Below are 712,848 nucleotides of genomic sequence, written 5' to 3' on the forward strand. Positions count from 1 at the left end.
ACCTGGTATGACACCAAATCAACCGGGGGAAAATTTCAACGCTCTGCATCAGCTTTCCGTAACTGGCTCACTGCAGATGGCGCACCCGGTCCAACGGGCGAAGGGGGTTTCGCCGCCGAAAAAGACCGCTATCATCTCTACGTTTCTCTGGCCTGTCCGTGGGCGCATCGCACGCTGATCTTGCGTAAACTCAAAGGGCTGGAACCGTTTATTTCCGTTTCCGTTGTGCATCCGCTGATGCTGGAAAACGGCTGGACCTTTGACGATAACTTCCCGGCGGCAACCGGCGATACCCTGTATCAGCACGAATTTCTTTATCAACTCTATTTACACGCCGATCCGCACTACAGCGGTCGGGTGACCGTTCCGGTGCTGTGGGACAAAAAGAACCACACCATTGTCAGCAACGAATCTGCAGATATCATCCGTATGTTTAACACTGCGTGTGATGCGCTGGGCGCGAAAGCAGGGGATTACTATCCACCCGCTCTGCAAACTAAAATCGACGAGCTGAACGGCTGGATTTATGACAACGTCAATAACGGCGTGTATAAAGCCGGATTTGCCACCAGTCAGGAAGCCTACGACGACGCCGTAGAAAAAGTCTTTCAATCTCTGGCGCGACTGGAGCAGATCCTTGGGCAACATCGCTACCTGACCGGGGACCAGTTAACAGAGGCCGATATTCGCCTGTGGACCACGCTGGTGCGCTTTGATCCTGTGTATGTGACGCACTTCAAGTGCGACAAACACCGGATTAGCGACTATCTGAACCTGTACGGTTTCCTGCGCGATATCTACCAGATGCCAGGCATTGCGGAGACCGTTAATTTCGATCACATCCGCAATCACTACTTCCGTAGCCACAAAACCATTAACCCGACCGGCATTATTTCTGTCGGACCGTGGCAGGACCTCAACGAGCCCCACGGGCGTGATGACCGTTTTGCCTGATTTACACGGGTCCCCTTTGGGGGCCAAATAATTAATACTGCAAATATTTACCAGCATTCCATTCACAGCTATTCTTAATTTGATTGCTTTAAAAACAAGTAATTGAATACAGAACGAGGCAAAAATGGATTGGTATTTAAACGTATTAAAGAACTACTTTGGTTTTGGGGGCCGCGCGCGTCGTAAAGAATACTGGATGTTTGTGCTGGTCAACATCATCTTTACGTTCGTGCTGGGCATTCTGGACAGAATGCTTGGCTGGGAACGCGCCGGAGGGGAAGGCATATTAACGACGATTTATGGGGTTCTGGTCTTTATCCCGTGGTGGGCGGTGCAGTTCCGGCGTTTACATGACACCGACCGTTCGGCCTGGTGGCTACTGGTGCTGCTGATCCCGATCGTAGGCTGGTTGGTAATCATCATTTTCAACTGTCAAAATGGGACTCAGGGGAGCAACCGCTTCGGCGCTGACCCAAAACAACTGTCCTGATGTAATACACCATCTTGTCGGCCGGATAAGGTGCATTTGCACCGCATCCGGCGTAACAGCCCTGCTATTTACCCGCAAACAGCTTGGGAATTTCCCGCAAACACCAGGATTTCGCTTCGCCCATGCTGTCTCGACGCCAGGCCATAATAATATCAATTTCGCTTGTCGATTCCGGGCTAACCACACGCAACCGACCCGCCGCAATGTCCTCTTCCACCAGCGGGTATGGCATCGTCGCCACGCCAAGGCCGGCCAACAGCGCCTGGCGTTTATCTTCTATCGAACTCACCGTCAGACGCGGCTGTTTATCCAGCAGTTGAACCGTCAGCACCGGGCGTTCGCGGGCCGTGTCCGCCACCGCGATTCCACGGTACTTCACGCGGGTGACTTCCGATAACGGTTCCGGCTCCTGATGAATTGGATGATCCGGGGCCGCCACATATACGTTCATCAGCGAGTACAGCTTGCGCGAGTTGATTTCCGAAGATGAGCGAAAATGCATATCCGGCGCAATCACGATATCCGCCCGCCCCTGCTCCAGACGCTCCCACGCCCCGGCCAGAACTTCGGTAATAACGGAAAGCTGGGTATTGGCCTTCCCGGCAAGTCTGTCGATCAGCGGGAAAAACGCCGCCGTCGGCACCAGCGCTTCGGTGACGATGGTCAGATGCGTTTCCCAACCGCGAGCCAACGCTTCGGCATCGGTGGTCAGCTTATCCGCAGCTTCCAGCAGTACACGCCCACGTTCCAGCAGCATACGCCCGACGTTGGTGAATTTTGTGCGATGACCTGAACGGTCGAACAGCACGACGTCCAGCTCTTCCTCCAGCTTCTGCATGGTATAGCTGAGCGCGGAAGGAACGCGCCCCAGTTCGTCCGCTGCGGCGGCAAAGCTGCCACGCCGGTCTATTGCGTCCATGACGCGTAACGCCTCAAGCGTTAAAGCCCTTTCTTTGGCCATCTCGTTCTCATTCAGGAAATTTGAACATACCGGGCAGAATATCTGGCTAACAATGCAGCGTCTAGCCATTTAACATAAAAGGAAGTAAAGAGAGGTCAAGAACTATGATTACTACCCGTACAGCCAAACAATGCGGGCAAGCAGACTACGGCTGGCTGCAGGCCCGTTATACCTTCTCCTTTGGACACTATTTTGATCCTAAACTGCTGGGTTATGCCTCGCTGCGTGTTCTGAACCAGGAAGTTCTGGCACCGGGAGCCTCTTTCCAGCCACGTACCTATCCGAAGGTGGATATCGTCAATCTGATCCTCGAAGGGGAAGCGGAGTATCGCGACAGTGAAGGTAACCATATCCAGGCCAAGGCAGGAGAAGTTTTACTGCTCGCCACACAGCCGGGAATTAGCTACAGCGAACACAATATCAGCAAAGATAAACCGTTAACCCGAATGCAGCTCTGGCTGGATGCCTGCCCGCAGCGCGAAAACGCCTGCGTACAGAAAGCCACGCTGAGTGCCGGTAAGCATCAGTTGCTCGCCTCGCCGGATGGAGAACAAGGCAGCCTGCATCTGCGTCAACAGGTATGGGTGCACCACGTTGAACTGCAACAAGGTGAATCGCTGAGTTTTCAGTTACATGGGCCGCGGGCTTACTTACAGTCGATCCACGGCAGATTCCATGCGGTGACATCTGGCGCCGAAAAGGAAGCGCTCACCTGCGGCGATGGCGCATTTATTCGTGACGAAACTAACATAACGTTAGTCGCCGATACCGCGCTGCGCGCTTTGCTGATAGATTTGCCCGTATAGTCAGGGAAAACAATGGAGTACGACTATTGAGCAAAAAATCATCAAAAAAACGCCAGCCGCAGGTTGAGCCGAAAAAACAGGATACTGTGACCTTCGGCTATGAAGAGATGCTGACAGAGCTGGAAGCGATTGTGGCGGATGCCGAGCTACGGCTGGAAGACGAAGAAGCCGCCTGAAAAGGCGGCTTAGAGTTATGCCGGGGACGATTCCGCCTTACCCGGCCTGCAGATTAATGTGCCTTACTGGCCATGATCTCAATGATCTGCTTGTCGGTTTCCTGCATCGAGCGACACGCCAGCGCACACAGATTCGTGATAGATTGCTCCACGTTGTGCGCCACAATCCCTTCATTGCCGGTCACAGCGGTGTCATCCAGCGCCATCAGCACCGCTTTCCACGCCGCAGATGCGCTGGTTGAAACTTTCATCGCGCAGCTGTTTGAGGCGCCATCGCAAATCATTCCGCTCACGTCGCCAATCATGCTGCTGATTGCCATCGCGATGGTGTTGTAGCGACCATCAACGATCCACGCCATCCCCGCCGCGGCGCCCATCGCCGCCGTGGTTGCCGCACACAGTGCAGACAAACGCGGAAGCTGATGATGGATGTAGATAGCGCTCAGGTGAGACAACATCAGCGCACGCGCCAATTTCTCTTCATCCGCACCAAAGTGCTCAGCCACCACCATTACCGGAACGGTCGCGGTAATCCCCTGATTACCGGAGCCCGAGTTGCTCATTGCCGGAAGCGTCGCCCCGCCCATTCGCGCATCCGATGCCGCACTGGTGCGGATCAGAATAGAGGTGGAGAGATCGTTCGCCAGCAGGCCACGCGCGCACTGCTTCTCAAGCGTGGTTCCGATGTGCAAGCCCCAGTTACCGCGCAGCCCTTCCTGGGACAGCGCACCGTTCAGTTTTGCCGCATCGAGAATAAAGCGGATTGACTCAAACGGTACCGCGTTCACGAACGCCAGAATCTCTTCCAGCGACGTGTGGGACAATACCGCCAGCGGTGACTCCTGCTCCTCTTCCTGAGCGTTCTGTTCTGTCGTGAACACCACACCCTTATTGGTCTCAATGTGCACAATGTTGGTATGACCACCAACAATCGTCACGCACGCCCATCCTTCATCGCTATAGACCTTCGCACGGGAGAAGAGAATGTCCTCGCATGGCTCCTGCAGCATCACCGCGACCTTCCCGGCGGTAAGCATCGCTTTCGCATCGGCAATCGCTTGAGGCGAGGCGTCTTTCAGTACCTCTAAACCAGCGTGGGCATTTCCCCCCAGCGCACCCAGTGCCGCCGCGACAGGCAGCCCGACCATTCCGGTACCCGGCACGGTAACGCCCATGCCGTTTTTCATCAGGTTCGGTGAGACCCACGCATCAATGCGTTCAACCGCGCCGTCCAGCTCAGAGGAGGCGACCGCTGCCGCCAGAGCCAGAGAGATAGGTTCCGTGCAGCCCAGCGCAGGCTTAACTTCTTCCTGCACCGCGCGGATAAAACTATCCCATAATGGATTCAATGTAGTCTCAAACATAACAACAACCTTTGCTCAGATATCTCAGGAAAATGCCAGGAACGGAGAAACGCACAGCAGCAGGCCCGTGATAATAATCAGATACAGGGAAGCGCCTTTGTATTTGTGCAGTGCAGGAACTTTGTAGACCAGCCAGGCCGGGATCAGACATCCCACCATGCCGAAGATAGGGCTACAAATAGAAGTGAAGCTCAGTACTGGCGCATTAAGCACAATGGCTCCCCACGCCAGCAGGATAGCGAAAACCATAATGCCGCGCTGAACCAGGGTCTCATTGATTTTCTCGGCTGGCATTTTGCGGCGCAGCACGTTCATCACGATCCCTTGAGTGGCTTCACGGAACCCTAAGTAAACGCCGAAGAAAGCGGTCATTACGGCAAAGATGTTCAGAATAACGCTGACGATTTTCACCCAGCCAGCACCCGCGCCGCTGATAAACTGCGCGGCAATCGCCAGAGCGGAAATGTTCTGCTCATAAGCTTTAACCGCTTCGTCATGGCCCATCGCCAGCGTGAAGGAAACGGCGTAGAAAAAGACGGTCACAAACAGAATACCGAACGCAATATTCATGGCTCGCAGGGCTTTATGGCGTGCCACTTCAATGGATTTATTGCGAGAACGATAGGAGATAACCATCGGGCTTAAGGTCTGAATAAACAGAATCGAGGTCAGGGTAAACGGCAGCGTGATAATCGCGTTTTTGATCAACAGCGCCATCGGCGGCAGTGAACCTACGTTATATAAATGCCACATCCCAACCATAGACACGCCAAGCGCCGCCACCACCAGCAGCTTGGTCAGTACCATACCGGTGGAGATTTTAAACAGCAGTTTTTCCCCGCGGGACGAGATAGCCACCAGGATGCAAATCAGCACCAGGCCATAGAACGGGCTGTCGGACAGTAACCCTTCAGTAACGCCAAAAGTATGCAGGTAGGAGGCGCTATCGTTGGTGATGGCGGTGGAATAGACGAACATCCAGATAACCAGCATCACAAAATACAACGCACCTAACAGGATGCCCCAGTTCTTACCCAGATAGCCGCTGATTACGCTCGGGTAGTCTTTACACTCTGGGGACTCAGCCAGCGTATTAATAAACAGACGCTGGAACAGATACATGGCTGGGTAGCCAATGATAGAGGAGAGCAAAAACACCCACAGCCCCATCAAACCCACCTGGACGGGAAGAAAAACAATCCCCGCACCAATTGCCATACCGATACTCATAATGACCCAGCCGGTGTCCATGCTGTCGAATTTAATGGCTTCGCGCCATTCACTTTCGGTCATTCCCGCCCGACGTGCCGGAGCAGATGCGTCGAGTATTACGCTGTTATTCGTTGCCGTTTCCATAATTTTCCGCTCAATGTGTAGGTAGAGGTTTTTATATTTTTTTCGTACTGCCTCAATGCGATACGCAGTACTACGGTGCAGGTGAGCTATTGGAGTAATGAGGAAATCATACGCGCAGGATCAGAGAAAAACTTCACAAACAAACCCCTGTAATTTCTAAAAGTTAAGAAATATTTTCTCTTTTATTTCCCTATAAAGAATTGAATTTCTATATTTGAAGCAGATCACAACAAAAAAGGCGCACTAACATGTAATACCAGTCAGTTAAGCATTATGGAGAACATGTGATTTCGGCTCAGGGTTCCGTTCACCTCAGTGGTATCACTTTTCTGAAACGCAGATACCCGTGAACGTGCACGGTGCACTGACTTCCAGTTAACTCTGTTTTGCTGTTCAGATAAAAAACGCAGGGGGTCAGGTGTGGGCTGGTCCGGCTGAAAATTGCCGACGTGTTTCCGTAAGGCCGGGAGAACCCGCAGGGATGCGGGTTCAGGGCGCGTTTTGCAGGGATGCTACCTCGCGCCCGGCCCGGTAGCCTGGAGGAATAAACGGAGGGGAACGCGGAGCGGCAATTTTCCCGCCGGGAGCCGGGATTGTTAAGGGTACGGCGATAGTACCCTTAACACGTTCACAGCTCGTATTGTCTCAGATAAGTGACAAACATAAGGTGAACGTAGCAATACGCCGGAGGCAACAGATTCATTACCTCCGTATGTGCCACTTTCCATTATCGCTACGGCCACTCATCCTCGTTAACTGACAAGCATTACGCACTAACGTGCACCTTTTTTATCAGGTCATATTGATTAATTTATTGCTGAATAGCGCTGCGCTGACCAGGCACGGCTTTTACCTCAGGTACAAACCACTTTAATTGCCAGCCCACCGCGCGAGGTTTCACGGTATTTGTCGTTCATATCTTTGCCCGTTTCATACATGGTCTCGATCACTTTATCGAGCGAAACGCGTGGTTCTGATGTTCGACGTAGCGCCATGCGCGCGGCGTTGACGGCTTTTACTGCGTTGATCGCATTACGTTCAATGCACGGTATTTGCACCTGTCCGGCTACCGGATCGCAGGTCAGCCCCAGGTTATGCTCCATGGCGATTTCCGCTGCGATACAGACCTGCGACGGGCTACCGCCCAGCAGTTCTGTCAGACCGGCAGCCGCCATTGAACAGGCTACGCCAATCTCACCCTGGCAGCCCACCTCAGCACCAGAAATAGAGGCGTTCATCTTATACAGCGCGCCTATCGCCCCCGCGGCCAGCAAATAGCGGGCAATGGAGTTCGCATTCACCGGACGGCGGAACTTGTCGTAATAGGCCAATACGGCGGGAATAATCCCACATGCACCGTTGGTCGGCGCCGTCACAACCCGGCACCCGGCGGCGTTTTCTTCGCTCACGGCCAGCGCGAACATGTTGATCCAGTCAATAACGTTCATCGGGTCGCTGGACAGATTATCGCTGGAAACCAGCAACCGACGTAATGCCACGGCGCGACGTGGAACGTTAAGCGGCCCCGGCAGGACGCCTTCGGTGTTCATGCCGCGCTCAATCCCGGCGTGCATGACGTCCCAAATGGCGGCAAAGCCAGCATCGATTTCCTCTTTGCTGCGCATCGCCAGCTCGTTTTGCATCATCAAGCCGGAAACAGACAGCCCATTGCGCTCGCACAGTTTCAGCAGTTCGCTGGCGGAATGAAAATTGTAGGGCACGTGTGCTTCAACATCATGCACCTGCCCAAATTGCTCCTCTTCAATGATAAAACCACCGCCGACGGAGTAATAGGTTTTGCTTAATAGCCTCTCGGTGCCGTTCCACGCGGTGATACGCATGCCATTTTCATGGCGTGGCAGGGTTTCGGTATGAAAGAGAATATTTTCATCTGGAGAGAAATCGACAACATGCGTGCCCTCAGCAACCGGCAAACGTCCGGTACGGGCCACTTCCTGAGTAAAACCAGCGATTGAGTCTATATTAACGTTTTGCGGACTGTTACCGGCCAGCCCCATCATGATCGCGACATCTGTCGCATGACCTTTCCCGGTCAGGGAAAGCGATCCGTAAAGATCGACCACAATATGCGTGGTTCTGGGGAGTTCTCCGCTGCTGACCAACAGATCGATAAAGCTTTTACCTGCGTTCATTGGCCCCACGGTATGGGAGCTGGAAGGTCCAATGCCAATCTTGAAAATATCGAATGCGCTAATCATATCCACACCCTCGGATTGCCGTTCAGTGAAGACCAGGTTTCACACTCATTAAGGATCGGGGCGATCCTGAGATCGCCCCGCAAGGGATTACAGCGTGTCGCCACGTACGGCGATGGCTTCAATCTCCAGCTTCACATCCTTTGGTAAGCGGGCGACCTGTACGCAACTGCGCGTGGGGTAGATAGCCTGATGCTCATCAAAGAACTGCTGGTACACCTGGTTAATGGTGGCGAAGTCGTTCAGGTCGGATACGAAAACGGTAGTCTTCACGATATCGCTCACTTTCAAACCTGCGGACTCGACGATCGCTTTCACGTTTTCCAGGCTTTGACGTGCCTGATCGGCCACGTTTTCTGCCACTTCACCGGTCTGTGGACACACCGGAATTTGACCTGACGTCAACACCATGCTGCCCAGGTCCACGCCCTGTACGTAAGGCCCAATCGCCCCTGGCGCACATTCGGTTGCAATAACTTTTCTCATAATCCCTCCGGCGTCAGAGCGCCTGGGTGAAAGTACGTGAAATAACATCCTGCTGCTGTTCACGGGTCAACGCGTTGAAGCGCACCGCATAGCCAGACACGCGGATCGTCAGGTTCGGATAGTTTTCCGGGTGCTCAATGGCATCCATCAACATTTCACGGTTCATAACGTTAACGTTCAGATGCTGCCCACCTTCCACATGCGCTTCGTGGTGGAAGTAACCGTCCAGCAGACCAACCAGGTTGGTTTTACGCACCCCATCTTCTTTGCCCAGTGCAGCCGGCACAATGGAGAAGGTGTACGAGATACCGTCTTTGGCATAGGTAAACGGCAGTTTGGCCACTGAGGTTAACGACGCAACCGCGCCTTTACGATCGCGGCCGTGCATCGGGTTAGCCCCCGGCGCAAACGGCGTACCTGCGCGACGTCCGTCCGGTGTGTTACCGGTTTTCTGTCCGTACACCACGTTGGAGGTGATGGTCAGGATGGACTGCGTCGGCACCGCGTTACGGTAGGTTGGCAACACCTTAATTTTCTTCATGAAGCGTTCGACCAGGTCGCAGGCAATGCTGTCTACTCGCTCGTCATTGTTGCCGTATTGCGGATAGTCGCCTTCGATTTCGAAATCGACAGCCAGACCGTTTTCATCACGAATCGGTTTCACGCGGGCGTATTTGATAGCAGACAGAGAATCCGCCGCCACGGACAGACCCGCCATACCACAAGCCATCGTGCGATAGACATCACGATCGTGTAGCGCCATCAGCGAAGCTTCATAGCTGTACTTGTCGTGCATATAGTGGATGATGTTCAGCGCGCTGATGTACTGCACGGCCAGCCAGTCCATAAAGTGGTCCAGGCTCTCCATCACCGTATCGTAATCCAGCACGTCATCCATCAGCGGTGCCGTTTTCGGCCCAACCTGAATTTTCAGCTTCTCATCCACGCCGCCGTTGATTGCGTACAGCAACGTTTTGGCGAGGTTGGCACGCGCACCGAAGAACTGCATTTGTTTGCCGATAACCATCGGGCTTACGCAGCAGGCAATGGCATAGTCATCGCTGTCAAAGTCGGCACGCATCAAATCGTCGTTTTCATACTGCAAAGACGAGGTGATGATAGACACCTGGGCGGCGTACTTTTTGAAGGCAATCGGCAGCGCTTCAGACCACAGCACCGTCAGGTTCGGCTCAGGCGCCGGTCCCATGGTGTGCAGCGTATGCAGGTAGCGGAACGAGTTTTTCGTCACCAGCGTGCGGCCATCCAGCCCCATGCCGCCGATAACTTCAGTCGCCCAGATAGGGTCGCCTGAGAACAGGGTGTCGAATTCCGGCGTGCGCAGGAAGCGCACCATACGGATCTTCATAATGAAGTGGTCGATCAGCTCCTGCGCCTGCTGCTCGTTTAAAATTCCCGCTTTGAAATCGCGCTCGATGTAGATGTCGAGGAACGATGCGGTACGGCCCAGCGACATTGCGCCGCCGTTCTGAGATTTCACCGCAGCCAGGTAAGCAAAGTAAACCCACTGCACCGCTTCCTGCGCATTACGCGCCGGGCGGGAGATATCGCAGCCGTACTTCGCTGCCATTTCCTGCATCTGTAGCAGGGCGCGACGGTGCTCAGACAGCTCTTCGCGCAGGCGAATCGTGGCTTCAAGATTCTGGCCCCACTCCAGGTTCGACTGGAGATCGGCAAACTGCAGTTCACGCTCGCGTACCAGGTAGCGGATACCGTACAACGCGACGCGGCGATAGTCGCCGATGATACGACCACGGCCATAGCCGTCCGGCAGACCGGTCAGCACGCCGGATTTACGGCAGCGCAGCATATCCGGAGAGTAGGCGTCGAATACGCCCTGGTTATGGGTTTTACGCAGTTCAGTAAACTGGTATTCAAAATCAGCATCCATCTCACGACCATAAGCATCAAAAGAGCTTTTGATCATGTTGATGCCGCCAAACGGATGCAGAGCGCGCTTGAGCGGCTTATCCGTTTGCAGACCGACGATTTTTTCCAGTTCTTGTTCAATATAACCCGCATCATGTGCGGTTATCGTGGTGGCAATATTGGTATCGAAATCAACCGGCGCGTGCGTCGAGTTTTCAATACGGATGCCCGCCATGACTTTTTCCCACAATGCAGTGGTCGCTGGCGTTGCTTCGGCGAGGAAAGATTCATCCCCTTCATAAGGCGTATAGTTGTGCTGAATAAAATCACGGACATTAATTTCTTCTTTCCAGTCCGTACCTTTAAAGCCATTCCAGGCTTCGGCATACAGCATATCGCTGGTATCGATATTTACCTTCATGAAAAATAATCTCTCTGCTGAAAATTAATTATGCAAATTCTACTGGTATATTAATTTTGCCTAACGCAATGGCATCACGCGCAATCATTTTCTCTTCATTTGTGGGAATAACCGCACAAATAACACGAGCATCTTTATTAGAGATAATTCTTTCGCCATGGGAATTTGGCAGGCTATTCATCTCGCTGTCGATATTCACCCCTAAAACGGCGAGATGTTCAATAACCAGACGACGAATTAATACCGAGTTCTCACCTATTCCACCGGTGAAAATAATCCCATCAAGACGATGCAGCGAAGCGGCATGTCCGGCGATATGGCGCGCGATACGATGCACAAACGTTTTAATCGCCAGCTGCGCACGCTCATGTCCCTCGTGCCAGGCTTTTTCTAACGTACGTAAGTCAGAGGACAAACCGGAAATACCCAGTAAACCGGACTCTTTATTCACAACGCGCTCAAGGTCGCTCAGCGTCTGGTTGGTTTCGCTGGCAATCCACGCCATGGCGCCGAAATCGACGTCACCGCTGCGTGTGCCCATCATCAACCCTTCCAACGGCGTCATGCCCATTGAGGTATCAACGCTCTGCCCGTTACGCACCGCGCAGATTGACGCGCCGTTCCCCAGGTGAGCCACAACCAGACCGGAGTCATCATTCTGCAGCTCAAGAAGCTCATGCGCTCGCTGAGATACATAGCGGTGCGACGTGCCGTGGAAGCCATAACGACGAACGCCTAACTCCTCAAAATATTTCCACGGTAGACCGTAAAGATAGGCCTCAGGGGCCATCGTCTGGTGGAAGCTGGTGTCAAATACCGCAACCTGCTGCACGCCTGGGAAAAGGTGCTGTGCGGATTCAATCCCACTGAGGTTCGCATAATTATGTAACGGTGCTAAAGGCGATACCCGGCGAATATTATCGATAACGTCGTCAGTAATAATTGCTGATTCGGTAAAGATATTTCCACCGTGGGCAATGCGGTGGCCAATTAAGGCCACGCTGTCCATTAAATTACGTTTTTCCAGTTCAACGGCGATTGCTTTTAATGCGTCTTCGTAGCTGTGGTGAGCCAGCTTAGCTGGCTCTCCTCCATTAATTGCTATGAACGCATTTTCAGAGTTAATACCGTCCGCGATTCCCGCCATTAAAACTTCACAGTTCGCTGCATCCAGCACTGAGAATTTAATGGAAGACGAACCACAGTTAATAACCAGTACTACCGGAAACTCATTCATTTCACTACTCCGCTCATCCTGAGCTTAAGGATTAAAACAGTTTGTAGACAATGTTCAGGATAGTCAGCAGACCAATCACGGTAACAAACACGTTATCCAGACGGCCACGGTATTTCGCCAGTGACGGCGCTTTACGGATGGCATACATCGGCAGCAGGCAGAGCAGAGAGGCAATAATCGGCGCGCCCATTGCTTCAATCAGGTCCAGGATGTTCGGGTTGGCGTAAGCCACAACCCAGGTGGAGCCCATGATGAAGATCATGCTGATGGTGTTAAGTTTGCCGACGGAAACCTTAGTTTTATCGCCTTTGTAACCAAACTTCAGCACCAGACCGTTCAGACCTTCCAGCGTGCCCAGGTAGTGGCCGAAGAAAGATTTGAAGATAGCAACCAGTGCGATGATTGAAGCGCCGTACTCCAGAACGGTCGCGAAGGTGGACTTCGAACCGGACAGTGAAGCGAAGTGGTTCGCCAGGTAAGACAGTACTGGAATGTTCTGCGCTTTCGCATCCGCCATGTTTGCCGGAGAGAGCGTGAACAGGCAGCTAAAGGCAAAGAACATCACCACGGCAACCATCAGCATACTGGCGCGGGAGATGATTTTTGAACATTTCTGCTCGGTAAATTCGCGACCGTAATCTTTCTCATACTCTTCACGTTTAGAGACCACGAAGGAAGAAACGATAGGTGAGAAGTTGAAAGAAAACACCATGATGGAAATACCCAGCCACACGGTAACCAGGATGCCGTCATGGCCAGTCAGTGCGATATTGCTGAGATCAACCTGATCGATAACCGCAGAGTTCCAGTAAGGAATCAGAGACAGAGAGATCAGCACCAGGCTGGCAATAAACGGCCATACCAGGTAGCTCATCACTTTAACCATCAGATCCTTACCAAACCAGATGACGAATGCCATCAGCAGCAGCAGGAACAGTGCCACGAAGCCACGGTTTAACGCTGGCATCTGCAACTGGTTTTCCCAAAAGGTCATAAAGGTGTTGGTAATGGTGACGCCATAAATCCACAGCAGCGGACAAATTGCAAAGAAGTAGAGGAACGTGATAACCACGCCGCCCGTTTTACCAAAGTGCTCTTCAACCGTTTCTGTGATGTTACCGGAAGGGTTAGAACCGGAAAGACACAGGCGTGCCAGCGCACGGTGGCAATAGAAGGCGATGGGGTATGCTAACACCAGCATTATCAGAATGGGGATCAGTCCGCCAAAACCTGCGCGGATAGGGAAGAACAGCACCCCGGCGCCGATGGCTGTACCAAATAAACCCAGTGTCCAGGTGGTGTCCGATTTGCGCCAGGACGACTGTTTTGTCTGGCTGGATACAATGCTATCAGTAGTACTCATATCCTATCCTCAACGAAGTATATTAAGCGTCAACTAAACCAGTAATTTGAGATACACGAGAAAGGTCGATATTACCGCCAGAAATAATGCTGACTGTTTTTCTGTTCTGGATATAGCTATCTAATTTCCCGCTTAATAATGCTGCGCAAGCCAGCGCGCCGGCACCTTCAGTCACAACTTTATTTCGCTGAATTAATGCCACCATGCTGTTGCGAATTTCATCTTCGCTGACCAGGACAATGTCATCCACCAACTCACGAACAATTTCATACGTTAAAGTACCCGGGCGGGAAACGTCACAACCATCCGCCAGGGTGCCGGTCGTTCGGTGCGTGGTTATTTCTCCAGCGTGGAAAGAAGCCGCCATGCCATGAACATTTTCAGACTGTACGCCAATAATTTTAATAGTCGGGTTAATAGATTTAATTGCCACCGCAATACCAGCAATCAGTCCGCCACCGCCAATTGGCACAATCACGTTATCGACATCGTACAGATCTTCCAGAATTTCCAGACCAATAGTGCCCTGACCAGCAATCACTTTCGGGTCATCATATGGCGGAATAAAGATACGGCCTTCAGTTTCCACAATCTCGCTAACCTTAGCGATGGTGTCGTTGAAGTTGTCGCCGTGCAGCACAACCTCTGCGGAATAATCGCAGGTTGCAGCAACTTTAGACTTCGGCGCGCCTTTCGGCATGACCACTTTGCCGTCGATTCCGAGCATGGCGCAGGAGAGAGAAACCCCTTGCGCATGGTTACCTGCAGAGCAAGCCACCACGCCCTTACATCTTTCAGCTTCGGTTAATGAACTGAGCTTGTTAAACGCACCACGGATTTTAAATGAACCGGTACGCTGCATATTTTCAAACTTGAGGAAAATTTCCCCTTTGCAACGTTCACTAAAATAGTTAGAGCGAGGCATTCCCGTTTTATAAATTTTCCCCGCCAGTCTTTTTTTCGCTTCGAGGATATCTTCAATTGCAACTGGGAGATCGTATGTAATGTGCATTAGAACCTCTTACTAGGGTATTAAAGTAAATAGATAGCCATGACCATTGTCAGATATAGACAGATGGCGTTAATTTCGTGTTAAAACAAATTCAATCTTTAATCAATTTCAATTAATTGCCTTCGTCTCCGACAATTATATGATGAATACTCTTTGGCTAATTCCACCAAAATAGATGCTGCTTTTTTAATTCGATAATTTTTCGACCATACGGCGGCATAACGCGCGACGGGTAAGGTTTCTTCTACCGGGATAGTAATAAACTGGTTTGAGCCAAATGGTGTGGTCATATCGCAGGGAATTACTGTTAAGAAATCAGCATTGAGAACAAGATTATAAATCGTAACGACGGAGTCTGTTTTAACGATGTTTTCACTGCTGATGCCATTATTTTGTAACGTGGTTAGAAGTTCACTGTAGTACCCCATATTCGTTTGTGGCAACACCCACTGTTCGTTTTTCAACGCGCTCAGCGAGGTGATGCCGGTGCATGTTCGGGACTTGCTGGCAACCAGGATGAAGTCTGACTCAAAGAGCGGTTCAACATGCAGATCGTGCAGTTTCATCTCATCACTCAGCGTACCGATCGCGAAGTCCAGACGCCCGTCACGAATCGCAGGTAAGAACGAGGAGAGCTGAGCTTCATACATGGAAACCTGCGCTTTCGGGAACACTTCTTTGAATTTTTTAATCATGCCGGACATGATGGTGAAGGCAATCAGTGAAGGAAAGCCAAACGACACATCAACGACCGCATTGCTCGTCATGCTGTTCATCTCATCAACCATGTTCTTCATTTCACGGGTAATAGATTCAGACCATGAGAGCATAACCTGACCTGCCTGAGTTAATGTCACACCAGTATTTTTGCGTACGACTAACTCAATACCGAAATAAGCTTCTACATCATTAATGATTTTGCTGACAGCCGGTTGAGTTAAACCTAATTCTTTTGCAGCTGAGCCGATAGAACCGCTTCTAATGACTTCCTGAAAGACCACTAAGTGCTGTGTTTTAGGGAGTGTAATAGTATTCATATCGACCTGCGCTAATTACTTTGTTGACGGCAGGAAGTGTACCAAATTAAGCGAACGAGGATATGTGCTACCACTCACAAATCCCCTTGACTTACATTTTGTAAGACTATTATTTAAATTGAAATCACTTAATAATCATATAGATATGAAATATCGATCTCACTTTATCCTGACTTTAATCAAAAAAAGATGGGGGGATAACGATTTTTTATGGCTATAACAACACCATTTCTCCTGCTATTTCTTAAAACCACGAAAGGCTATATTTCAATCAATTACAGAGTAATTACCAGGCAAAACAGTGCTTAAATTTAATAAGCAACTTATCAAATATAATTATATTTTATCGTTTATAGTGGTCAAATAACGTTATGCATCACGTTTTTTAGCCTTATTTGTTTGTAAAGAAACATTGCATTTATTAATATTTAAACCAAAACATACAAAGAACCATCAAATGCAATATTGCATTAACAGTAGTTTTGTACGATTTATCAGCCAGTAATTTTGTGATGGCGATCGATTGCGTTCGATTATTCTCGATATAAACGTATCGCGCAGCGTTTTGTGCTGGTCATCACAAAAAAGGAAATATCCCGCAAGACATTCCCTCAGATAAAAGAAGTTCAGCGCGTAAATAAAGGTCAAATAACGATGAGATGAATGGGAAATAAAGGCCAGATCCGTGGTGAACCAACTACAACACGACAGGAAAAACGTCTGCCGGATGGCAGTGTAAACGTCTTATCCGGTCTATAAAGCAAAAACCCCGCCGAAGCGGGGTTTTATAAAGAGGTGAAGCTGACCGATAAGCCGGGTTCTGTCGTGGACAGTCATTCATCTAGGCCAGCAATCGCTCACTGGCTCAAGCAGCCTACCCGGGTTCAGTACGGGCCGTACCTTGTGAACCCCTATTTGGCCTTGCTCCGGGTGGAGTTTACCATGCCACGGACTGTTACCAGCCGCGCGGTGCGCTCTTACCGCACCCTTTCACCCTTACCTGATCCCACTTGCGTGGGCCATCGGCGGTTTGCTCTCTGTTGCACTGGTCGTGGGTTTCCCCCCCAGGCGTTACCTGGCACCCTGCCCTATGGAGCCCGGACTTTCCTCCCCTCCGCCCGTCTCCCCCGAAGAGGACGACGACGAAGCGGCGACTGTCTGGTCAGCTTCGGCGCGAAGTATAGAGGGTTTGCGGGGCATTGTCACCCCGCACTGTGCATTCCTATCGCCAACGTGGCGGCGATGTTTCTTGAAGCGCGATAAATATTATCAAATGCCCCACGAAAGGCCTCTTCCAGCGTGCTGATGGTGGTTAATACGCTAAACACCGCATCGATACCATATTGATGCACCACCTCCACATCGCGCGTCAGGCTACCGCCAATACCAATTACCGGCTTGTGGTACTTCTTCGCGACATTCGCCACACCCACCGGCACTTTGCCGTGAATGCTCTGGCTGTCAATCCGCCCTTCTCCGGTCACCACCAGCGTACAGTCATGAATATGCTCTTCCAGATTGAGCGCCTGGGTCACAATCTCAATACCACTGCGCAACTCCGCACCTAAAAAAGCCATTAACGCGGCGCCCATTCCGCCTGCCGCACCAGAGCCAGGAACGTCTTTCACATCAACCCGCAGCGATTTTTTAATGATGTCGGCATAGTGAGACAGATTGCGGTCCAGTTCGATAATGCGTTCTTCCGTCGCCCCTTTCTGCGGGCCAAAAATGCGCGAAGCGCCAGTATCGCCGGTGAGTGGATTGGTCACATCGCAGGCCACGCGAATTGAGCAGGTTTTTAAGCGCGGATCCAGGCCCGATATATCGATGGTGTTCAGACTCCCCAGGCTTCCACCACCGTTGCCAATCTCTGTCCCGTTGGCGTCGCAGAGTTTCGCCCCCAGCGCCTGCACCATACCCGCGCCGCCGTCGTTGGTCGCACTACCGCCAATACCAATAATGATGCTCTGCGCACCGCTATCCAGCGCCTGCAAAATCAACTCCCCGGTGCCACGCGACGTGGTGACTAACGGGTTACGCTTTTCAGGTGGAACCAACGCCAGACCGCTGGCTGCCGCCATTTCGATAAACGCGGTTTTACCATCTCCAGACATGCCCCAGCAGGCATTCACTTTTTCGCCCAGCGGCCCTGTCACCCACGCTGAATGTTCACTCCCCTGCGTAGCGGCAATCATGGCTTCGACCGTTCCTTCACCACCATCGGCAACCGGGACAGAAACATATTGCGCATCGGGGAAAATTTCCCGAAATCCTTTTTCTATTGCCTGAGCTACCTCGGTGGCAGAAAGGCTTTCTTTATAAGAGTCTGGGGCAATTACGATTTTCATAGTTATGTAGCCTGACAGTGCCGCGCAAGGCAAGAAATACAGGGCGCGCATCCGCGCCCTTCTTGTTAGCGAGTGACTTCCACTTTCGCCAGTTTTTCGTAGTAGCATGCGAGTGCGCTATGATCGGCGGTGCCCAGCCCATCAGCGCGTAGCGCCTGCATCATCTCCATGACTGCAGCAGTCAGCGGTAACTGAGCGCCAACGCCATGAGAGGTATCCAGCGCGTTCGCCAGATCTTTAATATGCAGGTCGATACGGAAACCCGGCTTAAAGTTTCTGTCCATAACCATCGGCGCTTTCGCATCCAGTACGGTGCTTCCCGCCAGCCCACCACGGATCGCCTGATACACCAGATCCGGGTTTACGCCCGCTTTGGTTGCCAGCGTCAGCGCTTCGGACATCGCCGCAATGTTCAGCGCCACAATCACCTGATTCGCCAGCTTGGTGACGTTACCCGCGCCGATGTCACCGGTATGTACCACGGAACCTGCCATCGCCTTCAGCAGATCGTAATATTTGTCAAAAATCGCTTTATCACCGCCAACCATCACCGACAGAGTACCGTCGATGGCTTTCGGTTCGCCGCCGCTTACCGGCGCGTCCAGCATATCCACGCCTTTCGCTTTCAGCGCGTCGCTTATTTCACGGCTGGCTAACGGCGCGATGGAGCTCATGTCGATCAGCACTGTCCCCGGTTTCGCCCCTTCAATAATGCCGCCCTCTCCCAGCGCCACTTCTTTCACATGTGGAGAATTCGGCAGCATGGTGATGATCACATCGCACTGCTCGGCAATATCTTTCGCCGTGGCGGCGGTTTCTGCGCCTGCGGCAATCACTTCCGCAATGGATTCCGGGTTACGGTCAGCAACCACCAGCGAGTAACCTGCCTTGAGGAGGTTTTTACTCATTGGTTTACCCATAATACCGAGGCCAATAAAACCAACTTTCATTGTCATGTCTTTATCTCTCTCTACTGTCGAGGGGGGTTATTTCTTAAAAGAATCAGCCAATTTTTGCGTGGCTGAACGGAACACGCCAAGATCGCTGCCAACGGCAACAAACGTCGCGCCCCACTCCAGATAACGACGCGCATCCGCCTCTACCGGGGCCAGAATGCCGCTTGGTTTGCCGTGTGCTTTCGCGCGGGCAAAAATGTGCTGGATAGCTTTCTGCACATCAGGATGTGACGCATTGCCGAGGTGGCCTAACGCCGCAGCCAGATCGCTTGGGCCGACGAAGACCCCGTCGACGCCTTCTGTCGCCGCGATTGCGTCAACGTTATCGACGCCCTGCTGACTTTCGATCTGCACGATGATGGTAATGTTCTTATTCGACTGCGCAAAGTAGTCCGGTACGGTGCCAAACATATTGGCGCGATGGGATACGGACACGCCGCGAATACCTTCCGGCGGATAGCGGGTCGACGCCACGGCGTTCACCGCCTCTTCTTCCGTCTCCACGAACGGGATCAGGAAGTTGTAAAATCCGATATCCAGCAGGCGTTTGATAATTACCGGCTCGTTGGTCGGTACGCGCACTACCGGCGCGCTGGCGCTGCCTTTCAGCGCCATCAATTGCGGGATAAACGTCGATATGTCGTTCGGCGCGTGTTCGCCGTCCAGCACCAGCCAGTCAAAACCCGCCAGGCCTAAAACTTCGGTACTGATTGGGCTGGCTAATGCAGACCAGCAGCCAATCTGAATCTGTTGCGCCGCGAGAGCCGCTTTAAACTTATTCGGAAAAATCGTGTTATTCATCGCTTACACCTTTGTTTATTTCTGCAATTCCATACGTTTAATGTCACCGACAATAAACAGGTAGCAAACCATTGCCATCAGCGCCGAGCACCCTACAAACATCAGCGCAGCATTAAATGAGTGCAGCTCGCTCACCAGATACCCAATCACCAGCGGGGTGACGATGGAAGCCACATTGCCAAATACGTTAAATACCCCACCGCACAGACCGACAATCTCTTTCGGCGCAGTATCGGAAATCACCGGCCACCCCAGCGCCCCGAAGCCTTTACCGAAGAACGCCAGCGCCATCAGCGCCACCACCAGGGTGGTGTTATCAGTGTAGTTACACAGAATAATGGTCGAGGCGAGCAGCATTCCGAGCACAATCGGCAGCTTACGTGCCAGAGTGATGCTGAAGCCACGTTTAATCAGATAATCAGAGAACACGCCGCCGAGTACGCCACCGGCAAATCCGCACAGCGCAGGAATCGAAGCCACCAGGCCCACTTTCAGGATCGACATGCCTTTTTCCTGTACCAGGTAAATCGGGAACCAGGTGAGGAAAAACCAGGTAATAGTATTGATAAAATACTGTCCGAAGAACACGCCGAGCATCATACGGTTAGTGAGCAACTGCTTGATATAATGCAGTTTATGACCACCTGATTTCACGTCACCCGGCTTTTTATGGTCCATATCCACGACCGCGCCGTTTTCAGAGATAAACTTCAGCTCTTCTTGCGACATACGCGGGTGATCGGTTGGGTTATGAATAAACTTTACCCACAGTCCGGTGAGCACAAAACCAATCACGCCCATCACGGTAAAGACGTGTTCCCAGCCCCAGGCGAAGGTCAGCCAGCCCAGCAGCGGCGAAAACAGCGCCAGAGAGAAATACTGTGCGGAGTTAAAAATTGCGGACGCCGTACCGCGCTCTTTCGTCGGGAACCAGGCCGCCACGATACGGGCATTCGCCGGGAAGGACGGCGCTTCCGAGAAGCCCAGCATAAAGCGCATGATGAACATTGAAATACCCGCCCAGGCCAGCGGGAACATGTCGACAAAGCCCTGCAGGAAGGTAAACAGCGACCAGAAGAACAGGCTGTAGGTATAGACTTTCTTTGAACCGAACTTATCCAGCAGCCAGCCGCCGGGGATTTGCATTAACAGGTAAGCCCAGCCGAAAGCGGAGAAAATGTACCCCATTGAGATGGCACTGAGCTGTAACTCTTTCGCCACTTCCGTGCCGGCAATTGACAGCGTTGCACGGTCCGCATAGTTAACGGCTGTAACGATAAATATTATCAGCAATATTAAGTAACGGGTGTGCGTGCCTTTCTTTTTCTCGACAACTGTATCCAGAATCATTCTAATTACCTCGGGTACATTAAATTTTTATTATTATTGGGTAGATATTCCTGGTGATAAATTACTGATAATAAGAACGCATAATAATTTATCAGACGTTATGAAACCGTGATTTAGTATAATCAGCAGCGAAACGTTAATCATTGTGCAAGCGCTCATTAAACATGCGTTATTAAAATAATGTTTTGGGCATATGCACACATGCATGGGCGCTAATGCACACATTTACGTATTGCTACCCCTGGTGGGGCGGCCTTGCTGAGTTTAAGTGATCATCATCACATTCTTGGCGATAAACTCCTGACATTCTTATTTCACGATACCGAATCTTTATTACTTACAATTAGATTCAAAATATAAATATTCACACTATTATCACCACCTTGTTGGAGAATACTGGACAATGGCCGACATCGAAATCAGACAAGAATCGCCAACGGCGTTTTATATTAAAGTTCACGAAACAGATAATGTGGCGATAATTGTCAATGACAATGGTCTGAAAGCTGGGACGCGTTTTCCAGACGGACTGGAACTCATTGAACATATTCCTCAGGGACATAAAGTGGCGCTCCTGGATATTCCTGTTCGCGGCGAAATCGTGCGTTATGGCGAAGTGATAGGCTATGCCGTTCGCGATATCCCACGCGGCAGTTGGATTGATGAATCAATGGTTGAGCTACCCAAGGCCCCGCCGCTGGAGACGCTGCCGCTGGCAACCAAAGTGCCAGAGCCGCTGCCGCCTCTTGAGGGTTACACCTTCGAAGGTTATCGCAATGCAGACGGTAGTGTCGGCACCAAGAATCTGCTCGGTATTTCCACCAGTGTGCACTGCGTGGCGGGCGTGGTGGATTATGTGGTGAAAATCATTGAGCGCGATCTGCTGCCCAAATACCCGAACGTTGACGGCGTGGTCGGACTCAATCATCTGTACGGCTGCGGCGTGGCGATTAATGCCCCAGCCGCCATCGTGCCGATTCGTACCATTCACAATATTGCGCTAAACCCGAACTTTGGCGGTGAAGTGATGGTCATTGGCCTCGGCTGCGAAAAACTGCAGCCAGAGCGCCTGCTGGAAGGCACGCACGATGTGAAAAGTATTCCGGTCGACAGCGCCAGTATCGTCAGCCTGCAGGATGAAAAACACGTTGGCTTTCAATCGATGGTTGCCGATATTTTGCAGGTGGCCGAACGCCATCTGGCAAAACTCAATCAACGCCAGCGTGAAACCTGCCCGGCATCAGAACTGGTGGTCGGCATGCAGTGCGGCGGCAGCGATGCGTTTTCCGGCGTGACGGCCAACCCGGCGGTCGGTTATGCCTCCGACCTGTTAGTACGCTGCGGCGCCACTGTAATGTTCTCTGAGGTTACCGAAGTGCGCGATGCCATCCATCTTCTGACCCCACGTGCGATTAACGAAGAAGTAGGTAAACGCCTGCTCGAAGAGATGGCCTGGTACGATAACTACCTTGATATGGGCAAAACGGATCGCAGCGCCAACCCTTCTCCTGGCAACAAGAAAGGCGGTCTGGCAAACGTGGTGGAAAAAGCGCTGGGTTCTATTGCCAAGTCTGGCAAGAGCGCGATTGTCGAAGTCTTGTCGCCGGGCCAACGCCCAACCAAACGCGGCCTGATTTACGCGGCTACACCCGCCAGTGATTTTGTCTGCGGTACGCAGCAGGTCGCTTCCGGGATCACCGTGCAGGTGTTCACCACCGGTCGCGGTACGCCGTACGGCCTGATGGCCGTGCCGGTGATAAAAATGGCGACCCGTACCGAGCTGGCCAACCGTTGGTTTGACCTGATGGACATCAACGCAGGCACCATCGCCACCGGGGAAGAAACCATTGAAGACGTGGGTCTGAAACTGTTCGAGTTTATTCTCGACGTCGCCAGCGGGCGTAAGAAAACCTTCTCGGATCAATGGGGACTGCATAACCAACTGGCGGTGTTTAACCCGGCGCCAGTGACCTGATTATCCACGTTTTTTCTTCATGAGCATGCCTTCGGGCATGCTTTTTTTTCGCCATATACTTTCGCAACCCTCCCTTTTCTTTCGAAACTTTCATTTATCAGATCGAAATCACAAAAAAACGTTACGAAACCCTATACTTTATTTCGAAGAAAGTAATCGAAAGACTTCGGAGGAAGTATGTTTATCATCTCAAGCAAAATGATGCTGAAAAAGGCACAGCGAGAAGGCTATGCCGTACCGGCGTTTAACATTCACAACCTGGAGACCTTACAGGTTGTCGTGGAAACAGCAGCCGAACTACGCTCTCCGTTGATCGTCGCCGGCACGCCTGGCACTTTTAGCTATGCCGGTGTCGGTAATATCGTTGCAATCGCCAGTGAACTGGCAAGATGCTGGAACCATCCTCTCGCCATCCATCTCGATCACCATGAAAGCGCCACCGATATTGAAGAGAAAGTCGCTACAGGTATTCGCTCCGTCATGATCGATGGTTCCCATCTGCCGTTTGTCGACAACATTGCGTTAGTTAAACACGTAACAGATTACTGCCATCGCTATGACGTTAGCGTTGAAGCTGAGCTGGGACGGTTGGGTGGACAAGAAGATGACCTAATCGTGGACGGAAAAGATGCGCTTTATACCCACCCAGAACAGGCTCGGGAGTTCGTGGAAAAAACCGGTATCGACTCACTGGCGGTCGCGATTGGCACGGCTCATGGTCTGTATAGCACTGAACCTAAACTGGATTTTGAACGGCTAACAGAAATTCGTCAGTCCGTTGATATTCCACTGGTTCTACATGGCGCATCCGGCCTGCCAGCACATGATATTAAGCGCGCCATCTCTTTAGGGATCTGCAAAGTCAACGTCGCTACCGAACTCAAAATCGCCTTTTCTGGCGCACTCAAAACCTATCTGAGTACACATACCAATGCGAATGACCCACGGCATTACATGGTGCCAGCAAAAGCCGCCATGAAAGAAGTGGTACGTAAAGTCATTGCCGACTGCGGTTGCGAAGGAAAACTATAAGTAACTGATTAATATGAATTGTATGAATTCTGGCAAAGGTCTGTTTTAAAGCTGGATCACGAAAGCTGCTTTTACCCTTTGCCTTCAATCCAAAAATATTATGAAGATAAACAAAAGATATCGGAGATAGAAGTGAAAGAAATAATCTCTCGTCATAAAGCAGGTGAACATTTAGGTATTTGTTCTGTTTGTTCAGCACATCCGTTGGTCATTGAATCCGCATTACGCTTTGATCTCAATACGGACAGTAAAGTTCTGATCGAAGCAACGTCTAATCAGGTTAATCAGTTTGGTGGCTATACCGGGATGAAACCCGCCGATTTCCGTGATTTTGTCTATGGCATCGCACAAGAAATTGGCTTCCCTCGAGAAAGACTGATCCTGGGGGGCGATCACCTCGGCCCTAACTGCTGGCAAAATGAAGTAGCGGCAGAAGCGATGGAGAAATCCGTAGCCTTGATTAAAGCTTACGTCGCCGCAGGATTCAGCAAAATCCATCTTGATGCTTCAATGTCCTGCGCTGACGATCCGACACCGCTAGACCCGATGGTTGTTGCTCAGCGAGCAGCCATACTTTGCCAGGCAGCAGAATCAACAGCAACCGAAGAACAGAAACGCCAACTGACTTACGTGATTGGCACAGAAGTTCCCGTACCAGGAGGAGAAGCCACCACCATCGGTAGCGTTCATGTCACACGTGAAGAAGATGCCGCCCGGACACTGGAAACCCATCAGGTTGCCTTCAGTGCATTAGGGCTTGAAGAAGCGTTAACGCGCGTAATCGCCATTGTGGTCCAGCCCGGCGTCGAATTCGATCACACTCAAATTATTCACTATCAGCCACAAGCTGCAAAAGCGCTTTCCGCCTGGGTCAAAGAGACCCCAATGGTCTACGAAGCGCATTCTACCGATTATCAAACCCGCCAGGCATACCGTGCGCTGGTACGCGATCACTATGCGATTTTGAAAGTGGGTCCAGCACTCACCTTCGCTCTGCGTGAAGCTATTTTTGCCCTTGCGCAAATGGAAAATGAACTGGTATCTCCGGAGCAGAGAAGCCGGGTATTGGAAGTGATTGACGAAGTTATGTTGAATGAACCGGGCTACTGGAAAAAATACTATCGCCCAACCTGGAGTCAGGCGATGGTTGATATTCACTTCAGTCTCTCCGACCGTATTCGTTACTACTGGCCGCATCCCCGCATTCGTCAAAGCGTAGAGAAATTAATAACCAATCTTAATGACGTCGCTTTACCACTGGGGCTAATTAGCCAATTTATGCCCGTGCAATTTGAGCGTCTGTCTGAAGGAACGTTAACCGCGACGCCACACAATCTGATTATCGACAAAATTCAGGACGTTCTGCGCGCCTATCGCTTTGGTTGCGCACCAGCACTTGCCTGAAATCAGGAGAATATATGAGCCAACTTTTTGTCCGAACAGGAATTAACTTTAGCTCGTGTCAGCATGCGCTGACACATATTGGGGAGGAGATGCTGGCCAAAGGGGTCGTGCACGAAAGCTACCCGCAGGCCCTGATTGAGCGTGAAGCAACCTTTCCAACTGGAATAGCGCTGGAACGTCATGTCGTTGCGATTCCACATTGTGAAGCTGTTCATGCTAAATCTCCTGCTATCTATCTGATTCGCCCGGATACACCGGTCAACTTTCAACAAGCGGATGATGATGAAGAGATCGCCGTCTCTTTAATTATCGCCTTAATCGTTGAGAACCCGACGGCACAACTGAAGCTCCTGCGTCGTCTGTTTAGTGAGCTACAAAACCCGAACACCATTGAAGCATTACTGAATGCGCCCGATGCAGAACTGGCAATGCTCTTTCGGGAAAAAATCCTTGAGTCTGAGCTCTGTGCCCAGATTTGATAAAAAACTGATAATAAAAGGAATACCCTATGAAACGTAAAGTAATTGTGGCCTGTGGCGGTGCTGTAGCAACTTCAACAATGGCTGCGGAAGAAATTAAAGAACTCTGTGAAGCCAACAATATACAACTCGACCTGGTTCAGTGTCGTGTAACAGAAATCGAAACCTATATGGACGGCGCAGACCTCATTTGTACCACGGCTCGCGTTGACCGTACATTTGGCGATATCCCGGTGGTTCACGGCATGCCTTTTGTCTCAGGCGTGGGTATCGAAGCATTGCAGCAAAAAATCCTGACCATCCTCGTGGGGTAACGCCATGTTTAGCGAAATAATGCGTTATATCCTCGATTTAGGTCCAACGGTTATGCTGCCGTTAGTGATCATCATCTTCTCAAAATTGCTGGGAATGAAGCTCGGGGATTGTTTTAAATCTGGTCTGCATATCGGGATTGGGTTTGTCGGCATCGGTCTGGTAATCGGCCTGATGCTGGACTCTATTGGACCTGCCGCAAAAGCAATGGCAGAACAGTTTCAAATCAACCTGCACGTCATCGATGTCGGCTGGCCTGGTTCATCACCGATGACCTGGGCTTCGCAAATTGCGTTAATTGCGATTCCTGTCGCCATTGGGGTGAATATCCTGATGCTGGTTACCCGCATGACCCGTGTGGTGAATGTCGACATCTGGAATATCTGGCATATGACGTTTACCGGCGCCATGTTGCATCTGGCGACCGGTTCATACTGGTTGGGCATCCTCGGTGTGGTTGTTCATGCCGCCTTCGTTTACAAACTGGGCGACTGGTTTGCCAAAGACACGCGCGACTTTTTTGGCCTGGAAGGCATCGCCATTCCACATGGTTCCTCGGCATATCTGGGCCCGATAGCGGTCTTGGTTGATACGATCATTGAAAAAATCCCAGGTCTGAACCGCATTCATTTCAGTGCGGATGATGTACAAAAACGCTTCGGCCCCTTCGGCGAGCCCGTCACCGTCGGTTTTGTGATGGGGTTAGTGATCGGCATGCTGGCAGGGTATGACGTTAAAGCAGTGCTCCAACTGGCGGTGAAAACAGCTGCCGTTATGTTGCTCATGCCGCGCGTCATTAAACCGATTATGGATGGGCTCACTCCCATTGCAAAGCATGCTCGCAAGCGCCTGCAGGCAAAATTTGGTGGCCAGGAGTTCTTGATTGGCCTGGATCCTGCGCTACTGCTCGGCCATACGTCAGTGGTTTCCGCCAGTCTTATCTTTATCCCGCTGACCATTCTGATTGCCGTTCTGGTACCAGGAAACCAGGTTCTGCCATTCGGCGATCTCGCGACCATTGGTTTCTTTGTCGCCATGGCGGTAGCCGTTCATCAGGGAAACCTTTTCCGCACGCTGATCTCCGGCGTCATCATCATGGGTATCACCCTGTGGATAGCCACGCAAACCATTGGTTTACATACCCAGCTAGCCGCCAATGCGGGCGCATTGAAAGCTGGTGGCATGGTGGCTTCAATGGACCAGGGCGGTTCCCCAATCACCTGGCTGCTAATCCAGCTCTTCACCTGGCAGAACGTGGTGGGTTTCATCATTATCGGTGCTATTTACCTGTTGGGTGTACTGCTGACCTGGCGTCGGGCGCGTAATTTCGTGGCGGCTGAAAAAGCGGCAGCCATAACAGAAAGCCAGACCGCATCTTAATTTCTGGGGAGCATTTGCTCCCCTTCACTTTTCTGGAGACACTTATGAAATCAGTGGTTATTCACGCTGAGGGCGACGTACGCGTTGAAGAACGTCCCATACCACAACTACAAACTGATGAAGATGTACTGGTCAAGGTGGTCAGTTCAGGGCTTTGCGGCTCAGATATTCCCCGAGTCTTCAATCATGGCGCTCACTATTATCCAATCACACTTGGGCATGAGTTCAGTGGCTATGTTGAGTCTTACGGCGCGGGCGTAACCGATCTACAACCCGGAGATTCCGTTGCCTGCGTACCGCTGCTCCCCTGCTTCCACTGTCCTCAGTGCGAGCGTGGATATTTCTCATTGTGTAAGCAATATCAGTTTGTCGGATCGCGCAGCGAAGGCGGCAATGCAGAATATGTGGTGGTAAAACGCGCCAACCTGTTCCGCCTGCCTTCAGAAATGCCGATTGATGATGGCGCATTCATTGAGCCCATTACCGTTGGCCTGCATGCTTTTCACCTCGCTCAGGGATGCGAAGGCAAAAACGTGATCATCGTTGGTGCAGGTACTATCGGTTTACTGGCAATGCAATGTGCTCGCGAACTCGGCGCCAAAAGCATCACGGCGATTGATATCAACCCGCAGAAGCTGGCGTTAGCAAAAGAACTGGGTGCAACCTATGTATTTAATAGTCGGGAGATGAGTGCGACCGAGATCCACTCTGGTCTGGAGAACATTCAATTTGACCAACTCATCCTGGAGACTGCGGGAACCCCACAAACTGTTACTCTGTCGATCGAAATTGCCGGACCTCGCGCTCAACTGGCATTAGTCGGTACGCTGCATCACGATCTGGCGCTAGCTTCAGGTGTTTTTGGGCAAATATTGCGTAAAGAGTTAACCATCCTTGGCAGTTGGATGAACTATTCCAGCCCATGGCCTGGAGAAGAGTGGGAAACCGCTGCCCGTTTACTCACGGAGAAACGCTTACAGCTTGAGCCGTTAATTGCCCACAGTGGTGATGCCGACAGCTTTGCCAGCGCAGTCAAGTCACTCAATGGCGCGCCGATGCAGGGGAAAATTCTGCTCAAACTCTTCTGACCCAACGAGCCAGCAACCTGCGCTGGCTCACATTTACTTTCGAAATTTAGCGTTCACCTTTCGCAATCCTTCGATTAAACTAGTGGCAGTCAAATTATCAGGCAAATCAATATGAACTCATTTGAGAGAAGGAATAAAATTGTCGACCTGATTAATACGCAAGGTAGCGTACTGGTAATGGATCTTTCGAATACCTTTGGTATTTCTGAAGTAACCATTCGCGCTGACCTGCGGTTATTAGAAGAGAAGGGTCTGGTCACCCGTTTTCATGGCGGTGCGGCAAAACCAGGAAGCCATCTGGCTGAAGGTGACAATCAGGAAGTATTATTAGAAGACCGGTATCAGCTTGCCAGCGATCCCAAAAAGCGGATCGCTCAGGCTGCAACGGCAATGGTCGAGGAAGGAATGACCGTGATTCTGGATAGCGGAAGCACGACCTTACTGATCGCTGAGGCGCTAAACCGAAAAAGTAATATCACAGTTATTACCAATAGCCTGCCCGCTGCGTTTACGTTATCGGAAAACAAAGACATTACGCTGGTCGTCTGCGGCGGCACAGTGCGTCACAAAACTCATTCAATGCATGGCACTATCGCTGAACGTTCCCTTCAAGGGATAAGCGCAGACCTGATGTTCGTTGGCGCCGACGGGATTGATGCCACTAATGGTATAACGACATTCGACGAAGGCTATTCGATTAGTAGCGTGATGGCTGCTGCGGCACATAAGGTTATTGCCGTACTGGATGCAACAAAATTTAACCGACGAGGTTTTAATCAGGTACTTCCAATGGAGAAGATTAACTGCGTAATAACCGACGACAGTATCAGCAAACAGGATAAATCAGCGCTGGCCAAAACAGGGGTTGAACTGCTGGTCGTTTAAATTACCCTCCATAGCCCCCCTTTCGTCGCGCCAACGCGTTGCAGTTTGCCTTTTAGCTGCAACGCTTTCAGATAGCGTTCTACAGTTCGGGCTGAGATTTCACACTCATCAGCGATACTTTTGGCGGATCTGCCTGGCTGATTCGACAAGATTTGTAGTATGCGTTTTTCAATATCCAGTAAATCAGGCGACATTTCTTCCGACATTTCTTCCGACATTTCTTCCGACATTTCTTCCGACAGGGCTGATGATTTCCCCAATCCCTCTTGCAAAGCAGAGATGATGTTTTCAAGGATAAATTCTATAAATGGCGTGCAGCTACTTTGCCGATCGCACTGCCCTAACACCTGGTAGTAGCGATCCTGTTGGTAGTGGATCAGTGTCTCTACTGGTAACCACGCCAATTCCGATCGCCACTCACGGAGGATTAATGTCTGCCACAACCGGCCCATCCGTCCATTGCCGTCGGCAAAAGGATGAATGAATTCAAATTCATAATGGAAAATAGCACCAGCAATCAGTGGGTGGAGCTCTGTCGTTTTTAACCAGCCCAGTAGGTCATTCATCAATCGAAGAACTTGTGACGCCGGTGGGGCCATATGGATAAGCTGTTTCTCCCTGTAAACACCGACATTGCCGGTTCGCAATTGACCCGGGTTATCGACAAGCCCCATCATCAGGATTTGATGTGCCTGTAAAAGATCGGAGAGTCTTTCACTTTTCCACTCTGACATTTTTTCATAGGCCAGAATCGCATTTCTGACTTCCTGTATATCTTTAGCCGGAGCCAGAATACGTTTCCCCTCCATCAGAGCGGTGACTTGTTCCGTAGTCAACGAATTATGCTCAATCGCTAAAGAGGCCTGAATAGTGCGAATACGATTCTCTTTGCGCAAAAGAGGAGATGCCCTACCAGCCATCGCCGCCCAATTCCCCATCAACTCCCCAATTTCAATGACTTGATTGAGGATCAATGGAGTGATGACGAAAGGTGGTTGGTAGGTGCTCACTGTTACTCCCCCTGCAGTTCCAGCGCGTACTTATACAGCGCATTCTTCTTCACGCCGTGGATCTCAGCGGCCAGTGCGGCGGCCTTTTTCAGCGGCAGCTCTGCCTGCAATAAGGCCAGCGTACGCAGCGCATCAGCCGGAAGGTCGTCTTCTTGCGCTTTGTGTCCTTCGACAATCAGCACCATTTCGCCTTTACGACGGTTTTCATCTTCCTTGACCCACGCCAGCAGTTCGCCAACCGGCGCACCGTGAATGGTTTCCCAGGTTTTGGTCAACTCACGCGCCAACACCACGTAGCGGGATTCGCCCCAGACGGCAACCATATCTTCCAGGCTATCAAGCAGGCGGTGGGTGGATTCATAAAAAATAAGCGTACGCGGTTCAGCCTCAATGGCTTTCATCGCATCACGACGCCCTTTCGATTTGGCAGGCAGAAAACCTTCATAGCAAAAGCGGTCTGAAGGCAGACCTGCAGCGCTCAGGGCAGCAATCGCCGCGCAAGGGCCTGGCAGGGGAACAACGCGGATCCCTGCTTCGCGGCAGGTCCGTACCAGATGGTAGCCAGGATCGTTAATCAGCGGCGTTCCGGCATCGGAAACCAGCGCAATGTTTTGCCCTTCTTTAAGCTTCGCCACCAGCGTTTCGGCCTTTTGTTGCTCGTTGTGGTCATGTAAAGCGAACAAACGCGCGTTAATCGCGAAGTGTTGTAACAAGAGTCCTGTATGACGAGTGTCTTCAGCGGCAATCAAATCAACGGCTTGTAAAACTTCGAGCGCTCGTTGGGTAATATCAGCCAAATTTCCTATAGGAGTAGGTACAATAAAGAGTTGGCCTTGAGAATTATCCGCCGATTCGTGTTGTTTCATTGTGTCGTCCGTATTGCCGATTTAATATTGAGCATTGAGTAAAAAAATATCACTGGATACAGTATGGTACCCTCAACATTTTCTCGTTTGAAAGCCGCACGCGCGCTACCAGTCATTCTGGCAGCACTGATTTTCGCAGGCTGTGGCACCCAGGCGCCAGACCAGAGTGCAGCCCATATGCAGGGCACTGCGCAGGCTGATTCCGGCTTTTATCTGCAACAAATGCAGCAAAGCTCAGATGATAGCAAGACCAACTGGCAATTACTCGCCATTCGTGCACTGCTGAAAGAAGGCAAGAGCCAACAGGCTATCGAGTTGTTCAACCAGCTACCACAGAAGTTAAGCGATACCCAGCGTCGTGAGCAGTCACTGCTGGCCGTCGAAATTAAGCTCGCGCAGAAAGATGTCGCTGGCGCACAGACCCTGCTGGATAAGCTAACCCCCGCCGATTTTGATCAAAACCAGCAGGCGAGATACTGGCAGGCGCAAATCGACGTCAACCAGGGTCGTCCATCACTGACGTTACTGCGCGCGCTGATCGCCCAGGAACCGCTGCTGGCCGCGAACGCTAAGCAGAAAAACATGGATGCCACCTGGCAGGCGCTGTCATCCATGACCCAGGAGCAAGCGCAGACGCTGGTCATCAATGCGGATGAAAACGTGCTGCAAGGCTGGTTAGATCTCCAGCGCGTCTGGTTCGATAACCGTAACGATCCAGACATGATGAAAGCCGGTATTGCTGACTGGCAGAAACGTTATCCACAAAACCCAGGGGCAAAACTATTGCCAACGCAGTTGGTTAACGTGCAGAGCTTTAAACCCGCTTCCACCAGCAAAATTGCTCTGCTGCTGCCGCTGAACGGTCAGGCCGCTGTATTTGGCCGTACTATTCAGCAAGGCTTTGAAGCTGCGAAAAATATGGGTACTCAACCCGTAGCGGCCCCTGCTGTTGCCGCGCCTGCTGCGGATACAGCGGCTGCGACGACCACGGAACAGCCGCAAACGACTGACGGTGTTGCCAGCCCGGCTCAGGCGTCAGTAAGCGATCTGACCAACGAGACGCCAGCACAGCCAGAAGCTACAGCCCCACAACCAACAGCGCCTGCGCAGCCAACAACCGCCAGCGCACCAGCGAATCCGTCCGCGGAGCTGAAAATCTACGACACGTCATCACAACCGCTGAATCAGATCCTGACTCAGGTTCAGCAGGATGGCGCCAGCATCGTGGTTGGCCCACTGTTGAAGAACAATGTTGAAGAGCTGATGAAAAGCAACACGCCATTAAACGTCCTGGCGCTTAATCAGCCGGAGTCGGTGAAAAACCTGCCGAACGTCTGCTACTTCGCTCTGTCGCCAGAAGATGAAGCGCGCGACGCAGCACGCCACATTCGCGATCAAGGAAAACAGACGCCGCTGTTGTTGATCCCGCGGAGTTCGTTAGGCGATCGCGTTGCCAACGCCTTTGCACAGGAGTGGCAAAAACTGGGTGGCGGCGTGGTGCTGCAGCAGAAATTCGGCTCCACCGCTGAGCTGAAAATGGGCGTCAACGGCGGCTCGGGGATCTCCCTGACGGGCAGCCCGGTCACCTCTTCTGTACCCGCGCAGCCTGGCGTGACGATTGGCGGTCTGACCATCCCGGCAGCGCCTACCGATGCGCAAATCACCGGCGGCAGCGGTCGTGTTGATGCCGTATATATTCTGGCAACGCCGGAAGAAATTGCATTTATAAAGCCGATGATCGCCATGCGCAACGGTAGCCAGAGCGGTGCCACGCTGTACGCCAGCTCCCGTAGCGCGCAGGGAACTGCCGGCCCGGATTTCCGTCTGGAGATGGAAGGCTTGCAGTACAGCGAAATTCCGATGCTAGCAGGCGCTAACGCCCCTCTCATGCAGCAGGCGCTGGGCGCGGTTCGTAACGACTACTCGCTGGCACGTATGTACGCGATGGGCGTCGATGCCTGGTCGCTTGCCAACCACTTCTCGCAGATGCGTCAGGTGCAGGGTTTCGAAATTAACGGCAACACCGGAGCCTTAACCGCAACGCAGGATTGTGTGATTAACAGGAAGTTATCATGGCTCAAATACCAGCAAGGACAAGTCGTCCCCGCCAGTTAACGAGTAAACAGACCGGTGACGCGTGGGAATCCACCGCGCGTGACTGGCTGCAGAGCAAGGGACTGCATTTTATCGCCGCCAACGTGCGTGAGCGTGGCGGCGAAATCGACCTGATAATGCGTGAAGGCAACACCACCGTATTTGTTGAGGTTCGCTATCGGCGCTCAGCCCAGTTTGGCGGTGCAGCGGCGAGTGTGACCCGGAGCAAACAACACAAATTATTACAGACTGCCCGCTTGTGGCTTGCGCGCCACAATGGAAGTTTTGATACTGTGGATTGCCGGTTCGATGTGTTAGCCTTCACCGGAAATGATGTTGAGTGGTTTAAGGACGCGTTCAACGACCGCTCATAGTTGAAGATTCAGAGCCTGGTTCTTAAGGATTAGCGTGTTAGATAGAATTAAAGTCTGCTTTACAGAAAGCATTCAAACTCAGATAGCTGCGGCTGAAGCACTTCCGGATGCGATCTCCCGTGCAGCCATGACGCTGGTTCAGTCCCTGCTCAATGGCAACAAAATTCTCTGTTGTGGTAATGGGACGTCCGCTGCCAACGCACAGCATTTTGCTGCCAGCATGATCAATCGTTTTGAAACAGAGCGCCCAAGTTTACCTGCGATTGCACTAAATACTGATAATGTGGTCTTAACTGCGATTGCCAACGATCGCCTGCACGACGAAGTTTATGCAAAACAAGTCCGTGCGCTGGGACATGCAGGTGATGTTCTGCTGGCAATCTCTACGCGTGGTAATAGCCGCGATATCGTAAAAGCCGTTGAAGCCGCCGTGACACGCGACATGACTATTGTCGCACTGACCGGGTATGACGGAGGGGAGCTGGCCGGGTTACTGGGGCCGCAGGATGTTGAAATCCGTATCCCTTCACACCACAGCGCCCGCGTTCAGGAAATGCATATGCTGACGGTCAACTGCCTCTGCGATCTCATCGATAACACGCTTTTCCCTCACCAGGATGATTAAGGAGTACACATGAAGGCATTTTCGCCGCTTGCTGTGATTATCGCTGCCCTGCTGCTGCAAGGCTGTGTCGCTGCCGCCGTTGTCGGAACTGCTGCTGTCGGCACCAAAGCCGCGACGGATCCTCGCAGTGTAGGCACCCAGGTAGATGACGGAACCCTGGAATTACGCGTCAATACCGCGTTGTCGAAAGATGCCCAGATCAAGAAAGAGGCGCGTATCAACGTGAGCGCGTATCAGGGTAAAGTGCTGCTGGTCGGTCAGTCGCCAAATAGCGAACTGTCTGCGCGGGCAAAACAGATTGCGATGGGCGTAGAAGGTACCACTGAGGTCTTTAATGAGATCCGTCAGGGTCAGCCAATCGGCCTGGGCGATGCGTCTAACGATACCTGGATAACCACTAAAGTACGTTCCCAGTTGCTGACCAGCGATCAGGTGAAATCCTCTAACGTGAAAGTCACCACCGAAAACGGGGAAGTGTTTCTGTTGGGTCTGGTGACTGAACGTGAAGCGAAGGCTGCGGCAGACATCGCCAGCCGGGTAAGCGGCGTGAAACGCGTCACGACGGCTTTTACGTTTATTAAGTAAGACTGCTACAAATGCCGGATGGGGACGCCAGAGCGTCCTCTCCGGCATTTTATTTGGCTCTTTCGCGCAGTTCGGAAGAGGTCAGGATCGAAACGCCTTCATGTCCAGGTGCCAGTGCCTCCGCCAGCATAGCCCGGGCTACATCACGCGCCTCAATCGACTTCCAGTTCCCCGGCAGCAGCCGAAATAACGGCGCTAAAAATCTCTCATTCGCCCGCTGTTTATCCCGCTCTCCGAGTAACATTGAAGGCCGAACAATCGTCAGCCGCGGCCAATTTTGCGCGATCAGCGCCTGCTCCATTTCCCCTTTCACCCGGTTATAAAAAAACGGTGAATTGGCATTGGCACCCATCGAACTGACCACCAGCATATGCTGAGCGCCCAACCGACGCCCCGTCAGGGCCGTGTCCACCACCAGCGTATAGTCAGCATGGATAAACGCTTCTTTGCTACCCGCTTCACGCCGGGTGGTTCCCAGACAACAAAAGACAATATCTACCGGTTCGGTGACCTGCGCCAGCGCATCGGTTAGCTGCGGATCATAGGGATTATAGACGCCAGCCGTATCAGCCAGCGGTCGACGCGTCGGCGCCGTGATGGCATTGACCCGGGGTTCATTGAGCAGCATACGCAGCAAATTTCCGCCGACCAGCCCCGTTGCGCCTGTTATTAATACCTGACTCATCGCTAATCTTCCCCTGACTCTTTAATCACTCTATTAACTATAGATCACGTTGCCAGTGCATTTTTTTGCCAAAGCCCAGCGTGTTGTCCGTGAATTTGACTTCATCCAGTCGAATCTCCCACACGGGCGCAGGCAGCATTCTGGCAACCGGGAAACGGCGGTTGTAGGCGTTACGCGCGGCTTCACTCTCCTGCCCTTCAAGACGCCGGATTTCCCCTTTAAACTGTACGCCACGAATCAGGGCGACCGTTTTGGGCTGACCATTTACCGTGCCGGCAATCGCCGCGCGCGGCCCGGACATCTGCGCATGGCGCGTTTTCTCTTCGGTCAGCACATAGAACACCATCTTCTGCGCATCAAACAGGTAAAACGCATTGGCGCACCATAATTCACCGTCATGATGTACACACCAGGTCACGACGTGCTGCTTTGCCAGCCAGCGGGTCACCGCAGTCAGTGTTTCCATTTCTGTTCTCTTTTATACTGTAGGCCTGAAAATTATCACGTCGATGGTGACAATGACACCCTGGTATCTGTACCTGATCCGTACTGCGGACAACGCCTTATACACCGGAATAACCACCGATGTGCAGCGCCGCTATAAGCAGCATCAAAGTGGGAAAGGCGCGAAGGCGCTGCGCGGAAAGGGGGAACTCACGTTGGCATTTGCGGCTCAGGTCGGCGACCGTTCGCTGGCCCTGCGCTTAGAATATCGCGTCAAACAGCTTACAAAGCGGCAGAAAGAGCGCCTTGTTGAAGGCGAAGGGCTTGAGGCACTACTGAGCAGCCTGCAAACCCCCGGCGCTTAAAAACGATTGAAGTAGTCGTGGTATTCCACAAGGCCCGTCACACCCTCCAGCGCATCGTCCGCCAGGCGATGAACCTGGAACGCGCTTTCGGTACCCGGCCAGCGGCAACGCAGGTCATGATGGGCAGCCAGCTCAAAACCAAAGCGGCTGTACAGCGCCGGATCGCCCAGCGTAACCACCGCGGCGTAACCAAACTCGTTCAGGGAATCGAGTCCTTCATAGACCAGCTGACGCGCCAGGCCCTGTCCACGGTATTTTTCATCCACCGCGAGCGGCGCCATGCCGACCCATTGCAGGTCTTCGCCCTGGACATCGACAGGGCTGAACGCGACGTAACCCACTACCTGACCTTCGTCATCGGTAGCAACCAGACCCAGCGTTATGAAACCGTCTTCACGCAGGTCGTGCACTAATTTCGCTTCCGCATCGCTCTCAAATGAACGACGCAGCAATGCATCAATACCTGGGGCATCAATGGGAATTTCAACTCGAATCAGCATGGCTCACCTACCGAAGTCTGTTTGGTTTCTGGCGACGTTTTCATTCCCGCCTCAACAAAATCCGCCAACTGCATCAGCATGACGCGCAACGCTTTAGGCATCTGATCCAGTTCGATGGCGTCCATCAGATTTTTTACATACAGCCCTAATTCTGTATCACCTTCAATCACCAGGCGACGCTGGAAGAACAGCGTATCCGGATCCTGCTTACGCGCCGCGATCATCAGGAGATCGCTGGCATCCGCGCTAAAACTCACATCCGCCTCTGCATTCTGGCTGACGATAAGTTTATCGTTCTCAACAGAGGTATACCATTTAAGGCCAATGTCACGCACATGAATGCTCAGCCAGCGACCGTCGAGAAACTCCAGCTCCCCATCGGCCAGCGCCTGACTAAACTGCCAGCTCAGGACCTGCTCCAGAACCTGGCGCTTCAGCGCAAAGGGCGTCAGTTTAACCGGTACACTCATCAGAGAAGGACCAAAATGTACTAAGCGTGAACGCAGTTTATCCAACACGAGCTTTACTCCCTGTTTCAATTATCCTGCTATTTTGCCATATCAAATAAACGACATAGCGGCATAAATCAACAATTCGCTACGAAATTGTTACCTCTTATTGGTATCACCAATACGACTTTAACTGCCTCAAATCAAAAATTGTCTCAGCAAGGTTAACTAAAATCCCTCTTCGTTAACATTTCTGCGCCCTTTACGGCGCAACGTTCAGGATAAATTATGGAGCTGCTCTGCCCTGCCGGAAACCTCCCGGCGCTTAAGGCGGCCATCGAGAACGGCGCTGATGCGGTCTACATCGGGCTGAAAGATGATACCAACGCCCGTCATTTCGCCGGCCTTAATTTTACCGAGAAAAAATTGCAGGAAGCGGTGAGTTTTGTCCATCAGCACCGCCGTAAGCTGCACATCGCGATTAACACCTTTGCGCATCCGGATGGTTACGCGCGCTGGCAACGTGCCGTAGATATGGCGGCGCAACTGGGTGCGGATGCGCTGATCCTCGCCGACCTCGCCATGCTTGAGTATGCCGCAGAGCGCTACCCGCATATTGAGCGTCATGTCTCTGTTCAGGCATCTGCAACCAATGAAGAGGCGATTAATTTCTATCATCGCAACTTTGATGTCGCCCGCGTGGTACTGCCGCGCGTACTGTCTATTCACCAGGTGAAGCAGCTCGCTCGCGTCACGCCAGTTCCCCTGGAAGTGTTCGCCTTTGGCAGTCTGTGCATTATGGCGGAAGGTCGCTGCTATCTTTCATCCTATCTGACGGGCGAGTCTCCTAATACGGTTGGCGCCTGCTCTCCTGCCCGTTTTGTTCGCTGGCAGCAGACCCAACAAGGGCTGGAATCCCGTCTTAATGAAGTGCTGATCGACCGTTATCAGGACGGAGAAAACGCCGGTTATCCGACGCTGTGTAAAGGCCGCTATCTGGTTGATGGCGAGCGCTATCATGCGCTGGAAGAACCCACCAGCCTGAATACGCTGGAGCTGCTGCCAGAACTGCTGGCGGCCAATATTGCCTCGGTGAAAATCGAAGGGCGTCAGCGTAGCCCGGCCTACGTCAGCCAGGTGGCGAAAGTGTGGCGCCAGGCGATCGACCGCTGTATGGCCGACCCGCAAAACTACGCCCCACAGGCCGCGTGGATGGAAACGCTCGGTTCAATGTCCGAAGGCACGCAGACCACGCTTGGCGCGTATCACCGTAAATGGCAGTGAGAGAAGCAATGAAATATTCCTTAGGGCCGGTGCTGTGGTACTGGCCGAAAGAAACGCTGGAAGATTTTTATCAGCAGGCCGCCACCAGCCAGGCCGACGTTATCTATCTTGGCGAAGCGGTGTGCAGTAAACGCCGCGCTACCAAAGTAGGCGACTGGATCGATATGGCGAAATCGCTCGCTGGCAGCGGTAAACAGGTGGTGCTGTCAACGCTGGCGCTGGTGCAGGCCTCCTCTGAGCTGGGAGAACTGAAGCGCTATGTCGAAAACGGCGACTTCCTGCTGGAAGCCAGCGATCTCGGCGTGGTAAACATGTGCGCCGAGCGTAAGCTGCCGTTTGTCGCCGGGCATGCGCTCAACTGCTACAACGCGGTAACCCTGCGTTTGCTGCTCAGGCAGGGCATGGTGCGCTGGTGTATGCCGGTAGAACTGTCCCGTGACTGGCTGGTCAATCTGCTCAACCAGTGTGAAGAGCTGGGTATTCGCAATCAGTTTGAAGTAGAGGTACTGAGCTACGGGCATCTGCCGCTGGCGTACTCTGCCCGCTGCTTTACCGCACGCTCTGAAGACCGTCCAAAAGACGAGTGTGAAACCTGCTGCATCAAATACCCGAATGGGCGCGATGTGCTGTCGCAGGAGAATCAGCAGGTCTTTGTCCTCAACGGCATCCAGACTATGAGCGGCTATGTTTACAACCTCGGCAACGAGCTGACATCGATGCAGGGTCTGGTTGATATTGTGCGTCTGTCCCCTTCAGGCAGCGACACGTTCGCTATGCTCGATGCCTTCCGCGCCAATGAAAATGGCACTGCCCCATTACCGCTTGCTGCCCACAGCGACTGCAACGGCTACTGGAAGCGACTGGCAGGTCTTGAACTACAGCCGTGATTAATAGCTCACTTTGTTAACAACATTCGCTAATCTTTAATGCAGTATTAAAAGATTAACCGGTAACAAAGTGAGCCGTTATGACTGACAAAACTATTCCGTTCTCGGTGCTGGATCTGGCGCCGATCCCTGAAGGATCTTCGGCAAAAGAGGCCTTCACACACTCGCTTGATCTCGCTCGACTGGCCGAAAAGCGCGGCTACCACCGCTACTGGCTGGCAGAACATCACAACATGACCGGCATCGCCAGCGCGGCGACCTCTGTGCTGATTGGCTATCTGGCTGCCAATACCACCACGCTGCATCTTGGTTCTGGCGGCGTTATGCTGCCCAACCATTCGCCGCTGGTGATCGCCGAGCAGTTCGGTACCCTGAATACGCTGTATCCGGGACGAATCGATCTCGGGCTTGGCCGCGCGCCGGGTAGCGACCAACCGACCATGCGCGCGTTGCGCCGCCATATGAGTGGTGATATCGATAACTTCCCGCGCGACGTAGCTGAACTGGTGGACTGGTTCGACGCCCGCGATCCTAATCCCCATGTACGCCCGGTTCCCGGCTACGGCGAGCAGATCCCGGTCTGGTTATTAGGCTCCAGCCTGTACAGCGCACAGCTGGCAGCCCAGCTCGGCCTGCCATTTGCCTTCGCCTCGCACTTTGCTCCGGATATGTTGCATCAGGCGCTGCATCTGTATCGCACCCAGTTCAAGCCCTCAGCGCGGCTGGCAAAGCCGTATGCGATGGTGTGCATCAACATCATTGCCGCCGACAGCAACCGCGATGCCGAATTTCTTTTCACCTCAATGCAGCAGGCGTTTGTGAAACTGCGTCGTGGCGAAACCGGCCAGCTACCGCCACCGGTAGAGAATATGCATCAGCTGTGGTCCGCTTCTGAGCAGTACGGCGTACAACAGGCTCTGAGCATGTCGCTGGTTGGTGATAAGGCGAAAGTGCGACACGGTCTCGACGCCATTTTGCGTGAAACCCAGGCCGATGAAATTATGGTTAACGGCCAGATTTTTGATCATCAGGCACGGCTACATTCGTTTGACCTGGCGATGCAGGTGAAAGAAGAGTTGGTGGGGTAATCGTTGTTTTGCCCGGTGGCGCTTCGCTTACCGGGCTTACGAGACCGTATAGGCCGGATAAGGCGCAACCGCCATCCGGCACTAAAAGGTTACTGGTACACAGGCAACAAATTCACGCTCGACAGAATATGGATAACCGCGTTGCCAATACCGAATACCAGGATCAGCGCAATCATCGGCTTGCCGCCCCAGACACGGAATTTCGGGCTGCCGAAACGCTCGCGGGATTTACGGGCCAGCAGCGCCGGAACAATGGCGGCCCAGATGGTCGCGGCAAGCCCTGCATAGCCAATGGCGTACAGGAAACCGTTCGGCCACAACAGGCCACCGACAATCGGCGGGACAAACGTCAGCAATGCCGTTTTAAAACGTCCTATTGCCGAGTCATCAAAGCCAAACAGATCCGCCAAATAGTCAAACAGACCGAGCGTGACCCCGAGGAATGAACTCGCCACCGCAAAGTTGGAGAACACCACCAGCAGCAGATCCAGACTGCGGCTGTTCAGCACGCCGCTCAGCGCCTGTACCAGCACATCAATGTTACCGCCCTGCTGCGCAATACCGATAAATTCCGGACGCGGGATGTTACCCATCGTCCCCAGCAACCATACGGTATACAGCACCAGCGCCAGCAGCGTGCCGTACACCAGGCACTTAACGATGGTCTTCGGATCTTTGCCGTAGTACTTCATCAGGCTCGGGACGTTGCCGTGATAGCCGAATGAGGCCAGGCAGAACGGTAACGTCATCAGCAGGTACGGCGTATACGAAGCGTTGCTCTGCGCCACGTTAAACAGCGTAGTAGGCGTAACATGCCCCAGCAGACTGCCGAAGGTCAGGAAAAAAGTAATCACCTTCGCGCCCAGCACAATCGCCGTCATGCGGCTAACCGCTTTGGTGCTTAACCACACCACGAACGCCACCAGCAGCGCAAAACCAAGACCCGCCGCACGCGCCGGAACGTTCAGCGACATCTCCGAAAAGGTGTGATGCAGGATCGAACCACTCGCCGAGATATACGCATAGGTAAGGATATAGAGAACGAAAGCAATCGAGATGCCGTTCACAACGTTCCAGCCTTTGCCCAGCAGATCTTTCGTGATGGTGTCAAAGCTGGAACCAATGCGGTAATTGAGGTTAGCTTCAAGGATCATCAGCCCGGAGTGCAGCATGCAAAACCAGGTGAAGATCAGCGCCGCCATTGACCAGAAGAACCACGCCCCGGACATGACCACTGGCAGAGAAAACATCCCTGCGCCAATAATGGTGCCGCCGATGATCACCACGCCGCCAAGCAGCGAAGGTGACGTTTGGGTGGTGGTTAGTGTTGCCATTTAGCCATCTCTCCAGTCATTTATATTGTGACTACATTTCAATGTGCTGCACTGTACCAGTACACGAGTACAAATGAAATAAAAAAAGCCCCGATTGTTAAGATCGGGGCTGTATATTTTACTTTACGGTATTAAACCGTAATTTCGCATGGATTACGCATCACCGCCGAAACGACGACGACCAGCGGAATCATCACGACGCGGAGCAGAAGAATCGTCACGACGCGGACCGCGGTTGCCTTCACGACGTTCGCCGCTGAAACGACGACCTTCGCTACGACCGCCTTCACGACGCTCACCGCTGAAACCACGACCTTCGCCACGACCGCCTTCACGACGCTCACCGCTGAAACGGCCACCGCCACGACGCTCACCACCGGTGTGCGGAACTGCATCGCCAACCAGCTGCATGTTCATCGGCTTGTTCAGGATGCGAGTACGGGTAAAGTGCTGCAGCACGTCGCCCGGCATACCTTTCGGCAGCTCGATGGTTGAGTGGGAAGCAAACAGCTTGATGTTACCGATGTAACGGCTGCTGATATCGCCTTCGTTAGCAATCGCACCAACGATATGACGGACTTCAACACCGTCATCACGGCCCACTTCAATGCGGTACAGCTGCATATCGCCAACGTCACGACGTTCACGACGCGGACGGTCTTCACCACCACGCTCATTACGGTCACCACGCGGGCCACGATCGTTGCGGTCACGCGGACCACGATCGTCACGGTCGCGGAATTCGCGTTTCGGACGCATCGGCGCATCTGGCGGCAGGATCAGCGGACGTTCGCCCTGAGCCATTTTCAGCAGTGCTGCTGCCAGCGTTTCGATATCCAGTTCTTCTTCCGGCTGCATTTTCGCCAGCAGAGCACGGTACTGATCCAGATCGCTGCTTTCCAGCTGCTGCTGTACTTTAGCGGCGAATTTTTCCAGACGGCGTTTGCCCAGCAGGTCTGCGTTCGGCAGTTCTACTTCCGGAATAGTCAGCTTCATGGTGCGTTCGATGTTACGCAGCAGACGACGCTCACGGTTCTCAACGAACAGCAGCGCGCGACCCGCACGGCCCGCACGACCGGTACGGCCGATACGGTGAACGTAAGATTCGGAATCCATCGGGATGTCGTAGTTAACAACCAGGCTGATACGCTCAACGTCCAGGCCACGGGCCGCAACGTCGGTAGCAATCAGAATATCCAGACGGCCATCTTTCAGACGCTCCAGAGTCTGCTCACGCAGGGACTGGTTCATGTCGCCGTTCAGTGCAGCGCTGCTATAACCGCTACGCTCCAGCGCTTCTGCCACTTCCAGGGTCGCATTTTTGGTACGAACGAAGATAATCGCCGCATCAAAGTCTTCTGCTTCCAGGAAACGCACCAGCGCTTCATTTTTACGCATGCCCCAGACGGTCCAGTAGCTCTGGCTGATGTCAGGACGGGTAGTTACGCTGGACTGAATGCGTACTTCCTGCGGCTCTTTCATAAAGCGGCGGGTAATACGACGAATCGCTTCCGGCATAGTCGCGGAGAACAGAGCGGTCTGATGACCTTCCGGGATCTGCGCCATGATGGTTTCAACGTCTTCGATGAAGCCCATACGCAGCATTTCATCAGCTTCGTCCAGTACCAGACCGCTCAGTTTGGAGAGGTCCAGAGTACCGCGCTTCAGGTGGTCCAGCAGACGGCCCGGCGTACCGACAACGATCTGTGGTCCCTGACGCAGGGCACGTAATTGCACGTCATAACGTTGGCCGCCGTACAGGGCAACCACGTTCACGCCGCGCATGTGTTTAGAAAAATCCGTCATGGCTTCTGCAACCTGAACCGCCAGTTCGCGGGTCGGTGCCAGCACCAGAATCTGAGGTGCCTTCAGCTCAGGATCAAGATTGTTGAGCAGCGGTAAAGAGAACGCTGCAGTTTTGCCGCTACCCGTCTGGGCCATACCCAGAACATCGCGGCCGCCCAGCAGATGCGGAATGCACTCTGCCTGGATTGGAGATGGTTTTTCGTAACCCAGATCGGTAAGGGCTTCAAGGATAGGAGCCTTCAGGCCCAGATCTGCAAAAGTGGTTTCGAATTCAGCCATGTAGTACGTGTGCCTCAAAATTAATGGCGGCCAGTCTACATAACTCATCATGAAATTGATCTGCAATTTTCATTGAAAAGTGTGAACCGGCTCAAAGTAGGTGTATTAACGAACAACAACGCCCTCACCCGTGAAGGTGATGGCAATCAAAAAAGATTACGGGCTGATGTGTACGTCAGCTATTGCTGGTCCGATTCTGCCAGGTCATCTTGGTCCTGGCCCAGGAGCGATAATTCCAACAATGCGTATCGGTGCTCAACAAAGTTATGAACGTTGTTAGCCACCGCCAGTTTGAACAATGCCGTAGCGTTGTCCAAATCCCCCAGACTTAGGTAGTACTTACCTAAATAGAAGTTGGTTTCACTGAGATGCTCAGCGAGCGAGGTGTTATCCGTTGCGTCCGCCTTTAGGCGTTCCATCAGCGTTGCTTCGCTAATGTTGCCCAGGTAGAACTCGACAATGTTCCATCCCCATTGCTCTTTATCCGATTTCTCAAAGCGTTGCTTTAACGCTTCTTTAGCCTGCTTCTCATCGAGCTTCTGCTCGGCGAGATAAAGCCACAGACTACGGAAAGGATCATTGGGATCGTCTTGATAAAACGCTAGCAGATCATCTTGCGCTAACTTGTCGCGACCGCCGTAATACAATGCGATACCGCGATTTAAGTGCGCGTAGTTGTAAGTTGGATCAAGCTCAAGTACAGAATCAAACGCTTCATAGGCAGCATCAAAATTGCCTGCCTGCGTTAAATATATACCTAAGTAATTGAATACTTCAGGCATATCTGGTCGGATTGCCAGCGCTTGTGAAAAATCATTTCGCGCCAGTGCCCTCAGACCGAGACTATCATACAACACTCCGCGCTCATATAAAAGCTGTGCGCGTTCGTCATCGGTTAAAGCCCGACTGGCAAGAATTTGTTCCATACGTGCCAGAATCACTTCCTGCTGCAAAGTCGGTTGCAATGGTACTGCGAGGACTTCACTCTTACGCCAGGCGGAATTACTGCATCCAGCCAGCGTGAGTGCTGTCGCAACGAAACACCAGCGCAAAAAAGGCTTCATTTCCCACTCCCGAAGACAACGATTGAATGAACGTCCAGGTTCCCCGGTTGCTAACAAGGCGTCCTGCCGGGTTAAAAGCCCTCCGCTTTCACGGAGGGCAATGGCAACCTTACTCGCCCTGGCTTGCCGGAGCTTCCGGTTCGCCTGCAGGCTGAGACTGCTCAGTTGCTTCTTTAATGCTCAGACGTACACGGCCCTGGCGATCAACTTCCAGAACTTTGACCGGTACTTCCTGGCCCATCTGCAGGTAATCGGTCACTTTCTCAACGCGTTTGTCAGCGATCTGAGAGATGTGTACCAGACCTTCTTTACCGCCACCAATGGCAACGAATGCGCCAAAGTCAACGATACGGGTCACTTTACCATTGTAGATACGGCCTACTTCGATCTCTGCGGTGATCTCTTCGATACGACGGATAGCATATTTCGCTTTCTCGCCGTCGGTCGCAGCAATCTTCACAGTACCATCATCTTCGATTTCAATGGTGGTGCCGGTTTCTTCGGTCAGAGCACGGATAACAGAACCGCCTTTACCGATAACGTCTTTGATCTTGTCCGGGCTGATCTTGATGGTGTGGATACGCGGAGCGAACTGAGAAATGTCACCACGCGGTGCGTTGATCGCTTGTTCCATCACACCCAGGATGTGCAGACGCGCACCTTTAGCCTGGTTCAGAGCAACCTGCATGATCTCTTTGGTGATACCTTCAATTTTGATATCCATCTGCAGTGCAGAGATACCGTCGCGGGAACCCGCCACTTTGAAGTCCATATCGCCCAGGTGGTCTTCGTCGCCCAGGATGTCAGACAGAACAACAAAGTTGTCGCCTTCTTTCACCAGACCCATCGCGATACCCGCAACGGCAGCTTTGATCGGCACGCCTGCGTCCATCAGCGCCAGAGAAGCACCACATACGGAAGCCATGGAAGAAGAACCGTTAGATTCGGTGATTTCAGAAACCACACGTACGGTGTACGGGAATTTATCCAGTTCCGGCATCACTGCCAGTACGCCACGCTTCGCCAGACGACCGTGACCAATCTCACGACGCTTCGGAGAACCGACCATACCAGTTTCACCTACGCAGTACGGAGGGAAGTTGTAGTGGAACAGGAAGTTGTCAGTACGCTCGCCCATCAGCTCGTCAAGGTTCTGCGCATCACGAGTGGTGCCCAGGGTCGCAGTAACCAGCGCCTGAGTTTCGCCACGGGTGAACAGTGCGGAACCGTGGGTACGCGGCAGCACGCCAGTACGCACGTCCAGACCACGGATCATGTCTTTTTCACGACCATCGATGCGCGGCTCGCCTGCCAGTACACGGCTGCGAACAACATTTTTCTCGATAGCGTGCAGGATTTCACCCAGTTCGTTAGCGTCCAGGGTTTCGTCTTCAGCCACCAGAGTCGCGATGGTTTCAGATTTGATCACGTCAACCTGAGCGTAACGCTCTTGTTTGTCGGTGATACGGTAAGCATCGCTCAGGCGAGCTTCTGCCAGTGCGGCAACGCGTGCGTTCAGCGCTTCGTTGACGGCTTCTGGCTGCCAGTCCCAACGCGGTTTGCCAGCTTCTTTCGCCAGCTCGTTGATAGCCTGAATAACAACCTGCTGCTGTTCGTGGCCGAATACTACAGCGCCCAGCATCTGGTCTTCGCTCAGCAGTTCAGCTTCGGATTCAACCATCAGTACGGCAGCTTCAGTACCAGCAACAACCAGGTCCAGCTTGCTTTCTTTCAGTTCGTCCTGAGTCGGGTTCAGTACGTACTGGTCATTGATGTAACCAACACGTGCAGCACCGATCGGGCCGTTGAATGGGATGCCAGACAGAGTCAGCGCAGCAGATGCACCAATCATTGCCACTATATCCGGGTTAACCTGCGGGTTAACGGAAACAACGGTCGCGATAACCTGAACTTCGTTAACGAAGCCTTCCGGGAACAGCGGGCGAACCGGGCGGTCAATCAGACGCGCGATCAGAGTTTCGCCTTCACTCGGACGGCCTTCACGACGGAAGAAGCTACCCGGGATACGGCCAGCAGCGTAGGTACGCTCCTGATAGTTAACGGTCAGTGGGAAAAAGTCCTGGCCTGGTTTCGCTTTTTTCTGGCCAACAACGGTAACGAATACCGCAGTGTCATCCATGCTAACCATAACAGCGGCAGTCGCCTGACGCGCCATCATGCCGGTTTCCAGCGTAACGGTATGCTGACCGTACTGGAATTTACGAACGATCGGATTAAGCAAATTAATATCCTTTCTCTATTTTTTGACGGCACATTTTTTTTGCGCCATCGTTAATACCCGATCTTCTGCGCATCCTCGCGACTAATGACAACCCTAACCCATAAGCATGAGTAAAGCCTCTCATTAGCCGCGCGAACCTCTGCAACGGAAGATCATTCATAGCAACAATACATTAGTTTCCAGCGAATTGCTGCCATCTGCTGGAAAAAAGGGGCCATGAAGGCCCCCTCTTTCTGAAACTCGAAAGAATTAGCGACGCAGACCCAGACGCTCGATCAGCGCGGTGTAACGTGCAACATCTTTACGTTTCAGGTAGTCGAGCAGTTTACGACGCTGAGAAACCATGCGCAGCAGACCACGACGGCTGTGGTGATCTTTTTTGTGCTCTGCAAAGTGGCCCTGCAGGTGGTTAATCTGTGCAGTCAACAGAGCAACCTGAACATCGGTAGAACCGGTGTCGTTTGCATCACGACCAAACTCAGAAACGATTTTAGCGGTAGCTTCAGTACTTAGAGACATTTTAAAACTCCAAAGTGTTAAGAATGAAAGGATGCCGATCTCTAATTCAGCTATCCCAGTGTATACACGCCTTCTTCAAACTGACCCTGCGCTGGCTGTGTCCGCTCACCTCGGTCACTTACCTGAGTAAGCTCCTGAGGATCCTCAGACCTGCCGCCTTGATGCAGCTCGAATGATTTTGTGTACACGCCACGCAGATTGTTAAACAATTTACGCGACGTTAAGCGGCAGTATTCTACTCGCAGCGCCCTTTTATCGCAAGACAGAGAGCGCTATGCAGGATACTCAACCACCAGGCGACGAGGGGCGACACGACCTTCATCGTCCATCTCCCCCATGCCGATAAACTTGCCATCATCGCCTTCCGTCACGCGCACCAGCCCTTCCAGCGGCGCACCTGACGTCCGTACCGGGTTACCATTTTTAAAGTAAACCGACGATGTTAAAGGCAAATTAACAACAGGGTAGTCCGATGCAGGACTGTCCATTGGCATCAGCAAAGGATCAAGCAGCTGCGCCGCCGGAATGTTCTGCTGTTCGGCCTGTTCAACCAGCTCATGCAGATGTTCCAGCGTAACCATACGATCCACCGGATACTTGCTGACCGTCAGACGACGCAGATACGTTACGTGCGCGCCGCAGCCCAGCTTCTCACCGAGATCGTCAACGATGGTGCGAATATAAGTGCCTTTGGAGCAGTGAACTTCCAGCTCCAGCTCGTTACCTTCGTGGCGAATAAACAGCAGCTCATAGACGGTAATCGGGCGCGCTTCACGCGGCACTTCAATGCCCTGACGCGCATATTCGTACAGCTTTTTACCCTGGTACTTCAGCGCCGAATACATTGACGGAATCTGCTCGATATCGCCGCGGAAAGTCTCCAGCGCGCTGGCAAGCTGCTCTGCGCTGAAGGTTACCGGACGCTCCTGCACGATTTGCCCATCGGCATCGGAGGTGTCGGTACGCTGGCCCAGACGGGCAACCACACGATAGCGTTTGTCAGAATCCAGCAAATACTGGGAAAACTTAGTCGCTTCACCGAGGCAGATAGGCAGCATGCCTGTTGCCAGCGGATCCAGCGCGCCAGTATGTCCCGCGCGGTTGGCATTGTAGATGCGCTTTACTTTTTGCAGTACGTCATTGCTGGACATGCCCTGCGGCTTATCCAGCAGTAGAACACCGTGAATGTCGCGACCACGACGACGAGGACGACTCATCAGTCCTCCTTGCTGTCGTCCGCTGGGTTCACACGACGCTCATCGTCATGTTTCACCACGCTGGTCACCAGGTTGGACATGCGCATCCCTTCAACTAACGAATTGTCGTAGAAGAAGGTCAGCTCAGGCACGATACGCAAACGCATTGCTTTACCCAGCAGAGAGCGGATAAAACCAGAGGCTTCCTGCAGTGCCTTAATGCCGTTTTTCACGGCAGCTTCGTCCTGATCGTTAAGGAAAGTCACGAACACTTTAGCGTATGCCAGGTCTCGGGACATCTCAACACCCGATACGGTGGTCATCATACCAACACGCGGGTCTTTGATTTCGCGTTGCAGGATGAGTGCGATTTCTTTCTGCATCTCCTGCGCGACACGCTGTGGGCGACCAAATTCTTTCGCCATAATAAATTCTCCAGAATAAAGACAAAAAAGGGGCCATAAGCCCCTTTTTAAATTTCTTGCCGGGTGGCGCTTCGCTTCCCCAGCCTACACTTAATCATCTTCTAAGGATTTTGGGTTGCAGCAAGGCGGCAAACTCGTAAATCCCCGGAAGCATAGATAACTATGTGACCGGGGTGATCGAGCGCAGCCAACGCAGTTGCGGCCCAAAAGACGACGAAGATTATGCGATGGTACGTTTGATCTCGATAATCTCGAACACTTCGATCATATCGCCAACGCGAACGTCGTTGTAGTTCTTAACGCCGATACCACATTCCATGCCATTACGGACTTCGTTGACGTCATCCTTGAAGCGGCGCAGGGATTCCAGCTCGCCTTCATAGATAACCACGTTGTCGCGCAGTACGCGGATTGGGTTGTGACGTTTAATCGTGCCTTCGGTAACCATACAGCCTGCGATAGCGCCGAATTTCGGTGATTTGAACACATCACGAACTTCAGCCAGACCAATGATCTGCTGTTTCAGTTCCGGAGACAGCATGCCGCTCATCGCTGCTTTCACTTCGTCGATCAGATGATAGATGACGGAGTAGTAACGCAGATCCAGGCTTTCTGATTCGATAACTTTACGTGCAGAGGCATCAGCACGGACGTTGAAGCCAACCAGAATCGCGTTGGATGCCGCAGCCAGGGTCGCGTCGGTTTCGGTGATACCACCTACGCCAGAACCGATAATCTTCACTTTTACTTCGTCGGTAGACAGTTTCAGTAAAGAGTCAGAAATCGCTTCTACAGAACCCTGAACATCGGCCTTCAGAACGATGTTCACTTCGTGAACTTCGCCTTCGGTCATGTTGGCGAACATGTTCTCCAGTTTAGATTTCTGCTGACGAGCCAGTTTAACTTCACGGAATTTGCCCTGACGGTACAGTGCAACTTCACGGGCTTTCTTCTCGTCACGAACAACGGTAACTTCGTCACCCGCAGCCGGAACACCGGACAGACCCAGGATTTCCACCGGAATGGACGGACCCGCTTCCAGTACTTCCTGACCCAGTTCGTTACGCATCGCACGAACGCGGCCGTATTCGAAACCACACAGTACGATGTCGCCTTTGTTCAGCGTACCTTCACGTACCAGCACGGTAGCAACCGGACCACGACCTTTATCCAGGAAGGATTCGATAACCGCACCGCTCGCCATACCTTTACGTACAGCTTTCAGTTCCAGTACTTCGGCCTGCAACAGGATAGCATCCAGCAGTTCGTCGATACCGGTACCCGCTTTCGCAGAAACGTGAACGAACTGGCTCTCGCCGCCCCAATCTTCCGGCATGATGCCGTACTGGGACAGTTCGTTTTTAACGCGATCTGGATCTGCTTCTGGTTTATCGATTTTGTTGACTGCAACCACTACCGGCACACCTGCCGCTTTCGCGTGCTGGATAGCTTCGATAGTCTGCGGCATCACGCCGTCATCTGCTGCAACAACCAGAACAACGATATCCGTTGCCTGAGCACCACGAGCACGCATGGAGGTAAACGCGGCGTGACCCGGGGTATCCAGGAAGGTGATCATACCGTTGTCAGTTTCAACATGGTACGCACCGATGTGCTGAGTAATGCCGCCCGCTTCGCCAGAGGCAACTTTCGTGGAGCGAATGTAGTCCAGCAGAGAGGTTTTACCGTGGTCAACGTGACCCATGATGGTCACTACCGGTGCGCGCGGCTCTGCCGCAGCGCCGGTGTCACGGTCGCTCATTACTGCTTCTTCCAGCTCGTTTTCACGACGCAGGATAACTTTGTGGCCCATCTCTTCGGCAACCAGCTGTGCGGTTTCCTGGTCGATGACCTGGTTAATGGTCGCCATTGCGCCCAGCTTCATCATCGCTTTGATGACCTGGGAACCTTTGACTGCCATCTTGTTCGCCAGATCGCCAACGGTGATGGTTTCGCCGATCACAACGTCACGGTTAACGGCCTGAGCCGGCTTCTGGAAGCCCTGCTGCAGAGCGGAACCTTTACGCTGCTTACCGCCTTTACCGCCGCGAACCGCTGCACGCGCTTCTTCACGGTCAGCTTTAGATTCAGCGTGTTTGTTACCTTTCTTCGCCGGACGCGCTGCTTTCGTGCTGCGAGTACGACCACGACCGCCTTCTACTTCACGATCGTTCTCGTCTTCTGCCTGGCGAGCATGCTGAGAGGTGGTGACGTGATAATCGCTGGTATCTTCAACAGGTTCAGCGTTGTTCACACCATTCTTCTCGTTTTCTTCCGCCATACGGCGAGCTTCTTCCGCTACGCGGCGCGCTTCTTCTTCAAGCTTGCGACGTGCTTCTTCTTCCGCTTTACGCTTCAGTTCTGCGGCTTCATTTTCACGGCGGGCTTTTTCGGCCTGGGCGGTTTTAGTCATATCGTCGGTCTGTTGATTGCTCACTTTGTCTTTTTCCGCAGCTTCACGTTTCGCTTTATCAGCGGCTTCACGCTTAGCTTGTTCTGCGGCCTCACGTTCGGCTTTTTGTTGCGCCTCGCGTTTGGCAGCTTCTTCTGCCTCACGACGGGCTTGCTCTTCCGCTTCACGCTGCGCCTGCTCTTCCGCGGCAAGGCGTTCAGCCTCTTGCGGATCGCGTTTCACAAAGGTGCGTGTCTTGCGGACTTCGATTTGTACCGATTTGCTTTTTCCACCGGTACCTGGAATATTGAGAGTACTGCGCGTTTTACGCTGCAATGTCAACTTATCGGGCGCTGAGCCGTTTTCACGGTTCAGATGCGCCAGTAAGGTTTGTTTCTCTTGTGCGGACACAGAGTCGTCAGCAGACTTCGGGATACCTGCATCAGCAAATTGCTGTACCAGGCGATCCACGGAGGTCTGTATCTCTGCAGCCAGCGTTTTTACGGTTACATCTGTCATACTGTTCCTTCCTGCTACAGTTTATTACGCTTCGTCGCCGAACCAGCAAATATTACGGGCAGCCATAATCAGCTCACCGGCTTTTTCGTCGGTCAACCCTTCGATATCAGCCAGATCATCAATGCCCTGTTCAGCGAGATCTTCCAGCGTACAAACACCACGGGCAGCCAGTTTGAAGGCCATCTCACGATCCAATCCTTCCAGATTCAGCAGATCGTCAGCCGGTTTGTTATCACCGAGACTTTCTTCCTGGGCCAGTGCCAGAGTGGTCAGTGCGTTTTTAGCACGCTCGCGCAGCGCTTCAACGGTCTGTTCATCCAGGCCGTCAATTTCCAACAGCTCTTTCATTGGCACGTAGGCCAGTTCTTCCAGCGTCGCAAAACCTTCTTCCACCAGAACTGTCGCGAAATCTTCATCGATATCGAGATATTTGATGAAGGTATCAATGGCTGCATGTGCTTCAGCCTGATGCTTCGCCTGCAGGTCATCAACGGTCATCACGTTGAGTTCCCAACCGCTCAGTTGTGAAGCCAGGCGGACGTTCTGACCATTACGTCCAATCGCCTGAGCCAGGTTACCGGCTTCAACCGCGATATCCATGGTGTGTTTGTCTTCATCCACCACGATAGAAGCGACGTCTGCTGGCGCCATTGCGTTAATCACGAACTGCGCCGGGTTATCATCCCACAGGACGATATCGATACGCTCGCCGCCCAGTTCGGTAGAAACCGCCTGAACGCGCGCACCGCGCATACCCACACAGGCGCCGACCGGATCAATACGCTTGTCGTTGGTCTTAACGGCGATTTTCGCACGTGAACCCGGATCGCGAGCAGCCGCTTTAATTTCGATCACTTCTTCGCCAATTTCCGGCACTTCAATGCGGAACAGCTCTATCAGCATTTCCGGTTTGGAACGGGTTACGAACAGCTGGGCACCGCGCGCTTCCGGGCGTACAGAGTAAAGAACGCCACGAATACGGTCACCTGGGCGGAAGTTTTCACGCGGCAGCATGTCTTCACGCAGGATCACGGCTTCAGCATTGCTGCCCAGATCCAGAGAAATGTTGTCGCGGTTAACTTTCTTCACCACACCGGTGACGATTTCGCCTTCGTGTTCGCGGAACTGATCGACAACCATTGCGCGTTCAGCTTCACGTACTTTCTGTACGATAACCTGTTTCGCGGTCTGGGTGGTGATACGGTCAAAGGTGACAGATTCAATCTGATCTTCAACATATTCGCCCACGTTCAGGCTTTCGTCTTCGAAGCGTGCCGCTTCCAGCGTAATTTCTTTGGTCGGCTGAGTAACTTCTTCTACGATTACCCAACGACGGAAGGTATCGAAATCACCGCTTTTACGATCGATTTCTACGCGAACGTCGATCTCTTGCTCATATTTTTTCTTTGTTGCTGTAGCCAGCGCACTTTCCAGCGCTTCAAAAATTTTCTCGCGTGGCAGCGCTTTTTCGTTGGATACGGCTTCAACAACAGCCAAAATTTCTTTGTTCATCGCGGGCTTTTCACCTCAATCCAGACTGTTAAAAGTGGGGAACCAGGTTCGCCTTCTGGATATTACTCAGCGCGAACACTTCATCTTTACCTTCGACTGTGACCGTGATCATCTCACCATCCACCGCTTTGATAACGCCCTGCCATTTACGACGGTTTTGTACCGCCATACGAAGAACCAGCGTCACTTCTTCACCCAGGAAACGCACGTAGTGTTCAGCTGTGAACAGAGGACGGTCGAGACCCGGAGAGGAGACTTCCAGGTTGTAGGCAACGGTGATTGGGTCTTCGACATCCATCACGGCGCTTACCTGATGGCTCACATCAGCACAATCATCAACATTGATGCCATCTTCACTATCAATATAGATGCGCAGTGTGGATGTGCGACCACGAATAAATTCGATGCCGACCAACTCGTAGCCCAGGGCTTCAACTGGCGCTGTAATCATCTCTGTTAATTTTTGCTCTAATGTGGACAAGCCCACCCCCAAGACATAAAAAAAGGGCCTAAAGCCCAGTTATTCTGTAGTCAGATAACAAAAAACCCCGATAAATCGGGGCTTTATATAACTGAACCCTATAACCGCACCTGCGGTTCGGAAAACCTTCCGAAAGAATTTTTTTCAAATCCAGCTACGAAGGCCTAAGTCTTCACAGTATATTTGAAAAAGAACTCTAAGGGAAAGTGGTTGCGGGGGCCGGATTTGAACCGACGACCTTCGGGTTATGAGCCCGACGAGCTACCAGGCTGCTCCACCCCGCGCCTGAAACGTGGCAAATTTTACTCGTTTTGGGTAAAAAATGCAAATACTGCTGGGATTTGGTACCGAGGACGGGACGTAAAATCTGCGCACAGTATATTGATTCACTATGCGGTATGTCAACCTTGTTACGACTATGCAAATCAATGAATGCTGCCCAGCGAATATTCGACCAGATAAATGTATCACCCGCGCCGTTATTTAACGAAATTATCACTAAACTCTTCCTGTCATCCAGAAAAGATGATTAAATGAAAACTCACTTATTTTGCATAAAAATGCAATTAGTATAATAAGCCGACCTCTTCAACAGTCTATCAAGCAGGGTTTTATTTTATGACGACGATTCTCAAGCATCTCCCGGTAGGTCAACGTATTGGTATCGCTTTTTCCGGCGGCCTGGACACCAGTGCAGCACTGCTGTGGATGCGACAAAAAGGGGCTGTCCCATATGCATATACTGCGAATTTGGGCCAGCCGGATGAGGATGACTATGACGCCATTCCTCGCCGTGCAATGGAATATGGTGCTGAGAATGCTCGCCTGGTAGATTGCCGTAAGCAGCTGGTTGCCGAAGGGATTGCTGCGATTCAGTGCGGTGCATTCCACAACACCACCGGCGGACTGACCTATTTCAATACCACTCCGCTGGGCCGTGCTGTCACCGGCACCATGCTGGTTGCGGCCATGAAAGAAGATGGCGTAAATATCTGGGGTGACGGTAGCACCTATAAAGGTAACGATATTGAACGTTTCTATCGTTACGGTCTGCTGACCAACGCCGAACTGCAGATTTACAAACCATGGCTGGATACCGATTTTATCGATGAACTCGGCGGTCGCCATGAGATGTCCGAATTTATGATTGCCTGTGGTTTCGACTACAAGATGTCCGTTGAGAAAGCGTACTCCACGGACTCCAATATGCTCGGGGCGACCCACGAAGCAAAAGACCTCGAGTTTCTGAACTCCAGCGTCAAAATCGTCAACCCGATTATGGGCGTGAAATTCTGGGATGAGAGCGTGAAGATCCCGGCAGAAGAAGTCACCGTGCGTTTTGAGCAGGGTCATCCGGTTGCGCTGAACGGTAAAACCTTCAGCGACGACGTTGAGATGATGCTGGAAGCCAACCGCATCGGCGGCCGTCACGGTCTGGGTATGAGCGATCAGATTGAAAACCGTATCATTGAAGCGAAAAGCCGGGGCATCTACGAAGCTCCGGGGATGGCATTGCTGCACATCGCCTATGAGCGTCTGCTGACCGGGATTCACAACGAAGACACCATCGAGCAGTATCACGCGCACGGTCGCCAGCTTGGTCGTCTGTTGTATCAGGGCCGCTGGTTTGACTCTCAGGCGCTGATGCTGCGTGACGGTCTGCAGCGTTGGGTTGCCAGCCAGATTACGGGTGAAGTGACGCTGGAACTGCGTCGCGGTAATGATTACTCCATCCTCAACACCGTGTCGGACAATCTGACTTACAAACCAGAACGTCTGACGATGGAAAAAGGCGACTCGGTATTCTCTCCGGATGATCGTATCGGTCAGTTGACCATGCGTAATCTGGATATCACTGATACCCGCGAGAAGCTGTTCGGTTATACACAGTCTGGCCTGCTGACCGCCTCTTCCACAACCGGCCTGCCGCAGGTTGAGAATCTGGAAAACAAGGCGAAGTAAATATTCATCATCTTCAGGCCGCGAAAGCGGCCTTTTTTATGCGCAGAAAATAGGGATGTTCTGTTACCCTGAGGCCTGATAAGCCTGGCACCATCAGGTATTGTAATAGTCGGATGGCGTCCTAAATGTCTTATCCGACCTACAGAACTACCACAAATGACAGACGAAAAAAAAGACGCTTTGCAGCGTCTTTTTTTTGGAATTTGGTACCGAGGATGGGACTCGAACCCACAAGCCCGTTAGGGCACTACCACCTCAAGGTAGCGTGTCTACCAATTCCACCACCTCGGTACAGAATACTTAGCGTGGGATATCGCTGGTCGGCTGAGCCGGAGCAGCTGGCTGAGTTTGCTCGGTTTTCGCCGGTGCACTCAGATTTTCCCACTCACTTCCTTTATTGGTCTTATTGCTGTTCATGTTACCCAGCACCAGACTGATGATGAAGAACAAGGTTCCTAATACAGCTGTCATGCGGGTCATGAAGTTACCAGAACCACTTGAACCAAACAGAGTACCAGAAGCGCCTGCGCCAAAAGAGGCTCCCATATCAGCGCCTTTGCCTTGCTGCAGCATGATCAAGCCTACCAGGCCAATTGCCACAATAAGGAAAACTACTAAAAGAGCTTCGTGCATAATCAACCTGTTCCTTGCGGAGTTGCCGCGTACAATGCTTCGACCATTAAAGCGGGAATGTTTACTGTTTCCCACTGAAGCGGGTGTGAATACTAACCAAAGCGAATAACCTTCGCAAGGGCAATTTGTTGGCATTGTATCAACTGCGGAAAAAATCGCCACATCAATCAAAAACGCAGCAACTTCTCCCAGCATCTCTGCATGACGGCGCGTTGATCGTCAAGATTCGCCCATACCACAACGGGGATTTCACAAATCAGGTCAGCGTTTTCTGGCCAGCAGTGAATAATTTGCTGGTTCACCAACTCTTCCGCAACCATCGATTCGGGTAACCATGCCATTCCCATATGCCGCAGCACCATTTCTCGTATCGTTTCGCTTAAACCACTCTCAAACACTTTTTTCAGACGTGGGCGGACGCGTTGTTCAGCTGGCTCAATAATGCGTCTGACAAAGGTGTAGTCGCTATAGCATAGCCATGGGATCGGCGCATGCGGATCGTTAAGCGCATTAGCCAACTGCGCAGAAATAACCGGTATAAATCGCTCATACCGCCATAGTGAACGTTTTAACCCTCCGGCAATCTCCAGCCCCGGCTGCGAAGATGGTAAATCGTAGGTCACCAGCAGATCGATTTGCCGATCTATCAAGGCGTTAAAGTGGTTGTCTATCCCCTGAATACTGGCATTAACCGTAAAATTTAACTGCGGTTCGCTCTGTCGCAGATAGTTGATCATATCCGGCAGGATATTCACCGACAGCGTATGCAGGCTAACCATCACCAGCGTATTGTCCGTTGCTGGCGTCATCGCCGATAGCTCGTGGCGCGCCTCTGTTAGTGTACTGAGGACGTGCCGGGCATAGGGTTCAAAGCGTTCACCATAGCGTGTCAGCGTAACGGGGGTCGTGGTCCGGTCAAACAACGGCACCCCTAACACCTCTTCCAGCGCCTTTATACGCCGACTGAGTGCGGGTTGAGTAATATGCCGCTGCGCCGCGGCCTGAGAGTAGTTTCCATGCTGACTCAATGCCAGAAAATCTTCCAGCCACTTACAATCCACGTTGAACTCTCCACCATGCCATAACCGCATCCTCCAATACCAAATCGGTAATAGTCATAGTTATAGTAATGGCTTTATGGTGGGCATCATAACAACAATATTCCTTTTCACCTGCCGACTCTCACCCACGACGTTTGACAGGACCTATATGTTTACTTTATTGACCAATGCCCGTGTTTTTTCTCCCGAGGATTTAGGCCTCTGCTCCCTGCTCATTCATGCCGACCGAATTGTGGCGGTAGAAAAAGATCTTTCCCTGTTTGATGGCGTCGACGAGGTCATCGATTGTCATGGTAAATGGGTTATCCCAGGCATAATCGATCAGCATGTCCATCTTACCGGTGGCGGTGGCGAGGCTGGATTTGCCAGCCGAACGCCAGCCGTCAAGCTACGCGATCTGATTCAGGCAGGTATTACCACGGTTGTCGGCGTGTTAGGTACCGATGCCATTTCTCGTTCGCCCAAAGACCTCTACGCCAAAATGCAGTCTCTCAACCTTGAGGGATTACGCGCATTTATGCATACGGGAGCCTACGCGGTACCCAGCCCAACCATTACGCGATCCATCCGCGATGACATGACCTTCATTCCGGCGATTCTTGGCGTCAAAATCGCCCTCGCCGATCACCGTGGTTCTTACCCCTCTTTCCAGGAATTGCTGAGAATAGTAAGCGATATCCGCGTGGCTTCCCTGCTGGCAGGCAAAAAAGGGTTACTGCATGTACATCTGGGGAATCTGCCTGAAGGGATGTCACAGCTTATTGAGCTGTGTGATGCAGGCATTCCAATTCACCACATTTCACCGACCCATGTTGCGAGAACAGCGCCCTTGTTCGAACAGGCGATTGCGTTCGCTCATCGTGGCGGCCATATCGACGTTACGTCTGGCGGTAGTCGCTTTATGCCTCAGGAGCAGGTAATCCTCCACGCTCTGGAAGCCCAGGTTCCAGCCGATCGCATCACGATCAGCTCTGATGGTAATGGCAGCGTTCCGCGCTTCAACGCCCAGGGTATTGTGGAAGGCTTAAGCGCGGCACCGGTCGCAGGTAACCTTAATCTTCTTCCTCGCTTGATTGATGTGGGGATCCCTGTGCCACAAGCGATCGCGATGTTGACGGCAAACGTTGCGCGCTCGTTGGGTATTTCCGGCGGCGTGCTCTGCGCCGGGGAACGTGCTGATATCTGTGTACTCAATGATGACCTCTCGCTGGCCCATCTGTTCGCTGCGGGTAAGCCGTTGCTGCGGGATGGCGAGAGCCTGGTTACTGGCAACTTCGAGTAAGGGGGCAAGAATGTCATTATTACTGGCGCTAATTGCCATCATTTTTGCCGGACGTCTGATCCTCAAAAAATATCACCCCCAGTCAGTGTTGCTGTTGACCGGGATTGTGCTGCTGCTTATCGCGCATTTTAGCGGGATGACCACGCTCAGTGACCTGGTGAAAAAAAGCACCGGATTCGGCCCCTTTGATGCCTTCGAGTTTATTCGCGATACCCTGAGCGTGCGCCTCGGCGGCCTTGGGCTGCAAATTATGCTGATTGGTGGTTTCGCTACATATATGTCGGCCATTGGCGCAAGCCAGGTGCTGGTTCGGGTGACGTCTCGCCCTTTGCAACGCCTGAACTCACCGTATCTGCTGTTGGGGCTGGCGCTGTTGCTGGGTCAATTCCTGTCGCTGTTTATCAGCAGCGCCACCGGGCTGGGTCTGCTGTTGATGGCGACGCTCTACCCGCTGCTGACCCGTCTTGGCTGTAGCCGCGCTGCCGTTGCCGCCGTTATCGCCAGTACCTGTGCGGTTGAATTTGGTCCAGGTTCCGGCAACTCGGTTCTCGCCGCCAAAACCGCAGGCATCGAGGTGGTGAACTATTTCGTGCAGGATCAGTTGCCGATCGTCGTCCCCGTTATTCTGTTCATCGCCCTGTTACATATTGTTGTGCAACGCTTTTTCGACCATCGGGAAAGCAGTGACGGTGTGGCTCAGCAGATGCAGACATTAACGTCGACCGATGAAACTGAAGCACCGATCGCCTGGCTTTTTCTGCCTATGCTGCCGCTGGTGTTGATGCTGGTGTGCAGTGATTTAGTATTCAGTTCGCTCAAAATTACGCTGGATACCGCCGTACTGATAAGCCTCGCCATTACCCTGGTTTGTGAGTATTGCCGTCATCGTAAGGCGCGCGAGGTGATGGCAGGCGTACAAAAAGTCTTCGACAGCATGGGCAGCGTTTTTGCTACCGTCGTCACGCTGATTATCGCCGGTGAAGTCTTTTCAGCCGGACTGAAAGCCATTGGCGCCGTCGATGCGCTGCTGTCGCTTTCCGGTGAATTTGGCCTCAGCGCCGCCTCTATTATCCTGCTGATGACCCTTATCACCTTTGCAATTTCAGCGCTAATGGGCTCCGGAAATGCGGCGTTTTTCTCCTTCGCCCCAATGGTACCGGACATCAGCCGTCATATCGGTAGCGACATCGCAGTCATGATGTTGCCTATCCAGATATCGGCGGGGATTGGTCGTACGTTATCCCCCATTGCCGGCGTCATCATTGCTATCGCGGGAATTGCAGGCGTCTCGCCTGTGGATATTGTTAAGCGCACCGCGATTCCGATGCTGGGCGGTTGGTTACTGATGATTGCGCTGACCTTTGCCCGGTCAGGGCATTTGCTGGCGGTTCTGCCGTGGCTGGCAGTCCTTGTAATATTAATGATCGGTGGTTACTTCTGGCAGCGCCGACATAAACAGTCGCTTCCCGTACAGTAAAAAAAAAACCGGAGTCCCAGACTCCGGTTTTCACTGTTTTTAGTGATTACACCGCTTTGACGGCATCGGCAATACGGTGAGCGAATTCAGTCACCTGAGCTTCATCTTCACCTTCAACCATCACGCGAATTAACGGTTCTGTACCTGACTTACGCAGCAGAACACGTCCGCGATTGCCCAGTGCAGCTTCAACTTCAGCCATCACCGCTTTCACGTTTTCATGTTCCAGCGGATCGCCGCTACCTGCGGTGTAACGTACGTTAACCAGCAATTGCGGGAACATTTTCATGCCGCTGCACAGGTCGTGCAAACTCATATGGTTACGCACCATCGCCGCCAGTACCTGCAGACCTGCAACGATACCGTCACCGGTGGTGGTTTTGTCCAGCAGGATCACATGGCCTGAGTTTTCAGCACCGATACGCCAGCCTTTTTCCTGCATTTTTTCCAGTACATAGCGGTCGCCGACTTTCGCACGGGCAAACGGAATACCCAACTGTTTCAGGGCCAGCTCGAGGCCCATATTGCTCATCAGCGTGCCTACCGCGCCACCGCGCAGTTGCCCCTGACGCAGGGCTTCACGGGCAATGATGTACATGATCTGATCGCCATCGACCTTATTGCCTTCGTGGTCAACCATAATGACGCGGTCGCCGTCACCATCCAGCGCAATACCCAGATCGGCTTTTTCCGCCATCACACGCGCCTGTAGGGCACGGACGTCGGTAGCGCCGACTTCTTCATTGATATTCACACCGTTTGGCTCACAGCCAATAGCAATCACGTTTGCGCCCAGCTCACGCAGTACACTTGGCGCAATATGGTACGTCGCACCATTAGCGCAATCCACCACGATTTTAAGCTCACTCAGGCTCAATTCATTCGGGAAGGTGCCTTTGCAAAACTCGATATAACGACCGGCAGCATCAACGATACGGGTAGCTTTACCCAGTTCAGCCGAGTCCACGCAGGTGATCGCTTTTTCCATTTCGGCTTCGATAGCTTCTTCAACCGCATCCGGCAGTTTAGTCCCATCGATGGAGAAGAATTTAATCCCGTTGTCATAGTACGGGTTGTGCGAAGCAGAGATAACAATCCCGGCTTCAGCACGGAAGGTGCGCGTCAGATATGCAACAGCAGGTGTTGGCATTGGGCCTGTGAAAGAAGCCGACAGTCCGGCGGCAGCCAGACCCGCTTCCAGTGCGGACTCCAGCATATAGCCAGAAATACGCGTATCTTTGCCGATAATAATTTTACGTGAACCATGACGTGCCAGCACTTTTCCTGCAGCCCAACCCAGTTTGAGCACAAAGTCAGGGGTAATTGGGGCGTCGCCTACGCGACCACGGATCCCATCGGTGCCAAAATATTTACGATTACTCATAGCGTTTATTTTCCTTTGCAGACAATGTGGCTTCCACCACACGCATCGCTTCTACGGTTTCTTTGACGTCATGGACACGAACGATATGCGCCCCTTGCATTGCGGCAATGACCGCACACGCAAGGCTACCGCTCAGGCGTTCGGATGGCCCCACATTCAGCAACTGGCCAACCATTGATTTTCGTGACATCCCAACCAGCAATGGCAGATTAAAATGATGAAACTCAGCCAAACGTGCCAGTAATGTGTAGTTGTGAGTGAGATTTTTACCGAATCCGAACCCGGGGTCGAGCAACAATTTATCTTTTGTGATTCCAGCCCGCTCGCAGCGTGCTATTTGTTCAACAAAGTAACGATTTACATCAGCAAAAACATTCTCGTACTTTGGTGCTTCCTGCATGGTTTTCGGCTGACCCTGCATATGCATCAGACAAACCGGTAATCCGGTTTCTGCTGCGGCTTCCAGCGCCCCAGGCTCCGAGAGTGAGCGAATGTCATTAATGATATGTGCGCCGACTCTGGCGCACTCGCGAATCACTTCTGCTTTTGAAGTATCGACCGAAATCCACACTTCAAAACGCTGAGCAATCGCCTCCACCACCGGGATCACTCGCTGCAACTCTTCTTCCACGCTCACATCGGCCGCGCCTGGACGCGTGGATTCACCACCCACATCAATGATAGTCGCCCCGGCGTTAATCATCAGGTTTGCGTGTTTTACCGCCTCAACCAGAGAGTTGTGCGCACCACCATCGGAAAAGGAATCTGGCGTGACGTTCAAAATCCCCATGACGTGTGGATGGCTGAGATCCAGTGAAGACCCCTGAGCAAAGAGTTTCATAGTTTTATCCCTGATAACATCTTGAATATACAAATAAGAAAAACCCCGGGGCAAGCCCCAGGGTTTTAAATTAAAACACGGTCATCATCAACGATAACTTATTTGTCGCCCAGTTGCTCTGACATGGTGCCAGAGTCCGGCGCACGCGGTTCATCAACCGGACGCGGCGCACTCGGCTTGCCGGTGCTGCCAGAGTTGTTGTTAGAAGAACCCGGTTCTTCCCAACCCGCTGGCGGACGTACCTCGCGGCGAGCCATCAGATCATCAATCTGCGGCGCATCGATGGTCTCATATTTCATGAGCGCATCTTTCATCGAGTGCAGAATGTCCATGTTTTCGTTCAGCAGACGACGCGCACGGTCATAGTTACGCTCAATCAGCAGTTTAACTTCCTGATCGATAATACGAGCCGTTTCATCGGACATATGTTTAGCTTTCGCCACAGAACGTCCCAGGAACACTTCGCCTTCTTCTTCAGCGTACAGCAACGGACCGAGTTTCTCGGAGAAGCCCCACTGAGTAACCATGTTACGCGCCAGGTTAGTCGCGACTTTAATGTCGTTCGACGCACCGGTAGAAACATGTTCAACACCGTAGATGATCTCTTCGGCCAGACGACCGCCGTACAGCGTGGAGATCTGACTTTCCAGTTTCTGACGACTGGCGCTGATAGCGTCGCCTTCAGGCAGGAAGAAGGTCACACCCAGCGCACGACCGCGCGGGATAATCGTCACTTTGTGCACCGGATCGTGTTCCGGTACCAGGCGACCGATAATCGCGTGGCCTGCTTCGTGATACGCGGTAGATTCTTTCTGCGCTTCCGTCATCACCATGGAGCGACGTTCCGCACCCATCATGATTTTGTCTTTCGCTTTCTCGAATTCAACCATCGATACAACACGCTTGTTGCCACGAGCTGCAAACAGCGCCGCTTCGTTGACCAGGTTCGCGAGATCCGCACCGGAGAAGCCAGGCGTACCACGTGCAATGATTGCCGCATCGATATCCGGAGACAGCGGTACGCGACGCATATGCACTTTCAGGATCTGTTCACGACCGCGGACATCCGGCAGACCAACCACAACCTGACGGTCGAAACGGCCTGGACGCAGCAGCGCAGGGTCAAGAACGTCCGGACGGTTAGTTGCCGCGATAACGATAATGCCTTCGTTACCTTCGAAGCCGTCCATCTCAACCAGCATCTGGTTCAGTGTCTGCTCACGTTCATCGTGACCACCGCCCAGACCTGCACCACGCTGGCGGCCTACGGCGTCGATTTCATCGATGAAGATGATGCACGGTGCCGCTTTCTTGGCTTGTTCGAACATGTCACGTACACGAGATGCACCGACACCCACGAACATTTCCACGAAATCAGAACCGGAAATGGTGAAGAAAGGAACCTTCGCTTCACCTGCGATAGCTTTCGCCAGCAAGGTTTTACCTGTACCCGGAGGACCGACCATCAGGACGCCTTTCGGGATTTTACCGCCCAGCTTCTGGAAACGGCTCGGTTCGCGCAGATACTCAACCAGCTCAGCAACTTCTTCTTTTGCTTCGTCGCAACCAGCAACGTCTGCAAAAGTCGTTTTGATCTGATCTTCCGTCAGCATGCGCGCTTTGCTCTTACCGAACGACATGGCACCTTTGCCACCACCGCCCTGCATTTGACGCATGAAGAAGATCCAGACACCAATCAGCAGCAGCATTGGGAACCAGGAAATGAAGATAGAAGCCAGCAGGCTCGGCTCTTCAGGCGGTTCACCAACAACCTTGACGTTTTTGGTCAGCAGGTTATCAAGCAGCTTCGGATCGTTAACCGGAATGTAGGTCGTGTAACGGTTACTATCTTTCTTGGTAACGTTAATCTCACGTCCGTTGATCTTCGCTTCACGAACCTGGTCCTGATTGACCTCTTGCAGGAAGGTAGAGTAATCAACCTTACGGCCATTAGACTCGCTGGGCCCAAAGCTCTGGAATACTGACATCAGCACAACGGCAATGACCAGCCAGAGAATTAGGTTTTTCGCCATGTCACTCAAGGGATTAACCTCATATTACAACTGTGTTAAAAACAGCGTCAGGATACTCTATATCCAGTTTCTTTCAAACTTTCGTTTGAAATCTACCGGTTATGGTTTACGCCCGGTCGCTACAATATACACTTCACGCGAACGGGCGCGAGAAGAGTCCGGCTTACGAACTTTGACCTTCGTAAACAGGGAGCGAATCTCTCTTAGATACTCATCGAAACCTTCGCCCTGGAACACCTTCACTACAAAACTACCACCTGGCGCTAATACATCACGAGCCATTCCAAGCGCCAGCTCTACCAGATACATGGCCCGGGGAATATCCACCGCCGGTGTTCCACACATATTTGGCGCCATATCAGACATGACAACTTGTACTTTACTGTCACCTACGCGCTCAAGTAACGCTTTCAGGACTAATTCATCACGAAAGTCGCCCTGAAGGAAGTCCACACCAACGATTGGATCCATAGGTAAAAGATCGCAAGCGATAATGCGGCCAGTGTTGCCGATCTGCGTAACCGCATATTGCGACCAGCCACCGGGTGCAGCACCGAGATCAACAATCGTCATCCCCGGTTTAAAAATTTTGTCACTTTGCTGTATTTCATCAAGTTTAAACCAGGCACGGGAACGTAACCCCTTTTTCTGCGCCTGCTGAACATATTTATCGCTAAAGTGTTCCTGAAGCCAGCGACTCGAGCTGGCAGAACGCTTTTTACCTGTCATTTCACATTCCCAAAGGGCAGTTCATCGTAACCAATGGTGTAAATTTCTACACAGCTATTTGGCGATATATGGGAGATGGCGGTAGAATGACCCGTTTTCAATCCCAACGTAAGCAAAAATATACGATGAATCTGAGTACTAAACAAAAACAGCACCTGAAAGGTCTGGCACATCCGCTCAAGCCTGTAGTTATGCTTGGCAACAATGGTTTGACCGAAGGGGTACTGGCCGAGATTGAACAAGCGTTAGAGCACCATGAACTTATCAAGGTGAAAATCGCCTCGGAAGATCGCGATACTAAAACCTTGATCGTGGAAGCTATCGTACGCGAAACCGGCGCCTGCAATGTACAGGTCATCGGTAAAACGCTGGTACTGTATCGCCCGACTAAAGAACGTAAAATCTCGCTGCCACGCTAAGAATATCCCAAAGTTGCACACGAAGTTTGTGTAAAACGCGGGATTTTCCGCTAGCAGGAGAGCAAAATGCCACGCTCTCTTCGTTGATAAAAGGCCGCTATGCGGCCTTTTTCCTTTCTTTACAATGTATCAACATCTTAACCAAGATGCGAATTACAGGTATTCTACCTTCGTTACTTCATATTCAACTTCACCGCCCGGCGTTTTAATAACCACCACGTCATCCTGCTCTTTACCGATCAGGCCACGAGCAATAGGCGAGTTCACCGAAATCAGGTTCTGTTTAAAATCGGCTTCATCATCGCCGACAATACGCCAGGTCTGCTCTTCGTCGTTATCGAGATTCAGCACGGTAACCGTCGCGCCGAAAACTACGCGACCATTGTTCGGCATTTTTGTGACGTCGATAACCTGCGCGTTGGACAGTTTAGCTTCGATATCTTTAATGCGCCCTTCGCAGAAACCCTGCTGTTCGCGCGCCGCGTGATACTCTGCATTTTCTTTCAGGTCGCCATGCTCGCGCGCATCTGCGATAGCGGCAATGATTTCAGGACGGCGCACCGATTTCAGAAAATCCAGTTCTTCGCGCAGTTTTTCAGCACCACGTAAGGTCATTGGGATAGCTTGCATTTGTTATACCTCTTGAACATTCCTGTAGGGGGCGGCTGCTCTCACCCCGGCTGCTAAGCCCACTCTGGCATACGCCATGCCAGAGTCAGAAGCAAAAAAATACCGACCCGGGGCTCAGGGTCCCAGGTCAGCTACAATTCTCTATTTGATGATCATTTTACCCTGGAGTTCCCTATGGGTCATCGTTTACTTTTTGGGGCGTTGCGCCGTAGTATGACGGCCTGTTTCCAGGTTGTTAGCGCGAGATTATGCGATTTTCCAGATTTACCATTGGATTGACTGCCAGTATAGCGTTCAGCGTTCAGGCTGCGAACGTCGACGAGTATATCAATCAGCTCCCTGCCGGGGCCAACCTCGCCCTTATGGTACAGAAGGTTGGCGCACCTGCTCCTGCTATTGATTACCATAGCCAGCAGATGGCGCTGCCGGCCAGTACACAGAAAGTGATCACCGCGCTGGCGGCATTGATTCAGCTCGGGCCTGACTTTCGTTTTACCACCACGCTTGAGACTAAAGGCAACGTGGAAGGCGGCGTTTTGAAAGGTGACTTAGTGGCGCGATTTGGTGCCGATCCGACGCTAAAACGTCAGGATATTCGCAATATGGTGGCAACCCTGAAAAAATCAGGCGTGACGCAAATTGCCGGAAATGTCATGATCGACACCTCCATTTTCGCCAGCCATGATAAGGCACCTGGCTGGCCCTGGAACGACATGACGCAGTGTTTTAGCGCACCGCCCGCGGCAGCCATTGTCGATCGTAACTGTTTCTCGGTTTCACTCTATAGCGCGCAAAAACCTAACGATCTCGCCTTTATCCGCGTGGCATCTTACTACCCGGTCACCATGTTCAGTCAGGTGCGTACTCTCGCTCGTGGCTCTGCCGAAGCGCAATATTGTGAACTGGACGTGGTTCCAGGCGATCTCAACCGCTTTACGTTGACCGGATGCCTGCCCCAACGAGCCGATCCGCTGCCGCTGGCATTCGCTATTCAGGACGGTGCCAGCTATGCTGGGGCGATTATCAAAGATGAGCTAAAACAAGCCGGTATCACTTACAGCGGGACTCTGCTGCGCCAGACGCTGGTCAACGAGCCGGGGACCGTGGTAGCCAGTAAGCAGTCGGCGCCGCTGCACGACCTGCTTAAGATTATGCTGAAAAAATCGGACAACATGATTGCCGATACCGTTTTCCGTATGATTGGCCATGCACGATTTAACGTGCCAGGTACCTGGCGAGCAGGTTCTGATGCCGTACGCCAGATTCTGCGTCAGCAAGCGGGTATTGATATCGGCAACACCATTATTACCGACGGTTCTGGGCTCTCGCGCCATAACCTGATTGCCCCGGCGACCATGATGCAGGTGCTGCAATATATCGCTCAGCACGATAACGAGCTGAACTTTATCACCATGCTGCCGCTGGCAGGCCATGACGGCTCTTTGCAATACCGTGCGGGTCTGCATCAGGCTGGCGTAGATGGCAAAGTATCGGCGAAGACAGGCTCACTGCAGGGGGTCTATAACCTGGCAGGCTTCATCACCACGGCAAGCGGTCAGCGCATGGCATTTGTGCAGTATCTGTCTGGTTATGCTGTAGAGCCAGCTGATCAGCGTAATCGCCGTATTCCACTGGTCCGCTTCGAGAGCCGGTTATACAAGGATATTTATCAGAATAACTGAGTATGTTTGCCGGATGGCAGCGCTAACGCACCTAATCCGGCCTTCTGAAACCTGGAAACAAAACCCCGGCAACATGGCCGGGGTTTTTAATGTGATTAACGCTTGTAGATGAACTCAACGCCTTCTTCGTCGTCTTCGTCCCAATCGTCATCCCAATCATCTTCTGCTTCGTCTTCGACTTCAGCGAGTTGCTGGCGGTGATAATCATCCCACATGAACTCGACTTTCTCTGGCTGTTTCGCTTCTTCCGCCTGAACAATCGGGTTCTCGATGATAAAGGTCATCACATCCCAGCAGAGATCCTTCACGCCCAACTGGCTGGCGGCGGAGATCAGGTAATATTTACCTTCCCAGCCTAACGCTTCGGCGATCGCTTTCGCTTTCTCTTCCGCTTCAGCCTTGTCCAGCAAATCAATTTTGTTGAACACTAACCAACGCGGTTTAGACGCCAGATCCTGGCTGTATTTTTCAAGCTCGCCAATAATGATACGGGCATTTTCAACCGGATCGGAACCGTCAATCGGATCGATATCAATGAGGTGTAGCAGTACGCGGCAGCGTTCCAGGTGTTTCAGGAAGCGGATACCCAAGCCTGCGCCTTCAGCCGCGCCTTCAATCAGACCCGGAATGTCGGCAACTACGAAGCTCTTTTCGTTGTCCATACGCACCACACCCAGGCTCGGAACCAGGGTGGTGAACGGATAGTCAGCGACTTTCGGCTTCGCCGCGGACACCGCACGGATAAACGTCGATTTACCGGCGTTTGGCATGCCCAGCATCCCCACGTCCGCCAGCAGCATCAGCTCCAGCATCAGATCGCGTTTATCGCCCGGTGTACCCATCGTTTTCTGACGCGGAGTACGGTTGACCGAGGATTTGAAACGGGTGTTGCCCAGACCGTGCCAGCCGCCTTTAGCGACCATCAGACGCTGACCGTGTTTGGTCATGTCGCCCATGGTTTCGCCCGTGCCCTGATCGATTACACGCGTACCTACAGGCACTTTAATCGTGACATCTTTACCACGCTTGCCGGTGCAATCACGGCTCGCGCCATTCTGTCCACGTTCCGCGCGGAATGATTTTTCAAAACGGTAATCAATCAGCGTGTTCAGGTTTTCGTCGGCTTCCAGCCAAACGTCACCACCATCACCACCGTCTCCACCGTCCGGACCGCCTTTTGGGATGTACTTTTCGCGGCGGAAGCTGACGCAACCATTACCGCCATCACCTGCAACGACCAGAATCGATGCTTCATCAACAAACTTCATTTTACTCTCCGTAAATCATTCGCCTGAGCGGGGCTGCGAAACCACCGTTTCATGCTTACGTAAACCGCCCCAAATTCGATGACCAATGGCGGAATACATCGCGCCCGCAACCACGATAAACGCACCGAGATAACCTAATAGGTTTAGCATCGGTCTGGCGAAGAAATCGGGCCAGGCCAGTGATAATAAATCTGAAAATAACAACGTAAACAGCGGAGTGAGCGTAATAATGGCGCTCACCTGTGCCGCCTGCCAACGCGCCATCGCTTCCGCGAGAGCACCGTATCCTACCAGCGTATTCAGGCCGCAGAATACAAGGCATGCCAGCTGCCAGTCACTGAGCTGCGTGATGACACTGGGTTTAGCCAACGGCAACAACGCAATCGTACATAAAGTGTACAGTAAAAACAGGATCTGCGGTGATGCCAGGCGGCGCAATAACACCTTTTGCGCGACCCCATAGCTCACCCAGACCATCGCCGCACCAACACCAAAGATAACGCCCCAGGTGTAATCGGTGAGACGGGTAAAAATTTCGATCAGACTGGTATTAAAAAACAGAACCAGACCGCTCAGAAGCATAATGGCGCCAATCACCTGCGTACCGCGCATCTTTTCTTTTAGGATAAAGACGCTGGCAATCATCATACCAACCGGTGACAGCTGACCGATAACCTGCGAAGCCGTTGGGCTCAAATATTGCAAGGATGAACTAAACAGAATGAAGTTACCGAACAACCCACCGGTAGCGATAGCCAACAGGATCAGCCAACGCGCTTTGCGAAAAATACGCAACGGAGGGAGCTTTTTTTTAACCGCAAGAATAGCGCCAAGGCCAATGCTTGCCATTAAAAAACGGTAGAACACCACGGTAGGAGGCTCCATCACCTCCAGCACTTGCTTCATCGCTATTGGCAAAGCGCCCCAACATACTGCCGTTGTGAGTGCTAACAGAATACCAATACCTGCCTGCTGCTTCATGCCGTATTCCCTGCAAGGGCTCGTTTCCGGGTTATCACGGCGCGACGAGCGTATTTACCGGCCGTCGAATGTAAAAAGCCCCGCAACGTGTTGCGGGGCTTTTATCCGTTACCGGGACGCGAAAAACTTATTCAGCAACGATGCTGATGAATTTACGGTTTTTCGGGCCTTTCACTTCAAATTTCACTTTACCGTCTGCTTTAGCAAACAGAGTGTGGTCTTTGCCGCAACCAACGTTGGAGCCAGCGTGGAATTTAGTACCACGTTGACGAACGATGATGCTACCAGCCAGAACTGTTTCACCGCCGAAGCGTTTTACGCCCAGACGTTTAGCCTCTGAATCGCGACCGTTACGAGTCGAGCCGCCAGCCTTTTTATGTGCCATTTAATCTGCTCCCCTTAACTTAAGCGCTGATGCCAGTGATTTTTACATCAGTGAACCACTGACGATGGCCCTGCTGCTTACGGTAGTGTTTACGACGACGAAACTTAACAATTTTAACTTTCTCGCCACGACCGTGAGCAACAACTTCAGCTTTGATAACGCCGCCATCAACGAAAGGAACGCCGATTTTGACTTCTTCACCGTTTGCGATCATCAGAACTTCTGCGAATTCAACAGATTCGCCAGTTGCGATGTCCAGCTTTTCCAGGCGAACGGTCTGACCTTCGCTTACTCGGTGTTGTTTACCACCACTTTGGAAAACCGCGTACATAAAAAACTCCGCTTCCGCGCACACCTTTTTGATGATTCAGAGTGCGCTATAAATATTCACAATAGGGCGCGAATATTACGCAAAACGCGAGCCTTTGACAAGTGCTACGTCAATACATGAAGAAAAAAAACACAACACGTACGGTAACGTTTATCTATGGCGTTTTTTCAGTACAATCAGCATATATTTATAACCCTAAACCCGACGTTACCTTCCGATACAGTGAGGTAATCGGGGCGAGAAGCCCGGCTTTTGCGATGAATTTAGAAAAAATCAATGAGTTAACCGCGCAAGATATGGCGGGGGTCAATGCGACAATCCTTGAACAGCTCAATTCCGACGTGCAGCTGATCAATCAACTGGGGTACTACATCGTTAGCGGCGGCGGAAAACGCATTCGCCCAATGATCGCCGTACTCGCCGCGCGTGCAGTTGGCTACCAGGAAAATGCGCACGTTACGATTGCAGCCCTCATCGAGTTTATCCACACCGCGACCCTGTTGCACGACGATGTTGTGGATGAGTCCGACATGCGCCGCGGAAAAGCCACGGCGAATGCGGCGTTTGGCAATGCGGCCAGCGTGCTGGTCGGCGATTTTATCTATACCCGCGCTTTTCAGATGATGACCAGCCTCGGTTCGCTGAAAGTGCTGGAAGTCATGTCGAAAGCGGTCAACGTCATCGCCGAAGGTGAAGTCTTGCAGTTGATGAACGTCAACGACCCGGACATCACTGAAGAAAACTATATGCGCGTTATCTACAGTAAGACTGCGCGTTTGTTTGAAGCGGCTGCCCAATGCTCTGGCATTCTGGCTGGTTGCAGCGAAGAACAAGAGAAAGGGTTGCAGGATTATGGCCGTTATCTCGGTACCGCTTTCCAGTTAATTGACGATTTGCTGGATTACAACGCGGATGGTGAGCAACTGGGTAAAAACGTCGGTGATGACCTCAACGAGGGTAAACCAACGCTGCCGCTGCTGCATGCCATGCGCCACGGCACCCCTGAACAAGCACAAATGATCCGCCAGGCTATTGAGCAGGGTAATGGCCGTCACCTTCTGGAGCCTGTTCTGGAAGCGATGAACGCCTGTGGTTCCCTGGAGTGGACTCGCCAACGTGCAGAAGAAGAGGCTGATAAGGCCATCGCTGCGCTGCAGGTACTGCCTGATACGCCGTGGAGAGAAGCGCTGATTGGTCTGGCGCATATCGCCGTACAGCGCGACCGTTAATACCCTGCGGCATCTTTCATCATCCCGTGCCCTGCACGGGATGCTTTTATAAATTCCAATAAACACGTCCCCCTCTCCAGCAACCTTCGCATAAATTTGGCATATTCTGAATATACTCACACTTTACATGAACATTTTAGAACATTCGTTCTCCGGGCGTTATAGTATCTCCACAACCGATCGTGGAACCATAAGTCGATAACCAAAGGAGAGATGAGTTTATGGAAAACAAGCTGATTGACTGGCATCCGGCCGATATCATCGCCGGACTGCGCAAGAAAGGGACCTCAATGGCCGCTGAATCACGTAAAAATGGATTAAGCTCATCAACGCTGGCCAATGCGTTAACACGCCCATGGCCAAAAGGTGAGTTGATTATCGCCCGATCGTTGGGAACCGACCCGTGGGTGATTTGGCCGTCACGCTATCACGATGCAAAAACACATGAGTTTATCGACAGAACGCGGATGATGAGGGGACGCAAAGAGAAACAGAATCCTGAATGAACACTGATGAGTAGTAACCCCCGGTTCACAGAACTGGGGGTTACAAGAGACGTAGACGATTACTCGCCTTTCACGCGCTCAATGTTTGCGCCCAGCGCGCGCAGTTTATCTTCGATGCGCTCATAGCCGCGATCGATGTGATAAATACGATCGACTACCGTCGTACCTTCAGCAATACACCCTGCCAGCACGAGGCTTGCAGATGCGCGCAGATCGGTCGCCATAACCTGTGCGCCGGAGAGCGTTTCCACGCCGTGGCAAATCACGGTATTGCTTTCGATTTCTGCGTGAGCGCCCATACGGCTCAGTTCAGGCACGTGCATAAAGCGGTTCTCAAACACGGTTTCTGTGATGAAACCCGTCCCTTCTGCCACCAGGTTCAGCAACGTGAACTGGGCCTGCATATCGGTAGGGAACGCCGGGTGCGGCGCTGTGCGCACATTGACCGCTTTCGGACGTTTACCGTGCATGTCCAGGGTGATCCAGTCGTCACCGACTTCGATATCCGCTCCCGCATCACGCAGCTTCGCCAAAACGGCATCCAGCGTGTCAGGTTGTGCATTACGGCAGATAATTTTGCCGCGAGAAATTGCCGCTGCGACCAGGAAAGTACCGGTTTCGATGCGGTCAGGCAGAACGCGATACACACCGCCGCCGAGGCGCTCAACGCCTTCGATGGTAATACGATCGGTACCCTGGCCTGTGATTTTTGCGCCCAGCGCAATCAGGAAGTTCGCGGTATCCACGATCTCCGGTTCACGCGCGGCGTTTTCGATGATGGTAGTGCCTTCGGCAAGCGTTGCTGCGCACATGATAGTGACCGTCGCGCCGACGCTCACTTTGTCCATGACGATATGCGCGCCTTTAAGACGTCCATCAACGGACGCTTTCACATAGCCTTCTTCAAGCTTAATAGTCGCGCCTAACTGCTCCAGACCAGTAATGTGCAGGTCAACCGGACGCGCGCCGATGGTGCAGCCGCCCGGCAGTGAAACCTGGCCCTGGCCAAAGCGGGCAACCAGTGGCCCAAGCGCCCAGATGGATGCACGCATGGTTTTGACCAGATCGTACGGCGCACAGAAGACGTTCACGTCACGTGCATCAATGTGCACAGAACCATTACGCTCAACTTTCGCCCCCAACTGGCTCAGCAGCTTCATTGAGGTGTCAACATCCTTCAGTTTCGGGACGTTCTGGATCTCTACAGGTTCTTCAGCCAGCAGCGCCGCAAACAGGATCGGCAGCGCGGCGTTTTTAGCGCCTGAAATTGTGACTTCGCCCTGGAGCTTGGTTGGCCCCTGAACACGAAATTTATCCATTATTCTGTTCTCTGTTAAGAATTTATCTTCGCTACCGGCATATCACCCGTAGCTCAAAAACCGTTAAGTTTGCGATCGCGCGCCCATTCCGCTGGAGTAAACGCCTTAATCGACACGGCATGAATGCGGTTGTCCGCAATGTACTCCATCAACGGGCCATAGACCGATTGCTGTTTCTTGACCCGGCTCATGCCTTCAAACATCTCACCCACGGCAATAACCTGAAAGTGACTGCCGTCGCCAGAAACGTGGACTTCCTGGAGGGAGAGTGCATTCATCAGCACGCTCTGAATTTCATTATTTTCCATGGGCTCTTCATTCGTCAGATAGTGAAAACAGCCCAACATCTTAGAGCAAAGTGGCGCTGTCATAAATAAGCAAAAAGCCCCGCTGATAAATCAGACAAGGCTTTAGTGGCAGATCCCCCGCAGAGGAGTTGCCGGATGGCGGCACAAGACCTTATCCGGCTTACAAAAATTAACGAGGAAGAACGTCGTCAGGCAAATTGTAAAGCTGCGCCAGCGTGTACACTTTATCGTTAACGCCAGCGAGCGAAACGCTGTTCCCCTGCTGCTTGCCCTCATTAATCAGGTGCAGCAGTAATGCCAGACCACCGGTATCCACCCGGGAAATCTGGTTCAGGTCGATGCAGGATACCCCTTTCATCGCCTCAACTCGCGCATCCCATAATGGGTTTAACACGTCCTGATCCAGCTCTCCCACCAGCACCAGCTTGTCGCCTTCACGCATCCAGGTGAGTGACTGCGTCATTATTTTTTCTCTTCCAGCGTGATTTTCTGCTGAGAAATAGATTTCAGCTGTGCCGTCAGGCCATCAATACCTTTCGTACGCAGCAGGTCACTCCACTCATTCTGTTTGGTGGTGATCATACTTACGCCTTCAGCAATCATGTCATACGCCTGCCAGTTACCCGTCTGGGAATTTTTACGCCACTGGAAATCCAGACGTACCGGAGGACGACCGTTTGGATCGATGATGGTTACGCGGATAGGCACGATGGTCGCATCACCCAGCGGCTGCTCAGGGGCAATCTGATAGGTCTGGCCGTGGTACATCGCCAGCGCCTGACCGTAAGCCTGCTTCAGATATTCACGGAATGCGGCGAAATAGGCGTCACGCTGAGCCGGGGTCGCATCTTTGTAGTAGCGGCCAAGTACCAGTGCGCCTGCATACTTAACCTGCACGTAAGGCAGCAGTTCCTGATCGACCACCTGACGCAGGTAATCCGGGTTGGAACGGATTTTAGGTTGCTCGTTCTTCAGACGGTCAAACGTCTTCTGCGCCGCCTCATCCATCAGTTTGTACGGGTTCGTCTGGTCCGCTGCGGTTGCCGCGCTAAGTGGAGCAATCACCAGCATAGCCACCATCATCAATCGTTTAAACATACGTCGATTCTCCTGAGATTATTTCGTTGCGCCCGCAGGCGTAGTGGCTTCATTATTGCCTTCAGTTGCGGCTGGCGCATCGCCAGAATTCTTATTGTCATCACCTTTACTGTTGCTGTTGTAAAGGAACTGACCAATCATATCTTCCAGCACCATCGCAGATTTCGTGTCCTGAATCGTACCGCCATCTTTGAGGATAGACGTTCCCAGCTCAGGATCTTCAAAACCTACGTTCAATGCCAGATACTGCTCGCCCAACAGACCGGAAGTACGGATGCTCAGAGAACTGGTGTCAGGAATATGGTTAAAACGCGATTCAATTTCCAGCGTCACGCGCGGCAGGTACGTTTTCTGATCTAACGAGATGTCCGATACGCGTCCTACCACGACCCCGCCAATCCGCACCGGAGAGCGCTCTCTCAGACCGCCGATATTATCAAAGGTCGCATAAATCGTATAAGTCGGTTCAGTACGCATTGAGGTGACGTTCGCCGCCTTCAGGCAGACAAACAGCGCGGCCAGCAGCGCAACCAGCAGGAATAACCCGACCCAAATTTCATTTTTTTTCGTTTGCATGAACTCAATTCCCAAACATCAGTGCGGTCAGCACAAAATCCAGCCCCAGAACGGCAAGAGAGGCGTGCACTACGGTGCGTGTCGTTGCCCGGCTAATCCCGGCAGAGGTCGGGATAGCATCATAACCATTGAACAATGCAATCCAGGTGACCGTAATGGCAAACACCACGCTCTTAATCAGACAGTTGACCAGATCCAGACGCCAGTCGACGGCATTTTGCATAGCCGACCAGAAAAAGCCTGCATCAATACCTTTCCAGCTTACGCCAACCAACGACCCACCCCAGATCCCTACCGCGACAAATATAATCGTCAGCAGCGGCAATGAAATGACACCGGCCCAAAAACGCGGGGAGATCACTCGGCGCAGTGGGTCGACGGCCATCATTTCCAGGCTGGAAAGCTGCTCGGTCGCCCGCATCAGGCCAATCTCTGCGGTTAAGGCCGATCCGGCCCGCCCGGCAAACAACAGCGCCGCAACCACCGGCCCCAGCTCACGTAGCAATGACAGCGCCACCAGCATACCGAGGCTGGTTTCCGCACTGTAGGTCGTCAGCACCAGGTATCCCTGCAACCCCAGCACCATGCCGATGAACACGCCAGAAACAATAATGATCAGCATCGATAAGACACCGACATTATAGAGCTGGCGTATCAGCAGCGGCGCATGTTTGCGAAACTCCGGCTTGCCGACAACTGCATTGAACAACATTAATCCGGCTCGCCCGAACGTCCTGAGGGTTTTTATTCCCCGATGTCCGAGTGATGCCAGCGCATTTAACAACATGGGTGGCTTAACTCCCTGTTTTGAGTAAATCGATGTGGTAGTCGCCCGCCGGGTAACGGAACGGAACCGGTCCATCGGCAATGCCATCGAGGAACTGACGCACACGCGGATCGGCATTTTCTTGCAGCGCCTGAGCACTACCGTAGGCCACTATTTTTTTGTCCGCCATAATATAGGCGTAATCCGCAATACTCAGCACCTCTGGCACATCATGGGAAACCACCACGCAGGTAACGCCCAGCGCGCTGTTCAGTTCAGAAATCAGCTTCACCAGCACGCCCATGGTGATGGGATCCTGGCCGACGAACGGCTCATCAAACATAATAAGGTCTGGCTCCAGCGCGATAGCACGTGCTAACGCGGCACGACGCGCCATCCCACCGGATAATTCAGAAGGCATTAATTTTGCCGCGCCCCGCAGGCCAACGGCCTCGAGCTTCATCATTACCGTGCTTTTCAGCAGCGGCGCAGGCAGCGTTGTATGCTCGCGCAACGGGTATGCAACGTTGTCAAACACATTCATATCAGTAAACAGCGCACCAGACTGGAATAGCATGCTCATGCGCTTACGCACGGTAAATAAACGCGAACGGGACATGGCCGGGACATTTTCGCCGTCAAACAGGATCTCGCCCTTATCCGGGGAGATTTGTCCGCCGATCAGACGCAACAGCGTCGTTTTGCCGATGCCTGATGGCCCCATGATCGCCGTCACCTTACCACGCGGCACCGTCAGGGAAATATTATCAAAGATGCAGCGGTCGCCTCGGGAAAAGCTGACATCGCGCATATCGATTAGATTCGCCACAGACTGACCCATTGATTCATCCTTTACTATTGCCTCGTTGATCGAAGAGTTTGGCGCTCAATTTAGCCCTGAACCCAACATATTTACAGATTATTACCTGTCCTGGTTAGCGAAAGCTGGCATTTGTTTTACTTTTTAGCCGCATAAAGTCAAAATTAAGAATTCGTGACGGCTTCCAGAAATCCTTCAAGTGGACCGGCGAGTATACCTGAAGAAAGGACTTTAGATGCTTTTAGCGACGGCGCTGTTAATAATTGGTTTACTTCTGGTGGTCTACGGTGCCGACCGACTGGTATTTGCCGCATCCATTTTATGTCGAAACTTCGGTATTCCCCCCATTATCATCGGGATGACCGTGGTCAGCATTGGTACATCGTTACCCGAGATAATTGTCTCCGTTGCCGCATCGATGAACGGGCAGCTTGATTTAGCCGTCGGTACCGCCATCGGCTCTAACATTACCAACATTCTGCTTATTTTTGGCCTGTCGGCGCTGATTCATCCTTTTACCGTGCATTCTGATGTTCTGCGTCGTGAATTACCGCTAATGTTGCTGGTAAGCATCTTAGCCGCATCGGTCCTGTATGACGGGCAATTGAGTCGCAGCGATGGTTTCTTTCTTCTGCTTCTGGCCGTGCTATGGCTGTTATTCATTGTTAAAATCGCCCGTCTGGCTGAGCGACAAGGTAACGACAGCCTGACCCGCGAGCAGATCGCGGAACTGCCGCGCGAAGGCGGGTTACCGGTCGCATTTTTGTGGTTGGGTATTGCGCTAATTATTATGCCAATGGCAACGCGTATGGTGGTAGATAACGCAACCGTACTGGCGAACTACTTCGCCATGAGCGAACTCACCATCGGGCTGACGGTTGTCGCTATTGGTACCAGCCTGCCGGAGCTGGCAACAGCAATTGCGGGTCTGCGTAAAGGTGAAAACGATATTGCCGTCGGCAACATCATCGGCGCGAACATTTTTAATATTGTTATCGTCCTCGGACTGCCGGCGCTGATTACGCCGGGTGAAGTCAATCCGATGGCCTTCACCCGTGACTATAGCGTCATGCTGCTGGTGAGCGTAATTTTTGCACTACTCTGCTGGCGACGTCCGCGCCAGATTGGTCGCGGCGCGGGTGCGCTGCTGACCGGCGGTTTTATCATATGGCTGGCGATGCTGTATTGGTTATCGCCACTTCTCGTTGGATAACTGGAAACGCATTATGTCGCACTTAGAGTTGCAACCGGGTTTTGACTTTCAGCAAGCAGGCAAGGAAGTCCTGGCAATTGAACGTGAAGGCCTGGCGGAGCTTGATCAGTACATCAACCAAAATTTTACTCTCGCCTGCGAGAAAATATTCAGCTGCCCGGGCAAAGTTGTAGTGATGGGGATGGGGAAATCTGGACATATCGGGCGGAAAATGGCGGCCACATTTGCCAGCACCGGCACCCCCTCATTTTTCGTGCATCCAGGCGAAGCCGCACATGGCGATCTGGGCATGGTCTCGCCGCAGGATGTAGTCATCGCCATCTCTAACTCCGGTGAATCCAATGAGATAGCGGCGTTAATCCCGGTGTTAAAACGTCTTCATGTACCGCTTATCTGCATGACCGGTCGTCCGGAAAGCAGCATGGCGCGTGCGGCAGATGTGCATCTGTGTGTTAAAGTGCCCAAGGAAGCTTGCCCGTTAGGCCTGGCGCCGACCAGCAGCACGACCGCAACGCTGGTGATGGGCGATGCGCTAGCCGTGGCATTATTAAAAGCGCGTGGCTTTACCGCGGAAGATTTTGCGTTATCTCATCCCGGTGGCGCACTTGGCCGTAAGCTTTTACTGCGCGTTAACGATATTATGCATACGGGCGATGAGATCCCGCATGTGACTAAAAGCGCCAGCCTGCGTGACGCCTTACTTGAGATCACGCGTAAAAATCTCGGCATGACCGTCATTTGCGATGATGACATGAAGATTGACGGTATTTTCACCGATGGCGATTTACGTCGCGTCTTCGATATGGGCGTTGATGTTCGCCAGTTAGGCATTGCCGATGTGATGACCCCTGGCGGCATTCGCGTGCGTCCGGGCATTCTTGCCGTCGATGCCCTGAACTTAATGCAGTCCCGCCATATCACCTCGGTAATGGTTGCTGATGGCGACCGGTTACTTGGTGTGTTACATATGCATGATCTGCTGCGTGCAGGTGTAGTGTAAGAAACTCAAGGATAAAGAAAATGAGTAAAGCAGGTGCGTCGCTTGCGACCTGTTATGGACCCGTCAGCACAGACGTTATCACCCGGGCAGAGAACATCCGTTTACTGATCCTGGATGTGGATGGCGTACTGTCTGATGGTCTGATTTATATGGGCAACAACGGTGAAGAGCTGAAGGCTTTTAACGTCCGCGATGGTTACGGAATTCGCTGTGCGCTCACTTCCGGTATCGAGGTTGCCATTATTACCGGACGAAAGGCTAAACTTGTAGAAGATCGCTGTGCCACATTGGGGATCACGCATTTGTATCAGGGGCAGTCAGACAAACTGGTCGCCTTTAACGATCTCCTTAGCAAACTGGCGATCGCTCCTGAAAATGTTGCGTACGTTGGCGATGATCTGATCGACTGGCCGGTGATGGCGCAAGTGGGATTAAGCGTGGCGGTGGCGGATGCTCATCCTTTGCTGATCCCGCGGGCCGATTATGTCACCCGCATCGATGGGGGACGCGGCGCGGTACGTGAAGTCTGCGATTTATTACTCCTGGCGCAGGGCAAACTGGACGAGGCCAAAGGGCAATCGATATGAGCAAAACCAGACGTTGGGTTATCATTCTACTGTCGCTGGCTGTCCTTGTGATGATTGGTATTAATCTGGCAGACAAAGACGACACCGCTGAGGTCGTCGTAAATAACAACGAGCCAACCTATAAGAGCGAACATACTGATACCGTTGTGTATAGTCCCGAAGGCGCACTGAGCTATCACTTGATCGCGCAAAACGTTGAATATTATTCGGAACAAGCGGTTTCGTGGTTTACTCAACCGGTATTAACCACATTTGATAAGGATAAAGTACCGACCTGGACGATCAAGGCTGATAAAGCCAAATTGACCAACGATCGGATGCTATATCTGTACGGCCATGTTGAGGTCAACGCCCTGGTGCCCGACTCTCAACTACGCAGAATGACGACCGATAACGCACAGATTAACCTGGTGACACAAGACGTCACTTCCGATGATCTCGTCACGTTATATGGCACAACATTTAACTCCAGCGGACTGAAGATGCGCGGCAACTTACGCAGCAAGAACGCCGAGCTGATTGAAAAGGTTAGAACCTCATATGAAATCCAAAACAAACAAACTCAGCCTTAATCTTGTGCTTGCCAGCTCACTTCTGGCCGCCAGCATCCCGGCATTCGCCGTCACCGGCGATACCGAGCAGCCGATTCACATTGAGTCGGACCAGCAGTCTCTTGATATGCAAGGCAACGTGGTGACCTTTACTGGCAACGTGATTGTGACTCAGGGCACCATCAAAATTAACGCCGATAAAGTCGTCGTGACCCGCCCTGGCGGTGAAGACGGTAAAGAAGTCATTGATGGCTATGGTAATCCTGCAACCTTTTACCAGATGCAGGACAACGGTAAACCGGTTAAAGGCCACGCCTCACACATGCATTATGAACTGGCGAAAGACTTCGTCGTTCTCACCGGTAAGGCTTACCTGGAACAGCTCGATAGCAACATCACAGGCGATAAGATCACCTATCTGGTGAAAGAGCAGAAAATGCAGGCCTTCAGCGATAAAGGCAAACGCGTCACCACCGTTCTGGTACCGTCGCAGTTGCAGGACAAAAACAAGGCTCCGGCAGAGAAAAAAGGTAACTGATTCGTTATGGCAACATTAACTGCAAAGAACCTTGCAAAAGCCTATAAGGGCCGCCGTGTGGTGGAAGATGTCAGTCTGACCGTCAACTCCGGGGAGATCGTCGGTCTGCTCGGTCCTAACGGTGCGGGCAAGACAACGACCTTTTACATGGTGGTCGGCATTGTCCCACGTGATGCGGGCAACATTATCATTGATGACGAAGACATCAGCCTACTGCCTCTGCATGCGCGCGCGCGTCGCGGCATCGGCTACTTGCCGCAGGAAGCGTCTATTTTCCGTCGCCTGAGCGTGTTTGATAACCTGATGGCGGTGCTGCAAATTCGTGACGATCTTACCAGCGAGCAGCGGGAAGATCGCGCCAACGAGCTGATGGAAGAGTTCCACATCGAACACCTGCGTGACAGCATGGGACAGTCGCTCTCCGGTGGTGAACGACGCCGCGTGGAGATCGCCCGCGCACTGGCCGCGAATCCGAAATTTATCCTGCTGGATGAACCGTTTGCCGGTGTTGACCCGATTTCCGTTATTGATATCAAACGGATCATCGAACACCTGCGCGACAGCGGGCTTGGGGTGCTGATTACCGACCATAACGTTCGCGAAACGCTGGCAGTGTGTGAGCGCGCCTACATCGTGAGTCAGGGCCACCTGATCGCGCATGGCACGCCAACAGAAATACTGCAGGATGAGCACGTTAAACGCGTATACCTTGGGGAAGACTTCAGACTCTGATAGGGTAGAAGACTTCACGTCACCGCAGGAGAGAACAACTCTGAACATGAAGCAAGGTTTGCAACTCAGGCTTAGCCAACAACTGGCGATGACGCCTCAGCTACAACAGGCTATCCGTCTGTTGCAGCTGTCCACGCTGGAACTTCAGCAAGAACTTCAGCAAGCGCTGGAAAGTAACCCACTGCTCGAGCAAACCGATCTTCACGACGAAATTGATACCCAGGAAAAACAGGACAGCGAATCCCTCGACACCGCAGATGCTCTCGAACAAAAAGAGATGCCAGAGGAGCTGCCGCTTGACGCCAGTTGGGATGAAATTTACACCGCCGGTACGCCTTCTGGCACCAGCGGGGATTACATCGACGACGAACTGCCTGTGTATCAGGGTGAGACCACGCAATCGCTGCAGGATTACCTGATGTGGCAAGTGGAGCTGACCCCGTTCTCGGATACCGATCGCGCAATTGCGACATCCATTGTTGATGCGGTAGACGAAACCGGTTATCTCACCGTAACCCTGGACGATATTCTCGAAAGCATGGGCGATGAAGACGTCGGTATGGACGAAATCGAAGCCGTGCTTAAACGCATTCAGCGTTTTGATCCCGTGGGCGTGGCGGCCAAAGATCTCCGCGACTGCTTACTGATCCAACTTTCACAGTTTGATAAAGCCACGCCGTGGCTGGAAGAAGCGCGCCTGATCATCAGCGATCACCTCGATCTGTTAGCCAACCATGACTTCCGCACGCTGATGCGCGTAACCCGGCTGAAAGAAGATGTGCTGAAAGAAGCCGTCAATCTTATTCAGTCCCTGGACCCCAGACCTGGGCAGTCTATCCAGACCGGGGAGCCAGAATACGTTATTCCGGATGTACTGGTGCGTAAGCATAACGATCGCTGGGTGGTCGAACTCAACGGCGACAGCATTCCACGGCTGCAGATTAACCAGCACTACGCCGCCATGTGCAACAGCGCGCGCAACGACGCTGACAGCCAGTTTATTCGTAGCAATCTGCAGGATGCAAAGTGGCTGATTAAAAGCCTGGAAAGTCGCAATGATACGCTGCTGCGCGTCAGTCGCTGTATCGTTGAACAGCAGCAAGCCTTCTTTGATCAAGGCGAAGAGTTTATGAAACCGATGGTGCTGGCGGATATCGCCCAGGCCGTCGAGATGCACGAATCGACCATTTCCCGAGTGACCACGCAAAAGTATCTGCACAGTCCGCGCGGCATTTTTGAATTGAAGTATTTCTTTTCCAGTCACGTTAACACTGAAGGCGGAGGCGAAGCCTCATCCACAGCTATACGTGCGCTGGTGAAGAAATTAATTGCTGCGGAAAACCCCGCGAAACCGCTGAGTGACAGCAAGTTAACCTCTATGCTGTCAGAACAGGGTATCATGGTGGCACGCCGCACTGTTGCGAAGTACCGAGAGTCTTTATCCATTCCGCCGTCGAACCAGCGCAAACAGCTGGTCTGACCCAACCGATAAGGAAGACACTATGCAGCTCAACATCACTGGAAACAACGTCGAAATCACTGAAGCCTTACGCGATTTTGTTAATACAAAATTCGCCAAGCTAGAACAATATTTCGACCGGATTAATCAGGTCTATATTGTGTTGAAAGTGGAGAAGGTGACACATATCTCGGATGCAACACTGCATGTGAACGGTGGCGAAATTCATGCCAGCGCGGAAGGTCAGGATATGTACGCCGCCATTGACGGTTTAATTGATAAACTGGCTCGGCAGTTAACAAAACATAAAGATAAACTGAAACAGCACTAACTTGTCCGGGCAGTTAGCGGGTGCAGGACGGCCTGTTGTGTAGCACAACGGGCCATTTGTACAGTTAGCGCTTAGGTGAAATTATGACAAATAACGATACGACTCTACAACTGAGCAATGTTCTTAACCAGGAATGTACACGCGCTGGCGTTCACTGCCAAAGCAAGAAACGCGCGCTGGAAATCATCAGCGAACTGGCGGCAAAACAGCTCAGCTTGCCCTCTCAGGTGGTATTTGAAGCCATTCTGACGCGTGAAAAAATGGGCAGTACCGGCATCGGTAATGGAATTGCTATCCCGCACGGAAAGCTGGAAGAAGACACGATGCGCGCAGTTGGCGTGTTTGTGCAACTTGAAACGCCTATTGCTTTCGACGCCATTGATAATCAGCCCGTCGATCTGCTTTTCGCCCTGCTGGTTCCGGCAGACCAAACCAAGACGCATTTGCATACGTTGTCGCTGGTCGCCAAACGTCTGGCCGATAAAACCATCTGCCGCCGCCTGCGCGCAGCACAGAGTGACCAGGAGTTGTATCAAATCATCACGGACACCGAAGGTGGACTGGATGAAGCATAACAACCCAATGGCATCCTTTTTTGTCGTTGTGAGGAGAAACAGTACATGGTACTGATGATCGTCAGCGGTCGTTCGGGGTCAGGAAAATCTGTCGCCCTGCGAGCGCTGGAAGATATGGGTTTTTACTGCGTGGATAACCTTCCCGTAGTGCTGTTGCCCGATCTGGCTCGTACTCTGGCCGATCGCCAGATTTCTGCGGCCGTCAGCATTGATGTGCGCAACATGCCTGAGTCCCCAGAGATTTTCGAGCAGGCAATGAACAATCTGCCTGAAGGCTTCTCACCACAGTTGCTGTTCCTTGACGCCGATCGTAACACCCTGATTCGCCGCTACAGCGACACGCGTCGCCTGCATCCTCTTTCCAGCAAGAACTTATCTCTGGAGAGCGCTATCGATAAGGAAAGCGATTTGCTGGAGCCTCTGCGCTCTCGTGCTGACCTGATCGTGGATACCTCCGAAATGTCCGTGCATGAACTGGCGGAAATGTTGCGTACTCGCCTGCTGGGCAAGCGTGAACGCGAGTTGACGATGGTATTCGAATCCTTTGGTTTCAAACACGGTATCCCAATTGACGCGGATTACGTCTTTGACGTGCGCTTCCTGCCTAACCCGCACTGGGATCCGAAGCTGCGCCCGATGACCGGTCTTGACCGCCCCGTTGCCGCCTTCCTTGACAGGCACACAGAAGTACACAATTTTATCTACCAGACTCGCAGCTATCTTGAGCTATGGTTACCCATGCTGGAGACCAACAACCGCAGCTACCTCACCGTAGCTATCGGCTGTACCGGCGGGAAACACCGTTCGGTGTATATTGCAGAGCAGCTGGCAGACTACTTCCGCTCACGCGGTAAAAACGTACAGTCACGCCATCGTACGCTGGAAAAACGTAAATCATGACCGTGAAGCAAACCGTTGAAATCACGAATAAGCTGGGTATGCATGCTCGCCCAGCCATGAAACTGTTTGAATTGATGCAGGGTTTTGAAGCAGAAGTTTTGCTGCGTAATGATGAAGGAACGGAAGCCGAGGCAAACAGTGTTATCGCTCTGCTGATGCTGGATTCCGCCAAAGGGCGTCAGATAGAAGTTGAAGCCACGGGTCCACAGGAAGTGGAAGCCCTGGCAGCGGTGATTGCCCTGTTTAATTCAGGGTTTGATGAAGATTAGTCGAGTACCTGAAGCGCTGCGCTCATCAGGCCTACACGGCAACGTCACACTCCCGTAGGCCGGATAAAGCATTTACGCCGTATCCGGCAATAAACCCGTTAATACAGCTTATTTTCCCGCATAAACGACTCACCGCCTAGCTGGCGCATTTGGCGCATAATCCACGCCTGACGGCTACGTACATAACCAGAAGGCGCATTCGCTTTAAAACGCAAAGGATTGGGTAATACCGCCGCCAGCAAGGCCGCTTCAGACAGACTCAGCCGACTGGCTGGCTTATGGAAATAGCGCTGCGCCGCTGCCTCCACGCCGAAAACCCCATCACCAAACTCAGCAATATTCAGGTAAACGGTCAGAATACGCTTCTTGCTCCAGACGGTTTCCATACCCAGCGTTAGCCCGGCTTCGAGACCTTTACGCACCCAGCTACGTCCATCCCACAGAAAGAGGTTTTTTGCCGTCTGTTGCGATAACGTCGACGCCCCGCGAATACGGTTTTCATTACGTTCGTTGTGCGCCAGCGCTTTCTCTATGGCGGAAACATCGAATCCCCAGTGCTCGGGAAACTTCTGGTCCTCCGCGGCGATCACCGCCAGTCCCATCCACGGTGAGATCTCATCCATGCTCACCCAGTCTGAGTGCGCCACATAACCGAAATCACCGGACAGCCATGCGCTCAGTTGCCGCTCGACCATCACGGCAGAGAAAGGGACTGGCATCACGCTGAAAAGTGCGATGCCCCCGCCCCAGAATACGGCGAGGACAACGACCGCCCGCAGAAAGATACGTCGCAGAAAGGCGGTAACTCCTTTTCTCATTCAGCCAGCACCAGCACACGTGATACCAGTTTATCGATACCACTCGCGGCCTGAGCGATGTCCTGCGCCAGCATATAGGCGGGAGTGGTGACGATTTTGTTGTCTTCATCAACGACAATGTCATCAACCGGACAAGGCACATGTTCTGCGCCCATCTCTTCCAGCACCTCTGCCGTATCAATATCAGTACCGATGGTCAGACGCAGCGGAAAGTCAAAAATTTTAGGTAACATGGCAGGCGCAATGCACATAAATCCCAGCGGCTTACCCGCCTGATGCATAGCCACCGCCAGCGCAGCTAAGTCGCTATCAACCCGGCACTCACTGCCCTGGCTGGCAAAATTGCTCAGATTTTTGGCCGCGCCAAACCCGCCTGGCACGATCAACGCATCCAGTTCCGTTGAGACTGCCTGAGCAAGTGGGCGAATATCACCGCGTGTTATACGGGCGGCTTCAATCAGCACATTACGCGTTTCCTGCATCGGTTCGCCGGTCAGATGATTAATCACATCCGCTTGTTGTTTATCCGGTGCAAAACAGACGGCCTGAGCACCGTTGCGGGCAATCGCCAGAAGCGTGAGAACAGTTTCATGGATCTCTGCGCCGTCATACACGCCGCATCCGCTGAGCACTACACCCAATTTTTTCATCGTGATACTCCTTTCTCAACTGGCTGAAACATATTAGTTATTATGATTTAAATGCTACGCTTCACACATTTAACTGATTCATGTAACAAATTATTTAAGATTTGCTATCTTAACTGCGTGCGGCCTGAAAATTAGGGCTGCGCCCTTGTAAACAATGATAATAATTTACGGCGCAGCCACGATTTCCCTGGTGTTGGCGCAGTATTCGCGCACCCCGGTCAAGCCGGGGTCATTTTTTTTCCACGCTCGCCACCCAGGCCTTCAATACCGCCACGTCGTGCTGCCACTCCTGCTTCATCTCTTCAATCCATTCAGCAACATTATCTTCCCAGGCTGGAAGGTCTGGCGACTGGATTTGCTGACCTAACTGTTGCAGGTGGCGCAGCCCCACGGAACCTGCCGCGCCTTTAATTTTATGGCCTTCCTCAACAACGCCTTTTTTATCTCGTGCGGTCAGATTGGACTCCAGCACGCTCAAATATCCCGGCATCATCTTCTCAAACACCGCCAGCCCGTCGGTTATTAACTTCGGTCCCACCAGCTCGAGGTATTGTTCCAACATAGGAATATCTAACAGCGCTTGCGATTTACTGCTCTCTTCAGATGTCACAGTGCTCTCCTCTTTGTTTCGGGTATCCCAGTATTTTTTGATCATGGCGGTTAACGCCGGAACCGACAGCGGCTTACTCAGCACGTCGTCCATTCCCGCGTCCAGATACTCTTTTTTATCTTTCAGAACGTTGGCGGTAAGCGCAACCAGCGGCGGCAGGTCCTCACGGGCGTATTTTTGCGTCAGCTCGCGCGAGATATCCAGACCGGTCATATCCGGTAGCTGAATATCCAGCAGCACCAGGTCATATTCGCCCGGCGTGAACATTTCCAGCGCGGCTTTCCCGGTCATGGCGACATCCACGCTGTTGCCCAGTTTTTCCAGCACTGGACGCGCGACAATAACGTTCAGTTCGATATCTTCCACCAGCAGTACATTCAGGGCTGGCAGCGGCATGTCGTCGTCTTCAAAGGCGTCTTCAATCTCTTCCGCTACCGCAGGCGCATGCACGGTCAGCGTAAAGATGGAGCCTTTGCCAGCCTGGCTGGAGACCGTAATATCGCCGCCCATGTTTTTCGCCAGACGCTTCGATACGGCCAGTCCAATCCCGGTTCCCGTTGCCGGTTTGCCGCCATTGCTGTCCTTCACTTGATAATACATGGCGAAGATTTTATCTTGCTCATCCTGCGGAATACCGATCCCGGAATCTTCAACTTCGAAATGCAGTATATTCCCCTGGTCATAGCGCGCCCGCACGGTTACCTGCCCCTGCTGGGTAAACTTCACGGCGTTGCTGATCAGATTCCACAGAATCTGGCGCAAACGCGTGCCGTCGGTAATGACCTTATGCGGTAGTGGTAACGTCGGCTCAAGCACAAAACGCAGCCCTTTTTGCTGCGCCTGCAGGCCAGAGAGGTTTTCCAGATCCGCCATAAAGCTGGTGAAATCGATCGGCTGGTTATCGAGCTGAACTTTACGTCGCTCCATCTTATCCATGTCGATAATATCGTTGAAAATATTCCCCAGCGTCACGGCAGAGACGTGGATTGTTTTCAGGTATTTTTCCTGCTCAGCGGTCAGATCCGTATCCAGCAGGATCCGGCTTAAGCCGACAATGCCGTTAAGCGGGGTGCGCAGTTCGTGGCTGATGGTAGAAATGAAGGTGGTCTTATCGCGGCTGGCACGCTCTAACGCGTCCTGATAACGCTTACGCTCGGTAATATCGCGCCCAAAGCCCATTAGACCATGTCGCTTACCTACGCGGTCATAGTAAGGCACTTTGCGAATTTCAAAGCAGGCTTTGCGCCCGTCCGGATAGTCCAGCCACTGTTCGTAGGTGAGTGAGACGTTATGACGGAACACCTTCTCGTCGGTTTCAATGACCTTTTCTGCCGCCTCAGGGGAGTAAACATCAGCCGGTTTTAAATTCACCAACTGCTTTTCGCTCTTGCCGGTCAGCAGTTCCATGGCACGGTTACAGCCGGAAAATTCTTTATCTTCATTACGATAAAAAACCAGATCCGGCGAGGCATCAAGGAAAGAGCGTAAAAAGGAAGACTGCTGCTCAAGCTGAATCTGCGCTTCTTCGCGCTCTTTGATTTCAACCTTCAACTGCTCGAACGTATCCTGGCGCTCCGCTTCGGCTTTTTCGCGCTCAACAATTTCCTGGTTGAGCTGGGCAATATTATCTTTCAATTGCACATTGAGCTTGAGATCGCGCTCGCGCATCTCTTCCAGCTTTTGTACCAGTCGTGACAAGCGTTGCCGGGACTCTTCCAGTTGCTCCACCACCACTGACAGAAAATAGACGGCCCAGGGGGTAATCAACAGACCAAAAAAGATAGAGCGGATAACATCAATGCTTTCTACCTGGCCATGCAGCACCATGGTGACAGCCATCTGCACCACAATCGCCAACACGACCAGCGCCAGCGCCAATAACAGCGAAAAGCGCACCAGACCCAATTTCATCATCAGGTCGACGTAATATTGCGCCAGCATACGGATTTGCTTCATAGAGGGTTCCTTCACGACAACTTGGCACAATAATACTCAATTCTCAGCGTGACGTTGAAGATTGTGCAAGAAATGCGGAGGTTATCGGTGAAATGACCGAGGAGAGATTCAACGTGGGCCTGATAAGCGTAGCGTCATCAGGCAAGCAGGCGCAGATTGCCGGATGGTTAGCTCCCAGGCTGAATCCACGGAGTGCCAAGCGCAGAGCCTTGAACACCATGAGCATTGAGATAGCGATCCAGTTCGACCATCCCGGTCCAGCGGTTTTCACACCATAGCGGAGCCAACAGCATTGGGCGACGCGCGCTGGCAGAGATTCGATGATAAATCACCTCTGGCGGCGTATGGCGGATCATCTCCCCGGCGGTAACCGTGTAGTCGTCCAGTTCAATTCCGTTCAGCCGTCCGGCTTCCCAGGCCTTTGCCATCGTACTGCCTTTCACAATATGCAGCGGATGCAGCTTAATACCGTCAACGCCCGTCTCCACCACTCGTTCCATGGTTTGCAGACAGTCTGCCTGTCCTTCTCCCGGCAGGCCAACAATCAGGTGTGAGCACACTTTCAGCCCGCGCTCGCGCGCCAGCCGCGTGGTGTTCTGATAGCAGGCAAAATCATGGCCGCGGTTAATCCGGTGCAGAGTTTTGTCATGCGCGGTTTGCAGACCGAGCTCCAGCCATACCTCATAGCCGAGGTCTTTATACTCACAAAGCAGATCGAGTACCGCATCCGGCACGCAGTCGGGGCGCGTCCCAACGCATAACCCGACGATGTTGGCCTGGCTGACCGCCTGTTGATACATCGAACGCAGCACCTGTACTTCCGCGAAGGTGCTGGTATAAGCCTGGAAATAGGCCAGATAGCGTCTGGCGCGATTGACCAACTGCGCCTGATGCTCAAGCTGCTCGGCAATTGAATGGTGCTGCTGTGCTTCATCGGCAAACGAGGCGACATTACAGAAAGTACATCCGCCGCGTCCGATGGTGCCATCACGGTTTGGACAGCTAAAGCCGCCGTGCAGCGTGAGTTTATGAACCTTTTGCCCATAACGGCGAGAAAGATCCCCACCAAACATATTGACTAATTTCTGTAACTGCATAATCTGGTAGACCGCGCCTTGAAAAGAGGCCAAAGCCTGCCATTTTTTGCCCCAGTCGGCGATGACCTGGATCAATCGCCCTGGCGAGCCTTTATTTATTGCATAACAAATCAAAATAATCGAAATTCCATTCACTCAAAATATAATTACTTTTCCTTATATCCAGCTGTTTTTTTTATCTTCTTATACTCTCAGCGTAAAAACAGTATCTTTAAGACGCCAAAACTCTAAAAACCAGCATAAAATGCCAAGTATATCGATAAACAAAGGGAGGACGAGAGATATCCGGCCTTTCTTACAGTGAGACAGATCACACTTCCCAGGGCATCCTCCTCAGGTTATATCAATGTATAAAACCCTTTTATTTCAATATTTTCATAAAGTTAATTACCCAATAGCACATTTTTGCATAAATAAGATTGCCATTTGACCTGTGTGTGGATTCCCGATAACTTGGAAATCCGCTGGAAGCTTTCTGGATGAGCAGTCTGCTCATCATATTTATGCAGTAATTGAGATTCCCTCTGAAGCAAGTCCTCAAACTTGTTTGACCTGTGCGAAAAGGATAAAGAGGGCGAATGCGAGGTAAGCGTATGACACGCAAACCCCGTCGCCATGCTCTTGGTGTGCCCGTGCGCAACGGTCCAGATGGGAATCCCGCAGAGCCTGGGGAGGTTCACTGATATGTTGTACGATAAATCCCTTGAGAGGGATAACTGTGGTTTCGGCCTGATCGCCCACATAGAAGGCGAACCTAGCCACAAGGTAGTGCGTACCGCCATACACGCACTGGCCCGCATGCAGCACCGTGGCGCAATTCTTGCCGATGGAAAAACCGGCGATGGTTGCGGCCTGCTGTTACAAAAACCTGACCGCTTTTTCCGCATCGTAGCGCAAGAGCGCGGCTGGCGTTTAGCCAAAAACTACGCCGTCGGCATGATCTTTTTAAATAAAGACGCTGAGCTGGCAGCGGCTTCTCGTCGCATTGTAGAAGAAGAATTACAGCAGGAGACCCTGTCGATTGTCGGCTGGCGCGACGTGCCGACTAACGAAGGTGTTCTCGGTGAAATTGCGCTCTCCTCCCTGCCTCGTATCGAGCAAATTTTTGTTAATGCCCCTGCGGGCTGGCGTCCGCGTGATATGGAGCGTCGCCTGTTCATCGCGCGCCGTCGTATCGAAAAACGCCTCCAGGAAGATAAAGACTTCTACGTCTGTAGCTTGTCGAACCTGGTCAATATCTATAAAGGTCTGTGTATGCCGGCGGATCTGCCGCGCTTTTACCTGGACCTGGCGGACCTGCGTCTGGAATCGGCCATCTGCCTGTTCCACCAGCGCTTCTCCACCAACACCGTACCACGCTGGCCGCTGGCGCAACCGTTTCGCTACCTGGCGCACAATGGTGAAATCAACACCATCACCGGCAACCGCCAGTGGGCGCGCGCCCGTACCTATAAATTCCAGACGCCGCTGATCCCTGATCTGCACGACGCCGCACCGTTCGTTAACGAAACCGGCTCCGACTCCAGCTCAATGGATAACATGCTGGAACTGCTGCTGGCTGGCGGGATGGATATCATCCGCGCCATGCGTTTACTGGTGCCGCCGGCCTGGCAGAACAACCCGGATATGGACCCGGAGCTGCGCGCGTTCTTCGACTTTAACTCCATGCACATGGAGCCGTGGGATGGTCCGGCGGGTATTGTAATGTCCGACGGTCGCTTTGCCGCCTGTAACCTTGACCGCAACGGCCTGCGTCCGGCGCGCTACGTCATCACCAAAGACAAGCTGATTACCTGCGCTTCTGAAGTCGGGATCTGGGATTATCAGCCAGATGAAGTGGTTGAGAAAGGTCGCGTCGGCCCTGGGGAGTTGATGGTTATCGATACCCGTAGCGGGCGCATTCTGCATTCGGCTGAAACCGATGACGATCTGAAAAGCCGCCACCCCTACAAAGAGTGGATGGAGAAGAACGTCCGCCGTCTGGTGCCTTTCGAAGACCTGGCTGACGATCAGGTCGGCAGCCGTGAACTGGACGATGACACCCTCGCCAGCTACCAGAAACAGTTTAACTACAGCGCTGAAGAGCTGGATTCCGTTATCCGCGTGCTCGGTGAAAATGGTCAGGAAGCGGTCGGTTCAATGGGTGATGATACCCCGTTTGCCGTGCTCTCCAGCCAGCCGCGCATCATTTATGACTACTTCCGCCAGCAGTTTGCCCAGGTCACCAACCCGCCGATCGACCCGCTGCGTGAAGCGCACGTCATGTCGCTGGCCACCAGCATCGGTCGTGAGATGAACGTCTTCTGCGAAGCCGAAGGTCAGGCGCACCGTCTGAGCTTTAAGTCGCCGATCCTGCTGTACTCCGATTTCACCCAGCTCACCACCATGAAAGAGGAGCATTATCGCGCTGACCGACTGGATATCACCTTCGACGTGACGGAAACCACGCTCGAAGAGACCGTCAAAGCATTGTGCGATAAGGCTGAACAGATGGTGCGTAACGGCACAGTGCTACTGGTGCTCTCTGACCGTAATATCGCAAAAAACCGCTTGCCGGTTCCGGCACCGATGGCCGTTGGCGCAGTACAAACACGTCTGGTAGAACAAAGCCTGCGTTGCGATGCCAACATCATCGTTGAAACCGCCAGCGCCCGTGACCCGCACCATTTTGCCGTTCTGCTCGGTTTTGGCGCGACGGCCATTTATCCGTATCTGGCGTATGAAACGCTGGGACGTCTGATCGACACTCAAGCGATAGCCAAAGATTACCGGACCGTGATGCTGAACTACCGTAACGGCATCAACAAGGGTCTGTACAAAATCATGTCCAAAATGGGCATCTCGACCATCGCCTCTTACCGCTGCTCGAAGCTGTTTGAAGCCGTTGGTCTGCACGATGATGTTGTGGCTTTATGCTTCCAGGGCGTGGTCAGTCGCATCAGCGGCGCGGGTTTTACCGACTTCCAGCAGGATCTGCTGAACCTCTCCAAACATGCCTGGCTGGCGCGTAAGCCTATCAGCCAGGGCGGTTTGCTGAAGTACGTCCACGGCGGCGAATACCACGCCTACAACCCGGACGTGGTGCGCACGCTGCAACAGGCAGTACAAAGCGGCGAGTACAGCGACTATCAGGAATATGCAAAGCTGGTCAATGAGCGTCCGGCGGCCACGCTGCGCGATCTGCTGGCGATTACACCTGGCGATGAAGCCGTAAGCATTAGCGAAGTAGAACCCGCAACCGAACTGTTTAAACGCTTTGATACCGCAGCGATGTCTATCGGGGCATTAAGCCCGGAAGCACACGAGGCGCTGGCCGAAGCCATGAACAGCATCGGCGGTAACTCGAACTCCGGTGAAGGCGGCGAAGATCCGGCACGCTACGGCACTAACAAGGTGTCGCGCATTAAGCAGGTGGCTTCCGGTCGCTTTGGCGTAACCCCAGCGTACCTGGTCAATGCTGATGTCATTCAGATTAAAGTCGCTCAAGGCGCGAAGCCGGGCGAAGGCGGTCAGTTACCGGGTGATAAAGTCACCCCGTACATCGCCAAACTGCGTTATTCGGTGCCGGGCGTGACGCTGATCTCCCCACCGCCGCACCACGATATCTACTCTATCGAGGACTTAGCGCAGCTGATTTTCGACCTGAAACAGGTCAACCCGAAAGCGATGATCTCGGTGAAGCTGGTTTCTGAACCAGGCGTCGGTACCATCGCCACCGGCGTGGCGAAAGCCTATGCGGATCTGATTACCATTGCCGGCTACGATGGCGGTACCGGTGCAAGTCCGCTCTCCTCAGTGAAATATGCGGGCTGCCCGTGGGAACTCGGTCTGGTGGAAACCCAGCAGGCGCTGGTGGCTAACGGTCTGCGTCACAAGATCCGTCTGCAGGTCGATGGCGGTCTGAAAACCGGCGTCGATATCATTAAAGCGGCAATTTTGGGTGCAGAAAGCTTCGGTTTCGGCACCGGCCCCATGGTCGCGCTGGGCTGTAAATACCTGCGTATTTGCCATCTGAACAACTGCGCAACCGGCGTGGCAACTCAGGATGACAAACTGCGTAAGAACCACTATCACGGCCTGCCGTTCAAAGTGACTAACTACTTTGAATTTATCGCCCGCGAAACTCGCGAGCTGATGGCGCAACTGGGCGTGAAACGTCTGGTGGATCTGATTGGTCGTACCGACCTGCTCAAAGAGCTGGAAGGGTTTACCGCCAAGCAGCAGAAACTGGAGCTGTCTCGTCTGCTGGAAACCGCTGAACCGCATCGAGGTAAAGCGCTGCATTGCACTGAAAACAATCCGCCGTTTGATAACGGCGTGCTGAACGCCCAGCTGTTACAGCAGGCGAAACCGTTTGTCGACGAGCGCCAGAGCAAAACCTTCTGGTTCGATATCCGCAACACCGACCGTTCCGTCGGCGCATCGCTGTCGGGCTATATCGCTCAGACGCATGGCGATCAGGGGCTGGCATCTGACCCGATTAAAGCGCACTTCAGCGGTACCGCAGGCCAGAGCTTCGGCGTGTGGAACGCGGGCGGCGTGGAGCTGTATCTGACCGGCGATGCCAACGACTATGTCGGTAAAGGCATGGCGGGCGGCCTGCTGGCAGTGCGTCCTCCGGTTGGCTCTGCTTTCCGTAGCCATGAGGCGAGCATCATTGGTAACACCTGCCTGTATGGTGCTACCGGTGGCCGCCTGTTTGCTGCGGGTCGTGCGGGTGAGCGTTTTGCGGTGCGTAACTCCGGCGCTATTACCGTGGTTGAAGGTATTGGCGACAACGGCTGTGAATATATGACCGGCGGCATCGTGTGTATTCTCGGCAAAACCGGCGTCAACTTCGGTGCGGGCATGACCGGCGGATTCGCCTACGTGCTCGACGAAGACGGTGAATTCCGCAAACGCGTGAACCCGGAACTGGTAGAAGTACTGAGCGTGGACTCGCTGGCTATTCATGAGGAACACCTGCGCGGCCTGATTACCGAGCACGTACAACATACCGGTTCTTCACACGGCGAAGAGATCCTGGCGAACTGGCCAGCATTCTCGGCGAAATTCGCGCTGGTAAAACCGAAATCCAGTGATGTGAAAGCACTGTTGGGTCACCGTAGTCGTAGCGCAGCAGAGCTGCGTGTGCAGGCGCAGTAAGGGGTAGCAGCAATGAGTCAGAACGTATACCAATTTATCGACCTGCAGCGCGTTGATCCACCGAAGAAACCGCTGAAGATCCGTAAGATCGAATTTATCGAGATCTACGAGCCGTTTTCCGAAGGCCAGGCCAAAGCACAGGCAGATCGCTGTCTTTCCTGCGGCAACCCGTACTGCGAGTGGAAGTGCCCGGTACATAACTACATCCCGAACTGGCTTAAGCTGGCGAATGAGGGACGTATTTTTGAAGCGGCAGAACTGTCGCACCAGACTAACACTCTGCCGGAAGTCTGTGGCCGAGTGTGCCCGCAGGATCGTCTTTGTGAAGGATCCTGCACGCTAAACGATGAGTTCGGTGCGGTGACTATCGGCAACATAGAGCGCTATATCAACGATAAAGCGTTCGAGATGGGCTGGCGTCCGGATATGACTGGCGTTCGCCAGACGGACAAGCGCGTGGCGATCATCGGTGCAGGTCCGGCGGGCCTGGCCTGTGCTGATGTGCTGACCCGCAACGGCGTGAAGGCGGTGGTATTTGACCGCCACCCGGAAATCGGCGGTCTGCTGACCTTCGGGATCCCGGCATTCAAGCTGGAGAAAGAGGTCATGACCCGTCGCCGTGAAATCTTCACCGGTATGGGTATTGAGTTCAAACTAAACGTGGAAGTGGGCCGCGACGTGCAGCTCAACGATCTGCTGAAGGATTACGATGCCGTGTTCCTTGGCGTAGGTACCTATCAGTCGATGCGCGGTGGGCTGGAAAACGAAGACGCTCCCGGCGTATTTGATGCCCTGCCGTTCCTGATCGCCAATACCAAACAGTTGATGGGATTTGGCGAAAGCAGTGATGAGCCGTACATCAGCATGGAAGGCAAACGCGTCGTTGTTCTCGGCGGTGGCGATACCGCGATGGACTGCGTGCGGACCTCGGTTCGCCAGAACGCGGCACACGTAATCTGCGCCTATCGCCGCGACGAAGAGAACATGCCGGGTTCCAAACGCGAGGTGAAAAACGCGCGTGAAGAAGGCGTCGAGTTCCAGTTCAACGTCCAGCCTTTAGGCGTAGAAGTGAATGCCAACGGTAAAGTGTGCGGCGTGAAAATGGCGCGCACCGAAATGGGTGAACCGGATGCGAAGGGGCGTCGCCGCGCGGAGATCGTCGCCGGTTCCGAGCACGTTGTTCCGGCTGATGCGGTGGTACTGGCGTTTGGCTTCCGCCCGCACAGCATGGAGTGGCTGAAAGAGCACAGCGTCGAGCTGGATTCTCAGGGCCGTATTATTGCTCCGGAACGCAGCGATAACGCCTTCCAGACCAGCAACCCAAAAATCTTCGCTGGTGGCGACATCGTGCGTGGTTCGGATCTTGTAGTCACCGCGATTGCCGAAGGTCGTAAAGCGGCAGACGGTATCCTGAACTACCTGGAAGTGTAAATAAGCGCCTTCTGGCATCTCATCTTCAAACGCTGATGAGATGCCAGATTCCTCGCAACACCCCTTCCTCTCCCCTCTATCAACACCGTGAAAGAGAACTAAAAAAAGATACGGAAACGTTTGCTTTATTCTGAGAACTGTATATTATGCGGCGGATTTTTTGGGCAAAATTCATGGAGGCGTTGTGTCGCAGGACAACAATTATAGCCAGGGCCCCGTCCCTCTGGCGGCGCGGAAGGGCGTGATTCCACTAACGTTTGTCATGTTGGGACTCACATTTTTTTCCGCCAGTATGTGGACCGGTGGCACACTCGGTACCGGTCTTTCCTATAATGATTTCTTCCTGGCAGTTCTCTTCGGTAATCTTCTCCTCGGTATTTACACTGCATTTCTCGGTTTTATCGGCGCAAAAACAGGGCTCTCAACCCACCTTCTGGCACGTTACTCATTTGGTTTGAAAGGTTCATGGCTTCCCTCACTGCTCTTAGGCGGTACACAGGTAGGCTGGTTTGGCGTTGGTGTGGCCATGTTTGCTATCCCGGTTGGCAAAGCGACGGGGATTGACGTCAATATTCTGATTGCGGTTTCCGGTCTGTTGATGACCCTGACTATCTTTTTTGGCATCTCGGCGCTGACCGTTTTATCTATCATCGCCGTACCTGCCATCGTCGTTCTTGGCAGCTACTCCGTCTGGCTGGCGGTGAGCGATGTTGGCGGTTTAGACCATTTAAAAGCGATAGTGCCGCAGACACCGCTGAATTTCTCCACCGCACTGGCGCTGGTGGTCGGCTCATTTATCAGCGCAGGCACGTTAACCGCCGACTTTGTCCGCTTTGGCCGCAACGCCAAAGGTGCGGTACTGATTGCCATGGTGGCATTTTTCCTTGGCAACTCGTTGATGTTTATCTTCGGCGCTGCGGGTGCCGCCGCTGTTGGACAGGCGGACATCTCTGACGTAATGATTGCTCAGGGCCTGCTGCTGCCCGCGATTGTGGTGCTCGGCCTGAATATCTGGACCACCAACGACAATGCGCTCTACGCTTCAGGTTTGGGATTTGCCAATATTACCGGCCTTTCCAGCCGTTCGTTGTCGGTGGCTAACGGTATTATCGGCACACTGTGCGCACTGTGGCTTTACAATAACTTTGTCGGTTGGCTGACATTTTTGTCGGCAGCGATTCCTCCAATTGGTGGAGTGATTATCGCCGACTATCTGCTGAACCATCGCCGATATGCCGACTTCAGCAAAGCACAATTTATTTCCGTAAACTGGATAGCTATCCTGTCCGTTGCACTGGGCATTGCCGCCGGTCACTATATTCCCGGTATCGTGCCCGTCAACGCCGTACTCGGCGGCGTATTCAGCTATATCCTGCTGAACCCACTTTTCAATCGCAGCCTTGCTAAATCACCAGAGGTCAGCCATGCAGAATAATAACATCACCATTCGTCAGGCGCGTTTACAGGGACGCGAAGGATTGTGGCAGCTCACGGTTGAAAACGGACGCTTCAGCCGAATTGAGGCTCAGGACGCAGCTACGTTGCCGCAGGGGGAAGTGCTTGATGCCGAAGGTGGCCTGGCAATCCCACCGTTCGTAGAGCCACATATCCACCTGGATACCACGCAAACCGCGGGGGAGCCGAGCTGGAACCAGTCTGGTACGTTATTTGAAGGCATTGAGCGCTGGGCCGAACGTAAGGCAATGCTCACTCACGATGACGTCAAAGCGCGCGCCATGCAGACTCTTAAGTGGCAGATGGCCAACGGCATCCAGTATGTCCGCACTCACGTTGACGTTTCCGACCCTACGCTGACGGCGCTGAAAGCCATGCTGGAGGTGAAGCAAGAAGTCGCTCCGTGGGTAGAGCTGCAGATTGTCGCGTTCCCGCAAGAGGGCATTCTTTCTTATCCCAACGGTGAAGCGTTATTAGAGGAAGCCGTGCGTTTGGGGGCCGACGTCATTGGCGCTATCCCCCACTTTGAATTTACGCGTGAATATGGCGTGGAGTCGTTGCACAAAATTTTCGCCCTCGCGCAAAAATACGACAGACTTATCGACGTGCACTGTGACGAAATTGACGATGAGCAATCACGCTTTGTTGAAACCGTCGCGGCGCTGGCCCATCGCGACAATATGGGCGAGCGCGTGACCGCCAGCCATACTACGGCAATGCACTCCTATAACGGCGCGTATGCTTCCCGTCTTTTCCGCCTGTTGAAAATGTCCGGCATTAACTTTGTCGCGAATCCACTGGTGAATATTCACCTGCAAGGGCGCTTTGACACGTATCCTAAACGCCGCGGCGTCACACGCGTCAAAGAGATGCTGGAGGCAGAGATCAACGTCTGCTTCGGCCATGATGACGTCTTCGATCCGTGGTATCCGCTAGGCACCGCGAATATGCTGCAGGTACTGCACATGGGGTTACATGTGTGTCAGCTGATGGGATACGGACAAATTAACGATGGCCTGAATCTGATCACCACCCACAGCGCGAAAACCCTGCACCTGCAGGACTACGGTCTGAGCGTGGGGAATTCCGCGAACCTGGTGATTTTACCGGCAGAGAATGGGTTTGACGCGGTTCGTCGCCAGACGCCTGCACGTTATTCCATTCGTCACGGGCGAATCATTGCCGAGACTGTGCCGAGCCAAACGACGCTGCATCTGACGCAGCCGGAAGCGGTAACGTTTAAGCGCTAGGTTGTAATATCCGGTGTCGGATGGCGCAAGCCTTGCCATCCGACACCGTCACTCTCATCGTCAGGTGTGTAATAAACTGGCGCGCACCTTGATCACCACCTTTTTGATGTCCATCGGAGCCTTTACTACACAGCCTGGCTTATGCGGCTCGCCCGGCATAAAAATCACAAATCTTCCCGGCTTTAGTACCATCGCCTGCTCATCGGCAATCTGGCTACACAGCTGATAATCATCCTCAACGTGCATCTCTTCACACTGACGAGCAGAATCAGCCATCCCGAACAGAATGCGTTCTTCACCGGATAACAGTACTTGAATATCAATGTACTCCCTGTGCAGTTCCGCTTTCTTTTGCTCCGGGCTCTGCGTTGCAAATTGCATAACATTCATAAAAATATTATCGCCCTGCAACTCGTAGCGCCCTGGCGTTTTCTCCTGCGGATTCGCCGCAACAGCCAGCGTTAACGCCTGCTGCAAAACCGGATGTAATCCGGCAGAAGGCAATGAACGCAACTCATCTGACATCATAATCAATCTCCCTGGGCCAACAGCGCGGCCCCCAGTAATCCAGCGTCATGACGGTAATGCGCCGCCCGTAATTCTACGTGGTAAGCCGAAGGCTCTTGTGCCAGATAGTTTTCCACCAGCGCCAGATACCCTTCTGCCAGCCCCACGCTGCCGCCAATCACCACAATCTGGCAATCGATCGTGGCCTTCACATCGGCGACAAGCCTTGCCAAAGTACGTGCCGAACGATGGATCAACCGACTGGCCTGCTCATCACCCTGCCCGGCGCGGCTAAAAATGGTTTTGGCGTCGCATCCAGCAAGCGCGCCTTCGGCAGCCGCCGCGATCCCACGACCGGAAGCGATCGCCTCGACACAACCCACACGCCCGCAACCGCACACCGGCCCATGCGGATCAGCCAGCGTATGTCCCAGATGCCCGGCCAGACCGCCAATCCCGGTCAGCAGCTTCCCATCACTTACCACCCCGCCGCCTACACCAGTGGAGACGGTGATAAACACCATATCGCGGTACTCGCCGCCAAGCGCATGATACTCAGCCCACGCCGCGGCCTGCGCGTCATTGACTGCCAGCGTCGGCAAAGCGGTGAGATCTTCTAGCGTTTGCACCAGAGGAAAATGCAGCAGCCCGCCGAGGTTGTGCGGGTTCAGCGCCAATAGAGAACCGTCGCGGATAATCCCCGTTGAGGCGATCGCCACCCGCGTTGCCTGCCCCTGTAGCGGCACAACCAGTGCTTGTAACGCGGCACGCAGAGCATCCGGTGTTTTGCTGGCGGGCGTCGGCAATTCATGACGCTCTTGGATTTGCAGGCTGCTGTCTACCAGTGCGACAGCCAGTTTGGTGCCGCCAATATCAATCGACAGCGTGGTCATAGCACCGCCTTTTTAAGCGCTGTGTTGTACCACTGGCAAATGTGCTCCAGCCGGGTAATGGCTGAGCCGACTGTCACCGCCCATGCGCCATGACGCATCGCCTCAGCGGCCTGCGCTGGCGTGTTGTAACGTCCTTCAGCAATCACCCGACAACCCGCGTCGCTTAAAGACTTCACCAGAGCCAGATCCGGTTCTTCGGGCGTTTCTGGCGTGGTATAACCAGAAAGGGTAGTGCCAATGATTTCGGCACCGAGTTTCTGGCAGGCCATGCCATCCGCCATGGACGAACAGTCAGCCATCGCAAGGCGTTGGTGATGATGAATACGTGCCAGTAAGGTTTCTACAGGTACCGGACGTACGCGATCGGTACCGTCGATGGCGATGATGTCAGCGCCTGCCTGCGCTAACGCATCAACATCCTCCAGATATGCGGTGATGCGGACCGGAGAGTCATCAAGGTCACGTTTGAGAATGCCGATAATCGGCACCGAAACTACCGCCCTGGTCGCTTTCAGGTTTTCCACCCCTTCAATGCGTAACGCCACCGCGCCAGCCTGTTCTGCGGCCAGCGCCATCGCCGCAACAATTTCCGGTTTATCTAACGGGCTGTCAGGAACAGGCTGGCAGGAGACAATCAGCCCGCCGTTCGCGGCAATCTTGATATCCAGTTGTTCAAGTAACGACATGCTTATTCCCTTATGACTATTGCCCGGCGCAGGACCGGGCAAACGGATTAACTTTTGGATTTCACCATGGTGCTTTTGTCGCCGCCGAACGGCACGGCCCCGCTAAACGGTTTGCCATCAATGGCATCATGCGTACGCAATGCTTCAGGCCGCAGCCAGCGCTGTACGCGAGACGGCATATCGAGACCAATCAGCAGGATCACCACAAATGTCAGGCCGAAAGAGAGCGATCCCAACGCGGTGCCCAGATCCAGTCGTTGGGCAATCAGCGCACCGATGATCGGTGCCAGCGCCCCGCCCAGTGCACCCACGTTGTAGGTGAAGCCCAGACCCGCCGCACGCTGGTCGGTATCGAAATAGCCGCCAATCAGTTTTGGTAAGATCCCGGAGATCCCCTGACCGAGCATTTGCTGGAAAAACAGCAGTAAACCCAGTACCCAGACGTTTGAGCCGCCAATCGCAAACACTGGAATAATGAGCAACTGCGAAGCCAGCAGACTGCAGACATAGGCCTTACGCGTGCCCAGCCAGTCGCCAAGAAAACCACCGACGCAACAACCGACCGCCGCGCCAAAGCCGCTAAAGAAGAGCACCCTGGCGACAGTGGAAGGGTCATACAGCAGTTCGGTTTTCAGATAGGTTGGCAGCAGCGCCTGAATCGGCCACGAGTAAAGGAAGGCAAACAGCACAACCACCATCAGCATGACGCCCGTCGGCCAGCGTTTCCCGCTGCTTTGCACCATAAAACTAATGAAGATAAACGCGCATATCAGGCCAAGGACCGCCACGATAGCCGCATTTTGCAGGTTGCCTGCAAAGCAGAACCACAGCGCGGTTGCGGCGGCGAGAGTCATCACAATATTGATAACCCGATGTTCGCCCCGGTAGAGAATGTCCACCATCGTGCGTACCGGCGCTTTGCCTTCGTGTTTCTCTTTCCAGTCTTCCGCTTCCGGAATATTTTTACGCAGCCAGAGGGCGAAGATAATCGGCAAAATGCCGATGAAGAACAGCGCGCGCCATCCCCAGACCGGGACCACCAGGCTGTAGACCTGCGCGGCGATCACTGCGCCTACAGAGAAGCCGGAAATCAGGAAGCCGCTGGCTTTGTTTCGCAGGTGCCTGGGCCAGCTTTCAATAACATAAGTTGCGCTGGAGCCGTACTCACCAGCCATCCCCATACCGATAACCAGGCGGGCGATAAACATGGTGGTGTAGCCCGGCGCGAAGCCGCAGGCCAGCGTCCCCACAGAGAACAGAATGATACTGGTGACCATCGCCAGGCGGCGTCCATAACGGTCGCCCATCGCGCCCAGCATTAACCCGCCAAACCAGCGGGAGATAAAAGCGGCCGAGATCAGACTGGCCGCCTGCACCGTCGTCAGTCCGAATTCGCCTTGTACTTCCGTCAGCACAAGGGCGATTAATACAAAATCAAAACCATCAAGCAAATATCCCAGCCAGGCGGCAGAAAATGCCCGCCATTGTGCCCGATTGAGATGGCGATACCACGGGATGCTCTGGGTAGAAGTACTCATTTTACTCTCCCGACGATCTTTATTTTCGTTGTGGTGCCGGATGGCGGATTCGCCTTATCCGGCCTACGAGTCTTGTTTTTGCAGGCCGGATAAGCATTGTGCTATCCGGCGTCCGATCAGTCGCGTTCCAGCATTAATTGCTGGGCCAGCGCTTTCAGTTCCGGCAGATATTGTTCATCTACCGGGGCAAATGGTTTACGGCACAGCGGAACAGAAACCACGTCCATATAGTGCAATACCGTCTTCAGGCCGCGGAACACGCCAACCTTAATGAGCAGATCGATAACCTTATTGCACTCGGTTTGCAGCTTTTGCGCCGTCTGGATGTCGCCTTCTTTGAGCGCTTTCACAATTCCCTGATAACGCCATCCCATAATGTTGTAAGTGCTACCGATACCGCCATCTGCGCCCGCCAGCAGACCAGAAGCGAAGATCTCGTCATAACCGTTATAAAGCACCAGATCGGGGTGAGCGCGGCGGATCTGTTCCATCTGATAGAGATCGCCTGAGGTTTGCTTCAGCGCGCCAACGCCCGGCAACGTCACCAGCGTGTTGATCTGATCCAGCGTCAGTTTTACGCCGCTCAGCGCCGGGATGTTATAGACCACCATCGGCAAGCCATCAGCGGAATCAATAATTGCACGGTAGTGATCGCAGTGCTCTTCAAAGCTGAACGGATAGTAAAACGGTGTGACGGCTGAAACCGCATCAAAGCCGTAGCGATGCGCGGCACTCGCCAGCTGTTGGCTCTCTTCGGTACTCACTGTGCCAACGTGAGCGATCAGCGTCACCTTGCCTTTCGCTTCTTCGGCAACAATTTCCAGTACCTGCTCTCTCTCAGCGCGGTTTTGGACAAATGCCTCACCCGTAGACCCACCGACATAGAGCCCGTCGATCCCTTGCCCAATGTTGAAACGCACCAGGCGGCGCAGGCTCTCAATGTCCAGTCGCTGTTGGCTATCGAATGGGGTTAACAACGCTGGCATTACGCCTTTTAAATCTCTTGCCATAGCTACCTCTGATGATGATTAGTGTTATCTGACTACATACCTTTATACCTGTTATACCAGATCAAATAAGCAGCAATACAATACAGAACGCTTATAGTGCGATCTGCCTCACTAAACGATCGTCAGGATCGCGATTACTTACGCAATTTTTTACTTTTGCTGAAGGCGTGCCAGGTAGCGGAAACGCTGTTGAGATGTTCTTGCAGTGCGCGGTCAGCTTCCTCAGGGTCGCGCTGACGAATCGCGTCGACAATAGCGATATGCTGCTGATAACTCACGTTATTGTGCTCATACAACTCTTGGTCGGCTACGGTCGGACGGGCGGCAATCAGCCAGTCTAACAGCGCAACATGGATAGCCATAAAGATGGGATTGCCCGGGATCTCCGCCAGTATGCGGTGAAAATCAACGTCCGAGCGAATGAACAGCGTATTGTCATCGAGCGACTGGCTGTTGATCTCCAGTGCTTTCGCCAGTCTGTCGATTTGCTCATCCGTCGCATGTTCTGCGGCGTATCGTACCAGGCTGGATTCAAAGAACAGTCGCAGCTGTTCGAAGTGGGGAATACCACCGGGATGCGCGAGGAAATCTTTCGCCATACCGGACAGCTCGCTGATAATGGTATCAGCTGAAGGACGCGAAACGCGGGCGCGCTCGCCATTGTTGATTTGCACCAGACCTTTGCGTTTTAACGCTGCCAGCGCTTCTCGTACAGAAGGACGGCCCACGTTAAAGAAGGCCATCAGCTCCCGCTCAGACGGTAACTGTTCGCCCTCGCCAAATTCCCGACGACGAATCATCTGCTCCAGTTCTTCTTCAACCATTTCAGACAGCTTTTTACGCGCCAGCGGGCGGTTGCGTAAGCTACGGCCAATGGTGGATGGAGAGTCTTCAGCTTGCGAATCAAATGCGTTCATAGGGCCCATTCAGCTAAGTCGTGGTGACAAATAACAGCGGGTTTATCCTAACACAGGATCGAAAGCAGGGTGAAATGATGGTCAATCAGACTGTCGGGCTTATTGGCGGTCTAACGCATCCGGATATTTTGTTACGCTAAAACATTCAGCTTATCTTTAATTGAAAACAATCATATTCGCTTCGTGAAATTTATGAATATGAACGTGATAAATTATCATAACCATCTATTTTATAACGATAAATAATTTAAACATCGAATTAAAAATAAGATATTCACTCCATAAAAATCGCCCGAAAAAATATAACATCCGTTTGGACAACAGCGTTATTACCGGATTTATCTTCTTCTCTGGCATGGAGTGAAACAATGTTCGGCATCATTATCTCTGTCATCGTTTTATTAACGATGGGTTACCTGATCCTCAAAAACTACAAACCGCAGGTAGTGCTGGCAGCCGCGGGGATCTTCCTGATGATCTGCGGCGTCTGGCTAGGCTACGGTGCGCTGGTCGCTAACGACAAGAGCAGCGGCTATCTACTGGTCGATATTTACAACGAAATTCTGCGTATGCTTTCCAATCGGGCGGCCGGACTAGGGTTATCAATCATGGCGGTAGGTGGTTATGCCCGTTATATGGACAGGATGGGGGCCAGCAGAGCGATGGTTAGCCTGTTAAGCCGCCCGCTTAAGCTAATCCGCTCACCCTATGTTGTTCTTGCCGCCACCTATGTGATTGGTCAGATCATGGCGCAGTTCATCACCAGCGCTTCCGGGTTAGGCATGCTGCTGATGGTGACGCTGTTCCCGACGCTGGTCAGTCTTGGCGTGAGCCGTTTATCCGCGGTGGCGGTCATTGCCACTTCAATGTCAATTGAATGGGGCATTCTGGAAACCAACTCTATTTTTGCCGCGCAGGTGGCGGGCATGAAAATCGCTACCTACTTCTTTCACTATCAGTTACCCGTCGCATCGTGCGTTATCGTCGCCGTCGCTATTGCACATTTTTTCGTTCAGCGGCAGTTTGATAAAAAAGCATTCCCGGAAAGCAACGGATTCGCTGAACAAAAGACGCTGGAAAACGTGCCACCTCTCTATTACGCCATTCTACCCGTCATGCCGCTGCTTCTGATGTTGGGCTCGCTTGCCCTGGCACATATGGGGTTAATGAAAACAGAGCTGAATCTGGTGGTGGTCATGCTGATGAGCATGACGCTGACGATGTTTGTCGAGTTCCTGCATAAACATAATCTGCGCGAAACGATGGATGACGTGCAGGCCTTCTTTGATGGCATGGGAACCCAGTTTGCCAACGTTGTCACGCTGGTGGTCGCCGGTGAGATCTTTGCGAAAGGGTTGACGACTATCGGGACTGTCGACGCCGTAATAAAAGGTGCAGAGCATTCCGGCCTTGGCGGTATCGGCGTGATGATCATCATGGCCGTGGTCATTGCCGCCTGTGCGATTGTCATGGGGTCAGGTAACGCGCCGTTTATGTCTTTTGCCAGCCTGATTCCAGATATTGCCGCCGGACTACATATTCCTGCGGTAGTGATGATTATGCCGATGCATTTTGCTACTACGCTGGCCCGGGCGGTATCCCCCATTACAGCGGTCATTGTGGTGACATCAGGTATTGCGGGCGTATCGCCCTTTGAGGTGGTAAAACGTACGGCCATCCCGATGGCGGTGGGATTTGTGGTCAATATGATAGTCACCATCACGCTGTTTTACTGATCCCGAAGGCAGAAAACAGAACAGGCCCCAAAGGGCCTGTTTTTTTATTTCACTACGCGTAGCGCTGGACGCCCACCGCGAGGCGGCGGCGGAGTGTCATCCGGATCGTTGTCGTCGCCATTGTCAGGCTTATCGCCATCAATGACCGACATGACCGTTTCACTCTCAAAACCAGGTGCGTCGTTGTCGTCATCATTTAAGCTGGCGACATCTTCGTCGTAGGCGGCTTCCGGCTCGAACATAGTACCGGCGCCATTTTCACGAGCATAAATTGCCAGAACTGCCGCCAGCGGTACAGAAACCTGACGCGGCACACCACCGAAGCGCGCGTTAAAGCGCACTTCATCGTTAGCCAGTTCCAGGTTACCCACCGCACGCGGTGCGATATTCAGAACAATTTGCCCATCACGCGCATATTCCATAGGAACCTGCACGTCCTGAAGCGTCACATCCACCACCAGGTGCGGCGTAAGCTGGTTGTCTAACAACCACTCATAGAATGCGCGCAGCAGATACGGACGGCGTGGTGTTAGCTGTGGCAAATCCATACAGGTTAACCCCGGCCCAGACGCATTTCACGTTCAGGCTCAGTCAGAGAAGCCAGGAAAGAATCACGTTCAAAGACGCGAGTCATGTACCCTTTCAGTTCTTTCGAACCTGCACCGTTGAATTCAATGCCCAGCTGCGGTAAACGCCACAGCAGCGGCGCCAGGTAGCAGTCTACCAGGCTGAACTCATCGCTCAGGAAGTAAGGTTTCTGGCCAAATACTGGTGCAATTGCCAGCAGTTCTTCGCGCAGACGCTTACGCGCGACTTCGGCTTCAGAAGCAGAACCGTTCACGATGACGTTCATCAGCGTGTACCAGTCTTTTTCAATACGCTGCATGTACAGGCGGCTTTCACCACGCGCAACCGGGTAAACCGGCATCAGCGGCGGATGCGGGAAGCGCTCATCCAGGTATTCCATAATGATGCGAGATTCCCACAGGGTCAGCTCACGATCCACCAGTGTCGGTACGCTCTGATTCGGGTTGAGGTCGATCAGATCCTGCGGTGGATTGTCCTTCTCCACATGCTCAATCTCGAAACTAACACCTTTCTCAGCCAGCACAATGCGGACCTGATGGCTATAGATGTCAGTAGGACCAGAAAACAGCGTCATTACCGAACGTTTGTTGGCAGCGACAGCCATGAAAACCTCCAGGTATATTCAGAATTTTTACTGCTACCAGCCACTAAGTGGCCAGCCAGAAGTGATGTCACCCATATTCGGGAAAGCCATTACTGTTCAAAATACAAACAAAAAATGAACGATACCGGACATTTGGGCAGAAAATTGGATGATAGTTTACCAGATTTTGTGACCTTTGTGGTGAGTCGATTCTTGAAATGGGGAAAAAGAGGTGGCAATCAGCGGATTACCGTGGTTATACGGAGAGCAGTAACGATAAAAAAACCCGCCGAAGCGGGTTTTTTCGCAAATTGTCGTCTGCCGAAGCAGAGTACAATTAACGTTTGGAGAACTGAGGACGACGACGTGCTTTACGCAGACCGACTTTCTTACGTTCAACCTGACGAGCATCACGGGTAACGAAGCCAGCTTTACGCAGTTCGCCACGCAGGGATTCGTCGTACTCCATCAGAGCGCGGGTGATACCGTGACGGATCGCACCAGCCTGACCAGAGATACCACCACCTTTAACAGTGATGTACAGATCCAGTTTCTCAACCATGTCGACCAGTTCCAGCGGCTGACGAACTACCATGCGGGCAGTTTCACGACCGAAGTACTGTTCCAGAGAACGTTGGTTGATTACGATTTTACCACTGCCCGGTTTGATGAAAACGCGAGCTGCGGAACTTTTGCGGCGACCAGTGCCGTAGTATTGATTTTCAGCCATTGCCTATAATCCCGATTAGATGTCAAGAACTTGCGGTTGCTGTGCCGCGTGGTTGTGCTCGTTGCCAGCGTAAACTTTCAGTTTACGGAACATAGCACGACCCAGCGGGCCTTTTGGCAGCATGCCTTTAACCGCGATTTCAAGCACACGCTCAGGACGGCGAGCAATCATCTCTTCAAAGGTCGCTTGTTTGATACCGCCGATGTGACCGGTGTGGTGATAGTACACTTTGTCAGTACGCTTGTTGCCAGTTACAGCAACTTTGTCAGCGTTCAGAACGATGATGTAATCACCGGTATCTACGTGCGGAGTATATTCCGCTTTGTGCTTACCGCGCAGGCGCAGAGCCAGTTCGGAAGCCAGACGGCCCAGAGTTTTACCGGTCGCGTCAACAACATACCAGTCGCGTTTTACGGTTTCTGGTTTAGCTGTAAAAGTTTTCATTAAAAGCTTACCCAAATAAATAAGTTACACGTTGGTGAACACCCAAACGTTTTGTCAGTTGAGGTTCACACGACATTGTCCAGCAAACCTACCCCTTCGAATAGCCTATGCCGGCGCATAGAAAGTTTTGGGAAAAAAACTCTCTCGTAACGTGGGGTCGCAAGATTATAGAGAAGTCAGGGTCAAAGATCGACCCCTTTATGTGATTTGCAGCAGGTTTAACCGGCTAAATGTTCCCGCTTCAGATACTCTTCGCTTTGCATCTCCTGCAAACGCGACAAACAACGCTGAAATTCAAACTTCAGACGCTCGCCCTGATAAATTTCATAAAGTGGTGAGGCCGCACTGACCACCAGCTTAACGTGGCGTTCGTAGAACTCATCCACCAGTGCGATAAAACGCCGCGCTTCGCTCTCCAGCAGCGTCGTCATGACCGGCACATCAGACAACAGCACCGTATGAAACAGACGCGATAGCGCAATGTAGTCATGCTGACTACGCGCATCGACACAGAGCGTGGTGAACGACACCGCCAGCGTTTGGTTTTCGACGGCCAGCGTCTGCATTGGACGATGATTGATCTCCAGCGTCGGCGCATGTTCACTTTTCGTTCCCGCTAATGCCAGCCAGAGCTTGTCCATCTGCTGGCGGGTTTCCTCATTCAGTGGCGACAACCACAAATGCGCCTGCGTTAAGGTGCGCAGACGATAATCGACGCCAGCATCGACATTCATGATGTCACAATGCTGTTTGATGGCATCAATGGCAGGAAGAAAACGCGTACGTTGCAAACCGTTGCGATACAGCTCATCAGGCGGAATATTGGAGGTTGCCACCAGCGTAATACCACGGGCAAACAGCGCCTTCATCAGACCGCCGAGCAGCATGGCGTCGGTGATGTCAGAAACAAAAAATTCGTCAAAGCACAGCACGTCCGTTTCAGCCTTAAAGCGGTCGGCAATGATTTCCAGCGGATCACTCTGCCCCTGCAGGGCCGTAAGCTCTTCATGGACACGCAGCATAAAACGGTGAAAGTGCAAACGCTGTTTACGCCCGCCCGGCAGGCTATGGAAGAACAGATCCATCAGCCACGTTTTTCCTCGCCCGACTCCGCCCCACATATACAGACCACGCACTGGCGCGTTGGTCGGTGACTCACGCTTTCCCAGCAATTTGCCAAAACGCGCCATCAGTCCGCTCTCCTGCGGCGCAGGACGTGCTGGCGTCGAAAGCGCCTGGAAAATTGTTTCCAGTCGATTCACTGCTTCTTGTTGTACGTTGTCGGGCTGATGACTGCCGTCTTTGAGGGCTTGCTGGTAACGCGATGTCGGGGAAAGGCTTTGCATGATGTTATTGTTATTCCTTGAGAATCGATGTGCCGTCGCTCACGGTTGACGAAAAAAAGGCCGTTCTACATTACGTGATATAAACACGGGATTCCACTTCTACGGAATTAGCGGTTATAGTGGCATAATCAGGCGCAGGCATGGAGCCTAAAGCCAACACCCTACGGAAACACAAGACAACGGGAGATGTTCATGACCTGGGAATATGCGCTAATTGGGTTAGTCGTCGGTATCATTATTGGTGCTGTAGCCATGCGTTTTGGTAATCGTAAATTACGCCAACAGCAGGCATTGCAGTACGAACTGGAAAAAAATAAAGCTGAGCTGGAAGAGTACCGCGAAGAGCTGGTGAGCCACTTTGCCCGCAGCGCTGAACTGCTGGATAACATGGCGGACGATTATCGTCAGATCTACCAGCATATGGCGAAAAGCTCCAGCAACCTGCTGCCGGGTATGTCACCGGAAAATAATCCGTTCCGTAATCGTCTGGCAGAATCCGAAGCGGGTAACGATCAGGCGCCGGTTCAGATGCCGCGTGACTATTCTGAAGGCGCATCTGGCCTGCTGCGTAGTGGCGCAAAGCGCGACTAACTGCACATCGTTAAGAAATTTATTGGGCGCAGCAATTGCGCCCTCCGCTTCTCTTCCTGTCCCAGCTATTATTTAGTCGTTAGCCTCATTGTGACCAAACCGAAAATTCAATAACATCAAACTGTTTTGAATCATCTTCCGTTTACTCAAGGTACGAGAGCAGGATCCATGAAAAAACAAACCCAGCTGTTGAGTGCATTAGCGTTAAGTGTCGGGTTAACTCTCTCGGCGCCATTCCCAGCCGTAGCGTCGATTCCCGGCCAGGTTCCCGGTCAGGCTGCGCTCCCCAGCCTCGCCCCGATGCTGGAGAAAGTGTTACCTGCCGTGGTGAGCGTAAGGGTCGAAGGCACCGCCGCTCAGGGGCAGAAAGTCCCGGAAGAGTTCAAAAAGTTTTTTGGTGATGAACTTCCCGATCAACCTGCACAACCTTTTGAAGGGCTGGGTTCCGGGGTCATCATTGATGCCGCCAAAGGCTACGTCCTGACCAATAATCACGTCATCAACCAGGCGCAAAAAATCAGCGTCCAGCTTAACGATGGCCGTGAGTTCGACGCTAAGCTTATCGGCAGCGACGACCAGAGCGATATCGCTCTGCTGCAAATTCAACACCCCAGCAACCTGACGCAAATTGCCATTGCCGACTCCGACAAACTCCGCGTCGGTGATTTTGCGGTGGCCGTGGGTAACCCGTTTGGTTTGGGGCAAACGGCCACCTCCGGCATCGTATCAGCTTTGGGTCGCAGCGGGTTGAACCTGGAAGGTCTGGAAAACTTTATTCAGACCGATGCCTCCATCAACCGGGGTAACTCCGGCGGCGCGTTGCTAAACCTCAATGGTGAGCTGATTGGCATTAACACCGCGATTCTGGCCCCCGGCGGCGGTAGCATCGGTATTGGTTTTGCGATCCCGAGCAATATGGCACGCACGCTGGCGCAGCAACTGATGCAGTTTGGTGAAATCAAACGTGGTCTGCTGGGAATTAAAGGCACCGAAATGACCGCCGATATCGCCAAAGCGTTCAAACTGGACGTGCAGCGCGGCGCGTTTGTCAGCGAGGTTCTGCCTAACTCTGGCTCCGCAAAAGCAGGTGTGAAGTCTGGTGACGTCATTACCAGCCTCAACGGCAAACCGCTCAACAGCTTCGCCGAACTGCGTTCACGCATAGCGACAACCGAACCAGGGACCAAAGTCAAACTGGGCCTGCTGCGTAACGGTAAACCGCTGGAGGTTGAAGTAACCCTGGATACCAGTACATCATCGTCCGCCAGCGCGGAGATGATTGCTCCTGCGTTGCAAGGGGCTACGCTCAGTGACGGTCAGCTTAAAGACGGCACCAAAGGCATCAAAATTGATAACGTTGAAAAAAGCAGCCCAGCCGCGCAGGCCGGTCTGCATAAAGATGACGTTATCATTGGCGTTAACCGCGATCGTGTAAACTCGATCGCCGAAATGCGTAAAGTGCTGGAAACGAAACCGTCGATCATTGCTCTGCAGGTAGTGCGTGGTAACGAGAGTATTTACCTGCTCCTGCGTTAACGCATGCAACCGGACATCAGCCCCCCGTGTGATGTCCGGTAAACTCGTGATATGCTGCTGCCGTTCCCTTTATTAATGACGCCGCCATCATGTTTGTGAAGCTTTTACGTTCGGTCGCGATTGGTTTAATCGTCGGCGCTATTCTGCTGGCCGCGATGCCCTCTCTGCGAAAAATAAATACGCTTACCGCGCCACAGTTCGACAGTGCAGATGAAACGCCCGCCAGCTATAACCCGGCGGTTCGCCGTGCAGCGCCTGCCGTCGTTAACGTTTATAACCGTAGTATGAACAGCACAGCGCATAACCAGCTTGAGATCCGCACACTCGGCTCAGGCGTTATCATGGATCAGCGCGGCTATATCATTACCAATAAGCACGTCATTAATGATGCCGACCAAATCATCGTCGCGTTGCAGGATGGGCGTGTATTCGAAGCGCTGCTAGTGGGTTCTGATACGTTAACCGATCTTGCGGTGCTGAAAATCAACGCGACTGGCGGACTGCCGACAATTCCAATTAATAACAAACGCGTGCCGCACATCGGCGATGTCGTCCTCGCCATTGGTAACCCTTACAACCTTGGGCAAACCATCACTCAGGGGATTATCAGCGCCACCGGTCGTATTGGCCTGAACCCGACTGGACGGCAAAACTTCCTGCAAACAGATGCCTCCATCAACCACGGCAACTCCGGCGGCGCGTTGGTCAACTCGTTGGGCGAGTTAATGGGTATTAACACGCTGTCATTTGATAAGAGCAACGATGGCGAAACCCCGGAAGGGATCGGCTTTGCTATTCCGTTTCAGTTGGCAACCAAAATCATGGATAAGCTGATTCGTGACGGGCGCGTGATTCGTGGCTACATCGGCATCAGCGGTCGCGAAATTGCGCCACTGCACGCCCAGGGCGGCGGGATGGATCAAATTCAGGGGATTGTAGTTAACGAAGTGGCCCCAGACGGTCCGGCTGCGCAGGCAGGAATTCAGGTTAACGATCTGATTATTTCGGTCAATAACAAACCGGCAGTATCTGCGCTGGAGACCATGGACCAGGTGGCAGAGATTCGCCCTGGTTCGGTTATCTCTGTTGTCGTGATGCGTGATGACAAGCAGTTGACGCTGCAGGTAACGATTCAGGAATACCCGGCTACAAACTAAATCACAAACGAAATGATGTAAAAAAACCGGAGATAGCTCCGGTTTTTTTATGCGTCAAATTCGCGATATTTGTAGGACGGATAAAGCGTTAAACACCGCCATCCGGCCTACATAAAGGCGTTATTTAACGAACTCTTCACCCAGGGTGATATCTTTCTTCAGCGTATCCAGCATACCTTCCAGCGAGCTCTGCTCAAATGCGCTCAGCTTGCCGATAGACTGGCGTTCTTCTACGCCGTTTTTACCCAACAGCAGCGGCTGAGAGAAGAAGCGAGCATACTGGCCGTCGCCTTCAACGTAAGCACATTCAACCACGCCTTTTTCGCCGCTCAGCGCGCGAACCAGTGACAGGCCGAAACGTGCTGCAGCCTGACCCATAGACAGGGTTGCAGATCCGCCACCGGCTTTAGCTTCCACAACTTCAGTACCCGCATTCTGGATACGTTTGGTCAGGTCAGCCGCTTCTTGCTCAGTGAAGCTCACGCCAGGGATTTGTGACAGCAGCGGGAGAATGGTCACGCCAGAGTGGCCGCCAATAACCGGGACTTCAACGTCACCAGGCTGCTTGCCTTTCAGTTCCGCAACAAAGGTGTTGGAGCGGATGATGTCCAGCGTGGTCACGCCAAACAGTTTGTTCTTATCGTATACGCCTGCTTTTTTCAGCACTTCTGCAGCGATAGCAACGGTCGTGTTCACCGGGTTGGTGATGATACCGATACATGCTTTCGGGCAGGTTTTAGCAACCTGCTGCACCAGGTTCTTCACGATACCGGCGTTAACGTTGAACAGGTCGGAACGATCCATACCCGGTTTACGTGCGACACCCGCAGAGATCAGTACCACATCAGCACCTTCCAGTGCAGGGGTAGCGTCTTCGCCGCTGAAGCCTTTGATTTTCACAGCAGTAGGGATATGGCTCAAATCAACGGCCACGCCAGGCGTTACTGGAGCGATGTCGTACAGGGAGAGTTCTGAACCTGAAGGCAGTTGGGTTTTTAACAGTAATGCTAGCGCCTGACCGATACCACCAGCAGCGCCGAGGACTGCAACTTTCATCCTAAACTCCTTATTATATTGATAAGCAAAGTGTCTATTGCTCCGCGGCGGCGACCTTAATTCACAAATCCAACGAATACAACAACCACGCGTCAAGAATGCGTAGTCACGCAAATTTGGCTTTTATGCATTTAACTTACGTAAAATAAAACCTAAGTTACGTAATTCAAAACCACCCGCACAGTAGAGCAACTTTCCAACAGGTGCTGACAATATACCCTACCCACCTCTCAAAACAACATCAATTTGATAACATTTAATTTACTTTTAACCTTATTTGCGAGCCGTGACACAGGCATGTTTCTTGATAACGAAATTTGATAAAATTCCGCTCTTTCATAACATTATTTCAGCCTTGAACAAGGCAGACTGTTTGCATAAAAATTCATCTGTATGCACAATAATGTTGTTTCTACCGCCATATTACGGGTGACTTATGCGAAGCTCGGCAAAACAAGAAGAATTAGTAAAGGCGTTTAAAGCGCTGCTTAAAGAAGAAAAGTTCAGCTCTCAGGGCGAAATCGTCCTCGCGTTGCAGGATCAGGGCTTTGATAATATCAATCAGTCCAAGGTTTCTCGCATGCTGACCAAGTTCGGCGCCGTGCGTACCCGCAATGCGAAAATGGAAATGGTGTACTGCCTGCCGGCAGAGTTAGGGGTACCTACAACATCCAGTCCACTGAAAAATCTGGTATTGGATATCGATTACAACGATGCAGTTGTGGTTATTCATACCAGCCCTGGCGCTGCTCAGTTGATTGCACGTCTGCTGGACTCATTAGGTAAAGCGGAAGGTATTCTGGGTACAATTGCCGGTGACGATACCATCTTCACCACCCCAGCTAAGGGTTTTACGGTAAAAGATTTGTACGAAGCCATTCTGGAACTGTTTGAACAAGAGCTGTAATACTTCCTCCCCGTCGCCTCGCGGCGGGGAAAAACCTCTGTATCCACCCTCCTCCCTCTATTATCCACTGTCATTGATTTAACAAATGGTGCGTTTAACCGTCAAAAGTCATTCACATAGCGAATATGAAGAGTTAAAAACGCACATTTTGCAAAAATTCATATCTCAATGATTTAATTGAATTTATTATAAAACCGATGTTTAAAACCCTATTTTTAATTCTGTTTGGTTATAAAAAATATTTTTCTTAACACTTAATCCGCATGGAAACAATTAGCGTGGTATTAATTTATCGAGTGATTAGTGTATACTTGATTTTGTGATGAGGGTCACGAAATGCAGACCCCAATAAAAGAATTCGACGAGGTAAATATCATGAAAATCAAAACAACTATTGCAACCTTAAGCCTTCTTTCTGTTCTCTCTTTCGGTGCAAGCGCCGCAGTGACTCAGGTGAACTCACAAGAAGCACAGAACCTGCAATCCATGGGCAGCATCTCCGTATCTCAGATCGGTAGCTCACCAATGGACATGCGTCAGGCTATCGCCGCTAAAGCTGAAAAAGCGGGTGCCAGCAGCTATCGCGTCACCGAACTCCGTGAAGGCGCTCACTGGCACGCGACTGCAGAACTCTACAAATAAACCCTCGTCGTCTAGTCCGACGACTTGCCCCCGCCTGCCGGGGGCTTTTTTATGCCTTACATTGAGTGACGAACGTTAAAGCGCAGCTGTCCTTCCAGCTCTTCTTCCGCTTCATCGAACAGTAAAATCAGCGCGCCGTATCGCCTGCGTAGCTTGTCCGGCAAATGAACAAATTCAATCTCCAGCGGCAGCGGTAAAACGTCCCCGATAACCACCTCCCACAGAGAATCTAAATCAACCACCTTTTCCCGGGCGAGACCGAACGCGCGCGTAAACTCACGGTAGAAATCCCCCTGGTCTTCTATCTCGTCAAAATCAAATGTATAGATGTTCATCTATAGCCACCATCCCGACGCCAGTCACTCTACAGACCATCAATATGCAGGAACCTCCTGCATTTTCAGGTAAGTATAGCCATAAAAAAACCGACGCCTTTAGCGTCGGTTTCCAACTCTTAATTACTGGTTAGCGCATGCTGGTATTTGTGCAGCATCCCGCTAAGTCGTTTTACCGGCTCGGTCACCTGCGGCGGCGCTTGCCAGATGATTAATTTCTCCTGATAGATCTCAAGCTCCTCCAGCAACTGGCTAAAGTAGCGTCGGCGCTTGTCGTCGTTTCCTGCGGAAATCACGTGATCCGCAGTGCGACGAAGCTGGCGATGGAACGTGGATAGATCCTCGTTTACCGGTATCGGCGCATCGCGCAAGCGCTGATGCGCAATGATCATCGTCAGCGCCAGGCGAAACTTCGCCAGGTCGCCGGGAAATTTGTTCATCAGCAAAAACAGCTGCTGATAAAGCGCCGGGAGATGGTTTTCTTTACGACGTACCACGTTGGTGGTCATCGCTGAAACCGCCGCCGAGACAAACTGGTTGAGCAACACGCGACCCGTTCTGTCACGAGAGTTATCGCGCACCAACAAAATGACGATAAATGCCAGCACGCAGCCAACAATCTGCCCCAGCGCACTGTCAAGGAACTGGCTAAAGTGGAAGGTCATCGGGTTATCCAGCACGATGATATTAATAGTGCTGGCCAGCGCCCCCATTGATCCCAGCCGTCGTTTCTGTACCTCTATACCCAGAAAGAACCCCAGCACCGCCAGGCTCAGGCACAGTAACAACATGCTTTGTTGCGTATTGGGGATAATCACCAGGAAATAGAGCGCCCCGAGCGGTAACGCCGCCAACGTACCGTAAATAAAGTCTATCGCCACCATGCGCGGGTTGGGCAAACGCATTGCCAGCGAAGTGACAACCGCAATCATCACCATTGCGCCGCTGCCGGAGGTCCATCCGGTCCACAGCCAGAATAAGGTTCCCAGCACACAAGAAAGCGTGGTGCGCCAGAAGTTGACCATCGCATGATGGCGCTCGGCAGACTCCACCTTCACTACTGGCTCACCTTGCAGGATCTCTTCTTCCGTGGCGCTAATTTTGGTATTACTCAGTACACCGCGTTTGAGCAACAGGTAGCGCGTCGCGGCGCCTGCCCAACTATATATCGTGATCGGCGTTTCGCGTTCGCCGGTCCAGGCAATCACCCGCCGCATCCGCTTCAACTGTTTATGAACATCCTGCACCGTTTCAACCGGCATATTGAACAACTCGCGGAAGGTATCAGTGATCAGTTCGGGTCGAGTGTTCTGAATAAGATAGGTTTCGCAGGACTGCGTGATGAGCGTGAGTGACAGCGTGTTCAATGCTTTGAGCCTGCGGTTAGCCCGCCCCCAACGTGAGGACTCCATATTCAGGTTACTTCGCATGCCTTCCAGCGCCGCCGTACGCCGGACTAAATCGCCCCAGGCTTTGTCCACTTCTTCACTGTCACCATGCTTAATGCACAGCTGCATAAGCTGATACTGCGCCACCAGCAGGCTATCCAGTTCGACATCAATCTCCTGTTTCACCGAACGGGGCGAAAAGAGCAGATCGGCCACAATAGCACAGACAATCCCCATCACTATTTCACTACAGCGTTCGAGCGCAAATTGCGGCGTCAGCAGCGGTTCAGCCTGGATGGTAATGACGATGATCAGCGCCGTATAGCCCGAAAGTCCCCAGGCATAGGAGTTTTCGATCTTCACAAGCGACGAGATCCAGGTACAAAAACCGGCCCAGATACAACACACCAGGATCATCAATAACGGGGCGCGGATCATGCTGATGATAATGATCAGTGCAGCAATACAGCCGATAAATGTCCCGACAATACGCAGCATGCCGCGATAGCGTATAGCACCAGAATAGGGCTCTCCGCCAGCGGCAAAGGCCGGGCCAGCCGCCACAATGGCGGCGGTCAGCACCGCCCAGCGCGGGGTCTCAAGTTGGAAGTGAAAGCCAACGAACAGCGCCAGTACAATCGCGCACGCCAGTTTTACCGCAAAGCGGATATGCTGGTTGGCAATAGAGAAAATGCCCATCACGATTAGCCAAACTCGCGCAGGCGGTGCGCCATTTTACGGAAGAAGGATTCCCGGCTTGCATCGCGATCCTGCTTGCCGGTAATGACGACGGTAGCCGTAGTCCCCGCAGGCCACAGGGTTCCCTGCTGCTCATCAAGACGAATTCGCACCGGTACACGCTGCGCCAGACGCACCCATTCAAGATTGGAATCAATGGTCGCCATACCCTTTGCGTCCCGCGTGCTGCTGGCATTCGTTACACCAGCCGCCACGCTATCAACGGTGCCCTTCAGCACATGATTACTGCCCAGCGGGGTGATCTCTGCGCGATACCCAGGGCGGACGCCTTCCAGCTTGGTTTCTTCCATATAGGCCAGCACATAAAAAGAATGCTGTTTGACCAACGCCACCGCCGTAGAGCCGCGAGTAATAAATTCGCCGCTGTAGACGTTCAGGTTAGTCACCCAGCCATCTGCTGGCGCGCGAATGACGGTACGTTCCAGATCTAATTTCGCCAGGTCGCGGGTCGCCTGCGCCTTCGCAAGCTGGTGTAATACGGTTTGCAGGACATTGTTTGACTGGTCGATCTCTTCACGAGACATAGCCTGCACGCCCAGCCGGTTACGACGGCTGGCCTCCTGGCGTTTTTCCTGTGATAACACCTGATAGTAGGCGACGTCTGCTTCCGCTTCTTCGAGCGCTTTTTTATAGCGCGGCTGATCGATGGTAAACAGAACCTGGTCTTTCTTCACCAGTTGATTATCATGAACGTTGACGTTAGTGATAAGCCCGGCGACATCCGGGGCTATTGCCACAACATCGGCGCTGAAGCGTGCATCACGCGTCCACGGCGACTCGGTGTAGAACACCCATGCGCGGAAAATGGCGATGAAGGCCAGAATGACCAGTACGAGAGTCGTGGCCGTACGGGAGAGTTTTCTTGTTAGTGTTTTCACTTCAACCTCAAACGAACAGGCGCGTTATTAAATAGAACAGGCAGCAATACAGCGCGGTGTTAAACAGAGCCGGGTGCCAGACAAAATCATAGATGCCAGTTGGAACCAGTACCCGGCGCACCAGCCAGAAAATCGCCAGTGACAAAAGTAATTCGAAAAAAATCGGTGGGAAGGACAGACCAAACACCACGATAACGGGAAACAGACTCATGTTGACCTTGGTAGCTTAAGAGAGTGCAGGTGATAGATTTTCTAGCGTATGTCACCGCAGAGAAGGGCAAGGATGAGCCAGGCGAGAGCGACATAGCTGTTATTTGAATAATAATATATTAACGTAACTGTTATGCTGTTATCTATATTATGTGATCTAAATCACTTTTAAGTCAGAGTGAACAATGGAACGATTAAAACGTATGTCGGTGTTTGCCAAAGTTGTCGAACTGGGCTCCTTCACCGCCGCCGCAAGACAGCTACAAATGAGCGTTTCATCGATAAGCCAGACGGTCTCTAAACTGGAAGATGAGCTACAGGTCAAGCTGCTAAACCGCAGCACACGCAGCATTGGGCTAACCGAAGCCGGTAAAATTTATTATCAGGGTTGCCGCCGGATGCTGCACGAAGCACAGGATGTTCACGAACAGCTTTATGCCTTTAATAACACGCCTATCGGCACCTTGCGCATTGGTTGTTCTTCAACCATGGCACAAAATGTCCTCGCTGGGTTGACCGCAACGATGCTGAAAGAGTATCCAGGATTGACGGTAAATCTGGTAACAGGCATCCCGGCACCGGATTTAATCGCCGACGGTCTGGACGTGGTTATTCGCGTCGGCGCGTTGCAGGACTCCAGCCTGTTTTCACGTCGCCTGGGAACCATGCCGATGGTGGTCTGCGCCGCTAAAAGCTATCTCGCGCAGTTTGGCGTGCCGGAAAAACCCGCCGATCTCAGCAACCACTCGTGGCTGGAATACAGCGTGCGCCCGGATAATGAATTCGAACTTATCGCTCCGGAGGGGATCTCTACCCGCCTGATCCCAGAAGGGCGCTTCGTGACTAACGATCCGATGACGCTGGTGCGCTGGCTGGCCGCAGGCGCGGGTATTGCCTATGTGCCGCTGATGTGGGTGATCAATGAGATCAATCGTGGCGAAGTGGAGATCCTGTTGCCCCGCTACCAGTCGGATCCACGTCCGGTCTATGCGCTGTATACCGAAAAAGACAAACTACCGCTCAAGGTCCAGGTGGTGATTAACTATCTGACAGATTATTTTGTCGATGTGGCGCAGCTGTTTCAGGGGATGTACGGCCGGGGCAAAGAGAAATAAAAAAGCCCGGTAGCGCTTTGCTTACCGGGCCTACACTCAGTGCCAATGCACATTCCAGGCCGGATACGCTGAGTGCTATCCGGCGACCGGGTCGTTACGCAGTGCCACCTACGGTCAAGTTATCCACCTTCAGCGTCGGCTGGCCCACGCCCACCGGCAAGCTCTGTCCTTCTTTGCCGCAAACGCCAACCCCGTTATCCAGTTTCAGGTCGTTACCCACCATCGAAATCTGCTGCATCGCTTCGATACCGGAGCCAATCAGCGTTGCGCCTTTCACCGGTTTGGTCACTTTACCGTTTTCAATCAGATACGCTTCGGACGTCGAGAATACAAATTTCCCAGAGGTGATATCCACCTGACCGCCGCCAAAGTTAGGCGCATAAATACCGTATTCAACGGATTCGATGATTTCCTGCGGCGTGGATTTCCCCGGCAGCATATAGGTGTTGGTCATACGCGGCATCGGCAGGTGCGCGTAAGATTCACGGCGACCGTTACCCGTTGGCGCTACGCCCATCAGGCGCGCATTCAGTTTGTCCTGCATGTAGCCTTTCAGAATGCCGTTTTCGATCAGCACGTTGTACTGACCCGGTGTCCCTTCGTCATCGATAGCCACGGAACCACGACGGTCCGCCATTGTGCCATCATCCACAACGGTACACAGTTCTGACGCCACCAGCTCACCCATGTGACCGCTGAATACCGAGGTGCCACGGCGGTTAAAATCACCTTCCAGACCATGACCGACCGCTTCATGCAGCAGAACGCCAGGCCAGCCAGCGCCGAGTACCACCGGCAGCGTACCAGCAGGCGCTGCTACCGCGGACAGATTGACTAACGCCATGCGTACGGCCTCTTTCGCCCACGCGTCGGCACGGACTTCACCATCGAGGTCGCCAAGGAAATAGTCATAGCCAAAACGACCGCCGCCACCGCTGGCGCCGCGCTCACGCTTACCGTCCTCTTCGACCTGTACGCTTACGGACAAACGTACCAGCGGGCGGACGTCAGCGGCCAGCGTACCATCAGTCGCGGCCACCAGGATCAGTTCATAAACACCGGTCAGGCTGGCGGTCACTTCCTGGACGCGTTTGTCGGTGGCACGGGCCACGTTGTCTACGCGGCGCAGGATATCGAGTTTTTCTTCACGGCTCATGCTCTGCAACGGATCAACCGAGGTGTAAAGCGCCTGATGCTCCACGGCCCCCAGCGTTTTTACTTTGCCGTCACCGTTGTCACGCACGATAGTACGCGCGGCATGAGCGCTTTGTTCCAGCGCCAACAGGCTAATCTGGTCTGCATAGGCAAACCCTGTTTTCTCGCCGCTGATGGCGCGCACGCCAACGCCCTGATCGATATTGTAAGAACCATCTTTAATGATGCGGTCTTCTAAAACCCAGGATTCGTGATAGCTCGACTGAAAATAGAGATCGCCGTAATCAAGACGGCGTTCGGCCAGTTGGCCCAGGATGGCAAACAGATCCTGATGTTTCAGGCCATTTGCCGCTAGCAATTGTTCACTTACCAGGTTCAGACTCATCGTTTTGATTACTCATTTAATTCTGCCGGATAGCGGAAAAAACGCCTTATCCGGCCTACGTTGTTAGGCTGCTGTAGGCCGGATAAGCGCTGCGCCATCCGGCAATACTATGTACTGAGATTGGGGCAATTACTCGCCCCCGTCAAATCATTGCTGGCTTTCTTTGCGCGGCTGACGCAGAACTTCGTTAATTTGCGGCTTATCGACCGGACCGGTGATGCGATAGCGCAGAATCGAGACTTTGCTCCACAGCGGCCCCAGCACCTTACTGGCGGCAAACACCGCCGCACCAACAATCGGGTTGACGGCAAACGCGGCGGCAACCCCTACGGTGGCAGAAATTTCTGGTGCGACGATGGCTTCCATGTCCAGCTCCCGGCGTACCAGGTTCACTGAACCTTTCATCGCAATGTCGGCTTCCAGACCGTCCACCAGCGTGTCGTCGGTATGCATCACGCCATCTTTGATCCACGCCGTGCTGCGAATCGAGTCGAAATAGAAGCCTTCGCTGAAGGTGTCGCTAAAATCAAAGCGCAGTTTACGCAGTAACGCATCGAAGCTTAGCAGACGTAACAGTTGCCCCGCATGTCCGGTACTGAGTTCGGTAAGTTCGCCTTTGCCCAGCCGGGTACGCAAAATACCATTCAGCGAGGCTACATCAGGATCCCACGGCGGATTACGCCAATGCAGATCATACTCCACGTTGAATGAAGAATTGCGAATCGGCGTTGATACGCCAAAGAAACCGGCTGCGGAGTCAATTTTATTGCCGCTCAGTTTACCCTTCAGCGACGTTCGCTCCTTGCCCGGCGCATTCACCCACACGCCGTCGGTGGTCAGTCTGGCAAAACCCGTATCCAACAGACCGTTACTCAAGGTGAGCGTGTCGCCTTTAATCGCTACATCGGCGTCAATGCGCCCGTATTTCTGTCCCCACATCCAGCACTCGGCACAGCGCAGCTGAAGGTCCGGCCAGCCACGGAAGCTGACGTTGTCGATGGCTGAGAACGGCGAGGCTGGCGTACTATTTTGTGACGGTTTTGCCGCGCTTGGGTTGTAATAAAGATACTTAATATTGGCCAGCCACGGCGCATTATTGCGCATAGCCAGCGTGGCGTTAATTTCACGGCCCTGCGCCTGCACGGTAGAGCCATTGCTCGCAGGCTCAGAAACGATACTCAAATTATTCCACTGTTGACCGCCCAGGGATAACGATGGCGTACGCACCGTGATGCGCTGCGGGAAGTTAGCGTTGCTGCCCACGTTATCCACAGCGCCTTTCTGGAATAACGCCAGCCATTGCGCGCCATCCATAGGGGGAAGATTAAGCTCTATGCCTTGTTGATCGGGTAACGCTGGCACGGTGCGGCTTTCCGACGCCCAGATTGCGCGGTCAAGCGTCAGTTTCTGATTCAGCAGCCAGCGGCTATTAAAATGATTCTTGCTGCCAGCGTTGCCGGTCAGATCAAAGCTGCGCAGATTGCCGTTGGCCTTAACGTTCACCGGCAACGCCTCACCGGCCGCCTTATTCAGCGGAGAAGGTAAGTGACTACTTACATTCTTGAGGTCGCCCTTTAACTCAACGTTGTAGGTCGGCCCGGCATGATACGGAAGATCGATTCCTACCTTGCCATTCCACGCTATGCTGCCATTCAACGCGTCGTTGACCTGCGTCGGTAAAATCCCCATGCGGCTTGGCTGCCAGTCACCTTGCAGATTCACGGCTACCTGATAGGCTTTCGCCCCTTCGGTCGTGGAAAAGTCGACGTTCAGCGGCTGATTAAACCAGTTCGCGGTCATCGGCTCGCTCTTCAGATCGCCGTTGATAAAGCTGAATTTACCATTCAAATTCTTCAGCGTGCTGTCGAGCGGTTTAATAAACAGGCTGTTATCACGCAGGTTGACGTCACCTTTGGCAGTAACCAGCGAGCCGTCTAGCGGAATATCAAGATGTAAGCGAGCATTCACATCGCCGTCAATCTGCAACTGCTCAAGCGTAGCGCCGAGTGAATCCTTCAATGGCGTCTCATCAAAATAAGGTCCGACCGCCTTGCCCGGCCCGTTGATGTCGGCATCAATCAGCAGTTTTTCTTTTGCATAGTCGGGGATGTTAGCCGTCAGATTACTGGCCTTCACACCGCCCAGATTAACGCTATCGGTCTTCATCCACAGACCGTCGTTAATGAAGTTCAGTTCAATATTAAGGTCAGTCAGCGCGGGCCAGTCGGGCTGGAAAGCAAACTTCGCATTGCGAAGCGGCACCAGTACCTGGAACTGCCCTTCATTGTGTAGATACGGGAACAGATGCGGGTCGCCGCCATACACCAACGTGGCGTTATCCGCTTCGCCGCCCTGAATAGCGCCGCTGAGGTAATCAACAAGCTCTTTGCCCATCAGGTTTTCCGGGAAGTAACGCCAGGCCTGAGAGCCATCGTTGGTGCTGATACCTGCCAGAATGCCCAACCATGGCTCATCATTGGCGGGCTGCAGATAGCGAAAACCACCGCGTGCGTGTACCGCTTTCGCTTTAACATCAATATTGCGCCCATCTAACTGGAAACCTTTATCATTCTTCAGCCAGCTTAGCGTCGCTACGCCGTCCTCTATTTCCAGCGGTGCGCGAAAGACGGTTTCATACGGCATTTTAGCTTGCTTCATGGAAGCAGTGAGCGCCCCGTTTTCAACGCTGCCCGCAAGCCTACCGGAGAAATGCTCTGCCCCTGGCAGCAGCTTCCACTGTTTCCAGGCCAGATTGGTCCACGAGGACTGGAAGCGGGTTTTTTCTGTTGCCTGTAACGGGATATCCAGCGCCAGCACATCTATTTTGCCGCTCGGCTGCGTGGCCCGCCAGATATCACCCAGCGCAGGCGATAACTTGGCCGCCATCGGACGCAGCCCTTCTAACCCGGCCAGCTCCAGATTGCTGGCGCGGATGCGTAGCTCGTCGCTGCGTTTGTTATTCTCGCCGCCGACTTCCTGTTCAGGGATCCAGGCCAGCGCTAACGCCCCGCTTGGCCAGGGTTTATCATCCATCGTGATACGGGTATCGGGAATGGAGAATTGCCAGCCCGACTGCTCGCGGCTGATGTGCGCCGTCAGGTTATCGACGGAGAGCGTGTGCGTACGACTCTCTCCCAGCCAACTTGCCCCACCTTTTTTCAGCCAGACATCGCCGCCGGAAACGACACCTTTTCTGATCGTCATCCATGCTTCCAGGCTAAAACGCGCGGTTTGCAACGCGACATTATCCTGCATCCATTTACCCAGCCACGGCTTGACGTCAATATCGTCGGCCTGCAACCAGACCCGACCGTTATTCAACAGCCCGTTGTCATCACGCAGATCCATTCGCACCTGCATAACACCGTGCTGCCCGGTCAGACTGGAGAGACTGACCTGACCTTCAGCGCGATGTCGGTTTTTACCGTTAAGCCAGGTAAGCTGTGGGATCGCCAGTTCTGCACGCTGGCCTGAGAGGGTTAAAAAGCTAATCTGGCTGTCGCGTAGATCGAAATGATCAAACTGACGCAGGAAGAGATCGCTCAGGTGGCCGGCTTCAATTCCATCACCGCTTTCGCTGCGCTGGATGGGGGTATTAGTACGCAGCTGCAGCTGCCAGAAGGTGAGATCGCGAAACTGCCAGCGCATGTGCAGCAAGCTTTGCCAGACATCCAGCGCTAATGTAACGCGCTTTACCGAAAATTCACCGCCATCTTTAAGCTGCGCATGGATATCACGCGCTTCAAGAGTAGGGCCGAAATTTTGCCAGCTAGCGGAAAGTTGGCTGGCGGAGACGGGCAGACCGGTGGCGGATTCAATCTTGCCAAGGATGGCCGGACGCCAGCTATCAAGATGAGGCAGCGCAAGGCGCAGCCCACTGACCAGCAGCGCTGCGATGACAACGAATGCGGCTCCAGTGAGCAGTAATATCCCCGGCAATCGCCTCACGCGCCTCTCCTTGTCTACCAAAAAATGTGACTCACAAAACCGTCTTGCCGGATGGCGGCGTGAACGCCTTCTCCGGCCTGCAAGGTATCGCCATTGGGCGTTTACCAGGCCAGATTACATCATGACAACGTCGAACTGCTCCTGGTTATACAGCGGTTCGACTTGTACTTTAACCTGTTTGCCGACAAAGATTTCCACTTCTGCCAACGCATGTGACTCTTCACCCTTCAGGGTTTCAGCCACTGCCGGAGATGCATAAACCAGGAAACGATCGGAGTCATATGCATGGTGTACCCGCACGATTTCGCGCATGATTTCATAGCATACAGTTTCCACGGTTTTCACCGTACCGCGCCCATGACAGGTCGGACACTCGTTGCACAACACATGCTCCACGCTTTCACGCGTGCGTTTGCGCGTCATCTCCACCAGGCCCAGCTGTGAAAAACCGTTGATGCTGGTTTTTACGCGATCCTTGCTCAGCGCCTGTTCCAGAGAGTGCAGTACCCGTCGACGGTGGTCTTCATTATTCATGTCGATAAAATCGATAATGATAATGCCGCCGAGGTTACGCAGACGCAGCTGACGAGCAATGGCCTGCGTTGCTTCAATATTAGTATTAAAGATAGTGTCGTCGAGATTACGATGCCCAACAAACGCTCCGGTATTGATATCGACGGTGGTCATTGCTTCAGTTTGATCGATGATCAGATAGCCGCCGGATTTCAGTTCAACCTTGCGTTCCAGCGCGCGCTGGATTTCATTCTCAACGTCAAAGAGATCAAAAATGGGCTGGCGCCCGCTGTAATGTTCCAGCTTGCTGGTCATTTCGGGGATATATTCCGCTGTGAACTCCAGCAACGCTTCATAAGTCAGACGAGAGTCAACGCGGATCCGGTCAAGCTGGGCATCGGCAAAATCACGCAACACGCGCTGCGCCAGCGCCAGTTCGCCGTACATCTGGTAGCGCGTTTGCGGGCGCTTTTTACGCTCCATGACTTTAGTCCAGACGCGCTTCAGGTAGGCAGCATCTGAGGCCAGATCCTCCTCGCAGACGCCTTCCGCCGCTGTGCGAATGATGAATCCGCCCTGTTCATCGCAGTAATCCGCCACCACTTTTTTCAGGCGTTCGCGTTCGGTTTCGCTTTCGATACGTTGGGAAACGCCAACGTGCGAAGCACCTGGCATAAAGACGAGGTAACGGGAAGGAAGCGTGATGTCCGTCGTCAGGCGTGCGCCCTTAGTACCCAACGGATCTTTTACCACCTGCACCATCAGATCCTGGCCCTGGCGCACCAGTTCAGAAATGTCGCGCACGGTGAACTGTTTTTGTTCTTCACCCGCCACGCATTCGGTGTGCGGCATGATGTCTGAAGCGTGAAGAAATGCGGCTTTATCCAGTCCAATATCTACAAAAGCCGCCTGCATACCCGGAAGTACACGACTTACACGACCTTTGTAGATATTGCCTACGATTCCGCGTCGCGCCTCACGTTCAATATGAATTTCCTGCAGAATACCGCCATCAATGTAAGCCACCCGAGTTTCCGATGGCGTTACGTTTACCAACAATTCAGCCGTCATGTTTATCCCTTTTCTCACGCAGTGCGTTAAAATTGGTCAGCAACTCATACGTTTCTACCAGCGGTAAGCCGACTACGGCGTGATAGCTGCCATTGATCTTCCTGACAAAACAGCCACCCAACCCTTGAATACCGTATGCACCTGCTTTATCCATTGGTTCACCGCTGGCAATATAGCCCGCGATGTCCTCATCGGTTAGTGCTCTGAACGTCACTTCCGTCACCACCAGACAGTCCAGACTGTGCCGGCGGTCGGCCAATGCCACGGCGGTCATGACCTGATGCGTTTTGCCCGACAGTTTGCGCAGCATTACTGCGGCATGGGCGGCGTCGTGTGGTTTTTCCAGCACTTCGCCATTAAGGATAACAATGGTATCTGCACCCAATACAGGCAAATCACGCTGCGCCAGCGCCACGCCAGCCTGCGCTTTTTCGCGTGCCAGACGCGAAACATACTGCTGCGCGCTCTCCTGCGGGTGTCGCTGTTCTTCAATCCCAGGCACCAGCCGTTCAAAGGTAACACCAAGCTGAGCGAGCAGCTCCTGACGACGTGGAGAACCTGAAGCAAGATACAGAGTATTCATATCAACCTTATTGCACCGCAAACTGCTGACGGACTTTACGCATCAGTAAGAATAGCCATGGCCAAAGCACACCATTCACTACACTACTCCAGAACACTTCGGGTCTGAAAGAGACATTGATCACTAAAAACTCGGCCCAGAAAACAATAATATCCACGACCAGTGATAACAACATGACCACCAGCGCCTGTTGCCAGAGCGCGAGGTTACGGAATAGCTGGAATTTCAGCGCGACCAGATAAGCAATGATACTCATCGACAATGCGCGCACGCCAAGCGTGGAGCCGCTGATGAGATCCAGTATGGCACCCACCACAAACCCCGTGCCCACATTTACGCGATGCGGCAGCGCCAGGATCCAGTACAACAAGATGAGCAGTACCCAGTTTGGCCGGAAAACCAGAATATCGTCCGGCCAGGGCATGATTTGCAGCAACAGTGCAATAAGGAACGAGAGCCAAATCACCCAACGTCCCTGGCTACGATAGCTTGCCACTTACTGTCCTCCCGGCTTACGCGGAGCAGGTTGTGGCGGCGTGGTGTCCGCAGACGCTGGAGTCACGCCTGTTGCGGGAGCTGGCACTGGCGCAGGCGGCCCCATGGCATCTGGTGCAGGCAGAACTTGCGGCATCATTTGCATCAGACGTTCATTGGCAACGCGGTGCACTTCCTCTGGCGTCATCGGATTTGCGCCGTTACGATCGGCGCCCCACAACAGCAGCAGATAACGCAGACGCTGCAGACCTGCGGTCGGGCGTGCCTGAATCACGGTATAAGCGCGCTGAGTGTCCAGCTTAACGGAAGAAACAACACCAACCGGATAGCCTTCAGGGAAACGTCCCCCCAGACCCGAGGTAACCAGCACATCGCCAACGCGAATGTCAGTGTTGGCCGGCAGGTGTTCGAGCTGAAGATCGTCGGTGCAGCCGTTACCGGCAGCGATCACGCGGATATCGTTACGCAGTACCTGAATGGGCAGAGCATGCGTCGCATCGCAAATCAGCAGCACGCGGCTGGTCAGTTTAGCCACCGCTACGACCTGACCCACAACGCCTTTGTCGCTAATAACCGGCTGACCTTCGTAGACCCCGTTAACGCTCCCTTTGTCGATCACCACCTGATCGCTGTAAGGGTCATTAACCGTTGAGATGACCTGCGTCACCATCTTTTGTTCGTCCTGACGCAGCGGCGATCCCAGCAGCTCACGCAAACGCGCGTTCTCCTGTTTATATTGCCCCAGCATCAGCAGCTCGCTGTTTTTCAGCAGCAGTTCCTGACGCAACGCCCGATTTTCAAGTTCGAGTTGGTCACGCGAAGCCAGCGTTTGCGAAACGCCGTCGAGTAATTCACGAGGACCATTTGAGATAAAGTAGAAAGGACTGACGGCGGTATCCATGTACGTTCGGATTTGACTAAACGTACCCAGGCGGCTGTCGGCAATAATAACGCCGAGCGCCACCAGCACCGCCAGAATAAGGCGAATCTGTAGCGACGGGCCACGGCTAAAAATTGGCTTCATAGTCTATGCGTATTCTCGTATCAGAGCGGAAGGGCAACCCGCGGGCTACCCTACCTGCATCCGATTACTCTTCGCTGAACAGGTCGCCGCCGTGCATATCGATCATTTCCAGCGCCTTGCCGCCACCGCGCGCCACGCAGGTCAGCGGATCTTCAGCAACAACAACTGGAATACCGGTTTCTTCCATTAACAGACGGTCAAGGTTACGCAGCAGAGCACCGCCACCGGTCAGTACCATGCCGCGTTCGGAGATGTCAGACGCCAGTTCTGGCGGACACTGTTCCAGTGCAACCATCACCGCGCTCACGATACCGGTCAGCGGTTCCTGCAGGGCTTCCAGAATCTCGTTGGAGTTCAGGGTAAAGCCGCGTGGAACACCTTCTGCCAGGTTACGGCCGCGAACTTCGATCTCGCGCACTTCGTCGCCCGGATAAGCGGAACCGATTTCGTGTTTAATACGTTCTGCGGTGGCTTCACCAATCAGAGAACCGTAGTTACGACGAACATAATTAATGATGGCTTCGTCGAAGCGGTCGCCGCCAATACGTACAGAAGAGGAGTAAACCACGCCGTTCAGGGAGATAACGGCAACTTCAGTTGTACCACCACCGATATCCACAACCATAGAACCGGTTGCTTCAGAAACTGGCAGACCCGCCCCGATCGCAGCCGCCATCGGCTCTTCGATCAGGAATACTTCACGGGCACCTGCGCCCTGGGCGGATTCACGGATCGCGCGGCGTTCAACCTGAGTTGCTCCAACCGGTACACATACCAGTACGCGCGGGCTTGGGCGCATGAAGCTGTTGCTGTGCACTTGTTTGATAAAGTGCTGGAGCATTTTTTCAGTCACGAAGAAGTCAGCGATAACGCCGTCTTTCATTGGGCGAATGGCGGCGATATTGCCCGGTGTACGACCCAGCATCTGCTTCGCGTCATGGCCCACTGCGGCTACGCTTTTTGGCGAGCCGGCACGATCCTGACGAATGGCCACAACAGAAGGCTCATTCAATACGATGCCTTGTCCTTTTACATAAATAAGGGTATTCGCGGTACCCAGGTCAATGGACAGGTCATTGGAAAACATGCCACGAAATTTTTTCAACATACTAAGGGATAATCCTGAAAGCTGGGGCGGAAAACAAAATCCGCTTACTTTACCAACCACACGCAGCAGCGACAAGGCGCAAAAATCATCTGCTACGGTGAAAATTAGTGCAGTTCGTTTCCTTTGTTACAAAATCGGCCTGAGTCCATCAGGGCTGAATAAATCAGCAGCACTCCTCGCTTTTGTTTGCAACCTGTCAAAGGTCATTCACCTGCATGTTTGCTGTTACAACCTGGCGAGCAGACAAGCACACCCCCAGAAGGCACAGCGCGCGTTATTCTACGTGAAAACGAATTAAACGGCAGGTTAAACCGAGTATCTTTGCGAATATTTTTTCACGTTAGTGTCAAGTGGCTGTGATGCGGCAAAAAAATCCCCTTGCCCACCCGCAACTCCGCGTTCCGTCAGCGTATGCCACTCGCTACGCGAACGAACGCCCGTGGCGTAAACCTGCGTTGGTGTTCCAGAACAAGCCTCCACCAGGCTTTGCACCAGGAGCTGGTTTTCGGTTCGCTTATCAATATTCCTCACCAGGCTTGGATGCAGCTTCAATAACTCAACGTTAAGCTCTTTGATCCAACTGGTGCTCACCAGCGTTAAACCCGCCTGCGTAACGGCAATTCGCACACCCAGCGCATTCATCAATCTGATGACGGGCTGTAACCGGCTGATGTGTTGACAGACATCTGCCTCAGCAAGTTCAATAATTATGCGTTTGCGTAATGATTTTTCGCACTGCATCAGCGTATCACGTAGCCAGCGCTGAAAACGTGGGCGAATTAGCGATTCAACCGTTGTCTGCATCGCCAGGTTTTCCTGCGGCCAGTAGCCCAACAGTAAGATCAGACGGCTGATTTGCAGACGGTCATATTCTTCAGCCAGGCCAAACTGCAGGACCATCGGCATATATTCCGCCGAAATAACCTCTTCGCTGCCATCAAAAATACGGCACATCAGCTCCCGGTGGTGCACCCGTCCTTCACGGGTTACCGCAGGCTTTTGATAAATTCTGGGTCCACCCCGGCTGAGCATCTGTTCGATCAGCGTTCGCCAGCGTACGTTACCCCGACCTTTTTCCGGTAGTGAGTCATCATAGACCGACCAACTGTTCCCACCCTGCAATACCGAGTTCCGCGTGGCGGCTTCGGCGTGATCCATCACTTGTTCCGTCGACTGACCGCTGCGGCAAACACAAATGCCAATATGAACCATATCGGCACGGTCGATCATTTTATTAGCCGGAAGCGCATCTACCGCTTTTAATAATTGCCCGGCAATACTTTCCGCCTCTTTCAGCGTGCGGTGTGGCAACAGGATGGCAAAATCGCTACGGTGGTAGCGCGCCAGCAACGCGCCCGGATAGCGCGTCATAAAAGTCGACAACAAATTGATTAACGTTGAAATTTGTTCTTCCGCAAGGGTAATTCCCCAGCTATCGCGCAGCAGCGTAAAGTCCGGCAGGCGTACCATCATCACGACGCCATGCGATCCCACTTTTTCCTGATCTTCCAGCAGCGTTGCCAGTTGGTTATCAAAGAACAGGCGGTTGCTTAGCCCGGTTTTTGTATCCTGCGCCACATAGGAACGAATCAGCGTATCCAGTCGGCTACGTTGCTCGCGGGCACTTTGAATTTCGGTCAGCAGCATATCGAGCGCGCTACTGGTACGCGCAGGCCATTCATAAACAGTCCCCCGCACGTTCGGTCCACGTTCGCCGTTAAGAATGCGCGTTGAACGAATCTCCAGCAACTCTTGACCTGAAAGCTGACGCTGAAGCCAGCGCACAGACAAAAAGAGCATCAGTATAATGAAAGCAATCGCCAACGTGAGCGGCGCGGTAGTCATCAGCGAATGGAAATAGTTGCCCATGGGATCCTGATAAACCAGACGCAGCGACATGCCCGGGTGTTTGACCAACGGGACGGTGACATCACGATACAGATTGTTCGTCCCCGCCGGGCGGTAGCTGCTGGTTCGGGAGTGGTCATACACCACGTGTTCGCCCTGTAGCAGTTCGACGCGCACGATATCAACCGAAACCATCAGTTCATCGATTTGCGGGGTTAGCGCAACGACATCGCGGGAGACAAGGTGCGTATCAATCGCCGTCGCCACCGCCTGAACACGGGTGGTGAACTTATATTGAATCGCGTTATAGAAACTCAGCGAGCAGCCGATCAGAGTTATGAAGATCGTTAACCCTGTAAGCAGCGTCACAAAAGCTGAAAATTTCGTCGTTAATCGCATCCTTGTGTTAACTCCGACAGTTATGAAACAGGCATGAAAGTGATAAAGCGGCGCGAAAATGCAAAACTGAACGCAAAATCCGTCCATTTATACAAACAGTGTGGGCATACTACCAAATTAGGTATATCTGGCAATTTATTGCGCGGAATCGGCATCATGTTTTGATTAGCGAGTATAGTCTTCATTAATAATTTTCCAATCCACTATACGAATTGAGGACAGGTTATGCAGGCTTTGATCTTAGAACAGCAGGACGGAAAAACCCTCGCATCCGTTCAACCCCTCGACGAAAATCAGCTACCGGAAGGCGATGTGACGGTGGATGTCCACTGGTCAAGCCTGAACTATAAAGACGCCCTGGCTATCACCGGCAAGGGTAAAATCATTCGCAATTTTCCGATGATTCCTGGTATTGATTTCGCCGGTACCGTGCGCACAAGCGAAGATCCCCGTTTTCATGCAGGTCAGGAAGTTTTACTGACCGGCTGGGGCGTGGGTGAAAATCATTGGGGTGGACTGGCCGAACGCGCACGCGTGAAAGGCGACTGGCTGGTTGCGCTGCCACAAGGGCTGGACGGACGTAAAGCCATGGTCATCGGTACCGCTGGCTTTACCGCCATGCTGTGCGTCATGGCGCTCGAAGATGCAGGTATTCGCCCGCAAGACGGTGAGATTGTCGTCACCGGCGCCAGCGGCGGCGTGGGCAGCACGGCCGTGGCGTTACTGCATAAGCTGGGTTATCAGATTGCGGCGGTTTCGGGTCGTGAAAGTACTCACGACTACCTGAAGAGCCTGGGCGCTAACCGTATCCTTAGCCGCGATGAATTTGCTGAATCTCGCCCATTGGAAAAACAGCTGTGGGCTGGTGCGGTTGATACCGTTGGCGACAAAGTTCTGGCAAAAGTCCTGGCACAGATGAACTACGGTGGCTGCGTTGCCGCCTGCGGCCTGGCTGGCGGTTTCGCTCTGCCGACGACGGTGATGCCATTTATTCTGCGTAACGTTCGTTTGCAAGGGGTGGACTCGGTGATGACCCCGCCGGCACGCCGGGCAGAAGCCTGGGCGCGTCTGGTTAAGGATCTGCCGGACTCTTTCTATGCTCAGGCCGCCACGGAGATTACGCTGGCGGATGCGCCGAAGTTTGCCGATGCCATCATCAATAACCAGGTGCAAGGTCGTACGCTGGTGAAGGTGAAGTAACAAGCTCTGGCGCAGAAATTTACACTTAATTAACGAAATTTCGCGGCATATCTACAGACTCCCTGCCATATTAACTACGCGTCCCCTGTCAGTTATGACGCGTAAGCCGGGAGTCTGTTATGAAGAAATTACGTCCATTTACAGAAGCCGACGTCACTGACGAGTCGGCTTTTTTTATGCAACGCCGCCAGGTACTGAAAGCATTAGGAATCAGCGCCGCCGCGTTGTCTTTCCCCCTCTCTGCGCAGGCTGACCTTCTTAGCTGGTTTAAGGGGAATGACCGCCCGCCCGCGCCCGCGGGTAAGCCGCTTGATTTCAGTAAACCCGCCGCCTGGCAAAATTCGCTTCCTTTAACGCCGGCGGATAAAGTTTCTGGCTACAACAACTTCTATGAGTTCGGTCTCGATAAAGCGGATCCGGCAGCCAATGCTGGCAGTCTGAAAACCGATCCGTGGACGTTAAAAATCAGTGGTGAGGTGGCAAAACCACTCACCCTCGATCACGATGCGCTGACCGCCCGTTTCCCACTGGAAGAACGGATTTACCGGATGCGCTGTGTGGAAGCCTGGTCAATGGTCGTGCCGTGGATTGGTTTTCCGTTACATAAACTGCTGGCGCAGGTTGAACCCACCAGCAACGCAAAATATGTCGCCTTCGAAACGATCTACGCGCCGGATGAGATGCCAGGACAAAAAGATCGCTTTATTGGCGGCGGGCTGAAGTATCCCTATGTTGAAGGACTGCGTCTGGATGAAGCTATGCATCCACTCACTCTGCTTACCGTGGGGGTTTATGGAAAAGCTCTTCCCCCACAAAATGGCGCGCCCATTCGCTTAATTGTGCCGTGGAAATACGGATTTAAAGGCATTAAGTCGATCGTGAGTATTAAACTAACCCGCGAACGCCCCCCGACAACCTGGAATCTGGCCGCCCCCAATGAATATGGATTTTATGCCAACGTGAATCCGCATGTCGATCACCCGCGCTGGTCCCAGGCCACTGAGCGTTTTATTGGCGCAGGCGGTATTCTGGACGTTCAGCGCCAACCCACGCTGCTGTTTAACGGTTACGCCGACGAGGTCGCTTCGCTGTACCGTGGTCTTAACCTGCAGGAGAATTTTTGAGTGCGCCTGACTGCAAAGCACATTACCGGGCTGAAAGTTTGCCTGCACCTTGCCGGCTTTTTACCGTTTGTCTGGCTATTTTGGGCGGTGAATCACGGTGGTCTGAGCGCAGACCCGGTCAAAGATATCCAGCACTTTACCGGTAGGACAGCTCTGAAATTCTTGCTGGCGACCTTGCTGGTCTCTCCCCTCGCGCGCTACGCTAAACAGCCATTATTGATACGCACACGGCGCCTGTTAGGGCTATGGTGTTTCGCCTGGGCAACGTTGCATTTAACCAGCTACGCACTCCTGGAACTGGGCATTCATAATCTGGCGCTGTTAGGACGGGAATTAATCACGCGACCTTATTTGATGTTGGGCATTGCCAGTTGGGGCATATTATTCGCCCTCACGTTAACCTCCACCCAGTCGGCTCAGCGAAAACTGGGCAAAAATTGGCAGTATTTGCACAACTTCGTCTATCTTGTGGCGATCCTGGCACCCATACATTATCTGTGGTCGGTAAAAATTATCTCCCCTCAACCGATTATTTATGCAGCACTCGCTGTGGTGTTGTTAGCCTGCCGTTACAAGAAGTTTCGCCAGTGGTGGCGGTAGTTTCACGTTATGTGCAGTGCGTTACAAAATGTGGACGATCCGATTTTCTTTACATGTTAACGGTTGATTATCTTCCCTGATAAGACCAGTATTTAGCTGCCAATTGCTACGAAATAGTTATAATGTGCGACTTTGCTATCCCCGGTAGCGTTTTTAGAGCGCTGAAAGGGTGACATTCGCATGTTGAAGGTATATTTTGTCTTTTACCCGAAAATGGCAGAAGATAGCCGCACAATGACTAACAAGTCTGGCAATCTCACTTCATGGCAACCGCACCCAGTGCAATGCCTGAGATGCGTGGCATCTTGTCACTCACTGTTATAAAAATGCTATACAGACGGCGGTAAAACGCTTGTCACAATCTCACTAAACAAAGAGTACGGAACCCACTCATGGATATTCGTAAGATTAAAAAACTGATCGAGCTGGTTGAAGAATCAGGCATCTCCGAACTGGAAATTTCTGAAGGCGAAGAGTCTGTACGCATCAGCCGTGCGGCGCCAGCTGCAAGTTTTCCAATGATGCAACAGGCTTATGCTGCACCAGTGATGCAGCAGCCAGCTTTGTCTAACGCTGTCGCACAAACTGCCTCTCCAAGTATGGAAGCTCCGGCAGCAGCGGAAATCAGTGGTCACATCGTACGCTCCCCAATGGTTGGTACGTTCTACCGCACCCCGAGCCCAGATGCGAAAGCGTTCATCGAAATCGGCCAGAAAGTGAATGCGGGCGATACCCTGTGCATCGTTGAAGCCATGAAAATGATGAACCAGATCGAAGCCGACAAATCCGGCGTAGTGAAAGCGATTCTGGTAGAAAGCGGTCAACCGGTAGAATTTGACGAGCCGCTGGTCGTCATCGAATAACGAGGCGAACATGTTGGATAAAATTGTTATCGCCAACCGCGGTGAGATCGCCCTGCGTATTCTGCGTGCCTGTAAAGAGCTGGGCATCAAGACTGTCGCTGTGCATTCAAGCGCGGATCGCGATTTAAAACACGTATTGCTGGCGGATGAGACGGTCTGTATTGGCCCGGCTCCGTCCGTAAAAAGCTATCTGAACATCCCGGCTATCATTAGCGCTGCTGAAATCACCGGCGCAGTGGCAATTCACCCGGGCTATGGCTTCCTCTCTGAGAATGCCAACTTTGCTGAACAGGTAGAACGTTCCGGCTTTATCTTCATCGGCCCGAAAGCCGACACCATCCGCCTGATGGGCGATAAAGTGTCCGCAATTACCGCGATGAAGAAAGCTGGCGTACCAACAGTCCCAGGCTCTGACGGCCCGCTGGGCGACGACATGGACGCTAACCGCGCTCATGCGAAGCGCATCGGTTATCCCGTTATTATCAAAGCCTCCGGCGGCGGCGGCGGTCGCGGTATGCGCGTCGTGCGCAGCGATGCCGAACTGGCGCAATCCATCTCCATGACCAAAGCGGAAGCGAAAGCGGCTTTCAACAACGACATGGTTTACATGGAGAAGTACCTGGAAAACCCACGCCACATCGAAATTCAGGTGCTGGCGGACGGTCAGGGTAACGCGATTTATCTGGCAGAACGTGACTGCTCCATGCAGCGTCGTCACCAGAAAGTCGTCGAAGAAGCACCAGCACCGGGCATTACTCCGGAACTGCGTCGCTACATCGGCGAGCGTTGCGCCAAAGCGTGCGTTGATATCGGCTATCGCGGGGCAGGTACTTTCGAGTTCCTGTTCGAAAACGGCGAGTTCTACTTCATTGAAATGAACACCCGTATTCAGGTTGAACACCCGGTAACCGAAATGATCACCGGCGTTGACCTGATCAAAGAGCAGCTGCGCATCGCTGCGGGACAACCGCTGTCCATCAAGCAGGATGAAGTTGTGGTTAAAGGCCATGCGGTAGAATGCCGTATCAACGCCGAAGACCCGAACACCTTCCTGCCAAGCCCGGGTAAAATCACGCGTTTCCACGCGCCGGGTGGCTTTGGTGTGCGCTGGGAGTCTCATATTTACGCAGGCTACACCGTACCTCCGTACTATGACTCAATGATCGGTAAGCTGATCTGCTATGGCGAAAACCGCGACGTAGCAATCGCCCGTATGAAAAACGCATTGCAGGAACTGATCATCGACGGTATCAAAACCAACGTTGATCTGCAGATCCGCATCATGAATGACGAGCATTTCCAGCACGGTGGAACCAATATCCACTATCTGGAGAAAAAACTCGGACTTCAGGAAAAGTAAGCGTGCGTTAACTGAAAAGGCCGGAAATTCCGGCCTTTTGTTTTTCTCCCCTCCCGCACGTGCCATAAGGTACAATCCCCGCTTTCTTTATCCACAAGGGACAAAAAATGGACACTCGTTTTGTTCAGGCCCATAAAGAGGCGCGCTGGGCGCTGTGGCTGACCCTTTTATATCTTGCCACATGGTTAGTGGCCGCTTACTTACCAGATTCCACGCTCGGTTTTACCGGCTTACCACACTGGTTCGAAATGGCCTGCCTGCTAACGCCGCTGGTTTTCATCGTGCTGTGCTGGGCGATGGTGAAGTTTATCTATCGCGACATTCCGTTGGAGGATGACGATGCAGCTTGAAGTTATTTTGCCGCTGGTCGCCTATCTGTTGGTGGTCTTCGGTCTTTCCGTTTACGCCATGCGTAAGAGATCGACCGGCACTTTCCTGAATGAATATTTCCTCGGCAGCCGCTCGATGGGCGGGGTCGTATTAGCCATGACGCTAACGGCAACCTACATTAGCGCCAGTTCGTTTATTGGCGGTCCTGGCGCCGCTTACAAATACGGGCTGGGATGGGTGCTGCTGGCGATGATCCAGTTGCCCGCCGTTTGGCTTTCTTTGGGGATTCTTGGTAAGAAATTCGCGATTCTGGCGCGCCGTTATAATGCCGTTACCCTCAACGATATGCTGTTTGCCCGCTACCAGAGTCGCCTGCTTGTGTGGCTGGCAAGCCTTAGCCTGCTGGTCGCGTTTGTCGGAGCAATGACCGTACAGTTTATTGGCGGCGCACGTTTGCTTGAAACCGCTGCGGGTATACCTTACGAAACCGGTCTGCTTATTTTTGGCGTCAGTATCGCATTGTATACGGCGTTCGGCGGTTTTCGCGCCAGCGTACTGAACGACACCATGCAGGGTTTGGTGATGCTGATTGGTACTATTGTTCTGCTGGTCGGCGTCGTTCATGCTGCCGGTGGCCTCAGCAATGCGGTGGTAACCCTGCAAACTATCGACCCTAAACTGGTCTCGCCGCAAGGCGCGGATGATATTCTGTCACCCACGTTCATGACCTCATTCTGGGTACTGGTGTGCTTTGGCGTAATTGGGCTGCCGCATACAGCAGTACGCTGCATCTCTTATAAAGACAGCAAAGCTGTACACCGCGGCATTATCATTGGCACCATCGTAGTGGCGATCCTGATGTTTGGTATGCATCTGGCAGGTGCGTTAGGGCGTGCGGTGATCCCTGATCTGACAGTGCCGGATCTGGTTATCCCTACGCTGATGGTCAAAGTGTTGCCGCCGGTAGCTGCTGGGATCTTCCTCGCGGCCCCCATGGCCGCGATCATGTCGACGATCAATGCCCAATTGCTGCAAAGTTCCGCTACGATCATTAAGGATCTGTACCTGAACCTGCGTCCGGAACAGCTGAAAAACGAAACCCGGCTGAAGCGCATGTCGGCAGTGATTACCCTGTTGCTCGGCGCGTTACTGCTACTGGCTGCCTGGAAACCACCAGAAATGATTATCTGGCTTAACCTGCTGGCGTTTGGCGGGCTGGAAGCTGTCTTCCTGTGGCCGCTGGTACTGGGCCTGTACTGGGAGCGGGCAAACGCCGCGGGCGCTTTGAGCGCGATGATTATCGGCGGCGTTCTTTATGCCGTACTCGCTACATTTAACATTCAGTACCTGGGTTTCCACCCGATTGTGCCCTCGTTACTGATAAGCTTGCTGGCTTTCCTGATCGGCAACCGTTTCGGTTCTGCCGTCCCGCAAGCCGCCATATTGACTACTGATAAATAAAAGAGTTTTGCCATGCCATGGATCCAACTGAAACTGAACACGACCGGTGCCAACGCTGAAGAGTTGAGCGATGCGCTGATGGAAGCGGGCTCCGTTTCCATTACTTTCCAGGACACGCATGATACGCCGGTATTTGAGCCTCTGCCGGGCGAGACTCGCCTGTGGGGAGATACCGACGTTATCGGCTTGTTCGATGCAGAAACCGACATGAAAGAAGTGGTTGCCATCCTGGAGCAGCATCCGCTGCTGGGTACAGGCTTCGCGCATAAAATCGAACAGCTCGAAGACAAAGACTGGGAACGCGAATGGATGGATAACTTCCACCCGATGCGCTTTGGTGAACGTTTGTGGATTTGCCCAAGCTGGCGCGATGTCCCGGATGAGAATGCCGTCAACGTGATGCTGGACCCGGGTCTGGCGTTTGGTACCGGCACTCACCCCACCACCTCCCTATGCCTGCAATGGCTGGACGGTCTCGATCTTAACGGCAAAACCGTCATCGACTTCGGCTGCGGCTCCGGTATTCTTGCCATTGCGGCACTGAAGCTGGGTGCGGCAAAAGCCATCGGCGTAGACATCGATCCGCAAGCAATTCAGGCCAGCCGTGATAACGCCCAGCGTAATGGCGTTTCTGAGCGTCTGGAGCTTTATCTGCCGAAAGACCAGCCAGAGGCGATGAAAGCCGACGTGGTGGTCGCAAACATCCTCGCAGGCCCATTACGTGAACTAGCACCGTTAATCAGCGTACTGCCCGTTGAGGGCGGTTTACTGGGGCTTTCTGGCATTCTTGCCAGCCAGGCGGAAAGCGTCTGTGAGGCCTATGCCGAACTCTTTACGCTCGATCCGGTTATCGAGAAAGAAGAGTGGTGCCGCATTACCGGTCAGAAAAAATAATCCCTTCCGGCGTGGTTGCCTGACCACGCCATTTTCAGACAATTGACCAGCATACTGAGACGTTCTCCAGCGATATAATAATTTATTGATTTTGTTAATCTTTATATTGATTTTCGTTGAGTAAACGTATGCGCTTCAACCTATTTATCACAACATTACTGACAGCATGCCTGATGCCACTGACCGCGCTGGCCGCGCCATGGGGTTATAGCGGAGAATCTGGTCCCGCACAGTGGGGAGAAATCAGCAAAGAGTATGCAACATGCCAGACTGGAATAAATCAATCACCCATTGATATCCAGACCGCCACAACTCGTAAACTTGGACTTCCTTCACTCAGCATGCAATATGTCGATGGTCCGACAAGATTTCGAAGCATTAACCATACTCTGCGGGCAACAATGAGTAGCTATACCTCAAACTCCATTGAAGTTGATGGAAAGATTTATTATCTAAAACACTTAGATTTTCACGCCCCGAGCGAACATACCTTCAACGGTAAAACCTATCCGCTGGAGTTGCAGTTAGTCCACAAAAATCAAAGCGGAGACATCACTATCGTGGCGGTCATGTTTGACGTCGGCGAACCTAACCAGGCGATTCAAAATCTGTGGGAGTCATTTCCAACCATGGAGGACAACAGTATGCCCATCTTCTCGCCAGTCGATATCAACCAACTTTTACCCGACGATAAAACCTATTGGCGCTATAGCGGTTCGCTAACTACACCTCCCTGTACTGAAGGCGTCAGCTGGACTGTCCTGAAAACGCCTGTTGCCCTTTCAGCCGAACAACTGGATAAATTTCACTACATTGTTGGGCCTGCGAACAATCGTCCACCGCAGCCAGTTAATGAGCGCAAGATCATCGACAGCCATTCAGGAGATACCGAGATCCTGTACTAAAATGAGGTAGAGATCACACAATGGCGAGACAATTTGCTGATTAATTCAGCAGAATATCTTGCCAGCACCTTCTGCGGCTGAAGAAAAAATGAGAAGTTACGCAAAATTATATGTGTATATAAAATCGACACATCTTTATAATGCAATGATTTATATGATTAAATATTTTCATGCGTTCATATTTACGGCAATTCATTGATCCACCTCAGTGGATTGGTCAAAGTTTGGCCTTTCATCTCGTGCGAAAAATGCGTAATATACGCCGCCTTGCAGTCACAGTATGGTCATTTCTTAACTCATGCGCATCGGACAATACCAGCTCAGAAATCGCCTGATCGCAGCACCTATGGCTGGCATCACTGACAGACCATTCAGGACGCTGTGCTATGAGATGGGAGCAGGATTGACGGTATCCGAGATGATGTCTTCTAACCCGCAGGTTTGGGAAAGTGACAAGTCTCGTTTACGGATGGTGCACGTTGATGAGCCAGGAATTCGCACGGTGCAAATTGCCGGTAGCGACCCTGTTGAGATGGCCGATGCCGCACGTATTAACGTGGAAAGCGGCGCCCAGATTATTGATATCAATATGGGGTGTCCGGCTAAAAAAGTGAATCGCAAGCTCGCAGGTTCAGCCCTCTTGCAGTACCCGGATCTAGTGAAATCAATACTAACCGAGGTCGTCAATGCAGTGGACGTTCCTGTCACACTCAAGATTCGCACCGGCTGGGCTCCGGAACACCGTAACTGCGTAGAGATTGCCCAACTGGCTGAAGACTGTGGTATTCAGGCTCTGACCATTCATGGACGCACCCGCGCCTGTTTGTTCAATGGAGATGCTGAGTACGACAGTATTCGGGCAGTTAAGCAGAAAGTTTCCATTCCGATTATCGCGAATGGCGACATTACTGACCCGCATAAAGCCAGAGCTGTACTCGACTATACGGGGGCGGATGCCCTGATGATAGGACGTGCAGCTCAGGGAAGACCCTGGATCTTTCGGGAAATCCAGCATTATCTGGACACTGGGGAGCTGCTGCCCCCGCTGCCTCTGGCAGAGGTGAAGCGCTTGCTTTGTGCGCACGTTCGGGAACTGCACGACTTTTATGGTCAGGCAAAAGGGTACCGAATTGCGCGTAAACACGTATCCTGGTATCTCCAGGAACACGCTCCGGATGACCAGTTTCGGCGCACATTCAACGCCATTGAAGATTCCAGCGAACAGCTGGCGGCGTTGGAGGCATACTTCGAAAATTTTGCGTAAACAGAAATAAAGAGCTGACAGAACTATGTTCGAACAACGCGTAAATTCTGACGTACTGACCGTTTCTACCGTTAACTCTCAGGATCAGGTAACTCAAAAGCCCCTGCGTGACTCGGTTAAACAGGCACTGAAGAACTATTTTGCTCAATTGAATGGTCAGGATGTTAACGATCTCTATGAGCTGGTACTGGCTGAAGTAGAACAGCCCCTGTTGGACATGGTGATGCAATACACCCGCGGTAACCAGACCCGTGCTGCCCTGATGATGGGCATCAACCGTGGTACGCTGCGTAAAAAACTGAAAAAATACGGCATGAACTGATACTAATCAGCGAAATGTTTGTTTTAAAAGGCGCTACTCGGCATGGGGAAGCGCCTTTTTTATTAACGTCACACGGGAGGCTTTGGCGATGAACGCAAGATGTGAACCTGTCTATTTTGGCGATGAATCTAAAAAGATAATCCTGGGTGATGCTCTGACCGAACTGAAAAAGCTGCCGTCTGAAAGCGTCGATCTCATTTTCGCCGACCCACCTTATAACATCGGTAAAGACTTTGACGGGATGGTGGAATCCTGGGACGAAGAGGCATTTTTGGCATGGCTGTTTGAGTGCATTGACGAGTGCCATCGCATTCTCAAACCACACGGCACCATGTACATCATGAACAATACGGAGAACATGCCATACATCGATCTCAAATGCCGCCAGCTCTTTACCATCAAGAGCCGTATCGTGTGGTCATACGATAGCTCCGGGGTGCAGGCCAAAAATTACTTTGGTTCGATGTATGAACCGCTTCTGATGATGGTAAAAGATCAGAAAAACTACACGTTTAATCGTGATGATATTTTGGTTGAAGCCAAAACGGGCGCTAAACGTGCACTGATAGACTACAGAAAGAACCCGCCCCAACCTTACAACCAGAAAAAAGTACCAGGCAATGTCTGGGAGTTTCCACGCGTTCGTTATCTGATGGACGAATACGAAAATCACCCGACTCAAAAACCCAAAGCCCTCCTTGAACGCATCATTCTGGCTTCCTCCAGTCCAGATGACAGCGTGCTGGATCCGTTTGCCGGTAGCTTCACTACCGGTGCCACTGCCGTGGAATTAGGTCGCAAGTTTGTCGGGATTGAAATCAATGCCGAGTACGTAAAAATGGGGCTCAGAAGAATGAGCATTGGTTCGCATTTTTCAGAGAATGAACTTGCAAAGGTGAAAAAGCGGAAGACAAAAAATCTGTCTAAAAAGAGTCGATTAACAGCAAAGAACGGCGATCTTTCAGCAAAGTAAAGGCATTGTAAGTCTGCTTTTCAGCTTGCAGATTTCGTGTATATTCCCTGCACGCTTGGGCATGAATACACAGGGTTTGGTAATGATTCGCAAGTATTGGTGGCTGGTTGTTTTTGCGATCTTCGTTTTTCTCTTTGATGCGCTGCTCATTCAGTGGATAGAGCTGATGACAACGGAGCACGATAAGTGCCGGAATATGAATTCTGTGAACCCCCTCAAGCTGGTCAACTGCATCGACCTCGAATAGCACGACAAAAAATACGTCGACAGCCGTCAGGCCCTGGCGGCTAAAACTATCCTGGCTGATTTTCACTCTGCATTAATTGCATTACACAGCCGTCTGGGATTAACATTTTTAATACGTTATCAACTAATACTGGCGCTTGCCCATACAAATCATAACTCACTGGATTCATTAACCAGTTTTTTATTATTCCGCTAAAGCTACCGTGCAGAATAATGATGATGACATCTAAATCCAGACTGGTGGCAATCAGATTTTCATCCACGCACTTTTGCAGTGAATCACGAATACTTTGATGACTGAGACCTATTTTATCGCGAATGGTCTGTTCTGATATCATATCGTTATGAAATTCACATTTATGATATAAAATTTGCATTAATGCCTGCTGGCGAGGATTCTGTGCAATATATTGCAATCCCACCACAAACTTTTCACGCAGTCGCTGTAAAGGATTATCACCCCAACGACCAATAAGCTTATCCTGAATAAGATCGCGTAATGAAGGTTGTTGTAACCATAGCGCATTGAACAATTGCGTCTTATTTTCAAAATGCCAATAGAGCGCCCCCCGCGTCACGCTGGCGGCATCCGCAATGTCGTTTAACGTCGTATTGCTAACACCACGCACGGCAAACTGCATAATCGCTGTTTCTATCAGGTGCTGTCGTGTTTTGAGGGCATCAGCTTTCGTTTTTCTGGCCATGGTTTCGACTGTCTGAGGTAAGGTAGAGAATGATTAACTTTCTTATGTAATATTTGCTAAACGGAACAAATGTATCACTTAGCGTTTATTTAGACGAGTTCTAAAACAGTTAATTATGGACATTGCACACGAATAAACAAAACAAATAACAACCACCAATATATTCACCAACCAAATACTTATTTCAATATGTGTTTATGCGCATCATAGCATTACTATTAAAACCATAATGAAACAACCGAAGATTAATCCTTTTTTGTTTTTACGTGCCGTGTATCACGCCCATAAATAAGTATTGCTTACATCGCAAGCTAATAATTTGTAGGATAGCCAACCATTATTTTCACTTGTGCGCGTTATCGCCTCTGCGTTACCCGGTTAATAACGAGCGTTCGGTTTTTTAAGGAATAGAAATGACGAAAAATGCCAGGTTTTCACTCCTGCCCTCATTCATCATCATGTCCGCTGTATTACTCGCCGGTTGTAACGATCAGGGAGAAACACAAGCTCACCCCGCAGAGCCGCAGGTGACTGTCCATGTCGTCGAAAAGGCGCCTTTAGCCGTGACGACCGAATTACCAGGGCGCACAACAGCATTTCGTATTGCTGAAGTCCGTCCTCAGGTCAGCGGGATTGTACTTAAACGGAATTTTACCGAGGGAAGCGATGTTGAAGCCGGTCAGTCGCTTTATCAGATCGATCCTGCGACTTACCAGGCTGACTACGACAGCGCCAAAGGCGAACTGGCAAAGAGTGAAGCGGCAGCAGCTATCGCACATTTAACGGTAAAACGTTATGTCCCGCTGGTTGGCACTAAGTACATCAGCCAGCAAGAGTACGATCAGGCCATTGCTGATGCTCGCCAGGCCAATGCCTCCGTTATCGCGGCAAAAGCGGCGGTCGAAAGCGCTCGTATCAACCTGGCCTACACCAAAGTGACATCGCCCATTAGCGGACGTATCGGTAAATCTAACGTCACCGAAGGCGCATTAGTCACGAATGGCCAGGCAACTGAGCTTGCTACCGTGCAACAACTTGATCCTATTTACGTCGACGTAACACAGTCCAGTAATGACTTTATGCGCCTCAAACAGTCCGTTGAGCAAGGGAGCCTGCATAAAGACAGCGCCAGCAGTACCGTCGAACTGGTGATGGAAAATGGTCAGTCGTACCCGCTGAAAGGTGCGTTGCAGTTCTCTGATGTCACCGTTGATGAAAGTACCGGATCCATCACCCTCAGGGCCGTATTCCCTAACCCACAGCACACGCTGCTGCCGGGCATGTTTGTGCGTGCTCGTATTGATGAAGGCGTCCAGCCGAATGCCATTCTCGTTCCCCAACAAGGGGTAACGCGTACGCCACGCGGCGATGCAACGGTGATGGTTGTCAATGACAAGAGTCAGGTCGAGGCTCGCACCGTCGTTGCTACTCAGGCGATAGGTGATAAGTGGTTAATCAGCGAGGGCTTACAGCCTGGCGATAAGGTTATCGTCAGCGGATTGCAGAAAGCGCGTCCCGGCGTAAAGGTTAAAGCAACCACCGATACCGAAACTCCAGCCGCAAAAACTGCGCAATAAGGTAACCGGACATGGCTAACTTTTTTATCAATCGCCCTATTTTTGCCTGGGTTCTGGCCATCATTCTGATGATGGCAGGGGCTCTGGCAATCATGCAACTGCCCGTTGCACAGTATCCGACCATTGCACCTCCTGCGGTCGCTATTTCTGCCACCTACCCAGGTGCGGATGCGCAGACAGTACAAGACACGGTTACGCAGGTTATTGAACAGAATATGAACGGTATCGATAACCTGATGTATATGTCCTCCACCAGCGATTCCTCCGGGAGCGTCACCATTACTCTGACTTTCGAGTCGGGTACTGACCCGGATATCGCACAGGTCCAGGTGCAAAACAAATTACAGTTAGCGATGCCCTTACTGCCACAGGAAGTACAGCAGCAGGGGATCAGCGTCGAGAAATCCAGTAGCAGTTTCCTGATGGTGGCGGGTTTTGTCTCCGATAATAACAATCTGACGCAGGATGATATTTCCGACTATGTGGCGTCTAACGTTAAAGACGCAATAAGCCGAACAGCCGGTGTCGGCGATGTCCAGATGTTTGGTGCACAGTACGCAATGCGCATCTGGCTCGACAGCAACGCAATGAACAAATATCAGTTGACTCCTCTGGACGTTATCAATCAACTGAGAACGCAGAACAATCAGATTGCCGCAGGCCAACTGGGAGGCGCACCATCCGTCCAGGGTCAACAACTTAATGCCTCCATTATTGCTCAGACACGCCTGAAAACGCCGGAAGAGTTTGGCCGCATAACGCTGAAGGTGGGCCAGGATGGTTCAATGGTTCACCTCAGAGATGTAGCCCGCATCGAACTCGGCGGCGAAAACTATAACATGGTGACGAAAATTAATGGTCAGCCCGCAACAGGTCTGGGCATTAAGCTGGCGACCGGTGCAAACGCGCTGGATACTGCCGCAGGCGTCAAAGCAAAGCTGGCTGAGTTACAACCTTTCTTCCCGCAAGGTTTGCAAGTGGTTTACCCCTATGACACTACACCATTTGTAAAAATCTCGATTAACGAGGTGGTGAAAACGCTGTTTGAAGCCATCATCCTCGTCTTCCTGGTGATGTACCTGTTCCTGCAAAATCTGCGCGCCACACTGATTCCAACTATCGCAGTGCCTGTCGTGCTGTTGGGAACATTCGCGATCCTCGCAGCATTCGGATTCTCCATCAACACGCTAACGATGTTCGGAATGGTGCTGGCCATCGGCCTGCTGGTCGATGACGCCATCGTGGTAGTAGAAAACGTCGAACGCGTCATGGCGGAAGAGAAACTGCCGCCCAAAGAGGCGACGCAGAAATCCATGGTCCAGATCCAGGGCGCACTGGTCGGGATCGCGATGGTGCTCTCGGCGGTATTTATCCCCATGGCGTTCTTTGGCGGCTCGACCGGCGCCATTTACCGCCAGTTCTCTCTGACCATTGTTTCAGCGATGGCGCTTTCTGTTCTGGTCGCCCTCATTCTTACGCCAGCGCTTTGCGCAACGCTGCTAAAACCCGTTTCCGCCGGACATGTTGAAAAGAAAGGCGGTTTTTTCGGATGGTTTAACGCCCTGTTCGATAAAAGCGTCGGGCATTACAGCAATAGTATCAGCGGTATTCTGCGCAAAACCGGACGCTACTTGTTGCTATATGTTCTTATCGTCGGCGGAATGGCTGTTCTGTTTTTACGCCTCCCTACCTCCTTCTTGCCCGAAGAGGATCAGGGGGTCTTTATGACAATGGTGCAACTTCCTGCCGGTGCGACACAGACGCGCACACAGCAGGTGCTGGATCAGATTCAGAATTACTACCTGAACCAGGAAAAAGCGAACGTAAAATCGGTGTTCACCGTTAATGGCTTCAGCTTTAGCGGCCAGGGACAGAACTCCGGTATCGTCTTTATTAGCCTCAAACCATGGGAAGAGCGTTCGGGCGATGAAAACGGCGTGACGGCTATCGTCGAACGTGCGACCAGGGCGTTCAGCCAGATTAAAGATGGACTGGTGTTCCCGTTCAACATGCCTGCCATTCTTGAACTGGGTACCGCGACCGGCTTTGATTTTCAGTTAATTGATCAGGCTAACCTCGGTCATACAGAACTGACGAAAGCCAGGAACCAGTTGCTGGGTATGGTGAGAGAGCATCCAGATTTACTGGTGCGCGTGCGCCCTAACGGTCTGGAAGATACCCCGCAATTTAAGCTGGATATTGATCAGGAAAAAGCCCAGGCGTTAGGCGTAAGTCTATCGGATATAAACCAAACGATTTCCACGGCCCTTGGCGGCACCTATGTGAACGATTTTATCGATCATGGCCGAGTGAAAAAGGTATACGTTCAGGCTGACGCGCCGTTCCGTATGTTACCCAACGACATCAACAATCTCTACGTACGTAGTGGGAATGGTGAAATGGTGCCATTCTCTGCGTTCAGTTCGTCGCATTGGATTTATGGTTCACCCCGCCTGGAGCGTTACAACGGTATGCCATCAATGGAAATACTGGGAGAGGCCGCGCCGGGTCGAAGCACCGGTGAAGCCATGGCGCTCATGGAAAACCTGGCAGCACAGCTGCCAACCGGTATCGGCTATGACTGGACGGGAATGTCATATCAGGAACGGCTCTCCGGCAATCAGGCACCTGCGTTATACGCTATTTCGTTAATCGTCGTCTTCCTGTGTCTCGCCGCATTGTATGAGAGCTGGTCTATTCCATTTTCAGTCATGTTGGTTGTACCGCTCGGCGTGGTCGGTGCGCTTCTGGCGGCGTCCATACGCGGTCTGAATAACGACGTTTACTTCCAGGTAGGTCTGCTGACTACCATCGGTCTTTCCGCCAAAAACGCTATCCTTATCGTGGAGTTTGCTAAAGATCTGATGGATAAAGAAGGTAAAGGGTTAATTGAAGCCACACTGGAGGCATCACGCATGCGTCTTCGTCCAATACTGATGACATCCCTGGCGTTTATTCTGGGGGTTATGCCTCTGGTTATCAGCCGCGGAGCAGGTAGCGGGGCGCAGAATGCGGTCGGAACAGGCGTAATGGGAGGCATGCTGACCGCGACATTGTTGGCAATCTTCTTCGTCCCCGTCTTCTTCGTTGTCGTCAGACGGCGTTTTAGTCGGCGCAACAATTAATTTGTAAAATTAAGGCGTCTTCGGACGCCTTTTTCACCTAAGATGGCCCTCTTTATTTATTAATAAGATAGCCATTTATTTCTAATAAACCCTTCCTGAAAAACTCGCCAGTCACCTTTCTTTTTATCCATTATTTTTACAATCCACATGAATTGAGATTATTCCTCATGTCAGTCTTTTTTTAAGAAGTGGTAAAATAATCGCCGAGTTCGCAGATGGCTTAGCGTTTGTCTTTGCTCAATTAGCGAAACGCTTATTTTTGAGGTAACACCATGAAAAGATTAATATCCGTTGCATTGCTTACCGCATTCCTGGCCGGCTGTGCACACGATTCTCCTTGCGTACCTGTATACGACGATCAGGGACGCCTGGTTCATACCAATACCTGTATGAAAGGCACCACGCAGGATAACTGGGAAACAGCCGGTGCCATCGCCGGTGGCGCAGCAGCCGTTGCCGGGCTGACGCTTGGGATAGTCGCCCTGACCAAATAAATCTTCTTAAAAGCGCGGTGGGTACCGCGCTTTTTGCAATAAGAATTAAATCTTCATATAAGACAAAACGTTGGTATATAGCACTCAACGTATAATAAAATTATTATAGATTTTCCTCACATATCCACGATTTGAAATTAGCATTTTTTCAGTTCTTCGTAACAGCGCGCTTTCTTTTCATTATTCTCACGTCATCAATATTAACGTACGAAATCGTTATCACGCGTCCGGTTTGATTTTTAAATTTTTTGCGCCGAAATGTGGCTTACGTTTCAATTTTGCACCACTTCAGGGCGCTGCATTTATTTTTTCCTGTCTACACTCTGGATATTGCGTCGAATAATCGTGCGCAAAAACCTGGCACTACCTTTGCTTAAAAGAGTATGGCCATAGCCACAGACAGGTAAAAGACGTTTTCAGAACGTTTCCATAACAATAATTCCTCCACACAGGATGCTCTATGAAAAAGATGATAATAGCCAGCCTGGCAGCGGCCGGCGTGCTGCTTGCGGTTGCAAATCAGGCACATGCCGGCGCAACTCTTGATGCCGTAAAGAAAAAAGGTTTTGTGCAGTGTGGGATCAGTGACGGGTTGCCTGGCTTTTCTTATGCCGATGCAAGCGGTAAGTTCTCAGGTATTGATGTCGACGTATGTCGTGGCGTTGCCTCCGCCGTATTTGGCGATGATAGCAAAGTAAAATATACCCCGCTCACCGCCAAGGAACGCTTTACCGCACTACAATCAGGTGAAGTCGACATGCTCTCTCGTAATACCACCTGGACCTCCTCTCGTGACGCAGGAATGGGAATGTCTTTCACTGGCGTAACGTATTACGACGGCATTGGTTTTCTTACCCACAATAAAGCGGGTCTTAAGAGTGCTAAAGAGCTGGATGGCGCAACGGTTTGTATCCAGGCAGGAACAGATACCGAACTGAACGTGGCTGACTACTTTAAAGCCAACAACATGAAGTACACCCCTGTCACCTTTGACCGCTCGGATGAATCAGCTAAAGCTCTGGAATCTGGACGCTGCGACACGCTGGCTTCCGACCAGTCTCAGTTGTACGCCCTGCGAATCAAGCTGAGTAATCCTGCGGAGTGGATTGTCCTGCCAGAAGTTATTTCTAAAGAACCGCTGGGACCTGTTGTACGTCGTGGAGACGATGAGTGGTTCTCCATTGTTCGCTGGACGCTGTTCGCCATGCTGAATGCGGAAGAAATGGGCGTTAACTCGAAAAACGTCGATGAAAAAGCGGCTAATCCTGCAACGCCGGATATGGCACACCTGTTAGGCAAAGAAGGGGATTATGGCAAGGATCTGAAGCTTGATAACAAATGGGCTTACAACATTATCAAGCAGGTAGGTAACTACTCGGAGATCTTTGAGCGTAACGTGGGATCGGAAAGCCCACTGAAGATCAAACGTGGACAGAACAACCTCTGGAATAACGGTGGCATTCAATATGCGCCACCGGTGCGCTAATGCGTAGTGATGTAACGGGCGCCGCGACTGCGGCGCTCAGTCCAGAGTCATAGTTACCGAGGTTTTCTTATGTTCCATCGCCGCTCAATCGTAAAAGGATCGTTATCCTTTTCTAACCCTGCGGTCCGCGCCTGGTTATTTCAAATACTTGCCGTCATTGCAGTCATCAGCATTGCGGTCTATCTCATCCATAACACGATAATTAACCTGAATAATAGCGGTATTACCTCGGGATTCTCTTTTCTCGATCGCAGCGCCGGATTTGGTATTGTCCAGCATCTGATCGATTACGAGCAAGGCGATACGTATGGCCGTGTCTTTATCGTTGGCCTGCTCAATACGCTATTAGTTTCTGCACTGTGCATTGTTTTCGCATCAATTCTCGGTTTCTTTCTCGGACTGGCACGCCTGTCAGATAACTGGTTATTACGAAAGCTCTCGACGATCTACATCGAAACGTTCCGCAATATACCGCCGCTGCTGCAGATCTTCTTTTGGTATTTCGCCGTATTACGTAACCTGCCCGGCCCACGTCAGGCCGTTAACGCGCTGGACTTGATGTTTCTGAGTAACCGGGGACTCTATATTCCGGCACCGCAAATAGGAGAAGGATTTTTTGCCTTTTGCGGCGCTGTAATTATCACTATCGTCGTCACTATCGGGCTATTTCGCTACAACAGAATGCACCAGACTAAAACCGGTCAGCTACGCCGGACCTGGCCCACGGCTCTGGCGCTGATCGTGCTTTTACCGATGATCTCACAGTGGCTGTTTGGCGCAGCGCTTCACTGGGATATCCCCGCCCTTCGCGGTTTTAACTTCCGTGGCGGTATGGTGCTTATTCCCGAACTGGCTGCCCTGACGCTGGCGCTTTCAGTGTATACCTCGGCGTTTATAGCAGAAATTATTCGAGCGGGAATACAGGCCGTTCCTTATGGCCAACATGAAGCAGCACGCTCGCTGGGTCTGCCAAATCCGGTGACACTGCGCCAGGTGATCATCCCACAGGCGCTGCGCGTCATCATTCCCCCATTAACCAGCCAGTATCTGAATATCGTCAAAAACTCCTCACTTGCGGCTGCCATTGGCTATCCGGATATGGTTTCACTGTTTGCCGGCACGGTACTCAATCAAACAGGGCAAGCCATTGAAACTATTGCTATCACGATGTCGGTGTACCTGATCATCAGCCTGAGCATTTCTCTGTTGATGAATATTTATAACCGCCGTATTGCACTGATTGAGCGCTAAGGAGCCATGATGACAAAAGCACTGCTGTCTCACCCCTCGCGTCAGAACAGTAACCCGGCAAGCCGCAGTCTACTCTGGGTGCGTAAAAACCTGTTCTCCAGTTGGTCAAATAGCCTGCTCACGCTGCTGTGCATTTGGCTGATTTGGTCATTTCTTCCGCCACTGCTGAACTGGGTATTCTTTCAGGCCAACTGGGTCGGTTCAACCCGCGCAGACTGCACCAAAGCAGGGGCTTGCTGGGTGTTCATTCATGAACGCTTTGGGCAATTCATGTATGGACTTTATCCCCACGATCAGCGCTGGCGCGTAAATCTGGCCCTGATCATTGGCCTGGCCTCTATCGTCCCTATGTTCTGGAAATCTATTCCTCACCGTGGCCGCTATATCGCCGTCTGGGCCGTCGTTTATCCCGTGGTGGTCTGGTGGTTGATGTACGGTGGTTTTTTCGGACTTGAGCGCGTAGAAACCCGACAGTGGGGCGGATTAACACTGACGCTTATCATTGCATCCGTGGGGATTGCGGGCGCGCTTCCGTGGGGTATTTTACTGGCGCTTGGACGTCGGTCTCATATGCCAGTCGTGCGGATTTTATCCGTCATTTTCATTGAGTTCTGGCGCGGTGTACCGTTGATTACCGTCCTTTTTATGTCCTCGGTCATGCTTCCTCTGTTTATGTCCGAAGGGACCAGTATCGACAAACTTATCCGGGCGCTGGTCGGCGTGATTCTTTTCCAGTCGGCGTATGTCGCAGAAGTGGTTCGCGGAGGGTTACAGGCCCTACCAAAAGGTCAGTATGAAGCCGCTGAATCACTGGCGTTAGGGTACTGGAAAACGCAAGGGCTGGTCATTCTTCCGCAAGCCCTCAAGCTGGTTATTCCGGGTCTGGTTAACACGATTATCGCCCTGTTTAAGGATACCAGTCTGGTCATCATCATCGGCCTGTTTGATCTCTTCAGTAGCGTGCAGCAGGCAACTGTGGACCCTGCATGGTTGGGGATGTCGACGGAAGGATATGTTTTCGCTGCACTGATTTACTGGATCTTCTGTTTTAGCATGTCGCGTTACAGCCAACATCTGGAAAAACGTTTTAACACCGGGCGTACACTGCACTGAGGAATTTATGAGCCAATTATTAATGCCGTCTACCGACGCGATGATTACGCTGGAAAACGTCAACAAATGGTACGGACAGTTTCACGTCCTGAAAAACATCAACCTGAAGGTAAAGCAGGGAGAACGCATCGTATTATGCGGACCTTCCGGTTCGGGTAAATCGACAACTATCCGCTGTATCAACCATCTGGAAGAGCATCAGCAAGGACGTATTGTGGTGGATGGGATCGAACTCAATGAAGATATCCGCAATATTGAGCGTGTCAGACAAGAAGTTGGCATGGTTTTTCAGCACTTTAATCTCTTTCCTCATTTGACGGTCCTGCAAAACTGCACGCTGGCACCGATCTGGGTGCAAAAGATGCCAAAAAAAGAGGCTGAAGCTCTGGCAATGCACTACCTTGAGCGAGTTCGCATTGCTGAACATGCGCATAAATATCCTGGGCAAATCTCTGGTGGGCAGCAACAGCGCGTGGCCATTGCACGCTCGCTGTGCATGAAACCTAAAATTATGTTATTCGATGAACCCACATCAGCGTTGGATCCTGAAATGGTAAAAGAAGTGCTTGATACCATGATAGGTCTGGCGCAATCAGGCATGACTATGCTGTGTGTTACCCATGAAATGGGCTTTGCCCGCACAGTGGCCGACCGGGTGATCTTTATGGATCTTGGCGAGATTGTTGAACAGGCAGCACCGGATGAGTTTTTTGCTCACCCCAAATCTGAACGCACTCGTGCGTTTTTGTCACAGGTTATCCATTAAAGCCATGCGCCGAATACAGCACTGGCGTTTAACAGATAAAACAAAAGGCCCAGTCGAAAGACTGGGCCTTTTGTTTTTATTTGATGTCTGGCAGTTCCCTACTCTCGCATGGGGAGACCCCACACTACCATCGGCGCTACGGCGTTTCACTTCTGAGTTCGGCATGGGGTCAGGTGGGACCACCGCGCTACAGCCGCCAGACAAATTCTTTTCTAAGTGCCAAACTTTAACCGAAAAACTGGTGCTGATACCCAGAGTCGAACTGGGGACCTCACCCTTACCAAGGGTGCGCTCTACCAACTGAGCCATATCAGCACACTAAATTTGATGCCTGGCAGTTCCCTACTCTCGCATGGGGAGACCCCACACTACCATCGGCGCTACGGCGTTTCACTTCTGAGTTCGGCATGGGGTCAGGTGGGACCACCGCGCTACAGCCGCCAGGCAAATTCTGTTTATCAACACACCTCTCGGTCTGTCGATGTAATCTGTAATCAAGCTGAATTTCGATGTCTCATCCGCCAAAACACCTTCGGCGTTGTAAGGTTAAGCCTCACGGTTCATTAGTATCGGTTAGCTCAACGTATCGCTACGCTTACACACCCGACCTATCAACGTCGTCGTCTTCAACGTTCCTTCAGGACCCTTAAAGGGTCAGGGAGAACTCATCTCGGGGCAAGTTTCGTGCTTAGATGCTTTCAGCACTTATCTCTTCCGCATTTAGCTACCGGGCAATGCCATTGGCATGACAACCCGAACACCAGTGATGCGTCCACTCCGGTCCTCTCGTACTAGGAGCAGCCCCCCTCAATTCTCCAGCGCCCACGGCAGATAGGGACCGAACTGTCTCACGACGTTCTAAACCCAGCTCGCGTACCACTTTAAATGGCGAACAGCCATACCCTTGGGACCTACTTCAGCCCCAGGATGTGATGAGCCGACATCGAGGTGCCAAACACCGCCGTCGATATGAACTCTTGGGCGGTATCAGCCTGTTATCCCCGGAGTACCTTTTATCCGTTGAGCGATGGCCCTTCCATTCAGAACCACCGGATCACTAAGACCTGCTTTCGCACCTGCTCGAGCCGTCACTCTCGCAGTCAAGCTAGCTTATGCCTTTGCACTAACCTCCTGATGTCCGACCAGGATTAGCTAACCTTCGTGCTCCTCCGTTACTCTTTAGGAGGAGACCGCCCCAGTCAAACTACCCACCAGACACTGTCCGCAACCCGGATTACGGGTCTACGTTAGAACACCAGCCATTAAAGGGTGGTATTTCAAGGTTGGCTCCATGCAGACTGGCGTCCACACTTCAAAGCCTCCCACCTATCCTACACATCAAGGACCAGTGTTCAGTGTCAAGCTATAGTAAAGGTTCACGGGGTCTTTCCGTCTTGCCGCGGGTACACTGCATCTTCACAGCGAGTTCAATTTCACTGAGTCTCGGGTGGAGACAGCCTGGCCATCATTACGCCATTCGTGCAGGTCGGAACTTACCCGACAAGGAATTTCGCTACCTTAGGACCGTTATAGTTACGGCCGCCGTTTACCGGGGCTTCGATCAAGAGCTTCTCCTTACGGATAACCCCATCAATTAACCTTCCGGCACCGGGCAGGCGTCACACCGTATACGTCCACTTTCGTGTTTGCACAGTGCTGTGTTTTTAATAAACAGTTGCAGCCAGCTGGTATCTTCGACTGATTTCAGCTCCATGAGTAAATCACTTCACCTACATATCAGCGTGCCTTCTCCCGAAGTTACGGCACCATTTTGCCTAGTTCCTTCACCCGAGTTCTCTCAAGCGCCTTGGTATTCTCTACCTGACCACCTGTGTCGGTTTGGGGTACGATTTTGTGTTACCTGATGCTTAGAGGCTTTTCCTGGAAGCAGGGCATTTGTTACTTCAGCACCGTAGTGCCTCGTCATCACACCTCAGCGTTAACAAGACTCCGGATTTACCTGGAATCTCCGCCTACATGCTTAAACCGGGACAACCGTCGCCCGGCTAACATAGCCTTCTCCGTCCCCCCTTCGCAGTAACACCAAGTACAGGAATATTAACCTGTTTCCCATCGACTACGCCTTTCGGCCTCGCCTTAGGGGTCGACTCACCCTGCCCCGATTAACGTTGGACAGGAACCCTTGGTCTTCCGGCGTGCGGGTTTTTCACCCGCATTATCGTTACTTATGTCAGCATTCGCACTTCTGATACCTCCAGCATGCCTCACAGCACACCTTCAACGGCTTACAGAACGCTCCCCTACCCAACAACACATAGTGTCGCTGCCGCAGCTTCGGTGCATGGTTTAGCCCCGTTACATCTTCCGCGCAGGCCGACTCGACCAGTGAGCTATTACGCTTTCTTTAAATGATGGCTGCTTCTAAGCCAACATCCTGGCTGTCTGTGCCTTCCCACATCGTTTCCCACTTAACCATGACTTTGGGACCTTAGCTGGCGGTCTGGGTTGTTTCCCTCTTCACGACGGACGTTAGCACCCGCCGTGTGTCTCCCGTGATAACATTCTTCGGTATTCGCAGTTTGCATCGGGTTGGTAAGTCGGGATGACCCCCTAGCCGAAACAGTGCTCTACCCCCGAAGATGAGTTCACGAGGCGCTACCTAAATAGCTTTCGGGGAGAACCAGCTATCTCCCGGTTTGATTGGCCTTTCACCCCCAGCCACAAGTCATCCGCTAATTTTTCAACATTAGTCGGTTCGGTCCTCCAGTTAGTGTTACCCAACCTTCAACCTGCCCATGGCTAGATCACCGGGTTTCGGGTCTATACCCTGCAACTTAACGCCCAGTTAAGACTCGGTTTCCCTTCGGCTCCCCTATTCGGTTAACCTTGCTACAGAATATAAGTCGCTGACCCATTATACAAAAGGTACGCAGTCACCCCATAAAGAGGCTCCCACTGCTTGTACGTACACGGTTTCAGGTTCTTTTTCACTCCCCTCGCCGGGGTTCTTTTCGCCTTTCCCTCACGGTACTGGTTCACTATCGGTCAGTCAGGAGTATTTAGCCTTGGAGGATGGTCCCCCCATATTCAGACAGGATACCACGTGTCCCGCCCTACTCTTCGAGTTCACAACACATGCACTTTTGTGTACGGGACTATCACCCTGTATCGCCGGACTTTCCAGACCGTTCCACTACCACACATGCTGATTCAGACTCTGGGCTGCTCCCCGTTCGCTCGCCGCTACTGGGGGAATCTCGGTTGATTTCTTTTCCTCGGGGTACTTAGATGTTTCAGTTCCCCCGGTTCGCTTCATTACGCTATGTATTCACGTAATGATAGTGTGACGAATCACACTGGGTTTCCCCATTCGGAAATCGCCGGTTATAACGGTTCATATCACCTTACCGACGCTTATCGCAGATTAGCACGTCCTTCATCGCCTCTGACTGCCAGGGCATCCACCGTGTACGCTTAGTCGCTTAACCTCACAACCCGAAGATGTTTCGTAAAACACTTCAGTGTTGCGAAAATTTGAGAGACTCGAACACACCGCTTTTCATTTCTTGTTTACGGAGAAATGAAACAGTGTGTCGTTTCAATTTTCAGCTTGATCCAGATTTTTAAAGAGCAAAACTTCGCAGTGAACCTTTTCAGGTACACTCTGAAGTTTTCTTGTGTTTTTGCAGTAAAGGATGGTGGAGCTATGCGGGATCGAACCGCAGACCTCCTGCGTGCAAAGCAGGCGCTCTCCCAGCTGAGCTATAGCCCCATTGTAGTTAAATCTCCTTTAACCTTAATTTCTGTTGAGGCAAGGCGTGGTGACGCGAAGCATACTGAAGTATGTGAGCATCGCCGCAACGCAGCATCAGCAGAAATTTGGTAGGCCTGAGTGGACTTGAACCACCGACCTCACCCTTATCAGGGGTGCGCTCTAACCACCTGAGCTACAAGCCTGCAGAGATTTTCTTACTGCTAATTTTCATCAGACAATCTGTGTGAGCACTACAAAGAACGTTTCTTTAAGGTAAGGAGGTGATCCAACCGCAGGTTCCCCTACGGTTACCTTGTTACGACTTCACCCCAGTCATGAATCACAAAGTGGTAAGCGCCCTCCCGAAGGTTAAGCTACCTACTTCTTTTGCAACCCACTCCCATGGTGTGACGGGCGGTGTGTACAAGGCCCGGGAACGTATTCACCGTGGCATTCTGATCCACGATTACTAGCGATTCCGACTTCATGGAGTCGAGTTGCAGACTCCAATCCGGACTACGACATACTTTATGAGGTCCGCTTGCTCTCGCGAGGTCGCTTCTCTTTGTATATGCCATTGTAGCACGTGTGTAGCCCTACTCGTAAGGGCCATGATGACTTGACGTCATCCCCACCTTCCTCCAGTTTATCACTGGCAGTCTCCTTTGAGTTCCCGACCGAATCGCTGGCAACAAAGGATAAGGGTTGCGCTCGTTGCGGGACTTAACCCAACATTTCACAACACGAGCTGACGACAGCCATGCAGCACCTGTCTCAGAGTTCCCGAAGGCACCAAAGCATCTCTGCTAAGTTCTCTGGATGTCAAGAGTAGGTAAGGTTCTTCGCGTTGCATCGAATTAAACCACATGCTCCACCGCTTGTGCGGGCCCCCGTCAATTCATTTGAGTTTTAACCTTGCGGCCGTACTCCCCAGGCGGTCGACTTAACGCGTTAGCTCCGGAAGCCACGCCTCAAGGGCACAACCTCCAAGTCGACATCGTTTACGGCGTGGACTACCAGGGTATCTAATCCTGTTTGCTCCCCACGCTTTCGCACCTGAGCGTCAGTCTTTGTCCAGGGGGCCGCCTTCGCCACCGGTATTCCTCCAGATCTCTACGCATTTCACCGCTACACCTGGAATTCTACCCCCCTCTACAAGACTCTAGCCTGCCAGTTTCGGATGCAGTTCCCAGGTTGAGCCCGGGGATTTCACATCCGACTTGACAGACCGCCTGCGTGCGCTTTACGCCCAGTAATTCCGATTAACGCTTGCACCCTCCGTATTACCGCGGCTGCTGGCACGGAGTTAGCCGGTGCTTCTTCTGCGAGTAACGTCAATTGCTGCGGTTATTAACCACAACACCTTCCTCCTCGCTGAAAGTACTTTACAACCCGAAGGCCTTCTTCATACACGCGGCATGGCTGCATCAGGCTTGCGCCCATTGTGCAATATTCCCCACTGCTGCCTCCCGTAGGAGTCTGGACCGTGTCTCAGTTCCAGTGTGGCTGGTCATCCTCTCAGACCAGCTAGGGATCGTCGCCTAGGTGAGCCGTTACCCCACCTACTAGCTAATCCCATCTGGGCACATCCGATGGCAAGAGGCCCGAAGGTCCCCCTCTTTGGTCTTGCGACGTTATGCGGTATTAGCTACCGTTTCCAGTAGTTATCCCCCTCCATCGGGCAGTTTCCCAGACATTACTCACCCGTCCGCCACTCGTCACCCAAGGAGCAAGCTCCTCTGTGCTACCGTTCGACTTGCATGTGTTAGGCCTGCCGCCAGCGTTCAATCTGAGCCATGATCAAACTCTTCAATTTAAGTTTGATGCTCGTGAATTAAACTTCGTAATGAATTACGTGTTCACTCAGAGACTTGGTATTCATTTTTCGTCTTGCGACGTTAAGAATCCGTATCTTCGAGTGCCCACACAGATTGTCTGATAAATTGTTAAAGAGCAGTTGCGACGCGCTTTAGCGCTCTGTCGCGAGGTGGCGTATATTACGCTTTCCTCTTTCAGAGTCAACCCTCATTTTCAGGTTTTTCTCTTCAACCGAACCGGCTGTTTGCGTGAAGTGATTCACATCCGCCGTGTCGATGGAGGCGCATTATAGGGATCCCATTTTTTAGCACAAGTATTTTTTGGATCTTTTTTGCTGAGTGCTTGTTTTTCACCCCTTTCGCTATATTCCTGCGCAATTTGGCTGATTTTTGATAGCTAAATCACTTGCACAGTCTCGATAATCCAACCAAAGTCTTCATTACTGCTCTATTTTTGTTGAGGTAAACATGTCTGATGTATTACGTCCTTATAAGGATCTTTTCCCACAGATCGGAAGACGCGTGATGATCGATACCAGTAGCGTCGTCATTGGTGATACTCGTTTGGCTGATGACGTCGGGATTTGGCCGTTGGTTGCGATTCGTGGCGACGTCAACTATGTACAAATCGGCGCCCGTACAAACATTCAGGACGGCAGCGTTCTCCATGTCACACATAAATCCACATCTAATCCGCAAGGTAATCCATTGATCGTGGGTGAGGATGTGACGGTCGGTCATAAAGTCATGCTACACGGCTGCATCATTGGCAACCGCGTATTGGTCGGTATGGGATCAATTTTACTGGACGGCGTAGTGGTAGAAGACGACGTTATGATTGGGGCAGGAAGCCTGGTGCCGCAAAACAAACGCCTGGAGAGTGGATATCTGTACCTGGGTAGTCCGGTTAAACAGATCCGGCCATTAAGTGACGAAGAGAAAGCTGGCTTAAAATACTCTGCTAACAACTACGTTAAATGGAAAGATGAGTATTTAAATCAGAGTAACCAAACCCAACCCTGAGAGTTTTCCTGCTGGTCCTGGATCAATGCTTCGGCCTCTTCTTCCAGGTCCCAGCGATGCTGTTGAAAGGTTTCCAGCCATTGTTCAGGCGTGCAGCCGCCAAAGCGGGACGCCAACGTCTCCCCTGATATAGCGCATGTTAACTGCATACCATGGACCAACGCCGGGAAAACAACGGCGCTAATATCCGTCCGCCATTCTTCTCGATCGGGAAACTGGATCGCCTGATTCATGCCGACATTTCCTGTTGCATGCTTTTGATGACGGGCTCAATCTGTGGCAATACACCATGCCAGAGTAAAACGGCGTGCGCTGCTTGTCCCACCAGCATCCCCAGACCATCGGCATACTGTTTCGCCCCATGTTCAGCACACCAGGAAAGGAACGGTGTATTCCCTTGCTGATAAAACATGTCATAGCAATAGACAGATGAGTGAATAAGCGATGTCGGAATGGCTGGTACCTCACCGCTAATTCCGCTGGATGTCGCATTAATAATTAAATCAAAACTGTAATTATCAAGCTCGTCCATACCCACCGCCTGCACGCTGCCGGTATGGGAGAAGATTTGTGCCAGTTCTTCTGCGCGCGAAGCAGTACGGTTAACGATGGTTACCGCACAATCCAGAGAAAGAAGAGGTAATAAAACCCCACGGGATGCGCCACCGGCACCAATCAACAGAACTCGCGATCCGGGGCGAATGAAAGATAAACGTTCAAGATCGCTTAATAAGCCGATACCATCCGTGTTATCTCCCAGTAAACGCCCATCCTCAAGTCGTTTAAGAGTGTTGACCGCTCCAGCAAGCGATGCCCGCTCCGTTAATTCATCGGCACGCGCAAACGCCTCTTCTTTAAAAGGCACAGTGACATTTGCCCCCTTCCCACCCTCAGCAAAAAAGGCATTCAGCGTATTCACAAAATCATTGATAGGTGCCAGTACACGTCCATAGGAATGATCAATTTTCAACTGCTCTGCAAATTGCTGATGAATAAAGGGCGATTTACTGTGCGCTATCGGATTACCAAAAACAGCATAGGCTTCTTTCATATTACCCCTGTCGAAACTGTTCACCGGTCAGAGCATCACGGATCTCCGAAGGATTCAAACGCCCTCCAGTCTCCCCTTCAACTACAGGAAAGTCTGTACCAAACTGCGCGCGGACTTCGTCTACCGTTCTGCAAGGCGGTAAGCCACTCAAATTAGCACTGGTGGAGACTAACGGTTTGCCATAAGCCTGGCACAATGCAACCACCAGCGGATGATCGGTGACTCGCACGGCCAGCGAGTCAAAACGACCGGTCAACCAACGAGGCGTAGTCGCAGGCGCAGGGAAAACGAAGGTGACAGGACCAGGCCAGCGAGCGAACACAGCCTCACGTTGAGCATCAGTAAGCGTGCTATCGTCAATATAGGGCTTGAGCTGGTCAAAATTTGCCGCAATCAAAATTAAGCCTTTATCGACTGGGCGTTGTTTTAGCTCCAACAGACGGGTAACAGCCGTTTCACTGTCGGGATCGCAGCCGACACCAAATACAGCTTCTGTTGGATAGGCGATGACTTTTTCTTGTTTCAGAACCGCTATCGCAGCAGCAATAGGGCCTGTGGGCAGGTTATTATTCACTTTTTTATTCCGCCGAGAACGGCTTTCCACATTGTTTACTGGCACAGAAATGCTTCACACCCTGCGCGGTTTTCTTTTCGATGAGTAGCGGATAATGGCACTCAGGACACTCTCCGGCTAACGGTTTGAAGTTAATGACAAACTGGCACTCCGGATAGCGATCGCAGGAGTAAAACGTTTTGCCATAACGGGAACGCCGCTGAACCAGGTGGCCAGTCTGGCATTGAGGACAGACTATTGCTGTTTCATCTGGCTTGTCGATAAGTTCGGTGTGTTCACACGTTGGATAATCGCTGCATCCAATAAACATCCCGAATCTTCCCTGTCTCAGCACCAGCTCGGCGCCACATGCAGGACAAAGCTTACCCTCCAGAACTTTGACAATATGTCCGTCCGCGGAAGATTTCAGCGGACGGATGTAATCGCATTCTGGATAGTGTGAACAACCAAGAAACGGACCGTGTTTCCCGGAACGAATAACCAGTTCAGCCCCGCATTGTGGGCAGGGCTCGTTTTTACGCACCGTAAACAGTGCTGATTTAGCCATAACAACTCATACTGAATGAAGATTGATTAATGCAGCATACCTTCATTCACTTCAAAGAGTAATTCTTCCATTTGCTGATAGGCATTTTCACAACCTGGAATATTGAAAAGCACCATCAGGATCACCCACTTCAGATCTTCCAGATCGAACTCTGCCGTATCCAGCGCGAGTACGCGCTCAATGACCATTTCTCGTGTTTCGAGGTTTAGTACCTGAATCTGTTCCAGGAATAGCAGGAACCCTCTACAGCTTGCATCCAGTCGATCACACTCTTCTGCGGTATAAATACGTATAGAAAGAGGATCAGATGCCAGCTGCATAGGTTCGGCAAGACCATCCTGATAATCAGCAAGCTTTTCCAGCCAAAGTAACGCGTTGTAGATGTCTTCACGATCAAAACCAGCGTCGGTAAGATCCCGTTCCAGTTTGTCCTGATCCACACGCAGCTCAGCTTCGTTATGGATATATGTCTCAAACAAATACATTAGTACGTCGAACATGGCATGCCCTCCTCAATCGGACATAGCCGCCGGGTACAGCTGCGATCCATCCTGCTAACTCCAGTTCGAGCAGTTGAGCCACTACCTCTGGCACAGGTTGGCCGGCACGTTCAGCGACGACGTCAACAGGTGTTACCTCATCTCCTACGTTAGCCAGGAGCTCCGGAAATGGCAATGCCACCTCTTCGTGATCTGGCGAATAAATTGATTTTTCAGGTTCATCTGGCAACCATTGCAGCCCATATTGCAAATTTTCCAGAATTTCTTCTGGGGCCGTCACAAGCGTGGCTCCCTGCTGAATAAGCCAATGTGGACCTTCACTTCCCGGACTCCCAATCGGTCCAGGCAACGCAAAAACCTCCCGCCCTTGTTCCAGTGCACAACGCGCAGTGACCAGTGACCCGCTACGCTGAGCAGCTTCTACAACCAGGACTCCTTTACTTAGACCACTAATAATGCGATTTCGTCGGGGAAAATTGCGCGGCAAAGGAAGCGTATCTAATGGGAACTCAGACACCAGTGCGCCTCCAGCCTCAATCAGTCGTTTAGCCAGACGGACATGCTGTCGTGGATGAATGGTCTCAAGCCCATTTCCCAGCACCGCAATACTCGTGCCTTCTCGGTTTATCGCAGCATTGTGCGCCACACCATCAATCCCACGGGCCAGGCCGCTGGTGATCGTCACGCCGCATGCTGCAAGCTTTTCACAAAACAAACGCCCCCAGCGTTCGCCATACCAGGAGTGCTGTCGGCTACCGACGACGGCAACCTGAAACGAGCTAAGGCATATGGGATTTCCTGCCACAAAAAGCACCCCAGGATAATCCTCAATTGCACGGAGCTGTGCCGGATAATGCTCGCTGTCGGCAACCACAAAATGATGGTTGGGCTGTTCAAGCCAGCGCAGCGTTTTTTCCAGCGTCTGATCTGGAAAGGTTAAAAAGCGCCGGGCCTGGCGGGGGGAGAGCCCAGCATGATGAAGTACCACGTTGTTAATACACGTCTGAGTATTGAGCCAGTGGGCAATGCGCACCATCTCATCACCATACAGTTCATTCACTTGTGCTAAACGTAGCCAAATTTCGATTTTGGTCATCCCTGTTCCCCTGCCACAAGCAGTCCTGGCAATCTTTGCGATTGGTCACTGATGCTGTCAATCAGAGGGGGTTTTGTCTAGAATAGAGGTAATAATCTTTTCAACTCCTGAACACAACTCTGGATAACTATGTCAGTTTTGCAAGTGTTACATATTCCGGACGAGCGCCTTCGCAAAGTCGCAAAACCGGTCGAAGAAGTGAATGCAGAAATTCAGCGTATCGTTGATGATATGTTCGAAACGATGTACGCCGAAGAAGGTATCGGTCTGGCAGCAACTCAGGTCGATATTCATCAGCGCATCATTGTTATTGATGTCTCTGAAAATCGCGACGAGCAGTTGGTACTCATTAACCCAGAGCTGCTGGAAAAAGACGGCGAAACAGGTATTGAAGAAGGCTGCCTGTCTATTCCCGAACAGCGTGCGTTAGTACCGCGCGCAGAGAAAGTAAAAATTCGTGCGCTCGATCGCAACGGCAAATCTTTTGAACTGGAAGCCGATGGCCTGCTGGCTATCTGCATTCAACATGAAATGGATCACCTGGTCGGTAAACTGTTTATCGATTATCTGTCTCCGTTGAAGCAACAACGCATTCGTCAGAAAGTTGAAAAACTCGACCGCCTGAACGCCCGAGCTTAAGGACAAGAATCAACGTGTCAGACTCACTACGTATTATTTTTGCGGGTACACCTGACTTTGCAGCGCGTCATCTCGACGCGCTGTTGTCTTCTGGACATAACGTCGTTGGCGTGTTTACCCAACCGGACCGTCCGGCGGGACGCGGTAAAAAGCTGATGCCCAGCCCGGTAAAAGTGCTGGCGGAAGAAAAAGGGATACCGGTTTTCCAACCCGTCTCTCTTCGTCCTCAGGAAAACCAGCAGCTGGTTGCTGATTTACGCGCAGACGTGATGGTAGTGGTAGCATATGGCCTGATACTGCCAAAAGCCGTACTGGAAATGCCGCGTCTGGGTTGTATCAACGTTCACGGTTCCCTGCTTCCACGCTGGCGTGGCGCAGCGCCAATCCAGCGCTCACTGTGGGCAGGCGACACCGAAACTGGTGTGACCATCATGCAGATGGATGTTGGCCTCGACACCGGTGATATGTTGCTTAAGCTGTCCTGCCCGATAACTGCAGAAGATACCAGCGGTTCGTTATACGATAAGCTGGCAGATTTAGGACCTCAGGGGCTGATTGAAACGCTAAAACAGCTGGCTGCTGGCACGATAAAACCTGTTGTTCAAGATGAATCACTGGTTACGCATGCAGAAAAACTCAGTAAAGAAGAGGCCCGTATCGACTGGTCGCTTTCAGCCGCTCAGTTGGAACGCTGCATCCGCGCCTTTAACCCGTGGCCAATGAGCTGGCTTGAAATCGACGGCCAGCCAGTGAAAGTCTGGCAAGCTACGGTTATTACAGCGAACACACAGGCCGCACCAGGCACTATTCTTGAGGCGACAAAACAGGGTATCCAGGTCGCAACGGGCGATGGCATCCTGAATCTCGTCTCTTTGCAACCTGCCGGTAAAAAAGCCATGAGCGCGCAGGATCTGCTTAATTCGCGCCGGGAATGGTTTGTACCCGGTAACCGTCTGGTATGACGGTTCATCTCTTTAAGCCCGGTATCTCCGGGCATTTTTATTTTTGCGCTTATGAAAAAACATCTTAATTTACGCAGTATGGCGGCCCAGGCCGTCGAACAGGTTGTCGAAAAGGGACAATCATTAAGCAACGTGCTGCCCGCCATGCAGCAAAAAGTTGCCGATAAAGACAAAGCACTGTTGCAGGAGCTTTGCTTCGGCGTGTTGCGTACACTCTCCCAACTGGAGTGGATGATCCAGCAGTTGATGGAACGTCCAATGACGGGCAAACAGCGCACTGTTCACTATCTGATCATGGTGGGCTTCTACCAACTGCTGCATACTCGTATTCCACCACATGCTGCTTTGGCAGAGACCGTAGAAGGCGCAGTCGTTATTAAGCTTCCGCAGCTTAAAGGGCTGATCAACGGCGTGCTGCGCCAGTTTCAGCGCCGCCAGGAAGAGCTGCAGGCTGAATTCTCTCAAAGCGATTTACGTTTCTTACACCCCTCCTGGCTGGTGAAACGTATTAAGACCGCTTATCCGCAGCAGTGGGAAGCCATTCTTGAAGCCAATAACCAGCGACCGCCGATGTGGTTACGTGTCAATCGTAACCATCATACGCGCGATGCCTGGCTGGACCTGCTGACCGAAGCGGGATTAACCGGTTTCCCGCATCCAGATTACCCGGATGCAGTGCGTCTGGAAACGCCAGCTCCTGTGCACGCCCTTCCAGGTTTTGATGAAGGCTGGGTAACCGTCCAGGATGCTTCCGCTCAAGGATGCATAAACTATCTGTTGCCGGAGGACGGTGAACAGATCCTCGACCTATGCTGTGCGCCGGGGGGCAAAACCACTCACATTCTGGAAGTTGCTCCGCACGCTAACGTAATGGCTGTCGATGTTGATGAAAAACGCTTATCGCGCGTTTTCGACAATCTAAAACGTCTGGGTATGAAGGCAACCGTAAAACAGGGTGATGGCCGCTATCCACAGCAGTGGTGCGGTGAACAACAGTTTGACCGTATTTTGCTGGACGCTCCGTGTTCTGCCACCGGAGTGATCCGTCGCCATCCGGATATCAAATGGCTGCGTCGCGACCGGGATATTGCTGAACTTGCCCAGTTGCAGGCTGAAATCCTGAATGCAACCTGGCCACATCTTAAACCTGGCGGCACGCTGGTTTATGCAACCTGCTCTATCCTGCCAGAAGAAAACCAACAGCAAATTGCCGCCTTCCTTGCGCGCACGCCAGATGCGGTATTAAGCGTAACCGGTACGCCGGAAAAACCTGGACGTCAGAATTTACCGAGTGCGGAAGATGGTGATGGTTTCTTTTACGCTAAGCTAATCAAAAAGTGATGAGATAACGGGTCGCGACTGATGAAAATTATCATTCTGGGCGCAGGGCAAGTTGGCGGTACGCTGGCTGAAAACCTGGTCGGAGAGAACAACGATATCACGGTAGTCGATACCAATGGTGAGCGCCTGCGTAGCCTGCAGGACAAGTTTGATCTCCGTGTCGTGCAAGGGCATGGTTCGCATCCCCGAGTTCTACGTGAAGCCGGTGCCGACGATGCCGATATGCTGGTTGCCGTAACCAGCTCAGATGAAACAAATATGGTTGCCTGTCAGGTAGCTTATTCACTGTTTAACACGCCTAATCGTATCGCTCGTATTCGTTCACCGGATTACGTTCGTGATGCGGACAAGCTATTTCAATCTGATGCGGTGCCTATCGATCACCTGATTGCGCCTGAGCAACTGGTTATCGATAGCATTTATCGCCTGATTGAATATCCGGGCGCATTGCAGGTAGTGAATTTTGCCGAAGGAAAAGTCAGCCTGGCCGTGGTGAAAGCCTATTACGGTGGGCCGCTGATTGGTAATGCGCTGTCGACAATGCGTGAGCATATGCCGCACATCGATACCCGCGTTGCGGCGATTTTCCGTCATGACCGACCGATCCGTCCGCAAGGTTCTACCATTGTTGAAGCGGGTGATGAAGTTTTCTTCATCGCGGCCTCGCAGCATATTCGCGCCGTAATGAGCGAATTACAGCGTCTGGAAAAGCCTTACAAACGCATTATGTTAGTGGGCGGTGGTAATATTGGCGCCGGGCTGGCACGGCGACTAGAAAAAGATTACAGCGTCAAACTGATTGAACGTAATCAACAGCGCGCATCCGAGCTTGCAGAGAAACTGCAAAATACGATCGTCTTTTTTGGTGATGCCTCGGATCAAGAGCTGCTGGCGGAAGAACATATCGATCAGGTTGATCTGTTCATTGCGGTAACCAACGATGATGAAGCGAATATCATGTCGGCGATGCTTGCCAAACGGATGGGCGCCAAGAAAGTGATGGTGTTGATCCAACGCAGAGCATACGTCGATCTGGTGCAAGGCAGCGTGATCGATATTGCGATTTCACCGCAGCAGGCAACCATCTCTGCGCTGCTCAGTCATGTGCGTAAAGCGGATATTGTTGGTGTATCTTCACTGCGCCGTGGCGTCGCGGAAGCCATTGAAGCCGTTGCACACGGTGATGAAACGACGTCACGGGTTGTGGGTCGCTCAATTGATGAAATTAAACTTCCACCAGGAACCATTATTGGCGCCGTTGTGCGTGGTAACGATGTGATGATTGCCAATGATAACCTGCGTATTGAACAGGGCGATCACGTAATTATGTTCCTGACAGATAAAAAGTTTATTACCGACGTCGAGCGACTATTCCAGCCAAGTCCGTTCTTCCTGTAATAATTTGGGCGCTGAAACTGCGCCTAAATTATTTCCCTTTATTTTTCATGGTTTAATAAATTTTTATTTAGGCAATACATAAATGGAAATTGCCTAAACATTTGTTAAACTTATAAACGTCAGCTGCATAGGGAGAATAAGATGAGCATTATTAAAGAATTTCGCGAATTCGCGATGCGCGGGAATGTTGTCGATTTGGCAGTGGGTGTCATTATTGGTGCGGCATTTGGGAAGATAGTTTCATCACTGGTTGCCGATATCATCATGCCGCCGCTGGGGTTGTTAATTGGTGGAATTGATTTTAAACAGTTTGCTTTAACACTACGTGATGCACAGGGAGATATCCCTGCAGTCGTTATGCATTACGGTGTATTTATTCAGAATATCTTTGATTTCGTTATTGTTGCGTTTGCTATCTTTATGGCAATCAAGCTGATCAACAAACTGAACCGTAAAAAAGCGGAAGAGCCAGCAGCACCGCCGGCGCCATCGAAAGAAGAAGTATTGCTGAGTGAAATTCGTGACCTGCTGAAAGAACAGAATAACCGCTCTTAAGCACTCACTGAAACAAGAAGGCCAGTGGTAAAAAAGTGAATGACTTTCTTGCCACTGGCCTCCCAGTTACCCCGATTACCATGTTTACCTTTACGTAGATAACTTCCTTTCCCTTTCTTATTTTTCTCAATGCGCTGCCTGAACAGTGGGTCATGTAGAAGCGCCTCAATGGCGTTATCTTTTATCTGCCCTTTAGTGTGCTGATAACGACTCATGATACCTCCGGTTGTCGTAATTTACGCCGCGAGTGTAGATCTGACCGTGCAATAAATCAACAGCCTGATGGTGCTCCACTGGCGCCTTGCTCAAGTGCTTCAAGGATAGAGCAGTACACGCTGCTGTGTGCCTTGCCACAACACGCGTCATTCAATCGCTGCAGCGACCGTTGCATCGCCTGAAGCTCAGCTATTCTCGCTTCCACTTCCTGCAATCTTTCCTGGACGATCCCTTTTGATTCCTGGCAGGTATGGTGTTCGGGATCGATGCGGATCGAAAGCAGTTCGCGGATCGATTCCAGAGTGAAACCAAGCTGACGGGCATAGCGAATAAACTTTAGACGCTGAAGATCGCTTTCCGTATAGAGACGAAACCCGCCTTCTGTACGTATTTCATGTTCCATCATCTGCTGCTTTTCATAGTAGCGGATAGTATCAGGCGTCACGTCAGCCAGTTTCGCTAATTCACCAATACGGTACATGCTATCTCCGCTATTCGTCGTTGATCTTCTGCAGCAACTTATCTGCGTATTCACCGTGTAAAAACTCGGTGCTGAGTCCAGCCTGCCGAAGTTTCAGTTCCAGTAGTGACAGTCTTCGACTCACTTCCTGATAATGGGGATCATCTTTGCGGATCCCTGCAAGTATTTCAAGCAGCTGTATTGCCTCTCTGCGCTGCTCTAGCTCAGGAGGAAGACATCCCGCATTTTTTAATAAACGGAATCCGGCTCGAAGTTCAGGCGGAATGTGGGAATCATCGTCAAGAACCAACGGTTCTCCTGTACCAGGCAAACCATCAAACTCACCTTTAGACTGTGCATCAATAATATGGCGCTCTGCCCACTGGTCCAGTAACCACATACAACACTCCAGTGATGAACAAAAAGAGTACAGATATTGTAGGTAAGAGGGGATATGACGGATATAAAAAAACCCGCCGAGGCGGGTTTTTTTACGTTACTACAGATTACTCTGCAGCAGCTTCTGTTTTCTCTGAACGATCAACCAGCTCGATGTATGCCATCGGCGCGTTGTCGCCTGCACGGAAGCCACACTTCAGAATGCGAGTGTAACCACCGGCGCGGCTCGCGAAACGCGGGCCCAGTTCGTTAAACAGTTTTGCCACGATCTCGTTATCACGAGTACGGGCGAATGCCAGACGACGATTAGCTACGCTATCAGTCTTGGCAAGAGTAATCAGCGGCTCAACTACGCGACGCAGCTCTTTCGCTTTCGGCAGAGTCGTCTTGATGATTTCATGACGAACCAGTGAACCTGCCATATTGCGGAACATAGCCTGGCGATGGCTGCTGTTGCGGTTCAGTTGACGACCACTCTTACGATGGCGCATGACCTTATCCTTCTCAGTAAAACCTTAACCTGTGATCCGGTTACTCGTCAGCGATGCTTGCCGGTGGCCAGTTTTCCAGGCGCATGCCCAGAGACAGTCCACGGGAAGCCAGCACGTCTTTAATCTCAGTAAGAGATTTTTTACCAAGGTTAGGCGTCTTAAGAAGCTCAACCTCAGTACGCTGTACCAGATCACCGATATAGTGGATAGCTTCTGCTTTGAGGCAGTTAGCAGAGCGGACAGTCAATTCCAGATCGTCAACAGGGCGCAGCAGGATCGGATCGAATTCTGGTTTCTCTTCTTTAACTTCCGGCTGACGTACATCACGTAAGTCAACGAAAGCTTCAAGTTGTTCAGCCAGAATGGTTGCCGCACGACGAATCGCCTCTTCAGGATCGATTGTGCCGTTGGTTTCCATTTCGATGACCAGCTTGTCCAGGTCGGTACGCTGTTCTACACGCGCTGCTTCAACATTGTAGGCAATACGCTCTACAGGGCTGTAGCATGCGTCGACCAGCAGACGGCCGATTGGGCGCTCATCTTCTTCCGAATGAATTCGGGTAGAAGCCGGCACATAACCACGACCGCGCTGAACTTTGATACGCATGCTAATAGATGCATTCTCATCGGTCAGGTGGCAGATCACGTGCTGTGGCTTGACGATTTCGACATCACCATCATGGGTAATGTCGGCTGCAGTCACAGGGCCAATGCCAGATTTATTCAAGGTAAGAATAACGTCATCTTTACCCTGAACTCTCACCGCCAGCCCTTTCAGGTTGAGCAGGATTTCCAGGATATCTTCCTGAACGCCTTCTTTGGTGCTGTACTCATGTAGTACACCATCAATCTCAACCTCGGTCACCGCGCAACCCGGCATCGATGAGAGCAGAATACGGCGCAGTGCGTTACCCAAAGTATGGCCAAAGCCACGCTCTAAAGGCTCAAGGGTCACCTTGGCGTGCGTCGAACTCACTTGCTCGATATCTACCAGGCGCGGTTTTAGAAACTCTGTCACAGAACCCTGCATTGTGTCCTCTCTTTGGTACTAAGCTTTACTTGGAGTAAAGCTCGACGATCAGGTGTTCGTTAATGTCCGCAGACAGATCAGAACGCTCCGGCTTACGCTTGAACGTACCTTCCATCTTGCCAGCATCAACTTCCAGCCAGGTTGGCTTTTCACGCTGCTCAGCCAGCTCCAGAGCGGCTTTCACGCGAGACTGCTTCTTCGCTTTCTCACGAATGCTAACAACGTCATTCGGACTAACCTGATAAGAAGCGATGTTAACAACACGACCGTTTACCATAATTGCTTTATGGCTGACCAGCTGACGTGCTTCTGCACGAGTGGCACCGAAGCCCATACGGTATACAACGTTGTCCAGACGACCTTCCAGCAGACCCAACAGGTTTTCACCGGTGTTGCCTTTCAGACGTGCTGCTTCTTTGTAGTAGTTACGGAACTGACGCTCCAGCACACCGTAGATACGGCGAACTTTTTGCTTTTCACGCAACTGCACACCATAGTCAGACAGACGCGGTTTACGCGCACCGTGCTGGCCAGGAGCTTGTTCAATTTTACACTTGGTATCGATCGCGCGAACGCCAGACTTAAGGAATAAGTCAGTGCCCTCACGACGGCTCAGCTTGAGCTTAGGACCCAAATATCTTGCCATTTTCTTTCTCCAACAATCCTAGAAACGACAGCGTTATACGCGACGTTTTTTCGGCGGACGACAACCGTTATGAGGGATCGGAGTCACATCAGTAATATTAGTGATGCGGAAACCAGCGGCGTTCAGAGCACGAACAGTAGATTCGCGACCTGGACCCGGTCCTTTGACCATAACTTCCAGATTCTTGATACCGTATTCTTTTACGGCTTCAGCGCAACGCTCTGCTGCAACCTGAGCTGCAAACGGAGTGGATTTGCGAGAACCACGGAAACCGGAACCACCGGCTGTTGCCCAACCCAGTGCGTTACCCTGACGATCAGTAATGGTAACGATGGTGTTGTTAAAAGAAGCATGGATATGAGCCACGCCGTCAGAGACTTGTTTTCTTACACGTTTACGTGCACGAATTGGTGCCTTTGCCATTATTCAATCACCCCGATTATTTCTTGATCGGTTTGCGCGGACCCTTACGGGTACGTGCGTTGGTCTTGGTACGCTGACCGCGAACCGGGAGACCACGACGATGACGCAAACCGCGATAGCAACCAAGGTCCATAAGGCGCTTGATGCTCATGCTTACTTCACGGCGCAGATCACCTTCAACGACAAATTTGGCAACTTCGTCACGCAGCGTGTCGATTTGTTCTTCAGACAGCTCACTGATCTTAACATCTTCAGCGATACCCGCGGCAGCCAGAATGGCTTTAGAACGGGTCTTGCCGACGCCGTAGATCGAAGTTAATGCGATCACAGCATGTTTCTGATCAGGAATGTTAATGCCTGCTATACGGGCCACTATGCACTCCTACTATTTAATATGTACGCACCATGCTGAAAAGCCCGTTTTCAGGATACTCAAATGGAAACGCACAGACATACAAAAGATTGGCTGGCTAATCTAGCCAGCTCAACCCAACTTTGCAAGAAAAATATGCGAATAAATCAGCCTTGGCGCTGTTTATGCTTCGGCTCGGCACTGCAAATCACACGGATGACACCATCACGCTTAACGATTTTGCAGTTACGGCATAATTTCTTGACGGAAGCACGAACTTTCATTTTTACTCTCCGTAACTTCTCGGGCGACTGTTAACGGCCGTAGCCTTTCAGATTCGCCTTCTTCAATGCAGACTCGTACTGACTTGACATCATCAGAGTTTGCACTTGAGCCATAAAGTCCATAATCACGACAACAACGATAAGCAGTGAGGTCCCACCGAAGTAGAACGGTACTTTCATTGCATCACGCATGAACTCCGGGATCAGGCAGATAAAGGTAATGTAGAGCGCACCAACCAGAGTCAGGCGGGTCATTACTTTATCGATATACTTCGCCGTTTGCTCTCCCGGACGAATTCCTGGTACAAATGCACCGGACTTCTTCAGGTTATCTGCTGTTTCACGCGGGTTGAAAACCAACGCCGTGTAGAAGAAACAGAAGAATATGATTGCAGACGCATAGAGTAACACATAAAGCGGTTGCCCAGGCTGCAAATACAGCGAAATTGTTGTCAGCCAGTTCCAACCAGTCCCGCCCCCGAACCATGACGCGATGGTCGCTGGGAACAGAATAATACTGGAAGCGAAGATTGCCGGGATTACCCCCGCCATATTCACTTTCAGCGGTAAATGTGTGCTCTGTGCAGCATAGACACGACGACCTTGCTGACGTTTCGCGTAGTTTACCACAATGCGGCGTTGACCACGCTCAACAAATACAACAAAGAACGTCACTGCAAATACTAATACTGCAACCAACAGCAACACGAGGAAGTGCAGGTCGCCTTGACGCGCTTGCTCGATAGTATGGGCAATGGCTGGCGGGAGTCCCGCGACAATACCGGCGAAGATAATGATTGAGATACCGTTGCCGATACCACGTTCAGTAATCTGTTCGCCCAACCACATCAGGAACATCGTCCCTGTAACCAGACTTACAACAGCGGTGAAATAGAATGCAAAGCCTGGATTCATTACCAGGCCCTGCATACCAGGCATATTCGGCAGACCGGTAGCAATACCGATCGACTGGAATATTGCCAGCACCAGAGTACCGTAGCGGGTGTACTGGCTGATCTTACGACGACCAGACTCCCCTTCTTTCTTAATTTCTGCCAGCGTTGGATGAACCACCGTCAGCAGCTGGATAATAATCGACGCCGAAATATACGGCATGATCCCCAGAGCAAAGATAGAAGCACGGCTGAGAGCACCACCAGAGAACATGTTAAACATTTCAATGATGGTGCCTCGCTGTTGCTCAAGCAGTTTGGCAAGTACAGCGGCATCAATACCAGGGATCGGAATGAAAGAGCCAATACGGAACACAATCAGCGCGCCGATTACAAACAGCAGTCTGCGTTTCAGCTCGCCTAAGCCACCTTTGGCACTTTGAAAATCTAATCCCGGTTGTTTAGCCATCTGCTACTTATTCCTCGATTTTACCGCCAGCAGCTTCGATAGCAGCACGAGCGCCTTTAGTAACACGCAGGCCACGAACAGTTACCGGAGTAGTGACTTCACCAGCCAGAATCACTTTCGCGAACTCGATCTGGATACCGATAATGTTAGCTGCTTTCAGCGTGTTCAGGTCTACAACACCGCCTTCAACTTTAGCCAGGTCAGACAGACGAACTTCGGCTGTAATCGCTGCTTTACGTGAAGTGAAGCCGAATTTCGGCAGACGACGGTACAGAGGCATCTGACCACCCTCGAAACCGCGACGTACGCCACCGCCAGAACGAGACTTCTGACCTTTGTGACCACGACCACCGGTTTTACCGAGGCCAGAACCGATACCACGACCCAGGCGGCGAGCCGCTTTTTTAGAGCCTTCGGCCGGAGACAGAGTATTTAAACGCATCTCTTACTCCTCAACTTTAACCATGAAGGAAACCGCGTTGACCATACCACGAACAGCAGGAGTATCCTCGCGCTCTACGGTGTGACCAATACGACGCAGACCCAGGCCAAGCAGCGTTGCCTTATGTTTCGGCAGACGACCGATTGCACTGCGGGTTTGAGTAATTTTAATAGTCTTTGCCATGGTTTATTTCCCCAGAATTTCTTCAACGGATTTACCACGCTTGGCAGCGACCATTTCCGGAGATTTCATATTTTCCAGGCCATCGATAGTTGCACGAACCACGTTAATCGGGTTAGTAGAACCATACGCTTTAGCCAGAACGTTACGAACTCCAGCGACTTCCAGAACGGCGCGCATTGCACCACCGGCGATGATACCGGTACCTTCGGAAGCCGGCTGCATGAATACACGAGAACCCGTGTGAGTACCCTTAACCGGGTGCTGCAGGGTGCCGTGGTTCAGCGCGACGTTAATCATATTGCGACGGGCTTTTTCCATCGCTTTCTGGATCGCTGCTGGAACTTCACGCGCTTTACCGTAACCAAAACCAACGCGACCGTTACCATCACCAACTACAGTCAGAGCTGTGAAGGAGAAAATACGACCACCTTTAACGGTTTTAGATACGCGGTTAACCGCGATCAGCTTTTCCTGCAGTTCGCCAGCTTGTTTTTCGATGTGAGCCATCTTACACCTCTACCTTAGAACTGAAGGCCAGCTTCACGGGCAGCATCTGCCAGTGCCTGGACACGACCATGATATTGGAACCCGGAACGGTCAAAAGAAACATCTTTGATGCCTTTTTCCAGAGCGCGTTCAGCAACAGCTTTACCTACAGCTGCAGCAGCGTCTTTGTTACCGGTGTACTTCAATTGTTCAGCGATAGCTTTTTCTACAGTAGAAGCAGCTACCAGAACTTCAGAACCGTTCGGTGCAATTACCTGTGCGTAAATATGACGCGGGGTACGATGTACCACCAGGCGAGTTGCGCCCAGCTCCTGGAGCTTGCGGCGTGCGCGGGTCGCACGACGGATACGAGCAGATTTCTTATCCATAGTGTTACCTTACTTCTTCTTAGCCTCTTTGGTACGCACGACTTCGTCGGCGTAACGAACACCCTTGCCTTTATAAGGCTCAGGACGACGGTAGGCGCGCAGATCTGCTGCAACCTGACCGATCAGCTGTTTATCAGCGCCTTTCAGCACGATTTCAGTCTGAGACGGACATTCTGCAGTAATACCCGCAGGCAGCTGATGGTCAACAGGGTGAGAGAAACCTAAAGCCAGGTTTACTACATTCCCTTTAACCGCTGCACGATAACCTACACCAACCAGCTGTAGCTTCTTAGTGAAGCCTTCGGTAACACCGACAACCATTGCATTCAGCAGGGCACGCGCGGTACCAGCCTGAGCCCATCCATCTGCGTAACCATCACGCGGACCGAAGGTCAGTGCATTATCTGCATGATTTACTGCAACAGCATCGTTGAGAGTACGAGTCAGCTCGCCGTTTTTACCTTTGATCGTAATAACCTGACCGTTGATTTTTACATCAACGCCGGCAGGAATAACGACCGGTGCTTTAGCAACACGAGACATTTTTTCCTCCGATTAGGCTACGTAGCAGATAATTTCGCCACCAAGACCAGCCTGGCGCGCTGCACGATCAGTCATAACACCTTTAGAGGTAGAAACAACTGCGATACCCATGCCAGCCATAACTTTCGGCAGCTCGTCTTTACGCTTATAAATGCGCAGACCTGGGCGACTGACACGCTGAATGCTTTCTACAACAGCTTTACCCTGGAAATACTTAAGAGTAAGTTCCAGTTCCGGCTTGGTGTCGCCTTCAACTTTAAAATCTTCAATAAAACCTTCTTCCTTCAGCACGTTGGCAATTGCCACTTTCAGCTTGGAGGAAGGCATGGTGACCGCAGCTTTATTCGCGGCCTGACCGTTACGGATACGGGTCAGCATATCCGCGATCGGATCTTGCATGCTCATCTGTCTTTACTCCCGTGATTCAATTGGTAATTACCAGCTAGCCTTTTTCAAGCCTGGTACTTCACCGCGCATAGCGGCTTCACGCAGTTTGATACGGCTCAACCCGAACTTGCCCACATAGCCATGCGGACGACCTGTTTGACGGCAGCGGTTACGCTGACGGGACGGGCTGGAATCACGCGGCAGAGACTGCAGCTTGAGAACTGCGTTCCAACGATCTTCGTCGGTCGCGTTCACATCAGAGATAATAGCTTTCAGTTCAGCGCGTTTTGCGAAGTACTTATCAGCTAAAGCTACGCGCTTTACTTCGCGTGCTTTCATTGATTGCTTAGCCATTCAGTAACCCTACCTTACTTGCGGAACGGGAAGTCAAAGGCAGCCAGCAGAGCACGGCCTTCTTCATCAGATTTCGCAGTAGTGGTAATGGTAATATCCAAACCACGCACGCGGTCGACTTTATCGTAGTCGATTTCTGGGAAGATGATCTGCTCACGGACACCCATGCTGTAGTTACCACGACCGTCGAAAGACTTAGCGGACAAGCCACGGAAGTCACGGATACGTGGAACAGCAATAGTGATCAGGCGCTCAAAGAACTCCCACATGCGTTCGCCACGCAGAGTTACTTTACAGCCGATCGGATAGCCCTGACGGATTTTGAAGCCTGCAACTGATTTGCGTGCTTTGGTGATCAGCGGTTTTTGACCGGAGATTGCTGTCAGGTCAGCTGCTGCGTTATCCAGCAGTTTCTTGTCAGCGATCGCTTCACCAACACCCATGTTCAGGGTGATCTTCTCGACCCGAGGGACTTGCATGACAGAATTGTAGTTAAACTCAGTCATGAGTTTAGCGACTACTTCGTCTTTGTAGTAATCATGCAGTTTCGCCATCGTACTACTCCAAATTACTTGATAGTTTCGCTGTTAGATTTAAAGAAACGGACTTTTTTGCCGTCTTCGAATCTAAAGCCTACACGGTCAGCCTTGCCGGTTGCCGCGTTGAAGATAGCAAGGTTAGAGATCTGAATAGCTGCTTCTTTCTCTACAATGCCGCCTGGTTGGTTCAGGGCCGGAACCGGCTTCTGATGTTTCTTAACCAGGTTGATACCTTCAACAATGACCTTGCCGGAAGACAGGACATTCTTAACTTTACCGCGTTTACCTTTATCTTTACCGGTTAACACGATAACTTCGTCATCACGACGGATCTTCGCTGCCATGATTCGCTCCTTAGAGTACTTCTGGTGCCAGAGAGATAATTTTCATGAACTTCTCGTTACGAAGTTCACGAGTTACCGGCCCAAAAATACGCGTACCGATAGGTTGCTCGCTGTTATTGTTTAAAATAACGCATGCATTACCATCGAAGCGAATGACAGAACCGTCCGGGCGACGAACACCCTTCTTGGTGCGCACCACTACCGCCTTCAGCACATCACCTTTTTTGACCTTACCACGCGGAATTGCTTCCTTGATGGTGATCTTGATGATATCGCCGACGCCTGCGTAGCGACGGTGCGAGCCACCCAGAACCTTGATACACATTACGCGACGTGCACCGGAGTTGTCGGCGACGTTCAGCATAGTCTGTTCTTGGATCATTTTAGTGCTCCGCTAATGTCAACTACTACTGAGACCCGAAAATCAGGTCGTTAAAAAAGCCCCATATCGGGGGCGCGGCATTATAACACCGCTTCAACGATATGGGTAGAAAAAATAAACGGCTCATCGCTGAGCCGTTTATTCGTTGAGAATGCCTACTGTATTACAGAACGGCTTTCTCTACAACGCGAACCAGCGTCCAGGACTTAGTCTTGGACAGCGGACGGCATTCGCGGATTTCAACCACGTCACCAGTACCGCATTCGTTGTTCTCGTCATGTACGTGCAGTTTGGTCGTACGCTTAATGAATTTACCGTAGATCGGGTGTTTCACAAAACGTTCGATAGCAACAACGATGGATTTCTCCATTTTATCGCTAACAACGCGACCTTGCAGAGTACGGATTTTATCGGTCATTACGCACCCGCCTTCTCAGTCAGTAAAGTCTTAACGCGTGCGACATCACGACGCACTTGCTTCAACAGGTGAGACTGTTGCAGCTGGCCACTTGCAGCCTGCATACGCAGGTTGAACTGCTCACGCAGCAGATTCAGCAGCTCGGTGTTCAGCTCTTCAACACTCTTCTCACGCAGCTCTTTTGCTTTCATTACATCACCGTCTTAGTTACAAAGGTGGTTTTAATCGGCAGTTTCGCTGCTGCCAGCTTGAATGCTTCACGGGCCAGCTCTTCCGGTACGCCGTCCATTTCATACAGGACTTTACCCGGCTGAATCAAGGCAACCCAATACTCCACGTTACCTTTACCTTTACCCATACGCACTGCCAGCGGCTTTTCAGTGATCGGTTTGTCCGGGAATACACGGATCCAGATCTTACCTTGACGCTTAACTGCACGGGTCATAGCACGACGTGCTGCTTCGATCTGACGGGCAGTCAGACGACCACGGCCAACAGCTTTCAGACCGAAGCTGCCGAAGCTAACATCCGTACCCTGCGCCAGACCGCGGTTACGGCCTTTGTGCATTTTACGGAATTTTGTACGCTTTGGTTGTAACATCAGCGACGCTCCTTATTTACGGCCTTTACGCTGCTGCTTTTTAGGTTGCGCAGCCGGTTTTTCCGGTTGTTCAACAGCAGCCATACCACCCAGGATCTCGCCTTTGAAGATCCACACTTTAACGCCGATTACACCGTAAGTGGTGTGCGCTTCAGAGGTGTTGTAGTCGATGTCAGCACGCAGTGTGTGCAGAGGTACGCGACCTTCGCGGTACCATTCGGTACGTGCGATTTCCGCGCCGCCCAGACGGCCGCTAACTTCAACTTTAATACCTTTAGCGCCCAGACGCATTGCGTTCTGTACAGCACGCTTCATAGCACGACGGAACATAACACGACGTTCCAGCTGAGAAGTGATGCTGTCAGCAACCAATTTTGCATCCAGTTCAGGTTTACGCACTTCGGCGATATTGATCTGAGCAGGAACGCCAGCAATATCCGCTACGACTTTGCGCAGTTTTTCTACGTCTTCACCTTTCTTACCGATAACGATACCCGGGCGAGCGGTGTGAATGGTCACACGGATGCTCTTAGCCGGACGCTCGATAACGATACGAGATACAGACGCTTTAGCCAGTTCCTTAGTCAGGTACTGACGTACTTTAAAATCGCTGTCCAGGTTGTCAGCGAATTCTTTGGTGTTCGCAAACCAGGTTGAGTTCCATGGTTTTACAATACCCAGGCGAATACCATTAGGATGTACTTTCTGACCCATTGCTAGTCTCCAGAGTCTCAGCGATCGGACACAACCACAGTAATGTGGCTGGTGCGCTTCAGGATGCGATCTGCACGACCTTTTGCACGCGGCATAATGCGCTTCATGCTCGGGCCTTCGTCTACGAAAATTTTCGTAACTTTCAGATCGTCAATGTCAGCGCCATCGTTGTGTTCAGCGTTAGCAATGGCAGATTCCAGGACTTTCTTAACCAGTACAGCCGCTTTCTTATTGGTGTAGGTCAGAATATCCAGAGCCTGCGACACTTTCTTACCGCGAATCAGGTCTGCAACAAGGCGAACCTTCTGAGCAGAAGAACGAGCATGGCGATGTTGAGCTAAAGTTTCCATCTCTTCCTCCTACCTTATTTCTTCTTCGCTTTTTTATCAGCAGCATGGCCGCGATAAGTACGAGTCGGTGCGAATTCACCCAGTTTGTGACCGACCATTTCGTCGGAAACAAATACCGGAACGTGCTGACGACCATTATGGACAGCGATGGTCAAACCGATCATGTTAGGAAAGATCGTTGAACGACGGGACCAAGTGCGCAGGGGCTTCTTGTCTCCGCTTTCCACCGCTTTCTCTACCTTCTTCAGCAAGTGCAGGTCAATAAAAGGACCTTTCTTGAGAGAACGTGGCATGGCTTATCCTCTAAAATTATTTGCTACGGCGACGTACGATGAATTTATCAGTACGCTTGTTGCTGCGGGTCTTCTTACCTTTGGTCTGAACGCCCCACGGAGTTACCGGGTGCTTACCAAAGTTACGACCTTCACCACCACCATGTGGGTGGTCGACTGGGTTCATCGCAGTACCGCGAACGGTAGGACGAACACCACGCCAGCGTGCAGCACCTGCTTTACCCAGAACGCGCAGCATATGCTCAGCATTGCCAACTTCGCCCAGAGTTGCACGGCAGTCTGCTTCGACTTTACGCATTTCACCAGAACGCAGACGCAGGGTGACATAAGCACCATCGCGAGCAACGATCTGAACGTAAGTACCAGCGGAACGTGCCAGCTGACCGCCTTTACCTGGTTTCATTTCTACGTTATGAACAGTAGAACCAACCGGGATATTGCGCATCGGCAGGGTGTTACCTGCTTTGATTGCAGCATCAACGCCAGATTGAACCTGGTCGCCAGCTTTCAGGCCTTTAGGGGCCAGGATGTAACGGCGTTCACCGTCTTTGTACAGAACCAGCGCGATGTTCGCGGAGCGGTTCGGATCGTACTCAAGACGTTCAACAACTGCCGGGATACCGTCTTTGTTGCGTTTGAAGTCAACAATACGATAAGCCTGCTTGTGACCACCACCGATGTGACGAGTGGTGATGCGGCCATTGTTGTTACGACCACCGGATTTGCTGTTTTTTTCAACCAGCGGAGCAAAAGGTTTGCCCTTGTGCAGCTCTGGGTTGACCACTTTAACAACGTGGCGACGACCCGGAGATGTCGGTTTACATTTAACAACTGCCATTGTATTACTCCTCCGACTTACTCAGCGCCGCCGACGAAGTCCAGATTCTGGCCTTCCTTCAGGGTGACGTAAGCTTTTTTCCAGTCGCTACGACGACCGATACGCTGTCCGTGACGTTTAACTTTCCCTTTAACTACCAGGGTGTTAACGACTTCGACTTCGACTTCAAACAGTTTCTGCACAGCAGCTTTGATTTCTGCTTTGGTCGCGTCTTTAGCAACTTTGAGAACGATGGTGTTAGTTTTTTCCATCGCAGTAGACGCTTTTTCAGAAACGTGCGGTGCGCGCAGCACTTTCAGCAGACGTTCTTCACGAATCATGCCAGCATCTCCTCAACTTGCTTAACAGCATCAGCAGTCATTACGACTTTGTCGAAGGCGATCAGGCTAACCGGGTCGATACCAGTTGCATCGCGTACGTCAACCTTGTGCAGGTTGCGCGCAGCCAGGAACAGGTTTTCGTCCAGCTCACCGGTGATGATCAGCACATCTTCCAGAGCCATGTCTTTCAGTTTCTGTGCCAGCAGCTTAGTTTTAGGCGCTTCTACAGAGAATGATTCGACAACGATCAGACGATCCTGACGTACCAGTTCGGACAGAATGCTTTTCAGCGCGCCGCGGTACATCTTTTTGTTAACTTTTTGACTGTGGTCCTGTGGACGAGCAGCGAAGGTCACGCCACCTGAACGCCAGATCGGGCTCTTGATAGAACCTGAACGCGCACGGCCGGTACCTTTCTGGCGCCACGGCTTTTTGCCTGAACCAGTTACTTCAGCACGAGTCTTCTGAGCACGAGTACCCTGACGAGCACCAGCTGCATAAGCAACAACAACCTGGTGAACCAGCGCTTCGTTGAAATCACGACCGAAGGTAGTTTCGGAAACAGTCAGCGCGCTCTGCGCGTCTTTCAATACTAATTCCATTGCTATCCCCTTACGCCTTCACAGCTGGTTTAACGATCAGGTCGCAACCGGTCGCACCCGGAACACCACCTTTAACCAGCAGCAGGTTGCGCTCAGCGTCAACACGTACTACGTCCAGGCTCTGAACGGTTACACGTTCGTTGCCCAGCTGACCTGCCATTTTCTTGCCTTTAAACACTTTGCCCGGAGTCTGGTTCTGACCGATAGAACCCGGAACGCGGTGGGACAAGGAGTTACCGTGAGTAGCGTCCTGGGTACGGAAGTTCCAGCGCTTAACGGTACCAGCGAAACCTTTACCTTTAGAGGTACCGGTTACGTCAACTTTTTTAACGTCAGCAAACAGTTCAACGCTAATGTTCTGACCAACGGTGTATTCTTCACCATCTGCCAGGCGGAACTCCCACAGGCCGCGGCCAGCTTCTACGCCAGCTTTAGCAAAGTGACCAGCTTCCGGCTTAGTTACGCGGTTAGCTTTTTTAGCACCGGTGGTAACCTGAACAGCGCGATAGCCATCGTTAGCCAGATCTTTAACCTGAGTAACGCGGTTTGCTTCAACTTCAATAACGGTTACTGGGATAGATACGCCATCTTCAGTGAAGATGCGGGTCATACCCACTTTTTTACCGACTAAACCAATCATTGTATCAACCTCTCAATCGCTCGATGACCTGATTAACCCAGGCTGATCTGCACGTCTACACCGGCAGCCAGGTCCAGACGCATCAGAGCATCAACGGTTTTTTCAGTTGGCTCAACGATGTCAACCAGACGCTTGTGAGTACGGATCTCGTACTGATCACGCGCGTCTTTGTTGACGTGCGGGGAGATCAGAACGGTGAAACGCTCTTTGCGGGTCGGCAGCGGGATCGGACCACGAACCTGCGCACCAGTGCGCTTGGCAGTCTCGACGATTTCCGCGGTTGATTGATCGATCAGACGATGATCAAACGCTTTCAAACGGATACGGATTCTTTGGTTCTGCATGAGACCAGAGCTCCAATTATTTTATAGACGAAATAGTTACTCCTCAAACCCATTACGATTGATGGGAGAGTGTAACCGTTCTTACGTAGCCCCCTGATTGGGAGCGTTGTTGACGGTAAACCGCCACAGTTCATATCGAACTACCCGTCAGATTTGACAGGCTGGCGTATTATACGTATAGCCAGTACGGATGCAAGTGATTATGGCTATTTGCCATCGATTTCTCTCAGCGCTTGTTGCACACGTGAGCGCAATACTTCGCCATCCGGCACTTCCTGCTCGGACGCTTCATCATAGGGTATCTCTTCCAACATACTGTCACCCTCTTCGTTCTGGGTGGGTAAATCGATGCGTATCGGCAGAGGTTTCTGCTTAAAAATGTAATGCACATCCGAGAGTCGATACGCCTGAGAATCGGGCACTCCCTGCGTGGCGGTTGTCGGATGGCGCACCAACCAGACATAATGTCCGTAGTAGCCGCACATTAGCATCAGGCTGACCCACAACAGCCAGCAACAGGAACGCAGCGCCTGCCGCCAGCGGCAACTCGACACTGTTTTCGCATCAATGGGTTGATAGATTCGCATCATCACACTCGCTCCTTAGACGGCGCATGTGTTAGCACAGGTGCCGACTCATTGATTAATACCGGCGCGTCTCCAAGACTCTGACGCAGCCTTATCAGCGTCTCTTTTCCCGGCTTACCATCCACAGGCAAATTCTCCCGCTGCTGGAATGCTTTGACCTTTTCGATTAACCATGGCGTCCATGAGCCTGATTTATCGCCGGGAACGCCCAGCGCGCGGCTCAGCATCGTATCAAACCAGATGATGGTTTCCGCCGGACTCTTTTCACCGATCTGCATTTTCCTGTCAGGCGTTAAATTGAGCATCAGGGTATAATTTCCCTGCCAGTGCTTCGCCAGCCACTCCTGACTGACGATCCAGGTTTTATTATCAATGATAAGATCCAGCTCGTTTCCTGATACACGCATCACAACACCGTAGACCGGTTGTTTATCGATATTCAAATGCGCGATCCACGGCAACCCGCGCCTGATGAGGTTATCTAAACGTTCCTTGCCGCTTTCGCGCACCAACTCAGCGCGATCGGCCTGGTCACACCATGCCTCGTCATGCGCTGTGTCGAATCCCCAGACGCTGAATAATTGCTGCATGGCATCGCGTAATCCTCCCCGTGCGTCGCCAATATCCGGCAGGTTTTCCTTTTTTTGCGTCATCGCCACCGTTAATCCGGCGGGCACAGGAAGTTGAAGGGGAAAAACATCAACCGCCAGCCAGCCGAACGTCAAAGCCAGCGCAGCGTAAAGTCCGGGCAGTATTCCCTTGCGCAATACGCAAGAACGGAGAGTAAATGTTTCCAGCAACAATCTTTCCTGTTGAGCGGTTAACACATCCGCTTGCCTGTCCGTTGCTATTTTTCTCGCCGCCCGGGCGATGCGCCCCAGCAACGCCAGATTTCCCTGCACTGCCCGAACCGCTTTGCGCACAAATTCATGACGCATCCGCACAGGCTCGCCATCCGCCTCACGCAGTTGCTGTTGATGCATAAAATCAAGATATTCATCGTCCGTCGGCGCAGCGATGCTCGCCGACAGCGTAACACGCCGTTTAAGTCGTCGGTTACGCCTGAGCGCTTCGCCCCCCACCAGTAGCAAGCTGGCGCCAGCGTCAAATGAAGCCGCCAGATGACGGAAATTATCGACAAATGCCGGAAGATGTCTGGCGAGCGCGTCAGCATTATCAATGACAATTATTATTGGTTGCGTTGCCGGACTAAGGGCAGGCATCAGCGTTGACCAGAAACGGCTAATTCTCACATCTCGCCAGTCTGGCTGGAGTTTTCCGTGCGTACACGCCGTGTGTGTCAATTGACAGAAACCAGAGAAACCAGTGGCGGTAAACACCACTACCCTGCCGGGAAAATCCTTACCTAACTGATAAATAAGCGTCGATTTACCACACCCCAGTTTGCCGCATAATACGCCCACATCGCCAGCGCCCAGCTCATGAATAAAGATATTCTTGATAAGGGTATGTTGCGAAAAAGAGTAAATTGCATACGGTAATGCGCGTTCAGTCATCGATAAGTTCCAGTAATTGATGCGGGTATTTAACTTATTATATGTCAGGTAAATATTATCAATTTTTTATATTTGAATTAAACGACATGTTCCGACGATTAAATTGAAAACCTGAAAGTAAGCCTATATCATGCTTCTCCCGAAAAGAACAGGCATGCTATTAACAATGGATGTTATCGCGAAGCAATTTACCTTTATATTTAAGAGAAAGCGTAACGATGTGCTGTACTGCGTTATGTTTTTTGTCGGTGTCATTGTTATTATTCATTCGTTATATGCCTATAGATTATTTATTGATTCTATCAATACGAAAAACAAAACCAGTCACTCAATAACGTCCGTTGTCCTCAGGCTGCCAATGAATTTACCGAAAAACAGTAGGGAAAACGCGACTGATAATAAAGAAGATGTTTCAATTAAAAATTCGATGCTCAATCTCCAGCTAAATGGCATTATTGCGAGCACGCTAAAAACACGTTCACAGGCTATTATCACCATTAATGAGAAAGCAAAATTTTACAGTACCGGAGATAAACTTGACGATCTCCCTGACGTAAAAATTACGGACATTGATAATAATAGCGTGACGATTGATAACAATGGCTCCCGGCAACGCATCGCTTTTATTGATGAGCCTGATATATCCTCCAGGGCACCGGCACCATCGCTGCCACATGACAGCGCGCCACATTCCCTCAGCGACATCATTATTACCAACTTTATCTATCAGCAGGAAGCGCTACAGGGCGTCAGATTAAACGCCCGTGGTCCGGTTGAACGTTTTATAGCAACCGGACTCAGGCTAGGCGATATTGCGATCAAAATGAACAACCATCCGCTAACTCAGGAAACGTCAGCAAAAGCGGCACTACAGGAATTTGTAACCTTAAACTCTGCCCAGTTTACCGTGATACGAAACGGTCAGGAAGCGTTGGTGAATGTATCCGTTACTGAGAATGATTAACCTTAAGGACGACAAAATTGCGCAAAGGAATTAAAAAAACGGCTGCATGGATATTGGCGCTCCAGTTTTGCGCCTTTCCATTTCAAACCATGTCAGCGCAATATTCGGCAAACTTCCAGGATGCGGATCTCCGGGAGTTTATTACCTCGGTCAGTAAGCAAATGGGCAAAACCATTCTGATCGATCCGTCCGTCCAGGGAAAAATCTCCGTTCGCAGCTTTGACAGTTTCAACGAGGAGGAATACTACCAGTTTTTTCTCAGCGTTCTCGATATCTACGGCTACTCGGTTATCACCCTGGATAACGGCCTGCTGAAGGTTGTTCGCTCCGCAACGCTTAAGACCGCGCCGGGGAAAGTATTGGCACAGTCGCAACCAGCGGTCGGCGATGAATTTATCACCCGCGTCGTGGCGCTGAAAAATGTCCCGGTACGCGATCTGGCTCCGCTATTACGCCAGATGATGGACAGCGGCGGCATCGGCAACGTCGTACATTATGATCCTTCTAATGCGCTGTTGATCACCGGCAAAGCCAATATAGTCAATCGCATCCTTGAGGTTGTGAAACGGGTCGATGTTATCGGTACTCAGGAACGTGAGCTTATCAAACTGCGCTACGCCTCGGCAGTTGATTTATCTGATGTAATTAACAGCCTGATTCGCGAAGAGTCAAAGGAAAACCCAACGCAGATCCTGCTGCCTAAAATTGTCGCCGACAAGCGCACCAACGCCCTTCTTATCAGCGGGCCGGACAATGTGCGCCAGCGGATGAAATCTTTAATCGCTAAACTGGATATCGAACAGACCACGCAGGGCAATACTCGCGTGTTCTATTTGAAATACGCCAAAGCCACTAAAATCGTTGAAGTGCTGACCGGCGTGTCAACCAAACTGACGGAAGACAAGCAGCCGTCTTCGCAGAGCGTGGCTACCCCTTCCCGGGATGTCTCGATTAACGCCGATGAACAAACCAACTCGGTGGTCATTACCGCAGACCAGAGCACCATGCAGGAGCTGGAAAAAGTCATCGCTCGTCTGGATATTCGCCGCGCACAGGTACTGGTTGAAGCCATCATTGTGGAAGTCCAGGATGGCAACGGCCTGAATCTTGGCGTGCAGTGGGCCAACAGCAACGTCGGCGGTCAGCAGTTTACCAAAACGGGGCTGCCGATTTTCGACGCATCAAGAGGCGCGCGCCAGTTTGATAAAAATGGTTCGATGACCAGCGACAACCCTATTGCCAGCGCGTTAAGCAGTTTTAACGGCCTGGCGACGGGCTTCTTTGAGGGGGACTGGAGCGTCCTGCTCACCGCGCTCTCCTCCGACAACAAAAACGATATCCTCGCCACCCCCAGCATTGTGACGCTGGATAACAAAGAAGCGTCGTTTAATGTCGGCCAGGATGTGCCGGTGCTTTCCGGCTCGCAAACGACCTCCGGCGACAACGTTTTTAATACGGTCGAACGTAAAACCGTCGGCACCAAACTGAAGGTCACACCGCAAATCAACGAAGGCGACGCGGTGCTGATGGAGATCGAGCAGGAAGTGTCGAGCGTCGATACCGCTTCCGGTAACGCCAGCGATCTCGGCCCAACGTTCAACACCCGCACTATCCAGAATGCCGTGCTGGTCAAAAGCGGCGAAACCGTGGTGCTGGGTGGCCTGCTGGATGATTCAAGCAAAGAGCAGGTTTCCAAAGTACCGCTGCTGGGCGATATCCCTGTACTCGGACAGCTATTCCGCTACACCTCAACGGAAAATGCGAAGCGTAATTTGATGGTCTTTATCAGGCCGACCATTATTCGCGACGACGAGGTTTATCGTTCGCTCTCAAAGGATAAGTACACCCGATTTCGTGATTTACAGCAGCAGCGTATTGATAAGCAATCCAGTGGATTGCTTGGCGTGAAGGATGAAGAACGCCCGATGCTTAAAGAGCTGAATTTCGATGTGTCGTCCGACGTGCCCAACAGCCAGCCATCGCGCAACCCCTTCCGGGAGTGATCCAACATGACTGACTTATGGACGCGCATTCCTCCCCAGCATCCTCTGCCGCTTAATTACGCGCAGGGGCAAAAATTTGGTATCGCGGTCGCGGCGGATGAATTGTTCTACCGCACCGACACGCCGCTGGAAAACGTACTGGAGGCCAGCGTTGCCTGCCAGCGCTTCAGCCGCCTGACGCCAGCGCAATTTGACGACCACCTGGAGCAACTTTTCCAGCACGGCGCCGGAGAGTCCCGGCAGATTGCCCAGGATATCGATCAGGAGATCGACCTGACGGCGCTGAGCGAGGAGTTACCCGACAACGCCGATCTGCTCAGTGATGAAAACGACGCACCGGTTATCCGCCTGATCAACGCGGTTCTTCATGAAGCCGTGAGGGAAGGCGCGTCGGATGTGCATATCGAAACCTTCGAAAAATCGCTGGTGGTGCGTTTTCGTATCGATGGTGTCCTCAAGCCAGTCCTTCAGCCCGCTAAAAAACTGGCGCCGCTGCTGATTTCACGTATCAAAGTAATGGCGCGGCTGGATATTGCCGAAAAACGACTGCCGCAGGATGGGCGTATTTCCCTGCGCCTCGGACGCAAAAATATTGACGTCCGCGTTTCGACGTTGCCCTCGCAGTACGGCGAAAGAGCTGTACTGCGTCTGCTGGATAAAAACAGTCTGCGCCTGACGCTGGAGAATATGGGGCTATCGGCGGTGGATAGCCTGCGGCTGAAGGGTTTAGTACAGCAGCCGCACGGCATCATTCTCGTCACCGGCCCGACGGGGTCGGGAAAAAGCACCACGCTGTATGCGATTCTCGCCGAGCTGAATTCCCCCCAGCGTAATATCCTGACCGTCGAAGATCCCATCGAGTACGAGCTGGAAGGCGTCGGACAAACCCAGGTAAACAGCCGGGTGGATATGTCTTTCGCCAGGGGACTGCGTGCCATCCTGCGCCAGGATCCGGACATCGTCATGGTCGGCGAAATTCGTGACGCCGAAACCGCGCAGATAGCGGTTCAGGCATCGCTCACCGGACATCTGGTGCTTTCCACCCTGCACACTAACAGCGCCTGCGGTGCGATCACCCGATTACGGGACATGGGCGTTGAACCTTTCCTGCTCTCATCATCGCTAAGCGGCGTTATCGCCCAACGCCTGGTGCGTCGCCTCTGTCCGGCCTGCCGCGTGCATGCTCCCATTCCTGACTCTCAGAAATCCCTCCTGCACGCGCTCGATCCCACCGCTCAGACAATCTGGCAGGCTTGCGGATGCGGCGAATGTCGGGGAACTGGCTACCAGGGGCGACTGGCGATTCATGAAATTATGCTGGTGGATAAAACTATGCGCAGCATCATCCATCGCGACGCCGATGAACACGCCCTGGAGCAGTGCCTGCGCCAGCAAAGCCGGAGCCTGCGGGAGAACGGCCTGCTGCGCGTGCTGGCAGGCGAGACCACGCTTGAGGAAGTCATGCGCGTCACCTCTGCGCAAGAGGATACACGATGAAATATCAATGGCAGGCAATGGATGACAGCGGCACGACTCACCGTGGAACGCTGGATGCCGCCAGCAGCAAAGAGGCGCGCGAGGCGCTGCGCGCCCAGGGTCTGCACCCGCTGGTGTTAAATGAGAAAAAGGTCATTTCGCTGTTACGGACGGTAAAAAAAACGCCTCGTTTACGGCTTAGCGGCAGTGAACTGGCGCTGTTCACCCGCCAGCTCGCCACACTGGCCAACGCTTCGCTACCGCTTGAAGAGGCGCTGTTTGTTATTGGCCGGCAGAACAAAAATAATAAACTGGGGCTGGTGCTACACGACCTGCGCGAACGGATCCTCGCCGGACATACGCTTTCCGAATCGCTGGCCGCCTGGCCGCGGATCTTCGATTCCATTTACCGCACGCTGGTGAAAGCCGGTGAAAAAAGCGGACAGCTCGGCTGTGTGCTGGAAAAGCTGGCTGACTACAATGAGTTACGCCAGGCAACGCGCAGTAAACTCATCCAGTCACTGATTTATCCTTCCCTGCTGACCAGCGTAGCGATCGCCGTCGTCGCTATCCTGCTCACCACCGTAGTGCCCAAAATCGTGGAGCAGTTTCTGCATATGAAAGAAGCGCTGCCGATGTCCACGCGCGTGTTGCTGGCAATCAGTGGTGCCATGCGCGACTACGGATTGTGGGTAATCGCATTGCTGCTGATTGCCTTTTTCCTGTTTCGCCACTGGCTCACCCGTCCCGGCAAACGGCATCTGCTTGACCGCTGGCTTCTTGATTTCAAACTCAGTCGCGCCCTGCTGCGCGCAATCCACTGCGCCCGTTATTTGCGCACCCTGAGCATTCTTAATATCAGCGGCGTTCCGCTGCTGGAAGGGATGACGCTGGCAACCGAAGGCATCGGTAACCGAGAAATCAGTCAGCGGCTGGGTCAGGCCGCGGAGCGCGTGCGCCAGGGCTCAGGCTTTCATCTCGCTCTGGAAAAATGCGATCTCTTCCCGCCGATGATGCTCTACATGATTGCCTCCGGGGAAAAAAGCGGCCAGCTCAGCGAGCTAATGGCGCGCGCCGCCGACCAGCAGGAAACACTGCTACAAAACCGAATTGCGCTGACGCTGGCGCTGTTTGAACCCGCGCTGATTATTACGATGGCGATGATTGTGCTGTTCATCATCGTCTCGGTTCTGCAACCCATTTTGCAACTCAACTCATTGGTAAGTTAAGGATAAAACGTGAATAGTGATGCACATAAGCAGCGAGGATTTACGCTGCTGGAGATGATGGTGGTGCTGGTTATTTTGGGCATCCTCGCAAGCCTGGTCGTCCCCAGTTTAATGGGCAATAAAGACAAAGCCGATCACCAGAAAGCCGTCAGCGACATCGTGGCGCTGGAGAATGCGCTGGATATGTACAAACTGGATAACTATCGCTATCCGCTGACGGCGCAGGGGCTAAAGGCGCTGGTCGAAAAACCGACCGCCAGCCCAATCCCGGAAAATTATAACGCGAAGGGCTATATCAAGCGTCTGCCACAGGATCCCTGGGGTAATGAGTATCTGCTGGTAAGCCCCGGTGAACACGGCGATTACGATATTCTCTCCGCAGGTCAGGACGGTGAACCCGGCACCGCTGACGACATTACTAACTGGGAACTGGGTAAAGCGAAATAATCGGAATGAGGCAGAAGGGATTCACGCTACTGGAAGTCATTCTGGTGCTGACGATTACCGCGCTTGGCGCCTCGCTGGTGATGATGACCTACGGGCGACAAAATGATACCGCGAAAGCTATTACCGCAGCCGAGCAGCTGGCGGCGCTGACTGAATATGCCGCTGACTGGTCAACCATGGAGGACCGCAGTACCGGTATTGAGCTCCGCGAACAAGGCTGGCGCATCGTCACACCGATTGGCAATCGCTGGCAGACGCCAACCCGGTTCTATCGCCTGGCGACCGAGGGCAAGTGGGAAAGCGACTGGCAGGTGGCTCTGTTCCCGGCGTCGCTCGCCAGGCAATCCGTCGGCATGCCGCAAATTCTGATTCACCCGGACGGTGAAATTACGCCGTTTACGCTACACATCCGCAGCCGTAAAAATAATACGCTGCTGTTCACGCTCGCCAGCACCGGCGGGCTGCCGCTGGTGCTCACCCGAGGCGAAAGCCGATGAGCCAAAGGCAATCAGGAATGACGCTTCTGGAAGTGCTGCTGGCGATATTCATTTTCGCCACCTGCTCTCTCGCGCTACTCAACAGCCTGCACGGTCAGGTTAGCGCCACCGCAAAAATGGAAGAACAGGTACTTGCCGGTTGGGTAGCGGATAATGTGCTCAAAACCTATCAACTGGCCGGGCAGAGCCCCGCTAAAACAGCGACAGGCAGCAGCATTATGGGTAAACGCCGCTGGGACTGGTCGTTGACAGTCTCACCCGTCGATACTTCCGGCCTCAACACCTGGACAGCTGACGTCACCCTTGAGGACAAGCAGAAGATCCGCCTGCAGCGCTTTATTCTCTCGCCGCAAGGAGGACCGCAAAATGTCTCCCAGCCCTGAGAAACAGCGCGGCTTTACCCTGCTGGAAGTTTTACTGGCTATTGCTCTGTTCGCCATGCTCAGCCTGCTGACGGCGCAGATGCTGACAACGACAATTGACAGTAACGAGCAGACCAAAAAGCATCAGCAGCGTTTTTCCGCTATCGTGCGTACCGTCAATTTGCTGGATAAAGATATCCGACAGCGGGTGCCGGTAACCGAATTGCAGGGCGAAAAAGAGACGCTGATGCTGACGACAGCCAGCAGTAACAGTTATCCTGGCGCCTGCTGCGCGCCCGATATCCAGCGAGTTCAGTGGTATCTGCAGGATTATACTTTATACCGCACGCTCTGGCGCTACCCGGAAGATGCAACTCCGGCCATCACTCAGCCGATGCTCAATGGTGTGAACGCCTTCACGTTGCGTTATTACAACAGTAAAGAGAAAGCGTGGACGGACACGGCGACAATCCCATCTCCTGGCGCGATGGAAGTCACTCTTAAACTTGCTGATTCCGGCACAATAACTCGTCTGACGCTGTGGCCAGAGAACCGCCAGCCAGGAGAACAGCAATGACCCGGCAAAAGGGCGTGGCGCTGCTGGTAGTGCTGATGATCCTGGCAATTATGGCGGCGCTGGCCAGCGAAATGACCGTGCGCTACCAGATCAACCTCAAACGCACCAGCTACACCCGGATGCGGCTACAGCAAAACTGGCTGGCAGAGCTGGCTGAAAGCCAGGCCATGCGTATTCTTGAACAGGACCTGCGGGATAATGAGAAATACCTCACTCACGAGCAGCTCTGGGCGCAGCCGCAGCGTATTCAGCTCGCCAGCGGCGACGTTGTCAGTTGGCAGCTATCTGACGAGCAGGCCTGTTACAACATTAATGCGCTGATTAACGCCCCGACCGACCGAATGAAAGAGCCGCCCGCCAGCGTGAGCGTCTTTCTGGCACTGCTGGACAACATTGGCGTCACCAATGCCCAAGCTGAGGCGCTGGTTGATGCTATCGCCGACTACATCGATAACGACGATATCCCACGCGCCTCCGGTGCCGAAAATGAGTATTACCAGACAAGTAACGACCCCCACACCATTGGCGGACGACGTATCTGGTCAATCAGTGAGCTCAAACAAATCAAAGGGATGAAGCTTTCTCTTTACCAGCAAATCTCCCCGCTACTCTGCGCGCTGCCTGATGATGAGCTAAAAATCAACATCAACACCCTGACGCGCCGGGATGCACCGTTGCTTGCGGCGATGCTCAATAATGCTGTCCCGCCACGCGAGATTGAGCGCTTTTTTGATACCCCGCACAAAGGACGCAAAATCAGCATTGAGACGTTGTTAAAGACATTCGATAAGGATAATCCGGCTCATAAGCTGTCGCAGACCACATTCAAAAGCATTGCGGTGGCGACCAGTCGTTACTTCCGCCTTGAAACGACTATCGAACAGGGCGATAGCGCCGGGAGCACCATCAGCCAGCTGGAATACGATCCCAAAAGAAAGGCTCTGTTTATTACAGCCCGCAAAAGCGTGGCGCGCGACCATTAAAGGGAACTAAATGACGCCAGACACATTACTGCTACGTCCGCTGCCGGGAAAACTGGAATGGTGCTGCCCCAACGAGGCACAACTTCCGGTTATTGTTGAACAGGCGGATTACCTCCAGCCAAACGCGCTGGCCGACCTGCCTGATGCCGGTAACGCCTGCCTGTTCCTGTCGCCTGATTATTTCTGTTTTCGCCGCGTCGAATTACCGACGGAAAACTACAAAATCAGTGAACAAACGCTGGGCTGGCTGGTGGAGGACGCCGTTGTCGGTGATACAGACAGCCTGCACTGGACGGTTCTCGCCAGAGAAGAAAACACGCTCCATCTCGCCGGGATCGCCAGGACCACGCTGAACGATCTATTGACGACTTTCCGCACAGCTGGCGTGACGTTGACGCATATCGTTCCGGATGGTTTCTGGCTGCCGTATGTCACGGATAGCTGGAGTCTGCTAAAACAAGATGAGCGATGGTTAATCCGTTACGACGCGTGGAAAACAGGCGTGCTGAGTGAGGCACTGCTCACGCATTTACTCGCCAGCCATACAGAGCAAAAAATCATCAGCGCCAGCCCGCTTCCTGTGCCTCACGCTTATGTCGAATACCTTGACTGGCAGCCGCCGCTGGCGTGCGCCTGCAATGGCGATAATATTCAGGACATTAACGTATTACACGGCAGCTTCCGCCCTTTGCCCCCGACACAACCGACCCCGCGTCTGCTGAAATATGCCGCCATAGCAACATTTGCCCTGGCGATAGCGCTCTTCTCAGGGCTGAAAGGGGTGATGCTCTGGCAGCTTCATCAACAGAAACAGGCGCTCTCAGCTGAAGGTGCCACCCTGTGGAACCGCTATTTCCCAGGTGATAACCGCAACAGCAATTTTAAATATTTCTTCGAATCGTCCGCGAGGGATCGCTATCCGGATGTGCTGACGTTACTGACTCAGCTTCAGACCCGATTAAGCACATTGCCGGGGCTTACCATCCGCGAGGTCAACTACCGGCTCGAACAACGCCTTTTTACCCTGACGCTCAACGTTCGCGATCCGGAACATCTTCGCCGCTTTATGGTGCAGACAAACGACGAATTTATCCTGACTCAACCGCCAGAAGGGACGACAGATAGCGTCCGGCTGATCCTGAAGGAGCGCAAATGAATATGAATAGCTGGTGGAGCGAAAAAAACGGCAGAGAGCAACGCAGTCTGATATTCCTCGCCGTTTTCTGTCTGCTGGCGGGATTCTGGTACGGCGTGGTTCAGCCCCTGGATAACGCTATTGCACAGCAGGGACAGGAAAATGATCGTCTCAGGAGTGAGATCCAGTGGGTAAATGAGGCGATTCAGCGTCGCGGATTAGTTGCCAGCAGACCGGGCACAAAGACCGATCCGGCGCTGATACAACATAGCGCGCAGCAGGCAGGTTTGAATATCAGCGTTGTGACATCCACTCCCGATCATTTTGCGATCTCGCTTCCCGTTGTTAAAACCGAACCATTATTTGCGTGGCTTAATGCCCTACAAAATGAGGGAATACAGGTTTCGCAACTCACGTTTAGCGCCCGCCCGGTCGCCGGGGAGATTGCGGTGGAAGCCCTTGAACTCTATCCGGTGGGGAAATGACGGAACTCATCAACATTGCAGCAATGGCGCTTGTCGGGCTGATAGTCGGTAGCTTTATGAATGTAGTGGTTTATCGACTGCCGATCATGATTGAGCATCGGCACAGCGAAACATGGAATATCGCCTGGCCTCCGTCGCACTGTCCGCACTGCCAGCACAGGCTATCGGTGCGTAACACTATTCCACTATTCAGTTGGCTGTGGCAGCGGGGGCGTTGCCAGGCCTGCGCTCAGCCCATTTCATGGCGTTACCCACTGACTGAACTGGCGTGTTCTTGTGTTTTTGCGCTTAGCGCCGCGTTTGTCTCTTCAATATCAGATGCGATTGCCATCATGACGCTGTTCTGGTTTATTTTCGCCCTGGCGCAAATTGATCTCCGGACGTACCTGCTGCCGGATGTGCTGACGCAGCCGCTGCTCTGGCTCGGTCTGCTATATCACAGCGTTTACGACAGAGAGATGTTACCCGACGCGCTGTACGGCGCTGTCGCTGGCTATCTGACGCTATGGCTGGTCTGGTGGGGATGCAAAATACTCGCGGGAAAAGAGGGCATCGGCCTGGGTGACGCTAAGCTACTGGCGGCGATGGGTGCCTGGTGTGGATGGCCAGCGCTACCACCCATTTTACTCGCTGCATCATTGCTGGGCATTGTCTGGTGGCTGATCCTACGCCTTACCCGAAGGACGTCGATACCGCTTATCGCATTCGGTCCGTGGCTTGGACTGGCAGGTTGGTTGATTTTCAGCGCACAAAGCTCAGGTGTTATCGGGTACTGAAAGGAGCGGCAGGCCTGCCGCTCTGCAAAGTTTGCATCTACGCTTCGCGAATCTGTGCCTGAAGATAGTTCTGAAGTCCCATCTTCTGGAGCAGATCCAGTTCCGTTTCCAGCCAGTCAATGTGACCTTCTTCATCAGCAAGGATTTCGATCATCATATCCCGGCTAACGTAGTCATGGACGCTGTCGGCATAGGCAATGGCTTCACGTAAATCTTTAGCCCCATCGAGTTCGAGTCGAAGATCGGATTGCAGCATCTCTTCAACATCTTCGCCTATACCCAACTTACCAAGATCCTGTAAGTTTGGGAGCCCTTCTAAGAATAAAATACGCTCGATATATTTATCAGCGTGTTTCATCTCATCGATAGATTCATGGTACTCAACATCATTGAGGCGAGTCAGTCCCCAGTTTTTGAACATACGAGCATGGAGAAAATACTGGTTGATTGCGACAAGCTCATTTCCCAATAGTTTATTGAGATAATTTATGATTTTAACATCACCTTTCATTTTATAGTCCCTCCGCTTCCACTCTTAGAGCGTAGATGGGGCTACAGGGATGTCAAAAAAAAGAGTGTGACTTAGGCGATCTCTTTAAATTCTGGCATTTGCGTTAATTCATCCTGCATGACTTCGCGGGCAGCACGAATGCACTTACCGCATTGATTTCCAACAGGAATAAATTTACGCAATTGCTGAAAGGACTGAGGATGAAACTGGCGAACAGCCTGACGTATTTTTTTATCACTTATCGCATTACACAAACAAACGTACATGATCGCTCCCGTTCAATTTCTGCGCAAAGTGTAAATGAGAATAGTTATGATTACAATAGCACAACGCTATTTACGCAGCGGGAGAATGAATGAAAAATGCGAATAAATATGACAACAGCTAAATCGCGGACAGCAAAAAGGGCGCCGAAGCGCCCTTTTTAAGCTCAAAGCTAATTAATCAATAATTAGCTCATTACTTTAGCAACAACGCCCGCACCAACAGTACGGCCGCCTTCACGGATTGCGAAACGCAGACCGTCGTCCATCGCGATTGGGTGGATCAGGGTAACAACCATTTTGATGTTGTCGCCCGGCATTACCATCTCAACGCCTTCCGGCAGTTCGATGGTACCAGTCACGTCAGTTGTACGGAAGTAGAACTGCGGACGGTAGCCTTTGAAGAACGGAGTATGACGGCCGCCTTCGTCTTTGGACAGAATGTACACTTCAGATTCGAACTTGGTGTGCGGCTTGATAGAGCCCGGCTTAGCCAGGACCTGACCACGTTCGATTTCTTCACGTTTGATACCACGCAGCAGAACACCAACGTTCTCACCAGCACGGCCTTCGTCCAGCAGTTTGCGGAACATTTCAACGCCAGTACAGGTAGACTTAGCAGTCTCTTTGATACCAACGATTTCAACTTCTTCACCAACTTTGATGATACCGCGCTCTACACGACCGGTAACAACGGTACCACGACCGGAGATGGAGAATACGTCTTCGATAGGCAGCAGGAACGGCTTGTCAATCGCACGCTCTGGTTCTGGGATATAAGAATCCAGGAAGCCAGCCAGTTCGATGATTTTCGCTTCCCACTCTGCTTCGCCTTCCAGCGCTTTCAGAGCAGAACCACGAACGATCGGAGTGTCGTCGCCCGGGAAATCGTACTGAGACAGAAGTTCACGAACTTCCATTTCTACCAGTTCCAGCAGCTCTTCGTCATCAACCATGTCGCATTTGTTCAGGAACACGATGATGTACGGAACGCCTACCTGACGACCCAGCAGGATGTGCTCACGAGTCTGCGGCATCGGGCCGTCAGTCGCAGCAACAACCAGGATCGCGCCGTCCATCTGCGCAGCACCGGTGATCATGTTTTTAACATAGTCGGCGTGGCCCGGGCAGTCTACGTGTGCGTAGTGGCGAGTCGGGGTGTCATATTCAACGTGAGAAGTGTTGATGGTGATACCACGAGCTTTTTCTTCCGGCGCGTTATCGATCTGGTCGAATGCACGAGCAGCACCGCCGTAGGTTTTAGCCAGTACGGTGGTGATTGCAGCAGTCAGGGTAGTTTTACCGTGGTCAACGTGGCCGATGGTGCCGACGTTAACGTGCGGTTTTGTACGTTCAAATTTTTCTTTAGACACGGCTATATTCCTTACTATAGTGCTCTCCCCTGGGGAGAGAGCACGGGACTTAGGTTTTAATCCTGTGGCTTATTTACCACGGGCTTCAATAACGGCCTGAGCAACGTTGTTCGGCGCATCGTCGTACTTCAGGAACTCCATGGAGTAAGAAGCACGGCCTTTGGTCAGAGAACGCAGCTGGGTTGCATATCCGAACATTTCAGACAGCGGAACTTCAGCATGGATAACAACGCCAGTGACGTTGGATTCCTGACCACGAAGCATACCACGACGGCGGCTCAAGTCACCGATTACGTCACCGGTGTTCTCTTCCGGAGTCTCTACTTCAACCTTCATGATAGGCTCAAGCAGAACTGGTTTCGCTTTCTTAAAGCCATCTTTGAAGGCGATAGAAGCGGCCAGTTTAAACGCCAGCTCAGAGGAGTCAACGTCATGGTAAGAACCGAAGTGCAGACGCACGCCCAGATCAACAACCGGGTAACCAGCCAGCGGGCCAGATTTCAGCTGTTCCTGGATGCCTTTATCAACGGCCGGGATGTATTCGCCAGGAATTACACCACCTTTGATGTCGTTGATGAACTCGTAGCCTTTCGGGTTTGAACCCGGCTCCAGCGGGTACATGTCGATAACAACATGACCGTACTGACCGCGACCACCAGACTGCTTAGCGTGTTTACCTTCGATATCGGTAACTTTCGCGCGAATCGCTTCACGGTAAGCAACCTGAGGTTTACCGACGTTCGCTTCAACGTTGAATTCACGCTTCATACGGTCAACGATGATGTCGAGGTGCAGCTCACCCATACCGGCGATAATGGTCTGGTTAGATTCTTCGTCAGTCCAAACGCGGAATGACGGGTCTTCTTTAGCCAGACGGCCCAGAGCCAGACCCATTTTTTCCTGGTCAGCTTTGGTTTTCGGTTCTACCGCGATGGAGATTACCGGCTCAGGGAATTCCATACGCTCCAGAATGATCGGGTGATCCGGGTCACACAGAGTGTCACCAGTGGTCACGTCTTTCAGACCGATAGCAGCAGCGATATCGCCCGCGCGAACTTCTTTGATCTCTTCACGTTTGTTAGCGTGCATCTGTACGATACGGCCAAAACGCTCGCGTGCAGTTTTCACTGAGTTCAGGATGGTGTCACCGGAGTTAACCACACCAGAGTACACGCGGAAGAAGGTCAGGTTACCCACGAACGGGTCGGTAGCGATTTTGAATGCCAGAGCAGCAAACGGCTCTTCATCGCTAGCATGACGCTCAGCCGGAGTATCTTTACCGTCGTCCAGAATACCGTTGATCGCAGGTACGTCTACTGGGGATGGCAGGTAATCAATTACCGCATCCAGCATCGCCTGAACACCTTTGTTCTTGAACGCAGAACCACAGGTTACCAGGATGATTTCGTTGTTCAGAACGCGCTGACGCAGAGCTTTTTTGATCTCTTCTTCAGTCAGTTCTTCACCACCCAGGTATTTCTCCATCAGCTCTTCTGAAGCTTCCGCAGCGGACTCGATCAGGTTCTGGTGCCATTCTTCAGCCAGTTCCTGCATGTCAGCCGGGATATCTTCATAAGTGAAGGTTACGCCTGCATCTTCTTCGTTCCAGTTGATGGCTTTCATTTTCACCAGGTCAACAACACCAGTGAACGCTTCTTCAGCGCCAATCGCCAACTGCAGCGGAACAGGGTTCGCGCCCAGACGGGTTTTGATCTGACCAACAACTTTCAGGAAGTTCGCACCCATACGGTCCATTTTGTTAACGAACGCAATGCGTGGAACTTTATATTTGTTTGCCTGACGCCATACGGTTTCAGACTGAGGCTGAACACCACCAACTGCGCAGTAAACCATTACTGCACCATCAAGCACACGCATGGAACGTTCTACTTCGATAGTGAAGTCAACGTGCCCCGGGGTGTCGATGATGTTTACGCGATGCGGTTCATACTGCTTAGCCATACCAGACCAGAATGCAGTAGTCGCTGCGGAGGTGATAGTAATACCACGCTCCTGCTCCTGTTCCATCCAGTCCATGGTGGCTGCGCCGTCATGAACTTCACCGATTTTATGGTTTACACCGGTGTAGAACAGAATACGTTCGGTAGTAGTGGTTTTACCGGCGTCGATGTGCGCACTGATACCGATGTTACGGTAGCGCGCGATGGGTGTTGTACGAGCCATTTGATTCCTCGTTTATCTTTTAGGCGTTCAATTTAAGTAGCCCAAAGCGGGCTGCTTACTAGAAGCGCCCGCCTGGTGACTAAAACTCCGAAGGGATTACCAACGGTAGTGTGCGAACGCCTTGTTGGCTTCTGCCATACGGTGAACGTCTTCACGTTTCTTAACTGCAGTACCTTTGTTTTCTGCAGCATCAGAAAGTTCGTTCGCCAGGCGCAGAGCCATGGATTTATCACCGCGTTTACGAGCAGCTTCAACGATCCAACGCATTGCCAGGGCATTACGGCGAACCGGACGGACTTCAACTGGAACCTGATAAGTAGAACCACCAACGCGGCGAGACTTAACTTCGACAGTCGGACGCACGTTTTCAAGGGCTACTTCAAAAGCTTCCAGGCCATCTTTACCAGAACGCTGAGCCAGGGTCTCCAGCGCGCTGTATACGATGGTTTCTGCAGTAGATTTTTTACCATCTACCATCAGGATATTTACAAATTTAGCCAGCAGCTCTGATCCGAACTTAGGATCCGGCAGAATTTTACGCTGACCAATGACGCGACGACGTGGCATGGGAATACTCCGTTGTTAATTCAGGATTGTCCAAAACTCTACGAGTTTAGTTTGACATTAATATAAAACGTTTGGCCTTACTTAACGGAGAACCATTAAGCCTTAGGACGTTTCACGCCATACTTGGAGCGTGATTGCTTACGGTCTTTAACGCCGGAGCAGTCAAGCGCACCGCGAACGGTGTGGTAACGAACACCCGGGAGGTCTTTTACACGACCGCCACGGATCAGGATCACGGAGTGCTCCTGCAGGTTGTGACCTTCACCACCGATGTAGGAAGTCACTTCAAAACCGTTAGTCAAACGCACACGGCATACTTTACGCAGTGCGGAGTTTGGTTTTTTAGGAGTGGTAGTATATACACGAGTACATACGCCACGTTTCTGCGGGCATGCTTCCAGTGCAGGCACGTTGCTCTTTGCAACTTTGCGTGCGCGTGGTTTGCGTACCAGCTGGTTAACTGTTGCCATTAAATAGCTCCTGGTTGTAGCTTTCGCTTCGTAAACACGTAATAAAACGACCTCATACAATATGAGGACGCAGAATTTTAGGTCGGTGTCGAAAAGGTGTCAAGAAATATACAACGATCCCACAATTACCAGGACATCTGGCTGGGATGCTTCACCGTAAGTCTGACGAAGTCAGTATAGCTAACCCTGACGACACTGTCTGAAATTTGACCACCCAAGCCGCGAGCTTTAATGTCTTCTTCCAGTACATAGACCTTAATGGAGGCATTTTGCAGACTTTCAAGGAAACGGCTTCCTTCTATTGCCGCGGTCACGCCATCCTGAAGCAATAAAAGTTCATCGTCTTTATCAATCAGGCGAAGAAGAGAGGAGAAATCGGTAAGCCACGCGGAACGATGTAATGTGTGCAGCATGAGTATCTCAAAACCTTAAAATGACGTCATAGTTGCCTAGCTCACGGCGTAAATCTTCCGGTTCTAACGCTGTCGCATCGACCACAAAATTAACCCCCTGCTGGAGGCCCCGCTCGCGTAATGAGGCGGCACAAAGCCAACATTGATCGATATCGTACAACCCTAACAGCTTGAAGGTTGCGATATAGTCGCGAGCCAGCACGACATCCGGTTGTTGTCCCTGGAGGATTTGAAAAACGCCATCGCCGATAAAGAATACGCCGAGGTCTTCCGTTAATGCCGATGTCGCCAGTAAGGCATCTAACCCTTCGCGGCCAGACGAACTGCCATGCGGCACGGTAGAAAAGACAAAAGCAACACGTTTCATTAAAACTGCACCACGCGATCGCAGGTCAGGGATGCCTCAGCCAGCGAACCCAGCCCGCTGAGGTTAAAACCTGATTGTAAATTAGCCCCTGCCAGTCCCAATCGCTTCGCTTCTGTTTCATCAACGACGCCGCGACGCAGCGCCGCAGCTACACAGATATTCAGCGTCACGCCATGCTGCTGGTTCAGCTGTTGCCAGGCCCGCACCAGATCATATTCATCACTGGCAGGTGAAGTCAGGAAGTTGGCGTTATACACACCTTCACGATAGAAAAAGACGCTGCATAGGTCATGCCCTTCTTTGAGTAACGCATGAGCAAATTGCAACGCGCTGCTCGCCTGCTGCGTGCCATAAGCTGGCCCCGTCACCATAATGGCAAAACGCATTACTTGTCTTGCCCCTGGAAATCGCCGCTTTTGAACTGACGAATATAGAGGTAAACCGTGTGCTTGGAGATGTTCAGCCGATCGGCGACCTGGTTAATGGCATCTTTAATATCGAAAATACCTTTCTCATACAGATTCAGGACAATCTGGCGATTCTTGGCATTGTTGGAAACATTACGATCGGCATTCACTTCTTCAATCGTGAACTCCAACGTTTGGGTAACCAGGTCTTCCACCGAAGAAGCGAAGTTAACGGCAGAACCCACTTCCGGGGTTTCCGGTGGGATAAAGGTATTCATTATCTGCGAGAATGGAACATCAAGGTTCATGTTGATGCACAGCAGACCAATCACGCGATGCTCACGGTTGCGAATGGCAATCGTCACCGACTTCATCAAGACACCGCTTTTCGCACGTGTGAAGTAACACTTCGACACGCTGCTATCCGCACCCGTCATATCATGCAGCATACGCAACGCAAGGTCAGTAATCGGCGAGCCAATTTTGCGGCCCGTGTGTTCACCGTTAGCAATGCGGATGGCCGAGCATTTCAAATCCTGCAAAGAGTGCAATACGATTTCACAATGGGAACCAATGAGCATCGCCAACCCGTCCACAACCGCTTCGTAGGATTTGAGGATATCGAAATCGGTTTGATCGAAAGGACGTTGATCCAGTAAATCTAGCTCACTGGTTTCGTTGGTTAAAAGCGACCTGGACATGAAAAAAAGCACTCCTTTTCAGGAGCCTGTCGTTATGTTGTCAGGGCAGGCTCATCACTATTATAGGGGCATCTAAAGTAATACAGCGCACAAGGCGCTTTCCAGTATTAATTATATCCTGTCGATAATAAAAAACCGCCGCCCTGTGGGCGGCGGTGTCTGGTTACTTACTTTTTGCTGCTGTCCGCAGCTTTAGCAGCCGGTGCAGCATCTGGCTGCGCATCGGCTTTCGGTGCCGGTTTGATGTCTAACAGTTCAACATCAAAGACCAGCGTAGAGTTAGCCGGAATGCCCGGTACGCCGGTTTTGCCGTAAGCCAGATCCGGCGGGATAACCAGCTGGATTTTGCCGCCTTTCTTGATGTTTTTCAGGCCTTCGGTCCAGCCTGGGATAACACCGTCAAGACGGAAAGAGAGCGGCTCACCGCGGGTATAAGAGTTATCAAACTCTTTACCATCAATCAGCGTACCTTTGTAGTTGACTACCACGGTATCGCTATCTTTCGGTGCAGCGCCGGTACCTTCTTTCTCTACTTTATAGACCAGGCCAGTAGAAGAGGTTTTAACGCCCTTCTCTTTAGCAAATTTCTCGCGGTAAACTTTACCTTTGGCTTCATTGTCAGCCGCGTCTTTTTCCATTTTCGCCTGAGCGGAGCTCTTCACGCGTGCTTCAAACGCCTGCAGAGTTTGTTCGATTTCCTGGTCAGACAGTTTGCTCTTGTCTGCAAACGCATCCTGAACGCCAGCGATCAGCTGATCTTTATCCAGTTTGATGCCCAGTTTTTCCTGCTCTTTCAGAGAGTTTTCCATATAACGACCCAGGGACGCGCCCAGCGCGTAAGCGGCTTTTTGGTCGTCATTCTTGAATGCTGCTTTGCTGTCAGCAGTAGCGGCTGGTTTCGCAGCGTCAGCAGCGAAGGTGATCGGGGCATGCAGAGCAACAGCCATTGTGGTCGCCAGCAGCGTTACTTTAAACAGTGATTTCATCCATATCTCCAGGGCCGGGGCATCTCACCCCAAGGTTAGCTAACATAAAAATGTACTATAAAGCGTTGCAGAACAAATCAACATACGGGCACGCCCTATTATCACCACTTTTCAGACTCTTTTTGTTTAAATTAGTTTCGTGACCGAAGATTGAGTGCTGTGCAAACAGGCAAAGTTAAGTAGAATTCGCCGCAGTCCGCGATCTGCCGGAGAAAAAAGAAAGAGGTGAATCATGCAGGATACAACAATGGAAACTCGCCTGGCTGAACTGGAAAGTCGCCTGGCATTTCAGGAGATAACCATTGAAGAGCTCAACGTGACGGTGACCGCGCATGAACTGGAAATGGCAAAACTCCGCGACCATCTGCGTTTATTGACGGAGAAGCTCAAGGCAACGCAGCCGTCCCACATCGCGTCGCAGTCTGAAGAGACCCCGCCGCCACATTATTGAGACATAAAAAAAGCGGGATATTCCCGCTTTTTTTTATGCAGTATAACGATTAGTGGCAACCGCAACCGCCGCCGTTACCTTTACCGCCACCGCCGCAGCAGCCTTCGCCACCGTGCTCGTGACCATGGTCGTGACCGTGACCACCGCAGCAACCGTCATGACCGTGGTCATGATCGTGGTCGTGACCGTGCGCACCGTGAACGTGGCCGTGAGCCAGCTCTTCTTCGGTCGCTTCGCGGATAGCGACAACTTCTACGTTGAATTTCAGATTCTGGCCAGCCAGCATGTGGTTACCGTCAACCACAACGTGGTCGTCTTCCACTTCGGTAATTTCTACCGGTACTGGACCCTGGTCAGTTTCAGCCAGGAAACGCATGCCAACCTGCAGTTCGTCAACGCCCATGAAGACGTCTTTAGGAACGCGCTGCACCAGGTTTTCGTCGTACTGACCGTATGCGTCGTTTGCGCCAACAGCAACATCGAATTTGTCGCCAACTTCATGACCGTCCAGCGCTGTTTCCAGGCCAGAAATCAGGGAACCGTGACCATGCAGGTAGTCCAGCGGTGCACTCACCGGAGACTCATCAACCAACACACCGTCTTCTGTACGTACCTGATAGGCCAGGCTGACCACCAGGTCCTTTGCTACTTTCATGATATCTCCTGAGCATGGAAAGAATAGTGGCGCAGATTGTAGCGGAATTCTGCACCCGTGTACCCTCTAGCTTAAAAAAAGCTGCGCCATATCGCTAGTCCGGATGAAAAATCCCGATCACTTGCTCTTCTTTGCGAACGTGCTCGCGCGCCTCTTTATCCGCTTCCCGCATCTGATGACCGCACTTAACACACTCAACAATATCGATATTATTTTCGCGCCACATCGCCAGCGTATCCTGCGCCTGGCAGGACGGACATTTTGCGCCTGCGATAAAACGTTTACGAATTGCCATGGTTACCTCTACTCAAATTCATCCCAGCCATCCAGCTGACGTCGCTCTTGCTGCATCTCTCGTTGGAAAATCTCCTCAAGCTCGCGCCGGGCTTCCCTGGCTCGGGAGATTTGTACCGTATCCGTGTGCATGGGGATCAGTTCCCGCAACATGCGCATATCCAGCCGCCGAAAATGCAACTGAGCGCGCTGAGCCTGGTGCGGATGCATCCCTAGCGTAACCAGCGTTTTTCGCCCTAACTCCAGCGCACTGGAAAACGTTTCGCGGGAAAACTGCGTCACACCAGCCTGTAATAACTCATGCGCCTCTACACGTCCGCGCGCACGCGCAAGAATATGCAAATGCGGAAAATACTGTTGGCACAGCTCCACCAGCTTCATAGTGTCTTCAGGTTCATTACAGGTAATAACAATAGACTGTGCGGCTTCTGCACCCGCGGAACGCAATAGATCCACCTGCGTGGCATCACCGTAATAGACCTTATAGCCATATTTGCGCATTAAATTCACTGCGCTGATATCTCTTTCCAGGACGGTAATACGCATTTTATTGGCCATCAACAGACGACCAATAACCTGACCAAAGCGCCCGAAACCCACCACAATCACCTGCGGTTTATCATCTTCCACCCAGGGTTTTTCATCTTCTTCATCCGTGCCGTTAAACTGGCGGGAGAGCCATTTATCAATCAACTTCATCACCAGCGGTGTGGTCATCATCGACAGCGTGACGGTCACCAACAACAGCGCCATTTGGTCACCCTGAAACAGCCGTTGGGAAGAGGCCGTTGAAAACAGCACGAAAGCGAATTCACCGCCCTGGCTTAAAACCCCGGCAAACTGCATCCGTTCTGAGCTTCTCATGCCGTTAAGACGCGCCAGTACATACAGCACCAGCATTTTTACGACCACCAGCACTATCACGCTCGCCGCCACCCACAAAATATGGGTATAGAGCACGCCAAGGTTAAGCGACATACCTACGGAGATAAAAAACAGGCCAAGCAACAGGCCTTTAAACGGATCGATTGCCGTTTCCAGCTCATGTCGGTATTCGCTTTCCGCCAGCAGAACGCCCGCGATAAAGGTCCCCAGCGCCATCGACAGACCCAGCGCATCCATAAATAAAGCAGAACCCAGCACTAACAGCAGCGTGGCGGCGGTGAACACTTCCCGCACGCCAGAATCCGCAATAAAGCGGAAAACCGGACGCAGCAAATAGCGCCCACCAATCAGCATGCCGGCAAAGGCCAGCACCTTCATCCCAACTTTGATCCAGTCAAAATGTTCGTCAGCAGATCCCGCCAGCAGCGGAACCAGCGCCAACGCGGGGATCACCGCCAGATCCTGAAACAGCAGCACCGAAAAGCCCAGCTGTCCGGATTCACTGCGATTCATGCCTTTTTCGCGCATCAACTGTAGCGCCATAGCGGTGGATGACATCGCCAGACCAATGCCGCCAACCACTGCCGCCTGCCAGGAGAACGCTGTAAGCATCAGTAGCCCTGCCAGCACGACTGCACTTAGCATCACCTGCGCGGCGCCGACGCCAAAAATTGAACGCCGCAATTGCCACAGTTTGGCTGGATTAAGTTCCAGCCCAATGATGAACATCAGAAAAACTACGCCCAGTTCGGAAAAGTGTAAGATTTCATCCACATCGCTGATGAACCCTAATCCCCATGGGCCAATAGCAATCCCCGCCAGCAAGTAACCCAGCACCGGACCGATACCCAGTTTTGAGGCCAGAGGAACGGCAGCCACCGCCGCGAAGAGGAACAACACGCCGGCAGTCAATAAATCAGAACCTTCCATCAGCGGCCTCCCACAGGGATCGGATTCGCCAGCCAGTCGCCATACGCTTTCGCATGGCTGTCCAGCTCCTGCTTCGTTTGCCGTCTGGCCCAGTAGACAATGATAGGGCTCATCCAGTGCATGCGGCACATACCGGCCGTTAGCTCAAAAGGGCGCAGTACATCGCTCATTGGATAACGGTTTAGCGCGTCATAGCGGTAGGCGCTTTCCGGCTCGCCGGTAGTGATAACGCTCCGCCAGTACTTTCCCGCCAGTTGATTCCCCCCGGGGCCGCTGGCAAATCCTCGGCTCAGTACGCGGTCAAGCCACTCCTTTAACAACGCCGGGCAGCTATAGGTGTAGAGCGGATGCTGAAAAACAATCACATCATGCTCGCGCAGCAGCGCCTGCTCATGCGGAATGTCGATAAAAAAGTCAGGATAGTGCGCGTACAGGTCGTGCACGGTAACATTGCTGAGCTGCATGGCCGGTTTAAGCAGTACCCGGTTCGCGACCGAGTCCTGAGATTCCGGATGGGCATACAGCAGCAAGACTTTCGCTGGCTGGAACATCATCCCCCTCCCGGTTTTGTCTTTTGTCTATTTTCGACGTTTTGGGCTACCATTGCGCCTCGGTGCGGCAAATGGCCCACACATTACATTATCATAATGATAAATTAACATAGTCTGAACATACGGCGCCTTATGATTGTTTTCTCATCGTTACAAATTCGTCGCGGCGTGCGCGTCTTGCTGGAAAATGCCACGGCCACCATTAATCCAGGGCAGAAAGTTGGCCTGGTAGGTAAAAATGGCTGCGGTAAATCTACCCTGCTGGCATTGCTGAAAAATGAACTTAGCGCCGACGCCGGAGGATTTACCTATCCGGGAAACTGGCAGCTCGCGTGGGTTAATCAGGAAACGCCTGCGTTGCCACAGCCGGCGTTGGAGTATGTGATTGACGGCGACCGCGAGTATCGTCAACTGGAAGCACAGTTGAACGATGCCAACGAACGTAACGATGGACACGCCATTGCCACCGTCCATGGCAAGCTGGATGCCATCGACGCCTGGACTGTGCGCTCACGCGCCGCCAGCCTGCTGCATGGCCTCGGCTTCTCCAACGAACAGCTTGAACGTCCCGTCAGCGATTTCTCCGGTGGCTGGCGTATGCGTCTCAACCTGGCTCAGGCGCTGATTTGCCGTTCAGACCTGCTGCTGCTCGATGAACCGACCAACCACCTCGATCTCGACGCGGTGATCTGGCTGGAAAGATGGCTGAAAAGCTATCAGGGCACGCTGATTTTGATCTCCCACGACCGCGACTTCCTCGACCCGGTGGTGGATAAAATTATTCATATCGAACAGCAAACGATGTTCGAGTACACCGGCAACTACAGCGCGTTTGAAATCCAGCGTGCGACCCGCCTCGCACAGCAACAGGCAATGTACGAAAGCCAGCAGGAGCGCGTGGCGCATCTGCAAAGCTATATCGATCGTTTCCGCGCTAAAGCCACCAAAGCAAAGCAGGCGCAGAGCCGTATCAAAATGCTGGAACGCATGGAGCTGATTGCCCCTGCGCACGTGGACAACCCGTTCCACTTCAGCTTCCGCGAGCCGGAAAGCCTGCCGAACCCGCTGTTAAAGATGGAAAAGGTCAGCGCCGGCTACGGCGACCGCGTCATTCTCGATTCGATCAAACTGAATCTGGTACCGGGGTCTCGCATCGGCCTGCTCGGACGCAACGGCGCGGGTAAATCTACGTTGATTAAGCTGCTGGCCGGCGAACTGGCCCCCATCAGCGGCGAGATTGGCCTGGCAAAAGGCATCAAGCTGGGTTACTTCGCACAGCACCAGCTGGAGTTTTTACGCGCCGATGAATCACCTATTCAGCACCTGGCGCGCATGGCGCCGCAGGAGCTGGAGCAGAAACTGCGAGACTACCTCGGCGGATTCGGCTTCCAGGGCGATAAAGTCAGCGAAGAGACTCGCCGCTTCTCCGGAGGTGAAAAAGCGCGTCTGGTGCTGGCATTGATCGTCTGGCAGCGCCCGAACCTGCTGCTGCTTGATGAACCGACCAACCACCTGGATTTGGATATGCGTCAGGCGCTGACCGAAGCGCTGATCGATTTCGAAGGCGCGCTGGTTGTGGTCTCGCACGACCGTCACCTGATTCGCTCCACTACCGATGACCTCTATCTGGTGCACGACAAGAAAGTCGAGCCGTTTGATGGCGATCTTGAGGATTATCAGCAGTGGCTGAGCGATGTGCAAAAACAGGAAAACCAGAGCGACGAACCGGCAAAAGAGAGCGTTAACAGCGCCCAGGCACGTAAAGACCAGAAGCGTCGCGAAGCTGAACTGCGCACCCTGACGCAACCGCTACGTAAAGAGATTACCCGTCTGGAAAAAGAGATGGAGAAACTGCACGCACAGCTGGCACAGGCGGAAGAAAAACTCGGCGATAGCGAACTGTACGACCAAAGCCGCAAAGCCGAACTCACGGCATGCTTGCAGCAGCAGGCCAGTGCGAAATCCGGACTGGAAGAGTGCGAGATGGCCTGGCTGGAGGCTCAGGAACAGCTTGAGCAGATGCTGGCCGAGTAATCATGAGTGCCGGATAAGGCGAAGCCGCCATCCGGCACTATAGCCGATGATTGCCTGCTGACTGACTCGCGACAAAATCACATATTGGCTAACCCGCACGCGCTGTGCGCGGTATAGTTATTCTTTCCGATTATTAATTGCTCTGGTGTTATGGTTGAAATCACGTCCACAGAAATAACTCCACATACCGACGATTCACGAGAATTCCGTCCGATGCGCGGTATCAGTAACCGCCATCTGCAGACGATGCTGCCGCGTTTAATTCGCCGCAAGGTGAAATTCGACGCCCACTGGCAGCGTCTGGAATTGCCCGACGGTGATTTTGTCGATCTGGCATGGAGTGAAGACCCGCAACAGGCGAAACATAAACCGCGCCTGGTGGTTTTTCACGGTCTGGAAGGCAGTCTGAACAGCCCGTACGCACATGGCCTGATTGAAGCAGCGCAAAAGCGCGGCTGGCTGGGCGTGGTGATGCATTTTCGCGGCTGTAGCGGCGAACCCAATCGTCTGAACCGTATTTATCATTCCGGTGAGACAGAAGATGGCACCTGGTTTTTACACTGGCTGGCACGTGAGTTCGGTCGCGTGCCGACCGCGGCGGTAGGCTATTCGCTCGGTGGAAACATGCTGGCCTGCCTGCTGGCAAAAGAAGGTACTGAGATTCCAATTGATGCCGCGGTTATCGTTTCCGCGCCTTTCGTGCTGGAAGCCTGTAGTTACCATATGGACAAGGGATTCTCCCGGGTCTATCAGCGCTACCTGCTAAACCTGTTGAAAGCCAATGCCTCGCGTAAGCTAGAGGCGTATCCAGGATCGCTGCCGGTGAGTCTGGGCCAGTTGAAATCTCTGCGTCGCATTCGCGATTTTGACGATCTGATCACCGCCAAAATCCACGGTTTCGCTGATGCTATAGACTATTACCGTCAGTGTAGCGCTATGCCGTTGCTCAACCAGATCGCCAAACCCACGCTGATTATCCATGCCAAGGACGATCCGTTTATGGATCATCACGTGATCCCTAAACCAGAAAATCTGCCCTCACAGGTAGAGTATCAACTGACGGAACACGGCGGCCACGTCGGATTCATTGGCGGCACGGTGCGCCGTCCTGAGATGTGGCTGGAATCCAGAATCCCGGACTGGCTGACAACGTATCTGGAGGCATCATCATGATCATCCCCTGGCAAGACATCTCCCCGGACGCGCTGGACAATCTGATTGAAAGCTTTGTCTTGCGCGAAGGCACCGATTATGGTGAACATGAACGCTCGCTCGAACAAAAAGTCGCCGACGTCAAACGCCAACTACAATCTGGTGAAGCCGTGCTGGTATGGTCCGAACTGCATGAAACGGTCAACATTATGCCGAGGAAGCAGATTCACGAGTAATCCGTAGCCGACGGCCGACTATAATAAAAATTCAACCTATTCATGGAGTTGTTATGTCTGCCAAACATCCGGTGATTGCGGTAACAGGGTCCAGCGGCGCGGGGACCACCACCACCAGCCTCGCGTTTCGTAAAATTTTCGCGCAGTTAAATCTGCGCGCCGCCGAGGTGGAAGGTGACAGTTTTCATCGTTATACCCGTCCGGAAATGGACATGGCGATTCGCAAAGCGCGCGATGCCGGGCGGCATATCAGCTATTTCGGCCCCGAAGCTAATGACTTCGGTCTGCTGGAGCAAACCTTCATCGAATACGGCCAGACGGGCAAAGGTCAGTCGCGAAAATATCTGCACACCTACGATGAGGCCGTACCGTGGAATCAGGTTCCGGGTACATTTACGCCCTGGCAGCCGCTGCCTGAACCGACGGATGTACTGTTCTATGAAGGACTGCACGGCGGCGTCGTAACCCCACAGCAAAACGTGGCCCGGCATGTCGATCTGCTGGTTGGCGTAGTGCCGATCGTGAACCTGGAATGGATTCAGAAGCTGACCCGCGATACCAGCGAGCGGGGACACTCACGCGAAGCGGTGATGGACTCAGTGGTGCGCTCAATGGACGATTACATCAATTACATTACGCCGCAGTTTTCCCGTACGCATATTAACTTCCAGCGCGTACCGACCGTTGATACCTCCAACCCCTTTGCCGCCAAAAGTATTCCATCCCTGGATGAAAGCTTTGTCGTGATTCATTTTCGGAACCTGGAAGGGATCGACTTCCCGTGGCTACTGGCCATGCTGCAGGGATCATTCATTTCCCATATCAATACGTTGGTTGTTCCGGGCGGGAAAATGGGTCTGGCGATGGAATTGATTATGCTGCCGCTGGTCCAGCGACTGATGGAAGGCAAAAAGATAGAGTAAGGTGTTATTTTGCCGGATGGCGGCTGATGCCTTATCCGGCCTACGCGTTTATATCCTGTAGGCCTGATAAGTGAAACGCCATCAGGCATCACATCACGAAGCAGCAACCACTTCATAGGAGTGGGTAATGTTCACCGCCTTTTCCAGCATCAGCGCCACAGAGCAATATTTTTCCGCAGAGAGATCGACTGCGCGCGAAACGGACGCATCTTTCAGATCGTTACCCGTTACGATGAAATGCAGGTTAATGTGGGTAAACAGGCGCGGCGCTTCATCACGACGCTCTGAGGTCAGTTTCACTTCGCAGTTGGTCACATCCTGACGGCCTTTTTGCAGGATCGAAACCACATCAATTGCACTGCAACCGCCCGCAGCCATTAATACCATTTCCATCGGGCTCGGCGCTTTATCACCGGAGTTACCGTCCATCAAAATTTGGTGACCAGAGGCGGACTCACCGAGGAAGGTTAACCCCTCAACCCACTTTACACGCGCTTGCATATTTCGTAACTCCAATGTTTCAATTTTCCTGACAGATTACGCGTACATAACAATTCTCGCAACGGAAGGCGACCTGCGTCATGCTGAAGCGAGACACCAGGAGACACACGGCGAAAGCTATGCTAAAACAGTCAGGATGCTACAGTAATACATTGACGTACTGCATGTATGCAGAGGACATCACATTACAGGCTGCAGTTAATTTTTGACAGCCCCTTTCCCAGGTAGCGGGAAGCATATTTTTGCAAACCCAGAGGCAGCGTCGTTTTCTGGCTCTGGAGACAGCTTATAACAGAGGATAACCGCGCATGGTGCTTGGCAAACCGCAAACAGACCCGACTCTCGAATGGTTCTTGTCTCATTGCCATATTCATAAGTACCCATCGAAGAGCACGCTGATTCACCAGGGTGAAAAAGCGGAAACGTTGTATTACATCGTTAAAGGCTCAGTGGCAGTGCTGATCAAAGATGAAGAAGGGAAAGAAATGATCCTTTCTTATCTGAATCAGGGCGATTTTATTGGTGAATTAGGCCTCTTCGAAGAAGGTCAGGAACGTAGCGCCTGGGTACGTGCCAAAACCGCATGTGAAGTCGCTGAAATTTCCTACAAAAAATTTCGCCAATTAATCCAGGTCAACCCGGATATTCTGATGCGCCTGTCTTCACAGATGGCTCGTCGCCTGCAGGTCACGTCTGAAAAAGTCGGCAACCTTGCCTTCCTCGACGTAACGGGTCGTATCGCGCAGACTCTGCTGAATCTGGCGAAACAGCCTGATGCGATGACCCACCCGGACGGCATGCAGATTAAAATCACCCGTCAGGAAATCGGCCAGATCGTTGGCTGCTCCCGTGAGACCGTTGGTCGTATTCTGAAGATGCTGGAAGATCAAAACCTGATCTCCGCACACGGTAAGACCATCGTCGTCTACGGCACCCGTTAACCCCATCGAAGTGGCGCGTTACTCAGTGATGCGCCACTTTTGTTTACACCGATGTGGCGAAGACTGATATACCACCCAGAGATCAACTACGCACTACGGCAGACGCTGGTGCTATGTTTACCTGTGGCTGTTGGTCTGATCATCGGTCAGCTTCATCTGGGACTCCTCTTCTCCCTGGTCCCTGCCTGCTGCAACATTGCCGGTCTTGATACCCCGCATAAGCGCTTTTTCAAACGTTTAGCTATTGGCGCGTCTTTGTTTGCCGGTTGCAGTCTGATCATGCAGTTGCTGCTGGCACAGGCCATACCGCTGCCGCTTATCCTCACCGGACTGACGCTGATTCTTGGCGTAACCGCCGAGCTCAGCCCTCTGCATGCCCGACTGTTACCGGCCTCACTTATCGCCGCGATTTTCACGCTAAGCCTGGTCGGGAACATGCCCGTCTGGGAACCGTTGCTGATCTATGCGCTGGGCACGTTATGGTACGGCCTGTTCAACTGGTTCTGGTTCTGGATGTGGCGCGAGCAGCCGCTCCGTGAATCGCTCAGCTTGTTGTACCGTGAATTAGCCGATTACTGTGAGGCCAAGTACAGCCTGCTGACCCAGCATGCCGATCCGGAAAAAGCGCTACCTCCCCTGCTGGTTCGCCAGCAGAAAGCGGTGGATCTGATTACCCAGTGCTACCAGCAAATGCATATGCTGTCGGCGCATCGCAACAACGATTACAAGCGCCTGCTGCGTGCCTTTCAGGAGGCACTGGACTTGCAGGAGCATATTTCCGTCAGCCTCCACCAGCCGGAAGAGGTGCAAAAGCTGGTCGAACGTAGCCACGCCGAACAGGTGATTCGCTGGAATGCGCGCACCGTCGCCGAACGCCTTCGGGTACTGGCCGATGATATTTTGTATCACCGCTTGCCGACCCGTTTCTCGATGGACAAGCAGATTGGCACGCTGGAGAAAATCGCCAACCAGCACCCGGACAATCCGGTGGGACAATTTTGCTACTGGCACTTCAGCCGTATTGCCCGCGTGCTACGCACCCAGCGACCGCTATACGCCCGAGATTTAATGGCGGACAAGCAGCGTCGGTTGCCGCTGATCCCGGCCCTGAAAAACTATCTGTCGTTGAAATCGCCGGCGCTGCGTAATGCCGGACGCATCAGCGTCATGCTGAGTATCGCCAGCCTGATGGGCAGCGCTTTACACCTGCCAAAGCCTTACTGGATTTTGATGACGATCCTGTTCGTCACGCAAAATGGCTACGGAGCAACCCGGGTACGTATTTTACACCGTTCAGCAGGAACGCTCGTTGGACTGGTCATTGCCGGAGTCACCCTGCACTTTCATATTCAGGAAGGTTACACGCTGGCAGGCATGCTGCTGATTACCCTGGGTAGCTATCTGATCATGCGCAAAAACTACGGCTGGGCTACCGTCGGCTTTACGGTCACGGCGGTATACACCCTGCAACTGCTGACGCTGAACGGAGAACAGTTTATCGTGCCGCGGTTTGTCGATACGGTTATTGGCTGCTTAATCGCCTTTGGCGGTACACTCTGGCTGTGGCCGCAGTGGCAGAGCGGCCTGCTGCGTAAGAACGCCCATGATGCGTTAGAAGCCGATCAGGAGGCCATTCGCCTGATCCTCAGTAACGATCCGCAGGCCACGCCGCTGGCGTATCAACGCATGCGGGTCAATCAGGCGCATAACACGTTGTTCAACTCACTGAACCAGGCGATGCAGGAGCCAGGATTCAACTCGCACTACCTGGCGGACATGAAACTGTGGGTCACGCACAGCCAGTTCATCGTCGAGCACATCAACGCGATGACCACACTGGCAAGGGAACATACAATGCTGACGCCGGATTTAGCGCAGCGGTATCTGGAATCCTGTGAAATTGCGCTCCAGCGCTGTCAGCAGCGGCTGGAATATGACGGACCGGGAAGCTCAGGCGATGTGAATATTCTCGAAGCGCCAGAGATGCTTTCCCACGGTCCGTTAAGCACCCTTGAGCAGCATCTGCAACGGATACTGGGGCATCTGAACACCATGCACACCATTTCGTCGGTAGCATGGCGTCAGCGACCGCACCACGGAATCTGGCTGAGCCGCCGTCTGCGGGACATGAAAGGTTAAGATCGACTGCCGGATGCGCTGTGCTTATCCGGCAACAGGTAATCAGGCAACGACTTTCGCTACCGCTTGTGCGAAACGCTGCATCCCTTCATCGATATCCGCCTGCTCAACTACCAGCGACGGCGCGAAACGCATCACGTCCGGTCCGGCGTTGAGTACCATCACTCCTTCGTGCGCGGCGGCATACAGGAAATCGCGCGCCCGGCCTTTAAACTGCAGCTTCAGCTCGGCGCCAATCAGCAGCCCCATCCCGCGAATATCGCTGAAAATGTCGAACTGTTGATCAATTTTGTGCAAATGTTGGACAAACGTCTGACGTTTAGCCTGAATACCTTCCAACACTTCCGGCGTGTTGATGATATCAAACGCTGCCCCCGCAACTGCGCAGGCCAGCGGATTTCCACCGTAAGTGGAACCGTGCGAACCCACATGAAATGCGGAGGCAATCTCTTGGGTGGTCAGCACCGCGCTCACCGGGAAGCCGCCGCCGAGAGCCTTCGCGCTGGTGAGGATATCCGGCGTCACGCCATAGTGCATATAGGCAAACAGATCGCCGGTACGGCCCATCCCGCTCTGCACTTCATCCAATACCAATAGCGCCTGGTGTTGGTCGCAAAGTTCACGCAAACCTTGCAGGAATTCCGGCGTTGCCGCAGTGACGCCACCTTCCCCCTGAATAGGCTCAACCACCACCGCACAGGTGTGATCGTCCATCACCGCTTTGACCGCATGCAGATCGTTAAACGGTACATGGATGATATCCGCTGGTTTTGGTCCAAAGCCGTCAGAGTATTTCGGCTGCCCGCCGACGGACACGGTAAACAGCGAACGACCGTGAAACGCATTGTGGAAGGCAATGATTTTGGTTTTGAACGGGCTATGGCGCACGCAGGCATAGTGGCGCGCCAGCTTAAAGGCGGTTTCGTTAGCTTCGGTACCCGAGTTCATGAACAGCACGCGCTCGGCGAAGGTCGCATCAATGATTTTACGGCCCAGGCGCAACGCCGGTTCATTGGTGAAAACGTTGCTGGTATGCCACAGGGTTTCACCCTGGGTTTTTAACGCCTCCACCAGGGCCGGATGGCAATGCCCTAGTGCAGTAACTGCAATGCCGCCCGCGAAATCAACATACTCTTTGCCCTGTTGATCCCAGACTCGACTCCCTTTTCCTTTTACCGGGATAAACTCAGCCGGTGCATAAATCGGCAGAATCACTTCATCGAATGTCGCGCGCGTAATTGCAGTTTGTTCAGTTGCCATGTCATTGCCACCCTGTTAAGCAGAAATGTTAGTGAAATTATAATCACAAAATATGAATAAAAAATCACTGAATAGCAACCACAAATCACCGGTTGAGGAAATTAGCCAGCAGTTGATGCCCCTGCTCGCTGAGAATACTCTCCGGGTGAAACTGCACACCTTCCATATCCCACTCGCGGTGACGAATGCCCATAATCTCCTGCGTTTCACTCCAGGCCGTCACCTCAAAGCAGTCAGGAAGCGTCGCGGGGGCAACCACCAGAGAATGGTAGCGCGTCACCGTTAATGGGTTGGCGAGCTCCTGAAAAACACCCTGCCCGTTATGCGTAATTGGCGAGGTTTTACCGTGCATCACTTGAGCTGCCCGAACCACTGTCGCGCCAAAGGCCTGCGCCATAGCCTGATGTCCCAGACAAACACCCAGCAGGGGTGTCTTGCCCGCGAAATGACGAATAACATCCAATGAGATCCCAGCGTCATCCGGCGTGCAGGGGCCTGGGGATATTACGATTTTTTGCGGGCTTAGCGCGTCGATTTGCGCCAGCGTCAGTTCGTCGTTGCGCCTGACAAGGACATCAGCGCCCAGTTCGCAGAAGTATTGGTACAGGTTCCAGGTAAAAGAATCATAGTTATCGATAAGCAGGATCATGGCGGCTCCGGTACATAAGAACCGCGCTATTCTACTCAGTTTCCGGGGCTTCGCTTACTACTTTACGAAATATCGCCCGAAGCGCAGACAGGTCACCCATCGCCCCACTTTGATTAGCCAGGTTCCACTCCTCAACCGGAATGTCATCCCAGCTCAATATATACCTGGCATGAATCGCTAACTGTTCGAAAAAAATTCGCTGTGCCAGACCGCTGCCAATACGAAACGGATGCAGCACGTTGATTTCGCAATAATAGTGCGCAAGACGATCCACAAACTTATCTTCCGGTACCCCCACCAACCAGGACTCGTCTTCCAGGTCCTGCATCAACACATTGCCCTCTTTCTCGATATAAGCGAAATGGCAAAAGCGGGTCTCGCCCTGGTAAATATCCACTTCTCGCAGATGTCCCGCCCAGTCAAAAATATCCCGATACAGTTGGCGATGAATGGCGCACAGATGCGGCAAGCCCCGTTTAAGCGGGCCTAATTCGATAGTGGCCGCACGCAGCGCCGTCAGTTCATACGCCGCCTGCGCCAGGCGCTGTGCCTGATGAATCCCCAGACGGTTACGCATGACATTCAGGCCCGGATACAAATAGGGATCGCGTCCATCACCGAATTTATCGCTCATAGTGCCCCCTCAACTCTTCAAGACGCGCCAGGGCGTCTTCCGTGCTCAGAGTCACCCGTGGAATATCCACGCCTTCCAGCCGCCGACTGGCCTGGAAATTGGCATTTCGCCGTTGTTCCCAGAGTCTGGACTTTTGTTTATCGGTGAGTTTTTTCACGTGACCTCCCTGAATGAGCCGACACTTGCCACAAGTATAAGCGGCAATTTCAGGTTACGCAGAGAAGGGAAAGAACGCGGACAGGAACTGCCCGCGCAAAAGACGTTTATGGCAGGACTTTGGCAGACAGGATAACAATCGGTTTTGACGGGACATTCTGGTAAGGACCAACATCATGGGTCTGCACCTGAGAGATCTTATCCGCGACATCCATACCTTTCACAACTTTACCGAAGACTGCGTACCCAAAGTCGCGCTGGCCGTGATCGAGGAACGCATTGTCTGCAATGTTGATAAAGAACTGGCTGGTCGCGCTGTCTTTATCTGCTGTACGCGCCATGGCAATCGTGCCGCGGGTATTACGCAGTCCGTTATCGGCTTCATTCTTGATTGGCGGGTTAGGTTTCTTCTGCTGCATCTGCTCGGTAAAACCGCCGCCCTGCACCATGAAGCCAGGGATCACGCGGTGGAACGTGGTGTTGTTATAGAAACCGCTGTTGACATAATCGACAAAGTTTTGCACTGAAACCGGGGCTTTCTGACTGTTCAGCTCCAGCTCAATGTTACCGGCAGAGGTTGTCAGCAGGACATGCGGGTCACCTTTTGCTGCCAGTGCTGCGGGAGAAAGAGCAGAAAGAGCGAGAACAGCTGCAACAGCCGCCAGAGTCGATTTGAGCATGAGAATTCCTTAACAAGAGCAGAAATGAAGCAAGTGAATTGATTCTAAAGAGCCTTCAAGAACAAGGCCATCCCTTTACTTAATTTTACGTACTTGAAACAAATGTAACCTTATAGCCTCAAGATTCAATGCGATCTAGATCACATAAAAAAATGTAACGTAGCAAGTAATTACCAATAAACATTTAAATGCATCACTAAAGCGCCTAAAATCTGCCCGCTCACGGCGCAGTCAATGCGCCTAACACTTCTATACAGGCCAGTCATGACTAACAGCAATCGCATCAAGCTCACATGGATTAGCTTTCTCTCCTACGCCCTGACAGGCGCGTTGGTAATTGTCACCGGGATGGTGATGGGAAACATCGCAGATTACTTCCATTTGCCCGTTTCCAGTATGAGTAACACCTTCACCTTTCTGAATGCCGGCATTCTGATCTCTATTTTTCTGAATGCATGGCTGATGGAAATTGTGCCACTGAAAACCCAGTTGCGCTTTGGCTTTATCCTGATGGTTCTGGCGGTCGCCGGACTGATGCTCAGCCATAGCCTGGCCTTGTTCTCAGCCGCCATGTTTGTACTGGGTCTGGTGAGCGGTATCACCATGTCGATTGGTACATTCCTGGTGACTCAGATGTACGAAGGTCGCCAGCGCGGTTCCCGCCTGCTGTTTACTGACTCCTTCTTCAGCATGGCCGGCATGATTTTCCCGATGGTGGCAGCATTCCTGTTAGCGCGCAGCATCGAATGGTATTGGGTTTATGCCTGCATCGGCCTGGTATACGTCGCCATTTTTCTGCTGACCTTCGGCTGCGAATTCCCGGCGCTGGGTAAACACGCACAGCAACCGGACGCGCCTGTGGTAAAAGAAAAATGGGGCATTGGCGTGCTGTTCCTGGCGATCGCCGCGCTGTGCTACATCCTCGGTCAGTTGGGCTTTATCTCCTGGGTGCCGGAATACGCCAAAAGTCTGGGCATGAGCCTGAACGACGCAGGTAAACTGGTCAGCGACTTCTGGATGTCTTACATGGTTGGCATGTGGGCATTTAGCTTTATCCTGCGTTTCTTCGATTTGCAGCGCATCCTGACCGTACTGGCGGGGGTGGCCACCGTCCTGATGTATCTGTTCATCACCGGTACGCCGGAGCATATGCCGTGGTTCATTCTGACGTTGGGCTTCTTCTCCAGCGCGATTTATACCACCATCATTACCCTCGGATCCCAGCAGACGAAGGTCGCATCACCTAAACTGGTTAACTTCGTTCTGACCTGTGGCACCATCGGTACTATGCTCACTTTCGTGGTCACTGGCCCTATCGTGGCGCACAGCGGTCCGCTGGCGGCATTGCAGACGGCTAACGGCTTGTATGCGGTCGTATTCGTGATGTGCTTTATTCTTGGGTTCGTCACGCGTCATCGCCAGCATAACGCACCCGCAACGCATTAATCTGAGTGCCGGATGGCGATGCTAACGCATCTTATCCGGCCTACAAGACAAGCTGTTCGTAGGCCGGATAAGGCGCAGACGCCCTCCGGCCTATTTCCGCGCCCTCTTCTTTCTCTGGTGCTGTAGGCCAATTCTTACAAAAACCCCTTAATTTGTACGCTATTTATACAAACACGAAAAGCCTGTTAATTCCGCAACTTATAAAAATGCAGTTAAATCAGCCATATACCTCTTAAGGAGTATATAAAGGCGAATTTGATTTGCATCAATAAGCGGGGTTGCTGAATCGTTAAGGTAGGCAGTAATAGAAAAGAAATCGAGGCAAAAATGAGCAAAGTCAGACTCGCTATTATCGGTAATGGTATGGTCGGCCATCGCTTTATTGAGGATCTTCTTGATAAATCCGACGCTGCCAATTTTGATATTACCGTCTTCTGTGAAGAACCCCGCAAAGCGTACGACCGTGTCCACCTGTCGTCCTACTTCTCCCACCACACCGCCGAAGAACTTTCTCTGGTGCGTGAAGGATTCTACGAGAAGCATGGCGTTAAGGTGTTAGTGGGCGAGCGCGCAATCACCATCAACCGCCAGGAGAAGGTGATCCACTCCAGCGCGGGTCGTACGGTCTATTACGATAAGCTGATCATGGCGACAGGCTCTTATCCGTGGATCCCGCCGATTAAAGGTTCGGAAACCCAAGACTGCTTCGTTTACCGCACCATCGAAGACCTCAACGCCATTGAGTCTTGCGCGCGCCGTAGCAAACGTGGTGCCGTCGTCGGCGGTGGCCTGCTGGGTCTGGAAGCCGCCGGTGCGCTGAAAAGCCTCGGCGTTGAAACCCACGTGATTGAATTTGCCCCGATGCTGATGGCCGAACAGCTGGATCACATGGGTGGCGAGCAGTTACGTCGCAAAATTGAAAGCATGGGCGTGCGTGTCCACACCAGCAAAAATACTAAAGAGATCGTCCAGGAAGGCACCGAAGCGCGCAAAACCATGCGTTTTGCCGACGGTAGCGAACTGGAAGTCGATTTCATCGTCTTTTCTACCGGTATTCGCCCACGCGACAAACTGGCCACCCAATGCGGCCTCGACGTTGCGCCGCGCGGTGGTATTGTGATTAACGATACCTGCCAGACTTCTGATCCGGACATTTATGCCATCGGCGAATGCGCCAGCTGGAACAACCGCGTGTATGGTCTGGTCGCTCCAGGCTACAAAATGGCGCAGGTTGCCGTTGACCATATTCTCGAAACCGAAAACGCCTTTGAAGGCGCGGATCTGAGCGCCAAGCTGAAGCTGCTTGGTGTTGACGTCGGCGGGATTGGCGACGCGCATGCGCGCACGCCGGGCGCCCGTAGCTACGTCTATCTCGACGAAAGCAAAGAAGTCTACAAACGCCTCATCGTTAGCGAAGATAACAAAACCCTGCTCGGGGCGGTTTTAGTCGGTGACACCAGCGATTACGGCAACCTGCTGCAGCTGGTACTGAACGCCATCGAACTGCCGGAAAACCCAGACTCACTGATTCTGCCAGCTCACGCGGGCAGCGGTAAGCCGTCTATCGGTGTCGATAAACTGCCGGACAGCGCGCAGATTTGCTCCTGCTTCGACGTCACCAAAGGCATGCTGATCGCCGCTATTAACAAAGGCTGCCACACCGTTGCGGCGCTGAAAGCTGAAACCAAAGCTGGTACCGGCTGCGGCGGGTGTATCCCGTTGGTAACGCAGGTCCTGAACGCTGAACTGGCGAAACAGGGGATCGAAGTCAACAACAACCTGTGTGAACACTTCCCGTACTCGCGTCAGGAATTGTTCCATCTGATCCGTGTAGAAGGAATTAAAACCTTCGAAGAGCTGCTGGCAAAACACGGGAAAGGCTACGGCTGTGAAGTGTGTAAACCAACCGTAGGTTCCCTGTTGGCCTCCTGCTGGAATGAGTACATCCTCAAACCACAGCACACGCCGCTGCAGGACACTAACGACAACTTCCTGGCGAACATCCAGAAAGACGGTACCTACTCCGTGATCCCGCGCTCCGCGGGCGGAGAAATAACTCCTGAAGGCCTGGTGGCCGTGGGCCGTATCGCGCGTGAATTTAACCTGTATACCAAAATCACCGGTTCTCAGCGTATCGGCCTGTTCGGCGCGCAAAAAGATGACCTGCCGGAAATCTGGCGTCAGCTGATTGAAGCGGGCTTTGAAACCGGTCACGCATACGCCAAAGCCCTGCGTATGGCGAAAACCTGCGTAGGCAGTACCTGGTGCCGTTATGGCGTCGGCGATAGCGTCGGATTCGGCGTGGAGCTGGAAAACCGCTACAAGGGCATTCGTACCCCGCACAAAATGAAATTCGGCGTCTCCGGCTGTACCCGTGAATGTGCGGAAGCTCAGGGCAAAGACGTGGGTATCATCGCCACTGAGAAAGGCTGGAACTTGTACGTTTGCGGTAACGGCGGGATGAAACCTCGTCATGCAGACCTGCTGGCAGCGGATATCGACCGCGAAACGCTGCTCAAATACCTTGATCGTTTCATGATGTTCTACATCCGTACCGCCGACAAACTGACCCGAACCGCACCATGGTTAGACAATCTGGAAGGCGGTATCGAATATCTGAAATCGGTCATCATCGACGACAAACTGGGGCTGAACCAGCACCTGGAAGAAGAGATGGCCCGTCTGCGTGAAGCGGTGGTCTGCGAGTGGACAGAGACAGTTAACACCCCATCCGCACAGGTTCGCTTCAAACACTTTATCAACAGCGATCAACGCGATCCGAATGTCCAGGTTGTGCCTGAACGTGAACAACATCGTCCGGCCACGCCCTATGAGCGTATCCCGGTGACTCTGGTGGAGGAAAACGCATGAGCCAGTGGAAAAACATCTGCAAAATCGATGACATTCTGCCTGCAACAGGCGTCTGCGCCCTGTTAGGTAGCGAGCAAGTTGCGATTTTCCGCCCGTATCACAGCGACCAGGTGTTTGCGATCAGCAACATCGACCCATTCTTTGAATCCAGCGTGCTTTCTCGTGGGCTGATTGCTGAACATCAGGGCGAATTGTGGGTCGCCAGCCCGCTGAAAAAACAGCGCTTTCGCTTAAGCGACGGTCTGTGCATGGAAGACGAACAGTTCTCCGTGAAACATTACGAAGCCCGAGTGAAAGACGGCATGGTGCAACTGCGCGGTTAATAACTTTTTGGGAGGCGCAACGCCTCCCCTTTTTTGACGTATTTGTAGGTCTTTTATTTGTAGGCCTGATAAGCGTAGCGCCATCAGGCAATTGCACAAGCACATTGCCGGATGGCGGCATAAATGCCTTATCAGGCCTACGGTTACGATTTCTTTTTATTGTTTGTACTTCAAGGATAATCAACACATGTTCACAGACACTATTAATAAGTGTGCGGCTAACGCTGCGCGCATCGCACGCCTGTCGGCTAATAACCCGCTCGGATTCTGGGTCAGTTCGGCAATGGCGGGGGCCTACGTCGGTCTCGGCATCATTCTTATTTTCACCCTCGGTAATCTGCTCGACCCGTCCGTTCGTCCTCTGGTAATGGGTGCAACCTTTGGTATCGCTTTAACGCTGGTCATTATTGCCGGTTCGGAACTGTTTACCGGTCACACCATGTTCCTGACGCTCGGCGTCAAAGCGGGCACCATCAGTCACGGTCAGATGTGGGCTATTTTGCCGCAAACATGGCTGGGTAATCTGGTCGGATCCGTGTTTGTCGCTCTGCTTTATAGTTGGGGCGGCGGTAGCCTGCTGCCGGTCGATACCAGCATCGTCCATTCGGTGGCGTTGGCGAAAACTACCGCGCCAGCAACGGTGCTGTTCTTTAAAGGCGCACTGTGTAACTGGTTGGTTTGTCTGGCTATCTGGATGGCAATTCGTACCGAGGGCGCAGCAAAATTCCTCGCTATCTGGTGGTGTCTGCTGGCGTTTATCGCTTCCGGTTACGAGCACTCGGTTGCCAACATGACGCTGTTTGCCCTCTCCTGGTTCGGCCACCACAGCGAAGCCTATACCCTGTCAGGAATTGGTCATAACCTGTTGTGGGTGACACTCGGTAATACTTTGTCCGGTGTCGTATTCATGGGATTGGGTTATTGGTATGCTACGCCAAAATCGGAGCGTCCTGCTCCGGCAAAAATCAACCAGCCAGAGGCTACTGCCAATAATTAAGGGGTAATGTCGTGGATCATTTGCCTATATTTTGTCAACTACGTGACCGCGACTGCTTGATCGTCGGCGGTGGTGATGTCGCAGAACGCAAAGCGCGGTTACTGCTGGAAGCGGGCGCCCGTATAACGGTTAATGCGCTGGCGTTTATTCCGCAGTTCACCGTATGGGCAGATGAAGGCATGCTGACGCTGGTTGAGGGACCGTTCGACGAGTCCCTGCTCGACACCTGCTGGCTGGCTATTGCCGCCACCGATGACGATGCCGTCAACCAAAGCGTCAGCACCGCCGCAGAATCACGTCGTATTTTCTGCAACGTGGTCGATGCGCCAAAAGCAGCCAGTTTTATCATGCCCTCCATTATCGACCGCTCGCCGCTGATGGTGGCGGTCTCCTCCGGCGGTACATCGCCAGTGCTTGCCCGTCTGCTACGTGAAAGACTTGAATCTGTGCTGCCTCAGCATCTGGGCCAGGTCGCGCAATATGCAGGCAAGTTACGCGCCCGAGTGAAAGAACAGTTTGCCAGCATGGGTGAACGTCGCCGCTTCTGGGAAAAATTGTTCGTGAATGACCGCCTGGCGCAATCGCTGGCGAACAGTGACCAGAAAGCAGTCGAGGAAACCACCGAGCAGTTGCTCAGCGAACCGTTGGACCATCGAGGCGAAGTAGTGCTGGTTGGCGCCGGTCCTGGCGATGCCGGGCTGCTGACGCTGAAAGGTCTACAGCAGATCCAGCAAGCGGATGTCGTGGTTTATGACCGTCTGGTATCCGACGACATCATGAACCTTGTACGCCGCGATGCCGACCGGGTGTTCGTCGGTAAACGCGCGGGCTACCACTGTGTACCGCAGGAAGAAATTAACCAGATCCTGCTGCGTGAAGCGCAACAGGGCAAACGCGTCGTGCGCCTGAAAGGTGGCGACCCGTTCATCTTTGGCCGTGGTGGCGAAGAGCTGGAAACCCTGTGCCATGCTGGTATTCCATTCTCCGTTGTGCCAGGTATTACCGCAGCATCCGGTTGTTCCGCCTATTCCGGCATTCCACTGACCCATCGAGATTACGCCCAGAGTGTACGTCTGGTCACCGGGCATCTGAAAACCGGCGGTGAGCTGGACTGGGAAAACCTGGCAGCAGAGAAACAGACGCTGGTGTTCTACATGGGCCTCAATCAGGCGGCTACTATCCAGGAAAAACTGATCGAATTCGGCATGCAACCCGATATGTCTGTCGCGCTGGTAGAAAACGGTACCTCCGTGAAGCAACGCGTTGTTAACGGGGTGCTTTCGCAACTCGGAGAACTGGCGCAGCAGGTTGAAAGCCCGGCGCTGATTATCGTCGGTCGCGTGGTTGGACTACGCGATAAGCTGAACTGGTTCTCGAACCATTAATTGAACGCTGAAAAATGCCCTGATATTGGACTGCCCCCATAAAGTCGGACAGTTCGTATTCAGGGCATTTATTTATCTTCCTATAGAAATAAATAACCGATATACGCTATATACTCGCCTCAGTAGCCCAACCGTTAATCATTAATTAAATGTATTTTTAAAACATTTAAATTCATTGAAAGCATATTTTATATAAAACTTGTTATGTCCTAATCCGGACTACTTTAAGTTTATTTTAGTTGATATCTTAACCGCCGAGAAATGGATTTCATCCATTTAAAAATAGATATCTTACAAGGATTTTAACATGCTGAAATTTGCAAAAATCACTATCGTTGCTGGTGTTCTGGCTACGCTGACCGCGTGTACTGGTCATGTTGATAACAAAAAAGATAACTGCACCTACGATTACTTCCTGCATCCGGCAATTTCTATTTCTAAAATTATTGGTGGCTGTGGCCCGGCTGCAGATCTGTAACAGAAGCGATTGCGCAGATACAAAAAAACCGGGAAACCCCCGGTTTTTATATTTATAGGTTAGATACTCATTCACACGCTACCGCACTTCTCGCCGAGCAGGTAGCGGGCCAGGGTTGTCAGTCCCTCCTCTCTCTTGATAAATATCCGACGCATTTTATATTCTCAGTAAATTGAGTATTTATATCTTCATTAAAGTGATTGATATAAGGAAATATGCAAACGGCGAGGCGCTTCATATTTTTTTGAGATTCGCCAGCGAACAGGCGAAAAAAAACCGGGTAGAACCCGGTTTCTTCAGCAACGCAGAGCGCATTACGGCTTGGCGACAAAACCAATCGCTTCGTAAACCGCTTTCAGCGTAACAGACGCGCGTGCGCTGGCTTTTTCAGCGCCATCTTTCATCACCTGCTGCAGGAAAGCTTCATCGTTACGGAAACGGTGATAACGCTCCTGAAGCTCGGTCAGCATGCCGGAAACGGCCTCTGCGACTTCACCTTTCAGATGACCATACATCTTGCCTTCAAAGTGCTGTTCCAGCTCCGGAATGCTCTGGCCGGTAACGGCAGAGAGGATATCCAGCAGGTTGGAAACACCCGCTTTATTCTGCACGTCGTAGCGTACAACAGGCGGCTCTTCGGAGTCGGTCATCGCACGTTTGATTTTCTTAACCACGGATTTCGGATCTTCCAGCAGGCCGATCACGTTGTTGCGGTTGTCATCCGACTTGGACATTTTCTTCGTCGGCTCCAGTAGCGACATCACGCGCGCACCGGATTTAGGAATGAACGGCTCAGGCACTTTGAAGATGTCGCCATACAGGGCGTTGAAGCGCTGGGCGATATCGCGGCTTAGTTCCAGATGCTGTTTCTGATCTTCGCCAACCGGTACCTGGTTGGTCTGATACAGCAGGATGTCTGCCGCCATCAGCACCGGATAATCAAACAGACCGGCGTTGATGTTCTCCGCATAGCGTGCGGATTTGTCTTTGAACTGGGTCATACGGCTCAGCTCGCCGAAATAGGTGTAGCAGTTCAGCGCCCAACCTAACTGTGCGTGTTCCGGTACATGAGACTGGACGAAAATGGTGCTTTTTTCAGGATCGATACCGCATGCCAGATACAGCGCCAGCGTATCGAGCGTTGCTTTACGCAGCTGCTGAGCATCCTGACGAACGGTGATGGCATGTTGGTCAACGATGCAGTAGATGCAATGGTAGTCATCCTGCATGCTCACCCACTGACGCAGCGCACCCATATAGTTGCCAATGGTCAATTCACCTGAGGGCTGTGCGCCACTAAAAACGATGGGCTTAGTCATTTTTTGATTCCTGATTTTCGCTATGCGGAAGCCCGAGAACGGGCAGTAGTTCATTAATACGGTCGTAAATAACGTCGGGTTGGCTCAGCGCGATCGACTCGCCGTAGTTGTAGCCATAAGTCAGACCAACGGACGGACAGCCAGCAGCTTTTGCCGCCTGAATATCATTACGTGAATCCCCTACGAAGAGCAATTGCTCAGGCTTGATGCCAAGCTTGCTTGCTACCAGCAGTAGCGGATCCGGATGCGGTTTTTTATTCTGCACGTCGTCACCACCGATGACCACGCTAAAGTATTTGGCGATATCTAACGCCTCAAGCAATGGCGCGACAAACGGGGTCGGTTTGTTGGTCACCAGACCCAGCGGCAATCCTTTCGCATGCATCGCGCCCAGCGTGTCGGCAACATCAGGGAACAGGAATGTCCCCTCTTCTGCGACATCGCCGTAGTATCTGTCGAACAGCTTACGCAAAATACGCACCTGTTCTTCGGCTGGGATATCATCATCAACGGGCGGTTTACCCATTGTCTTACGTAGTGTGGCGCGCTCCTGACGCGACCACGCCAGCGCGCGCTCCATCAGTACATCTGCACCGTTGCCAATCCAGGTGATAACGCGTTCTTCACCGGCAATCGGCAGTTCCAGCGCATACAGCGCCATATCCACCGCTGCGGTTAATCCCGGCGCGCTGTCGACCAGCGTACCGTCGAGGTCAAATGCAACCCCCCGAATATCCTGAAACTTATCCATGACTTACCTTCGCCAGTTCATTGCGCATTTCATCAATGACTTTTTTGTAGTCTGGTTGGTCGAAAATAGCAGAGCCTGCGACAAACATATCTGCACCCGCCGCCGCGATTTCACCAATGTTGTTCACCTTGACGCCGCCGTCCACTTCAAGGCGAATATCGTAGCCAGATTCATCAATACGACGACGCACTTCGCGCAGCTTATCCAGCGTTTGTGGGATAAAGGACTGCCCGCCAAAACCTGGGTTAACGGACATCAGCAGGATCACATCGAGCTTATCCATGACGTAGTCCAGATAGCTCAGCGGTGTTGCCGGGTTAAACACCAGGCCCGCTTTACAGCCATGCTCTTTGATCAGCTGTAAAGTGCGATCGACATGCTCGGAGGCTTCCGGGTGAAAAGTAATGATGCTCGCGCCGGCGGCGGCGAAGTCCGGGACAATACGATCGACCGGTTTCACCATCAGATGAACGTCAATCGGGGCAGTAATGCCATATTTACGCAGCGATTTCAGTACCATCGGGCCGATGGTCAGATTCGGTACGTAGTGATTGTCCATGACATCGAAGTGTACGACGTCGGCACCGGCAGTCAGCGCTCTCGCGGTGTCCTCACCCAGGCGGGCAAAATCAGCCGACAGAATTGAGGGGGCGATCAAATACTGTTTCATCCGCTTCTCCTTGAGAATTATTTCTTCGCAGGCGTTACAACTCCTGGTTTATACAGTGCCAGCAGTTCGTTCACCTTTTTACGCGTGCCGCCATTGCTGCTAATGCTGCGCCGCACTTTGACCTGAAAATGTTTCGCCGATCGGTACCATTCGCGGGTATCGGGCGTGTCATGGTTCGAAATTAACACCGGGATCTGCTTACTGACCAGCTTTTCTGCCATCTCGGCCAGATGCGCCTGCTCTTTTGGGCTAAAGCTGTTGGTATGATACGCGGTGAAATTTGCCGTCGCCGAAAGCGGTGCATAAGGCGGGTCACAATAGACCACAGAGTTGCTATCCGCACGGTCCATGCACTCTTCATAGGAGAGACAATGGAACTCCGCATTCTGCGCTTTTTCAGCAAAATGGTACAACTCGGCTTCCGGGAAGTAAGGTTTTTTATAACGACCAAACGGTACATTAAACTCGCCGCGCAGGTTATAACGGCACAATCCGTTGTAACCAAAGCGGTTCAGATACAAGAACAGTACTGCACGGCGGAACGGATCCTGACTGGCATTAAATTCTTCTCTGAACCGATAGTACACCTCAGCCTGATTAGTTTCAGGCATAAACAGCTCACGTGAAGCCTGCACATACTCATCGGTACGTGTCTTCACGATGTTATAGAGACTGATGAGGTCGCTGTTGATATCGGCAAGAATATAACGAGAAAAGTCGGTGTTGAGAAACACCGACCCGGCACCCACGAAAGGTTCAATCAGGCATTCACCCTGAGGTAAATGCCGTTTGATATCATCAAGCAGGGGGTATTTTCCCCCTGCCCATTTCAAAAAAGCGCGATTTTTTTTCATGCTGACTAACTAATTACACCTTCTCCGGCTGTGGAGAAAGCTCCGACAGCATCCTGCGCTTTAGTCTTTGTCCCGCAATTGGGCGAAACAGCAAACCATTGCAGAACATATCCTATCTTACTTCAAATCGGCCTGAACCTGGTGCAGCGGTTTTGCCCACGGATTTTTCGCCTGAATATCGGCGGGGAGCGTAGACACTGCACGTTTCGCATCTTCTTTAGACGCATACACGCCTGTTACCAGAACATACCACGGTTGACCGTTACGCGTCGTCTGATACACCACGTAGTTCTTCAGGTTTTCTTTCTTCGCCCAACCGTTAAGGTTGTCGTAGTTAGAAGAACTGCTGAGCTGCAGCGTGTAATGGCTGGACGGCGCAGATTTTAACGCTCCGACATTTCCTGCACTTTTCGCTCCACCAGCAACAGGCGTTGACGTTGTTGCCGTCGCAGTTGGCGCAGGCGTTGTAGTCGCGGTTGCTTTCGGCTCAACGGTCGCCTTCGGCGTAGCGGTAACCACAGGTGCTTTGGTTGTGGTCGTCGGCGCAGTTGCAGTTGGTTTTGCCTGAGCAACAGGTTTCGGCTCTGTCTGCGTCGCTTTCACCGTAGTTTGCGGTTTGCTCTTCGGCTCAATAACAGCCTGTTTACGTTCCTGGTGTGTCGCAGCAGGGCGTTCAGCCGTTTCCGTTTTCGCAGTCTGGCGCACAGCATTACCATTACGAACTGGCGCAACGGTCGCAGGTTCGGTCGGCAGCGTAGAGTTAACCACTACATTGTTAACCTGCTCCTGGCCTTGCGGTTGCGTCAGAGCGTTGTTCAGATCGCCCTGCACTTCAACACGCTGCTGGCCTTCAGTTGCCGCAGGTGTCTGACCTTGAGTTGGGGTAGAGGAAATCGGCGGTAGGGAAACATCCTGCTGGGTATTGCCAGCGGTCTGCTCAGCGCCTGCTGCAGGCGTAGTCGTGCTCGCCTGATCCGTCGCGTTGTTGCCAGAAAGATCAATGCTCTTCTCGCCAGATCCAGCCTGCTCACTGGGAGATGATGAGGGGGCTTTCAGCGCAGAACCGATACCGATGATCAGCAGCAACAGCACCAGGACACCGACACCCATCATCATATACTGACGAGAGGCAGGCTTGCTGGCGGGTTTCTTACGCTTGCGCGGACGGCGTTCTACACGCTCTTCATCCACGTCATCGTCCTCAGATTCATACTCTTCTTCAATGTCCCGTTCTTCTTCACGCTCTTTACGTGCGCGCGCAGGACGGCGATCGTCAGCATCCAGATCAACATTATCAAAATTGATTTGCGGCTCATTATCGCGTTCAGACGATTGACGAGAACGACCAGTACGACGATCGCTGGGATCGGGTTTCAGCTCGTCTTCTGGTTTGAATTCATCCATTTAACACCCCACTCAAAGGTTAATGCTTACGACTTTGCACATAACCTGAAGCTAAAAGACCTACGTTTCGCAACGCAAGCCAGACCTTTCTTGTTGTTACGCCGGCTGGCAATCAGCAATAGCGTTAAGAACCACCTCGTGCGACACTCCGCCGCGCACTTCACTCTTCCCTAATGCCAGCGGAAGCACTAAACGAATCTCTCCCGCTAACACTTTTTTATCTCGCAGCATGTGCGGCAGATAAGCCTCGCTGGACATTTCACGCGGTCCATTGACCGGCAAGCCCGCTCGCTGCAGCAGCGTAATGATGCGCTGCGTATCAGCGGAGGTAAACTGTCCAAGACGTTCTGACGTACGAGCAGCCATTACCATACCTGCTGCAACGGCTTCACCATGTAACCAATTGCCATAACCCATTTCAGCTTCGATCGCATGGCCAAACGTGTGTCCCAGATTCAGTAAAGCACGTAAGCCCATTTCACGCTCGTCCGCTGCGACAACTTCTGCTTTCAGCTCACAACAACGACGAATACAGTACGCCATCGCCGGACCATCCAGACGCAATAACGCATCCAGATTTTCTTCCAGCCAACTGAAAAATTCACCGTCAAGGATGATGCCGTATTTGATCACTTCCGCCAGCCCCGATGCCAGCTCACGCGCAGGAAGCGTTTTCAGACAATCGAGATCCACCACCACGGACGCCGGTTGGTAAAACGCGCCAATCATGTTTTTACCGAGGGGATGGTTTACGGCGGTTTTGCCGCCAACGGAGGAGTCGACCTGCGACAACAGGGTTGTCGGGACTTGAATAAAACGAACACCACGCTGATAGCTGGCTGCCGCAAAACCGGTCAGATCGCCTATCACGCCGCCGCCAAGTGCGACTAACGTGGTATCACGACCGTGCGGTTTTTGCAGTAACGCAGTGAAAACCGTATCCAGAACCGTCAGGCTTTTATACTGCTCGCCATCGGGAAGGATAACGCTATCAACGTTAACACCCGCCTGTTCAAGTACGCCGCGAACCTTATCGAGATAAAGGGGGGCCAGGGTTTCGTTGGTCACCAACATAACCTGATCGCCCGATTTCAGCGGTAAGAATGAAGCTGGCTCATTAAACAAACCAGCCGCGATGGTGATAGGGTAACTACGTTCCCCGAGAGTGACTGTGATCCTCTCCATTACGCGACATCCACCTTAGTTACTTGTACCCGCAGACGAGTGTGTATTCAGCCAGAATTAGTTGCTTTCCAACATATGAATAATCTGGTTTGCTACGACTTTTGCGCTCTGATCGTCGGTGCGAATGGTCACGTCAGCAATCTCTTCGTACAGAGGATTGCGTTCGTCAGCCAACGCTTCCAGAACTTCACGAGGCGGCGATTCTACCTGCAGCAGCGGGCGTTTCTTGTCACGTTGAGTTCGCGCAAGTTGTTTTTCAATTGTCGTTTCAAGATAGACCACGACGCCACGCGCGGAAAGACGGTTACGTGTTTCACGTGATTTAACAGAGCCACCGCCAGTTGCCAGCACAATACCCTGTTTTTCCGTCAACTCGTTGATGACTTTTTCTTCGCGATCACGGAAGCCGTCTTCACCTTCTACATCGAAGACCCAGCCCACATCAGCTCCGGTTCGTTTCTCAATCTCTTGATCAGAATCGTAAAATTCCATATTGAGTTGTTGAGCTAACTGGCGCCCAATAGTGCTTTTTCCGGCACCCATAGGCCCAACCAGAAAGATATTGCGTTTCTCTGCCATTTTTTCGGTACTACTAAGACTATTCGTTAATGGTAAACCCGCTTCGCAGACACTCAGCGCAGCAGGACATGAACTGAAACCTCATAAGATATTGCGAGAGTCAGACTGAAAATTATCTCAATACTCAAGCGGGTTTGGCAACTGAATAAATCACCAAACCTTACGCATTTCTGGTCGTGGCAGGCATGCTACCCTGCAAACATCAGACCTGCCGACGTATTGCGCAGCCAAATGACACCAAATAAGCCTATGACACACCACCAGAAAGGCAAAGCGTATTTACTGCCGCATAAGTAAAGAAAAGTACCGACACTCAAATCGGTACTCCTTGTATGCTAAATACACCCGCACGTCAAATCTCTGAAACGTGTTCAGTGCAAAAACAACGGCTTTTCATGCATAAGTTATTGCGTTGAAACCAGTCTGGGCGTAATAAAAACCACTAATTCACGCCGTTCGTCTTCTTTACCATCATGACGAAAGAGAGAGCCAAGCCAGGGGATGTCGCCTAACAGCGGCACGCTGTCGGCTGCGGATTTATTCTTATGTGAAAAAATCCCGCCCAGCGCAATCGTCTCGCCGCTTTTTACCTCGACCTGAGTTTCAATCTCCTGCTTATCAATAGCCAGAACTTCGCCATCCGCCTGCTGTAGCACCTGCCCGGGAACATTCTGGCTGATATGCAGTTTTAGTCTGATTCGTCCTTTCTGCAATACGGTGGGCGTGACTTCCATCCCTAATACAGCTTCCTTGAACTCGACGGATGTCGCGCCGCTTTCACCGCTGGAGACCTGATAAGGGATCTCACTACCCTGCTTAATACTGGCAGGTTGCAGGTGAGAAGCCAGTAAGCGTGGACTGGCGATGATGTCCAACTGCTGTTTTTGCTCCAGCGCAGACAGCTCCAGCTCGAGTAAACGACCGTTAATACGGCCAATGTTAAATCCCACACGGGATGTGGCTGTGGATACAGAAAGATCGCTGGCAAGCGTTGTGACGTTCCCCACAGCCCCCGATTGCTGTGCGTCAGCCAGCGACCACTTCCCCCCCAGCTCACGCAAGCTTTTTTCATTAATCGTCACGATATGCGCCGCCAGTTCGACTTGTGCAACCGGCAGATCCATTTGCGCCACCCACGTTTCCAGTGCGTTAAGCGCAACGCTATTATCACGCAGCAGTAAGCGGTTGGTGCGTTTATCCACCGTCATGCTTCCTTTAGCGCTGAGCAGCTTTTCTCCGGCTTTTGCCAGCTCGGAGGCATCAGCATATTGCAAAATGATACTGCGATGTTCCAACGGCAGGCTGGCCTGAAGCCGTGCCTGCTCATTGTCCTGACGAGCCGCATTTTCACTCTGCCATTGAACAGAATGCACATGCAGAATGTTGCCTTCCTGGCGTAATACCAGCCCGGCGCTTTTCACCACCGTTTGCAATGCCCGCTTCCAGGGCACATCCGTCAAATGCAGTGACAGCACACCGCTGACATCCGGTGAAACTACCAGGTTTTTCTTTTCCTGTTCGGCCAGCGCCTGCAATACCTGCACCACCGGCACATCATCGACCACCAGCGTCACGTTTTGTGATTTCGCCGCCAGTACGCTCTGAATCCCGACCACCAGTACGAGTACTATCCATGCCATCCATCGCTTCATTTATCGCTCCTTGTCGTTGCCACTGCCACTGCGACGGCTCGCAGTTTTTCCCTGTGTCGAGGGTTACGCTCTGGGCCGTTATCTGCGTAACCGTCCAACCGTTTTTCAGGACATCATTTCGCTCAACCCGCTGCCATTTTTTCTGGCTATCCTGAACAATGCCAATAGGTCGCGCGCCCTGGCTCAATATTCCCTGATAGCGCCATGTCGACAGCTCAGCAATTTGGCAACGGTCCTCCGGCGGCAGGAAGGGATTACGCATACCGGTGAGTATCAGTACGCTTACGCACGCCAACAGCCAGCGTTCAACCATCATTCAGGCGCTCCAGTTGTAGTGTTAACAGCAGCTCCGCACCTTCTGCGTAAAGAGAAAACCGGCTGACGTTCATCCCTTGCTCCGCTAATTGGTCAAACATCTGCGGGATGACATCCCAGCCTGGCTTCAGCGTCATTTCTCCGCCCTGTGCGGAGGGTTGCCAGTGGATAAGATGTGCAAGAGGAGTCTGAAACAGCAGCGGGGAGAACGGAAGCTGCGTCTCTTCAGGCTCTTCTGGCGATGCCGCCAGCAAATATAAATTTCGCCATTGTGCCTGAATGGCCGCTCGTTGCTGATTTAGCGCCTCTTGTTGCATAACCCGTTTCTGCGCGGTGGAGCTGAGGCATAACATGACGACGATGAGCAGTCCCAGCATCCAGCCACCGCCGCAGATGAGCCGAAAGCGCGGCGACTGCGCTAACCAGCTATCACAAAGCGTTTTCATGCGCACCGCTCCGCATCAGTCGATAGTGGAATTGCCAGCGTCCCTGCGCATCCTGCTGCGTTTCGCCAGGGCTACCCAATTTAAATAGCGGCAGTTGGCGTAATTGCGCTTCCAGCGCCTTCAGCGCGGCAAAGCTCAGCGTGTTTCCCGTCAGTTCCAGTGTCTCCTGCTGCCAGGTTATTTTTGTTAACCACGCCTGCTCTGGCAGTAATTCCGCCAGCCCATGCAAAACCCGCTGCCAGCTTCGGGTCTGCTCACGCTGTTTGTTCCGCGCTTGAACCTGTTGCCATCGTTGCTGGCGCTGCTGCACACGCGGCTTTAGCGCCATTAAAGCCTCGGCCCGCGTCTTTTCGGCATCCGCTAACAACAATTCGACCTGGTTTTCTACGCTCAAAACGCTGTAATAGCGCAACAACACGCCGCTACTAAGCAGTAGCGAAGCGCCAAATAAAACACTCCAGAAGCGTAGGCAGGCGCGACGTCGCGTCTGGCGCCAGGGCAGAAGATTGATGGTCGCTATCATCAACATGTGCCTCCCATAGCGAGTCCCAGTGCAATGGTGAAGCGATGGCTTTGCGTTGGAATTGGCGGCTGGCGTACAGACACCACGCTTAAAGGATCGAAGCCGCTGGGATCGCATAGCGCAATGGCTGTCGTGGAAAGCGATAATGTCGCGGCAAGCTCGTCGATACAGCCAATATCGCCCGTTGATTTACGCCCCCATGCCGAACGGGTCGCCCATAGCCACTGGGTGTCATCACGCCATACCAGACACTGATGACGTTCTGGCAGGTAAGGTATAAATCGCTGTAACGCGCTGGCATCCGGCGTAATCGCCGTAACCTGAACCTTCAACGTTTGGATAAGCGTCAGAAGCGCTGAAATCTCTTTGCTTTGCGCGGCAGTGACGTTAAACGCCGGGCTTAACGTGTCTTCGCTATAATCAAAATGCAGCGCATCCGGCGCCATATCCAGCTCACGCGCCATCGAACCGGATAACCATGCGGCTTGCTCCGGCTCGCGCAGCATCATTTCCGGACGAGGATACTTTTTTTGTAACGTCCTGTTGGCAGGAAAAGAGAGATGAATATGGTGTCGGCGAGGAAGCTCCCGGCTCCACGGCAGTAGCGCTGCGACAAGCTGTTCAGGCTCGCGAATGTGGCCATCGACGATAACCTGAGGCGTCAGCGGTATACGCCACCAGCGCTGGAGAAACCAACCGGATGCGTCGTGAACTACGGCGACAGCCAGCGCTTCATGTTGCTGAATATGCAGACCAATTTTCCAGATATTGAAAGCCATTGCTGATGATCTCCTTATCACCCGTTGCTTTAACGGGTATATCAATGCGTCTGGCTTGCCTTTATACTACCGCGCGTTTGTTTATAAACTGCCCAAATGCCACTAAATGGGAAATCTCCAGTGAAGTTCGTAAAGTATTTATTAATCCTTGCAGTATGTTGCATCCTGCTGGGAGCAGGCTCGATTTATGGCCTCTATCGCTATATTGAGCCGCAATTACCTGACGTCGCGACGCTCAAAGATGTGCGTTTACAGATCCCGATGCAGGTTTACAGCGCTGATGGCGAGCTTATCGCGCAATATGGCGAGAAACGTCGAATCCCGGTCACCCTGGATCAGATGCCGCCGGTAATGGTTAAAGCCTTTATCGCTACCGAAGACAGTCGTTTTTATGAGCACCACGGGGTAGACCCGGTGGGGATCTTCCGTGCTGCCAGCGTCGCGCTATTCTCCGGCCATGCATCGCAAGGGGCCAGCACCATTACCCAACAGTTGGCGAGAAACTTCTTCCTGAGCCCGGAACGTACGCTGATGCGTAAGATCAAAGAAGTGTTCCTGGCGATCCGCATTGAACAACTGCTGAGTAAAGATGAGATCCTCGAACTGTATCTGAACAAGATTTACCTGGGGTATCGCGCTTATGGCGTAGGTGCTGCCGCGCAGGTCTATTTCGGTAAGACGGTTGATCAGCTCAGCTTAAGTGAAATTGCGGTGATTGCCGGTCTGCCAAAAGCGCCGTCAACCTTCAACCCCCTCTATTCGATGGAAAGGGCAACCGCGCGACGTAACGTCGTACTGTCGCGTATGTTGAGCGAAAACTACATCACGCAGGCCCAGTACGATCAGGCGCGCGGCGAAGCCATTGACGCCAACTACCACGCGCCGGAAATCGCCTTCTCCGCGCCGTATCTCTCTGAGATGGTGCGCCAGGAGATGTATAACCGTTATGGCGAGAAAGCCTATGAGGACGGGTATCGCATCACCACCACCATTACGCGCAAAGTACAGCAGGCTGCTCAGCAGGCAGTACGTAACAACGTGATGGATTACGACATGCGCCACGGTTACCGCGGCCCGTCGAACGTGCTGTGGAAAGTGGGCGAAAGCAGTTGGGACAGCAAGAAAATCACCGATACGCTGAAAGCGCTACCGACTTATGGTCCCCTGCTACCGGCGGTTGTTACCAGCGCCAATCCGCAGGAAGCCATTGCCGCGCTGGCGGATGGTACGTCAGTGTCATTACGGATGGATGGCATGCGCTGGGCGCGTCCTTACCGCTCGGATACCCAGCAAGGCCCGACGCCGCGCAAAGTGACTGATGTGGTGCAAACCGGGCAGCAAATCTGGGTACGCCAGGTTGGCGATTCCTGGTGGCTGGCGCAAGTACCGGACGTCAACTCCGCACTGGTCTCCATCAATCCGCAAAACGGCGCGGTGCTGGCGCTGGTCGGTGGTTTTGACTTCAACCAGAGCAAGTTTAACCGTGCAACCCAGGCGTTACGCCAGGTGGGTTCCAACATCAAACCATTCCTGTATACCGCCGCGATGGATAAAGGTCTGACGCTGGCGAGCATGCTTAACGACGTGCCGATCTCCCGTTGGGATGCCGGAGCGGGTTCCGACTGGCAGCCGAAGAACTCACCACCGCAATACGCCGGTCCTATCCGCTTACGTCAGGGGCTGGGTCAGTCGAAAAACGTGGTGATGGTACGCGCCATGCGCGCGATGGGCGTGGATTACGCGGCAGAGTATCTGCAACGTTTCGGCTTCCCGGCACAGAACATTGTGCACACCGAGTCGCTGGCGCTGGGTTCTGCCTCGTTCACGCCGTTGCAGGTGGCGCGCGGTTATGCAGTGATGTCTAACGGCGGCTTCCTGGTCGATCCGTATTTCATCAGTAAAATCGAAAGCGATATGGGCGGCGTTATCTTCGAGGCGAAGCCGAAAATTGCCTGTCCGGAATGCGATATTCCGGTGATTTATGGTGATACCCAGAAATCTAACGTGCTGGAAAACAGTAACGTCGAAGATGTCGCCGTCTCGCAGGAACAGCAGAATGCCTCCGTGCCTATGCCTCAGCTTGAGCAGGCAAACCAGGCGCTGGTCGCGCAAAGCGGAACGCAGGAGTACGCTCCACACGTGATCAACACGCCGCTGGCCTTCCTGATTAAAAGCGCCCTGAATACCAATATCTTTGGTGAGCCGGGCTGGATGGGAACCGGTTGGCGTGCAGGTCGCGATTTACAGCGCCATGATATCGGCGGGAAAACCGGGACCACCAACAGCTCTAAAGATGCATGGTTCTCCGGCTACGGGCCAGGCGTGGTGACGTCGGTATGGATCGGGTTTGATGACCATCGCCGCAATCTCGGACACACGACGGCTTCTGGGGCGATCAAAGACCAGATCTCCGGCTACGAAGGCGGCGCAAAGAGCGCACAGCCTGCCTGGGATGCCTATATGAAGTCCGTGCTGGAAGGCGTGCCTGAGCAGCCGCTGACGCCGCCGCCGGGTATCGTGACGGTCAATATCGATCGCAGCACCGGTCAACTGGCAAGCGGTGGCAACAGCCGCGCAGAATACTTCATTGAAGGCACTCAGCCGACGCAACAGGCGGTGCATGAGGTGGGGACGACCATTATCGATAATGGTGAGACACACGAACTGTTCTGATCCCTGACCGTTCAAAAAAAGGCGCTTCGGCGCCTTTTTTATTATTCGTGAAGAGAAATTAAAGCCGCCCTTGTCCTTTCAGCCATTCGCGCACGAGGAACAGCGCACTCACATTACGCGCTTCGTGAAAATCAGGATCTTCCAGCAGGTCCATCATATGCGCCAGCGGCCAGCGCACCTGCGGTAATGGTTCAGGCTCATCACCTTCCAGCGATTCAGGATATAAGTCCTCCGCCACCACGATGTTCATTTTGCTGGAGAAATAGGACGGCGCCATGCTGAGTTTCTTTAAAAACGTCAGATCTTTTGCGCCAAACCCCACCTCTTCTTTCAGCTCCCGATTCGCCGCTTCATACACGCTTTCGCCAGGATCGATTAACCCCTTGGAAAAACCCAGTTCGTAAGATTCGGTCCCGACGGCGTATTCGCGGATGAGGATCAGGTGGTCGTCCACAATCGGCACAATCATTACCGCTTCACGCGTGGACGGGCGCATACGTTCATAAACGCGGCGTACGCCATTGCTGAACTCAAGGTCCACGCTTTCGACTTTAAACAGCCGGGATTGGGCGACGGTTTCCACTTTCAAAATCGTGGGTTTCTGTAATGATTTGCTCATTGTGAGGATCTTTGCTGTGAAATCTGGGGTTATTGTGCGATATACCGCACGGTTTCGGCAATGTGAATTGCCGTTTATTTACATTTATGTAACGTACTAAAAGTTAATCCCTATTTCAAATTAAAAGTCAATAGGTTGAAATAACTCCAGGAATTTGCTGATATTCCATTTTTAGTGATTTTGCTATGATTCGCATTTACTGGGCTGTACTTAAAGATGCTCAAGTTCGACTCCACACTTGCCGATAGCCAATCACAGAATCACGAATATTGAACAGGGTGCGACTGACCACGCCTGACAGACTAAGTAAGATGGGGAAAGCATGAGCACCATTCTGATTTTTTTAGCTGCTTTGCTGGCCTGCTCATTGCTTGCAGGATGGCTACTCAGAACGAAATCCAGACGGAAAAATTTACCCTTGAGCAACGTCTTCTCAGACGCCTCGAAGCGTAAACTCACGCCTGAAGAGCGCAGTGCAGTCGAAAACTATCTCGAAAGCCTTAGTCAAATTCAGCAGGTACCTGGTCCAACGGGCGCCAGCTCCGCGCCGGTGTCATTAACGCTGAATGCCCAAAGTAATAGCGTCATCGTACTTACGCACGCGATTACACGTTACGGCATTACTACCGACGATCCTAACAAATGGCGTTACTATCTTGATTCCGTTGAGGTACATCTTCCCCCTTTCTGGGAACAATACATCAATGACGAAAACAGCGTTGAGCTAATCCACACCAATACGATACCGCTGGTTATCTCCCTGAACGGCCATACGCTGCAGGAATATATGCAGGAAGCGCGTGGCTATGCGTTACAGCACACCGCTTCTACCCAGGCGTCCATTCGCGGTGAAGAAAGCGAGCAGATTGAACTGCTGAATATTCGCCAGGAAACCCATGAAGAATATGCGCTCAGCCGCCCGTCGGGATTGCGCGAGGCGTTACTGATTGCCGCATCGTTCCTGCTGTTCTTTTTCTGTTTGATAATCCCGGATACGTTTGTTCCGTGGACATTTGGTGGCGCGGTGCTGCTACTGGCTGCGGGTCTGTGGGGGCTGTTTGCCCCACCGTCTAAAACCGCCCTGCGGGAAATTCATTGTCTGCGCGGTACGCCGCGTCGCTGGGGGCTGTTTGGCGAAAACGACCAGGAGCAAATTAATAATATCTCGCTAGGTATTATTGATCTGATTTATCCACCGCACTGGCAGCCTTACATCGCACAAGATCTTGGCCAGCAAACGGATATTGATATTTATCTCGATCGCCACGTTGTACGCCAGGGGCGTTTTTTATCGCTGCATGATGAAGTCAAAAACTTCCCGTTACAGCACTGGCTGCGCAACGCCGTCATCGCGGGCGGCTCGTTGCTGGTGCTGCTGATGCTGCTGTTTTGGATCCCGCTGGATATGCCGATAAAGCTTACGCTTTCCTGGATGAAGGGCGCACAAACTATCGAAGCCACCAGCGTTAAACAGCTTGAAAACGCGGGCGTTCGCGTGGGTGACACGCTGCATCTGAGCGGTACGGGTATGTGTAACATTCATACCCAGGGGAGCTGGAATGCGCAGCCTTCCGCGCCGTTTATGCCTTTCGATTGCACGCAAATTATCTGGAATGACGCGCGCGCATTACCGCTGCCTGAGTCCGACCTGGTTAATAAAGCCACCGCGCTCACGCAGGCGGTGAACCGCCAACTGCACCCCAAAGCGGATGATGACTCTCGCGTCAGCGCATCGTTACGCTCGGCAATCCAAAAGTCCGGAATGGTGTTACTGGACGATTTTGGCGAGATCGTCCTGAAAACGGCCGATCTGTGCGCGGCCAAAGATGAATGTGTACGTTTAAAAAATGCACTGGTTAACCTTGGTAACAGTAAAGACTGGACGGCGCTGGTGAAACGGGCAAACGCAGGCAAACTGGATGGCGTGAACGTGCTGCTGCGTCCGGTAAGCGCGGAGTCGTTGGATAATCTGGTGAATACCTCTACGGCGCCGTTTATTTCACGCGAGACTGCGCGAGCGGCCCAGACGCTGAATAGCCCAGCCCCTGGCGGTTTCCTGATTATCAGCGACGAAGGCAGCGATCTGGTCGATCAGCCGTGGCCGACAACCTCGCTATATGACTATCCCCCACAGGAACAGTGGAACGCCTTCCAGCGTCTGGCGCAGATGCTGATGCAGACGCCGTTTCGCGCGGAGGGGATCGTCACCAATATTTCGACCGACGCCAATGGCACCCAGCACATTGGCCTGCACCGTATCCCGGATCGTTCAGGATTATGGCGTTACCTTGGCACGACGCTGCTGATGTTCTCCATGCTCGGATGCGCTGTCTACAACAGCATACAGGCTTTCAGACGCTACCAGCGTCACCGCTCCCGCATCACGGAAATTCAGAGCTACTACGAAAGTTGCCTGAATCCAACGCTGATTGACAACCCGGAAAGCCTGATTCGATAACACGCTCGCGCGACAGGATATGCTACCCTGTCGCGCATCATGTTTTCTTCTGGGGAGTTTCCATGCAGATCAATATTGCCTGGCAGGATGTCGATACCGTGTTGTTAGATATGGACGGCACGCTGCTCGACCTGGCATTCGATAACTATTTCTGGCAAAAACTGGTGCCGGAAACCTATGGCGCGAAACAGGGTATCTCTCCCCAGGAAGCCCAGGACTATATTCGTCAGCAGTATCATGCCGTGCAGCATACGCTAAACTGGTACTGCCTGGATTACTGGAGCGAATGCCTGGATCTTGATATTTGCGCCATGACAACGGAACAGGGACCGCGCGCCGTTTTGCGTGAAGATACTGTACCGTTTCTTGATGCCTTAAAAGCCAGCGGCAAGCGCCGTATTTTGCTCACCAACGCGCATCCCCATAACCTGGCGGTGAAGCTGGAGCATACCGGTCTGGCCTCACACCTTGATTTATTACTTTCCACCCACACATTTGGTTATCCCAAAGAGGATCAGCGGTTATGGCACGCTGTGGCTGAAGAAACGGGAATGAGTGCAGAGAAGACGCTGTTTATTGATGACAGCGAACCCATTCTCGACGCCGCTGCTCTGTACGGTATTCGTTACTGCCTCGGCGTGACCAATCCCGACTCAGGCATCGCGGAAAAACAGTACGCACGCCATCCGTCACTGAATGACTACCGCCGACTGATCCCCTCACTGATGTGAAGGAGACGCCATGAAAGAAAAGCCCTCTGCTGAAGTCAGGCTGGATAAATGGCTGTGGGCTGCACGCTTTTACAAAACGCGTGCGCTAGCCCGCGAAATGGTTGAAGGCGGTAAGGTGCATTACAACGGCCAGCGCAGCAAACCGAGCAAAATTGTCGAGCTGAACGCCACCCTCACCCTGCGCCAGGGAAATGACGAGCGAACGGTCATTATCAAGGCTATTACCGAGCAGCGTCGCCCGGCCACGGAAGCCGTTACGCTGTATGAAGAAACCGCGGAAAGCGTAGAAAAACGCGAAAAAGTGGCGCTGGCGCGTAAACTTAACGCGTTAACCATGCCGCACCCAGACAGGCGACCGGACAAGAAAGAGCGCCGCGACCTGTTACGATTTAAACATGGCGACAGCGAGTGACTGTCACCTGCAAGAGAGATGATTATGCCGCAACATGACCAATTACATCGTTATCTGTTTGAAAACTTTGCCGTGCGCGGCGAGCTGGTGACCGTTTCGGAAACCCTGCAACAGATCCTCGAAAATCATACTTACCCGCAGCCGGTCAAGAACGTACTGGCTGAACTGCTGGTCGCCACCAGCCTGCTCACCGCCACGCTGAAGTTTGCCGGTGATATCACCGTACAGCTGCAGGGCGATGGTCCGCTGAGCCTGGCCGTCATTAACGGCAACAACAATCAGCAGATGCGCGGCGTGGCCCGTATGCAGGGCGATATCCCTGAAGGCGCTGATCTCAAAACGCTGGTAGGCAACGGCTACCTGGTGATCACCATTACCCCAGAAGAAGGCGAGCGCTATCAGGGCGTGGTTGGTCTGGAAGGCGACACGCTGGCCGCCTGTCTGGAAGATTACTTCATGCGTTCTGAACAGTTGCCGACACGTCTGTTTATCCGTACTGGCGACGTCGATGGCAAACCCGCTGCTGGCGGGATGCTTCTGCAGGTAATGCCGGCGCAAAACGCGCAGGCAGATGATTTCGATCACCTGACAGCCCTGACCGAAACCATCAAAACTGAAGAGCTGTTAACGCTCCCGGCCAACGAAGTGCTGTGGCGCTTGTACCACGAAGAAGAGGTTACTCTCTACGATCCGCAGGACGTTGAGTTCAAATGCACCTGTTCACGCGAACGCTGCGCTGGCGCACTGAAAACGCTGCCGGACGAAGAAGTGGACAGCATTCTGGCGGAAGAAGGCGAGATCGATATGCACTGCGATTACTGCGGGAGCCACTATCTGTTTAACGCCATGGACATTGCTGAGATCCGCAGCAACGCTTCCCCGGCAGACCCGCAGGTACATTAATCACTACAGCCTATCCGGCCCACTATCGTCGACCGGATAGGCGTTCGCACCGCCATCCATCAAAACGCTATCCGCAACACGCTCACTCGTTGTAATAATTCATCGGCAATCGGGTGCCATCAATGGTGATATCACGCCAAACTCTGGGGGCTGAATCCAGTTGATGATTCGCCACCGCCTGCAGCAGTTTATCCTTATTGAATCCTGCAGGTAGCTGACCTGATGCGATGAGTTCCCATTTATCCTCTTTCCTGGCAAAGACCAGACTCTCACCATCGCCAAAAGCATACAGCACCTGCTCAGGCTTACCATCAGCATTGAGGTCCTGATCGACCAGGACGCATGCATCCTGCTCAACGCAGGATGTAATGCGGTAGCTCTGCCCTTTGACAAACGCCCAGAAGGTCTCATCGGGTTGCCTGCTACCTGGAGCAATCATCACTTTCGGCGCTAGTTGAGTGGCTGTCAGGTTCTGAATGGGATCGCGACGTCCTTGCAGCAGAGAATTTAAGTCGCGCCGGCGCTTAGTGTCTTGGTTAAACGCCGCATCTTTTTGTAATGCCTCCAACGCCGCACGTCCCGGTTTTCCGCTATTACTCAACATATACAGGCTGACCTGATCCGGCTTAATTTTCCCGCTGTGATACCGCCCCATATGGCTGTTGACGCTGATGCGCCAGGCATCAATAACCGGCGACGACAGCAAAATCAACAGCCCCAACGCCAGCAACGAAACGCTAAGAATCACCTTCCCCTGAAGCTCAAGCGGATTGCGCCCACGGCGTAAAATACTCGCCAGATAGCCAAACGACCAGAGCAGCAGCACGCAGACCACCAGCACGCCATATAAACGCTCTGGCGTCCAACCGTACTGTTGAATTCGCACCCACAGTGACCAACCGGCAATCAGCATATAGATGGGCGCGACAACCAGGGCGCATTTGATCAGGTAGCGTAACGCGGCTGGATAGGGAAGCGCCTCTTTCTGCGGCTCGCGAACGATAGCCATCAACAGCAGCAGGAGCAGCGCCAGCGTTGACATCAACCCGGCCGCAGACACCCGCTGCGAGATAGCCTCCAGGCCGGTGAAGGGCAAGGTCAGCACAAACATCAGCGCCAGCAGCGCGACCAGGGGTAACAGACCGGTGGCGATCAAAGTCAGTAACTTTTGGACCGCCGCAACCAGACGCGACTGCGTGCGGGTCAGTACCACCGCCAGTGCGGTAACCAGGCCAAAGGCCACGTAGCCAAACCAGTCGGTATCAAAGAAAAGCGTGTCGAAGAAGGTAATACCAACGAGCTTAAACATCTCGCTCCATAGCAGGAGCACCATCCAGAACAGACCGTTGGCGACAAAGACAATCAGTAACGTCAGCGCATTAAGCCACAAACTCGTATAAAACTGCGCATAACGGGCCTGCTGGCGGGATGCGTGGAGCGAGTACTGAATCCATGGCAATGCCAGCATCGCCATCAGCAGTAAGCGCCAGCCGTACAACATAAAAATATCATTTTGCCGCCACTTATCGCTGCCCTCGACTTGCCACTTTAGCCAGACGCTCATCGCCAGCACGACAACAAAGATCAGCGCCATCCAGTACCACAGCGCGCGTTGTTTGAAAGAGACAACAGTGAGTAAAAGCGCCGAGGAGAGAGCAATTGTCGCGGGCATGCCATAGAACAGCCAGCCGTCATTATGCGGCACCAGATATGTCATCAGCAGGTAGCACAATATCCCCTGTAACAGGCCGATAGATATCATGCCCCAGCGAGTAGTACGTGAAAGCTCAACACTATCCATGTCGTCACCCAGAATGAAGTGAAAAGGTAATTATCGCATCAACTTCACAATTTTGAGCATTGATAGGCCGATCCCGGACCACTGCGGCGGGAAGTGAATCGATATTGTTTATGTATGAGTTACGTTATTTTCTTACGTGAATGCGATTACACTCACAAGTTTCCCGCCAAAAACACTCTCTATTAACGTTTTAAGAACATTTTCCACAACAAAAAAGGGTTTCCTGCCATAATATCCGCCTCTTTGTGACAGGAGTCGCAGCGCATTCGGTTATCCGTGATTTTCCCGGATGCGTAAATCTATGAGCCTTGTCGCGGTTAGCAATCCCTAAAAAACCTTACTATTCCAGGTAATACATATTGGCTAAGGAGCAGTGAAATGCGTGTGAACAACAGTTTAACCCCGCAAGATCTCAAGGCTTATGGTATCAATGACGTTCAGGATATCGTTTACAATCCAGACTACGACACGCTTTTCCAGGAGGAACTTGATCCAAACCTGGAAGGTTATGAGCGTGGCGTGTTAACAAACCTGGGCGCCGTTGCCGTTGATACCGGTATCTTTACCGGACGTTCGCCAAAGGATAAGTATATTGTCCGTGACGACACCACGCGCGACACGCTCTGGTGGTCCGACAAAGGTAAAGGTAAGAACGACAACAAACCGCTCTCCCCGGAAACCTGGCAGCATCTGAAAGGATTAGTCACCCAGCAGCTTTCCGGTAAGCGTCTGTTTATCATTGATGCATTCTGCGGCGCTAACGCCGATACCCGCCTTTCCGTACGCTTCATTACCGAAGTAGCCTGGCAGGCGCATTTTGTTAAAAACATGTTCATCCGCCCAAGCGACGAAGAGCTGGTTGATTTCAAACCTGATTTCATCGTGATGAACGGCGCTAAATGCACTAACCCGCAGTGGAAAGAGCAGGGTCTGAACTCCGAAAACTTCGTGGCTTTCAACCTGACTGAGCGTATCCAGTTGATTGGTGGCACCTGGTACGGCGGCGAAATGAAGAAAGGTATGTTCTCCGTAATGAACTACCTGCTGCCGCTGAAAGGCATTGCCTCCATGCACTGCTCGGCAAACGTCGGGGAAAAAGGTGATGTGGCAGTCTTCTTTGGCCTGTCCGGTACGGGTAAAACAACGCTGTCCACCGATCCGAAACGCCGCCTGATTGGCGATGACGAACACGGCTGGGATGACGACGGCGTGTTTAACTTTGAAGGCGGTTGCTACGCGAAGACCATCAAACTGTCTAAAGATGCCGAGCCGGAAATCTACAACGCAATCCGTCGTGACGCGCTGCTGGAAAACGTCACCGTGCGCGCAGATGGTTCCATCGACTTCGACGACGGTTCCAAAACCGAAAACACCCGCGTGTCCTACCCGATTTATCACATCGATAACATCGTTAAGCCGGTGTCAAAAGCGGGTCACGCCACCAAAGTGATCTTCCTGACCGCCGACGCGTTTGGCGTGCTGCCGCCGGTCTCTCGTCTGACGGCAGACCAAACCCAGTACCACTTCCTGTCTGGCTTCACCGCCAAACTGGCCGGTACCGAACGTGGCGTCACCGAACCAACCCCAACCTTCTCAGCCTGCTTTGGCGCAGCATTCCTGTCACTGCACCCAACGCAGTACGCAGAAGTACTGGTGAAACGTATGCAGGCGGCAGGTGCGCAGGCATATCTGGTTAACACCGGCTGGAACGGTACCGGCAAGCGTATCTCTATCAAAGATACCCGCGCGATTATCGACGCTATCCTGAACGGTTCGCTGGATGACGCAGAAACGTTCCGTCTGCCGATGTTTGACCTGGCTATCCCAACCGAGCTGCCGGGCGTGGATACTCGCATTCTCGATCCGCGTAATACCTATGCTTCTCCGGAGCAGTGGCAGGAAAAAGCCAACGCACTGGCGAAACTGTTTATCGAGAACTTCGAGAAATACACCGATACCCCTGCGGGTGAAGCGCTGGTTAGCGCCGGACCGAAGCTGTAACGAAGAGTGCCGGATGGCGGTTTCGCCTTATCCGGCCTACAGCAACAAAAAGGGAGGCATTTCGCCTCCCTTTCTTATGCGTCTTTCGTGATGCCCTGCGCGCGAGTGAAGGGAACCGGAAGCCAGGCGCGGATCGACAACCCTCCTCGTTCACTGGTGCCAATTTCCAGCATACCGTTATGGTTATCGATAATACGCTGCACAATCGCCAGACCCAGGCCCGTGCCGCTGGTACTACGCGCGCTGTCGCCGCGGACAAACGGCTGGAACAGGTGTTTACGCTGCTCCGGCTTGATGCCCGGACCATCATCTTCTACCTGGAACCAGGCGCGATGCGTCTCCGTACCGCTGCTGACCTTAATCCAGCCGTTGCCGTAACGGGCGGCGTTAACCACCATATTGGCAACCGCACGCTTGATCGACAGCGGGTGCATTTTCACCTGAATGCTGCCCGGCAGCAGCGCAGTTTCGATTTCACGTTCATAGCCGCTTTCCGCTGCGACCACTTCGCCTAATACCGAGTTCAGATCCGCCATCTCCATCGGCATCTCCTGACCGGTACGCAGATAATCGATGAACTGCTCGATAATGGCATTACACTCTTCGATGTCCTTATTGATGGACTCCGCGAGATAACCATCCTCTTCGCCCATCATTTCGGTCGCCAGACGAATACGCGTCAGCGGAGTACGTAAATCGTGGCTCACGCCCGCCATTAACAGCGTACGGTCATCAGCCAGTTGCTTCACACCCGCGGCCATATGGTTAAAGGCTCGGGTAACGGAGCGCACCTCTGAAGCGCCATACTCACGCAGCGGCGGCGGAATGATACCTTTCCCCACCTGCAGCGCCGCATGTTCAAGATCCACCAGCGGTCGGTTCTGGATACGGATAAACAGCCACGCGCCACCGATAGCCAACAGCATAATCGCCAGCGTGTAGCGGAACAGCGGTGAGAAATCGCCCTGATGGATCTCCGTCAGCGGCACGCGTACCCAGATATTGGGCGACAGCCAGGTTTTCAGCCATACGACCGGCGAGCTTTTGTTCACCTCAACGCGGACTTCCGTCGGACCGCCCAGCTGCTGCGCCATCTGATGGCTTAAGAATTCATAGTGTTGCGCCCAACGCAGTCCAGCTTCTTCAGCGGCCTCGTTGGAATAGAGGGAAATACCCAGCTCACGATAAATTTCCCGGCGGAATGCGGGCGGCACCACCAGTTGCGTACCGTCCTCCAGCTGCAGTTTATCGGTCATCAGCATACGAACTTCGTAGGCCAGGACCTTATTAAACTGCTGGAGGCTCGGCAGTATCGCGAAGTTCAGCACTACCAGGTAAGTCGTCACCAGGCTGGCAAACAGCAAGGTGACGATGAGCAATAACGTGCGGGCAAACGAACTTCGTGGCGAGAAGCGCATTCGCCTCATGCTTTAGAACCGTCCGGAACAAAGACGTAGCCGAGACCCCACACGGTCTGAATGTAGCGCGGATGCGCCGGGTCCTCTTCCACCATACGGCGCAGACGAGAAATCTGGACATCGATAGAACGCTCCATCGCCGAATATTCACGACCACGGGCCAGGTTCATCAGCTTGTCGCGGGACAACGGCTCGCGCGGGTGGCTTACCAGCGCTTTCAGTACCGCAAATTCCCCACTGGTGAGCGGCATTGGCTCATCTTCACGGAACATTTCACGCGTACCGAGGTTCAGTTTAAACTTACCAAAAGCAATGACCGCTTCTTCCTGAGAAGGCGCGCCCGGCAGTTCGTTCGCCTGACGACGCAGTACAGCGCGAATACGCGCCAGCAGTTCTCGCGGGTTAAACGGTTTCGGAATGTAATCGTCAGCGCCGATTTCCAGCCCAACGATACGATCGACTTCTTCACCCTTCGCCGTGACCATAATGATCGGCATCGGGTTGCTTTGACTGCGCAGGCGACGGCAAATAGACAGGCCATCTTCTCCCGGCAGCATTAAATCCAGCACCATCAGGTGAAAGGACTCACGGGTCAGCAGACGATCCATCTGCTCAGCGTTAGCGACGCTTCGAACCTGGAAGCCCTGCTCGGTCAGATAACGCTCCAGAAGCGCACGCAAGCGCATGTCGTCATCGACCACCAGAATCTTATAGTTCTCTTGCATTGTTATTACTCCCAAAGGTTCGCAACAATTAAGTGTATATTCTTAAGAAAGCTAACGTGAGTCACCAGCGAATTCTGGTATGAATTCCAGGCTAAATTGTTACAAAGCATATTAAACAGCAGCTTAAGTATACAATGTTTCTCGCAATACATTATTTATTCTGTTGATATGCTCGCGTAATACTAATTGTGCGCATCATCACAGAGTCGAAGGTAAAACAATAAGATGAAAACGCCCCTGATAACCCGCGAAGGGTATGAAAAACTCAAACAAGAGCTGAATTACCTCTGGCGTGAAGAGCGCCCGGAAGTCACCAAAAAGGTTACCTGGGCCGCAAGTCTGGGTGACCGCAGCGAAAATGCCGACTACCAGTATAATAAAAAGCGTCTGCGTGAGATCGACCGCCGTGTCCGTTATTTGACCAAGTGCATGGAGAATTTGAAAATCGTCGATTACTCCCCGCAGCAAGAGGGCAAAGTCTTCTTTGGCGCGTGGGTCGAGGTTGAAAATGACGATGGCGACATCCGTAAATTCCGTATTGTCGGCTACGATGAGATCTTCGGTCGTAAAGATTACATTTCTATCGACTCACCGATGGCGCGGGCGCTGCTGAAAAAAGAGGTCGGCGATCTCGCGATAGTCAACACCCCTGGTGGTGAAGCCAGCTGGTACGTGAACGAAATTAAATACGTTAAGTGAGACCGGAACAATCCGAAGCCCCGGTAGATGACTGGCATTTTTGCCAGTCAATCCGTATAACTATCCCCTGATTTTTTATCCTATAGACGAAGCTATCCATGATGAATGATTCTTTCTGCCGCATTATCGCAGGTGAAATTCAGGCTCGTGCTGAACAGGTAGAAGCTGCCGTTCGCCTGCTTGACGAAGGGAACACCGTGCCGTTTATCGCACGTTATCGTAAGGAAATCACCGGCGGTCTGGACGATACGCAACTGCGTAATCTGGAGACCCGTCTGGGATATCTGCGTGAACTGGAAGACCGCCGTCAGGCAATCCTGAAATCTATCGGCGAGCAAGGCAAACTGACCGACGATCTGGCGAACGCGATCAACGGCACGTTAAGTAAGACCGAACTCGAAGATCTCTATCTGCCGTACAAACCTAAGCGCCGCACCCGTGGGCAGATAGCCATTGAGGCCGGACTGGAGCCGCTGGCAGATCTGCTGTGGAACGAACCGTCCCATGACCCGGAAACAGAAGCTGCAAAATATCTCAACGCTGAAAACGGCGTGGCCGATACCAAAGCAGCCCTCGATGGCGCACGCTACATTCTGATGGAGCGCTTCGCCGAAGACGCTGCGCTGCTGGCAAAAGTGCGTGATTATTTGTGGAAAAACGCCCATCTGGTTGCCGCCGTGGTTAATGGTAAAGAAGAGGAAGGCGCTAAGTTCCGCGACTACTTCGATCACCACGAACCTATTTCTACCGTTCCATCCCACCGTGCGCTGGCCATGTTCCGTGGTCGTAACGAAGGCGTGTTGCAGCTTTCACTAAATGCCGATCCGCAATTCGATGAGCCGCCAAAAGAGAGCCACGGCGAGCAGATTATCCAGGATCACCTGGGACTGCGCCTGAACAACGCCCCCGCTGACAGCTGGCGTAAAGGCGTTGTTAGCTGGACGTGGCGCATCAAAGTGCTGATGCACCTTGAAACTGAGCTGATGGGTACCGTGCGTGAACGTGCGGAAGATGAAGCGATCAACGTCTTTGCCCGTAACCTGCATGACCTGCTGATGGCCGCCCCGGCCGGGCTGCGCGCCACAATGGGTCTCGATCCGGGACTGCGTACCGGCGTAAAAGTGGCGGTGGTTGACGGTACCGGCAAGCTGGTCGCGACCGACACTATTTATCCGCATACCGGCCAGGCAGCCAAAGCCGCCGTTGCCGTGGCGGCGTTATGTGAAAAATACAACGTTGAGCTGGTCGCGATTGGTAACGGTACGGCGTCGCGCGAAACCGAGCGTTTCTTCCTCGACGTGCAGAAACAATTCCCGAAAGTGACCGCGCAGAAGGTGATCGTCAGCGAAGCCGGGGCATCGGTTTACTCTGCTTCCGAGCTGGCGGCGCTGGAGTTCCCGGATCTCGATGTTTCGCTGCGTGGCGCGGTGTCTATCGCCCGTCGTTTGCAGGATCCGTTGGCGGAGCTGGTGAAAATCGATCCGAAATCTATCGGCGTGGGCCAGTATCAGCACGATGTAAGCCAGACGCAGCTGGCGCGCAAGTTGGATGCGGTGGTGGAAGACTGCGTGAACGCCGTCGGCGTCGATCTGAATACCGCTTCCGTGCCGCTGCTGACCCGCGTTGCTGGCCTGACGCGCATGATGGCGCAAAACATCGTCGCCTGGCGCGATGAGAACGGTCAGTTTCAGAACCGTCAGCAACTGCTAAAAGTTAGCCGCCTGGGGCCAAAAGCCTTTGAACAGTGCGCGGGCTTCCTGCGTATCAACCATGGTGATAACCCACTGGATGCTTCTACCGTTCACCCGGAAGCTTATCCGATTGTGGAACGCATTCTGGCCGCAACCGAGCAATCGCTGCGTGACCTGATGGGCAACAGCAACGAACTACGCAATCTGAAAGCAGCCGATTTTACCGACGAACGCTTCGGGGTGCCGACCGTCACCGACATCATCAAAGAGCTGGAAAAACCGGGCCGCGACCCGCGTCCTGAATTTAAAACCGCGCAGTTTGCTGATGGCGTAGAAACCATGAACGATCTGCTGCCGGGAATGATTCTGGAAGGGGCAGTCACTAACGTCACGAACTTCGGCGCGTTTGTTGATATTGGCGTTCATCAGGATGGTCTGGTGCATATCTCTTCATTGTCGAATAAGTTCGTCGAAGATCCACACACCGTGGTGAAAGCGGGCGACATTGTGAAAGTGAAAGTGCTGGAAGTTGACCTGCAACGTAAGCGTATCGCACTGACCATGCGTCTGGACGAGCAGCCGGGTGAAACCAATGCGCGTCGCGGCGGCGGGAATAACGATCGCACTCAAAGCAATCGCCCGGCGCCAAAAGCCGCGAAACCTCGTGGTCGTGACGCACAGCCTGCGGGTAACAGCGCCATGATGGATGCGCTGGCGGCGGCAATGGGTAAAAAACGCTAGTGTGACTTTTGTGCCGGATGGGGGGTGTAACCTCCTTATCCGGCTGACTTGTCGCAATTAATTTGTAAGCCGGATAACACGCGTATGCGTCGCCATCCGGCATATTTAGTCTATTTCCCGCTTTTTACCGCCATATATTTATCACTTCATTAACAGATGAAACCTTAATTAAACATTAAGATCCTCACTAATTATTTCCGTGAATCATTCGTTCCCAACCAGAATAAATATTGAGGAATATCAAAATTGGCGCAAATTATTATCCAATTGTACATTCCGTCACATTTATTCTATTGATGATAGAAACCATTCTCATTATCATTGATCTGTTGATTATTTACTCTTTCCTTACGTTGGCTAATCATCTGGCCTCATGCCGCCTTGCCGCCCCATGAGGTAATCATCCAGTTAGCGAGATATAAGTAGGCCCCTATGCAATTCACTCCTGACAGTGCGTGGAAAATTACCGGTTTTGCCCGTGAAATCAGCCCGGCTTATCGTCAGAAACTGTTGTCACTTGGCATGCTACCCGGCTCCTCTTTCAACGTGGTGCGCGTCGCCCCACTCGGCGATCCTATCCATATCGAAACGCGTCGCGTAAGTCTGGTATTGCGTAAGAAAGATCTGGCGTTATTAGAAGTGGAAGCGGTTTCCTGTTAATACAGTGAGTCTATAAAAATGAAAAAACTAACCATTGGTTTAATTGGCAATCCTAATTCCGGCAAGACAACTTTATTCAACCAGCTTACCGGCGCACGCCAGCGTGTAGGCAACTGGGCTGGCGTTACCGTTGAGCGTAAAGAAGGTCATTTCGCAACGACGGACCACCAGGTCACGCTGGTTGATTTACCCGGCACCTATTCTCTGACGACAATCTCATCCCAGACCTCTCTCGATGAGCAGATCGCCTGTCACTATATTTTAAGCGGCGACGCGGATCTCTTGATCAACGTGGTCGATGCTTCAAACCTTGAACGCAACCTCTACCTGACATTGCAACTGCTTGAGCTGGGCATCCCCTGCATCGTCGCGTTGAATATGCTGGATATTGCCGAGAAGCAGCAAATCCGTATCGATATCGATGCCCTCTCCGCTCGCCTTGGCTGCCCGGTGGTTCCGCTGGTATCCACCCGCGCCCGCGGCATTGAAGCGCTAAAGCTGGCGATCGATCGCTACAAAGAAAACGACACCGTCGAGCTGGTTCATTATGCCCAGCCGCTGCTGCAGGAAGCGGATTCCCTCGCCGATGCGATGGCCAAAGATATGCCGTTAAAACAGCGCCGCTGGCTGGGCCTGCAGATGCTGGAAGGCGATATCTACAGTCGGGCCTACGCGGGTGATGCCGCGCAAAACCTTGATGCCGCCATTGCACGTCTGAGCGAGACAATGGACGATCCGGCACTGCATATCGCCGATGCGCGCTATCAGTGCATTGCCGCTATCTGCGATACCGTCAGCAACACCCTGACGGCAGAGCCGAGCCGCTTCACCACCGCAGTAGATAAAATCGTCCTCAACCGCTTCCTCGGGCTGCCGATTTTCCTGTTCGTGATGTACCTGATGTTCCTGCTCGCCATCAACATTGGCGGCGCGCTGCAACCGTTGTTTGACGTCGGCTCCGTAGCGCTCTTTATCCATGGTATTCAGTGGATTGGCTACACGCTGCACTTCCCGGACTGGCTCACTATCTTTTTGGCGCAAGGTCTTGGCGGCGGGATTAACACCGTGCTGCCACTGGTACCGCAAATCGGCATGATGTACCTGTTCCTCTCCTTCCTTGAAGACTCCGGTTACATGGCGCGTGCCGCGTTTGTAATGGACCGTCTGATGCAGGCGCTGGGACTGCCGGGCAAATCGTTTGTCCCGCTGATCGTCGGCTTTGGCTGTAACGTACCGTCAGTGATGGGCGCACGTACGCTGGACGCCCCGCGTGAACGTCTGATGACCATCATGATGGCGCCGTTTATGTCCTGTGGCGCTCGCCTGGCGATTTTCGCCGTCTTTGCCGCAGCGTTCTTTGGTCAGAACGGTGCGCTGGCGGTCTTCTCACTGTACGTACTGGGCATCGTTATGGCGGTATTGACTGGCCTGATGCTCAAACACACCATCATGCGTGGCGAAGCAACGCCGTTCGTGATGGAGCTGCCGGTGTACCACGTGCCGCACATTAAGAGTCTGATTATTCAGACCTGGCAACGCCTGAAAGGCTTCGTTCTGCGTGCGGGTAAAGTCATCATCATCGTCAGCATTTTCCTCAGCGCGTTTAACAGTTTCTCGCTGAGCGGAAAAATCGTCGACAACATCAACGACTCTGCTCTGGCTTCCGTCAGCCGCGTAATCACGCCGGTCTTCAAGCCGATTGGCGTTCACGAAGATAACTGGCAGGCAACCGTAGGTCTGTTCACTGGCGCGATGGCGAAAGAAGTGGTTGTCGGTACGCTGAACACGCTCTATACCGCAGAAAACATTCAGGAAGAAGAGTTCAACCCGGCAGATTTCCACCTCGGTGACGAGCTGCTCGGCGCGGTAGATGAGACCTGGCAAAGCCTGAAAGACACCTTCAGCCTGAGCGTACTGGCTAACCCTATTGAAGCCAGCAAGGGCGACGGTGAAATGGCTACGGGTGCAATGGGCGTGATGGGCGAAAAATTTGGCAGCGCTGCCGCCGCTTACAGCTACCTGATTTTCGTGCTGCTGTATGTGCCGTGTATTTCGGTAATGGGCGCTATTGCACGTGAATCCAGCCGTGGCTGGATGAGCTTCTCGATTCTGTGGGGCCTGAACATCGCCTACTCTCTGTCGACGCTGTTTTATCAGGCGGTCAGCTACAAAGAGCACCCGACCTACAGCCTGGTGTGCATTTTAGCTGTCATCCTGTTTAACATTGTGTTGCTGGGCCTGCTGCGTCGAGCTCGCAGTCGCGTGGATCTCGCACTGCTGGCGACCAACAGGACGGCAAGCTCCTGCTGTTCCAGCACCACTGGCGACTGCCACTAAGGTTATCGACAATGGCATCGCTTATTCAGGTTCGTGATTTATTGGCTTTGCGGGGACGCATGGAGGCAACTCAAATTAGCCACACGCTGCACACCCCGCAACCCATGATTGACGCCATGCTGAATCAGTTAGAAAAGATGGGCAAAGCGGTGCGGATTCAGGAAGATGCCGACGGGTGTCTTTCCGGAAGCTGCAAGAGTTGCCCGGAAGGTAAAGCCTGCCTGCGCGAGTGGTGGGCTTTGCGCTAGTTCGATGCCGGATGGCGCTACGCTTCCGGTCTAAAAATGACTGCAAACGTCCTGGCCGGATAAAGCGTTTATGCTGATATCCGGCTTTTTGCGTAATGGATTCCACAAAGATGTCTCTGTTTCAGCAAAGCAGATCTATCCTCCAGCCTGGCGCGCATCGTTATCAACTCGTGGATGATTACTGGCGACCAGGGAAGTAGAGTCTCGTCATCTTGTTTCTCAGGTGACGGATCGCCATGAATACTGACACGACTGCTACGCCGCATGACGCGATTTTTAAAACGTTCTTAAACCACCCTGCTACCGCACGCGACTTTCTTCGGCTCCATCTTCCAGCCTCTTTGCAAAAACTGTGCGATCTGAAAACGCTACAACTGGAATCGGGCAGCTTTATTGAGGACGATTTGCGCGCGTACTATTCCGATGTGCTGTGGTCATTAAAAACCCGCGAAGGCGATGGCTATATTTACACCATCATTGAGCATCAGAGCACCGCCGATGCCCATATGGCATTTCGGCTGATGCGTTATGCCATTGCGGTCATGCATCGTCATTTGGCTGCAGGTCACAAAAAACTCCCGCTAGTGATACCCATGCTTTTTTATCATGGCGCGGCAAGCCCATACCCCTACTCACTCTGCTGGCTGGACGAATTTGACGACCCAAAGGCCGCCAGACAACTTTATACCGCAGCGTTTCCACTGATCGATATCACCGTGGTTCCCGATGACGAGATCATGCAGCATCGCCGGATGGCGCTGTTGGAACTCATCCAAAAACATATTCGTAAACGCGATTTGATGGGGCTGGTAGAAAAACTGGCCATCCTGATTATTAAAGGACACGCTAATGACAGCCAGTTGAAAGCCTTGTTTAATTATCTAATGCAGGTCGGGGACACCGCACATTTTACCGAGTTTCTTCATGAGGTCGCCGAACGTTTACCCCAACATAAGGAAAAGTTGATGACTATCGCCGAAAGATTACGACAAGAAGGGCATCTTAATGGTCTTCAGGAAGGCCATATGAAAGGGTTACAAGAGGGGTTACAAACGGGCTTGCAACAAGGTAAACGAGAGGAAGCTTTACGTATTGCATCAACCCTGCAGGCTGATGGTATCGACCCGCTGACCATCTTCAGAATTACCGGACTGACCGCTGAGGATCTGGCTACGCGCAGCCATTAATCTCAAGCCCGGTAAGCGCGGCTCTACCGGGCAACACAACAGATTTATAGGCGTTTTTTTAACGCCACCAGCGCTGCGCAGAACTCTGCAGGATGCGAGATAAACGGTGCATGCGCCGCTTTAGCAAATATCAACGACTCGCTATGCGGCCACAGGGCATCGAGCATTGGGACCACTTTGCGCGGAACCAGTCCATCGAGATAGCCGTACAACCGCAGAAAAGGCATGTCCACAGCGCACAGAGGCTCACGCAGATCGACCGTTTTCAGGATCTCCAGTCCGCCATTGAGCACCTCGACATTCGGCATGGGTAACGCCAGAACTGTTTTCTTCAGTGCCCGCGAATCCTGACGCGCGGTGTCCGTGCCCATCGTCTGCAACGCCAGAAAACGTTCCACCGTACGCTGGAAATCTTCGCTCAACTGCTGCTGGAAACCTGCCAGCACTTCTGGCTTGATACCCGGCCACTCGTCGCTCGCGCTAAAGCAAGGGGAAGACGCCACGGTCACCAGCGCCTGAACACGTTCAGGATGGTTTAACGCCACCTGGCTTGCGACCAGCCCGCCCAGACTCCAGCCGAGCCAGATGGCTTTCTCCGGCGCCTGTTTTACTACCCGCTCAGCCATCTCTTCCAGCGACATTGCGCCGAACCCCTGGCTGCGACCAAATCCCGGTAAGTCGACAAGATGCAGCGTGAAATGCGAACTCAGTTCCTCGCTTATGCAATGCCACACTTGCGCATTCAGTCCCCATCCGTGCAGCAGCACAAGATGGCAATTTCCCGAACCCTGGGTCTGCCACCAGATGTCATTCATCAGTTATTGTTCTCTTTTAGCCTGAAAGGATGCTTCTATGCTAACAGTACCGGGATTGTGCTGGCTATGCCGAATGCCCCTGACGTTAGGGCATTGGGGGATCTGTTCAGTCTGCACACGGGCAACGCATCAGCACGTCAGCCGGTGCCCTCAATGTGGACTCCCTGCCGCGCATACCGTCGTTCCCTGCGGGCGCTGTCTGCAAAAACCACCGCCGTGGCAGCGACTGGTTACCGTCAGCGACTATGCTCTGCCGTTGAGCGGGCTTATCCACCAGCTCAAGTTTTCCCGACGTGGCGAAATGGCCCCCGCTCTTTCACGCTTGCTGTTGCTGGAGGTATTACAGGCCCGGCGCGTCAGCGGTCTTCCTCTGCCGGACAGGCTCGTCAGCGTCCCGCTCTGGCAACGCCGGCACTGGCGCAGAGGGTTTAATCAGAGCGACTTACTGTGTCGTCCCCTGGCCCGCTGGCTGGGCTGCGATTGGGACAGCCGGGCCATCACGCGGGTTCGGGCAACCGCCACACAGCACCATCTCAGCGCCCGATTACGTAAACGTAACCTGAAAAACGCCTTTCGCCTTGAATTGCCAGTGCAGGAACTCCATATGGTCATTGTGGATGATGTCGTCACTACCGGAAGTACCGTCGCGGAAATCGCGCAGCTGCTTTTACGCAACGGCGCGGCGACTGTCCAGGTATGGTGCCTGTGTCGAACCTTGTAGAGCCTCGATGATGGGCGTATTATAACCAAGTAAAATAGTCAACTATTAGGCCATTACTATGATCCATATTTCCGATGCTGCACAAGCGCACTTTGCCAAACTGCTGGCAAATCAGGAAGAAGGGACACAAATCCGCGTATTTGTGATTAATCCCGGCACGCCTAACGCTGAATGCGGCGTTTCTTATTGTCCGCCGGACGCCGTGGAAGCAACCGACACCGCCATTAAATTTGACCTGCTGACCGCATATGTTGATGAACTGAGCGCACCGTATCTGGAAGATGCAGAAATCGATTTCGTTACCGACCAGTTAGGCTCCCAGCTGACCCTGAAAGCACCAAACGCCAAAATGCGTAAAGTTGCCGATGATGCGCCGCTGATGGAACGCGTGGAGTACATGCTGCAATCGCAGATCAACCCACAGCTGGCAGGTCACGGTGGTCGCGTCTCTCTGATGGAAATCACCGATGAAGGCTACGCTATTCTGCAGTTTGGCGGCGGATGTAACGGCTGTTCAATGGTAGATGTAACGCTGAAAGAAGGTATCGAGAAGCAGCTGCTGGCTGAATTCCCTGAACTGAAAGGCGTTCGCGATTTAACCGAACACCAGCGCGGCGAGCACTCTTACTACTAACGCCTCAACCTGTAGAGTTTCCGTAGGCCCGTTAAGACGCATCCGCGCCGCCATCGGGCATTGATGCCGGATGGCAGCGTAATCGCTTTATCCGGCCTACAACCTTGCATTTCTCCGCATATTTCCTGCAACAATCCCCCTCATAATTTGACCAGCCTCTCATAATTTAAATTTTGCCTGCCCAGGTGATTTTCAAGCGCCGTATGTTACCCGTATCATTCGCATCAGCACCTAACACACACATAACAGCCAGCTAAACTGATTAGTTTTGAAGGCAACCAGCATTGGTGCTGAGAATGCTCTGTTCCCGGTCGGGACAATCGGAATTTGTCATCTAAACACTGACGTTACCCATAACAAAGTAAAGGCCAGGTAAATCATGCCATTAGTCATCGTTGCTATCGGTGTAATCTTGTTACTCCTCCTGATGATCCGTTTCAAAATGAACGGTTTCATCGCTCTCGTCCTGGTGGCGCTTGCTGTCGGATTGATGCAAGGGATGCCACTGGATAAAGTCATCGGTTCGATTAAAGCCGGCGTCGGCGGAACCCTTGGCAGCCTCGCCCTGATTATGGGTTTTGGCGCCATGCTGGGCAAAATGCTGGCGGACTGCGGCGGCGCACAGCGCATCGCAACCACCCTGATTGCTAAATTCGGCAAAAAACATATTCAGTGGGCGGTGGTATTAACCGGCTTCACCGTCGGTTTTGCCCTGTTCTACGAAGTCGGCTTCGTGCTGATGCTGCCGCTGGTGTTCACCATCGCCGCTGCTGCCAACATCCCGCTGCTGTATGTTGGCGTGCCGATGGCTGCAGCGCTGTCCGTAACTCACGGCTTCCTGCCGCCGCACCCAGGTCCGACCGCTATTGCCACCATTTTCCACGCAGATATGGGTAAAACCCTGCTGTTTGGTACGATTCTGGCAATCCCGACCGTTATTCTCGCCGGTCCGGTGTACGCTCGCTTCCTGAAAGGCATCGATAAGCCAATCCCGGAAGGTCTGTACAGCGCGAAAACGTTTACCGAAGAAGAGATGCCTGGCTTTGGCGTCAGCGTCTGGACCTCCCTGGTACCGGTTATCCTGATGGCGATGCGCGCCGTGGCGGAGATGATTCTGCCAAAAGGCCACGCTTTCCTGACGGTGGCAGAATTCCTGGGTGACCCGGTTATGGCAACGCTTATCGCGGTGCTGATTGCGATGTTCACTTTTGGTCTGAACCGTGGACGTTCGATGGATCAGATCAACGACACGCTGGTGTCCTCCATCAAAATCATCGCGATGATGCTGTTGATCATTGGTGGTGGCGGTGCCTTCAAACAGGTCCTGGTGGATAGCGGCGTGGACAAGTACATCGCGTCAATGATGCACGGTTCAAACGTTTCTCCGCTGCTGATGGCATGGTCTATCGCTGCGGTACTGCGTATCGCACTGGGCTCCGCAACCGTTGCAGCGATCACCGCTGGTGGGATTGTGGCACCGCTGATTGCAACGACCGGCGTAAGCCCTGAGCTAATGGTTATTGCGGTTGGTTCCGGTTCCGTCATTTTCTCCCATGTGAACGATCCGGGCTTCTGGCTGTTCAAGGAGTACTTCAACTTGACCATCGGTGAAACCATCAAGTCATGGTCAATGCTGGAAACCATTATCTCCGTCTGCGGTCTGGTAGGGTGTCTGCTGCTGGGTATGGTGGTCTGATATAACTGTGCCGGGTGGCGCTTCGCTTACCCGGCCTACCTGCTATCACCCTAAAAAAGCCGGGGAAATCCCCGGCTTTTTTACTTCTTCTTCGCGGCCGCTTTTCGGCGCTTATCCAAATCCTTAATCAGCTTGTTCACACCGTCATCGGCAAACATCTGCTCCAGCGTGGCGGTGAGCTTACGCCGCCAGTTTTTGTACTGGTCGCTGGTCCCGGGAATATTGACAGGCTCAGCCATATCCAGCCAGTCTTCCGGTTGCAGGCCCAACAGCGCACTGTTGCTGTCAGCGATGTAGCGTTGCATGCCGCGATTAAGAATCGGCGTCATCGACATCAGTGACGCCTTGTGACCAGCACGTTTTGGCAGGCACCCGTATTTGTGCAGCGCGTCCAGCAGCCCCTGTTTCGCCAGTTCTCTGTCCTGATACAGCCCACGCAGCACGACTTCATCCGGGTACAGACCCAGCGCCTTACCCAGCGTCAGATCGCCGCTATCCCAATAACCTTTAAGCGTAGGAAGGTCATGCGTCGCCGCGACTGCCATTGATTGTTCCGGGTACGCTTTCGGCGCGCGGAAGTTTTTCTCATGGTCATTCTCAAAATAAAGCACTTTGTAGGAGTACACGCCGCTGTCACGCAGCTTGCTGACGATCTCTACCGGCACAGTCCCCAGATCTTCACCAATTACCATGCAGTGATGACGTTTACTTTCCAGCGCCAGAATTGAAAGCAGATCGTCGACCGGATAATGCACGTAGGCGCCGTGATCGGCAGTTTCACCGTAAGGGATCCACCACAGACGCAGCATCGACATAACATGGTCGATACGCAACGCACCGCAGTTCTGCATATTGGCACGCAGCAGTTCGATAAACGGTTCGTAAGCGCGTGCCGTGATGATATGCGGATCCATCGGCGGCAATCCCCAGTTTTGCCCGAGCGGACCGAGAATATCCGGCGGTGCGCCAACCGAGGCTTTCAGGCAATACAACTCGCGGTCGCACCAGGTTTCCGCCCCGCCTTCGGCCACGCCGACAGCCAGATCGCGATATAATCCAATCGGCATCGCAAAGCCCTGGCTGGTTTTCCAGCAATCAGCAAACTGGGTATACGCCAGCCACTGCAACCACAGGTAGAAATCCACTTCATCACGATGCTCTTCGCAAAAGCGCTTTACCTCTGGCGAATCCACCGACTGGAAAGCTTGCGGCCACACCGGCCAGCCCCAGCGCAGTGCGTCCTCTTTCACCTGATGTGCATGCAGCGCGTCAAAGGCCGCCTGCCAGTACAGGCTATCCCCTTCCTGAATCACAAACTGACGAAATGCCGCCATCTGCTCATCGTCACGTGCAGAGAAGCTTTTCCACGCCATACGCAGCGCTGTCATCTTCAATGCGGTAACGGCAGAATAATCAACCCACTCGGTATCACGCGCGCGTTGCAGAGCTTGCTGAGTCGCGGGTTTCTGCCACCAGGCCTGCGCCTCTTTACTCAGGCGAAAATCGTCTACTGCGTTCACATCAATATAAATAACGTTCAGCCAGCGGCGTGACGACGGGCTGTACGGACTGGCACTCTCCGGGTTCGCCGGATATAGCGCGTGAATCGGATTCAGGCCGATAAACGCGCCGCCGCGTTGCGCCACCTCCACCAGCATGGCACGGAGATCGCCAAAGTCGCCAATCCCCCAGTTTTTTTCTGAACGCAGGGTATAGAGCTGAACGCATGCGCCCCACAGCTTCTGCCCGGCTAACAGAGCCTGCGGCTCATAGCAGCGTTTCGGCGCGACGATGATGCGGCAATGGGTACGCAACTCCCCCTGGGTGAGGGTAAGCGTGTGATACCCTTCCGGCAGCTTCGCCGGAAGGTTGAACGATTTACCGCCGACGGCATGCCCTTTGTGCTGCACGCCCTCTTCGGTGGTCAGCAGCCAGGTAAACTCTCCGCGTCCCTCAACTGCCAGCGGCATTTTCTTACCAGCGGTATAAACCATGACATTCGGCACCGGGGTCACCGCCACCTGAGCGGTGGCGGTGGAGCGATGCATAGCGTCAAGCAAACGCCGCTTGGTTTCGACGCCAATAGACTGCGGTTTACCGTGGGCATTAATGTAATTGGGGCTGATCCCCGCCGCCAACGCGGCATTATCCAGACGTTTGCTTTCCATCGCGATTCCTTAACGTTTCGCCTGCCAGATACGAGTCTGATAATCGCGGATGGAGCGATCCGAACTGAACATGCCGCAACGCGCGGTATTCAGAATCGCCGCCCGGGTCCAGGCTTCCTGGTCACGATACAACACGTCAACCTGCTTCTGGGCTTCAACATAGGCCGCGAAGTCCGCCATTAACAGATACGGGTCACCGCCCTGCTTGCCGATACTGTGCAGCATCTGGTCGAAGGCATGTTTATCGCCGTCGCTGTACTTCCCGCTTTCCAGCTCTTTCAGAACAGCATCCAGCACTTTATCTTTCTTACGCCATTTCACCGGGTCGTAACCTTTGGCCTTGAGCGCCTTCACCTCTTCCACGGTATGACCAAAGATAAAGATATTCTCGTCACCTACCTTCTCGGCGATTTCGACGTTTGCGCCATCCAGCGTACCGACGGTTAACGCACCGTTCAGCGCCAGCTTCATGTTACCGGTGCCGGAAGCCTCTTTCCCTGCAGTGGAGATTTGCTCAGAGATATCCGCCGCTGGGATCAACATTTCCGCCGCTGAGACACAATAATCCGGCAGGAATACGACCTTCAGCTTGTCGCCCACTTGCGGGTCGTTATTGATGGTTTCTGCGACCTTGTTAATGGCGAAGATGATATTTTTCGCCAGGTAGTAACCCGGAGCGGCTTTCGCGCCAAACAGGAATACGCGCGGCACGCGATCGGCCTGCAGGTTCTCACGGATTTCTTTGTATAACGCCAGAATATGCAGCAAGTTGAGGTGCTGACGCTTGTACTCATGCAGGCGTTTAATCTGAATATCAAAGAGAGCGTTAGTCGTTATCTCAATACCGGTACGCGCTTTAATAAACTTCACCAGACGCGCTTTGTTCGCCAGCTTGATGTCACGATACTGCTGACGAAACTTCGCGTCGTCGGCGTATTTTTCCAGGTTAATCAACTGATCGAGGTCGTTGGCCCACTCTTTTTTCAGCGATTTATCCAGCAGCGCGGCAAGTGCCGGGTTGCACTGCTTAATCCAGCGACGCGGAGTAATCCCGTTAGTGACGTTATGGAATTTGTTCGGCCAGAGCTGATGATATTCCGGGAACAGATCCTTCACCACCAAATCGGAGTGCAACGCCGCCACGCCGTTAACCGCAAAGCCGCTGACCACGCACATGTTGGCCATACGCACCTGTTTGTTGTGCACCACCGCCAGCTTCGCCCAAACTTCAGCGTCACCCGGCCAGGTTTTCTCGACCAGCTTCTTAAAGCGGTCGTTAATCTCTTTGATGATTTGCATATGGCGCGGCAGTAGTGCTTTCACCAGCTTCTCGTCCCAGCACTCAAGCGCCTCTGGCATCAAAGTGTGGTTGGTATAAGCAAAGGTCTTACTGGTAATAGCCCACGCATCGTCCCAGCTCATCTGGTGCTCATCAATCAGCACACGCAGTAACTCAGGGATGGCGATGGTCGGGTGAGTATCGTTGAGCTGAATCACCTCAAAATCAGCCAGCTCATGCAGTTTACGCCCTGCCAGATGATGGCGGCGCAGAATGTCAGCTACGGAGCAAGCGCACTGGAAGTATTGCTGCATCAGGCGCAGCTTTTTACCCGCGGTGTGGTTGTCGTTCGGGTACAGCACTTTGGTCAGTTTTTCAGCGTCGATGCCCTGCTGCTCTGCGCGCAGGAAATCGCCGTCATTAAATTTGGTCAGGTTAAACGGATGCGCGTGGCTGGCCTGCCACAGACGCAGCGGTTGCGCCACGCCGTTACGGTAGCCGAGAACCGGTAGATCCCAGGCCTGGCCGGTGATAATAAACCCCGGCTCCCAGTGCCCTTCTTTGGTGACCTTGCCGCCAATCCCTACTTGCACATCCAGTGCCTCGTTGTGACGGAACCACGGATAGCTGCCGCGATGCCAGTCATCCGGGGCTTCCATCTGCTGCCCATCGGCAAACGACTGACGGAACAGGCCGTACTGGTAGTTGAGACCATAGCCCGTCGCCGATTGACCGACTGTCGCCATCGAATCAAGGAAGCAGGCCGCCAGGCGCCCCAATCCACCGTTACCCAGCGCCGGGTCGATCTCTTCTTCCAGCAGGTCGGTCAGGTTGACGTCATGGGCTTTCAGCTCATCGCTCACCGCCTGATACCAGCCGAGATTGAGTAAGTTGTTGCCAGTCAGACGGCCAATCAAAAACTCCATCGAGATGTAGTTAACATGGCGCTGATTTTTTGCCGGCTTCGCCGCAGGCTGGGCGCTGAGTAACTCAGCCAACGCCCCACTCACTGCCTGCCACCACTGGCGCGACGTCATTTCTTGAGCCGACAGTAAACCGAAGCGCTGCCACTGACGCGTCAGGGCAGCCTGAAATTGATCTTTGTTGAAAGTAGGCTGTGACATAGGGGTTCCAGATCCTTAGGTAATAAAACAACGTTATCGCTAGTTTGCCAGGCTCGTTGTTGACCTTCCTCATCCTGGCACGGATTAGGCAGGGAGGAGGAGCGGGGATGAGCATAAAAGTGTGATCGCCGCCACTTAAAGAGGGTGTTATCGCCCGTAAATTCGCGTAAGTCCGGCATAACGCCCCTGTAATGCCCAACGGACGGCGCATTAATAACAAGAGATAAATCGACAATATCAAATAGAGGGGTGACGATGGAAAACAATCTGTAAACAGAGAAATAGTTTCTAACCTGAAATATCCAAGGTGGATAAGATAATTCACATAAAATTTTTAAGTCGGCCACAAAATTCGGCTCTTTACATTAAGCAACTGAGTAACCTTATAAAAAGGGAGGTATTTTTCGGCTCAGCCAAAATACCGACGGATCCAGTCGCCACGCCTGTTGTGACTCTTTAAAGCAATTAATGTAATAGATGTTTAGATTTGTGACATAGTGCAAAATCAGACACACAAAAAGTCCGCTTAGCTTGCATAAAACACTAATCTGGCCGACCTTATATCTATTAATTACGAAGCGCAAAAAAAATCATTTTTCCCCATTTTCACACAGTGAAGTGACTAACTTATGTTGATTCCGTCTAAATTAAGTCGTCCGGTTCGACTCGACCATACGGTGGTTCGTGAGCGCCTGTTGGCTAAACTTTCCGGCGCGAACAATTTCAGGCTTGCCCTGAAAACAAGTCCTGCTGGTTATGGAAAAACGACGTTGGTTTCACAATGGGCAGCGGGGAAGAACGAATTAGGCTGGTACTCTCTGGATGAAGGCGATAATCAACAAGAGCGCTTTGCCAGCTATCTGATCGCCGCTATCCAGCAGGCAACCGGTGGACACTGCACCACCAGCGAAGCGATGGTGCAAAAGCGCCAATACGCCAGCCTGACGTCACTGTTTGCGCAGCTATTTATTGAACTGGCCGAGTGGCACCGCCCGCTCTACCTGGTAGTGGATGATTATCATCTCATTTCCAATCCGGCAATTCACGAAGCGATGCGTTTCTTCCTGCGTCATCAGCCTGAGAACCTCACGCTGGTCGTGCTGTCGCGCAACCTGCCACAGTTGGGTATTGCCAACCTGCGAGTACGCGATCAGTTGCTGGAGATAGGCAGCCAACAGCTGGCGTTTAACCACCAGGAAGCCAAACAATTTTTCGATCGACGTTTGTCCTCACCTATCGAAGCGGCAGAAAGCAGCCGGATGTGCGATGACGTTGCTGGCTGGGCCACGGCGTTACAGCTGATTGCCCTCTCCGCCCGCCAGAACAACCACTCTGCACACCAGTCCGCACGCCGCCTCGCCGGGATCAACGCCAGCCATCTGTCCGATTATCTGGTTGATGAAGTGCTGGACAGCGTCGACCTCGGCACCCGTCACTTCCTGCTGAAAAGCGCCATTCTGCGCTCAATGAACGACGCACTAATCGTCCGGGTCACCGGGGAAGAAAACGGCCAGATGCGGCTGGAGGAGATTGAGCGCCAGGGATTATTCTTGCAGCGGATGGATGACGTCGGTGAGTGGTTCAGCTACCACCCGCTGTTTGGCAGCTTTTTACGCCAGCGCTGTCAGTGGGAGCTGGCAAGCGAACTGCCCGAAATACACCGCGCCGCCGCTGAAAGCTGGATGGCGCAAGGCTTCCCCAGCGAAGCTATCCACCACGCGCTGGCGGCCGGCGACGCCCATATGCTGCGCGATATCCTGCTTAACCATGCGTGGGGACTGTTTAACCACAGCGAACTGACATTACTGGAAGAGTCGCTGAAAGCCCTGCCGTGGGAAAGTCTGCTGGAAAATCCGCGTCTGGTTCTGCTGCAAGCCTGGCTGATGCAAAGCCAGCACCGCTACGGCGAGGTTAATACCCTGCTGGCGCGCGCTGAGCAGGAAATGAAAGGCGACATGGAACCGACACTGCACGCCGAATTTAACGCCCTGCGTGCGCAGGTCGCAATTAACGACGGAAATCCTGACGAAGCCGAGCGCCTGGCAAAGCTGGCGCTGGATGAGTTACCCATCGCCTGGTTCTATAGCCGTATCGTCGCCACCTCGGTACACGGTGAAGTCCTGCACTGCAAGGGCGATCTCACGCGTTCTCTGGCGTTGATGCAGCAAACCGAGCAAATGGCGCGCCACCATGACGTCTGGCATTACGCGCTGTGGAGTTTAATCCAGCAAAGCGAAATTTTGTTTGCCCAGGGCTTTTTACAGGCCGCCTGGGAGACCCAGGAAAAAGCGTTTCAGCTGATCAAAGAGCAGCATCTGGAACAGCTGCCGATGCACGAGTTCCTGGTGCGTATTCGCGCGCAACTGCTGTGGGCATGGGCGCGCCTGGACGAATCGGAAGCGTCTGCCCGCGCGGGTATTGAACTGCTTTCCACATTCCAGCCGCAGCAACAGCTACAGTGCCTGGCGCTGCTGATTCAATGTTCGCTGGCCCGGGGGGATCTGGACAATGCGCGTAGCCTGCTCAACCGCCTGGAAAACCTGCTGGGTAACGGCCACTATCACAGTGACTGGATCTCTAACGCCGATAAGGTACGGGTGATTTACTGGCAAATGGTGGGCGACAAAAATTCGGCCGCCAACTGGCTGCGCCACACGCCGAAACCGGAATTCGCCAATAACCACTTTCTGCAAAGCCAGTGGCGCAACATCGCCCGCGCGCAGATCCTGCTGGGCGAGTTTGAACCGGCTGAGATTGTGCTGGAAGAGTTGAATGAAAATGCGCGCAATCTGCGCCTGATGAGCGATCTGAACCGTAACCTGCTGCTGCTTAATCAGCTCTACTGGCAGGCAGGGCGCAAAAATGACGCACAGCGCGTGTTACTCGACGCGCTGCAGCTGGCGAACCGCACTGGATTTATCAGTCACTTTGTCATTGAAGGTGAGGCCATGGCGCAGCAACTGCGTCAGCTGATTCAGCTCAATACCTTACCGGAACTCGATCAGCACCGCGCCCAGCGCATTTTGCGTGAGATTAACCAGCATCACCGCCATAAATTCGCCCACTTCGATGAAGGATTCGTTGAGCGTCTGCTTACTCACCCGGAAGTACCGGAGCTTATCCGCACCAGCCCGCTGACCCAGCGCGAATGGCAGGTTCTGGGGCTGATTTATTCGGGCTACAGCAACGAGCAGATCGCCGGAGAATTGGCCGTCGCGGCAACGACCATCAAGACGCACATCCGCAATTTGTATCAAAAGCTCGGCGTCGCACACCGCCAGGATGCGGTGCAACATGCGCAGAAACTGCTGAAAATGATGGGGTATGGGGTTTAGTTAATGCCTGATACGCTACGCTTATCAGGCCTGGAATTAACTTAGCACAGCTCTAACTGAATATGATGGTCCGCAATAACCTGCATCACGCCAGCTGGCGGCAGCGTGTCGGTATACACCGCATCCACCATGCTGATACTGCCCATATTCACCATCGCGTTACGCCCAAACTTCGAGTGATCCACCACCAGCATCACATGCCGTGAATTCTCAATAATCGCGCGCTTGGTGCGAACTTCGTGATAATCAAACTCCAGCAGGGAGCCATCGCTATCGATACCGCTAATCCCTAAGATGCCGAAGTCCAGGCGGAACTGAGAAATAAAGTCGAGGGTCGCTTCGCCCATAATACCGCCGTCGCGGCTACGCAGTTCGCCACCGGCGAGTATGATGCGGAAATCCTCTTTCGCCATCAGCGTATTCGCCACATTGAGGTTGTTGGTCACAATGCGTAAATTGCTGTGATTGAGCAGCGCGTGAGCTACCGCTTCCGGCGTAGTGCCGATATCAATGAACAACGTAGAACCGTTCGGGATCTGCGTGGCAACTTTGCGGGCAATGCGCTCTTTTTCCGCCGTCTGTGTCGCTTTACGGTCATGCCACGGGGTGTTGACCGAGCTGGAGGGCAGCGCCGCGCCACCGTGATGGCGCAAAATCATGTTCTGATCGGCCAGATCGTTAAGATCGCGGCGAATCGTCTGCGGGCTGACGGAGAAATGCTCCACCAGCTCCTCAGTACTGACGTATCCCTGTTTCTTTACCAGCTCGATGATCGCGTCATGTCGTTGTGTTTGCTTCATTATTGTTCCCTGAAATTACGTTCGTTTTCGTACATTCATAGTATCGGCAAACGCCATTGCCAGACCCACGGCCAGCCCGGCGATATGTGCGCCGTTCGCCATCGACATGCCGAACACATCAAACCAGCCGGCAACAATCCAGATCAAAGCAAAGATAATCAAACCACGCTGCAGGAAAATACCACTTTGTGGATCGCGCTCGCCACGCAACCACACATAACCCATCAGCGCATATACCACGCCAGACAGCCCACCAAACCACGGGCCGCTAAATTTCTGCTGAACGTAGCCGCTTAGCAGGGCGCTGATCACGGTAATTACAATCAGTTTTCCGCTGCCCAGACGCTTTTCTACCGCACCGCCGAGATACCACCACCACAGCAGGTTGAACAGAATATGCATCAGCGAGAAGTGCATAAAAGCGTGGGTGAAATAACGCCAGAATTCAAATTTCAGCGAAGGGTCAAACGGCCATGCCAGCCAGAGCATCACAGTCTGGTCGCCCAGCGTGTTCATCGCGATAAACACCAGCACACACGCGGCCATCACCACCCAGGTTACCGGGCCTGCGCGTTCGCGCAATGTTGCCAGGAACGGATAACGCTGGTAGCGCAGACCGCTGTCGGTATGACCCGACTGCCAGCTTGCCGCGAGGTAACGCGGATCGCCTGGATTCTCCAGAAATCGCGCCAGCTCAGCATGCACGCGCTCAGCCTGGGACTCATCCGCCAGCCAGACATCCGTTTGCTGATGTTGTTGAATCGTCAGGATAACGCCCTGTGTCGCCATATAATCAACAAATGCCTGCGCCACGCGGGGGTTAGCAAAAGAGGTAATCATCAACATGTTTGCTGTCGCTTATTCCACACAAAAGAGGACAGTATATATACCCTTCTTACTTCGAGCTGCATCTTTGTTGGCTTTCCTCACTCACTCCGGTCACGTACTGTTCGTACGCTCCCGGAGATTCGCTGCGTCGCCGTCGCGATGCAACTCGAATTAATTTGGGTATAGTCTTACGAACCGTATGCCACTTCTGCCGGAAAATGTCGATGCCAGGCGTCGAAGCCGCCGTCAACACTGTAAACCACGTCATAGCCCTGCTGAAGAAGATATTGCGCCGCGCCTTTACTGCTGTTGCCGTGATAACACATTACTAACACGGCGGTGTCGAAATCATGCTCGCGCATAAATGACCCCAGCGTGTCGTTCGTCAGATGAAACGCCTGTGGGGCGTGACCCATCGCATAGCTTTGCGGGTCGCGGATATCCACTAACACCGCGGCCCCCTGGTGCAGCTTCTGATGCGCTTCTTCGACATTAATACATTCAAACTGATCCATTGCTCTCTCTTCTTTATATTGCAGGTGACGCTTTTCAGACATGTTACTTCTTAGTGTACGTCCCGACGGCAGTTAAACGCCATAATGTTATATGTATCACTGTAAATTGTTTATCCGATGTTACCAATGGCGCGATTCTTTGCTATTATGCTCGATAACGAACATTAATGAGCTATAACGAAAGTGCGAGAGGCCAGCATGGAAACCAAAGATCTGATTGTGATAGGTGGAGGCATTAACGGTGCCGGTATCGCGGCAGATGCCGCTGGACGCGGTTTATCCGTGCTGATGCTGGAAGCGCAGGATTTAGCCTGCGCCACCTCTTCCGCTAGCTCCAAACTCATCCACGGTGGCCTGCGCTACCTGGAACACTACGAATTTCGCCTGGTGAGCGAAGCGCTGGCCGAACGTGAGGTGTTGTTGAAAATGGCACCGCATATCGCCTTCCCGATGCGCTTTCGTCTGCCCCATCGCCCGCACCTGCGTCCAGCGTGGATGATCCGCATTGGTCTGTTTATGTACGATCATCTGGGCAAACGCACCAGTTTGCCGAGTTCGACCGGTTTGCGTTTTGGCGCAGATTCCGTAATGAAATCTGAGATTGTGCGCGGTTTCGAATATTCTGACTGCTGGGTAGACGATGCGCGACTGGTTTTGGCAAACGCCCAAATGGTCGTACGCAAAGGCGGAGAGGTGTTAACCCGCACTCGCGCTACCTCCGCTCGCCGTGAAAACGGTTTGTGGATTGTTGAAGCTGAAGATATCGATACCGGTAAAAAGCACACCTGGCAGGCGCGTGGTCTGGTCAATGCCACCGGCCCATGGGTGAAAGAGTTCTTCGACGACGGCATGCATCTGCCATCGCCGTACGGTATTCGTCTGATTAAAGGCAGCCACATCGTAGTGCCGCGCGTCCATACCCAGAAGCAAGCTTATATTCTGCAAAACGAAGATAAACGTATTGTGTTTGTCATCCCATGGATGGACGAATTCTCGATCATCGGGACGACTGACGTCGAATACAAAGGCGACCCGAAAGCGGTAAAAATTGATGAGAGTGAAATCAATTACCTGCTGAAGGTCTACAACGCGCACTTTAAGAAACAGCTGGGCCGTGACGATATCGTCTGGACCTACTCGGGCGTACGTCCGCTGTGCGATGACGAGTCCGACTCGCCGCAGGCTATCACCCGTGATTACACGTTGGATATCCACGATGAAAACGGCAAAGCGCCGCTGCTGTCGGTCTTTGGCGGTAAGCTGACGACCTACCGTAAGCTGGCAGAACACGCGATGGAAAAACTGGCGTCGTACTATCAGGGAATCGGTCCGGCGTGGACAAAAGAGTGCATTCTGCCAGGCGGTGACATCGGCGGCGATCGTGAAGATTACGCGGCCAAACTGCGCCGTCGCTACCCGTTCCTGACCGAGTCGCTGGCGCGCCATTATTCGCGCACCTACGGCAGTAACACCGAATGGATTATCGGGGAAGCCACCTCGCTTGCCGAGTTAGGTGAAGACTTCGGCCATGAGTTCTATGAGGCCGAGCTGAAATATCTGGTCGATCACGAATGGGTGCGCCGTGCGGAAGATGCACTGTGGCGTCGCACGAAAGAAGGTATGTGGCTGAACGCTGAACAGCAGTCGCGCATGACCCAGTGGCTGGCGGAGTACATTGAGAAACAGCAGCTGTCGCTGGCGTCTTAAGACACTCGATATAAAACTGTAGGCCCGGTAAGCGTCAGCGCTACCGGGCCTTTTGCCGGATGGCGGCTAACGCCTTACCCGGCCGACAGATCGTCCTGCCCTTGTTACAACCGCACCGAGTCGATATGCCAGATGTTTTCGGCGTACTCTTTGATCGTCCTGTCCGACGAGAAGTAGCCCATGTTGGCGATATTAATCATCGACTTGGTGGTCCACTCTTCCGGGTGGCGATACAGTTCGTCAACCTTATCCTGGCAGTCAACGTAGCTGCGATAATCCGCCAGAACCTGATAGTGGTCGCCAAAGTTGATCAGCGAGTCAACCAGGTCACGATAGCGCCCCGGCTCCTCAGGGCTGAATACACCGCTGCCAATCTGCGTCAGCACCTGGTGCAGCTCTTCGTCTTTCTCGTAATACTCACGCGGCTTGTAGCCCTGGCTGCGTAAGGCTTCGACCTCTTCCGCCGTATTACCAAAGATAAAGATATTTTCTGCGCCCACATGCTCCAGCATCTCGACGTTGGCACCGTCCAGCGTCCCAATGGTCAGCGCGCCGTTGAGGGCAAACTTCATATTACTGGTACCAGAGGCTTCGGTCCCGGCCAGCGAAATCTGCTCAGACAGGTCGGCAGCAGGAATAATCACCTGCGCCAGGCTGACGCTGTAGTTAGGAATAAACACCACTTTCAGCTTGTCACCAATTTGCGGATCGTTGTTGATCACTTTCGCGACGTCGTTGATCAGGTGAATGATGTGCTTCGCCATATAATAGGCCGAAGCCGCTTTACCGGCGAAGATATTCACGCGCGGCACCCACTCGGCGTCAGGATCGGCCTTAATGCGGTTGTAGCGGGTGATCACATGCAGCACGTTCATCAACTGGCGTTTGTACTCGTGAATACGCTTGATCTGCACATCAAACAACGATTTCGGGTTCACCACCACGTTAAGCTGCTGGGCAATGAGCGTTGCCAGACGCTTTTTATTCTCCAGCTTCGCACGGCGCACCGCCTGATTTACTAGCGGGTAATCGCAGTGCTGTTCAAGCTCGCTTAGCTGGCTGAGATCGGTTCGCCAGGTGCGACCAATATTCTCATCCAGTACCTCAGAGAGCGATGGGTTAGCCAGCGCCAGCCAGCGGCGCGGCGTCACGCCGTTGGTGACGTTACAGAAACGAGTCGGGAAAATCTTCGCAAAGTCAGCAAACAACGACTGCACCATCAGGTTGGAGTGCAGCTCAGAAACGCCGTTAACCTTGTGGCTCACCACCACTGCGAGCCATGCCATACGCACCCGGCGGCCATTGGATTCATCGATAATCGACGTCCGTCCCAGCAGACTGGTATCGTTCGGATACTGTTCCTGCAACGTCTTAAGAAAGTAGTCGTTAATCTCAAAGATGATTTGCAGATGGCGCGGCAGAATTTTGCCCAGCATATCGACAGGCCAGGTCTCCAGCGCTTCGCTCATCAAGGTGTGGTTGGTATACGAGAAGACCTGGCAGCAGACCTCAAACGCATTATCCCAACTGAATTTGTGCTCATCGATCAGCAGACGCATCAGCTCAGGAATCGACAGTACCGGATGGGTGTCGTTGAGGTGAATGGCGATCTTATCCGCCAGGTTGTCGTAGGTTTTGTGCAGTTGATAATGACGGTTCAGGATGTCCTGCACCGTGGAGGAGACCAGAAAATACTCCTGGCGCAAACGCAGCTCGCGTCCTGAATAGGTGGAGTCATCCGGATACAGCACACGGGAGACGTTCTCGGAGTGGTTTTTATCTTCCACCGCCGCAAAGTAGTCGCCCTGGTTAAATTTACCGAGGTTGATTTCACTACTGGCCTGGGCATTCCACAAGCGAAGCGTATTGGTGGCGTCTGTGTCATAACCGGGAATAATTTGGTCGTAGGCTACCGCGAGGATCTCTTCAGTTTCTATCCAGCGCGTTTTCTTGCCTTCCTGCTGAATACGCCCGCCAAAGCGCACTTTGTAGCGCGTATTGTGGCGTTTGAATTCCCACGGGTTACCGTATTCCAGCCAGTAGTCCGGTGACTCTTTCTGTCGGCCATCAACAATGTTCTGTTTGAACATGCCGTAGTCATAACGAATACCGTAGCCGCGTCCCGGCAGACCCAACGTTGCCAGTGAGTCCAGGAAGCAGGCCGCCAGGCGCCCGAGGCCACCGTTGCCAAGACCAGGGTCGTTTTCTTCATCGATCAGATCTTCAAGATCCAACCCCATACCTTCCAGCGCATTTTTGACATCGTCATAAATACCCAACGATAACAGTGCATTGGAAAGTGTGCGGCCAATCAGAAACTCCATTGACAGATAATAAACCTGTCGAGTTTCCTGGGATAATTGCGCACGGTTAGAACGCAGCCAGCGCTCCACGAGACGATCGCGCACCGCGAACAACGTGGCGTTCAGCCACTCATGTTTATTGGCAATGACCGGGTCTTTACCAATCGTGAACATCAGCTTGTAGGCGATAGAATGCTTAAGTGCCTCTACGCTGAGTGTGGGCGATGCATAAGTAAATGGAGCATTCATATAGGTGATTCCTGGATATCTATTTCAAACGATAGTAAAGCTCACGGTATGACTTCGCCGCGACTTGCCAGCTAAAATCCATGGTCATGGCCTGACGTTGTACAAACCGCCACAACGAAGGCCGGGACCACAATACGAAAGCACGCCGAATCGCGCGTAGCAGCGACCAGGCATTACTATCTTCAAATACAAACCCACTGGCGATACCATCCGCCAGGTTTTCCAGCGAACTGTCAGAGACCGTATCAGCCAGCCCACCGGTGCGCCGCACCAGCGGCAGCGTGCCGTACTTCAGTCCATACAACTGCGTTAAGCCACACGGCTCAAAACGGCTGGGAACCAATATAACGTCGGCCCCACCCATGATGCGGTGCGAGAAGGCTTCGTGATAGCCAATCTGTACGCCCACCTGTCCCGGATGTTCCGCCGCCGCGGCGAGGAAACCTTCCTGTAAAACCGGATCGCCCGCGCCGAGCAATGCCAGTTGTCCACCCTGCTCTAACAACCCCGGTAGCGCTTCCAGTACCAGATCCAGCCCTTTCTGACTGGTCAGGCGGCTGACTACGGCAAATAACGGCACTTTGTCGTTAACCTTAAGTCCCATCGCGATCTGTAGCTGGCGTTTGTTCTCCGCCTTCTCTTCCAGCGTTTCACGCGTATACCGCGACGCCAGCAGCAGATCGGTTTCCGGGCTCCAGATTTTTTCATCAACGCCGTTCAGCACACCGGAAAGACGTCCTTCACGATGACGCTGCTGCAACAGACCTTCCATGCCGTAGGCAAACTGCGGCTCGGTAATTTCCCGCGCGTAGGTCGGACTGACCGCCGTAATGTGGTCGGCGTAGTACAACCCGGCCTTCAGGAAAGAAATCTGCCCGTTAAACTCCAGTCCGTGCACGTTAAAGAACGACCATGGCAATTGGATGTCATCCATATGCTTTGCATAAAACATGCCTTGATACGCCAGGTTGTGCACGGTGAACACCGATTTCGCCGGATGGCCGCGCGCCGCCAGATACGCCGGGGCCAGACCGGCATGCCAGTCGTGCGCATGCACTACATCCGGGCGCCAGAATGGGTCAAAGCCACAGGCCATTTCACTGCCGACCCAACCCAGCAGCGCAAAACGCAGCACGTTATCGGTATACGCAAACAGGTTAGTGTCGTGATACGGGCTACCGGGACGGTCATAGAGATGCGGCGCGTCAATCAGGTAAATGCCCACACCGTTGAAATGCCCGAACAGCAGCGTAATACGTCCGGCGAAGGTATCGCGACGCGTCACTACCTGCGCATCGGGAATGCCGCGACGGATATCAGGAAACGCCGGGAGCAGCACGCGGGCATCCACACCGTCCGCGATTTGCGCTGCGGGTAACGCCCCAATAACATCCGCCAGTCCCCCGGTTTTTAACAAAGGGAACATCTCTGAACAAACGTGTAAAACCTGCATTATCGCTCCTGTTTGATCTGCAGTTTGCGCAGCATTTCACGCGTGACCAGTACAATACCTTCCTCTGAACGGTAGAAACGACGAGCATCTTCTTCCGCGTTTTCACCAATCACCATGCCTTCAGGAATAACGCAGGCGCGGTCGATAATGCAACGACGTAAGCGGCACGAACGTCCCACCCACACTTCAGGTAACAACACTGCCGAATCAATGTTACAGAATGAATTCACCCGCACTCGCGGGAACAGAACGGACTGCACTACCACCGAACCAGAAATAATACAGCCGCCGGAGACCAGCGAGTTCAGCGTCATTCCGTGGCTACCGGAACGGTCCTGAACAAATTTCGCCGGCGGCAGTGATTCCATATGCGTACGGATTGGCCAGTCCTGGTCGTACATATCCAGTTCAGGTGTCACCGAAGCCAGATCGAGGTTTGCTTTCCAGTAGGCTTCCAGCGTTCCCACATCGCGCCAGTACGGCTCGGATTCCGGGTCAGACTGTACGCAGGACAATGGGAATGGATGTGCATATGCCATGCCAGCTTCGGTGATTTTCGGGATGATGTCTTTGCCAAAATCGTGACTGGATTTTTCATCGAGATCATCTTCCGCCAGCAGTTCATACAGATAATCGGCGTCGAAGATGTAGATCCCCATACTGGCAAGCGATTTGGTCGGATCATTAGGCATCGCTGGCGGGTTGGCGGGTTTTTCAACGAATTCGATAATTTTATCGGTGTCGTCCACGTCCATTACGCCAAACGCGCTGGCCTCTTCAATAGGCACAGGCATACAGGCCACTGTGCAACGCGCGCCTTTCTCAACGTGGTCGATCAGCATGCGTGAGTAGTCCTGCTTATAAATATGATCGCCCGCGAGGATCACCACATATTCCGCTTTATAGCGTCGAATGATGTCCAGGTTTTGGGTCACCGCATCCGCAGTACCGCGATACCAGTTTTCACCCTGCATCCTCTGCTGGGCAGGCAGCAGATCGACGAATTCGTTCATCTCTTCGCTAAAGAACGACCAGCCGCGCTGAATATGCTGCACCAGCGTGTGTGACTGGTACTGAGTGATCACGCCGATACGGCGGATCCCGGAATTAAGACAGTTGGATAAGGCAAAATCGATAATGCGGAACTTACCGCCAAAGTGCACGGCAGGCTTGGCACGCTTATTGGTTAAATCTTTCAGGCGAGTACCGCGGCCACCGGCCAGGATCAGGGCAACAGATTTTAATGGCAGCTGGCGCGCCAACATTACACGATCGTTCTTCTCTAAACTTACCATGACTAACTCCTTTTTATCTTCTCTGGAACACACACAGTCCGTGCGCAGGTCCCTGCCAGACCGCCGTAAGCACCGGATTATCCTCTCCGGCAAATGGGGGAATGGCGTGCCATTCCCCTTCAGGTAAAACGATATCTGTCACCTCAAGCGTGGCGTTTATTGCAATCAGGAAACGATCTGAAAGCAGGATTTGCATCTGCCTCGGGCCGTTATGCCACTCATCCGCACTTAAGGGTTGTGCGTACTTATTCAGCCAACGAACATTGCCATCGCCCTCTTCCCACCAGCAATCGCCTGTTAATGCAGGTATTTGCCGGCGCAGATGAATCAACGCGGCGGTAAATGTGGTTAGCCCACTGTTTGCCTGCTGCCAGTCCAGCCAGGTTAAGGCGTTATCCTGGCAGTAAGCGTTATTATTACCGTGCTGGCTATGACCATGCTCATCACCCGCCAGCAGCATCGGCGTCCCCTGGGAGAGCAACAGCGTGGTTAACAGCGCATGAATGCTGTCGCGCCGCCGCTCAATCAGATCCAGCGAGCCGCCTAATCCTTCTTTACCATGATTGTCACTGTAGTTATTGCTAGTGCCGTCGCGATTTTCCTCACCATTCGCTTCATTGTGCTTATTTGTGAAGCAAACGCAGTCGCGTAGCGTAAAACCGTCATGCGCGGTCACCAGATTGACCGTGGCGCTGGGATTGCGGCCCGGGCGTTTAAACACGTCGCTGGATGCAGCAAAACGTCCGGCAAACTCGCCCAACGAGAGATTACGCTGGAGCCAAAAACGTCGCGTTGCATCGCGGAAATGGTCGTTCCACTCGGCAAACGGCGGGGGGAAATTCCCCACCTGATACCCGCCTTCACCAATATCCCACGGTTCCGCAATCAGCTTGGCGCGTGAGAGCAGCGGACAGTTTTGGATCGCGGTAAACAGCGGAGCATCCTGACGAAACTCAGGCGTACGCCCCATGACGGAAGCCAAATCAAAACGAAAACCATCCACATGGCAGGTTTCAACCCAGTAGCGCAGGCACTCGCATGCGTATTCCACAACGCCAGGATGGCTCAGATTGATGGTGTTCCCACAACCGGTCCAGTTGTAGTAATCGCCATCATCTCTGATCCAATAATAGCTACGGTTATCAATTCCGCGCAGCGAGAAGACAGGTCCTTCGAGATCCAGCTCGGCGCTGTGGTTTAAAACGATGTCGAGAATGACCTCAATACCCGCTTTATGCAGCGCTTTTACCGCGTCGCGAAACTCATCAAGCGCACTCTCCGGCGAGCTGGCATAGGCCGGATGCAGCGCATACATCGCCACCGGGTTGTAGCCCCAGTAGTTTGACAGGCCCAGTCGCTGAAGCCGCGGTTCGCTGGCGAAATGCGCCACCGGTAACAGCTCCAGTGCGGTAATGCCGAGGCGCTTGAAATAGTCGATCATCACCGGATGACCCAGCGCTTTGTAGGTCCCGCGAATTTCTTCCGGCAGGTCAGGATGCAAATACGTCAGCCCTTTGACATGCGCTTCGTAAATTACGGTATTGCCCCACGGCGTGCGCGGCGGGGCATCATCCTCCCAGTCATAATGGTCGGACACCACCACGCCCTTCAGCGCGATGGCGGCATTATCATGATGATCCGGTTCATTCAGCCCACCGTGCAGCAGTGGGTTATCTTTTAACTCGCCATCCACCCGACGCGCGCAAGGGTCAAGCAGCAGTTTCGCCGGATTAAACCGGTGGCCCTGCTGCGGTTGCCACGGACCATGTACGCGATAGCCATAGCGTAGACCGGGACGGGCGTTGGCCAGATAGCCGTGCCAGACATCGCCGCTACGCCCCGGCAGGTCGTAGCGGAGTTCGCAGCCTTGCTCATCGAATACGCATAATTCAACGCGTTCAGCGTGGGCCGAAAAGAGGGTGAAATTGACGCCATGGCCGTCATACGTTGCACCATGGGGGGTGGCGTTGCCGGTTGCCAGTTGCGTCATTATCCCTCCCGCACCAGCCAGATCGTTGCCAGCGGTGGCAACGTCAGGCTCAGTGAGTGCTGACGACCATGACTGGCGATTTCATCGCTGTGCACCGCGCCGCCGTTACCGGTATTGCTACCGTGATAATGCATCGAGTCGGTATTGAGGATCTCGCGCCATTTGCCCGGCTGATTGATACCGAAGCGATAGCCGTGGCGAGGTACTGGCGTAAAGTTGCTGATAACAATGATTTCATTACCGACTTTGTCACGACGAACGAAAGCCAGCACCGAACGTTCTTTGTCATCTACCACCAGCCACTCGAAGCCATAGGCGTCAAAATCAAGCTCGTGCAGCGCTTTGTGATGACGATAGGTAAGGTTCAGATCGCGCACCAAACGTTGTACGCCGTGGTGCCAGTTATCGCCGCCTTCCAGCAAATGCCAGTCGAGGCTGGCGTCATGGTTCCACTCACGCCCCTGAGCAAACTCGTTGCCCATAAACAGCAGTTTCTTGCCCGGGAAGGCCCACATCCAGCCGTAGTAGGCGCGCAGGTTGGCAAACTTCTGCCATGCGTCCCCCGGCATGCGATCGAGAATTGATTTTTTACCGTGTACCACTTCATCGTGCGACAGCGGCAGGACAAAGTTTTCGGTGTAGTTGTACAGCATGCCGAAGGTCAGCTTATCGTGATGGAACTGACGATGAACCGGATCCAACTTCATGTAGTCCAGCGTGTCGTGCATCCAGCCGAGGTTCCACTTATACCAGAATCCTAAACCGCCCATATCCTGCGGCCTTGAAACGCCGGCAAAGTCGGTGGACTCTTCCGCCATGCTCACGGCCCCCGGCACCTGCTCGCCAAGAATACGGTTGGTATTACGTAAAAACTCAATGGCTTCGAGGTTTTCACGACCGCCAAATTCGTTCGGGACCCACTCCCCTTCTTTACGGCTGTAGTCGCGATAAATCATCGACGCCACGGCATCTACGCGCAGCGCATCGATACCAAAACGTTCAATCCAGTACAGGGCATTGCCTACCAGATAGTTACTGACTTCACGGCGACCGTAGTTGTAGATCAGCGTGTTCCAGTCCTGGTGATACCCTTCGCGCGGGTCGCTATGCTCATACAGATTGGTGCCATCAAACTCTGCCAGACCAAAGTCGTCCGACGGGAAATGGCCCGGCACCCAGTCGAGAATGACGTTCAGTCCGGCCTGATGCGCGGCATTCACAAAATAGCGGAAATCATCACGCGTCCCGAAACGACGGGTCGGCGCATACATACCGGTAGGTTGGTAGCCCCAGCTACCGTCGAACGGATGCTCATTAATCGGCAACAGTTCGAGATGGGTAAAGCCCATCCACTTGACGTAAGGCACCAGTTGATCCGCCAGTTCGCGGTAGCTCAGCCAGAAGTTGTTATCGGTATGACGACGCCATGAGCCCAGGTGCACTTCATAGATAGAGATCGGCGCATCAAACTGGTTGGCTTTTTTTCGCTCCTCGCTTTGCACCACTTTTTCCGGCAGACCGCAGATAAGCGACGCGGTTTCCGGGCGCATTTGCGCTTCGAAGGCGTAAGGGTCCGCTTTGATTCGCAGCTTACCGTTCGCATCGATCATCTCGTATTTATACAGTTGACCATGCTGCGCGCCGGGGATAAACAGCTCCCAGATACCGCTTTCTTTGCGCAGGCGCATCGGGTGGCGACGTCCATCCCAGTAGTTGAACTGCCCAACCACTGACACGCGTTGAGCGTTAGGCGCCCAGACGGAGAAGCGTGTACCGGTTACGCCATCCATGGTATCCGCATGCGCGCCCAGCGTTTCGTAAGGTCGCAGGTGCGTACCTTCAGATAACAGCCAGGCATCCATATCCTGGATCAGCGGGCCAAAACGATAAGGGTCATCAATCAGATTCTCCTGTCCATGCCAGACAACAGCTAACTGATAGCGAAAGAAATTTTTACGGCGGGGAAGTACAGCACAGAAAAAACCGCGAGAGTCGAGGCAGTCCAGCTTGCCGACTTTGCGTCCGGTTTTGGGTTCGATCACCCACACTTCGGTGGCGTCAGGTAATAGGGCGCGGACTTCAAGTCCAGCGTCAGTTTGGTGCATACCGAGTACGGAAAAAGGATCCGCAAAATGGCCTGCAATTAGCGCATTAATCACGTCTCTATCGATACGAACGGACATGGTTGTCATCCTGTTTTATGGTGTCACGCCTTCCAACTGATCTTCGACATCAGGTAGTGACACTTTTTTTGACCTGAACGGCGCAGCACAATTGTGCATCCTCTCTGCGTCGTCCCACCTTCAGGCAACAACTTAATACCTCCGGTACTAAGTCACCCTTAAAGAATAGCCAATGCTTTATCTTACTCCTGGTAAAAAATGAAACATCTGCGCTTACTCCTGTATTACGCAAAAAAATGGGTGACTCAGCACCCATTGTTAAAACACGCAATCCCTCTGCCGGAGAGCCGTATTGACTGATCCGGCCAGGTGGTTCGCGTCGTTTGTAGGCCTGATAAACGTGGCGTCATCAGGCCGTCCCACATTACGCCAACTGACGCAGCATACGGCGCAATGGCTCTGCAGCACCCCACAGCAACTGGTCGCCCACGGTAAAGGCTGACAGGAACTCCGGTCCCATATTCAGCTTACGCAGACGGCCTACTGGCGTGGTCAGCGTGCCGGTAACGGCCGCCGGGGTTAACTCACGCATGGTGATATCCCGATCGTTTGGCACGACTTTGGCCCACGGATTGTGCGCTGCCAGCAGTTCTTCCACGGTCGGAATAGACACATCTTTTTTCAGTTTAATGGTGAACGCCTGGCTGTGGCAGCGCAGCGCACCGACGCGCACGCACAGACCATCAACCGGGATCACGGAAGAGGTGTTAAGAATTTTGTTGGTTTCAGCCTGTCCCTTCCACTCTTCGCGGCTCTGACCGTTATCAAGTTGTTTGTCGATCCACGGAATCAGGCTACCGGCCAACGGTACGCCAAAGTTATCAACCGGCAGTTCACCGCTGCGGGACAGGGTCGTCACTTTACGTTCGATATCGAGAATAGCAGAGGAAGGGGTTGCCAGTTCATCGGCCACATGGCCATACAGATGACCCATCTGGGACAGCAGTTCGCGCATATGGCGCGCGCCGCCGCCGGAGGCCGCCTGATAGGTCGCCACAGAAACCCAGTCAACCAGGTCATTGGCAAACAGGCCACCGAGGGACATCAGCATCAGGCTAACGGTACAGTTACCGCCGACAAAGGTCTTAATACCTTTGTTCAGGCCGTCAGTGATGACATCCTGGTTAACCGGATCGAGAATGATGATGGCATCGTCTTTCATGCGCAGCGAAGAGGCCGCGTCAATCCAGTAACCCTGCCAACCGCTTTCACGAAGCTTTGGATAGATTTCGTTGGTATAATCGCCGCCCTGACAGGTCACGATGATATCGAGCGCCTTCAGCGCATCCAGATCAAAAGCGTCCTGAAGCGTGCCGGTCGTGGTTCCACCGAATGTCGGTGCCGCCTGCCCGAGCTGGGAAGTAGAAAAGAAAACAGGGCGAATGGCGTCGAAGTCACGCTCCTCAACCATGCGTTGCATGAGAACAGAGCCGACCATACCGCGCCAGCCGATAAAACCAACATTTTTCATAGCGTTTTTTTCCTGCAGAGATGTGTGCTGTGTATGCTAACCAGTATCCTACTGGCCTATCCTTCACCATACAAAAAGCAGCCAAAGTCGCAAGTGAAATTAATCAATGATAGCGAAGCCATCAGTAATGCGACTTATCCCGCTGCGCAAGCAAGCAGAAAGTCCGTGGTAATAGTAAGGGAATTTGAGTTATGAATGAAATCATTTCAGCGGCAGTTTTATTGATCCTTATTATGGACCCGCTCGGAAATCTGCCCATTTTCATGTCCGTATTGAAACATACCGAACCAAAACGCCGCCGCGCGATTATGATTCGCGAGCTGTTCATTGCGCTGTTGGTGATGCTGATATTCCTGTTTGCTGGCGAGAAAATACTGGCATTTCTTAACCTGCGCGCGGAAACCGTTTCGATCTCCGGGGGCATCATTTTGTTCCTGATCGCCATTAAGATGATTTTTCCCAGCGCCACCGGGAATAGCACCGGGCTTCCGGCAGGCGAAGAGCCGTTTATCGTGCCACTGGCGATCCCGTTGGTAGCCGGTCCGACAATCCTGGCTTCATTAATGCTGTTATCACATCAGTATCCGAACCAGATGGGGCATCTGGTGATTGCGCTGCTGATCGCCTGGGGTGGTACTTTTGTGATTTTGCTGCAGTCTTCGCTGTTTTTACGCCTGCTGGGCGAGAAAGGGGTGAACGCACTGGAGCGCCTGATGGGGCTGATTCTGGTGATGATGGCTACCCAGATGTTCCTCGACGGCGTAAGGATGTGGATTAAGGGGTAATCTCTCCTTTTTGGCTCAGATAGCATGTTACCCGGAGAACAGTTCCGTTCACGTTATGCTCATTACTTCTCTGACGTCACCAGTGAACGTGTTAAGGGGGCTACGCAGCCCCCTTAACAATCCAGGCTCTCCGGCAGGAAAATCGCCGCGCATCCTTGCGCTTACCCGGCCTACGGTGTGGATGTGTGCTCGTTTCCAGGCCCGGTAAGCGCAAGCGCCACCGGGCAATGCCATCAGCTCAACAGTTGAAAGGCAATCATACCGACAATCGCACCGACCGTGCCGAGGATGGTTTCCATCATCGTCCAGGTCTTCAGCGTTTGCGCTTCGGTCGCACCGGTAAATTTACCGAACAACCAGAAACCAGCGTCGTTAACGTGGCTGACCACGATAGAGCCGCCCGCGATACAGATAGACAGTGCCGCCATCTGGGCACCGGAGTAGTTCAGTTGCTCAATCACCGGCATCACCAGACCGACCGCCGTTAAGCAGGCCACAGTCGCGGAACCCTGAATGATACGCACCGCCGCCGCCAGCACGAAGCAGGTGATGGCAATCGGCAGACCCATACCGGTTAACGCTTCGCCCAGCGCCGGACCGACGCCAGAATCAACCAGAACCTGTTTGAATACACCGCCCGCACCAATCACCAGCAGAATAATCCCCGCTGGCTGCAGCGCATGACCACAGATCTCCATCACGCGGTCTTTTGGCATGCCCTGGCGTACCGCCAGACCGTAAATTGCCACCAGACAGGCAACCAGAATCGCGGTAAACGGGTGACCGATAAACTCGAACCACTCATAGGTTGTAGAACCGACCGGAACAAAGCGTGCGGCGATAGTTTTCAGTCCCACCAGCACCAGCGGCAGCAGGATAAGCGATAAGCTGAAGCCAAAGGATGGCATTTTGCCTTCGCCCAAATGCGGCTCGGAAATATCTTCCGGTACGTGCAGCTCGACGTAACGGCTGATGAAATTCCCCCACAGCGGCCCGGCGATAATCATGCCCGGAATCGCGGCACACAGGCCAATCAGGATCATCCAGCCAAAGTCGGCGTGCATCTGAGAGGCCAGCAGCATCGGCGCAGGCCCAGGCAGCAGAAATGCCGCAGCAGCCGCTACGCCCGCAAACAGCGGGATCACAAGCTTAACCAGGTTTGTCCCCGTATGGCGCGCCATTGAGAATGCCACGCTAATCAGCAGCACAATCGCCACCTCAAAGAATAGCGGCAGCGCGCAAATCAGACCGGCCAGGCCAATCGCATAATGTGCGCGGCTGTGACCGAAGGATTTCAGCATTTTGACGGCAATCTGATCGACAGCGCCGGTCTCATGCAAAATCTTGCCGAACATCGCCCCCAGCGCCACAACAATCGCCAGGAAACCGAGCGTGCCTCCCATTCCTTTTTCCATGGTCGCCGCGATTTTATCGAGCGGCATACCGGAAAAGAGACCTGCACCAATGGATACCACCATCAAAGCAACGAAGGCGTGCATACGCGCCTTCATCACTAAAAACAGCAGTAATAAAACGGACCCTACTGCTGTTAAAACAAGCGTTAATGTACTCACTACTTACTGCCCTGGTTAATAACCTCAATGGTGCTGGCGACCACACCGTCCAGTGGTTGATCGATATCGACCACCAGTACATCGTTTTCATTCGCACCCGGTTCTTCCAGCGCTTCAAACTGGGTCACCAGCATCTGCGTTTTGAAGAAGTGGCCTTTACGCGCTTTCAGGCGGCTTTCGATAACGTCAAAATCCCCTTTCAGATAGATGAAAGAGAGGTTCGGGTTACCGTCGCGTAGCTGGTCGCGGTAGACTTTTTTCAGGGCGGAACAGACGATCAGCGAAACCTTGTTGGTACGCTGCATCGCAAAGGCGGCGTCATTCAACGCCTGTAACCACGGTTTGCGGTCGTCATCGTTGAGTGGCTCACCGGAAGCCATTTTCATGATGTTGCTGCGCGGATGGAGAAAATCGCCATCAAGAAACGCGGCCTGCAGTTGATGCGCCACTTCGCTGGCGACAGCAGATTTACCGCTGCCCGATACGCCCATCAGAACGTAAACGTGGTGATCATGATTAGTCGTGCTCAAAGCGTTGCCCCCACTGGTACAAGAATCAGGAAATTGTTACGGGTAACTGTTATCGGTAACATTGTCCAGCCGGATAAATAGAGAAGCAATATCCATTCGTGCTCGAAGTGTATAAGTGTGAGCTACTTCAAACTTGTTGGCTTAAATAGATCCGCCCGGTGACAAGGTGAAACCTAAATCTAACATTTTAGGTGTGACGGCTTCACCGCGGATGCGCGCCAGCAGACGTTCTGCGCCAATGCTGCCCATGCGTTCACGCGGCGTGAGCACGCTCGCCAGACGCGGCTCCATCACCTGCCCGATGTCGTGACCGTGGAATCCGGCAATCGCCATGTCATCAGGGATTTTCAGCCCTAAACGCTGGCATTCGAAGGCCGCCCCTACCGCCAGGTCATCGTTGGTACAAAAGACACCATCAAGCTGCGGGTATTCACGCCGCGCCTGACGGATAAGTTCAATACCGGAGGAGTAGGAAGAGGACTGCTCCACCATCACGCTGTACGGCACCAGGTCGGCATCGCGCATTGCCTGCTCGTAGCCTCTCTGTTTGATGATAGTACGTTCATCAAGGCGTGCGCCAAGATAGGCAACATGACGGTGCCCGCGGGCGATGATAGCGGCTGTCATCTGACGCGCGGCTTCGAAGTTGTCGAAGCCCACGGCAATATCAAGACATGGGGACTGGCTGTCCATCAGCTCAACCACCGGGATACCGGCAACCTCGATCATTTTCAGCGTACGGGGTGTATGACTACGTTCGGTGAGGATCAGGCCATCAATATTCCACGACAGCATCGATTCCAGACGCTCTTGTTCCATCTCAGGCTTATAGCCGTAGTGCGCCAGCATGGTTTGATAACCATGAGCGTCAGTGACAGCCTCAATGCCGCGTAGCACTTCAGCAAAAACCTGGTTAGTAAGAGACGGTAACAGCACGCCGATAGCGCGGCTGGTGGCGTTAGAAAGGATATCAGGAGCGCGATTGGGAATATAACCCAGCTCATCAAGTGCAGCGGCAATTTTGCCCCGCAGCGCCACGGAGACCTGCTCCGGGTTACGCAAAAAGCGGCTGACCGTCATTTTGGTTACGCCCACGCGGTCGGCTACATCCTGAAGTACGGGTCTTTTCTTTTTCATCGTCCTGAAGCGTTAAAAAGGGATAGATTCCCCCAGTTTACCACGGACGTGCGTGAACCTTCGCAGAGAAAAAAAGGAGTTTTTTATTGTGAGAAATACACAAAATCATTCGAGTTGCATCAAGGCGGCGACGCAGTAAATCCCCGGGAGCGTACATTAAGTACGCGACCGGGGTGAGCGAGGAAAGCCAACACAGATGCAGCTTGAAGGATGCCGTGTATTTTTATACTGGCGGCAGATCAAACAACAACACTTCGCTGTCGCTGTCGGCATGAATAGAAATGGCCTGTTCATCCCAGATTGCCAGACCATCGCTGGTGGTCGCTTTGGTTCCGTTAATTGTCACGTTACCTTTTACTACCTGGATCCAGACGCGGCGTTCAGCGGCAATCTGATGCACCGACTGCTCATCTTTGATCAGTGCCCAACGGTACAGTTCCATATCCTGGTACACTTTCAGCGAACCATCACGGGCATCTGGCGACAGCACCAGTTGTTTACCCTGAGCGGCATCAAAACGGCGCTGCTCATAGCGTGGGGTAATACCGTTTTCCTGCGGCATGATCCAAATCTGATACAGATGCAGCTTCTCAGTATTGCTCGGGTTGTACTCCGAGTGACGGATCCCCGTCCCGGCGCTCATAATCTGGAACTCACCGGCCGGAACCTGCTCTTTGTTCCCCATGCTGTCCTGATGTTCCACCGCGCCTTCCAGCACGTAAGTCAGGATTTCCATGTCTTTATGGGGATGAGTACCAAAGCCCTGACCTGCGTCGATCACGTCATCGTTAATCACGCGCAGTGCCGAGAACCCCATAAAGTTTGGGTCATAGTAGTTGGCAAAAGAGAAGGTATGCCAGGAATCGAGCCAGCCATGATTAGCGTGGCCACGGTCATTAGCTTTGCGTAAGTAGATCATTGTGTTCACCCCCAGATGTTTTCGATGGAGTAAGTGTGGACTCAATCCGCCGGGGATCATAGAGGGTGAAAATTGACTCCTCTGTTCAAAAAAAATGAACAAGCTCAGAGGAGTCTGCGCAGGCTATTTGGCGAGAGTTATCGTCGCCGGAGAAGCCTGTTCAAAGGCGCGTTCGAGGAGTTCCAGGTTGGTAAGAACTTCAGATTCCTTGACGTAATTAGGCGTACCGGCTGTCAGCGTCTGGTAAAGCGCATCATAGACGCGACCATAATCCCCCACTTCCGGCTGCACCTCTTCTTTTACCGTCAGGCCGTCATCGTTAACGTACTCCAGCATCCCAATGGAATCGTCAGCAGCGAAACCTGGCTCACCAGGCATGATATTGGCCTTCAGGCTGGTTTCCTGCTGGTCGATGCCGTACTTCACAAACGAGCCTTTGGTACCGTGAACGATAAACTTCGGATAGTCGATTTTCACCAAGTGACTGGTTTTAACAATGGCTTTCAGAGAGCCGTAGAACAGCTGTGCTTCAAAGGTATCGTCCGGATTCGCTTTGTTGCGCAGGCTGCGGATGTCATAGGCCACGCAATCGGGACGACCGAACAGCGAGATAATCTGATCCATGGTGTGTACGCCCAGACCATAGAATGCGCCGTCCTGCGGCAGTCCCGGCTTGGTTTCCGCCTCGGGGCGGTAGTAATCGAAATGGCTTTCAACCTCAACAATTTCGCCGAGCTTGCCGCTCTCAATCGCTTTTTTAGCGGTGAGGAAGCAGGAATCAAAACGACGGTTCTGATATGGCGTAACGGTCAGCCCTTTGCTTTGCGCCAGTTCGAACAGTGCTTTTGCTTGCGCAAGCGTCGGCGTGAAGGGTTTCTCAACCAACACGTTTTTACCCGCTTCCAGCGCGCGTTTGGCGTATTCAAAATGGCTGTCAGCATGGGTACAGACGATCACCAGCTTCACCTCCGGATCGTTTAAGATCTCGTCAAGGTCGCTGGTGAAGTGAATATGTGAATATTGTGGCGCCTGCTCTTCCGGCTTGGCGTGGCGGCGAAAAATGTGCGCGACATGCCAGCTATTTTTGCGGTTGAGGACGTACGGCAAATGGTAGCGAGTGGTGCTTTTACCAAAACCAATAAATGCGCAGTGTAAGGTCATGAGACGATCCTTTCGAAGGTGATTGTCTACACCATAGCGCAAAGCGGCTGGAGACTGAATGTTGGATTCTTTGCCGGATGGCGCTTGAACTGCACCACAGGGCGACAGGATCGGCCGTCGGCGTCGCAGGCAGTTTGTTTACGGCAAGCGCGCAGGGCCCGGAGCGTACTAAATGTACGTGAGGAGCACGAGCACTTCCCGGGGACGAAATGGCAAGTAAGCTAGGCAGACACAAAACCTCAAAAAAAAAAGCCAGCAAAAGCTGGCTAAAGTAATACTGGAAGCAATGTGAGCAATGTCGTGCTTTCAGGTTCTCCGTAGGGGTTCCCCTGAATGCAGAGCAATAATAATCATTCTCATTCGCACTTGTCTACTTCTTTTTGCAAAAAAATGCAGTTGACGGAATTTTCTTTCTCAGCGAGTGTAAATACACAATTAACCCTGCTGGAGATAAGGAATGAGTGAGATAGTGATACGCCACGCTGAACCGAAAGATTACGACGCAATTCGTCAGATCCACGCCCAGCCGGAGGTGTACCACAACACGCTACAGGTTCCTCATCCTTCCGTGGAGATGTGGCAGGAGCGGCTAGCCGATCGACCCGGTATAAAACAGCTGGTCGCCTGCATTGATGAAATTGTCGTTGGTCATTTGTGCATCGACGTTGCCCAGCGTCCGCGGCGCAGCCACGTGGCCGATTTTGGTATCTGCGTGGATGCACGGTGGCACAATCGCGGCGTTGCCAGCGCGTTGATTCGCACGATGATCGACATGTGCGACAACTGGCTGCGCGTCGAGCGTATTGAGCTAACGGTATTTGTTGATAATGAGCCGGCCGTGGCGGTGTATAAGAAATACGGCTTTGAAATCGAAGGCACAGGTAAGAAATACGGCCTGCGCAACGGTGAATACGTTGATGCCTACTTTATGGCGCGCGTGAAATAAAATTAAGGGCGAGTCTTATCGCCCTTCTTATTGAAAGGACGCAGAGTGAAAAAGTACCTTCCCCTGGTGTTGCTGGCAGCACTCTCCCCTGCTTTCGCCACTACCGTACAAAATCTCGATTCCGTGCCCAGCGCCATTCAACACCCGGAAGGTAAACAGATTTTTGCTGAGCAAATGGCGGGAGCAACCCCTGCCAAAGGATTTGGCGAGCTTCCACAGGGATTATCTGAGAACGCGTGGATTGCCTGGGTTGCGCCGAATGAAGATCCTGACAACCTGATCCTCACGGGTGCCAAAGCCTGGGGCAAAGACGGCAAATATATCGGTGTCGCCTGTTTCGCCGACAATCCGGCCGACGCCGGGCAGGCAAAGAAATACGCGGATAACAACTGTCCGGAAAACTACAGCAACGGGCACGCCAATAAATTATATCTCGGCGTTTTTTCCTGGCAGAACCAACAGCTAACGCCGATTGCACGCTCGGAAAAACCATTAAACCAACTCTCTGAGTGGAATAAAACCGCCGAAAAAGAGAGCGATGATGAGTCCGTCAGACCGCTGGCCTATTATACAAAACTGGATCTGGCACCGTACCGGATCGCACCCGATACGCTGGCGTTTGGGGTGCGCGGTGGATACTCTGAGGCGTATTCCGGCGGCGGCGCATTTTATGAAGTGCTGGAGCTCTATGCGATCAAAGACAACAGGATAATCAACATGTATTCCGACCTTGTTTATCAATATACGGACATCGCCGGAGAGTGGAATAAAGACGGTACAAGACAGCACGACATCAGCGAAAGTAAATATATCCTCAAAATGCGTTCGGCAAAAACGCACGGGTTTTATGATTTAGAGCGCGTAAACCTGCAGGATAAAAGCAGCCAAATATTCCGCTGGTCTGAATCGCTGCAGCAATATGCGCCATAACCAACCAGTCAGGCCTACAACGCTTAGAACGCTGTAGGCCATTGATACGGGTCAATTAACATCAGCAAACCCTCCATCAATAACTCTAACTTATTGAATGTATAAATTCTTATCTCATACATTATTTATATTCAGATTCCCCTCAAGAAAATTCACTTAAAGTGAAACGTTTTATTTCTGCTATATACGAACGACATTAGAAAGCGTAATAAAAAACAAAGATAAAAATTACCATTTTTACGACAACACGTAATAAAAGGATAAGGATGTCATGAGTGATATCGTCTATCTGATGGTTTCTGGACAACAGCAGGGTGCTATTTCTGACGGATGTGGAACCGTTGCATCCGTGGGTAACCGCTGGCAATCAGGGCACGAAGACGAGATTTTTGCTTTTTCGCTCTCTAATAGTATAACCAGTACTGGCAGAGGTTCACATTTTCACGGACTGCAATTTTGCAAACTGATAGATAAAAGCACCCCATTGTTTGTACACGCTATTAACAACAACGAGCAGTTGTATATGGAGTTTTATTTCTACCGCATCAATAGGTTCGGTAGATGGGAGAAATATTATTATATTCAACTGCGGGGAGCATTTCTATCAGCCATTCAACACCAATTCAGCGAGAATAATTTAGATACAGAAACAATAACCATCAGCTATGAATATATCCTCTGCAAACATCTTATTGCCAACACTGAGTTCAGCTACCTGGCGTTGCCCGAAAACTATAACCGCCTGTTTATCCCCCGCCCAAAAACACCCGTAGATAACGGCCTCAAAACGTTAAACAGCAAAGGGGTTGGCAGACTGCTTGCCGCTGGAGGAATCTACAACGGGAATATCGACGGTTTCAGGGAAACGGCCGAAAAGTTGGGGGGTGATGCTCCTGCGGGTTACGAGCAGGTGCTTAATGAAAAAACAATTGGACTGGGTATTGCTACTACATCTATACTCTTTGCAAGAAAGCAACTCAACCTAAAACAGTTAGAGGAATTAAATAAGGTTAAATGGGTTGATGAAAATGCAGGTATGAGTAAAAGAGCAAGAAATTATAACGATTCAGCTACTGGTGCTCGTTCCAATATTCACACTCAAAAAGGTCAAGCACCGACCATAGACAGAACCGATACAAAAAATAATAATAGGCCGGTTCGCTTTGATGGAGTTGATGGAAATATAATGATAGACAGGAAGATATCTGTAGTCACAACTCAAAAAGCTAAAGATCAAGCAGTAAGGCAGTCCAACGCACTGGAAAATAACAAAATGACAGGACGCTGGGAAGTACCTAATCAAACTCAGGCAAATCGCGCACAAAAGATGTTCGATGAATTGGGAATCAAAAATATAGAGGTGAAAATTGTTAAAGAACAGTGAAGTAAAATTAGTCAAAATCATTGTCGACATGGCTATATTTTTAGAGTTTTCGAGCCCTGATTTGCTTGATCCTGACTGCGCTATAGAAGCAATGGAAGATATTGCTGCCGAACTGCAAACCTTAAACTATGAAGATAGAGCCAACATAGCTGATATATTTAGAGATTTATCAAAAAAATATAAAGGCGATAAAGCAGAATATGTTATAAATCTTCCAGAATCATTAGGCATTATCTAATTCAACACAAAAGATTAAGGATTTCAGTTATTAATAAATAAAACTCAATTAGTTACGTATGATAATAACCACAGTAGAAATTAACTTATTGAAAGTTATGGCCGAAAAAGATATTGATTGGAACTGGATGGTTCTGGATCGTACTCTTGCTGTGAGAAAAATCCCAGGGTTTAGTAATGTTGCGAATATCGTAACCAGTCTTGTTAATAATGGATTAGTTGATATTGTCTATAATGAGGACAAATCGAGACAGCGTTATAGGGTTTCCGAAAATGGTTTTAATTTTCTCAAAGAACAGTCAGAGCCGCTTTAATGTAGAATCTATAAAAATTGTATTTAAAGCGAAGGCTTAACGCTAAGGGTTGGCGATGGTCCTGCCATATTCATCCTGACGGCGATTTAATTAGCCCTGAATGGATACCATAAAATGAAAAAAATACCGTTAGATATTTTAGAGCAAAAAGCAAAAAAAATAAGCAAGAAAACATTAGGTGATTATATATTGCCAGAAGATATATTTTCACAATTGGCATTAGGAACAATTATTGATGGCGACGACAGGGTTTTTGTTTTATTCATACCTAAAGAACGTGCAAAAGATGCAATAGACATCCTCAGAATAAGAATGAATATTTATTCAGGGGAGGGTTTTGTTGAGTATGTTGGGCTTGAGCGAAAAAAGTAGAAAGCAAAATAATAAAGTTATGCACTATAAGGGGAATGCTAATGATCTCTTACGAAGACGCCATAAACAAAGCCAATAAATATCTTTACGATGCGGATGCTCCTGTCGTTATCACACTCCATGGACGGTTTGCAGAAGGTTGGTTTTTTTGCTTCGAGTCCAGGGAATACCTTGAAACCGGAGACAACGCTGCCCGTCTGGCAGGAAACGCGCCATTCATCATCGATAAAGATAGCGGTGAAATCGTTGGTTTAGGTACTGCCTGGCCGCTGGAGAAATATTTACAAGACTACGAAGAGAGCAAAACAACTCGAAGCTAAGATTACCCAGATACGATTAACTATGATAACTGAAATTGAATTTAACGTATTGAAAGTTATGGCAGAAAAAGATATTAACTGGAACTGGATGAATCTGGATCGCACACTGTCCTTTAAAGGAATACCTGGGTTCAGCAATGTCGTTAATATTGTCAATAAATTAGCCAGTGAGGGATTGGTAAATATTGAAGATAGTGGACATAAATCCATGCCTTACTACCGCGTCGCTGAGCAAGGATACAAGCTACTGAAAAAATAACTCTGATCGAGGCTCAGCGCACGAACAACAAGCCCTCTTCAACCGAAGAGGGCCATTATCCTTAATACCTCGCCGTTAAATCATCCACAGAACGCGGGTCGGACGCGCCATACAGCGCGCCGTCCGGCCCTACCATGATGCTCTGGGTGCTGCCAATCCCTCTTTCAGCACGACTTTCTGTCCCTTCTGCTCCAGCAGTTTCAGGGTATCCGGGCTGAAGCCTTTTTCCACGCGCAGTTCATCCGGCAGCCACTGGTGATGGAAACGAGGTGCACTGGTTGCTTCATATCGAAGTTTTCCAGGAAATTGAGGATCTGCACAATATGAATCCCCCCTGAGGAAGGGATGGCATAGAGAAGATCTGATACCCTCGATAGTCGCCGCTGATGGGATTTCATATGGCACAGACTAGCCGAGTTTAATCGGGTCGGAAGATTTAGCCATATTGATATCAACCAACTCCATCAATAACCGGATATTATAAAACAGATAATAACTTATCCCCTTCGTTATTTATATTCAGATTTTCCTCCAGAAAATTCACTTAAAGTGAAACGTTTTATTTCTGCTATATACGAACGCCATCAGAAAGCGTAATAAAAACAAAAAGCAATTTACCGTTTTTATGACAGCAAGTAATAAAAGGATAAGGATGTCATGAGTGATATCGTCTATCTGATGGTTTCAGGGCAGCAGCAGGGCGCTATTTCTGACGGATGTGGAACCATTGCATCCGTGGGTAACCGCTGGCAAATCGGACACGAAGAAGAAATTTTTGCCTTTTCGCTCGCTAATAGTATAACCAGTACTGGCAAAGGTTCTCATTTGCACGGACTGCGATTTTGTAAGCTGATCGATAAAAGCACACCGTTGTTTGTTAATGCTATTAACAACAACGAGCAGTTGTATATGGAGTTTTATTTCTACCGCATCAATAGATTCGGCAGATGGGAGAAGTATTATTATATTCAACTGCGGGGAGCATTCTTATCAGGCATTAAACACCAGTTCAGCGAAAATAATTTAGATACAGAAACAATAACCATCAGCTATGAATACATCCTCTGCAAACATCTTGTTGCCAACACAGAGTTCAGCTACCTGGCGTTGCCCGAGAACTACAACCGCTTGTATATCCCCCGCCCCAAAACACCCACAGATAACAGCCTCAAAACGTTAAACAGCAAAGGGGTTGGCAGACTACTTTGCCGCCGGAGGTATCTACAACGGGAATATCGACGGCTTCAGGGAAACGGCGGAAAAGTTGGGGGGCGATGCGATTAAAGGATATGATCAAGTCCTGAATGAAAAAACGACAGGTGCGTTACTTGCAGCAGGTTCAATGTTGTTAGCCAGACGCTCTAGTTTTGATTATTATCATGAAATTACCATCTATCTTGGAAAACTAAGAGGCGAACCCAAATTACTTTCTGGCGTAATCGTAAAAGAAATAAATTACACCCGAAGAAACCCAATTGAAGCAGCAGCACTACGAAAGGAATTCGATATTAATATAAGGAAAAAATTCATAATTGACCTTGCAAAAAAACCTATTTACGCAAATAAATTTAATTCGGAAAATTTTTTAAGAATGCGTAACGGGAATATTCCTCATAACTATAGTGTTCACCATAAATTACCATTAGATGATGGAGGAACAAATAACTTTGATAATTTAGTACTAACAAAGAATGAACCCTATCACAAAATATTTACCAATATGCAATCCAATGCAACAAGAAAAATGTTACCCGGCGAAAGCAAAACAATACTCTGGGCAATCCCTTCAGGTTCAATTTACCCACTTAAGTAATATTTCAGGATTAAAGAAAAAATGAAAATTGAAGACCTCCTTGTTGAATTAAAAATCATGATGGATAACTTTGCTTACCCTATAGAAGATGCCATAAAAAGTTCATTTATTGAAAGCATCAAAAAAAGAAACTCTAAAACTGAAACATCACCGATACTCGAACAATTAGGTGATGAAGTCTACATATTATTCACTAGTCAACCTGATTATTTAACATTCTTAGAAACAATGGATGGTTTTGAGTATAACGGATTAAGGATTTCCAGTCTTTCAATACCAGAACCTTTAGTTAAGAACTTATTTCTAGTGAACGAATTTTATAGAAATAATGATGACTATATAAACCCTGATCTTGCAGAACGATTAGTCATTGGTGATGATAGTATTTCGTTATTCACCTATGATACTAAAGCCTGTCTTTTTGAAATTAGAGATAACATCGGCACTGACAATATATTTGGAACATTTAAATCCTTTACTGAATTTTTAAATGAAATATTAGACACTGTTCGCTAATAAAAACAAGGGCGCATAATGAGAAAAATACCTTTAAATATTTTAGAACAAAAAGCAAAAAAAACACGAAGCTAAGTTTACTCGTGTACGATTAACTATGATAACTGAAACAGAGCTTAACGTACTGAAAGTTATGGCTGAAAAAGATATTAACTGGAACTGGATGAATCTGGATCGCACGCTGTCTATGAAAAGAATCCCGGGATGTTAATATTGTGAATAAATTGGCTAGCGAGGGATTGGTAAATATCGAGGATAGCGAGCGGGCATAAGTCCATGCCTTACTATCGCGTATCTGAAAAAGGGTACAGGCTAATAAAGAATACAGATGCTAACAATAACGAACCATAACCACGTGAAGAATAATTCTGTTGAACCGACAAGCCCTCTTCCAGCGAAGAGGGCCATTATCCTCAATAACCCGCCGTTAAATCATCCACGGAACGCGGGTCGGACGCGCCATACAGTGCGCCATCCGGTCCAACCATAATGCTCTGCGTGCTGCCCATCGCTTCTTTCAGCGCCACTTTCTGTCCTTTTTGCTCCAGCAGCTTAATTGTATCCGGGCTGAAGCCCTTCTCAATACGAAGCTCATCCGGCAACCACTGATGATGGAAGCGCGGTGCGTTGGTCGCTTCGGCGACGTTCATCCCGAAATCAATGCTGTTGACCACCATTTGCAGCACAGTAGTGATAATTCGACTCCCGCCTGGGCTGCCGGTAACCAGCCAGGTTTTCCCATCTTTTACCACGATAGTCGGCGACATAGATGACAGCGGACGCTTCTTCGGTCCGACCGCGTTGGCATCGCCGCCTACCAGACCGTATACGTTCGGTACGCCCGGCTTGGCAGAGAAGTCGTCCATTTCATTATTGAGCAGAATGCCAGTGTTACCCGCCACAATACCGGTCCCGAAGGTGGTATTCAGGGTATAGGTCACCGCCACGGCATTGCCGTCTTTATCCACCACCGAGAAGTGAGTGGTCTGATTGCTTTCATACGGAGCGAGCTTGCCAGGTTTAATCTGGCTGGAAGGCTTAGCCTTGTTGATATCAATCTGATCGGCAAGCGTTTTAGCATAGGCTTTGTTGGTCAATGCCTGCCACGGCACTTTCACAAAATCGGGATCGCCCAGATACTCCGAGCGGTCAGCGTAGGCATACTTCTCCGCTTCAGCCATGACCTGCATGGCGTCGGCGCTGCCAAATCCGTCTTTCTTCATATCAAAGTTTTCAAGAATATTGAGGATCTGCACGATGTGAATACCGCCAGAGGAGGGCGGCGGCATGGAGAAGACCTGATACCCGCGATAGTCACCGCTAATCGGCGTACGCTCCACGGCTTTATAGCTGGCTAAGTCCTCTTTGGTCATCAGCCCGCCGTTCTTCTGCATTTCCCCGGCGATCTGATCGGCAATAGCCCCTTTATAAAACGCATCCGGGCCGCTTTCGGCAATCGTTTCCAGGCTTTTCGCCAGGTTCTTTTGCACCAGCTTATCGCCTTTTTTCAGTGGCTCGCCGTCTTTCCAGAAAATGGCTTTGCTGTTCTCGTGATTAGGGAGCACTTCACTGCCATAGGTTTTCAGATCGTCGGCCAGTGCGTCATTAACCACAAAGCCCTCTTCCGCCAGCTTCATCGCCGGACGTACCACTTTGTTCAGCGGCATCGTGCCGTATTTCTCCAGCGCCAGCGAGAAACCCGCGACGGTACCCGGCGTACCGGATGCCAGATGCGACGTCAGCGACTTTTTCGCATCGGGGTTGCCCTGCTCATCAAGGAACATGTCGCGGGTCGCGCCAGCAGGGGCCATTTCGCGAAAATCAATCGCCGTGGTGTTACCGTCTTTGGTACGCAGCAGCATAAAACCGCCACCGCCCAGATTGCCCGCCTGGGGATGCGTCACCGCCAGCGCGTAGCCAACGGCCACGGCGGCATCGACGGCATTCCCACCCTGTTTAAGAATATCCACCCCCACCTGAGTGGCAAGCGCATCCACGGAGGCCACCATCCCCTGCTGCGCACGCACGGGATGGAACACATCCTCCTCAACACCGTATGATACCGGCGGCGGTGCAGCCGGAGCGGCAGCAACGCTAAAACAACTTCCTGAGAGCAGAGCAGCAATGGCTACCCGGCGTAAAAACGTCGGTTTTATCATCGTTATTCTCCAGATGTATGGGGGTCAGCCCCCACTAAGCCTGGTGCATAACTCTGAAATAATCATCGTAACGGCGAGAAAGGAGTAAACTTAAGAGATCCCCGAGAGGAGAAAAGCGATGAAACGACTCTTACTTTTAGCCATGTTGTTGCCGTTTGCAGGCTTTGCACAGCCCATCAACACCATGAATAACCCGAATCAACCCGGTTATCAGATCCCGAGCCAGCAGCGTATGCAAACCCAAATGCAATCGCAGCAGATTCAGCAGAAAGGGATGCTCAATCAGCAGTTGCAAACGCAGACGCGTATGCAACAACAGCATATGGAAAACCAAATCAATTCCAACTCCCAGCGCGTCCTTCAGTCTCAGCCTGGCGAGTTTAATTCCAGCCAGCAGCAAATGCTGCCCAACAGCAACGGTGGGATGTTAAGTGGAACCCGTAACCCGGACAGCTCGCTGAATAAGCAACATATGCTGTCGGAGAAAAAGAACGGCGACATGCTGAAGCCCTCCAGCACGCCGCAGCCTAACGTTCCGTTAAAAACAATTGGGCCTTAACAGGGCTGGAATTCCGGACCAATCGTATCAATGGCATCGGTACAGATGCAGTCCACTCCCCAGCGTAGCAGTTCCGCCGCGCGCTGGGGTCGGTTGACGGTATACACCAGAATACGCAGCCCTGCGTCGCGCAGCGCATCCACGCGCGCTTCATCCAGCAGCTTGTGATTAAGATGAATAGAGACGCAGCCCAGCCGCGTTGTCAGCTCACGCCAGTCCTCGCGCCACTCATCAAGCAGTAAGCCTCTCGGCAGTTCAGGCGCCGCCTGCTGCGCCGCTTCAAGCGCGTCAATTTCAAAGGATGACAACAGCGGTGGTGTCATTCCCGCCCACAGTTCCCGAGCGGCCAGCGCTACGGCTTTGCCGGTTAACGTTCCGGTGCCGGTGGTGGGTTTAATTTCAATATTCGCCATCATACCGTGCTGACGGCAGCGCTCGGCCACTTGCGAGAGCAGCGGTAGCGGTTCGCCTTTAAACTCACCGCTAAACCAGCCGCCGGCGTCCACGCGCAATAAATCCTGCCAGTTCAGCTCGCCTGCCACGCCCCAACCATTGCTGGTGCGTTCCAGGTTGTCGTCATGCAGCAAGAAGATCTCACCGTCTTTCGACAATTTAGCGTCAAACTCAATCATGGTATGCCCGTATCGCGCCCCCATGTCGATCGCCGCCAGGGTGTTTTCCGGTGCCAGCTTACCGCCGCCGCGATGGGCGACGATATGGGGGTAAGGCCAGTTACTCATACGCGTTGTCCTGTTTCGCCATCAAAAAGATGCAGATGATTTTCTGGCAGATGCAGCCACAGCGTGCTGCCTGCCGTCGGGCGATGCTGATGCGCCAGTCGCACCACCAGCTTTTGCTCACCCCAACGTCCGTGTGCCAGGTTATCCGCTCCCAGCATTTCCAGCGTGTCGACGACCAACGGCACGCCGCCTTCGGCCTGCGAGCTTAGCGCAATATGCTCCGGGCGGATACCCAACGTCATGTTACGCCCACCAGACTCCCTCGCGCTTCTGCCGAGGGGCAACGTCATGCCGTCATCCAGCTCAAAATGGGTGCCCGAGGCGCTGATGCGCCCGTCCAGCAGATTCATCGCCGGGCTGCCGATAAAACTCGCCACAAAGCGGCTGGCAGGCTTTTCATATACCTCAACCGGCGTGCCGATCTGCTCGGCAATGCCTTTGTTCATCACCATCACCCGCTGGGCGAGGGTCATCGCTTCAACCTGATCGTGCGTCACATACAGTGAGGTGGTTTTCAGTCGGCGATGCAGATGTTGTAACTCCAGACGCATCTGTACGCGCAGCTTGGCATCGAGGTTAGACAGCGGCTCATCAAACAGGAATACCGCTGGGTCACGGACAATCGCCCGCCCCATCGCCACACGCTGGCGCTGACCGCCGGAAAGCTCGCGCGGACGACGCTTGAGCAGTTCACCCAGCTCGAGAATACGCGCCGCCTCTTTCACCCGTTCGGCAATATGCTCCTTGCCCATCCCACGGATTTTCAGCCCCCAGGCCATATTTTCTTCCACGCTCATATGTGGGTAGAGCGCGTAGTTCTGAAAGACCATCGCAATGCCGCGATCCTTAGGCTCCATTTCGGTGACGCGTTTATTATCAATCCAGATATCGCCGCCGCTCACCCGTTCAAGCCCGGCCACCATCCGTAGCAGCGTTGACTTACCGCAGCCGGATGGGCCAACCATCACGATAAATTCTCCGTCCGCGACATCCAGCGTCAGCGGTTTAATCACCTGGGTTTTGCCGTCCCAGCTTTTGGTTACTGCCTGTAGTTTTAAACCAGCCATTTTTATTTCTCACTATCGACCAGGCCACGTACGAAGGCACGCTGCATGGCTAACACGATGATTACCGGAGGGATGAGCGTCAGCAGCATGGCTGCCATTACCTGGTTCCACTGCGTGGTGCCTTCACCAGTAGCAATCATGCCTTTGATACCTGCCACCGCAGTGCCCAAATTGACATCGGTAATAATTAACAACGGCCACAAATACTGGTTCCAGCCGTAGATAAAGGTGATCACAAACAGCGCCGCCAGATTGGTTTTTGACAGCGGTAGTACAATATCGCGGAAAAAACGCATCGGTGACGCACCGTCAATACGCGCCGCCTCAACCAGTTCATCCGGCAGGGTCATAAAAAACTGCCGGAACAGGAACGTCGCAGTCGCCGATGCCATTAACGGCAGCGTCAGACCCGCATAGCTGTCGAGCATTTTCAGGTTGGCGATCACTTCCACCGTCGGGAAAATACGCACCTCTACCGGCAGCATCAGCGTGATAAAAATCATCCAGAAGAACAGGTTACGCAGTGGAAAGCGGAACCAGACGATGGCGAATGCGGAGAGCATAGAGACGGTGATTTTCCCTACCGTAATACTGAACGCCATGATGAAACTGTTGAGCATCATCAGCCAGAACGGCGCGCTGTTAACGCCCACGCCGTTGACCCAGATGTATTTCATGTTTTCCAGCAGCTGTGTGCCGGGAACCAGCGTCATCGGCGTTTCAAAGACTGCTTTGTTATCCAGCGTCGCCGCGACAAACGCGACGTACAGCGGAAACAGGATCACCATGATCCCCATAATCAACATGGCATGGCTGAATATTGTCAGCCCACGACGATTCTCAATCATTGGTAACGCACCTTACTTTCCACATAGCGGAACTGCACCACCGTCAAAATAATGACCAGGAACATCAGCACTACCGATTGGGCGGCCGAGGCGGAGAGATCCAGCCCGACAAAGCCTTCGCGATAGATCTTATAAATCAACGTAGTGGTCGCCTGTACCGGCCCACCCGCCGTGGCGGCATCGATCACCGGGAAGGTATCAAAGAAGGCATAAACCAGATTCACCACCAGCAGAAAGAAGCTGACCGGTGCAATCAGCGGCAGCGCCAGCTTAAAGAAGCGGCGAACCGGTCCCGCACCATCAATCGCGGCGGCTTCAATCAGCGACCGCGGAATAGACTGTAGTGCGGCAAAGAAGAACAGGAAGTTGTAACTAATCTGCTTCCAGACCGACGCAAACACCACCAGAAACATCGCCTGACCGCTGTTTTGCGCATGGTTCCAGTCATAGCCAAACTCACCGAGAAAATGGGTAATCAGCCCGCGCCCTGGGTTAAACAGGAAGATCCACAATACGGCGGCGACGGCGGGCGCAACGGCGTAAGGCAACAGCATCAGCGTCTGGTAAAAACGGCTGCCGCGCACCACGTAATTTACCAGCGCCGCAAAAAATAACGACACCAGCAAACCGCTTACCGTGACTAACGTACTGAACTTAATGGTGGTCCAGAATGAATCAAGGTAGTACGGGTCATGAAACAGCGCGATAAAGTTTTCCAGTCCGACAAACTGGCTAGAAAGACCAAACGGATCAACGGATTGTAGTGAGTACCACAGCGCTTCACCGGCGGGCCAGATAAAGAAAATAACGGTGATAACCAACTGCGGGGCCACCAGCAAATAGGGAAGCCAGCGCGAGCGGAACACCGGACGGGATGAAGACATGTAGGTTCTTTTCCTGGAAGGTGCCAGATTGCGGTGCACACACCGTATCCGGCCTACAAACTACACGCATTTGTAGGCCGGGTAAGTCGCAGCCGCCACCCGGCATTTCACATTACGATTTAGTCGATTGCTCAAAGCGGCGCAGTAACTGATTGCCACGCTCAACGGCAGCATCCAGCGCCTGCTGCGGGGTTTTCTTCCCGGTCCAGACGCTTTCCAGTTCTTCATCTACGATGGTGCGGATCTGCGGCATGTTGCCCAGACGCAACCCTTTGGTGAACGGCAACGGTGGCTTGTTCAGCATCTGGCGGGTGGCGATATCAGCCCCAGGGTTCTTATCATAGAAGCCCTGCTCGCGGGTCAAGTCGTACGCGGCGGTGGTAATGGGCAGGTAGCCGGTCTTCTGGTGCCATTCGGCAGCAATTTCAGGCTTCGCCAGGAAGTTGAGGAACTGCGCCACGCCTTCGTAGGTTGCTTTGTCTTTACCCTGCATCACCCACAGGCTGGCTCCCCCGATAATCGCGTTCTGCGGCGCGCCCTTCACATCGGCATCGTACGGCATCATGCCGACGCCATAGTTGAATTTGGCGTAGTGGCGGATGTCAGCCAGAGAACCGGAAGAGGCGGTGGTAATGGCACAATCCCCGTTATAGAACTTCTCGGTAGACTCGTCTTTACGCCCGAAGTAGCTGAAATCCCCTTTTTTGTTCAACTCTTCCAGCAGGGCGATATGTTTCACCTGTTCCGGTTTATTGAATTCCAGCACCGCGTCAGTACCGTCAAAGCCGTTGTTTTTGGTAGCCACCGGCAGACCATTCCAGGCGCTGAAGTTTTCAATCTGAATCCATCCCTGCCAGCCGCTGGCGTAGCCGCACTTCATGCCTGCTGCTTTCAGCTTCGCGGTGTATTCCGCCAGATCCTGCCAGGTTTTTGGCGGCTGCTCAGGGTCTAAACCGGCTTTTTTGAAGGCATCTTTGTTGTAGTACAGCACCGGCGTGGAGCTGTTAAACGGCTGGGAGAGTAAGTGTCCGCTTTTAGAGTCGGTGTAATAACCGGAAACCGTCGGCACGAACTGAGACTCATCGAAGTTAATACCAGCCTCTTTGAATACTTCATAGACCGGTTTAATGGCTTTCGAGGCCATCATCGTTGCCGTGCCCACTTCATAAACCTGTAGTAACGCAGGTGCGTTTCCGGTACGGAAAGCCGCAATACCTGCGCTCAGGCTCTGCTCGTAGTTGCCTTTGTACTGCGGAACAATTTTGTAGTCGGGATTGGCGGCATTAAAACGTTGCGCCAGTGAATCAACTTCTTTACCCAGTTCACCTTCCATTGAGTGCCAGAACGGGATAGTAGTGACGGCCAGAGCCTGACCTGCAAACGCCAGGCTAAGTGCCAGTCCTAAAGCTGTATGTCGTAACGATATCATCGGTTATCTCTCTTGTTGTGCCGGATGCGCGATATCACGCGTTTTATGCTCGCGGGGGTAACATGACATGCTCGAATGACAGAAAAATAACTTTTTTATTACAAAAAAAAGATAGTAAGGCGACAAACAGATGGCAAGGCGGTGAAAGCGTAGTGACAGGAAAATGCGGGGTGGTGCACAACAAAGCCGGGTAACGCTATGTCTTACCCGGCCAGGATGACGTTATCTGTTGCAGCCAGCAAGGAACATTAATCTTTACGCCAGCGTCGTTCATATTCATTCTGTAAACGCTGCTGTTCCCGCCGCTCACGTTCGCGCTGAATATCCGATTTCTCATCTTCCCAGCCCGGGCAGACAGAGGAGGTGACCACTTCACAAGGCGAGCTGGACTGCGCCAACGAGTTGTCCGGTTTCTCTTCCCAGATTGAAGGGTCGCGCGGGTCGAACGCAGGCGGTGCTAAGGCCAGGGTATTTGATGAAAGCGTCAAAAACAAACCGCCAATCATCATGCAGATACCGGAACGTATCATCCTTTCTCCATGTTCACTTTTATTATTGATAACTATTCTCAATAATAACATAGAGCAATAAAAAGGGGCCATATCAGGCCCCCTTGTCAATTCAGAGAATGTTAACCGCCCAGATACGCGCTGCGCACTGCTTCGTTAGCCAGTAACGCATCACCGGTGTCTTCCAGCACCACATGACCGTTTTCCAGCACGTAGCCGCGATCGGCGAGCTTCAGCGCCTGGTTAGCGTTCTGTTCGACGAGGAAGATTGTCATCCCCTGCTCGCGCAGTTGTTCGATGGTGTTGAAGATCTGCTGGATGATAATCGGCGCCAGACCCAGCGACGGCTCATCAAGCAGCAGCAGCCGCGGCTGACTCATCAGCGCACGGCCTATCGCCAGCATCTGCTGTTCACCGCCGGACATCGTGCCCGCACGCTGAATTCGACGTTCATGCAGGCGGGGAAACAGGCCATACACCCACTTGATGCGTTCCTGAAACTGGTCCTTTTCGGCAAAGAAGCCGCCCATCGCCAGGTTCTCTTCCACCGTCATGCGGGAAAACACGCGACGCCCTTCCGGAACAATCGCTACCGCTTCGCGCATGATTTTCGCCGTCTGCCAGTCGGTAATGTCTTTACCATCAAAGACAATTCGCCCACTTGTCGCTCGCGGATCGCCGCACAGCGTACCAAGCAGCGTGGTTTTTCCCGCGCCGTTGGCGCCGATAAGCGTCACGATTTCACCCTGATTGATATACAAGCTGACGTCGTGCAGCGCCTGTATCTTGCCGTAGTGGGCGCTGACTTTGTCAAAGGACAACATGACTTTTTCCATATTATGCGTCACCACCATTATGCTTCACCTAAATAGGCGCGGATCACGTCCGGGTTGTTACGAATCTGTTCCGGCGTCCCGTTCGCCAGCGGCGTGCCCTGATTCACCACGTAAATACGGTCGGAAATACCCATCACCAGCTTCATGTCGTGCTCAATCAACAAAATAGTGGTGTTGTGATGGTTACGCAGTTCAGCAATCAGCTCGTCCAGCTCTTTGGTCTCTTTCGGGTTGAGGCCTGCGGCGGGTTCGTCGAGCATCAGGATTTCCGGCTGGGTCACCATGCAACGTGCAATCTCCAGACGGCGCTGGTCGCCGTAGGCCAGGTTACTGGCCTGACGGTTGGCGTGCTCCAGCAAACCAATACGCTCCAGCCAGGTGGCGGCGCGATCCAACGCTTCACTCTGCGCGCGACGGAACGACGGGGTTTTCAACAGGCCGGAGAAGACGCCGGTTTTCAGCTGCTGATGTTGCGCCACCAGCAGGTTTTCAATCACCGTCATTTCGCGAAACAGACGCACGTGCTGGAAAGTACGCACCACACCCATCCGCGCAATTTGCTGACCCGGCAGCCCTTCCAGATGCTGGTCGCGCAGTTTAATCGTCCCACCCGTCGGCTTATAAAAACCGGTCAGACAGTTAAAGACCGTGGTTTTTCCCGCGCCGTTTGGCCCGATTAACGAGACGATCTCCTGTGGTCTCAGCTCCAGTTCAACGTTGTTTACCGCCAGCAGACCGCCGAAGCGCATCATCAGGCCGTTGACGGATAATAATGGCTGACTCATGCCTGCTCTCCTTTTGCTTCCCCGTTTTTCAGCTTCAACTGCGGACGGGTCATCGGCAACAAGCCCTGCGGACGCCAGATCATCATCAGTACCATTAAACCACCCAGCATTAACATGCTGTATTCATTGAAATCACGCATCAGCTCGCGTGACACCACCAGCAGGATGGCCGCGAGGATCACTGCGAACTGTGAGCCCATTCCGCCCAGTACCACAATCGCCAGCACAAAGGCCGACTCGGCAAAGGTGAAGGATTCCGGGCTGACAAAACCCTGACGCGCGGCAAACAACGTACCGGCAAAACCGGCAAACGCGGCGCTGATGGTAAAAGCGGTCAGCTTGATACGCGTAGGGTTTAAGCCCAACGAGCGACAGGCAATTTCATCTTCGCGCAGCGCTTCCCACGCACGACCCAACGGCATACGCAGCAGACGGTTGATGACAAACAGCGAGAAGACCACCAGCAGCAGCGCCACCAGATAAAGGAAAATAACGCGGTCAGAGGGATCGTACTTCACGTTAAAGAAGTTGCTGAAGGTATCCCAGCCACCTTCACGGGCAGTACGGCTGAACTCCAGACCGAAAAAGGTCGGTTTCGGGATCTGGCTGATACCGTTCGGGCCACCGGTCACTTCGGTGTTGTTGAGCAGCAGGATACGGACGATTTCGCCGAAGCCTAAAGTCACAATCGCCAGATAGTCACCGCGCAGGCGCAGTACCGGGAAGCCGAGCATAAAGCCCGCAGCAGCGGAAACCAGCCCCGCCAGCGGCAGACAGGTCCAGAAGCCGAGTCCGTAATAGTGGTTCAGCAGCGCGAAGGTGTAAGCACCGATGGCATAGAAGCCGCCGTAGCCCAGCACCAGCAGACCGGAAAGCCCCACCACCACGTTTAAGCCGAGGCCGAGGATGATATAAATCATCGTCAGCGTGGCAATATCAACCGTACCGCGCGACACCATAAACGGCCACGCCACGGCAATCACCAGCAGCGCCACCAGGAACAGCTTCTGTTTAACGGTGGAGCCATCAATCGCCGGCAGAATAAACTTCGGTCCGGAGACGCTCTTCAAGCCCTTCTGGAAAGCTGGACGCAACAGTTGGAAGAGAAAAACCACGCCAGTGCCGATAAACACCCACTGCCAGCGGATATCCGCGGCGGTATCCACCACCAGTTTGGTGCCGTCAAGCTCCAACTGGACACCCATAAAGACGCCCGCCAGGATGAAGAACATAGCGGCAGAGAGCAGCGCCATTGCAAAATGCATCGGTTTCATACTTTCTCTACCTCCGGGCGACCCAGAATACCGGTCGGCATCACCAGCAGCACCAGAATCAGCAACGCGAATGAAACCACGTCTTTGTATTCGGTACTCAGATAAGCAGAGGAGAGCGCTTCCGCGACCCCCAGAATCAGGCCGCCGATCATCGCCCCAGGAATGCTGCCGATGCCGCCCAGTACCGCCGCGGTAAAGGCTTTCATCCCGGCCATAAAGCCGATATAGGGGTTAATTACGCCGTAGAACTGGCCGAGCAGTACGCCCGCTACCGCCGCCATTGCCGCGCCAATCACAAAGGTCAGTGCAATCACGCGATCGGTATTTATGCCGAGCAGGCTGGCCATTTTCAGGTCTTCCGCGCAGGCACGGCAGGCACGGCCCATACGGGAGTAACGGATAAACAGCGTCAGCGCCAGCATCGCCAGGAAGGTTACAATCCAGATAACCAGCTGCATGGTGGTGATGGAAGCAGAGAAGTTTTCGCTACTGCCGACGGTCCACTGGCCGTTAAACAGGCTGGGCAACGCCACATCGCGCGAACCTTCCGTCAGGCTGACGTAGTTTTGCAAGAAGATGGACATCCCGATAGCGGAAATCAGCGCGATCAGGCGCTTAGAGCTGCGCACGGGCCGATACGCTACGCGTTCAATGCTCCAGCCGTAGGCGCTGGCAATCACAATCGCGCCGACAAAGCCCGCCGCGACCAGTAGCCAGCTGGAATCAATACCCATCATCATTAGCGCAGCGATGATCATAAAGGAGACATAGCTGCCGATCATATACACCTCGCCGTGGGCGAAGTTGATCATGCCGATAATGCCGTACACCATCGTGTAACCGATAGCGATCAGCGCGTAGGTGCTTCCCAGCGTGACGCCGTTAAACATCTGCTGCAAGAAATAGAGGAACTGCTCGGACATAAGGTAACCTTTCTTAACCCGCCCGTTTTGCACGGGCGGTGGGATAACTCGTCTTCAGCTATTACTTCGCGACGGTCGATGATCCGTCCGCGTGCCACTGGAAGACACCAAACTCAAATCCCTTCAAATCGCCTTTTTCGTCCCATTTCAGCGGCCCAATCACGGTGTCAGCCCCGTGTGCTTTCAGATCTTTCACCAGCTCCAACGGCTCTTTACTACCGCTGCGATCCATTGCTGTCGCCAATGACTGGACGGCTGCATAAGTGATCCACACGTACGGCCCGGTTGGATCTTTCTTGTCAGCTTTGAGCGCATCGACGATAGCTTTATTCGCAGGATCCTGGTCATAGCGTTTTGGCATGGTCACCAGCATGCCTTCAGCGGCATCACCGGCAATATTAGACAGCGACGCATTGCCCACGCCCTCAGGTCCCATAAACTGGGTATTCAGCCCGACGGAGCGAGCCTGGCGCAGCATTTGTCCCATTTCCGGGTAGTAGCCGCCGTAATAAACAAAATCGATATTTTCTTTTTTCAGGCGGGCGATCAGCGCAGAAAAATCTTTTTCCCCGGCAGTGATCCCGTCAAAGAAGACGATATTGGCTTTGCTCGCTTTCAGGCTCTCCTGCACTGAACGCGCCAGGCCTTCACCGTATTGCTGTTTATCGTGAATGATGGCGATGCGTTGCGGCTTCACCTTCTCCAGAATGTATTTCGCGGCGGTCGGCCCCTGAGAGGAGTCCAGGCCCGCTGTACGCATAATGTGTGCGTAACCGCGCTGGGTCAGTTCCGGGTTGGTCGCGCCCGGGGAAATCATCAGAATGCCTTCGTCTTCATAGATATCTGATGCGGGCTGCGTGGAAGATGAGCACAGATGACCAATAACGTACTGAATGCCGTCATTGACGATTTTGTTCGCTACCGCAACGGCCTGTTTCGGATCGCAGGCGTCGTCATATTCGACGGCAACCAGTTTGTCGCCTTTGACCCCGCCTTTGGCATTGATATCTTTAATGGCCTGACGTGCGCCATTAAATTCCATATCACCCCACTGCGCGACCGGACCTGACATCGCCCCGACAACAGCGACCTTGATATCCTCCGCCATGACCGCGTGTGACATTGCCAGTGCTATCACCCCTGCGATGATTGTTTTCGCATTCCGTTTCATTTTCCTGAATCCCCATTCGTGATGATGTATATATTTTGTATTTATGTGGTTAAAAAGCAGACTGTGCTTTTTTTGAACTGCACTATTTTTACCAGTCTCGTTAATGGTTTAGCGCAGTTTTTTAAGCAAATTACGGCTAAAATCTCTATTTTTCAGTCGATTAAGAAAAGATAATATTCTGCTTTTCACTATAGATAAACAAAAAAAAGTGCATTTGTCAGCATAAAATAACGGCACAAAGAGCGGAATAAAATGCTGCATTCTAGGGTATTATCCTGCCTGTTTTTCAATCTCTACTGTTTCAATCTGTCATTGTCGTTGTTACAAAACTATTAACCTGGTTAATCGCATTAAAAAGAGAAAGCATCCGGGCGAATTATTTCGGTACACTGATTCCATCTTTTGTGATTTGGACATGCTGTTAATGAAGCTGACCATCGTTCGTTTAGATAACTTTAGCGACCAGGACCTGATTGATCTGGGCAAAATCTGGCCGGAATATTCCGCCTCATCATTAAGCGTAGATGAAACGCACCGGATCTACGCCGCACGCTTTAACGAGCGTCTGTTAGGTGCCGTGCGGGTAACCCTGAGCGGCACACAAGGCGCACTGGATTCATTGCGCGTGCGCGATATCACCCGCCGTCGCGGCGTCGGGCAGTATTTGATCGAAGAAGTGATCCGGGAAAACCCTGACGTGAGTTCGTGGTGGATGGCCGACGTCGGCGTTGAAGACCGCAGCGTGATGGCCGCATTTATGCAGGTGTTAGGATTTACGGCCCAGGAAAATGGCTGGGAGAAACGGTAGAAAACCGCCCCCAACCAATTGTATTACGAGTATTTTCCCAAGAATTTTGTGTTGCAGGCAGGCGGCAAGTTATAAAATCCCCGGAGCTTACATAAGTAAGTGACCGGGGTTGAATAACGCAGCCAACACACCTGCGGCACGAAAGGCGCCGGGAAAATCACTTGGCGTCTGTCGCCGTCCCGTTTGCATGCCAGTCAAACACGCCGAATTCGAAGCCTTTCAGGTCGCCCTTCGCATCCCATGACAGCGGCCCCATCACAGTTTCCACTGAGTTTGCTTTCAGATACTTGGCAATTTCAGCCGGATCATCAGACTGGTTCAGACCGGCCTGCAAAGATTGCAGCGCGGCGTAGGTGGTCCATACGAATGCACCACTCGGATCCTGTTTCTTGGCCTTGATGGCGTCCACAATCGGTTTGTTCGCCGGAACCTGGTCGTAGTTCTTCGGTTTCGTTACCAGTAAGCCTTCTGCTGATTCACCGGCGATGTTAGACAGCGACACGTTCGCTACACCTTCTGGCCCCATAAACTGGGTTTTCAGACCCGCGGCGCGTGCCTGGCGCAGGATTTGCCCCATTTCCGGGTGGTAACCGCCGTAGTAAACGAAATCGATGTTCTCTTTCTTCAAACGCGCTACCAGCGTAGAAAAATCTTTTTCCCCGGCGGTGATCCCGTCAAAGAACACCACGTTGGCGTTACCCTTTTTCAGGCCATCCTGCACCGCGCGGGCCAGGCCTTCACCGTACTGCTGCTTATCATGAATAATCGCGATGCGCTGCGGCTTCACTTTTTCAACGATATATTTGGCGGCCGTTGGGCCCTGATCGGAATCCAGACCAGTGGTACGCATTACCAGGCTATAGCCGCGCGCGGTCAGCTCCGGCGCCGTTGCCGCTGGAGTGATCATCAGAATGCCTTCGTCTTCATAGATGTCTGACGCAGGCTGAGTGGAAGAAGAGCACAGGTGACCGATTACGTATTTAATCCCGTCGTTGACCACTTTGTTCGCAACCGCTACCGCTTGTTTCGGGTCACAGGCATCGTCATATTTCACCATGACCAGTTTGTCGCCTTTCACGCCGCCCTTGGCGTTGATATCCGCAATTGCCTGCTCTGCGCCGGTAAATTCCTGATCGCCATACTGCGCTACCGGGCCAGACATCGCCCCCACAACAGCAATTTTAATATCTTCTGCTAATGCCATGTTGCTGAATGCGAGTGCAATACATCCTGCCAGTAACGCTTTACCCTTCATTTTCATCCTGAGGTTCCTCATTGTTATGGTTGTTGCATTTGTTGTGATGTTGTTATTTAGCACATTATTCTGATATTGGCGTCACACCAAGTATAAGACATTGATATTTAGGCATGCTGACCGTGCATTTTCAGCATACTCTGCTAAAACATACCCCATTTTTATGGATTTGAAACGTGAATTTTTGCGATGACATAACATATAGGTGACAAAACTATAAATATCAATTCATCTCCATAATATGACCTTATATCATCGATATAAAATATAATTTTAATTAAGATGCATTGTTGAATATATATAAATGACAGTATTAATTATAAAAACCAAATATTATATTATTTTGTTATGCGTTATATGCATCCGCTAGAAATAGCCATATTAGTCAATACATTCAATATGTGATCTTGGTAACGTTTAAAAATCCATAAAACAATATATATTCAAAGAACAGAAACCACTCTCAAGAACGGAATCTGTTACATACAAAATATAAATCAAACATATGGATTATATATAAGGAAGATAACCATTGAATCTCTATGATATCATCATATTAACACATGGTGACGCAGGTAAAGAGTTATTAAACAGTAGTGAAATGATTGTTGGCAAAACGAAAAATACAACGGCTATTTCTCTGATCATCGGGATGTCACCAGAAACGTTAATGGAGCAAACAAGGAAAATACTCAGACCCAATATTAAAACCGTTATTCTTACCGATATATATGGTGGAACACCATCAAATGTAGCGACGGTTCTCTCCAGAGAATACCCTATTCATTGTATTAGCGGCGTAAACCTTGCCATGCTGCTTGAAGCGAATATGTTACAAGACTCCGATAAAGAAATCACCATCGAAGAATATGTTCAATGTATTCATGATGCCGGTAAAGATATGGTTCAAAGTTATCAATTTAATAAAGGATAATAGAGTATGAGTATAGTACATGCCCGCATTGATTATCGCCTAATTCATGGACAGGTTATCACCAAATGGCTGAAAAGGAGTAACGCCGATAAAATAATTGTTATTGATGACGAATTATATAATGATCCTTTTTTAGCCGAAGTTTATAAAATGGCGGCCCCCAGCGGCATCGAAGTAATCATGACATCCATTGAGGAAACGACAACCCGCTGGAATGAGAAAAATTTCCATACTGGCAAACTTTTAATCCTTTTCAAATCTATTGATTCAGCATTAAAGACTATTCAGGGCGGATTAGAACTTGAAGAGTTGCAAGTAGGCGGCATAGAAAACATCCCTGGTAGAAAAATCGTCTTTAATCAGATATCAATAAATAAAGAAGATGCAGAAAAACTACAAGTCATAGAAGACAGGAATATTAAAGTTTATTTCCAGACTATCCCAGAAGAAGAACCAGCCAGTCTGCAAAAAATAAAGAATAAGTTACCTTAAAAAGGAGAGGAACTTATGGGCGTTTCTACAGCAATATTGATTGGTTTAGTTTATTGGATATCACAAGCGAAGGTATGGTATGGCTTTTCAATCATGCGCATGCCGTTATCTATTGCCCCCATTATGGGAATTATCTTTGATGATATGCCGACTGCATTATCAGTCGGTGCGACATTACAGATGATCTATATAGGTAGTATTGCTCCTGGTGGGAACCCGCCAGCAGATGAGGGATTGGCCTCCTGCATCGCTATACCTATTGCTCTTACTGCGGGGATAAAACCTGAAATAGCGATTTCGTTGGCAATCCCAATAGGTTTATTAGGGGTTGTCCTCGAAAACGTTCGTAAAACGGTTAATACCACATTTGTTCATATGGCCGATCGCTATGCCGAAAAAGCAGATATCAAAGGGATTCAGCGGGTAGCAACTATCTATCCTATTCTGTTGGCCTTCCCTATGCGCTTCGTTCCTGTTTTCGTTGCCTGTTTGTATGGCCCAGATGCTATTTCCTCATTTGTCAAACTGTTACCCTCCTGGACCACCAACGGCTTAGCTATCGCTGGTAATATTCTTCCAGCATTAGGTTTTGCTATCACTATCATTGTGATCGGTAAAAAACAATACATCCCGTTATTCATCATTGGTTTCTTCTTGGTCACATATTCAGGGCTAAACACCATAGGGATATCCATTTTTGGTTTATGTGCTGTTCTCTTATACATGCAATCAAAAACTGCGAAAGGAACACAAAATGGCTAATAATATCGACTTAAAGGAAGCCGAAAGCTCACCAATTACGAATAGAGATGTGCAGATTGTCTGGTTAAAATGGCATGCTTTCTCAGAAACATCATTAAATTTTGAACGGTTACAGGCTCTAGCCTTTTGTAATTCAATGACAGGGATTTTAGCTAAGCTATACCCGAATAAGAGGGATCTTTCAAAAGCGTTACAGCGCCATTTGACGATGTTTAACACACAAGCTAACTGGGGCTCAGTGGTAAACGGCATCACTATCGCACTAGAAGAAAAAGCATCCCAGGAACCGGAAGAACAGCGAACAGCCACAACCCAATTAGTGACCAGTTTAAAAACGGGGCTAATGGGTCCAGTCTCAGGTATCGGGGATACGCTAGATTTTGGCACATTGCGACCTATTGTTATTGGGGTATGTATTCCTTTTGTATTGCAAGGGTACGTATTAGCCGCGTTACTGCCATTGATCTATCAAGTTGTCTATATGTTCTTCGCTAGCCGATTTGCACTTAATATTGGCTATAAAAAGGGGAAAGAGTCAATTTTAGAGATACTCCACTCTGGCAGTATCCATAAAATTATTGAAGGCGCAGGTATGTTCGGCCTGTTGATGATGGGGGCGCTTTCTGCCACTTATGTAAAGATTAAGACACCGCTACATATTACTACTGGTGGGGGGAATACTATTGTCCTGCAGGACATGTTAGACAAAATTGTGCCTAACTTACTCCCCCTGGTTGCGGTTCTCGGTATTTATATATACATCCAGAAGTGTGGACCGCATTTCCTAAGAATACTGGTAGCAATCCTCTCTTTAAGCCTTATTTTTTCATTCTTCGGTTTATTGTAATATGAAAAAAATACTTATAACGCCAAGGCCCTTTCTTAGTAAGGGGCAAAAATATCTGGATGAATTACAGGCAGCAGGTTATATCGTCGAATGTAATACGAGCGGCGGACGTTTTAGTAAAGAAGAGTTGATGGTAAAAATTAAAGATGCCGATGCTATTATTACAGGCAACGACCCTTTAGATCAAGACGTTATAGATTGTGCGAAAAAACTAAAAGTAATCTCAAAATATGGTGTTGGTTTAGATAATATTAACGTTGAGTATGCGAACAGCAGAAATATTGTGGTGCATAAAGCACTCAACGCCAATTCTGTATCGGTAGCAGAAATGGCTATTCTAATGATGCTATCCAGTGCCAGAAAGTATGTTGAAATCGAACAACAGGCTAAATGCAGTAATGATGTAAGATTGGTGGGTACTGAGTTACATAAAAAGACATTAGGGCTGATTGGCCTTGGTGCTATTGGCAAACATGTAGCCCACATCGCTAACGCTATGGGTATGGAGATCATTGCATACGACCCTTATATCAATCAGAGTCAGGTTTTTCCGTATATAAACTTTAAAGAGTTAGATGAGGTGTATCAGCTCAGTGATGTTATCTCGCTTCATTTGCCTTTACTAGATAGCACCAGGCACATGATTGATCAGCACGCATTCGAAAAAATGAAACCTTCCGCAATATTGATAAATACTGCACGAGGCGGTTTGATTGATGAAAATAGTTTATACAATGCTTTAATTACTCATAAAATTTCTTTTGCTAGTGAAGATATTGAACTTAAAGAACGAAAAGAAGAAACAAAACAACTCATGAATTACTCGATCACGCCACATGCGGCTTCGTTTACTCAGGAAGCAGATCTTAACACAATTCAAATCTCGATTAAAAATGTTACCAACGAACTGGAGAAAAGATAATGAAAGAACTTAAGGGAATTATTACTGCGATGGTGACACCATTTGATGAAACGGAAAAAATGGATATCCCGGCAGCAAGAAAGATGGCTCGCTGGTTAGTCAACAATGGTGTTCATGGATTATTTATTTGTGGCACCAACGGTGAATTTCATCTGTTATCAGATGATGAAAAAGTAGAACTCACCAAAGCAGTCGTTGATGAAGTGGGTGATGACGTAACTATTTGCGCCGGTGCCGGTTGCTGTAGCACACAGCAAACTATTGCTCTGACTCAACGACTCGTTGATGCTGGCGCAGATTACATTTCAGTTGTAACCCCCTACTATCTGGTGCCTAATCAGGAAGATTTATATAAACATTACTATGATATTGCGGCCAGCACAGCAGCACCTATTATTCTATACAATCTCCCAGGGCAAACGGGCCTAAGTATTGAATACGAAACAGCGAATCGCCTGGCTGATATCGATAATATCGTGGCAATCAAAGATAGCAGTGGAAAATTTGAAGTACAAAAACAGTACCTTGAGATTTCAAAACACAAAAATTTTAAAGTATTGAACGGTTCAGATTCGCTGATGCTTGATGCATTTAAAGAAGGTTCAGTTGCCAGCGTCGCAGCCACATCAAATGTTTTACCGAAGATTGAAGTAGATTTGTATAACTACTTTATCGCGGGGCAGTTGGATCAAGCACAGGAAGAGCGTAATAAGATCGATGCGCTGCGTATGAACATTAAGAAAATGACCGCACCTGCAGTAATGAAAGAGGCTCTTAACTTAATGGGGATCACCGCAGGCATTACCAGAAGACCAATACATATGCCGAATGAAATCATCACTCAGGATATCAAAGAGATGCTGGCAACCTATAATCTCCTGCCACAATAAGTTATACCGACAGTATTCGGCTGCATTAAGGTGACATGTTTGCCCAGAAACCGGGCAAACATGTCACCTTGTCAGGCGCAGGGGCATCAATCACTTCGGCTCCCCCACAACACCAGAGAGGCAAAAGCAAACCTGGCAGAGGAAAGCGTGATAGCAGTTTGGAGTATCAATCAGACATAAAAAACCCCCGAATGGGCATCCAGGGGTTATAGGGGCAATGCGTTAAACGGCGTGATTACGCTTCGATCGCCGCACGCAGTTTTTTCATGGCGTTCTTTTCAAGCTGACGAACACGTTCAGCAGAGACGCCGTAGCGATCGGCCAGTTCCTGCAACGTCGACTTGTTGTCTTCGTCCAGCCAACGGGCGCGAATGATGTCCTGGCTACGTTCGTCCAGACCCTCCATTGCGTGGGTCAGTTTATTCGCGGCCTGATCTTCCCAGTTATCTTCTTCAATGCCGTCGGCAAAGTTAGATGATTTATCCTGCAGATACAGAACCGGCGCCATCGGCTGGCTGTCAGACTCGTCGTCTGAAGACATGTCAAACGTCATGTCCTGCGCCGCCATACGGGATTCCATTTCGCGCACGTCTTTGCTGGAAACACCCAGCTCACGAGCAACCATTTCAACTTCGTCCTGATTGAACCAGCCCAGACGCTGCTTGGTTTTACGCAGGTTAAAGAACAGCTTACGCTGCGCTTTGGTGGTCGCGACTTTTACGATACGCCAGTTACGCAGAACGTATTCGTGGATCTCAGCTTTGATCCAGTGCACGGCGAAAGAAACCAGGCGCACACCCACTTCCGGGTTGAAACGGCGCACGGCTTTCATCAGGCCGATATTGCCTTCCTGAATCAGATCCGCCTGCGGCAGGCCATAGCCCGCATAATTACGAGCAACATGAACAACAAAGCGCAGGTGAGACAGGATCAGCGTTTTAGCTGCTTCCAGATCGCCCTGGTAATGCAGCTTTTCAGCAAGTAGCCGCTCCTCGTCAGCCGACAACATCGGCCACGCGTTCGCAGCCCGGATGTAAGATTCCAGGTTACCAACAGGGGCTAAAGCTAAATTTTGCATTTCTTTGGTCATTCAAATCCTCTCAATCTTTTCATCTGACGGGTTGGCTAAAACCAATAGCAACAACCATGCCAGAGCTTATGAGCAACGAGAATATCATTCAATCTTTTATCAGACAGTGATTTTATCCACAAGTTCCATGTCGTAATGTGTATAGATTACGCACAAAATGTGACATCACAATGAATACGCTGGGAAGAGATAACAGGGACTCTTTCCCTGCAGAGCGAACTACTCAGTGCAGGGAAAGATTATACCAGAGATTTTTTAATCGGGGGTAAAGTGGCGTAAATGTTGAACCGTGGCAAGCCAGGCTGCCACCCAGCCAATCATCGAGCACACCAGCAGCAATAACAGGCATTCGTCGAATGATAAGCCGTTGATATCAAACTTAGTTCCAAAAACCTGTGCCACCTCAGTAACCGCTGACGACAGGCGCATCACCAAAATTTCTGACAAAATCAGTGAAAGAAATGCGCCGGAAAAACCGAGCAGCGCACCGCCGTAGAGGAACGGACGCAGGATAAACCCATCCGTCGCGCCAATCAGTTTCTGCACGTTAATGGTATCGCGACGCGCAAAAATACTCAGGCGCACACTGTTACCGATGACGAGGAAGACCGCCGCTACCATCAGCACGCCAATCATCGCGGAGACGCGTCCGACAAGGCCCGTCAGAGCCGCCAGACGGGCAAACCAACTGTCATCCATGCGCACTTCATCAATACCGTTGATTTGTGCGATACGGTCGCGCAGCGTGTTCAGCGACTCCGTGCCCTGGAAGTCCAGTTTCGGGATAACTACCGCCACGGCCGGTAGCGGGTTCTCTTCCAGCATATCCAGCGCGCCGCCAAAGCCGGACCAGTTACGGAATTCGCCCAGCGCGTCATCGCGGGAAAGGTAATTCACTTTCTCAACGCCCTGCTCGGCCTGCAACTGACCAACCACCCGCGCCGCTGCATCATCATCCAGCGTTTTTTGCAGGTAAACGGTGATCTGCGGAGAAGGATAATACTGGCTTGCCGCATGGTCGACGTTCTTATAAACCATGTAGCATACGCTTGGCAGCGTCAGGGAGATGGCAATAACCATCACCGTCAGGAACGTCGCCAGCGGCTTGCTTTTCAGGTCCTGTAACGCGCCCTGGAACGCGTAGCGTACCTGCTCGTTAAAGACATTGGTTTTACGCGAGTTCGGCTTTGGCGCGGCTTTCGCCCGCTTTGGCGCGTTACGACCGCCATCTCCCGGCGCGCCGCCCGATTTACGGAAGCGATCCAGTCGGCCACCGAACTGTTTGATTTGATTAATAGCGTCACGTCTATTCATGGGCCAGGCCTCCATGCAGATGTCCATCGCTCAGAACCATTTGGCGATAGGAGCGACGGGAGATCAGGCCAATATCGTGCGTGGCCATTAATACCGTGACCCCGACGCGGTTAAACTCTTCAAACAGGCGAAGGATCCCTTCCGACAACGCGTCATCCAGGTTCCCTGTTGGTTCATCCGCCAGCAATACCGCCGGTTTGTTCACCACCGCACGGGCGATGCCCACGCGCTGTTGTTCACCGCCGGAGAGCTGAATAGGGAAGTTTTTCGCTTTGTCCAACAGTCCGACCTTATCCAGCGCCGCTGACACGCGACGACGAATATCGTCCCCGCTGGCGCCCGCGATGATCAGCGGGATTGCCACGTTGTCAAACACGGTTCTGTCCATCAACAGGTGGTGATCCTGAAAAATCATGCCAATCTGACGACGCAGAAACGGCACTTCACGGTTTTTCAAACGGCTGATGTCATGCCCGCTGAAGTAGATTTTCCCGGCGCTGGGCCGTTCAATTCCACAAATCAGCTTCAGCAGGGTACTTTTCCCCGCGCCGGAGTGGCCGGTCAGAAATGCCATCTCGCCAGGCTGCATATGGAAGGTAACTCCCTGCAGCGCTTGTCTCCCACCGAGATAGGCCTTGCTGACATGTTCAAAGCGAATCATTGTTAATCCTCTCGGGCAAAAAGTGCCTCTATAAAATCGTCCGCCTTAAACGGACGTAAATCCTCGATACGTTCGCCCACACCGATATAGCGGATAGGGATGCCAAACTGATCGGCAACCGAGAAGATGACCCCGCCCTTCGCTGTACCGTCCAGCTTAGTCAGGGTGATACCGGTTAAGCCCACCGCTTCATGGAACAGTTTGGCCTGGCTTATCGCATTCTGCCCGGTGCTGGCGTCGATAGTCAGCATAACTTCATGCGGCGCATCTTCGTCGAGCTTCTTCATGACGCGAACGATTTTTTTCAATTCTTCCATCAGGTGCGATTTGTTCTGCAAACGCCCTGCGGTATCAGCGATCAGCACATCTACATTACGCGCCTTCGCCGCCTGGATGGCATCAAAGATGACGGACGCGGAATCCGCGCCGGTATGCTGAGCAATCACCGGGATGTTGTTACGCTGACCCCAGACCTGCAGCTGCTCTACCGCCGCCGCACGGAAGGTATCGCCCGCCGCCAGCATCACCGATTTACCCTGCTGCTCAAACTGACGCGCCAGCTTTCCGATAGTGGTGGTTTTACCCACGCCGTTGACGCCAACCATTAAGATAACAAACGGCGTCTTGCCATCAACATTCAGCGGTTCTTCCACCTTCGCCAGAATCTCGCCCATCTCTTCTTTCAGCAGGCCGTACAGCGCTTCCGCGTCTTTGAGCTGCTTACGGCTGGCACCTTCCGTCAGATTCGCAATAATCTTGCGGGTCGTTTCTACGCCCACGTCGGCGATCAGCAGTTGCTCTTCCAGCTCTTCAAACAGATCATCGTCGATCTTTTTACCACGGAACAGACTGATAAATCCGGAACCAAGGTTTTCTTTTGTTTTCAGGAGGCTGCGTTTCAGACGCGCAAAGAAACCTTCTTTCGTTGGTTTTTCCTGCTCCTGGACTCCCTCTTCTTCTGTCGGTGCTTCTACGGCAGGTTCTTCTACCGGCACCACCATCACGGCTTCTTCAGCTGCCTCAGCCGCCAGCGCCTGCGCTTCCAGTTCTTCATCAGTCAGGTGCGGTTCGTTTTCGGCTTCCTCTTCAACCGCCTCAACGATTTCCACGGTTTCCGCTTCGGCCTGCCACTCTTCGGCAGAAACCTCTTCGGTGTTCACCTCTTCCGGCAGCGGCAATTCTTCGCGTTCGATAACCGTCGCTGCTGGCGTTTCCACAACGGGTTCAGCTGCAGGTTCAGCAACCAGCTCAATCTCCGGCTGCGATTGTTCGGCAACAGGTTCTGCTTCCGGCTGCAGTTTTTCGATTTCCGCAACCTGTTCAGTCACTTCAACAACTTCAGCTGCAAAAGCTTCCGTTTCCGCCTCGCTACGGGTTTCCTCGGCGCGCGGCTGTTCGTCAACGACGGTAGTTTCTTCAGCAACCGGTTGTTGTTCTTCGTTTTTTAATTCTGTCTCGTTTTCCGGTGCCTGCTCTTTTTGACCAAAGCCCAGCCAGGAAAAAAAGCCACGTTTTTTCTCTTTCGCCATTTGCGACTACACTCCCCCGCTGTTGCTTCATGGCACAGCGTCAACGCTATGTACATAGCAGCTAAAAAAATGATGAAATAGTCTATCACTTATACCCGATGAATTTCGAGTTACGTCAAGGCGGCAAGCGCACGAATCCCGATGAGCTTACTTTTAGTAAGTGATTTGGGTGAGAAAGTGCAGCCAACGAAGAGGTAACTTGAAAGGCGACGGGTTAACTTAACTCACATCACCGCCTGGAATGACACGTCAGCAGCGGATTGAGCAATAATTGAAATGAAAAAACCGAATCACTCTGGTAGCGGCCAGATCCGCATTATTGGTGGTCAATGGCGTGGCCGTAAACTCCCGGTTCCGGATAGTCCCGGTCTGCGCCCAACCACCGACCGCGTACGCGAAACCTTATTTAACTGGCTGGCCCCGGTAATGGTCGATGCTCACTGCCTGGACTGCTTCGCCGGCAGCGGCGCGCTGGGGCTGGAAGCCCTCTCTCGCTATGCGGCAAATGCGACGCTTCTGGAAATGGATCGCGCGGTATCACAGCAGCTACAAAACAATCTCGCCACGCTGAAAGCCCCCCATGCCCGGGTCGTCAACACCAATACCCTGACATTTTTGGCCCAGACGGGTACGCCGCATAACGTGGTGTTTGTTGACCCCCCGTTTCGCAAAGGATTACTGGAAGAAACATTAACTCTTCTGGAAACTCATGGCTGGCTGGCAAATGAAGCGTATATTTACGTTGAAAGCGAAGTAGAAAACGGTTTGCCGCCGGTTCCGGTGAACTGGTCGCTGTACCGCGAAAAAGTCGCCGGACAGGTCGCCTATCGCCTTTACCAACGTGAAGCACGAGGAGAACACGATGCTGATTAACCTGGGACGCCTGCTGATGTTGTGCGTCTGGGCATTTTTACTACTCAATATTTTCCAACCCTTTCCACGCCCGCTTAACATCTTCGTTAACGTCGCACTGATTTTTATGGTGCTGATGCATGGCATGCAACTGGCGCTGTTAAAAAGCACCATGCCTAAAGATGGCCCGCAGATGACCCGCGGAGAGAAAATCCGTATTTTTCTGTTCGGCGTCTTTGAGTTACTGGTTTGGCAGAAGAAGATTAAAGATCAGTTGAAAAAGTAACTGTGATCTTTTCGCCCGGCGGCGCTTAGCAGGCCGGGGCGACAAAATCTCCAGGCCGGACAAAGCGTAAGCCGCAATCCGGCATCAGTCAGATGAAACCTTAGCGTTCACTGTAAAATCAACAAAACGCGAACCTTTATAACTCAGCGTTCCCTTATCCCCGACCGTTAACGCATGGTACTGCTGGGCATCCAGACGAAACGTCTGCTCGAAGCCGCCACTTTGTGGCTTAAAACTGACTTCATAGCGCATGCTGGTCCCCGCCGGGCTCACTTCCTGCTGGCGGGATCGCCGATCGTTAAGCGGTTTTTCCCGTTTGTTACTCACCACCACCTGCTTTTGCACTAACGGCGCAGTATCATTATCGGCTTTTTCACGCCGCTGCTGAACGAAGCGAAACGACGCAGCAACAACGATTAATACAATGATAACAATGAAAAAAAGTGGTGGTTTGCTCATATTATTAACCCATCAGAAAATGCGGAAATAAGCATACATTGCCTGTTATGGTGTTGTCATCTGGCAGGGTCGACCTCTACACTGAACAGTAGAGCCGTGAGCACCCCGCTTACGAAAAAATAACGAATTCAAGGAACTAAGATGCTTTGGTCGTTTATCGCTGTCTGCCTTTCCGCATGGTTGTTCGTGGATGCTTCCTATCGTGGGCCCGCCTGGCAACGCTGGGTCTTTAAACCCCTAACCTTACTCCTGCTGGCGCTGCTGGCCTGGCAGGCGCCAATGTTTAATGCTGTCAGCTATCTGGTGCTGGCTGGCCTGCTTGCCTCGCTGCTGGGCGATGCGCTGACGCTGTTACCGCGCCAACGCCTTTTGTATGCCGTGGGGGCATTCTTCCTGTCGCATCTGCTGTATACCATTTACTTCGCCAGCCAAATGACGCTGTCGTTCTTCTGGCCTTTGCCGTTGGTGCTGGTGGTGCTGGGGGCGTTGCTGATTGCCGTGATCTGGACGCGACTTGAAGAGCTACGCATCGCTATCTGTACCTTTATTGGTATCACGCTGATGATGGTCTGGATGGCTGGTGAGCTGTGGTTTTTCCGCCCGACCGCTCCGGCGCTGTCGGCCTTTATGGGCGCATCACTCCTGTTCATCGGCAACATTGTCTGGCTGGGTAGCCATTACCGTCGCCGCTTTCGCGCCGATAACGCAATTGCTGCCGCCTGCTACTTCGCCGGACATTTCCTGATTGTTCGTTCGTTGTATCTTTAAAACGCTTGACTCTGGAGTCGACTCCAGAGTGTATCCTCCGGTTAATATGAAATGATTATCAACCGGAGGATGCCATGTCGACACCCGATTCCAGTGGCAAAAAAGCCCCACAATTTTCTTCTTTCAAGCTAGCGCCTGCGCCACAAAAGGCTGACGACTGCTGCTGCGAAGGAAGTTGCTCCACCCCACCACCCGTATCCGGTACCGTAATGGGTACCCGCTACTCCTGGAAAGTGGCAGGCATGGACTGTGCAGCCTGCGCCCGAAAAGTGGAGAATGCGGTCCGCCAGGTCAACGGCGTCAACCAGGTCCAGGTTCTGTTCGCCACCGAAAAACTGGTAGTCGACGCGGGTTCCGATATCCGCCTGCAAGTTGAAAGCGCAGTGCAAAATGCAGGCTATACCCTGCGCGATGAGCAAGCGCCAGACGCCGCCCCCGAGTCGCGGTTTAAAGAGAACCTGCCGCTGATTTCGCTGATTATCATGATGGCGATTAGCTGGGGGCTGGAGCAGTTCAATCACCCCTTTGGCCAGATAGCATTTATCGCCACCACGCTGGTAGGTCTGTATCCCATTGCCCGTCAGGCCCTGCGTCTGATGAAAACCGGCAGCTACTTTGCCATTGAAACGTTGATGAGCGTGGCCGCCATTGGCGCACTGTTTATCGGCGCGACGGCAGAAGCCGCCATGGTGCTACTGCTGTTTTTAATTGGCGAACGCCTGGAAGGATGGGCCGCCAGCCGCGCCCGTAAAGGGGTCAGCGCACTGATGGCGCTCAAGCCGGAAACCGCCACGCGCCTGCGTAACGGCGAGCGCGAAGAGGTTGCTATCAATACTCTCCAGCCAGGCGATGTTATCGAGGTTGCCGCGGGTGGGCGTTTACCTGCCGATGGCAAGCTGGTCTCCGGGTTTGCCAGCTTTGATGAAAGCGCCCTGACCGGCGAATCGATACCGGTTGAGCGCGCCACCGGCGAGAAAGTCCCGGCGGGCGCCACCAGCGTGGACCGTCTGGTAACGCTGGAAGTACTCTCCGAACCGGGTGCCAGCGCCATTGACCGTATTCTGAAATTGATTGAAGAAGCGGAAGAACGCCGCGCCCCCATTGAGCGCTTTATTGACCGTTTCAGCCGGATTTACACCCCAGCCATTATGGCGGTTGCGTTGTTGGTCACCCTTGTACCACCGCTGCTGTTTGCCGCATCCTGGCAGGAGTGGATTTATAAAGGGCTGACGCTGCTGCTGATTGGCTGCCCATGTGCGCTGGTGATTTCCACACCCGCAGCCATTACCTCTGGCCTTGCCGCCGCGGCGCGTCGTGGCGCGTTAATCAAAGGCGGGGCCGCGCTGGAGCAGTTGGGTAGGGTAACGCAGGTCGCGTTTGATAAAACCGGCACCCTGACCATCGGTAAACCGCGCGTCACGGCGATTCACCCGGCAAGCGGTATTGGCGAGGCAGAACTGCTGGCGCTGGCGGCAGCAGTAGAGCAAGGCGCGACGCACCCGCTGGCGCAGGCGATTGTTCGGGAAGCCCAAACGCGCGAACTGACTATCCCTGTCGCAAAAGATCAGCGGGCGCTGGTTGGCTCTGGCATTGAAGCACTGGTCAACGGTGAACGCGTGCTGATTTGCGCCGCCGGTAAGCAGCCTGCCGATGCTTTTGCCGGGCAGATAAGCGAGCTGGAAAGCGCGGGTCAAACGGTGGTGCTGGTGCTGCGTAACGATGCCGTTCTCGGCGTGCTGGCCCTACAGGACACGCTGCGCGACGACGCCCGTAGCGCCATCAGCGAGCTTAATCAGATTGGCGTGAAAGGGGTGATCCTGACGGGTGATAACCCGCGAGCGGCGGCAGCTATTGCCAGTGAATTGGGTCTCGAATTCAAAGCGGGTCTATTACCGGAAGATAAAGTACAGGCCGTTACCCATCTTAACCAACAGTCGCCGCTGGCGATGGTCGGCGACGGCATCAACGACGCTCCGGCAATGAAAGCAGCCACCATTGGCATTGCGATGGGAAGCGGGACCGATGTCGCGCTGGAAACCGCCGATGCCGCCCTGACCCACAACCGCCTGCGTGGTCTGGTGCAAATGATTCAGTTAGCCCGCGCCACCCACGCCAATATTCGCCAGAACATTGCGATTGCGCTAGGCCTGAAGGGGATTTTCCTCGTCACCACCCTGCTCGGGATAACCGGATTGTGGCTGGCGGTGCTGGCAGATACGGGGGCGACGGTACTGGTGACCGCTAACGCGCTGCGGTTACTACGTAAAGGATAATGCGTCTGTGCCGGACGGCAGTTGCATTAGCGCCATCCGGCTGAGATTACTGGCCTTTGCGCACCAGATAGCGGTACGGCAGAGAGTCGGTCTCTTTTGCCACCAGCTCATGCTCCATAAAGGTACAGAAGCCAGGAATGTCACGGGTTGTCGCCGGATCGTCGGCGACAATCAGCAGCGTTTCACCCGCTTGCATGCCGCGCACGGTTTTACGCACCATCATTACGGGTTCCGGGCAGCGCAGCCCCTGGGCATCAAGAGTATGGTCGGGAGAGGTAAACAGATCGCTCATCGTAGTCTCGTTCATTCAAAAACGGCGTTATTTTACGCTCTGTTGTGGCGTAAGCCAATCAGGTTAACGATTGCGTGAAAAACAACCATTGCAATGTGCTATTAAAGCAGTATCATGCGACGGTTTTTTATTGGGTTCCCTCACCCCATCCAACAAAAAGGTCACAATATGACTCCGTTTACACAATCTCAACGCGTAAAAGCGTTGTTTTGGCTATCGCTATTTCATCTGCTGGTGATCACCTCCAGCAACTATCTGGTGCAGCTACCGATCTCCATTTTTGGTTTCCATACCACATGGGGCGCTTTCAGCTTTCCGTTTATTTTCCTCGCGACCGATCTGACCGTGCGTATTTTTGGCGCACCGTTGGCACGACGTATCATCTTTGCGGTAATGATCCCCGCGCTGCTGATCTCCTATGTCGTTTCATCACTGTTCTATATGGGATCGTGGCAGGGATTCGGCGCACTGCTGCACTTTAATCTGTTTGTCGCCCGTATCGCCGCCGCCAGCTTTATGGCTTACGCGCTGGGTCAAATTCTGGATGTGCATGTCTTTAACCGCCTGCGTCAGAACCGTCGCTGGTGGCTGGCGCCAACGGCTTCCACGCTGTTTGGCAACATCAGCGATACGTTAGCCTTCTTCTTTATCGCTTTCTGGCGCAGCCCGGATGCCTTTATGGCCGAGCACTGGATGGAAATCGCGCTGGTTGACTACTGCTTCAAAGTGCTGATCAGCATTATTTTCTTCCTGCCGATGTACGGCGTGCTGCTGAATATGTTACTGAAAAGGCTGGCAGATAAATCCGAAATCTCTGCATTGCAGACGAGTTAAAGGTTCATTTTCCGAGTTGTGATAAGATGGACGAATGAGCCGTTATGGCCGTTTATCGAAAGGAAGAAGTCAATGCGCAATCTGGTTAAATATGTCGGTATTGGCCTGCTGGTTATGGGGCTTGCGGCCTGTGATAATAGCGATACAAAAGCGCCAGCAGAGGGTGCTGCCGCAGAAAGTAGCGCCACCGGACAACCGGTCAGCCTGTTGGACGGTAAACTCAGTTTTTCCCTGCCAGCGGATATGACCGATCAGAGCGGCAAACTGGGCACCCAGGCGAACAATATGCACGTTTATTCTGACGCAACCGGCCAGAAAGCGGTGATTGTGATTGTTGGCGACAATACCAACGAAGACCTGGCTGTGCTGGCAAAACGCCTGGAAGATCAGCAGCGTAGCCGCGACCCGCAGTTGCAGGTCGTCACCAATAAATCTATTGAGCTGAAAGGCCACACGCTGCAGCAGTTAGACAGCATCATCTCGGCCAAAGGCCAGACCGCTTACTCTTCCGTGGTGTTGGGTAAAGTCGATAACCAACTGCTGACTCTGCAAATCACGCTGCCTGCTGACGATCAGCAAAAAGCGCAGACTACCGCAGAAAACATCATTAACACGCTGGTTATCCAGTAACGGTTAAGACGATGACTCGGCCTCCGGTGACACCACCTGAGGCCGTTTTTTTAATCGCCAGGTCAGCAATAACGCCACCGCCACCAGCCCTGCCGCCGCCAGATAGATAACCGGCACGCCCGCCCAGGTCATGACCAGCCCGGCCAGCGGCCCCGTAACTCCCAGTGATAAATCCATAAACACCGTATACGTCGCCAGCGCAGCGCCCTGATTTTGCTGCGGGACGGCTTTTACCGCCACCACGCCCAGCGCCGGGAACACCAGCGAGAACCCTGCACCGGCCAGCAGGACGCCGCTTTTCGCCATCCACGGCATGGAAGCCATCCCCACCAGCAGCAGCCCAACAATCTCGACGCTAAAGCAGATCATCGCCACATTTAGTCCACCTAACCGGTTGATACCATTTGGGAATAACAGGCGGGTCCCCACAAACGTGCAGCTAAAAAGCGTCAGCGCGAAAGCGGCACCGTCCCAGCCTTTGGCATCATAAAACAGGGTAATGAAAGTGGCGATCACGCCAAATCCGGCTGAGGCCAGGGCCAGCGCCATGCCGTACAACCAGACACGCCCAAGCACCGCGCGAAATGGCAACGGTTTGCCTTTGCTGGCCTTCACCGCCGGACGAGGGAGCGCCAGCAGTATTGCCAACAGCGCCACGCCCATCACGGTCAGCGCCAGTCCCTGTAAGCCACCCCAGGCATAAAACAGAACGCCCAGCGGAGCGCCTATCGCCATCGCGCCATAGGTCACGATGCCGTTCCACGAAATCACCCGTCCGATGTGCATTGAACCAACGACCCCAACCCCCCACAGCGTAGAACCAGTCCCGGCAAAGCTTTGCCCGATCCCTAGAATCACGCGCCCCAGGCATAACAGCAGCAGGCTGGCCAGCGGCCAGCCATTCGTGAAGCCCGCCAGGAAGTAGCCCAGACCACTTAAAAAACAGCCACACAGTCCGAATACCACAATCTTCTTTGGCCCCAGCAGGTCGGCATAGCGACCAGCATGTGGACGGCTCAGCAGCGTAGCAAAATATTGCAGGCTGATGACCAGCCCTGCCCAAAAAGCGCTAAATCCCATCACATCATGGACATAGCCTGGCAATACAGCGAGCGGCAGACCAATGGTCAGGTAGCTGGCGAAGTTAAACATCACCACAGAGACAATACGCAGATTAAGGCGTAAACCGCTAAGCGTCGGTTCAGCGACGGGTTCGGGCATGGAGGATCACCACGTTTTCACAACAGTGTTTCATTTCTACCATGTTGCCGGGCAGAAATCAGTAGTCAGTTTCGGAATATCAGTCGCAAGCCAGCCGCTACACTTAATGCAAAAACGCAAACAGGAAGACGACATGACAACCGCCCAGCCCGATAAAACGGGTTTGCACATTCTGCTCAAACTGGCCGCTCTGGTGGTGATCCTCGCGGGTATTCATGCCGCGGCAGATATCATCGTACAGCTTCTGCTGGCCCTTTTTTTTGCCATTGTATTGAATCCGCTGGTCATCTGGTTTATTCGCCGGGGTGTACGTCGGCCGGTCGCGATAACGTTAGTCGTGGTGGTGATGCTGATCGTTCTTACGGCGTTAATCGGCGTTCTGGCATCGTCCATCACTGAATTCATGGCCATGCTGCCAAAATACAACAAGGAGCTGACGCGCAAGGTTCTGTATCTGCAAGAGATGGTGCCTTTTCTGAATCTGCATATGTCCCCGGAGCGCATGCTGCAGCGCATGGACTCCGACAAGCTGATGACCTTCACAACCACGCTGATGACAAGTCTTTCCGGTGCCATGGCCAGCGTCGTTCTGCTGGTGATGACGGTGGTCTTTATGTTGTTTGAGGTGCGTCATGTCCCCTATAAGCTGCGCTTTGCGCTGAACAACCCCCAAATCCATATTGCGGGGCTGCATCGGGCGCTGAAAGGTGTTTCTCACTATCTGGCGCTGAAAACGTTGCTCAGCTTATGGACCGGTGCCATCGTCTGGCTGGGACTGGCGCTAATGGGGATTCAGTTTGCTCTGATGTGGGGTGTGCTGGCATTCCTGCTAAACTACGTGCCCAACATTGGCTCGGTCATTTCCGCCGTTCCACCCATGATCCAGGCGCTGCTGTTCAACGGCGTTTACGAATGTGTGCTGGTTGGGGCGCTGTTTCTGGTGGTGCATATGGTAATTGGCAACATCCTTGAGCCCCGCATGATGGGGCACCGGCTGGGATTATCGACGCTAATCGTGTTTCTCTCTCTGTTGGTGTGGGGATGGCTGCTTGGTCCGGTAGGTATGCTGCTCTCCGTGCCGTTAACCAGCGTGTGTAAAATCTGGATGGAAACCACCACTGGCGGTAGCAAACTGGCAATTTTGCTGGGACCCGGCAGGCCCAAAACCCGATTACCTGGATAAACTTGCAAACAGCATGTATAGAATGGTAAACAACCCCATTATTACTAAAGGTTAGCCTTGATATGTACCGGATCGTTCTTGGGAAAGTTTCTGTTTTAAGCGCTGGCGCACTGCCTGCCGCACTGCGTGAGCAGGCCCCGCAAGGCGCTCGTCGTGCGCGCTGGCTGGCAGGTCGCGTGCTGCTTTCCCATACTCTTTCGCCATTACCGGACATCGTCTACAGCGAGCAAGGAAAACCGGCCTTTTCCGCCGACACACCGCTGTGGTTCAATCTCAGCCACAGCGGTGATGATATTGCCCTGCTGCTCAGCGACGAAGGGGAAGTCGGCTGTGATATTGAAGTCGTTCGCCCGCGCGATAACTGGCAGACGCTGGCAAATACGGTGTTCAGTCTCAGGGAACATGCCGAAGTTGAGGCCGAACACCCGGAGCAACAGCTGGCGGCGTTCTGGCGCATCTGGACGCGTAAAGAAGCTATCGTGAAACAGCGTGGCGGCAGCGCCTGGCAAATTGTCAGCGTCGACAGCACCGTGCTAACCTCCTCACTCTCGGTCAGCCAGTGCCAGCTCGATACCCTGAGCCTGGCGGTGTGTACCCCCACGCCGTTTACCCTGACCGCCGACGCCGTGCAGCGTCTGGAAGCCTTAGCGTAAATTTTCCGGGAAGTTTTCCGGCAATTCATTGGCCGCACAGGCAATAACGCTGTCATTATTCGCCCCACAGTCACGCACGAAGGTGATGGTCGCAAACTCGTCAATCACCTCAGTTGGATATGCCGGACCCGCATCGCGATATGACATCATCAGCGGAATATGGTCATTCTGGAAACAGACCGTTTTTTGCGGATTGTTAATCACCCAGCGTGGGAAAAAGATGGTGCCGTGAAAGAGTTTGTCGCCCAGATTTACGATCAGGCTGACGTCGGTCCCGGTCGGTTCGGTCCATGAAATTTTATAAACACTCTCGCCAACCCGCACAATGTACGCCCGCTGATCCTTCACCCAACGATTCCCCACAATGCCGCTGTGAATACGGTAATCCAGAGTGGTGTCGTTTTTCACGTAGATCTCGTAATGCCAGCCATTATCGTAGGTATAGACCAGATGTTTGCCGACAAAGCCGCTCAAATCATGTTTATCAAAAGTGCTCATATTCGTTCTCCTCTTACTTGATGCGAGGATCTTACCGCTTCAAAAATTGGATGAATAACGCTATGTTTACATCATATTCATTCAATTTTTAGATGAGTTATGCACAAGACAACGCTGGAGCAATGGGCCTTACTGGAGAAAGTCGTGGAGCTGGGCAGCTTTGCGAAAGCTGCGGAAGAGACCAACCGTAGCCAGTCTTCGGTGAGCTACAATCTGGCGCTACTGCAGGAGCGGCTTGGCGTGACGCTGCTGACGCCGGAAGGTCGCAGGGCGGTATTAACCCCTGCGGGAGAGCTACTGTTGGGCCAGGTCAAACCGTTACTGAAGGCCTTTTTATGGGTGGAAACCCGGGCAGCAACATTGCAAAACGGCACGCGAACGCGGCTGGATTTCATGGTAGATAGCATCTTCCCACGCAAACGCCTGTTCGCGATCCTCAAGCAGTTTCAGCTGGCGTGGCCGCAGACGCAGGTACGTTTGACCGAAGTGCTGGAGAATGCTGACGATCGACTGGCAGCGCATGCCGATGCGGACGTGATGGTCCTGACCCGACGCCAGGATATCACCGGCCGCGGCGAATGGCTGATGAATATTGACTTCGTGGCCGTTGCCCACCGCGATCACCCGCTCTGCATGCTGGATGCGCCGCTGGATGAAGACGCGTTACGCGCGTGGCCGCTGATTCGCATTGCCGATCGCGACAACCCGCAGCAAGCGGTGCGCGATGCCTGGACCTTCTCGACCATTGATGCCGCGATTGAGGCGGTGATGTATCAGGTCGGTTACGGCTGGTTGCCTGAGGAGCGAATTCAGCAGCAGCTTGAGCAGGGGCTATTACGCCCGCTGCCGTTAAGCCATGGCGCTCGCCGTGCCACCCCGCTGCATCTGATCGTCAAAGACACGCTCGCGCCGCTGGATGAACAGGTAAGAACTCTGCTGCGTTTATTGCGAGAGCATTAACCTTTTCCCCGGATGCCGGACGTGTGTTACAAAATACGCTATTCCCCTTACTCCCTGTGCGCCCACGCGCCACATGAAAGGTTAATTGCAGATGCAACGAGTCACCATTACCCTCGATGACGATTTACTGGAAACGCTCGACAGCCTGAGCCAGCGCCGTGGCTATAACAACCGTTCCGAAGCGATCCGCGATATTCTGCGCGGCGCACTGGCGCAGGAAACCACCCAGGAGCACGGCACTCAGGGATTCGCAGTGCTCTCGTATGTTTATGAGCATGAGAAGCGTGACCTGGCGAGCCGTATTGTTTCCACCCAACATCACCACCACGATTTATCAGTCGCCACGCTGCACGTGCACATCAACCATGACGACTGTCTGGAAATCGCTGTGCTAAAAGGTGACATGGGCGATGTGCAGCATTTTGCCGATGACGTGATTTCCCAGCGCGGCGTGCGCCACGGTCATCTGCAGTGCCTGCCGAAAGAAGAGTAATTGCTTGTTTTGTTGCCCGGCCTACATTCGCTCCCGTTTGTAGGCCGGATAAGGCGCAGCCGCCATCCGGCAATAATATTTACGCCATCGTGCCAATCGTCTTTCTGAAACGCAGCAGCGCTATCACGAAGAACGTACTGCCAATCGCCAGCAGCGTCAGGAACTGCGGCCAGACAATGTTAAATCCTGCGCCGCGGTAAAGAATCGCCTGCGCAAGGCTAACAAAATGGGTAGTCGGCATCGTCAGCATAATGTCCTGTACCGCCTGCGGCATGCTTTCACGCGGTGTAGAGCCGCCGGAGAGCATCTGTAACGGCAGCAGTACCAGAATCATCAGCAGCCCCAGTTGTGGCATGGAGCGCGCCAGCGTGCCCATAAAAATGCCGATTGATGTGGTGGCGAACAGGCTCAGCGCCACTCCCAGCATAAACAGCGGTATCGAGCCTTCAATCGGTACGCCAAGCACACCTTTTACCATCAGCATCAACGACAGACCGGAAACCACCAGCACCACCAGCCCCATCGACCAGATTTTTGCCATCATGATTTCAAACGGCGTCACCGGCATCACCAGCAGGTGCTCAATGGTCCCATGTTCACGCTCGCGAATCAGCGCCGACCCGGTAAGCACAATCGCCAGCATGGTGATGTTGTTGATAATCGCCATCACCGCGCCAAAGCGGGCGGGTTCCAGATTAGGGTTAAAGCGCATACGCATTTCCAGCGCCACCGGCAGCTCGCTGTTATCGCGGTAACGCGACACAAAGCTGTTCACCTCGCCACTGATGATATTCTGGATATAGCTGTTGCCGGTAAAGGCCTGGCTCATCCGCGTGGCATCGACGTTAACCTGAATATCCGGCTGCCGCCCGGCCAGTACATCGCGCTGAAAATCCGGCGGAATGTTCACGGCGAAGGTATAGCGCCCGGCATCCAGCCCGGCATCCATCTCATCGGCGGTAATCATCTCCGGCGGTAAAAACCACGGACGATAAAAACTGTTCACAATGCGATTCGACAACTGCGACTGGTCCATATCGGCAATGGCAATCGGCGCCAGGTGCAGCGACCCTGGCAGAACGGTCGCGGAAGAGTAAACCGAGACCGTGAAGGCGAAGACGATCAGCGTCAGCATCGCTTTGTCACCCAGCAGGCTGCGTAACTCTTTGATGCCGAGGTTATAAATATTCCGTAATCGGCGCATCACCCCTCCTGTTTTTTCAGCAGCAATACGCTCAGACCAATGACCACTGGAATGGCTACCGCCAGTGGAATAAACAGCGGCCAGAGATCGGTCAGATCCAGCGCTTTAGAGAACGTCCCGCGCGCGATGGTCAGAAAATGGCTGGTCGGGTAAATTTCGCCAATCCACCGTCCCGGCCCTTCCAGCGAGGCGACCGGGTCGATCATCCCGGAAAACTGCGTCGCCGGGATCAGCGTAATAATCGCCGTACCAAAAATGGCGGCGATCTGACTTTTCATAAACGTGGAAATTAACAATCCCAGCCCGGTGGCAATGGTGACGTACAGCAGCGCGGCCAGCGTCAGGGTCACAAAACTCCCCTTATGCGGGACGCCGAATACAAACACCGACAGCGCGCACAGCAGCAGGAAGTTCAGCATGCCCAGCACGATGTAAGGCAACTGTTTGCCGAGTAAAAACTCGCTGCGGGTAGTGGGCGTCACGTACAGGTTGATAATCGACCCCAGCTCTTTCTCACGCACCACGCTCAGAGCGCTGAGCATGGAGGGGATCATCATCAACAGCAGCGGGATCACCGCCGGAACAATCGCTGGCAGGCTTTTCACATCCGGGTTGTAACGATAGCGAGTTTCAATGGTCATCAGTCCGTTTTGCCCGCTGGTATTTGGCTGACGCGCCATCACATCCTGCAGCCAGGTCTGGTGCATCGCCTGCACGTAGCCTCTGACCGTTTCCGCACGGCTCGGCATTGCGCCATCGACCCAGACGCCAATCTTCACCGGCGTTCCACGCGCGATATCGCGGCCAAAATTTGGCGGGATCTCTATGGCTACCGCGACTTCGCCCGAGCGCATCCGTTTGTCCAGCTCGTCATAGCTGGTGAGCGGCGGCTGCTCGATAAAATAGCGCGATCCCGCCAGATTCAGCGTCCACGCCTGGCTGCTGACTGTCTGATCACGATCGAGCACCGAAAAACGCAGGTTTTCCACATCCATGCTGATGCCGTAGCCCATGATCAGCATCAGGATCACCGTGCCCATCAGCGCCAGCGTTGAACGTACCGGGTCACGTCGCAGCTCCAGCGCTTCGCGGCGGCTGTAGCTGAACAAGCGCCGCAGGCTAAATCCCTGGCGCGGCGGCTGACTGTTTTCATGCACTGATGTGACATTGGCTGGCGGTAACTGAGCCTCCGGCGCAGGACCTGCCGCTTCCTGTAACCAGGAGATAAACGCCTCTTCCAGACTGGCGGCACCACGCTGTTTCACCAGCTCCTGCGGCGTACCGCTGGCCAGGACTTTTCCGGCGTGCATCAGCGACATGCGGTCGCAGCGCTCCGCTTCGTTCATAAAATGGGTGGAGATAAAAATGGTCACTTTATCCTGACGCGACAGATCGACCATCAGTTGCCAGAACATGTCTCTCGCCACCGGATCGACCCCGGAGGTTGGTTCATCGAGAATGAGCATCTCCGGGCGATGGATCACCGCCACCGCCAGCGACAGGCGTTGACGGATCCCCAACGGCAGCGCGCCGGGCAACGCGTCTTCGACATCGGTCAGCGAAAAGCGCTGACTCATCTCTTGTACCCGCCCCGGGATTTCTGCTTCGGGGATATGGAACAACCGCGCGTGTAGCTCGAGGTTTTGCCGTACGGTCAGCTCGCTGTAGAGCGAAAACGCCTGCGACATATAGCCTACCCGGCGACGGGTATCGATATTCTTCGGGTCAACCGCTTGCCCAAACAGCCACGCCTCACCTTCACTTGCGGGTAGCAGCCCGGTGAGCATTTTCATGGTGGTGGATTTACCGCAGCCGTTGGAGCCGAGAAAACCGAAGATTTCCCCGCGCGGAATACGAAAGTTAACGTGGTCAACGGCCACGAACTTGCCGAAGCGCATGGTCAGATCTTTCGCCTCGATGGCAATCTCTTCCTGCTCAGCGTGATACGGCGGGATCACCACTGGCTTATGCGCCTGACGCTGGGCTTCGGGTAACAGCGCGATAAACGCCTGCTCCAGCGTGTCGGAGTTGGTTTTTTTGCGTAGCTGCTGCGCGCTCCCGGTGGCCAGCACCTCCCCGGCGTTCATCGCCACCAGCCAGTCAAAGCGCTCGGCTTCTTCCATGTAGGCGGTCGCAACCAGCACGCTCATGTTGGTCTGCCGCTGGCGAATGCTGTTAATCAGATCCCAGAACTGGGCGCGGGACAGCGGGTCGACCCCGGTGGTAGGTTCATCGAGAATTAACAGTTCCGGGTCATGGATCAACGCGCAGCACAGCCCCAGCTTTTGCTTCATCCCACCCGAGAGTTTCCCGGCCGGACGATCGCGAAACGGCGCCAGTCCGGTGCTGTTCAGCAGCTCGGTAATCCGCGCTTCGCGCTCCGCTTTGTCATGGCCAAACAGCCGGGCAAAGAAATCGACGTTCTCATACACCGACAGCGTGTGGTACAGGTTTTTCCCCAGCCCCTGCGGCATCCAGGCAATGCGCGGGCAGACATCCCGGCGATGTTTCGGGTCGCGCATATCGCCGCCCAGCACCATCACGTTACCGTGTTCAATGACACGCGCGCCGGAGATGAGCGACAGCAGGCTTGATTTTCCGACGCCATCCGGGCCAATCAGCCCCACCATACAGCGGGCGGGGATATCCAGCGTGATATTGTTCAGCGCTACCGTTTTCCCGTAATGCTGACTCACGCCGTCAAGGTGCGCCACGGGAGGAACGGGAACCAGCGCCAGATGCGTCATTGCGGCAACCTCACCATCAGGTCGTCAGGCCAGGCTCGATTTTCATCGACACGCACCCACGCCATGCCCGGCAGACCGGTTTTCACGTACTCGAGATGCTGCTGCAACAGCTCTGGCGGAATACGCGCTTTAACACGGAACATCAGCTTCAGCCGCTCATCGCTGGTTTCAACCGTTTTCGGTGTGAACTGCGCGACGCTTGCCACAAAGCTGATGGTCGCCGGAACACGCAGATCCGGTGCGGCATCCAGCACCAGGCGCGCTTCGCCGCCAATCTTCAGTAAGCCAGCCTGTTCGGTAGGCAAGAAGAACGTCATGTAGACATCGCTGAGATCGACCATATTCAGGACGCGCCCACCCGCAGAAAGCACCTCACCCGGTTCAGCAACGCGGTACTGCACGCGACCATCGCGCGGGGCTTTCAGCTCGCTGTCATCAATATCGGCCGCAATACGACGTTCGGTGGCCTGCGCGGCTTCTACGCGGGTTTGCGCCTGAATGATGCTGGTGCGAGCGGCTTCAATTGCGGCTTTTGCCGCTGAGACCTGCGCCTTTGCGGATTCCAGCGCCGCACGTGCGCTTTCTGCCGCGGCCCGATCGTCATCCAGTTGTTGCTCAGACACGGCCCCACGCTGGGATAGCGAACGGGAACGCACGTGGCGTTTAGAAACCGACTGCAGCTCCGCCTCGCGCTGTTTTACTACCGACTGCGCGGCGCGCATTTCACTTTGCCGCTGTTCCAGCAGCGCTCGCGCCGCCGCCACCGCGCTTTCGGCCTCTTTGATTTGCGCGATCGCTTCCAGCCGCTGCTCCTGCAGCACGCGAGTATCCATTTTCGCCAACACCTCGCCCTGACGAACGAACTGCCCTTCCGACACAAGGATCGTGTCAATTCGCCCGGCAATCTTGGTAGCAATATCCACTTCGGTGGCTTCAATTCTGCCGTTGCTGGCTGCGAACCCCTCCGGTATTCCGGCAGGGCGGAGCATCCACCATGCTATCGCGGCCACCACGACCAGGATGCCCGCCCCCCACCACATCACATGAAGCTTAAACTTATCCATATTCGACCCGCCGTAATCCCTGTTATCAAACGATGCGTGTCACAAAGCCCACTGAATAGCTATTCAGCGGGAGATTCCATCCGGGATGAGAAGGAATAAGAAACCATGGCCAGAGAGCGGACAGGCGCTAAGGCAACCTGCGCCGCGCAGGAAGTGAATGACGAAAATGCTGTGAAATCGGGTAGTAATATTGTCATCATCAGCGTTCCTGGCCGGAAATGAAACACGCATACTCATAACTGCTATCTATTGAATACTAACACCTGGATTCAATATGTCTATTCGGTTGTAGTTTCCACTTCAGCCCTATCGCGCTCTGGCACAGGGAATATTTCGTATATCAACGATTGATAAACATTCACAACTATAAACATAATCAATAATTAGATATCGCTATAATAGTGGCTCATTTACCGATCTCGTTATGGCGAGGCTCCTGTACAAATACAAGTTACCGCCCTGCTGGTATCGAGAGAGGCCACTCAGGGAAATACAGGCATCCATCGAATCAAGGTGTTGCCAAGGTAACTTCTGACGATTTCACCATCGGGCAGATACGTTGTTCAGTGCTAAAACCAGGACGTAGGGATCCGCCTGCGCTAACCCTGTCTTGTTCGCCCCTATGAGAGATTTTTATAGGGAATTACACCATGTCATCTATGCCACTCTGCGCCGCCCATCATCCTATGCCGGATTTCAATGGCGATGCTATCGCGCAATATATGCGCACCGATTTTATTACCCTGCCGGATCATCTCAGCGTGAACGGCGCTCGTGAATACTTTGTCTCCCAGCTCACAACGGATGATATTCCAGGCCAGGTCTTTGTTGTAGCTGGAAAAGCGCTGCGCGGGGTGTTATCCATCAAGCGCTTATTGCAGGAAAAAGATACATCGCTGAACATCAACCATCTTACGGACAGTTGTTTATTTCATGTAAAGCCAGATGATGAACGGGCACAGGTCGTTGCCGAGTTAGCCGAACGCGAACTCGATCTGGTGGCTGTCGTTGAGAAAGGTGAGCTGGTCGGTTGTCTGATGGAAAAAGAGATCGCTCATCTACAGGAAGATGATGTTACCGAAGATGTTCAGCTTCAGGGGGCAACGTTGCCGCTGGAAAAACCCTACCTGGAGATTAGCCCGTGGACATTGTGGAAAAAACGTTCTGTCTGGCTCCTGCTACTTTTTGTCGCAGAGGCCTATACCAGCAGCGTTCTTCAACATTTTGAAGAGGCGCTGGAATCTGCTATTGCACTGGCCTTTTTTATTCCACTACTAATTGGTACTGGCGGCAACAGCGGTACGCAGATCACCTCAACGCTGGTACGTTCAATGGCGCTGGGAGAAGTGCGGCTGCGCGATATGGGGCGGGTGATCCGCAAAGAAGTTTCAACTTCGCTGCTGATCGCCCTGACGCTGGGTCTGGCTGGCTGCTTGCGCGCGTGGATGATGGGTATCGGAGTGGAAATCACGCTAATCGTCAGCCTGACGCTGGTTTGCATTACGTTGTGGAGCGCCGTGGTGTCATCAGTGATCCCCATGGTGCTCAAGCGTATCGGCATTGATCCCGCCGTGGTTTCGGCCCCGTTTATCGCCACGCTTATCGACGGTACCGGGTTGATTATCTACTTTAAAATCGCCCAGTATTTTCTTGGTCTGAACTAATGATAACGCCCGGCAGCCCAGGTTGTCGGGCACCACGGTCAGGCAGGTGCCAAATCCTGCGCGCATGCCCAGGCGCTCGACCACGCCCACTGGAAGTTATAGCCGCCCAGCCAGCCGGTGACGTCCATGACTTCGCCGATAAAGTAGAGTCCCGGTACTTTGCGCGCTTCCATCGTGCGCGATGACAGCTCGTTGGTATCGACGCCGCCCAACGTGACTTCAGCGGTACGATACCCTTCCGTACCGTTCGGCTGCACCCGCCACTCGGTCAGCGTCTCAACCAGCGTTTGCTGATCGCGCACATTAAGCTGCTTCAGCGAGACATCCGGGATTTGCCCTAACTGCTGTAAACATTCCACCAGACGCTTTGGCAACTGCATTGCCAGGGTGTTCTTTAAGCTTTGATTAGGGTGTGCGCTACGTTGGTCATCGAGGAAGCTCGCGAGGTCAACATCCGGCAACAAATTAATGCTGACAAATTCACCTGGCTGCCAAAAACTGGAAATTTGCAGCACGGCCGGACCAGAAAGCCCGCGGTGCGTAAAGAGCAGGTTTTCACGAAATACGGTGCCGTCCTCGGCGGTGATAACGGAAGAAACGGATACGCCAGAGAGCACCTGAAGCTGCTCCAGTAGCGGCTTATGTAAGGTGAAAGGCACCAGACCTGCGCGCGTAGGCAAAACGTTCAGGCCGAACTGTTCCGCAATTTTATAACCAAACGGCGTCGCGCCCAGACCCGGCATAGAGAGACCACCGGAGGCAATAACCAGCTTTTTCGTGCCGACACTCATCCCATTCAATTCCAGGACAAAATCGTCACCATCTCGCTCAACGCTCAGGATTTCGCTACGTAACCGCATAGTTACGTTACCTTTTTCACACTCATCCACCAGCATATCGACTATTTGCTGGGCGGAATCATCGCAGAAAAGCTGGCCTAGCGTTTTTTCATGCCAGGCAATACCGTGCTTACCCACCAGATCGATAAAATCCCACTGTGTATAACGCGCCAGCGCCGATTTGCAAAAATGCGGGTTTTGGCTCAAATACGCAGCCGGCTCGACATAAAGGTTGGTAAAGTTGCAGCGGCCCCCGCCAGACATGAGAATCTTGCGCCCGGGCTTTTTACCATTATCAATTAGCAGTACGCGACTACCTGCTTGTCCTGCCTGCGCGGCACAAAACATACCCGCTGCGCCAGCGCCTATAATAACGGTATCAAACCTTTCCACGTTGCGATCCTCTCTAAAAAGCGGGAGTGAATTGTAAAGATTCCTCAGTGGTCGCACCAGCACCAAACTACCGATAAAGGGTATTTATCTGAAATATATAGGATAATTCTTTAGTGGTGTAAAACAAAGCAGGAGACAAATCAAAAAAACTCTATATTTCACTTTGCCCGCGCCGCCAAAGTCACTGATAATGCGCCGCGTTCATGTCCTCAAAATGGCGTAACGTCCTATGCTACATTTGTTTGCTGGCCTGGATTTACATACCGGGCTTTTACTATTGCTTGCTCTGGCTTTCGTGCTGTTCTACGAAGCAATTAATGGCTTCCATGATACAGCCAATGCTGTCGCAACTGTGATCTATACCCGTGCAATGCGTTCGCAATTGGCGGTGGTCATGGCTGCGGTGTTCAACTTCTTTGGTGTTTTGCTGGGCGGTCTCAGCGTGGCGTATGCCATCGTGCATATGTTACCAACGGATCTGCTGCTTAATATGGGATCGTCACATGGCCTCGCCATGGTGTTCTCCATGTTGCTGGCGGCAATTATCTGGAACCTGGGTACCTGGTACTTTGGTCTGCCTGCATCCAGCTCCCACACGCTGATTGGCGCCATTATCGGTATTGGTTTAACCAATGCGCTGATGAACGGCACCTCGGTGGTGGATGCACTTAACATCCCGAAAGTTATCGGTATTTTTGCCTCGCTTATCATCTCACCCATTGTCGGTCTGGTGGTTGCAGGTGGTCTTATTTTCATTCTGCGCCGCTACTGGAGCGGTACGAAAAAACGTGCCCGTATCCACCTGACGCCGGCAGAACGTGAAAAGAAAGACGGAAAGAAAAAGCCGCCGTTCTGGACGCGTATTGCACTGATCCTCTCCGCTATCGGCGTGGCGTTCTCCCACGGCGCGAACGATGGTCAGAAAGGCATTGGTCTGGTGATGCTAGTGCTGATTGGCGTAGCGCCAGCAGGTTTCGTGGTGAATATGAATGCTTCCGGTTACGAAATTACCCGTACCCGTGATGCAATCAATAACGTCGAAGTCTTCTTCCAGCAGCGCCCTGACCTGCTTAAACAGGCCACAGGCGTAGACCAGCTGATTCCGTCCCCGACGGACGCGGCACCAGCGACGCCGACCGAGTTCCATTGCCACCCGGCGAATACCATCAACGCGCTGGAACGTGCGAAAGGTATGCTGGCGAATCTGGAAACCTACGACAAGTTAAGCGTCGAACAGCGTGGTCAGTTGCGCCGTATTATGCTGTGCATCTCTGATACCACCGATAAAGTGGTTAAGCTGCCTGGCGTAAGCGCTGACGATCAGCGTCTGCTGAAGAAACTGAAATCTGACATGCTGAGCACCATTGAGTACGCGCCTATCTGGATCATTATGGCCGTCGCACTGGCGCTGGGTATTGGTACGATGATTGGCTGGCGTCGCGTGGCAACCACTATCGGTGAGAAAATCGGTAAGAAAGGCATGACCTATGCCCAGGGGATGTCGGCGCAGATGACCGCCGCAGTCTCTATCGGTCTTGCCAGCTACACCGGTATGCCCGTTTCCACCACACACGTTCTCTCCTCTTCCGTTGCGGGAACGATGGTTGTTGATGGCGGCGGTTTGCAGCGTAAAACGGTGACCAGCATTCTGATGGCCTGGGTCTTCACCCTGCCAGCAGCAATTCTTCTTTCCGGCGGGCTGTACTGGCTCTCCCTGAAGCTTATCTAAGCGAATGCGCGGTAAAAAAGCGGGTCAGGAAACTGGCCCGCTTTTTTTGTATCTGTCGTTGGAATCAGTGCCAGATAATCAGCGCAACCATGCTGATTAGCACCAGGCCGCATAGCGCGCTGGTGAGAATGAACTGACCGCGAACCCGCTCACAGCGGCGAATAAATTCATCATCATGATGATCGCGGTAACGCTGAGCGTAGATATACCACACCAGACGCATCTGCTTGTTCGGTTGCCCATGCGAGGTAAAAAAGCCCCCTCCATCTACATACTGGTAAAGCAATGGATCGCAACCACGAAGTACTACTAGCAGTGCGCGTAGCGAAGAAAAATAGCGCGCCATATTAACAATGCAAACGACACATAAAGCCCAGAACAATGCAATGGTGCTTATCATACCCCCTCCCCGGCGACCCGCCCACGGAACTCCTTTCCGGGACTACCGCTCCCCGATACCCTGCCAAACCATTCAGTGAAGAGTACTGAAGAAACCGTTCGTATTAGTATCACGCATTCGAACGCCCCTCTAGATAGTGTAGGAGATTAGTTAATTTTTTTGCCAGAAGGTTAATCGCTATCAATGCAATTAACTAAAAAATTTGTTTAACTGCTTGGCAAGCAAGGCGGATTGACGGATTATTCTGGTCGCTATAATGTAAGGATAGTCCTTATATGGTACGTTTTTACGACTGGGCTAGCCCCGCGCACAAGGTTCGCAGGACGCGGATGACGCGGCGGCAGAGAAACGCCAGCAGGCTAGTCATCGACAACTTATGGAAGGAGTAACACTATGGCTTATAAACACATTCTTATCGCGGTTGATCTTTCTCCGGAAAGCAAAGTTCTGGTTGAAAAAGCGGTCTCTATGGCGCGGCCTTACAATGCTAAAGTTTCCCTTATCCACGTTGACGTAAACTATTCCGACCTGTACACCGGCCTTATCGACGTGAATCTGGGCGACATGCAGAAACGCATTTCTGAAGAAACCCACCACGCGTTAACCGAGCTGTCCACCAACGCAGGCTACCCTATCACCGAAACCCTGAGCGGTAGCGGCGACCTGGGTCAGGTTCTGGTTGATGCCATTAAAAAATACGACATGGATCTGGTCGTTTGTGGTCACCACCAGGATTTCTGGAGCAAACTGATGTCCTCCGCGCGCCAACTGATCAACACTGTCCACGTCGACATGTTGATTGTTCCGCTGCGTGACGACGAAGAAGCATAAAATGCTTGCCGCCGGGAAATAGCCCGGCCTGTTGCAAGCTGTTAAGCCTGTAAACGCCCGCCTGTGCGGGCGTTTTTGTTTTTATTATTCGGACACAATTAGTACATCAATCCAACAAATAAATCATAATTAGTGTGATCAACTAATTGGATCGAAAACCATCTCTATAATACTCTACTCTCGCGGCTAATAGCCGCAGTCTATAACAAAATAAGACTTTTTCGGCGCGTTTAAGCATACGCGTTCATACTTTTCGGGATGGCTTTGAAAGGCGATGGAATATGAATAAAACTGCACCTACGGGCTTGCTGCAGCAACCTCGTCCGTTCTTCATGATCTTCTTTGTAGAATTATGGGAACGATTTGGCTATTACGGCGTTCAGGGTATCCTGGCGGTATTCTTTGTTAAGCAGCTAGGATTTTCACAGGAACAGGCATTTGTCACCTTTGGTGCCTTTGCTGCGCTGGTCTACGGCCTGATCTCGATCGGCGGCTACGTCGGCGACCACCTGTTAGGCACCAAGCGCACGCTGGTTCTCGGTGCCATTGTGCTGGCAATCGGCTACTTCATGACCGGGATGTCGCTGCTCAAGCCCGATCTGATCTTTATTGCTTTGGGTACCATTGCCGTCGGTAACGGGCTGTTTAAAGCCAACCCGGCAAGCCTGTTGTCAAAATGCTATCCACCAAAAGACGCCCGTCTGGACGGTGCTTTCACCCTGTTTTATATGTCGATTAACATCGGTTCGTTGCTGTCGCTGTCGCTGGCGCCGGTGATTGCCGATAAGTTTGGCTACGCGGTGACCTACAACCTGTGCGGGGCCGGGCTTATCGTCGCGCTGCTGGTCTACTTTGCCTGCCGTGGAATGGTAAAAAATATCGGTTCTGAGCCAGACCATAAGCCGCTGAATTTCCGTAATCTGCTGTACGTGCTGGCCGGTACGGTAGTGATGGTATTTGTCTGCGCCTGGCTGATGCACAACGTGCAGATTGCCAACCTGGTGCTGATCGTCTTGTCGATTGCCGTGACTATCATCTTCTTCCGTCAGGCATTCAAACTGGATAAAACCGGGCGCAACAAGATGTTCGTGGCCTTCATCCTGATGCTGGAAGCGGTTGTGTTCTACGTGCTGTACGCGCAGATGCCGACATCGCTGAACTTCTTTGCTATCAATAACGTGCACCATGAAATTCTCGGTTTCGCCATTAACCCAGTGAGCTTCCAGGCGCTGAACCCGTTCTGGGTGGTGCTGGCAAGTCCGGTACTGGCCGCGATCTATACCCGTCTGGGAAACAAAGGCAAAGACCTGACTATGCCGATGAAATTTACGCTCGGTATGTTCCTGTGCTCGTTGGGCTTCCTGACGGCAGCCGCTGCCGGGATGTGGTTTGCGGATGCGCAGGGGCTGACGTCGCCGTGGTTTATCGTGCTGGTATATCTGTTCCAGAGCCTGGGTGAACTGCTGATTAGTGCCCTGGGACTGGCGATGGTCGCCGCTCTCGTGCCGCAGCACCTGATGGGCTTTATTCTCGGGATGTGGTTCCTGACGCAAGCCGCCGCCTTCCTGATGGGCGGGTATGTCGCCACGTTTACTGCCGTACCGGAGAACATCACCGACCCGCTGCAAACTCTGCCGATCTACACCAACGTCTTCAGTAAGATAGGCCTGGTCACCCTGGCTGTCACGGTGGTGATGGCGATTATGGTGCCCTGGCTGAACCGAATGATTAATACGCCAGATAGCAGTAAATAAGCTTTTTTTAACATTAACCGCGAGTCACATCGCGGTTTTTTTTGCCTTTTAAGTCCTGCATTGTAAGAGCGTAGTTTATACAAACAGGTCATCATGAATGGACATGACCATGAACGATATTGCGTTGATTAAGACTTCGGTCTTATCACGCCAGCGGAAAGCGCTTCTCACCGAGGATGAGCACCGGGCATTTTCAATCGCTACCCTTTGCGCGCGTTAATCCACTCCTGAACTTCGACCACAAAAGTGTCCGGCGCTTTGCGGTACATTTTGCGCGCCAAATCCAGAATCGTATGCTGACCGAGCGCTTCTTCCATTCGCTGCTGAGCCATATCCATTACCGAGCGCACACCACAAATGCCTTCACAGGCCCACTCCGGCGGATGCTCCTCAAATACCGCCAGCCGCTGGCGAATCTCACGACACTCAAAGATGCGCTTATCGCCATCAATGGCATTCACCACGTCCAGCACCGTAATGTGTTCAGCAGGTTTAGCCAACTGGAAACCGCCGCCCTTTCCCTCAATACTGCGCACCAGGCCCGCTTTCGATAAACGGGTGAAAATTTTCGCCAGGTAGTCGTACGGCACGCTTTGCAGCTCGGCAATTTCCCGCACACTCATATCCCGCGCGTCGCCCTTGCTGTCGACCATACACATCAGGCTATGAATGCCGTACTCAACCCCGGAACTGTAAAATGCCATTCTCTTATCTCAGCCAAAATGAATCTGAGTTAATTGTAGCTTTTTCGTCTCATTCATTCCAGACAGCAGCACAACCCATATTTATATAAAAACTTTAATCATATATTTATCAAATATATAATCAAACACCCTACGACATCAGGACAAAAAGGATCCTGATCGCATTGCAATTCTTAACTACGACAAATAAAATCCGAGTAAATTATTCGTAGTCACCAGAGAGAACCCCCCAATGCGTAAACGAATTCTGATCGTGGGCGCCGGCTTTGCCGGTATGTGGGCAGCATTAAGCGCCGCACGACTGGCGGATAAACATCAGCAGGCCATTGATATTACAGTAATTGCACCACAGCCAGAGCTGCGTGTCCGCCCACGCTTTTATGAACGCGCCGTACAAACCCTGGTCGCCCCGCTGCAACCCTTGTTTGACGTTACCGGCGTCAACTTCCTGCAAGGTCACGTCGAGCAGATCATCCAGGACTCTAAAGAGGTGAGCTGGAAAGATGCCAACGGAGAAATTCATCTGCGCCGCTACGACCGCCTGGTACTCGCCAGCGGGAGTCACGTTAACCGCGACGCCGTTGTCGGTGCAGCCGAGCATGCGTTTGACCTCGACCAGCTCGAGAGCGCCACCGCACTGGAGCAGCACATTACAGACCTGGCATTACAGCCGGAAAGTGAGACTCGCAATACGGTGGTGGTCTGTGGCGGCGGCTTTACCGGGATTGAGATGGCGCTGGAATTACCTGGTCGTCTGCGTGAGATTCTGGGTGCCGATGCTAAGACCAGAGTGGTCGTAGTTGAGCGCGGTGCTCAGCCTGCCGGGCGCTGGAGCCAGGAATTACGCGACGTGATAATCGAAGCCTCCGCTGAACTGGGCATCGAATGGTTGGTAAATGCAGAAGTAGAAAGCGTGTATGCTGGCGGCGTAACGCTGAAAGATGGGCAGGTTATTGCCTCTCAAACAGTTATCTGGACCGTCGGCGTGCAGGCCAATAGCCTGACAGCACAGATTAACGCCCCGCGCGATCGACAGGGCCGCCTGCATGTGAATGCCAATCTGCAGGTCGTGGGTCATGATGATATCTACGCCACTGGCGATGTGGCCTACGCCGCCACCGATGACAAAGGCAACCATGCGTTAATGACCTGCCAGCACGCTATTTTGTTGGGTAAATTTGCCGGTAATAACGCCGCTGCAAGCCTGCTAGGTTTAGAACCTTCACCGTACCGTCAGGAGATGTACGTCACCTGTCTGGATCTCGGCGTGTGGGGCGCGGTGTATACCGAAGGATGGGATCAGCAGGTCAAACTCACTCGCGCAGAAGCGAAGAAACTGAAAGTATCGATTGTCAGTGAACTGATTTATCCGCCGAAAGCGGAAAGAGCCGTCGCATTTGAGATGGCTGACCCATACGCACCGTTTGTCTAACCTCCAGTAAACATAGTCTTCCTGACGGACAATCACTCTGTCAGGAAGTCGCCAGTGCCATACAACCTCCCCAGCAATGCCCCATCAGTTATATACATGCTTCTGGTGATGCTGCCAACTTACTGATTTAGTGTATGATGGTGTTTTTGAGGTGCTCCAGTGGCTTCTGTTTCTATCAGCTGTCCCTCCTGTTCAGCTACTGACGGGGTGGTGCGTAACGGCAAAAGCACTGCCGGACATCAGCGCTATCTCTGCTCTCACTGCCGTAAAACATGGCAACTGCAGTTCACTTACACCGCTTCTCAACCCGGTACGCACCAGAAAATCATTGATATGGCCATGAATGGCGTTGGATGCCGGGCAACCGCCCGCATTATGGGCGTTGGCCTCAACACGATTTTCCGCCATTTAAAAAACTCAGGCCGCAGTCGGTAACCTCGCGCATACAGCCGGGCAGTGACGTCATCGTCTGCGCGGAAATGGACGAACAGTGGGGATACGTCGGGGCTAAATCGCGCCAGCGCTGGCTGTTTTACGCGTATGACAGGCTCCGGAAGACGGTTGTTGCGCACGTATTCGGTGAACGCACTATGGCGACGCTGGGGCGTCTTATGAGCCTGCTGTCACCCTTTGACGTGGTGATATGGATGACGGATGGCTGGCCGCTGTATGAATCCCGCCTGAAGGGAAAGCTGCACGTAATCAGCAAGCGATATACGCAGCGAATTGAGCGGCATAACCTGAATCTGAGGCAGCACCTGGCACGGCTGGGACGGAAGTCGCTGTCGTTCTCAAAATCGGTGGAGCTGCATGACAAAGTCATCGGGCATTATCTGAACATAAAACACTATCAATAAGTTGGAGTCATTACCCATGCTTCTTTATCAATTATTCCCCTCAATTTTAATCACGCATAAAGACGCATTAAAAAAGAAAACGCGCAAATAAACGCATTAATGAATCGATTAACAATCGTACACACCAGAAATGCGATCCTTTACGCAAAACACAAGAAATATAAGCAACCAACTGAATTAAAAGAATTTAAAATGTATCCTGTGATTAGCATCGCAAAAATCAACGATCTTCGTAGGCAATGCGTTTTTCTGCGCATAGATTATAAACACGCAAAAAACCGCATCAACATGTAAACAATATGCTGCGGGCATCGAATGTCAAATACCCAGGCAGCTGCTGTCAGTCAATCGTGAAAAGTGGGAGAACGTAAATGGATCAAGCAACAAAGTGGTTGGATCTTTCCGGTAAAGTCGTGGTCGTGACGGGTGGCAGTATGGGCCTGGGTGAAAAAATGGTTGAGAATCTCTACGCCAACGGTGCAACCGTGGTTTATGCCGATTTATCACCCAATAAAAACTTCAGCCAGTTCGACGACATCATCTTTATCAAATGCGATGTGACCAAAAAAACAGAAGTTGAGCAGCTCACGGCCTCAGTGGTAAAGAGGTTTGGTCATATAGACGGTTTAGTCAACAATGCTGGTGTCAGCCGTCCACGCCTGTTAGTCGATGTATTTAAGGAAAAACCAGAATATGAACTGAGCGAAGATGATTTCGACTTTATGGTCAATGTTAACCAGAAAGCTGTTTTTCTGGTATCGCAGTCCATTGGGCGCCAGATGGTCGAACAAGAATCAGGCGTCATTATCAATATGACTTCTGAAGCTGGTGTTCAGGGTTCACGCGGGCAGAGCTGCTATTCCGCAACGAAAGCCGCCGTTAACGCCTTCACATTTTCATGGGCGAAAGAGTTGGGCCCCCACAATGTGCGCGTTGTTAGCGTTGAGCCAGCCATCAATGTACCAACGCCAATGAACAGCGAAGCCAATTTCCGGGCGCTGGCTTACACACGAGGAACCGATCAAAATCATGTTCATAAAGACTATAAAGGCATTATTCCTCTTGGTCGTCCGGGGAAACTTGAAGAGATTGCCGACCTGATCTCTTTCCTGGTTTCCGATCATTCTTCTTATATCACCGGGTCCGTAATCAATATTACCGGCGGTAAATCGCATCATTAATCACTCATCAATATAAGAATGGAGCCGACCATGGGGAACAGTCGAATTGCCAATAGCCCTGCGTTAGCAAAAATTAGAAAGTTTGGTGGAGTTATGAGCGGCATGGTTATGCCGAATCTGGGAGCGTTTGTGGGATGGGGGTTAATGGCCGCCATCTTTATCCCTAATGGCTGGTTCCCTAATGAAAAATTAGGTGAAATGGTTGGCCCAATCCTGAATTACCTTTTTCCATTACTGATTGGCTATACCGCAGGATATAACATCCACGGTCAACGTGGAGGGGTCATTGCTGCATTCGCGACAATGGGCGTTATCGTCGGGTCAGAAATCACGATGATCAGTGGGGCGATGGTCATGGGGCCACTCTCTTCCTGGCTGTTGAAGAAATTTGACCAAAAAGTGCAGGACAAAATTAAGCCGGGATTTGAAATGTTCGTCAATAATTTCAGTCTCGGAATTATTGGCCTGATATGCGCTATTTTCGCCTATATGACCGTTGGGCCGGTTATCCGCCTGCTGATTGTCATTATCACGTCAGGGGTAAACTGGTGTACCAGCAATAATTTACTCCCTTTACTGTCCGTGTTTATGGCGCCCGCTCAGGTTCTGTTCCTGAATAATGTGGTTAACCACGGCATTCTCGCACCAATTGGTTTCGCCCAGGTTCCCGAACTGGGTAAATCAATCATGTTCCTGGTGGATACCAATAATGGCCCACTGCTCGGAACATTAATGGCGATAGCCCTGTTTGGACGTGGACGCGCGAAGAAAACAGCACCGATGGCGATGTTTATTGCAGGTATAGCGGGAATCGGTGAAGTCTATTTTCCGTTTGTGCTGGCAAATCCATTACTGGTATTCGCCACAATGGGAGGACTTGCCGTCTCCTTATTCTTACAAGTCATCATGGAAGGCGGGTTGATCGGCGTTGCATCTCCAGGCAGTTTAATCGCTATCGCCATGATGACGCCGAAAAGCGCCATCGTTGCCAATCTGGTGTCCATCAGCGCAGGGTTTATCGTGTCATGCGCGCTGGGCTGGTTAATACTTAAAATCAGCCCCGGTTCAGAAGATGATGATGAAAGCCCAGTGACTGTCGGCGGGCGTCAGGTTAAATCTGTGGCTGATTTTGTCCCGGGCTTATCCAATACAAACGTAAAAAAGGTGCAACGTATATTGGTCGCATGTGATTCCGGGATGGGTTCTAGCGCAATGGGCGCTTCTGTTCTACGTAAACGACTACAAGAAGAAGGGCTCGGCTATATTAAGGTTATTAACGATTCAGCAAACCGAGTGGGTAGAGACTACGATATGGTAATTACTTTATCTGGGCTCCTTGAGCGCGCAAAATTAAGCTGTGAAAACACCGATACTGTGTTTATGACCGTTAATAACTTTATTAAGTTGAGTGATTATGACGAAACAGTTGCGTTTATAAAATCGCATAATCATGAAAACCATGAAGAGGTGCCAGCATGAGTGACATCTTTATCCCCGAGAACATTATTCTTAATGCACATGCCAACGATAAATTTGAAGCTATAACCCTTACTGGAAATATTCTGAGAATGAATGGCTATGTGACAGATAAATACGTTCAGAGAATGAAACTCAGAGAGGAGATTGTTTCAACTTATTTAGGCAATGGTTTAGCAATACCACATGGTACGGATGGTTCAGATTGCGAAATCATTAAGTCAGGCATTTCTTTAGTACAGTTTCCTGACGGTATAGACTTTGGTGATGGAAATACTGCCTATATAACCATAGGTATCGCGGGTAAAGAAGGCGAACATATGGACTTGTTAAATAAAATCGCCTTAATTTGCATTGAAGAAAAGAATGTTCAGGCATTACGAACCGCTAATTCCATAGAATATATTTTACAAGTGCTAAACATCTAAGATATACTCATTATTCTCTGAATAAAATGAGTCATTACGATGAAAGCGGCAAGACAAGATATTATTCTTCAAATACTTGAGAAAGAGAAAAAGATTGTTGTCAGTAAATTAAGTGAGCGTCTTAAGGTTTCTGAGGACACCATAAGACGCGACTTAAATGAGCTTGCGAATCAAGGAGTAATTCATCGTGTTCATAGTGGCGCAATACGCGTCGGGCCTGCCATCACTGAGTTTAATATCCGGCAGGATCTGAACACCAGTGAGAAAGTAAAGCTGGCAAAGAAAGCCGTACATTTAATTAAAGAAAATAGCGTCATTTTAATTGACGGAGGAACAACTAACTACGAACTCATAAAGCTAATACCCAAAGATTTAAAATGCACTGTTGTTTCTAATAACATCCCTATTCTGCATTTATTAAGTGATTACAAGAATGTAGAGGTTATAGGATTAGGGGGCAGGCTTTATAAAAACTCTTTGGTTTTAATTGGTGCTGAAACTATTCGTGAATTAAATGCTATTCGCCCGGATATATACTTTATGGGTGTTGCGCATGTTGACAGTGAAGTCGGTGTAACTATTCCCGATCTGGATGAGTGTTATACCAAACAAAAAATGGCTGAAGTCTCAAATGAAGTTGCCATTCTTGTAACCGAAGAAAAACTTGAGACCAGATCTAATTTCGTGGTGTCCTCACTCAAGGATATAAATCATATATTCACGAGCAAGGATATCTAATAATATGAGGAGTTATAATGAAACGCGTATTAATTATAGGCGCTGGCCGCCTTGGTAAAGGCTTTGTGGGCGAAACGTTTGACAATGCTGGCTGGGATATAACCTTTCTGGATAAAGACCAACGAGTTATTGATGAACTGAACCGTGAAAACAAATATACCGTTCAGGTTTTTCGTACTGATGACATCATTTTACACGAAATCACCAACTTTAATGCTTTTTTGACCGATGACAACTATTCTGTCATGAATGACTTTCTTGAGTCTTCTGTCATTATGTGTCCACTTTATCCAGAGGATTTTGCAGAATCCGCTCAGTATCTTGGCAAATGTTTTGAGCATCAATATCATATTGACCCAAACAAAAAAATGTCATTAATTTGCCTGACAAATAAAAATCATATTATTAAAGATATTGAAAGCTGGTACCGTGACGCAATCCCATCTGCTGAAGCGCGTCAATGGTTCGACACCCACGTAGCGATCCGCGACTCAATTGTCAGACGCTCCACCGATGCCAAAACGCACTACGCAACCCAGATAGACAGCACCGCCGTTGCCTCTTTGATCATTCAAACTCCTCTATATAACGACATCAGTGGTGTGGAATGGCTAGAGCCACGCGAACATCTGGAAATGCTCAAAGACATCAAAGTATTTACCATTAATGGCCCTCACGCTACTACCGCCTGGTATGGACATCTGAAAGGTTACAAAACCATTCCTGATGCCTCAGCCGATCCTCAGGTTTCAGATTTGGCCAATGCGGTACACGATGTCACAATTACTGCGGTAATGACCGAATACCCACAAATCACGCGTGAAGCATTAAAAGATCTGGAGTACTTACCTAAAGCTAAAAACGAACTCCCGGATTCGATTCATCGTGTCGCCTATGATCCTATTCGGAAATTGGCTTATCAGGATCGCTTAATGGGTGTAGTGCAACTTTGTCTTAAACACGACCTCGATTACATCCCCCTCACAAAAGCGATCGCTTGCGGCCTTGCTTATTATGCCGAAGACGATCAAGCCTCTGTCAAACTGCAACAGAAAATGCAACGAATGGGATTGCTGACTACCGCTGCCGAAATCATTGGCTTACCTAAAAATCACCCTGTGACGCTTAATGTTGCACAGCAATATTTAGCGCTGGATGCTGAAAATTTAATTCCAACGACACAGTGTTAATTATGATGCCTGATGCCAATTGCAATGCTCGTTTCATCATAAAAAATGAGCATGGTCTACATGCTCGTCCAGGAGCAAACCTGGTTGCGACATTAAAACCCTTTAAATGTGAAGTTAAGATCGCAAATCTTGCAAGAAGTGATAAATACGTAAATGCAAAGAGTCTAATGGCTCTCATGTCCCTGGGTATAAAAAAAGGCCATGAAGTCAATATCGTATTCCTGGGTGAAGATGCCCAAATTGCATTACAAAAACTTAGCGCCGAAATCGAAAATGGTTTAGGTGAATAAGTTTAATATCATTGGCGCTTATTTTTAAATAAGCGCCAACATCCGAGGATTTGGGAGCATTATGATGACCACCACCCATGATCGAGTTAAGTGGAAAGGCTATTCAGGAGTCCCCGCGTAAATATCAAACCGATGCCCTTTCGTAACTACCGCGTTCGGCGTGGCGACATCCGCCAGCGGCGGTGCGTAATCCGGGCGCTTCACTACCACACGTTTAGTGGCTAACTGACGCGCAGGCTCCAGCAGCCCATCCGCATCCAGGTCCGGCCCCACCAACGACTGAAACACGCGCATCTCTTTTTTCACCAGCGCGCTTTTCTGCTTATGCGGGAACATCGGGTCGAGGTACACCACCTGCGGACGCGGGGTGATATCGGTTAACGCCGTCAGGCTTGAGGCGTGGATCAGTTGTAAACGTTCCTGCAGCCACGGACCGATTTCCGGGTCAGCATACCCTCGCGCCAGGCCATCATCCAACAGCGCCGCCACGACCGGGTTACGTTCCAGCATTCGCACGCGGCAGCCTACTGAGGCCAGCACAAACGCATCGCGCCCCAGCCCTGCAGTCGCATCAACCACATCCGGCAGGTAATCGCCTTTAATGCCAACCGCCTTCGCCACCACTTCGCCGCGACCACCGCCAAATTTGCGCCGATGGGCCATCGCACCGCCAACGAAATCCACGAAGATACCGCCGAGTTTGGGCTCATCACGTTTGCGCAGTTCCAGATGTTCCGGTGTCATCACCAGCGCCATCAGGTTATCTTCATCGTGCGTAAGATTCCAGCGGGCGGCAAGAACAGATAAGGCGCCGTCTCCGGCGCCTGTTTCATCTACTAAGCAGATTTTCACGTGAATAATCAGCCTTTAATCCCGTAATGCTCCAGCATTGCATCCAGTTGCGGCTCACGGCCACGGAAGCGCTTGAACAGTTCCATCGGCTCTTCAGAACCACCACGGGTGAGAATGTTATCGAGGAACGATTGTCCGGTTTGACGGTTGAAAATCCCTTCATCTTCAAAGCGAGAGAATGCATCCGCCGCCAGCACGTCGGCCCACAGGTAGCTGTAGTAACCCGCCGCATAGCCACCAGCAAAAATGTGGCTGAAGGCATGCGGGAAGCGGCCCCACGTTGGGCCCGGCACCACGGCGACCTGCTTTTTAATTTCCGCCAGCGTTTCGAGGATTTTCGCCCCTTGCTGTGGGTTAAACTCCGCGTGCAGACGGAAATCAAACAGGCCAAACTCCAGTTGACGCAGAATAAACAGCGCCGCCTGATAGTTTTTCGCCGCCAGCATTTTATCCAGCAGCTCCTTAGGCAGCGGCTCACCGGTCTCAAAGTGACCAGAGATAAATGCCAGCGCTTCGGGCTCCCAGCACCAGTTCTCCATAAACTGGCTCGGCAGTTCGACCGCATCCCACGGCACGCCGTTGATACCTGAAACACCGGCGGTTTCGATACGGGTCAGCATATGGTGCAGACCGTGGCCGAACTCGTGGAACAGGGTGATCACTTCATCGTGGGTAAACAGCGCGGGTTTGCCGTTCACCGGGCGGTTAAAGTTACAGGTCAGGTAGGCAACAGGCTTTTGCAGCGTACCGTCGGCTTTACGCATCTGGCCGACGCAGTCGTCCATCCACGCCCCGCCACGTTTATGTTCACGGGCATACAGGTCAAGATAGAAACTGCCGCGCAGTTCGTTGTTTTCGTCATACAGTTCGAAGAAACGTACTTCCGGGTGCCAGACGTCAACATCAGTGCGCTCTTTAGCGGTAATGCCGTAAATACGTTTAACCACTTCAAACAGGCCGTTAACGGCTTTGTTTTCCGGGAAGTATGGACGCAGCTGCTCGTCGCTGATGCTATAGAGGTGCTGTTTTTGTTTCTCGCTGTAGTAAGCGATATCCCACGGCTGCAGCTCATCGACACCAAATTCTGCTTTCGCGAAGGCGCGCAGTTGAGCCAGCTCTTTCTCACCCTGAGGACGGGCACGTTTCGCCAGGTCGGTAAGGAAGTCGAGTACCTGCTGCGGGTTTTCCGCCATTTTGGTGGACAGAGATTTAAAAGCGTAGCTTTCAAAGCCCAGCAGCTGTGCCAGCTCGTGGCGCAGCGCGAGGATCTCTTCCATTATCGGGCTGTTGTCCCATTTACCAGCGTTTGGCCCCTGGTCAGACGCGCGAGTGGAGTAAGCGCGATACATCTCCTCACGCAGCCCCTGGTTATCACAGTAGGTCATCACCGGCAGGTAGCTTGGGATATCCAGCGTTAACAGGTAGCCTTCCTGCTGTTTAGCATCAGCCTGGGCTTTTGCAGCCGCCAGCGCGCTTTCCGGCATGCCGGAGAGTTCCGCTTCATCAGTCACCAGCTTAGTCCAGCCCATCGTGGCATCGAGGACGTTATTGCTGTAGAGATTGCCCAGCTCAGACAGGCGGGTGGCAATCTCACCATAGCGCAGCTGTTTTTCCTTCGGCAGACCAATACCAGAAAGCTCAAAATCGCGCAGCGCGTTATCGACCGCTTTTTTCTGTGCGGTGTTCAGGGTGGCGTAATGATCACCGTCACGCAGGTCGCGGTACGCTTTGTACAGACCTTCATGTTGCCCAACCCAGGTGCTGTATTCAGACAGCAGCGGCAGCGTTTGTTCGTAGGCTTCGCGCAATTCCGGGCTGTTTTTCACCGAGTTCAGGTGGCTAACCGGAGAGAAAATACGCCCCAGCACATCGTCAACTTCCGCCAACGGCTGGCAAAGATTTTCCCAGGTGTACGGCGCGCCCTGCGCAACCACTCGCTCAACGTTTTCGCGGCAATCGTTCAGCGCCTTAGTCACGGCAGGCACGACGTGCTCAGGCTGAATTTTAGAAAATGGCGGCAGTTCGAAGGGGGTCAGCAATGGATTGGTCATTAGCGCGGTCCTGTTGAAAAGAGTGAATGAAGCGCGTATCCGGCGCTGTGCATATTAATTTGTACAATGGGGTTAAGTGTAGAGGATTTCAATGCCAGGCGTTGCGCTTTCGCGGCAGTGACGACTTTTCTGTATACTGTGGCGATACGCTTTATTTTCGCCCGATATTGCGCTGTTTTCGGGCCTACGTTTATAACCTGGAACACGTTTACCCATGCTGAGTTATCGCCACAGTTATCACGCTGGCAACCACGCCGACGTCCTTAAACACACCGTCCAGAGCCTGATCATCGAATCGCTTAAAGAGAAAGAAAAACCGTTTCTCTATCTGGATACCCATGCTGGCGCAGGCCGTTATCAGCTGAGCAGTGAGCATGCCGAACGTACCGGTGAATATCTGGAAGGGATCGCCCGTATCTGGCAGCAGGACGATTTGCCTGCCGAACTGGAACCCTACATTGGCGTGGTGAAGCACTTCAACCGTAGCGGCCAGTTGCGCTACTACCCCGGCTCTCCGTTAATTGCTCGCCAGCTGCTGCGAGAACAGGACAGCCTGCAATTAACGGAACTGCACCCGAGCGACTTTCCTTTGCTGCGCGGCGAATTCCAGAAAGATGAGCGCGCACGCGTGGCCAAAGCCGATGGTTATCAGCAGTTAAAATCAAAATTACCGCCGGTTTCCCGTCGCGGGCTGATCCTTATCGATCCCCCCTACGAAATCAAAAGCGACTATCAGGCGGTGGTGACAGGTATTAACGAAGGCTATAAGCGTTTCGCAACCGGCACCTATGCGCTGTGGTATCCGGTAGTTCTGCGCCAGCAAATCAAACGCATGATCCACGACCTGGAAGACACCGGTATCCGCAAAATTCTGCAGATTGAGCTGGCGGTGCGTCCGGACAGCGATCAGCGCGGCATGACGGCGTCCGGCATGATTGTAATAAACCCGCCGTGGAAGCTGGAGCAGCAGATGAACAGTGTCCTGCCGTGGTTGCACAGCAAACTGGTTCCGGCAGGAACCGGTCATACGTCGGTAAGCTGGATCGTGCCGGAGTAATCGCAGTCATCGGTGGAACCTTTTAATTTCAGGTATACAATCGCGAATATTTTGGCGGATGGCGTAACGCTTCTCCGCCCTACAATGAACATGAAGGAGCGGTCATGACCAAGCACTATGATTACATCGCTATTGGCGGCGGCAGCGGCGGTATTGCCTCCATTAACCGTGCAGCAATGTACGGCCAGAAATGCGCGCTGATTGAAGCCAAAGAGCTAGGCGGCACCTGCGTTAACGTTGGCTGCGTACCGAAAAAAGTGATGTGGCATGCCGCACAGGTCCGCGAAGCAATCCACATGTACGGGCCGGATTACGGTTTCGACACCACCATCAATAAGTTCGATTGGGATAAACTGATCGCCACGCGTACCGCTTATATTGATCGCATTCATACCTCGTACGACAACGTGCTGGGCAAAAATAATGTCGATGTGATTAAAGGCTTTGCCCGCTTTGTGGATGCCAAAACCATTGAAGTGAACGGTGAAACCATTACTGCCGATCATATTTTGATTGCTACCGGTGGTCGCCCGAGCCATCCGAGCATTCCGGGTGTGGAAAACGGTATCGACTCCGACGGTTTCTTTGAGCTGCCCGCGCTGCCAAAACGCGTGGCCGTTGTTGGCGCAGGCTACATCGCCGTTGAACTGGCGGGCGTAATTAACGGTCTGGGTGCACAAACGCATCTGTTCGTGCGTAAACACGCGCCGCTGCGCAGCTTCGACCCAATGATCGTCGACACGCTGGTTGAGGTGATGAACACCGAAGGCCCGACTCTGCATACTCACGCGATACCAAAAGCGGTCGTTAAAAACGCTGATGGCAGCCTGACCCTGCAACTGGAAGATGGTCGTAGCGAAACGGTAGATTGCCTGATTTGGGCGATCGGTCGTGAACCTGCCACCGACAACTTCAACCTGGCGGTTACTGGCGTGAAAACCAACGAAAAAGGCTACATCGTCGTTGATAAATTCCAGAACACCAGCGTGCCGGGTATTTATGCCGTCGGCGATAACACCGGGGCCGTTGAGCTGACGCCGGTTGCCGTTGCCGCGGGCCGCCGTCTGTCCGAGCGTCTGTTTAACAACAAGCCGGACGAGCATCTGGACTACAGCAACATCCCGACCGTGGTCTTCAGCCATCCGCCTATTGGTACCGTGGGCCTGACCGAGCAGCAGGCTCGCGAACAGCACGGCGATGATCAGGTGAAAGTGTATAAATCATCGTTTACCGCGATGTATACCGCTGTCACCACCCACCGTCAGCCGTGCCGCATGAAGCTGGTTTGCGTCGGTCCGGAAGAGAAGATTGTCGGTATTCATGGCATTGGTTTTGGGATGGATGAAATGCTGCAAGGCTTCGCGGTCGCTCTGAAAATGGGCGCAACCAAGAAAGACTTTGATAACACCGTTGCCATTCACCCAACGGCATCTGAAGAGTTCGTGACCATGCGTTAATCGCGCTTCAGGAATGTTAAAGGGCAAAGAGGGGTTAGCTCTTTGCCCTTAGTTACGTTTCCGCTATCAGTTCAGCAGTTGCAGCAGATAGCGGATCAGCTCCAGCAACGCGATTAACGCTCCCAGAACGATGATTGCTTTATCAATCACCCGTTTTCTCCATCAGATGGAGTGAGAATGCATCCGCTTACTCATCCATTGCCTGTCACGGCGCATGTCCCAGTGTTAGATGATGGAACTCTCACTCCGGCCAGAGCATCGGCCAACGGCACCACCCGTACAGCCGATCAGGACTTAGAAAGCGTTTAGCGCGCGTCCGGAATGAAAATGCTTCAGAGCTAACTGGATAAGTATACAGTTGTTTTAATCAAAACAACCAGCGTATTCTTGCAATACTACCGGTAAGGTAATACGATTGAAGCGTTAGATGATGGAACTCTCACTTCGGCCAGAACCACCAACTCGGGCTGAAGCGTAAAAAAACCGACGTGAAGTCGGTTTTTTTACGTCCGAATCTGGACCACAGAGAAATTATTTACCCTGCATATACGGTGTATATACCCCATTAAGGCTTTCGAGGAATGCCACGATATCGTCGATATCTTCCTGCGGCAGTTCTTTACCCACTTGATAACGCAGCATCAGTTTTACCGCACCGTCGAGCGTAGGCACATCACCGCGATGGAAATAAGGCGCAGTCAGCGCAACGTTACGCAATCCAGGGACTTTCTGACGCAGCTTGTCACGTAATTCATTGGTGACGTTCATGCGGCCAATATCTGCAGCAGTGACCTCGCCGAAATTAAAGTCCTTTTTCAGACCCAATGGCTCAAATGAACGTCCGCCTAAAATAATTCCGCCATGACAGGTCGCGCACTTATTATCTTTAAACAACTGATAGCCATGTTTTTGCTGAGCGGTTAAGGCCGCTTCATCACCACGCAGCCATTTATCAAACGGCGAATTTGGCGTAATCAGCGTTTTCTCAAACTCAGCAATCGCATCGGTAATATTATCCCCACTGAATCCCTGCGGATAAACGGCAATGAACTCTTGCTTAAGTTGCGGATCCTTGTCCAGTTTCTGGATAATTTCATCCCAGGATTTTGACGCCATTTCGATAGGGTTCAACGGTGGGCCACCGGCCTGCGCCTGCAGTGTTGGCGCACGGCCATCCCAGAATTGCTCAACGTTAAAGACCGAGTTAAATACCGTTGGCGCATTGATAGGGCCAACCGCGCCGCCGACACCGATTGACGTTTTCCGGCCATCCACGCCGCCCGCATTCAGGGCGTGACAGTGCGCACAAGAAATCGTGCTGTCGCCGGAAATACGCGGGTCATGGTAAAGCGTAAAACCAAGCGCTACTTTGCGGGCATCGGTCGGGATGCTTTCCGGTATCGGCTGTACAGGTTCATTACGATGCTGCGCGGCAGTATCGTTACTGGCGTAGTACTGCTCACGCTGTTTCGCAATCCAGCCCAGGATCTCTGCTCGCTCCGTATCGCTTACCTTGCCAGCCCAGTGCAGTGCGGTATAACGCGTCGGCGGCATGGTCTCGTACTGCATCACCCACTCAATTTTATTCAGATCGCTTTGCGAAACGGGTTTATCCGCGACCAGCGCCGCACGAACGGCCTCAAGATTGAATGATTTGTATCCCAGTTGAATATCGTAATTCATCAACTGCTTAGCGACGGGAAAAGAAGAATAGAAAGGTAATTCAGCCGAAGGAGTGTGACAATAATCGCATCCTTTTTCACGTAAGAACCCTAGTACTTTATTATTTTCTTCCAGTGTAGAGGCCTGAACATCAGCCTGTTTACTCCGTTGATTATCGTGATACCACACATAACCGGATAATCCAAAATAACAAACCGCGACGCCAGCTATGGCAATCACGGTAAGACGGGTAATGATTTTCATTATTTTACCCTCACCGTTGTGAGTTATTGTGACCCAGAAAATTAGAATAATTAATAGACAGTCTTTGTCAGACCTGACCATCATAGGAAATGAGGGGATTACTATTTTGATAAGTATCAAGCAATTACATGGAGGAGAACTATCGATAGAATAGCCTGTGCCTATTATAGAGTTAAACGTTACCAGGTTGTGTTCACACCTCGTTGCAATCGAATGTTCTGAAAATGGAATATCCTCAGGTTGTGCAGAATTCGGAATTCTGCATTATTTTCATTGGGATAGATTTATTTTTTGGATATTGCGCAGCACTAAAATGTGATCGACCGCACGCTTTACTCACCAGATACCGAAGCGAATGTCTACGCTTAATTGACGAGCGGGCAATAGCCTTAATCTTTCAACGTCCATCGGAGGTCTTTCGCATTATGCTCAACCAGAAACTACCCCACGCCCCTTCTGAAGAAATGACGATCGACATCGATCTGCTTTATGAAATGGATCCGTGCGAGTTAAAGCTGGATGAAATGATTGAGGCGGAGCCTGAACCAGAGATGATTGAAGGGTTACCCGCCTCAGATGCGTTAACTCCCGCCGATCGTTACCTCGAGCTGTTCGAACACGTTCAGTCGTCGAAACTGTTTGCCGATAGCAAAACCTTCCCCGACTGTGCGCCGAAAATGGATCCGCTGGATATTTTGATCCGCTATCGCAAGGTTAAACGCCACCGCGACTTTGATCTGCGACGCTTCGTCGAGAACCACTTCTGGCTCCCGGAAACGCCCTCCAGTGAATATGTTTCTGACCCGGCAAATTCGCTGAAAGAGCATATCGATCAACTGTGGCCGGTGCTGACGCGCGAACCACAGGATCACATTCCCTGGTCCTCGCTGCTGGCGTTACCGCAGTCATATATTGTGCCCGGCGGGCGTTTTAGTGAAACCTACTACTGGGATTCCTACTTCACCATGCTGGGTCTGGCGGAGAGCGGTCGCGAAGATCTGCTGAAATGTATGGCGGATAACTTTGCCTGGATGATTGAAAACTATGGCCACATCCCGAACGGTAACCGTACTTACTACCTGAGTCGCTCGCAGCCGCCGGTCTTTGCGCTAATGGTCGAACTGTTTGAAGAGGATGGCGTACGCGGCGCACGTCGTTACCTTGATCATCTAAAAATGGAGTACGCGTTCTGGATGGATGGCGCAGATTCCCTGGTACTCAACCAGGCCTACCGTCACGTGATCAGAATGTCGGACGGCTCCCTGCTCAACCGCTATTGGGACGATCGTGATACGCCACGCGATGAGTCGTGGCTTGAAGACGTCGAGACCGCCAAGCATTCGGGTCGCCCACCCAATGAAGTGTATCGGGATTTGCGCGCGGGCGCGGCCTCCGGCTGGGATTACTCCTCGCGCTGGCTACGCGATGCAGGCCGTCTTGCCAGCATACGCACCACTCAGTTCATCCCTATTGACCTGAACGCGTTCCTCTACAAGCTGGAAAGCACTATCGCCAATATTTCCGCACTGAAAGGCGACAAAGAAACTGAAGCGCAGTTTCGCCAGAAAGCCAATGACCGCCGCGATGCGGTGAATCGCTATCTCTGGGACGATGAAAACGGCTGCTATCGCGATTACGACTGGCGGCGCGAACAAATGGCCCTGTTCTCTGCCGCCAGTATTGTGCCGCTGTATGTCGGCATGGCAACGCATGAACAAGCCGACCGACTTGCCAATGCGGTCCGCAGTCGCCTGCTAACCCCCGGAGGGATTTTAGCCACGGAGCATGAAACGGGTGAGCAATGGGATAAACCCAACGGCTGGGCGCCGCTGCAGTGGATGGCGATCCAGGGTTTCAAACTTTACGGCGACGACCATCTTGGAGATGAAATCGCCCGTAACTGGTTGAAAACGGTGAATCTCTTTTATCAGGAACACCACAAGCTTATCGAAAAATACCACATCGCCGACGCCGCGCCGCGCGAAGGCGGCGGCGGAGAATATCCGTTACAGGACGGCTTTGGCTGGACCAATGGCGTGGTGCGCCGACTCATCGGTCTGTATGGCGAACCCTAGCAGCTGACGGTCTGAATTATCAGACCGTCAGTTAATCGCATCGTACAGTTCGGCGTGAATTTTCTGCCATTTCTTGTTCTCTGGGCTTGGCTGCGCGCGAACGCGTAGCTCGGCCTGTTCAAGGTCATACTGCTGACGCGCGACAACCGCCGGCACCGAGCAAAAACTTTGCAGATAGCTTTTATGCAGCGATGTGAGTGACGCCCCATTCGCCATCGCATGGCTGACCGTGGTCATAAACTGCCGACATGGCTTACTCTCACTCATCTGCGAAGGGTAACGCAGCAACAGCCTCAACACCTCGGTATTGCCTGCCGAGAATGCCTGCTCCGTCCACGCCAGCTTCCAGTCCATCCCGCCCTGTAGGAAAAGTGACGTCACACGGGTGTCGTTGCGCTCGATAGCCGCGCGCATGTTAAAGGCATCCCAGGTGATGCCCATTCGGGTCACCGACTCCCGCGCACCAGGGGCATCACGCCGTGGCTCCTCCTGCACGATTTCAACGGATTGCCCAGAAGACGCTTGTGGCGCTGGCGAAGTGAATAACCAGAACGCGCCCAACGAAATCACCAGCACCATCACACCGACCGCTACCCACAACATGCCGGAAATCAGCTGTTCACGTTCTTCCGCCGTGCGCCTGGCCCGCTTCTCCGGCGGATCGATACTGTCTGCGATTTCCTGTTTATCGCCCCCTGCCTGCTCGTCTTTTTGCTTTGCGTTTTCCCAAAACTGGCGAACCGTCGCCTCATCGGACGCCAGATACGACGCAGGATTAATGCGCGTACGCCGTTCTTCAAATGCCCGCTGCACAGGGTGAGTAATCTGTCGGTACTGGCAATCCAGCAACAGCAGTTGTACTGAGGTTAGCGGCTGCTGCGCGATAACGCAGTTACGGGCCAGGCGGCAGTCATCCAGGAACATCCTCAGCGTGATACGTGGCTCAACAAACGACATGAGCACCGAGGTATCGTTAAAAATCTCGCTAAAATGCCGAACGAATAACTTCTTATCGACAACCATCAGCGCCAGTTCGCTAAACATCATGCCGTCCAGCGCATCCCGACTTTCCCCCAGCTTCAACCAGCGACGCAGACGTTCACCGCCAAAGTGCTGTTTCAGGAAGCTGTTGAGCGGATGTTGATCCGGCCATACCCGCGCAATGAGGGATTTGAGGGTTAATTCTATTGCGCGAAGCTGACGCTGCGCCCGCATCTGCGCATCCGGCTCTGCACGTTCAATCTCGGTTGGATACTTCAGGAGGGGCTGTTGCTGGCGCAACTGTTCCAGAGAAGCGACAAAGCGCAGCGCAGAAATCAGCTGGTTTTCACTGACGTCCTGGCCATTTTCATATTGCGGCACGCTCTGCTGAAGATGGCGTAGCCGCAACGTGAACTGACTCAATTGCGCGTCATTCATCTGCAACCGCCTGGCGACAACGCCCCAACCTCCCAGATTCAATCGCGCCTGGTCAAGCTGCTCGAGAAACCAGCGTGGATCTTTACCCTCTGCGACGCGCACGCCAAGCATCAGCAAAATTTCTACCGAGGCCTGGCGGATTATCCCCAAACAATGTTCGAATGGTGTACATGTCGCCTGTAACGCGCTATTGGTCATTATCTTCCCTAAAAGGACCCAAAAAGTGCGGCCTCACAATGGTGTGTAGTTATCTTTTTTAAATGCAGCGCTGTGCCGCCACAGACTAAAACACATTCATATAGCAAATAAATATGTTTTACAGTGACTTCCGCACAATCATTGAAAATTATTCTGGAGATAAGCCTGTGCCTGTACTAAAAACCTCGCGTTTGATCTGCCGCCCGCTCACACATGACGACTGGGCGTTTTTCTTAACGTTACAGCAGAACGCAGATGTGATGCGCTTTGTCGCTGACTCGCGTACCGAAGAGGAGATACAGACAGTCTTTGACTCCCGCTTGCCTGAATGGTCTCCCGGCAGTCCACACTGGCTGTGCCTGATCCTGTGCGATAAGGCATCGGGCGTACCGCTTGGGGTAACCGGATATATTCAGGATAAAAATGAATGTGCCGAGGTCGGCTTTCTGCTCACTCCCGAGGCGCAAGGCAAAGGTTATGGCGCTGAATCCCTGCATGCCGTTTGCGATTATGCGTTTACCGCCGGAGGACTACGCCGACTGACGGCCTGCGTCACCGCAGGAAACGATGCCTCACGGCGTCTACTGGAAAAGGTCGGGTTCATTCTCGAAGGCACGCTGCGCGAAAGCTACTGGCTACATCAAACCTGGCATGATGACTGGATTTTCGGCCTGTTAAAACATGAATATCAGCCGCCCGCGCCATCAGGCGTTTTGCTGTAAAAAATGGCTGGATGGCGGCTGGCGTAACGGGGTGTGTTTCTTAAAATAGGTCTCTTTGTACAGAGATTATTATGCCGCTGCATTCGACGCATTTCACGCCCGCCTGTATCGCATTTATTAAGCAATGGCAGGGCCTGTCGCTGGAAAAGTATCAGGACAAAAAGGGGATCTGGGTCATTGGCTACGGGCACGAAATCACCGCAGATGAATCCTTTGATGCCCCAATTATGCTGATGCAGGCCGAAACATTGCTGCTCGCGGATATAAATATCTGCGAGGCATTCATCCATAAGGAAATGCCGCAAATACAAGATCGTTTTCAACAGGAAGCGTTAATTGCATGGATGCTCAGCGTGGGGATTAGCCGGTTTTGCAGTGCTGAATTCTGGCCGGGGGCTATTTCACAGCCAGAAACAGTCTGACTGTGAAATATTTGCCCATTATAGGGTGTCGTTTAGCATCATTGCCGCCTGCGTACGGTTTTTTACCTCCAGGCGCTGATACAGCGATTCAAGATGGGCTTTTACCGTTCCGGTGCTGATATTTAATAATCGACCAATTTGTTTATTAGATTCTCCGGCGGCCAGCATCGTCAGAATCTCCCGCTGACGCGCGCTGAGCAATCTGATATTTTGCCCGCCACATTCGGTCGCTGCGATGCAATCTCTGGGGATAAACATCATACCTATCGCGACGCTATTGAGTGCCAGCGTGAAGGTTTCCGCATCAGAATCGCGCGGAACAATGGCCAGCACGTTTAATTGCGTGACTTCCTGTAGCCATTTTTTACGGCAGTCCGTTGCGGTTACCAGCACTTTTACCTTCGCAAAGCGCTCTGCTATCTGTTGCAGCAAGCTACGGCAGAACTCAGCGTCAAAATCTCCATCCAGCATTACCAGTGCATCAGGATTCTCTTCCAGCGTCCGCCAAAGATCATCTGCCTGACTGACACCCTGAACATTCACTCCTGGAATACGCTCTTGCAAAATTACATTCATTCCATGAATAAATATTGACTGCCTGTCAAACATTATTAACTGCATTATTTATCTCCGTCTGAATAAGATATTAGCCTTAACACGCGGAAGGGTATTATCCGAGGGGCAAAATATGAAGTCACCATTTGGCGGAGGCCATTTTACCGATAGACGGAGAAGAAAGAAGCAGACGTTATAAATAGTTACAGCTGAAACCAAAGAATCACACAAAGGATCAAAATCGGGGTCAAATATTCAGAAAATCCTTAATATTTGATGTTCAAACCTGGATTACTAATATTAATAATCCGGAGTTTATATTCTTAGCTAAAAATAAGGAACTCACGATAACAGACAAATATGTTACAAAACAAAATATCGCATTAAATGATCATACGGACATGAGAATGGGGAGGTGATCATGGTTTCTGATGCAACAAATCCACTCCCGAAGAAGAATGAACTCTTCAGAACGTTTATCCCCGATCTCTTTCAGCACCGCGATCGCGGTATCAGATTCCAAATAATACCGGCAAACGCCACCAGCTATATTTTGACTTCTGATGGCGCGCCAGTTTTCTATTGCTCAAAAAGTTAAGTAAGAGGCTGTCGATTACAGGAACATCCCGCCAGAGACTTCGATACGCTGTGCCGTCATCCAGGCCAGCTCATCGCTGAGCAACGCAGCAATGGCGTCGCCAATATCGTCCGGTAACCCAACACGCCCCAGCGCCGTCTGCGATGCAATATAGGCATTCAATTGCGCATTATCCCGCACGTTTCCGCCGCTAAAATCCGTCTCGATTGCCCCAGGCGCAATAATATTCGCCGTAATGCCGCGCTCTCCCAGCTCTTTCGCCTGATAACGGGTTAACACCTCCATCGCCCCTTTCATGGCAGCGTAAGCGCTGTAACCCGGTAGCGCAAAGCGCGACAATCCGGTCGAGACATTAAGAATGCGTCCGCCGTTGTTGATCAGCGCCAGCAGGTTCTGTGTCAGGAAAAAAGGTCCTTTAAAATGGATGTCCAAAAGCTGGTCAAATTGCGCTTCAGTGAACGCCGGATAAGGCGCGTTAATGCCAACTCCGGCATTGTTCAATAAATAATCAAAGGTGTCGCTTTGCCAGTGCGTTTGTAGGGTTTCCTGCACCTGTTTGACAAACTGAGGGAAAGTGGAAATATTTCCGACGTTCAACGGTAATGCTACAGCTTTACCGCCAGATTGGCGAATTTCATCCACAACCTGCTGCGCTTCTTTTTCATTGCTGTTCCACGTCAGGATGACACCAATGCCTTTACTCGCCAGCTTTAGCGCCGCGTTTTTACCGAGTCCACGGCCGCCGCCGGTCACCAATGCGATACGTTGCGTCATAAGAAACCTCATTTCAGGTGTTGTGAAGATTGAGACAAAGCTTATTAGGTGGTAGAAAAACAATAAATACCGCTTACTGCGCATTACTGTTTCATTTAGAACAACAATAGGGCATGAGAATGGATAAAATTCACGCAATGCAGTTGTTCATCCGCGTCGCAGAACTGGAGAGCTTTTCGCGCGCGGCAGACACCCTCGGACTTCCTAAAGGTAGCGTATCGCGCCAGATCCAGGCCCTGGAAAATCATCTGGGCACACAGTTGTTGCACCGCACAACCCGCCGCGTTCAGCTGACGCAAGACGGCATGATCTATTACGAACGAGCGAAAGATTTGTTGAGCAATCTCGATGAACTGGATGGGCTATTCCATCACGACCCGACCAGCATCAGCGGCAAGCTGCGCGTCGATATGCCGGTTGGTGTGGCGAGAAATCTGGTGATGCCCCGTTTACCGGCCTTCTTGCATCAGTATCCGGGGCTTGAGCTCGAACTTAGCAGCAGCGACCGCCTGGTGGACTTGATCCGCGAAGGCTTCGACTGTGTGGTACGCGTGGGAACGCTGAAAGATTCAGGGCTGATTGCGCGCCCGCTGGGGAAACTCACGCAGATTAACTGCGCCAGCCCGCAATACCTCGCCCGCTTTGGTTATCCGGAAAGCCTGGAGGATTTAGCCTCGCATGCGGTGGTGCACTACTCAGTCAATTTGGGAACGCGTGCGCAAGGCTTTGAAGTGGCAACAGACAACGGTGCTAAATGGGTTAAAACCGGCGGCATGCTGACGGTGAACAGTACCGAAACGTATCATGCGGCATGTCTTGCCGGTCTGGGCATTATTCAGGTACCGCGCGTGGGCGTGCGTGATGCCCTGCGCGCCGGTACGCTGATTGAAGTATTGCCGCAATATCGCGCCGAACCATTACCGGTTTCATTGCTCTATCCGCATCGCCGTAACCTCTCCCGCCGCGTACATCTGTTTATGGAATGGCTGACCGGCGTGATGAAAGACTATGTGGACTGACAAGCTATACTGTCCTGAGAATGAACAGAACAAGGATTACTGCCCTGATGACGCAGGAAAAAGAGATTAAACGCCCCATTCAGGAACTTGAGCACGCACCAATCCCAAAAATTGAGACCCTGGAGCGTAAAAATACAGAAACCAACGGTAAGACCAACCAGGCGCTGAAAACCGCCCTGACCTTCGCCGATAAAATTCAACGCCAGCCCATGATTGCCCATCTGATTCGCGCCGCGGAGAGATTTAACGATCGTATGGGAAATCAGTTTGGCGCCGCCATTACCTACTTCTCGTTTCTGTCGATGATCCCTATCCTGATGGTGTCGTTTGCCGCCGCGGGTTTTATTCTCGCTTCGCACCCTACGCTGTTGCAGGATATCTTCAGCAAAATCCTGCTCAACGTCAGCGATCCGACGCTCGCCTCCACGCTGAAAAACACCATCAATACCGCCGTTCAGCAACGCACCACCGTCGGTCTGGTGGGTCTTGCCATCGCGCTCTATTCCGGAATTAACTGGATGGGAAACCTGCGCGAAGCTATTCGTGCCCAGTCGCGGGATGTCTGGGAGCGGACCCCACAGGATCAGGAAAAAATTTGGGTCAAATATCTGCGTGATTTTGTCTCATTGATTGGCTTACTGATTGCGCTGATTGTTACGCTGTCCATTACCTCCATCGCCGGTTCCGCCCAGCAGATGATTATTTCTGCGCTGTATCTCGACGGCATCGAATGGCTGAAGCCCGCCTGGCGGCTGATCGGCCTGACCATCTCTATTTTCGCCAACTACTTGCTGTTCTTCTGGATTTTCTGGCGGCTACCGCGTCACCGACCGCGCAAAAAAGCGCTCATTCGCGGCACGTTTATCGCGGCACTGGGGTTTGAAGTCATCAAAATGATCATGACGTACACGCTGCCATCACTGGTGCAATCGCCGTCAGGCGCGGCGTTTGGTTCCGTACTTGGCCTGATGGCGTTCTTCTACTTCTTCGCCCGTCTGACTCTGTTTTGCGCTGCCTGGATTGCCACAGCAGAATACAAAGACGACCCGCGTATGCCGGGGAAAACCCACCGCTAATCTTTGTTAACTGCCTGATAACGCTGCGCTTATCCGGCCAACCCAATGCTTACGTCGAAATCCTGCGCATTATCAGAATTAAAATCCAGCCCGTAACTTTTGTTTAACCAAAAACCAGTTTTATCATCCAAGTTTTAAATTATGTGAAGCATTTCATGGAAGTGAAATCTCCAGCCTAAAAATTATCCCCTTTTTGCTCTATTTTTGACCGATCGCAAGGTTTGTTACAGATTGAAATGTCTCTTTTGCTGTGCGTAATATGACCTTTCGTTCGACCAAAAATAAGAAAATATTATGCAAGCAACAGCCACAACGCTCGACAACGAACAGGAACACACCCCGGTCAACTCGCGCAATAAAGTCGTCGTCGCCTCACTCATTGGCACTGCCATTGAGTTCTTCGACTTCTATATCTACGCCACCGCCGCGGTGATCGTGTTCCCCCATATCTTCTTCCCGCAGGGGGATCCGACCGCGGCAACGCTGCAGTCCCTTGCCACCTTTGCTATCGCCTTTGTGGCACGGCCTATCGGTTCTGCTGTGTTCGGGCATTTTGGCGATCGCGTAGGGCGTAAAGTCACGCTGGTTGCCTCACTGCTCACTATGGGGATCTCGACGGTTGTCATTGGCCTGCTGCCGGGCTATGAAACTATCGGTATTTTCGCCCCGCTGCTGCTGGCGCTGGCGCGTTTTGGTCAGGGTTTAGGACTGGGCGGTGAATGGGGCGGCGCGGCGTTACTGGCGACGGAAAACGCACCGCCGCGTAAACGCGCGCTGTACGGATCATTCCCGCAGTTGGGCGCACCTATCGGCTTCTTCTTCGCCAACGGCACTTTCCTGCTGCTCTCCTGGCTGCTGACCGACGAGCAGTTTATGAGCTGGGGCTGGCGCGTACCGTTCATCTTCTCTGCGGTGCTGGTGATTATCGGTCTGTACGTTCGCGTTTCGCTGCATGAATCCCCGGTCTTTGCCAAAGTGGCTGCGGCGAAAAAACAGGTGAAAATCCCGCTGGGTACCCTGCTGACAAAACATGTCCGCGTGACGATCCTCGGCACGTTCATCATGCTGGCGACCTATACGCTGTTCTATATCATGACCGTCTATTCCATGACGTTCAGCACCGCCGCGGCGCCTGTAGGGCTTGGCCTGCCGCGTAATGAAGTGTTGTGGATGCTGATGATGGCGGTTATTGGCTTTGGCGTCATGGTGCCGGTGGCGGGCCTGCTGGCCGATGCGTTTGGTCGTCGCAAGAGCATGCTCATCATCACCACGCTTATTATTCTGTTTGCGCTGTTTGCCTTTAAACCGCTGCTCGGCTCTGGCAATCCGGTGCTGGTGTTCGCCTTCCTGTTGCTTGGTTTGAGCCTGATGGGTTTGACATTTGGTCCGATGGGCGCGCTACTGCCGGAGCTGTTCCCGACCGAAGTGCGCTACACGGGGGCGTCGTTCTCGTACAACGTTTCGTCGATTCTTGGTGCTTCCGTTGCCCCTTACATTGCCGCATGGCTGCAGGCGAATTACGGCCTGGCGGCGGTCGGTACGTATCTGGCATCAATGGCGGCGTTAACGCTGATTGCGCTGCTGTTAACCCACGAAACCCGCCATCAGTCATTGTGATTTTTTGGCTGTAACCACCGTCTGCGGCCTACGTTGAGCATGAAATGTAGGCCGCAGAAGTGAAGCGTTAGCGCCATCCGACAACGGCAAAAATCACTTCTTCATTTGCGACAAAATGGTCCGGCATTGATTAGCGTCCCCTTCAGAAGGTGAAATCAGCGCCAGCAAGGCCGCCGCGGGCGTCACCAACGTTGCCAGCGCGGCAGCAACCGCACCGCGCGCAATCAGCGGCCCGGCCTTCACGCCGGCCTGCGGATTCTTAAAGGTGCCGCGAACATACAGCGGCGAACGCAGGGTAATAATACGAATGCCTTTGCTCTCCGGATCGATGGTTAAATCCAGTTGCTCCGACGCAAAACTCGCCGTACCAGTGACATTAATGACCGCGTTTTCCGTGTCGAAGGCAAAAATCTGCGGGCGGGCTACGCCGTTAACAATATCCAGATTCGCCGCCGCGCAGTTTACCCGTACCTCGTCATCACCAAATATCTGTCCAACAAGATAGTTGCCCAGATTCAAGCCAACAATTTCCATCAGATTCCGGCTGATCAAACCGTCGTTCATCAGCAGCTTCAGGTTGCCATTGCTGTTACCAAGCAGCGCCGCTACCGAGTTTCCGCTCCCGCTAAACCTGGCGTCACCGTTCATTTCACCGAGCGTTTTCTGCATCAGCTCCACATCCGGCATCAGCGCTTTTAGCTTCAGGCGGCGAGCCTGGATGTCCGCCTGCCCCCGCATCGGCTTTTTATCTCCTTCCAGATGGATGCTGGAGACAATGCTGCCTCCCGCGAGGCCAAATTTCAGCGGCTGCAGGCGCAGGTCGGCATTTTTCAGGATGATATGGGTGGAGAGATCGCTGATCGGCAGACTGCTGCCGTGCTCAATACGCCGTCCTTTGAAACGTACGTCAGCGTCCATCACGTTCCATTTGTCGGTTTCAAAACGGTCATACGGCAAGACCTTGTCCGCGGGCTGGACGCTCTTCTCACCTTTGCGCTGTTCAGATTGTTTGGCCCGCTCCGCCCCTTTGCCTGAATCCACACCGATCAGCGGCCCCAAATCAGCCAACCTCAGTTGGCGTGACTCAACATCCCCTTTCAGCATTGGGCGCGGCTTACCGGTGGTATAGGCCAGCGTTCCGTGAATATCGCTGTCGCCAATTCGGCCATTAAAATCGCGGTAATCAAAAACAGAGGATTTTTCCGGGTCAATTTTCGCGACCAGATGTCCGTCGGTTTCAAACGGCGGCGTATCCGGGAGCAGCACGCCGGTCAAATCGTACAAATCCCCTAGCGAATCTCCCGAGAATTTAAGCCGCAGATCCGCCCCACCCATATTCATCGGATCGTTTATCGTACCCATAAACGCCACACGCGTATTACCCGAACGGAAATCAGCCTGAATCGGGAAAGGAGTCCCTTCACCGCGCAGCGCCAGCATTCCGCCTATTTTCCCGCTACCGCTTAGCGGTTCGCCGTTATATCGGCCTTGCGCTTTCAGACCAAACACGTAGTCCTCAATGTGGGCGTTGCTCTCTTTACTTTTTGCGCCAGTCACTTCGCTAAAGGGCAACGGCTTACCCAGCGGATCGACCAGGATCTCAATCTCTGACTTCGTCACCTTATCGTTAATGGCGATGCGCCCTTGGTCGAATAGAATGTTATCCAGCCGGAAAGACCAGGCTGATGGCGGCGCTTTGGGATCGCGGTTTTCATCCCCTGCCAGGTTAAAGGTCCAGTTATTGTTTTTCTCCGACAGGCGGATAAGCCGCGCATCGGGTTTTACCAGCTTGATCCACGGGAGCCAGACGGTTTTTGTCAGCAATGCCAGTGGGGCGAGCGTGGCTTCAACGCGCGGGAGATGCACCATGGTGACGTCAGGAATGTCCGGCGGGTTGCCGAGGATGATATCCTCAGCATGAACATGCGGCCACGGAACCCAGCTACGCCAGCCGGTTTCCTGTTTTTGGCGTTCCCAAACCACGCCCAGGTCACCCCGTATGGCGAAGGGACGGTTGAGTTCTGTAGAGACTTTCTGGTTGATGGTCGGTTTGAGCCGGTTCCAGTCAAATGTCGCAATCACGATGATGAGTACGACGATCAACAACAAGAAAACCCCTATTACTGAAGTGGTTATTTTGCCTGTTCTCGTCATGTTTAACCTCCTTACTTTCTTCCTTGCCTGTCCTAAAGATAGTCCAGCAGAGGAAAAGGAGGCGTTCTACATCCTTATCAAAGCGACAGAATTACGTCTTCAAGGGTATCCAGAGGCACTGGACGAGAGAGAAAATAGCCTTGCGCAGCGAAAGCCGGTGAGTTTTGTACATCACGCCACTCTTCCAGCGTTTCAACGCCTTCGACAATCACACCGCGGCAATAGCGGTTCATCAGCTGTAACAGCAGCGTAAAGAGATTGCGGCCCTCCGGCGTCTGGCGCAGCATGACAAACAGATCCCGCGCCACTTTGATATAGTCGTAACTCACTTCGCTCAGCGCCGAGAAGTTTGCCATTCCGGTACCAAAATCATCCAGCCAGAGCGGGCCAAACTCGCACATTGAGGCGAACGACGAACCCTTCGGCAAGCGGATATGTTCCACCAGTTCAAAGCGCAGCCACGGCAGACATTCGATGATTTTCAGGATTTCGGGATCCTGGCGCATTGCAATCAGCGTTGGCCCGTCGACATTCACGGATGCCAGCAGATCGTTGGCTTTGAAAAACGCCCCTTTTTGTTCAAGCTGTACAAGCTGCTCTTTCACCACATCTACACGATGTCGTACGGCCACTTCGGCGAAATAGCGGTCCGGCGCGATACGTTGGGAGGGGTTTTCAGGATGGCTCACGACGGTCAGCAGCTCAACGGCCATCAGCCGCCCGTTGGTCTGATAAATCGGCTGGTAGGTGTAAGCACGCTCGCACTGCAGCCAATAGCGTCTCTCCTGCAAGTTTTCAATACTCGCATCGAGCGTAATTAGCTGCTGGGTAACCTGCTTTATCATCTGAGATGTCCTGTAAATAAGAGTGTGACTGACCGGACTCGACAAAGGTTATCGGCGCTCAGGCGAAGAACTTTACGTTCAGCCCTACGCAAAATAGAAACTAAGCGGCAAAAAACGACGCAGAATACGTGCTGGCTCAAAAAAATAATGGAACGATGTTTTAATATAGTTGACCACTTAACACCCACAGCGCACACTAACGCTAATTTTTTTCAGAGCAGGTTACGACTATGTCCAGAAAGATTGCCGTGATTGGCGAATGCATGATTGAGCTGTCACAGAAAGGCGCTGACGTTCAGCGCGGATTCGGTGGCGACACGTTGAATACATCCGTTTATATCGCCCGTCAGGTCGATGCTGCGGCACTTTCCGTACACTATGTGACTGCGCTGGGTACCGACAGTTTTAGCCAACAAATGCTGGAATCCTGGCAGAGCGAAAATGTGGATACCTCATTAACCCAACGCATGGAAAACCGTCTGCCGGGCCTCTATTACATTGAAACCGATAGCACCGGCGAGCGCACCTTCTATTACTGGCGTAATGAAGCCGCCGCAAAATTCTGGCTTGAGAGCGAACAGTCCGCCGCTATTTGCGAAGAACTGGCGACATTTGACTATCTGTATCTGAGCGGAATCAGCCTGGCTATTTTAAGCCCGGCAAGTCGTGACAAGCTGCTGTCGCTGCTGCAAGAATGCCGCGCCAACGGTGGAAAGGTCATTTTTGACAATAACTACCGCCCACGTCTGTGGAGCAGTAAAGAAGAGACCCAGCAGGTGTATCAGCAAATGCTGGAATGCACCGATATCGCGTTTCTGACGCTGGATGATGAAGACGCGCTGTGGGGTGAAAAACCGGTTGCCGAGGTGATTGCCCGTACTCACGCGGCTGGCGTACAGGAAGTGGTTGTGAAACGCGGTGCAGACTCTTGCCTGGTTTCCATCGCAGGCGAAGAACTCATCGACGTCCCGGCCGTAAAACTACCGAAAGAGAAGGTTATCGATACGACCGCTGCGGGTGACTCCTTCAGCGCCGGGTATCTGGCGGTACGTCTGACCGGTGGCGATGCCGCTGATGCCGCAAAACGCGGCCACCTGACGGCAAGCACCGTTATTCAGCATCGCGGGGCGATTATTCCTCGCGACGCCATGCCGCAGTAATCTGGCGTTCTGGCAGGCCGGATTAGACGTTAACGTCGCGTCCGGCCTGCAGGTCACGATTCCCTTATTGCACCGGCGGGATGTCCGTCACTTCAGAATGTGATTCATCCGTTTCTACCGACGTTGCCGCGGCGGTAACCGGCGCCATAATGCTATCCCACGTCGCCTGCAGATCCTTCATATTGAATTCAGGCTCACCCTTCGGCTGCAACAGAATTAACGCCATATCTTGCGACAGTTGCTGACGCAGGTCCTGATTCAGCATCTCAACACTCAGGTTGTTCAGGAAGCTCTGACGTAAACGCTGATACTGTTCAGGCGCAATATCCACGACCTGGTTTTGCAGCGAGCGCAAACGCTGGCTGATCAAAATATCGGTATCGGTGCGACCATAGGTGGCAAACAGCTTCTGCAGTTCCAGATTCTTTTGCGCCACCAGCGCATTAAACTCTTCTTCCGGCAGCCCCTTATCGCGCACTTTGGCCAGCTCACGCGCAACCGTGCTGAGGTTCGCGTTCAGCTTACCGTTCGGTGATTCAACGTTAATGGCACATTGCGCGCGCAGGAACAGCACCCGACAGTCAAAGCCAAGGCCAATGTCTTTGGCATTGTTTTTGGTGAGCTCCTGCTGAATGTGCCAGAACAACGCTTCACGGGCTAAATCAGCGCGCCAGTAACGTAACAGCGCGGCAGATTCACGGATCGGCTGCCACGGCGTATCCCACATAATAGACAGGCGATCCTGACGTACCGCATCGGTCATTATGCTTACGGCCTCTGCACGCAGCGGAGAGAGCGTGGGTACCGGCGCAGGCGTTTCGCGTTTACCTTTTAATTCGCCAAAGGTTTTATTGATTTGATCAGCCACGCTGCGCGCATCTACGTTACCGACGATAATCAGCGTCATCGCATCCGGGGTATACCATTTCTGGTAGAAGGACTGGATTTTCGTCGCATCAACAGGCGTTTTCAGCGGATCGGCAGGATCGTGACCCAGCAGCGTCGATCCCTTCAGACGATAGCGCCACCATCCCTCTTTGGTATCTGACGGCCAGGTTGCAACCATATCTTCGCTACTCAGCGCATGATTGACCGATTCAGGGGTGATGCTCAGATTACCGGAAATATTCGCCAGATAAGAAAGTGACTCTTTCAGCAGATCGTTGCGGCTGTTAGGCAGACTGAGGTTATATAGCGTGGAATCATAGGAAACGATAACGGGCGGCATGGGACGACTGGGATCGAACCCCTGCTGCCACAGAGAACGGGCTTGCGTAGCATCGAGGCCACCGCTTTGCGTCAGCGCGATACGCGGGATCGCATGGCTGAAACCACTCTGTTGTGTACTTTCGGTGAGTGAACCGGTATTGACCAGCAGGCGAACCTCAATACGGTCGCTGGGGCGCTGGGGAGTGGCTAAGACTTGCCACTGTAACCCATTTGCCAGCGTGCCCTGTTGCCACGCCGGGTCAGGCTGGAGCGCATCTGCCTGCACATAGCCGGCAGTGGCCATCATCAGCAAGCCGCCCGCTAAAAGTCGAATTTTTGTGCCCTGCATGTGAACCCCTGATCAACTATCCTGGAAATAAAAAGACAGCCCGCGAGAGGACTCTCTGAATATGACGTTAAAAACACTTCGTGTTAGACCGCAAGAACATAAAAATGTCACGGAGGAAGTGAAAAAATCCCGACGCCGCCGAATCGGCGGTTTCAGGCACAGGGGTTAATTATGCGCAAACGCCCGCAGTCCTGGAAGGGACTACGGGCATAAGTGGAGAGATTAAGAGGATATTTCGTGCGTTTTGCCATCCGGCGCACGATTATTCAGCACATCATCCAGCTTTTTATGGTCCAGTTCTTTCACCCATTTCGCTACTACAACAGTTGCCACACCGTTACCGACCAGGTTAGTCAGCGCACGGGCTTCAGACATAAAGCGGTCAATACCGAGAATCAGCGCCAGACCAGCAACCGGTAAATGGCCCACAGCGGAGATAGTCGCGGCCAGAACAATGAAGCCACTCCCGGTCACACCCGCAGCACCTTTTGAAGAGAGCAGGAGCACCACCAGCAGGGTTATCTGATGGAAGATATCCATATGGCTGTTGGTGGCCTGAGCGATAAACACCGCCGCCATCGTCAGATAGATTGATGTCCCATCAAGGTTAAACGAGTAGCCCGTGGGTATAACCAACCCGACAACCGACTTGCGACAGCCCAGTTTTTCCATCTTATCGAGCATACGCGGCAGCGCGGACTCGGAAGAAGAGGTGCCCAGAACGATCAGCAGTTCTTCACGGATATAGCGGATGAATTTGAAAATGCTGAAGCCGGTTGCGCGCGCAATCGAGCCCAACACCACAACCACAAACAGAATACAGGTGATGTAGAAACAGATGATCAACTGACCCAACTGCACCAGCGTCCCGACGCCATATTTACCGATGGTAAAGGCCATGGCACCGAAAGCACCGATCGGCGCAAGGCGCATGATCATGTTGATGATGCCAAAAATAACCTGCGAGAAGCTTTCAATCACGTTGAAAATCATCTGGCCTTTGCTACCTAAACGATGCAGCGCAAAACCAAACATAACCGCAAACAGCAATACCTGCAGGATGTTGCCACTGGCGAACGCGCCAATGACGCTACCCGGGATAATATCCATCAGGAAGCCTACGATCCCCTGGTCTTTTGCCTGTTCGGCGTAAATCGCAACCGCTTTGGCATCCAGCGTCGCCGGATCGACGTTCATACCGGCACCGGGTTGCACCACGTTGACGATGATAAGGCCGATGATCAGCGCAATCGTACTGACAATTTCAAAATAAAGCAGTGCAACCGCACCGGTGCGGCCTACAGCTTTCATACTTTCCATGCCTGCAATGCCGGTTACGACAGTACAGAAGATGACAGGTGCGATGACCATTTTGATGAGCTTCACGAAAGCATCACCAAGTGGCTTCATTTGGGCGCCTAATTCAGGGTAGTAATGGCCAAGGAGAATACCTATGGCAATTGCTGTCAGGACCTGAAAGTAAAGGCTTTTGAATATAGAGGTTTTCATAGGGTGTCCTTAAAGTAAAAACCACAGGCCTTGTAAGGTTTTGTTTAACCTGCGGCCTTAAAGTAACACCCACACAACATGACAGAAATGCGCCTGGATCATAATTGATACAGAAATGTTAAAAATTTTGAGCTGGCTCGCACAAGCGAGACCTTTTTTAACTTTTGTAATCAGCGTTTTTCGGCGTCAGATAACGTTCTTCGAAGATATTCGCCGGAACCGGCCGGGCGAACAGGAACCCTTGTGCCACTTCTACCCCCGCTTGTGATAACCATTCGCGTTGCGCTTCGGTTTCGACGCCCTCAGCGATCATCTGCAAATTGAGGCTATGCGCCAACTGAATGATGGCGGAGATCATGCTGCAATCTTCAGGGACGCCATCGACAAACATCTTATCGATTTTGAGTACATCCACCGGGAGCGACTTCATGTGCTGCAGCTGCCGCAGACCCGCATAGCCCATACCAAAATCGTCCAGCGCGATACGCACACCCGCGTTGCGCAGCGGGCGTAAAATAGCCACAGCGGCGTTAGGATCATCAATATGCCGGCTTTCGGTCACTTCCAGAATCAACGTCCCAGGCTTGATGCGATAGCGGTTTAGCAATTCCAGCAGATCCGACACCATACTCGGATGCATCAGCTGTAGCGCAGACAGGTTCACCGAGAGCGGCAGCATCAGGCCGCGTTCCTGCCAGGCTGACAGCTGGCGGCATGTCTCCTCCAGCACCCAGTAACCGACCGTCACCATCAGGCCACAGGACTCAATCCTGTCGATTAACCCTTCTGGCAGCTCCCAGCTTCCGTCTGGCTGCTGCATTCGCAATAATGCTTCTGCGCTCAATACCTTACCGCTGGACATCTCCACCTGAGGCTGCATCCAGAGCGCAAACTGATGGTTATCCAGCGCGGTAAGAATATCGTTCTCTTCCGTCAAACGCTGTTGCGCCTCTTCCATCTGCAACGGGTCAAAGAACTGAATCCGGTTTTTACCCTTGTGACGCGACGTTAACACGGCTGAGAGTGCGCGGTGGTAAAGCTGTTCTGCGGTCAAATCGCCATTAAACATCGCCACCCCAATGTTGCAGGTTGGACGGAGTTGAATGCCCTGAATCGGTAATCGCTCGTTAACGATAGTGAGTACTTGCTGACCTAGCGTAATAGCGTGCCAGGGTTCTTTCACACCATGTGCGATGATGGCAAAGTCATAGCCGCTCACCTGGGTAAGCACCATTCTGGGGGCCAATACTGACTTCAGCTTTTCAACCAGCGTAAGCAGCAGGATTTCCCGCTGGGTCTCGGATAACACACCCGCGGTATCACGCAGGGTTTCGCAGGTGACAATCATCAACGCCGTTGTCTGCTGGCGGTTCACAACCTGCTCCAGCAGCGCCATCAGAAACGACTTGTTGGGCAGCTCAGAAACCGGGAACCGCATTGAATGGTCGCTTTGCTCTTCACTGCGGCGCTGAATCAGTTGCTGATTGAGGTTATAGCTACGCACCAGCAGGCCAATCTCGTCGTCCTGATGCAGACGCGGCAATGCCAGCTGATAGCCAATCAGATCCTGCTGGGGAATGTCGTTCAGCTCACGCGCTATTTTACGTAATGGATGCAAAATCAATCTGTTAATACACCATGAGATGGCTACCGTGAGTATTAACGAGAGAAGTAAGTAAATGGTCACTAACGTGGAGAGCGTACTCATCACAAACTTGTACATACGGTACGAGTCCGCCTGCAGCACCAGATACGCCAGCGGTTGCGGATTCGCTGAACGCTCAAGAGAATAGACCGGCAGCGAAATTTGTACCGGAAGTTCAAACAGGCGAGTCACCGTAACCGGAACCGGGCGTTCAGGAATAAAGCTCATCCGCAGCGCCTGAAACTGATTGGGAAGCACCACATCGGCGCGACTGACCACGCCTGCTGGTCGAATACTTCTTAAAATAGCTTCTGCTTCGGGAATATCCCCTTTCAGGATCGTGCCCGACAGAGGCTCACGGACGGAGCGAGCGATACTTTCCAGTTGCGTAGCCGTGTTGTAGCGATTCTGCTGGACCAGATGGAACAACAAAACGGTGCAAAAAATAAACACAAACACCATGACAACGGCCGCAACCATTGCCATCTGCTTAATTGTTAACGAGCGACTGACACGCAAACTGACTCTCCACGGATAGACGAAACTGCCGTCAGAGTATACCCGATCGTAGCGGTATTAAGAGAGGCGGTATCTGAAAACTTCCCAGCATGCATTATCCCCACAGGATAGGCACCTGGCGACGAGATTTATCTGCATTTAAGCCGAAAAAGGCCGCAAGGTTCCCCCCTGCGGCCTGGTTCGGGCGCATGTTGCCATCACGGCAGACAGACGCCCGCAAGGTGCATTACTTCCTGTTACGCAGCCAGCTCACAATCAGGCTGGCAATAATGCCAGCGATGATCGGAGCCGCTAAATCGTGCCAGAAGGCCACGCCTAACTGCGCGAGCGTCATATAGCCGCCTGTGTTGCAATGGCAACTGTTCACGGCTATTCTTGAGTTGTTCAGGTTCAAGTTAGCCCCCGTTTTGTTGCCAGGTTTATACCGAACAACGTGCGGGGGTTTTCTCTTTCCAGCAACCGATGCCGCCGGGGATCAAGCCCCCGCAACATTGCGCCTCACCGGGAATTACCGGCTTGCCGCTGATTCTACGGTAGCCCACTTGCCATATCACTGCGCAATATACGGCTCTGCGTAGCGCCTCGCATTTCACCTGTTTTCGCACCATTACGCTGGAAAGATTCTTGCCAGTTGGCAACATTCCTGCCGCTCTTCAATACAGAAAAAGACATATCTCATTGATATCTATACCTTCATTTTCTGGCACAGCGATTGCTATTTGACTGTGAGCTGTTCTGTTCCGAATCAAAGGAGATATCATGTCTGACTGTCGTACTTACGGATTCAACACCCAGATCGTTCACGCGGGGCAACAACCCGACCCTTCTACTGGCGCGCTCAGTACGCCTATTTTCCAGACTTCAACGTTTGTTTTTGACAGCGCCGAACAAGGTGCCGCCCGCTTTGCGCTCGAGGAGTCCGGGTACATTTACACCCGTTTGGGTAACCCCACCACCGATGCGCTGGAGAAAAAGCTGGCGGTACTGGAAAGAGGTGAAGCCGGGCTGGCAACCGCATCCGGTATTTCTGCCATCACCACCACGCTGCTGACGTTGTGCCAACAGGGCGACCATATCGTTTCCGCCAGCGCGATTTACGGCTGCACCCACGCGTTTTTGTCGCACAGCATGCCGAAGTTTGGGATTAACGTCAGCTTCGTCGATGCGGCAAAGCCTGAAGAAATCCGCGCCGCCATGCGCCCGGAAACCAAAGTAGTGTATATCGAAACGCCCGCTAACCCGACGCTGTCGCTGGTCGACATTGAAACGGTAGCCGGTATCGCCCATCAACAAGGCGCATTGCTGGTGGTGGATAACACCTTTATGTCACCGTACTGCCAGCAGCCTTTACAGTTAGGCGCGGATATTGTGGTGCACAGCGTCACTAAATATATCAACGGTCACGGAGACGTGATTGGCGGCATCATTGTTGGTAAGCAGGAGTTTATTGACCAGGCGCGGTTTGTTGGTCTGAAAGATATCACCGGCGGCTGCATGAGTCCTTTCAACGCGTGGCTGACGCTACGCGGCGTTAAAACACTGGGCATACGTATGGAACGCCACTGTGAAAACGCATTGAAAATCGCCCGCTTCCTCGAGGGGCATCCATCCATTACCCGCGTTTATTATCCTGGCTTGTCTTCACACCCGCAGTATGAGCTGGGCCAGCGGCAGATGAGCCTGCCAGGAGGAATTATCAGCTTCGAAATTGCCGGCGGCCTCGAGGCTGGCAGACGGATGATCAATTCTGTAGAATTGTGCCTCCTCGCGGTCAGTCTCGGTGATACCGAAACCCTCATTCAGCACCCAGCGTCTATGACACATTCGCCCGTTGCGCCAGAGGAACGGCTTAAAGCAGGTATTACCGACGGGCTTATCCGTCTTTCTGTGGGTCTTGAAGATCCAGAAGATATTATTAACGACCTTGAACACGCCATCAGAAAGGCAACATTCTGACCATTATGACCTGAACCGACGCCGATCGGTTCAGGTTGTTGAGAATCAAGGCACAACAGTCTGGTAATACGCGCAATCCTGTTTCGGGGAGTGCGCGTATTTTGGGCAGGGGGTTCTATGCAGGACGACACATTACAACTAAGCAACAATACAGCAACCACCGTACCATTCTCAAAGAAAATACCGTTTACGAAATACGACTTTGGCTGGGTATTACTGTGTATCGGCATGGCAATTGGTGCTGGAACGGTACTGATGCCGGTACAAATAGGCTTAACAGGCATTTGGGTATTTATCGTCGCCTTTATTATTGCCTATCCAGCAACCTATATTGTGCAGGATATTTATTTAAAAACATTATCAGAAAGTGAAACTTGTAATGACTATACCGATATTATCAGTCATTATCTGGGAAAAAACTGGGGCGTATTTCTTGGCGTCATCTATTTTTTGATGATTATTCACGGCATATTTATCTATTCCTTATCCGTGGTTTTTGACAGTGCCTCATATATCAAAACCTTCGGCTTAACCGATGCCGATCTTTCACAATCGATAATCTATAAAGTGGCCATTTTTGCCGTGCTGGTGGCCATTGCTTCCGGGGGAGAAAAGCTGCTGTTTAAAATCTCCGGCCCGATGGTGGTAGTCAAAGTGGGGATCATCATCGTGTTTGGTTTTGCGATGGTTCCGCACTGGAACTTCGCTAATATCAGCGCATTCCCTGAAGCATCGGTCTTCTTTCGCGACGTACTGCTGACCATCCCGTTCTGCTTCTTCTCGGCGGTATTTATTCAGGTGTTGAACCCAATGAACATCGCCTACCGCAAGCGGGTAGCGGACCGGGTTCTGGCCACCCGCATGGCAATACGCACGCATCGCATCAGTTACATTACGCTGATTGCGGTCATTCTGTTTTTCTCATTCTCTTTTACCTTTTCTATTAGTCATGAAGAGGCCGTTTCGGCCTTCGAACAAAATATTTCCGCACTGGCGCTGGCAGCGCAAGTCATTCCTGGGCAAATTATTCATATCACCTCAACGGTGCTAAATATCTTCGCCGTATTAACCGCATTCTTTGGTATTTATCTGGGGTTCCACGAGGCGATCAAGGGTATTATTCTTAATGTTCTGAGCCGTATTATTGATGTGGAGAAAATTAATCCCCTGGTGCTTACGCTGGGTATTTGTACCTTTATTGTTATCACCCTGGTGATCTGGGTGTCATTTCGTGTATCGGTACTGGTGTTCTTCCAGTTGGGTAGCCCACTTTACGGGATTGTGTCCTGTATTATTCCATTTTTCCTGATCTATAAAGTAACGCAACTGGAAAAACTGCGCGGGCTGAAAACCTGGCTAATCCTGTTGTACGGGATCCTGCTGTGCCTGTCGCCATTATTGAAGCTGATTGACTAATCCGTTTACAGCGCCGTCAGTCACTGACGGCGCTTAACTCACGCTCTCCAGTTGATAGCTGCGAATTTTATTCAGTACCGTGGTATGTGACACCCCCAGCGCTTTAGCGATATGCCGCGACGACACTTTCTCTTCCACCATCTGTTCAATAAGCTGGCGTTCAGCACACAAAACCTGTTCTTTAAAAGGACGCTCTGTCGGCGTCAGCTCAACAGCAGGCAAATTCACCATCCCTAATTCTTCCCGCGTAATGACATCAGATTCCGCCATCAGCATCAGGCGAATGATGGTATTTTCCAGTTCACGAACGTTTCCCGGCCAGGTGTGATGATGCAGGGCATCAAAGCAGGCTTTATCCAGAATGATCCGTCGCTGGAATTCCTTCGCATATTTCTGCACAAAGTGGCGAATCAATAGGCTGATATCCTGCGGGCGCTCCCGCAGAGGCGGAATGGTCAGTGAAAGTACATTGATGCGGTAATAGAGATCGGCGCGCAGCAGACGTTGTTCCACCATCTCTTCCAGATTGGCGTTAGTTGCCACAATAATGCGCACATTGACCGGAATAATTTGCGCCCCGCCAACGCGACGGATCCCGCCATCCTGAAGTACGCGCAGTAATTTAGCCTGTAAGCTCAGCGACATTTCACCAAATTCATCGAGAAAAAGGGTGCCTTTATCGGCCATTTCAAACAGCCCTTTTTTGCCTTTACAATCCGCACCGCTAAAAGCCCCTTTCTCATAGCCAAAGAATTCACTCTCCATCAACGACTCAGGTAGCGCAGAGCAGTTGATCGGAATAAACGGATAAAAACGTCGCTGCCCGGAATTATGGATAGCCCGGGCCAGCAGTTCTTTGCCAGTACCCGTATCGCCGCGGATCAAAACGGTATATTTGCTGTCGGCAATTTTTATCGCCTTTTCGATAAGCGAGTGCATGCTCTGGCTGCTACAAATAATGTCAGAGAAATAGCGCGGGCGTTCCGGCTCAGGCGTTGACAGTTCGCTTATCTCTTCACACAGGTAAGCGACGTTAATAATATCGGCGCGCCGGCCTAAACAGGATTGCACGCAGGAAATATCCTGTAACTGCCGGCACCAGGATTTAATCAGGATCCGTCCAGGCGTGACTTTCATGGAGATGATATTGATATCGCAGCAGGAAAATTCCTTCAGGACATCCTCAACCATCGACAGACGATCAATTGTTTTAATATCCCAGCGTATCGTGACCACATTTGCTCCTGACAGTTAGCAACTGCGAAATAGATATTTCTGTGACGAGAGGAAATCTGACTACATTTTAGACGCTGTGGAATAATGTTCTGCCAGAGGACTCACATTGTGGACGTAAAAACAAAATATAAAAAAACCGGAGCACAAGGCTCCGGTTATCAGGTCATAACCCACGTTTATTGCTGTGGATTTTCATCCTGGTCAACAGCGAAACAGGCCACGAGTTGTCCACCGTAATCCTTCAGCTGCGGCTGAAGCTGGGTACACGGACCAAAACGCCGACGGCAGCGGGCATTGAACGCACAGCCCGGCGGTGGATTCAGCGGGCTTGGCAGCTCACCGGTCAGCTTGATACGCTCGCGGCGATCGTCCGGGTTCAGGCGTGGCGTCGCGGATAGCAGCGCCTGCGTATACGGATGACGCGGATTATTGAAGATCTGATCCTTCGTTCCTTTTTCCACGCAACGGCCTAAATACATCACCATCACCTCATCGGCAATGTGCTCTACCACCGACAGGTCGTGCGAGATAAAGACGTATGACAGCCCCAGTTCCTGCTGCAAATCCATCATCAGGTTCAGCACCTGCGCACGAACAGAAACGTCCAGCGCCGAGACAGGTTCGTCGGCAATCACCACGTCTGGATCAAGCATCAGCCCGCGAGCGATGGCAATACGCTGACGCTGACCGCCGGAGAACATGTGCGGATAGCGGTCGTAGTGCTCGGTTTTCAGCCCCACTTTCGCCATCATCGCCAGCGCTTTTTCACGACGCTCCTCTTTGCTTAGCGTGGAGTTGATCAGCAGCGGCTCTTCCAGAATCTGCCCTACTTTCTTGCGCGGGTTCAGGGAACCGTACGGGTTCTGGAACACAATCTGGATTTTCTGCCGGCGCAGCTTCTGCGCCTGCGGGTCGTGCTTAAGCAGATCCTGCCCCTGGTAATACAGCTCGCCGCCGGTCGGGACTTCAATCATCGTCAGCAGGCGACCAAGGGTGGATTTCCCACAGCCCGACTCGCCTACCACCGCCAGCGTTTTGCCGCGTTCCAGGGTAAAGGAGACGCCGTCCAGCGCTTTCACCAGGCGTTCCGGGGCGAACATCCCCTTCTTCACCGGGTAGTGTTTTTTCAGGTCAATTGCCTGCAACAGTGGCTGTGGCAAAGCGGCCTTTTGCGTACTCATAGCCCAGGCCTCCCGGCATCATCAAGTGGGTAGTGGCATTTCGACTGACGCCCGCCTTCCAGCAGGTTCAGTTCAGGTTCTTCAGCGCGGCATTTGTCGGTCGCATAGGGGCAGCGCGGGTTCAGTAAACAACCGGTCGGGCGGTCATATTTACCTGGCACCACGCCCGGCAACGAAGCCAGACGCGCTTTATCCTGTGCGAACTCCGGCAACGCGCGCAGCAACGCCTGGGTATACGGATGACGCGGCGCGCGGAAAATATCCTGTGCGGCCCCGGTTTCCACGACCTGCCCGGCGTACATCACAATGATCTTGTGCGCCGCTTCAGCCACCAGCGCCAGGTCGTGCGTGATTAAGACCAGCGCCATGTTCTCTTTTTGCTGCAATTCCAGCAGTAGCTCGATGATCTGCGCCTGAATGGTCACATCCAGCGCCGTTGTCGGTTCGTCGGCAATCAACAGCTTTGGACGACAGGCAATCGCCATCGCGATCATCACGCGCTGGCTCATCCCACCAGACAACTGGTGCGGATAGACATCCAGACGCGAGGCCGGATCGGGGATCCCCACCAGCGTCAGCAGGTCAATCGCCCGCTGAATACGCGTTTTTTTGTTGCCGCCCTGGTGCACCTTAATGGCTTCCATAATCTGGTAGCCGACGGTGTAGCACGGGTTAAGGCTGGTCATCGGGTCCTGGAAGATCATCGCCACTTCCGCGCCCACTAACTGGCGACGCTCTTTCTCAGAGATGCGCTTCAGGTCACGACCATTAAACTCCAGATTTTCGGCCATAACGCGACCTGGGTAGTCAATCAGTCCCATGATCGCCAGCGAGCTGACGGACTTACCAGAACCGGATTCCCCTACAATGCCAACCACTTCACCCTGGTTCACGCTGTAACTAATGCGGTCTACGGCACGGAATTCGGACCCCACATCGCCGAAGTGCACCGATAATTTATCTACATTTAATAACGCCATCTCGAACCTCTTACTGCTTCAGTTTGGGATCGAGCGCGTCACGCAGACCGTCACCCATCAGGTTAAATGCCAGCACCGTCAGCAGGATTGCCAGCCCCGGGAAGGTCACGACCCACCAGGCGCTTTGGGCAAATTGCAACACGTCAGAGAGCATGGTGCCCCATTCCGGCGTAGGCGGCTGTGCGCCCATCCCCAGGAAGCCGAGGGCAGCCATATCGAGAATGGCGTTAGAGAAACCAAGCGACGCCTGAACAATCAGCGGCGCAAGACAGTTAGGAAGAATATTGACGAACATCTGGCGCATCGCACCGGCTCCGGCCACGCGGGATGCGGTAACGTAGTCGCGGTTAACCTCCACCAGGACGGCGGCGCGCGTCAGACGCACATAGTGCGGCAATGCCACGAACGTCAGCGCCAGCGCGGCGTTGCCAATCGAGGGCCCAAATACCGCCACCAGCACCAGCGCCAGTAGCAGGCTCGGCAGTGCCAGCATGATATCGACCACACGCATGATGACGTTATCGACAATCCCACCAAAGTAACCGGCAATCAGCCCGAGAATCACGCCCATCAGCAGGGAGAGCACCACCACCAGACAGCCGACCAACAGAGACAAACGCGCACCGTACATCAGGCGGGACAGCACATCGCGGCCCACATCATCAGTACCAAACAGATGCGCCATGGTACCGCCTTCCTGCCACGCAGGAGGAGCCAGCAGCGTATCGCGGAACTGCTCTGCCGGGTTGTACGGCGCGAGGACGTTGGCAAAGACCGCAATCAGGATCATCACGACAACGTACACCAGCCCAACAACCGCACCTTTGTTGCGTTTAAAATAGTGCCAGAACTCCTGCAGCGGGGTCATGGGCACCGGTGCAGCAATAACTTTATTTTCAGTAACCTGTGACATGATGGCCCCTTACTTCCTATGCCGAATACGCGGGTTCACCACGCCGTACAGCAGGTCTACCAGCAGGTTGACGAGGATAATCATCGTCGCGACCAGCAGTACCCCGCCCTGTACCACTGGATAATCACGGCGTTGTAGCGCATCGATCAACCAGCGTCCCAGTCCCGGCCACGAGAAAATAGTCTCGGTCAGGATCGCCCCAGCCAATAACGTACCGACCTGCAGGCCGATAACGGTCACAACGGGCAGCATCGCGTTACGCAGAGCGTGAATGATGATGACGCGCATACGGGTCAGGCCTTTGGCGCGTGCGGTACGAATGTAATCTTCACCCAGTACTTCCAGCATCGATGAACGAGTCATACGCACAATTACCGCCAGAGGGATGGTGCCAAGCACCATTGCCGGCAGGATCATATGCGCCAGCGCATCGATAAAGTTGCCCTCTTCACCCCAAATGGCGGTGTCAATCAGCATAAAACCGGTCAGGGGATTGGAATCATCAAGGAACACCATGTCGCTCACCCGACCGGAAACCGGCGTCAGGTTCCACTGCACGGAAACCAGCATGATCAGCATCATGCCCCACCAGAAAATCGGCATGGAGTAACCGGTCAGCGCCAGGCCAACGGCAGTGTGATCGAAAATGGAGCCGCGCTTAACGGCAGCAAGTACACCCACCGGAATACCCACCGCAACGGCGAAAATCATCGCGCAGACGCCAAGTTCCAGCGTTGCTTTAAAGCGAGGAACGAACTCTTCCCACACCGGTAATCGGCTTTTCAGCGAGATACCTAAATCACCATGCATAACCCCCCAGATATAATGGAGGTACTGCTGCCACATCGGTTTATCCAGACCGAGTTCAGCCAACAGTTGAGCATGACGCTCAGGGGAAATTCCACGCTCACCCGCCATGATCATTACCGGATCGCCGGGGATCATATGAACGAAAGCAAAGGTGAGAAGAGTGATACCGATAAACGTGGGGATGACGAGTCCCAAACGTCGGAGAATGAACTGCAACATAACCCGGATTCTCTCTAATGACGCACGGCCTGGAACCGTGAATCTGTATTGCTCACAAATCTTATCTCCCCCTCCAGCGAGAGGGAGATAAAGCATTACTGTCAGGTGGCGCTACGGTGACCCGACTTAACGGTCCGTAGCGCTGCCTGGCTTGCTTTTAATTATTCGACAGAGACGTTTTCGAAGTGATGTTTGCCTAATGGATCAACCATATAGCCTTTCACTTCTTTACGCACTGGTTCATACACGGTGGAGTGAGCAACAATCAGAGCCGGGGCCTGATCGTGCATAACAACCTGAGCTTGCTTGTACAGTTCAATACGTTTGTTGTGATCGTCGGTCGCACGCGCCGGCTGGATCAGATCTTCAAACGGCTTGTAGCACCAGCGAGAGTAGTTGGAACCGTCTTTCGCTGCCGCACAGCTGAACAGGGTGGCGAAGAAGTTGTCCGGATCCCCGTTGTCACCGGTCCAACCCATCATCACCGCCTGATGCTCACCCGCTTTGGCGCGTTTCAGATATTCGCCCCACTCGTAGGTCACAATCTTGGCCTGAACGCCAATTTTCGCCCAGTCAGCCTGAACCATTTCCGCCATACGGCGGGCGTTCGGGTTGTAAGGACGCTGTACCGGCATGGCCCACAGCTCAACGGTGAAGCCTTTATCCTGACCCGCTTCCTTCAGCAGCGCTTTAGCCTTTTCAGGATCGTAGGTGTAGTCTTTAACGTCGTCGTTATAGCCCCACATGGTCGGTGGGATCAGGTTTTTCGCGGCAACGCCAGCGCCCTGATATACCGCTTTAATGATGGCTTCTTTGTTCACCGCGTAGGTCAGCGCCTGACGGACTTTCACGTCATCAAACGGTTTCTTCTCGGTGTTGAAAGAGAGGTAGCCAACGTTCAGACCGGCCTGCTCCATCAGGTTAATGTTTTTATCCTGCTTCATGCGCGCGATATCTGCCGGGTTCGGGTACGGCATCACCTGGCACTCGTTCTTCTGCAGTTTGGCGTAACGCACGGAAGCGTCAGGCGTAATGGAGAAGACCAGACGGTCAATCTGTGGCTTGGTGCCCCAGTAACCTTCGAATGCTTTATACAGAATACGGGAGTCTTTCTGGTACTGCTGCAGCTGGAACGGACCGGTCCCAATTGGGTTCAGATCCACTTTCTCCGGGGAGCCGGCTTTCAGCATGTTGTCTGCATATTCTTTGGAAAGAATAGAAGCGAAGTCCATCGCCAGATCAGCCAGGAAAGGCGCTTCCGGGCGAGTCAGCACGAACTGAACGGTTTTATCGTCCACTTTTTTCACTTCGGAGATCAGATCTGGCAGACCCATCCCTTCGAAGTATTCATAGCTACCGCCAGAGACTTTGTGGTAAGGGTTCTGGGCATTTTTCTGACGATCGAAAGAGAACACCACGTCATCGGCGTTTAAATCGCGCGTCGGTTTGAAATCTTTGTTGTCCTGCCACTTCACGCCCTGGCGCAGGTGGAAGGTATAGGTTTTACCGTCTTCGCTGATTTCCCACTTCTCAGCAAGGCCCGGGATCACTTCAGTTGTACCGGTTTTGAACTCGACCAGGCGGTTATAGATCGGTACGGAGCTGGCATCATAGGTCGTGCCAGAGGTGAAAAGCTGTGGGTTAAAGCCTTCAGGAGATCCTTCTGAACAATAAACCAGAGTTTTAGCCTGTACGCTTGCGGCGCAGGTCATAGCCACCAGGCTCAGACCAAGCTTCAGCATCCCTGACTTCTTCAAGGAAATACTCATTCTTCTGCTCCAAATGTGATGTTTGTTGTTTTACCCTTTGCAGTGGGTTTGCACCGCCTGGCCTTTTTTGTTTTTTACCCGGCCGGGTCGGCGTTAAGAGGATAGGGATTCCGTTCACATAAGCGACTGAGTTGCAGTGCGGATTCTCCATGAAATGCCCCTCATGCCCTACAATCTGTCAACAGAATGTGAAAACGTCAATACAGGTAACCGTGATTTACACCAACGGTGAGAATTCGCAAACAAAGATTAAAAAAAGTGCAGAAGGACATTTTCAGCAGGGAAATTTGTGCTACGCGCACTATGCCAGAATAAACATCTTAATATTTCGCAACATTTGGTGATTAACATTTATGCAAATTATTAAAACTTTCTAAATTAATGCTGCATATCTGAGCGATTAATGCCATGAACGCTAAAGCGCACAGCGGAAAATGCCAGGTTCAGCCATAAGTAGCGCAAAAAAAGTTTCAAGCAAATATAAAAAAAGGCAATGGAATATGTCACAGAATCGTTAACAGTCAGTGGGAAGTGGTGCACAATTTTTACAGATAAAAGGAAGGTCAATTTTGGTCGGTGAGAGAGGATTACTCGCCACTGACGTGGCTCGCCCTACGGGCCGTTGCTAACGCAACGTTCTCTCGCTGCGCTCGAGTCGAACCTCTTACCCCCGGAGGTTCTCATCCTCGTGGGTTTCAAATGCAAAAAACCCTGCTCGTTGAGCAGGGTTTTGAATTTGGTCGGTGATAGAGGATTCGAACCTCCGACCCCTTCGTCCCGAACGAAGTGCGCTACCAGGCTGCGCCAATCACCGAATGCGGGGCGCATCTTACTGCTCAGCCGCGCCCCCGTCAATCCCTTAGTATCAAAATGCCATTTGATCGGCGAGAAAGTCAGCAGCCCAATTACTGAGCCGTAACCTTCTTCGCGTCCGGGATACGGCACCAGTTGTTATTCTCGTTAATACCGCCATTTGGCGAGGTATAACCGAGGCAACCCAAAATAGTGTCGTACAGTTCCACATGACGACGCGGCACCTTCATATCCGCTTCTTGCTTCAGGTGTGCAAACGCCTTCGCATGGTCTGGGTCTTCCAGATATTTGTCTGACATCCACACCAGCATTGGAACGCGGAACTGCTCTGGCGGAGCCATTTTACGCGGCGTACCGTGCAGGTGCTCACGCTCGTTAATCGACTCACCGTGATCGGCGGCGTAGAACACTATCGCTTTCTTATCCCGCAGTTGATCAAACACTTTGGTAATAAAGTGATCAACATAGGTTACCGAGTTATCAAAAGAGTTAATCATCTCGGCTTTCGAGCAACCGCTATCCACATTGACACACTCCGGCTTCCACTGCGCATATTCGCGGGTGTAGCGCTGCGTGTAGTTAAAATGCGAACCTTTGGTATGCAGAATAATCAGACGTTTGCCATCATCATCCGTCGGTTGCAGAGACTGCTGCATTTCGGTAATCAACAGCATATCGTCAACGTTCTTGCCACGGTTACGCGGCTCTGCGCCAATCTGCTCTCGGTAAGCGATGTTCTCCGCCATGGTATTGCTGTAGAACCACATCTCGCTTTGCATCGCGTAGAGGTCTGTCTTGAACCCTAACTGACCGAGCACGGAAAAGACGTTTTGTTCTTTCAGGGTACGCTGCGGGTTTTCTTCCGCCCCACCTTCACGCACAAACATACAGCGCAGCGAAAGTTTGGTCGCCGTGTCACAGGAATATCCACGGAACGCGGCCAGGTTTTTCTCCTGGGCGAGCCTTGGCGTGGTATTTCGCTCATAGCCAAAAATCCCCATATGGTCCCAGCGGGTGGTTTCGCCGATAATAAAGACCACATAGGTGTCGTCGAGGTTCTTAGGCTCAACATAGGTAAATTTCTTCGCCGGGTTCATCAGCGATTTGTTGTCTGAGGATTCATCCACCTGTGCCCAGGCGTACAGACCCAGCGCAGAGAGCCAGTTTGACGGCAAGTAAGAGTTTGCCACAACCCCGCCATAGCTGGGTAAATCGATACCTGTTTCTCGCTCTACGCTTCTCTGTTGCATGCTCAGCAGGCGAATCGGCGCCCATACCATCAGGCCGGCCAGTAAAACTACCGCTACGCTACGCCACCTCATGCCCGGCGTACGAATTTGTCTCATCAACGTGTAGCGGCAGCGGTTACTCCAAATCAGCACCAAGGGAATAATACTGACCGAAACCAGCCACACGATGAAATGCCAGCCGACGACTTCTTTCGATAAATCAATATCCGTGGTCATTACGGAGGCGATAATACCGTAACCAATTACCACGTTCAGGAAGGTCATATAATAACTGGCGCCGGCAGAACACAGCACCAAACAGGTTGCCAGGACACGCCAGGCGCGGCGGCCAAACAAAGAGAGAAGGCGTAGTAAAAAGAAGGTCACCAGCACAGTGCCGGCCAATTCAACAACCGCGGAGAGTCCTTTCCAGACGGTAAAATCGTGCGCATATCCGCTAAAGCGACGGAAAAATACAGCACAGTTCATAAACAAACCGATATAGATTGCCAGCAAGAAACTGAGTTTCTGCTGCGTCATCGACTTAATGTATCTCATGCAAACAAACCCTGGAAATCGGGATAAAAAACCCTGAGCAGCGATCAATCAGACCTGACAGAGGAAAAATGCGACAACAGCAGAGGTGAAATGTCTACGGGCGCGGGTAAGTAGACCACAGGAGGGAGCAAAAGTGCTTATAGAGAATGAAAATGGCGCATAAATTTTTGTAAATATATGCGCCAAGTATTAATCATACTACTAATAGATTTAGGCGTGCGCCTCGGTATAGACGCTACGTTGTGGCTGACGAATAGTGGTAGAAAGCGCCAGCGAAATGATTAACAGCGCAAAGATAACGCAGAAGGTCACATAGAACCCGCCAAACAGCGAGGCGATAATGGAACCGCAAATGCTACCGATACCGAAGCCCAGGTAAATAACACCGTAGTTTTTAGCCAGGTTATTCAGACCGAAGAACTCGCTGACCAGTGACGGGAATACGGTGATGGTGCCGCCAAAGTTAAATGCGACACAGGCAATTGCCATAAAGAAGGTTACGTCATTCAGCGGCGCGAACAACAGTGCAGCCATACCGACCAGCGAAACGACCTGACCAATGGTGATCACGCGAATACGGGAGATTTTATCGGACAGAATCCCCAGCACCAGACGACCCGACAGGTTCGCGATAGAAATGACGGTAACCGCATTCGCCGCCGTCGCCACATCCATATGCGCCAGGCTTTGTGCGATATCTTTCGCCACGCCAATGACGTACAGACCGCTCATACACGCCGTCAGGAACATGACTGCCAGCATCCAGTACTGCGGTTTGCGCATGGACTGCGCCAGGGTGTAGTCGTTCTCAACCACGCCATTCTTCGCTTTCACTTCCTGATTCGGCGCATCTTTCATCAGCGTGGAGCCAAAGACGATCATCACCAGTACGATCGCGCCCCAAATCATGAAGGTTTTTTCCAGGCCCACGGTGCTCAGCAGTTGGCTGTCGATAAATTTAAAACCGAGGCTGCCAAGGCCATAAGAACCGATGGCAAAGGCGGAAATCAGCCCTTTACGCTCAGGGAACCATTTTACGCAGTTGGAAAGCGTTAACAGGTAACCTGCGCCATCCGCCAGACCAACCAGCACACCAGCGCTCAGCCACAGCATAATCAGGCTGTTGGAATGGGCGGTTAAGAAGAAACCGACGCCGAGTAAAATACCGGAGGCCATGGTGACGCGTTTCACGCCAAAACGTTCCTGCAGCTTGCCGGCAACGGAAGAGGAAATCGCCAGCCCGAGGCTCAGCAGGCCAAAAGAAAATGCCACCTGACTGACCGGCGCATCGAGCTTAGAAGAGAGCGCGCCATTAAACAGGCTCCAGGTATAAACAGAACCTAAAGCAAATTGGGTAATAATCGTGCCGATCAGTGTTAGCCAGCGTGTGCGCTGATAATCAGAAGTTTTCATGGCAGTATTCCTGCATAAGCAAAATGGGAAATTCTCTGCCAACAACCATACCGAAGCGCTTTTATGGCCAGGAGAAAACGGCATGAAATGCCACCAGGACGGAATGAAATGCCTGGAATGCGGAATGAATGACGAGACAAAAAGTCGGGTTACTGAATTTTATCGTAAGAGTTAGTACACGCTATCGCTGAGGGGCGTGTGATTGCTGTTCTCAATATGTAACGGAGATGTTTAGCTGATGATTTTTTGCGTTAAAATTTGGCACTCACTCCCATGGTGTACATATAGTCGCTGTTATTGGCGCTATTTTCCGCCTGCGAAAGCGCCGCGTAAGCCGCCATGTGCCGGTTCAACAGCATATCTGCGCCAACGGTAACATCCAGCCAGTTACCGTCTTGACCCGCCGCCGTCATGCGACTGAGGCCCGACTGCGCTTTCCAGATATTCTCGCCAAACTGCTGGTTATAGCTGATTTGCGCCCACGGTCGCACATCACCGAACTGAGAATTGACTCGCCAGCCTAACGTGCTGACGCTGGCATGCCACAGCGGATCGTTCTGCGTTACCGACGTCACGCTATCGCCAAATTCGTTGTAAGTAGACGTGGTCGAACCGTCATAATGCAGCGCGGCCACCGGACCGGTCATCACCTGCCTTGAAAGCGGAAAGTTCCAGCCCATACTCATGCCGTTGGTCGCATCCATAGGCGTTTCATCCGCCAGATTCACCACGGGACCCGCCACGTTTTGAGTGGAGCGAATACGTTCTTCCAGAATGTCGTTATAACGTGGTTGGTGATCGCTGTCCCATGTATAACGTTCAGCCGTATGCCCTGACATCGCATCAACGATATATTCTTGTTGCCAGCCATATGCTGTATTGATGAACAGCGCACAAACTACGACGCTCGCCAGAGTTAACCTTTGGCGACCACTACTGTTTCTTATAATCATCAACGCGACTCCAGAAAAGAGCCGAATTCGGCGATATTATTGTCATTGTGTGAAGGATATCGGGCCCATCAGGCCCTGTATTAAATATTGTCTTTTTAGCTGGCGCGTCAAGGCGGGCCGAATGAAATTTTTACGCCAGTAAAAACAGCGAGGAAGAATATGCAGCGTTGCGGATGGGTCAGCCAGGACCCACTTTACATTGCCTACCACGACAAGGAATGGGGCGTCCCCGAAACAGATGGCAACAAGCTGTTCGAAATGATCTGTCTGGAAGGCCAACAGGCCGGTTTATCATGGATCACCGTGCTAAAGAAACGAGAAAATTATCGCCACGCCTTCCACTATTTTGACCCGGAAAAAGTGGCGGCCATGACCGAAGAAGATGTGGAAAGACTGGTACTGGATGCCGGCATTATTCGCCATCGAGGAAAAATTCAGGCCATTATCGGCAACGCTCGCGCCTTTCTGACCATGGCGCAAAACGGAGAATCGTTTAGCGAGTTCGTCTGGTCGTTTGTTGATAACCAACCGCAACTGACCCGCGCCGCCAACCTGAGCGATATCCCCACCTCTACACCGGCGTCAGATGCACTGTCTAAAGCGTTAAAAAAACGCGGATTTAAGTTTGTCGGCACCACCATTTGTTACTCCTTTATGCAGGCATGCGGCCTGGTCAACGACCATGTCACCACCTGTATCTGTTACCCGGGAGAACAACATGATTCGTGAATCAAAGGCTGACGATCTACCGTCAATTCTGGCGCTGTGGATGGAAAGCACGATCCATGCCCATCCGTTTATCGAAGAACGCTACTGGCGCGAAAGTGAATCCATCGTGCGGGATGTTTACCTGCCAGCCGCACAAACCTGGGTATGGGAAGAAGAAGGGGTGCTCAAAGGCTTTGCCAGCGTCATTGATGACCGCTTTCTCGGCGCGCTGTTCGTCGCGCCTGCCGCCATCAGAAGCGGGATCGGCAAAGCGCTGGTGCAGCATGTACAGCAGCGCTTTTCGTTACTCAGCCTCGAGGTCTACCAGAAGAATCAATCAGCGGTGAACTTCTACCATGCGCTGGGTTTTCGCATTGAAGATGGCGCATGGCAGGAAGAGACTCACCATCCCACGTGGATTATGGGCTGGCAGGCGGATCAAACGCCGTAAGCGTCAACGTTGGTCCGCTGTATTTTTCGAGCCACGCCAGCGCAGTGTTGCCCGCACAGCCATTCCCCAGCTTCGAGCTGGGGAGATCTTTGGTCAGCACGTTGACGGCGCCATTTTTACAAATACCGTTGGCGGCGAGGTCCAAATCAGGCCAGGCGCCCTCATGAATACAGATGACACCAGGTTTAATTCCCGTCGTCACGACTGCTCCCGCCAGAACGTGCCCACGCTGGTTCCACACCCTGACCGTGTCGCCATCCGCAATACCGCGCGCTTTGGCATCCTGCGGATGAATCGTGACGGGCTCACGATCCGCTACCGCATACTGTTCGCGCAACGCGCTGTAATTTAGCTGACTGTGCAAACGGTGCGCCGGATGGGCGGAAAGCAGCTGTAACTGGCCCGGCTCGGCGTTACCGAACCACTCATCCGGCTCCAGCCACATCGGATGCCCCGCACAGTCCGCGTAACCGTAACCGGCAATCCTCGCGGAGTAGATTTCAATTTTACCGCTGTCCGTTTTCAGCGGATGCGCCTGTGGGTTGCGGCGAAAATCCGCGAAACGGATAAACTCCGCGCTGGCGGCGTTTTCCGGCATTTCGATCAGCGCATTCCGCTGCCAAAACTCGGTGAATGGCGGCAACGTTACCTGCTGGCTAGCCCCACGCTGCCCGGCAATGTTGTAAAAAGTCTCCAGCCATTCCAGCTCGCTTTTGCCTTCGGTAAATCGCTCATATCCGCCCTTCTCCCAGCGTTCACTCAGCTCGGCAAAGACATCAAAATCATTTCGCGCTTCATCCTGCGGCGATACAACCTGCTTCATCGGCACCAGATGCTGGTTGCTGTAATCGCCAGTCATGGTCAAATCATTACGCTCAAAAGACGTCGTCGCCGGCAGCACGATATCGGCATGCTTCGCTGCGGCTGTCCAGAAACACTCTGAGATAACCACCAGCTCCGGTTTTTGCCAGGCGCGAATCAGACGGTTGGTGTCCTGATGATGGGTGAAGTTGGCGCCGCCTGCCCACCACAGCATACGGATGTCCGGGAAATGGCGGTCCATACCGTTGTGCTGATAAAAACCACCCGGGTTCTCCAGCGCTTCAACAATTCGCGCCACCGGGATTTTATCCACCGCGTCGGTGCCGTTTTTAACGCTGCCCTGCATTGAAGCCAGCACCGCAGCACGGCGCGTTGGGTTGCCGCCGTTGGCAAAATGATACGACAGCCCAAAGCCGCCGCCAGGCGTCCCGATTTGCCCGAGCATGGCGGCCAGCGTGACAATCATCCAGTGTTTCTGCTCGCCATACTGCTGGCGTTGCATACCCCATCCCGCCATCAGCATGGTGGTATTTTGGTGAAATATCGCCGCAAGTTCACGTATTTTCGCCGCCGGAACACCACAAATTTCAGCGGCCCATTCTGCCGTTTTTGCAACATCGTCAGATTTGCCCAGCAGATAGTCGGCAAAACGGTCATATCCGGTCGTACACCGAGTGAGAAAGTCCGCGTCGTGCCAGCCGTTTTCCACCAGCGTATGCGCGATACCCAGCATCAGCGCCACGTCGGTCCCCATATGCGGAGCGATCCATTCCATCTTCTCGCCAAAGAAATCGACGCTTTCCGATCGCATCGGATCGATACAGATCAACCGCTTCCCGCTGCCACGCAGTGCCTCAAAGTAAGCGAGGCCCTGCTCGTCGGAGGCGTTCCAGGCAATTTTCAGGGTATTCAGCGGATTGGCACTCCATAACACCACCACTTCACTGTTCTCCAGCACCACCGGCCAACTGGTCTGCTGCTGGTAAACTTCGTTACCGCCCACCACGTACGGCATGATGGCCTGCGCAGCGCCCGTCGAGTAATCCCCCAGATGCCCGGTATAACCACCCGCCAGCGCCATATAACGCTGTAACAGGGTTGCGGCTTTGTGTAACACGCCGTTGGAACGCCAGCCGTAGGAACCGGCAAAAATCGAGGCCGGCCCGTAGCTGTCACGGATGCGTTTATGCTGCGTATGGATAAGATTCAGCGCGTCGTCCCAACTGACACGAACAAATTCATCTTGCCCGCGCACCCCCTGCGGATTCTCCGGCGAGGCGAGAAAGCCTTTACGCACCATGGGAAAACGTACCCGCGTTTTACTGTGTACCTGGTCGCGCACCACGGTTTGCAAAGAGTTGGGATGGGCGGTGGGCAGCGCGCCGCGAGAGGAGAAAACCGTCTCGCCATCGGTTTCGACGAGAATAGGTCCCCAGTGGGCGGCGGTTAACACCGAGTAATGTGCGGGTGAATTAGCCAAGATGGCGCTCCTGAATGCGATGTGACGGCTTATTTATTATGCCGTTCAATGTTACTTACAAATTTCAGAGTGTTCCCTGGAATTTTCTTCATGTTCACACGTCATAATCAACCGCCACGGTCGCTGTGGCAAAGAAGAAAAAGTCATTAAGGAATTAAGATGAAGAAACGTGTTTTTGTTATTGCTGCCATCGTGAGCGGCGCCCTGGCGGTTTCTGGCTGCACAACAAACCCTTACACCGGCGAACGCGAAGCGGGTAAATCCGGCATTGGCGCGGGTATTGGCTCTCTGGTCGGCGCGGGTATTGGCGCACTCTCTTCTTCGAAGAAAGATCGCGGCAAAGGCGCGCTGATTGGTGCGGCGGCTGGCGCGGCCGTTGGCGGCGGTGTCGGCTATTACATGGACGTGCAGGAAGCAAAACTGCGCGACAAAATGCAAGGGACGGGCGTCAGCGTGACGCGCAGTGGCGATAACATCATCCTGAATATGCCAAATAACGTCACCTTCGACAGCAACAGCAGCAACCTGAAACCTGCGGGTGCCAACACCCTGACCGGCGTGGCAATGGTACTGAAAGAGTACAATAAAACCGCCGTCAACGTGCTCGGCTTCACCGACAGCACCGGCAGTCAGGATCTGAATATGCGCCTGTCGCAACAGCGCGCGGACTCCGTGGCCAGCGCCTTAATCACTCAAGGCGTTGCCGCTAACCGTATCCGCACTCAGGGTATGGGCCCGGCAAACCCGATCGCCAGCAACAGCACGGCGGAAGGTAAAGCGCAAAACCGCCGCGTAGAGATCACCTTAAGCCCGCTCCAGTAACGTTTTGTGCCGGATAATGGCAGCGTCTTATCCGGCATGAAGCACTTGCCATCGTTGATTTTCGCGTTAAGGTGTTGTCACCAAATTTAGGGAAATCAGCGATGAGCAAATCAACACGGGCAACCATCAGCGATGTGGCGAAAGCCGCAAAAACCGGCAAGACCAGCATTTCACGCTATCTCAACGGTGAAAAGCACCTGCTTTCCGACGCGCTACTGGCCCGCATTGAACAAGCCATTGCCGATCTCGACTACCGTCCCAGCCTGATGGCAAGAGGCCTGAAACACGGTCGTACCCGTCTGATTGGTCTGATCATCGCCGATATTACTAATCCCTACTCCGTCAACGTGTTAAGCGGGATTGAAGCCGCCTGTCGCGATAAGGGCTTTACCCCGCTGGTGTGTAACACCAACAACGAAGTGGATCAGGAGCTGCATTATCTCGACCTGCTGCGCAGCTACCAGGTCGAAGGGATTGTGGTCAACGCCGTTGGAATGCGCGAAGAGGGGCTGAACCGCCTGCAACAGTCTGCGCTACCGATGGTACTGATTGACCGTAAAATCCCCGATTTTGCCTGTGATATGGTCGGGCTGGATAACACCCAGGCGGCAACGGTTGCCACTGAACATCTGGTCGAGCAAGGTTTTGAAGCCATCCTGTTCCTCAGCGAACCGCTGGGCATGGTGAATACCCGCCGTGAACGCCTGAGCGCTTTTCGCGCCACGCTCGCACAGTACCCCGGCGTTATCGCGCAAAATGCCGAAGTCCCGCTAACGGACAATACGCAACTGGATGACACGCTGCGCCAGTTTCACCAGCAGCATCGGGGGATGCGCAAAGCCGTTATCTCTGCCAACGGCGCTCTCACGCTGCAGGTTGCCCGCGCCCTGAAGCGCATTGGCCTTAACTGGGGCAGCGATATCGGCCTGCTCGGTTTTGACGAACTGGAATGGGCGGAGCTGGCGGGCGTCGGTATCACCACGTTGAAACAACCCACATGGCAGATTGGCTACACCGCCGTTGAGCAGGTTGTACGCCGAATTGATGGCGGCTCTGCTGCCATTCAGGAACAGGTATTCTCCGGCGAGCTGATCGTGCGCGGCTCAACCGCCCGTTAAATTTCCTTCGTGATGGTGATCATAAATTCGACATCATGAGCTTTTCTTTGGAACCGGTTCCATCTAGCGTTATAACAAGAATGCTAGTCTGGAGTTTCCATGAAAAGAAAAATTATGGTGGTTACCGCCGCCTACGGCTACGACCAGGTGCGGGCAGCAGGCGGGCAAACGGCAATGTTGCCCATCATTGCCGAAGCCGGTGCTGACGGCGTCGAAATCCGCCGCGAGTTATTAACCGACGCCGAGCTGAAAACGCTGTCCACAATGGCCTCTGCAATCGAACTCTTCGGCCTGCTGGCCTGTTATTCAGCGCCTGAACCGTTATTCCTTGAGGATGGGAACCTGAATCCCCGACTTCCGCAGCTCCTCGAAGAAGCGCAGGCCCTACAGGCGCTGTGGTTAAAAGTCTCTCTCGGTCATTTTTCCCATACCGAACAGTTCGACGATTTACGTGAATGGCTGGACAACAGCGGCATGGAGCTGGTTGTGGAAAACGATCAGACCGCCTGCGGACGCCTGCAGCCGATGCAACGTTTTAATGAAGCCTGTCAGACGCAAAACCTGCCGATATCTCTGACTTTCGATATGGGCAACTGGCTGTGGGTTGGCGACTCCCCGGAACAGGCCGCGCAGAACCTGGCGCCAACCGTCGGATATATCCATGTCAAAGCCGCAGTTACGCATCGCGATAGCTACCGTGCCGTACCGCCTGATGAAGCAGATTCACGCTGGCTGGCGCTGTTAAAAACGCTGCCCAACGATGTTCCGCGCGGTATTGAGTTCCCCCTGGAAGGGCAGGATTTGACGGCGGTTACCCGCCACTACGTCGAGCTGTTACGCGAGGAGTAACACATGAAAAATTCACTGGATGCGGTCACTATTGGTGAAGCGATGGCGATGTTTGTCGCCACGCAAACCGGCGAACTCACGGATGTAGAGCAGTTTATCAAGCGCGTTGCAGGCGCTGAACTCAACGTGGCGACCGGTCTTGCTCGTCTGGGCCTGAAGGTCGGCTGGGTGAGCCGCGTAGGCAACGACAGTTTTGGTCGTTTTATCGTTAAGTCGCTGGAAAAAGAAGGGATAGATGCGCAGGGAGTTACCCAGGACGGGCGTTACGCTACCGGCTTTCAGTTGAAATCTAAGGTCGAAAATGGAACCGATCCCATTGTGGAGTATTTCCGCAAAGGGTCCGCCGCCAGCCACCTCAGCGTTGAGGATTATCACGAGGACTATTTCGCCAGCGCGCGCCACTTGCACCTGAGCGGCGTGGCGGCAGCGCTTTCTGCCAGCTCCTATGAACTACTGGCGCACACCGCCCGCACACTGAAAGCCCAGGGGAAGACCATCTCGTTCGACCCAAATTTGCGTCCGGTACTGTGGAAAAGCGAAGCCGAAATGGTGGAAAAACTGAACCGGCTGGCATTCCAGGCTGACTGGGTTTTACCTGGATTAAAAGAGGGGATGATTTTAACCGGCCAACAGACGCCTGAAGCCATCGCCGACTTTTATCTGCGTCACGGAGTGAAGGCCGTGATCATCAAAACCGGGGCTGATGGCGCCTGGTACAAAACAGCCAGCGGTGAACAAGGTTGCGTTGCACCGGTAAAAGTCGACAACGTGGTCGATACGGTCGGCGCAGGCGATGGCTTTGCCGTGGGCGTTATCAGCGCCCTGCTGGAAGGCCGTTCGCTGCATCAGGCGGTGACCCGCGGCAATAAAATCGGCGCACTGGCCATTCAGGTTCAGGGCGACAGCGAAGGATTACCCACACGTGAACAATTAGGGGAATAAACTCCCGGCCAACTCTGTCTCTGTACCCTACATACAGAGGCGGCGTATCAGCATAACCAGAGGGCAGTCTATGAATAGCTCAACTAATGCAGCAAAACGCTGGTGGTACATTATGCCAATCGTGTTTATCACGTATAGCCTGGCGTACCTTGACCGTGCGAACTTCAGCTTCGCCTCCGCCGCCGGTATCAACGAGGACCTCGGCATTACCAAAGGGATCTCTTCCCTGCTGGGCGCTCTGTTTTTCCTCGGCTATTTCTTCTTTCAGATCCCAGGCGCGATTTACGCAGAACGGCGCAGCGTACGAAAACTGATTTTTGTCTGTCTGATCCTCTGGGGCGCATGCGCGTCGTTAACCGGTATGGTCAGCAATATTCCAATGCTTGCCGCCATCCGCTTTATTCTTGGCGTCGTTGAAGCCGCGGTGATGCCCGCAATGCTGATTTATATCAGCAACTGGTTTACGAAATCCGAGCGCTCGCGCGCTAACACTTTCCTGATCCTCGGTAACCCGGTTACCGTCCTGTGGATGTCTGTGGTTTCCGGTTATCTGATCCAGGCGCTGGGCTGGCGGGAAATGTTTATCATCGAGGGCTTCCCGGCCATCATCTGGGCGTTCTGCTGGTGGGTATTGGTAAAAGACAAACCGTCTCAGGTCGGCTGGCTGTCAGAATCTGAAAAAGCCGCCCTTCAGGCGCAACTGGAAAAAGAGCAGCAAGGCATCAAAGCCGTGCGTAACTATAGCGAGGCCTTCCGCTCACGTAACGTCATCCTGCTGTGCATGCAGTATTTCGCCTGGAGTATTGGCGTCTATGGTTTTGTCCTGTGGCTACCGTCGATTATCCGCAACGGCGGCGCAAATCTGGGCATGGTAGAGGTTGGCTGGCTGTCATCCGTACCTTATCTGGCGGCGACGGCGGCGATGATCCTCGTCTCCTGGGCCTCCGATAAGCTGCAAAACCGTAAACTGTTTGTCTGGCCGCTGTTATTGATAGCCGCTTTCGCTTTTATCGGCTCCTGGGCCGTGGGTGCAGACCACTTCTGGATTTCTTACACGCTGTTAGTTATTGCGGGTGCGGCAATGTACGCCCCATATGGCCCCTTCTTCGCCATCATCCCGGAAATGCTGCCGCGCAACGTCGCCGGGGGTGCAATGGCGCTGATCAACAGCATGGGCGCGCTAGGCTCATTCTTTGGTTCATGGTTTGTCGGCTACCTCAATGGCGCAACCGGCAGCCCATCCGCCTCGTACATTTTTATGGGGGTGGCGCTTTTTGTCTCAGTATGGCTAACTTTAATTGTTAAGCCTGCTAATAATCAGCAATTACCTATTGGCGCACGCCACGCTTAAATTTTAACTTACGGAGATTCGCATGAAGCCGTCCATTATTCTCTATAAAGCGTTACCTGACGATTTACTGCATCGCCTGGAAGAGCATTTTACTGTGACTCATGTGCCTAACCTGCGCCCGGAAACGGTCGCACAGCACGCCGAGGCTTTTGCCAACGCGGAAGGTCTGCTGGGTTCCAGTGAAGCTGTCAATACCGCCCTACTGGAGAGAATGCCCAGGCTTCGTGCGACATCCACGATTTCCGTAGGTTATGACAACTTCGACGTCGATGCCCTCAACGCGCGCAAGGTGCTGTTGATGCACACGCCAACCGTGCTGACGGAAACTGTCGCCGATACGGTAATGGCGCTGGTGTTAAGCACCGCTCGCCGCGTAGTAGAAGTTGCTGAACGGGTGAAAATTGGCGAGTGGACCAAAAGTATCGGGCCGGACTGGTTTGGTACGGATGTACACCACAAAACGCTGGGGATTGTCGGCATGGGCCGTATTGGTCTGGCGCTGGCGCAACGCGCGCATTTTGGTTTTAGCATGCCGATTCTTTATAACGCGCGCCGTCATCACCAGGAGGCGGAAGAACGCTTCAACGCGCGTTACTGCGACCTCGATACGCTGTTGCAGGAGTCCGATTTCGTCTGCCTGATCCTGCCGTTAACCGCAGAAACGCATCATCTGTTTAGTACCGAACAGTTTGCCAAAATGAAGTCCTCCGCCATTTTCATTAACGCCGGGCGTGGGCCGGTGGTCGATGAAAAAGCGCTGATTGCCGCCCTGCAAAGCGGGGAAATTCATGCCGCAGGCCTGGATGTGTTTGAGCAGGAGCCATTACCGGCAGACTCACCGTTATTAGCGTTGCCAAACGTGGTAGCCGTACCGCACATAGGTTCAGCGACGCATGAAACGCGCTATAACATGGCGGCCTGTGCGGTGGATAACTTAATCGATGCGCTGCAAGGACGCGTTGAGAAGAACTGCGTGAACCCGCAGGTCGCGCCATAAACAAAAGGCCGGGTAGCGATTACGCTTACCCGGCCTTTTATGTATTACAGCGCCTTCATTACTGAGCGGCATTCACCGCAGCAGTCCAGGCCTGATTAAATGCCTGATGCTGAGAGGCCAACGGGCCAATCAGCGTGTTGTACTGACTTGCCTGCTGTGAAGTTGGGAACTGGATACCGTTAGCGACAAAGCTCACCTGCGTATCCTGCTGTGCCACAAAATCACCGACCTGTACTAACTGCTGCGTGAAGATTTGCGCGGCAGGGATCAGCGACTGTAGCGCCTCTGAAGGTACAGTGACGACTTTATTGTAGACCTGGTCAAAGACCGGCTTCAGATCCTCGCCCTGCTTCAGCGCGCCATGCGCAGCATCTGCCTGCAGTTTCGCATTCTGCAACTGTTGCCCTAATACGCCCAACGCACCATTTGCCTGACGCAGCGGTTCACGCTGAGTCACATAATCCTGAGGAACACGAATCGCATTTACGCTATCAACCACCGGGCGCAGACCGGAGTCCATTGCCTGATTAACCTGCTGCGAATAGCCATACAGAATCGCGTAATCGGACACAAACGGGCCAAACTGTTTTTTCTGATCGGCGGTCAGCGTTGGTAAACGCTCTCCGCTACGCATTGCAGTATTCTGCAGAAAATCGATAAACGCTTTGCGTTGATCGCCTTCTTTATCAAAACACCCACTCAGGCCAACTACCATTAAGAGCGCCAAAACAGGCGCAAACCAGCGAGAGCAGGACTTACCTGTCGCCATTTTAATACTCCTTTCACCCAAAAATGCGCACAACGACACCCGCGTGCCTGACGTTGACAAGGATAGTCCAGGTCAGCCCCGCAAGATACCCTTTCCGCGTAATCTTGTGGGGGAAAATAACCGCTCCCGCCACCCATCGTTTTGCTAAACAATGCTCCATTTACCACACGACGTCATATTTTAGTCATCTTTACAATCGGGATCGATCGTTCGCAGATCACGACCTTTATCAGTTCGTTAGCCTGCAAAAGATTGTCGACCCCGATCCGCTGAAACGAATCCATCACGCAAACCTAAAATCCGGCTTCATTTTTTCCGACTACTCTTAATGAGCTTCGATGAAATTCACGATCCCGCTGTGTGATTTGTAGGAGTTCTCAATGGAATACAAAGATCCTATGTTTGAACTGCTGAGCAGTCTGGAGCAGATTGTTTTTAAAGATGTATCGCAGACGGTTACTCTGACGCAAAAAACCAACCCTTTCACCGAATTTGAACAGCTACGACGAGGGACAGGTTTAAAAACAGATGATTTTGCCCGAGTGATGGGCGTGACGGTCGCGACGGTTCATGAATGGGAGTCTAAACGCGTAAAGCCTTCCAATACCGAATTGAAGTTAATGCGCCTGATTCAGGCAGACCCAAGATTAAGTAAGCAACTGATGGATTGAACTATTTTTTAATTTTACTTATGAACGGTCCTGTAAAAGGGCCGTTCCCTTAAGGGGGTTATCCACAAAAAAGAAAATAGTAGTTGCATCCACATGCGTAAAATGAGTTAATGCCCTCAACGGTTTGACGTACAGACCATTACAGCAGTTAGTAAGGCAAGTCCCTTCAAGAGTTATCGTTGATACCCTTCGTAGTGAGCATTTCCTTTACTGTTAAAAAATCTGTAAAGCACGCCATATCGCCGAAAGGCACACTTATTTTTTAAAAGGTAATACACTATGTCCGGTAAAATGACTGGTATCGTAAAATGGTTCAACGCTGACAAAGGTTTCGGCTTCATCACTCCTGACGATGGCTCTAAAGACGTGTTCGTACACTTCTCTGCTATCCAGAACGATGGCTACAAATCTCTGGACGAAGGTCAGAAAGTTTCCTTCACCATCGAAAGCGGCGCTAAAGGCCCGGCAGCTGGCAACGTAACCAGCCTGTAAGCTTAAAAAGCTCAAAATTCTGAATCCCTGCCAAACGGCGGGGATTTTTTTTATCTGTACTTCGCAAGACTCCCCGCCCAAACGCTTCTTTGCATTACTTTACCCGTCCTCCCTTTGACCTTTCCCTAAGGGCAAGCTTTATAGTGAGCCAGTCTGTATTCCACAATATTCACAAGGAATTGAAGCTATGTCGAAATCCTCACTGCTGCTGGTTTTAGGTTTGCTCACAACCGGTAGCGCGTTCGCAGCAACTCCGGAAGCTGCTTTTCTGGCGGAACACGGGCTCAGCGGTAAATCCGTCGAGCAAATCGTCGAGACCATTGACCAGTCGCCACAGAACCGCCCGCTGCCGTACTCAGCATCTATCACCAGTACCGAACTGAAGCTCTCTTCGGGCGATCAGATTTATACCCTACCGCTCGGTGACAAGTTCTATCTGTCATTTGCCCCTTATGAATGGCAAACACATCCTTGCTTCAACCACAGCCTTTCTGGCTGCCAGGGCGAAATGCCGGAGAAGGCATTCAATGTCAAAGTGACGGATAACAAGGGTGAGGTGGTGGTACAAAAAGTGATGAAGAGTGGTCGAAATGGCTTCGTCGGGGTATGGCTACCGCGCAATATGGCAGGCACAATCGCGGTAAGTTACAACGGTAAAACGGCGGAGTATCCCATCAAGACGATGGAAGACAGCCAGACCTGTCTGACAAAATTACAGCTGCGCTAACAACATACAAAAAAGCCGGATGGCACAATGCTTATCCGGCTTTTTCTAAGTCAGCTCAGGAGCGTTACTGCAGCAGAGAAATATCCGCTACGCGCAGGAACAGTTCGCGCAGTTTTGCGAGCATAGACAGACGGTTAATACGCAGATCTTTATCTTCCACGTTGACCATCACTTTCTCGAAGAACGCATCAACCGGTTCACGCAGTTCCGCCAACTCAACCAGCGCTTCCTGGTAACGACCAGCTGCAAAGACAGGCTCCAGCTTATCGCGCAGCACCACAACCTGCAGCGCCAGCGCAATTTCTTCCGGCTCTTTCAGCGTTGCCGAATTTACGCGGTCATTCAGCGTCTCTTCAGACTTCGCCAGGATGTTCGATACACGCTTGTTCGCTGCAGCCAGCGCGGACGCGGCCTCCAGCGTACGGAAGTGCGAAACCGCCTTCATACGTGCGTCGAAATCAGCCGGACGAGTCGGACGACGCGCCAGTACTGCCTGAATGGTATCGACGGTGTAACCTTCATCCTGATACCAGGCGCGGAAGCGACCAAGCATAAAGTCGATCACATCATCCACCACGTTGGCGTTAGTCAGCTTGTCGCCATACAGACGAACAGCTTCTTCGGTCAACGTTTGTAGATCCAGATTCAGGTTCTTCTCAACGATGATACGCAGTACGCCCAGCGCGGCACGACGCAGCGCAAACGGGTCTTTGTCGCCTTTTGGATGCTGACCGATACCGAAGATACCCGCCAGGGTGTCCATCTTATCGGCAATCGCCACGGCACAGGCAACCGGGTTAGACGGCAGGTCATCACCGGCAAAACGCGGCTGATACTGCTCGTTCAGCGCCACAGCGACATCTTCCGCTTCACCATCGTGACGCGCGTAGTGCATGCCCATCACGCCCTGAGTATCGGTGAACTCGAAGACCATGTTGGTCATCAGGTCGCACTTGGACAGCAGGCCAGCACGCGTTGCGTGGTTAACGTCAGCGCCAATCTGACCAGCAATCCAGCCCGCCAGCTCCTGGATACGGTCAGTCTTGTCGCGCAGCGTACCCAGTTGCTGTTGGAACAGCACGGTTTGCAGACGCGGCAGATGGTCTTCCAGACGTTTTTTACGGTCAGTATTGAAGAAGAATTCGGCATCCGCCAGACGCGGACGAACCACCTTCTCGTTACCGGAGATGATTTGCTGCGGGTCTTTGGATTCGATGTTGGCAACGAAGATAAAATTCGGCAGCAGTTTGCCGTCGTTCGCGTATACCGGGAAGTACTTCTGGTCACCTTTCATGGTGTGTACCAGCGCTTCGGACGGAACAGCGAGGAATTTTTCTTCGAACTTCGCGGTCAGCACGACCGGCCATTCCACCAGCGAGGTGACTTCTTCCAGCAGGCTTTCACTCAGATCGGCGTTGCCGCCAATTTTACGCGCCGCGTCTTCGGCATCGGCTTTGATTTTGGCTTTACGCTCAGCGTAATCCGCAATCACTTTGCCGCGCTCACGCAGAATTTCAGGGTACTGACCGGCATTATCGATGGTGAACTCCGGCTCACCCATAAAGCGATGCCCGCGGATCACGCGATCGGACTGAATACCCAGAATAGTTGCCGGAATAACTTTGTCGCCCAGCAGCAACGTCACGGTGTGAACCGGACGCACGAAGTGAACGTCAGACGCGCCCCAGCGCATCAGTTTCGGGATCGGCAGCTTCGCCAGTGAGGTGGCGATCATGTTAGGCAGCAACGCTTCAGCGCTTTCGCCTTTCACATGCGCGCGATACAGCAGCCACTCGCCTTTGTCGGTGGTCAGACGCTCAGCCTGATCAACCGTGATGCCACAGCCACGCGCCCAACCTTCGGCCGCTTTGCTCGGTTTACCTTCGGCGTCAAACGCCTGGGCGATAGCCGGGCCGCGTTTTTCTACTTCACGGTCGGGTTGTGCTTCAGCCAGGGCAGCGACTTTCAACGCCAGACGACGCGGCGCGGCGAACCACTCCACGTTGCCGTGCGCGATGCCAGCATTATCCAGCTCCGCGGTAAAGTTCGCAGCAAAGGACTCAGCCAGGCTGCGCAGTGCTTTTGGTGGCAGCTCTTCAGTGCCGATTTCCACCAGAAAAGTTTTCTCAGACATGGCCGCCTCTTATTTGTCTTTGTTGCACATCGGGAAGCCAAGGGCTTCACGGGAAGCGTAGTAAGCTTCTGCCACTGCTTTGGTCAGGGTGCGAATACGCAGGATATAGCGCTGACGCTCGGTGACGGAGATGGCTTTACGCGCATCCAGCAGGTTGAAGCTATGGGCGGCTTTCAGAATACGTTCATACGCAGGCAGCGGCAGCGGATTTTCCAGCGCCAGCAGCTGCTGCGCTTCTTTCTCGTACTGCTCGAAGCAGGTGAACAGGAAGTCCACGTCGGCGTATTCGAAGTTGTAGGTGGATTGCTCCACTTCGTTCTGATGGAACACGTCGCCGTAAGTGGTTTTACCCAGCGGGCCGTCGCTCCAGACCAGGTCGTAAACGCTGTCTACGCCCTGAATGTACATGGCCAGACGTTCCAGACCGTAGGTAATTTCCCCGGTCACTGGTTTACATTCCAGACCACCAACCTGCTGGAAGTAGGTGAACTGCGTGACTTCCATGCCGTTCAGCCACACTTCCCAACCCAGACCCCAGGCACCCAGCGTTGGGTTTTCCCAGTTATCTTCCACGAAACGGATATCGTGAATGGTCGGGTCCATACCCAGCTCTTTCAGAGAACCCAGGTACAGCTCCTGAATGTTGTCCGGAGACGGCTTAATCACTACCTGGAACTGATAGTAGTGCTGTAAGCGGTTCGGGTTTTCGCCATAGCGGCCGTCGGTCGGACGACGAGAAGGCTGCACATAAGCAGTCGCCATCGGTTCCGGCCCCAGCGCCCGCAGGCAGGTCATTGGGTGAGATGTCCCCGCGCCGACTTCCATGTCCAATGGTTGAACGATGGTGCAGCCCTGGCGAGCCCAGTAATCCTGTAAGGTCAGGATCAAGCCCTGGAAGGTCCTGGTATCAAACTTTTGCATATTATTTCGTGCTGGATACGTGTGGATTTAAAGGAAGCGGTCAGTATACCCGCTGGCTGCAAGATATACAGTACGAAACGGGAAAAAGGGGGAACTTAGCGCATGGAAAGGTGTAAAAACTGCCCGTCTGCATCAAAAGAGCAGACAAAACTCTCTTTACGGAAGGTAGAACCACGCATCTCATAGCTGCCCTGAAATTGTTCCAGACCGGAGATATCAATTTTCTGCACACCAATGTTGTAGATTTGTGCCGCCTCATTTTTACACAGTGACTCCATATCCAGCGAACGTGTTGCACTGACTTTGATCTTTTGCGCCTTCTGCGCGGGTGCAGGCGGCTGGGTGTCGGCGCACGCAACCAGTAAAAGGGTAACGATCGCGGAAAAGAAATACTTCATCATCATTTTATTACCGCCTGGTTTGCTGGTCAGTCTTATTATTAAGTGTCTGGAAACGGATGCTATTTTGAGAATCTCATCAGACCATCTCAAGCTTTAGCGTAAGAACTCGGATTTTTCCAGTGAGCTACGCTCGCAAATTTTCGGTCAGACTTTTTTTAATGGATACAGAGGAACTGATGCAGCCCAAAATATTCTGGATTGATAACCTGCGCGGGATAGCCTGTCTCATGGTTGTGATGATCCACACCACGACCTGGTACATCACCAATGCGCAAAGCGTCAGCCCATTGAATTGGGATCTGGCCAATGTGCTCAATTCAGCTTCTCGCGTCAGCGTCCCGTTGTTCTTTATGATTTCGGGCTATCTGTTTTTTGGCGAGCGCAGCGCCAAACCGCGCCATTTCATGCGCATTGCGCTCTGCATCCTGTTTTATAGCAGCGTGGCGCTGGCCTACATCCTGCTGTTTACCTCGATCAACGCTGAGCTGTCGCTGAAAAACCTGCTGCAAAAGCCGGTGTTCTATCACCTGTGGTTTTTCTTCGCGATCGCCGTAATCTACCTGGTTTCCCCGCTGATACAGGTAAAAAATATCAGCGGCAAGATGCTGCTGGCGCTTATGGTGGTGATTGGGGTGATTGCCAATCCCAATACCGTCTCACAAAAAATTGGCGGTTTTGAGTGGCTTCCCATCAACCTGTACATCAGTGGCGACACGTTCTACTACATCGTGTACGGTATGCTAGGCCGAGCGATTGGTATGATGGATACGCACAAGCGCGCACTTACCTGGCTCTGTGCGGCGTTGTTTATCACCGCAGTGTTTATTATTTCTCGAGGCACGTTGCATGAACTGCGTTGGCGAGGCAATTTTGCCGATACCTGGTATCTCTATTGCGGCCCGGCGGTGTTTATTTGTGCAGCCTCCCTCCTGACGCTGGTCAAAAATACGCTCAGTACGCGCACTCTGCCGGTACTGGGCCTTATTTCCCGCCACTCCCTGGGCATTTATGGCTTTCATGCGCTGATCATTCACGCGCTACGCACCAACGGTGTAGAACTCAAAAACTGGCCGCCGCTGGATATGCTATGGATTTTTAGCGCCACGCTGGCGGGAAGTTTACTGTTGTCTGTATTGTTGCAGCGCATCGATACGCGCAGACTGGTGAGCTAACAATAAAAGCCCTCGATCGGTAACCATCGAGGGCATACGATCACTCCGTAAAATCGTCTGCGACTGCCAGCGTTTCTTTTGGATGCTCAAAGCCACTATCACGGATATTTTTCTGCACCGCAACGGTACCAAACAGGCTTAAAAAGAAGGCCAGGCCGTAAAACCCTTTCTCGTTTAGCAGCAGCGTGGCATTCCACAAACCGATAACCAACAACGCAACCGCAATAATAAACGCGGCAAGACAGGTTATGTAGTAAATCGGCGTAGTCGGGATCCCCTCATATTTATCCCGTACCGTCTTTTGATACGACGCAGCAGAAAACAAACCAAGCACCAAAACAGCAAAGTAATACCCCTTTTCGTTCAACTGCATATCGGCATTCCACAACCCCAGCAGATAAACCACAATGCCGCCGAGAAGCGCGACCCATGACACAATACTAAATGCCGGTGAATAAGTTGATGTCCTGTTTTCCATTTAGAGGTCCTGTCCTTTAGATAAATATTCTGCTGAACGCATGAGTAAAACTTGCCCCAGTAAACATACGATGAATGCCACCGGGAACAGCCCCTTTTCGAGGGGGGATAATGGGACATTCAATACGCCCACCAACAGCACCCCGACCGTGATGAGCGCCACCATCTGACATACAGAGGCGAAGTGTTCATCGTTCTGATTGAGATTTTCTGCACGCTGATAAACGTACGTCACAAACATTCCCGTCATCAGCACGGCGAAAAAATAGCCTTTGCTACTCAATAACGGGCATGCCCGCCATAAGCCAATAACGTAAATAAATGCACCAGAGAAGAATAATATCCATGGCAACAGCCTTGTCGTCTTCATTGGGACCTCCTTATCCATCATGGATACAATATGAATAACCCGCTAAAGACAACACAGAAAAGGTCACTACGCCGGACTTTCAGAATAAATTCATGCGCGCTAATTATTAATTAGATTGAAATATATATTTGATAAATCCCCTCTGTTTACCAGAGGGGATTTAGGGTCAGGACATCAGCGGGTGTAATTGCTGATAGATTTGGCGGAAGGTTTCCCGACGCTGTTGGTAAAGGGCATGGCGCTCGACATCAGGATAATGCGCCTGCTCCAGCGTAAGCTGAGGTAGAAGGTCTGATAATGGCTGCTGCGGATTAATGGCAATTTGCGCCAGACGCGCCGCACCGAGAGCAGGGCCGACATCGCCGCCGGTACGGTAATCCAACTGCAATCCGCTGATGTCAGACAGCATCTGACGCCAGTATTCGCTGCGCGCCCCGCCGCCAATCAGCGTAATGCTGGAGGGCTGCACGCCGCAGGCGTGTACCACGTCCATACCCTCAGCCAATGCAAAACCAACGCCTTCCAGCACCGCCTGTGCCAGCTCCGCCGGACCATGCTGATGCGTCAGACCGAAAAATACGCCCTTCGCCTGCGGGTTGTTGTGCGGCGTACGTTCACCGGACAGATAGGGTAAAAACCAGACCGGCTCAGCGTGTTCATCCGCCTGTTGCGCTGCGGCAATCAACGCAGGAACGCTCGCCAGTCCGGTTAATTTTGCCGCCCAGTCCAGGCAGGATGCCGCACTTAACATCACGGACATCAGGTGCCATCGTTCAGGCAATGCATGGCAAAAGCTATGGACCGCGCTTTCCGGTTTGCAGAGAAAGCCGTCGCTGACCGCAAAATAGACCCCGGAAGTACCCAGCGATAGCATCGCCTGACCGGCATTCATCATGCCCACGCCAACCGCCCCCGCTGCGTTATCCCCACCTCCGGCGACCACCGCAACCTCCTGCATTCCCCAGGCCCTGGCGACTGCTGGCAACAATGTTCCGGTAATCTCACTGCCTTCATAGAGCGCAGGCATATGCGCACGAGTCAGCTTACAGGCTTCCAGCATGACATCACTCCAGTCACGCTTCGCAACATCCAGCCACAGGGTACCAGCCGCATCAGACATATCGCTGGCGAAATCGCCGGTCATACGCAGGCGCAGGTAGTCTTTCGGCAGCAGGACTTTATCAACCCGGCTAAAAATCTCCGGTTCGTGGCGCTGTACCCACAGCAGCTTTGGCGCGGTAAAGCCAGGCATCATCAGGTTGCCGGTGATGGCACGAGACTGCGGAACCAGGCTCTCCAGCATGACGCACTCTTCGGCGCAGCGACCATCGTTCCACAGGATAGCCGGGCGCAATACCTTCTGTTGTTCATCCAGTAGCGTCGCGCCGTGCATCTGTCCGGCAATTCCCAACGCTTTCACCTCGCGAAGTGAATGCTGCCGACCCAGAGCTTTCACAGCGCGATCCGTTGCCAGCCACCACTGCTCTGGGTCTTGTTCTGACCATAACGGGTGCGGGCGCGAGACGGTGAGTTTCTCTGTTTGCGAAGCGACCACATCGCCCTGCTCATTGAGCAGAATGGCCTTTACGCCTGATGTGCCAAGATCTATCCCGATATACATAGGGCATCGTTCCTTAAAGAAAGGCCCGGTCGCGCGAGCTGACCGGGCTTACGGACATGCTCAGAGACCCGTTATTTGTCGAACAAATAATGGTTCACCAGATTTTCCAGCAATTCCTGATGACCGCTCTGGTGCACTGGCGCCAGGTTGTGTTGTTCAGCGTACTGCGCAATTTCCGTCAGCGTCATCTGCCCTTTCAGAATTTGCTGGCCCAGCTCACCATTCCAACCGGCATAACGTTTAGCCACGCGCTGATCCAGACCACCGTCTTCAATCATACGCGCCGCAATTTTCAGCGACAGCGCCATGGTATCCATCGCGCCAATATGACCATAGAACAGATCGTATTTATCGGTACTCTGACGACGAACCTTGGCATCGAAGTTCAGACCACCGGTGGTGAAGCCGCCGGCTTTCAGGATTTCGTACATCACCAACGCATTCTCTTCTACGCTATTCGGGAACTGGTCAGTGTCCCAGCCCAGTTGCGCGTCCCCACGGTTGGCATCGACAGAGCCAAACAGGCCCAGTGCGATAGCGGTGGCGATTTCGTGATGGAACGAGTGACCCGCCAACGTGGCGTGGTTGGCTTCGATATTCAGTTTGATCTCTTTTTCCAGACCGAACTGCTTGAGGAATCCGTATACGGTCGCCGCATCGTAATCGTACTGGTGCTTGGTCGGTTCCTGCGGCTTCGGTTCGATAAGCAAAGTGCCCTGGAAACCAGTTTTGTGTTTGTGTTCCACGACCAGTTGCATGAAGCGGCCAATTTGCTCACGTTCCTGCCGCAGATCGGTATTCAGTAGCGTTTCATAGCCTTCACGACCGCCCCACAGAACGTAGTTTTCACCGCCTAATTTATGCGTGGCATCCATAGCCGTAACCACCTGCGTGGCGGCCCAGCTGAACACTTCTGGATCCGGGTTCGTGGCCGCGCCCGCGCCGTAACGTGGGTTGGTGAAGCAGTTTGCCGTTCCCCACAGCAGCTTCACGCCGCTCTGCTCCTGTTTTGCTGCCAGTACATCAACCATCTGCGCAAAATTGTTTTTGTACTCTTTCAGCGACGCGCCTTCCGGCGAGACATCCACGTCATGGAAGCAGTAGTAGGGCACGTTCAGTTTGTGGAAAAACTCGAACGCCACGTCCGCCTTGCGCTTCGCTAATTCCAGCGCTTCACCGGGCTGCTGCCACGGACGATCGAAGGCACCCATACCGAACATATCCGCACCGTTCCAGCAGAAGGTATGCCAGTAGCAGGCAGCAAAACGCAGATGATCTTCCATGCGCTTGCCCAACACGATTTCGTCTGGGTTGTAATGACGAAATGCGAGCGGGTTGGTGGACTGAGTTCCTTCAAAACGTACACGATCGAGTTGGTCAAAATAAGCCGGCATAATAAGCTCCATAATCAGGTAATACGGCAAGTAAACTGCGATATGGCTATACTGGAATTTCCTGATTTATTGCTCAATTACGTTATTTCACACCGCGATTAAGAGAATACCCAAACGTGCGCTGGCTCCCAAAAAAACGCGCTGAAAAAAGAAATAAAAAGGCGATCACGATCGAAGGTTAGCCATTAAACAAAAAACCGTAATGCGCAGATAAAAAATGACAATTGTCATCCCGCTAGCAGTATGTAAATTTTGCGTAGCCTCAGGCAATCAGGAAATTTGTCACGCTTCATCAAGCAGTCGTACCTGCGGTTTTGCTAGTATCGACAGGCCCACGTTAACCTTTCCAGGACAGGTTCTTATGTTTGATAAACGTCACCGCATCACTCTGTTATTTAATGCCAATAAAGCCTATGACCGCCAGGTGGTAGAAGGAGTGGGTGAATATTTACAGGCATCGCAATCCGAGTGGGATATATTCATTGAGGAAGATTTCCGCGCCCGTATCGATAATATTAAAGACTGGTTGGGCGATGGCGTTATTGCTGATTATGACGATGATGATATTGCGCAATTACTTGTCGATGTCGATGTTCCGATCATCGGCGTTGGGGGTTCCTACCATCTGCAGCAAGATTATCCATCAGTACATTACATTGCCACCGACAACCACGCGCTGGTAGAAAGCGCTTTCCTGCATCTGAAAGAGAAAGGGATTAACCGCTTTGCGTTTTACGGCCTGCCTTCCTCAAGCGGTAAACGCTGGGCCGCAGAACGTGAATATGCGTTTTGCCAGTTGGTTGCCAAAGAGAAGTACCGCGGCGTCGTCTATCAGGGGCTGGAAACCGCACCGGAGAACTGGCAGCACGCGCAAAATAGGCTGGCGGACTGGCTGCAAACTCTGCCGCCGCAAACCGGCATTATCGCGGTCACCGACGCGCGGGCACGACACGTCCTGCAAGTCTGTGAACACCTGCATATTCCCGTACCGGAAAAACTGTGCGTGATAGGGATAGACAACGAAGAATTGACCCGTTACCTGTCACGGGTAGCGCTGTCATCCGTGGCTCAGGGAGCCAGACAGATGGGCTATCAGGCCGCAAAACTCCTGCATCGTATGCTGGCGAATGAAGAACTGCCGCTGCAACGCATTCTGGTTCCACCGGTGCGTGTTGTAGAACGTCGTTCAACCGATTACCGCTCCTTGACCGATCCAGCGGTAATTCAGGCGATGCACTTTATTCGTAATCATGCCTGTAAAGGCATTAAGGTTGAACAAGTGTTGGACTCAGTAGGGATTTCACGTTCGAATCTGGAGAAACGCTTTAAAGAAGAGGTCGGAGAGACCATTCACGCCGTGATTCATGCCGAAAAGCTGGAAAAGGCACGCAGCCTGTTGATTTCTACCACGCTTTCAATCAACGAAATTTCACAGATGTGCGGCTACCCATCTCTGCAGTATTTCTATTCGGTATTCAAGAAAGAGTACGACACGACGCCAAAAGAGTATCGCGATGTGAACAGTGAAGTTTTGCTATAAGGATGATAGCCGGAGGGCGAAGTCGCCATCCGGCACTCGAAATTACATATGCGCGGCGATTAAACGCTGGTTGTCCTGATACATTGCGAACAGATAGTTGTTATAACTCTGTCCCTTAGTGGAATAACCCTTCAGCTTATGGATCATCGCGGTGGCGGTGACTTCCTGATCGGCTTTACGCAACTGCGCACGTGACTTACGGAAGGAAGAGTAGGCCGGATGCGTATTCAAATTAATGACGTAAGCATTCACCGACTCTTTCACTGATTCAAATTGTGAGTAGCCTTTGACCTTACCCGGTGCATTGTTACAACGACCCTTGCCGCATTTCATGCCAAACAGGTTGTTGTTGCTACGCGCCAGCTTCGACGTACCCCAGCCGCTTTCTGCCGCAGCCATGGTTGCCACCATACTGGTCGGGATAATGTCTACACGCTCAAGCAGCGTGTTCCACGGAATTTTACGCGTGTTACCAGACCAGTTCACCTTGTAGCGCTTCGCGATGTCTTTCATACGCGTACGCTCAGTCGGTGACCAGCGGTTCTGGTACTGTTTTGAAATCAGCCAGTTACGGTCCGCCGTAATGGCAGCATTTTGACTGGTAATATAAGGCATAACCGTCCGGAGAAACGCTTTTTTCCTTGGTGTTCCGGAAGGGTATTTTCGCAAATCAGGAAGTGAACTACTCTTTGCACTATTGCGAGAATACTCTTGTTTACTGCTAACCTGTTTATTACTTGCCTTGGTTATCTGGGGCTTGTGACTCGTTGTCGCCGTGTGTGTCTTTGCCAGCACCTCACCCGAAAATGCAACGGTGAGTAACATAAGAATCATTGCCCCATATCGTCGAATGGGAGTCAATATCATTAGGTCTCCTGGTCGGATTTATACATTCCAACACCTTATATTTTTCACAAAAATGAGAGATGAATCTCAAATCATATCAAAAATAGCCGTCAAGAGCACCCACAGGAATAGTCCAATTCTGAAACTATGTCACGTATTAACAATTCTGGGTGCCATTAATTCGAAGAAAATGTGGAGGTTATCGCAAAATAAGTTCATTTTTTGCGCGCGATCGCTCACCCTCACTTCTCCTCCTGGCGGAATCAACTCAAAGGAGGAGTTTCCGGCCTGATTTCACTGGCAAACTGGCGAAAATCGCAGCATCAAGGACAGCACTATGAAACTTGCCGCCGTTGCGCTGGCGCTAATGCCCGGCATTGCCATCGCCTCATCATGGACGTCTCAAGGACTTCCCACCTTCGAAGCGGAAGGTACGGGAAAATTCGTCAGCCATGCAGCGTTGACGAAGGGTACCCGTCCTTTAACCCTAAATTTTGACCAACAGTGCTGGCAGCCTGCTGATGCGATAAAACTCAACCAGATGCTGTCGCTAAAACCTTGTGAAGGCACGCCGCCACAGTGGCGTTTATTCAAAGACGGCGATTACACGCTGGAAATCGATACCCGCTCCGGTACGCCAACGCTGATGCTGTTGGTAAAAAGTGCTAAGGACACCGTCACCACCCAGATTCGCCAATGCCCGAAATGGGACGGTTCACCATTAACGCTGGACGTGAGCCAGACCTTCCCGGAAGGTGCCGTGGTGCGTGATTTCTACAGCCAGCAAACGGCAACGGTAAAAAACGGGTCGATTACCCTACAACCCGCCGCAACCAGTAACGGGCTGTTGCTACTGGAACGGGCGGAAACCGATGCCCCCGCCGCTTTCGACTGGCATAACGCCACGGTGTATTTCGTCCTGACGGACCGCTTTGTGAATGGCGATCCGAGTAACGACCACAGCTATGGGCGTCGCAACGACGGCATGCAGGAAATTGGCACGTTCCACGGTGGCGATTTGCGCGGGCTCGCCAGCAAACTCGACTACCTGCAACAGTTAGGCGTCAACGCCCTGTGGATCAGCGCGCCGTTTGAGCAAATCCACGGCTGGGTCGGCGGTGGCGACAAAGGGGACTTCCCCCACTACGCTTACCACGGCTACTACACCCAGGACTGGACCACGCTTGACGCCAATATGGGAAACGAAGCGGACCTGCGCGCGCTGGTTAATGGCGCACACCAGCGCGGCATCCGTGTCTTGTTTGATGTGGTGATGAACCATACCGGCTACGCCACGCTGGCGGATATGCAGGAGTATCAGTTTGGGGCACTGTACCTATCGGGCGATGAACTGAAAAAAACGCTCGGGGAACGCTGGACGGACTGGCAGCCATCCGCCGGGCAAAGCTGGCACAGTTTCAATGATTACATCAACTTTAGCGATAAAGCTGGCTGGGAAAAATGGTGGGGAAAAAACTGGATCCGCACCGATATTGGCGATTACGACAATCCTGGCTTTGACGACCTGACGATGTCGCTGGCTTTCCTGCCCGATCTGAAAACCGAATCCACCACGCCTTCCGGGCTGCCAAACTTTTATCAGCACAAGCCGGATACGCACGCCAAAGCCATCGCCGGTTACACGCCCCGGGATTATCTGACGCACTGGCTCAGTCAGTGGGTGCGTGATTATGGGATTGACGGCTTTCGGGTCGACACCGCTAAACACGTCGAGCTTCCCGCCTGGCAGCAGCTAAAAACACAAGCCAGCGCGGCGCTGGTCGAATGGAAGAAAGCCAATCCGGAAAAAGCGCTGGATGATAACCCCTTCTGGATGACTGGCGAGGCCTGGGGTCACGGTGTGATGCAAAGCGACTATTACCGTCACGGCTTCGATGCGATGATCAATTTCGACTACCAGGAGCAGGCGGCAAAGGCCGTTGATTGTCTGGCAAATATGGACCCCACCTGGCAGCAGATGGCGGATAAATTGCAGGACTTCAACGTCCTGAGCTATCTCTCCTCGCACGATACACGTCTGTTCCGCGAAGGTGGAGACAACGCCGCCGAGCTATTGCTGCTGGCACCTGGCGCGGTTCAACTCTTTTATGGCGACGAGTCGGCCCGCCCCTTTGGCCCAACCGGCTCAGACCCATTACAGGGTACGCGCTCAGAAATGAACTGGCAGGATGTGACCGGGAAATCTGCCGCCAGCGTCGCCCACTGGCAGCGAATCAGTCAGTTCAGGGCCAGACATCCCGCCATTGGCGCCGGTAAACAAATCACGCTGCCGCTGAAGCAGGGATACGGATTTATTCGTGAGCATGGCGACGATAAGGTGATGGTGGTGTGGGCCGGTCAGCCCTGATCCCGGCAGGCTTCTCGCTGTCCACGCAGCGGGAAGCCTTGCTCAACATTAAAAACCAGCCAAATAAAAATCAGTAGCACAAAATCTCAATCCGGCCTGATACCCCTGATTTGCACCCTGCCATGGGTAGCGCTATGGTTAGCCACTTTACTACTCAGTTCGACAGACCACCTGCTATGACATTCTCACTTTTTGGCGACAAATTTACCCGCCATTCAGGCATCACACGCCTGATGGAGGACCTTAACGACGGTTTACGCACCCCAGGCGCCATCATGCTCGGTGGCGGCAATCCGGCGCAAATTCCAGAGATGCAAAATTACTTTCAGTCTCTGCTGACAGATATGCTGGAAAACGGCAAAGCAACTGATGCGCTTTGCAATTACGATGGTCCACAAGGTAAAACCGAGCTGCTGACTGAGCTGGCGAAACTGCTACGTGAGAAGCAGGGTTGGGATATCGAGCCACAAAATATTGCACTGACAAATGGCAGTCAGAGCGCATTTTTCTACTTATTCAATCTGTTCGCCGGACGCCGCGCCGACGGAACAACGCAAAAAGTGTTGTTCCCGTTAGCTCCGGAATACATTGGCTATGCCGATTCGGGGCTGGAAGAGGATCTTTTTGTCTCCGCGCGTCCAAACATCGAACTGTTACCAGAAGGTCAGTTTAAGTATCACGTTGATTTTGAACACCTGCACATCGGTGAAGAGACGGGCATGATCTGCGTGTCACGTCCGACAAATCCGACAGGCAACGTGATCACCGATGAAGAGCTGATGAAGCTGGACCGGCTGGCCAACCAGCATGGGATCCCGCTGGTGATTGATAACGCCTATGGCGTACCGTTTCCCGGCATCATCTTTAGCGAAGCGCGCCCGCTGTGGAACCCCAACATTGTGCTGTGCATGAGCCTTTCCAAGCTGGGTCTGCCAGGCTCCCGCTGCGGCATCATTATCGCGAATGAAAAAATCATCACCGCCATCACCAACATGAACGGCATTATCAGTCTCGCACCTGGCGGAATGGGTGCGGCAATCATGTGCGAAATGATTAAGCGCAACGACCTTCTGCGTCTGTCCGAGTCGGTGATCAAGCCGTTTTATTATCAGCGCGTTCAGGAGACGATTGCGATCATTCGCCGCTATTTATCTGAAGATCGGTGCCTTATTCATAAACCGGAGGGCGCGATTTTCCTGTGGTTATGGTTCAAAGATTTGCCTATCAGCACCGAACTGTTGTATCAGCGTCTGAAAGCGCGCGGCGTGCTGATGGTTCCTGGTGACTACTTCTTCCCTGGTCTGGATAAACCCTGGCCGCATACGCATCAGTGTATGCGGATGAACTACGTGCCAGAACCGGAGAAAATAGAAGCTGGAGTGAAGATTCTGGCTGAAGAGATCGAACGCGCCTGGCAGGAAGGCTAACGCAAGTCCCGACCTAACCACAGGTCGGGACTCACATTACTGTGGTAGTGAACCCAGGCGCTGGCGCTGAATACTGACGGCATCTATACACTGCAACGCGCTGGTCGGACAGGCTTCGACACACGCGGGTCCCGCATCACGGTGCCAGCATAAATCGCATTTTATCGCCTGCACACGTGACGAGCGGGCGACGACATTCATTGCCCCAAACGGGCAGGCCAGCATACAACTTTTACAGCCAATACAACGCGTCTGTTCAACGAAGATATGCCCATGTTCACGACGAATTGCATGCGTCGGGCAGACATTTGCACAGGGAGCGTCCTCGCATTGATGGCAGGCGACTGCCGTCGTAAAGGCGTCGTCTTTGATCACGCGGATGCGCGGGGTAAACGCAGTGGAAGAGACCGACGCGCAGTCCTGGTTTTGCTGGTGCGCAACGACGCAAGCAACTTCACAGGTACGACACCCAATACATTTTGCCGCATCCGCCATAATAAACTCGTTCATTGCTCCCTCCGTCTGCGTGAAAACCACAGAGTGCCAGAGAGGTTGCCCCTGACGCCTTGATCGGACAGGGGAAACGGTTAAATATTGTCAGGTGCCTGAACAACTATGGCGATCCACCTAATCGCGAGCGGTAAAGCCCAGCTCATTGGAAATGAGCCGGATGACGATGCTTCGGGTCTTATCCAGTCTACCGCATTGAAAAGATTGCCCTCCTTCCTGAGGACAAACGGGTGAGAATCAGAAACGCCAGGTCAGACCGGACATAAAGGTAAAGCTGTCATCACGGTCAACCATCGGGCTATTTTTAATATCATCTGGCAGCGCACTATAGTTGGCGCTGGCCAGCAGCGTCAGATTGCTGGTCAATGCGTATTTAGCGGACAGGCCAACATACGGTGTCCAGCTATCGCCAGGGGAGTAGCTTGATAACCCACTACGGCGAGATTCATTGCCAGAGATGCCGTAGTAATATTCGTTGAAGTTTTCGTCATAGTAGAGCACGCCAATCGCCGGCGTCAGCGTCAGCTTGCCCATCGGCATTTGGCGAAACAGAGACATTTCCCCAACCCAACCGTTGCTGTTGTCCAGCACATCCGCTGCTGCGGAGACTTTCACGCTGCCCCATTTCTCATGGTGATACCATGCAGCACCCGCCATCGCGGTTGCGTCACGCTTGTTCAGTTGCTTCATCGCTTGATCGTCGTTATCACCCGGATCAAACTCAAGCGGCATGTACGAGGCAGTAATGCTGAATTCATTACTTTCATTTTTTGAAAGAATATAACCTAACGTTGTTTGCCTAAAATAAAATGATTCACTTTCATAACTGACAAGCGGTACTGCGTGAACGTTATCATTATATCCACGATAAGGAGATTCGTTATATACAGCGCCGCCGCCAATAGAAAATTCTGCGGCAGTTGCGCTCGCCATAAATGAAAAGGCGAATAGCGCCACAATATTGCGTTTAATTAACATGCCCACATTCCATTTTAAAATAAGATACAAAACGCGTGCATAATAATGCTTACAATTTCATCGATGCAAGATTCATATTTATATAGTAATATATACAAACATATATATATTGGGTTTGGCGATGAACAAATTACAACTCAAACACCGGGAACTGAAGATTATTTCGGTAATTGCTGCCAGTGAAAACATCAGTCATGCCGCTACGGTTCTCGGCATCGCACAAGCCAACGTTAGTAAGTATCTTGCTGATTTTGAATCCAAAGTTGGACTAAAGGTATTTGATCGCACCACTCGACAGCTCACCCTCACACCGTTTGGTACAGCGCTGCTTCCTTACATCAATGACATGTTGGACAGAAACGATCAGCTCAATAATTTCATTGCTGATTATAAGCACGAAAAACGTGGCCGGGTAACCGTATATGCTCCGACGGGCATAATTGCTTATTTATCGCAACATGTGATCGCAAAAATTCAGGATATCGGTGGAATTAGTCTCTCACTTAAAACATGTAACCTGGAACGAAAGGCATTTTTTGAAGGTGTCGACTTCCCTGAAGACTGTGATATTTTAATCACCTATGCCCATCCTAAAGATGAATCTCTGGTTGCCAGTTTCATTACTAAATATGCGGTGACGGCTTTTGCCAGCCCTGAGTATATCAAAGCACATCCTATTAGTAGCCCTGATGAACTGGAAGAACATTCCTGTATCCTGATTGATTCCATGATGATAGATGAGGCTAATATCTGGCGTTTCACTTCTGCCGGAGGCAAGGAGATGCACGATTATCGGGTGACCGGAAATTATGTCTGCGACAATACACAGTCTGCACTGGCGCTGGCACGTAACCATCTGGGCATTGTTTTTGCGCCAAATGCGAGTATCCAAAAAGATATTGAATCCGGGTCGCTGGTTCCATGTTTCTCAGAACAACATGAATGGTGGCTGGATTTGGTGGTGATTTTCCGCAAACGTGAATATCAGCCATGGCGGGTACAGTTTATTCTTGATGAGATGTTGGCAGAGCTCCGCCAGCAACTTACTCAGGCGCTGGAACAGCAGCCTGAGTAAGCGAAATTAGGGACCAGGTTCAAAATGGTAAGCAAAATAGCCTGCGCCTAGTGATCGAGATACAGATAATGCACCCAACTGGTCATACGCAGCAGAACCTTACGCATCACTGACACATGGGTGAAGTGATCAGAATAAACCGCGACCTGCGCATAAATCCCATCAGGCAGAGCGTTCACATCCACATTATCATTCAGCTCAATCGTGGCAATCACCCCTTCCGATCCGGGCGTAGAATTTAAGGATTGCAGCGCCCCATTCGACTGGTATGTCCCCCCCGGTACGGCCGGACTGATGGCAGCCAGTTTGCCGCTGAAAACCTTACCCGGCAGGGCGTTAAACACCACTTCAGCTTCATCGCCTGGCTCCAATCGCAGCAACGAGTTTTGCCGGAACTGGGCGATAATTTGCCGTTTTTGATCCGGAATAAACACCATCACCGGACGCATAGGCAGCGCGGCGGCATAGGTTCCCGGTCGCATCAGCACCTGCGTAACGTAACCATCGCTGGGCGCGCGAACCACTGTCTGGTCCAGGTTGAACTCCGCTTCGGCTAACTGCGCTTTCAGGCTGGCAATTTGCGAATTCTCACCCTGCACCAGGCTGTCTAACTGACTCTGGATTTGCTGTTGTTCCGCAACGGAGGATTTCACTGCTGCTTCCTGCGCCAGATAGTTTTGCCGCGCCGCATCGATATCGCGTTCAGAAAAAGGATTGACCTTCGCCTGACTCCCCTGCGCATAGCGCTGGTAATCTTTAGCTAGCTTGTCACGGGTAGCCTTTGCCCGCTGCGTGTTGGCTTGCATTTCGTCTAACTGCGCCACCAGCACCTGCTCTTTATGTTGTGCAGTGACAATATCAGCTTTCAGGCGATCAACTCGTGCCTGATAACGTCCCGGATTAAGTTTAAACAGTACCTCACCTTTTTTGATCAGCGTATTCTTCTTATCCGTCACTTCCGTCACGACCCCCGTGACCTGCGGTACTACGGGAATAGAAATTACTGCCTTTTGCGCCTTAAATGTATACGGATGGTTATAATTCATCAGTAATATAAGCCCGCAAACAATGAATATACCGCCCAATGCTGCAGTGGGTACTGTCCATTTATTGGCAGGAATTTTAAAAATCTTAAATATTGACCATGCGCACGCCACATAGGTCAGAACGATCAATAAATCCATCGATATTACTCCGCCGGAGAGGTCTTCGCCTCACCCAGTTTCTTTTCCAGATCGGCAACCCTGGCCTGCAACTGGATCAGGGAAGAATCCGCGCTTTGCATACCCCACCCGCGTTCCGGGCGATAAAGCGTTGCCCAGATCCATAAAAAGGGCCAAATGACATGTAAGGTAAACAAACTCACCCAGCCCGCGACATGTATTGCGTCAGCATGAGGATGGTTACGTTTCTTTGCAATGAGATAGGGAATATCATGCAGAATAATAATCCCGTAAAAAATGACCAGGAATACAAAAATAAGCACTCCTAATGCAAAATAATTAAGGAACATATTTGCCTCAGGGATTTAAATTGAAAATTCGGCTGCAATTTGATTTACACAATAGAGTTGATAATAGTAGTGGAATGACCAGATTGGATGCAATCTTCTTATTTATATAACGATATATGGGTTTATATATAACTGCAGAATAAAGATATGCCCGGCGCAAAACCGGGCAATAAGTGATGAGAAATTAAAATAGTCCCAGCGGTTTATCTGAGTAGCTCACCAGCAGACATTTGGTTTGCTGATAATGCTCGAGCATCATCTTATGCGTCTCGCGCCCGATACCCGACTGCTTATAGCCACCGAATGCCGCATGGGCCGGGTAAGCATGGTAACAGTTGGTCCAAACACGCCCCGCCTGAATCCCACGGCCCATCTTGTACGCCAGATTTCCGTTACGGCTCCAGACGCCAGCGCCAAGCCCATATTGGGTGTCATTGGCGATTTCCAGCGCCTCTTCCATAGTTTTAAAGGTCGTGACGGCCAGCACGGGCCCGAAGATCTCTTCCTGGAAAACCCGCATGTTGTTCTTGCCAAACAGAATGGTTGGTTCGAGGTAATAACCTTCTTTTAAGTCGCCACCCAGTTGCTTGCGCCGCCCGCCGGTGAGAACATCAGCCCCTTCTTTCTTACCAATATCGATATAATTCAAAATGGTTTCCAGCTGACCATGCGAGACCTGTGCACCCATTTGCGTCACGCTGTCTAACGGGTTGCCGCTGCGAATACTCTCCACCCGGCGGATAGCTCTTTCCATAAAACGTTCGTAAATAGATTCCTGTACTAACGCACGGCTCGGACAGGTACACACTTCACCCTGATTGAAGGCAAACAGCGCGAAACCTTCCAGCGCTTTGTCAAAAAACGCATCTTCTTCATCCATCACATCAGCGAAGAAGATATTGGGCGATTTCCCACCCAGCTCCAGCGTGACGGGAATAATGTTCTGCGTGGCGTATTGCATGATCTGCTGCCCAACTTCCGTTGAGCCGGTAAACGCCACTTTCGCAATGCGCTTAGACGTCGCCAGATACTCACCGATTTCCCCACCCGCACCGTTTACCACGTTTACCACGCCTGGCGGGAGCAGATCGCCGATGACTTCCATCAGCAACAGCACGGACAGCGGCGTGAGGCGCGCGGGTTTAAGCACGACGCAGTTACCCGCCGCCAGCGCGGGCGCCATCTTCCAGCTGGCCATCAGCAGCGGGAAGTTCCACGGGATAATTTGCCCTACCACGCCAAGAGGTTCATGGAAGTGATAAGCCACGGTCTCGCTATCAACCTCGCTTATTCCCCCTTCCTGCGCACGAATACAGGAAGCGAAATAGCGGAAATGGTCAATCGCCAGCGGAACATCTGCCGCGCTGGTTTCGCGGATGGGCTTACCGTTATCCCAGGTTTCTGCCGTCGCCAGCAGTTCCAGGTTTTGCTCCATACGATCGGCGATTTTGAACAGTATCGCCGCCCTGTCCTGCACGGATGTCTGCGCCCACTTGTCTTTTACTTTGTGCGCGGCATCCAGTGCCAGATCGATATCCTTTTTGCCGGAAGAGGCCACTTCGCACAGTAATTGCCCGGTTACCGGCGTCAGGTTTTGGTAATACTCGCCGTCCACCGGGGCAACCCAGTCACCGCCGATAAAGTTATCGTATCGGGCTTTTAACTTCAGAGGGTAACCATACTCGCCGGGATAAATACGCGTTGAAGGGGGGTTATTGGTCATGACCGTCTCCTTGCTGTAGGGGTACTACAAGGGTAGACGGGGCTGGCGAATTATTCGCCAGCCATTTACTGCTTTACGACAGGTATCACGAATTACATAGCAGCTCGATAAATCGCCATGATTTCTTCATGAGTCGCCTGAATCGGGTTTGTGAAACCGCAGGCATCTTTCAGGGCATTGGTCGCCAGTACGGCAATATCCTCTTCCTTCACGTTCAACTCACGCAGACCGGCCGGGATATTCACTTTCTGCGCCAGTTCGCGGATCGCCGCGATGCAGGCTTCCGCCCCTTGCTCTGCGCTCAAGCCAGCAACGTCCACGCCCATTGCCGCAGCGCAATCACGCAGGCGAGCGGCAGCCACTTTGCTATTGAAGACCTGCACATGCGGCAGCAGCACTGCGTTACATACACCGTGCGGCAGATCGTAGAAGCCGCCCAACTGGTGCGCCATTGCGTGCACATAACCAAGAGAAGCGTTGTTAAAGGCCATGCCCGCGAGGAACTGCGCGTAAGCCATGGCTTCGCGCGCCTGAGCATTGCTGCCCTCTGCAACGGCGACCGGCAGGTTTTCCGCAATCATGGTGACCGCTTTCAACGCGCACGCATCGGTAATCGGCGTTGCAGCAATAGACACGTAGGCTTCAATGGCGTGGGTCAGCGCATCCATACCGGTTGCCGCTGTCAGGGACTTCGGCATGCCGACCATCAGCGAGGAGTCATTAACGGACAGCAGCGGCGTAACGTGCTTATCCACAATCGCCATTTTAATGTGGCGTACTTCATCGGTAATGATGCAGAAACGGGTCATTTCAGATGCCGTGCCCGCGGTGGTGTTAATGGCGATCATCGGCAGCTGTGGTTTTGCAGAACGGTCCACACCTTCGTAATCGCGAATATCACCGCCGTTAGCCGCCACCAGCGCAATGCCCTTCGCACAATCGTGCGGAGAACCGCCGCCGAGGGAAATAACGCTATCACATTCATTTTCTTTCAGTATGTGCAGGCCAGCAGCGACGTTACTGGTCGTGGGATTAGGATGCGTACCGTCGAAAATTACGCTGAAAATATCACGTTCCTGTAATGCTTTTTGAATCTCGCCAGCCATACCTAATTTTGTCAGCATGGCATCCGTGACAATCAGCGTACGACGAAAACCATATTCCGCCATTGTATTCATTGCGTCTTTTAATGAATCAGCGCCAATTACATTCACGGAAGGAATAAAAAATGTTGAAGCAGCCATTGTACGATCCTTAATTACTCTAAAGAGTCAGGAAGCATACGAGTGAAATATCCAACAAAATATGATCGTGGTTGTTATTTTAATAACACCCACAATTAAAAAGCACATTAGGTTCATAATCTAATGTGCTTATTTCAATCAATATTTATTTTGTATTAATTCATTTAATTCCTGAATTAATTGTTTCATTACTTTTCGGGAAACAACAAAGCATCGCGTAATAAATGATCATTTCCCCGTCGACGCGTAAAACCAATGCGGTCAAAATATTCCAGAATCTGGATAGCCAATTTGCGTCCAACGTTAAGCCTGTCGCGGAAATCGGCAGCACAAGTCGATCCTTTCTCCTGATCCAGTTCGCGGATCATATTGGCAAAGGCCACAATCCGATCGTTACGGTAATAGCGATCTTTGACGATCGCGGTGATGATGCCTTGCTGCGCTGCTTGTCGTAACGCCACACGCATCATCTGCTCATCTGTGCCCGTCTGTTTTGCCAAATCGCGCACCCACCACGGCTCATCGCCAAAAAGCGGTTCTGCTTTTTGCCAGATAGCCTGCTGCTCTTCGTTGAAACCGGCCTTATGATCCGGCAAATGCAGCCAGCCATGATGGCTATGGATGGCGCCGCTCTCACGCATCTTTTCAATCAGCAGCAGGACCAACGCTTCGTCTTCCATCGGCAAAGCCATACGGCGCAGGCGTTCTCGCCCAGGTCCTGGTTCATCACGGTGCTGCTCGTGGTACGTCGCCAGCGTATCAAGGACTTTCCGCTGCCAGCGCGCTGCAACGGCAGCATTCAACAGACTGTATCCCGCCTGAATAAAGCCATGCAGCTCAATCAACGGACGCATACCGTTGCCGTTGAGCTGACGCGCCCAGGCGAAGTCAGGAATATTCACCGCCCCGCGCGTCAGATGTAGCGCCAGAGCTTCGCCGTCACTCTGCACCTTCTCCAGTGCTGCCAGCCACTGCAAATATTCCGGCTTACGCTTCCCGCGACGCGGCGGATTGAGCGTTACCACGCGCGCGCCAGCCAGCGTCGTGCGGGCCGAAATATCGCGTAGCACCAGACGGTCGTTATCGGCGAGCCAGAGCGGTGTATCAAACACCAGTTCCGCCAGCGTCCCTTCAAGCAGGGAGATTCTCCCGGTGACGTGGCTGGCCGCGTGGTGAATATGCAGCGGTTGCCACTGCATCAGCGGCGCGGCATGCTCTAAAGAGACGATCACGCGGGTAAACGCCTCTGGCGGTGCATCGGAGAGCAGCCAGTCGCCGCGGTTAAGCTCTTCTTTTTGTGCATCACCAGCAATATTCAGCGCAATACGTTGCCCCGCCTGCGCGCGATCGGTGGCCTGATTTTGCGCATGCAAGCTACGTACGCGCATCGGTTTGTTGACGCCCGTGAGCCACAGCGTGTCACCAATAGTCACCTCTCCGCTAAGCGCCGTCCCGGTCACCACCAGACCCGCGCCTTTGACCGTAAAGGCACGGTCAATCGCCAGGCGAAAGCTGCAATCGCGGGCATGCTCGCGCGACGTTAATTGCTGTAAATGATCGCGCAGTTCTTCGATTCCACGACCTTCACTGGCCGCCGTCACGAACAGAACCGCATCGGCGAATCCATAGTTTTCAAGCGCAGTATGCACCTCAGTACGTACCGCGTTGATGCGATCGTCATCCACGCGATCGGCTTTCGTGAGCGCCACGGTGATCTGCGGATTGCCCGTCAGTTGCAGAATTTGCAAATGCTCACGCGTTTGCGCCATCACGCCGTCATCACACGCCACCACCAGCAGCGCATGGTCGATCCCGCCGACACCCGCCAGCATGTTGGACAAAAACTTTTCGTGTCCGGGAACATCGATAAATCCCAGAATCCTTCCGTCCGGCTGCGGCCAGTAGGCATAACCGAGATCGATGGTCATGCCGCGCTTTTTTTCTTCCGGCAAACGGTCGGCATTCACGCCGGTAATCGCCTGTAATAACGTTGTTTTTCCGTGGTCAACGTGTCCGGCGGTTGCAATAATCATTTCAGCATCATCTCCATAAACCGGGTCTCGTCCTCAAGGCAGCGCAGATCCAGCCATAAGCGACCATCATAAATTCGCCCAATGATCGGCACAGGCAGCGCACGCCAACGGGCGGCCAGTGCTTCGAGGCGGCTACCGCGCCCGTCATGTGGCGTAAAGGTTAATGCCGCGCTGGGCAGCCTATCAACAGGTAGCGAACCGCTGCCTATCTGCGATAAACAAGGCATAACGTTCAGGGCGAATTCGTCGCCGTAATGATCAGCAAGCCGTGCCTGTAATTGTTGTGCCTGCGCGTGGACAGCCTCCTGCGAGCGGGTGAGCTGGCGTAACGTCGGCAACTTCGCTGCCAGCGCTTCCGGGTGCAGGTAGAGCCGCAGCGTCGCTTCCAGCGCAGCCAGCGTCATTTTATCAGCCCGTAATGCACGTTTCAGCGGATGGCTCTGTAAGCGCGCGATCATCTCTTTTTTACCGACAATAATCCCTGCCTGCGGCCCTCCCAGTAATTTATCGCCAGAGAAGCTCACCAGGCTAACGCCAGCGGCAATCAGCTGTTGCGGCATCGGCTCCTGCGGTAATCCATACTGGCTGAGATCGACCAGCGAGCCGCTGCCGAGATCCGCCACTACCGGAACATCCAGCTCCTTGCCAATAGTGGCCAGCTCTGCCTCATCCACCGACTTCGTAAAGCCTTCGATGCTGTAATTACTGGTATGCACTTTCATCAGCAGACCGGTGTTTTCATTTACCGCCTGACGATAATCTTTCGTGTGGGTCCGGTTGGTGGTACCCACTTCGCGCAGAATACATCCGGCCTGACACATCACGTCCGGAATACGAAATGCGCCGCCAATTTCTACCAGTTCTCCACGTGAAACGACCACCTCTTTGCCGTTAGCCGTGGCCGCCAGCATCAGCAAAACTGCTGCCGCATTGTTATTGACGATACAGGCGTCTTCCGCCCCCGTCAGACGGCAGAGTAAATCCGCCAGGGCCCGATCCCGATGTCCACGCCCGGCATCATCCAGGCTGTATTCCAGCGTCACCGGCGTGCGCATCGCCTGCACCACCGCCTCGATCGCTTCTTCGGCCTGCGATGCGCGACCAAGATTGGTATGCAGCACCGTTCCGGTCAGGTTAATCACCGGACGCAGCGCACTTTGCGATTCTCGTTCCAGCCGGGCGCAGGCCTCTTGCGCCCAGTCCTCACACCATGCCGGGAGCGCGTGCGTGTCGCGAATAGCTTCTCTGGCTTCGTCGAGCATGTGACGCAGCAGGTCAACCACCCGGGTATGACCGTGAGACTCACGTAAAGCTGGGAAGGCGCTATCGCGCAATAAACGATCGATAGCAGGAAGCTGGCTGTAGAGTGAACGCATGTCGGTTGTCATGAAAGGGCCTGGCTGTTGGTGGCCCTCTCCACCGTGGAGAGGGATATCGATATAGGAAGGATTGTACCGTGACTTTGCTTAGGCGAGTATAATGTGTATCAAGCCTTTGGCGGTTCCGTACGGGCAAAACTTTCGCGTTGAAAGAGCGTTTCCACCAGTTTGACCAGACGCGGGCGATCAACACACCAGCCGGGCGCAACCCGACGGAAATTGAGATAACCGACGGCACAGGCAATCGCAATGGTTGCCAGGTTAACCGTATCCGTTTTCAGCGTACCCTCCGCCAGATAACCTTCCAGCATATCCAGACTACGGGTAATCTTTTCTCGCTGGCGTAACAGTTCGGTTTCTGACTGCTGTGCGACGGGGCGAGCCTGTTCGCGTACCGAGACTAAACCGGCATCCATAATGCCATCGGCCAGCGCTTCCAACTGGCGTACCTTCAGCGCCGCCAGTGGTTCACGCGGCAGCATCGCTGGCGCAATATCCAGCAGTTCTATGTATTCCGCGATGATCGGAGAGTCAAACCAGTACTCGCCCTCATCGGTAACCAACGCGGGCACTTTTCCTAACGGGTTATAGCGTGCCACGCCGTTATCTGCGTTATAGGGGAGTTCATTCACAAATTCGAAGGTGATGCCCTTTTCCAGTAACAGAATAGAAATTTTACGCACAAAAGGGCTGGTATAGCTGCCAATGAGTTTCATGCCGGGTCCTTTTTGCCAACAAAAATATCAGTATGGCTCAGGTCAGTGCAAATGGCAGGTGATGACGGTCTCAATGATCCAAATAAAGGTAATGCATCCAGCTGGTCATGCGCAGCAGCACTTTACGCATCACTGAAACGTGAGCGAAATGGTCGGAATAGACCGCCACCTGGGCATAGATACCGTCCGGTAGCGCATCCACATCGGCATTGGGAGCCAGCTCAATCGTGGCCAGCACGCCATCGGTACCGGGCAACACCGTTAAGGACTGTAATGCTCCCTGCGCCTGATAAGAACCGCCCGGAACAACCGGCAGAATGCTGGTGAGCTTGCCGGAGAATACCTGGCCTGGCAGCGCGTTGAAGACCACTTCCGCTTCATCACCCGGTTTAAGGCGCAGCAACGAATTCTGGCGGAATTGCGCCACGATTTGCCGTTTTTGTTCCGGAATAAATACCATCACCGGGCGCAGAGGCAGCGCGGCGGCATAGGTCCCGGGCCGGATAAGCACCTGCGTTACATAACCGTTGCTGGGCGCACGTACGATAGTCTGTTCAAGATTGTATTTGGCTTCAGCGAGCTGGGCGCGCAGAGACGCAACCTGAGATTGCTCTCCATTGACCATACTGTCTAACTGGCTCTGAATCTGCGTCTGTTCAGCAACAGAGCCTTTGACCAGCGCATCCTGCGCCAGATAGTTTTGCCGGGCATTGTCGATGTCGCTTTCAGAGAATGGATTAACCTTCGCCTGACTACCCTTCAAATAGCGTTGATAATCTTTATACAGGCGATCTCGTTCAGCGGAAACGCGGGTGGTATTGGCTACGGCTTCAGACAGCTGCGCTTTCATATTGTCGATGTTGTGCGTAGCGGTCACCAGGTCGGCCTGCAGCCTGTCGACCCGCGCCTGATAACGAACGGGATCGAGTTTAAATAACACCTCGCCTTTTTTAATCAGCTGATTATTTTTATCTGTCACCTCACTAACAATTCCGGTGACCTGTGGGGTAACAGGAATTGAAATAACCGCCTTTTGCGCCGTAAAGGTATACGGGTGGTTATAGTTCATTAATAAAATGAGTCCCGCCACAATAAACACCCCACCTAATGCGGCGGTAGCAAGCGTCCATTGATTTACCGGAATACGGAATATTTTAAAAATGGCCCAGGCGAATGCCACATAGGTCAGGACAATCAACAAGTCCATGATCAAATCTCCGGAAAGGTGGAGTTATCGTTTTTTTTGTCCCCATCCAGTCTATTTTCCAACTGGGTGATGCGCGCGGCCAGCGCGGCAATTGCAGGGTCAGGTTCCTTCCCGGACGGCGTGATGTGTGACTGCATTCCCCAGCCTCGTTCTGGCTGATAGAGCGTGGCCCAGATCCACAGGAAGGGCCAAATAACATGCAGCGTAAATAAGCTCACCCAACCCGCCGTATGGATGGCATCGGCATGGGGATGGTTGCGCTTCTTAGCCATGTTATAGGGAATATCATGGATAGCGATGATTCCGTAAAACAGAACCAGAAAAACGAAGATCAGCACACCTAACGCGAAATAGTTTAGAAACATACCCGCCTCGTATTCACGCTAATCAGAGCTTTCAATTGCAGGCAGCCGAAAGGAGTCATGGCTGGTAATTTGAACATAATTGCAGTTAGTCATTTCCGCCATACCACCAGGGTATAAATTTTCAGGTTGATGGCTTGCGGGGTAGTTGCAAGAAATAGTTGATGAAACAGAATCCGCTCCAGATCACACCAGGAGAAATCCAGACAAATATTTATTGCGAAGTAGATCACAAATACCCAACAAACAGCCAAAGCAAAAACGTGAACAACTTCACACTTAACGCCCATTTTTAGCCAACTCTTGACCTGTGATGTTTTTTTGTACCGATATTTTGTGATGAAAATCACATTAACTAACGCCACACACCCTATATTTACGTGACAAACGTCACACAAAAAGCCGTCGACTGGACAGTTGAACGATTCAGTGCCAGATTTCGCAGTATCTACAGGGTCCGGCTACCTCCTGCCGCTACATTAACAAATCTCGGGCTTTAAGCCTGCGCGACAGCAAACATAAGAAGGGGTGTTTTTATGTCATCCGATATTAAGATCAAAGTGCAAAGCTTTGGTCGATTCCTCAGTAACATGGTGATGCCAAATATCGGCGCGTTTATCGCGTGGGGTATTATCACCGCATTATTCATTCCGACAGGGTGGTTGCCGAACGAAACGCTGGCGAAGCTTGTCGGCCCAATGATCACCTATCTGCTGCCGCTGCTGATCGGTTATACCGGTGGTAAGCTGGTTGGCGGCGAGCGTGGCGGCGTGGTGGGCGCTATCACCACCATGGGCGTTATCGTCGGTGCCGATATGCCAATGTTCCTCGGCGCGATGATCGCAGGTCCGCTGGGCGGCTGGGCTATCAAACATTTCGACAACTGGGTAGACGGTAAGATCAAGTCCGGTTTTGAGATGCTGGTGAATAACTTCTCCGCAGGCATCATCGGGATGATCCTCGCCATTCTGGCATTCCTTGGCATTGGCCCATTGGTTGAAGCACTGTCCAAAATCCTGGCGGCAGGCGTTAACTTCATGGTTGTCCATGACATGCTGCCGCTGGCGTCTATCTTCGTTGAACCGGCGAAAATCCTGTTCCTCAACAACGCCATCAACCACGGTATTTTCTCACCGCTGGGTATTCAGCAGTCCCACGAGATGGGCAAATCCATCTTCTTCCTGATTGAAGCTAACCCGGGTCCGGGTATGGGCGTTCTGCTGGCATACATGTTCTTCGGTCGCGGCAGCGCTAAGCAGTCCGCAGGCGGCGCGGCTATCATCCACTTCCTGGGTGGTATCCACGAAATTTACTTCCCGTACGTGCTGATGAACCCGCGTCTGATCCTGGCCGTTATCCTCGGCGGTATGACTGGCGTATTTACCCTGACTATCCTGAACGGCGGTCTGGTTTCTCCGGCTTCTCCGGGTTCTATCCTGGCCGTGCTGGCAATGACGCCGAAGGGGGCTTACTTCGCGAACATCGCTGCTATCTGTGCCGCAATGGCTGTCTCCTTTGTCGTCTCAGCCATTCTGCTGAAAACCAGCAAAGTGAAAGAAGATGATGACATTGATGCCGCAACTCGTCGTATGCACGACATGAAAGCGGAATCCAAAGGTGCATCTCCGCTGGCGGCTGGCGACGTGACTAACGACCTGAGCCATGTGCGTAAAATCATCGTTGCCTGCGATGCGGGTATGGGCTCCAGCGCCATGGGGGCGGGCGTACTGCGCAAGAAAGTGCAAGATGCCGGTCTGTCTCAGATTTCCGTCACCAACAGCGCGATTAACAATCTGCCGCCGGATGTCGATCTGGTCATTACCCACCGTGACCTGACCGAACGTGCGATGCGCCAGGTGCCTCAGGCGCAACACATTTCGCTGACCAACTTCCTCGACAGCGGCCTGTACGCCAGCCTGACCGAACGTCTGGTTGCTGCACAGCGCCACAACGTGAACGAAGAGAAAGTCCGCGATCACCTGAAAGACAGCTTTGAAGAGGGTGATACCCACCTGTTCAAACTGGGTGCGGAGAATATCTTCCTCGGCCGTAAAGCCACTAACAAAGAAGAAGCGATTCGCTTTGCCGGTGAGCAACTGGTGAAAGGCGGCTACGTTGAGCCAGAATACGTCGAGGCGATGCTGGACCGCGAAAAACTAACCCCGACTTACCTCGGTGAGTCCATCGCAGTGCCGCACGGTACGGTTGAAGCCAAAGACCGCGTGCTGAAAACCGGAGTGGTGTTCTGCCAGTACCCGGAAGGCGTGCGCTTCGGTGAAGAAGAAGACGACATTGCCCGCCTGGTCATTGGTATCGCCGCACGTAACAATGAACATATCCAGGTGATCACCAGCCTGACCAACGCTCTGGATGACGAATCCGTGATCGAACGTCTGGCCCATACCACCAGCGTGGATGAAGTTCTGGAACTGCTGGCAGGTAAAAAAGCTTAACCATTAAGTATCTCCAAAATAGTTCGAGCTGCAGAAAGGCGGCAACGCAGCGAATCCCCAGGAGCGTACATAAGTACGTGACTGGGGTGAGCGAGGAGAGCCAACGCATCTGCAGTTCGAAATATGAAGGCGATATCCTCTCCCTTGTGGAGAGGGTTAGGTTGAGGGAAACGCCTCACCCCAGCCCTCTTGGGTAAAAACATTAATGAAGGTTAATACTATGAAAGCATTACATTTTGGCGCAGGTAATATCGGTCGTGGCTTTATCGGCAAACTGCTGGCGGACGCGGGGATACAACTGACGTTCGCGGATGTAAACCAGGTCGTGCTCGATGCCCTGAATGCCCGTCATAGCTATCAGGTTCATGTGGTGGGTGAAAACGAGCAGGTTGATACCGTTTCCGGCGTCAACGCCGTGAGCAGCATCGGCGATGACGTTGTCGACCTGATTGCCCACGTAGATTTAGTCACTACCGCCGTCGGTCCGGTCGTGCTTGAGCGTATCGCTCCGGCCATCGCCAAAGGGCTGGTTAAACGCAAGGCGCAGGGCATCGCCACTCCGCTGAATATTATCGCCTGTGAAAACATGGTGCGCGGAACCACCCAGTTGAAAGGCCACGTTATGAACGCGCTGGCAGATGAAGACAAATCCTGGGTTGAAGAACATGTTGGCTTCGTCGATTCCGCCGTGGACCGCATTGTTCCCCCTTCGGCTTCTGCGACCAACGATCCGCTGGAAGTCACCGTCGAAACCTTCAGTGAGTGGATTGTCGACAAAACACAGTTCAAAGGCGAACTGCCTGACATCCCGGGAATGGAATTAACTGATAACCTGATGGCATTTGTCGAACGTAAACTCTTCACGCTGAACACCGGGCATGCTATAACCGCGTACCTCGGAAAATTGACCGGTCATCAGACCATCCGGGACGCGATTCTCGACGAGAAAATCCGTGCAGTGGTAAAAGGTGCGATGGAAGAGAGCGGCGCGGTACTGATCAAACGCTATGGCTTTGATGCAGCAAAACATGCGGCATACATTCAGAAAATCCTCGGTCGCTTTGAAAACCCGTATCTGAAAGATGACGTTGAGCGCGTGGGTCGTCAGCCGCTGCGTAAACTGAGCGCGGGCGATCGTCTGATTAAACCGCTGCTGGGCACGCTGGAGTATGGCCTGCCGCACGCGAATCTGGTCACCGGTATTGCTGCAGCGATGCATTATCGCAGTGAAGAAGATCCGCAGGCCCAGGAACTGGCCGCGCTGATTGACGAAAAAGGTCCACAGGCCGCGCTGGCACAGGTTTCCGGTCTGGATGCCAACAGTGATGTGGTGGCGGAGGCGGTTAACGCATATAACGCAACCAAATGATAGAGAATGTGGCGCAGGTCAGCCTGCGCCCAAATGACAGATTGTCAGATATGCAGGCAATAATGGAACAAACGCAGGCCTTTGAAAATCGTGTGCTTGAGCGTCTGAATGCTGGCAAAACCGTACGCAGCTTCCTCATCACCGCCGTAGAACTGCTCACCGAAGCGGTGAATATCCTTGTGCTTCAGGTATTTCGCAAAGACGACTATGCGGTAAAATATGCCGTAGAACCCCTGCTCGACGGCGACGGTCCACTGGGCGATCTTTCCGTTCGTCTGAAGCTAATTTACGGTCTGGGCGTACTCAGCCGGCCAGAATATGAAGATGCGGAGCTTCTGATGGCGCTGCGGGAAGAGTTAAACCATGACGGTAATGAATACGCGTTCACCGACGACGAAATTCTTGGCCCGTTTGGCGAACTCCACTGCGTGACGGCACTCCCGCCGCCACCGCAGTTTGATACCTCAGACTCAGGTTTGCACGCAATGCAGATTCAGCGCTACCAGCAGATGGTACGCTCCACGATGGTACTTTCCCTGACCGAGCTGATTTCTAAAATCAGCTTAAAAAAAGCCTTTCAAAAATAAGACCCTGCAGGCTTACTTCTCTTCCTGCTGCGGTCGATACAGCTGCCGATAATACGCCAGACGTTGCAGATACAGCTGCGCATTCTCCTGCGGTATTTCAGTAGGGACAACGTTGCGCGGTGGTGTTTTATTCAGATATTCGCGAAAAGCCTGGCTTGAAGCCATAAAATCGACCGTCTTATCAATAAGGGCCGAAACGTTCTCACCTATTTTCGCCATAATCTTCCCTCCTCCATGTATTAACCGCGCTCAGCCTGCGCGGTTGCTCATTTAAGTTTAGGATCGGTTGGGCGATTATATTGAGGAAAACGTGCTTCACTATGAACCCGTCAATAAAAAGCACTACGGCCGACCTTATCACTTAAAATTCCTTATTAATCAAAATAGTAGTATTTTCATTAGCTGAATAATACTTGCAACATTTGATTATTTATCTTCGATTAGTTGTGAATAATCCCGCTCTGCGCGCATACTATAGGATATTCATCCTATTTTTATCAGAAGCTATCCTATGAAAGAAGTCGAAAAAAACGAAATTAAACGCCTGAGCGATCGTCTGGACGCTATCCGCCACCAGCAGGCAGACCTGTCCCTGGTTGAAGCCGCCGACAAATATGCCGAGCTGGAGCAAGAGAAAGAAACGCTGGAAACCGAGATCGCGCGTCTGCGTGACGTCCACGGCCAGAAGCTGAGCAAAGAAGCGCAAAAGCTGGCGAAACTTCCTTTCCGTCGTGCTATCACCAAAAAAGAACAGGCCGACATGGGCAAGCTGAAGAAGAGCGTGCGCGGCCTGATCGTCGTTCACCCGATGACCGAGCTTGGCCGTGAAATGGGCCTGAAAGAGATGACGGGCTTCGCGAAGAGCGAGTTCTGATCTCCCACCGGGCAACATTCGCTTGCCCGGTCCTTCCCTTCCCCTCGCAATTGGCCCTACCAATTTTAGCCAGATCCTACCAGCACCTCACATTTCATTAAAATGTGCGTACAATACCGTTGCCAATAAATAACATTTGATTAACCATTCATTGTCATTACCCCTACACAACAATATTGGCAGGGCCACTTTTACACATAATGTGACCAGGAGATGAGCACAGACTCATTCCATTATGTCGGCGGCCCCAGGAGACCTGCAATGAATCTCTGGCAACAGAACTACGACCCGGCCGGTAACATCTGGCTTTCCAGTCTGATCGCATCGCTCCCTATCCTGTTCTTTTTCTTCGCCCTGATTAAGCTCAAGCTGAAAGGCTATGTTGCGGCGTCATGGACGGTGGTGATCGCTCTGACGGTCGCCCTGCTGTTTTACAAAATGCCGGTCGATCACGCTCTGGCTTCCGTGGTGTACGGCTTCTTCTATGGTTTGTGGCCAATTGCCTGGATCATTATCGCCGCGGTATTCGTCTATAAAATCTCGGTGAAAACCGGGCAGTTCGACATCATCCGCTCCTCAATACTCTCGATTACCCCGGACCAACGTCTGCAAATGCTGATTGTCGGTTTCTCCTTTGGCGCATTCCTCGAAGGGGCGGCAGGATTTGGCGCTCCGGTAGCGATTACCGCCGCACTGCTGGTTGGTCTGGGCTTTAATCCTCTGTACGCGGCAGGTTTGTGTCTGATCGTAAACACCGCTCCGGTCGCTTTTGGCGCAATGGGCATTCCGATTCTGGTTGCCGGTCAGGTTACCGGGCTGGATAGCTTCGAGATTGGTCAGATGGTGGGCCGTCAGTTACCGTTCCTGACCATTATCGTGTTGTTCTGGATTATGGCGATTATGGATGGCTGGCGCGGCGTAAAAGAGACCTGGCCTGCGGTGATGGTCGCTGGCGGCTCGTTTGCTATCGCGCAGTACCTCAGCTCTAACTTTATCGGGCCAGAACTGCCAGACATTATCTCGTCTCTGGTTTCGCTGGTCTGCCTGACGCTGTTCCTGAAACGCTGGCAGCCGGTACGCATCTTCCGCTTTGGCGATATGGGCGCTTCACAGGTCGATCAGACGCTGGCTCGCACCCACTATACCGCTGGACAGGTGGTCCGCGCCTGGTCTCCGTTCCTGTTCCTGACCGCCACCGTCACGCTGTGGAGCGTACCGCCGTTTAAAGCGCTGTTTGCGCCAGGCGGCGCGATGTACCACTGGGTGGTCAATATTCCGGTTCCGTACCTCGATAAGCTGGTTGCCCGTATGCCGCCGGTCGTACACGAAGCCACAGCCTACGCGGCGGTGTATAAATTTGACTGGTTCTCCGCAACCGGTACCGCGATTTTGTTTGCCGCCCTGCTGTCTATCGTCTGGTTGAAGATGAAACCGTCCGCAGCGCTGCAGACTTTTGGCAGCACGCTGAAAGATCTGGCATTACCTATTTACTCCATCGGAATGGTGCTGGCATTCGCGTTTATCTCAAACTACTCCGGGCTTTCATCAACCCTGGCGTTGGCCCTGGCACACACCGGCAGCGCGTTTACCTTCTTCTCACCGTTCCTCGGCTGGCTGGGGGTATTTCTGACCGGGTCCGACACCTCATCAAACGCACTGTTTGCCGCCCTGCAGGCTACGGCTGCTCAGCAAATCGGCGTTTCGGATGTTCTGATGGTGGCGGCAAATACCACCGGCGGCGTGACCGGCAAGATGATCTCGCCGCAATCTATCGCTATCGCCTGTGCGGCAGTGGGATTAGTGGGGAAAGAGTCTGACCTGTTCCGCTTTACCGTGAAACACAGCCTGATTTTCACCTGCATGGTGGGTGTGATTACCACGCTGCAGGCCTATGTCTTAACCTGGATGATTCCATGATAGTGATGCCCAGACGCCTGTCAGACGAAGTCGCATCTCGTGTGCGGGCGCTGATTGAAGAACAACAGCTGGAGGCGGGCATGAAGTTGCCCGCTGAGCGCCAACTGGCCGTACAGCTCGGCGTATCGCGTAACTCGCTGCGCGAGGCGTTAGCAAAGCTGGTCAGTGAAGGCGTACTGATTAGCCGTCGTGGCGGCGGGACGTTTATCCGCTGGCAGCATGAGGCCTGGTCTGAACAAAACATCGTTCAGCCGCTGAAAACCCTGCTGGCGGACGATCCTGATTACAGTTTCGATATTCTGGAGGCCCGCCACGCCATCGAAGCCAGTACCGCCTGGCACGCAGCCATGCGGGCCACCGCCGCGGATAAAGAGAAAATCAGGCTCTGTTTCGAGGCCACGCAAAGCGAAGATCCGGATCTCGCCTCGCAGGCTGACGTTCGTTTTCATCTCGCCATTGCGGAAGCCTCACACAACGTGGTGCTGTTGCAGACCATGCGCGGTTTCTTCGACGTCCTGCAGTCTTCGGTAAAACAGAGCCGCCAACGTATGTACCTGGTACCGCCCGTATTTTCTCAACTGACGGCGCAGCATCAGGCCGTGCTGGACGCCATTGTTGCCGGGGATGCCGACGGGGCGCGTAAGGCCATGATGGCGCACCTCAGTTTTGTCCACACCACAATTAAACGATTTGATGAAGATCAGGCCCGTCAGGCGCGTATTACTCGCCTGCCCGGTGATCCTAGTGAGAATAGCAGGGAGAACAACACATGATTATTTCAGCAGCCAGCGACTATCGCGCCGCAGCCCAGCGCATCCTGCCCCCCTTCTTGTTCCACTATATTGACGGCGGGGCGTATGCCGAGCACACCTTGCGCCGTAACGTGGCAGACCTGTCAGAGGTGGCGCTGCGCCAGCGCGTACTGAAGAATATGTCCGACCTGAGCCTGGAAACAAAGCTGTTCAACGAAACACTCTCCATGCCGGTAGCCCTCGCGCCTGTCGGCTTGTGCGGCATGTACGCACGCCGGGGCGAGGTTCAGGCCGCCGCCGCCGCTGATGCCAAAGGCATTCCGTTTACGCTTTCCACAGTGTCCGTATGTCCGATTGAAGAAGTCGCCCCGACCATCAAGCGTCCGATGTGGTTCCAGCTGTATGTTCTGCGCGATCGCGGTTTTATGCGTAACGCACTGGAGCGCGCCAAAGCGGCGGGTTGCTCCACGCTGGTCTTTACCGTCGATATGCCAACGCCTGGCGCACGCTACCGTGATGCCCATTCCGGTATGAGCGGTCCAAATGCGGCACTGCGCCGCTACTGGCAAGCAGTCACTCATCCACAGTGGGCATGGGACGTGGGTCTGAACGGTCGCCCGCATGATTTAGGCAATATTTCGACTTATCTGGGCAAACCCACTGGCCTTGAAGATTACATCGGCTGGCTGGCGAATAACTTCGATCCGTCGATTTCCTGGAAAGACCTCGAGTGGATCCGCGAATTCTGGGATGGTCCGATGGTGATCAAAGGGATCCTCGATCCTGAAGATGCCCGCGACGCCGTACGCTTTGGCGCAGATGGCATCGTTGTCTCTAACCACGGTGGCCGTCAGTTAGATGGCGTGCTGTCTTCAGCTCGTGCGCTGCCCGCCATTGCCGATGCGGTGAAAGGCGATATTGCCATTCTGGCTGATAGCGGGATCCGCAATGGTCTGGACGTTGTACGCATGATAGCGCTGGGCGCGGATAGCGTGCTGCTGGGGCGTGCTTATCTGTACGCGCTGGCGACTCACGGCCAGGCCGGTGTGGCGAATCTGCTGAACCTGATCGAGAAAGAGATGAAGGTGGCGATGACCCTGACCGGTGCGAAGTCGATTAGCGAAATCAGCCGTGATTCGCTGGTACAGGAACTGGGTAAGAGCCTGCCTGCCGCGCTGGCACCTTTGGTCCAGGGTAGCGCAGCGTAACAACATCCCCGTAAACCCCATTTTCTGAATGGTCGGTCTGTTTTCAGCCCGACCATTTTTTATCCAAAAATAACGACTAGTTAACATTTACAACCAATATATTTGACAACTTTTTATCCACCTGCCAAATGTATAGACAAGCTAATACAACAGCATTTTATACATATAACAACCATCATAACGGGCGAGGGTGACATGGCTTATTCCGGAAAAGTGAATATCCAGCAGGCGATAGATGACAGTGCTTTTTCGCGCTTCCACTGGGTCATTATTGTCCTGGGTTTTCTGGTTTTAGCCATTGACGGCTTCGATACGGCGGCGATGGGCTATATTGCCCCCACGCTTTCAGCCGACTGGGGCATCAAGAAACAAGATCTTGGACCGGTGTTAAGCGCCGCGCTATTGGGCCTCTCATTTGGTGCCCTGCTGGCCGGACCGATCTCCGATCGTATGGGTCGTAAGCGCGTCCTGGTCTTTTCCTGTCTGTTCTTTGGCCTCGCCAGTCTGGGAACCGCCTATGCCCAGACGCTGAATATGCTCACGTTTTGGCGCTTTCTCACCGGGCTTGGGCTTGGCGCGGCAATGCCCAATGCCATCACCCTGGTGTCAGAATTCGCCCCGAAACGCTGTCGTTCAATGGCGATTAACACCATGTACTGTGGCTTTCCATTAGGGGCTGCGGGCGGCGGCGTGATCTCCTCCTGGCTGATCCCCAACTACGGCTGGCACAGTGTTCTGCTTGCTGGTGCGATCGCCCCACTGGTCCTCACCGTACTGTTGGTGCTGTTCCTGCCGGAGTCGGTTAAGTATCTGGTTCACCGCGGTAAAGGGGTTGCACAGATCAAACGCATTGCTCAACGCTTTATGTCGGGAAGTCTGGAACAGGTTACCCAGTTTTATCTGGATGAAGACCGTATCACGGTCAAAAAAAGCAGCGTGGCACAGTTATTTAGTATGCCCTGGCTGCCGGGTACGCTGATGCTCTGGATGACCTACTTTATGGGGCTGGTTATCTATTACGTGCTGCTGAGCTGGATGCCAACGCTGATGCTGGGAATGGGGTATCCGCTGGCCGAATCCGCCTGGCTGACATCGCTGTTTACCTTTGGCGGTACGGCGGGGATCCTGCTGGCCGGTTGGTTAATGGACCGCAGGGAAGCCCATAAAGTGGTCTCACTCGGCTTTATTCTGACGATGCTGTTTGCCCTCGCTCTCGGGTTTGAACATAACCACATCATCTTGTTCGGCGCACTGATCTTCCTGATGGGGATTACCATGAACGGCGCGCAGTCCGGGCTGCAGACGCTGGCCGCCACGTTTTATCCAACCCACTGCCGTGCGACGGGCATTGCCTGGATGCAGGGCGTGGGCCGCTTCGGCGGCGTAGCCGGAACGATGATGAGCGCCCAGTTGCTTTCCCTGCAATGGCAGGCAGACAGTATCTTAATGTTCCTCAGCCTTCCGGCCCTGGTCGCTGCTGCCGCGACAATTTACAAGCTGCAACGCTATAAACCGCACGCGCTGACCGTCGCATAGTACCCGCTCTTTCTGCTATTCTGCCCCCCGTTATCAAGGGGGCAGTATGCTTAACATCGTTTTATTCGAACCAGAAATCCCGCCAAATACCGGCAATATTATCCGTCTTTGCGCCAACACCGGCTTTCGTCTGCATATTATAGAGCCAATGGGCTTTACCTGGGACGACAAGCGCCTGCGTCGCGCGGGGCTGGATTACCATGAATTTACCGCCGTGCTGCGCCACTCTGATTACGCCGCCTTCGTCGCCGCAGAACATCCGCAGCGCCTGTTTGCTCTGACCACCAAAGGTACGCCAGCGCATAGCGCGGTATGCTATCAGGACGGGGATTATCTGATGTTTGGTCCGGAAACACGCGGTCTGCCAGCCAGCATCCTTGACGCGCTGCCGGCCGAACAAAAAATTCGTATTCCGATGATGCCAGACAGTCGCAGCATGAACCTGTCAAATGCGGTGTCGGTGGTGGTGTATGAGGCCTGGCGCCAGCTAGGGTATCCGGGCGCGGTACTGCGTAGCTGATGATTGTTGGATGGCGGCTAGCGCCTGATCCGACCTACATTAATTTGATGAAATTCATTTCGAGCGTTATCGGCGCAGACAGATTGAACACGGACTGCGCGCAGTCACCGGAGCGTACACGCAGTCCGTAAGGATGACGAGCACAGCTCAGGTTCAATCTGCCAGGTAAGATAGCTCGAAATCAGATACCATCTCCATACTCAAAAGTATGATGTATCCCGTTGAAATGCTGATCCATATCCATGGACGGCTTATCGCTGTCAGGCTTACCGACGATGCGTGCCGGAACGCCTGCTGCAGTGGTATGCGGGGGTACCGGCTGTAAAACGACGGAACCTGCGCCAATCTTCGCGCCGCGCCCGACTTCAATGTTACCGAGAATTTTTGCTCCCGCGCCAATCATCACGCCTTCACGAATTTTCGGATGGCGGTCACCGCCGGCTTTACCGGTCCCGCCCAGCGTGACGGATTGCAAAATAGAGACGTCGTTTTCAATCACGGCAGTTTCACCGACCACAATACCTGTGGCGTGATCGAGCATAATCCCACGGCCAATTTTTGCCGCCGGGTGAATGTCTACCTGGAAGCTAACGGACACCTGATTTTGCAGGAAGATCGCCAGCGCCTGACGTCCCTGATGCCACAGCCAGTGACCGATACGGTAGGCCTGAAGCGCATGAAAGCCCTTCAGATACAGAAGTGGGGTGGAATATTTATCGACAGCCGGATCACGCGTGCGTACCGCCTGAATATCACAGGCCGCTGAGGCAATCATTTCAGGATCGGCCGCGTAGGCCTCTTCCACGACTTCGCGAATGGCAATGGCGGGCATGATCGGGGAAGCGAGTTTATTCGCCAGCATATAGCTCAGCGCACTACCGAGGTTTTCATGCTTGAGCAGCGTTGCGTGATAAAAACTGGCCAGCATTGGCTCACATTCCGCCAGTGCCCGGGCTTCCGCTTTAATGTTTTTCCAGACGATATCCAGTTCTTCACACGGCATTGCGTACTCCAGAAGGTAGCAAAACGACCGACCCGTTCTTCGCGGGTCGGGTCGTTATATTCAACAGTTCCTTACAGCTAGTGGCGACTCAGCTCGTCCCTGCGTGCACGGCCTAATAACGTCAATGCTGCCTCGCGCGCGTTTTTTCCGCAATACAATACTTGATAAATTTCCTCGGTTATTGGCATCTCAACACCAAAACGGTGCGCCAATTCACGAACTTCTTTCGTATTGCGGTAGCCTTCAACCACCTGACCAATCTTGTCCTGCGCCCCCTGCACGTCCATCCCCTGGCCGAGCATCATGCCAAAACGACGGTTACGCGACTGGTTGTCGGTACAGGTCAGCACCAGATCGCCTAAACCCGCCATCCCCATAAAGGTGGCAGGATCGGCACCCAACGCCGCGCCAAGACGAGACATTTCGGTCAGTCCACGAGTGATCAATGCGGTTCGCGCATTCGCGCCGAAACCGATGCCGTCAGACATACCCGCGCCAATCGCAATGACGTTTTTCACCGCGCCGCCAAGCTGCACGCCAATGAAATCCGGATTGCTGTAAACGCGGAAGCTCTTGCCACAGTGCAGCAACTGCTGGAGATCGTCAGCAAAGGTGTCGTCCGTCGAGGCCAGAGAAATCGCCGTCGGCATGCCCGCCGCCAGCTCTTTGGCGAACGTCGGACCGGAGATAACCGCCAGTGGAATAGAATTCCCCAGCGCTTCACGCGCGACGTCCTGCAGCAGGCGTCCCGTTTCCGCTTCCAGACCCTTTGTCGCCCAGACCAGACGCGCGTCAGGACGCATCAGCGGTTTGATGTTGCGCAGCACTTCGCCAAAGACGTGGCTCGGCACCACCACCAGAATATTACGACTGGCGGCCAGTGCAGTGGCTAAATCACTTTCCAGGCGCAGCGTTTCGGGAAAAGGCACATCAGGGAGGAACGCGACGTTGCAGCGATCGTGCTCGAGGGTCGCGATATGTTTCGGATCATGGCCCCACAGGACAACCTGATGGCCATTTCTTGCCAGGGTGATGGCAAGAGCGGTGCCGTACGAGCCGGCACCAATCACAGTCATTGAAGCATTACTTTGGTTCATCAGGCATCCTGATGTTCTTCAGTACCTTCGCCAGCCTGCTGCTGTAAATAGTTCATGAACAGCGCATCAAAGTTGACCGGCGCAAGGTTCAGTTGCGGGAATGTACCGCGGGAAACCAGGCTGGTGATGCATTCGCGGGCATACGGGAACAGAATGTTCGGGCAGTATGCACCAAGACAATGCGCCATCTGAGTCCCTTCAATACCACTGATGGAGAAAATACCGCCCTGCTGAACTTCACACAGGAACGCAGTTTCTTCACCCAGAGAAGCCGTAACGGTGACACGCAGCACTACTTCATACACATCATCTGCCAGTTGGGTAGATGCGGTATCAAGATCCAGTTTAACCTCTGGCTGCCAATCTTTCTGGAAAACATGTGGTGCATTTGGCGCTTCGAAAGACACATCCTTGGTATAAATACGTTGGATCTGGAAAGCCATTTCAGTGTTATTTTGTTCTGACATGTTGAGAAAACCCTTTAGTGTTGTCCTTTAAATACTTCGGTACGCCTTAACGCAGCAGTGGATCCAGTCCACCACGTGCATCCAACGCATACAAGTCGTCACAACCACCAATGTGCTGTGCATCAATAAAAATCTGCGGAACCGTTGTACGGCCACTGCGCTTGATCATCTCTTCACGCTTCACGGCATCGCCGTCAATCGGAAGTTCCTGGAAACTCACACCCTTGCTGTTCAACAGCGCCTTTGCGCGATGGCAAAACGGGCAGGTCGCTTTGGTATAGATCTCAATATTGGCCATGACTTATCTCCAGTGTTCTTTTACCCTGCGGCATGAAAGAAGACGGGTAAATTACTTGCCGCGAACCAGTGGCAGATTCTCGCCACTCCAGCCCGCTACGCCGTCTTTCAGTACAGATACCTGCTCAAAACCGGCTTTAATCAGCGCAGTTGCTGAATCCTGGCACTGCATACCAGAGCCATCAACCACAATAACAGGTTTGTTTTTGTGTTTTTCCAGCTCGCCAAAATTGTTGGCTTTGATTTCGCTCGGCAGCAGGTTAGTGGAGCCCGCGATATGGCCTTTGCGGAAGTCATCGCGCTGACGTAAATCCACAATCACCGCATCTTCTTTGTTGATAAGACGAGTGGCTTCTCCGCGCGTAATTACCTTCACTTTCGAAGTCAGGCTCTTAAACGTGGTAAATAATACAGCCGCCAGTAACGCAATCCAGGCGATACTCAATACAGGGTGGCGACTAACAAATTGCATAATTTCTTGCATGGGGGGTAACAACTCCCGACTTAGTGATTAAAAAACCAGGAAAGGAGTATACCTGCGCGTTGGCGCAAATACAGCCAGAGCGTGCATTGGATTGCATTTTTGCGGGGCGCTACGGAAAAAAAAACGTAAATCCGCGCCCTCTGCGACACGCTCTGGTCGATTATTTGATCTTCTGGGGCTATTTTATCGATTCAGCTGTAGTAAAATTACGCAATTATTTTTGTCTATTGAGTGTGAGGTTGTCGCAATGTCGGTTTCTAAAAAACCTATGGTACTGGTGATTCTGGATGGCTATGGCTATCGTGAAGACAGCCAGGATAACGCCATCTTTAATGCCAAAACCCCGGTAATGGATGCTCTGTGGGCAAAACGTCCGCATACCCTGATTGATGCCTCTGGCCTGGAAGTCGGCCTGCCCGATCGCCAGATGGGCAACTCCGAAGTGGGTCATGTCAACCTGGGCGCGGGCCGCATCGTGTATCAGGACCTGACCCGTCTGGATGTTGAAATTAAAGAACGGACTTTCTTCGCTAACCCAGTGCTGACCGATGCGGTCGACCAGGCAAAAAATAGCGGCAAAGCGATTCACATCATGGGCCTGCTCTCTGCTGGCGGCGTTCACAGCCACGAAGATCACATCATGGCGATGGTAGAAATGGCAGCTGAACGCGGTGCTGAGAAAATCTATCTGCACGCTTTCCTTGATGGCCGTGATACCCCGCCGCGCAGCGCTGAACATTCGCTGCAGAAATTCGAAGAGAAATTTGCCGCGCTGGGCAAAGGCCGCGTAGCGTCCATCATCGGTCGTTACTACGCCATGGACCGCGACAACCGTTGGGATCGCGTTGAACAGGCTTATGACCTGATGACGCTGGCAAAAGGCGAGTTCCAGTTCGCTACGGCTGTTGAAGGCCTGCAGGCTGCTTATGCCCGCGACGAAAACGACGAATTCGTGAAAGCGACCGTGATCCGTGCTGAAGGCCAGGCTGAAGCCGCCATGGAAGACGGCGATACGCTGATTTTCATGAACTTCCGTGCTGACCGTGCGCGTGAAATCACCCGTGCGTTTGTTAACGCTGACTTCGACGGCTTCGCCCGTAAGAAAGTCGTTAACCTCAACTTTGTGATGCTGACCGAATACGCAGCCGACATCAAAACGGCTGTTGCTTACCCACCAGCGTCTCTGGCCAACACCCTTGGCGAGTGGATGGCGAAGAATGACAAAACGCAGCTGCGTATTTCCGAAACGGAAAAATATGCCCACGTGACCTTCTTCTTTAACGGCGGCGTAGAAGAGCCGTTCAAAGGCGAAGATCGCATCCTGATCAATTCGCCGAAAGTCGCGACCTACGATCTACAGCCGGAAATGAGCTCTGCTGAGCTGACCGAGAAGCTGGTTGCTGCGATTCAGAGCGGAAAATACGACACCATCATTTGTAACTACCCGAACGGCGACATGGTTGGTCACACCGGGGTGATGGAAGCAGCGGTTAAAGCGGTTGAAGCGCTGGATCACTGCGTTGAGCAGGTGACTAAAGCGGTTGAATCCGTTGGCGGCCAACTGCTGATCACCGCGGACCACGGTAACGCAGAGCAAATGCGCGATCCGTCCACCGGTCAGGCGCATACAGCACACACCAACCTGCCCGTTCCGCTGATTTATGTCGGTGGTAAAAACGTCAAAGCAGTTGAAGGCGGCAAACTTTCTGATATCGCCCCGACGATGCTGACGCTGATGGGTATGGAAATCCCGCAAGAGATGACTGGTAAGCCGCTGTTCATCGTGGAATAATCCCTCCCCATGAGGGGAAAGGCGATTAATACCATCACTTGGGCCGTGAAACTGCAAAAGCTTTCAGTCAGGCCCTTGTTCTACGCCAGCGCGCTTAGCGCTGGCGTATTGCTGTGCGCCTTTTCCGCCCACGCGGACGAGCGCGATCAGCTCAAATCTATTCAGGCTGATATCGCGGCAAAAGAACGCGCGGTACGCCAACAACAACAACAACGCTCCACTCTCCTCGCTCAACTTAAAGCTCAGGAACAGGCCATCGCCGTTGCCGCCAGGCAACTACGCGAAACGCAAAACTCGCTGGCGCAGCTGAATGCGCAAATCACTGAAATGAATGCCGCCCTCGCGAAGCTGGAAAAACAGCGGGCTGCGCAAGAGCGTAGCCTGGCAGCCCAACTTGACGCAGCGTTTCGCCAGGGCGAACACACCGGTATTCAGCTCATTCTGAGCGGGGAAGAGAGCCAGCGCGGGCAACGCCTGCAGGCCTATTTCGGCTATCTGAACCAGGCGCGGCAGGAAACCATCGCGCAGTTGAAACAAACCCGCGAAGAAGTCGACTCGCAAAAAGCCGAGCTGGAAGATAAGCAGAGCGAACAGCAGACGTTGCTGTACGAACAGCGCGCTCAGCAGGCTAAGCTGGAGCAGGCGCGTAATGAACGCAAGAAGACGCTCTCGGGTCTGGAGTCATCGATTCAGCAGGGTCAGCAGCAACTGGGCGAAATGCGCGCCAACGAATCACGCCTGCGCAACAGCATTGCTCGTGCCGAAGCCGCAGCCAAAGCACGCGCGGAACGTGAAGCTCGCGAGGCGCAGGCCGTACGTGACAAACAGAAGGATGCGTCACGGAAAGGCTCAACCTACAAGCCAACCGAAAGCGAAAAATCACTGATGTCCCGTACCGGCGGTTTAGGTTCCCCACGCGGCCAGGCATTCTGGCCCGTTCGTGGCCCAACGCTACATCGTTATGGCGAACAGTTGCAAGGTGAGCTACGTTGGAAGGGGATGGTTATTGGCGCATCCGAAGGCACCGAAGTTAAAGCCATTGCCGATGGCCGCGTCATTCTGGCGGACTGGTTGCAGGGCTACGGTCTGGTGGTCGTCGTTGAGCACGGTAAAGGCGATATGAGCCTGTACGGTTATAACCAGAGCGCGCTGGTCAGCGTCGGTACGCAGGTTCGCGCCGGGCAGCCTATTGCACTTGTGGGTAGCAGCGGCGGACAGGGCAGGCCGGCACTCTATTTCGAAATTCGTCGCCAGGGTCAGGCGGTCAATCCACAGCCGTGGTTGGGAAGATAAGTTTTGCCTCAATTTCGTCGTCTATTATTCTCTCTCGCCAGCGTGCTGGCCTTCGCAACACCTGTTTTTGCTGGCAAACTTGCCATCGTTATTGATGATTTCGGCTATCGTCCACACACCGAAAATCAGGTTCTGGCGATGCCTTCCACCCTCTCCGTTGCCGTTCTGCCTAATGCCCCACACGCGCGTGAAATGGCGATTAAAGCGCATAACAGCGGGCATGAAGTGTTAATCCATCTGCCGATGGCGCCGCTGAGCAAACAGCCGTTAGAGAAAGATACTTTGCGCCCGGAAATGAGCAGCGAAGAGATTGAGCGGATTATTCGCGACGCGGTAAGCAAAGTACCGAATGCGGTCGGGCTGAACAACCATATGGGCAGCGCGATGACCTCCAGCCTGTTCGGCATGCAGAAGGTGATGCAGGCGCTGGAACGCTACGATCTCTACTTCCTGGACAGTATGACCATCGGCAACAGTCAGGCAATGCGCGCAGCATCAGGAACCGGCGTGAAGGTTATCAAACGCAAAGTCTTCCTGGATGACACGCAAAACGAAGCCGATATTCGCCGTCAGTTTAATCGTGCCGTTGAGCTTGCGCGCCGCAACGGTTCAGCAATTGCCATTGGGCATCCTCACCCTTCGACGGTTCGCGTCCTGCAGCAGATGCTTTATAACCTGCCTGCGGACATTACGCTGGTTCGCCCAAGCAGCCTGCTCAATGAACCACAGGTAGACACCTCCAGACCAAACCTTACACCGCCGAAGAATGGTAAACCTGATGCGCCACGTAATCCTTTCCGCGGGGTGAGATTATGCAAACCGAAGCAGCCGTTAGAGCCAGTTTACGCCAGCCGCTTCTTCAGCGTGCTCGGTGAAAGCATCACCCAAAGCACGCTGGTGCAGTACATGCGCCTGCAATGGCAGGGCTGGGGGAATACATCCTCACCCAGCCCTATGAACGCTAACGTAAATTAAGCGTTTTACGGGCAATACGAGAAGGCGAGGATGTTTTATCGCGCCATTTCCAGAGACGGAATGACCATAGCAGCGCCTGGTACAAAACTTTGGCGCTGCGTACGTTAGTAATCATGCGTTTATACATACCAGAGACAAAAATCTCTGCAATCATGCGTTGACGAATATGGACATCCGGCTCTTTGCGTACTGCGTGGCAAACGCGTAATGCTTCATAGGTTATTTGCTGATGAAATTCCGGATAAATAGTAATCCGACCCGCATATTCACGATTCAACTTATCCAATAACCGTGTAATTTTAATATAGTGGCGTTGGTAATTGAGATTTTTTAAGCCTTGTCTTTTAAGACGGCTAACTGATTGATCGTGTAAGAAGTATTTATACAATGATTGCTCGGTATATCGCACACGTTTGGCGTTAAACATAAACTCCGTCGTCCATACAATATCCTGATGATGCAACCCTGGAATAAACGCTATCTTGTTTTTCTCGATAACATCTCTGCGATAAACCCCCATCCAGACCACATGCGTCCAACGGCGTGAAGCCAATGCCATACGTAACCAGTCGGGGCCGGTCAATACACCCGTAGACCGCAGACGGTCCGTCGGTATTGATTGCCAGGTGTCCCCCGTTTCGAAAATGCACCAATCAGAATTGCACTGTGCCAGATCGAGGTCATCCTGAAGCGCCATGGTCATCAGGGTTTCATACATATTGGGATAAACCAGGTCATCGGCATCGACAAATGCAACATAATCCCCTTTGGCCACTGCCAGACCACGATTACGCGCGACAGATGCCCCGGCGTTAGCCTGATGTAACAACCGGACATGGGAATAGTTATCAGCATAATGTCTTGCAATATCAACAGAGTTATCCGTTGAACCGTCATCCACAATAATGATCTCTATCGCAGCCCATGTCTGTGCGATCAAAGATTCCATGCAATCCCGAAAACTATCACCCGCGTTATACAACGGAATAATAACACTCAACATATTTGTGCGGTTTCTCATCAGATAACCCAAGTTTGTCAGTACACTGATGACTTTTACTACAGTTTCATTAAGGAATTATTAAGGTTAGAACGTTTAATTTTCAGAAGCGGCGCAGCGAAAGCAACCAGTATGGGAAAATGCCATGCGGTGCCTGAGTTCAGCGGCCTGTGATAGCTCAGATCGTCTACATATTGAGGGACACAACCTGTATACTATACCCCTGTAAATTAACGCGCGATGTACACTGATATTGAGGAAAGTGATGGCCATCAGTAAGACACATGAAAAAGGTTATACGGTCTATTGCAAAGAGACCAAAACAGACCTTAAGTCACTGATGAATAAGTATATAAACAAAGAAATCAGTGGCAAACCGTTGAGCAGTGGTAACGCCATGCGCAGTGTAGAACTGGTCGAGTACAACTCACAAAAATTTATCATCAAAAACGACCGTGAAGTTGATCCTCGATTTGAGAAAAAAATGCAGAATTTTATCTCCGGCCCCTTTTATTCCTGGCTCATCAAGAAGCTGGACACACTCTCCCCGGAAATGCGCGCCTGTACAGCCGATCTCTACTATGCCGCTGAAAAAGTACGCCTTCGTCAGTGTCATGATGTTTATATTATTCATGAATATGTTGAAGGCACTCCTTTAAAAGAAATTAACCATAAGAATGCCGATGAAGTGAAACAGTGCGTTCTGCGCCTTCACAAAGCCGGGTTGGCATCTAATGATATCCACCCTGGAAATTTCATTCGTACGCCAGGCGGTGAATTAAGAATAATTGACTTATCCTGTAAGGGAAATATGAAGATTTGCCAGGCTAATGATATTTTAGCTTTGCAGCGAAAATATCATATTAACATCAAAGGAAAAGGGTTAATCTATAAGCTCATCTGGCTCAAAGAAGCGATAAGAACTTTATCCAGAAAGCTTCGTGGCAAATAGTATTTATTCTTTATACGGCCAGAATAAAGAATCTGGCCGTTGGTAGCATTTAATACAAGTCGAGCATTCAATCCCAGCTCAGGATCACTTTCCCTGACTGGCCCGAGCGCATCGCGTCAAAGCCCTGCTGGAATTCATCGATGGAGAATCGATGGGTGATGATCGGCGACAAATCCAGACCAGACTGAATCAATGCGGCCATCTTGTACCAGGTCTCAAACATCTCTCGACCGTAGATACCTTTAATAAACAATCCTTTAAAGATAACTTTAGTCCAGTCGATGGACATGTCTGATGGTGGAATACCCAGCATAGCAATACGGCCACCGTGGTTCATGGTGTCCAGCATGGTGCGAAACGCTGGCGGCGCGCCGGACATCTCCAGACCGACATCAAACCCTTCGGTCATGCCCAGTTCAGCCATCACGTCGGTCAGACTCTCTTTCGACACGTTGACCGCGCGAGTGATGCCCATTTTACGCGCCAGTTCAAGGCGATACTCATTAACATCGGTAATCACCACGTGGCGTGCGCCAACGTGCCTGGCAACCGCTGCCGCCATAATACCGATTGGACCGGCGCCGGAAACCAGCACATCTTCCCCAACCAGATCGAACGACAGCGCCGTATGCACCGCATTACCGAACGGATCGAAGATAGACGCCAGGTCGTCAGAGATGTTGTCCGGAATTTTAAACGCGTTAAATGCCGGGATCACCAGGTACTCTGCAAAGCAGCCAGGACGGTTTACGCCAACACCGGTCGTATTGCGGCACAGGTGAGTACGTCCACCGCGGCAGTTACGGCAATGCCCGCAGGTGATATGACCTTCGCCTGAAACGCGATCGCCGATTTTAAAGCCTTTAACTTCTTGGCCGATGCCAACAACTTCGCCGACATATTCATGTCCAACGACCATCGGTACCGGGATGGTTTTTTGCGACCATTCATCCCAGTTATAAATGTGAACGTCAGTCCCGCAGATGGCTGTTTTACGGATTTTAATCAGCAAATCGTTATGGCCGACTTCCGGTTCAGGAACGTCGGTCATCCAAATGCCCTCTTCCGCTTTCAGTTTGGATAACGCTTTCATTTCACATCCTCAGGCAATAACGCCCAGTTGTTTACCAATGCGTGTGAACGCCTCAACAGCACGCGTAATCTGCTCAGGGGTATGCGCCGCAGACATCTGGGTACGAATACGCGCCTGACCTTTTGGAACCACCGGATAGAAGAATCCAGTAACGTAAATCCCCTCTTTTTGCAGCTCGCGGGCGAACTCTTGCGCCACTACCGCATCCCCCAACATGACCGGGATAATTGCGTGATCCGCTCCCGCTAACGTAAAGCCTGCGGCAGACATTTGCTCGCGGAACTGACGTGCGTTCGCCCACAGGCGATCGCGCAGCTCGCTGCCTGCTTCGACCATCTCCAGCACTTTAATGGAGGCAGAAACAATTGCAGGAGCCAATGAGTTGGAGAACAGATACGGACGGGAACGCTGACGCAGCCACTCAACAACCTCTTTGCGCGCTGCGGTGTACCCGCCAGATGCGCCGCCGAGCGCTTTACCCAGCGTACCAGTGATGATGTCCACACGCCCCATAACGTCACAGTATTCATGTGAGCCACGACCATTTTCGCCGACAAAGCCGACAGCATGGGAATCATCAACCATGACCAGCGCGTCGTATTTATCCGCCAGGTCACAAACGCCTTTCAGGTTAGCAATCACACCATCCATAGAGAACACGCCATCGGTGGCGATCAGGATATGACGGGCTCCCGCTTCACGCGCTTCTTTCAAACGAGCTTCCAGTTCGACCATGTCGTTGTTGGCGTAACGGAAACGCTTTGCTTTACACAAGCGAACACCGTCAATGATAGAAGCGTGGTTGAGCGCATCTGAGATAATCGCATCTTCTGCGCCCAGCAGCGTTTCAAACAGGCCGCCGTTGGCGTCAAAGCAGGAAGAGTAAAGGATGGCATCTTCCATACCGAGGAATGCCGCCAGTTTTTGCTCCAGTTGCTTATGGCTGTCCTGGGTACCGCAAATAAAGCGGACCGAAGCCATACCAAATCCGTGAGAATCCATACCTGCTTTTGCAGCTGCAATCAGTTCCGGGTGGTTAGCCAGCCCCAGATAGTTGTTCGCACAAAAGTTAATAACGTGGCTTCCGTCCGCCACGGTGATATCCGCCTGCTGGGCAGACGTAATAATGCGCTCTTCTTTAAACAATCCTTCCGCACGTGCGGTTTCGAGATCGTTCGTTAACTGTTTGTAAAAATCCCCACGCATTTCAATTCTCCAGACTGGGCAAATTTCAGCACATATTACCCAAAGCTATACGCTGATACGAGATGACGCATCATCACTTCTTCAAAATGAAGCATAAATCACGTATACCCACATGGCTAATCAGTGATGCCGTCGTATGGATTCATTGGACGCACTGAATCGCAACCAATTGAATTGGCTGGATTTTATAAAAATCATAAAAAAACAACATCAATAGCAGAAGAATGCCTTTGCAGCATTCTATCTGGTTTGGTAACCCTTCAATCCCATTCAAGCCACTACTTTCGAGTGAGATAAATTCGCAATGCCTGGAGTTTTGCACCTAAAGCGGTTCGCCGATAAACACGGAACAGATCGAACCATTTGCCACGACCAAGGTAATTAAGCATTAATAGCTCAGGGCGCTTGTAATAACACATGACAAAAATACCCTGATCATCATCAACAATATTATTTCTGAGAGTCTCTTTTTGACACTCAGTGACTAATGAGTAAAACTCTTTCCATTTCTCTGGTGAACCAACAATAGCGCCGCCGATAATATAAGTATGATTTCCGATCATAAAATCAAAAACCTGTTTTCTGGATGATATAACCAGACCCTTTTTAATCGTGAAGAGATGCATTTTATTACGGTCAAAAGGGAAGTCCCATACTTTTAATCCGCGAGTAACCTGCGGTTTACGGCAATATCCGAAGTCTACCCAAGCAACCATCGGAGTATTAACTAAGCCTGCATTTATGGCCTTCACTACAAAATATGCTTTTAAATTATTGATCAACACATATTCTGGAGACCAGTACTCAGGGTTACCTAGCTGTCGCGTCTCTAATTTACTCTTAAAGGTATCATCCTGCTGAATTTGTCTTATTTTATTATTAATATGCTTAAATTTTTTACCTAAATCTATAGTTATAATTTTTGTGGGCTTACCTTTGCGTATTTCCGCAACTCTGCCTTCAAACTCAGACGAGGTAAAAATAACCATATCATTTTCTAAAGCGGCTAACCGTTTGAAGTAGTCAAAATAGACATCAGAAGATCGGGAAAGTTTTTCACGGAAGCCTTTATTAACAGTCCACTCCCCCCTACCGATATCAAAATATGCTGTCACAATAGTGGTAGACGATTTCATAACCATTTTCAAACCATTAATAAAAAAAATATTATATCACATAGCTTTTGTTTTTGTACATATAATATACATAGATGGATATAAAAAAACTAAGTACATTTAAGATTAATTTAATAGACTTAATAACCATTAAATAAGCATTCTTATACTGGTGTTTATAGGCCTTCTACCGACCCACCATCTTACTTAAGAGGCTGAAGGGATGCCGATGTGATGGTATGATTACAGACATTAGTGTCTGAGATTGTCTCTGACTCCAAAATTCGAAGGTTACATTTATGATCATCGTTACCGGCGGCGCGGGCTTTATCGGCAGCAACATCGTCAAGTCATTGAATGATAAAGGCATCACCGACATCCTGGTGGTGGACAACCTGAAAGATGGCACCAAGTTTGTTAACCTGGTGGATCTGAATATTGCTGACTACATGGACAAGGAAGACTTCCTGATCCAGATTATGGCCGGAGAAGATTTCGGCGATATCGAAGCGATTTTCCACGAAGGCGCATGCTCCTCCACTACCGAGTGGGACGGCAAGTATATGATGGATAACAACTATCAATACTCCAAAGAGCTGTTGCACTACTGCCTGGAGCGTGAAATTCCGTTCCTGTATGCGTCCTCTGCCGCCACCTACGGCGGTCGTACTTCTGATTTCATCGAATCCCGTGAATATGAGAAACCGCTGAACGTTTACGGCTACTCAAAATTCCTGTTCGACGAGTACGTTCGTCAGATCCTGCCAGAAGCCAATTCTCAGATTGTTGGCTTCCGCTATTTCAACGTCTACGGACCGCGTGAAGGCCATAAAGGCAGTATGGCGAGCGTCGCTTTCCACCTCAACACCCAGCTCAACAATGGCGAAACACCAAAACTGTTCGAAGGCAGTGAAAACTTCAAGCGTGATTTCGTTTACGTAGGCGATGTGGCTGCGGTGAACCTGTGGTTCCTGGAAAACGGGGTTTCCGGCATCTTTAACCTTGGTACCGGTCGTGCGGAATCTTTTCAGGCCGTTGCCGATGCAACGCTTGCGTACCACAAAAAAGGCAGCATTGAGTACATCCCATTCCCGGAAAAACTGAAAGGTCGCTATCAGGCGTTTACCCAGGCCGATCTGACTAATCTGCGCGCTGCGGGCTATGACAAGCCGTTTAAAACCGTTGCTGAAGGTGTAACGGAATATATGGCCTGGCTGAACCGCGACGCGTAAGTATGAAAATTTTGGTGGTAGGCCCGTCCTGGGTGGGCGACATGATGATGTCGCAAAGTCTCTATCGCACGCTTAAGGCGCGCTATCCCCAAGCGATAATCGACGTGATGGCACCTGCATGGTGCCGTCCGTTATTGTCGCGCATGCCTGAAGTTAACGAAGCTATCGCCATGCCGCTGGGACACGGCGCGCTGGAGATCGGCGAGCGGCGTAAACTCGGTCATAGCCTGCGTGAAAAACGCTATGACCGCGCCTATGTGCTGCCTAACTCGTTTAAATCCGCGCTGGTACCGTTCTTTGCTGGCATTCCCCATCGTACCGGTTGGCGTGGTGAAATGCGCTACGGCCTGCTAAACGATGCGCGCGTGCTGGATAAAGATGCCTGGCCGCTGATGGTCGAACGCTATGTAGCCCTGGCCTATGATAAAGGCGTAATGCTGTCAGCTAAAGATTTGCCGCAGCCTCTGCTATGGCCGCAGTTGCAGGTAAGCGAAGGTGAAAAGTCCCTGACCTGTCGCCAGTTTTCCCTTTCTGCCGAACGCCCCATCATCGGCTTTTGCCCTGGAGCGGAATTTGGTCCAGCGAAACGCTGGCCACATTACCACTATGCAGATCTGGCGAAGCAACTGATCGATGAAGGCCATCAGATTGTGCTTTTTGGCTCTGCAAAAGACCATGAAGCCGGAAATGAGATCCTGGCGACGCTGAGCGTTGATCAGCTGCCCTGGTGCCGTAATCTGGCGGGCGAAACACAGCTGGAGCAGGCCGTCATTCTTCTCGCCGCCTGCAAAGCGGTGGTCACCAACGACTCTGGATTAATGCACGTTGCCGCAGCGTTGAATCGACCTCTGGTAGCGTTGTATGGCCCCAGCAGCCCGGATTTTACTCCGCCGCTTTCACACAAGGCGCGCGTGATTCGCTTGATTACGGGCTATCACAAAGTACGCAAGGGCGATGCAGCAGAAGGCTATCATCAGAGCCTGATTGACATCACACCTCAGCGCGTGCTGGAAGAACTTAACGACCTGTTGTTACAAGAGGAAGCCTGACGGATGCGGGTATTGATCGTTAAAACATCGTCTATGGGCGATGTACTGCATACGTTACCGGCATTAACCGATGCGCAGCAGGTCATGCCGGATATTCAGTTTGATTGGGTAGTGGAAGAAGGCTTCGCGCAGATCCCATCCTGGCATGCAGCCGTTGACCGGGTTATTCCCGTGGCGATCCGCCGCTGGCGTAAAGCCTGGTTTTCAGCGCCGATTAAAGCCGAGCGTAAAGCCTTTCGCGATGCGGTGCGTTTACATCAGTATGACGCGATAATTGATGCGCAGGGTCTGGTTAAAAGTGCGGCGTTGGTTACGCGTCTGGCACGTGGCATCAAGCATGGTATGGACTGGAGCACGGCGCGTGAACCATTGGCGAGCCTGTTTTATAATCACAAACATCACATTGCCAAACAGCAGCACGCGGTAGAGCGTACACGTGAATTGTTCGCCAAAAGTCTGGGATATTCCAGGCCCCAGTCGCAGGGTGATTACGCTATTGCTCAGCATTTTCTGAAAGAACGTAATGCTGATACGGGCCAGTATGCCGTATTTCTGCATGCCACAACGCGTGATGATAAGCACTGGCCAGAAGCCAACTGGCGGGAGCTAATTGGCTTGTTAAATAACGCTGGCATACGTATTAAACTGCCATGGGGTGCTCCTCATGAAGAAGCACGAGCCCGTAGGCTGGCAAATGGTTTTTCTTATGTTGATGTTCTTCCACGGATGACTTTGGGAGAGGTCGCTCGCGTACTGGCGGGGGCAAAATTTGTGGTGTCGGTTGATACAGGCCTGAGTCATTTAACCGCTGCACTGGATCGCCCTAATATTACGTTGTACGGTCCAACGGACCCAGGATTGATTGGTGGGTATGGGAAGAATCAAGTGGCATGTCGCTCAGGAAGTGAAAATCTTTCCGACTTGCGTTCTTCGACCGTATTAGAATCAATTAATTGCAATTTTTTAAATAATTGTCTGTAAGTATCGGAGAAATGATGGCTTTAACAAAGTTTTTTTTAGATGAGAAAAAAAACTGGAAGATAAACTGGAATAGAGGACTTATATTTCTGTTTGTCGCCACCTATTTCTTAGGTGGTATTACGCGTTATAAACATTTGATTGTCATTCTGATGACTATCACAACGATTGTTTATTTATGTAAGAATCCTCGACATTATATTCGAATTTTTAAAACATTTGTTTTTGCAAGTGTATCATTTCTTGTAATCGCTACCTTCGTCTCTTTAGTGTTCACTCCTGAACTAAAAGCTAGCCTGAAAGAGATAAACAACTCAGTTGTTGAAAATGTCTTATTATGCACTATTGCGATCCCTGTATTACTAAGAGAAGAAAGCAAAGAAACCATTTCAAAGTTGATATTCTTCTCGTTCCTTACAGCTCTTAGTTTGCGATGCCTTTCAGAACTTGTCCTTTATTATCAGGACTATAAGCAAGGAATCATGCCTTTTACTAATTACCAACATCGCGGAATTTCAGATGCAATGGTGTTTTTATTCCCAGTGCTTCTGAATCTATGGCTCATTAAATCAGCGAAATACCGTATATTATTCCTGTTGTTAGGGGCGATATACACCTTTTTAATTCTTGGAACATTGTCCCGTGGCGCATGGTTATCTGTATTTATTATTGCTCTTACATGGATAATCATGTACAAACAATGGCGATTGCTTACTGTAGGAATCCTCGTAGCCATTGTTGCTCTGACAGCTATATTTTCATACAAAGATATGTCAGAAAACCTGACCGTTAAATTACAGCAAACTGACAGCTCATACCGCTATACTAACGGTACGCAAGGAAGTGCGTTTGACCTAATCTTAGAAAACCCAGTTATTGGTTATGGTTTTGGTAATAACGCTTATAAAATTGTATACAACAAGCGTGTTGTTGATTATCCAAACTGGACATTCCGCGAGTCAATTGGACCACACAACCTTATTCTCTTTGTATGGTTTGGTACAGGATTACTTGGACTTGTGGGTTTAATACTGGTGTACACTAGCATTGTGAGGGAATGTGTTACGCATGCTTTTAGGGAGAATTACTATTCCCCATACAATGCTTATATAATAATTTTACTTTCATTTGTCGGTTATTTTATTATACGTGGCAACGTTGAGCAGATTGAGTTAGATCTGTTGGGTATTTTTGCAGGTTTTCTGTTAGCGCTGAAGAATAAATAAAATAGTAAAAAAAAGGCTACTTTATGTAGCCTTTTTATCACTCGAACCAGTTACAAATAACCTCTTCAAACCGTTGTGTAACCGCAGACCAACTATAGTTTCCAAAGACATATTGCTGACCTCGTTGGGCGGTATCCGCTAAACTACTTTCCGCCATTACCCTGGTAATATCCTGAGCAATAGTTTCTGCAGTCATCGGCTCTGTAAGGTGATAGCCTGTAATTTTATCTTTAACAAACTCAACCATGCCGCCTCGAGTACTGACTAATACAGGTCTTCCAGCGCCCATAGCCTCAATAGCCACCATACAAAATGGCTCCTGAAATTGAGAAGGAATCACAACTATATCTGCCAGTGGATAGTAATAGTGCATTTTCTCGGGTGAGATACTACCTAACATAATACAATGTGGTTTGAGGCGCTCGGCTATTTCCCGAACTTCACGCTGATAATCACCTTTATCGTTCTTATTTACTTCCATGTGATCACCAACGACCACAAGCTTCAGATTTTTATTCTCATGCAGCAACTTTTCAAAAGCCTGCAGAAGCAAGAGAACACCTTTATCAGGTACTATGCGTCCAGCAAAAAATACCACCTTGCTTTCAGGGGAAATATTTAATTTATTTTTTGATATTGATTCATATGACGATTGATAGATATCCAGGTCAATACCATTAGGCACAATAACAATATCAGCTTCAGGAAGATAAGATTGATAATAGTTCTTCAAAAACAAACTTGGTACGATCATCTTAACTTTTTTATCAAGCAACTTAGGTTCAAACGCATTATGCATATGAATCACAACTTTAGCCTGAGGAGCTTGCGAACGAATTTGTCGATATAGCTTCATACTGTTATGGACAACAATCACACTTTGATCGGTTATCTCAAATTTTTCGGCAACTTTCAGTATGCGCTTTGAATAAGGTAACGGATCCAGCCGAGTCCACTTTTGGAAAATACGCTTATATACTGAGCTAAATCCAATACGATGAATACTGCATCTTTCGTTTACGTAAGAATAATCAGAATATCCTTCGTTCTTTATACAGACAATACGATTAGGGAATTTAGTTCTCTGGGCAACCTGATACATCCAGGTCTCAACTGCTGCGGCACCACGTGGTGGAATAGAATAAATAGGTGTTACAGTAAATATGATTTTATCAATCATAAAGATCACCATTACATTGTTTTATATTTAATTGCTGCGATCAGGCCTGGAATTATTTTATTTTGATAAAGAAGGTGTTTATATTCTTCTCTATATTCGTGCTTTTGTTTTGCAACTTGATAAGGCTGATTCTTCCATGGTGAATTCTCATATACTGTGCGGAAAAATTGTGCTGAGGAATAGTCAGCCCACTCGTGCCATGGTTTTGTTACACCAGTATAATGAATAAATACTGTCTCTTCATTAATCACTGATTTATAGTAATTTTTATTTTTAATCTCAAACTCAGACTTCAATGAATAAATTGAGTTATATTTCCTCGGTAGTAATACCGCATGATGCAAAAACATGATATTTAAAATATCCTGGTCAGGGTATTTTACTCTGGAAACTATACTTTCATCTGACAATAGTTCGAAGAATTTTTTCGTTAAATTAGAGTTAAGCCATTGCTGCAAGTTTATATACATGACACCCGAGTTAAAGTAGTTGCCTTTAAACTCAGGATTATGTAGACGCTCTGCACTTTTATCCTGCATTGAATCAACATCTACTACAACCGCACCATATTCCCCATCAAATTTCAGTGCGGCAAGATCCTCTAAAGAGCCTTTACACGTAATATCAGCATCAAGATATAGCAGTCGATCTAATCGTTCAGAAAAATAATCAAATGAAAGCAAGCGATAGTATATTGACACTGGCCATATATTTGTTTTAGGTAGTGACACCAACGGTTCAGAATCAATATGATATAGCTTAATAACTGTTTTATACTGTTCTGCTAATTGTGTCAATAGTACAATATATTCTTGGTCTAAATAATCCTCAATAATATGAAAAGTAAAATTAATATTATTCTGTTTATTATTTTCAAGGATTGATGCAATAGAAATTGCCGCGCCAGTTTGGTAATTTTTATCGATTCCCCATGAGATATTAAAAGTGTCACGATCATCACATGGTGTAACACGTCTGTCTAACTCAATAATATCTTTGAAGTTAGTTAATCTTTTGAAGTCCAATTTAATTACCTTTAATTATTTCAGCTATATTTCCCAGCGGCTAAGATATGCATTGCTGTTGATTATTTTAACAATGTACTTAGCCAGCAGTTAACCTTTCAACTTGGTCAGATAATAATTAAAGTAGTTACACAGTCCCTGAACGTATAACCCTTGTTTAAATTTATGCTTTGCACAATATCTGAATTGATTGCTATTGGTCGGTTTGAGAAGCGCTACTGAATGCCAGGGCGAGGCCTCTTTCGCAACTAAAAAACTCTTCGATACCGGATAGTTGGACCACTCATGCCAGGGTTTTGTCGGTCCCACATAATGAATGAAGACAGTTTCATTATTCACAGGATTGACTACTTCATCTTTCAGTTCATAATTAATGCTAAAGCGTGTATTGTATTTACCATTGATAAAAGTTACTTTTCCGGCTAACAACACATTAAGGACATCTTGATCAAGATGAGTTATTCTTTCCACCCATTCTGGAACTCGCAACATTTCGATGGCTCGGGAAGAGATATTATTACTGTGCCATGCGTTGATGTTGATAAGTAAGAATCCAGCATTAAAGTATCCGGCGATTAATTCTGGAGTGGCCAGAGTTACAGAACGATTATGCCACCATTCGGAATCTCTTTCCGTTACAACGACAGCGATCTCATCTGCGGAAAACTTATAATCGACCAGTTCTCGTACACTACCCTGGCAAGCAATATCGGCATCCAGGTATAATAATTTATCTATTTTATTATAGAAATAATCTGCAATAACAAAACGGAAGTATGTTGCATAAGTCCAGTTTTTTGTACTAGGTAAGTCTTTTAATTTATTGCAATCAATTAGGTAAACTTTGATACAGGATTGATATTGTTTAGCAAGATCGGCGAATCTGGCTTTATCACTCTCATCGAAATAATCAGTAAATATATGAAATGTGAAATCGATTTTTTTATTCGACAATAATACAGAGGCTATTGATACACCGCAGCCAAATAAAAAATTCCTGTCAATACCATAACCGATATTAAAACAGTCTGCAGAAGCATTTTCCCGAAAATCGTACTCAAAAACAGAAAGGATAACTTCTTTATCGCTAAATTGAGACATTTGACTCTTACCAATTTTTGAGAAATAGACCATGTTCTCACATGATGCATTTCAAATAGTTCAGGATAAATTAATCACAGAGATTTACGGATTGTTCTTTCGCGTATTTTATTAGCTTTAACCTGAGCTTCCTTGAACAAATCAGCCTCCTGACTTAGGATGCTTTTCAACGGCAACTCGCAATAGATGCGTAGAAATCTATAAATATCACGCTGGGTTAATCCAATGTTCATGGAAGAAAAATAGAGACCGATCAAGTCCTTATCGCGCCAGCGTCGGGGAACAGTCGACCGAATCTGAGCACGGTGCAAATCAATCACTGAAATCTTGAGATCGTCCTCACGCCCTGAAAAAGGCAGATGTAATAAAAAGTGGCAAATATAGCAATCGCGATGATTGATACCTCCAGCATGCATCTTACGCACCATGGTGGCAACACGATCAATAATTATACGCTTCACTTTCACATCGGGAGAATTTGTGGCCCAATCAGCACAGTAATCTTCTAAGCTGATAGTTGGTGTGAGATCCTCAGTAATAATAAACGAGGTTTTAGTCAGTGGATTCAACCCTTTCTCACCAAATCCCACGCCTGTCATTGTATCCACACCTAACTGACTCAGGCGATGAATAGCATTCCATTCTCTATCAGCACCTAATACTGGCATGCGTAATGAAAGTAGGTTTTTAACAATCTCTTTCAGAGAAGTGCCTCTGTGCCATTTTAAAAAATAGCTTTTACCCGTTAGTTCAAATCGTAGAGTACGGCGAGTCTCCAGTTCTCTGAATACTTCACCTTGTAAATTTTTAACTTCATCAAATGCATCTTTCCCGCGCCATAGTGTGGCTAACGGTTCTTTTAATTCAACCATCTAAACCACCCGTAATCATATCCGCAGCTTTCTCCGGTAGGCTGTATAAATCTTGCGTATCCGCATAGTGTCGTGCATTTGCCCTCCATTCCGAACACAATGAAGGCTCTACCAGCGCTTTACGTAAGGCTTCATTCAGCGTTTCTTGCCGGAATGGTTCTGTAATTGCCATACCACAATTAGCATCAACAATATAATGCGCGTAACCGCATACGGCTGTGGTCAACACCGGCAGCCCGGCAGTGATTGCTTCTAGTAAAACAATACCTGCCGCCTCCTGATAAGCTGGATGCATCAATATATCAGCCGCAGCCATTAATTCTGCAACATCATTACGGCCAGAGTAGAAATGGACATTACTGCGTACGCCAAGTTTTTCCGCCAGCGCCTCAAATTTTCTCGGTCTGTCTTGTCCAACAACATACAGTAGCGTATTAGTTCGAAGCGTTTCTGGTAACGAGGCCAATGCACGTATTGAACGATCCACACCTTTACGAGTGAAATCAGAGCCTACCTGCAATAATAGATTTTGTTGCTCTGTTATACCGTTTTTCTGGCGATAAACTTCACGGCTATTCGGAATCTGCTGGCTATACTTCCTGTCCGGATAAATCCCTGGAGGAAGAATATGAAATCGTTGAGCTTCTGTCTGATAGTGCTTCTGAAAATCAGCAATCTGCTTATCAGTTAGCATCAATAGCTGCGTCGGTTTACCCTGCTCAAACGTCGCGCGTTCAAACGCTGCATAGTGCCGATATCGTGAAGTTAACCGATAGAGGAAACCTTTTTCTTGTGCCACTTTCTCGGCATAGCAAACGTCAGCAGCATAGTAGAGATCCAGCCCTGGCATTTTATTAAAACCAACAACCCGATCGACAGGGTGCTGAAGTAAATGTGCCTGGACCCAGGAATAATACTCCGCATTGCGACCATGGTTTGTCCGGGACTTGACCGGTACAAGAACCAATTCAAAAACGTCAGGACACTCACCTTCCCAGGACTGCGTATAGACACGAACATGGTGACCACGTGCCGCTACAGTTTGCGCAATGCGCATAAAATCACGCTGTAACCCACCGAATGGGAAGTATTTATACAAACAGAAAGCAACAATCATACGGGACTCCCCGCTTGTGGCGGCACAAGTCTACCCGGTAATAATTTATCGATAGCAGCAATAACATCGTCAGCGGGTATCACCGAAAGATACATTTCATTGCGATCGCGCTGTTCGCGTGGAGGCATCGGACGGTAATCACCAGCCCAAAATTGAATCATCTGCTTTGACCATGGTCGCCAAAAATTATGATCCGTTGCGCCAAACAGGCATATCAATGGTGTATCAACCGCAGCAGCAATGTGTCCCGGAGCAGAGTCCACCCCAATAAACAACTGCGCATGATCGATGACCGCTCCTAGCTCGGGGAAGCTCATTTTTCCCGCCAGCGCAGTAACGGGCTTTTCTTTGCAACCTTGTGCAATTTCATTCACGCAAGCCAGATCGTCTTCGCCTGGGCCAGAGGTCATAACTACCTCCAAACCACGCTGGTGTAAGGCGTCAATTACCTGTGAAAACTTTTCGTTATTCCAGCACTTGAAGCGTTGGCGTGCCGTTGGTTGAATTACAACGTATTCATCACCAACCCCAGCCCGATTTAATTCTGTGCGCATACGTTCCCAGCTATCCGGAGGATAGCTCATTGTTGTATGTGTAACAGTCGATTTAAGTTTCAACGGGGCCAGCACAGACAGATTGCTTTCCACCACATTTTCACCGCTAAGCGGAGCCAGACATGTAAAACTATTTTTCCAAAAAGAAGATTGCCGATGTGCATAATCTTGAGAGATTTTGATTGGCGCGTTCAGTAGCCGCATCAGTATCGCAACCATCCACTGATCGGTAAGGTTTACAACTAAATCATACCCGTTTGCGCGCAACGTTCCGATCAGGTGCAGAAAATTAGTAATTTTATCAGTTACTTTTGTCTTTTTATTTTTAATACCATAAAGGGCATTAATTTCTGGGTTTTCCGACAAAATTGGGATGGTATCCTGATAGAGAAGCACGTCGATTTTCGCATCAGGATAGTTCTGCTTTAGCGTACTAATGACCGGAGTTGTTAACAACATATCTCCGTGAAAACGCATTTTTATGACCAGAATTCTATTAATTGGCTTATCCACAAGCGGCTCTTTTATCGTGAGTGTCCGGTAAAGTTAAGCAGAAAAAAGCACGCTACCGCCCCAGGCTCAACAGCTACCTGATTACTGATATCGCACTGATTTTTACGCGCTAGTGTATCACTTCTTTCGCCATGTTCCGACTCGAATAATTCTTGCACAGCCAATGGTTTTAAAACATGTAAATCAATGAATTAAGATGTTCAGACCTTTTGATTTTTAGCCCTCTATCTCGACTAAACCGGAAAATATCAACAGAAAACGTAAAGATGCAAAAGATGCTGGTACCCTGGACATCCCCCGCGAGGGACGCTATTTAATTTAAAAATAGGAAAAGTATTGGTAAAGCCACAGCTAAATACATAGAATCCCCAGCACATTCATAAGTCAGCTACCATTATGCTCGAATTGCTTTACACCGCCCTTTTCTACCTTATTCAGCCTTTGATCTGGGTACGGCTTTGGGTGCGCGGACGTAAGGCTCCGGCCTACCGTAAACGCTGGGGTGAACGCTACGGCTTTTACCGCCGTCCGCTAAAACCAGGCGGCATCATGCTTCATTCGGTTTCCGTGGGCGAAACGCTGGCAGCTATCCCATTAGTCCGCGCTCTGCGACATCGTTACCCCGACTTGCCGATCACGGTCACCACCATGACACCAACCGGTTCCGAGCGCGTACAATCCGCTTTTGGCCCTGACGTTCAGCATATTTATCTGCCGTACGACTTACCGGATGCCCTAAACCGTTTCCTGAATAAAGTTGACCCCAAGCTGGTGTTAATTATGGAAACCGAGCTGTGGCCGAATCTGATCGCGGCACTGCATAAGCGCCATATTCCGCTGGTCATTGCCAATGCACGTCTTTCCGCTCGCTCAGCTGCTGGCTACGCTAAATTAGGTAAATTTGTTGGCAGGCTACTGCGCCGAATTACGTTGATTGCCGCCCAGAACGAAGAAGATGGCGCTCGTTTTATCACGCTTGGTGCCAGAAGCAATCAGGTCACCGTTACCGGTAGCCTGAAGTTTGATATTTCCGTCACGCCGCAGCTGGCCGCAAAAGCGATTACATTGCGCCGTCAATGGGCACCTCACCGCCCGGTATGGATTGCAACCAGCACGCACGACGGCGAAGAAAGCATTATCATTGCCGCCCATCAGGCGTTATTAAACCAGTTCCCTAATCTTTTACTGATTCTGGTACCCAGACATCCTGAACGGTTCCCGGATGCCATTAACCTCGTACGCCAGGCTGGGCTAAGCTATACGACACGTTCTTCGGGCGAAGTTCCGTCATCAGGAACCCAGGTCGTAATCGGCGACACCATGGGCGAGTTGATGTTGCTTTACGGCATTGCTGACCTTGCTTTTGTTGGCGGTTCGCTGGTTGAACGCGGTGGACACAACCCACTGGAAGCAGCGGCGCACGCCATTCCGGTACTGATGGGGCCACATACTTTTAATTTTAAAGATATTTGCGCCCGCCTCGAACAGGCAAGCGGATTGATCACCGTCACCGACGCAACTACGCTGGTGAAAGAGGTCTCTTCTTTACTGACCGATGCAGATTATCGTAATTTTTATGGCCGTCACGCAGTTGAAGTTCTGTATCAAAATCAGGGCGCGCTTCAGCGTCTGCTGCAACTGCTGGAACCTTATCTGCCACCCAAAACGCATTGAGGCAAGTCATGCAAAAACGGGCGATTTATCCAGGAACCTTTGATCCCATTACTAACGGCCACCTCGATATCGTGACACGAGCGACAAGCATGTTTGATCACGTAATCCTGGCAATTGCCGCAAGTCCCAGTAAAAAACCGATGTTTACTCTGGAAGAGCGCGTTGAGCTGGCACGGCAGGCAACGGCGCATCTCGGTAATGTGGAGGTTCTGGGATTCAGCGACCTGATGGCAAACTTTGCCCGCGATAATCAGGCTAACATTCTGATCCGTGGCCTGCGTGCGGTAGCCGATTTTGAGTATGAAATGCAGCTGGCCCATATGAACCGTCATCTGATGCCACAACTGGAAAGCGTCTTTCTGATGCCGTCTAAAGAGTGGTCATTTATCTCATCGTCACTGGTGAAAGAAGTTGCCCGCCACCAGGGTGACGTAGCGCACTTTCTGCCGGAAAACGTTCATCAGGCATTATTGAGTAAACTGAAGTAATGCGTCTGGCTGGATGAGGCATACGCTACGTCCGGCCGATAATGGTGTTATTTCTGACAGCGACGGCAATAAAACGTTGTGCGCTGAGCGTGTTTTGTCGCAATGATTGGCGCGCCGCATACGCGACAGGGTTCACCTTCTCTCCCATAGACCTGCAGCTCCTGGGCAAAATAACCCGGCTTACCGTCACTTTGCAGAAAGTCCTTCAGCGTGGTCCCGCCCTGCTCGATAGAACGCAGCAAAACCGCCTTGATAACGCGCACCAGCAGTTCGCACTCATCCTGCGACAAAGATGACGCCAGACGGTCAGGATGGATACCAGCCGCAAACAGCGACTCGCTGGCATAGATGTTTCCCACCCCCACGACCAGCTTGTTATCCATCAGCCAGGGTTTAATCGCAGTTTTCTTCTTCGCACATTTCTGCTGCAGATAACCAGCATTGAAATCGTCGCTCAGCGGCTCAGGGCCAAGATGGGCGAGGACATTATGCCCATCCAGCTCTTTAGTCCACAGCCAGGCGCCAAAACGACGCGGATCGGTATAGCGCAGGACTTTGCCGTTACTCATCACTAAGTCGACGTGGTCATGTTTTTCTGCCGGAAGCTCTTCAGAAAGGATACGCAAACTACCCGACATCCCCAGGTGAATGATTACCCAGCCATCTGATAGCTCCAGCAGCAGGTATTTCGCGCGCCGCTGTACGCTCAGGACAGGTTTATCACTCAGACGATAGATTTCCTCTGATACAGGCCAACGCAAACGACCGTTACGCACAGTCGCGTGCATAATCGTTGCCCCCACCAGATGCGGCTCAATACCGCGGCGGCTGGTTTCGACTTCAGGTAATTCAGGCATAGTATCTCCGGCGATGTATCAGGTCTCATTAATATGGGGACGGCCAGAAAACAAAAAACCCCGCCGAGGCAGGGTTTTTCTTTACATCAAAGCGGAAATTATTTGATTTTCGCTTCTTTGTATAAAACGTGCTGACGAACAACTGGATCGAACTTTTTCAGCTCCAGTTTTTCCGGCTTAGTACGTTTGTTCTTCGTGGTGGTATAGAAGTGACCAGTACCAGCAGAAGAAACCAGCTTGATTTTCTCACGAATACCTTTAGCCATGATTTATTTCCTCTTAGTACTTAGTACTTTTCGCCACGGGCACGCAGTTCAGACAGAACTGTTTCGATGCCTTTCTTATCAATAACACGCATACCTTTAGCAGATACACGCAGGGTGACAAAACGCTTCTCGCTCTCAACCCAAAAACGGTGAGAGTGCAGGTTAGGCAGGAAACGGCGTTTAGTCGCGTTCAGTGCGTGGGAACGGTTGTTACCGGTCACCGGACGCTTGCCAGTAACTTGGCAGACTCGGGACATGTCTATTCTCCAAAAATCAAATTAGCTCGAGCTTCGTATGGGGTATTGGCGCCTCGTCAGGCTTCTCAGCCCGGTTATCGCAGTTCAATACACTAAATCTTTCATCGTTGCCTCGTCATTGGACGCAACAAGAATGATTTTGCGTATTTGCGAACTCTCGATTGCCAGGCCCAAATGCCAAACCCGAGATTCTCAAAGGTGGCGTAGTATACGCTGAGTCAGCGATGTGCTCAAGTCCCGAACAGACAAAGATCCCGATGGATCGCGTAAAGTGCGTTAAATCCAACCGCGTTCCGCAAAAGAAACGTACTCTCCGCGCCCAATGACCAGATGATCAAGCACCCGGATATCCATGAACTGACAGCATTTCACAACACGCTCGGTGATGAGTTTATCTGCTTTGCTCGGCTCTGCACACCCCGAAGGGTGATTATGTGCAAGGATCACCGCAGAAGCATTCATTTTTATCGCTTCGCGGACAATTTCTCGCGGATGCACTTCAACGTGGCTTAGCGTTCCGGAAAAAAGTTTACGGTGTTTAATCACGCGATGTTGAGAATCCATAAAGATCACATAGAAGATCTCGCGTTCCTCTTGCGAAAGCTGGCTTTGCAGAAATTCACGCGCCATTTCCGGGCTAAGTATCGCACGCTCCTCTATCACCTGTACGTTGTAGTAGCGCCTTGCCAGCTCCACTATTCCCTTCAACTGTGCGTACTTCGCAATACCGATGCCCTGAACATAGCTGAAATCCATGTAATCAGCAGACAACAGGCCATACAACGAATCAAAATGCTGAAGCATCTCTTTCGCCAGCGTAAGCACATCTTTACCCAGTATCCCGGTGCGTAGAAAAAGAGCCAGTAGCTCTACGTCGGTCAGCGAACTGGCCCCCTGCGCCAACAGTTTTTCCCGAGGCATTATACGTCCTGTATTTTCCATGCTTTTCCCCTCCTTTCGCGTCCGCATAGTGGCATAACGCCAGCGGCGAATCGACGCTCTGTTTTCACTTCTTCGTAGAGCCTCGCAAACTGGAGCGCGGGCAAAAGCACGACACATTGCGGATTGTGATAAAATATCCGCCTTCTGGTGAAACCCAACAGGAAAGATCATGATGAGCCTGGCCGGTAAAAAAATCGTACTTGGCGTCAGTGGCGGGATTGCTGCGTACAAAACCCCTGAGCTGGTGCGTCGTTTACGGGAACGCGGCGCAGAAGTCCGCGTGGCGATGACCGAAGCAGCAAAAGCGTTTATTACTCCTCTGAGCTTACAGGCGGTTTCGGGCTATCCCGTTTCCGACAGCCTGCTTGACCCCGCAGCCGAAGCCGCGATGGGCCACATTGAGCTGGGGAAATGGGCCGATTTGGTTATACTGGCCCCTGCGACGGCAGACCTGATTGCCCGCGTTGCCGCAGGTATGGCCAACGATCTGGTGTCTACGATCTGTCTGGCAACGCCAGCGCCTGTTGCCGTGCTGCCGGCTATGAACCAGCAGATGTACCGCGCTGCCGCAACCCAACACAATCTGAGCATTCTTGCCTCGCGCGGTTTGCTCATTTGGGGCCCTGACAGCGGTAGTCAGGCATGTGGCGATGTCGGTCCTGGACGTATGCTGGATCCGTTAACAATTGTGGATATGGCGGCAGAACATTTTTCACCTGTCAAAGATCTGCAACATCTCAACATCATGATTACAGCAGGCCCGACGCGTGAACCGCTTGATCCCGTGCGTTATATTTCCAACCACAGCTCCGGGAAAATGGGATTTGCTATCGCGGCCGCTGCCGCAAAACGCGGGGCAAACGTCACGCTGGTATCAGGTCCGGTTTCGTTACCTACACCGCCTTTTGTCCAGCGCATTGATGTGATGACCGCGCTGGAAATGGAAGCCGCCGTGCAATCTGCGGTGCAACAACAGCATATTTTTATCGGCTGCGCCGCAGTCGCTGATTATCGCGCTGAAACTGTCGCCAGTGAAAAAATCAAAAAACAGGCAACGCAGGGTGATGAATTAACAGTAAATATGGTCAAAAACCCGGACATCATCGCTGGTGTTGCCGCACTGGATGCTAACCGTCCTTTTGTCGTTGGGTTTGCCGCCGAAACAAATAATGTGGAAGAATATGCCCGGCAAAAACGCATCCGCAAAAACCTTGATGTGATCTGTGCGAACGACGTTTCGCTGTCCACTCAAGGATTTAACAGCGACAGCAACGCATTACACCTTTTTTGGCAGGATGGAGATAAAGTCTTACCGCTTGAGCGCAAAGAACTCCTGGGCCAATTATTACTCGACGAGATCGTGACCCGTTATGATGAAAAAAATCGACGTTAAGATTCTGGACCCGCGCGTAGGGCAACAATTTCCGCTCCCGACGTACGCCACTTCTGGTTCTGCCGGACTTGACCTGCGTGCCTGTCTTGATGATGCCGTAGAACTGGCGCCTGGCGCAACAACGCTGGTGCCAACCGGGTTAGCTATCCACATTGCCGATCCTTCTCTTGCGGCGGTGATGCTCCCGCGCTCTGGGCTGGGCCATAAGCACGGGATCGTACTGGGCAATCTGGTCGGTTTGATTGATTCCGACTACCAGGGCCAGCTGATGGTTTCAATCTGGAACCGTGGTCAGGACAACTTTACTATTGAACCGGGCGAACGTATCGCGCAGATGGTATTTGTACCGGTCGTCCAGGCTGAATTTAATTTGGTGCAAGAGTTTGAAGCCACCGATCGTGGCGAAGGTGGCTTCGGCCATTCCGGGCGCAAGTAACCCGCAGAAAAGTATCTCACAGCGTAATAACGCAATAACACACCGCAAACACCAGTTTGCGGTCGCTGTGTGGATGCCTGCCTGGCAAGAGCTTATTTTCAGGGGTATTTTGTAACATGGTAGAAAAGCAAACTGCGAAAAGGAATCGTCGCGAAGAAATACTTCAGTCTCTGGCACTGATGCTTGAGTCCAGCGATGGTAGCCAACGCATCACGACAGCTAAACTGGCGGCCTCTGTGGGCGTTTCCGAAGCGGCCTTGTATCGCCATTTTCCCAGCAAGACCCGCATGTTCGATAGCCTGATTGAGTTTATCGAAGATAGTCTGATTACCCGTATCAATCTGATTTTGAAAGATGAAAAGGACACTAACGCGCGATTGCGTCTGATCGTACTGCTGATTTTAGGGTTCGGTGAACGTAATCCTGGCCTGACGCGAATTCTGACCGGACACGCGTTGATGTTCGAGCAAGACCGTCTGCAAGGCCGTATTAACCAGCTTTTTGAGCGAATTGAGGCGCAGTTACGCCAGGTTCTGCGAGAAAAAAGAATGCGTGAAGGTGAAGGCTACACCGTGGATGAAACGCTGCTGGCCAGCCAGCTATTGGCTTTCTGCGAAGGTATGCTGTCCCGGTTTGTACGTAGCGAATTTAAATACCGCCCAACGGATGATTTCGACATCCGCTGGCCGTTGGTTGCCGCTCAATTGCAGTAACACCGTTGTTGGATGGCGACCTCGCCTATTTTGCCTACGAACCCTGCGGTGCGTAGGCTGGATAAGCGCAGCGCCATCCGGCAGTTCTTATACGCCGTACGCTTCGCGATACGCCCGTACTGCGGCCAGATGTTCTGCCATTTCTGGTTTTTCTTCCAGATACGCAATCAGATCTTTCAGGGTAATGATAGAAATCACCTTGCAGCCATAATCGCGTTCCACTTCCTGAATCGCTGAAATCTCGCCGCGACCGCGTTCCTGACGATCGAGAGAAATCAGTACCCCCGCCAGCGTAGCGCCGTTAGCCTGAATAATTTCCATCGACTCACGAATAGCCGTACCTGCGGTGATAACATCATCCACCAGCATTACACGCCCCTCAAGTGCGCTACCTACCAGATTACCGCCTTCACCGTGGGTCTTCGCCTCTTTACGGTTAAAGCAGTACGGCAAATCTTTATCGTGGTGTTCCGCCAGCGCAACAGCCGTGGTGGTCGCAATCGGGATACCTTTGTAGGCCGGACCAAACAGCAAATCGAACTCAATACCGGAATCCATCAGCGCTTCGGCATAAAAACGGCCTAACAGTGCCAGGCAGCGCCCGGTATTAAACAGCCCGGCGTTGAAGAAATAGGGGCTTTTACGCCCGGATTTCAGCGTAAACTCGCCAAACTTTAGTACCTGCTTGCTAAGCGCAAACTCAATAAACTGGCGCTGATACGGTTTCATGGATTCGCTCCTCATCTCACTTTATTACAGACAAAAAAAAGGCGACTCATCAGTCGCCTTTAAAATCAATTTTCTAACGCCGCCTTCTGCGTCGTTACAATGGATTCGATTCCCCCTCGGGCTAACGCCAGTAGGGTGAGAAGTTCTTCATGGCTGAACGGCTCGCCTTCTGCCGTGCCCTGCACCTCTATAATGCGGCCGTCTTCAGTCATCACCACGTTCATGTCGGTTTCTGCGGCAGAGTCCTCAACGTATTCGAGGTCACAGAGCGCTTCACCGTTCACAATGCCCACGGAAACCGCGGCGACCATCCCCTTCATCGGGTTAGTTTTCAGTTTACCGCTCGCTACCAGCTTGTTCAGCGCATCAGCCAACGCCACACATGCGCCGGTAATTGATGCAGTGCGCGTACCACCATCTGCCTGAATAACATCGCAGTCCAGCGTAATAGTGAATTCACCGAGCGTCTTCAGATCAACGGCGGCGCGCAGCGCACGAGCGATCAGACGCTGGATTTCCATGGTACGACCGCCCTGCTTACCTTTCGCCGCTTCACGGGCGTTACGGGTGTGCGTGGCGCGTGGCAGCATGCCATATTCTGCGGTGATCCAGCCCTGGCCCTGACCTTTCAGAAAACGCGGTACACCTTCATCAATAGAGGCGGTACACAGCACTTTGGTATCACCAAATTCGACCAGCACGGAGCCTTCAGCGTGTTTTGTATAATTACGGGTCAGGGTGACGGGACGCACCTGGTTGGCACTACGACCTGCTGGACGCATGATAAAATCTCCGGCTTGAAACGAATGTGGCTGCGCATTATACGGACTTCCGACTGTTATTCCTATCCTGACAAGACGTGGATGGCTATAATCCTCCCATCTCATCTTTAAAAACAGGAACGTCTATGATCCGCAGCATGACCGCCTACGCCCGGCGTGAAATCAAGGGTGAATGGGGTAGCGCTACCTGGGAAATGCGCTCGGTAAACCAGCGTTATCTGGAAACTTATTTTCGCCTGCCGGAACAGTTCCGTAGTCTTGAACCCGTTGTTCGCGAACGTATTCGCACGCGTCTGACGCGCGGTAAAGTCGAGTGTACGCTGCGTTTTGAGCCTGATGCCAGCGCCCAGGGCGAGCTGATTCTAAATGAAAAGCTCGCTAAACAGCTCGTTAGCGCTGCTAACTGGGTCAAGATGCAGAGTGATGAAGGTGAAATTAACCCAGTTGATATCCTGCGCTGGCCAGGCGTAATGGCTGCCCAGGAGCAAGATCTGGACGCCATTGCCGCTGAAATCCTCGCCGCGCTTGACGGTACGCTGGATGACTTCATCGTCGCGCGTGAAACCGAAGGTCAGGCGCTGAAAGCGCTGATCGAGCAGCGTCTGGAAGGCGTCAGCACTGAAGTCGCTAAAGTGCGTGCACATATGCCGGAAATTCTGCAATGGCAGCGTGAGCGTCTGGTAGCCAAACTGGAAGACGCCCAGGTGCAACTGGAGAATAACCGCCTTGAGCAAGAACTGGTGCTGATGGCACAGCGCATCGATGTAGCAGAAGAGTTAGATCGTCTGGAAGCCCACGTCAAAGAAACCTACAACATTCTGAAGAAAAAAGAGGCTGTTGGCCGCCGTCTGGACTTCATGATGCAGGAATTCAACCGTGAGTCGAACACTCTGGCATCCAAGTCTATCAATGCCGAGGTGACTAATTCCGCAATTGAACTGAAGGTATTGATCGAGCAAATGCGCGAGCAGATTCAGAATATCGAGTAATTTTGCGTACCATGCCTATGCTATCGTAACGTACTAGATAGCCTGCTCAATGCAGGCTATCCGTACCGCCAGTAAGTGCTGATTGATATAAAATTAAATACTTATTTATCTGGCATATATTTGTCGTTATAAATACTCTTCAGAATATCAACCCGAACAGCATTACTGCTGTTCATATTCACGACTGTCAGTACTTCATCGGATCCCCTGAGGCGCCAGCACTCTGCCTCAACATCGCATTTTACCTGTTTTTCATAGCCCGCCATTGAGAGATACTTACTAATCCTCCCCGTATCCCTGGTATCATGGAACGTCACACTCCATACATCAGCCTTAGGACCAGAAATGTTCGTATAATTAAAGTCATACACTTGGGATATTCTCGGCATTTTTTTTAAAACTTGGGGAGTGTAATAATCATATTTGGCTTTATCAAACTCTGTATATTGTGCGTTACCTGCAAGTCTCATTTTAATATTAGGCCAGAAATAAGAGCTGCATATAGCTATTACCATCAGCACTATTATGACTGCCTGTTTCATATGTTTCCCTGTTTTACGAGTTAACGACCGTTCCATCTCTGGAAACTATTTTAACGTTACCAGAACTAAAATCGCCGTAAGGTATCACTGTTCTCATGAATGCTCGCCTTGGTGCATATCCGAGAGTAACTTTCTGACATCATCTCCTCGGGCATGTCCCATATCTATCCAACCCAAAACTTCGGTGTATATTATCCCGCTTCTTAAATTTCCAGCCTCTCTGCCATCCTGAATTTCTTCTCTTACGCTCATACCTGGCACTCCAACGCACTAAATGCGGAAGATTTTGCTGTAAATGCCCCCATCCACATAGAAGCGATAGCTGAGGAAGTCATTTTTCAGAATAGAAGCCGCTGAATATCAGACTTTACTCAGAATAACTTCCCCAATGACATCTGGAGTGTAGTGGTTCTAAGAAATATCATTTTTGCAGCGCACCAAAGTACATACCACACCTACTAATCTCTCGCTGCAACATTCAAGGTATGACTGAAATACGAACCGGAGTGTCAATTTGTCCAGTGGTCGAGGGTGATAGTTTGGGTGAAATATGATACGTAGCCCACCCATAAACGACGGGGCTACGTGTTTTTCCCAACACTTCGGTTGTGACCCATCCAGTTCGAATTATATTTTCTCATCATTTATTGTCACCATGCACAAAGCAAAGCCCATGCCATAACGCATTTACAGAAAACTCACATTAGCTGTAGTTATTAAAATCACTTCACCTTAGAAAATCTCAATCGTGACAATGCGCACAAATCGTTAACCTTAGCCCCAGCAAATCAGGGGGAATACATGCTGTTACACGTTTTATATTTAATTGGTATTACTGCCGAAGCCATGACCGGTGCGCTTGCGGCTGGGCGTCGCCGTATGGATACATTTGGCGTCATTATCATTGCCACCGCGACGGCCATTGGCGGCGGCTCGGTACGCGACATCCTTCTCGGCCACTATCCACTCGGCTGGGTAAAGCACCCTGAATACGTCATTATCGTGGCGACCGCTGCGGTACTCACCACCATTATTGCCCCCGTCATGCCCTATCTGCGTAAAATATTCCTCGTCCTGGATGCGCTGGGCCTGGTGGTCTTTTCTATTATTGGTGCCCAGGTGGCACTGGATATGGGTCATGGACCGATTATTGCCGTGGTCGCTGCGGTCACTACCGGGGTCTTTGGTGGTGTATTACGTGACATGTTCTGCAAACGCATCCCGTTAGTATTCCAGAAAGAACTTTATGCCGGCGTTTCATTTGCCGCTGCTGTGCTGTATATCGTGCTACAACATTATGTCTCCAGCCACGATGTGGTGGTGATCTCTACCCTGCTCTTCGGCTTTACCGCCCGACTACTGGCCCTGCGCCTGAAGTTGGGGCTGCCGGTATTTTACTATCGCCATGAAGGCCATTAAGGCATAAAGCCCGTGATCCGCTGAGCAGCTAACCAGTTGCTCAGCGCTGTGATCTCTTTATCCTCCAGCCACTGAATAACCTGTCGTGCCCGTCGCTCTCCCATGAAAGGAAATTGCCGCCAGCTTTGTTCACTGCGATCCCGTAACTGCTGCCACGAACCATCCCGACTGGCATTCAACGTTGCCTGTGTTAACGGTATTCCCATGGCAATCACCCAGCGCGTAAATGGAAGATGGCGTGACAGATTGAACTGATGCCACAGCTTCCCCCCTTTGTTCACGCCAAATGTGGACTGTAGCTGCTCCTGCGTTAATCCAAGCCAGGAAAAGATATGTTCAAAGCGATACGTCTGATGTAGCTCCCGCCATCCCGCCTCGCCCATACCCTCCAGCCCTAACACATCTTTGGCCCCCAGCCAGACGAGCCTGGCAACAAACTGTTCCTGACACTCCGCTGTGGCATAAAAACAAGTTAGTGAATTGAAGCGCTCCTCAGGTGGTGCTGGCTTATTACGCTGGGTGCTGCGCCAGACCACCTCATCTATACGGGGGATCCCTTGTCCGGCCAGACTTATCAGAATCTGATCGCCAGGCGCAATATCCCATTCATTCCAGCGCCGGACTGAGCCAATATTGACGCGCTGCACCCGCTTATCATCCAGCATGACGGGGACCAGCAATGCAACCACCGCAATTTTCCCGCTTTTGCCAACGGAAAACTGAATACCCGTCACCTCAGATACCCTGGCCACGGGAGGATATTTCCACGCTGCCAGCCAGTCTCCCTGTCCGGGTAGCCAGTATTGCGCCCGCGGTTCTTTTCCCGTTCGCACCACCACACCATCTGTCACAAAAGGTAACGCTGAAGTCCACCACCTGGCACTCGCCTGCTCGACGTCATCCACACTCTTCACGGCCTGAGTATATCGTTGCGTGAAACTGAACCCGGCAGCAGTGAGTTGCTCAAGTCTTTCCGACATGGCAACTGGACCATCAGGCCAGGCCCAGATAAAAATAGCCAGCGAACGTAACATTTCCGGGTTGCTCTGGCGCATCATCATTCCAGCAACCTTTGAGCGGGCGTTCATTCCCCCTCTCTGCTGCTGAATATGCCCTTGTTGCTGCAAAAATATCTCCCCCTGCAACGTACTGTTAGAGAGCGGCCCGCTGGTAGTACGTGGAACGGAAGGGATCTGAAGAACCTTTTGCGTCCAGTCTTCGCCTTTCAGACCGTTACCACGGCTAATCGCCCGTATCAGATTTCCATTGCGATAAACCAGCGTGACCGCCACGCCATCCACCTTCGGCTGCACCCAGAGATCGCTACGAGCATGCATCCATTGCTGTAGCGCTTGCTTATCGGCAAGTTTTCGAACTCCCGTATGGGGAACGGGGTGCGAGACTGTTCCACTTATTGGGGGCGCAGATAGATCTGATGGGGCTTCATCGCCAAAACAGCGCTGCCATTGGATGAGTTGCGCATTGAGCTGGTCATAAACAGCGTCGTCTACGACACTTTCCCCTTGTTTCCAGTAACTGTCATTCCACTGTGTTATCTGCTGCTGTAGCCGTGAAATTTCCTCTTGTGCCCTGGCTGGCGACCAGACGGGGCATACCGCCCATGAGGGTAGATACCACATTAGCAAAACCAGCCCTATGCATTTCCATAATCCCATGCTATCTCCGCTGAACCATACGTTTCCCGGCAGGTATAACGCGAATTGAAATGGAAACAGAGCGGCAAAAACTTATCCTGCGAGCAACGTTCCTGACATTTGCACGAATTGCTGCAAATCGCGGATAAAACAGGAAACTGGTACGCAAAACGCAATAAACATGCGCAAAAAGTGTGACAAGGGCTACGTCACATAGCGGCTACGTGTATAATAAGCCCGTATGTAGGCTCTCTTTCGACAATCACATACATTAAGATACTCATGGCTCAAGGCACGCTTTATATTGTTTCTGCCCCCAGTGGCGCGGGTAAATCCAGCCTGATTCAGGCTTTATTAAAGACCCAACCGTTGTATGACACCCAGGTTTCTGTTTCGCACACCACGCGCGCACCGCGCCCGGGGGAAGTGCACGGTGAACACTATTTTTTTGTGAACCATGACGAATTCAGAACCATGATTGGCAGAGACGCGTTCCTGGAACACGCTGAGGTTTTCGGTAATTACTACGGCACCTCGCGTGAGACCATTGAGCAAGTATTAGCATCCGGCGTAGACGTCTTTTTAGATATCGATTGGCAAGGTGCGCAGCAAATTCGTCAAAAAATGCCGCATGCGCGCAGTATTTTTATTTTGCCGCCATCTAAGATTGAGCTGGATCGCCGTCTTCGTGGCCGCGGTCAGGATAGCGAAGACGTGATCGCAAAACGTATGGCGCAAGCTGTTGCAGAAATGAGCCATTACGCCGAATATGATTATCTTATTGTGAATGATGATTTCGATACCGCCCTGGGCGATTTGAAAACTATCATTCGCGCCGAACGTCTGCGCATGAGCCGCCAAAAGCAGCGTCATGACGCTTTAATCAGCAAACTGTTGGCAGACTGAACCCACATTCAGTATCATGCCCAGTCATTTCTTCACCTGTGGAGCATTTTAAGTATGGCACGCGTAACTGTTCAGGACGCTGTAGAGAAAATTGGTAACCGTTTTGACCTGGTACTGGTCGCCGCGCGTCGCGCTCGTCAGATGCAGGTAGGCGGAAAGGATCCGCTCGTACCGGAAGAAAACGATAAAACTACCGTTATCGCGCTGCGCGAAATCGAAGAAGGTCTGATCAACAACCAGATCCTCGACGTGCGTGAGCGCCAGGAACAGCAAGAGCAGGAAGCCGCTGAATTACAAGCCGTTACCGCTATTGCTGAAGGTCGTCGTTAATCACAAAGCGGGTCGCCCTTGTATCTGTTTGAAAGCCTGAATCAACTGATTCAAAACTACCTGCCGGAAGACCAGATTAAGCGTCTTCGGCAGGCGTATCTCGTTGCACGTGACGCTCACGAGGGCCAGACACGTTCAAGCGGTGAACCCTATATCACGCACCCGGTAGCGGTAGCCTGCATTCTGGCCGAGATGAAACTCGACTATGAAACGCTGATGGCTGCACTGCTGCATGACGTGATTGAAGATACCCCTGCCACCTACCAGGACATGGAACAGCTTTTTGGTAAAAGCGTTGCTGAACTGGTAGAAGGGGTGTCGAAACTTGATAAGCTTAAGTTTCGCGATAAGAAAGAGGCGCAAGCTGAAAACTTTCGCAAGATGATTATGGCGATGGTGCAGGATATCCGCGTCATTCTCATCAAACTCGCTGACCGTACCCACAACATGCGCACACTGGGCTCATTACGCCCGGACAAGCGTCGCCGCATCGCCCGTGAAACCCTCGAAATCTATAGTCCGCTGGCACACCGTTTAGGTATTCATCACATTAAAACCGAGCTGGAAGAGCTGGGTTTTGAAGCGCTGTACCCGAACCGCTATCGCGTGATTAAAGAAGTGGTTAAAGCCGCTCGTGGCAACCGCAAAGAGATGATCCAAAAAATCCTCTCGGAAATCGAAGGGCGTTTGCAAGAGGCAGGTATTCCGTGTCGCGTAAGTGGCCGCGAGAAGCACCTGTACTCTATTTACTGCAAAATGGTGCTCAAAGAGCAGCGTTTTCACTCCATCATGGATATCTACGCTTTTCGCGTTATCGTTCATGATTCCGATACCTGTTATCGCGTACTCGGCCAGATGCACAGCCTGTACAAACCTCGTCCTGGTCGCGTGAAAGACTATATCGCCATTCCGAAAGCGAACGGATATCAGTCTTTGCACACCTCAATGATCGGCCCTCACGGCGTCCCGGTTGAAGTACAGATTCGTACCGAAGACATGGACCAGATGGCAGAGATGGGTGTAGCAGCGCACTGGGCTTACAAAGAGCACGGCGGCGAAAGCAGCACCACCGCACAAATCCGCGCTCAACGCTGGATGCAAAGCCTGCTGGAACTGCAGCAGAGCGCCGGTAGCTCGTTTGAATTTATTGAAAGCGTCAAATCTGATCTCTTCCCGGATGAGATTTATGTTTTCACACCGGAAGGGCGCATTGTCGAACTGCCTGCCGGTGCAACGCCTGTCGACTTCGCCTACGCCGTGCATACCGATATCGGTCACGCCTGCGTCGGCGCACGCGTCGACAGACAACCTTACCCGCTTTCGCAGCCGCTCTTTAGCGGCCAGACCGTTGAGATTATTACCGCTCCGGGCGCCCGTCCGAATGCAGCGTGGCTCAACTTCGTCGTCAGTTCGAAAGCGCGCGCCAAAATTCGCCAACTGCTGAAAAACCTCAAGCGCGATGATTCCGTCAGTCTGGGTCGTCGACTGCTCAACCATGCCTTAGGCGGTAGCCGTAAACTGGCTGAGATCCCGCCAGAGAGCATCCAGCGTGAGCTTGAGCGCATGAAGCTCGCCACGCTTGACGATCTGCTCGCGGAAATCGGTCTGGGTAACGCCATGAGCGTGGTGGTAGCGAAAAACCTCCAGCAGGGCGAAGCAACGGCAAACGTGCCAGCGCAATCTGGCCACGGTCATCTGCCGATCAAAGGCGCAGATGGCGTGCTGATCACCTTCGCGAAATGCTGTCGTCCGATTCCTGGCGATCCAATCATTGCCCACGTCAGCCCGGGTAAAGGTCTGGTGATTCACCATGAATCCTGCCGTAACATTCGTGGCTATCAAAAAGAGCCAGAGAAGTTTATGGCGGTGGAATGGGATAAAGAGACAGAGCAGGAGTTCATCACCGAGATTAAGGTGGATATGTTTAACCACCAGGGTGCTCTGGCGAACCTGACGGCGGCAATCAACACGACCACCTCCAACATTCAAAGTCTGAATACGGAAGAGAAAGATGGCCGCGTCTATAGCGCCTTTATTCGCCTGACCGCTCGCGATCGCGTGCACCTGGCGAATATCATGCGCAAAATCCGCGTCATGCCGGACGTGATAAAAGTCACCCGTAACCGTAACTAGAACACGTTTTATGAATACTCAACGTTATGCACGTATTTGCGAGATGCTCGCACGTCGTCAGCCCGATCTGACCGTCTGCATGGAGCAGGTCCACAAACCTCATAACGTTTCTGCAATCATTCGTACTGCAGACGCGGTCGGCGTGCATGAAGTCCACGCCGTCTGGCCTGGTAGCCGTATGCGCACCATGGCCTCTTCTGCCGCAGGCAGCAACAGTTGGGTACAGGTGAAGACTCACCGCACTATTGGCGATGCGGTCACACATTTAAAAAGCCAGGGTATGCAGGTTCTGGCAACACATCTGTCAGATAAAGCCGTGGATTTTCGCGAGATTGATTACACGCGCCCCACCTGCATCCTGATGGGCCAGGAGAAAACCGGCATCACTCAGGAAGCGTTGGATCTGGCGGATCAGGACATCATCATTCCCATGACTGGCATGGTGCAGTCGCTGAACGTTTCGGTCGCCTCCGCGCTGATTCTGTACGAAGCACAGCGCCAGCGGCAAAACGCCGGCATGTACCAACGAGAAAACAGCATGCTGGCGCAAGATGAGCAGCAGCGTTTGCTGTTTGAAGGCGGTTATCCGGTGCTGGCGAATGTCGCTAAGCGCAAAGGTCTTCCCTACCCCCACGTAAACACGCAGGGCGAAATTGAAGCCGATGCAACGTGGTGGGCCACTATGCAATCTGCGAGATAAACGCGATGAAAGGCCGTTTACTGGATGCCATCCCACTCAATTCTCTGACCGGCGTTGGCGCAGCGCAAAGCAGTAAACTGGCGAAAATTGGCCTGCACACCGTGCAGGACCTTCTGCTCCACCTCCCTCTGCGTTACGAAGACCGCACGCACCTGTACCCGATTGGCGAACTGCTGCCGGGCGTTTATGCCACCGTAGAAGGCGAAGTGCTGAACTGCAATATCACCTTCGGCGGACGCCGGATGATGACCTGTCAGATCAGTGATGGCTCCGGCATTCTCACCATGCGCTTTTTCAACTTCAGCGCCGCAATGAAAAACAGTCTCGCCACCGGTCGCCGGGTGCTGGCCTATGGCGAAGCCAAACGCGGAAAATACGGCGCAGAGATGATCCACCCGGAGTATCGCGTGCAGGGCGATCTCAGCACGCCGGAATTGCAGGAAACGCTCACACCGGTGTATCCAACCACCGAAGGCGTGAAGCAGGCCACGCTGCGCAAACTGACCGATCAAGCGCTGGACCTGCTCGATACCTGCGCTATTGCCGAACTGCTGCCGCCAGAGTTGTTGCAAGGTATGATGAGCCTGCCAGAAGCTCTGCGCACATTGCACCGTCCACCGCCGTCACTGCAGTTGAGCGATCTGGAAACCGGTCAGCATCCAGCACAGCGACGTCTGATTCTGGAAGAATTGCTGGCGCATAACCTCAGCATGCTGGCACTACGCGCCGGGGCGCAACGTTTCCACGCCCAGCCGCTGCTCGCAAACAACGCGCTGAAAGATAAACTGCTGGCGGCTTTACCGTTTAAACCCACCGGCGCCCAGGCCCGCGTTACTGCTGAGATCGAACGCGATATGGCACTGGATGTCCCCATGATGCGTCTGGTGCACGGCGATGTCGGCTCCGGTAAAACGCTGGTTGCGGCGCTGGCCGCCCTACGTGCCATCGCACATGGTAAGCAAGTTGCGCTGATGGCCCCCACCGAACTGCTGGCTGAACAGCACGCCAATAACTTCCGCAACTGGTTCGCGCCACTGGGTATTGAAGTTGGCTGGCTGGCAGGTAAACAGAAAGGCAAAGCGCGCCAGGCACAGCAGGAAGCTATCGCCAGCGGTGAGGTGCAGATGATTGTCGGCACGCACGCAATTTTCCAGGAACAGGTGCAGTTCAACGGACTGGCACTGGTTATCATCGACGAACAGCACCGTTTTGGCGTACATCAGCGCCTGGCGCTGTGGGAGAAAGGCCAGCAGCAGGGTTTCCATCCACACCAGCTAATCATGACCGCCACCCCAATCCCGCGTACGCTGGCGATGACCGCCTATGCCGATCTCGACACGTCGGTCATTGACGAACTCCCTCCGGGGCGTACGCCGGTCACCACGGTGGCGATTCCGGATACCCGCCGCAGCGATATTATTGACCGCGTGCGCAACGCTTGTACCCATGAAGGGCGCCAGGCGTACTGGGTCTGTACGCTGATTGAAGAGTCTGATTTGTTAGAAGCTCAGGCGGCTGAAGCCACGTGGGAAGAGCTTAAACTGGTGCTGCCAGAGCTGAATATTGGCCTGGTACACGGCCGTATGAAGCCCGCAGAGAAGCAGTCGGTAATGGCGGCGTTTAAGCAGGGCGAACTGCAGCTGCTGGTTGCCACCACGGTGATTGAAGTGGGCGTAGACGTACCTAACGCCAGCCTGATGATTATTGAAAACCCGGAGCGCTTGGGCCTGGCGCAGTTGCACCAGCTACGTGGTCGCGTAGGTCGTGGCGCGGTGGCCTCCCACTGCGTCCTGCTCTACAAATCGCCGCTGTCAAAAACCGCGCAAAAACGTCTGCAGGTTCTGCGCGACAGCAACGACGGATTCGTGATCGCGCAAAAAGATTTAGAGATCCGCGGGCCCGGCGAGCTGTTGGGTACGCGCCAGACCGGAACGGCAGAATTCAAAGTCGCAGATTTGCTGCGCGATCAGGCGATTATCCCGGAAGTTCAGCGCATTGCCCGTCATATTCACGAACGTTACCCGCAACAGGCTGTGGCGCTGATTGAACGCTGGATGCCGGAAACCGAGCGCTACTCCAACGCATAGTAGATTCATAGCGGCGGCGGATGTGACTCCGCCGCACAGACATTATTGCGCAAAAATCGGCAGCAGTAGATACAGCTTAATCACCAGCGCATTGACGATATCGATAAAGAACGCCCCCACCATCGGCACCACCAGAAACGCCATATGGGATGGTCCAAAACGTTCTGTAATTGCCTGCATGTTGGCAATCGCCGTGGGTGTCGCACCGAGGCCAAAACCGCAGTGTCCGGCTGCCAGCACGGCGGCATCGTAGTTCTTACCCATCATGCGCCAGGTGACGAATATCGCGTACAGCGCCATGAAAATGGTCTGCACAACCAGGATTGCCAGCATCGGCAGGGCCAGAGAAGCCAGCTCCCACAGCTTCAGACTCATTAGCGCCATCGCCAGGAACAGCGAAAGGCTAACGTTACCCAACACCGAAACCGCGCGCTCGAACACCCGATAAAAACCCATTAACGCCAGGCCGTTACTGAGGATCACCCCAACAAACAGCACGCAGACGAAAGTCGGCAGTTCCAGCACCGTTCCGACCAGCATTTGTGCAACGATTTTACCCACCGTCAGACAGATTGCGATCAGCGCAATGGTTTCAATCAGCACCAGCGAAGTGATTATGCGTCCGACATCCGGCTTTTCAAATGCGGTAGGCACAGCCTGATCGTCCGGCATGCCGTCTGGCGTGGTAGAGTGTTTGACCAGATAGCGGGCCACCGGGCCGCCAATCAATCCGCCCAGCACCAGGCCAAACGTTGCGCAAGCCATCGCCACTTCCGTCGCATTAGCGAAACCATAGCGCTCAATAAACAGTTTGCTCCATGCGGCCCCGGTTCCATGCCCACCAGAGAGGGTTATCGAACCGGCGATCAGACCCATCAGCGGATCCAGACCCAGCAGGGTCGCCATACCAATACCGATGGCGTTTTGCATCAGCAGCAGGCCAACAACCACAATCAGAAAGATACCCACCACGCGGCCACCCGCGCGCAGGCTGGCGATATTGGCGTTCAGGCCGATAGTGGCGAAGAATGCCAGCATCAGCGGATCGCGCAGGGTCATGTCGAAGTTCACTTCCCAACCCATGCTTTTTTTCAGCACCAGCAGCGCAATCGCCACCAGCAATCCGCCAGCTACAGGTTCGGGAATGGTGTATTTTTTCAGGAAGGAAACAGACTGGACGAGCTTACGTCCCAGCAGCAACACAAGGGTTGCCGCAACCAGCGTTGATAACGTATCGAGATAAAACATTTACAACTCCATTAGTGCGTTTAGCACAATCACGCACGATGCATTCCAGACCGATTTTTAGCTCTTATTGAGTTTTCGGTGTGGATTTTAAGCAGAAAATCATGAAAAGTTATATAAAAATGTTTGTTTATCCGTTTTAAATATTAAGAACACCTGGTAGCAAACGTTTGCATTTCCGCCATGGTCAGATAAAATCACCGCTTTTCCACCATGGGATTGCCTCTGATGTCCGTTAACGCCGTAGAGTCAACAAATGCGCAACCGGTTGCGCAGACTCACAACAGTGAACTGATTTACCGTCTTGAAGATCGCCCCCCACTAGCCCAGACCCTGTTTGCCGCCTGTCAGCACCTGCTGGCCATGTTCGTCGCGGTAATCACCCCAGCGCTGTTAATTTGCCAGGCGCTCGGTTTACCGGCTCAGGATACTCAACACATAATCAGTATGTCGCTGTTCGCTTCCGGCGTGGCTTCTATCATTCAGATCAAAGCCTGGGGGCCGGTCGGCTCAGGGCTATTATCCATTCAGGGCACCAGCTTTAACTTTGTTGCGCCACTGATTATGGGCGGTACAGCGCTAAAAACCGGTGGTGCAGATGTCCCAACCATGATGGCGGCGCTGTTCGGTACACTGATGCTGGCAAGCTGCACTGAGATGGTTATCTCACGCGTACTGCATCTGGCGCGTCGTATCATTACCCCGCTGGTCTCAGGCGTGGTGGTGATGATTATCGGCCTGTCGCTGATTCAGGTGGGGCTGACGTCGATTGGCGGCGGCTATGCGGCAATGAGCGACAACACCTTTGGCGCACCAAAGAATTTACTGCTGGCTGGCGTCGTGCTGGCGCTGATTATCCTGCTTAACCGCCAGCGCAACCCGTACCTGCGCGTTGCGTCACTGGTGATTGCGATGGCGGCAGGTTACCTGTTGGCGTGGTTTATGGATATGCTGCCGCAAAATACCGCGCCGGTAAGTCAGGACCTGCTGATGGTGCCAACGCCGTTGTATTATGGCCTGGGTATCGACTGGAGCTTACTGCTGCCGCTGATGCTGGTGTTTATGATTACCTCGCTGGAAACCATCGGTGATATTACGGCCACCTCCGATGTCTCCGAGCAGCCCGTTTCTGGTCCGCTGTATATGAAACGCCTGAAAGGCGGCGTACTGGCGAACGGTCTGAACTCGTTTGTTTCAGCCGTATTCAACACCTTCCCGAACTCCTGTTTTGGACAAAACAACGGGGTTATTCAGTTAACAGGTGTTGCCAGCCGCTACGTTGGTTTTGTGGTTGCGCTGATGCTGATCGCGTTGGGCCTGTTCCCGGCGGTCAGCGGTTTTGTACAGCATATTCCTGAGCCAGTACTCGGCGGTGCTACGCTGGTGATGTTCGGTACTATCGCGGCATCCGGCGTGCGTATCGTATCCCGCGAACCGCTGAACCGCCGCGCAATTCTGATTATCGCGCTGTCGCTGGCCGTCGGCCTCGGCGTTTCCCAGCAGCCGCTGATCCTGCAGTTCGCTCCGGACTGGGTGAAAAACCTGCTCTCTTCCGGCATTGCCGCAGGCGGTATTACCGCTATCGTTCTGAATCTGGTGTTCCCACCAGAGAAGCAATAAGCAAAATGCGGCGTTGATTCTGAATCAACGCCGCTGTAACGCTCTTTCACCATTCCCGCCTTGAGCATTGCGCCTAAATCGTGCATAACTTGACTATGTGCACTTCGCGGGATGGAAGACCATGAAATTTATTGGAAAGCTGCTTCTTTACGTGCTGATCGCCCTTGCAGTGGCGATCCTCGGCTTATATTTTCTACTGCAAACCCGCTGGGGCGCAGAGCACGTCAGCGCCTGGGTTTCGCAGAACAGCAGCTACCATCTGGCATTTGATGCCATCGATCACCGGTTTTCTTCTCCTTCCCATATTCTGCTGGAAAACGTCACCTTTGGCCGGGATGGTCAGCCCGCAACGCTGGTCGCCAAAACGGTCGATATTGGACTGAGCAGTCGCCAAATCACCGACCCGCTGCACGTAGACACCATCCTTTTGCAAAACGGCACGCTGAATCTTTCCCAGCAAACTGCGCCGCTGCCGTTCCAGGCCGATCGCCTGCAATTGCAAGATATGGCGCTTAATAGTCCCGGTAGCGAGTGGACCCTGAGCGCGCAGCGCGTTAACGGCGGAGTCATACCCTGGAGTCCTGAGGCGGGTAAAATTCTCGGGAGTAAAGCGCAAATTCAGCTCAGCGCCAGTTCGTTGACGCTGAACGACGTCCCGACGACCAACGTATTGATTGAAGGCAGTATTGACCATGACCGTGTGACGCTGAGCAATATTGGCGCAGATGTGGCGCGTGGGGCATTAACCGGCGTGGCACAACGCAATGCCGACGGTAGTTGGGTAGTGGAGAATCTACGTCTGAACGATATTCGGCTGCAAAGCGACAAATCGCTGGCCGAGTTTTTTGCTCCGTTAAGCACTATTCCTTCCCTGCAAATTGGTCGTCTGGAAGTAACAGATGCCCGTCTGCAAGGCCCTGACTGGGCGGTGACGGATCTCGATCTGAGCTTGCGCAACATGACCTTCAGCAAGGACGACTGGCAAACTCAGGAAGGAAAACTGTCGATGAACGCCAGCGAGTTTATCTACGGCTCTCTGCACTTTTTCGATCCGATTATGAACGCCGAGTTCTCGCCGCAGGGCATAGCGCTGCGTCAGTTCACCACCCGCTGGGAAGGGGGAATGGTCAGAACATCCGGAAACTGGCAGCGTAACAACAAAGCGCTGGTCCTCGATGATGCCGCCATTGCCGGTCTGGAGTACACGCTGCCGGAAAACTGGAAACAGCTGTGGATGAAACCTCTACCAGCCTGGCTAGCCAGCCTGACGCTGAAGAAATTCAGCGCCAGCCGTAATCTGGTGATTGATATCGACCCGAGCTTCCCATGGCAGCTCACCGCGCTGGACGGCTACGGTGCTAACCTCGGGCTGGTGCAGAACAATCAGTGGGGGATCTGGAGCGGGAGCGCTAACCTCAACGCCGCTGCCGGCACCTTTAACCGCACCGACGTGCGTCGTCCTTCGCTGGCGCTGACGGCGAACAGCAGCACCATCAATATCAGCGAACTAAGCGCCTATACGGAAAAAGGGTTGCTGGAGGCCACTGCCAGTATTTCACAGTTGCCTCAGCGTCAAACTCAGGTCAGCCTGAACGGGCGCGGCGTGCCAATGACGATTCTGCAGCAGTGGGGATGGCCCGCACTGCCGCTTTCCGGTGACGGTAACATCCAGCTTACCGCCAGCGGCAATATTCAAGCCGATGCGCCACTCAAGCCAACGGTCAGCGGCAAGTTGCATGCGGTGAACGTGGAGAAACAGCAGGTAACGCAAACCATGCAGGCGGGCGTGGTATCCGGTAGTGAAGTTACCGCCCCACCCGCTGCGCAGTAAAATCTGACGGCCCGGCGGCGCTTTGCCTGCCGGGTCGCCGTTTATCGCTGTAAGCGCGCATATTCACTGCACAACAGCCACTTCACCGGCTCGTCCTCTTCTATCGCCGGGAAGCGACCGCCTGGCTCAAGGAAGTGATTGTCATGCAGGTCGTCATTGACCATCGAGATCTCCCAGCCCAGCACGAACGCTTTCTCCGCCCAAAAGCGATGATACAACCGCGGCGGCAGGCATACCCCCTGCCCCGGTTTCAATACCAGCGTCTCGCCAGCGTCAACGGAACGCCGCTGACCATCGACGCTAACCTCAACAATACGCCGGGCATCATACCCGTCATCAGGCGTAGCCCACGCCAACTGCATACATAAATCACCGCCGCCGCGGTTAACGATATCTTCCATTTTATGGCGATGAAAATGCCATGGCGTCTGCTGATCCTGCTGAATCTGCAGCATCTTTTCGGCGTACGGTTTGGGGTAGCTGGCTGACCCTAACTGACCATTGCGCAACGTCAGTAACGTCAGCCCCGTTTGCGCAAAATCTCCGCGCCCAAAGTCGGTTATATCCCAGCCCAGTTGGAGATCGAGCACTTCACGCCACAGAGTGTGATCCTGTTGCCGCCAGGCGTCAGCCGTAAAATACGCAAAGTCAGGCAGGCAAACCCGAAAAGTCTCGGCGATGGCATGCGCTTTATCGACGGCATAATTAATGTGTGAACGCTTCATTCCACTTTTCCTTGTTGCGAAAAAGGCGGGTCACCCCGCCTGTATGCGGTTAGTAAAGTGACGCTTTGCCGGTTGAGCCGAACAGTTTCATTTTGTGACGGATCACATCCCGCGCGGCGCTAATGGCTTCCGGGTAAATAACGTTCGGGTCCCACCAGGTTTCTTTTGCCAGGATTTCGCGGACTTTCTGGAAGTAAGCGTATTTCATATCGCTGGAAATGTTGATTTTGCCAACGCCCAGCGTAACGGATTCGGCAATTTCCGCATCCGGGTTCGCGGAACCTCCGTGCAGCACCAGCGGAATGTCCACTCGCCCGGCGATGTCGCGCAGGATGTGCATTTGCAGCTCTGGCTGCATCCCTTTCGGGTAGATGCCGTGTGCAGTTCCAATCGCCACCGCCAGCGTATCCGCGCCAGTACGGGCGATAAAATCCTGTGCCTGATCAGGATCGGTATAAGTGACCTTCGATACGCCGCCTTCCACTGACGTCCCGGTTTGACCAATCGTACCCAGTTCCCCTTCCACCGAAACGCCTACCGCATGCGCCAGCTTGACCACTTCGCGGGTCAGCGCCACGTTCTCTTCATACGGCAACAGCGAGCCATCAATCATCACCGAGGTAAACCCACACTGAATCGCCCGCAGGACATGCTCGACCGAAGCGCCGTGGTCCAGATGCAGAGTAAAGGGAACCGAGCTGCGCAGAGTGATATCACGGACGTAGCTAAAAAACGCATCGCCTACAAAATCATGTTCGCTGGGGTGAATGGAGATAATCGCCGGGGTATTGGTTGCTTCCGCTTCTTCCACTACTGCACGTACAAAGCAGCTGTCCGCCACGTTGAATGCGCCGATGGCGAAACCGTGCTGACGGGTAGGTTGCAGTAATTCTTTCATCGAAACTAACATGTTAATTCTCCAGTTTCAGGGTGTAGAAAGCCCTGCCAGTGCGTCGTCGCAGAGGCATAGAAGGCGTTACAGAAAATGAATCAGGCTTTGTCGATAGCGCCGCTGGCCTGCAGGTACGGAATAATGGCTTCCTCGCAGGCCTGCTCCATCAGGGCCAGGGCATCAACGAGTTCACCGGATGTGTCGCGACACAGGGTATGCAGCAGCGCAGCCTTTCCGGCTTCGAAAACCGCCGCGCCAACGTTTATCTTGGCGACGCCAAACGTCGGGCAGCGCTGTAGCTGGTCAAACGGCATCCCGCTGCCGCCATGCAGCGCCAGCGGCACCGTTGATAAACGGGCAATTTCCTCCAGTCGCTGGAAATCAATGGCGGGTATGACACCGGGCGCGTACATGCCATGTGCCGTGCCGACCGAGACCGCCAGTAAATCGATACCGGTCTGTTGGATAAAGGGCTCCACATCGGCGGCCTGGGTCATCAAATCAGCGTTAGCTGCGTGATCATAGCGCGGGGCGTCGGCCAGATGCCCCAGCTCACCTTCCACGCACAGAGAAACGCTGGTCGCGAGCTCAACCACCGCCCGGGTCTGGCGAATGTTCTCCTCCAGCGCAAAGGCAGAGGCGTCGATCATTAACCCGCTGAATCCGGCGCGAAAAGCCTGGCGAATGCGTACTGGGTCCTTTCCATGATCCAGCGCCAGCGCGACCGGTACCGACACTTCCTCTGCCAGCGTTTTGATGACCGCCACCGCTATCGGTGCAGGAAAATGGCCCAGATGCCCCTGATACAGATTCAGAATGATGGGCGCACGGTGTTTCTCAGCCACCCGCACCGCCGCACGGGCGCTTTCCAGATTCATACAGTTGATGGCCAGCAGCGCGTACTGCTCGCGCCAGGCTTTCGTCACCATGCTTTTCATATCGGCAAACATACGGCCTCCGGTTATTCCAGGGTGAAGGTGATCTCTTCGTCTTTCAGCTTTTGATCGCTAAGTTCATCAAACTCTTCGTCACGTTCGGTCACCGGCTTCTTCCACAACGACAGCATGACGCCGCAAATCACCGTGCCGATCCCCAGCGCCAGGCAAAACAGTAGCGGATGCGTAAAGAGCGGGACCACGAACATGCCGCCGTGCGGTACCGGGCTTTCGACGCCCCACACCATAATCAGACCGCCCGCTATCGCCGAGGCCACTACGCAGGACCCCACCACGCGCAGCAGGTCGCGCGCCGCAATGGGAATGACCCCTTCGGTAATCATGCAGATCCCCATCGGGAATGCCGCTTTCAGCGCCTCGCGCTCCGCACGGGTGTACTTGTGACGCGTCAGCAAAAAGGAGAGCGTAATGCCGAACGGAGGGATTATCGAACCGACAAACTTCACCGCTTCCGGACCGTACACGCCGCTGACCAACATGCCGTCAGCAAATAGCGACATGGTTTTATTCACCGGTCCGCCAAAGTCGAATGTCGCCATTGCGCCAAGGATGGCCCCCATTAAAAAGCGTGACCCGCCCTGCATGGACTCCAGCAGATGAATCAACGCGTCCTGCAGCCAGGCTATCGGTTTGCCAATGAGCGTCATCATCAACAGGCCGCCAATGACGGTACTCAGTACCGGCAGCACCATGATGGGCATCAACCCCTGCATCGACTGCGGCAAACGGATATAGCGCTTGAGCAGCAGGACGGTATAACCGACCAGAAAACCGCCCAGCATCCCGCCGATAAAACCGGTATGAATTTCACCGCAGACAAAGCCGACAATCAGACCCGGTGCGAATCCGGGGCGGTCAGCAATAGAGTACGCAATCGCCGCGCTAATCAGCGGTACGATTAACCCCATCCCCCAGCCGCCAATCTGGTTGAGCATCCAGGGTATGGTTCCTGTTTTTTCACCCACGTTAGTGCCGCCAAGTATTTGCCCGAGAGCAATACAGATCCCGGCGGCAACAATTAACGGGATCATCCACGAAATCCCCGTTAATAAATGTCTTTTTATTTCCTGAGATAGCGGAATTTTATTTTCACTCATGTGAAATCCCTCCAGAATGGGGATCGCTACTGGTTATTATTAACTAATGATTTTTCGACCTTTTCAAGAAACTGAATGGGCGACTTTATGACAATTTCAGTTTTCACTCGCACAATACGTTTATTTAAAAATCGTTCCTCCCCTTTTATTTTTACATCCACAGCGAGAATCACGACATCAGCAGCAGAAATGTCCTCTGTCAGCAATTCGTTTTCCGTGCCGATAGTCCCCTGGGTTTCTACTCTTATATTATGACCAAGCGCTTTAGCACCTTTAATTAACTTCTCACGGGCAATATAGGTGTGCGCAATACCCGCCGTACAGGCGGCAACACAAACAATATTCATAACATGCTCCACGTTTTATTTAGCAGACATTGGATTCAGCATATTGGCTAAAAAGCTCAATAATTTTCTGTGGACTGCTTTCGACTAACAGTTGTTCAATAATGTCGTCATCCGCCAACGCGCCAGCAACCTGCGAAAGCAGACGAATATGGGTAGTGTTTTGATCTTCAAGGCGTACGGCAAAAAGAATGATGCAGCGCACGTTGCTGCCGTCCAGGGTTTCCCAGGGAATATCCTGGCGGGTACGCCCAATCGCCAGCGTGGTATTGACCACCGCCGAGGATTTCCCGTGCGGAATCGCAATATGATTTTCGAAGCCGGTCGAGCCTTCTGATTCACGCTGCCAGACATCCTGAATAAACGTTTCCCGGCAGCTAATTGCCCCATCTTTTTGCAGAATATCCGTCAGTTCCTCAATAACCTCCGTTTTGTTTGTGGCCTTCATGTCCAAAATAACGCGATTTGTATTGAGTATTTTCGTGATGTCCATAAATCATACCTCATGGAGTTCAGACATTAATTTTCAACGACCAGCGACGTCGCCCGATGTAATTTTTCCGTAATAACCGTTTCTGTTACCCGCTTAATATCCGCATCATTGAAGAAGGCGGTGACATACACGACCGGCATGGCAACGGCAGGTAAATTGATCGTCGATACCACCAGTTCAATATCGTCCGTCAGGACGGAGGGCAAGCTGCCTGCCGACACCACGCCGACGATGGTCCAGTCCGGAAAGGCGCGCAGAATGCGGCTTTTGAGTAAGTGAGAGGTGCCGATACCGGTTGAGCAAACCAGCAGCACACGTTTACGCGCTATCTGACGCTCCATCGCGGCCTGAAAATGCACGGTTAAATATCCCACCTCATCATCCGACACAGCCCGCTCGCCCCAGCCGCTAAACACCCGATTCACCGCGCACTGAGTCAGACGCCAGACGTCCTGCAACTCGCCTTTAATGTCCTCCAGCAGCGGATTACGAATGCGGATCTGGTAGTTGAGGCGGTTAATCAGCGGCTTAATATGGATCAGCAATCCGTCATACAGCGCAGTGTCCTGGCTAAGATCGCAGTCAACCATTTCGGCGAAGGTGGCAATCAGCCGATGGGTAATCAAGCGTGCTTCGTCGCTGGAGTGCATATGGCCAATTACGCTCACATCGTTATGCTCTTCAATCACCATACCGGAGGAGATAATATATTGATAAATAAACCAGACTTCGTCTTCCGGTAGCGGGTGGGCAATGCGTTTTTCGATATGCTGAATCATGCGACTGGCAATGGAAAAGATGTTCTCATCACATGACGTGATGCTTTCTTCTTTTCTCGGCAGCGCATTGCCCCGCGTAATGCGGTACATCATGATCAGAATATGGGTAAAGATATTGACGTAATAAGGCTCTCCCAGCGACCAGCACAGATCGTTCTCCATTTCCTGCAACAGCGTCTGGACAAATAAAACGTCTTCTTCGCCGAAGTAATGCACTAACGCTTTATAACTGCCCGGATCAAGTCGTGAATAAATCACGCTTCCCGGTTCATTATGGTTAATCACACCGTTAATCAGCGACGCCATCGCCTGGCGCACCCCGCTCTCACTGCCTTCAATGTGTGTGCCGCTCTGGCTGCGAATCAGCGACAGGCCCAGCGGGGTAATCCACGATTCAATCACTTTCAGATCGTTAACAATCGATGCACTACTAATAAAATAACGTTCGGATAATTTATTGATCGATGTTTCATGCGGCGTTTCACTTAATAATTGCGAGGCTATCTTAACCCGCCGTGAATTATTCATCATGCCGTCAGCATCATCACCCTCCGACCCTAATAACTGATCCAGATATAAAAGGTCAGTAATGTTATCGGCACTTAATATCACGCCCGCACCGGCACGTTTATCGATAGATATTTTCCATTCTGATAACCATTGTTCCAGTAACCGCAGATCGCGCTGGACGGTCTTCTCTGAAACAGATAAATATTCGGCAATTTTTAGCAGCGTAACATATTCCTTCCGGGACAGAAGAAACTTTAATAATCTGTTTTGTCGCGAGGTAATCATTTGCATTATTTACCCTTATTACATACCAGATTAAATATCTATACCCGTCATACTTCAAGCTGCATGTGCGTTGGCTTTCCTCGCTCACCCCTGTCACGTACTTATGTACGCTCAGGGGATTCGCTGCGTCGCCGCCTTCCTGCAACTCGAATTATTTAGGTAATAAAGAAGCATTTATGCTCCACGTGTAATCCGTGATGATAAATATAAGAGGACTACGATGCGCCAACAATACTAAATCGTGTCCTGTATTCCGGACAGAAATAAGACAAAAAGAGGAAATAGTGAGATATTTACGGCGCAGATCACATTTTTCGCGGGAATCAGAGTGATACCGCTCGCAAATATGGGGAGGTAAAAATTAAAGTCTGGATGTTTTTGATTTTCAGATCTGGAACGCTGCTCGCGGCGTGGGCCGGATAAGACGTATCCGGCACCACGTTCAGATTCGCTTACAGGGTTATCGTCAACACATCTTCATCCGGCGTGACAACCGTTCCCCACTCGCTGCCCGCAGATGAACCGCCCTTCACACCGCTAACCTGTGGAATATTACGCAGGCACAGCGTCCAGTTACGCGCATCTCCACTACCTTGCACGGTGATGGTATTACCTACACGCGTCCCCTTCAGCGTGAAGATAACCGAGCCGTCAGCAGCCGGAACTTCACAGAGTGCTTCCCGCCCCTCCTGCAGATGGAACAGCTGGAACGCTGTCCCTTCGTGCCAGGCGTAGTCCGGCTTCTGGTTATTGCTACCCAACGCCAGCAGGGTATTGTCACGCACATAAACCGGCAGACTCAGGAAGTCATGCTGCTGCTTATGCCAGCGGCTGCCGGACACCTCATCATTACGCCACAGATGCGTCCAGCGTCCTTCCGGCAGATAGAACTGCACATCGCCCGCCTCGCTAAACACCGGCGCGACCATCACGCTATCGCCCAGCATGTACTGGCGGTCGAGATAATCACACGCCGGATCGTCCGGGAACTCCAGCATCATCGCGCGCATCATCGGGGTGCCCTGCGCATTAGCGCGCGCTGCTTCACGATACAGGTACGGCATCATGCGGCATTTCTGTTCGGTGAAGTAGCGCACCACATCGCAGGATTCGTCATCGTACGCCCATGGCACACGGTAGGATTTACTGCCATGCAGGCGGCTGTGACTGGAGAGCAGCCCAAACGCACACCAGCGCTTGTAGACGTGCGCCGGAGCGGTATTCTCAAAGCCGCCGATATCGTGGCTCCAGAAGCCAAAGCCGGACAGGCCAATAGACAAGCCACCGCGCAGGCTTTCCGCCATCGATTCATAGTTGGCGTAGCAGTCGCCGCCCCAGTGCACCGGAAACTGCTGTGCGCCCACGGAGGCCGAACGAGCAAACAGCACCGCCTCTTCTTCACCAACGGTTTCTTTCAGCACGTTCCACACCAGTTCGTTGTAGATGTACGCATAATGGTTGTGCATCTTCTGCGGATCGGCACCGTCAAACCACTGCACATCCGTGGGGATGCGTTCGCCAAAGTCAGTTTTGAAGCAGTCAACGCCGATATCCACCAGACCTTTCAGCTTGTTGGCATACCACTCGCAGGCTTGTGGATTAGTGAAGTCATAAATCGCCAGGCCCGGCTGCCATTTATCCCATTGCCACAGGGAACCGTCCGGCCGCTTGAGCAGATACCCTTTCGCTTTCAGTTCATTGAACAGCGGGGATTTCTGACCGATGTAGGGGTTTATCCATACGCACACCTTCAGCCCTTTCTCTTTCAGGCGGCGGATCATGCCTTCCGGGTCCGGGAAGGTCACCGGGTCCCACTCAAAGTCGCACCACTGGAAGGCCTTCATCCAGAAACAGTCGAAGTGAAAGACGTGCAGCGGCAGATTGCGCTCGGCCATGCCGTCGATAAAGCTGTTCACCGTCGCTTCATCGTAATTGGTGGTGAATGACGTGGTTAGCCACAGACCGAACGACCAGGCTGGCGGCAGCGCCGGACGGCCTGTAAAGCGGGTATAGCGATCCAGCACCGCCTTCGGCGTTGGGCCGTCGATGACGAAATATTCCAGATACTCGCTTTCAACGCTGAACTGCACTTTCGACACTTTCTCAGAGCCGATTTCAAACGACACGCACTGCGGATGGTTCACCAGCACTCCGTAGCCGCGGTTGGTGATATAAAACGGGATATTCTTGTAAGACTGCTCGGTACTGGTACCGCCATCGCGGTTCCAGGTTTCCACCGTCTGGCCGTTACGTACCAACGCGGTAAAACGCTCCCCCAGCCCGTACACCGTTTCCCCCACGCCCAAATCCAGACGCTCAAACATATAGTTACGCCCGCTGTGGGTATCCTGCACGTAACCGCTATTCTTTAGCTGACTGCCGGTAATACGTTCACCATTACGCAGGAAATCCAGCGACCAGAACTCACCTTTGGTCACCCGAACGCTCAGATTGCCGCTCTTCAGTTCGGCAAATTCAGCGGTGTTTCGCATCTCAACATTGACGTCCTGCAACACGTTCAGCGGGTAATGCGGGCCGGTATCCAGCGCGCCCTGGAAGTGCTCCATACGTACGCCCACCACCCCTTCCTGCGGCGAGAAAAAGCGTAAGGTGAAGAGTGGGGTATCCAGTTGCCAGGTACGTTCACGCACGTCGCGCGGCGCAACGTAGACAATCATCTCATTACCCTGCTGTTCAACGTCGAACACCTGAATTGGGTGTATTAAATTCAGGCCAGGTTGGGTCAGCCAGTTTCCATCGCTAATTTTCATCGTCAGTTCCTTAGTTCTGTAATTCTTTCGTCGTGAAATCCTGCTGGTTGCGGCGCGCGCCCTGAGCCAGCTGACTCATAATTTCCGTCAGATACGGCGTTTTCAGGGTATAGAAGCGTTTGGCAATCACGGCACTCAGCAGGTAACAAATCGCCGGGACAATGGTGAACAGGGCGATGATGATGCTAATGGTGGCGCTGTTCTGGGTTTTCGCGGCGGCGTCGTAGCCACCGCCCGCCAGCATCCAGCCGATCAGCGCCCCACCGAGCGCCAGACCCAGCTTGAGCACGAACAACGTGCCCGCAAAGCTGATCCCCGTCAGGCGTTTACCGTTGCACCATTCGCCGTAATCAACGGTGTCGGACATCATTACCCACTGGATTGGCGTAACGAGCTGGTGCAGTACACCAATGACAAAAATAAAGATAAACATGGTGATGCTGGCGTGCATCGGCACAAAGAACATCGCCAGGCTCGCCACCGCCAGCGCAGCGTTGGTCCACCAGAAGACGCTGACTTTGCATTTCCAGTCGGTCAGCGGTTTTGCCAGCGCAGAGCCGATCAGGTTGCCGACGCAATAGGCGGTGAGAAAGGCGACAAACACCTCCGGCTTACCCAAAATCCAGGTGACGTAATACATCATCGCGCCGCCACGAACGCAGACGGCCAGAATATTGAGGATGGTCAGCAGGCCGACGATGCGCCATTGGTCGTTTTGCCAGATATCGCGCAGGTCTTCACGCATAGAGGTGGTGCTCGGCGGCGCTTCCACGCGTTCTTTGGTAGTGAAGAAGCAGAACGCCAGCATCAGGAACGCCACCACGGAGAGCACCGCAATCCCGCCTTGAAAGCCGAACGCTTTATCCTCGCCACCAATCAGATTCACCAGCGGCATCATCAGCACGGTGGAGAGCATGCCGCCCGCCGTCGCCAGCACAAAGCGCCATGATTGCAGGGAGATACGCTGCGTAGGGTCATTAGTGATCACGCCGCCCAGCGCGCAGTAGGGAATATTGACCACGGTATAAAGCAGGGTCAGCAGCGTGTAGGTGATTGCGGCATAAATCATTTTGCCGTTCAGGCTGAGATCCGGCGTGCTGTAGGCCAGCACGCAAACCAGACCAAACGGCAGTGCGCCGAACAGCACCCACGGACGGAATTTCCCCCAGCGCGAACGGGTACGGTCGGCCAGCAGCCCCATGCAAGGGTCTGAGATGGCATCCAGCGCGCGGGCCAGTAAGAACATGGTGCCGACAAATCCGGCTGGGATACCAAAAATATCGGTATAGAAGAACATCATATATAACATGACGTTATCGAAGATAATGTGGCTAGCCGCATCGCCCATTCCGTAGCCAATCTTCTCTTTAACAGACAGAATCTCACTTTTCATTACGCATCCTTGTTAGCACTTTCACACGCCCTGATACCGGTTACAGTTCTTGTAAACCATCCCTGTGAGCGCGGGTATTCCGATATCTCGTTATCAAATTACGATTCTTGTTTTCTGTGATCAGCGTAGCGTCTAAAAATGTGTCTAAGTGTAAGTAATGGATTTTGCGGGGATTTATTTGAAACTGGTCATGGTATAGAGAAACGGAAGTTAAAAAAGTGAGTGAGGGGGTGTGGAAACGTTTGGAAGTAGCTATAATGCGCCCCGCCTCCATGTAGCAATCGAGGCGCGGAAGATCGTCATCTCCGGTGAGGTGGCTGGACTTCAAATCCAGTTGGGGACGCCAGCGTTCCCGGGCAGGTTCGACTCCTGTGATCTTCCGCCAATTTGCCTCTCCTGAACCCCCTTCATGTCAATAAAACCCCTGAAACATCTGATAAAACAAGAGAAATAATCCCACCATTGTCGCCTGAAGGTAATCGGCATCAAGTCCTATTTGGGGGTACATTAGGGGGTGTTATTTTCCTTTATAATATCAGCACCCCCATAATGGTAAAAATGTGATATATAACAAAGGGTTTTAACGATACCTTTGTTATACAAGGGTTGCATTGGGGGTATCAGGTTAGTCACTGGCGGAAATCCCCTGGAGGATGGATTCATCAAATAGCCGGAGGATGTAATGGCGCTAACCGATGTTAAAGTGAAAACCGCGAAGCCAAAAGATAAGCCCTATAAGCTGACCGATGGCGGCGGCATGTATCTGCTGATTAACGCTAATGGTTCCAAATACTGGCGAATGAAATACCGCTTTGCCAGTAAAGAAAAGATGCTCTCCATTGGCGTATACCCTGATGTTTCACTGGCCGATGCACGTGAAAAACGTAGTGAAGCTAGAAAAATTATTGCGGCTGGCGGCGATCCGGGTGAAGTAAAGAAAGAAGAAAAAATCGCCCAGCAAATGAGCCAAAAGAATACGTTCGAGGCCATTGCCCGCGAATGGCATCAGACGAAAGCCGATCGCTGGTCATTACGCTACCGTGATGAAATCATCGACACCTTCGAGAAAGATATCTTCCCTCATACGGGAAGACGCCCTATCGTCGATATTAAGCCGATGGACTGGCTTGAGATCCTCCGTCGCCTTGAAAAGCGCGGCGCTTTAGAGAAAATGCGCAAAGTCCGCCAGCGTTGTAATGAAGTCTACCGTTACGCCATCGTTACCGGGAGAGCTGAATATAACCCTGTGTCAGATCTTGCTACAGCTCTGGCTACCCCTAAGAAAACACATTTCCCGTTCCTCACAGTCGAAGAGTTACCACATTTCCTTAAAGATCTGGCCGGATACACTGGAAGTGTTATCACCAAAACCGCCACACAGATCATTATGTTGACCGGCGTGCGCACGCAAGAACTACGTTTTGCACGCTGGGAGGATATCGATTTTGAGAAGAAATTGTGGGAGATCCCGGCAGAAGTGATGAAGATGAAGCGGCCCCATATTGTGCCACTCTCAGAGCAGGTCATTGCACTGTTTACACAGCTTGAACCGATCTCAAGGCATCACCCTCTGGTCTTTATCGGCAGGAACGATCCCCGCAAGCCAATCAGCAAGGAAAGCATTAACCAGGTCATTGAGTTACTGGGGTATAAAGGCAGGCTGACAGGGCATGGTTTCCGCCACACAATGAGCACTATTCTGCATGAGCAGGGCTTTAACTCAGCGTGGATTGAAACGCAGCTTGCGCACGTCGATAAGAACGCGATTCGCGGGACGTATAACCATGCGCAGTATCTTGATGGGCGTAGGGAAATGATGCAGTGGTATGCGGATTATATTGGTGAGCTGGAGAAAGGTGGGGCTGTTATAGAAGGGACGTTTGGGAAAACAGCATAAATTAATTAAATAGCCATCCAGCGGTAAAGATGGCTATTTTTCTAGTCTCATGACACTTTGTTTTCAAAAAGCTCTGAATTGCTGGCATAAGGTACTTTACCGGAAGGCACCACCTTTGCGGCAGCAATCAAATGCACATCCTGGTCATCAAAGAAAATATGCGGTTTAAACGCTTTTAATACTTTTGTTTTCTCTACCCCGCCAAGAAAAAAAGCCTCATCAACATATACCCCCCAACTTCTCAGTGTTTTAATGACGCGCATTTCCGATGGGCTGTTTCGGGCGGTCACCAGTGCAATACGGACAGGGGAATACTCAACTCTTGTCGGTAGTCGCTCCTGAAGCTTGGCTATTTTTTTTAGCAAAGTGGCATATGGACCTTCAGCCATTGGGATATCTTGCTGTGCATCCTCCAGCGCATGAAAAGCAGCCATCCCTTGAGTCTTATAAACTAACTCACTTTCATCAGAGAAAAGCACGGCATCACCGTCAAACGCAATGCGGACCTGCCCTTCTGGGATATCGGAGGCGTCGGAGGGAGGCTCTTTGAGGATTGCAGCGGCGCAGAATCGAGAATCAATAACCTTTTGTGCATCTTCGACGTTAGTCGTTAAAAACAAATCGACATCAAAGGCATCAAGGTAATCAGCAACGGTTTCGCCTGCAGTAAAAGCAGAGCGTGTGATATCGAGTTTGTCATGACGAATGGTATTTAGAACACGGATACCTGTATCAGGACTGTTACGCGACATAACAACGACTTCAACCAACGGTGATTTATCATCCGGTTGACGATACTGGTTGAGCCCCAGAAGTGCTTTGACTAAGGGATAACCTGTACCAGGCTGTAAAGGCTGGTTTTCGTGCTCCAGCATATAGTCACGATACTTTTCGATAGCACTATCGGGATCGGTCGCATAAGTTTCGCGAAACATGCGATCGGATTCGCTCATGTCAAAAAGCGCCGTTGCGCTAATGCCAATAACTAAAGTATTACTTAAATCTAAAGGCATGGTTACTGTCCTAAAAATCATGATGTAAAGATAGTATATGCTTTCCTCTTGATCTTCTCATCGCAAAATCATTGTTAATATATTTTTGCATGAACAGTTTAGACGTTATGTAAAATCAGGCAAATCCTCGTTATCTAGATAGTCAAGGAGACCTGCATTGTTTAAAATCCCTCGGTAAAAAATAGCTTCCCATCTATTTGGAGACTGATTCTCATATTGCCGTTTAAATCGACAAATTATTCTTGATGCTTTGTCAGGATCAGCATCTTGGCGTTCTAATGATATTGTACGCAATAATGCCATATATTCATTTCTACAAAATTCATCAAATCGCTCGAGAAATTTAACGCCATTGATATGTCGCCTTAATAATCCATAAAACTCATTACCATTTTCATCCTCAAAAATAGATAACCTGAATGTTGGAGTTGCATAGGGCTCCTCTATATCAATGCTTAAATTAACTTGTTCAATAGGATCAAAGTAAGGATGTATGTAAATCTTATTCCCATTCTCATCAAAGTAATCAGAGCTTTTATTCTGCTGACATTCATTACACATTGGCGTTAAGTTAGGGAAGGTGCGAACAAGTTCCTGATATGAGATCATCATATTCATCCGGAGCGCATCCCAGAGGGACATCATGAGCCATCAACTCACCTTCGCCGATAGTGAATTCAGCACTAAGCGCCGTCAGACCCGAAAAGAGATTTTCCTCTCCCGCATGGAGCAGATTCTGCCATGGCAGAATATGACCGCTGTCATCGAGCCGTTTTATCCCAAGGCGGGCAATGGCCGACGGCCCTATCCGCTGGAGACCATGCTGCGTATTCACTGCATGCAGCATTGGTACAACCTGAGCGACGGTGCCATGGAAGATGCCCTGTACGAAATCGCCTCCATGCGCCTGTTTGCCCGATTATCCCTGGATAGCGCCCTGCCGGATCGCACCACCATCATGAATTTCCGCCACCTGCTCGAGCAGCATCAACTGGCCCGTCAATTGTTCAAGACCATCAATCGCTGGCTGGCCGAAGCAGGCGTCATGATGACCCAAGGCACTTTGGTGGATGCCACCATCATTGAGGCACCCAGCTCTACCAAGAACAAAGAGCAGCAACGCGATCCGGAGATGCATCAGACCAAGAAAGGCAATCAGTGGCACTTTGGCATGAAGGCCCACATTGGTGTCGATGCCAAGAGTGGCCTGACCCACAGCCTAGTCACCACCGCGGCCAACGAGCATGACCTCAATCAGCTGGGTAATCTGCTTCATGGAGAGGAGCAATTTGTCTCAGCCGATGCCGGCTACCAAGGAGCGCCACAGCGCGAGGAGCTGGCCGAGGTGGATGTGGACTGGCTGATCGCCGAGCGTCCCGGCAGGGTAAAAACCTTGAAGCAGCATCCGCGCAAGAACAAAACGGCCATCAACATCGAATACATGAAAGCCAGCATCCGTGCCAGGGGGGAGCACCCGTTTCGCATCATCAAGCGGCAGTTCGGCTTCGTGAAAGCCAGATACAAGGGGCTGCTGAAAAACGATAACCAACTGGCGATGTTATTCACCCTGGCCAACCTGTTTCGGGTGGACCAAATGATACGTCAGTGGGAGAGATCTCAGTAAAAACCGGAAATAACGCCAGAAATGGTGGAAAAAATAGCCTAAATAGGCTGATTCGATGTGTTTGCGGGAAAAAAATCGGCCCAGATCCGCGAAATTTTAATCAGCGAGTCAGCTTGGGAAGAAATGACCTACTTATTCGCACCTTCCTTAGCTATTGTGCTACATTTTGCCGGGCGACTAATGCTTCGTCCGGCCACAACACTCACAATATCAAAAAATTACACATGGTTTGTCGGCCTGTAAAAGACACAAAAAAAGCGCCTCAAGGGCGCTCTTTCGACAGTACTGAGGTATTTTATTTCAGCAGTTCAGCGGTCATGTGCACGCGGTTGCCGGTGTATGCCTGAGTGATTTTATAATCGCTGGCACCTGCACGTTCAGCCTGAGCGGCAATTTTTGCTTCAGCGCTTTCCAGTGTAGAACCTGTTGCGGTAACTGTCTGAGCAGCGAAAGAACCGAAAGAAGTAGCCAGAGCGATAACTGCGACAAAAGTTTTGATGCTTTTCATGATATAAACCCTTTAACTTAGTTGTTTGATTAAGGCACCGTGCCTTGATGTGATAAATAATAGCCATCTCATCGCACAACTAAAAGCGGAAGGATTTGCCAGTCTTATTCAAATTAATTGAACACTGGTTACTCAGTTATCAGACGCTCGGGATGTGTATAAATCGTCGCCCTGCCCGGTTTGCAAAAACCCACCAGCGTCAGGTTACAGCGTTCGGCAACTTCAACAGCGAGCGTTGTCGCCGCAGAAACAGCAAACAGGATTTCCACGCCGCACATTGCCGACTTCTGCACCATCTCGTAGCTGGCGCGGCTGGAGACTAATACCGCGCCCTGCTGCCAGGTTTCCCCTTCGATCGCACGTCGTCCCAGCAGTTTATCCAGCGCAACATGACGTCCAACATCTTCATGTCCGCCCGCCAGATGACCTGACGGCTGTACCCAGGCAGCCGCGTGCGTGCAGCCTGTCAGTTGCCCAACAGGCTGGAAATCAGGGAGATGCCTTAAGGCGTTATCAAGATGCGCCAGATTGAATGTCTGGGTAAACGGCAGCGGCTGGACCGGTTTGCCAATATCATTAAGTTGCTCCACGCCACAAACACCGCAGCCAGTCCGACCGGCCAGTGCGCGACGACGCTCTTTCAGCCCCATAAAGCGCCGACTGGACAGCTCAACCTGCACTTCTAATCCGTTGCAGGAAGGCACCACGTCCATCCCGTAAATATCTTGCGAGGACTCAATAATGCCTTCAGAAAGTGAAAAACCCATCGCGAAGTGCTCAAGATCTTTCGGTGATGCCATCATCACCACGTGTGAAATCCCGTTGTATACCAGTGCCACAGGCACTTCTTCAGCTACCTCATCTGGCTGAGGATGTTGCAAGTCCTCGCGCTTCCAGAGGGTCAACTGACGAGATCCTGTCGGAGATGTCACATTCTTGATGTTTTCTTGAATAATCTTATTCACTTTCTTTTAACCGTATTGGAACACGCATACCAACATTGTGGTATTCTTTACAAATCCCTCCTGGACGGAGGGAAATTCACCCAATTCTGGACCTTTGCGGTCCCGTCCGCAAAGAAAAATAACAACCACTTCCCTCGCGTTCGCGTTATAGGAAAACGAAGGGAACGTGACAATGTCGAAACAAGGAGCGAACCATGCAGGTCAGCAGAAGGCAGTTCTTTAAGATCTGCGCTGGCGGTATGGCAGGCACCACGGCAGCGGCACTGGGCTTTGCACCCGGCGTAGCGCTAGCGGAAACACGGCAATATAAATTGCTGCGCACCCGCGAAACCCGTAACACCTGCACTTACTGTTCCGTTGGCTGTGGACTGTTAATGTACAGTCTCGGTGACGGAGCAAAAAACGCCAAAGCATCCATCTTCCATATCGAAGGGGACCCGGATCACCCGGTGAACCGTGGCGCACTGTGCCCGAAAGGGGCAGGACTTGTGGACTTCATCCACTCTGAAAGCCGCCTGAAATTCCCGGAATACCGCGCACCTGGCTCTGATAAGTGGCAACAGATTAGCTGGGATGAGGCATTTGACCGCATCGCTAAGCTGATGAAAGAAGACCGCGACGCTAACTACGTTGCACAAAACGCCGAAGGCGTAACCGTTAACCGCTGGCTTTCCACCGGGATGCTGTGTGCTTCCGCTTCCAGTAACGAAACCGGCTATTTAACACAAAAATTCTCCCGCGCGCTTGGTATGCTCGCGGTCGACAACCAGGCACGCGTCTGACACGGACCAACGGTAGCAAGTCTTGCTCCAACATTTGGTCGCGGTGCGATGACCAACCACTGGGTCGACATTAAAAACGCCAACCTCGTTGTGGTGATGGGCGGTAACGCCGCTGAAGCTCACCCGGTCGGGTTCCGCTGGGCGATGGAAGCCAAAATTCACAACGGCGCGAAGCTGATTGTTATCGATCCGCGCTTTACGCGAACCGCGGCGGTGGCTGATTTCTATGCTCCGATTCGTTCCGGTACTGACATTGCTTTCCTGTCAGGCGTTTTGCTGTACCTGCTGAACAACGAAAAATTCAACCGCGAATACACTGAAGCCTATACCAACGCCAGCCTGATCGTGCGTGAGGATTACGGTTTCGAAGATGGCCTGTTTACCGGCTACGACGCGGACAAACGCAAGTATGACAAAACCAGTTGGAACTACGAACTGGATGAAAAAGGCTTCGCCAAACGCGATGTCACCCTGCAACACCCGCGCTGCGTATGGAACCTGCTGAAACAGCACGTCTCCCGCTACACGCCGGACGTCGTAGAAAATATCTGCGGTACGCCAAAGGCCGACTTCCTGAAGGTCTGTGAGTACATCGCAGAAACAAGCCGCCCAGATAAAACCGCGTCGTTCCTGTACGCACTGGGCTGGACGCAACACTCCGTTGGTGCGCAGAACATCCGTACCATGGCGATGATCCAGTTGCTGCTGGGTAATATGGGGATGGCAGGCGGCGGCGTTAACGCCCTGCGCGGACACTCTAACATTCAGGGTCTGACCGACTTAGGTCTGCTGTCACAAAGCCTGCCGGGCTATATGACGCTGCCAAGCGAGAAGCAAACTGACCTGCAAACTTACCTTGCCGCCAACACGCCAAAACCGTTGCTGGAAGGCCAGGTGAACTACTGGGGCAACTACCCGAAATTCTTCGTTTCGATGATGAAAGCCTTCTTTGGCGATAAAGCGACAGCGGAAAACAGCTGGGGCTTCGACTGGCTGCCGAAGTGGGATAAAGGGTACGACGTCCTGCAGTACTTCGAGATGATGAACCAGGGCAAAGTGAATGGCTATATCTGCCAGGGCTTTAACCCGGTCGCATCATTCCCGAATAAAAACAAGGTGGTGGCTTCGCTATCCAAACTGAAGTTCCTGGTCACCATCGACCCGCTCAACACAGAGACCTCCACCTTCTGGCAGAACCACGGTGAGTCGAACGATGTTGACCCGTCGAAAATCCAGACCGAAGTATTCCGTCTGCCGTCCACCTGCTTCGCCGAAGAGAACGGTTCTATCGTCAACTCCGGTCGCTGGCTGCAGTGGCACTGGAAAGGTGCGGATGCCCCGGGGATTGCCGTTACCGATGGTGAAATCCTCGCCGGTATCTTCCTGCGTCTGCGCAAGATGTATGCCGAACAGGGTGGCGCGAACCCGGAACAGGTACTGAGCATGACCTGGAACTACTCCACCCCACACGAACCGGCTTCGGAAGAAGTGGCGATGGAGAGCAACGGTAAAGCCCTGGCCGACATTACCGACCCGGCCACCGGTGCCGTTATCGTCAAGAAAGGCCAACAGCTTAGCTCGTTCGCCCAACTGCGTGACGACGGTACCACCTCCAGCGGCTGCTGGATTTTTGCCGGTAGCTGGACGCCGGAAGGCAACCAAATGGCACGTCGCGATAACGCCGATCCGTCAGGCCTTGGCAATACGCTGGGCTGGGCATGGGCGTGGCCGCTCAACCGCCGCATTCTGTATAACCGCGCCTCCGCTGACCCGCAGGGGAATCCGTGGGATCCAAAACGTCAGATCCTGAAATGGGACGGGGCGAAATGGAGCGGGATGGATATTCCAGACTACAGTGCCGCCGCGCCGGGCAGCAACGTTGGGCCGTTCATCATGCAGCCGGAAGGGATGGGACGCCTGTTTGCTATCGATAAGATGGCAGAAGGTCCGTTCCCGGAACACTACGAGCCGTTTGAAACGCCGCTGGGGACTAACCCGCTGCACCCGAACGTTATCTCTAACCCTGCCGCACGTATCTTTAAAGGTGACGCGGAAGCACTGGGTAAAGCGGATAAGTTCCCGTACGTCGGTACGACCTACCGTCTGACCGAGCACTTCCACTACTGGACTAAGCATGCGCTGCTTAACGCTATCGCCCAGCCGGAGCAGTTTGTGGAAATTGGCGAGAAGCTGGCGAATAAGCTCGGTATCTCTCATGGCGATACCGTCAAAGTCTCCTCTAACCGTGGCTACATTAAAGCCAAAGCGGTGGTGACCAAACGTATTCGCACGTTGAAGGCCAACGGTCAGGATATCGACACTATCGGAATCCCGATTCACTGGGGCTACGAAGGTGTGGCGAAAAAAGGCTTTATCGCTAACACGTTAACGCCATTCGTCGGTGATGCGAACACGCAGACGCCGGAATTTAAGTCCTTCCTCGTGAACGTGGAAAAGGTGTAACGGAGACGACCTATGGCTTATCAATCGCAAGACATCATTCGTCGTTCCGCCACTAACGGTTTCACCCCCGCGCCTCAGGCGCGGGACCATCAGGAAGAGGTGGCGAAGCTTATCGACGTCACCACCTGTATCGGCTGTAAAGCGTGTCAGGTGGCGTGTTCAGAATGGAACGACATCCGTGATGAAGTGGGCAACAACGTTGGAGTGTACGACAACCCGGCTGATTTGACCGCTAAATCCTGGACGGTAATGCGCTTCTCGGAAGTGGAACAAAACGACAAACTGGAGTGGCTAATCCGCAAGGATGGCTGTATGCACTGCGCCGATCCGGGCTGCCTGAAGGCGTGTCCGGCCGAAGGAGCAATCATTCAGTATGCCAACGGTATCGTCGACTTCCAGTCCGAGCAGTGCATCGGCTGTGGCTACTGTATCGCGGGCTGCCCGTTCGACGTGCCGCGCCTCAACCCGGAAGACAACCGCGTTTACAAATGTACGCTGTGCGTTGACCGTGTAGTGGTCGGACAAGAACCAGCCTGCGTGAAAACGTGTCCAACCGGCGCTATTCATTTCGGCACTAAAGAGTCGATGAAAACGCTGGCCGGTGAGCGCGTGGCGGAGCTGAAAACGCGTGGTTACGAAAACGCGGGTCTGTACGATCCGGCAGGCGTTGGCGGTACGCACGTGATGTACGTATTGCACCATGCGGACAAGCCGAATCTGTACCACAGTCTGCCGGAGAACCCGGAAATCAGCGCCACCGTGAAGTTCTGGAAAGGCATCTGGAAACCTCTCGCAGCCGTCGGCTTTGCAGCGACATTTGCGGCCAGTATCTTCCACTACGTCGGCGTAGGCCCGAACCGTGCGGAAGAGGAAGAAGACAATCTGCATGAAGAAAAAGACGAGGTGCGCAAATGAAACGACGTGACACCATCGTGCGCTACACGGCGCCGGAACGCATCAACCACTGGATCACCGCCTTCTGTTTCATTCTGGCGGCAGTGAGCGGGATGGGTTTTCTCTTCCCGTCTTTTAACTGGCTGATGCACATCATGGGCACGCCGCAACTGGCGCGAATTGTGCACCCGTTTGTCGGCGTGATCATGTTTGCCTCGTTTATCATCATGTTTTTCCGTTACTGGCACCACAATCTAATCAATCGGGATGATATCTTTTGGGCGAAGAATATTCGTAAGATTGTCGTCAACGAGGAAGTAGGTGACACGGGACGTTATAACTTCGGCCAGAAATGCGTATTCTGGGCGGCGATTATCTTCCTGGTCCTGTTGCTGGTGAGCGGAGTGGTCATCTGGCGTCCGTATTTTGCGCCTGCTTTCTCAATCCCGGTGATCCGATTCGCGTTAATGCTGCATTCATTTGCCGCAGTAGCGTTAATTGTGGTTATCATGGTGCACATTTACGCCGCCCTTTGGGTGAAAGGCACCATTACCGCGATGGTGGAAGGATGGGTTACCAGCTCATGGGCGAAGAAACATCACCCGCGCTGGTACCGTGAAGTCCGCCAGAAACAGGAAAAGTCATCTGAATGAGTATTCGCATAATCCCGCAAGATGAGCTGGAGAAGAGCGAGAAACGCACGGCGGATATGATTCCGCCGTTATTATTCCCCAGACTCAAAAATTTGTATAACCGCCGCGCTGAACGTCTGCGCGAGCTGGCCGAGAACAACCCGCTGGGTGATTACCTGCGTTTTGCCGCGCTGATCGCTCACGCGCAGGAAGTGGTGTTGTACGACCATCCGCTGCAGATGGATCTGACCGCTCGCATCAAAGAAGCGAACGATCAGGGCAAACCGCCACTGGATATCCACGTTCTGCCACGCGACAAGCACTGGCAAAAACTGCTGCAATCGCTAATTGCTGAGCTGAAGCCGGAAATGAGCGGCCCTGCGCTGGCCGTGATCGAGAATCTGGAAAAAGCCTCGGAGCAGGAGCTGGAACTGATGGCCAGCGCGCTGTTTGCCTCCGATTTCGCCTCCGTCAGCAGCGACAAAGCACCGTTCATTTGGGCTGCCCTGTCGCTCTACTGGGCGCAGATGGCGAGCCTGATCCCCGGCAAAGCCCGTGCGGAATACGGCGAACAGCGTCAGTACTGCCCGGTGTGTGGTTCAATGCCGGTATCCAGCATGGTGCAAATCGGTACCACTCAGGGGCTGCGCTATTTGCACTGCAACCTGTGCGAAACTGAGTGGCACGTGGTGCGCGTGAAGTGCAGCAACTGTGAGCAGAGCCGTGATTTGAACTACTGGTCGCTGGATAACGAACAGGCGGCAATTAAAGCTGAAAGCTGCGGCGATTGTGGGACTTACCTGAAGATTCTCTATCAGGAAAAAGACCCGAAAGTCGAGGCCGTAGCCGACGATCTCGCTTCACTGATGCTGGACGCACACATGGAGCAAGAGGGCTTTGCCCGCAGCTCCATCAACCCGTTCCTGTTCCCGGGTGAAGGGGAGTAAGTTCTTCGCACTACCGGGCGGCGCAGGTCGCCCGGGTTATAACGTATACGGTGTGACCACGCCGGATATGCCTGCAAAATCCCTGGTATTACGCGTAACCAGTGTAAGACGATGAATCTGCGCAGTGGCCAAAATGATGGCATCCGGCAATTTCATCCCATATTCCTGCCTGATACTCACGCTTCGTTCAGCAATATCCTGTGAAACACCGATCACATTAAAAGCGCCTAGCGCAACGCGTGTGCGAGATTCCTGATGATATTTTTTTGCTCCCACCATCAACTCCATCCATGTAATGAGGCTGATTGCGTTCTGCGGCGGCCATGTTTCTATCGCTAGTTTTGCTTCACTTCGCCCGCTAAACAGGTCGATGAGGATGTTGGTATCAAAAAGCGCAGATCCTGTGACCATTACCATTCCTCACGGAGTTTACGCTGATAATCAACGCCATCTTCCTCACAACCTTGCCATAGCCCAAGAGCACGTGAAATTGTCGTTTCAGCTTGATCCTGCCTCTCAAGATACTGTTCAACAGCCTCCCGCAAAAGCTCGGCCCGCGGCAGATTACGCTGCACCTTGAGATCATCAAGACGTTTGATCACTTCGTCTGATAAATCGAGTAAAATTCTGCCCATATCCATCCCAGCCATCATACTCACATATACCTCCAGTATATCATTGGCGATTAATTTCCACACAACATACACCCGAGAAAAGCGAGAAAATAGCCTTCACGCGAACGATTTTTACTTTTGCGAGCCGCTTTCCAGAATCGTACACCCCGTCACTTTTCCCATTCTCATTCTTGTCTATCCAGGTTATAAAACTGTATATCCATACAGATAAGGAAAATAATAAATGGCACTGGAAAGCGGGATTGCACAGCTGGTTGAGGCATTTATCGCGGCGGGACGCCCTTCTTCGCGCGAGCAAAATATTGATGAACGGAGAGCAGGCTACATTGCCAGCACGGTACTGGCAGGAGAAACTGAAACCCGCGTACAGGTTGAAGATATTGAACTTGATGCAATGACATTTCGCGTTGTTTCGCCGCGGGACGCCACGGGAAATCTCCCCTGCGTTATCTATTATCACGGCGGCTGCTTTGTCAGTGGTGGATTCGCGACGCATGATAACCAGCTAAGGCAGCTCGCCTGGTACAGCGGCTGTCGGGTCATTGCGGTGCAGTATCGCCTTGCACCAGAGCATACTTTCCCGGCTGCACATAACGACGCTGAAACGGGAGCCAATATTATCTGGAAGTATGCCCAGAAACTGGGTGTCGATCGCGGCAGGATTACGCTTGCTGGCGACAGTGCAGGCGGGCATCTGGCGCTGGTCACCGCACTGCGCCTGAAAGCTGCCAATCAATGGCAACCTGCGCAGCTAATGCTGATTTACCCGATGCTGGACGCAACCGCCAGGTTTGAGAGCTACGACCGAAATGGGCAGGATTACATTATCACACGTGACACGTTGCTTTCGGGCTACGAGATGTATTTGCCGCAAACCGACCTGCGGCATCCCGAAGCCAGCCCAGTCTGGCGTGAAGACTTCAACGGTCTGCCGCCCACGCACATCATTACAGCCGAATTCGACCCACTGCGCGATGAGGGTGAGGCCCTGTATCAACGGTTCCTGGAGCAGGGCGTGGAGTGCACCTGCCAACGCTATCTTGGCGTTATCCACGGATTTTTCCAGCTGGCAGGAGTGAGCCAGGCGGCACGAAATGTTATGCGAGATGTGGCCTGGCGCGTCGTTAATCCTATAGCAGGAAGATATGCTTGATTAATCTTTCGTTTTCATCTTGAAAACTTAATTGCCTTGCGTTATTTTGTTTTCAGGTTGAAAACCTTGTAATGGAACTACACCATGCATGTTATCAGCCGAAAACCTTTCAACGAGGCAATACTCCGTTTTCCAAACCACATGGCAGCACTCGTTGATTTGCTGAATATTTTAGAGAAAAAAATGTTCCACACTCCTGAAGAGATGAAGCAGTACATACCTTCACTGGATAATTTTAAATACAGAAATAAATGGTGGGTGATTAATGTTTCAGGTAACTGCTTGAGACTTATTGCCTATATTGATTTCAAACTGCAAAAGGTATTTGTGAAGCATATCGTTCACCATGCCGAGTATGACAGACTAACCACATACTATCGGGGTCACAAAGAATGAGAACGCATGAAAGTCATCAGATAGACACAGCCAGTGTAAAATTGATGATCGATACCTTTACCGATGCAGTGAAAAAAATCCCCCTGTTAGGCAAAGAACAAAATGAGACAGAGTACCGAAAAGCACTCGCTTTGGTGGAGTTTCTGGTTGATCGTGACGACCTGGAAAACCCGTTGTTTGAGCTGCTTTCAGCTCGGATCCGCGACTACGAAAAACATGCGCCTGAGTTCAGTGCCCTCAACCAACAACTGGAACATACTCCTCATGGCGTTGCGTTACTGCGTACGCTCATGGATCAATATGGTCTCAAAGCAGCAGATCTTGCCAACGAACTTGGTTCAAAATCTAATGTCAGCAACATCTTGAATGGTCGCAGAGCACTGACTGTAAGTCATATTAAAATGCTCGCAGAACGCTTTAACCTTCCGGCAGACGCATTCATCGAGTAAAGAGGATCCCCTCTGACCTACTCTTCCTCATTCCCGCCCTCTTCATATGCGCCAAACGGTTTCGCGGGTAGCACAATGTAGGTACCTTCAAACACGACGCCCGGCGTGTCATCGCCAAACACCCCGACCTGCATCTGAACGCGCGCCTTGCGGCCTCTTGCCAGACGGTCCAGGTCACCGCTCAGCGAGCCCAGATCGGCAATAGCGGTAGGTTTCCCGGTAATTGGCCTGCTATATCGGATATGCGCGTCGGCGAGGATTATCGTCCCCCCCAGATGACGCTCGCGCAGCATCAGCCAGATAAGCCCCCAGCCCGTTAACGTCGCCAGTGAAAATAGGCTTCCGGCAAACAGCGTATGGTGCGGGTTCTGATTGCCAGTCTCTGGCATCGTAGTAATAAATTTCTGCCCGGTGTACTGCTGAATGCGCACGCCCATTTTCTCACTCAATGGAATATGTTCGTACCAGGCTTGCTGTAGCTGTCCGCACCAGTCCCCGCGATGGAGAATGTCGTCCAGCGTTGCGATGGGCTTAATCATCAAAAAATGGCGCACCGGCGTGGTTTGCGGCGTGGTAATTTCGCCCTGACTCACAAACCCCAGTTTGGCGAAAAATTCGACCGCATCTTCACGGGCGCTACAGGTTACGCGCTTTACCCCTTCCTGACGCGCCACAGACTCCAGGGTCATCGCCATCAGCGTGCCCAACCCTTTCTCCTGCACAGAGGGGTCAACGGCCATAAAGCGTATGGAGGCTTCGTTATCCGCATTGATATACAGACGCCCAACCGCGACCAGATTTCCCTCTTCGTCCACCACCATCTGGTGATGCGCCATCGCGTCCCAGGCATCCCGTTCGGAGCCTTTGGGCTGGTGCAACGGTTTACGCAACATCTCCCAGCGAAACTGGTAGTAACGCTCCAACTCTTCTTCTGTTTGCGGTACTCGAAGGTGATACATAGTCGTATTCTCTCTTGTTGCCCGCGGCCACACCGGTAGCTGGTTCATACTTGTAACCAGAACGTCACGGGGCCATCATTAACCAGTGAAACCTGCATATCCGCAGCGAATCGACCGGTTTGCGTATTCATTTCCTGTTGGCGGCAACGCTCAACAAAGTATTCATACAGCGCTTCTGCCCGCTCGGGCGCAGCGCCTTTCGAAAACCCCGGGCGCATGCCACGTTCGGTATCTGCCGCCAGCGTGAACTGTGAAACCACCAGCACACTGCCACCTGATTGCTGCACGTTGAGGTTCATTTTTCCTTCGGCATCGCTAAAGATTCGATAGCCGAGTACGCGCTCACACAGACGGTTCGCTTTCTGTTCGTCATCATCCCTTTCGACACCTAACAGGACTAAAAGTCCTGGGCCAATTTCACCCGTCACCTCGCCCTCCACGGTGACGCTGGCACGGGTTACGCGCTGAATTAATGCAATCATGGTTGATCTGCTTCTTCTTGTTCTGCGGCTTGTTTAAGTTTGCGGTATTCCCCGAGAGTGACAGTTATTTCCGCGCCTAGCAAGACGATACACCACGTCCAGTATACCCAGACAAATAAAATGGGGATCACCGCCAGGACACCGTAAATGAGCTGATACGACGGGAACATCGTGATGTAGAGCGCAAATCCTTTCTTTCCGGCCTCGAACAACACGGCGGCCACAAAGGCGCCAATAACCGCATCACGATTGGGCACACGCGTAGTCGGTACAATGCTGTAAAGCAGCCAGAACGAGAGCCAGGAAAGCACCAGAGGGAAAATACGCAAGACGTCATCAATCACCGAGTTGAGATCGCTGGCCCAGCGCAATGACAACAAATAAGAGCTGATCGCCAGACTAGCCCCCGCCAGCAGCGGCCCCAGCGTTAAAATCATCCAGTAGACGGCGAAAGAGTAAACTTTGGGACGAGTGCGCTTACTGCGCCAGATAGTATTCAGAGCATTATCAATGGCATACATCAGCAATAACGCCGTGACAATCAGCCCACATGCCCCAACGGCCGTCATTTTGTTCGAGTTGGCGACAAACTGTTCGATATAACGCTGGATGACGTCTCCCGTCGCCGGGATAAAATTTGCGAAAATAAAATGACGTAGCTGGGCACTGACGTCGGAAAACATCGGAAATGCGGCGAAAAGAGCAAACACAACGGCGATAAGCGGTACTAATGAGAGCAGTGAAACATAGGCAAGATTCCCTGCCAGCGTCGTCATGTTGTCCTCATCAATCCGTTGCCATAGTAGCTTCAGCCAGGCCCGTACAGGACGCGTATGGTGCCTGGCTTGTTGCTGAACATTTTTTAGCATAACAACTTCGCGAAATAGTCAGGAATGGTCGTTTTATCGACGACCTGGATACTGGTAATCCCTAACCGGTTAGCCCCTTCAATATTATCGGCGTTGTCGTCAAAAAAGACCGCATCTTCCGCAGAAAAACCTTCAGACTGCAGGACATGCTGGTAAATCCGCGCTTCCGGTTTTCGCATGCCCAGATCCTGGGAAAGATAAATATGGTCAGCAGCCTGACGAATTTCAGGATATTCATCCGGCCAAAATATTGTGTGCAGACGGTTAGTATTCGACAAGACGACCACCCGATGCCCCTGCTCACGCAGCTTATGCATGATGTCGATAACTTCAGGGCGCAATGCCACAAAAACGGCCTGCCAGCCGTGAGAGAACTGCTCGTAACTTAGCGGCAGCGCCATGTCATGACATAGTGCCTCGGCAAAGGCTTCATCCGTTATTTCACCTCGCTCGTGCTGGTGAAAAGCCTCCCCCATGGTGAAACTTTGCTTCAGCGAGGCCAGCGGTACACGGCTCAGATCGCTCCATGTGCCCAACACGCGGTTGAAGTCGATATCGACAATCACATTACCTAAATCAAAGATATAGAGCATGATCTTCTCCTTAATCGCCGTGGATGAATAACTGTAGCGGGAAAGGAGAAGTTTGACTACCGGGATCGGCGATGTGTATCCGTTTAAAGATACTTAACAAAGGCAAGCAAAATGAACGAGCCAGGACAATGAGAAACGCAAGCAACACTACCCGCCAGGCCAGCGATACTCTGACGGCGAGCTTCAGTAAACACCGCGGAAACCCTAATATTGTTCTCAGAAACTTTTATCTGCTTAACATCCGCACGCACTGACCAGGTGTGTTAACTAAAACGGTAAGCGTGTACTTCCACGCGGCATGATTTCAAAGCCGACATCAACAATTTCGCCCTGCCAGGTTTTATCCTGCGCCATTCTTAGCATCATCTCTGCCGTCCTGTCCGCTATCTCATCAGCATTCCACTTAATGCTGGATAACGTTACAGGAGCAAGCCAGGCGCTGGAGGGAAAATCACCGAACCCAAGAATGCTCAACTGTTCAGGCACCTTGATACCCCGGGCTTGAGTCTCCATCAGAAGAGCCGTTGCTATTGCATCGCTGGTACAAAAAATTCCATCAACTCCCCGCTCCTTGACTAACGTTTGCATCAGAATTTCACGGCTGGCCTGCCAGATATTCGGGGTTTGCGGGATATCAACCAGCAGGGGCTTCTCGCCCTTTTCCTCAAGCGCACGACAAAATCCGTTGTAACGTGTACGCGCACGAATGTCGTCATCAAAACGCGTCGTGAAATAGGCCAGTAGGGAACAGCCGGTATCGAGCAAATAGCGTGCAGCAGAATAACCTATCTGCTCCTGGTTATTACCAACCTGAGCGGAAAATGCGCTGCCATCAACCTGCCACATTTGCACCACAGGTACACCGCTGTTTTTCAACATTTTAAGAGTTGAAGCTTTGTGGTCGGCACCTGCAATAGCAATGACCGCTGGCGACCATTGCAAGATTGCCCGGATCTGCTCTTCTTCCTTATCCAGACTGTGGTCGTGAGAAGCAATAGATAACTGAAATCCCTGTTCGCTAACCGTCGACTCTATCTTCTGGATAACATAACTAAACGTCACGTTCGCCAGAGAGGGCAACACAACCGCCATATTGCAACTACGCCCCCCGGTAAACTGGCTGGCGATCTTGTTGTGCACATAGCCAAGATTATCGATAGCCGCCTGGATTTTTTTCCCGGTCTTCTCCGAGACACGGTCGGGCTGGCGAATATACAGGGAAACCGTTGACGGCGACACGCCGGCCTGGTGCGCAACATCATCAAGTTTTACAATTTGACGCGATCTCTGACGCATTCCTCTCCCGAATTCTCATTAAGCAACACCCTCTCTTGACGACGACGATGACGAGCCAATCCCACAATCAGTATCAGCGCGACCGCCCAAACCAATCCCAGCAGAGGGTAAAATGAAGCAGGGAGCCCCTCAGTGTTTGCCAGACCAAGCGGCGACAATGCGATGAAAATACTGATTAAAGCCGCCATCATAATAACACTTACACAATGAGCATATCGCCATTTTTCCATAGGGATACTTGCAGGTTGTGCGTCCGGTACATAACGCTTTCCGGGGGCCATTTTCCCAATAGATAACATCATTGCTGTTTCAATCAGAAACAATATGCCCATAACGTGAATAAAATGTAGTGAAATCCATTTTTCCCCACCGGCAAACGTGTATAACCCGTAAGCGATGACATGAAAACCAAGTACCCATTTTGCTGCCAGTGCTGGCACTCTTCGGGTTAAAAAACCGACCAGTACAATCGTGATAATAGGAATGCTATAGAACCCGGTAAAGCGGCGCATCAGATCAAAAATACCGTTAGGGCTCCACAGCAGCAGAGGAGCTATCACTATCGAAATAAGCGAGACAACAACAGAGGTAATCTTGCCGACATATACCAGTTTTTTCTCATCCTGACATCCAGTCAGCGGAGCATAAAGATCGATCACAAATAGCGTGGCGCTTGAATTCACCACCGAGTTGAAATGGCTAATCACCGTCCCAAAAATCGCTGCGGCGAACATACCAATCAACCACCAGGGTATGACCGCTTTAACCAGTGCTGGATAAGCATAATCAACATGGGTAAATACAGGGCCAAAAAGATTAAAAGCAATCAGCCCTGGCAACACCATCGCCAGTGGCACCAGTAGCTTGATGCTACCTGCAAGCAGCACGCCTTTTTGGCTTTCAGCAAGCGACTTCGCCCCTAACGCCCGCTGAATGATCATCTGGTTAGTACACCAGTAAAACATATTGGCACACAGCATACCGGTGAAAACGGTGCTAAAAGGCACTGATGAACTGGCGCTGCCGATAGCATTGAGCTGTTCCGGATGGCTTAACAACGCTTTCCCACCCGCAAGAAAAGAGCCTTCGCCAAGGGCAATGAGTCCTAGAACGGGAATGAGCATTGCCGCGACGAGTAAAATCAGACCGCTGATAGTGTCTGAAATGGCGACAGCTTTCAGGCCTCCCAACGTCGCATAGAGTCCACCAACGGCTCCCATCACAAGGGCCAGTAATCCGATAGCGCTCCAGTCAGGCAAGTGGAAAATTTTTTGTACATCAAACATCTCGTTCATCGTGATCGCGCCAAGGTAAAGACTGCACGGATTGGCCATCACCGCATATCCCACGAGTAACATCACGCTGACCGTTCGCCGTGTGGCGCTATCGAAACGCTCCTCCAGAAACTGCGGCATTGTGGTAATGCCGCGGCGTAAAAAACGCGGCAAGAAAAAAACAGCCATCATGATAGTGGCAACTGCGGCGGTGCTTTCCCAGGCCATACCACTGATATCAAAACGATATGCGTTGCCATTTAAGCCGACTAATTGTTCAGCTGAGAGATTAGACAATAGCAGTGAGCCAGCGATGAAATAACCGCTTAGCCCTCTTCCCGCAAGAAAGAATCCTTCCACGCCTGACTCTGAAACCCCTTTTGTTTTTCGATATGAATATAGCGCTACGAAAATTAAAAAGAGAAAAAAAGTCGCGACAGAAAATAGCATTTCCATAGCATAACCTCGTCGACGAAGTGATTAACACTACTATCACACGGCGCCACATGCAGATAAAACGTCTTTACAGCGAAACTGGAAGCCACAAAACAAAAAAAAGCTTACGCGCGGATGAAATGGGCTGAAGATCACATTTTATGCAAAATGCATCTTGATTATCGTAGCGCTACGATACTACCGTAGAAAGAAACCACACACAGGACAGTATGACGATGTTCAACCAGGATTGTTTAGTACGACGGGATGTTTCTGAGTTGCGTAGCCAGAGATGGTATGCCCCAAAGACAATTAGAGCTTTCGCGCACCGACAACGTACCCAGCAAATGGGCTTTGCCCGGGAAGAGTTTTTGGGTAAGCCGGTTATCGGCATCATTAACACCTGGAGTGATATGAGCGCCTGTCACTCCCATCTGCGTGAACGCGCGGAGGCGGTAAAACGTGGCGTCTGGGCGGCGGGCGGCTTTCCAGTAGAACTCCCGGCACTTTCAATGGGCGAAGTGATGGTGAAACCCACCACCATGTTGTATCGCAACTTTCTGGCCATGGAAGCAGAAGAGTTGTTACGTCAGCACCCGATTGACGGCGTGGTGCTACTGGGTGGATGTGATAAATCCACACCGGCTCTGCTAATGGGTGCGTTATCTATGGATATCCCAACCATTTTTTGCCCGGCAGGCCCAATGACCACGGGCAAATGGCACGGTCAGGTTACCGGAGCGGGTACGCACACGAAAAAGTTTTGGGATCAGCTTCGTCTTGGCGCGATCACCCAGCATGACTGGATTGAGCTGGAAGGGGCGATGACGCGGTCCATCGGTACCTGTAACACGATGGGCACGGCCTCTACCATGACCTCAATTGCCGATGCCATGGGCTTTACCCTTCCCGGCGCAAGCTCTATCCCGGCCGCGGATTGTCGCCATCCACAGATGGCCGCCCAGTGCGGAAAAACCATTGTGGATATGGTCTGGTATGACCACAAACCTTCCCGCTGGCTAACGAAAAAGAATTTCCTTAATGGTATTGCCGCTTACATGGCGTTGGGCGGCTCCACCAATGCCGCAATCCACCTGATCGCAATGGCTAACCGGGCATCGATTACGTTAAGTCTTGCCGACATGGAGGAGATCGCCCGTAAAATCCCCGTCCTGGCAAACTTATTTCCTTCAGGCAAAGGGCTGATGGATGATTTCTTCTTCGCGGGCGGCTTGATGGCCCAGTTGAAGAAAATCAGCCCATTCCTGCATTTGGATGCAAAAGGTGTAACCAATACGCAGGTCAGCGCCTGGATAGAAAATGCCGACTGTTACGATGACGATACTATCCGCGATTTAAGCAATCCGGTGATTCCTCTTTCACAAGGTTGTGCTCTAACGGTGTTGCATGGAAATCTATGCCCCAACGGAGCGGTAATGAAATCCTCTGCTGCCAGTTCCTACCTGCGCCATCATGTTGGCCCGGCTCTGGTTTTCGATACCCACCAGCAACTCTCGGAGCAGATTGACTCCCCGGAACTCAACGTCACCAAAGATACCGTCATTATTCTGCGCAATGCCGGGCCTGTCGGCGGACCCGGTATGCCAGAGTGGGGAAATCTGCCTATTCCGAAAAAGCTATTGCAGCAGGGCGTTACCGACATGGTACGTATTTCCGATGCCCGCATGTCCGGCACACATTACGGCACCTGCATTCTCCATGTTGCTCCTGAAGCCGCTGTCGGCGGTCCATTGGCTCTAGTTCAGACCGGTGATTTGATCGAACTGAATATAGAAGCGGGCTCGTTAAACATGCTGGTTGACGATACCGAACTGGCGCAACGTCGCGAAGCGTTAAAACCCACTCATCAAACATTTTCCCGTTCCTGGTCCGCACTTTACCAGCAGCACGTCACTCAGGCTGATGAAGGGTGTGATTTCGATTTCCTGCAAAGCGGCAGTGATGTCCCGGAACCTCCTATTTTTTAAGGAAAAACAATGAACAATTTCAAACAGGCTATTCTTTCCGGCCAGCGTAAGTTAGGCACCTGGATGATGACCGGCAGCGATACTGTTGCCGAAGCCATGGCTACCGTAGGTTTTGATTTCCTGGTTCTTGATCAGGAACATGTGGCGGTCGACACGCTTGATGCTATCCGCATCGATCGCGCTATTCGCAGCGTAAATGCCAATACCACACCACTCTACCGCCTGGCGGGCAACGATGTTGTATTAATTAAACGCGCGCTTGATGGCGGTGCCATGTCGCTGATGATCCCCTTTATCAATACTCCTCAAGAAGCGCGTAGAGCGGTAGAGTCGGCTTATTATCCGCCCTATGGGAAACGCGGTTTTGCCGCAATGCATCGCGCCTCGGGTTGGGGTGGTAACGCACAGTTTGTGGAGGATTCACGAAATGAGCTGTGCCTGATCCTTCAACTCGAAACGCCAGAAGCTATCGCCAACATCGATGAAATCGCAAAAGTAGACGGCATTACCGGTTTCTTTATCGGTCCCGGCGACATGTCCTCTGCGATGGGTTATCCAGGAAATCCATCGCACCCAGAGGTTCAGGCGATGATCAAGCGTGGGCTGGAAGCTTGTCAGCGACTTGGCTTCCCTTGCGGCATCGTAGGCGGTAATCCGGAACTGGTAAATAAATATCAGCAAATGGGCTTTACCTTTGTTGCTCTGGCCTCCGACATGAGTTTTATGTTGGCGCGGGCCAAAGAACAACTGGCCGCTATTCGTGGTGAAGAACTACAGATTCGCGGCGGCGAGGTGTATTGAGATGACCCGCCTGCTCGAATGCGCCTTGGGTGAAACCCGCATTGCCGTCGCACCCGAACTGGGTGGCGCACTCGCCTGGCTACGCTGGAGAGGACATGACATTCTGCGCCCTCTGGACCCGGCAGGAGAACAGCGAGCCAATCTCTGTGGCAGCTATCCGCTCATCCCATGGTCAAACCGTATTGCGAACGGATGCTTCACCTTTAATAAGGTGAAGCATCGGGTAAAACGCAATTTTGGCGACCATCCTCACTCCCTGCATGGCAATGGTTGGCAAACCGCATGGCAGGTATTGCACGCCACGGAACTGGAAATAGTACTAGAACTGCACAGCCCTGCCAGCGAAAGCTGGCCGTGGCCTTATCGCGCTGAGCAACGGTTCAGGCTGTTCCCTGACCGGTTGCGTATTGAATTAACTCTATTCAATAACACCGAGGAAAACGTTCCGGTCGGCCTCGGGTTTCACCCCTTCTTTGCCGATGCCGAACACAGCGAAATACGTTTTGTCTCCTCACGCGTATGGCTAAACGATGAGAATAGCCTGCCTAGCAAAGAAACTGACGTCCCCGAACCATGGTGTTATCACACTTTCAGGCCCCCAATACCGGGATCGGTTGATAACTGTTTTACCGGCTGGCAATCCCCGGCAGAGGTCAGATGGCCGCAAAAACACATTCGCGTGGAAATAGATTCTGCGGCAACCAATGCCATTCTTTTTATTCCCCCACGTGAACGCAATGTCGTGGCAATTGAACCTGTCACGCACATCAATAACGCTATCAACTTACTTCCTGCTAACGACAGCGAACACGCGATGAAAACCCTTAATCCAGGAGCGTCATTAACTCACTGGATGGAATTACGGATGGTCAGCGATGAATAAACCTGAATTGCTTTTCGATTATGTGGGCCATTTACCAGAGTGCCCAACCTGGGCTCATGACGAACAGGCACTGTACTGGACTGACATTCTGGAATGTGAGATCCACCGCTTCCAGCTTCATTCAGGAGAACACAAAGTGTTCTCCTTTAAAGAAGAGCCGGGATGCTTTGCGTTACGTGAGAACGGCGGATTTATTGTGGCGCTCCGGAGCGGTATCTGGCTTACCGACGCGCAAGGTCAACTGGAAACGAAAATCGGCGATAACCCCAATAATCCAGCGTTGGCACGCTTCAATGACGGCGGTGTGGATCCGGTAGGGCGCTTCTGGGCAGGGACCTATTGGGGCCCCCGCGATTACAACGGCGCGCTGCTGTGTCGCGTAGATAACGACCTGCATATGCAAGTGATGCAGTGCGACATTCTGGGCGCCAACGGCCTGGCATTCTCACCAGACTCTCGCTGGATGTATACCAGCGATACACCAAACCATGTGATTTACCGAACACCGCTGAACACGCAGGGAGAGCCAGGGCTACGTCAGGTCTGGAAAACCTTTCCATGCGGAAATGGTCGTCCTGATGGTGCTGCGATGGATAGCGAAGGATGTTACTGGAGCGCGCTTTTCGACGGATGGCGCATTGCCCGTTTCTCTCCTCAGGGGGAAATACTGGAAGAATACGCTCTGCCCGTTCGTTGCCCGACTATGGTCTGCTTCGGTGGTCCGGAAATGAAAACACTGTTTATCACCACCACCCGGGAAAACATGACCACGCAAGAGTGCGCAGCGTACCCCCTCTCTGGCGCAATTTTTACCCTGAACGTTGCCGTCGCTGGCATGCATAAACCCAAATTTAAGGAAATTACACAATGAAAACGATCGGCTTTATCGGGCTTGGCCTAATGGGCGAAGCTATGTCTAAAAATATTGTCGCGAAATTCGATGGTACGGTTTTAGTTTATGACATTAACCAGGATGCGATTAATCGGTTAGTTGTTGCCGGAGCCAAAGCCGCAGCATCAATAGAAGATATTGCGCGTAATGCTGACGTGGTCATCAGTATGGTTCCACGCTCTGAACATGTGCGCGAAGTCTATCAGCAAATGATGCCTTATCTGCATACAGGACAAATCACGATAGATATGTCGACAATTGACCCCTCCGTTTCTGTCGATATTTCGCAACAGGTGAATAAGACTGGCGCGGTAATGCTGGATGCTCCCGTTGTGAAATCTGTCCCCGCTGCCGTTAAGGCGGAGCTGGGAATTTATATTGGCGGAGATAAAGCCGCATGGGAAAAAGTGAAGCCTATCCTCGCCATGATGGGCTGCAATCAAATCTATATGGGTGATAACGGACGCGGTCTGGTGATGAAAATGCTCCATAATGTTCTGGTCGCAGGCATTCAAAATAGTGTCAATGAGATGCTCACCGCAGCAGATCATTACGGTATTAACAAAGCGAATTTCCATCAAGCAATATCCTATGGTGGCGCCACTAATTTCTATCTCGACAGCAAAATTAACAGTTTGATTTCTGAAGATTACAGCACCGCTTTCTCTCTAAAAAATATGTCTAAAGACGTCAACATTATGAAAACGATGCTTATTGAGTCTGGTTTACACCTTCCGGGTGTTAACGTCGTGAAAAATATTTACGATCGTGGATTAGAAACCGGAATCGGCAATGAAGATTTTTGTGCGACATATAAAGTCGTGCGTAACAATGCTAAAAACTAATCAGGAAAATAAAAATGAAAAATAATCTCAATGTAAACTACTATTCCCTTAAAAATAAAGTTGTTGCTATTACCGGTGGCGCCAGTGGCATTGGCGAAGCTTATGTTCGTGCTTTTGTAGAGCAAGGCGCTAAAGTTGCCTTTCTTGATTATGACAAACAGGCCGGTGAAAAACTTGCCATTGAACTTGGGTGCTTATTTTTATTCTGTGATGTCACCAATATTCCTCAATTACAAAACTGTTTCACCACCATCGCTGAAGAATTGGGTAACGTCGAAATTCTCATCAATAATGCCGGCAGTGACGATCACCATACGATTGATGATTTAACTGAAGAGTATTTTAACAACCGCATTAACGTGAATTTACGTCACCATCTCTTTGCAATTCAGTCGGTGATTCCGGCAATGACCCAAAAAGGAACAGGCTGCATTATTAATATGGGTTCGATCAACTGGATGCGAGGACGTCCGGGCCGCGTCTGTTATTCCCTGTCTAAAGCAGCCATTCATGGATTTACTCGTACGCTAGCTCAGGAGTTAGGTCCTCGCGGCATCCGGGTTAATAGCCTTGTTCCGGGCGCGATTCGAACTGCAAAACAGGACGCCATGTGGGCTAAGTTGGATCCTTCTGCCGTGTATCAATTCGTTGAATTGCAGGCACTAAAGTTCCGTCTGGATGGAAGTCACTGCGCACGGTTAGCGCTGTTCCTTGCGTCAGAGGAATCATGCGGTTGTACCGGTCAGGATTTTATTGTTGATGCGGGATTATCACTTAACTAAGAGAATCGTTATGGATTTCTTCACATTATTTACTCCAGATGGCGCCGCGCTCGATACCAGCGCCATGCTGATCGTCATCGCGGTAATGTTTTTATATACCTTTGTGGGAATATGTGCAGGATTTGGCGGCGGTTTAACCTCAATGCCGTTAATTACCATGGTACTACCATTAAAAATGGCAGCGCCAATGTCCGTGATGGTTGGTACGGCAACCGCGCTTTATGCAACATGGTTATCCCGAAAAGAGACAGACTGGAAATCTGCCGCCGTTCTCATTCTTTTTTCGTTTGCTGGTATTCCGGTTGGGCTATATGCTCTCTCATATTTACCCGACCATATTATGAAGATCGGCCTGGGCGGTTTTATTATTATTTACTCGTTCTATAGTCTGTTTATCCCGCGTCTGCCAATTTATGACAAACGTTGGATCGCCGCGCCGATGGGGGCAATTGCTGGTGCGTTAGGTGCCGCATTCTCAACAAACGGACCGCCGGTGGTCATGTATGGAATGCTGCGTAATCTGGGACCGGCGGCATTTCGTGGTACACTCAACGCTTTTTTTACTGCCAATAACATTGCCATTATTGGCGGGTTGGCCACCAGCGGAATTCTGACTATTTCAACCTTTAAGCTGGTGTTATTTTGTATACCCACGATGATTCTTGGTTCCATTGTGGGGCAGTATGTGCACAAGCGTATTTCAGTAAAAATATTCCGCATCATGGTGTTTCTGCTGTTAATCGCTTCCGGTGCTATGTTGATTAAAGGCGCTACGGGAATATCCGCATTGAGCGCGTTGTTACCCGTATTTTCATTACTAATTATTCTACAGCTTATTTTCGGTAAAAAAGTTGCGGCAATCCGCGCAATGGACGAAGCAGCAAAACCCCAATAATAAATTAAGTCAATAACAGAAAAGCCGCTGATTTCAGCGGCTTTTCTGTTATTGATATCTATCAAAACGTCAGTTATCTCTTTTAAATCGCCAGATCGTCTCAATGACCAAAGGTGCACCCGGACAGACAAACTGCGGTGCACGATTAATTTCATTCGGTGCTTGAGTAAGGGGATTAACACAAGTTGCATCGGGCTGTTTATCAAAGACAACCAGACTTTGCGCACTCGATGTCATTGTCATACTCAGCTTACCAGGCCACTGTAATCTGACATTGAGACCGTTATTAAAACCAAAGCAGTCATCCCACGGACCTGATTGTGGAGGGATTTTTTTACCGGTTGGTAGCTCATTGTTTCCAGCCTCTTCCTGCCAATCAGCATCAAAAATTACCTGTAATTGTTCTTGTTCATTCTGCTGGTCGAGTCGTTTTGCAAACCAAGGGTGCCATCCAGCTGATGCAGGGAATGTTTCAGACAAAGTATGAATTTCTAAGCGTAGAATTAGCGCATCGTCTTCAATGGTCAGCGTTTGCAGGACCTCTCCTTGCCATGGCCATGGAGCGCCCAGTGGCATGCGCAGTTTCAAGGTATCCGCTTTATGTTCGACAATTTCCCATGATGAATAACAGGCCATACCATGTAGAGCATGAGGCGGTTTGTTAGCAGGTAATGCGTACTGTTTCTTCCCTACTGTCAACGTTGCATCGCCAAGGCGGCCTGCCCAAGGAACCATAGGAAAGCAGCCATACTGAAATGCTTTACGCTGTGGTTCCCATTGACGTAACACTTCAAAACCAAATGCCTGTAGCGAGGTGATTCTGGCACCATCACGCGGAAAAACTTGCAGACGTAAATGTCCTTTTTCCAGCAAAATAGGTTGACCGATCGGTCCCGGCCAGGCGGCATCAAAAGCACGCTGTAATGCTTGATAATGCTCAGTATTCAATTCATTGTTCATGTTATTGCTCTCTGATATTTCGGTAAGAAGTTAAATGTTATTAGCGTCATTTTTATTGTCTGAATGTGGCTCGATAAGCCAGACGCAAATGAATGAAAGTATTGAGATAACAAACAGAAACAGTGCTACATACCACGGTTTCCCGCCTCCCAGCGCCAACAAGCTGGAGGCAATTAGCGGGCTTAACCCACCCAGAATTGCGGAGAACTGATAGGCAAATGAAAGACCCGTATAACGCACTCGTGTTCCGAACATACGAGTAAATAAGGTGGGCTGTACTGCAAACATCATCGTTGGCCCCAGGTTATAGCCAAGAATCATGCAGCACCAGATGATAAGTGTGCTTTTCGTATCCAGCAGCAGGAAGAATGGGAATGCAAAAAGGATGCAAAAACCAGCGCCAAATAAATACATCTTCCGTTGCCCAACGCGGTCAGAGATCCAACCAATTAATGGACAACATACAATGCCAATTGCTGAGGCGATTAGCATGCCGTTGAGTGGAATATCCCTTGATAATGCCAACTGGCTGGAAATATAGACAATACCAAAGGCATTAATGATGTTCGACGAAACGCTCTCCGCCAGCCTGGCCCCTAGCGCCAACAGAATGTTACGTGGATGCTTACGGAAAAGTTCAATCAACGGTGGTGCTGATTGTTCCTGTGAGACAGCCGTTTTTTGTTTTTTAAAATCCAGTGTTTCTTCAGTATGTAATCGTATGAACATCCCAACAATTAACATGATGGCAGAGAGCCAAAAAGGGATACGCCATCCCCAGGCCAGAAACTCTTCCTGGGTCAGGAAGTGATTGCATAATGCAAACACCCCTGTCGCCAGCATAATCCCAACCGAGGCTGCCGTTTGTGGGAGCGAACCTAAAAACCCGCGCTTCGCCTCAGGCGCAGATTCAATAGTCATCAATGCAGCCCCGCCATATTCCCCACCCAGACCGAACCCCTGCACCAGACGAAGAACCATCAATATAATCGGGGCCCAGATACCAATGTCCTTGTATGTTGGTATGAAGCCGATTAAAAACGTTGAGGAACCAACTATCGCTAACGTCCAAATCAACGTTATTTTGCGACCGACTTTATCGCCAAAATGGCCAAAAACAATGCCCCCTAGCGGACGTGATAGAAAACCCACACCAAAGGTCGCGAATGCGGCGATTAAACCAATAAAAGGATCGCTATCAGGGAAAAACAGGGGAGCAAAGACTAGCCCTGCTGCCGTTCCGAAAATAAAAAAATCGTACCATTCCATCAACGCGCCAGCGAAACTGCCCATGACAACGCGTCTCATGGCTTTGCCGGATAGCTCTTTCCCTGGTACATGTTCTATTTCAGCCATACTTTTCCTCTCCGGGTCGGCGAGAAATCTGCGCAATAAAATCACTAAAAAAGCAGCGGATATACGAAAAAGCGCGTCGACATGTTGCGACGCGCTTGCTTGTTATTTATCCAGCTCAGCCAGTACCTCAGCGTCTTCAGCGTCAACGTTTGCACCAAGTGGTTCCCACTTAATCAACACGCATGTCAAGAAGCCGAGAAAAGGAACAATTGCCAGCCAATAGAACGCTTCTGTCTTTAATGCACCCCACAACATTGGCCAGAAAATAAGTCCGGCAATCGCCCCAGTACGCATAATTGCACGAGCAAATCCTACGCCTGTCGGGCGAATAGATGGCGGATAAGAAAGTGTGGCAATGGTCATTCCCAGGCCGCCCGGGCCCGCTGAATGGAAGAAAATGATCGCGCCCAACAAACCTAAAGAAAGCCATGGGTTGGTGGTTGCTAATGCACCTAAAGCAAGTAATGCAACCGTTACGACGGCGAAACCACACATCGACTGAAGGCGAGTTCCCAAACGCTGGAGGATAAGTGAACCAATCAATCCACCTGTAATGCCACACAGGGCATTCACTACCGCAGAACCGCTAAGTGCCCCGGTTAATCCACCGCTCAGTATTCCCGCCAAAGTCAGCGGTAAATAAACGCCCACGGCGTTGTATTGCCAGGCTTGCATCGTCGCCACAACGCAGCCGAGAATGGTACGTTTGCGATAACGTGAGTTAAATAAAATCCCATACCCGCCATGAAACTTACTTTCTGTTTTTTCAGCAGAAATATCATCGCTTTTTGACTTGGCAGCAACGCGAGCATGAACACCATAGCGTTTAGCCAGAATATCGCAGGCTTTATCATAACGTCCGACTCGTGCGGCCCACATTGCGGATTCGCCAATGAAGAAATAGCGTAGGATCATGATAATGATGGCAAAAATAGCACCAATGAAAATACCATAGCGCCATAATTGCTCTTCTGCGATACCCGACAACAGCAGTGGAAGCAGCACAAGATAGACGACCGTAGTTGATACATACCAGGCCATTTGCCAGAGATTAACCGATGAACCGGTTTTCTTAGATGTTGAGCCGCGTAGTTCTGCCACCGCATTTGTTGCCAGCGGGAAATCAATACCCAAGCCAAATCCCATGATTACGCGACACACCAGCACCCACCAGATGTTCGGGGCTATCGCGACAGCTGCGGCACCTATTGTGCACAGGCCCATTCCGATGATAAATGCACGCTTTTGACCAAAGCGGTTAATCACACGGTTCGCCAGCAATCCACCAATCAGAGCGGCAACTAAAACAGAGGCGTTAACCGTCGCCGCTAGCCCCGGCGAAATACCAAATTGCAATGCAATATATTTATTACCAAACCCCACCATCGCCGCCTGATAGGCATCAATTAGAATGCCGCCAAGAGCGATAAAAATGACGCCGACACTGGTGTTTACTGCTGAATGTTTATTAACAATATCAATCACGTCCTGGGGACGACCGATCGAGTAAGGTGTAGGACTGGTGATGTGACTCATCGCAGCATCCTTTTTCATTGTTGTAGGATGGCGCTACCCTTAAGCAGCGCCAGACAGAGGGTTACAGCATCAAACCTCAGCAAATTGCAGCATGACTTTTATAGAGTCATTTTGCTGCGCACGTTCAAACGCCTTATCCGCATCTTCGACAGGGAAGAGATCGGTCACCAGTTCGCTGGTGTCAAACCGCCCATCCGCAAGCCATTCAATCACGGCATCGAAGTCTTCCGGAATATACATGCCGGAATTCAACAAATCGCGTTCGAAGCGCTGCATCATCGGAAGAGGAATTTCACGTGGGCCACTCGGTACCCCCATGCACACTACCGTTCCGCCAGCATAAACGTGGGTAAATGCATCATTCAGCGTGGTCTGGGCAGCAACAACATCAATTGCCCCCGTAAAACGGACCTGTGCATCCAATTCCCCCGGAGCCCAGACTTCCGTGGCACCTAGCTTTAACGACAACGCGCGCTTAGCGGCATCAGGTTCGATGACGGTGATCTTTCCCGCGCCCATGATGCGCAATGCTTGAACGATGGATAAGCCAATTGTCCCTGCACCAATCACTAGTACACTTTCCAATGACGCTTTCGGCATACGGCTCACGCAATGACGCGCGCAGGCTGCTGGCTCAGCGAAAGCCAGTGCTTTTAGTGGTAACGAAGCAGGTGCAACATGGCAGTTTCGTGCAGGTACAATGTGCTGCGAGCGGGCAAAACCCGGCGCCCGAAAGCCAGCAACCTGTGGCGGCTCACACAGATTAAAGCGACCCGCTTTACAAGCACGACACTCCATGCAGGCCATTATTGGGTCGACTACGACATGATCGCCCAGCTTAACATTCGTCACTTCACTGCCCACTTCAGTTACGCGTGCCGCAATTTCATGTCCAGGCACAACCGGAGGTTTTGCGAATGGGTGCCCTCCCTTCAGTACATGCAGATCAGAGCCACATATTCCGTAAAACACCGGAGCAATGCGGACTTCTTGCGGTTTAAGTTCCTGGTGCGGCAGCTCAACATATTGGGTGGTCACCTTCCCAATATCAGAAAATAGAACTTGGGTAATCTTATCCATGGTTCTTCTCCAGATTCGTTAAAATGGGTGATTAACGCTGAGAAATCCCTTCATCGACGATTTCTGCCAGGCGTTGTAAGCGTGGAACCGACACATCACGCAACATTGTTTGCGGATCTTGAGCACCAACAACCGATGCCCAAACGGCACGCCCTGCCAGGAATCCGGAAGCTCCCCCCTTCATGGCGATACGGACCGCGCGGCCAAAAATATCCGCATCAACACCAGAAGAGAGAATGACCCACGGCATTTTCATTTGCTCATGCAACTTTTGACACGCAGCAAGTAGGGTCTGTTCATCACCTTTGCCGCCTAATGGCATTTCAGCTTTATAGAGGTCAGCATCGGTGCAGCCGAGTTCAGCCGCTGCGGCAACGATGGCGCTTTCCCGGTCAAATTCCCAACCATGACGAGGGGGTCGGACAACCGGCTCAATGATGCTGACCAACCCTGCGCTACGGCAGCGTTGAACAAACTCAGCCACCATAGCCAAACGTTCTTCTGCAGGTTCATCTTCACGCCACAGCACCAACAACTTCATGGCTTTCGCACCCATTTCGCGGGCTTTATGCGGATCAATCGCTCTATCAATTTCGACACTATCAACTGGAATACCATTACCCGGAACAAAATGGTCAGCCGCCACAATCAGTCCACATGAATCAGCGACTGCACCTTGAGAGACAATCTGATCGAGACAAAATTGTTTATCTGCCAGAACCGCTGAAGCGTAGGGAGACAGAATTTGTGTTGCTGCAACTTTAAAATCAGTCAATACGCTGTCGGCAACCGGTTTAGGATATCCAGACGCTGCAAACATCAGGCGCATTGCTTCACGCTGATCAACGGCCAGCATGGCAAATCCACCGCCAGGGCGAGAAATATCTTTCAGCGTGTATGGGGTATTGTGGGAAGACATAATAACTCCTGTAACTGTTTAAAATTTATAGTGAATCTGGTCGGCCAGCCTGCTGACGAACCTGAGATAACAACGCACTCCAGTCCTGACGGCCTCGACCGTTCTCGCTGGCACGGGTGTAATAGGTTTCTGCTGCAATGCCCATATTGAGCGGCGCACCGGTCTGACTAGCGACATCGACGGCAATACGCAGGTCTTTCAACGCGAGGTCCACCATGAATGCCGGAGAAAGATCTCCTTTAAGTACCTTGCCAGGCCAGGTTGTCGTAAAGTGCCCCTTACCTGCGGCAGTACCGCTCATGACCTTAATGGCCACATCAAGGCTCAAACCCAATGATTCGCAAAGTACAGCGGCTTCCGCTGACAAGGCGTTCAGCGCAATACTCATATAGTTATTGATGAGCTTTACACGGATCCCCATACCGGGACCGCCAGCTTCCACCAGTTCATTTCCCATACACATCAGCACAGGGCGAGCGCGTTCAACCTGTTCAGGCGTTCCACCAGCAAGAATCAGCAGCGTGCCGTCAATCGCGTTAACTGACGTTCTGCCCACGGGGGCATCCATCATGCTGATGCCTTTCTCTCTCATCTCATGAATCAATGCATCGGTCTGCAATGGATGAATCGTGGACATGTCAATAACCAATGCATTGGGGGACAGGCCTTCGCTGACGCCATCTTTACCCAGCAGAACTTGCCGAACGATGTCGCCATTTGGCAGCATAGTGATAATGAATTCAGCATCTTTAGCGGCTTCAGCAGGGGTTTGAGCAGCAGTCGCACCTTTTTGTACTAATTCATTGACTGCCTGTTGGTTTACGTCGAACACACGCAAAGCATGTCCCTTTTGCAATAGATTATTAGCCATTGGGCTGCCCATCTGGCCCAAGCCCAAAAATGCAACGGTTGTCATGAATGCTCTCCTGTCTCAGGTTGACAAAATAATTACAATTAAAAATTAGTTTTCGTCTGTTTTTGAGCATATTTGTAATTTATGACTAAAAACAAGACACATGTCACTAATTTGATCATTTATGTCATTAAAATGAACAAAAGAAGACAAGATCACACAGGAATAAACAAATATGACCAGAATTGCTTGTATTGGAATCACCGTTCAGGACCGTATTTATTCTTTAAACGACCTGCCCAATGGCGGGGGTAAATATCAATCTAATCAATACCTTGAAACAGGTGGCGGCCCAGCCGCAACAGCGGCTGTCGCCATTGCCCGGCTCGGTATTGACGTTGATTTTATAGGTCGCGTAGGCGATGACAGTTGCGGGAATACTTTGCTTAACGAACTTCAGGTCTGGGGGGTTAATACCGAGTTTTGTCGGCAATACCCGAATTCCCGTTCATCTCAGTCCGCAATATTGGTCGATCAGCACGGAGAACGCATCATCGTGAACTATCCAAGCCCAGATCTTGGTACAGATGCTCAGTGGTTGGAGTCGATTGATTTTTCTCGATATGACATCGTTCTGGCCGATGTACGTTGGCATGAAGGGACGTTGAAATCCTTCGAGCTGGCACGTGCCGCAGGTGTCCCAACACTGCTGGATGCCGATATGACTCCACAAGACATAACCCCATTGGTAGCACTTGCCGACCATGCAGTTTTTTCAACCCCAGGTCTGAAGAGAATGACAGGGCAGAATGATGCACAACTGGCACTTAAACTGGCCTCTAAGCATACCAATGGTAAAGTGTACGTTACGCTTGGTAGTGAAGGATCACTATGGATTGAAAATGGGCAAACGTGCCAACAAACTGCATTTTCTGTCAATGTTGTGGATACAACTGGGGCAGGCGATGTTTTCCACGGTGCTATGGCGGCAGCTCTCGCAGAGAAAATGTCTACTGATCAAGCTATCCGTTTCGCAAGTGCTGTGGCGGCGATGAAATGCACTCAGGCAGGCGGACGAGCCGGAATTCCTAATCGTGCGCAAACCGAATCATTTTTGTCACTTTATGCGTAAAATAGCCGACAATTACGGGGAAGAGGTCCAGGAGTATTCATGAGCATCATTGAAGTCACCGGTAATCCGCGTCACGATCAACTTGTTCATTACATTTCAGAACGCGGCTATATGAATATTGAAGAGCTCGCACAATTGCTGGATGTTTCCACACAAACCGTGCGCCGAGATATTCGTAAGTTGAGTGAACAGGGTCTGATCACCCGACACCATGGTGGAGCCGGACGTGTATCCAGCATCATGAATACCGCCTTCGAACAGCGAGAGTTGTCCCTCATTCAGGAAAAAGAAGCGATAGCGGAGGCTGTTGCTGATTATCTTCCTGAACGCTGCACGGTTTTTATTACCATTGGTACTACGGTAGAAGCCGTCGCACGAGCTTTGCTGAACCGCCGGGACCTACGCATAATTACTAACAGTCTTCGTGTTGCGCAGATCTTATATAAGAATCAAGATCTTGAGGTCATGGTGCCCGGTGGAACGTTACGTGCTCATAATGGCGGTATTGTTGGTCCAGGAGCAGTGAACTTTATTGAAGGATTCAGAGCCGACTATTTGATTACCAGTATTGGTGCCATTGAGGAAGACGGCACACTATTGGAATTTGACGTTAACGAAGCGCTTGTCGCCAAAACGATGATTAAGCATGCACGTAATACGCTGTTAGTTGCTGATCATACTAAGTTTACCGCCTCAGCCGCTGTATCCATCGGTAATATGCGTAAAATTCGGGCATTTTTTACCGATTCCCAACCACCAAATTCATTCAAGCAATTGCTTGATTTAGAAAATATTGAGCTAGTCATTGCAGAGCAGGAAACAACCTGATCTTTTAGATAAAAAAAGCCGCTGAAATCAGCGGCTTTTTTATGCTTACCTGAGAAAGAGCGTTAATTACTCTTCTTTCGCGCCACGCATTGCACGGCGACGGTCGTTTTCAGTCAGGTGACGCTTACGGATACGGATAGAGGTTGGGGTAACTTCTACCAGTTCGTCGTCATCGATGAATTCCAGAGCCTGCTCCAGAGTCATCTTAACCGGCGGAACCAGAACCGTTGCTTCGTCAGTACCGGACGCACGCATGTTGGTCAGTTTCTTACCGGTCAGGCAGTTTACAGTCAGGTCGTTAGAGCGGCTGTGAATACCGATGATCTGGCCTTCGTAAACTTCAGCACCGTGACCCAGGAACAGCTTACCGCGGTCCTGCAGGCTGAACAGTGCGAACGCAACTGCTTTACCCTGGCCATTGGAGATCAGTACGCCGTTCTGACGCTGACCCACATCACCCGCGCGAACATCGTCGTAGTGGCTGAAGGTGGAGTACAGCAGACCGGTACCGGAAGTCATGGTCATGAATTCTGAACGGAAGCCGATCAGACCACGGCTTGGGATCACGTAGTCAAGACGTACGCGGCCTTTGCCATCTGGATTCATGTTTTTCAGGTCGCCTTTACGCTCACCCAGAGCCTGCATGACAGAACCCTGATGCTGCTCTTCTACGTCCAGCGTTACGTTTTCGAACGGCTCTTGTTTACGGCCGTCGATTTCGCGGAAGATTACTTTCGGACGGGAAACCGCCATTTCGAAACCTTCACGACGCATGTTCTCGATAAGAACAGACAGGTGCAGCTCACCACGACCGGATACACGGAACGCATCCGCATCTTCGGTTTCTTCGACGCGCAGCGCAACGTTGTGCACCAGCTCTTTGTTCAGGCGGTCAAGGATCTGACGAGAGGTAACATATTTACCTTCTTTACCACAGAACGGGGAGGTGTTTACGCAGAAGAACATGGTTACGGTCGGTTCATCAACGGACAGAGCCGGCAGCGCTTCGACGTTCTGCGGGTCGCAGATGGTGTCGGAGATGTTCAGTTCGCCCAAACCGGTGATCGCGATGATATCGCCCGCTTCGGCAATATCACTCTCGATACGTTCCAGACCCAGATGGGTCAGAACTTTACCGACTTTACCGTTACGGGTTTTGCCTTCGCTATCAATGATAGTGATCTGCTGGTTCGGTTTAACTTTACCGCGTTTGATACGGCCGATGCCGATTACGCCAACGTAGTTGTTGTAGTCCAGCTGAGAGATTTGCATCTGCAGCGGGCCATCAAGGTCTACGCTTGGAGCCGGAACACGATCAACGATGGTCTGATACAGCGGAGTCATGTCTTCAGCCATATCTTCGTGATCCAGACCTGCGATACCGTTCAGCGCGGAAGCGTAAACGATCGGGAAGTCCAGCTGCTCGTCGGTAGCGTCGAGGTTAACGAACAGGTCAAATACCTGATCAACAACCCAGTCAGGACGCGCGCCAGGGCGGTCAACTTTGTTGATAACAACAATTGGCTTCAGGCCATGGGCAAAGGCTTTTTTGGTCACGAAGCGCGTCTGCGGCATCGGACCATCCATTGCATCCACCACCAGCAGCACGGAGTCGACCATGGACATTACACGTTCAACTTCACCACCGAAGTCGGCGTGCCCTGGGGTATCAACGATGTTGATACGGTAGTCATTCCATTTGATAGCGGTGTTTTTAGCGAGGATGGTAATCCCACGCTCTTTCTCCAAATCGTTGGAGTCCATCACGCGCTCTTGGGTTTCAGCACGTGCATCGAACGTACCGGATTGTTGGAGCAGCTTGTCTACCAGGGTCGTTTTACCATGGTCTACGTGCGCGATGATGGCGATGTTACGCAAATTTTCGATCACAACTTTGCCTCAGGCATTTTAGAAATAGCGCGTTATTGTACACGGATTAATCGCAGTACAAAACAGGATCACAAACATCCTCCGCAAACAAGTATTGCAGAGTTTCTTTGTGATCACATTCACGGAGCGTTAAAAGGGGTAATCTGACATGCTTTGCACCAATATGGTGCTTAATGTTCACATTAAAGCACTATAATGGTGCAATACAACCTTCATGGTGCAGCCCCTTTGCACGATAGTGCGCATGATAACGCCTTTTAGGGGCAATTTAAAAGTTGGCACAGATTTCGCTTTATATTTTTTACGGCGACACGGCCAATTTTTTGCAGAATTGAAGACTTCGTTACCACGACGACCATGACCAATCCGGGAGAGTAAGTATGTCCGCTGAACACGTTTTGACGATGCTGAACGAACACGAAGTGAAGTTTGTTGATTTACGCTTCACAGATACCAAAGGTAAAGAACAGCACGTCACTATTCCTGCTCATCAGGTAAATGCCGAATTCTTTGAAGAAGGCAAAATGTTTGACGGCTCCTCAATCGGTGGCTGGAAAGGCATTAACGAATCAGACATGGTTCTGATGCCAGATGCGTCTACTGCACTCATCGACCCGTTCTATGAAGAGTCCACCCTGATCATCCGTTGCGATATCTTGGAGCCAGGTACGCTGCAGGGCTACGACCGCGACCCGCGCTCCATCGCTAAACGCGCTGAAGAGTATCTGCGTTCTACCGGCATCGCAGACACCGTTCTGTTCGGGCCTGAGCCAGAGTTCTTCCTGTTTGACGACATCCGTTTCGGCGCGTCCATTTCCGGTTCCCACGTGGCTATCGATGACATCGAAGGCGCATGGAACTCCTCCACCAAATACGAAGGTGGTAACAAAGGTCACCGTCCTGGCGTGAAAGGCGGTTACTTCCCGGTTCCTCCGGTAGATTCTTCTCAGGACATCCGTTCTACCATGTGTCTGATCATGGAAGAAATGGGCCTGGTTGTTGAAGCGCATCACCACGAAGTGGCGACCGCAGGTCAGAACGAAATCGCGACCCGCTTTAACACCATGACCAAAAAAGCGGACGAAATTCAGATCTACAAATATGTGGTTCACAACGTCGCTCACCGTTTCGGTAAAACCGCGACCTTTATGCCAAAACCTATGTTTGGCGATAACGGTTCCGGTATGCACTGCCACATGTCTCTGTCCAAGAACGGCGTAAACCTGTTCTCTGGCGACAAATATGCGGGTCTGTCTGAGCAGGCGCTGTTCTACATCGGCGGCGTAATCAAACACGCTAAAGCGATCAACGCCCTGGCTAACCCAACCACCAACTCTTACAAGCGTCTGGTCCCAGGCTACGAAGCGCCGGTAATGCTGGCTTACTCTGCCCGTAACCGTTCTGCTTCTATCCGTATTCCGGTAGTGGCTTCTCCGAAAGCGCGTCGTATCGAAGTGCGTTTCCCGGACCCGGCTGCTAACCCGTACCTGTGCTTCGCAGCACTGCTGATGGCTGGCCTTGACGGTATTAAGAACAAGATCCACCCAGGCGAAGCCATGGACAAAAACCTGTACGACCTGCCGCCGGAAGAAGCGAAAGAGATCCCACAGGTTGCTGGTTCTCTGGAAGAAGCACTGAAAGAACTGGATCTGGACCGTGAGTTCCTGACTGCAGGCGGCGTGTTCACCAATGAAGCGATCGATGCGTACATTACGCTGCGTCGCGAAGAAGATGACCGCGTGCGTATGACTCCGCACCCGGTAGAGTTTGAGCTGTACTACAGCGTTTAATTAGTACCAATACTCCGTAGATTTCTTGTTGCGACCCACGCGGCTGTAGCAAGAAAAATATAGAGTCTTTAAGTTGCCGTGGAACTTTTAGCCCATCCCAGGATGGGCTTTTTTCTCCACTAACAACCTGCTTCCTCGCGCTTTTTTGATGTAAAAAGCTATAATGCACTAAATTGGTGCAACACTTTTCAGGAGACTGCTGAATGGCAACCGGCACGCTGCCCGATGCTGGGCAGATCCTCAATTCTTTAATCAACAGCATCTTACTCGTCGACGATGAGCTGGCGGTACATTACGCCAACCCGGCGGCACAACAGCTGCTCGCCCAAAGCTCCCGCAAACTGTTTGGTACCCCACTTCCCGATCTGTTGAGTTATTTCTCCTTAAACATCGGGCTGATGCGAGAGAGCCTGGATGCAGGCCAGGGCTTTACGGATAACGAAGTGACGCTGGTGATAGATAGCCACTCACATATCCTCTCTGTGACCGCTCAGAGGCTGCCTGATGGCCTTATCCTGCTGGAGATGGCGCCAATGGATAACCAGCGCCGTCTGAGCCAGGAACAGCTCCAGCACGCCCAGCAGATTGCTGCCCGCGATCTGGTGCGTGGCCTGGCGCACGAAATTAAAAACCCGCTGGGTGGATTACGCGGCGCGGCGCAACTGCTCAGTAAAGCGCTTCCGGACCCGGCGCTGACCGAATATACCAAAGTCATTATTGAGCAGGCCGACCGCCTGCGTAATCTGGTCGACCGTCTGCTGGGACCACAACAGCCGGGAATGCACGTCACAGAAAGTATTCACAAAGTGGCGGAGCGCGTGGTAGCGCTGGTCTCGATGGAGCTGCCGGAAAACGTCACGCTGATTCGTGATTACGACCCGAGTCTGCCTGAATTACTGCACGACCCGGACCAGATCGAGCAGGTTTTGCTGAACATCGTGCGCAATGCTTTGCAGGCGCTGGGACCGGAAGGCGGCGAAATTATTCTGCGTACCCGCACCGCATTTCAGCTCACGCTGCACGGTATGCGTTATCGTCTGGCGGCGCGGATTGATGTTGAGGATAACGGCCCGGGAATTCCCTCGCATTTGCAGGACACGCTGTTCTACCCAATGGTCAGCGGTCGCGAAGGCGGTACCGGCCTTGGATTATCCATCGCCCGTAATTTGATTGATCAACATTCCGGCAAAATTGAATTTACCAGTTGGCCGGGTCATACCGAGTTCTCGGTTTACCTGCCTATCAGGAAATAAAGGTGACGTTTATGCAACGAGGAATAGTCTGGGTAGTTGATGACGATAGTTCCATCCGTTGGGTGCTTGAACGTGCGCTCGCAGGGGCAGGACTAAGCTGCACTACATTTGAGAGTGGTAAAGAGGTACTGGACGCGCTGGCCAGCAAAACGCCGGACGTACTGCTGTCGGATATCCGCATGCCGGGCATGGACGGCCTGACGCTGTTAAAACAGATCAAACAGCGGCATCCGATGCTTCCGGTCATCATAATGACCGCACACTCCGATCTGGATGCTGCCGTCAGCGCCTACCAGCAAGGGGCGTTTGATTATCTGCCCAAACCTTTTGATATTGATGAAGCCGTGGCGCTGGTCGAACGCGCCATCAGCCATTATCAGGAACAGCAGCAGCCGCGTAATATTCAAATCAACGGCCCAACAACCGACATCATCGGCGAAGCACCGGCAATGCAAGACGTCTTTCGCATTATTGGTCGCCTGTCCCGTTCTTCAATCAGCGTATTGATTAACGGAGAGTCCGGGACCGGTAAAGAGCTGGTCGCCCATGCGTTGCACCGTCATAGCCCGCGCGTCAAAGCACCGTTTATCGCGCTGAACATGGCTGCTATTCCGAAAGATTTGATCGAGTCTGAGCTGTTTGGCCATGAAAAAGGGGCGTTTACCGGGGCGAATACGATTCGTCAGGGGCGCTTTGAACAGGCAGACGGCGGCACGCTGTTCCTCGATGAAATTGGCGATATGCCGCTGGACGTGCAGACACGTTTATTGCGCGTATTAGCCGATGGACAGTTTTACCGCGTTGGCGGTTATGCGCCTGTGAAGGTGGACGTACGTATTATCGCCGCCACGCACCAGAACCTGGAACTGCGGGTGCAGGAAGGCAAATTCCGTGAGGACTTATTCCATCGCCTGAACGTCATCCGGGTGCATCTGCCGCCACTGCGCGAACGTCGGGAAGATATCCCACGCCTGGCGCGTCATTTCCTGCAGGAGGCCGCCCGCGAACTGGGAGTAGAAGCCAAACAATTACACACTGAAACCGAGGCGGCGCTCACCCGTCTGTCATGGCCGGGAAACGTGCGTCAGCTTGAGAATACCTGTCGCTGGTTAACCGTAATGGCCGCCGGACAGGAAGTACTCATTCAGGACTTACCGACCGAACTGTTTGAAACCACCGTGCCTGACGCGCCGTCCAATATGCAGCCAGACAGCTGGGCAACCCTGTTGGCACAGTGGGCAGATCGGGCATTACGTTCCGGTCATCAAAACCTGCTTTCTGAGGCTCAACCTGAAATGGAGCGCACGCTGTTGACCACCGCGCTACGTCATACCCAGGGGCACAAACAGGAAGCCGCACGCCTGCTCGGTTGGGGCCGTAATACCTTGACGCGTAAGTTAAAAGAACTCGGAATGGAGTGACGATCGGTCACTGTGTAAAGATTGATAATTGAGCGCAAATTGCTGCTATTTTGCGCTTTACTGTTCCGATGAGTTAAGTATGATCGTGCCCGGCAAACGGGGGGAAGTCATCATGCTGGAATCAATGATAAATCTGCTATCGAGCGGTGCGGTTGAAAGCCATACGCCACAAACTGCGGTTGCCGCCGTGCTGTGTGCGGCGCTGGTTGGGCTGTTCAGCTAGCGGGTTTGTCGGGTGGCGCTTCGCTTACCCGACCTACGTATTGAGATTTCGTAGGCCCGGTAAGCGAAGCGCCACCGGGCAACCCGGCTAAATAACGCGCGAGAACTGCTGCAAACGCGCTTTCTGGCGCAGATATGCATCGAAGCACATGCAAATATTACGAATCAGCAGACGCCCCTTCGGCGTAACCTGAATCCCCTTCTCATCCACATCCACCAGCCCATCTTTCGCCAGCGGCGCCAGCAGTTTCAGGTCTTCGGCAAAATAGTCAGCGAAGTTCAGATCCCATTGCTGTTCCACGGCGGCATAGTCGAGGCGGAAATTGCAGATCAGGAGCTTAATAACATCCCGACGAATGCAGTCGTCGCGGGTCAGGGCAATTCCGCGCCACAGCGCATTCCCCTGCTCGTCTACCTGCTGGTAATAGTGCTTCAGCTCTTTCTGATTCTGCGCGTAGTTGTCGCCAATCATACTGATGGCCGATACGCCCATCCCCAGCAGATCGGTATCCCCCTGGGTGGTATAGCCCTGGAAATTGCGATGCAAAACGCCCTCGCGTTGAGCAATGGCCAGTTCGTCATCCGGGCGGGCAAAGTGATCCATGCCAATGAACTGATAGCCAGTTTCGGTCAGTGAAGAGATGGTCTCCTGCAGGATATCCAGCTTCTGCTGCGCGCTGGGCAGGTCGGCATCTTTAATCTTGCGCTGGGCAGCAAACAGCGTCGGCAGGTGCGCGTAGTTAAAGACGCTCAGACGGTCTGGATTCAGCTCAGCCACGCGTTTCAGGGTAAAGGCGAAGCTCTCTGGCGTCTGTTTTGGCAGGCCATAAATCAGATCGATATTCGTTGAGGTAAAGCCAATCTCCCGCGCATGATTCAGCAGCTTAAAGATAAACTCTTCATCCTGCTCACGGTTCACCAGGCGCTGAACTTCTTTGTTGAAGTCCTGCACTCCCATGCTCAAACGGTTAAAACCTTCAGCGCGTAAATGATCAAGGACATCCAGCTCGATTTCACGCGGATCCACTTCGATCGAGATTTCGGCATCGTCGTTAAAGTTGAAATTGCCACGCAGCAGTGACATCAAACGGCTGATTTGCGCTTTATTCAGATACGTTGGCGTGCCGCCGCCCCAGTGCAGCTGGCTGACATGGCGTCCGGCGAACAGCGGTGCGCGATGGATAATTTCTTGTTCCAGGGCATCGAGATATTGATCTGCTTTATGCTGCTGGCGAGTCACAATCTTGTTGCAGCCACAGAAGTAGCACAGTTTGTGGCAGAACGGGATGTGAACGTACAGCGAGAGCGGACGCTCAGGATAACGCGCCACGGCCTTTAGAAATGCTTCTGTGCCGTAGTCTTCAGAAAACTCCAGCGCGGTCGGGTACGAGGTATATCGTGGCCCGGAATAGTTATATTTCTGGATCAGGGCCAGGTCCCAGTCTATTAACTGCTCTGACATGCTCACTCCTTCCGATGGCGTCTCTGGCGGGTACGGCGTACCGGCTTAACCCCAGTGCGGGTGATAAGCCGGTTGCGCAGCCACTTCTGTCGCCGCGACAACCGCTGTAGTTTAACGAATAACCACACCAGATAACATATAACCGGAAGGGTTATAAGCAGGACGGGAAGACCCACGGTGTAAAACCGTTAGTTGCCGCCTTTCAGCAGACGCATCATGTCTTCCTGCTTTTCTTCCTCTTCCTCTTCTTCCTCGTCATCGTAAGAAAGACCCAGCTTTTGCATCAGCTCATCGATGCGGTCCAGCTTGGCATCAACCCAGGTCTGATCTTCCGCGCTCAGGGTTTCTCCTGCTTCAAGACGCTCCAGCAGCGCATCCAGGCGCTCATCCGTTTCCAGTAAATCCAACTCAGCCTGTGGTGAAAGCATAGGTTTCTCACTCTTCGGTTTGTGCTGTTTGGTGACTTTTTCGGTCACGCCCAATGGAATGGGGTTTTTGCTGCCAATACGAGGATCTTTTTGCTTATTTTGGTTTCCGCCACCAGATGCACCTTCGCTACCGGACGCACGGCTACCCGCCGCATGACCACGGTGTTTTTTCTGGCGCTTACGGTCGCGAGCTTCCTGATTAATTTCTTCGCGTGTTTTACGACGCGCTTTTGCAGGACCTTTACCGCGTGGTGTAGAAGTTGGTTTCATCATGATTCGTCTTTGGCTGTTTTATTCAGTATATAATTGCGCCGGAATCTAGCAGAAATAAAGAAAAAAGGCGACAGAGTAATCTGTCGCCTTTTTTCCTGACTCTCAACCCTTACGGGCTCTACAATCCCTGTTGGCTATCAACACACCCTGTTTTTCCCTTAGCCTGAAACATTCCGTGTTGTTTCCATTTCCTTTTACTAACGTCTCCAGACGTTTGTCTCCCTGACAATCCTGTGTCTTCGCCTCCTGGCGCTCCTGACCCTCATCCTGAGTCGACTATCCTGTCAGCTTCCTCGCTATGGGCGCTACTTTACCGCTTTGGTTTAAACGTACAAGTAACCTGGGTAACAATTTCGGACTTTAAGAATAGTGCCTTATCTTAACTATATGATTTATTTTAGTTACGTCATTTTTTACTCTGTCATCTCGTATAGAAACTATCGGCAATGTCTCACAAAGTGCGAGGTTTTTACTTACATAGCCTACGCGTCGAAAAACCAGCCTTTTGCTGGGGTTCAGGTATAATCGCTGCAAAGCCCTGATTGATGGAGAGGACTGCTTTGACTAACTTGAATTATCAACAGACGCACTTTGTGATGAGTGCGCCTGATATTCGCCACTTACCTTCCGATACCGGTATCGAAGTGGCTTTTGCTGGCCGTTCCAACGCAGGCAAATCCAGTGCGCTAAATACCCTGACGAATCAAAAGAGTCTGGCGCGTACATCTAAAACGCCGGGTCGTACTCAGCTCATCAACTTGTTTGAAGTCGTTGACGGCAAACGCCTGGTCGATTTGCCAGGATACGGTTATGCCGAAGTTCCGGAAGAGATGAAGCGCAAATGGCAGCGCGCGCTGGCTGAATATCTGGAAAAACGTCAGAGCCTGCAAGGTCTGGTGGTACTGATGGATATTCGTCACCCGCTAAAAGACCTCGACCAGCAGATGATCTTGTGGGCGGTTGAGAGCAACGTTCAGGTTCTGGTACTGCTGACTAAAGCAGACAAGCTGGCCAGCGGTGCGCGCAAAGCCCAGTTGAATATGGTACGTGAAGCCGTACTGGCATTTAACGGTGATGTACAGGTAGAAGCATTTTCATCACTGAAAAAACTGGGCGTGGACAAACTTCGGCAGAAGCTGGATAGCTGGTTTAGTGAACTGGCGCCGATTGAAGAGATGCAGGACGGGGAGTAACCCACCGATATGCCGGATAGCGCCGTTGCGCGTCTTATCCGGCCTACAGCCTGTACGAAACTTTTCTTTCGCACAATAAAAAACGCCCCAGTCATTACTGACTGGGGCGGCTAAAATATTCAGCCAAATCCGATTACGTGAAGTAAAAGGTCTGAAAGATAGAACATCTTACCTCTGTACCCTACGTGAATAACTTTACTCTTTTTTGAGCAGCTCAGAAAGCACTTTTTGTAATTTTTTTTCATTCCTTACATAGGGAATTCTAATGGACATCACAAAAAGTTCTATCTTATGTTGCTTAGTTACGAAAAAGGGGCGTTATTCAGTAAACCCTTAGTGCGCCTGATCCCAGTTTTCGCCACTACCGACTTCCACCAGCAACGGCACATCAATCTGGGTCTCGTTTTCCATCAGTTGATGGATCTTTTTAGAGACGCTTTCGAGGTCATCTTTATGCACTTCAAACACCAGTTCATCGTGTACCTGCATGATCATGCGCACACGTGGTTGCTCGGTTTGCAGCCATCCGTCCACCGCAATCATGGCTCGTTTGATAATGTCTGCGGCAGTACCCTGCATCGGGGCGTTAATTGCCGCGCGCTCTGCACCAGCGCGACGAGCGCCATTACTGGATTTAATATCCGGTAAATAGAGACGACGCCCTTCCAGCGTTTCGACATAACCTTGCTCTTTTGCCTGTGCACGGGTGCGTTCCATATATTCCAGCACGCCAGGGTAGCGTTCGAAGTAGAGGTCCATGTACTTCTGTGCTTCTTTACGCGGAATATTCAACTGGCGCGCCAAACCAAAGGCACTCATCCCGTAGATCAAACCGAAGTTGATGGCTTTCGCACTGCGGCGTTGTTCACCAGTCACGGAATCCAGCGGTAAGCCAAAGACTTCCGCAGCCGTTGCGCGGTGAATATCTTTCCCTTCGGCAAATGCGGTAAGCAGACCTTTATCACGCGAGAGATGCGCCATGATACGCAGTTCAATCTGTGAGTAGTCGGCGGAGACAATCACGTAGTCTTCTGGCGCAATAAACGCCTGACGAATACGACGACCTTCGTCATTACGTACCGGGATGTTCTGCAGGTTTGGATCCGTGGAAGACAAGCGCCCGGTAGCGGTCACCGCCTGGTGATAGGAGGTGTGCACGCGCCCGGTTTTCTTGTTAATCATCAACGGAAGCTTATCCGTATAGGTCGACTTCAGTTTTGCTAAGCCGCGATATTCCAGGATCACTTTCGGCAATGGGTAATCGAGCGCGAGCTCTTCCAGTACCTCTTCCGACGTTGATGGCGCGCCGCCAGGGGTTTTCTTCAGAGGCTTAATACCCTGCTTTTCAAACAGGATAGTTTGCAGTTGCTTGGTGGAAGAGAGGTTAAACGCTTCTCCGGCGATCTCGTGCGCTTTTTGCTCCAGCTCGTTCAAACGCAGCGTCAGCTCTTCTGAATGTTTGTGCAGAACAGCCGGATCGATTTTCACACCGTTGCGCTCAACGCGAGACAAAACAGGAACCAGCGGCATATCGATATTTTCAAAGACGTTCAACGGTCCTTTATGCTGCTGCAATTCTGGCCACATTTTGAGATGGAGCTGTAGCGTAACGTCGGCGTCTTCCGCAGCGTAACGTCCGGCTTCTTCCAGCGCTATCTGGTTAAAGGTCAGCTGGTTTTTGCCCTTTCCGGCGATCTCTTCAAAGGTGATGGTTTTATGTTTCAGCCAGCGGTCCGAGAGGCTGTCCATATCGTGTCGGCCAGCGACGCTGTTAAGAATGTAGGATTCGAGCATGGTGTCAAAGGTGATACCACGCAGTTCGATGCCATAGTTCGCCAGGATACCGCGATCATACTTCAGGTTTTGCCCGACTTTATGCGCGTTCTCATCTTCCAGCAGCGGCTTCAGCAATGCCAGCGCGCGGTCGCGAGCGATCTGATCGGGGGCGTCCAGGTAATCGTGGGCAACAGGAACATATGCAGCCACACCCGGTTCAATGGCAAAAGACAGGCCAACCAGATTCGCGGAGATGTTGTCCAGGCTGTCAGTTTCAGTATCGAAGGCAAAGACAGGCGCTTTTTTCAGCTTCGCAATCCACTCTTCCAGCGTCGCTTCATCCAGAATTGTCACATAGTTATCATACGAGAGAACCGTGGCCGGCCCCTCAGGCGTTTCATCGACGGCGATAGTTTCCTGTGGTTTTGCCGCCGGCTTCGTTCCTTTCGCCTGTAGCCATTTACCCGCTTCAACGTCAGTAACCCAACGCTTGAATTCATACTGTTTAAACAGGCCAAGTAGTTCATCCGCTGCCGGCTGACGTACTTCCAACTGCTCGCAGGTCAACTCCAGTTCAACATCCGTTTTGATGGTAGCCAATTGATAAGAGAGGTACGCTACCTCTTTATTCTGCTCAAGTTTGCCCGCCATAGTTTTCGCACCACGGAAAGTCAGCCCCGCGATTTTGTCTGATTCAGCATAGAGGGTATCCAGCCCACCCAGCCCCTGCAGCAGAGCCTGCGCGGTTTTTTCACCTACGCCAGGAACGCCAGGGATGTTATCTGAGGAATCCCCCATCAGCGCCAGGAAATCGATGATCAGTTCTGGTGGAACACCATATTTATTCACCACTTCATCCGGGCCGAGGATCGTATTGGTCATGGTGTTGATCAGGGTGATATTCGGCGTCACCAACTGAGCCATATCTTTATCACCGGTACTAATCAGCACCGGACGACCTACCTTCTCTGCTTCCCTCGCCAGCGTACCGATGACATCGTCTGCTTCCACGCCCGAAACGGCCAGCAGTGGCAACCCCATCGCTTTTACCATCGCATGCAGAGGCTCAATCTGCGCACGCAGATCGTCCGGCATGGGTGGGCGGTGTGACTTGTAGTGTTCGAATAACTCATCACGGAAGGTTTTACCCTTAGCGTCGAATACCACCGCAGCATGGGTCGGCTGATATTGCAGAATCAAGCTACGCAGCATGTTGAGGACACCATACATCGCGCCAGTAGGTTCTCCTGCACTGTTAGTCAGCGGCGGGAACGCATGGTATGCGCGATACAGGTAAGAGGAGCCATCTACAAGGATAAGTGGGTTTTCTGGGATCTGAACCATAATGTCCGTGCCTGTTTATCAGATTATGGGTAAAGGATGCCACAGACAGGATGAAAACATGAGTTTTTCGCCGCATTTGTCGAAAAACTTTTGTAGATCTTCTGCTTTGCTCGCAAAGAAGATTGTGGATAACTTTGTGAATAAATAATTTTCAGCTCTTTAAATATAGCAATGAAATTAACACATCATTTTATTTATACATATATTTCAGAAGCTTAAATAAATACGTAGCATTTTATTCCATTTATACAGCTTATATCCTGATGTGGATAGATATTCCCTTTTTTTCTATTCAGGGAAGATCCATCATTTGGTTCGTTTTCTGATAAAATCAGCCCCTTGCGCCTCTTTAGCGCACTATCTATGGCTAACCTTTTGAATAATTTAATTATGACGAGAATACTCGCTGCGATAACGCTGTTGCTGAGTATCGTTTTGACCATATTGGTCACGATTTTTTGTTCTGTGCCGATCATCCTTGCCGGAGTTGTAAAACTCCTTTTGCCCGTTCCCGTTGTCTGGCGCAAGGTTTCTGTCTTCTGTAATTTCATGATGTACTGCTGGTGTGAAGGTCTGGCGCTACTGCTACACCTCAATCCGCGACTGAAGTGGGATGTCGAGGGACTGGAAGGTCTTAGCAAGAAAAACTGGTATCTGCTCATTTGTAACCATTACAGCTGGGCTGACATCGTTGTGCTTTGCGTGCTGTTCCGTAAGCACATCCCCATGAATAAATATTTCCTCAAGCAACAACTGGCGTGGGTGCCCTTTATTGGCCTGGCCTGCTGGGCGCTGGATATGCCGTTTATGAAACGCTATTCGCGTGGCTACCTGCTCCGTCATCCAGAACGGCGCGGTAAAGATGTCGAAACAACGCGTCGTTCCTGCGAGAAGTTTCGCGTACACCCGACAACTATTGTGAATTTTGTCGAAGGTTCACGCTTTACCAAAGAGAAATGTGAGCAAACCCGCTCTCCTTATCAAAACTTGCTCCCTCCAAAGGCGGCCGGTATTGCGATGGCATTGAACGTACTGGGGTCACAGTTCGATAAAATGTTGAACGTCACGTTGTGCTATCCGGAAAATAGCAGCCGACCGTTCTACGATATGCTGAGCGGTAAGCTAACGCGTATTGTCGTGCGGGTAAATCTGGAGCCAATTCATGAAGAGTTGCACGGTGATTACGTGAACGATAAGGGATTCAAGCGTCGGTTTCAGCTATGGCTTAATACGCTGTGGAGTGAGAAAGACGCGCAGCTCGACGCGATTAAAGCCTCATATGAAAAAGCCGGTCAGCACAAGTGACCGGCTTTTGCTTTTACTTCTGACCAACCAGATACTTCACGGTATCCGCATACTGTTGTACAAAGATATCCATGCTGCTGGTATCCATGCCCTGCGGATTTACCTGATATTTGCCATTCACGAACATTGCCGGAACGCCCTGCAGCTGTAAATCAGCCGCCGCTTTTTCCTGCTGCGCCACGAGTGATTTCACCACGAAGCTGTTCCATGCCGCATCATAGTCTTCACCCTTAATACCCGCTTCGACAAACACTTTACGGATATCAGCTACAGACTGAACGGTCTGGGTTTTCTGAACACCTTCAAACAACGGAACGGTTACTTGATCTTCAACGCCCAGCGCCATAGCAACGGCCCAAGCTTGCGTCAGATCTTTGCCCAACGGCCCCAGAAACTCGACGTGGTACTTGGTCATCTTGGTGCCTTCCGGCAGTTTTTTCTTCACGTTATCAGAGACGTGAAGAACTTCTTCAAACTGATAGCAGTGCGGGCAGTAGAAGGAGAAGAACTCCAACACTTGCGGTTCACCCGCAACAGGCTTTTCCAGAGTGATGTATTGTTTGCCATCCTGGAACTGCGCTGCAGATGCGCTAAAAGCTAAAACCATACCAGCCAGCGCCAGCCATAATTTTTTCATGTTCAAATTTCTCCGATTAATACATTGGCGTTAATTGTAAGGGGGGCTCTTGCAGAATTTTTGCCTGCTCAATAAAGGTCGCGGTCTGACGATGCCAGTAATCTTCCCCGGTTAACCACGGGAAGTTTTTTGGAAACGCAGGGTCAGCCCAACGTCGAATTAGCCAGGCAAGATAATAAACTAAACGCATAGCGCGTAAAGGTTCTATCAGTCCGATTTCAGAGGTGTCGAACTCACTAAACTCTTCATAAGCCTCGATAATGGTTTCAAGCTGCATGCGTTGTTCAGCTTTATCGCCATTGAGGAGCATCCATAAATCCTGAACAGCCGGGCCATTGCGGGCATCATCTAAATCGACAAACATCGGACCATCGCGCCACAGAATATTACCGGCATGACAATCACCGTGCAGACGTAGCGTGGTAAAACGTGCATGCCAGCGTTCGGTTACGACCGCGATAAGCGCATCCGTTGCCTTCAGGAAAGCCGCTTTTTGCCCTGATGGGATCAACTGTGCGTGTTCAAAAAGCTTACGCGGCTCAGTCAGGTATTCTTCAAGGCCAATCGTCGGGCGAAAGGCAAAAGTACGCTTGCATCCGGTCTGATGCATACGCCCCAGATAGCGCCCCACCGCCTCCATCTGATCGATATTGTCGGCCTCAAACTGCCGCCCGCCGACGCTGGGGAAGATCGCATAATGGAAACCCTGATGGCTTAACAGCGTTTGGCCGCTTAGTACCAGCGGTGCAGCTACCGGGACTTCATCGCTTACCAGTTCCAGAGCAAACTGGTGCTCTTCCTGGATCTGATCGACAGACCAACGTTCAGGGCGATAAAACTTAACGACAAAGCGTCGACGGTCTTCGTCCTGGAATTGATAGACACGGTTTTCATAGCTGTTAAGCGGGGTAAGCCCGGAGTCCACCCGGATCCCCTGCTCAAACAGTGCATCCATGATGGTATCCGGGTGTAGCGTCTGGAAATTAAAAGCGTTGTCGTTCATCCCATCATCCGGAAAATACTACGAATGATTCAGGATATCATTTCGCAGCGCTTTCGGTGGTGGCGATTACAAGCTTTTACTCTTTAATTACGCCACGTGCGCGGAGTAGTGCGGTTTTAAAATCTTCTTCATAATCTTTCTGAATACCTGGGATGACGGCGTCTTTCGCCGAGTCACGCATTTTCAGGTGATAGATCAGAATGTCATCAGTTAAATCCGCCAGTTCGCCGTCAAAACCTGACTCTTGCGCCAGTTTCTGTAAAAATTGCATCAGGTTAAGATCGGGTTCCTTCTGCCAGGCCGGCTGGAGGAGTTCAATAACTTCATTCAGACGTTTACATTTCATGGTTGTGCTCCTTAGGCTCAATACAGATACGTTAGCAGGGTCAATCCCACATTAAAAGAGGCGATATCAGTGATTCTGGATAGTGCAATAACAGGGGTTGTGCTGGCAGGCGGTAAGGCCAGACGGATGGGCGGAACCGATAAAGGTCTGCTTGAGCTTGACGGTAAACCTCTTTGGCGGCATGTGGCCGATACCCTCGCTTTACAGGTCGAAACCGTGGTGGTTAATGCCAATCGCCACCGGGATATTTACCAACAAAGCGGCCTGAAAGTTATCCCTGATTCATTGGCCGATTTCCCTGGCCCACTGGCCGGGATGCTATCGGTATTCCTACAGCAAGCGGGGGAGTGGTTTCTGTTCTGCCCGTGCGATATGCCCTATATTCCTCACGATCTGGTCAAACGTTTGAAGGAGCAGCGCAAAGCTGCACCGGTTGTCTGGGTGCATGATGGCGAAAGAGATCATCCGACCATTGCGCTAATGCACCGCACCATGCAACCCTTGCTACAGGATTATCTTCAGTCCGGTGAAAGACGCGTCATGGTCTTTATGCGCCAGGCTGGCGGTCATGCTGTCGATTTCAGCGATCATAAAGATGCGTTCGTGAACGTGAACACCCCTGAAGAACTTGCAAAATGGCAGGACAAATCATGATCCCGTTACTCGCTATAGCAGCATGGAGCGGAACGGGAAAAACTACGCTGCTTAAAAAATTGATCCCGGAGCTACGTGCCAGAGGCATTCGTCCCGGATTGATTAAGCATACTCATCACAATATGGATGTTGATAAGCCCGGCAAAGATAGCTATGAGCTACGCAAAGCCGGTGCAGCACAAACCCTGGTCGCCAGCCAGCAGCGCTGGGCATTAATGGTAGAGACCCCGGAAGAGCCCGAACTGGATTTAGCGTACCTTGTAAGCAGGATGGATGCTTCTACATTGGATATGGTGTTGGTTGAAGGCTTTAAGCATGAACCTGTTGCTAAGATCGTTCTTTTTCGCGACGGTTGCGGGCACAGTCCAGAGGACCTGGCGTTAGACAACTATGTTATCGCGGTTGCCAGTGATATTCCGCTTGCGGTGGATGTTCCATTGTTAGATATCAACGATATACAGCAAGTTGCCGATTTTGTTACGCAATGGATAAGAAGATAGCTGCTGTGTCGTGATACGCCTTTGTAGGCCGGATAAGGCGGGAGGTCACCTCCGGCAGTTTTCACTCCCTTCAGACGCAATAAATATCCTCCGGCATAGCCGGAGGTTTTTCGGATGCGCCTATAAGGCTCTGTTACCAGCCGCGCCCTAACAGGCGCATACGATCTGACATTTGCATCAGACTTCGTTACTTACGGCCCGTAAACGGGCTACCCGGATAAGCGATCGATAACTGCTCACCCATTTTATCTTCTGCAAGCTGGTGCTTTATGTATTCCTGTATCTTCACCGTGTTCTTACCCACCGTATCTACGTAGTATCCCCGGCACCAGAACTCTCTATTCCTGTACTTGAATTTCATATCCCCAAACTGTTCATACAGCATCAGACTGCTTTTCCCTTTCAGATACCCCATAAAGCCGGATACGCTCATTTTGGGTGGGATTTCCACAAGCATATGGATATGATCCGCACAGCATTCCGCTTCCAGGATCCGCACGTTTTTCCACTCACACAGCTTTCTTAAAATGCTGCCTATCGCCCTGCGTTTCTCCCCGTAGAATGCTTGTCTTCGGTATTTGGGCGCAAAAACTATGTGATATTTACAGTTCCATCGGGTGTGCGCTAAGCTCTTTTCGTCCCCCATTGGGACCCCCTTTTGATTTCTTGTTAAACATTTGCAGTTGCCAGACCGCAATGTGTTTTAACAAATCAAAAGGGGTTTTAATAACTGGCCCAAAGCGGAAAGCTTTCCGGAACCCCCAGCCTAGCTGGGGGTTTTCTGTGCACAAAAAAGCCCATCCGGCAGGATGGGCTTCTTCACTTATTTGATGCCTGGCAGTTCCCTACTCTCGCATGGGGAGACCCCACACTACCATCGGCGCTACGGCGTTTCACTTCTGAGTTCGGCATGGGGTCAGGTGGGACCACCGCGCTACAGCCGCCAGGCAAATTCTGTTTATCAACACACCTCTCGGTCTGTCGATGTAATCTGTAATCAAGCTGAATTTCGATGTCTCATCCGCCAAAACACCTTCGGCGTTGTAAGGTTAAGCCTCACGGTTCATTAGTATCGGTTAGCTCAACGTATCGCTACGCTTACACACCCGACCTATCAACGTCGTCGTCTTCAACGTTCCTTCAGGACCCTTAAAGGGTCAGGGAGAACTCATCTCGGGGCAAGTTTCGTGCTTAGATGCTTTCAGCACTTATCTCTTCCGCATTTAGCTACCGGGCAATGCCATTGGCATGACAACCCGAACACCAGTGATGCGTCCACTCCGGTCCTCTCGTACTAGGAGCAGCCCCCCTCAATTCTCCAGCGCCCACGGCAGATAGGGACCGAACTGTCTCACGACGTTCTAAACCCAGCTCGCGTACCACTTTAAATGGCGAACAGCCATACCCTTGGGACCTACTTCAGCCCCAGGATGTGATGAGCCGACATCGAGGTGCCAAACACCGCCGTCGATATGAACTCTTGGGCGGTATCAGCCTGTTATCCCCGGAGTACCTTTTATCCGTTGAGCGATGGCCCTTCCATTCAGAACCACCGGATCACTAAGACCTGCTTTCGCACCTGCTCGAGCCGTCACTCTCGCAGTCAAGCTAGCTTATGCCTTTGCACTAACCTCCTGATGTCCGACCAGGATTAGCTAACCTTCGTGCTCCTCCGTTACTCTTTAGGAGGAGACCGCCCCAGTCAAACTACCCACCAGACACTGTCCGCAACCCGGATTACGGGTCTACGTTAGAACACCAGCCATTAAAGGGTGGTATTTCAAGGTTGGCTCCATGCAGACTGGCGTCCACACTTCAAAGCCTCCCACCTATCCTACACATCAAGGACCAGTGTTCAGTGTCAAGCTATAGTAAAGGTTCACGGGGTCTTTCCGTCTTGCCGCGGGTACACTGCATCTTCACAGCGAGTTCAATTTCACTGAGTCTCGGGTGGAGACAGCCTGGCCATCATTACGCCATTCGTGCAGGTCGGAACTTACCCGACAAGGAATTTCGCTACCTTAGGACCGTTATAGTTACGGCCGCCGTTTACCGGGGCTTCGATCAAGAGCTTCTCCTTACGGATAACCCCATCAATTAACCTTCCGGCACCGGGCAGGCGTCACACCGTATACGTCCACTTTCGTGTTTGCACAGTGCTGTGTTTTTAATAAACAGTTGCAGCCAGCTGGTATCTTCGACTGATTTCAGCTCCATGAGTAAATCACTTCACCTACATATCAGCGTGCCTTCTCCCGAAGTTACGGCACCATTTTGCCTAGTTCCTTCACCCGAGTTCTCTCAAGCGCCTTGGTATTCTCTACCTGACCACCTGTGTCGGTTTGGGGTACGATTTTGTGTTACCTGATGCTTAGAGGCTTTTCCTGGAAGCAGGGCATTTGTTACTTCAGCACCGTAGTGCCTCGTCATCACACCTCAGCGTTAACAAGACTCCGGATTTACCTGGAATCTCCGCCTACATGCTTAAACCGGGACAACCGTCGCCCGGCTAACATAGCCTTCTCCGTCCCCCCTTCGCAGTAACACCAAGTACAGGAATATTAACCTGTTTCCCATCGACTACGCCTTTCGGCCTCGCCTTAGGGGTCGACTCACCCTGCCCCGATTAACGTTGGACAGGAACCCTTGGTCTTCCGGCGTGCGGGTTTTTCACCCGCATTATCGTTACTTATGTCAGCATTCGCACTTCTGATACCTCCAGCATGCCTCACAGCACACCTTCAACGGCTTACAGAACGCTCCCCTACCCAACAACACATAGTGTCGCTGCCGCAGCTTCGGTGCATGGTTTAGCCCCGTTACATCTTCCGCGCAGGCCGACTCGACCAGTGAGCTATTACGCTTTCTTTAAATGATGGCTGCTTCTAAGCCAACATCCTGGCTGTCTGTGCCTTCCCACATCGTTTCCCACTTAACCATGACTTTGGGACCTTAGCTGGCGGTCTGGGTTGTTTCCCTCTTCACGACGGACGTTAGCACCCGCCGTGTGTCTCCCGTGATAACATTCTTCGGTATTCGCAGTTTGCATCGGGTTGGTAAGTCGGGATGACCCCCTAGCCGAAACAGTGCTCTACCCCCGAAGATGAGTTCACGAGGCGCTACCTAAATAGCTTTCGGGGAGAACCAGCTATCTCCCGGTTTGATTGGCCTTTCACCCCCAGCCACAAGTCATCCGCTAATTTTTCAACATTAGTCGGTTCGGTCCTCCAGTTAGTGTTACCCAACCTTCAACCTGCCCATGGCTAGATCACCGGGTTTCGGGTCTATACCCTGCAACTTAACGCCCAGTTAAGACTCGGTTTCCCTTCGGCTCCCCTATTCGGTTAACCTTGCTACAGAATATAAGTCGCTGACCCATTATACAAAAGGTACGCAGTCACCCCATAAAGAGGCTCCCACTGCTTGTACGTACACGGTTTCAGGTTCTTTTTCACTCCCCTCGCCGGGGTTCTTTTCGCCTTTCCCTCACGGTACTGGTTCACTATCGGTCAGTCAGGAGTATTTAGCCTTGGAGGATGGTCCCCCCATATTCAGACAGGATACCACGTGTCCCGCCCTACTCTTCGAGTTCACAACACATGCACTTTTGTGTACGGGACTATCACCCTGTATCGCCGGACTTTCCAGACCGTTCCACTACCACACATGCTGATTCAGACTCTGGGCTGCTCCCCGTTCGCTCGCCGCTACTGGGGGAATCTCGGTTGATTTCTTTTCCTCGGGGTACTTAGATGTTTCAGTTCCCCCGGTTCGCTTCATTACGCTATGTATTCACGTAATGATAGTGTGACGAATCACACTGGGTTTCCCCATTCGGAAATCGCCGGTTATAACGGTTCATATCACCTTACCGACGCTTATCGCAGATTAGCACGTCCTTCATCGCCTCTGACTGCCAGGGCATCCACCGTGTACGCTTAGTCGCTTAACCTCACAACCCGAAGATGTTTCGTAAAACACTTCAGTGTTGCAAAAATTTGAGAGACTCGAACACACCGCTTTTCATTTCTTGTTTACGGAGAAATGAAACAGTGTGTCGTTTCAATTTTCAGCTTGATCCAGATTTTTAAAGAACAAAACTTCGCAGTGAACCTTTTCAGGTACACTCTGAAGTTTTCTTGTGTTTTTGCAGTAAAGGATGGTGGAGCTATGCGGGATCGAACCGCAGACCTCCTGCGTGCAAGGCAGGCGCTCTCCCAGCTGAGCTATAACCCCATCGTAAATGCTAATCTCTGTACCCTAATTCGTTTCCGGGCAAGGCGCGGTGGTGCGAAGCATACTGAAGTATGCGAGCATCGCCGTAACACAGCACGGAGGCGAATTTGGTAGGCCTGAGTGGACTTGAACCACCGACCTCACCCTTATCAGGGGTGCGCTCTAACCACCTGAGCTACAAGCCTGCAGAGATTTTCTTACTGCTAATTTTCATCAGACAATCTGTGTGAGCACTACAAAGGTCGGTTCTTTAAGGTAAGGAGGTGATCCAACCGCAGGTTCCCCTACGGTTACCTTGTTACGACTTCACCCCAGTCATGAATCACAAAGTGGTAAGCGCCCTCCCGAAGGTTAAGCTACCTACTTCTTTTGCAACCCACTCCCATGGTGTGACGGGCGGTGTGTACAAGGCCCGGGAACGTATTCACCGTGGCATTCTGATCCACGATTACTAGCGATTCCGACTTCATGGAGTCGAGTTGCAGACTCCAATCCGGACTACGACATACTTTATGAGGTCCGCTTGCTCTCGCGAGGTCGCTTCTCTTTGTATATGCCATTGTAGCACGTGTGTAGCCCTACTCGTAAGGGCCATGATGACTTGACGTCATCCCCACCTTCCTCCAGTTTATCACTGGCAGTCTCCTTTGAGTTCCCGACCGAATCGCTGGCAACAAAGGATAAGGGTTGCGCTCGTTGCGGGACTTAACCCAACATTTCACAACACGAGCTGACGACAGCCATGCAGCACCTGTCTCAGAGTTCCCGAAGGCACCAAAGCATCTCTGCTAAGTTCTCTGGATGTCAAGAGTAGGTAAGGTTCTTCGCGTTGCATCGAATTAAACCACATGCTCCACCGCTTGTGCGGGCCCCCGTCAATTCATTTGAGTTTTAACCTTGCGGCCGTACTCCCCAGGCGGTCGACTTAACGCGTTAGCTCCGGAAGCCACGCCTCAAGGGCACAACCTCCAAGTCGACATCGTTTACGGCGTGGACTACCAGGGTATCTAATCCTGTTTGCTCCCCACGCTTTCGCACCTGAGCGTCAGTCTTTGTCCAGGGGGCCGCCTTCGCCACCGGTATTCCTCCAGATCTCTACGCATTTCACCGCTACACCTGGAATTCTACCCCCCTCTACAAGACTCTAGCCTGCCAGTTTCGGATGCAGTTCCCAGGTTGAGCCCGGGGATTTCACATCCGACTTGACAGACCGCCTGCGTGCGCTTTACGCCCAGTAATTCCGATTAACGCTTGCACCCTCCGTATTACCGCGGCTGCTGGCACGGAGTTAGCCGGTGCTTCTTCTGCGAGTAACGTCAATTGCTGCGGTTATTAACCACAACACCTTCCTCCTCGCTGAAAGTACTTTACAACCCGAAGGCCTTCTTCATACACGCGGCATGGCTGCATCAGGCTTGCGCCCATTGTGCAATATTCCCCACTGCTGCCTCCCGTAGGAGTCTGGACCGTGTCTCAGTTCCAGTGTGGCTGGTCATCCTCTCAGACCAGCTAGGGATCGTCGCCTAGGTGAGCCGTTACCCCACCTACTAGCTAATCCCATCTGGGCACATCCGATGGCAAGAGGCCCGAAGGTCCCCCTCTTTGGTCTTGCGACGTTATGCGGTATTAGCTACCGTTTCCAGTAGTTATCCCCCTCCATCGGGCAGTTTCCCAGACATTACTCACCCGTCCGCCACTCGTCACCCAAGGAGCAAGCTCCTCTGTGCTACCGTTCGACTTGCATGTGTTAGGCCTGCCGCCAGCGTTCAATCTGAGCCATGATCAAACTCTTCAATTTAAGTTTGATGCTCGTGAATTAAACTTCGTAATGAATTACGTGTTCACTCAGAGACTTGGTATTCATTTTTCGTCTTGCGACGTTAAGAATCCGTATCTTCGAGTGCCCACACAGATTGTCTGATAAATTGTTAAAGAGCAGTTGCGACGCGCTTTAGCGCTCTGTCGCGAGGTCCCGTATATTACGTTTTCCTCATTCAGAGTCAAGCATTTATTTTTGCTTTTCTCTGCGAGATTCGCAGTGGAACCCCGCTGACCCGGCGGCGTGTAATCCGTTGTTCCGTGTCAGTGGAGGCGCATTATAGGGAGTTATTTCAGGCTGACAAGGGGAAATTTAAAATAATCTTCCGAGTGCGTATTTTTTATTCTTTGTGCTTATTTTGACAACGTTTTGTGGGTTAATTGGGCGATTTCCCGCGCGAAATCCGCGACCTGCTCCCAATCGGTATACACCACTTCTTTATTGGTATCTGTTTCACCGCCTGACATCTTCATTATCAGTTGGATCATAACGCGGTCATACCAGCGATAGCGGGGATACAGCAAAGCGCCAGCAATAACCGCACTGCGATCAGGCCGCCACGGCGAACTCATCAGGAACTTACGCGCATAGCTGTTAGTTTGCGGCGTGCGTTTCTCCGGTTTACGGGCAACCAGGTTTACGGAGTAGAAGGCACTCGGCATCGCGTTCAGCCGCGTGGCATGCTTTTTCACAAACTCCTGAAAAGCTGCATGGTAATGACCATAGCGAATCGAGGCGCCAATCACCACGCTGTCATAATTTTGCCAGTCAGGCTCCGCGGTACGATGCAAATTAACGACATCCGCCCAAACGCCCAGCTCTTTGAGTTCAGAAGCCAGATACTCGGCGATTTCACGCGTTTGTCCGTCCCGGGAAGAAAAAAGAATCAGTGTTTTCACGTGTTACTCCATTATTCACGCCAGAAAGTAGGGGTAAAGAGTACCAGCAGGGTAAAGACCTCCAGACGACCAAACAGCATATTGGCAATCAGGATCCACTTCGCCACGGGGTTCATACTGGCAAAGTTGTCGGCAACAACCCCCAGCCCTGGCCCCAGGTTATTCAGCGTCGCCACAACAGAGGCAAACGCGGAGAAGTCATCAACACCGGTCGCAATAATCGCCAGCATACTGATAATAAAGACCAGCGCATAGGCAGAGAAGAATCCCCACACAGCTTCAAGGATTCGCTCCGGCAAAGCACGGTTACCCAGCTTGATACTGTAAACCGCATTCGGGTGGACCAGTCGTTTCAATTCGCGGTTACCCTGCTTAAACAGCAACAGGATTCGAATCACCTTCAAGCCACCGCCCGTCGACCCGGCACAGCCGCCAATAAAAGCAGAACACAGCAACAGCACCGGCAGGAACAGCGGCCAGCGGGCAATACTGTCCGTAGTAAATCCGGCGGTCGTCGCCATTGATACCACCTGAAAAAAAGCCTGGTTGATGGTCGTGAGTGCCGAACCGTAGGTATTGTGTATCCACAGCACCAGCGTACAGACAGCCACCAGCGTCAGCTGCACCCCAATGAACATGCGGAATTCTGGATCGCGCCAGTAGACCTTCAGGCTGCGACCGCTGAGTAAAGAGAAGTGCAGACCATAGTTACAACCGGAGATCAGCAAGAAGATAGCAATAATGGTGTTAATCGTGGGACTGTCGAAATACCCCACGCTGGCATCGTGTGTGGAAAAGCCGCCGATGGCTATCGTAGCAAAACTGTGCCCAATAGCGTCAAACGCGGGCATCCCGGCAAACCATAGCGCCAGCGCACACGCCACCGTCAGTAATACATAGATAAGCCACAGCGTTTTCGCCGTTTCGGCAATACGCGGACGCATTTTGTTATCTTTCAGCGGGCCCGGCATTTCTGCCCGGTAGAGCTGCATCCCACCGACGCCAAGAATAGGCAGAATAGCCACCGCCAGCACGATGATCCCCATCCCGCCGAACCATTGCAGCATCTGTCGATAAAAGAGGATAGCGTGTGGCAATGAATCCAGCCCCACCAGCGTTGTCGCCCCCGTGGTGGTTAATCCGGAGAAGGATTCAAAAAAAGCGTCAGTTATCGTGAGGTTAGGGCTTTCCGCAAAGATGAACGGTAGCGCACCCACGCTACCCAGCACGGTCCAGAACAAAACGACAATCAGAAACCCTTCGCGCGATTTCAGCTCGCCCTTCTCTTTACGGTTTGGCCACCACAGCATGGAGCCGATCGCCAGAGCAACGAAGAAAGTTTGAGTAAACGCACGCCCTGCCCCATCGCGGTAGATGAGCGCTACCAGTCCGGGGATAATCATTGTCCCCGAGAATAAGATGACCAGTAGTCCAACGATTCGGGTGATGGCGCGAAAATGCATCTCTGCCGCTTCCTTAGTTCTTTAAAATGAGGTGGGGATTATTCTTCAATCGCTAACAATTGCAATGAACCCCGACTAAAATCCGCCAGTTTTGCCGAAAATTCATCCACTTTGGCATAAGGAAGCGCCACCCTGAGCCGAACAAAAGCCTGGTAATCACTGGCAACAACTTTACCGTCAAACTGCCCCAGCAAAGCTTCAATGCCTGCCAGCTGACCGTACTCACACTGCAAAGTATATTCGGTTAATGGCGTCTTGCGCTGCGTCGTTAACTGACGCAACGCCTGATTCACGCCGCCACCGTAGGCTTTCACTAGCCCACCCGTACCCAGAAGGATACCGCCGTAGTAGCGCACCACCACCGCGGTAATCTCACCGATGCCACTCCCCATCAGCTGCGCGAGCATCGGTTTGCCTGCCGTACCAGCCGGTTCGCCATCGTCTGAAAATCCCAGCTGCTGCGAGTCATTGGGCGCGCCCGCCACCCACGCCACACAATGGTGGCGGGCGTCCGGGTGTTCCATTTTGACTGACTCAACAAACGCTTTCGCCGCTTCTACGCCGTCCGTATGGGCGAGCAGCGTAATGAAGCGGCTTTTTTTGATCTCTTCAACGACGCTTACCGGCGCCGCAGGGATTAACCAACTGTCCATTACGCCAGTTTTAAATCCCGTGTCATGTTTTCGATATTGTTCTCGTGGACCACCACGTTGTCTTCAATTCGAATACCGCCGAACGGTTTCAGGGCTTCAATTTTCTGCCAGTTGAAGTGTTTGCTGAACTGCCCTTCACGCCACGGCGCCAACAGCGATTCAATGAAGTAGATGCCCGGTTCGATGGTCAGGACCATGCCCGGTTGCAGCACGCGGGTGCAACGCAGGTAAGGATACTTCGACGGCGCGGCCAGATGCGTACCGCTGTCATCCTGCATAAAACCAGCGACATCGTGTACCTGCAGACCCAGCGGGTGACCAATGCCATGCGGCATAAACGGCCCGGTAAGATCGTTTTCCACCATCGCCTCTTCACTCATATCGGTGATGATTTGATGCTTACGCAGCAGCTTCGCGATGCGCTGATGGAACTGAATGTGATAATCCACGTAGCTGGTACCCGCTTTCATAGTGGCAATCAGCGCCAGTTGCTCGTCATTCACATCCTTCACCAGATGCGCATAGTCGTTGTCGCTTTTCGCCGACCACGTACGCGTCAGGTCTGCTGCATAGCCGTTGTATTCCGCACCGGCGTCCAGCAGGAAACTGCGGATTTCAGACGGAGCCTGATGATCCAGCCTGGTGTAATGCAGAACCGAAGCATGCTCGTTAAGCGCCACGATGTTGCTGTACGGCACGTCGGTGTCGCGATGACCGGTAGCAGTCAGGTAAGCGAGGTTGATGTCAAACTCGCTCATCCCGGAACGGAACGCTTCTTCCGCGGCACGGTGTCCATTCACCGCCATTTTCTGTGCTTCGCGCATACAGGCCAGTTCGTAATCTGTTTTGTAAGCACGATAATAATGCAGGTAGTCGATAACCCCTTTCGGGTTGATATTGCTGGCCGCGATGTCCAGCTGCAGCGCGCGTTCCGGAACCGGACCGATGTAACCGATATTGCCGCGAGCAGCAGGCAGTTGGCTACCGATACCATCAGCTTTTGGCAGCGCGATGATCTCAATTTCTTCCGTCCAGAAGGAGGTCGGCAGCGGCTCAACGTTGTGCCAGTAATCGACCGGCAGGTAGAACCACAATTTCGGCTTATTCACGCCATCCACCAGCAACCAGCAGTTAGGAACCTGCGTTACAGGCACCCAGGCTTTGAATTGCGGATTGACCTTAAACGGGTAGGGATGATCGTCGAGAAAGACGTTAACAAGTTCTCCTGAGTGAATAAGTAACGCATCCAGCTTGAAGCGCTCCAGCGCGTCGCGCGTCCGTTCTTGTAAGGTAACGATATGATTTTTATAGAGTGCGGCCAGTGATTCCATTTTCTATCCTTCTGTTTTTTTGACCTCAAGTGTCCGCATCTTAGCACATCGTTTTGTGAGTGCGTGATTTCTGCCGAGCGTGATCAAATCGTCATTTCTTTAATCATTCATTTGCATTTTATTAACATAAAACACACACTTCGATTCATCTGGTATGACCAGATCACCTTGCGGATTCAGGAGACTGACATGCTTTACAAAGGCGACACCCTGTACCTCGACTGGCTGGAAGATGGCATCGCCGAACTGGTGTTCGATGCCCCAGGCTCAGTCAATAAACTCGACACGGCCACCGTTGCCAGCCTGGGCCATGCGCTTGACGTGCTGGAAAAACAACCGAATTTAAAAGGGCTGCTGCTGCGTTCTAACAAAGCAGCCTTTATTGTTGGTGCCGACATCACCGAATTCCTTTCACTGTTCCTCGTGCCTGAAGAGCAGTTGAGCCAGTGGCTGCATTTTGCCAACAGCGTGTTTAATCGCCTGGAAGATCTGCCTGTTCCGACTCTCTCAGCGGTTAACGGCTATGCGCTGGGCGGCGGCTGTGAGTGTGTCCTGGCGACCGATTATCGTCTGGCTACGCCGGACCTGCGCATCGGCCTGCCGGAAACCAAGCTGGGCATTATGCCAGGCTTTGGCGGCTCCGTACGTATGCCACGTATGCTGGGTGCGGACAGCGCGCTGGAAATTATTGCTGCGGGTAAAGATGTGGGTGCTGAGCAGGCGCTAAAAATCGGTCTGGTCGATGGCGTAGTGAAGCAAGACAAACTGCTTGATGGCGCGATCGCGGTATTACGTCAGGCGATTAACGGCGACCTCGACTGGAAAGCCAAACGTCAGCCGAAGCTGGAACCGTTGAAACTCAGCAAAATTGAAGCGGCAATGAGCTTTACCATCGCCAAAGGTATGGTGGCGCAGACGGCAGGTAAGCATTATCCCGCACCGATTACCGCGGTAAAAACCATTGAAGCAGCGGCCCGTTTTGGTCGTGAAGAAGCGCTGAATCTGGAAAATCAAAGCTTTGTTCCACTGGCGCACACCAATGAAGCCCGCGCACTGGTTGGAATTTTCCTTAACGATCAGTTCGTGAAAGCCAAAGCCAAAAAGCTCACCAAAAATGTTGAAGCGCCAAAGCAAGCGGCAGTGCTGGGCGCAGGCATTATGGGCGGCGGCATCGCTTACCAGTCGGCCTGGAAAGGCGTGCCGGTTGTCATGAAAGATATCAACGACAAATCATTAACGCTGGGTATGACCGAAGCAGCCAAGCTACTGAACAAACAGCTTGAGCGCGGCAAAATTGACGGTCTGAAAATGGCGGGCGTTATTTCCACCATTCATCCCACCCTCGACTATAGCGGTTTCGAACGCGTGGACGTGGTAGTTGAAGCGGTCGTAGAAAACCCAAAAGTGAAAAAAGCGGTACTGGCGGAAACCGAAGATCAGGTTCGCCCGGACACTGTACTGGCTTCGAATACTTCCACCATCCCAATCAACGAACTGGCCAGCGCGCTTAAGCGTCCGGAAAACTTCTGTGGGATGCACTTCTTTAACCCGGTGCACCGTATGCCGCTGGTTGAGATCATTCGCGGCGAGAAAAGCTCGGATGAAACCATCGCTAAGGTTGTCGCCTGGGCAAGCCAGATGGGCAAAACGCCGATTGTGGTTAATGACTGCCCTGGTTTCTTCGTTAACCGCGTGCTGTTCCCCTATTTTGCCGGTTTCAGTCAGTTGCTGCGCGACGGGGCGGATTTCCGCAAAGTCGACAAAGTGATGGAAAAACAGTTTGGTTGGCCGATGGGCCCGGCTTATCTGCTGGACGTGGTAGGTATTGATACCGCGCACCACGCGCAGGCGGTGATGTCCGCAGGCTTCCCTCAGCGTATGCAGAAAGATTATCGCGATGCGATAGACGCCCTGTTTGATGCTAACCGTTTCGGGCAGAAAAACGGTCTCGGATTCTGGCGTTATAAAGAAGACAACAAGGGCAAGCCGAAGAAAGAAGAAGATGCCACCGTTGACGATCTGCTGGCAGAGGTCAGCCAGCCGAAACGCGACTTCAGCGATGAAGAGATTATCGCCCGCATGATGATCCCTATGGTCAACGAAGTAGTGCGTTGCCTGGAAGAAGGCATTATCGCCAGCCCGGCAGAAGCCGATATGGCGCTGGTATACGGTCTGGGCTTCCCTCCGTTCCATGGCGGTGCGTTCCGCTGGCTGGATACGCTCGGCAGCGCGAAGTATCTCGATATGGCTCAGCAGTATCAGCACCTTGGTCCGCTGTATGAAGTTCCGGTCGGTCTGCGTGATAAAGCGCGCCATAACGAACCGTATTATCCCCAGGTTGAGCCAGCCCGCCCGGTTGGCAGCCTGAAAACGGCTTAAGGAGTCACAATGGAACAGGTTGTAATTGTTGATGCGATCCGTACCCCGATGGGCCGTTCGAAAGGGGGCGCGTTTCGGAACGTGCGGGCAGAAGATCTCTCTGCACATTTAATGCGTAGCCTGCTGGCGCGTAATCCGGCGCTGGAGCCAACCGCGCTTGATGACATTTACTGGGGCTGTGTGCAACAAACGCTGGAGCAGGGTTTCAATATCGCCCGTAATGCCGCGCTGCTAGCGGAAGTTCCGCACTCCGTTCCGGCCGTCACGGTCAATCGCCTGTGCGGTTCATCCATGCAGGCGCTGCACGATGCGGCACGCATGATCATGACTGGTGATGCTCAGGCGTGCCTGATTGGCGGCGTTGAGCATATGGGCCATGTGCCAATGAGCCACGGCGTTGATTTCCACCCTGGTATGAGCCGCAACGTGGCGAAAGCCGCAGGGATGATGGGCCTGACCGCAGAAATGCTCTCCCGCATGCACGGCATCAGCCGTGAAATGCAGGACGCTTTCGCCGCACGTTCACACGCTCGCGCCTGGGCTGCAACACAGTCTGGCGCTTTTAAAAACGAAATCATCCCGACCGGCGGTCATGATGCCGACGGCGTGCTGAAGCAGTTTAACTACGATGAGGTTATCCGTCCGGAAACGACCGTTGAAGCGCTCTCCACCCTGCGCCCGGCGTTCGATCCGGTGAACGGAACGGTGACTGCCGGTACCTCTTCTGCACTCTCCGACGGCGCAGCGGCGATGCTAGTAATGAGCGAAAGCCGCGCCCGTCAACTGGGTCTGACGCCGCGTGCCCGTATTCGTTCGATGGCTGTTGTCGGCTGCGATCCGTCAATCATGGGTTACGGCCCGGTTCCGGCCTCAAAGCTGGCGCTGAAAAAAGCGGGGCTCTCCACCAGCGACATCGGCTTGTTTGAGATGAACGAAGCCTTTGCCGCTCAGATCCTGCCGTGTATTAAAGATCTGGGGCTGATGGAGCAGATCGATGAGAAGATCAACCTCAACGGCGGGGCGATCGCCTTGGGTCACCCGCTGGGCTGTTCTGGGGCGCGTATCAGCACCACCCTGCTCAACCTGATGGAACGCAAAGATGTGCAGTTTGGTCTGGCGACGATGTGTATCGGGTTAGGTCAGGGTATCGCAACGGTATTTGAGCGAGTTTAATCAAAGCATGCCGGGGGCGCTTCGCTTGCCCGGCCTACGAAATGTTATCTCAAAGCCATTGGTGCCAGAACAAGGCGGCAAGCGAATGAATCCCGATGAGCTTACGTATAGTAAGTGATTCGGGTGAATGAGCGAAGCCAACACAGTTATGGTGCCAATGGCGAAGAGAGAAAGTTTAGTTGCCGTTCTTCCCGCCTGTCAGGGGCGGGTTTTTTATTTCCCTGAACTACCACGCACCACTAACTGCACCGGCAGCAGCAGATTCTCTTCCTGATTTTCTTCCAGCAGTAAACGCAGCGCTTCACGCCCCAGCTGTTTTTTATCAACCGCAACGGTAGTCAGCGGCGGATGTGACCAGGACGCAGCATCGATATCATCAAACCCCACCAGCGCAAGATCTTCCGGGATACGTATACCCTGCTGCGCACACACCTGCTGAACAACCATCGCTGCCGCGTCGTTATAGGCAAAAATGGCATCGGGCGGCTCTGGCAGTCTGAGTAGCTCATTAACCGCATCCACCAGAGATTGCTCGGTATCCAGCAGCGGCGGCGCAACGACGTCATACTCTGGCGGCATTAGCAAACGGGCTTCATACAATGCCTGACGGTAGCCCTTTTCACGCTGACGGATGCTGTAGTGCGCAAGCGTACTGGCAAGAAAAGCAATGCGGCTGCGGCCTTGCGCAATCAGATGTTGCGTGGCCAGATAGCCGCCCAGGGTATTGTCAGGATTCACGCAAGGCAGTCCTGGCGCCCAGAGATCCACCAGCACCAGCGGCAATTTCATCTGTTGTAGCAGCCCAAGCAACTCAGGTTCAAAAAATCCCGCGCAGATTAGCGCATCAGGCTGGTGCAGCATTACCTGCTCACTCACTGCATCGCCTGGACCTATAGAGAGAAAGCTCAGCGCAACCCCCTTTTCGCGACACAGATCTTCTATCCCCAGCAGCAGCTGAGAGTAAAACGGTAAAGCCCGGCTGATATTGTGCTGGCGATGCAGTAAAAACAGGACACGTTTGATTTTGTCTGCGCGCAGGCGAGAAAAATCATAACCCTGCTGCTGCGCCACTGAAATAATGCGCTGCCGGGTCTCTTCACGCAGCCCCGGTTGCCCTTTTAGCGCGCGGGAAACAGCGCCAACCGAGACGCCACAAGCGTCGGCAATGTCTCTGATACGTACAGGTTTCGTCATTTCAGTCTCATGGATTTACTGTGGCTTGTTGCGCCCCCAGCCATGCTGCGCCGCGTACGCCGCTGCTGTCGCCGTGGCGGGCCTGAACGATCGGTGTGCGGCACTGTTTACCAAACACGTACTGCGCCACTCGCGCCTGTAAGCCTGAGTACAGTAAATCGATATTGGATACCCCGCCCCCCAGCACGATAACATCGGGATCGAGCATATTTACCACACTCGCCAACGCGCGAGCCAGTTGATCGCAATAGCGTTCCCATAACAAACAGGCGTCTGCATCACCCGATGCTACCCGTTGCATAATTTGTGGCACACCCATATGTTGCGCGGTGTGATTCATATACTGGCGCTCCAGGCCACTACCCGAAATAAAGCTCTCAATACAGTTCAACTGTCCGCAATAGCATGTCACTTCAGCCCCGTCCCGAGATCCGTGGTAGCGCGGCAAGGCATTATGCCCCCACTCTCCGGCACAGGCGTTAGGGCCGGAGATCAACCGGTTCTCGATGCATAGACCACCGCCGCATCCGGTACCGAGGATCACGCCAAATACCACGCTATGCCCACGCCCACTACCGTCCATCGCTTCTGACAGGGTAAAGCAGTTGGCATCATTAGTAACGGGCACTGGCATTCCTAATGCACGCTCGAGATCTTGCGCAAAGGCCTGCTGATTCAGCACCAGAATGTTGGAATTCTTAATCAAACCTTCGCTATCCACCGCACCTGGCACCCCGACGCCAACCGATAAAGGCTGATTAATGGCCTGCATAGCCCTGGCTATCATCTCCGTCACGGCCTGGAAAAAATCACCGTAACGCTGCTTTGGTGTCGCGCATCGTTCGCGGTAAACAATTTCACCCGCGTTATCAATCACCACCGCTTCGATTTTAGTCCCGCCGATATCCAGTCCGAGCCTCATGGTTTTTCCTCATTTGCATCTCACAATGTGATGCGGTTTAGCTTGCCTATTTTGTTTACTAAACAAATGGAGATCTGTCACAAAAACTCAATTTATGTTTGAGTGACGGACATATTATGTTTACTAAAAAATAATTATGATGAGAAAGAAAGGCAATGACGCCGGGCCTGCGCCCTGCTAGTTGGAAGACAGATGATTGATGCATGCGCCGGAAGGGCTCCGGCGCACAGCGCTTAAATGAACGCGAAAGCATCGCCAAACAGGCGATCTTCACGCGCACTGCGTTCATTACAGAACAGATCGCGCGCGATTTTGGCCATTTCAAAACGACCGGCAATGTAGATATCGTGCTCAGCCAGGGTACCGTAATCCTGCAATACCGCCGTTAACACGGTTCCCGTACGACCACGCCAGCCGTCTTCTGGCTGTTCCACCACTGGCTCAACGCGCAGATTCGGGTGATTAACAGACAACGCTTCCAGTTCGGAGAGATCGTAGAGATGCTTCTCTTCACGCCCACCCCAGTAAATGGTGATATCGCGGTTTGGATTACGTGCCAGCGCAGTAAGCAGAATGGAACGCACGTAAGAGAACCCTGTACCACCGGCAATCAGGATCAGCGGGCGCTCGTCTTCATCACGCAGCCAGGCTTCGCCATGCGGAATGTCGACCTTGATTTCCCGGTCTTTCAGAATGCGGTCCATCACAGCCATGGCATAAAGATTTAGCTCAGAGGCGCCAACGTGCAGCTCAATGAATCCTTGCTCGTCCGGCGTGGATGCCATGGAGAACGGACGCTTATCCCTTTCGTCCATCACGACCATTAAATACTGGCCAGCACGAAAGGAAAACGCCGCGTCTGGCACTAAACGAACGCGATATACGGTATCAGTGATAGCTTCTACCGAGGTCACTTTACAGCTTAAGGTTGTCATGCGCTCTCTCTGTCGGATCAATAGGCAAAACGATCGCGCCTCAGGCGCTTTTGCCGTCATTAAAGATGGCCAGTTCATCCCAAATTGCGTCAATACGCGCAGTTACTTCAGGATCTTTTTTAATCGGGCGTCCCCATTCGCGTTGGGTTTCGCCCGGCCATTTATTTGTGGCATCCAGCCCCATTTTTGAACCCAGGCCGGAAACCGGCGAGGCAAAGTCCAGGTAATCAATTGGCGTATTCTCTACCAGTACCGTATCCCGAGCCGGGTCCATACGGGTAGTAATTGCCCAAATCACATCATTCCAGTCGCGTGCATTGACATCATCATCGCAGACAATAACAAATTTGGTGTACATAAACTGGCGCAAAAACGACCAAACACCCATCATGACGCGTTTGGCATGACCAGCGTACTGTTTTTTCATCGTCACCACGGCCAGACGATATGAACAGCCTTCCGGAGGCAGGTAAAAATCGACGATTTCCGGGAACTGCTTTTGCAGAATAGGAACGAAAACTTCGTTCAGCGCCACGCCAAGCACCGCGGGCTCATCAGGCGGACGTCCGGTATAAGTAGAGTGATAAATCGCCTCTTCACGCTGGGTAATGTGCGTGACGGTAAAGACCGGAAAGCTATCTACTTCGTTGTAGTAGCCGGTATGATCGCCATACGGTCCTTCCGGGGCCAGCTCACCCGGTTCGATATACCCTTCCAGCACGATTTCAGCACTGGCGGGCACTTCCAGATCGTTGGAAATACATTTGACCACTTCGGTTTTGGTGCCACGTAACAGCCCGGCAAATGCGTACTCGGATAATGTATCAGGGACGGGCGTCACGGCCCCCAGAATGGTCGCAGGATCTGCCCCCAACGCCACCGAAACCGGGAAGCGTTCGCCAGGATGCGCCGCACACCACTCCTGGTAATCGAGTGCGCCGCCGCGGTGGGACAGCCAGCGCATAATGAGCTTGTTTTTGCCAATCAGCTGCTGGCGATAAATACCCAGATTCTGCCGCTCTTTATGTGGGCCACGCGTTACGGTTAGCCCCCAGGTAATCAGCGGTGCGGCATCTTCCGGCCAACAGGTCATAATCGGAATACGGTTTAAATCGACGTCATCACCGGAGTAGATTTTTTGCTGACAAGGCGCACCGCGCAACCGCTTAGTCGGCATGTTCAGCACCTGCTTAAACTGCGGCAGCTTATCAAACAGATCGCGGAATCCTTTCGGTGGCTCCGGCTCTTTCAAAAACGCCAACAGTTTACCGACTTCCCGTAGTGCCGAGACATCTTCCTGCCCCATCCCCATCGCAACACGCTTCGGTGTGCCAAACAGGTTACACAGCACCGGCATGGAATAGCCTTTAGGATTCTCAAACAGTAACGCAGGCCCGCCAGCACGTAGGGTGCGATCGGCAATTTCAGTAATTTCCAGGTGGGGATCCACCTCAAGCGAAATGCGTTTGAGCTCGCCCTGCTGTTCAAGCAGCGTCAGGAAGTCGCGTAAATCGTGATATTTCATGGCGTCCATTGTGGCCTCTTCGTAAGCGCTTCATTATACGGCGTTCATCATTGTGATGCTGTATTTTTGTTAAATTAGCGTGAACTCTGGCGATACATATAAGCCCTGGGAGTATATACCCGTTGGGTTTCAGCCTGCTTTGAGGCGGGTATAATTAACTTAACTCATGGCTTTTGCTATGCTAGCGCTCAGAACAAGCGAATAAGAGTTATTATGCAATCCTGGTATTTACTGTACTGCAAACGTGGGCAACTTCAGCGAGCCCAGGAACACCTGGAAAGACAGGCGGTGAACTGCCTGACGCCTATGATCACCCTGGAAAAAATGGTGCGCGGTAAACGTACCACAGTCAGTGAACCACTATTCCCTAATTACATGTTTGTCGAGTTCGACCCGGAAGTGATCCACACCACCACGATCAACGCCACGCGTGGTGTCAGCCATTTTGTTCGTTTTGGAGCGACACCTGCGACCGTCCCATCCCCCGTAATTCACCAGCTTTCTATCTACAAGCCTGAAGGTATTGTTGACCCGCAAACCCCTCAGCCAGGGGACAGCGTGATTATTACTGAAGGGGCGTTTGAGGGACTGAAAGCGATCTTCACCGAACCGGATGGCGAAGCGCGTTCCATGCTACTGCTTAACCTCTTGAATAAAGAGATTAAGCAGAGCGTGAAAAATACCGGTTTTCGAAAAATATAAGTCGTTTAGAAGGTCACTTCGAACAGCGTTCTGACGTTGGCATCAATGGTTGCTGACAGCCATTGAGGATCTTCCCCACGCCAGTGAGCAATTCGCTCAAGAATATGCGGCAGGTGCGCCGGTTCATTGCGACGTGACGTCGGTTTAGGCGTTAAGTCGCGAGGGAGTAGATAAGGTGCATCGGTTTCTATCAGCAGTCTTTCCACCGGAATAAACGGCAGCAGCTCCCGCAGTTCCATCCCCCGGCGTTCATCACAGACCCACCCGGTGATACCGATATAAAGCCCTCGGTCCACGCAGTCCTGCATCTCCTGGCGCGAACCGGTGAAACAGTGCAGCACCGCGCCTGGGAGGCTGTCCAGCCACGGCTCCAGCAACGTCAGAAAACGCTCATGCGCATCCCGACAATGCATGAAAATCGGCATCTGCAGTTCAGCAGCAATGCGCAGTTGCGCTTCAAAAGCACGTTCCTGCTCCTGCGGCGTGGAGAAATTGCGATTGAAATCCAGACCGCACTCACCAATAGCGACTACCTTCGATTGGTTTGCCAGCGCGATGATCTCGTCTTCCGTTGAGGATTGCCATTGGCTGCTGTCATGCGGGTGCACGCCAGCCGTGGACCAGCACTGCGGATAATGCTGCGCCAGCTTTAACGCCTGCTGGCTTTCGTGAAGGTTTGTTCCGGTCAGAAGCATACCGTTTACGCCCGCAGCAAAGGCGCGCGCCACGACCTCATCCCGGTCTTTCGCAAATTGTGAACTGGTTAAATTAACGCCAATATCAAACATGCTTCCTCCCATATGACAACCGCCCTGACGGGCGGTTGAATTTATTCTTCAGTTTTCTCGGTGGCTTCGGCTTCTTTTGCTTCTTCAGCCTCGTTGTCCTCATCTCTCGTACGTCGCTTACCGACATAGAAACGAGAGAAGAAAACTCCCACCTCGAACAGGCAGTACATCGGTATCGCCAACAACGTTTGCGAGAAGACATCTGGCGGAGTCAGTAGCATCCCGACGACAAAAGCCCCCACCACAACATAAGGACGTTTTTTGCGTAAATCATCTGGCGTCGTAATGCCCATCCAGCATAGCAGCACGATGGCGACAGGCACCTCAAAAGAGACACCGAAAGCCATAAATAGCGCCATTACAAAGCTGAGATAGCTGGCAATGTCCGTTGATACCTGCACGCCTTGCGGAGCCGTGTTGGCCAGAAAACCAAACGCTAACGGGAAGACAACAAAATAGGCGAATGCCATGCCGATGTAGAACAACAACGAACTGGAAACCAGCAGCGGAACAACCAGACGGCGTTCATGTTTATACAACGCTGGCGCAATAAATGCCCACACCTGGTAGAGGATCACTGGCGCTGACAGGATCAGCGATACCATGAAGGTCAACTTGATTGGGGTAAAGAACGGCGAAGCCACATCGGTGGCGATCATCGTTGCACCCTGCGGCATCTGTTTAATCAACGGCGCCGCGACCATATGGTAAATATCGTTGGCAAAGTAAACCAACGCCAGAAAGATCACGATTACCGCAATGATGCAGTTCAGGAGTCGCTTACGCAGCTCAATAAGATGCGTGATGAGCGGTTGGGTATCTTCTACAGCCATGTTTACGGTTTATCACTCGACGAGGGGGAGGATTCGGCAACAGGTGCGACAGCTTTCTTTTCTGCATCCATTAACGTAGCGGAAGTGTTTTCCGTTGGCTCTGGCGTTTTAGCACCCGTGGATTCCGGTTTTTGCTCCGGCGAACTGGCCTGGTTTTCAGCGGCAGCAGGGGTGACCCCTTCTCGCTGCGCTTCAGCTTCTTTCACCACCGGATTATGGATAGTGTGCGCTTCATCGCTCTCTTTCTCAGGATCGTGCACACTGTAAGAACGCTTCATCGACTCTGCCGCTTCACGCAGCTCATCCATTGAGGCTTTCAACTCCGGGGTCAGATTCGTCAGGCTCGCTTTCTCTACTTTCTTCAGGCTGTCCTGAAACTCCTGAAGCTTAAGCTCCTGGGTCAGTTCATTCTGAACAGTAGTTGCCAGGGAACGCAAAGCACGAACCCAGCCAGCAACCGTTTTTACCGCTACAGGTAAACGTTGCGGCCCCAGGACGATGAGGCCGATCACGAACACCAATAACAGTTCGCTAAAACCGATATCAAACACGGATTATACCTGCTCTTTATCTTGGCTTTTGGCGTCTTCTTTTTTCACTTCGCCCTGCTTATCGGTAATGGATTTAGCAGTAAAATCAGCGTCCTGGCTGGTTTTATCTTGCTTTGGCTCATCATCACCCATTGCTTTTTTGAAGCCTTTAATCGACGCGCCAAGATCGGAACCGATGGAGCCGAGTTTCTTGGTGCCAAATAGCAGTACAACGATGACGGCAATGATCAACAACTGCCAAATACTGATACCACCCATACATGTTCCTCTGTCATAGATGATGAATTAATAAGGCCGTAGTATACGTTACACGACCTGCCTAGGGCGATGAAAAATTCAGCGCATTTTGCGCCAGCCGATCAACCAGGCTAAGACACCGCCGGCCATTAACCAGCCCGGCATAAGCCCCCACTCAGGACGGCTTACCAGCAGGAATGTTCCACTGAGCAACAATGTTGCACCAATGCCCAATAAATAACGGGATTGTCCCTGACGTACATGATTCGCGTGAAGCTCGCGGGCAATCTTATCAACACTGTGCTGTAAATATTTGCCCTGGCGCAAACTGTCATACACCAGTTCAGGTATTTCTGGCATTTTTTCGACCCAGAACGGTGCTTTTTCTTTAAATGCTCTAACAAGCGCCGGAATACCGACCTGATCTTTGATCCAGGATTCGAGGAAAGGCTTGGCCGTTTTCCACAAATCTAACTGCGGGTAGAGCTGACGTCCGACACCTTCAACGTACAGCAGCGTCTTCTGTAGCAATACCAGTTGAGGCTGAACTTCCATATTGAATCGGCGCGCTGTGTTGAACAGATTTAACAGCACATGACCAAAGGAAATCTCCGCCAGCGGTTTTTCGAAAATCGGCTCGCACACGGTACGAATGGCAAATTCAAACTCTTCTACGTTGGTATCCGGCGGAACCCAGCCAGAATCCACATGCAGTTCAGCAACTTTGCGGTAGTCGCGGTTAAAGAACGCGATGAAGTTTTCAGCCAGATAACGCTTATCTTCTTTGTTTAAAGAACCCACAATCCCACAATCAATACCAATGTATTTCGGGTTTTCAGGATGCTCATAACTCACGAAAATGTTCCCAGGGTGCATATCCGCATGGAAAAAGCTGTCGCGGAATACCTGAGTAAAGAAGACCTGAACACCGCGTTCAGCCAGTAGCTTCATATTGGTGCCGTTCTTCTCAAGCGAGGTGACATCTGAAACGGGAATACCGTAAATGCGCTCCATCACCATCATGTTCTGACTGCAATAGTCAGAGTACACTTCCGGGATGTACAGCATTGGGCTGTCTTCAAAATTACGTCGCAGCTGAATCGCGTTCGCCGACTCGCGCAGCAGATTCAGCTCATCAATCAACGTTTTTTCATATTCACGGACCACTTCTGTTGGTCGCAGGCGGCGACCGTCTGGCATCAGGCGAGGTACCCAACGAGCAAGGCGGTAGATCAGTTTTAAATCCGCTTTAATTACCGGCAGTATGTCCGGGCGGATAACTTTGATCACCACCTCTTTCCCATTCGATTTCAGTCGCGCGGTGTGAACCTGAGCAATAGACGCAGATGCCAGCGGTGTGATCTCAAAATCATCAAACCATTCCTCGACGGGCAGCCCACCCATCGCCTCTTCGATTTGTTCTTTCGCTCTTTGCCCATCGAATGGGGCTACCCGATCCTGCAATAGCGCTAGCTGATCGGCGATGTGCGGCGGGAAAAGATCACGGCGGGTAGAGAGCATTTGCCCGAACTTGATCCACACCGGGCCGAGCTCCTGTAAAGCCAGTCTCAGCCGTTCTCCCAGCGGTTTGTCTTTATGTCGGTTGGGCATCCAGAACAGCGTGTAACGCCACAACCGGAGCGGCAGCGTGATACGCATTTTGGGGATGAGTTCATCAAGACCGTAGCTTAAAAAAGTGCGAATGATGAAATAAAGGCGCCGTACTTCACCTGGCGTCATTTGGCCTCCAGTTTTTCCAGCCGTTTGGCCAGAGATTCGACCGCACGCTCAACGGCTGCCGTTTCTTCTGCAAACCATGCAACCTCAAGCGGACCAGGAGCCATACGCCACTCTTCGGTGATCGCTTCGGCAACATAGCGCTGCTGGCGTTGAATGTTGTGGCACAGGAACTTCGCTCCACCACGCAAAACTTTGCTGACCCCTTCCGCGACGATATCGCCGGTATAAGGTGCTAACAGTTCTGCGGGATCAAACTCCGCCAGATCGGCCAACGCGACAAAATTCTGTACCACCTGGATATCGCCCTGAACCTCCAGCTCACCACTGCGGATAAGCGTGGTGAGTTGCTGCCGGTCGCGTAATTTCGGTAACACGCTGGCATGTGTGATTACGGTGCAATCGGCTTCGCCTTCCCATGCCCCCAGCACATCGACCTGGCGCTCACTAAACACCAGCACTAACGGTGTTGAAAATCCTTTGAGCTCAACACGCAGCACTTTGCCCTGTAAACGCGTTCTGGCTGACTTGAGCGCAGGAGAACGATACAGAAAGGTGTTAAGCAAATTTTCAACGCCGGCGGTCACTAAGGGTTTTAAAGGCATCCCCAATCTCCTGTCAGAACTTGTAACCACGATGCAGCGCCACGACACCTGCCGTCAGGTTGTAGTAATCAACGCTTTCGAACCCGGCATCTTGCATCATTGCTTTTAAGGTGTCCTGATCGGGATGCATGCGGATGGACTCCGCCAAATAGCGATAACTGTCTGCATCGCTTGCCACCATAGAACCAATGCGCGGCAAAACGTGGAAAGAGTATGCGTCGTAGGCTTTGCTCAGCGGTTCGATAATCGGCTTGGAGAACTCCAGCACCAGTAGACGTCCGCCCGGCTTCAACACGCGATACATAGATCGTAATGCTTTATCTTTATCCGTTACGTTGCGCAGACCGAAAGAGATGGTGATGCAGTCAAACGTGTTGTCTGGGAAAGGTAATGCTTCCGCATTCGCCTGAACGTACTCAACGTTACCCACGACGCCGATATTACGCAGCTTTTCGCGACCCATTTTGAGCATTGAGTCGTTGATATCCGCCAGCACAACTTTGCCAGTTTCGCCTACCATGCGAGAGAATTTCGCCGTCAGATCGCCCGTACCGCCCGCCAAATCGAGAACGGTTTGCCCGCGACGCACGCCACTGCAGTCAATGGTGAAGCGCTTCCACAAACGATGAATGCCAAATGACATTAAGTCATTCATAACGTCATATTTAGACGCCACAGAATGAAAAACGTGGGCCACCATGTCAGCTTTCTGCTCTTTAGCGACGGTCTGAAAGCCAAAGTGCGTCGTTTCTTGTGAATTATCCACCATCTCAGTGCCTGCTCATCCAAAAAATGTTCAAGAAGTGTAACAGATTGGGCCAATTTGCCCTACCCTTCTGCCCGGTTCAACTACCCCAAACGGACTAGTTTGATTGCTGGTTTACCGCTTCATCATCAGGGTAAGGTTCATCCTGCTGCGTCTCAGGGACCGAGCGCAAGCGGTACTCTTCATCCTGCGTAGTGGCTTGTTCAGCCAGTTCAGGATTAATCTCGCGCTTAATTTCCACGCCTAAACTGCGAAACGCTTCTGCCTGTGACAGGACGTTTCCACGGCCTGAAGAGAGTTTTTTCATCGCCTGTCGGTAGTTATCCTGAGCTTTATCCAGGCTTTGGCCAATTGCCGACATATCATCCACAAACAAACGCATCTTGTCATAAAGTTTGCTGGCCCGATCGGCAATCTGTTGCGCATTACGACTCTGATGCTCGTAGCGCCACAAGTTGGCAATCGTGCGCAATGCCACCAACAACGTGGTAGGGCTAACCAGCATAATGTTATTTTTAAGTGCTTCGGTAATCAGTTCAGGCTGTCTATCGAGCGCCAGTAAAAAAGCAGGCTCAACGGGGATAAACATCAGCACATAGTCAAGTGTGCGCAGCCCAGGAAGCTGCTGATAGTCTTTGCGCCCCAGCAGACGGATATGGTTTCGTACCGAGGCGATGTGCTCCTGCAACGCGCTCTCGCGGGTGTATTCATCTTCAGCATTAAAATAGCGTTCATAGGCGACCAGCGTCATTTTCGCGTCGATCACCACATCTTTGCCCTGCGGTAACCGGACGATGACATCTGGCTGCATCCGCGAACGGGCGTCGTTCTCAATGCTGACCTGGGTTTCGTATTCATAGCCTTCGCGCAGACCGGAAGCCTCAAGCACCCGGGTGAGTACGACCTCGCCCCAGTTGCCCTGCGTTTTGTTATCGCCTTTTAATGCCCGCGTCAGGTTTACCGCTTCCTGCGCCATCTGCACGTTCAGTTGCTGCAGATTACGAATTTCGTGCGCCAGAGTATGGCGTTCTTGCGCCTCTTTACCAAAGCTATCCTGAACCTGGCGTCGAAAACCGTCCAGTTGTTCGCGAAGCGGTGTAAGCAGGCTGTTCAGGCTTTGGCGATTTTGCTCATCTACACGACGGTTGCTGTGCTCGAAAATACGGTTCGCCAGATTTTCAAATTGTTCGCTCAGACGCTGTTCGCTGTTGATCATCTGGCGGATTTTATCTTCCGCATGCTGCTGCGTCGCTTCCAGTCGGGTAGTGACTTCTCGAAGGTCAGCTTCCAGAGAGGTGTTGATGCTGTGCAGACTGCGCAATTCGTTATTGAGTAGTTCGCACTCATCGCGCCAGTGGGCTTCCTGTGAGAGCTGCTGGCGGGCGGCGCTTAGCGCAATATCCAGTTCGCGTCGTTCTTCGATGAGGTCAGCACGGATCCGATCGGCGTGCGCTTTTGTTGCTAGCCACCCCACCAGCAGCCCTGCGGCTAACGCCAGCACGGCACTCATCATAATTGAAATATCCACAACGCCCCCTTACAGCAACGACTTACCCGCACAAAATAGAATTGTGCTGTATAAACGTCCAGTTTAAAAGGAATTTCCTGCGAGGCACTACGCAAAATAAAAAGGCCGAACGCGTCGGCCTTTTTGAATAGACGGGAGAATTACAGTAAACGACGCGCAGCTTCCACCACGATTTTCACCGCGTGGCTTTCTGTTTGTTTCATCGTTTCCGCATTAGGGATCTCTTGCTGAGTACGGTTCACGATAACCCCCGCGACCATACCAGCACGCAGACCCTGGCTTGCGCACATGGTGAGCAGCGTAGCAGATTCCATTTCGTAGTTCATGACACCCATAGACTGCCACTCTTCCATTGAGCCTTTGAAACGGCTCACTACGCGACCAGAGAAGGTGTCATAACGCTCCTGGCCCGGATAGAAGGTATCAGAAGACGCGGTAACGCCTACGTGGGTGGTGGCGCCGATAGATTTCGCCGCTTCCACCAGCGCGGTGGTGCACTCGAAGTCCGCGACGGCCGGGAATTCCATTGGCGCGAAGTGCAGGCTTGCACCGTCCAGACGGACAGATGCTGTGGTGACCAGTACATCACCTACGTTGATATGTGGCTGAATGGCGCCAGTCGTACCGATACGCAGGAAGGTACGAATGCCCAGCTGTGCCAGTTCTTCTACGGCAATAGAGGTTGACGGACCGCCGATACCGGTAGAGCACACGATCACGGCTTTACCATCCAGCTCAGCACGCCAGGTAGTGAACTCGCGATGAGATGCCAGCTTAACCGGCTTATCCATCAGCGCGGCGATCTTTTCCACACGCTCCGGGTCGCCAGGGACGATAGCGAGCTGAGCCCCTTGTAAATCGTTCTTAGTGAGGCCGAGATGAAAAACATCAGACTTAGACATAAAAACTCCTCTGTGAATCGGTTTTGTCAGAAGAAGCAAAAACACACTTTACCGAAGGCATGAACATATTTTCGTGACAGTCATCACTATGATGTAAATCAATTGCATTCCATTACCATAAAATAGTGATTTGAATCACATAAATGATGCGATGTAAGGAAGCCCTGCACAAAAGATAGACCGTTTAAGGCAATGTGGTTCGTTGCATGTGTCTATAGTTAACAATGCGCTTTTTGGCTGAATATTTAAGGGTACGGAGAATACCATGACAACACGACAATCTGGCTTTGCACCTGCTGTATCTCCACCGACGTCTACCACGGTTCACACTCCGGATAACGCCATTATCGCCGGTGTAACGTCCATACCTTCACAAGGCGATGATATGCCAGCGTATCACGCACGACCAAAACAGTCCGATGGCCCGCTGCCTGTGGTCATTGTCGTGCAGGAGATTTTTGGCATTCATGAACACATTCGTGACGTTTGCCGCCGTCTGGCTCTGGAAGGGTATCTGGCTATCGCACCAGAGCTCTATTTTCGTGAAGGCGATCCCAATGACTTTGCCGATATCCCCACGTTGCTCAGCAGCCTTGTCGCCAAAGTGCCTGACTCTCAGGTATTGGCCGATCTGGATCACGTCGCCAGTTGGGCTTCTCGTAACGGAGGAGATGCCCACCAGTTGATGATCACCGGATTTTGCTGGGGTGGACGCATCACCTGGCTGTATGCAGCTCATAATCCGCAGTTAAAAGCGGCGGTAGCGTGGTATGGCAAACTGGTGGGCGATAAAACCCTCAACTCACCGAAACATCCTGTTGATATCGCGACCGATCTTAACGCCCCCGTTCTGGGACTTTATGGCGGCCAGGACACCAGTATTCCGCAAGATACAGTTGAAACAATGCGTCATGCGCTGCGTGCCGCCAATGCAAAAGCGGAAATCGTGGTCTATCCCGATGCCGGACATGCGTTTAACGCCGATTATCGTCCGAGCTATCACGAAGAGTCCGCGAAAGATGGCTGGCTGAGAATGCTGGAGTGGTTCACACAATACGGCGGGAAGAAATAAACGTTAATTGCCCGGCGGCGACTACACCTTACCAGGCCTACAACTCTTGCTATTTCCTGTAAGCCGGGTAAGCGCTTGCGCTTCCCGGCCACCGGCTCTGAATTACGCCTGACGCAGGTTCTGCGCGGCTTTGACCATGTTCGCCAGCGCGGCGCGGGTTTCCGGCCAGCCGCGCGTTTTCAGGCCGCAGTCCGGGTTGACCCACAGACGCTCGGCCGGAATACGCTGCTCGGCTTTCTTCAGCAGGGCTTCAATCCACTCCACGCTCGGGACGTTCGGCGAGTGAATATCGTATACGCCCGGCCCGATTTCGTTCGGATAGTCGAACTCTTCAAACGACTCCAGCAGCTCCATATCAGAGCGTGAAGTCTCAATGGTGATCACGTCCGCGTCCAGCGCCGCAATGGAGTCCATGATGTCGTTGAACTCGCAGTAACACATGTGGGTGTGGATCTGGGTTTCATCCTTCGCCACCGCCGCGTTAATGCGGAAGGCTTCCACGCCCCACTCCAGATACGCCGCCCAGTCGCTGCGGCGCAGTGGCAGACCTTCGCGCAGTGCCGGTTCGTCAATCTGGATGATGCCAATACCCGCCGCTTCCAGATCCGCTACCTCATCACGCAGCGCCAGCGCAATCTGCTTAGCGATGGTTTCACGCGTCACGTCTTCACGCGGGAATGACCAGCAGAGAATGGTCACCGGACCGGTCAACATGCCTTTTACCGGTTTGTCGGTCAGCGACTGGGCATACTTCGCCCACTCCACGGTGATCGCTTCCGGGCGGCTAACATCGCCAATGACCACCGGCGGCTTCACGCAGCGAGAGCCGTAGCTCTGCACCCAACCATTCTGGGTAAAGACGAATCCGTCCAGGTGCTCGCCAAAATATTCCACCATGTCGTTACGTTCGGCTTCACCGTGCACCAGCACGTCGAGCCCCAGACGTTCCTGTTCAACAATCGCCTGTTTGATATGTTCCGCGATACCGGTGCGGTAGTTACTTGCATCCAGGTTGCCCTTTTTGAAGTCCAGACGCAGGCCGCGAATTTCCGTGGTTTGCGGGAATGAGCCGATAGTGGTGGTCGGCCATGCCGGCAGATTAAAGCGGGCACGCTGCGCTTCGGCACGAACCGGGTAAGCGTTGGCACGTTGGCTGTCCTGGGCGGTGATCGCCGCCAGACGTTTTTCCACTGCGGCGTTGTGTACGCGGGTAGAGTGACGACGAGCCTGGATCGGTGCGCTCCACGCCACAATTGCCGCCGTATCACCGCTGTTCAACGCATCACGCAGCAGCGCCAGCTCGCCGCATTTTTGTAGGGCGAAGGCAAACCAGCTCTTCACTTCTGCATCAAGGCGGGTTTCCACGCTGAGATCGATTGGGCTGTGCAGCAAGGAGCAGGAAGAAGCTACCCACAGGTCTCGTTTCCCGACGATATCTTTAATTTGCGCGTATTTTTCGCTGAGATCGGCACGCCAGACGTTGCGACCGTTCACCAGCCCCGCTGACAGCAACCAGTCGGCAGGCAGACGCTTGTGCAACTCGGCCACATCATCTTTACCGTGCACGAAGTCAACGTGCAGCCCCTGCACCGGCAGCGCGGTAATGGTATCCAGGTTTGGCGTTACGCCTTCGAAGTAGGTGGTCAGTAGCAGCTTCACCTGACCCGTCAGCGCGTCATACGCCGGTTTGAAGGCGTTCAGCCAAACCTGAGGCAGCTCCAGCACCAGAGCCGGTTCATCAATCTGCACCCACTCAATACCGCGTTTCGCCAGCTCAGCCAGCACCTGCTGGTAAACCGGCAGAATATCGTTCAACAGACTCAGGCGGTCAAACTGTTCGCCCTTTACTTTCCCCAGCCACAGGTAAGTTACCGGTCCCAGCAGCACAGGTTTCACCTTGTGACCGAGCGCCAACGCTTCATCCACTTCATCCAGCAGTTGGGTCCAGGTCAGTTTGAACTGCTGACCTTTGGTGAACTCTGGCACCATGTAGTGATAGTTGGTGTTAAACCATTTGGTCATTTCTGCTGCCGCCGCGGGCTCCCCGGTTGGTGCGCGGCCACGGCCAATGCGGAATAAGGTATCGATATCGACCGAGCCGTCTTTATTTTGATGACGAGCCGGAACGTTGCCGAGCAGCAGGCTGGTGGTCAGCACGTGATCGTACCAGGCAAAATCGCCCACCGGCAGCAGGTCAACGCCCGCCTGCTTCTGCTGATCCCAGTGACGGGCACGCAGCTCGCGGCCAACGGTTAGCAAATCTTCACGGGAAGAATTTCCCGCCCAGTAGCTTTCTTGCGCTTTTTTCAGCTCGCGACGCAGGCCAACGCGAGGGAAACCGAGGGTGTGATTAAGTATTGTCATTTTTCTTCCTCTAATTATATGTAAATCCTATTGATTTTTAATTTAGGGAAGGTGGCAAGTTTATTCATCCCAGGAGCTTACTGAAGTAAGTGACCGGGGTGGAAAAATACAGCCAACGCACCATAAATTTAAAAGACGAAGGATTTTAGCCATCCAGATGTTTACACATCCATAATTGACAGTTACTGTATATTCCTCAAGCGCAATTTGTTCATGCCGAAGTGAAGGACTTTCATGATCGAGATTAAACACCTGAAAACGCTCCAGGCGTTGCGGAATAGTGGTTCGCTGGCGGCCGCAGCGGCGACGTTGCATCAGACCCAATCCGCCCTCTCTCACCAGTTCAGCGATCTGGAACAGCGCCTTGGCTTTCGACTTTTTATCCGTAAAAGCCAGCCTCTGCGCTTTACGCCGCAAGGCGAAATTTTGCTGCAGTTAGCAAATCAGGTGTTGCCGCAAATTGGTCGTGCGCTGCAGGCCTGCAACGAACCGCAGCAAACCCGGCTGCGGATCGCTATTGAATGCCACAGCTGTATCCAATGGCTGACGCCCGCGCTGGAGAATTTTCGTGCGAACTGGCCGCAGGTGGAGATGGACTTTAAATCCGGCGTGACGTTCGATCCGCAACCAGCGCTACAGCAGGATGAGCTGGATCTGGTGCTGACATCCGACATTCTGCCGCGTAGCGGACTGCACTACTCGCCGATGTTCGATTTTGAAGTCCGCCTGGTTCTGGCGCCGGACCATCCGCTGGCCAGCAAGACGCAGATCACGCCGGAGGATTTAGCCAGTGAGACGCTGCTTATTTACCCGGTGCAACGGAGTCGACTGGATGTCTGGCGGCATTTCTTGCAGCCTGCGGGCGTTAGTCCGTCGCTGAAGAGCGTGGATAACACCCTGCTGCTGATTCAGATGGTTGCAGCCAGAATGGGTATTGCAGCTTTACCGCACTGGGTGGTGGAGAGTTTTGAACGCCAGGGCCTGGTGGTGACCAAAACCCTGGGCGATGGATTGTGGAGTCGGCTGTACGCCGCCGTGCGCGATGGCGAGCAGCGACAGCCAGTCACGGAAGCGTTTATTCGCTCAGCGCGGAATCACGCCTGCGATCACCTGCCGTTTGTACGGAGTGCGGAACGACCCACTTTCGATGTACCCACAGTGAAGCCACTATCACAGCCGCACCAATGATGAAGCTTGGCCAGTGAGGCTGTTGATGCCAGATAGCCAGGTTAACCAGCAGCCCGGCCGGCACATGCATATTGTTCATGATGCCCAGCGTCCCCGCATCCACCTGGGTCGCGCCGTAGTTCCACATAAAGTAACCAATGCCGGACGCTGCCACGCCAAGAAAGACCAGAATTCCCCACTGTAGCGTGGTTGCAGGCATTTTCTGCGCATTCCCCAGCATGAACCAGGCCACGACCGCCACCATAAAGGCCCCCATGTAAAACCAGGCAAAGGCGTTGTGCTGCGGCATTGGCCGCGTTTCCATCAGACGCTTGTAGCCCACCATGCCAATGGCAAAGCTGATATTGGACAACTGCACCAGCAGCAGGCCGGTCCAGAAGTGGCTGGTCACCTGATCGTAACGAATGATCCCCGCACCAACCACCGCCAGCAACGCACTGAAGGCGTAGCTCCAGCGCAGACGACGTCCGCTCATCAGGTCATAAATCAGCGTAATGTAGAGCGGCGTCAGCACGGTAAAGAGCAGCAGTTCTGAAACCGTCAGGTACAGATAGGCGTGAAAACTCAGCATATACATAATGCCAAGCTGCATGGCGCCCACCAGCATATACAGCGCGATGGTTTTTACGCTATGTCCACGGGTACGTAAAAACGGCAGGAACACCAGCGCCGCCAGCCCAACGCGCACCAGCACCGCAAAATAGCTATCGACATGACCGGCAAGGTACTCGCCAAACAGGCTAAAGGAAAAGGCCCACAGAATTGTGGTAATGATGAGTAACGCCACAATGGATGTCTCTTAACAAAAGGTACGCCCATTGTAGCGAAGTTTTAAGTTGACATCTGGTCAACTAACGAACAAAAACATTACTGCAAAAACAGCTCACGCAGATAATGCGGCACGGCATCGTCGGCATTAAGACCAATGACTTCCAGTTCCGGATGCAGATCCTTCAGGCGCTGGTGAGCATTGCCCATAATGCAGCCTTTCCCTGCCATGGAGAGCATTTCCGCATCGTTCATTCCGTCGCCAAAAGCGATGCAATCTTTCAGGCTGTAGCCCATCGCTTTCGCTACCGCTTCCAGCGCATGACCTTTCGATACGCCGCCAGCCATGACTTCCAGGCAGGTAAGCGTAGAGAAACTGACGTTGACGCGGTCGCCCCAGCGAGCGTTAATCGCCTGTTCCAGCGGCAGCAGCCTTTCGTGAGAATCGGTGGTGAAAAACACCTTACTCACGCCTTCCGGCTCCAGTAGCGCAGGTTCAAACAGTGAATAGTTAAACACTGCTTCTTTGAAGAAGCGCATTTCGTCCGGGCGATGGCGGTTCATAAACCACTCATCATCACGATAAACGTTGGTCACGATGTCCGGGTTTGCATTCACTACGCCAAACAGGTCGCTGGCAATGTCGCGATCCAGGTTATGCGAAAACACCAGATTCCCGTCAGAATCATGCACACGCGCGCCGTTGGACGTGATCATGTAGGTTTTAATGCCGAGGTTATCGCGAATTTGCCCCACATCAACATGATGACGGCCAGTCGCAAACACAAAGTTAACGCCACGAGCGGTCAATAACTTCAGCGTCTCTTTGGCATAAGGGGACAGAGTATGGTCGGGAGAAAGCAGCGTACCGTCTAAATCAGACGCAACAACCTGATACATAAGAAAATTAAACCTCTAGGCAAAGCGGGTTCCGCTGGATGAGTTATGCTTGTCGAAAAATTCGACAATAGCGTTAAGCGCGACTGAGCGCATTGCGTCCTTTTCAAAAAGGATCTCATGGTACGCGCCTTTGATGACCAGCGGCTGCCCCCCTTCTACGGGATGACCCGCTGCGGCGCGGAGTTCACAAAAACGATCGTGCATGCGGTTATCTACCACACGCTCTTCTTCGGCCTGAATCAGCAGCGTCGGCGTCGCGTCGTCTCCTGCTCCAGCCAGAACCTGTTCGCCTGCCAGAATACCTTCACGTACCCAGTGGTAGGTGGGGCCGCCAACGCGCAGCCGTGGCTCATCCGCATAGAAGCGTAGATTGCGCCGATAGCGCTGTCGACTATGGGTTAACGCATTCATACCGAATGGCAGCGCCCGCCAGCGCCCGGTACCCATCGCATAACCTTCGCGGATCCGCGGATGCCCTTCAGCCCAGTCCAGAATGTGGCGTACCATCCAGTCGGGAAAGCGCATCACAATACCAAACATCGGCGCGCAAAGCGCGATAGCATCACACTGATTCGGGTGGCGCTGCAAGAATAACGTGGCTATCGCACCGCCCATTGAATGCGCCAGTATATAGCGCTTTCTCCACGGACCGGGTAGCACTTCCTGCTGCCAGAAGGCGGTTAAATCGTCGACATAGTCATTAAAGTTATCGACATGACCGCGATGCGGGTCCGAAAGCATACGCCCGGAACGCCCCTGGCCACGGTGATCGATAATGAGGACGTCAAAACCAGAATGAAACAGGTCATACGCCAGTTCAGCGTATTTCACGTAGCTTTCAATGCGTCCAGGACAGACGACGATGACGCGATCGTTTTTTTCTGCGTGAAAACGCACAAAATGGACGGGGATATCATCCACGCCCGTAAATTCCGCTTCTTCCCGCTGACGCCAGAAATCTGTCAGTGGCCCCATGGAAAAAGCAGCAAACGCGTTTTCTCTTGTTTCCCAGTCTTTTTGCTGCTGAAACATCGGGTATCCAGCCTCGCTGACCAAGTAAAATCGTTTTTTTCGCCGTCGCTGACACAACCTAACGGCAGTAGCGTATTGTGGCATAAAAATAGACAATCCGGGAGTTTCTCATGACCTTTGAATGGTGGTTCGCCTACCTGTTGACCTCTATTATTTTGAGCTTGTCTCCAGGCTCTGGCGCAATCAACACCATGACCACCGCCATCAGTCACGGTTATCGCGGTGCCAGCGCGTCGATTGCTGGTTTGCAGACAGGACTTGGCATTCATATCGTTCTGGTTGGCGTAGGACTGGGAACGCTATTTTCACGTTCGGTGATCGCATTTGAGGTGCTGAAGTGGGCAGGGGCGGCCTATCTGATTTGGCTGGGTATTCAGCAATGGCGGGCGGCGGGTGCTATCGATCTGAACACCATGGCGAATACGCAATCGCGCAGCCGCCTGTTTAAACGCGCTGTCTTTGTTAATCTGACCAACCCCAAGAGCATTGTTTTCCTTGCCGCCCTGTTCCCGCAGTTTATCCTGCCGCAGGAACCGCAGTTAATGCAGTACGTGGTGCTTGGCGTCACGACCATCGTGGTCGATATCATTGTGATGATCGGTTACGCGACGCTGGCCACGCGCATTGCTGGCTGGATTAAAGGGCCAAAGCAAATGAAAGCGTTAAACAAAGTGTTTGGCTCGCTGTTTATGCTGATAGGCGCCTTGTTAGCCTCGGCACGGCATGCCTGATGAAGGTGCCGGAGGCGCTTGCGCTTATCCGGCACGGAAGAAACTTAACGCGAAATAATCAGGTGGATACCGAAGCCCGCAAACAGCGCACCGGCAAAACCATCAATCCACTTCGCCAGACGCTGATAGCCACGACGCATTTTCGGCAGTGCAAACAGGCTGGCGACTACGGTAAACCACGCCAACGTTTCCACGATGATCAGGGCAAAGATCCCCCAGCGTGCGCCCGTTCCCACGTTATCGCCAACGAACAATGAGAACACGGAGCCAAAATAGATAATGGCTTTAGGGTTCGCCAGGTTGGTCAGCAGCCCCTTCAAAAAGCTGCGTCCGCTCTGCGCCAGCTCAACCTGCGGAGTGGGAGTCGCAACATCCTGTTTTTTAAACGCGCCGCGTAGCATCTGATAACCCATCCAGCACAGATACAGCCCCCCGCCCACCATAATAATGGTGTGCAGCCAGGCCATTTTTTCGATAATCAGATGTAGGCCGAGCAGCGCTACGCCAGCCCAGACCATGACGCCACAGGTAATACCCAGCACGCCCATCATAGCTTCTTTGCGCGAACGGCTAACCGCTGTTTGAGAAACAAAGAAAAAGTCGGGACCAGGGCTCATCAGCGCAACGATATGCACCAACGCAACGGTGAAAAATAGCGTTAACATAAAAATGACTCGCGGGGGAAATAGTTCAGTGAGTCACCATCCTGGCACTTTTTTGCCTGGCTGACTACTCTTCGTCGTCACCATCAACGTGCGCGCGAATAAGCGCCATAAACTCTTTGCCAAAACGCTCAAGTTTACGCATCCCCACGCCATTAACGCTCAGCATTTCGCTCGGTGAAACCGGCATCTGCTCAGCCATTTCAATCAGAGTGGCATCGTTGAACACCACATACGGCGGGATATTCTCTTCATCAGCAATGGCTTTACGCAGCTTCCGCAATTTGGCGAACAGTTTGCGATCGTAGTTGCCACCGAAGGATTTCTGCATCGCTCGCGGTTTCAGCGCCACAATACGCGGTACCGCAAGCTGTAGCGCAACATCACCACGCAGTACCGGACGCGCGGCTTCGGTTAGCTGTAACGCGGAGTGATGAGCAATATTCTGCGTCACCAGCCCAAGATGAATAAGCTGGCGGATAACGCTTACCCAATGTTCGTGGCTTTGCTCACGACCAATGCCATAGACCGGCAGCTTGTCATGGGCCAGCTCGCGAATTCGCTGGTTATTCGCTCCGCGCAGAACCTCCACGACATAACCCATACCAAAGCGTTGATTAACACGGTAGATAGTCGACAGCGCTTTGCGCGCATCCATGAGTCCGTCGTACTGTTTTGGCGGGTCGAGACAGATGTCGCAGTTACCACACGGCTCCTGACGCCCCTCGCCAAAATAGTTCAACAGCACCAGACGACGACAGGTTTGCGCCTCGGCAAACGCCCCCATCGCATTGAGCTTATGCCGTTCGATATCCAGCAGTTGCCCGGCAGGTTTCTCTTCGAGGCAACGGCGCAGCCATGCCATATCAGCCGGATCGTAAAACAGCATTGCTTCCGCAGGCAGGCCGTCACGCCCGGCGCGGCCGGTTTCCTGATAATAGGACTCGATGTTGCGCGGAATATCGAAATGCACCACGAAGCGTACGTTGGGTTTGTTGATTCCCATGCCAAACGCCACGGTCGCTACGACGATTTGCAGGTCATCACGCTGGAATTTCTCCTGCACTTCTGCACGTACAGCGTTTTCCAGCCCGGCATGATAAGCCCCGGCGCTAATGCCTCGGCTTTGCAGACGCGCGGCGGTGTCTTCTACTTTAGCGCGACTGTTACAGTAAATAATACCGGACTTACCGCGCTGCTCTTGCACGTAGCGCATCAGTTGATCGAGCGGCTTAAACTTCTCCATCAACATGTAGCGAATATTCGGGCGATCAAAGCTGCTGATCTGAATTAACGGGTCGTTGAGCCCCAGCAGACGCACAATATCCAGCCGGGTTGTCTCGTCCGCGGTCGCGGTCAGCGCGACAAACGGCAGAGTTGGGAAACGCTGACGCAACTGCCCCAGCGCGGCGTATTCCGGGCGGAAATCATGCCCCCACTGCGAAATACAGTGCGCTTCATCAACCGCCAGCAGCACCGGGTTCCAGTGCGCCAGATTTTCAAGGAAGTTATCCAGCATCAGGCGTTCGGGCGCAATGTACAGTAAGCGAATCTGCCCGCTACGACAGCCTGCCATCACCTCAAGCTGCTGCTCACGGCTTTGGGTGGAGTTCAGACACGCGGCCGCCACGCCGTTGGCAAGCAGTTGATCGACCTGATCTTTCATCAGAGAAATCAGCGGAGAAACAACAACGGTGAGGCCGTTAAGCAATAATGCGGGAATTTGATAGCACAGGGATTTTCCGCCACCGGTCGGCATAACGACCAGGCAGTCGCGACCAGCGATCACGGTATCAATGATTTCTTCCTGACCAGGGCGAAACTGTTGGTAGCCAAAGGTTTCCTGCAAAACCTGTTTAGCGCCCATTTCCAGATTCAACACTTCCGCCTGCGCCACATTAACCCCATTAGCCTGAAATAAAAACAGGCGCTATTTTCAGCGCCTGAGAGAGAAACTGCAATGATTAAAATACTCTCAATATCTGTCAGAAGATATCGTTAAGCATTACACCCACGCCAACACGGGTCTGATTGAAGTTGTAGTCAATCAGTGATTCGCCGTAGCCGCTGTAGACCTGGGTATAAAGACGCACATGCTTGGTAATGGGATAACTGGCCCCCAGCTCTGCGCCGCCGTAGCCGGTATTCCAGTTGTACTGGCCTTTCACACTGATCACCGCGTCACCCAGGTGATAACCCATTTTCAACTGATAGTAGCCCATATATTTGGTGATATCAGGGTTATCGTCAGTGCTGCCGATAACGTACCACGGCTTAACTTCCACCAGCCAGTTACCGTTTTCAGCCATCAGCCGGGTGTAAAGGCGGTTCCAGCTACGTGAGGTGGGGTCGGATCGACCATTGGAGTCATGGTTATAGCCCATTTCGACATCGCGGAGCGTCCAACCGGCAAAGCGATAGTCGGTGGCGAAACCGAGGAACAATTGCGGTTCATAGTTGGTTTCGCGAAACGGTGCAGACTCTTCACTGTTCGAAAGCTGCCACCAGGACTTCTGGGTATAGGAACCGCCGAGTACCGAGTTCGGGCCTAATATTCCGCGCCAGAGCGGAAACGCCAGGCTTAGCTGAAACTTAACCTCATCTTTGCGCGCATTTTCGGACCAGCTATAGCTGCTGATCGCCTCTTTGTTCATGTCGCTGGTATTGGTGTAGATGAGATAGTTGGTCTCATAAGGATAAAGCGTGAAAGGGTTGTCATGCTCCTGCAGCATGTTGGCGATGATACTGCCGCGAACCGCCGGTGCATCATGAATCTCTTTCACTGTCGCTTCCTGCGCATACGCGGTCAACGGCAGCATGACTGCTGGTAGTAACCATCCCAGAATCGCCCGCATCGGTAATGTTCTCCTGAACCAAAATATTGATGAATTGTATAATTATCTGGCAAGTATTCTACATACTTAGCGAGTTCCTCGTTAGTTATCCCGTCCTAAAGTAGAAAACAACAAATAATAAGCATAATATCAACATTTCATTAACCATTGAGATGTAGGGATCGTATGTCTGCCGTACTTACTGCTGAGGAAGCGCTGAAGTTAGTGGGTGAAATGTTTGTCTATCATATGCCGTTTAACCGGGCGCTGGGTCTGGAGCTTGAACGCTATGAGAAAGAATTTGCTCAATTAGCCTTTAATAATCAACCGATGATGGTCGGCAACTGGGCGCAAAGCATTCTGCATGGCGGCGTGATCGCGTCGGCGCTGGACGTTGCCGCCGGGCTGGTGTGCGTTGGCAGTACGCTGACCCGCCATGAGACGATCAGCGAGGACGAACTGCGTCAGCGAATGTCACGTATGGGGACAATCGATTTGCGCGTTGATTACCTGCGCCCGGGGAGAGGAAATCGCTTTACCGCCACCAGTAGCCTGCTGCGGGCGGGGAATAAAGTCGCCGTTGCGCGCGTGGAACTGCATAACGAAGAACAGCTTTATATTGCCAGCGCAACCGCCACTTATATGGTGGGGTAAGTGCTCAAAAAAAGGTAAACTGCTGTTACATTTCTGAAATGAGTTTTCCCGATGGATGCTAAACAAACGCGGCAGGGCGTGTTACTCGCTCTTGCTGCTTATTTTATTTGGGGTATCGCTCCTGCCTACTTCAAGCTGATTTACTATGTCCCGGCGGATGAGATCCTGACGCATCGCGTCATCTGGTCATTTTTCTTTATGGTGGTACTGATGAGCATCAGCCGCCAGTGGTCGGGCATCAAAACGCTGCTACAAACGCCAAAGAAGATCTTCCTGCTGGCGCTCTCTGCAGTGCTCATCGGTGGAAACTGGCTGCTGTTCATTTGGGCGGTCAATAATCATCATATGCTGGAAGCCAGCCTGGGCTATTTTATTAACCCGCTGGTGAATATTGTGCTGGGAATGCTTTTCCTCGGCGAGCGCTTTCGTCGCATGCAGTGGCTGGCGGTACTGTTAGCCGCCTGCGGCGTACTGGTACAGCTGTGGACCTTCGGATCGCTGCCAATCATCGCGTTGGGCCTGGCGTTCAGTTTTGCTTTCTATGGTCTGGTACGCAAGAAGATTGCCGTCGAAGCACAAACCGGCATGCTGATCGAAACCCTGTGGCTTTTACCTGTTGCGGCCATCTATCTGTTTGGCATTGCGGACAGCCCAACCAGCCATATGGGGCAAAACCCCATGTCGCTCAATCTGCTGCTGATTGCTGCAGGTGTCGTGACCACCATTCCGCTGCTGTGTTTTACCGGCGCGGCGACCCGCCTGCGTCTGTCCACGCTGGGTTTCTTCCAGTATATCGGACCCACGCTAATGTTCCTGCTGGCCGTCACTTTCTACGGTGAAGTTCCGGGAGCGGATAAAATGGTCACGTTTGCGTTTATCTGGGTGGCGCTGGCAGTTTTCGTGATGGATGCGATTTATACGCAACGACGGGTACGTCGGAGCTGAAGAAGTGCCGGATAAGGCGTAACCGCCATCCGGCACAGCCATTACAGCCAGTTCTTGCGCTTAAAGTACAGATACGGTGCCAGACCCGCGAGCATCATAAAGACAATCGCCCCTGGGTAACCGAAGCTCCAGTGCAGTTCCGGCATGAACTCAAAGTTCATCCCGTAGCTGGAAGCCACCAGCGTCGGCGGCAGGAACACCACAGAGACCACCGAGAAGATCTTGATGATGCGGTTCTGCTCGATATTGATAAAGCCCATCGCCGCCTGCATCAGGAAGTTAACCTTCTGGAACAGTGATTCGTTGTGCGGCAGCAGGGATTCGATATCGCGCAGAATCTCGCGCGCCTGTTCCAGCTGACTCCCCGGCAAACGCGCTTTACGCACCAGGAAGTTCAGTGCGCGCTGGGTATCCATCAGACACAGGCGGACCTTCCAGCCGATATCTTCCAGTTCCGCCAGCGTCGAAAGCGCTTCGTCATATTCATCACCCTGACGCCCTTCCATGATCACACGGCTGAGTTTTTCCAGGTCGCTGTAGATATTTTCGATCTCATCCGCCAACTGTTCAATTTTAGTTTCAAACAGGTCGAGCAGCAGCTCGTAGGCATTGCCATCCACCATCGCCTGATTACGCGCACGCATGCGGTACAGGCGAAATGCCGGCAGCTCGCGCTCGCGCAGAGTAAACAGGCGACCTTCGCGAATGGTAAATGCGACGGTTGAGTTACCCGCGTGATCGTCGGCATCTTCATAGAAGAAGAAGGAGTGAATGTGCAGACCGTCTTCGTCTTCAAAAAAACGCGCAGATGCTTCGATGTCTTCCAGTTCAGGGCGCGTAGCCAGATTCTGGCCCAAGTCCTTTTGCACACGGTTTCGTTCTTCGTCATCCGGCTCGACTAAATCGACCCAAACCGAACTGGCCAGGTGCTCGATCTCGTCTGCCTCAAGGCGAGTTAAACGATTGTTTTCCAGTTGAAATGCGCTCAGCATGACCGGGACTCCCAATGCAAAAAATTATCGGACAGTTCGGAGGGCACACAGAAACAAATTGGGTTTCAGACCATTAAACAGCCTGACTCAGCGCGACGGGAAAAAACAGAAGGTCGCTGACAACCGCGAAGGCTATCAGCAAAAAGGGATAGCCTTAGGAGTTGATCCTGGATGACAGGATAATGAGCCAGTATCTACTGGGTGTGTCCAAGGCGAATGTCCTCTTAGCGTAATCGTGCGCGCATGTTACGCCAGCAAAATTTTGACGTCAACACGCAACGGATGGCGAAAAAGTAATAATTTCCCCTTATACAGAAAGGTTAGCAGAGGGGAATTATTTATCTATGATTTCAGAATATTAACCGACAGATAGCGGGATGGCGGCTTCGCCTTGTCCGGCCTGGAAATCAAAATGTTACCCGGTCTGTAGGCCGGATAAGACGCGCCAGCGTCGCCATCCGGCAAAGCCAAACCGATCAAACCGTTTCCAGTCTGGCGTAGGCTGCCACCAGCCATTTGATCCCTTGCCCCTGGAACGCGACCTGCAAACGACTATGCTCACCGCTTCCTTCCAGATTGACGATGGTGCCCTCACCAAACTTAGCGTGGCGCACGCGCTGGCCGAGCTTGTAGCCGGTATCATTTTCCGCCATTGGCGTGCCCATCCGCTGATGGCTCACCGGACGGCTAACCGTGGCGCGCAGGCGAACCTCTTCAACGCACGCTTCCGGCAGTTCGCCGATAAAGCGCGACGGACGGTGGTAAACCTCTTTGCCGTACAGACGACGCGTTTCGGCGTAGGTCAGCGTCAGCTTTTGCATCGCGCGGGTCACGCCTACGTAAGCCAGGCGGCGCTCTTCTTCGAGGCGCCCACCTTCGTCCAGCGACATCTGGCTGGGGAACATGCCTTCTTCCATACCCACGATAAATACCTGCGGGAACTCCAGACCTTTCGCCGAGTGCAGCGTCATCAATTGTACCGCATCCTGCCAGGTATCCGCCTGCCCTTCGCCTGCTTCCAGCGCGGCGTGTGACAGGAACGCCTGTAGCGGCATTAAGTCTTCGTCTTCTTCGTTGTAGCTGAACTGGCGCGTTGCCGTCACCAGTTCGTCTAAGTTTTCGATACGCGTCTGACCCTTCTCGCCTTTTTCCTGCTCGTACATCATGCGCAGGCCGGAGTCTTTAATCACCCGGTCAGTCTGCACGTGCAGCGGCATATCGGCGGTCTCCTGCGCCAGCGCATCGATCAGCTCCATAAAACGCTGTAAGGCGCTGGCGGCGCGACCCGCGAGGGCTTTTTCCTGCAACAGCTCACGACAGGCCTGCCACAACGTAAGCTGGCGGTCACGGGAGGTCTGACGCACGACATCTAATGTACGATCGCCAATCCCGCGGGTTGGCGTATTCACCACGCGTTCGAATGCAGCGTCGTCATTGCGGTTAGCGATCAGGCGCAGGTAAGAGAGCGCATCTTTGATTTCCTGGCGTTCGAAGAAGCGCATCCCACCATAGATACGGTACGGCATGCTGGCTTGTAACAACGCCTCTTCCAGCACGCGCGACTGGGCGTTGCTGCGATAAAGAATGGCGCACTGTTCCAGCGCACCGCCGTTGTCCTGCCAGGTTTTGATACGATTGACCACAAAACGCGCTTCATCGAGTTCGTTGAACGCGCAGTACAGTGAGATTGGTTCGCCGTCGACGCCATCGGTCCACAGCTTTTTACCCAAACGCCCGTTGTTGTTTTCAATCAGGGCGTTGGCCGCGCTGAGGATGTTGTTGGTCGAGCGGTAGTTCTGCTCCAGGCGAATGGTTTCTGCGCCCGGGAAATCCGTGAGGAAGCGCTGGATGTTTTCCACCTGCGCCCCGCGCCAGCCGTAGATCGACTGGTCATCATCGCCAACGATCATCACTTTGCCGGTATCGCCCGCCAGCAGGCGGATCCAGGCGTACTGAATGTTGTTGGTATCCTGGAATTCGTCCACCAGGATATTGGTAAAGCGTTCGCGGTAGTGCTGCAGGATATGCGGCTTGTTGAGCCACAGTTCATGGGCGCGCAGCAACAGCTCGGCGAAATCCACCAGCCCCGCGCGATCACACGCTTCCTGATAGGCCTGATACACCTTTTGCCAGGTTTGCTCAACCGGGTTGCCATAGCTCTGCAGATGGTGCGGGCGCAGCCCTTCGTCTTTCTGGCTATTGATAAACCACATCGCCTGACGCGGCGGCCACTGCTTCTCATCAAGATTCATCGCCTTGATCAAACGCTTGAGCAAACGCAATTGGTCTTCACTGTCGAGGATCTGGAAATCCTGCGGCAGGTTCGCATCCATATGGTGCGCGCGCAGCAGACGGTGCGCCAGACCGTGGAATGTACCCACCCACATACCGCCCTGGCTGGTTCCCATGATCTGGCCAATACGGTGGCGCATTTCCGCCGCTGCTTTGTTGGTAAAGGTCACCGCCATAATGGAGTATGGCGAATTGTTCTCTACCGTCAGTAACCAGGCGATACGGTGCACCAGCACGCGAGTTTTACCACTCCCCGCGCCGGCCAAAACCAGCATGTTGCTGCGTGGCGCGGCCACCGCTTCACGCTGTTTATCATTAAGGCTGTCGAGCAGGTAAGAAACGTCCATTGGCACCGCCGCGTAAAAGTAGGTAAGGCGGATAAGCGTAGCGCCATCCGCCAAAAAGCTGGGTATATATACAGAGTTCTGCTGGTGATTATATCAGCGAGGTCAGAGATGCCAACTGTGAAATTTCGATATGCGGCAGCAAACGGCTGTCTGCGGTTTGCATCAGGTCGGCATTTTCCGGTTTGATCCAGCAGGCCTGCATACCGCAACGGATGGCCCCCGCCACGTCTGTCGTCAGGTCATCGCCCACATGCAGAATCTCAGCCACAGGCATTTTCAGTTTATCCGCCGCCAGCGCATACATGTCGCTGAACGGTTTTGATCGCCCGTCGGGACCGGCGCGCAGCACAAACTCAAAGTAATCGCCCAGGCCGAACAGTTCTGGCTGCGCGTTACCGTTGGTGATCGCCACCAGCGGCCATTTGCGGGCCAGCGCCTTCAGCGTGTCATGCGTCGCCTGCGGGACGTCAATGCGGCTACGCCATTTGGCGAAATTCATCATCGCCGCATTTGCCCCCATTCTGGCTTCTGCTTCTGACAATCCCGCCTCCAGCATAGCGCGCTCTACGGCGCGGTGACGCCATTGGGTAACGTCGTGGTAGATTTCCGGCTCAGCGTCGCGAACGGCCTGACGTAAGCGCTGTAGGTCGCTATTTTGCAGCGAATTCAACGCCGGATGGTAATTCTGTACAAACGCGAGCGCTTCCTGCTCGGTGCGTGTGATAACGGGACGGTTATCGTAAAGGGTGTCATCAAGGTCAAAGGTGAGCGCAGAAATGCGCCCCAAAGGCCGGTAAAAACGCATTATTTCCCCCGTTTGGCGCGCGGATGCGCCGCATCGTACACTGAAGCCAGGTGTTGAAAATCAAGATGGGTATAGATTTGGGTAGTGGAGAGATTAGCATGCCCCAATAACTCCTGTACCCCGCGCAGATCGCCGCTCGACTCCAGCATATGCGTCGCAAAAGAGTGGCGCAATTTGTGGGGATGTACGTGGCTGTTCAGCCCCTGTTTGATCCCCCATTCCGCAAAGCGTTTTTGCACATTACGCGCAGAAATGCGTTTGCCCAGTTTTGACAGGAATAACGCATCGTCATCGCTGCCAAATAGCCCCCGCAGGTCCAGCCAGTGCTCAATCCACGCCACTGCATTGCGGCCAATTGGCAGGCGACGTTCTTTACTGCCCTTCCCCATCACCCATACTTCGCCGGTGTCGAGATCGAGATGTTTAATATCCAGCCCAACCAGTTCAGACAAACGCAGCCCTGCGCCGTACATCACTTCTAACATTGCCCGGTCGCGCACGGCGAGGGGATCGTTGAGGTCGATATCCAGCAGACGATTAACGTCGTCGACATCGATATTTTTAGGTAGATGACGCGGTGCTTTCGGCGCGGAAACACTTTTTGCGGGATTGGCTTTCAGCTCGCCCTGATTAACCAGCCAGTCAAAGAAACTGCGCAATGCGGAGAGACGCAGCGCCAGGCTCGCCGGCCCCAGCCCTTTACGACGGCTGCGCACGGCAAAACTGCGTACCATCGAAGCGTCACATTGTTGCCAGCTTTGCAGACCGGTCTCTCCGGCTAACGCAATGATGGCATCAAGCTGACGCTGATAATTCAGCAATGTGATCGGGCTAAGCTGCCGCTCAACGCCCAGATAGCGTAAAAAGCGCGCCACATCCTGAGAAAGGGGTGAATCGGTCATACGCGTTCAATCCAGCGCTCCAGCAGCTCCGGCAACATCAGCGAGATTTCCTGCAGTAATTGCGTACCTTGCCCCTGCTGGTAATGATTAACGTCGCGACTGCTGAACAGCATCACGCCCAGGGATCCATCTTGCCCCAACATCGACATCGCCACCGAGCCTATTGCTTTCGCTTCGGGCATCATGACCAGAAGTTCCGGGCCATTGAGCGGTCCAAGATAGTGCAGTGACTGGCCCAGACGCTGAATACGCAGCGGTTCAAAAGCCTGACGGCTTAATGCCAGATGAGTGAATTTTGATGGCGCACCAAGTCGCCAGCGATCCGGGAACAGACGAACCGTCGCCCCAGCCAGCCCTAACTCACGCGCCCAGCGATGAAATCGCATCAGCATGTCGTCAAGACTGCTGGCCGATACCAGCCGTGCTTGCAGATTTAACAGACGATAGAACAGGCTTTCATTGGCGTTGGCTTGTTCCATCAACAACGCCATATTCTCTTCCAGCACGTTAATATGATTACGTGCCCGCGCCATATGCCATTCCACTAAAGAGACCGTGCCCCGCACCGGGTGTGGAACACGCATCGCTTCAACTGCCTGGGCATTACGGATAAAAAACTCAGGATTACGTTGCAGGTAATCGACGACCGCCCGGTCGTCCAGCTCCATGAGCGTTTCCTGTAGTTCTTCCCCTGGTTGCTTCATAAGTGAATAAATCCGTCGTAGACATGTGCCGCCGGGCCAGTCATATACAGCGGATGACCCGGACCTTTCCAGGCGATATCAAGTCGACCGCCCGGTAATTCCACCCTCACTTCTTCTGCCAGCAGGCCCTGCTGGATACCAACCGCAACAGCGGCGCACGCACCGCTGCCGCAGGCCTGCGTTTCACCCGCGCCGCGCTCATAGACGCGCAGCCGGATATGCTCGCGCTTTACCACCTGCATAAATCCGATATTGGCGCGTTCAGGAAAGCGTTCGTGACTTTCCAGAACCGGCCCCAACGTTTCTACCGTGGCCGTATCAACATCATCAACCTGAATTACGCAGTGCGGGTTCCCCATTGAAACCACGCCGCACAATACTGTCTGTTCAGCCACGCGCATAATATAGGTCTTCTCTGCTTTGTTGGCGCGAAACGGAACCTGCGCGGGTTCAAAATTGGGTTCACCCATATTCACCCGTACCAGCTCGTCGTCGGTTACGGTTAATACCATACGACCATTAGCGGTACTGACGCGAATATCACGCTTATTGGTCAGCCCTTTCAGGCGAACAAAGCGGGCAAAACAGCGGGCGCCATTGCCACACTGTGACACTTCACTACCGTCGGCATTAAAAATACGGTAGTGGAAATCCAGCTCCGGATCATACGGAGGTTCAACCACCAGCAGTTGATCAAATCCAACGCCGAGATGCCTGTCGGACAGGCGGCGGATCAGCTCTGGTGAGAAAAAGACATTCTGCGTTACCGCGTCGACGACCATAAAATCGTTGCCAAGGCCATGCATTTTAGAGAATTGCATCATTCACTCCGTTCACGCGGGTACAGAAATATACATCTATTCCTGCCGTCAGTAATTCACCTGGGAAGGTCCGTCACTAATCCCACGATCGTTTTTCTCTGGCGTGGTGGATTGCGATTGCGGCTGAACGCTCTTGGTCGGAGGCGGCGCGGTTTTATCTGCTGGCGGGAAATAGAGCGGGCCTTTTAGCCCACAGCCCGTCAGGCTGAACAGAGTAAAAATGACAGCGAGTGGCTTTAACACGTTTTTCATTATCGATTGCCTGTAAAGTTCATGCTTTCTGTTTTCTATCATCGCAGGAGAAGGCGTAAAAGCAAGAGTTAGCCTGTAATCTGCAACGCGTTTTGTTTCAGGTTATACTGCCGTCATCACGAAAAACAGGATAAGAAAATGAACGACAGTGAATTTCATCGCCTTGCTGACACCCTGTGGATGACCATTGAAGAGCGTCTGGATGACTGGGACGGCGACAGCGATATCGATTGTGAGATCAACGGCGGCGTGCTGACCATCAGCTTCGAAAACGGCAGCAAAATTATTATTAACCGTCAGGAGCCGCTGCATCAGGTGTGGCTGGCGACCAAACAGGGCGGCTACCACTTTGACCTGAAAGGCGACGAGTGGATCTGCGATCGTAGCGGCGAAACGTTCTGGGATCTGCTAGAACAGGCGGCGACACAGCAGGCGGGTGAAGAGGTGAGCTTCCGTTAAGTTTTATTGCCGGATACGCTTCGCTTATCCGGCATCATGCTCACGAGAAATACTGCTGTAACTGCGGAGTGTCGTTTTCCTGACTGACGGGCGGCACGGCGCTAATCGGCTGGGTACGGAACGGGATCACCTGCGCGCGCCCGTCGGTTTTCACAATCTGATAGAACTGCGGCAGGTTAAAGTTGATGAAGCTGGAGCCGTAGGTAAAGCGATCGTGCGACGACGAGTAGAAACGGCTGACATCGCGTACCAGCTCCTCTTTGCTGCCTTCGCAGTGGTGATACACCTCAGCCCGATTACTCTCATCCAGAATGTAGATATTAAAGCCCTGCTCATCACCCGTTTCTTCGAAAAAGAACTGAATGATCCCTTCGCTGGCAAAACCGTCAACCACTGACGGGAGTTTCACATGATTGGTCTCAACCTGAACGGAAAGCCCGTGCAGTTTGTTATGTGAAATCGCGCCATAAAATTCAATCGCGTTTTCCAGCTTCTGTACCGAAACGTTCAGGCGCTCGAAGAACAGACCCCACGTCTGACCAGAAACGCGCAGCGCTTTGAAGCGTCCGGTTTCCTGACGGGTGCTGGAGAGGCGCAACTCGATGCACTCAGACACCAGTTGCTGCACGCGGGTGCGAATTAAACCGCGCAGATGCTGGCTATAGCAGAAAACCTCGACGCTATCCGGCGGCGCGGCATCCTGGTGCATTTTGCCCAGAATCGTTTTTAACGCTTCAATCATCGCCTGCTCACCGTTGAAGTGCAGCGTACGCACTTCATTCCACGAGTTGCGGTACAGCAGGTCGACGCTACCCACCAGGCAATTTTGTTCTTCACCAAAGCTGAAGACGTCCAGCTTACGGAAATCAAAATGTACCACCTGATTGCGAAATGCTGCCGTCGGGTCATATTCAAGGTTAACGATAATCGCCAGGTGGCGAATCTCGCATGGGCTATAGAGCGCTTTCGGCGTTGGCGCTGGCAGTCGCAGCGGGAAGTGGTGCGACACGTCGGCGACCATTTCTTGCAGCTTCGGCAAATCAACAATGCCGTTGCCCTTAATAAATAAATGCGTACGCGAGGTCAGCAGGCCGTTGAACCAGGCCCACGCCACCAGTTTATTGAGGTAGCGGTTATATTCCAGCGGCTGATGGCTGATGATCGAGTCCATGTTAGGCGCGCGGTTATAGAGATACCAACCCGAACGGTTGGCACGGCCCGGCGGCACATGGATAAAGGTCAGATTCGGTTCCGAGAGATCCGGAGATATCTGCGGGTTCACCAGCGTTACTTTACCTGGTAATGCTTCAAACGCGGCATACAGTTTACGGGTCAGCACGCCGATATCCTGCGGGCTGGCGCTCACGCTGAGGTTATTTCGGCGGGCAAAACGGATCAGGTTACGATAGCTCTGCATCATCGCATCGAGCAGTTCGTTATGCGCTTCGCGTACCTGGTCAATCTTCCAGTTAGCGCGGTTATCCAGCATAGTCAGACGGGCGTCATCCCAGCCCCACTCTTTCACTAACTGACTTAATACTTCACGACGCCAGCCCACGCAGGCGCGCTCGCGGCTCAGTTTCTCACACACTTTTAAGTAGAAACATCGACGCACTAAATCCAGACGAGTCGGGTCTTCGATCGCCGTGAGGTACTCGGTAACGCGCTCCAGCATCATGCAGTAAGGGTCGAGACCAAAAGAGACGATCTCACCATCGTGCAGGCGCTGTTTAATATCTTTCGCCAACAGGCGTGGATTGGGGTATTCCCAGGAATAAGCTTCCAGCAGCAGCGTTTTCAATACCGCTTTGTACGGGGAGTCGATACTCTTGTACAGCTGCCAGAGGCTGGCGCCAAAGTACTCTTCGGCGGAGAGCGAACTGAGTCCGCCGAGATCCAGCCATTCGTTTGGCGTTAACACCCCCTGTGCGTAAAGCGTCATGACGTAATCGTCGTAATGCTCTTCTTCGTCGCCCGGCACCATATTCCACAGAATACGCTTACCCGCGAGACGCACAGCGGTGCGATAGAATTCATCAAGCAACAGGATATGCTGCGTCGAGCCACAGTCTTCACCACCCAAACTGCCGCTTTCATTGTGGCGGAAACGGTTTTCATCAATCAGGAAGAAGCTGACTTCCACGCCCAGCGAGGCGGCCCAGCTTTCCAGCAGGCTACATTTACGCTGCAGCAGTTGGCGCTCTTCGCTATCCAGCCAGGATTGATGGCAGACCCAAATATCAAGGTCAGAGGAACAGCTTTGCCCTACCGAAGAGGTGCTGCCCATTGAGTAAACGCCGGTGATAGGCAGTTCGCCCTTGGGAGGATCCTGCGGTGACATACCGCGGTACAGTTCCAGTTCGTTCAGGTAGTGGCGTTGGGTTTCATCAGGCGTGTAAAGGCATATGCCTTTGGGAACGTTACCATCAAGGTAACCCGGCATCAGCGGATGGTGGTAGTGCAATAATGTCGGCAGCAGACTGTATACCTGCTGGAAGGCAGGTCCCATGGCAGCAAGCGCGCGATCCACACGCAGTTGATTTATGGCATCCAGTCTCTGTTTCAGAGTCTCAATATAGAGGTACAAGACGTATCGCCTGATGTTGCTATCCGTCATGTTGTCGATTGCTGCGGCACAAGGGCTCACAATAATCGTCATCAATTCGGATAAACCGTATGTCAAAAATAACCGTTACCTGTTTTTTCGCCCATATTTTTTTATGCTGTACAGCCGAAAAAATGGTCTAAAACGTGATCAATTTAACACCTTGCTCATTGACCGTAAAGAAAGATGCGCTACATACAAGTGTAGCACCGTTCGTTACGTGTAAATTCCTTCATACGGTCGGGAGGTTTCTCGTCATTATTCACTGCCAGTGATGATGCAGCGCCTTTTCCTCTCACTCACGTTTGAGCGTAACGCTGACATCCCTTTGATAAGGATGTTAGGATGGTCAATGATTGATAATGACGGTAACAAGCATGTTAGACAATGTTTTGAGAATTGCCACACGCCAAAGCCCCCTTGCGCTCTGGCAGGCACATTATGTCAAAGACGCCTTAATGGCAAACCACCCCGGTCTGATCGTGGAACTGGTTCCGATGGTAACCCGTGGCGATGTGATCCTTGATACCCCGCTGGCGAAAGTCGGGGGGAAAGGGTTGTTTGTTAAAGAGCTGGAAGTCGCGCTGCTGGAAAAACGCGCCGATATCGCCGTGCATTCCATGAAGGATGTGCCGGTTGAATTCCCTGACGGTCTTGGACTGGTCACCATTTGCGAGCGAGAGGATCCGCGTGATGCTTTCGTCTCAAATAAGTACAACACGCTGGATGAACTCCCGGCAGGCAGTATCGTCGGGACATCCAGTTTGCGTCGCCAGTGCCAGTTGGCAAAGCGTCGCCCGGATCTCGTCATCCGTTCACTGCGCGGTAACGTAGGTACGCGTCTGAGCAAACTGGATAACGGCGATTATGACGCCATTATTCTGGCGGTCGCCGGATTAAAACGTTTAGGTCTTGAGTCGCGAGTCCGCACCGCTCTGCCGCCGGAAGTCTCCCTACCCGCTGTCGGGCAAGGCGCAGTTGGCATAGAATGTCGACTGGATGATATGCGCACTCAGGCGCTGTTAGCGCCGCTCAACCATGAAGAGACGGCGCTGCGCGTCAAAGCCGAACGCGCCATGAATACCCGCCTGGAAGGGGGATGTCAGGTCCCTATCGGCAGTTATGCAGAACTCATTAACGGTGAGATTTGGCTGCGGGCGCTGGTCGGCGCGCCTGACGGTTCGCAGATGGTATGCGGAGAACGTCGCGGCGCTGCGCAGGATGCTGAACAGATGGGCATCTCTCTGGCTGAAGAGCTGCTGGAGAACGGCGCGCGCACCATTCTGGCTGAAGTTTACAACGGAGAAGCCCCCGCATGAGTATTCTGGTCACCCGCCCGTCTCCCGCAGGGGAAGAGTTAGTGAGCCGTCTGCGCACACTGGGGCAGGTGGCCTGGAGCTTTCCGCTCATCGAGTTTTCGCCCGGTCGGGAGCTGGCAACGCTTGCTTCCCGGCTGTCGGCGCTAACGGAAAACGATCTGGTCTTCGCCCTCTCGCAGCACGCCGTCACCTTTGCAGATGCCGAGCTTCAGCAACAGGGGAAAAGCTGGCCCTCCCTTCCGCGTTATTTTGCCATTGGTCGCACAACGGCGCTGGCGCTGCATACCGTTAGCGGTTTCAATATTCACTACCCTCTGGATCGGGAAATTAGCGAAGTCTTGCTACAATTACCTGAATTACAAAATATTGCGGGAAAACGCGCGCTGATATTACGCGGCAATGGTGGCCGTGAGCTGATAGGTGAAACCCTAACAGCACGCGGAGCTGATGTCGATTTTTGTGAATGTTATCAACGCAGTGCAAAATATTACGATGGTGCAGAAGAAGCGATGCGCTGGCAATCTCGTGGTGTGACCACGGTGGTTGTCACCAGCGGAGAGATGCTACAACAGCTCTGGTCGCTCATTCCGCAGTGGTATCGTGAGCACTGGTTACTACGCTGTCGGCTGCTGGTCGTCAGTGAGCGTCTGGCGCACCTCGCCCGGGAACTGGGCTGGCAAGATATTAAGGTCGCTGATAACGCCGACAACGATGCGCTACTACGCGCATTACAATAACTCTCATAATGGGATGCCATAATGACGGAACAAGAAAAATCCTCCGCCGTGGTTGAAGAGACCAGGGAGGCCGTGGAAACCACGTCACAGCCAGTCAATACTGAAAAAAAGAGTAAGAACAGCACGGCGCTGATTCTGAGCGCTGTGGCGATTGCTATTGCGCTGGCTGCAGGCGTTGGGCTGTACGGTTGGGGGAAACAGCAGGCAACAACGCAGACAGCAACCAGCGATGCGCTGGCGAACCAGCTTACAGCGTTGCAAAAAGCGCAAGAAAGCCAAAAAGCTGAGCTGGAAGGCATTATTAAGCAGCAGGCAACGCAGTTGGATGAAGCCGCTCGCCAGCAGGCCGCGCTGGTCAAACAGCTTGACGAAGTCCAGCAAAAAGTCGCCACTATCTCCGGCAGCGATGCCGGGACATGGCTGCTGGCGCAGGCTGATTTTCTGGTGAAACTGGCCGGTCGCAAATTATGGAGCGATCAGGACGTTACTACCGCCGCGGCGCTGCTGAAAAGCGCTGACGCCAGTCTGGCGGATATGAATGACCCAAGCCTGATTACCGCCCGTCGCGCGATTACCGACGATATCGCGAGCCTCTCTGCGGTGACTCAGGTCGACTATGACGGCATTATCCTGAAAGTGAATCAGCTCTCTAACCAGATTGATAATCTGCGTCTGGCCGACAACGACACCGACGATTCGCCGATGGATTCCGACAGCAGCGAGCTTTCCAGCTCGATCAGCGAATGGCGCGTCAATCTGCAAAAAAGCTGGCAGAACTTTATGGACAGCTTTATCACCGTTCGCCGTCGTGATGAAACCGCCGTCCCACTGCTGGCACCGAACCAGGACGTTTACTTACGTGAAAATATCCGTTCTCGCCTGTTAGTGGCCGCCCAGGCCGTGCCGCGTCATCAGGAGGAAACATATCGCCAGGCGCTGGAAAACGTCTCCACCTGGGTGCGCGCCTACTACGACACCGACGATGCAGCCACCAAAGCTTTCCTTGAAGAGGTAGACCAACTGAGCCAACAAAGCATCAGCATGGACGTACCGGAAACGCTGCAGAGCCAGGCGCTTCTCGACAAGCTCATGCAGACCCGCGTACGTAATTTACTGGCACAGCCTGCCACAGCGCCGGTTGCAGCAGCTCCTGCGCCTTCAGCTGAAACTCCGGCAACTGCGCCGCAAGGAGAATAATGATGCTAAAAGTATTATTGCTCTTTGTGCTGTTGATCGCCGGGATCGTTGTCGGTCCAATGATTGCCGGTCATCAGGGCTACGTACTGATCCAGACGGATAATTACAATATCGAAACCAGCGTGACGGGTCTGGTGATCATTCTGATCGTCGCAATGGTCGTCTTGTTTGCGATTGAATGGCTGCTGCGCCGAATTTTCCGCACTGGCGCGCATACCCGCGGATGGTTTGTCGGTCGGAAGCGTCGTCGCGCCCGTAAGCAGACGGAGCAGGCGCTGCTCAAGCTGGCAGAAGGCGATTATCAGCAGGTTGAAAAGCTGATGTCGAAAAACGCCGATCATGCAGAACAGCCGGTAGTGAATTACCTGCTGGCGGCAGAAGCGGCTCAACAGCGCGGTGACGAAGCACGTGCCAACCAACACCTTGAGCGTGCTACCGAACTGGCCGGAAATGATACGATCCCGGTAGAAATCACTCGTGTTCGCCTGCAGCTGGCACGTAATGAAAATCACGCCGCACGCCACAGCGTAGATAAACTACTGGAAGTGACACCACGTCATCCGGAAGTGCTGCGTCTGGCTGAACAGGCCTACATTCGTACCGGTGCATGGAGTTCGTTACTGGATATCATTCCATCCATGGCAAAAGCGCACGTGGGTGATGACGAGCACCGCGCGATGCTGGAACAGCAGGCATGGGTTGGTCTGATGGATCAGGTTCGCGCCGATCAGGGCAGCGAGGGGCTACGTGCATGGTGGAAAAACCAGAACCGTAAAACCCGTCACCAGGTTGCCCTGCAGGTGGCAATGGCTGAACATCTGATTGAGTGTGACGATCACGATACGGCGCAGCAGGTCATCATTGATGGTCTTAAACGCCAGTATGACGACCGCCTGGTGCTGCCGATCCCGCGTCTGAAAACCAACAACCCGGAACAGATAGAAAAAGTGTTGCGCCAGCAGATTAAAGCCGTCGGCGATCGCCCATTACTGTGGAGCACGCTGGGCCAGTCGCTAATGAAGCACGGCGAATGGCAGGAAGCCACGTTCGCCTTCCGTGCCGCTCTCAAACAGCGTCCAGATGCCTATGACTACGCCTGGCTTGCTGACGCGCTGGACAGACTGCATCAGCCGGAAGAAGCCGCCACCATGCGTCGTGATGGCCTGATGTTGACGCTGCAGAACAACAATCCCCCACAGTAATTCCTTCTTGCCCGGTGACGCTTCGCTTACCGGGCCTACCGTTATTTCATATACACCAAATCATTCGAGATGCTTCGAGGCGACTTGAAGGATGAGGTGTATATGCATAAAAAAACGCCCGCTCTTTTGGAGCAGGCGTTAAACAGGTCTGTATGACAACATAAATGGGTGCTTCACTCAACGTTATGTCCATGGTGTTTGATGAGGCCAGAGCGACATCTGTCTGTGGACGATAAGCACCGTAAACGGCTCTGCATCATTCCTGAGTTTATGAGGCCAGATGGCGAACATAAGAGATGGAATGAGCATCTACCCGTATATTATTGCACAAGGCATGCCACGATTGCACTGCAAAAACAATGGAACCGGACTTTTTAAGACATCAGGAAATTCGGGGAAATAAAGGCTGAGAAGGGAAAATTAGAAAACAAAAAACCCCGCCGAAGCGGGGTTCAAAATTGGTCGGCGAGAGAGGATTCGAACCTCCGACCCACTGGTCCCAAACCAGTTGCGCTACCAAGCTGCGCTACTCGCCGTTTTACTGCTTTTTGAATTTTTAGTTCAATTCTTTAAGTCGTGGTGCGAGGGGGGGGACTCGAACCCCCACATCCTAAGGACACTAACACCTGAAGCTAGCGCGTCTACCAATTCCGCCACCTTCGCATTTCACAACTTTAAATTAATGGGGTGGCTAATGGGATTCGAACCCACGACAACTGGAATCACAATCCAGGGCTCTACCAACTGAGCTATAGCCACCACTGCAAATCTTTTACGCGGTATTAAAACCACCGCAGCTCCGGCACCATTACTAAATGGTGCGCCCGACAGGATTCGAACCTGAGACCTCTGCCTCCGGAGGGCAGCGCTCTATCCAGCTGAGCTACGGGCGCTTAGCGCCGTTGCGGGGCTGGATATTACGGAGGTCTCGGTCTGCTGTCTAGTGCTTTTTTAAAATAAATTATCGTTTGGTCATGGTTTGTGCGTTTTGTCGCTTATTCCTGCAATTTTTGGGCTGTGCCATGACGATTCAGGCCAAAAACCTTATAAATGAGCGTCACGGCCAGTAAGAAGATAATGCCAACAAACAGCGACATTCGGGTATCTTCATTAAAGTACATGCCGATTAATACGCAAATCAGGAACGCCATCGTCAAATAGTTCGCCCACGGGAACAGAATCGAGCGGAAGGGATGACTGGCGATCGCCGCTTTATGCGCCTGACGGAAACGTATCTGGCTTATCAGGATCACAAACCACGGCACCATCCCCGGCAGCACGCTGGCGCTATAGACATAAACGAACACACGCTGCGGGTTGGGAATGATGTAGTTCAGGCACGAACCAACCAGCAGGATCGCGATAGAAATAGCCACGCCGGCAACCGGCACGCCCTGGCGCGAAACTTTTCCAACGGCGGCAGGTAGCTGGCGATTCTTTGCCAGCGCGTAAAGCATACGCCCACAGCTGTACATCCCACTGTTACAGCCCGACAGCGCCGCCGTCAGGACCACAAAGTTAATAATCCCTGCCGCGGCGGTAATACCAATCTTGGCAAAGGTGAGAACAAACGGGCTACCGTTACTGCCAATCTCATTCCACGGGAAAATAGTGACGATAACAAAAATCGCACCGACGTAGAAAATCAGAATACGCCACAGCACTTTCCCTACTGCACTCCGCAGCGTGACCTGCGGATTCTTCGCTTCACCCGCAGTAATGCCGATCAGCTCCACGCCCTGGTAAGAAGCCACGACAATACACAATGCCGTCAGGAAGCCCTTCCAACCACCAGCAAAGAAGCCGCCGTGCTCAGTCAGGTTGCCAAAGCCGATCGCCTGACCGCCATTGCCAAAACCGAAGAAAATCACCCCTAATCCAATGACGATCATCACAATGATGGTGGTCACTTTAATCATGGCAAACCAGAACTCAATTTCACCATACAGGCGAACCGCGGCGAGATTTGCCAACGCAACCAGTCCGACAGCAATCAGTGCGGGTATCCATTGTGCCATTTCCGGGAACCAGAACTGGACGTACACCCCGATGGCGGTAATCTCTGATATCCCCACCGCCATCCACATAAACCAGTATGACCAGGCAGTGAGATAACCAAAGAAGGGGCTCATATATCGATGAGCGTAAACAGCAAATGAACCGGCAACCGGCTCGAGGAATAACATCTCCCCCATAGAACGCATAATGAAAAAGACGAACAGCCCGGCGACGATGTATGCCAGCAGAACCGAAGGTCCCGCCCATTTCAGGGTACTGGCGGCCCCCATAAATAGCCCGACGCCAATAGTCCCCCCAAGGGCAATTAATTCGATGTGACGAGCCTCCAGCCCACGCTGTAGCTCAGGTTTGTTCTCGGCCATAAATCCTCTTGTTGTGTTTGCATACTGTCCGGTATTACCGGTTCTCGTTATGGGTACATCTTGTTATGCCATAACAGGCCATACGGCACCGACCGCTTAACGGTTGGCGTCAAAAACACCACGGCACTGCAATGATTGTTGCGAATGGTTTCCTAAAATCGCTTAAATGGCAATTAAAGCATTCAAAAAATAAATAGATTGTGCGAGAAAGCAGCGATTATGTTGTGAATAAGTAGCGTAATTAGCAGATCACGCTACTTATCAAAGGAGGGAGGGCGTCAGAGGTTGCCGGTATAGTGCCAGCGGAGATAGCGTAATAAGCGAAGTTGACGAGTGATACGGCTTGGCTGCGACAATAAGCGATACAGCCACTCCAGCCCCAGAGTCTGCCAGATTCGCGGCGCACGCTTAACGTGACCGGTAAAGACGTCGTAGGTACCACCCACGCCCATATACAGTGCTTCAGGGTGAGTCTTCCGGCAGTCACGCATAAAGATCTCTTGTTTCGGCGAGCCCATCGCCACCGTCACAATCTGCGCACCGCTGGCGTGGATACGTTCAAACAATGCCTGACGCTGGTCCGGGGTAAAATAACCGTCCTGACTGCCTACAATATTCACGCGCCACTGGGCACGCAGTTTGGCTTCCGTTTGCGCCAGAACTTCAGGCTTGCCACCAATCAGGAAGACTGGCGTTCCTTCCTGCCCGGCTCGCGCCATAAGCGCTTCCCAAAGATCAGCCCCTGCCACGCGTGAAACCTGCGCCTGCGGGAATTTTTTGCGCACTGAGCGCACCACGCTAATCCCATCCGCATATTTGAACTCAGCAGCGTTGATCAGATCCCGCACTTCAGGGTTATCTTCTGCCGTCAGCATCTTCTCAGCGTTGATTGCCACCAGCGTTCCAGGCCTGAGATGCCCCTCGGCAAACAGGTAATTTAGCGCATGCTGCATATCGCGCCAGCCAATCAATTGTAACCCGCGCAGCGAGTAGAGTGGCGCAGTTGTGTTATCTGTCATTACGATCCTTCAATCTGTGTCCGGGGCAGCGATTTGATTCGTTTATGGATGAGTCCCGCACTATCGAATAGCCAAAACAGCAGTTTTGCCACCAGCAGACAAACGCCGAAAATCACGAGGAAAAAGACCACTCGCGAGACAAACGAATCCAGCCCTTCACGTGCCAACACGATCATATTGAAAATAGCGCCAAAACAGAAACTGTGCAGAATCGCCGCCTTGTAGCGATTGGTTTCGCGGTTGCCTAACTCATACAGCCAGTCAAACCACTTGATGATGAGTCCAACGACAATCGCGCCTAACGGGATAAACAGCGCCCCGCCCATCACCACCAGTGAACCAATTAACGTCGGCGAAATCGCCAGACCTGAGTGGTTGTTCAACACTTCCCAGGTAAAGTAGTTCGCTGAGTTGAGGACAATACTCGGCCGCCCAGGCCACAGCCAGGAGGGGATAAAGACGTAGAAGTCACGGACAATCGGCGCCAGCCCTTGAAACTCAATATTGTGGTAATTTTGCAGCAACAGCGCCAGATTCTCCCACGGCGAGAAGGTGTCGCGCGTGAGGTACAGGAAGGTATAGAACGCCTCGTCGCCGCTAACGTTCATCCCATAGCGCTTCAGCGCCAGCCAGAACATCCCGACGATACCCAGCACGCCCGCGGCGGCCAACATCCACAGCGAAATCCAGCCGCGAATGATGCCGATAAACAAGAAGATGGCAAACGCAATGATGATATTGGCGCGCGTCCCGCCAACAATCATATAGGTCAGCAAACCAAACGCGACGGTACTCACCAGGAAGAACAACCACGCTTTGCTGTCCTGACGCAGGAAATAGACCACCAACATTGCCGGAATGAAGAAGTAAAAGAAACGCTTCAGAGCGACCCCAGAGACTTCGCTGGAAAAAATTTGGCTGTAGGATTGCAGTCTGAACAGCAGGAATCCGTTGTGCATAAAGAAGACGCCCACGCTCACCAATGCAATCGCCATCAGGATAACCCAGGTCAAATGCGCTTCAACGCGATTGATGGTAAATAGCGGCCTGCGTGGCTTATCCTCGACTCGCTTGCGAAGGCGGGTTTTATACGTCACGTAGTAGACGGCATAGAAACAGGCGGCTGACAACAAGGCCTGCAGCAGGATCTCCGGCGGAGCAACTGCCACATCAAAACGGAACACCAGTATGCTGGTCAACGGGAATCCGAAGAAGAACGTCAGCAAAAACAGCAGTGAGAAGAAAACATTGAAGTTAAAACGCACGCGGCGGAATTCAAACCAGGTCAGCGTGGCGATAAACAAGGTGGAGAGCAGCCATACCACCAGCAGACCGCTAAATTGCATCAGGCTCATACAGTTTCTCCTGAAGCAATGCGCAGCGCGTTGTGCCACGGCTGCAGATAATTCGGGCTAAAGAAGGTTATTGTATTTTTATCTACCGATGCCAACTGGCGCTGCGCTTCGCGTACTACGCCTTCATTGAGCTCATCAGTGGTAAATAACACCGGGAGATTCTGTTCCACCATATCCTGCCAGAAGGGATTTTCACGGTTGAGCACGCACGGGATACCGGCCTGAATCAGTAAACACAGGGTACCGATCCCCTGCTGACGGGCAAAAATAAAGTAACCCAAATCACACTGACGTAATAATGTCAGATAGGCATCAAATTCCAGCTTTTCACTTAAAATTTGCAGATTCTCAGCGCTAAACAATGCCAGGCCGGCCTGACGAACCTCGTCGATATAAGCCGCATTATTGGCGGGGTACCCCATCGGTACAATCACATTTACCGTGTCGCCGAACTGCTGATGGACGGCGCGTAGCGCGGCAATATGCTCATTGCTGCGATCGCCAGAGTTGCCAACCAGCACCGTCATCTTGCCGCTGCGCTGACACGCGTTGCTCATATTATTGAGCGAGGGATCCATCCGCGTTGGGAAATAGAGCAACTCGCCACGCACGCGCGGATGATGTTCGGCGAAATAGCTCAAATCACCCCGCGTGGCAAATACGCAGCCCACACGGTTCTGCGCCATACGGCGAATGGGGTAAAACAGGCGAAATTTCAGTCCACTGGAGACTTCATATAAATCCGCGCCCCAGATATGCCAGTAAAACTGCTCTGGTTTAATTCCCCCGCTCAGCAGCGCTAACCACAGGCTGGTGTTGAACTGACCGTGGAAGAAAAATCGCTGTTGGCGATCCGCTTTTGCTTTCGCGATAACCGCTTCAGCCAGCGCCTTTTTCCCACCATAGAAGCTTAGCGATAACGCCGGGCAGTTCTCACTGAATCCGGCATCCTGACCTGCAACCATAAACGTGCGCGCGTGCTCGCTCGTCGCGGCCAGCGAGTCGTTGAAAAACCGCAGCACGGTTTGGTTATGGTGAGGGATATCCGATCCCAGAACGTGAATCAGTACAGTCATACCCGCCTACGCCAGAGTAAAAACACGCCACAACAAAGAGAGAAATAGACAATGTACGTTGCCATGTAAGCCTGTGCCGCGCCCAGCGCACCATGTGCAGGGATCAGCCAATGGGCAAACGCCGTCAATAACATGAACTGGCTAATTTCTGCCAAGATATAAAACCGCAGCGACGCTTTCGCGATCACCAAATAACCGAAAACATAGGCGCCGACTTTCAGCACATCACCGACCAGTTGCCAGGCGAACAGGTCGCGCATGGCGGTGAATTTAGCGGAGAAAAGCAGCCAGATAGCAAAATCGCGCAGTAGCCAGACGGTAAAGCTTGCGGCAGCAACCGCCGGCAGCACGAATTTCAACGACTTGATCACTTCGCGTGTAATGTCGCGCTTTTCAGTCAAACGCGACAACGTCGGCAGCAAGTAAACGCTGAATGAGGCGGTGATGAATTGCAGATAAGCATCGGAGATACTGCTCACCCCCTGCCAGATCCCCACATCATCCCAGCTGTACTGCGCCGCCAACAGGTTTCGCATCATCACGTATGCCACTGGCAGCGTTACGGAGGTAATCAGCGCCATCAGCGTAAACTTGCTTAACTGCCCTGCCAGACCGTTATCCCACGAGGGTTTCAGGTAATGCAGGGGGATCGCCCCACGCTTAATCAGTATTATCGCGGCAGGGATAACGACCAGCGCAGGTACCAGCGCCAGGCCCAGCAAGGCGCCTTCATACCCTCCCAGGCGATAACAGCCATAATAAGCCGCTACGCCCACCAGGCTCCCCACAATCAACGACAGCGCGTTACCCGCCGCATCGCGGAAGCCCTTCATCAGCGCCAGCAGCAGGTTCGCCCAGGCAATGCCCATCTGCACCAGCGCAACCAGTCGAACCAGCCCCTGATAATGAGTATGACCAAATAATCCCTGACTGATAGGTGCGGCCGCCAGCAAAAAAATCACCGCCATCAGCGTAGAGAATCCCAGCACCATCGCGGAAGACGTACCGACCACCTTACGGAGCCGGGCCGGATCGTCATGATGCTGCGCAACGTATTTCGTGACGCCATTGAAAATGCCGGCCCCCGCCAACACGCCAAGCACGGTGACCATCTGGCGGAAGTTACCCGCCTGCCCCACGCCTGCCGGTCCAAACGACACCGCCAGCAACTTCACAACCAGCAAACCTGCACCAATTTTTACCAGCGTACTGGCCGCCGTCCATAAGGACGCTTTTGCAAGCGACATATCAGGCGAAGTAGTTGAGTAAGGTCGTAATGACTGTTCGCTGGTTCACCGGCGACAGATTGTAGAACAGCGGTAAACGCAGCAGGCGTTCGCTCTCTTTGGTGGTGTAACGATCAACACCGGCAAACACGCCGAATTTATCGCCAGCCGGGCAATCATGCAGCGGGATATAGTGGAACACCGCCATAATTTCAGCTTCTTTCAGGAAGTTAATCAACGCCGTGCGATCGTCGATATCGCGCAGTTTGATGTAAAACATATGGGCATTCTGTACGCAACCCTCCGGTATCGAAGGCAGCTCAATACGCCCGGCACGCGCCAGCGGTTCCAGGGCATCGTAATACTTTTGCCACAGCGCCAGACGCTGCTGGTTAATACGATCAGCCGCTTCCAACTGCGCCCACAGATAAGCCGCCTGCAGATCGGACATCAAATAGCTGGAACCGATATCACGCCAGGTATACTTATCTACCTGGCCGCGGAAAAACTGACTACGGTTAGTCCCTTTTTCACGGATGATTTCTGCACGCTCGACTAATTTTTTATCATTAATCAGCGTCGCTCCACCTTCCCCGCCTGCGGTATAGTTTTTGGTCTCATGGAAGCTAAAGCAGCCGATGTGACCAATCGTACCCAGCGCACGCCCCTTGTAGGTCGACATGACGCCCTGGGCGGCATCTTCCACCACATACAGGTTATGTTTAGTGGCCAGCCCCATGATGGTATCCATTTCGCAGGCCACGCCCGCGTAATGTACCGGCACAATAGCGCGGGTTTTATCGGTGATCGCCGCTTCAATCAGCGTTTCGTCAATGTTCATGGTATCCGGGCGAATATCAACAAAGACGATTTTCGCGCCGCGCAACACGAAGGCATTGGCCGTCGAGACAAACGTGTAGCTCGGCATAATGACTTCATCGCCAGGCTGGATATCCAGCAGCAATGCCGCCATCTCAAGCGATGCGGTGCAGGAGGGCGTCAGCAGCACTTTCTCACTGCCAAAATGCTGCTCCAGCCACTGCTGACAGCGACGGGTAAAGCCACCGTCACCACACAGTTTGCCGCTATTCATCGCAGACTGCATGTAATCGAGTTCAGTTCCCACCACCGGCGGTGCATTAAATGGAATCATCGTGTCACCTGTATAACCAATACGCGGTGCTTTCCACATTCGCACCACTGTGTATATAACGTTTAAGCGCGGCGGTGTTACCCATTTGGGTCGCCACGCGCAATGTTGTTTTACCGCGGGCCTGTGCCCAACAAAGCGCGGCCTGCATCAGTTCTGCACCCGCACCACGCCCGGCCAGCAGGCCAATTCTCGCCTCGGTCGCATTCAGTTCACGCAGCGAGACATAGCCACGAATCTCACCAGTCGGTTTACGAAAAATGAGGCATTGATGATCAAACGTCCCCAGCACCGCGTTTTCAATCCACTGTGCGTAGAAACGCGCGCTGGCATCTTCGGCATACCATGGGACGCGAAAACGGCTTTGCGCAAATGCCTGTCCTGCCAGATGGCGTAATACCGGGATATCCGTAGTTTGCGCGACCTGCGCACCGGGGTCGCCGCAGGCACACGTCACCGGCAGTACAAAATCGACTTCACCTTCTACCAGTGAGAAACCCAAATGCTGAAGAGCATCCAATTCATGGCTATTTGCGGCAAGTATTTTTGCTTGTACACGCGACCAGGGCAGCAACGCATCCGCAGTTAGAACCGGTGCGCGTTGGTCAAAACGGACAATGGCGCTATTCACGCCAAAGAACGTATTTTCCCAGCTAAGCGGCTCAATACTGGCGCGGACGAGCACGGAGCAGCTCCAGCAGGTATTGACCATAACCCGTTTTGGCCAGTGAACTGGCGGCACGCTTCACGCCTTCGTCATCCAGCCAGCCGTTACGCCAGGCGATTTCTTCCAGACAGGCTATTTTAAAGCCCTGGCGTTTCTCCACCGTCTGCACAAAAGTGCTCGCTTCGATCAAACTGTCATGCGTACCGGTATCCAGCCAGGCAAAGCCACGCCCAAGCAATTCAACCGTCAGATGTCCGTCATCAAGATACATCTGGTTGATAGACGTAATCTCCAGCTCCCCACGCTCAGAAGGTTTCACGCGTTTCGCGTATTCCACCACTTTGCTGTCATAAAAATAGAGCCCTGTCACCGCCCAATTAGATTTCGGCGCTTTCGGCTTCTCTTCCAGAGAGACTGCGCGAAAATTGTCATCAAACTCAACAACACCAAAACGTTCAGGGTCCATGACCTGATAGCCAAACACCGTCGCGCCTTGCGTTCTGGCGGCTACATGACGCAGTTTTGGACTGAATCCTTGACCAAAGAAGATGTTGTCCCCTAACACCAGGCACGATGGTTCACCGTTAAGAAACGTTTCACCGATAATAAAAGCCTGCGCTAATCCATCCGGGCTCGGTTGCTCAGCATAGTGCAGTTCAATGCCGAACTCAGATCCATCGCCCAGCAAACGCTGGAAATAACCTTTATCTTCCGGAGTGGTGATAATCAGGATTTCGCGAATTCCCGCCAGCATCAGTACCGATAGCGGGTAGTAAATCATCGGCTTATCGTAAATGGGCAATAGTTGCTTCGATACGCCCCGCGTAATGGGGTACAGGCGAGTACCTGAGCCACCCGCCAGAATGATACCTTTCATGCGTTGTCTCCTCCGCAAAACCAGGCTGTTAGCCCTTCAGACCTAAACGTTCGCCCTGGTAACTGCCGTCCTGCACGGGTTTCCACCATGCCTGATTATCCAGATACCACTGCACGGTTTTGCGCATTCCACTTTCAAACGTTTCCTGCGGCATCCACCCGAGTTCACGCGCAATTTTTGAAGCGTCAATGGCGTAACGCAAATCATGGCCTGGGCGATCGTCCACAAAAGCGATCAAGTCGCGGTACTGCGCGATGCCCTGCGGTTTATGCGGAGCCAGCTCTTCCAACAGGCTGCAAACCGTTTCGACAACATCCAGGTTTTTACGCTCGTTATGGCCACCAATATTATAGGTTTCCCCAACCGCGCCCGTCGTCGCCACGCAATAAAGCGCCCTGGCGTGATCTTCTACATACAACCAGTCACGGATCTGTTGACCATTGCCATATACCGGCAACGGTTTGCCCGCCAGTGCGTTGAGGATCATCAGCGGAATCAGTTTTTCCGGGAAATGGTACGGACCATAGTTATTGGAACAGTTGGTAATCAGCGTTGGTAGACCGTAGGTACGCAGCCAGGCGCGAACCAGATGATCGCTGCTGGCTTTCGACGCGGAATAAGGGCTGCTCGGCGCATACGGCGTGGTTTCGGTGAAGAAATCATCTGTGGAATGGAGATCGCCATACACCTCGTCAGTCGAGATATGGTGGAAACGAAACGCCAATTTTTCCTCGCTGGCTAATGTACTCCAGTAAGCGCGCGCCGCTTCCAACAGCGTGTAGGTTCCCACAATGTTGGTTTCGATAAAGGCGGCGGGACCATCAATTGAACGATCGACATGGCTTTCTGCAGCCAGATGCATCACGCAGTTCGGCTGATATTGTTGAAACACCCTGTCGAGCGATGCCCGATCGCAAATATCCACTTTCTCAAAGGCAAAACGGGAATTCTGCGCAACCGGCTCCAGCGACATCAGGTTTCCGGCGTAGGTCAGCTTATCGACCACAACCACCGCATCCTCGGTATCATGAATGATGTGTCGCACAACCGCCGAGCCGATAAATCCCGCTCCACCGGTAACCAGAATTCGTTTCATTAGCGCCAGACCCCTTTGGTATCAACGATGTACTGCTGTTGAACCGCATCGCCTTTGATGGCTTTAAATTCATTATGGTCAACTAACATGACCAACACATCAGCACGTGCCAGAGCATCGTCCAGCGTCGCCAGTTGGCAAAGACCATCCAGTTTTTTCGGCAGTTGATGGATGTTCGGTTCCACCACCAGCATTTCGCCTTTGTGCCATTGCGCAATATTCTGCGCAATTCCCATCGCCGGGCTTTCACGCAAATCGTCAATATTAGGTTTGAATGCCAGACCAAAACAGGCAATTTTCACTTCGCTAGCCCGTTTGTTGGTATCCGCCAGACAGTCGGCTACGGCAGCCTTCACCCGATCGACCACCCAATGCGGTTTACCATCGTTTACCTCGCGTGCGGTGCGGATCAATTTCGCCTGCTGCGGGTTCTGCGCCACGATAAACCACGGATCGACCGCGATACAGTGTCCACCTACGCCAGGGCCGGGCTGCAAAATATTCACGCGTGGATGCCGGTTTGCCAGGCGAATCAGTTCCCAGACGTTGATCCCCTGATCGGCACAAATCAGCGACAGTTCATTGGCGAAGGCGATATTGACATCGCGAAAGCTATTTTCCGTCAGCTTACACATTTCTGCGGTGCGGGCGTTGGTTACCACACATTCGCCTTCGAGAAAGATGTTGTACAGCTCGCTGGCGCGCGCGGAACAGACGGAGGTCATTCCTCCAATCACCCGATCGTTTTTAATCAGTTCGACCATTACCTGACCCGGCAGTACGCGCTCTGGGCAATAAGCAATGTTAACGTCCGCCTGTTCACCGACCTGCTGCGGGAAAGTCAGGTCAGCCCGCATTTCTGCAAGCCATGCGGCCATCTGTTCAGTTGCCCCGACAGGTGAGGTGGATTCCAGAATCACCAACGCGCCTTTTTTCAAAACTGGCGCAATAGATTTCGCCGCGGCTTCTACGTAGACCATATCGGGTTCATGATCTCCCTTGAACGGGGTAGGCACCGCAATCAGATACGCATCAGCATCTACGGGTGTCGCGCTAGCACGTAAAAACCCATTTTCGACCGCCGTTTTCACCACCGCACCCAGATCGGGCTCAACGATGTGAATTTCACCGCGATTAATGGTATCCACCGCATGTTGATTTATATCTACGCCAATTACGTGTTTTTGACGGGAAGCAAAGGCAGCCGCCGTTGGCAGTCCGATATAACCCAGCCCAATGACAGAAATGGTCGTAAAACTCATAGCGATATCCGATTATTTTTTAATGCATCTAAAATGCGGTCACATGCCAGCCCGTCTCCATACGGATTATGGGCGCGGCTCATGATCTGATATTCATTGTCGTCATGCAGTAAACGCGTGACTTCTTCAACAATCCGCTGTGGGTCTGTACCTACCAGACGTACAGTCCCTGCGGTAATAGCTTCCGGGCGCTCCGTTGTTTCACGCATCACCAGCACAGGTTTCCCCAGAGACGGCGCTTCTTCCTGAATCCCGCCGGAATCAGTAAGGATCAGCCAGGCGTGATTCATCAGCCATACGAATGGCAGGTAGTCCTGCGGTTCAATCAACACCACGTTTTCAACGTGACCCAGGATGCGATTGACCGGCTCACTGACGTTAGGGTTCAGGTGTACCGGATAGACAATCTGCACATTTTGGTTAGACGCGGCTATTTCCGCCAGGGCATGACAGATTTGCTCAAAACCGCGACCGAAGCTTTCCCGACGATGACCGGTCACCAGGATCATCTTTTTATCAGAGCTCAGGAAAGGATAATGTTCTGCCAGTTCAGCACGCAATGCATCGCTCGCCAGTACGCGATCCCGAACCCAGATCAACGCGTCAATAACCGTATTACCCGTGACGAAAATACGATCATCAGGGATAGCTTCTCGTAACAGATTTTGGCGCGAGTTTTCTGTTGGGGCAAAATGATACATTGCCAGACGCCCGGTCAGCGTACGATTAGCCTCTTCCGGCCATGGTGAATAGAGATCGCCTGTACGTAAACCCGCCTCTACATGCCCCACCGGGATGCGCTGATAGAACGCGGCCAGACTGGTAGCAATCGTGGTTGTGGTATCACCATGAACCAACACCACATCAGGTTTGAATTCAGCCAAAATAGGCTTTAACCCTTCCAGGATGCGGCAGGTTATTTCTGTTAGTCCCTGACCTGGCTGCATAATATTGAGATCGTAGTCAGGTACAATGGAAAAAAGATTCAACACCTGATCGAGCATCTCCCGATGCTGCGCCGTAACGCAAACTTTCGCCTCAAAATCAGGATCTTTTTCCAGCGCATGAACCAGAGGAGCCATCTTAATGGCCTCCGGTCGCGTACCAAATACAGTCAGTACTTTCACATCGATTCTCTTCGGATTGGCAGTGAGAGCCCAGCCCCTCACTGCAACGGCATTGCTAAATCGTACGGCGACGGGTTAACGCGACACCAGCACCGATCAGAGCCCCAACGATACCCCACATAATCATCAGGAAGGCGCGACGAGGGCTGTCACGTTTTACCGGCTCTTCCGGCGTTCTCAAATAACGATAGGTCTGAAAACGCGGATCTAAAGTTGGTCCAACGTTCAGGGTGTTCAGCATTGCCCTGTTCTGGAAATAGTCCAGATCGAAATCCGGACCAATTGACTGCAGATTCTCGAGTCGCGCCTGCAACATTGGACGTCCGAGTAAGAACAATTCTGAATCCGGCAATTCATCAGCTGGAACATCTGTGGAAGTACGCGAAATATTATGCTGCTCAGCAATTTTAAGCGCTTGTTCAATGCTGTGGACGCGGCGAGAGAAAATGGATTTTGCCACTTCTTCCTGACGTTTGACCTGCGCTTTCATCTGCACAGTGCGTGCGGCCCATGCGCCTTTTAACTCATCATTCAGATGACGTGCCGCGCGTTGGCTGGCAAACGCGACGTACTGGCGCAGCAAATTGTTGGCATCAGGAGCCGTCTCGGCAATCAGCTTCACGCTGTCATTGGTATTACGCAGCGTATCGCCAGGCAAAAACTGAATGTTATTGATCAGTTCATCCAGCATCGCCGCATCGGCTTTACTATTACCGACCATACGCTGCTTAAAGTAATCAGTCTGCTGCCAGAATTCTCGGCGTGTATCCCAGGAGGCAAGCTGCATAATGAATTCTTTATAGGCCTCATCCATTACTGACGGTTGGTCCGTGGACGCGAGACTGGCCTTAATATCCAGGTTGCGTAAAAACTGTTGTTGAGAGTAAAAGCCACCCAACATATTGACCGTTGGCCTGTCAGTAATCGCCGTGGCGCTCCACTCCTGACGCGCAAAAAACGTATAGGCGAGGGCCGCTATCGCGAAGGCGAGAGCCATACCGACAATCCACACCTTCCCTGACCACAAGGTACGAAACAACCCACGGATATCCAGTTCATTTTCAGCGCTCACGGCATCTTCCCCCGGTAATGGTTGTCTCATCGCATCCTCAATTTATTTGGTTAAGTCTGGTTTACTTTCACGGTTTCTACGCAGCTTACGCTTCCAACGTTTGATAAATCTCGCTACCTTCCAGGCTCGTTTAATACAGATGTCGTACAAGACAAACGCCAGTAAAAAGAGCACTAACATCACCCACTCCGGGACAATGCGAGAATATTCAGCCAGCACGCCAATAGATGCCAGAATAGCTGCAGCCAGGGTAATCAGGACAAAAGCCTGTCGGGAGGTAAACCCGGCGCGCATGATTAAATGGTGAATATGTTGGCGATCCGGAGAGAAAGGGCTCATGCCCTTGCGTAAGCGACGATACATAATTGCCACCATATCCATTAACGGAATGGCAATAATCCACAAAGCGGTGACCGGGCTGATAGGATGCGTTGGCCCCTGGGTAGTCTCCAGCAGGATCCAAATCACCGTGAAGCCAATCAGCGTACTGCCCGCATCCCCCATAAAAACTTTATAGCGGCGTCCGAGAATACCCAGGTTCAGCAGGATGTAAGGCAGAATGGCGGCGATCATAGCAAAACACCAGATGGCCAGGCTTGTTTGACCATCGAACCACAGGATAAGCCCCATAGCGGCGAATGACACGCTAGATAATCCACCCAACAGACCATCAATCCCATCCACCATATTGAAGGCGTTTATTGCCGCCCAGACGGCAAACAGGGTAAGGAAATATCCAAAAGGACCGAGCATCATCTCCCAGGGGCCGAAAATATATCCAAGGCTTAGCAGATAGAGTTTACCCACCGTCATCATAATGATGCCGATAAGGGCCTGGATGGTTGCGCGGATTTTTACACTGATATCAAAACGATCGTCCAGGGCACCGATAAACACCAGTACACCAGCACAACCCAGGTAGAGAGTAGCATGTGGGATATAATAATCGGCGATAAGAAACGTAAAGCAAATGCCTGCGTAAACTGAAATCCCCCCAACCAGCGGAATCAGTCCCTGATGACGTTTGCGGAAGTTGGGTTTATCCACCAATCCAATCTTTTTCGCGACCTTGCGGGCAAAGAAAAGAAACAGCGTTGTGAATAAAAAAATACTGATGAGATCAGTACTTGCTGTCAATAAATTCACTATACATGCTCTCAGAGAAAATCAATATACGAAGTATAACCATCCCGCCAATTATTCAGAAGAGAAACCCGACTCAATATCAGCTCCATATCAGGTAGTTCTGTATGATTAGCAACCACAAAATACGAATTTCAACCCTTCTTCGCCATGCGGTATGTCATACCGTATTATCGTTATTGTGTCGTTAAGATTACAGCCACAAAAGCAAAACGCCACGTAAAAACGTGGCGTTTTCGGATGAGACCTGAATTACGAACGTTTCATCATGTCGAAGAAGTCGTCATTAGTCTTGGTCATCGCCAGCTTGTTAATGAGGAATTCCATGGCATCAATTTCACCCATCGGATGGATGATTTTGCGCAGGATCCACATTTTCTGCAGCTCTTCCTGGGTGGTGAGCAGCTCTTCTTTACGGGTACCGGAACGGTTGTAGTCGATAGCCGGGAAGACGCGTTTTTCAGCAATCTTACGAGAGAGATGCAGTTCCATGTTGCCGGTACCTTTAAACTCTTCGTAGATAACTTCATCCATTTTAGAGCCGGTATCGATCAGCGCAGTCGCGATGATGGTCAGGCTACCGCCCTCTTCCACGTTACGCGCCGCACCGAAGAAACGCTTCGGACGATGCAAGGCGTTGGCATCAACACCACCGGTCAAAACTTTACCGGAAGCCGGAACCACGGTGTTGTAAGCACGCGCCAGACGGGTGATGGAATCGAGCAGAATGATAACGTCTTTCTTGTGTTCAACCAGACGTTTCGCCTTCTCGATAACCATTTCCGCAACCTGAACGTGGCGGGAGGCTGGTTCGTCAAAGGTAGACGCAACCACTTCACCTTTCACCAGACGCTGCATCTCGGTAACTTCTTCCGGACGTTCGTCAATCAGCAGCACCATCAGCACGCAGTCCGGATGGTTGTAAGCAATGCTCTGCGCGATGTTCTGCAGCAGCATGGTTTTACCTGCTTTCGGCGGAGCAACAATCAGACCACGTTGGCCACGACCGATCGGTGATGCCAGATCCAGTACACGCGCCGTTAAGTCTTCAGTAGAACCGTTACCACGTTCCATACGCAGACGAGAGTTTGCGTGCAGCGGTGTTAAGTTCTCAAAGAGGATTTTGTTACGGGCGTTTTCTGGTTTGTCGTAGTTAACTTCGTTAACTTTCAACAGCGCAAAGTAGCGTTCACCTTCTTTCGGCGGGCGAATCTTACCAGAGATGGTATCACCAGTGCGGAGGTTGAAACGGCGGATTTGGCTGGGAGAAACGTAGATGTCATCAGGACCGGCGAGGTAGGAGCTGTCTGCAGAGCGGAGGAAACCAAATCCATCCTGCAATATCTCCAGCACACCGTCACCAAAGATATCTTCGCCACTCTTTGCGTGCTGCTTCAGGATGGCAAAAATAATGTCCTGCTTGCGCATACGAGCCAGGTTTTCAAGGCCCATATTTTCGCCGAGAGTGATCAGCTCAGAAACCGGCGTATTCTTTAATTCGGTAAGATTCATAATGGTGTGAGTTCTTAAACTTGGGGTAAATCTCGAACTTAATGTTGTGAATGGTATGGCAGGGTCATCCATGCCTGTTTACGGCCATCAACTCATGTCTGTTCGCTGTCTGGTCACAGGAAAGTACGCAGAACTGAAACGACAAGACGGATTGAGTGACAAGCCAGGAATCTGTCCACTTCTCGCGCGAGAAACAACGGGAAGTATTGGATATAACTAGATTCAAACTTAATAAGGTATGTTTAATACGAAGTCAACACTAACTTAGCACGACTCAAGTCGGGCGTCCAGTCATCCGAATCATTTCGAAGTATGGTCGCCCGATCATGAGACTTCCTTACGCTAAATTAGCGTCGAGGAATTCTTTCAACTGACCTTTGGATAGTGCGCCGACTTTAGTCGCCGCAACTTCGCCGTTTTTAAACAGCAGCAGGGTCGGGATGCCACGGATACCATACTTCGGCGCGGTGCCTGGGTTTTGGTCAATGTTCAGTTTAGCAACCGTCAATTTGCCCTGATATTCGTCAGCGATTTCATCCAGAATTGGAGCGATCATTTTGCACGGACCGCACCACTCTGCCCAGAAATCAACGAGGATAGCTCCGTCCGCTTTGAGTACATCCGTGTCAAAACTGTCGTCAGTCAGGTGAATAATTTTATCGCTCATATTAACTCCACAGGAATAAGCCTGGTGCGTTGGTGTACTCTTAATCAACGACGTGTTGATGTAGCATTAACCAACTAAAGGTTGACTTTATTTCACCGGATACGCTTTCGTAAAGCAATAGTAAGCTGATATTCTACCACACTATGAGCAAAACACATTTAACAGAACAGAAGTTTTCCGACTTCGCCCTGCACCCAAAGGTGATAGAAGCCCTTGAAAATAAAGGCTTTCATAACTGCACGCCCATTCAGGCCCTCGCGCTGCCGCTAACGCTGGCAGGTCGTGATGTTGCAGGGCAGGCGCAAACCGGTACCGGAAAAACGATGGCGTTCCTGACGTCAACGTTTCATTATCTTCTCTCTCATCCCGCGATTGCCGATCGCAAGGTGAACCAACCGCGTGCGTTAATTATGGCGCCAACGCGTGAGTTAGCCGTGCAGATCCACGCTGACGCCGAGCCGCTGGCACAGACCACCGGTTTGAAATTAGGCCTGGCTTATGGCGGCGACGGTTACGACAAACAGCTGAAAGTGCTGGAAAGCGGCGTCGATATTCTTATCGGCACGACCGGTCGTCTCATCGACTATGCAAAACAGAACCACATTAACCTGGGCGCGATTCAGGTCGTGGTGCTGGATGAAGCCGATCGTATGTACGATCTGGGCTTTATCAAAGATATCCGTTGGCTGTTCCGTCGTATGCCGCCAACCACCCAACGCCTGAACATGCTGTTTTCTGCAACCCTCTCTTACCGCGTTCGCGAACTGGCGTTCGAACAGATGAATAACGCCGAGTACGTTGAAGTCGAACCGGAACAGAAGACAGGTCACCGTATTAAAGAAGAGCTCTTCTATCCTTCCAACGAAGAGAAAATGCGTTTACTGCAAACGCTGATTGAAGAAGAGTGGCCAGATCGCGCCATCGTCTTTGCTAACACCAAGCATCGTTGTGAAGATATCTGGGGTAGCCTTGCCGCTGACGGTCATCGCGTCGGTCTGTTGACCGGTGACGTGGCGCAGAAAAAACGTCTGCGTATCCTTGATGAGTTCACCCGTGGCGATCTCGACATTCTCGTTGCGACGGATGTCGCCGCGCGTGGTCTGCATATCCCAGCCGTAACGCACGTATTTAACTATGACCTGCCGGATGACTGTGAAGATTACGTTCACCGTATCGGTCGTACCGGTCGCGCCGGTGCAAGTGGTCACTCTATCAGCCTGGCCTGTGAAGAATACGCGCTGAATTTACCAGCAATCGAGACCTATATCGGTCACTCGATCCCGGTCAGCAAGTACAACCCGGATGCGCTGATGACCGATCTGCCGAAGCCGTTACGCTTAACGCGTCCGCGCACAGGCAATGGCCCACGCCGTACCGGTGGTGCTCCGCGTAATCGTCGTCGTTCAGGTTAACGTTAGATATGCTCACAACCACTTCGCTGTACGCCGCAATTGATTTAGGCTCGAATAGTTTTCATATGCTGGTTGTACGCGAGGTGGCGGGAAGCATTCAGACGCTCACGCGTATTAAACGCAAGGTGCGTCTGGCCGCTGGCCTCAACAGCGACAACGTTCTTTCCGCTGAAGCTATGGAGCGCGGCTGGCAATGCCTGCGCCTGTTTGCTGAACGCCTGCAGGATATCCCTCAGCCGCAAATCCGCGTGGTCGCCACGGCAACATTACGCATCGCGGTAAACGCCGATGAGTTTATCGCCAAAGCGCAAGAGATCCTCGGCTGTCCTGTCCAGGTCATCAGCGGCGAAGAAGAAGCGCGGCTGATTTATCAAGGTGTTGCCCACACCACCGGCGGCGCCGATCAGCGTCTGGTCGTTGATATTGGTGGTGCCAGCACTGAACTGGTTACCGGCTCCGGCGCGCAAACCACCTCTCTGTTCAGCCTGTCAATGGGCTGCGTCACCTGGCTCGAAAGGTATTTCACCAATCGTAATCTGGCACAGGAAAACTTTGACGAAGCAGAGAAAGCGGCTCGCGAAGTTCTGCGCCCAGTCGCCGACAAACTGCGTTTTCATGGCTGGAAAGTTTGCGTTGGTGCCTCTGGCACCGTCCAGGCGTTACAGGAAATCATGATGGCGCAAGGCATGGATGAGCGCATTACGTTGGCCAAGCTTCAGCAGCTTAAACAGCGCGCCATTCATTGTGGTCGTCTGGAAGAGCTGGAAATAGAAGGGTTAACGCTGGAACGCGCACTGGTTTTTCCCAGCGGACTGGCCATTCTAATCGCCATTTTCACCGAACTGAATATTCAATGCATGACTCTGGCCGGCGGCGCACTACGCGAAGGTCTGGTCTACGGCATGCTGCACTTGCCAGTTGATCAGGACATTCGCAGCCGTACGCTGCGTAATATTCAGCGTCGATTTATGGTCGACACCGATCAGGCGAATCGCGTCACGCAATTGGCTGTACATTTACTCGAACAGGTGAAAGATGAGTGGCATCTTGAAGCCATTAGTCGTGAACTGCTGCAAAGTGCCTGTCAGTTGCATGAAATAGGACTGAGCGTAGAGTATAAGCAGGCGCCGCTGCATGCCGCCTGGCTGGTACATAATCTCGATCTCCCGGGCTTTACTCCCGCGCAGAAAAAACTGTTAGCCACGCTGTTGCTCAACCAAACTAATCCGGTCGATCTCTCTTCACTCCACCAGCAAAACGCTGTGCCACCACGCATCGCAGAGCACCTTTGCCGTTTGCTACGCCTGGCGATCATTTTCGCCGCTCGCCGTCGCGACGATTTAGTGCCACATATCACCCTGCAAGCTCAGGATGAGAATCTGACGTTAACGCTACCGGAAGGCTGGCTGGAACATCATCCATTAGGTACAGAGTTAATCGATCAGGAAATACAGTGGCAAAGCTATGTCCACTGGCCGCTGGAAGTGCATTAGATGCTGGCTGCCGGATAGCGCTTACGCTTATCCGGCCTACAAAATACCTATTTCTCTTTGGCTTTCGCCATCATTGCCCGAATGTTAGCAATGCTGGCCTGCCCTTTTTGCATCCGCTCCTCGGCACTCACCACTTTACGCTCCTGTTCCCAGATAACGTCATCTTGTGGTAGTTCCAACAGGAAACGGCTCGGTTCAGGTCGTACCAGTTCACCGTACTGACGGCGCTCTTTACACAGCGTGAAGATAAGTTCTTTCTGCGCACGCGTAATCCCGACGTAAGCCAGACGACGCTCTTCGTCGATGTTATCTTCATCAATGCTGCTCTGGTGCGGCAAAAATCCTTCTTCCATTCCCACCATAAATACGTAAGGGAACTCCAGTCCTTTTGAAGCATGCAGCGTCATCAACTGCACCTGATCCAACTCTTCTTCGCTCTCTCCGCGCTCCATCATGTCGCGCAGGGTAAAGCGGGTAACGACCTGAGTCAGGGTCATTGGCTCTTCCAGCTCACTACCTTCCAGCATCTCCGTCATCCAGCTGAACAGCGTGTTGACGTTTTTCATACGCATTTCGGCCGCTTTCGGGCTCGGCGAGGTTTCATACAGCCAGGATTCGTAATCAATGCCGTGGATCAGATCGCGTACGGCGGCAACCGGCTCGCGCTCCGCCAGACGTTGAATTTCACCCAGCCAGTGCGTAAAGCGGGTCAGAGAATCATATCCACGCCCGGTTAGCGTCTGGCTAAGTCCCATATCAAAGCTGGCGGTAAACAGGCTTTTATTACGCGTCATCGCCCATTCCCCCAACTTTTGCAGCGTGGCCGGACCGATTTCACGCTTTGGCGTATTTACGATGCGCAAAAATGCACTGTCATCATCCGGGTTGCTGAGCACGCGCAGATAGGCCAGCAAATCTTTAATCTCCGGACGCGAGAAGAACGACGTCCCGCCGGAAATTTTGTATGGGATGCGGTTCTGCATCAGAAACTTTTCGAACACTCGCGACTGATGATTACCGCGGTACAGGATGGCGTAGTCTTTATACTGCGTCTTGTTCACAAAGTGATGGGCAATCAGTTCCCCGGTCACGCGTTCCGCTTCGTGCTCTTCATTATTCGCACTCAACACCTTCAGCTCAGCGCCGTAGCCCAGCTCAGAAAAGAGCCGTTTTTCAAAGACGTGTGGGTTGTTAGCAATAAGGATGTTCGCCGCCTTCAGGATACGCCCTGATGAGCGATAGTTTTGCTCCAGCTTCACCACCTGCAGCGCCGGAAAATCTTTGCTTAACAGTACCAGGTTCTGCGGACGTGCACCGCGCCAGGAGTAGATCGACTGATCGTCATCACCCACGACGGTAAAGCGCGCGCGTTTCCCCACCAGCAACTTCACCAACTCGTACTGGCTGGTGTTGGTATCCTGATATTCGTCCACCAGCAGGTAGCGGATTCGATTTTGCCAACGCTCACGTACTTCTTCATTGCGCTGCAACAGCAGCGTGGGGAGCAGGATCAGATCGTCAAAATCGAGGACGTTACACGCCTTCATATGCGCGTCATACAAACCATAGCAGTGGGCAAAAATACGATCGCGTTCACCCTTTGCACTGGCTGCCGCCTGCGCTGGGGTCATCAGATCGTTTTTCCAGTTGGAGATCGTTGAAATCAATTGTTGAAGGATAAGCTTATCGTCTTCAATTAGCCCTTCGGTCAATTCCTTAAGCAGGGCCACCTGGTCAGTATCATCAAACAACGAGAAGTTCGACTTCATCCCTAGCGCGGCGTATTCACGCTTAATGACATCCAGTCCCAGAGTGTGGAAAGTAGAGATCATCAACCCGCGCGCTTCTTTACGACCCAACGTTTGCGCCACACGCTCTTTCATCTCACGCGCAGCCTTATTGGTAAAGGTTACTGCCGCAATATGTCGTGCCTGATAGCCACATTCACGGATCAGATGTGCGATTTTGTTTGTGATAACACGCGTCTTACCGGAACCCGCTCCCGCCAGCACCAGGCAAGGTCCGGTGACGAATTCGACGGCTTGTTGTTGTCCGGGGTTCAAACGCATAGAGGATTGCTCAATCTGTAAACACGGGGATGTGGATTGTAGCAGAAAGTGACGCCAGGGGGATCGGTCATAGCCCATCGCCGAAGACCATGGATTACATGCTACTATTGCGCCCTGATTTATCACTCAACTCAGAGCACAAACCATGGCAAAAACAGCATCAGCAGTGCATATCCTTGTTAAAGAAGAGAAACTGGCTCTCGATCTTCTGGAACAAATCAAAAATGGCGCCGATTTTGGTAAACTGGCGAAGAAACACTCTATCTGCCCGTCGGGCAAACGCGGCGGCGATTTAGGCGAATTCCGTCAGGGCCAGATGGTTCCGGCGTTTGATAAAGTGGTGTTCTCCTGCCCGGTGCTGGAGCCAACCGGCCCACTGCACACTCAGTTCGGTTACCACATTATTAAAGTGCTGTACCGTAACTAATAGAAAGCCCGGTGTGTTCAACCACCGGGCTTTTTTTGCCGAATGGCAGCCTCTTAGCCAGCTACAGCAATGCGTTTCATATCAGTCATATAGCCACGCAGTTTCTGGCCCACTTTCTCGATAGCATGGCCGCGAATAGCATCGTTTACGTCGCGCAGCTGCGCGTTGTCTACCGCACCTTCGGCAATCGCTTTGCCCAGATCTCCGGTTTGCAGGGTGGTCATGAACTCTTTCAGCAGCGGTACGCACGCGTAAGAGAACAGGTAGTTACCGTATTCTGCGGTATCGGAAATGACAACGTTCATTTCGTACAGACGCTTACGGGCGATGGTGTTCGCGATCAGCGGCAGTTCGTGCAGTGATTCGTAGTAAGCAGACTCTTCGATGATGCCTGAATCCACCATGGTTTCAAACGCCAGCTCAACGCCAGCCTTCACCATCGCGATCATCAGCACGCCTTTATCGAAGTACTCCTGCTCGCCAATTTTACCTTCAAACTGCGGCGCGGTTTCGAACGCGGTTTTGCCGGTCTCTTCACGCCAGGTCAGCAGTTTCTTATCGTCGTTGGCCCAGTCAGCCATCATGCCTGAAGAGAATTCGCCGGAGATGATGTCATCCATGTGTTTCTGGAACAGCGGCGCCATGATCTCTTTCAGCTGTTCGGACAGCGCATAAGCACGCAGTTTCGCTGGGTTAGACAGACGATCCATCATCAGGGTGATACCGCCCTGCTTCAGCGCTTCGGTGATGGTTTCCCAGCCAAACTGAATCAGTTTTTCGGCGTAAGCCGGGTCAGTACCCTCTTCCACCAGCTTGTCGAAGCACAGCAGAGAGCCAGCCTGCAGCATACCGCACAGAATTGTCTGCTCGCCCATCAGGTCAGATTTCACTTCCGCAACGAAGGACGATTCCAGCACGCCTGCACGGTGACCGCCAGTGGCCGCAGCCCATGCTTTGGCAATCGCCATGCCTTCGCCTTTCGGATCGTTTTCCGGGTGAACGGCGATCAGGGTTGGAACACCAAAACCACGTTTGTACTCTTCACGCACTTCGGTACCCGGACACTTCGGCGCAACCATCACCACAGTGATATCTTTACGGATCTGCTCGCCAACTTCGACGATGTTGAAACCGTGGGAGTAGCCCAGCGCCGCGCCGTCTTTCATCAGCGGCTGTACGGAACGTACAACGTCGGAGTGCTGTTTGTCCGGGGTCAGGTTAACCACCAGATCTGCCTGCGGGATCAGCTCTTCATAGGTACCTACTTTGAAGCCATTTTCGGTCGCTTTGCGCCACGAAGCGCGCTTCTCAGCAATCGCTTCTTTACGCAGGGCGTAGGAGATATCCAGACCGGAGTCGCGCATGTTCAGGCCTTGGTTCAGCCCCTGAGCACCGCACCCGACGATGACCACTTTTTTACCCTGAAGGTAGCTTGCGCCATCGGCGAATTCGTCGCGCCCCATAAAGCGACATTTGCCCAGCTGCGCCAGCTGCTGGCGCAGGTTCAGTGTATTAAAGTAGTTAGCCATGGTGATACCTCGTGATGTTGTACTGTCTTATTGTTCGGCTCGCGTTTAAGCGAGAATGAACCCACATTACAACAGGAAATTTATTGCGGAAATTGATATATTCACAACATCACATTGCAATATCTGCAACGTAGAAAATCGGAGGCTCGTCCGTGGATTTACGCGATCTGAAAATGTTCCTGCATCTGGCGGAAAGCCGCCACTTTGGCCGCAGTGCGCGGGCGATGCACGTCAGCCCCTCCACACTCTCACGCCAGATCCAACGGCTGGAAGAAGATCTCGGCCAGGCGCTGTTTGTGCGCGATAACCGTACGGTCACGCTGACCGAAGCAGGCGAAGTGCTGCGAGTGTTTGCCCAGCAGACGCTGTTGCAGTATCAACAATTGCGCCACACCCTCGATCAGCAGGGACCGTCGCTGTCGGGCGAGCTGCATATCTTCTGCTCGGTTACCGCCGCCTACAGCCACCTGCCGCCAATTCTCGACCGCTTTCGCGCCGAGCACCCCTCGGTTGAAATTAAGCTCACCACCGGCGATGCCGCTGACGCAATGGACAAAGTGGTCACCGGAGAGGCCGATCTGGCAATAGCGGGTAAGCCGGAGACGCTGCCCGGCGCAGTAGCATTCTCGATGCTGGAGAATTTAACGGTAGTGTTGATCGCACCAGCATTGCCTTGCCCGGTACGGAATCAGGTTTCGGTCGATAAGCCGGACTGGTCGACGGTGCCGTTTATCATGGCCGACCAGGGGCCGGTACGCCGCCGCATCGAGTTGTGGTTCCGCCGTCACAAAATCAGCAACCCATCGATTTACGCCACGGTCGGGGGGCACGAAGCGATGGTCTCGATGGTGGCGCTGGGCTGCGGTGTGGCGCTGCTGCCGGAAGTGGTGCTGGAAAACAGCCCGGAGCCGGTACGGAATCGCGTGATGATTTTAGAACGCAGCGACGAAAAAACACCGTTCGAGCTAGGCGTCTGCGCGCCGAAAAAACGGCTGCATGAGCCGCTGATCGACGCGTTCTGGAAGATTGTTCTGGAGCGCAAATCCGCCGAGTAGTACCAGCGTCAGGCCTAAAATCAGTGGTAGATTCAGTATTGGCACTCCTTTTCTGTATAATGTCCCGTGCCATAATAGATGTGGGGGGCTTGTTAACCATCACGTTTAGCAAGCCAGAACAGACGGTGTCATTGCGCACTTGACAGCGAAAATACAAACTTAATTAGCCATCATTATGATAATCAAACCAAAAATTCGTGGATTCATCTGTACAACGACCCATCCGACTGGCTGCAAAGTCAATGTGGAAAAACAGATCGATTATGTGAAGAAAAACGGGAAAATAGCTAACGGCCCTTCCCGCGTGCTGGTCATCGGTGCTTCCACCGGTTACGGCCTTGCTTCCAGAATTTCCGCCGCGTTTGGCAGCGGAGCCGCCACTATCGGCGTATTTTTCGAAAAACCAGGCACGGAAACCAAGCCAGGTTCCGCGGGCTGGTATAACTCTGCAGCCTTCGATGAGGCCGCAAAACGTGAAGGTCTGTATTCCAAAAGTATCAACGGCGACGCGTTCTCCGACGAGTGTCGCGACGAAGTTATCAAACTGATCAAAGAAGACCTGGGTCAGATTGACCTGGTGGTTTACTCACTGGCATCTCCGGTACGTAAAATGCCGAAAACCGGTGAAATCGTCCGTTCTGCGCTGAAGCCAATCGGTGAGGTTTATACCTCTAAAGCGATCGATACCAACAAAGATCAGATCATAACCGCCAGCATTGAGCCGGCAACCGAAGAAGAAGTTCAGAACACCGTCACCGTTATGGGCGGCGAAGACTGGGAACTGTGGATGGGCGCGCTGAGTGAAGCAGGCGTGCTGGCTGACGGCGTGAAAACCGTTGCCTACTCCTACATCGGTACTGACCTTACCTGGCCAATCTACTGGCACGGCGCGCTGGGCAAAGCAAAAGAAGATCTCGACCGCGCGGCAGGCGCGCTGCGTAATCAACTGGCTCCGCTGAACGGTTCCGCTAACGTTGCTGTACTGAAATCCGTTATCACGCAGGCCTCTTCTGCGATTCCGGTGATGCCGCTGTACATCTCCATGGTCTTCAAGCTGATGAAAGAACAGGGCATTCATGAAGGCTGCATCGAGCAGATCAACCGTCTGATGACCACCAGCCTGTACGGCGATAAAGTGGCGCTTGATGACAACCAGCGTATCCGTATGGATGACTGGGAACTGCGTGAAGACATTCAGCAGGCATGCCGCGATCTGTGGCCGCTGATCACCACCGAAAACCTGGCGCAAAAAACGGACTATGCAGGATACAAGCAGGAATTCCTGAATCTGTTCGGTTTTGGTCTCGACGAAGTGGATTACGATGCGGATGTAAACACCGAAGTCGAATTCGAAGTCATCACGCTGTAATCTGCTGATACAGTTGCAAAAAGGGTTCATGTTTTTACATGAACCCTTTTTTAATGGCTACCGCTAACCCGCCAGGAAGAACCTGAACGCCGGGTTATGCGTTTCATCATGACAGTCATAACCTAGTTCGTTCAGTCGCGTTTCGAAATCAGGCTCGTGCTCACCCAACTCAAACGCCGCCAGTACGCGACCATAATCGGTTCCGTGACTACGATAGTGGAACAACGAAATATTCCAGTGCGTCCCCAGGGTATGCAGGAATTTGAGCAACGCCCCCGGAGATTCCGGGAATTCGAAGCTGTACAGCCGCTCCTGCAAGGGTTTCGACGGGCGCCCACCGACCATGTAGCGCACGTGCAGCTTCGCCATTTCGTCGTCGGACAAATCCACTACGCTGTAGCCGCCCTCGTTAAGCAACTGGAGGATTTCCTTACGCTCTTCCAGCCCACGGCTCAGACGGACGCCAACAAAAATACAGGCGTCTTTCGCATCAGCAAATCGGTAGTTAAACTCGGTAACCGAGCGTCCTCCCAACAGCTGGCAAAACTTCAGGAAGCTGCCCTTTTCTTCCGGAATAGTTACTGCCAGCAACGCTTCGCGCTGTTCGCCCAGCTCGCAACGTTCGGAAACATAGCGCAGGCCATGGAAGTTAACGTTAGCGCCGGAAAGGATATGCGCCAGACGTTCGCCGCGAATGTTGTGCTGGGCAATGTACTTTTTCATCCCCGCCAGCGCCAGCGCACCGGATGGTTCCGCCACCGCGCGCACATCCTCGAACAGATCTTTCATTGCCGCACAGATAGCGTCGCTATCGACAGTGATGATGTCGTCGAGATACTCCTGGCACAAACGGAAGGTTTCGTCGCCGATACGTTTAACCGCCACGCCTTCAGCAAAGAGGCCAACACGCGGAAGATCGACCGGTTGACCGGCATCCAGCGCCGCTTTCAGGCAGGCTGAGTCTTCAGCTTCAACGGCAATCACTTTGATCTGCGGCATCAACTGTTTGATCAGCACCGCCACACCTGCCGCTAATCCGCCACCACCCACTGGCACGAATACACGATCAAGGTGGGCATCCTGCTGCAATAACTCCAGTGCCAGCGTGCCCTGCCCGGCAATCACCATCGGATGGTCGAACGGAGGAACCCAGGTAAAACCCTGCTGCTGCGACAGCTCAATCGCTTTGGCTTTGGCTTCATCAAAATTCGCGCCGTGTAACAGTACTTCACCACCGAAACCGCGAACGGCATCGACTTTGATATCAGCGGTAGCCGTAGGCATGACAATCAGCGCCTTCACGCCTAATCGCGCAGAAGAGAAAGCTACGCCCTGAGCATGATTACCTGCCGATGCGGTGATTACGCCATGCGCTTTTTGCTCTTCGGTCAGACCGGCCATCATGGCATAGGCACCGCGCAGCTTGAAGCTGTGAACGGGTTGACGGTCTTCGCGCTTCACCAGAATCACGTTATCGAGGCGCGAAGAGAGTTTTTCCATTTTTTGTAGCGGTGTGACCTGCGCCGCTTCGTATACCGGCGCACGCAGCACTGCTCTGAGATACTCGGCGCCTTCTGGAGTGCCGGAGAGGGGTTGAGAATCCGCCATGGTCATTATCCCCCTAGTTTCGACTTATCGCGCACCGCACCTTTGTCGGCGCTGGTTGCCAAGCTGGCGTAAGCGCGCAGCGCAAAGGAGACCTGACGCTGACGATCTTTTGGCGTCCAGGCTTTGTCACCACGAGCTTCTTGCGCTTCACGGCGCGCAGCGATTTCCGCATCGCTCAGTTGCAGTTGAATGCCACGATTCGGGATATCGATAGCAATCATGTCGCCATCTTCGATAATTGCGATATTACCGCCGCTGGCCGCTTCAGGAGAAACGTGACCAATGGAAAGCCCCGAAGTACCGCCAGAGAAACGACCGTCGGTAATCAGCGCGCAGGCCTTACCGAGACCCATAGATTTCAGGAAGGTGGTTGGGTAGAGCATTTCCTGCATGCCTGGCCCGCCCTTCGGCCCTTCGTAGCGAATCACCACCACGTCGCCGGCAACCACTTTACCGCCGAGGATAGCTTCAACCGCATCGTCCTGGCTTTCATACACTTTTGCCGGGCCGGTGAATTTCAGAATGCTGTCATCCACACCAGCGGTTTTTACGATACAGCCATTTTCCGCGAAGTTACCGTACAAGACTGCCAGGCCGCCGTCTTTGCTGTAAGCATGTTCCAACGAGCGAATGCAACCTTCTGCGCGGTCATCATCCAGGGTGTCCCAACGACAATCCTGCGAGAACGCCTGGGTGGTACGGATGCCAGCCGGACCTGCGCGGAACATTTTTTTCACCGCGTCGTCTTTGGTCAGCATGACGTCATAACTATCGAGCGTTTGCGGCAGAGTCAGTCCCAGCACGTTTTTCACGTTGCGGTTCAGTAGACCGGCGCGATCCAGCTCGCCTAAAATACCCAGTACGCCGCCCGCGCGGTGCACGTCTTCCATATGGTATTTCTGCGTACTCGGCGCAACTTTACACAGTTGCGGGACTTTGCGGGATAACTTATCAATATCACTCATGGTGAAGTCGATTTCCGCTTCCTGCGCGGCCGCCAGCAGGTGCAGAACGGTGTTGGTGGAACCGCCCATCGCAATATCCAGCGTCATGGCGTTCTCAAACGCCGCCTTGCTGGCAATGTTGCGCGGCAGGGCTGAAGCGTCATCCTGCTCGTAGTAGCGTTTGGTCAGCTCAACGATGCGTTTACCTGCGTTGAGGAACAGCTCTTTACGGTCGGCGTGAGTCGCCAACAGCGAACCGTTACCCGGCTGCGACAGACCCAGCGCTTCGGTCAGGCAGTTCATCGAGTTGGCGGTGAACATCCCGGAGCACGAGCCGCAGGTCGGACAGGCCGAACGTTCAACCTGCTCGCTCTGCGAGTCTGAGACTTTCGGGTCTGCGCCCTGAATCATCGCATCAACCAGATCAAGCTTGATGATTTGGTCAGAGAGCTTGGTTTTCCCGGCTTCCATTGGGCCGCCGGAAACAAAGATCACCGGAATGTTTAGCCGCAGAGAGGCCATTAACATCCCGGGGGTGATTTTATCGCAGTTAGAGATGCAGACCATCGCATCGGCGCAGTGGGCGTTAACCATATATTCCACTGAATCGGCGATCAGCTCACGCGACGGCAGTGAATAAAGCATGCCGCCATGACCCATGGCGATACCATCATCTACGGCGATGGTGTTGAACTCTTTCGCCACGCCGCCTGAGGCTTCGATTTGTTCGGCAACCAGCTTACCGAGATCGCGCAGGTGGACGTGGCCCGGCACAAACTGGGTAAAGGAGTTCACCACAGCGATAATCGGTTTACCGAAGTCATCATCGGTCATCCCGGTGGCGCGCCACAGTGCGCGGGCACCCGCCATATTGCGGCCGTGGGTGGTGGTAGCAGAACGATACTTAGGCATGCTTGATTAACTCCCGTCTGTCTTTCCCCTGCATAATTCACGCCGCTGCTGAGGGCTGCCTCGCTCCCCCCAGTCACCTACTAAAGTAAGCTCCTGGGGCTCGCTGCGTTGCCGTGTTCCTGCAACGTGAACTATTTTGGGGAAATATTAATTTTGTTATTGGTTTACTGAATCCAACCAGCCGTATTTATCTTCCGTTTCACCGGTGAAGAGGCCAAAGAAGGCCTGCTGGATGCGTTTGGTGACCGGACCGCAGCGGCCTTCGCCCACCTGAATACCATCGACGCTGCGTACTGGGGTGATTTCGGCCGCGGTACCGGACATGAACACTTCGTCGGCCAGGTACAGCGATTCACGAGACAGCACCTGCTCACGCACTTCGATATCGAGATCTTTCGCCAACTTAATGATCGCGTCACGGGTGATACCCGGCAGCGCGGAAGAGGTAAACGGCGGGGTAAACAGAATGCCGTCTTTTACTTCAAACAGGTTTTCGCCCGCGCCTTCGGAGATGTAGCCATTCACATCCAGCGCAATGCCTTCCTGGTAGCCATGACGACGCGCTTCACTACCCACCAGCAGCGAAGACAGATAGTTACCACCTGCTTTAGCAGCGGTAGGAATCGTGTTCGGCGCAACGCGGTTCCAGGAAGAAACCATCGCGTCGATCCCCTGCTCCAGCGCTTCAGCACCGAGGTAAGCCCCCCATGGGAACGCGGCGATTATCACATCAGTGGTGTATCCCGCAGGCGGGTTAACGCCCATCCCTACGTCGCCAACAAACACCAGCGGACGGATATAGGCGCTGGTCAGGTTGTTTTTACGAATCACCTCACGGCAAGCTTCCATCAGCTCATCAACGCTCTGAGAAACGGGAAAACGATAGATCTTGGCTGAATCACGCAGACGCTGCATATGTTCGCGATGACGGAACACTACCGGCCCTTTGTGAGAATCGTAGCAACGGATCCCTTCAAATACAGAAGTACCGTAGTGCAGCGCGTGGGACATCACGTGGACCTTCGCGTCTTCCCAACGAATCATCTCGCCATTAGACCAAATGTAATCAGCTTTTTTCGTCGTCATTTTTCTTCCTTTTGCGCTCAGGCGCGGATTTGTTGTGATGTGGTTGTGCTCTGGCAGATAGCAACATGTGCAACATCTACCAGTTTACTTAACTGACTAAACAGTAAGTCGACCGACCGGGGGCTGGCAACGGTCAATTCGATATTTATATTCTGCGCATCGCTGGCGGCTTCCATATTCATGGAGCACACCTGAAAACCACGATGACGTACCACGCGTAAAACACGTTCTAACGTTTCCGGATTAAAACGAGCCTCAACGGCGACCTGATGTTGCATCATGATAATTTCTCCAGCATTTCTGAGTTACTGGCGCCAGGTGGCACCAGAGGCCAGACATTCTCAAGTTCGTCGATTGAGACATGAAGCAAGTATGGCCCCTCGCTGTTCAGCATGGTGTCGAGTGCCGCTTCAACCTGGTCTTTACGGGTGATGTGTTGACCAGGAATGCCGAAGGCTCTGGCCAACATGAGGAAATCGGGGTTATCGGTAAGGGTGGTTTCGCTATAACGTTCCTGGAAAAACAGCTGCTGCCATTGTCGCACCATGCCTAACCGCTGGTTGTCGAGTAAAACTATCTTCAGCGGCAACTGCTTGCGTTTTACGGTGCCCAATTCCTGTACATTCATCATGAAGGAACCGTCACCGGAGATACAGATTACCGTATCATTCGGGCGAGCAACCTGCGCGCCAACCGCTGCTGGCAGGCCAAAGCCCATCGTCCCCAGACCGCTCGACGTGATGAAATTTTCAGGGCGAGTGTAGGTCATATGCTGTGCCGACCACATCTGATGCTGGCCCACATCCGTTGTCACTACGCTATCCGCAGGTTTGCGATCGGATAACTGCTTTAACAACAGTGGCGCATAGATAGCTTCCCCCGGATGGTCGTAGCGCCAGGTATGTTCTGCGCGCAGTTCAGCGCTGTGCTGACGCCATTCGTCAATCTTCATCAATTGCTGTAATGCTGGCAGAAGAGAATTTAAATCCCCCTGCAGCGCCACGTGTGCCTGGCGCAGTTTGTTCATTTCCGCTGGGTCGATATCCATGTGGATTACGCTGGCGTTCGGTGCGAAGGTATTCAGCTTGCCAGTCACCCGGTCATCAAAACGTGCGCCAACCGCAATCAGTAAATCGCACTCTTGCACCGCGAAATTCGCGGCTTTAGTACCGTGCATTCCCAACATGCCCAAATAGTACGGGTAGTCAGCATCTACTGCGCCCAGACCTTTCAGCGTGCAGGCGACCGGCATTTGGGTTACCGCGATAAATTCACGCAGGGCCGGGACCGCCTGCGCCATACCTACGCCACCACCTACGTAAAGGATGGGCTTTTGCGCCTGCGCCAGCATATTACGAGCCTGCTCAACGTCAGCGTGCGGAAACGTCTCTACGTTTTCGACGGTCGTAAAATATGGCTCCAGCGTACCGCTGGCTAATTGGATGTCTTTCGGGATATCAACCAGAACCGGACCCGGACGACCGGAATTAGCCACGGCGAAAGCCTCAGCCATGATACGCGGCAGCTCTTCGAGTGACTGTACCAGGAAGCTGTGTTTGGTGCAGGACAGAGACATCCCCAGCACGTCCACTTCCTGGAACGCATCCGTTCCGATGAAAGGTGATGCCACCTGACCGGTGATCGCCACCACTGGAACAGAATCTAACAGCGCATCGGCAAGGCCCGTGATCAGGTTGGTTGCGCCAGGGCCGGAAGTAGCGATACAAACGCCGGTTTTACCGGTCGCACGGGCATAGCCAATCGCCGCCATTGCCGCACCCTGCTCGTGTCGGCACAACAGGTGCTCTACGCCGCCGTCATACAACGCATCGTAAACCGGCATAATTGCGCCACCAGGATAACCAAAGACGGTTTGAACCCCTTGTGCACGCAACGCATGTACCACCCACTGTGCCCCATTCATAGTTACATCCCCGCCGTAAATCTTGAGAAACAGAATTTTATGCTACCGTTCACTTTCTGCTCCTCGTGTATGTTTTTAAGGTCAAAAAAAACCCCCGGACCTTTCGGTGCGGGGGTCTTAGTTCGTTAAGGCTTGTTTTCTAAGCCTTTCCTCGTCCAAGTGCAGCCCCGCACGGTGGGATAATAATCACCACCACGCTAATCACGACCAGGCTAATCACTCGTAGAAGGGCTGTCATTTTTGTATTTTCTTGCATCTTGTTCGAAGGAATACCTAAAGAGTTACCATAGAATTTGCAAGTGACACAAGATATTTTTTTATTCGTTTTTCTGACGTCGTTAACGGTTTAGATAAATACCGTTGTTTTTTATACAAAAAAATCAAAAATGAAAATATTTCACGCTTCAGGCGATCCTCGGTAACCCGATCCCCAATACAAACACCATTCAAAAGCATTTGCGGGCGTCATTCCAGGCTTAATGCAAGCAATTATACGTTGCGCAAAAATACGAGAATCAGCATCTAAAAACCGTAATTATGTGAAATCTTGCCGCGATGTATTGCGACATAATACTTTTATCAGGAGGAATTATGTCACTATCGATTGTTCACACACGCGCCGCGCTAGGCGTGAATGCGCCAGCCATTACCATCGAGGTACATATCAGCAACGGCCTGCCTGGTTTAACCATGGTGGGGCTGCCCGAAACGACGGTGAAAGAGGCTCGCGATCGGGTACGCAGTGCGATTATTAATAGCGGTTATGAATTCCCGGCAAAGAAAATAACTATAAACCTCGCTCCGGCCGATCTCCCGAAAGAAGGGGGGCGATATGATTTACCTATCGCTGTTGCGCTTCTGGCCGCTTCTGAGCAGCTTACACCCCACAATCTCGACACCTACGAGCTGGTAGGTGAATTAGCGCTTACAGGCGCGCTACGCGGCGTTCCCGGCGCGATATCAAGCGCAACCGAGGCCATTCGTGCAGGCAGGCGAATTATTGTCGCAAAAGAGAATGCCGCTGAAGTTGGACTGATACACGGCGAAGGGTGCCTGATCGCCGATCACCTGCAGACCGTATGCGCATTTCTCGAAGGTAAGCATGATTTAGACAGGCCATCATCCGCAGATTTTACGCCTAACGCATTAGCCGATGATCTGAGCGATGTTATCGGCCAGGAACAGGGTAAACGCGGGCTGGAGCTTACCGCAGCAGGCGGCCACAACCTCTTGCTCATCGGCCCGCCGGGTACGGGAAAGACTATGCTAGCCAGTCGACTCAGAGGGCTGCTCCCTCCACTTAGCAACGATGAAGCGCTGGAAAGTGCCGCGATACTCAGTCTGATCCATTCCGACACGATACAAAAACAGTGGAAGCAACGCCCTTTTCGCTCGCCACATCACAGTGCTTCATTAACCGCCATGGTCGGTGGAGGCTCTATTCCTGCGCCAGGAGAGATCTCTTTGGCGCACAACGGCATACTGTTTCTGGATGAACTACCCGAGTTTGAGCGGCGCACGCTGGATGCACTGCGCGAACCCATCGAGTCCGGGCAGATCCATCTATCCCGCACCAGAGCAAAAATAACCTATCCCGCACGCTTTCAACTCATAGCTGCGATGAATCCAAGCCCGACGGGCCATTATCAGGGGAACCATAACCGCTGTACCCCAGAACAGACGCTGCGCTACCTAAATCGATTGTCAGGTCCATTTCTTGACCGCTTCGACCTCTCCCTCGAAATTCCCTTACCGCCGCCCGGTATACTCAGCCAGAGCGCGATGAAAGGGGAAAATAGCGCAACGGTGAAGCAACGTGTTATGGCAGCGCGAGAGCGTCAGTATCAGCGGCAAAATAAGTTAAACGCACATCTGGACAGTCAGGATATCCATAAATACTGCCTACTACGTAGCGACGATGCACAGTGGCTTGAAGAAACGCTCGCGCATCTCGGATTGTCTATCCGCGCCTGGCTGCGCCTGATTAAGGTCGCTCGAACGATTGCGGATATCGAACAATGTGATCACATCTCTCGCCAGCATTTACAGGAGGCCGTTGGGTACCGAGCGATAGACAGGTTACTCATTCATCTGCAGAAACTACTGACATAAAAAAAGGGCTTTCGCCCTTTTTTATTAATCATCAGATTCGGTGTAGTCTTCTGCGCCTTCCACCTGAGGTTTCCCACCCGATAAGGTGTGGAAGCGTTTTGGACGCTTAATACGCGTCATGTATTTAGACCACACACGTTCAGCTTCGGTAACCGGCTCACGTTCACCACGGCATACCGCAACAAACAGTTTTTCTTCTTCAGTTACCGGCTCACGCTTGCCCAGATCCAGCTCGTTGAAAGCATAACCGTGACGCTCAAGCAGTTGTGCTTCTTTAATGGTGAAATCACCATGACGGGAGAATCCGCGGGGATAATATTTATTATCGAAATATCGATTAGTCGTCGTAAAGCTTTCCGCCATCCTGCACGCTCCTAATTCTTTGGCCGAGCTATTTATGGCGCGGAGTATTAGTTACGCTTGACAGAGCGTCAAACAAAAGATTTAAATCATAACGACAAATAATTTTATGGAGCGAGTTGTGGATACGGAATTGTTAAAAACTTTCCTGGAAGTTAGCCGGACACGCCACTTTGGCAGGGCTGCTGAAGCACTCTACCTGACCCAATCAGCGGTTAGTTTCCGGATCAGACAACTGGAAAATCAATTGGGTGTAAACCTGTTCACCCGACACAGAAACAATATCCGTTTAACCGCTGCAGGTGAAAAATTATTGCCTTACGCCGAAACGTTGATGAATACGTGGCAGGCAGCACGTAAGGAAGTCGCGAATACCTCGCGGCATAACGAGTTTTCTATCGGTGCCAGCGCATCTCTCTGGGAGTGCATGCTTAATGACTGGTTGAAGCGTTTGTATCAATCTCAGGAGCCACAATCCAGCCTACAGTTTGAAGCGAGGATCGCTCAACGCCAATCGTTAGTAAAACAGCTTCATGAACGACAGCTTGATCTACTGATTACTACCGAAACACCCAAAATGGACGAATTTAGCAGCCAACTGTTGGGATATTTCACGCTGGCGCTCTATTGCAGCTCTCCGTCGCAAACCAAAGATGAGCTGAATTATTTACGCCTGGAATGGGGACCCGATTTTCAACAACACGAAGCGGGACTAATAGCGGGAGATGAAGTGCCGGTACTCACCACCAGTTCGGCAGAATTGGCCAGGCAGCAACTTTCAGTGATTAAGGGCTTTAGCTGGCTTCCCGTCAACTGGGCCAAAACCAAAAGCGATCTCCATACGGTTACCGACAGTACAACGCTTTCACGTCCTTTATATGCAGTTTGGCTGCAAAACAGCGATAAAAATGGACTAATTTGCGATCTGCTAAGAACGAATATTCTGGAAAATTAAAGAAAATATAGGCAAGGATGCCGGGAGTAAAACAGCAGGAAGGCACGATTCAAATTGCAGGTAAAAAAAAATCCTTAGCAAAAATGCTAAGGATTATTTCTGGCAGGGGCGGAGAGACTCGAACTCGCGACACCCGGTTTTGGAGACCGGTGCTCTACCAACTGAGCTACGCCCCTAAATTTTCTTATCATTAAGCCTGCTTGGTAGCAGGCTTAATTTTCTAATAAGTGGCGGAACGGACGGGACTCGAACCCGCGACCCCCTGCGTGACAGGCAGGTATTCTAACCAACTGAACTACCGCTCCACCGAATTTCTTTGTCACTACCCGGATTATTCATCCCGGTTTACTGCAATTTGATGCCTGGCAGTTCCCTACTCTCGCATGGGGAGACCCCACACTACCATCGGCGCTACGGCGTTTCACTTCTGAGTTCGGCATGGGGTCAGGTGGGACCACCGCGCTACAGCCGCCAGGCAAATTCTGTTTATCAACACACCTCTCGGTCTGTCGATGTAATCTGTAATCAAGCTGAATTTCGATGTCTCTTTCGCCAAAACACCTTCGGCGTTGTAAGGTTAAGCCTCACGGTTCATTAGTATCGGTTAGCTCAACGTATCGCTACGCTTACACACCCGACCTATCAACGTCGTCGTCTTCAACGTTCCTTCAGGACCCTTAAAGGGTCAGGGAGAACTCATCTCGGGGCAAGTTTCGTGCTTAGATGCTTTCAGCACTTATCTCTTCCGCATTTAGCTACCGGGCAATGCCATTGGCATGACAACCCGAACACCAGTGATGCGTCCACTCCGGTCCTCTCGTACTAGGAGCAGCCCCCCTCAATTCTCCAGCGCCCACGGCAGATAGGGACCGAACTGTCTCACGACGTTCTAAACCCAGCTCGCGTACCACTTTAAATGGCGAACAGCCATACCCTTGGGACCTACTTCAGCCCCAGGATGTGATGAGCCGACATCGAGGTGCCAAACACCGCCGTCGATATGAACTCTTGGGCGGTATCAGCCTGTTATCCCCGGAGTACCTTTTATCCGTTGAGCGATGGCCCTTCCATTCAGAACCACCGGATCACTAAGACCTGCTTTCGCACCTGCTCGAGCCGTCACTCTCGCAGTCAAGCTAGCTTATGCCTTTGCACTAACCTCCTGATGTCCGACCAGGATTAGCTAACCTTCGTGCTCCTCCGTTACTCTTTAGGAGGAGACCGCCCCAGTCAAACTACCCACCAGACACTGTCCGCAACCCGGATTACGGGTCTACGTTAGAACACCAGCCATTAAAGGGTGGTATTTCAAGGTTGGCTCCATGCAGACTGGCGTCCACACTTCAAAGCCTCCCACCTATCCTACACATCAAGGACCAGTGTTCAGTGTCAAGCTATAGTAAAGGTTCACGGGGTCTTTCCGTCTTGCCGCGGGTACACTGCATCTTCACAGCGAGTTCAATTTCACTGAGTCTCGGGTGGAGACAGCCTGGCCATCATTACGCCATTCGTGCAGGTCGGAACTTACCCGACAAGGAATTTCGCTACCTTAGGACCGTTATAGTTACGGCCGCCGTTTACCGGGGCTTCGATCAAGAGCTTCTCCTTACGGATAACCCCATCAATTAACCTTCCGGCACCGGGCAGGCGTCACACCGTATACGTCCACTTTCGTGTTTGCACAGTGCTGTGTTTTTAATAAACAGTTGCAGCCAGCTGGTATCTTCGACTGATTTCAGCTCCATGAGTAAATCACTTCACCTACATATCAGCGTGCCTTCTCCCGAAGTTACGGCACCATTTTGCCTAGTTCCTTCACCCGAGTTCTCTCAAGCGCCTTGGTATTCTCTACCTGACCACCTGTGTCGGTTTGGGGTACGATTTTGTGTTACCTGATGCTTAGAGGCTTTTCCTGGAAGCAGGGCATTTGTTACTTCAGCACCGTAGTGCCTCGTCATCACACCTCAGCGTTAACAAGACTCCGGATTTACCTGGAATCTCCGCCTACATGCTTAAACCGGGACAACCGTCGCCCGGCTAACATAGCCTTCTCCGTCCCCCCTTCGCAGTAACACCAAGTACAGGAATATTAACCTGTTTCCCATCGACTACGCCTTTCGGCCTCGCCTTAGGGGTCGACTCACCCTGCCCCGATTAACGTTGGACAGGAACCCTTGGTCTTCCGGCGTGCGGGTTTTTCACCCGCATTATCGTTACTTATGTCAGCATTCGCACTTCTGATACCTCCAGCATGCCTCACAGCACACCTTCAACGGCTTACAGAACGCTCCCCTACCCAACAACACATAGTGTCGCTGCCGCAGCTTCGGTGCATGGTTTAGCCCCGTTACATCTTCCGCGCAGGCCGACTCGACCAGTGAGCTATTACGCTTTCTTTAAATGATGGCTGCTTCTAAGCCAACATCCTGGCTGTCTGTGCCTTCCCACATCGTTTCCCACTTAACCATGACTTTGGGACCTTAGCTGGCGGTCTGGGTTGTTTCCCTCTTCACGACGGACGTTAGCACCCGCCGTGTGTCTCCCGTGATAACATTCTTCGGTATTCGCAGTTTGCATCGGGTTGGTAAGTCGGGATGACCCCCTAGCCGAAACAGTGCTCTACCCCCGAAGATGAGTTCACGAGGCGCTACCTAAATAGCTTTCGGGGAGAACCAGCTATCTCCCGGTTTGATTGGCCTTTCACCCCCAGCCACAAGTCATCCGCTAATTTTTCAACATTAGTCGGTTCGGTCCTCCAGTTAGTGTTACCCAACCTTCAACCTGCCCATGGCTAGATCACCGGGTTTCGGGTCTATACCCTGCAACTTAACGCCCAGTTAAGACTCGGTTTCCCTTCGGCTCCCCTATTCGGTTAACCTTGCTACAGAATATAAGTCGCTGACCCATTATACAAAAGGTACGCAGTCACCCCATAAAGAGGCTCCCACTGCTTGTACGTACACGGTTTCAGGTTCTTTTTCACTCCCCTCGCCGGGGTTCTTTTCGCCTTTCCCTCACGGTACTGGTTCACTATCGGTCAGTCAGGAGTATTTAGCCTTGGAGGATGGTCCCCCCATATTCAGACAGGATACCACGTGTCCCGCCCTACTCTTCGAGTTCACAACACATGCACTTTTGTGTACGGGACTATCACCCTGTATCGCCGGACTTTCCAGACCGTTCCACTACCACACATGCTGATTCAGACTCTGGGCTGCTCCCCGTTCGCTCGCCGCTACTGGGGGAATCTCGGTTGATTTCTTTTCCTCGGGGTACTTAGATGTTTCAGTTCCCCCGGTTCGCTTCATTACGCTATGTATTCACGTAATGATAGTGTGACGAATCACACTGGGTTTCCCCATTCGGAAATCGCCGGTTATAACGGTTCATATCACCTTACCGACGCTTATCGCAGATTAGCACGTCCTTCATCGCCTCTGACTGCCAGGGCATCCACCGTGTACGCTTAGTCGCTTAACCTCACAACCCGAAGATGTTTCGTAAAACACTTCAGTGTTGCGAAAATTTGAGAGACTCGAACACACCGCTTTTCATTTCTTGTTTACGGAGAAATGAAACAGTGTGTCGTTTCAATTTTCAGCTTGTTCCAGATTTTTAAAGAGCAAATATCTCAAACGAGACTCGAAAGTCTGTTTTGAGATACTTCGGTCGGCGACTTTCACTCACACATACCAGCAAGTGGCGTCCCCTAGGGGATTCGAACCCCTGTTACCGCCGTGAAAGGGCGGTGTCCTGGGCCTCTAGACGAAGGGGACACTGAAGTCTCAATCGCAAGACGCCTTGCTATTTACTTTTCATCAGACAATCTGTGTGAGCACTACAAAGGTCGGTTCTTTAAGGTAAGGAGGTGATCCAACCGCAGGTTCCCCTACGGTTACCTTGTTACGACTTCACCCCAGTCATGAATCACAAAGTGGTAAGCGCCCTCCCGAAGGTTAAGCTACCTACTTCTTTTGCAACCCACTCCCATGGTGTGACGGGCGGTGTGTACAAGGCCCGGGAACGTATTCACCGTGGCATTCTGATCCACGATTACTAGCGATTCCGACTTCATGGAGTCGAGTTGCAGACTCCAATCCGGACTACGACATACTTTATGAGGTCCGCTTGCTCTCGCGAGGTCGCTTCTCTTTGTATATGCCATTGTAGCACGTGTGTAGCCCTACTCGTAAGGGCCATGATGACTTGACGTCATCCCCACCTTCCTCCAGTTTATCACTGGCAGTCTCCTTTGAGTTCCCGACCGAATCGCTGGCAACAAAGGATAAGGGTTGCGCTCGTTGCGGGACTTAACCCAACATTTCACAACACGAGCTGACGACAGCCATGCAGCACCTGTCTCAGAGTTCCCGAAGGCACCAAAGCATCTCTGCTAAGTTCTCTGGATGTCAAGAGTAGGTAAGGTTCTTCGCGTTGCATCGAATTAAACCACATGCTCCACCGCTTGTGCGGGCCCCCGTCAATTCATTTGAGTTTTAACCTTGCGGCCGTACTCCCCAGGCGGTCGACTTAACGCGTTAGCTCCGGAAGCCACGCCTCAAGGGCACAACCTCCAAGTCGACATCGTTTACGGCGTGGACTACCAGGGTATCTAATCCTGTTTGCTCCCCACGCTTTCGCACCTGAGCGTCAGTCTTTGTCCAGGGGGCCGCCTTCGCCACCGGTATTCCTCCAGATCTCTACGCATTTCACCGCTACACCTGGAATTCTACCCCCCTCTACAAGACTCTAGCCTGCCAGTTTCGGATGCAGTTCCCAGGTTGAGCCCGGGGATTTCACATCCGACTTGACAGACCGCCTGCGTGCGCTTTACGCCCAGTAATTCCGATTAACGCTTGCACCCTCCGTATTACCGCGGCTGCTGGCACGGAGTTAGCCGGTGCTTCTTCTGCGAGTAACGTCAATTGCTGCGGTTATTAACCACAACACCTTCCTCCTCGCTGAAAGTACTTTACAACCCGAAGGCCTTCTTCATACACGCGGCATGGCTGCATCAGGCTTGCGCCCATTGTGCAATATTCCCCACTGCTGCCTCCCGTAGGAGTCTGGACCGTGTCTCAGTTCCAGTGTGGCTGGTCATCCTCTCAGACCAGCTAGGGATCGTCGCCTAGGTGAGCCGTTACCCCACCTACTAGCTAATCCCATCTGGGCACATCCGATGGCAAGAGGCCCGAAGGTCCCCCTCTTTGGTCTTGCGACGTTATGCGGTATTAGCTACCGTTTCCAGTAGTTATCCCCCTCCATCGGGCAGTTTCCCAGACATTACTCACCCGTCCGCCACTCGTCACCCAAGGAGCAAGCTCCTCTGTGCTACCGTTCGACTTGCATGTGTTAGGCCTGCCGCCAGCGTTCAATCTGAGCCATGATCAAACTCTTCAATTTAAGTTTGATGCTCGTGAATTAAACTTCGTAATGAATTACGTGTTCACTCAGAGACTTGGTATTCATTTTTCGTCTTGCGACGTTAAGAATCCGTATCTTCGAGTGCTCACACAGATTGTCTGATAAATTGTTAAAGAGCAGTGCCGCTTTGCTTTTTCTCAGCGGCGCGGGGTGTGCATATTACGCCATCCCGCTACAGAGTCAAGCGTTTATTTTCGCTTTTCTCCGCTGACCCGGCGGTTTGTAATCCGTTGTTCCGTGTCAGTGGAGGCGTATTATAGGGAGTTATTTCAGGCTGACAAGGGGAAATTTAAAATAACTTTCCGAGTGCGTGTTTTTTCAGCAAAACCACCATTAACATGCCATAAAATAAGCAAATTGCCGTTTTTGCAGCCGCAATAACACTTCCAGGTGGCATACTAATGAATAAGAAATAAAGTAAGGAAAACCATTCATGCCGTTAAATGCCCAACAGCTAGCCGCACAGAAAAACCTGTCCTACGTTCTGGCCGAAAAGCTGGCTCAGCGAATATTAAAAGGTGAATACGCACCGGGCGCTATATTGCCTGGCGAAATAGAGCTGGGTGATCAGTTTGGCGTGAGTCGTACCGCGGTAAGAGAAGCGGTAAAGACGTTAACGGCAAAAGGTATGGTATTACCGCGCCCGCGTATTGGTACACGCGTCATGCCGCAGGCAAACTGGAACTTCCTCGACCAGGAGCTGCTCACCTGGTGGATGACAGAAGATAATTTCTCTCAGGTCATTAAACATTTTCTGGTGATGCGTATCAGCCTGGAGCCTCAGGCGTGTTTACTGGCGGCGACTATAGGTACGGCAGAACAGAAAGCGCATCTCAACACGCTGATGGAAGAAATGGTCGAGCTGAAAAGAAACTTCAGACGCGAGCGTTGGATTGAGGTTGATATCGCCTGGCATGAACACATCTATGAAATGAGTGCGAACCCGTTCCTTATCTCCTTCGCGTCACTCTTCCATTCCGTTTACCAGACCTACTTTACCTCTATTACCTATAACGACGTGGTCAAGCTGGATTTACACCAGTCCATTGTCGACGCAATAGATGAGAGCGATGGCGATCGCGCCTTCGCTGCCTGTCAGGCATTGCTGATAGCACCGAACGTGCTACCGGATAAATAATATGTCAGAAAAGAAATCACGCAGTATGGCCGGGCTACCGTGGATAGCAGCCATGGCCTTTTTTATGCAGGCACTAGACGCCACGATCCTCAATACCGCCTTACCCGCAATAGCACACAGCCTTAACCGCTCTCCGCTCGCCATGCAGTCAGCCATTATCAGTTACACCCTGACGGTCGCGATGCTGATCCCGGTGAGTGGATGGCTGGCAGACAGGTTTGGTACCCGGCGCGTCTTTATGATAGCTGTTAGCCTGTTTACGCTGGGTTCGCTGGCCTGTGCGCTGTCCAGCTCCCTAAGCGAACTGGTGATTTTCCGCATCATTCAGGGCATTGGCGGCGCTATGATGATGCCCGTTGCCCGTCTGGCATTATTACGTGCTTACCCCCGCAGCGAACTGCTTCCCGTGCTTAACTTCGTAACCATGCCTGGACTTGTGGGGCCGATTTTAGGCCCGGTATTGGGCGGTGTACTGGTCACGTGGGCCAGTTGGCACTGGATCTTCCTGATTAATATTCCAATTGGGGTTGCCGGTATCTTCTATGCCCGCAAATATATGCCGAACTTCACCACGCCGCGCCGCGGTTTTGATATGACCGGTTTCTTTCTGTTTGGTTTGAGCCTGGTGTTGTTTTCCAGCGGGGTAGAGCTGTTCGGTGAGAAGCTTGTCGAGACCTGGATAGCGCTCAGCATTATTCTTGCCAGCATTCTGTTACTGCTCGCCTACATTCGCCACGCGCGTCGTCACCCAACGCCGCTAATATCGCTTCCTATATTTAAGACCCGAACTTTTTCCGTCGGGATCGCCGGAAACCTTGCCACTCGTCTGGGTACAGGGTGCGTGCCCTTCTTAATGCCGCTGATGTTGCAGGTAGGCTTTGGATACCCGGCGCTGATAGCCGGTTGCATGATGGCGCCAACGGCGCTGGGATCAATACTGGCGAAATCAATGGTGACGCAGGTGCTGCGCCGGCTCGGCTACAGAACCACACTGGTGGGTGTTACGGTATTTATCGGCCTGATGATTGCGCAGTTCGCATTGCAATCTCCCGCCATGCCGGTCTGGATGTTGATCCTGCCGTTGTTCATTTTGGGTATGGCGATGTCCACCCAGTTTACCTCCATGAATACCATCACTCTGGCAGACCTGACCGATGAAAACGCCAGCAGCGGCAACAGTGTGCTGGCCGTTACTCAGCAGTTATCAATCAGTTTAGGGGTCGCCATCAGCGCTGCCGTTCTGCGTATCTATGAAGGTATGGAAGGAACCAATACGGTCGAGCAGTTCCACTACACCTTTATGACGATGGGCGCTATCACGGTAGTGTCTGCGCTGATGTTCATGCTGCTAAAAGCAAAAGATGGACGTAATCTGATTAAAGAGCGACATAATCCTAAACCGACCCCCGCTCCATCAAAACAGGAGTAAGTTGCAGGCGCTGTTGCTGTAATGCGGGCTGCGCCATCCGGTGGATTAATACATCGATGGCCAGTTCGCCCAGTTCATCTTTTGGTTGATGGATGGTCGTCAGCGGCGGCGTCATATAGCGCGCCAGCTCGATATCATCATAACCCACCACCGCCATATCCTGCGGAATGCGCAATCCCGATTGGTACAGAGCCTGATACGCGCCAACCGCCATGGCATCATTGCCGGTAAAAACGGCCTGCGGTCGCTGTTTATGCGACAGCAACGTTTGCATAGCTTCAAAGCCGCCGCCGAACTCAAAGTCACCGGTAATCTCGTAACCTTCCGGGACCGGCAACCCCGCCCGCTTCATTGCCGCCCGATATCCTTCCAGACGTAAACGCGCCGGAGTTTTATCCAGCGGCCCGGTGATGCAGGCAATGCGCGTAAAACCTTTTTCGATAAGATGTTGAGTGGCTAAATCCCCGCCCAACAGGGAGTTATCCTGGATCAGATCGCTTTCACCATCAAAAGGCGACCAGTCCATCATGACGGTCGGTATAGAAGGATAGCGTTGCATGATCTCCCTGGAAGGTTGATGTGTTTCCGTGCAGAGCAGCAGCAAGCCGTCCACCCGTTTTTGCATTAACGTTTCCAGATTACGGTTCATGCGCTGTTCATCACCTTCAGTGTTGCACAGCACCAGGCTGTAGCCGCGTTCAAAACAACTACGTTCAACGCCGCGCACCAGCTCGGAATAAAAGGGGTTGGTACTGGCAGTGATTAACATGCCAATAGTGTGGGTCTGGTTTAACTTGAGACTACGCGCCAGCGCTGAGGGCGCGTAGTTAAGCTCTTTAATCGCCGCTTCAACTTTGTCAGTGACAGACTCACTGACAAAGCGATCTTTATTAATGACGTGAGAAACCGTCGACGTGGAAACCCCCGCCAGGCGGGCGACGTCCTTCATTGTAGCCAAGCGTTACCTCTGTTGACTTAAAAACGCTTCTATTTCTTCGCGCCATGGAACGGAAGGCTGTGCGCCCTTACGGGTGACCGCAATCGCCGCAGCGGCATGTGCAAATCGGATCGCTTCAGGCAGCGGAGTCTCTTCCAGTAACGCTGTAATTAACGCGCCGTTAAAGGTATCCCCAGCGGCGATGGTATCAACGGCGTCCACTTTAAACCCAGGCACACGCTGACCTTCACCATTTACGCTGGCCCACACACCGCGACTGCCTAAGGTAATCAGTACAGTATGGATCCCCTTCGCGTGCAATGCATGCGCAGCTTTGGCCGCGTCTTCATCGTTTTCAACCCGGATCCCCGTGAGCTTTTCAGCCTCGGTTTCATTCGGGGTAATAATATCCACCAGCGCCAGCAGTTCGTCAGAAAGTTCACGTGCCGGGGCCGGGTTAAGGGCTACCGTGGTCTTATTTTGATGTGCAATCTTTGCCGCAGCCAGTACGCTTTCGATCGGCGACTCTAACTGCATCAGTAAGGCGGACGCCTTGGCAATACGCTCATGCTGAGCTTCCACCAGCGCAGGCGAAAGTGCCGCGTTCGCACCAGCATGAATGCCGATGACGTTCTCACCTTCACCATTCACAAAAATCAACGCCACACCGGTCGATTCCCCCGAAATTACGCTAATCGGCGCAATATCGATATTATCTTTGGCTAACTGTTTACGAACACTTTCGCCAATATCATCATCACCCGTACAGGCAATAAATGCGATATTCGCGCCACTACGCCCCGCAGCAACAGCCTGATTCGCGCCTTTACCACCAAATGCGACCTGATAATGGTTACCGGTTACGGTTTCACCAGGTGTCGGGAAAGAGTTAAGGTTGAGGATGTGATCGGCATTGATACTGCCAAGAACAACGAGGTTGCCTGCGGTTTTCATATTTGGTGTTCCAAGTCAAAGTGCGCCACCGGATTAGGGTGGCGCGTGCCCTGCTTTTCTTTTTACGCTTTCATCCCCAAAACCCGATACGGGGATGGCGTCTTTATGTCTCCATCAGGCCGCGAGCGACCTGAATCGGTATTACTGCTTGATGACCAGCTTCAGATCAACCGGATATTTAGCCTGAACCTTCTCGCCTTTCAGGACTTTATCCGCAGTCTCAACGCCTTTCGCGCCGATCTGATCCGGCAGCTGAGCAATGGTCGCAGCCAGTTTGCCATCATTTACTGCTTTTTCGCCATCTGGAGTACCGTCAAATCCAACCACCATCACATCAGATTTACCCGCGGTTTGCAGTGCGCGCAGCGCACCCAACGCCATTTCATCGTTCTGGGCAAATACGGCCTGCACGTCAGGATGCGCGGTAAGCAGGTTCTGCATGACGTTCAGACCTTTGGTGCGGTCGAAGTCGGCCGGCTGGCTGGCCAGTACGTTAAATTTGTGTGCCGCAACAGCCTGCTGGAAACCTTCGCCACGCTCACGCGCCGCTGAAGTACCGGCAATACCCTGCAGTTCGATAACTTTCGCGCCTTCACCCGCTTTCTTCGCGATGTAATCGCCCGCAATCTTACCGCCCAGCACGTTATCAGATGCAATATGGCTTACTACTTCGCCTTTGGACGCAACGCGGTCAAGGGTGATAACCGGAATTTTCGCCTGGTTAGCCATCTTCACAGCGTTACCAACAGCATCGGAGTCCGTCGGGTTAATCAGCAGAATTTTAGTTCCACGAACTGTTAAATCCTGAACGTTAGCCAGCTCTTTCGCCGGGTTGTTCTGTGAATCCAGAATCACCAGGTTGTAGCCCAGCTTATCGGCCTCTTTTTGCGCCCCATCCTTCAAAGAAACAAAGAACGGGTTGTTGAGGGTGGAGACCACCAGCGCAATGGTATCTTTCGCCATCGCATTCGCGCTCACGGTGGCGCTCAGCGCAACAGCAGAAACCAGGGTAGCCAGTTTTTTCATGTTCATATTTAAGATGTCCTGTAATCGTTGTTACTGCTTTTTGTTGTCTACCAGTACCGCCAGCAAAATCACCACCGCTTTAACGATCATCTGGTAATAAGAGGATACACCTAACAAATTCAAACCATTATTGAGGAAACCAAGAATCAATGCGCCGATCAGCGTCCCAACAATACGTCCTTTACCGCCCGCCAGGCTGGTACCACCTAACACCACCGCGGCGATAGCATCCAGCTCATAGCCAGTACCTGCCGTCGGTTGCGCAGAGGAGAGGCGCGCTACTTCAATGATGCCCGCCAGCGATGCCAGCAGACCACACAGGGAGTAAACGATAATTTTGATTTTACTTACGCTGATACCGGACAGGCGCGTTGCCGCTTCGTTACCGCCCAGCGCATAGATATAACGACCCAGACGAGTGTGGTGCAGCATGTACCACGCCGCGAGGAAGACAATCCCCATAATCCACACAGGCGTAGGGACGCCTAACGGACGACCAATACCAAACCAGCCAAACAGATCGGCATTGTCAGTAAACCCGGTATTAACCGGACTGCCGTTGGTGTATACCATGGTCACACCACGCAGCAGCAGCATCATCACCAGGGTCGCGATAAACGCCTGTACCCGGCCTTTCGCGACAATCACCCCGGTTACCGCGCCAATAGCAGCACCGAGCGCCAGGGCCGCAGCGACAGCCACCAGCGCATTGACTTCAATCCCTACAATGGAAGCCGCAACCGCACCGGTAAGCGCCAGCAAAGAACCGACAGACAGATCGATCCCCGACGTCAGGATAACCAGCGTCATGCCAACGGCCATGATGGCGTTCACCGACGTTTGCTGGAGGATGTTGAACAGGTTATTAACGGTAAAAAAGTTAGGGCTCATGGTGGAAACAATCGCGATCAGCACTAACAGAGCGATGAGCGACTTTTGCTCCAGAAGCCATGCTTTAGTGAAATAACGGCGACCAGAAACAGCCTGGGTAGTCATCTTTTTTACTCCTGATTCACGCGATTAAGCTTGCCCACAGCGGCAGCCATTAATACTTCCTGAGTGGCCTGCTCGCGAGTGAACTCACCGCCGAGATGCCCTTCATGCATAACGATAATTCGATCGCTCATGCCCAATACTTCTGGCATCTCAGAGGAGACCAGAATGATGCTCAGCCCATCGGCCTTAAACTGGTTGATAAGCTGATAGATTTCTTTTTTAGCCCCAACGTCAACACCGCGCGTTGGTTCATCGAGGATCAGGACTTTTGGTCGGGTCATCAGACCGCGCGCAATCGCCACTTTCTGCTGATTACCGCCAGAAAGCAGACCGATAGCCTGTTCCATCGATGGCGTTTTAACATTGAACAGACGAATAAAATCACCTACCGCCTGCTGCTCGTCTTTATGTTTAAGGCTTCCACCAGCGCGACTGAAATAACGCAGCGCGGTTAGTGACATGTTCTCTTTCACCGACATGCCCAGCACTAAACCATCGCGTTTACGGTCTTCAGAAATATAGACGATGCCGTTAGCCAACCCATCCTGCGGCGAACGGGTGACCACTTCATGGCCATCAAGCGTGACGTAACCGCTGGTGCGCGGCAATGCGCCGTACAACACTTTCATCAGCTCGGTACGTCCGGCCCCCATCAGCCCCGATACGCCAAGGATCTCGCCTTTACGTAGCGTGAATGAAACATCGTTTACGCCAGGGCCGCACAGGTTATCGACCTTCAGGCGAATATCACCCGGCGCTTTTTCCAGGCGCGGGTATTGTTCTTCCAGCTTACGTCCCACCATCATTTCAATCAGCGAGTCTTCGGTCAGCGAGGCGACTTCACGCTCGGCAATAAACTGCCCGTCGCGAAAAACGGTCACGTCGTCACAAATCTCGAAGATCTCTTTCATGCGGTGAGAAATATAGACAATGCCGCGTCCCTGGGATTTCAGTTCGCGAATAACGCGGAACAGGGATTCGGTTTCGGTATCGGTGAGCGCATCCGTCGGTTCATCCATAATGATGACCTTCGATTCAAAGCTCAGCACTTTGGCAATTTCAACCATCTGCTGATCGCCAATCGACAGTTCACCGACCAGTCTGTCGCTTTTAAAGCGCAGATTCAGTTTGGCAAGCAGCAGATCGGCTTCGGCGTACATCTTCTTCCAGTCAATTTTGCCAAAGCGATTAACGAACTCACGGCCAAGAAAAATGTTCTCGGCGATAGTGAGTTGCGGGATCAAATTCAGCTCCTGGTGGATGATACCGATTCCGGCTTCCTGGGAGGATTTAGGGCCGTTAAAGGTGGTCTCTTTTCCCAACCACAATAAAGAACCGGCATCACGGGTATAGATCCCGGTCAGCACTTTCATCATGGTGGATTTGCCCGCGCCGTTTTCGCCCACCAGCGCCATTACGCGGCCTGGGTAGACATTCAGCGCGGCGCCGGATAGCGCTTTTACGCCCGGGAACGCTTTATCGATCCCTTTGAGTTGCAGTAATGCGTTCATGATGGCCTCAGAACGTGACGCCAGCACAGAGAATGATATTCGCATACGGAGAACACTCTCCGCTGCGAATTACCGCCTGACTGTCTGCGGTTTGTTTTTTGAATTGTTCATGCGTGGTGTAACGAATTTCTATGGTGTTTCCCTGGTGTTGTTGCAGTTGCTCAATGTGGCTGAGCAACGTTTCGTGGAGTTGCGGATTATGTTGTTTAATTTCCGTCGCGAGAATGGCCGCCTCGACCTGCATTTCACGTGTCACCACATCCAGTACCTGCATAAAAGAAGGTACGCCCTGGGTTAATGCCATATCGATACGCGTTGTGCTATTCGGGATGGGTAAACCTGCATCACACACCACCAGCGTATCGGTATGCCCCAGACGGGAGATCACCGATGAAATTTCAGAGTTGAGTACCGTGCCTTTCTTCATTTTCTTTCCCCACTAGCGAAACGTTTCGCTGAAGATAAGTGTAGAGCGAAGAGTGGACATAAAACCACCGCGAAGTTACGAAAATGTGATCGCCATCGAAACGTTTCGCAAGGATTATCATTCGATGAAATGAAAACTGGGAGGGACAAAACAAAACGCCCCCTTTCGCGATGAAAGAGGGCGTCGATGAGATTAAATCTCGACCTGAGTACCGAGCTCAATAACCCGGTTAGGTGGGATTTCAAACTGGTCCGGGGCGCGCAGCGCATTGCGTTGTAGTAGCAGATACAGCTTGCCGCGCAGACGCAGATACCATGGTCGTTTTCCAACAATCAACGACTCGTGCGACATGAAGAACGAGGTTTCCATCATCCGACAGCTTAAGCCTTCCAGACCGCAGCGATGGAACACTTCTTCAACGTTCGGCGTTTCGCGCCAACCGTAGCTGGCCACCACGCGCCAGAAGGTGGGCGATAACTGCTCAATCTGCACCCTACGCACATTGTGAACATATGGCGCATCTTCCGTGCGCAGCGTCAGCAGAATAACGCGTTCATGCAGAACCTTGTTATGTTTGAGGTTATGCAGTAGCGCAAACGGGATGACGTTCAATGCACGAGACATGTACACCGCCGTTCCCGGCACGCGTACCGGTGGTGATTTCTCCAGAGAGGCAATCATCGCCTCCAGAGAGTTGCCGTGCTCATGCATGCGACGCAGCAGACGGAAACGCTCGCTTTTCCAGGTAGTCATGATGGTGAACATCACCAGACCCAGCGTCAGAGGCAGCCAACCGCCGGAAATCAGTTTATCGAGGTTCGCGGAGAACAGCGGAACATCGACGCACAAGAACGCCACCAGGATCAGGAAGACGAAGTATTTATTCCAGTGCCAGTTTTTGCGCGCCACGGTGGTCGACAGAATTGAGGTCAGCACCATCGTCCCCGTCACCGCAATCCCGTACGCCGCAGCCAGATTGCTGGAGTGTTCAAAGCTCACAATCACAATAACCACTGCAAAATAGAGCATCCAGTTAACGAAAGGAATGTAGATCTGTCCCGATTCCATTTCCGAGGTATGGATGATACGCATCGGCGATAAATACCCCAGACGCACGGCCTGACGCGTCAGTGAGAAGACGCCGGAGATAACCGCCTGTGAAGCGATAACCGTTGCCAGCGCGGCGAGGATCAGGAGCGGTATCAACGCCCAGTCCGGCGCCAGCAGGAAGAACGGGTTTTTTATCGCTTCAGGATGCTTTAACAGCAACGCCCCCTGACCAAAATAGTTGAGTACCAGCGAAGGCAATACCACGGAGAACCATGCCAGGCGAATCGGCAACTTACCAAAGTGGCCCATATCCGCATACAGCGCTTCAACACCGGTAATCGACAACACCACCGCACCCAGCGCAATAAAGGACAACGTTTTGAATTCGAGGAAGAAATGCACCGCCCAATATGGATTGAGCGCCTGCAGCACTTCCGGATTGCCAATAATACTGCGCACGCCTAACACCGCCAGCGTCAGGAACCACAACAGCATAATCGGCGCAAACAGCTTACCGACCATGCCGGTACCGTGTTTTTGAATCAAAAACAGCAGGGTCAGTACGATTATCGAGAGCGGAACAATCCAGGTATCCAGTTGCGGGGCAATGATCTCCAGACCTTCAATCGCCGACATCACCGAGATAGCAGGCGTTATCACCACTTCTCCATAGAAGAAGCTGCCGCCAATCAACCCCATAATCACCAGCATGGAGGTTGTTCGTGCTGAAGTATTACGCCCGGCCAATGACATCAGCGTCAGGATCCCGCCTTCTCCGGCGTTATCCGCGCGCATGACAAACGTCAGGTATTTAATGGAGACAACAAAGATCAGCAGCCAGAAAATCAGCGAGAGAAAGCCAAATACGGCGTCACGTTCAACGCCAAAACCAAACTGGCCGGACAAACATTCACGAAGCGTATAAAGTGGGCTGGTACCAATATCACCGTAGACAACCCCAATGGCCGCAAGGGTAATCGCAGACAATGATTGTTTATTATCAGTGCTCATAGACTCGTCTTTCGTTTATACACATCATCTTTCAAGCCACCTCCGCGTGGGCTGCATTCGTTATTCCCCCCATCCCAGAAGAAAACTCCATTGCCGCCTTGGTGCAGCTTGATTGATTTGGTGTATATATAAGAAATGTGTGCGTCGTCCCTTGGCCCACAAAAAGGCGCACAGTATGCACGATTAATCGCAAAATCGTACCCCTAAATGAGACCAGATTAATCTGGCTCAAAGAAAAATAAGCGCACCTTCAGTCTATTACTGCACTGGTGTGAAGCATCTATACTCGCTGTTTATGCAGTACATTTGGCGAAAGGACGCCACTTCATTATGGCTCACCCACATTTATTAGCGGAAAGAATTTCCCGTCTGAGCAATGCGCTGGAAAAGGGACTTTATGAACGTAGCCACGCCATTCGTCTGTGTCTGCTGGCTGCACTTAGCGGCGAGAGCGTTTTCTTATTAGGTCCTCCCGGGATCGCGAAAAGCTTAATTGCCCGCAGACTGAAATTTGCCTTTCAAAATGCTCGCGCCTTCGAATATCTGATGACGCGCTTCTCTACGCCGGAAGAGGTTTTCGGCCCGCTGTCCATTCAGGCGTTAAAAGACGAAGGTCGCTATGAACGCTTAACGGCAGGCTATCTCCCTGAAGCTGAAATCGTCTTTCTCGATGAAATCTGGAAGGCGGGACCGGCGATTCTTAACACCCTGCTGACCGCCATCAACGAACGCCACTTCCGCAACGGCGCGCATGAAGAGAAAATCCCGATGCGCCTGCTGGTGGCAGCCTCCAACGAACTGCCTGAAGCAGACAGCAGCCTGGAAGCGCTGTACGACCGTATGCTGATTCGTCTGTGGCTGGATAAAGTCCAGGACAAGGCCAACTTCCGCTCGATGCTGTTAAGTCAGCAGGATGAAAGCGACAATCCGGTCCCGGCATCGTTACAGGTAACGGATGAAGAGTATTACCAGTGGCAAAAGGACATTGGTGCCATCACGCTTCCCGATCGCGTGTTTGAGCTTATTTTCATGCTGCGCCAGCAGTTGGACACGCTACCGAATGCCCCCTACGTGTCCGATCGTCGCTGGAAAAAAGCCATTCGCTTGCTCCAGGCCAGCGCCTTCTTTAGCGGACGTGATGCGGTAGTTCCCATCGACCTGATCCTGCTGAAAGATTGCCTGTGGTACGACGCACAAAGCCTGAATTTAATGCAGCAGCAGTTGGAAATATTGATGACCGGACACGCATGGCAACAGCAAGCCATGCTGACCCGTCTGGGCAGTATTGTGCAGCGCCGCATTCAGCTCCAGCAGCAGCAAAGCGATAAAACAGCATTCACCGTGATCCGTCAGGGCGGCATGTTCAGCCGTCGTCCTCATTATGATTTACCGCCGGAGGCCACGTCTTCCGTCGTGACATTACTACTGCAAAAGCCCTTAAAGCTGCATGATATGGAAGTAATCCATATTGCTTTCGAACGTAGCGCGCTGGAACTGTGGTTAACCAAAGGTGGTGAGATCCGCGGAAAATTAAACGGGATCGGTTTTGCCCAGACGCTGAACATGGAAGTGGATAGCGCGCAGCACCTGGTTGTACGCGACGTCAGCTTACAAGGCTCTCGCCTGGCATTGCCCGGTACATCACAAGAGAGTATGCCCGCAGAAATAAAACAGGAGCTTGAAGCGCTCGATAACGAGTGGCATCAGCAGCACAGCGCATTTAGCGAGCAGCAAAAATGTCTGTTTATTCATAGCGACTGGTTAGGCCGCATTGAGGCCAGCCTGCAGGATGTCGGGGCACAAATCCGCCAGGCGCAACAATGCTGACCCTTGATACGCTCAACATCATGCTGGCAGTCAGTGAAGAAGCGATGATCGAAGAGATGATCGTCGCCCTGCTGGCTTCTCCAAAGATGGTGGTATTTTTTAACAAATTCCCTCGCCTTAAAAAAGCGATCACTGACGATATTCCCCGCTGGCGTGAATCTTTGCGTAGCCGCCTCAAAGATACCCATGTACCGCCGGAGTTAGCGGAAGAGGTTATATGCTATCAACAAAGCCAGCTCCTCTCTCATGCGCAGTTTATCGTCCAGCTACCGCAAATATTGTCGCTATTACACCACCTCCATTCGCCATGGGCCGGACAAGCGCAGCAGTTGGTCAATGACAACAGCGCGTTTACGCCTGCCCTACATACGCTTTTTCTCCAGCGCTGGCGCCTGAGCCTGGTGGTGCAAACCACAACGCTGAATCAGCAACTGCTGGAAGAAGAGCGCAAGCATTTGCTCAGTGAAGTACAGGAACGGATGACCCTTAGCGGGCAACTGGAACCCGTACTGGCAGAAAATGACAACGCCGCAGGCCGGTTGTGGGATATGAGCGCAGGTCAAATCAAGCGCGGTGATTATCAGTTGATGGTGAAATATGGCGAATTCCTGACGCAACAACCTGAACTCCAGCGTCTGGCTGAGCAGTTAGGCCGTTCCAGAGAAGCGAAATCCGTACCGCGTAAAGATGCGCCAATGGAAACCTTCCGTACCCTGGTGCGCGAACCGGCAACCGTCCCGGAGCAAGTAGATGGCATCCAGCAAAGCGACGATATCCTGCGCCTGCTGCCGCCGGAACTGGCCACGCTGGGCATTACCGAACTGGAATACGAGTTCTACCGACGACTGGTGGAAAAGCAGCTGTTGACCTATCGCCTGCACGGCGAAGCATGGCGTGAGAAAGTCACGGAACGTCCTGTGGTGCATCAGGATTTTGACGAGCAACCGCGCGGACCGTTTATCGTCTGCGTTGATACTTCGGGATCGATGGGCGGCTTTAATGAGCAGTGTGCGAAAGCCTTTTGCCTGGCGCTAATGCGCGTCGCCCTTGCCGATAACCGACGCTGTTTCATCATGCTGTTTTCAACAGAAGTAGTGCGCTATGAGCTATCCGGCCCGGAGGGCATCGAACAGGCGATCCGTTTTTTAAGTCAGCGCTTTCGCGGCGGTACCGATATTGCCAGCTGTTTTCGCGCCATTACTGAGCGCATGCAGGGTCGGGAATGGTTTGATGCTGATGCGGTGGTGATCTCAGATTTTATCGCTCAGCGATTGCCCGATGAGGTTGTCAGCAAAGTGGGGGAATTACAGCGGGTGCACCAGCACCGTTTTCACGCGGTGGCGATGTCAGCACATGGTAAACCCGGCATCATGCGCATTTTCGATCATATCTGGCGCTTTGATACCGGGATGCGAAGCCGCCTGCTCAGACGCTGGCGGCGTTAATTCTTACAACAGAGAGGCGACGCTTTCACGTACCTGTGCCGGCCATACGCCACACTGAACCTGACCAATGTGTGGTAATTGCAGCAACAGCATGGTCAGACGCGACTGCCCAATTCCTCCACCAATCGTCTGTGGCATTTCACCGCGCAGCAGCGCCTGATGCCATTCCAGACTCAGACGATCTTCATCTCCGGTCAGAGACAGCTGATGTTTCAGAGCGTCAGCATCTACACGGATCCCCATAGAAGACAGCTCAAACGCATCCTCCAGTACCGGGTTCCAGACCAGAATATCACCGTTCAGACCGGCGTGACCCAGCTCGGACGCTGAACTCCAGTCATCATAATCCGGCGCACGTACATCATGGCGGTGACCATCACTGAGCTTGCCGCCGATCCCCACCAGGAATACCGCGCCCAGCTCTTTAGCGATCGCACGTTCACGACCTTTTGCGTCAAGACCAGGATAACGAGATAACAGTTCCTGGCTATGAACAAAGTGGATCTGCTCTGGCAGGAACGGTGCCAGACCAAACTCTTTGCTCACCGCAGCTTCGGTAGCCTTAATTCCCGCCCAGATAGCCTCTACCGTGCTTTTCAGAGTGGAGAATTGACGCTCGCCGTCGCCCATCACGCGCTCCCAGTCCCACTGGTCAACATACACTGAGTGCAGCGGGGAAAGGCGGTCTTCATCAGGACGCAGGGCCTTCATATGCGTGTACAGCCCTTCGCCTGCGCTAAAGTCGTGTTGTCCTAATGTTTGACGCTTCCACTTCGCCAGTGAATGAACCACTTCGAATTGAGCGTCTGGCAATGCTTTAACCTTCACCTGCACCGCTTTTTCACAGCCCGACAAGTTATCTTGCGTGCCATCTCCTACGCGGCTGAGGATCGGAGCCTGAACTTCGATCAGACCTAAACGCTCTTCCAGCTGACGAGAAAAATGAGATTTTACGAAGCTAATTTGACGTTGTTTGGCAATGTAAGCGGTTTTCATTATGTGTACTCCTGTGTCCTGTTGCCTATGATTAAGCAACAGAATGTAGGTAATATTCAATAATCAACAAACAAAAAGCCGTCTTCGATTTTGATTCGTTAAAATTAACGTCTAAAATAGAGGGAATCATTAATCTACATAAGAAAAACCTATGGAAAATTATCAGATCGACAATCTGGACCGCGGCATTCTTGACGCCCTGATGGAAAATGCCCGAACGGCCTATGCCGAATTGGCCAAACAGTTCGGCGTTAGCCCGGGGACAATTCACGTTCGCGTAGAGAAGATGAAGCAGGCCGGGATTATTACCGGCGCGCGGATTGATGTTAGTCCCAAACAGTTAGGCTATGACGTCGGTTGCTTTATCGGCATCATCCTGAAAAGTGCGAAAGACTATCCGTCAGCGTTGGCCAGACTGGAAAGCCTCGATGAGGTGACCGAAGCGTATTACACCACCGGGCACTACAGCATCTTTATAAAGGTGATGTGCAAGTCGATCGACGCGTTACAGCAGGTACTTATCAACAAGATCCAAACAATTGATGAAATTCAGTCCACGGAGACCCTGATCGTCCTGCAAAACCCGATCATGCGTACCATCAAGCCATGATCGCTTTTTTTAATCCCCTATTTTTCCACAGGTAGATCCCAGCTCGCTCACAGCGTACAATACGCCCTCTTTATAAAGGAGGGCGATCATGGCAGAAATCACTCTTATCAGCGGCAGCACGCTTGGCAGTGCGGAATATGTAGCAGAGCATCTGGCTGAAAAACTGGACGACGCGGGTTTTTCCAGCGAAATACTGCATGGGCCAATGCTTGAAGAGGTCCCGACTGATGGGATCTGGCTGATTATTAGCTCCACGCACGGTGCGGGAGACATCCCTGACAACCTGCAGCCTTTATATGATGCCTTATGCGAGCAAAAACCGGACCTTTCACAAGTGCACTTTGGTGCAATCGGGATCGGCAGTCGTGAATATGACACCTTTTGCGGCGCAATCGACAAGCTGGAAGCCGAACTGAAAGCCTGCGGGGCAAAACAGATCGGCGAAACGCTCAGGATCAACGTACTGGAACATGAAATTCCGGAAGATCCGGCTGAAATTTGGCTGGGATCCTGGCATCCATTGCTCAGAGATTTGTAAAGATCGTACTTTTTTATGTGGATAACTCTGGTTAAAAGCTTGGATCAACCGGTAGTTATCCCAAGAACAACCGTTGTTCAGTTTTTGAGTTGTGTATAACCCTTCATTCTGCTCCCAGCTTATACGGGCCAGGATCACCGATCATTCACAGCTAATGATCCTCAACAACCTGTTGATCTTATTCAAAGGATCGCCCTTATCCACAGAAAGTTGCGATCCTAATAAGAGATCACAATAAAACAGATCTCTAAATAAAAAGATCTTCTTTTTAATACCCAGGATCCCAGGGCTTTCTCGATCGACTAAAGTTGAGTAGAATCCACGGCCCGGGCTTCAATCCACTTTCACACCGCGTTATGCGAGGCAATTACCATGTTTTATCAGGATCCTTTTGACGTCATCATCATTGGCGGGGGTCATGCAGGCACCGAGGCCGCAATGGCCGCGGCGCGAATGGGTCAACAGACTCTGCTTTTGACACACAATATCGACACTCTGGGACAGATGAGCTGCAACCCGGCGATCGGCGGTATTGGGAAGGGACACCTGGTAAAAGAAGTGGATGCGCTTGGTGGGTTGATGGCAAAAGCGATCGACCATGCAGGTATCCAGTTTAGGATACTAAACGCCAGCAAAGGGCCAGCCGTTCGTGCTACCCGAGCTCAGGCCGACCGTGTCCTCTATCGCCAGGCAGTACGCACCGCACTCGAGAATCAACCCAATCTGATGATCTTCCAACAGGCGGTTGAAGATCTGATTGTTGAAAACGATCGTGTTGTGGGTGCAGTGACCCAAATGGGACTGAAGTTCCGTGCCAAAGCGGTTGTGTTAACCGTAGGGACTTTTCTTGACGGCAAAATTCATATTGGTCTGGACAACTACAGCGGCGGCCGTGCTGGCGATCCGCCGTCTATCCCGCTGTCACGCCGTCTGCGTGAACTGCCGTTACGCGTCAGCCGCCTGAAAACCGGTACGCCGCCGCGTATCGATGCACGCACTATTGATTTCAGCGTGCTCGGCCAGCAAAACAGCGATAACCCGATGCCGGTCTTCTCATTCCTGGGCGATGCTTCTCAACATCCGCGTCAGATGCCGTGTTACATCACGCATACCAATGAGAGAACCCATGACGTGATCCGCAATAACCTCGATCGTAGCCCGATGTACGCAGGCGTGATCGAAGGTATCGGTCCGCGCTACTGCCCGTCGATCGAAGACAAAGTGATGCGCTTTGCCGATCGTAATCAGCATCAGATCTTCCTCGAACCGGAAGGACTCACGTCTAACGAAATTTATCCGAATGGTATCTCCACCAGCTTGCCGTTCGATGTGCAGATGCAAATTGTCCGCTCCATGCAGGGAATGGAAAATGCCAGAATCGTCCGTCCTGGTTACGCGATTGAGTATGATTTCTTCGATCCGCGCGACCTGAAACCCACTCTGGAAAGCAAATTCATCCAGGGTCTGTTCTTTGCGGGCCAGATTAACGGTACTACCGGTTACGAAGAAGCTGCCGCGCAAGGGATGCTGGCGGGTCTGAACGCCGCACGCTTGTCTGCTGAGAAAGACGGCTGGGCGCCGCGTCGCGATCAGGCTTATCTTGGTGTACTGGTGGACGATCTGTGTACGCTTGGCACCAAAGAACCGTACCGTATGTTCACCTCACGCGCAGAATACCGTTTGATGCTGCGCGAAGATAACGCCGACCTGCGTCTGACCGAAATTGGTCGTGAACTGGGTCTGGTGGACGACGAGCGCTGGGCTCGTTTCAACGAGAAGCTGGAGCGTATCGAACAGGAACGTCAGCGTCTTAAATCAACCTGGGTAAATCCGTTAGCGGAATCTGCAGCAGAAGTGAATGCTCACCTGGCTACGCCTTTGTCTCGTGAAGCCAGCGGTGAAGATCTCCTGCGCCGCCCGGATATGACCTATGCTCAGTTGACCTCTTTATCTGCGTTCGCACCAGCGCTCGACGATGCTCAGGCCGCGGAACAGGTTGAGATTCAGGTGAAATACGAAGGGTATATCGCCCGTCAGCAGGAAGAAATCGAAAGACAACAGCGTAATGAGAACACCCTGTTGCCTGCAACGCTGGATTATCGTCAGGTCTCAGGCTTGTCGAATGAAGTTATCGCCAAGCTGAACGATCACAAACCGGTATCAATCGGCCAGGCATCGCGTATTTCTGGCGTAACACCTGCCGCCATTTCCATTCTGCTGGTATGGCTGAAGAAACAAGGTATGCTGCGCCGCAGCGCTTGATAACACTATTTTGGCGGCGGGCGCTTCGCCTGCCCGCCCTACAAATTTTTAGTCCCGATAAGCTATAGCGCATCGGGAAATTGATTATGAACAGGTAACGACCGTGCTCAACAAACTCTCTCGTCTGCTGGCTGATGCTGGTATTTCTCTTACCGATCACCAGAAAAATCAGCTGATTGCGTATGTCGATATGCTGCACAAATGGAACAAAGCGTACAACTTGACGTCGGTACGGGATCCCAACGAAATGCTGGTGCGCCATATTCTGGACAGTATTGTCGTCGCGCCGTATCTGAAGGGGGAGCGTTTTATTGACGTGGGTACGGGACCGGGCCTGCCGGGTATTCCTCTCTCTATCGTGCGCCCAGAAGCGCATTTCACACTGCTGGATAGTCTGGGAAAACGCGTCCGTTTCTTGCGTCAGGTGCAGCATGAGCTTGCGCTTACTAACATCACTCCTGTGCAAAGTCGCGTTGAAGAATTCCCTTCAGAGCCGCCGTTCGATGGGGTCATTAGCCGTGCGTTCGCGTCACTTACTGATATGGTGAGTTGGTGCCATCATTTGCCTGGCCTGGATGGGCGTTTTTATGCGCTAAAAGGGCAGTTGCCAGAAGATGAAATTGCTACGTTGCCTGCGGAATTCAGCGTCGAGTCGGTCGAAAAATTACGCGTTCCGCAACTGGATGGTGAACGTCATCTGGTGGTTATTAAGCCAAACAAAATTTAATTTTTATCAAAAAAAATAGAAAAAAAACGGCTATTCAGGTGTTAAAAGTCATAGGGAATAGTGTGGTTAAATGTCGTTACAATTCACTAGCGCCTTACGGTTTTGCATCATAACTATAACGTACCGTTTTTTGTTAAAAGCGAAACAAGTCAGCTGTGAAAATATCAGTCTGCTAAAAATAGAACGTAAGAACCACCCGTTGTGTTAATTTTTTATTATAAATGTCAATGCGTGGTTTTTTTGTTGTTAGCTGTTGTTTTTGAAATAGTGGCTATTTTTACGCTTAAATATCAAAAAGATGAAAAGGCATCATTTGCCACGTAAATAAATTATGCGAAGGTGAATATGTTCAATATGTGATCTGGTGCACGCTTTGCCGCCAGTATTTACGCGGCATTTGCAGTTTTGCATGATCGTTCACAGTTTGCTTAAAAGTGATAAATGTGGGGTAGCGAAAAATATTTAAACATTTATTCACTTTTTAGCTACTTATTGTTTGAAATCACGAAGGCGCACCGTATAATTTGACCGCTTTTTGATGCTTGACTCTAAGCCATAAAGAACGTTTTATACGACACGCGGCATACCTCGAAGGGAGCAGGAGTAAAAACGTGATGTCTATGTCGCTCTTGAGTCGAAACGTTGCTCGTAAGCTTTTGCTCACACAGTTTCTGGCGGTAATAGCAAGTGGATTGCTGTTTAGCCTCAAAGACCCTTTCTGGGGCATCTCCGCATTGTGCGGTGGATTGGCAGTGTTACTGCCTAATGTGTTGTTTATGATATTTGCCTGGCGTCACCAGGCGCATACACCAGCTAAAGGCCGAGTAGCCTGGACGTTCGTCTTCGGCGAAGCCTTCAAGGTGTTAGCTATGCTGGTTTTGCTGGTGGTGGCGTTGGCTGTTTTGAAAGCGGTATTCATGCCGCTGATCGTTACGTGGGTTTTGGTGCTGGTGGTTCAGATACTGGCGCCGGCTGTAATTAACAACAAAGGGTAAAGGCATCATGGCTTCAGAAAATATGACGCCGCAGGATTACATAGGACACCATCTGAATAACCTTCAGTTGGACCTACGTACATTCTCGCTGGTGGATCCGCACAACCCCCCAGCCACCTTCTGGACGCTCAATATTGACTCCATTTTCTTCTCGGTGGTTCTGGGTCTGTTGTTCCTGCTTATGTTCCGTAGCGTAGCTAAAAAGGCGACCAGCGGCGTACCAGGTAAATTTCAGACCGCGATTGAGCTGGTAATCGGCTTTGTGCATGGTAGCGTGAAAGACATGTACCATGGCAAAAGCAAGCTGATTGCTCCGCTGGCCCTGACGATTTTCGTCTGGGTATTCCTGATGAACTTGATGGATTTACTGCCTATCGACCTGCTGCCGTACATCGGTGAGCATATCTTTGGCCTGCCGGCTCTGCGTGTAGTTCCGTCTGCCGACGTGAACATCACCCTGTCGATGGCGCTGGGCGTATTTATCCTCATTCTGTTCTACAGCATCAAAATGAAAGGCATCGGCGGCTTCGCGAAAGAGTTGACGCTGCAGCCGTTCAATCACTGGGCGTTCATCCCTGTCAACTTAATCCTTGAAGGGGTAAGCCTGCTGTCCAAACCAATTTCTCTTGGTCTGCGACTGTTCGGCAACATGTATGCCGGTGAGCTGATTTTCATTCTGATTGCTGGTCTGTTGCCGTGGTGGTCACAGTGGATCCTGAATGTGCCATGGGCCATTTTCCACATACTGATTATCACGCTGCAAGCCTTCATATTTATGGTTCTGACGATTGTCTATCTGTCGATGGCATCTGAAGAGCATTAATTTACCAACACTACTACGTTTTAACTGAAACAAACTGGAGACTGTCATGGAAAACCTGAATATGGATCTGCTGTACATTGCTGCCGCTGTGATGATGGGTCTGGCGGCAATCGGTGCTGCGATCGGTATCGGCATCCTCGGGGGTAAATTCCTGGAAGGCGCAGCGCGTCAACCGGATCTGATTCCTCTGCTGCGTACTCAGTTCTTTATCGTTATGGGTCTGGTGGATGCAATCCCAATGATCGCTGTAGGTCTGGGTCTGTACGTGATGTTTGCTGTCGCGTAGTAAGCGTTGCTTGAATTAAGAGCAATATCAGAACGTTAACTAGATAGAGGCATTGTGCTGTGAATCTTAACGCAACAATCCTCGGCCAGGCCATCGCGTTTGTCCTGTTCGTTCTGTTCTGCATGAAGTACGTATGGCCGCCTTTAATGGCTGCCATCGAAAAACGTCAAAAAGAAATTGCTGACGGCCTTGCTTCTGCAGAACGAGCACATAAGGATCTTGACCTTGCAAAGGCCAGCGCGACCGACCAGCTGAAAAAAGCGAAGGCGGAAGCTCAGGTAATCATCGAGCAGGCGAACAAACGCCGTGCTCAGATCCTGGACGAAGCTAAAACTGAAGCAGAGCAGGAACGTACTAAAATCGTGGCACAGGCGCAGGCGGAAATTGACGCCGAGCGTAAACGTGCTCGCGAAGAGCTGCGTAAGCAAGTTGCTATCCTGGCTGTTGCTGGCGCCGAGAAGATCATCGAACGTTCCGTGGATGAAGCTGCTAATAGCGACATCGTGGACAAACTTGTCGCTGAACTGTAAGGAGGGAGGGGCTGATGTCTGAATTTATTACGGTAGCTCGCCCCTACGCCAAAGCAGCTTTTGACTTTGCCGTTGAGCACCAAAGCGTTGACCGTTGGCAGGATATGCTGACGTTTGCCGCTGAGGTGACGAAAAACGAACAAATGGCAGAGCTTCTCTCTGGCGCGCTGGCGCCGGAAACGCTCGCTGAGTCGTTTATCGCCGTGTGCGGTGAGCAGCTGGACGAAAGCGGCCAAAACCTGATTAGGGTAATGGCTGAAAATAACCGTCTGAATGCGCTCCCGGATGTTCTTGAGCAGTTTATTCATCTGCGTGCAGCCAGTGAGGCTATCTCTGAGGTAGAAGTCACTTCTGCCAATGCACTGAGTGATGAACAGCTTACGAAGATTAGTGCAGCGATGGAAAAACGTCTGTCACGCAAAGTTAAGCTGAATTGCAAAATCGATAAGTCTGTAATGGCAGGCGTAATCATCCGAGCGGGTGATATGGTCATTGATGGCAGCGTACGCGGCCGTCTTGAGCGCCTTGCAGACGTCTTGCAGTCTTAAGGGGACTGGAGCATGCAACTGAATTCCACCGAAATCAGCGAACTGATCAAGCAGCGCATTGCTCAGTTCAATGTTGTGAGCGAAGCTCACAACGAAGGTACTATTGTTTCTGTAAGTGACGGTGTTATCCGCATTCACGGCCTGGCCGATTGTATGCAGGGTGAGATGATTTCCCTGCCGGGTAACCGTTACGCTATCGCACTGAACCTGGAGCGCGACTCCGTAGGTGCCGTTGTGATGGGTCCATACGCTGACCTCGCCGAAGGCATGAAGGTTAAGTGTACGGGTCGTATTCTGGAAGTTCCGGTTGGCCGTGGCCTGCTGGGTCGTGTGGTGAACACTCTGGGTTCCCCAATTGACGGTAAAGGTCCGGTTGATAACGATGGCTTCTCGCCAATCGAAGTTATCGCACCAGGCGTAATCGAACGTCAGTCCGTCGACCAGCCAGTACAGACAGGTTATAAATCTGTTGATGCCATGATCCCAATCGGTCGTGGCCAGCGTGAGCTGATCATCGGTGACCGTCAGACAGGTAAAACTGCGATGGCAATCGATGCCATCATCAACCAGCGTGATTCCGGTATCAAATGTGTGTACGTGGCTATCGGCCAGAAAGCGTCCACCATTTCTAACGTGGTTCGTAAACTGGAAGAACACGGCGCACTGTCCAACACCATCGTTGTTGTGGCGACCGCGTCTGAATCTGCTGCTCTGCAATACCTGGCACCATATGCTGGTTGCGCAATGGGCGAATACTTCCGTGACCGCGGTGAAGACGCGCTGATCGTTTACGATGACCTGTCTAAACAGGCTGTTGCTTACCGTCAGGTTTCCCTGCTGCTCCGTCGTCCACCAGGACGTGAAGCATTCCCGGGCGACGTATTTTACCTCCACTCCCGTCTGCTGGAGCGCGCATCCCGCGTAAACGCGGAATACGTTGAGAAGTTCACCAATGGTGAAGTTAAAGGTAAAACCGGCTCCCTGACCGCTCTGCCGATTATCGAAACCCAGGCGGGTGACGTTTCTGCGTTCGTTCCGACCAACGTAATTTCCATTACAGATGGTCAGATCTTCCTGGAAACCAACCTGTTCAACTCCGGTATTCGTCCGGCAGTTAACCCGGGTATCTCCGTATCTCGTGTAGGTGGCGCAGCGCAGACCAAGATCATCAAGAAACTGTCCGGTGGTATTCGTACCGCACTGGCACAGTATCGTGAACTGGCAGCGTTTTCTCAGTTCGCTTCCGACCTGGATGAAGCTACTCGTAAGCAACTGAGCCACGGTCAGAAAGTAACTGAACTGCTGAAGCAGAAACAGTACGCCCCAATGTCTGTAGCACAGCAGGGTGTGGTGCTGTTTGCGGCTGAACGCGGTTACCTCGAAGATGTGGAACTGGCGAAAATCGGTAGCTTTGAAGCCGCTCTGCTGGCTTACGTTGACCGTGACCACGCTCCGCTGATGCAAGAGATCAACCAGTCCGGTGGCTATAACGATGAAATCGAAGGCAAGCTGAAAGCTATCCTCGATTCCTTCAAGGCAACCCAGTCCTGGTAACGTCTGGCGGTCTGCTTTAGGGCGGACCGCAAGGCATTGAGGAGAAGCTCATGGCCGGCGCAAAAGAGATACGTAGTAAGATCGCAAGCGTCCAGAACACGCAGAAGATCACTAAAGCGATGGAGATGGTCGCCGCTTCCAAAATGCGTAAATCGCAGGATCGCATGGCGGCCAGCCGTCCTTATGCAGAGACCATGCGCAAAGTGATTGGTCACCTTGCGAATGGTAATCTGGAATATAAGCACCCTTACCTGGAAGAACGCGACGTTAAGCGCGTGGGCTACCTGGTGGTGTCGACCGACCGTGGTCTGTGCGGTGGCTTGAACATTAACCTGTTCAAAAAGCTGCTGGCGGATATGAAAGCATGGTCCGATAAAGGCGTTCAGTGCGATATCGCAATGATCGGCTCTAAGGGCGTGTCTTTCTTTAACTCCGTTGGCGGTAATGTGATTGCTCAGGTAACCGGTATGGGGGATAACCCTTCCCTGTCCGAACTGATCGGTCCGGTTAAAGTGATGCTGCAGGCCTACGATGAAGGTCGTCTGGACAGACTGTACGTTGTCAGCAACAAATTTATTAACACCATGTCTCAGACGCCAACCATCACCCAACTGCTGCCTCTGCCGGCATCAGATGATGATGAATTGAAGCGTAAATCCTGGGATTACCTGTATGAGCCAGACCCGAAAGCGCTGCTGGATACCCTGCTGCGTCGTTATGTCGAGTCTCAGGTTTATCAGGGCGTGGTAGAAAACCTGGCCAGCGAGCAGGCCGCACGTATGGTGGCGATGAAAGCCGCGACCGACAATGGCGGCAGCCTGATTAAAGAGCTGCAGTTGGTATACAACAAAGCTCGTCAGGCCAGCATTACTCAGGAACTCACCGAAATCGTCGGTGGTGCATCCGCGGTATAACCAGGTTAATTCGTAGAGGATTCAAGATGGCTACTGGAAAAATTGTCCAGGTAATCGGCGCCGTGGTTGACGTCGAATTCCCTCAGGATGCCGTACCGCGCGTGTACGATGCTCTTGAGGTTATGAATGGTAAAGAGAGCCTGGTGCTGGAAGTTCAGCAGCAGCTCGGCGGCGGTATCGTACGTACCATCGCCATGGGTTCTTCCGACGGTCTGCGTCGTGGTCTGGAAGTTAAAGATCTCGAGCACCCGATCGAAGTCCCGGTAGGTAAAGCAACTCTGGGTCGTATCATGAACGTCCTGGGTCACCCGATCGACATGAAAGGCGATATCGGTGAAGAAGAGCGTTGGGCTATCCACCGCGCGGCACCTTCCTATGAAGAGCTGTCCAGCTCTCAGGAACTGCTGGAAACCGGCATTAAAGTTATCGACCTGATGTGTCCGTTCGCTAAGGGCGGTAAAGTTGGTCTGTTCGGTGGTGCGGGTGTAGGTAAAACCGTAAACATGATGGAGCTGATCCGTAACATCGCGATCGAACACTCCGGTTACTCCGTGTTTGCGGGCGTGGGTGAACGTACTCGTGAGGGTAACGACTTCTACCACGAAATGACCGACTCCAACGTTCTGGACAAAGTATCCCTGGTATATGGCCAGATGAACGAGCCGCCGGGAAACCGTCTGCGCGTTGCTCTGACCGGTCTGACCATGGCAGAGAAGTTCCGTGACGAAGGTCGTGACGTTCTGCTGTTCGTTGATAACATCTATCGTTACACCCTGGCCGGTACAGAAGTATCCGCACTGCTGGGTCGTATGCCATCAGCGGTAGGCTACCAGCCGACCCTGGCGGAAGAGATGGGTGTTCTTCAGGAACGTATCACCTCTACCAAAACCGGTTCTATCACCTCCGTTCAGGCGGTATACGTACCTGCGGATGACTTGACTGACCCATCCCCAGCAACCACCTTTGCTCACTTAGATGCAACCGTGGTACTGAGCCGTCAGATCGCCTCTCTGGGTATCTACCCGGCAGTTGACCCGCTGGACTCCACCAGCCGTCAGCTGGATCCGCTGGTTGTTGGTCAGGAACACTACGACACCGCGCGTGGCGTACAGTCTCTGCTGCAGCGTTATCAGGAACTGAAAGACATCATCGCCATCCTGGGTATGGATGAACTGTCTGAAGAAGACAAACTGGTGGTAGCACGCGCACGTAAAATTCAGCGCTTCCTGTCCCAGCCGTTCTTCGTTGCGGAAGTATTCACCGGTTCTCCGGGTAAATACGTATCCCTGAAAGACACCATCCGTGGCTTTAAAGGCATCATGGAAGGCGAATACGACCACCTGCCAGAGCAGGCGTTCTACATGGTTGGTTCTATCGACGAAGCCGTGGAAAAAGCCAAAAAACTTTAACGCCTTAATCGGAGGGTGATATGGCAATGACTTACCACCTGGACGTCGTCAGCGCAGAGCAGCAAATGTTCTCTGGTCTGGTCGAAAAAATCCAGGTAACGGGTAGTGAAGGTGAACTGGGTATTTTCCCGGGTCACGCACCGCTGCTCACCGCCATTAAGCCTGGTATGATCCGCATCGTTAAACAGTTCGGTCATGAAGAGTTTATCTATCTGTCTGGCGGCATTCTCGAAGTGCAGCCTGGCAGCGTGACCGTTCTGGCTGATACCGCGATTCGCGGACAGGATCTCGATGAAGCGAGAGCCCTGGAAGCGAAGCGTAAGGCTGAAGAGCACATTAAGAGCTCTCATGGTGACGTGGATTACGCTCAGGCATCTGCGGAACTGGCCAAAGCGATCGCGAAACTGCGCGTTATCGAGTTGACCAAAAAAGCGATGTAACACCGGCTTGAAAAGCACAAAAGCCAGTCTGGTTGCCAGGCTGGCTTTTTTTATGGTTTTGTTTCAGTGAAAGTGGAACTAAAAAGCTGTTTTATTATTTTGTGATTTGTGTCACAAAAATATTGATCGGTTAAAAAATGAGGCGTAGACTCTTTTTTGTGTGATGTGTGTCACATAATTAACTCAGATAAAAACAGGATACCAACATGAAACTGATTAATAAAATCATCGCCCTTTTCAGCAGCATGGAAGTTTAGTCTTCCCAACCTGCTCTGTGGCGCGATGCTTCATACGGTTATCAGCACGCGCCAGCTGTTATTAAATCCCCCTCCTCCGCTTTATCGTTTGTCCTCTTCCCTTTTAAAACAGTATTTTTCTGCTTCTCGCTGAATCACATTAATAAAATTATACTTTTCTTTTGTAACTCTTTATTCATGCAGTAAAAAAATAGCAAAAACATTAACCTAGGCTTTAATAAGAGCAGACTCCTGGTTTTTGGGAGACAAAAGACGCCGAAATAGACGAAAATAGAGAGTTATCAGAGGGGAAATTTCCCCGATTGAACGTTTTATCTTCGGTCCATTTCACGATGAAAAAAATGTAGTATTTTCAATGTGAAACGGTATAAATTCGTTCTCAAATTACAGTCAGGACGTGTATGTTGAATAATGCTATGAGCGTCGTGATCCTTGCCGCAGGCAAAGGCACGCGTATGTATTCCGATCTCCCTAAAGTGCTGCATACCCTCGCAGGAAAGCCGATGGTTCAGCATGTCATTGATGCCGCTAATGAATTAGGTGCGACTCACGTACATCTGGTCTACGGGCACGGTGGTGATTTGCTTAAGCAGACGCTGAAAGATGGCAATCTAAACTGGATTCTGCAGGCAGAGCAGTTGGGGACCGGCCATGCAATGCAGCAGGCAGCGCCATTCTTTGGTGATGACGAAGACATTTTAATGCTCTATGGCGATGTGCCGCTGATCTCTACCGATACCTTACGTAGCCTGCGTGATGCTAAACCGCAGGGCGGCATCGGCCTGTTAACGGTAAAACTGGATGATCCATCCGGCTATGGGCGTATTACGCGTGAGAACGGTAACGTCACCGGTATCGTCGAGCATAAAGATGCAACTGACGAGCAGCGCCAAATCCAGGAAATCAACACCGGTATTCTGATTGCCAATGGCGCGGATATGAAGCGCTGGCTGTCCAAACTCACCAATAACAACGCGCAGGGTGAATACTACATCACCGATATCATTGCGATGGCGTATCAGGAAGGACGCGAAATTGCTGCGGTACATCCGGCACGTATTAGCGAAACAGAAGGGGTGAATAACCGTCTTCAGTTATCCCGTCTGGAGCGTGTTTATCAGTCTGAGCAAGCAGAGAAACTGTTGCTGGCGGGCGTGATGCTGCGCGATCCTGCACGTTTTGATCTTCGCGGTACGCTTATTCACGGGCGCGATGTTGAAATTGATACTAACGTTATCATTGAAGGTAACGTAACCGTTGGTGATCGCGTCAAGATTGGTGCTGGCTGTATCATCAAAAACAGCGTGATTGGTGAAGGTTGTGAGCTTAGCCCATACAGTGTGGTGGAAGATGCCCATCTGGAAGCCGCTTGCACCATCGGCCCATTCGCGCGTCTGCGCCCGGGTGCTGAGCTGCAGGAAGGCGCGCACGTGGGTAACTTCGTCGAAATGAAAAAAGCGCGTCTGGGTAAAGGTTCTAAAGCCGGTCATCTGACCTATCTGGGCGATGCGGAAATCGGCGATAACGTGAATATCGGCGCGGGTACGATTACCTGCAACTACGATGGTGCCAATAAGTTTAAAACCATTATTGGTGATGATGTGTTTGTGGGTTCAGATACTCAGTTGGTGGCGCCTGTCACCGTGGGTAAAGGTGCCACCATCGCTGCTGGCACTACCGTAACGCGTAATGTCGCCGATAACGAACTGGTATTAAGCCGTGTACCTCAGGTCCATAAACAGGGCTGGCAGCGTCCGGTGAAGAAGAAGTAAGTGATTTTTGCCGGATGGCGGCTTTGCCTTATCCGTCCTACGTGCGGTGACGTTCTGTAGGCCTGATAAGCGTAAGCGCCATCAGGCAGACAAGAGATGAGGGGATAACATAATCCTCCGCTCAACAAGCAGTACCATAAAAATAACCCCACTCTCTACAAGGCTCGGGGCGCCCGGAAAGGGCAAATACAGGTCAGCGACAACGACAGGCAAATGCCTAAATTCGGAATCAAAAAATATGTGTGGAATTGTTGGCGCTATCGCGCAGCGTGATGTAGCTGAAATCCTTCTCGAAGGTTTACGTCGTCTGGAATATCGTGGTTATGACTCTGCTGGTCTGGCCGTTGTCGATGCTGAAGGCAACATGACCCGTCTGCGTCGTCTGGGTAAAGTGCAGATGCTGACTGCTGCTGCGGAAGAACATCCGCTGCATGGTGGTACAGGTATCGCTCATACCCGTTGGGCGACACACGGTGAACCTTCAGAAGCGAACGCGCATCCCCATGTTTCTGAACACATTATTGTGGTGCATAACGGCATCATTGAAAACCATGAACCTCTGCGTGAACTACTGAAAACCCGTGGTTACACCTTTGTTTCTGAAACCGACACCGAAGTGATTGCTCACCTGGTGCATTGGGAACTGGAACAGGGTGGTACGCTGCGTGAAGCCGTACTGCGTACTATTCCACAGTTGCGCGGTGCCTATGGCACGGTGATCATGGATACCCGTAACCCGGAAACGCTGCTGGCGGCCCGTTCAGGTAGCCCGCTGGTGATTGGTCTGGGGATGGGGGAAAACTTTATCGCTTCCGATCAGCTGGCGCTGCTGCCGGTAACCCGTCGCTTTATCTTCCTGGAAGAAGGTGACATCGCAGAAGTGACCCGTCGTTCGGTCTCTATTTTCGACAAGTCTGGCGCACAAGTGAAGCGTCAGGATATCGAATCGAATCTGCAGTATGACGCGGGCGAAAAAGGTATTTATCGCCACTACATGCAGAAAGAGATCTACGAACAGCCGAACGCAATTAAAAATACGCTGACCGGGCGCATTAGTCACGGTGAAGTGGATTTAAGCGAGCTGGGTTCACGTGCCAACGAGTTGCTGTCTCAGGTTGAGCATATCCAGATTATCGCCTGCGGTACGTCCTACAACTCCGGTATGGTGTCCCGCTACTGGTTTGAATCGCTGGCTGGTATTCCTTGTGATGTCGAAATCGCTTCCGAGTTCCGCTATCGCAAATCCGCCGTGCGTCGTAACAGCCTGATGATTACCCTTTCCCAGTCCGGTGAAACGGCGGATACCCTGGCAGGTCTGCGCTTATCTAAAGAGCTGGGCTATCTGGGCTCGCTGGCTATTTGTAACGTACCGGGATCTTCTCTGGTGCGCGAATCCGACCTGGCGATGATGACCAATGCCGGTACCGAAATCGGTGTGGCCTCGACGAAAGCATTTACCACCCAACTGACCGTTCTGCTGATGCTGGTGGCGAAACTGTCTCGTCTGAAAGGTCTGGATGCGTCTATCGAGCAGGAGATCGTTCATGGTCTGCAGGCACTGCCGAGCCGTATTGAGCAGATGCTGTCTCAGGACAAACGCATTGCCGCTCTGGCGGAAGGTTTCTCAGACAAACACCATGCGCTGTTCCTGGGCCGTGGCGATCAGTACCCGATTGCGCTGGAAGGCGCGCTGAAGCTGAAAGAGATCTCTTATATTCACGCTGAAGCTTATGCTGCAGGCGAACTGAAACACGGTCCGCTGGCGCTGATTGATGCCGATATGCCGGTTATCGTAGTTGCGCCGAACAACGAACTGTTGGAAAAACTGAAATCCAACATTGAAGAAGTTCGCGCTCGTGGCGGTCAGTTGTACGTCTTTGCGGACCAGGATGCTGGCTTTACCAGCAGCGAAAACATGCACATCATTGAGATGCCGCATGTGGAAGAGGTGATTGCACCGATCTTCTACACCGTTCCGTTGCAACTGCTGGCGTATCACGTGGCGCTGATTAAAGGCACCGACGTGGACCAGCCGCGTAACCTGGCAAAGTCGGTTACCGTAGAGTAATCCGCACTTAACTGAACTGAAAATGCCCTGCTGCAAGCGGGGCATTTTTTTAGCTTGTTCTGTTTTTAATCAATTATCCCGCCTGTTTTATGTGACAAACCGTCATCTTCAACTACTGTTTTCAGTGTCATAAAAAGAAAATTTCAGCGAAATGTTATTGTCATGATGGTGATTAACATTCTGTTTTAAATGTATTTTTAGATAAAAAACTTCCCAAGTTTTTCATTGTCATAAAACTGTCATATTTCGTACATTTAACTGTCACCTGTTTGTCCTATTTTGCTCACAGTAGCAACTCAAACAACGATTTACGAAAACCGTGCAGGAGACATTATGAAAGTTATGCGTACCACTGTCGCAACTGTTGTCGCCGCGACCTTATCCATGAGCGCGTTTTCTGCGTTTGCAGCAGCGAGCCTGACAGGTGCAGGTGCAACCTTCCCTGCGCCAGTGTATGCCAAATGGGCAGATACCTATCAGAAAGAGACCGGTAGCAAAGTAAACTACCAGGGTATCGGCTCCTCCGGTGGTGTAAAACAAATTACGGCCAATACCGTTGATTTCGGCGCCTCTGACGCACCGTTGTCTGACGAGAAACTGGCGCAAGAAGGCCTGTTCCAGTTCCCGACGGTTATCGGTGGTGTGGTGCTGGCGGTGAACATCCCTGGCCTGAAATCCGGCGAACTGGTGCTGGACGGTAAAACGCTGGGCGACATCTACCTCGGTAAAATTAAGAAGTGGGATGATGAAGCCATCACCAAACTGAACCCGGGTCTGAAGCTGCCTTCTCAGAATATCGCCGTTGTGCGTCGTGCTGACGGTTCCGGTACTTCATTCGTTTTCACCAGCTACCTGGCGAAAGTGAACGAAGAGTGGAAATCTAAAATTGGTTCCGGCTCTACCGTTAACTGGCCGACCGGTCTGGGCGGTAAAGGTAACGACGGTATCGCTGCGTTCGTACAGCGTCTGCCGGGTTCTATCGGCTACGTTGAGTACGCTTACGCTAAGCAGAACAACCTGGCGTACACCAAGCTGGTCTCTGCTGATGGCAAACCGGTAAGTCCGACCGAAGAAAACTTTGCCAACGCTGCAAAAGGCGCTGACTGGAGCAAAACCTTCGCCCAGGATCTGACTAACCAGAAAGGTGACGATGCGTGGCCGATCACTTCCACCACCTTCATCCTGGTGCATAAAGAGCAGAAGAAACCTGAGCAGGGCGCTGAAGTGCTGAAGTTCTTCGATTGGGCGTACAAAAATGGTGGCAAACAGGCTAATGACCTGGATTACGCCAGCCTGCCGGACAGCGTGGTTGAGCAGATTCGTGCTGCATGGAAGACCAACGTGAAGGACAGCAGCGGTAAAGCGCTGTACTAAATACCCGTCATACTTCGAGCCGCAGCTGTGTTGGCTGTGCTTGTTCACCCCAGTCACATAGTGAATCTATGCTCCTGGGTATTCACAAGCTTGCCGCCTTGCTGCAACTCGAATTATTTAGGGTATGGCATTACGTTAGCCGGGAAGCACGATAAAATGCGTGCTTCCTGGCCCAAACTTAAAGAGTGATTTATGGCTGCAACCAAGCCTGCTTTGAACCCACCGGGTAAAAAAGGTGACATGATATTCAGCGCGCTGGTAAAACTGGCTGCGCTGATTGTGCTATTGATGTTGGGTGGCATTATTGTCTCTCTGGTTATCTCCTCCTGGCCAAGCATTCAGAAATTTGGCTTCTCCTTTCTGTGGACTAAAGAATGGGATGCGCCAAACGATATCTACGGTGCATTAGTACCGATTTACGGTACGCTGGTCACCTCGCTTATAGCACTGCTGATCGCCGTTCCGGTGAGTTTTGGCATTGCCTTATTCCTGACTGAACTTGCTCCTGGCTGGCTGCGTCGCCCGCTGGGTATCGCTATTGAATTGCTGGCGGCAATTCCGAGTATCGTGTACGGCATGTGGGGCCTGTTTATCTTTGCCCCGCTGTTTGCGACTTACTTCCAGGAGCCGGTCGGGAACATCCTTTCCAACATTCCGTTTGTTGGCGCGCTGTTTGCGGGTCCGGCGTTTGGTATCGGTATTCTGGCCGCTGGCGTGATCCTCGCCATCATGATCATCCCGTACATTGCGGCGGTTATGCGCGATGTGTTCGAACAAACGCCGGTGCTGATGAAAGAGTCAGCCTACGGCATCGGTTGTACTACCTGGGAAGTTATCTGGCGCATCGTCCTGCCGTTCACCAAAAACGGCGTGATCGGCGGCGTGATGCTCGGTCTGGGCCGCGCGCTGGGTGAAACCATGGCGGTGACGTTCATCATCGGTAACACCTACCAACTCGATAGTGCCTCGCTGTACATGCCGGGCAACAGTATTACTTCTGCGCTGGCGAATGAATTTGCCGAAGCGGAATCAGGACTGCACGTTGCCGCGTTGATGGAACTGGGCCTGATTCTGTTTGTGATTACCTTCATCGTGCTGGCGGCGTCTAAGTTCATGATCATGCGCCTTGCGAAGAACGAGGGGGCACGCTAATGGCTACGCTTGAAATGCAAAACACCGCTGCGCTTGCGGAATCCCGCCGTAAAATGCAGGCGCGTCGTCGTCTGAAGAACCGCATCGCGCTGACGCTCTCTATGGCGACCATGGCATTCGGTCTGTTCTGGCTTATCTGGATCCTGATGTCCACGATCACCCGCGGTATTGACGGTATGTCACTGGCGCTGTTCACCGAAATGACACCTCCGCCGAATACGGCTGGTGGTGGTCTGGCGAATGCCCTGGCCGGTAGCGGACTGTTAATTCTGTGGGCGACCGTGTTTGGTACACCGCTTGGTATTATGGCGGGCATCTACCTGGCTGAGTACGGACGTAAGTCTTGGCTGGCTGAGGTGATCCGCTTTATCAACGACATCCTGCTTTCTGCGCCATCAATCGTGGTCGGTCTGTTCGTTTACACCATCGTGGTAGCAAAAATGGAGCACTTTTCCGGCTGGGCGGGCGTTATCGCGCTGGCGCTGCTGCAGGTGCCCATTGTTATTCGTACCACGGAGAACATGCTCAAGCTGGTACCGGATAGCCTGCGTGAAGCCGCCTATGCGCTGGGTACGCCGAAATGGAAGATGATTTCTGCGATCACCCTGAAGGCCTCTGTCTCAGGCATCATTACAGGCGTTTTACTGGCTATTGCACGTATCGCAGGTGAAACGGCTCCGCTGCTGTTTACGTCGCTCTCCAATCAGTTCTGGAGCACCGACATGATGCAGCCTATCGCCAACCTGCCGGTCACTATCTTTAAGTTTGCGATGAGCCCGTTTGCTGAGTGGCAGCAACTGGCCTGGGCCGGGGTACTGATTATTACTCTGTGCGTACTGCTGCTGAACATTCTGGCGCGCGTCATTTTCGCGAAGAAGAAACACGGTTAAGACGAAGTGCCGGATGGCGGCGTAAACGCCTTATCCGGCCTACGATTGAAGACATTTGTAGGCCTGAAAGCTGCGCGCCATCAGGCATGATGAGGAAAAGATTGAAATGAGTATGGTTGATACTGCCCCGGGTAAGATTCAGGTTCGTGATTTGAACTTCTACTATGGCAAGTTCCATGCCCTGAAGAACATCAACCTGGATATTGCCAAAAACCAGGTAACGGCGTTTATCGGGCCGTCAGGCTGTGGTAAATCGACGCTGCTGCGTACGTTCAATAAAATGTTTGAACTGTATCCGGAACAGCGTGCGGAAGGCGAAATCCTGCTGGATGGCGACAATATTCTCACCAACACTCAGGATATCGCTCTGCTGCGTGCCAAAGTGGGCATGGTATTCCAGAAGCCGACGCCGTTCCCGATGTCCATCTACGACAACATCGCTTTTGGCGTGCGTCTGTTTGAGAAACTCTCTCGTGCGGATATGGACGAGCGTGTGCAGTGGGCATTGACCAAGGCCGCGCTGTGGAACGAAACCAAAGATAAATTACACCAGAGCGGGTACTCTCTCTCCGGTGGTCAGCAGCAGCGTCTGTGTATTGCGCGTGGGATCGCCATTCGCCCGGAAGTGCTTCTGCTTGATGAGCCGTGTTCAGCGCTCGACCCTATTTCTACCGGGCGTATCGAAGAGCTGATCACTGAGCTGAAAGAGGATTACACCGTCGTTATCGTTACCCACAACATGCAGCAGGCTGCGCGTTGTTCCGATCACACGGCATTTATGTACCTGGGCGAGTTGATTGAGTTCAGTAACACGGACGATCTGTTCACCAAGCCCGCGAAGAAACAAACTGAAGACTACATCACCGGTCGTTACGGCTGATTCAGGAGCTTGTTGTGGATAATCTTAACCTTAATAAACATATTTCCGGCCAGTTCAATGCAGAGCTGGAAAGCATCCGTACCCAGGTGATGACCATGGGCGGCATGGTCGAGCAGCAGCTTTCTGATGCGATTACCGCCATGCACAATCAGGACAGTGAGCTGGCGAAGCGCGTCATTGAGGGCGATAAGAACGTCAATATGATGGAAGTGGCGATCGACGAGGCCTGCGTGCGTATCATTGCCAAGCGTCAGCCGACCGCCAGTGACTTGCGTCTGGTGATGGCGATTATCAAAACGATCGCTGAGCTGGAACGTATTGGCGACGTTGCGGATAAAATTTGCCGCACCGCGCTGGAGAAATTTTCTCAACAGCATCAGCCGTTGCTGGTAAGCCTGGAATCACTGGGTCGCCACACCGTACAAATGCTGCATGACGTGCTGGATGCGTTTGCGCGTATGGATCTTGACGAAGCGGTACGTATTTATCGCGAAGATAAGAAAGTCGACCAGGAGTATGAAGGTATCGTGCGTCAGCTGATGACCTACATGATGGAAGATCCGCGTACCATTCCAAGCGTGCTGACCGCGCTGCTCTGCGCGCGCTCCATCGAGCGTATCGGTGACCGTTGCCAGAATATCTGCGAATACATCTTCTACTTCGTGAAGGGACAAGACTTCCGTCACGTGGGCGGTGATGAGCTGGATAAGCTGCTGGCGGGCAAAGATCCGAAAGAGTGAGAAAGATACTCGTCATCCGTCACGTTGCTGGTGTGTTGGCTTTGTTACCCGGCGCACCCCGCCCTCAGTGAGGGCGGGGTGCGTAGCGTAGCCGAAGGCTGGAACGCACTGTCAAAAGAGACGCAACAGATCCTGAACTCAGCCGCTGGCTTAACGACGAAGAGGAATGGGTTTACCTGCAGGGAAGCGGGGTCTGGGGTCGGTTCAGTCGTAATCGTCCTTTTTTTCTGGCTCGGTTTAGCGAGCGCTACGCAAGCAGTTTCATCAGCATATAGGTATGACCATCAACAATTACCTGTGACAGCTGTACCTCTGCCACGCACAATACTTGCAACATACCGAACGGCTGATTGGCGATGCAGTATGGGTTTGAAGGCAGTTACGACTTTTCGTTGATGTCTAACCGTGAGATTGGCATGACGCCGGAACAGCGACAGTCGCGCGGTCATATAGCAGTAGAATAGATTATATTTTCTTATTTAATATCTGAATTTTTTGTTCTGATTTTTGATGAAAAATAAAATAAACATTTAATGCTCTGTGCAATAAGTCACAGTTATTGCCATTTTTTTTGCGCTACACTCGCTTTATTATTTCGTGGGAGCTTATGTTAATGTCATTCATATTGCGATTATTAAAAAGCATGACTTTAATTTTGCTCTCCATCGACAGCAAAATTAAAGTCATACTTGCTGATTCATGCTGGTTTAATTCCGTCAACGATTTGGTTGAAATTGATATTACTCCTACCTCTTGTGCCGAAAACCTGATAACCCAGAAATGGTCCTTGCTTTGGGATTGTGCAGGTCAGGCTCTCTGTTCTGGTTTTAGACAGTCGTGCGAAATGAAAAGATATGCTCATCGTCAGTTTCCGCAGGTGTTGCTGTGCTCGCGTAAGCGCGATGAGCTAACTTTCAGCTTCCGTATTTCCAGCCTGCATCAGCTCGTGGTTTGTCGCCACGCCAGTGGTGCCGATAGCGACGGCGTAGTGAATAACCAAATCTGCCTTTCTCAAAGCACAATGCGCGCTCTCGCTATTGTGCTTTTTTTATTGCCTGAATCGACCAGAAGGATGCGCTATGTACATTGTTTGTGTTGCTGCTTGCCCAACGGTCTTAGCCCTGACTACCCGGCATTGCGCGGTAAAGAAAAAGATTGTGTGCATAATATGACTGTGGCCTGGAGAGGAAATAAAACCTGGGTGCCTTACGTCGAATTGGGATGATGGTTCATATGTGAAAGATGGCAAAACTTATCGTGATGCCTGGGAGATGCGTTATCGCGTAGGTATTACCTACAAACTCTAATTATTTTTTTTGATAAAAATAAGGATATTCAATGAGAGTAATTTCCATAGCCGGAATAACGGCGTTTTTACTCTGTAGCCATGCTGCTGCTACTGAAAATTATCAATATCGCGTCGCATTTATGCCGGATATCCATTTTCATGATGTGTACGGCGAATTTCAGGATGGCGCATTTAGCGGGCTAAAGAATCGCAAAAGTGGGCAGCGTGCGATGATTCGCACCATGTATGCTCAGCTCACGTCAACGCGATTATTTAATGAAAACTACTTTGCCCTGCGTGCAGCACTGGATGACGCCGGGAAAAAGGGGATCAAACTGATCGCGCTTCCCGGTGATTTTAGCGATGACGGGCAGTCTGTGCATATTCGCGGGTTAGTAACCCTGCTGAAGGAGTATGAGCAAAAGTATGCAATGCGATTCTTTGCAACGCCGGGTAATCATGACCCAAACCGACCCTTTGATTTACCCGATGGGGAAGAGGATTTCTTAGGTCAGGGAGGGAAAACTCAACGTATTTTTAGTTTTGGCGCCAAAGAGTGTACGGGTTATCAGGGAAAAACTGCGCTTATCTCAACAGGTGCGGAACTGCCGACCATCTGTAGCGAAGAGATGGTAAGCCGTGGTTATGAGTACATCATGAAAATGATGTCCCCATTCGGTATCGATCCGCAGCCTGAAGATATTTACTGGGAAACGCCTTATTCATCCTATGGGCAGCAGGATTATACGTTTGCCAAAGCAAAGCAAGCCAGCGACTTCCGCCAGCGGCAGTATGAAATCTGTGCTCAGGGAACAGGCGGTTCATATCGACAACCAGATTATGGCCCCTGTTTTACCGTCGCTGACAGCAGCTATCTCGTTGAGCCGATACCAGGCCTATGGCTGCTGGCCGTTGATGCGAATGTTTACGTGCCGCGCGAGGATGCGGACCTGACGAATCCGCAGTCTGCTAAAAACTTCGCGGGTTCAGGTGACGCAGGCTACAACAAAATGCTCACTCACAAGCAGCAGGTCGTGGCGTGGATGACGTCCGTTGCCATGCGAGCAAAAGAGCAGAAAAAGACGCTGATTACCTTTAGCCATTTCCCTATGGTGGAGTTTGATAACGGCGCTGCCAGCGATCTGGAATCCATCTTTGGCAAAGGTAAATTTCAGTTGAAGCGGGCTCCGAAGGAGGATACCAGCCATGCGTTAGCGAAAACAGGTATTGGCGTACACGTTGGCGGACATATGCACTTTAACGATACCGGCGTGCGTAAATATCCTGACGGCAGCCTGCTATTTAATATTCAGGCACCTTCCATGGCGGCCTACGTCCCAGCGTATAAAATCCTCAATTTCGCTAACCGTAGCGAAATCGATGTTCAGACCGTTACCCTGGACAGCGTCCCGCGCTTTAATGAGCTTTTTGAACATTATCAGCAAGAGTGGGAGCATCTGAAAGCGACGGGCTCTGCGCATTTATGGAACAAGGCGGTGCTGAGTGCGAAGGATTATTATGACTTTACTAACTGGCATATTACCGAGCTCACCCGGCTGCGCTTTATTCCCGAAGAGTGGCCGTGTGAAATTCGGCAGATGCTTTTTAGCCTGAATGGTGCGGAAATGCTGACGCTGAGTCAGTTGAGCAGTCATAACTCCTGGCAAGATGTTCTGACTGCACCTATGAGCAGCGATCGTGCCGTGTGCGCTGAAGGAGACGTGCCTCCTGTCAGGTCTATCGGGCAAATTTATCTGCAAAAAAATGCTGGAGCATGGCAGTTGGCGCAGCAAAAAGCGCTAACTTTAGCTCGGGATGCAGGAATGACGCTGGAGCAGTTTGCATCCTGGAACGGTTTTGATTTGGCGGTGGATTTTTATCGTCTGCGCAATGCCGATGAGCTGGCGCTGCGCGATATTTCCGCGCAACGCTTACGCGAATATCATTTGCTAACCCGCACGTTGGCGCAGTCCTTACCAGATGAGGCTTCAGCGGTGATGGCGGATAGCGATTTCGAGACTATTTTCCGCCTGCGTTTTGGCAGTATTTTTAGCGTTATCGATAAATACCTGCGGGGTAGCCCTTCACGAAATTTCCACCTGAATAGCGAAACGGGGGAAATCTCCGCGCGTTAAAACCTCGCCCCTGCCACATTGGCAGGGGCGAGAATTAGCACGCCATTCCCAGACCGACGATATGGGCACGGCGATAAGCACCACACATGGCGAAGGCTGGCGATTTTATGTACCGGGCCACGCATACAGACTTGAAATCAAACCTAAAGGTAATCTTTAACTGCTCACCAGGCATATTGATGTCAACCCGATCACCAACCCGACCTAAACGGCGCATTGCGCTGGCAGTCGCGCAACTGCTGCTCCCGGATGCCAATCCTCAGCGTATGGAGATCGACAACTTCCACGAATTGCCCATTGACCCTCAAACCCCTTATACGGCATCTGCTTCTGACCAGATTTATCAGATAATCATCATTGCTATGATAATATCTATCATTAAATATTTGTTTTTATCATGAACCATTTGGGTGTGACTATCGTCATAAATTATCCGTTTCTGAAAATATAGCATCACCTCAGCCAGAGACCAGATAAATAGTTTTCTGGCATTATTGATTAATATGAAAAAATAATGAGGTGAAATATGAAGACGCTTTATACCCCGTTTATAGATGTCACCGTAAATGCAGAATGGTCTGACTGGCAAGATTATCCCAATGGCCGTCCAAATCCGCTTTATTCTCAGGAAGCTAAAGAGTGGGAGGTAGACGGTCTGGTATTTGGTTTTATTACTTTATCAGCGAACAAAAAAGCATGCTGGGCTGCCCAGGACACCATGCCGATGGACTGGGCATTGCCGTTAGCAAACGATCTCAATGCGGCCGGTAAAAAGGTTATTATTTCTTTTGGCGGCGCGGTGAATAGCGATATATCAACCTATTTTAGCACTTTCGAATTGGTTGAAATTTACCAGTCTTTTATTGATGATTATTCTGCGTATGGCCTGGATTTTGATCTGGAAAATGGTCAGTATAATATCAGTAATATTTGTGAAGCGCTGAAAGTGGTAACTAAAAATAATCCAGGAGTCGCTATTTCCTTTACTTTGCCCACCATGCCAACCGGTTTAACTAGTACTGGGGTGAATATTGTAAAACAAGCGCATAATACCGGATTAACGTTTGTGGTAAACGGTATGGCAATGGATTATTACAGCGCGCAGTATCGTGCTGATATGGGTAAATCTGCGGTTGACGCAGCCCGCAGCATCGCCAGTCAGTTAGCCTCTCTGTCAGTGAGCGGCGGCTACTCGGCGGTGGCGGTTACACCGATGATAGGTATGAATGACGATGGTAGCATGTTTAAACTTCATGATGCCGATACGCTGGCCACCTTTGCCAAACAGAATGGCATGAATTTTATCGGTATCTGGGATTTTAACCGCGACAATCCTTCGTCTTACACCTATGTTGACCTGACAACCAGCAGCAACCCGGAACAGCGTGTGGCCGGGGAATATTGCAGCCATTTTGTTAATGGCCTCACCAAATAAGCGCTGACTTGAAAAAGAACGATAACCCCGCTGTTTTCGGTGGGGTTATCTTTTCCCGCGAACGCAGATTGTGTGATGGTTGCTTATTTAACGCGTAATATTCCAACCCCGCGCTTTCCACAATGCTGGCAACTGCGCCAGATCGGTAAACGTCGTCACTTTTGGATGATCGATTGGTTTGTTATGCGGATCGGCGCAGAAGTAAAATACTTCCATCCCTGCAGCAATCCCCGCCTGGGCACCTGCGCTGGAGTCATCAACCAGAATGCAGTTCTCAACGTTAACGTCCATCGCTTTCGCCGCATGGAACATCAGGGCCGGATCGGGTTTCCAGCGTTGAATATCGTAGCCGCTGAACAGCAAATCAGGGAAATGGTGCAACATACCCAGCTTACCCAGCGAGTGCTGCATTTTGCTGACCGGACCGTTAGATACCACGCACATAGGGACGGTCATGCTGTCCAGCAGCGCATTGGCACTGGCAATCACCTCCAGTTCCGTATCGAACAGACGTGCGACCTCTGCGCGGTAAACCGGTTCTAATTCGGCTTTTGCCAGTTCGACACCGTGCTCTTCGTTGATAATGTCGATGATCTCGTACAGCTTTACCCCCTTGAAGCGTTTAAAAGTTTCTTCAAGATCGAGCGTAATGCCGAACGCCTGGAACATGCTGACATACGCGCGAGAACAAATCACTTCACTGTCGACAAGTGTACCGTCACAGTCAAAAAATACGGCTTCTATCTGGGACATGTCATTTCCGTTTTAACAAGTTTAACGTTTTCGTAATGCATTATTGGGCGACGCAATCGTTGCCGTATAAGCAAAATCAATGAAAAAAGTTGCTCATAACCCAACCCTATTGTCGCATTTTGGTATAGGATAGCGACGAATTTTCCCTCCTTGTTCGGAAATTGATAATGAGTCAACAACACACAACCCAGGCTTCTGGCCAGGGGATGCTGGAACGCGTGTTCAAACTGCGCGAACATGGCACGACGGCACGGACCGAAGTGATCGCCGGTTTAACCACCTTCCTGACGATGGTGTATATCGTTTTTGTTAACCCGCAAATTCTTGGCGTGGCTGGCATGGATACCAGCGCCGTCTTTGTGACCACCTGCCTGATTGCTGCATTTGGTAGCATCCTGATGGGCCTGTTTGCCAACCTGCCGGTCGCACTTGCGCCTGCTATGGGTCTGAATGCGTTCTTCGCCTTCGTGGTCGTTGGCGCGATGGGCCTGTCATGGCAGATCGGTATGGGCGCAATCTTCTGGGGCGCGGTAGGTCTGCTGCTACTGACGATTTTCCGCGTACGTTACTGGATGATTGCCAACATCCCGGTTAGTTTGCGCGTGGGGATCACCAGCGGTATTGGTCTGTTCATCGGCATGATGGGGCTGAAAAACGCTGGTGTTATCGTCGCCAACCAAGACACCCTGGTGTCTATTGGCAACCTGACGTCCCACAGCGTACTGCTCGGTATTCTGGGCTTCTTTATCATCGCGATTCTGGCTTCACGTAACATCCATGCGGCGGTACTGATCTCTATCATTGTGACCACGCTGCTGGGTTGGATGCTGGGCGATGTCCATTACAACGGAATCGTCTCCGCGCCGCCGAGCGTAATGTCCGTTATCGGGCATGTTGATCTGGCTGGTTCGTTTAACATTGGTCTTGCGGGCGTAATTTTCTCGTTCATGCTGGTCAACCTGTTCGACTCCTCCGGTACGCTGATTGGCGTCACGGATAAAGCCGGTCTGGCGGATGCGAAGGGTAAGTTTCCGCGCATGAAGCAGGCGCTGTATGTGGATAGCGTGTCATCAGTTGCTGGTGCGTTTATCGGTACTTCTTCCGTTACCGCGTATATCGAGTCTTCTTCCGGGGTTTCTGTCGGTGGACGTACTGGCCTGACCGCGGTAGTTGTCGGCCTGTTGTTCCTGTTGGTTATCTTCCTGTCGCCGCTGGCGGGAATGGTACCGGGATATGCGGCCGCGGGTGCGCTGATTTACGTTGGCGTCCTGATGACATCAAGCCTGTCACGCGTTAAGTGGGATGACCTGACTGAAGCCGTTCCGGCGTTTATTACCGCCGTGATGATGCCGTTTAGCTTCTCGATTACCGAAGGTATCGCGCTGGGCTTTATTTCCTACTGTGTGATGAAAATCGGTACCGGACGTTTCCGCGATCTCAGCCCATGTGTCATCGTTGTCGCACTGCTGTTTGTGTTGAAGATTGTGTTTATCGACGCGCATTAATTGCCGCTGAGACGGTGCTGCGCGAGGCGTGTAGACCTGATAAGCGCAGCGCCATCAGGCAAATTTGATAACCGGATACGGCCCGCCAGGCATTGCAGCCAGCGGGCTTTTTCTTTTAGGCTTTCACACGCTGGATGTAGTCGCCAAATGCGGTCAACTGGCCGGTTAGATGGTCCAGCGTACTTTGGTCGATCACTTCACCTGTTTGCGGGTCCACTTTGTTCTGAATCACGCCGCCCATAAATTCCGGCTTATTCATTACCATGGCGTCGAGGAACACCAGGATCTGACGCAGATGATACTGGCAGCGCGCGCCGCCAATGGCGCCCATGGAGCTGGTCTGGATCAGCACCGGCTTACCCGATAATGGCTGATCCGGCAGGCGGGACAGCCAGTCGATGGCGTTCTTCAGTCCGCCAGGCACAGAATAGTTATATTCCGGTGTCACGATGACGACACCGTCAGCCTTCCTGATTTGCTCTGCCAGCGCTTCTACGCTTGCCGGAAAACCTTCTTCCTGCTGGAGGTCGGCATCGTACAGTGGGATATCACCAATTGATGGCAACGCGTTGACTTCCATTCCTGCTGGAGCAATCTTGGGCAGCGTACGGGCAACCATTCCATTAAACGAACCTTTGCGTAGACTTCCCAGTAACGTAACAACATTCAATGTTTCTGACATGGTGACTCCTGTTTCATCATAAAGGTTAAATCAAAGCGTATGGCTCTTCGCTGCGCATAATTGAGAGAACCGGATCAGACGACCCGTAGGCTCATTGGCGCGGGTCTGGATATCAGGCAAACTTTTCCAGTCCTGTTTACCATCAAACTCCCAAACCTTGAGTTTTTCAATGGTTGGCGTAACCGCAACCGACCACACCAGTACATCTTCCGCATCGCAAATGGCTTCAACCTGCGCAACATGGGCACATTTCAGACGTCCTGCGCCGGGTAAAAGCTGGAGTTCGTGCGGATCATCATTGCTTACATCGCCGGTGAGTTTGAGTACGCTCTGGCGCAACGTAATGAGCTGCGCGCGTGCTTCGTTGGGGTCGTTTTGGTTATTGATCCACAGATTTTCGTTGCTGGAGAAGCGCCATGTTTCCGTTGAATGCGGATGGTGAAAGCTGCGGGTAGCTCGCTGCAGTTCCATATCCAGCCCGCACGTTCCTTCAGTTGTTAGCGCAACGCCAACGATATTCCCGGCATAGGAAATCGAAAATCCCGGCAGGTTCTTATTGCGAAAAACGGGCTTACCTTTGGCCTGAGTAACAATCTCGGGCAGCGTACTGGTGCCGTAAAGCATAAACATCAGTTCAGCGAGTAAACTTCGGGAAGCCAGGAAACGTGTTCGGCGATGTGCGGGGAGATCTCTTGCTTCGATATGACATGGAGAAGGGAGGCGAGCTGAAACCAGGTGTCCCTCCGTAAGAATCCCTCTGGCAAAATGTGTCGCCATTTTTCGCTCCGTGATTAATGGTCCGTGATAATTACCAGAGTAACATTTACGCGGCATCCAGGCAGGCTTTGCTGCCCAAAAAGTAAGCTGAAATAGAATACATTACGCGATATTTACATTTCTGTTGCCAGAATAGTCGATTTGGCAACAAAGTGGCGGTGCAACGTCAGGACATATCGCGATAAAGCGCCTTGATGGTGTCTTTCAACCAGACGATCTTAGGATTATGACTGTTACGTTTGTGCCAAAGAAGGGTGAACGGTACGCGCATTTTTTCCAGCTGCGCGGCATCAAAAGGCATAGGGCGCGCCACGAGCGGAAGCTGGTGGAGTTGGTTATAACGCTGGCAATAAACCGGAGCTGTGGCTATTAGCGCGTGATCCGGCTGGGCGGCCATAAACAGCGACTGCTCAAAACCGGGCAGACATAACGCAATATTGCGCGCGCGCCCCATCTCTTGCAGGACTTCATCCAGCGCCCAGGTATCGCTTTGCTCCCAGCTAATGCTGATGTGCGGATAGCGTAGAAATGTGTCCAGATTCCACTCTTCCTGCAATGCCGGATGATCTTCACGTAGCCAGACACAGGGGAGATCGGAAAACAGCACTTCATGGTCGATCGACAACGGCAGCAAACTCAACAGTTCACGCGAACGCGGATGGCTTTCCCGGCCAGTAAAGCCGATATCCACTTCGCCGCGAATAATTGCATCCAGCGAATCATAGTCCCAGTTGCGTATTTTGATCGTCGCCTGGGGATAACGCTGATAGATCTGTCGGGAGAGCGCGTTAAACATGATCATCACCAGCGGCGTTTCGGCCACCAGATCAAACTTCAGCCCGCGCGGCGCTTCATGGTGTGGCTTATCCAGCAACTGGTTGCTCATCTGCATCCACTCTGCCAGATTCTGTTCCATGCTGACCATCAGCGGTGTGGGCGTTAGCCCCAGCGGGGTGTTTACAAACAGTGGATCGTCAAACCAGGCCCGCAGTTTCGACAGCGACTTGCTGACTGCCGACGGCGTGACGTTCATCCGTTTGGCAGTTTTGGTAACACTGCGTTCCTGCATCAACAGCTGCAGGCAGAGCAATAAATTAAGATCGAGACTGCTGAGGGATTTCTTCATGAGTTGGCGTGGACCGGTTAGGTGCAACAGTGATAATCAGCATGATACTCACTATGCTACAGCCAATCAGAATCCCGATCAGCATATTCAGCGCATCAAGACCGAGCACCGCCGCCAGCCATATCCACAGCGAGGAACCGCAAACCTGCGCAATACCTAACGCCGAGCTGGCAACGCCCGCACGCAGCGAGAAAGGTCCCAGCGCCTGGCTCATCGCGACACCGAAGCCGACGGAGAACCCGGCACAGATTAAGGTCAGCCCAAACAGCGTCACCATGTGCGTACTGGCAAGGGTTAACACCACACCAGCAGACAGAAACAGCACTTGTGAGGTCAGCATCAGAACGCGAGGTTTAAACACACTCAGGGCGAATGGCGTAGAGAAAGAGACCGCCATACTGATGCCTGCGGTCATGGCCATCGTGGTGGCGTACTCACCACGGTCAAAGCCCATCACTTCCATCAACAGCACCGGCGAAGTATTCACGAAGGTCAGGATCACCGACACGCTGAGAGTGGTGATGGCCAGACGGCTTAAGAAAAAACGGTTCACCAGCGATTCAGATAGGTGGTTCTTCTCTGCAGATGCCGGGAGCGTCGCTGGGCGCGATTCTCGCAGGATAAACACTGACAGCAAGCAAACGGCCACCCCCATACCGATCATCGTGTAGAACAGGCTCTGCCACGGGTATTTGAGCATAATCAGATGCCCCATCACCGGTGCCAGTACCGGCACGATACAGGTGATACCGTTCAACAGCGACAGTACCTTCGCCCGGCGGCGATCGTCGAGCGTATCGCGCAGGATGGCGAACGCCACCACATAGCAGCAGCCTGCGCCTACACCCTGAATAAAGCGGCCTGTGAGAAACGGCGTACCGCTTTCGGCGAATGAACACAGCGCAGAGGCGAAAATAAAGATGAGGGCGCCGACAATAGCGACGGGTTTGCGTCCTGACTGGTCGGCAATTTTCCCGGCAAACAGCATCGCCGTCGCCATTCCCGCCAGATAAACCGAAAACGCGATATGCAGTTGCGCCTCGCTGGCCTGTAAATCGGCAGCAATACGGGGCAGCCCCACCAGATACATATCAATACCCGCGGGATAGAGTAACACCAGGGCGAAACTGCAGATTAGAAAGCGTGTCATAGCGACCTCATGAGGAATGTGGCGCTAAGCATACGGGCAGAGAGTCAACTGCACGAGTTGCCATTTGGACAACATTGATTTCCACATGGGAAATCACTTGTAGCCGGATAGCCGCTTTGCTTTATCCGACCTACGGGTACTGTAGGCCCGGTAGGCATCGCGCCACCGGGCAACACAACGTTATTTGCCAATACAGAAGCTGGAGAAAATCCTTCCCAGCAGATCGTCGGAGGTAAATTCCCCGGTGATCTCACTGAGGTTCTGCTGCGCCAGACGTAGTTCCTCTGCCAGCAATTCTCCGGCCCATGCTCCGAGCAGTTGGGCTTTACCCTGCTCGAGATGCTCCGCCGCTTCTGCCAGCGCCTGCAGGTGACGACGGCGCGCCAGGAAGCCGCCTTCCATATTGGTTTCAAAGCCCATGCTCTGTTTGAGATGGTTACGCAGCACGTCAACGCCTTCACCGGTACGCGCGGATAGGCGAACTAGTGAGTGGCCATTTACTTCGCTAAGGCCCAGCGTCTCACCGGTAATATCCGCTTTGTTACGCACCACGGTAATCGGCAGTTTGGCTGGCAGACGGGCAATAAAGTCTGGCCAGATGTCAGCCGGGTCCACGGCGTTGGTGGTGGTGCCATCAACCATAAACAGAACGCGGTCGGCCTGTTCAATTTCCTGCCACGCGCGTTCAATACCAATGCGTTCAACTTCATCGCTGGCATCGCGCAGACCGGCAGTGTCGATGATGTGCAGCGGCATACCTTCGATATGAATATGCTCACGCAGTACGTCGCGAGTCGTACCCGCAATGTCGGTCACAATGGCCGCCTCACGACCTGCCAGCGCGTTCAGTAGGCTTGATTTCCCGGCATTTGGGCGACCGGCAATGACTACCTTCATCCCTTCGCGCAGCAGGCTGCCCTGACGCGCTTCGGCACGAACGGCATCGAGATCGCTGATAACGTTGTTGAGTTGCGCTTCAATCTTGCCATCAGACAGGAAGTCGATTTCTTCATCCGGAAAGTCGATCGCCGCTTCCACGTAGATGCGCAGGTGAGTGAGCGCTTCCACAAGATGATTTACCCGTGCAGAAAATGCGCCCTGCAACGAGTTCAGCGCCGAGCGAGCGGCTTGCTCTGAGCTGGCATCGATCAGGTCGGCAATTGCCTCTGCCTGGGCCAGATCAAGCTTATCATTGAGAAACGCACGCTCGGAGAATTCACCCGGTCTGGCAATGCGCAGCCCGGGAATGGTCAGAATACGTTTGAGCAGTAGATCGAGAATCACCGGACCGCCGTGGCCCTGAAGCTCTAAAACATCTTCACCGGTAAAGGAGTTCGGGCCGGGGAACCACAGGGCAATTCCCTGATCCAGCGTGCTGCCATCCGCGTCTTTAAACGGCAGATAGTCGGCATAGCGCGGTTTTGGTAGTTTCCCCAGTACGGTTTCTGCAACCTCGCGCGCCTTCAGGCCGGAGATGCGCAGGATACCCACGCCACCACGTCCCGGTGGGGTGGCCTGAGCGACGATGGTGTCGTTATGGTTCATGATAGCTCTCTTGTAAATGTAAAAAAGGCGGTCTAATGACCGCCTTCTCTGGCATTAACTTTACCGTGAATACTCGAAATAATTCAAGTGCAGGAAGGCGGCAAGCAAATTCAGCCAACGCCCCTGCGACTAGTATCAGGAGTTTTTCTTCTCGCGGCTATGCAGGCCACGTTTCTCCAGACCACGGTAAATCAGCTGCTGCTGAATAATGGTTACCAGGTTGCTGACGATATAGTACAGCACCAGACCTGACGGGAACCACAGGAAGAACACGGTGAAGATGACCGGCATAAAGGTCATGATCTTCTGCTGCATCGGGTCGGTCACGGTGGTCGGAGACATCTTCTGAATGAAGAACATCGTCACGCCCATCAGGATCGGCAGGATGTAGTACGGGTCCTGTGCAGACAGGTCATGGATCCACAGAGCGAACGGCGCATGACGCAGTTCAATGGAGCCCATCAGCATGTAGTACAACGCCAGGAAGATTGGCATCTGGATGATCAGCGGGAAGCAGCCGCCCAGCGGGTTAACCTTCTCAGCTTTGTACAGGGCCATCATTTCCTGGCTCTGACGCTGTTTGTCATCGCCCAGACGCTCACGCATAGCCTGAATCTTCGGCTGCAGCATACGCATCTTCGCCATGGAGGTGTACTGCGCTTTGGTCAGCGGGTACATGATGCCACGAACGATAAAGGTGATAACGATGATGGAGAAGCCCCAGTTACCCAGGAAGCTATGGATCCACTTCAGCAGTTTGAACAGTGGCTGAGAGATGAACCACAACCAGCCGTAATCCACGGTCAGATCCAGGTGCGGTGCAACTGCCGCCATTTTATCCTGAATTTCCGGGCCGACCCACAGGGTGCTGGTCATCGCGCCAGTCTGGCCAGGCTGAACCAGTACCGGCTGTGATTTATAGCCGATAGCGGCAATGCCGTTACCCAGGTTAGCGGTATAGAAGTTGTTGGTGCCGTCGTTACGCGGAACCCATGCCGTTGCGAAATACTGTTGCAGCATTGCGACCCAGCCGTCTTTAGCATTGACGTTCAGGTTTTCGTTTTCAGCAATAGTGTCGAATTTGTATTTCTCATACTTCTCATCCGGCGTGGAATACGCCGCGCCACGGAAGGTATGCAGCGCAAAGTTGCTGCTACCAGTGTCGCGATGAGATGGCAGATTGATGGATTGCTTCAGCTGACCAAAGGTGGAGACTTCCAGCGGTTTTTCGCCGGCGTTCTGCACGCTGTAGTTAACGTTGACAGCATATTCACCGCGCTTGAGTACAAACGTTTTAGTGAATGTGTTACCCGCTGCGTCAGTATAGGTCATCGGGATCTGTAGTTCGTTCTGACCGTCAGCCAGTACAAACGCGTCTTTTTCGACGTTGTACAGCGGACGCGGGCCGTTAGCCGGGTTATCCGGGCCGTCACGACCTGTCAGGCCACTCTGTGCCTGGTAGATGAACTGTGGCGTGGTTTCCAGTAACTGGAACGGTTCGGTAGAACCGAGTTCTTTCGGGTAAGCTGGCAGTGAAGCCTGTTCCACATCACCACCACGGGTGTTGATGGTCAGATCAAGCACGTCAGTTTTAACCGTAATCAGTTTCCCCTGGCCACTGGCCGGTACGCCCTGGTCTGCGGCGCTACCCGCTGCGGTGGTCGTTGTCTGCGTGGTCTGTTGGGCCTGAGGTTGCGGGTTTTTATCCTGCTCCCAGGCTTGCCAGATCATGAAAGACACGAACAGCAAAGCGATGACTAAAAGATTGCGTTGCGAATCCATCGTTAGTGTTCTCTGGTATCAAATGGTCCGGGCGGGACGGGATCGTCACCACCAGGGTGTAAAGGGTGGCATTTTAATACGCGTTTCACCGTCAACCAACTGCCTTTTATCACTCCAAACCTGCGCAATGCCTCAATTCCGTAGCTCGAACAGGTTGGAGTGAAACGGCAATGCGGCCCAAGCAGCGGACTGATCAGGCGTTGATAGACCCGAATAAGGGCTATCAGGACCCGCGAGCCAGGCGACAATGGCGACGCCATAATTTTTCCAACGCTTCCGAGAGAGCACGGTTATCGAGGTCAGCAACCCCTTTTTTCGCCACCACCACGAAATCCATTGCTGGAAGTTCGTGCTGACGTAAACGAAAGCTTTCACGTGTCAGACGTTTAATCCGATTGCGTTCATGCGCGCGTTTAACGTTTTTCTTGGCGACGGTAAGACCGATACGGGGATGCCCCAGCGAATTCAGGCGGCCGAGGATGGTGATTTGCGGCGTGCCAGCCCGTTGTGGCTGCTGGAAGACGAATGTGAAATGAGTGGGAGTTAACAAACGTAACTCCCTGGGAAATGCGAGCTTAACCACTCAGGGGCTAGCTTTTATTACTTAGAAACGGTCAGACGAGAACGGCCTTTAGCACGACGACGTGCCAGAACCTGACGACCATTTTTATTAGCCATACGAGCACGGAAGCCGTGAGAACGGTTGCGCTTCAGTACAGACGGTTGAAAAGTGCGTTTCATGGCGATTTCTACCTAAACTTGAATAAATTCACTGACTTTTGCGTATACCCGAACGAATTTCGAACGACTTACGCCACAGTGTGGGTGATTAAAGAGGCCGGATTGTAATAATTGTACACTCCGGAGTCAATTCTCTTTCCTTATTTCCCGCTTTTTTCCGCATGGTTTCGCGTATAAAACAGGCAGCGTTGACGCCGTAAGGCGACCGTTACTCGCTGGGGGTAAGAATTATACGGGCTGGCGGATAAAGCGCAAGGATCGCTCGGGATCTTTATTAGATCGTTTAAGCAGTAAAGCATCTTTACTCATTAATTTTTTCAATATGCGCGCTAAAACCTGCAGCACTTCTCCAGGATCGTTTACACTTAGCCGATTCTGGATCATCCTGTGGATAAATCGGGAAGAATCTGTGAGAAACAGAAGATCTCTTTCTCAGTTTACGCTATGATCCGCGGTCCTGATCGTTTCAATGGATCCTGATCGGGTAAAAATTGCAGATAGCAATTCGCACGTCACCCTTTGCATAGGGTCTTGTCGATGTGCGTCAACAATCATGAATGTTTCAGCCTTTGTCATTTATCGACTTTTGTTCGAGTGGAGTCCGCC

Annotated in this window: 667 protein-coding genes, 16 tRNA genes, 10 rRNA genes, 2 other RNA genes, 9 pseudogenes and 1 riboswitch (1 of these 705 only partly in view); of the genes and pseudogenes, 295 read left to right on the top strand and 409 right to left on the bottom strand. The window is 52.1% G+C overall.

What is annotated here, in order from left to right; translation table 11 throughout:
- Positions 1 to 954 carry the 3' portion of a glutathionyl-hydroquinone reductase YqjG gene (gene yqjG, locus HV334_RS21495; RefSeq protein WP_047499648.1) on the top strand. Its footprint begins 33 nt before the window's first position, so 954 of the gene's 987 nt are visible here — the last part of the coding sequence; its start codon lies beyond the left edge, outside the window; the stop codon is at positions 952 to 954.
- Between the two features lie 124 nt (positions 955 to 1,078).
- Positions 1,079 to 1,444 (top strand): DUF805 domain-containing protein, encoded by a 366-nt coding sequence (locus HV334_RS21500; protein ID WP_016154623.1) that lies wholly within the window; start codon positions 1,079 to 1,081, stop codon positions 1,442 to 1,444.
- A 64-nt stretch (positions 1,445 to 1,508) separates the two neighbouring features.
- Here the strand turns inward: HV334_RS21500 and yhaJ are convergent, their stop codons facing one another.
- A complete protein-coding gene (gene yhaJ / locus HV334_RS21505; RefSeq protein WP_016154624.1) occupies positions 1,509 to 2,405 on the bottom strand; it encodes a DNA-binding transcriptional regulator YhaJ in 897 nt (298 codons plus the stop codon).
- A gap of 104 nt (positions 2,406 to 2,509) precedes the next feature.
- On the opposite strand from yhaJ, the gene HV334_RS21510 reads away from it, so the two are divergent.
- The gene (locus HV334_RS21510; RefSeq protein ID WP_016157539.1) at positions 2,510 to 3,211 is read left to right on the top strand and encodes a pirin family protein; all 702 of its coding nucleotides are present in this window, start codon (positions 2,510 to 2,512) and stop codon (positions 3,209 to 3,211) included.
- A 26-nt stretch (positions 3,212 to 3,237) separates the two neighbouring features.
- Positions 3,238 to 3,387: a hypothetical protein gene (locus HV334_RS21515; RefSeq protein ID WP_016157540.1), complete on the top strand. Its 150-nt coding sequence runs from the start codon at positions 3,238 to 3,240 to the stop codon at positions 3,385 to 3,387.
- Positions 3,388 to 3,440: 53 nt separating this feature from the next.
- Here the strand turns inward: HV334_RS21515 and HV334_RS21520 are convergent, their stop codons facing one another.
- The 14 genes from HV334_RS21520 to garP all read right to left on the bottom strand — a co-directional run bounded on the left by HV334_RS21520 (position 3,441) and on the right by garP (position 21,221).
- Entirely contained in the window at positions 3,441 to 4,751 is a 1,311-nt protein-coding gene (locus HV334_RS21520; RefSeq protein WP_181220881.1) for a serine dehydratase subunit alpha family protein, read from the bottom strand.
- Positions 4,752 to 4,775: 24 nt separating this feature from the next.
- Entirely contained in the window at positions 4,776 to 6,107 is a 1,332-nt protein-coding gene (locus HV334_RS21525) for an amino acid permease (RefSeq protein ID WP_047499651.1), read from the bottom strand.
- An 854-nt stretch (positions 6,108 to 6,961) separates the two neighbouring features.
- Positions 6,962 to 8,326, bottom strand: a complete 1,365-nt coding sequence (gene tdcG, locus HV334_RS21530) for an L-serine ammonia-lyase (protein WP_019077758.1) — start codon at positions 8,324 to 8,326, stop codon at positions 6,962 to 6,964.
- 87 nt (positions 8,327 to 8,413) lie between these two features.
- Positions 8,414 to 8,809 carry an enamine/imine deaminase gene (locus HV334_RS21535; RefSeq protein WP_016157544.1) on the bottom strand — a complete coding sequence of 132 codons (396 nt, stop codon included), beginning with the start codon at positions 8,807 to 8,809 and terminating at the stop codon, positions 8,414 to 8,416.
- Between the two features lie 13 nt (positions 8,810 to 8,822).
- The gene (pflB, locus tag HV334_RS21540; protein WP_016154631.1) at positions 8,823 to 11,117 is read right to left on the bottom strand and encodes a formate C-acetyltransferase; all 2,295 of its coding nucleotides are present in this window, start codon (positions 11,115 to 11,117) and stop codon (positions 8,823 to 8,825) included.
- A gap of 28 nt (positions 11,118 to 11,145) precedes the next feature.
- Positions 11,146 to 12,354, bottom strand: coding sequence for a propionate kinase (gene tdcD, locus HV334_RS21545; RefSeq protein WP_181220882.1), 1,209 nt, complete (start codon positions 12,352 to 12,354; stop codon positions 11,146 to 11,148).
- Between the two features lie 31 nt (positions 12,355 to 12,385).
- Positions 12,386 to 13,717, bottom strand: a complete 1,332-nt coding sequence (gene tdcC / locus HV334_RS21550; protein ID WP_153689985.1) for a threonine/serine transporter TdcC — start codon at positions 13,715 to 13,717, stop codon at positions 12,386 to 12,388.
- 22 nt (positions 13,718 to 13,739) lie between these two features.
- On the bottom strand, positions 13,740 to 14,729 hold the full coding sequence (gene tdcB / locus HV334_RS21555; protein ID WP_003828594.1) for a bifunctional threonine ammonia-lyase/L-serine ammonia-lyase TdcB: 990 nt from the start codon (positions 14,727 to 14,729) through the stop codon (positions 13,740 to 13,742).
- 98 nt (positions 14,730 to 14,827) lie between these two features.
- Complete coding sequence (tdcA, locus tag HV334_RS21560; RefSeq protein WP_003828596.1) at positions 14,828 to 15,766, bottom strand: transcriptional regulator TdcA; 939 nt, start codon at positions 15,764 to 15,766, stop codon at positions 14,828 to 14,830.
- Between the two features lie 793 nt (positions 15,767 to 16,559).
- Positions 16,560 to 16,936: RNase P RNA component class A (gene rnpB / locus HV334_RS21565), an RNA gene on the bottom strand.
- Between the two features lie 32 nt (positions 16,937 to 16,968).
- Positions 16,969 to 18,114: a glycerate 2-kinase gene (gene garK, locus HV334_RS21570; RefSeq protein WP_181220883.1), complete on the bottom strand. Its 1,146-nt coding sequence runs from the start codon at positions 18,112 to 18,114 to the stop codon at positions 16,969 to 16,971.
- Positions 18,115 to 18,179: 65 nt separating this feature from the next.
- On the bottom strand, positions 18,180 to 19,070 hold the full coding sequence (gene garR / locus HV334_RS21575) for a 2-hydroxy-3-oxopropionate reductase (protein WP_003840019.1): 891 nt from the start codon (positions 19,068 to 19,070) through the stop codon (positions 18,180 to 18,182).
- Between the two features lie 30 nt (positions 19,071 to 19,100).
- On the bottom strand, positions 19,101 to 19,871 hold the full coding sequence (gene garL / locus HV334_RS21580; RefSeq protein WP_005131731.1) for a 2-dehydro-3-deoxyglucarate aldolase: 771 nt from the start codon (positions 19,869 to 19,871) through the stop codon (positions 19,101 to 19,103).
- A gap of 15 nt (positions 19,872 to 19,886) precedes the next feature.
- Positions 19,887 to 21,221 (bottom strand): galactarate/glucarate/glycerate transporter GarP, encoded by a 1,335-nt coding sequence (gene garP / locus HV334_RS21585; protein ID WP_181220884.1) that lies wholly within the window; start codon positions 21,219 to 21,221, stop codon positions 19,887 to 19,889.
- 403 nt (positions 21,222 to 21,624) lie between these two features.
- Here garP and garD point away from each other — a divergent pair, with 403 nt between their 5' ends.
- From garD to HV334_RS21625, 8 genes are all read left to right on the top strand, one after another.
- On the top strand, positions 21,625 to 23,196 hold the full coding sequence (gene garD, locus HV334_RS21590) for a galactarate dehydratase (RefSeq protein WP_016154637.1): 1,572 nt from the start codon (positions 21,625 to 21,627) through the stop codon (positions 23,194 to 23,196).
- A gap of 177 nt (positions 23,197 to 23,373) precedes the next feature.
- Positions 23,374 to 24,228, top strand: coding sequence for a tagatose bisphosphate family class II aldolase (locus tag HV334_RS21595; protein ID WP_181220885.1), 855 nt, complete (start codon positions 23,374 to 23,376; stop codon positions 24,226 to 24,228).
- 132 nt (positions 24,229 to 24,360) lie between these two features.
- Positions 24,361 to 25,632, top strand: a complete 1,272-nt coding sequence (gatZ, locus tag HV334_RS21600) for a tagatose-bisphosphate aldolase subunit GatZ (RefSeq protein WP_181220886.1) — start codon at positions 24,361 to 24,363, stop codon at positions 25,630 to 25,632.
- 14 nt (positions 25,633 to 25,646) lie between these two features.
- The gene (gene gatA / locus HV334_RS21605; protein WP_181220887.1) at positions 25,647 to 26,111 is read left to right on the top strand and encodes a PTS galactitol transporter subunit IIA; all 465 of its coding nucleotides are present in this window, start codon (positions 25,647 to 25,649) and stop codon (positions 26,109 to 26,111) included.
- Positions 26,112 to 26,140: 29 nt separating this feature from the next.
- Positions 26,141 to 26,425, top strand: coding sequence for a PTS galactitol transporter subunit IIB (gatB, locus tag HV334_RS21610; protein WP_003828616.1), 285 nt, complete (start codon positions 26,141 to 26,143; stop codon positions 26,423 to 26,425).
- Between the two features lie 4 nt (positions 26,426 to 26,429).
- A complete protein-coding gene (locus HV334_RS21615; RefSeq protein WP_016154648.1) occupies positions 26,430 to 27,803 on the top strand; it encodes a PTS galactitol transporter subunit IIC in 1,374 nt (457 codons plus the stop codon).
- A 44-nt stretch (positions 27,804 to 27,847) separates the two neighbouring features.
- Complete coding sequence (gene gatD, locus HV334_RS21620; protein WP_181220888.1) at positions 27,848 to 28,891, top strand: galactitol-1-phosphate 5-dehydrogenase; 1,044 nt, start codon at positions 27,848 to 27,850, stop codon at positions 28,889 to 28,891.
- A gap of 111 nt (positions 28,892 to 29,002) precedes the next feature.
- Complete coding sequence (locus tag HV334_RS21625; RefSeq protein ID WP_181220889.1) at positions 29,003 to 29,776, top strand: DeoR/GlpR family DNA-binding transcription regulator; 774 nt, start codon at positions 29,003 to 29,005, stop codon at positions 29,774 to 29,776.
- Here the strand turns inward: HV334_RS21625 and HV334_RS21630 are convergent.
- Both HV334_RS21630 and rsmI read right to left on the bottom strand, forming a co-directional pair.
- On the bottom strand, positions 29,773 to 30,786 hold the full coding sequence (locus HV334_RS21630; RefSeq protein WP_103284276.1) for a Fic family protein: 1,014 nt from the start codon (positions 30,784 to 30,786) through the stop codon (positions 29,773 to 29,775). The two genes, HV334_RS21625 and HV334_RS21630, sit on opposite strands and share 4 nt — an antisense overlap.
- A 2-nt stretch (positions 30,787 to 30,788) precedes the next feature.
- On the bottom strand, positions 30,789 to 31,652 hold the full coding sequence (rsmI, locus tag HV334_RS21635) for a 16S rRNA (cytidine(1402)-2'-O)-methyltransferase (protein WP_181220890.1): 864 nt from the start codon (positions 31,650 to 31,652) through the stop codon (positions 30,789 to 30,791).
- A 63-nt stretch (positions 31,653 to 31,715) separates the two neighbouring features.
- On the opposite strand from rsmI, the gene HV334_RS21640 reads away from it, so the two are divergent.
- Genes HV334_RS21640 through dolP form a run of 4 tightly spaced genes read left to right on the top strand, consistent with a single transcriptional unit; the run spans position 31,716 to position 35,330 of the window.
- Positions 31,716 to 33,767, top strand: a complete 2,052-nt coding sequence (locus HV334_RS21640) for a penicillin-binding protein activator (RefSeq protein WP_103767069.1) — start codon at positions 31,716 to 31,718, stop codon at positions 33,765 to 33,767.
- Positions 33,725 to 34,120: a YraN family protein gene (locus HV334_RS21645; protein WP_016157561.1), complete on the top strand. Its 396-nt coding sequence runs from the start codon at positions 33,725 to 33,727 to the stop codon at positions 34,118 to 34,120. The genes HV334_RS21640 and HV334_RS21645 overlap by 43 nt, the downstream gene beginning before the upstream one ends.
- A gap of 34 nt (positions 34,121 to 34,154) precedes the next feature.
- Positions 34,155 to 34,745, top strand: a complete 591-nt coding sequence (gene diaA, locus HV334_RS21650; protein ID WP_003024948.1) for a DnaA initiator-associating protein DiaA — start codon at positions 34,155 to 34,157, stop codon at positions 34,743 to 34,745.
- 9 nt (positions 34,746 to 34,754) lie between these two features.
- The gene (gene dolP / locus HV334_RS21655; protein WP_003024954.1) at positions 34,755 to 35,330 is read left to right on the top strand and encodes a division/outer membrane stress-associated lipid-binding lipoprotein; all 576 of its coding nucleotides are present in this window, start codon (positions 34,755 to 34,757) and stop codon (positions 35,328 to 35,330) included.
- 49 nt (positions 35,331 to 35,379) lie between these two features.
- Here the strand turns inward: dolP and HV334_RS21660 are convergent, their stop codons facing one another.
- Both HV334_RS21660 and HV334_RS21665 read right to left on the bottom strand, forming a co-directional pair.
- Positions 35,380 to 36,015: an NAD(P)H-binding protein gene (locus HV334_RS21660; RefSeq protein WP_047499696.1), complete on the bottom strand. Its 636-nt coding sequence runs from the start codon at positions 36,013 to 36,015 to the stop codon at positions 35,380 to 35,382.
- A gap of 37 nt (positions 36,016 to 36,052) precedes the next feature.
- A complete protein-coding gene (locus HV334_RS21665; protein ID WP_016154657.1) occupies positions 36,053 to 36,481 on the bottom strand; it encodes a YhbP family protein in 429 nt (142 codons plus the stop codon).
- 43 nt (positions 36,482 to 36,524) lie between these two features.
- Here HV334_RS21665 and HV334_RS21670 point away from each other — a divergent pair.
- Positions 36,525 to 36,834: pseudogene (locus HV334_RS21670) on the top strand (GIY-YIG nuclease family protein).
- On the opposite strand, the gene HV334_RS21675 reads toward HV334_RS21670, so the two are convergent.
- Positions 36,821 to 37,324 carry an N-acetyltransferase gene (locus HV334_RS21675; protein WP_047499702.1) on the bottom strand — a complete coding sequence of 168 codons (504 nt, stop codon included), beginning with the start codon at positions 37,322 to 37,324 and terminating at the stop codon, positions 36,821 to 36,823. The pseudogene HV334_RS21670 and the gene HV334_RS21675 overlap by 14 nt on opposite strands.
- On the bottom strand, positions 37,318 to 37,842 hold the full coding sequence (locus HV334_RS21680) for an SCP2 domain-containing protein (protein ID WP_016154660.1): 525 nt from the start codon (positions 37,840 to 37,842) through the stop codon (positions 37,318 to 37,320). Before HV334_RS21680 ends, HV334_RS21675 begins: the two co-directional genes overlap by 7 nt.
- Positions 37,843 to 38,061: 219 nt before the next feature.
- Between HV334_RS21680 and HV334_RS21685 the strand changes: the two genes are divergently transcribed.
- The 3 genes from HV334_RS21685 (at position 38,062) to HV334_RS21695 (ending at position 41,032) form a co-directional block, all read left to right on the top strand.
- Complete coding sequence (locus HV334_RS21685) at positions 38,062 to 39,057, top strand: peptidase U32 family protein (RefSeq protein ID WP_016154661.1); 996 nt, start codon at positions 38,062 to 38,064, stop codon at positions 39,055 to 39,057.
- 8 nt (positions 39,058 to 39,065) lie between these two features.
- On the top strand, positions 39,066 to 39,944 hold the full coding sequence (locus HV334_RS21690) for a U32 family peptidase (RefSeq protein ID WP_019077776.1): 879 nt from the start codon (positions 39,066 to 39,068) through the stop codon (positions 39,942 to 39,944).
- A gap of 80 nt (positions 39,945 to 40,024) precedes the next feature.
- Positions 40,025 to 41,032 carry an LLM class flavin-dependent oxidoreductase gene (locus tag HV334_RS21695; protein ID WP_016154663.1) on the top strand — a complete coding sequence of 336 codons (1,008 nt, stop codon included), beginning with the start codon at positions 40,025 to 40,027 and terminating at the stop codon, positions 41,030 to 41,032.
- Positions 41,033 to 41,121: 89 nt separating this feature from the next.
- On the opposite strand, the gene mtr is transcribed toward HV334_RS21695, so the two are convergent.
- From mtr to HV334_RS21755, 12 genes are all read right to left on the bottom strand, one after another.
- Positions 41,122 to 42,366 (bottom strand): tryptophan permease, encoded by a 1,245-nt coding sequence (gene mtr, locus HV334_RS21700; RefSeq protein ID WP_181220891.1) that lies wholly within the window; start codon positions 42,364 to 42,366, stop codon positions 41,122 to 41,124.
- 153 nt (positions 42,367 to 42,519) lie between these two features.
- Positions 42,520 to 44,451 (bottom strand): DEAD/DEAH family ATP-dependent RNA helicase, encoded by a 1,932-nt coding sequence (locus HV334_RS21705; RefSeq protein ID WP_047413955.1) that lies wholly within the window; start codon positions 44,449 to 44,451, stop codon positions 42,520 to 42,522.
- A complete protein-coding gene (yrbN, locus tag HV334_RS21710; RefSeq protein WP_010723222.1) occupies positions 44,444 to 44,524 on the bottom strand; it encodes a protein YrbN in 81 nt (26 codons plus the stop codon). Before yrbN ends, HV334_RS21705 begins: the two co-directional genes overlap by 8 nt.
- Before the next feature lie 106 nt (positions 44,525 to 44,630).
- Entirely contained in the window at positions 44,631 to 45,515 is an 885-nt protein-coding gene (gene nlpI / locus HV334_RS21715; RefSeq protein WP_003024982.1) for a lipoprotein NlpI, read from the bottom strand.
- Between the two features lie 109 nt (positions 45,516 to 45,624).
- Complete coding sequence (pnp, locus tag HV334_RS21720) at positions 45,625 to 47,757, bottom strand: polyribonucleotide nucleotidyltransferase (protein WP_008785911.1); 2,133 nt, start codon at positions 47,755 to 47,757, stop codon at positions 45,625 to 45,627.
- Positions 47,758 to 48,006: 249 nt separating this feature from the next.
- Positions 48,007 to 48,276 (bottom strand): 30S ribosomal protein S15, encoded by a 270-nt coding sequence (rpsO, locus tag HV334_RS21725; RefSeq protein ID WP_000059465.1) that lies wholly within the window; start codon positions 48,274 to 48,276, stop codon positions 48,007 to 48,009.
- Between the two features lie 272 nt (positions 48,277 to 48,548).
- Positions 48,549 to 49,493: a tRNA pseudouridine(55) synthase TruB gene (gene truB / locus HV334_RS21730; RefSeq protein ID WP_047358518.1), complete on the bottom strand. Its 945-nt coding sequence runs from the start codon at positions 49,491 to 49,493 to the stop codon at positions 48,549 to 48,551.
- The gene (gene rbfA, locus HV334_RS21735; RefSeq protein ID WP_003024988.1) at positions 49,493 to 49,897 is read right to left on the bottom strand and encodes a 30S ribosome-binding factor RbfA; all 405 of its coding nucleotides are present in this window, start codon (positions 49,895 to 49,897) and stop codon (positions 49,493 to 49,495) included. The genes truB and rbfA overlap by 1 nt, the downstream gene beginning before the upstream one ends.
- Before the next feature lie 220 nt (positions 49,898 to 50,117).
- Positions 50,118 to 52,808 (bottom strand): translation initiation factor IF-2, encoded by a 2,691-nt coding sequence (infB, locus tag HV334_RS21740; RefSeq protein ID WP_016154667.1) that lies wholly within the window; start codon positions 52,806 to 52,808, stop codon positions 50,118 to 50,120.
- Positions 52,809 to 52,832: 24 nt separating this feature from the next.
- A complete protein-coding gene (nusA, locus tag HV334_RS21745; RefSeq protein ID WP_181220892.1) occupies positions 52,833 to 54,320 on the bottom strand; it encodes a transcription termination factor NusA in 1,488 nt (495 codons plus the stop codon).
- A gap of 28 nt (positions 54,321 to 54,348) precedes the next feature.
- A complete protein-coding gene (gene rimP, locus HV334_RS21750; RefSeq protein WP_003024996.1) occupies positions 54,349 to 54,801 on the bottom strand; it encodes a ribosome maturation factor RimP in 453 nt (150 codons plus the stop codon).
- Between the two features lie 207 nt (positions 54,802 to 55,008).
- Positions 55,009 to 55,085 (bottom strand) — tRNA-Met (locus HV334_RS21755).
- A 334-nt stretch (positions 55,086 to 55,419) separates the two neighbouring features.
- Between HV334_RS21755 and argG the strand changes: the two genes are divergently transcribed.
- The gene (gene argG / locus HV334_RS21760) at positions 55,420 to 56,763 is read left to right on the top strand and encodes an argininosuccinate synthase (RefSeq protein WP_049283205.1); all 1,344 of its coding nucleotides are present in this window, start codon (positions 55,420 to 55,422) and stop codon (positions 56,761 to 56,763) included.
- Positions 56,764 to 56,967: 204 nt separating this feature from the next.
- On the opposite strand, the gene HV334_RS21765 is transcribed toward argG, so the two are convergent.
- The 3 genes from HV334_RS21765 to HV334_RS21775 form a co-directional block, all read right to left on the bottom strand.
- Positions 56,968 to 57,054, bottom strand: a tRNA-Leu gene (locus HV334_RS21765).
- A 9-nt stretch (positions 57,055 to 57,063) separates the two neighbouring features.
- On the bottom strand, positions 57,064 to 57,396 hold the full coding sequence (gene secG / locus HV334_RS21770; RefSeq protein WP_003025000.1) for a preprotein translocase subunit SecG: 333 nt from the start codon (positions 57,394 to 57,396) through the stop codon (positions 57,064 to 57,066).
- 167 nt (positions 57,397 to 57,563) lie between these two features.
- Positions 57,564 to 58,457 (bottom strand): LysR family transcriptional regulator, encoded by an 894-nt coding sequence (locus tag HV334_RS21775; RefSeq protein WP_047358519.1) that lies wholly within the window; start codon positions 58,455 to 58,457, stop codon positions 57,564 to 57,566.
- 148 nt (positions 58,458 to 58,605) lie between these two features.
- Between HV334_RS21775 and iadA the strand changes: the two genes are divergently transcribed.
- Together iadA and dcuC (HV334_RS21785) are read left to right on the top strand one after the other, a co-directional pair.
- Positions 58,606 to 59,739 carry a beta-aspartyl-peptidase gene (gene iadA / locus HV334_RS21780; RefSeq protein WP_181220893.1) on the top strand — a complete coding sequence of 378 codons (1,134 nt, stop codon included), beginning with the start codon at positions 58,606 to 58,608 and terminating at the stop codon, positions 59,737 to 59,739.
- Between the two features lie 10 nt (positions 59,740 to 59,749).
- A complete protein-coding gene (dcuC, locus tag HV334_RS21785; RefSeq protein ID WP_016157568.1) occupies positions 59,750 to 61,216 on the top strand; it encodes a C4-dicarboxylate transporter DcuC in 1,467 nt (488 codons plus the stop codon).
- A gap of 46 nt (positions 61,217 to 61,262) precedes the next feature.
- Here the strand turns inward: dcuC (HV334_RS21785) and glmM are convergent, their stop codons facing one another.
- The 4 genes from glmM to rlmE form a co-directional block, all read right to left on the bottom strand.
- Complete coding sequence (gene glmM / locus HV334_RS21790) at positions 61,263 to 62,600, bottom strand: phosphoglucosamine mutase (protein ID WP_047499736.1); 1,338 nt, start codon at positions 62,598 to 62,600, stop codon at positions 61,263 to 61,265.
- Positions 62,593 to 63,441, bottom strand: coding sequence for a dihydropteroate synthase (folP, locus tag HV334_RS21795; RefSeq protein ID WP_181220894.1), 849 nt, complete (start codon positions 63,439 to 63,441; stop codon positions 62,593 to 62,595). Before folP ends, glmM begins: the two co-directional genes overlap by 8 nt.
- A gap of 98 nt (positions 63,442 to 63,539) precedes the next feature.
- Entirely contained in the window at positions 63,540 to 65,474 is a 1,935-nt protein-coding gene (gene ftsH, locus HV334_RS21800; RefSeq protein WP_019077783.1) for an ATP-dependent zinc metalloprotease FtsH, read from the bottom strand.
- 99 nt (positions 65,475 to 65,573) lie between these two features.
- Complete coding sequence (gene rlmE / locus HV334_RS21805; RefSeq protein ID WP_003025015.1) at positions 65,574 to 66,203, bottom strand: 23S rRNA (uridine(2552)-2'-O)-methyltransferase RlmE; 630 nt, start codon at positions 66,201 to 66,203, stop codon at positions 65,574 to 65,576.
- Between the two features lie 125 nt (positions 66,204 to 66,328).
- Between rlmE and yhbY the strand changes: the two genes are divergently transcribed.
- Entirely contained in the window at positions 66,329 to 66,622 is a 294-nt protein-coding gene (gene yhbY, locus HV334_RS21810; protein WP_003025016.1) for a ribosome assembly RNA-binding protein YhbY, read from the top strand.
- Between the two features lie 153 nt (positions 66,623 to 66,775).
- Here the strand turns inward: yhbY and greA are convergent, their stop codons facing one another.
- Positions 66,776 to 67,252, bottom strand: a complete 477-nt coding sequence (gene greA / locus HV334_RS21815; RefSeq protein ID WP_016154674.1) for a transcription elongation factor GreA — start codon at positions 67,250 to 67,252, stop codon at positions 66,776 to 66,778.
- Positions 67,253 to 67,500: 248 nt separating this feature from the next.
- Here greA and dacB point away from each other — a divergent pair, with 248 nt between their 5' ends.
- A complete protein-coding gene (gene dacB, locus HV334_RS21820; RefSeq protein WP_181220895.1) occupies positions 67,501 to 68,934 on the top strand; it encodes a serine-type D-Ala-D-Ala carboxypeptidase in 1,434 nt (477 codons plus the stop codon).
- A gap of 95 nt (positions 68,935 to 69,029) precedes the next feature.
- Here dacB and cgtA read toward each other — a convergent pair whose 3' ends face one another.
- The 4 genes from cgtA to rplU form a co-directional block, all read right to left on the bottom strand.
- Positions 69,030 to 70,202 carry an Obg family GTPase CgtA gene (gene cgtA / locus HV334_RS21825; RefSeq protein ID WP_016154676.1) on the bottom strand — a complete coding sequence of 391 codons (1,173 nt, stop codon included), beginning with the start codon at positions 70,200 to 70,202 and terminating at the stop codon, positions 69,030 to 69,032.
- 15 nt (positions 70,203 to 70,217) lie between these two features.
- Complete coding sequence (locus HV334_RS21830; protein WP_049040918.1) at positions 70,218 to 71,183, bottom strand: DMT family transporter; 966 nt, start codon at positions 71,181 to 71,183, stop codon at positions 70,218 to 70,220.
- Positions 71,184 to 71,310: 127 nt separating this feature from the next.
- Entirely contained in the window at positions 71,311 to 71,568 is a 258-nt protein-coding gene (gene rpmA, locus HV334_RS21835) for a 50S ribosomal protein L27 (RefSeq protein ID WP_003025030.1), read from the bottom strand.
- 19 nt (positions 71,569 to 71,587) lie between these two features.
- Positions 71,588 to 71,899 carry a 50S ribosomal protein L21 gene (gene rplU / locus HV334_RS21840; RefSeq protein ID WP_003025032.1) on the bottom strand — a complete coding sequence of 104 codons (312 nt, stop codon included), beginning with the start codon at positions 71,897 to 71,899 and terminating at the stop codon, positions 71,588 to 71,590.
- 257 nt (positions 71,900 to 72,156) lie between these two features.
- Here rplU and ispB point away from each other — a divergent pair, with 257 nt between their 5' ends.
- The gene (gene ispB, locus HV334_RS21845; protein WP_019077785.1) at positions 72,157 to 73,128 is read left to right on the top strand and encodes an octaprenyl diphosphate synthase; all 972 of its coding nucleotides are present in this window, start codon (positions 72,157 to 72,159) and stop codon (positions 73,126 to 73,128) included.
- A 221-nt stretch (positions 73,129 to 73,349) separates the two neighbouring features.
- Positions 73,350 to 73,634 (top strand): DNA-binding transcriptional regulator SfsB, encoded by a 285-nt coding sequence (sfsB, locus tag HV334_RS21850; protein WP_016154679.1) that lies wholly within the window; start codon positions 73,350 to 73,352, stop codon positions 73,632 to 73,634.
- Between the two features lie 59 nt (positions 73,635 to 73,693).
- Here the strand turns inward: sfsB and murA are convergent, their stop codons facing one another.
- From murA to mlaF, 7 genes are all read right to left on the bottom strand, one after another.
- Positions 73,694 to 74,953, bottom strand: a complete 1,260-nt coding sequence (gene murA, locus HV334_RS21855) for a UDP-N-acetylglucosamine 1-carboxyvinyltransferase (protein WP_181220896.1) — start codon at positions 74,951 to 74,953, stop codon at positions 73,694 to 73,696.
- Positions 74,954 to 75,006: 53 nt separating this feature from the next.
- The gene (gene ibaG / locus HV334_RS21860) at positions 75,007 to 75,261 is read right to left on the bottom strand and encodes a BolA family iron metabolism protein IbaG (protein ID WP_003025040.1); all 255 of its coding nucleotides are present in this window, start codon (positions 75,259 to 75,261) and stop codon (positions 75,007 to 75,009) included.
- Between the two features lie 169 nt (positions 75,262 to 75,430).
- Positions 75,431 to 75,724 (bottom strand): lipid asymmetry maintenance protein MlaB, encoded by a 294-nt coding sequence (gene mlaB, locus HV334_RS21865; RefSeq protein ID WP_016154680.1) that lies wholly within the window; start codon positions 75,722 to 75,724, stop codon positions 75,431 to 75,433.
- On the bottom strand, positions 75,724 to 76,359 hold the full coding sequence (mlaC, locus tag HV334_RS21870; protein WP_016154681.1) for a phospholipid-binding protein MlaC: 636 nt from the start codon (positions 76,357 to 76,359) through the stop codon (positions 75,724 to 75,726). The genes mlaB and mlaC overlap by 1 nt, the downstream gene beginning before the upstream one ends.
- 18 nt (positions 76,360 to 76,377) lie before the next feature.
- Positions 76,378 to 76,935, bottom strand: a complete 558-nt coding sequence (mlaD, locus tag HV334_RS21875; protein ID WP_016154682.1) for an outer membrane lipid asymmetry maintenance protein MlaD — start codon at positions 76,933 to 76,935, stop codon at positions 76,378 to 76,380.
- 4 nt (positions 76,936 to 76,939) lie between these two features.
- On the bottom strand, positions 76,940 to 77,722 hold the full coding sequence (gene mlaE, locus HV334_RS21880; protein WP_003025053.1) for a lipid asymmetry maintenance ABC transporter permease subunit MlaE: 783 nt from the start codon (positions 77,720 to 77,722) through the stop codon (positions 76,940 to 76,942).
- A 7-nt stretch (positions 77,723 to 77,729) separates the two neighbouring features.
- Positions 77,730 to 78,542: a phospholipid ABC transporter ATP-binding protein MlaF gene (gene mlaF / locus HV334_RS21885; protein ID WP_016154683.1), complete on the bottom strand. Its 813-nt coding sequence runs from the start codon at positions 78,540 to 78,542 to the stop codon at positions 77,730 to 77,732.
- 214 nt (positions 78,543 to 78,756) lie between these two features.
- On the opposite strand from mlaF, the gene HV334_RS21890 reads away from it, so the two are divergent.
- The 11 genes from HV334_RS21890 to npr all read left to right on the top strand — a co-directional run bounded on the left by HV334_RS21890 (position 78,757) and on the right by npr (position 86,676).
- A complete protein-coding gene (locus HV334_RS21890) occupies positions 78,757 to 79,734 on the top strand; it encodes a calcium/sodium antiporter (protein WP_181220897.1) in 978 nt (325 codons plus the stop codon).
- Positions 79,735 to 79,747: 13 nt separating this feature from the next.
- Positions 79,748 to 80,734 (top strand): arabinose-5-phosphate isomerase KdsD, encoded by a 987-nt coding sequence (gene kdsD / locus HV334_RS21895; protein ID WP_016154685.1) that lies wholly within the window; start codon positions 79,748 to 79,750, stop codon positions 80,732 to 80,734.
- Positions 80,735 to 80,754: 20 nt separating this feature from the next.
- On the top strand, positions 80,755 to 81,321 hold the full coding sequence (gene kdsC / locus HV334_RS21900) for a 3-deoxy-manno-octulosonate-8-phosphatase KdsC (RefSeq protein ID WP_046276014.1): 567 nt from the start codon (positions 80,755 to 80,757) through the stop codon (positions 81,319 to 81,321).
- The gene (gene lptC / locus HV334_RS21905) at positions 81,318 to 81,893 is read left to right on the top strand and encodes an LPS export ABC transporter periplasmic protein LptC (protein ID WP_047358522.1); all 576 of its coding nucleotides are present in this window, start codon (positions 81,318 to 81,320) and stop codon (positions 81,891 to 81,893) included. Before kdsC ends, lptC begins: the two co-directional genes overlap by 4 nt.
- Complete coding sequence (gene lptA / locus HV334_RS21910; RefSeq protein ID WP_047358523.1) at positions 81,862 to 82,410, top strand: lipopolysaccharide ABC transporter substrate-binding protein LptA; 549 nt, start codon at positions 81,862 to 81,864, stop codon at positions 82,408 to 82,410. The genes lptC and lptA overlap by 32 nt, the downstream gene beginning before the upstream one ends.
- Positions 82,411 to 82,416: 6 nt before the next feature.
- Complete coding sequence (lptB, locus tag HV334_RS21915; RefSeq protein WP_003025073.1) at positions 82,417 to 83,142, top strand: LPS export ABC transporter ATP-binding protein; 726 nt, start codon at positions 82,417 to 82,419, stop codon at positions 83,140 to 83,142.
- Between the two features lie 46 nt (positions 83,143 to 83,188).
- Positions 83,189 to 84,622 carry an RNA polymerase factor sigma-54 gene (gene rpoN / locus HV334_RS21920; RefSeq protein WP_047499743.1) on the top strand — a complete coding sequence of 478 codons (1,434 nt, stop codon included), beginning with the start codon at positions 83,189 to 83,191 and terminating at the stop codon, positions 84,620 to 84,622.
- Between the two features lie 22 nt (positions 84,623 to 84,644).
- Positions 84,645 to 84,932 carry a ribosome hibernation promoting factor gene (gene hpf, locus HV334_RS21925; RefSeq protein ID WP_003025078.1) on the top strand — a complete coding sequence of 96 codons (288 nt, stop codon included), beginning with the start codon at positions 84,645 to 84,647 and terminating at the stop codon, positions 84,930 to 84,932.
- Positions 84,933 to 85,015: 83 nt separating this feature from the next.
- Complete coding sequence (gene ptsN, locus HV334_RS21930; RefSeq protein ID WP_016154690.1) at positions 85,016 to 85,507, top strand: PTS IIA-like nitrogen regulatory protein PtsN; 492 nt, start codon at positions 85,016 to 85,018, stop codon at positions 85,505 to 85,507.
- Between the two features lie 45 nt (positions 85,508 to 85,552).
- Entirely contained in the window at positions 85,553 to 86,407 is an 855-nt protein-coding gene (gene rapZ / locus HV334_RS21935) for an RNase adapter RapZ (RefSeq protein WP_003025085.1), read from the top strand.
- Positions 86,404 to 86,676, top strand: coding sequence for a PTS phosphocarrier protein NPr (gene npr / locus HV334_RS21940; RefSeq protein WP_003828770.1), 273 nt, complete (start codon positions 86,404 to 86,406; stop codon positions 86,674 to 86,676). Before rapZ ends, npr begins: the two co-directional genes overlap by 4 nt.
- Before the next feature lie 98 nt (positions 86,677 to 86,774).
- Here npr and mtgA read toward each other — a convergent pair whose 3' ends face one another.
- From mtgA to HV334_RS21960, 4 genes are all read right to left on the bottom strand, one after another.
- On the bottom strand, positions 86,775 to 87,494 hold the full coding sequence (gene mtgA / locus HV334_RS21945) for a monofunctional biosynthetic peptidoglycan transglycosylase (protein ID WP_016157575.1): 720 nt from the start codon (positions 87,492 to 87,494) through the stop codon (positions 86,775 to 86,777).
- On the bottom strand, positions 87,491 to 88,144 hold the full coding sequence (gene elbB, locus HV334_RS21950) for an isoprenoid biosynthesis glyoxalase ElbB (protein WP_181220898.1): 654 nt from the start codon (positions 88,142 to 88,144) through the stop codon (positions 87,491 to 87,493). The genes mtgA and elbB overlap by 4 nt, the downstream gene beginning before the upstream one ends.
- A gap of 229 nt (positions 88,145 to 88,373) precedes the next feature.
- On the bottom strand, positions 88,374 to 90,710 hold the full coding sequence (arcB, locus tag HV334_RS21955) for an aerobic respiration two-component sensor histidine kinase ArcB (RefSeq protein ID WP_181220899.1): 2,337 nt from the start codon (positions 90,708 to 90,710) through the stop codon (positions 88,374 to 88,376).
- Positions 90,711 to 90,877: 167 nt separating this feature from the next.
- Positions 90,878 to 91,807, bottom strand: a complete 930-nt coding sequence (locus tag HV334_RS21960; RefSeq protein WP_049040958.1) for a TIGR01212 family radical SAM protein — start codon at positions 91,805 to 91,807, stop codon at positions 90,878 to 90,880.
- 684 nt (positions 91,808 to 92,491) lie between these two features.
- On the opposite strand from HV334_RS21960, the gene gltB reads away from it, so the two are divergent.
- From gltB to HV334_RS21980, 4 genes are all read left to right on the top strand, one after another.
- Complete coding sequence (gltB, locus tag HV334_RS21965) at positions 92,492 to 96,952, top strand: glutamate synthase large subunit (protein ID WP_181220900.1); 4,461 nt, start codon at positions 92,492 to 92,494, stop codon at positions 96,950 to 96,952.
- 12 nt (positions 96,953 to 96,964) lie between these two features.
- Positions 96,965 to 98,383, top strand: a complete 1,419-nt coding sequence (locus HV334_RS21970; RefSeq protein ID WP_046276017.1) for a glutamate synthase small subunit — start codon at positions 96,965 to 96,967, stop codon at positions 98,381 to 98,383.
- Between the two features lie 184 nt (positions 98,384 to 98,567).
- The gene (codB, locus tag HV334_RS21975; protein WP_047358527.1) at positions 98,568 to 99,818 is read left to right on the top strand and encodes a cytosine permease; all 1,251 of its coding nucleotides are present in this window, start codon (positions 98,568 to 98,570) and stop codon (positions 99,816 to 99,818) included.
- Positions 99,808 to 101,088 carry a cytosine deaminase gene (locus HV334_RS21980; RefSeq protein ID WP_016157577.1) on the top strand — a complete coding sequence of 427 codons (1,281 nt, stop codon included), beginning with the start codon at positions 99,808 to 99,810 and terminating at the stop codon, positions 101,086 to 101,088. The genes codB and HV334_RS21980 overlap by 11 nt, the downstream gene beginning before the upstream one ends.
- A 60-nt stretch (positions 101,089 to 101,148) precedes the next feature.
- On the opposite strand, the gene nanQ is transcribed toward HV334_RS21980, so the two are convergent.
- The 6 genes from nanQ to nanR all read right to left on the bottom strand — a co-directional run bounded on the left by nanQ (position 101,149) and on the right by nanR (position 106,648).
- The gene (gene nanQ, locus HV334_RS21985) at positions 101,149 to 101,616 is read right to left on the bottom strand and encodes an N-acetylneuraminate anomerase (RefSeq protein ID WP_181220901.1); all 468 of its coding nucleotides are present in this window, start codon (positions 101,614 to 101,616) and stop codon (positions 101,149 to 101,151) included.
- A 2-nt stretch (positions 101,617 to 101,618) separates the two neighbouring features.
- A complete protein-coding gene (gene nanK / locus HV334_RS21990) occupies positions 101,619 to 102,488 on the bottom strand; it encodes an N-acetylmannosamine kinase (RefSeq protein ID WP_181220902.1) in 870 nt (289 codons plus the stop codon).
- On the bottom strand, positions 102,485 to 103,174 hold the full coding sequence (locus tag HV334_RS21995) for an N-acetylmannosamine-6-phosphate 2-epimerase (protein WP_019077794.1): 690 nt from the start codon (positions 103,172 to 103,174) through the stop codon (positions 102,485 to 102,487). Before HV334_RS21995 ends, nanK begins: the two co-directional genes overlap by 4 nt.
- Before the next feature lie 47 nt (positions 103,175 to 103,221).
- Positions 103,222 to 104,712 (bottom strand): sialic acid transporter NanT, encoded by a 1,491-nt coding sequence (gene nanT, locus HV334_RS22000; RefSeq protein WP_016154702.1) that lies wholly within the window; start codon positions 104,710 to 104,712, stop codon positions 103,222 to 103,224.
- A 116-nt stretch (positions 104,713 to 104,828) separates the two neighbouring features.
- A complete protein-coding gene (gene nanA, locus HV334_RS22005) occupies positions 104,829 to 105,722 on the bottom strand; it encodes an N-acetylneuraminate lyase (protein ID WP_181220903.1) in 894 nt (297 codons plus the stop codon).
- 134 nt (positions 105,723 to 105,856) lie between these two features.
- Positions 105,857 to 106,648 carry a transcriptional regulator NanR gene (gene nanR / locus HV334_RS22010; protein WP_181220904.1) on the bottom strand — a complete coding sequence of 264 codons (792 nt, stop codon included), beginning with the start codon at positions 106,646 to 106,648 and terminating at the stop codon, positions 105,857 to 105,859.
- 359 nt (positions 106,649 to 107,007) lie between these two features.
- Between nanR and dcuC (HV334_RS22015) the strand changes: the two genes are divergently transcribed.
- Complete coding sequence (gene dcuC / locus HV334_RS22015; RefSeq protein ID WP_016154705.1) at positions 107,008 to 108,375, top strand: anaerobic C4-dicarboxylate transporter DcuC; 1,368 nt, start codon at positions 107,008 to 107,010, stop codon at positions 108,373 to 108,375.
- 44 nt (positions 108,376 to 108,419) lie between these two features.
- Here the strand turns inward: dcuC (HV334_RS22015) and sspB are convergent, their stop codons facing one another.
- The 5 genes from sspB to zapE form a co-directional block, all read right to left on the bottom strand.
- Positions 108,420 to 108,923 carry a ClpXP protease specificity-enhancing factor gene (sspB, locus tag HV334_RS22020; protein ID WP_016154706.1) on the bottom strand — a complete coding sequence of 168 codons (504 nt, stop codon included), beginning with the start codon at positions 108,921 to 108,923 and terminating at the stop codon, positions 108,420 to 108,422.
- A gap of 5 nt (positions 108,924 to 108,928) precedes the next feature.
- Entirely contained in the window at positions 108,929 to 109,567 is a 639-nt protein-coding gene (gene sspA, locus HV334_RS22025) for a stringent starvation protein SspA (RefSeq protein WP_003025132.1), read from the bottom strand.
- 316 nt (positions 109,568 to 109,883) lie between these two features.
- Positions 109,884 to 110,276, bottom strand: a complete 393-nt coding sequence (rpsI, locus tag HV334_RS22030) for a 30S ribosomal protein S9 (RefSeq protein ID WP_003025138.1) — start codon at positions 110,274 to 110,276, stop codon at positions 109,884 to 109,886.
- Positions 110,277 to 110,291: 15 nt separating this feature from the next.
- Positions 110,292 to 110,720 (bottom strand): 50S ribosomal protein L13, encoded by a 429-nt coding sequence (gene rplM, locus HV334_RS22035; protein WP_003025141.1) that lies wholly within the window; start codon positions 110,718 to 110,720, stop codon positions 110,292 to 110,294.
- 218 nt (positions 110,721 to 110,938) lie between these two features.
- On the bottom strand, positions 110,939 to 112,066 hold the full coding sequence (gene zapE, locus HV334_RS22040) for a cell division protein ZapE (protein ID WP_181220905.1): 1,128 nt from the start codon (positions 112,064 to 112,066) through the stop codon (positions 110,939 to 110,941).
- A 192-nt stretch (positions 112,067 to 112,258) separates the two neighbouring features.
- Between zapE and zapG the strand changes: the two genes are divergently transcribed.
- The 3 genes from zapG (at position 112,259) to degS (ending at position 115,350) form a co-directional block, all read left to right on the top strand.
- Positions 112,259 to 112,657 (top strand): Z-ring associated protein ZapG, encoded by a 399-nt coding sequence (zapG, locus tag HV334_RS22045; protein WP_003025147.1) that lies wholly within the window; start codon positions 112,259 to 112,261, stop codon positions 112,655 to 112,657.
- A gap of 168 nt (positions 112,658 to 112,825) precedes the next feature.
- A complete protein-coding gene (gene degQ / locus HV334_RS22050; protein WP_047413942.1) occupies positions 112,826 to 114,193 on the top strand; it encodes a serine endoprotease DegQ in 1,368 nt (455 codons plus the stop codon).
- Between the two features lie 89 nt (positions 114,194 to 114,282).
- The gene (degS, locus tag HV334_RS22055) at positions 114,283 to 115,350 is read left to right on the top strand and encodes an outer membrane-stress sensor serine endopeptidase DegS (RefSeq protein WP_003025154.1); all 1,068 of its coding nucleotides are present in this window, start codon (positions 114,283 to 114,285) and stop codon (positions 115,348 to 115,350) included.
- Positions 115,351 to 115,470: 120 nt separating this feature from the next.
- Here the strand turns inward: degS and mdh are convergent, their stop codons facing one another.
- The gene (gene mdh / locus HV334_RS22060; RefSeq protein WP_008785953.1) at positions 115,471 to 116,406 is read right to left on the bottom strand and encodes a malate dehydrogenase; all 936 of its coding nucleotides are present in this window, start codon (positions 116,404 to 116,406) and stop codon (positions 115,471 to 115,473) included.
- Positions 116,407 to 116,842: 436 nt separating this feature from the next.
- On the opposite strand from mdh, the gene argR reads away from it, so the two are divergent.
- Both argR and yhcN read left to right on the top strand, forming a co-directional pair.
- On the top strand, positions 116,843 to 117,313 hold the full coding sequence (gene argR / locus HV334_RS22065) for a transcriptional regulator ArgR (protein WP_003025162.1): 471 nt from the start codon (positions 116,843 to 116,845) through the stop codon (positions 117,311 to 117,313).
- Between the two features lie 375 nt (positions 117,314 to 117,688).
- The gene (gene yhcN, locus HV334_RS22070; RefSeq protein WP_003025165.1) at positions 117,689 to 117,955 is read left to right on the top strand and encodes a peroxide/acid stress response protein YhcN; all 267 of its coding nucleotides are present in this window, start codon (positions 117,689 to 117,691) and stop codon (positions 117,953 to 117,955) included.
- 56 nt (positions 117,956 to 118,011) lie between these two features.
- Here the strand turns inward: yhcN and HV334_RS22075 are convergent, their stop codons facing one another.
- The 4 genes from HV334_RS22075 to aaeX all read right to left on the bottom strand — a co-directional run bounded on the left by HV334_RS22075 (position 118,012) and on the right by aaeX (position 121,526).
- A complete protein-coding gene (locus HV334_RS22075) occupies positions 118,012 to 118,290 on the bottom strand; it encodes a barnase inhibitor (RefSeq protein ID WP_016154709.1) in 279 nt (92 codons plus the stop codon).
- A 119-nt stretch (positions 118,291 to 118,409) separates the two neighbouring features.
- Positions 118,410 to 120,377 (bottom strand): p-hydroxybenzoic acid efflux pump subunit AaeB, encoded by a 1,968-nt coding sequence (gene aaeB / locus HV334_RS22080; RefSeq protein ID WP_047499757.1) that lies wholly within the window; start codon positions 120,375 to 120,377, stop codon positions 118,410 to 118,412.
- Between the two features lie 5 nt (positions 120,378 to 120,382).
- A complete protein-coding gene (aaeA, locus tag HV334_RS22085; RefSeq protein WP_016154711.1) occupies positions 120,383 to 121,315 on the bottom strand; it encodes a p-hydroxybenzoic acid efflux pump subunit AaeA in 933 nt (310 codons plus the stop codon).
- A 7-nt stretch (positions 121,316 to 121,322) separates the two neighbouring features.
- On the bottom strand, positions 121,323 to 121,526 hold the full coding sequence (aaeX, locus tag HV334_RS22090) for a p-hydroxybenzoic acid efflux pump operon protein AaeX (protein WP_003025177.1): 204 nt from the start codon (positions 121,524 to 121,526) through the stop codon (positions 121,323 to 121,325).
- A 184-nt stretch (positions 121,527 to 121,710) separates the two neighbouring features.
- On the opposite strand from aaeX, the gene aaeR reads away from it, so the two are divergent.
- Entirely contained in the window at positions 121,711 to 122,640 is a 930-nt protein-coding gene (gene aaeR / locus HV334_RS22095) for an HTH-type transcriptional activator AaeR (RefSeq protein WP_016157586.1), read from the top strand.
- A gap of 94 nt (positions 122,641 to 122,734) precedes the next feature.
- Here the strand turns inward: aaeR and tldD are convergent, their stop codons facing one another.
- The 8 genes from tldD to csrD all read right to left on the bottom strand — a co-directional run bounded on the left by tldD (position 122,735) and on the right by csrD (position 135,169).
- Positions 122,735 to 124,180, bottom strand: a complete 1,446-nt coding sequence (gene tldD / locus HV334_RS22100) for a metalloprotease TldD (protein WP_019077799.1) — start codon at positions 124,178 to 124,180, stop codon at positions 122,735 to 122,737.
- 147 nt (positions 124,181 to 124,327) lie between these two features.
- Positions 124,328 to 128,128, bottom strand: a complete 3,801-nt coding sequence (yhdP, locus tag HV334_RS22105) for an AsmA2 domain-containing protein YhdP (protein WP_181220906.1) — start codon at positions 128,126 to 128,128, stop codon at positions 124,328 to 124,330.
- A 114-nt stretch (positions 128,129 to 128,242) separates the two neighbouring features.
- Entirely contained in the window at positions 128,243 to 129,712 is a 1,470-nt protein-coding gene (gene rng / locus HV334_RS22110) for a ribonuclease G (RefSeq protein WP_003828822.1), read from the bottom strand.
- The gene (locus HV334_RS22115; protein WP_101700712.1) at positions 129,702 to 130,295 is read right to left on the bottom strand and encodes a nucleoside triphosphate pyrophosphatase; all 594 of its coding nucleotides are present in this window, start codon (positions 130,293 to 130,295) and stop codon (positions 129,702 to 129,704) included. The genes rng and HV334_RS22115 overlap by 11 nt, the downstream gene beginning before the upstream one ends.
- A 7-nt stretch (positions 130,296 to 130,302) precedes the next feature.
- Complete coding sequence (mreD, locus tag HV334_RS22120) at positions 130,303 to 130,791, bottom strand: rod shape-determining protein MreD (protein ID WP_047499764.1); 489 nt, start codon at positions 130,789 to 130,791, stop codon at positions 130,303 to 130,305.
- Complete coding sequence (mreC, locus tag HV334_RS22125; protein ID WP_049283194.1) at positions 130,792 to 131,814, bottom strand: rod shape-determining protein MreC; 1,023 nt, start codon at positions 131,812 to 131,814, stop codon at positions 130,792 to 130,794.
- Positions 131,815 to 131,878: 64 nt separating this feature from the next.
- Positions 131,879 to 132,922 (bottom strand): rod shape-determining protein MreB, encoded by a 1,044-nt coding sequence (gene mreB, locus HV334_RS22130; protein WP_000913396.1) that lies wholly within the window; start codon positions 132,920 to 132,922, stop codon positions 131,879 to 131,881.
- A gap of 306 nt (positions 132,923 to 133,228) precedes the next feature.
- Positions 133,229 to 135,169: an RNase E specificity factor CsrD gene (csrD, locus tag HV334_RS22135; protein WP_181220907.1), complete on the bottom strand. Its 1,941-nt coding sequence runs from the start codon at positions 135,167 to 135,169 to the stop codon at positions 133,229 to 133,231.
- Between the two features lie 225 nt (positions 135,170 to 135,394).
- Here csrD and HV334_RS22140 point away from each other — a divergent pair, with 225 nt between their 5' ends.
- The 13 genes from HV334_RS22140 to HV334_RS22200 all read left to right on the top strand — a co-directional run bounded on the left by HV334_RS22140 (position 135,395) and on the right by HV334_RS22200 (position 146,712).
- Positions 135,395 to 136,369 (top strand): MDR family oxidoreductase, encoded by a 975-nt coding sequence (locus HV334_RS22140; protein WP_141875715.1) that lies wholly within the window; start codon positions 135,395 to 135,397, stop codon positions 136,367 to 136,369.
- A 119-nt stretch (positions 136,370 to 136,488) separates the two neighbouring features.
- Positions 136,489 to 137,493: a protein-methionine-sulfoxide reductase catalytic subunit MsrP gene (msrP, locus tag HV334_RS22145; RefSeq protein WP_016157591.1), complete on the top strand. Its 1,005-nt coding sequence runs from the start codon at positions 136,489 to 136,491 to the stop codon at positions 137,491 to 137,493.
- The gene (gene msrQ / locus HV334_RS22150) at positions 137,494 to 138,093 is read left to right on the top strand and encodes a protein-methionine-sulfoxide reductase heme-binding subunit MsrQ (RefSeq protein WP_016157592.1); all 600 of its coding nucleotides are present in this window, start codon (positions 137,494 to 137,496) and stop codon (positions 138,091 to 138,093) included.
- 392 nt (positions 138,094 to 138,485) lie between these two features.
- The gene (accB, locus tag HV334_RS22155; protein WP_003025210.1) at positions 138,486 to 138,956 is read left to right on the top strand and encodes an acetyl-CoA carboxylase biotin carboxyl carrier protein; all 471 of its coding nucleotides are present in this window, start codon (positions 138,486 to 138,488) and stop codon (positions 138,954 to 138,956) included.
- Positions 138,957 to 138,966: 10 nt separating this feature from the next.
- Complete coding sequence (accC, locus tag HV334_RS22160; RefSeq protein WP_003828838.1) at positions 138,967 to 140,316, top strand: acetyl-CoA carboxylase biotin carboxylase subunit; 1,350 nt, start codon at positions 138,967 to 138,969, stop codon at positions 140,314 to 140,316.
- Between the two features lie 107 nt (positions 140,317 to 140,423).
- Positions 140,424 to 140,666, top strand: coding sequence for a YhdT family protein (locus tag HV334_RS22165; protein ID WP_047499777.1), 243 nt, complete (start codon positions 140,424 to 140,426; stop codon positions 140,664 to 140,666).
- Entirely contained in the window at positions 140,656 to 142,107 is a 1,452-nt protein-coding gene (gene panF / locus HV334_RS22170; RefSeq protein WP_103767056.1) for a sodium/pantothenate symporter, read from the top strand. The genes HV334_RS22165 and panF overlap by 11 nt, the downstream gene beginning before the upstream one ends.
- Positions 142,108 to 142,119: 12 nt before the next feature.
- A complete protein-coding gene (gene prmA / locus HV334_RS22175; RefSeq protein ID WP_047499780.1) occupies positions 142,120 to 143,001 on the top strand; it encodes a 50S ribosomal protein L11 methyltransferase in 882 nt (293 codons plus the stop codon).
- Between the two features lie 128 nt (positions 143,002 to 143,129).
- A complete protein-coding gene (locus HV334_RS22180) occupies positions 143,130 to 143,906 on the top strand; it encodes a carbonic anhydrase family protein (protein WP_047499783.1) in 777 nt (258 codons plus the stop codon).
- A gap of 298 nt (positions 143,907 to 144,204) precedes the next feature.
- Positions 144,205 to 145,170, top strand: coding sequence for a tRNA dihydrouridine synthase DusB (gene dusB / locus HV334_RS22185; RefSeq protein ID WP_003025224.1), 966 nt, complete (start codon positions 144,205 to 144,207; stop codon positions 145,168 to 145,170).
- Positions 145,171 to 145,195: 25 nt separating this feature from the next.
- The gene (gene fis, locus HV334_RS22190; RefSeq protein WP_000462905.1) at positions 145,196 to 145,492 is read left to right on the top strand and encodes a DNA-binding transcriptional regulator Fis; all 297 of its coding nucleotides are present in this window, start codon (positions 145,196 to 145,198) and stop codon (positions 145,490 to 145,492) included.
- An 88-nt stretch (positions 145,493 to 145,580) separates the two neighbouring features.
- Positions 145,581 to 146,465, top strand: a complete 885-nt coding sequence (yhdJ, locus tag HV334_RS22195; protein WP_181221934.1) for an adenine-specific DNA-methyltransferase — start codon at positions 145,581 to 145,583, stop codon at positions 146,463 to 146,465.
- 82 nt (positions 146,466 to 146,547) lie between these two features.
- Entirely contained in the window at positions 146,548 to 146,712 is a 165-nt protein-coding gene (locus HV334_RS22200) for a DUF2556 family protein (RefSeq protein WP_047499793.1), read from the top strand.
- Positions 146,713 to 146,758: 46 nt separating this feature from the next.
- On the opposite strand, the gene envR is transcribed toward HV334_RS22200, so the two are convergent.
- On the bottom strand, positions 146,759 to 147,415 hold the full coding sequence (gene envR / locus HV334_RS22205) for an acrEF/envCD operon transcriptional regulator (protein WP_181220908.1): 657 nt from the start codon (positions 147,413 to 147,415) through the stop codon (positions 146,759 to 146,761).
- A gap of 413 nt (positions 147,416 to 147,828) precedes the next feature.
- Here envR and HV334_RS22210 point away from each other — a divergent pair, with 413 nt between their 5' ends.
- From HV334_RS22210 to HV334_RS22240, 7 genes are all read left to right on the top strand, one after another.
- Entirely contained in the window at positions 147,829 to 148,992 is a 1,164-nt protein-coding gene (locus HV334_RS22210) for an efflux RND transporter periplasmic adaptor subunit (RefSeq protein WP_103767055.1), read from the top strand.
- Positions 148,993 to 149,003: 11 nt separating this feature from the next.
- Positions 149,004 to 152,117 (top strand): efflux RND transporter permease subunit, encoded by a 3,114-nt coding sequence (locus HV334_RS22215; RefSeq protein ID WP_181220909.1) that lies wholly within the window; start codon positions 149,004 to 149,006, stop codon positions 152,115 to 152,117.
- 272 nt (positions 152,118 to 152,389) lie between these two features.
- Positions 152,390 to 152,611, top strand: coding sequence for a lipoprotein (locus tag HV334_RS22220; protein ID WP_003025292.1), 222 nt, complete (start codon positions 152,390 to 152,392; stop codon positions 152,609 to 152,611).
- A gap of 460 nt (positions 152,612 to 153,071) precedes the next feature.
- Positions 153,072 to 154,097, top strand: a complete 1,026-nt coding sequence (locus HV334_RS22225; RefSeq protein WP_003025295.1) for an amino acid ABC transporter substrate-binding protein — start codon at positions 153,072 to 153,074, stop codon at positions 154,095 to 154,097.
- Positions 154,098 to 154,166: 69 nt separating this feature from the next.
- Positions 154,167 to 155,348, top strand: a complete 1,182-nt coding sequence (locus tag HV334_RS22230; RefSeq protein ID WP_181220910.1) for an amino acid ABC transporter permease — start codon at positions 154,167 to 154,169, stop codon at positions 155,346 to 155,348.
- Between the two features lie 9 nt (positions 155,349 to 155,357).
- Entirely contained in the window at positions 155,358 to 156,461 is a 1,104-nt protein-coding gene (locus HV334_RS22235; RefSeq protein ID WP_181221936.1) for an amino acid ABC transporter permease, read from the top strand.
- Positions 156,462 to 156,468: 7 nt separating this feature from the next.
- The gene (locus HV334_RS22240) at positions 156,469 to 157,227 is read left to right on the top strand and encodes an amino acid ABC transporter ATP-binding protein (protein WP_016154732.1); all 759 of its coding nucleotides are present in this window, start codon (positions 156,469 to 156,471) and stop codon (positions 157,225 to 157,227) included.
- Positions 157,228 to 157,312: 85 nt separating this feature from the next.
- Here the strand turns inward: HV334_RS22240 and rrf (HV334_RS22245) are convergent.
- The 7 genes from rrf (HV334_RS22245) to HV334_RS22275 form a co-directional block, all read right to left on the bottom strand.
- Positions 157,313 to 157,428: ribosomal RNA gene (gene rrf, locus HV334_RS22245) — 5S ribosomal RNA — on the bottom strand.
- 38 nt (positions 157,429 to 157,466) lie between these two features.
- A tRNA-Thr gene (locus tag HV334_RS22250) sits at positions 157,467 to 157,542 on the bottom strand.
- Between the two features lie 14 nt (positions 157,543 to 157,556).
- Positions 157,557 to 157,672 (bottom strand): 5S ribosomal RNA (gene rrf / locus HV334_RS22255).
- Between the two features lie 97 nt (positions 157,673 to 157,769).
- A 23S ribosomal RNA gene (locus HV334_RS22260) occupies positions 157,770 to 160,676 on the bottom strand.
- Between the two features lie 208 nt (positions 160,677 to 160,884).
- Positions 160,885 to 160,960: transfer RNA gene (locus HV334_RS22265), tRNA-Ala, on the bottom strand.
- A 108-nt stretch (positions 160,961 to 161,068) separates the two neighbouring features.
- Positions 161,069 to 161,145 (bottom strand) — tRNA-Ile (locus HV334_RS22270).
- 71 nt (positions 161,146 to 161,216) lie between these two features.
- Positions 161,217 to 162,758 (bottom strand): 16S ribosomal RNA (locus HV334_RS22275).
- The 16S, 23S and 5S rRNA genes sit together here with 3 tRNA genes alongside, the layout of an rRNA operon.
- Before the next feature lie 469 nt (positions 162,759 to 163,227).
- Between HV334_RS22275 and HV334_RS22280 the strand changes: the two genes are divergently transcribed.
- Positions 163,228 to 163,782 carry a gamma carbonic anhydrase family protein gene (locus HV334_RS22280; RefSeq protein ID WP_141875821.1) on the top strand — a complete coding sequence of 185 codons (555 nt, stop codon included), beginning with the start codon at positions 163,228 to 163,230 and terminating at the stop codon, positions 163,780 to 163,782.
- Here HV334_RS22280 and HV334_RS22285 read toward each other — a convergent pair.
- Genes HV334_RS22285 through dprA form a run of 6 tightly spaced genes read right to left on the bottom strand, consistent with a single transcriptional unit; the run spans position 163,758 to position 167,550 of the window.
- Positions 163,758 to 164,015 (bottom strand): DUF1488 domain-containing protein, encoded by a 258-nt coding sequence (locus tag HV334_RS22285; protein ID WP_101701259.1) that lies wholly within the window; start codon positions 164,013 to 164,015, stop codon positions 163,758 to 163,760. The genes HV334_RS22280 and HV334_RS22285 overlap by 25 nt on opposite strands.
- Positions 164,012 to 164,833: a shikimate dehydrogenase gene (gene aroE / locus HV334_RS22290; protein WP_016154735.1), complete on the bottom strand. Its 822-nt coding sequence runs from the start codon at positions 164,831 to 164,833 to the stop codon at positions 164,012 to 164,014. Before aroE ends, HV334_RS22285 begins: the two co-directional genes overlap by 4 nt.
- Position 164,834: 1 nt before the next feature.
- Positions 164,835 to 165,407: an L-threonylcarbamoyladenylate synthase type 1 TsaC gene (gene tsaC, locus HV334_RS22295; protein ID WP_153689968.1), complete on the bottom strand. Its 573-nt coding sequence runs from the start codon at positions 165,405 to 165,407 to the stop codon at positions 164,835 to 164,837.
- Between the two features lie 4 nt (positions 165,408 to 165,411).
- Positions 165,412 to 165,954 carry a type I DNA topoisomerase gene (locus HV334_RS22300; RefSeq protein ID WP_016154737.1) on the bottom strand — a complete coding sequence of 181 codons (543 nt, stop codon included), beginning with the start codon at positions 165,952 to 165,954 and terminating at the stop codon, positions 165,412 to 165,414.
- A gap of 26 nt (positions 165,955 to 165,980) precedes the next feature.
- A complete protein-coding gene (smg, locus tag HV334_RS22305) occupies positions 165,981 to 166,454 on the bottom strand; it encodes a DUF494 family protein Smg (RefSeq protein ID WP_003031162.1) in 474 nt (157 codons plus the stop codon).
- The gene (dprA, locus tag HV334_RS22310; RefSeq protein ID WP_181220911.1) at positions 166,426 to 167,550 is read right to left on the bottom strand and encodes a DNA-protecting protein DprA; all 1,125 of its coding nucleotides are present in this window, start codon (positions 167,548 to 167,550) and stop codon (positions 166,426 to 166,428) included. Before dprA ends, smg begins: the two co-directional genes overlap by 29 nt.
- 129 nt (positions 167,551 to 167,679) lie before the next feature.
- On the opposite strand from dprA, the gene def reads away from it, so the two are divergent.
- From def to mscL, 5 genes are all read left to right on the top strand, one after another.
- Entirely contained in the window at positions 167,680 to 168,189 is a 510-nt protein-coding gene (gene def, locus HV334_RS22315) for a peptide deformylase (RefSeq protein ID WP_003031159.1), read from the top strand.
- Positions 168,190 to 168,203: 14 nt separating this feature from the next.
- Positions 168,204 to 169,151: a methionyl-tRNA formyltransferase gene (fmt, locus tag HV334_RS22320; RefSeq protein WP_181220912.1), complete on the top strand. Its 948-nt coding sequence runs from the start codon at positions 168,204 to 168,206 to the stop codon at positions 169,149 to 169,151.
- Positions 169,152 to 169,202: 51 nt separating this feature from the next.
- Positions 169,203 to 170,492, top strand: coding sequence for a 16S rRNA (cytosine(967)-C(5))-methyltransferase RsmB (rsmB, locus tag HV334_RS22325; RefSeq protein ID WP_181220913.1), 1,290 nt, complete (start codon positions 169,203 to 169,205; stop codon positions 170,490 to 170,492).
- A gap of 21 nt (positions 170,493 to 170,513) precedes the next feature.
- Complete coding sequence (gene trkA, locus HV334_RS22330) at positions 170,514 to 171,890, top strand: Trk system potassium transporter TrkA (RefSeq protein ID WP_003031153.1); 1,377 nt, start codon at positions 170,514 to 170,516, stop codon at positions 171,888 to 171,890.
- Between the two features lie 141 nt (positions 171,891 to 172,031).
- Entirely contained in the window at positions 172,032 to 172,445 is a 414-nt protein-coding gene (gene mscL, locus HV334_RS22335; protein ID WP_016154742.1) for a large-conductance mechanosensitive channel protein MscL, read from the top strand.
- Here the strand turns inward: mscL and arfA are convergent.
- The 33 genes from arfA to HV334_RS22500 form a co-directional block, all read right to left on the bottom strand.
- Positions 172,442 to 172,660: an alternative ribosome-rescue factor ArfA gene (arfA, locus tag HV334_RS22340; protein ID WP_049281755.1), complete on the bottom strand. Its 219-nt coding sequence runs from the start codon at positions 172,658 to 172,660 to the stop codon at positions 172,442 to 172,444. The two genes, mscL and arfA, sit on opposite strands and share 4 nt — an antisense overlap.
- A gap of 56 nt (positions 172,661 to 172,716) precedes the next feature.
- Positions 172,717 to 173,142 (bottom strand): Zn(2+)-responsive transcriptional regulator, encoded by a 426-nt coding sequence (zntR, locus tag HV334_RS22345; protein ID WP_049281756.1) that lies wholly within the window; start codon positions 173,140 to 173,142, stop codon positions 172,717 to 172,719.
- Between the two features lie 10 nt (positions 173,143 to 173,152).
- Complete coding sequence (locus HV334_RS22350; protein WP_049281757.1) at positions 173,153 to 173,521, bottom strand: DUF1992 domain-containing protein; 369 nt, start codon at positions 173,519 to 173,521, stop codon at positions 173,153 to 173,155.
- 106 nt (positions 173,522 to 173,627) lie between these two features.
- Complete coding sequence (rplQ, locus tag HV334_RS22355) at positions 173,628 to 174,011, bottom strand: 50S ribosomal protein L17 (RefSeq protein ID WP_001216370.1); 384 nt, start codon at positions 174,009 to 174,011, stop codon at positions 173,628 to 173,630.
- A 40-nt stretch (positions 174,012 to 174,051) separates the two neighbouring features.
- Positions 174,052 to 175,041, bottom strand: coding sequence for a DNA-directed RNA polymerase subunit alpha (gene rpoA, locus HV334_RS22360; protein ID WP_003031139.1), 990 nt, complete (start codon positions 175,039 to 175,041; stop codon positions 174,052 to 174,054).
- A 25-nt stretch (positions 175,042 to 175,066) separates the two neighbouring features.
- A complete protein-coding gene (gene rpsD, locus HV334_RS22365; protein ID WP_003031138.1) occupies positions 175,067 to 175,687 on the bottom strand; it encodes a 30S ribosomal protein S4 in 621 nt (206 codons plus the stop codon).
- A 33-nt stretch (positions 175,688 to 175,720) separates the two neighbouring features.
- Positions 175,721 to 176,110 carry a 30S ribosomal protein S11 gene (gene rpsK / locus HV334_RS22370; protein ID WP_003031137.1) on the bottom strand — a complete coding sequence of 130 codons (390 nt, stop codon included), beginning with the start codon at positions 176,108 to 176,110 and terminating at the stop codon, positions 175,721 to 175,723.
- Between the two features lie 16 nt (positions 176,111 to 176,126).
- Positions 176,127 to 176,483 (bottom strand): 30S ribosomal protein S13, encoded by a 357-nt coding sequence (rpsM, locus tag HV334_RS22375; protein WP_003031135.1) that lies wholly within the window; start codon positions 176,481 to 176,483, stop codon positions 176,127 to 176,129.
- A 146-nt stretch (positions 176,484 to 176,629) separates the two neighbouring features.
- A complete protein-coding gene (rpmJ, locus tag HV334_RS22380) occupies positions 176,630 to 176,746 on the bottom strand; it encodes a 50S ribosomal protein L36 (RefSeq protein ID WP_000868187.1) in 117 nt (38 codons plus the stop codon).
- 30 nt (positions 176,747 to 176,776) lie between these two features.
- Positions 176,777 to 178,108, bottom strand: a complete 1,332-nt coding sequence (secY, locus tag HV334_RS22385; protein WP_001118864.1) for a preprotein translocase subunit SecY — start codon at positions 178,106 to 178,108, stop codon at positions 176,777 to 176,779.
- A 7-nt stretch (positions 178,109 to 178,115) separates the two neighbouring features.
- Entirely contained in the window at positions 178,116 to 178,550 is a 435-nt protein-coding gene (rplO, locus tag HV334_RS22390; protein ID WP_003031132.1) for a 50S ribosomal protein L15, read from the bottom strand.
- A 3-nt stretch (positions 178,551 to 178,553) separates the two neighbouring features.
- Positions 178,554 to 178,733, bottom strand: coding sequence for a 50S ribosomal protein L30 (gene rpmD, locus HV334_RS22395; RefSeq protein WP_001140434.1), 180 nt, complete (start codon positions 178,731 to 178,733; stop codon positions 178,554 to 178,556).
- A gap of 3 nt (positions 178,734 to 178,736) precedes the next feature.
- Entirely contained in the window at positions 178,737 to 179,240 is a 504-nt protein-coding gene (rpsE, locus tag HV334_RS22400) for a 30S ribosomal protein S5 (RefSeq protein ID WP_003031131.1), read from the bottom strand.
- Positions 179,241 to 179,254: 14 nt separating this feature from the next.
- On the bottom strand, positions 179,255 to 179,608 hold the full coding sequence (gene rplR, locus HV334_RS22405) for a 50S ribosomal protein L18 (protein WP_000358960.1): 354 nt from the start codon (positions 179,606 to 179,608) through the stop codon (positions 179,255 to 179,257).
- Between the two features lie 9 nt (positions 179,609 to 179,617).
- A complete protein-coding gene (gene rplF, locus HV334_RS22410; RefSeq protein WP_003031129.1) occupies positions 179,618 to 180,151 on the bottom strand; it encodes a 50S ribosomal protein L6 in 534 nt (177 codons plus the stop codon).
- Positions 180,152 to 180,163: 12 nt separating this feature from the next.
- The gene (gene rpsH, locus HV334_RS22415) at positions 180,164 to 180,556 is read right to left on the bottom strand and encodes a 30S ribosomal protein S8 (protein ID WP_003031127.1); all 393 of its coding nucleotides are present in this window, start codon (positions 180,554 to 180,556) and stop codon (positions 180,164 to 180,166) included.
- A gap of 30 nt (positions 180,557 to 180,586) precedes the next feature.
- The gene (gene rpsN / locus HV334_RS22420; RefSeq protein WP_003031125.1) at positions 180,587 to 180,892 is read right to left on the bottom strand and encodes a 30S ribosomal protein S14; all 306 of its coding nucleotides are present in this window, start codon (positions 180,890 to 180,892) and stop codon (positions 180,587 to 180,589) included.
- A gap of 14 nt (positions 180,893 to 180,906) precedes the next feature.
- Positions 180,907 to 181,446 (bottom strand): 50S ribosomal protein L5, encoded by a 540-nt coding sequence (gene rplE / locus HV334_RS22425; protein WP_003031123.1) that lies wholly within the window; start codon positions 181,444 to 181,446, stop codon positions 180,907 to 180,909.
- A gap of 14 nt (positions 181,447 to 181,460) precedes the next feature.
- Positions 181,461 to 181,775 carry a 50S ribosomal protein L24 gene (gene rplX, locus HV334_RS22430; RefSeq protein WP_003031122.1) on the bottom strand — a complete coding sequence of 105 codons (315 nt, stop codon included), beginning with the start codon at positions 181,773 to 181,775 and terminating at the stop codon, positions 181,461 to 181,463.
- 10 nt (positions 181,776 to 181,785) lie between these two features.
- Positions 181,786 to 182,157 (bottom strand): 50S ribosomal protein L14, encoded by a 372-nt coding sequence (gene rplN, locus HV334_RS22435; RefSeq protein ID WP_000613954.1) that lies wholly within the window; start codon positions 182,155 to 182,157, stop codon positions 181,786 to 181,788.
- Positions 182,158 to 182,320: 163 nt separating this feature from the next.
- Positions 182,321 to 182,575: a 30S ribosomal protein S17 gene (gene rpsQ, locus HV334_RS22440; protein ID WP_003031120.1), complete on the bottom strand. Its 255-nt coding sequence runs from the start codon at positions 182,573 to 182,575 to the stop codon at positions 182,321 to 182,323.
- The gene (rpmC, locus tag HV334_RS22445) at positions 182,575 to 182,766 is read right to left on the bottom strand and encodes a 50S ribosomal protein L29 (RefSeq protein WP_000644742.1); all 192 of its coding nucleotides are present in this window, start codon (positions 182,764 to 182,766) and stop codon (positions 182,575 to 182,577) included. The genes rpsQ and rpmC overlap by 1 nt, the downstream gene beginning before the upstream one ends.
- Positions 182,766 to 183,176: a 50S ribosomal protein L16 gene (gene rplP, locus HV334_RS22450; RefSeq protein WP_000941212.1), complete on the bottom strand. Its 411-nt coding sequence runs from the start codon at positions 183,174 to 183,176 to the stop codon at positions 182,766 to 182,768. The genes rpmC and rplP overlap by 1 nt, the downstream gene beginning before the upstream one ends.
- 12 nt (positions 183,177 to 183,188) lie before the next feature.
- A complete protein-coding gene (gene rpsC / locus HV334_RS22455) occupies positions 183,189 to 183,890 on the bottom strand; it encodes a 30S ribosomal protein S3 (protein WP_000529945.1) in 702 nt (233 codons plus the stop codon).
- A 17-nt stretch (positions 183,891 to 183,907) separates the two neighbouring features.
- Positions 183,908 to 184,240, bottom strand: a complete 333-nt coding sequence (gene rplV / locus HV334_RS22460) for a 50S ribosomal protein L22 (RefSeq protein WP_000448832.1) — start codon at positions 184,238 to 184,240, stop codon at positions 183,908 to 183,910.
- 14 nt (positions 184,241 to 184,254) lie between these two features.
- On the bottom strand, positions 184,255 to 184,533 hold the full coding sequence (gene rpsS / locus HV334_RS22465; protein WP_001138115.1) for a 30S ribosomal protein S19: 279 nt from the start codon (positions 184,531 to 184,533) through the stop codon (positions 184,255 to 184,257).
- Positions 184,534 to 184,549: 16 nt separating this feature from the next.
- Positions 184,550 to 185,371, bottom strand: a complete 822-nt coding sequence (rplB, locus tag HV334_RS22470; RefSeq protein ID WP_016154746.1) for a 50S ribosomal protein L2 — start codon at positions 185,369 to 185,371, stop codon at positions 184,550 to 184,552.
- A gap of 17 nt (positions 185,372 to 185,388) precedes the next feature.
- Positions 185,389 to 185,691, bottom strand: a complete 303-nt coding sequence (gene rplW, locus HV334_RS22475; protein ID WP_000617546.1) for a 50S ribosomal protein L23 — start codon at positions 185,689 to 185,691, stop codon at positions 185,389 to 185,391.
- Complete coding sequence (rplD, locus tag HV334_RS22480; RefSeq protein ID WP_003031119.1) at positions 185,688 to 186,293, bottom strand: 50S ribosomal protein L4; 606 nt, start codon at positions 186,291 to 186,293, stop codon at positions 185,688 to 185,690. The genes rplW and rplD overlap by 4 nt, the downstream gene beginning before the upstream one ends.
- A gap of 10 nt (positions 186,294 to 186,303) precedes the next feature.
- Positions 186,304 to 186,933: a 50S ribosomal protein L3 gene (gene rplC, locus HV334_RS22485; protein WP_003031117.1), complete on the bottom strand. Its 630-nt coding sequence runs from the start codon at positions 186,931 to 186,933 to the stop codon at positions 186,304 to 186,306.
- A gap of 32 nt (positions 186,934 to 186,965) precedes the next feature.
- Positions 186,966 to 187,277 (bottom strand): 30S ribosomal protein S10, encoded by a 312-nt coding sequence (rpsJ, locus tag HV334_RS22490; RefSeq protein WP_001181005.1) that lies wholly within the window; start codon positions 187,275 to 187,277, stop codon positions 186,966 to 186,968.
- A 206-nt stretch (positions 187,278 to 187,483) separates the two neighbouring features.
- Positions 187,484 to 187,867, bottom strand: a complete 384-nt coding sequence (locus HV334_RS22495) for a hypothetical protein (protein WP_103767385.1) — start codon at positions 187,865 to 187,867, stop codon at positions 187,484 to 187,486.
- The gene (locus HV334_RS22500; RefSeq protein ID WP_181220914.1) at positions 187,867 to 189,381 is read right to left on the bottom strand and encodes a peptidoglycan-binding protein; all 1,515 of its coding nucleotides are present in this window, start codon (positions 189,379 to 189,381) and stop codon (positions 187,867 to 187,869) included. The genes HV334_RS22495 and HV334_RS22500 overlap by 1 nt, the downstream gene beginning before the upstream one ends.
- A gap of 166 nt (positions 189,382 to 189,547) precedes the next feature.
- Between HV334_RS22500 and gspC the strand changes: the two genes are divergently transcribed.
- From gspC to HV334_RS22560, 12 genes are read left to right on the top strand one after another with little or no spacing between them, the layout of a single operon-like run.
- Positions 189,548 to 190,345 (top strand): type II secretion system protein GspC, encoded by a 798-nt coding sequence (gspC, locus tag HV334_RS22505; protein ID WP_181220915.1) that lies wholly within the window; start codon positions 189,548 to 189,550, stop codon positions 190,343 to 190,345.
- A gap of 50 nt (positions 190,346 to 190,395) precedes the next feature.
- Entirely contained in the window at positions 190,396 to 192,348 is a 1,953-nt protein-coding gene (gene gspD, locus HV334_RS22510) for a type II secretion system secretin GspD (RefSeq protein ID WP_249415081.1), read from the top strand.
- A gap of 6 nt (positions 192,349 to 192,354) precedes the next feature.
- Positions 192,355 to 193,845 (top strand): type II secretion system ATPase GspE, encoded by a 1,491-nt coding sequence (gene gspE, locus HV334_RS22515; protein WP_080860787.1) that lies wholly within the window; start codon positions 192,355 to 192,357, stop codon positions 193,843 to 193,845.
- Positions 193,842 to 195,053 carry a type II secretion system inner membrane protein GspF gene (gene gspF, locus HV334_RS22520; protein ID WP_181220917.1) on the top strand — a complete coding sequence of 404 codons (1,212 nt, stop codon included), beginning with the start codon at positions 193,842 to 193,844 and terminating at the stop codon, positions 195,051 to 195,053. Before gspE ends, gspF begins: the two co-directional genes overlap by 4 nt.
- 54 nt (positions 195,054 to 195,107) lie before the next feature.
- Positions 195,108 to 195,500, top strand: a complete 393-nt coding sequence (gene gspG / locus HV334_RS22525; protein ID WP_047358922.1) for a type II secretion system major pseudopilin GspG — start codon at positions 195,108 to 195,110, stop codon at positions 195,498 to 195,500.
- Between the two features lie 5 nt (positions 195,501 to 195,505).
- Positions 195,506 to 195,997 carry a type II secretion system minor pseudopilin GspH gene (gspH, locus tag HV334_RS22530; protein ID WP_181220918.1) on the top strand — a complete coding sequence of 164 codons (492 nt, stop codon included), beginning with the start codon at positions 195,506 to 195,508 and terminating at the stop codon, positions 195,995 to 195,997.
- Positions 195,994 to 196,380 carry a type II secretion system minor pseudopilin GspI gene (gspI, locus tag HV334_RS22535; RefSeq protein WP_181220919.1) on the top strand — a complete coding sequence of 129 codons (387 nt, stop codon included), beginning with the start codon at positions 195,994 to 195,996 and terminating at the stop codon, positions 196,378 to 196,380. Before gspH ends, gspI begins: the two co-directional genes overlap by 4 nt.
- Entirely contained in the window at positions 196,364 to 196,936 is a 573-nt protein-coding gene (locus tag HV334_RS22540) for a type II secretion system protein GspJ (protein ID WP_181220920.1), read from the top strand. The genes gspI and HV334_RS22540 overlap by 17 nt, the downstream gene beginning before the upstream one ends.
- Entirely contained in the window at positions 196,933 to 197,919 is a 987-nt protein-coding gene (gene gspK / locus HV334_RS22545) for a type II secretion system minor pseudopilin GspK (protein ID WP_181220921.1), read from the top strand. The genes HV334_RS22540 and gspK overlap by 4 nt, the downstream gene beginning before the upstream one ends.
- A 10-nt stretch (positions 197,920 to 197,929) precedes the next feature.
- Positions 197,930 to 199,075, top strand: a complete 1,146-nt coding sequence (gspL, locus tag HV334_RS22550) for a type II secretion system protein GspL (protein WP_181220922.1) — start codon at positions 197,930 to 197,932, stop codon at positions 199,073 to 199,075.
- Positions 199,072 to 199,539: a type II secretion system protein M gene (locus HV334_RS22555; RefSeq protein WP_047501486.1), complete on the top strand. Its 468-nt coding sequence runs from the start codon at positions 199,072 to 199,074 to the stop codon at positions 199,537 to 199,539. Before gspL ends, HV334_RS22555 begins: the two co-directional genes overlap by 4 nt.
- Complete coding sequence (locus HV334_RS22560; protein ID WP_047501483.1) at positions 199,536 to 200,315, top strand: A24 family peptidase; 780 nt, start codon at positions 199,536 to 199,538, stop codon at positions 200,313 to 200,315. The genes HV334_RS22555 and HV334_RS22560 overlap by 4 nt, the downstream gene beginning before the upstream one ends.
- A gap of 37 nt (positions 200,316 to 200,352) precedes the next feature.
- Here HV334_RS22560 and bfr read toward each other — a convergent pair whose 3' ends face one another.
- The 11 genes from bfr to fkpA form a co-directional block, all read right to left on the bottom strand.
- Complete coding sequence (gene bfr, locus HV334_RS22565) at positions 200,353 to 200,826, bottom strand: bacterioferritin (protein WP_016154761.1); 474 nt, start codon at positions 200,824 to 200,826, stop codon at positions 200,353 to 200,355.
- Positions 200,827 to 200,897: 71 nt separating this feature from the next.
- Positions 200,898 to 201,092 carry a bacterioferritin-associated ferredoxin gene (bfd, locus tag HV334_RS22570; RefSeq protein ID WP_003031111.1) on the bottom strand — a complete coding sequence of 65 codons (195 nt, stop codon included), beginning with the start codon at positions 201,090 to 201,092 and terminating at the stop codon, positions 200,898 to 200,900.
- Positions 201,093 to 201,277: 185 nt separating this feature from the next.
- Entirely contained in the window at positions 201,278 to 202,462 is a 1,185-nt protein-coding gene (tuf, locus tag HV334_RS22575; RefSeq protein WP_003031109.1) for an elongation factor Tu, read from the bottom strand.
- A gap of 69 nt (positions 202,463 to 202,531) precedes the next feature.
- Positions 202,532 to 204,646: an elongation factor G gene (gene fusA, locus HV334_RS22580; RefSeq protein ID WP_016154762.1), complete on the bottom strand. Its 2,115-nt coding sequence runs from the start codon at positions 204,644 to 204,646 to the stop codon at positions 202,532 to 202,534.
- A gap of 96 nt (positions 204,647 to 204,742) precedes the next feature.
- The gene (gene rpsG / locus HV334_RS22585) at positions 204,743 to 205,213 is read right to left on the bottom strand and encodes a 30S ribosomal protein S7 (protein WP_016154763.1); all 471 of its coding nucleotides are present in this window, start codon (positions 205,211 to 205,213) and stop codon (positions 204,743 to 204,745) included.
- Between the two features lie 95 nt (positions 205,214 to 205,308).
- On the bottom strand, positions 205,309 to 205,683 hold the full coding sequence (gene rpsL / locus HV334_RS22590) for a 30S ribosomal protein S12 (protein WP_003023654.1): 375 nt from the start codon (positions 205,681 to 205,683) through the stop codon (positions 205,309 to 205,311).
- A gap of 125 nt (positions 205,684 to 205,808) precedes the next feature.
- Positions 205,809 to 206,096 (bottom strand): sulfurtransferase complex subunit TusB, encoded by a 288-nt coding sequence (gene tusB, locus HV334_RS22595; RefSeq protein WP_016157620.1) that lies wholly within the window; start codon positions 206,094 to 206,096, stop codon positions 205,809 to 205,811.
- 7 nt (positions 206,097 to 206,103) lie between these two features.
- On the bottom strand, positions 206,104 to 206,463 hold the full coding sequence (gene tusC / locus HV334_RS22600) for a sulfurtransferase complex subunit TusC (RefSeq protein ID WP_049041316.1): 360 nt from the start codon (positions 206,461 to 206,463) through the stop codon (positions 206,104 to 206,106).
- The gene (tusD, locus tag HV334_RS22605; RefSeq protein WP_047501481.1) at positions 206,463 to 206,849 is read right to left on the bottom strand and encodes a sulfurtransferase complex subunit TusD; all 387 of its coding nucleotides are present in this window, start codon (positions 206,847 to 206,849) and stop codon (positions 206,463 to 206,465) included. The genes tusC and tusD overlap by 1 nt, the downstream gene beginning before the upstream one ends.
- Positions 206,849 to 207,571, bottom strand: a complete 723-nt coding sequence (locus tag HV334_RS22610; RefSeq protein ID WP_003023643.1) for a transcriptional regulator — start codon at positions 207,569 to 207,571, stop codon at positions 206,849 to 206,851. The genes tusD and HV334_RS22610 overlap by 1 nt, the downstream gene beginning before the upstream one ends.
- Before the next feature lie 167 nt (positions 207,572 to 207,738).
- The gene (gene fkpA / locus HV334_RS22615; protein WP_016154767.1) at positions 207,739 to 208,557 is read right to left on the bottom strand and encodes an FKBP-type peptidyl-prolyl cis-trans isomerase; all 819 of its coding nucleotides are present in this window, start codon (positions 208,555 to 208,557) and stop codon (positions 207,739 to 207,741) included.
- Between the two features lie 232 nt (positions 208,558 to 208,789).
- Here fkpA and HV334_RS22620 point away from each other — a divergent pair, with 232 nt between their 5' ends.
- On the top strand, positions 208,790 to 209,008 hold the full coding sequence (locus HV334_RS22620) for a protein SlyX (RefSeq protein WP_003023639.1): 219 nt from the start codon (positions 208,790 to 208,792) through the stop codon (positions 209,006 to 209,008).
- A 49-nt stretch (positions 209,009 to 209,057) separates the two neighbouring features.
- On the opposite strand, the gene slyD is transcribed toward HV334_RS22620, so the two are convergent.
- From slyD to kefG, 4 genes are all read right to left on the bottom strand, one after another.
- Positions 209,058 to 209,663, bottom strand: a complete 606-nt coding sequence (gene slyD / locus HV334_RS22625; protein ID WP_003023634.1) for a peptidylprolyl isomerase — start codon at positions 209,661 to 209,663, stop codon at positions 209,058 to 209,060.
- 94 nt (positions 209,664 to 209,757) lie between these two features.
- Positions 209,758 to 209,958: a YheV family putative zinc ribbon protein gene (locus tag HV334_RS22630; protein WP_016154768.1), complete on the bottom strand. Its 201-nt coding sequence runs from the start codon at positions 209,956 to 209,958 to the stop codon at positions 209,758 to 209,760.
- Positions 209,959 to 209,966: 8 nt separating this feature from the next.
- Complete coding sequence (gene kefB, locus HV334_RS22635) at positions 209,967 to 211,772, bottom strand: glutathione-regulated potassium-efflux system protein KefB (RefSeq protein WP_043018546.1); 1,806 nt, start codon at positions 211,770 to 211,772, stop codon at positions 209,967 to 209,969.
- Positions 211,772 to 212,323 carry a glutathione-regulated potassium-efflux system ancillary protein KefG gene (gene kefG / locus HV334_RS22640; protein WP_003023629.1) on the bottom strand — a complete coding sequence of 184 codons (552 nt, stop codon included), beginning with the start codon at positions 212,321 to 212,323 and terminating at the stop codon, positions 211,772 to 211,774. The genes kefB and kefG overlap by 1 nt, the downstream gene beginning before the upstream one ends.
- Before the next feature lie 132 nt (positions 212,324 to 212,455).
- Here kefG and HV334_RS22645 point away from each other — a divergent pair, with 132 nt between their 5' ends.
- The 4 genes from HV334_RS22645 to HV334_RS22660 all read left to right on the top strand — a co-directional run bounded on the left by HV334_RS22645 (position 212,456) and on the right by HV334_RS22660 (position 216,668).
- Positions 212,456 to 214,357: an ABC transporter ATP-binding protein gene (locus tag HV334_RS22645; RefSeq protein WP_047358155.1), complete on the top strand. Its 1,902-nt coding sequence runs from the start codon at positions 212,456 to 212,458 to the stop codon at positions 214,355 to 214,357.
- A 150-nt stretch (positions 214,358 to 214,507) separates the two neighbouring features.
- On the top strand, positions 214,508 to 215,530 hold the full coding sequence (locus tag HV334_RS22650; RefSeq protein ID WP_049283084.1) for a hydrolase: 1,023 nt from the start codon (positions 214,508 to 214,510) through the stop codon (positions 215,528 to 215,530).
- Positions 215,527 to 215,745 (top strand): YheU family protein, encoded by a 219-nt coding sequence (locus HV334_RS22655; protein WP_003023615.1) that lies wholly within the window; start codon positions 215,527 to 215,529, stop codon positions 215,743 to 215,745. Before HV334_RS22650 ends, HV334_RS22655 begins: the two co-directional genes overlap by 4 nt.
- 53 nt (positions 215,746 to 215,798) lie before the next feature.
- Complete coding sequence (locus HV334_RS22660; RefSeq protein ID WP_003827751.1) at positions 215,799 to 216,668, top strand: phosphoribulokinase; 870 nt, start codon at positions 215,799 to 215,801, stop codon at positions 216,666 to 216,668.
- A 93-nt stretch (positions 216,669 to 216,761) separates the two neighbouring features.
- On the opposite strand, the gene HV334_RS22665 is transcribed toward HV334_RS22660, so the two are convergent.
- Positions 216,762 to 217,169: an OsmC family protein gene (locus HV334_RS22665; protein WP_016154773.1), complete on the bottom strand. Its 408-nt coding sequence runs from the start codon at positions 217,167 to 217,169 to the stop codon at positions 216,762 to 216,764.
- Between the two features lie 308 nt (positions 217,170 to 217,477).
- Here HV334_RS22665 and crp point away from each other — a divergent pair, with 308 nt between their 5' ends.
- Together crp and HV334_RS22675 are read left to right on the top strand one after the other, a co-directional pair.
- Positions 217,478 to 218,110, top strand: a complete 633-nt coding sequence (gene crp / locus HV334_RS22670; protein WP_000242758.1) for a cAMP-activated global transcriptional regulator CRP — start codon at positions 217,478 to 217,480, stop codon at positions 218,108 to 218,110.
- Positions 218,111 to 218,161: 51 nt separating this feature from the next.
- A complete protein-coding gene (locus tag HV334_RS22675; protein ID WP_016154774.1) occupies positions 218,162 to 220,249 on the top strand; it encodes a YccS/YhfK family putative transporter in 2,088 nt (695 codons plus the stop codon).
- 42 nt (positions 220,250 to 220,291) lie between these two features.
- On the opposite strand, the gene HV334_RS22680 is transcribed toward HV334_RS22675, so the two are convergent.
- The 5 genes from HV334_RS22680 to ppiA all read right to left on the bottom strand — a co-directional run bounded on the left by HV334_RS22680 (position 220,292) and on the right by ppiA (position 223,628).
- Positions 220,292 to 221,509 (bottom strand): aspartate aminotransferase family protein, encoded by a 1,218-nt coding sequence (locus tag HV334_RS22680; protein WP_181220923.1) that lies wholly within the window; start codon positions 221,507 to 221,509, stop codon positions 220,292 to 220,294.
- 85 nt (positions 221,510 to 221,594) lie between these two features.
- Positions 221,595 to 222,158 (bottom strand): aminodeoxychorismate synthase component 2, encoded by a 564-nt coding sequence (gene pabA / locus HV334_RS22685; protein ID WP_181220924.1) that lies wholly within the window; start codon positions 222,156 to 222,158, stop codon positions 221,595 to 221,597.
- Positions 222,159 to 222,189: 31 nt separating this feature from the next.
- On the bottom strand, positions 222,190 to 222,792 hold the full coding sequence (locus tag HV334_RS22690) for a putative adenosine monophosphate-protein transferase Fic (protein WP_181220925.1): 603 nt from the start codon (positions 222,790 to 222,792) through the stop codon (positions 222,190 to 222,192).
- Positions 222,782 to 222,949: a YhfG family protein gene (locus HV334_RS22695; RefSeq protein ID WP_016157626.1), complete on the bottom strand. Its 168-nt coding sequence runs from the start codon at positions 222,947 to 222,949 to the stop codon at positions 222,782 to 222,784. Before HV334_RS22695 ends, HV334_RS22690 begins: the two co-directional genes overlap by 11 nt.
- A gap of 106 nt (positions 222,950 to 223,055) precedes the next feature.
- The gene (gene ppiA, locus HV334_RS22700) at positions 223,056 to 223,628 is read right to left on the bottom strand and encodes a peptidylprolyl isomerase A (RefSeq protein ID WP_003023595.1); all 573 of its coding nucleotides are present in this window, start codon (positions 223,626 to 223,628) and stop codon (positions 223,056 to 223,058) included.
- A gap of 264 nt (positions 223,629 to 223,892) precedes the next feature.
- Between ppiA and tsgA the strand changes: the two genes are divergently transcribed.
- From tsgA to HV334_RS22730, 6 genes are all read left to right on the top strand, one after another.
- On the top strand, positions 223,893 to 225,074 hold the full coding sequence (gene tsgA, locus HV334_RS22705) for an MFS transporter TsgA (protein ID WP_016154778.1): 1,182 nt from the start codon (positions 223,893 to 223,895) through the stop codon (positions 225,072 to 225,074).
- Positions 225,075 to 225,401: 327 nt separating this feature from the next.
- The gene (nirB, locus tag HV334_RS22710; protein ID WP_016154779.1) at positions 225,402 to 227,945 is read left to right on the top strand and encodes an NADPH-nitrite reductase large subunit; all 2,544 of its coding nucleotides are present in this window, start codon (positions 225,402 to 225,404) and stop codon (positions 227,943 to 227,945) included.
- Positions 227,942 to 228,268 carry a nitrite reductase small subunit NirD gene (gene nirD / locus HV334_RS22715; protein ID WP_047501470.1) on the top strand — a complete coding sequence of 109 codons (327 nt, stop codon included), beginning with the start codon at positions 227,942 to 227,944 and terminating at the stop codon, positions 228,266 to 228,268. Before nirB ends, nirD begins: the two co-directional genes overlap by 4 nt.
- A gap of 187 nt (positions 228,269 to 228,455) precedes the next feature.
- Positions 228,456 to 229,265, top strand: coding sequence for a nitrite transporter NirC (nirC, locus tag HV334_RS22720; protein ID WP_047501468.1), 810 nt, complete (start codon positions 228,456 to 228,458; stop codon positions 229,263 to 229,265).
- An 11-nt stretch (positions 229,266 to 229,276) separates the two neighbouring features.
- Positions 229,277 to 230,650, top strand: a complete 1,374-nt coding sequence (gene cysG, locus HV334_RS22725) for a siroheme synthase CysG (RefSeq protein ID WP_016157628.1) — start codon at positions 229,277 to 229,279, stop codon at positions 230,648 to 230,650.
- A gap of 307 nt (positions 230,651 to 230,957) precedes the next feature.
- The gene (locus HV334_RS22730) at positions 230,958 to 231,128 is read left to right on the top strand and encodes a YhfL family protein (RefSeq protein WP_016154783.1); all 171 of its coding nucleotides are present in this window, start codon (positions 230,958 to 230,960) and stop codon (positions 231,126 to 231,128) included.
- 314 nt (positions 231,129 to 231,442) lie between these two features.
- Here HV334_RS22730 and trpS read toward each other — a convergent pair whose 3' ends face one another.
- The 12 genes from trpS to HV334_RS22790 form a co-directional block, all read right to left on the bottom strand.
- Positions 231,443 to 232,447 (bottom strand): tryptophan--tRNA ligase, encoded by a 1,005-nt coding sequence (gene trpS / locus HV334_RS22735; RefSeq protein WP_016154784.1) that lies wholly within the window; start codon positions 232,445 to 232,447, stop codon positions 231,443 to 231,445.
- Positions 232,440 to 233,198 (bottom strand): phosphoglycolate phosphatase, encoded by a 759-nt coding sequence (gene gph, locus HV334_RS22740; protein WP_016154785.1) that lies wholly within the window; start codon positions 233,196 to 233,198, stop codon positions 232,440 to 232,442. Before gph ends, trpS begins: the two co-directional genes overlap by 8 nt.
- Positions 233,191 to 233,868 carry a ribulose-phosphate 3-epimerase gene (gene rpe / locus HV334_RS22745; protein ID WP_003023561.1) on the bottom strand — a complete coding sequence of 226 codons (678 nt, stop codon included), beginning with the start codon at positions 233,866 to 233,868 and terminating at the stop codon, positions 233,191 to 233,193. The genes gph and rpe overlap by 8 nt, the downstream gene beginning before the upstream one ends.
- Before the next feature lie 17 nt (positions 233,869 to 233,885).
- Entirely contained in the window at positions 233,886 to 234,722 is an 837-nt protein-coding gene (gene dam / locus HV334_RS22750) for an adenine-specific DNA-methyltransferase (RefSeq protein ID WP_016154786.1), read from the bottom strand.
- A gap of 117 nt (positions 234,723 to 234,839) precedes the next feature.
- Positions 234,840 to 236,126, bottom strand: a complete 1,287-nt coding sequence (gene damX, locus HV334_RS22755; protein WP_153689954.1) for a cell division protein DamX — start codon at positions 236,124 to 236,126, stop codon at positions 234,840 to 234,842.
- 96 nt (positions 236,127 to 236,222) lie between these two features.
- Entirely contained in the window at positions 236,223 to 237,311 is a 1,089-nt protein-coding gene (gene aroB, locus HV334_RS22760; RefSeq protein ID WP_016154788.1) for a 3-dehydroquinate synthase, read from the bottom strand.
- 57 nt (positions 237,312 to 237,368) lie between these two features.
- The gene (gene aroK / locus HV334_RS22765; RefSeq protein WP_003023552.1) at positions 237,369 to 237,890 is read right to left on the bottom strand and encodes a shikimate kinase AroK; all 522 of its coding nucleotides are present in this window, start codon (positions 237,888 to 237,890) and stop codon (positions 237,369 to 237,371) included.
- Between the two features lie 404 nt (positions 237,891 to 238,294).
- Entirely contained in the window at positions 238,295 to 239,542 is a 1,248-nt protein-coding gene (hofQ, locus tag HV334_RS22770; protein ID WP_181220926.1) for a DNA uptake porin HofQ, read from the bottom strand.
- Positions 239,445 to 239,858, bottom strand: a complete 414-nt coding sequence (locus HV334_RS22775; protein ID WP_049283087.1) for a HofP DNA utilization family protein — start codon at positions 239,856 to 239,858, stop codon at positions 239,445 to 239,447. Before HV334_RS22775 ends, hofQ begins: the two co-directional genes overlap by 98 nt.
- Positions 239,848 to 240,303: a hypothetical protein gene (locus HV334_RS22780; protein ID WP_181220927.1), complete on the bottom strand. Its 456-nt coding sequence runs from the start codon at positions 240,301 to 240,303 to the stop codon at positions 239,848 to 239,850. Before HV334_RS22780 ends, HV334_RS22775 begins: the two co-directional genes overlap by 11 nt.
- Positions 240,287 to 240,826 carry a PilN domain-containing protein gene (locus tag HV334_RS22785; RefSeq protein WP_181221938.1) on the bottom strand — a complete coding sequence of 180 codons (540 nt, stop codon included), beginning with the start codon at positions 240,824 to 240,826 and terminating at the stop codon, positions 240,287 to 240,289. Before HV334_RS22785 ends, HV334_RS22780 begins: the two co-directional genes overlap by 17 nt.
- Positions 240,826 to 241,605, bottom strand: a complete 780-nt coding sequence (locus HV334_RS22790; RefSeq protein ID WP_016157634.1) for a hypothetical protein — start codon at positions 241,603 to 241,605, stop codon at positions 240,826 to 240,828. The genes HV334_RS22785 and HV334_RS22790 overlap by 1 nt, the downstream gene beginning before the upstream one ends.
- Before the next feature lie 120 nt (positions 241,606 to 241,725).
- Between HV334_RS22790 and mrcA the strand changes: the two genes are divergently transcribed.
- Positions 241,726 to 244,278: a peptidoglycan glycosyltransferase/peptidoglycan DD-transpeptidase MrcA gene (gene mrcA / locus HV334_RS22795; RefSeq protein WP_181220928.1), complete on the top strand. Its 2,553-nt coding sequence runs from the start codon at positions 241,726 to 241,728 to the stop codon at positions 244,276 to 244,278.
- A 58-nt stretch (positions 244,279 to 244,336) separates the two neighbouring features.
- On the opposite strand, the gene nudE is transcribed toward mrcA, so the two are convergent.
- The gene (gene nudE, locus HV334_RS22800; protein ID WP_016157636.1) at positions 244,337 to 244,897 is read right to left on the bottom strand and encodes an ADP compounds hydrolase NudE; all 561 of its coding nucleotides are present in this window, start codon (positions 244,895 to 244,897) and stop codon (positions 244,337 to 244,339) included.
- Positions 244,898 to 245,219: 322 nt separating this feature from the next.
- Between nudE and igaA the strand changes: the two genes are divergently transcribed.
- The 4 genes from igaA to hslO all read left to right on the top strand — a co-directional run bounded on the left by igaA (position 245,220) and on the right by hslO (position 249,401).
- Positions 245,220 to 247,355, top strand: coding sequence for an intracellular growth attenuator protein IgaA (igaA, locus tag HV334_RS22805; RefSeq protein ID WP_049283091.1), 2,136 nt, complete (start codon positions 245,220 to 245,222; stop codon positions 247,353 to 247,355).
- A 62-nt stretch (positions 247,356 to 247,417) separates the two neighbouring features.
- Positions 247,418 to 248,086 carry a GMP/IMP nucleotidase gene (yrfG, locus tag HV334_RS22810; protein WP_016157638.1) on the top strand — a complete coding sequence of 223 codons (669 nt, stop codon included), beginning with the start codon at positions 247,418 to 247,420 and terminating at the stop codon, positions 248,084 to 248,086.
- 10 nt (positions 248,087 to 248,096) lie between these two features.
- Positions 248,097 to 248,498: a ribosome-associated heat shock protein Hsp15 gene (gene hslR / locus HV334_RS22815; protein ID WP_016157639.1), complete on the top strand. Its 402-nt coding sequence runs from the start codon at positions 248,097 to 248,099 to the stop codon at positions 248,496 to 248,498.
- 24 nt (positions 248,499 to 248,522) lie between these two features.
- On the top strand, positions 248,523 to 249,401 hold the full coding sequence (gene hslO / locus HV334_RS22820; protein ID WP_016157640.1) for an Hsp33 family molecular chaperone HslO: 879 nt from the start codon (positions 248,523 to 248,525) through the stop codon (positions 249,399 to 249,401).
- Positions 249,402 to 249,483: 82 nt separating this feature from the next.
- Here the strand turns inward: hslO and HV334_RS22825 are convergent, their stop codons facing one another.
- Positions 249,484 to 251,202 carry a DUF4153 domain-containing protein gene (locus tag HV334_RS22825; protein ID WP_181220929.1) on the bottom strand — a complete coding sequence of 573 codons (1,719 nt, stop codon included), beginning with the start codon at positions 251,200 to 251,202 and terminating at the stop codon, positions 249,484 to 249,486.
- A gap of 378 nt (positions 251,203 to 251,580) precedes the next feature.
- On the opposite strand from HV334_RS22825, the gene pckA reads away from it, so the two are divergent.
- Entirely contained in the window at positions 251,581 to 253,203 is a 1,623-nt protein-coding gene (gene pckA / locus HV334_RS22830; RefSeq protein ID WP_016154801.1) for a phosphoenolpyruvate carboxykinase (ATP), read from the top strand.
- Positions 253,204 to 253,277: 74 nt separating this feature from the next.
- Here pckA and envZ read toward each other — a convergent pair whose 3' ends face one another.
- Together envZ and ompR are read right to left on the bottom strand one after the other, a co-directional pair.
- Positions 253,278 to 254,630, bottom strand: a complete 1,353-nt coding sequence (gene envZ / locus HV334_RS22835; RefSeq protein WP_029139732.1) for a two-component system sensor histidine kinase EnvZ — start codon at positions 254,628 to 254,630, stop codon at positions 253,278 to 253,280.
- On the bottom strand, positions 254,627 to 255,346 hold the full coding sequence (gene ompR, locus HV334_RS22840) for a two-component system response regulator OmpR (RefSeq protein ID WP_001157751.1): 720 nt from the start codon (positions 255,344 to 255,346) through the stop codon (positions 254,627 to 254,629). Before ompR ends, envZ begins: the two co-directional genes overlap by 4 nt.
- Before the next feature lie 225 nt (positions 255,347 to 255,571).
- Here ompR and greB point away from each other — a divergent pair, with 225 nt between their 5' ends.
- From greB to HV334_RS22870, 6 genes are all read left to right on the top strand, one after another.
- Positions 255,572 to 256,045, top strand: coding sequence for a transcription elongation factor GreB (gene greB, locus HV334_RS22845; protein WP_153689948.1), 474 nt, complete (start codon positions 255,572 to 255,574; stop codon positions 256,043 to 256,045).
- A 98-nt stretch (positions 256,046 to 256,143) separates the two neighbouring features.
- A complete protein-coding gene (locus HV334_RS22850) occupies positions 256,144 to 258,477 on the top strand; it encodes a Tex family protein (RefSeq protein WP_049283094.1) in 2,334 nt (777 codons plus the stop codon).
- A 432-nt stretch (positions 258,478 to 258,909) separates the two neighbouring features.
- Entirely contained in the window at positions 258,910 to 259,137 is a 228-nt protein-coding gene (feoA, locus tag HV334_RS22855) for a ferrous iron transporter A (RefSeq protein WP_003023519.1), read from the top strand.
- A gap of 18 nt (positions 259,138 to 259,155) precedes the next feature.
- Positions 259,156 to 261,474 carry a Fe(2+) transporter permease subunit FeoB gene (gene feoB, locus HV334_RS22860; RefSeq protein WP_016157644.1) on the top strand — a complete coding sequence of 773 codons (2,319 nt, stop codon included), beginning with the start codon at positions 259,156 to 259,158 and terminating at the stop codon, positions 261,472 to 261,474.
- An 11-nt stretch (positions 261,475 to 261,485) separates the two neighbouring features.
- On the top strand, positions 261,486 to 261,722 hold the full coding sequence (gene feoC, locus HV334_RS22865; protein WP_003023516.1) for a [Fe-S]-dependent transcriptional repressor FeoC: 237 nt from the start codon (positions 261,486 to 261,488) through the stop codon (positions 261,720 to 261,722).
- 236 nt (positions 261,723 to 261,958) lie between these two features.
- Positions 261,959 to 262,909 carry an Rpn family recombination-promoting nuclease/putative transposase gene (locus HV334_RS22870; RefSeq protein ID WP_103283370.1) on the top strand — a complete coding sequence of 317 codons (951 nt, stop codon included), beginning with the start codon at positions 261,959 to 261,961 and terminating at the stop codon, positions 262,907 to 262,909.
- Positions 262,910 to 262,953: 44 nt separating this feature from the next.
- Here HV334_RS22870 and bioH read toward each other — a convergent pair whose 3' ends face one another.
- Positions 262,954 to 263,724, bottom strand: coding sequence for a pimeloyl-ACP methyl ester esterase BioH (bioH, locus tag HV334_RS22875; protein WP_181220930.1), 771 nt, complete (start codon positions 263,722 to 263,724; stop codon positions 262,954 to 262,956).
- Positions 263,725 to 263,761: 37 nt separating this feature from the next.
- On the opposite strand from bioH, the gene gntX reads away from it, so the two are divergent.
- The 3 genes from gntX to gntT all read left to right on the top strand — a co-directional run bounded on the left by gntX (position 263,762) and on the right by gntT (position 266,775).
- Entirely contained in the window at positions 263,762 to 264,445 is a 684-nt protein-coding gene (gntX, locus tag HV334_RS22880; protein WP_181220931.1) for a DNA utilization protein GntX, read from the top strand.
- A gap of 58 nt (positions 264,446 to 264,503) precedes the next feature.
- Entirely contained in the window at positions 264,504 to 265,079 is a 576-nt protein-coding gene (nfuA, locus tag HV334_RS22885; RefSeq protein ID WP_003023509.1) for a Fe-S biogenesis protein NfuA, read from the top strand.
- A gap of 379 nt (positions 265,080 to 265,458) precedes the next feature.
- The gene (gntT, locus tag HV334_RS22890; RefSeq protein ID WP_003023507.1) at positions 265,459 to 266,775 is read left to right on the top strand and encodes a gluconate transporter; all 1,317 of its coding nucleotides are present in this window, start codon (positions 265,459 to 265,461) and stop codon (positions 266,773 to 266,775) included.
- A gap of 80 nt (positions 266,776 to 266,855) precedes the next feature.
- Here gntT and malQ read toward each other — a convergent pair whose 3' ends face one another.
- On the bottom strand, positions 266,856 to 268,943 hold the full coding sequence (gene malQ / locus HV334_RS22895; RefSeq protein WP_049040647.1) for a 4-alpha-glucanotransferase: 2,088 nt from the start codon (positions 268,941 to 268,943) through the stop codon (positions 266,856 to 266,858).
- Between the two features lie 9 nt (positions 268,944 to 268,952).
- Positions 268,953 to 271,346 (bottom strand): maltodextrin phosphorylase, encoded by a 2,394-nt coding sequence (gene malP, locus HV334_RS22900; RefSeq protein ID WP_181220932.1) that lies wholly within the window; start codon positions 271,344 to 271,346, stop codon positions 268,953 to 268,955.
- Between the two features lie 629 nt (positions 271,347 to 271,975).
- Between malP and malT the strand changes: the two genes are divergently transcribed.
- Positions 271,976 to 274,681, top strand: coding sequence for an HTH-type transcriptional regulator MalT (malT, locus tag HV334_RS22905; RefSeq protein WP_181220933.1), 2,706 nt, complete (start codon positions 271,976 to 271,978; stop codon positions 274,679 to 274,681).
- A gap of 41 nt (positions 274,682 to 274,722) precedes the next feature.
- On the opposite strand, the gene HV334_RS22910 is transcribed toward malT, so the two are convergent.
- The 3 genes from HV334_RS22910 to glpE form a co-directional block, all read right to left on the bottom strand.
- Positions 274,723 to 275,481 carry a DeoR/GlpR family transcriptional regulator gene (locus HV334_RS22910; RefSeq protein WP_003023499.1) on the bottom strand — a complete coding sequence of 253 codons (759 nt, stop codon included), beginning with the start codon at positions 275,479 to 275,481 and terminating at the stop codon, positions 274,723 to 274,725.
- 15 nt (positions 275,482 to 275,496) lie between these two features.
- Entirely contained in the window at positions 275,497 to 276,327 is an 831-nt protein-coding gene (gene glpG, locus HV334_RS22915) for a rhomboid family intramembrane serine protease GlpG (protein WP_016154811.1), read from the bottom strand.
- Between the two features lie 170 nt (positions 276,328 to 276,497).
- On the bottom strand, positions 276,498 to 276,824 hold the full coding sequence (gene glpE, locus HV334_RS22920; protein WP_049040656.1) for a thiosulfate sulfurtransferase GlpE: 327 nt from the start codon (positions 276,822 to 276,824) through the stop codon (positions 276,498 to 276,500).
- 198 nt (positions 276,825 to 277,022) lie between these two features.
- Here glpE and glpD point away from each other — a divergent pair, with 198 nt between their 5' ends.
- Complete coding sequence (gene glpD, locus HV334_RS22925) at positions 277,023 to 278,531, top strand: glycerol-3-phosphate dehydrogenase (protein WP_181220934.1); 1,509 nt, start codon at positions 277,023 to 277,025, stop codon at positions 278,529 to 278,531.
- Between the two features lie 104 nt (positions 278,532 to 278,635).
- Here glpD and glgP read toward each other — a convergent pair whose 3' ends face one another.
- From glgP to asd, 6 genes are all read right to left on the bottom strand, one after another.
- Entirely contained in the window at positions 278,636 to 281,083 is a 2,448-nt protein-coding gene (glgP, locus tag HV334_RS22930; protein ID WP_016154813.1) for a glycogen phosphorylase, read from the bottom strand.
- 19 nt (positions 281,084 to 281,102) lie between these two features.
- Positions 281,103 to 282,536: a glycogen synthase GlgA gene (gene glgA / locus HV334_RS22935; protein ID WP_016154814.1), complete on the bottom strand. Its 1,434-nt coding sequence runs from the start codon at positions 282,534 to 282,536 to the stop codon at positions 281,103 to 281,105.
- Positions 282,536 to 283,831, bottom strand: a complete 1,296-nt coding sequence (gene glgC, locus HV334_RS22940; RefSeq protein ID WP_016154815.1) for a glucose-1-phosphate adenylyltransferase — start codon at positions 283,829 to 283,831, stop codon at positions 282,536 to 282,538. The genes glgA and glgC overlap by 1 nt, the downstream gene beginning before the upstream one ends.
- Positions 283,832 to 283,844: 13 nt before the next feature.
- Positions 283,845 to 285,821 (bottom strand): glycogen debranching protein GlgX, encoded by a 1,977-nt coding sequence (glgX, locus tag HV334_RS22945; protein WP_019078135.1) that lies wholly within the window; start codon positions 285,819 to 285,821, stop codon positions 283,845 to 283,847.
- Positions 285,821 to 288,004 (bottom strand): 1,4-alpha-glucan branching enzyme, encoded by a 2,184-nt coding sequence (gene glgB / locus HV334_RS22950; protein ID WP_016154817.1) that lies wholly within the window; start codon positions 288,002 to 288,004, stop codon positions 285,821 to 285,823. The genes glgX and glgB overlap by 1 nt, the downstream gene beginning before the upstream one ends.
- A gap of 364 nt (positions 288,005 to 288,368) precedes the next feature.
- On the bottom strand, positions 288,369 to 289,475 hold the full coding sequence (gene asd / locus HV334_RS22955; protein WP_016154818.1) for an aspartate-semialdehyde dehydrogenase: 1,107 nt from the start codon (positions 289,473 to 289,475) through the stop codon (positions 288,369 to 288,371).
- Between the two features lie 191 nt (positions 289,476 to 289,666).
- Between asd and yhgN the strand changes: the two genes are divergently transcribed.
- Positions 289,667 to 290,260 (top strand): NAAT family transporter YhgN, encoded by a 594-nt coding sequence (gene yhgN / locus HV334_RS22960; protein ID WP_181220935.1) that lies wholly within the window; start codon positions 289,667 to 289,669, stop codon positions 290,258 to 290,260.
- Between the two features lie 233 nt (positions 290,261 to 290,493).
- Here the strand turns inward: yhgN and gntU are convergent, their stop codons facing one another.
- From gntU to HV334_RS22985, 5 genes are all read right to left on the bottom strand, one after another.
- Complete coding sequence (gene gntU, locus HV334_RS22965; protein ID WP_016154820.1) at positions 290,494 to 291,834, bottom strand: gluconate transporter; 1,341 nt, start codon at positions 291,832 to 291,834, stop codon at positions 290,494 to 290,496.
- Complete coding sequence (gntK, locus tag HV334_RS22970; protein ID WP_003023475.1) at positions 291,834 to 292,364, bottom strand: gluconokinase; 531 nt, start codon at positions 292,362 to 292,364, stop codon at positions 291,834 to 291,836. The genes gntU and gntK overlap by 1 nt, the downstream gene beginning before the upstream one ends.
- 141 nt (positions 292,365 to 292,505) lie before the next feature.
- Positions 292,506 to 293,501: a gluconate operon transcriptional repressor GntR gene (gene gntR / locus HV334_RS22975; protein WP_016157654.1), complete on the bottom strand. Its 996-nt coding sequence runs from the start codon at positions 293,499 to 293,501 to the stop codon at positions 292,506 to 292,508.
- Between the two features lie 223 nt (positions 293,502 to 293,724).
- Entirely contained in the window at positions 293,725 to 294,420 is a 696-nt protein-coding gene (gene yhhW, locus HV334_RS22980; protein WP_016154822.1) for a quercetin 2,3-dioxygenase, read from the bottom strand.
- A gap of 123 nt (positions 294,421 to 294,543) precedes the next feature.
- Positions 294,544 to 295,581 (bottom strand): oxidoreductase, encoded by a 1,038-nt coding sequence (locus tag HV334_RS22985; RefSeq protein WP_181220936.1) that lies wholly within the window; start codon positions 295,579 to 295,581, stop codon positions 294,544 to 294,546.
- A 457-nt stretch (positions 295,582 to 296,038) separates the two neighbouring features.
- Here HV334_RS22985 and yhhY point away from each other — a divergent pair, with 457 nt between their 5' ends.
- The 8 genes from yhhY to HV334_RS23025 all read left to right on the top strand — a co-directional run bounded on the left by yhhY (position 296,039) and on the right by HV334_RS23025 (position 300,343).
- A complete protein-coding gene (gene yhhY / locus HV334_RS22990; protein ID WP_101700390.1) occupies positions 296,039 to 296,527 on the top strand; it encodes an N-acetyltransferase in 489 nt (162 codons plus the stop codon).
- Between the two features lie 45 nt (positions 296,528 to 296,572).
- Positions 296,573 to 297,457, top strand: a complete 885-nt coding sequence (locus HV334_RS22995) for a hypothetical protein (RefSeq protein ID WP_181220937.1) — start codon at positions 296,573 to 296,575, stop codon at positions 297,455 to 297,457.
- A gap of 271 nt (positions 297,458 to 297,728) precedes the next feature.
- Positions 297,729 to 298,841 carry a type VI secretion system tube protein TssD gene (gene tssD, locus HV334_RS25410; protein ID WP_249415040.1) on the top strand — a complete coding sequence of 371 codons (1,113 nt, stop codon included), beginning with the start codon at positions 297,729 to 297,731 and terminating at the stop codon, positions 298,839 to 298,841.
- Positions 298,825 to 299,079, top strand: coding sequence for a hypothetical protein (locus tag HV334_RS23005; RefSeq protein ID WP_047408126.1), 255 nt, complete (start codon positions 298,825 to 298,827; stop codon positions 299,077 to 299,079). The genes tssD (HV334_RS25410) and HV334_RS23005 overlap by 17 nt, the downstream gene beginning before the upstream one ends.
- 58 nt (positions 299,080 to 299,137) lie before the next feature.
- The gene (locus HV334_RS23010) at positions 299,138 to 299,392 is read left to right on the top strand and encodes a MarR family transcriptional regulator (protein WP_181220938.1); all 255 of its coding nucleotides are present in this window, start codon (positions 299,138 to 299,140) and stop codon (positions 299,390 to 299,392) included.
- A gap of 114 nt (positions 299,393 to 299,506) precedes the next feature.
- Positions 299,507 to 299,764, top strand: a complete 258-nt coding sequence (locus tag HV334_RS23015) for a hypothetical protein (RefSeq protein WP_181220939.1) — start codon at positions 299,507 to 299,509, stop codon at positions 299,762 to 299,764.
- Between the two features lie 41 nt (positions 299,765 to 299,805).
- The gene (locus HV334_RS23020; protein ID WP_181220940.1) at positions 299,806 to 300,084 is read left to right on the top strand and encodes a YrhB domain-containing protein; all 279 of its coding nucleotides are present in this window, start codon (positions 299,806 to 299,808) and stop codon (positions 300,082 to 300,084) included.
- 22 nt (positions 300,085 to 300,106) lie between these two features.
- Positions 300,107 to 300,343: a MarR family transcriptional regulator gene (locus HV334_RS23025; protein WP_181220941.1), complete on the top strand. Its 237-nt coding sequence runs from the start codon at positions 300,107 to 300,109 to the stop codon at positions 300,341 to 300,343.
- 61 nt (positions 300,344 to 300,404) lie between these two features.
- Here the strand turns inward: HV334_RS23025 and HV334_RS23030 are convergent.
- Positions 300,405 to 300,628: pseudogene (locus tag HV334_RS23030) on the bottom strand (gamma-glutamyltransferase); the annotation flags it as partial.
- 372 nt (positions 300,629 to 301,000) lie between these two features.
- Between HV334_RS23030 and tssD (HV334_RS23035) the strand changes: the two are divergent.
- From tssD (HV334_RS23035) to HV334_RS25415, 3 genes and pseudogenes are all read left to right on the top strand, one after another.
- Positions 301,001 to 302,156, top strand: a pseudogene (gene tssD, locus HV334_RS23035) (type VI secretion system tube protein TssD).
- A 21-nt stretch (positions 302,157 to 302,177) separates the two neighbouring features.
- Complete coding sequence (locus HV334_RS23040) at positions 302,178 to 302,672, top strand: YrhA family protein (RefSeq protein ID WP_181220942.1); 495 nt, start codon at positions 302,178 to 302,180, stop codon at positions 302,670 to 302,672.
- A gap of 97 nt (positions 302,673 to 302,769) precedes the next feature.
- Positions 302,770 to 303,023, top strand: a pseudogene (locus tag HV334_RS25415) (MarR family transcriptional regulator).
- Positions 303,024 to 303,085: 62 nt separating this feature from the next.
- Here the strand turns inward: HV334_RS25415 and ggt are convergent.
- Entirely contained in the window at positions 303,086 to 304,831 is a 1,746-nt protein-coding gene (gene ggt, locus HV334_RS23045; RefSeq protein WP_181220943.1) for a gamma-glutamyltransferase, read from the bottom strand.
- Positions 304,832 to 304,949: 118 nt separating this feature from the next.
- Here ggt and HV334_RS23050 point away from each other — a divergent pair, with 118 nt between their 5' ends.
- Positions 304,950 to 305,390 carry a DUF2756 family protein gene (locus tag HV334_RS23050; protein WP_016157658.1) on the top strand — a complete coding sequence of 147 codons (441 nt, stop codon included), beginning with the start codon at positions 304,950 to 304,952 and terminating at the stop codon, positions 305,388 to 305,390.
- Here the strand turns inward: HV334_RS23050 and ugpQ are convergent.
- The 11 genes from ugpQ to livK form a co-directional block, all read right to left on the bottom strand.
- Positions 305,387 to 306,130, bottom strand: a complete 744-nt coding sequence (gene ugpQ, locus HV334_RS23055) for a glycerophosphodiester phosphodiesterase (RefSeq protein WP_181220944.1) — start codon at positions 306,128 to 306,130, stop codon at positions 305,387 to 305,389. The genes HV334_RS23050 and ugpQ overlap by 4 nt on opposite strands.
- Positions 306,127 to 307,197: a sn-glycerol-3-phosphate import ATP-binding protein UgpC gene (locus tag HV334_RS23060; RefSeq protein ID WP_016154829.1), complete on the bottom strand. Its 1,071-nt coding sequence runs from the start codon at positions 307,195 to 307,197 to the stop codon at positions 306,127 to 306,129. Before HV334_RS23060 ends, ugpQ begins: the two co-directional genes overlap by 4 nt.
- Positions 307,198 to 307,199: 2 nt before the next feature.
- The gene (gene ugpE / locus HV334_RS23065; RefSeq protein ID WP_003023450.1) at positions 307,200 to 308,045 is read right to left on the bottom strand and encodes a sn-glycerol-3-phosphate ABC transporter permease UgpE; all 846 of its coding nucleotides are present in this window, start codon (positions 308,043 to 308,045) and stop codon (positions 307,200 to 307,202) included.
- The gene (gene ugpA, locus HV334_RS23070; RefSeq protein ID WP_016154830.1) at positions 308,042 to 308,929 is read right to left on the bottom strand and encodes a sn-glycerol-3-phosphate ABC transporter permease UgpA; all 888 of its coding nucleotides are present in this window, start codon (positions 308,927 to 308,929) and stop codon (positions 308,042 to 308,044) included. Before ugpA ends, ugpE begins: the two co-directional genes overlap by 4 nt.
- Positions 308,930 to 309,041: 112 nt before the next feature.
- Entirely contained in the window at positions 309,042 to 310,358 is a 1,317-nt protein-coding gene (gene ugpB / locus HV334_RS23075) for a sn-glycerol-3-phosphate ABC transporter substrate-binding protein UgpB (RefSeq protein WP_016154831.1), read from the bottom strand.
- Between the two features lie 248 nt (positions 310,359 to 310,606).
- The gene (locus HV334_RS23080) at positions 310,607 to 310,888 is read right to left on the bottom strand and encodes a hypothetical protein (protein WP_181220945.1); all 282 of its coding nucleotides are present in this window, start codon (positions 310,886 to 310,888) and stop codon (positions 310,607 to 310,609) included.
- Between the two features lie 101 nt (positions 310,889 to 310,989).
- Positions 310,990 to 311,703: a high-affinity branched-chain amino acid ABC transporter ATP-binding protein LivF gene (gene livF / locus HV334_RS23085; protein WP_181221940.1), complete on the bottom strand. Its 714-nt coding sequence runs from the start codon at positions 311,701 to 311,703 to the stop codon at positions 310,990 to 310,992.
- 17 nt (positions 311,704 to 311,720) lie between these two features.
- Positions 311,721 to 312,488, bottom strand: coding sequence for a high-affinity branched-chain amino acid ABC transporter ATP-binding protein LivG (livG, locus tag HV334_RS23090; protein ID WP_003023438.1), 768 nt, complete (start codon positions 312,486 to 312,488; stop codon positions 311,721 to 311,723).
- The gene (gene livM / locus HV334_RS23095; RefSeq protein WP_016154835.1) at positions 312,485 to 313,762 is read right to left on the bottom strand and encodes a branched chain amino acid ABC transporter permease LivM; all 1,278 of its coding nucleotides are present in this window, start codon (positions 313,760 to 313,762) and stop codon (positions 312,485 to 312,487) included. The genes livG and livM overlap by 4 nt, the downstream gene beginning before the upstream one ends.
- Positions 313,759 to 314,685: a high-affinity branched-chain amino acid ABC transporter permease LivH gene (gene livH, locus HV334_RS23100; protein WP_003023435.1), complete on the bottom strand. Its 927-nt coding sequence runs from the start codon at positions 314,683 to 314,685 to the stop codon at positions 313,759 to 313,761. Before livH ends, livM begins: the two co-directional genes overlap by 4 nt.
- 61 nt (positions 314,686 to 314,746) lie before the next feature.
- Positions 314,747 to 315,856 carry a high-affinity branched-chain amino acid ABC transporter substrate-binding protein LivK gene (livK, locus tag HV334_RS23105; RefSeq protein WP_047501423.1) on the bottom strand — a complete coding sequence of 370 codons (1,110 nt, stop codon included), beginning with the start codon at positions 315,854 to 315,856 and terminating at the stop codon, positions 314,747 to 314,749.
- Positions 315,857 to 316,280: 424 nt separating this feature from the next.
- Here livK and panM point away from each other — a divergent pair, with 424 nt between their 5' ends.
- Positions 316,281 to 316,664 (top strand): aspartate 1-decarboxylase autocleavage activator PanM, encoded by a 384-nt coding sequence (gene panM / locus HV334_RS23110; RefSeq protein ID WP_016154837.1) that lies wholly within the window; start codon positions 316,281 to 316,283, stop codon positions 316,662 to 316,664.
- 157 nt (positions 316,665 to 316,821) lie between these two features.
- On the opposite strand, the gene livJ is transcribed toward panM, so the two are convergent.
- Positions 316,822 to 317,925 carry a branched chain amino acid ABC transporter substrate-binding protein LivJ gene (gene livJ, locus HV334_RS23115; protein ID WP_101700395.1) on the bottom strand — a complete coding sequence of 368 codons (1,104 nt, stop codon included), beginning with the start codon at positions 317,923 to 317,925 and terminating at the stop codon, positions 316,822 to 316,824.
- 526 nt (positions 317,926 to 318,451) lie between these two features.
- Between livJ and HV334_RS23120 the strand changes: the two genes are divergently transcribed.
- From HV334_RS23120 to dapA, 6 genes are read left to right on the top strand one after another with little or no spacing between them, the layout of a single operon-like run.
- Complete coding sequence (locus tag HV334_RS23120; protein WP_047501419.1) at positions 318,452 to 318,853, top strand: PTS sugar transporter subunit IIA; 402 nt, start codon at positions 318,452 to 318,454, stop codon at positions 318,851 to 318,853.
- Between the two features lie 6 nt (positions 318,854 to 318,859).
- Positions 318,860 to 319,345 carry a PTS sugar transporter subunit IIB gene (locus tag HV334_RS23125; protein ID WP_103766958.1) on the top strand — a complete coding sequence of 162 codons (486 nt, stop codon included), beginning with the start codon at positions 318,860 to 318,862 and terminating at the stop codon, positions 319,343 to 319,345.
- A 15-nt stretch (positions 319,346 to 319,360) separates the two neighbouring features.
- Positions 319,361 to 320,107 carry a PTS sugar transporter subunit IIC gene (locus tag HV334_RS23130; RefSeq protein WP_047501416.1) on the top strand — a complete coding sequence of 249 codons (747 nt, stop codon included), beginning with the start codon at positions 319,361 to 319,363 and terminating at the stop codon, positions 320,105 to 320,107.
- A complete protein-coding gene (locus HV334_RS23135) occupies positions 320,100 to 320,954 on the top strand; it encodes a PTS system mannose/fructose/sorbose family transporter subunit IID (protein WP_052138036.1) in 855 nt (284 codons plus the stop codon). Before HV334_RS23130 ends, HV334_RS23135 begins: the two co-directional genes overlap by 8 nt.
- Position 320,955: 1 nt before the next feature.
- Positions 320,956 to 321,876, top strand: a complete 921-nt coding sequence (locus HV334_RS23140; RefSeq protein ID WP_103766959.1) for a phosphoglycerate dehydrogenase — start codon at positions 320,956 to 320,958, stop codon at positions 321,874 to 321,876.
- The gene (gene dapA, locus HV334_RS23145; RefSeq protein WP_181220946.1) at positions 321,876 to 322,766 is read left to right on the top strand and encodes a 4-hydroxy-tetrahydrodipicolinate synthase; all 891 of its coding nucleotides are present in this window, start codon (positions 321,876 to 321,878) and stop codon (positions 322,764 to 322,766) included. Before HV334_RS23140 ends, dapA begins: the two co-directional genes overlap by 1 nt.
- Positions 322,767 to 323,001: 235 nt before the next feature.
- Here the strand turns inward: dapA and rpoH are convergent, their stop codons facing one another.
- The 4 genes from rpoH to ftsY form a co-directional block, all read right to left on the bottom strand.
- Positions 323,002 to 323,856, bottom strand: a complete 855-nt coding sequence (gene rpoH, locus HV334_RS23150) for an RNA polymerase sigma factor RpoH (RefSeq protein WP_005121585.1) — start codon at positions 323,854 to 323,856, stop codon at positions 323,002 to 323,004.
- A 255-nt stretch (positions 323,857 to 324,111) separates the two neighbouring features.
- Complete coding sequence (gene ftsX / locus HV334_RS23155) at positions 324,112 to 325,170, bottom strand: permease-like cell division protein FtsX (protein WP_016154839.1); 1,059 nt, start codon at positions 325,168 to 325,170, stop codon at positions 324,112 to 324,114.
- Complete coding sequence (ftsE, locus tag HV334_RS23160; protein ID WP_003023420.1) at positions 325,163 to 325,831, bottom strand: cell division ATP-binding protein FtsE; 669 nt, start codon at positions 325,829 to 325,831, stop codon at positions 325,163 to 325,165. The genes ftsX and ftsE overlap by 8 nt, the downstream gene beginning before the upstream one ends.
- 2 nt (positions 325,832 to 325,833) lie before the next feature.
- Positions 325,834 to 327,360, bottom strand: a complete 1,527-nt coding sequence (gene ftsY, locus HV334_RS23165; RefSeq protein WP_181220947.1) for a signal recognition particle-docking protein FtsY — start codon at positions 327,358 to 327,360, stop codon at positions 325,834 to 325,836.
- Between the two features lie 276 nt (positions 327,361 to 327,636).
- On the opposite strand from ftsY, the gene rsmD reads away from it, so the two are divergent.
- Positions 327,637 to 328,233, top strand: a complete 597-nt coding sequence (gene rsmD / locus HV334_RS23170) for a 16S rRNA (guanine(966)-N(2))-methyltransferase (protein ID WP_016157666.1) — start codon at positions 327,637 to 327,639, stop codon at positions 328,231 to 328,233.
- Entirely contained in the window at positions 328,223 to 328,498 is a 276-nt protein-coding gene (locus HV334_RS23175) for a DUF1145 family protein (protein ID WP_016154842.1), read from the top strand. The genes rsmD and HV334_RS23175 overlap by 11 nt, the downstream gene beginning before the upstream one ends.
- Before the next feature lie 84 nt (positions 328,499 to 328,582).
- Here HV334_RS23175 and HV334_RS23180 read toward each other — a convergent pair whose 3' ends face one another.
- The gene (locus tag HV334_RS23180) at positions 328,583 to 328,957 is read right to left on the bottom strand and encodes a DUF2500 domain-containing protein (RefSeq protein WP_016154843.1); all 375 of its coding nucleotides are present in this window, start codon (positions 328,955 to 328,957) and stop codon (positions 328,583 to 328,585) included.
- Between the two features lie 141 nt (positions 328,958 to 329,098).
- On the opposite strand from HV334_RS23180, the gene HV334_RS23185 reads away from it, so the two are divergent.
- Positions 329,099 to 329,725, top strand: a complete 627-nt coding sequence (locus tag HV334_RS23185) for a lysoplasmalogenase (RefSeq protein ID WP_016154844.1) — start codon at positions 329,099 to 329,101, stop codon at positions 329,723 to 329,725.
- 74 nt (positions 329,726 to 329,799) lie between these two features.
- Positions 329,800 to 331,998, top strand: a complete 2,199-nt coding sequence (gene zntA / locus HV334_RS23190) for a Zn(II)/Cd(II)/Pb(II) translocating P-type ATPase ZntA (RefSeq protein WP_181220948.1) — start codon at positions 329,800 to 329,802, stop codon at positions 331,996 to 331,998.
- A 46-nt stretch (positions 331,999 to 332,044) separates the two neighbouring features.
- On the opposite strand, the gene tusA is transcribed toward zntA, so the two are convergent.
- Complete coding sequence (gene tusA, locus HV334_RS23195; RefSeq protein ID WP_003827551.1) at positions 332,045 to 332,290, bottom strand: sulfurtransferase TusA; 246 nt, start codon at positions 332,288 to 332,290, stop codon at positions 332,045 to 332,047.
- 168 nt (positions 332,291 to 332,458) lie between these two features.
- On the opposite strand from tusA, the gene HV334_RS23200 reads away from it, so the two are divergent.
- The gene (locus HV334_RS23200; RefSeq protein ID WP_019078120.1) at positions 332,459 to 333,124 is read left to right on the top strand and encodes a 7-cyano-7-deazaguanine/7-aminomethyl-7-deazaguanine transporter; all 666 of its coding nucleotides are present in this window, start codon (positions 332,459 to 332,461) and stop codon (positions 333,122 to 333,124) included.
- 72 nt (positions 333,125 to 333,196) lie between these two features.
- Complete coding sequence (locus tag HV334_RS23205) at positions 333,197 to 333,754, top strand: DcrB family lipoprotein (protein ID WP_016154847.1); 558 nt, start codon at positions 333,197 to 333,199, stop codon at positions 333,752 to 333,754.
- 3 nt (positions 333,755 to 333,757) lie between these two features.
- On the opposite strand, the gene HV334_RS23210 is transcribed toward HV334_RS23205, so the two are convergent.
- Positions 333,758 to 334,975: an MFS transporter gene (locus HV334_RS23210; protein ID WP_047358184.1), complete on the bottom strand. Its 1,218-nt coding sequence runs from the start codon at positions 334,973 to 334,975 to the stop codon at positions 333,758 to 333,760.
- Positions 334,976 to 335,108: 133 nt separating this feature from the next.
- On the opposite strand from HV334_RS23210, the gene HV334_RS23215 reads away from it, so the two are divergent.
- On the top strand, positions 335,109 to 336,158 hold the full coding sequence (locus HV334_RS23215) for an AI-2E family transporter (protein ID WP_047501404.1): 1,050 nt from the start codon (positions 335,109 to 335,111) through the stop codon (positions 336,156 to 336,158).
- Positions 336,159 to 336,220: 62 nt separating this feature from the next.
- A complete protein-coding gene (gene acpT, locus HV334_RS23220; protein ID WP_181220949.1) occupies positions 336,221 to 336,811 on the top strand; it encodes a 4'-phosphopantetheinyl transferase AcpT in 591 nt (196 codons plus the stop codon).
- Here the strand turns inward: acpT and HV334_RS23225 are convergent.
- Positions 336,803 to 337,309: a phenolic acid decarboxylase gene (locus HV334_RS23225; RefSeq protein WP_181220950.1), complete on the bottom strand. Its 507-nt coding sequence runs from the start codon at positions 337,307 to 337,309 to the stop codon at positions 336,803 to 336,805. The two genes, acpT and HV334_RS23225, sit on opposite strands and share 9 nt — an antisense overlap.
- Before the next feature lie 99 nt (positions 337,310 to 337,408).
- Here HV334_RS23225 and HV334_RS23230 point away from each other — a divergent pair, with 99 nt between their 5' ends.
- From HV334_RS23230 to nikR, 3 genes and pseudogenes are all read left to right on the top strand, one after another.
- Positions 337,409 to 338,269 carry a LysR family transcriptional regulator gene (locus tag HV334_RS23230; protein ID WP_181220951.1) on the top strand — a complete coding sequence of 287 codons (861 nt, stop codon included), beginning with the start codon at positions 337,409 to 337,411 and terminating at the stop codon, positions 338,267 to 338,269.
- Positions 338,266 to 338,346 (top strand): annotated as a pseudogene (gene nikE, locus HV334_RS25420) (nickel import ATP-binding protein NikE); the annotation flags it as partial. The gene HV334_RS23230 and the pseudogene nikE, both read left to right, overlap by 4 nt.
- Positions 338,347 to 338,360: 14 nt before the next feature.
- On the top strand, positions 338,361 to 338,762 hold the full coding sequence (gene nikR, locus HV334_RS23235) for a nickel-responsive transcriptional regulator NikR (protein WP_005121550.1): 402 nt from the start codon (positions 338,361 to 338,363) through the stop codon (positions 338,760 to 338,762).
- Positions 338,763 to 338,841: 79 nt separating this feature from the next.
- Here nikR and HV334_RS23240 read toward each other — a convergent pair whose 3' ends face one another.
- Genes HV334_RS23240 through HV334_RS23250 form a run of 3 tightly spaced genes read right to left on the bottom strand, consistent with a single transcriptional unit; the run spans position 338,842 to position 343,777 of the window.
- Positions 338,842 to 339,966 carry an ABC transporter permease gene (locus HV334_RS23240; RefSeq protein ID WP_016157684.1) on the bottom strand — a complete coding sequence of 375 codons (1,125 nt, stop codon included), beginning with the start codon at positions 339,964 to 339,966 and terminating at the stop codon, positions 338,842 to 338,844.
- A complete protein-coding gene (rbbA, locus tag HV334_RS23245) occupies positions 339,966 to 342,713 on the bottom strand; it encodes a ribosome-associated ATPase/putative transporter RbbA (protein ID WP_181220952.1) in 2,748 nt (915 codons plus the stop codon). The genes HV334_RS23240 and rbbA overlap by 1 nt, the downstream gene beginning before the upstream one ends.
- Complete coding sequence (locus HV334_RS23250; protein ID WP_181220953.1) at positions 342,710 to 343,777, bottom strand: HlyD family efflux transporter periplasmic adaptor subunit; 1,068 nt, start codon at positions 343,775 to 343,777, stop codon at positions 342,710 to 342,712. Before HV334_RS23250 ends, rbbA begins: the two co-directional genes overlap by 4 nt.
- Before the next feature lie 411 nt (positions 343,778 to 344,188).
- Positions 344,189 to 344,372: riboswitch (M-box (ykoK) riboswitch) on the top strand.
- 55 nt (positions 344,373 to 344,427) lie between these two features.
- Here HV334_RS23250 and HV334_RS23255 point away from each other — a divergent pair.
- A complete protein-coding gene (locus tag HV334_RS23255; protein ID WP_016154873.1) occupies positions 344,428 to 345,441 on the top strand; it encodes a magnesium transporter in 1,014 nt (337 codons plus the stop codon).
- A gap of 38 nt (positions 345,442 to 345,479) precedes the next feature.
- Here HV334_RS23255 and HV334_RS23260 read toward each other — a convergent pair whose 3' ends face one another.
- Entirely contained in the window at positions 345,480 to 346,673 is a 1,194-nt protein-coding gene (locus HV334_RS23260) for an NAD(P)/FAD-dependent oxidoreductase (protein WP_153689928.1), read from the bottom strand.
- A gap of 229 nt (positions 346,674 to 346,902) precedes the next feature.
- Between HV334_RS23260 and pitA the strand changes: the two genes are divergently transcribed.
- Positions 346,903 to 348,402, top strand: a complete 1,500-nt coding sequence (pitA, locus tag HV334_RS23265; RefSeq protein WP_016154875.1) for an inorganic phosphate transporter PitA — start codon at positions 346,903 to 346,905, stop codon at positions 348,400 to 348,402.
- Between the two features lie 64 nt (positions 348,403 to 348,466).
- On the opposite strand, the gene uspB is transcribed toward pitA, so the two are convergent.
- Positions 348,467 to 348,802, bottom strand: coding sequence for a universal stress protein UspB (gene uspB, locus HV334_RS23270; RefSeq protein WP_003023371.1), 336 nt, complete (start codon positions 348,800 to 348,802; stop codon positions 348,467 to 348,469).
- A gap of 393 nt (positions 348,803 to 349,195) precedes the next feature.
- On the opposite strand from uspB, the gene uspA reads away from it, so the two are divergent.
- Together uspA and dtpB are read left to right on the top strand one after the other, a co-directional pair.
- On the top strand, positions 349,196 to 349,633 hold the full coding sequence (uspA, locus tag HV334_RS23275; protein ID WP_003023368.1) for a universal stress protein UspA: 438 nt from the start codon (positions 349,196 to 349,198) through the stop codon (positions 349,631 to 349,633).
- A gap of 281 nt (positions 349,634 to 349,914) precedes the next feature.
- Positions 349,915 to 351,387 (top strand): dipeptide/tripeptide permease DtpB, encoded by a 1,473-nt coding sequence (gene dtpB, locus HV334_RS23280; RefSeq protein ID WP_016157689.1) that lies wholly within the window; start codon positions 349,915 to 349,917, stop codon positions 351,385 to 351,387.
- Positions 351,388 to 351,587: 200 nt separating this feature from the next.
- On the opposite strand, the gene HV334_RS23285 is transcribed toward dtpB, so the two are convergent.
- Positions 351,588 to 352,091: an Rrf2 family transcriptional regulator gene (locus HV334_RS23285; RefSeq protein ID WP_016154877.1), complete on the bottom strand. Its 504-nt coding sequence runs from the start codon at positions 352,089 to 352,091 to the stop codon at positions 351,588 to 351,590.
- A 232-nt stretch (positions 352,092 to 352,323) separates the two neighbouring features.
- Here HV334_RS23285 and HV334_RS23290 point away from each other — a divergent pair, with 232 nt between their 5' ends.
- The 8 genes from HV334_RS23290 to HV334_RS23325 all read left to right on the top strand — a co-directional run bounded on the left by HV334_RS23290 (position 352,324) and on the right by HV334_RS23325 (position 359,683).
- On the top strand, positions 352,324 to 353,523 hold the full coding sequence (locus tag HV334_RS23290; protein WP_181220954.1) for an NAD(P)/FAD-dependent oxidoreductase: 1,200 nt from the start codon (positions 352,324 to 352,326) through the stop codon (positions 353,521 to 353,523).
- A gap of 159 nt (positions 353,524 to 353,682) precedes the next feature.
- Positions 353,683 to 354,380 (top strand): IS1-like element IS1B family transposase gene (locus tag HV334_RS23295; RefSeq protein ID WP_095033700.1). Its coding sequence is split into 2 segments (ribosomal slippage): positions 353,683 to 353,932 and positions 353,932 to 354,380, totalling 699 coding nucleotides; the frame shifts between segments, so codons are not numbered across the junction.
- Positions 354,381 to 354,751: 371 nt separating this feature from the next.
- On the top strand, positions 354,752 to 355,561 hold the full coding sequence (locus HV334_RS23300) for a sorbitol-6-phosphate dehydrogenase subunit (RefSeq protein WP_181220955.1): 810 nt from the start codon (positions 354,752 to 354,754) through the stop codon (positions 355,559 to 355,561).
- A gap of 30 nt (positions 355,562 to 355,591) precedes the next feature.
- A complete protein-coding gene (locus HV334_RS23305) occupies positions 355,592 to 357,040 on the top strand; it encodes a PTS mannitol transporter subunit IICB (RefSeq protein WP_181220956.1) in 1,449 nt (482 codons plus the stop codon).
- Positions 357,037 to 357,465 carry a PTS sugar transporter subunit IIA gene (locus tag HV334_RS23310; RefSeq protein ID WP_047501384.1) on the top strand — a complete coding sequence of 143 codons (429 nt, stop codon included), beginning with the start codon at positions 357,037 to 357,039 and terminating at the stop codon, positions 357,463 to 357,465. The genes HV334_RS23305 and HV334_RS23310 overlap by 4 nt, the downstream gene beginning before the upstream one ends.
- A gap of 39 nt (positions 357,466 to 357,504) precedes the next feature.
- Positions 357,505 to 358,203, top strand: coding sequence for a DeoR/GlpR family DNA-binding transcription regulator (locus tag HV334_RS23315; RefSeq protein WP_049283126.1), 699 nt, complete (start codon positions 357,505 to 357,507; stop codon positions 358,201 to 358,203).
- A gap of 17 nt (positions 358,204 to 358,220) precedes the next feature.
- Positions 358,221 to 359,393, top strand: coding sequence for a mannitol dehydrogenase (locus tag HV334_RS23320; RefSeq protein WP_181220957.1), 1,173 nt, complete (start codon positions 358,221 to 358,223; stop codon positions 359,391 to 359,393).
- 2 nt (positions 359,394 to 359,395) lie between these two features.
- On the top strand, positions 359,396 to 359,683 hold the full coding sequence (locus HV334_RS23325) for an HPr family phosphocarrier protein (protein WP_029139725.1): 288 nt from the start codon (positions 359,396 to 359,398) through the stop codon (positions 359,681 to 359,683).
- A gap of 99 nt (positions 359,684 to 359,782) precedes the next feature.
- On the opposite strand, the gene rsmJ is transcribed toward HV334_RS23325, so the two are convergent.
- Positions 359,783 to 360,535 carry a 16S rRNA (guanine(1516)-N(2))-methyltransferase RsmJ gene (rsmJ, locus tag HV334_RS23330; RefSeq protein WP_181220958.1) on the bottom strand — a complete coding sequence of 251 codons (753 nt, stop codon included), beginning with the start codon at positions 360,533 to 360,535 and terminating at the stop codon, positions 359,783 to 359,785.
- Positions 360,536 to 360,543: 8 nt separating this feature from the next.
- Positions 360,544 to 362,586, bottom strand: a complete 2,043-nt coding sequence (gene prlC / locus HV334_RS23335) for an oligopeptidase A (RefSeq protein ID WP_046274490.1) — start codon at positions 362,584 to 362,586, stop codon at positions 360,544 to 360,546.
- A gap of 214 nt (positions 362,587 to 362,800) precedes the next feature.
- Here prlC and HV334_RS23340 point away from each other — a divergent pair, with 214 nt between their 5' ends.
- Together HV334_RS23340 and gorA are read left to right on the top strand one after the other, a co-directional pair.
- A complete protein-coding gene (locus HV334_RS23340; RefSeq protein WP_181220959.1) occupies positions 362,801 to 363,643 on the top strand; it encodes a 23S rRNA (adenine(2030)-N(6))-methyltransferase RlmJ in 843 nt (280 codons plus the stop codon).
- A 104-nt stretch (positions 363,644 to 363,747) separates the two neighbouring features.
- Positions 363,748 to 365,100: a glutathione-disulfide reductase gene (gorA, locus tag HV334_RS23345; protein WP_181220960.1), complete on the top strand. Its 1,353-nt coding sequence runs from the start codon at positions 363,748 to 363,750 to the stop codon at positions 365,098 to 365,100.
- Positions 365,101 to 365,166: 66 nt separating this feature from the next.
- Here the strand turns inward: gorA and dinQ are convergent, their stop codons facing one another.
- On the bottom strand, positions 365,167 to 365,250 hold the full coding sequence (gene dinQ / locus HV334_RS23350; RefSeq protein WP_003837776.1) for a damage-inducible type I toxin DinQ: 84 nt from the start codon (positions 365,248 to 365,250) through the stop codon (positions 365,167 to 365,169).
- Positions 365,251 to 365,631: 381 nt separating this feature from the next.
- Positions 365,632 to 367,026, bottom strand: coding sequence for a cytochrome-c peroxidase (locus HV334_RS23355; protein ID WP_181220961.1), 1,395 nt, complete (start codon positions 367,024 to 367,026; stop codon positions 365,632 to 365,634).
- Positions 367,027 to 367,451: 425 nt separating this feature from the next.
- On the opposite strand from HV334_RS23355, the gene HV334_RS23360 reads away from it, so the two are divergent.
- Entirely contained in the window at positions 367,452 to 369,101 is a 1,650-nt protein-coding gene (locus tag HV334_RS23360; protein WP_016154885.1) for an alpha,alpha-trehalase, read from the top strand.
- Between the two features lie 27 nt (positions 369,102 to 369,128).
- On the opposite strand, the gene HV334_RS23365 is transcribed toward HV334_RS23360, so the two are convergent.
- The gene (locus HV334_RS23365; RefSeq protein WP_141875778.1) at positions 369,129 to 370,718 is read right to left on the bottom strand and encodes an STY4199 family HEPN domain-containing protein; all 1,590 of its coding nucleotides are present in this window, start codon (positions 370,716 to 370,718) and stop codon (positions 369,129 to 369,131) included.
- A 167-nt stretch (positions 370,719 to 370,885) separates the two neighbouring features.
- Here HV334_RS23365 and HV334_RS23370 point away from each other — a divergent pair, with 167 nt between their 5' ends.
- Entirely contained in the window at positions 370,886 to 371,440 is a 555-nt protein-coding gene (locus HV334_RS23370; protein ID WP_181220962.1) for a GNAT family protein, read from the top strand.
- 71 nt (positions 371,441 to 371,511) lie between these two features.
- The gene (locus HV334_RS23375) at positions 371,512 to 371,862 is read left to right on the top strand and encodes a lysozyme (RefSeq protein WP_181220963.1); all 351 of its coding nucleotides are present in this window, start codon (positions 371,512 to 371,514) and stop codon (positions 371,860 to 371,862) included.
- 18 nt (positions 371,863 to 371,880) lie between these two features.
- Here the strand turns inward: HV334_RS23375 and HV334_RS23380 are convergent, their stop codons facing one another.
- A complete protein-coding gene (locus HV334_RS23380) occupies positions 371,881 to 372,483 on the bottom strand; it encodes a response regulator transcription factor (protein ID WP_053388692.1) in 603 nt (200 codons plus the stop codon).
- Between the two features lie 547 nt (positions 372,484 to 373,030).
- A complete protein-coding gene (locus HV334_RS23385) occupies positions 373,031 to 373,789 on the bottom strand; it encodes an SDR family oxidoreductase (RefSeq protein WP_016154890.1) in 759 nt (252 codons plus the stop codon).
- A 119-nt stretch (positions 373,790 to 373,908) separates the two neighbouring features.
- Between HV334_RS23385 and HV334_RS23390 the strand changes: the two genes are divergently transcribed.
- From HV334_RS23390 to HV334_RS23400, 3 genes are all read left to right on the top strand, one after another.
- Positions 373,909 to 374,808, top strand: a complete 900-nt coding sequence (locus HV334_RS23390) for a LysR family transcriptional regulator (protein ID WP_049283134.1) — start codon at positions 373,909 to 373,911, stop codon at positions 374,806 to 374,808.
- A 47-nt stretch (positions 374,809 to 374,855) separates the two neighbouring features.
- Positions 374,856 to 375,884, top strand: coding sequence for an inner membrane protein YhjD (gene yhjD / locus HV334_RS23395; RefSeq protein WP_016154892.1), 1,029 nt, complete (start codon positions 374,856 to 374,858; stop codon positions 375,882 to 375,884).
- A 294-nt stretch (positions 375,885 to 376,178) separates the two neighbouring features.
- Entirely contained in the window at positions 376,179 to 377,501 is a 1,323-nt protein-coding gene (locus HV334_RS23400; protein WP_003023312.1) for an MFS transporter, read from the top strand.
- A gap of 93 nt (positions 377,502 to 377,594) precedes the next feature.
- Here the strand turns inward: HV334_RS23400 and HV334_RS23405 are convergent, their stop codons facing one another.
- Together HV334_RS23405 and pdeH are read right to left on the bottom strand one after the other, a co-directional pair.
- Positions 377,595 to 379,655 (bottom strand): AsmA family protein, encoded by a 2,061-nt coding sequence (locus HV334_RS23405; protein WP_181220964.1) that lies wholly within the window; start codon positions 379,653 to 379,655, stop codon positions 377,595 to 377,597.
- 77 nt (positions 379,656 to 379,732) lie between these two features.
- Positions 379,733 to 380,500 (bottom strand): cyclic-guanylate-specific phosphodiesterase, encoded by a 768-nt coding sequence (pdeH, locus tag HV334_RS23410; RefSeq protein WP_047415877.1) that lies wholly within the window; start codon positions 380,498 to 380,500, stop codon positions 379,733 to 379,735.
- 230 nt (positions 380,501 to 380,730) lie between these two features.
- Between pdeH and HV334_RS23415 the strand changes: the two genes are divergently transcribed.
- A complete protein-coding gene (locus HV334_RS23415) occupies positions 380,731 to 381,660 on the top strand; it encodes a sugar kinase (protein WP_016157709.1) in 930 nt (309 codons plus the stop codon).
- A 64-nt stretch (positions 381,661 to 381,724) separates the two neighbouring features.
- Here HV334_RS23415 and HV334_RS23420 read toward each other — a convergent pair whose 3' ends face one another.
- The 4 genes from HV334_RS23420 to HV334_RS23435 all read right to left on the bottom strand — a co-directional run bounded on the left by HV334_RS23420 (position 381,725) and on the right by HV334_RS23435 (position 387,225).
- Positions 381,725 to 383,218: a pitrilysin family protein gene (locus HV334_RS23420; RefSeq protein WP_047358202.1), complete on the bottom strand. Its 1,494-nt coding sequence runs from the start codon at positions 383,216 to 383,218 to the stop codon at positions 381,725 to 381,727.
- Between the two features lie 222 nt (positions 383,219 to 383,440).
- The gene (dctA, locus tag HV334_RS23425) at positions 383,441 to 384,727 is read right to left on the bottom strand and encodes a C4-dicarboxylate transporter DctC (RefSeq protein ID WP_003023301.1); all 1,287 of its coding nucleotides are present in this window, start codon (positions 384,725 to 384,727) and stop codon (positions 383,441 to 383,443) included.
- 157 nt (positions 384,728 to 384,884) lie between these two features.
- Entirely contained in the window at positions 384,885 to 386,891 is a 2,007-nt protein-coding gene (gene hmsP / locus HV334_RS23430) for a biofilm formation regulator HmsP (RefSeq protein ID WP_032931922.1), read from the bottom strand.
- 226 nt (positions 386,892 to 387,117) lie between these two features.
- Complete coding sequence (locus HV334_RS23435; RefSeq protein WP_016154898.1) at positions 387,118 to 387,225, bottom strand: type I toxin-antitoxin system toxin Ldr family protein; 108 nt, start codon at positions 387,223 to 387,225, stop codon at positions 387,118 to 387,120.
- 425 nt (positions 387,226 to 387,650) lie between these two features.
- On the opposite strand from HV334_RS23435, the gene megL reads away from it, so the two are divergent.
- A complete protein-coding gene (gene megL / locus HV334_RS23440; RefSeq protein ID WP_003023295.1) occupies positions 387,651 to 388,847 on the top strand; it encodes a methionine gamma-lyase in 1,197 nt (398 codons plus the stop codon).
- 117 nt (positions 388,848 to 388,964) lie between these two features.
- On the top strand, positions 388,965 to 390,263 hold the full coding sequence (locus tag HV334_RS23445; protein ID WP_103283339.1) for an amino acid permease: 1,299 nt from the start codon (positions 388,965 to 388,967) through the stop codon (positions 390,261 to 390,263).
- 33 nt (positions 390,264 to 390,296) lie between these two features.
- Here the strand turns inward: HV334_RS23445 and HV334_RS23450 are convergent, their stop codons facing one another.
- From HV334_RS23450 to HV334_RS23505, 12 genes are all read right to left on the bottom strand, one after another.
- The gene (locus tag HV334_RS23450) at positions 390,297 to 391,499 is read right to left on the bottom strand and encodes a sigma 54-interacting transcriptional regulator (RefSeq protein WP_181220965.1); all 1,203 of its coding nucleotides are present in this window, start codon (positions 391,497 to 391,499) and stop codon (positions 390,297 to 390,299) included.
- Between the two features lie 176 nt (positions 391,500 to 391,675).
- Positions 391,676 to 392,680 (bottom strand): dipeptide ABC transporter ATP-binding subunit DppF, encoded by a 1,005-nt coding sequence (gene dppF, locus HV334_RS23455; RefSeq protein WP_003827418.1) that lies wholly within the window; start codon positions 392,678 to 392,680, stop codon positions 391,676 to 391,678.
- The gene (gene dppD, locus HV334_RS23460; RefSeq protein WP_019078085.1) at positions 392,677 to 393,660 is read right to left on the bottom strand and encodes a dipeptide ABC transporter ATP-binding protein; all 984 of its coding nucleotides are present in this window, start codon (positions 393,658 to 393,660) and stop codon (positions 392,677 to 392,679) included. The genes dppF and dppD overlap by 4 nt, the downstream gene beginning before the upstream one ends.
- Positions 393,661 to 393,670: 10 nt before the next feature.
- The gene (dppC, locus tag HV334_RS23465) at positions 393,671 to 394,573 is read right to left on the bottom strand and encodes a dipeptide ABC transporter permease DppC (RefSeq protein ID WP_016154902.1); all 903 of its coding nucleotides are present in this window, start codon (positions 394,571 to 394,573) and stop codon (positions 393,671 to 393,673) included.
- Positions 394,574 to 394,582: 9 nt separating this feature from the next.
- Positions 394,583 to 395,602 (bottom strand): dipeptide ABC transporter permease DppB, encoded by a 1,020-nt coding sequence (gene dppB, locus HV334_RS23470; protein ID WP_016154903.1) that lies wholly within the window; start codon positions 395,600 to 395,602, stop codon positions 394,583 to 394,585.
- A 161-nt stretch (positions 395,603 to 395,763) separates the two neighbouring features.
- Positions 395,764 to 397,371, bottom strand: coding sequence for a dipeptide ABC transporter periplasmic-binding protein DppA (gene dppA, locus HV334_RS23475; protein WP_181220966.1), 1,608 nt, complete (start codon positions 397,369 to 397,371; stop codon positions 395,764 to 395,766).
- Positions 397,286 to 397,522: a hypothetical protein gene (locus tag HV334_RS23480; RefSeq protein WP_137398959.1), complete on the bottom strand. Its 237-nt coding sequence runs from the start codon at positions 397,520 to 397,522 to the stop codon at positions 397,286 to 397,288. Before HV334_RS23480 ends, dppA begins: the two co-directional genes overlap by 86 nt.
- 419 nt (positions 397,523 to 397,941) lie before the next feature.
- A non-coding RNA gene (locus tag HV334_RS23485) (RtT sRNA) lies at positions 397,942 to 398,075 on the bottom strand.
- Positions 398,076 to 398,108: 33 nt separating this feature from the next.
- Positions 398,109 to 398,185 (bottom strand) — tRNA-Pro (locus tag HV334_RS23490).
- A gap of 91 nt (positions 398,186 to 398,276) precedes the next feature.
- Entirely contained in the window at positions 398,277 to 399,971 is a 1,695-nt protein-coding gene (gene eptB / locus HV334_RS23495) for a kdo(2)-lipid A phosphoethanolamine 7''-transferase (RefSeq protein ID WP_016157716.1), read from the bottom strand.
- Positions 399,972 to 400,181: 210 nt separating this feature from the next.
- Positions 400,182 to 401,384 (bottom strand): MFS transporter, encoded by a 1,203-nt coding sequence (locus HV334_RS23500; protein ID WP_016154906.1) that lies wholly within the window; start codon positions 401,382 to 401,384, stop codon positions 400,182 to 400,184.
- Positions 401,385 to 401,635: 251 nt separating this feature from the next.
- On the bottom strand, positions 401,636 to 402,337 hold the full coding sequence (locus HV334_RS23505) for an autotransporter outer membrane beta-barrel domain-containing protein (protein WP_181220967.1): 702 nt from the start codon (positions 402,335 to 402,337) through the stop codon (positions 401,636 to 401,638).
- A gap of 159 nt (positions 402,338 to 402,496) precedes the next feature.
- Between HV334_RS23505 and tag the strand changes: the two genes are divergently transcribed.
- Complete coding sequence (tag, locus tag HV334_RS23510; RefSeq protein ID WP_047501346.1) at positions 402,497 to 403,066, top strand: DNA-3-methyladenine glycosylase I; 570 nt, start codon at positions 402,497 to 402,499, stop codon at positions 403,064 to 403,066.
- Positions 403,056 to 403,496, top strand: coding sequence for an N-acetyltransferase (locus HV334_RS23515; protein ID WP_016157718.1), 441 nt, complete (start codon positions 403,056 to 403,058; stop codon positions 403,494 to 403,496). The genes tag and HV334_RS23515 overlap by 11 nt, the downstream gene beginning before the upstream one ends.
- Here HV334_RS23515 and HV334_RS23520 read toward each other — a convergent pair.
- Positions 403,465 to 405,798, bottom strand: coding sequence for a molybdopterin guanine dinucleotide-containing S/N-oxide reductase (locus HV334_RS23520; protein ID WP_181220968.1), 2,334 nt, complete (start codon positions 405,796 to 405,798; stop codon positions 403,465 to 403,467). The genes HV334_RS23515 and HV334_RS23520 overlap by 32 nt on opposite strands.
- A 159-nt stretch (positions 405,799 to 405,957) precedes the next feature.
- Between HV334_RS23520 and HV334_RS23525 the strand changes: the two genes are divergently transcribed.
- The 6 genes from HV334_RS23525 (at position 405,958) to ghrB (ending at position 411,877) form a co-directional block, all read left to right on the top strand.
- A complete protein-coding gene (locus tag HV334_RS23525) occupies positions 405,958 to 406,620 on the top strand; it encodes an OmpA family lipoprotein (RefSeq protein WP_016157720.1) in 663 nt (220 codons plus the stop codon).
- A 101-nt stretch (positions 406,621 to 406,721) separates the two neighbouring features.
- Positions 406,722 to 407,738, top strand: coding sequence for a LacI family DNA-binding transcriptional regulator (locus tag HV334_RS23530; RefSeq protein WP_005133828.1), 1,017 nt, complete (start codon positions 406,722 to 406,724; stop codon positions 407,736 to 407,738).
- Positions 407,739 to 407,837: 99 nt separating this feature from the next.
- Positions 407,838 to 408,587: a hypothetical protein gene (locus HV334_RS23535; RefSeq protein ID WP_016154912.1), complete on the top strand. Its 750-nt coding sequence runs from the start codon at positions 407,838 to 407,840 to the stop codon at positions 408,585 to 408,587.
- A 3-nt stretch (positions 408,588 to 408,590) separates the two neighbouring features.
- Entirely contained in the window at positions 408,591 to 409,529 is a 939-nt protein-coding gene (locus HV334_RS23540) for a sugar kinase (RefSeq protein WP_046275780.1), read from the top strand.
- 70 nt (positions 409,530 to 409,599) lie between these two features.
- Positions 409,600 to 410,880 (top strand): MFS transporter, encoded by a 1,281-nt coding sequence (locus HV334_RS23545; RefSeq protein ID WP_003827389.1) that lies wholly within the window; start codon positions 409,600 to 409,602, stop codon positions 410,878 to 410,880.
- 22 nt (positions 410,881 to 410,902) lie between these two features.
- The gene (ghrB, locus tag HV334_RS23550; RefSeq protein WP_016154914.1) at positions 410,903 to 411,877 is read left to right on the top strand and encodes a glyoxylate/hydroxypyruvate reductase GhrB; all 975 of its coding nucleotides are present in this window, start codon (positions 410,903 to 410,905) and stop codon (positions 411,875 to 411,877) included.
- Between the two features lie 58 nt (positions 411,878 to 411,935).
- Here ghrB and HV334_RS23555 read toward each other — a convergent pair whose 3' ends face one another.
- Positions 411,936 to 412,646, bottom strand: a complete 711-nt coding sequence (locus tag HV334_RS23555; protein WP_181220969.1) for a DUF3053 domain-containing protein — start codon at positions 412,644 to 412,646, stop codon at positions 411,936 to 411,938.
- A 380-nt stretch (positions 412,647 to 413,026) separates the two neighbouring features.
- Here HV334_RS23555 and HV334_RS23560 point away from each other — a divergent pair, with 380 nt between their 5' ends.
- From HV334_RS23560 to cueP, 3 genes are all read left to right on the top strand, one after another.
- Entirely contained in the window at positions 413,027 to 413,317 is a 291-nt protein-coding gene (locus HV334_RS23560; protein ID WP_016157726.1) for an HTH-type transcriptional regulator, read from the top strand.
- A gap of 279 nt (positions 413,318 to 413,596) precedes the next feature.
- Positions 413,597 to 413,809 carry an RNA chaperone/antiterminator CspA gene (cspA, locus tag HV334_RS23565; protein WP_000014594.1) on the top strand — a complete coding sequence of 71 codons (213 nt, stop codon included), beginning with the start codon at positions 413,597 to 413,599 and terminating at the stop codon, positions 413,807 to 413,809.
- 187 nt (positions 413,810 to 413,996) lie between these two features.
- Positions 413,997 to 414,536, top strand: a complete 540-nt coding sequence (cueP, locus tag HV334_RS23570; RefSeq protein ID WP_046275781.1) for a copper-binding periplasmic metallochaperone CueP — start codon at positions 413,997 to 413,999, stop codon at positions 414,534 to 414,536.
- 64 nt (positions 414,537 to 414,600) lie between these two features.
- Here cueP and glyS read toward each other — a convergent pair whose 3' ends face one another.
- The 3 genes from glyS to HV334_RS23585 form a co-directional block, all read right to left on the bottom strand.
- Positions 414,601 to 416,670 carry a glycine--tRNA ligase subunit beta gene (glyS, locus tag HV334_RS23575; protein ID WP_181220970.1) on the bottom strand — a complete coding sequence of 690 codons (2,070 nt, stop codon included), beginning with the start codon at positions 416,668 to 416,670 and terminating at the stop codon, positions 414,601 to 414,603.
- A gap of 9 nt (positions 416,671 to 416,679) precedes the next feature.
- Positions 416,680 to 417,591, bottom strand: a complete 912-nt coding sequence (gene glyQ / locus HV334_RS23580; RefSeq protein ID WP_001168551.1) for a glycine--tRNA ligase subunit alpha — start codon at positions 417,589 to 417,591, stop codon at positions 416,680 to 416,682.
- A gap of 95 nt (positions 417,592 to 417,686) precedes the next feature.
- On the bottom strand, positions 417,687 to 417,995 hold the full coding sequence (locus HV334_RS23585) for a YsaB family lipoprotein (RefSeq protein WP_181220971.1): 309 nt from the start codon (positions 417,993 to 417,995) through the stop codon (positions 417,687 to 417,689).
- Between the two features lie 173 nt (positions 417,996 to 418,168).
- On the opposite strand from HV334_RS23585, the gene HV334_RS23590 reads away from it, so the two are divergent.
- Positions 418,169 to 419,164, top strand: a complete 996-nt coding sequence (locus HV334_RS23590; protein WP_046275799.1) for an acyltransferase — start codon at positions 418,169 to 418,171, stop codon at positions 419,162 to 419,164.
- A 40-nt stretch (positions 419,165 to 419,204) separates the two neighbouring features.
- On the opposite strand, the gene yiaA is transcribed toward HV334_RS23590, so the two are convergent.
- The 4 genes from yiaA to xylA all read right to left on the bottom strand — a co-directional run bounded on the left by yiaA (position 419,205) and on the right by xylA (position 423,026).
- Entirely contained in the window at positions 419,205 to 419,642 is a 438-nt protein-coding gene (yiaA, locus tag HV334_RS23595; RefSeq protein WP_016154922.1) for an inner membrane protein YiaA, read from the bottom strand.
- The gene (yiaB, locus tag HV334_RS23600; RefSeq protein WP_103766986.1) at positions 419,643 to 420,011 is read right to left on the bottom strand and encodes an inner membrane protein YiaB; all 369 of its coding nucleotides are present in this window, start codon (positions 420,009 to 420,011) and stop codon (positions 419,643 to 419,645) included.
- A gap of 166 nt (positions 420,012 to 420,177) precedes the next feature.
- Complete coding sequence (xylB, locus tag HV334_RS23605) at positions 420,178 to 421,632, bottom strand: xylulokinase (RefSeq protein ID WP_047501331.1); 1,455 nt, start codon at positions 421,630 to 421,632, stop codon at positions 420,178 to 420,180.
- Between the two features lie 71 nt (positions 421,633 to 421,703).
- The gene (gene xylA, locus HV334_RS23610; protein ID WP_047501329.1) at positions 421,704 to 423,026 is read right to left on the bottom strand and encodes a xylose isomerase; all 1,323 of its coding nucleotides are present in this window, start codon (positions 423,024 to 423,026) and stop codon (positions 421,704 to 421,706) included.
- 361 nt (positions 423,027 to 423,387) lie between these two features.
- Here xylA and xylR point away from each other — a divergent pair, with 361 nt between their 5' ends.
- Positions 423,388 to 424,566, top strand: a complete 1,179-nt coding sequence (gene xylR / locus HV334_RS23615) for a D-xylose utilization transcriptional activator XylR (RefSeq protein WP_047501327.1) — start codon at positions 423,388 to 423,390, stop codon at positions 424,564 to 424,566.
- 42 nt (positions 424,567 to 424,608) lie between these two features.
- On the opposite strand, the gene HV334_RS23620 is transcribed toward xylR, so the two are convergent.
- Positions 424,609 to 425,433 carry a protein bax gene (locus HV334_RS23620; protein WP_016154930.1) on the bottom strand — a complete coding sequence of 275 codons (825 nt, stop codon included), beginning with the start codon at positions 425,431 to 425,433 and terminating at the stop codon, positions 424,609 to 424,611.
- 316 nt (positions 425,434 to 425,749) lie between these two features.
- Here HV334_RS23620 and malS point away from each other — a divergent pair, with 316 nt between their 5' ends.
- Both malS and avtA read left to right on the top strand, forming a co-directional pair.
- Positions 425,750 to 427,780, top strand: a complete 2,031-nt coding sequence (malS, locus tag HV334_RS23625) for an alpha-amylase (protein ID WP_181220972.1) — start codon at positions 425,750 to 425,752, stop codon at positions 427,778 to 427,780.
- A 134-nt stretch (positions 427,781 to 427,914) separates the two neighbouring features.
- Complete coding sequence (gene avtA, locus HV334_RS23630; protein ID WP_249415041.1) at positions 427,915 to 429,207, top strand: valine--pyruvate transaminase; 1,293 nt, start codon at positions 427,915 to 427,917, stop codon at positions 429,205 to 429,207.
- Positions 429,208 to 429,243: 36 nt separating this feature from the next.
- On the opposite strand, the gene HV334_RS23635 is transcribed toward avtA, so the two are convergent.
- Positions 429,244 to 429,717, bottom strand: a complete 474-nt coding sequence (locus HV334_RS23635; RefSeq protein ID WP_049282797.1) for a 4Fe-4S dicluster domain-containing protein — start codon at positions 429,715 to 429,717, stop codon at positions 429,244 to 429,246.
- A 237-nt stretch (positions 429,718 to 429,954) separates the two neighbouring features.
- Complete coding sequence (locus tag HV334_RS23640; protein ID WP_016154944.1) at positions 429,955 to 430,695, bottom strand: MipA/OmpV family protein; 741 nt, start codon at positions 430,693 to 430,695, stop codon at positions 429,955 to 429,957.
- Positions 430,696 to 430,816: 121 nt separating this feature from the next.
- On the opposite strand from HV334_RS23640, the gene HV334_RS23645 reads away from it, so the two are divergent.
- Positions 430,817 to 431,770 (top strand): LysR family transcriptional regulator, encoded by a 954-nt coding sequence (locus HV334_RS23645; RefSeq protein WP_047501322.1) that lies wholly within the window; start codon positions 430,817 to 430,819, stop codon positions 431,768 to 431,770.
- A gap of 47 nt (positions 431,771 to 431,817) precedes the next feature.
- Here the strand turns inward: HV334_RS23645 and HV334_RS23650 are convergent, their stop codons facing one another.
- The 9 genes from HV334_RS23650 to HV334_RS23690 all read right to left on the bottom strand — a co-directional run bounded on the left by HV334_RS23650 (position 431,818) and on the right by HV334_RS23690 (position 441,950).
- On the bottom strand, positions 431,818 to 432,954 hold the full coding sequence (locus HV334_RS23650; RefSeq protein WP_016154946.1) for an HlyD family secretion protein: 1,137 nt from the start codon (positions 432,952 to 432,954) through the stop codon (positions 431,818 to 431,820).
- Positions 432,955 to 432,959: 5 nt separating this feature from the next.
- Positions 432,960 to 433,283 (bottom strand): DUF3302 domain-containing protein, encoded by a 324-nt coding sequence (locus tag HV334_RS23655; RefSeq protein ID WP_003024200.1) that lies wholly within the window; start codon positions 433,281 to 433,283, stop codon positions 432,960 to 432,962.
- Positions 433,284 to 433,467: 184 nt separating this feature from the next.
- On the bottom strand, positions 433,468 to 435,006 hold the full coding sequence (gene aldB, locus HV334_RS23660; RefSeq protein ID WP_047359014.1) for an aldehyde dehydrogenase AldB: 1,539 nt from the start codon (positions 435,004 to 435,006) through the stop codon (positions 433,468 to 433,470).
- Between the two features lie 92 nt (positions 435,007 to 435,098).
- Positions 435,099 to 436,250: an L-threonine dehydrogenase gene (gene yiaY / locus HV334_RS23665; RefSeq protein WP_151222231.1), complete on the bottom strand. Its 1,152-nt coding sequence runs from the start codon at positions 436,248 to 436,250 to the stop codon at positions 435,099 to 435,101.
- 188 nt (positions 436,251 to 436,438) lie between these two features.
- Complete coding sequence (gene selB / locus HV334_RS23670) at positions 436,439 to 438,283, bottom strand: selenocysteine-specific translation elongation factor (RefSeq protein WP_049282798.1); 1,845 nt, start codon at positions 438,281 to 438,283, stop codon at positions 436,439 to 436,441.
- Positions 438,280 to 439,671, bottom strand: a complete 1,392-nt coding sequence (selA, locus tag HV334_RS23675; RefSeq protein ID WP_016154951.1) for an L-seryl-tRNA(Sec) selenium transferase — start codon at positions 439,669 to 439,671, stop codon at positions 438,280 to 438,282. The genes selB and selA overlap by 4 nt, the downstream gene beginning before the upstream one ends.
- A gap of 98 nt (positions 439,672 to 439,769) precedes the next feature.
- Positions 439,770 to 440,378: a glutathione S-transferase gene (locus HV334_RS23680; RefSeq protein ID WP_046275795.1), complete on the bottom strand. Its 609-nt coding sequence runs from the start codon at positions 440,376 to 440,378 to the stop codon at positions 439,770 to 439,772.
- A 70-nt stretch (positions 440,379 to 440,448) separates the two neighbouring features.
- Positions 440,449 to 441,585, bottom strand: coding sequence for an HlyD family secretion protein (locus HV334_RS23685; protein WP_142418064.1), 1,137 nt, complete (start codon positions 441,583 to 441,585; stop codon positions 440,449 to 440,451).
- Positions 441,586 to 441,587: 2 nt separating this feature from the next.
- Positions 441,588 to 441,950, bottom strand: coding sequence for a DUF3302 domain-containing protein (locus tag HV334_RS23690; protein WP_181220974.1), 363 nt, complete (start codon positions 441,948 to 441,950; stop codon positions 441,588 to 441,590).
- 533 nt (positions 441,951 to 442,483) lie between these two features.
- Between HV334_RS23690 and mtlA the strand changes: the two genes are divergently transcribed.
- The 3 genes from mtlA (at position 442,484) to mtlR (ending at position 446,356) form a co-directional block, all read left to right on the top strand.
- The gene (gene mtlA / locus HV334_RS23695; protein WP_016154956.1) at positions 442,484 to 444,400 is read left to right on the top strand and encodes a PTS mannitol transporter subunit IICBA; all 1,917 of its coding nucleotides are present in this window, start codon (positions 442,484 to 442,486) and stop codon (positions 444,398 to 444,400) included.
- Positions 444,401 to 444,620: 220 nt separating this feature from the next.
- Entirely contained in the window at positions 444,621 to 445,769 is a 1,149-nt protein-coding gene (mtlD, locus tag HV334_RS23700; protein WP_016154957.1) for a mannitol-1-phosphate 5-dehydrogenase, read from the top strand.
- Positions 445,766 to 446,356 carry a mannitol operon repressor MtlR gene (mtlR, locus tag HV334_RS23705; protein ID WP_005120486.1) on the top strand — a complete coding sequence of 197 codons (591 nt, stop codon included), beginning with the start codon at positions 445,766 to 445,768 and terminating at the stop codon, positions 446,354 to 446,356. Before mtlD ends, mtlR begins: the two co-directional genes overlap by 4 nt.
- 12 nt (positions 446,357 to 446,368) lie before the next feature.
- Here mtlR and HV334_RS23710 read toward each other — a convergent pair whose 3' ends face one another.
- Positions 446,369 to 446,575 (bottom strand): hypothetical protein, encoded by a 207-nt coding sequence (locus HV334_RS23710; RefSeq protein ID WP_016154958.1) that lies wholly within the window; start codon positions 446,573 to 446,575, stop codon positions 446,369 to 446,371.
- Positions 446,576 to 446,867: 292 nt separating this feature from the next.
- Here HV334_RS23710 and HV334_RS23715 point away from each other — a divergent pair, with 292 nt between their 5' ends.
- The 6 genes from HV334_RS23715 (at position 446,868) to trmL (ending at position 453,163) form a co-directional block, all read left to right on the top strand.
- Positions 446,868 to 447,230, top strand: coding sequence for a YibL family ribosome-associated protein (locus HV334_RS23715; protein ID WP_016154959.1), 363 nt, complete (start codon positions 446,868 to 446,870; stop codon positions 447,228 to 447,230).
- Positions 447,231 to 447,491: 261 nt separating this feature from the next.
- Positions 447,492 to 449,147 (top strand): L-lactate permease, encoded by a 1,656-nt coding sequence (lldP, locus tag HV334_RS23720; RefSeq protein WP_016154960.1) that lies wholly within the window; start codon positions 447,492 to 447,494, stop codon positions 449,145 to 449,147.
- On the top strand, positions 449,144 to 449,920 hold the full coding sequence (lldR, locus tag HV334_RS23725; RefSeq protein ID WP_181220975.1) for a transcriptional regulator LldR: 777 nt from the start codon (positions 449,144 to 449,146) through the stop codon (positions 449,918 to 449,920). Before lldP ends, lldR begins: the two co-directional genes overlap by 4 nt.
- The gene (lldD, locus tag HV334_RS23730; RefSeq protein WP_103767005.1) at positions 449,917 to 451,107 is read left to right on the top strand and encodes an FMN-dependent L-lactate dehydrogenase LldD; all 1,191 of its coding nucleotides are present in this window, start codon (positions 449,917 to 449,919) and stop codon (positions 451,105 to 451,107) included. The genes lldR and lldD overlap by 4 nt, the downstream gene beginning before the upstream one ends.
- Positions 451,108 to 451,302: 195 nt before the next feature.
- On the top strand, positions 451,303 to 452,643 hold the full coding sequence (locus tag HV334_RS23735; RefSeq protein ID WP_181220976.1) for an aromatic acid/H+ symport family MFS transporter: 1,341 nt from the start codon (positions 451,303 to 451,305) through the stop codon (positions 452,641 to 452,643).
- Positions 452,644 to 452,689: 46 nt separating this feature from the next.
- Positions 452,690 to 453,163: a tRNA (uridine(34)/cytosine(34)/5-carboxymethylaminomethyluridine(34)-2'-O)-methyltransferase TrmL gene (gene trmL / locus HV334_RS23740; RefSeq protein WP_049042808.1), complete on the top strand. Its 474-nt coding sequence runs from the start codon at positions 452,690 to 452,692 to the stop codon at positions 453,161 to 453,163.
- 181 nt (positions 453,164 to 453,344) lie between these two features.
- Here trmL and cysE read toward each other — a convergent pair whose 3' ends face one another.
- The 5 genes from cysE to HV334_RS23765 form a co-directional block, all read right to left on the bottom strand.
- The gene (cysE, locus tag HV334_RS23745; protein WP_016154965.1) at positions 453,345 to 454,166 is read right to left on the bottom strand and encodes a serine O-acetyltransferase; all 822 of its coding nucleotides are present in this window, start codon (positions 454,164 to 454,166) and stop codon (positions 453,345 to 453,347) included.
- 77 nt (positions 454,167 to 454,243) lie between these two features.
- Positions 454,244 to 455,263, bottom strand: a complete 1,020-nt coding sequence (gene gpsA / locus HV334_RS23750) for an NAD(P)H-dependent glycerol-3-phosphate dehydrogenase (protein WP_016154966.1) — start codon at positions 455,261 to 455,263, stop codon at positions 454,244 to 454,246.
- Positions 455,263 to 455,730 carry a protein-export chaperone SecB gene (gene secB / locus HV334_RS23755; protein ID WP_003024155.1) on the bottom strand — a complete coding sequence of 156 codons (468 nt, stop codon included), beginning with the start codon at positions 455,728 to 455,730 and terminating at the stop codon, positions 455,263 to 455,265. Before secB ends, gpsA begins: the two co-directional genes overlap by 1 nt.
- A gap of 46 nt (positions 455,731 to 455,776) precedes the next feature.
- Entirely contained in the window at positions 455,777 to 456,028 is a 252-nt protein-coding gene (gene grxC / locus HV334_RS23760) for a glutaredoxin 3 (protein WP_003024152.1), read from the bottom strand.
- A 51-nt stretch (positions 456,029 to 456,079) separates the two neighbouring features.
- Complete coding sequence (locus HV334_RS23765) at positions 456,080 to 456,511, bottom strand: rhodanese-like domain-containing protein (protein ID WP_005120473.1); 432 nt, start codon at positions 456,509 to 456,511, stop codon at positions 456,080 to 456,082.
- Positions 456,512 to 456,758: 247 nt separating this feature from the next.
- On the opposite strand from HV334_RS23765, the gene gpmM reads away from it, so the two are divergent.
- From gpmM to HV334_RS23780, 3 genes are read left to right on the top strand one after another with little or no spacing between them, the layout of a single operon-like run.
- On the top strand, positions 456,759 to 458,303 hold the full coding sequence (gene gpmM, locus HV334_RS23770) for a 2,3-bisphosphoglycerate-independent phosphoglycerate mutase (protein WP_181220977.1): 1,545 nt from the start codon (positions 456,759 to 456,761) through the stop codon (positions 458,301 to 458,303).
- Positions 458,304 to 458,336: 33 nt separating this feature from the next.
- Complete coding sequence (envC, locus tag HV334_RS23775) at positions 458,337 to 459,596, top strand: murein hydrolase activator EnvC (protein ID WP_230330234.1); 1,260 nt, start codon at positions 458,337 to 458,339, stop codon at positions 459,594 to 459,596.
- A gap of 3 nt (positions 459,597 to 459,599) precedes the next feature.
- The gene (locus tag HV334_RS23780; RefSeq protein WP_153689905.1) at positions 459,600 to 460,571 is read left to right on the top strand and encodes a divergent polysaccharide deacetylase family protein; all 972 of its coding nucleotides are present in this window, start codon (positions 459,600 to 459,602) and stop codon (positions 460,569 to 460,571) included.
- Here the strand turns inward: HV334_RS23780 and HV334_RS23785 are convergent.
- A complete protein-coding gene (locus tag HV334_RS23785; protein ID WP_049042810.1) occupies positions 460,558 to 461,592 on the bottom strand; it encodes a glycosyltransferase in 1,035 nt (344 codons plus the stop codon). The two genes, HV334_RS23780 and HV334_RS23785, sit on opposite strands and share 14 nt — an antisense overlap.
- A gap of 244 nt (positions 461,593 to 461,836) precedes the next feature.
- On the opposite strand from HV334_RS23785, the gene rfaY reads away from it, so the two are divergent.
- Complete coding sequence (rfaY, locus tag HV334_RS23790) at positions 461,837 to 462,523, top strand: lipopolysaccharide core heptose(II) kinase RfaY (RefSeq protein WP_181220978.1); 687 nt, start codon at positions 461,837 to 461,839, stop codon at positions 462,521 to 462,523.
- 67 nt (positions 462,524 to 462,590) lie between these two features.
- On the opposite strand, the gene tdh is transcribed toward rfaY, so the two are convergent.
- The 3 genes from tdh to yibB form a co-directional block, all read right to left on the bottom strand.
- Positions 462,591 to 463,616, bottom strand: a complete 1,026-nt coding sequence (gene tdh / locus HV334_RS23795; RefSeq protein ID WP_046275753.1) for an L-threonine 3-dehydrogenase — start codon at positions 463,614 to 463,616, stop codon at positions 462,591 to 462,593.
- A 9-nt stretch (positions 463,617 to 463,625) separates the two neighbouring features.
- Complete coding sequence (gene kbl / locus HV334_RS23800) at positions 463,626 to 464,822, bottom strand: glycine C-acetyltransferase (protein WP_046275754.1); 1,197 nt, start codon at positions 464,820 to 464,822, stop codon at positions 463,626 to 463,628.
- Positions 464,823 to 465,100: 278 nt separating this feature from the next.
- Positions 465,101 to 465,958 carry a protein YibB gene (gene yibB / locus HV334_RS23805; RefSeq protein WP_181220979.1) on the bottom strand — a complete coding sequence of 286 codons (858 nt, stop codon included), beginning with the start codon at positions 465,956 to 465,958 and terminating at the stop codon, positions 465,101 to 465,103.
- A 278-nt stretch (positions 465,959 to 466,236) separates the two neighbouring features.
- Between yibB and rfaD the strand changes: the two genes are divergently transcribed.
- Genes rfaD through rfaL form a run of 4 tightly spaced genes read left to right on the top strand, consistent with a single transcriptional unit; the run spans position 466,237 to position 470,422 of the window.
- On the top strand, positions 466,237 to 467,169 hold the full coding sequence (rfaD, locus tag HV334_RS23810; RefSeq protein ID WP_003827312.1) for an ADP-glyceromanno-heptose 6-epimerase: 933 nt from the start codon (positions 466,237 to 466,239) through the stop codon (positions 467,167 to 467,169).
- Between the two features lie 2 nt (positions 467,170 to 467,171).
- Positions 467,172 to 468,218 (top strand): ADP-heptose--LPS heptosyltransferase RfaF, encoded by a 1,047-nt coding sequence (rfaF, locus tag HV334_RS23815; protein ID WP_047501653.1) that lies wholly within the window; start codon positions 467,172 to 467,174, stop codon positions 468,216 to 468,218.
- Positions 468,219 to 468,221: 3 nt separating this feature from the next.
- Positions 468,222 to 469,199 (top strand): lipopolysaccharide heptosyltransferase RfaC, encoded by a 978-nt coding sequence (gene rfaC / locus HV334_RS23820; RefSeq protein ID WP_047501655.1) that lies wholly within the window; start codon positions 468,222 to 468,224, stop codon positions 469,197 to 469,199.
- Positions 469,200 to 469,213: 14 nt separating this feature from the next.
- On the top strand, positions 469,214 to 470,422 hold the full coding sequence (gene rfaL / locus HV334_RS23825; protein WP_047501657.1) for an O-antigen ligase RfaL: 1,209 nt from the start codon (positions 469,214 to 469,216) through the stop codon (positions 470,420 to 470,422).
- Positions 470,423 to 470,459: 37 nt separating this feature from the next.
- Here the strand turns inward: rfaL and HV334_RS23830 are convergent, their stop codons facing one another.
- The 6 genes from HV334_RS23830 to rfaQ all read right to left on the bottom strand — a co-directional run bounded on the left by HV334_RS23830 (position 470,460) and on the right by rfaQ (position 476,784).
- Positions 470,460 to 471,602, bottom strand: a complete 1,143-nt coding sequence (locus HV334_RS23830) for a lipopolysaccharide N-acetylglucosaminyltransferase (RefSeq protein WP_047501659.1) — start codon at positions 471,600 to 471,602, stop codon at positions 470,460 to 470,462.
- An 11-nt stretch (positions 471,603 to 471,613) separates the two neighbouring features.
- Positions 471,614 to 472,627: a glycosyltransferase gene (locus tag HV334_RS23835; protein ID WP_181220980.1), complete on the bottom strand. Its 1,014-nt coding sequence runs from the start codon at positions 472,625 to 472,627 to the stop codon at positions 471,614 to 471,616.
- A gap of 90 nt (positions 472,628 to 472,717) precedes the next feature.
- Positions 472,718 to 473,728 (bottom strand): lipopolysaccharide 3-alpha-galactosyltransferase, encoded by a 1,011-nt coding sequence (waaO, locus tag HV334_RS23840; RefSeq protein ID WP_146050126.1) that lies wholly within the window; start codon positions 473,726 to 473,728, stop codon positions 472,718 to 472,720.
- A gap of 74 nt (positions 473,729 to 473,802) precedes the next feature.
- Complete coding sequence (gene rfaP / locus HV334_RS23845) at positions 473,803 to 474,600, bottom strand: lipopolysaccharide core heptose(I) kinase RfaP (protein WP_181220981.1); 798 nt, start codon at positions 474,598 to 474,600, stop codon at positions 473,803 to 473,805.
- Positions 474,593 to 475,717, bottom strand: coding sequence for a glycosyltransferase family 4 protein (locus HV334_RS23850; protein ID WP_047501663.1), 1,125 nt, complete (start codon positions 475,715 to 475,717; stop codon positions 474,593 to 474,595). The genes rfaP and HV334_RS23850 overlap by 8 nt, the downstream gene beginning before the upstream one ends.
- A complete protein-coding gene (gene rfaQ, locus HV334_RS23855) occupies positions 475,714 to 476,784 on the bottom strand; it encodes a lipopolysaccharide core heptosyltransferase RfaQ (RefSeq protein ID WP_016157758.1) in 1,071 nt (356 codons plus the stop codon). Before rfaQ ends, HV334_RS23850 begins: the two co-directional genes overlap by 4 nt.
- A 396-nt stretch (positions 476,785 to 477,180) precedes the next feature.
- Here rfaQ and waaA point away from each other — a divergent pair, with 396 nt between their 5' ends.
- Together waaA and coaD are read left to right on the top strand one after the other, a co-directional pair.
- Positions 477,181 to 478,458, top strand: a complete 1,278-nt coding sequence (gene waaA / locus HV334_RS23860; protein ID WP_016154983.1) for a lipid IV(A) 3-deoxy-D-manno-octulosonic acid transferase — start codon at positions 477,181 to 477,183, stop codon at positions 478,456 to 478,458.
- Between the two features lie 8 nt (positions 478,459 to 478,466).
- Positions 478,467 to 478,946, top strand: coding sequence for a pantetheine-phosphate adenylyltransferase (coaD, locus tag HV334_RS23865; protein ID WP_047501668.1), 480 nt, complete (start codon positions 478,467 to 478,469; stop codon positions 478,944 to 478,946).
- A gap of 47 nt (positions 478,947 to 478,993) precedes the next feature.
- On the opposite strand, the gene mutM is transcribed toward coaD, so the two are convergent.
- From mutM to radC, 4 genes are all read right to left on the bottom strand, one after another.
- On the bottom strand, positions 478,994 to 479,803 hold the full coding sequence (gene mutM, locus HV334_RS23870) for a bifunctional DNA-formamidopyrimidine glycosylase/DNA-(apurinic or apyrimidinic site) lyase (protein ID WP_019078041.1): 810 nt from the start codon (positions 479,801 to 479,803) through the stop codon (positions 478,994 to 478,996).
- Between the two features lie 98 nt (positions 479,804 to 479,901).
- On the bottom strand, positions 479,902 to 480,069 hold the full coding sequence (gene rpmG, locus HV334_RS23875; RefSeq protein WP_003024094.1) for a 50S ribosomal protein L33: 168 nt from the start codon (positions 480,067 to 480,069) through the stop codon (positions 479,902 to 479,904).
- A 20-nt stretch (positions 480,070 to 480,089) separates the two neighbouring features.
- Entirely contained in the window at positions 480,090 to 480,326 is a 237-nt protein-coding gene (gene rpmB, locus HV334_RS23880; RefSeq protein WP_003024071.1) for a 50S ribosomal protein L28, read from the bottom strand.
- Positions 480,327 to 480,602: 276 nt separating this feature from the next.
- Complete coding sequence (gene radC / locus HV334_RS23885; RefSeq protein ID WP_016154986.1) at positions 480,603 to 481,268, bottom strand: DNA repair protein RadC; 666 nt, start codon at positions 481,266 to 481,268, stop codon at positions 480,603 to 480,605.
- Between the two features lie 172 nt (positions 481,269 to 481,440).
- Here radC and coaBC point away from each other — a divergent pair, with 172 nt between their 5' ends.
- From coaBC to slmA, 3 genes are all read left to right on the top strand, one after another.
- A complete protein-coding gene (gene coaBC, locus HV334_RS23890; RefSeq protein WP_181221942.1) occupies positions 481,441 to 482,661 on the top strand; it encodes a bifunctional phosphopantothenoylcysteine decarboxylase/phosphopantothenate--cysteine ligase CoaBC in 1,221 nt (406 codons plus the stop codon).
- On the top strand, positions 482,639 to 483,097 hold the full coding sequence (gene dut, locus HV334_RS23895; RefSeq protein WP_181220982.1) for a dUTP diphosphatase: 459 nt from the start codon (positions 482,639 to 482,641) through the stop codon (positions 483,095 to 483,097). The genes coaBC and dut overlap by 23 nt, the downstream gene beginning before the upstream one ends.
- Positions 483,098 to 483,213: 116 nt before the next feature.
- Positions 483,214 to 483,810, top strand: coding sequence for a nucleoid occlusion factor SlmA (gene slmA, locus HV334_RS23900; RefSeq protein ID WP_016154989.1), 597 nt, complete (start codon positions 483,214 to 483,216; stop codon positions 483,808 to 483,810).
- Between the two features lie 87 nt (positions 483,811 to 483,897).
- Here slmA and pyrE read toward each other — a convergent pair whose 3' ends face one another.
- Positions 483,898 to 484,539: an orotate phosphoribosyltransferase gene (gene pyrE / locus HV334_RS23905; RefSeq protein ID WP_016157763.1), complete on the bottom strand. Its 642-nt coding sequence runs from the start codon at positions 484,537 to 484,539 to the stop codon at positions 483,898 to 483,900.
- Positions 484,540 to 484,604: 65 nt separating this feature from the next.
- Positions 484,605 to 485,321, bottom strand: coding sequence for a ribonuclease PH (gene rph, locus HV334_RS23910; protein ID WP_016154991.1), 717 nt, complete (start codon positions 485,319 to 485,321; stop codon positions 484,605 to 484,607).
- 125 nt (positions 485,322 to 485,446) lie between these two features.
- On the opposite strand from rph, the gene HV334_RS23915 reads away from it, so the two are divergent.
- Positions 485,447 to 486,310 (top strand): YicC/YloC family endoribonuclease, encoded by an 864-nt coding sequence (locus HV334_RS23915; protein WP_019078038.1) that lies wholly within the window; start codon positions 485,447 to 485,449, stop codon positions 486,308 to 486,310.
- A gap of 101 nt (positions 486,311 to 486,411) precedes the next feature.
- On the opposite strand, the gene HV334_RS23920 is transcribed toward HV334_RS23915, so the two are convergent.
- Positions 486,412 to 486,852, bottom strand: coding sequence for a hypothetical protein (locus HV334_RS23920; RefSeq protein WP_019078037.1), 441 nt, complete (start codon positions 486,850 to 486,852; stop codon positions 486,412 to 486,414).
- An 801-nt stretch (positions 486,853 to 487,653) separates the two neighbouring features.
- On the opposite strand from HV334_RS23920, the gene HV334_RS23925 reads away from it, so the two are divergent.
- Entirely contained in the window at positions 487,654 to 488,271 is a 618-nt protein-coding gene (locus tag HV334_RS23925; RefSeq protein WP_003024049.1) for a trimeric intracellular cation channel family protein, read from the top strand.
- Here the strand turns inward: HV334_RS23925 and ligB are convergent.
- Positions 488,268 to 489,947 (bottom strand): NAD-dependent DNA ligase LigB, encoded by a 1,680-nt coding sequence (gene ligB / locus HV334_RS23930; protein WP_181220983.1) that lies wholly within the window; start codon positions 489,945 to 489,947, stop codon positions 488,268 to 488,270. The two genes, HV334_RS23925 and ligB, sit on opposite strands and share 4 nt — an antisense overlap.
- A 261-nt stretch (positions 489,948 to 490,208) precedes the next feature.
- Here ligB and gmk point away from each other — a divergent pair, with 261 nt between their 5' ends.
- From gmk to recG, 5 genes are read left to right on the top strand one after another with little or no spacing between them, the layout of a single operon-like run.
- Positions 490,209 to 490,832, top strand: coding sequence for a guanylate kinase (gmk, locus tag HV334_RS23935; protein WP_019078035.1), 624 nt, complete (start codon positions 490,209 to 490,211; stop codon positions 490,830 to 490,832).
- Between the two features lie 54 nt (positions 490,833 to 490,886).
- A complete protein-coding gene (gene rpoZ, locus HV334_RS23940; protein WP_000135058.1) occupies positions 490,887 to 491,162 on the top strand; it encodes a DNA-directed RNA polymerase subunit omega in 276 nt (91 codons plus the stop codon).
- A gap of 18 nt (positions 491,163 to 491,180) precedes the next feature.
- A complete protein-coding gene (gene spoT, locus HV334_RS23945) occupies positions 491,181 to 493,295 on the top strand; it encodes a bifunctional GTP diphosphokinase/guanosine-3',5'-bis pyrophosphate 3'-pyrophosphohydrolase (protein ID WP_003024038.1) in 2,115 nt (704 codons plus the stop codon).
- Positions 493,296 to 493,305: 10 nt separating this feature from the next.
- The gene (gene trmH / locus HV334_RS23950) at positions 493,306 to 493,995 is read left to right on the top strand and encodes a tRNA (guanosine(18)-2'-O)-methyltransferase TrmH (protein WP_047415767.1); all 690 of its coding nucleotides are present in this window, start codon (positions 493,306 to 493,308) and stop codon (positions 493,993 to 493,995) included.
- A gap of 5 nt (positions 493,996 to 494,000) precedes the next feature.
- Positions 494,001 to 496,082 carry an ATP-dependent DNA helicase RecG gene (recG, locus tag HV334_RS23955; RefSeq protein WP_181220984.1) on the top strand — a complete coding sequence of 694 codons (2,082 nt, stop codon included), beginning with the start codon at positions 494,001 to 494,003 and terminating at the stop codon, positions 496,080 to 496,082.
- Positions 496,083 to 496,124: 42 nt separating this feature from the next.
- Here the strand turns inward: recG and gltS are convergent, their stop codons facing one another.
- Positions 496,125 to 497,330: a sodium/glutamate symporter gene (gltS, locus tag HV334_RS23960; protein WP_016155009.1), complete on the bottom strand. Its 1,206-nt coding sequence runs from the start codon at positions 497,328 to 497,330 to the stop codon at positions 496,125 to 496,127.
- A 225-nt stretch (positions 497,331 to 497,555) separates the two neighbouring features.
- Between gltS and xanP the strand changes: the two genes are divergently transcribed.
- Together xanP and HV334_RS23970 are read left to right on the top strand one after the other, a co-directional pair.
- Positions 497,556 to 498,947: a xanthine/proton symporter XanP gene (gene xanP, locus HV334_RS23965; protein ID WP_003024026.1), complete on the top strand. Its 1,392-nt coding sequence runs from the start codon at positions 497,556 to 497,558 to the stop codon at positions 498,945 to 498,947.
- Positions 498,948 to 499,068: 121 nt separating this feature from the next.
- Positions 499,069 to 500,778, top strand: coding sequence for an AsmA family protein (locus HV334_RS23970; RefSeq protein ID WP_181220985.1), 1,710 nt, complete (start codon positions 499,069 to 499,071; stop codon positions 500,776 to 500,778).
- A gap of 41 nt (positions 500,779 to 500,819) precedes the next feature.
- Here the strand turns inward: HV334_RS23970 and HV334_RS23975 are convergent, their stop codons facing one another.
- From HV334_RS23975 to HV334_RS24015, 9 genes are all read right to left on the bottom strand, one after another.
- On the bottom strand, positions 500,820 to 501,503 hold the full coding sequence (locus tag HV334_RS23975) for a D-lyxose/D-mannose family sugar isomerase (RefSeq protein ID WP_016155011.1): 684 nt from the start codon (positions 501,501 to 501,503) through the stop codon (positions 500,820 to 500,822).
- A gap of 49 nt (positions 501,504 to 501,552) precedes the next feature.
- The gene (locus HV334_RS23980) at positions 501,553 to 502,413 is read right to left on the bottom strand and encodes a ketose-bisphosphate aldolase (protein WP_047501687.1); all 861 of its coding nucleotides are present in this window, start codon (positions 502,411 to 502,413) and stop codon (positions 501,553 to 501,555) included.
- A gap of 80 nt (positions 502,414 to 502,493) precedes the next feature.
- The gene (locus tag HV334_RS23985; protein ID WP_181220986.1) at positions 502,494 to 503,345 is read right to left on the bottom strand and encodes a class II fructose-bisphosphate aldolase; all 852 of its coding nucleotides are present in this window, start codon (positions 503,343 to 503,345) and stop codon (positions 502,494 to 502,496) included.
- An 11-nt stretch (positions 503,346 to 503,356) separates the two neighbouring features.
- Complete coding sequence (locus tag HV334_RS23990) at positions 503,357 to 504,448, bottom strand: PTS fructose transporter subunit IIC (protein ID WP_016157774.1); 1,092 nt, start codon at positions 504,446 to 504,448, stop codon at positions 503,357 to 503,359.
- A 26-nt stretch (positions 504,449 to 504,474) separates the two neighbouring features.
- Positions 504,475 to 504,795, bottom strand: coding sequence for a fructose PTS transporter subunit IIB (locus HV334_RS23995; protein ID WP_016155014.1), 321 nt, complete (start codon positions 504,793 to 504,795; stop codon positions 504,475 to 504,477).
- A 19-nt stretch (positions 504,796 to 504,814) separates the two neighbouring features.
- On the bottom strand, positions 504,815 to 505,285 hold the full coding sequence (locus HV334_RS24000; protein WP_003842172.1) for a fructose PTS transporter subunit IIA: 471 nt from the start codon (positions 505,283 to 505,285) through the stop codon (positions 504,815 to 504,817).
- Between the two features lie 26 nt (positions 505,286 to 505,311).
- Positions 505,312 to 506,865: a PRD domain-containing protein gene (locus HV334_RS24005; RefSeq protein ID WP_016155015.1), complete on the bottom strand. Its 1,554-nt coding sequence runs from the start codon at positions 506,863 to 506,865 to the stop codon at positions 505,312 to 505,314.
- A 446-nt stretch (positions 506,866 to 507,311) separates the two neighbouring features.
- Complete coding sequence (gene yicI, locus HV334_RS24010; protein WP_181220987.1) at positions 507,312 to 509,630, bottom strand: alpha-xylosidase; 2,319 nt, start codon at positions 509,628 to 509,630, stop codon at positions 507,312 to 507,314.
- A gap of 10 nt (positions 509,631 to 509,640) precedes the next feature.
- Positions 509,641 to 511,023, bottom strand: a complete 1,383-nt coding sequence (locus tag HV334_RS24015; RefSeq protein WP_016155017.1) for a glycoside-pentoside-hexuronide family transporter — start codon at positions 511,021 to 511,023, stop codon at positions 509,641 to 509,643.
- A 290-nt stretch (positions 511,024 to 511,313) separates the two neighbouring features.
- On the opposite strand from HV334_RS24015, the gene HV334_RS24020 reads away from it, so the two are divergent.
- Both HV334_RS24020 and HV334_RS24025 read left to right on the top strand, forming a co-directional pair.
- Positions 511,314 to 511,408, top strand: a tRNA-Sec gene (locus HV334_RS24020).
- Positions 511,409 to 511,705: 297 nt separating this feature from the next.
- Positions 511,706 to 512,920, top strand: coding sequence for an integrase arm-type DNA-binding domain-containing protein (locus tag HV334_RS24025; RefSeq protein WP_181220988.1), 1,215 nt, complete (start codon positions 511,706 to 511,708; stop codon positions 512,918 to 512,920).
- 47 nt (positions 512,921 to 512,967) lie between these two features.
- On the opposite strand, the gene HV334_RS24030 is transcribed toward HV334_RS24025, so the two are convergent.
- Together HV334_RS24030 and HV334_RS24035 are read right to left on the bottom strand one after the other, a co-directional pair.
- Positions 512,968 to 513,933: a 5'-nucleotidase gene (locus tag HV334_RS24030; protein ID WP_181220989.1), complete on the bottom strand. Its 966-nt coding sequence runs from the start codon at positions 513,931 to 513,933 to the stop codon at positions 512,968 to 512,970.
- A gap of 105 nt (positions 513,934 to 514,038) precedes the next feature.
- On the bottom strand, positions 514,039 to 514,551 hold the full coding sequence (locus HV334_RS24035) for a hypothetical protein (RefSeq protein ID WP_249415042.1): 513 nt from the start codon (positions 514,549 to 514,551) through the stop codon (positions 514,039 to 514,041).
- A 25-nt stretch (positions 514,552 to 514,576) separates the two neighbouring features.
- Here HV334_RS24035 and HV334_RS24040 point away from each other — a divergent pair, with 25 nt between their 5' ends.
- Positions 514,577 to 515,557 carry an IS5-like element ISKpn26 family transposase gene (locus tag HV334_RS24040; protein WP_020899206.1) on the top strand — a complete coding sequence of 327 codons (981 nt, stop codon included), beginning with the start codon at positions 514,577 to 514,579 and terminating at the stop codon, positions 515,555 to 515,557.
- Between the two features lie 295 nt (positions 515,558 to 515,852).
- Here the strand turns inward: HV334_RS24040 and HV334_RS24045 are convergent, their stop codons facing one another.
- Positions 515,853 to 516,065, bottom strand: a complete 213-nt coding sequence (locus tag HV334_RS24045; protein ID WP_003825262.1) for a DUF1471 domain-containing protein — start codon at positions 516,063 to 516,065, stop codon at positions 515,853 to 515,855.
- Positions 516,066 to 516,193: 128 nt separating this feature from the next.
- Complete coding sequence (gene fdhD / locus HV334_RS24050) at positions 516,194 to 517,030, bottom strand: formate dehydrogenase accessory sulfurtransferase FdhD (RefSeq protein ID WP_049040549.1); 837 nt, start codon at positions 517,028 to 517,030, stop codon at positions 516,194 to 516,196.
- A gap of 194 nt (positions 517,031 to 517,224) precedes the next feature.
- Between fdhD and fdnG the strand changes: the two genes are divergently transcribed.
- From fdnG to fdhE, 4 genes are read left to right on the top strand one after another with little or no spacing between them, the layout of a single operon-like run.
- A complete protein-coding gene (fdnG, locus tag HV334_RS24055; protein WP_087121869.1) occupies positions 517,225 to 520,275 on the top strand; it encodes a formate dehydrogenase-N subunit alpha in 3,051 nt (1,016 codons plus the stop codon).
- Positions 520,276 to 520,287: 12 nt separating this feature from the next.
- Positions 520,288 to 521,190: a formate dehydrogenase O subunit beta gene (gene fdoH / locus HV334_RS24060; RefSeq protein WP_181220990.1), complete on the top strand. Its 903-nt coding sequence runs from the start codon at positions 520,288 to 520,290 to the stop codon at positions 521,188 to 521,190.
- Entirely contained in the window at positions 521,187 to 521,822 is a 636-nt protein-coding gene (gene fdoI / locus HV334_RS24065; protein ID WP_003028686.1) for a formate dehydrogenase cytochrome b556 subunit, read from the top strand. The genes fdoH and fdoI overlap by 4 nt, the downstream gene beginning before the upstream one ends.
- Entirely contained in the window at positions 521,819 to 522,748 is a 930-nt protein-coding gene (gene fdhE, locus HV334_RS24070; protein WP_003028685.1) for a formate dehydrogenase accessory protein FdhE, read from the top strand. Before fdoI ends, fdhE begins: the two co-directional genes overlap by 4 nt.
- Before the next feature lie 36 nt (positions 522,749 to 522,784).
- On the opposite strand, the gene HV334_RS24075 is transcribed toward fdhE, so the two are convergent.
- Both HV334_RS24075 and HV334_RS24080 read right to left on the bottom strand, forming a co-directional pair.
- Entirely contained in the window at positions 522,785 to 523,159 is a 375-nt protein-coding gene (locus HV334_RS24075; RefSeq protein WP_016155182.1) for a type II toxin-antitoxin system VapC family toxin, read from the bottom strand.
- Positions 523,159 to 523,401: a CopG family transcriptional regulator gene (locus HV334_RS24080; RefSeq protein ID WP_016155181.1), complete on the bottom strand. Its 243-nt coding sequence runs from the start codon at positions 523,399 to 523,401 to the stop codon at positions 523,159 to 523,161. The genes HV334_RS24075 and HV334_RS24080 overlap by 1 nt, the downstream gene beginning before the upstream one ends.
- Before the next feature lie 205 nt (positions 523,402 to 523,606).
- On the opposite strand from HV334_RS24080, the gene HV334_RS24085 reads away from it, so the two are divergent.
- From HV334_RS24085 to HV334_RS24095, 3 genes are all read left to right on the top strand, one after another.
- Complete coding sequence (locus HV334_RS24085) at positions 523,607 to 524,536, top strand: alpha/beta hydrolase (protein WP_181220991.1); 930 nt, start codon at positions 523,607 to 523,609, stop codon at positions 524,534 to 524,536.
- A gap of 84 nt (positions 524,537 to 524,620) precedes the next feature.
- Positions 524,621 to 524,932: a type II toxin-antitoxin system HigB family toxin gene (locus tag HV334_RS24090; RefSeq protein ID WP_019077936.1), complete on the top strand. Its 312-nt coding sequence runs from the start codon at positions 524,621 to 524,623 to the stop codon at positions 524,930 to 524,932.
- Positions 524,929 to 525,381 (top strand): helix-turn-helix domain-containing protein, encoded by a 453-nt coding sequence (locus HV334_RS24095; protein ID WP_141876133.1) that lies wholly within the window; start codon positions 524,929 to 524,931, stop codon positions 525,379 to 525,381. Before HV334_RS24090 ends, HV334_RS24095 begins: the two co-directional genes overlap by 4 nt.
- A gap of 17 nt (positions 525,382 to 525,398) precedes the next feature.
- On the opposite strand, the gene fabY is transcribed toward HV334_RS24095, so the two are convergent.
- The 6 genes from fabY to HV334_RS24125 all read right to left on the bottom strand — a co-directional run bounded on the left by fabY (position 525,399) and on the right by HV334_RS24125 (position 531,310).
- Positions 525,399 to 526,340, bottom strand: coding sequence for a fatty acid biosynthesis protein FabY (fabY, locus tag HV334_RS24100; RefSeq protein WP_003825286.1), 942 nt, complete (start codon positions 526,338 to 526,340; stop codon positions 525,399 to 525,401).
- Positions 526,341 to 526,384: 44 nt separating this feature from the next.
- Entirely contained in the window at positions 526,385 to 526,822 is a 438-nt protein-coding gene (gene dtd / locus HV334_RS24105) for a D-aminoacyl-tRNA deacylase (RefSeq protein ID WP_003028671.1), read from the bottom strand.
- Positions 526,819 to 527,691, bottom strand: a complete 873-nt coding sequence (locus HV334_RS24110) for a virulence factor BrkB family protein (protein ID WP_019077938.1) — start codon at positions 527,689 to 527,691, stop codon at positions 526,819 to 526,821. The genes dtd and HV334_RS24110 overlap by 4 nt, the downstream gene beginning before the upstream one ends.
- Positions 527,685 to 528,284 carry a glucose-1-phosphatase gene (gene yihX / locus HV334_RS24115; protein WP_137351793.1) on the bottom strand — a complete coding sequence of 200 codons (600 nt, stop codon included), beginning with the start codon at positions 528,282 to 528,284 and terminating at the stop codon, positions 527,685 to 527,687. Before yihX ends, HV334_RS24110 begins: the two co-directional genes overlap by 7 nt.
- A 267-nt stretch (positions 528,285 to 528,551) precedes the next feature.
- Entirely contained in the window at positions 528,552 to 529,580 is a 1,029-nt protein-coding gene (locus HV334_RS24120; RefSeq protein ID WP_047357782.1) for a LacI family DNA-binding transcriptional regulator, read from the bottom strand.
- Positions 529,553 to 531,310 (bottom strand): solute:sodium symporter family transporter, encoded by a 1,758-nt coding sequence (locus HV334_RS24125; protein WP_181220992.1) that lies wholly within the window; start codon positions 531,308 to 531,310, stop codon positions 529,553 to 529,555. The genes HV334_RS24120 and HV334_RS24125 overlap by 28 nt, the downstream gene beginning before the upstream one ends.
- A 209-nt stretch (positions 531,311 to 531,519) precedes the next feature.
- On the opposite strand from HV334_RS24125, the gene HV334_RS24130 reads away from it, so the two are divergent.
- The 7 genes from HV334_RS24130 to HV334_RS24160 are packed head-to-tail and all read left to right on the top strand — an operon-like array spanning position 531,520 to position 538,375.
- On the top strand, positions 531,520 to 533,277 hold the full coding sequence (locus tag HV334_RS24130) for an IlvD/Edd family dehydratase (protein ID WP_223870187.1): 1,758 nt from the start codon (positions 531,520 to 531,522) through the stop codon (positions 533,275 to 533,277).
- Positions 533,278 to 533,286: 9 nt separating this feature from the next.
- Positions 533,287 to 534,078, top strand: coding sequence for an aldolase/citrate lyase family protein (locus HV334_RS24135; protein ID WP_047357785.1), 792 nt, complete (start codon positions 533,287 to 533,289; stop codon positions 534,076 to 534,078).
- Position 534,079: 1 nt separating this feature from the next.
- Positions 534,080 to 534,961: an aldose 1-epimerase gene (locus tag HV334_RS24140; protein WP_181220993.1), complete on the top strand. Its 882-nt coding sequence runs from the start codon at positions 534,080 to 534,082 to the stop codon at positions 534,959 to 534,961.
- Positions 534,954 to 535,832, top strand: a complete 879-nt coding sequence (locus tag HV334_RS24145) for an SMP-30/gluconolactonase/LRE family protein (RefSeq protein WP_109017840.1) — start codon at positions 534,954 to 534,956, stop codon at positions 535,830 to 535,832. The genes HV334_RS24140 and HV334_RS24145 overlap by 8 nt, the downstream gene beginning before the upstream one ends.
- The gene (locus HV334_RS24150; RefSeq protein WP_181220994.1) at positions 535,829 to 536,698 is read left to right on the top strand and encodes an NAD(P)-dependent oxidoreductase; all 870 of its coding nucleotides are present in this window, start codon (positions 535,829 to 535,831) and stop codon (positions 536,696 to 536,698) included. Before HV334_RS24145 ends, HV334_RS24150 begins: the two co-directional genes overlap by 4 nt.
- Positions 536,699 to 536,712: 14 nt before the next feature.
- A complete protein-coding gene (locus HV334_RS24155; protein ID WP_181220995.1) occupies positions 536,713 to 537,480 on the top strand; it encodes an SDR family oxidoreductase in 768 nt (255 codons plus the stop codon).
- 10 nt (positions 537,481 to 537,490) lie between these two features.
- Positions 537,491 to 538,375 carry a sulfite exporter TauE/SafE family protein gene (locus tag HV334_RS24160; protein WP_047357790.1) on the top strand — a complete coding sequence of 295 codons (885 nt, stop codon included), beginning with the start codon at positions 537,491 to 537,493 and terminating at the stop codon, positions 538,373 to 538,375.
- A 69-nt stretch (positions 538,376 to 538,444) separates the two neighbouring features.
- Here the strand turns inward: HV334_RS24160 and HV334_RS24165 are convergent, their stop codons facing one another.
- The 6 genes from HV334_RS24165 to yihU form a co-directional block, all read right to left on the bottom strand.
- Positions 538,445 to 539,335: an aldose 1-epimerase gene (locus tag HV334_RS24165; protein ID WP_181220996.1), complete on the bottom strand. Its 891-nt coding sequence runs from the start codon at positions 539,333 to 539,335 to the stop codon at positions 538,445 to 538,447.
- 30 nt (positions 539,336 to 539,365) lie between these two features.
- Entirely contained in the window at positions 539,366 to 540,691 is a 1,326-nt protein-coding gene (locus tag HV334_RS24170; protein ID WP_016157871.1) for an MFS transporter, read from the bottom strand.
- Between the two features lie 102 nt (positions 540,692 to 540,793).
- A complete protein-coding gene (locus HV334_RS24175; protein ID WP_181220997.1) occupies positions 540,794 to 542,227 on the bottom strand; it encodes an MFS transporter in 1,434 nt (477 codons plus the stop codon).
- A 69-nt stretch (positions 542,228 to 542,296) separates the two neighbouring features.
- A complete protein-coding gene (locus HV334_RS24180) occupies positions 542,297 to 543,307 on the bottom strand; it encodes an alcohol dehydrogenase catalytic domain-containing protein (RefSeq protein ID WP_016157869.1) in 1,011 nt (336 codons plus the stop codon).
- Positions 543,308 to 543,338: 31 nt separating this feature from the next.
- The gene (locus HV334_RS24185; RefSeq protein ID WP_151223074.1) at positions 543,339 to 544,226 is read right to left on the bottom strand and encodes an aldolase; all 888 of its coding nucleotides are present in this window, start codon (positions 544,224 to 544,226) and stop codon (positions 543,339 to 543,341) included.
- Positions 544,227 to 544,251: 25 nt separating this feature from the next.
- Positions 544,252 to 545,142: a sulfolactaldehyde 3-reductase gene (gene yihU, locus HV334_RS24190; RefSeq protein WP_016157867.1), complete on the bottom strand. Its 891-nt coding sequence runs from the start codon at positions 545,140 to 545,142 to the stop codon at positions 544,252 to 544,254.
- 172 nt (positions 545,143 to 545,314) lie between these two features.
- Here yihU and HV334_RS24195 point away from each other — a divergent pair, with 172 nt between their 5' ends.
- Together HV334_RS24195 and HV334_RS24200 are read left to right on the top strand one after the other, a co-directional pair.
- On the top strand, positions 545,315 to 546,211 hold the full coding sequence (locus HV334_RS24195; protein WP_016157866.1) for a sugar kinase: 897 nt from the start codon (positions 545,315 to 545,317) through the stop codon (positions 546,209 to 546,211).
- Positions 546,212 to 546,250: 39 nt separating this feature from the next.
- A complete protein-coding gene (locus HV334_RS24200; RefSeq protein WP_016157865.1) occupies positions 546,251 to 547,039 on the top strand; it encodes a DeoR/GlpR family DNA-binding transcription regulator in 789 nt (262 codons plus the stop codon).
- Between the two features lie 66 nt (positions 547,040 to 547,105).
- Here HV334_RS24200 and typA read toward each other — a convergent pair whose 3' ends face one another.
- Entirely contained in the window at positions 547,106 to 548,929 is a 1,824-nt protein-coding gene (gene typA / locus HV334_RS24205) for a ribosome-dependent GTPase TypA (protein WP_008786988.1), read from the bottom strand.
- A gap of 380 nt (positions 548,930 to 549,309) precedes the next feature.
- Here typA and glnA point away from each other — a divergent pair, with 380 nt between their 5' ends.
- The 4 genes from glnA to HV334_RS24225 all read left to right on the top strand — a co-directional run bounded on the left by glnA (position 549,310) and on the right by HV334_RS24225 (position 553,616).
- A complete protein-coding gene (glnA, locus tag HV334_RS24210; protein ID WP_003028638.1) occupies positions 549,310 to 550,719 on the top strand; it encodes a glutamate--ammonia ligase in 1,410 nt (469 codons plus the stop codon).
- 203 nt (positions 550,720 to 550,922) lie between these two features.
- Positions 550,923 to 551,972, top strand: coding sequence for a nitrogen regulation protein NR(II) (gene glnL / locus HV334_RS24215; RefSeq protein WP_047497478.1), 1,050 nt, complete (start codon positions 550,923 to 550,925; stop codon positions 551,970 to 551,972).
- A gap of 11 nt (positions 551,973 to 551,983) precedes the next feature.
- Positions 551,984 to 553,393 (top strand): nitrogen regulation protein NR(I), encoded by a 1,410-nt coding sequence (gene glnG / locus HV334_RS24220; protein WP_047499072.1) that lies wholly within the window; start codon positions 551,984 to 551,986, stop codon positions 553,391 to 553,393.
- 112 nt (positions 553,394 to 553,505) lie between these two features.
- Complete coding sequence (locus HV334_RS24225) at positions 553,506 to 553,616, top strand: YshB family small membrane protein (protein WP_003028631.1); 111 nt, start codon at positions 553,506 to 553,508, stop codon at positions 553,614 to 553,616.
- An 87-nt stretch (positions 553,617 to 553,703) separates the two neighbouring features.
- On the opposite strand, the gene hemN is transcribed toward HV334_RS24225, so the two are convergent.
- From hemN to HV334_RS24240, 3 genes and pseudogenes are all read right to left on the bottom strand, one after another.
- Entirely contained in the window at positions 553,704 to 555,077 is a 1,374-nt protein-coding gene (gene hemN, locus HV334_RS24230; protein ID WP_049282322.1) for an oxygen-independent coproporphyrinogen III oxidase, read from the bottom strand.
- A gap of 188 nt (positions 555,078 to 555,265) precedes the next feature.
- Positions 555,266 to 555,775 carry a Der GTPase-activating protein YihI gene (gene yihI, locus HV334_RS24235; protein WP_019077947.1) on the bottom strand — a complete coding sequence of 170 codons (510 nt, stop codon included), beginning with the start codon at positions 555,773 to 555,775 and terminating at the stop codon, positions 555,266 to 555,268.
- 105 nt (positions 555,776 to 555,880) lie between these two features.
- Positions 555,881 to 556,129, bottom strand: a pseudogene (locus HV334_RS24240) (hypothetical protein).
- A 209-nt stretch (positions 556,130 to 556,338) separates the two neighbouring features.
- On the opposite strand from HV334_RS24240, the gene yihA reads away from it, so the two are divergent.
- Positions 556,339 to 556,971, top strand: coding sequence for a ribosome biogenesis GTP-binding protein YihA/YsxC (gene yihA, locus HV334_RS24245; protein WP_005121851.1), 633 nt, complete (start codon positions 556,339 to 556,341; stop codon positions 556,969 to 556,971).
- 333 nt (positions 556,972 to 557,304) lie between these two features.
- Here yihA and polA read toward each other — a convergent pair whose 3' ends face one another.
- The gene (gene polA, locus HV334_RS24250) at positions 557,305 to 560,091 is read right to left on the bottom strand and encodes a DNA polymerase I (RefSeq protein ID WP_016155158.1); all 2,787 of its coding nucleotides are present in this window, start codon (positions 560,089 to 560,091) and stop codon (positions 557,305 to 557,307) included.
- A 215-nt stretch (positions 560,092 to 560,306) separates the two neighbouring features.
- Complete coding sequence (locus tag HV334_RS25425; RefSeq protein ID WP_227021182.1) at positions 560,307 to 560,642, bottom strand: hypothetical protein; 336 nt, start codon at positions 560,640 to 560,642, stop codon at positions 560,307 to 560,309.
- Between HV334_RS25425 and HV334_RS24255 the strand changes: the two genes are divergently transcribed.
- On the top strand, positions 560,536 to 561,396 hold the full coding sequence (locus HV334_RS24255; RefSeq protein WP_233623861.1) for an acyltransferase: 861 nt from the start codon (positions 560,536 to 560,538) through the stop codon (positions 561,394 to 561,396). The two genes, HV334_RS25425 and HV334_RS24255, sit on opposite strands and share 107 nt — an antisense overlap.
- A gap of 13 nt (positions 561,397 to 561,409) precedes the next feature.
- On the opposite strand, the gene dsbA is transcribed toward HV334_RS24255, so the two are convergent.
- The 3 genes from dsbA to HV334_RS24270 form a co-directional block, all read right to left on the bottom strand.
- Complete coding sequence (gene dsbA / locus HV334_RS24260) at positions 561,410 to 562,033, bottom strand: thiol:disulfide interchange protein DsbA (protein WP_181220998.1); 624 nt, start codon at positions 562,031 to 562,033, stop codon at positions 561,410 to 561,412.
- A 16-nt stretch (positions 562,034 to 562,049) separates the two neighbouring features.
- Positions 562,050 to 563,036 carry a serine/threonine protein kinase gene (locus HV334_RS24265; RefSeq protein WP_046275259.1) on the bottom strand — a complete coding sequence of 329 codons (987 nt, stop codon included), beginning with the start codon at positions 563,034 to 563,036 and terminating at the stop codon, positions 562,050 to 562,052.
- Between the two features lie 76 nt (positions 563,037 to 563,112).
- Entirely contained in the window at positions 563,113 to 563,382 is a 270-nt protein-coding gene (locus HV334_RS24270; RefSeq protein WP_003028616.1) for a YihD family protein, read from the bottom strand.
- Between the two features lie 69 nt (positions 563,383 to 563,451).
- On the opposite strand from HV334_RS24270, the gene mobA reads away from it, so the two are divergent.
- Both mobA and mobB read left to right on the top strand, forming a co-directional pair.
- Positions 563,452 to 564,036 (top strand): molybdenum cofactor guanylyltransferase MobA, encoded by a 585-nt coding sequence (gene mobA, locus HV334_RS24275; protein WP_016157861.1) that lies wholly within the window; start codon positions 563,452 to 563,454, stop codon positions 564,034 to 564,036.
- Positions 564,018 to 564,536, top strand: a complete 519-nt coding sequence (gene mobB, locus HV334_RS24280) for a molybdopterin-guanine dinucleotide biosynthesis protein MobB (RefSeq protein ID WP_029139699.1) — start codon at positions 564,018 to 564,020, stop codon at positions 564,534 to 564,536. Before mobA ends, mobB begins: the two co-directional genes overlap by 19 nt.
- Before the next feature lie 187 nt (positions 564,537 to 564,723).
- On the opposite strand, the gene tnpA is transcribed toward mobB, so the two are convergent.
- The 10 genes from tnpA to pepQ form a co-directional block, all read right to left on the bottom strand.
- Entirely contained in the window at positions 564,724 to 565,182 is a 459-nt protein-coding gene (tnpA, locus tag HV334_RS24285) for an IS200/IS605 family transposase (RefSeq protein WP_131381019.1), read from the bottom strand.
- 186 nt (positions 565,183 to 565,368) lie between these two features.
- A 5S ribosomal RNA gene (gene rrf / locus HV334_RS24290) occupies positions 565,369 to 565,484 on the bottom strand.
- Between the two features lie 97 nt (positions 565,485 to 565,581).
- Positions 565,582 to 568,488, bottom strand: a 23S ribosomal RNA gene (locus HV334_RS24295).
- A gap of 208 nt (positions 568,489 to 568,696) precedes the next feature.
- Positions 568,697 to 568,772 (bottom strand) — tRNA-Ala (locus HV334_RS24300).
- A 108-nt stretch (positions 568,773 to 568,880) separates the two neighbouring features.
- Positions 568,881 to 568,957 (bottom strand) — tRNA-Ile (locus tag HV334_RS24305).
- 71 nt (positions 568,958 to 569,028) lie between these two features.
- Positions 569,029 to 570,570 (bottom strand): 16S ribosomal RNA (locus HV334_RS24310).
- A 374-nt stretch (positions 570,571 to 570,944) separates the two neighbouring features.
- Positions 570,945 to 571,490 (bottom strand): menaquinone-dependent protoporphyrinogen IX dehydrogenase, encoded by a 546-nt coding sequence (hemG, locus tag HV334_RS24315; protein WP_016155152.1) that lies wholly within the window; start codon positions 571,488 to 571,490, stop codon positions 570,945 to 570,947.
- Between the two features lie 11 nt (positions 571,491 to 571,501).
- Positions 571,502 to 572,953 (bottom strand): Trk system potassium transporter TrkH, encoded by a 1,452-nt coding sequence (trkH, locus tag HV334_RS24320; RefSeq protein WP_003017848.1) that lies wholly within the window; start codon positions 572,951 to 572,953, stop codon positions 571,502 to 571,504.
- Positions 572,954 to 572,991: 38 nt separating this feature from the next.
- Entirely contained in the window at positions 572,992 to 573,606 is a 615-nt protein-coding gene (locus HV334_RS24325; RefSeq protein WP_047499555.1) for an IMPACT family protein, read from the bottom strand.
- The gene (gene pepQ / locus HV334_RS24330; protein WP_016155150.1) at positions 573,606 to 574,937 is read right to left on the bottom strand and encodes a Xaa-Pro dipeptidase; all 1,332 of its coding nucleotides are present in this window, start codon (positions 574,935 to 574,937) and stop codon (positions 573,606 to 573,608) included. Before pepQ ends, HV334_RS24325 begins: the two co-directional genes overlap by 1 nt.
- Before the next feature lie 189 nt (positions 574,938 to 575,126).
- Here pepQ and fadB point away from each other — a divergent pair, with 189 nt between their 5' ends.
- Both fadB and fadA read left to right on the top strand, forming a co-directional pair.
- Complete coding sequence (gene fadB / locus HV334_RS24335) at positions 575,127 to 577,316, top strand: fatty acid oxidation complex subunit alpha FadB (RefSeq protein WP_181220999.1); 2,190 nt, start codon at positions 575,127 to 575,129, stop codon at positions 577,314 to 577,316.
- Positions 577,317 to 577,325: 9 nt separating this feature from the next.
- On the top strand, positions 577,326 to 578,489 hold the full coding sequence (gene fadA, locus HV334_RS24340; RefSeq protein ID WP_016155148.1) for an acetyl-CoA C-acyltransferase FadA: 1,164 nt from the start codon (positions 577,326 to 577,328) through the stop codon (positions 578,487 to 578,489).
- A gap of 213 nt (positions 578,490 to 578,702) precedes the next feature.
- On the opposite strand, the gene HV334_RS24345 is transcribed toward fadA, so the two are convergent.
- The 4 genes from HV334_RS24345 to ubiD all read right to left on the bottom strand — a co-directional run bounded on the left by HV334_RS24345 (position 578,703) and on the right by ubiD (position 583,074).
- Positions 578,703 to 579,683: a LacI family DNA-binding transcriptional regulator gene (locus HV334_RS24345; protein ID WP_049281628.1), complete on the bottom strand. Its 981-nt coding sequence runs from the start codon at positions 579,681 to 579,683 to the stop codon at positions 578,703 to 578,705.
- 7 nt (positions 579,684 to 579,690) lie between these two features.
- Complete coding sequence (locus HV334_RS24350; protein WP_019078422.1) at positions 579,691 to 580,605, bottom strand: ROK family protein; 915 nt, start codon at positions 580,603 to 580,605, stop codon at positions 579,691 to 579,693.
- A gap of 233 nt (positions 580,606 to 580,838) precedes the next feature.
- Positions 580,839 to 581,540: an NAD(P)H-flavin reductase gene (fre, locus tag HV334_RS24355; protein WP_003828903.1), complete on the bottom strand. Its 702-nt coding sequence runs from the start codon at positions 581,538 to 581,540 to the stop codon at positions 580,839 to 580,841.
- A 40-nt stretch (positions 581,541 to 581,580) separates the two neighbouring features.
- Entirely contained in the window at positions 581,581 to 583,074 is a 1,494-nt protein-coding gene (ubiD, locus tag HV334_RS24360; protein WP_016155145.1) for a 4-hydroxy-3-polyprenylbenzoate decarboxylase, read from the bottom strand.
- Positions 583,075 to 583,278: 204 nt separating this feature from the next.
- Here ubiD and rfaH point away from each other — a divergent pair, with 204 nt between their 5' ends.
- Positions 583,279 to 583,767: a transcription/translation regulatory transformer protein RfaH gene (gene rfaH, locus HV334_RS24365; RefSeq protein ID WP_047358740.1), complete on the top strand. Its 489-nt coding sequence runs from the start codon at positions 583,279 to 583,281 to the stop codon at positions 583,765 to 583,767.
- A gap of 5 nt (positions 583,768 to 583,772) precedes the next feature.
- Here the strand turns inward: rfaH and tatD are convergent, their stop codons facing one another.
- From tatD to udp, 9 genes are all read right to left on the bottom strand, one after another.
- On the bottom strand, positions 583,773 to 584,555 hold the full coding sequence (gene tatD, locus HV334_RS24370) for a 3'-5' ssDNA/RNA exonuclease TatD (RefSeq protein WP_046274894.1): 783 nt from the start codon (positions 584,553 to 584,555) through the stop codon (positions 583,773 to 583,775).
- A 41-nt stretch (positions 584,556 to 584,596) separates the two neighbouring features.
- On the bottom strand, positions 584,597 to 585,388 hold the full coding sequence (gene tatC, locus HV334_RS24375) for a Sec-independent protein translocase subunit TatC (RefSeq protein ID WP_016155142.1): 792 nt from the start codon (positions 585,386 to 585,388) through the stop codon (positions 584,597 to 584,599).
- Between the two features lie 2 nt (positions 585,389 to 585,390).
- Positions 585,391 to 585,939 carry a Sec-independent protein translocase protein TatB gene (gene tatB / locus HV334_RS24380; protein WP_016155141.1) on the bottom strand — a complete coding sequence of 183 codons (549 nt, stop codon included), beginning with the start codon at positions 585,937 to 585,939 and terminating at the stop codon, positions 585,391 to 585,393.
- A gap of 3 nt (positions 585,940 to 585,942) precedes the next feature.
- Positions 585,943 to 586,197 carry a Sec-independent protein translocase subunit TatA gene (gene tatA / locus HV334_RS24385; protein WP_003017888.1) on the bottom strand — a complete coding sequence of 85 codons (255 nt, stop codon included), beginning with the start codon at positions 586,195 to 586,197 and terminating at the stop codon, positions 585,943 to 585,945.
- 78 nt (positions 586,198 to 586,275) lie between these two features.
- Positions 586,276 to 587,916 carry a ubiquinone biosynthesis regulatory protein kinase UbiB gene (gene ubiB, locus HV334_RS24390; RefSeq protein WP_016155140.1) on the bottom strand — a complete coding sequence of 547 codons (1,641 nt, stop codon included), beginning with the start codon at positions 587,914 to 587,916 and terminating at the stop codon, positions 586,276 to 586,278.
- Positions 587,913 to 588,518, bottom strand: a complete 606-nt coding sequence (gene ubiJ / locus HV334_RS24395; RefSeq protein ID WP_016155139.1) for a ubiquinone biosynthesis protein UbiJ — start codon at positions 588,516 to 588,518, stop codon at positions 587,913 to 587,915. Before ubiJ ends, ubiB begins: the two co-directional genes overlap by 4 nt.
- A 13-nt stretch (positions 588,519 to 588,531) precedes the next feature.
- On the bottom strand, positions 588,532 to 589,287 hold the full coding sequence (ubiE, locus tag HV334_RS24400; protein ID WP_003017897.1) for a bifunctional demethylmenaquinone methyltransferase/2-methoxy-6-polyprenyl-1,4-benzoquinol methylase UbiE: 756 nt from the start codon (positions 589,285 to 589,287) through the stop codon (positions 588,532 to 588,534).
- A 94-nt stretch (positions 589,288 to 589,381) separates the two neighbouring features.
- A complete protein-coding gene (rmuC, locus tag HV334_RS24405; RefSeq protein WP_152607526.1) occupies positions 589,382 to 590,812 on the bottom strand; it encodes a DNA recombination protein RmuC in 1,431 nt (476 codons plus the stop codon).
- Between the two features lie 140 nt (positions 590,813 to 590,952).
- Positions 590,953 to 591,714, bottom strand: a complete 762-nt coding sequence (gene udp, locus HV334_RS24410) for a uridine phosphorylase (RefSeq protein ID WP_006686084.1) — start codon at positions 591,712 to 591,714, stop codon at positions 590,953 to 590,955.
- 265 nt (positions 591,715 to 591,979) lie between these two features.
- On the opposite strand from udp, the gene HV334_RS24415 reads away from it, so the two are divergent.
- Entirely contained in the window at positions 591,980 to 592,786 is an 807-nt protein-coding gene (locus HV334_RS24415; protein ID WP_181221000.1) for a dienelactone hydrolase family protein, read from the top strand.
- A gap of 102 nt (positions 592,787 to 592,888) precedes the next feature.
- On the opposite strand, the gene metE is transcribed toward HV334_RS24415, so the two are convergent.
- On the bottom strand, positions 592,889 to 595,150 hold the full coding sequence (metE, locus tag HV334_RS24420; RefSeq protein WP_131380406.1) for a 5-methyltetrahydropteroyltriglutamate--homocysteine S-methyltransferase: 2,262 nt from the start codon (positions 595,148 to 595,150) through the stop codon (positions 592,889 to 592,891).
- Between the two features lie 234 nt (positions 595,151 to 595,384).
- On the opposite strand from metE, the gene metR reads away from it, so the two are divergent.
- On the top strand, positions 595,385 to 596,338 hold the full coding sequence (gene metR, locus HV334_RS24425) for an HTH-type transcriptional regulator MetR (RefSeq protein ID WP_003017908.1): 954 nt from the start codon (positions 595,385 to 595,387) through the stop codon (positions 596,336 to 596,338).
- Here the strand turns inward: metR and HV334_RS24430 are convergent.
- From HV334_RS24430 to pldB, 3 genes are all read right to left on the bottom strand, one after another.
- The gene (locus tag HV334_RS24430) at positions 596,226 to 597,125 is read right to left on the bottom strand and encodes a carboxylate/amino acid/amine transporter (protein WP_047358745.1); all 900 of its coding nucleotides are present in this window, start codon (positions 597,123 to 597,125) and stop codon (positions 596,226 to 596,228) included. The two genes, metR and HV334_RS24430, sit on opposite strands and share 113 nt — an antisense overlap.
- A gap of 80 nt (positions 597,126 to 597,205) precedes the next feature.
- A complete protein-coding gene (gene yigL / locus HV334_RS24435; RefSeq protein ID WP_008787091.1) occupies positions 597,206 to 598,006 on the bottom strand; it encodes a sugar/pyridoxal phosphate phosphatase YigL in 801 nt (266 codons plus the stop codon).
- A gap of 15 nt (positions 598,007 to 598,021) precedes the next feature.
- Positions 598,022 to 599,038, bottom strand: a complete 1,017-nt coding sequence (pldB, locus tag HV334_RS24440) for a lysophospholipase L2 (protein WP_003017911.1) — start codon at positions 599,036 to 599,038, stop codon at positions 598,022 to 598,024.
- Positions 599,039 to 599,148: 110 nt separating this feature from the next.
- On the opposite strand from pldB, the gene rhtB reads away from it, so the two are divergent.
- Positions 599,149 to 599,769, top strand: coding sequence for a homoserine/homoserine lactone efflux protein (gene rhtB / locus HV334_RS24445; RefSeq protein WP_003828938.1), 621 nt, complete (start codon positions 599,149 to 599,151; stop codon positions 599,767 to 599,769).
- 44 nt (positions 599,770 to 599,813) lie between these two features.
- Here rhtB and rhtC read toward each other — a convergent pair whose 3' ends face one another.
- The 3 genes from rhtC to pldA all read right to left on the bottom strand — a co-directional run bounded on the left by rhtC (position 599,814) and on the right by pldA (position 603,286).
- Complete coding sequence (gene rhtC / locus HV334_RS24450) at positions 599,814 to 600,434, bottom strand: threonine export protein RhtC (protein WP_016155134.1); 621 nt, start codon at positions 600,432 to 600,434, stop codon at positions 599,814 to 599,816.
- Positions 600,435 to 600,498: 64 nt separating this feature from the next.
- Positions 600,499 to 602,328 carry an ATP-dependent DNA helicase RecQ gene (gene recQ, locus HV334_RS24455; RefSeq protein WP_019078429.1) on the bottom strand — a complete coding sequence of 610 codons (1,830 nt, stop codon included), beginning with the start codon at positions 602,326 to 602,328 and terminating at the stop codon, positions 600,499 to 600,501.
- Positions 602,329 to 602,416: 88 nt separating this feature from the next.
- A complete protein-coding gene (pldA, locus tag HV334_RS24460) occupies positions 602,417 to 603,286 on the bottom strand; it encodes a phospholipase A (protein WP_016157849.1) in 870 nt (289 codons plus the stop codon).
- 165 nt (positions 603,287 to 603,451) lie between these two features.
- Here pldA and yigI point away from each other — a divergent pair, with 165 nt between their 5' ends.
- Together yigI and rarD are read left to right on the top strand one after the other, a co-directional pair.
- Positions 603,452 to 603,919 (top strand): acyl-CoA thioesterase YigI, encoded by a 468-nt coding sequence (yigI, locus tag HV334_RS24465; RefSeq protein WP_003017917.1) that lies wholly within the window; start codon positions 603,452 to 603,454, stop codon positions 603,917 to 603,919.
- A gap of 51 nt (positions 603,920 to 603,970) precedes the next feature.
- Positions 603,971 to 604,864: an EamA family transporter RarD gene (rarD, locus tag HV334_RS24470; RefSeq protein ID WP_016155131.1), complete on the top strand. Its 894-nt coding sequence runs from the start codon at positions 603,971 to 603,973 to the stop codon at positions 604,862 to 604,864.
- Between the two features lie 41 nt (positions 604,865 to 604,905).
- On the opposite strand, the gene corA is transcribed toward rarD, so the two are convergent.
- The 8 genes from corA to HV334_RS24505 form a co-directional block, all read right to left on the bottom strand.
- Complete coding sequence (corA, locus tag HV334_RS24475) at positions 604,906 to 605,856, bottom strand: magnesium/cobalt transporter CorA (protein WP_003017920.1); 951 nt, start codon at positions 605,854 to 605,856, stop codon at positions 604,906 to 604,908.
- 154 nt (positions 605,857 to 606,010) lie between these two features.
- A complete protein-coding gene (gene ysgD, locus HV334_RS25190; protein WP_212723238.1) occupies positions 606,011 to 606,067 on the bottom strand; it encodes a YsgD/CorL family protein in 57 nt (18 codons plus the stop codon).
- A 265-nt stretch (positions 606,068 to 606,332) separates the two neighbouring features.
- Positions 606,333 to 608,495, bottom strand: a complete 2,163-nt coding sequence (gene uvrD, locus HV334_RS24480) for a DNA helicase II (protein WP_003828957.1) — start codon at positions 608,493 to 608,495, stop codon at positions 606,333 to 606,335.
- 88 nt (positions 608,496 to 608,583) lie between these two features.
- Positions 608,584 to 609,300 (bottom strand): 5-amino-6-(5-phospho-D-ribitylamino)uracil phosphatase YigB, encoded by a 717-nt coding sequence (gene yigB / locus HV334_RS24485; RefSeq protein ID WP_016155129.1) that lies wholly within the window; start codon positions 609,298 to 609,300, stop codon positions 608,584 to 608,586.
- Complete coding sequence (gene xerC / locus HV334_RS24490; protein ID WP_046274891.1) at positions 609,300 to 610,202, bottom strand: tyrosine recombinase XerC; 903 nt, start codon at positions 610,200 to 610,202, stop codon at positions 609,300 to 609,302. Before xerC ends, yigB begins: the two co-directional genes overlap by 1 nt.
- Complete coding sequence (locus tag HV334_RS24495) at positions 610,199 to 610,906, bottom strand: DUF484 domain-containing protein (RefSeq protein WP_047358746.1); 708 nt, start codon at positions 610,904 to 610,906, stop codon at positions 610,199 to 610,201. Before HV334_RS24495 ends, xerC begins: the two co-directional genes overlap by 4 nt.
- Complete coding sequence (gene dapF / locus HV334_RS24500; RefSeq protein WP_016155126.1) at positions 610,903 to 611,727, bottom strand: diaminopimelate epimerase; 825 nt, start codon at positions 611,725 to 611,727, stop codon at positions 610,903 to 610,905. Before dapF ends, HV334_RS24495 begins: the two co-directional genes overlap by 4 nt.
- A gap of 48 nt (positions 611,728 to 611,775) precedes the next feature.
- Positions 611,776 to 611,979, bottom strand: coding sequence for a lipoprotein (locus tag HV334_RS24505; RefSeq protein WP_003017937.1), 204 nt, complete (start codon positions 611,977 to 611,979; stop codon positions 611,776 to 611,778).
- A 138-nt stretch (positions 611,980 to 612,117) separates the two neighbouring features.
- Here HV334_RS24505 and cyaY point away from each other — a divergent pair, with 138 nt between their 5' ends.
- On the top strand, positions 612,118 to 612,438 hold the full coding sequence (cyaY, locus tag HV334_RS24510) for an iron donor protein CyaY (protein ID WP_003828967.1): 321 nt from the start codon (positions 612,118 to 612,120) through the stop codon (positions 612,436 to 612,438).
- A gap of 40 nt (positions 612,439 to 612,478) precedes the next feature.
- Here cyaY and cyaA read toward each other — a convergent pair whose 3' ends face one another.
- The gene (gene cyaA, locus HV334_RS24515) at positions 612,479 to 615,025 is read right to left on the bottom strand and encodes a class I adenylate cyclase (protein WP_047499563.1); all 2,547 of its coding nucleotides are present in this window, start codon (positions 615,023 to 615,025) and stop codon (positions 612,479 to 612,481) included.
- A gap of 395 nt (positions 615,026 to 615,420) precedes the next feature.
- Here cyaA and hemC point away from each other — a divergent pair, with 395 nt between their 5' ends.
- The 4 genes from hemC to hemY are packed head-to-tail and all read left to right on the top strand — an operon-like array spanning position 615,421 to position 619,498.
- On the top strand, positions 615,421 to 616,362 hold the full coding sequence (gene hemC, locus HV334_RS24520; protein ID WP_141876191.1) for a hydroxymethylbilane synthase: 942 nt from the start codon (positions 615,421 to 615,423) through the stop codon (positions 616,360 to 616,362).
- Positions 616,359 to 617,099 carry a uroporphyrinogen-III synthase gene (gene hemD / locus HV334_RS24525; RefSeq protein ID WP_016155122.1) on the top strand — a complete coding sequence of 247 codons (741 nt, stop codon included), beginning with the start codon at positions 616,359 to 616,361 and terminating at the stop codon, positions 617,097 to 617,099. Before hemC ends, hemD begins: the two co-directional genes overlap by 4 nt.
- 21 nt (positions 617,100 to 617,120) lie before the next feature.
- Positions 617,121 to 618,296 (top strand): uroporphyrinogen-III C-methyltransferase, encoded by a 1,176-nt coding sequence (hemX, locus tag HV334_RS24530; protein WP_019078439.1) that lies wholly within the window; start codon positions 617,121 to 617,123, stop codon positions 618,294 to 618,296.
- Between the two features lie 2 nt (positions 618,297 to 618,298).
- Entirely contained in the window at positions 618,299 to 619,498 is a 1,200-nt protein-coding gene (gene hemY / locus HV334_RS24535; protein WP_047499566.1) for a protoheme IX biogenesis protein HemY, read from the top strand.
- Positions 619,499 to 619,957: 459 nt separating this feature from the next.
- Here the strand turns inward: hemY and HV334_RS24540 are convergent.
- The 20 genes from HV334_RS24540 to trxA form a co-directional block, all read right to left on the bottom strand.
- Positions 619,958 to 620,034, bottom strand: a tRNA-Pro gene (locus HV334_RS24540).
- A gap of 41 nt (positions 620,035 to 620,075) precedes the next feature.
- Positions 620,076 to 620,161: transfer RNA gene (locus HV334_RS24545), tRNA-Leu, on the bottom strand.
- Positions 620,162 to 620,181: 20 nt separating this feature from the next.
- Positions 620,182 to 620,257 (bottom strand) — tRNA-His (locus HV334_RS24550).
- 57 nt (positions 620,258 to 620,314) lie between these two features.
- Positions 620,315 to 620,391 (bottom strand) — tRNA-Arg (locus HV334_RS24555).
- Positions 620,392 to 620,493: 102 nt separating this feature from the next.
- Entirely contained in the window at positions 620,494 to 621,879 is a 1,386-nt protein-coding gene (locus HV334_RS24560; RefSeq protein ID WP_016155119.1) for an amino acid permease, read from the bottom strand.
- 278 nt (positions 621,880 to 622,157) lie between these two features.
- The gene (gene wecG, locus HV334_RS24565; RefSeq protein ID WP_181221001.1) at positions 622,158 to 622,898 is read right to left on the bottom strand and encodes a lipopolysaccharide N-acetylmannosaminouronosyltransferase; all 741 of its coding nucleotides are present in this window, start codon (positions 622,896 to 622,898) and stop codon (positions 622,158 to 622,160) included.
- Entirely contained in the window at positions 622,898 to 624,253 is a 1,356-nt protein-coding gene (gene wzyE, locus HV334_RS24570) for an ECA oligosaccharide polymerase (protein ID WP_016155117.1), read from the bottom strand. The genes wecG and wzyE overlap by 1 nt, the downstream gene beginning before the upstream one ends.
- Positions 624,250 to 625,329: a TDP-N-acetylfucosamine:lipid II N-acetylfucosaminyltransferase gene (locus HV334_RS24575; protein WP_181221002.1), complete on the bottom strand. Its 1,080-nt coding sequence runs from the start codon at positions 625,327 to 625,329 to the stop codon at positions 624,250 to 624,252. Before HV334_RS24575 ends, wzyE begins: the two co-directional genes overlap by 4 nt.
- Complete coding sequence (wzxE, locus tag HV334_RS24580; RefSeq protein WP_075849020.1) at positions 625,326 to 626,576, bottom strand: lipid III flippase WzxE; 1,251 nt, start codon at positions 626,574 to 626,576, stop codon at positions 625,326 to 625,328. Before wzxE ends, HV334_RS24575 begins: the two co-directional genes overlap by 4 nt.
- 1 nt (position 626,577) lies before the next feature.
- On the bottom strand, positions 626,578 to 627,708 hold the full coding sequence (gene rffA / locus HV334_RS24585; RefSeq protein WP_016155114.1) for a dTDP-4-amino-4,6-dideoxygalactose transaminase: 1,131 nt from the start codon (positions 627,706 to 627,708) through the stop codon (positions 626,578 to 626,580).
- 4 nt (positions 627,709 to 627,712) lie between these two features.
- On the bottom strand, positions 627,713 to 628,390 hold the full coding sequence (gene rffC / locus HV334_RS24590; protein WP_181221003.1) for a dTDP-4-amino-4,6-dideoxy-D-galactose acyltransferase: 678 nt from the start codon (positions 628,388 to 628,390) through the stop codon (positions 627,713 to 627,715).
- Entirely contained in the window at positions 628,368 to 629,249 is an 882-nt protein-coding gene (gene rfbA, locus HV334_RS24595) for a glucose-1-phosphate thymidylyltransferase RfbA (protein ID WP_016155112.1), read from the bottom strand. Before rfbA ends, rffC begins: the two co-directional genes overlap by 23 nt.
- A 28-nt stretch (positions 629,250 to 629,277) precedes the next feature.
- Positions 629,278 to 630,345 (bottom strand): dTDP-glucose 4,6-dehydratase, encoded by a 1,068-nt coding sequence (rffG, locus tag HV334_RS24600; protein WP_153689860.1) that lies wholly within the window; start codon positions 630,343 to 630,345, stop codon positions 629,278 to 629,280.
- Complete coding sequence (gene wecC / locus HV334_RS24605) at positions 630,345 to 631,607, bottom strand: UDP-N-acetyl-D-mannosamine dehydrogenase (RefSeq protein WP_181221004.1); 1,263 nt, start codon at positions 631,605 to 631,607, stop codon at positions 630,345 to 630,347. The genes rffG and wecC overlap by 1 nt, the downstream gene beginning before the upstream one ends.
- The gene (gene wecB / locus HV334_RS24610; RefSeq protein ID WP_047499573.1) at positions 631,604 to 632,734 is read right to left on the bottom strand and encodes a UDP-N-acetylglucosamine 2-epimerase (non-hydrolyzing); all 1,131 of its coding nucleotides are present in this window, start codon (positions 632,732 to 632,734) and stop codon (positions 631,604 to 631,606) included. The genes wecC and wecB overlap by 4 nt, the downstream gene beginning before the upstream one ends.
- Before the next feature lie 55 nt (positions 632,735 to 632,789).
- Positions 632,790 to 633,836 carry an ECA polysaccharide chain length modulation protein gene (gene wzzE, locus HV334_RS24615; protein WP_047358758.1) on the bottom strand — a complete coding sequence of 349 codons (1,047 nt, stop codon included), beginning with the start codon at positions 633,834 to 633,836 and terminating at the stop codon, positions 632,790 to 632,792.
- Between the two features lie 12 nt (positions 633,837 to 633,848).
- Positions 633,849 to 634,952: a UDP-N-acetylglucosamine--undecaprenyl-phosphate N-acetylglucosaminephosphotransferase gene (gene wecA / locus HV334_RS24620; protein WP_049282714.1), complete on the bottom strand. Its 1,104-nt coding sequence runs from the start codon at positions 634,950 to 634,952 to the stop codon at positions 633,849 to 633,851.
- 249 nt (positions 634,953 to 635,201) lie between these two features.
- Entirely contained in the window at positions 635,202 to 636,461 is a 1,260-nt protein-coding gene (gene rho / locus HV334_RS24625; RefSeq protein ID WP_002437993.1) for a transcription termination factor Rho, read from the bottom strand.
- 87 nt (positions 636,462 to 636,548) lie between these two features.
- Positions 636,549 to 636,668, bottom strand: a complete 120-nt coding sequence (locus tag HV334_RS24630; protein WP_049259789.1) for a rho operon leader peptide — start codon at positions 636,666 to 636,668, stop codon at positions 636,549 to 636,551.
- A gap of 130 nt (positions 636,669 to 636,798) precedes the next feature.
- On the bottom strand, positions 636,799 to 637,128 hold the full coding sequence (gene trxA, locus HV334_RS24635) for a thioredoxin TrxA (protein ID WP_001280776.1): 330 nt from the start codon (positions 637,126 to 637,128) through the stop codon (positions 636,799 to 636,801).
- 143 nt (positions 637,129 to 637,271) lie between these two features.
- Between trxA and rhlB the strand changes: the two genes are divergently transcribed.
- Complete coding sequence (gene rhlB / locus HV334_RS24640; RefSeq protein ID WP_003829013.1) at positions 637,272 to 638,540, top strand: ATP-dependent RNA helicase RhlB; 1,269 nt, start codon at positions 637,272 to 637,274, stop codon at positions 638,538 to 638,540.
- Between the two features lie 8 nt (positions 638,541 to 638,548).
- Positions 638,549 to 640,033 (top strand): guanosine-5'-triphosphate,3'-diphosphate diphosphatase, encoded by a 1,485-nt coding sequence (gppA, locus tag HV334_RS24645; RefSeq protein ID WP_181221005.1) that lies wholly within the window; start codon positions 638,549 to 638,551, stop codon positions 640,031 to 640,033.
- A 47-nt stretch (positions 640,034 to 640,080) separates the two neighbouring features.
- Here the strand turns inward: gppA and rep are convergent, their stop codons facing one another.
- Positions 640,081 to 642,102, bottom strand: a complete 2,022-nt coding sequence (gene rep / locus HV334_RS24650; RefSeq protein WP_016157836.1) for a DNA helicase Rep — start codon at positions 642,100 to 642,102, stop codon at positions 640,081 to 640,083.
- A 145-nt stretch (positions 642,103 to 642,247) separates the two neighbouring features.
- Between rep and ppiC the strand changes: the two genes are divergently transcribed.
- On the top strand, positions 642,248 to 642,529 hold the full coding sequence (ppiC, locus tag HV334_RS24655; RefSeq protein WP_016155104.1) for a peptidylprolyl isomerase PpiC: 282 nt from the start codon (positions 642,248 to 642,250) through the stop codon (positions 642,527 to 642,529).
- A gap of 53 nt (positions 642,530 to 642,582) precedes the next feature.
- On the opposite strand, the gene ilvC is transcribed toward ppiC, so the two are convergent.
- Complete coding sequence (gene ilvC / locus HV334_RS24660) at positions 642,583 to 644,058, bottom strand: ketol-acid reductoisomerase (RefSeq protein WP_016157835.1); 1,476 nt, start codon at positions 644,056 to 644,058, stop codon at positions 642,583 to 642,585.
- Positions 644,059 to 644,210: 152 nt separating this feature from the next.
- Here ilvC and ilvY point away from each other — a divergent pair, with 152 nt between their 5' ends.
- Together ilvY and fabV are read left to right on the top strand one after the other, a co-directional pair.
- Positions 644,211 to 645,113 carry an HTH-type transcriptional activator IlvY gene (ilvY, locus tag HV334_RS24665; protein WP_181221006.1) on the top strand — a complete coding sequence of 301 codons (903 nt, stop codon included), beginning with the start codon at positions 644,211 to 644,213 and terminating at the stop codon, positions 645,111 to 645,113.
- A gap of 175 nt (positions 645,114 to 645,288) precedes the next feature.
- Positions 645,289 to 646,482, top strand: coding sequence for an enoyl-ACP reductase FabV (fabV, locus tag HV334_RS24670; protein ID WP_016155101.1), 1,194 nt, complete (start codon positions 645,289 to 645,291; stop codon positions 646,480 to 646,482).
- 63 nt (positions 646,483 to 646,545) lie between these two features.
- Here the strand turns inward: fabV and ilvA are convergent, their stop codons facing one another.
- The 6 genes from ilvA to ilvL all read right to left on the bottom strand — a co-directional run bounded on the left by ilvA (position 646,546) and on the right by ilvL (position 653,194).
- Positions 646,546 to 648,090: a threonine ammonia-lyase, biosynthetic gene (ilvA, locus tag HV334_RS24675; RefSeq protein WP_141876197.1), complete on the bottom strand. Its 1,545-nt coding sequence runs from the start codon at positions 648,088 to 648,090 to the stop codon at positions 646,546 to 646,548.
- Positions 648,091 to 648,095: 5 nt separating this feature from the next.
- The gene (gene ilvD / locus HV334_RS24680; protein WP_049043201.1) at positions 648,096 to 649,946 is read right to left on the bottom strand and encodes a dihydroxy-acid dehydratase; all 1,851 of its coding nucleotides are present in this window, start codon (positions 649,944 to 649,946) and stop codon (positions 648,096 to 648,098) included.
- A gap of 156 nt (positions 649,947 to 650,102) precedes the next feature.
- The gene (locus HV334_RS24685) at positions 650,103 to 651,032 is read right to left on the bottom strand and encodes a branched-chain amino acid transaminase (RefSeq protein ID WP_003829030.1); all 930 of its coding nucleotides are present in this window, start codon (positions 651,030 to 651,032) and stop codon (positions 650,103 to 650,105) included.
- 17 nt (positions 651,033 to 651,049) lie between these two features.
- Complete coding sequence (gene ilvM, locus HV334_RS24690; protein ID WP_003018017.1) at positions 651,050 to 651,313, bottom strand: acetolactate synthase 2 small subunit; 264 nt, start codon at positions 651,311 to 651,313, stop codon at positions 651,050 to 651,052.
- The gene (gene ilvG / locus HV334_RS24695) at positions 651,310 to 652,956 is read right to left on the bottom strand and encodes an acetolactate synthase 2 catalytic subunit (RefSeq protein ID WP_047499578.1); all 1,647 of its coding nucleotides are present in this window, start codon (positions 652,954 to 652,956) and stop codon (positions 651,310 to 651,312) included. The genes ilvM and ilvG overlap by 4 nt, the downstream gene beginning before the upstream one ends.
- Before the next feature lie 139 nt (positions 652,957 to 653,095).
- Positions 653,096 to 653,194 (bottom strand): ilv operon leader peptide, encoded by a 99-nt coding sequence (ilvL, locus tag HV334_RS24700; RefSeq protein ID WP_001311244.1) that lies wholly within the window; start codon positions 653,192 to 653,194, stop codon positions 653,096 to 653,098.
- 353 nt (positions 653,195 to 653,547) lie between these two features.
- On the opposite strand from ilvL, the gene HV334_RS24705 reads away from it, so the two are divergent.
- Positions 653,548 to 655,068: a YifB family Mg chelatase-like AAA ATPase gene (locus HV334_RS24705; RefSeq protein WP_046274875.1), complete on the top strand. Its 1,521-nt coding sequence runs from the start codon at positions 653,548 to 653,550 to the stop codon at positions 655,066 to 655,068.
- Between the two features lie 24 nt (positions 655,069 to 655,092).
- Here HV334_RS24705 and maoP read toward each other — a convergent pair whose 3' ends face one another.
- The gene (gene maoP, locus HV334_RS24710; RefSeq protein ID WP_003018025.1) at positions 655,093 to 655,431 is read right to left on the bottom strand and encodes a macrodomain Ori organization protein MaoP; all 339 of its coding nucleotides are present in this window, start codon (positions 655,429 to 655,431) and stop codon (positions 655,093 to 655,095) included.
- A gap of 106 nt (positions 655,432 to 655,537) precedes the next feature.
- Between maoP and hdfR the strand changes: the two genes are divergently transcribed.
- Positions 655,538 to 656,383, top strand: coding sequence for an HTH-type transcriptional regulator HdfR (gene hdfR / locus HV334_RS24715; RefSeq protein ID WP_094761725.1), 846 nt, complete (start codon positions 655,538 to 655,540; stop codon positions 656,381 to 656,383).
- A gap of 100 nt (positions 656,384 to 656,483) precedes the next feature.
- Here the strand turns inward: hdfR and HV334_RS24720 are convergent.
- The 6 genes from HV334_RS24720 to HV334_RS24745 form a co-directional block, all read right to left on the bottom strand.
- Positions 656,484 to 656,559 (bottom strand) — tRNA-Trp (locus tag HV334_RS24720).
- Positions 656,560 to 656,611: 52 nt separating this feature from the next.
- Positions 656,612 to 656,688: transfer RNA gene (locus HV334_RS24725), tRNA-Asp, on the bottom strand.
- A 55-nt stretch (positions 656,689 to 656,743) separates the two neighbouring features.
- A 5S ribosomal RNA gene (rrf, locus tag HV334_RS24730) occupies positions 656,744 to 656,859 on the bottom strand.
- Between the two features lie 97 nt (positions 656,860 to 656,956).
- Positions 656,957 to 659,863, bottom strand: a 23S ribosomal RNA gene (locus HV334_RS24735).
- Between the two features lie 220 nt (positions 659,864 to 660,083).
- A tRNA-Glu gene (locus tag HV334_RS24740) sits at positions 660,084 to 660,159 on the bottom strand.
- A gap of 85 nt (positions 660,160 to 660,244) precedes the next feature.
- Positions 660,245 to 661,786 (bottom strand): 16S ribosomal RNA (locus HV334_RS24745).
- A gap of 454 nt (positions 661,787 to 662,240) precedes the next feature.
- On the opposite strand from HV334_RS24745, the gene HV334_RS24750 reads away from it, so the two are divergent.
- Positions 662,241 to 662,945, top strand: coding sequence for a FadR/GntR family transcriptional regulator (locus tag HV334_RS24750; RefSeq protein WP_181221007.1), 705 nt, complete (start codon positions 662,241 to 662,243; stop codon positions 662,943 to 662,945).
- 1 nt (position 662,946) lies between these two features.
- Positions 662,947 to 664,374, top strand: a complete 1,428-nt coding sequence (mdtD, locus tag HV334_RS24755) for a multidrug transporter subunit MdtD (RefSeq protein WP_016157827.1) — start codon at positions 662,947 to 662,949, stop codon at positions 664,372 to 664,374.
- Here the strand turns inward: mdtD and rbsR are convergent.
- From rbsR to kup, 7 genes are all read right to left on the bottom strand, one after another.
- Positions 664,340 to 665,332: a ribose operon transcriptional repressor RbsR gene (rbsR, locus tag HV334_RS24760; protein WP_016155093.1), complete on the bottom strand. Its 993-nt coding sequence runs from the start codon at positions 665,330 to 665,332 to the stop codon at positions 664,340 to 664,342. The genes mdtD and rbsR overlap by 35 nt on opposite strands.
- A gap of 3 nt (positions 665,333 to 665,335) precedes the next feature.
- Positions 665,336 to 666,265 carry a ribokinase gene (rbsK, locus tag HV334_RS24765; protein WP_181221008.1) on the bottom strand — a complete coding sequence of 310 codons (930 nt, stop codon included), beginning with the start codon at positions 666,263 to 666,265 and terminating at the stop codon, positions 665,336 to 665,338.
- Between the two features lie 141 nt (positions 666,266 to 666,406).
- Entirely contained in the window at positions 666,407 to 667,297 is an 891-nt protein-coding gene (gene rbsB / locus HV334_RS24770; RefSeq protein ID WP_003023760.1) for a ribose ABC transporter substrate-binding protein RbsB, read from the bottom strand.
- A 24-nt stretch (positions 667,298 to 667,321) separates the two neighbouring features.
- Positions 667,322 to 668,287: a ribose ABC transporter permease gene (rbsC, locus tag HV334_RS24775; RefSeq protein ID WP_003023762.1), complete on the bottom strand. Its 966-nt coding sequence runs from the start codon at positions 668,285 to 668,287 to the stop codon at positions 667,322 to 667,324.
- Between the two features lie 5 nt (positions 668,288 to 668,292).
- Complete coding sequence (gene rbsA, locus HV334_RS24780; RefSeq protein WP_181221009.1) at positions 668,293 to 669,798, bottom strand: ribose ABC transporter ATP-binding protein RbsA; 1,506 nt, start codon at positions 669,796 to 669,798, stop codon at positions 668,293 to 668,295.
- Between the two features lie 7 nt (positions 669,799 to 669,805).
- Positions 669,806 to 670,225: a D-ribose pyranase gene (gene rbsD / locus HV334_RS24785; RefSeq protein WP_016155090.1), complete on the bottom strand. Its 420-nt coding sequence runs from the start codon at positions 670,223 to 670,225 to the stop codon at positions 669,806 to 669,808.
- A gap of 192 nt (positions 670,226 to 670,417) precedes the next feature.
- Positions 670,418 to 672,286, bottom strand: a complete 1,869-nt coding sequence (kup, locus tag HV334_RS24790; protein WP_003023768.1) for a low affinity potassium transporter Kup — start codon at positions 672,284 to 672,286, stop codon at positions 670,418 to 670,420.
- 330 nt (positions 672,287 to 672,616) lie between these two features.
- Here kup and ravA point away from each other — a divergent pair, with 330 nt between their 5' ends.
- Complete coding sequence (ravA, locus tag HV334_RS24795) at positions 672,617 to 674,113, top strand: ATPase RavA (protein ID WP_047358450.1); 1,497 nt, start codon at positions 672,617 to 672,619, stop codon at positions 674,111 to 674,113.
- Positions 674,107 to 675,558, top strand: coding sequence for an ATPase RavA stimulator ViaA (gene viaA, locus HV334_RS24800; RefSeq protein WP_181221010.1), 1,452 nt, complete (start codon positions 674,107 to 674,109; stop codon positions 675,556 to 675,558). Before ravA ends, viaA begins: the two co-directional genes overlap by 7 nt.
- Before the next feature lie 3 nt (positions 675,559 to 675,561).
- Here the strand turns inward: viaA and asnA are convergent, their stop codons facing one another.
- Positions 675,562 to 676,554, bottom strand: coding sequence for an aspartate--ammonia ligase (gene asnA / locus HV334_RS24805; protein WP_016155087.1), 993 nt, complete (start codon positions 676,552 to 676,554; stop codon positions 675,562 to 675,564).
- Between the two features lie 151 nt (positions 676,555 to 676,705).
- Here asnA and asnC point away from each other — a divergent pair, with 151 nt between their 5' ends.
- The 24 genes and pseudogenes from asnC to HV334_RS24915 all read left to right on the top strand — a co-directional run bounded on the left by asnC (position 676,706) and on the right by HV334_RS24915 (position 700,746).
- Complete coding sequence (gene asnC, locus HV334_RS24810; protein ID WP_003023780.1) at positions 676,706 to 677,164, top strand: transcriptional regulator AsnC; 459 nt, start codon at positions 676,706 to 676,708, stop codon at positions 677,162 to 677,164.
- Positions 677,165 to 677,252: 88 nt separating this feature from the next.
- Complete coding sequence (mioC, locus tag HV334_RS24815) at positions 677,253 to 677,702, top strand: FMN-binding protein MioC (protein ID WP_016155086.1); 450 nt, start codon at positions 677,253 to 677,255, stop codon at positions 677,700 to 677,702.
- 372 nt (positions 677,703 to 678,074) lie between these two features.
- Entirely contained in the window at positions 678,075 to 679,964 is a 1,890-nt protein-coding gene (gene mnmG / locus HV334_RS24820) for a tRNA uridine-5-carboxymethylaminomethyl(34) synthesis enzyme MnmG (protein WP_016155085.1), read from the top strand.
- A 103-nt stretch (positions 679,965 to 680,067) separates the two neighbouring features.
- Positions 680,068 to 680,691: a 16S rRNA (guanine(527)-N(7))-methyltransferase RsmG gene (gene rsmG, locus HV334_RS24825; RefSeq protein ID WP_049282857.1), complete on the top strand. Its 624-nt coding sequence runs from the start codon at positions 680,068 to 680,070 to the stop codon at positions 680,689 to 680,691.
- A 614-nt stretch (positions 680,692 to 681,305) separates the two neighbouring features.
- Positions 681,306 to 681,686 (top strand): F0F1 ATP synthase subunit I, encoded by a 381-nt coding sequence (gene atpI, locus HV334_RS24830; protein ID WP_181221011.1) that lies wholly within the window; start codon positions 681,306 to 681,308, stop codon positions 681,684 to 681,686.
- A gap of 7 nt (positions 681,687 to 681,693) precedes the next feature.
- Positions 681,694 to 682,509: a F0F1 ATP synthase subunit A gene (atpB, locus tag HV334_RS24835; protein ID WP_003023792.1), complete on the top strand. Its 816-nt coding sequence runs from the start codon at positions 681,694 to 681,696 to the stop codon at positions 682,507 to 682,509.
- A gap of 46 nt (positions 682,510 to 682,555) precedes the next feature.
- A complete protein-coding gene (atpE, locus tag HV334_RS24840) occupies positions 682,556 to 682,795 on the top strand; it encodes a F0F1 ATP synthase subunit C (protein WP_003023794.1) in 240 nt (79 codons plus the stop codon).
- A gap of 59 nt (positions 682,796 to 682,854) precedes the next feature.
- Positions 682,855 to 683,325, top strand: coding sequence for a F0F1 ATP synthase subunit B (gene atpF / locus HV334_RS24845; protein ID WP_003827022.1), 471 nt, complete (start codon positions 682,855 to 682,857; stop codon positions 683,323 to 683,325).
- 14 nt (positions 683,326 to 683,339) lie between these two features.
- The gene (atpH, locus tag HV334_RS24850; RefSeq protein WP_006687767.1) at positions 683,340 to 683,873 is read left to right on the top strand and encodes a F0F1 ATP synthase subunit delta; all 534 of its coding nucleotides are present in this window, start codon (positions 683,340 to 683,342) and stop codon (positions 683,871 to 683,873) included.
- A gap of 12 nt (positions 683,874 to 683,885) precedes the next feature.
- A complete protein-coding gene (gene atpA / locus HV334_RS24855; protein ID WP_003023802.1) occupies positions 683,886 to 685,427 on the top strand; it encodes a F0F1 ATP synthase subunit alpha in 1,542 nt (513 codons plus the stop codon).
- A 50-nt stretch (positions 685,428 to 685,477) separates the two neighbouring features.
- Positions 685,478 to 686,341, top strand: coding sequence for a F0F1 ATP synthase subunit gamma (gene atpG, locus HV334_RS24860; RefSeq protein ID WP_016155083.1), 864 nt, complete (start codon positions 685,478 to 685,480; stop codon positions 686,339 to 686,341).
- Between the two features lie 26 nt (positions 686,342 to 686,367).
- On the top strand, positions 686,368 to 687,750 hold the full coding sequence (gene atpD / locus HV334_RS24865) for a F0F1 ATP synthase subunit beta (protein ID WP_003023806.1): 1,383 nt from the start codon (positions 686,368 to 686,370) through the stop codon (positions 687,748 to 687,750).
- 20 nt (positions 687,751 to 687,770) lie between these two features.
- Entirely contained in the window at positions 687,771 to 688,190 is a 420-nt protein-coding gene (locus HV334_RS24870) for a F0F1 ATP synthase subunit epsilon (RefSeq protein ID WP_003023809.1), read from the top strand.
- A gap of 658 nt (positions 688,191 to 688,848) precedes the next feature.
- The gene (gene glmU, locus HV334_RS24875) at positions 688,849 to 690,219 is read left to right on the top strand and encodes a bifunctional UDP-N-acetylglucosamine diphosphorylase/glucosamine-1-phosphate N-acetyltransferase GlmU (protein WP_019077996.1); all 1,371 of its coding nucleotides are present in this window, start codon (positions 688,849 to 688,851) and stop codon (positions 690,217 to 690,219) included.
- 238 nt (positions 690,220 to 690,457) lie between these two features.
- Positions 690,458 to 692,287 carry a glutamine--fructose-6-phosphate transaminase (isomerizing) gene (gene glmS, locus HV334_RS24880; RefSeq protein WP_049282853.1) on the top strand — a complete coding sequence of 610 codons (1,830 nt, stop codon included), beginning with the start codon at positions 690,458 to 690,460 and terminating at the stop codon, positions 692,285 to 692,287.
- A gap of 333 nt (positions 692,288 to 692,620) precedes the next feature.
- Positions 692,621 to 693,661 carry a phosphate ABC transporter substrate-binding protein PstS gene (pstS, locus tag HV334_RS24885; protein WP_016155079.1) on the top strand — a complete coding sequence of 347 codons (1,041 nt, stop codon included), beginning with the start codon at positions 692,621 to 692,623 and terminating at the stop codon, positions 693,659 to 693,661.
- Between the two features lie 192 nt (positions 693,662 to 693,853).
- Entirely contained in the window at positions 693,854 to 694,813 is a 960-nt protein-coding gene (gene pstC, locus HV334_RS24890) for a phosphate ABC transporter permease PstC (RefSeq protein ID WP_016155078.1), read from the top strand.
- Positions 694,813 to 695,703, top strand: a complete 891-nt coding sequence (pstA, locus tag HV334_RS24895) for a phosphate ABC transporter permease PstA (RefSeq protein ID WP_016155077.1) — start codon at positions 694,813 to 694,815, stop codon at positions 695,701 to 695,703. The genes pstC and pstA overlap by 1 nt, the downstream gene beginning before the upstream one ends.
- Before the next feature lie 106 nt (positions 695,704 to 695,809).
- On the top strand, positions 695,810 to 696,583 hold the full coding sequence (pstB, locus tag HV334_RS24900; RefSeq protein ID WP_003023821.1) for a phosphate ABC transporter ATP-binding protein PstB: 774 nt from the start codon (positions 695,810 to 695,812) through the stop codon (positions 696,581 to 696,583).
- A gap of 14 nt (positions 696,584 to 696,597) precedes the next feature.
- Positions 696,598 to 697,323 (top strand): phosphate signaling complex protein PhoU, encoded by a 726-nt coding sequence (phoU, locus tag HV334_RS24905; protein ID WP_047498806.1) that lies wholly within the window; start codon positions 696,598 to 696,600, stop codon positions 697,321 to 697,323.
- Between the two features lie 63 nt (positions 697,324 to 697,386).
- A pseudogene (locus tag HV334_RS25430) lies at positions 697,387 to 697,520 on the top strand (VRR-NUC domain-containing protein); the annotation flags it as partial.
- Positions 697,521 to 697,564: 44 nt separating this feature from the next.
- Positions 697,565 to 697,787 (top strand): annotated as a pseudogene (locus HV334_RS25435) (AraC family transcriptional regulator); the annotation flags it as partial.
- A gap of 143 nt (positions 697,788 to 697,930) precedes the next feature.
- The gene (locus HV334_RS25440) at positions 697,931 to 698,548 is read left to right on the top strand and encodes an oligogalacturonate-specific porin KdgM family protein (RefSeq protein ID WP_249415043.1); all 618 of its coding nucleotides are present in this window, start codon (positions 697,931 to 697,933) and stop codon (positions 698,546 to 698,548) included.
- A 113-nt stretch (positions 698,549 to 698,661) separates the two neighbouring features.
- Positions 698,662 to 700,746, top strand: a complete 2,085-nt coding sequence (locus HV334_RS24915) for a metallophosphoesterase (protein WP_181221012.1) — start codon at positions 698,662 to 698,664, stop codon at positions 700,744 to 700,746.
- On the opposite strand, the pseudogene HV334_RS25445 reads toward HV334_RS24915, so the two are convergent.
- Positions 700,743 to 701,051 (bottom strand): annotated as a pseudogene (locus tag HV334_RS25445) (hypothetical protein); the annotation flags it as partial. The gene HV334_RS24915 and the pseudogene HV334_RS25445 sit on opposite strands and share 4 nt — an antisense overlap.
- 221 nt (positions 701,052 to 701,272) lie before the next feature.
- Between HV334_RS25445 and HV334_RS24925 the strand changes: the two are divergent.
- On the top strand, positions 701,273 to 702,181 hold the full coding sequence (locus HV334_RS24925) for a chitinase (protein ID WP_181221014.1): 909 nt from the start codon (positions 701,273 to 701,275) through the stop codon (positions 702,179 to 702,181).
- Positions 702,182 to 702,268: 87 nt separating this feature from the next.
- Here HV334_RS24925 and yieH read toward each other — a convergent pair whose 3' ends face one another.
- Positions 702,269 to 702,934: a 6-phosphogluconate phosphatase gene (gene yieH, locus HV334_RS24930; RefSeq protein WP_181221015.1), complete on the bottom strand. Its 666-nt coding sequence runs from the start codon at positions 702,932 to 702,934 to the stop codon at positions 702,269 to 702,271.
- A gap of 167 nt (positions 702,935 to 703,101) precedes the next feature.
- Here yieH and adeP point away from each other — a divergent pair, with 167 nt between their 5' ends.
- Positions 703,102 to 704,439: an adenine permease AdeP gene (adeP, locus tag HV334_RS24935; protein WP_016155075.1), complete on the top strand. Its 1,338-nt coding sequence runs from the start codon at positions 703,102 to 703,104 to the stop codon at positions 704,437 to 704,439.
- Positions 704,440 to 704,554: 115 nt separating this feature from the next.
- Here the strand turns inward: adeP and HV334_RS24940 are convergent, their stop codons facing one another.
- The 9 genes from HV334_RS24940 to rpmH form a co-directional block, all read right to left on the bottom strand.
- Entirely contained in the window at positions 704,555 to 705,121 is a 567-nt protein-coding gene (locus HV334_RS24940; RefSeq protein ID WP_003827046.1) for an NADPH-dependent FMN reductase, read from the bottom strand.
- 30 nt (positions 705,122 to 705,151) lie between these two features.
- Positions 705,152 to 705,898: a 4'-phosphopantetheinyl transferase superfamily protein gene (locus tag HV334_RS24945; protein ID WP_049282851.1), complete on the bottom strand. Its 747-nt coding sequence runs from the start codon at positions 705,896 to 705,898 to the stop codon at positions 705,152 to 705,154.
- A gap of 166 nt (positions 705,899 to 706,064) precedes the next feature.
- Positions 706,065 to 707,024, bottom strand: a complete 960-nt coding sequence (gene yidZ, locus HV334_RS24950) for an HTH-type transcriptional regulator YidZ (RefSeq protein WP_016155073.1) — start codon at positions 707,022 to 707,024, stop codon at positions 706,065 to 706,067.
- Positions 706,993 to 708,174: an MFS transporter gene (locus HV334_RS24955; protein WP_019078000.1), complete on the bottom strand. Its 1,182-nt coding sequence runs from the start codon at positions 708,172 to 708,174 to the stop codon at positions 706,993 to 706,995. Before HV334_RS24955 ends, yidZ begins: the two co-directional genes overlap by 32 nt.
- Before the next feature lie 180 nt (positions 708,175 to 708,354).
- Complete coding sequence (mnmE, locus tag HV334_RS24960; protein ID WP_181221016.1) at positions 708,355 to 709,719, bottom strand: tRNA uridine-5-carboxymethylaminomethyl(34) synthesis GTPase MnmE; 1,365 nt, start codon at positions 709,717 to 709,719, stop codon at positions 708,355 to 708,357.
- Positions 709,720 to 709,854: 135 nt separating this feature from the next.
- Complete coding sequence (gene yidC / locus HV334_RS24965) at positions 709,855 to 711,501, bottom strand: membrane protein insertase YidC (protein WP_003023844.1); 1,647 nt, start codon at positions 711,499 to 711,501, stop codon at positions 709,855 to 709,857.
- Between the two features lie 2 nt (positions 711,502 to 711,503).
- Positions 711,504 to 711,761: a membrane protein insertion efficiency factor YidD gene (gene yidD / locus HV334_RS24970; RefSeq protein WP_003023846.1), complete on the bottom strand. Its 258-nt coding sequence runs from the start codon at positions 711,759 to 711,761 to the stop codon at positions 711,504 to 711,506.
- On the bottom strand, positions 711,725 to 712,084 hold the full coding sequence (gene rnpA / locus HV334_RS24975) for a ribonuclease P protein component (protein ID WP_003844432.1): 360 nt from the start codon (positions 712,082 to 712,084) through the stop codon (positions 711,725 to 711,727). Before rnpA ends, yidD begins: the two co-directional genes overlap by 37 nt.
- A 17-nt stretch (positions 712,085 to 712,101) precedes the next feature.
- Positions 712,102 to 712,242, bottom strand: coding sequence for a 50S ribosomal protein L34 (gene rpmH / locus HV334_RS24980; RefSeq protein WP_003023858.1), 141 nt, complete (start codon positions 712,240 to 712,242; stop codon positions 712,102 to 712,104).
- Between the last annotated feature and the right edge of the window lie 606 nt (positions 712,243 to 712,848).

The organism is Citrobacter sp. RHBSTW-00944, from assembly GCF_013615435.1.
Lineage (GTDB): Bacteria > Pseudomonadota > Gammaproteobacteria > Enterobacterales > Enterobacteriaceae > Citrobacter > Citrobacter braakii.

Bases quoted from the DNA above. Each gene is read 5' to 3' on its own strand.
- HV334_RS24945 (WP_049282851.1), bottom strand. From the start codon at position 705,898: ATGGCGACACATTTTGCCAGAGGGATTCTTACGGAGGGACACCTGGTT.
- fkpA (WP_016154767.1), bottom strand. From the start codon at position 208,557: ATGAAATCACTGTTTAAAGTAACGCTGCTGGCGACCACAATGGCTGTT.
- pldB (WP_003017911.1), bottom strand. From the start codon at position 599,038: ATGTTTCAGCAGCAAAAAGACTGGGAAACAAGAGAAAACGCGTTTGCT.
- HV334_RS23435 (WP_016154898.1), bottom strand. From the start codon at position 387,225: ATGACGCTCGCGCAGTTAGGCGTGGCCTTCTGGCACGATTTAGCGGCT.
- dppF (WP_003827418.1), bottom strand. From the start codon at position 392,680: ATGAGTACGCAAAAGGCCGCTTTGCCACAGCCACTGTTGCAGGCAATT.
- gspG (WP_047358922.1), top strand. From the start codon at position 195,108: ATGATGGTGGTGCTGGTTATTTTGGGCATCCTCGCAAGCCTGGTCGTC.
- HV334_RS23420 (WP_047358202.1), bottom strand. From the start codon at position 383,218: ATGCAGGGCACAAAAATTCGACTTTTAGCGGGCGGCTTGCTGATGATG.
- wecC (WP_181221004.1), bottom strand. From the start codon at position 631,607: ATGAGTTTTACGACCATTTCTGTCATTGGGCTGGGTTATATCGGACTG.
- tatC (WP_016155142.1), bottom strand. From the start codon at position 585,388: ATGGCTGTAGAAGATACCCAACCGCTCATCACGCATCTTATTGAGCTG.
- livG (WP_003023438.1), bottom strand. From the start codon at position 312,488: ATGAGTCAGCCATTATTATCCGTCAACGGCCTGATGATGCGCTTCGGC.
- iadA (WP_181220893.1), top strand. From the start codon at position 58,606: ATGTTTACTTTATTGACCAATGCCCGTGTTTTTTCTCCCGAGGATTTA.
- HV334_RS23135 (WP_052138036.1), top strand. From the start codon at position 320,100: ATGGCTAATAATATCGACTTAAAGGAAGCCGAAAGCTCACCAATTACG.
- asnA (WP_016155087.1), bottom strand. From the start codon at position 676,554: ATGAAAACCGCTTACATTGCCAAACAACGTCAAATTAGCTTCGTAAAA.
- mtgA (WP_016157575.1), bottom strand. From the start codon at position 87,494: ATGAGAAAAGGAGTTACCGCCTTTCTGCGACGTATCTTTCTGCGGGCG.
- livM (WP_016154835.1), bottom strand. From the start codon at position 313,762: ATGAAACCGATGCATTTTGCAATGGCGCTGCTCTCTGCCGCTATGTTC.
- HV334_RS23365 (WP_141875778.1), bottom strand. From the start codon at position 370,718: ATGACCAATAGCGCGTTACAGGCGACATGTACACCATTCGAACATTGT.
- kbl (WP_046275754.1), bottom strand. From the start codon at position 464,822: ATGCGTGGGGATTTTTACAAACAGTTAACGAACGATCTCGAAACCGCA.
- livK (WP_047501423.1), bottom strand. From the start codon at position 315,856: ATGAAACGGAATGCGAAAACAATCATCGCAGGGGTGATAGCACTGGCA.
- yigL (WP_008787091.1), bottom strand. From the start codon at position 598,006: ATGTATCAGGTTGTTGCGTCTGATTTAGACGGTACGCTGCTTTCTCCC.
- HV334_RS22675 (WP_016154774.1), top strand. From the start codon at position 218,162: ATGTGGCGAAGACTGATATACCACCCAGAGATCAACTACGCACTACGG.
- HV334_RS23405 (WP_181220964.1), bottom strand. From the start codon at position 379,655: ATGACGAGAACAGGCAAAATAACCACTTCAGTAATAGGGGTTTTCTTG.
- rpsD (WP_003031138.1), bottom strand. From the start codon at position 175,687: ATGGCAAGATATTTGGGTCCTAAGCTCAAGCTGAGCCGTCGTGAGGGC.
- rpsJ (WP_001181005.1), bottom strand. From the start codon at position 187,277: ATGCAGAACCAAAGAATCCGTATCCGTTTGAAAGCGTTTGATCATCGT.
- wecG (WP_181221001.1), bottom strand. From the start codon at position 622,898: ATGACAGATAACACAACTGCGCCACTCTACTCGCTGCGCGGGTTACAA.
- ugpA (WP_016154830.1), bottom strand. From the start codon at position 308,929: ATGTCTTCATCCCGTCCGGTGTTCCGCTCGCGCTGGCTTCCCTATTTG.
- HV334_RS24505 (WP_003017937.1), bottom strand. From the start codon at position 611,979: ATGAAAAACGTGTTAAAGCCACTCGCTGTCATTTTTACTCTGTTCAGC.
- livH (WP_003023435.1), bottom strand. From the start codon at position 314,685: ATGTCCGAGCAGTTCCTCTATTTCTTGCAGCAGATGTTTAACGGCGTC.
- tldD (WP_019077799.1), bottom strand. From the start codon at position 124,180: ATGAGTCTGAACCTGGTAAGTGAACAATTGCTAGCGGCAAATGGCCTG.
- HV334_RS23710 (WP_016154958.1), bottom strand. From the start codon at position 446,575: ATGGCGAAAATAGGTGAGAACGTTTCGGCCCTTATTGATAAGACGGTC.
- HV334_RS24170 (WP_016157871.1), bottom strand. From the start codon at position 540,691: ATGGCTGAAATAGAACATGTACCAGGGAAAGAGCTATCCGGCAAAGCC.
- HV334_RS22560 (WP_047501483.1), top strand. From the start codon at position 199,536: ATGACGGAACTCATCAACATTGCAGCAATGGCGCTTGTCGGGCTGATA.
- malS (WP_181220972.1), top strand. From the start codon at position 425,750: ATGAAACTTGCCGCCGTTGCGCTGGCGCTAATGCCCGGCATTGCCATC.
- rplM (WP_003025141.1), bottom strand. From the start codon at position 110,720: ATGAAAACTTTTACAGCTAAACCAGAAACCGTAAAACGCGACTGGTAT.
- yrbN (WP_010723222.1), bottom strand. From the start codon at position 44,524: ATGAAAATTGCAGATCAATTTCATGATGAGTTATGTAGACTGGCCGCC.
- fre (WP_003828903.1), bottom strand. From the start codon at position 581,540: ATGACAACCTTAAGCTGTAAAGTGACCTCGGTAGAAGCTATCACTGAT.
- HV334_RS24180 (WP_016157869.1), bottom strand. From the start codon at position 543,307: ATGGATAAGATTACCCAAGTTCTATTTTCTGATATTGGGAAGGTGACC.
- murA (WP_181220896.1), bottom strand. From the start codon at position 74,953: ATGGATAAATTTCGTGTTCAGGGGCCAACCAAGCTCCAGGGCGAAGTC.
- mlaD (WP_016154682.1), bottom strand. From the start codon at position 76,935: ATGCAAACGAAAAAAAATGAAATTTGGGTCGGGTTATTCCTGCTGGTT.
- rfaY (WP_181220978.1), top strand. From the start codon at position 461,837: ATGGCCATCAGTAAGACACATGAAAAAGGTTATACGGTCTATTGCAAA.
- HV334_RS22790 (WP_016157634.1), bottom strand. From the start codon at position 241,605: ATGGCTTTCAATATCTGGAAAATTGGTCTGCATATTCAGCAACATGAA.
- glpG (WP_016154811.1), bottom strand. From the start codon at position 276,327: ATGTTGATGATTACCTCTTTTGCTAACCCCCGCGTGGCGCAGGCATTT.
- HV334_RS25425 (WP_227021182.1), bottom strand. From the start codon at position 560,642: ATGAAATTACAGAAGACAGAAACCTTGCGCCAGACAACGGGAACGGGC.
- kefG (WP_003023629.1), bottom strand. From the start codon at position 212,323: ATGTTCCAGCCAGCGAAAGTCTTGCTGCTGTATGCCCATCCGGAATCT.
- HV334_RS23635 (WP_049282797.1), bottom strand. From the start codon at position 429,717: ATGAACGAGTTTATTATGGCGGATGCGGCAAAATGTATTGGGTGTCGT.
- rfaD (WP_003827312.1), top strand. From the start codon at position 466,237: ATGATCATCGTTACCGGCGGCGCGGGCTTTATCGGCAGCAACATCGTC.
- HV334_RS21970 (WP_046276017.1), top strand. From the start codon at position 96,965: ATGAGTCAGAACGTATACCAATTTATCGACCTGCAGCGCGTTGATCCA.
- rplO (WP_003031132.1), bottom strand. From the start codon at position 178,550: ATGCGTTTAAATACTCTGTCTCCGGCCGAAGGCTCTAAAAAAGCGGCT.
- pitA (WP_016154875.1), top strand. From the start codon at position 346,903: ATGCTACATTTGTTTGCTGGCCTGGATTTACATACCGGGCTTTTACTA.
- tdcB (WP_003828594.1), bottom strand. From the start codon at position 14,729: ATGCACATTACATACGATCTCCCAGTTGCAATTGAAGATATCCTCGAA.
- HV334_RS22650 (WP_049283084.1), top strand. From the start codon at position 214,508: ATGGTTGAAATCACGTCCACAGAAATAACTCCACATACCGACGATTCA.
- gatB (WP_003828616.1), top strand. From the start codon at position 26,141: ATGAAACGTAAAGTAATTGTGGCCTGTGGCGGTGCTGTAGCAACTTCA.
- HV334_RS21830 (WP_049040918.1), bottom strand. From the start codon at position 71,183: ATGAAGCAGCAGGCAGGTATTGGTATTCTGTTAGCACTCACAACGGCA.
- rfaC (WP_047501655.1), top strand. From the start codon at position 468,222: ATGCGGGTATTGATCGTTAAAACATCGTCTATGGGCGATGTACTGCAT.
- rng (WP_003828822.1), bottom strand. From the start codon at position 129,712: ATGACGGCTGAATTGTTGGTAAACGTAACGCCATCGGAAACTCGGGTG.
- ispB (WP_019077785.1), top strand. From the start codon at position 72,157: ATGAATTTAGAAAAAATCAATGAGTTAACCGCGCAAGATATGGCGGGG.
- HV334_RS23360 (WP_016154885.1), top strand. From the start codon at position 367,452: ATGCTCAACCAGAAACTACCCCACGCCCCTTCTGAAGAAATGACGATC.
- HV334_RS22225 (WP_003025295.1), top strand. From the start codon at position 153,072: ATGAAAAAGATGATAATAGCCAGCCTGGCAGCGGCCGGCGTGCTGCTT.
- HV334_RS21665 (WP_016154657.1), bottom strand. From the start codon at position 36,481: ATGGAAACACTGACTGCGGTGACCCGCTGGCTGGCAAAGCAGCACGTC.
- dppC (WP_016154902.1), bottom strand. From the start codon at position 394,573: ATGTCACAGGTTACTGAAAATAAAGTTATTGCTGCACCGGTGCCCATG.
- HV334_RS23040 (WP_181220942.1), top strand. From the start codon at position 302,178: ATGAAAATTGAAGACCTCCTTGTTGAATTAAAAATCATGATGGATAAC.
- fadB (WP_181220999.1), top strand. From the start codon at position 575,127: ATGCTTTACAAAGGCGACACCCTGTACCTCGACTGGCTGGAAGATGGC.
- dctA (WP_003023301.1), bottom strand. From the start codon at position 384,727: ATGAAAACCTCTATATTCAAAAGCCTTTACTTTCAGGTCCTGACAGCA.
- zntR (WP_049281756.1), bottom strand. From the start codon at position 173,142: ATGTACCGTATTGGTGAATTAGCGAAACTGGCTGACGTGACGCCTGAT.
- nanT (WP_016154702.1), bottom strand. From the start codon at position 104,712: ATGAGTACTTCTACCCAGAGCATCCCGTGGTATCGCCATCTCAATCGG.
- dppB (WP_016154903.1), bottom strand. From the start codon at position 395,602: ATGTTGCAGTTCATTCTCCGACGTTTGGGACTCGTCATCCCCACGTTT.
- HV334_RS21525 (WP_047499651.1), bottom strand. From the start codon at position 6,107: ATGGAAACGGCAACGAATAACAGCGTAATACTCGACGCATCTGCTCCG.
- rpoZ (WP_000135058.1), top strand. From the start codon at position 490,887: ATGGCACGCGTAACTGTTCAGGACGCTGTAGAGAAAATTGGTAACCGT.
- HV334_RS23325 (WP_029139725.1), top strand. From the start codon at position 359,396: ATGATGCCTGATGCCAATTGCAATGCTCGTTTCATCATAAAAAATGAG.
- HV334_RS23990 (WP_016157774.1), bottom strand. From the start codon at position 504,448: ATGAGTGAAAATAAAATTCCGCTATCTCAGGAAATAAAAAGACATTTA.
- rplP (WP_000941212.1), bottom strand. From the start codon at position 183,176: ATGTTACAACCAAAGCGTACAAAATTCCGTAAAATGCACAAAGGCCGT.
- HV334_RS24925 (WP_181221014.1), top strand. From the start codon at position 701,273: ATGAAGACGCTTTATACCCCGTTTATAGATGTCACCGTAAATGCAGAA.
- HV334_RS22680 (WP_181220923.1), bottom strand. From the start codon at position 221,509: ATGGCAACTGAACAAACTGCAATTACGCGCGCGACATTCGATGAAGTG.
- yhgN (WP_181220935.1), top strand. From the start codon at position 289,667: ATGAATGAAATCATTTCAGCGGCAGTTTTATTGATCCTTATTATGGAC.
- accB (WP_003025210.1), top strand. From the start codon at position 138,486: ATGGATATTCGTAAGATTAAAAAACTGATCGAGCTGGTTGAAGAATCA.
- rplD (WP_003031119.1), bottom strand. From the start codon at position 186,293: ATGGAATTAGTATTGAAAGACGCGCAGAGCGCGCTGACTGTTTCCGAA.
- hemY (WP_047499566.1), top strand. From the start codon at position 618,299: ATGCTAAAAGTATTATTGCTCTTTGTGCTGTTGATCGCCGGGATCGTT.
- lldP (WP_016154960.1), top strand. From the start codon at position 447,492: ATGAATCTCTGGCAACAGAACTACGACCCGGCCGGTAACATCTGGCTT.
- HV334_RS22910 (WP_003023499.1), bottom strand. From the start codon at position 275,481: ATGAAGCAAACACAACGACATGACGCGATCATCGAGCTGGTAAAGAAA.
- rpoN (WP_047499743.1), top strand. From the start codon at position 83,189: ATGAAGCAAGGTTTGCAACTCAGGCTTAGCCAACAACTGGCGATGACG.
- ugpE (WP_003023450.1), bottom strand. From the start codon at position 308,045: ATGATTGAGAATCGTCGTGGGCTGACAATATTCAGCCATGCCATGTTG.
- grxC (WP_003024152.1), bottom strand. From the start codon at position 456,028: ATGGCCAATATTGAGATCTATACCAAAGCGACCTGCCCGTTTTGCCAT.
- tdcC (WP_153689985.1), bottom strand. From the start codon at position 13,717: ATGAGTACTACTGATAGCATTGTATCCAGCCAGACAAAACAGTCGTCC.
- wzxE (WP_075849020.1), bottom strand. From the start codon at position 626,576: ATGTCGCTTGCAAAAGCGTCCTTATGGACGGCGGCCAGTACGCTGGTA.
- hslO (WP_016157640.1), top strand. From the start codon at position 248,523: ATGCCGCAACATGACCAATTACATCGTTATCTGTTTGAAAACTTTGCC.
- HV334_RS21595 (WP_181220885.1), top strand. From the start codon at position 23,374: ATGTTTATCATCTCAAGCAAAATGATGCTGAAAAAGGCACAGCGAGAA.
- HV334_RS23680 (WP_046275795.1), bottom strand. From the start codon at position 440,378: ATGAAACTCATTGGCAGCTATACCAGCCCTTTTGTGCGTAAAATTTCT.
- HV334_RS23200 (WP_019078120.1), top strand. From the start codon at position 332,459: ATGACTCCGTTTACACAATCTCAACGCGTAAAAGCGTTGTTTTGGCTA.
- mtlA (WP_016154956.1), top strand. From the start codon at position 442,484: ATGTCATCCGATATTAAGATCAAAGTGCAAAGCTTTGGTCGATTCCTC.
- mnmE (WP_181221016.1), bottom strand. From the start codon at position 709,719: ATGAACCATAACGACACCATCGTCGCTCAGGCCACCCCACCGGGACGT.
- HV334_RS23315 (WP_049283126.1), top strand. From the start codon at position 357,505: ATGAAAGCGGCAAGACAAGATATTATTCTTCAAATACTTGAGAAAGAG.
- gpmM (WP_181220977.1), top strand. From the start codon at position 456,759: ATGTCGGTTTCTAAAAAACCTATGGTACTGGTGATTCTGGATGGCTAT.
- ggt (WP_181220943.1), bottom strand. From the start codon at position 304,831: ATGATAAAACCGACGTTTTTACGCCGGGTAGCCATTGCTGCTCTGCTC.
- HV334_RS23535 (WP_016154912.1), top strand. From the start codon at position 407,838: ATGAAAAGAAAAATTATGGTGGTTACCGCCGCCTACGGCTACGACCAG.
- acpT (WP_181220949.1), top strand. From the start codon at position 336,221: ATGTACCGGATCGTTCTTGGGAAAGTTTCTGTTTTAAGCGCTGGCGCA.
- xylB (WP_047501331.1), bottom strand. From the start codon at position 421,632: ATGTATATCGGGATAGATCTTGGCACATCAGGCGTAAAGGCCATTCTG.
- HV334_RS23975 (WP_016155011.1), bottom strand. From the start codon at position 501,503: ATGAAGCGTTCACACATTAATTATGCCGTCGATAAAGCGCATGCCATC.
- HV334_RS24705 (WP_046274875.1), top strand. From the start codon at position 653,548: ATGTCACTATCGATTGTTCACACACGCGCCGCGCTAGGCGTGAATGCG.
- glmU (WP_019077996.1), top strand. From the start codon at position 688,849: ATGTTGAATAATGCTATGAGCGTCGTGATCCTTGCCGCAGGCAAAGGC.
- pstA (WP_016155077.1), top strand. From the start codon at position 694,813: ATGGCTACGCTTGAAATGCAAAACACCGCTGCGCTTGCGGAATCCCGC.
- yiaA (WP_016154922.1), bottom strand. From the start codon at position 419,642: ATGGAAAACAGGACATCAACTTATTCACCGGCATTTAGTATTGTGTCA.
- HV334_RS23180 (WP_016154843.1), bottom strand. From the start codon at position 328,957: ATGAGCAAACCACCACTTTTTTTCATTGTTATCATTGTATTAATCGTT.
- eptB (WP_016157716.1), bottom strand. From the start codon at position 399,971: ATGAGATACATTAAGTCGATGACGCAGCAGAAACTCAGTTTCTTGCTG.
- HV334_RS22645 (WP_047358155.1), top strand. From the start codon at position 212,456: ATGATTGTTTTCTCATCGTTACAAATTCGTCGCGGCGTGCGCGTCTTG.
- rbsB (WP_003023760.1), bottom strand. From the start codon at position 667,297: ATGAACATGAAAAAACTGGCTACCCTGGTTTCTGCTGTTGCGCTGAGC.
- selB (WP_049282798.1), bottom strand. From the start codon at position 438,283: ATGATTATTGCAACCGCCGGACACGTTGACCACGGAAAAACAACGTTA.
- HV334_RS23525 (WP_016157720.1), top strand. From the start codon at position 405,958: ATGAAGAAACGTGTTTTTGTTATTGCTGCCATCGTGAGCGGCGCCCTG.
- HV334_RS22610 (WP_003023643.1), bottom strand. From the start codon at position 207,571: ATGTCCAGGTCGCTTTTAACCAACGAAACCAGTGAGCTAGATTTACTG.
- HV334_RS22285 (WP_101701259.1), bottom strand. From the start codon at position 164,015: ATGAATCAGGCGATCCAGTTTCCCGATCGAGAAGAATGGCGGACGGAT.
- atpB (WP_003023792.1), top strand. From the start codon at position 681,694: ATGGCTTCAGAAAATATGACGCCGCAGGATTACATAGGACACCATCTG.
- rfaL (WP_047501657.1), top strand. From the start codon at position 469,214: ATGGCTTTAACAAAGTTTTTTTTAGATGAGAAAAAAAACTGGAAGATA.
- gppA (WP_181221005.1), top strand. From the start codon at position 638,549: ATGCTCACAACCACTTCGCTGTACGCCGCAATTGATTTAGGCTCGAAT.
- wzyE (WP_016155117.1), bottom strand. From the start codon at position 624,253: ATGAGCCTGATGCAATTTAGCGGTCTGCTGGTGGTATGGCTGCTCTCC.
- malQ (WP_049040647.1), bottom strand. From the start codon at position 268,943: ATGGAAAGCAAACGTCTGGATAATGCCGCGTTGGCGGCGGGGATCAGC.
- tdh (WP_046275753.1), bottom strand. From the start codon at position 463,616: ATGAAAGCGTTATCCAAACTGAAAGCGGAAGAGGGCATTTGGATGACC.
- nirC (WP_047501468.1), top strand. From the start codon at position 228,456: ATGTTCACAGACACTATTAATAAGTGTGCGGCTAACGCTGCGCGCATC.
- slmA (WP_016154989.1), top strand. From the start codon at position 483,214: ATGGTAGAAAAGCAAACTGCGAAAAGGAATCGTCGCGAAGAAATACTT.
- cysE (WP_016154965.1), bottom strand. From the start codon at position 454,166: ATGCCGTGTGAAGAACTGGATATCGTCTGGAAAAACATTAAAGCGGAA.
- HV334_RS23285 (WP_016154877.1), bottom strand. From the start codon at position 352,091: ATGGCATTTTACAGTTCCGGGGTTGAGTACGGCATTCATAGCCTGATG.
- HV334_RS21685 (WP_016154661.1), top strand. From the start codon at position 38,062: ATGGAGCTGCTCTGCCCTGCCGGAAACCTCCCGGCGCTTAAGGCGGCC.
- elbB (WP_181220898.1), bottom strand. From the start codon at position 88,144: ATGAAAAAATTGGGTGTAGTGCTCAGCGGATGCGGCGTGTATGACGGC.
- folP (WP_181220894.1), bottom strand. From the start codon at position 63,441: ATGAAACTCTTTGCTCAGGGGTCTTCACTGGATCTCAGCCATCCACAC.
- HV334_RS22780 (WP_181220927.1), bottom strand. From the start codon at position 240,303: ATGAAAACGCTTTGTGATAGCTGGTTAGCGCAGTCGCCGCGCTTTCGG.
- rpmG (WP_003024094.1), bottom strand. From the start codon at position 480,069: ATGGCTAAAGGTATTCGTGAGAAAATCAAGCTGGTTTCTTCTGCTGGT.
- gspK (WP_181220921.1), top strand. From the start codon at position 196,933: ATGACCCGGCAAAAGGGCGTGGCGCTGCTGGTAGTGCTGATGATCCTG.
- glgC (WP_016154815.1), bottom strand. From the start codon at position 283,831: ATGGTAAGTTTAGAGAAGAACGATCGTGTAATGTTGGCGCGCCAGCTG.
- rbsD (WP_016155090.1), bottom strand. From the start codon at position 670,225: ATGAAGAAAGGCACGGTACTCAACTCTGAAATTTCATCGGTGATCTCC.
- metR (WP_003017908.1), top strand. From the start codon at position 595,385: ATGATCGAGATTAAACACCTGAAAACGCTCCAGGCGTTGCGGAATAGT.
- HV334_RS24150 (WP_181220994.1), top strand. From the start codon at position 535,829: ATGAAAACGATCGGCTTTATCGGGCTTGGCCTAATGGGCGAAGCTATG.
- rho (WP_002437993.1), bottom strand. From the start codon at position 636,461: ATGAATCTTACCGAATTAAAGAATACGCCGGTTTCTGAGCTGATCACT.
- feoC (WP_003023516.1), top strand. From the start codon at position 261,486: ATGGCATCGCTTATTCAGGTTCGTGATTTATTGGCTTTGCGGGGACGC.
- nanA (WP_181220903.1), bottom strand. From the start codon at position 105,722: ATGGCAAGAGATTTAAAAGGCGTAATGCCAGCGTTGTTAACCCCATTC.
- mlaC (WP_016154681.1), bottom strand. From the start codon at position 76,359: ATGTTTAAACGATTGATGATGGTGGCTATGCTGGTGATTGCTCCACTT.
- HV334_RS23480 (WP_137398959.1), bottom strand. From the start codon at position 397,522: ATGGAGAATCCGCACTGCAACTCAGTCGCTTATGTGAACGGAATCCCT.
- HV334_RS21695 (WP_016154663.1), top strand. From the start codon at position 40,025: ATGACTGACAAAACTATTCCGTTCTCGGTGCTGGATCTGGCGCCGATC.
- mdh (WP_008785953.1), bottom strand. From the start codon at position 116,406: ATGAAAGTTGCAGTCCTCGGCGCTGCTGGTGGTATCGGTCAGGCGCTA.
- fdoI (WP_003028686.1), top strand. From the start codon at position 521,187: ATGAAACGACGTGACACCATCGTGCGCTACACGGCGCCGGAACGCATC.
- dppA (WP_181220966.1), bottom strand. From the start codon at position 397,371: ATGAGTATTTCCTTGAAGAAGTCAGGGATGCTGAAGCTTGGTCTGAGC.
- tatA (WP_003017888.1), bottom strand. From the start codon at position 586,197: ATGGGTGGTATCAGTATTTGGCAGTTGTTGATCATTGCCGTCATCGTT.
- ftsE (WP_003023420.1), bottom strand. From the start codon at position 325,831: ATGATTCGCTTTGAACATGTCAGCAAGGCCTATCTCGGTGGGAGACAA.
- greB (WP_153689948.1), top strand. From the start codon at position 255,572: ATGAAAACGCCCCTGATAACCCGCGAAGGGTATGAAAAACTCAAACAA.
- HV334_RS22180 (WP_047499783.1), top strand. From the start codon at position 143,130: ATGCGCTTCAACCTATTTATCACAACATTACTGACAGCATGCCTGATG.
- rfaP (WP_181220981.1), bottom strand. From the start codon at position 474,600: ATGGTTGAATTAAAAGAACCGTTAGCCACACTATGGCGCGGGAAAGAT.
- lldR (WP_181220975.1), top strand. From the start codon at position 449,144: ATGATAGTGATGCCCAGACGCCTGTCAGACGAAGTCGCATCTCGTGTG.
- bioH (WP_181220930.1), bottom strand. From the start codon at position 263,724: ATGAATGACATCTGGTGGCAGACCCAGGGTTCGGGAAATTGCCATCTT.
- ubiJ (WP_016155139.1), bottom strand. From the start codon at position 588,518: ATGCCTTTAAAACCCTTAGTGACCGCCGGCGTTGAAAATTTGCTTAAC.
- fabY (WP_003825286.1), bottom strand. From the start codon at position 526,340: ATGTATCACCTTCGAGTACCGCAAACAGAAGAAGAGTTGGAGCGTTAC.
- tdcA (WP_003828596.1), bottom strand. From the start codon at position 15,766: ATGAATACTATTACACTCCCTAAAACACAGCACTTAGTGGTCTTTCAG.
- zntA (WP_181220948.1), top strand. From the start codon at position 329,800: ATGTCGACACCCGATTCCAGTGGCAAAAAAGCCCCACAATTTTCTTCT.
- HV334_RS23785 (WP_049042810.1), bottom strand. From the start codon at position 461,592: ATGAGAAACCGCACAAATATGTTGAGTGTTATTATTCCGTTGTATAAC.
- HV334_RS24870 (WP_003023809.1), top strand. From the start codon at position 687,771: ATGGCAATGACTTACCACCTGGACGTCGTCAGCGCAGAGCAGCAAATG.
- aroE (WP_016154735.1), bottom strand. From the start codon at position 164,833: ATGAAAGAAGCCTATGCTGTTTTTGGTAATCCGATAGCGCACAGTAAA.
- rbsC (WP_003023762.1), bottom strand. From the start codon at position 668,287: ATGACTACCCAGGCTGTTTCTGGTCGCCGTTATTTCACTAAAGCATGG.
- rarD (WP_016155131.1), top strand. From the start codon at position 603,971: ATGGATGCTAAACAAACGCGGCAGGGCGTGTTACTCGCTCTTGCTGCT.
- rpsI (WP_003025138.1), bottom strand. From the start codon at position 110,276: ATGGCTGAAAATCAATACTACGGCACTGGTCGCCGCAAAAGTTCCGCA.
- HV334_RS24135 (WP_047357785.1), top strand. From the start codon at position 533,287: ATGAACAATTTCAAACAGGCTATTCTTTCCGGCCAGCGTAAGTTAGGC.
- megL (WP_003023295.1), top strand. From the start codon at position 387,651: ATGTCTGACTGTCGTACTTACGGATTCAACACCCAGATCGTTCACGCG.
- prmA (WP_047499780.1), top strand. From the start codon at position 142,120: ATGCCATGGATCCAACTGAAACTGAACACGACCGGTGCCAACGCTGAA.
- HV334_RS23540 (WP_046275780.1), top strand. From the start codon at position 408,591: ATGAAAAATTCACTGGATGCGGTCACTATTGGTGAAGCGATGGCGATG.
- sspA (WP_003025132.1), bottom strand. From the start codon at position 109,567: ATGGCTGTCGCTGCCAACAAACGTTCGGTAATGACGCTGTTTTCTGGT.
- rpsH (WP_003031127.1), bottom strand. From the start codon at position 180,556: ATGAGCATGCAAGATCCGATCGCGGATATGCTGACCCGTATCCGTAAC.
- tatD (WP_046274894.1), bottom strand. From the start codon at position 584,555: ATGTTTGATATTGGCGTTAATTTAACCAGTTCACAATTTGCGAAAGAC.
- arcB (WP_181220899.1), bottom strand. From the start codon at position 90,710: ATGAAGCAAATCCGTATGCTGGCGCAATATTACGTCGACCTGATGATG.
- HV334_RS23925 (WP_003024049.1), top strand. From the start codon at position 487,654: ATGCTGTTACACGTTTTATATTTAATTGGTATTACTGCCGAAGCCATG.
- fdhE (WP_003028685.1), top strand. From the start codon at position 521,819: ATGAGTATTCGCATAATCCCGCAAGATGAGCTGGAGAAGAGCGAGAAA.
- gph (WP_016154785.1), bottom strand. From the start codon at position 233,198: ATGGATAAGTTTCAGGATATTCGGGGGGTTGCATTTGACCTCGACGGT.
- pepQ (WP_016155150.1), bottom strand. From the start codon at position 574,937: ATGGAATCACTGGCCGCACTCTATAAAAATCATATCGTTACCTTACAA.
- lptB (WP_003025073.1), top strand. From the start codon at position 82,417: ATGGCAACATTAACTGCAAAGAACCTTGCAAAAGCCTATAAGGGCCGC.
- HV334_RS24155 (WP_181220995.1), top strand. From the start codon at position 536,713: ATGAAAAATAATCTCAATGTAAACTACTATTCCCTTAAAAATAAAGTT.
- HV334_RS22165 (WP_047499777.1), top strand. From the start codon at position 140,424: ATGGACACTCGTTTTGTTCAGGCCCATAAAGAGGCGCGCTGGGCGCTG.
- viaA (WP_181221010.1), top strand. From the start codon at position 674,107: ATGCTGACCCTTGATACGCTCAACATCATGCTGGCAGTCAGTGAAGAA.
- HV334_RS23390 (WP_049283134.1), top strand. From the start codon at position 373,909: ATGGATAAAATTCACGCAATGCAGTTGTTCATCCGCGTCGCAGAACTG.
- yhjD (WP_016154892.1), top strand. From the start codon at position 374,856: ATGACGCAGGAAAAAGAGATTAAACGCCCCATTCAGGAACTTGAGCAC.
- HV334_RS23500 (WP_016154906.1), bottom strand. From the start codon at position 401,384: ATGAAAACTTCTGATTATCAGCGCACACGCTGGCTAACACTGATCGGC.
- yigB (WP_016155129.1), bottom strand. From the start codon at position 609,300: ATGCGTTTTTACCGGCCTTTGGGGCGCATTTCTGCGCTCACCTTTGAC.
- garR (WP_003840019.1), bottom strand. From the start codon at position 19,070: ATGACAATGAAAGTTGGTTTTATTGGCCTCGGTATTATGGGTAAACCA.
- cspA (WP_000014594.1), top strand. From the start codon at position 413,597: ATGTCCGGTAAAATGACTGGTATCGTAAAATGGTTCAACGCTGACAAA.
- HV334_RS23375 (WP_181220963.1), top strand. From the start codon at position 371,512: ATGCCGCTGCATTCGACGCATTTCACGCCCGCCTGTATCGCATTTATT.
- atpI (WP_181221011.1), top strand. From the start codon at position 681,306: ATGTCTATGTCGCTCTTGAGTCGAAACGTTGCTCGTAAGCTTTTGCTC.
- garK (WP_181220883.1), bottom strand. From the start codon at position 18,114: ATGAAAATCGTAATTGCCCCAGACTCTTATAAAGAAAGCCTTTCTGCC.
- mreC (WP_049283194.1), bottom strand. From the start codon at position 131,814: ATGAAGCCAATTTTTAGCCGTGGCCCGTCGCTACAGATTCGCCTTATT.
- waaO (WP_146050126.1), bottom strand. From the start codon at position 473,728: ATGTCTCAATTTAGCGATAAAGAAGTTATCCTTTCTGTTTTTGAGTAC.
- rpoA (WP_003031139.1), bottom strand. From the start codon at position 175,041: ATGCAGGGTTCTGTGACAGAGTTTCTAAAACCGCGCCTGGTAGATATC.
- yiaB (WP_103766986.1), bottom strand. From the start codon at position 420,011: ATGAAGACGACAAGGCTGTTGCCATGGATATTATTCTTCTCTGGTGCA.
- ugpB (WP_016154831.1), bottom strand. From the start codon at position 310,358: ATGATATCGTTACGACATACAGCTTTAGGACTGGCACTTAGCCTGGCG.
- rbfA (WP_003024988.1), bottom strand. From the start codon at position 49,897: ATGGCGAAAGAATTTGGTCGCCCACAGCGTGTCGCGCAGGAGATGCAG.
- rplE (WP_003031123.1), bottom strand. From the start codon at position 181,446: ATGGCGAAACTGCATGATTACTACAAAGACGAAGTAGTCGCTAAACTC.
- HV334_RS22775 (WP_049283087.1), bottom strand. From the start codon at position 239,858: ATGATGGTTGAACGCTGGCTGTTGGCGTGCGTAAGCGTACTGATACTC.
- glyS (WP_181220970.1), bottom strand. From the start codon at position 416,670: ATGTCTGAGAAAACTTTTCTGGTGGAAATCGGCACTGAAGAGCTGCCA.
- waaA (WP_016154983.1), top strand. From the start codon at position 477,181: ATGCTCGAATTGCTTTACACCGCCCTTTTCTACCTTATTCAGCCTTTG.
- lptC (WP_047358522.1), top strand. From the start codon at position 81,318: ATGAGCAAAACCAGACGTTGGGTTATCATTCTACTGTCGCTGGCTGTC.
- HV334_RS23415 (WP_016157709.1), top strand. From the start codon at position 380,731: ATGTCCAGAAAGATTGCCGTGATTGGCGAATGCATGATTGAGCTGTCA.
- rplR (WP_000358960.1), bottom strand. From the start codon at position 179,608: ATGGATAAGAAATCTGCTCGTATCCGTCGTGCGACCCGCGCACGCCGC.
- glpD (WP_181220934.1), top strand. From the start codon at position 277,023: ATGGAAACCAAAGATCTGATTGTGATAGGTGGAGGCATTAACGGTGCC.
- cueP (WP_046275781.1), top strand. From the start codon at position 413,997: ATGTCGAAATCCTCACTGCTGCTGGTTTTAGGTTTGCTCACAACCGGT.
- dolP (WP_003024954.1), top strand. From the start codon at position 34,755: ATGAAGGCATTTTCGCCGCTTGCTGTGATTATCGCTGCCCTGCTGCTG.
- arfA (WP_049281755.1), bottom strand. From the start codon at position 172,660: ATGAGTCGTTATCAGCACACTAAAGGGCAGATAAAAGATAACGCCATT.
- ilvG (WP_047499578.1), bottom strand. From the start codon at position 652,956: ATGAATGGGGCACAGTGGGTGGTACATGCGTTGCGTGCACAAGGGGTT.
- HV334_RS23250 (WP_181220953.1), bottom strand. From the start codon at position 343,777: ATGGATAAGTTTAAGCTTCATGTGATGTGGTGGGGGGCGGGCATCCTG.
- nanR (WP_181220904.1), bottom strand. From the start codon at position 106,648: ATGGGCCCTATGAACGCATTTGATTCGCAAGCTGAAGACTCTCCATCC.
- hpf (WP_003025078.1), top strand. From the start codon at position 84,645: ATGCAGCTCAACATCACTGGAAACAACGTCGAAATCACTGAAGCCTTA.
- tsgA (WP_016154778.1), top strand. From the start codon at position 223,893: ATGACTAACAGCAATCGCATCAAGCTCACATGGATTAGCTTTCTCTCC.
- HV334_RS24005 (WP_016155015.1), bottom strand. From the start codon at position 506,865: ATGCAAATGATTACCTCGCGACAAAACAGATTATTAAAGTTTCTTCTG.
- HV334_RS23995 (WP_016155014.1), bottom strand. From the start codon at position 504,795: ATGAATATTGTTTGTGTTGCCGCCTGTACGGCGGGTATTGCGCACACC.
- mnmG (WP_016155085.1), top strand. From the start codon at position 678,075: ATGTTTTATCAGGATCCTTTTGACGTCATCATCATTGGCGGGGGTCAT.
- HV334_RS23400 (WP_003023312.1), top strand. From the start codon at position 376,179: ATGCAAGCAACAGCCACAACGCTCGACAACGAACAGGAACACACCCCG.
- HV334_RS24030 (WP_181220989.1), bottom strand. From the start codon at position 513,933: ATGCCTTTAGATTTAAGTAATACTTTAGTTATTGGCATTAGCGCAACG.
- udp (WP_006686084.1), bottom strand. From the start codon at position 591,714: ATGTCTAAGTCTGATGTTTTTCATCTCGGCCTCACTAAGAACGATTTA.
- yrfG (WP_016157638.1), top strand. From the start codon at position 247,418: ATGCAGATCAATATTGCCTGGCAGGATGTCGATACCGTGTTGTTAGAT.
- gmk (WP_019078035.1), top strand. From the start codon at position 490,209: ATGGCTCAAGGCACGCTTTATATTGTTTCTGCCCCCAGTGGCGCGGGT.
- radC (WP_016154986.1), bottom strand. From the start codon at position 481,268: ATGGAAAATACAGGACGTATAATGCCTCGGGAAAAACTGTTGGCGCAG.
- HV334_RS21640 (WP_103767069.1), top strand. From the start codon at position 31,716: ATGGTACCCTCAACATTTTCTCGTTTGAAAGCCGCACGCGCGCTACCA.
- HV334_RS24175 (WP_181220997.1), bottom strand. From the start codon at position 542,227: ATGAGTCACATCACCAGTCCTACACCTTACTCGATCGGTCGTCCCCAG.
- xylA (WP_047501329.1), bottom strand. From the start codon at position 423,026: ATGCCGGCTTATTTTGACCAACTCGATCGTGTACGTTTTGAAGGAACT.
- accC (WP_003828838.1), top strand. From the start codon at position 138,967: ATGTTGGATAAAATTGTTATCGCCAACCGCGGTGAGATCGCCCTGCGT.
- slyD (WP_003023634.1), bottom strand. From the start codon at position 209,663: ATGAAAGTAGCAAAGGACCTGGTGGTCAGCCTGGCCTATCAGGTACGT.
- infB (WP_016154667.1), bottom strand. From the start codon at position 52,808: ATGACAGATGTAACCGTAAAAACGCTGGCTGCAGAGATACAGACCTCC.
- garD (WP_016154637.1), top strand. From the start codon at position 21,625: ATGGCCGACATCGAAATCAGACAAGAATCGCCAACGGCGTTTTATATT.
- glgP (WP_016154813.1), bottom strand. From the start codon at position 281,083: ATGAATGCTCCATTTACTTATGCATCGCCCACACTCAGCGTAGAGGCA.
- HV334_RS22730 (WP_016154783.1), top strand. From the start codon at position 230,958: ATGCTGAAATTTGCAAAAATCACTATCGTTGCTGGTGTTCTGGCTACG.
- rpsE (WP_003031131.1), bottom strand. From the start codon at position 179,240: ATGGCTCACATCGAAAAACAAGCTGGCGAACTGCAGGAAAAGCTGATC.
- rffG (WP_153689860.1), bottom strand. From the start codon at position 630,345: ATGAAACGAATTCTGGTTACCGGTGGAGCGGGATTTATCGGCTCGGCG.
- HV334_RS21995 (WP_019077794.1), bottom strand. From the start codon at position 103,174: ATGTCGTTACTTGAACAACTGGATATCAAGATTGCCGCGAACGGCGGG.
- HV334_RS23915 (WP_019078038.1), top strand. From the start codon at position 485,447: ATGATCCGCAGCATGACCGCCTACGCCCGGCGTGAAATCAAGGGTGAA.
- HV334_RS23830 (WP_047501659.1), bottom strand. From the start codon at position 471,602: ATGATTGATAAAATCATATTTACTGTAACACCTATTTATTCTATTCCA.
- wzzE (WP_047358758.1), bottom strand. From the start codon at position 633,836: ATGAGACAACCATTACCGGGGGAAGATGCCGTGAGCGCTGAAAATGAA.
- HV334_RS24130 (WP_223870187.1), top strand. From the start codon at position 531,520: ATGACGATGTTCAACCAGGATTGTTTAGTACGACGGGATGTTTCTGAG.
- yhaJ (WP_016154624.1), bottom strand. From the start codon at position 2,405: ATGGCCAAAGAAAGGGCTTTAACGCTTGAGGCGTTACGCGTCATGGAC.
- HV334_RS21690 (WP_019077776.1), top strand. From the start codon at position 39,066: ATGAAATATTCCTTAGGGCCGGTGCTGTGGTACTGGCCGAAAGAAACG.
- truB (WP_047358518.1), bottom strand. From the start codon at position 49,493: ATGAGTCGTCCTCGTCGTCGTGGTCGCGACATTCACGGTGTTCTACTG.
- HV334_RS24145 (WP_109017840.1), top strand. From the start codon at position 534,954: ATGAATAAACCTGAATTGCTTTTCGATTATGTGGGCCATTTACCAGAG.
- corA (WP_003017920.1), bottom strand. From the start codon at position 605,856: ATGCTGAGCGCATTTCAACTGGAAAACAATCGTTTAACTCGCCTTGAG.
- HV334_RS24110 (WP_019077938.1), bottom strand. From the start codon at position 527,691: ATGCTAAAAAATGTTCAGCAACAAGCCAGGCACCATACGCGTCCTGTA.
- yiaY (WP_151222231.1), bottom strand. From the start codon at position 436,250: ATGGCTGCTTCAACATTTTTTATTCCTTCCGTGAATGTAATTGGCGCT.
- yicI (WP_181220987.1), bottom strand. From the start codon at position 509,630: ATGAAAATTAGCGATGGAAACTGGCTGACCCAACCTGGCCTGAATTTA.
- rpsC (WP_000529945.1), bottom strand. From the start codon at position 183,890: ATGGGTCAGAAAGTACATCCTAATGGTATTCGCCTGGGTATTGTAAAA.
- gatA (WP_181220887.1), top strand. From the start codon at position 25,647: ATGAGCCAACTTTTTGTCCGAACAGGAATTAACTTTAGCTCGTGTCAG.
- ibaG (WP_003025040.1), bottom strand. From the start codon at position 75,261: ATGGAAAATAATGAAATTCAGAGCGTGCTGATGAATGCACTCTCCCTC.
- HV334_RS21960 (WP_049040958.1), bottom strand. From the start codon at position 91,807: ATGCAGTTACAGAAATTAGTCAATATGTTTGGTGGGGATCTTTCTCGC.
- glgB (WP_016154817.1), bottom strand. From the start codon at position 288,004: ATGTCCGTTCGTATCGATAGAGACGTGATTAATGCGCTAATTGCAGGC.
- feoB (WP_016157644.1), top strand. From the start codon at position 259,156: ATGAAAAAACTAACCATTGGTTTAATTGGCAATCCTAATTCCGGCAAG.
- HV334_RS24160 (WP_047357790.1), top strand. From the start codon at position 537,491: ATGGATTTCTTCACATTATTTACTCCAGATGGCGCCGCGCTCGATACC.
- ppiC (WP_016155104.1), top strand. From the start codon at position 642,248: ATGGCAAAAACAGCATCAGCAGTGCATATCCTTGTTAAAGAAGAGAAA.
- HV334_RS23185 (WP_016154844.1), top strand. From the start codon at position 329,099: ATGCTTTGGTCGTTTATCGCTGTCTGCCTTTCCGCATGGTTGTTCGTG.
- HV334_RS22350 (WP_049281757.1), bottom strand. From the start codon at position 173,521: ATGTGGTTACTGGACCAGTGGGCAGAGCGCCATATTATTGATGCACAG.
- gntX (WP_181220931.1), top strand. From the start codon at position 263,762: ATGCTAACAGTACCGGGATTGTGCTGGCTATGCCGAATGCCCCTGACG.
- HV334_RS24000 (WP_003842172.1), bottom strand. From the start codon at position 505,285: ATGGACATCACGAAAATACTCAATACAAATCGCGTTATTTTGGACATG.
- HV334_RS23140 (WP_103766959.1), top strand. From the start codon at position 320,956: ATGAAAAAAATACTTATAACGCCAAGGCCCTTTCTTAGTAAGGGGCAA.
- dppD (WP_019078085.1), bottom strand. From the start codon at position 393,660: ATGGCGTTATTAAATGTAGATAAATTATCGGTGCACTTCGGCGATGTG.
- HV334_RS23765 (WP_005120473.1), bottom strand. From the start codon at position 456,511: ATGCAAGAAATTATGCAATTTGTTAGTCGCCACCCTGTATTGAGTATC.
- HV334_RS24045 (WP_003825262.1), bottom strand. From the start codon at position 516,065: ATGAAAAGCATCAAAACTTTTGTCGCAGTTATCGCTCTGGCTACTTCT.
- polA (WP_016155158.1), bottom strand. From the start codon at position 560,091: ATGGTTCAGATCCCAGAAAACCCACTTATCCTTGTAGATGGCTCCTCT.
- nirB (WP_016154779.1), top strand. From the start codon at position 225,402: ATGAGCAAAGTCAGACTCGCTATTATCGGTAATGGTATGGTCGGCCAT.
- HV334_RS23505 (WP_181220967.1), bottom strand. From the start codon at position 402,337: ATGATTATAAGAAACAGTAGTGGTCGCCAAAGGTTAACTCTGGCGAGC.
- garL (WP_005131731.1), bottom strand. From the start codon at position 19,871: ATGAATAACACGATTTTTCCGAATAAGTTTAAAGCGGCTCTCGCGGCG.
- HV334_RS22235 (WP_181221936.1), top strand. From the start codon at position 155,358: ATGACAAAAGCACTGCTGTCTCACCCCTCGCGTCAGAACAGTAACCCG.
- rpsO (WP_000059465.1), bottom strand. From the start codon at position 48,276: ATGTCTCTAAGTACTGAAGCTACCGCTAAAATCGTTTCTGAGTTTGGT.
- HV334_RS22665 (WP_016154773.1), bottom strand. From the start codon at position 217,169: ATGCAAGCGCGTGTAAAGTGGGTTGAGGGGTTAACCTTCCTCGGTGAG.
- HV334_RS22500 (WP_181220914.1), bottom strand. From the start codon at position 189,381: ATGACTGAACGCGCATTACCGTATGCAATTTACTCTTTTTCGCAACAT.
- mtr (WP_181220891.1), bottom strand. From the start codon at position 42,366: ATGGCAACACTAACCACCACCCAAACGTCACCTTCGCTGCTTGGCGGC.
- malP (WP_181220932.1), bottom strand. From the start codon at position 271,346: ATGTCACAGCCTACTTTCAACAAAGATCAATTTCAGGCTGCCCTGACG.
- HV334_RS24415 (WP_181221000.1), top strand. From the start codon at position 591,980: ATGACAACACGACAATCTGGCTTTGCACCTGCTGTATCTCCACCGACG.
- HV334_RS23355 (WP_181220961.1), bottom strand. From the start codon at position 367,026: ATGAAAATCATTACCCGTCTTACCGTGATTGCCATAGCTGGCGTCGCG.
- gspF (WP_181220917.1), top strand. From the start codon at position 193,842: ATGAAATATCAATGGCAGGCAATGGATGACAGCGGCACGACTCACCGT.
- yidD (WP_003023846.1), bottom strand. From the start codon at position 711,761: ATGGCGTCGCCATTGTCGCCTGGCTCGCGGGTCCTGATAGCCCTTATT.
- rpe (WP_003023561.1), bottom strand. From the start codon at position 233,868: ATGAAACAGTATTTGATCGCCCCCTCAATTCTGTCGGCTGATTTTGCC.
- dam (WP_016154786.1), bottom strand. From the start codon at position 234,722: ATGAAAAAAAATCGCGCTTTTTTGAAATGGGCAGGGGGAAAATACCCC.
- HV334_RS23240 (WP_016157684.1), bottom strand. From the start codon at position 339,966: ATGCGCCGATTACGGAATATTTATAACCTCGGCATCAAAGAGTTACGC.
- HV334_RS23590 (WP_046275799.1), top strand. From the start codon at position 418,169: ATGCAGCCCAAAATATTCTGGATTGATAACCTGCGCGGGATAGCCTGT.
- atpA (WP_003023802.1), top strand. From the start codon at position 683,886: ATGCAACTGAATTCCACCGAAATCAGCGAACTGATCAAGCAGCGCATT.
- HV334_RS22785 (WP_181221938.1), bottom strand. From the start codon at position 240,826: ATGATAGCGACCATCAATCTTCTGCCCTGGCGCCAGACGCGACGTCGC.
- HV334_RS23205 (WP_016154847.1), top strand. From the start codon at position 333,197: ATGCGCAATCTGGTTAAATATGTCGGTATTGGCCTGCTGGTTATGGGG.
- prlC (WP_046274490.1), bottom strand. From the start codon at position 362,586: ATGACCAATCCATTGCTGACCCCCTTCGAACTGCCGCCATTTTCTAAA.
- rep (WP_016157836.1), bottom strand. From the start codon at position 642,102: ATGCGTTTGAACCCCGGACAACAACAAGCCGTCGAATTCGTCACCGGA.
- HV334_RS23980 (WP_047501687.1), bottom strand. From the start codon at position 502,413: ATGTTAGTTTCGATGAAAGAATTACTGCAACCTACCCGTCAGCACGGT.
- atpG (WP_016155083.1), top strand. From the start codon at position 685,478: ATGGCCGGCGCAAAAGAGATACGTAGTAAGATCGCAAGCGTCCAGAAC.
- glgA (WP_016154814.1), bottom strand. From the start codon at position 282,536: ATGCAGGTTTTACACGTTTGTTCAGAGATGTTCCCTTTGTTAAAAACC.
- HV334_RS23685 (WP_142418064.1), bottom strand. From the start codon at position 441,585: ATGGACTTGTTGATTGTCCTGACCTATGTGGCATTCGCCTGGGCCATT.
- yigI (WP_003017917.1), top strand. From the start codon at position 603,452: ATGTCTGCCGTACTTACTGCTGAGGAAGCGCTGAAGTTAGTGGGTGAA.
- kdsC (WP_046276014.1), top strand. From the start codon at position 80,755: ATGAGTAAAGCAGGTGCGTCGCTTGCGACCTGTTATGGACCCGTCAGC.
- tnpA (WP_131381019.1), bottom strand. From the start codon at position 565,182: ATGGGGGACGAAAAGAGCTTAGCGCACACCCGATGGAACTGTAAATAT.
- HV334_RS24090 (WP_019077936.1), top strand. From the start codon at position 524,621: ATGCATGTTATCAGCCGAAAACCTTTCAACGAGGCAATACTCCGTTTT.
- HV334_RS24015 (WP_016155017.1), bottom strand. From the start codon at position 511,023: ATGAAAAGTGAGATTCTGTCTGTTAAAGAGAAGATTGGCTACGGAATG.
- rplC (WP_003031117.1), bottom strand. From the start codon at position 186,933: ATGATTGGTTTAGTCGGTAAAAAAGTGGGTATGACCCGCATCTTCACT.
- pyrE (WP_016157763.1), bottom strand. From the start codon at position 484,539: ATGAAACCGTATCAGCGCCAGTTTATTGAGTTTGCGCTTAGCAAGCAG.
- rsmB (WP_181220913.1), top strand. From the start codon at position 169,203: ATGAAAAAACATCTTAATTTACGCAGTATGGCGGCCCAGGCCGTCGAA.
- pstS (WP_016155079.1), top strand. From the start codon at position 692,621: ATGAAAGTTATGCGTACCACTGTCGCAACTGTTGTCGCCGCGACCTTA.
- HV334_RS24035 (WP_249415042.1), bottom strand. From the start codon at position 514,551: ATGAATATGATGATCTCATATCAGGAACTTGTTCGCACCTTCCCTAAC.
- HV334_RS23015 (WP_181220939.1), top strand. From the start codon at position 299,507: ATGAAAAAAATACCGTTAGATATTTTAGAGCAAAAAGCAAAAAAAATA.
- mdtD (WP_016157827.1), top strand. From the start codon at position 662,947: ATGTCAGAAAAGAAATCACGCAGTATGGCCGGGCTACCGTGGATAGCA.
- secB (WP_003024155.1), bottom strand. From the start codon at position 455,730: ATGTCAGAACAAAATAACACTGAAATGGCTTTCCAGATCCAACGTATT.
- nikR (WP_005121550.1), top strand. From the start codon at position 338,361: ATGCAACGAGTCACCATTACCCTCGATGACGATTTACTGGAAACGCTC.
- aroK (WP_003023552.1), bottom strand. From the start codon at position 237,890: ATGGCAGAGAAACGCAATATCTTTCTGGTTGGGCCTATGGGTGCCGGA.
- HV334_RS23125 (WP_103766958.1), top strand. From the start codon at position 318,860: ATGAGTATAGTACATGCCCGCATTGATTATCGCCTAATTCATGGACAG.
- sfsB (WP_016154679.1), top strand. From the start codon at position 73,350: ATGGAAAACAAGCTGATTGACTGGCATCCGGCCGATATCATCGCCGGA.
- tdcD (WP_181220882.1), bottom strand. From the start codon at position 12,354: ATGAATGAGTTTCCGGTAGTACTGGTTATTAACTGTGGTTCGTCTTCC.
- ugpQ (WP_181220944.1), bottom strand. From the start codon at position 306,130: ATGAGTAACTGGCCTTACCCCCATATCGTCGCCCATCGCGGCGGCGGT.
- HV334_RS22825 (WP_181220929.1), bottom strand. From the start codon at position 251,202: ATGGATAGTGTTGAGCTTTCACGTACTACTCGCTGGGGCATGATATCT.
- HV334_RS23210 (WP_047358184.1), bottom strand. From the start codon at position 334,975: ATGCCCGAACCCGTCGCTGAACCGACGCTTAGCGGTTTACGCCTTAAT.
- nfuA (WP_003023509.1), top strand. From the start codon at position 264,504: ATGATCCATATTTCCGATGCTGCACAAGCGCACTTTGCCAAACTGCTG.
- mlaF (WP_016154683.1), bottom strand. From the start codon at position 78,542: ATGGGTCAGTCTGTGGCGAATCTAATCGATATGCGCGATGTCAGCTTT.
- nirD (WP_047501470.1), top strand. From the start codon at position 227,942: ATGAGCCAGTGGAAAAACATCTGCAAAATCGATGACATTCTGCCTGCA.
- HV334_RS24575 (WP_181221002.1), bottom strand. From the start codon at position 625,329: ATGACTGTACTGATTCACGTTCTGGGATCGGATATCCCTCACCATAAC.
- nanK (WP_181220902.1), bottom strand. From the start codon at position 102,488: ATGACCACGCTGTCGATTGATATTGGCGGCACCAAACTGGCTGTCGCA.
- dprA (WP_181220911.1), bottom strand. From the start codon at position 167,550: ATGACCAAAATCGAAATTTGGCTACGTTTAGCACAAGTGAATGAACTG.
- sspB (WP_016154706.1), bottom strand. From the start codon at position 108,923: ATGGATTTGCCACAGCTAACACCACGCCGTCCGTATCTGCTGCGCGCA.
- HV334_RS21675 (WP_047499702.1), bottom strand. From the start codon at position 37,324: ATGCTGATTCGAGTTGAAATTCCCATTGATGCCCCAGGTATTGATGCA.
- HV334_RS23020 (WP_181220940.1), top strand. From the start codon at position 299,806: ATGATCTCTTACGAAGACGCCATAAACAAAGCCAATAAATATCTTTAC.
- gspE (WP_080860787.1), top strand. From the start codon at position 192,355: ATGACTGACTTATGGACGCGCATTCCTCCCCAGCATCCTCTGCCGCTT.
- trmL (WP_049042808.1), top strand. From the start codon at position 452,690: ATGCTTAACATCGTTTTATTCGAACCAGAAATCCCGCCAAATACCGGC.
- trxA (WP_001280776.1), bottom strand. From the start codon at position 637,128: ATGAGCGATAAAATTATTCACCTGACTGACGACAGTTTTGACACGGAT.
- HV334_RS22555 (WP_047501486.1), top strand. From the start codon at position 199,072: ATGAATATGAATAGCTGGTGGAGCGAAAAAAACGGCAGAGAGCAACGC.
- HV334_RS22985 (WP_181220936.1), bottom strand. From the start codon at position 295,581: ATGACCTTACACTGCGCATTTATTGGTTTTGGTAAAAGCACCACTCGC.
- HV334_RS24940 (WP_003827046.1), bottom strand. From the start codon at position 705,121: ATGTCAGAAACATTGAATGTTGTTACGTTACTGGGAAGTCTACGCAAA.
- gspI (WP_181220919.1), top strand. From the start codon at position 195,994: ATGAGCCAAAGGCAATCAGGAATGACGCTTCTGGAAGTGCTGCTGGCG.
- damX (WP_153689954.1), bottom strand. From the start codon at position 236,126: ATGGATGAATTCAAACCAGAAGACGAGCTGAAACCCGATCCCAGCGAT.
- HV334_RS23690 (WP_181220974.1), bottom strand. From the start codon at position 441,950: ATGTTTCTAAACTATTTCGCGTTAGGTGTGCTGATCTTCGTTTTTCTG.
- asnC (WP_003023780.1), top strand. From the start codon at position 676,706: ATGGAAAATTATCAGATCGACAATCTGGACCGCGGCATTCTTGACGCC.
- gspL (WP_181220922.1), top strand. From the start codon at position 197,930: ATGACGCCAGACACATTACTGCTACGTCCGCTGCCGGGAAAACTGGAA.
- mlaB (WP_016154680.1), bottom strand. From the start codon at position 75,724: ATGACGCAGTCACTCACCTGGATGCGTGAAGGCGACAAGCTGGTGCTG.
- HV334_RS23305 (WP_181220956.1), top strand. From the start codon at position 355,592: ATGGGGAACAGTCGAATTGCCAATAGCCCTGCGTTAGCAAAAATTAGA.
- bfd (WP_003031111.1), bottom strand. From the start codon at position 201,092: ATGTACGTTTGTTTGTGTAATGCGATAAGTGATAAAAAAATACGTCAG.
- HV334_RS23255 (WP_016154873.1), top strand. From the start codon at position 344,428: ATGTCATCTATGCCACTCTGCGCCGCCCATCATCCTATGCCGGATTTC.
- ubiD (WP_016155145.1), bottom strand. From the start codon at position 583,074: ATGGACGCCATGAAATATCACGATTTACGCGACTTCCTGACGCTGCTT.
- ppiA (WP_003023595.1), bottom strand. From the start codon at position 223,628: ATGCTCAAATCGACTCTGGCGGCTGTTGCAGCTGTTCTCGCTCTTTCT.
- HV334_RS22850 (WP_049283094.1), top strand. From the start codon at position 256,144: ATGATGAATGATTCTTTCTGCCGCATTATCGCAGGTGAAATTCAGGCT.
- HV334_RS25440 (WP_249415043.1), top strand. From the start codon at position 697,931: ATGTTAATGTCATTCATATTGCGATTATTAAAAAGCATGACTTTAATT.
- HV334_RS22280 (WP_141875821.1), top strand. From the start codon at position 163,228: ATGTCTGATGTATTACGTCCTTATAAGGATCTTTTCCCACAGATCGGA.
- trkH (WP_003017848.1), bottom strand. From the start codon at position 572,953: ATGCATTTTCGCGCCATCACCCGAATCGTTGGACTACTGGTCATCTTA.
- rpmA (WP_003025030.1), bottom strand. From the start codon at position 71,568: ATGGCACATAAAAAGGCTGGCGGCTCGACTCGTAACGGTCGCGATTCA.
- dapF (WP_016155126.1), bottom strand. From the start codon at position 611,727: ATGCAATTCTCTAAAATGCATGGCCTTGGCAACGATTTTATGGTCGTC.
- rplX (WP_003031122.1), bottom strand. From the start codon at position 181,775: ATGGCAGCGAAGATCCGTCGTGATGACGAAGTTATCGTGTTAACCGGT.
- yihU (WP_016157867.1), bottom strand. From the start codon at position 545,142: ATGACAACCGTTGCATTTTTGGGCTTGGGCCAGATGGGCAGCCCAATG.
- ftsH (WP_019077783.1), bottom strand. From the start codon at position 65,474: ATGGCGAAAAACCTAATTCTCTGGCTGGTCATTGCCGTTGTGCTGATG.
- npr (WP_003828770.1), top strand. From the start codon at position 86,404: ATGACCGTGAAGCAAACCGTTGAAATCACGAATAAGCTGGGTATGCAT.
- ravA (WP_047358450.1), top strand. From the start codon at position 672,617: ATGGCTCACCCACATTTATTAGCGGAAAGAATTTCCCGTCTGAGCAAT.
- aroB (WP_016154788.1), bottom strand. From the start codon at position 237,311: ATGGAGAGGATCACAGTCACTCTCGGGGAACGTAGTTACCCTATCACC.
- HV334_RS23225 (WP_181220950.1), bottom strand. From the start codon at position 337,309: ATGAGCACTTTTGATAAACATGATTTGAGCGGCTTTGTCGGCAAACAT.
- degS (WP_003025154.1), top strand. From the start codon at position 114,283: ATGTTTGTGAAGCTTTTACGTTCGGTCGCGATTGGTTTAATCGTCGGC.
- rpoH (WP_005121585.1), bottom strand. From the start codon at position 323,856: ATGACCAAAGAAATGCAAAATTTAGCTTTAGCCCCTGTTGGTAACCTG.
- HV334_RS23645 (WP_047501322.1), top strand. From the start codon at position 430,817: ATGAACAAATTACAACTCAAACACCGGGAACTGAAGATTATTTCGGTA.
- glnL (WP_047497478.1), top strand. From the start codon at position 550,923: ATGGCAACCGGCACGCTGCCCGATGCTGGGCAGATCCTCAATTCTTTA.
- HV334_RS22495 (WP_103767385.1), bottom strand. From the start codon at position 187,867: ATGATGCGAATCTATCAACCCATTGATGCGAAAACAGTGTCGAGTTGC.
- HV334_RS24685 (WP_003829030.1), bottom strand. From the start codon at position 651,032: ATGACGACGAAAAAAGCTGATTACATTTGGTCTAATGGCGAGATGATT.
- HV334_RS23340 (WP_181220959.1), top strand. From the start codon at position 362,801: ATGCTGAGTTATCGCCACAGTTATCACGCTGGCAACCACGCCGACGTC.
- HV334_RS24085 (WP_181220991.1), top strand. From the start codon at position 523,607: ATGGCACTGGAAAGCGGGATTGCACAGCTGGTTGAGGCATTTATCGCG.
- rhlB (WP_003829013.1), top strand. From the start codon at position 637,272: ATGAGCAAAACACATTTAACAGAACAGAAGTTTTCCGACTTCGCCCTG.
- HV334_RS24350 (WP_019078422.1), bottom strand. From the start codon at position 580,605: ATGAGGCTCGGACTGGATATCGGCGGGACTAAAATCGAAGCGGTGGTG.
- HV334_RS23985 (WP_181220986.1), bottom strand. From the start codon at position 503,345: ATGTTTGCCGATATGAAAAGCATGGTGACGAAAGCCTGGCGCGAGCAG.
- secG (WP_003025000.1), bottom strand. From the start codon at position 57,396: ATGCACGAAGCTCTTTTAGTAGTTTTCCTTATTGTGGCAATTGGCCTG.
- HV334_RS21625 (WP_181220889.1), top strand. From the start codon at position 29,003: ATGAACTCATTTGAGAGAAGGAATAAAATTGTCGACCTGATTAATACG.
- aldB (WP_047359014.1), bottom strand. From the start codon at position 435,006: ATGACCAATAACCCCCCTTCAACGCGTATTTATCCCGGCGAGTATGGT.
- HV334_RS23735 (WP_181220976.1), top strand. From the start codon at position 451,303: ATGGCTTATTCCGGAAAAGTGAATATCCAGCAGGCGATAGATGACAGT.
- panF (WP_103767056.1), top strand. From the start codon at position 140,656: ATGCAGCTTGAAGTTATTTTGCCGCTGGTCGCCTATCTGTTGGTGGTC.
- atpD (WP_003023806.1), top strand. From the start codon at position 686,368: ATGGCTACTGGAAAAATTGTCCAGGTAATCGGCGCCGTGGTTGACGTC.
- HV334_RS23300 (WP_181220955.1), top strand. From the start codon at position 354,752: ATGGATCAAGCAACAAAGTGGTTGGATCTTTCCGGTAAAGTCGTGGTC.
- argR (WP_003025162.1), top strand. From the start codon at position 116,843: ATGCGAAGCTCGGCAAAACAAGAAGAATTAGTAAAGGCGTTTAAAGCG.
- gltS (WP_016155009.1), bottom strand. From the start codon at position 497,330: ATGTTTTATCTCGATACGTTATCAACGCTGGTTGCGGCAACCCTTGTG.
- HV334_RS24270 (WP_003028616.1), bottom strand. From the start codon at position 563,382: ATGAAATGTAAACGTCTGAATGAAGTTATTGAACTCCTCCAGCCGGCC.
- HV334_RS23715 (WP_016154959.1), top strand. From the start codon at position 446,868: ATGAAAGAAGTCGAAAAAAACGAAATTAAACGCCTGAGCGATCGTCTG.
- mlaE (WP_003025053.1), bottom strand. From the start codon at position 77,722: ATGTTGTTAAATGCGCTGGCATCACTCGGACATCGGGGAATAAAAACC.
- yihX (WP_137351793.1), bottom strand. From the start codon at position 528,284: ATGCTCTATATCTTTGATTTAGGTAATGTGATTGTCGATATCGACTTC.
- rbsA (WP_181221009.1), bottom strand. From the start codon at position 669,798: ATGAACGCATTACTGCAACTCAAAGGGATCGATAAAGCGTTCCCGGGC.
- fabV (WP_016155101.1), top strand. From the start codon at position 645,289: ATGATAATCAAACCAAAAATTCGTGGATTCATCTGTACAACGACCCAT.
- rpsS (WP_001138115.1), bottom strand. From the start codon at position 184,533: ATGCCACGTTCTCTCAAGAAAGGTCCTTTTATTGACCTGCACTTGCTG.
- HV334_RS22230 (WP_181220910.1), top strand. From the start codon at position 154,167: ATGTTCCATCGCCGCTCAATCGTAAAAGGATCGTTATCCTTTTCTAAC.
- HV334_RS23060 (WP_016154829.1), bottom strand. From the start codon at position 307,197: ATGGCTGGTTTAAAACTACAGGCAGTAACCAAAAGCTGGGACGGCAAA.
- HV334_RS23585 (WP_181220971.1), bottom strand. From the start codon at position 417,995: ATGATGATGAAGTATTTCTTTTCCGCGATCGTTACCCTTTTACTGGTT.
- mobB (WP_029139699.1), top strand. From the start codon at position 564,018: ATGGCAGGACAAATCATGATCCCGTTACTCGCTATAGCAGCATGGAGC.
- HV334_RS24080 (WP_016155181.1), bottom strand. From the start codon at position 523,401: ATGATGGCTGGGATGGATATGGGCAGAATTTTACTCGATTTATCAGAC.
- HV334_RS21615 (WP_016154648.1), top strand. From the start codon at position 26,430: ATGTTTAGCGAAATAATGCGTTATATCCTCGATTTAGGTCCAACGGTT.
- HV334_RS24125 (WP_181220992.1), bottom strand. From the start codon at position 531,310: ATGGAAATGCTATTTTCTGTCGCGACTTTTTTTCTCTTTTTAATTTTC.
- rlmE (WP_003025015.1), bottom strand. From the start codon at position 66,203: ATGACAGGTAAAAAGCGTTCTGCCAGCTCGAGTCGCTGGCTTCAGGAA.
- HV334_RS22220 (WP_003025292.1), top strand. From the start codon at position 152,390: ATGAAAAGATTAATATCCGTTGCATTGCTTACCGCATTCCTGGCCGGC.
- yhdJ (WP_181221934.1), top strand. From the start codon at position 145,581: ATGAACGCAAGATGTGAACCTGTCTATTTTGGCGATGAATCTAAAAAG.
- nusA (WP_181220892.1), bottom strand. From the start codon at position 54,320: ATGAACAAAGAAATTTTGGCTGTTGTTGAAGCCGTATCCAACGAAAAA.
- greA (WP_016154674.1), bottom strand. From the start codon at position 67,252: ATGCAAGCTATCCCAATGACCTTACGTGGTGCTGAAAAACTGCGCGAA.
- rpmH (WP_003023858.1), bottom strand. From the start codon at position 712,242: ATGAAACGCACTTTTCAACCGTCTGTACTGAAGCGCAACCGTTCTCAC.
- ilvA (WP_141876197.1), bottom strand. From the start codon at position 648,090: ATGGCGGATTCTCAACCCCTCTCCGGCACTCCAGAAGGCGCCGAGTAT.
- HV334_RS23215 (WP_047501404.1), top strand. From the start codon at position 335,109: ATGACAACCGCCCAGCCCGATAAAACGGGTTTGCACATTCTGCTCAAA.
- HV334_RS23380 (WP_053388692.1), bottom strand. From the start codon at position 372,483: ATGCAGTTAATAATGTTTGACAGGCAGTCAATATTTATTCATGGAATG.
- panM (WP_016154837.1), top strand. From the start codon at position 316,281: ATGAAGCTGACCATCGTTCGTTTAGATAACTTTAGCGACCAGGACCTG.
- cyaY (WP_003828967.1), top strand. From the start codon at position 612,118: ATGAACGACAGTGAATTTCATCGCCTTGCTGACACCCTGTGGATGACC.
- HV334_RS22540 (WP_181220920.1), top strand. From the start codon at position 196,364: ATGTCTCCCAGCCCTGAGAAACAGCGCGGCTTTACCCTGCTGGAAGTT.
- yidZ (WP_016155073.1), bottom strand. From the start codon at position 707,024: ATGAAGAAATCCCTCAGCAGTCTCGATCTTAATTTATTGCTCTGCCTG.
- rpmC (WP_000644742.1), bottom strand. From the start codon at position 182,766: ATGAAAGCAAAAGAGCTGCGTGAGAAGAGTGTTGAAGAGCTGAACACC.
- dacB (WP_181220895.1), top strand. From the start codon at position 67,501: ATGCGATTTTCCAGATTTACCATTGGATTGACTGCCAGTATAGCGTTC.
- lptA (WP_047358523.1), top strand. From the start codon at position 81,862: ATGAAATCCAAAACAAACAAACTCAGCCTTAATCTTGTGCTTGCCAGC.
- HV334_RS21660 (WP_047499696.1), bottom strand. From the start codon at position 36,015: ATGAGTCAGGTATTAATAACAGGCGCAACGGGGCTGGTCGGCGGAAAT.
- livJ (WP_101700395.1), bottom strand. From the start codon at position 317,925: ATGAAAATGAAGGGTAAAGCGTTACTGGCAGGATGTATTGCACTCGCA.
- HV334_RS23310 (WP_047501384.1), top strand. From the start codon at position 357,037: ATGAGTGACATCTTTATCCCCGAGAACATTATTCTTAATGCACATGCC.
- coaD (WP_047501668.1), top strand. From the start codon at position 478,467: ATGCAAAAACGGGCGATTTATCCAGGAACCTTTGATCCCATTACTAAC.
- HV334_RS23970 (WP_181220985.1), top strand. From the start codon at position 499,069: ATGAAATTTATTGGAAAGCTGCTTCTTTACGTGCTGATCGCCCTTGCA.
- HV334_RS24195 (WP_016157866.1), top strand. From the start codon at position 545,315: ATGACCAGAATTGCTTGTATTGGAATCACCGTTCAGGACCGTATTTAT.
- ftsY (WP_181220947.1), bottom strand. From the start codon at position 327,360: ATGGCGAAAGAGAAAAAACGTGGCTTTTTTTCCTGGCTGGGCTTTGGT.
- HV334_RS22690 (WP_181220925.1), bottom strand. From the start codon at position 222,792: ATGAGCGATAAATTCGGTGATGGACGCGATCCCTATTTGTATCCGGGC.
- gorA (WP_181220960.1), top strand. From the start codon at position 363,748: ATGACCAAGCACTATGATTACATCGCTATTGGCGGCGGCAGCGGCGGT.
- rffA (WP_016155114.1), bottom strand. From the start codon at position 627,708: ATGATTCCATTTAATGCACCGCCGGTGGTGGGAACTGAACTCGATTAC.
- HV334_RS21980 (WP_016157577.1), top strand. From the start codon at position 99,808: ATGCAGAATAATAACATCACCATTCGTCAGGCGCGTTTACAGGGACGC.
- HV334_RS22660 (WP_003827751.1), top strand. From the start codon at position 215,799: ATGTCTGCCAAACATCCGGTGATTGCGGTAACAGGGTCCAGCGGCGCG.
- HV334_RS21645 (WP_016157561.1), top strand. From the start codon at position 33,725: ATGGCTCAAATACCAGCAAGGACAAGTCGTCCCCGCCAGTTAACGAGT.
- avtA (WP_249415041.1), top strand. From the start codon at position 427,915: ATGGTTAGCCACTTTACTACTCAGTTCGACAGACCACCTGCTATGACA.
- rph (WP_016154991.1), bottom strand. From the start codon at position 485,321: ATGCGTCCAGCAGGTCGTAGTGCCAACCAGGTGCGTCCCGTCACCCTG.
- HV334_RS22210 (WP_103767055.1), top strand. From the start codon at position 147,829: ATGACGAAAAATGCCAGGTTTTCACTCCTGCCCTCATTCATCATCATG.
- zapE (WP_181220905.1), bottom strand. From the start codon at position 112,066: ATGCAAAGCCTTTCCCCGACATCGCGTTACCAGCAAGCCCTCAAAGAC.
- aaeB (WP_047499757.1), bottom strand. From the start codon at position 120,377: ATGGGCATTTTCTCTATTGCCAACCAGCATATCCGCTTTGCGGTAAAA.
- ilvD (WP_049043201.1), bottom strand. From the start codon at position 649,946: ATGCCTAAGTATCGTTCTGCTACCACCACCCACGGCCGCAATATGGCG.
- rfaF (WP_047501653.1), top strand. From the start codon at position 467,172: ATGAAAATTTTGGTGGTAGGCCCGTCCTGGGTGGGCGACATGATGATG.
- ilvL (WP_001311244.1), bottom strand. From the start codon at position 653,194: ATGACAGCCCTTCTACGAGTGATTAGCCTGGTCGTGATTAGCGTGGTG.
- asd (WP_016154818.1), bottom strand. From the start codon at position 289,475: ATGAAAAATGTTGGTTTTATCGGCTGGCGCGGTATGGTCGGCTCTGTT.
- rsmD (WP_016157666.1), top strand. From the start codon at position 327,637: ATGAAAAAACCGAATCACTCTGGTAGCGGCCAGATCCGCATTATTGGT.
- dusB (WP_003025224.1), top strand. From the start codon at position 144,205: ATGCGCATCGGACAATACCAGCTCAGAAATCGCCTGATCGCAGCACCT.
- garP (WP_181220884.1), bottom strand. From the start codon at position 21,221: ATGATTCTGGATACAGTTGTCGAGAAAAAGAAAGGCACGCACACCCGT.
- pckA (WP_016154801.1), top strand. From the start codon at position 251,581: ATGCGTGTGAACAACAGTTTAACCCCGCAAGATCTCAAGGCTTATGGT.
- ghrB (WP_016154914.1), top strand. From the start codon at position 410,903: ATGAAGCCGTCCATTATTCTCTATAAAGCGTTACCTGACGATTTACTG.
- rpmB (WP_003024071.1), bottom strand. From the start codon at position 480,326: ATGTCCCGAGTCTGCCAAGTTACTGGCAAGCGTCCGGTGACCGGTAAC.
- rplF (WP_003031129.1), bottom strand. From the start codon at position 180,151: ATGTCTCGTGTTGCTAAAGCACCGGTCGTTATTCCTGCCGGCGTTGAT.
- msrP (WP_016157591.1), top strand. From the start codon at position 136,489: ATGAAGAAATTACGTCCATTTACAGAAGCCGACGTCACTGACGAGTCG.
- tusD (WP_047501481.1), bottom strand. From the start codon at position 206,849: ATGCGTTTTGCCATTATGGTGACGGGGCCAGCTTATGGCACGCAGCAG.
- xerC (WP_046274891.1), bottom strand. From the start codon at position 610,202: ATGACCGATTCACCCCTTTCTCAGGATGTGGCGCGCTTTTTACGCTAT.
- HV334_RS24750 (WP_181221007.1), top strand. From the start codon at position 662,241: ATGCCGTTAAATGCCCAACAGCTAGCCGCACAGAAAAACCTGTCCTAC.
- uspB (WP_003023371.1), bottom strand. From the start codon at position 348,802: ATGATAAGCACCATTGCATTGTTCTGGGCTTTATGTGTCGTTTGCATT.
- trmH (WP_047415767.1), top strand. From the start codon at position 493,306: ATGAATACTCAACGTTATGCACGTATTTGCGAGATGCTCGCACGTCGT.
- mioC (WP_016155086.1), top strand. From the start codon at position 677,253: ATGGCAGAAATCACTCTTATCAGCGGCAGCACGCTTGGCAGTGCGGAA.
- gatD (WP_181220888.1), top strand. From the start codon at position 27,848: ATGAAATCAGTGGTTATTCACGCTGAGGGCGACGTACGCGTTGAAGAA.
- dtd (WP_003028671.1), bottom strand. From the start codon at position 526,822: ATGATTGCATTAATTCAGCGCGTAACCCGTGCCAGCGTCACCGTGGAG.
- HV334_RS23320 (WP_181220957.1), top strand. From the start codon at position 358,221: ATGAAACGCGTATTAATTATAGGCGCTGGCCGCCTTGGTAAAGGCTTT.
- HV334_RS23515 (WP_016157718.1), top strand. From the start codon at position 403,056: ATGATTCGTGAATCAAAGGCTGACGATCTACCGTCAATTCTGGCGCTG.
- HV334_RS24025 (WP_181220988.1), top strand. From the start codon at position 511,706: ATGGCGCTAACCGATGTTAAAGTGAAAACCGCGAAGCCAAAAGATAAG.
- gpsA (WP_016154966.1), bottom strand. From the start codon at position 455,263: ATGAACCAAAGTAATGCTTCAATGACTGTGATTGGTGCCGGCTCGTAC.
- ubiE (WP_003017897.1), bottom strand. From the start codon at position 589,287: ATGGTGGATAATTCACAAGAAACGACGCACTTTGGCTTTCAGACCGTC.
- igaA (WP_049283091.1), top strand. From the start codon at position 245,220: ATGAGCACCATTCTGATTTTTTTAGCTGCTTTGCTGGCCTGCTCATTG.
- dsbA (WP_181220998.1), bottom strand. From the start codon at position 562,033: ATGAAAAAATTATGGCTGGCGCTGGCTGGTATGGTTTTAGCTTTTAGC.
- envR (WP_181220908.1), bottom strand. From the start codon at position 147,415: ATGGCCAGAAAAACGAAAGCTGATGCCCTCAAAACACGACAGCACCTG.
- HV334_RS21705 (WP_047413955.1), bottom strand. From the start codon at position 44,451: ATGGCTGAATTCGAAACCACTTTTGCAGATCTGGGCCTGAAGGCTCCT.
- kup (WP_003023768.1), bottom strand. From the start codon at position 672,286: ATGAGCACTGATAATAAACAATCATTGTCTGCGATTACCCTTGCGGCC.
- hemX (WP_019078439.1), top strand. From the start codon at position 617,121: ATGACGGAACAAGAAAAATCCTCCGCCGTGGTTGAAGAGACCAGGGAG.
- HV334_RS24955 (WP_019078000.1), bottom strand. From the start codon at position 708,174: ATGACACGCTTTCTAATCTGCAGTTTCGCCCTGGTGTTACTCTATCCC.
- HV334_RS23545 (WP_003827389.1), top strand. From the start codon at position 409,600: ATGAATAGCTCAACTAATGCAGCAAAACGCTGGTGGTACATTATGCCA.
- argG (WP_049283205.1), top strand. From the start codon at position 55,420: ATGACGACGATTCTCAAGCATCTCCCGGTAGGTCAACGTATTGGTATC.
- recG (WP_181220984.1), top strand. From the start codon at position 494,001: ATGAAAGGCCGTTTACTGGATGCCATCCCACTCAATTCTCTGACCGGC.
- HV334_RS23620 (WP_016154930.1), bottom strand. From the start codon at position 425,433: ATGATATTGACTCCCATTCGACGATATGGGGCAATGATTCTTATGTTA.
- HV334_RS24095 (WP_141876133.1), top strand. From the start codon at position 524,929: ATGAGAACGCATGAAAGTCATCAGATAGACACAGCCAGTGTAAAATTG.
- HV334_RS24165 (WP_181220996.1), bottom strand. From the start codon at position 539,335: ATGAACAATGAATTGAATACTGAGCATTATCAAGCATTACAGCGTGCT.
- glpE (WP_049040656.1), bottom strand. From the start codon at position 276,824: ATGGATCAGTTTGAATGTATTAATGTCGAAGAAGCGCATCAGAAGCTG.
- adeP (WP_016155075.1), top strand. From the start codon at position 703,102: ATGAGTCAACAACACACAACCCAGGCTTCTGGCCAGGGGATGCTGGAA.
- uvrD (WP_003828957.1), bottom strand. From the start codon at position 608,495: ATGGACGTTTCTTACCTGCTCGACAGCCTTAATGATAAACAGCGTGAA.
- hemC (WP_141876191.1), top strand. From the start codon at position 615,421: ATGTTAGACAATGTTTTGAGAATTGCCACACGCCAAAGCCCCCTTGCG.
- yibB (WP_181220979.1), bottom strand. From the start codon at position 465,958: ATGAAATCGTCTACCACTATTGTGACAGCATATTTTGATATCGGTAGG.
- fusA (WP_016154762.1), bottom strand. From the start codon at position 204,646: ATGGCTCGTACAACACCCATCGCGCGCTACCGTAACATCGGTATCAGT.
- mtlD (WP_016154957.1), top strand. From the start codon at position 444,621: ATGAAAGCATTACATTTTGGCGCAGGTAATATCGGTCGTGGCTTTATC.
- secY (WP_001118864.1), bottom strand. From the start codon at position 178,108: ATGGCTAAACAACCGGGATTAGATTTTCAAAGTGCCAAAGGTGGCTTA.
- HV334_RS23640 (WP_016154944.1), bottom strand. From the start codon at position 430,695: ATGTTAATTAAACGCAATATTGTGGCGCTATTCGCCTTTTCATTTATG.
- tag (WP_047501346.1), top strand. From the start codon at position 402,497: ATGCAGCGTTGCGGATGGGTCAGCCAGGACCCACTTTACATTGCCTAC.
- feoA (WP_003023519.1), top strand. From the start codon at position 258,910: ATGCAATTCACTCCTGACAGTGCGTGGAAAATTACCGGTTTTGCCCGT.
- rbsK (WP_181221008.1), bottom strand. From the start codon at position 666,265: ATGAAAACCGCAGGCAACCTCGTTGTTCTTGGCAGTATCAATGCCGAT.
- nanQ (WP_181220901.1), bottom strand. From the start codon at position 101,616: ATGATGTCAGATGAGTTGCGTTCATTGCCTTCTGCCGGATTACATCCG.
- rhtB (WP_003828938.1), top strand. From the start codon at position 599,149: ATGACCTTTGAATGGTGGTTCGCCTACCTGTTGACCTCTATTATTTTG.
- nlpI (WP_003024982.1), bottom strand. From the start codon at position 45,515: ATGAAGCCTTTTTTGCGCTGGTGTTTCGTTGCGACAGCACTCACGCTG.
- hofQ (WP_181220926.1), bottom strand. From the start codon at position 239,542: ATGAAGCGATGGATGGCATGGATAGTACTCGTACTGGTGGTCGGGATT.
- glmM (WP_047499736.1), bottom strand. From the start codon at position 62,600: ATGAGTAATCGTAAATATTTTGGCACCGATGGGATCCGTGGTCGCGTA.
- HV334_RS22620 (WP_003023639.1), top strand. From the start codon at position 208,790: ATGCAGGATACAACAATGGAAACTCGCCTGGCTGAACTGGAAAGTCGC.
- rplQ (WP_001216370.1), bottom strand. From the start codon at position 174,011: ATGCGCCATCGTAAGAGTGGTCGTCAACTGAACCGCAACAGCAGCCAT.
- ubiB (WP_016155140.1), bottom strand. From the start codon at position 587,916: ATGACGCCAGGTGAAGTACGGCGCCTTTATTTCATCATTCGCACTTTT.
- kdsD (WP_016154685.1), top strand. From the start codon at position 79,748: ATGTCGCACTTAGAGTTGCAACCGGGTTTTGACTTTCAGCAAGCAGGC.
- HV334_RS23555 (WP_181220969.1), bottom strand. From the start codon at position 412,646: ATGGCGACAGGTAAGTCCTGCTCTCGCTGGTTTGCGCCTGTTTTGGCG.
- rplN (WP_000613954.1), bottom strand. From the start codon at position 182,157: ATGATCCAAGAACAGACTATGCTGAACGTCGCCGACAACTCCGGTGCA.
- rbbA (WP_181220952.1), bottom strand. From the start codon at position 342,713: ATGACGCATCTGGCGCTGGTTCCCGTTCCTCCCGTGGCGCACCTTGAC.
- rhtC (WP_016155134.1), bottom strand. From the start codon at position 600,434: ATGTTAACGCTATTTTTCACCGTTGCGTTGGTGCATATCGTTGCGCTG.
- glnA (WP_003028638.1), top strand. From the start codon at position 549,310: ATGTCCGCTGAACACGTTTTGACGATGCTGAACGAACACGAAGTGAAG.
- xanP (WP_003024026.1), top strand. From the start codon at position 497,556: ATGTCCGTTAACGCCGTAGAGTCAACAAATGCGCAACCGGTTGCGCAG.
- HV334_RS24140 (WP_181220993.1), top strand. From the start codon at position 534,080: ATGACCCGCCTGCTCGAATGCGCCTTGGGTGAAACCCGCATTGCCGTC.
- fadA (WP_016155148.1), top strand. From the start codon at position 577,326: ATGGAACAGGTTGTAATTGTTGATGCGATCCGTACCCCGATGGGCCGT.
- selA (WP_016154951.1), bottom strand. From the start codon at position 439,671: ATGACAACCGACATGCGTTCACTCTACAGCCAGCTTCCTGCTATCGAT.
- HV334_RS21535 (WP_016157544.1), bottom strand. From the start codon at position 8,809: ATGAGAAAAGTTATTGCAACCGAATGTGCGCCAGGGGCGATTGGGCCT.
- hemN (WP_049282322.1), bottom strand. From the start codon at position 555,077: ATGTCAGAGCAGTTAATAGACTGGGACCTGGCCCTGATCCAGAAATAT.
- maoP (WP_003018025.1), bottom strand. From the start codon at position 655,431: ATGGCGGAAAGCTTTACGACGACTAATCGATATTTCGATAATAAATAT.
- HV334_RS23655 (WP_003024200.1), bottom strand. From the start codon at position 433,283: ATGTTCCTTAATTATTTTGCATTAGGAGTGCTTATTTTTGTATTCCTG.
- tssD (WP_249415040.1), top strand. From the start codon at position 297,729: ATGAGTGATATCGTCTATCTGATGGTTTCTGGACAACAGCAGGGTGCT.
- fis (WP_000462905.1), top strand. From the start codon at position 145,196: ATGTTCGAACAACGCGTAAATTCTGACGTACTGACCGTTTCTACCGTT.
- rapZ (WP_003025085.1), top strand. From the start codon at position 85,553: ATGGTACTGATGATCGTCAGCGGTCGTTCGGGGTCAGGAAAATCTGTC.
- HV334_RS23445 (WP_103283339.1), top strand. From the start codon at position 388,965: ATGCAGGACGACACATTACAACTAAGCAACAATACAGCAACCACCGTA.
- HV334_RS22240 (WP_016154732.1), top strand. From the start codon at position 156,469: ATGAGCCAATTATTAATGCCGTCTACCGACGCGATGATTACGCTGGAA.
- HV334_RS24200 (WP_016157865.1), top strand. From the start codon at position 546,251: ATGAGCATCATTGAAGTCACCGGTAATCCGCGTCACGATCAACTTGTT.
- rpsK (WP_003031137.1), bottom strand. From the start codon at position 176,110: ATGGCAAAGGCACCAATTCGTGCACGTAAACGTGTAAGAAAACAAGTC.
- HV334_RS23025 (WP_181220941.1), top strand. From the start codon at position 300,107: ATGATAACTGAAATTGAATTTAACGTATTGAAAGTTATGGCAGAAAAA.
- pflB (WP_016154631.1), bottom strand. From the start codon at position 11,117: ATGAAGGTAAATATCGATACCAGCGATATGCTGTATGCCGAAGCCTGG.
- HV334_RS23130 (WP_047501416.1), top strand. From the start codon at position 319,361: ATGGGCGTTTCTACAGCAATATTGATTGGTTTAGTTTATTGGATATCA.
- yhcN (WP_003025165.1), top strand. From the start codon at position 117,689: ATGAAAATCAAAACAACTATTGCAACCTTAAGCCTTCTTTCTGTTCTC.
- HV334_RS21510 (WP_016157539.1), top strand. From the start codon at position 2,510: ATGATTACTACCCGTACAGCCAAACAATGCGGGCAAGCAGACTACGGC.
- rplV (WP_000448832.1), bottom strand. From the start codon at position 184,240: ATGGAAACTTTAGCTCAACATCGCCATGCTCGTTCTTCTGCTCAGAAG.
- yihI (WP_019077947.1), bottom strand. From the start codon at position 555,775: ATGAAACCAACTTCTACACCACGCGGTAAAGGTCCTGCAAAAGCGCGT.
- ligB (WP_181220983.1), bottom strand. From the start codon at position 489,947: ATGGGATTATGGAAATGCATAGGGCTGGTTTTGCTAATGTGGTATCTA.
- mreB (WP_000913396.1), bottom strand. From the start codon at position 132,922: ATGTTGAAAAAATTTCGTGGCATGTTTTCCAATGACCTGTCCATTGAC.
- lldD (WP_103767005.1), top strand. From the start codon at position 449,917: ATGATTATTTCAGCAGCCAGCGACTATCGCGCCGCAGCCCAGCGCATC.
- coaBC (WP_181221942.1), top strand. From the start codon at position 481,441: ATGAGCCTGGCCGGTAAAAAAATCGTACTTGGCGTCAGTGGCGGGATT.
- HV334_RS23920 (WP_019078037.1), bottom strand. From the start codon at position 486,852: ATGAAACAGGCAGTCATAATAGTGCTGATGGTAATAGCTATATGCAGC.
- fdoH (WP_181220990.1), top strand. From the start codon at position 520,288: ATGGCTTATCAATCGCAAGACATCATTCGTCGTTCCGCCACTAACGGT.
- HV334_RS23650 (WP_016154946.1), bottom strand. From the start codon at position 432,954: ATGGATTTATTGATCGTTCTGACCTATGTGGCGTGCGCATGGTCAATA.
- dut (WP_181220982.1), top strand. From the start codon at position 482,639: ATGATGAAAAAAATCGACGTTAAGATTCTGGACCCGCGCGTAGGGCAA.
- HV334_RS22075 (WP_016154709.1), bottom strand. From the start codon at position 118,290: ATGAACATCTATACATTTGATTTTGACGAGATAGAAGACCAGGGGGAT.
- ilvC (WP_016157835.1), bottom strand. From the start codon at position 644,058: ATGGCTAACTACTTTAATACACTGAACCTGCGCCAGCAGCTGGCGCAG.
- gltB (WP_181220900.1), top strand. From the start codon at position 92,492: ATGTTGTACGATAAATCCCTTGAGAGGGATAACTGTGGTTTCGGCCTG.
- pstC (WP_016155078.1), top strand. From the start codon at position 693,854: ATGGCTGCAACCAAGCCTGCTTTGAACCCACCGGGTAAAAAAGGTGAC.
- def (WP_003031159.1), top strand. From the start codon at position 167,680: ATGTCAGTTTTGCAAGTGTTACATATTCCGGACGAGCGCCTTCGCAAA.
- envZ (WP_029139732.1), bottom strand. From the start codon at position 254,630: ATGAGGCGAATGCGCTTCTCGCCACGAAGTTCGTTTGCCCGCACGTTA.
- yieH (WP_181221015.1), bottom strand. From the start codon at position 702,934: ATGTCCCAGATAGAAGCCGTATTTTTTGACTGTGACGGTACACTTGTC.
- yhhW (WP_016154822.1), bottom strand. From the start codon at position 294,420: ATGATCTACTTACGCAAAGCTAATGACCGTGGCCACGCTAATCATGGC.
- csrD (WP_181220907.1), bottom strand. From the start codon at position 135,169: ATGCGATTAACGACGAAATTTTCAGCTTTTGTGACGCTGCTTACAGGG.
- rfbA (WP_016155112.1), bottom strand. From the start codon at position 629,249: ATGAAAGGTATCATTCTGGCGGGTGGCTCAGGTACTCGCCTGTACCCC.
- yhhY (WP_101700390.1), top strand. From the start codon at position 296,039: ATGAGTGAGATAGTGATACGCCACGCTGAACCGAAAGATTACGACGCA.
- rpsN (WP_003031125.1), bottom strand. From the start codon at position 180,892: ATGGCTAAGCAATCAATGAAAGCACGCGAAGTAAAGCGCGTAGCTTTA.
- rplU (WP_003025032.1), bottom strand. From the start codon at position 71,899: ATGTACGCGGTTTTCCAAAGTGGTGGTAAACAACACCGAGTAAGCGAA.
- rfaH (WP_047358740.1), top strand. From the start codon at position 583,279: ATGCAATCCTGGTATTTACTGTACTGCAAACGTGGGCAACTTCAGCGA.
- ftsX (WP_016154839.1), bottom strand. From the start codon at position 325,170: ATGAATAGACGTGACGCTATTAATCAAATCAAACAGTTCGGTGGCCGA.
- HV334_RS23850 (WP_047501663.1), bottom strand. From the start codon at position 475,717: ATGATTGTTGCTTTCTGTTTGTATAAATACTTCCCATTCGGTGGGTTA.
- ilvM (WP_003018017.1), bottom strand. From the start codon at position 651,313: ATGATGCAACATCAGGTCGCCGTTGAGGCTCGTTTTAATCCGGAAACG.
- rpsL (WP_003023654.1), bottom strand. From the start codon at position 205,683: ATGGCAACAGTTAACCAGCTGGTACGCAAACCACGCGCACGCAAAGTT.
- atpE (WP_003023794.1), top strand. From the start codon at position 682,556: ATGGAAAACCTGAATATGGATCTGCTGTACATTGCTGCCGCTGTGATG.
- rpmJ (WP_000868187.1), bottom strand. From the start codon at position 176,746: ATGAAAGTTCGTGCTTCCGTCAAGAAATTATGCCGTAACTGCAAAATC.
- HV334_RS22215 (WP_181220909.1), top strand. From the start codon at position 149,004: ATGGCTAACTTTTTTATCAATCGCCCTATTTTTGCCTGGGTTCTGGCC.
- HV334_RS24120 (WP_047357782.1), bottom strand. From the start codon at position 529,580: ATGCGTCAGAGATCGCGTCAAATTGTAAAACTTGATGATGTTGCGCAC.
- HV334_RS23050 (WP_016157658.1), top strand. From the start codon at position 304,950: ATGAAACGACTCTTACTTTTAGCCATGTTGTTGCCGTTTGCAGGCTTT.
- gspC (WP_181220915.1), top strand. From the start codon at position 189,548: ATGGATGTTATCGCGAAGCAATTTACCTTTATATTTAAGAGAAAGCGT.
- hslR (WP_016157639.1), top strand. From the start codon at position 248,097: ATGAAAGAAAAGCCCTCTGCTGAAGTCAGGCTGGATAAATGGCTGTGG.
- dcuC (WP_016157568.1), top strand. From the start codon at position 59,750: ATGTCATTATTACTGGCGCTAATTGCCATCATTTTTGCCGGACGTCTG.
- HV334_RS22200 (WP_047499793.1), top strand. From the start codon at position 146,548: ATGATTCGCAAGTATTGGTGGCTGGTTGTTTTTGCGATCTTCGTTTTT.
- bfr (WP_016154761.1), bottom strand. From the start codon at position 200,826: ATGAAAGGTGATGTTAAAATCATAAATTATCTCAATAAACTATTGGGA.
- HV334_RS21520 (WP_181220881.1), bottom strand. From the start codon at position 4,751: ATGTTTGAGACTACATTGAATCCATTATGGGATAGTTTTATCCGCGCG.
- rpsQ (WP_003031120.1), bottom strand. From the start codon at position 182,575: ATGACCGATAAAATCCGTACTCTGCAAGGTCGCGTTGTTAGCGATAAA.
- rpmD (WP_001140434.1), bottom strand. From the start codon at position 178,733: ATGGCAAAGACTATTAAAATTACTCAAACCCGCAGTGCAATCGGTCGT.
- gntT (WP_003023507.1), top strand. From the start codon at position 265,459: ATGCCATTAGTCATCGTTGCTATCGGTGTAATCTTGTTACTCCTCCTG.
- hemD (WP_016155122.1), top strand. From the start codon at position 616,359: ATGAGTATTCTGGTCACCCGCCCGTCTCCCGCAGGGGAAGAGTTAGTG.
- rplB (WP_016154746.1), bottom strand. From the start codon at position 185,371: ATGGCAGTTGTTAAATGTAAACCGACATCTCCGGGTCGTCGCCACGTT.
- HV334_RS24075 (WP_016155182.1), bottom strand. From the start codon at position 523,159: ATGGTCACAGGATCTGCGCTTTTTGATACCAACATCCTCATCGACCTG.
- pstB (WP_003023821.1), top strand. From the start codon at position 695,810: ATGAGTATGGTTGATACTGCCCCGGGTAAGATTCAGGTTCGTGATTTG.
- rsmI (WP_181220890.1), bottom strand. From the start codon at position 31,652: ATGAAACAACACGAATCGGCGGATAATTCTCAAGGCCAACTCTTTATT.
- xylR (WP_047501327.1), top strand. From the start codon at position 423,388: ATGTTTGATAAACGTCACCGCATCACTCTGTTATTTAATGCCAATAAA.
- crp (WP_000242758.1), top strand. From the start codon at position 217,478: ATGGTGCTTGGCAAACCGCAAACAGACCCGACTCTCGAATGGTTCTTG.
- HV334_RS22870 (WP_103283370.1), top strand. From the start codon at position 261,959: ATGAATACTGACACGACTGCTACGCCGCATGACGCGATTTTTAAAACG.
- zapG (WP_003025147.1), top strand. From the start codon at position 112,259: ATGACCTGGGAATATGCGCTAATTGGGTTAGTCGTCGGTATCATTATT.
- degQ (WP_047413942.1), top strand. From the start codon at position 112,826: ATGAAAAAACAAACCCAGCTGTTGAGTGCATTAGCGTTAAGTGTCGGG.
- HV334_RS24345 (WP_049281628.1), bottom strand. From the start codon at position 579,683: ATGACGAAACCTGTACGTATCAGAGACATTGCCGACGCTTGTGGCGTC.
- rplW (WP_000617546.1), bottom strand. From the start codon at position 185,691: ATGATTCGTGAAGAACGTCTGCTGAAAGTGCTGCGCGCACCGCACGTT.
- yidC (WP_003023844.1), bottom strand. From the start codon at position 711,501: ATGGATTCGCAACGCAATCTTTTAGTCATCGCTTTGCTGTTCGTGTCT.
- malT (WP_181220933.1), top strand. From the start codon at position 271,976: ATGTTGATTCCGTCTAAATTAAGTCGTCCGGTTCGACTCGACCATACG.
- ompR (WP_001157751.1), bottom strand. From the start codon at position 255,346: ATGCAAGAGAACTATAAGATTCTGGTGGTCGATGACGACATGCGCTTG.
- HV334_RS22115 (WP_101700712.1), bottom strand. From the start codon at position 130,295: ATGAATACTCTGTATCTTGCTTCAGGTTCTCCACGTCGTCAGGAGCTG.
- HV334_RS23560 (WP_016157726.1), top strand. From the start codon at position 413,027: ATGGAATACAAAGATCCTATGTTTGAACTGCTGAGCAGTCTGGAGCAG.
- HV334_RS22300 (WP_016154737.1), bottom strand. From the start codon at position 165,954: ATGGCTAAATCAGCACTGTTTACGGTGCGTAAAAACGAGCCCTGCCCA.
- hdfR (WP_094761725.1), top strand. From the start codon at position 655,538: ATGGAGCGAGTTGTGGATACGGAATTGTTAAAAACTTTCCTGGAAGTT.
- HV334_RS24325 (WP_047499555.1), bottom strand. From the start codon at position 573,606: ATGGACAGTTGGTTAATCCCTGCGGCGCCGGTAAGCGTCGTTGAAGAG.
- HV334_RS24915 (WP_181221012.1), top strand. From the start codon at position 698,662: ATGAGAGTAATTTCCATAGCCGGAATAACGGCGTTTTTACTCTGTAGC.
- HV334_RS23080 (WP_181220945.1), bottom strand. From the start codon at position 310,888: ATGATACGTTCCGGTATCTGCATGATGATTGGCGGTTTGTTTTTGACG.
- HV334_RS24040 (WP_020899206.1), top strand. From the start codon at position 514,577: ATGAGCCATCAACTCACCTTCGCCGATAGTGAATTCAGCACTAAGCGC.
- uspA (WP_003023368.1), top strand. From the start codon at position 349,196: ATGGCTTATAAACACATTCTTATCGCGGTTGATCTTTCTCCGGAAAGC.
- HV334_RS22655 (WP_003023615.1), top strand. From the start codon at position 215,527: ATGATCATCCCCTGGCAAGACATCTCCCCGGACGCGCTGGACAATCTG.
- trpS (WP_016154784.1), bottom strand. From the start codon at position 232,447: ATGACTAAGCCCATCGTTTTTAGTGGCGCACAGCCCTCAGGTGAATTG.
- metE (WP_131380406.1), bottom strand. From the start codon at position 595,150: ATGACAATACTTAATCACACCCTCGGTTTCCCTCGCGTTGGCCTGCGT.
- HV334_RS21500 (WP_016154623.1), top strand. From the start codon at position 1,079: ATGGATTGGTATTTAAACGTATTAAAGAACTACTTTGGTTTTGGGGGC.
- HV334_RS22630 (WP_016154768.1), bottom strand. From the start codon at position 209,958: ATGGCAATTCGTAAACGTTTTATCGCAGGCGCAAAATGTCCGTCCTGC.
- atpH (WP_006687767.1), top strand. From the start codon at position 683,340: ATGTCTGAATTTATTACGGTAGCTCGCCCCTACGCCAAAGCAGCTTTT.
- glmS (WP_049282853.1), top strand. From the start codon at position 690,458: ATGTGTGGAATTGTTGGCGCTATCGCGCAGCGTGATGTAGCTGAAATC.
- pabA (WP_181220924.1), bottom strand. From the start codon at position 222,158: ATGATCCTGCTTATCGATAACTATGATTCTTTTACCTGGAACCTGTAC.
- HV334_RS22140 (WP_141875715.1), top strand. From the start codon at position 135,395: ATGCAGGCTTTGATCTTAGAACAGCAGGACGGAAAAACCCTCGCATCC.
- HV334_RS23530 (WP_005133828.1), top strand. From the start codon at position 406,722: ATGAGCAAATCAACACGGGCAACCATCAGCGATGTGGCGAAAGCCGCA.
- livF (WP_181221940.1), bottom strand. From the start codon at position 311,703: ATGGAAAAAGTCATGTTGTCCTTTGACAAAGTCAGCGCCCACTACGGC.
- HV334_RS24225 (WP_003028631.1), top strand. From the start codon at position 553,506: ATGCTGGAATCAATGATAAATCTGCTATCGAGCGGTGCGGTTGAAAGC.
- glgX (WP_019078135.1), bottom strand. From the start codon at position 285,821: ATGACGCAACTGGCAACCGGCAACGCCACCCCCCATGGTGCAACGTAT.
- dcuC (WP_016154705.1), top strand. From the start codon at position 107,008: ATGTTCGGCATCATTATCTCTGTCATCGTTTTATTAACGATGGGTTAC.
- HV334_RS24185 (WP_151223074.1), bottom strand. From the start codon at position 544,226: ATGTCTTCCCACAATACCCCATACACGCTGAAAGATATTTCTCGCCCT.
- rpsG (WP_016154763.1), bottom strand. From the start codon at position 205,213: ATGCCACGTCGTCGCGTCATTGGTCAGCGTAAAATTCTGCCGGATCCT.
- HV334_RS23230 (WP_181220951.1), top strand. From the start codon at position 337,409: ATGCACAAGACAACGCTGGAGCAATGGGCCTTACTGGAGAAAGTCGTG.
- dapA (WP_181220946.1), top strand. From the start codon at position 321,876: ATGAAAGAACTTAAGGGAATTATTACTGCGATGGTGACACCATTTGAT.
- HV334_RS24560 (WP_016155119.1), bottom strand. From the start codon at position 621,879: ATGGCCGAGAACAAACCTGAGCTACAGCGTGGGCTGGAGGCTCGTCAC.
- gspH (WP_181220918.1), top strand. From the start codon at position 195,506: ATGAGGCAGAAGGGATTCACGCTACTGGAAGTCATTCTGGTGCTGACG.
- tusA (WP_003827551.1), bottom strand. From the start codon at position 332,290: ATGAGCGATCTGTTTACCTCTCCCGACCATACTCTTGATGCCCAGGGG.
- ptsN (WP_016154690.1), top strand. From the start codon at position 85,016: ATGACAAATAACGATACGACTCTACAACTGAGCAATGTTCTTAACCAG.
- HV334_RS23290 (WP_181220954.1), top strand. From the start codon at position 352,324: ATGCGTAAACGAATTCTGATCGTGGGCGCCGGCTTTGCCGGTATGTGG.
- HV334_RS23175 (WP_016154842.1), top strand. From the start codon at position 328,223: ATGCTGATTAACCTGGGACGCCTGCTGATGTTGTGCGTCTGGGCATTT.
- nudE (WP_016157636.1), bottom strand. From the start codon at position 244,897: ATGAGCAAATCATTACAGAAACCCACGATTTTGAAAGTGGAAACCGTC.
- trkA (WP_003031153.1), top strand. From the start codon at position 170,514: ATGAAAATTATCATTCTGGGCGCAGGGCAAGTTGGCGGTACGCTGGCT.
- pldA (WP_016157849.1), bottom strand. From the start codon at position 603,286: ATGCGGGCGATTCTGGGATGGTTACTACCAGCAGTCATGCTGCCGTTG.
- HV334_RS23385 (WP_016154890.1), bottom strand. From the start codon at position 373,789: ATGACGCAACGTATCGCATTGGTGACCGGCGGCGGCCGTGGACTCGGT.
- smg (WP_003031162.1), bottom strand. From the start codon at position 166,454: ATGTTCGACGTACTAATGTATTTGTTTGAGACATATATCCATAACGAA.
- pdeH (WP_047415877.1), bottom strand. From the start codon at position 380,500: ATGATAAAGCAGGTTACCCAGCAGCTAATTACGCTCGATGCGAGTATT.
- HV334_RS24495 (WP_047358746.1), bottom strand. From the start codon at position 610,906: ATGAAGCAACCAGGGGAAGAACTACAGGAAACGCTCATGGAGCTGGAC.
- aaeR (WP_016157586.1), top strand. From the start codon at position 121,711: ATGGAACGATTAAAACGTATGTCGGTGTTTGCCAAAGTTGTCGAACTG.
- glyQ (WP_001168551.1), bottom strand. From the start codon at position 417,591: ATGCAAAAGTTTGATACCAGGACCTTCCAGGGCTTGATCCTGACCTTA.
- aaeX (WP_003025177.1), bottom strand. From the start codon at position 121,526: ATGAGTCTGTTTCCCGTTATCGTGGTGTTTGGTCTGTCCTTCCCACCG.
- tusB (WP_016157620.1), bottom strand. From the start codon at position 206,096: ATGCTGCACACATTACATCGTTCCGCGTGGCTTACCGATTTCTCCTCT.
- kefB (WP_043018546.1), bottom strand. From the start codon at position 211,772: ATGGAAGGTTCTGATTTATTGACTGCCGGCGTGTTGTTCCTCTTCGCG.
- cgtA (WP_016154676.1), bottom strand. From the start codon at position 70,202: ATGAAGTTTGTTGATGAAGCATCGATTCTGGTCGTTGCAGGTGATGGC.
- gntR (WP_016157654.1), bottom strand. From the start codon at position 293,501: ATGAAAAAGAAAAGACCCGTACTTCAGGATGTAGCCGACCGCGTGGGC.
- mtlR (WP_005120486.1), top strand. From the start codon at position 445,766: ATGATAGAGAATGTGGCGCAGGTCAGCCTGCGCCCAAATGACAGATTG.
- yhbY (WP_003025016.1), top strand. From the start codon at position 66,329: ATGAATCTGAGTACTAAACAAAAACAGCACCTGAAAGGTCTGGCACAT.
- mutM (WP_019078041.1), bottom strand. From the start codon at position 479,803: ATGCCTGAATTACCTGAAGTCGAAACCAGCCGCCGCGGTATTGAGCCG.
- glnG (WP_047499072.1), top strand. From the start codon at position 551,984: ATGCAACGAGGAATAGTCTGGGTAGTTGATGACGATAGTTCCATCCGT.
- tdcG (WP_019077758.1), bottom strand. From the start codon at position 8,326: ATGATTAGCGCATTCGATATTTTCAAGATTGGCATTGGACCTTCCAGC.
- mscL (WP_016154742.1), top strand. From the start codon at position 172,032: ATGAGCATTATTAAAGAATTTCGCGAATTCGCGATGCGCGGGAATGTT.
- HV334_RS21890 (WP_181220897.1), top strand. From the start codon at position 78,757: ATGCTTTTAGCGACGGCGCTGTTAATAATTGGTTTACTTCTGGTGGTC.
- dtpB (WP_016157689.1), top strand. From the start codon at position 349,915: ATGAATAAAACTGCACCTACGGGCTTGCTGCAGCAACCTCGTCCGTTC.
- HV334_RS24265 (WP_046275259.1), bottom strand. From the start codon at position 563,036: ATGAACGACAACGCTTTTAATTTCCAGACGCTACACCCGGATACCATC.
- tusC (WP_049041316.1), bottom strand. From the start codon at position 206,463: ATGAAACGTGTTGCTTTTGTCTTTTCTACCGTGCCGCATGGCAGTTCG.
- HV334_RS23010 (WP_181220938.1), top strand. From the start codon at position 299,138: ATGATAATAACCACAGTAGAAATTAACTTATTGAAAGTTATGGCCGAA.